Here is a 903,758-nt window from a genome sequence, read left to right as displayed (position 1 = left end):
CCGGCCGCGGCGGGCCCGGGATGACCCGGTGATCGATGTAGACCCAGGCCGGTGATGGCCCGTCGCCGGTGTGCACGGTCAGCCGGTCGCGCCGGTACCGCACCGGCACGCCCTCGGCGCTGTCCAGCGTCGCCAGGTCGTCGTCGGAGACTTGCCACAACACCCCGTGCACCTCGTTGCCGGCAAACGGCTCGACGGTGGCCACGCCGCGCTGGTTGATCAGCCAGTCGTGGTCGGCCAGCACCGCCGGCCGCGGATCCGCGGCGTCGGGGCAGCGCAGCGCCATCTGCCTGACGCACAGATTCGACCCGTATGCGAAATAGGGGTGCCGGCGGGCCGGCATCTAGGCAGTCACCGTCTGGGCGCTGAGAACTTCGACCAAGCTAACTCCCGCGAGCTTCTCCACGGACGACGACGTTCTCATAGTGCCGTACGGGGCTACCCGGGCGCTACGTACCGGTCACCTGAGGATCGGGCCGGCCGGACTCGACGGCGGTGGTGACGGCGGCGGGTTCGGCTTAGGCGGAGGGAGCGGCCGAGGTGGAACCGGCGCCGGCGTCCCGGAAGGCGGAGGCGCCTTCGGTGGCGACGGCGGCGGATACCGCGGCGGCGACGGATGGGTTCCTGAGGGCGGCGGCGGCAGCACGACCGGCGGCGGGAGGATCACCGGCGGCGGCAGCACTACGACGGGCGGCGGCAGTACCACCGGCGGGGGCGGCGCGATCGGCGGGGGCGGCGCGATCGGCGGCGGGGGAGCCACCGGCGGTGGTGCGACCGGCGGCGCGACCACCGGCGGGGCCGGGGCGACCGGCGCCTGAACGGGCGGGGGCGAGAAAACGGGGGCCACCGGGTTCGCGGGCGGCGCCGGCGGGAGCTGGTTGGCGACCGGCGGTGCGGGCGGCTTCATCATCGGCGCGGGCGCGAAGCGACTTAACTCGGTCGGCGTGATGGCCGTTTTGTGGTGGTACAGGAAGCTGTACATCAGCCCCAGCGCGAGGACGAAGGTGCCCGCGAACAGCGCGATCCACGGGATCAACCGGCGCGCCCGGTGCGCTTGCGCGGTTTCGAGGTAGTCCCCGTCGTGCTGGTCCGCGGCGGCGGCCCACGATGCCGCGGTCGGCGCGTAGGCGGCGTCGTCCGACGAGCCGTGGCCGTCTCCGCCGTCGTCCGTGTTCATGTCGCTGTCGGCCGACGTCAGCCGGATCTGTCCCAGCGTTTGATCCCGCAACCAGCCGGGCGCGGGGATGAACACCGGCGCCGCACCGAGCAGCGCGACCGGGTTGACCAGGCGGCGCCGTTCTTCTTCGCAGACGGAGCAGGACTCAATGTGGCGGGTGATGCGTTTGCGCATGAGCACGCTGAAGCGCCCGTCCCAGCCCGCGAGGATGGCGCCCAGCTCGGCGCATTTGTCGGCGGTGTGCTCGGCGCGCCGGGCCACCAGAAGCGCACCCAACGACGATTCGATGGTGGTGCGCAGCCGCGACACCATCTTGTTGGCGGTGCCGGGGCTGACCTCCAACGCATTGGCCAGCTCGGGCCCGTCCAGGCCGTGGCGGTAAGCCAGCTCCAGCACCGCGCGGTCCCGGTCGACGAGCCCGCCGGCGGCCTCGGCGACGAGGGCGGCCAGCTCGTTGCGCGCGGCCAGGGTATCGGGTCCCGCGTCGTGCGACGCGGCCTCGGGCAGCTCGTCGGAGACCTGTTCGCGGCGGCGGTCCCGGATGCAGCGCAGCGCCTCGTTGCGGGCGATGGCGTACAGCCAGGGCCGGAGCCGCTCGGGGTCGCGCAGCTTGGGCAGTTGGGTTGCGGCGGAGCAGAAGACGTCCTGCACGCAGTCGGCCGCTGTGTCGCGATCGCGGACCATGCCGATGCAGAAGTCGTGCAACCGGTCGGCGTAACGGTCGTAGATCATGGCAAAGGCGCGTCGATCACCCGTCGCCGCCGCGCGGGCCAGCTCCCCGTCGCTGACGATGTCAAAGTTGGATAGTGCGGTCGTCACATCGTCTCCCCAGCCGATGAGGCGTCGGAGCGCCTCGTGCGAGAACCGACGCTGCGAATAAGTGTGCGCGCACCGCGGTGAAATAGCACGAGAAATTCCAGCTCCGTGGTGGGCGCGTGACGGGTCAGGATCGATACCAGCCTCGCGAGGGCCCGCGATATCACTTGCACACGCCCTGCACGAGGTGGTGCGGCGGCAGGCACAACACGGGCGGAGGCGGGGGCGGCGGCAGTTTCGGCGGGGCGGGCAGCTTCGGCGGCGCGGGCAGTGGCGGCAGCGAAGGCGGCGGCGGTAGCTGCGGCCGCGGAATCGGCACCCAGACAGGGGGCGCGTTCACTACGACGACCGGGCCTTGGGGCGCGGCGTCGGGCGGGGTGCCCGGGTCGGCCGGCGGCGCGGGGTTGTCGGGCGGGGGCGCGACCACCGCGGCGGGGATCGGGGTCTGAGGCGCCGCTTCGGGCAGGGCGACCGCCGGGGCGGGGGCCGGCCCGTTGTCCGGCGGTGGCACGACGGCGGCGACGGGAGCCGGCGCCGCGGCGGCAGGAGCGGCCGCGGGGACGACGGTCGAGCCCGACGTCACGGCCACGGGCCCCGGTTGGCGCGGGTGGCTCAGCAGGGCGATGCTCAGCGCGACGCCCGCGCCGATCAGGCCGACCACGCCCGCGGTCACCCACAGCTTGTCGATGGGCTTCCGCTTGCCGGCCGGGGCGCTCGCGAACGTGCGACCGTTCGAACGATCGCCGGACTCGTCGGTTGGGTCGCCGAGCGGGCTCGACGCCCAGGCCCAGGCCTCGGTGACGTCGTCGGCGCGTGGCGCGAGGGCGGTTCGATCCATGTCGTTCCAGGTGCTCATGAGGGCTTCCTTCGGTGCGGGTCGCGGCCCGGGTTGGGCCGCCGTCATAGGTAGGAGCACGGACCCGGCGTGAGTCGGACAATTTTTAAGACTTTTTCGGCGCCGCGGCGGGCAGGCTCAGAGTCACCGACGCCGCTTGCCAGGTCTTGGTGAAGTTCTTGCGATTTTCTTGCGATCGGCGTGGCGACGAATTTTCACAAACCACGTGTGAGCAACCGCGCCGCCGCATACGCTCCGACCGGCACTCGGGACGTCACCAACAGGAACATCGGCAAGCAGGAGCTTCGGGCACATGTTGTCCCGGATAACTTTCATCGCGGCGGTCATCGTCGCGGCCGCCGTCGGGTCCGCGTCACCGGCTTACTCGTCACCTGGCGGCAGTTGCTACACCGCCGCTTCCGGGGATTGTGTGCCGTATCCGCATAAGGGCGGCTCGCAACCGCCGAATGCCACTGCCCAGTGTGCCGATGGAAGCTGGTCGTTCAGCGAGCATCCCCACGCGAGTGGAACCTGCCACGGGCATGGCGGCGTACAGCGGTTCTTGTAGAGCTTCGTTTGTCGAGGTCGGCGTTAGTGCGAACAACTGCGAGTGATCTGCACGCCAGCGTCGATCTGAGTCAAACGGAGTTCTTGCTAACCCGCCACCGTCAGATAGATCAACACCACGTTGAGCACGCTGACCATCACCGCGACCGCCCAGCCGATGACCGTCGTGACGGGATGGTTGGTGTCGGTGCCCATCAGGTCGCGGTTGCTGGTGAGCCTGACGAGCGGAAGCACCGCGAACGGGATACCGAAGGACAGCACGACCTGCGATATGACCAGCGCGCGGGTCGGGTCCCAGCCGAGCGCCAGGATCGCGATCGCGGGGCACAGCGTCACCAGCCGGCGCACCAGCATGGGAACGGACAGGTGCAGCAATCCCTGCATGATCATCGCGCCGGCATAGGCACCAACCGACGACGACGCCAGGCCGGACGCGAGCAGTCCGATCGCGAACAGCACCGCGATCGTCGAGCCCAGGGTGTTATGAATCGCGGTGTAGGCGCCGTCGATCGTCGCGCTTTCCTGGTGGCCCTGCAGGTTGATCGCGGCGACGAGCAGCATCGCGGCGTTCACCATGCCGGCAACGGCCATCGCCAACACGACGTCGAAACGAGTGACACGCAGCAGCCAGCGCCGGTCGTGGCCGGGCTCGGGATGCCCGTGCCGGTCCAGCACCAGGCCCGAGTGCAGATACACCGCGTGCGGCATCACGGTGGCGCCGAGGATCGCCGCGGCCAGCAACACGCTTTCGGCGCCGTGGAATCGGGGGAGCAATCCCGACACCACGGCCTCGGGCGGCGGCGTGGCGACGAAGAAACTCGCCGCGAAGCCGATGGCGATGACGAGCAGCAGCCCCGTGATGACGCGCTCGAAGAGGAGCTGGCCGCGGCGGTCCCGGATCGCCAGCAGCAGCATCGAGACCGCCCCGGTGATGACCCCGCCGACCGGCAGCGGGAGGCCGAACAGGATCCGCAGCGCGATCGCCCCGCCGATCACTTCGGCGACATCGGTTGCGACGGCGACGATTTCGGCCTGCGCCCAAAACGTCAGTCGCAGCGGACGGCCCATCCCCTTGCCGATCGCCGCGGGCAGCGACCGTCCGGTCACCACCCCGAGTTTCGCGGACAGGTACTGCACCAGGCCGGCCGTCACGTTGGCGGCGACGATGACCCATAGCAGCAAGTAGCCGTACTGCGAGCCGGCGCTGACGTTGGCCGCCACGTTTCCCGGATCGACGTAGGCGATCGCGGCGACGAACGCTGGGCCGAGCAGATACCAGCTCGTTTTGAGCGAGGCCCCGGTGCTCTGCGCCAACGTATCGATCCTCAGTCCGCTTTATCGAATAAAAAAGTTAGGTTATCCGAACACTGTGGCGGACCCCTAGGGACACCCGCAAACGCCGTGGATTAGGCCGCGCCGATGCTCCCGCCCCCGTCGACCCGGACGATCTGTCCCGTCATGTACCCGGCGTCCTCGTGCAGCAACATGGCGATCACGTGCGCGATCTCGGTCGGCGTGCCGACTCGCCGCATCGGAATGGACGAAAGCAACCGACCTTCGCGGTCCGACCCGACGGGGCTACGTTCGCGGTACATTTCGGTTTCTATCGGCCCCGGTGAGACCGCGTTGACGGTGATACCGGTCGCGGCAAGCTCTCCCGCCCAGATGCGGGTGCACGTTTCGAGCGCGGCCTTCGAGGCGGCGTAGGGCGTCCGTTCGGCGACGCCGAGCGTCGTCAGGCTCGTGACGTTGACGATGCGACCCCACCCCGCGTCGATCATGCCGGGCAAGACCGCCTGCACCACCTGCACCGCGGTGCGCACGTTCATGTCGTAGGTGGTGAAGAGATCGTCGAGGTCGATCGAGCCGATGTGGCCGAACTTGGCGAAGCCGACGTTGTTGACCACCGCGTCGACGACGCCGTCGGCGACGATTGCGTCGAGGGTCTGCGCGGTCGCGGCCCGGTCGGCAAGGTCGACCTCGTGGAACTGCCCGGGGAAGTCGGACGGCGCGCTGCGGGCGAGCCCGATCACCTCGTACCCATTGCCGGCGAGGCGGTCGACGACCGCGCGGCCGATGCCCTTGGACGCCCCGCTCACGAGAACGCGCCGTTTCGTCATGCTTTTCACCTTTCGTGCCACCCCTGAGGACCATTCGGGGCAACGCCGAAAATGCGGCGCTTCATGCCGTGCTTTAGATCACCGCGGGACGTAGAGCCCCCGGCCGGTGATCAGGGGCAGGTCGAGGGTGGTCACGATGCCCGGCGGGGCGGCCACCACCGCGGGAATCGCGTTCACGACCCGCATCGCGGTGGCGACCAGGCCGGCGTGATTGTGATCGCCGAGGCGGCTGCTCAGGCAGATGTCCATCGCGTACGACGGCTCGCCGGTGATCTCGATGCGGTAGGAGCCGCCTTCCTGGGCGGGCTGCGGCCAGTCGGGACGCAGGTCCTCGCGCAACCGCGTGACGTGTTCCAGGACGACGACGGGGTCGCCGTTGACCATTCCGAACACCTCGAACCGCAGCCCGGCGGCCGTGCCCTTCGCAATGTGCCCCGAGGCGATATCGAAGTCCTCGGGCGCGGGCTCGCGGACGTATTCCTCGGCGACGCTGTCGAGCTTGATGCCCAGTCCGGCAGCCAATTGCCGCACCACCGACCCCCACGCCAAGCTCAGCACGCCGGTCTGCAGCAGCATCGGGATCTCGTCGAGGGGCTTGCCGAATCCCATCACGTCGAACATGACGGCCGCGCTGTCGTAGGTGGCGTAGTCGACGATCTCCATGCACCGGATCTGCTGGATGCTCTGGCAGGTGCCGGCCAATGCCAGCGGCAGCAGGTCGTTGGCGAAGCCCGGGTCGATGCCGTTGACGTACAGGCTCGAATTGCCTTCGCGCGCGGCATCTTCCAACGGTGAGATGAGCTCTTCGGGTATCACTTCCCAGGGATACTGGAGAAAGACCGGGCCGCTGCCAACGACGTTGATTCCGGCGGCGAGGACTCGGCGGTAGTCCTCCAAAGCCTCGGGCAGGCGATTGTCGGCCAGGGCGTTGTAGACCGCGCACTGCGGACCGGTGGCGAGTACGGCGTCCAGGTCGGTGGTGGCCAGCACTCCGGTCGAATCCTTAAGTCCGGCAAGCTCCGCCGCATCCTTGCCGGCCTTGGCGTCTGACGACACCCACACCCCGGTGAGTTCGAACTCGGGATTTGTGATCAACGCCTTGAGCGCGTGGACGCCGACGTTGCCGGTGCCCAACTGAACGACGGGTATGGCCATGGCGGGCTCCTTAGCGGTTTACAGGTCGGGGACGGGGATGTCGAGGTTGGGGAAGGTGAGGCCGCCGTCGACCTCCAGTGTCTTACCGGTGAGGAAGCTGCCGGCCGGGGACGCCAAATAGACTGCGGCGGCGGCGATGTCGACGGGATCGCCGAGGCGGCGCATGGGCGTGACCTTCTCCATCGGCGCGCGCAGCTCCTCGTTGGAGGCCACGACGTCCAGCGCCGACGTCAGGATCGATCCGGGGGCGATGGCGTTGACCCGGATGCGCGGGCACAGGTCCAGCGCGGCCAGCCGCGTGTAGTGAGCGAGCGCGCCCTTGGCGGTGCCGTAGGCGGCGAAACCGCGACCGGCCAGCCTGCCCATGGTGGAGGTGATGTTGATGATGCTGCCGCCACCGGAGTGCTCCAGCATCAACGGCACTGCCGCGATGGTCAGCGCGTGCGCGGTGGCGACGTTGAAGGTGAACGCCTCCTTGAGGTCCTTGGTGGAGGTGGTCAGCAGGGTGTTGGGCATGGTCCCGCCGACGTTGTTGACGACGATGTCTAGTTTCCCGAACACCTCGACGGCCTGATCGGCGAGCTCCGCGGTCGACTCCGGATGGGCCAGGTCGGCGGCGACGGCGTGGGCGCGGCGGCCGGTGGCGCGGACCTGTTCGGCGACGGCGTCTAGTTGAGATTGGGTGCGCGACGCGATGAGCACATCGGCGCCTGCCTCGGCGAAAGCCACCGCGATGGCCGCACCGAGGCCGCGGCCGCCACCCGTGATGACGGCGACTTTGTCGTCCAGACGGAACCTGTCAAGGATCATTACGGCCTCTCTATTCGAGTTGTCCGGCGACACGGTAACAAACCTCGCCGACGCAGATCACGGCATTTCTGAAACAGGTTCTAGTTTGTCATACCGGCGTCGCGATGTAACTCCCCGACCGGCCGCAATTGGGCGCCGGGCCGTCGCCCGACGACCGCCGGACAGAATTCTCCGAACGTTAACCTTGTTACTGTTAGCTACTTGGCTGCGACAGATACCTGGTTGCCGGGCCGCAGCCTCAGGCGGCGGCGATGTTTCATCCCTACTGTGAGGAAGAGAATTGAAACTGAACCGATTTGGCGCCGCCGTGAGTGTGCTGGCTAGCGCCGCTTTGGTGTTATCCGGGTGTGGCAGCGAAAACAACAACTCGAGCGGAGCAAGCGGTAGCAGTGCGACGTCGGGCGGATCCGCGGGCAAGGTGAGCTGCGGCGGGAAGAAGACGCTGAAGGCCAGCGGGTCGACGGCCCAGGCCAACGCGATGACGCGCTTCGTCAACGCGTTCGAACAAGCGTGCCCCGGTCAGACGCTGAACTACACCGCCAATGGCTCCGGTGCCGGAATCAGCGAATTCAACGGCAACCAAACCGATTTCGGTGGGTCGGACTCGCCGCTGGCCCAAAACGAGTACGCCGCGGCCCAGCAGCGCTGCGGCTCGCCGGCGTGGAACCTGCCGGTGGTGTTCGGCCCGATCGCGATTACCTACAACGTGAAGGGCGTGACCTCGCTGAACCTCGACGGTCCGACGGCGGCGAAGATCTTCAACGGCGCAATCACGACATGGAACGACCCGGCGGTCCAGGCGCTCAACAACGGAACCGCCCTGCCGGCCGAGCCGATTCACGTGGTGTTCCGCAACGACCAGTCCGGGACCACGGACAACTTCCAGAAGTACCTCGATGCCGCGTCCAACGGCGCGTGGGGCAAGGGCGCCGGAAAGACGTTCAACGGCGGTGTCGGTGAGGGAGCCAAGGGCAACGACGGCACCTCGGCGGCCATCAAGGCCACCGAGGGATCGATCACCTACAACGAATGGTCCTTCGCCAAGGCCCAGAACCTGAACATGGCCAAGATCGTCACCACGCCCGGCAGCGATGCCGTCGCCATCAGCGCCGACTCGGTCGGCAAGACGATCTCCGGCGCCACCGTCAAGGGCGAGGGCAACGACCTGGTGCTCGACACCAACTCGTTCTACAAGCCGACGCAGGCCGGCTCCTACCCGATCGTGCTGGCGACGTACGAGATCGTTTGCTCAAAGTATCCCGATTCACAGGTCGGCACGGCCGTGAAGGCTTTCCTGCAGAGCACTATCGGCGCGGGCCAAAATGGCTTGGCGGACAACGGATACATCCCCATTCCGGACTCGTTCAAGTCGAAACTGTCGACTGCGGTCAACGCAATCGCGTGATTCGGAATGTCATGACGCGCGGAGCAGTGGCCGGTCCGACGACCGGAACTCAGCCTGCGCTGAAGGCGACCGATCCGCACAAGGTGCAGCGGGGCGACCAACTGTTCAAGTTGGTCGCCGCCGCGGCCGGTTCGACGATTGTGATCGCGATTGTGCTGATCGCGATATTCCTGTTGATCCGCGCCGTGCCCTCGCTGCGTGCGAATCATGCGAACTTCTTCACCAGCGCGCAATTCAACACCACCAGCGCAGAACATTTGGCGTTCGGTATCCGCGACTTGTTCATGGTCACGGTGCTGAGCTCGGTGAGCTCACTGGTGGTGGCCGTGCCGGTGGCGGTCGGGATCGCGATATTCCTCACCCAATACGCGCCAAAACGGTTCGCGCGACCGTTCGGTGCGATGGTTGATCTGCTGGCCGCGGTGCCGTCGATCATCTTCGGGTTGTGGGGCATCTTTGTCCTCGCGCCCAAACTCGAGCCGATCGCGGAATTCTTGAACCGCAACCTGGGCTGGTTGTTTTTGTTCAAGCAGGGCAACGTCTCGTTGGCCGGCGGCGGCACCATCTTCACCTCCGCGATCGTGCTGTCGGTGATGATCCTCCCGATCATCACCTCGGTATCGCGGGAGGTGTTCCGGCAGACCCCGCCCATTCAGATGGAGGCGGCGCAGGCGCTGGGTGCCACCAAGTGGGAGGTGGTGCGGATGACCGTGCTGCCGTACGGCCGCAGCGGCGTGATCGCGGCGTCAATGCTCGGGCTGGGCCGCGCGTTGGGGGAAACCGTTGCGGTGCTGATCATCCTGCGGTCGGCCGCCCGCCCGGGCAACTGGTCGCTGTTCGACGGTGGTTACACGTTTGCTTCCAAGATCGCTTCCGCGGCAGCGGAATTCAGCGAACCGCTGCCCACCGGGGCCTACATCGCCGCCGGGTTCGCGCTGTTCGTCCTGACGTTCGTCGTCAACGCGCTTGCGCGCGCGGTGGCGGGTGGGAAGGTCAACGGGTGAGTATCGACGCGCTCGACTTGCCGGTCAAACCGGACGTGTTCAGCCCGCTGAGCCTGCGGCGGCGGGTCACCAACAACGCCGCGACCACATTTTTCGTCGCCTCGTTCATCGTGGCCCTGGTACCCCTGGTCTGGGTGCTGGGAGTCGTGCTCACACGAGGGTGGTATGCCGTCACCCGCTCGGGCTGGTGGACTCATTCGCTGCGCGGCGTGCTGCCCGAGGAGTTCGCCGGCGGCGTGTACCACGCGCTGTACGGAACGCTGGTGCAGGCCGGTGTGGCCGCCGTGTTGTCCGTGCCGCTCGGCATGATGACCGCGGTGTTCCTGGTGGAATACGGGTCCGGCCGGTTGGTCCGGCTCACGACGTTCATGGTCGACGTGCTGGCCGGGGTGCCCTCGATCGTGGCGGCGCTGTTCGTGTTCAGCCTCTGGATCGCCACCCTGGGTTTCCAGCAGAGCGCCTTTGCCGTGTCGTTGGCATTGGTCCTGCTGATGCTGCCGGTGGTGGTGCGGTCCACCGAGGAGATGCTCCGGCTGGTGCCCGACGACCTGCGAGAAGCCAGCTACGCGCTGGGTGTGCCCAAGTGGAAGACCATCGTGCGCATCGTGATCCCGATCGCGATGCCGGGGATTGTCTCGGGCATCTTGTTGTCGGTCGCGCGCGTGATCGGGGAAACCGCGCCGGTGCTGGTGCTGGTCGGCTACAGCCGGTCCATCAACTTCGACATACTCCACGGCAACATGGCCTCGCTGCCGCTGTTGATCTACACCGAACTCACCAACCCCGAACACGCCGGCTTCCTGCGGATCTGGGGTGCGGCGCTGAGCCTGATCATCATCGTCGCGGCGATCAACCTGCTGGCCGCCGCGTTCCGCTTCGTGTCGATGCGGCGGCGCTGACCGCCCCGCGCGGTCAGGACTTTGACGCGGCCTTCTTGGCGGGCGCCTTCTTGGCGGTGGTCTTCTTGGCCGGCGTCTTCTTGGCCGGCGCCTTCTTCGCGGCGGCCTTCTTGGCCGGCGCCTTGCCGTTGCCGGAGCGTGCCTTAACGCTGGCCTCCAGCTTGGCCAGCAGGTCGGAGACGTCCTCGGTCTCGTCCAGTTCCTTGGGCTGCTCCTCGGCGGTAAACGCCTCGCCGCCTTCGAGTTTCGCCTCGATCAGTTCCTGCAGCTGCTCCTGGTAGGTGTCGTGGTAGCGGTCGGGGTTGAAGTCCTCGGCCATCGACTCCACCACCTGCCCGGCCATCTTGAGTTCGGCGGGCTTGATGTCGACCTTCTTGTCCAGCACGGGGAAGTCGGGGTCGCGGATCTCGTCGGGCCACAACAACGTGTGCACCACCATCACGTCGCGCTTGCCGAAGTCCTTGACGCGCAACGCCGCCAGTCTCGTCTTGTTGCGCAGCGTGAAGTGGACGATCGCCATCCGATCGGTCTCGGCGAGCGTTTTGGCGAGCAGCACATATGATTTGGATGACTTCGAATCCGGCTCGAGGAAGTAACTGCGGTCGAACAGCATCGGGTCGACGTCGCTGGCCGGGACGAACTCGAGCACCTCGATCTCGCGGCTGCGTTCCTCGGGCAGGGTGGCGATGTCGTCGTCGGTGATGATCACCGATTGCCCGTCGGGCGATTCGAAGGCCCGGGCGATGTCACGGTATTCGACGACCTCGCCGTCTTTCTCGCAGATGCGTTGGTAGCGGATGCGGCCGTTGTCCTTGGCGTGCACCTGATGGAACTTGATGTCGTGGTCCTCGGTGGCGCTGTAGACCTTGACCGGGACGTTCACCAGTCCGAACGCAATCGAACCCTTCCAGATGGAACGCATGTAAATCAGTATGCCCACACCGCCCCCAGCAAAACAGCGCAGCACGCCCCCACCGCGGACTTTCGGGTACAGCTAATTCCGTGGAGGGGCCCGCAGGCTGTCTCGGTCGGGCAGGTCGGCCCCGGCGCGGCCGACGGTCCACGCCGACGACAGGCACGCCGACTGCAGCGCCGCGGTCAGCGCGTCGAGCCCGATCCGGCCCAGGGCGGCCCGCCGGGCGGCGCCCAACAAACCCATGCCCCAGAGCGCGTCAAGCAGGCCGACCATGAACGCGTCGCCCGCGCCGACGGTGTCCACCACCGCGACCTGCCGGGCGGGCACCTGGACCTCGCCGGCCGGGCAGAATGCCACGGCGCCCCGATCGCCCATCGTCACGACGACGATCGCCGGTCCCGACGCCAGCCACGCTCGGGCCGTCGACTCCGGGTCGCGATCGGGATCGATCCAGGTCAGGTCCTGGTCACTGGCCTTGACGATGTCGCTGCGCTCGACGAAGCGGGCAATGCGGTCGCGGGCGAGATCCCGGTCGGCGATGAGCGACGGGCGCACGTTGGGGTCGAAGCTGACGGTGGCCGACACCCGATAGGTGTCGAGCAGCGCCGCGACCGCCAGGCACCCCGGCTCGCGTACGGCGGCGATCGATCCGGTATGCACCAACAGGGGCGGCGCGACCTCGGGTGTGCCGGAAAGCTGCCATTCCAGGTCGAAGGTGTAGGTCACCGACCCGTCAGCTCCGATCGTGGCGACCGAGGTCGGTGTCCGAGTAGCGGAGGCACTTTCCGGAACAAGTTGTGCGCCTGACGATTTGACGTAATCAACAATGCGCTGGCCGTGCGGGTCGTCGCCGATGTAAGTCAAGAAGTCGACGTCGCGACCAAGCCTCGCCAGTCCGGCGGCGACGTTGAGCGGGCTGCCACCGACATGCTCGTCGCCGTCGATGATGTCGACCAGCGCCTCGCCGATCACCAGCCCGCGGGTCATCGCGCCAACGCCTCGAGTGTCGCCCGAGCCCCCTTGCGGTGCAAAGAATCCAGGGCCCATCGGTACGCCTCGACAAACCGCGGTTGGTGGGCCAGATCGCAGAACAGCGCGGTGACCTCAATGAACCCGGTGGGATTGTGGTGCTGCGACCGGGCGATCGGGACGAGCGAGTCCGCCAGCTGATCCACCACCTCGTACGGCTTGCCCGACTCGTCGACACCCTCGGCGTAGCGAGCCCAACTGGCCACCGCCGCGGCCGCCAGTTGAACCGGCCCGCCGCTGGCCAGGTTGTCGCAGATGACGGGAAACAGCCATTTCGGGATGCGGTCCGACGAATAGGCGCACAGCCGCGCAACGGTGTCGCGGACGGCGGGGTTGGCGAACCGCTCGACCAGCGTGCGGCCGTATGCATGAAGGTCAATGCCCGGCACGGGCGGCAGCGTGGGGATGGCCTCGGTGTCGAAGTAGGAGAGCAGGAATCGGGCGAAGAGCGGATCACTGGCCGCCTCGTGAACGAACTTGAATCCGCTCAGATGGGCGAAGTAGGCCAGGCACTGATGCCCCGCGTTGAGCAGCCGCAACTTCATCAGCTCGTACGGGCGCACATCGTCGACCATCAGCACCCCCGCCCGCTCCAGCGGCGGGCGACCATCGGCAAAGTCGTCTTCGATCACCCAAGCGGTGAACGGCTCGGCCACCACCGGCCACCGGTCGTTGACGCCGAAGTCACGCCGCACTTCCGCGGCCATCTCCAAAGTCGTTGCCGGAGTGATGCGGTCGACCATCGAGCTCGGGAACCGGGCGTGTTCCGCCACCCATTGCGCCAACCCGGGATCTAAGCGTTCGGCACTGGCGAGCACCGTACGCCTGGCTACCTCACCGTTGTTCTCGATGTTGTCGCAGGAGACGATAGTCGGCGCGAGGAGTCCTTGACCGCGCCGCCTGGCGAGCGCCTCGGTGATCAAGGCGAACGCCGGCCCGTCGGGATCGCGGTATCCGCCTTCGGTGATGGTCAGCGAAATGATCCGGGTGGATGCCGCGGCCAGCACCTTCAACGCCGCTTCCGGATCGTCCGGGGCGTACCGGTAGTCGACGATCGAGCCGATCACCTGCGCATCCCGGCTGCCGTCGGGATGATCCAAGATCAGCGTGTACAGCCCGTCCTGACCGTTGAGGACGTCACGCATGGTCCAGTCGGCGGGCATCACCCCTACGCCGCAGATGCCCCAGTCGTATGCCAGGCCCTGCTGGAGCAGCAGGTTGATGTACGCGGCCTGATGCGCCCGATGGAAATGCCCGGCTCCGATATGAGCGATACCGACGGTCACGCTTTCGCGGTCGTAGTTCGGAGCCTCGATCGGCAGCTTGGACAGCGACGCATTATTCAGATCGATCGGGCTAGCCGCCATTGGCCAACTCCTCCCTGGGCCACTGCCCGATCGTTACCGGGCTCGCAACACCTATCGACGGTACGACGACGGCGGGCCGCAGCCCAGCCGCTTCGACCAGTCGGGGACCCGTCTCGGACCAGTTACAGCCCTACGTGCGGGGGGAACCTACGGTCGGCACGGCCGACAACAGCAGGACATCGGCAAGGGCACGCCACGAATCGGTTATCGCGACCGCGCCGGCATCAATCAATTCTGCACGGCGGCAATCCCATTCGTCAGGTGGCACGAACATGAGGTTACCGACGGTGGCGTATCCGGCTGCGACCGCGGAAGTCACGCCGGCCACGGAGTCTTCGATGGCCAGCCCTTGTTCCGCTGCGACGCCGAGTACCTCGCCGCAATGCAGATAAACCGCTGGGTCGGGTTTGCTCGTCGGGACCGGAAGTGAATCCTCCGCGCTGAAGGTCACAGACTCCGGCATCAGCGCGTCGAGGCCGGTGGCGGTGAAGCAGGCACGGAGGCGCTTGGTGGCGCTAGAGCTGACCGCCGCCAGTGCGTAGTGGCTCGCGAGCTCGTTCAACGGTTCCAGCACCTGCGGATCGGATGTCAGGGTGACAGCCAGGTGAGCGGTGACCCGTTCGCGCTCTTCGCGCACCCACCGCTCGAGTTCGTCGGCGGACAACGCGTTGCCGCTCGCCAAATCGCGCGCCGAGGCGACCACCACTTCGGGGCGGCCCTCGGCCAACACCTGATCGAGCGGCACGTCGCACTGCACCGCCAGGTCGAGAGCCATGGCACGAAAGTTTTTCCCGACCGCCCGCTTACGCAATTCGTCACAGCTGAACGGAGCGGTCACCCCGAACCTTGCCAGGAAGCGATTCGTCACCTCGGTCGAGGCTTCGAACGCCGGTCCCTCCGAGCCGAACAGGTTGTCGTCGGCGTCACAGAGCAAGGTGGTGATCGGCGCCGGATCGAATGGGCGCACAAAGGTCAGTCCGCCGTTCATCGCGACACCAACTCCCGCTCGTCGTCGCGCATCGCATCCCGCAGCGTGGCCACCACACCGCGCTCGTCGATGTCCGTAATCATGTCGCTCAGCCGCTCCGCAAAACCCGGAACCGTGCGCAGTTCGGCGAACATCTCATGCCCCAGTAGCGGTTCGGGGTTGTTCCGTGCCATGTTGGCCAACCTGGCCACCGGTATCGCCTGCGAGTCTTCGAGGCGTAACTTGCGCCCCCTGAGGTCGTGGCCGCGCATATAGCGGGCCCATCCGGCAACGGCCAACATCAGCAGGGTGTGCGGCCTACCCCGTGCGATCGCGTCCTGCAGGGAGGGCAGCACAAACGACGCTATCTTGCTCGTTCCCCGTCGAGCCAGCCGCGACAATTGGTCGCTCATTCGGGGGTTGCTGAGGCGATCGAGCACCGTGCCTCGGTACGCGGGCGTGTTCATCCCGGGGACCGCGGGCAACAGTGGCTGAATCTCGTCGCCCAATAGCCTCTCTACATAGTCGAAGATGACGCGGTCCCGCATCGCTTGGTCGGTGCGCTGGTATCCGGCGAGTGTGGCCAAACATGCGAGCGCGATATGGGTTCCGTTGAGCAGACGTGTCTTGATCAGCTTGTGGTCCCGGACGTCGGTCACGAATTCGGCACCCACCAGGTCGAGCGGGGGGCGCCCATTGCTGAAGGAGTCCTCGATCACCCATTGGGAATGGGGTTCGGTCACGACGGGCCATTTGTCGGCGACGCCGAAGGTCTGCTCGACGAACTTGCGCTCGGACTTCGAGGTTTGAGGGGTGATGCGATCGACCATGGTCGAGGGGAACGCGACATGCGTGTCGATCCACCGGGCGAGCCGGGGGTCCTTCAAGGCCGCGAACGATACCAGCGCGGTCCTCGCCGGCTGGGTGTCGGCGGGAATGTTGTCGCAGCAGAGCACGGTGAACGGCGCGACGCCTGCGCGGCGGCGGCGGTCGAGCGCTTCGGCCAGATACCCCCACGCGGTGGCATAGCCGTGCGAGGCGACGAGGTCGGCGCGCACGTCGGGGTGGTCGGCGTCGAATTCGTCGGTGACGGGGTTGAGGAAGTATCCGTTGCAGGTGATCGTCAGGCTGACGATGCGGGTTTCGGGGTCTGCCAGGGCGGCGCCGACCGCTGCGCGCTCGTTCGGTGCGTAATGAAGGGAACCGATCGACCCGACGACACGGGCGGTCTGGCGGTCATGGCCGCGCTGTACCACGGTGTACAGCCCATCCTGGGCCGACAGCAAGTCTTTGACGCCGGGGGAGTGGAGACTGATGCCGGTTACCCCCCAGCGATCCGAAATACCTGAGCGGGCAAGGTCATCGAAGTAGACGGCCTGATGTGCGCGGTGGAAGTTTCCCGCGCCGATGTGAACGACGGCCCGCTGAAGGGCCGACCTGTCGTAGGTGGGCACGTCAATTCGTTGCGAATGCAATTGCAGTGTGGCGTCGCTTAGCGGGACGCCGCCTTTCGGACGGCAGTGGGAGGCGATGGCATCAAACACCGTTTCCACTGTGCCTCGACGCGGTCCCGGGTTTAACCCTTCCGTGGTTGATGTCACAAAAGAAGTTGGCAGCGAAGGCGATAATCGGTGGTCAGAGCAGTTAACAGCGTTGAAACGCGTAGGTTGGCAGCATGGCAGCACGGGTGAAGCTCACCAACGCCGACAAGGTGCTGTACCCGGCCACGGGAACCACCAAAGCCGACGTCTTCGACTACTACACCCGCATCGCCGAGGTGATGCTGCCACACATCGCCGGGCGGGCGGCCACCCGCAAGCGCTGGCCGAACGGCGTCGAGCAGGAGTCGTTCTTCGAAAAGCAGCTGGCGTCCTCGGCGCCCGACTGGCTGCCGCGCGCCAGCGTCACCCACCGATCCGGGACGACGACCTATCCGATCATCGACAGCCCCGACGGGCTGGCCTGGATCGCGCAGCAGGCGGCGCTGGAGGTGCACGTCCCGCAGTGGCGGTTCGTCGCCGAGTGGACCCGCAGCAAGGCCGAAGAGCTCAAGCCCGGCCCTGCAACGCGATTGGTCTTCGACCTGGATCCGGGCGAGGGCGTGACGATGCCGCAACTGTGCGAGGTCGCCCATGCCGTGCGGGACCTGATGACCGACATCGGGCTGACCACATTCCCGCTCACCAGCGGCAGCAAGGGGGTGCACCTCTACGCGCCGCTGGACAACCCGGTGAGCAGCAAGGGCGCCACCGTGTTGGCCAAACGCGTTGCCCAGCAACTGGAAAAGGCAATGCCCAAGCTGGTCACCTCGACCATGACCAAGAGCCTGCGGGCGGGCAAGGTCTTCCTCGACTGGAGCCAGAACAACGGCTCCAAGACCACCATCGCGCCGTACTCCCTGCGCGGGCGCGAACATCCGACCGTCGCGGCACCGCGCACCTGGGAAGAACTCGAAGATCCGTCGGTGGGCCAGCTGCGCTACGACGAGGTGCTCGACCGGGTCGCCCGCGACGGCGATCTGCTGGCGGCGCTCGACGCCGACGCACCGGTCAGCGACCGGCTCAGCAAGTACCGCAGCATGCGGGACGCATCGAAAACCCCCGAGCCGGTCCCGGCGACGAGACCCGTTACCGGCCAGGGCAATTCGTTCGTCATTCAGGAACACCACGCCCGCCGCCTGCACTACGACTTCCGGCTCGAGCGCGACGGCGTGCTGGTGTCGTGGGCGGTGCCGAAGAACCTCCCCGACACCCCGTCGGTCAACCACCTCGCGGTCCACACCGAGGACCACCCCCTCGAATACGGCACGTTCGAGGGAAACATCCCCAAGGGCGAGTACGGCGCCGGCAAGGTGGTCATCTGGGATGCCGGCACGTACGAAGCGGAGAAGTTTCAGGATGACGAGGTCATCGTCAACCTGCGCGGCAACCGAATCTCCGGGCGCTACGCGCTGATTCAAACCAACGGCGACCAATGGCTGGCGCACCGGATGAAGGACCAGAAGGTCTTCGAGTTCGACACGATCACGCCGATGCTCGCCTCGGAGGGTTCGGTGGCCGGCCTCAAGGCCGGGCAGTGGGCATTCGAGGGCAAATGGGACGGCTATCGGCTCCTGGTGGAGGTCGATCACGGCGACTTGCGGATCCGGTCCAGGCGCGGCCGCGAAGTCACCAAGGAATATCCCGAATTGCGTTCGCTGGCAGCCGATCTGTCCGAGCATCACGTGGTGCTGGACGGCGAGGCCGTCATTCTCGACCAGAACGGGGTGCCCAGCTTCCACGCGATGCAGAACCGGGGTCGCGGCGCCCGCGTCGAGTACTGGGCGTTCGACCTGCTCTACCTCGACGGCCGCTCGTTGCTGCGGGCGCGCTACTCCGACCGTCGAAAGCTGCTGGAATTCCTTGCCGCCACAGGAAATCTGACCGTGCCCGACCTGCTGCCCGGTGATGGGGCCCAAGCGCTCGAGCACTCGGTGAAGTACGGCTGGGAGGGCGTGGTCGGGAAGAAACGTGACTCCACCTATCAGCCGGGCCGGCGTTCGGCGTCGTGGATCAAGGACAAGAACTGGAACACCCAGGAAGTCGTCATCGGCGGCTGGAAGGCGGGCGAGGGCGGGCGCACCAGCGGCATCGGCTCGCTACTGATGGGAATTCCGGGCCCGGACGGGCTGCGCTTCGCCGGACGCGTCGGCACCGGCTTCACCGAACGCGACCTGGCGAACCTGAAGAAGACGTTGGCGCCGTTGCAGACCGACCAGTCCCCGTTCCACCCCCCGCTGCCCCGGCAGGACGCGAGGGGGGTGACGTTCGTCGAACCGGTCCTCGTCGGCGAGGTGCGCTACAGCGAATGGACCCCGGACGACCGGTTGCGCCAATCGAGTTGGCGCGGGCTGCGGCCGGACAAGGAACCGAGTGAGGTGGTACGGGAGTGAAGTGGTTGACCTTTCGAGGCAATGACGGTGAACGCGCCGGGGTGCTCTCCGGCGACACCATCCACGCCATGCCGGCGGGCGTGACGCTGCTCGACCTGATCGGCCGCGGCGCCGACGGGCTGCGCCAGGCCGGCGAGGACGCGTTGCGTTCCCCGTCGGCTGTGGCCCGCCTCGACGAGGTGACGTTGCTGGCGCCGATCCCGCGCCCGCCGTCGATCCGGGACTCCCTGTGCTTCTTGGATCACATGCGTAACTGCCAGGCCGCGATGGGCGGCGGCCGGGTGCTGGCCGACACTTGGTACCGCATCCCCGCGTTCTACTTCGCCTGCCCCACAACCGTTTTGGGACCGTACGAGGATGCCCCGACGGCGCCCGGAAGCGCTTGGCAGGACTTCGAATTGGAGATCGCCGCCGTCATCGGCGTCAGCGGCAAGGACCTGACCGTCGAGCAAGCCGAACGCGCCATCATCGGCTACACCATCTTCAACGACTGGTCCGCGCGGGATCTGCAGCAGCAGGAGGGCCAGCTCGCGATCGGGCAGGGCAAGGGCAAGGACAGCGGGGTCACGCTGGGCCCCTACCTGGTGACGCCCGACGAGCTCGAGCCGTACCGGCGAGAAGGCAAGCTCGACCTGCGGGTGACCGCGTTGGTCAACGACGCCGTGATCGGCTCGGGGTCGACGGCGCAGATGGACTGGACCTTCGGCGAGGTCATCTCCTACGTGTCGCGCGGTGTGCCGCTCACGCCCGGCGACGTCATCGGCTCCGGAACCGTGCCCACCTGCACGCTCGTCGAGCACCTCAATCCCGCTGCGCTGGAATCGTTTCCGGGCTGGCTGCACGACGGCGACGTCGTCACCCTGCGGGTCCAGGGGTTGGGGGAGACCCGGCAAACCGTGCGCGCCAGCGGCCCGCCGCACGCGCTGGCCGCTCGGCGCAACCCGGACGCCGCGCCCGCCCCGGCCCGGGTGAACCGGGCCCCGGCGAAGGTGCCCTACACGCGCGGCCTGCACGAGGTCGCCGACCGGGTGTGGGCGTGGACGCTCCCGGACGGCGGCTACGGGTGGAGCAACGCCGGGCTGATCGCCGGCGACGGCGGGTCACTGCTCGTCGACACGCTGTTCGACCTGGCGCTGACCCGCGAAATGCTCGCCGCGATGAGGACGGTCACGTCGTCCGCTCCCATCACCGACGCCCTGATCACCCACTCCAACGGCGACCACACCCACGGCAACCAGCTGCTGGACGCGTCGGTGCGCATCCTCGCCGCGCAGGGCACCGCCGACGAGATCGCGCACGGGATGGCGCCCGAGATGCTGGCCATGGCGCAGACCGCCAACCTCGGCCCGGTCGCGACGCCGTACGTGCGAGACCGCTTCGGGCACTTCGACTTCAGCGGCATCAAGCTGCGCAACGCCGACCAGACGTTCGAGCGCGACCTCACCGTCGAGGTCGGCGGGCGCCGCATCGACCTGCTGAACCTGGGCCCCGCGCACACCGCCGCCGACTCGGTGGTGCACGTGCCCGACGCGGGGGTGCTGTTCGGCGGCGACCTGCTGTTCATCGGCTGCACCCCGATCGTGTGGGCCGGCCCTATCGCCAACTGGATCGCGGCGTGCGACGCGATGATCGCGCTCGACGCCCCGATCGTGGTGCCGGGCCACGGGCCGGTCACCGATCCGGACGGGATCCGCGCGGTCCGTGGCTATCTCGCGCACGTCGCCGATCAAGCCGAGGCCGCTTACCGCAGGGGCCTGTCGTGGTCCGAGGCCGCCGACTCGATCGACCTTGGCGAGTACGCGACCTGGCTGGACGCCGAGCGGGTCGTCGTCAACGTCTATCAGCGCTACCGCGAACTCGACTCGGACACACCACAACTGGAGGTGATGGCCCTGCTGGTGATGCAGGCCGAGTGGCTCGCCAAGCGGACTGGCTAGGCCTTGATCGCCCGCACGAAACTGATGGTGGCGGCCGGGCCGTGCTCGGCGTCCAGCAGTTCCGGCAGCCCCGCCGCGGCGAACAGGTCGGTGAGCGCGAAAGTCGTTGTCGCCCAGCCGTCGGCGCCCAGGTGTGCGGCGACGTCGGCGTGCTTGCCCGGGTAGGTCAGCGCGGCGATGTCCAAGTCGAGCCCGTGCCGGCGCCAGCCCTCGGTGGTGCGCCGCGCCTCCTCCTCCGACTCCCGCGAGCCGTCGTTGAGCGACCCATAGTCCGCGGCGAAGCGGCTGCCCTCGCTGGACAGCGGGGTGATCGCATCCAGCAGCCGAACCTCGGCGTCCGGCGGGAGAAACCCGATGAGCACCCCCTCGGCCAGCCACGCCGTGGGTTGTGCGGGATCGAAGCCGGCCTCCTGCAGCGCCGCCGGCCAATCCTCGCGCAGGTCGATGCCGATGGTGCGCAACTCGGCCGTCGGGGCCGCGCCGATCTCCGACAGCGCCGCGGTCTTGAACGCGATCACCTCGGGCTGATCGATCTCATACACCGTCGTCCCGGCCGGCCACGCAAGCCGATACGAGCGGGCGTCGAGCCCCGACGCCACGATCACCACCTGCCGCAGGCCCGCCTTGCCGGCCGCGGCGAAGTAGTCGTCGTAAAACCGGGCGCGGGCGGCGAACGTGTCGACCATGCGGGGAAATCCGATGCCCTTCTCGAGGTCGTCGGAGTCGAGTTCACCGCTGGCCAACTTCGTGAACACGTCGAGGCCGACGGCGCGGACCAGCGGCTCGGCGTACTCATCGGTGACGACGGGCTGCGAATTCCTGGTGGCGGCCGCGCGCGCCGCGGCGACCATGGTCGCGGTGGCTCCCACGCTGCTGGCCAGGTCCCAGGTGTCGTCTTCGGTTCGTCCCATGCTCTCTCCTTCGATAGGCGGCAAAACCACGGTATGCCGCACCGGTAAACGCCCATGTCGCCTACGGTTCACGTATGCCCGCAGTGGAATTCGAAACTCTCGAGGACAACATCGCCTGCATCACCCTGAACCGGCCGGAGCGCCTGAACGCGATCGACGGGGCGCTGATCGGCGGCGTCGACGCGGCCCTCGACGCGCTCGGCGAGGGTGAGCACCGGGTCGCGATCATCACCGGGGCCGGGCGGGGCTTCTGCGCCGGCGCCGATCTCAGCGGTACCGGCGAGGCCTGGACCAAGTCGAGGCCGACGAGCCCGCCGTTCAAGGTCAACTACGACTCGCAGGTGCGCCTGGCCGAGCTGTTCACCCGGATCTACGAGCTGCCCATCCCGGTGATCGCCGCGGTCAACGGCGTCGCCGTCGGCGGCGGGCTTGCCTTCACGTTGGTCAGCGACATCCGCGTCGCGTCCGAGAACGCCCGGTTCGGATCGGTGTTCATCAAGGCCGGCTTCTCGTCGATGGACATGGGGACCAGCTACCTGCTGCCCAAGATCGTGGGCGCCGGGGTCGCGCGTGAGCTGATGCTGACCGGTCGCATCATCGACGCGGCGGAGGCCTATCGCATCAAGCTGGTGCACGAGGTGGTGGCGCCGGACGGCCTGATGCCCGCCGCGCTCAAGCTGGCCCGATCCATCGCGGAGAACAACGCGTATGGCGTGTGGCAGACCAAGATTGGGCTCAACGCGGCGCTGGACGCGCCGAGTCTGCGCCACGCCATCGAGCTGGAGAACCGCACCCAGATCCTCAGCGGCTTCACCAACAACCCGGCCGAAGCCGCCAGGGCGCACATGGAGAAGCGGGCCCCGAAGTGGGATCCGCTGTGACGGCTAGAGTTTCGCGATGACGTTCTCGGCGAACATCTCCAGGTTGCGGATCTTGTTGTCCAGCGGCTCGGTGTCGGATCCCATGATGTAAGGGATGCGGAAGCCGACGATGACATCCGTGACGCCCTTGTCCTCGAGCCGCTTGATGCCGTCCGCGGTGTAGGCGTCGGCCGAGATGACGTGGATCTCGAACGGGCCGGTCTTGCCCGCTTCCTCGCGATACTGCTTGAGCTTGGCGAGCAGCGCGTCGAGTTCCTCCGGATCGCCGCCGCCATGCATCCACCCGTCCAGGCGTGCCGCACGGCGCAGCGCCGCGTCGGCGTGCCCGCCGATCAGGATCGGGATCGGCTTGGTCGGGGCCGGGGTCATCTTTGTCTTGGGGATGTCGTAGAACTCGCCGTGGAATTCGAAGTACTCGCCGGTGGTGAGGCCCTGAATGATCTCGATGCATTCGTCCATCCGCTTGCCGCGCTTGGCAAATGGAACGCCCAGCAGTTCGTAGTCCTCGGGCCACGGGCTCGTGCCGACCCCGAAACCCACGCGGTTGTCGGTCATCGCCGCCAGTGAACCGATTTGCTTGGCCACCAGCGCGGGAGGCCGGATGGGAAGCTTGAGGACGAAGAAGTTGAACCGCAGCGTCGACGTCACCGCGCCCAACGCCGAAGTCAGCACGAAGGTTTCGATGAACTCCTTGCCGTCCAGGAATTCGCGGTTGCCGTCGGGGGTGTACGGATACTTCGAGTCGGATTCGAAGGGATAGGCGATGCTATCGGCGATCGTCATGGCGTCGTAGCCGGCGGCCTCGGCCGCCTTGGCCAGCGGGATGTAGTAGCGAAAGTCCGTCATCGCCTCTGAGTAGGTGAACCGCACGTCATCCGCCTTCCTGGAGGAACCGTCACACGAGATTAGAACGTGTTCTACTTTCACCCGCGCGCGGGTCCCCGAACAAGGTGCCGTCTGGCTAGAGCTGATTCTCGGGGCCGATCACGGCCCAGACGGTCTTGCCCGACGCCGTCGGGGTGCTGCCCCAGGCGCGTGACAACGCGTCGACGATCGCCAGGCCGGACACGTCGATGCCCTTGTCCGGCGACGGCAGCCGCAGGGCGGGTGTGCTACTGGCGTCGGACACCGCGATGGTCGCCGTCGCGCCGTCGGTCTCGACCCGCATCATCGGCACGCTTCCGGTGTGCTCGAGGACGTTCTCCACGAACACGTTGACGACCACCAACGCGACCGGGATGAGCGTGGACTGCGACCAAGCGGTCAGCCACTCGCGAACCAGCCGGCGCGACTCGCGAAGACTGGTCAGGTTGGCGGGCAGCTCGGCATCGGCGTGGCGCACGATTCGGCTGGTGAGCCGGTCGAGCGCCTTCATCGCGGACTTCTCGGTCGCGTACACCGGCATGAAGCGGGCGACCTCGCTTCGGGTGATTGCCTCGCGGGCGGCGCGGTCCGCGCACACCAGCACGATCGGGACGTCGGGCCGGGTGTGCGCCTGCCAGCGCACGCCGATGAAGCTCGACCAGACCGATTCCTCCGGGACCTGCAGGCGGGAGACGTTGACGAGGACGGCGGACGGCTCGTCCAGTGTCGCCTTCGTGAGGATGTCGCGCAGCGCCGCGGAGCTGCTGCCGTCGAGCACGCCCTCGACCGTGAGCACGACGACCGACTGCTCCATGCGCGTCGCAACGGCCAGCGAGCTCGGTGACTCAGCTACCGCGCTCACCGCAGCCACCCCTTTCCGGTCAGGGCTTTATCCTCGCCGACCGAGCCCCGGCAAGCCGTGTTATCCGGGTGCGCGTGTCTCAATAGCAATTTAGGCCCCCGCGTTCCCACCGTGAAAGACGGCGGATGCGATTTCCTGATCCGGTCCGCTGCCATATCCCCCGCTCCTGGAATTCCCGCCACCCAATTGTTGGAGAACCAGCCCCCTCGGCGGCGAAAACTGCCCATCCGTCGCAGCACGCCCGTGAGATGAAAAGAGACTAACGCGGTTACCCGAACGTCACGATCGGCAAACCTTCGAAATATCGCGCCGCGCCGGTCAGCTCAGTGCGTACGGGGGAGCGCCGACCCCCGCCACCGTGTGCGTGCCCCACGGGGTCCGCTCGATGATGCGGGCCGGCGCGCTGCGCTCGCCGACCGTCAGGGTCGCGGTGCGTGCCTGCTTGAGCGACTCGTCGGGCAGCGCCGAGGAACCGAAGACCGTGCCTTGCCAGTGGTAATGGCCGTCGATCGGATCCAGGTGGCCGGCGAGACGCACGCGCACCGGATGGTCGGATCCGGCGATCGTCAGCGTCGCCGCGCCCTCGTATGTCGCGTCGTTCCCGGCCGCGCCGGACGTCAACTCGAACGCCGACGCCACCGGCTGGGGCTGGGCCGGTCGCACATAGACGCGCTCGTTGAACACCCGCTGGCTGCTGCGGCGCACTTCGATGCGGGTGCTGTCGGTGCGTTCCATCAGCGTGATGCACTCGGCGACATAGCGTGCCTGCGCGCCGGTGTCGGGCCCGGTGACGAAGAAGTAGTTGGGCAAGCCGCGAACGGCGACCCCGAAGTAGGGCTCCATGCCGTCGACCAGCGTGGTGCCCGACGCCGCGTCGAGCGCGGCGAACCCGGTCCCGTAGATGATGGCATCGGCGTCGTGTTCGACCCCGTCGGCGGTTCGGACGCGCGATGCGGTGATGGCGACGACGGGCGATCTCACCAGCGCGGGGCGCGGCGCCGCGTCGGCTGCCGGTCGGATGCGGCGGCGCAGCCAGCGCTTGGCGCGGGCGGCGGGCAGCGGCAGCTCGTCGACGACCCGGCGCGGCGGGTGTGCGAAGACCGTGACCGAGGCGGCCGAAATCATCAGCCGCGGGATGTGGTGACCGGCGGTGGAATCGGCGCCAATGACGGCGACGCGCTTACCGGTCGGGTCGAAGCCCGCCGGCCACTGCGCCGCGTGAAACGACTCGCCCAGGAAGTCGTCGCGTCCGGCGATGTCCGGAAACCACGGGACGGGCCGATGCGCGGCGACGACGACGCGGGCCCGCACGGGTTCGCCACCGGCCGTCGTCAGCAGCCAGGTGTCGGTGGCGTCGTCGAACCCTGACCCGAGCACGTCGCGGTCGAGTGTCGCGACGTCGGTGATGCCGGCCGCCCGCAGGGCCGCCCGTGCGCTGTCTCCCGCCCCAACGACGAGCACCCGATGGCAGCGCACGGGCGACTGGGTCACAGGAATCGGCTGCGCTTCCAGCCGCGGCGCGCGATCGGGCCCAGCAGGCCCACCTCGGTCAGAAACGCCGCCAGCGGTGCGAAGCCGGCAACCTGCATCTCGCGGCGGTGCGGGCTGGTGCGCGCGGTCTTTCGTGCCCGCTTCGCGTCCAGGCCCACCCGCGCGTACGGGATCGGGTTGCTGAACAAGTAGTTGAAGAAGTATCCGCCCAGCCCGTTGATGTTGGCCATGAACAAGCGGTTGAGCCGCGGCATCTCCGCGGCGCGCTTGCGGGCGCCGTCGCGGGCGAACTGAATGTGGCGGGCCTCTTCGGTGACGTGAATTCGCATGAGCCGCTGGATGATTGGCTGCAGCTCAGGATCGTCCATCATCTGCCGTTGCAGCGAGTCGAAGATCTCTTCGCCGATGAGGGCGGCAATCCACAGCATCGAGCCGCGCTGGAACGCCAGCGGCAGCGCGTTGATGATCCAGCGGTGAAACAGGCGCGGCCGCACCGGCTTTGCGCCGATGCGCTCGATGGCCTTGCCGAACATGACCATGTGCCGGGTCTCGTCACCCAGCTCGGTGAGCTTGTAATGCGTCGAGGAGCTGGTGGGGTCCTCGTGCAAGATGGTCCGCAGCAGCGACTGGTTGAGCATGTTCTCGAACCAGATCCCGGCCGAGAGCGTGTTGACCAGTTCCTGGCGGGACAGGTCGATCTGCTGCTCGCGGGTCATCTCGTCCCACATCGGGGTGTTGTACAACGACACCAGCCGCGGCGGCAGGTAGAACTTGTCGGGGTCCAGCGGCGCGTCCCAGTCGATGTCGACCACCGGCTCGTAGGACTTCTTGACCGAGCCCTTCAGCAACCGGTCCGAGAACTCCTCACGACTCGGCCCACCCGGCTTCACCGCTGAGGTCATAGCGCCGCTCCTCCTCATCGCTTCGCTCTGCATCGTCTCGGCGCGAGTCATAGCTGGCGTCCCTTCATTGGGCTTCGACGGTACCCATGGTATCGGGTACCTAGGGTCCCGGCTAGCCCCCCGAGGTCTCGATTCGGCACTCTGATTTAAGCAGTGAGGAGGCTTTTTGGCTCGGCATATTCACGTGATCGGCATCGGCGCCGGCGACCCGGACTACGTGACCGTTCAGGCCATCGAGGCGCTCAACGGCACCGAGGTTTTCTTCGCGATGGACAAGGGGGAGACGAAGAGCGACCTGGTCGCCCTGCGACGCGAGATCTGTGCGCGGTTCATCCGGCAGCCCGGGTATCGCTTCGTCGAGCTGCCCGATCCCAAGCGCTCGACCGAAACCGACTATCGGGACGCGGTCGCGGATTGGCACGCCGCGCGGGCGCGGGTGTGGGCGGACGCCATCTCCGCCGAGCTGGGTCCCGACGGCGTGGGCGCCTTCCTGGCCTGGGGCGACCCGTCGCTGTACGACAGCACGCTGCGCATCCTCGACGCCATCAAGGCCGAAGCCGCCGAGCTCGAGTTCAGTTACGACGTCATCCCGGGCATCACCGCGGTCCAGGCGCTGACGGCTCGGCACCGCATCCCGCTCAACGAAGTCGGCGAGCCGGTTTTGATCACCACCGGCAGGCAGCTGCGCAGGAACGGCTTGGCCGGCTCGGCGGTGGTGATGCTCGACGCCGACTGCTCGTTTCAGACGTGCCCGCCCGACACGAAGATCTGGTGGGGCGCCTACCTCGGCACCGGCGACGAGCTGCTGGTGGCCGGCACCGTCGGCGAGGTCGCGGCGCGCATCGTGGCGCTGCGCGCCGACGCCCGCGCGCGGCACGGCTGGATCATGGACACCTATTTGCTCCGAGCGGCAGACTGAAGGGCGTGCCCGAACTACCCGAAATCGAAGCGCTGGTCGACCATTTGCGCCGCCACGCCGTCGGATCGACCATCGGTCGCGTCGACGTCGTCGCGTTTTCGGTGCTGAAGACCTTCGACCCGCCGATCAGCGTTCTGCACGGTCAATCGGTGACCGGGGCCCAGCGCTGGGGCAAGTACCTGGGCTTGCAGGCCGGGCCGTTGTTCCTGATCGCCCACCTGTCGCGCGCGGGGTGGCTGCGGTGGTCCGACAAGCTGGCCGCGGCCCCGCTGCGTCCCGGCAAGGGCCCGATCGCCATGCGGGTGCACCTGGGCGCGCCCGGCGAGGCGCCCGGCTTCGACCTCACCGAGGCCGGCACGCAGAAGCGGCTGGCGGTGTGGCTTGTCGACGACCCGCAGCTGGTGCCGGGCATCGCCGCCCTCGGCCCCGATGCGCTGGAGCTCGGCCCCGAGGACCTGGCCGGGGTGCTGTCCGGCAACACCGGGCGGATCAAGACAGTCATCACCGACCAGAAGGTGATCGCGGGCATCGGCAACGCCTACAGCGACGAGATCCTGCACGTCGCGAAGATCTCGCCGTTCGCCACCGCGGGCAAGCTGTCCGACGAACAGCTCACCGCCCTGCACGACGCGATGATCTCGGTGCTGACCGACGCGGTGAGCCGCTCCGTCGGCCAGGGCGCCGCCATGCTCAAGGGGGAGAAGCGCTCCGGCCTGCGCGTGCACGCCCGCACCGGCCTGCCGTGCCCGGTGTGCGGGGACACCGTGCGCGAAGTGTCGTTCGCGGACAAGTCTTTTCAGTACTGCCCGACGTGCCAGACCGGCGGCAAGGTGCTCGCCGACCGCCGCTTGTCGCGGCTGCTCAAGTAGCCGCCGGCAACGGTCGATATGCTGCCCGGGTGACTCGTCAGAAGATTCTCATCACCGGCGCCAGTTCCGGCCTGGGCGCCGGGATGGCGCGCTCCTTCGCCGCCAAGGGCCGCGACCTCGGGCTGTGCGCCCGTCGCACCGACCGGCTCGACGAGCTGAAAGCCGAACTGACGCAACAGTATCCAGGAATCAAGATCGCCGTTGCCGCGCTGGACGTCAACGACCACGAGCAGGTGCCGAAGGTGTTCGCCGAAATCAGCGACGAGCTCGGCGGGGTTGACCGCATCGTCGTCAACGCCGGCATCGGCAAGGGCGCGAAGCTGGGCTCGGGCAAGCCGTGGGCGAACAAGGCGACCCTCGAGACCAACCTGGTTGCCGCCCTGGTGCAGATCGAGACCGCGCTGGAGTTGTTCGCCAAAAGCGGGCAGGGCCATCTGGTGCTCATCTCGTCGGTGCTCGGCAACAAGGGGGTGCCGGGCGTCAAAGCCGCTTACGCCGCAAGCAAAGCCGGGATGCGCTCGCTCGGCGAATCGCTGCGCGCTGAATACCGCCGCGGCCCCATCAAGGTTTCGCTGATCGAGCCGGGCTACATCGAGTCGGAGATGACCGCCAAGTCCGCGAGCACAATGTTCATGGTGGACAACGAAACTGGCGTCAAGGCGTTGGTCGACGCGATCGAGCGCGAACCCGGCCGCGCCGTCGTGCCGTGGTGGCCGTGGGCCCCCCTGGTCCAGTTGATGCGGGTGCTGCCGCCCCCGCTGACGAAAGTGTTCGCCTAGAAAACTGCGGCGAGGGCGCGTGTTTGTACGCGACACGCCGGACGACGGCGTGCATTTGCGCGCCCTCGCGGTGGCTTGGCTAGCTCGTGCGTCCGCGCTCGGTGCGGTAGCGGCGGACCAGCGCGTCGGTCGAGCTGTCGGTCTGCGGTGCGGGTGAGGCGTCGCCGGTGATCACCGGAAGCAGCGCCTTGGCCTGCGTCTTGCCCAGCTCCACACCCCACTGGTCGAACGAGTCGATGCCCCAGATCACCCCCTCGGTGAAGACCTGGTGCTCGTAGACCGCGATCAGCTGACCCAGCACCGACGGGGTGAGCCGATCGGCCAAAATCGAAGTGGACGGCCGGTTTCCGGGCATCACCTTGTGCGGCACGACGTCGGCGGGGGTGCCCTCGGCGGCGATCTCCTCGGCGGTCTTGCCGAACGCCAGCACCTGGGTCTGGGCGAAGAAGTTGCTCATCAACAGGTCGTGCATGCTGCCCGTGCCGTCGGCGGTGGCCAGGTCGTCGGTGGGTTGGCTGAAGCCGATGAAATCGGCCGGCACCAGCCGGGTGCCCTGGTGCAGCAACTGGTAGAACGCGTGCTGCCCGTTGGTTCCCGGTTCGCCCCAAAAGATTTCGCCGGTGTCGGTGGTGACCGGCGTGCCGTCGGCGCGGGTCGACTTTCCGTTGGATTCCATGGTCAGCTGTTGCAGGTAAGCCGCGAAGCGGGCCAGGTCGTTCGAATACGGCAGCACCGCGCGCGATTGCGCGCCCATGAAGTTGGAGTACCACAGCCCGATCAGGCCGAGCAGCACCGGCGCGTTCGACTCCAGCGGGGCGGTCTGGAAATGGCGGTCGACGATGTGGAATCCGGACAGGAAATCGGCGAACGCCTCCTTGCCGATGACGGCCATCACCGACAGCCCGATCGCCGAGTCGACCGAATAACGCCCGCCGACCCAGTCCCAGAACCCGAACATGTTGTCGGTGTTGATGCCGAAGTCGTCGACCAGGCGCTTGTTAGTGGAGACCGCCACGAAATGCTTGGACACCGCGGCGTCGCCGAGCGCGTCGGTCAGCCAGCGGCGCGCTGCGGTCGCGTTGGTCAGCGTCTCCAGGGTCGAGAAGGTCTTCGACGCAACGATGAAAAGCGTTGTGGCCGGGTCCAAGTCGGCGAGCTTGGCGACCAGGTCGGCGGGGTCGACGTTGGAGACGAAGCGCGCCGAAATCCCGGCGTCCGCGTAGTGGCGCAGCGCCTGGTAAACCATGGCCGGCCCCAGGTCCGACCCGCCGATCCCGATGTTGACCACGGTGCTGATCTTTTTCCCGGTGGCCCCGGTCCATTCACCGCTGCGTAACCGGTCGGTGAAGTCGCCCATCTTGTCCAGCACGGTGTGCACGTCCTCGACGACGTTCTGGCCGTCGACGATCAGCTCGGCGTCCCGCGGCAGCCGCAGCGCGATGTGCAGCACAGCCCGGTCCTCGGAGGTGTTGATGTGCGCGCCGGCGAACATCTGGTCGCGGCGCTCCTCGAGGTTAGCCGTGCGCGCCAGGTCGACCAGCAGCCCCAGCGTCTCTCGGGTGACCCGGTGTTTGCTGTAGTCGATGTAGAGGTCGCCGACGGTCACGGTGAGCTCGCGGCCGCGATCGGGGTCCTCGTCGAAGAACTGCCGCAGATGGGTCTGGCCGATTTGTTCGTGATGCCTGCGCAGGGCGTCCCACGCCGGGGTGGCGGTGATGTCGGGGATGGTTTGCAGGGAGGTCATGATTTGACCCTAGTGCGGTCCGACGGGGCGGAGCCAGGTGTGACGGGCGGCCTCAGTGCCCGAGCCGGCCCCGGCCCAGCCGCAGCAACAGCATCGCCAGGTCCTTACCGTCGGGACCGAGCTCGCTGTAGCGCTCGATGACCTTCATCTCGCGGCTGTGGACCAGCCGGGTGCCGCCGGAGGCCATCCGCACCTTGCCGATCGCCTGCGAAACTTCGGCCCGCCGCTTCACCGCGGCGAGGATCTCGGCGTCCAGTCGGTCGATCTCCTGGCGCAACGCGTCAATGTCGGTAGCCTCTTGGGACTCGACCATCTCGATGTTCATCTCTGCTAACTCCGCATTCTCTTGATGTGGGGGTTCTGGTCTCATCCGTTATCGGGCCTCACAAAAGAGACGAGCCCCGAATCCGGAAGCGGACCACGGGGCTCTGCGAAAGCAGCTACACCACGGGCACCGCTGGCCGGTACCCGTAGAAAAATCGGCGCTGCATGTTGAGCACCAACCGAGTGTGCCACTAAGGGCCGTAACCACGCAAAAATGCTCCGGCGCCGCGCCGGGCGCCTGGCCAGCGAACTAGTCGGCGGGCGGCGGTAAATTTGGACCGACATGAGTGTGCACGCGACCAGCAATACCGAGGCAACGTCCGCCCCCGAAGCAGAGCAGCTGCTCGACGGGCTCAACCCGCAACAGCGTCAGGCGGTGGTGCACGAGGGTTCGCCCCTGCTGATCGTGGCGGGCGCGGGCTCGGGCAAGACGGCCGTCCTGACCCGGCGCATCGCCTACCTGATCGCGGCGCGGGGCGTCGGCGTCGGCCAGATCCTGGCGATCACCTTCACCAACAAGGCCGCCGCGGAGATGCGCGATCGGGTGGTGCGGTTGGTCGGCCCCCGGGCCCGCGCGATGTGGGTGTCGACGTTCCACTCGACCTGCGTGCGCATCCTGCGCAACCAGGCGTCGCTGATCAAGGGCCTGAACTCCAATTTTTCCATTTACGACGCCGACGACTCGCGGCGCCTGCTGCAGATGATCGGCCGCGACATGGGGCTCGACATCAAGCGCTACTCGCCGCGGCTGCTGGCCAACGCCATCTCCAACCTGAAGAACGAGCTGGTCTATCCGGACGAGGCCGTCGCCAACCTGACCGACGATTCCGACGAGTTGAGCCGGACGGTGGCCTCGGTGTACGGCGAATACCAGCGGCGGCTGCGGGCGGCCAACGCGTTGGACTTCGACGACCTGATCGGGGAGACCGTCGCGGTGCTGCAGACCTTCCCCGAAATCGCGCAGTACTACCGGCGGCGGTTCCGGCACGTGCTGGTCGACGAATACCAGGACACCAACCACGCGCAGTACGTGTTGGTCCGCGAATTGGTCGGCACCGAGACCGTCGACGATGTGCCGCCCGGCGAGCTGTGCGTGGTCGGCGATGCCGACCAGTCGATCTATGCGTTCCGCGGCGCCACCATCCGCAACATCGAGGACTTCGAGCGCGACTACCCGGACGCGAGAACCATTCTGCTGGAACAGAATTACCGCTCCACGCAGAACATTCTGTCGGCCGCCAACTCGGTGATCGCCCGAAACTCCGGGCGCCGCGAGAAGCGGTTGTGGACCGACGCCGGCGCCGGCGAGCTGATCGTCGGTTACGTCGCCGACAACGAGCACGACGAGGCCAGGTTTGTGGCCGAGGAGATCGACGCGCTCGCCGAGCGCGGCGAGATCACCTACAACGACGTGGCGGTGTTCTATCGCACCAACAACTCGTCGCGGTCGCTGGAGGAGGTCTTCATCCGCGCCGGGATCCCGTACAAAGTCGTTGGGGGAGTGCGGTTTTACGAACGCAAGGAGATCCGCGACATCGTCGCCTACCTGCGGGTGCTGGACAACCCCGGCGACGCGGTCAGCATGCGGCGCATCCTCAACACCCCGCGCCGGGGCATCGGGGATCGCGCCGAGGCGTGCGTGACGGTGTACGCCGAGAACACCGGCGCCAGCTTCGCCGACGCGCTGGTGGCCGCGGCCGAGGGCAAAGTGCCGATGCTGAACACCCGCGCGGAGAAGGCGATCGCGGGTTTCGTCGAGCTGCTGGACGACCTGAGGGGCCACCTCGACGACGATCTCGGCGACCTGGTCGAGTTGGTGCTCGAACGCTCCGGATACCGCAACGAGCTGGAGTCCTCCACCGACCCGCAGGAGCTGGCCCGGCTGGATAACCTCAACGAATTGGTCAGCGTCGCACACGAATTCAGCGCCGATTTGGCGAACGCAGCCGCGCTGGACGAGTCGGCGCCCGAGGACGAAGACGTGCCGGACACCGGTGTGCTGGCGGCGTTTCTGGAACGCGTCTCGCTGGTCGCGGACGCCGACGACATCCCGGAGCACGGCGCCGGGGTCGTCACGCTGATGACGCTGCACACGGCGAAGGGGCTGGAGTTCCCGGTGGTGTTCGTCACCGGCTGGGAGGACGGGATGTTCCCCCACATGCGGTCGCTGGACGATCCGACCGAGCTTTCCGAGGAGCGGCGGCTGGCCTACGTCGGCATCACCCGGGCGCGTCAGCGGCTCTATGTGAGCAGGGCCATCGTCCGGTCCTCCTGGGGACAGCCGATGCTCAACCCGGAATCGCGCTTCCTGCGCGAGATTCCGCAGGAGCTGATCGACTGGCGGCGCAGCGCGCCCGCGCCGTCGTTCAGTGCCCCGGTGAGCGGCGCCGGACGGTTCGGCGCGCCGCGGCCGTCGCCGGCCCGCTCGGGCTCAAGCAAACGCCCGCCGCTGGTGCTGCAACCCGGCGATCGGGTGACCCATGACAAGTACGGGCTCGGCCGGGTCGAGGAGGTCTCCGGCGTCGGCGAATCGGCCATGTCACTGATCGATTTCGGCAGCGCGGGGAGGGTGAAGCTGATGCACAACCACGCCCCGGTCAGCAAGCTTTAGGCCTGCAGCCAGCGTTTGGTCTGCGGGTGAAACGCCAGCACCACGCTGGCGACCGGCAGCAGCCACAGCGTGTACACGATCCACGCCACCCGCGCGCCCGCGATGAACACGCCCCCGTAGGTCAGCACCGCGACCACCGCCCCGGCCGCGATGAGGTAGCGCCCCACGGGCCGATGCTGCAGCAACAAGATCACGCCCGACACCGTGGTGATCGCGAACACCAGCGCCAGAAACGCGACCGCGATGCAGAACAGGCGGTCGGTTCGCCACCAGCCGGCGATCAGGTCGGTGGCCACCACGGACGTCGCCCAGCCGCTGACGATGCTAACCGCGGCGGCGGCGACGGCCGTCCGGCCGCTCGGTTCGGGGCCCGGCAGAACCCGGGGCCGGGCGGGAGTCGCCTGGTACGGGGGGATCTGCGTGGTCGGCGACTCCGGCACAACGGGCATCGGCCCGGTCGGTGCCCGGCGAATGATCCGAGTCTGCGATTCCGAGGGGGGTGTCGCGGTCTCGGGTGGCGGGGCAGGCGGGTCGTTCGGCGAAGTCACCTCAGCCAGCGTAATTGCCGACGTTAAGTCCCCGCTTCGCGAGCCACGGGACGGGGTCGATCCGCTCCGTGCCGCCCTGCAGCACCTCGAAGTGCAGGTGGGGCCCGGTGGAATTACCGCGGTTGCCCATGGTGGCGATCTGGTCGCCGGCCATCACACGCTGGCCGACGCTGACCAGCGTCGTGTTGACGTGGCCGTAGAGCGTGACCGTGCCGTCGGCGTGGCGGAGCTTGACCAACGCCCCGTAGCCGGCGGCCGGCCCGGAGTCGATGACGACGCCGTCGGACACCGCATAGATTGGTGTGCCGATCGAGTTGGCCAGGTCGATGCCGGCGTGCAGGACACCCCAGCGGTAGCCGAAGTTCGAGGTGAAGATCCCCTTGGTCGGCATCACATAGAGCGGTTGCTGCAACCGCGCCTCGCGCTGCGCGCGATCGTTAGCGAAGGCCACACCCCGGGCGAATTCCTCGTTGTGCACCGCGGCATTCGCCGCCGGCGCGACCGCGATCACCTGGGCGCCGCGGATGGTGTTCGGCCCCGTCCCGCCGTCGAGCGCCGAGGCGTTGGCCGTCAGCACGGCCTCCGTCTTGGGGGTGTCGGCGTGGCTGGTCGCCGTGTGGGCCGCCGCGGCGGCCGCGCCGGCCGCCATCGCCGAGATCAGCAGGCGGCCCCTGGCCGCGCTGGTCGGCTGCTTGCGGTGCTGCCCGCCGCGCCGGATCACCGGAATGACGTCGGTGATGTCCGAGTGGTTGTGACGACGCTCTTCGATGCCGGGAGCGTCGGGCTGAAACCGCGCCGGGACCGGCACGGCGGCGGGCGCGGCCAGCAACAGCGGGGCCAGGTCGTCGACGTCGTGCAGGTCATCGAGCTCGGGCGCCAGCAGTACCTGAGCCTCGTTGTCGAAGGTCGAGTCGTTGCTGAAGTCCAGGTCTTTCAGATCGCCCGACTCGTCGGCGAATTCGAGGTCGTCGAAGTCGAATCCGTCGAGCGGAAGGATCTCGGTGACTTCGTTTCGGTGGGTCTCCGTCCACCGGCCGCCGGCTGCGCGACCGACCCTCACGACGCCGGTTGACACGGCAGAATGACGGGCTAAACGGTGCTGCGACAAGCTGAATTGTCCTCGTATCGTGACCATAACGTTATCTGGACCCTAGGAAGGTATCCGCTAACCGACGGGCCTTGCAACCTCGGGCTAAGAAGCCAACCGATATTGTGATTCGCATCACTTTGGAGGCGTGCCGGTATGCCGTGAGCTGTGCCACATCGGTGGACGCGACGGTAGCAGGAATTCGGCGGGTGGATACAGTGCCAGCGTGCGAGTTGCCGATTCCGGCGCCGCCGCCAACGTATAGGCCTAGCAGCAAGCCGACCGAAGACAGTGAGGCCATGGACCTTTTCGAGTATCAAGCCAAAGAATTGTTCGCCAAGCACAACGTACCGAGCACGCCCGGGCGAGTGACCGACACCGCCGACGGCGCCCGGGCCATCGCCGAGGAGATCGGTCGCCCGGTGATGGTCAAGGCGCAGGTGAAGATCGGCGGTCGCGGCAAGGCGGGCGGTGTCAAGTACGCCGCCACCGCGGAGGACGCGTACGAACACGCCAAGAACATCCTCGGCCTGGACATCAAGGGCCACGTCGTGAAGAAGCTGCTGGTCGCCGAGGCCAGCGACATCGCCGAGGAGTACTACATTTCCTTCCTGCTCGACCGCGCCAACCGCACCTACCTGGCGATGTGCTCGGTCGAGGGCGGCATGGAGATCGAGGAGGTGGCCGCCACCAAGCCCGACCGGCTGGCCAAGGTGCCGGTGAGCGCCGTCAAGGGTGTCGACGTGGCGACCGCGCGGTCCATCGCCGAGCAGGGCCACCTGCCGGCCGAGGTGCTCGACGCCGCCGCCATCACCATCTCCAAGCTGTGGGAGCTTTTCGTCGCCGAGGACGCGACCCTGGTGGAGGTCAACCCGCTGGTGCGTACGCCGGACGACCGGATTCTGGCGCTGGACGGCAAGGTCACCCTGGACGCTAACGCCGACTTCCGCCACCCCGATCACACCGAGTTCGAGGACCGCGAGGCCACCGACCCGCTGGAGCTCAAGGCCAAGGAACACCACCTCAACTACGTCAAGCTCGACGGTCAGGTCGGCATCATCGGCAATGGCGCGGGCCTGGTGATGTCGACCCTCGACGTCGTCGCGTACGCCGGGGAGAAGCACGGGGGCGTCAAGCCGGCCAACTTCCTCGACATCGGCGGCGGCGCCTCGGCGGAGGTGATGGCCGCCGGGTTGGACGTGGTCCTGGGTGACCAACAGGTCAAGAGCGTGTTCGTCAACGTCTTCGGCGGCATCACGTCGTGCGACGCGGTGGCCACCGGCATCGTCAAGGCCCTGGAGATCCTCGGCGGCGAGGCCAACAAGCCGCTGGTGGTGCGCCTCGACGGCAACAACGTCGACGAGGGCCGTCGCATCCTGACCGAGGCCAACCACCCGCTGGTGACGCTGGTGGCCACGATGGACGAGGCCGCTGACAAGGCCGCCGAGCTGGCGAGCGCCTGAGACCTGAAAGGAAACATGACCCATGTCCATCTTCCTGAACAAAGACAACAAGGTCATCGTCCAGGGCATCACCGGCAGCGAGGCCACCGTGCACACCGCCCGAATGCTCAAGGCGGGCACGCAGATTGTGGGCGGTGTCAACGCGCGCAAGGCGGGCAGCACCGTCACGCACGAGGACAAGGGCGGCCGGATCACCAAGTTGCCGGTGTTCGGCAGCGTCACGGAGGCGATGGAAAAGACCGGCGCGGACGTGTCGATCATCTTTGTGCCGCCGAAATTCGCCAAGGACGCCATCATCGAGGCCATCGACGCCGAGATCCCGCTGCTGGTCGTCATCACCGAGGGAATTCCGGTGCAGGACACGGCATTTGCGTGGGCCTACAACGTGGAGAAGGGCAGCAAGACGCGCATCATCGGGCCGAACTGTCCCGGCATCATCACGCCGGGCGAGGCGTTGGTGGGCATCACCCCGGCCAACATCACCGGTTCGGGTCCCGTCGGGCTGGTGTCCAAGTCCGGCACGCTGACCTATCAAATGATGTACGAGCTGCGCGATTTCGGGTTCTCGACGTCGATCGGCATCGGCGGGGACCCGGTGATCGGCACCACCCACATCGATGCCATCGAGGCTTTCGAAAAGGACCCCGACACCAAGGTCATCGTGATGATCGGTGAGATCGGCGGCGACGCCGAGGAGCGCGCGGCCGACTACATCAAGGCCCACGTCTCCAAGCCGGTCGTCGGCTACGTCGCGGGGTTCACCGCGCCGGAGGGCAAGACGATGGGCCACGCCGGCGCCATCGTGTCCGGCTCGTCGGGCACCGCGGCCGCCAAGAAGGAGGCGCTGGAGGCCGCCGGCGTCAAGGTCGGCAAGACCCCGTCGGAGACGGCCGCGCTGGCCCGGGAGATCCTCAAGAGCCTCTAGAGCTCTTCGGCGAGCAGACGCAGAATCGCACGCCGCCGCGCGGCTTTCTGCGATTCTGCGTCTGCTCGCGCTAGACCGCGGCGGCCAGCTTGCCGGCCAACCGCTCCACGTAGGCGGCGATCTCGTCTTCGGGGCGGTCCGGCAAACCGAACAGCACCTCGGTCACCCCCAGCTCGGCCCAGCGCGCCAGCTTCTCGGGGATCGGCTTGAAGTCCAGCGCGACGATCTGCGGGGCGCCGTCGCGCCCCGCGGCGGCCCAGGTGTCCTGCAGCAGCTTGACCGGCTCGTCGATGTCGAAGTCGCGCGGCGTGGTGATCCAGCCGTCGGCGCTGCGCGCGATCCACTTGAAGTTTTTTTCATTGCCGGCCGCGCCCACCAACACCGGAATGTGCGGCTGCACCGGCTTCGGCCAGGCCCAGCTGGGACCGAACTTGACGAATTCGCCGTCGTACGCGGCCTCTTCTTCCGTCCACAACGCACGCATCGCCTCGATGTACTCGCGCAACATGGTCCGCCGCCGGCCGGCCGGCACGCCATGATCGGCGAGCTCGTCGGTGTTCCACCCGAACCCGACGCCGAGGCTGACGCGGCCCCCCGATAGATGGTCAAGGGTGGCAATGCTTTTCGCCAATGTGATCGGGTCGTGCTCGACGGGCAGTGCGACGGCGGTGGACAGCCGCACCCGCGAGGTGACGGCGCATGCCGCGCCCAGGCTTACCCATGGGTCTAGCGTGCGCATGTAGCGGTCGTCCGGCAGCGACGCGTCGCCAGTCGTGGGATGGGCCGCCTCACGCTTGACCGGGATGTGGGTGTGTTCCGGCACGTAGAAGGTGTGGAAGCCGTTGTCGTCGGCAAGCTTGGCGGCGGCCGCCGGGGAGATGCCACGATCGCTGGTGAAAAGCACGAGCCCGTAATCCATGCACAGGATTAGAACGTGTTCTACCGATGCGGGGCAAGCTAGCGGGGCGCGGCGTCCCGGCGCGGCCGCCCGGACGTGCGCTAGCGTGGGTGATCGATCGCGCCGCTACGCGACATGGGGAAGGTGTTTCGAAGCGGCGTGCCCAGCGGCACCGCGTCGCGCTTGAAGGTGACACCGCCAGACACTTCAAGACCACGGGAAGCAACAGGAGGAGTCATGACCTACTCGCCCGGTAGCCCCGGATATCAACCCCAGCAGCCCGGCGGCTCCTACGCGGGCAGCACACCGTCGTTCGCGAAGACCGACGACGGCGAAAGCAAGCTTCCGCGGATCCTGAACATCGCGGTCGTGGTGCTCGGCATCGCGGTGTATCTGCTGAACTTCGGCCCGACGTTCACCATCGGCGCCGACCTCGGCCCGGGCGGTGGGCGCGCCGGCGATGCCGGCACGGCGGTCATCGTCGCGGTGCTGGCTTCCCTGCTGGCCGCGGTCAGCTTGCTGCCCAAGGCCAAGAGCTACGTGGGAATCGTCGCGGTGATCGCGACGCTGGGTGCGCTGCTGGCCATCACCGAGACCGTCAACACGCCCGCCGGTTTCGCGATCGGCTGGGCGATGTGGCCTCTGGTGGCCTGCAGCATTTTCCAGGCGATCGCCGCCATCGGTGCGTTGCTGCTGGACGCCGGCGTCATCACCGCACCGGCCCCGCGGCCCAAGTACGACCCGTACGCGCAGTATGGCCAGTACGGGCAGTATGGCCAGTACGGGCAGTACGGACAGCAACCGTCCTACTACGGCCAGCAGCACGCGGGACACCAGGAGCCGCCACGGCCGTCCGGGTACGGCGCCCAGTACGGGGGCTATCCGGCCAGCCAGGACGTGACCCAGCAGGCGATCCCCACGTCGACCGGCGGCTTCGGTGCGCAGCCCTCGCCGCAGTCGGGTGCGCAGCCGACCGCGCAGCATCAGCAGGGACCGTCGACGCCACCCACCGGTTTTCCCAGCTTCAGCCCGCCTCCGTCGTCCAACGAGTCGCAGACGGGTTCGGCCCCGGCCGAGCAATCCAGCCACACCGGCGGCCAGGAGCAGCAGTCGCCGTCGTCCGGGCCGGCGGCACCGGCCTAAACGTGCGCTCTCGCGCGTAGTCGGGCACGTGCGCCAAGAGTGACGAGGGTGTCGGAAAGCGCGGACAACCGGGCGGCAGGCGCTCGCCAGGCGCGCGACCTTGTCCGGGTGGCGTTCGCGCCGGCCGTGGTGGCGTTGGGCATCATCGCCGCGGTCACGTTGCTGCAGTTGCTGATCGCCAACAGCGACATGACGGGCGCACCGGGCGCCATCGCCAGCATGTGGCTCGGGGTGCACCAGGTGCCGATCTCGATCGGTGGCCGCGAGCTGGGCGTGCTGCCGCTGCTGCCGGTCCTGTTGATGGTGTGGGGTACCGCGCGCACCAGTGCAAGGGCGACGTCGCCCGCCTCGTCATGGCTGGTCGTCCGGTGGGTGATCGCTTCCGCCCTGGGTGGGCCGCTCCTGATGGCGGCGATCGCGCTGGCGGTCATTCACGACGCGTCGTCGGTGATCACCGAGCTGCAGACGCCCAGCGCCCTGCGCGCATTCGCCAGCGTGCTGGTGGTGCACGCCATCGGCGCCGGGATCGGCGTGTGGTCGCGGGTGGGCCGGCGCGCGCTGGCGGCATCGCCGCTGCCCAACTGGCTCGGTGATTCGCTGCGCGCGGCGGTGGCCGGTGTGCTGGCGTTGCTCGGGCTTTCCGGCCTGGTGACCGCGGGCTCGCTGGTCGTGCACTGGTCGACGATGCAAGAGCTCTATGGGATCACCGATTCCATCTTCGGCGAGTTCAGCCTCACGGTGCTGTCGGTGCTGTACGCACCGAACGTCATCGTCGGCACGTCGGCGGTTGCGGTCGGGTCTTCGGCGCACCTCGGTTTCGCGACGTTTAGTCCGTTCACCGTGTTCGGCGGGGACATGCCCGCGCTGCCGATCCTGGCCGCGGCCCCCACGCCGCCACTGGGTCCGGTCTGGGTCGCGTTGCTCATCGTGGGCGCCTCGTCCGGTGTTGCGGTCGGACAACAATGCGCCCGGCACGCGCTGCCGGTGCTGGCGGCACTGGCCAAGCTGCTGGTCGCGTCGGTCGCCGGCGCGTTGGCGATGTCGTTGTTGGCTTACGCCGGCAGCGGCCGGCTGGGCAACTTCGGTGACGTCGGCGTCGACCAGGGGGGCCTGCTGATCGGCGTGTTCTTCTGGTTCGCGGTGGTGGGCTGGATAACCGTGGTGATGGCCGGCGGCATCCGCCCCATCCGGCTCAGGAGGCCCCGGCGACCGAGAGCCGCGCCGGTCGAGGAGCCGGTGCTGTTCGAGGATCCGGAGGACGAGATCGACGACGAGCCGGCCGGCGAGTCCGTCGAGGGGCCGACGGTCAGCGACGACGACGAGCCGGCCCGCGAGTCGGCCGCCGAGGACGACCAGACGCCCGACTAGCCTGATTGTCGGGCTTCTCCGCGCGCCGTGCCGGCGCGCATCGTCGCCCGACTAGGCTCCCCGTTGTGCCCCAACCGCTTCACGTGCCCCCGAGCGCGCCGGCGCGGGTGGTGGTGCTGGCGTCCGGCACCGGTTCGTTGCTGGGCTCGCTCATCGAAGCCGCCAGGGGTGACTATCCGGCGCGCATAGTCGCGGTCGGCGTGGATCGCGAATGCCGGGCCACGGAGGTCGCGGCGGCGGCGTCGCTGCCGGCGTTCACGGTCCGCCTCGGCGACTACCCCGACCGCACGGCGTGGGACGCGGCCATCACCGAGGCCACGGCCGCGCACTCGCCCGATCTCATCGTCTCCGCGGGGTTTATGAAAATACTTGGGCCGCAATTTCTTTCACGATTCTGCGGCCGAACGCTCAACACCCATCCGGCGCTGCTGCCGGCCTTCGCCGGGGCGCATGCGGTGCCCGACGCGCTGGCTTACGGTGTGAAGGTCACCGGCTGTACGGTGCACCTGGTAGACGCCGGCATGGACACCGGGCCGATATTGGCGCAGGAGCCCGTTCCGGTGCTCGACGGCGACAACGAAGAGACACTGCATGAGCGCATCAAGGTCATCGAGCGGCGACTGTTGGTGGATGTGGTGGCCGCGATCGCAGCCCGCGGCGTGACCTGGACCGGACGAAAGGCGAGCATAGGATGAGCGACGAGTCAAGAAGGGCGATTCGCCGCGCGTTGATCAGCGTGTACGACAAGACGGGGCTGATCGAGCTCGCCGAGGGCCTGAGCGCGGCGGGCGTGGAAATCGTCTCGACCGGTTCCACCGCGAAAACCATTGCGGACAAAGGAATTTCGGTCACGCCGGTGGAGGAGCTGACCGGCTTCCCCGAGGTGCTCGACGGGCGGGTCAAGACGCTGCACCCGCGCGTGCACGCCGGGCTGCTGGCCGACCTGCGCAAGCAGGAGCACGCCGCGGCGCTCGAGGAGCTCGGGATCGCGGCGTTCGAATTGGTCGTCGTCAACCTGTATCCGTTCAGCGAGACGGTCGACTCCGGCGCGGGCATCGACGAATGCGTCGAGCAGATCGACATAGGCGGCCCGTCAATGGTCCGGGCGGCCGCCAAGAACCATCCCAGCGTGGCGGTCGTCGTCGACCCGCTCGGGTATGACGGGGTACTCGCGGCGGTGCGCAACGGCGGATTTACCCTCGCCGAGCGCAAAAGGCTGGCATCGCTGGCGTTTCAGCACACCGCGGACTACGACATCGCCGTGGCCGGCTGGATGGAGTCGACGCTGGCGCCCGAGCATCCGCCCACCGCGTTCCCGCAGTGGCTCGCCGGCAGCTGGCGGCGCACGGCGATGCTGCGCTACGGCGAAAACCCGCACCAGCAGGCGGCGCTCTACAGCGACCCCGGCGCCTGGCCGGGCCTCGCCCAGGCGGAGCAGCTGCACGGAAAAGAGATGTCCTACAACAACTTCACCGACGCCGACGCGGCGTGGCGGGCCGCCTTCGACCACGAAGAGACGTGCGTGGCAATCATCAAGCACGCCAACCCGTGTGGGATCGCGATCTCGTCGGTGTCGGTCGCCGACGCGCACCGCAAGGCCCACGAGTGTGATCCGCTGAGCGCCTTTGGCGGCGTGATCGCGTCCAACACCGAGGTCAGCGTCGAGATGGCGGAATACGTCAGCACCATCTTCACCGAGGTGATCGTGGCGCCGGCCTACGCGCCCGGCGCCGTCGAGGCGTTGACGCGCAAGAAGAACATCCGTGTGCTGGTGGCCTCCGAGCCGCTGGCCGGCGGCACCGAGCTGCGACCGGTCAGCGGGGGACTGCTGGTGCAGCAGCGCGACCAGCTCGACGCGCACGGCGACAACCCGGTCAACTGGACCCTGGCGACCGGGTCACCGGCTGACCCGAACACCTTGACCGACCTGGTGTTTGCGTGGCGCGCCTGCCGCGCGGTCAAGTCGAACGCAATCGTGATCGCCTCCGACGGCGCCACCATCGGCGTCGGCATGGGGCAGGTGAACCGGGTCGACGCGGCCCGGCTGGCCGTCGAACGCGGTGGCGACCGGGTGCGCGGCGCCGTCGCAGCCTCGGACGCGTTCTTCCCGTTCCCCGACGGCCTCGAGACGCTGACCGCCGCGGGGGTGAAGGCGGTGGTGCACCCGGGCGGATCGGTGCGCGACGACGAGGTCACCGCCGCGGCGGCCAACGCCGGCATCACCCTGTACCTCACCGGGGCCCGTCACTTCGCGCACTAGGCCGCTTAGCGCGTGGCCGTAGCGCGTTACGCGTAGCGTGGAGTGGTGCCATCACCGAGCAACATGCCCCGCACGGTCGGCGAACTGCGTGCCGCCGGCCACCGCGAGCGGGGAGTCAAACAGGAAATCCGCGAAAACCTGCTGACCGCGCTTGCCGAGGGCGACGAGGTCTGGCCGGGCATCCTCGGCTTCGACGACACCGTACTGCCCCAGCTGGAGCGCGCGCTGATCGCCGGTCACGACTTCGTGCTGCTGGGCGAACGCGGCCAGGGCAAGACCCGGCTGCTGCGGGCGCTGGTCGGGCTCCTCGACGAGTGGACACCCGTCATCGACGGGGCCGAGCTGGGCGAGCACCCCTACCGGCCGATCACGCCGGAGTCGATCCGGCGGGCCGCGACCCTGGGCGACGACCTGCCGGTGGCGTGGAAGCACCGCAGCGAGCGCTACACCGAGAAGCTGGCGACGCCGGACACCAGCGTCGCCGACCTGGTCGGCGACATCGACCCGATCAAGGTCGCCGAGGGCCGCAGCCTCGGTGACCCGGAGACCATCGCCTACGGGCTGATCCCGCGCGCACACCGCGGCATCGTCGCGGTCAACGAGCTGCCCGACCTGGCCGAGCGCATCCAGGTGTCGATGCTCAACGTCATGGAGGAGCGCGACATCCAGGTCCGCGGCTACACGCTGCGCCTGCCGCTGGACGTCCTGGTGGTCGCCAGCGCCAACCCCGAGGACTACACCAACCGGGGCCGCATCATCACCCCGCTCAAGGACCGGTTCGGCGCCGAGATCCGCACCCACTACCCGCTGGAGCTCGAGGCGGAGATGGGCGTGATCGTCCAGGAGGCGCACCTGTCCGCGCAGGTGCCCGACTATCTGATGCAGGTGATGGCGCGGTTCGCCCGATACCTGCGGGAGTCCAACTCGATCGACCAGCGATCCGGGGTGTCGGCGCGGTTCGCGATCGCGGCGGCCGAGACCGTCGCGGCCGCCGCCCGGCACCGCGGCGCGGTGCTGGGGGAGACCGACCCGGTGGCCCGGGTGGTCGACCTGGGCACGGTCATCGACGTGCTGCGCGGCAAGCTGGAATTCGAGTCCGGCGAGGAGGGCCGCGAACAGGCCGTGTTGGAGCACCTGTTGCGCCGCGCGACCGCCGACACCGCGGCCCGCGTGCTGGGCGGTATCGACGTCGGCGCGTTGGTGGCCGCGGTCGAGGGCGGCTCCGCGGTCACGACGGGTGAGCGGGTATCGGCCAAGGACGTGCTGGCCGCCGTGCCCAACCTGCCCGTCGTGGACAAGATCGCCGCCAAGCTGCACGCCGAATCCGAGGGCGAGCGCGCGGCGGCATTGGAATTGGCGCTCGAGGCGTTGTACCTGGCCAAGCGGATCGACAAGGTCTCCGGGGAGGGCCAAACCGTTTATGGCTAAACCCGTTTCGAGGGGTCACTCCTCGCGATACTCCGCGTACACCGGCGGGCCCGACCCGCTGGCGCCGCCGGTGGATCTGCGCGAGGCGCTCGAACAGATCGGCCAGGATGTGATGGCCGGCACCTCGCCGCGGCGCGCGCTCTCGGAGTTGCTGCGCCGCGGCACCAAGAACATGCCCGGTGCCGATCGGCTGGCCGCCGAGGCGAACAAGCGCCGGCGGGATCTGTTGCGCCGCAACAACTTGGACGGCACTCTGCAGGAGATCAAGAAGCTGCTCGACGAGGCCGTGCTGGCCGAGCGCAAGGAGCTGGCCCGCGCGCTGGACGACGACGCCCGCTTCGGCGAGCTGCAGCTGGACGCGCTCCCGGCGTCGCCCGCCAAGGCCGTCCAGGAGCTTGCCGACTACGACTGGCGCAGCGCCGAGGCCCGCCGAAAGTACGAGCAGATCAAGGATTTGCTCGGCCGCGAGATGCTGGACCAGCGCTTCGCCGGGATGAAGCAGGCCTTGGAGGGCGCCACCGACGAGGATCGCCAGCGCGTCAACGAGATGCTGGACGACCTGAACGAACTGCTGGACAAGCACGCCAAAGGCCAGGACACCCAGCAGGACTTCGAAGACTTCATGGACAAGCACGGCGAGTTCTTCCCGGAGAACCCGCGCAACGTCGACGAGCTGCTGGACTCGCTGGCCAAGCGCGCCGCGGCGGCGCAACGCTTCCGCAACAGCCTGAGCCCCGACCAGCGTGCCGAGCTGGATGCGTTGGCGCAGCAGGCATTTGGTTCACCGGCGTTGATGGAGGCGTTGGGCCGGCTCGACGCCCATCTGCAGGCGGCGCGGCCGGGCGAGGACTGGACCGGCTCCGAGCAGTTCTCCGGCGACAACCCGTTCGGCATGGGCGAAGGGACGCAGGCGATCTCGGACATCGCCGAGCTGGAGCAGCTGGCCGAGCAGCTGTCGCAAAGCTATCCGGGCGCCACCATGGATGACGTCGACCTGGACGCGCTGGCGCGCCAGCTTGGCGACGAGGCGGCCATCGACGCGCGCACACTCGCCGAATTGGAACGCGCCCTGGTCAATCAGGGCTTCCTGGACCGTGGTTCCGACGGCCAGTGGCGGCTCTCCCCGAAGGCGATGCGCCGGCTCGGCGAGACGGCGCTACGCGATGTGGCGCAGCAGCTTTCGGGTCGCCACGGCGAGCGCGACCATCGGCGCGCGGGCGCCGCGGGCGAGTTGACCGGTGCGACGCGGCCCTGGCAATTCGGTGACACCGAGCCGTGGAACATCTCACGAACGCTGACGAACGCGGTGTTGCGGCGGGCGGGAACCGCGCCGGTCGAGGGGGCGGACGGCGCTATCTCGCTGCGGATCACGGTCGACGACGTCGAGGTGTCCGAGACCGAGACCCGCACCCAGGCCGCCGTGGCGCTGTTGGTCGACACGTCGTTTTCGATGGTGATGGAGAATCGCTGGCTGCCGATGAAGCAGACGGCGCTCGCGCTCAATCACCTGGTGTGCACGCGTTTTCGCTCGGATGCCTTGCAGATCATTGCCTTTGGGCGGTACGCCCGGACGGTGACGGCCGCCGAGCTGACCGGCCTGGAGGGTGTCTACGAGCAGGGCACCAACCTGCATCACGCGCTGGCGCTGGCGGGTCGCCACCTGCGCCGGCACCCCAACGCACAGCCCGTCGTGCTGGTGGTGACCGACGGTGAGCCGACCGCTCACCTGGAGGACTTCGACGGCGACGGTTCGGCGGTGTTCTTTGATTACCCGCCGCATCCGCGGACCATCGCCCACACGGTGCGCGGATTCGACGACATGGCACGGCTCGGCGCGCAGGTGACGATCTTCCGGCTGGGCGACGACCCCGGTCTGGCCCGGTTCATCGACCAGGTCGCGCGGCGCGTCGAGGGCCGCGTCGTGGTGCCCGACGTCGACGGCCTGGGGGCCGCCGTGGTGGGCGATTACCTGCGGTCGCGGCGGCGTCGTTAGTTGGCGATAGCCCCTCGAGTGGAATAGAAGCTTCCCCGACCGGGTAGTCGGGCGGAGAGGTGCGGAGAGGTAAGGAGACGCATGAGCAACGTTCCAACGATCGAACTCAACGACGGTGTGCGCATCCCACAGCTGGGCTTCGGCGTGTTCCAGATCAAGCCGGACGAGACGGCAGCGGCGGTCAAGCGCGCCCTCGACATCGGATATCGGCACATCGACACCGCGGAAATGTACGGGAACGAAAGGGAAGTCGGCCAAGGCATCCGCGACGCCGGCTTGGACCGCGCCGACGTTTTCGTCACCAGCAAGCTCAACAACGGCTTCCACAAGCCCGACGATGCGCGCCGTGCATTCGACAAAACGCTGGAGGCCCTGGACTCCGACTACGTGGACCTGTTCCTCATTCACTGGCCGCTGCCCACCCTCTACGGCGGGGACTTCGTCTCCACCTGGAAGGTCCTCGAGGAGTTCGCGAAAGACGGCCGCGCTCGCAGCATCGGCGTCTCGAACTTCCAGGTCGAGCATCTGGAGCGCCTCGCCGCGGAAACCGAAACGGTCCCGTCGGTCAACCAGATTGAGGTTCATCCGTACTTCACCAACGAGCAGGTCCGCGCCTACGGGCGCGACCACGGCATCGTCACCGAGGCGTGGTCTCCGATCGCTCAGGGCAAGGTGCTCGGCGATCCGGTGATCAACCGCATCGCCGACGCGCGCGGCAAGTCGCCGGCGCAGGTGGTGTTGCGCTGGCACGTTCAGCGCGGTGACATCGTCTTTCCGAAATCGGTCACGCCGGAACGGATCAGGGAGAACTTCGAGCTGTTCGACTTCGAACTGGACGGCTCCGACATGGACGCGATCACGGTGTTGGACAAGGGGGAGGCGGGCCGCAGGGGTCCCAATCCCGACGAGTTCGATTACATTCCGGGCTAAAGGCGCTCAGAGTGGTTGGGGCACAACGCGTCTAACGGAGCCGGCGCGCCTTGCGCTTGATGCCCACCCCGCCCCAGAGCGAGAAGCCGTGAATGTTCACCTTGGGCGCGCCGGGCGTGCCCTGGCCCAGCACCGTGTGGTCGAAGCCGCCCATCACGCCGCGGCCGTGGATTTCGACGTTGACTTCGGGCGGCAGCAGGATGTTCTGCGCGCCCATGATCGAGATCGCATGTATGTCGACCTCGGTGGAGGTGAAGTCGGCGTAACGCAGGTCCACCACCCCGGTGCCCCAAAAGGTGAACGTAGTGAGCTTCTTCGGGACGTTCCACCGGCCGCGCCGCTCGAAATTGCTCATCAGGGCGAGCAACAATGTCGACGGCGCCGGGTTGGGCTTGCCACCCCGGCGGGGGCTTAGCATCGTGCCGGGCAGGTCGGCCCTGAGCTCGTCGAGCTCCTCGTACGTTGTCGCCGCGTAGGCCTTCGTCAGTCGGTCTTCGTAGTCCTTCATCTGTAGGCGGCCCTGCTCGGCCGCATAGGCGAGCAACTGCGCGACCTGGATGCGATCCGTGTCGGCCGCGCGTGACGGTACGTCACGCGCGGCCTGCGTCTCGCCGGCATCGCTCTGCGCTGAGTTGCTCATCATCCACGAGCGTACGACGTAGAAGTTTTGCTGCAAGGGGGTTGGCTAAACTGCAACGTTCTTCCCAGGTCGAGCCCCGGTCTGGGTGCCTTTTCCCGCAGGTCGCGCCGGCCCGTTAGACGTTTGCCCAACTGGGCGGGCGCTTCTGCAGGAACGCCAGCATGCCTTCGCGGGCTTCGTCGGAGACGAACAGCCGGGCCGATTCCTCGGTGAGACGGTCGGCGTCGCGGTCGAACCCGTCCAGGACGGCCGCGGTGGTCAGTGCCTTCGACGCGGCGAGGCCCTGCGGCGACCCGCGGCTGACGTCGGCGACGACTTTGGCCACCGCCGCGTCCACGTCTTCGGCCGCGATCGTGACGAGTCCGATCTCGGCGGCCGCGGCCGCATCGAACGTCTCGCCGGTCAGGTAGTAGCGCGCCGCTGCGCGCGCCGACAGCTTCGGCAGCAGCGTCAGCGAAATGATCGCCGGCGCCACGCCGATTCGGGCCTCGGTCAGCGCGAAGGTGCTGCGCGGCCCGGCGATCACAATGTCGCAGGCGCCTACCAACCCGAACCCGCCGGCGCGGACGTGCCCGTCGATCGCGCCGACCACCGGCAGCGGCGACGAGACAATGGCGCGCAGCAGCGCGGTCATTTCACGGGCCCGCGCCGCGGCCATGTCGTATGCCGCGCCCTCGCCGGCCTCACTCAGGTCCGCCCCGGCGCAGAAGGTGCCGCCGGTGTGGCCCAGCACGACCACCCGCACGTGCGGCTCCCTGGCGGCGTCGCGGAGTCCGCGATGCAGTTGATCGACAAGAGCCGTCGACAGCGCGTTGCGGTTATGCGGCGAATTCAGCGTCAGCCGGGCGACATGCCCGTCGACCGAGTATTCGACGACGGCGTCCATCAGTACGACCGGGGCAGGCCCAACGACGTCTGCGCGACGAAGTTCAGCACCATCTCGCGGCTGACCGGGGCGATTCGTCCAAGCCGGGCCGAGGCGAGCATCGCCGCCACCCCGTACTCCTTGGTCAACCCGTTGCCGCCCATCGACTGCACGGCCTGGTCGACCGAGCGGGTGGCCGCCTCGGCCGCGGCGTACTTGGCCATGTTGGCGGCCTCGGCCGCGCCCGCGTCGTCGCCGCTGTCGTAGAGCGTCGCGGCCTTCTGCATCATCAGCTTGGCGAGTTCGACCTCAATGTGGCACTGCGCCAACGGATGTGACAGTCCCTGGTGTGCCCCGATCGGGGTGGACCAGACCTGTCGCGTCTTGACGTAGTCGACGGCTTTGCTCAGCGCGCACCGCGCCATGCCCACCGAGCTGGCAGCACCCATGATCCGCTCGGGGTTCAGGCCGGCGAAAAGCTGTGCGATGGCGGCATCTTGGGCTCCGACGAGCGCATCGCTGGGCAGCCGGACATCGTCCAGGAAGACCTGGAACTGGCGCTCGGGGCTGATCAGCTCCATCTCGATCGGGGTGTAGGTGAAACCCGGTGCGTCGGTCGGCACCACGAACAGCGCCGGGCGCAGCTTGCCGGTCTTCGCCTCCTCCGTGCGGGCCACCACCAGCACCGCCTGCGCCTGGTCGATACCGGAGATGTAAACCTTCTGGCCCTTGAGGATCCAGTCGCCACCGTCGCGCCGGGCGGTCGTGGTTATTTTGTGCGAGTTGGACCCGGCGTCGGGCTCGGTGATCGCGAAGGCCATCGTCAGGGTCCCGTCGGCGATGCCGGGAATCCAGCGCTTTTTCTGCTCCTCGGTGCCGAATTTGCTGATGATGGTGCCGTTGATGGCCGGCGACACCACCATCAGCAGCAGCGCGCTGCCCGCGGCCGCCATCTCCTCCATCACCAGCGACAGCTCGTACATGCCGGCGCCGCCGCCGCCGTATTCCTCGGGCAGGTTCACCCCGAGGAAGCCCAATTTGCCTGCCTCGGACCACAATTCGTTGGTGTGTTCGTGCGCGCGGGCCTTCTCCAGGTAATACTCGGCGCCGTAGTTGGACGCCCACTCAGACACCGCCTTGCGCAGCGCCCGGCGCTCCTCGTTTTCGATGAAGCTGCTGTCGGTCACTGTGAATCTCCTTCTGCTTCGGGCGCTTCCACTCTTGCCAAGACGGCGCCCACTTCGACTTGTTGACCGGTTTCGACGTTGAGCTCGGTGAGCACCCCGTCGGACGGCGCGGTGATGGTGTGTTCCATCTTCATCGCCTCCAGCCAGATCAGCGGCTGGCCGATCGCAACGGTGTCGCCGACGGCGGCGCCGACGCGGATGACATTGCCGGGCATGGGCGCCACCAGGGAACCCTTTTCGACGGTCGAGCCCGGCTCCGGGAAGCGGGGCAGCGCGACCAGGTGAACGGGCCCGCGGGCCGAATCGACGTGGACGTCTTGAAGGTTGGGACCGTAGCGCTGCACCGCGAAGGTGAGTTCCACCCCGTCGGCGGCGAGCACGACCCGATCCGGCGCGGCGGAGATCAGCCCCACGGAAGGATGGTTGGGCAGCGTCAAACCAGTTCTGGTGAAACGGTATTCGACGTGGTGCTCGGTTTCGCCGTCGTCGCGGTAGGCCTTGGCCTGGTAGCCCGAAGCCAGGTTGCGCCAGCCGCTGGGCAGAGATCCGAGGACCCCGGAGGTCTTCGCGGTGGCTCGGTTGTGCGCGGCGTCGGCCAGGGCTGCGGCGACGGCAGAGAGCCGGATCGTGGCGTCGTCGGCCAGCGGTGCGGACAGTTCCGCCAGGCCGTGCGTGTCGAAGAACGCAGTGTCGGTGGCGCCGTCGAGGAACGCCGGATGGCGCAGCACGTTCACCAGCAGTTCGCGGTTGGTGCGCACGCCGTGGAGGCGGGCGCGGGCCAGCGCGTCGGCCAGCACCAGGGCGGCTTGCCGCCGCGTCGGGGCGTAGGAGATGACCTTGGCGAGCATCGGGTCGTAGTGGATCGACACCACCGATCCGTCGACGATCCCGGAGTCCAGCCGGATCCCGGTCCGGTGGCCTAGCGCCCCGAACTCGGCCCGGACCGCCGGCACGTCGATCGCGTGCACCGGCCCGGCCTGCGGCTGCCAGCCGTGCGCGGGGTCCTCGGCATAGAGCCGGGCCTCGATCGAATGCCCCTGGGCCACCGGGGGTTCGGCTGGTAGGCGACCACCGGCGGCGACGTCGAGCTGCAGTTCGACCAGGTCCAGCCCGGTGGTCTCCTCGGTGACCGGGTGCTCGACCTGCAGGCGCGTGTTCATCTCGAGGAAGTAGAACTCGCCGTCGTCGTCGGCGAGGAACTCGACCGTCCCGGCGCCGGTGTAGCCGATGGCGCCGGCGGCCAGCCGGGCCGCGTCGAACAGCTTGGCGCGCATGCCCGGCGTGCGTTCCACCAGGGGTGAGGGCGCCTCCTCGATGATCTTCTGGTGGCGGCGCTGGATCGAGCATTCCCGTTCGCCCACCGCCCACACGGTGCCGTGGATGTCGGCGAGGACCTGGACCTCGACGTGGTGTCCGGTGGGCAGGTAGCGCTCGCAGAACACGGTCGGGTCGCCGAACGCCGACTGGGCCTCGCGCCGCGCCGCCGCGACTTCGCCCGCCAGGGCGGACAATTCGCGCACCACCCGCATGCCGCGACCGCCGCCGCCCGCCGACGCCTTGACCAGCACCGGCAGCTGAGCGTCCGTGACCGTGTCGGGGTCCAGTTCCTCGAGCACCGGAACGCCCGCCGCGGCCATCAGCTTCTTGGACTCGATCTTGGAGCCCATCGCGCGCACCGCATCTACCGGCGGACCCACCCAGGTCAGGCCCGCTCCCTGGACGGCGGCGGCGAATTCAGCGTTCTCCGAGAGGAATCCGTAGCCGGGGTGGACCGCGTCGGCGCCGGCCGCGCGGGCCGCGGCGATGATCGCCTCGGCGTTCAGATAGTCGTTGGTGTTGGGCAGCCGCACCCGGGCGTCGGCCTCGGCGACGTGCGGCGAGGCGGCGTCGGGTTCGGTGTAAACGGCGACGGTGCCCAGGCCCAGCCGACGACAGGTGGCGAACACCCGTCGGGCGATCTCGCCCCGGTTGGCGACCAGCACTCGATTGACCATGGGGCTCACATCCGGAAGACGCCGAAGTTCGACGTCCCCTTGATCGGGCCATTGGCGATGGCGGACAAACACATTCCCAGCACGGTGCGGGTATCGCGGGGGTCGATCACGCCGTCGTCGTAGAGCATGCCGGAGAGCACCAATGGGAGCGACTCGGCCTCGATCTGGCCCTCGACGGCGGCCCGCATCGCGGCGTCGGCCTCCTCGTCGACCTGTTGCCCGCGGGCTTCGGCGGCCGCCCGGGCCACGATCGACAGCACGCCGGCGAGTTGTGCGCCGCCCATCACCGCGGATTTGGCGCTGGGCCAGGCGAACAGGAATCGTGGATCGTAGGCGCGCCCGCACATGCCGTAATGTCCGGCGCCATAGGACGCGCCGATGATCAGCGAGATGTGCGGCACGGTGGAGTTGGACACGGCGTTGATCATCATCGAGCCGTGCTTGATCATCCCGCCCTCTTCGTAGTCCTTGCCGACCATATAGCCGGTGGTGTTGTGCAGGAACAACAATGGCGTGTCCGAGCGGTTCGCCAGCTGGATGAACTGGGTGGCCTTCTGGGACTCCTCGCTGAACAGCACCCCGCGCGCGTTGGCCAAAATTCCGAGCGGGTAGCCGTGCAGCCGGGCCCAGCCGGTCACCAGCGACGACCCGTACATGGGCTTGAACTCGTCGAAATCCGAACCGTCAACGATGCGGGCGATCACCTCACGCGGGTCGAACGGGATGCGCAGGTCGGCGGGCACGATGCCGATCAGTTCCTCGGCGTCGAACAGCGGCTCGGTGATCGGCCCGGGCGCGGGCCCCTGTTTGACCCAGTTCAGCCGCGACACGATGCGCCGCCCGATGCGGATCGCGTCCAGCTCGTCGACGGCGAAGTAGTCCGCCAACCCCGAAGTGCGGGCATGCATTTCGGCGCCGCCGAGCGACTCGTCGTCGGACTCTTCCCCGGTGGCCATCTTGACCAGCGGGGGACCGGCGAGGAACACCTTCGAGCGTTCCCTGATCATCACCACGTGGTCGGACATGCCGGGGATGTAGGCGCCGCCCGCCGTCGAGTTGCCGAAGACCAGCGCGATGGTCGGGATGCCGGCCGCCGAGAGCCGGGTCAGGTCCCGGAACATCTGCCCGCCGGGGATGAAGATCTCCTTCTGGGTTGGCAGGTCGGCCCCGCCGGATTCCACCAGCGAAATCACCGGCAGCCGATTTTGGAAGGCGATCTGGTTGGCGCGCAGGATCTTTCGCAGTGTCCATGGGTTGCTGGTGCCGCCCTTGACGGTCGGGTCGTTGGCGACGATCAGGCATTCCACGCCCGACACCACGCCGATGCCGGTGACGGTGCTGGCGCCGATCTGAAAGGCACTGCCGTACGCGGCCAGCGGGCTGAGCTCCAGGAACGGGGAGTCCGGGTCGACGAGCAGCTCGATGCGTTCCCGTGCGGTGAGCTTGCCGCGGGCGTGGTGACGCTCGACGTACTTCGCGCCCCCGCCCGCAAGGGCCTTGGCGAGCTCGGCGTCGATCTCCTCGAGCCTTTCGGCCGCGGTCGACGCCGCGTCCGTGAAGGCCGTGGAGTGCGGGTCGAGTGTCGAATGGAGGATGGTCACGATTGGAATCCCAGTGTTTTGGCGGCCAGTGCGGTCAGGATCTCGGTGGTTCCGCCGCCGATGCCCAGGATCCGCATGTCCCGGTATTGGCGTTCGACTTCGGATTCGGCCATGTAGCCCATGCCGCCGAACAGCTGCACGGCCTGGTTGGCCACCCATTCACCGGCCTCGACGGCGGTGTTCTTGGCGAAACACACGGACGCGATCAGGTTCGTCTCGCCCGCGAGCTCGCGCTCGACCACATTGCGGGCATACACCCGCGCCACGTCGATGCGGCGGGCCATCTCGGCCAGCGTGTTCTGCACCGACTGCCGCGAGATCAGCGGCCGGCCGAACGTTTCCCGGTCGCGGCACCAGGCCACCGTGATGTCCAGGCACCGCTGCGCGCTCGAATACGCCTGCGCGGCAAGGCCGATCCGCTCGGAGACGAACGCCTGGGCGATCTGGGCGAATCCGCTGTTCGCCGCGCCGATCAGGTTGGCCGCCGGCACCCGCACGTCCGTATACGACAGCTCGGCGGTGTCGGAGGACCGCCAGCCCATCTTGTCCAGCTTGCGGGTCACCTCGAAACCGGGCGTTCCCTTCTCCACCACCAGCAGCGAAACCCCCGCAGCCCCAGGGCCTCCCGTGCGCACCGCGGTCACGACGTAGTCCGCGCGGACCCCGGAGGTGATGTAGGTCTTCGCGCCGTTGACCACGTAGTGGTCGCCGTCTAGGACCGCCGACGTCCGCAGGTGCCCGACGTCCGAACCGCCGCCGGGCTCGGTGATGGCCAGCGAACCGATCTTCTCGCCGGCCAACGTGGGCCGGACAAACTCGTCGATCAGCCGCGCGTCGCCGGAGGCGATCATGTGTGGCACCGCAATGCCGGAGGTGAACAGCGACGCGAAGACGCCGCCGGGGGCGCCGGCCTGGTGCACTTCCTCGCAGATGACCACCGCGTCGGCGCCGTCGCCGCCACCGCCGCCGACCGATTCGGGAAAGCTCGCGCCCAGCAGCCCGGCCGCCCCGGCCCGGCGGTGCAACTCGCGTGGCAGCTCGCCGGTGCGCTCCCACTCGTCCGCGTGGGGCAGAATCTCGCGTTCGGTGAAGGAGCGCACCGTCTTTCGCAGCTGTTCGCGCTCGGGCGTGGTCCAGATACTCATAGGAGGCTCTCCGGGATGTCTAGGTAGCGGCCGCGCAGCCATTCGCCCAGCCCCTTGGCCTGCGGATCGAATCGCGCGTTGTAGGCGACACCCTGGCCCAGGATGCCGTCGATGACGAAGTTCACCGCGCGCAGGTTCGGGAGCACGTGGCGGGTGACGTCGAAGTCGGCAGCCTCGGGCAGCAGCTCCTTGAGCTTCTCGACGGTCAGGGTGTTGGCCAGCCAGCGCCATTGGTCGTCGGTGCGCACCCAGACCCCGACGTTGGCCGACCCGCCCTTGTCGCCGCTGCGGGCCCCCGCGATGCGGCCGAGCGGCGCCCTGCGCACCGGGCCGGCCGGGAACGGCTCGGGCAACGGCGGGGAGTCGGCGGGCGCCAGCTCCAAAGTGTCGGTGGCGCAAGGAATGTCGACGCGGGTCCCGTCGGCGTGCACCGCGATGTGGCCGACCTCCTTGGCGTCGACGTAGCCCGGGGTGAACACGCCGTAGACCTGACCGTCCCCGGGCGGGGCCGTCACGTGGAAGCCGGGGTAACTGGCCAGGGCCAGTTCCACTGCCGCGGAGGAGAACTGGCGTCCCACGTTGGCGGGGTCGGGGTCGCGGACCACGCAGTGCAGCAGGGCGCTGGCGGCCTCCTCGGTGTCGGCGTCGGGTTGGTCGGTGCGCGCCAGCGACCACTGAAGTTCCGCCGGCTTCACCGTCAAAGCGGCCTCGAGCTGCCGGCGCATCAGGTCGGCCTTGGCCTCGATGTCCAGGCCGGTCAGCACGAACGTCATGGCGTTGCGGAACCCGCCGATGCTGTTCAGCGAGACCTTCAGCGTGGGCGGCGGCGGTTCGCCGTGCACGCCGCTGATGCGTACCCGGTCCGGGCCATCCGCGGTCAGTTCGACGGTGTCCATCCGGGCGGTGACGTCGGGGTTGGCGTAGCGAGCGCCGCTGATCTCGTAGAGCAATTGCGCGGTGACGGTGTCGACGCTGACCAGGCCGCCGGTGCCGGGATGCTTGGTGATGACCGAGGAGCCGTCGGCGTGGACCTCGGCGAGCGGGAAGCCGGCGTGGGTCAGGTCCGGGATCTCCGTGAAGAACGAGTAGTTGCCGCCGGTGGCCTGCACGCCGCATTCGATCACGTGGCCCGCGACGACGGCGCCGGCGAGCCGGTCGTAGTCGGTGGGGGCCCAGCCGAAGTGGGCCGCCGCCGCCCCGACGATCACCGAGGCGTCGGTGACCCGGCCGGTGACGACGACGTCGGCGCCGTCGTTCAGGCAGTCCACGATTCCCCACGCGCCGAGGTAGGCGTTGGCGGTCAGCGGCGTGCCCAGGCCCAGCTCCGCCGCGCGGGGCAACAGGTCGTCGCCCTCGACGTGCGCGATGCGGGCCGGGACGCCCAGGCGCTCGGCGAGCGCGCGGATCGCGTCGGCCAGCCCGGCGGGGTTGAGGCCGCCGGCGTTGGCGACGATGCGCACCCCGCGGTCGCGGGCCTCACCGAGGCAGTCCTCGAGCTGCGTCAGGAAGGTCTTGGCGTAGCCGCGCTCCGGGTGCTTCATCCGGTCGCGGCCCAGGATCAGCATGGTCAGTTCGGCCAGGTAGTCGCCGGTGAGGTAGTCGACGTCCCCGCCGGTGAGCATTTCGCGCATGGCCGAAAGCCGGTCGCCGTAGAAGCCCGAACAGTTCGCGATGCGGACAGCGCCGGTGGTGCGGGAAGCGCCAGGAGGAGAGGCCATGCGTGTCCTCCATTCGTGGGCATACCGGTGACCGCGAACCAACCAACCACTCGGTAGGTTAGCGGGTACCCGCGGTGTCGCGTCAAGGACGCCCGGTCGACGGCGGGCGCCGTTTTGGCGACCAGCAGGCCACCGACTATCCTGATAGGCAATCGTCGCACGTTCGGCCCGACGGGCCACGCCCCGCGACATGCCCCATCAAGCCCGAACGAGGAGTTAGGCCCGACCATGGCCACACCCAAGCGCAGGATGTCGCGCGCGAATACCCGAAGCCGGCGCTCGCAGTGGAAGGCCACGAAGACCGAACTCGTCGGCGTGAACGTCGCAGGCCAGAAGCACAAGGTGCCCCGCCGGCTACTCAAGGCGGCCCGGCTCGGCCTCATCGATCTCGACAAGCGCTAATCTCGGCAAATACCCGGCGCGCCTCTCAGCCCGCTCTCAGGCGCTAGGACGAAACTAGTGGCCGTGCGCATACTTGTCGTCGACGATGATCGCGCGGTGCGCGAGTCGCTGCGCAGGTCGCTTTCGTTCAATGGCTATTCGGTAGAGCTCGCCCACGACGGGGTCGAGGCCCTCGACATGATTGCCAGCGACCGGCCCGACGCCCTCGTCCTGGATGTGATGATGCCGCGTCTGGACGGCCTCGAGGTGTGCCGCCAGCTCCGCAGCACCGGAGACGACCTGCCGATCCTGGTGCTCACCGCCCGCGATTCGGTTTCCGAGCGGGTCGCGGGCCTGGACGCCGGCGCCGACGACTACCTGCCGAAGCCGTTCGCGCTGGAAGAGTTGCTGGCCCGCATGCGGGCGCTGCTACGGCGCACCAAGCCCGACGACGCCGCCGATTCGGTGGCCATGACGTTCTCCGACCTGAGCCTGGACCCGGTGACCCGCGAGGTCACCCGCGGGCAACGCTGCATCAGCCTGACCCGTACCGAGTTCGCGTTGCTGGAAATGCTGATCGCCAACCCCCGCCGGGTGCTCACCCGCAGCCGCATCCTCGAGGAGGTCTGGGGATTCGACTTTCCCACCTCCGGCAACGCGCTGGAGGTCTACGTCGGTTACCTGCGCCGCAAAACCGAAGCCGACGGTGAGCCGCGACTGATCCATACTGTCCGAGGGGTGGGATACGTCCTTCGGGAGACGCCACCGTGACGGGCCAGTCCCAACGATGATCCGGCTTCGTCGGCGCCGGCGCGCACCGCTGCGCCCCACCAGCTCGTTGTCGCTGCGGTGGCGGGTGATGCTGCTGGCGATGTCGATGGTCGCGATGGTCGTCGTGCTGATGTCGTTCGCCGTGTACGCCGTGGTCTCGGCCGCGCTCTACAACGACATCGACAACCAACTGCAGAGCCGGGCGCAGCTGCTGATCGCCAGCGGCTCGCTGGCCGCCGACCCGGGCAAGGCTATCGAGGGCACCGCGTACTCGGACGTCAACGCCATGCTGGTGAACCCGGGCCGCTCCATCTACACCGCCAACCAGCCGGGCCAAATCCTGCCCGTCGGAACCGCGGAGAAGGCCGTGATCAACGGCGAGCTATTCATGTCCCGCCGCACCGCCTCGGACCAGCGAATCCTGGCCATCCACCTGCCCAACGGCAGTTCACTGCTGATCTCCAAGAGCCTCAAGCCCACCGAGGCGGTCATGACCAAGCTGCGCTGGGTGCTGCTGATGGTCGGCGGCGTCGGCGTCGCGGTCGCGGCGGTGGCCGGCGGCATGGTCACCCGCGCGGGGCTGCGTCCGGTGGCCCGGCTGACCGAAGCCGCCGAGCGGGTGGCGCGCACCGACGACCTGCGGCCCATCCCGGTGTTCGGCAGCGACGAATTGGCAAGGCTCACAGAGGCTTTCAACTTGATGCTGCGGGCGCTGGCCGAATCGCGGGAGCGGCAGGCGCGGCTGGTCACCGACGCCGGCCACGAATTGCGCACCCCGCTGACCTCGCTGCGCACCAACGTCGAGCTGCTGATGGCCTCGATGGAACCGGGGGCGCCGCGGCTGCCCGAGCAGGAGATGGTCGACCTGCGCGCGGACGTGATCGCGCAGATCGAGGAATTGTCCACGCTGGTGGGCGATTTGGTCGACCTCACTCGCGACGACGCCAGTCAGGTGGTGCACGAGGTCGTCGACATGTCCGAGGTGATCGATCGCAGCCTGGAACGAGTCAGGCGGCGGCGCAACGACATTCGCTTTGACGTCGAGGCGATCGGCTGGCAGGTCTACGGCGACGCCGCCGGGCTCTCTCGCGCGGTGCTGAACCTGATGGACAACGCGGCCAAATGGAGCCCCTCCGGTGGGCGCGTCGGCATCAGGCTGAGGCAACTCGACCCGACGCACGCCGAGCTGGTGGTCTCCGACGAGGGCCCGGGCATCCCGGTGCACGAGCGCCGCTTGGTCTTCGAGCGCTTCTACCGGTCGACGACGGCGCGGGCGATGCCAGGCTCGGGGCTGGGGCTGGCGATCGTCAAAAAGGTGGTGCAGAGCCACGGCGGGTTGCTCCGCATCGAGGACACCGTGCCGGGAGGCCAACCCCCGGGCACATCCATCTATGTGCTGCTTCCCGGCCGCCCGGTGCCGGTTTCGGGATACCCACCGGCCGATGCCGACACTACGGTTCTTGGTGCGGAAGCGAATCTTGGTGCGGAAGCCGAGACAGAACCGGCTGTGCCGGTCGCGAGGAGGGCGGAGAACTCTCGGGATTCGGCGAACGTTATCTCAGTGGACTCTCAGTCCGCGCGGGCAAGGTAGTTCTGCGGCTAGGGTTGGAATCTAGCCACGTCGAGCCGAAGAGCCCGAACGCCGATAACGCCGAGATAGAGGAAGAGCGACGTAGCGACATGACGAATGACCCGAGGTATTCGCCACCGCCGCAGCAGCCGGGATACCGTACGGGGCCTAATCAGCCTCTGCCCCCCGCCTATGCCCAGGGGCAGCAGCCGTACAACCAGCAGTTCGACTGGCGCTATCAGCCGTCCCAACCTGCCCAGCCGTCGCAGCCGACCGCGCAGTACCGCCGGCCCTACGAGCCGTTCACCGGCACCGGGCCGGGCCGGGTTCCCGGCGGCACCGGGCCGGTTCCGCTCACCGGGGGCACCGGACCGGGCCCGATCCCCGGGGGCACCGGGGCGGGGTCCATTCCGCCGGGCACCGGTACCGGGCCGATACACATGCTGCCGCCGATGCCCCCCGGCCCCGCGCCGGTTCCCCAGAAGCGTTCCCGCGCAGGGCTATTGACCGCGGGCGCGCTGGCGATCGCGGTGGTGTCGGCCGGTATCGGGGGTGCCGCGGCCACGGCCGTCGAGCTGAGCACGCACTCCGGGGGCAATAACGGAGGCAGGATATTCGCGGGGGCTCCCAGTGTCCCGGCCGCGAACATGCCGCCGGGGTCCGTCGAACAGGTCGCCGCCAAGGTGGTGCCCAGCGTCGTGATGTTGGAGACCGACATGGGTCGCCAGTCCGAGGAGGGCTCCGGCGTCGTGCTGTCGGCCGACGGGCTGATCCTGACCAACAACCACGTGGTCGCGGCCGCGGTCAAGCCGGGCGGTCCGGGTGGACCGCCGGGTGCGCCGCCGGGCGCTCCGCCACCGAAGACGACCGTGACCTTCTCCGACGGCCGCACCGCGCCGTTCTCGGTGGTCGGTGCCGACCCCACCAGCGACATCGCCGTGATTCGGGTCCAGGGCGTCTCGAACCTCACGCCGATCACGATGGGTTCCTCGTCGGACCTGCGGGTGGGCCAGCCGGTGGTGGCGATCGGGTCACCGCTGGGGCTGTCGGGCACCGTGACCACGGGGATCATCAGCGCGATGAACCGGCCGGTGTCCACGACGGGCGAGTCGGGCAACCAGAACACCGTGCTGGACGCGATTCAGACCGACGCCGCGATCAACCCGGGTAACTCCGGGGGCGCGCTGGTCAACATGCAGGGTCAGTTGGTCGGTGTCAACTCGGCGATCGCCACCCTGGGCGCCGATTCGCCGGACTCCCAGAGTGGGTCGATCGGCCTCGGCTTCGCAATCCCGGTCGACCAGGCCAAGCGCATCGCCGACGAGTTGATCGCGACCGGCAAGGCGACGCACGCGTCGCTGGGTGTGCAAGTGACCAGCGACAAGGGCACCCCGGGGGCCAAGGTCGTCGACGTCATCGCGAACGGCGCGGCCGCGACGGCCGGAGTGCCCAAGGGCGTGGTCGTCACCAAGGTCGACGACCGCCCGATCAACAGCGCCGACGCGTTGGTCGCCGCCGTGCGCTCAAAAGCGCCGGGCGACAAGGTATCGCTGACGTTTCAGGATCCCGGCGGCGGCAGTCGCACCGTGCAGGTCACCCTCGGCAAGGCGGATCAGTAATGAGAGTCGATGAGCCCTCGGCGGCCGGCCTGTCGGAGCTCGGATATACCGTTGCACCCATGGAAGCGGGTGCGGAGTTGGTGGTGGGCCGGGCGCTGGTCGTGGTCGTCGACGATCGCACCGCCCACGGGGACGAGGAGGACCACAGCGGGCCGCTCGTCACCGAGCTGCTGACCGAGGCGGGGTTCGTCGTCGACGGCGTCGTGGCGGTCGCGGCCGACGAGGTCGAGATCCGCAACGCGCTGAACACCGCGGTGATCGGCGGCGTGGACCTGGTGGTCTCCGTCGGCGGGACGGGCGTCACCCCGCGGGATGTCACGCCCGAGGCCACCCGCGAGATCCTCGACCGGGAAATCCTGGGCATCGCCGAGGCCATCCGCGCCTCCGGGCTGTCCGCGGGCATCACCGACGCCGGGTTGTCCCGGGGTCTGGCCGGAGTGTCGGGGAGCACACTTGTGGTCAACCTCGCGGGTTCCCGCTACGCGGTGCGTGACGGGATGGCGACGCTGAATCCGCTCGCCGCCCAGATCATCGGCCAGCTGTCGAGCCTCGAGATCTAGGGTCGGGTCAGCGCGATTCGGCCTCCGCGCGCGGGCCGTATTCGGGCGGCGGTGTCGTGGCCGCTGAGCCCCCGTGCCGACCGGACGACGATTCTCCATTGGTCTGCGCCAGCAGGTCGCGGATCTCGGTGAGCAGGAGGACCTGCGCGTCGTCCGCCTGCTCGACCTCGCCGCGCTTGAGCAGCGTGTTGTAGGGCAGCACGACGAAGAAGTACACGACGGCCGCGATCAGTACGAAGTTGATCGCGGCGGACAGCAGGATGTTCAGGTCGATGGTCTGGCCGCCGCCGATGCCGATCTTGAGGGCGCCGACGTTGGACTGCTGATTGACTCCGACCCGATTGATCAGCGGGGTGATGATGCTTTCGGTGAACTTGGTGACCAATCCAGTGAAGGCAGTACCGATGACGACCGCGACGGCCAGGTCGACGATATTGCCCCGCGAGAGAAACTCCTTGAACCCCTTGAGCATGAGGACGCCCTTTCTGGTCGGGACCGAGTTGGCTATCGGTCACGTGCCCAACAGCGGCCAGATACTCAATGCAGGGTGAGCGTCACCGTCTGCCCCAGCGTCGAGCCTGCCACCGTGTTCGCCACGCGGGCCGGCAGCGCAACCAACATTACGCGGTCGGAGTCGGCGGCCTGGGCCTTCTGCTTGGCCGACACGAGGACGACAACGGCGTCGGTGGCCACCACCCTGGTGGCCGGCGGACCGGCCGCGGGCGGGTCGGTGGCCGGGGCGGCCAACACGTCCACGACGTCGCCGACCCGAACCAGGTCGAGCAGGGCGCCGTCGGCCAGGTGCAGCGGCACGATGCGGGCGCCGGGCCCGGCCGTGACCTCGGCCAACCGGCTGCCGAGCAGCCGGACATCGGTGAGCACCTCACCGCGCCGGGTGGGGCTGGCCAGCGTCGAACCGACGACCGCGGCGAGGTCCGCCTTCGATCCGTCGGGAACCGTTGTGGCCGAGCGCTTTTCGAGCAGGACGTCATCGGTGGTCAATGCGGCGCCCGGAGCCAGGTCGCGCGCCGCCACCACCACCTCGGCGTCATCGCCGCCGGAATTGGACCGCAGCGTCGCGACGCCGGCCAGCACGACGAGCCCGCCGGCGGCCACCCGCCGGGCGAGCAAGGTGCGCGTCCAGTCGGGGCGTAACGACGCCGAGAGGCGCCTGAAAACGTTGGGGTTCAGCGAGGATTCGCCCACGCCGCAACGGTAGGCGTGGCCGAGCGCCGACAGTTCCGGTCGGTGGTGGCGCTGTGGATAACCGGTTAGCTCGAGGCGCCCGCGGTGGCCGGGGCGGCGCTGCTGGACGACTTGTCGCTCGACGTGCTCTTGTCGGACCCGTTCTTCTCGCTCGAGCCCGAACTCGACGCCGCCTCGCCGGAACCGTTGGACGAGCTCGTCGACTTCTTGCGGTCCTCGCGGCTGTCGGTGCGGTAAAACCCGCTGCCCTTGAACACCACGCCGACGGAGTTGAACAACTTGCGCAGCCGGCCCTGGCACTTCTCGCACGTGGTCAGCGCGTCGTCGGTGAAGGCCTGCACGACGTCGAAGCGGTTGTCGCACTCGGTGCACGCGTAGCTGTATGTCGGCACGAAAACCTCCGGATGATTACGGGCTTGAATTAGCACTCTACCGTGTCAAGTGCTAGAACCGCCACGTGATCGCGATCATTCCCGCTCGGGAAGCCCGATCAGGCCCCGCTCCGGTGTCAGCGCGTGGGTCATCGGCACGTCGTGCGGTTCGGCGGGCAGCTCGTCGACGAATTCGGCGTCGCGCACCACCGCGATCAGCCGCGCCTGCGGGTTTCGCAGCCCCAGCGAGCGGTCGTAAAAGCCGCGGCCCCGGCCCAATCGCACGCCGCGACGGTCGACCGCCAGCGCCGGCACGATCACCAGCGCGGCCTCGGCCAGGGCGGGCGCGGGGAGCAGCGGCTCGGGCGGCTCCAGCAGCCCCCACGGCCCGGGGACCAGCGCACCCGGCCGGTATTCACCCCACCGCAGCGGCAACGGTGCCTTGCCGGAGCCGGTGCGCGCGACCGGCAACAGCACCCGCGCCGACCGGCGCAGCAACGCCTCGAGCAGCTCGGTCGACCCCGGCTCGGTGCCCACCGGCACGTACGCGCAGACCGTGGTCCCGCCCTCGACCACCGGCTCCAGGTGATCGCGCAGCGCGCGCGCCTCGGCGGCGCGAACGTCGTCGGCAACGCAACGCCGGGCCGCCAGCAGGCGTTCGCGCAACGCGGCCTTGGTTGCGGTTGGCATGCCCTCAACCATGACAGGCCGGGGTTTCGCGCCGCCAGATCACGGTGGCGTGCCTCATGGGGGTTATGGTTTGAACAATGTCACGCCCGGATGTTCCGATCCCCTTCACGGCGATCGTCCCTGCGGCCGGCCTGGGTACGCGATTTTTGCCTGCGACGAAGACGGTGCCCAAGGAGCTGCTGCCCGTCGTCGACACGCCCGGCATCGAGCTGGTCGCCGAGGAGGCGGCCGCGGCCGGGGCGGAACGGCTGGTGATCATCACCTCCGAGGGCAAGGACGGCGTCGTCGCGCACTTCGTCGAGGACCTGGTGCTGGAGGGGACCCTCGAGGCGCGCGGCAAGAAGGCCATGCTCGACAAGGTGCGCCGGGCGCCGCAGCTGATCAAGGTGGAGTCCGTGGTGCAGGCCGAGCCGCTCGGGCTGGGCCACGCCATCAGCTGCGTGGAGCCCAGGCTGGCGGCGGACGAGGACGCCGTCATGGTGCTGCTGCCCGACGACCTGGTGCTGCCGACCGGCGTCCTGGAGACGATGGCGAAGGTGCGCGCCGACCACGGCGGCACGGTGCTGTGCGCGATCGAGGTGACACCGGAAGAGATCAGCTCCTACGGCGTTTTCGACGTCGAACCCGTTGCGGGCGGCGACAATCCGGACGTGCTGCGGGTCAAGGGCATGGTCGAAAAGCCCAAGGCTTCCGACGCGCCGTCGATGTACGCGGCGGCGGGCCGGTACGTGCTCGACCGCGCCGTCTTCGACGCGCTGCACCGCATCGACCGCGGCGCGGGAAACGAAGTACAGCTCACCGACGCGATCGCGCTGCTGATCAAGGAGGGCCACCCGGTGCATGTCGTCGTGCATCGCGGATCCCGACACGACTTGGGAAATCCCGGCGGCTACCTGAAGGCTGCGGTTGACTTTGCATTGGATCGTGACGACTATGGCCCGGATTTGCGGCGATGGTTGGTGGCGCGGTTAGGCCTGACCGAGCAGTAGCCGGGCGCCATCAAGGTCGCCGCCCGCCAAGGTCAGAGAGGCGCGCTCGTGCGTTCTGTTGAGGAGCAGCAGGCCCGGATAACGGCCGCCGCGGTGGCCCCGCGGCCGATACGGGTCGCCATTGCCGAGGCCCAGGGTTTGATGTGCGCCGAGGAAGTGGTGACCGAGCGGCCCATGCCCGGGTTCGATCAGGCCGCCATCGACGGCTACGCGGTGCGCAGCGTCGACGTGCTGGGGGTCGGTGAGGTGGGCGCCGAAAGCCTCGGCGGGCCCTCGGACGACGAGGACCTGCGCGACGGGCTGGTGTTGCCGGTGATGGGGACGATCGAGGCCGGCTCGCGCACGCCCAGCAGGTTGCAGCCGCGGCAGGCGGTCCGGGTGCAGACCGGGGCCCCGCTGCCCACCCTGGCCGACGCCGTCCTGCCGGTGCGATGGACCGACGGCGGGATGTCGCGGGTGCGGATCCTGCGTGGGGCCCCGTCGGGCGCCTACGTGCGCCGCGCCGGCGACGACGTCCAGCCCGGCGACGTCGCCGTGCGCTCCGGCACCATCGTCGGCGCCGCGCAGGTCGGTCTGCTGGCGGCGGTGGGACGGGAACGGGTGCTCGTGCATCCGCGTCCGCGCCTGTCGGTCATCGCGGTGGGTGGCGAGCTGGTCGACATCTCGCGCACCCCGGGCAACGGGCAGGTCTACGACGTCAACTCCTATGCGCTGGCGGCGGCGGGCCGCGACGCCGGCGCCGAGGTGAACCGCGTCGGCATCGTCAGCAACGACCCGAAAGAGCTGCGCGAGGTCGTCGAAGGCCAGCTCAACCGCTCCGAGGTCGTGGTGATCGCCGGCGCGGTCGGGGGCGCGGCCAACGAGTCGGTGCGGTCGGTGCTGTCCGAGCTCGGCGAGATGGAAGTGGTCCGGGTGGCCATGCACCCGGGCTCCGTGCAGGGTTTCGGGCAGCTGGGCCGCGAGGGTGTTCCGACATTCCTGCTGCCGGCCAACCCCGTCAGCGCGCTGGTGGTCTTCGAAGTGATGGTCCGGCCGCTGATCCGGCTGTCGCTGGGCAAGCGCCAGCCGATGCGCCGCATCGTGCAGGCCCGTGCGCTCTCGCCGATCACGTCGGTCGCCGGGCGCAAGGGGTACCTTCGCGGGCAGTTGATGCGGGACCAGGACAGCGGTGAGTATTTGGTACAGGCACTGGGCGGGGCACCGGGGTCGTCGTCGCACCTGTTGGCCACCCTTGCCGAGGCGAACTGTTTGGTCGTGGTTCCCAGCGGCGCCGAGCAGATCCGCACCGGCGAGATCGTCGACGTCGCGTTCCTGGCCCAGCGCGGCTAGGCGAAGCTACTGCACATGCTCGTGAACCTGTTGCGCGCGAATCCCCGTCATCCGGGTTGGCCCTCGGATGTGGGTCCGCTGCGGGTGCCGGGCGGTGTCGTCCGGTTGCGGGCGGTGCGCATGCGCGACGGCGCGCAGTGGAGCCGGATCCGGTTGGCCGACCGCGCGCATCTGGAGCCGTGGGAGCCCAGCACGGATGGCGACTGGACGATCCGGCACACGGTCGCGGCGTGGCCGGCGTTGTGTTCCGGGCTGCGCGCGGAGGCCCGCAAGGGCCGCATGCTGCCCTACGTGATCGAGCTCGACGGGCGTTTCTGCGGCCAGCTGACCATCGGCAACGTGACCCATGGGGCGTTGCGGTCGGCCTGGATCGGCTACTGGGTGCCCAGGTCGGCCACCGGCGGCGGGGTGGCGACGGCGGCGTTGGCGCTGGGTCTGGATCACTGCTTCGGCCCGGTCATGCTGCACCGCGTCGAGGCGACCGTGCGTCCGGAGAACGCCGCGAGCCGGGCCGTGCTGGCAAAGGTCGGGTTCCGCGAGGAGGGGCTGCTGCGCCGCTACCTCGAGGTGGACCGGGCCTGGCGCGACCACCTGCTGATGGCCATCACGGTCGAAGAGGTGCAGGGTTCGGTCGCGGCGACCCTGGTCCGCTCCGGTCACGCGAGTTGGGCGTGAACTGTGACTATCGCGACACGAGTGACATGTGGTGCTTGTGAGAGGCAAATTACAGGTGTGTAATTGTGCTGGTCACCTCGGCCCAGCCGCATCGGCCACAGACGAGCCTCGCGGGGGTCGGGTCCAGTAAGGAGCAAGTCATCATGCCAAGCATCCCGCAGTCGCTGTTGTGGATCTCGCTCGTGGTGCTCTGGCTGTTCGTCCTTGTTCCGATGCTGATCAGCAAACGCGACGCCGTGCGTCGCACCAGCGACGTCGCGCTGGCCACCCGGGTGCTCAACGGCGCCGGCTCCCGGCTGGTCCGGCGCAGCGGGCCCGCCGCGGGTCATCGCAGCGACCCCGACTGGAAGCCGGAGGAGGACGCCGTCGACGACGAGCTCGCCGAGCCCGAGCACGACGAAGACGACGCCGAAACCGAGGAGGTGGCACGTCCCGTCGTCGTGCGGGCCGCGGCCACCGAAGCGGCCGAGCCCGACTACCTGGACGTCGACGTCATCGAGGATTCCGGGGCGCTGCCGGCGGGGGCCGCGGCGGACGAGGCCGCCGGGGACGTCGAGGATGCCGACGCCGACGAGACCGAGCCCGTCGCCGAGCACTCCGAGACCGACGAGGACCTGGACGACCGGTACGAATACGTCGAGGACTCTTCGGGTTTGGAGCCCGAGGCGGATCGCGAGGAGGACGAGGATCCGCGGGCGTACGTCGCAGCGGGCGCCTCGCGGCGGCGCCGGTTCGACCCCAAAGCCGCAGCAGCGGTCAGCGCACGCAAGTACGCCTTTCGCAAGCGGGTGCTGATGGTGATGGCCCTCGTGCTGACCGGCTCGGCCACGGCCGCGTTCGAGGTGACGCCGACGGCCTGGTGGGTGTGCGGAAGCGCGACCGCGGTGACCCTGCTGTACCTCGCCTACCTGCGTCGGCAGACCCGGATCGAGGAGCGGGTGCGTCGCCGCCGGATGCAGCGGATGGCGCGGGCACGGCTTGGCGTGGAGAACACCTACGACCGCGAATACGACGTGGTGCCCTCGCGGCTGCGGCGGCCCGGCGCGGTGGTGCTCGAGATCGACGACGAGGACCCGATCTTCGAGCACTTGGATTACGCGATGCCGATGCGGACCTTCGGGTGGCCCAGGGACCTGCCGCGCGCGGTCGGCGAGTAGCGCCGGCAGTTCGGCGGTTCGCCGCGCGGCTGGTAGCCTGCTAGCGGTCAGGGGCTATGGCGCAGTTGGTAGCGCGACTCGTTCGCATCGAGTAGGTCAGGGGTTCGAATCCCCTTAGCTCCACCAGGTTTGACCACCGGTTTTGTCATTCAATGGGCGTCACCCGGCGGGTCCGGTCCGCAGCGGGTGCGCAGGGAGGGTTGAAGAGGATGGCTGTTGATCCGGAAAGAATCCGCGAATGGCGCGAAACTGCCCAAAAGTATGCCGACATGACTGTCGCCCTCGCCCAGGCGTTACCCGAGGAACCGACTGAACGCGACTACTCGAGGGTCGCGATGCTCGCGTCGATATCTTCGATGTATTACGCCACGGCGTTAGATGCCGATCACTTCGTTGATTCGCCGACTGACGGTGGAGCAAAAGCTTAGCTCCACCGCATTTGGGCAGCGCAGCGCGATTTCGTGCCGCGCTACACAGCCCTAATTTCCGCTGCGGGCACGCTTTGGCGGGCTGTCCGACTGGAGACGCGGTAGTAGCGTTGTCACCAGCTCGGAAAGGGGGATCGCGATGGATATCGACGCAGATTCCCCGTGCTCGAGACGGGCAGTGCGGTGCAGCTGCGCTACATAAGCGTGCCGGCCCTGATCGCCGAGGCCGGGGGAGATCCGTGGTTGATCAATCAGAGCCTCCAGGTCGGTCGCCCGGCGCAGATCTCCGAGTTGGCTGAGGCGTTTCATGCAGCGGGTCGGTGCACCGCCGAGTCCGACGCTTCGTTCCAGGAAGCGCGCCGCCGCTTCGACGCGGCCTGGAACCACCAGAACGGCGACCACCCGATCAACGACTCCGCCGAGGTGCAGCGGGTGACCACGGCGCTGGGCGCGCAGTCGTTGCAGCTGCCCAAGATCGGCGCCGACTTGGAAAACATCGCGGCCGCGTTGGCCGAGGCGCAGCGAACCGGCGCGGCGCTGATCTCGACGCTGGAGGGGCAGCTGCAGCAGCTCGACAACGAGATCGGCCAGGCGGTGGAGGCGGAGAAAGGCATCCACCTCACCGCGGGTGAGAGAAAGCTCCTGGAGCTGCACATCGCCGACCTTGAAAACGAAGCCATCGCCGACACCAAATCCGCTCTGGCACAGATCGATTCGGTACGCGACGGCTATTCGAACTACCTGCATGCGGCGACGGGAACCCTGCGGGCCGACGGCTACGAGCCCGACGTTCTCCAGGCGGTGGACGCCAAACCCGAGATTCCGCCGCCGGGAACGAGTCCGGAGGACGTGAACAGGTGGTGGACATCGTTGACGCCGGGGGAGCGCCAGCAGCTCATCGCCGAGCACCCGGACCAGGTCGGCAACCTCAACGGTGTCCCGGTGCTCGCGCGCAGCGACGCCAACATCGCGGTGATGACGGCCGATCTCAACCGAATTCGCGACATCGCCGGCCGCTACGGCGTCTCCCCGGACGACGTGCTGCGCGATCCGGCGAAGTACGGCCTGTCGGCCGCCGACGTCACCCGCTACCAGAACGCCGATCAGACCCAGCAGGGGCTCGATCGCGACGCCGACCACGGCCACAACCCGGTGTTCCTATTCGCCTACGACCCAATGGCTTTCGGCGGCAAGGGGCGGGCGGCGATCGCGATCGGCAACCCCGACCTGGCGAAGAACACCGCGGTGATCGTCCCGGGCACCAGCAGCAGCGTGAAGGGCGGCTGGCTGCACGACGGCCACAACGATGCGCTCAACCTGTACGGCCAGGCCAACGCCGCCGACCCGAGAAACCCCACGGCCGTGATCGCGTGGATGGGCTACGACGCCCCCAACGACTTCAAGGACGTCCAGCGGATTTCGACCCCGGCGCTGGCCCGGACCGGCGGTCAGGCCCTCGCGCAAGACGTCAACGGTTTGTGGGCCACGCACCTCGGCGCCGGCCAGCACGTCACCGTGCTGGGCCACTCGTACGGCTCGACCACGGTGGCCGACGCGTTCGTGTCGGGCCACATGCACGCCAGCGACGCGGTGCTCATCGGTTGCCCGGGCACCGACCTCGCGCCCAACGCCGCGAGCTTCCATCTCGACGGCGGGCACGTGTACGTGGGCGACGCGTCGACGGATCCGGTCGGCATGCTCGGAGAGCTAAATGGCTTGAGCCACTACGTGAACCGGGACAACATCGGCGGACAGGTGCTCGGCTTGACCCCCGGCCTGGGCGCCGACCCCGCGGCCGACGGATTCGGATCGGTGCGCTTCCGGGCCGAGGTGCCCGGCTCCGATGGCGTTAACCCGCACGACCATTCGTACTACTACCACCCCGGAAGCGAGGCGCTACACAGCATGGCCGACATCACCTCGGGCCACGGTGACGCGCTGGAATCCGACGGCCTGACGGCCCAACACCGTTACCAGCCGGGCAAGGTCACCATCCCGGGCCTGGGTCCGGTCGGACCGGGCATAGGCGGGCTCGTCATCGACCCGGAGTGGGACCGCGCGCCGGGATCTGTTACCGATGATCATGTCTTCGATGACCAACACCATCACTGAGCGGCAACGCATTTGGCCCCGGCAAGCACGGCTTGCCGCGTTAGTCGTCGTCGTCATGTTGCTAGGAGGGTGTTCACTGGTGTTTCCGAAACCGCATTCCTCGGGCTCTTCCAACCCCTTTGACGATTCCGCCCACCCGCTAACGGACGATCAGACCAAGGCCCAGGTGATCGAGCCGGCCAAGGAGATCGTCGCCGCCGCGGACCTGCAGGGCGTCGACGGCGGGTTCTCGTTCGCCTCCTGCAATGACCAAGGCGATCCGCCCTACCAGGGCAGGGTGACGATCGGGTTCCTGTTGCAGGGCGACCCCGATGCCTACTTCCAGCACATCCGCGCCGCGATGGTCGCGCACGGCTGGAGCGAGGGCGCTCCGCCGGGACAGCACTACCACGGCACCACCCTGAACAAGAACGGTGTGACCGCAAACATGAGCTTGTTGCCCTCGGACCACAGCCGCGGGCAAATCATCCTCTACGGCGAGTGCCGGGACACCACCGACCACCACCACGACCCGGGCGCCGGACTCGATATCACGAGCCAGTTGACCGCCCGCTGAACTCAGCCCCCGGGTTATCGGGCTAGCTGGACTTCTTGCCGCCCTTGCGCCCTGCGGCCTTCTTCTGGGACTGGTTACCACCGCTGCCGCTACCGCTGCTGCGGCTGCTTTGGCTGCTGCCTGAACTCTTGCCGCCCCTGCTGGACGCGCCGGGCGAATTCGATATCGCCGCCGCCCTGGACTTGCTCATTCCCTTCTTGCGCAGACCCTCGTACTGCTTGTCGTTCTTGACGCTCGACCCATGATCTTTCGCCACTTTGGTCTCCTTTGCACCGTGCAGCACGAATACCCACTTTTTCGACCCCGGATCCGTGCGGGGGCTGCGATCAGCCACCGCGTTGCCGACGCGCGATTTGGGTACTGATCCAGGTGTCGACCCAGCAACGAGCGAGAGGACCCGATGGCGCCCCGCGATCCCGATGCGACCGAAGCGCTGCTGAAAGAACTTCTGTGGACCTACGGCCCGTGCGGCCAGGAGGACGAGGTCCGAGCCGTCTGTGCCCGCGAGCTGGAACCCGTCGTCGACGACATGTGGACCGACGACGCCGGCAACCTGGTCGGCTACATCGCCGCGGGAGGCCCCCCCGACGACGCCGCCCACCGGTCGGCCGCAATCGCCGGCCCCAGCACCGCGACGCGCGTCATGGCGCACATGGACGAACTGTCCATGCTGGTCAAGCGGATCGAGCCGGACGGCTCGCTGCACGTGACGCAACTGGGCACCATGTATCCCGGGAACTTCGGACTCGGCCCGGTCGCCGTCCTCGGCGAGCACGAGACGCTCACCGCGGTGCTGACGCTCGGCTCCGAGCACACCACCAAGGAGAGCCCGCGGATCTGGCAGACCAAACCCGATGCGGGTGATCAGGCGCTGGACTGGGAGCACGTCTACGTCTTCACCGGCCGCACCGAAAAGGAGCTTGCCGCCGCGGGCGTGCGGCCCGGGACGCGGGTGTGCGTTGAGCGGAGCAAGCGGACGCTCGTCGAGATCGCGGACTACGTCGGCTGCTACTTTCTCGACGACCGCGCCGCGGTGACCGCCCTGCTGCGCGCGGCGCAATTGCTGCGCGAGCGCGGGCAACGGCCCGCCGACGACGTCTACCTGGTGTTCACGACCAACGAGGAGATCGGCGGGGTGGGCGGCTCCTACGCAAGCGCCTCACTGCCGGGCACGCTCACCCTCGCCCTCGAGGTCGGACCCACCGAGCGGGAGTACGGCACCACCGTCGCCGGCGGTCCGATCATCGGCTACAGCGATGCCCTCTGCGTCTACGACAAGGACGTCGCCGACCGGCTGATGGCCATCGCCTCCGACCGGGGGCTGGAGCCGCAGGCCGCGGTGCTGGGCGCGTTCGAGTCCGACGCCTCCCATGCCAAGGCCAACGGGGTGTCGCCGCGGGCGGCCCTGCTGTGCCTGCCGACGCTGAGCACGCACGGCTACGAGGTCACGTCTCGGGGCGCCATCGACGCCATGGCCGACATCGTCGCCGACTTCGTGCTGCAGCCTGACGGCCACGCCTGACCTCCTGGGCCCTGCCCGAAAGTCAGAGACCAAAAGTTGAGTAAATCTTTTGCGATGTAATCCAATGGTATGTAAACTCGCCAATCAAGTGCATCGCCGGTATACGCCGACGGCCCGCACCAGGGGGTGACGCGCAGCACTTCATTTACAGATTGGCGGCCCGAAGATGACCAGCGTTTCATCATTAGACTCAGTCCAGACTTCCCTCTCTCGACGTCCTCGCTCTCGCCCGAAATCGAGCCCCTCGGCCCCGACGGTCAGCCTGGTCATTCCGGTGCGGAATGAGGCGCGCAACATCGGCTGGGTGCTCGAGCAGCTCGCTGATGAGGCGACCGAGATCATCATCGTCGACGGCGATTCGACCGACGTCACGCTCATCACCGCGCGCCGATCCCGGCCCGACATCCGGGTCGTGCCGCAGCAGGGTCCGGGCAAAGGCAGCGCCTTGCGCACGGGGTTCCTGGCCGCCACCGGTGACATCATCGTGATGATGGACGCGGACGGCAGCATGTCGCCCAGCGAGATCCCGCACTACGTTCATTTCATTGCGAACGGCTACGACTTCGTCAAGGGGTCGCGGTTCATCAGCGGCGGATCGTCGTTGGACATCACGTGGTTCCGCCGGTTCGGCAATTGGTTCTTGCTCTCGGTGTTCAACTCGCTGTACCACGGCAACTTGACCGACCTTTGCTATGGGTTCGTTGCTTTCGACCGTCGCTATCTGGATCACCTCCACCTCTCGGCGACCGGCTTCGAAATCGAGGCCGAGATGACGGTGCGAGCCATGCAGGCGGGGTTGCGAATTGCGGAGGTTCCCAGCGTGGAACTGCCCCGTCGCAGCGGAGCATCGAACCTGCATGCCATCCGCGATGGCATCCGCGTCTTGCGGACCGTGCTGCGCCACCACCGCTCGGGTGTTTCTGGGCACCTGTACCAGGCGGCACGACAGGCTGCAGGGCGACCGGCTGTCGGTATGTCAGCCGAAGTGACGGCGTGACTGGCAATGCCCGCCCGCCCGACCGGCTGATTGACGTCAACGACCTGCCGATCGGTTTCATTGACGTCGCACTGAGCATGCCGCCGGCCGAGCTGGTCGGGGAAACGGTTGTGGTCCTGCTGCGTCCCGAGAAGGGACCCCCGACGGCGGTATTGAAGGTGGCGCGTGGCCAGCTCAGAGCCGCGAAATTGCGCATGCAGCGGCGCGTGCTCGCCGAACTCGCTGTCCACCATGGACTTAACGACGAATGGCGCAAACTGCTACCGCGGATCCTGGCATTCGACGAGCGCGCAAATGCGGCCGTGTCCGTCGAGTCCTATCGCCGTGGCACAGACCTGGCCGAGGTTCTGGCGCGCCGCCCGAACCGTGTCGAGGAGCTGACCGCGGCGGCCCTGAAAGCCATCGCGCCCCTGCACCGCGGAACCGCGACGCCCGCCGTCGTCGACAACTTCTGCTTATTGCGGCGATGGGTCGTCGAACCCCTCGCGACCCTGACGGACGCGTGCCGGCGGCTGGATCCCCGTCGGGTTCCCGACATGAACCGGCTTGGCACCGTGCTGCGGCAAGCCCTTGTCGGCTGGCGCATGCCGGTGAGTTGGACCCACGGCGACTACACGCCCGCCAACGTTCGGGTCGCCGGCATTCGCGGCCCGGTTACCGGCATCGTGGATTGGGGCGGGGCGCGGCCGGGCCAGCCTGCCTTCGTCGACGAGTACCTGATGATCCTGACGGCGAGCTCTCTGGTGGAGCGAACCGATCTGGGCACGGTCGTCGCTGACCGGCTGAGAGCGGGCGGCCTCTCAGTTCGAGAGCGTTCCGCGCTGCGTGCCGCGCACAACGAAGCGGAAGCGGACATCGAGCGCATCGACGAGCGCATTGCCATCGTGCTGACCTGGCTGCGCCATGCTGCTGGCTCGTGGCGCAAGCGTGAAACTCCGCCAGACCACCACACCTGGTGGGCCACCGACGTGGCTCCGGTGCTCGACGCCGTCACCGCGTGGCTCGAATTCGATGTTCCGGACGTGGGTTACCGCGCGAGCGTTGTACCGATGACAAAGCCAACGCACGTCGGGGACGCCCCGCAGGCCCGGAGGAACCGGATCGATGGCTGATCATGCAAAACGGAGAACGAGCGCCTAGAGATCGTGCACCCGCTCGCCGGGGCACCCCGATCATGTTCGACGCTCGGTGTTCAGCTGCCGCTCGGGAGGTCGTGGAGGATGAGCCGAGCGTCGCCGGCCGGCTTGTCTGGCTCGGCGCCCGGCTTACCATCCGGCCGGCTCTGACCGTTGGAAGCCACCTGGCGGCCGCGCCGTGGCCGTGGGGTCTCGTCGATTTCGCCGCCCGGGCCGTGGCACCCGTGCCGGGCAGCGTTCGCCAGACGATTCGGTTGCCGCATTGCACCGCGCGATTGGTCCGCGCTGCCGGCGTGCTGCCTGCCGACGGCAGCCGGCGCGTCGTGTTGTACATGCACGGCGGTGGCTTCTTGACCTGCGGCGCCAACACGCATGACCGGCTCGTCACCGCATTGTCGAAGTACGCCGACGCCCCGGTCCTGGTGATGAACTACCGGATGATGCCCAAGCACTCGATCGGTGAGGCGTTCGATGATTGCGATGACGGGTACCGGTGGCTGCGCACGCGAGGTTACGGGCCCGACCAGATCGTCTTGGCCGGCGACTCCGTTGGCGGCTACCTGTCACTGGCGCTGGCCGAACGGCTGCATGCCGTGGGCGAGGACGTCGCGGCCATCGTCTGCATGTCGCCTTTGCTGCGGATCGCGACGCGTGATGGACCGGTGCACCCCAACGTCAGTCGCGATGCGATGTTCTCCGCCAAAGCGTTTGATGCATTCCGCTACCTGATCGCCAAAGCGGATCAGCGTCGCGTCAGGGACGGGCGCTCCGAGGAGATCTTCGAGCCGCTCGACCACATCGAGGCCGGTCTGCCCCGAACGTTGATTCACGTATCCGGTTGCGAGGTCCTGCTCGACGACGCTCGCGTGGCCGCGCAGCGGCTCGCCGAGGCCGGAGTGCCGGTGAAGCTGCGGGTGTGGCCCGGCCAAATGCATGTCTTCCAGATCGCAGCGCCGATGGTCCCGGAGGCCGATCGTTCATTGCGCCAGATTGGGAACTACATCCGCGAGGCGACCGACACCCGGCGCCCAGAGAGGCCGCGGTCGACAGTGGTGGTCTAGTCGCCGGCGTGCGCCGCGGCGGTCACGGGGACCTCAAATGAGAGCGGTTCCGCGCAAACCTTTCTCACCGCGAGTGCGTGGCGTCGCTCCATGAACTTCTTGAAGTAGTCGATTCGATCGGGATTGGTGAAGCTGGGCAGTGCCAGTATCCACGCCTTCTTGAAGTTATCGAGGTAGTCCTCGGGTTGGTCCGGATTGCTAATTCGGCGGACACCCACCCACAGTGCAATCAACATTTTGGCGATGTCGGCGGGATCCTGCTGGTGGCTGACGTCACCCTCCCTGGCAGCTTTCTCGATGAGGGTGATGACGAAGTCTTTCCTCGATTTCCACAGCGCGCGGGGCTCTGGCGTGGTGTTTTCCAGCGCGTCGAGCAGCCGCATGCCGGCTCGGGAAAGGTCGTACTGGGTGTCCTGAACGGCACGGAGGAAAACGAATTCGATGAGGGTCTCCAGGCCCGACATGTTGCGGTCAAGCAACTCGGCGACGGCCGAACGGGTCAGCTGGGTGAGTTCGTCGATGATCGTCAGCGCCAGGGCCTGCTTCGAGGAGAAGTGAAAATACATCGCCCCCTTGGTCAGCTCGGCCTCCGCGAGGATGTCATCGAGGCTGACGAGGTTGTACGGAAGCTGGGCGAACTGGCGTGCGGCGGCGGCGATGAGGCGATCGCGGGTGTTGTCGGGTCGCCGTTCGCTGTCCTCAGTCATCGCCCCGCCTGTTCTCTTTGCGCCCGCCGCGCAGCGGGGGCACCTTACTCAGCCCGAGAAAATAACACCGCCGCGTCGATGCCTTCGATGATAGGCCCCGCCGACACGCAGTGTCTGCAGGCCCGCCCGGCGTGGTGACCCTCAATTCATCCCGCGGCCGTTCCTGACCTTACACCCTTCGTTTACCGCGGCTTCTCCCGAAGTTACGCCCATTGCGGGCCGCGGATGGTTGCTGGGAGATCCCCGGAGCCCGGACGCCAGAGACGTGCGTCGGCCCCGGTCGACACTCGGAACCCAAGTCGTCGTCCGTTGCCGGAGGCGAACGGCGTCGGGGCGGGGATCGGGCGGGACGGCGTCGAGTGGTCGTGAGAGCGTCTGCGGCAGAGGGGCTTTCACGCAAGCGCTTGGCGGCGTTCGATGAACTTGGTGAAGTAGTCGATTCGATCGGGGTTGGCGAAGCTGGGCAGCGCCAGCGTCCATATTCTTTGCAGGGTGTCGAGGTAGTCCGCGGGTTTGTCGAGATTGCTGGTTCGGCGGATACCCACCCACAGTGCCACCAACATTTTGGCGATGTCTTCGGGATCGTGTTCGGCGATGACGTCGCCCTCGGCGGCCGCCTTTTGGATCAGGCTGGTGACGAACTCGATCCATGACTGCCACACCGTCGGGGGCAGGGAGGTCGGGTTGTCCAGCGTGTCGAGCAGTCGGACGCCGGCGCGCGCCACGTCGTCCTGGGTGTCTTGAGCGGCACGGGCGAAGACGAATTCGATCAGGGTTTCCAGGCCCGACATGTTGCGGTCAAGCAACTCGGCGATCGATGAACGGCTCAGCTCGGTGAGATCGTCGATGATCGTCAGCGCCAGCGCCTGCTTCGAGGGGAAGTGAAAATACATTGCCCCCTTGGTCAGTTCGGCTTCCGCCAGGATGTCGTCGAGGCTCACGACGCTGTACGGGCGGTGGGCGAACTGGCGTGAGGCGGCGGCAATGATGCGCTGACGCGTCACGTCGGCTCGCCGTTCGCCGTCCTCATTCATTGCCCCGCCTTGTCTCGTCGCGGTTGCCGCGCGAAAAACCGTCGCGGCGCGGCCAGGCAGTTCCGCGACCGAGTCAGTCCCTTCGGGGAGGGGGGCGATGGCACGCCGGGTGCGTCCACCCCTCTGGAGCGGCGTTGTGTTCGTCGAATGTCTTCCGTTGGTCTGGCCTGGTCTGATCTGGAGCTGACTTCCTGACTTTAATTGACACTTTACTTCGCGGGAAGACTCAAAGTGTGATAATTTGGCCGCTACCATGCCAAAGAGTATGAAACTTGGCTGGTCAGGTGCATCGGCGGTATCCATACACGATTGCGCCTCAGGCGTCGCGGTGACACGCCCGCCCCAGGTCGGCTTTCTTCCGTTGAGGAGGACATATGTCGGTCGTGACCAGACAACCGGATGTGGCGACGTGCGTGCCATCGAAGTCAAACGCGCCTCCACCCACCGCGGTCTTACCCGACCCACCGCGCGACGGCCCTGGCATGGACGCCAGCGCGGCGGTCGAGCGGCGGCGCACTGGAGGGCCCCAGGATTCGCCGATGGATGTCTTGAGCCGGTTGCCCGCCGTGGTGGTGCTGGAGCGGCTCCCGGTTCCTTCGCTCGCGATGGCGCGGGACGGCATCATCTTGTTCGCCAACAGGGCGTTCGCCGAGATGGTGGGTTACGAGCTGGAAGCGTTGGCGGGCTCGGTGTTTCCCGAGATGTTCCGCACCGTGCCGGCCACCTTGTGCGCGGTTGCGGGCGTCGACGCAGTCGCGAATCTGATCGTCGAGCTTCGGCATTGTGAGGGTTGGACGGTGCGGGCCAGGATGAGCCAGACGGCGATGTTGCGCCAGGCCGACCCGGTCGTGCTGGTGACGTTCGACAATTTGACGGAGCGGCTGTGGATGGACGAGCGATGAGTCGCCGCCCTGCATATGCCCCCCGCGTGCTGATTCGTTCCCAGGCATCTGCGCCGTCGTCGGCAGCGACCTGGGTGTTCTAGACCGGCGCTGCGTTTCCACAAGCGCGGGTGACGCGCTTGGCGCTGCCGTGACCCGGCTTCATGCCGTGACAGCGGCCTCAGCCACGGCTCAGTGAGCAGTCTGTGCGAAGTCTCTTCGCGGCGAGTCCGCGACACGCAAGTACTACAAGTTGACCAATTCCCTTACTAATGCTTCGATTAGTATGTATTCTGCTGAATGAAGTGCATTGCCGGTATCCACGGTCGCACCAGGCCCCGCGTAACGGCGTCCGGCCGATGGCTCGACCTGCTTCCGCTAGGAGGAGCACATGTCGTTTGTGACCACGCTGCCGGCGATGTTGTCGTCCGCAGCCGACGAACTGCAAAACATCGGCGCCGCCGTTACCGCGGGAGACGCGGCCGCGGCTGCCCCGACCACCGGGGTGATTCCCGCAGCGGCCGACGAGGTGTCGGCGCTGACGGCGGCGCACTTCACCGCGCACGGCGTCCTGTACCAGGAGGTCAGCGCCCAGGCCGCCGCGATTCGGGAGCTGTTCGTCAGCACCTTGGCGACCAGCGCCGGTTCTTACGCGGCCACCGAGGCCGCCAACGCGGCCGCGGTCCTCTGAGCTTCGCAGCGGGGTCACCATGGATTACGGGGCGTTACCGCCGGAAATCAATTCCGGGCGGATGTATGCCGGTCCGGGCGCGGGGTCGATGCTGGCCGCCGCAGCCGCCTGGAACGGGTTGGCCGCCGATCTGCGTTCCGGGGCGGCCGGCTACGACGCTGTGATCTCGGCGCTCACCGGTGGACCGTGGCTCGGCCCGTCGGCGATGGCGATGGCGGCCGCGGCCGCACCCTACGTGGCGTGGATGGGCGCGACCGCCGCGGAGGCCGAGCTCGCGGCCACTCAGGCTCAAGCGGCGGCGGCCGCCTATGCGGCGGCCTTCGCGGCGACGGTGCCGCCGCCGGAGATCGTGGCCAACCGCGCACTCCTGATGATGCTGATCGCGACCAACTTTTTCGGTCAGAACACACCGGCGATCGCGGCCACCGAGGCCCAGTACGCGGAAATGTGGGCACAGGACGCCGCGGCGATGTACGGCTATGCCGCGAGTTCGGCCGCGGCCACAGCGCCGGTGACTCCCTTCACCCCGGCGCCGCAGACCACCAACCTGGCCGGGTTGGCCGCGCAGGGGGGCGCGAGCGCCCAGTCGGCCGGCTCGGCGATTGGCGGCGCACAGCAGACGCTGTCCCAATTGACCTCGGCGATCACCGGGGCGCTGAACAGCCTCGCGTCACCCTTGTCCTCCGCGCTGGGCGGAACTTCTTCGTCGGGCGCTGCCGTGGGCCCCTTCGGCAGCCTCTTGTCCGACTCCTCGCTCGGAGGCATCGCCTCCGGCCTGATCACCTCGTACGGCGCGATGCCAGGGTGGATGGGCTTGTCGGTGATGTCGACGATGCTGGGCACCGTTTTCGGTCCCCTCATCGGTGGCCCGATGAACATCGGCTTCGCATCCGCAGCCGCGGCCAACACGGCGGCCGGCGCGGCGGGCGCGGCGGCGGGAGCGCTGGGGCCGATCGGCGCAGGCTTAGGCGGTATCCCGGGCTTGGGCGGCTTCGCGGGCCTGGGTGCGGCGACCTCGGTCGGCGGATTGGCGGTGCCGCAAAGTTGGGGTCTTGCGGCAGCGGGCGCTTCGCCGGGGATGCTCGGGACGCTGCCGATGGCTTCTCCGGCGGCGCTGCCGTTGGCGGGCGACGAAGTTGCCGCCGGACTGGGTTTCCCGGTGCCGCTCGGCGGGGTCGGCGGGCTCGGCCGAGCCGCGGCCGCGGGCGCCGGAGCCGGCGCGGCCATCGCGGCGGCCAAGTACGCGCCGCGCCTCAGATTCGTGTCGCGCCCACCAGCCGCCGGATACTCGGACGACGGGGAAACCCCGGCGGCCCCACCGCCGGCGGCGAAATACCCTGTGCCCGCGTCATTCCCGACGAATGGGCATGCGCCACCCGGGTATCAGGCGGCGGTCATCTACGTGCCGACCAACGGAAACTCGTCGGCCAACGTGTGACAGCAGCACAAATCAATTGACTCGAGGTGTCCTGGCTCGCCGCACAAGCGAACCAGCCACCGACAGAACCCCATCCAACTGAGGTAAGGAGCCAAGATGGCAACACGATTCATGACCGACCCGCACGAAATGCGGGCGATGGCGGGCCGATTCGAGGTCCACGCGCAGACCGTTGAGGACGAGGCCCGCAAGATGTGGGCGTCGTCGCTCAACATCGCCGGTGCCGGCTGGAGTGGCCAGGCCCAGGCGACCTCCTACGACACCATGGGTCAGATGAATCAGGCCTTCCGCAACATCGTCACCATGCTGCACGGTGTGCGCGACGGGCTGATCCGCGACGCGAACAACTACGAGCAGCAAGAGCAGGCTTCCCAGCAGATCCTCGGCAGCTAGCCCGAAGACGTTCTGCCCCAAAACTTTTCAACCAAGGAGACATCAACATGACAATCAATTACCAGTTTGGCGATGTGGACGCTCATGGTGCGACGATTCGCGCCCAGGCCGCGTCGTTGGAGGCCGAGCACCAGGCCATCGTTCGCGATGTGCTGGCTGCTGGTGACTTCTGGGGTGGCGCCGGTTCGGTGGCTTGCCAGGAGTTCATCACCCAGTTGGGTCGTAACTTCCAGGTGATCTACGAGCAGGCCAACGCTCACGGCCAGAAGGTGCAGACGGCGGGCAGCAACATGTCCAGCACGGACAGCGCCGTCGGGTCCAGCTGGGCCTGATACCTAAGCCGGGTTACGCGCGGACGACACGGGACCGTGATCGCCATGAGGCCATACCGCTCCCTCGTCAGCGACAACACCGCGGGGGGCGCACCCGAGATCATCGCGGCCATCGCTGCGGCGGCAGCCGGGCAGGCACCGCCCTATGGCACCGACAGTTGGACGTCCAGCGCCCGGCGCCGCTTCAGCGAGGTCTTCGACTGCGATGTCGATGTGCTCCCCGTTTCCACCGGCTCGGCGGCGAACGCGTTGAGCTTGGCCGCGCTGACCCCACCATGGGGCGGCGTGCTGTGCCACCGCGACAGCCACATCAACAACGACGAGTGCGGCGCTCCGGAATTCTTCACAGGGGGCGCCAAACTCATTGCCCTGGGCGGGGATAACGCCAAGATCGACGCCGACGAGCTGCAGGCCGCGGTGTACCGCAAGGTCGGGGACATGCACAGCGTGCAACCCGCCGTGCTGAGCCTCACCCAGTCAACCGAGACCGGCGCGGTATACACCCCCGCCGAGATCGGACGCCTGGCCTCCATCGCGAAGCGTGCGGGCCTGCGCGTCCATCTGGATGGGGCCCGCCTGGCCAACGCCGTCGCCGCGTTGGGCTGCAGCCCCGCCGAACTGACCTGGCGCGCCGGCGTGGACGTATTGTCCTTCGGCGCCATCAAGAACGGGAGCATCACCGCCGATGCGATCGTCGTGTTCGACCGCTCCCTGACCACCGAGCTGAGTTTCCGGGCCAAGCGCGCCGGACAACTCGCGGCCAAGATGCGCTTCGCCGCAGCCCAACTCGACGCCTACCTGGCCGACGACCTGTGGCTGCGAAATGCCTTGCACGCCAATGCCATGACCGCGCGGCTTTACGAGGGTCTGAATTCCATTGCCGGGGCGGGCGTTTCGGGCACGCCGGAGGCGAACATCCTCTTCTGCCGCCTGCCCCAGCAGGTCATCGACGGGCTGCTCGAGCAGGGCTACGACTTCTACCACGGCCGGTGGGAACCGGGTGTCGTCCGTTTCGTCACCTCCTTCGCCACCCCGACCCACGTGGTCGACGAACTCGTCGACGCGGTCCGCCGACTCACCGCGGCCGCAATCCAGGAAAACCGGCCGAACCGGTCTCGAACGCAGAGATCAGCCAGCGGCCGCCGATCTGAGGTGGCGTGTATGGGAAGTGTCCGATGATCGAGATGGCCATCGTCGGGCTCGGCGCGTGGGGTCTTTGCGTCCTCGAGCGCACGGTGAGCCGGGCCCGGCGGGTAAACACGCCGGTGCGGGTGCACGTGATTGAGCCCGCTCAACTCGGAGGCGGCGTCTACTCCGCCGAGCAGCCCGACTTCCTGGTGCTCAACAACGCCTGCGGCCAGCTCTCCCTCTACGTCGCCCCCGACGGGGACCCGCTGCCCCCCTACGCCGTGGGACTGCATCCGTGGGCCGTGGTCCGCGGCTACCGCTGGATGGGCTACGAATGCCGCATCGGCGCCGGGGGTGAGCCCATCCTGCCCACCGACTATCTGCCCCGGCGGTTGATGGGCGAGTACCTGGTCTGGTTCTACGACACGCTGGTGTCCTACGCCCCGCCCAACCTCGAGATCGTCCGGCACTACGCGGCGGCCGTCGACATCTCGCCGGCCCTCCACGGGCGCGAGGAGGTGCTGCTCGACAACGGCACCACCCTCACCGTCGACCACGTGGTGCTGACGTCGGGGCACACCTGGAACCACGAGCGCGGCGCCGACGGGGGCGTCCGCTACCTGCAGCCCTACCCGATCGAGTGCCTCGATCGCAGCGCTCCGGCGGGATCCTCGGTGGCCGTGGCGGGCATGGGCCTGGTCTGCTTCGATGTCCTGACCGCCCTCACGGTCGGGCGAGGCGGGACCTTCGTGGACCGGTGCGACCGGGGTGACCGCATGCGGTACGTGCCTTCGGGCAGCGAGCCGACCATCACGCTCTACTCGCGCTCGGGTGCGCCGTACTGCGCCAAGTCGGCCACGGGCGTCGACCCCTACGGCCAGTACCAGCCGGTGGTGTGCACCACCGAGGAGTTCACGGCGCTGACCAATCCGGGCGGATCGCCGATGCGGCGCCACGTGGACTTCCGGGCCGAGCTCCTCCCGCTGATCTTCGCCGAGATGCAGGCGCGCTACTACATCCAGGCCGCCTCGCGGGCCGGGGGCGACGTCGAGTCCACCGAGGTCCGCTCCGTCCTTCGGCAAGGCTGGCTCGACGGGCACTACGAAAAGGTCGTCGACGGTCTCGAGCCGCGCTACGGCCGCTTCGATCCGGCCACTCACCTCTTCGCCGGGTCGGACCGCCGCTACACCTCGGCCGGCGACTACCAGAGCCAGGTCTACGACATGATCGAGGACGACCTCACCGAGGCCCTGCTGCCCGGGGGGAGCCCCGTCAAGGCGGCCCAGGAGGTGCTGCGCATCCTCCGCGACAAGCTGCGCTCGGTCATCGAGTTCGGCGGCCTCTCGCTCGACTCCTACGTCGAATTTCAGTCCAACGTCCGGGGCCGCATCAACAGGCTGGAGGCGGGCGTGCCACCCATGCGGTCCCAGCAGTTGCTGGCGCTGCTCGACGCCGGAGTGGTGCGGATCCCGCTCGGGCCCAGCCCGGAGCTGGCCGCGTGCGGCGACGGCGTCCGCCTGAGCTCCACGGCCCTCGACGAGCCGACGACGGTGACGGCCGATGGGGTGGTGCGCGGCTACCTCGACATGCCCTCGCTGGCCCGGTCGGGCTCGCCCCTGCTGAACCGTCTCTACGCCAAGGGCAGGCTGACCCAGCTCACCTACGGCGATACGCCGGTCGGCAGCGTGGCGATCAACGAGGACTTCCACCCCTACGACACGGAGGGCCGGCTCCAGCCCAACCTCTCCTTGCTGGGCGTGCTCACCGAGGGGGTGCGCTACTTCACCCACTACCTGCCCTCACCCCGCAGCCGCCTGCGGGCCGTGTACGACGCGCAGGACTGCGTCGAGGCCGTGATCGGCTGAGCACATGACGGACTCCCCGACCGGACGACCGCGGCCGCTGGTGGCGGTCGGCTACGGGCCGCGCTGCGTCCCCGTGATGCAACTGGCCGAAGCGGCCGCCGGCCTGTGCGACCTGCTGTGGCTGATCGACACGGCAGTGCCGGGGATGGGCGAGATGGTCGATCTCCTCAACCGATTCGGCCCCGTCGTCGACCTGGAGGGCATGAGCGCGGAGCAGGCGGTCAAGATTCTGGGCGACTGGGAGCCCGACGGCATGACCACCTACCTCGACGCCGGCATGGTCGAACTGGCCCATGTGGCCGAGGGGCTCGGCCTCCCCTTCCACAGCCCGGCCACCGCCGCCGCCCTCACCGACAAGGCCCGCCAGCGCCGGGCTCTGGCCGACGCCGGCGTCGAGATCCCCCCGTGCCACCTCATCCGCCCCGACCAGTCCGAGCGCGAGCTGCGGGCCGTCGAGGCCCAGGTGGGGTGGCCCGCCGTCCTCAAACCCCGCTCGGCTCAGGGCAGCCGCTGTACCTTCCTGGCCCGCGACGGCGCCGAACTCGAGAAGCTGCTGAATGCGCTCGGCCCGGGCCGGCGCGACATGGTGCTGGAGGGCTATCTGGCCGACGATCCGGCCCGGGCCGGCGGCCCCTACGCCGGCTACGTCTCGGTCGAGAGCGTGGTGGCCGACGGCGTCGTCAGCCACCTTGCCCTGACCGGCCGCTTCCCGCCGGCCGAGAACTTCCGCGAGACGGGGTTCTTCATCCCCGCCGCGCTCGACGCGGGGAGTCGTTCGGCCGTCCTGGACCTCGCCACCCGCGCCATCGACGCCCTCGGGGTACGCACCGGGTGCCTGCACACCGAGGTCAAGTTCACCCCCGACGGCCCCCGCATCATCGAGGTCAACGGGCGGCTGGGCGGCGGTGTGCCCGAGATGCTGAAGCGCGCCGCCGGCATCAGCCTGCTCGACCTCACCCTGCGGGTGGCCCTGGGCGAGCCGGTCTGGATCGAGGGCCCCGTGGCCACCGACCGCATCGGCTACCGCTTCTTCCTCCAGCCGCCGACCGTCTCGGCCACCGTGACGTCCATCGAGGGCATCAACGACTTCAGCGACCAAGCCGGCGTGGACACGGTGAGCGTCCACCAGCGCCCGGGTGCCTCCCTCGACTGGCGGGACGGCTCCGGCAACCACATCGTCGCGGTGGTCGGCTCGGCCGACGACGAAGAGCAGTTGCAGGCGGCCTACCGGCTCCTCCACCAGGAGGTCACCGTCACCTACACCGATGTCAGGCATTGACGGCGATGGGCGTTCAACTGGCAGGGGACCTCGATCCGACCGACGGGATCGAGGGACCGGCGCGGTGGACGTGCGCCCTGGTCAACAACATGCCGGATGCCGCCTTCGGCGCTACCGAGCGACAATTCGTGGGGCTTCTGGGCGCCGGGTCCGGGTCTGACACGGTCGCCGTCACCCGTCACACCATGGTCGGGGTGCCGCGGGGGGAGCGGATCCGCGCCCGCATCGCCGCCGATTACCGACCCCTCGAGGACATCATTTCGAACCCCCCCGACCTGCTGATCGTGACCGGCTCCAACCCGATCGAGTCCCGCATCGAGGACGAGCCCTACTGGTCCGATCTGCACGGCCTGCTGAAGTGGGGGAGCGAGAATGTGCCCGCCATGGTGCTGTCCTGCCTGTCGGCCCATGCCGCCCTGGCGGTCTTCGACGGCATCGAACGGACCACCCTGCCGGTCAAGTGCACGGGCGTCTTCGCCCAGGAGGCCGACCGGTCCCACCCCCTGGCAGCCGGCTTGGACGGTCCCCTAGTCCTGCCCCATTCGCGGCTCAACGCCGTGCCCGCCGAGACGGTGGCGGCCGCCGGCTACGCGGTGGCATTGCAGTCGGCCGAGGTGGGGTGGAGCGTGGTCACCAAGACGGTGGGGATTTCCCAGGTGGTGCTGTTTCAGGCGCATCCCGAGTACGACCCGTCGAGCCTGGTGCGCGAGTACGGTCGGGACGTGCGGCGCTACGCCGCCCGCGAGCACGACGAATTGCCCTGCCTCCCAAGGGATTGCGTAACCGGCCCGGACTGGGATGGTCTTCGCCGGCTGCACGAGCGGGTGATAGGTGGCGAACGAGACCCGGCCCTGGTGGCTGCTTTCCCCTTCGACGAGATCGGCGCCCGCGCCCCATGGCGGTGGCGGGGTGCGGCCCTGTGTATGTACGCCAACCTGTTGGCGACGATCTGAGAAGAGGAGCGCGGAGAGGATGCACGACGAAACCATCGCAATCCACGGCGGCTATACCCCCGACGGGACGCGGGCCGTAGCCGTCCCCATCTACCAGACGGTGGCCCACGACTTCATCAGCGCCGAGCACGCGGGTGCCGTGCTCGACCTAGAGACGCCGGGCTTCCACTACAACCGGCTCAACAACCCGACACTCGACGTCCTCGAGCAGCGCATCTGCGCCCTGGAAGGGGGGACGGCGGCCCTGGTGGTGGCGTCGGGCATGGCCGCCGTCAGTTACGCCATCCTGACGGTGGCCACTGCCGGCTCGAACATCGTCGTCGCCCCCCAGCTCTACGGGGCCACCTTCACCTACTTCGCCCACGTGCTGCCCACCCTGGGGATCAAGGCCCGCTTCGCCGCCGACGACCGGGCAGAGTCGATCGCCCGCCTCATCGACGACGACACCCGAGCCGTCTTCTGCGAGACCATCGGCAACCCGGCGGGCAACATCGTCGACCTCGAGGCCGTCGCCGCGGTGGCGCACGCGGCGGGCGTGCCGTTCATTGTGGACAACACGGTGGCCACGCCGCTGGTGCTCAAGCCCATCGAGCACGGGGCCGATGTGGTCGTCCACTCGCTGACCAAGTTTGTGGGCGGCCACGGCACCACCCTCGGCGGGGCCATCGTGGACGGCGGCCGGTTCCCGTGGGCCGACCATCCCCACCGCTTCCCCCTGTTCAACCGGCCCGAGCCCGCCTTTCACGGCGTCGTCTTCGCCCGCGACTTCCCCGACCGGCCGTTCGCCGTGCGGGCCCGCTCCATCCAGCTGCGCAACAGCGGCGCCACCCTGTCGCCCTTCAACGCGTTCATGCTGCTGCAGGGCCTCGAGACGATGGCCGTGCGGCTCGAGCGCCACGAAGCCAACGCGCGGGCGGTGGCCGACTACCTGGCCGCCGACGACCGCGTGGCCTGGGTGAGCTTCGCCGGCTTTCCCGACCACCCCTACCACAATCTCGTCGGGCGCTACCTGCACGGGCGCGTGCCGTCCATCGTCACCTTCGGGGCCGAGGGCGGCTACGAGGCGGGACTGGCCTTCTTCGATGCCCTCCAGCTCGTCAAGCGGCTGCTCAATCTGGGCGACGCCAAGACCCTGGCCATCCATCCGGCCTCGACCACCCACCGCCAGCTGTCCGAGGCGGAACTGGTGAAGGCCGGCATCCGGCCGGAGACGATCCGCCTGTCGATCGGGATCGAGCACATCGACGACATCATCGCCGACATCGATCAGGCGCTGGACAAGGCGATGGCCGGCTGATCAGCTGGGGTCGAACTGCCGGCACTTTCCCCTCGACAGCCGCTCGATGAATTCCACCTCGCGCACCCGGACATCCGAGGTCGGCCCGCCGTGCTGGCGGAGCACGTCGACCAGGTCGGTCTGCAGGCGCTGCAGGTCGGAGGAACCGTCCGTCACCACCGACACGTCGAGACCGTGCTGCGCCTTGCCGATTGAGAAGTTGGCGACACCGGGGGTGGCCACGACGGCTTGCTCGACGGCGGCGCGCGGCACCCGAGCACCGCCCTCGTATTCGAAGGCTCCGTTGATCCGGCCGTTGACCGAGAGGATGCGGCGATGGGCGCAACCGCACGGACAGGGTTCGTCGGACATCGTCACGGCGTCGACCATGTCGTAGCGGATCAGCGGTTGGTCCAGGTTGAACAGGTTGGTCAGCAGCATCCGATCCGCGGGTTGCCCGAATGGCACGACGTTGCCGTCGGCATCCGCCGGTTCGAGAATGACCAAATCGTCCGCGACGTGCATGCCCTCTCCGACGCCGCATGGAAAGGCGTAGGTCCCCTCCGAGCAGCCCCAGAACTCCGAGGCCTCGATCCCCCACGCGGCGCGAACCGCCTCTCGCACCGGCGGGGTGCAGAGCTCCCCGGCGACGCTCACCCAGGTCGGTTCGATGGTGAGCCGCCCTTTCATCGCCTCCAGGGCCAGCTCGCGGATGAGGCTCGGCCACCCTTGCAGCGCCTGCACCGCGGGACGGGCGTTGTTGAGGCGGTCGACGATCTTGTCCAGGGGGAGCGTGGCATCGCAGCAGTGCGAGGTGGGTCCGCCGCTCTCAAAGGTGCTGAAGGCGTAGAAGATCCCGGATTCGTGCTTGGGGCTGCAACTGAAGCACTGCGCCAGCACCGCGTCCGGGTCCTCGCCGCGTCGCCCGGTCCAGCGCGAGCCTTGCATTACGAAGGTGACGAACGCGTCCCAGCCGTAGACGTGGAGTGACGGGGCTTGGACATACCCCGAGGTGATGATCGCCCGGTACTGGCCGTCGAGGTAGCCGTCCCCGCTCAACTCGTCGAGGTGCTGTTGGACCCGGGCACGCGTCAATCCGGGGACGGTGACCAGCCGGTCGAACTCCTCCATCATTTCGGCCTTGGTCAGGATCGGCAGGGAGGGGAGGTCGGCCTCGGTGAAATTCGCCAGATCGTGCCCCGCCAGTCGTTCCCGCCAGAACGGCGAATGTTCGGCGGCGTGCACGAGTAGCTCACGAAGCCGCCGTTCGCGCTCTGCGGCGAGCCGCCCGGCGTCCCAGCGCAGCCGGCGGACGCCCTGCAGGTACGTATCTTGCAATTGGGCACGCTGGCGGCGGACCAGCTGTTCGTACGTTTCCCCCGAGGCCGTGCCAGTTGCCCTCGCCTCCACGCGGCGATCGTAGCCCAGGCAGCGGGTCTTAATGCCGTAGTCAGCCCATTTCCATATAAACGAGTTGCTAGGACGGCTCAGCCCCCGGTGTTCGGCGGAGACAGGCCGGCCTCCTTCAGCAGCCGTCGCTCGTCCACCTTGCTGGACGACGTCAGGGGCAGGTCGGCCACCAAGACGAATTGGTCGGGCAGCATCGTTTCCGGGAGCCGTTCGCTGGCGGCCGAGCGGACGGCGACAGGGGTGAGTTCGCCGTCCGGCACCACGAACGCGACGACTCCCAGGTCCCCCTGCAGGTCGAAGGTCGTGCACGCCGCCGATGCCACCCCGTTCAGACCACCGAGCGCCTCGGTCACCTCGACCAGGGACAACCGCACGCCGTGTCGCTTGATGACGCGGTCGGAACGCCCCATATATATGTAGTTGCCCCGGTCGTCGCGGAAGGCGAGGTCACCGGTGCGGTAGACGGTGGCTCCCTCGACGACGTCCGTCCGCAGCGCCGCCGCGCTCAGCAGCGGGTCGTTCAGATACCCGGCCATCAGCTGCAGCCCGCCGATGTACAGCTCGCCGACCGCTCCGGTGCGATCGATCAGGCCGCCGCGCTCGTCAACAAGGTGAAACGAGCTCCCGACGTGCGGATGACCGATCGGTACCGGTCCCGCGTCGAGCAACTCGGGCGTCAGTTCCAGATGCGCGACGGCGATCGTCGTCTCGGTCGGGCCGTACCGGTTCACCACCCGCAGCCCCGGGCTGGCGGCCCATACCGCCCTGATGTCGGCGCTGGACGGCGCCTCGCCGCCCAAGGCGATCACCCTGAGCCCGGTGTCGGCCAACCGGTCCAGCCGGCCGCTGGCCCGGAGCAAGCGGAGGTAGCTGGGGGAGAAGCTGGTCGCCGTGATCCCCTCGTCGGCGACGATCGAAAAGAACCTGCGGGGGAACAGCAGGGCCTCGCGGTCGGGAATGACGAGCGGGACGCCCCGCACGAGCGGGGGAAACATGGCGGAGAACGACCCGTCGAAGTGCACGGGCGAAACGCACAGGCACCGGTCGTCCGCGCTGAGTCCCACGGCGTCGGCGCACGCCTGGACCGCGGTGTAGAAGGCCCCCGGGGGGATCTGGACTCCCTTGGGAGTGCCGGTCGTCCCCGACGTATAGATGATGTAGGAAACGGGGCCGATCACCGGTTCTGGCGCGGGCCCGTCCGCGGCGCTCAACTCCGAAAGGGAGGTCCACGGCGTGCCGGCCGGAAGTCCCCCCGGGGGCGCCGTTTCGTCAGGGCCGACGGTGATCACCTGCGCGGGCCGGCAGTCGCTGACGATCTGCTCGCGGCGGATGTCCGGGTCGGTGACGGCCAGCGGCACAAACGTGACCCCGGCCCACAGGCAGCCCAGCGCCGCCACCACGAAGTCCACCGAGTTACCGATCAACAGTGCGGCCCGATCCCCCGGCTCGACGCCTTTCCGAAGCAAGCCGGCGGCGACCGCCCCGGCCGCGGCGCTCAATTCGCCCCGGGTCAACGCGCGATCCAAGTCCTTGACGGCGGGCACATCCGGGGCCCGTTCGGCGTGGTCCAGCACCGCACCGAGCACGTCGCGTCCTGTCACGCCTTCTCGCGGCTGCTGCACGCTCGCTATTCTCGCTCACCCGCGCAGGTCACGAAGCATGACGCGAAAACTCCTGTCGTCCAGCCGCGCTCGGCTTCCGCGGCCGCGGATTGCCGCAGTATGTCAATATGAACGACGTGAGCGTCCGCACGATCGCTCGTTTCCTCGCCGCCGCGCTTCTGACCACCGGCGCGGTGCAAAACGCCGTGATCGGCATGCCTTCGACCGCCGCCGCGGCGCCATGCCCCGACATCGAGGTGGTGTTTGCTCGCGGCAGCGATGACCCACCAGGGCTCGGCGTGATCGGGCAGACGTTCGTCGATACGCTGCGTCCGCAGCTGGTGGGGAAATCCGTCGCCGTGTACGCGGTCGACTACCCTGCGACCAGCAAGAGCAGCGAATTGGCCAGCTCCGCGTCCGCGGGCGCCAAAGATGCGAGCGCCTACGTCCAGTCCACGGCGGCGAACTGTTCGGACACCAGGATGGTGCTCGGTGGATACTCCCTGGGCGCGGCCGTGATAGACCTCATCACCGCGGCGGGTGCGCCACCCGCGGGCTACGTTCCCGCGCCGATGCCGCCGGACGTGGCCCGCCACGTGGCCGCGGTCGCCGTCTTCGGAAATCCGTGGGACAAATCGCTGCGAGCACCGCTGACCGCGATCAGCCCGCTGTATGGGGCGAAGACCATCGACCTGTGCAACCCCGGAGATCCGATCTGCTCCGACGGCACGGATTCGTCGGCGCACGTCGGCTATGTGCAGTCCGGGATGGTCAATCAGGCGGCGAACTTTGTCGCGGGGCGGATCTAGCCGACCGGCGGGCCTTCAGGCGCGGCCCATCATCCAGCGGGGCCGGGACCACAGCTGCCAGTACTCGACGACCTGGTAGCCAAGCCCCCGGTACAGGCGCTCGCCGGGCGGTGAAGACTGCAGCAGCGAACCCCGGATCCCCGCGTCGAACTGGGACCGCAGCACGGCGGCCAGCAGCCGCCGTCCATAGCCCTTCCCCTGGTCGCGTGGCCGGGTGGCCATCGACCAAACCACCAGCAGCCCGTCCTCGGTGGCCCCGGTGAACATGGACACCATGCGGTCACCCTCAAAAATGCCCCACGCCCCGAGGTCCGGGTCTTGCGCGGCTTGGACGGGGATGGCCACCGCGGTTGCTGCGTCGGACATGCTGTAGGTATCGGCCAGCAAGGCGCGGGCCTCGGGGAGCTCCTCCTCGGTCAGGGCACGCACACCGGCCCCGTCGACGTCTGGCGGGTCGGAACCCTCGAGCAGCATCAGGGGAAGGGCCTCCACCACCGCCCAGCCGGCGTCGATCAGCTTCTGGGCGGTGGCCAGGCCGGGTCCGGCCAGCATGACGATGCCGGGCTTCTTGAGGTCGAGCAGCGGCTGGAGGCAGTGCTCGACCAGCACGTCGTTGTCGGACGACTGGCAACAGGCCACGTTGTAGTCAACGCTGATCTCGCCGCTGAAGGCCGTCCACCATTCTGGTTCCACGGTGTGATGGGCCGGCGCGGACCACAGGCGGGCGGCGGCGCCGAGGTGCCGCCTCAATTCCATCGCAGTCCGCGCCATGGCCGTCGATGCTAACGGGACACGCCATTAATTGCTCGTCGTCCGCGCTCGCTGTACGGCCAGAGCAACGTCTTCGCGCCCGTTCGTGATTAGACCCGAGACCACGCCGTCGATGTCGGCGGCCGATCGATTTTGGCTGAGCTTGAATTTGGCCTCGATCCGGGTGATCGACAATTCCACCCCCACGATGGCGCGCAATTGAGCCTCGATGAACTCTCGCGGCGCGTCGTCGACGGACCATGATTGCGGTCGCCCGGCCTCGTGGCGACCGGTCAGATCACGCACATTTTGTTCGACCCAGGCGGGGTCGTCGTGGACGCTGAGTCGCCCGTAGACGTGCGCGGTGACGTAGTTCCACGTGGGCACCACACGCCCGTGCTCCGCCTTGCTCGCGTACCAGGCCGGGGAGATGTACGCATCGGGTCCCCGCACGATGACCAGGGCCTCGCCGACCACCGGGCGCCGCCACTGGTCGTTGTTGCGCGCGAGATGCCCCCGAAGCGCCCCAGCGCCCCGGTCATACACGAACGGCAGCATGGTGGCGACGACACCCTCCGGTGTTGCGGTGATCAGGTCCGCTGCTCCGTGGTGCGTGAGCAGGTCGTCGACGGCCTGCTCGTCGGCGGCGAAATGGGCCGGGATGTACATGTCGTCAAGTATGTCGGCCGCGCTTGATGGCCACTACCGCCGCTGCGCGGGGCAAAATACCGCAGCGAGGCGACTGACGCATTCACATTCAGTTTTTTTGCGGCCGACTGGATTTCTGATGCGGATGCGGAACTTTCCGGATAACGCGGTCACGTTTGCGGCGGTACAGTACGACACTGGCTAACAGGTTGCATTACGGCAGAAATTGGGAGGGCCAGCGCGATGCAGGACCGAATCCGTGACGTCTTAGCTGCTCATGGTCGGATGGCGGTCGATCCGCGTGAGGTGGACGAGCAGGCCGACCTGTACGAGCTGGGCCTGACGTCGCACGCGTCGGTCAATGTCATGCTCGCGCTCGAGGACGCGTTCGGCGTCGAGTTCCCCGACGAAGTGCTCAAGAAGTCCACCTTCGCCTCCATAAGCAGCATCGAGCGGGTCGTCGACGGCCTGGTCAACTCGTCTTCGTGACGTGCTGAGTGCATGATCAACGTGCCGGGCGAGCTTGACGGGCGCCGCGTGCGCACCGGATGCGACGTCGTGGCCATTGCGGATGTCCGGGACTCGCTGGCGGCGTTCGGGGATCGGTACCTGCACAAGGTTTTTACGGCGAGCGAGATCGACGACTGCCAAGGCCGCGAACGGGTGCCCGGTCTGGCGGCCCGGTTCGCGGCCAAGGAAGCGGTGATCAAGGCGTTCGGGGAACCCGACATGCCCTTTCCGCTGCGCGAGATCGAGGTGACGCATGACGGTCCCCTGCCGCTACTGCGCCTGAGCGGAACGCTCGCCGTGCGGGCGCAACGGCAGGGCTGGCTCAGCTCGTCTTTGTCCCTTTCGCACGCCGATTGCCACGCGATGGCCGTCGTTGTCGTGGTCTGCAGGGCGGCCGAGGCCGGCTAGGAACTTCGGGCATGCGCGGCCCCCTTGGGGGGCAATGCGTTACGGGACCTGCGTGAATTTGACGCTGCTGGTCAACCTGTACCCCAGCGGGCGGCCGCACGCCGTGCTTTTGCCGGTAAGTTGCACCGTGCCCGCTAGGGTGCTCGGATCCCACACGTAGTGGGCGTCTTCGGCCCGGTAAACCGTAATGTCGTTGCGACACAACGCATTATTCGTGGTGTCCAGCGTCCATTGTCCGTTGGCCAACTGGGCCCGCCCCCACGGTTGAACCGAAGCGCAGCCGTCACCGCATGGAGTGAAGTACCAATCGTCGGTGGTGGTTTGGCCGGTGATGGTGTTGGAGACGGTCACGACGTAGTGCCCGTTCATCACCGGAGTGGCCGACGCGGGAGGAGCGGGTCCCAGAGCAATGCCGGCGAACACGGCGGCTGCGGCGAGAACCGGTGCGGTGGCCATGGTTTCGTTCTCCCATTCGAGTTGATCGATCAGCGAGTCGGGCAAGCGGCCTCTACCGGCAACACCGCGCCGCGGATCGCGGTCAAGATCGCCGGGTGATGGGCGACATGATCGCCGGTGGGTGCGGCGATCAGGCGGGTCGGTCGCGACGTCCGGTGTAGCCGCTCGAGGGCTGCCCGACCGCCTTTGGCGGCGAACGCCTCCGCGTCCTCGGGCGAGGCGATCAGCGTCACGTCGGTTCCGCGGCGGGCGAGCGTCGTCAGCACCGGCTCCGGCAGCCACACCAGTCCAATCCAGCTCAAAAACCGCAAGACGTGTCGCGGGAGGTATTGGTGCATAAGGCGTTTCGCCGGTTCCCGGGCCGGGTTGAGCAGCCCTCTGAGGCGCTTTGTCTTGGCTTCGGACGGGCCGGTGGCCGTGTCAACGGCCGCGTTGGCGCGGCGCGCTTTCTCGCGGCCGATCCACTGCATGAACAAGGCGGGGGTGACGCGCCAGTTCCACATCACTAGGTTGACCAGGATCGCCGACTGCGCACCGATGCTGCGGGCGGCATGGGCGGCGTACCACGAGCCGGAGCAGATCCCGACCAGCTTGAGTTCGCCGGCGCCTTGGCGCGCATGCCTGGCCACCGCTATCGAATCGGCGATGTCGGCCTTGGAGTAGATGTCGCGCCAAGGGCCCCGGGTGATGTCGCCCGACAAGCCCTGTCCCGCGGGGTCCCAGCGCACCGCCTGCGCCCCGGTCGCCGCGATGCGACGGGACAGTTCGACCCACTCCCGGGCGGGTCCCACGTGCAAGTCGTGGCCGGTCACGAAGAACAACACGGTGCCTGTCGGCGACGGATCGGGGTGCCGGGGCAGCGTGCGGATGGCGAATAGCCCGTTCGGCTCGATTCGTTCGATGCGCTCGACAACGTCTACCCCATCGGGCCCATCAGCCGGCACCGTCGCCGTTGTCCGGTATCGGGGTGCGGCGCGACGGGTGCGGGTGGGACTGTTCGTGTCGATCCACTCCGTGATCGCATCGACCGCGGTGAAGGGGATCGGCAACATGTAATCCCGCGGGCTCGGCCCGGCGGATTCGCGCAGGCCGACGGTGATGACCGAATCGACTCCCGGCGCCGACGCGAGGGCCGTGATGCGCCGGTCGGTCTCGTCCGGTCGCCCCACCAGAAGCATGCGGTCGACGCCCAGGGCACCGACCGGATCGGCACGGATCTGCAACGCGGCGAATTCCGCGGCGGCGCGGTCGCTCAACCGCCCTCCGACGATCGACACTTCACCGGGCGTGGCAGCGTCCTCGCCGACCGACAGCCGGAACAGCGTCGCGTGTTCCCGGAGGTAGCGCCTGCCCGTTCCGGCGGGATCGAGGTAGACCACGCGGTTGGGCGGGTGCGATTGGCCGGCAAGGTATTCGTCGAGGAGCAGGCACCCGGCACGGATGCCGACAGCCGTCGTCGATTCGGCGCCGATCAGCGCGAGGTAGTCGAGCGCGTGGCCCACGCTGGCCACCCAGTTGGCCACCGCGTCGTCACGGGCCTGCGCGTAGGACGAATTTCCCGAGCCCAGGTAGTCGAAGTGCAGCACAGCGACGCCGCGGTGCGCCAAGCCGTCGCCGAGGATCCGGTGCAGGCGGACGCTGTCCATCCCGTCCTTGCCCAGCGAGCCACAGATCACTACACCGCCGCTGATCTGGTTGTCGGCCGGCAGATGGAGCACGCCGAACAGTGGCGAATCAGCTGGTCCGAAGAAGGTCGGGACTTCGGTCGCCGACGGCGTGTCGCGCCGCCTGGACGCCGGGTTGGTGGTTGCGCGGACGTCGTCGGAAGCGGTTGCTAGCGTTTCGTGGGCGGTCGAACCCGGCATGGCGAAATTATACTGTAGGTTTGTATTTTAGCCAGAAAAACTGTCGTCCGGTCTGGAATCGGGGTGGGCCTGGCCGGCGCGGCGCCGACGTCCGGGCAGGCGGCCGCATCGGCCGTCGCCTAAACTATAAGTCGACTAATTGGTACTATTCTCGTCCAATAGTATGTAAGCTATGGCTTCTGGTGCATCGTTGGTATAACGCGTACCTGGCAGCCAGGCGTCGACGTAGTGACCGGGGATAAGGCAACCGGGGTTGGGGTTGAGGGTTCATGAGTCTGGCTCGTGAGTCATCTGACCCGGCGCATGACTTGCCCGCCCCCGATCTCCGACATGCCCTGCCGTCGCGGGCGTCCGAGTTGAGCCGGCGTCCGGACTTGAGGGCCCGCATTGATTGGGCGCGCGGCTACATCGATCGGGCCCGCAGCGACTCACTGATCAGAAACGGCGTCTTCAGCACCGCGACTCAGGTGGTGAACTCCGCGTTCGGCTACGCCTTCTGGCTCTTGGCGGCGCACCTGTACAGCCCCTCGACCGTTGGACTGACGGCCGCGGCCACATCGGCCACCAGCATCGTGCTCATGTTGTCCTGCCTCGGGGTCGGCGGGATGCTCATCCAGTCGCTTCCTCGGCAGCCGAAGGAAACCGAGTGGTCGGCCACGTTCTGGGCGGGGGTGGCGACGGTGACGCTGTTCGCCGTGGCCCTGTGTGCGGGCAGCGTCGCGGTGCTCCCGCTGATCTCCCCCGAACTGGCGGCGCTGCGCGGCGTGGGTTTCGCGGCCGTGTTCACCGTCGGCACCGTCGCCCTCACGGTGGGCGTCACGCTCGACTGCGTCTTTCTCGCCGAACGCAAAGCCACCTATGCGTTCCGGCGCAACTTCGCCGTCGGCGCCGTCAAGGTGCTGATGCTCGGGCTCGTGGCACTCGTTTTCGCGCCGGACGCGGTGCGCCTGCTCGGGGCCTGGGGAGCCGGAGCCGTCGTGGGCCTCGGTTTCGGTGCGGCGCTGCTCGCCCGTCGTATCGGCGTTGCGCGACCGCCGGAACTTTCGGTCCTGCTGCGGACCGCTCGGGGGTTTCGCTCGCGCGTCACGCTTCACCAACTGATCGGGCTCGGCGCGGGGCTGTTGACGTATCTGCTTCCGGTGATCGTGACGGTGCGACTCTCCGCGCGCGACAACGCCTACTTCTACACGACATGGATGTTGGCGGCGCTCTTCCTCGTCATCGCACCCGCGTTCTCCAATAACCTGTTCGCCGAGGGAATGCACAGGCCCGAGGAGATCGGGGCGCTGGCTCGCTCGGCATTCAAGACCTTGGGCGCCATCATGGTGCCCGGCTTGGTGGCCATCCTCGTTTTGGGTGGGACGTTGTTGTCCGCCTTCGGTCATTCCTATACCGGCCACTCGGTGGGGCTGTTGAGGCTGGTTGTGCTGGCCTCGATCCCGGACGCGGTGGTGCATGTCTACGTCGGTGTTCTGCGCGCCGAGGCGCGACTCGTCGCCGCGGCCGTGCTGTTGGTCGGCATCGGGATTGGCACCGTGGTGATTTCGTGGTTTCTGCTGCCGTCGATCGGCATCAGCGCGGTGGGGTGGGCATTCCTGGCGATGCAGCTGTGCGGATGCGCATACGTCGTGCTGGATTGGCGCAGACAGAGTTCGCGCGCCCGGGTGCACAGCGGCCAGGAGATCCGGTGAGGCCCCGGCTCGAATTCGTTTCGGCCACCGACGGCGACGACGTGGACGAGAGGACGTTGGTCGGAGCCGCGACATGGCGCCAGGCCCAGGGCTTCCTGACGACGCTCAGTGGCGTCGCTGCCGTCCCCCGTCGGTACGGCCTCAGACTGATCCGTTCTGGCGACGCGGCCGACGTCAAATCAATCGGCGACGGCCGGGCGGCGACATCTGGTGCAGCGGAACCACTTCCGATCCGGTTCACCCCGGAGGAGCCGCGGTCCGCTCGATTTTCCTATGGGTGGGTAGCGCTGATCGTTCTCTGCAGCGCGACCGGGCTCGGCGTCCTCTGGGTGGCCGACCAAGCCAATCGAAACGAAAACACTTCCCTCCCAACGTATGTGATGTTCTGGCTCGGCGTGCTGTTGATCTTCGTTCCCGTCGCAATGCGGGCCCTGGCGCGCGACGTCAATCCGCTGGAGCGGCTGACCCTTATCGTCTTCCTCGGACTTGCTCTGTATTTCGTGAAGGTGTTGGGCTCGCCCTACGACTTCACCTTCGTCGACGAGTACGTCCATGTGCGCAATACCCACGCGATCATCAGCAAGGGTCACCTGTTCACGTGGAACCCGCTCCTGGACACGGCCGCTTACTACCCGGGACTGGCCGCGCTCACCGCCGGAGTGGTGGAACTCACCGGGCTGAGCATGTTCGCCGCGGGCCTGCTGATCATGGGCATTGCCCGTGTCCTGGTGTGCGCATTCTTCTACCTCATCTTCGAGAACGTCACGCGTTCGGGTTGCGGCGCGGCGCTCGCCAGCCTGGTCTACATGGCCAACCCCATGTTCTTGTTCTGGTGCTCGACGTTCACCTACGGGAACCTTGCGGTTCCCCTCGCGGCGTTCGTGGTCTGGTGGGTCGGCCGCACACGCAACCGTGGTGGCTTCGCGCCCATGGTCATCGCGGTGGTGGGCATCATCGCGGTGACCGTCACCCACCACGTCGTCGGGTTCGTCCTGGCGGGGCTGCTCGTGGCCTGGTGGCTCGCCGAGCGTGTCGGCTGCCACGCGACGAAAGCGGCGCGACGCCAGGTCGGAATCCTGGCGATGGTGGCCTGCGGCGTGACGTTCACGTGGTTCTTCGTCGTGGCGCGTCCGGCCGCGGCGTACCTGATCACGGGCAATCTCCTTCCGGCCCTGCAGAGTACGGTCAACGTCATCCGCGGGACCACCGCTCCGCGCAAGCTGTACCACATCATCGCCATGGCCCCACCGGCGTGGGAGCCCCTCGCGGGGTATGCGGCCGTTCTGGTGCTGTTGGGGGTCCTGCCCGTCGCCCTCCTGCGCGCGCGATGGTCTTGCCGCCGGGCCCCCGTGGCCGTTGCCACCATGCTGGCGATAGCCTTCCCGCTCAGCCTGGTGCCGCGTTTCGCCCCGAACGGTGTCGCGGTATCGGGTCGGTCCTCGGAGTACGTTTACACGGGCCTGGGCTGTGTTTTCGGCCTGCTGTTCGCCGCGGCGGCAACGAGATGGTACGAGTGGCGGTTGTCCGAGCGCGGCGGGCGCGGCAGCAAGATCCGAACGGGCCGCCTGGCCAATGCAATTGGAAATGCCTGGCGTGACTCGCTGGTCCCGACCGCTATCGCCGCCGCCCTCGTGACCGTAGTGTTCGTCGGCAACGTGACCGTGGGCACCCGGTTCTTCGAACGGCTCCCGGAGGGGTCGAACCCGCACGGCTATGAGAGGTCGTTGCAGCCGGACGTCATCGCCGCTTCGATATGGGCGCTGCAGCACCTGGGGCCGAACAACATGTTCGGCGCCAACGACATGGACTCGTGGGCGCTCGCCACCTACGGAGATCAAGACCTCGCCGACTCGCGCCTGCTCTGGCCCATCTTCTTTTCCGAATCGATCAACAGCGCGATCGTGCAGAACATCAAAGAGTTGCGGCTGCGATACCTGCTGGTCAATTGGCGCATGACGCTGAGCATTCCGAACCTGGCCGATCATTATGTCCACACCCAGGAGCCGGAGGCCGGCCACCAAAGCCACCCGTTCCCGCCGGCAGCTCTCGAGAAGTTTTCAGCCGACCCTTGCATCAAGCTGATCTACGACGCGGGACCCATCCAGATCTATGACGCCTCCCAGATCGAAAGCGGTGCCTGTTCATGAGCCTCGCCTCGCCCCAAGCCTCCCCGACCGGCATGACCGCACGCGCCCGGCGGCTGTGGTTTTACACGTCGTTCGCCGCCGGCTGTGCCGGCATGAACGCGGCAACCGGCTACGCGGGACCCATCCGCGTCCCGCAAGTCATTCAGCTCGTGCTGGGGCTGCTGATGGTGTTCGTGGTCCCCGGTTTGTCTTTCGTGTGCGCCGCGCTGCCCGACTGGCAGTCATGGGTCGAGCGGCTGCTTGCCAGCCTGGGTATCAGCATCGCCGTGGCGACGTGCGCGGTGGTGCTGCTGGCGGCCATGCCAATGGGCTTCTCGCGGCAGCCATTTGGGCAGTTGCTGGGGGGCATCACGGTCGTGCTGTCCCTTGGCGGGCTGTACCGCTTGAAAGCAGGCGCCATAGTCTGGGAGCCCCGCGCCTGGATCAAGAAGGCGCTCTCACTGGCCGAAGAACGCGTCGCCGCCGGGCAGCGTGACGCGCTGAGGTTGAACAACCGCACAACGACCGCGAGGCCGCAGCCGCCTTCGGAGACCGATGGTCGCCAATCCGTGATGGTCCTCAACTTCTCGTTCGACGGAAAGCGCGCGGACCCGCGCGCTTAACCGTCGTCGTCTCGGGCTTCGCGTCGATCATCCTTCGCCGAGCGCGCGCCCCGCGGTCCGGTGTGCGACCACGGTGTAGAGCGGTACCGGCAAGGTCACCCGATGCCGGGTAGACAGCTGCCGGTGATAGGTCAGGGTCGACGATTCGAACCCCAGCACGCCGAGGAACCGCTTGACCAGCTTGGGGCTCAACGTCCACCACGTTTCGTCGGGGCTTCCCGTCTTGGGATTCGGCTTGAAGCGCATGGCCGGGCGCTGGAACATATCCAGCATCTTGAGCGGGAATACGTCTCTGGGAGAAAGCATATCGGTGACAATGACCGTTTCCCGGGTGAGGCGGCACGCGTTCCAGAGCGCTTGGAACGGGTCGCGAAGGTGCAGGAGGATCGAGCCGAAGGTCGCAACATCCACCGCTCCGATCTCCTCGGGAACCGAATAGGCGGACGTGTATACGACTTTGGCTCGGGAGTTGAATGCTCCGTGCGCCAACCACCAGGCGTTGTTGATCTTCCGCATATGCGCTTTGCGGGCCGAGTCATCGTCTGCCGCATCAGATGTGGCGAATGGAACGATGTCCCAGGACTGCTCCTCGGACAGGTCGACCCCGACGACGTCGGCCCCGCGCCGCTCCATCTCGAAGCAGAGGAACCCGTTTGCGGTCCCCATCTCGAGCACTCGCTTGCCCGTCAGGTCGACCCCGCCGAGATAGCGGTCGACCCCTCGTCTCAAATCCCATTCCCCGTCGAACGTGCCGTGACCCGGGATGTCGATGGTGTGGTAGAAAAAGCACGATTCGGGATCCGTGACGGTTCGCGGTGGCGCGTAGATCGACGCCGTCGGTGTGAGTTTGGTTGCAAGGTTGTCGCTGAGGACGTCCACGGTTTACTTCCTTCCTTGGGGGAAACTGCAAATAGGCATTCGTGTCTGCGGAGCGTATTCATTTGTCGGTCACACTCGCGGCCTCCGCTCGTGTGCTGGCATTCGGCGAACCAGGGGTTCGCGTTTCGAGCACGTCGTGGAAAACCTGCTCCCAGGCACCCACGACCACGTCCGAGGAGTACGCGATCGCCCTCTCGCGAGCTGCTGCTCCCAATCGGGCGCGCAAGGGTGCGTCGGCGACGATGCGCTCGAGCGCATTGCGTAACGCCGGGACGTCACCCGGTGGCACGTTAATCCCGTTGACGCCGTCGTGCACCAGATCGGCCAACCCGCCGACCGCCGACGCGACCACCGGCTTCCCGGCGGCCATCGCCTCCGCGGCGACCAGGCCGAAGGGCTCCGGCCACACCGAAGGCACCACGGCCGCAAGGCAATTGGCCCATCCACGCAGGACCTCGTCACGGGGGAGGACGTCGTCGGAGACGATGACGCCGGGCGGGAACGAGGTTGGGGTGTCGTGTCGGCGGATCCCGGCCAGGACCAAGGGCGGCCTGTTTTGCAGGCCCGACCAGGCCTCCAGCAGGATGTCGATGCCCTTGTGTGGTCCGAGCGCGCCGGCGAACATGAGGTAGTCGCCTTCGGGGGGCACGAAGGCCGGACGCGGTGCCCCTGCGGCCTGGAATGCCTCGTCCGGGACGAATGGCGGGATCACGTCTATCCCTTGGCCGCTACCGGCGACCAGCGGCCTCGAGGCGTCGGCAACGAATCGGCTGTTCGCGACGTAGCGATCGACACGCCCGCGCCACGGCTTCATCACCGCCAGTCCGGTGGTGAGTGCGAAACCCTTTGCCGCGCCGTATTGCTCGCGCGAGCACGAAAGGCACTTCGTGTACCCGGGGCCCGTGCAGACGCTGCCGCGATGAACGTAGCCGACCCGGGGGCAGACGAAGCCATAATCGTGCAGCCACACCACCAGTCCGGTTTTCGCCGACGGCAGCAGAGGCAGCAGCGAGTACAACAGCCACGAGTGCACATGGACGATGTCCGGCTGCCGCTCCTCGATGAGCCGGGGAATCGCGCGGACCAGGCCCGGGTCGGGAAGCGTTGGGTGGAAGGGCTTTTCGGGGTCAACGTAGAGAGAATTGAGAAGGCGCCCCCAGCCGGCCATCCGATGTACGAGTACGTCGCCGTCGTGCTCGGTGCGCGGTCCCTTCGCCCCGGCCAGAGTCAACACCTCGACCTCGTGGCCCCGGCGCGCCAGCTCGCGCGAGAGCAGTTGGACCGCGAGATCACGCCCACCCACCAACGGGGGTGGGTAGCAATCGGTTGCCTCGAAGATCCTCACCTCATGTCTCCTGTCGCCGACCTAGGCAAGCGCCGGTCGCAGTGCCTCACCGACCGCACCGGTCAGATACGCCGCATACGACTTGCTGAAGTGGAACCGCTCGTAGTACACGCGGATGTCGGCGATGACGGGTTCGCATCGATTGGCGCACACCCACGGGACGGTCGGGACGTACAGCGCCCCGGCCGCCGATGCGGCGGCTTGCTCGGCTTCGGGACTTCCCGACGGCATGCCCTCCGATCTCGGCACGCTGCACTCTTGAACCGCACTGGCATGGGCCGCCAGGCAGTGCGCGTCGTCCTTCTCCCACGTCGGGATGGCGCCGAGCATGGCGAACCGGGTTTGAGGTTGCGCCAGTTCGCGGAAGGTCGAGGCCCAGCCCTCCTGCCACTGCGCGGCGGTCGGCTGGCTGCCATCCGCGAGCAGCTGCGTGCCGGCACCTGTCGCGATCACGAGATCCGGATGCAGTTTCCGGATCGCGGCTACCGCACTCCGATGGAATTGATAGCACTCGTCATTCGGCGCCTGGGTCTGATACGACATGAAATGGAGGTTCAGAGCCGGGCAGCTGTTCATGTAGAACGTGCGCAACTTATAGCCGTTCGCCGCGGCCACACCCTCGAGCGCCGCCCCCCACATCCAGGCGCGGGAATCTCCGAAGGTAACCATGAGCTTGGTGCCGTGCTCGGCGCCGGCCGCACATTGACCGAACTCGTGCCCCAACTCCGACTTGGAGAAGTCGACGAAATCGGGAGGAAGCGCGATCTGGTAGCAGTCGAAGCGTCCCGTGGCCTTGGCCAGGTCCAGTTTGGTCAGCGAATCCGCCACAGACTTCGGCAGGACGTTGAGGCTCTGGGCGGCCTGGACGGCTTCGAACACCTGCGCCTGCCCCACGGATGACGGCTGGGGTTTGCGCGTGTTCCAGGTTCGCTCGTGCGAAGCGATCTGATGCTGTGCGACCGCGACCGTCAACAAGGTCAGGGCCACACCGATCGCGAGAGTCAATTGCGTCCGGGACCTCAAGAAGGCGGACTGGCGCACGGGATTCTCGATCACTCGAAAGGTGATCGTCGAAGCCGCGACCGCAACCAATAGCAAACCGGAGTTTTGCCACGCGCTGAGCTGGTGCCCGGCATATCGGGCGGCGATCACGAGAATCGGCCAGTGCCACAAGTAAAGCGAATAGGACCGCGCACCTAACCACTGCATCGGGCGAACCGAGAGGACGCGGCCGACCACCGTCTGCGGGTTGCCGCATCCGGCCGCAATCAGCATCGCGCTCCCGACCACGGGGATGGCCACCGCCCAGCCGGGATAGGGCATCGATGACGTCAGAATCAGTGCGCTGGCTGCGATCCCGGCCAAACCCAACAGAGCGCTCACCTGGTGCACCGATTGAGGCGCTCGTGAAATCGCGGGTCCGAGCACTGCGATCAAGGCTCCCAGAGCGAGTTCCCAGGCGCGGGTCAGCGGAGAGAAATATGCCCAAGTCGCGTTCGACGACGTCTGAACAACCGACCACGCAAGCGAAGCGCCGATGACCACCAGCAGCGAAGTGGTGAGCACGGCGACCACGTTGCGGCGCTTCGACAGGCGAACGACGATGGCTACCAACAGAAAGAGGGTCGGCCAGGCTAGGTAGAACTGCTCCTCGACGCCGAGCGACCACATGTGCTGAAGAGGTGACGGCGGCAGTCGCGACCCGAGGTAGTCGGTCCCTTGCTCGGCGAAGTGGATGTTCGCCGCGAACACGGCCGTCCATTTCGCATCGTTGGCGACTTCGTTGCCGGAGATGAAGCCCAGCAGCTGATAGGCCGCGAAGATCGTGGCGAGCACCGTGAGGGTTGCCGCCGGAAGGATGCGCCGCACTCGCCTGGCGTAGAAGCGCCACAGGGAAATCCGGCCATCGTTGATCTGCTCGTGCAGGAGCAGGCCGGTGATCAGAAATCCGGAGATGACGAAAAAGACGTCCACACCGACGAACCCGCCGGTGAAGGGCTTCCCGTAGCCGTGAAACAAGAGCACGAGTCCGACCGCGATGGCGCGCATGCCCTCGATGTCTGGGCGAAATCGATCGCCTCGCCTGCCCGCCGGCGAAGGAACGGCATCGCGACGGGCGACGGCGGCATCCAGCGATGCGACCGTCGTGTCGCGGTGTGCCGTCGCCCGATGCGTCATCGCGCTCGCGGACGGGACTTCGCGCGGGAGGGGCTTGCCGCCCCATCCTCTAGCCGCGTGATCACGAACGGCATCTGCTCCTCCCAGCGTAAGCAGGGGACCAAAGCGGTCCGTTGGTCACCGCGGCCCGTGAGCCCGACCGGTCGAGCGTATACCGAAGATGCGCTTATACGGGCACAGTACATCCATTTTGTCTCAAATATGGCCGATTCGCAAACCTATAGTTTCTTCGGGACCGGAGCGGGTACTGCGCCCCCCGCGACCGCGGCGACCGGCGAAGCGATAAGCCGGCACCCGACGACTCATCGCCAACGCCTCACGGCAGTTTGGCCGCCCCCGTCACCGCGGGGGGCCGGCTTCGATGCCGTCGGGCGCGCACTCGTCCGCCGGCATCAGGGCGCGCGCCGGCCACAGGGACCACAGCGTCAGGTATGCCAGCCCGAACAGGGCCCCGACCGCCAGCGCCAAACCGGTCGGCTGGACGTAGGCAAGCGGCGAACGCACCCAGTCGAAGGTCGTCGCCGCCACCGCGCCCGGCTGGGTGAGCAAATCCCAAGAATTCCACCGCTGAAACCGCCCGATCACCACGCCGATCGCGCACAAGCCGACCGACACGATTACCGCGATCCACCCGATCACCGGGCCGAACTCGCGCTCGATCCGCCGACACACCAGATGCACCGAGACCACGCCGAGTATGACGCCGGTCCACGCGGCGACCCCGTATTGCATGACGTGCCGCCACAATTCGACATCGTGACGTAGGTGCACGAGGTCGGTCATCAGGTACGGGGCATTGGGCAGGAACGCCAGCCACAGCAGCCCGATTGGCACCAACCAGATCCGGCGGCGCACCACGCCGAAACCGGCCGCACAGAACACCGGAATCCACGCCAACGCCAGGTTCCACACGAAAAAGCGGGTCGGATAGCTCGCGGGGGGGAACGGGTCGGTGACACCCAGGACGAGTGTCAGCCCGGTGGTTGCCACCAGCGACACCACCAGGACCACCCGGCGCGCAGACGTCATGAATGCAGTTTGCCAGCCACGAGCAAGCGGTTCGATAATTGCGCGCCCGCCGCGGGCGTCTCGGTCAGTCCCTCCGCGTGGGGTGACTCCTCAGGGTGGCAGCACCACCGATGAGAACGCTTGGGGCACCGCCGCTTTCGCGATCAAATGGTCGGGCGCAGCGGTGGCCAACCGGAAATCACCACCGTATCGGGAACGTGGAGAACGGTCGGGCGATATCCGGACGCAGCCGCCGCTGTTGGTCGAACAGGCCCGTCTGCATGTCTTTCGTCGTGCCGAAGTCGTAGGCGGACCAGGCCAGGGCGCCCATACAGCGGGGATCGTTGTCGATCATCGCGCGGACCGCGCTGTAGTAGGCGGCGCGCTCCTCGGGTGACGAGGTGTTGGTGATGCCGAATTCGCCGATGATCAGCCTCTTGTTGGCATTGGCCGGGTGACCGTACGCCTGGAGGGAGTCCGTGGCGTTTGGCAGGTAATAGACGTGGAAATCGAGAAAATCGCCCAAGTGGTCGGTGTAGTAGTCCTGTGCCCATCCGCTGCGCGTCGTGACGCTTCGGGAATAGGTGATCGGCAGTCCCGCGGACCGAACGATGCCGCCCAACTCGATCAGCATTTCGGCGACCGGTTCTGGCTGGTTATATGTCCAGCCCACCGGCGCCAGTGGCTGGGACGCCTCATTGACGATGTCGACACCGATGACGTTGGGGTAGCTCTTCAGCAGTTGCGCGAGCTGGCGATAGGTCTCGGTGGATTGCGCCCAGGTGTATCTGCCCCAATGCCCCAGGTCACCGCCGCAGGCGTAAACGAAGAGGCCAAGAGCCTGGGCGTGGTCGAGGAATTGTTGCCACCGGGCCAGGTACTGCGTGAGTGTGATGCTTTCCAACGCCATGACCAGCGTATTGCCGAAGATGCGGACCGCATTCGCGATCGTCGCGATGTCCTCCAATTGCGGCGCGATAAGGCCGTGCCAATCCCAGACACCCCACAGCGACGCCCAGATGTCGTTGCCGTCGGCGGCGGTCGTCTGAGTGAAACTGTTGACGAGGTTGACCCCACGAAACTTGGCGCCCGGCGGGATGCCGGGATCGCTCAGGCTCTGGGCGTTGAGGATGGCCGCGGCCCCAACGGATCCCGACAGCGCACCGACGGCCGCGAAGCCACTCGCCCCGTGCAGAAATGCCCTGCGCGAAACCTTGCGCGTCATCGACGGGTCGCTAGCAGCCGACGGCCGGTCATCGGTCGTCGCCTAGGTGAGTGCCGGTTGGAGTGCCTCGCCGAGCGCGCCGGTGAGGTAGACCGTATAGCTGTTGGTGAAGTGGAACCGGTCTTGGTAGACGCGGGTGTCGGCGATGACGGGTTCGCATCGGTCGGCGCATACCCAGGGCAGGGTGGGGATGTAGAGCGCTTGGGCGGTGGTGGCGGCGGCTTGCTCGGCGCCGAGGTTTCCGGATGGGATTCCCTCGGCGACGGGGACGCTGCATTTTTGGACTGCCATGACGTGGCCGGCCAGGCAGTGGGCGTCGTCTGTTTCCCAGTCGGGGATGTCGCCGAGCATCACCAGCCGGGTTCCGGGTTGGGTCAGCTGCTTCAGGGTGGTCTCCCAGCCTTTTTGCCATTGGGCGGGGGTTGGCTGGCTGTGGTCGGCGAGCATATGGGTGCTGAAGCTGGTCACCAGCACGAGGTCTGGATGCAGGTTTCGGATCGCGGCGATCGCGGCCGGACGGAATTGGTCGCAATCGACGTCCGGCGTGCCTTTCTCGTACGAAAAATAGTGGAGATCGGGAGGCGAACAGGCGGCCATCAGGAAGGTTCGCAGCTGGTAGCCGTTCTTCGCGGCGATGCCTTCGAGCGCCGCGCCCCACATCCGGGCGCGGGAATCTCCGAATATCACCATGCGTTTGGTGCCGTGCTCGTCGCCGGCCGCGCACTCTCCGAACTCTGTCCTCTTCGGGTCGACGACGTTGGCGGGAACATCGACGACCTGGTGGCAGTCGAAGTGCCCTTTGGTCATCGGCCAGTCCTCGTTGGTCAGGAAACCCACCGATTTGGGCAGGGCGTCGGTGGTTTGGGCCGCGTGGACGGCTTCCAGCACCTGCGCGCTGGTGGCGGCCGTCCGGGCCGGGTTCGTCGAGGCGCCCTGTGGGCCCGCCGGCGCGTTCGAGGTCGAGCACGCACTCACCACGACGGCGGCGGCCGCGACCAACCGTGCGGCTCGGTGTCCGTGCCGCTGTTGAATCCCGAAAGTTGTCATAGGTTGCGACCCAGTTCGTAGCTCCGCGGCTGACCGCCCGCTTGTCTCCATGAAGCATGATACTTGAAGTTGGGCGTAGCGCTTCGCATCATATGAAAAGTATGTATGATCCCTGTTTATGTGTATGGCCGGTACGGACCTCCGGACGCCTCGACTAGCGCAGCCGCCGGGGACGCCGTGCCGTTTCGCGACTCTGCACTCTGCTCTCGCCGCCGGCAACAATTAGCCAAGGGACAAAACATGCCCGCACACACTGTGACGGCCAACTATTGGTTACAGGCGAACACGGGTCTCCGCGAGCGCGACAGGCGGCGGCCGGCCCACCGGGTCCGTTCCCGTGCGCCCTTGCGGATCGGTCTTGCCGGAGGCGGAACAGACGTGTCGCCGTATTGCGACACCTATGGCGGCATCGTCCTGAATGCCACCATCGACCGATACTGCTACGCCACCCTGGAAGAGACCACGGACGGCGCCATCGAGTTCCGCGCACCCGATATCGAGGTGAACGACCCCGTCGCCGACGGGCCGAAGCCGGCTGGGTCGGGACCGCTGACCCTTCACCAAACCATCTATGAACGCCTGACCCGCGATTTCGATCTGGGTCGGCCGGGCGTTCGTCTGACTACGGTGTCGGACGCACCTCCCGGGTCCGGCTTGGGCTCTTCGTCAGCCCTGGTCGTCTCGGTGGTGGAGGCGTTTCGCGAATTCTTCGCCTTGCCGCTCGGTGAGTACGACGTGGCACGGCTCGCATTCGAGATCGAGCGCAACGACTACGGCCAGGCCGGGGGAAGTCAGGACCAATACGCAGCGACGTTTGGTGGCTTCAACGTGATGGAGTTCGGGCCCGGCGGACGGGTCATCGTGAATCCCTTGCGAATCAAGGAGGCAACGCTGCGCGAGCTCGAGGCATCGATCGTGCTGTTCCACACCGGGGTTTCGCGCAAGTCCGCCGAAATCATCGAGCGTCAGACCACCTACATTTCAGCTGGCTCCGCGTCGCAACTCGCAGCTACCCATGAGCTCAAGGAAGAGGCGATCGCGATGAAGGAGGCCTTGCTGAAGGGGGATCTGGTCCAGCTCGCCGGAGTCCTCGAGCGGGGATGGCGAATGAAAAAGAAACTGGCCGAGGGCATTTCGACTCCCCGCATCGAACACTGCTTCGATGTCGCGCTTGCGGCCGGGGCCCTAGCGGGAAAGGTGTCAGGGGCAGGGGGCGGGGGATACGTCCTGTTCCTCACGGACCCGGTCCGGCGGCCGGCGGTCATGCGGGCTCTGGGCGACTTGCACTTCGGCGCGGTACAGCCGGCACATTTCGTATCGGAAGGAGCGGTAGCGTGGGCGCTGCGATGAACACCGAGATGCTTGCATTCATCGATGGAGAGATGGCGAAAACCCGTGCCAGCCTCGACGCCTTGCAAGATCTGCGATACGCAACAATTTTGGCGGATATCTCGTGCGCGATCATCGAGTCATTGCGATCGGGCGGAAAGATAATGTTCTGCGGTAATGGCGGATCGGCCGCAGATTCGCAGCATCTGGCCGCAGAGTTGGTCGGCCGCCAGAACTACGATCGGGCTCCTGCTGCCGGGATCGCCTTGACCGTTGACACTTCGGCCCTCACCGCGATCGGTAACGACTACGGATACGAATTCGTTTTCGCCCGGCAGGTCGAAGCGCTCGGGCGCGCCGGGGACGTTCTCATCGGGATCTCGACCTCGGGTCGCTCGGTGAATGTCGTCAGGGCGCTCGAGGCCGCGAAGGCGATGGGTGTCGTCACCGTGGCTTTCACCGGCAACCAGCCCCGAGACATGGGCATCGCCGAGTATCAATTGAATGTGCCTGCCAGTGAAACGGCCAAGATACAAGAGCTGCACATCATGTGTGGCCACATGATTTTCGCACTGGTGGAGCGGGAGCTCTTCCCGATCGAGCGAAGTGCAGACGCGTTTCTCTTCGACACCACGGGCGTGTGAGCGTGGTCGAGATTTCTCCTGCAAAGCCCATGCGCGTTGAGGCGACTCCAGCCGGCCAAACGAGCGGGATGCGGCCATCGGATATCGATGGTGGACCCGACGACGTCATGCTCGTCGGCCCGGGCGCTCGTTTCCTCTCGGCCGTCGGATACCACAACGCCGCGATAGCCAATGCCTTTGCGCGTCGCGGCGATTCCGTGAGCGCCCTACTGATCAGGGAGTTGTGCCCGCGTCGCTTCTACCCCGGACGCGACAGGGTCGGAACGTATGGCCCCGAGGCCCTGCACCTCGAAGGCATTCCGACATGTGAGGGCCTCGATTGGTATTGGGGCGCCTCAATTTTTCGTTCGATCCGGTTCCTGCTACGGCGGCGACCGAAGGTGGTCTTGCTCCAGTGGTGGGCGGCGCTGACCGCGCACAGCTACCTGGTGGTTGCGTTGGTCGCCCGGCTGATCGGCGCGCCGGTCGTGTTGGAGATGCATGAAACAACGGACGTCGGTGAGGCGGCGGTTCCCTTCGTCACCTCATACGCCCGGGTGCTGATGCGCCTTTTGGCGCGGTTGGTCTCCGGGGTGGTTGTTCATTCCAAGTCCGACATCGATGTGATGCAGCAGTTTTATCCCTGCCTGCGGCGACTGCCCTTTTCGGTGGTATTTCCCGGACCGCTGGAGGACGTGGGCGATGGTGAATCCGCCGCCAAGAAGAGGGTGCGCGGCGAGGGAGATCCGGTGCGGTTTCTCTTCTTTGGGGTCATCCGCCCGTACAAGGGCATCGATGAACTCGCCGAGGCCTTTTCCATGCTGATGCGCGACGGGGTGCGTGCCCATCTGACGGTGGCCGGCGAGCCATGGGGCGGCACGGAGGAGGCCTTGCAAACTATTCGAGACACGGGCGCGGAGAATCACGAGATTATCCTGGGATTTCTTCCGGAAGACCACGTCAGAGACTTGTTCGAAACAACAGACGTCATAGTCGTCCCGTATCGCCGTGCCTCGGCCTCCGGACCAGTTAACTTGGCGATGGAAGCGGGCCTGCCCCTGGTCACCACGAAGGTGACCGCGCTTCAAGAGGCCTGTGAAAATTACGGCGGAGTTTTTTTCGCCGACGTGGGAGATCCGGTCGGGCTGCGCGACGCCATGCTGCAATCCATGACGAAAGTCGGTAGGCGCTTTGATAATCCGCACAGCTGGGACGCCAACGCTGATTGCTACGCCGATTTCTTTCGCGAACTTGCCGAGCGGTGACGTGCGATCGAAGGCCCTCACAGCGACCCCGATTCATGCTGCGCTACCTGCGAACTGAAGCCGCGACGGCACCTCGGCCCGCGCTGTTCCTGGACCGCGACGGGGTCCTGAACCGGCATATCGTCGACGGGTACGTCATCGAGCCGAGCGACTTCGAGCCGATAGACCTCGCGCTCGAGGCGGCGGCCGCCGCCCAATCGGCCGGAGCCGCACTGGTCGTCGTCACCAACCAGGGAAGCATCGGCACCCGTAAGGCAACCGAGTCGCACGTCATGGTCATCCACGCCCTGCTTGTCGCCGCGCTCGCCGCGCACGGGATCGCCCTCGACGCGATCTACACGTGCCCCCACCATCCGCGGTCCGCCGACCCGGCGCAGAGATACTGCGAGTGTCGAAAACCGAAGCCCGGCTTGATCCTTGCCGCAGCGCGTGACCTCAACCTGGACCTGGCCCGGTCAATGCTGATCGGCGATCAGCCCACCGATATTGCCGCCGCCCACGCCGCCGGGATCGCACCGGATCGAGCGCTGCTTGTCGGGCCAACCGCCGGAACGGAATTGGCCGGCTATGTCCGCGAAATGCTTGGACGGCACGAGAACTATGCGGACCGGCGCAGGCGCATGAGGCGCGTGGCGAACGTTCGCTGATCAAACGCTGTCCACCGCGAAACTGCCAGGACGACCGGCAAGTCCGTGTCTTGCGAGGTGCCGTCGCGACGGCAACGCGTGGCGTCCCTTCGCCCTGACGAAGACTTCCATGTCAGTCCGGGCCAACGCGCACAGCATGCCGACGGCAGCGACCGGACGCGTCCCGGTCCCGCCGGATCGAAATGCCGTCGAGAATGCGTCGACGGCCGCTGCCCAGTTTCCGGAGATCAATTCGACACGTCCCCGAGCGATTTCGGCCTCCTGGTTCTGCCGGGACCCGTCCAGGCGCACCGCCTCTTCCAGGTCAGTGGCGACGCCCGGTGGAAGGCGGTCGCGGACGTCCGACAGGAACGTCTCGAGAAAGCGAGTTCTGTCGTTGGTGGTGTTGAACCAGCTGCGGGTCGTTACCTGCGTCGAGTGCCGGCGCCAATTGCCGAGCAGCCTTGGTGAGGGGGCGAATTTACCGGTCATTGCGAGCCGGAGCCAGGTGGGAAGATCAACGTAATTCGTGTTCTCCGGTTGCCAAAACCCCCCGACCTCGTCGAGGGCCGTCCGTCGAATCATCACCGTCGACGCGTTGATGAAGTTGAGTCGCACCAGGGCGGGCAGGATCGAGCCAACCGGTTCGTTGCGGGCGACGGCGCCGCGCGGCTTGTGCCAGTATTTCGCGTAGGTCACCCCGTTCTCGTCCATGAGACCCGCTGTCCCGTAGCTGAGTACGACGCCAGGATCGGCGAACAGCGGCAGCTGGTGCTCGATCTTTTGATCGGGCCACGTGTCGTCACCGTCCAAGATCGCGACAATCGGGCTTTTCGCGCTGGCGAGTGCCAACCCATACCCACGCGCCAGTCCACCGATTCCTTCATGGGGCCTGCGGATAACGATAATTCGCGGATCTTTGAAGGACTCGGCGATCTCGACAGTGCCGTCCTGCGAACCGTCGTCGACGACGATCATCTCCCAGTCAGGATTTGTCTGCCGGAGAACACTTTCGATGCAGGCCCCGATGAACGCGCTGTGTTGATACGTCGCCGTGAGAATGCTGACGGATGGCATTGACGCCGCCTAGGTGAGTGCCGGTTGGAGTGCCTCGCCGAGCGCGCCGGTGAGGTAGACGGTATAGGTGTTGGTGAAGTGGAACCGGTCTTGGTAGACGCGGGTGTCGGCGATGACGGGTTCGCATCGCTCCGCGCATACCCAGTTCAGGGTGGGAATGTAGAGCGCTTGGGCGATGGCGGCGGCGGCCTGCTCGGCCTCGAGGTTTCCCGACGGCATGCCCTCGGCGCGAGGCACACTGCATTTCTGGACTGCCATAACGTGGCCGGCCAGGCAGTGGGCGTCGTCGTTTTCCCAGTCGGGGATATCGCCGAGCATCACCAGCCGGGTACCCGGCTGGGCGAGTTCCTTTAGCGTTGTCTCCCAGCCTTTTTGCCATTGAGCGGGGGTCGGCTGGCTGCCGTCGGCGAGCATATGGGTGCTGAAGCTGGTCACCAGCACCACGTCTGGATGCAGATTTCGGATCGCGGCGATGGCGCTGCGCCGAAATTGGGCGCAGTCCCCGTCCGGCACGTGTTTCTCATAGGAAAAGAAGGGCAGATCGAGAGGCGCGCAGTCGCCCATGTGGAAGGTCCGCAGCTGGTAGCCGCCCTTCGCGGCGATGCTTTCGAGCGCCGCTCCCCACATCCCGGCGCGCGAGTCCCCGAACGTCACCATGCGCTTGGTGCCGTGCTCGGCGCCGGCTGCACACTGCCCGAACTCGGATACGGAGGGGTCGAGGACATTTGCGGGCAGGCCGACCTCGTGAGGGTCGACCTGGTGGCAGTCGAAGTGCCCGGTGGCCATCGGCCAGTCGGCTTTGGTCAGAAAGTAGCCCACCGCATCGGGTAGGGCGTTGATGGTTTGGGCCGCTTGGACGGCCTGAAGCACCTGAGCCGTCGTGGCGAAGACCCGGGCCGGGTCCGGCGGGGCGCCCTGCGGCACAGCCGGCGCCTTCGACGTCGAGCAGCCACTCAGAACGACGGCGGCGACCGCGATCGTCGCGACGGATCTCTTCAACCCGGGCCTGAGAATCTTTGTGGAGAATGCCCTTGCCGCACAAAAGTTTTGGGTCATCGCCGGGCCTGGTGCTGCTGCGTGGATCTTCAGGAAAGAGCCAGCGGTTGGCGGCTGAGGAGAACGTCGGCGGCATGCGCCCGAGCTTCGCGCCACCCGCGGTGGGAGAAGTCGCGGTAGGCCGCCTCGGTAATCGCCGGCACCTTGTCCTCGTACACCCACCGATAATCGTTGTGCATGTCGTAGACGTGGAACCCCTGCTCTTGGAACGGCCTCAACGTGGCCTCGATTTCGGTCCTCACCTCGAGTGCCACCACCAGGTTGGGATGGGTGAAATCAGCGGCGATTTGGGGCGCGATGGCCGTTTCCGCGCCCTCGACGTCGACCTTGATGAACGAGACCCGCGGAGCGTCGGCACCCACGAGGGACGCGAGCGTGTCTGCGGCCACGGCCGTGGGAATCCAGGTGCTTCCCGTGAAGCGGCGGTCAAAATCGCCCTTGGCCGGTGGGCTGAGCCGGGAGAAGGCATCAACGCTGGGATGCAGGTAGAAGGTGAGCTCGCCTTTCTCCGGGGCGCACGCCGCCTCGACGACGTGGACGATGCTGCCCGCCCCATTGAGCTCGACGTTGGTGCGCAGCCGCCGCGCGGTGTCGGGCGCGGCCTCGATCGCGATGACCTTCCCGGACGGGCCGACGCGCTTGGCGAACAAAAGGGTGAAGTAGCCGATGTTGGCGCCCGCGTCGACGCAGATGTCGCCTTCCTGGACGTGCCGCAGAATGAATTCGGACAGCACCGGTTCGTAGGTGCCGCGGAAGCGGAGGCAGGACGTGATGGCCGAGCTGTCCAGGCCGGCGATGAACTTGGTCCCGTAAATGGATTCCACCGGCGTTTCGTCCGGCTCGCTGCCGAGCGCCGTGAGCAGCTGGCTGCATCGGTTCACGAAGACTTTCTTGGCGAGCATCGGCAGGTGGTCGTTCGCGACGCATGCGCGCATGTACCCGACTAGGGCATGGCTCGCGCGTCGCTTGGTCGGGCTGAGAGCGGGCATTATGTGCTTCCCAAGGGTCTCGTTGCGGTTCAACGTGGCGGGGGATAGGTGATGACTGGCAGTCGGTGATTTGGGCTTAAACCATCTTTTTAGTCAGCGTATCACGTGACAGCAAGACTGTAAGAGGCTTAATATGCGTCAAAAGATACGATAGACCCGCTAATGGGCACGGCGCGGACCCTTCCCGACCGCGCTACACCGGATCGCCTGCGGGTCCAGGAGGTCCGATGGAAATTGTGATCGTGGGATCTGGTCCGTCGGCTGCCGCGGCCGCCCTGGCGCTTGAAGGTGTTCGCGAGGCGACGGTCACCGTCTTGGATCTGGGCACTCAGCTCGAGGACGGGCGACAGGCCGCCCGGGCGGCCATGGCAAGCACGTCGCCAGACCGCTGGAGTGCGGACGACTTGGACCTGGTCTCCGCGCTTCCGAAGGCCACGGTTGCGGGCCAGCTTCCGGTCAAGCAGATATACGGGTCGAACTTCGTGTTCGCGAACGCGGGCCAACTCGACGACATCGACGCGGACGGTGAAGCCAACCCTCTGGTGGTGTCGGGGGCCTACGGCGGGTTCTCGAACACGTGGGGGGCACAGGTGATGCCCTATTCGACGGGGACGTTCAAAACGTGGCCGATCTCGCGCCTCGACCTGGAACCGCACTACCGCGAAATCCTCAGCCAGATCCCGTATTCGGGCGAGGCCGACGACCTCGAGGAGACCTTTCCGCTGATGGGTGCTCCCGAGCATTTGCCCGCGGTCACCGATCGCACGTCGTCGGTGCTGCGGCGCTACGAACGGAATCGGATCGCCGTCCGGCGGCACGGGGTGACGGTTGGTCATGCGCGTTTGGCGCTGAAGGGATCGGCATGTCGTCGGGTCGGCCTGTGCATGACCGGCTGCCCGTACCAGCTCATCTATTCCGCGTCGCAGACTTTCGATCGGCTCCGGGCACAGCGCCGGGTGGATTACCGGTCCGGCGTGCGGGTGGACCGCATCGAGGAGGACGCGGCGGGTCGGGTGTCGGTTCACGCCACGGAAGTCGACACGGGGCGGCGGCGGGTTTTCGGTGCGGATCGCGTCTTGGTCGGGGCGGGAGCGATCGGCACGACGAGGATCGTCGCGGGCTCCCTCGGGCTCACGGATCGCTCCATCAGATTGGCGGAATCCGTTCAGTTCATGACGCCGTTCCTGTCGATGCGGCCGGTCGCCGAGCTGACACAGGACGGCCAGTTCACGCTCAACCAGTTCAATATCTTCGTCACCTTCGACAGCGACGGCAAAGAAGCCGCACTGGTGCATTGCTACCCGTACAACGACATCATGTTGGGGGCGCTCCCGGGCGTCTTGACCTCTGGCTCGCTCAGCTCGCTCGCCCGAACGGGCCTGCGGCGCCTGACCGTCGGCCTCGGCTACCTGCCCTCGTGGGCCTCGCCTCCCGTCGAACTTCGCATCGGCCGGGCCGAGGCCGACGGTTCGCTACCGCCGATCCGGGTGACGTCGGGCCACAATGAGGCGACGCAGCCGATGCTCGAGCGGGTGCTCCGACAACTCCGCCGTTGCGGTCGAGCGCTCGACCTGCACCCGATACCGGGCCAAACGAAGCTCTCCGGACCGGCGAAGAGTTACCACTACGGGGGATCGTTTCCCATGCAGGCGAAGCCTTTCGGCCAGTTCGCCAGCGACTCCCTCGGTAGGGTAAAGCCTTGGCGCAACGTCCATCTCGTGGATGCCTCGGTGTTTCCGACGGTTGCGGCGACCACGTTCACGTTGACGATTATGGCGAATGCGCACCGAATCGCCACCGAAGCCCTAGGGGGATCGCGATGACTTCAGACCGGGTGGCGATCACGGGTGCGACCGGTTACCTCGGATCGGTTCTGTCGGATCATTTCTCCAGTCGCGGCGACGAGGTGGTCGCGTTGACGCGTCGGAGACCCGAACTCCAAGTCAGCGAGTGGCGCCACTTCGAACTCGGTCGACCCCTGGACGGGGCAATTTTCCAAGACGTGAACACGCTCGTCCACGCTGCTTGGGTACTGAGCGGGAAAGATACGAGCCAACTTTGGCGCGAGAATGTGATCGGTTCGCGCCGGCTGATCGAAGCCGCTGTGACCGCCGGCGTCCGCAAAGTCGTGTTCGTCTCGTCGATGTCCGCCTATTTCGGGACACGACAGACCTACGGCTTGATGAAGCTGGCGGTAGAACGCACTGCCCTCGACACGGGTTGCGTCGTCGTCCGTCCCGGTCTGGTCTACGGAGAATCGCCCGGGGGCATGGCGGGCACGCTCCGGAAGATTTCTGGTCTGCCGCTTTGGCCGCGTTTCAAATCGGCCAAGCTCTTCCTGGCACACGAGGACGATGTGGCGCACGCGATCGCCACGGTGATCGAACACTTCGACGAGCTGTCCGGCGAGGTCATCGGGCTGGCGAATCCGCAGCCGGTCGACCTGCCTTCGATATTCGCGGGCCTTTCGGCCGAACATCAACGCCGGCCCAGCTTGCCCGTGCCCGCCGGCCCCGTGATGGCCGTTTTGCGGCTGCTCGAGCTCGCCGGCGTCCCGTTCCCATTTCGTTCCGACTCGCTGCTCGGGCTGATCGAGGCCGCCGACGTATTGCCCGGCCAGGAGTGTCTCGTGCGGCACGGCGCGAAGTTTCGAAGTGTCGGATCCGCCCGCCAGCCGCAGCAAGCCTGGCCGCCCGGTCGCGACAAGCCGGCCGTCGAACTCCCGGTCTGACTGCAGCGATACTCAGACCGCTGCGGCCTCGCTCATCGGGAGTTCCGACGCGGCATCCAGCTCCGTTGCGCCCAAACCTATTTCGAGTTGTTCGTCGTCGCGCAGCGGGCGCCCCGGCACCACCAGCGGCGGGCGCTTCGCCGGGGCCGGCAGGCTCGCATGCACCGCGGCCAGCTGGCGGGCGATGAGCCGATTCAACCCGACGCAGACATCGTTGCCCAGGCGTTCCGCGCTGTGGTAGCGGACCCAAGCCGATGCGTGGACCCGGCCGGCTGCGGCGCTCAGCCGAATCGTCAGCACGGTGACATCGGTGTCGTCCAGCCACAACCGGTCCAGCGTCTCCGACGTGATGTCCTGTGGTGACACCCAGAAGCTGGTCGCGTACCCGTCGAAACACTTGAGGTGGCGCAAACCCGACCGAGTCGAAGCCGGTTGCAGTCCCGCCGCCACGGCGGCGTCCACCTCGGCGAACTCGTCGGCGGTCAAAGGCCGGGCCGCGCAGCGCCGACCGTTCAGCTCGTCGACGAGCCGCTCGACGACCGCCGCCAAAGTCGAGGCCAGCGAATCGCGGGCCGCGACCGCGCCGACGTTGCGCTGAGGATCCATCCGCAACACCAGCCACGTACGGTGCTCGAAACTCGTTGGGCGACCGTCGGCGGCCTCGACGGCGTGCCGCCTTCGTACCGAGACGATGTCGATGGCGTCCAGGCGTACATCGAAGTGGTGAAGTCCCGTTGCCACCGCCAGCACCGGCAAGGTCGCCGACGAGGCCGTCTGGTCATGGGGCGGCGCGTCCGCCGGCCCGTCGAGGGCCACCACGGCGACCAGCTGGCCCCGGTATCCGCGCACTCCGACCACCCGGCGGCCGAAGCGGCGCCGATGATCAATCGCCGCGGTGCAGCCGGGATTCAGTGCCTCGCCCCGGGTCGGGGAGGACTCCGGCGCGCCGACTGCCGCCGCCGGCTCGGGGGACGAGTCCCAGATGTCGGGGGCCGACCAGTCCCACAGCCACCTGGCCAGGGCCGAGATGACCGTGATCCCGCGGTAGGTGAGCAGCAGGGACGCCGTCGCCACCACGGCGACCGCGACGCCGCACCACCACATGGCGGATTGCGGGCCGCCGGCGAGCTTTCTGACCACGACGAGCACCGCGACGTCGATCAGGAACGCCGACGTGGTCTTCGGCCACGACAGCGCCAGCCCGAGGCGGGGCTGTGCCTTCATCGGCGCCGCGGAGGCCGCCGCATCGCCGAGAGACTTAAGGTCTGTTTTCACCTATCTGATGATACAGAAAGTATTGTAATATGGTCTATTACCAAATAGTCCGTTTGTAGCTGGTCTTCCTAGCTGAGGAGCGGCGTATGTCGTTCTCGTCAACACCCTCGGTGCGAGTCGCGATCGCGGCGGGCTGCGTCCTGGTCAGTGCCACGGCGGGTTGTTCGCGCTCGCCGGCGAGCACACCGGCCGCACCGGCAACCCCGTCCGCCGTCGCGTTGGTGCCGGCAGCGTCAGCCGTCCAAGGCGAGTCGATTCCCGGTATTGGAGCTACCCGGGCCGCTTGGGACGACTCGCACACGCCAAACGCAGCGGCCCCCGACGCCTACGGTCGAGATCCCAGCTTGCCGGAGTACCTCGCGCATGGCGGCGCCGTCTACAGCGACGTATCCGACCAGGGCACCGACCGAATCCACGGCTACTCCCTGAATATGCATACGGTCGACCGGTTCGAGGTGTTACGGCGGGTGTGGCAGGAGTTGCCTTCCGACGCGACGGTCGCCTGGGATCTGATGCGCGACCATTGTTATCGGGTGGCGTTCAACAGCCCGACCCTTAGGGCCGTCGGAGATTTCATGGCAAGCGTTCAGCTTCAGTACATTCAGGCCGACGGGAAGAAGGCGACGAGTTCGGACCGCTTCAACCAAGCGGTGTTCCGGCTTGACCGTGCCGGCTCCCCACCCGATGGTGCGGAAGGCTGCGGCAAGTAAGGCGTGACCGTCCCGGCGCGGGAGCGCGCCGACCCGGAGCGTGTCCCGGCAACCCGTAGGATTGTCGTGGTGGCCGAACTGACCGGCGCGCGAGCCGAAGAGCTCGCAACAATGGACATCTTCGAGGGCTGCACTACCGAGGACCTAGTGCCGCTGGCGGCCCGCCTCCAGCCGCTGCGCGCAGCAGCCGGCCAGGTGCTGATGCAGCAGGGCGAGCAGGCCGTTTCGTTCCTGCTCATCTCGTCGGGCACCGCCGAGATCAAGCGTGTCGACAGCGACGGCACGGTCAACGCCGGGCACGTGACGCCCGGCACCATCGTCGGGGAGATCGCCCTGTTGCGGAATATCCCGCGCATCGCGACGGTCACCACGGCCGAACCGCTGACCGGCTGGATCGGGGACAACGACGCCTTCACCTGGATGGTGCACCTGCCGGGGGTCATGCCGCGGTTGCTGCGCACGGTGCGCCAGCGTCTGGCCGCATTCATCACCCCGATCCCCATCGAGGTCCGCGACGGCACCCGCCTGATGCTGCGCCCCGTCCTGCCCGGCGACGACGAGCGCACCGTGCACGGCCACATCCAGTTCTCCAGCGAGACCCTGTATCGGCGGTTCATGACGGCCCGCATGCCGACCCCGGCGCTGCTGCACTACCTGTCCGAGGTCGACTACGTCGACCACTTCGTGTGGGTGGTGACCGACGGGGACAACCCGGTGGCCGACGCCCGCTTCGTCCGCGACGAGAGCGATCCGACAACCGCCGAGATCGCCTTCACCGTGGCCGACGCCTACCAGGGCCGGGGGATCGGGAGCTTCCTGATCAGCGCGCTGTCCATCGCCGCCAGGGTCGACGGCGTCGAAAGATTCTCCGCGCGAATGCTTTCCGACAACGGGCCGATGCGAGCGATCATGGACCACTACGGCGCGGTCTGGGAGCGCGAGGACGTCGGCGTCATCACCACCGTCATCGACGTGCCCCACCGGCTAGCCTTCGGCCGCCACATGGCCGAACAGATCAAGCGCGTCGCCCGTCAGGTGATCGAAGCGGTCGGCTGAACGGGCATGCGGCCGTTGTGGATTGGGATTCCGGTTGTCCTGATGACGGCGTGTGCGCACACCCACGCGCCCGCGCCGTCGGCCGCGCCGACCAAATCGGCCACCGCCCCCAACGCAGCCGTCAACCCCGCCAACATCAAGCGGGTGGTCGGCGAGCTGCCTCCCCACTACGAGGTGACCACCGGCATCCCGAGCGGGGCGTCGCCGAGGGTGATCTGGAGCCTCGAGGCCGACGCGAGGGCCAAGCCGCCGCCGTGCGCGACGCTCGCCGACCCGGGCAACGGACGTGACCAGTCCGCGCAGGGCTTCTCCGGGTCGGGGACCGGCGGCATCGTCGACGCGGTGGTGGTGGCTTTGCCAGGGCCGGTGGACCTCGACCAGGGCGTCGTCGCGGCGTGCGGGCGGTGGACCATGAGCGACGGCCACACCACGGCCAGCGTTCACGTCATCGACGCCCCCCGCATCGACGGCGCCGCAACGCTCGGCATGGTGGCCGACACCAAGTCGTCCGTCGAATCGGGCACCGAAATCGATTCGCGCGCGTACACTTTCACCGCCTACCTGGGCCATTACTACGCGTTCACCACGCTGACCACGGACCCCGGTTCGTCGCTGCCCGCGCTGCCGCCGCAATTCGCCGCCGATCTGCTCGTCAAAACGGTGTCCACATTGCGCGGCTGAGCGTCCCCGTTGGGTAGATTGGCCACGATGTTGAAGGTGTTGCTCGCGACCGCCTCCGTGTGCGTGCTCGCCGGATGCTCGTCGGGCAACGATCCCACCCCCGTCAAGGCCGACATCGGGAAGGTCGTCGACGTCAAGTCGAGCTTCGGGCCCGACTACAAGGTCACCGACATCCCCGTCCGGGGCGTCGACCCCAAGCTGCTCTCGGCCCGGAAACTGCCCGACGGCCTGACTTTCGACCCGGCGAACTGCGCGAAAGTGGCGGTCGGCCCGGACATGCCACCCGACTTGCAGGGCAACATGGCCGCCGTCTCCGCCGAGGGCAACGGCAACCGGTTCGTCGTCATCGCCTTGGAGACGTCAAAAGCCCTGCCGTTCAACGACCCCGGGAAGGACTGTGCCAAGGTCGCATTCGCCGGGACCGGGGTACGGGGCGGCATCGAGGCGATCGACGCGCCACACATCGACGGTGCCCGCACCGCCGGCGTGCACCGCGTCCTGCAGGCCGTGGTCGGCGGGGGAGCGCGCACCGGCGAGCTGTACGACTACTCGGCCCAGTTCGGTGATTACCAGGTAATCGTCATCGCCAACCCGCTGGTCATTCCGGACCAGCCGGTGGCCAAGATCGACACCCAACGCGCGCGTGACCTCCTCGTCAAGGCGGTTGCCGCGGTCCGTTCGTAGGCCGCTAGCGCACGTCGCGGGGACGGAACTGGATGCTGACCCGCGGGCCGATCGGCGCCGAGGTCTTGGGCACCGCGTGCTCCCAGGTGCGCTGGCACGATCCGCCCATCACCAGCAGATCGCCGTGGGCCTGCGGCAGTCGCAGCGACGGGCCGCCGCCGCGCCGCCGCATCGCGAACGTGCGCGTCGCTCCCAGGCTGACGATCGCCACCATGGTGTCCTGCGAGCTGCTGCGCCCGATGGTGTCGCCGTGCCAGGCCACGCTGTCCGAGCCGTCGCGATAACAGCACAATCCGACGGTGGTGAAGGGCTCGCCGAGCTCGCCCGCGTAGATGTCGTTGAGCCGCCGCCGCAGCTTGCCCAGCAGCGGGTGTGGGGGATCCTCGACGGTCAGGTCGTGAAAGCTGACCAACCGCGGCACGTCGACCACCCGGTCGTACATGTGGCGGCGCTCGGCCCGCCATGGAACGGTCGATAGGAGGTCGGCGAACAGGTCATCGGCCTCGGCCAGCCAGCCGGCGCGGATCTCGATGAAGGCGCCGTCACCGAGCTGTCTGCGCTCGGTGTGCTCGAACAGCGAGCCCTGTACCGCGATGCTCACGGCGCCCATTTTATCGCACATCCGTTCGATGAGGAGGGGACCGGCCTTGCGACCGGCTACCGTTTTCAGGATGGGTGTTGTTGAGCTGGGCACCAATTCCGAGGTAGGCGTGCTTCGGGTCGCCATCCTGCACCGCCCCGGCGCGGAGCTGCGCCGGCTCAATCCGCGCAACAACGACCAGCTGCTCTTCGACGGGCTGCCCTGGGTCGCGCGGGCGCAGGAGGAGCACGACGAGTTCGCCGGGCTGCTGCGTTCCCGCGGCGTCGAGGTGCTGCTGCTGTCGGATCTGCTGACCGAGGCGCTCAACCACAGCGGGGCCGCCCGGATGCAGGGTGTCGCCGCCGCGGTGGACGCCCGCCGGCTCGGAACGCCACTGGCGCAAGAGCTTTCGGCCCACCTGCGCGGGCTCGACCCGGTGACGCTGGCCAACGTGCTGATGGGCGGCATGACGTTCAACGAGCTGCCGCCGGACACCCGCACCGAGGTCTCCCTGGTGCTTCGCATGCACCACGGGGCGGATTTCGTGATCGATCCACTGCCGAACCTGGTGTTCACCCGTGACTCGTCGATCTGGATCGGGCCGCGGGTGGTGATCCCGACCCTGGCGCTGCGCGCGCGGGTTCGCGAGGCGTCGTTGACCGATCTGATCTATGCCCACCACCCGCGGTTCACCGGGGTGCGGCGCGCCTACGAGTCCCGCACCGCCCCGGTCGAGGGCGGTGACGTGCTGCTGCTCGCCCCCGGCGTGATCGCGGTGGGAGTTGGCGAACGGACCACCCCCGCCGGTGCGGAAGCGTTGGCGCGCAGCCTTTTCGACGACGATCTCGCCGATACCGTGCTCGCGGTGCCGATCGCCCAGCGGCGCGCGCAGATGCACCTGGACACGGTGTGCACGATGGTCGACACCGACACCGTGGTGATGTACGCGAACATCGTCGACACGCTGTCGGCGTACACGATCCAGCGCACCCCCGACGGCGTCACCATCGGCGACGAGACGCCGTTCCTGGAGGCAGCCGCCAAGGCGATGGGGATCGACAAGCTGCGGGTGATCGACACCGGGCTGGACCCCCTCGTCGCCGAGCGGGAGCAGTGGGACGACGGCAACAACACCTTGGCGCTGGCGCCCGGCGTCGTCGTCGCGTACGAGCGCAACGCGCAGACCAACGCCCGCCTGCAGGACGCGGGCATCGAGGTGCTCACCATCGCCGGGTCCGAATTGAGCACCGGCCGCGGCGGCCCCCGGTGCATGTCGTGCCCCGCCGCGCGCGATCCGGTGTAGGCCTTCTGCGCCGAGTCTGCGCTCAGCGCGTCGGATCGGCCATTTGCGCGCGCTGGACGCAGTCTCGATGCGAGAACTAGCGCCAGCTGGGCAGCCAGATCTCCATGTTCCAGGTCTGCTGGGAAATCGGCAGGCCGGTGAGCACGGGGAACAGCCACGCGAAGTTGGTCACCACCAAGGCCACGTAGCAGGAGACCGCGATCAGTCCGAGCGTGCGCCGTTCGGAGTTCTGGTTGCGGGCGTAGAGGATGTCGCCGCAGATCAGCGCGATGCCCATGGCCAGGAACGGCGCCATCGTCGCGGCGTAGAAGAAGTACATCTGCCGGTCGATGTCGGCGAACCACGGCAGCCACCCCGCGCAGTAGCCAGTCAAAACGGCCGCATAGCGCCAGTCGCGGCGGACCAGCATTCGCCAACAGGCATAGAGCAACACCGGCACCGCCAGCCACCACATCGCCGGGGTGCCCACCAACATCTCGGCCTTGACGCACGACTGCGCGCCGCAGCCGGGGACGTTCTGCTGGTCGATGGCGTAGAGGACCGGCCGCAACGACATCGGCCAGCTCCACGGTTTGGATTCCCATGGGTGGTAGTTGCCGGCGGAGTTGGTCAGGCCCGCGTGGAACTGAAACGCCTTGGCGGTGTAGTGCCACAGCGAGCGAACGGCGTCGGGCAGGGGGACGACGGAGTGCGGGCCGATCGACTGGCCGACCTCGTGGCGGTCGATCGCGGTCTCGGACGCGAACCAGGGCGCGTAGCTGGCGAGGTAGACCGCGAACGGGATGAGCGCCAGCGCGTACCCGGTGGGAATCAGGTCGCGCCGCAAGACCCCGAGCCACGGCCGGGTCACCTGGTATTGGCGCCGGGCCGCGACGTCGAACGCCAACGACAGCGCACCGAAGAACAGCACGAAGTAGAGCCCGGACCACTTTGTGCCGCAAGCCAATCCGAGCATCACCCCGGCAAGGAAGCGCCACCAGCGCACGCCAAGCCTTGGGCCCCATAGGGTTTGGGCGCTGCGGCCCTCCATGAGCGCGACGTGCAGTCGCCAGCGCACCTGATCGCGGTCGACGATCAGCGCGCCGAACGCGGCGACCACGAAGAACGTCAGCAGGCCGTCGAGCAGGGCGGTCCGCGCGGTGACGAAGCTGACGCCGTCGCAGATCACCAGCACCCCGGCGATCGCGCCGACCAGCGTCGAGCGGCTGATCCGCCGGACGGTCCGCATCACCAGCACCGCCATCACGACGCCGAGCAGGGCGCCGGTGAACCGCCAGCCCACCCCGTTGTAGCCGAAGACCGCCTCGCCGAGGGCGATCAACTGCTTGCCGACCGGCGGGTGCACGACCAGGCCGAACCCGGGGTTGTCCTCCACCCCGTGGTTGTGCAGCACCTGCCAGGCCTGGGGCGCGTAATGCTTCTCGTCGAACACGGGCGTGCCGGCATCGGTCGGCGAGCCCAGGTTGAGGAACCGGGTCACCGTCGCCAGCACCGTGATCACCCCGGTCGCGACCCAGCCGCGAATGGTGTCGGTCGGCCCGAAGTCCGCCACCGGGGCCAGGGGGCCCGGGCTGTCGACGGGTACGACACGCTCGCGCTCGGCGACGGCGCTTTCGCGGGGCGGGGCGGTCATCACGTCGATCGTAGGCTGTCCGTCATGACCTCCGGTCGCCTATTGCTGGGCGCGACGCCCCTGGGCCAGCCGTCGGATGCCTCGCCGCGCCTCATCGACGCGCTGGCCCACGCCGACGTGGTGGCCGCCGAGGACACCCGCCGGGTGCGGATCCTGGCCAAGGCGCTGGAAACCGAGATCAAGGGTCGGGTGGTCAGCCTGTACGACCGGGTCGAGGCCGCGCGGGTGCCCGCCCTCGTCGACGCGATGACGGCGGGCGCGACGGTGTTGGTGGTCAGCGACGCCGGCATGCCGTTGATCAGCGACCCCGGCTACCGGCTGGTGGCCGCGTGCGTGGATGCGGGCCTGCCGGTCCAGTGCCTCCCCGGGCCATCGGCGGTGACGACCGCGCTGGCGGTGTCCGGGCTGCCGTCGGAGCGGTTCTGCTTCGAGGGGTTCGCCCCCCGCAAGAAGTCGGCCCGCCGAACCTGGTTGGCCTCGCTGGCCGACGAGCGGCGCACCTGCGTGTTCTTCGAATCGCCGCGGCGGCTGGCGGCCTGCCTGCGCGACGCCGCGGACGAACTCGGCGGCGCCCGCCGCGCGGTGGTCTGCCGGGAGCTGACGAAGGTGCACGAAGAAGTCGTGCGCGGCTCGCTCGAGGAGCTGGCCACCTGGGCGAACGACGGGGTGCTCGGCGAGATCACCGTGGTGCTCGCCGGCGCGACGCCGCGTGCCGACCTGCCGTCGCTGGTGGCCGAGGTGGAAGAGCTGGTCGCCGGCGGTGTGCGCGTCAAGGATGCGTGCAGCGAGGTGGCCGCGGCGCATCCGGACGTGCGGACGCGTCAGCTCTACGACGCGGTCCTGCAGTTACGCGGCGACTAGCTCTCTTAAGGCGTGCAGGCCTTGAGGGGACCGATCCCCGGCGTGCAGAGCTGGGGGTGCGGCGGCAGCGCCGGCGGGCCGGGCAGCGGCGGCAGCGGGGGCGGCCCCGCCGGCAGCGGGGGTAACGCCGGCAGCGGGGGCAGGGGCGGCGGTCCCGCGGGGAGCGGGGGCAGGGGCGGCGGGCCCGCGGGAAGCGGGGGCAGCGCCGGCGGGCCCGCGGGAAGCGGGGGCAGGGCCGGCGGCCCGGCGGGGAGCGGGGGCAGCGGCGGGGCGGCGGGAAGAGCCGGCAACGCCGCGGGAACCGCGGGCAGCGCCGGGAGGGCCCCCGGCGAGGCCGCCAACACCGCCGGGATGGCCGCCGCCGCGCCCGGGACGGCCGCCGCGGCGGCGGGAAGGGGAAGAACCGGCAGGCTCGGGACGCCCAGGGTGAAGTTGGCCGGGAGCAGGCCGGCGTTCTTGAGGTAGACGAGCGCGATGGCGGCGGTGGAGAGCGTGCCCACGACGCCGGTTCCGACGCCGACCACGGTGGTTCCCACGCCCACGACGCCCTGGACGATCGACAAGGCGGTTGCGGCCCCGGCGGGTGCGGCCTGGATCGCGGCCGCGCCTTCTAAGGCGCCGGGAAGTTGCGGCAGGACCCCAGCCGCGGCGTCGGGCAAACCCGAGTCGAACCCGCCCGGGAACGACGCGGCCGGTGCGCCGCCTCCCGATCCGCCACCCCCGGGCACCGCGCGAACCGCGGACCCGCCGGGCGTGGCGGGTCCACCGGGCACCGACGGATTGGTCGCCTCCGCGACCGGCTTGGGGGCGTCTCCGCCGGTATTCGCCGCGGGAGCGGCCTGCGTGCCGGGCGCCGACGGCGGTGTCTCGGGCATCAGGACCGACGCCACCTTCTGGCAGGGGGCCCCGCCGTTGCCGCAGGGTCCCGCGGCCGGCAGCGGCGTGCTGACCGAGGTCAGGGGCGTGACCGCCAGCGTCCCGCCCATCAGGGCGGACGCGACGGCGCCCAGGACAGCGATTCTCATGACGGCCCCCTCCGGCAGTCGACTCGCGATCGGCGCGGGTCAGTCCCTGAAGCTTAAGCAAAAGCGGCACGTGGCGTGGGGTGTTAGCCGAAATTCACGGCCGCGGCTCCGATGCTTCACCGGCCGGCCCCCTAGCCGGCCTGGGCCGGTGTCGCGACCAACGGCAGCCCGACGATCGGGGCCGCCTTGTGCAGGCATTCCTCCCATTCGGCGTCGGGATCGGAGTCGGCGGTGATCCCGCCACCAACGCCCAGCACCGCGCCGCCGCCCGCGTCGAACTCGACGGTGCGAATCGCGACATTCAGCTCGCATCCGGCGATCGGGGAAGCCAGGCCGATTGTTCCGCAGTAGATGCCGCGGCGGCTGTGCTCCCATTGCGAAATTAGTTGCCGCGCACGGTGTTTGGGGGTACCGGTCACCGATGCCGGCGGGAAGGCGGCGTCCAGCAGGGCCGACGTCGGTAGCTCGAGGGGGACGCGCGCCGACACCGTGGACACCAGGTGCCATACGCCCGGCGCGCGCCGCACCACCAACAGCTCGGGCACGGTGACCGTGCCGACGGTCGCCACCCGGCCCAGGTCGTTGCGGACCAGGTCCACGATCATGATGTTTTCCGCGACGTCCTTGGCCGACGCCCGCAGCGCCGACGGCCAGGCATCGAGCGGCAGCGTGCCCTTGATGGGGCTGGACGTCACGGTCGCACCGCGTCGGCGCAGGAAAAGCTCCGGGGACAGCGACGCCACCGCGCCCCACGGCCCCGCGACGTAGGCCGCCCGGGCCGGTGAGGTGCGCGCCACGCCGTCGACGAAGAAGTCCAGCGGAGCCCCGCTGACCGACCCGGTGAATTGCGTGCATACGCAGGCCTGATAGACCTCGCCGGCGCGGATTGCCTCCAGGCAGGCGAGTACCCCGCCGTGGTGCGCGGCCCGGTCGGGCCCGCCCCAGTCGATGCGGCAATCGCGCGGCGATGCCGGCCCGGCCGCCAACGCGGCGCCCAGCCACCCCGGCATCGGTGCGCCGGACAGGCTTTCGTACCACCAGGCCCCGTCGCGGTCGCGGCGCAGGACACAGTCGGTCCAGCCGCCGGCGGCCTCGGGGATCCGGTTGGCCCGGCCGTCGGCGGCGGGATCGGGATAGGACAGGTAGCCGACCCAGCCGCCCCCGACCGCTTCCGAGGCGGGCGCGGGCGTGCCCAGCCGGACCGCGAAGGCGTCGTCGACGGCAACCGGCCGCGCCGCGAGGCTCGGCGCGATCACCGCCAGCGAACCGAACCACTCGCCGGTCAGCGCGGCGGGCGGCGGCAACCCCAGGCGGCCGGCGGCGTCACCGACGGCGCGCAGCACCCGGGGCGCGGCGCCGAGGTCGCCAAGCCGGTCGGTTCGCACCGCCCTAGTCTGCCGCCTAGCCGCGGCTGATGTCGCGAGCGGTGGCCATGGCCGCCAGCTTCTCCGGGTTGCGCATCACGTAGAAGTTGGTGATCTTGTCGCCGGCGATCTCCAGCGTGATCACCCCTTCGAGCTGTTCGCCGAGGTAGAGCAGCACGGCCGGGGCGCTGTTGCACGTCACCATGTCCACGCGCGCCCCGGCAAAGCCGGCGGCCTTGCGCATCAGCCCCACGATCGCCCGGGCCACCCGCTCGGCGCCGACCACGGGCCGGCGGGCGGCGCTGACGATGCCGCCGCTGTCCGCCGTCCAGGTGGCGTCCGGGGCCAGCATCGACATCAGCGCCTCCACGTCGCCGCTGGCCGCGGTGGCAAGGAATTGAGCGGTGATTTCCGAGTTGCGCTCCGCATCCGTTGCGTCGAAGCGCTTCCGCCGCGCCCGCACGTGTTCGCGTGCGCGATGGGCGACCTGACGCACCGTCGGCGCCGGCTTGCCGACCGCCTCGGCGATCTCGCCGTAGTCGAAGCCGAACACCTCGCGCAGCACGAACACCGCCCGTTCGTCGGGGCTCAGCGTCTCCAGCAAGACCAGCATCGCCATCGAAACCGATTCCGCCAGAACGACATCGGCCGAGGGGTCCTGGTCGTCGAGGAGCAGCGGCTCGGGCAGCCACGGCCCCACGTACTCCTCGCGGCGGCGCGCGTCGGCCCGCAGCGCGTTGAGCGCCTGCCGGGTGACCAGCTGGGCCAGATACGACTTGGTGTCGCGCACGGCCGACAGGTCGACGTCGGCCCACCGCAGGTAGCTGTCCTGCAGCACGTCGTCGGCCTCGGTCGCCGAGCCGAGGATCTCGTAGGCGATCGTGAACAGCAACGGCCGCAGCACCGTGAATCGTTCGGCGTGCTCGGTCGAACGGGTCACGGCAGTGCGACCTGTTCGTCGGCCGGGGACTGCGCGACCCGCCTGCCGCCCTTGAGCCAGAAGTACGAGCCGGGCTTGGCGGCCTCGCGGCGAATGAACCACAGCGTGCCCTTGCACACGGTCTCCTTCACCGACGCCGCGAACCGACCCCCGACGTACAACTCAACCGGGGTGTCGTCCTTGCGGGCGAGCTGGATGGTGCCGTGCGAGCGGCCGAGGCTGATGCACTGGCCAGTGAAGGCCTGGTTCAGCAGCGCCGGGGCTTCTCCCGCGATGCGGCTGAGCACCGTGTTGGCGGCCTGGACCCCGAGCGGGCCGGCGGCTTGGCAGCTCATCCGCAGTGGCTGCCCGGACGGCGCGGCCGCGTCACCCGCGGCGACGATGTGCTGGTCGTCGATGCTGGTCAGCGTCTCGTCGGTGAGCAGCCGGCCCCGCGAGTCGGTGCTCAGCCCGCTGCGCGCGGCCAGGTCCGGCACGGCGAAGCCTGCCGTCCACACCGTCGCCGCGCTGGGCAGCACGGCGCCGTCGGTGAGCACTACCGCGTCCCAGCGCACCTCGCGCGCGGCAGCGGACTCGAGCACGTTGACGCCCAGGTGGCGCAGCTGCTTGGCCACGGACCGCCGGCCCTTCTCGCTCAGCGAGGGGCCGAGGATGCCGCCGCACACCAGGGTCACGGGGCGCCCCAGCTCGGCCAGTTCTGACGCGGTTTCGATGCCGGTCAGCCCGCCGCCCACGACGGTGACGGGCGAAGCCAGCGGCAGGTCGGCGAGGGCGTAGCGCAGCCGTTGCGCGCTTTCCAGGTCGGCGACCGAGTGCGCGTACTCGGCGGCGCCCGGCACGGTCAGCGGCATCGCGCCGGTGCTGCCGACGGCGTAGATCAGGTAGTCGTAGTCCAGCTCGGCGCCGGAGGCCAGCACCAGGCGGCGGTCGGCGGCCTCGATGCGCTCGACGGCGTCGATCACCAGCCCGATGCCCTCGCCCAGCAGCGTGTCGTAGTCGGCGATCGCCGCGCTGGTGTCGGCGACCAGCTGGTGCAGGCGGATCCGCTCCACGAACACCGGACGCGGGTTGACCAGGGTGATGTCGACGTCGGGGCGCTGGCGCAGGTGATTGGCGGCCAGGGTTCCGGCGTATCCGCCGCCGACGACGACGACGTGGGTTCTTGGGGCGGCCGGCTGGGTCATTTCTGTCTCCTACTCTCACGGAACTCGTGCCCTTGAGACACCGCGGGCCGGCCGACCGTGACAGTCCGGGCAGAGCTGTGAGCCGTTTCACACGCCCTTGGGGACGAAGACGAAGTTGTTGACGTAGACGCCGTGGGCCGCCCAGCCGTCCTCCCGCCCGCCGATGTTGGCCGGGTCCTGGTGCCGGGCCGCGTCGAACTCCTCGATCGGCCGCCGGCCGTCGCCGGTGTCGAAGTGGCCCTCGTACCCGAGTCCCGTCAGCAGCTCGGTGATCGCGGCAACGGCGCCGCGGTGATGGCGTTCCTCGGCCTCCACCAGGACCGCGGGCCGGTTGCGCGCGAGCGTCTGGGTGGCGCCGCGCAGCACGGCAAGTTCGTGGCCCTCGACGTCGATCTTGACCAGGCCGACGTCGCCGAGGCTCAGGTCGTCGAGCCGCTTGACCGGCACCTCGATGCTCTGCACCGCGTCACCGCCGGCGTCGCCCAGGGCGTTGTCGGCATCGATCGTGCTGCGGCCCGGGTCGGATTCCACCACCCGCATCGTGGTGACGCCGGGCGTGTCGGAGAGTGCGACGGCTTCCACCCGGACCGGCGCGCCGACCGCGTCGAACATCGACGCCAACTCGCGCGCCTGGGCGGGTCGGGGTTCGAACGCGATCACCGAGCGCGACGACGCGAGCATCGCGATCGTGAACTCGCCGACATCGGCCCCGATGTCCAGCGAGACGCGGTTGGGATCGCACAGAGACGCGACCAGCCGCACGTCCGGGCGCGCCTCGCCGAGGCGTTGCAGGATGCCGTACTTGCGGCGCCAGAACAGCCGCGGCGCCAACGTCTTTGCCGCCGGCGCGAGCCAACGTTTGGCCGTGCGTCCGACGGGCATCTGCGGTGGTCTCCCATCCTTTTTGGGGGCTTTGGGGAGCCGGTCTCAAGCGGGCCCCGCGCCGGGTCGGAAATGATACGCTTCGCATCTATTCGTGACCTGCCCCGGGCCGAATGCAGCCACCGCGAAAGTATGGGGCTCCCCAATGCGCATCGGCGTGCATCGGGTGAGTGCAAACTGGAAGACGAACATCCCCTGATTGGGCCCCCGAACGGGCCAGGCCCAGCTGGGACACGCCCATCGGAGGAGTCCTTGCCGCGAAGCCTGGATCTCGTCGTCACCTCCGTGGCCACCCAGCTGATGGAGGCGACGGGATCCACCGCGACCCAGGTCAGCGAGAAGGTGCTCGCGCAGCTCGTCGAGCAGTTCGATCTCGACGCCTGCTTCCTGCGCCACCACGACCACGACATCCGCGCCTCGGTGCTGGTGGCGGAGTGGCCGCCGCGCACCGACGTTCCGGACCCGGATCCGCTGGCCGTCGTCCACTTCACCAGCGCCGACCCGGTGCTGGCCCAGTGCGAGCACGGCCGCAAGCCGGTGGTGATCCGGCCGGAGCAGAACAACCGCGGGTTCGGCTGGCGGCTGGGCGGGTCCAAGCAGCCCACGTCGCCCTCGGTGGCCGCTGCGCCCCTGGTCTCGGGCGAGGCCACCACCGGCGTGCTCGGCTTCGTCAAGAACGGCTCCCGCAAGTGGAAGCAAGAAGAGATCAACACGCTCGAGGCCATTGCCGCGCTGTTCGCGCAGCTGCAGGCGCGAATCGCCGCCGAAGAGAAGCTTCGCTACCTGGCCGAGCACGACGACCTGACCGGCCTGTACAACCGGCGGGCGCTGGTCGCGCACCTGTCCGAACGGCTCGCGCCGGGAAGCCCCGGGCCGGTCGCCGTCTTGTACCTCGACCTGGACCGGCTCAAGCCGATCAACGACTACCTGGGCCACACCGCGGGCGACTGGTTCATCCGGGTGTTCGCCCAACGGATCCGGGTGTGCGCGGGCAACCAGAGCATGATCGCCCGGCTCGGCGGCGACGAGTTCGTCGTGATCCCGGACCAGCCGATGTCGACGGGAACGGCGGAGTCGTTCGCCCGCCGGCTGGGGGCGATGCTGCGCGAGCGGCTGGCCATCGGCGGACACATGATCACCCGCACCGTCAGCATCGGGCTCGCGGTGGGCATGCCGGGTCGCGACAACAGCACCGACCTGCTGCGCCGGGCCGACGAGGCGGTGCTGACCGCCAAGCGCGCCGGCGGCAACCAGGTGGCGCTGTCCACCGACGACATGTCGCTGAAGAGCGCCTTCCGCAACGACATCGAGCTGCACCTGCAGGGCGACATCGACAGCGAGGCGCTGCTGCTGCACTACCTGCCCGAGGTCGACCTGTGGACCGGCGCCATCGTGGCGGCGGAGGCACTGGTCCGGTGGCGGCACCCGATCTGGGGCCTGCTGCTGCCGGACTCGTTCATCGGGGTGGCCGAATCGACCAACCTGGCCGGTGAACTCGGCCGGTGGGTGATGCGAAGCGCCTGCGCCGAATTCAGCCGGTGGCGCGCCAACGGTGTGGGGCAGAGCGCGAGCCTGCGCATCAACGTATCGCCCGTCCAACTGATCACCCGCGGCTTCGTGCGCAGCGTCGCCGACACCATCGACGAGTTCGGCATCGACGGCGGATCGGTCTGCCTGGAGATCACCGAGCGGGCCGTCGTGCACGACATCGAAACCACCCGCAAGACCCTGCACGAGCTCAAGGAGGTCGGGGTCCAGATCGCCATCGACGACTTCGGCACCGGCTATGCGGTCCTGTCGCACCTGAAGTCCCTCCCGGTCGACATGCTCAAGATCGACACCGGGTTCGTCCGCGACCTGGGCACCAACGCCGGCGATCTGGCCATCGTCCGGGCGATCATCGGCCTGGCCGAGGCGTTCGGCCTGCAACTGGTCGCCGAGGGAGTCGAAACCCCCGCTGCCGCACTGACTTTGATGCAACACGGGTGCCACCGGGCGCAGGGCTTCCTGCTGTCCCGGCCGGTGCCGGGCAACGCGATGGAAGCGTTGCTGTCCGCGCGCTGGATGCCGATGCCGTTCCTCGCCGACCGCGAGGCGCTGTCGTTAGGCGCGATCTAACCCCGGTGACGATGCTCCGTTCATTCAAAAAGAGCGCTGCCGCCGTTATCGCGTGCACGGCGCTGCTGCTGAACGGCTGCGGCGGTCACCCCAACCCGGGGCCGCTGTCGGCGATGGTCTTCCCGGCCATCCCGCCGACGGTTCAGGAGATCGCAAACCCGTTGCGCGGTCAGTACGAGGATTTGCTGGTTCCGCTTTTCCCGCAAGGCAATCCGGCCCAGCAGCGATACCCGGCGTGGCCCGCGTCCTACGACGCCAGCCTGCGCGTCTCGTGGCGGCAGCTGCAGCCCGTCGACCCGCACACCCTGCCGCCCGACGCCCCCGACGATCGCCGGTTCGACTTCAGTGTCATCGACGACGCGCTGACGAAGCTGGCCAACCGCAACATGCGGATGACGCTTCGCGTGTACGCCTACAACTCCTGTTGCAACGACTCGTATCCCGACAACACCAACCTCGCGATTCCCGACTGGATGCGGTCGTCGTCCACCAGCTATCCGGCCCCGCCGAACAGCCCCACCCCCGGGGTGACGCAGGTGGTGCCGAGCTGGAACGACCCGGCCTACCTGGGCGCGTTCGGGCAGCTGCTGGCCGCGCTGGGCCGCCGCTACGACGGCGACGAGCGGCTCAGCGTTTTCGAGTTCTCCGGCTACGGCGATTTCAGCGAGAACCACATCGCGTACCTGCGTGACGTGTTGGGCGCCCCCGGCCCCGGGCCCGACGAAAGCGTCGGAATGCTGGGCTATTACAGCCAGTTCCGGGATCAAAGCATCACTAAGGCATCGATTCAGCAGCTGGTGGCGGCGAACGTCGACGCCTTCCCCCACACGCAATTGGTGGTCACCCCGCAGAATCCCGAGATCGTGCGCGAGCTGCTGGCCGACGACGTCACCAAAAAGCTGTCGGCGCCGGTCGGCATCCGCTCGGATTGCCTCGGCGTCCAGGCGCCGTTGCCGGCCTGGGCCGAATCGAACGACTCGCAATACGTGCGGTCAAACGACGCCGTCGTCAACGCGATCAAGCAGCGGCTGGCCTCGGCGCCGGTGATCACCGAGTGGTGCCAGTTGCCGAACGGGACCGATCCGCGGTCCTACTACGAGAAGGCCCTGCACGACGTGGTCAGGTACCACGTGTCGATGACGTCGAGCGCCAACTTCGCGGACCGCGACTCCCGGTCGGCGATGGACCCCAGCCTGTTTTTGCTGTGGGCCCAGGCGAATATCTCTGCGGGCTACCGGTATTCGGTCGAGGCGCGGCCGGGGTCGCAGTCAATTCAGGGCAAGACGGCGAGCATATCCGTCGCCTGGACCAACTACGGCTCGGCCGCGGCCACCGAGCAGTGGACGCCGGGCTACAAGCTGGTGGATTTCACGGGGGCGGTGGTCAAGAGCCTGCCGGCGACGGTCAACCTCAAGACGCTGGTCAGCGACGACACCAGCTCCTCACGCGAGGAGGCGGTCCCGACGACGACGACGGAGTCGGTGCGCGTCGACCTGGCGGGCCTGGCGCCGGGCCACTACACGCTGCGCGCCTCGGTGGACTGGCAGCAGCACAAGCCGGGCGCCTCGCACGTGGTGAACTACGCGCCGATGTCGTTGGCGCGCGACGGGCGCGACGGCGCGGGATTGTATCCGATTGCGACGCTGGACATTCCGCGCGACTCGACCACCTCAGCCAACGGGCAGTGACCTATTGCCCGTGCGCGGGAGGGCGGCGGCCAGTCCCAGCCACAGCCGGGCCAGCGACTCGTGCCAGCGCGGCAGGCCGAAGTCGACGGCGCGGGCGCGGGCGGCGGCGCCCAGCCGCGCGCGCAGGCCGTCGTCGGTGACGAGCGCGCCGAGCGCGTCGGCGATCTCGGCGGGCGAACCCGGCTGCACCACGATGCCGGTGACCCCGTCGCTCACCGCCTCGCCGATGCTGCCGACGGTGGTGGTCACCGGCGCCAGGCCGTGCGCCATGGCCTCCAGCAGCGCCATCGGCAGGCCCTCGTCGCGGCTGGGCAGCAGGAAAATGTTTGCGGCGCAGAGCAGTTCGTCGCGGGCCGCGGGTTCCAGCCAGGCGGCCACGCGAACCGTATCGCCCACCCCCGCCGCCGCGACCGCGGCGCGGACCCCGTCGACGTCGCCGTCGCCGGCCAGCGTGACCCGAAGCCGCTCGCGGACCGGCCCGTCGAGCGCGGCCACGGCCGAGACGATGTCGTAGCTGCCCTTGCGCGTCCCCATCCGGCCCAGCGCCACGGCGTGTACCCGGCCAACGCCCGTTTGGGCCACGGGTGTCTCCGGGATGCGAACGGCATTGTGCAGCACGCTGATTCGATCGCCGGACAGCCCTAACCGGTGCGAGTACTCGTCGACGTGGCGCCGCCCCAGCACCACCCAGTGGTCGGCGACGAGGGCGCGGCGCACCGCCGCACGGGCCGGTGCCGGCAGCCGGTCGAACCAGCCGCCGAAGTCGTAGCTGTGACCGTGTACCACCGCCGGCACGCCCGCCAGCCGCGCCGCCCACAACGGCACCGCCTTGCGGACGACGCTGCCGCCGTGGGCCATGTTCACGTGCAGCACGTCGGCGCGGCGGCGCATGAGCAACCAACTGGCCCAGAGCATTCCGCGTACGCCCACCAGCAGTCGCACCCATCGCGACCGGTCCACGTAGGTGGGCACGGCGCTGACGCGGATCCGCTCGTCGGGATGCGCGGCCATCAGGGCGGCGACCGTCGCCATGCCGCCGCGGCTACTCGCGTCCGCGGGCGCCGGCCCCACCACCAGCACCCGCACCGGCCCGCTCACCGCGTCGCCCCGGCCGGAATCAGGGGCTCGGTGGCGGGCTCGATAGTGGTGTCGACGTCCTCGCCGGACACGCGGGACCGCTGCCACAGGCGGGCGAACGCCAGGGCCGCGCCCAGCGCCATGCCCAGCGTCATGGCGTTGGCCGGGTCCTCGGGCAGCGGGTCGACGACGCTCATCACCAGCAGGCCGGCGCTGACGGCGGCGCTGGCCTTCGCGGGCGCGGATGCGCTGCGCAGCGCCCGGATCAGCGGCGTCAGCGCGAACACCGCGAAGGCGGCCATGCCCACCGCGCCGGATTTCGCCAGCCACCACAGGTAGAAGTTGTGCGAATAGGTGGTGCCCAACGTGTTGGTGAATTCGTCCGGGTCGTTGCCGAACGGCTCCTGATAGGCGTAGCCGAGGCCGTGGCCGAACACCGGCGCCTTGGCGATGGCCCGGTTGAGGTTGGCGTCTTCGGCCAGCCTGGCCAGCGTCGAGGAGTCGACCGCCAGCGCATTGCTCGACACCCCGCCCAACACCCGGTGGCTGAACCCGGTGATCTGATCGCCCAGCCAATCCCCGGCCGTCGAGTGCTGCAGCAGGAACAGCGCGCCGGGCACCGCAACGGCCAGGATCCCCGCGCCGGCGATGGCCAGCCTGGCCGCCCGGCGCAGTGACGACCAGCCCAGGGTGGCGAAGAATGCCACCACCGCCGCCACCCCGAGGGCGATCAGCGTGTTGCGGGAGAAGGCCAGCACCGAGATGATCAGCGCCGGCAGGCCCAGCGCGAGATACCAGACGGGCTTGAGGCGGCCGACGATCTGGGCGGCCACCAGCGCGGCCAGCACGGCGATCGCCGGTGTCAGGGTGGCGGTGATGACGCGGTTGGCCGTGTCGCCGGTGTCGGTTTGCAGGCTCTCCAACCGCCCCGCCAGCCGCAGCCCGCCCGAGGAGCTGGCGACGGCCATGCCGGCGGAAAACCAGAGGGTGAGGACCATCGCGTGGACCGACAGCTTGACGTAGTCGCCGTACACGATCACCAGCGCCAGGACGAAACCGCCGACCACCTCGAGCAGGAAAGTGGCCTCCCGCACCACGATTGGGGCGGGGTGGCCCATCGCGAATCCGACCGCGGCGAAGTAGGCCACCGTCAGCACGAACATCCCGGGCAGCAGGTATTCGGAGAAGCGCAGCCGCACGGCCGGCAGCACGAAGCAGATGGCCAGCACCAGCGCCACGTGATAGGCGTTGATCGACACGGGCCCTATCACTTTGGCGACATGCAGGCCCTGGGGCAGCGCCGCGAACGCCAGGAACAGGGCGACGCCGATCATCGTCGCGGGTCTCGTCCAGTAGATCACCAGGCAGAACGACAGGCCGATCAGCATCACGCCCTGGGTGGTGTTGCGCACGGACAGCACGCCAAACACGAAGCACCCCAGCGCGAATGCCGTCAGCACGGCCCCGGACATCGCCAACCGGTGCCGATTGCGCAGATACAGGATCACCCCGGGCGGCCCACCTTGGTCCGGTAAGTCCGGGCCGCGGCCCGGGCGTGCCGGGGTATCCGCGCGTCGGTCAGCACGGTGCCGACGACGTCGGCGCCGGCGGCGCGCAACGCGGTCAGCGCGTCGGTGAGCTCGTCCTCGGTGGTGCGCCCCGCTCGGACGACCAAAACCGTGGCCTGCGCGGCGCCGGCCAGCAGGCCGGAGTCGGCCGTCGCCAGCACCGGTGGGCCGTCGATCACCGTTCGGTCGAAGGTGGCCGACACGTCGGCCAGCACCTTGTCGAGCACCTCCGGCAGGTACGCGCTGCTGGGCAGCGTGTCCCGGCGGACGGCCCGCGCCGCCAGGATGAAAAGCCGCGGAATCGACGTCGGCTTAACGGCTTCGGCCGCGATGTCGGGGTCGGACAGCGCGTTGCCCAGCCCCTCCCCGGAGTCGACCTTTAGCAGGCCGGCGATCACCGGTCGGCGGGTGTCGCCCTCGACGAGCAGCGCCTCTTCGCCGGATTCGGCGAATGCCCGGGCCAGGTTCACCGCCGTCGTCGTGGTTCCCTCCCCGCCGAACGGCGCCGTCAGCAGCACCCGGCGCGCTCCCGGTTCGAGCGCGCGCAGCAGGCGCGCCCGCAGGCCGCGGACCGCGTCGTCGAAAGAGATGTCGGTTCCGAACCGCGGTGCGCTGCCGCGCTTTCCGGGTAGTTCGGCCAGGGTAGGCAAGTTGGAGAGGCGTTCCAGTTTGGCTCGGTCACGCACCGAGCGGTCGGCCGCCTCGCGGGTCAACGCCGCCCCGGTGCCCAGCAGCAAGCCGGCGGCAAGGCCCATGGCCATGTTGCGCACCGGCACCGGCTTGATGGGGCTGTCCGGCACGCCGGGCTGCTCGACGATGGTGGCCCGGGCGATCGGCATGTTCGGGGCAAGGGGCTGGGGCGGCGTCGCCGCGGGCTGCGCCGGCTGCGGCACGACCGAGGGTTCGGCCGACGGGGTGGCCTCGGCGCCGGCTTGCGTCGCCGGCTGGCCGTCGGTGTCCTGCGCGGCGGGCGGCGGTGGCGGGGGCGTCTGCGCCGGCGGCGCCTGCGGCGGTGAGCTGTTCACCAGCGCCACCGGGTCCTTCGGGTTCACACCGAGGGTGCCGACGAGCCCGGTGAACGTGTCCGCCATCGCCTTCGCCAGTGTCGCAGCACGATTCGGGTCGGTGTCGGTGACCGAGATGGTGAACAGAGTCGACTTCGGCGTGTACTCCACGTGGGTCGCGCTCGCCAGGGCGTCCGCGCCGATGGGCAGGTGAAACTGCTTGACCGCGCGCTCCGCGACCGCGTGGCCGCCGGCGATCGCGGCGTACGACGACAGCCGCTCCTGCGCGGCCTGCGTGCCCTGATACACCTGGGCCAGGTCGGTCTCGCCCGAGAACGAGATGAGGACGGTGGCCGACGACTGATAACTCTTCGTCTGGAACGCGGTGACGGCCGCGGCCCCGGCGAGGCAGGCCAGCAGCGCCCCGACGAACAGCTTCCAGTGGGCCGCCAACGTTCGGACAAACGTGCGAAAATCCATCGGCTAAAACCTTTCCCGGCGCCTGCCGGCGCTCTCGAGCTCACGCGCGCTGTGCGGCGGGTGCGTGACCAAGACCTCTGTGAGGATATCCAGCATGCGGTCGGCGACCCGGTCGACGCTGAAGCGCTCCGCGTAGTGGTGCGCCGCCTCGGCACCGAGGCGCGCGGCGGTGGCCGGGTCCGCCAGCCTGTCGAACGCTGCGGCCAGCCCCGCGACGTCGTCGACATCGACCGTCGGGCCGCCCGGCGGCTGGTATTCCGGCAGCCCGCCGATGGTGGAGACGATCGGCATCACGCCCAGCTGCATCGACAGCACCTGCACCCCGCTCTGCGAGGCGCGCCGGTAGTGGGCGACCGAACCCTTTGCGGCCGAGAGCGTTTCGACGACATCGGCGTAGCGGTACGGGCCGGAGCGCCACCGCGCGTGTTGCGGCAGCCGGGCGCTTCGCAGGGCGATCGGTCCGTCGCCGATCAGCACCAGCTCGTCGCCGCGCCAGCCGTCGCCGGTCACGTGCCGTTGCCAGGCCCGCAGCACCACGTCGATGTTCTTGTACGGGTTGAGCCGGCCCACCATCACGAAATCGCGGCGCCCCTCGGCGTGGACCGGCGCCGGCACGAGGTCGACGTCGAGGTCGCTGGTAAGCGGCAACGTGTGCACGGGCGTCCGGGCGACGTCTCGTCGGGTGCTGATGGCTTCCGCGACGTAGTCGCTGTAGGTGACCGTGGCCGCCGAGCGGGCGCCCCAGCGGTCGAACACCGCACGCTCGTAAGCCGGTCGCGCTTCGCCGGCGTCGTGGGGGCTGTCGTCGTGGACCAGCTGCACCCGGGGCACACCGCCGGCCAATGCCATCCAGCGTGGATCGCGGACCAGCTCGGTGATCACCACCTGCGGCCGGTAGTCGCGGATGCGCCGCCAGGCGGCGAGACTCGACGGCCAGGTTCCGGCCGCGCGGAACCGCGGGTCGAGCACCAGCTCGTAGTCGCGGGCGCCGTCCGACTCGGGGTGCTGGTCGGACGTCACCAGCAACACGTCGGCTCCGCGCCGCCGCAGCGCCTCGACCTGGACGCGCGCGAGGGGCCGCATCCACGGCGAAAGCCAAAGCACCCGAATGGGATTCATGTCAACGCCCGGTCCTTGACCGCGCCGGGGTCGATCGACCAGCGCCCCTCCAGTTGCGGGTAGGCCCGCCGCACCTCGTCGTACAGATCCGGCAATGTCAGCATGACGCGATCGGGGTCGGCCGCGATGAGCTGTTCGGGCGAGATGATGCCGACGTCGGTCCCGGGAATCCGGCGCCCCTGCTTGGCCGGTGACGCGTCGGCGACGGCCCGCAACAGTTGCCGGTCGACGCCGGCGATGTTGAACAACGCGGTGACGCGCGACCCGGCGCCGTACCCGTACACCGTGCGCCGGTCGCCCGCCTGCTCCCGCAGCCAGTCGCGCAACTGGGTGGCGTGACGCTCGGCGTCGCGCTGCAGACCGCCGACGACCGCCGCGTCGGTGATGCCGGCGCTTTGCTCGCGGCGCAGGATTTCCCCGGTGCGTTCGTCGGGGTCGACCTGGCCGTGCACGGCGGCAACCAGCACGGTGCCGCCGTAGAGATCGAACTCCCACGCCGAGGCCACGCTCATGCCGACCGCGGCGAGCAGACCGGTCAATGCCGTCAGCGAATAGTAGGCGTAATGGCTGTGGCGCAACGCATCCCATTGCCCCTGGGTCACGATCGTCAACAGCGAGTGGAATTGCAGCAGCAGCACGCCGTCGGGCGAGGTGGCCTCCGCGCGGAGTCGGAAGGCCTGCCGTTGGTCGGGTTCGTGCATGATGCCGAACGAGTCGAGCACGACGTCGCCCCGTTCCGCCTCGGCGAAACCGCGCTCCGCCAGCAGCGGCAACCAGGTTCCGCCGTGCGGGCTGCCGAATTCTCGTGCGGTGGCGCCGCGCAGCCAGCCCGCGTCCGCGACGCGCCGGACGGCCTCGGCCGCCTGGTCGCGCAAGGCCTGCGGCTCGATGCCGCGCGGCTCGGCGGCGGCGGTGTCGTCGTCGGCGAGCTGGGCCAGGCCGCAGCGGCCGCAGAGTTCCATCGCGAGCGGATGCGACGATTCCTCGGGGCGCACGGGTTCGGCGACCGGCGGGAAGTCGTCGCCGGCCGGCACGGTCCCCAGGTCGAGGACCCGTCGAAGATCGGTGCCGCCGCACCCCCGGCAGGTGCTCATCGGCGCACGCTACCAATTTCCGCGGCGTGCAGGGTCGGAAGCGGAAAGACGAGCCGGCCGCCCCACCCGGCGACGTACTGAAGCTGCTCGGTCAGCTCCGCCTCGAGGTTCCACGGCAACACCAGCACCACATCCGGGCGGTCTTCGGCGATGCGCTCGGGTTCGTAGATCGGGATCCGGGTCCCCGGGGTGAAGCGCCCGTGCTTGTACGGGTTGCGGTCGACGGTGTATTCGAGGAGGTCGGTTCGGATCCCGCAATAGTTGAGCAGGGTGTTGCCCTTGCCCGGCGCGCCGTAGCCGACGACGCGCTTGCCGTCGGCACGGCAATCCAGCAGGAACCGCAGCAGCTCGTGCCGGATCGCCTCCGCCCGGGGACGCAGTTGCAGGTAGCCGTCGGCACGGTGCAGACCCGCGGCTTCTTCGGCGCGCATCACCCTCTCCACCCGTTCGGTCGGCCGCGAGGCGATATCCGCCGAGCGGGCCCAGATGCGCATCGACCCGCCGTGGGTGGGCAGCAGCTCGACGTCGACCACGGCGAGCCCGGAGGTGGCCAGCGCGCAGATCGCCGAGAACAGGCTGTAGTACTGGAAGTGCTCGTGGTAAATCGTGTCAAACTGCCCGAGCCGCACCAGGTTCAGCGCGTGGTGTACCTCGATGCTCAGCCAGCCGTCGTCGTCCATCAGCCTGCGCAGCGAGCGGGTGAAGCCGCGCAGATCGGGGATGTGCGCGTAGACGTTGTTGGCGACGACGAGGTCGGCGGGCCCGTGTTCCTCGCGAACCTGGGTCGCCGTGTTCTCGTCCAGAAACGCTGTCAGCGTGGGGATGTTGCGCGCGCGGGCGGCGGCGCCGACGTTCTCGGACGGCTCGATTCCCAGGCATGGCACGCCCGCCGCGACGACGTGCTGCAGCAGGTAGCCGTCATTGCTGGCGACCTCGACCACCCGCGAATCCGGGCCAAGGCCGAGCCGCTGGACGGCTTCGTCGACGAAGCGCTTGGCGTGCTGCACCCAACTGTCCGAATACGAAGCGAAGTAGGCGTATTCGGTGAAGGTGTCTTCGGGCGTGATCAGCGCCGGTATCTGCAGCAGCAGGCAGTCCTCGCACAACCGCAGATGTAGCGGGTAGGTCTGCTCCGCAAGGTCGAGTTCCTCGACGGTGAGGAATTTCTCGCACGGCGGAGTGGCGCCCAGGTCCACGACGCTGAGCAGGCGCTCCGAGTCACACAACCGGCAAAGCATATGGCTCCCAATTCTCTGTGCGGCTGGATATTTGGGCGGGTTCGATGTTCAAGGCGAGCCGTTGGGCCCGCCGTCGGGTGCTGTCGTGAATGAGCTTGCCCAGGCCGTTCTGGTAGAGCCAGAGGCTGTTCTGCTGGCCGGAGAAGGACTCCTCGCCGGCCATCGCGCCCCAGGGCAAAAACCCGCTACCCAGCCCGACCCCGAAGACCCCCGCGATCGGCGTGCCGTACCGGTCCAACAGCCGCGCGTGCGTGTCGACCGCCGGGCCGTTGTGCGCCAACGGGACTCGCGTCCCGCGCGCGTTGTAAATGGGTGGTGCCGCAAGGCGGTAGCCCAGGGCCGGAATGATCAGATCGCAGTCGGCCAGCAGGCCGAGCAGACCCGCGCGGGACAGGCCGCCGATCGGCATGGCCACCGCGCGGTCGTCGGGCTCCGCCCCAGGCTTGCGATGCATGCGCCGCCACACTTCGCGGCCGTCGCCCTGCAACCCGCCCAGCCGATGCACGCGCCCGGTGGCCGCGCACACGTCGGATTCGGAGAACTCGTAGAAGTCGACGTGGGCCGCGGCACGCGACGCATAAGTGGGCCGCGGTTCGCTGCGATGCAGGATTTGGACGCCGCGGGGACCGGAGCTCAGCCCCGGAATCTGTTCCAGCAGCGTCCATGCCGCCGAAAATGCGCTGTGCGCCCCGCCCAGGATGACCACCCGCGGGCTGCCGTGCACGCGGGCCAGCCGTCTCGCCACCTCCTGCGCGCCGCCTCGGCTGAGGAGCCGGTGGCTGGACACGATCTTCTCGCGCCAGTCCCCGAGGTGGACGCCGGGCGTGACCTCGATCTCGGACCAGGACGCGTTCGGCCGCCCGCCGATCGCGACGACCGCGCTGGCGGCCCGGACCAGCGTGCGCCGCCCGTCGGCGTTGGTGGTGAACACCGCGACCGAGCCGTCGTCCTGCAGCCGGATCGCCTCGGCGCGTGTGCCGGTGAAGGCGCGGCTGTTCAGATGCCGGTCGAACTCGGCCAGAATGGCGGCACCGAGGCGTCGCTCGAAGCGATCGACGAGCTCCAGCGTGGGATGCGTGTCCCGGAAGCGTTCCAGTTCTTGCGCAACGGGATCGGCCCCGACGTCGGCGAGCAACGGGGCGCGATCCGGTCCGTCCAGGCACTCCAGGAAGGAGGTGCCGCGCGAGTCGGCGTTAAGGGCGTATCGGCCGAGCGTCCCGCCCAGCTCGTCGGCCTGCTCCACCAACGCGACGCCGCCGTCCAGCCACGCGCCCAGCCGACCGTGACGTGCCGCCCAGACCAGCGCTCCAGTCCCGGCCGGCCCACCGCCCAGGATCGCCGTTTCGTACCACGGAGTCGGTTCGATGACGGCCGCCCGTTCGCGACGCTTGGTGCGGCGGGCCGATTTCCAGTTCAGCCTCAACGCGCTCACAGCACGGCCTCGATGGCTTCGAGGTACTCGTCGGCCATCGCCTCCACCGTGTAATGCAGGCGCATGCGCTCGTGGCCGCGCCGTCCCACCGATGGCAGCGCGGCGGGGTCGGCCAAGATCTGGGCGAGGCATTCACGCCACGCCGCCACCGTGACGGGCTCGACGACGAAACCGGCCTTGCCGAAGTCCAGCATCTCCGGAACGGCACAAATCGCCGACGCGGCAACGGGTACCGCCCGCGCCATCGCCTCCAGGATGGCCAGCGGGAACGCCTCGGAGCGACTGGGCACGCACAACAGGTCGGCGTCGGCCAGCGCGGGACCCGGCCCGGCCGACCAGCCGCGCCAGTGCACCCGGTCGCGCAGCGCCGCGGGGGTGCGGGCCTGCAGCCGATCCCGGTCGGGTCCGTCGCCGAATATCGAGAGCTCCCAAGGCATGTCGGTCAGGCCACCGAGCGCATCGATCAGCAGGTGCGGGTTCTTGTGCTCGACGATGCGCGAGAGCATCACCAACTGCACCGGATCACCGGCGCCCCGAACGCGGGGCTGCGGCTCACCCGTCACCGCCACGCCGTTGGGCGCGACGAATCGGCGCCCGCCGAGTCGGTGCTGCGCAGTCAGCATGTCCCAATGGCGTTGGGCGAGGACGACGAAGCCGTCGCAGCGGCGCATGGCCGCCGCCAGTGGCCGCGAGTAGATGGGGCGGTCCGGTTCCGGGGGTACGTGCGGCGCGACCAGCCAGCGCCGGTCGCCGCCGCGCGCGCGCCACAGCGTGGCGAACCCGGTCTCGGTGTTGGTGTCACCGCTGACCAGCACCGCCGGGCCGGGCGGAACGTCGACGGCCGGTGCCCACCAGGGTTGGCGCACCACCCGCACGCTGTGCGGGACCTCCTTGATCAGCGGGCCGAACCGCTGCATGCAGACGATGGTGACCGGGTAGCCGCGCCGATCCAATTCCGCGGCCAACAGGGCCTTTTGGCGCTCGGCGCCGCCGTAGACCAGGCGGTTGGTGGTGATCACGATCGCCGGCTTGCCGCTGCGCCGGGTTGCCGTGTGGCTCATGGCGCGCCGCCGCGCCTCGCGCTTGGAGCGCTGCAGCCGCTCCAACAGGGTGGTGCCGGCCAGGTAGAGGTCAGCGTGATGTACGCCGTCCTGGTGTTCGAGCAACAGTGCGATGTTGGCGCGCAACAGGTCGCGATTGCGGCGGCGTTCCGGCGTCGAGACCTCCGCGCCGTGCGCGGCATCGGGCTCCTCCAACCGGCCGGCGGTCGCCGGATTACCGTGGTCGACGTCGATTTCGTCGGCCAGCAGGATGCGCCAGCCCGCCGCGCTGGCGCGGGCCTGCCAATCGGTCTCTTCTCCGTAGAGGAAGAACTCCTCGTCGAAGCCGCCGATTTCGTTCCAAGCCGCACGGTTGATGGCCAGGCAGGCACCGCCCACATAGCCGTCAATGCTTTCCGACTCGCCGGGCTGGCGGGCATACAGGTGCGAAATCGGCGTGCCGCGCAGCAGATCCGAATAGCCGGCGGCCGCGACCAGCGCCCGGCTCAGGGTCCGGCGCCGCGTCGCGATGTCCCACCGTTCCGGGCCGGGGGCGCCGTCGTCGTGCACCATGGGCGCCACGGCGGCGACCTTCTCCTGGCGAAGCAGCTCCCGGGTCCGCGCGAGCGGCCCCTGCAAGCGGGCGTCGGCGTTCAGCAGCAGCAGGTCGGCGTCCGGAGGCGTGTGCTCGACCAAGGCGTTAAACGCCGCGGCGAAGCCGAGATTGACCGGACCCAACACCCAGTGCACCTCCGGGTGTCGGGCCGCCAGCTCCTCGCGACCGGGGTAGGTGTCGCCGCTGTTCTCGTAGACGTACACCGGCAGCCCGGGCAGGTGTTCGGCGACGCCGGCCAGACACTGCTCCACCAGGTCGTGGCTCTTGTAGGTCACGATCATGACCACCATCGGCCGGCCGGACCTGGTGAGTGTGCCGACCGGCGGCTTGAGGTACGCGCGTTCCAGTTCGCGGTTCATGCGACCACCGACCTGTGGCGCAGCGCGGCCAGTGACGACCAGCCGAACGGCCCGACCGCCGCGCTGGTGGCCAGGTACGCGGCGGCCGCGGCGGCCACGGTCAGCGCGACGTGGTGGCCCGAAAGCAGCAGTGCCACCGCAACACTGGCCGCCGTGGGGACCAGCAGCCGGAGCAGGAACGCCACCGGCGTGCGGTAGTTGCACTCGCGGCGCAGCCACCAGGTGGCTAGCACCATGCCGAACAGCTCGGTGCCCACCAACGCCAGGCCGGCGCCCACCGCGCCGAACGGCGCGTCCAGGACCAGGTTCAGCACGACGTTGAATGCCAGCGTCGCGATCGACAACCGGAACAGGAACTTCTGCTGGTGGCAGGCGAACAGCCCCTGGCCCAGGGTGCCGGTGACGAAACGGAAAGCCACCGCGACGAATAGCGTCGCCAGGGTCGGCGCGCCTCGCTCGACGAACTCGCGGTCGCCGAGCAATTCGATCAGGGGCCGGGCCAGCAACGTGCCGATGACGGCGACCGGGACCCCCACGAAGTACATCAGCTCGACGCAGCGGCGCAGGAACTTGGCGAACGCGGCGACGTCGCGGGAAAACAGTTCGGTGGCCGTCGACAGCGTCGCCTTGAGGAAGAACATCGAGACGACCAGCGTGTTGAACGCCACGGTGTAGGCCAACCCGTAGACACCGACCTCCGAATGCGTGCTCACCTTCGACAGGATGACGCCGTCGGTGCGCCAGTACAGGACGCCGACGACGGCGACACCGATCGGGAATGCGCTCTCCCGCAACAGGTCCGCGACCTCCCGCGGCGCGAAGATCGGGCGCAACGAGATGTGCCGGGCCGCCGCGGTGCCCTGGATCAGCAGCTGCAGCGCCGGCGGTATCAGCTGCGCGACCGCGAACCAGACGACGTCGGCCCGTACGGCCACCAGGTAGCTGACCATCGCCAGCGTGCCCACCCGGCCCAGCAGGTCGGACATCGCCACGGCCGAGAAACGGACGGTGGACAGGAACACCGGCTCGAACCGCGTCGTCATCGTCAGCATCAGCAGCTGGCCCGACAACACCACGAGCATCATCCGCACGTCGGCGTCACGGTAGAGCAGCAGACCCGAACCCGCCGCCAGTGCCGCGAGCGGCAGGCAGTACATCAGGGACAGTCCGCTGTTGATGCGGACGAGCCGCTCCAGGTCGCCCGTCCCGGCGGTCACCCGGCGCACGATGACGGTGCCGATGCCGAGATCGGCCAGGCTGGCCCACATTCCGACGAAGGCGACCGCGATGGTGAGCTGGCCGTAGCGCCCGGGCCCGAGGTAGTGGGCCGTCATCGCGACCGAGACGACAGAGGCCAGCATCCCCAGCGCCCGGCAGACGAGCTGGACGGAGAACGCGTGCGCGATCCGCGACCGCGGCACCGACGCGCCCGCCGGCGCCACCGGGGCCGGCTCGATCGTGGTGTCGTGCGCCATCAGTACGCCCCGTCGCTACTCAGCACGGCCTTGAGCGTTCGGGCGATGATCAGCAGGTCGCCCGTCATCGACCAGTTGTCGACATACGACAGGTCGAGCCGCACCGAGTCCTCCCACGAGAGGTCCGACCTGCCGCTGACTTGCCACAGCCCGGTCACGCCCGGCTTCACCAGCAGGCGGCGTTTGACCTCGCCGTCGTAGTTCTCGACCTCGCGCCGCAGCGGCGGGCGCGGTCCCACGACGCTCATGTCCTGCTTGAGCACGTTGATGAACTGTGGCAACTCGTCGATGCTAAACCGGCGCAGTACCTTTCCGATGGGTGTCACCCGCGGGTCCTGGCGAATCTTGAAGAGCATGCCGCCGGCGCCCTCGTTGAGCGGCATCAGCCGCTCGACCTGGGTGTCGGCGCCATCCACCATGGTGCGGAACTTGAACATCGTGAAGGGCTTGCCGTCCAGGCCGATGCGCTCCGCGCGGTAGAAGACCGGCCCCCTGCTCGTCGCCTTGATGCCGACGGCGGCGGCGACGAGCAGCGGCGAGGTCGCGACGAGCGCGGCCAGGGCGAAGCAGAAATCGAAGGCGCGCTTCTGAAACCGTTGAGTCCCTTCGTATTGCGGCTTGTCGACATGCAGCAGCGGGAATCCCGCGATGGGCTTGAGGGTCAGCCGCGCCCCGGCGACGTCCACCACCCCGGGCGCCACCACCAGGTCGACGTCCATCGTCTCCAATCGCCACATCAGGTCCCGGATCCCGTGCACGCCGAAGTGCTCGGTGCGCGTCACCGCCACCGTGTCGGCGCCGCAGCCGGCGATCGCGGACACCGCGGTGGTTTCGTCGCCGAGGATCGCGATCTTGCGACCCTGGACCGTCAGCATCTCGCCGCGCGGCGGGCCGTAGCCCGCAATGCAGACGCCGACCACCAGATAGCCGTCGTTCGGATTGCGGATCAGCTCGTGGGCGAGGTGTGAAACTCCCGGGCGGTCCCCGATCGCCAATACCAGCGACTGGTATTGCCCTTGCGCCCGTTTGCGCCAGACGTGCTTGCGCCACAGGTTGCGGCTCGCCAGCAACCCGACGGTGCCCACGGGAAGCGCGACCGCCAGATAGCCGCGGGCCAGTTCGATCTTGGCCAGCAGCGTGACGATGGCGATGAACCCGAACGTCCAGAACGAGGCGCCGGCGATGCGCCGGTATTCGTCGATCCCTGCGCCGATGATCCGGGTGGACCGGGTTTGGAACATCGACATCGACGAAAGCCAGAGCGCGGCAAAGAGAACCGAGAACAGCGTCATGACGGGACCGGGGTACCCGGACGTGTTCGGCGAGTCCCCGAACCGGACAAACTGGGCGAGCGCGACCGCGGCGCAGACGATCATCGAGTCGGTGACGCGCAGGCGAGCCGAGTACCGCTGCTGCCAACGGGCAACGGCCTTGGCGCCGGCCCGCGGCGCGGGCAGCACCGCAAGCCGGGCCGGGCCGGTGTCGGCTCGAAGCGTGGTCGTCATGATGGCCGTTCTCTCGGTTACGCCGTCGCCGATTGCGCTGCGGCGAGGAGGGTTTCGGTGGTTTCGGTGGTTCCGATGGTTTCGGTGTTTTCGAAGGCCGGCATCCCGGCGTAGTACACGCCGGGATAACAGATCAGCTGGGCGCGCGATGCGCGCAGCAAGGCCAGCGGCCCCTGCAGCAGATACCGGCGGGCCAGGCGCTGGGGCTCGCGGGTTAACCGGTAGAACCATTCCAGGCCGGCTCGCTGCATCCAGTTCGGGGCGCGGCTGGTCATGCCGGCCAGGAAGTCGATGGCACCCCCGCACGGTAGGAAAACCTTTGCGCCCGTGGCCAATCCGTGCCGGTCCACCCACTGCTCCTGGCGTGGCTTGCCGAGGCTGACCACCAGGACGTCGGTGCCCGCCGCGCGGATATCGGCGGCCAGGGCGTCGGAGCCCGATTCGATGTCGGCCGGGTCGGGCGCCCACATGCCCGAGACCACCAGCGCGGGATAGCGCGCCGGCAGCCGCTGCGCCAACAGCCGATGGGTCTGGGCGCTGCCGCCGAAGAAGCCGACCCGCTGACCCGCCGACTCGGCCAAGGCCAACACGGCGGGCAGCAAGTCCGCGCCGGTCACGCGCGGCCACGGCTTTGCGGTCAGCAGTTGCCCCCGCCACGCGATGGGCATGCCGTCGGCCAGCAACAGCCATTCCAGCCGGCTCGTGGGCGTCGCGCCAAGCGGGCGGAAGTGGTGGAGGTGATCCAGGTTCACCGAGCCCACCGCCAGCCCGCCCGCCCGCGAGCGCAGGCGAGCCGAGATGATGGACAGCACCTGGTCGGTGTCGCAGCGTTCTACGACGCTCCCGCTGACGACCATGCGCACCGGGGCAGCTGAGGATTCGTGGCCCATGGCAAACCTATCCCAGGCGCTCTCGGACCGGGCGGTACGAGGTCATGACGCCTCGCTCTCGGCCGCCGCCGTCTCATCCATAAAGGGCCAGCTGGCGTCCTTCTCCGACATGACGGTCACCGGCAGCGGCCATTTGATGGCGAATTCCGTTTCGTCCCAGCGGAATCCCTCTTCGCTATCGGGCACGTAGGGTCCGCTGATCTGGTACATGACCTCGGTGTCGTCGGTCAGCGTCTGGAAGCCGTGCAGGACGTAGGGCGGCAGGAACAGCGCGCGGCGGTTCTCCGCCGTCAACTCGACCATCACGTGCTTGCCGTAGGTCTGCGATTCGGGCCGGATGTCCACGGCGACGTCGGCGATCGCGCCGCGCACGCAACGCACCAGTTTCGCCTCGGCGTGCGGCGGCGCCTGCCGGTGCAGGCCGCGCACCGTCCCCCGGGTGTAGTTGAAGCACAGGCTTGTTTGTGCCACTTCGGAAATGAGCCCGTAGGTCTGGAATTCGTCGGCGCAGAAGGATCGAGAGAAGAAGCCGCGATGGTCGCGATTGGGTTCGATGTCGATGATCGTCACCCCGGCGACACTCGTGGGGGTGTACTTCACTGCGTCTCCTTCCAGAACAGTCGCTGGTCGACCTGCCCGGTCTTGAGCAGGTATTCGATCTGCTTCAGGCGGGTGTGCCCGCGGCCGTGGAATGTCTCGGGATCCATTTCGATGGTTTGGAAGACGCGATGCAGTTGTGCCGCCCCGGCCGCGACGTCCCACTCGGCGCGGAAGTCGGGGAAGACCTCGCCGATCTTGCCGAACGCCACCCGGTAGCTGCGGTTGTCCGCGTTGGGCGGGCCGAAAGTGAGTTCGCAGCCGGGGAACTCGGCGCTGACGGTCTCCGCGATTTCGCGCACCGTGCGGTTGTTTTCGTCGCTGCCGACGTTGACCACGAGTTTGTGCACGGTCTGCCGGTCGGCGCGCAGCGCGCACCGGATGGCCTGAGCGATGTCGAGGGCGTGCACCAGCGGCCGCCACGGGGTGCCGTCGCTGGTCATCGCGATGCGATGTTCGGTCCAGGCGTAACCCGCCAGGTTGTTCAGCACGATGTCGAAGCGCATGCGGGGGGAGGCGCCGAATGCCGTTGCGTTGCGCAGGAACGCCGGCGAGAAGTCGTCGTCGGCCATCGCGGTGAGGTCCCGCTCGACCAGGGCCTTGCACTTGGCGTACGGGGTCAGCGGGTTGATGGGGCTGGTCTCGTCGACCGTCCCGTCGGCGATCCCGTACACACTGCACGACGACATGTAGACGAATCGGGCGACGCCGGCGCGCTTGGCGCACTCTGCCAAATGCACACTGCCGCGGTGGTTTACCTCGTACGTGACGTCGCCGATCAGGTCGCCGATCGGATCGTTGCTCAGCTCCGCCATGTGCACGATCGCGTCGAACCCGCGCAGGTCCGCGACGGTCACGTCGCGAATGTCCTTGATGAGGGTCAGCGGCGCCGCCGGGTGGGCGCTGCCGGCGAGCGGGCCCGGGCACAGCCAACCGGCGCGGTAGTAGCCGGTGTCCAAACCGACGACGTCGTGCCCGTCCTCGAGGAGCAGCGGCGCCAGGAGGCAACCGAGATAGCCCTCCGTGCCGGTGATCAGCACTCGCATGGCGTCATCCCTCCCGTCGAAAGATCAGTTGTCGAAAGGGCGTCGAAGGGAGTGATGACCGCCTTCTCGCCCACAAAGGCTTCGGCGTAGCGCGCCCGGCACTGGACGCCCCGGACGCGCATCAGGCCGAGGAACGCCTCGTCGTCGAACCAGTCGCGGCCCGATTGCGATGGGTACGACTGCGCGAGCAGCTGCGCCTTCTGGTGGGCGATCTCCGCCGGGATGCCCACGTAGAGAGTGGGATTCGGCAAGTCGGACTCCCATTTGAGAATCTCGTACCCCAGCACCAGCTGCGCACGGAACTCGGTCGGGATGAGCTCGGCGACCAAGCGATGGTCCTGGTGGTAGTCGTGGCGGTGCGGACCGATCACCAGATCGGGCTGGCATTCGCGGCGGAACTGGGCAAGCTGGCGCTTCACCGCTCCCCAGTGGCCCGGCAGCTGACCGTCGGGCAGGTCGGCCACCGTCAACCGGACCTCCGAGCGCGGGAACAGCGCCGCGAAGGCGTTCTTTTCCTCTATCTCGCGTTCGGTGCCGGCGCCGGTGAGCACCAGGGCGTGCACGACGACACCCGGGTTGTGGCGGGCGATCTGCAACAGCGTCGCGCCCGCACCGATGACGATGTCGTCACAGTGCGCGCCGATGACGGCAATCGAGTCGATTGCGCCCGTGTTCAGCTGGATCATGCCGAACGTCTCGCAGGGGCCTGCTCCCACACCATCCAGGGGCGGTTTCCGGTGTTGTAGTCGGCGTCGAGTTCCGCGCGTTCCTTGAAAGTGTCGGCCGGTTTCCAGAAGCCGTCATGCTGGTAGCCGAGGAGCCGGCCGGTTCCGGCGAGCGCCATGCAGGCATCGCCGACGAGGTCGCCGTTCTCCGGAATGAGGTCGAAGACCTCCTGGGTCAATACGAAGTAGCCCCCGTTGACCCAGATCGGGAACTTGGCGATCGGAGCGATCTCCTTGATGTCACCGCCGGTGGTGACGTCGACGCAGTGGAAGGACGACTGGGGCGGCACGATCAACATGGAGGCGGCCGCGCCGCTCGTCTTGAGCCGGTCGATCATGGTGTCGAGCGGCGCGTCGGTCAGCACGTCGGCGTAGTTGGCCAGGAAGTATTCGTCGTTCCCGAGGTACTTGCGCACCCGCCGCAGCCGCTCGCCGATCGGCGATTCCAGCCCGGTGTCGACGAAGGTGATGCTCCAGTCGGACATGTCGGAATCGAGCAGCTCGATCTGACCGGCGCGCATGACGAAGTCGTTGGACTCCATCTCGCGGTAGTTGAGGAAGAAGTCCTTGACCGCGGCCTGTCCGTAGCCGAGGCAGAGGATGAACTCCTTGTGCCCGAAGTGGGCGTAGTAGCGCATCACATGCCACAGCAGCGGTCGAGGCCCGACCATCTGCAGCGGCTTGGGAACCTGGTCGCCCTCGGCGGTCCGCATCCGCATGCCGTAACCGCCACAGAAGAGCACGACTTTCATGACAACCATCCCTTCGAGGAATCGAGACCTAGTTCCCGCTCAATAGCCGAAAACGATACTTTTGGTATTTCGTGGTTTGGGCCGGTCATACGATCGCCGCCCCATAGCCGCCCGACGGCGGCTGTGCCATGACCGTCGGTATCTGCCCGTATCGCGGACCGGGCGCCTGGCGCCCCGCGGCGCCGCCCGGCAGGCCGCCCAGCATGCTCGGCGGCACGGTGCCGATGCCGCCCGGAACGCCGGCGTTGGGCAATATCGCGCCCGCGCTGGTCAGCTGCGCGGTCGGGATGACGCTGGTCCAGCTGGCGGGCACCGAGAGCGGGCCGAGCGAGGCGGCCTGGCCCAGGCCGCCCACCACGCCCGCACCTGCGGCTTCCGCCGCGCCCGCGGCCTCGGCCGCCGCCTGCCCGGCGACGTCGGCCGCGCTCGCGGCCGCCGTCGACGCGGTGGCCGCCATCCCCTGCAGGGTCTGGGCCATGCCCAGCACGCTGGACAGGCCGTACAGCGGTGTCGCGGCCACCATCAGGTAGCCCGGCAGCAGGGCCGGCAGGTTGCTTTCGAGGTTGCTCATGAAGCTCGACATCGACAGGCCGCCGGTCCCGGCGGTGAGCCCGCCCACCAGCGTCCCCCAGGGCGTTTCCGCGCCAGCGCTCGCCGCGGCGGGTGTCGCCAGGGTCTGCAACATCGAGGACACCGTGGACATCAGGCCGGCCAGTGAGACCTGCTGGGTGCCCGCCCCGGCGGCGGCCTGGGAGACCGCGGTGGCCTGGCCCGCCGCGGCGGCGGGGTCGGCGACCTCCGGCGCAGGCGTGAACGTTGTGAGCTCCGCGGCCAGCGCCGAATTAGCCGCGTATTCGTACATCGCCACCGCGTCTTGAGCCCACATCTCGGCGTATTGGGCTTCGTTGGCCGCGATCGCCGGCAAGTTCTGACCGAAGAAGTTGGTGGCGATCAACGACGCGAGTTGGACCCGGTTGGCGATGACCGCCTGCGGCGGCACGGTCGCGGCCCAGGCCGCGTCATATATTTCCGCTGCAAGCCTGGCCTGACCGGCGGCCTCCGCTGACCGTGCGGCAGCCCCGGCCGTCCACGCGACGTACGGTCCGAACGCAGATGCCATGCTCAGCGACGCGGGGCCCAGCCACCGCCCGACCGTCAAGCCCGAGATGATCGACCGATACGCGGCCGCGGCGGAATGCAGTTCGGTGGCCAGGTTGTCCCAGGCCACCGCGGCCGCCGTCAGCGACCCCGCGCCGGGGCCGGCGTACATCCTCGCGGAGTTGATCTCCGGCGGAAGAGCGCCAAAGTCGATCATTTCGAATGATCCCTGTCCGTCGACGCGCCGCCGGCCGCGTTGGCGCCGGCAGCGACGGACGCCCCTGACGTGACGAACGACACACGTCGTCCGAGGTCGGCGCGGGTCGCCCGGCGCAGTGGTCGGCGCGGCGATCGAACAGCACCGCACGCCCGCGGTCCGCAAAAGGGGCGCTGATCAGGCGAAGAAACTGAAGGCCACATAGAAAGCGATTATACATACTTTTGGTTCGGCATACACCATGTTGTCTTACCAACAGTATTTGTGAGTTTGTTAACGCGACCCGCTGCGTTGAATGCCGTGGAACGACCCCTGACTGCTAACCTCAAAGACGGCCCATATGCCGCCCGAGGCACACCGCCGAGTGCTGGCCCTGAGAACGAGGTGTGTGCCCTGCTCGAGGAAGGCATCGAGAACGTGGAAGCGATCGATTCGGGCCATGGCACCGGCCCCGGAATGATCACCCGCCTTGCTTATGCACCGGCGTGGTCGGCCCGAACCGGACAGTTGAGTTCTCGGTTCCGATGACCGCCCATTCGACCGACGGACGCGCGGACGCGACGCGGCGACAGATTTTGCGGGCCGCTTCGCATCAGTTCGCTCGCCGGGCCTATCACGACGTCGGCCTGGACGACATCCTCGCGGAAGCGGAGCTGACCAAGGGGGCGATGTATTTCCACTTCCGTTCCAAGCACGCGCTGGCCGTGGCGATCATCGAGAAGCAGACGGCCGCCGGTGCCGTCGCGGTGGAGGAGCTCCTCACTCGTGGGCTTTCCGGCCTGGAGACCCTGATCGACTTTTCGTATCTGATCGCTTCCGGCGACATCCGAACCGACGGGGTCAGGGCGGGGCTGAACTTGCTCGAGTCGGTCGGGCGGTCGGAAGGGCTGCAGAAGAAGCTGTTGGAGGAATGGGCCAAGGCGCTCGCGGGGGTCGTCGAGCAGGCCATCGCGGAGGGCGACGTCGGCCAGCATTGTGACCCGCAAGACGTGGGACGCCTGGTGGTGTCCCTGCATATGGGGCTGCGCCAAACCAGCAACCTGGAGGAACCGGAGCGGTTCTTGCACGACCTGGAGAAGTGCTGGCTCCTGATGTTGACCGGAATCCTGCAACCGGAGCGCATCGACTACTTCCGCCAATTCCTCAGGCGCCGCGCGGCACTGGCGATCAACTCCACCTCGGCGGGCACGGATTCCGGATAACGCCATGGGCAGGTCGCGCGATCGGGCCCGTGCGTGGGCGGCTGTTACGCTTACCGCTCCGGCCGGAAGGTTGGTGAAGTTGTCGAGATCCGCGTCTGGGGACATCGACGGAACTCCGGAGGTGTAGACGCGATGGCGCGCCAGGTTCGATCGGAAGCCACTCGGCGGAAGATCCTCGACGCCGCGATAGACGTTTTCGGCGAGGTCGGGTACGCGGCGGCCGGCTGGAACACGATCATCGAGCGGACCGGCATGACCAAGGGTGCCCTCTACCACCACTTCGACTCGAAGGAATCGCTGGCTTCCGCGATCATCGAAGAAGGCTCCGAGACCATACTCGTCGCGTTCCGCAACGTGTGCGGGTCGTCGTCGCCCGCGCTCGAGAATATGATCCACGGCACCTTCACCATCGCCAACGTGCTCAGCTCCGACAAGACCGCCCGCGCCGCCGAGCAATTGACGGCAGCTCTGACCGGATTCAACGAAGCCGCCATGCGGTTCTGCGCCAACATGGTCGAGCTGATGGCGGCCCAGGCCCAGCGGGCGGCCGCCGAAGGCGACGTCCGAGAGGATCTCGACCCGGTGGTGATAAGCGAGTCGATCGTCGGCGCCATGTTCGGAACGCGTTTGCTGTACAACGCGATTGCGGCCAAGGGCGTGGCGGGGCGCGATGCGGGTCCGGCGGTCGACGCGGGTCTGGCTCCCCACACGAATCAATTCTGGGGACTGATGCTCGCGGGCATCGTCACCGAGGCGTCGCTACCTTACTTCCGCGAATTCCTTTCCAGGGAGGCGCTGCGCCACGGACCGCCGGCCGGACCGGCACAGGGCCAGGGTGTCGCGGTCCCCGGCGCCGGCTAGGCGATTACGACCGCCCGTCCAGCGCGCATGTTTCGTACTGCGGGTATCTCATTGCGCCGTGCGGATTCCCAAAGGTTTAAAGATCGGCGCCTAGCGTTCCTCGACCCACAATTGCTCGGTGAGGTCCTGGAACGCCGCGAGCGCGAACTGGTCGTCCGCGCGCAGGAGCGCCGACTTGCTCATCAAAGCCCGAACCACGGAGCCGTCCTTGTGGGCCAATTCGACGACCATGTTCGCGAGTGCGTGCACGACCGAAAGCAGGGAGTCCGACTCCGGAGCCTCGTGGAAGATCTCGTGAAACCGCAGGGAGAGAACCTCTTCGGGATCGAAGCCCACCATCTCCGCGAAGGCGGTGTTGGTGAACAAGATGCTGCCGTCGTTCCCGATGGCGAGCACCGGAATCGGAATTCTTTCCAGGACGACCAACGCGGGCAACTCCTTCAAGGTAGTCATCGGCGATTGGTTTTGTTGCCGGCTTCGTCGTCGCTCCACACGCCGATTATGGCCTATCGCACGACGCAGTTCCGACGCTTTTCCCCATGGCGCGCAAGATTCCTGCGAATGGGTTTGTACTGCCCCGAAAAACGAAACTTTCCCGGGGTGTGTCGCGCCGACTCAACCGCGCCGGGAGCCGCGCCGTTTGCGTCGCTGGAGGCTGCGTACCGTTGGTCTGCTTCGGCTCACTCCGCCTGATAACGCGGGAACACACCCGCCGGCGGCGGCAGGGCGGTGCCGGGGGCCAGCCGCGCGCCGACCGCGTCAAAAGCCCGCCGGTCCGCGCCTTGGCCGAGCAGGTCCAGCAGCTTGCCGGCCGACTCGGGCATGACGGGCTGGACGAGCAGCGCCGCGATGCGGACGGCCTCGCACGTGACATAGAGGACGGTGCGGAACCTGGCCTGATCCGCCTCGGACTCGCTCTTGCGCAGGACCCACGGCTCCTGGGCCGAAAAGTATTTGTTGGCCTCCCCGAGCATCAGCCAGATCGCCTCGAGGGCCAAGTGCATCGCCTGACCGTCGAAATTGGCCCGCACGCGCTCCAGCAGGCCGTCGGCCGTCGACAGCAGCTCGGTGTCCGCCACGGTGAACTGGCCCGGCTCGGGCACCACCCCGTCCAGGTTCTTGGCCACCATCGACAGCGAGCGTTGGGCGAGGTTGCCGAGCTCGTTGGCCAGGTCGGCGTTGATCCTGGTGATGATGGCCTCTTCGCTGAAGCTGCCGTCCTGGCCGAACGGCACCTCCCGCAGCAGGAAGTAGCGCACCTGATCGAGGCCGAAGGTGTCGACCAGCGAAACCGGGTCGACGATGTTGCCCACGGACTTGCTCATCTTCTCTCCGCGGTTGAGCAGAAATCCGTGCGCGAAAACCCTGCGGGGCAATTCGATTCCGGCCGACATCAAGAACGCCGGCCAGTAGACGGTGTGGAACCTGATGATGTCCTTGCCGATCATGTGCAAATCGGCGGGCCAATAGTGCCGGAACAACTCCGAGCCGGTGTCGGGGAAGCCGACGCCGGTCAGGTAGTTGGTCAGGGCGTCGACCCAGACGTACATGACGTGGTCGGGGTGGTCGGGGACCTTCACCCCCCAGTCGAACGACGTCCGCGAGATGGACAGGTCGCGCAGGCCACCGGAGACGAAGCTGACCACCTCGTTGCGCCGTACCTCGGGCGCGATGAAGTCGGGGTTCGCCTCGTAGTGCGCCAACAGTTTGTCGGCATACGCCGACAGCCGGAAGAAGTAGGTGCGCTCCTCGGTCCAGGTCACCGGGGTGCCGGTCTCGACCGCGATCCTGGTCCCGTCCACGACTTCGGTCTCCGACTCGACGAAGAATCGCTCGTCGCGCACCGAATACCAGCCCGAGTAGGTGTCCAGGTAGATGTCGCCCGCCGCGGCCATCCGCCGCCAGATCTCCTTCGACGCCTCGTGGTGGTCGGCGTCGGTGGTGCGGATGAACCTGTCGAAGGAGATGTTCAGCCGCTCCTGCAGGCGCTGGAAGACATCCGAGTTGCGCCGGGCCAGCTCGGCCGTGGGCAGGCCCTCGGCCGCGGCGGCCTGGGCGACCTTGAGCCCGTGCTCGTCGGTTCCGGTCAGGAAGCGCACGTCGTAACCGTCCAGCCGCTTGAAGCGCGCGATGGCGTCGGTGGCGATGTACTCGTACGCGTGCCCCAGGTGCGGCGCGGCGTTGGGGTACGTGATCGCGGTGGTGATGTAGTAGGGCCTCATCGAGACTCACCCTATTGTGTGGCGGTGAGTTCCAACCGCTCTGGTGAACGACAAGCGCCGCCCGCACCCGAGCCGCTGGCGCCCCTGATCGACGCGCACACCCACCTCGACGCGTGCGGCGCCGGGCCGGATATGGGAGCCGAGGAGGTGCGGGCCATCGTCGACCGCGCCGCGGCGGTCGGTGTGCAAGCGGTGGTCACCGTCGCCGACGATCTCGATTCGGCGCGCTGGGTGACGCGCGCCGCCGACTGGGATCCGCGCGTCTACGCCGCCGTGGCGCTGCACCCGACCCGCGCGAACGCCCTGGACGACGCGGCTCGCGCCGAGATCGAGCGGCTTGCCGCCCACCCCCGGGTGGTGGCGGTCGGGGAGACCGGGATGGACATGTATTGGCCGGGCCGGCTGGAGGGCTGCGCGGAGCCGTCCGCGCAGCGGGAGGCCTTCGCCTGGCATATCGACCTGGCCAAGCGCGTCGGGAAACCGCTGATGATCCACAACCGGGAGGCGGACGCCGAGGTGCTCGACGTGCTGGCCGCCGAGGGCGCTCCCGACGCGGTGATCTTTCACTGCTTCTCGTCGGACAGTGCGATGGCCCGCCGCTGCGTGGATAGTGGGTGGTTGCTGAGCCTGTCCGGGACGGTCAGTTTCCGCAATGCGCGCGCCCTGCGGGAGGCCGTCGCGCTGATCCCACCGGAGCAGCTATTGGTGGAAACCGATGCGCCTTTTTTGACCCCGCACCCCTATCGGGGCGCAGCGAATGAGCCCTATTGCCTTCCTTATACTGTGCGGGCGATCGCTGAACTGCTGGATCGCCGCCCCGAAGACTTGGCGCAGGTCACGAGCAGCAATGCCCGCCGGGTCTACGGGCTGGCCGCCGGGTAGCCGCGCGGGCCGGTGATTTTCCCAACAGTGACGCGTCGGAGTTGCTGAACATTGGCCGGTTCGTTACCGTCTTGTGATCGAACGGACGGGCCTCGCGGCCCTTCGTCGTTTTAGTGATTTTCCTGCTGAGTGGTTCGTAACTGGTTGCTGAGGTCGGGGTAACGCGCGTTGACTGTATTGACAAAACTTCATCACAATTCATCACCAATGTTGCGGCTCATTGTCGCGGGCCTGCTGCTGGTACTGGGCTTCGCCGGTGGCCTCGCGGTTTCCGCGTCCAAGACGGTGACGCTGACGGTTGACGGAATCGCGATGCGGGTGTCGACGATGAAGTCGCGGGTGATCGACATCGTCCAGGAGAACGGCTTCAGGGTCGACGAGCGCGACGACCTCTACCCGGCCGCCGACGTGGAAGTGCGCGACGCCGCCAACATCGTGTTGCGGCGCAGCCGGCCGCTGCAGATCTCGTTGGACGGCCACGACTCCAAGCAGGTGTGGACGACCGCGTCGACCGTGGACGAGGCGCTGGCCCAACTCGCGATGACCGACACCGCCCCGGCGGCCGCCTCCCGCGGGAGTCGCGTTCCGCTGGCCGGGATGGCGCTGCCGGTCGTGAGCGCCAAGACCGTCCAGATCAACGACGGCGGTGCCGTGCGCACTGTCCACCTCGCCGCGGCCAACGTCGCCGGGCTGTTGAACGCCGCCGGCGCGCCGCTGCTGGAAAGCGATCAGGTGGCGCCCGGGGCGGCGGCCCCGATCGTGGACGGGATGCAGATCGAGGTCACGCGCAACCGGATCCAGCGGGTCACCGAGCGGGTCCCGCTGCAGCCGCCCGCGCGCCGGATCGAGGACCCGGAGATGAACGTCAGCCGCCAGGTCGTCGAGGATGCGGGCAGCCCGGGCACGCAGGACGTGACGTTCGCGGTGGCCACGGTCAACGGCGTCGAGACCGGCAGGCTGCCCATCGCCAACACCGTGATCACCCCGGCCCGTGAGGCCGTGGTGCGCGTGGGCACCAAGCCCGGCACCGACGTGCCGCCGGTGAGCAACGGGTCGATCTGGGACGCCATCGCCGGCTGCGAGGCCGGCGGCAACTGGGCGATCAACACCGGAAACGGGTATTACGGCGGTGTGCAGTTCGACCAAGGGACCTGGGAGCGCAACGGCGGGTTGCGCTTCGCGCCCCGCGCCGACCTCGCCACCCGCGAGGAGCAGATCGCCATCGCCGAGGTGACCCGGCAGCGCCAGGGCTGGGGCGCCTGGCCCGTGTGCAGCGGAAGAGCTGGTGCAAGCTGACCATCCGGCTACTCGGGCGCACCGAGATCAGGCGGCTGGCCAAAGAGCTGGATTTTCGGCCACGAAAGGCTTTGGGGCAGAACTTCGTCCACGATGCCAACACCGTGCGACGGGTGGTCGCAACGTCCGGCGTCGGCCGGTCCGACCACGTCCTGGAGGTCGGTCCCGGGCTCGGCTCACTCACCCTGGCGCTGCTTGACCGGGGCGCCACCGTCACCGCCGTCGAGATCGACCCGGCGCTGGCCGGCCGGCTGCCCCAGACCGTCGCCGAACACTCGCACAGCGAGATACACCGGCTGTCGGTGCTGAACCGCGACGTGCTGACGCTGCGCCGGGACGAGGTGCCGGGCGGCCCGGACGAACCCACCGCCGTCGTCGCCAACCTGCCCTACAACGTCGCGGTCCCGGCGCTGTTGCACCTGCTCGCCGAATTCCCGTCCATTCGGGTCGTGACGGTGATGGTGCAGGCCGAGGTCGCCGAGCGGCTGGCCGCCGAGCCGGGCGGCAAGGACTACGGCGTGCCCAGTGTGAAGGTCCGCTTCTTCGGGCGGGTGCGCCGCTGCGGCATGGTGTCGCCGACCGTCTTCTGGCCGATCCCGCGGGTCTATTCGGGGCTGGTTCGCATCGACCGGTACGAGACTTCGCCGTGGCCGACCGACGACGCCTTCCGGCGGCGGGTGTTCGAACTCGTCGACATCGCTTTCGCCCAGCGGCGCAAGACATCCCGCAATGCGTTCGCCGAGTGGGCCGGCTCGGGCAACGAGTCGGCGAATCGGCTGCTGGCCGCCAGCATCGATCCGGCCCGCCGCGGCGAGACGCTGTCCATCGATGACTTCGTGCGGCTCTTGCGCCGCTCCGGCGATCCGGACGACACGCTGCCGAGCGTTTCGGGGCACGCCTCGGCGAGCTGACCGGAGCGCCGCGGCGTGTGGTTCGCCCGGCGCGGCGTTAGTCTGCTGCGGTGGTCGACAATGTCTGACGGAAACCCCGATGTCTGACGGCAACACCGCCGCGCAGTGGGTGCCCACCGGGTCGGTCACCGTGCGGGCGCCCGGAAAAGTCAACCTGTACCTGGCGGTGGGGGACCGCCGCAAGGACGGTTATCACGAGCTGACGACGGTGTTTCAGGCCGTCTCGCTGCTGGACGAGGTGACGGTCCGCAACGCCGACGTGCTGTCGCTCGAGCTCATCGGCGAGGGCGCCGACAAGCTGCCCACCGACGAGCGCAACCTGGCCTGGCAGGCGGCCGAGCTGATGGCCGAACACGTCGGCCGGGCGCCCGACGTCTCGATCATGATCGACAAATCCATTCCGGTGGCGGGCGGCATGGCGGGCGGCAGCGCCGACGCGGCGGCGGTGCTGGTCGCGATCAACTCGCTGTGGGAACTCAACGTGCCGCGCCGCGACCTGCGCATCCTCGCCGCGAAGCTCGGCAGCGACGTGCCGTTCGCGCTGCACGGCGGCACGGCGCTGGGAACCGGCCGCGGCGAGGAGCTGGCCACCGTGCTGTCCCGCAACAGCTTCCACTGGGTGCTGGCGTTCGCCGAGGGCGAGCTGCTCACCCCGGCGGTGTTCAAGGAGCTGGACCGGCTCAGGAAGGCCGGAAAACCGCCGCGGCTCGCCGAACCCGGGCCGGTGCTGGCGGCCCTGGCCGCGGGCGACCCGGAGCAACTGGCGCCGCTGCTCGGCAACGAGATGCAAGCGGCCGCCGTGAGCATGAACCCCGCCCTGCGAAAGGCGCTGCGCGCCGGCGTCGAGGCCGGCGCGCTGGCCGGCATCGTGTCCGGCTCCGGCCCGACGTGTGCCTTCCTGTGCACGTCGGCGGCGTCGGCGGTGGACGTCGGGACCCAGCTGTCCGGGGCGGGCGTGTGTCGCACCGTTCGGGTCGCCACCGGCCCGGTGCCCGGCGCCCGCGTGGTGCCCGCCCCCACTGAAGTGTGAATTCGCCCTCAAGACGCGTCACGGTTTGGCAGTTACTTAAGAGGAGTTTAAGATAACTGGCGGTGACGAGCAGCGGTAAGCAAGACCACTCGATTCCTTCGCCCACCGGAATCACCGGTGGGCTCGTTGGCTCATCACATGTCCGAGACCTAACCGCTGCGCAATCGTGCTCGCGTGGCTGCTACAAACTGGCACCCAGCAGGCGGAACATGAGATTCCGGGCCTTGGGGCAACTGCCGGAACCGAGGAGGTTTTTGTGAGCAGGTTTACCGACAAGATGTTCCGCAATGCCCGCACCGCGACGACGGGCATGGTCACCGGTGAACCCCACGAACCCGTCCGGCACACCTGGGGCGAGGTCCACGAGCGCGCCCGTCGCATCGCGGGCGGCCTGGCCGCCGCGGGCATCGGCCTCGGCGACGCCGTCGGCGTCCTCGCCGGCTTCCCGGTGGAGATCGCGCCCACGGCGCAGGGCCTGTGGATGCGCGGCGCCAGCCTGACCATGCTGCACCAGCCGACACCGCGCACCGACCTGGTCGTGTGGGCCGAGGACACCATGACCGTCATCGGCATGATCGAGGCCAAGGCCGTCATCGTGTCCGAGCCCTTCCTGGTGGCCATCCCCGTGCTGGAGGAGAAGGGCGTCAAGGTCCTCACCGTCGCCGACCTGCTCGCCTCGGAGCCGATCGACCCCGTCGAGGTGGGCGAGGACGACCTGGCGCTCATGCAGCTGACGTCCGGGTCCACCGGTTCCCCGAAGGCCGTCCAGATCACCCACCGCAACATCTACTCGAACGCCGAGGCCATGTTCATCGGCGCCCAGTACGACGTCGAGAAGGACGTCATGGTCAGCTGGCTGCCCTGCTTCCACGACATGGGCATGGTCGGCTTCCTGACCATCCCGATGTACTTCGGCGCGGAGCTGGTCAAGGTCACGCCGATGGACTTCCTGCGCGACACGCTGCTGTGGGCCAAGCTCATCGACAAGTACAAGGGCACGATGACCGCGGCGCCCAACTTCGCCTACGCGCTGCTGGCCAAGCGGCTGCGCCGCAACGCCAAGCCCGGTGACTTCGACCTGTCGACCCTGCGCTTCGCGTTGTCCGGCGCCGAGCCGGTCGAGCCCGCCGACGTCGAGGACCTGCTCGACGCGGGCAAGCCCTTCGGGTTGCGGCCCTCGGCGATCCTGCCGGCCTACGGCATGGCCGAGACGACGCTGGCGGTGTCGTTCTCCGAGTGCAACGCCGGGCTCGTCGTCGACGAGGTCGACGCCGACCTGCTGGCCGCGCTGCGCCGCGCCGTCCCGGCCACCAAGGGCAACACCCGCAGGCTGGCCACGCTGGGCCCCCTGCTGAAGGACCTCGAGGCCCGCATCATCGACGAGAGCGGCAACGTGATGCCCGCGCGCGGTGTGGGGGTCATCGAGCTGCGCGGCGAGTCGCTGACGCCCGGCTACCTCACAATGGGCGGCTTCATCCCCGCGCAGGACGAGCACGGCTGGTACGACACGGGCGACCTCGGTTACCTGACCGAGGAGGGCCACGTCGTGGTGTGCGGCCGCGTCAAGGACGTCATCATCATGGCGGGCCGCAACATCTACCCGACCGACATCGAGCGGGCCGCCTGCCGCGTCGAGGGGGTCCGGCCCGGCTGCGCCGTCGCGGTGCGCCTCGACGCCGGCCACTCCCGCGAGACGTTCGCCGTCGCGGTCGAGTCCAACGCCTGGCAGGACCCGGCCGAGGTGCGCCGCATCGAGCACCAGGTAGCCCACGAAGTCGTGGCCGAGGTCGACGTGCGTCCGCGCAACGTCGTGGTGCTGGGCCCCGGCACCATCCCGAAGACGCCGTCGGGCAAGCTGCGCCGGTCCAATTCGGTCACGCTGGTCAGCTAGGTTTCGTCGGCCGCCGCTCGCCTTCCACCGCGAGCGCGCGCAAATTGCCACCGTTTGCGGCGTGTCGTCGTACAGACACGGTCACTCGCCGTCGGCAACGGTCACGCCAGCGGGGAAAGCCCCGACCTGACCAGGTCCAGGCAGGTGGCGGAGATGGCCGCCAAGTCGTCGACGCAACCGTTGCGCCCCCATGCCTCCACCCCGATCACCATGGCCGCGGCCAGCGTGGCGCCCGCGACGTTGGCGACCAACTCGATGTTCTCCACGTCCGGATAGCGCTGCTTGACGAACTCGGTGATGACCGCGGCGAACGACGACTGCACCACCCGCAGGTGGCCGGCGATCTGCTCCCCGGTGATCAGTTCGGCGCGGGCGAGCGCCGCCTGCCGAACCAGCTCTATGTCGTGCGGGTAGCTCGCCATGCTGGCCAGCACGGCGTCGAACACCGACTCGGATTGCGGGCGTTGCTTAAGCGCCTCGGCCAGCCATTCCACGTGCGTGTCGTAGTCCTGGAACAGCACGGCTTCCTTGGTCGGGAAGTGCCGGAAGAACGTGCGCTCGGTCACGCCGGCCTCCTGAGCCAGCTGCTGCACCGTCACGTTGCCGAAGCCCTCGCTCGCGAACCTCTTCAACGCCACCTGCCGCAGCGCCTCATGGGTCCTGCTGCGGCGCAGCTTGTGCAGGTTGGTCGGCTCGCCCATACCTCGCATCCCATCACATCCCGATCCTGGTCGGTGTCGACGTCTTCCAATTGAGTCAGTACTGACATATATTAGGTCCGCCTGCGGCGGATGCCTCGCCAGGTCGCCTCGAGGACCATTCGGAGAAGGAGCATCAGCGATGACGGAATATGACGCGATCGTGGTTGGCGCCGGCCATAACGGGCTGACCGCGGCGGCGGTCCTGCAGCGCGCCGGCCTGCGCACCCTGTGCCTGGAGGCCAACACCTACAGCGGCGGAATGGCGGCCACGGTCGAGTTGATCGATGGATTCCGTTACGAGATAGCGGGTTCGGTGCAGTTTCCCACCGCCCCCGCAATCACCAAGGAGCTCGGTCTGGACACGCTGCCCACCGTCGATGCCGAAGTCCAGTCGGTCAACCTCGGCGACAACGGCGAAGAACCCATGATCTTCTACCGCGATCCGATGCAGCTGATGACCCACCTCGCCGAAAAGCTCGGGACCGAGGCCGTCACGGGGATGGCCGAGATGATCGGCTGGAGCCAGGGCCCGGCGAAAGCGCTCGGCCGCTTCGAGGTGTGCACGCCGCCCAAGACGATCGACGAGATGTACGCCTGCGCCGCAAACGAATCCGAGCGCAGGGCCATCCACGAAGTGCTGTTCGGGTCGGCGATGGATCCCATCGACCGCTTCCTGCCCGACAGGGACAAACACGCGGTGTTGCGCGGAATGCTCGCCTTCCTCGCCATCAACTCCACCTACCGCGGGCCCTACACCCCGGGCAGCGCAACATGTTTGGCGTTCGCGCTCGCCGTTCCGAACGAGGGTGCGGCGATGATGACCAAGCTCGAGGGCGGGATCGGCTCGCTCGGCCAGCACCTGCACGATCTGTTCGTCTCGCACGGGGGCGAGATCAGGTACCGCGCCAAGGTGGAAAAGATTCTCGTCGAGAACTTTTCCGTGACCGGGGTGCGCTTGAAGGACGGTTCCGAGATCAGCGCGCCGATCGTCGTGTCCAACCTGTCGCCCGATCTGACCCTGATCGACATGGTCGGGGCGGAACACCTGCCGGCCGACCTCGTCGCCCGGCTCAGCGGTCGCGACCACCGGGCGCCGTTCGTCCAGATCCACTTCGCGCTCGACGGCCTGCCGGAATTCGCTCCGCCGTACGACTTCCTCAACGAACCTGGCATGCAGTCGTCCATCGGCATCTTCGGCTCGCCCGAAGAACAACAACGCCAGTGGGAGGAGTGCAAGCGGGGCATCATTCCTGACAATCCATCGATGGGCATGCAGATACCGTCGGTGCACGACCCCAGCATGGCGCCACCGGGGAAGCATGCGGCGAGCGCGTTCGCCTATGCGTTCCCCGTCGAAACGCCCCGCGAAATGCACGGCCACCTCAAGAACGTGATGGCGGAGAAGGTCATCGACAAGATCACCCGCTTCGCACCCAACTTCCGCGACATCCAGATCCGGCATATCACGTTCGCCCCGTACCACATGCAGACGATGTTCGCGGCTCCCGCCGGCGACTTCTGCCACGGCATGTTGCATCCGGACCTGATGGGGCCCAACCGGCCCGGGCCGAAGGGCTTCATCGACATGCCGATTCCAATCGAGGGGCTGTACCTGGGCGGCGCGGGATGCCATGGGGGCCCGGGCATTACGTTCACCCCCGGCTACAACGCCGCGCACCAGGCGCTCGAGGACATCTCGCGATGACCTACGTGATCGCCGAGCCCTGCGTCGACCTCAAGGACAAGGCCTGCATCGAGGAATGCCCCGTCGACTGCATCTACGAAGGCACCCGGATGCTCTACATCCAGCCCGACGAATGCGTCGACTGCGGTGCCTGCGAGCCGGTCTGCCCGGTCGAGGCCATCTACTACGAGGACGACCTGCCCGACCAGTGGAGCGGCTACACGCAGATCAACGCCGACTTCTTCGAGCGGCTGGGCTCGCCGGGCGGCGCGGCCAAAGTCGGTGTCTGCGAACATGATCCGCCGGCGATCAAGGGGCTCGAACCGGCTGGAGGGCAGTGCCAGTGACACGAACCCTCGACGGCGCGGTGGCCCTCGTCACCGGCGCGAGCCAGGGAATCGGCCAGGGCATCGCGATCGAGCTCGGCAACCAGGGCGCCACCGTCTGGCTCACCGCCCGCAACGGCGCCGGCCTTCAGCAGACCGCCGATCAGATCCGGGCGCTCGGCGGCGCCGCGGTGGCCCGGCCCTGCGATCACGCCGACGATGCCGCGGTAGAGGCCGTGTTCGACGAATTGCGGCGCGGGCCGGGCCGGCTGGACATGGTGGTCAACGTCGCGTCGCCGGACTTCACATCGATGGTGGCCCAGCCGTTTTGGACGCTCCCCTTCCAGGCGATCACCGATAGCCTGGTCGTCGGGCCGCGCGCGAACTTCGTGACCTCGGCGCTCGCCGCGCCGATGATGATCGAGCAGGGCGGCGGGCTGATCGTCAACATCTCCTCCCACGGCTGCCAGGACTACCTCCTTTCCACGCCCTACGGGGCGGCGAAGGCAGCCATCGAGAAGATCACCCACGACACCGCGCTCGAACTGCGCGAGCACAATGTCGCCGTGATCGGTCTGTGGCCGGGTCTGGTGCTCACCGAACGCATCCTCGCCTTCGCGACCGAGGGCCCGTCGGGTTCGCGCCAGTTGTTCGGGCTCGACCTCGACATCTGCGAGTCCCCGCGGTTTCCGGGGCGCGCGGTCGTCGCGCTGTTCACCGATCCCGACCGGATGGCCCGCACCGGCCGATCGTTCTTCGCGTCCCGCCTCGCCCGCGAGTACGGCTTCACCGACGTCGACGGACATCTGCCGCCCGAGGTGCGGTTGCTGGTCGACTACCTGGGCGACGGCAACGTGCCGGAGTACTGGCAGATCGTGGAGCGGTTCGGCCGCGGCTTCGCCGAACCTTCACCGGCAGAACCGGTCTGACCACAAGGGCCACCTACCAGGCGTGGACGCGGTTCTGCGCGGGCTCGAGCCCGAGTTCGATGAGCGCCTCGGTGGCGTCGGCGGCCTGCTCGCAAATGGTGGGCACCTCGGCGCGCTCGGCCGCGGTGAAGTTCTCCAGCACGAACGCCGCCGGATCCTTGCGTCCGGGCGGACGCCCGATCCCGATGCGCACCCGCTGAAAGTCCTTGGTGCCCAGCGCCGCAACGACCGAGCGCAGCCCGTTGTGACCGCCTTCGCCGCCGCCGATCTTGAGCCGGATGCGACCGAACTCCAGGTCGAGGTCGTCGTGGATGACGATCATGTCGGCCGGGGCCACCGAGTAGAACTTCGCCAGCGGCCCGACCTGGCGGCCCGACTCGTTCATGAAACAGCGCGGCTTGGCCACCAACACCGAGTGCCCGGCCAACCGGCCGCTGACAACCTCGGCGCCGGAACGCTTGTGCGCCTTGAACTTCGAACCCAGCCGCGCGGCGAGCAGGTCGGCGACCATGAACCCGAGGTTGTGCCGGGTGCGCGCGTAGTTGTCTCCGGGGTTGCCCAGGCCGACCACCAATAGCGGTTCGGCCACGTCGGAGGCCGCCTACTCGGACTCGTCCGCGGAGGCCTCGGCCTCGCCGCCCTCTTCGGCCTCGGGAGCCGCTGCCTCGCCCTCGGCCGCCTCGCCGGCGCCCTCTTCCGCGAGGTCGGCGGCCGTCGGGGCGTTCACCACGTTGACCACCAGCATGTCCGGGTCGGACACCAGGCTGACGCCGGTGGGCAGCGCGATCTGCCCAGCGGTGAACTGGGTGCCCGGAGGTGCGTCCTCGACCGACACGGTCAACTGCTCGGGAATCGACATGGCCTCGGCCTCGATCTCGATCGTGTTGGTCTCCTGGGTGACCAGGGTGTCGGGGCCGGCCTCGCCCTCGACGACGACGTTGACCTCCACGTGGACCTTCTCACCGCGGCGCACGACCACCAGGTCGGCATGCTGAATGGTGCGGCGGATCGGGTGGATGTCGAGGGCCTTGGTCAGCGCCAGCTGCTCCTTGCCTGCGATGTCGAGGGTCAGCACCGCGTTGGTGCCGGAATGCCGCAGCACCGCCGCGTAGTCGTGCCCGGGGAGTTCCAGGTGCTGGGGCTCGGCGCCGTGACCGTAGAGGACGGCGGGAATCCTGCCCTCGCGGCGGGCCCGGCGGGACGCGCCCTTGCCGGTCTCGGCTCGCACCGCCACCTTGAGTTGGTTGACTGCGGACTTGGCCATCGTGTCGCTCCTTTGTGCTCAATACCTGGGTCGGGAGCACGGCAAAGGTCGCGACATTGAAGTCGGTCTCCGTCGATAACGGTGCTGGCTTGCCAGCCACCCTCGCCGTGACGCCCGGCCAGGTTAGCGCATCTGCGCCTGGGAGCGGAAATTGTGCGGAAATTGTGCGGGTGTGCACGCAGGGCTTTGCGTGGTGCGCCAGGGTTGAAAATCGTCGGAAATCGCGCCCTCAGCACACGCTGAAAGCCGTCAGTTCACACTCAATGCGCCCGCCGCTCATTCGGCAGGTCGCTTGTTCCGGCGCGGCCGTTGACTGTGCATTGACGGCTTTGCGTGGTGCGCCAGGGTTGAAAATCGTCGGGAATCCCGCCCTCAGGACACACTGAATGCCCTCAGTTCACACTCAATGCCCTACAGCGGGAATTTGGTGCCGGTGAGCTGCTCGGACAGCTCCCACAGCCGGGCGGCGGCGGTCGCGTCCTGCGCGCGCCGGCTGCGGGCGACCGGCTGCGTTCGGCCGATCCAGCCGAATCGCGGGCCGATGAACGTGTCGCCCGGCAGGTCCTCCGACCGCCGCGTACAGGGTTTGCCGGGCGCCGAAATCGGCGTCGGTGGCCACCACCCGAGTGGCGGCCGACATCAGCGCGTCGCCCACCTTGCGGCCGGACGCGCCCTGCAGGTTGGTGTGCGAGTAGCCGGGATGGACCGCCAGCGCGCGCAGCGGCGAACCGGCCGACTTGAGGCGTCGCTGCAGCTCGCTGGTGAACAGCAGGTTGGCGAGCTTCGATTGGCTGTAGGCCAGCCAGGGCGAGTAGCGGCGGTTCTTCCAGTTCAGGTCGTCGAAGTCGATGCGCCCCGGCCAGTGCGCCATCGACGACACCGTGACGACGCGGTCGGTCAGCTTGGGCAGCAGCAGGTTGGTCAGCGCGAAGTGGCCGAGGTGGTTGGTGCCGATCTGGCTCTCGAACCCGTCGGCGGTCAGTGCGTAGGGGGCGGCCATGATGCCGGCGTTGTTGATCAGCACGTCGGCCCCGTCCACCCCGTCGGCGAAGCGGCGCACCGACGAGAGGTCCTGCAGGTCGAGGGGGCGCACCTCGACCTGGCCGGTTTGGGAGCCAGTGATCTGCTTCGCGGCGGCCTCGCCCTTGCCCGTGTTGCGCACGGCCATGACGATCTTGGCGCCCTTGCCGGCCAGCTCGCGGGCCGTCACCGCGCCCAGCCCGCTATTGGCGCCGGTGATGATCACGGTGCGCCCGGCGAACGACGGCAGGTCTGCGGCGGTCCAGTTCGTCATGGCTGATGAGCTTAGTGAAAGGCCGCCGCCGATTACTTGGCGGCGACGACGAACCCGTGGATGATCGCCTCGATGTCGGTCGCCTCGGCGGCCGCCTGGTTGGCCAGGGTGGTGATGGTCAACTGGACCAGGTATCGCTGGTTCGCGGGCGGCGACCCGGTGGCGATGACGATCCGGTTCCAGCTGTGCAGCCGCTGGCCGTCGACGTCGTAGCTGCCCTGGATCATCGACGAGGGAAAGCCGTTGTAGTTGTCGGTGGAGGCGTCCAGCTGCTTGAAGTTCTCGAACAGCTGGGCGTCGTCGTTGCCGTGCTTGACGACCTGCGCCGGGTCGAAGTCCCCGTGCAGTTTGAAGACCACCAGCCGCGCGGTCGGATACTTGCCGCCGTGCGAGATCATCAGGGTCTCCTTGGCGATGTTCGGGTTGTTCGCCTGCGACCAGCCCGTCGGCGTCGGTATCGAAACGTTCAGATCGGGCAACGATCCCGGCGCCACCTGTTGGCCGCTGACGCCGATGTTCTGCAGGTACTGCGACAGCGGAACGGGCTTCTCCGTCGTCGCGGGGGCGGCGCTGGTCGTCGAACTCCGGGTCAGGATCGACTGGTAGTCAGGGGCTTTCGGTGGCGAACATGCCGCCACGGGCATGCTCAGCGCGACCGCCACGACACCGGCGGTGATCGCCGCAGGCCTAATTGCCCGCCTCCTTCTCACGCCGTTCCGGCGCGCATCGTCGCCGGGCAGCCTCACAGAATCTCGCGCACGGCGTCGATCGGCCGCGCCAGCCGGGTGCCCTTCGGCGTGACCACGAACGGCCGTTCGATCAGGATCGGGTGTTCGGCCATGGCGTCGAGCAACTCGTCGTCGGACGCGTCGGCGAGACCGAGTTCGGCATAGAGCGGTTCGCGCTTGCGCACCGCGGTGCGCACGTCGATGCCGGCATCGCGGATCATGCGCGCCAGCTCGGCGCGTGACGGCGGGGTTTTCAGATACTGGACGATCGTGGGGTCAATCCCGTTGTCGCGCAACAGATCCAGCGTCTTGCGGGAGGTGCTGCACTTCGGGTTGTGGTAGATGACGGTGTCGGTCATCTAGGCGTCACCGTCGAAAAGGCCTGTGACGGAGCCGTTTTCGAAGACGGCGCGGATGGTGCTGGCCAACAGCGGCGCGATGGACAAGACCGTGAGCTGCGGGAAACGCTTCTCCTCGCCGATCGGCAGCGTGTTGGTGACGATGACCTCCCGCGCGCCGCACGCCGCCAGCCGCTCGGCGGCCGGGTCGGAGAGCACGCCATGGGTCGCCGCGATCACCACGTCGCTGGCGCCGTCTTCGCGCAACAGGTTCACCGCGCCGGCGATGGTGCCGCCGGTGTCGATCATGTCGTCGATCAGGACGCAGGTGCGGCCTTCGACTTCACCGACGACGCGGTTGGAGACCACCTGGTTGGGCACCCGCGGGTCGCGGGTCTTGTGGATGAAGGCCAGCGGAACCCCGCCCAGCGCGTCGGCCCATTTCTCGGCGATGCGGACCCGGCCGGAGTCGGGGGAGACCACGACCATGTTGCCGTCCGGGTAGTTGTCCTTGATGTAACCGGTCAGCAGGTTCTGTGCGCGCATGTGGTCGACGGGCCCGTCGAAGAAACCCTGGATCTGATCGGTGTGTAAATCGACGGTCACGATCCGGTCGGCGCCGGCGGTCTTGAGCAGGTCGGCGACCAGCCGCGCGGAGATGGGTTCGCGCCCGCGGTGCTTCTTGTCTTGCCGCGCGTACGGGTAGAAAGGCATGACCGCGGTGATCCGCTTGGCGCTGCCGCGCTTGAGCGCATCGATCATGATCAGCTGTTCCATCAGCCAGTTGTTGACCGGCGCGGGGTTGGATTGCAGGACGAAGGCGTCGCAGCCGCGCACCGACTCGTGGAACCGAACGAAGATCTCGCCGTTGGCGAATTCCCGCGCCGTCTGGGCGGTGACGTGGACGTCGAGTTCCTTGGCGACCTGTTCCGCCAGCTCGGGATGCGCGCGGCCCGAGAAAAGCATCAAATTTTTGCGATTATCGGTCCAGTCGTGGCTCAACGCACTGCCCTGCCTCGGGATCGAAATGGAAGCCCCATCGTACGTAGCGAATCGTACGGAAATGTGGCCGGGTTGCCAGGGACCAAACTCACGGTGTCTATTCGGGCCCTGAATTCTCGGGATTTTCTTCGGCGGACTTCGCGGCCGCCTTGTCCGCCGCCTCGGCCGCCGCGCTGCCCGGCCGCTTGCGCTGCACCCAGCCCTCGATGTTGCGTTGTGGTCCCGCGGACACCGCCAGCGCCCCCGGCGGGACGTCGTCGCGCACCACCGTCCCGGCACCGGTGTAGGCCCCGTCGCCGACGGTCACCGGGGCCACGAACATGGTGTCCGACCCGGTGCGCACGTGCGATCCGATGGTGGTGCGCCGCTTGGTTTCGCCGTCGTAGTTGACGAACACGCTGGACGCGCCGATGTTGCTGTGCTCGCCGATGTCGGCGTCGCCGACGTAGGTCAGGTGCGGGACCTTGGTGCCCGTGCCGATGACGGAGTTCTTGGCCTCGACGAACGCGCCGAGCTTGCCGTCGGCCCCCAACACGGTCCCCGGTCGCAGGTAGGTGAACGGGCCGACGGTGGCGCCGTCCCCGATCGACGAGGACGAGCCGTGGGTGCGCACCACCGACGCGCCGTCGCCGACGCTGACGTCGGTCAGGGTGGTGTCGGGTCCGACGACGCAGTGGCCGCCCACCCGGGTGCGGCCCAGCAGCTGGGTGCCGGGGTGGATGACGGTGTCGCGCCCGATCGTCACGTCGACGTCGATCCAGGTGGTGCCCGGATCGACGACGGTCACGCCGGACATCTGGTGGGCGGCGACGATCCGGCGGTTCAGCTCGGCGCCGAGCTCGGCCAGCTGGACGCGGTTGTTGACTCCGACCACCAGCGCGCTGTCGGCGACGTGCTGGGCGCGCACGGCCCGGCCGTCGCCACGCAGGATCGCGACGGCGTCGGTCAGATACAGCTCCCGTTGGGCGTTGTTCGAGCTCAGCCGGCTCAGCGCCGACCGCAGCGCCGCGACGTCGAAGGCGTAGACGCCGGCGTTGACCTCGCGGATCTGGCGCTGCGAGGGCGTCGCGTCGGTGTGCTCGACGATCGCCATCACCTCGTTGTCCTGGGTGCGCAGGATGCGGCCGTAGCCGACCGGATCGTCGAGTGTCGTGGTGAGCACCGTGACCGCGGCCGACTCGGCGGTGTGGGCGGCGATCAGGCCGGCCACGGTGTCGGAGTCGAGCAGCGGGGTGTCCCCCGAGGTGACGACGACGATGCCGGCGTAGTCGTCGGGCAGGGCGGACAGCCCGCACAGGACGGCGTGCCCGGTGCCGAGCGGCCGTTCCTGTAATGCCACGTCGATCGAGCGGCCCAGCGTCTCGGCAAGCTCGCCGACCAGCGGCGCGACGCGCTCGTGGTCGTGGCCCAGGACCACGACCAGGTGCTGGGGCGCGACCTTGGCGATCGCGTGCAGGGAATGCGACAGCATGCTGCGGCCGGCGATCGTGTGCAGCACCTTCGGGGTGTCGGACCGCATCCGGGTGCCCGGTCCGGCCGCGAGGACCAGGACGGCGGTGTCACCACGAAACGACATGAATTCTCCTATTGGACCCTTCGCGCGGGCGTGCGTGTTGGTACGCCGACACGCCGTCAAGCGTGGCATTTCCCGCACGCTCGCCGCAAAGAGCCACGCTGCTCCGTCGCCAGGACTCGAACCTGAACTCTCAGAACCAAAATCTGATGTGCTGCCGATTACACCACGACGGACTGCAAGCCCCATAGGCCCGCGCCACCAAGAGACTTTAGACGGTGCGCGGGGCCGCGGTGCGGTTGTGCCGACCCGATACGCTGATTGACGTGGCCGTTCTCGATAAAGAGCCGGACAAGGAAGCGCGGCCGGCACGCGCCAGGATGACGGGCAGCGATCGCCGTCAGCAGCTCATCGGCATCGCCCGCTCGCTGTTCGCCGAGCGCGGTTACGAGGGCACCTCGATCGAGGAGATCGCGCTGCGGGCCAATGTGTCCAAGCCCGTCGTCTACGAGCACTTCGGCGGCAAGGAGGGGCTGTACGCCGTCGTCGTCGACCGCGAGATGTCGGCGCTGCTGGACATGATCACCTCGTCGCTGACCAACAACCGGTCCCGGGTGCGGGTGGAGCGGGTCGCCCTGGCGTTGCTCACCTACGTCGAGGAGCGCACCGACGGCTTCCGGATCATGATCCGCGACTCGCCGGCCGCGATCAGCTCGGGCACCTACTCCAGCCTGCTCAACGACGCGGTCAGCCAGGTCAGCTCGATCCTGGCCGGCGACTTCGCCCGCCGGGGGTTGGACGCGGACCTGGCGCCGCTGTACGCCCAGGCGCTGGTGGGCTCGGTGTCGATGACGGCGCAGTGGTGGCTCGACACCCGCGAGCCCAAAAAGGAAGTGGTCGCCGCGCACCTGGTCAACCTGATGTGGAACGGCCTGACTCACCTGGAAGCGGACCCCAAGCTGCAGGACGAGTAACGCCTCCTAGGGCCGCACCCCGTCGAGGAAGTTGTTCAAGGCGTGTTTGCCGATTTCGCGGATGCCCAGGGGGCGCGGAAGCAGGCGGGTGACGACGAACATCATGCGCCGGTTCGGCGCCCCCACCTGCATGCTGGGCCGCTTGCCGAGATACAGCACCGCCTCCTCGACGTTCTCTTCGGGAGTGTTGATGAGGCTGCCCCTGGCCCGCGCGACCTCGAGCGCCTCAGCGGCCCCTGGCGAACTGGTGAGTCCGGCCATGCAGGCCAGCACGTGCACGTTGTCGGGTTTCAGTTCGTACCAGAGCCCTTCGGCGAGAATGATGTTGTACGCCCTCGTCGCGCCGTAGTGCGTGTAGTACGGACTGCCGATCAGCCCCGTGCCGCTACTCATCAGCACGATGCCGCCGCGACGGCGCGCCTTCATCAGCGCGCCGTAGTGATAGGTCAGCCCAAAGGGGCTGCAGCAGTTGACGTTTATCCGGCGCCGCTCGAATTCGAGGTCGTCGGCCCAGAATCCGCCCACGGTGGCCAGGGCGGCGTTGGACACCAGCAGCCCGATTTCGCGGTCACCGACGGCCGCGACGATGTTCTCCACGGCATCGGTCGCCCCCAGGTCCTGGGAGACGACCAGCACCTCGACACCGAACCTGGACACCAGTTCCTGGCGCTTCTTCTCGAGCTTGTCGGGGTCGCGCGCGACGATCGCGACCGACAAGCCCTGGGAGGCAGCGTAATCCGCCCAGGCGCCGCCGATGCCCTCGCTGGCGCCGGACACGAGTGCCCAAGGTCCGTACTGGCCCGCAAAGTCCTTCGGTGGGCGCCGGGCCAGTGGACTGTGCGATCGCCATTGCTGGGCCACAACGGATTTCAGCGCCAGAGCCGATTGTGTCGCGTTCATCGCTACCTTCCCGGTGTCGGTTCGCTCAGGGTGGGGATGGCCTTGAGGCGATCGATCAGCATCGCAAGGACGTCGTCAGACACGTCGGCGACCGGCAGGCTCAGGCCGCTGCACACGCCGGTGTACCAGCGCTCGAGCACGTCGGGGATTTCGTCGTAGGTGCCTTGCGGCACAACCCGATCCATCACCTCATCGGTCAGGTGCTTGGGCAGGTCGGTCCATTCGTTCCGGCGCGCCATGCCGCTGAGCGCCTCGCCGATGTCCTCGAAGCCGAATTGTTCGAGCTGTCGCCGGTAGGCGGGGGTGCTGTAGAGAAAGGCCAGCTCCGATCGGCGGTGTTCTCGCAAACTGGCCAGCTCGTCGTTGGTGGCCGCCATCAGCGGTTGCGGGTTGGCCACCACCGCGAGCGGCGTCCGGGTGCGCCGGCCCTGGCCGGCGCCTTCGGCGAGGTACGGCAGCGTCTGTGTCGCGAGGATCGATGGATGCGAGTTGGTGGGATGACACACGAAGCCGTCGGACATTTCACCGGCCAGCAGGCACATCTTCTTGTTGACCCCACCGGTCCAGATCTGCGGGGCCGGGCAGCCGATCGGGCCGGGGTTGAAATACGGCTGGAGGCGGTCGAATCGGTAGAACCGCCCGCTGTAGTCGAGGGGCTCGCCGGTCTGGAAGGAGTGGAATATCGCGAGCACGGACTCGATGTACTCCCGCATCCGCAGCGACGGCTGCGACCACGGGACCGAGAACCGTCCGACGATGTTTCCGCGCACCTGGGAGGCCAGGCCGAGTTGGAAGCGGCCGTCGGAGTACCGGGCCAGATCCCAGGCCGCATAGGCGGTGATCATCGGACTGCGCGGCAACGCGAGGGCCATGCTGGTCCGCACGGTCAGTCGCGTCGTGTGGGCCAATGCCATTGCCGCGACGGTGAATACGTCGTGGATGGTCTCGGACACGTGGACGACCTCGAAGCCGATGCGCTCCATGCGCGCTGCCCACGGCCCGATCTCGGCCAGGCCCAGCTGGGCCGGCGCGGAGGCGACGACCTCCATCGGCGGACCGGTCATCGGCTCAGCCCCCGGACAATCAGCGTGGTGTTGTGCTCGAGCCAGGCATCGTCCAGGGTGCGTTCGGTGGCCATCGACATCATGACCGTGCCGCCGATCATGTCCATCAGCAGGCGCGCGTCGATGCCGTCGGCCGCCGCCCCCTTGGCGGCGGCGTGGTCGAGGTAGCGCTGCAGGCGTTCGTAGGTGCCGCCCTGCAGCCGGTCCAGCAACCGCGCCGACAATCCCGGTTCGGAGGGCAGTTCGGCCGTCAGGCCCGACACCGCGCTGTGCACGGCCGGCCGGCTGAACAGGTGGATCGATCCTTCGAGCAGGCTGCGCACGACGGTCCGCAGATCACCCGTCAGCGGCAACTCCGCGCGTGGCGTCGGGGGAAACACCGCGGCGAAGACGAGCTCGATCTTGGTCGGGAAACGCCGGTATACGGCGGGCGGCGTGGCGCCGGCGCGCGCCGCCACCAACGGAATGCTCAGCCGCGCATAGCCGATCTCTTCGAGCAGCTCGTTGGTGGCCTGCAGCACGGCATCGTCGATGCGCGCGTCGCGCGGCCGCCCCTGCGACTTGGGCTCGCGACCATTGCGCTCGAAAGGTGTTGATTTCATTACGTTCAGATCGTAATGTTTTGCAGGATCGCGCACAACGGTCCACGGAAGGCCGCCAAGACATTTCAGCTGCGCGCTCAACGGTGAGGAACGCCGCCATGGCCATCGAGACGCCCCCCAGGCCGCTGCCGTTTCGCATCCTCAACGGCGCCTATCGCGCCGCCCGCCGCGTCGGCGCCCATCCCGTGCCGCTGCGCAAGTACGCGCTCATGGACCGGGCCAGCCGACGCGCGGGCGGCCTGACCGACTTCGGTGATCCCCGCTTCGAAGCGGGACTGGACCGGCTCATCGACTCGATCAATTCCGAAGACAAGCTCAACGGCTTCGGCCGGATCCTGGCCGCGACGCACATCACCAACCTGCTGCGCCAGCGCTTGCTGGTCGTGGAGCACATCCGCCGGAATCCGTCGATCCGCGACGAGGTCATCGCCAAACCGGTCTTCCTCGTCGGCGCACCCCGCACCGGCACCACGATCACCCATCACCTGCTCAGTCAGGACGACCGGTTCCGCTTCCCGCTCACCTGGGAATGCGACGAGCTGCACCCGCCGCTGGATCCGGCCACCATGCGCGCCGACCCGCGAATCGCGCGCAGCGAGAAGCAGATCCGGCGAACCCTGTCGCTGGCTCCCGATCTCGACGCCGCGCACCCGCTCGGCGCGTGGGAGGCCCAGGAATGCGCGCTGCTGCACGCCTACGCCTTTCACAGCGAGACGTTCCTCGTCATGTTCAACTGCCAGGGCTACGACCGGTGGTTGGCCGATCAGGACCGCACCTGGGTCTACCAGGAGGAGAAGCTGCTCCTGCAGTACATGCAAAGCGGGGGACTGCGCCCGCGGGAGAGCTGGCTGCTGAAGACCCCACCGCACATGGCCAACATCGACAAGATCCTCGACGTGTTTCCCGACGCGCGCTTCGTCACCACCTACCGCGAGCCCACCGAGGTCATCGCCTCCAGCTGCAAGCTGTCCGGCACCGTCTTCGCGATGGTGCAGGACGGGGTCGACTGGCACGATCACGGCCGCTACATGCGCTGGCGCACCGGGGGGATGCTCGCCCGCAACATCGAATTGCGGCGTCAATTCGCCGACCGCTCAGAGCAATTCATCGACTTTCCGATGGAGCGCATGGTTCGCGACCCGATGGCCTGCGTCAAGGCGATCTACGACCACTTCGGCATCGAGCTGACCCCCGAGGTGCACCGCAAGATGAGCCGGTTCATGGACAAGCGGGGCGCGTCCACCCGCAAGCCCAACATCTACCGCGCCGAGGATTACGGGCTCGACATCGCGGCGCTCTGGCCGGAACTGCAGTACTACCGCGACTTCTACGGAATCGAGGACAAGCGATGACCGATCAGTCAAGTGATGCGCTGCGGGCGGCGTGGCGACGGTTCGGCGAGCTGCACGACGAGCTGCTCGGCGTCGCGCTGGCGCAGGGCGACCTCGACGAAGCTTCTGCCAGTACACTTCTCGGGCGTTTGATCGGCCATATTCAGTACATGGGCCTGCAATTGCGCAGCGACCCGGCCCGCCCCGCGCTGATCAACGCCCAGTACGCGCCGTGGAACTGGGGCCACTCCAACCCCGACACCCTGTACCTGTCGGCGCGCATCGACGACGCGCACGACTACCGCGTTTACGGAACGCTGGGCTCCGTCGCACAGACCACCTTCGGCGTCTACGCCGGCAAGGACGACCAAGCCCAAGCGGTCAAGACCCAGTCCGAAGACCTGGACATCGCGGCGGACGGCTCCTTCGAGGTCTACTTCACCCGGCAAAAAATGGGCGATGCCAACTGGTTTCAGCTTCCCCCGGGGGCCGAGTCGTTCTGCTGCTACCAGACCTACGGCGACTGGCAGCATCAATCCAAGGGCACCATCCGCATCGAATGCCTCAATCCGGACGGACCGGCGGGGCCCGCGTCGGTGGCGCGGGCCGTCGCCGCGTTCGACGAGCACCTCGCGGCGTCGCGGGACCTGTTCACCATGTGGGTCAAGGACATTCCCGCGCGGGTCTTCGGGGCCCTGCCGAAGAATTTCGCCATCCCGCCGATGCAGCCGCCGTCGGCGATGGCCGGCGCGTGGTTCGTCCCCATCTCGTGGGAACTCGCCGAGGGCCAGGCCTTGGTGATCGACTACCAAATCCCTAGCGGCAGCCCGTATGTCGGCATCTGCCTGACCAATCGGTGGAGCGAGATGATCGACATCGCGACGCGTCAAACGAGTCTGAACCTCGGCCAGTCGCACGCCGACGGCGACCGGGTGCGGGTGTTGCTGTCCACCGAGGACGTCGGCGTGGACAACTGGCTCGACGCGCGCGGGTATCGAAGCGGGGTGGTCACCTGGCGCGCCACCGCGGCCGAGCAGCCCGCCGCGCCCACCGCCACGGTGATCGACGTCGAGCGCGTCGACGACTACTTCGACCCGTCGCGGCGCGTCACCGCCGAGCAGCGGGCGGCGGCGCTGTTGGCGCGGCAACGCCACTTCGCCGAGCGGGACACGCCGTGACTACAGCTAGCCCGCGGCGATCGCAAGCGCGGCGTAGCCGGGCGCGGCGGGTCGCCGCTTAGCCACAATCGCGAGCCAGCAGATCGGCGACCGTCTCGCGGCGGACCAGGGCGCGGGCCCGGCCCTCGTTGACCGCCACCAGCGGCGGGCGGCCGACCAGGTTGTAGTTCGACGCCATGCTGTGGTGGTAAGCGCCGGTGCAGGCCACCGCCAACAGGTCGCCGGCGTGCAGGTCGGCCGGCAGCTCGATGTCCCGGGCGATCTCGTCGCCCGCCTCGCAGTGCCGCCCGGCGACCGTGACGCGCAGCCTGGCGCCCAGCGGGTGCCGGTTCGCCAGCGTGACGGTGTACTGCGCGCCGTACAGCGACACCCGCGGGTTGTCGCTCATCCCGCCGTCCACGGCGACGAAGGTGCGCCCGCCCGGTTGCGTCTTCACCGAGCACACCCGGTACAGCGTCACACCGGCCCGACCGCTGATGGCGCGACCGGGCTCCACCACGATCCTCGGCCGCGGGAAGTGCTCGGCCGCGCAGGCCTCGTCCAGCGCATCCTCGATGACCCGGGAAAGCTCGTCGAGGTCGAGCTCCCGGTCGCCCGGGATGTAGGGGATCGCGTGGCCGCCGCCGATGTTCAGCTCGGTGAGCACGACCCCGTGCTGCGCGCGGATGTCGGCCATGGCCGCGATCATCCGGCGAATCGCCTCGCCGTAGAGGGCGGGGTCGGTGACCTGCGATCCGATGTGGCAGTGCAGGCCGACCAGGTCGAGGATGGGATGCGCCAGCACCCGCTTCGCGGCGTCCGAGGCGTGGTCGCCGGCGAGGGTGAAGCCGAACTTCTGGTCGCTGATGCCGGTGGTGACGGCGCGGTGTCCGTGGATGTCGATGTCAGGGGTCACCCGGATGAGCACCGGCTGGCGCCGCCGCGCCAGGCCGGCGAGGTAGGCGATCTCGATGCACGAATCGACCACGATGCGCCCGACGCCGACGCGCACCGCCTCGCGCAATTCGGCCGGCGATTTCGCATTGCCGTGCATGACGATCCGTGCCGGATCCACGCCGCCGGCCAGGGCGGTGGCCAGCTCGCCGGCCGAGCAGACGTCGACACCGAGGCCCTCCTCGCGCGCCCACCGCGCCACCGCGGTGGTCAGCAGCGATTTCCCCGCGTACACCACCCGGATGTCGCGCAGCGCCTTGCGGTAACGGCGGGCGCGCAGGCGGAAGTCGGCCTCGTCGATCACATAGGTCGGGGTGCCGAACTCGTCGGCGATGTCGGCCAGGGGTACGCCGCCGACGCACAGCCGGCCCTCCTCGTCGGCGTGCGTCGTGACGGGCCAGATCGCAGAATCGAACCGCCGGGGGGCCGCCTTTCCAAGGGACGGCAGGATATCGAGCAATGTCATGACTTCAACGTGCGCCCGGCCGGTGGCCGGTGCCGCTGTTCTTACGATCCCTTGACGCCGTCGGGGCCAATATTGACGTCTTTAGGCGCCCCTAGAATGGATTCATCATGACCGGACCGGGGCCTGCTCGCCCAGAAACCCCGATCGCGGGGCTCGTGGACCTGGCGCTGACGGCGCCGACCTTCCAGCAGTTGATCGACAGCGCGGCCGCCCGCCCGGCCGAGTTGAGCCTGGTCGGACCCGCCAGCGCCCGCCTGTTAGTCGCCACCGCGCTGGCGCGGCTGGGGCCGCTGCTCGTCGTCACCGCGACCGGGCGCGAGGCCGACGACCTGACCGCCGAACTGCGCGGCGTCCTCGGCGACGCGGTGGCGGTCTTCCCGTCGTGGGAAACGCTGCCGCACGAACGGCTCTCGCCCGGCGTCGACACCGTCGGCGCCCGGATGATGGTGCTGCGCCGGCTGTCCCACCCCGACGACCCGCGGCTGGGGCCGCCTCTCCAGGTGGTGGTGACGGCGGTGCGCTCGGTGCTGCAGCCGATGACGCCGCGGCTCGGCGCGGTGGAGCCGGTCACCTTGAGCGTCGGCCAGGAGATGGCGTTCGAGGACGTCATCGCCCGGCTGGTCGAGCTGGCCTACACCCGGGTGGACATGGTCGGGCGGCGCGGCGAGTTCGCCGTGCGCGGCGGAATCCTCGACGTCTTCCCGCCGACCGCCGAACACCCGGTGCGTGTCGAGTTCTGGGGCGACGAGGTCAGCGAGATGCGGATGTTCGCCGTCGCCGACCAGCGCTCCATCCCCGAGATCGAGGTCGACACCGTCATCGCGGTGGCCTGTCGCGAGCTGCTGCTCACCGACGGCGTGCGGGAGCGGGCCGCCGCGCTCGCCGCCCGCCACTCCGGCGCCGAGCCCGCCATCACCGGCAGCGTCACCGACATGCTGGCCAAGCTGGGCGAGGGCATCACGGTCGACGGGATGGAGGCGCTGCTGCCGGTGCTGCGTCCCGGCGAACACGTGCTGCTGACCGACCAGCTGGCCGAGGGCACGCCGGTGCTGGTGTGCGACCCGGAGAAGGTGCGCACCCGGGCGGCCGACCTGATCAAGACGGGCAGCGAATTCCTCGAGGCGTCCTGGTCGGTGGCGGCGTTGGGCACCGACGCGCCCGTCGACCTGGAGCAGTTCGGCGGGTCGGGGTTCGCCGAACTGGACGACGTGCGCGCCGCGGCGGCCCGGTCGGGTCATTCCTGGTGGACGCTGAGCCAGCTCTCCGACGAGTCCGCCGTGGAACTGGACGTCCGGACCGCGCCGTCGGCCCGCGGCCACCAACACGACATCGACGGCATCTTCGCCATGCTGCGCGCCCACGTCAGCACCGGCGGACACGCCGCCGTCGTCGCGCCCGGCACCGGGACCGCCCACCGGGTGGTGGAGCGGCTTGCCGAGTCGGACACCCCGGCCGCCATGCTGGAGCCGGGCGCCGCCCCCAAAGCCGGCGTGGTCGGCGTCCTGAAGGGTCCGCTGCACGACGGTGTCGTGATTCCGGGCGCCAATCTGGTCGTCATCACCGAGACGGACCTGACCGGCAACCGGGCCACGGCCGCCGAGGGCAAGCGGCTGGCGGCCAAGCGGCGCAACACCGTCGACCCGCTCGCGCTGACGGCGGGGGACCTGGTGGTGCACGACCAGCACGGCATCGGGCGGTTCGTGGAGATGGTCGAGCGCACGGTCGGCGGCGCGCGACGCGAATACCTGGTGCTCGAATACGCATCGAGCAAGCGGGGCGGTGGTTCCGACAAGCTGTACGTCCCGATGGACTCGCTGGACCAGCTGTCGCGCTACGTCGGGGGGCAGGCGCCGGCGCTGAGCAGGCTCGGCGGCAGCGACTGGGCGAACACCAAGACTAAGGCGCGCCGCGCGGTACGCGAGATCGCCGGCGAGCTGGTGGCGCTCTACGCCAAACGGCAGGCCAGCGCCGGACACGCGTTCGGGCCGGACACCCCCTGGCAGGCCGAGATGGAGGACGCGTTCGGGTTCACCGAGACCGTCGACCAGCTCACCGCGATCACCGAGGTCAAGGCCGACATGGAGAAGCCGATCCCGATGGACCGGGTGATCTGCGGCGACGTCGGCTACGGCAAGACCGAGATCGCGGTGCGGGCGGCGTTCAAGGCGGTTCAGGACGGCAAGCAGGTCGCCGTGCTGGTCCCCACCACGCTGCTCGCCGACCAGCACCTGCAGACGTTCACCGACCGGATGGCCGACTTCCCGGTGACCGTCAAGGGGCTGTCCCGGTTCACCGACGCCGCCGAGTCCCGCGCCGTGATCGAGGGCCTGGCCGACGGGACGGTCGACATCGTGATCGGCACGCATCGGCTGCTGCAGACCGGGGTGCGCTGGAAGGACCTGGGCCTGGTCGTCGTCGACGAGGAGCAGCGGTTCGGCGTCGAGCACAAGGAGCACATCAAGTCGTTGCGTACCCACGTCGACGTGCTGACCATGAGTGCCACCCCGATCCCGCGCACGCTGGAGATGAGCCTGGCCGGGATCCGCGAGATGTCGACGATCCTGACCCCGCCCGAGGAGCGCTACCCGGTGCTGACCTACGTCGGCCCGCAGGACGACAAGCAGGTCGCGGCGGCCCTGCGGCGCGAGCTGCTGCGCGACGGCCAGGCGTTCTACGTGCACAACCGGGTGAGCTCCATCGACCGAGCCGCGGCTCGGGTGCGTGAGCTGGTGCCCGAGGCGCGCGTCGTCGTAGCGCATGGGCAGATGCCCGAGGAGCGGCTGGAACGCACCGTGCAGGGCTTCTGGAACCGCGAATACGACATCCTGGTGTGCACCACGATCGTGGAGACCGGGCTGGACATCTCCAACGCCAACACGCTGATCGTCGAGCGCGCCGACACCTTCGGGCTGTCCCAGCTGCACCAGCTGCGCGGCCGGGTCGGGCGCAGTCGCGAGCGCGGTTACGCCTACTTCCTCTATCCACCGCACGCGCCGCTGACCGAGACGGCCTACGACCGGTTGGCGACCATCGCGCAGAACAACGAGCTCGGTGCCGGCATGGCGGTCGCGCTGAAGGACCTCGAAATCCGCGGTGCCGGCAACGTCCTGGGTGTCGAGCAGTCCGGGCATGTCGCCGGGGTGGGGTTCGACCTGTACGTGCGGCTCGTCGGCGAGGCGGTGGAGGCGTATCGGGCCGCCGCCGACGGCGACACGGTCACCACACCCGAGGAGCCCAAGGACGTCCGGATCGACCTGCCGGTGGACGCGCACCTGCCGCCGGACTACATCGCCAGCGACCGGCTGCGCCTCGAGGGCTACCGGCGGCTCGCCGCCGCTGCTGACGACGCCGCCGTCAGCGCCGTCGTCGAGGAGCTCATCGACCGCTACGGCGCGCTGCCCGAGCCCGCCGAGCGGCTGGTGGCCGTCGCGCGGTTGCGGCTGCTGTGCCGCGCCGCCGGCATCACCGAGGTGTCGGCCCCGTCGGCGTCGACCGTGCGGCTGTCGCCGGTGACGCTGCTGGATTCGGCGCAGGTGCGGCTCAAGCGGATGTATCCGGCGGCGCACTACCGCGCCACGACGTCCACCGTCCAGGTGCCCATTCCGCGGGCCGGCGGTGTCGGCGCGCCCCGCCTCCGCGACGTCGAGTTGCTGCAGATGGTGGCCAACCTCGTGACGGCGCTGCAGGGAAAGCCACAGGTGGAGCTTGGTATAACGGGGTCACAGCCAGCACCGGTGTCCGGGGAGGAGCGGCAGGCGAGATGATCCGCGCCGCCGACGATGCAGAGCGAAGCGATGAGGAGGAGGGGCGCACTTGATCGTCGTCTTGTTCGACCCGCGCCGCCCGTCGCTGGTGCCGGTCGAGGCCATCGAGCACCTCGCCGGCGAGGTGCAGTACACCGAGGAGATGCCGGTCGCGGTGCCGTGGTCGCTGCCGGCCGCGCGGCCCGTCCACTCCGGGGACGACGCGCCGGTGCTGCTGTCATCCGATCCCGATCACCCCGCCGTCGTTGCCCGGTTGGCCGCCGGGGCCCGCCTGATCTCGGCGCCGGACACGCCGCGCGGCGAGCGACTGGTCGACGCCGTCGCGATGATGGACAAGCTGCGCACCGCGGGGCCCTGGGAGAGTGAGCAAACTCACGACTCGCTGCGCAGGTTCCTGCTCGAGGAGACCTACGAGCTGCTCGACGCGGTAGGCAGCGGCAACGCCGACCTGCTGCGCGAGGAACTCGGCGATGTGTTGCTGCAGGTGCTCTTTCACGCCCGCATCGCCGAGGACGCGCCGCAGCTGCCGTTCACCATCGATGACGTCGCCGTCACTCTGATGCGCAAGCTCGGCAATCGGGTGCCGGGAGTGCTTGCGGGACAGTCGATTTCGCTGGAAGAGCAGTTGGCGCAGTGGGAGGAGCGCAAGGCCGCCGAGAAGTCGCGGAATTCGGTGATGGACGACGTTCACACCGGTCAACCGGCATTGGCGTTGGCGCAGAAGGTGATTCAACGCGCTGAGAAGGCGGGGCTGCCCGCCGACCTGATCCCGGTCGAGATTACGTCGGTCTCCGTGTCGGCCGATGTCGACGCGGAAAGCGCGCTTCGCACGGCCGTTTTGGAGTTCGTCGACACCGTCCGCGGTGTGGAGAGGTCGATCGTCGCCAGCCGTCGCGGCGACAGCGTGCCGGTCGAGCTGGATGTGGCGCCGCTGGGCGAAGTGACCGAGGAGGAGTGGCGTGCGCACTGGCCGTCCGCTTCGCTGGCCGTCGACGGCGAGCCGTTGGGCGAGGGGGTCGCCGAGCCGGAGGTGGACGACGGTGCCCGGCCGAAGGCGTCGGAGGGTGGCTCCAAGAAGCGTCGGGGCCGGAAGTAGGTCGGTCTCGTGTGTCGCCGTCACCCGGCCGTAGTTGCTGGTAGCAAACGCCAAATTGGCTGACGATCGACGCCGCATCGGGGGGCGCGGGGCCCTAATCGACGGGGTACGGCCGAATCGCGTGGGACGATGGTCGTGGTCGAGTTTGTGTAAGGAAAGTCCAGGGGAGTTTCAGAGGGGCATGGTGTCGCCGAGGCGTTGGTTGCGGGCGGTCGCCGTGATCGGTGCGACCGCCATGATCCTCGCCTCCAGCTGCACCTGGCAGTTGAGCTTGTTCATCCCGGAAGGGGTGCCGCCCCCGGCGGGGGATCCGGTGCCGCCGGTGGACACTCACCTGAGCGGGCGGCCCGCGGATCAGTTGCGCCAGTGGGCCGAGCAACGGTCGGCGGCGTTGGAGATTCCCGTCGTCGCGCTGGAGGCCTACGCGTACGCGGCGCGCGTCGCCGAGGTGGAGAACCCCAAGTGCCACATCGCGTGGACCACGCTGGCCGGCATCGGGCAGGTCGAGAGCCACCACGGCACCTACCGGGGCGCGACGCTGTCGCCGAATGGTGACGTGAGCCCGCCCATCCGGGGCGTTCGCCTGGACGGCACCGGGGGCACGCTGCGCATCGTCGACAGCGAGGACGGCGCGGAGGGCGAGGCCGGTGTGGTGCGCGCCATGGGGCCGATGCAGTTCATCCCGGAGACGTGGCGGCTGTACGGGGTGGACGCGCACAACGACGGCGTCGTCAGCCCCGACAACATCGACGACGCGGCGCTCGCGGCGGCGGGTTACCTGTGTTGGCGTGGAAAAGATCTCGCCACGCCGCGGGGGTGGATCACCGCGCTGCGGGCCTACAACAACTCCGGCGTCTATGCGCGGGCGGTGCGGGACTGGGCGACCGCTTATGCGGCGCATCACCCGCTGTAGCAGGATGTATCGCTGACGGCGCCAGCGACGACAAGGAGAACCCAGTGCCGATTATCGAGCAGGTCGGGGCCCGCGAGATCCTCGATTCCCGCGGCAACCCGACGGTCGAGGTCGAGATAGCTCTGATGGACGGGACGTTCGCCCGCGCGGCGGTGCCGTCCGGCGCGTCGACCGGCGAACACGAGGCCGTCGAGTTGCGTGACGGCGGTGAGCGTTACGGCGGCAAGGGCGTGCAAAAGGCCGTGCAAGCCGTGCTTGACGAGATCGGTCCCGCCGTGATCGGCCTGGCCGCCGACGACCAGCGGCTGGTCGACCAGGCTCTGGTGGACCTCGACGGCACCCCGGACAAGTCGCGGCTGGGCGGCAACGCGATCCTGGGCGTCTCGCTGGCGGTCGCCAAGGCGGCCGCCGATTCCGCCGAGTTGCCGCTGTTCCGCTACATCGGCGGCCCCAACGCGCACATTTTGCCCGTGCCGATGATGAACATCCTCAACGGCGGCGCCCACGCCGACACCGGCGTCGACATCCAGGAGTTCATGGTCGCGCCGCTGGGTGCGCCCAGCTTCGCGGAGGCGCTGCGGTGGGGCGCCGAGGTCTACCACTCGCTCAAGTCGGTGTTGAAGAAGGAAGGGCTGTCCACCGGGCTCGGCGACGAGGGCGGGTTCGCCCCCGACGTCGCGGGCACCACCGCGGCGCTGGACCTGATCGGCCGCGCCATCGAGTCGGCGGGTTTCAAACTCGGGACGGACGTGGCGCTGGCCCTCGACGCGGCGGCCACCGAGTTCTACGCCGACGGCACCGGCTACACCTTCGAGGGCAGCGCGCGCACCGCCGAACAGATGGCCGAGTTCTATGCCGGCCTGCTCGGCTCCTATCCGCTGGTGTCCATCGAAGACCCGCTGTCCGAAGACGATTGGGACGGTTGGGCGGCGCTGACCGCGTTGATCGGGGACCGGGTGCAGATCGTCGGCGACGACATCTTCGTCACCAACCCCGAGCGCCTCGAAGAGGGCATCGAGAAGGGCGTGGCAAACGCGTTGCTGGTCAAGGTGAATCAGATCGGCACGCTCACCGAGACGCTCGACGCCGTCGCGCTGGCCCACCACAGCGGCTACCGCACGATGATGAGCCACCGCAGCGGCGAAACCGAGGACACCACCATCGCCGACCTGGCGGTGGCCGTCGGCAGCGGCCAGATCAAGACCGGCGCGCCCGCCCGCAGCGAGCGCGTGGCCAAATACAATCAACTGTTACGGATCGAAGAAGCCCTCGGTGACGCGGCACGCTACGCCGGTGATCTGGCCTTCCCACGGTTCGCCCTGGAGCAGAAGTAGGTTGAAATAGCTTGACGCCCAAGCCCGATCCGAAACGTCGCTCCCCGGCATCGCGCCCGGGGAAGGCCGGTGATTCGGTTCGGCGCCGTCGAGCCGCGAAGCCCTCCGCGCCGCCGCAGAGGACGGTGCAGGAGCGTGTCGTCGAGCCCATCAAGCGCCAGGTCGCCGAGTCCGTCGAACAGCGCTCCGAGCAGCGGCTCGGGTTCACCGCTCGACGGGCGGCGGTGCTGGCCGCGGTGATCTGCGTGCTGACACTGACCATCGCCGGCCCGGTGCGCACCTACTTCGCGCAGCGCACCGAGATGAATCAGCTGGCCGCGAGCGAAGCCGCGCTGCGCCGCCAGATCGCCGACCTCGAGCAGAAGAAGGTCAAGCTCGGCGACCCGGCATACATTGCGGCGCAGGCGCGCGAGCGCCTCGGTTTCGTGATGCCCGGCGACATTCCGTTCCAGGTTCAGCTTCCGCCTACGGCGGCGGCGTCCCCGCAGCCCGGCGCCGACGCGGCGAAACCGGCGAACAACAACCCGTGGTACACCTCGCTGTGGCACACCATCGCCGACGCGCCCCACCTGCCGCCGGCCGCCCCACCGCCACCGCAGGCCCCGCCGAACCCCATGGCTCCCGGTGGTTGATCGTGGCGATCTGGAAGCGGTGGCGCGCCAGCTCGGCCGCGAGCCGCGCGGGGTGCTCGAGATCGCCTACCGTTGCCCCAACGGCGAACCCGGCGTGGTGAAGACCGCACCGAAACTGCCTGACGGCACGCCTTTTCCGACGCTGTACTACCTGACCCACCCGGTGCTGACCGCGGCGGCGAGCCGACTCGAGACGACGGGATTGATGCGCGAGATGACCGAGCGGTTGCGGACGGATGCTGAGCTGGCGGCCGCGTATCGGCGGGCCCACGAATCGTATCTGGCCGAACGTGACGCGATCGAACCGCTGGGCACGACGTTCTCCGGCGGCGGGATGCCGGATCGGGTCAAGTGCCTGCACGTGCTGATCGCGCACTCGCTGGCCAAGGGCCCCGGCGTGAATCCCCTTGGGGACGAGGCCTTGTCGGTGCTGGCCGACGACCCGGCAATGGCGGGCGTCTTGGTGGCGGGGCAGTGGTGAGCCGGCTCGCCGCGATCGACTGCGGGACCAACTCGATCCGGTTGCTGATCGCCGACGCGGACGGCGGCCGGCTGCGCGACGTGCACCGCGAGACGCGGATCGTGCGGCTGGGGCAGGGCGTCGACGCGACGGGCGAGTTCGCCCCCGACGCGATCGCGCGAACCCGCGCCGCCCTGACCGACTACGCGTCGCTACTGAAGGCGCACGGCGTCGAGCGGGTGCGGATGGTGGCGACGTCGGCGGCGCGCGATGTCGCCAATCGCGATGTGTTCTTTGCGATGACGGCCGAGGTGCTGGGTGCGGTGTTGCCCGGCGCGGTGGCCGAGGTGATCAGCGGCGCGGAGGAGGCGTCGCTTTCCTTCCACGGCGCGGTCGGCGAATTGGACAGCGCTGCCGCGCCTTTCGTCGTCGTCGACCTGGGCGGCGGCTCCACCGAGATCGTGCTCGGCAGCGAGCGGGTGGCGGCCGCCTACTCGGCCGACATCGGCTGTGTCCGGCTGACCGAGCGCTGCCTGCACTCCGACCCGCCCACGCCCGACGAGGTGGCGGCCGCCCGAGCGGTGGTGCGCGAGCGCCTGGACGTCGCGCTGGGCGTGGTGGACGTCGAAGGGGCGCGGACCTGGGTCGGGCTGGCCGGCACGATGACGACGCTGTCCGCATTGGCGCACAACATGACGGCGTATGACTCTGCGGCCATTCATCTTTCGCGCGTGCCGGGCGCTGACCTGCTGGCGGTGTGCGAGCGGCTGATCGGGATGACGCGATCCCAGCGCGCCGCGCTGCCGCCGATGCACGAGGGCCGGGCCGACGTGATCGGCGGCGGCGCGATCGTGGTGGAGGAATTGGCGCGCGAGCTGCGCGCCCGCGCCGGCATCGACGAGTTGATCGTGAGCGAATACGACATCCTGGACGGCATCGTGCTGTCGATCGCCGGGTGAGTCACATCCGCCCCATTGGTCCCCGCGCGGAGGCGGCACCCTTTGTGCCCGCCTCGCAGCGACAAATGCCGCCATCGCGGTCGATCGCCGGCTGAGTCACATCCGCCCCATTGGTCCCCGCGCGGAGGCGGCACCGTTTGTGCCCGCCTCATAGCGACTGAGCCGTTGTCGTACCGGTATGCGACCCTGCGGCGATGAACCTTCGAGGAATCGAACTGCGCTACGTGCTCGCGATGCATCTCGCTCATAATGGGCGGGCGACCGTCGCGGAAATGCTCCATGCGCTTGAAGCGCAAGGCTTTTGCGTCCCCGGCCGGGCATCGAAAGTCATTTCGGATGCCTTGCGTTGGGAGACGGGTCGGGACAGGGTGCGCCGGCTTCGGCGCGGGCTGTACGGGCCGGGTTATATCCCGCGCTCCACCGAACACCGAATACATCAACGGGTGCTCGCGTTGCGGGCGGCGGCCAAGTGTCGCTCTGAGGCGGGCACAAAGGGTGCCGCTTCCGGCCAGATGCCAGTGTGGCCTATGTGACTTAGCCAGGAATCATTGTGACTTAAGGGCTTTCGGTGTGAGGTCCTGGCGACAATTTCGCCAAATCTCCGCCATCAATACACACGCGACGCCGCCGACACACACTCACGCCTCGAAGCGGTAGCCCATCCCCGATTCGGTCAGCAGATGCTTGGGATGCGACGGGTCGTCCTCGAGTTTGCGCCGCAGCTGCGCCAGATACACACGCAGGTAATGAGTCTCGGTGGCATAGGCCGGGCCCCATACCTCCTTCAGCAATTCCTCACGGCCCACCAGCTTGCCGCGATTGCGCACCAGCACTTCGAGCATGCCCCATTCGGTCGGCGTGAGGTGCACCTCGGCGCCGTCCTTGGTGACCTTCTTGGCGGCCAGATCGACCGTGAACGCGTCGGTTTCGACGACGGGCTCGTCCGTCTCCGACGCCGCCGCGTTGCGGCGGACCGCCGCGCGGAGCCGCGCTAGGAACTCGTCCATCCCAAAGGGTTTCGTTACGTAGTCGTCGGCGCCGGCGTCGAGGGCCTCGACCTTGTCCGACGAATCGGTGCGCGCCGACAACACGATCACCGGCGCCGACAGCCATCCCCGCAGGCCCCCGAGCACCTCGATGCCGGAGATGTCGGGCAGGCCGAGGTCCAGGATCACGACATCGGGTTTGTGCTCGGCGGCGGCGCGCAGCGCACCGGCGCCGGTCGACGCGGTGATGACCTCGTAACCCCGCACGGACAGGTTGATGCGCAGCGCGCGCAGGATCTGCGGCTCGTCGTCGATCACCAACACCCGGGTCATCGGCGCCGCTCCTCCTCATCGCTTCGCTCTGCATCGTCGCCGGCGCGGGTCATAGCGCACCAAACTCCCGCGGCGCAGCCAGATCCACCACGACGGTGAGCCCCCCGCCCGGGGTATCACCGGCTGAGATCGTGCCGCCCATCGCCTCCACGAAGCCACGGGCCACCGACATCCCGAGCCCCACGCCCGTGGTGTTGTCGTGATCGCCCAGCCGCTGGAAGGCCTCGAAGATCTGGTCCTCGGTGCCCTTCGGGATTCCGGGGCCTTCGTCGATGACGTTGATCAGGACGCGATCACCGACCCGGCCCGCGTTGACCCGAACCATGCAGTTGGGTGCGTAGCGCAGCGCGTTGTCGATCAGGTTCGCGAGCACGCGTTCCAGCAGCCCGGCGTCGGCCATCACTACGGCGTCGCCCACGTCGACCTTGACGCGATCGATCGCCGATCGGTAAAACCCGGTGGCGCCCTTGCCGATACTGACCAGCGCGCGTTGCACCGTCTCCTCCAGATACACCCAGCGCAGGTCCGGGCGGATCACCCCGGCGGCCAGACGCGAGGAATCGAGCAGGTTTCCGACCAACGCGGTCAGCTGGTCGATGGACTCCTCGATGGTGGCCAGCAATTCCGCCGTGTCTTCGGGGGAGAAGGCGACGTCCTCGGCGCGCAGGCTGGACACGGCAACCTTGGCCGCCGCCAGCGGCGTGCGGAGGTCGTGGCTCACCGCCGACAGCAGCGACCGCCGCAACTCGTCGGCCCGCACGATCGCCTCGGTCCGGCTGGCCTCTTCCGCCAGCTCGCGCTGCTTGATCAAACCGGCGGCCTGCTTGGCCACGGCGCTGAGCACCCGGCGGTCGCGGGTGGACAGCTTCCTGCCGGCCATCAGCATCCAGAACTCGTCGTCGCCGACCTCGATCGCGGTGTCGGCGGAATCGACACTCACGCAAGGATCTTTGCCCACGCACGCGACGATGTAGCTCTTCCTTCCCGCGGCGCGCTCTTCCTCGCTGGGCTCGCGCAGCATGCTGACGGCCTGCTGTGAATAGGTCTCTCGCACGCGTTCCAGCAGCGTCTCGAGATCCGCGCCGCGCAGTACCGACCCGGCGAAAAGCGTCAGTAGCTCGGCCTCTTGGGAGGCGCGCCGGGCCTCGCGGGTGCGTTTTGTGGCACCGTCGACGAGGACGGCGACGGCGACCGCGATCAGCAACAACACCAATTCCGTGATGGCGCTGTTGGGTTCGGCGATGGTGAAGCTGTGCCGTGGCGGGATCAGGTAGTAGTTCAGCAACAACCCGGACAGCACGGCCGAAAGCGCCGCCGGGGCAACGCCTCCCAACAGTCCCACCAGCAGCACCCCGACGAAGAACAGCGCGCTCTCGCCGGCGTTGTTCAGGTACGGGTCCAGCAGACTCACCGAGACCGCACAGACGGCCGACGGCACGATGACGGCCGCCAGCCACGATGCGACGCGTCGCTCGCGGGGCACGAGCGACCCGACGTGAAGGCCGCGCGTGGATTCCTCGTGCGTGACCATGTGCACGTCGATCTTCCCGGACCGCTCGACGATCGTCGGGCCGATGCCCTCCTCGAAGATGCGCGCCCACCGGGGCCGCCGCGACGTGCCGATGACCAGCTGGGTGGCGTTGTTCTCGCGCGCGAAATCGAGTAGTGCCGTGGGCACGTCGTCGCCGACCACGGTGTGCAGCGACGCGTCCAGGCTGTTCGCCAGCTCGCGGATCTTGCCCATCCTGCGCTCCGACGCGCCGGCCAGCCCGTCACCGCGGATGACATGCACCACCATCAGCTCGGCGCTGGACTTCGATGCGATCCGCGATGCGCGGCGCACCAACGTCTCCGATTCCGGGCCGCCGGTGACTGCCACCACGACCCGCTCGCGCGCCTCCCACATGTCGGTGATCTTGTTCTCCGCCCGGTACTTGGCCAGCGCGGTGTCGACCTGGTCGGCCAGCCACAGCAACGCCAATTCCCGCAGCGCGGTCAGATTTCCGGCGCGGAAGTAATTCGACAGTGCCGCGTCGATGCGGGCCGGAGCGTAGACGTTGCCGTGGGATAGCCTGCGGCGCAACGCCTCCGGGGTGATATCGATTAGTTCGACCTGCGAAGCCTGGCGCACGATCGAATCGGGGATGGTTTCCTGCTGCTCGATGCCGGTGATCTGGGCGACGACGTCGTTGAGGCTCTCCAGGTGCTGGATGTTGACCGTGGAGATCACCGTGATCCCGGCGTCCAGCAGTTCTTCGACGTCCTGCCAACGCTTTTCGTTTTTGCTGCCGGGTGTGTTGGTGTGGGCGAGCTCGTCGACCAGGACCACCTGAGGGCGGCGCGCCAGCACAGCCGGCACGTCGAGCTCGGGGAACCTGCCGCCGCGATAGTCGACATAGTGCGGCGGGATGATCTCGATACCGTCAAGCAGCTCGGCGGTTTTCGCCCGCCCGTGGGTCTCGACGACCGCGGCCACCAGGTCGGTGCCGCGTTCCAGGCGCCGGTGTGCCTCACCGAGCATCGCGTACGTCTTGCCGACACCCGGTGCGGCACCGAGGTAGATGCGTAGCTCCCCGCGCTTAGGGGGATGGTGGTCGGCAACACTCACGTCAACCATCATCCCCCTCCGCGCTAGCTTTTGACCGGGTACCGACGATCGAGATCCAGGTTGAGTTCAACGACGTTCACCGTGGGCTCACCCAAGAATCCGAGATCGCGCCCGCTTTGGTACTCCGCCAGGACGACACGGATCTGATCCGGGCTGACGTGCCGAGCCTTGGCCACCCGGGCGACCTGGATGTCGGCGTAGGCCGGGGAGATGTTCGGGTCGAGGCCGCTGCCGCTGGCGGTGACCGCGTCGGCGGGCACGGCCGGGCTGGCGGAGGCGGCCCCGCGGACGGGCACGATCTGGCCGATCGTGTAGTCCTCGCCGTATTTTGCGCACTCGACTCGCACGCCCTCATACATCGTCAGGAACGGGGCCGAGGTCGACTGGCACGGCTCGTTGACGCTCACCACGCGGGTCGGGTGGATGACGTTGCCGCGCGCGTCGCGGGGCCCGATCACCGACAGCACCGCGCCCACACCGCCGCCCGTGCAGAACGGGCGGGACCCGTCCACTCCCTCCAGCTGACCAACGGCGCTGCTGCGCGTGCACACCTGCGTTAGCAAGCTCGGCTTGAATCCCGCATCCGACGCAGACTTGCCGGCGGTCAGCAGCGAGGGATCCGCGGGTGTGTCGACGATGCTCTCCGGACCCAGGTTGCTCGCGCTCGTAGACAGCGGGTCGTAGCCGTTTCCGGCGGCCGAGGGGCGGCTCTGGAAGTACTGCGGCAGCGGGTTGCCGTCCTTGTCGGTGAACAGCTGACCGATCAACCGGCTGCCTACCGGCTTGCCGTTCGCCGTCAGAATCGACCCTTCGGCCTTGTCGTGCAGGCCGGGAAGCTGGGCGACGAGCCAGATGAACAGCGGGTAGGCCAGACCGGTGATCACGGTCATCACCAGCAGCGCGCGGAACGCCGCCCAGTGCATGCGGACGAAACTGGAGAACTTCATGTCAGGACATCCCCGGGACGAATTGGACGATGAGGTCGATGGCCTTGATGCCGATGAACGGGGCGACGATGCCGCCCAGGCCATAGATATAGAGGTTGCGGCTCAACAGCTTTGACGCGCTGCTCGGCGTATAGCGCACGCCGCGCAGCGACAACGGGATCAACGCCACGATGATGATCGCGTTGAAGATCACCGCCGACAGGATCGCCGACTGCGGGCTGTGCAGCCGCATGATGTTGATCATGTCCAACCCGGGGAACAGCGCCACGAACATGGCCGGGATGATCGCGAAGTACTTCGCGATGTCGTTGGCGATCGAGAAGGTGGTCAGCGCCCCGCGGGTGATCAGCAGCTGCTTGCCGATCTCGACGATTTCGATGAGCTTGGTGGGATCGGAGTCGAGATCGACCATGTTGCCGGCCTCTTTGGCCGCCGACGTGCCGGTGTTCATCGCCACGCCCACGTCGGCCTGCGCCAGCGCCGGCGCGTCGTTGGTGCCGTCGCCGGTCATCGCGACCAGCTTGCCGCCCTCCTGCTCGCGCTTGATCAGCGCCAGCTTGTCCTCGGGTGTGGCCTCGGCGAGGAAGTCGTCGACCCCGGCCTCGTCCGCGATCGCCTTGGCGGTCAACGGGTTATCGCCGGTGATCATCACCGTGCGGATGCCCATCTTGCGCATCTCGTCGAAGCGCTCGCGCATGCCCTGCTTGACGACGTCCTTGAGGTGAATGACGCCCAGCACCGAAGACTCGCCATCCAGGCACTCCCCAACGACCAGGGGGGTGCCGCCACCCGCGGAGATGCCGTCGACGATCTCGCCGAGTTGCGTGGGCACCTTACCGCCTTGCGCGCGTACCCATTCCGCGACCGAGCTGGCCGCGCCCTTGCGCAGTTGGTGCCCGTCCAGGTCGACACCCGACATCCGGGTGGCGGCGGAAAACTCCACCCAGTGGGCGTGCGTCAGTTCGCCCGGCGTGCGCGCGCGCAGCCCGAAGTGTTGCTTGGCGAACACGACGATCGAGCGCCCCTCGGGCGTTTCGTCGGCGAGGCTGGACAATTGGGCGGCGTCGGCGAGCTGCTCGTGGGTGACGCCGTCGAGGGGGATGAAGGCGCCGGCCTGACGGTTGCCCAGCGTGATGGTGCCCGTCTTGTCGAGGAGCAGCGTGTTGACGTCACCGGCGGCTTCCACCGCTCTCCCGGACATGGCGAGCACGTTGCGTTGCACCAGCCGATCCATGCCGGCGATGCCGATGGCCGACAACAGCGCGCCGATCGTGGTGGGGATCAGGCACACCAGCAGCGAGACCATGACGATACCGGTGACGCCACTTGCGTTGAGCGCCTGGCTGTCCGGGACGCCCGGGTTGTTCGCCTTGGAGTAGATCGCGAGCGGCTGCAGTGTCGCGACCGCGAAGATGAAGATGATCGTCAACGCTGCGAGCAGGATGTTCAACGCGATCTCGTTGGGGGTCTTCTGCCGGTTGGCGCCCTCGACGAGCGCGATCATCCGGTCGATGAAGCTCTCCCCGGGCTTCTGGGTGATCTTGACGACGATGCGGTCGCTGAGCACGGTGGTGCCCCCGGTGACCGCCGAGCGGTCGCCGCCGGACTCGCGGATCACCGGGGCCGACTCGCCGGTGATCGCCGATTCGTCCACCGAGGCAATGCCTTCCACCACGTCACCGTCGCCCGGTATCACCTGGCCGGCCTCGACCACGACAATGTCGCCCTGTTGCAGCAGCGGCGCCGCCACCTCTTCCTCGACACCGGGGACTCCGGGTGCCCAGTTCTTGAGGCGCCGCGCCAAGGTCTGAGTTTTGGCGCGCCGCAGCGTTTCCGCCTGGGCCTTGCCGCGGCCCTCGGCCACCGACTCGGCGAGGTTCGCGAAAAGCACGGTCAGCCATAGCCAGACCACGCTCAGCCACGCGAACCATGTTTCGTCGGCGATCGCCAGCACGGTGCACCACGCGGCGCCGATTTCGACAATGAACATCACCGGGTTGCGCCACAGGGTGCGCGGGTCGAGCTTGCGCAGCGCATCGGGCGTCGATTTCCACAGCATCTTGGGGTCGAGCAGGCCGCCCTGAACCCGTTTCCTCGTCGTGGAGGCCGCGGGCTGCGTCTGCGTACCCGGATCGATTGTGGTCGCGGTCATCAGTGGATTCCTTCAGCGAGAGGTCCGAGCGCCAACATGGGCAGGAAAGTGAGGGCTACGACGATGAGCGTGACGCCGGCCACCATGCCCACAAACTGTGGCCGGTGGGTGGGCAGGGTGCCCGCCGATTCCGGCGTCGCGCCCTGCTTGGCCAGCGAACCGGCCAGCGCCAGCACAAGCACCAGCGGCAGGAATCTACCGAATAGCATGGCCAGCCCCAGCGCGGTGTTGTACCAGTCGGTGTTCACGCTGATTCCCGCGAACGCGGACCCGTTGTTGTTGCCCGCGGAGGTGAACGCGTACAACACCTCCGAGAGGCCGTGCGGGCCGGTGTTCAGCATTCCGGCGCGCTCGCCCGGCAGGGCCATCGCGACCGCGGTGCCGGTCAGCACGATCAGTGGCGTCACCAGGAAATAGCTTGCGGCGAGCTTGATTTCGCGCGGGTTGATCTTCTTGCCGAGGTATTCCGGGGTGCGCCCGACCATCAGCCCGGCGATGAAGACGGTGATCACCGCGAGGATCAGGATGCCGTACAGGCCCGACCCGGTGCCGCCGGGCGCGACCTCGCCGAGCTGCATGTTGAACATCGCAATCATCCCGCCGAGGCTGGTGTAGGAGTCGTGGAACGAGTCGACGGCACCCGTGGAGGTGAGCGTCGTCGAGTCGGCGAACACCGCGGAGTCGGCGATGCCGAACCGCTGCTCGACTCCCTCCATCGCCGCGCCGACCGACGTCGGCACGGTGCCGTGGTGCTGCAGCTGGAACCACATCATCAACGACACGCTGATCGCGTACAGCGAGGCCATCACGGAGGCGATCGCGTAGCCCTGCTTGGTGCTGCCCACCATGCGCCCGAACGTGCGCGGCAGGGAGAAGCCGATGACGAGCAGCAGGAATATTTCGAGCCAGTTGGTCCACGCCGTCGGGTTCTCAAACGGGTGCGCGGAGTTCGCGTTGTAGAAGCCGCCGCCGTTGGTGCCGAGCTCCTTGATGACCTCCTGGCTGGCCACGGGGCCGCCGGTGATCGTCTGCTGGGCCCCGCCCAGGGTGGTGACGACCTGGTCGTGCAGGTGGAAGTTCTGGATCACCCCGCCCGCGACGAGCACGATCGCGGCCACGATGGATATGGGCAGCATGATGCGCAGCACCGTGCGGACCAGGTCGACCCAGAAGTTTCCCAGCTCGCCGGTGCGCCTGCGGGCAAAGCCGCGCACCAGCGCGATCGCCACGGCCATGCCGACCGCGGCGGAGACGAAGTTCTGCACCGCCAGCCCGGCCATCTGCACCAGGTGTCCCTGTGTCGACTCGCCGGAGTAGGCCTGCCAGTTGGTGTTGGTGACGAAGCTGACCGCGGTGTTCCACGCCAGCGATGGGGTCATTTTGGTGGCCGGGTCGTGCAGGTGCAGTGGCAGCTTGTCCTGTACGAGCTGGAAGACGAAGAGGAACAGGATGCTGATCGACGAGAACGCCAAGACGCTTCGGGCGTAGGCGCCCCACGTCTGCTCGGCTCGCGAGTCGACACCGATCAGCCGGTAGATCAGCCGCTCGACGTAAGAGTCCTTTTCCGACGTGTAGACGCGATACATGTAGTCGCCGAACGGCACATGCACCACCACGAGTGCCACGACGAGGAAGGCGAGAAATATCAATCCCGCGGTTGTTGCGCTCACTAGAACCTCTCCGGGAACAGCAGGGCGCCCGCCAGGTACAGCGCAAGCACAATGGAAAGCACCAAGCCAACGACGTTTTCGTAGTTCACAGCCGCTCGACCAGCTTCTGCGTCAGGCCGAGGAGGGCAAACGCCGCAATCGTCACTAAGACGTAGACCAACACGCCCATTTTGTCTCCGTTCCGCGCTTGAAACCTCATCGAGCCAGCCACAGCGCCGGCCTCGGAGGCAAACTCAGCTTGAAACTAGACCGGGCGTGCGCGGTAGGGCCGTTGGTTGACACTTTCCTAACGGCGCCGTAGTGCACCTTTACGGTTCTTTTACGCCCCGATCCCGCTGTGGCGGTGGGCAGCGGCACCCACCCCGCATGACTGGCGTGGTGATTACGCTACTTCGTCACCGAGCTGTCGCAGGAAGTCGTCGACGGCCTTGTTGAATAGTTCGGGGCTCTCTCGCGCCGAGAGGTGGCCGGTGTGCGGGAGTTCGACGAAGGTGCTGCCGGGGATGGTTTCTGCGAGGTCTCGGACTGCCTTGACGGTGAATTGGCGGTCTTCGTCGCCGGCGATGACCAGTACGGGGACGCCGGCGATGGTTCGCAGAGTGCGATGTGTGTCGGGCCGCCTCAGTAAAAGGCTCTTCATTTGCAAGGCAACCGATTTCGGATCTTCCGCCAGAACGGATTGGAAGGAATCGAGGAACTCGGGTTTGGTTCGCTTTGCGGTCTTACCTGCCAAACCGGATCGCGCGAACCGCACCAGCCAGTTGGGGGCCGCGTTATGAAGCCGCAGCAGCGCGACGACAGGGCCCAACATCATCTTGTCGAATATCGTTGCGCCGGAGGCGGTCCCGTTTGCGGCAACCGCGGCTATCAGCCGTTCCGGGTGCCATGCCGCGAAGACGGTGGCCACTATCGCGCCCCAGCTGTTGCCGACGAGGATGCATTTCTCGATGCTCAGGGCGTCGAGGACTGCGAGCAGGCAGTCGGAGCATTGTTCCAGGGTGATGGTGGAGTTCAGCGGGGCAGAAGCTCCGCTGCCGGGTGCGTCGATGAGGACGATCCGGTGCGTTGGAGCGTAGTGCTCGTACTGGTGGCGCCACATCGATCCGGTGGTGAGCAGGCTGTGCCAGAACACCATCGGCGTCCCGTCCGCGCGCCCGCCAGCGCTGACGTGCACGGCCGCGAGGGCGGTCGGAATTGTTTCGTGCACGCTGTTGCGGGCCCAGTCATCGGTGTCGGCTGCCACGGCGGACCTTTCGTGGGTGGTTTTCGAAGCGTCGGTGGTGGGGGCATCACGATCAGGCGGGAATTCGGTGCCGAACATTGGCAGTCCGCTCTTGGATTCGGCGCGGGTGACTTCCTCTTGAAGGACTTCCCAGTGTTCGGCGAACATGTCGTCCTCGATCCGGATGATGTTGGCGGAGATGATCGCCTTGGGCAGCCCCGGACCGGCGAAACGGCCGTGGGCGATGACGAAGTCGCCGCTGGCGGCGATGACGTGGTGTTCGTATTTCACGGTCATTGGTAATGCTTCGACGTGAGCGAACAGGCCGTCGCGGCCGGGTGGCAGCGCGGGACTGTGCTGGATGTAGTCCGGCGACCAAAACGATTCGGCGGCGGCGAAATCGTGACGATTGAACAGGATGTCGAAGGCTTCCAGAACCCGGCGTGCGTTGCGCTCCTGCTTGTCACCGTTCATGGGTCTCCTTTGCTGATAGCGCGCCGGCGCGGCCCGGGCCGCGCTGCAGCGCTGGGGTTGTCGGGCGACGCTGAAGGGGGATCAGATGCGGCGGGATCCCGCGACCGACCACACCTCGACGATCTGGTCGTCGAGACAGTGGACGATGTCGATGCCGCTGATGTCGCCGTCGACCCCGCGGGCGCTCCAGCGCATGGCGAAGCGGTCGGTGTCGGCGACGACTGGCATGTCCATGTCGAAAGTCGTTCCGGGGCGCCGCGTGTGGACGTTGCGGACGTAGTCGACCATTTCGGCGGGGTTTCGAACTGCGTCACCGGCGGCGCCCGCGACGTTGTCGCCGAAGTGGATGCGAAATTCCGGGGCCAACAACGTCTCCGCGATGTCGAAGTCGCCGTTCCACAGCGCCGTCCAGCGCTGCGCCATCTCTACGGCATCCATGTGATCCTCACTCAGGTCGTCGATCAATGGTCGACCTGAGCATCTAGCGGCGAAGCGACACCGTAGTGTCGGAGTTTCCCACCGGGTCAATCACATCTAGCGGGTAGCCGCGCGCGAACTCGCTCAGATCGACCTGACGCGGACGCACCGACTCCGGCAAGACTTCGGTGGCGCAGATACGGTCCATCCGAAACGTCCGCATCTGCTGGCGGTGCCGACACCACGCCACGAGATACCAGCTGTGCCCACCGAGCAGTCCGACCGGCTCGACGTCGCGGACCGACGGGTTGCCGGCGGCGTCGATGTACTGCAGGCGGACGACACGGTGGTGACGCAGCGACCATTGCACGTCGCGGGGGATGGAACGGACCTCGTGATAGCTGCAGTCCAGAAGACCGACCATGGGCGAGGATTGTGCGACGTCGCGGCGACGGGCTTCGTCGAGGGAACCGGCGATTTTGCTCATCGCCGACCGTCCGGCCTCGGCGAACGGTGTATCGGCGAGCCGCGCGACGGCGACGGCCAGCGCGGTAACCTCGGCAGCGTCCAACGCCGGTGCGGCGAACGTTGCGGCTTTATCCAGCACCCACCCTCCGGTGCGGCCTGCGTGGGTGTACAGCGGGACACCAGCCTGTAGTAGTCCGTCGAGGTCGCGCTCGATAGTTCGCGTGCTGACCTCAAACCTGTCCGCCAACCAACGCGCACTTCGAGGCCGCGGGGACACCGCCCGTAGCTCCTCGACAATCGCGTACCAGCGCTCGGTCTTCGTCATCAACCGACCTCCGCATTACCCTCGATCAGCACCCACGCTCTGCCCTATCCGCATCCCAGCGGTTGGCATCGACGCTAGTACGGGAGTCGGACATTCGGCCTTCTGCGAGTACGCGGCACTGCATGTAACGACGCTTCGGACCAAGCAAATCCGGATCAATATCGCGCAAATGTCGGCGCCGATCGCGTATTAATGCCGTTTAGATCCGTGTTCTCGGCGCCGGCGCGGCGTAGACCGGAATCATGCGATTGACACGGCACCCCGATGCGGCCAGGTATGCCTGACGCGCTGCTGGTTGCGGATGCGTTGAAGGCCGTCGCCGCAGCCTCGATCTTGCTGACCGTCTACTACCTGGGGCGGCGGGGACGCGGCGCTTCCGAATTCAGGCGCCGTCCAGCGCCGGATCATCGATCATTGGCAGCCGGACCCGGAAAACCGTTCGGCCATTGGCGGATTCGGCGGTAACCGACCCCTGGTGGGCCTTGACGATCGAACTCACGATGGCCAGGCCCAGCCCGATGCCCGACCCGTTGGACCGGGCCGTATCGGCGCGCGCGAACCGCTCGAACAACCGGGGGAGGAGATCCGCGTCGATGCCGGGGCCGTCGTCCGCGACGGTCAACTCGACGTAGGGCGACTCCGTGCCGCGCCGCCGGCAGGTGATCCCGGTCGTCACGGTGACGCCCGGCGGCGTATGTACCCGGGCGTTGCTGAGCAGGTTGCTGACGAGTTGGTGGAGCCGGGCGTGATCGCCGCGCACCCAAACCGGCTCGTCGGGAAGGTCTTTGACCCAATAGTGTGTCGGCGCCGCGACCGCCGCGTCGTTCACGGCGTTGACGACGAGGTCCGCCAGGTCGACGTCTTGGGTCTGCAGGTCTTGGCCCTCGCCCAGGCGCGAGAGCAACAGCAGCTCGTCGACGAGCACCGCCATGCGCCGCGCTTCCGCCTCGATACGGGCCAGCGCGTACTCGGTGGTCGGCGGCAGCGCCGAACTGTCCTGGCGGGTCAGCTCCGCATATCCCTGGATCGCCGCCAGCGGGGTGCGCAACTCGTGGCTGGCGTCGGTGATGAATTGCCGCATCCGCAAATCGGAGTCGGCCCGATGCGCCAACGCGCTGTCGACGTTGTCGAGCAACCGATTCAGCGTGTGCCCGACGATTCCGACCTCGTTGTCGGGGTCCGTGTCGTTTGGCTGCACCCGAACGCTGATTCGGTGGTCGTCGGTCAGCGGCATGGCGGCGACCTCGGCGGCGGTGGCGGCGAGCCGGCGCAGCGGGCGAAGGGTGATCCCGACCACCCAGATGGTCAGCGCCGCGGTGATCGCGAGGGCGGCCGCAACAAGCGCCGAGGTGGTGATGTTCTTGCGGGCGATGATCTGGTTGGCCCGCGCCTGCGATACCCCGACGACCAACAGGTCGGATCCATAGGCGCGGCTGTCGACCCGGTAAGAGCCCAGGCTGCCCAGCTTCTCGGTGCGCGGCGGGGCGTCGTCGGGCCACGGCTGGGACTCGATGGCGTGCACCACGTCGGCCGGCGCGGGCCGCGCCTCGGCTTCGGAAAAGACGGCCGAGCCGATCACCACGCCGTCGTGCAGCACGGCGATGACGTTCCCGGGCGTTTGATCGGTGAACTCCAGCATCGCCTGCGCGATCGGTTCGTTGCCGCGGCGGGTCGGACCGTGCTCGCCGTTTCGGTATCTGGTGTACGAATTGCTCAGCGCATCAAGGGATTGGGCGACGTCGGCGTCGCTCATCGCCGTCACGTAACCGCGCAGGCTCAGCACCGAGACCACGCCGACCGTCACGAGCACCACGCTGACGACGGCCAACACGCCCAATAGCAACTGGCGGCGCAACGAATGGGGCAGCCACCGCGGCAGGTCCCTGGATCCGGTCTCCGGCTCGGGGGTCATTCGGGTGGTCGCAGCATGTACCCAACGCCGCGGACGGTGTGGATCATGGGCTCCCTGCCGGAGTCGATCTTCTTCCGCAGGTACGAGATGTACAGATCGACAATGCTGGTACGGCCGGCGAAGTCGTAATTCCAGACGCGGTCGAGGATTTCGGTGCGAGTCAGTGCCCGGCGGGGATTGCGCATGAGGAACCGGAGCAGTTCGAACTCGGTCGACGAAAGCGATATCTGGGCGCCGCCGCGGGTAACCTCCCGGCTGGCGGTGTCGACGTGCAAATCGCCGATCTTCAGGGTTTCCGCCGCTGGCGGGGTCAGCTGGGTGGAGCGGCGCAACAGCCCACGCAGCCGCGCGACCAGCTCCTCGAGGCTGAACGGCTTCGTCATGTAGTCGTCGGCGCCCGCGGTGAGGCCGGTGACCCGGTCCATGACCGAATCGCGCGCGGTGAGGAACAGCGTGGGTGTGTAGGCGTCGGATTCGCGGATGCGCTGCAAGATCCGCAGGCCGTCTACGTCCGGGAGCATGATGTCCAGCACCAGCACGTCGGGATTGACGGTCTCGAACTTCGCGATGGCTTCCCGGCCGTTGTGGGCGATGTCGACGACCCAGCCTTCGTAATGCAGCGCCATCTTCACCAAGTTGGTCAGCGCGGGCTCGTCGTCCACCAGCAAAACCCGGATCGGGGAACCATCGGCACGGTAGATGCGGGGCAACTGCCCCAGAATGGCCTGGCGTGGCCGCTGGCCGCTTGCGTTTCCGGACATCACCGTCATGTTCCTACATTCTCCCAAGCGCACATGTGGTTGTCACGGACTTCATAGAAACCTCAAATAAAGCGCTGCCGCGCGGCCCGCCCGGACGCCGCTCAACGATTTGTGCGGTGGGTTTCGCTGCGGCGAAGTTGTGCAGAATTGGATTGCCAAAGATACTGGTATGCATGGTTCTTGGTCCCTATAGGCCCGGACACCCCGCCCGTCTGATACCTAAATAGACTCTCTGCGAATGGATTCCACTGATCAGAAGATGCCGGACCCTAATGCACTCCACCGCCGTTCGGCAGGTACGGACGACGGCACGAGCCGCCTGCGCGCCAACTCTCGTTACCATCAAGTTACGCGGTGTTACGAATGATGGTAGGGCTGAATGCTTTTCATAATGCCGACGGACAGCGGCCCATCTGGAACGGCCTTGGCGATGGTTGATGACGCCCGGGATGTCGCTTCTGCGCGGCCGGTGGCGGCCGCCGGAGGCCTGACCGATCCGGCTTCTTCCGAAGCATCGCCACCGAGGGGCGGCCAGGCGTCCGTCCGTGCGATCGTCGGTGGTGCCGGCCCTAGTCGTCGACGGCGGCCGCGGGGCCGTCGCGCGGGCCATCCGGCCCCCGGCCCGTCGTCGACCACCACCAGGTTCCGCGGCGGCGAGGCCGACGACACCGCTCGCACGCAATCGACGCAGCAAACTCGAACGAGAGATAGGGATAGGGATGGACTTTGGCGCGCTGCCACCGGAAATCAACTCCGGTCGGATGTATTTGGGGCCGGGCCCCGGCACTCTGTTGGCGGCCTCCGCAGGGTGGGAGTCGCTGGCCGCCGAGCTGACCGACGCCGCGAGCGGCTACCAGGCGGTGATCGCGGGCCTGACCGACGAGTCGTGGCTGGGGCCGACGTCGCAGTCGATGGCCGCCGCGGTCACGCCCTACGTCACGTGGGTGACCGCCACCGCCGGGCAATGCGAGCAGGCGGCCACGCAGGCCACGGCCGCTGCGGCCGCCTTCGAAACGGCGTATGCGATGACGGTGCCGCCGCCGCTGATTGTGGCCAACCGCGCTCAGCTCATGGCGTTGATCGCGACCAACATCTTCGGGCAGAACACGCCCGCGATCATGGCCACCGAGGGCGAGTACAGCGAGATGTGGGCCCAGGACGCGACGGCGATGTACCACTACGCCGCCAATTCGGCTTCGGCGTCGGCGTTTTCGACGTTCTCGCCGCCGCCCCCAACGACTAACCCCAGCGGCCTTGCCAGCCAGGCCGGCGCGGTCGCGCAGGCGGCCGGCGCCCAGGCCGCAGGCCATGCCCAGACGGTGACGGAGCAGTTGATTTCCTCGGTGCCTCAGGCCCTGCAAACGCTCGCGACTCCGGGCGCGGCGTCCAGCACGGCATTGTCACCGGCGGCCGCGGGCACCGCTGCTTCGGTGGGATCCTCGGGGCTTTCCGCGCCGCTCAGCGCGCTGACGAGCCTGACCGGGGCGTCGGGCAAGACCGCCGCCAAGAGCGCGAGCACCAGTGCGGGCGTCCTTTCCGGCTTGACCTCGAGCCTGACTTCCGTCTTCGGGGGCGCGAACGGTGGCCTCGGGCTTGACGTGATCGGCCTGGGTTCCGATCTCGCGGGGCTTGGCGGCGATGGTGCCGGAGTGGGCGCCGACGGCGCGGGGCTTGGTTTCGACGGGTACGGCCTGAGCCTGGATTTCGCAGGCTTGGGTTCGCTCGAAGGAGTCGACGGGGGAGCGATGAGTGGCCTGGGAGGCGTTGGACCCGTTGCGGGTCTGGGCGCGGGCACCTCGGCGAGCGTTGGTCAAGCGGCCTCGCTCGGCACGTTGGCCGTGCCACCGAGTTGGGCCGACGCGGTGTCGTCGGTCACGCCGCTGCCCGTTCTCGACGCCAACGCGATGCCCGGCGGGTGGGGGGCTGCGTCGTCGCCGACGGCAACCGCGGGCGTTTCCAAGCTGCCGCTGGGCGGCATGGTCGGCCGCGAGTCCGAGGGCGCGGTTCAGCGGATTGGGTTCCGCGCCTCGCTGATTCCGCGTTCTCCGGTCGCCGGCTAGCCCGGCGGACAAAGAACGGGGCCGCACACCGGTCGGTGTGCGGCCCCGCTTTGAAGCGGCGAATCAGGCCCAGCTGGACCCGACGGCGCTGTCCGTGCTGGACATGTTGCTGCCCGCCGTCTGCACCTTCTGGCCGTGAGCGTTGGCCTGCTCGTAGATCACCTGGAAGTTACGACCCAACTGGGTGATGAACTCCTGGCAAGCCACCGAACCGGCGCCACCCCAGAAGTCACCAGCAGCCAGCACATCGCGAACGATGGCCTGGTGCTCGGCCTCCAACGACGCAGCCTGGGCGCGAATCGTCGCACCATGGGCATCCACATCGCCAAACTGGTAATTGATGGTCATGTTTTCCTCCTGAAATAAAAGTGTGGGGGCTAGCTGCCGAGGATCTGCTGAGAGGCCTGCTCTTGCTGCTCGTAGTTGTTCGCGTCGCGGATCAGCCCGTCACGCACACCGTGCAGCATGTTCACGATGTTGCGGAACGCCTGATTCATCTGACCCATGGTGTCGTAGGACGTCGCCTGCGCCTGGCCACTCCAGCCGGCACCCGCGATGTTCATCGACGACGCCCACATCTTGCGAGCCTCGTCCTCAACGGTCTGCGCGTGGACCTCAAAGCGGCCCGCCATCGCCCGCATCTCATGCGGGTCAGTCATAAAGCGTGTTGCCATGTTGCCTTTTCTCCTTCTGGATGAATTTCTTGCCTTGTGATACTGGTCGGCCGTCGTAACTGGCTGTTACGCGCCATTGAAGCCGGTAGCGGGATACTCCCTGTATTCCGTTGCTATTTCCCGCGTCAGACGACAACCTGCTTGGGCATGACGATCGGCTTGAAGCCGTACCGCGGGCCACTGCCGTAGGCGCCGGCCTTGGCGGCGCCGGCCATTCCGGGCATGCCGGGCATCGCCGTGACGGGCTCGGCCTCCGCGGCGGCGGTCCAGCCCGAACCTTCGAGTGGAGCGGTCGAAGAGGCCAACGTCGCCGGGGCGGCAGAGGACCAGCTCGCCGGCACCGACAGGCCGCCGACGGTGGAGGCCTCGGCCATGCCCGCCGACATTCCGCCTCCCACGCTGTTCACCAGGGTCCCTTCGCCGATCGCCGCACCACCGGCCAGCGGCACGACGTCGCTCGCCGTCGCTGCCGGGGCCGCGGCGGCAAGGGTGTGGCCCAGCGACACCGCGGTCGGGATGGCGTTCATCACGAACCACGCCGACGTGTTGACGGCGCCGTTGAAGGCGTTGAACAGCGCCGGGGTTCCAGCCAGGCCGTCAAGGCTGGTCTCCAAAGGCGTCAAGCCGAGCGCATCGATGATGGCTTGAACCCCTTGGCCGATGTACCCGCCGTTCAACAACGACTGGAAGTTGGAGATGATCCCGCCCAGGCCTGACGCTGCAGGCGAGGCCGCCGCGTTCGCGAAAGCCGCCGAAACCGCGCTGCCTTGGATGCCCGCCGCGGCAGGGCTGGCGGTCGCGGCCGCCGGCGTCAACGGCTGCAGGACCCCGCTCGCCGCCGACGCGGCCGAGTAGGTGTACATCGCGATCGCGTCCTGGACCCACATCTCGGCGTACAGCGCCTCGGTGGCCATGATCGCGGGCGTGTTGATGCCCAGGAAGTTCGTCGCGACGAGCGCCGCCAGCTGCGCCCTGTTCGCCGCGATCACCGGCGGGGGCACCGTCGCGGTGAAGGCCGCCTCGTAGGCGGCCGCAGAAGCGGAAGCCTGGGCGCCCGCCTGCTCGGCCGCCGCGGCGGTGGTGGTCAACCAACTCACGTAGGGCTGGGCGGCGGCCGCCGCCGCGGCAGACCCCGCGCCCGTCCACTGCTCGCCGGTCAGGGTGCCGATGATCGACTCCCAGGAGGTCGCCGTGGTGCTCAGTTCGGCGGCCAGGTTGCTCCAGGCCGCCGAAGCCGCCATGAGCGGACCCGAGCCCGCACCGGTGTACATCAGTCCGGAGTTGATCTCCGGGGGGAGTGCTGCAAAATCTAGGACCATTTTCGTATCCGTTCCTTTAAGAATTTCCGCTGTTTTGGACTATTGCGACCGGTGGCTGCTTAGACGGCCTTGATCTTCGGCATGACGATCGGCTTGACGCCGTAGCGCGGCGCACCGAAGCCGGCGCTGTTGCGCGCGGCCGCGCCCAGCCCGGGCATGCCCGGCACGATCGTTCCGGTGCCGGCCTGCGGCGCGGCGGCCGTCCAGCCCACGGTCTGCACCGCGGTCGCGGGAGAGGTGGCCGACACGAAACTGCCGGCCCAGCTCGGCGGCGTCGACAACTTGCCCACCATGGTCGCGCTGCCCATGCCCGCGACCGGCATCGCGCCCACTGCGCCCACGCCCCCGGCGGGGGCCGTCGCACTGGCAGTGGCGGCGTCCGCGGCGCCGGCCGCCGCGGCGGCGTCACCGGTGTCGCTGGCGGCCGCCGGTAGCAGACCGCCGCCGGCCATGCCGAGCAGGTCGGAGGCGGCGGAGGCGTAGTTGCCAAAACCGATGTTGCCCATGTTGGCAAGGTTGCTGGACAGGCTCGTCGGCAGGCCGTTGGTGCTTCCGAGCGGGCCGCCGAACAGCGTGGCGAGCTGGTTGACTAGGTCGGTGGGGGTCGCAGCGGCCACGTTGGCGGCCTCGGTCGAGGTGTAGGTGCCGGAGCTCAGCCCGAGGGTGCTCACGAACTGCTGCTGCATCGCCTGAGCCTCGGCGGCGATCTGCTGGTAGATGGTGCCGTAGCTCGAGAAGAGCGCCGACTGCAGGGCCGACACCTGGTCGGCGGCCGCCGGAGCGATGGCCGTCGTCGGTGCCGCAGCACCCGCATTCTGCGCCGTCAGCGAATTGCCTATTCCTTCCAGCTGCGCTGCCGCGGCTAGCAACTCTTCAGGGATTGCTGTCAGAAATGACATCTGGTGCTCCTCGTGTTCGGGAAAATGCCGATCTCCCTGGAAGGGGGATCGACCTGTGCGTGGGCGTAACGGCTCCTGTGCGTCGGCGTAAGGTTAACCAGGCACGACTCCACAGTCCCGACGGAAAAGGCTAGGGTGACTGCCGTTTACGGCTTTTTAACGCCGACGCGAGCAGTTTTAACAAGGTCCTGCCGGGGGACATAGCGCTGTCATCTGAGATCCCCACGCGACGCCCCGAATGGCGCGCGGCGCGCGCATCCTAGGCCAACGGCGGCCGGCCCGCACCCTTGCATTTTTGTCGGATTTTGGGCGGATCCGACGCCCCCAAGCGGCGCTTGGCGCGCTAGATTCGCCGCCGGGCCCCCATAGCCCAAACGGCAGAGGCAGCGGACTTAAAATCCGCCCAGTGTCGGTTCGAGTCCGACTGGGGGCACCGAAGTTGGCGTACCTTGCGAGCCCGCGCAACCTCCAATTTGGCGCTCCGATCATTGCGCCCTGATTCGATGAATGCTTATATAGAAGAATGTCGAAACAGTCCGCTCCGGAATGTTGCCCGGCGCTGAGCGTGGCCGCCCTGGGCGAGTCGCAGGCGGCGGAGTTGGCCGCGATGTTCAAGGCGCTGGGCGACCCGGTGCGCCTGCGCCTGCTGAGCCTGATCGCCAGCCACCCCGGCGGGGAGGCGTGCGTGTGTGAGATCTCGGCGACCTTCGACGTCTCTCAGCCGACGATTTCTCATCACCTCAAGCTGCTGCGCTCGGCCGGGCTGTTGGACTGCGAGCGGCGGGGCACCTGGGTGTACTACTGGGTGATCCCCGCGGCGCTGCGGCAGCTTTCGTCGGCCCTGCATGTTGAAGACCAAGCCCTGATGGCCAAGCCGGGCTGTGGGCCGTGACCGCAACCCCGGCGCCGGTGTCCGCCCCGGAGGCGGTAGCGACCCGGCTTTCGACGCTCGATAGGTTCCTTCCGCTGTGGATCGGCGTTGCGATGGCCGCGGGTCTGCTGCTGGGGCGCCTTATTCCCGGCCTCGGGTCGGTGCTGGGTGCCGTTGAGGTCCAAGGCATTTCGCTGCCGATCGCGGTGGGTCTGCTGGTCATGATGTATCCGGTGCTGGCCAAAGTCCGCTACGACCGGCTCGACGAGGTCACCACGGACCGCAAGCTGATGGTGTCCTCACTCGTGCTCAACTGGCTGATCGGTCCGGCGGTGATGTTCACGTTGGCGTGGCTGTTGCTCGCGGATCTGCCCGCCTACCGCACGGGGTTGATCATCGTCGGGTTGGCTCGCTGCATCGCCATGGTCATCATCTGGAACGACCTGGCGTGCGGGGACCGCGAGGCCGCCGCGGTGCTGGTGGCCTTGAACTCGTTGTTCCAGGTGGTCATGTTCGCCGCGCTGGGCTGGTTCTATCTGTCGGTGCTGCCGGGCTGGCTGGGCCTGGCGCAAACCGGGATCGCCGTGTCCCCGTGGCAGATCGCGAAATCCGTGCTCATCTTCCTCGGTATCCCGTTGCTGGCCGGATACCTGTCGCGCCGGCTGGGTGAACGGGCCAAGGGCCGCCACTGGTACGAGACGACGTTCCTGCCCCGCATCGGTCCATGGGCTTTGTACGGCTTGCTGTTCACCATCGTCATCCTGTTCGCCCTGCAGGGCCACCAAATCGCTTCCCGCCCATGGGATGTCGCCCGCATCGCTGTGCCGTTGTTGGCCTATTTCGCAATCATGTGGGCCGGCGGGTACGCCCTCGGCTTCCTGCTGCGGTTGGGCTACCCGCGCACCGCCACCCTGGCGTTCACCGCCGCCGGTAACAATTTCGAACTGGCCATCGCCGTGGCGATCGCGACCTACGGCGCGACATCGGGGCAAGCGCTGGCCGGGGTGGTCGGACCGCTGATCGAAGTGCCCGTGCTGGTCGGGCTCGTCTACGTTTCCCTGGCGATGCGCTCCCGGTTGTTCCGGTCGGAGCCGGACCGAGGGGCCCGGGCCGATGCCCGATAGGCCCAGCGTGTTGTTCGTCTGCGTCCATAACGCCGGACGCTCGCAGATGGCCGCGGCGCTGCTCGACCGCATGGCCGGTGAGGCCATCGAAATTCGCTCCGCCGGAACCGAACCCGCCGATCGGATCAACCCCGTCGTCGTCGCGGCGATGGCCGAACTCGGCGTCGACATCACCGCCGCCACCCCCAAAGTCCTGACCGCCCACTCGGTGCAGACCAGTGACATCGTCATCACCATGGGCTGCGGCGACGCCTGCCCCTACTTTCCCGGGGTGTCCTACTGCGACTGGAAGCTTCCCGACCCCGCCGGCCAGCCTCTGGCCGCCGTCCGGGCGATCCGCGATGACATCGCCGAGCGCGTCGCGTCACTGGTCGCCGAACTCCTGCCTAACGCCACGACTACCTAATTCGCACCGAAGGAAGGAACCCTCATGTCTCGCGTGCAGCTCGCCCTCAATGTCGACGACCTCGACGAGGCCATCATGTTCTACTCCAAGCTGTTCAACAACGAACCGGCCAAGGTCAAACCCGGCTACGCCAACTTCGCGATCGCCGAACCGCCGCTGAAACTGGTGTTGCTCGAAAACCCCGGCCACGGCGGCACTCTCAACCACCTCGGCGTCGAAGTGGAAACGGCCGAGAAAGTGCACGACGAAATCGGCCGACTCGCGAGCAGCGGGATGCTCCCGGAAGAGCAGATCGGCACCACGTGTTGCTACGCCACGCAGGACAAGGCGTGGGTCACCGGGCCAGCCGGGGAGAGGTGGGAGGTCTACACCGTCCTGTCTGACTCGGAAACCTTCGGCACCACCGGGGTTGCCACGACGGGCACGGCCGGGTGCTGAGCCGACGCCGGATCAAATCCCGGTGCACAGGGTAGGGGCGTCGCACACATTTCCCGGGCAATACGTCGAGTGCGCCGCGTTGACCATCGTCCCTACGTCCAACAACGTGACGCCCCTAGCGTTCAAGTGGGCGTGGACGTCGTCGGCGATCTGTTGAGGCGTCCAACCCCAGGTGAGGTCGTAGCAGATCAGATGCGCCTCCCCGATGAGCGCCTCTTCTGTCTGCGGCGGCCAGTGGAGGCCAACGGCGCTCAGCTGGGCGAGGTACGCGTCGTCCTGGGGGGTGGTGGCGCTCGCGGTCGCGGCGCTACCAAGCAGGGCGGCGCTGGCCGTCATGGGGATGGCCAATCCGGCCAGCCAGCGGGGTGAGGGCATTCGATTGCCTTTCTTTCTGGGGCCCAAGCAGCACAAAGCCGAAGAGAACAATAGCGAAATGCGCAGTAAGTTGGTCGGGTTCGTTAAACGTCACCGCACCGGGAAGGAGGCAGTGCCGAAGTGCCCGAGGATCCGCGCGTCGACGATGTCTCCCGCCAATACGATCGGTGGGAGTATCCGCCGCCCGTAACCGATCTGGAGGCCTGGACCAAGAACCACTGGGATTGGTTCGATCCCTTCTGGGCCCATCGCGTCTTGTGGCCGAATCGGGAGTACAAGCCGGACGCCGACATTCTGATTGCGGGTTGCGGCACCTACCAGGCGGCGGTCTTTGCTTTCATGAACCGCTCCGCGAAAGTGGTGGCGATCGATGTCAGCCGGTCCGCACTCGATCACGAGCGGTATCTGAAAGACAAGCACGACTTGCAGAACTTGGAGCTACACCTGCTTCCGATCGAAGAGGTGGCAGCGCTGAACAGCGATTTCGATCTCATCGTCTCCAGCGGCGTCCTGCACCACATGGCCGATCCCCTGGCCGGCCTGACGGCGCTGGGCGAATGTCTGCGAAGAGACGGCGCCCTGGGCGTCATGCTCTACGCGAAATACGGTCGGGTCGGAGTCGAGATATTGGAATCCCTATTCCGCGACCTCGGGCTGTCGCAGGACGAAGCGTCGGTGCAACTGGTCAAAGACGCGATTGCGCTGCTACCTGGGGACCACCCCGTCCGCAGCTATCTGAACGGGGCGCACGATTTGCGTTCCGACGGCGCCCTGGTCGACACGTTCCTGCACAGTCGCCAACGGAGCTACACCGTCGCGGAGTGTCTTGACCTGGTCAGCTCGGCCGGGCTTGTGTTTCAGGGATGGTTTCACAAAATGCCGTACTACCCGCATGACTTGCTCATGCCCTCCAACGCTTTCACCAACGTGCTGAACCAATTGCCCGACACCGCACTGTGGTCCGCGATGGAACGCCTGCAAACGGCCAATGCCACCCATTTCTTCATCGCCTGCCGCCCCGATCGCCCGAAGGAGGACTACACCATCGACTTCTCGGCGCCGGCGTCGCTCGATTACGTTCCGCTGGCGCGGACGGCCTGCCTGCTCTCGGACGACGAGATCTACCTGCCCGGCGCCAAGCTGAAGCTCGAGCCGGCTCTGTTGGCCTTCCTGCGCCACGTCGACGGGCGCCGCTCGATCCGTGACATCGTCGAGTGTGTGGCACAAAGCCCCGGCGTTGGCGGGGAAAGCCGGGCCGAGCTCGAGGAATTCGGGCGCAAACTGTTCCAGTCGCTGTGGCGTTTCGACTTCCTTGCGATGGCGCTGGACACGCCTTCGACCGCTTAGCCTTGCCGCCGACCGCGCCCGAAACGTCCACTCATAAACTGACCCCTCGTGGGAATGCTTTTTGGTTTTGCGCCGTGGATCGTCTACTGGGTGCTGGTCGGTAACGTCCCGTTCGCCGTCGCGGCTCTGGTCGCGCTGGCGATCGCGGTTGCCGCGTTGGTGGTGGGCGCCCCCGTCGGCGAACCCTTCCAAATCGGCACTGTCGCAACGTTGTTGGTGCTCGCAATCCTGACCTTCGCGCTCGGTGGCTCGCTTGACCAGCGGTGGATACTGCCGCTGAGCTATGCCGGGCTCCTTGCGGTCGCGCTCGTCGGCGCGCTGGCCGGCCGTCCGTTCATGCGGGAGTTCGCCGCCGCCGGACAGCCCGACGACGTCGTCAAGACGGAGCTGTTCACCCGGCTGGTCCGGGTGCTGACCTGGGTCTGGATCGCCGTGTTCGCCGGCATGACGGTGTCGTCGGTGATCCCGCCGATCGTCGACCGCAACGCGACGATCCTCGACACGAAAACCGCGTTGTCCTACCTGGCCTACTGGGTCATCCCGTTCTCGCTGCTGGGCCTGGCGGCGCTGGCGTCGTGGGCCCTGCCCGACCGGATGCTGGCGGGCATCGACGACGTCGCCCGGGAGACGTCGTTCGTGGCCTACGACGAAGCCACCATCGACGAGCTGTACTACCTGGCCCAGGAACACGCCAACCGCGAGGTCGGCCCCGGCAAGGAGGCCTACAACGTCAAGGTCGGGGGGATGGGGACCCCACTGACCGGCGACGAGTCGAGAAAGTCGTGGCCCTCTACCTACAAAGTGCGCGATAAGCGGCGCTAGACGCGCAAAAATCGGCTCCATGGCATCCACTGGCGTGACGACCTCGCGTGCGTGGCTGGCCGCGGGGACGGTGTTACTCACGGTGGCGGCCTGCGCATCGGATCCCCCGCCGCCGCTGTCGGTGCCGCCGCTCAAGGAGCTGACCACCCGCGCCGGCGCGGTCCTGACCATTTCCCCGGGACAGCTGTTGACCGCCACCAACGGCCTCACGCCGGTGGCGTTCGGCAAGCCCGCGCACGGCACCATCGCCTACGGCGCATACGGGGCGATGATCTACACCCCGGACGCCGGCTTCACCGGCACCGATCAGCTTCCGGTCACCGTCAGCCAGGCCGTCCGACTCTATGCCGAGGACGAGACGCCGTTGCTCATCGTCGGCGAGGTCGCCGTGCAGGCCAATGCGCACGGGTCGGCGATCGCCGCGGTGCCGGGCAGCGCCGACGAGATCTACGGCCTGTCCGACCGTGGCCCGAACGTTGACGGGCGCACCGCCGGCGAAAAGGTGCTTCCCATACCGACTTTCCATCCTCAGATCGCCAAGCTCAAACTCCGCGACGGCGTGGCGTCGCTGGAGCAGATCATCACGCTGACCGGAAAGGACGGCGCGCCGCTGGTGGGGCTCATCGACCCGCGGGCATCCACCGGCGAGTCGCTCGTCGACCTCAACGGCAACGAGCTGCCGCGCTCGGATCACGGCCTGGACACCGAGGGCTTGGTCGCCATGCCCGACGGCACGTTCTGGGTCTCCGACGAGTACGGCCCGTTCGTCGTCCATTTTGACGCGAACGGCAAAGAGCTGGAACGCTTTTCGCCGTACGATGGCAGCCTGCCGGAGGAGCTGTCGCTGCGCGGCCCGAATCAGGGGATGGAGGGGCTGACCATCACCCCCGACGGCGGCACGCTGGTCGGCATCATGCAGTCGGCCCTGGTCACGCCCGGTTTGGCCGGCTCGTCCAGATCCGTTCCGATTACCCGCATCGTGACCATCAACCTCGCCAACCGCGGCGATGTGCACGAATACCTTTACCCGCTGGCCGATCCGCAGCATACGAAGGTCGCGGTGTCGGAAATCGCCGCTGTCAGCGCGACCACGTTCCTGATCGACGAACGTGACGACCGGCCGCAGCCCAACGGCAACAAGAAGATCTACGCGGCGGACATCGCCGGGGCCACCGATGTCGGACCCCGCTCGGGCGTGCCGGGAGCGACCTATCGTGCCGGCGGTGGCGGCCTGCTGATCGGCGGGGCTCCGATCGAGACCTTCGTCGGCGTCGGCACCGACGCGGCGGCCATCGACAAACTCAAGACCGCCGGAATCGCGGTCGCCACGAAGACGCTCAAGCTCGACCTGTCCGGCCTGCTGCGTACGCTGTCCCCGGACGGTGATTTCTTCGGCCACGACCATGTCGAAGGACTCATCGGCCGCGACAACGGCAACACGCTGATCATCGCCAACGACAGCGACTTTGGGATAGACGGGCTGGCCGGCGGGTCGGCCGCCACCCCGCCGTTTCAACTCAAACCCAAGATGCTGCCCAATGGCACGCAGGACAGCGGCGAGATCCTGGTGGTCGACACCGCCCGGCTGCCCGCCGCAACGGAGTCCGTCACGGTGCCCATCAAGGTCGGCTGAGCGCCACGCCTATGGTCGCGTGCCTGGCCCCATCATGCCGCCTGGTCCCATCATTCCGCCGGGCCCCATCATTCCCCCGGGACCGCCCATCATGCCCTGCATCATTGCCGGCATTCCGTCGCGCACGAACCCCGTCACTTCGCGGGCGTGCGCACGGATGGCTTCGGTCAGGGCAGGATCGTCCGATGTTTCCTCAGCGACGACGCCCGTTGGCGTGAAGGTCAATTGGCGTCGGTATCCGCCGGCGTTCCGGAATAGCGTTGGCAGGCTTTGGCTCATGCACATCACTTCGGAGCCGCCGTCAAGGTGGGAGTACATGCTCGAAACGTGCGCGTGCAGTTGGGCGGCGAGATCAGCCGCGTTCGACTGCGTGGTGGTGCGCACGCCGCCGGGAATCTCCTCGACCGTGCGGGTGATCTCCGTGTGTCGGTTGAACATGTCCATGTAGAGGCTCATGTCCGCCGGACTGGCACCCATCATGCCGCCATCGGTCAGCCGGATGCGCAGGACCGGTAAGCCGAGGGTTCCGCAAAGCGCGTACCCGATACCCATGACAGCGCCCGCGCCGAGCGCGGCGAGCGCTGCGCGCCGAGTGTATTTAGCCATGTGATGACCTCCTGGTCAGCGCGATAGTGTCTCTGACTGAATCAGGTTGGCGCCCAAGGCCTCCTGCGCAGTTACATCAACCGGCGGTAATAGTCGTCATCGAATCCGCTTCGAGTGCTGGGAGCGACCGTCACGCCTTCAGGCCAAGCGGCGACGGCGCCCGTTCGGGCCGCCGGATCACTAGGCCGGGTGAAGGCGGTGCGCAACGCAAGGACTAAGACGGTGATCAGGGCGCCCCATGCCAGCACCATGGCCGGAGCATCGACCATCACGTTGCACCAGCCCCAGCCGTGTCCGCTGAACCACGTCGTCATCGCTTTTCCTCCTAAAATCCAGCAGCAATTGCGTTGTTATCTTCTGCCGCAACCAGATCCGTGGCCCGTCTGAGCGGTCGCGTGTTGCGCCCGAAGCGGCGTAACCGTAGCGAGTTGGTTACCACGCTGACCGAGGAGAATCCCATCGCGGCGCCGGCGATCACGGGGTTGAGCAAGCCGAGCGCGGCAAGGGGGATCGCGGCGGTGTTGTATCCGAAGGCCCAGCCGAGGTTCTGATAGATCGTGCGCAGGGTCTGCCTGGACAGCTCGATCGCCTGCACGACCCCGTCGAGCCGGCCCGACATCAGCGTGATGTCGGAGGCCTCGATGGCCACGTCGGTACCGGTGCCGATCGCGATTCCCAAATCGGCCTGCACCAGCGCCGGCGCGTCGTTGACGCCATCGCCGACCATCGCGACCACCCGGCCCTCGTCCTGAAGTGCCCGAATCGCGGTGACCTTGTCTTCGGGCAAGACCTCGGCGAGCACTCGGTCGATGCCGACCTGGTGGGCGATCGCCGCAGCCGTGCGGGCGTTGTCGCCGGTGATCATGGCGACCTGCAGCCCCATCGCGTGCAGCGCCGCGACGACATCGGCCGCGTCGTCCTTGACCGTGTCGGCGACCGCGAGCACACCGACCACCTGGCTGTCGCGGCCGACGAAAACCGCGGTGCGACCTTGCTCTTCGAGCTCGGTGGCCGCGTCTGCAAGGTGGTCGGGCAATTCCAGACCCTCCTCGTCGATAAGCTTGCGCCGCCCGACGAGTACCGGGTGGCCCTCGATTTCGGCCCGCACCCCGTGGCCGGCCAGGTTGGCGAACGCGGTCGCGGCCGGTATCTGCAATTCCCGTTCGCGGGCACCGGCGACAATGGCGGCGCCGATGGGATGTTCGGAGCCTGACTCGACCGCGGCGGCGATCCGCAGGACGTGATCGGGCTGTCGGCGCTTGCCGGGAACCACGTCGGTGAGCTGCATTTGGGCGCGGGTGAGGGTGCCGGTCTTGTCGAACACCACGGTGTCGATCTTCTTGGAGGTTTCCAGCACTTCACCGCCCTTGACCAGGATCCCCACGTCGGCACCCCGGCCGGTGCCGACCGTGATCGCGGTGGGGGTGGCCAGGCCCAGCGCACACGGGCACGCGATGATCAGCACCGCCACCGCTGCGGTCATGCCGGCGACCGGGTTGGCAGCGAGCAGCGTCCACCCGGCGAACGTCGCAACCGCAACCCCGAGGACGGCCGGGACGAACACCGCCGAGACCCGGTCGGCCAAGCGCTGCACGGGAGCCTTGCCGCCCTGGGCTTGCTCGACCAGGCGAACGATCTGGGCCAGCGCGGTGTCGGCGCCAACCGCGGTGGCGCGCACGGTCAGCACGCCATCGACGTTGACCGTTGCCCCGGCGACTTGGTCGCCCAGGGTCTTCTCGACGGGGACCGACTCGCCGGTCAGCATCGACTCATCCACGGCGGCGCGTCCGTCGACCACCTGACCGTCAACCGGGATTTTCTCTCCCGGCCTCACCCGCACCAGGTCTCCGACTTGCACCCGATCGACAGGGACGAGGAGTTCCTGGCCGTCCACGAGCAGGCAGGCTTCCTTGGCGCCCATCTCCAACAGCCTGCTGATTGCCTCAGATGCCTTGCCCGTGGCCCTGGCCTCGAAATAGCGGCCCAGCACGACGAAGGCGATGATCAACGCCGCGGTGTCGAAAAACAGTGGCCCGCTGGCGATTAGCTCATAGGCGGAGTAAAAGAACGCGGTCAGAGTGCCTAGCGTGATCAGCGTGTCCATGTTGGCAGTCAATGCCCGAGCATGCTGGACGGCCCCCTTGAGGAACGGCCATCCCGCGACGAACTGCACCGGTAGCGTCGCGGCGAAGGCCAACCACCCCGCCCAGGGGTGAGCGCCGAAAAACATCGAAACGCCTGACGCCAGTAGCCCCAGCGGCATGGCCAGCCACAGCCGCCGCAGCCACGTGCGCCGCTGACGTTGGTTGTCCTCGCGCGGCGACAGCTGACCGCAGCTGGACTGACCTGATGAACAGCCGCCACCGGTCATGGTCGGCTTATCACCATCCGGTGAGCGGCCGAACATGCGACGAATGCCGTCGGTGATCTTTCGCATCACGTCGGTGTTGCCGACATCGGCCGAGTGGGGGGCACGTGCGGGTACTGATTCCGCGGGAATGTGCTGCGCGTCGGCGATTGCCGTCAAAACTGCAGCGGTGTCGCAGCTTTCGGGCGAATACGAGATCACCACCGACGCCGTCCGCGGATAGGCATACACTGCGCGCACGCCGGTCACCTTCGCGACCGTGTCCTCGATCGCGACGGCCCGAACCTCGTCGAAGTGAAACCCTCTGGCACGCACGCGCATTCGCCCGGAAGCGGCGGAGACAATTCTGAGCGCGACGTCGCCGTCAGTTACGGTTTCAGTGGTCATGGGTGTTTCCTCAGCTCGTCCCCGCCGCTGGGGCCTCGTCACCGACGCGTTCTTTGGCCTCGGCGATCAGGTCGGCGGCCGTTAACCGCGCCCGCTCGGCGCTTTCGCCGGCCTTGCGCTCGGCCTCGCGGGCTACGCGCATGCCCCAGGCGGTGAGGCTGACGGTCGCGGCGCGCAACGGAACTTTGGCCACCCCCTTGCGCACTGCCTCGTAGGCCGCGACACCCACCGCTCCGGACACCACGGTGGGCACCGCCTTGGCCATAAATCCATGCAACGCAACCATCTTCAACGCTTCCTTTCATTTCGTCGCCGCGCCGTGCGGCGGCGTGCATTAGCCAATCGCGCCCTAAGAAAAACCGGCGGCCGTTACCCCCGGCGGCCTGCCGCGGCCGGTTCTTTGTCGGCAGGTTCGCCCACCGCCGCACCGCCCAGCACGGCCTGCGGGCCGGTCAATGCCGGAGTGAACTTGACGGCATCGATCAATTCCTCGATGGCCGCTTGGCCACGCCCATCGAGCACCGCCGACGAAAAACACGTCTCCAAGTGGTTGTGCAACATCACTCGGTTCGCCCGCTCCAACGAGGACTGCACGGCCGAGATCTGCTTCATCACGTCCACGCAATACGCGTCGGACTCCAGCATCCGAATTATGCCGTCGAGGTGGCCCCGAACCGTCTTGAGTCGGTTGAGCGCCGCGTGCTTTTTGGCCGTCAAATCTTCGCCCATATCTGCCCCAGAACTCCTGTCAACGCCGGACCCGACCCATCGTACCCCACCCCACCCGGGGTGGGGTAACTTGGGCGGCAATCGCATAGTTGGGATCAATCGAAGGGAGCGGCTTAAGTGGACAACAGCCAGGGACGCAGGCGGTCGCGGACTGAAGTCTGGTTGCCGGCATTGCTGCTGGTTTTGGCCGGTCTGGGCTGGTGGTGGTCGATGGTCAGTGGGGCGGGCATGCGCGGCGACCCAATGCCGGTGGACACCGAATCCACGATGCCGTTGGCCGCATTCCTCGTGGCGTGGGTGGCGATGATGGCGGCGATGATGCTTCCCGCGGTACTGCCCGTTGTCGGTCGCTACGTTCGCGCCGCCGCCGGCAACGTCGTTGCAGCAGTCCTCTTCGTCGCGGGCTACCTGGCCGTGTGGAGCGTGGTGGGCGTGCCGGCGTTCGTGGTATCGAACCGCCTGAACCCGGTGGTGCACAGCTGCCCGTGGGCGGGTCGGGTCGCAGGCACGGTCGCGGTGCTCGCCGGTCTGCATCAGCTCACGCGGTTCAAGTCAATATGCCTGCACCACTGCCGTCGCCCCATATTCGTGCCCGGCGCGCCGGGCGAACATGCCCACCGCCGCTCGGGGGCGATGCTTGCCGGAGGGCGCTACGGCATCTACTGTCTCGGTTCCTGTTGGATGCTGATGCTGCTGCTGATCACCTTTGGCACAATGCAATTGGGATGGATGCTGGCGCTGTCGGTGGTCATCTGGCTGGAAAAGATCGCCCCGTTCGGCGATCAGCTACGCCGTCTTACGGCGGCGACGCTGGTCGTCCTCGGTATCGCGTTACTGGTGCACCCCATGTTCGTCGCCCAGCTCATCTCATGAGGCAGCTCGAAGGCTCGCTCGATACGCGATCGGCGCCGCCGCAAAACCATCGCCGACCTGCGTCCGCTCCGTCCGTCGGGCGCGGTTCCGCCCGCCCGTTCCTGGGCGAGTGTCAGAGTTAGCCCCCAAACCCGTTCGGTGCATGCCGGCATGAACCTCATCTCGCCTCGGGCGAATTGATTTGCAGCATTGCCGTTGCGACGACGGTCAGGGTCCCGTCACGCGAGTCTGTCACATACAGGAACTCGCCATCTGCGCTGAGGTGCACCGCTGCCGGGTGGGCGCAGACCTCGAGGGTGGCGAGGACGGCGTTGTTCGAGGTGTCGACACACCATAGCGTCCCGTGCGCGAAATCGGTTGCATACAAACGTCGCCCGTCGTTGCTGATCGCGAGGCGCCGCGGTAGCTCACCGAGCATGATGCTGGTGGTTGCTGAGGTCGTCGTATCGATCGAGGTCACGGAGTGCGAGTTGGCCGTGTAGATGAATTCGGTTTGTGGGCGGGCCGCTACTTCCATCGGGGCGTCGTTCAGTTCTATCGCTATGCCGCAATGGGTGCCGGGATCGACCACGGTGACGGTGTTGGTGTGGAAGTGGGTGACGTAGAGCAGGCCTTCGGCGTCTATCGAGACTGCGTCCGGGGCCGCGCCAACCGCGATCGAGTCAACGGATTTGAAACTGGCCGTGTCGATGACGGTGATGCTGCCAGCCTCGCCTTGGGGGTTAAGGCCGGCGGACGCGACATACAGGCGACGCCCGTTCGGGCTGATGGCCATCCCAGTGCTGAACCCGTCGACGGCGGCGAAAGCTGCGGCGGACCCGTCCGCGCGGACGGCCGACACCCAGGCGCTGCCACCGTCACCGTGGGCTAGGTAAATGTGATTGCCGTCCGGGCTGACCGCGGCCGCCGTGGTGCGCTGCTTGGCAACGCTTTTCGCGGTCATGCGGGCGGTATCGATGATCGACAGCGCGGCGTCGTATCCGGTGACGTAAATGCGGCTGCCGTCCGAGCTCATCATCATCTGCTTCGGTTCCTCCGCTGGGATCGGAACCGACGCGACGACTTGGTGCCGATCATTGATGGCCTTGACCGCATCGGTGGTCAGCACGTAGACCAGCTCGCCGCTCGGGCTTGTCACGATGTCGCGCGCGCCGTTGCCGAGCGCCACCGTGGCGATGACGGCGCCGTCGCACTCGCGGTCGCTCGTGGCCGTGGGTTCCGGGGCGGCGCCACGGCCAGTCTTCCCGAGTATCATCGTGGCCGCCCGCCGGGCCCGCTCCGATGTGTCGACCGTCCACACGCAGTGGCATGTCGGGCATTGCAAAAAGACCCGCGTCGCAGTGCTTTTCAGCAGATATTGCCAGTGCGTATCGCAGTTCCGTCGATTGTGGCATTCGGCGCAGCCGGCGCCGTGGTCACAATTCGGGCATGCCAACCACGCACGCCTGCTGGGGTCGGCGTTGGGGTCGATGTGCGAGTTGCTCAACGGTCCTCCCAGTGGGGGTCGATGGATAAGGTGATGGTCAAGAGGCGTTCTGCAACACGGCCGGCTCGGCGTCGGTCGCCGAAGGTTCCGCGCACAATGCGGCCGTGATGTATCGAATTACGTGGGGGCTCAGGAGCATCCCGAGATGCCCCACGCCGCTGATCGTGACGGTCTCCGCCTGCGGGTGGGGAGGCACCGACCGCAGGCCCGGTACGACGATGTCTAGCGCGGCCGTCACCGACAGCCAGCGCACCCCCTCGGGTAACGGTGTGGACGCCAGGCGGCTCAACAGCGGTGAGCCCGCCCGCAGCGCCCGGACCATGTCGACAACCGGCAGTGCGTCCGCCCACGGCGACCCACCGAACGGGGAGCCCAGCGTAATCACGGTATCGACTCGTCCGCGCAAGCGCGGGTCCGAAATCGCCTGCGCGATGATGACGCCGCCCAGGCTGTGCCCGACCAGATGCACCTTGGCCGCGCCGGTGGAGAACAGCATCGTTTGCACGTGGTCGACGAGCCGGGCCGCGAGCTGCTCCACCGAGTTTCCGGCCGGTGCGTATGCCATCGCGTCCACGCTCAGGCCCCGTGCGCGCAGCGCCTGCGCCACCGACGACCAGCTTGACTTGCCACCGCCGAAGCCGTGCACGAGCAGCACTGGGGGCTGCGCCGCAACGCGCGATGGCGGCTGCGACTTCACGGCGTTCGCGGTTTCGTAGTCGCGGATGAGGCGCACTGGCGCCGTCGCGGGCACCGACAGCATCAGCGCAACCTCGCGCGCCTGGACCTTCGCGACGCTTACCGCCGTCTGAAGTGCCGTACGAGCCCCCCCGAGCCCCCGTGTCAGTTGCCGCACTGTCGGCTGCGCCTGCACCATGTTCCACCGCCTTCGGGTAACGCGTATCACGTCGACAATGGCGGTCCTAGGCGTCGCTGGTCTTCATTGCCAGCCGCAGTCTGATGGTCGGGTTCGCAGGGCGGCGCACTACTGGTTAGCGGGAAGGCACACCCGATCGGGTTGTGTCGCAGCTGATTTGGCTGGTCTTGGGATCATCGGCCCCAGCCAGCATGAATCACGATCCGGCCGCTAGCGGCAATGCGGGTCTGCCAGTGTTTCGTCAGACTCGCCAACGACGGACCCAGCACGCAGTTAAGGGGTACACGAACGTGCCGATCATCGCCTGGAAGGCGGCTTCCATTCCGGCCACCGAAGCGGCCGACGCAGTCAAGCCCGCGATCCTGCCGGCGGCGGTATTCATCGTCGTCCAAACCTTGCTGGCCGCCGAGGCCATTTCGGTCATCCTCTTCGAGGACGTGGATGCCCGTAACGCCGGTGCCGGCCTCATCGCTGTTCTGCTGAGCGTGGCCCTCCTCGCCAACCTGGGCCTCGTCTGCGGCCTGGTCGCGGCTCATGCCGCCGGTGCCATCCGGCGTTGGAATCACGTCCGGGCGCGCGCCCTCATTTATGCCTTCCCGGACGTCAGCGTGCCCGCTGAGGAACCGGCCCGCACCCCGCGTACCCGCTAGCCGGTAGGCGAAGATCCCGACTGGTGGGACCCCCGGATGGGTGCCAGCCACGGCGACATCAGCGCCCCGCAGGGCAAGGCTTAACACATCAACAACGCGTTGAGGCCCTGGTACTTCAGGAGGTGACGTCATGACAGCGATGTATGGCGTACTGGCCGCAATACCGATGATGTGGGGTTACGCCGGCTACGTGATGGTGTCTCATCCCGGCACGGCGGAGACCGATGCGCCCAGCGGGCTGCGGAACTTGATGTCGCGGGTCGGGAAGTGATTCCTGGGCGCACCAGCGCCCGGTGCAAAGCTAGAGCTTCTTGAGGCCGCGGAGAATCTTGGCGAATGGCCCCATCGCGGCCAACCCGCCGCGGACGCTGCGTTGCAGCGCACTGACGTCGGCCACCACGATGTAACCCGCCCCCCTATCCCGCCACTGGGCGGCCTGGTCGATCACTTCGTCGGGTGTGCCGGTCAAGAAAACCTCCCGCATGACGGGCGTCGGCACCTGGCGCGCGTGGGACAGCGCCGTCTGCTCGTCGAAGGCGTGCGGCACCAGATCCTGAGAACCCGAAAAACCCTGTCCCAGTGGATGTGTGGCGCCGTGGCGGACGAAGACCTCGTCGGAGGCCGTCAGCGACAACGACTTCAACACCGGGGAGGCCAGCGCGTCGTCGACGGCGGCGCGGCTGGGACCGGTGACGACCAAGAACTCCACCGCGGGGAGGATGGCCATCGGGTCCCGTCCGGCGTCGGAGGCCGCGGCCCGCACGATCTCGAGGCGCTGCCCGTAGTCCTGCGGGCGGTGCGGGAACGCGGGGAACCAGGCGTCGCCGTATCGCCCGGTGGCCCGCAGCATCCGCGGACCGTGAGCGGCGATCCAGATCTCCGGCCATTTCCCGCGATACGGCGGGAGGTCGAAGACCGCGTCGCGCAACGGAAAGAACGGCGAATCCCGCTTCACCAGTTCACCATTCGAATTCCACAACGCTCGGATGGTGGCCAGTGCCTCCTCGAAGCGTGCGACGGGCTTCGACCAATCCACCCCGTACGGCTCGTTGCCTTCCCGCTCGCCGGTGCCGATGCCCAGAATCGCACGCCCGCGGGTGAGCAGGTGCAGCGTCGCGGCGGCCTGGGCGGTGACCGCGGGATTGCGGCGCCCGGTGTCGGTCACGCTGACCCCAAGGCGCAGGCGGCCCAGCCGGTTTCGCGCGGCCAGGTGCCCGAGCATGGTCCACGGCTCCATCGACGCGTCCGCCCGCGGGATGATCCGCGCCGCACCGCAGTACTTCGGCGCCCAGATCGATCGCGGGAACAACGCGTTCAGGTGGTCGGGCACCCAGAAGGAGTCGACCCTGTTGGCGACCGCGGCCAGGTAGTTGGCGCGGGTAAGCGAATCCGGCGCCGGTCGCGACACGAGGGCTGTGTCCATCACTCCGACACGCATTTTGGACATTTGCACTTGGACCTTCCTTGGGGGCCGGCCGATCAGTAGGCGCGCGGTAGTTTCAGCGCCTGCGCAGAGACGTAGTTGAGCACCATCTCCTGAGAGAAGGGCGCGTTGCGCAGCAGCCGCGCCTCCCGCCACAGCCGCTCCACGTGGTATTCCTTCGCGTACGCGTAGCCGCCGAGGGTGGACATCGCGCGGTCGCAGGCGTCGAAGCCGGCCTCGGCGCCCAGATACTTGGCCGCGGCGGCCTCGACTCCGCAGTCTCGGTGGTCGTCGTAAAGCGTCGCCGCGTGCATCGCCGTCAATCGCGCGGCCTCCAGCCGGATCCAGGAATCCGCCAGGGGGTGCGCCACCGCTTGGTTCTGCCCGATGGGCCGGTCGAAGACCACCCGCTCTTTGGCGTACTTCGTGGCAAGCTCCAGCGCCGCCTGACCGACGCCCACGCCCTCCAGCCCCACGACGATCCGCTCGGAGTTGAGCCCGTCGACCAGATACCGAAAGCCGCGGCCCACCTCGCCGACCACCTCGTCGTCGCGGACCTCGAGGTTCTCGATGAAGAGCTCGTTGGAGTCGATCGCCGAGCGGCCCAGCTTCTCGATCTCGCGGACGGTGATCCGCTCGCGGTCGAGATCGGTGAAGAACAGCGTCATCCCGTCCAGCGGCTTCTCGTCGTTGCGGGGGGCGGTCCGGGCCAGCAGGAGGATCTTGTCGGCGTTCTGCGCGTTGCTGATCCACACCTTCTGGCCGTTGACGATCCATCCGCGGTGGATCTTTTGCGCGCGGGTGCGGATGCGCGAGGTGTCGACGCCGGCGGTGGGCTCGGTGACGCCGAAGGCCATCAGGAGTTCTCCGCGGGCGAGCTTCGGCAGAAATGCCCGCTTCATCTCTTCCGAGCCGTGCCGGATGATGGGCGCCGGCGGGAAAAGGTAGAAGTGCACCGCGGAGGCACCGCTGGCCCCGGCGCCCGACGCCGCGATCTCCTGCATCATCACGCCCGACTCCGCGATCCCGAGGCCCAGACCGCCGTACTCCTCGGGGATGAGGGCGCCCAGCCAGCCGCCCTCGGCGAAAGCCCTGACGAACTCCCACGGGTATTCGCCCAGCCGGTCTTTGCGGCGCCAGTAGTCGTAGTCGAAGGACCGGGCCACCGCCCTGGTGGCCTTGCGGACGACGTCGATCGTGCTTTCGTCGGACCAGCTCACGAACGCTCCTGACCAATAAGGGATTTCGGCACTTTGGCGGTGCGCGCTCTCAGCCACTCGCCGAGGGCCTTGGCCTGCGCGTCGAGCCGCAGGGTGGACGTGGCGCCGGTGCCCAGTAATCCCTGGACGAGGAAGTTGACGGCGCCGAGTTTGGGTAATTCGTAACGTGAGATCGCCAACCCCTGCGTCTCGGGAAGGAGGCGTCGCAGCTCGTCCACGGTGAGGGACGACTCCAGCCACTCCCACGCGCGTGGGTCGCGCACCCACACACCAAGATTGGCGTCCCCGCCCTTGTCGCCGGAGCGGGCGTGCACGATCTCGCCGAGCGAGGCGACGACGAGTTCGTCACCGGACGGCGATTCCGCGGATCGCGCCGGCGCGGGCTGCGGCGCCCGCGGCGGCGCGCCATGCGGGTTGCCCGGCGCGATTACCTCGGTTGTTCCGTCGAAGTGATGGACCAGGTGGTTCAGCGCCGCCTGGTCGAGCAGCGCGGGCCAGTAGACGCCGAACGCGGATCCGGGTTGCGGCGGACCAAGGGAGTACAGCCCGGGGTAGCTGGACAGGGCCAGTTCCACCATCCAGGACGAGAAGCCGCGCCCCGCGGCCTCTTTGGTGCCCTGGACGGCGACCCGCAGCAGCTCGGTCCCGGCGTTCTGGCGCTCGGGGTCCGGCGCGGCCTGCCCGATGCGGTCGACGGCCACCGCGTCGAGCCCGTCGACGGCCTGGGCGTAGTCGCGCGCGGAGCGTTCGACGAGATCGGCTTTCGCGTCGAGGTCGGTGCCCGTCAGCGCGAAGACGACGCTGTTCTGCCAGCGGCCGATTCCGGTGATGGCGACCTTGGTCGTCGCCGGCGGCGCCGAGCCCCGCACGCCGGCGATTCGCACCCGGTCATCGCCGAGGCCGGTCAGTTCGGCGGTGTCCAGGTGCGCGACCACGTCGGGGTTGAGGTAGGCGGGATCGCCGATCTCATAGAGCAACTGGGCGGTGACGGTGTCTTTCGTGACGGCGCCGCCGGTGCCCGGGTCCTTGGTGATGACCGACGAGCCGTCGGCGTCGACCTCGGCAATCGGGAATCCCGGCTGCCGCAGGTCGGCGATCAAACGGAAGCCCGAGAAGTTGCCGCCGGTCGCCTGCGCGCCGCACTCGATGACGTGCCCCGCGGCGACCGCGCCGGCCAGCGCGTCGTAGTCGTCCTGGCCCCAGCCCCACCACCAGGCGGCGGCGCCCACGACCAGTGACGCGTCGGCGACCCGGCCGGTGATGACGATGTGCGCTCCGTGCTCCAGCGCCCGCGCGATGCCGAACGCGCCCAGATAGGCGTTGGCCGTCAGCGGCTCATGCGGCCACGACGACAGCGGGGCGCCGCTCGTCAGGTGTTGCAGCGCATGGCCGTCGGCGAGCAGCGTGTCGAGACGGGCGGAGACGTCGTCGCCCCCGATGTGGGAGACACACAGGTCGTATCCGCGGCGGGCGATCAGGTCGCGGGTGGCCGCGACCAGCCCGCCGGGGTTGAGCCCGCCCGCGTTGACGACCAGCCGGATGTCGTTGGCGACGAGGTGCTCGAGCGCCGCGTCCAGTTGTGTCAGGAAGGTGCTGGCATAGCCCTTTGTGCTGTCCTTGGCGCGTGCCTTGCCGAGGATCAGCATGGTGACCTCGGCCAGGTAGTCGCCGGTGATGACGTCGACGCCGCCGGCCCGGGCCATGTCGGCCATCGCCGAGGCTCGGTCGCCGTAGAACCCGGAGCAGTTGCCGATCCGGACCGGGTACTGCCCTTGCGCCGCGCTCATTTCTTCCCTCCTGCAACGGATCTGGTTACCCGCACCGTCCCTTCGAAGCCCGCCGTCCCGGACGGGTGCTGCTCGGTGACCTCGAGGGTCATCGCGTCCCCTTCCGTTGCGGTCACCCGCGCGGTGTAGGCCAGGTCGGCCGGCGCGTACACCGGCTTGCGCAGGCGGTAGGTGAACTTCGCGACCCGCCAGTCGGGGCCGAGGCCTTCGGTGACACACCGCAGGGCCAGCGCCGCCCGCAGGTGGGAGTGCAAGGCGATGCCTTGGTGGCCCTCCTCGCGGGCGTACGGCTCGTCGAAGTGGATGCGATGTGGGTTCCACGTCACCGCGCTGTAGCGGAACAACTGCAGCGGGGTGGCGGTGTGCTTGAGCGGTTCGAGCACGTCCGCGACTTCGTAGGCGACCGACATCATGACTCCAAGGGGTTGCGCAGCGCCACCGTCCGACGGTTGCGGTTGAGCACCGTGCCGTCGGCGGCGCTGAAGGTGTTCAATGTGGTGACGAAAATGCATGGGCCCGAACGGGTTTGCTTCGGAGTGACCGATTCGAGTGTCGTCTCGAGCACCAGCTCCGTGCCGGCGGTGGCGGGGTTGACCAACTCCATCTCCTCGCCGGCGCCCATCACCCGGAGCCCGAGCTCGGCCTCCCCGAGGGGCATGTCGCCGTCCTGCGGCGTCCCGTCCGGCAACAGCCGGGCCTCGGGGGTGCCGATGCCCCACTCCACGATCGCGGCGAGCATGTTGGGCGGCGCGACGACGTCGGGGTAGCCGGCCGACCGGGCGGCCTCGGCGTCGTAGTGGCTCGGATCCGCCGCCCCGATCGTCATCGCGTAGCGCCCGATCGTCACCGCGTCGAGCGTGCCGATGGCGCGCCGGGACAGGGTTTCTCCCACTCGTGGCGCCGTCTGGGCGTAGTACGTCGCCAACGGGGTGCCTGACTCAAGCGGAGCGGACACGGCTGGTCTCCTCTGCCAGTTCGGCGACGACGTCCTCGGTCGACTCGCCCAGTAGCGGTGCGGCGCGCAACTCTCCGACCGGTGAATCGCTCAGCCGCAGAGGGCATCCCGGGACCGGCACGCGGCCCCGGTTCGGGTGGTCGACGTAGGTGATCATGCCGCGTTCGATCAGGTGCTCGTCGGTGTCGACCTCGCGGACCGACTTGACCGGCGCGCAGGGCACCCCGGCGGCCTGTAGGTCGCGGACGAGCTCGGCGCGCGTCCGCGTCTTGGTGACCGAAGACACCTCGTCGTCGACCGCGTCGATGTTGGTGACCCGGTCCTTCTCGGTGCGGAACCGCGCGTCGTCGACCAGCTCTGGGCGACCCAGTGCCGTTGCCACGCCGTGCCAGTGCCGCTCGGAGATGCAGATGATCGCCAGCCATCCGTCGCTCGCGGGATAGATGTTGTACGGCGCGACGGCCATTCCCGAGTGGCGGTTGCCGGTGCGCTCGGGCAGCCGGCGCTCGGGATCGTTGTGCAGGCCGCCGAGGCTGGACGCCAGCATCGGGTAGATGGTGTCGTGCATCGAGACCTCGACGATCTGCCCGCGTCCGGTCCGCTCGCGCTGGAACAGCGCCGCCGCGACGGCGCCGAACAAATGGGCGCCACCGGAGAAGTCCACGAACGCCGCGCCCGCCTTGGTCGGTGGCCCGTCGGGGTCACCGGTGGCGGACGCGCTGCCGGACATCGCCTGGACGGTGATGTCCATGGCGGACATGTGCGCGTACGGACCGGTGGACCCATAACCCTTGCCCGAGGCGACGATCAGCCGGGGGTTGTGGCGCATTAGTAACTCCGGGGCCAGGTCGAGCCGCTCCATGGTGCCCGGCGCGTAGTTCTCGATCAGCACATCGGCGGTCTCCGCCAGATCGAGCAGCGCCTGGCGGCCCGCCGGGGACTTCAGGTCCAGGACCACGCTGCGCTTGTTCGAGTTGAGCATCACGAACTCGTGTGACTCGGCGCGCTGGTGGGAACGGAAGCGCAGTGCCTCACCGCCGGGCGGCTCGATCTTGATGACCTCGGCACCCAGTTGGGCGAGGAGGAGCCCGCAATACGGGCCGTTGTAGACGTGGCCGAGTTCGAGGACCCGGACGCCGTCAAACGCCGGTGACATGAGCGAATTGCCTTTCTTCTGATCAGGACCCGACGACGCCGGCCTCGCCGCCGTGGATGTAGCCGACCGGTCCGACACCCTGCGCCTCCGCAACGGTTTCCGTCACATGCTGGATCGACGTCGCGTCGTTGATGTGCGCCAACGTGCCGTCGTCGTTGAAGCCGATCTGCGCGCCCTCCATCCACAGCAGGACGACCGTGTCCTCGGTGTTGTCCTCGGGGCAGTAGAAGGTGTGCACCGAGCCACCCGGCTCGTACAGGTAGGAGCCGGCGACCTGCGGCTGGTCCGGGTACTCGGCGTACTCCCAGCGGCCCGAGAACGTGTACACCTCGGCCGTGCCGGTGTGGTAGTGCACGGGCAGCTTGCAGCCTGGCGCCATGACTGCCATCAGGACCACCTGGCCCTTCTCCGGGTCGAGGCGCAGGGGCTGGATGTGGATGCCGGGGCCCATGGCGTCCTTGAGCAGGGGGATCTGGTCGACGTTGACGGTGAGGAGCTCGTTCTGGGGCATGGCGACGAGGGGAAGGGGGACGCCGTTGGCGGTCCGGATCATTCCGGGACGGGTCGGTGCGGTCATCGGGGGGCCTTTCTCAATGGGTACGTATTTACGTACTATAAACCGGATATGCGTATAAAGTACGGTGACTACCGTCGCAATGCAAGTCCCCGGGGAAAGGTTTTTTGGGCGATCTGCGAGCGGGTGCAGTCTGGGAGCCAGACATCCGTGCACACGGGCAGGGAGACGATGTCCTGATCTCGATTCGCGGCACGGGCTTGCTACCGTCAGCCGCATGCCTGCCCGCCCGCATCGCACGGTCGACCGCGTGGTCCAGATCCTCGAGGCCGTCTCCCTGAGCCCGCGCGGCTTGACGCTGGCTGAGCTGGCGACCGCCCTCGAGGCCGCGAAGAGCTCCGTGCAAGAGCTGACGAACGGGCTGCTCGCGTGCGGTTACCTCGTCGAGCGGGAACGCCGGTTCCACCTCGGGCCGGGGCCGTTCATTCTCGCCGCTCGCGCGAACAAGCTGGCCGCGCTCGCGCTCGACCATCAATTCGTCGCCGAGCTGGGCGAAACGCTTGGGTGCACGGTCCTCGTCGGGGTACGGGTCGGAGACGCCATCATCTTCACCGACCTGGTGGGGGAGGAATCACCGAGTCTGAGGTTCGTCGCACGCATCCACGCCCGCCGTCCGCTGTACACCAGCGCCGCCGGAAAGACGCTGCTCGCCAACGTCTCTGACGATGAGATGTACCGGCTGCTCGACCTCGCCGCTCCGGAACAGGCGGGTGAAGTCCAGCAATTTCTCGCCGAACTCCCCGACATCCGCGCTCGCCGCCTGGCCTTCAACCGCGGAGGTACCCTCGCGGACGCCTACGCGGTGGCCACGCCGCTGCTCGCCCCGGACGGCAGTCTGATCGCGGCGGTCAGCGCGGCCGTCGACGCCTCACAAGCGGACCGCCTCGACGAACTCGGCGAACAGCTCAAAAATGCCGTCACCACGCTCGGCCCGAAGTACGGCCTCAAAGCTTCCTGAAAGCGCGCCGGTCGCCTGTCTTCCAGTTGGCCGGAATCCGTTCAGTCACACTGCCGGTAATCAGGGATTGGTGGTGGCACGCTTGCCACACGCGACCTAGCACGTTGCACCACAACTTCTTTGGCCCCGCGACGGCTAACTTGAGGATTGGTGCTAACCAGAAAAGACGAGTCGTGTTGGCGGGGACGCTTTTTGAGGTCGCTCCGACAAGACTTCTGGGCATGACCATCTCAGCACAAGATTCCGAAATTCTCGAGATCATCACGCAGGAGATCATCGACTTCGTCAAGAAGGAAGCCGATGAAGCCGCTCCGACGGCGGAGTCGAACCTCGCCGACATCGGCCTCGATTCCCTCAAGTTCATGTCGATCGTCTTCAAGATCGAGGCGCACTACGACATCGAATTGCAAGAGGAAGACGCCGACGATCTCAGCACAGTCGGCGACTTGGCCAACTTGGTCGTCGGTCGCATGGGAGAGCTGCCGTGAAAGGGGCGCCGGCGATCCGTCCCAAGCACGCCTCGCTGATCGAAATGCTCGATGGGGCCGCGCAATCGGAGCTCGGACTGGTTTTCGTGGACAAGAAGGAGCAAGACCACGACGTGCCTTTCGCCCGGATCCGCGAGGAGGCGCTGGCGGTGGCGGGTGACCTGATCCGCCGCGGAATTCGCAAGGGCGACCGCGTCGCGCTGGTGCTGCCGACCTCGCCGGAATTCGTGCAATGCTTCTTCGGCGTGCTGTGCGCCGGCGCGATCCCCGTCCCGCTCTATCCACCGCTGCGGTTGGGCAAGCTCGACGAGTACCACCGTAGGACGACTGCCATGCTCAGCGCGGTGGACGCCGCCATGGTCGTGACCGACGAGCGCATCCGGCGCTTCCTTGGGGTGTCGGTCGCCAACGCGGCCCCGCCGCTGGGATGCGTCACGGCGTCCAGCCTGACCGGCCCGGCAGCGGAGGCCGTCGAAGTCCGTTCCGACGACATCGCGGTCATCCAGTTCTCGTCGGGCACCACCAACGACCCCAAACCGGTGGCGCTAACCCACGCGAACCTGCTGTCCAACCTGGCGAGCCTCGGGCAGTACATCACCACGGACGGCGCCCCGTATCCGGTTGGCGTCACCTGGCTGCCCCTCTATCACGACATGGGCCTCATCGGAAACCTGCTGAGCGCGTTCTACGTTCCGGGGAAGCTGGTCCTGTTGCCACCCGAGCTGTTCGTCGCGGTACCCGGGGCCTGGCTGCGAGCCGTGTCGCGGCACCGGGGCACCATCACCGCGGCGCCGAGTTTCGCTTTCGGGCTGTGCCTCAAGCGCATCCGCGATGACGAGCTCGACGGCGTGGACCTGTCCTCGTGGAACATCTGCCTCAACGGCGCCGAGGCGGTCAGCGCCGAAGCGCAGCGGCGGTTCAGCGAGCGCTTCGGGCGCTGGGGATTCCGGGCGTCCTCGTTCACGCCGTGCTACGGCATGGCGGAGGCATCCCTGGCCGTCACCTTCAAGCCGGCGGATACCTCCTTCAAGGCCCTCGGCGTGGATGGTGACAGGCTGGCGGCCGAAGGCGTCGTCGAACCGGGCGGCAAAGAGATTGTCAGCGTGGGGCGTCCGCTGGCCGGCATGGCGGTCGAGATCCGCGACGACCACGGGAAGGCGCTGCCGCCGGGCCGGGCCGGGCACATCTTCGTCGCGGGCCCCAGCATCATGGCCGGCTACTTCGGTCGCCCCGACCTCACCGACCAGGCTCTGCACGACGGCTGGCTGCACACGGGCGACCGAGGCTTCGTCCACGAGGGCGAGCTCTACGTGTGCGGACGCCAAAAGGACATCGTCATCGTGCGCGGCGCCAATCACGCCCCCGAGGAGTTCGAGGCCGCGTTGGACGGGCTGCCGGGCGTGCGCACCGGATGCGCGGTCGCGGTGGGATTCGTGCCGCCGGGCGAGGAAGACGAGGCGCTCGCGCTGCTCGTCGAGACGGCTCCCGACGCCGGGCCCGGCCTGGCCCACGACGTCGCGGTGCGCGTGCAGCAACACACGGGCATCCTGCCGGCGCACGTGGAGCTACTCGAGCCCGGCACGTTGCCGCGCACGAGCAGCGGCAAGCTTCGCCGACGCGAGGCGCTCACGCAATGGCAGACGGGTCGGTTGTCCGCACCCAGAAAGGTCACCGCGGCACGGTTGTTGGTGCAGGCGGCCAATGGGGAAGTCCTCCACGCTCGTGCAGCGCTGGCACGACGCAAGAAGAACCGATTCGTCGGGTAGAGCGAGTAAGGAAGTCAGCCAATGTATCTTGCAGATCCCTTCGACGTGCTGGCGCCGTCGCACGTGACGAACGGCGCCGTGCGCCAACGTCCCACCCTGCTGGGCATCGCATCGGCCCACCCGCCGTTCGAGGTGACTCGGGAAGAGACCACACAGTTCTTCGAGCGGGTGTCCTCGGTGCGTTTCGTGAAGCGAATCGTCGAATCGACCAAGGTCCAGAAGCGCCACATCATGTGGCACCCCGACAATCTCGTGGAGGCCGCCGGCCTGCTCACGGGCGACCGGATGGCGGCCCACAGCCAGGCCGTCATCGATGTCGCCGGCCGTTCCCTCAAGGAAGCCATCGGCGACTTCGACACGCAGCGAATCGGCAGTTTCGTGATGGCCTGCTCGACCGGGTACGTCAACCCCGGACCCGACCTCATGCTCGCGAAAGAGCTTGGTTTGCGGTCGGATCTGCGTCGCACCTTCATCGGTCACATGGGTTGCTACGCGGCGCTCAACGTCATCAAGGTCGCGATGGACAGCGTCGCCGCCCGGCCCGGCGAACTGGTGATCTGCAACAACACCGAATTGAGCTCGGCGCACATCCGGGAAAGTTTGATGCCCGGGGAGGACCCGGTGGAAGCGCTCATCACGCAGGCGCTGTTCGGTGATGCCAGCGTGTCGATGCTGATGGGCTCGGCCCCCGACGGCGCGGGGGTGCAGTTCCTGCGCACCCACACCGAGCAGTTATACGACCAGCACACCATGATGAGCCTGAACATCGGCAACCGGTCGTTCTGGATGACCCTGGCCGCCGGCGTGCCGGCGGTCCTCGAGGAGAACATCGAGGGCTTCCTCGCCAAACTGCTGACGCCGCTTGGCCTTTCGAAGGACGACGTCACCCATTGGGGTATTCACCCGGGTGGCCCGAAGATCGTCCGCAAGCTGGGTAAGCAACTCGGCTTGCAGCCGGAGCAGCTGCGCGCCAGCTGGGATGTCCTGGCCAACGCCGGCAACTGTGCCTCGGCCACCGTGCTGCTCGTGCTGGAGAACATCCTGCGCGTCGACAAGCCTCGCCGCGGCGAGCACGGAGTGCTCCTGGCGTTCGGCCCCGGCCTGACCATTGAAGGTGCGGTGCTTCGATTTTGAACGCCTTGGAGCGGCTCGCCCGACTGGCAATCCGCGCGCCGCGGCGGATCATTGCGCTGTCGCTGTTCGCCATGGTGGCGACGGCGGTGGTCGGCTTACCGGTGATTCACAGCCTGTCCGCCGGAGGCTTTCGGGATCCGAGCGCGGAATCGTCCCGGGCGACGGACATGTTGGCCAACCGATTCCACCGGGGTGACACCGAGCTGTTGATCACCGTCTCCTCGGACGACGGCATTCAGAGCGGCGCCGCCGAGCGGGTCGGCACGGACATCGTGCGCCAGCTGCACGATTCGCCATACGTGGCGCGGGTGGCCTCGCCCTGGGCGGCGCCGCCGGCGGCGTCGACCGGACTGGTCAGCAAAGACGGCAAGGTCGGTCTGATCGTCGCCAGCATCACCGGCGGGACCAACGCGGCCGGACAGCACGCCGAGACGCTTAGCGACCAGGTCGTGCGCAGCCGCGACGGCGTGACGGTGCGCGCCGGCGGGCAGGCCATGGTCGATGCGCAGATCACCAGCCAGACCCGGGACGACCTAAAAGTCATGGAAACCATCGCGGTTCCGGTGAGCTTCCTGGTGTTGGTCTGGGTGTTCGGCGGATTCCTGGCGGCAGCGATTCCTTTGGCCGTCGGCGGTATTGCGATCTTCGGGTCGATGGCCGTGCTGCGCGCGCTCACTTGCGTCACCGATGTCTCGATCTTCGCGCTCAACCTGCTGCTCGCGATGGGCCTGGCGTTGGCGATCGACTACACATTGCTGCTCCTGAGCCGATTCCGGGACGAGATCGCCAGCGGCACAGAGCGGAACGCGGCAATCGTTCGCACGATGACCAGCGCCGGCCGCAGCGTGCTCTTCTCCGCGATGACCGTGTCGTTGTCCATGTCGGCCCTGATGTTCTTCCCGATGCCGTTCCTGAAGTCGTTCGCCTACGCCGCGATCGCGGTGGTGGCTCTGGCGGTCGGCGCGGCGATCATCGTGACACCCGCCGCTATTGTGGTGCTGGGAAAGCGAGTGGATTCGCGCGCGGGCGCCGCCCGCCCCGTCGAGCAGACGTTCTTCTACCGGCTGGCCCACTTCGTGATGCGCCGGGCGGTTCCAATCGGGCTCGGCCTCACCGTCGTGCTGGTCGCGCTGGGGATGCCGTTGTTCGGGATGAAGGTTGGCATTCCGGACGATCGTGTGCTACCGACCTCTAGCACGGCGCGCCAGGTTGGCGACCAGCTGCGCACACAGTTCAGCGCCGACGTGGCGTCGAGCCTGACCGTGGTGGTTCCCGATGCCCGCGGGCTGACCCCGAATGCGTTGGCGGACTACGCCTCTCAGCTGTCGATGGTGCCCGACGTGCCGTCGGTTTCGGCACCGGATGGGACGTTCGTCGCCGGGACCCGCGTCGGACCCCCCGTCGCCGAAGCGGGGGTCGCCGACGGCAGCGCGTTCCTCACCGTGGCCAGCAGCGCCCCGCTTTTCTCGGATGCTTCCAACACCCAGCTGGACCGGCTGCACGCGGTCGCGGGTCCCGGCGGCGCGCAGGTGCTGATCACCGGGACCGCCCAAGTCAACCGCGACACCGCCAACGCGATCACCTCGCGGCTCTCGCTCGTCCTCGCGGCCATCGCGCTGATCACGTTGGTGGTGATGTTCCGGCTCACCGGCAGTGTGGTGTTGCCCCTGAAGACATTGCTGCTCAGCGGCCTGTCGTTGACCGCCTCCTTCGGGGCGCTCGTCTGGATCTTCCAGGACGGCCACCTCGGCGGGCTAGGCACCACCGCTACCGGCACGCTCGTGCTCACCATGCCGGTCGTGTTGTTCTGCATCGCTTTCGGCCTGTCGATGGACTACGAGGTCTTCCTGGTGTCGAGGATCTACGAGTACTGGCTGGCATCGGACCGGACTGCCGCCGGCAACGACCACAGCGTGGCGCTCGGCCTGGCCAGAACCGGGCGTGTGATCACCGCCGCCGCGTTGATCATGTCGATCTCGTTCGCCGCGCTGATCGCAGCGCAGGTGTCGTTCATGCGGATGTTCGGTGTCGGGCTGACGCTGGCGGTGCTGTCCGACGCGACCCTGGTCCGCATGTTGCTCGTCCCGGCGTTCATGCGCGTGATGGGGCGGGCCAACTGGTGGGCGCCACAATGGGTTACGCGGTTGCGCCATCGGCACAAGACCGGCGTTGCCGTCTCGCATCCCGAGCGTCCAGCGGTGGGCAGTCAACCGGCGTACGCATTGGAAGCCCAGTAAGGGGCTGTTCGCGTCGAGCCTGAAGCGGCATCGATTCTGAGCGCAGATCCGCCTGTCGGCGCGAACACACGTGCTGTGTTCAGGCTCGACGCACGAAAGCGGCGCAACCCCACGCATACAGGTGAGCGGCAGACTATTGCAGCTGGCGAGTATGCGGCACTGGGGTTGCCCGACAGTCATTGATAGGCGCCAGCGCCGATGACTTTCCGGGGAGTGACATCCACCCTTGAGGGTGTGGGTAGTGAAGCGCATAAGGCGAAGTGGTGGGAAATGCTCGACCTGACAGGGCAATTCGACCGGCAAAGCACGTCGGCCGAGATCCGTTGTGACCGTCATTCGCATGCCCGAGAGGATTCGACGACAGGCTCTGACCGGTGCGCCGCCCACCATGCGACCGCCGCCCGGCACGAGGCGGCGCGATGAGAACCGGCCGCCAGAATGGCCCCGAGGCAGCGATTCTCGACCAGTTGCGGTTCGACCTTCCGTGCGACCTGTTCGCCGCGCTGAAGCTGACCCGACCGATCATGCTGTGGCGCTGCAAGAGACCCGCCCGCTGGGCCACCCGGAACGACTGCTGCGGCGCCGTCATGCTCTCGTGCCGCAAGCATCGCGACGCAGTCGGGAAGTGCGAGCGCTGCAAACTTGCTGTCTCGGTGCTGCGCTGGTCGCGAATCTGACCGCGCCGCTTACCGATCGGGTCGCCGCGGCGCATCGAGTCCGCTAGAGCCGGCCCATGCCGGAAGCCAACAGTGAGAGACCCAAGACGGCGACGACCACGGCGGGGATGGCAGGACGACGCGCGCTCATCCAGCCGTTCAGCCGCTGCACGACGGTAAGCGTCTGCGTCGGCGCGGTGAGATAGGTGACGAGCGGAACCTCGACGACCGCAAACGCCACCACGGTGAAGAACACCGCCGCGCCCAGCTGCCCAGCCGCCGCCGGCTCGGACGCCAGGATGGCCAGGATCGCCGCCATGTACTCAACCGGCGGGGTTGCCAGGGCAACCCCCGCGACGAACGCCACCAACGACGATCCGGATTCCAGCCGGCCCCGAATCGACAGCCGAGAGGCGGGCGGTGGTGCGTCCGGTTCCAACAGCAGCACCGAGGACTCGCCAGCGGTCGCCGGCACCGGTAGGCGCCGTTGTGCTCCCGAACGCGCCAGGCGCAGGGCGGCGAAAGATACTGCGAAAAAGCCGATTCCGACCTGGACGTAGGCCGCCATGGGGGAATTCGTGGCCGAAATCACCGTTTGCATGGCGGAGACCGTTATGCCGCGCAGCAAGAGCACCACGGCGAGCGCCGCGCCGATGCCCATCACCATGCCTCCGAGCCAGAAGACGAAGAGATTCAGCATTGGCTTCGGTCGGGAGATCAACAGCGCCGTGATGCCGATCCGCACCGGGTCGATAGCCGCGACGAGCGACAAGAGAATGACCGCGCTAGACATCGGCGCCTACGCCAGGTCGAAGCGAGCCGTGCGAAACGGGCAACACACCGCAACGAAGCATCAGTAGGGTTGCTGCCCACATGGCTACAGTCTCGCTGACGAAGCGATCGCCGTCGGTACAGCTGGCCGCCATTTGCGCTTCCTGTCAGCACTATTCAGCAAAGCCGGAGACCACATCAGCGAATAGCTGTTGGCACCCAACGCATATGGTGGCCTGCCGTACTGACACGCGGCGTTTGGTCGGAAACAATTTGAGACACCCGATATTCATCACGCGGCCAGAAGATGGGAAAACACAAATGGCAAGAATCTTGGCCTACACGTCGCCGGCGCTCGGCCATCTGTTCCCGTTCAGCGCGCTGCTGCTAGAACTTTCGGCCCGCGGCCACGAGGTGCACCTGCGCACCCTGTCCACCGGAGTGGAGATGGCGCGGGAGCTGGGTTTCATCACCGACATAATCGATCCCCGGATCGAGGCGACGGTCAACGACGACTGGAAGGCGTCCAGCCCGCGAGGTGCCCTCAAGCGGGCCGTCGACGTGTTCTGCCGCCGGGCCGCTTACGAAGTCGCCGACTTCGCTGACGCGGTGGCCCGCACGCGTCCCGACGCCCTGATCGTCGACGTCAACTGCTGGGGCGCCCTGTCGGTCGCCGACGCGGGCGACACCCCGTGGGCATGCTTCTCGCCGTACACGCCGCCGCTGCAGTCGCGCGGGGTCCCGCCCTTCGGGTTGGGCCTGGCTCCGTTGGCCGGCCCGCTGGGCCGGGCCCGCGACGCCGCACTGCGGCCGATCGTGATGGGCATGATGGAGCGGGCGGTTCTGCCGGCGGGGAACAAGATTCGCGCGAGCGCCGGCGCATCGCCGGTCACGTCGGCCGACGGTTTCTTCCGGCGGGCTCCACTGATGCTGGTGGCCAGCGGCAAGCCGTTCGAGTACCCGCAAACCGAGTGGGGCGACGCCGTGCAGATGATCGGCCCGTGCATGTTCGAACCGGCCATGCACGAGGTGCCCGAGTGGCTCGAGGCGATCGACCGGCCGATCGTCCTGGTGACAACCTCGTCACAACAACAGGCCGACGAGAGACTCGTCAGGACCGCGATCACCGCCCTGGCCGACTTGCCGGTGCACGTGGTGGCGACGCTGCCCGCCGGCCTGCCTGCCGACATTCCCCCCACCCGCAACGCGACGGTGGTTCAGTTCGTGCCGCACGGCCCGGTGCTGGACCGCGCGGTGTGCGCGATCACGCATGGCGGCATGGGGGGCACCCAGAAGGCCCTTGCTCGCGGCGTCCCGGTGTGTGTGGTGCCGTTCGGACGCGACCAGTTCGAGGTCGCACGGCGGGTCGAGGTGGCGCGGTGCGGTACCCGCCTGCCGGCGAAAAAGCTCACTGCGAAACGGCTTTCGGCCAAGGTGCAGCAGGCGATGACCATGACAGCCGGCGCGCGGCTTGTCGCGGGCGGTTTCCGGGCAACCGGCGGGGTGGCCCGCGGTGCCGACCTGATCGAGCAGCGGGTGCTCAGCGGCGCGGTGAGCATCAACTCCTAAGCAGTGCGAACACCACGCGACGTCAACCTGGGCGTCGCCGGAGCAGCATGTAGCACATTAGGTGCTACACTGTCTCGATGGAAGTAATCGGGATTCGTGAACTACGCCAGAATGCCAGTGTGTGGGTAGCGAAGGCGAAGGCTGGCGTGATTATCCAAATCACCGAACGCGGCCGGCCTGTGGCCCGCTTGGTGCCGCTCACTCCCGGGGAGCAAGTGCGCGAGAAGCTGATCGCCGAAGGGCAGTTGATCCCCGCGACAGCGCCACGCCTTCCGCTCAGCATGGCCGACCTCGTCGAAGGCCGTTCACTCAGTTCGATACTGGAGCACCAGCGCGCCGACCGATGATCTACCTTGATACGTCGGCCACCGTGAAACTTATTGCCGCTGAGGAGGAGTCAGCAGCATTGGTCGAATGGCTCAATGCCCGTCTGGAAGATGACCTGGCGACGAGCGCTATCGGTCACATCGAACTTATTCGCGCGGTCGCGCGGATCGGGCCCGATGCTATGGCCAGGGCGCGAAATGTCGCCGCCTCGATTGACACCCTCGTGTTGACGGACGCGATCGCGGCCGCCGCGGCAACCATCCAGCCCGCCGAGCTGCGCACTCTCGATGCGATACACCTGGCTACCGCGCACGCCCACCGACGCGGTCTGACAGCGTTCTGCGCCTACGATCGGAGGCTTCTCGATGCGGCAGAATCGCAAGGGTTGCCGACCGTCTCGCCGGGCGGCTGAGGGAATCAGCTCTCGCGCAGAATGGTTCGAGCGCCAGTCCGTCGCAATGGAGAGCCGGCCAGTCGTGCGCCTGAGCAACCTCGCACGACCGGCCGGCTCTATCGGAGGGAACCTCAGAACCGCGGGTCCGGGCGGGAATTGACGCGGGCCACCTTCGATCCCCAGGAGATCAACTCGGGGCTGGCGTCGTCATTCGGTATCTCACACTCGATCAGGACCGGACCACCCGTGTGGGCGCGGGCCTTCTCGATCGCCTCGGTCAATTCCGTTGCGGTGGTTGCCTTCAGCCCCAGCCCGCCGCCGTCCTCGGCGTTGAACGCGTCGACCAGCCCGGCGTAGTCCCAGTTCTTGTAGTAGTTGTAGGGACCGTCGTGGATCGCCGACTCGATCACGTAGCCGCGGTTGTTGACCAGGAAGATCAGGATCTCCTGGCGGTGGCGGATCATGTTCGAGACCTCCTGGGCCGTGAGCTGAAACGACCCGTCGCCGATCACCGAGACCAGCCGGCGGCCCTCTTCCAGCCCCATCGCGTACCCGAAGCTGGCGGGCACGGACCAGCCGATCGAGCCCCACTGCATCTCGATCTCGAACCGGGCACCACCGGGCAGCCGCGTGTACATGCCGTTGAGCCAGGAGTCACCGGTCTCCACCAGCAGGGTGGTGTCGGAGTCGAGTTCCTCCTCGATCTGCCGCCACATCTCGACCCGGCTCAGCGGCGCCGACGGGTCCTCGGCAGCCGGCCGCGGCGCCACCGACGCCGTCCCCCGCAGCCGCTTGTACTGCGTCAGGGTGGCGTCGTTGGCCTGCACCTTCTTCGCCAGGTCAGACAGGAAGTCGGCCAGCGACACGCCGGTGAACTCGGAGTCGGGGAACCGCACCACCCTGGGCTCGGCGTTGATCATCCGCTTGCGCGGCGGCAACGCGCTGTAGCCGACCGTGGTGTAGTCGTTGAACACCGGACCGGCCGCCACGATCAGGTCGGCCCAGTCCACGATGGCCTGACACTGCGGGCTGCTCACCTCGCCCCAGTAGATCCCGGCGTATTGCGGGTGGTCTTCGGGGAAGAAGCCCTTGGCGTTCGGCATCACCGCCACCGCGCAGCCCAGCGCCTCGGCCAGTTCGCGGAAGGCGTCGATCGCGCCGTAGGCGCGCAGATGCACGCCGGCTAACAGGATCGGCTTCTTCGCCTGGGCGATGAGGTCGGTGGCCCGCGCGACGGCGTCGGCCAGCGTCCGCGCGTTGCTCGGCTGCCAGGCCGGCAACTCCGAGAACGGCGCGGGTGCCGCACACGGCGCGGCCGAGAGGTTGCACGGGATCTCGATGTAGGCGGGCTTGCGCTCGCGCAGCGCGGTGCTGATCGCGTGATCGATCATGGCCGGCGCATTGTCGGGGTGCTGGATGCGCACCGCCGCGCAAGTCACCTGCCGGAACACCTCGTATTGCGCGGTGAAATCGTGCGTGCCCACCGTGTGGTGCAAAATGTGGTTCTCACCCGCATCGTTGGTGTTGGGGCTCGAGGACACCATGATCACCGTCAGGCGTTCGGCGTGGGCGCCGGCCACCCCGTTCAGCGCCGAGTACGCCCCGACGTTGAACGTGGTGAGCACGGCGCCGACGCCGTTCACCCGGGCGTAGCCCTCGGCCGCATAGGCGGCGTTCAGCTCGTTGCAGCAGCCGATCTGCTCGAGGTTCTCGTTCTCCAGCAGCTCGTCGAGCAGGACGAGGTTGTAGTCCCCGGGGACCATGAAGTAGTGCTTCAGCCCGATCTGCTCGAACCGCTTCGCGAGGTACTTCCCCACGGTGAAGTCAGCCATGATTGCCTTCCTTTTACGTTGAGCCACTGGGGAATTGGATTACTCGGGCGCGTCGATCGGCACGACGTTGATCAGCTTCTTGTTGACGAACTCTGCAATGCCGATACCGGAGAGTTCGTGCCCGTAGCCCGACAGCTTGACCCCGCCGAAGGGCAGGTCCGGCTTGGTCCAGGTGGGGTGGTTGACGAACACCATGCCGGTCTCGATCCGCTTGGCCACCTCGACCCCGCGCTCGGGGTCCTGGGTGAACACCGAACCGCCGAGCCCAAAGTGCGAGTCGTTGGCCAGCCGGACGGCGTCGTCCTCGCTCGTGGCGCGGAAGAAGAGTGCCACCGGCCCGAAGAACTCCTGGTAGTACGCGGGGTTGTCCGGGGTCAGGTCGGTCAGGATCGTCGGCTGCACGAACGCACCCGTCGTGGGCACCGGCGCACCGAGCGGGATGGCCGTCGCGCCGGCCTCGACCGCGGCCTTGATCTTGTCGTTCAGCTCGTCGGCCGCACCCTGGCTCGACATCGGCGGCAGGGTCGTCGTCTCGTCGAACGGGTCGCCGGCCTTGAGCTCGGCCAGTGCGGCGGAGAACCTCTCCAAGAACTCGTCGGCGATCTCCTCGGCGACGATGATCCGCTTGGACGCCACGCAGCACTGCCCGCCGTTGTTCATCCGGCCCCACACCGCCCACGGGACGGTCTTGTCGAGGTCTGCGTCGTCCAGCACGATCAGCGCGTCCGAGCCGCCCAGCTCCATGGTGGACTTCTTCAGGTTCTTGCCGGCCCGGGCCGCGACGACGCTGCCGGCGCCCTCACTTCCGGTCAGCGACACACCGCGCACCCGCGGGTCGTCGATCAGCAGGTTGATCTGGTCCTTGGTCGCGAACAGGTTGGTGTAGGCGCCCTCGGGGAAGCCCGCCTCGAGCAGCAACCGCTCGAAGGCCGCCGCGGCCTGCGGGACGTTGGAGGCGTGCTTGACCATGACGACGTTGCCCGCCATCAGGTTCGGAGCCGCCACGCGCGCCAGCTGGTAGAACGGGAAGTTCCACGGCTGCACGCCCAGGATCACCCCGAGCGGTTGGCTGACGAGCATCGCGTTGTCGTTGACGCTGAGCGTGTCGATGCGCTCGGGCGCCAGGAACTTCTCGGCGTTGTCCGCGTAGTACGAGAAGATGTGGGCGCTCAGCGCGACCTCGCCCAGGCTTTCGTTGTACAGCTTGCCCATTTCGAGGGTGAGCAGGCGGGCGAACTCGTCGGGCCGTTCGGTGAGGATGGCCGCCGCGCGCCTGCACAGCGCGGCGCGCTCGGCGTAGGAGGTCTGGCTCCAGGTCTCAAAGGTCTTCTGCGCCTGGTCGAGAAGGTTCATCGCCTCCGCGTCGGTCAGGTCGTCGAAAGTCGCCACGACCTCGTTGTTGTACGGGTTGACGGTCCGGTATGCCATGGTTTCCTCCATTGTTTCGCGCCGGCCTGTAGCCGGCGTCTTTGCATGTTGTGCCTGGTTCGGTGAAACAGCGCTTGCCGCAAGCGCTTTACGCGCAGTCCCTTGCGTGCGCGGCGTTGTTATCAGGATGCTGGCCGGGGCCCATGCGTGTCGTTACGGCCACCGTCAAATGGCGATACCTGCCAGCTGGTATTCCGGCCGGATCAAACGACGTCTGACGGTTCGTCAGGATTGTGATGACTGACAACGAGATCGCGCCGAGGAGACCTCGGCGGCGAATTGGTGCTAGCCGGGGGGTCGGTCTGCGGCTGGCATGCAGCTATGCGCCACCGAGGATCGCGACACTGGTTGCAGGCATGTCAACGTGAAAGGAAACGCCGACATGAAGAACCTGAAAGTCGCCGTGGCCGCCTCGATGGCCGTGGCAGGAATTGGGTTGGCGTCGCTGGTGGCGCCGGCCAGCTCGAACAATTTGGCCGACTGCCCGAGTGGTTGGTACTGGGATAGCGACCGGCAGAACTGCCTGCCGCCCGGCCTGCCCAAGGATCCGCCGAACGGATGCCTTACCGGTGACGGCACGCATTTGCGGGGCACGATCTGCGTCAATTGACCTGAATGCCCTGCGGCTCAACGCATCTCCGCTCAGCTGCGGTCGACCCCCGGGGCCAGGCGGGCTATCCCCCGCAAGATCCACGGTGTCCGCCTGGCTATGAGTTCGACGGCGCGATCCGACCGGCGCATCGCGGTGCCCGGGCCGGGCGTAGGCATTGACGCCAGCGCGGCCTCGGCCGTTCCCGCCCGCGCACCGCGCCGGTCGACCGCCAGCAGTTGCCAGGTGCCGGGCACTCCGCGCAAATCGACGCTGCCACGGTCGTCAAAGCCCGTGCCCGAGCCGATGACGAGGTCACGTACGGTGCGGGAGACGAGGATTTCGCCCGCGCCGGCCTGCTCGAGCATCCGCGCGGCGACGGCTACGGCGATTCCGCCGAGGTCCCCGTCGAGCAATTCACACTCGCCCGTATGGATGGCGGAACGGACCCGGATGCCCAATGGCTCGGCGTCACCGTGCAACGCCTCGGCGCAGCGGATGGCCTGAGTCGGGCCGTCGAAGGTGACGAGGCGACAAGCACCGGTGCTCCTGACCACCGTGCCGTCGAACCGCTGCGTAAGCTCGCTCACCGTTTCATCGAAGCGGTCCAGTACCGCAGGCCACCGGTCCTCGCGCCCCGCCGCGGGGTACCGCGTCGATTCCGCCGCGTCGGTGAACAACACGGTGCGCAGTGCGCGACGCGACCGTGGCGGCGCTGCGTGGCCGCCGGTGAGGAACTCCTCGATCGCCGTCGTTGTCCGTTCGGACTCGGTGAACCAGGGCGCATGGTCCACGCCCTCGACCTCGAGAAGCTGCGCCCCGGAGATGTGGTCGGCGAGGTAACGGCCATCCTGTACGGGCACCCCGGGGTCCCCGCGGGCGTGGATGACGAGTGTGGGGACGCTCAGAGTAGACAGGATCGGCCGCACATCGATGCCGAACGACGCCTCGACGGTCGCCCTCGCCATTCCGGGGCTCGCGCACATTCGTTCCATCATCCCGAGCTGGCGGATCGACCGGACCGACGGCACCAGACACTTGACCGCCCTGCCGTCGCCCCAATCCGAGCGCGCAGCGTCGCCGAAGTCCTGCCAGCGTTCGAGTTGTTGCGTCGACGGCGTGTACTTCTCACCCATTTCTCGGAGCATGCGCGCCCGGACCTCGGCCGGGCTGCGATCCAAGTCGTCCCACCCGATACCGCCCAGATACGCGTACGTGCCGTGCAGGATCAACGCCCGGGTTCGCTCGGGTCGACGTGCCGCCCAGACGATGGCGGCCGGACCGCCCTCGCTCAACGCAAGGAGGGCGGCCTTTTCGAAGCCGACGGCATCCATGACGGCCCCGATTTCGGCCGCTCGATCGTCCACCGAGCGAACCTTCGGGACGGGGTCGGACAGCCCGACCCCGGCCTTGTCGAAAATAGCCACGCGGCAGAAGGTACCGAGACGCTCGAAGAACGCCTTGTATTCGGGCAGCGTCCAGAAGAGCTCGACGTGGCTGACGAACGGCGGGATGAAGACGAGCTCGATGGGCCCGTCTCCGAACACTTGATACGCAAGGCTCAAATCGCCGCAGGGCGCGTACGACGTTTCCGCCACCGGATGAGCGTACTGCCGCGGGCGGTGGCGGTCACCAGTGCAAAAAGGCGAGGTTGGGGCTTTGCTGAATGCCGGAACGATACATACTGAACAAATGTCGCCCAGACGTCGGCGGCCTGGCCGCATGTCAACGGTTGCGCGCCTTACCGCGTTGGTTAGGCCCCGGGCGCCCTTGGCGCCCTGGTTTGCGCTTGCCGTCGCGGCCGGGTTCATGACGGTCGAGGCCGTGCTGGTCGTCCTCCTCAAGCAAGTGGAACCGGACGACCCGGTCGGCATCGTCTACGCGGTCCTGATGGGCGTGGCCCTGCTGGGCAATTTTGTGGCCGGCGTCGCGGCCGCCGCCGTGGCCGCCGCCGAGCGTCACCGCGCGGCCGAACTGTCGTCCGAGCTGGCTCACATCGTGTTGCGGGCAGGGGATCTGCAGTCGGCCGCGAACGATGCGAGCCGGCGCCTTGCTGCCACTTTCGGCTTGCGGTTCGCGTCCGTGGCGTTATCAAAGACGGTTGCCGATGACCGGCCCGGGTCTCTCCCATTGCACGAGGACGGCGTGGTGTTCGCCGTACTCGAAGTGCCCGACGATCTGCGTCGCACGACGCGTGAACGCCTGTGCCGGGTGGTGCCCACCCTGGAAGCCTTGCTGGCCGCCGCCCGCGACCGCGACAAACTCAACATCGGATTAATCGAGAGCCGTCACAGGCTGGAACAATTTTTCAACCTGACGTCGGACCTCATGGTCATTTCCGATCAAGGCAATCTGCTCGAGGTCAATCCGGCCTTCGAAAAGGCACTGGGGTACACGGTGGACGAATTGGCGGCCGCTCCATTCGAATTGGTGCCGCCGGAAGACATGGAACGGCTCCGCGAGCCGATAGGAGATCTCACCGCGGGCCGGGGGCCGGTTCGTTTCGAGAATCGGGCCACCAGCCGCGACGGTTCTACGCGATGGATCGAATGGAGCGTCGCGCCGCATCAGGGGTTGTTCTATGCAGTCGGCCGCGACGTCACCGGGCAACGCGAGGAAGAAGAGCAACTCCGCGAAACCCGGACCATGCTCGAGGCCAGCCAGGAGAGACTGCGCTCCAGCCGCGATCGCCTCCGCCAGCTCGCCCGCCATCAGACGGCGTTGCGCCGGGTGGCAGAACTGGTCGCCCGCGAGGCGGAGCCCGCCGAGGTGTTCAAGGCGGTAGCAGAGGAAATGGCCGACATTCTGGACGTATACAACGCGACGGTGAGTCGCTACGACGGCGACGACATCGTCATCGCAGCGCTGGGGCGTCCGGACGTCGACCTGCCGAATCCGCCGGTCGTGGGCGAGCGGTTTCCACTGGATGGCGACCACGTCGCTGCGATTGTTCGGCGCACCGGACGTCCCGCTCGAATGGACAGCCACGAGCATGCGGCGGGCGCTTCGGCCGCGCGCCTGCGCGAAATGGGCATCGAATGCATGGTCGGCGTCCCGATCATGGTCGGGGAGCAGCTCTGGGGCGTGGCCGCGGTGGGCTCTCGGGGGGACCCCCTGCCGGCCGACATCGAGGTGGGCATCGCCGACTTCGCCGATCTCGTGGCGACCGCGATCGCCAATGCGGCGGCGCGTGAACAGCTGAATTCCAGCCGCGACGGTTTGCGCGAGCTGGCTCGACGCCAATCGGCGCTGCGCCGGGTGGCGGAACTGGTCGCACGCGAGGCGCAGCCGGCCGAAGTGTTCCACGCGGTCGCGGAGGAGATGGCCAGCATCCTCGACGTCCACAACGCGACCGTGGTCCGCTACGAAGCCGATGCGACCATCGTGGAGGCCGTCGCGCGCGCCGATCCCGAAATGCCGAACCTCCCCGAGGTGGGGGAGCGGTTCGTGATGGAAGGGGACAACATTGCGGCGATGGTCCGGCAGGAGGGTCGGCCGGCGCGAATCGATGGCTACGAGAACGCTTCCGGCGCATGGGCCGAACGCATCCGCGAAGGCGGACTGGACTCCGTCGTCGGGGTCCCCATCGTCGTCGGCTCTCATCTATGGGGCGTGCTTGCGGTTGCGTCTCGGACAAGGAGTCTGCCGCCCGAGACCGAAGTGCGCATGGCCGATTTCGCTGACCTGGTTGCCACCTCGATCGCCAACGCCGCCACCCGCGCCGCACTGCAGACCAGCCGCGACAGCTTGCGTGACCTCGTCCGGCACCAGACAGCGCTGCGGCGGGTCGCCGAACTTGTCGCGCGCGAGGCCGAGCCACGCGAGGTGTTCCGGGCGGTCGCCGATGAGCTGGAGGGTTGTCTCGACGCACACAACGCAACGGTCGGTCGGTTCGACGGCGATGCCATCGTCATCGAAGCCCTCGGGAGCACCGCGCTTGAAGTGCCGAACCGGCCCGGAATCGGTGAACGCTTTCCCTTGGACGGCGACCACATCGCCCCGATCATCCTGCGCACTGGCCGGCCCGCTCGCATGGACACCCACGAGCATGCGGCCGGCGCGTCGGCCGCACGCATCCGTGCGATGGCCGTGCAATGCATGGTCGGGGTGCCCATCGTCATCGGCGCGCAGCCGTGGGGCGTGCTGGCCGTGGCTTCACGGACCGGGCCCATGCCCCCCGACACCGAGGCACGCATGGCGGATTTCGCCGACCTGGTGGGGACATCGATCGCCAACGCCGCGACCAGGTTTGAGCTGCAGGCCAGCCGCGACACCTTGCGCGATCTCGCCCGCCAGCAGACGGCGTTGCGTCGAGTGGCGGAACTGGTGGCCCGCGAGGCCGAGCCTCGGCAGGTGTTCGCAGCAGTGGCCGAGGAAATGGCGGATTGTCTCGACGTCTACAACGCGAATGTCGGCCGGTTCGATGGCGACGACGTCGTGATCGAGGCTGTTGGACGCCCACAGGCTGAGGTGGCAAGAGTGGAGGCGGTCGGCCAGCGGTTTTCCCTCGACGGCGACCATATAGCCCCGATCGTCCGACGCACCGGCCGGCCCGCTCGAATGGACACTCACGAGCAGGCGTCGGGTGATACGGCCGCACTCATCCGTGCGCTTGGCGTGAACTGCATGGTGGGCGTGCCCATCGTGGTGGGGACAGAGGTGTGGGGCCTGGTTGCCGTCGCGGACGACAAGGCACTGCCGCCCGACACCGAGGCGCGCATGGCCGATTTCGCCGACCTCGTGGGCACCGCGATCGCCAACGCCGCCACCCGCGCCGAACTGCAGGACAGCCGAGACCATTTGCGTGAACTTGCCGACAACCTCAGCGTGCTGGCGCGCCAACAAGCCGCGCTGCGGCGGGTCGCCACGTTGGTCGCCCGCGGGGTTAGCCAGTCGGAGGTCTTCTCCGCGGTTGCTGAGGAGATGGCCGGTTGCCTCGATGCCGGTAGCGCGGAGGTGCTTCGGTTCGAGGACGACGGCGCGGCAATCGTCGTCGTCGCGTGCTACGCGGCAGCCGGGGTGCCGCACCTGCAGCTCGGTGAACGCCTTACCACCGAGGGCGACAACGTGTCGGCCAAGGTCTTGCGCACACGAACCGCGGCGCGGATCGACGACTGGACGGGCGCCGAAGGCTCCATCGCGGAGCGCGTTCGCGAGCTCGGCATGCGCTCGCGGATCGGGGCGCCCATCGTGGTCGACGAGCGGGTCTGGGGCATCGCCGTCGTCGCCGCCAGCCAATCCGACCCGCTGCCGCCCGACACCGAGAGTCGGATAGCCGAATTCGCCGAGTTGGTGGCGACGGCGATCGCTGCCGCGACCACCCGCGAGGAGCTGATCGCCTCGCGCGCAAGGATTGTCGCCGCCGCCGATCACGCCCGGCGCCGCCTGGAACGGGACATTCACGACGGAGCCCAGCAACGGTTGGTCTCGCTCGGGCTCAAGCTCCGACTCGCCGAGGACCTGGTTCCACCCGACTGCGCCGAACTGAAAGACGAACTGGCGCAGTCCGTTTCGGGATTGACCGACGTGTTCCAGGAGTTGCAGGAGATTTCCCGCGGCATTCACCCGGCGATCCTGTCGACGGGAGGGTTGGCCGCGGGGCTTCGAACGCTGGCCCGGCGGTCGGTCGTACCTGTCAGGCTGGACGTCGACATCAAGCACCCGTTGTCCGACTCCGTCGAGGTCGCCGCCTACTACGTAGTCGCCGAGTCGCTCACCAACGCGGCCAAGCACGCTCAGGCCTCCGAGGTGACGGTGCGGACGCACACCACAGACCAGCACCTGTTGCTGTTCATCTCGGACGACGGGATCGGCGGGGCCGACTCGGGCAAGGGGTCCGGACTCGTCGGCCTCAAGGACCGTATCGAGGTGCTCGGGGGCCTCATGCTGGTCGCCAGCCCCCCGGGGGCCGGGACCTCGTTCGACATCACCATCCCGCGCGAGCCCGGCGGCCAATCCGTATAGAGCGCTGGGCATTTCACGGTTCGAGCCGGCGGCCGGGTAAGGCGTGAAGGCCCGCGTTGGCCTCAGGACGCGGCGGCGATCTCCGCAAGCTGTTCGCCACTGATGCTGGCGGTGGCCTGTTGCTCCGTGATGGTGAGCTGGCCGCGGTGCGTGCTCATGAAGGTGACCATCCATGAGACCAGCGTGGTGACTTTGCTTTTGAAACCCACCAGGTACACCAGGTGCAGGAGCAGCCAGGCCAGCCAGGCGATGAACCCGGCGAACTCGATCGAGCCGATCTTGACAACGGCCGAGAACCGCGACACCGTGGCCATCGATCCCTTATCGAAGTATTTGAACGGCTCGCGTTCGGCGGGATCGCCTCCCTTGAGTTCTGTCTTGATCACCTTCGCGGCGTGCCTGGCGCCCTGGATCGCGCCTTGGGCCATGCCGGGCACACCTTCCACACACGCCATGTCGCCGACCACGAACACATTCGGATAGCCCGGAACCGACATATCCGGCGAGACCTTGACGCGACCGGCGCGGTCGACCTCAGCCGCCGCCTGGTCGGCGATGACCTTGCCCAACGGGCTGGCCGACACGCCCGCCGACCACACCTTGCACTGCGATTCGATGCGGCGGATGGCTCCGTCAGAGTCCTTGACCGTCAGGCCATTTGCGTCGACATCCGTGACCATGGTGCCCAGCTGGATCTCCACGCCCATCTTCTCCAGCCGGTCCCGGACCTTGCTGCCGAGGCTGGGGCCCATCGGGGCCAGCACCGCGGGCCCGGCGTCGAGCAGGATCACCCGCGCCGTGGCGGAGTCGATGTTGCGGAACGACCCCTTCAGGGTGTCGTTGGCCAATTCGGCGATCTGACCGGCCATCTCCACACCCGTCGGACCCGCCCCCACGACCGTGAAAGTCAACAGCTTCCGTTGGTGCGCCGGGTCGCTGGAGAGCTCCGCCCGCTCGAACGCCCCCAGGATGCGGCCACGCAACTCGAGCGCATCGTCGATGGTCTTCATGCCGGGCGCGAACTCGGCGAAATGGTCGTTGCCGAAGTAAGATTGGCCCGCCCCCGCCGCAACGATCAACGTGTCGTACTCGATGGTGTAGCGCCGGCCGAGCATCTCGGAAATTACCAGGCGCGCTTCGAGGTCGATGTCCACGACGTCGCCCAGCAACACCTTGGCGTTCTTCTGCTTGCGCAGGATCACCCGGGTCGCCGGGGCGATTTCGCCCTCGGAGATGATGCCGGTCGCGAGTTGGTACAGCAGCGGCTGGAACAGGTGGTGCTGGGTGCGGGCGATCATCGTCACGTCGACAGGTGCGTGCTTCAACGCCTTGACAGCGGTCAGCCCGCCGAACCCGGAACCGATCACCACAACGCGATGCCGTTGTTCCACTGCCACTTCGCCTCCTTTTGTTGCCATCTCGCGTGCCGGTGCAGTCACTGCTAGAGCTTTGCCGTTCGTGCTCCAAAATGCCTCGCCGCTGGCATCCATACCGGCCTGCGAGAAACCGCAGGCAGTGTTACCGGCTAGCAGGAATGCCACGGTCGGGATGTCCGTGCCGCGAAAGGACGCCGCCTCGGCGATTAACTCGAGCGCCTGGGGGTATCCGCGGCGGCATGACCGTGCGTCAAGGCACTACGGCGGGCGCTTCCGGCGTGACACCGTCTTTCGAAGCGGTGGTGTCCTCGTGGGACGAGCCGGTGCGGTGTCAAAGCTCGTATGGCTGTCCGCGTCCGGCGAGCTGGCTCGCAATACGTCACTCGCCCTGCGGTGGTCACCGTTCGGTGTGCTCGGTTCATTACCGCAAATGGGTGCGCACGGCGGCCCGCAGGCTCGCCCGATCCGGCCGCATGCGGTGCATTCACTGTGGGCAGACGTTCCGGTCGATCCAGGAATGTATGTGTTTTCGGCCCCTTTGAGGCGTCAATCGGGCGGCCGCCTCAGAGCGGCGGAACGGCCGGAGTTTTCGCTGCGGAAACGCCCCTCGGCCGGGCCGACACCCGTTGCGGCCACCAGAACCACGGGCCGAGCACGCGGGCGAGCGGCATCACCAGGCACAGCCGCATGATGAACATGTCGAAGACCAGTCCGATCGCGATCGTCGACCCGGCCTGCCCGATGTTCTTCACGTCGCTGGAAAGCAGCGCCAGCATCGTGCCGGCGAGGACCAGGGCCGCCGTCACCGCGACGCTCAGGGAACCGGCGATCGCGCGGATCATGCCGGTCGCGATGCCCGCGTCGAGCTCCTCCCGGTACCGGGACAGCAGCAGCAGGTTGTAGTCGCAACCCACCCCCACCAGCACGATGAACGCGATTGGGACGTTAAGCCAATGCAGTTGTGTGCCAAGGAGTGTCTCCCAGATCAATGAGGCCAATCCCAGCGAACCGGCGAACGACAGCACGACGATGACGAGCACCAGGATGGATCCGACCAGTGCCCTGGTGATGACCAACACGATGACGAACACCAGCCCGAACGTCGCGAGCATCATGAGGATGAGGTCGTTGTGGGAGAAGTCCTCCACGTCGCGGTAGGTCGGTGAGGCGCCGGCCATGTCCAATTTCGCGTTCGAGAGCGCCGTTTGCTTGATGGCTTCGTGGGCGGCGGTCGTGGCATTCCGCGTCTGCTGGATGCCCGCCGGGCTCATCGCCTCGCCCTCATGGAAAATCGAGAAGCGCGCGCCTTTTCCGTCGGGGGTCATGAAAAATTCGAGACCGACCTTGAAATTCTCGGTTTCGAGCGACTCCGGCGGCAGGAAGAAGAAGTCGTCGTTCTTCGCGTTGTCGAATGCCTGCGCCATGTCGATCATCGGGTGAATCATGACTTCCATCTGGGGAATCATGGCGTGCAGCGTGCTTTGCGTCGCCATTGTCAGCGACTGCATCGCCCGCATCTCCTTGGCCATCGTTCCCATGTGTTCGACCATGGCGTGCATCTGGGGGACCATCTGCGGGGTGACCGTGTCGATGATCGCGAGTCCCTTCACCAGGTTGCCGAGCTGTTCGCTCACCTGGTCGACGTTGTCGACCGTCTCGTTCAGCGACCGGATGGCCCAGCAGATCGGGATGTCGTAGCAATGCCTCTCCCAATAGAGGTAGCTGCGCAGTGGCCGGAAGAAGTCGTCGACGTTCGCGAGGTTGTCTCGGACCTCGTCGGTGATGGCGCGCATCCGTTCGGTGGCTTCAAAGGAAAGGTGGGTGCCCCCGGTCAACTGGCTGGTGAGCTCCTCGAGCCGGCCGGTGAGCTGTTCCAACTGGGTGGTTTCCTCGATGAGCCTGCCCATGTGGTCTGCCGTCGTGTCGATGTCGGCGACCCGATCCTTGAAGAACGCGAGGTTCTCACCGATCTTCGTTCCCATCGACCCCAGGGAGTAGGGAAGCGACGCGTGTTCCAGGGGCCGGCCGTTCGGCCGGGTGATGCCCTGCACCATGGAGATGCCGGGAACACGCAGGATCGTCTTGGCGATCCGGTCCAGGGTTATCAAATCGGTCGTGTTGCGCATGTCGTGATCCGCGCTCACGTAGAGGCTGTCAGCGGACAGCTCACTCGAGGGGAAGTGCCGGTCGGCGGCCGCATAACCTTTGACGGACTCGACCGTGTCGGGCGCGAAATCGCGGTCGTTGTAGCTCACCTTGTAGGTGGCGAGATTCATGACGCAGAACGGGACGACGAGCAGGGCGACGAAGATGAACGCGGCCGGCCACCGGGTGATCGCGGTCCCCAGGCGGCGCCACATCGGGCTTGCCGGGCTGATCTGCTGCAACCATTTGATGCGGCCGCCGAGCGTGAGCATCGCGGGCCCGAGGGTGAGGGCGGCGACCACCGCGACGACCATCCCCACGAAGCAGGGCGGCCCCAGGGTGCGGAAGTAGTTCAGTTTCGTCAGGCTCAGGCACAGCGTCGACCCGGAGATCGCCATGCCCGACCCGAGGATGACGTGCGACGTGTTCGCCACCGATTCGTAGTAGGCGGATTCCTTGTCGTGTCCCGCCCGACGCGCTTCGTTGTATCGGCCGATGAAAAAGATGCCGTAGTCGGTGGCGACGCCCAGGACCAGGGCTACCAGCATGTTCATCGCGAACGACGAGATGCCCAGGACGTGCAGGCCGACGAGGAACGAGACGACGCCGCGCGCCGTCGCCAAAATGAGGAGCACGCCCACCAGCGGGATGAGGGCTCGGGCGACCGAGCGGTAGGCGAGCAGCAGCATGATGATGATGACGATCACCGAGACGATCGTGAGCGTGAACATGCTGGCATCGGCCGCGTCGAGCGTGTCGGTGTTGAGCGCGGCCGGTCCGGTGACATAGGACCTGAGGCCGTGCGGTTTGGGCACCTTCGCCACGATGTCCCTGATGGCGTCGATCGAGCGGCTCGACGTGGCGTCACCGGTGTCCCCGGTCGGGCGGACGGTCAGCGTGGCGGCCTCGGCGTCCGCGCTTTGCTGCCCTGACTTCGTCACCGGCTTGCCCCAGAGGTCCAGCAGTGACTGCACGTGTTGCTTGTCGTCGCGCAGTCGGCGGACCAGTTCGTCGTAGTACTTGTGATCCTGGTCGTCGAGCTTGCGGCCGTCGGTCTCGAGAAGGACGACGACGGCGCTCGTGTAGTCGGACTCGCGGAACGCGTGCCCCTGGACCAGTGCGGCCTGCGACGACGGGGAATCCCGGGGGACGAGCGCCTTGGCGTTGGCCTTGGTGTTCTCCTCGATGGAGGGCACGAACACGTTCACCACGATCCCCAGCAGCACCCAGAACAGGACGATCGGCACCGCGAACTGGCGACACAGTCTCGCGAGAAGGGGTCGCTTGACCGGTTCGCCGGCCGCGGCCGGTTCCTCGTCCGGTTCCTCGGTCCTGATGGGCCCGGTGGGCGTCTCCTCGCTCATGCCGCGGTCACCGTGCACGCGACGGCGGCGCTCTGGTGGGAGACCTCATGCTCGTCGCGTACCTTTCCGTCGACGAGGATGCGGCACCCCGCCGAGTCCCCGTCGACTTGCATCACGAGACTCAGCGTCGCCGACGGGGACATCGTCGTCTGCGAGACCGACCACGGCAGCGCGGCCAGCCTGACTTCGACCGGCTTGCTGTCCAGGTCGGCGTACACCAGCTTCCCGCCACCGCCGAGGGTGCCGTACGCCTCGTAGGTGACGTTCTTGGGATTGATCTGCACGACCGTGGCGGGGATGCTGCTCGCCGTGGCCGGATGGCTGATGGCTTCGCTGTTGTTCCGGACGGTGTTGACGCCGTAAGCGACGACCGCGAGCACGGCGATGATGACGAGCGGCCGCCAAAGATTCCCGAGGACGCGCATGTTGTCTCGCCGTTTGGGTCTGGCGCTCATGTCGATCCTCCTCCTCCTCGGGAACCGTCTACACCGGCGCGTCAATGGAGGCAAGCGTCCAAGGCGGGTCTCTCGACCTTTCCCGGACCTTGAGATTCGATTGTGTGTGCATAGTAAACCGCCAAAAGTAGTGAGCGCTATCTGATTTAGTTGCGCAATCTAACGGCGTTTCTCCGAGGACCTTCCGAGTTTGTCTGCCGTCCAATTCAACACTGACGATTCGTCGGAAGCGCGGATACCGGCTAGCAGGGTATGACGATTGCCGTCAGCCACAACGACAGGCCTCCGCGGCGGCGCCATGCTTGGTGGGAGTGTGGTGCGCGGAGGTGCGCCCACCGAAAGCCTTGGCTTTGAGGACTTTTCGAACACTTCTGTTTAGGAGCAAGCAATGACTGACCAACTCATCGGCGCCCACAACGGGCTGCACAGCGAGGAGGGCGCGCGACGCGGCGAGCACCCGGGGCGCTCGGCCAACCCGGTGATCAAGGTCCACGACGTCGTCTGGCTGGAGTTCGAAAAGCCGGACCTCAAGAAGGCCGAGGAATTCGCGGCGGCGTTCGGGTTCAGCGTCGCGCTGCGCACCGACGACGAGCTGCACCTGCGCGGCAGCGACGCCGGCGCGCCCTGCGTGCTGATCCGGCGTGCACACCGCTCACGCTTCGTCGGCCCGGCCTTCGTCGCCGCCGAGCAGTCGGACCTGCTGCGGTTGGCCGACGCGACCGGCACCACCGTGCGTGCGCTGCCCGAAAGCCTGGGTGGGGTCACGGTCGACCTGGTCGACCCCAGCGGCATCCCGCTGCGGGTGGTGTACGGCGTTCACGAGCGGCCCGAGCTGCCCTCGCAGAAGCCCCACGTGTTCAACTTCGGGGCCAGCCACGACACCGTCCGGGCGAACGTCACCCAGCGGCCACCGCGGGTGCCCGCCCGGGTGCAGCGCCTCGGACACATCGTGCTGCAGACCCCGAAGTACATCGAGGCGCTGAATTGGTACCTGGACCACCTGGGGCTCATCGTCAGCGACTTCTGCTACTACCCGGGCCAGCGTGAGCGCGGACCCGTCATGAGCTTCATCCGCTGCGACCGCGGCTCCACCCCGGCCGACCACCACACCCTGGCCATGGCGCTGGGCCCGACCCACCGCTACGTGCACTCGGCCTACCAGGTGGCAGACCTGGACGCGTTGGCCGCCGGCGGCGAATTCCTGCGCGAGCAAGGCTATTTCCGCTCGTGGGGGATCGGCCGGCACATCCAGGGCAGCCAGTTGTTCGACTACTGGCGCGACCCGGAGGGCGACTTCCTGGTCGAGCACTACGCCGACGGCGACATGTTCGACAACACGCTGGAGCCGGGCTGGGCGCCGCTGACCGCCTCCGGCCTGTACCAGTGGGGTCCGCCGCCGAGCAAGGACTTCCTCGGCGTAGGCACCCCGAAAGAGACCGCGCGCGAGGTCGCCCTCATGGTCGACGCGCTGCGCCACGACAACGAGTTCGACCTGTCCGCGCTGCGCGGGCTGTTCGCCGTAGGCAATTCCTAATAACCACAACCCATTCCGAGAAGAGTAAGGACCTTGCAATGACCGTCTCGATACTGCGCACCGCCGAGGCATGGTGGGTGCAGACGCCCAACGGCGCCGCCCGCATCCGCACTCACGCGACCACCACTGCCGGGGTGCTTGCCGACCGCGTCGCGATTGAGGCTGCTCAGCACTCGGCCGACACCGTGCCGACGGCGAATCTGGAGCTGGTCTCGCCCGTCACGACCCCGTGCCGCCTGGTGGCTCAGGCCACCAACTACGCCTCGCACGTGCGTGACGTCGGGCGCGACCCGGCCAAGACGCCACTGACGTTCTTCCGCAAGGCTTCTGGCTCCGTCACCGGCCCGTTCGGTGACATCGTCAAGCCCGCTCACGTGCAGCTGCTGGACTACGAGTTGGAGATCGGCCTCCTGATCGGCCGCGAGGTTCCCGTGGGCACCGAGGTGACCGAGGACAACCTGGCCGACTTCGTGCACGGGCTCGTCGTGACGAACGACGTGTCGGCACGCGACGTGCAGCTGACCAAAGCCCAGTTCTTCGAGTCGAAGTCATATCCGACGTTCACCCCGGTGGGGCCGGCCGTGGTGCTGGTCGATGCCGACGAACTCAAGCGCTTCGGCGACCTGCGGCTGCAGCTGCGGGTCAACGGCGAGTTGCGCCAGAACATGGTGGTGGAGGGCGACATGCTCTTCTCACCGGTGCAGGCGCTGCAGGCGCTGGCGAAGTTCCAAAAGCTCGACGCCGGCGACCTGGTACTCACCGGCACGCCGGTCGGGACCGCGCTCACCGCGCGCGGGGTCGAGAACCCACACCAGATGGACCTGATGACATTCCTTGCCGGACAGGCGAAGAACCCCAACTACCTGCACCACGGTGACGTCGTGGAGGCCACGGTGGCCACTGACGACGGCGTAATCGACCTGGGCACGCAACGCAACAAGGTGGTCTACGCATGAACGTACGCATCAATGCAAATTCGAATCCGGGCTCACTGCCGGACTACGTGCCGGTGATCATCGTCGGCGCCGGCCCCACCGGCATCACCGCGGCCACGCTGTTTGGCCAGTACGGGATTCCGACGCTGGTGCTCGACCGGCACGAGACCGTCTACCCGCTGCCGCGGGCGGTGCACGCCGACGACGAGATCTACCGGATCCTGGCCAGGCTGGGCATCGGCGATGAGTTCGCCGCCCACCGGCGGGCGGCCGAGGGTCTTCGGTTGCTGGACAAGGACTTCCGGGTGCTGGCGGAGCTCAAGCGCAGCACCCAGCCCAGCGCCAACGGCTACCCGCAGATGAACATGTTCGACCAGCCCGAGTTGGAAGGGATGATGCGCACCAACCTCAAGCGGTACCCGCACGTGACGTTGCGGGGCGATGTCGAGGTCACCAGCGTCACCCAGAACAAACACGGCAAGGTGCGGGTGAGTTTCCTCGACCGGGTGCGCGGCGGCCAGCAGTCCGTGGAGGCTAGCTACTTGCTGGGCTGTGACGGCGCCAACAGCATCGTCCGGGCGTCGATCGGCTCGCACATGTACGGGTTGCCGTTCCAGCAGGAGTGGATCGTCATCGACGTCGACACCGATGCCGAGCTCAACCAATGGGAGGGTTGCCACCAGCTGTGCAGCCTCGAGCGTGCCGGTACCTACATGCGGGTCGGACAGACCCGCTACCGCTGGGAATTCCGGCTTCTCGACGGGGAGAGCGCCGCCGACTACCAGACCATCGAGCACATCGAGCCGTTGATCAAGCCGTGGCTGGGCGACGTGCCGGCGGACCAACTCAAGCTGGTGCGCGTCACCGCCTACACCTTCCGTGCGCAGGTGGCCAGCAGCTGGCGGGATCGCAACGTGTTCGTGCTCGGCGACGCCGCCCACCTCACGCCGCCGTTCGTCGGCCAGGGCATGGCGGCTGGTCTGCGTGACGCACTGAACCTGACCTGGAAAATCGCTGGCGTGCTGGGCGATTCGCTCCCGGAGAGCGTGCTGGACACCTACGAGCAGGAGCGCAAGGCCCATGCGGCCGCCATGATCATGATGGCCGTGTCGGTCGGGGCGGCGATGACCGGGGGCGGCACGGCCGGCGACCTTGTCCGCAAGGTGGTGTTCCCGCGGCTGCAGAACTTCCGGCTGCCGGGAACTCGCACCAGCGCCGCCGATGGCGTCGCGCCCGGGCTGCACCGATCGGAGTTGGTGGTCAAGTCCCGCGTGCCGGGACAGCTGGCCGGAACGCTGTGCCCTAACCCGGTGCTGCGTGATGGACTGCGCCTCGACCAGATCATTGGCAACCGCTTCGCGCTGATCACGTCGGCGTGGGTGAGCCCGACGCAACACAAGGAGCTCGACAGCCGAGGGGCCGTCCTGGTTTCCGTCCCGCGCGACAGCCAACTCGGCAAGTGGCTTCGGGCGGGCCGGGCGTCCGCCGCGATCGTCCGACCGGACGGCGCGGTCATGCAGGCCGGCAAGGACATTCGGGCGATCGTTGAGGCCGTGCCGTCGTTCTCCGTCGGCCAGGCCGCGGAAGCCGAAAGCGAGCTCCGATGACCGAGCTGCTGGTGCTCAACGACGGCAAGCAGGAGATGCAGGCCGTGTCCCTTGACGGCACCCGCGTGCGGACCCTGATAACCGGGCTCGACGAGCGGGCCGACGGCATCGTTGTCGACCAGTCGCGCGGCCACGTGTACTGGACGAACATGGGCGCTCCCGACCCCGGGAGCGGCCCACGTTCGGAAGCTGCGTACGCCCGTAACGGCTCAGTGGAGCGCGCCGATCTCGACGGCACCAACCGCGTCACGATCGTGCCCCGCGGGGCGTTCGCGACCGGCAAGCAGCTCGCCGCCGATTTCGAGGCAGGGGTGCTGTACTGGTGCGACCGCGAGGGCATGCAAGTGTTGACCTGCAACCTCGACGGCAGCGACCTGCGCCCGCTGGTGGTGCCGGCGGTGGGCGACGAGGCCGCACGCACGATCGCCAACCACTGCGTCGGCATCGCCGTCGACCTGGGTCGCCGGCTGCTGTATTGGACGCAGAAGGGTGCGCCAAAGGCGGGCGAGGGCAGGATCTTTCGGGCACCGCTCGACCTGCCGGACGGCGCCGACCCGCAGCACCGCGACGACGTCGAGCTGCTGTTCAAGGACCTGCCGGAACCGATCGACCTGCACCTGTTCGGTGACGCGACGCTGGTTTGGACGGATCGGGGCGCCGAGCCCGACGGCAACACGCTCAACCGGGCAGTGGTGCAGCCGGGCGTCGGTACACCGGAGATCCTCTCCCGCGGATACCACGAGGCGATCGGCGTCGCGGCAATCTCCGAAACAGAGTTCTTCGTCGGCGACCTCGGGGGCGGCATCCGCTACGTCAACCTCGACACCGGAGTCGACACGGAGCTGGTGCACCTGGGCTTCGGCCTGACGGGTCTTGCCTTGGCGGAGATCTAGGCCCGCGAGCAGACGCGGAATCGCACCGGGCCACCCCCGGGGATGCGATTCCGCGTCTGCTCGCCGTCATGAGAGGTAATGGGATTGAGCGCGTGGATTGACTTGTGGCACAACATAACACCGGGACAGGGCACACTGCTGGGCGGCGCCTTCGTCGTGCTGGCCGGTATCATTGCCTTCGGCACCGGTTCGCTCGACCGAAGGTCGCAGCACAAGCGCTTCCACTACGAGGAGATGAAGAAGCTGTACAGCGAGGCCTTGAGGATTGGCAGGGACCTGGAGATCCTCAAGGCGTTGCCGCCCGACGTCCGACGGGAAGCGCTCGCTGACAAGGCCGAGGCGATCGACTGGGTCATCAGCGAGCTTGCTCTGACCGGCAACTTCAAGACCGCCGACCTCGCCATCGCCTACGCGTATCAGCAGTCTGTCCAACTGGCGGAATGGGTGCGGCAGGTCGAAACCGACGAGGGTTTGACCGGGCGACTCGACTTGTGGCTGGAAAGCATGCCCGAGGGGCAGCGCGAGGCGCTCAAGGTTTACGAAAACGACAAGGTCAAGCGCCAAGACGTGGTGCAGGCCGCGCGCAGGGAGCTCGGCCTCTACGTACCGGTGTGGTCGCGTTACCGTCGTGTGCTACGCGAGAAACTCAACAGCGATCAGTTCCCCCTGAACTGACGCGGCCGCAGGGTCTTTCACGCCCTGACGGTGGTGACAGGCACGCGTGTGTGCGCCGGTTTCCGATTGTGTTTGAGCGCCCGGTCGAGTGCAGCTAGCCGGAACCCGGCACGGCCGTCAGCAGGGACGACAGCTCGAGGCTCGCGCGCGATGCTGGAAGTGTGAAGGCCGCGGGCGGCACGAAAGCGTCTGCGGCGCAAGGATGCCGGGCGGTTGCGGCCGACCGGACGTGACACCGACGAGAAAGGCGGGATCGGCCAATGCTGATCATAACCGTGCTGCTGGCGCTGCTCCTGCTGAACACCGTCGCGTGGGCCCTGCATGACAGCCGGACCGTCGTCGAGCGCCACCAGGAGGTGCCTTGGCGATGACCGCAACACCCAGCCCGCTGGTGGCCCGCTTCATCCGTCGCTACGGCTACTTATCCGGCACCGGTCGGCCCGCGGCGCCCGAAAGCGCCTGCGTTACCAGCCCTAGCGGGCGAGCACAGCCGCCGAAGTAAAACGGTTACTCAGGGGACGGGATTCCCCGCCATTATCCGATGTAGCTTCGACGCGGAAGCATGTTGGGCCGCATCAACGATCGCAGGGTCGTGCCGTCGGCGGCCGCCGCCCGGCCGCGCGACGCCGCGCCCGCCGCCAGGGTCGCGGGCGCGCCTGCCAGGCTCACCGGGGGGGCCAGATCCCCGAGATCGGTTTCGCTGACCAGGTTGACCGGCAAGGCTTTTGAAACGCCGGATGTCGCGGAGGTGAGGGTGCCCCAACTCGGCGGCACCGATAGCGTGCCAAGGGCGGGCGCCCGTCCCATCTGGGCGGCTACCGATCCGCCGAGCTGGGCGGGGCCCAATGCCGGTCCCATCGAGCCGAGAGTGCTTGCCACCTGGGTCAGTCCGGCGCTCACGTCGGTCAGTGCGGCGGCGGTCGAGTCGGCCGCGGTCGAGCCCGAGTTGAACAGCGAGGCCGCCGCCAAGATGATGGAGGGGATCGTCGCGAACGCGCTGATGCCGGAGTTGATGTGGTCGGGCGCTAGCGCATCGTTAATGTCGGCGAGGATTTGCTGGACGATCGTGTCGATCGACGGCCCGCTCGAACTGGCTATGGATTTGGAGACGGCGGCGCTCTGCGCGCTCAAGCCGGCGGGGTTGGTGTTCTGCGGTGGTTCGGTGAACGGGGTGAGCGTCGCCGCGGCGGCCGACGATCCGGCGTACCCGTACATGGCGGCCGCGTCCTGTGCCCACATCTCGGCATATTGCGCCTCGGTCGCCATGATGGCCGCGGTGTTGATCCCCAGGAAGTTGGTCGCAACCAGCGCCGCCAGCTGGGCGCGGTTCGCCGCGATCAGCGGCGGTGGCACCGTGGCCGCGAACGCCGACTCGAAGGCCGACGCGGCGGCCTGAGCCTGGGTGGCCGCCTGCTCGGCTTGTGTGGCCGCACCGCCCAGCCATGCCGCGTACGCCCCGGCGGCCGCGGCCATCGATGCCGAAGTCGGACCGCGCCACCCGTCGGCGGTCAGCCTCGATATCACCGCGGTGTAGGAGGCAGCCGTCGAGTAGAGATCTGCGGCCAGCTTTTGCCAGGCGGCCGCGGCGTCCAGCATCGGCCCCGAACCCGGACCCGAATAGATTCGGCCACTGTTGATTTCCGGGGGCAGGGCTCCGAAGTCCATGGCGCGTCCCGATCAGCCTGCGGCGGCCGCGTTGGCGGCGTCAGTGGCGGCGTAGGAACCGGCGGAGGCCTGCAACGTAGAAACAAAAAGCTGGTGTATGGCGTCCGCCTGCGCGCCGACCTCCTGGTACAGCACCCCGTGCGCGGTGAACGCGGCCGCCGTGAGCGCCGACACCTCGTCGGCGGCGGCTGGGACCACGCCCGTAGTGGGCTCCGCCGCAGTCGAATTCGAGGCGATCAACGCCGAACCGAGCGCCGCCAGGTGCCCCGCCGCGGCGTTCAGCGCTTCGGGCTGCGCGATGACGAACGACATGTTTCCTTCTCCCCGTGCCGGTTTGGTGATGTTTCCAGCAAGCTCAACGCATAGCATTGCGGAGGCGGTGCGCGGATGTCGTCGGCGCTAGCATCCGACCTGACTTCCTGCTAGCCGTAATAGCATTCGCCGACTGGTCGATCATGCTGACCGAGCTACGTTGCGATGGCCGGTGATTCGGTTCACAACGCCGACGCGCTACCGGCTGCCCGGGGGTCCGGATTCCCGTTGCCCGTAACGACACGGCGGGTGCCGGCGCGGCATGCTGAGGACAAGACGTGGGCGATTGCGCACCGCAACGGTGCGCCGGGCAGCGGCGAAAGGCGAAGAGAATCATGTCCTTTGACGGCGGCGGCCTGGGCGGACGCCTTCCCCTCTACGAGGCGGAGGCGCTCGATCCAGAGCAGCGGAAGCTCTACGATTGGCTGATGGGCGTCGCGGTCCCGTGGGCGAACGCCGCCAAGTTCCGGGCCGGCACCGAGGATGGCCGGCTGATCGGTCCGTTCAACCCGGCCCTGCTCACCCCGGCCATCTCCTCGGCCTTTCTCGGCCTGTCGGTCGCCGAGCAGAAGAACACCTCGCTGAGCAAGCGCAGCAGGGAGGTCATCATCTTGACGGTCGGGGCCGTCTGGCGGGCTCCCTACGAGCTGTACGCGCATTGCGCCGTTGCCCGCCAGGTCGGCCTGCCCGACGATGCCGTGCGGACGCTGGCCGACGGCTCGCTGCCGGCGACCCTCACCGCGGACGAGGCGGTAGTCCATCGCGTCGCCCGCGCGCTGTCGACCGAGCATCGGCTCGACGAGGCGCTCTACCGCGAGGCCGAGGCATTGCTCGGTGCCGCTGGGGTGCTGGAGGTGGCGGTGCTGACCGGCATCTACCACACGGTCTGCGCGATCCTCAACGTCTTCGAGATACCCACGCCGCGCCCGTTGAGCAGTTAATACACGGGAGACATCCGGCGCAGAAGGGTGTTAGGTGAGAAGCGGGTACGGCCTGTGTGAGGTAGTCGATGGCTGATGGCGTGGACACGCTGGTTGGCGAGAAAGTCAACGAAAGCCCGCGAGCACGGGTGGAGCGGCTTTTCGTGGCGGACGGCACCGTCATCCGCAAACAGCCGTTGGGGCCGGACGCGCAGCGCCGACTGGAACACGAGGTCGCTGTTCTGGAGCGACTGCGCGGGGTGACCGGTGTGGCGCAGCTGCTGGACGCGCCGCGATATCCCGCGTCGATCACCCTTGCCGACGCCGGGCGGGCAAGCCTTGCGGAGGCGGTAAAGCCGGTCGGGGCGGACGACCTGATCGACCTTGCGGCGGCATTGGCCGGGGCGGTTGCCGGTATGCATCGCCGCGGCGTGATCCATCGTGACATCTGCCCCGCCAACATCGTGACGTCGCCCGACAGCGGGCCCTGCCTGGTCGGGTTCGGGTTGGCGATGTCTCTCGGTGAGATTCGGCCGGAATTCACCCACCACAGCCAGATCGTCGGCTCGCTCGAGTACGTGGCGCCCGAGCAAACAGGACGAACAGGTCGTCCCGTCGATCAGCGAGCCGATTTGTATGCGCTGGGCGCGACCTTGTATGAGTTGAGCACCGGTGGACCGCCTTTCGGTTCGGGAGATCCGTTGCGGCTCACGCACGACCACTTGGCACGGGTGCCCCTGCCGCCCAACAAGGTCAATCCGGCGCTGCCCGCGGTGTTGTCGGCGATCATCATGCATCTGCTGGAAAAGGAGCCCGACGAGCGCTATCAGTCGGCCGAGGGCGTGCTTCACGACTTACGGCAAGCGCGCGTCCCCGGTGCGTCGAGCGCGGCTGCGCCCCGGGTCGGCGCGCGGGATTTTCCCCTGCGATTGCTGCCACCGTCGCGACTGGTCGGTCGCGATGACGAGGAGGCGGCGCTGCGTGCGGCGTTCGATGAGGCGTCGGCTGGGCGTTGTCGGGCGGTATTAGTCGGTGGGGCACCGGGGGTGGGCAAGACGGCGTTGATCGATCAACTGCGGCCGGTGGTCACCGCCGGAGATGGCTGGTTCGCGGCCGGCAAGTTCGACCCCTATCGCCGCGACCTGGAGTTCGACGCCCTCTATCAGGCCTCGTGCGCGCTGGGCCGGCTGCTGTTGGCCGAGCCCGACGATGAGCTGGCCGCGGTGCGCGCGCGGATCTTGGACGCGGTCGGCACGAACGCTGGTCTGGCGACCGCGACATCGCCGGAGTTCGCGGCGCTCCTGGGTGTGCCGCCGGACGCGGGCGATCCGCTGACCGCGGAAGTGCGATCACAGCGCGCGGGCGTGGACATGTTGCGCGCGGTCGCCTCGCCGACGCGGCCTTTGGTGCTATTCGCCGACGACCTGCAGTGGGCAGGGCCGACACCGCTGGGCTTCATCGACCTGCTGCTCAGCGAGGAGCCCATAGCGGGGCTGTTGCTGGTCGCCGCGTATCGCGACAACGAGGTGGACGCCACCCATCCACTGGCCGCGCCCGTGGCCCGCTGGTGTGATCGACCCGACGTAGTACACCTGCGACTGGACAACCTGTCTGTGCCCAGTTCGGTCACCATGGTCGCCGAGATACTGCACGTGGACCCGGCCGCGGCCGGCAGGCTGGTGGACATGATCCAGCCGCGCACTGGCGGAAACCCTTATGAGACAGTCGAATTCATCAACGCGCTGCGCCGCCGGGAGGTGTTGACGGCGACCGCGACCGGATGGTGCTGGGACGACGCGTCGGTGCGCGCCCACTTGGGTCACTCCGGAGTCGCCGAGCTCTTGGGGGCGCGCGTCGACGCGATGGCGCCCGCGACTCGACAGGTGCTCGAGGCGATGGCGTGTGTAGGCGGCCGAGTCGGACTGCGCGTGTTGGCAGCCGCGACCGGCGAGCCCCCACAGCTGGTGGACCAGCAGCTGATACCCGCGCTCGACGAGGGACTGCTGGTTATCGAGGCCGGCGCGCGTCAGGCCGTGCGGTTCCGGCACGACCGCATCCGCGAGGTGATCCTGGACCGGCTCGACCCGGACCACCGACGCGGGCTGCAGCTTGCCATGGCCCGACGACTCGCCGACGTGCCGGGGTTCTTCGCCGTCGCCGCCGAGCAGTACCTGCCGGTGATCGACGCCGTCCGGGATCCCGCGGAACGCCCTGCGGTGGTGACGTTGTTACGGCGCGCCGCCGAACAGGCGTCGCTCGTCGGGAACCACTGGCTGGTCAACACCCTGCTCTCTGCCGCGCTGCGACTCATCGCTCCGGCCGAGCGCGCCACGCTCATCGAGGTGCACACCGGGCGCCACGCCGCTCTGTACAGCATCGGGCGCCTCGATGCCGCCGACGAGGAGTACCGCACCATCGAGCAACTGTCGAAAACGGCACTCGACCGCGCCGAGGCGATGGTGGTGCAGGTGCGCAGCCTCACCCACCGGAACCGATTCACGGACGCAATCGAGCTCGGCGTGGACGCGCTGCGCCAATTCGGCGTCTCGGTGCCGGCTGCCGACGCGCTACCCGCCGAACTCGTCGACCACTTCGGCCACCTTTACAAGTGGCTGGAGCATGCCGAATCCAGCGATGGGATGGCCCGGCCCGCGATCAGCGACCCCACGGTGCTCGCCGCCACCAGTCTGATCAACGCGATCCTGCCGACGGCTTACTTCGAGGGGAACCTGGCCTTGCACGGGTGGCTGTGCATGGAGGCGCTGCGCATCTGGCGCGAGCACGGGCCCGCACGGACCTTGCTCGGCCCGGCCAGCACCGCCGCCTTCGCTGCCATAGCGCTCGGTGACTACGCCGCCGCATATCGGGCTTTGCAGCGGATTCTCGCCCTTGGCGAGGCCCGCGGCTACGAGCCCGACACCTCGCAAGCACGCTTGATGTTCTCGGTGCTGGCCTGCTGGTTCGAGCCGCTCGAGAACAGCCTTCGCGCGGCCCGGCGCGCGCGCGAGGGGCTGACTGCGGGGGGCGACCTGGCCAACGCGGGCTACAGCTACCACCACGCCGTGGCGGGACTCATGGATTGCGCGCCGGCGCTGGAAAGCGTTGTCGCGGAGCTCGATGCGGGGCTCGCCTTCGTGCGCCGGACCGGCAGCGAACAAAGCGGCGAATCGCTTGACATCTACCGCTGGTTGGCGGGCGCACTGCGCGGGGAAGGCTCGGCCACAGCCGGTGAGTTGGACCTCATCCAACGGCACGCCGACAATGCGGTGGCGCAACTCTTCTCGCGCATCGCATGCGCCATCGTCGCCGCCATCTTCGGCGATTTCGTCAGCCTTGCTCGTCACACCGAACAGGTGATGCCACTGCTGCCCGCCGCCCCGGGCATCTACCTGACCGCGATAGCGAGGCTGCTGCGCGGTCTCGCCGTGGCCGAACAGGCCCGGACCGCAAAGGGTCTCGACCGCGACGAAGCCCTGTCGGAACTGGACGAGGTGACCCGGTGGTTGGCCGAACGCGCCGCAGACGCGCCCGTCAACTTCCTGCACCTGGTCCGGCTGTTGGATGCCGAAAGAGCCTGGGCCGCAGGCGATTTCCGCGCCGCGGTCCTCGCTTTCGACGCCGCCCGCCGCGAGGCCCGCCAGCGCCAACGGCCCTGGCATAGGGCCCTGATCATCGAACGCGCCGCCTTGTTCTTTCTTGCCCACGGCGTCGAACAAGCCGGGTACGAACTGCTTGCCCAGGCCCGCCAGGACCACCTCGCCTGGGGTTCCACCGCCAAAGTCAAGCAGTTGGATTGGGCTTACCCGACCCTGCGACCGGGCACCGAAACGGCCGGCGATCAGACGCTCGACGCGGGCGCGCGCCACGCGGCGGTGAGCAGCGGAACCATTGACCTCCTCGGCATTTTGTCGGTGTCGCAGGCGCTGAGTTCGCAGACCAGCATCGAGCCCCTGCACGCCCGGGTGGTCCAGGTACTGAGGGCGATGACGGGCGCAAACGTCGTTCAGCTGGTGCTGTGGAACGACGAGCGGCAAGCCTGGCTGCTGCCCGCGCCGGAGGGCGGCAAGGCGCCTCTTGAGACACTCGAACGCCAACAGAAGGTCCCGCTATCGGTGCTCCGCTACCTGCAGCGGCTGCGTGAACCGCTGGTCGTCGACGACGCGATGCGAGATGACCGATTCGCCCGCGACCCGTACTTCACCGATGTCGATTGTTGTTCGCTGCTGGCCCTCCCGGTCGTCAACCGCGGCACGCTGCAGGCGGTGCTGCTGCTTGAGAATCGCCTCATCCGCGGTGCCTTCACGACCGAGCGTCTTGACGCCGTCAAACTCATCGCCGGCCAACTGGCCGTCTCCCTCGACAACGCGCAGCTCTATGACCAGCTCAGCGCCTCACGCGCGCGGATCGTCGCCGCTGCCGACCAGGCCCGCCGTCGCATCGAACGTGACCTGCACGACGGTGCGCAACAGCAGCTCGTTTCCCTCGCGATGTATCTGCGCATGATGCGCGAAGAGGTGGCGCCCGACGGTGAGCTGGCGAAGCAACTCGACCGTGCGGCAGGGCAAGCCACCGATGCACTCGATGCCCTGCGCGAGCTGTCCCGCGGCATCCATCCTGCCGTCCTCACCAGGGGCGGGCTCAAACCCGCCTTGCACGCGCTGATCCGACGCTCGCCCGTCCCCGCTCAGCTCCAGCTGGACGTGACGGGGCGGCTGCCCGATCAGGTCGAGGTCAGCGCCTACTACATCATCGCCGAGGCATTGACCAACGCGGTCAAGCATTCACGCGCTGACACCATCACGGTGACCGTGGCTTTGGACCTCCCCGCCGGCCGCCTACGCATCGAGGTCTCTGACGACGGTGTTGGCGGCGCGGACTTCACCGGAGGCACGGGGCTGGTCGGCCTCAAGGACCGCGCCGAGGCGCTGGGCGGGCAGATCGATCTGCGAAGCCCGATCGGGGCGGGCACCACGATACGCGTCGATTTCCCGGTGCCAAGCCCCGATGCGGGCGCGCAGGCGTGACCAACCCGCTTGACCGAAGCGGCGATCGCGCGCCTACCTGCTGGCCGGTATCGGGCCCTTGCAGCCAGCTTCGATGTGCGGCGCTGCGCCCGAGCCCAGACTGGAGCACGGCGCCCCACTACCCGACGCACAGCATCCCGCGCCGCCAGTGCCGACGTCGCCGGGATGGAGTTTCGCTATGAGATGGCGCCAGGTTCGTCACGCAGGCGGGCACCGGCGCATCCGTGCGGCACTGCGGAAGCCCGATGCCGGTGACTGACCTCAAGCCTCCTCGGCTCGTTCACGGATCCGATCTCGCCGCCGACGAGTCGACCATCCGATCCCCCGGCCGGGCCCAGCCGCCAGGCCGACGCTGGCCGCGGACGTGGATGGTCGTCGGCGCGCCGCTCTGGGCCGGCGTTGCTGTGGCCGCGGCGTTGATCGTCGCCGAGACAATTGTGGTGCGGCTGCTTGCCTCGGTGGCGCCCCACGAGACCCTCGGGGCGGTGTATCTCTTCGGCGTTCTTGTTGCTTCGTGGGGCTGGGACACCCGGCTCGCGGTGCTGACCACCCTGGTGAGCGCCGTGGTGTACCTCGAGGTCCACCTCGGCGCGGACGGCAGGTGGCTGCCGGCCAGCCCCGCGGGTCTCCTGCCGCTTGCGGTGTTTTTGCCCATCGCGCTGCTTGCGAACGCGCTCGCCGGCCTGGCCCGGTGCCGCGCCTTGGAAACCCGGCGCGCGGCAGATCAGGTCAGCGAGCTGGCTCGGCGCCAGGCCGCTCTGCGCAGGGTGGCGACGCTGGTCGCCCGGGGCGTGGCACCCGCCGAGGTATTCACCGCGGTCGCAGACGAAGTGGCCAACGTGTTCGCGGCGGACAACTGCATTCTGGTGCGCTATTCGGGCGACGACTCGTGCGAAGTGGTCGCGGCGTACGACCGAGTTCGGCTTGAGAAGATCCCGGTCGGTGAGGTGTTCTCCCTCGAAGGCGACAACGTCGGCACGATGATTTTCCGCACCGGGACGACGGCTCGGATGGACAGCCACGACGGCGCGGCCGGTCCGATTGCCGCCGCGGTGCGCGCTGTGGGCCTCCGGTCGGCGGTGGGCGCGCCCATCGAGGTCGACGGGAGATTGTGGGGAGCGGCGATCATCGCCACTTCCGGCCCGGAACCGCTGGCACCCGAAACGGAAGCGCGCCTCGCGGATTTCGCCGAGTTGGTGGCCACGGCGATCGCGAACGCGCAAGCGCGCGACGAGCTCATGGCTTCCCGAGCGCGCATCGTCACCGCCGCCGACGAGGCGAGGCGTCGTATCGAACGCAATCTGCACGACGGTGCGCAGCAACGACTCGTCACATTGAGGATGCGCATTCAGGCGGTGCAGGAGTCGCTGCCTGCCGACAGCGCCTTGCGGTGCGACATCGCCGTCTTGGGGCAAGATCTCGCGTCGGCCAGTGAGGAGTTGCGCCAGTTGTCTCGCGGCATCCATCCGGCCGTGCTGTCCAATGCCGGCCTCGGTCCGGCGCTGCGTGCGTTGTGCCGGGGCGGCCCCATGCCCGTTGAGCTGGTACTTGACGGCGAGCGTCGGTTGCCCGAGTCCCTTGAGGTGGCTGTCTATTACGTTGTGGCGGAATCGTTGACCAACGCCGCCAAGCATGCCTGCGCCTCACGGGTCGACGTCACCGTCGACATCGAGGACGCGTTGGTGCGCCTCTCGATCGTCGATGACGGGATCGGCGGCGCGGATGCCAGCGGATCTGGGCTCATCGGCTTGAAGGACCGGGTGGAGGCGCTGGGCGGCCGCCTGGACATCACCAGCCCCAAGGGTGAGGGCACCGCGCTGAGGGCCGAGATCCCTTGCGCATGAACGTCAATGGGCCGGGGCGGTCCGCGTCGAGTCTGCGCTCAGCACGCGCACGCACGGGCTAGCGCTGACCATTCCGGTCGGTGCCGAGGGTGGCCTGCGCGGTCATGGGAATGCCCACGCTGTCGGCGAAAGCGAGCGTCACCGAGGCGCCGGGTTCCTTGGATTGAACCGCGGCGATCAGGGTGTCACCGCTGTCGATGGTTTGGCCGTCGACTTTGGTAATCAGCGCGCCCTCCGGCAGCCCGGCCGCCGCGGCCGGGCCACCGGCCAGCACCCGGGTGACCCGGGCGCCGTGGCCGCCGGCGTCGCCGGCCGCCTCTACCCCCAGCCAGCCATGCGACGCCTGACCGGTGGCGACCAGTTCGGCCGCGATGCGGCTGGCGTGATCGACGGGAATCGCGTAATTGAGTCCGATCGATCCGTGCGCCGCAATGCCCGCGTCCTCAGCGCCGGGCACCACCCCCTCGGCCGCGTTTATTCCGACCAGTGCGCCGTCCATGTCGACGAGCGCGCCGCCCGAATTGCCCGGGTTGATCGCGGCGTCGGTCTGGATCGCGTAGAAAGCGCTCATCGGAAGGTTGGGGTCGGTTGCGGGCCGGATCAGGCGGTTCAGCGCGCTGACGATGCCGGCAGTGACAGTGCCGCGCAAACCGAGCGGAGATCCGACGGCCACCACCGCTTGACCGACGCGCAGGCTGGCCGACGAGCCGATCGAGATCGCGGTCAGCCCCGAAACGTCCCGCGCCCGCCCGATCGCAATATCGCTCTTGGGGTCGGTGGCGATCACGTCGAACGGCGCGCTGCGGCCGTCATACAGGGTCACGACCGCGTTCGTCGGGGGGTGCCCCGCACCGCTCATCGCAGCGACGACGTGGTTGTTGGTCAGGATCAGCCCGTCCGCGGAGAGAATCACCCCTGAACCCAGCCGAGACTCGTTGCCGTTGTGAAGTTGCAGGGTCACCACGCTCGGCAACACCTTTGCGGCGACCTGCTCGATCGAGGAGGGCCCGGAATACGGCACCGTCAGCGCGGGACCGGATTCCTGCGAGGGGCTGCCGACGGCGAGGGGATGCGCAAGCAGGGCAATGGCGGTGACGACCGTCGCCAGGAAGACGGCGACCTCGAGAACCCGGGCGACCAGCGAGGCGCCGCGGGCCAGCGCCCGCCTGCCCGTTGGCGCCGCAGTCGCCCGTTGCGACGGGCAGCTCGGGTACGTCGGTGACACGCATCGGCAGCCGTAGTCAACTGACATGCGTGCGTCCCCACTTCCTGTTCACCTGCGCGCGAATCGCTTTCGCGTTCCAGCATGGCGGGGATAACCGCGCGTGTCGTTACCGGCAACGCCAATCGGTATACGGCGCTAGCGGGTATTCAGCCGGCATGCCCGACGGCTTTGCGGATGGCGGCACCCGACAGGGCGGACTTGGGAATGAAGGCCAAAGCCGGGCTGGCCGCGACCAACTCAGAGAAATCCTCTTCGGCGTGCGTGGAGATCAGGATGGTCGGCACCTCGAAGCCAAACCCGTTGCTGTGCAGCATCTCGACGACCTCGAAGCCGCTCTCCTCGCCCAGATCGATATCGACGAGTGTCACGTCGGGCCGCAGGTCCTCGACACATTTGAGCCCTTCCGCGGAGGAGTTTGCCACGGCGACCACGTCGATGCCCTGACGCTCGAGCAACCGCGTCGCGGCATCGAGGAAGTCGCGATTGTCATCGACAATCACGCAACGCGTTCGCGCACCAGCAGTCACCAGTTCAGTGTGGGGTACGCGCGACCCGATCGCATGGAGGCTAGCAGGAAATCTATGGCGGTTCGGGAAGGTTTCGCCGGGACGGCGTCGTGAGTCGGCCGGTTGCTACCGGCTACCGGTAATGCCTGGACTGCGGCTGACGGCAACGCCCTACGGTTGCCAGCGGTGCAGACGCGGGTCGGCGCAGCGGCAATCGTAAGGCTTTGACCCGATACGCGCCGATAAGGCGCCGTTCAGCCCGCGACACGAAAGGCGCACCATGACCCTGCCAGCGGAATTGACTGCCCATGCGGAGCCCGGGGCCGGGTTCGAAAGCCAAGTCACGCCCCTGCTCGGCGACCTGCACCGGCATGCGCTGCGGATGACCCGGCACCACGCCGACGCGGAGGATCTCGTCCAGGACACGATGGCGAAGGCCTTCGCGGCCTTTGACTCCTTCCGGCCGGAGAGCAACATCTCGGCCTGGCTGTATCGCATCCTGGCCAACACCCACATCAGCAACTGCCGCAAGGCGCAACGCCGGCCGGTACAGCATCCGCCTGAGGGAATCACGGATATCCACTACCTGACGAGCGCCGCACACTCGGGCACGGGTCTGCCCTCGGCGGAAGATCAGGCCCTCAAGCGCTTCGGCGATCAGGACGTCATCGCCGCGATGCGTGCCCTTCCCGAGCAGTTCCGCGCCACGGTGTACTACGCGGATGTACAGGGCATGCCATGCAAGGAGATCGCCGCGATGATGAACGCACCGGTCGGCACCGTTGTGTCCCGGCTGCATCGGGGACGGCGGCGGCTGCGCGGGATGCTCGGTCAGTCGCACCACGGCCAAGCCCGCGGCGCGTCAAGGGAACTGGTGCAAACGGCGTAACGTCAGCGTGAGTCGAGAAATGTGATGACCGCGCGGACGCGACGGTGGTCGTCGTCGGTTTCCGGCAGCCCGAGTTTGGTGAGGATGCTGCGGACGTGCTTTTCCACCGTCCCCTCCGTCACCCAGAGCCGTCGTGCGATGCCGGCGTTGGAGCGGCCCTCGGCCATCAGCTCCAGCACCTCCAACTCGCGCGGGGACAACGCCGACAGCGGATCGTCTCGGCGCCGCCCGGACACCAGCTCCTGCACCACCGCGGGGTCGACCACCGAAGCTCCTTTGGCGATCCGCTGCAAGGTGTCGACAAAGTCGGCGACATCGGTGACGCGGCTCTTGAGCAGATAGCCGATGCCGCGACCGCTGGCGAGCAACTCCATCGCGTGCTCCACATCCACATGCGCCGACAGCACCAGAATCCCGGTGTCGGGAAGTTCCTCGCGGATCACCCGTGCGGCCTCGAGACCTTCCGTCGTGTGCGTGGGCGGCATCCGGATGTCCACCACCACCACGTCAGGAGTGGTGTTGCGCACCAGCGCCAGCAGCTCGACCGCGTTGCCCACCTGACCGACGACACTGAATCCGGAGCGGTCCAGCAGGCTGGCCAGTCCCTCCCGCAGCAGGGTTTCGTCGTCGGCCACCACCGCGCGCAGCGGGGCCGGCTCGCTGCCCGCCTCGGCGGCGCTTGTTTCCGTTGTCAATGCCGTGTCCTTCCGCATCGCCGCTGAGGAACCATCTTGCCTCTTGCTTTGTCCGTTTTCCAGCAATTACGCGGGCCTTGGAGTCGGGTGGCGACGCCTGACATTCCGCGTCGTCAGGACGGGTCGGCCCTGCCATGGCGCGACTCGGCTACGTTGGGTTCCGTCGGAGCCAGCCCCTCGAGGAGTTGCGATGAACGCACCCAGCCCGGACGCGATCCGTGCGGAAACCATCACCATCACCGGCCACGGCGGCGACGAGATCGAGGCCTACCGTGCGTCGCCACTGGCCGAAGGGTCGCGCGGCGGCATCGTGTGGATCCACCACATGCCCGGCTACGACCGGGAAACCAAGGAGTTCGTGCGGCGGCTCGCGGTCAGCGGCTATCACGCCGTCGCCCCCAACCTGTATTCGCGCGAGGCGCCGGGCGCCGCGCCCGACGACGCCGCCGCGACGGTGCGGGCCGCCGGCGGGGTGCCCGACGAGCGTCTGGTCGGCGACGTCGCCGGCGCGGTCGAGCACCTGCGATCCTTGCCGGGCGCCAACGGGAAGTTCGGCGTCATCGGGCACTGCTCGGGCGGGCGGCACGCGTACCTGGCGGCGTGCTCGCTGCCGTTCGACGCCGCGGTGGACTGCTACGGCGCGTTCATCGTGGAGGACCTACCGGAGGGCATGCCCAAGGCCATGCAGCCGATTCTGCACCTGGCGCCGAAGCTGAGCTGCCCGCTCCTTGGGCTGTTCGGGGCCGACGACCGGTTCCCGGCGCCGCCCGCCGTGGCCACCCTGGACGCCGAGCTGACCAAGTTCGACAAGCCGCACGAGTTCCACTCCTACGAGGGTGCGGGCCATTCGTTCTTCTCCGTCGACCGGCCGGCGTACCGGCCGGAGGCGGCCGTCGACGGCTGGCGGCGCATCGACGAATTCTTCGCCACCCACCTGAAAGGCTAGGCGTCCCAGCCCATGTGCACATACCTCACCGAACACGTGCGGATCGACGGCAGCGGCAAGGGAAAGAGCGGCTGGTTCGGCGCCAGCCGCGCCACGGTGTACGTCGACCATCCCGTCCACGCGCCCTACGGCCACACGGTCAACATCGACGTGATCAACCCGGAGCTGGGCCCCGCGGCGCGCGTCGCGCTCGAACTCACCGAGGAGAGCGCCCTCGCGCTGGCCGACGCCATCCACAAAGCGATCGCGAATGCGCCGGCCGGGCTGGCCTCGAAGGACCAGCCGTGAGCCCCGAGCGGGGCTACCCGCAGATGGCCGCCACCCGCGGGCGCATCGAGCCCGCGCCGCGCCGGGTCCGCGGTTATCTCGGCCACGACCTGGTCTTCGACACCACCGCGGCCCGCTATGTGTGGGAATTGCCTTATTACCCAGCGTATTACGTGCCGCTGGTGGATGTCCGTACGGAGTTCCTGCGCGACGAGGACCACCCGCAGAAGGTGCAACTCGGTCCGTCTCGGCTGTACTCGCTGGTCGGCAAGGACCAGACCCATCCGTCGGCGGCGCGGGTGTTCGACGACGGCGACGGCCCGGTGGCGGGCACCGTGCGATTCGAATGGGATCCGTTGCGGTGGTTCGAGGAAGACGAACCGATCTACGGCCACCCGCGCAACCCTTATTCGCGGGTCGACGCGCTGCGCTCGCACCGCCATGTCCGCGTCGAGCTGGACGGAATCACCCTCGCCGACACCGGATCCCCGGTGCTGCTGTTCGAAACCGGCCTGCCCACAAGGTATTACATCGACCCGACCGACGTCGCGTTCGAGCACCTTGAACCCAGCCCGACCCAGACGCTCTGCCCGTACAAGGGCGTGACGTCCGGCTATTGGTCGGTGCGGGTGGGCGATACCGCGCATCCGGATCTGGCGTGGACGTATCACTACCCGCTGCCGGCGGTCTACCAAATCGCCGGGCTGGTGGCCTTCTACAACGAGAAGATCGACATCACCGTCGACGGCGTCGCGTTGCCCCGGCCGCAGACGCAGTTCGGCTGACCAGGAGCTTCACGTCGCGCCGCGGGACGACGGCGATGCCGCGCGGCACCGAGCGGGGCGGGCGCCTGCGGCGCTCTCGCCGCGGCATGCTCAGCTCCGCCGAGCGCATGATGGTGCCCACCGCGACGGCCATCTCGTAGTTCGCGAAGGCCGCCCCCAGGCAGCGCCGGTGCCCGCCGCCGAAGGGCAGGTACTCGAGCGGTGTCGGTTTGTCGACGAGAAACCGATCGGGATCGAACCGGTAGGGGTCGTCCCACAGTTCGGCGCTGAAATGTATGGCGGGCAACGCGATCCCGACGATGTCGCCAGCGCGATACCGCACCGATCCGATGGATTGCGGTTCGATGAGCTTGCGCAACACGATCGGCACCGCGGGGTGCATCCGCAGCGTCTCGTTGAGGATCGCGGACAGATAGGGCAGTTTTGGCATGTCGTGCGGCGCGGGACCGGCGGCGAGCTCGTCGACGAGTCGCGCGCGGATGCCGGTGTCGCGGTGAATGTGGTACAGCGCCCACGCCAGCGCCGCGGCCGTGGTGTCGTGGCCGGCGATCACCATGGTCCGCAGCTGCTGGTGGAGGTCGTCGTCGTCGAGACCCGATCGCGCGTGGTCGTTTTCGCGCAACAGGTCGCCCAGCACCGCATCGTCACCGGGACAGCTGCGGCCACGCTCCATCTGGCCGGCCAGCATGCTCTGGAATTCGGTGCGCAGGCGCACCAGCCGGGCCCACGGGCCAAGTCCGGCGAAGTTTCTGCGCAGGGCTGGCAGCAACAGCAGCGACGCGGTGTTCGCGTTCATCAGCGCGGACACCACGCCGGCGTACTCTTCGGTGCGCTCCTGGTCCACCCCCAGCACCGTCTCGATGATGATGCGCAGCGTGATCGCCTGGGTGGTGCGATGCAGCGCCACCCGGTCACCGGGGCGCCACGACTCCACCTCGGCGAGCACCGCTTGGGCGATCGCGTCCGAACGCCGGCGCATCTGGGCGCCGTGAAACGCCGGCGACAGCAGGCGGCGCTGCCTGCGATGGTGCTCGCCGGAGGTCAAGATCACCGAATCCGGCCCCACGATCGGCTCGATCGGGTTGGGCGTCGGCGCGCACAGGCCCTCGCGCGGCGTCGTCAAAAGTTGGCGAGCGTCGTGCGCAGTCGTGACGAAGTGCACGGGGCCGAGACCCGGGAACATCACCACAAACGGGTCGCGACGGTCGGCGCAGTGACGAAAGTAGGACTCGGGATCGAGTCCGACGCGCAGCGACCGCGTCCAGTCGCGCAAGAGACGTACGCGCGCCTCCCGCAAATCCGTCCGCGTGGGCGGCCTCGCCGCTGTCTGTAATTGCGTCATACCTACTTGACACGAGCCACCCCATTGATTAGTTCAACAAATCATTTTGCTCACGTGTTGAATAGTGCTGGAAACAGCCATAATACGAATATTATATGTTAGCCATAGTCATCGTGGATGACGCGACGGCGCGGCGGTTTCGAGTTCCGCGGCGATGCGTCGGGCGATGCCTCTGGACTGCTTGGCAACGTAGCCGAGCAGCCCCGGGCGAGATTGGAAACCGATGAACCGCAGGCCTGCCGCGGCCGGCATTTCGCCGGTGGCCAAGGGCAGGCCGCGCTCGTCGAGCACCCCGAGGTGACCTACGACGGGTTCCAGCCCGCGCCGGTAGCCGGTCGCGCAGATGACCGTGTCCGGTTCCAGGCGGCGCCCGTCGACCAACCGGACACCGCGGCCGTCGAATCGCTCGATGGTGGGGACCACCTCGAACGAACCGTCGCGGATCGCGTCGATCACGTCCCTGTCGACGATCGCGGGTGCGCGGCCCAGCCTGATCCCGCGGGCGAACACGCCCTCGGTGGGTGTCGGCAGTCCGTAAGCGGCGAGGTCTGGAATGCTCAACCGGCGTCCCAGCGCAGCCAACGCATCGGCGAGCCGAACGGGCGCGCGGAAAAGCGGCGTCGCGATCAGGTCCGAGGGCAGCCCGCCCGGCAACGAGCGCAGCATGATGTTCGGTGCCGTACGCACGGCCAGCCACGCCTCCCGCGCCCCACCGGTGGCCACGTCATGAACGATCTCCAGCGCCGATGAACCCGCCCCGACCACCAGAACGCGCTCGTCGCGGTAGGGAGCGGGGTTGCGGTATGCCGACGAATGCAGCACGCGGCCCTCGAAGCCGTCGAGGCCGGGCCAGGTAGGCGTCAGTGGCGTGTGCTCGTATCCGGTCGCCATGACCACCTGGCGGCAGGCGATGTCGCCCGATGTGCTCCGCAACAACCAGCCGTCACCGTCGCGGTCGATCCGGCAGACCTCCGTGCCCAGCCGCAACTCGATCCCGTCGTCGCGGGCGTGCCTTTCGAGGTGATCGACGACCTGATCGCGGGTCGGAAAGACCGGCGTGCCCTTCGGATATGGCCGGCCGGGCAGATGCGAAAACTGCTTGCAGGTATTGAGTTTCAGCCTGTCGTAGCGCCCCCGCCAGGACGAGGCTACCGCATCGGCGCGGTCGATCAGCAGTGGACGCACGCCACGGTCGCGCAGGCTGAGCGCCATCGAGACCCCCGCGGCGCCTGCGCCGACGACGGCGACGCCGTGCTCCAATGTTTCGGTCCTGACGAGCTTTAGCGCGCCCGCCGCACCGCTGCGCCGCGAATCCCGTTGCATAGCTATCCTGTCCACCGACGTCCAGCATGCGGCCCTTGATGGGCCTGAACGAACTGGCCTATATAACTCCGACGATGTTGCGGCACAATTGGTTCAGCAGGGCGTCACTCGACGGCCTATTGCACTCATGTGAAATTGCTTGGCGCTCAAGGGGATTCCCGCGCGCGACACTTGCCCCGCCATGCCGGTCGTAGTGCAATGGCCAGCTAACATCCCGCGCGGCCGATGGCGCAAGGGGCCGCGATGGCAAGGGCACTTGAAATCAGGATTTAAACAATTGAACACACGCCCGAAACATTCCGGGCAAAGGCTTCACCCGTCTACGGCGTCACTTCGCACCGCAGCTGCTTTATAGCCCGCTGGCTCGAATTGAGGTGTGTCTGAACCATGTTGCCTTATCCTGACTGGCTGAATCCCGGAGACAACGCCTGGCAATTGGTGGCCGCGACTCTGGTCGGCCTGATGAGCATCCCAGGCATCGCCGTGCTCTACGGCGGCATCGTGCAGAAGAAGTGGGCCGTCAACACCATGCTGATGGCCTTCACCGGATTCTCGCTGGTGCTGGTCGTGTGGGTGCTCTGGGGCTTCAAGATGGGGTTCGGTGAGCCGCTCAAGCTCGGCCCCGGCATCCTGAGGGCCGCGGTCGGGATTCCGCACACCATCCTGGGCACCGACAACCAGGGACAGGCCGTCATCCCGCTGTTGGACGGCACCATGCCGAAGTTCCGCTTCTCGGAGACCACGCTGGCGTACTTCCAGTTCGTGTTCGCCGCCATCACTCCGCTGCTGTTCCTCGGCAGCGTGGTCGGCCGGATGAACTTCAAGGTGTGGCTGATCTTCGTGCCGCTGTGGTCGACGTTCGCCTACTCGGTCAACGCGTTCCTGGTGTGGGGTGGCGGCTGGTGGGGACAGGCCGGCGCGTTGGACTTCAGCGGTGGGTACGTGATCCACCTGGCCGCCGGAACCAGCGGATTCGTCGCCGCAGCCGTGATCGGACCCCGGCTCGCGCGCGACCGGGAACGCGCGGTGCCCAACAACCTTCCGATGGCCGCGGTCGGCGCCGGCATCCTGTGGCTGGGTTGGAACGGGTTCAACGGCGGTGACCCGTATTTCGCCGGTGCCGACGCCTCCCTGGCGGTGATCAACACCAACCTCACCACTGCCGTCGCGCTGCTCACCTGGGTGATCTGGGACATCTTCGCCAGCAAGGCGCGCAAGCCTACCTTCCTGGGTGCGGTCAACGGCATGATCACCGGGCTGGTCGCCATCACCCCGGCGGCCGGCTACGTCAACAGCTTCGGCGCGATGATCATCGGCGTAGTTGCCTCTTCCCTGGTCTGGATGTCGTGGAACTGGCTCGGTCGGACCAGGCCGTTCAAGAAGGTCGACGACGCCCTCGGTGTGGTTCACACCCACGGCATGGCGGGCTTGGCGGGCGGGCTGCTCGTCGGGGTCCTCGCCGACCCGAAGGTCGTTGTGTACCTGGGCGGCAGCACCGGGACCGACGTGACCTTCGCCGGTTGGCTGTACGGCCACCATCCCAAACAGATCCTGATCCAGTTGGGCGCCGCGGCCACGATCATCGTCTGGGACGCGCTCGTCACGTTCGTCATCCTGCGGGTCCTTGGCCTCTTCATGAAGCTGCGCATGCCCGACGAGGTCCTGGAAACCGGCGACGTCGGCGTGCACGACGAGGAGGCCTACCCCGACGAGGGGCTCGTGACGGGCCGGCGGGTCGAGCCGGTGGCGGCAACGCGGGCCCAGTCGGCGCCAGCCGAAACCGCCGACGAATGAGGTGGTGATAACGCCATGAAGCTGGTCACCGCGATCGTCAAACCGTTCACGCTCGATGACGTCAGGCACGCCGTTGAGGCCGTCGGGATTTTGGGTCTGACCGTCACCGAGGTCCAGGGGTACGGCAGGCAGCGGGGGCACACGGAGGTGTACCGCGGGGCCGAGTACGCGGTCGAGTTCGTGCCCAAGGTCCGCGTCGAGGTACTCGTCGACGAGGCGTTCGCCGACCGCGTCGTCGACGCGATCATCGGCGCCGCGCGCACCGGCAAGATCGGTGACGGCAAGGTGTGGGTTTCACCGGTGGAGAAGGTGATCCGCATCCGGACCGGCGAGCGCGACCACGACGCGCTCTGAGCGGTGCGTCAGGCAGCCTCCGGCAACCGGCCCGGCTTGTAGCCGAACACCGCCGAGGTCGGACCCACCAGGTGTCGCACCTTGATCCGGGTGAAGCCGCCCGCGCGAAGCATTTCCGCACAGGCGGCGGTGGAGGCTTCGTAGCCCTCGCGCGACTCCATCATGATGTTGAGGCTGGACAGCAGGCTCAGGTAATTGTTGCCGCGGTTCTTGCGCCGCCCGGACTGAATCATCGCGTCGTACACGATGATTGCGCCGCCGGGGGGAGTGGCCGCGTAGGCCTTCGCCACCAGTTGCTGACGGATCTCGTGGTTTCGCCCGTGGAACACGTGACCGAACGAAATCACGTCGGCGCGAGGCAGCGGATTTTCGAGGAAGTCGCCTTCGGCGAAGCCCAATCGGCGGTCCAGGCCGAACGACTGGACATATTCTTCGAATATCGGTCGCACGGCGGGAAAGTCGAAACCCGTGCCGCGCAGGTGACGGTGGGTCAGCGCGACCCGCACCGGAAAAGCGCCTTGGGCGCAACCGATGTCACAGAACGTGCGAAAGCGCTGCCATGGAAACCGAGCGGCCAGCAGCGTCGCCTCCCCGGTCGAGATGCCCGTCATCCCGGCCAGAAAGCCCTTGAGTGCCAACGGATCACGATAAAGCATGGAGAAGAACTCGTTATCGCCGCGTTCCTCCTCGGCGCCGGGGCGGCCGGTGCGCAGGAGATCGTCCAGGCTCGACCAAAGGCCGTAGAGACGCTTGCTCGACAACTCCATCAGCCCACCGACATAGCTCGGCTTGGTCCGGTCGAGGAACATCGCGCTGCGAATCGTGTTGGCGTACCGGCCCGCTCGATCGCGTCGCAGCAATCCGGCGGCGACCAGGGCGTCCAGCGCCGTAACTGCGGCGCGCGGGTGCCAGCCGAGGGCGTCGGCCAGTTCCTGCTCGGAGGCCGGCCCGTTGGCTAACTCGGTGAAAACGCCCGATTCGACCGCCGAAAGGATCAGTCGTGAGGACCAGAAGGACATGCCCATCCGAACGATGTCCTCCGGGCCGCCGAAGCGGCGCAACAGGGGGCCGAGGATCGGGTTCTGGAAGACGCGCATCAACCGGCGTTCGCGGCGGATGTCCTGCGGGCGGTTGCGTACTGACGGCGTGGAACCTATGTCGAGCGTCATCGTGGCAAGCCCTTCCGGTTGATTCCGGGTCTTTGCGGTAGACGTTGCCGGCGGCTCGGTGGTTCAGTCGGCGCAGCGCAGACCACCGCGGACCACCGCGGCAACGCCGGAAGGGCCGGGTTCCATTGGGGAACGCAAGGGCGTCGTGGATGAATTACTTTGGGCCAGTGACGCGCTCAAGCGAGAAAAGTGTGACATTTACCTCCTTGATTCATCGATTTTAAGAATTCCCTTATTTATGGACGGCTGTCCACTCGGGTCTACGGTTAACTACCCGGCCGAAAGGGCCTGTGTATCAAGGAGGGTTCGCTTCGCCGTCGGATTTTCCACGCTTAATTGTTTGGGCTCGGGCCGCGGCGCAATCCTGTTATTGAAGTGACGCGGATCACAGCCCTCGCGGAGAAATATTTTTGCGTCTGAATTCGTCAGTAAAATTTGTTAGAAGCAATCATCTCTGGGTGCTGTAACGCGGCGTATCCAGGGCCGCAGGCGTACACGGCGAGGCTTGATAGCTGTGGATGTCCGCGGACGTACGACGAGCGAAGGCGGTGCCAGCATGCGCGGCGTTAACCACCGGAGGCACAACGGCGAGGTCCAGTCCATCGAATTGGCCACGGCACCGGGATTTCCGATTGTCACGCGGATCGCCCTCGACCAGGGTCCGATCAGCGGGATCGTCGCCAGCCCGGAGGGCGGCCGACTGATGGTGGCCAACTACGGCTACGACAGCGTCTCGGTCATCGACGCCCACGCCTGCCGCGTCGTGCAGACCGTTGCCGGCCTGCCCGAGCCCTTCGCGCTCGCCGTCGGCCGCCGCGACACCAACCGCGCCTACGTCAGCAGCGCGACACCGGCCTATGACTCGATCGCGGTCATCGATCTGCAGTCCGGCACGGTCATCTCGACCCATCCGCTGGCGTTCAGCGTCAGCGACCTGACGGCCAGCGCGGATGGCGACTACGTCTACGCCAGCCGCAACGGCGCCGCCGGTCCCGACGTCGTGGTCCTGGATACCCGGACCGGCGACGCTGAGGAGATCGTCCTGCCGGGCCGCCCCGGGACCACCACGGAATGCGTGCGGTCCAGCGCGGACGGGAGCCGCGTCTACGTGGCGACGAACGGCCCCGGCGGGGGACAGCTCGTCGTCGTCGACGCGCACGCGCCGGCCCCCTCCCGCGTGCTGAACACCGTCGAGATCGGCCTGCCCATCCGCGACCTCGCCCTCAGCCCCGACGGTGCGACCGCCTACGTGGCCAGTTGCGCCCCTGAATTGGGGGCGGTGATCGACTCCGTCGACACCCGCACCGCCAAGATCATCGGCACCAGCAAGATCAGCGAGATCTCCGGCATCCTCACCCGCCTGACGCTCAGCCGCGACGGCGATCGCGCCTACCTGGTCAGCGAGGACGGCGTCACCGTGCTCTCCATCCACACGCACGACGTCGTCGGCACCATCCGGGTGGCCACCGAGCCGTCGTGCGTGGTCGAAAGCGCCGACGCAAGGTTCCTCTACATCGCCGACTACTCCGGCACGGTCACCGTGGTCGGGACCGCGGCAGGCTCCGGGTCCGACAGCGAAACGGCGGCCGAGTGGGCAGTCGAGCTGCTGCCGGCCGAACCGGCCCTCGCGTAGTAGCGCCTGGCAAACGGGCCGGCAAACAGGCCCGCAAACGAGCGTTGTCAGGGGAACCCGTTTTCTCCTAGCGGTGTGCGGCGATAGCATTCGCCCGACCGCACACGAGGCGGTGCCGCGTCGAGGGTAAGGCGGTACAGCGATGGACAGCACGATGCAGGACTATCCGCTGACGATCGCCGCGATCATGCGGCACGGCTGCGGTATCCACGGGCAACGCACGGTCACCACCGCAACGGGGGACGGCTACCGGCGAACCACCTACCGCGAGCTGGGCCACCAGGCCGGCCGCCTGGCGAACGCGCTGCGCCGCCTCGGCGTGACCGGGGACCAGCGCGTGGCGACGTTCATGTGGAACAACGCCGAGCACCTGGCGACCTACCTCGCGGTGCCGTCGATGGGCGCCGTCCTGCACACCCTCAACATCCGCCTGTTTCCCGAGCAGATCGCCTTCGTGGCGAACGAGGCCGAGGACCACGTCGTGCTGGTCGACGCGTCACTGGTCAAGCTGTTCGCGCCGGTTCTCCCCGAACTCAAGACCGTGCAGGCGGTGATCGTGGTCGGCGACGGTGACACGGCCGCGCTGGAGGCATCCGGCAAGACCGTGCTGTCCTACGCGGAAGTGATCGGCGCGGAATCCCCCGACTTCGACTGGCCCGAGATCGACGAGCGGTCCGCGGCCGCCATGTGCTACACCAGCGGCACCACCGGCAACCCGAAAGGCGTTGTCTACAGCCATCGTTCGAGCTTCCTGCACGCGATGGGCGGGTGTACCACCAACGGCATCGGCGTCGGGGCGGTCGACAGCGTGCTGCCGATCGTGCCGATGTTTCACGCGAACGCCTGGGGGCTGCCCTACTCGGCGCTGATGGCGGGCGCCGACCTGGTGCTGCCCGATTGCCACCTCGACGCCCGCTCGCTGATAGGCATGGTGGAAACCCAGCGGCCCACCGTCGCCGGCGCCGTGCCGACCATCTGGAACGACGTCCTGCACCGGCTGGAGGACGAACCCGAACACGACATGTCTTCGCTGCGCCTGGTGGTCTGCGGCGGCTCGGCCGTTCCGGTGTCGCTGATGCGCACGTTCGAGGAGAAGCACGGCGTTCAGATCCGCCAGCTGTGGGGCATGACCGAAACGTCCCCGATGGCCACCATGGCCTGGCCGCCGCCGGGGACCCCCGAGGACCAGCACTGGGCGTTCCGCGCGACGCAGGGCCAACCGGTGTGCGGGGTGGAGATGCGCATCGTCGACGACGACGGCGCGGTGCTGCCCAACGACGGCACCGCCGTCGGCGAGGTGGAGGTCCGCGGCCCGTGGATCACCGGTTCCTATTACCTGGGCCACGACGACTCCAAGTTCGACTCCGGCTGGTTGCGCACCGGCGACGTGGGCCGCATCGACGAGCGGGGCTTCGTCACGCTGACCGACCGGGCCAAAGACGTCATCAAGTCCGGCGGCGAATGGATCTCGTCGGTCGAGCTGGAGAACTGCCTGATTGCGCACCCGCAGGTGCTCGAGGCCGCGGTCGTCGGGGTCCCCGACGAACGATGGCAGGAACGGCCGATGGCGGTCGTGGTGGCCAAGCACTCGTCGGTGAGCGCCGAGGAGCTGCGAAAGTTCCTCGCGGACAAGGTCGCCCGGTGGTGGCTGCCCGAGCGGTGGACGTTCGTCGAGGACATTCCCCGCACCAGCGTCGGCAAGTACGACAAGAAGGCCATCCGGGCGCGATACGCCGAGCATGGCTACTGGGTGGTCGAGTCGCGCGACTGAGGCTCGAGTAGTTGCGCGAGCAGACGCAAAGTCGCATCTTTCGGCGCGAAATTACGCGATTTTGCGTCTGCTCGCGAGGAAGGTGAGGTGTCTTGATGAGCCTGCGGGTCATTCAGTGGGCGACCGGGTCGGTCGGAACGGCGGCGATAAAGGGCGTGCTGGAACATCCTGACCTCGAACTCGTTGGCTGCTGGGTACATTCGCAGTCCAAGGCCGGCAGGGACGTCGGGGGCATCATCGGCACCTCGCCGTTGGGCGTGACGGCGACCAACAGCGTCGACGAGGTGCTCGCGCAGCCCGCCGACGCGGTCATCTACGCGCCGCTGCTGCCCAGTGTCGAGGAAGTCGCCGCCCTGCTGCGCTCCGGCAAGAACGTGGTCACGCCGCTGGGATGGTTCTACCCGACCGAAAAGGAAGGCGCCCCACTGGAAGTCGCGGCCCAGGCCGGCAACGCGACGCTGCACGGCGCCGGCATCGGGCCCGGTGCGGCCACCGAGCTGTTCCCGCTGCTGCTCTCGGCGATGTCCACGGGCGTGACCTTCGTTCGCGCCGAGGAGTTTTCCGACCTTCGCACCTACGGCGCGCCGGACGTGCTGCGCCACGTGATGGGCTTCGGCGGGACGCCGGACAGCGCGTTGACCGGGCCCATGCAAAAGCTGCTCGACGGCGGCTTTTTCCAGTCGGTCCGGCTGTGTGTCGACCAATTGGGCTTCGCCGCCGATCCGCAGATCCGGTCGTCGCAGGAGGTGGCCGTGGCGACCGCGCCGATCGACTCGCCGATCGGGCCGATCGAACCCGGCCAGGTCGCCGGACGCCGCTTCCACTGGGAGGCGCTGGTGGGTGACACCGTGGTGGTGCGGATCACCGTGAACTGGCTGATAGGATCGGAAAACCTCGACCCGCCTTGGTCTTTCGGGACCGGCGGGGAACGCTACGAGATCGAGGTGCGGGGCAACCCGGACACCTTCGTGACGGTCAAGGGCTGGCAGCCCGAAAGCGTGCAGGAGGGGTTGGCGAGCAATCCGGGGATCGTCGCGACGGCCGCGCACTGCGTCAATGCGGTCCCCGCCACCTGTGCTGCCCCGGCGGGGATACAAAGCTTTTTCGACCTGCCCCTGATCACCGGCCGGGCCGCGCCAGGGTTGGCGCGCTGAAGGAAAGGCCTTATGCCAGTGCCACAATCACTCGTCGTCGGCGAATCCCTCATCGTTCCCGTCCCTGCCGAGGAGGCCTTCCAGCGCACGCTGCCCGCACCGCTTCCCGAGCTTTTCAAGCGCCGGCACGGCCCGATTCCGCCCGTCCGGGAGGTGCGCGAGCAGACCGGCGCATGGGACGCCGCGGGCCAGACCCGCGTCGTGCACCTGGCCGGCGGCGCCAGCATGCGCGAGGAGCTGACCAGCGTGGACGCGCCCCGGTCGTTCGGGTACCGGTTGACCAAGATCCGGGGTCCCATGGCGCTGCTGGTCGATCATGTTGTGGGCGAATGGATCTTCGTCCCGGCGGCGGGCGGGACGGTGATCACCTGGCGCTGGGACATCTACGCCAGGTCGCCGCTGACATCCTGGGGCTTGCCGCTGTTCGGCCGCAGCTGGAAGGGCTACGCGCGACAGGCGCTGCGGGACCTCTCGGCGATGCTGACGGGCTGACCCCGCCGGGCCGTTGCGGGCCTTTCGGTACGGTCGACACCATGTGCCGACTTTTTGGCTTGCACGCCGGGACGGACGTTTGCACCGCGACCTTCTGGTTGCTGAACGCTCCGGACAGCCTGTCCGCGCAGAGCCGCAAGAACCCGGACGGCACCGGCGTCGGTGTATTTGACGCGCACGGTCGGGCGCAGCTGCACAAGGAGCCGATCGCGGCCTGGCAGGACAGCGAATTCGCCACCGAAGCGCACGAATTGACCGGCACCACCTTCGTCGCCCACGTCCGCTACGCGACGACGGGTTCGCTCGACGTCCGCAACACCCACCCATTCCTGCAGGACGGCCGGATCTTCGCGCACAACGGCGTGGTCGAGGGGCTGGACGGCATCGACGAACGGCTGCGCGAGCTCGGCACCGACGGCCTGGTGCTGGGCGAGACCGATTCCGAGCGGGTGTTCGCCTTGATCACCGGCTCGATCCGCGCCCACGGCGGGGACGAGACGGCGGGCCTCGTCGACGCCGTGCGGTGGCTCGCGGCGAATGCGCCGATCTACGCGGTCAACCTCCTGCTGAGCACGGCCACCGACATGTGGGCGCTGCGCTACCCCGATGCGCACGAGCTTTATCTCTTGGACCGGCGACTGGATGGTGCGCCCAATTTCGACATGCACACCAACCGAATTCGTGCATGGTCCGAGCCGCTGTGCAACCAGTCCTCGGTGGTGTTCGCCACCGAGCGGATGGACGAGGACCCACGCTGGAGCCTGATCGCACCTGGCGAGCTCGTCCACGTCGACGCCGGGTTGCGCGTCACCACAGAGTTGGTGCTGCCCGACCCGCCGAGCCGTCAGCTCCGTCGCGAGGATCTCAGCGAGTCAGTTCGGCGCGCGCAGCACACCGGTATATCCGCGTGACAACCAGACGCGCGCTCGTGCTGGCCGGCGGCGGGATAGCCGGAATCGCTTGGGAGACAGGGGTTCTGCGCGGCATTGCCGACGAGTCCCCGGCGGCCGCCCGGCTCCTGCTGGATTCGGAGGTGCTGGTGGGGACCTCGGCGGGTTCCGCGGTCGCCGCCCAAATCGGCAGCGGCTGCCCGATCGAGGCGCTGTTCGACCGGCAGGTCGCCGAGTCGTCGGCCGAGATCGATTCCGGCGTCGACATCGACGACATCACCGAGGTCTTTTTGACAGCCTTGGGCCAGCCCTACGACAACGCGCTGGACAGGACCCAACAGCAGATGCGGCGGATCGGGGCCGTGGCGTTGGCCACCCAGACCGTCCCGGAACCCGTCCGGCGCCAGGTAATCGCCCAGCGCCTGCCGTCACACGACTGGCCGGACCGCGCGTTGCGGATCACCGCAATCGACACCGCCACCGGCGAATTGGTGGTCTTCGACCGCGACTCCGGCGTCGGGCTGGTGGACGCGGTGGCGGCCAGTTGCGCGGTGCCGGGGGCCTGGCCGCCGGTGACGATCGGCGACCGGCGCTACATGGACGGCGGCGTCGGCAGCTCGGTCAACCTCGGCGTGGCCGGCGATTGCGACGCGGCCGTGGTGCTGGTGCCCTCGGGGCCCGACGCGCCGGCGCCGTTCGGCGCCGGGCCCGCCGCCGAGATCGCCGCGTTCGCCGGCGCAACCCACGCGGTGTTCGCCGACGACGACTCGCTGGCCGCGTTCGGGCCCAACCCCCTGGACCCGCGCTGCCGCATCGACTCCGCGGTGGCCGGGCGCGAACAAGGCCGCCGCGAGGCTCGGGCCGTGGCGCGGTTCCTGGGCGCCTGATCAACCCTCGAGCGCGGGCGGGCTCGACTGTTCCGGATCGGTTTCGAAGGCGTCCAGGGCCCGATCGGCCTCGGCGCGTCCCGCCGCGATCACCTCCACCGCACGGTGAAAATCCAGGCTGCGGCAGGTCGAACGCGGCACCTCGATCAGCAGGTCGGGCGGATAGGCCGACAGCGTATGGCGTGTCAGCGCCGACTGCGCGATATCGAACGCGCGGTACACCACCTCAAAGCTGCCGAGTTTCGGAACGACGCTCGTCTCGTCGAGTTCGCCCGCGCCCGACGGCGATTCCTCGTCCCATTCATCCGTCCAGGTGTCCGCGCCGAATCGGCTCAACACGGCGCGCGCGGTCGGCCGGTCGAGCAGTGACCTAACGGCCGTCGTGTCGAGCAGCGCGGACGTGCTGCGCACCATGCGGTTCAACCATTCCGCGGTGGCGCCCGGCTCCGGCTCTCGTTTCGCGATCACCTCGCTGCCGCTGACGCCCACAGCGATCGTCAGGTCGGCGTTGACCGCGGCCAACGGGGCCATCGGCAGCGGGTCCAGGATGCCGCCGTCGGCGAGCAGGCGTCCGCCCACTTCGTGCGGGGCGATCACGCCCGGAATCGCGATGGACGCCCGGATCGCCTCGTCGAGCGGGCCGCGCTGAAACCACACCGACTTGCCGGCCAGCAGGTCCGTAGCCACCGCTGTGTAGGGAATCGGCAGTTGCTCGATGGCGACCGGGCCGAGGATGTCGCGCACCGCGTCCAGAATCTTCTCGGCCCGCAACACCCCCGCCGCGCTGATGGACGGGTCCAGCAGCCGCAGGATGGTGCGCTGCGTCAACGACTTCGCCCACTCGGCGAACTCGTCGAGGCGTCCCGCCGCCTGCAGACCGCCGATGATGGCACCCATCGACGACCCGGTGATGCCGACGATGTCGTAACCACGCGCTGACAGCGACTCGATCACCCCGATGTGGGCGTAACCGCGGGCCCCGCCGCTGCCCAGCGCCAGCGCCACCCGGGTCGGCGAAGATCGACGCGCCACCGTTCCGCCACGTCCGCCGGGCATGCGTTCATTTTGCTCGGCCGAAGCCCCCTTCGGCGGCGGGGGAGGCAGTTTTTGTACCCATGATCACAATTGGCGCGGGGCGCGGAACGCTACCCGCATTCGTCGTTGGCGGCCGCGCGGGCGGCGGTGATCACGGCCGCCTGCCGGGCCGGTGTCAGGTCTGCCCACCGGGCGTTCCAGGTGCCGGGCGTGCCCGATTGCGACGCCTGGACCATCCGCAAATAGGGCTCGAACAGCGACCCATCCGTCTTAGGCTGGGCCTCCATCCAGACCTTCGCGGCGTGGCAGGCCTGGAAATACTCCTCCTCGGTCGAATCCGCGGGCACATCCACCCTGGTCGTCACCCCGCCCGGCGAGAGGCCGACCGCGCCGGGCGGCGGCGACGCGGGGCCGCCCGGGATGCCCGACGGCCGTGCCGACGGGACGGCGACCCCGCCGTTGGGTGCGCCCTGCGAGCAGCCCGTGACCGCCACCAACAATGCCGCGACGAGCACCGCGCCCCGTTGCCCTGCGGAACGACCGCACCAACGCATCGTCCCAATCTATGCAACACTGGCTGCCGTGATGGAGCGCTTCGGATTTTGCGAGTGTTGTCGGCCCTGACCCGCCGCCGCTTGCCCGATCCGTTCACCCTGGAGCTCCCCAATGTCTGTTCCCGTTGCGACGCGTGCTGTCGCCTCCGGTGCGCTTCGCCCCCTGACCGTCTCGTCGCCGTCCTCGGGACCCACCCGGCTGCGGGTGCCCGACCTGCTGCATGCCACCGACCAAGCCGCCGACCAGGTCCTCAGCGGGCGCTGCGACCACCTGCTGCCCAAGGGCGGGATACCGGAGTCCAAGCGCTGGTTCACCCGCATCCACGGCGACGACGAGCTGGACGTCTGGCTGATCAGCTGGGTCCCCGGTCATCCCACCGAGCTGCACGACCACGGCGGGTCGCTGGGCGCGCTGACCGTGGTGTCCGGATCGCTCAACGAATTCCGTTGGGACGGGAGGGGTTTGCGCCGACGCCGGCTCGACGCGGGTGATCAGGCCGGCTTCCCGCTGGGCTGGGTGCACGACGTGGTGTGGGCGCCCAGGCCAGTCCCGGAGCCGGTGGCCACGTTCAAGGTGCAGCCGACGCTGAGTGTGCACGCCTACTCGCCGCCGCTGACGGCGATGTCGTATTACGAAGTCTCCGAGCGCAACCGGCTGCGCCGCCAGCGCACCGAACTGACCGATCAACCGGAGGGATCCTGATGAGCCGCATCGACGTCGTCCTGAGATCGGCCCGGCGCCGGTTTCGCCGCCTTCGCGCCGTCGAGGTGCCCGAGGCGCTGCGGCGCGGGGCCGTGCTGGTCGACATCCGGCCGCAGGCCCAGCGATTCCGCGAGGGCGAGATACCGGGCGCGCTGGTGGTCGAGCGCAACGTCCTGGAGTGGCGCTGCGACCCGACCAGCGACGCCCGGCTGCCGGAGGCCGTCGACGACGACGTCGAGTGGGTGATCGTGTGCTCCGAGGGCTACACGTCCAGCCTGGCGGCGGCCGCGCTGCTGGACATCGGCCTGCTCCGGGCCACCGACGTCATCGGCGGCTACCACGCGCTGGCCGGTTCCGGGGTGCTGGACCAGCTGCTCGGTAATTCGGGCCCCGACACGCTGGCGAACGCTGGCAGAACCCTTCGACGCTGGCTTTAGCCGATGGCGGCGACCCGCCGCGCCCGGCTACGCCGCGCTTGCGATCGCCGCTAGCCGATGGCGGCGACCCGCCGCGCCCGGTCCCCCGCAAGCGGGAGGTGCCCCCAACGCGTGCTTGCGATCGCCGCTAGCCGTTGGAGTGCAGCAGCGGCCGGAGTTTGTCGGTCTTCTCCGGCGTCCAGCCGGGCGGCGACAGCACCGCGTCCCAACCGTTGGCCACGTCGGCGACGTAGTGGTGCCCGTGCCCGTCCGGCACGTCGACCGCGACCGCCATGTCCGCCGAGACTTGCAGGAACGTGACGACCGGGATCCAGTAGGTCTCGGGCAGCACGTCGTAGCCGCGTTTCTCGCGCAGCCAGTCGGGCTTGGCGAACAGAAGATCGGGGGTCCACCAGGCGATCGGATCGGAGGCGTGCTGCAGATAGACCACCCGCGGGTGGTCCCACGCGGCGTCCGGACGCCCGAGATCGCTTGCGCGAGCGACGAATCGGACATTCTTGCCGTCGTTGTAGATCGGCAGCCACTGCGGGGAGCCGGCGTCGCGCGTCGAGGTCAGGTCCGTCCAGATGGTGTTGTTGAACGTCGGCCCGCTGAACAGCGCGCCATCGGTGCGAGCCAGCACGTTGTTGAGGCTCATGAACGGCGCCTCGCCCCCGAACGATCCCAGGCTTTCGCCGAACACGACGAGCTTGGGCCGCTGCCCTTCCGGCATCTGGCGGATCAGCCGGTCGACGGCCTCGAACAGCGCCTGGCCGGCGTGTCGGGCGTTTTCCTTGTCCACCAGGAACGAAAGCCAACTCGGCAGGAACGAGTACTGCATGCTGACGATCGCGGTGTTGCCGTTGTACATGTACTCCAGCGTCGAGGCCTCCGCCTCGTTGATCCAGCCGGTGCCGGTGGTCGTCGCGACCGCGACGACGGCGCGCTGCAGCCCGCCGGTGCGCTGCAGCTCGCGCGCCGCGAGTTCGGCGGTCGCGGTGATGCCGTCCGCGGAGTTCAGCCCGGCGTAGGCGCGAATCGGCTGCATGGCCGGGGATCCGTTGAACGTGGTCAGCTCGTCGACCCGCGGGCCGCCCTCGATGAAGACGCGACCCTCGCGGCCGAGCGACTCCCACGACACCAGCGACTGCGGGCCACCGGACCGCAGCGGCGTTTTGGGTGGCGCCGTGTCGGGGCTCTCCTCGTTGTTGGCCGCCGCGAAGGTGTTGTTCATGGCCCGCATGGCGAACTTCAGCACGACGCCGTTCATCAGGGTGATGCTCAGCACCACCAGCGCGACCACGACGATGGTCACCGAGAGGCGAAAGGGTGCAATCCGGTCCAGCAGCCCGACCAGGAAACTGATCAGCCACCGGATGAACTGGCCGATCTCGACGAGCGTGAACAGCACCACGATCGACAGCACCGCGGCGATGGGGTAGTCGTACCACTTCAGGTGCGCGACGCCCATCAGGTCGCGCACGCGGTCCTGCCAGACGTGGAAGCGGATGGCCATCACGACCATGCCGACCAGCCCGACCGGGATCAGCACCTTCCACGCCCAGCGCGGCGGCGGCGGGCTGTAGTTCCGGGTGCGCATGTAACGGACCAGCCAGACGGCGAAGACCCCCAGCCCGTAGCCGATGGCTCCGGAGAACCCGCTCACGAGGCCCTGAAACACCGCGCCGCGGGGCAGCAGCGACGGCGTCATCGAGAACCAGATGAAAACCAGGCCGACCGCGGTGCCCATGAAGGTGTAGTGGCGCACCCACCACGGCTTTTCATGCGGATGCGCCTCGTGCTTGTGGGGTGCCTCAGCGGCTTCCGGCGCGGCTTCGCGCACCGCTTCGTCGTCGGGAGCGGTCGTCGCGGGACCCGGATCGCTCATCGAAGCGTCCTATCGGTGGGTGAAGTTGGGGGGTCGCTTCTCGATGAATGCCGCCATCCCCTCCGACTGATCCTCGGTCGCGAACGTCGAATGAAACAGCCTGCGCTCGTAGAGAAGTCCCTCGGACAGCGTGGATTCGAAGGCGCGGTTGACGGCTTCCTTGGCCATTCGCGCCGCCGAGCGCGACATCTGCGAAATGGTGGTCGCGACGGCCTTGGCCTCGGTCAGCAGGTCGTCGGCCGGCACCACCCGCGAAACCAGGCCGCTCCGTTCGGCTTCGGCGGCATCGATGGTGCGCCCGGTCAGGATGAGGTCCATGGCCTTGGCCTTGCCGATGGCACGGGTCAGCCGCTGCGAACCGCCCATGCCCGGCAGCACACCGAGTTTGATCTCCGGCTGGCCGAACTTCGCCGTGTCGGCCGCGATCAGCAGGTCGCACATCATCGCGAGCTCGCAGCCACCGCCCAGTGCGTGTCCGGCGACCGCGGCGATGGTGGGGGTGCGGACCGCGGCGAGTTTGCCCCAGCCGGCAAAGAAGTCGGCGCCGAACGCGTCGGCGAAGGTCAAGGCGGACATTTCCTTGATGTCGGCGCCGGCCGCGAACGCCTTGGCCGAACCGGTGATGATGATCGCACCGATTCCGGGATCTTCGTCCAATTCGGTTGCCGCGCTGGTGACTTCGGCCATTACCTGGCTGTTGAGGGCGTTCAGCGCCTGCGGCCGGTTCAGTGTGATGATCCCGACGCGCGCATCGCGCTCGACGAGGATGGTCTCGTAGTTCTCTGTCACGCCAACCGCCTTTCTAGAATTTCAAGTCGTCGTCGACCGGCGCGAAATACGCCTCCACGTCGGCCGCGGTGATCTCGGCCAGCGTCGCCGGGGACCATTTGGGATTGCGATCCTTGTCGATGATCTGCGCACGGATGCCCTCCACCAGGTCGTGGGAGCGGGCCGCGGCGCTCGACACTCGATAGTCCTGGACCAGAACCTCTTCCAGGGTTTGCATTTTGGCGGCGCGACGCACCGCCTGCAGCGCCACGGACACGGCGATGGGGGAGCGGGTGGCGATCAGGTCTGCGGCATCGTTCGCCGGGCCGCCATGGCTGCGCAGGGCCGCAAGGATTTCTTCCACCGTGTCGCCCGCGAAACACGGGTCGATCCAATCGCGTTGGGCGACAAGCTTGCTCGGTGGTGGTTCGACGGCATGCGCGGCCAGCGCGCCCTCGATGCCGTCCTCGACGATCGCCTTGGCGAACGCGTCCAGTTCGTCGTGCGGGACGTAGTGGTCGGCGAATCCCATGGCGACGGCGTCGGCCCCGGAGAACGGCGCCCCGGTCAGCGCGGCGTGCAGCCCCAGCGCACCCGGCGCCCGGGACAACAGAAACGCCCCGCCGACGTCGGGAACGAACCCGATGCCCACCTCCGGCATTGCCACCTTTGAGGTTTCGGTTACCACGCGGATGCTGCCGTGCGCGCTGACCCCCACGCCGCCGCCCATCACGATGCCGTCCATCAACGACACGTACGGCTTGGCGAAGCGCCCGATCTGACCGTCGAGCAGATACTCGTCGCGCCAGAACTTCCGGACCTCGACGCCATCCTTGCGCGCGCTTTCGTAGACGGCCACGACGTCGCCGCCGGCGCACAATCCGCGTTCGCCCGCCCCGGACAGCACGACTGCCCGCACCGCGTCGTCGCTTTCCCAACGGGTGAGCACCGCCCTCAACGCGTCCACCATCGTCTGATTCAGCGAGTTGATCGCCTTGGGCCGGTTGAGCGTGATCAACCCGACGCCGCCTTCGACCCGGGTCAGGACCTCATCGGATTCGACAGCTGCCACGGTCAACGCCCTCGTCCTCCCAATCGCCGCCCGGTCTCGACCAGCAATCTAGATCGTCACGACCGCAGCGATCCCCGCGGGTAAGGTTTATGTTTGACCGGACGACAACAGCAGAGCCCGTTAAATAGCCTCAAAACACCGAGAAAACAGCAGGTCCGTTGGGAACTAGGGCGACCCGCTGGTCGTTGAGCAGGTGTTCGCACAGCTCGAACCCATAGCCATTAGAGAGGATCCGACGGTGCGGGAGACAAGTAACCCGGTATTTCGTTCGCTGCCCAGGCAGAGCGGGGGATACGCGCAATTCGGCACTGGCGCGGCCCAGGGCTATTACCAGGCCGACCCCTACGTGGCTCCCTACCAGGACACCAGGGCGTCCCGGCCGCTGACCATCGACGACGTCGTCACCAAGACCGGCATCACGCTGGCCGTGCTGATCGGCGCCGCGATCGTGTCCTACTTCATGGTGGCCACGAACCTAGCCTTGGCGATGCCGCTGACCCTGATCGGAGCGCTGGGTGGCCTCGGGCTGGTGCTGATCGCCACCTTCGGGCGCAAGCAGGACAGCCCGGCGATCGTGCTCAGCTACGCGGTTCTCGAGGGGCTTTTCCTCGGCGCCGTCTCGTTCGTCTTCGCCAACTTCCAGGTCTCCAACGCCAATGCCGGCGCGCTGATCGGGGAGGCCGTTCTGGGGACTGTCGGTGTGTTCTTCGGGATGCTCGTCGTCTACAAGACGGGCGCCATCCGGGTCACGCCCAAGTTCACCCGGATGGTCGTCGCCGCGCTGTTCGGAGCGCTGTTCCTGATGCTCGGCAACTTCATCCTGGCGATGTTCCACGTCGGCGGCGGCACAGGCCTCGGCCTGCGCAGCGGCGGACCGATCGCCATCATCTTCTCGCTGGTGATGATCGGCATCGCGGCCTTCAGCTTCCTGATCGACTTCGACGCGGCCGACCAGATGATCCGCGCGGGCGCGCCGGAGAAGGCGGCGTGGGGCATCGCGCTGGGCCTGACCGTGACCCTGGTCTGGCTTTACCTCGAGATCCTGCGCCTGCTCAGTTACCTGCAAAACGACTAGCCCCGGCTCTGACGAGGAAAACCGGCACGCCCGCAGGCGTGCCGGTTTTTTTGTGCGCCCCGCGCGATGTCACATCCACGACCGCTGGATGCGTCTGCTGGTTGTCAGCACACATTCGCTCGCGAAAGGCAGCATCATGAAGCACATCGTGATCATCGGCGCCGGCTACGCCGGCATGGCGGCCACCACCCGCTTGGCGCGCCGGGTCAAGGGCCGCGACGACGTGCGCGTCACCCTGGTCAATCCGCAGGCTCGGTTCACCGAGCGGCTGCGCCTGCACCAGGCGGCTTCGGGCCAGCGGCTGGCCGACCTTGAGATCCCGGACATGCTCGCCGGCACCGACGTCAAGTTCGTCCAGGGATGGGTCACCGGCCTCGACGCCGACGCGCGGACCGTCCGTCTCGACGACGAACGCACGATCGGCTACGACACCCTGGTGTACGCGCTCGGCGCCGTCGCCGACACCGAGGTCGTGCCCGGCGTCGATGAATTCGCCTACACGCTCAACAGCGCCCACGACGCCGGGTTGCTGGCCCAGCAGCTGGATCGGCTCGGCGCCGGGACGGTCGTGGTCGCCGGCGGCGGCCTGACCGGTATCGAATCGGCGGCCGAGATCGCCGAGCGGCACCCCGAGCTCGACGTCGTACTGCTGAGCCGGCAGACACCCGGATCGGCGATGGGCCCCAAGGCGCGTGCCCGCCTGCATGCCGGGTTGGACCGGTTGGGCGTGCGCGTGCGTTCCGGCGTCGACATCGTCAAGGTGATGCCCGACGGGGTCGCCCTGGCCGACGGCGAGGTCGTCGCGGCGCGCGCGGTGCTGTGGGCCACGGGCGTGCGGGTGTCGCCGCTGGCGGCCGCCGCGGGCCTGCTCGTCGACGACCGCGGCCGAATCGTCACCGATGCGGCGCTGCGCTCGGTGTCGCACCCGGACGTGTACGTCGTCGGCGACGCCGCGGCGGTCCGGCAAGGCTATGGCCTCGTGCACGGCACCTGCCAGAGCGGCATCCCCACCGGTGTGCACGCCGCGGCCAACATCGTGCGGGAGCTGAAGGGCAAGCAGACCAAGCGATTCCGCTTCGGCTACATCCACCAGCCGGTGAGCCTGGGCCGGCACGACGCCGTCATCCAGTTCACCCATCCCGACGACAGCCCGTCGCGTTTCTATCTGGCCGGTCGGTGGGCCGTCGCCTACAAGGAAACGGTGAGCGCCAGCCCGTGGACGACCTACCGATTGCTCAAGTTGCTGCCCGCGCTGGGGGCCGTGACATGGCGGCGCGGCGGGGGCTTCACCCGATGAGCACCGACGAGCACGTGTTCGTCGAACACCGGAAACTGTTGTTCGCCATCGCCTATCGGATCCTGGGCTCGGCGGCCGACGCCGAAGACGTGGTCCAGGATGCGTGGCTGAAGTGGTCGGCGGCCGATCGGGGTCAGGTCGCCGACCCCAAGGCGTACCTATCGCGCATTGTGTCGAATCTGTCGATGGAACGACTGCGCTCGACGCGGCGCCAGCGCGAGACCTACGTGGGGCCGTGGCTGCCCGAGCCGATTCTCACGAGCGAAGACACGGCCGAGGATGTCGCGGCCGCCGAATCGGTGTCGATGGCGATGCTGGTCGTGCTCGAGACGCTGAGCCCGTTGGAGCGCGCGGTCTTCGTCCTCAAGGAGGTGTTCGACTTCAGCTACGCCGAAATCGCTTCGGCCGTCGAGCGTTCCGAGGCCGCGGTGCGCCAGGCGGGCCACCGCGCCCGCAACCACGTGCAGGCGCGCCGGCCCCGGTTCGAGGCCGACCGCGGCAAGAAGCGCGCGGTCACCGAACGCTTCTTTTCCGCGGCGACCGGCGGGGACATCAACGACCTCATGCAACTGCTCGCCCCCGACGTCACGCTGTGGACAGACGGCGGCGGAAAGGTGCGCCAGGCGCTGCGCCCGGTCGAGGGCATGGCCAAGGTCGCCGCCTGGCTCGCCGGTGTTACCAAGCGCCCGTACGAAGGCGTCGAAATCGCCGATATGACAGCCGAAGTCGTAGACATCAACGGCGGGCCGGGCATCGTCTTCTCGGCCTCAGGCCGCGTGATCGCCACGCTCACAGTTGAACTCGACGCGGACGGACGCATCGTCACCATCCACAACGTGGCCAACCCGGACAAGTTGCGCGCCGTCGCCGACGGGGTTCGGCGCGGCTAACGCTTTTGGTTGTGCAGCCACGGTTTTGGGTGTGCACTGACGGCACAGCCGCTCGGCGCGTCGCCGCCCACGACTCACACGCAACGCCCAAGATTCACGCAGTCGCGTGGCGCGGCTAGCTGAGCCGCTCGATCACCATCGCCATGCCCTGGCCGCCGCCGACACACATGGTTTCCAGGCCCAGCGTCTTGTCGTGCGTCTGCAGGTTGTTGAGCAGCGTGGTGGCGATGCGCGCGCCGGTCATGCCGAACGGGTGGCCCAGGGCGATCGCCCCACCGGACACGTTCAGCTTGTCCTCGTCCATGCCCAGCTCGCGCGCCGAACCCAGCACCTGCACCGCGAAGGCCTCGTTGATCTCGTACAGGTCGATGTCGCCGATCGACATGCCCGCCCTGGCCAACGCCTTCTTGGACGCCTCGATCGGGCCCAGGCCCATGATCTCCGGCGACAGGCCGCTGACCCCGGTGGACACGATGCGGGCCAGCGGCGTCAGACCCAGTTCCTTGGCCTTCGTGTCGCTGGTGATCACCAGCGCGGCCGCGCCGTCGTTCAGCGGACACGCGTTGCCGGCGGTCACCGTGCCGTTGGGCCGGAACACCGGCTTGAGCTCGCTGACCTTCTCGTAGGTGGTACCCGCGCGGGGGCCGTCGTCGGTGGTGACGGTGGTGCCGTCGGGCAGGGTCACCGGGGTGATCTCGCGCTCGAAGAACCCGCTCTTGATCGCCTCCTCGGCGCGGTTCTGGCTGCGCACCCCCCAGCGGTCCTGCTCCTCGCGGCTGATGCCGGTCATGATCGCGACGTTTTCGGCGGTCTGACCCATCGCGATGTAGACGTCCGGCAGGTTGCCGTCGGCTCGGGGGTCGTGCCACTCGTCGGCGCCCTGAGCCGCGGCGGCCGAACGCTCCTGGGCCTCGTCGAACAGCGGGTTCTTGGTGTCGGGCCATGAGTCGGAGTTGCCCTTGCCGAATCGGGACACGGTCTCCACGCCCGCGGAGATGAACGCGTCGCCCTCGCCCGCCTTGATCGCGTGGAACGCCATCCGGGTGGTCTGCAGCGACGACGAGCAGTACCGGTTCACCGTGGTGCCCGGCAGGAAGTCGTAGCCCAGCTCGACGGCGACGACGCGCGCCATGTTGAAGCCGGATTCGCCGCCCGGCAGGCCGCAGCCCAGGATGAGGTCGTCGATCTGGTGCGGGTTGAGCGCGGGCACCTTGTCCAGCGCGGCGCGCACCATCTGGGCGGCCAGGTCGTCGGGCCGCATGGACACCAGCGATCCCTTCATGGCGCGCCCGATCGGCGAGCGGACGGCTGAGACGATGACGGCTTCAGGCATGGTTTGTTCCCTTCCAGCGGACGCGGGCGCGCTTCCCAAGCGGGTGTTTTCATCACCCCGACGGGCTAGAACAAATCTAGTCGGTGCCGACCGGCTGGGAATCAGACGGGGCGGGGGACGCGGCGGCCGGGCGCCGCCACAGCCGCGTCACGAGGGTCAACCGCGCCGGAGAATCGTCGAGCCTCGGTGCGGGAGCGGGGACCGAAACCTCCGGCGTCGGGCTTTCGACCTTGATGCCCAGCGCGTCGCACACCGCCTCCAGCAGCGCCTCTGCGGCCAGCGCGTACGCGGTCGGCGAGGGGTGGAAGCCGTCGGCGGAGAACATCTGCTCGGGCGCGGTCCGGAATTGGGGTGCCAACAGCTGCGCCATCGGGACCGGCACGCCGCCCGCCCCCCGGACCGCGGCGGTCTGGGCGCGGGCGAGCTGCGACGTCCGGGCGTGCGCCAGCGAGCGAAGCGGCTGCGGGATCGCGCTGATGACACCGAGATCGGGGCAGGTGCCGACGATCACCACCGCACCGCGGGAGCGCAGCTTGCGCACGGTCAGGGCCAGCCGTTGCGCCGACTGGCTGATGCCGTTGAGGGCCGTGACGTCGTTGGCCCCCAGCATCATCACCGCCACGTCCGGCGGCGGGCCGGCCACGAACATCGCGTCGACCTGACCGGCGACACCCTTCGACGTGGCGCCGACGATGGCCTTGGTGCTCAGCCGGACGACCTTGCCCGCGCGCTCGGCCAGCCCGCGGGCGATCAGCACGCCGGGCACTTCCTCGGCGCTCATGCAGCCGTATCCGGTGGCCGTCGAGTCGCCGAAGATCATCAGGTGCAGGTCGGCGGTCATGCCGCGCTGCCACCGCTGCACCGGCCCGCCGCCGGCGGTGTACACGCCGTCGGCACGCGGCGGGATGTCCCAGGCCTTCGGAATGACGGTGCGCGTGTGCGCCGCCTGGCCAACCAGCAGGTTGCGTGCGCCGAGATAGGCAGTCCCCGTCGAGGCGAGCGCGCCGGCTGTGGCCAGGGCGATCGTCGAACGACGCGGCACCCGGATGGTCACAGGGCCAGTTTAGTTCGGCTCAAGGGTTTGCGCGGGCGGCTTATGAACAATGTGGTCACGTTGTGAATCAAATGTGGTATCGAATCAGATTCTTCAAACGTTCTACTCAGCAAAGGCTGTCAAGCTAAGTTTCAAGGGTTGGCTGAACGCCCTGGAGAGTGGGCTGAACCGGACGCTTGGCTGCCTCGTCACATGCTGTATCGGACTACAAGGGCGTAGGAAGTGTTGAGCATGACCGCACCTAGCAAGGTATCCGGTTCCCCCCGGAATACCGTTCGGCCACATGAGGTTCTCAAGCGACGTAGAGTTGAGGCTCGCAGATTTGCCATCAGCGACGGGGCACCGGTCGAGGTACTCGAGTCCGGTCCCAGCGTTGCTGCGCGGGTAGCTAACCTCGCCTCCCGACTCACCATCCGGCCGGTTTTGTCCGTCGGCAGCCACGTTCCCAACCTGCCGTGGCCGTGGGGTCTCATCGACGTCGCGGCCCGGGTCCTGCTCCCGGTCTCCGCCACCGTCCGCGAGACGGTGAACTTGCCCAATGCTTCCGCGCAGCTGGTGCGGGCCCCCGGAGTGCTGCCTGCGGACGGCACCCGCCGGGTGATCGTCTACCTGCACGGCGGCGCGTTTTTGACCTGTGGAGCAAACTCGCACGGCCGGCTGGTCGAGACGCTGTCGAAGTTTGCTGACTCGCCGGTGCTGGTCGTCAACTACCGGCTGTTGCCCAAGCACTCGATCGGCATGGCCCTCAATGACTGCCACGACGCGTACCAATGGTTGCGCGAGCGTGGCTACGAGCCGGACCAGATCGTGCTTGCCGGCGACTCGGCGGGCGGGTACCTGGCGCTGGCCCTGGCGCAACGCCTGCAGGAGGAGGGGCACGGCGAGTCCGAGATGCCCGCGGCGCTCGTGGCGATCTCGCCACTGCTGCAGCTAGCAAAGGAATGCAAGCAGGCGCACCCCAACATCAAGAGCGACGCGATGTTCTCCGCGAACGCGTTTGACGCGCTCGTCGCATTGGTTGCTAGCGCCGCCGAAAAGAACATCGTCGACGGCAAACCCGAAGAAATCTACGAGCCTCTGGAGCACATCAAGCCCGGCCTGCCGCGGACGCTCATCCACGTTTCCGGATCCGAGGTGTTGCTGCACGACGCGCAGCTGGCGGCGTCGCGGTTGGCGGCGGTCGGGGTGCCGGCCGAGGTGCGGGTCTGGCCCGGCCAGGTCCACGACTTCCAGCTGGCCGCGCCGCTGGTTCCGGAGGCGATCCGTTCGCTGCGCCAGATAGGCGACTACATCCGCGAGGCCACCGGCTAGCGCGACGACGGCGAGCGCCGGCACGGCGCGAGTAAGGAGTCGCGCAATCGGACCTAGCGCGACGACGGCGAGCGCCGGCACGGCGCGAGTAAGGAGTCGCGCAATCGGACCTAGCGCGACGACGGCGAGCGCCGGCACGGCGCGAGTAAGGAGTCGCGCAATCGGACCTAGCGAGTGTGCGCCGCGCGAAAGCGCCTGAGACGATGAACGCATGCGGATCGCGCAGCACATCAGTGACCTCATCGGGGGAACGCCGCTGGTTCGGCTGAACTCCGTCATCCCCGACGGCGCCGGCACCGTGGCGGCCAAGGTCGAATACCTCAACCCCGGCGGCAGCTCGAAGGACCGGATCGCGGTGAAGATGATCGACGCCGCCGAGGCCAGCGGCCAGCTCAAGCCCGGGGGCACCATCGTCGAACCCACGTCGGGCAACACCGGCGTCGGCCTGGCTTTGGTGGCCCAGCGGCGCGGGTACAAGTGTGTGTTCGTCTGCCCCGACAAGGTCGGCGAGGACAAGCGCAACGTGCTGCTGGCCTACGGCGCCGAGGTGGTCGTGTGCCCGACGGCGGTGCCGCCCGAGCACCCGGACAGCTACTACAGCGTCTCGGACAGGCTGACCCGGGAAATCGAGGGGGCCTGGAAGCCCGACCAGTACGCCAACCCGGAGGGGCCGGCCAGCCACTACGCCACCACCGGCCCGGAGATCTGGGCCGACACCGACGGCAAGATCACCCATTTCGTCGCCGGCATCGGCACCGGCGGGACGATCACCGGCGCCGGGCGCTACCTCAAGGAGGTGTCCGGCGGCCGGGTCAAAATCATCGGAGCCGATCCGGAAGGCTCGGTGTACTCGGGTGGCAGCGGTCGGCCCTACCTGGTCGAGGGCGTCGGCGAGGACTTCTGGCCGGACGCCTACGACCGCACCGTTCCCGACCAGATCATCGCGGTGTCGGACTCCGACTCGTTCAACATGACGCGGCGGCTGGCCCGCGAGGAGGCGATGCTGGTCGGCGGGTCGTGCGGGATGGCGGTGGTCGCCGCGCTCAAGGTGGCCGAGGAGGCCGGACCCGACGCGCTGGTCGTCGTCCTATTGCCGGACGGCGGGCGAGGCTACATGGCGAAGATCTTCAACGACGCGTGGATGTCGTCGTACGGGTTCTTGCGCGCGCGCCTCGACGGTTCGACCGAGGAGTTCAGCGTCGGCGACGTGCTGCGCCGCAAGTCCGGTGAGCTGCCCGACCTGGTGCACACCCATCCGTCCGAGACGGTGCGCGACGCCATCGGCATCCTGCGCGAGTACGGGGTGTCGCAGATGCCGGTGGTCGGCGCCGAGCCGCCGGTGATGGCCGGCGAGGTCGCGGGCAGCGTTTCCGAGCGCGAGCTGCTGTCCGCCGTCTTCGAGGGCCGGGCCAAGCTGGCCGACGCGGTCGGGCAGCACATGAGCCCGCCGCTGCCGATGATCGGCGCCGGTGAGCTGGTCAGTGCGGCGGGCAAGGCACTGCGCGACTGGGACGCGCTGATGGTGGTGGAGAAGGGCAAACCGGTCGGGGTGATCACCCGGTACGACCTGTTGGGATTCCTGTCGGAGGGGCCCCGCGGATCCACGGGCCGGCGTTAGCGCCGCTTAAACCGCTTAGCCAGGCCGGCCCGCGGTACTGTAATTCGGCCTGGTTCAGCTAACGCAGTGGAGGGTTGCCCATGTCCGATCAACCGTCGCCCGGCGAGTCCTACCCGCCGCCCCCTGGGGCCGGTGGCCAACACGCCTCTCCGCCCCCTCCGCCGCCCCCGGCCGGCGGTTCCTACCCGCCGCCACCCCCGTCGTCGGGCGGATACGCCCCGCCCCCGCCCGGACCGGCGATCCGCGCCCTGCCGACGGAGTCCTACACGCCGTGGGTCACCCGGGTGCTGGCGTATCTCATCGACAACATCCCGGCCGGCATCCTGGTCGGCATCGGCGCGCTCATTCAGGCCCTCACGACGCAACAGTCGTGTGTCAGCGACATCACCCAGTACAGCGTCAACCAGTACTGCGTCAACCAGCCCAGTGGCATCGGCACGATGGCGTTCTGGTTGACGTGGCTGGCCGCGGTGGGATACCTGGTCTGGGACTACGGCTACCGCCAGGGCGTGACCGGCTCGAGCATCGGCAAGTCGGTGATGAAGTTCAAGGTGGTCAGCGAGGTCACCGGCCAGCCCATCGGTTTCGGGATGTCGGTGGTGCGCCAGATCGCGCACTTCGTTGACTCGCTCATCTGTGGCCTCGGCTACCTGTTCCCGCTGTGGGACGCCAAGCGGCAGACGCTGGCGGACAAGATCATGACGACCGTGTGCCTGCCGATCGAAGAGGGCTGAGCGGCTCGAGGTCAGACCGGGAGCCCATCCATATTTCCGAACCGACCGCGTCGCCCAACGCGGCGCGGTGCCGCTGAAGGCGTGGCGGCTGCGCGTCCAGTTCACCCGTCAGATATCGCAGCGCGTCGCCGATCGCGTTGAGCTTGTGCTGCATCGCGCGATTGCTGCGCGACTGGGTGTTCTGCAGCAGCGCGACGAGCAGGAACGTGATGATGTTGGTGACGGTGTTGATGACCAGTTGCCAGGTATCGACCGTGGGCAGCGCCCAGATGGTGGGTATCCACGCGACCACCACCAGCACGCAGATCGCGAAAAACGAAGGCCTGGAAACCCATTCGCCCGTATAGGTCGCGCAGCGATCGAAAAGGGACAGTTCGGTCCGGGTGGCGCTGTCGTCGGGCATGGTGGTTCTCCCTGGCTGGTCATCGCATGGGGACGACGACGAGTACCCCCGCCACCGATTTTCATGCCCGATCGGGGCTGTCACTAGGCTGAGCGTCGATGAGCGAGGACCGTAGCGCAGACCACAAGTTCAAGGGATTGGCCACCAAGGCCATCCACGCCGGGTACCGGCCGGATCCGGCGACCGGGGCGGTGAACGCCCCGATCTACGCCAGCAGCACGTTCGCCCAGGACGGCGTCGGTGGCCTGCGCGGCGGATTCGACTACGCGCGCACCGGCAACCCGACCCGGGATGCGCTGGAGGCCGCGCTGGCGGCCGTCGAGGAGGGCGCCTTCGCGCGCGCGTTCGGGTCCGGGATGGCGGCCGGCGACTGCGCCCTGCGGGCGATGTTGCGGCCCGGCGACCACCTCGTCATCCCCAACGACGCCTACGGCGGCACCTTCCGGTTGATCGACAAGGTGTTCACCAAGTGGGACGTCTCGTACACGCCGGTGGCGCTGTCCGACCTGGACGCCGTCGCGGGCGCGATCACCCCGCACACCCGGCTGATCTGGGTGGAAACACCGACCAACCCGTTGCTGACCATCGCCGACATCGCCGCGATCGCGGAGCTGGGCAAACAAAACTCCGCGAAGCTGTTGGTGGACAACACTTTTGCTTCGCCGGCGCTGCAGCAGCCGCTGGCGCTGGGCGCCGACGTGGTGCTGCACTCGACCACCAAATACATCGGCGGCCACTCTGACGTCGTGGGCGGCGCACTGATCACCAACGACCAGGAGTTGGACGACGCGTTCGCCTTCCTGCAGAACGGGGCGGGCGCGGTGCCGGGCCCGTTCGACGCCTACCTGACTATGCGCGGCCTGAAGACCCTGGCGCTGCGGATGCAGCGGCACAGCGAAAACGCTTGCGCGGTGGCCGAATTCCTCGCCGGGCATCCCTCGGTGAGCGCGGTGCTGTATCCGGGTCTGCCCGGGCATCCCGGCCACGAAGTAGCCGCGCGCCAGATGCGCGACTTTGGCGGCATGGTGTCGGTGCGCATGCGCGGGGGCCGGCAGGCCGCCGAGCAGCTGTGCGCCCGAACCGAGGTGTTCATCCTGGCCGAGTCGCTGGGCGGCGTCGAGTCGCTGATCGAGCTGCCCAGCGCCATGACGCACGCGTCGACGGCCGGCTCGCAACTCGAAGTGCCCGACGACCTGGTGCGGCTTTCGGTCGGCATCGAGGACGAGGCCGACCTGTTGGCCGACCTCGAACAGGCCCTGGCCTAGTACGGCGACCAGACGCAAAAGGCCCCCGACACGCCGCTTGTGAGGGGCTTTGCGTCTGCTCGCGCGAAACGCTAGGAGTGGTACGGCTCCGCGCTGACCAGCGTGACCTCGACGGTGTTGCCGTTGGGCACCTGGTAGCTGCGGGTCTCGCCGACCTTGGCGTCGATCAGGGCGCCGCCCAGCGGTGAGTTGGGCGAGTACACCTCGAGCTTGCCGTCGTTGACGCCCTCCTGGCGGGTGGCGATCAGGAACGTCTCGCTGTCGGACTTGTCGCCGTTGTAGTAGACCTTGACCACCGAGCCGGGCAGCGCGACGCCGGACTGCTTGGGCGCTTCGCCGACCTTGGCGTTGTTGAGCAGGTCCTGCAGTTGGCGGATGCGGGCCTCCTGCTGGCCCTGCTCTTCGCGGGCGGCGTGGTAGCCGCCGTTCTCGCGCAGGTCGCCCTCTTCGCGGCGGTCGTTGATTTCCGCGGCGATGATCGGACGATTCGCGATCAACTGGTCGAGCTCGGCCTTGAGTCGGTCATGTGACTCCTGGGTCAGCCAGGTCACCTGAGTATCCGTCATCTCGTCGTCCTCGTATTTCTTTCTCGTTTCGCGTATTCGCGCAAGCTTTTGCACCCCGCTGCCGGGGGTATTCGGGTCCCCGCCCCGGCTACCGCCGCTCCGTCCTTCCGACGGCCTTTAATGCAGCAATACACGGTCCCTAGGGGAACCGTGCATTCATCCATGCTACCACCGCGCAAACAGATGATGACTCAATATTCGCTGTTCGTCTTATCGTGCGGTCAGGCCGGACGCAGGTAGCCGGGCACATCGGTGCCGCAACCGTAGATGTCGGCCATCACCGGGGGTCGGACGGATTTCACCGTCGTCGTCACCTGCACGGTGGCCTGGTCGGACGGGCCCACCAGCACTTCGCGCCTGCCGGTCTCGCCGCCGTCCTTGGCCCGGACCCGCACGATGCAGTCAACCGGGCGCGACGGGTCGGATCGCGTCACGCTGATCGTTACCGATGCCGTCTCGTTGTCGATCAACTGGTAGCCGGCCAGCGAGCCGGTGACGTCACTGGTCCCGAGCCGCTGGTAGCCGATGATGGCGACGACGACGCCGGCGGCCACGACCAGCACTGCCAACCCGATGGCCACCCGGCGCCGGGAAACGCGCGACAGTCGCGATCGCCCGTAGCGGGCCTCGGGGCGCGGAGGGGAAGTTTCGGTCATGCCTGGGTATGCCTGCAGTGGTGGTTGCCGGCCGCCGGCCGACGGGATGCAACGATCGGAACTGGAATTATAAGGTCGCGTCTAGCACTTCTAGCCCTTCGGGGGCGACCGGCGAACCGACTCGGACAAGGGGGCACGTGAGCGAACTGCGGTTGATGGCGGTGCATGCCCACCCCGACGACGAGTCGAGCAAGGGCGCGGCCACCCTGGCCCGCTACGCCGACGAGGGTCACCGGGTTTTGGTGGTGACGCTGACCGGCGGCGAGCGCGGCGAGATTCTCAACCCGGCGATGGACCTGCCCGATGTGCTAGAACACATGGCCGAAATCCGCCGCGACGAGATGGCGAAGGCGGCGGAGATCCTCGGTGTGGAGCACAAGTGGCTCGGCTTCGTCGACTCCGGCCTGCCCCAGGGCGATCCGCCGCCGCCGCTGCCCGAGGGCTGCTTCGCGCTGGTGCCGCTGGAGGAATCCGTCGGGGCGCTGGTGCGCGTGATCCGCGAGTTCCGGCCGCACGTGATGACCACCTATGACGAGAACGGCGGCTACCCCCACCCCGACCACATCCGCTGCCACCAGGTGTCCGTCGGTGCCTTCGAGGCCGCCGGCGACTACGCCCGCTTCCCGGACGCGGGCGAGCCGTGGACGGTGTCCAAGCTGTACTACAACCACGGCTTCCTGCGGGCGCGGATGCAGCTGCTGCACGACGAGTTCGTCAAGCGCGGCCAGGAGGGGCCATTCCAAAAGTGGCTCAAGCACTGGGATCCCGAGCATGACCCGTTCGAGTCCCGGGTGACGACGCGGGTCGAGTGCTCGGCGTATTTCAGCCAGCGCGACGACGCCCTGCGGGCGCACGCCACCCAGATCGACCCGAACGCCGAATTCTTCGCCGCACCGATCGAGTGGCAGCAGCGGCTCTGGCCGACCGAGGAATTCGAGCTGGCCCGCTCCCGCGTCCCGGTCAAGCTGCCCGAGGACGACCTGTTCGCCGGGATCGAGGACGACGGGTGACGCACCATCTCCTCCGGGTCATTGCCGACGCTCCGCACAACCACGGGCCCGACTTCGGCAAGGCGAGCCCGGTCGGGCTGCTCGTCGTCGTGCTGCTGCTGATCGCGACCCTGTTCCTGTTGCGGTCGATGAACCGGCAGCTGAAAAAGGTCCCCAAGACGTTCGATCCGGAGCATCCCGAGCCCGATCAGGCCGCCGACGAGGGCACCGACACGGTTGGCGAGAACCCCGACCAACCGAGACACCGCGATGAGCCCGGCTGAATCCGGCGCAACGAACACCCTCGGCCTGGCCACCAGCCCGTATCTGCGCCAGCACGCCGATAACCCGGTGCATTGGCAGCAGTGGACGCCGCAAGCGCTGGCGGACGCGGCGGCGCGCGACGTGCCGATCCTGCTGTCCATTGGCTACGCCGCGTGCCACTGGTGTCACGTCATGGCCCACGAATCGTTCGAAGACGACGAAGTGGCCGCGGCGATGAACGCGGGGTTCGTCTGCATCAAGGTCGACCGCGAGGAGCGGCCCGACATCGACGCGGTGTACATGAACGCGACCGTCGCGCTCACCGGGCATGGCGGATGGCCGATGACGTGCTTCCTGACACCCGACGGCCGACCGTTCTTCTGCGGCACGTACTACCCGAAAGATGCTTTCCTGCAGCTTCTTTCGGCCGTGTCCGCGACCTGGCGGGACCGCCGCGGCGAGGTCGAGGAGGCCTCCGACCACATCGCGGGTGAGTTGCGCAAAATGGCGGGTGGATTGGCCGCCGGCGGGCCGGACGCGGCGCCGCAGCTGTGTGACCACGCCGTCGCCTCCGTGCTCGGCGACCAGGACACCGTGCACGGCGGGTTCGCCGGCGCCCCCAAATTCCCGCCGTCGGCGATTCTGGAGGCGTTGCTGCGCAACCACGAGCGCACCGGGTCGCCGGCGGCGCTGGAGGCGGTCACCCGCACGGCCAACGCGATGGCCCGCGGCGGTATCTACGACCAACTCGCCGGCGGCTTCGCCCGCTACAGCGTCGACAACGCTTGGGTGGTACCGCATTTCGAGAAGATGCTGTACGACAACGCGTTGCTGCTGCGCGCCTACGCCCATTGGGCGCGGCGCACCGCGGACCCGTTGGCCCGCCGGGTCGCCAGCCAGACGGCGAGGTTCCTGCTCGACGAGCTGGCCGACGGCGACATGTTCACTTCGTCGCTGGACGCCGACGCCGACGGCCGCGAGGGCTCGACCTACGTCTGGACACCGGAGCAGCTGACCGAGGTGCTCGGCGCCGACGAAGGCCGTTGGGCCGCAGAGCTTTTCGCGGTCACCCCGTCCGGCACCTTCGAACACGGCAGCTCGGTGCTGCAGTTGCCCGCCGACCCCGACGACCCGCAACGGGCCGAACGGGTCCGCGCCGCGCTGCTGGCCGCACGGCTCACCCGCGCGCAGCCCGGGCGTGACGACAAGGTCGTCACGTCGTGGAACGGCCTGGCCATCACCGCGCTGGCGGAGGCCAGCGTGGCGTTGGAGCAACCCGAGTTGGCCGCTGCGGCAAGGCGTTGCGCCCTTTCGCTGCTGGGGCTGCACATCGTCGACGGACGGTTGCGTCGCGCCAGCCTGGGCGGGACGGTCGGGGACAGTCCGGGCATCCTCGAGGACTACGCGATGCTGGCCACCGGCCTGCTCGCGGTGTACCAGCTGACCGCCGAGGCGTCGTGGCTGACGACGGCGACCGACTTGCTGGACACGGCGCTGCGCCACTTCGCCGACCCGGAGCGGCCCGGCCGCTGGTTCGACACCGCCGACGACGCCGAGCAATTGGTGCTGCGGCCCGCCGACCCGCTGGACGGTGCCACGCCGTCGGGCGCGTCGTCGATCACCGAAGCGTTGCTCTCCGCGGCGCACCTCGTCGACGGGGAACGCGCGGAGCGGTACCTGCGGGCGGCGGGCGAGGCCCTGGCGGCGCACTCGCTGCTGCTGGAGCGCGCGCCGCGGTCGGCCGGGCATTGGCTGGCCGTCGCCGAAGCCGCGGTGCGCGGGCCGCTGCAGATCGCGGTCGCCTGCGACCCGTCACGGTCGGCGCTGCTCGCCGAAGCGCGCCGGCTGGCGCCCGGCGGGGCGATCGTCGTGGGCGGCGCGCCGGATTCGTCGGCGCTGCTGGCGGGGCGGGACCGGGTCGGTGGCGCCGACGCCGCCTACGTGTGCCGCGGCCGGCTCTGCGACCTGCCGGTGACCCGGGCGGCCGAACTGGCCGCGGCCCTGGATGTTTCGGGAGGGTAGCCGGGAGGCTACCCTGCGTCCCATGCCGAACGCCCCGGACCGGGTCCACGCGATCACCGACACCGTCCACCGCTACATCGAGCTGGTTGCCAAGGGCAGCGCCGACGAGCTGGTGGACCTCTACGCCGACGACGCGACGGTTGAGGACCCGGTCGGCGGCGAGGTGCACATCGGTCGCCAGGCGATCCACGGCTTCTACTCCGCGGTCAACGACGTGCAGCGCGACTGCGAGCTGGTGTCACTGCGGGTGGCCGGCAACGAGGCGGCGTTCCAGTTCCGCCTGACCGTCACCGCGGGGGAGCACCGGATGGTGATCGAGCCGATCGACGTGATGGCCTTCGACGACCGCGGCAAGGTCACCACGATGAAGGCCTACTGGTCGGCGGCGGACGTCACGCGGGTCTAGCGGGACCGTCAGGCCGGGTTGCCGACGTAAAAGACCGCGAACCACATCGCGATGTAGTGCAGGATCGCCGCGATCGCGGTGAAGGCGTGGAAGAACTCGTGATAGCCGAACGTCTTTGGCCACGGGTCCGGCCAGCGCAGCCCGTAGAGCAGGCCCCCGATGCTGTAGAACGCGCCGCCGACCGCGAGCAGCACCATCGCGGCGACCCCGGCGACGTGGATGATGGTCGGCGCGTACCAGACCGCCACCCAACCCAGCAGCAGGTACAGCGGGACGCCCACCCAGCGCGGCGCCGTCGGCCAGCACACCTTCAGCACGACTCCGGCCAGCGCGCCGCCCCACACGATCCACAACACGGTTCGCCCGTCCTCGGGCGGCATCGCCAGCATCGCGAACGGCGTGTAGCTGCCGGCGATGAACAGGAAGATCATCGAATGGTCGAGCCGCTTCATCAGGTTGCGGCTCTTGTCGGATTTCCAGTTGACGCGGTGGTAGGTGGCGCTGACCGCGAACATCGCCACGGTGGCCAGGGCGTAGGCGAACGTCGTCAGCCCGGCTCGGGTGGAAGCCACCGCCCACGACACCGAGACCAGACACGCGCCGCAGACGATCGCCAGCCACGCCGAATAGAAGTGGATCCAGCCACGCATGCGGGGCTTGGAAATGGCCTCGGCGGCGCCGTCGACGAGCTGTTCGACGGGATTGCCCGGCGCGATCGCCTCGGGCTCCGGGTTGGTGGGCGTGCTGGTCTTGCTGCTCATGTCTCCCTATTGCCTCGCATTGCGGCCGTTAGACCCAACACTAACCGCGAATGATCACGACACGCTGCTGGACGTGCGGTGGGCTTGCGCAAATCCACCACGGAATTTGTGGTCGCTCACAGTAGGGTAGAGCTTCGTGGAGATCATCCCGCCGCGGCTCAAGGAGCCGTTGTACCGCGTCTACGAGCTGCGGCTGAGGCAGGGTCTGGCGGCCTCCAAGTCCGAGCTTCCCCGCCACATCGCGGTGCTGTGCGACGGGAACCGGCGCTGGGCGCGCAACGCGGGGTACGACGACGTCAGCTACGGCTACCGGATGGGCGCCGCCAAGATCGCCGAGATGCTGCGCTGGTGCCAAGAGGCCGGCATAGAGATGACGACGGTCTACTTGCTGTCCACCGAAAACCTGCAACGCGATCCCGACGAGCTGGCTGGCCTCATCGAGATCATCACCGACGTGGTCGAGGAGATCTGCGCCCCGACCAATCGCTGGAGCGTGCGCACGGTCGGCGACCTCGGGCTGATCGGCGAGGACCAGGCCCGCCGGCTGCGCGACGCGGTGGAGTCGACGCCGGCCGTCGCGCCGTTCCACGTCAACGTCGCCGTCGGCTACGGCGGCCGCCGGGAGATCGTCGACGCGGTGCGCGCGCTGCTGAACAAGGAACTCGCCAACGGTGCCAGCGCGGAGGAGCTGATCGACGCGGTGACCACGGAAGGCATCTCCGAAAACCTTTACACCTCTGGGCAACCCGACCCCGACCTGGTGATCCGCACCTCGGGGGAACAGCGGCTGTCGGGGTTTTTGCTGTGGCAGAGCGCCTATTCGGAGATGTGGTTCACCGAGGCGCACTGGCCCGCCTTCCGCCGCGTCGATTTCCTGCGCGCGCTGCGTGACTACAGCCAGCGGCATCGGAGATACGGCAAGTAGCAGCGGGTCGGCACGCATCAGACCCCGTGCCGATCGCAAGCGCGGCGAAGCCGGGCGCAGCGGGTCGGCACGCATCAGACCCCGTGCCGATCGCAAGCGCGGCGAAGCCGGGCGCAGCGGGTCGGCACGCATCAGACCCCGTGCCAAACTGGATGCATGGCTGCGCTGTCGGCGGTGGTGTTCACGCTGAGCGGGTGGCTGGGGTTGTATCTGCTGGCCCGCGATCCGCGTAAGCCGGTGCTTGCGCTCGCGGCGATCGGACTGTGTGGCTTCGCGCTGGTGGTGGCGCTCGATGCGATACGCACGGCGAGCGCCCCGCATCTCGCGGTGCTCAGCCGGTTCGAGATCTATCTGGCCGCCGTGCCCAGCGTGGCGTGGTTCGCGGTGCTCGTCGAGCTGTCGCGGCCGGGCGACCGCTGGCGCGCGCGCACCGGTGAGTTGCTGCTCGTCGGCGGTGTCGGCGCGCTCATCCTGCTGGGGGCGGCGCTGGCCGGCAGCGTCGAGGGGCCGCTGCGGCCGGGTCACCTGCTGATGATGGCGGTCATCTCGACGTCCACGTTGGGGGCGATGATCGTCGCGGTGCGGCGGCCCGCGCAGCCGACCTCGGTCGTCGGCGTCGTTGTCGTGGCGACGCTGTTCTTCGCGCTGGCCAACGCCATCCTGATCATCCCGTTGGGCATCGTGCCGAGCTGGCTGGCCCTGGCGTCGACGGGTTGCGACGTCCTGACGCTCGGCGTGGCGGTGGCGCTGTGGGACGCCTTCGACGAGGGTCAGGCGCTGCGCGCCGACATGCTGCGCTCGTTCGCCGGTTCGATGGCCGTGGCCGTGCTGTTCGGCGGCCAGGCGCTGATCGGCCTGGCCGTGACCCGACGGGAGCCCACCGCGCAGACCGTGCTCACGGTGCTGTTGTTCAGCACGTTGGCGATCGCGATCGCGGTGCAGGTGCTGGCCGATCCGTTGGCCGGGGTGCTGGACCGGCTGGCGTTCTCCAGGTCGCCGACGCTGCGCGCCGACCGGGCCGCGTTGCGGCACACCGGCGCGGCGCTGCCGCTGCGCTCGGCCGATCCCCGCAAGGATCTTCGGCACATCGACGACGACACCTTCGCGCGGCTCACCCGCCGCGCGCTGGGTCACTATGCCGACCTGACCAAGCTCGTCGCCAGCCCGCTGACCGCGTTGCCCGTGATCGACGAGCGGCTGGCCGCGCGCGGCGCTCCCGATCACCCGGTGGAGCGCGCCAACGAGCTGAAAGCCGTTCTCGCCGACGGCATCGCCCGGCTCAAACCCCGCGATGCCGGCGACTTCGGAACCACCGAGGAGTGGCGCTACTACAACTCGCTGTACTTCCCGTACGTCGTCGGAGTGCGCGCCTACGCGCAGAACGCCACCGCCGCCGGCCTAGACCCCACCGCCCGGCAGGCGTGGCAATGGCTGGTCACCGAGGTGCCCCAGCGTTCGCTGCACAACTGGCAAAACGCTGCGGCCCGGCTGATCGCCGCCGATCTGCGGGCGCGGGTGCCGGTCGCCAGCGACTAGCGCGGCCAGCGAGCCCAATCAGGCCACCGGCCCCACATTTTGAGACACCTGTTGAATTTGTTAGCGCGGTGGGGAATAGCCCGGCGAAATCCCTGGTCATTCTCGGCATGGCAGCAACTGGCAGCGCCATGGATCGATGTGGCAGTGCTTGAGCGGCACGCTCAAACCAGTTCGACCCCCTCGCCATCGCTAGGAGTAACCGCATGACCGCCGTTTCTGGAATTCCAACCCGCCCCCTATACGACTCGACCGACTCGCTGCTGCGTTTCGCCATGCGCGCCGACGCCACGTTGACGGGCATGTGCGGCTTGGCCGTCGCCTTCTTCGCCGACCCGATCTCGTCGATGACGGGACTCACGTCGGGCCAGGAGTACGCGATGGGCGCGTTCTTCGTCCTCGCCGGCCTCGTCGTGTTCAGCCTCGCGGCGGCGCCGAACCTGCGCCGCGTCGGGATCGGCATCATCGTGGCCAACGTCGTCTTCACGCTGGCCGCGATCGTGGCCGCCGGAGCCGTGCCCGTGTTGACCACAACCGGAGTGGCCGCGACGCTGGCGACCGCCGTCTACACCGCGGCGTTCGCCGGTCTCCAGTACCTAGGAGTGCGTCGCCTCGCGACCTAGCCCCCCTCCGGCCCGGTCCCGCGCTACAGCTTGCGCAGGCGCAGCCGATTGATGGAATGGTCGGCGTCCTTGCGCAACACCAGGGTGGCGCGGGGCCGGGTCGGCAGGATGTTCTCGACCAGGTTGGGCCGGTTGATCGACCGCCAGATCTCGCGCGCGGCGGCGACCGCCTTGGTGTCGTTGAGCGCCGAATAGTGGTGAAAGTGCGACTCGGGATCGGCGAACGCGGTGCCGCGCAGCGACAGGAACCGCGACACGTACCACTGCTCGATGTCTTCGATTCGGGCGTCCACATACAGCGAGAAGTCGAACAGGTCCGACACCATCAGGGTGGGGCCGGTCTGCAGGACGTTGAGGCCCTCCAGGATCAAGATGTCGGGGTGGCGGACCACATGCTTGGCCCCCGGGATGATGTCGTACTTCAGGTGCGAATACACCGGCGCGCATGCGTGATCGGAACCGGATTTGACCGACGTCACGAACCGCATCAACGCCCGGCGGTTGTAGCTTTCCGGAAAACCCTTGCGATGCATCAGGTTTCGCCGGTCGAGCTCAGCGTTCGGGTACAGGAAGCCGTCGGTGGTCACCAGGTCCACCCGGGGATGGTGATCCCAGCGGGCCAGCAGCGCCTGCAGCACGCGGGCCGTCGTCGACTTGCCGACGGCCACGCTTCCCGCCACGCCGATGATGAACGGCACCGGCCGGTCCGGGTTCTGTTGGGGCTCCCCGAGGAATTCCGCCGTGGCGGCGAACAGCCGCTGGCGTGCGGCGACCTGAAGGTGGATCAATCGGGCCAGCGGCAGGTAGACCTCTTCGACCTCCAGCAAGTCGATCTGCTCGCCGAGACCGCGCAGCCCGACCAGTTCCTCTTCGGTGAGGGCCAGCGGCGTGGACATGCGAAGCGCCCGCCATTGTTTTCGGTCGAACTCCACATATGGGCTCGGCTCGCTAGGCCGCGGCATAGTGCACAAGTGTGGCAGGGGCGGACGCGCGCCCGACGGCTGGGCTGGCGAAAAGCGCGCTGGATAGACTGGCGCCCGTGACTGCCGCACCCGACGCCCGTACCTCCTCCACCGTGATGTCGGCCCCGCTCGCCGAGGTCGACCCCGACATCGCCGAGTTGCTGGACAAGGAGCTGCACCGGCAACGCGACACCCTGGAGATGATCGCCTCCGAGAACTTCGTGCCGCGGTCGGTGCTGCAGGCCCAGGGGAGCGTGCTGACCAACAAGTACGCCGAGGGATTGCCCGGCCGGCGCTACTACGGGGGATGCGAGCACGTCGACGTCGTGGAGAACATCGCCCGCGACCGGGCCAAGGCGTTGTTCGGCGCCGAGTTCGCCAACGTCCAGCCGCATTCCGGCGCGCAGGCCAACGCCGCCGTGCTGCACGCCCTCATGTCTCCGGGGGAACACCTGCTCGGCCTGGACCTGGCCAACGGCGGCCACCTCACCCACGGGATGAAGCTGAACTTCTCCGGAAAGCTGTACGACGCCGGCTTCTACGGCGTGGACCCCAAGACCCACCTGGTCGACATGGACGTCGTGCGGGCCCGGGCGCTCGAGTTCCGGCCCAAGGTGATCATCGCCGGCTGGTCGGCCTACCCGCGCATCCTCGACTTCGCGGCGTTCGCCTCGATCGCCGACGAGGTCGACGCCAAGCTGTGGGTGGACATGGCGCACTTCGCCGGGCTTGTCGCGGTTGGGCTGCACCCGACGCCGGTGCCGCACGCGGACGTGGTGTCCACGACCGTGCACAAGACCCTCGGCGGCGCCCGTTCCGGCATGATCCTGGGCAAGCAGGAATACGCCAAGGCCATCAACTCGGCGGTGTTCCCCGGCCAGCAGGGCGGGCCGCTGATGCACGTCATCGCGGGCAAGGCGGTCGCGCTCAAGATCGCCACCACCCCCGAGTTCGCCGACCGCCAGCAGCGCACGCTGTCCGGGGCGCGCATCGTCGCCGACCGGTTGCTGGCGGCCGACGTGGCCAAGGCCGGCGTGTCGGTGGTCAGCGGCGGCACCGACGTGCACCTGGTGCTGGTCGACCTGCGTGATTCGCCGCTCGACGGCAAGGCCGCCGAGGACCTGCTGCACGAGATCGGCATCACCGTCAACCGCAACGCGGTCCCCAACGACCCCCGGCCGCCGATGGTGACGTCGGGGCTGCGGGTGGGCACGCCCGCGCTGGCCACCCGCGGTTTCGGGGACGCCGAATTCATCGAGGTCGCCGACATCATCGCCACCGCGCTGGCAGCCGGTACGTCCGCCGACGTCTCGGCGCTGCGGCAGCGGGTGACGCGGCTGGCCAGGGACTTCCCGCTCTACGAGGGCCTGGAGGACTGGACGCTCGTCGACCGCTGAGCGCTTAAGGGACCAAAGTCACCATTCGGCGGCGACACGCCCCAGCAATTTCACCGAACCTGTACCTGGGAGTTACAGTAACCGCATGGCACAGAAACCTGTTCCTAACGCGCTGACCCTCGAACTCGAGCCCGTGGTCGAGCGGCTCATGGACCACCACCTCAACACCGAGGACCTGTGGTTCGCCCACGACTACGTGCCCTTCGACCAGGGCGAGAACTTCGCCTTCCTGGGCGGACGCGACTGGGACCCGTCGCAGACCACGCTGCCCAGGGACATCACCGACGCCTGCGAGATCCTGCTGCTGCTCAAGGACAACCTCGCCGGGCACCACCGCGAGCTCGTCGAGCACTTCATCCTCGAGGAGTGGTGGGGCCGCTGGCTGGGCCGGTGGACGGCCGAGGAGCACCTCCACGCCATCGCGCTGCGCGAGTACCTGGTGGTGACGCGGGAAGTCGACCCGACCGCCAACGAGGAGGCCCGGGTCGAGTACGTGATGAAGGGCTACCGCGCCGACACCTACTCCCAGGTCGAAACGCTGGTCTACATGGCGCTCACCGAGCGCACGCAGGCGGTCTTCTGCCGCAACCTGGCGGCCCGCATCGAGGAACCCGTCCTAGCCGGCCTCATCGACCGCATCGCCCGCGACGAGACGCGGCACGAGGGGATCTTCGCGAACCTCGTCGCGCACTGCCTCGAGTTCACGCGCGACGAGACCATCGCCGCCATCGCCGCGCGGGCAGCGGACCTGCAGACGGTGGGGGCCGACATCGACGCCTACGCGGACAAGGTGCAAGCCGTCGCCGACGCCGGCATTTTCACTCCGCAGGATTTGCGGCAGGCGATCTCCGACCGCATCACCGAATGGGGTGTGGCGGGCGAACCCGCGCTGGCGCAATTCGTCATTAGTTAAACCGTTCTTCACCGGAACCGGCCGCGCCCAGCGGCCGGTTTTTGGTGTCGCCGTGTCGGTCTCGGCGCGCCTGCGCGGCGCCAAAGCGGCCACGAGAGTAGCGTCGTTCCCGATGGCCAGCGACAAGATCTGCTGCCAGGGCGGCACCTTCCGTCACTACTTCGGTAGTTCTAGGCAGGACCGGCCCCGGTCCTGGTGCTGCGGCTCCCGCCGACATGCCTGTGCGGGTCCGCGCGGGCTTACCCGCTCGAGGAGCGCTTCGTGACCGATCTCCGGACCTATGTGCTCGACACCTCCGTACTGCTGTCCGATCCGTGGGCGTGCAGCCGGTTCGCCGAACACGAGGTGGTGGTGCCGCTGGTGGTGATCAGCGAGCTGGAGGCCAAACGCCACCACCACGAACTGGGCTGGTTCGCCCGTCAGGCGCTGCGCCTGTTCGATGATCTTCGGCTCGAGCACGGACGGCTGGATCAGCCGATTCCCGTTGGGACACAAGGCGGAACACTTCACGTCGAACTCAATCACACCGACCCCACGGTGTTGCCCGCGGGCTTTCGCACCGACAGCAACGACTCCCGGATCCTGAGCTGCGCCGCCAACCTCGCCGCCGAAGGCAAGCGAGTTACGTTGGTCAGCAAGGACATTCCGCTGCGCGTGAAGGCCGCCGCGGTAGGCCTGTCCGCCGACGAATACCACGCGCAGGACGTCGTGGCGTCCGGGTGGTCGGGCATGTACGAGATCGAGACCGCCACCGAGGATATCGACGCGCTGTTCGCCGACGGCGAGATCGACCTGGTCGAAGCGCGAGACCTGCCCTGCCACACCGGAATTCGGCTGCTGGGCGGAAGCTCGCATGCGCTGGGGCGGGTCACCGCGGCGAAACGCGTGCAGCTGGTTCGCGGCGACCGCGAGGTGTTCGGGCTGCGCGGCCGTTCCGCCGAACAGCGCGTGGCGCTGGACCTGCTGCTGGACGAGTCGGTAGGCATCGTGTCGCTGGGCGGCAAGGCCGGGACCGGCAAGTCGGCGCTGGCGCTGTGCGCGGGTCTGGAGGCGGTGCTCGAACGGCGCACCCACCGCAAGGTGGTGGTCTTCCGTCCGCTCTACGCGGTCGGGGGCCAGGAACTGGGCTACCTGCCCGGCAGCGAGAGCGAAAAGATGGGCCCGTGGGCGCAGGCCGTGTTCGACACGCTCGAGGGACTGGCCAGCCCGGCGGTGCTCGAGGAGGTGCTGTCCCGGGGCATGCTCGAGGTGCTGCCGCTGACCCACATCCGGGGCCGCTCGCTGCACGACTCGTTCGTCATCGTCGACGAGGCGCAGTCGCTGGAGCGCAACGTGCTGCTGACCGTGCTCTCCCGGTTGGGCACCGGATCGCGGGTGGTGCTCACCCACGACATCGCCCAGCGCGACAACCTGCGCGTCGGCCGCCACGACGGGGTCGCGGCGGTGATCGAGAAGCTCAAGGGCCACCCGCTGTTCGCCCACATCACGCTGCTGCGCAGCGAGCGCTCGCCGATCGCCGCGCTGGTCACCGAGATGCTCGAGGAGATCGCCGGGCCGCAGTGAGTGTGAACCCCTGGCTTTCACTGTCACTTCAGGGCGGGAAATCCGCGTGAATGTCGCCCTGATGCAACACTGAAAACCCTGGTTACACGGTCAACGCGGCTGCTGCACACCCAACCCCCGGTAGGCTTTCTACGTGCCGAAACGACCCGACAGCCAGGCGTGGCGCTATTGGCGGACCGTGTTGGGCGTCGTGGCGGCCGCCGCGGTGCTGGTGATCGGCGCCCTCACGGGTCACGTGACGCGGGCCGACAATCTCAGCTGTTCGGTCGTCAAGTGCGTCGCGTTCACCTTCGATGACGGGCCGGGGCCTTACACCGACCGGCTGCTGCAGATCCTGAAGGACGCCGACGCCAAGGCCACGTTCTTCCTGATCGGCAACAAGGTCGCCGCCAATCCGGCGGGAGCCAAACGCATCGCCGACGCCGGCATGGAGTTCGGCAACCACACCTGGGAACACCCCAACATGACGACGATCCCCCTGGAGGACGTCGCGGGTCAGTTCTCCCGGAGCAACGACGCGATCACCGCCGCGACGGGCCGGGCCCCGTCGCTGTGGCGTCCCGCGGGCGGGCTGTCCAACGACGTCGTGCGTCAAACCGCGGGGAAGTTCGGCCTAGCCGAAATCCTTTGGGACGTCATTCCTTTCGACTGGATCAACGATTCCAACACGGCCGCGACGCGGTACATGTTGATGACGTACATCAAGCCCGGCTCGGTGGTGCTGTTCCATGACACCTACTCGAGCACCGTCGACCTGGTGTACCAGTTCATCCCGGTGCTCAAGGCCAATGGCTATCGGCTGGTGACCGTCAGCGAATTGCTCGGGCCGCGGGCGCCCGGCAGCACGTACGGCGGGCGCGAAAACGGGCCACCGGCCAACCAGCTGCACGACATTCCGCCCGGCGAGATCCCGTCCCTGCCCAACACGTCGTCACCCAAGCCGATGCCGAACTTCCCCATCACCGACATCCCAGGCCAGAATTCGGGTGGGCCGACCAACGGCGCCTAGAAAGGTTTGGCAGCACCCGCGGCTACCTTTATAGGGTGATCAAGCCGAGCTGGCTTCGGGCTCCAGCGGCGGGACAGCGAAAATCCCCGCGCAGGTTGGCGATCCAGTACGCTCTCGACCTCACGCTCGCCTACGTCGTGGCAGTGCTCGATGCCGCAGCGATCCTGATCCCACTGCGCGGCCACACGTCCGCGGCGGCCGACGTCGATATCGCGGAAAAGAACACGGCCCTGGTAGTGGTGCTGATCGGCCTGAGCCTCGTCGGCGTCGTGGTGGCCGGCGTCCTGAACCTGGCTCCCACGCTGCGTTGGTACGCGGCCGGGGACGAACCGACCGACGCGCAACGGGAAGTGGCGATGCGGATGCCCGGCCGCCAGTCGGCGATCCTCTTGCTGGCCTGGGGCGGTGCCGGGGTGATCTTCGCTTTGTTGAATCTCGCCGGTGGCGCGGAGGTCATGCTGCCCATCTCCCTCGGTGTGCTGCTGGGAGCGCCGGCGGCCGCGGGCATGGGAATGCTGTTCGCGCAACGCACCCTGCGGCCCATCATGGGAGCCGCCACGCTCGGCCGCGAGCCGCGCCTGGTGGTACCGAGTGTGTTCGCGCGGCTGGTGTTGCTGTGGTTCTTGTGTAGCGCGCTGCCGATCGGGGTGATCGCGACCCTGGTCGTTCTTCGTTCGTACGGGTGGCTGATCCAGAAGTCCGCGTCGCTGGATGTGCCGGTGCTGGTGGTGTCGCTGGCGGCGGTGCTGCTCGGTTTGCCGACGATGATCCTGACGTCGCGCTCCATCTCCGATCCCCTCAGTGAGGTCGTCGACGCGATGGCGGAGGTGGAGCACGGCCGCATGGAGACCTACGTGGGCGCCTACGAACGCTCCCAAATCGGGCGTCTGCAAACGGGATTCAACCGCATGGTCGCCGGGCTCGCCGAGCGGGACCGGCTGCGGGACCTGTTCGGGCGCCACGTCGGAACCGACGTCGCGCAGCGCGCCGTTCAAGAGGGCGCCTCGCTGTCCGGCGACGTGGTCGAGGCGGCCGTTCTCTTCATCGACCTGGTCGGCTCGACGCAACTCGCGGAAAGCCGCCCCCCGCAAGAGGTCGCCGCGGTGCTCAACGACTTCTTCCGGATCGTGGTCGATGCCGTCGACGAGCACAACGGGCTGATCAATAAATTTGCCGGCGACGCCGCGTTGGCCGTCTTTGGTGCCCCGTTGCGGACGGCGCAACCGGCGTCGGCGGCGTTGGCGACGGCGCGCGCGTTGGCCACCCAGCTGCGCCGGCTGCCCATCGTCGATTTCGGCATCGGCATCTCGGCCGGCCGGGTGTTCGCCGGCAACGTCGGCGCCGAAAACCGTTACGAATACACGGTAATCGGCGATGCGGTCAACGAGGCCGCGAGGCTGGCCGACCTCGCCAAAACCGCCGAGCGGCGAATTTTGTGTTCGGCGGCGGCCATCGAGCGGGCCGATGACGCCGAGCGCGCGCACTGGGCCGAGTGCTATTCCACCGTGCTACGCGGGCGCTCGGAGGCCACCCACGTATCCGCGCCGGCGGGCCCCGCTACTTCTTGACCTTTAGCGCTCCGATGACCCCGTTCATCACGCCCGCCGAACCCGCATCGCCGATCGGCGTCGCGCCCATGAAGACGGTGACGGGCTTGGTGTCCACCGCGATGATGACCACGGAGTCGCCCTTGACGTTGCGTGCGGGGTCGGCGATCGTGATGTCCGCGTCGACCCGGGCGGCCTTGACGCCGTCGACCGTGATCGACGACTTCTTCAGCGGCCCGAGCGTCGGCGTCGCGTTCGCGTATCCCGGCCCGTTGGCCACACAATCCATCAACTTCGCCGCCTGCGCGGCGACGTCCATGCTGCTGACGAAGTTGGTGACGGCGACCTCGGCCTGCATCATCCACTGATTGGCACCGGGCACCTCCTGCCCGACGCCGACGGCGCCGATCAGGTTCGGGCTCTGGTCGTCCGAGAACCCCATCCACCCCGGCGCCGCGTTGGCCGGGAACGACAGCTTGCCCGCGCTGATCGTGTCGCCCGTGGGCTTGTCGCCGCCGGACACGTTGGGCGTGCAGCCGGTCGCCGTCTGCTGGGCGCTGTTGGGCGACGACGGCGCGCTCGTCGAGGAGGGCACGGACGGGTTGGTCGAGGGCCCCGCCTTGTTCGGCTTGCTTCCGCTGTTGAGCCCGATCGCCAAGAGCACCACCACGATGATGACGCCCAGCACCGCGACACCGGCGAGGATCAGCCACGGCGCCTTGGAGCGCGGCCCGGGCGGCGGGCCGGGTGGGTACGGCCCGCCGGGCCAGCCCGGCGGGACCTGCTGGCCGGGTGGGGGGAACTGCTGGGGCGGGTAGGGGCCCGCCGCGTACGGGCCACCCGGCGCCGGGTACGGGTACCCGCCGCCCGGTGGCGGCCCGCCCGGCGGAGGGCCGGCCGGTGGCGGGCCACCCTGTGGCGGGCCGCCCCAATAGGGGCCCTGCCCATAGGGATTCGCGCCGTAGGGATCCTGGCCGTAGGGACCGCCGGGGGGAGTCGTCATCGCCGAACCGCTCTCATCTAGTTCTCCGGCTTCACTTTGGCCATCGCCAAGACGTCGAGGCGGCGGTCCAGCTCTTCCAGCGACAGCTTGTCACCGATCAGCCCGCGATCGATGACGGTCTGTCGGATGGTCTTGCGCTCCTTGAGCGCCTGTTTGGCCACCGCGGCGGCCTCCTCGTAGCCGATGGCCGAGTTCAGCGGCGTCACGATCGACGGCGACGATTCGGCCAGCTCGCGCAGGTGCTCGACGTTCGCCTTGAGCCCGACGATGCAGCGCTCCGCGAACAGCCGCGAAACATTGGTCAGCAGCTTGAAGGACTCCAGGATGTTGCGGGCCATCATCGGGATGTAGACGTTGAGCTCGAAGGCACCGGACAACCCGCCGACGGCGACCGCCGCGTCGTTGCCGATCACCTGCGCGGCGACCTGCGTAACCGCCTCCGGCAGAACGGGATTCACCTTGCCCGGCATGATCGAGCTGCCCGGCTGCAGGTCCGGCAGCTGGATCTCGGCCAGGCCGGTCAGCGGGCCCGATCCCATCCAGCGGACGTCGTTGGCGATCTTGGTCAACGACACCGCGACGGTGCGCAGCGCGCCCGAGGCCTCGACCAGCCCGTCGCGGGCGGCCTGGACCTCGAAAGAGTTGACCGCCGGGCGCAATTCGCTCAGGCCGGTGGACGCGACCAGCGTCTCGACCACCTTCACGCCGAACCCGTCGGGTGCGTTCAGGCCGGTCCCGACCGCGGTGCCCCCGATCGCGAGCTCACCCAGCCGCGGCAGCGTGGCCCGGACCCGCTCGATCCCGGCCTCGATCTGGCGGGCGTAGCCGCTGAACTCCTGGCCCAGTGTCACCGGGACGGCGTCCATCAGGTGGGTGCGGCCGGACTTGACCACCGTCTGCCACTCGCGCGCCTTGCTCGCCAGCGCGTCGTGCAGCACCTCGAGCGCGGGGATCAGGTGACGCACCGCGGCCTCGGTGGCCGCGATGTGGGTGGCGGTCGGGAAGGTGTCGTTGGACGACTGCGACATGTTGACGTCGTCGTTGGGGTGCACCGTCACCCCATTGGCGGCGGCGATGCTGGCGATCACCTCGTTGGTGTTCATGTTCGAGCTTGTGCCCGAACCGGTTTGGAAGACGTCGATGGGAAACTGGTCGTCGTGGCGGCCGTCGGCGATCTCGGCGGCCGCGGCGATGATCGCGTCGGCCTTCTCCGGCGCCAGCAGCCCGAGGTCCTTGTTCACCTGCGCGCAGGCGCCCTTCAGCAGACCCAGCGCCCGGATCTGGGTGCGCTCCAGGCCGCGGCCCGAGATCGGGAAGTTCTCGACCGCGCGCTGAGTTTGCGCGCGCCACAGGGCCTTTGCCGGCACCCGAACCTCGCCCATGGTGTCGTGCTCGATGCGGTACTCGGCGCCGTCTTCCTCAGTGGCCATAGATCGGTCTCCTGGTTTCGTTGCGGGTCGTGTCGGGTTCGGTCGGGTCGGTCAGGGCAGGGGATAGGCGGCAGAGCTGTCGCCGGTGAAGTCGATCGACGAGTACTCGTTGAGCTTGGACAGCCGGTGGTAGGCCTCGATCAGGCGCACGGTGCCCGACTTCGAGCGCATCACGATCGACTGGGTGGTGCAGCCGCCGGGGTAGTACCGCACGCCCTTGAGCAGGTCGCCCTCGGTCACCCCAGTCGCGCAGAAGAACACGTTCTCGCCGGACACCAGGTCCTCGGTGGTCAGGACCTGGTCCAGGTCGTAGCCGGCATCCAGCGCCTTGCGACGCTCGGCCTCATCTTTGGGGGCCAGTTGCGCCTGGATGGCGCCGCCCATGCAGCGGATCGCCGCCGCGGCGATGATGCCCTCCGGCGTGCCGCCGATGCCGGCCAGCATGTCGGTGCCCGACTCCGGCCGGCACGCGGAGATGGCGCCGGCGACGTCGCCGTCGGTGATCAGCCGGATCCGGGCCCCGGTGGCCCGGACGTCTTCGATGAGTTGCGCGTGCCGCGGCCGGTCCAGGATGCACACCGTCATGTCGCGCACCGACAGGGCCTTGACCTTGGCGACGGCCTTGATGTTGTCGGCGATCGGCGCGGTGATGTCGAGCACGTTGGCGGCCTCGGGCCCGACGGCGATCTTGTTCATGTAGAACACCGCCGACGGGTCGAACATCGCGCCGCGATCGGCCACCGCCAGCACGGAGATGGCGTTGGGCATGCCCTTGCTCATCAACGTGGTGCCGTCCACCGGGTCGACGGCGAAGTCGCACTCCGGCCCGTCCCCGTTGCCGACTTCCTCGCCGTTGTAGAGCATCGGCGCCTGGTCCTTCTCGCCCTCGCCGATCACCACCACGCCACGCATCGACACGGTGTTGACCAGCTCGCGGATGGCGTCGACGGCCGCGCCGTCGCCGCCCTCCTTGTCGCCGCGGCCCACCCACCGACCGGCCGCCATGGCACCGGCCTCGGTTACCCGGACCAGCTCCATCGCCAGGTTGCGGTCGGGGGCTTCGCGGCGTTGGGGGCGATCGCTCATGGTTGCCGATTGTCCCAGAAGCAGATCGGTCTGCGGGAACTGGGATACTCGGCTGATGACCGACGAGCCGCAGCCGAACGCCGAGCTAGGCGAGCCGGCGCCGGCGCCCAAACCGGCAAAGCCCCGGCTGCTGCAGGACGGCCGCGACATGTTCTGGTCGCTGATGCCGCTGGTGATCGGCTGCATCCTGCTGGCCGGCCTGGTCGGGATGTGCTCGTTTCAGCCGGTCGGGACCGACAAGGGCGCGATCCCGTCCTACGACGCGGCGGCCGCCTTGCGGGCGGACGCCCAGGCGCTGGGCTTTCCCATTCGGCTGCCCCAGTTGCCCGGCGGGTGGCACGCCAACTCGGGCGGCCGCGGGGGCATCGACAACGGCCGGACCGACCCCTCGACGGGTCAGCGGTCGCACGCGGCCACCTCGACGGTGGGCTACATCAGCCCGACGGGCATGTACCTGGGCCTGATCCAGAGCAACGCCGACGAGGACAAGCTCGTCGGGTCGGTCCATCCCTCGGCGTATCCGACCGGTGCGGTCGATGTCGACGGGGTCAACTGGGTCGTCTATCACGGCGCGGGCCAGAAGGGCTCCGAGACCGAACCGGTGTGGACCACCAGGCTGACCGGCCCGGCCGGCGCCGCCCAGATCGCGATAACCGGTGCCGGTAGCCCCGACGAGTTCCGTACGCTGGCCTCGGCGACGCAGACGGCGTCGCCGTTGCCCGCCCGCTGAGAGAAGGCACGCGTGACCGCACCCCAAGCAGACCTGTCCGGATGGTCCGTGGCACCGTTCACCGGCGGCGGCTACACCCACGATGTCTACCGCAAGGGCACCGGCCCCGGCGTGGTGCTGATTCCCGAGATCCCCGGCATCCACCCCGCCGTCCTGGGCCTGGGTAATCACCTGGTGGACAACGGCTTCACCGTCGCCATGCCGTCGCTGTTCGGTGAGCCGGGCAAGCCGAAGACGCTCGGCTACACCATCGGCGTCATCACGCGCGCCTGTGTCGCAAGGGAATTCGCGGCATTCGCCACCAACAAGGAGCGGCCGGTGTCGCTATTCCTGCGCGCGCTGGCCCGCGACCTCAACGCCTCCACGCCGGGCAAGGGCGTCGGCGTCATCGGCCAGTGCTTCACCGGGGGCTTCGCGCTCGCCGCCGCCGTCGACGACAGCGTTTTGGCCCCGGTGCTTTCCCAGCCGTCGGTGCCAATGCCGCTGGGCCGCAAGCGGCGCGCCGACACAGGGCTGAGCGAGGCCGAGATGACCACCGTGGCCGATCGCTGCGCCAACGACGGCCTGTGCGCGATGGGTCTGCGGTTCAGCGAGGACAACATCGTGCCGCGGGAACGGTTCGCGGCCCTCAAGGCGCGACTCGGCGATGCGTTCGAGGTCATCGAGATCGACTCGCGCCCAGGCAACGAGGGCGGCTTCGGCAAGATGGCGCATTCGGTGCTGACCGACGAGGTCCGCGAAGTTGACGGTCAACCCGCTTACGAGGCGCGCAAAAGGGTAGTCGAATTCCTAACTGAGCGGCTTAGTTAGGGAAGTTGGAGAAGCATGGCGACCGACAACCGCGTGGTCGAAACGACCCATGGCCCGGTCCGGGGCGGCGACGACGGCGGCGTCCGGACTTGGAAGGGCATCCGGTACGCCGCGCCGCCCGTCGGCGACCTGCGGTTCCGGCGTCCGGAGCCGCCGAAGCGGTGGACGGAGGTCGCCGACGCCACGTCCTACGGTCCGGCCTGCCCGCAACCGACCTTCCCCAACATGCCCCTGGAACTCGGTGCGCCGCAGGGTGAGGACTGCCTGAGCCTGAACGTGTTCGCCCCGGCGGGCACCGCGCCCGGCGACGCCAAACCGGTGCTGGTGTGGCTGCACGGCGGCGCCTATGTGCTCGGATCGGCCAGCCAGCCGCTCTACGAGGGCCACCGGTTGGTCAGCAGCGGTGACGTCGTGGTCGTGACGGTCAACTATCGGCTTGGGGCGCTGGGCTTTCTCGACCTGTCGTCGTTCAACACCGCGCGGCGCCGCTTCGACTCGAACATCGGGCTGCACGACGTGCTGGCCGCGTTGCACTGGGTGCGGGACAACATCGCGGCGTTCGGCGGTGATCCCCGACGGGTCACGCTGTTCGGCGAATCCGCCGGCGCGGGGATCGTCACGACGCTGCTGGCCGCCCCGGCGGCCGAGGGCCTGTTCGCCGGTGCGATCGCCCAGAGTTCCCCCGCCACATCGGTGTACGACCGCGAGCGGGCCGAGCGCGTCGCCGTGAGCTTCCTCGACAAGCTGCGGATCGACCCGGACAGGTTGCCCGACGCGCCGATCGCGGCGATCCTGGCCGCGTCGCAGCAGGTGTTCGACGAAGTGCCCGTGCGCAATCCGGGCACGCTCGCGTTCGTCCCGATCGTCGACGGCGAGCTGCTGCACGACTACCCGGTCAAGCTGGCGCAGGAGGGTCGCTTGCACCCGGTGCCGCTGATCATCGGCACTAACAAGCATGAGGCGGCGCTGTTCCGGCTGATGCGCTCGCCGCTGATGCCGATCACCCCGCGCGCAATCACGTCGATGTTCACCCAGATCGCCGCCGAACAACCCGACCTGCAATTGCCCACCCAGGAGCAGATCGTGTCCGCCTACTCCGGATTGCGGCGCAAGGCAAGGTCTTTGAGCATCGCCACCGACGTCGGCTTCCGGATGCCGTCGGTGTGGCTGGCCGAAGGGCACTCCCACGTGGCCCCGGTGTATCTGTACCGGTTCGACTACTCGACCCCGTTGCTCAAACTGCTCTTGGTCAATGCCGCCCACGCCACCGAATTGCCTTACGTCTGGGGCAATCTCGGGGCGCCGAAGGACCCGACCCTGAAGCTCGGTGGCACCAAGACCGCCAAGGCGGTTTCGAAACGGGTGCGCACCAGGTGGGTCAACTTCGCCACCCATGGCAAACCCGTGGGCCCGGCCGGCGAGCCGGATTGGACGCCCTATCAGGAGGCCGATCGCGCGTGCCTGCTCATCGACAAGCGCGACGCGATCGTCAACGATATCGACGCGCCCATCCGGGCCGCCTGGGGCGCCCAGATGGTGAGCTTCCGCTAGTACCACCAAGCTGCAGCTCAGCATCGCCTAGTGCCCATGGTTAGATTGGCAAGTTATTTCTAAAACCGGGGTTCGCATTTGCAGGCGGGTGGCGATGTCAGGGGTGGGTGAGCACTCGATGCCGGAGGATTTCCGCGAACGAGTGCTCGCCGCCGCCTATGATGAACTAACTCGTTGGGGCATAGACCGTTTCCGCATTCTGTCACTGGCTGACCGGCACCGGCTCGACCCAGCGGCGATTCGCCGAGAGTGGGGCGACGAAGAGAGCCTCATGCTCGAAGTTTTCTTGGCGTGGCCGAGCAGAGAAGTCACGGCGCCGGATACGGGTTCGCTCCGTACCGACCTGTTTGCTCTGGCGGCCGGGATGACCTACTACGTCAATTCAGAGATTGGGCGCCGTTTACAGATCACGCACATAATCGACAACCCGGACTTGCCAAGCGCCCGAATTCGCAGGGAAGTTTGGCGAGCTCGCGCGGGCACCCTTCGCGTCGTGGTCGACCGCGCACGAGAGCGTGGCGAACTTCGAGACGGTGTCGACGCGCTGACCGTGCTGGAATTGCTGTTCGCACCGATCAACATGCGCGCGCTATTCACCGGCGAGCCGGTCGACGACGAATACTGCCAAATCATCTCTGAGTTGGTCTGGCGCGCCATCGCGCGGTGAAGCCGGTCATGATGCGAACGAACTTGTCTCGCTACTTCGTCCGGGCGGCGGCCTGACTTTTCATCTGGCCGAACAGTTCCACGTAGTACGGCAGACACTCGGACATCGCCTTGTCGGTGGTGAACAACGGCTCGTATCCGAGGTCGCGCCGCGCCTTGTCGATGGAGAAGTAGTTGTCCAGATACAACCGCTCGATGGCGAGCGGCTCCAGCAGCGGCGCCGGTATCCCGAACCGGAAATGCAGGCGCTGCCAACCGCTCATCGCCGCGCGCACCATCGGGCCGTTCACGCGCACCCGGGGCCAGTTGACGCCGCAGGCCTCCACCACCGGCCGGGCGAACTCGAACATGTTGATCGGCTCGGCGTCGTTGATGAAATACGCCTGACCGGGCGCCGTCCCGCCGGGGACCAGATGCTGGGCGGCCAGGATGAAACCGTGTATCAGGTTGTGCACGTAGGAGTTGTCCAGCCGGGCGGACTTGCGGCCGATCAGCACCTTGACGTGCCCGGCGATCACGCTTTCGAACAGCCTGCGAAACATCGTCTGATCGCCGCGGCCCCAGATGCCGCTGGGCCGGATCGCGCACGTCAGCATGCCCTTAACACCGTTCTGCGCCAACACGAATCGCTCGGCGACCACCTTCGTCTCGGTGTAGAGGTCGTTGAACCTGTTGGTATAGGGCAGCGTCTCGTCGCCGCCGGCGATGTTCTGCCCGCCCATCACCACACTGTTGGACGAGGTGTAGACGAACCGCTTCACCCCGGCGCGCTGCCCGGCGTGCACCAGGTTCTCCGTGCCGCCGACGTTGACGGCGAAGCTGCGCTGACGGTATTCGTCGCTGACCGACGCGCCGCCCATCAGCTCGATGAGTGCGGCGGTGTGAAACACCGTGTCGATGCCGTCGACCGCAGCGGCGCAGACGCCCGCGTCGGTGATGTCGCCCTGTAGCACCTCCAGCTTGGGATGCGCTGGAAGCGGCGAGGGGGCGCGGTCAAAGGAACGCACCTGGTATCCGCGGTCGAGCAGGGTGGTCACCAGGTTCGCGCCGACAAACCCTGAGCCGCCGGTGACCAGGACGCGCCCGAGTTCGGTTGTCAGTGATGGATCACCCATGCGGAAAGCTTAACTGAAACGTGTTCCATTTTGAGCAAAAGTTTCGCGGACCGGCTTGGCGTCAGCCCTCGTCGGGCTCGCCGGCCGCGAGCGCATCCTCGATCCGCTTGCGGGCTCCAGCTAAGTGCTCCTCGCACCTTTTGGCCAGTTGCTCGCCCCTTTCCCACAGCTGCAGCGATGCGTCCAGGTCCAGCCCGCCCTGCTCGAGCAGCCGCACCACTTCGATCAGCTCGTCGCGGCAAGCTTCATAGCCAAGCTGACTAATGGGAGTAATTGGCTCGTTGTTCTCAGCGACCATCGGTCACCCCCTCGCTCACGGCCGCCACGGCGCCGTCGGCGACCCGCACCCGAAGCCGCGTCCCCGGCGGCGCGTCGTCGACCGAACGCAGCACCGCCGCGGGCCCCGCGTCGGGAACGGTCTGCACGACGGCGTAGCCGCGGGCCAGGGTGGCGGCGGGGCCCAGCGTGGCCAGTCGCGCGCCCAGGTGACCGACGCGGTCGGTCTCGGCGGCGACCAGCCGCCGGATGTCGCGGCGCACCGCCGCGCGGGCGCGGTGGATCTCGTCGGCGCGGGCGGTGAGCGCCGTCAGCGGCTCGGCCAGCACCGGGCGGCTGCGCAGCTGGGTCAGCGCGCGCTGTTCGCGGGACACCCAGTTGCGCAGGGCCTGCGCGCTGCGCCGGCGCAGATCGTCGACCAGCCGCTGCTCGGCCGCGGTGTCGGGCACCACCTTCTTGGCGGCGTCGGTGGGGGTCGCGGCGCGCAGGTCGGCGACCAGATCGCACAGGGGATTGTCGGGCTCGTGCCCGATCGCGCTGATCACCGGGGTGCGGCAGGCCGCGATCGCCCGGCACAGGGTTTCGTCGGAGAACGGCAGCAGGTCTTCGACGCTGCCGCCGCCGCGGGCGAGCACGATCACGTCGACGTCGGCGTCGCGGTCGAGTTCCCGCAGGGCCTCGACGATCTGCGCGACCGCGTTGGGCCCCTGAACGGCGGTGTTGCGCACCGCGAAACGCGCCCCGGGCCAGCGGGCGCCGGCCACGGTCGTCACGTCGTGTTCGGCGGCGCTCGCGCGGCCGGTGATCAGCCCGATCATGTTGGGCAGAAAGGGGATTGGTCGCTTGAGCCGGGGGTCGAAGAGCCCTTCGGCGTCGAGCAGCCGGCGCAGCCGGTCGATCCGCGCCAAGAGCTCGCCGATGCCCACCGCGCGAATCTCGCTGAGCCGCAACGAGAATGTGCCGCGGCCGGTGTAGAACGACGGCTTGCCGCAGACCACCACCTGGGTGCCTTCGGCGAGTTTCACCGGCGCGTTTGCCACCAGGTCACGCGAACACGTGACGGTCAGCGACATGTCGGCGGCCGGGTCGCGCAGCACCATGAACACCGTCTTGGAGTCGGGGCGCATCGTGATCTGGGCCAACTGCCCCTCGACCCAGACGATGCCCAGCTTGTCGATCCAGCCCGCGACGCGCACCGCCACCGCGCGCACCGGAAAGGGGTTCTCGGCGGAGTTGGGTTCTGGATTGGCCGCTCGGGTCACTTCGCGTTCGCGCGGGTGATCCTGTTGGCGAGGAGCGTCTGGAACGGCGCCCGCGCCTTGGTGGCCTGTTCGTAGGCCAGCAGGGCCTCGAGCTCGTCGACGCTCAGCGACTGCAGCCGCGCGCGCAGCTGGGCCAGCGTCAGCGTCGGGTAGTCGAGTTCGGCCGCCACCGCCGGCTGCGCGACGGTCGGTTTGGCCGCGGGCTTCTTCGATTGCTTCGCGGGTTTGACGAGCGCACTGGCGTCCTCGTGCGCGTCGGCCACCGAGTACAGCGCGAATCGGCCCTCGGCGCGCCGGTCGGTTTCGTCGCCGTCCGCCGCCGGGACCCCGTCGTCTTCGGGCAGGTCCTCGTCGAAGGTCGCCCACTCCGGCTTCTCGTCCTTGGGCGGAAAGATCGACTCCAGGGTGCTGTCGCCCTTGATCACCAGCTCGGCGAGGTTCTGCTGAAATCGCATCACAATGTGCGCCGCTGTGCTGGCCAGCGTCATGGGGTACATCAGGATGGTTTTCGGCAGCTTCATGGTCTCCTCGACAGCGACTGTCGCCGCGCCGACTATCAGCCGAACTCCGTACGGTGCAGTGGCCATGGGTCCAAGACTGCCTCAACCGGCGGATAAGTCCAAGCCGACCGCCGGCCGGTACCCTGAATGTCATGCCGCCGACTGTTGACATGGGAATTCCCGGCTCTGTGGGACCAGCCAGCTCGGTAGCCAACGACCCAGCTCGCAAGAGGGTGCTCCTGGCGGAGCCGCGTGGCTACTGCGCGGGGGTGGACCGGGCCGTCGAGACGGTCGAGCGCGCCCTGGAGAAGCACGGCGCCCCCGTCTACGTGCGCCACGAGATCGTGCACAACCGGCACGTCGTCGACACGCTGAAGAAGGCCGGAGCCGTTTTCGTGCAGGAGACCGACGAGGTCCCCGAGGGCGCCATCGTGGTGTTCTCCGCGCACGGCGTCGCGCCGACCGTCTACGCCGCCGCCGCCGAACGCAACCTGCAGACCATCGATGCCACCTGCCCGCTGGTGACGAAGGTGCACAACGAGGCCAGGCGCTTCGCCCGGGACGACTACGACATCCTGCTCATCGGCCACCAGGGGCACGAGGAGGTCATCGGGACCGCCGGCGAGGCGCCCGAGCATGTGCAGCTGGTCGACGGCGTGGCCGCGGTGGACAACGTGACGGTGCGCGACGAGAACAAGGTGGTCTGGCTCTCGCAGACGACGCTCTCGGTCGACGAGACGATGGAGATCGTCGAGCGGCTGCGCCAACGCTTCCCGAAGCTGCAGGACCCGCCCAGCGACGACATCTGCTACGCGACCCAGAACCGGCAGGTTGCGGTCAAGGCGATGGCGCCCGAATGTGAGCTGGTCATCGTCGTCGGCTCGCGCAACTCGTCGAACTCGGTGCGGCTGGTCGAGGTGGCGCTGGGCGGCGGCACCGCGGCGGCGCACCTGGTCGACTGCGCCGACGACATCGACCCCGCGTGGTTGGAGGGCGTCACGACGGTGGGTGTCACCTCGGGGGCGTCGGTGCCCGAGGTGCTGGTGCGCGGTGTGCTGGAGCGCCTCGCCGACTGCGGCTTCGACGTGGTGCAGCCGGTGACGACGGCCCAGGAGACCCTGGTGTTCGCGCTGCCCCGCGAGATCCGGTCGTCGCGCTAGCTAGCCCTCGTACTCCCAGGATTCAGCCGGGAAGCCGCGCGGGGCGCGGGAACCACCCCGGCGCTCGGCTCGCGGATCCCTGGGCTCGCTCAACGGGGCTTCCCCGCGGTAGCGCACCCGCGAAATCGGGTGGTGGGTCGAGCTGCCATTGCCGCTCGGGGCGGGGCGGCGGCGCCGGGGCTCGTATGACTCGTACCGGTCATAGCGTTCGGGCGCGCTGGGCGGCTCGTACGGCTCGTAGCCGTCGAAGCGGCTGCTCCGAGGAACCGGCCGGTCGTAGGGATCGCGGCGGGCGCGCGGCTCGCGGCGCGTTTCGCGCGGGTCGGCATCGCCCGGCGGCCGTTGGCGGCGCCGTGGCCGCGGCGGGGGTTCGGCGGGGTCGAAGTCACGGGGCGGCGCCGGGCGGCGGCGTCGCGGCCGGTCGGTTGCGGGTTCGCCCTCGTCGTGAACCGGCGGTCGCGCTCGCCGGGAGTGGCTTCGGCTCGAACGCGCGGCGGACCGCTCGCCCCTTGTCCCCCGGCCGTCCCTCGAGGACCGGCTGGCGGTCGGGGTTCGTTTGGAGCGGGCGGCCGGTTCATCCTCCGCATCGTCCTCGCGAGGGCCGAGGCCAAGGAGCGAATTCAGTTTTGCCCCAATGCCATTGTCGGCGGAACGCGGTTCCTCTGCCGTCTCGTCCGTGGAGTGGGTCGCGGCGCGTGGCTTCCCGAAGTACCAGCGCACCAGGCCGATCAGCAGCACGCCGCCGGCGGTCCCCAGCATCAGCGGGAAGCGTTCGATGAGCGGATACCCGCAGTTGATCAGGAGATCCTTGAGGTTGCCGAGCTTGCGGCCGTGGAACATCCAGTAGGCGCCGGGGACCGCGCAGAAAAGAATCAGCGGCGGCTGAATGATCGCGGTGAACACGCCCTCCTGTCGCACGGCCAGTACCGCGGCCAGGCAACCGGCTATATAGAAGCCCGCGAAGACGTGCGTCAGGTCCTTTTGGCCCGTCCCGGCGTCGATGCCGTAACCGATGGCGGTCGCGGACACCGCGATGAGCAGGGCCGCCCACCACGGCACACCTGGAATCCTGGGGTGAATCGAGCGGTGGTTGGCCTCAACCGCCGATCTTTCCCGCTGCGCTGACACATGTAGACCGTACCGGGAATGAGCCGAAACGCCCGTAAAGACCTTGTTAGCGACGGTTGGCGTGCCCCCGAAAAAACAAAGCCGCACGCACGAATGAACCGCGGCGGTCGGCCCCTTAGACTTGGTTCCCCGTGAGCCTCAGCCTTGGAATCGTCGGCCTGCCCAACGTCGGCAAGTCGACGCTGTTCAACGCGCTGACCCGCAATAACGTGGTGGCGGCGAACTATCCGTTCGCGACGATCGAACCCAACGAGGGCGTGGTTTCGCTGCCGGATCCGCGGCTGGCCAAGCTGGCGGAGCTTTTCTCCTCCGAGCGCATCGTTGCGGCGCCGGTCACGTTCGTTGACATCGCCGGACTGGTCAAGGGCGCGTCGGAGGGGGCGGGGCTGGGTAACAAATTCCTGGCCCACATCCGCGAATGCGACGCCATCTGCCAGGTGGTGCGGGTGTTTTCCGACGACGACGTGACCCACGTCGCGGGCGAGGTCGACCCCAAGTCCGACATCGAGGTCGTCGAGACCGAGTTGATCCTGGCCGACCTGCAGACGCTCGAGCGCGCGCTGCCGCGGCTGGAGAAGGAAGCGCGCACCAACAAGGAGCGCAAGCCTGTCTACGACGCCGCCGTCGCCGCGCAGGCGGTGCTGGACGGGGGCAAGACCCTCTTCGCAGCGGGGAGTGACGTCTCGCTGCTGCGCGAGCTGAACCTGCTGACCATCAAGCCGTTCTTGTACGTCTTCAACGCCGACGAGGCGGTGCTGACCGACGCCGCGCGGGTCGCGCAGCTGCGCGAGCTCGTCGCGCCGGCCGACGCCGTATTCCTCGACGCCGCAATCGAATCCGAGCTGGTCGAGCTCGACGACGAGTCGGCCGCCGAACTGCTGGAGTCGATCGGGCAGACCGAACGCGGACTCGACGCGTTGGCCCGGGCGGGGTTTCACACGCTCAAGCTGCAGACGTTCCTGACGGCGGGTCCGAAAGAGGCGCGGGCGTGGGTAATTCACCAAGGCGACACCGCACCCAAGGCCGCCGGGGTGATTCACACCGACTTCGAGAAGGGCTTCATCAAGGCCGAGATCGTGTCGTACGACGACCTGATCGCCGCGGGCTCTATGGCCGCGGCCAAGGCGGCCGGCAAGGTCCGCATGGAGGGCAAGGACTACGTCATGGCCGACGGCGACGTGGTGGAGTTCCGGTTCAACGTCTAGGCGAGTGCAAACAAGTGACTGGCCGCTCTCCCTCGCTCCGCCTTCGCACCCGAGTCCGGAGTGACGAATATCCCCGACTGGTTGAGATATGGCGCAGCGCAGTCGACGCCACCCATGGTTTCCTGCGGGTATCGGATCGTGGCGAGATCGAGCGGCGTCTGCCCTCCGACTATCTGCCACATGTGCGCCTGGTCGTCGCCGAACGCGGCGACGAGGTGGTCGGCTTCGCAGGCGTTGCCGACCACAAACTCGAGATGCTGTTCGTGGACGCCGAACACCGCGGCAGCGGAGTCGGGAGTGCGCTTCTTTCGTACGCGATCGATGCGGATTCGGTCCGTTACGTCGACGTCAACGAGGACAACGCGGAGGCCGTCGGGTTCTATCGCAACCGAGGTTTCACCGTCGTAGAGCGGAGTGATCTCGACGATGAGGGCAGACCCTATCCATTGCTCCGGATGGAACGACTTCCACCGGACGGGTAAGTCGGCGGCCGAAGAAGTAGGCGCTTCCAACTGGACAGGTGTCCAGCTATCGTGGCCACAACGTTGATGTGCGCGAAGATGGGGCTGAGATGAGCAAGGTTCCGAGCCGTCAGGCTCGTTTGGCGCACGCCGCCAAACACGCTGACTTGTGGAATCTGGGCAAGAAGGACGAGTGGGTGGCGTCGTGGCGCACTATCTGCCCTGGTGAGGTGCGCATGTTCGACCCCGTCGGCACTGAGGAGAAGCACGGTTTCGCCGCCGCGACGTCGGAGGCGTTCGACATGTTCCAGTCGATCCTGAAGATCAAGATGATCACGGTGCAGGTCAACGGGAACGAGATGGCGTGGGTGTGCGAGAACCACTTCGGTACCGAGCCGAACGTCCAAATGGCGTACAGCATCGAGACGTTCGCCTGGGACGACGACGGCAACCTGCTCATCAAGACGTACTATCCGATGCCGGAATCCGTTGGCGCCGAAGCAGATCCGTACGCCCATCTGCTCGAAGGGCGGCAGTAGCTACGCGATGGCGGGCGGAAGCACGCTTGGCTCCCCCGACTGACTACTCGACTTGGTCAAGGTAAAGCGATGCGCAATGGGTTGGCTGCTGTGGTCGGTATATCCGCAAGCCGCCTCGGTGCGGACGACCACCATCGTGCCAGTACCCGCAATGGGGTCCCAGTTCCATTCTTCGGTGCCCCGATGTGTCGTCCCGTCATTGCAGCGCCACGCCGCGGGATTCGGCGGAAGGGCCAGATGCCAGTGATCAGCGTAGAACTGGGCCTGGCCGGTGGTGTTGGAGAAAGTGACTTGGGTGCAGCCAATACCGCACGACGTGGCCTTGAATGTCAGATCCTGCATACTTCCGTCGACGAAGTGGACGGTGTACATCCCATTCACCACCTCGTCGGCTGCCATCACCGGCTCGGCCGATGCCGGTGCCGCGACCGGAATAGCCATCGTGGCCAGCGCGATAGTCGCTAGGGATATTTTCTGCATCGGCATTCCTAACTGGTAGCCCTCCGGCAGCACGATACGACCAAGTCACCGGAAAATACAGGCCCTGAATGGGTTTGCCGCGATGAGCGTTCGCATGAGCCAGGGCGGCATCCGCCTTCCTGGCGCTTCGCACTTGGCGTTGCGGGTACTACTTTTCGTAGTAAGCGGTGCGGAGGAGGCATGATGCGGTGGCGCGGTGTCTGTCACGTCGAGTTTGCGGTTCTGGACTACGACGACTCCATTGCCTTCTATGACGCGTTGTTCGGCTGGCTCGGATACAGCAGCTTCTCGTCGTTGAACATGGAATACCAGTCGACTTACTACATGGCGCGTCATGTCAACCCGCACAGCTACATCGGCATTCAGCCTGCCCGTACCGGAAACAAGTTGACGCACCGCGACCAGGCGGTCGGCATCAATCACATCGCTCTATGGGCCCGGAGCAGGAGGGAAGTCGACCGCTTCCACCGTGAGTTCTTGATCGAGAATGAAGTCCTTGTCACCGATGCCCCGAAGGAGTACCCGCAGTACTGGCCCGGTTACTACGCCGTTTTCTTTGACGATCCGATCAACGGGATTCATTGGGAGTTGGCCTGGATACCGAAAGTCCCTACTCCCCACCAACTTTGGTCTTTTTATCGTGCAATTCGTGCTTTTGCCACAAGTCGTCCGGACCTAGCCGACACGGTGCCCGGCGTCGCAAGGCAGGCCAGCAGAACGCTCCCTGGCCGGTAACCCCGGGCTTCGACAATTACGTCGGCGGCCGCGCGGCGTTAGGGTGAGTCGTGGTCGTTGACGGCGGCGCCGAGACGCAGGGCGAACCAGCGCAGTGTGATGCTGAGTTGGACAGCCGCGAGGAGTCTCTCGCGCGGCGTGAGATCGAGCTCTCCAGGCGAGAGCGCGTTGCCGACGAACGAGAACGCGTCGCGGATGAGCGGGACCGAATCGCCGACGATCGCGAGCAGGCGGCCGACGACCGCGAGCGGGCGGCCGACGACCGAGAGGGCGCGACCGCGCAGCGGGAGCGCGAGCGACTGCGGCGCGTCGACGAACGGGTGCAGCGCAGGAAAGCAGCCGCCAAACGGGAGAATGCCGAAATCAGGCGCGCGGTGGCCGAGAGCCGACGAGGTCTCGAAAACCTCGCGGCGTCGCCGGACGAGGGGAGCGCGATCTAGTGGATTCGTGTGAATTGGCGACCCTGAACCAAACCAGACCGTGGGTCCGCCGCTCCGCGGGCGTGCTGGGCGGCTTGGCCCTGTTGGCCCTCGGCTTGGCCGGCGGCTCCGAACCCACGGCGCAGGCGACTCCGCTTCCCGTGCCGAGCAATCACTGGTGCCCCGGCGATCAATGGGACCCCGGCTGGGGTACTGCCTATAACTGGGACTGGAATCACTGCCACGACTGGCAAGGCCTGCCGGGTCCGGCCGGCTGGGGACCGTGGGGACCCCCGCCGGGGTGGGCGCCGCCGCAACCACCCCCACCGTCGTGGGCGCCCGGGGCTCGGCTGATGTGGAACCCCACGGTTAACGCTTGGGGGTTCTGGAACAACGGGATCTGGACCCCGGTTTAGCGCTCTTGTCAGAAGCTTGTCGGAGGGGCCGCATAGCCTTGCGTCGACGCAAGACACCGCCATAGGGAGGGCTCCATGAAGTTTGTTTCGACCCGCATCATCACCGCCGACGTCAATCGGCTGGTCGGCTTCTACGAGATGGTCACCGAAGTCTCCGCGGTATGGGGGAACGAACTTTTCGCCGAGATCCCGACACCGGTCGGCACGTTGGCCATCGGCAGCGACAAGACGGTACCGCTGTTCGGGGAGGGATCAGCCGAGCCGGCAGCAAACCGCAGCGCGATAGTGGAATTCCTGGTCAAGGACGTGGACGCGGATTACGAGCGGCTGCGCGACCGCGTGGCCGAAGTCGTGACGGAGCCGACGACCATGCCGTGGGGGAACCGGGCGCTGTTGTTCCGGGATCCCGACGGCAATCTGGTCAACCTGTTCACCCCCGTCACCGACGCGGCCCGCGCCAAATTCGGAATTGGACTGTCGGCGAAGTAGATTCGACGATTCAGCGTCGCGCGACGGCGTGCGCACGCACTGACGGCGCGATCCAGTCCGCCAGGAAGGCGCGCAGCCGCTTTCCGGTGCGTGCGGGGCGTCCGGGGTCCACGATGAGCGACTGCAGCATGCGCAGCATGACCTCGACCAGTTCGTCCAGCTTGCCGTCGGCGAATCCCGCTGCGGACCAATCGACTTCGAACCTTTCCAAGATCGACTTGCCGAAAGAGATCGCCATGTCCGAGGTCACCCCGGCGGTCAGGGCGCTGGCCTTACCCGGCTGGACTACCAGGCTGAGGTACCTGTCGTGAGCGATCTGCTCGTAGGTGTAGGCGATGCCTTCCACCACGGCCTCGGTGGGGTCGGTGATCGACCCCAAATGGGTGGCGAGCCGATTCAGGAAGGCGTCGACGGCCGACAGCGCCGTGGCCCCCAGGAGTGCCTCGTGGGTCGGAAAGTAGCGATAGACGGTCTGGCGCGTCACGCCGAGGGTTTGGGCGACCTCGGACACGCTCACGGTGCCCCGTTTGTCGATGGCGGTCCGCGCCGTGTCGATGATGCGAGCGACCGCTTCCTCGTCGTCCGCCGGGATGTCCCCGGACCAGCCGTGTCGTCGCATTGCGTGATCGTCGCACAAAGGGCGCTCATGCCTTGACAAGACAAACAGTTCTGAATGTATGGTCAGACGATGCCGTTGCCAACCGGAAGCCCAGTGGACGGCACCGACGAGAACCTGACCCGGCGAGGGTTGCGTCACGCGCTGGACGGCACGACGGACCTGGCCGAGCGGGAACTCAAGGTGCCGCTGCACTATTACCGCGATCCGAAGATCACCGAGATCGAGGAGTCGCAGATCCTGCGCAAGGTGCCGTTGGCGATCGTCCCGTCGGCGCAGGTGCCGGCGAAGAACGACTACGTGGTCCGCTCGGTGCTGGGCGATTCGCTGCTGGTGACCCGGGACCGCTCCGGTGCCAGCCACGTCTTGCTCAACTACTGCCGCCACCGCGGGGCCATGCCCGCGTGCGGATCCGGCAATGCCTCGCGGTTCGTGTGTCCCTATCACGCCTGGACATATCGGAACACCGGCGAGCTGTTCATGGTTCCCGGCAAGGCCGGCTTCGATTCCATGGATCCGAAGAAATACGGGTTGGTGGAACTGCCGTCCGAGGAACGTCACGGGTTCATCTGGGCGGTGCTGACCGCCGATGCGACCCTCGACCTCGACGCGCACCTCGGCGCCCTCGACGCCGAGCTGGCGCTGTGGAACTACGAGGCGTACGGATACCACACGCAGCGCGAGTTCACTTCCGAGGTGTCGTGGAAGGGCGCGCTGGAAGCGTTCGCCGAGGGATACCACTTTCCCTACGTCCACGGCGAGAGCCTCATCGGGCAGAACACCCTGGCCAACACGATGGTCTACGACGAGTTCGGGAAGCATCACCGCATCGGCTTCCCGTTCAACTGGATCACCAACGTGGAGACCGACCCCACCGCGTCGACGGAACCGCTGATGAACATGGGGGTGATCTACTGGGTGTATCCGAATCTCATTCTCGCCAACAGCCCTGTGGGCGTGGAGATTATCGACATCCTGCCCGACGGCGAGCCGACGCGCTGCACGGTCCGGCACAGCTGGATGGCCCGCGTCCCGGCAACCAACGATGACATGAGGGCCGGATACGACGCGGTCTATGAAGGGGTGCACGCGGCCGTTCGCGACGAGGACTTCGCGATGCTGCCCCAGTGCGGCGAAGGTGTCAGGCACGGCCAGCACGACCACATGATCATCGGCCGCAACGAGATTGGCGTGCAGCACATGATCAAGGTGTTCGGCCAGGAACTCGGCGTGGCGCTGCAATGACCGCACCCAAGCGGCCCGAGCAGCTGGACTCGCCCCTGCTGCCGGTCATCTTCCGCCACATGAGCAAAGCGCAGGTGTGGGTTTACCGGAAGACGAACGGACGCATCGGGGGCAAATGGCGGATCGGAGCCGGCTTCCGCAAACCGGTGCCGACACTGCTGCTCGAACACCGAGGCCGCAAATCGGGCAAGCCGTACACGGTGCCGCTGCTCTATCTGCGCGACGGGCAGGACGCGGTCGTGGTCGCGTCCCAAGGGGGGCTGCCGAATCATCCGCAGTGGTACCGCAATCTGGTCGCCAGCCCGGATGCGACCGTTCAAATCGGCGGCGAGCGGCGACCGGTGCGCGCGGTGACCGCCGACGCCGAACAGCGCAGCCGCCTGTGGCCGCGACTGGTCGAGCTCTACGCGGACTTCGACACCTACCAGAGCTGGACCGAACGCGAGATTCCGGTCGTGATCTTGCGGCCCCGCTGAGCTCGGCGGGCGACGGAATATCTCGCCTAGAAATTTGCTGGCCGGTAATCGATTCGCCATCGATGTGGCGCACGCCATTGTGTTATTTACGCATGACGAAGACCACAAATTTTGGAACGCCATGAATGTAATTGCTAGCGTGCCTGCCCATGGTTGTACTAGCGACATTGATGGGACTTATCAATCAGGTCTCCGGGACGCCCTATATTCCGGGTGGAGATTCTCCCGCCGGGACCGATTGCTCTGGGCTCGCTTCTTGGGTCGCCAACGCGGCGACCGACAGGCCGGTGTTCGGCAGCAGGTTCAACACCGGCAACGAGGAGGCCGCGTTGTTGCAGCGGGGCTTCCAGTACGGGACCGCGCCCAACGCGTTGGTCATCGGCTGGAACGGCGGTCACACCGCGGTGACCCTGCCGGACGGCACGCCGGTATCCAGCGGTGAACGCGGCGGCGTGCACATCGGAGGCGCCGGCGCCTACCAGGCGGGATTCACCCACCACATGTTCCTGCCAATGCCGGATAGCGACGTCGCGCTGGCGCCGCCGCCCGACGCGCCCCCGCCGCCGCCGGACGCTCCCCCTCCGCCGCCGGAGGCGCCGGCCCCGCCGGCCGTCCTGGTCGACGCCCCCGCCCCGGCGCCCCCGGCGCCCGACGCGCCGCCGCCCGCCGATCCCGCAATTCCCAATCCATAAAGAATTGGATTCGCGCCGGTCTCATTTTCCGAATGGGAGCGCATTCCCCGCGAATGTGAACCGATCGCGATAATCCCCCCGTTGTGACGCGAGTCACTTTCACGCGTGCGTGAGGCGGGCGCAAACCGCCGAAAACCCAATAGCAGAAATTCGCCTAGGCGTCAAAGGGGACGCTTAGGCGAATTTTGCTGGAGAACCGCTGCGCGCCGACGGGCCCCCGGCACGTATCCTGCGGCCATGATCTTCATTGTGGTCAAGTTCGAGACCAAGCCGGAGTGGACCGATCGCTGGCCGGAACTGGTCGCCCCGTTCACCGCGGCCACCCGCGCCGAAGAGGGCAACCTCTGGTTCGAGTGGTCGCGCAGCCTCGACAATCCGGCGGAGTACGTCCTCGTCGAGGCGTTCCGGGACGACGAGGCGGGAGGCGTCCACGTCAACAGCGATCACTTCAAGCGGGCGATGCAGGAGCTGCCGCAGGCGCTGACGTCCACGCCCAAAATCATCAGCCAGACGGTCGAGGCGACGGGCTGGTCCGAGCTGGGGGAAATGACCGTCGATTAGCCGACGGCGACCGCGATTTCGCTGCCCAGCTGATACCCCGGGGCGAGCGGGAGTGCGTCGCCGCTCCAGAACGACCCGGGGTCAAACCAATTCGCGTCCTTATCCGTGACGATCAGGCCCATTTCCTCGTAGGTGATCGCCACCGTCTCCGCGCAGTACGCGGTCTCCAGGCTCATCTTGCGCTCCTGCCTGCGGCGCCGCGTCTGCTCACGAACCTTCCTGTCCACCAACGGGATTCCGCGCACCCAGTCGTCGATGGTCGGGAGCCGGCCGCGGAACCACCGGCCGGTCAGGCGGGCGGTGGTGGGAAACGCGGTGCCGTCCATTCGCGCGATCACCCGCAGCAGCCTGTTCTCCTGTTCGCGGGTGGCATACGGCGTCAGCTGACGCAGCCAGCACCGCTGTTGGTAGCGGTCGGTCCATTGCAGGACGGCTTGGCGCAGATCGTTGAGCTGCACGCCGCGGTGGTTGGTGCCGGTCCAGACGTCGACCAGTTTGTCGCCCAACTCGGCATGCCAGATCAACGGGGGAAGGTCGTCGATGGCCACCGTCATGCCGACGTGGTTCACCGGAGCGTTCGTCAACGTCTGGATGGCGCGGTCGGGTCGTGAGCGGCCGCGAAACAGCCAGAGGTCGCCGGTGCGGGTCTCGTCCAGCGCCTGGTCCAGTGTCAGCATGTAAATCCGCCCGTCGCTTCGGGTTTCGCCATCGCAGTCATTATCAGCCCGGGAGGACTTCGCGGGCGACCTTGCGTGGTAATAGCCTGTCAATTATGCGCAGGGTTTGGAAGTGGATCGGGCTCGCCGGTGTCGCCGGCGTCGTGGCCGGGGGAGTGCTGGTGGCCCGCGACCAACGCAAGCGACGCGCCTACACGCCCGACGAGATCCGCGCCCGGCTGCATCAGCGACTGGCCGAATCCGACGCGGCGAGCTTTCAATCCAAGTCGGGATCGGCTTCGGGCTCGACGGAGAACAACCGGTAGCGGCCCGAAAAGCCCTTCAATTCCACCTCGCGCCCCTCGTCGAATCGGATCCCGTCACAGTCGCGCAGGGCATCTCGTACCGGTTCGCTCACCAGGATCTGGCCCCCGGCGGCCTGGGCGGCGACCCGGGCCGCCATCGCGACGTTGCGCCCGAACAGGTCGTCGCCGCGGCGCACGGACCGGCCCATGTGAATGCCGATCCGGACCCGAATGTCCTCGTGTCGCTTGCGTTTTCCGTTGTTGTGCAGCGCTTCCTGCACATCGATGCCGCACCGCACCGCCTCCTCGGCGCGCGAGAAGGCGATCATGTAGCCGTCGCCCTGGCTCTTGACCACGTGGCCGGACCGTTCCCGCACGAGTCCCGAAATGAGCTTGTCGTGCGCGCTGATCAGCTTGACCCAGGCGCGGTCGCCGATGCGCTCGTTGAGCGCGGTGGACTCCTCGATGTCGGAGAACAGGATCACCACCCGGCCGTCGGGGGTGACCCGGGCAAGGTCGGGCCGCTCGACCTCGGCCCAGTCCGCGAGGTCCTCGATCGAGCTGCGCACGACGGCGCCGAAGCCCTCCTTGCGCATCACGTTGGCGGCGTTCCACACCCGTTTGACGGCCTCGCGACCGCCCGACAGCAGCTGAGTGCGGGCGTCGGTCCGCGCTCGCAATTCCTCGAGCTCCCGGCGGCCGCGCACCAGCAGCACCGAAACCACGGCGATGGCGCCGGCCTCGATCACGGCCACCCCGGCGAGGACGTAGACCGTGAGATGCAGCATGTCACCCACGCTTGGCATCCTGCCAAAGGCCGCCGGGCGCTCGGGTTGTCGGGCCCACAGGCAATGTCTAGTGTTGACCTCGACCGCCGCGGGTAGTGATTCTCAAGAGCCAATCAGGTGACTTCGGGAGGTGCGGGCTTGGCCGACGGCGGCGACACTTCCTCCAACCTGCTGGTGATCTTCGGCATCACCGGTGATTTGGCCCGCAAGATGACGTACCGCGCGTTGTACCGACTCGAATCGCGCGGCCTGTTGAAGTCCCCGATCATCGGTGTGGCCAGTGACGACATGCCCCTCGAGAAGCTGATCGAGCGGGCACGCCAGGCGATCGGCGACTCCGGCGAGAAGCTCGACGATGCGGTGTTCGACCGGTTCGCGGCCCGGTGGTCCTATCTACACGGCGACGTCACCGATCCCGGGCTCTACGAGCAGCTCGCCAAGCGGATCGACAAGGGTTGCCGTCCGCTGTACTACCTGGAAATGCCGCCGTCCCTGTTCGCGCCGATCGTCGAAAATCTCGCGAAGGCCGACCTGTTGGAGTGCGCGCGCGTCGCGGTCGAGAAGCCGTTCGGCCACGACCTGGCGTCCGCGCGCGACCTGAACGCCCGGCTGCGCGCGGTGCTCGACGAGGACCAAATCCTGCGCGTGGACCACTTTTTGGGCAAACAGCCGGTCGAGGAACTGCAGTACCTGCGCTTCGCGAACAACGGCCTGGCCAAGGTGTGGGACCGCGACAGCATCTCCGAAATCCACATCACCATGGCCGAGGACTTCGGGATCGAGGACCGCGGAAAGTTCTACGACGCCGTCGGCACCTTGCGCGACGTCGTGCAAAACCACCTGCTGCAGGTGCTCGCGCTGGTCGCGATGGAACCGCCGGTCGGGCCCAGCGATGACGACCTGAACGACAAGAAGGCCGAGGTGTTCCGGGCGATGCCGGCGCTGGATCCGGAACGCTGCGTGCGCGGGCAGTACCGCGGCTATACCGACGTCGCCGGGGTGGCGAAGGATTCGCAAACCGAGACCTACATCGCGCTGCGGACCGAGATCGACAATTGGCGCTGGGCCGGGGTGCCGATCTTCCTGCGCGCCGGCAAGGCGTTGCCGGAGAAGGTCACCGAGGTTCGGATGTTCCTGCACCACGTCCCCGGGTTCTCCTTCCTGCCCAACCGCCGGCCTCCCGAGCCCAACCAGATCGTGCTGCGAATCGACCCCGACCCGGGGATGCGCCTGCAGCTGTCCGCGCAAGCCGGAAACTCCTGGCACGACGTCCACCTCGACTCGTCGTTCGCGGAGGATCTCGGTGAAGCGGTGCGGCCCTACGAACGGCTCCTCTACGCCGCGTTCACCGGCGACCGCCAGCTCTTCGCCCGCGAGGACGCCATCGAAGAGACGTGGCGCATCGTGCAGCCCGTGCTGGACAAGCCGGGCCGCATCCACCAATACGACCCCGGCTCCTGGGGACCCGAGGCGGCGCAGTCGCTGCTGCACGGTCACCACAGCTGGCAGGAACCGTGGCTACCCCACCGCACGACGGCGACAACTTAAGGAGACGGGACAAATGCAGCTAGGGATGATCGGCCTGGGCCGCATGGGCGCGAATATCGTTCGGCGCGTGGCCAAGGGCGGCCACGAATGCGTGGTGTACGACCACAGCCCCGAGGCGGTGCAGGCGATGGCCGGCGAGGACAACACCACCGGGGTGTCCTCGCTGGCGGAGCTGGCCGAGAAGATGGCCAAGCCCCGCGTGGTCTGGGTGATGGTGCCGGCCGGGACCATCACCACGGGGGTGATCGACGAACTGGCGAAGACGCTCGATCCCGGGGACATCGTGATCGACGGCGGCAACTCCTACTACCGCGACGACATCCGCCACTCGAAAACCTTGTCCGAGAACGGTATTCACTTGCTTGACTGCGGCACCAGCGGCGGCGTGTGGGGCCGCGACCGGGGCTACTGCCTGATGATCGGTGGCGACGACGACGCGTTCGCGCAGGCCGAGCCGATCTTCGCCACCGTCGCACCCGGCGTGGATGCGGCGCCGCGGACGCCCGGCCGCGACGGCGAGATCGCGCAAGCGGAGAAGGGCTACCTGCACTGCGGCCCGTCGGGGGCGGGGCACTTCGTGAAGATGGTGCACAACGGCATCGAGTACGGGATGATGGCGTCGCTCGCCGAGGGCCTGAACATCTTGCGCAATGCCGACATCGGCAAGCAGATCCAGCAAGGTGACGCCGAAACGGCGCCGCTGTCCAATCCCGAGTTCTACCAATACGACTTCGACATCCCGGACGTCGCCGAGGTGTGGCGCCGCGGCAGCGTCATCGGCTCCTGGCTGCTGGACCTGACCGCGATCGCGTTGCACGAATCGCCGGAGCTGAAGGAGTTCTCCGGGCGCGTCTCCGACTCCGGCGAGGGCCGCTGGACCGCCATCGCCGCGATCGACGAGGGCGTGCCGTCACCGGTGCTGACAACCGCGCTGCAGTCCCGCTTCGCCAGCCGTCAACTCGACGACTTCGCCAACAAGGCGTTGTCGGCGATGCGCAAGCAGTTCGGCGGCCACGCGGAGAAACCGGCGAACTAGCTCGCCCGCTCGACGAAGGCGACGACGGCTTCGCTGAAGGCGTCGTTGTCGTCGCCGGCCGCGGTGTGCCCCGCGTTCGACAGTTCGACGAACTCGGCGCGGGGTACCTGGGTGAGGAAATGCTGGACGCCCTCGGGGCTGACGACGTCGGACAGCTTTCCGCGGATCAACAGGACGGGGATCGTCAGGTTGGTCGCGGCGTGCTCGAATTTCTCGGTGCGCAGTTCGGGGTCGTCCCCCGGCTTGGTCATGAACGCGGGATCCCAGTGCCAGTACCAGCGTCCGTCGCGCAGGCGGAGGTTCTTCTTCAGTCCCTCGGGGCTGCGCGGCTTCTCCCGGTAGGGCAGGTAGGCGGCGACGGCGTCGGCGGCCTGCTCCAGCGAGTCGAACCCGTGCAGGCCGCTGCACATGAAGTCGCGGATGCGGGCGCTGCCGCCCTTCTCGAATCGGGGCACCACGTCGACGAGCACCAGTTGCGTCACCCGGTCGGGGCCGGCGCGATCGGCGGCCAAAATGCCGGTGAGCCCGCCCATGCTGGCGCCGATGATCGCCACCGGCCGGCCGATGGCGTCCAGCACGTGCATCACGTCCGCGGTCACCGTCTCGACGTCGTAGTCGGCGTCCGGTGCGCGGTCGCTGTCACCGTGACCCCGAGAGTCCAGCGCCACCACGTGAAACCCGTCGTCGGCCAGGATCTGGCCGGTGTTCTTCCAGGAAAACCGGTTCTGGCCGCCGCCGTGCAACATCAGAATCGTGGGCCGGTCGGCCGGTGCCGCCGCGCCGCGGTTCCATTCGTCGGCGACCAGGGTGATCCCCTGGTGGCCGGAAAACTCGACCGTCTGGAAACTGCTGCTCACGGCGCTCATGGGCGTCCTCTCGTAGATCGCCCCTCGACGTTACCTAGGCAATCTATTGAGTGCGGCGTTGGCCCCCGATGAGTTCTCGTCGTCGCCGCGGTCTATCCAGGGGACACACCTACGACGAATACAAGGAGAACGGCCATGCCATCGATTACGCCCTCGCTGTGGTTCGACAACAACCTGGAAGAGGCGGCGGAGTTCTACACCTCGGTGTTCCCCAACTCGCGGATCGAGGGCTTCAACCGGACGACGGAGGCCGGCCCCGGGGAGCCGGGAACGGTCCTGTCGGGCAGTTTCGTGCTGGACGGCAACCGGTTCATCGGCATCAACGGCGGCCCGCACTTTCACTTCAGCGAGGCGGTGTCCTTCACGATCCACTGCAAGGACCAGGACGAGGTGGACTACTACTGGGAGCGGTTGACCGACGGCGGCGAGGAATCGCAGTGCGGCTGGTGCAAGGACCGCTTCGGCCTGAGCTGGCAGGTCATCCCCGACCGGCTCTACGAGTTGATCGGCGACCCGGATCGGACGCGCGCGGCGGCGGCCACCGCGGCGATGTACGGCATGCGCAAGATCATCATCGCCGACCTCGAACGCGCGGTCGCGGGGGAGCTCACCCGGTAGGCGGGATCGAAAGACATTGCCGCGGCGTGGATCTGGTTGATCTCGGCGGGGGGTCGGTGCGTCCAGGGCGCGCAGGCGTTAGGTTGGTCGGTGCGGACGCGCCGAACAGGAGTGAACATGGCCGAGGATGCCGGCGATGGGTGAGCCGGGCTGGATCGACGTGCCCGGCCCGGCCGGGGACCTGAAGGCGCTGACCTGGGGGCCGCCGGACGCCCCGATCGCGTTGTGCCTGCACGGCTTCCCCGACACCGCGTACGGGTGGCGCAAGCTCGCTCCGCGACTCGTCGAGTCGGGGTGGCGGGTCGTCGCGCCGTTCATGCGCGGGTACGCGCCCTCGGCGATCCCGACCGACGGCGATTTTCACGTCGGTGCGCTGATGGACGACGCCCTGCGGGTGCGCTCGGCTGCGGGCGGCACCGAGCACGATGTCGTGATCGGCCACGACTGGGGGGCCATGGCCGCGACCGGCCTCGCCGCGATGCCCGACAGCCCGTTCGCCAAGGCGGTCATCATGTCGGTGCCCGTCAGCGCAGGCTTCCGTCGCCGAGGCGGCGTGGCCGAGCGGGCGCGGCTCATCGGACACCTACCGCCGCAGCTGCTGCGCAGCTGGTACATCCTCTACTTCCAATTGCCTTGGCTGCCCGAGCGTTCCGCGTCGTGGGTGCTGCCGCTGCTGTGGCGGCGGTGGTCGCCGGGCTACCACGCCGACGAGGACTTGCGCCACGTCGACGCCGCGATCGGCACGCCGGAGAGCTGGCGGGCGGCGCTGGGACCGTACCGTGCCACCATCCGCGCGCCGCGGCCGCCGGAGAAGTACGCCGAGCTGAACCGGCTGTGGACCGAGGCGCCGCTGCTGCCGTGTCTGTACCTGCATGGCCGCGACGACGGTTGCATGACATCGGCTTTCACCCGGTGGACGGAAAAGGCGCTGCCCGCGGGCAGCGAGGCCGCCATCGTGGACCACGCGGGGCATTTCCTGCAGCTCGAACAGCCGGACAAGGTCGCCAACCTGGTGCGCACGTTCATCGGCTCGCCCGGCTAGGGCCATGGAGGCGCGGCGGATGGCGGCCGTCGATGCGCAGTTCTACTGGATGTCGGCCAAGGTTCCCAACGACGAGTTCCTGCTGTACGCGTTCGACGGCGAACCCGAGGATCTCAGGGGCGCGGTAGAGCGGGTGTGCCGGCGGGCGCGCGCGTGCCCCGGCCTGATGGTTCGGATCCGGGAGCGCGGGCGGCTGGCCTATCCGCGGTGGGTGCCGGCGGTGGTCGATCCGGAATCGGTGGTCCGTCACGACCCGACCGTCCAGGATTGGAGGGAATGCCTGACGTCCGTGGCCGGCCTTGCGGCGGACCAGCTGGACGCGCGCCGGATGCCGTGGCGGCTGCACCTGTTCACCCCGGTGCGGGGCGTTCCGGGGGTCCGCGGAGCGGGCACCGTCGCGGTCCTGCAGATCGCGCACGCGCTGGCCGATGGGGCGCGCGCGGCGGCGATGGCGGCCTGGCTTTTCGGCCGCGACGTGCCGGTGCCGGAGGTGGCCCGGCCGTCGGCGGGGTTTTTGCCCTGGCGGGCCGTCGATGCGGCGCGCGCCCACCGGCGGCTGATTCGCGACACCCGGGCCGGGTTGCTGGCGCCGGCGCTCGGGCCCCGTCCGCTGCAGGCCACCAACGCCCGTCCAGGCGCCGCGCGATCGGTGCGCACGCTGGTCCGGCGTCGCTCGCAATTGCGCGGCCCCACGGTCACCGTCGGGGCGCTGGCCGCGGTGTCCACCGCGCTGTCCACGCTGCTCGGCGAGGGGACGGATTCGCTGGGCGCCGAGGTGCCGATGGCCAAACCGGCTGTGGTACAGGCGCATAACCACTTCGGCAACGTGGTCGTCGGGCTCTACCCGAAGCTGGGTATCGATGCCCGCGTGAAGCGGATCGCTGAGGATCTGGCTAATGGCCGGCGCCGTTTCGAACATCCGGCGACTCGCGCGGCGGATCGGGCGTTCGCCGCGGTGCCCGCAGCGCTACTGCGTTGGGGCGTAGTGCAGTTCGACGCCGACGTCCGCCCGACCCAGGTGTCCGGGAACACCGTGGTGTCCAGCGTCAACCGCGGGGCCGCCGACCTGAGCTTCGGCGGCGCCCCGGTGGTGCTGACGGCCGGGTACCCAGCGCTGTCGCCGGCGATGGGCCTGACTCATGGCGTGCACGGCATCGGCGACACCGTGGCGATCAGCGTGCACGCCGCCGAGTCCGCCATCCCCGATATCGACGAGTATGTCCGGATGTTGGATGCCGTGCTGTGAGAGCTATTGCGCGTCATCCGATTTGGCTGCCTCTCTACGGGTCATGCCCATGGCGCCGATCAGTTCCTCGTGCAGCTCGAACCACACGGTGTGGTAGGAATCGATGAGCGGTCTGGCCAGCCAGGCGGTATCGCCGGCCTTCACCTTGTCCAGCGCCGCGCACAGTTTCGCCGAGTAGGCGGTCAACCGCGGCAACTGTGCCGCGGCCGCCTCGATGATCGGCAGCACCCGCGCGTGCACGCCGTCGAGGCGCGCCAGCACCGCGGCGTCGTATTCGGTGTCGTTGTGGGCGTTGGGGGCGCCGTTCGGGCCGCCCTTGAGCTGCCAGTCGGTGACCAGTGACTTGAAATCGCTGTTGACCGGCCGGAATTCGTCGTACGCGGCGGCCATCGCGGCCGGGTCCACGCCCGCGCGCTCCTCGTCGAGCAACGCCTGCAACCGGGCGCGGCCGCTGGGGCTGATCCGCAACGCCGCGCCGTCGACCAGTAGCCCCGACGCGGTCAGCCGCTCCACGATGGCGGCGATGTCCCCGGGATCGCGGCCCAGGGTCGCGGCCAGGTCGGCCGGACGCACCCGCCCCTTCAGCCGGACCGCTTGGAGCACAACCAATTCGGTCACTCGGCGACCCCCGCCGTCAACCGCAGCGCGGTCAACATGACGATCAGCGGGTTGGCTGAAACCACGTCGGTGCGCCCTTCGTCGATGGCGGCGCGCACCGCGGCGTCGGAGGTGTCATCGAGCCTCGGGTGATCGCCGGCGGCGTGCGCGCGCAGCGGGCTGATGCGCCGCGCGATGTCGGCCAGCTCGCGCAGTTCCGGCGTGTCGTTCTCCGACCACGCCGACAGGCTCAGATTGCCCTCGCGCACTTCGCCTTCGGAGCCGTCGACGGTGATCTGGCGGCCGGCCAGGGCGGCCGCGGCGCCGCGGCCGCAGCCCACCACGGCCACCCGGCCGAGTTCGCGGCTGACGACCGCGGCGTGGCTGGCGGCGCCGCCGACCTCGGTGACGATTCCTTGGGCGGCCAGCATGCCCAGGACGTCTTCGGGTCGGGTGTGATCGCGCACCAGTATGACCGGTTCGCCCCGGTCGACCGCGTCGAGCGCCTCGTCGACGTCGGTGTACGCGGTGCCGGACGCCACACCCGGGCACGCCGGCAGCCCGGCGGCCAAAAGTGGTGCAGCCAAACGTGTTTCGGGCTGCAATGAGGGCTGCAGCAAAGCCTTGACATGCGCCGGCGTCACCCGGCGCAGCGCCTCGGTGTCGTCGATGAGCCCCTCGTGGCGCAGCTGGAGGGCCAGCCGCACGGCGGCCTGCGCCGAGCGCTCGGCCGCCCGCGTCTGCAGCAGCCACAACTTGCCGCCGTCGACGGTGAACTCGATCTCCTGGACGTCGGCCGCGAGCCGCTCCAGGCGGCGGGCGGCGTCCGTCAGCTCGTGGTAGACGGCCGGTTGATCGTCGCGCAGGGCCGTGATTGGTCCCGCGTCGACCAGTCCCGACACCACGTCGTCGCCCTGCCCCCCGGGAAGCCACTCGCCGAAGGGCTCGTCGGTGCCCGTTATCGGGTTGCGCGAAAAGAACGCTCCCGCACCGGAGTTGGGGCCGCGGTTGCCGAACACCATCGCCTGCACGACGACGGCGGTGCCGCCCCGATCGTCGAAACCGTAGTGGGCGCGGTAGGCGACCGCGCGGGGCGAATCCCAGGAGGCGAACACTGCCTCGATGCCGGCGCGCAGCTGCGCGTAGGGGTCGGCTGGCGCCGGCCTGCCCACGATGCGCTGATACATGTGCGTGAAGCGCCGCCGGGTGTCCCGGGCGAACTGCGGGCCGCCTTCGGCCGCGAGCGCGTCTTCGACGGCGTCGTTCACGCCCAAGTCGAGGATCGTGTCCATCATGCCGGGCATGGAGTGTGTGGCCCCCGAGCGGACGCTGACCAACAGCGGCCGCGGGCCCCGCCCGAAGGTGCGCGACGTCTGCGCTTCCAGCCAGCGCATCCGCTCGAGCACGTCGTCCCAGATCGCGTCCAACGTCGCGGTGGGGTCCGCGAGGCAGTTGCGGCCCACTGTGGTCGTGAGGCAGAACGCGGGCGGTACCGGCAGGTTGTGCCGGCGCATCGCGTCGATGCCGTGGCCCTTGTTGCCGAGCAGCTCCCTCGGGAGACGCGCGTCGCCGTTGAGCGCGACGACGGCCGCGTCGTCCGGGATGCCCTCCTCGCTTCGGGTCGTGGTGCACCCCCTCGTCGTGCGGCGCGCTTTGCCGGGACCGTCCCGGCGGGCCTCGACGAGTATGTCAGGACTGCCCGCGCAGCAACCCGAAGCCGAAGTTGGTGCCAAACCCGCGGCGCAGCGCCAGGTGGATCCACAGCAGCCCGTAAGGCTCGAGCAGGCGTGCCAGTGTCAGGTCGCCGACGTCGACGGTCTCGAAGCCGAGTTCGCCGACCAGCCGGGCGGTCACCGCCTTGGCGTCCTCATCGTCACCGCAGACGAACATGACCGGTCGGCCCGGCAGTCGGGGGGCGTCCATCATCGGCGCGCCGATCTGGTTCATCGCCTTGCAGACCCGGGCGCCGGTCGCCCACTTCGCGACTTCTTCGGCGCCGGAGTTGTCGAACCCGACCTCGAGCGCCGCGACGTCCGGTGTCAGCGGGTTGGTGCAATCGATGAGGACTTTGCCCGACAGGTCGCCGCAGCCCTGCAGCGCCGCCTGCGTGCTCTGCCACGGCGTGCACAGCACCACGACATCGGCCGCCGCGCTGGCGAATTCGTTGGTCTCGACGGAATCCAGCGACGCATATTTCGGGTCGTCCGGGTTTCGGACACCGAACATGACCTGGTGGCCCCGATTGGCCCACGCGGTGCCCAATGCTTTTCCCACATTGCCGGCACCAATGATCGCGATCTTGATGGCGGGCTCCTCTCCGGATATTGGACCGCTACCCGCTAGGTTTGCACCTATGAATGTGTATGACGTCGGGTTACTGCTCCTGCGGCTGGTGCTGGGACTGACGCTCGCCGCGCACGGCTTCAACAAGTTTTTCGGCGGCGGCCGGATTCCGGGAACCGCTCGGTGGTTCGAGAGCATCGGCATGAAGCCGGGCAAGTTCCACGCCACCGTGGCCGCCATTACCGAGGTGTCCGCCGGGCTGGGCCTGGCGGCCGGGCTGCTCACGCCCATTCCGGCCGCGGGGTTCGTCTCGCTGATGCTGGTCGCGGCGTGGACCGTGCACCGGGCCAACGGCTTCTTCATCGTCAAGGAGGGCTGGGAGTACAACCTGGTGCTGGCGGTCAGCGCTGTCGCGGTGGCCACGCTGGGTCCCGGGAAGCTCAGCCTGGACTACCTGATTTTCGGCGACAAGCTGTGGTTCCCCGGCTGGCCCGGCCTGGTGATCTCGGCGGGGCTCGGCCTGGCCGGCGCCGTCGGGCAGTTACTGATCTTCTACCGGCCGCCGGTCAAGCAGGCGGGGTAGCCGCCTCCGGCGCCGCGACCGTAACGCCACTGCGAGGATCGGCCCGATTTGTCGCAGTGGCGTTACGCCCGTGCAGCGTCGTCCGGCTAGGGCGTCCCGTTCTTCCCGTTCTGGCCCAGCAGCAGCCCCGCGTTTCCGCCGGTGCCCGGCGTGCCGGGCGGCGTGCCGATTCCGCCGTTGCCGCCGTTTCCGCCGTCGCCGACGACGACGGCGTTGCCGCCCTTTCCGCCGTTGCCGCCGACACTGCCTCCGGCCCCGCCGTCGCCGCCGTCGCCGAACAGCCCTGCAGTGCCGCCGGCCCCACCTGCGCCACCGGGATCGCTGAACACCGGGGCCCCAGCTCCGCCGGAGCCGCCGTCGCCGCCGTCGCCGTCCAGCAGGCCGGCGTTGCCGCCGGCACCGCCGGACCCGCCGCTGAACCCGCCGCCGCCGCCGGTGCCGCCGGCGCCGCCGTCGCCGAAGAACATGCCACCGTTGCCACCGGCGCCGCCCGCCCCGCCGGTGCCGGTGCCGTCATTGCTGCCTCCGGTGCCGCCAGCCCCGCCGGCCGCGCCCATGCTGAGCAGGCCGGCGTTGCCGCCGTGCCCGCCCGCCCCGGCGGTGGTTTGGCTGTTTCCGCCGGTGCCGCCGTCGCCGCCGGCACCAAACAGCCCGCCGTTGCCGCCGTTCCCGCCGGCCCCGCTGCTGCCGTTGAGGCTGCTGAACCCGCCTGCCCCGCCGGCCCCGCCGTCGCCTGAGAGCATGCCGCCCGCTCCGCCGGCCCCGCCCGCGCCGCTGGTCAGGCCGAACCCGCCGTTGCCGCCGACCCCGCCATTGGCGAATATCCCCCCGTTGCCGCCGGCTCCGCCGGCGCCGCCGGTGCTTGCGCCGCCCACCCCGGGTGTAAAGGCGACCCCGCCGTCGCCGCCGTCCCCGGCGGCGCCTGCGAGGGTGCCGGCGTTGCCGCCCGCCCCGCCGGCTCCGCCGGTGGCGCCGTTGGGTGCCCTTCCGCCGGCTCCGCCGGTTCCGCCGGAGCCGAACAGCCCGCCGTTGCCGCCGGCCCCGCCGGCGCCGCCGTTGCCGGTCGCCGAGGCGCCGCCGGTGCCGCCGGCACCGCCGGAGCCGAACAGCCCGCCGCCGGCCCCGCCGTGGCCACCGGCAGCGCCGGTCGCGCCGGCCGCGCCGGAGCCGCCGATCCCGCCGTTGCCGAACAGGAGCCCGCCGTCCCCGCCGGCGGTGCCCGTGCCCGCAGCGCCGTTGGCGCCGTTGCCGATCAGCGGGCGCCCGGTCAGTGCCTCGGTGGGCGCGTTGACCGCGTTGAGCGCCTGCTGCTGAATGGTGTGCAGCGGGTTGGTGCTGGCGGGAGCGTTGAATCCGTCCAAGCCCAGCAGCTGACCGGCGATGCCGCCCGCACCGGTCGTGCCCCGTGTCGCGCCGAGCCCGCCGTTACCGCCGTTGCCGCCGTCGCCGATCAGCATGCCGCTGCCGCCCGCCCCGCCCGCGCCGCCCGTGCTGCCGGCGGCGGCCTCGCCGGCTCCTCCGCTCCCGCCATTACCGCCGTTCCCGATGAGCCCGGACCTGCCGCCCGTGCCGCCGGCGCCGCCCAGGGCGGTTCCACCGTCCCCGCCGGCGCCGCCGGCGCCGCCAGAGCCGGTGAGCAGGCCGGCGGTGCCGCCGGCCCCGCCCTTCCCGCCGTTCGTCGGGCCGAACCCGCCGTCGCCGCCGGCCCCACCTTCGCCGAATAGCAGGCCGGCGTTGCCGCCGGCTCCGCCGGCCCCGCCGTTGCCGGTCGCCGCGGTGATGCTTTCGCCGCCGGTGCCGCCCGCGCCGCCGGCAGCCATGCTCAGCGCACCGGCGTTGCCGCCGGTCCCGCCCGCCCCGCCGCTGGCTCCGCCGTGCCCGCCGCTGCCGCCGTTTCCGCCGCCGCCGAATAGCCCGCCGGCGCCGCCGGCCCCACCGAGCCCGCCGGTCTGGCCGTCGCTGGATCCGCCGGCCCCGCCGGCCCCGCCGCTGCCGAATACCCCGCCAGCGCCGCCGGCCCCACCGGCGCCGCCGGTCCCGTCAATGGTTGTTCCGCCGACCCCGCCGGCGCCGCCGCTGGAGAACAGCCCGCCGGCCCCGCCCGCGCCGCCGGCGCCGCCCGCTTGGGTGATGCTGTCGGCGTGGCCGCCTGCGCCGCCGGTCCCGGCCGCGCCGGCGAGCAGGCCCGCGTTGCCGCCGGCCCCGCCTGTCCCGCCGGCCGCCTCCGAATTCCCGCCAGCCCCGCCGACGCCGCCGGAGCCGAACAGGCCCGCGGCCCCGCCGTGGCCGCCGACTCCACCCGGGCCTACCAGGGCGGCTCCGCCGGCGCCACCGGCGCCGCCGTTGCCGACCAGCCCGGCTGCCCCGCCGTTGCCGCCGTTTCCGCCGTTAGCGCCGTTGGTGCCGGATCCGCCGGCGCCGCCGTTGCCGATCAGCCACCCGCCGTCTCCGCCGTTTTGTCCGGTCCCCGCGGCACCGTTGGCGCCGTTACCGATCAGGGGGCGCCCGGTCGCGGCCTGGATGGGCGCGTTGATCCCATCGAGCACGGTCTGCAGCGGTGACACGTTCGCGGCTTCGGCGGCCGCGAACATCGCGCCGCTGGTGCTCATCGTCTGCGTGAATTGCTGATGGAACAGCGCCGCCTCGGCGCTGAGCGCCTGAAACGCCTGGGCGTGGCCGGAAAACAGCGCGGCCAACGCCGCCGACACCTCATCGGCGCCGGCGGCCAGCACCGCGGTCGTCGGGCCCGCCGCCGCCGCGTGGGCGGCGCTGAGCGCCGACCCGATGTTCTCGACATCCGCCGCCGCGGCCGCCACCAGCCCGGGGTCCACCATCACGAACGACATTGCTTTCCTCCCGATCGTCATCACGTGTTCGGGGGGATGTGCCTTGCTACCCCAGCCCGAAATTCATCTGGAATCGAGTCCAGGATGCGGGCGGGACGCCGACGAAACGTCAGTCATAGCTCGTAGATAGCGCGGGTCGGGGGGTCGTAGTTTTGCCCGCTGGCGGTGCGCAGGCTTACTGGTGATTGGCAGGTAGGTGCGCGCCGAATCGCCGGCCGCAGCGCGGATTGGCTTGAATTTCGATTACGCCCGCACAAGCAGTCGGTCGTGCGGTCAGCGGCTGTGCCCCAGCAATCAAGGGGCAGCCGGGTCATGCCAATTCGACTTTGCCGTTCTGGCCGAGCAGCAACCCGCCGTTGCCGCCGGTGCCGGGCGTCCCGGGCGGCGTACCAGTCCCGCCGTTGCCGCCGTCGCCGATCAACACCGCGCCCCCGCCATTCCCGCCGGCGCCGCCGGGGCCGGTTTGGGAACCGGAGCCCCCAGCGCCGCCGTCACCGCCGTCGCCGATCAGCCCGGACTTGCCGCCGGCGCCGCCGTTGCCACCGCTGGTGAACGCGGGGGCGCCCGCGCTGCCGGCGCCGCCGGCCCCGCCGTCGCCGAAGAGCATGCCGCCGTTGCCGCCCGCCCCGCCGGCCCCGCCGCTGAACCCGCCGCCGCCGCCGACGCCGCCGGCCCCGCCGTCGCCGAAGAGCATGCCGCCGTTGCCGCCGGCTCCGCCCACTCCGCCGGTGCCGGTGCCTTCGTTGCTCCCGCCGGCGCCGCCGGCCCCACCCGCGGCGCCCAGGCTCAGGATGCCGGCGTTGCCGCCGCGCCCGCCGGCGCCCGCGGTGGTTTGGCTGAATCCGCCGGTGCCGCCGTTGCCGCCGCCGCCGAACAGCCCGCCGTTTCCGCCCGCCCCGCCGGCGCCGCTGGTTCCGTTGAGGCTGCTGAAACCGCCAGCCCCGCCGTCCCCGCCGCTGGACATCAGCCCGCCGTTGCCGCCGGCCCCACCGGCCCCGCTGGTGAGGCCAAACCCGCCGTTCCCACCAACCCCGCCGCTGGAGAACAGCCCGCCGTTGCCGCCGGCCCCGCCGGCCCCGCCCGTTCCGGTGCCGCCCACGCCGGGTGTAAAGGCGACGGCTCCGGCGCCGCCGCCCCCGGCGGCGCCCCCGAGCATGCCGGCATTGCCGCCGGCCCCGCCGGCCCCTCCAGTGCCGGTGGTCGGCGCCCTGCCGCCGGCCCCGCCGGTTCCGCCGGCACCAAGCAGCCCGCCGTTGCCGCCGGCCCCGCCCGTTCCGCCATTGCCGGTCGTCGCGGCGCCGCCCCCGCCGCCGGCGCCGCCGGCGCCGAACAGTCCTCCGCCGGCCCCGCCGTGCCCGCCGGCGCCCCCGGTGGCGCCGACCGAGCCGGCCCCGCCGCTGCCGCCGTTGCCGAACAACCACCCGCCGTCCCCGCCGGCGGCCCCCGTTCCCGCAGCCCCGTTGGCGCCATTGCCGATCAGCGGACGCCCGGTCGCCGCCTCGACGGGCGCGTTGATCGCGTTGAGCGCCTGTTGCTGCGCGATGTGCAGGGGGTCGGTGCTGGCGGGAGCGTTGAAGCCGTCCAGACCCAGCAGCTGACCGCCGATGCCGCCGGCGCCGGTCTTGCCCAGTGCCGCACCGAGGCCGAGGTTGCCGCCGTTACCGCCGTCGCCGATCAGCATGCCGTTGCCGCCGGGCCCGCCAGTGCCGCCGACGCCGCCCCCGGAGGAACCTCCGCTACCGCCGTTGCCGCCGTTGCCGATCAACCCGGACCTGCCGCCGGCGCCGCCGGCGCCGCCCAGGGTGGATGCGCCTTCGCCGCCGGCGCCGCCCGCGCCGCCGGAGCCAGTGAACAGGCCGGCAGCGCCGCCCGCGCCGCCGCGCCCGCCGGCCGTGGGGCCAAACCCGCCGGTACCGCCTGTCCCGCCGTCGCCGAACAAGATGCCACCGTTGCCGCCCGCCCCGCCGGCCCCGCCGCTCCCGGTCGCCGGGGTGATGCTTTCGCCGCCCGCGCCACCGGCGCCGCCGGCCGCTCCGAGGCTCAGCATGCCGGCGTCGCCGCCGGCCCCGCCGGCCCCGCCGGCGACCGAGCCGTGTCCGCCGCTGCCGCCGTGACCGCCGGCGCCGAACGTCCCGCCGGCGCCGCCGGCCCCACCGAGCCCGCCGGTCCCGCCCCCGCTGAATCCGCCGGCCCCGCCGGCCCCGCCGGGGCCGAACATCCCGCCCGCGCCGCCTGCCCCACCGGCGCCACCGGTCCCGCTACCCAAGCTGGTCCCGCCGACCCCGCCGGCCCCACCGCTGGAGAACAGTCCGCCCGTCCCGCCCGCGCCACCGGCTCCGCCGGGCGCGGTGACGCTGTCAGCGAACCCTCCGGCGCCGCCGGTCCCGGCCGCGCCGTACAGCAGGCCGGCGTTACCGCCGGCGCCGCCGGCCCCCGCGACCGTTTGCGAGTTCCCGCCGGCCCCCCCGACCCCGCCGGAACCGAACAGCCCGGCGGCCCCACCATGGCCGCCGGCCCCGCCGGGGCCGGCGAAGGTGGTTAAACCCGCCCCGCCCGCCCCGCCGTTGCCGATCAGCCCGGCGGCCCCGCCGGCGCCGCCGTTTCCACCGTTGACGCCCGCGTTGCCGGATCCGCCGGCGCCGCCGTTGCCGATCAACCATCCGCCGTTCCCGCCCGCCGCGCCGGTCCCCGAGGCGCCGTTGGCACCGTTGCCGATCAGCGGGCGCCCGGTCGCCGCCTGGATGGGCCCGTTGATCCCGTCGAGCAGGGTCTGCAGCGGCGAGACGTTGGCTGCCTCGGCGGCGGCAAACATCGCCCCGCTGGCGCTCATGGTCTGCACGAATTGCTGGTGGAACAGCGCCGCCTCGGCGCTGAGGGATTGATACGCCTGCGCGTGCCCGGCAAACAGCGACGCCACCGCAGCCGACACCTCGTCGGCGCCGGCGGCGAGCACGGCCGTGGTCGGGCCGGCAGCCGCCGCGTGGGCGGCGCTGAGCGCCGATCCGATGTTCTCCACATCCGCCGCCGCGGCCGCCACCAGCCCGGGGTCCACTATCACGAACGACATCGCTGTCCTCCCGATCGTCACCAGGCAATCGACTCAACGATGCGAATCATCGGGGCGGCGAACGTCGGTCAAAGCTCGTAGATCTCGCGCGACCGGGGGTCGTAGATTTGCGCGTTCGCAGCGCTTACCGCTCAGCCGCGGCCGGCCACTTCCTGGGCGAGTTGCACGCGAGAGGTGATGCCCAGCTTCGCGTAGACGTGGGTGAGGTGGGTTTGCACCGTCCGCCGGGAGATGAACAGCCGGGCGGCGATCTCGTTGTTGGCGAGCCCGTCGGCGACCAGCCGCGCGACGTCACGTTCGGTCGGGGTCAGGGACGCCCAGCCACTCGTCGGGCGCTTGCGCTCCCCGCGACCGCGGCGCGCGTAGGCGACCGCCTCGTCGAGCGAGAGCCGGGCGCCCTCGGCCCACGCGGCGTCGAAGTCTTGCCCGCCCATGGTGTCGCGCAGCGCCGCGACCGTGCGCGCGTGATCCGCGTCGTAGATCCGGAACCGCACCGCGCCGATCTGCCGCCGAATCGTGTCCGCGGCACCCAGCAGCCGCGCCGCGTCGCGATGGCTCTGGCCGTCGGCGGCCAGCCGACCGAGGCATTCGAGGATGTCGGGGACGGCGAGGTGCGCCCCGTACTCCGCAGCGCAGCCGAGCGCCTTGTGGGCGTCGCGCTCCGCCTGATCCGGCTCGCCCTTGGCGATCGCGACGCGCGCGCGCCGGGTCAGCGCCCGGGCCAGGTGCCAGCCCGCCGACGACGCGACCTGGTGGTCCGCCCAGCGTCCGGCCTCGATCAGATCGCCGCGCGCCAGCGCGACCTCGACGATCGGGTTGGCGATCGCCGCACCCAGCTCGCCCTCGACGGCCACCCGCTGCTGCGCCGCCTCGGTGGCCGCGGTCGCCGCCGCGACGTCGCCGGCGGCCAGCGCCGCGGTGGCCAACACGGCATAGCTGAATCCCTCGTTGTACGGCCACAAATCCGACGCGGCTTCCAGCGACGCGCGGGCCGCCGCCGCGGCCGCCTCCACCTCGCCCTGGAAGGAGAGCACCAGGCTGAGGCTCAGCCGCGCGCCCCACCGGAACAGGACATCGTGCGCCGCGTCGGCATCGGCGGTCACCTCGCCGAACTGCTCGACGGCCTTGACCAACTCGCCCTTCATCATGTGCGCCAAGCCCAGGGTCCAGTGGCACGAACGCGCATGGAACCGGTCGCCGATCGAGGCGGCGAGCTCGCAGCCTTCGCGGGAGGTCGTCTCCGCGGCGACCGGATCGCCGGCGTAGAACGCGCCGTTCGCCTGCCAGGTGAGGATCTGGATCAGCCGCCATTGGTCATCCAGTGTGCGGGCGATGCCGATGGCCTCGGCCAGGTAGGGGCGGGCCGCGTCGGCGCTGTAGGAAGCGATAGCCCCGCAGGCGGTGAGGGCGCGGGCCAGCAGCGCGGGGTCATCGATCTGGCGTGCGATCGCCACGGCCTGTTGTGCCTGCTCGAGGTTGTCGCCGATGCTGCGCGACGCGTCCAGGGCCGCCTTGTCGGCGAGGGCGCGCCCGCGCACCACGGCCGAGATCCCGGCGTTGTCCTCGGGCAGGGTGGCGTCGAACCACGCCAGCCCCTCCTGGATGCGGCCGCGGGTCTGCCACAGCGGCTGCAGCGACGACGTCAGCTCCAGCGCCCGCTCGATGTCCCCGGTTTGGCGGCTCCACGCGAACGCGGCCCGCAGGTTGTCGATCTCGATCTCGACCTGTTCGATGCGGCGCTGATGGTCGGGGTCCGCGGGGCTGTCCAGCAGGGCCGCCAGTGCGGCGTAGTAATCGCGGTGCCGCGTGTGCACCTCGTCGGCCTCACCGGATTCGATCAGCTTGGCCATCGCGTAGTGGCGCACCGTGTCGAGCAGCCGGAAGCGGGTCCTGTCGCCGGCGTTTTCCGCCACCACGAGGGACTTGTCCACCAGCTGGGCTAGCCGGTCGAAGATCTGGAGTTGCTGCGCCGGGTCGCCGTCGCCGATGACCCGCGCGGCGTCGAGGTCGAATCCGGCCCGGAAGACCGCCAGGCGGCGGAACAGCACGCGCTCCGGCTCGCTCAGCAGCTCGTGGGACCAGTCGACCGATTCACCCAACGTCCGTTTGCGCCGCGTCCCGGGGCGGACGCCGGTGACCAGCCGGAACCGGTTACGCAGCCCGTCGAGGATCTCGGTCAGCGACATCATCCGCACCCGCGCCGCCGCCAGCTCGATCCCCAAAGGCAGGCCGTCCAGGCGCTCGCAGATCTCGCGCACCGCGGCGGTGTCGTCGACGGCGATGTCGAAGTCGGGCCGGGCCAGGCGCGCACGGTCGACGAACAGTTCGATCGCTTCGTCGGCGAGCGACAGCGACGGCACCCGCCAGGTCACCTCGCCGGACACCCCGATCGGCTCGCGGCTGGTGGTCAGGATCGTCAACTGCGGGCAGGCCCCCAGCAGCGCGACGGTCAGGTCGGCGCACTCGTCGATCAGGTGCTCGCAATTGTCCAGGACGAGCAACACCCGGCGATCGCCGAGGAACCGCACCAGGGTGTCCGTCGCCGAACGGCCCGGCTGGTCGGGCAGGCCCAGCGCCCGAAGCGCCGCGACCGGCACCACGTCGGGGTCGGTGACCGGCGTCAGGTCGACGAACCACACGTTGCCGTCGAATTCGGCCGCCGCCTGCGCGGCCACCTGGACCGCCAGCCGGGTCTTGCCGACGCCGCCGGCGCCGGCCAGGGTCACCAGCCGGTTCTCGTACAGCGCCTTGACGACGTCGTTGGTCAGGGTGACGCGACCCACGAACCGGGTCAGTTGCACCGGGAGGCCGTGCGGGACGACGCTGCCTGTGGTGCGCAGCGGCGGGAACTCGACATCCAGGTCGGAGTGGCACAGCTGCGCCACCCGTTCGGGGCGCGGAAGGTCGCCGAGTTGATGGGTGCCGAGATCGGTCAGCCAGGCGTCGGCCGGCAATTGGTCGACGACCAGGTCGCGGGTGATGCCCGAGAGCAGGATCTGGCCGCCGTGCGCCAGGTCGCGCAGGAGTGCCGCCCGTTCGGGGGTCGAGCCGACGTAGTCGCCGGCGTCGTCCAGCTGAACCTCACCGGTGTGCACGCCGATTCGCAGCCGGATCGGCGCCAGCGGCGCGCGCTGCAACTCCACAGCACACGCCACCGCGTCGGTCGCGTGCGCGAAGGCGGCCATGAAGATGTCGCCGACGCCCGGCTCGATCGCCAGCACGCCGTCGTGAGCGGGGACGACCTCGGAGGCGGCGCGGTCCAGCCGCACGAGCGCGGCCGTCATTTGCTCCGGCCGCGACTCCCAAAGTCGCTCGGAGCCCTCGAAATCGGCGACCAGAAGGGTCACCGTTCCCGTGGGCATGAACTCTCTGAAGCCAGGGTCACTCCTGTTCCATGACCGTATGCCCCCGCGCACATCAGTTTCGCTCATGCCACCCACCCAGGGTCCAATTCCAACGCAAATTCATTGAGGTCATCGGGGCGGCGGAGGAAGCCACGGCGGGCCCGCGGACACGGTCTGCCGCTTTGCCGCGGGCGGTCCTACGACCCCGAGCCTCGCTGCATTTACGACCCCTCATGCTCTGTATCTACGCGATACGACCGACGTTAGTTCGACGCAATCCCCCGCATATTTGACTCGTTTCCAACACACGTCGGGGGCCGGGTTCGCAATTCGCTGCGTTTTCACCCCTCGCCCGACGGCGAGCGATCGGGAGGGACGGCAATGTCGTACGTGGTAGCGGCCCCGGAGATGCTGGCGGCCGCATCGGCGGATCTGGAGGGCATCCGCTCGGCGTTGAGCGCGGCAAACGCGGCGGCGGCGGCTCCGACCTCCGCGGTGGCGGCGGCCGGTGCCGACGAAGTCTCGGCCGCGATCGCCGCCCTGTTTTCCGGGCACGCCGAGCTGTATCAGGCGCTGAGCGCCCGGGCGGCGAGCTTTCATCAGCAGTTCGTTCGGGCCATGAGCGCCGGCGGGGCGCTCTACGCGGAAGCCGAGGCCGCCAACGCGTCCATGATCGGGGCGCCCACGCAGGCCGCGGCGCAGGACGTCCTGGCCAACTTGGGCATCGGCAACGTCGGCGCCGGCAATGTGGGCGGGGGCAACAACGGCAACGGGAACGTGGGCAGCGGCAACAGCGGCAACCAGAACCTGGGCAGCGGCAACATCGGCAGCGGCAACGTCGGCAACGGAAACAACGGCATCGGCAACGTCGGCGACGGCAACCGTGGCAGCCAAAACCTGGGCAGCGGGAACGCCGGCAACAACAACACCGGCTTCGGAAACAACGGCATCGGCAACGTCGGAGCCGGAAACCTCGGCAACACCAACGTCGGCAACGGCAACCTGGGCAGCGGCAACATGGGCAGCGGGAACCGCGGCGACGCGAACATGGGCTTCGGGAACCGCGGCAGCAACAACGTCGGCGCCGCGAACACCGGCAACCACAACATCGGTTTCGGCAACACGGGCAACAACGACATCGGCTTCGGGCTGACGGGCGATAACCAGATCGGTTTCGGCGCACTGAATTCCGGCAGCGGCAACATCGGCTTCGGCAATTCGGGCACCGGGAACATCGGCTTCTTCAACTCCGGGACGGGAAACGTCGGCATTTTCAACTCCGGCAACCACAGCTTCGGATTCGAGAACTCGGGCAGCTTCAGCACCGGGTTCACCAACTCCGGTCAGGGCGACACCGGCTTCCTGAACAGCGGATTCAGCAACTTCGGTGCGGTCAACGGCGGCTCGAACAACATGGGTATGTTCAACGGCGGCTCCCAGAACTTCGGGATGGGGAACTCCGGCTTCCAGAACACGGGCAGCGGCAACGCCGGCTCCCTCAACACCGGTGACGGCAACGCCGGCAACTTCAACACCGGGTGGGGAAATTCGGGCGCGAGCAACACCGGCGGCTTCGACTCGGGCAACCTGAACACCGGCTTCGGCAGCGACATCACGCCGGCCGGGGTGAAGAACTCGGGCTTCGGCAACAGCGGCCTGGACAGCTCCGGCTTCTTCAACGCGGGCGGCGATACGTCCGGCTTCCAAAACGCCGGCCTGGCCTTCGAGTCGGGCTTCCGAAACTCGGGCAACGGCAACAACGTCGGAATCGGCAACTCGGGCAGTTTCCTTGCGGGGATTGGAAACACCGGCTTCGACAACATCGGCATCGGCAACTCGAACGTCTTCAACTCGGGCATCGGTAACTCGGGCAACGACGATTCCGGCTTTTTCAACAAGCGTGACGCGCAGTCGGGCTTCTTCAACTAAGGACGTGTGATGAGTTTTTTGGTGTTGCCGCCGGAGATTAATTCGGCGCATTTGTACTTGAGCGGTGCGGGGCCGGGTCCGATGTTGGATGCGGCGGCGGCGTGGGAGGGTTTGGCGGGCGAGTTGGGTTCTGCGGCTTCGTCTTTCGGGTCGGTGACGTCGGGGTTGGCGGGTGGGGGGTGGCAGGGTCCGGCGGCGGTGGCGATGACGCAGGCGGCGGGGCCGTATGTGGGGTGGTTGAGCGCGGCGGCGGCGCGGGCGTCGGGGGCGGCGGGTCAGGCTCGGGCGGCGGCGTCGGCGTTTGAGGCGGTGGTGTCGGCGTCGGTGCATCCGGCGGCGGTGGCGGCCAACCGTAGCGAATTGGTGTCATTGGTGCGTTCAAATGTGTTGGGGCTCAATGCTCCGGCGATCGCTGCGGCCGAGGCGCAGTACGAGGCGATGTGGGCCGCGGACGTGTCGGCGATGGTGGGCTATCACGGCGGGGCGACGGCGGTGGCCGCCCAGCTGGCTCAGGCCGCGCTGCCGAACATCAACCTGGGCCTGGGCAACATCGGCAACCTCAACCTCGGCGCCGGAAACGCCGGGAACGCCAACGTGGGCGCCGGCAACGCCGGCAACGGCAACGTGGGCATGGGAAACCTCGGCAGCGGAAACGCGGGCAGCGGAAACTTCGGCTCCGGAAATGTCGGTAGCGGGAACTTCGGCTCCGGAAACTTCGGCAGCGGAAACCTCGGCACCGGAAACGTCGGCTCCGGTAATCGGGGCAACTCCAACATGGGCTCGGGGAACCGCGGCAGCAATGACATCGGCTTCGGAAATACGGGCAGCCATGACTTCGGCTTCGGAAACACCGGCAGCAACGACATCGGCTTCGGGCTGACCGGCGACAACCAGATCGGCTTCGGCGCGCTTAATTCCGGCAGCGGCAACCTCGGCTTCGGCAACTCCGGGACGGGAAACGTCGGCTTCTTCAACTCCGGCACCGGAAACGTCGGCTTCCTCAACTCCGGGACCGGGAACTTCGGATTCGGAAACGCGGGCGACACCAACACCGGGTTCTGGAACTCGGGCATCACAAACACGGGCTTCGGGAACGCCGGCGAAGTCAACTTCGGCTTCGGCAACGCTGCGTCCTTCAACTTCGGCGCCGGGAACGCGGGCAGCTCCAACTTCGGATTCGGAAATTCCGGCGGCGACAACACGGGCAGCTTCAACACGGGCGGCGACAACACCGGCGATTTCAACAACGGGATGTTGAACACAGGATGGGCGAACTCAGGGAACACCAACACGGGCGCCTTCAACACTGGCGACCTCAACACCGGCTTCTTCAGCGCGATCACCCCACCGGGAATCGTCAGCTCCGGGTTCGGTAACACCGGCGCGGGGAGTTCAGGGTTCTTCAACGGGGGTTTCGACAACTCCGGCTTCATGAACACCGGCGCGGGCTTCAACTCAGGCTTCCACAACACCGGCGGCGGCGTCGACGCGGGCATCAACAACTCGGGCGTCTTCGCCGTGGGCATCGGCAACGCCGGCGCCGACGTCACCGGCATCGGGCTGGCGGGCCTGCTCTCCTCGGGCATCGGGAATCCGGGCAACTTCAGCTCGGGGTTCTTCAACAAGGCGTTCTCACAGGCCGGGTTCTTCCACTAAGGAATGCCCGGATGACGATCTACGACCCCGCACTGCGCGGATCTACGAGTTTTGACCGACGTAGTTGCGTTCACCGCTTCGCATAGTTGGGACCGTGATGTGGGAGTTTTCGTTGTTGCCGCCGGAGATCAATTCGGCGCGAATGTATGCCGGCGCGGGCGCGGGCCCGCTGTTCGTGGCGGCGACGGCCTGGGATGGGCTGGCCGCAGACTTGCGGTCGTCGGCGTCGTCGTTCGCCACCGTGGTCTCGGCGCTTGTCGGCGGCCCGTGGACGGGCCCGGCGTCGCAGGCGATGGCGGGTTCGGCCGCGCCCTACGTGTCGTGGTTGGCCGGGTCGGCGGTGCAGGCGGAGGGCGCCGCGGCGCAGGCCCGGGCCGCGGCGACGGCGTTCGAGGCGGCGCAGACGGCCACCGTGCATCCGGTCGCCGTCGCGGCGAACAGCGCGCAGCTGATGACGTTGGTGGCGACGAACTTCCTGGGCCAGAACTTCCCGGCGATCGCGGCCACGGAGTTCCACTACATGGAGATGTGGGCCCAGGACGTCGCCGCGATGGCCGGCTACCACGCCGGGGCGATGTCGGTGGCGTCGTCGTTGACGCCGTTCGCGGCGCCGCCGGTTGACTTGGCCGGAATGGCGGCGCAGGGCGGCGGGGCGGCCGATCCCCTCTCGGCCCTGGTGGCCGCGCTGCAATCACTGGTGTCCGGGGCGCCGCTGTCGTCATTGTCGTCGCTGGCCCAGGTCGCGACCTTGCCCGTCAGCATGCTGATGTCGCCGATCATGTCGCTCGCGCAGGGGGCGAACGCCGGCACGGCGGGATTGGCCAACGCCGCGACGGTGGGGGCCGACGCCCCGAAGTTCGTCGGGAGCACCGCTCCGGCGACCACGCCGCTCGGCGGTGGGGGCGCGGGTTCTGCGATGGGGGCGGGTATGGGCAAGGCGCGGCTGGTGGGGTCGATGTCGGTGCCTCCGACGTGGCAGGGGTCGATGCCGGCGCGGATGGTCACCGCGGCCATGTCGGGGCTGGGCGGCGAAATCCCCGGTGGCGCTGGGGGTGTCGGTTCTGCGGCGGGCGGCATGCCAATGATGCCGATGCCGATGGGCGGCATGGGCGGCGGCGCGGCAGGCGGGATGTTGGGCCGCGGCGGGGCCAGTCCGCATGTGGTGCAGTCGCGGCCCAGCGTGGTGCCGCGCGTCGGGGTCGGATAGGGCGGGGGTGAGCGGTCGGGCTGTTGAGATCCGCCGTGCGTGACGCGGCGGCACAAAGAGATTGATCACTTCTTGAAAGGAGCAAACCGGTGGCTACTCGGTTTATGACCGATCCGTATGCGATGCGGGAAATGGCGAGCCGTTTCTCGGTGCACGCGCAGACGGTCGAGGACGAGGCGCGACGCATGTGGGCGTCGTCGCAAGACATTTCGGGCACGAGCTGGAGCGGGGCGGCCCAGGCGACGTCCTACGACACGATGGGACAGATGAATCAGGCGTTTCGCAACATCGTGAGCATGCTGCAGGGCGTGCGCGACGGGCTGGTCCGCGACGCCAACAACTACGAGCAGCAAGAGCAGGCTTCGCAGCAAGCGTTGAGCAGCTAGGAGATTTGGCAATGACGATCAATTACCAATTCGGTGACGTGGACTCGCACGGGGCGCTGATCCGGGCCCAGGCGGCGTCGCTGGAGGCCGAACACCAGGCGATCGTGCGAGACGTGTTGGCGGCGGGGGATTTCTGGGGCGGCGCCGGGTCGGTGGCCTGCCAGGAATTCATCACGCAGCTGGGTCGCAACTTCCAGGTGATCTACGAGCAGGCCAATGCCCACGGCGCCAAGGTTCAGTCCGCGGGCAGCAACATGGCCAGCACCGATTCGGCAGTGGGCTCCGGCTGGGCGTGACCAGTGGCCCCAGGCGCGGGTAGCACAACGGCGTGCTGCCCGCGCCCTGTCGCAGGCCTAAGTGACTGCGGCCGCGGCGGTTTCGGTCGCCATCACCTCGGCGGCCGCGCGCTCGCCCGAGCGGATCGCACCGTCTATCCACCCGCACATGATCGCCGAGCTCTCGGTGCCGGCCCAGTGCACGCGGCCGCAGGGCTCCCGCAGGGTATAGCCGAATTCGGTCAGCACGCCGGTCGGGGCGTGGCTGATCATGCCGCCACCGGAGTAGCGCTCGGTGGTCCAGTTCTGTTCGTGGAATTCCAGCGGCGATTTGGCCTTGCTGCCGAACCGATCGACCAGTTCGGCGATCACCGCCGCCTTCCGATCGGGCTCGTCCATTTTTGTGAGCCGACGCGCGGCCGGCCCCTCGGTGATCACGCACATGATCCCCGGATCCGCGGTGTTCGTGCAGGCGTCGATGGTGAGCGTGGCCGGCGACCCGGGCGCGGCCGACTGGCCGCACAATCCGTCGGCGCGCCAGAACGGCTCGTCATAGATGATCGAGATCTTGATGACGGCGCCACTTGGCATGCGCTGGTGCAGAAGTGCCCGATCCACCGGCAACATCGGTTCGTACACAATCGAACTGGCGATGGCAAGCGGGATCGCGACAATGGCCCGCCGCGCCCGCACCGTCAGGCCGTCCGCGGTGACCGTCACGCCGTCGGCGTCCTGGGCGATTTGTCGGACGGGGCGCGAAAGGTGCAGCGCGTCACCGAGTTCGGCAGCGATCTGCCGGTAGATGGCACCCATCCCCCCGACGGGCCGGGCGTCCTGGGCGCCGCCCTTGCCCGAGATGACGAAGGTGGGGCCGCCGCCCGAGCCCATCTGTAGCAGCGCCCACAGCAGCGACGTCTCCGAACCGGCCGAGGTGTACACGCCGGACAGCGCCATGTCCAGCATCTCGCGGGCCTGCTTGGACATGGTGTTCTTGTCGATCCATTCCCCCAGGCTGATGCGGTCCCACTCGGCGGCGTTCTTCGCCTCCCACGGCGCTTCGCGCGGAATCGATTTGCACATGTTCTCGATCGAGAGCAAACCGACACCGAGGTTGGCGACCGCCCACGGGCTCATCGACCAGGGGATGGTGCCACCGTAGCGGTGCTTCTTGCCGTCGATGACCATCATCGCGTCGCCGTCGTTGTGCTGTTTGTATTCGGGCACGCCGAACTCGTCCATCATCGCGTAGATGCGATCCTGGCCCGGCCCGACCCAGGCGCCACCGCGGTCGATCCAGGTGCCGTCGTCGCGAGTGACCGTGAACGTGCGACCGCCGACCCGGTCACGCGCCTCCAGCAAGGCCACCGAGTGACCGCCTTGCTTCAGCCGCAGGGCGGCCGTCAAACCCGCGAACCCGGCTCCGACCACGCAGTAATCGACGTCCGACACGACTGGCTCCTTCACCTGGCCCCGCCCCAGCAGCAAACTACACCGATAGCGGTGCCGGCAGTAGCGTGTTCACCCCGATTTCTCGGGCGATTCAGCGACGGCGGCACGGCCGCAGCCGGGTCCGGCCGCGGGGGGCGCGGCAAAGCCCTTGTCGCGCTTGGTCGTTGGCGTCAAAGATGATGGGCCTGATTGCCGCCGCGGCGTTTGGCGGTGTACATCGCGCTGTCCGCGACGTCGATGAGCTTTTCGATGAGTCCGGGAATGTCGGAGGTTCCCATCGGAGACAGCTCGGCGGTGGCCGTGCCGATGCTGGCGGTCAGCCCCTGCGGAAGGGCGGCGATGGCGCCGCCCAATCCCGCCGAGATCGCCTCCGCGTCCGGCGACGGGCCGACGGTGGCGATGAGGAACTCTTCGCCGCCCGCGCGGCACAGCACCGCCGTCGGCGCCGCCTGCTGTTGCAGCACTTCGGCGACGGCGACCAACGCGCGGTCGCCCGCCGCGTGGCCGAGGGTGTCGTTGATGCGCTTGAACGCATCCAGGTCGACCATGGTGATGGTCAGATGGGTGTCGTCGGCGTGCGGATCGCGAAGTCTGCGGGTGAGGGCGGCGATGAACGCCCGGCGGTTGAACAGCCCGGTCAGCGAGTCCTCGTCGGCGAGCTCGGCGTAGGTTCCCATGGCGCGCGACATCCCTCGCATCGCCACGGGGAACGACACGTTGAGCATCGCGATCACCCAGAACGCGGCGAGCCCGGTGCCGGCGTCGACCTCGCGGGCCAGGTGCACCGCTGCCGCGACGGTGACGATGCCGGCCAAGGTGGCGCTGAACGCCAGAAATCTGTTGTTGTGGAACAGGGCGACGTACCCGCTGTTGGTGGCCATGGCGCAGCAGCCGACGGCCGCCAGGGCGGCGGTCGGCTGGGTCAGGCTCCACGCCGCGATGCAGGTCGCGGCGATGACCCCGAAAATCTCCGATTGGACCCGCGTCGGCCAGCGCGTCAGCCAGTAGACGCTCACCGCGACGACGAAGACCGCCGCGCCGGCGTCGACGAGCACCACCTCGGCCGTCGGGCGACGCATGCTGAGCATGGTGGCCACGGGTACCAGCGCCGATATCGAGGAGATGACAGCCAGGGTCACCTGTGCCGCGCGAAGCAGTCCGCGCTCGCGCAGCGTGGCCGTGATCCAGTCGTAGTGATCGGGCTCGCCGAGCCACGACGTGAACCGGGACACGCTGCACCTCCCTTCAGGGGATAGCTCAGCACCAAACCGCGCGCAGCGTTGCAAATCTGACGAAACGGCGACCGTGACCCGTCAACCCGGCAGATCGTTTTGCAGCAATGCTGCGAGTTCGTCGCGGCTGGCCACGCCCGTTTTGGCCATGGCCCGGTAGATGTGCCCCTCGACCGTACGGACGGACAGTGTCAGCCGCTCGGCGACCGCTCGGCTGGACAGCCCCTGCCCAAGCAACATCACGACCTCGCGCTCGCGATCCGTGAAGGGCAGCCGCTCACTGGCTTGACGCAGCGCCGGAGTGTGGGCGCCGCCGCACTTTTCGGCCAGCGCGTCCGCTCGGGTCGAGCACTTCAAAGCCGATCCCCGCAAGTCGCCGCGTCGATAGGCGATCGCCGCGTGTGCTGCGGCGTCGAGGGCCGCCACGACGTCCCCGAGCTCCTCGAAGTCCAATGACACCGTTTCCAATTCGGCCCCGTCGCCAGCGTGCAGGGCGGCCGCGAATCGCGCTGCGATACCCGCGCGCGGACCTTCCACGATGGTTTCCAGCTCTCGCAGTCGGGGCGCGCGCCGAGTGTCACCGAACTGGGTGGCGGTCTGTAGGCACACCACTTCCGCGGCGAATTGCCCGTTGGCACAGGCCGTTTCGGCCGCCGACCCCACAATGTCGATCGCTTCACTGACCGCACCCTGGCACGCGGCCACCCAGGCCGTGGCGAGGCCGCGCTCGTAGTCCAAGTACAGCCAACTGGGGTGGCGGTGTTGCTCCAGCGTGGCGAGCGCGGCGGCGGCGTCGTCGCCGAGCCCTTGAATGGCCAGCGCGGTGACGATCGGCAACCGGTACCGGTAGGTGAAGCCGTTCTGCTCGCCGACGGCGACCAAGGTGTCGACGACCGGTGGCAGCAGCCCGCTCGCCTCGTCGAGGCGACCGGCGCCGAGGGCGGCGCGGCCCGCCAACGCGGTGCTGATCAGCGACGCGGCGCCAGGCAGGTTGGCGGCCTCCTCGCGCAGGTGTTCGGCCAGGCACATTGCCTCGTTGATCCGGCCTGCAAGCAGGAGTGCTCCCAGGTGAGCATCGGCGATTACGAACCTCATGTGGGCGGCGTCGAACGAGCGGACCGCGATGGTGTACGCGCGCTCCGCGCCGGCCACCGCCTCGGAGACGCAACCGATGTCGCCCGCGGCGGCGACGATCCCCCAACTTGCCACTGCCCCAACGACCGCGGGCAGGAGATCGATGTCGAGTTCCCGCGCCGTTCCCATTGCCGCGGCCGGTTGCCCCATCGCCGCCCAGTACATGGTGCAGGCCGCGTCAAGACTTCCCTGGGCGCGCGGGGAGGTAGTGGCCCTGGCGTCGTCGATGTGCTGTTTGGCGCCGTCGCCGTCCGCCAGTGACCACAACATGTTGACGGCGCGCAGGCAAGCGCGGCGAGACCGGTTCACGTCATCGAGCTGCGCCGGCGGTATGTCCGCGAGGACATCGTCCGCTTCCTGGCCGCGACTGAGCCACGAAAGCGCGTGCGCGCGAACGAAGTTCGCTTCCGCCCCCGCGCCGGAGCGGATGGCGGCCTCCGCCAGCCGGTCCGCGAGAGGCAGGTCGGCGAGCCACACGGCACCCTGCGCCGCGCGGAGGAGCAGATCGGCGTCGGGCGGCAGATCGGAGTCCAGGCTCAACGCCGCCCGGCGCACCACCGTTCGCATGTCATCGCACCACTCAGATGAACCGAGTTCGGCGGCGACGAGGCCCCGCAAGCGGCGAAGCCTCGTCGGGGCGGTGCGTTGCCTGCGCACCTCGGCGTAAAGGGGATGAGCGAGCCGCACCTGTGTCCGGTCTTCCACGGTTTCCAGGGTGACGAGGCTGCGCAGGTCGGCCTCCTCGACCGCCGCGGCATCGGTGATTCGCGCCAGTGAACCCAGCTCGATTGGTTCACCGACGGCGAGCAGGTCGACGACGTCGCTGACGGCGGGCGGGACGGCGCCGATCCGGGAGTCGACCAACTCGAGCAGGCTCGGCGGCAGCACGGGTTCGCCGCTCCAGTGCCAGCAACCGCGCTCGACCACCAGCCGGCCGTCGGCGAATTCTCGCTCGACGATGTTACGCAGATACAACGGGTTACCGCGGGTAAGCCTCCACAACCATTCGGCCGCATGCGGATCCAGCGGACCGCCGAGGGCGGTCGACACCAGCGCGGTGGTCTCATCCGCTGACAGCGGCTGGACGTCGAGTCGGTCGAACGCGCTTCCGGTCCACAGTTCCTGCGTCGCCGGCGGGATGGGTTCACCGCTGCGAGCCGTCAGGACGAGCTTTGCGGCGGCCCGCTGGACGATCTGCTGCAACGCGAATATCGACAGGTCATCGAGCAGGTGCGCGTCGTCGACACCGATGACCACCGGGGCGCCGTCCGGGGCGGCGGTGAGTTCGTCGATCACCGCGCGGACCAGTTGGAGGTTGTCGACGCCGGCCGGCGTCGTCCACGACGAGAGCGCGCCGAACGGCAGTAACCGGCCCGCGGTGGTGCCCACTACCCAACGGACGACGCAGCCTTGCGACGTAGCCGCCGCAAGCGCCTCCCGGGCTACTCGGCTCTTTCCGACGCCCGCCGCGCCGCACACGAGGATGCCTGCCGAGTCAGGATCCGCAATCGCGGTCCCGATGCTCCGCAACTCCTCGGCGCGCCCAGTTAGGGGCCAGGACAAACGCATCGGGACAGCATAGGAAGACCCGCGCGAGGCCGCGGCAAATTTCAACCATTTGCTTTAAACCTCATAAAGAGGCGGCCGCAGTCAGCCAAGCGGCCGCGATTCACCCCGGTTAATTTCGTGTCACGGCATACGGAACCCAGTCAGGAGCCAGTTGAACCCTGCCCCATTGAGTAGCTGGACTATCAGCACGGCCGCCACGATTATCGCGATAACCGCGATGAATGCGATAACTGCCAAAACGGGCGTCAATGCCGTGACCAACGCACCTCGGAAGGTGGCGATCGTATTGAGTAGCTGGCTCCCGACGGTATTGAACAAGCTGATCGCCTGGCCCGGCAGGCCGCCGGCAGACCCCGCAATATCGGTGAGGGGCGCCAACAACGCGACGTTGGCGGCCTCGCCGGTGGCGTACGCGCCCGCGCCCGCGGTCAGGTGCTGCACGAACTGATCGTGGAATGCCGTGGCCTGCGCGGCCAGCGCCTGATAGCCCTGGGCGTGCTGGGCGAACAGCTGCGCGACACCCGTGGAGATTTCGTCCGCGGCGGGCGGCAGCACCGCCAGGGTCGGCGTCGCCGCCACCGCATGGGCCGCATTGAGATTCAAACCGAGCTTTACCAAATCCGTTGCGGCCGAGGACATTACCTCGGGAACGGCGATTACGGCCGGCATCGCTATCCTCTCTTTCGCTTTCCCGCTGCCGCTCAGCCGATTTCAGGTAGCACACCGATCTGCGTCAGCAGCGCGGCGAAGTCCATGTAGACCTTCTCGCACAGCAGCTTGTCCCCGTCGAACTCGAAAATCCCGGCGACCGGAATTTTTACCCGGCGTCCGGTGGCCGGGATGCCCGCCCATTCCCCGTCGTGGGTGCCGGTGATAACCGTCTCGCCGAATACGGCGTCGTCGGCATGGCGTAGCCTGCCGACTTCCGCGTGCAGATCCGGCAACGCGGTCATCAAGCCCTGCAGCAACTCTCGAACGGCGGACTCGCCCTCGCTGGGTTGGCCGTTCACCTCGTAACGCGGGTGGTGGAATGTGGCGATTGTCGCCTCGATGTCGTGCCGGTTTTCCGCCTCGGCGTGCTGCATGACGATTTCTTCGCGGCGCTGGCGAAGGCTCGTGATTTCGTCGATCGCGGTCATCAGGGCGCTCCTTATTCCTGGATACTTACAGAAGGGACACCGGGGCGGTCGGCAACAGCCTGTCCACCCGAATGCCGTTGTGCGCCGCGCCGATTGACCGTTGCGACCCGGTAGAGGAACGACGGACGAAGCAGGCGGGTCGGGGGATCGAGCAGCCCGGTGACTCTGAAGAACTGGGTGCCGATCATGGCGTCGGACTCGGATGCGGCCAGCACGCTCTCCACGAGCCGGTTGGCGACGCGCATCGATGGCGTCCTGCGCCCTTGGACCTCCGGGAACGTCAGGTCGGAGGTCGCCCCGGTCCGCCAGGCCACACCGATCGTCTTGGCCGTGGCGCGAAAGTACCGGCGGGGCAGGTCCGTAACGCCGCGCCGCAGGCAGTCCCGTAGCGCCACGGCGTCCAGCGCCGCCACCGTCATTCCCTGCCCGTAGATCGGATTGAAGCTGCATATCGCGTCACCGCAGGCCAGCAGGCCGTCGGGGAGTCGCCGCATTTTGTCGTAGCGCCGCCACTGGCTGGACGGCATCCGATGCTGCACCACCGGCCCCAGCGGTTCGCCGGCGCGCACCGCCGCGAGCAAGTGAGCCGGGCCGTAATCCTCGGCGTACGACAGCATCCCGGGCAGGTCGCGCGGCGGCTCGTGCCCGGCCAGCGCGTAGACCGTGAATATCCAGGTGTCGCGCTCGTAGCCAACCAAGAACATGCCCCTTGGCCGGCCTGGCGCGGGGCTGATGAGGGCCAGCTTTTCCCTCAGGGTGCCTGGCGGGATCCGCAGCGGTTGGCTGACGTAGGTCGTGTGCATGGTGATGTGGTCCTCGGTCGGTCGCCCGTAGCCGAGGTTCTCGAGCAGAGCCGGCGTGTGGGCCCCGCGGCCCATGGCGTCCATGACCAGGTCCGCCGCCAATTCCTGTGGGGCGCCGCCGGCGCGGTCGATCACCCGCACCCCGGCGATGCGATTGCGGTCCGCGGTCGCCGTCAGTTCGCTGACGTCGTGGCCGGCATGGATTGTCACGTTGCCAAGCCGCCGCAGGCGCCGCCGGACCTGGCACTCCAAGAGCGGCCGGCTCGGCATGTAGAGGGCCATTTCCGTGTAATCGCCGGTTACGACTCCAGACGACAACAACCGGTGGCCGCTGTAGGACAGGTACGCCTTGGACAGGTCCCCGTCGTTCCAAACGGGCGCTCCGGCGGCAAGCAGCTCGTCGAGGAGCCCGGGGAAGAGCTCGTCCAGGATACGACCGCCGCGCGGCAGGAGCGCGTGAACGTGCCGACCCTGCGGCACCCCCCGCCTGTTGACGGGATCGTTGGTTAGCTCGTCCCGTTCGAACACTGTGACGGTCTCGAAGAAATCGGCCAGCACCCTCGCGGCGAGCAGCCCGCCCATGCTCGCCCCCAAAACGACCGCGCGCTCACCCAAGACCTGCATTGCGGATCCCTTTCTCGAGTTCGGGCTCGCGTTGCTGCTGCAGCGCGGTGAGTTTCTGTTCGGCGATCCGGTAGAAGCCCTCCAGCGAAGAGTCCTCGACGCCGACGTATTCGCCGATGACCTCGCGCGCCACGCCCGCCTCGCGCAGCCGCAGTGCCAGCGAGTACGGCACCGGCATTCGACGCAGCGCGGCCTCGCGGTCGCTGAGATCATCGGTCACCCGATCAGCATCCGACGATGCGACGGATCGGGATTGAGTAGCGGAGTACTCCATTTGTCGTGGGCTGTGCCGTCACGTACTCATTGGTCATGCTGGTGCACACGGTCCGGGCGCGGCGCAGCTCCGACGACTTCCCGCGCGCGGAACACCTGGCCGCCAAGATCGCCCAGGTCGCGGCCGACCGGTGCCCGCCCGTCACGATGGCCCGCCGGCCGGCGCTGGCTACCGCGGGAGCGCTGGCGGGTATGGCAGATCGGTGCTGGTGTGGGGGTCGACGTAGACCGGGTGGCCGAGGTAGGGAAAGGCGCGCTGTGGGCATGCGGGTCGGTCGCAGATCTTGCAGCCCGCACCGATAGGCACTGTCGCCTCGGGGTTTGCCAGGTCGATGCCGACGGAGTAGATGAGCTTCTCGGCATGGGCCACATCGCACCCGAGGCCGATGGCAAAGCTCTTGTCCGGGCCGAGGTAGCGGCTGGGCTCGGTCGTCGTGCTCCTCGCGATCCAGAAATAAGTGCGTCCATCGGGCATCTGCGCGACTTGGGTCAAAAACTGGCCGGGCCGTGAAAACGCGTGGTGGACGACCCACAGTGGGCAGTTTCCTCCGACGCGGGAGAAGTGAAAGGCCGTGGCGGACTGGCGTTTTGAGATGTTCCCCGCGCTATCGGTTCGGACGAAGATGAAGGGCACCCCCCGCGCATTGGGACGTTGCAGGGTAGACAGCCGGTGGCAGATGGTTTCGAAGCCCACCTCGAACCGTCGCGCCAGTTGGTCGACGTCGTAACGGACGCTCTCGGCGGCCTCGAGGAATCTGAGGTAGGGCAGCAGCAGCGCGCCGGCGAAATAGTTGGCGAGACCGATGCGGGCCACGCCGCGCGCATCGTCGCTGAGCTGATCATCGGCGGCGATGATCGCGTCGATCAACTGGGCCTGGGTGAGCAGCGCGATCTGAGTTGCGAGCTGAAATGCCCGCTGGCCGGGATGGAGCCATCGCGCCAGGTACAACGTTTTCGATTCGGGCGCAAACATGCGTTTGGAGTTGGGATTCAGCGCTTGGCCGTCGTCGATCAGCACGGTGACGGCGAGTTTGTCGGCCAGCAGCTCCGCCAGCTGGCCGTCGAGTCCACCGATCCGCAAGCGGTTGCGCTTGAACACATCCTCGGCCGCCAAGTCCAGCTCACCGACGTAGTTCTTGCGGTCATAGAAGAAGTCGCGGACCTCTTCGAAGGGCATCGGCTGTTGGGACACGGCCGACGTTTCGACGTTGGCACGGCTGTGCAGCGCCTCGAGATCGGCGGTCGCGTCGTGCAATCGGCGGTGCAGGTTGACCAGTGTCTGGCCGACGGCTGGCATCCGGGCGACGAGCTCCTCGATTTGACCCGCGGTCGCCGATGTCTCGGTGAGCACTTCCCGCAGGTCCGCAACCAGGCGGCCATCGGAATCGGGCGCGAAGTAGTGGGTCGGTAAGTCGAACTTCTCGGAAAGGGTGAGCAAGACCGGGACCGTAATCGGGCGCTGGTCGTTTTCGAGCTGGTTGACGTAACTGGTCGACAATCCCAAGACGCGCGCCATCGCCACCTGGGTCAGCCCGTGTTCCTCGCGTAGCCGCCGCAGCCGCGCACCGGCGAACGTCTTCGGCACCCGCATCACCCTACGCTCGCCCCCTTTCACAATATTTGCAAGATTCACCGGATCAGGACGCAAAATTACACTTCTGCAGGGCATTTACGTAGGATCCCCACCTGCGTACTGTGCGGCTTATGCGGATTCATGACGTTCGAACGCGGCGCAGCGCCGACGACTTCCCCCGGAGTGAGCACCTCGCATGGAAGATTGCCGAGGTAGCGGCGGACCCGGTCGGCGTGCCCGCGGACACCGAGGTGATGGTCATCAACCGCATCATCGACAACGCCTCGGTTTCGGCCGCCTCGGTCGTTCGTCGTCCGGTGGCAGCCGCTCGTGTCCAGGCGTTGGCGCACCCTCGATCGCGCCGGGGGGCGAAGGTGTTCGGCGTCGAGGGCGACTACTCGCCGGAATGGGCGGCCTGGGCCAACGGCGTCGCGGTGCGCGAACTGGACTTCCACGACACGTTCCTGGCCGCGGAGTACTCCCATCCGGGTGACAACATCCCCGCCCTGGTGGCCGTCGCCCAGCACCTAGGGATCGGTGGAGCCGACCTGATCCGCGGCATTGCGACTGGCTACGAGATCCAGATCGATCTGGTCAAGGGAATCTGCTTGCACGAGCACAAGATCGACCACGTCGCGCACCTCGGCCCGTCGGTGGCGGCGGGCTTGGGCACCATGCTGCGTCTCGATCGGGAGACCATCTACCAGGCCGTCGGACAGGCGCTGCACCTGACGACGTCCACCCGGCAGTCGCGCAAGGGCGCGATCTCCAGCTGGAAGGCGTACGCGCCCGCCTGGGCCGGCAAGGTCGCCATCGAAGCCGTCGACCGGGCCATGCGCGGCGAGGGCGCGCCCGCCCCGATCTGGGAGGGCGAGGACGGAGTCATCGCCTGGCTGCTGTCGGGTCCCGAACACACCTATCAAGTTCCGCTACCCGAGCCCGGCGAGCCCAAGCGCGCCATCCTCGAGAGCTACACGAAGGAGCACTCGGCGGAATACCAGAGCCAGGCCCTGATCGACCTCGCGCGGCGGCTACGCGCGCGGATCGGCGACCTCGACCAGATCGCGACGATCGTGCTGCACACCAGCCATCACACCCACCACGTGATCGGCACCGGATCGGGCGACCCCCACAAGATGGACCCGGACGCCTCACGGGAAACGCTGGACCACTCGGTGATGTACATCTTCGCCGTTGCCTTGCAGGACGGCATCTGGCACCACGAGCGGTCCTACGCGCCGGAGCGGGCGCACCGCCCCGACACCGTCGAACTGTGGCACAAGGTCTCCACGGTCGAGGATCCCGAATGGACCCGGCGCTACCACTCCACCGACCCCGCGGAAAAGGCTTTCGGTGCCCGCGCGGAGATCACGCTCAAAAACGGTGAGGTCATCGTCGACCAGATCGCCGTCGCCGACGCCCATCCGCTGGGAGCCAGGCCGTTTGAGCGCAAGCAGTACGTCGGGAAGTTCACCGAGCTGGCCGAGGGTGTCGTCACCGATGCCGAGCAGAAGCGGTTCCTGTCGCTGGTTGAAGGCCTCGCGGAACTGAAGCCTGGCGCTTTGGGCGAGCTGAACATCGTCCTCGATTCGACGGTGCTGGACAAGGCGCCGACGATCCCGCCGGGAATCTTCTGATGGGCGGGCTCATCGGCGGCGCCGTGCCCGCGGCCGAAAAGCGCGCTCGATTCCGTCACGGGCTGGAAAGCGGTCGGCTGCAACGGCTTCCGGGCGCATTCTCGCCGCTGGTGGCCAAGCTGATCGCCGAGCTCGGCTTCGATGGCGTGTACGTGTCCGGGGCGGTGCTCTCCGCGGACCTCGGCCTGCCCGACATCGGTCTGACCACCCTGACCGAAGTCAGCGGGCGCGGCGCACAGATTGCGTCCGTCACCGACCTGCCCACCCTGATCGACGCCGACACCGGTTTCGGTGAACCGATGAGCGCAGCACGCACCGTGACGATGCTGGAGGACGCCGGGCTGGCCGGTTGCCACCTGGAGGACCAGGAAAACCCCAAGCGCTGTGGGCATCTCGACGGCAAGGCCGTGGTGCCTGCCGGTGACATGATCAAGCGCCTGCGGGCCGCGGTATCGGCCCGGCGGGACCCGAATTTCATCATCTGCGCCCGCACCGACGCGGCGGGCATCGAGGGTGTGCCCGCCGCGATCGACCGCGCCAAGGCGTACGCCGACGCGGGCGCCGACCTGATCTTCACCGAGGCACTGCGCACACCGGCCGATTTCGAGCGGTTTCGGACTGCGGTCGATACCCCGTTGCTCGCCAACATGACCGAGTTCGGCAAGTCCGAGCTCTTGAGCGCCGAGCAGCTGTCCGACATCGGCTACAACGTGGTGATCTACCCGGTGACCACCCTGCGACTGGCCATGCATGCCGTCGAGCTCGGCCTTCGTGAAATGGCCGACACCGGAACGCAATCCGGTCTGCTGGACCGCATGCAGCACCGCAGCAGGCTCTACGAGCTGCTCCGTTACGCGGACTACACCCAATTCGATTCGGACATCTACAACTTCGCCACTCAAGCCACTGAAGGAGACGCGCCATGACCAGCGACATTGAAGACAAGCCCCGCATCTATAAGGGACTGGCCGGTGTCGTCGTCGATACCACCGCGATCTCCAAGGTCGTCCCGGAGACCAATTCCCTGACTTACCGCGGTTACCCGGTGCAAGACTTGGCCGTCGCGTGCAGCTTCGAGCAGGTGGCCTACTTGCTGTGGCACGGCGAGTTGCCCAATGACCAACAGCTGGCGCTGTTCACTCAGCGAGAACGCGCGGCCCGGCGGCTCAACCGATCTCAGTTGTCCCTGTTGACCAAACTGCCCGACACCTGCCACCCGATGGACGTGGTGCGCACCTTCATCAGCTCCATGGGCGCCGAGGACCCCGAAGAGGACGACGCCAGCCCCGAGGCGAACTACGCCAAGTCGCTGCGGATGTTCGCGGTTCTGCCCACGATCGTCGCCGCGGACATGCGCCGCCGGCGCGGTCTCGACCCCATAGCGCCGCACAGCCACATGAGCTACGCACAGAACTTCCTGCACATGTGCTTCGGCGACGTGCCCGAGCAGGTCGTGGTGGACGCCTTCGAGGAGTCAATGATCCTTTACGCCGAGCACAGCTTCAACGCATCCACCTTCGCCGCTCGGGTGGTCACCTCCACCCAGTCCGACATCTACAGCGCGGTCACGGCGGCTATCGGTGCGCTCAAGGGTCCGCTGCACGGCGGCGCCAACGAGGCGGTCATGCACGACATGATCGAGATCGGCAGCGCCGACAAGGCAGCGGAGTGGTTGCAAGGCAAGATTTCTCGCAAAGAGAAGATCATGGGCTTCGGTCACCGCGTTTACAAGAACGGTGACTCCCGGGTGCCGACGATGAAGGAGGCCCTCAAGCGCGTCGCCGCGGCCCGCGCTGGCCAGAAGTGGCTCGACATCTACGAAGCGCTGGAAAAAGGAATGGCCGAGGCCAACGGCATCAAGCCCAACCTGGACTTTCCAACCGGGCCGGCTTATTACCTGATGGGCTTTGACATCGGCATGTTCACTCCGATCTTCGTGATGAGCCGGATCACCGGGTGGACGGCCCACATCATGGAGCAGACTGCGTCCAATGCGTTGATCCGTCCGCTCAGCGATTATGTCGGACCTCCGCAACGCGCTCTATCGTAAGTACCGTGTTCGCCAAAGTTCTGGTCGCCAATCGCGGGGAGATCGCGATCCGCGCGTTCCGCGCGGCCTACGAATTGGAAATGGCGACGGTGGCGGTCTATCCCTACGAGGACCGCAACTCCGTTCATCGTTTGAAGGCCGACGAGTCCTATCAGATCGGCGCGCAAGGCCACCCGGTCCGGGCCTACCTGTCGGTCGACGACATCGTCGAGACGGCGGCGGCCTGCGGAGCGGATGCGATTTACCCCGGTTACGGCTTCCTGTCGGAGAACCCGGACCTGGCGGCGGCGTGCGCGGCGGCCGGTATCACGTTCGTAGGCCCGAGCGCCGAGGTGCTGGAGCTCACGGGTAACAAATCGCGGGCGATCGCGGCGGCGCGCGCGGCCGGTCTTCCGGTGCTGGCCTCTTCGGCACCCTCGACGTCGATAGACGAGCTGCTGTTGGCCGCCGAGTCCATGACCTTCCCATTGTTCGTCAAGGCGGTCGCCGGTGGCGGCGGCCGGGGTATGCGCCGGGTCACCGACCGGGCGGCGCTGCCGGAGGCGATCGAGGCGGCCAGCCGCGAGGCCGAATCCGCCTTCGGCGACGCCTCGGTCTTCCTCGAGCAGGCCGTGCTCAGCCCCCGGCACATCGAGGTGCAAATCCTGGCCGATAACCACGGCAACGTGATTCACCTCTATGAACGGGATTGCAGCGTGCAGCGGAGGCACCAGAAGGTGATCGAGATCGCACCGGCACCCAACCTCGACCCCAAGCTACGCGAGCGGATCTGCGCGGACGCGGTGGCTTTCGCACGCCACATCGGCTACACGTGCGCAGGCACCGTCGAATTCCTGCTCGACGAGCGCGGCAACCACGTGTTCATCGAGATGAATCCGCGCATCCAGGTCGAGCACACCGTCACCGAGGAGATCACCGACGTCGACCTGGTGTCTGCCCAACTGCGCATCGCCGCCGGGCAGACCCTGGAACAGATTGGCCTAAGCCAGGATTCGCTCGCCCCGCACGGTGCGGCGCTGCAGTTCCGGATCACCACCGAGGATCCGGCCAACGGCTTTCGTCCGGACACCGGCCGGATCACCGCCTATCGCAGCCCGGGCGGAGCGGGAATCCGGCTGGACGGCGGCACGATGTTGGGCGCGGAGATCAGCGCCCACTTCGACTCGATGCTGATCAAGCTGACTTGTCGCGGCCGCGATTTCGCCACGGCCGTGCGCCGTGCGCGGCGCGCCGTCGCGGAATTCCGGATCCGCGGCGTCTCGACGAACATCCCTTTCCTGCAAGCGGTCCTTGACGACCCGGATTTCCAAGCCGGTCGCGTCACGACATCGTTCATCGAGGAACGCCCGCAGTTGCTCACCGCGCGCAGTTCGGCCGACCGCGGCACCAAAATCCTCAACTACCTCGCCGACGTCACGGTCAACAAGCCGCACGGTGAGCGCCCGTCGACGGTGTACCCCCACGACAAGCTTCCCGACATCGACTTGTCAGCCAGCCCGCCGGCGGGGTCAAAGCAGCGTCTGACCGAACTCGGGCCGGAGCGATTCGCCGCCTGGCTGCGCGAGTCGCGCGGCGTCGGCGTCACCGACACCACGTTCCGCGACGCGCACCAGTCCCTGCTGGCCACGAGGGTCCGCACCAGCGGCCTGGTTCGGGTAGCGCCCTACATCGCGCGGATGATGCCGCAGCTGTTGTCGGTGGAATGCTGGGGCGGAGCGACTTACGATGTGGCGCTGCGTTTTTTGAAGGAGGACCCCTGGGAGCGGCTGGCGGCCCTGCGGGAGGCGATGCCCAACATCTGCCTGCAGATGCTGCTGCGGGGCCGAAACACGGTTGGCTACACGCCCTATCCGGAGACGGTCACGACGGCGTTCGTTGAAGAAGCGACGGCCACGGGCATCGACATCTTCCGAATCTTCGATGCTTTGAACAACGTTGACTCGATGCGCCCCGCAATCGACGCGGTTCGCGAAACGGGTACTGCCGTCGCCGAGGTGGCGATGTCGTACACCGGCGATCTGTCCGATCCGGCCGAGAAGCTCTACACATTGGACTACTACCTGAAGCTCGCCGAGCAGATCGTCCAAGCCGGCGCGCACGTGCTGGCAATCAAGGACATGGCGGGACTGCTGCGCGCGCCGGCCGCGGCGACGCTGGTGTCCGCGCTCAAGTCGCGCTTCGACCTGCCGGTGCACGTGCATACCCACGACACCCCGGGCGGCCAATTGGCGACCTACGTCGCGGCCTGGCACGCGGGAGCGGACGCCGTGGATGGCGCCGCGGCTCCGCTCGCGGGCACCACAAGCCAACCGGCTCTGTCGTCGATCGTGGCCGCCGCGGCCCACACCCCCTACGACACCGGGTTGTCGCTGACCGCGGTGTGCGAGCTCGAGCCATACTGGGAGGCGCTCCGAAAGGTGTACGCGCCATTCGAGTCCGGGCTGCTGTCTCCGACCGGGCGGGTATACCGGCACGAAATCCCGGGCGGGCAGTTGTCCAACCTGCGTCAGCAGGCCATCGCGCTGGGACTCGGTGATCGGTTCGAAGACATCGAAAACGCCTACGCCGGAGCCGATGCCATCCTCGGGCACTTGGTCAAAGTCACCCCGTCGAGCAAAGTGGTAGGGGACCTGGCCCTGGCGCTCGTCGGCGCGGGCATCAGCGCGCAAGACTTCGCGGACGACCCCGCACGCTACGACATCCCGGAGTCGGTCATCGGCTTCCTGCGCGGGGAACTCGGCGACCCGCCGGGCGGCTGGCCTGAGCCGTTGCGTTCCAAGGCATTACGCGGTCGCGGTCCGGCCAAGCCGGAACAAGAGCTGTCGCAGGAAGACGAAAAGGTGTTGGCCGTGCCGGGAACCGGCCGCCAGGCGGCGCTGAATCGGCTGCTGTTCCCCGGGCCGACCAAGGAACTCGAGGACCACCGCGAGCAGTACGGTGACACCTCCCGGATGAGCGCCAATCAGTTCTTCTACGGGTTGCGCCAAGGAGACGAACATCGCGTCGAGCTTGAGCGCGGTGTGGAGCTGCTGATCGGCCTGGAGGCCATTTCGGATGCCGACGAACGCGGCATGCGCACTGTGATGTGCATCCTCAACGGGCAGCTGCGTCCAGTCGTCGTGCGCGACCGCAGCATCGCAGCGGACGTGCCCGCCGCCGAAAAGGCCGACCGCACCAACCCCGACCACGTTGCCGCCCCCTTCGCCGGTGTCGTCACCGTTACCGCCGACGTCGGCGAGGAGGTTGAGGCCGGACAGACCGTCGCAACGATCGAAGCGATGAAAATGGAGGCCGCCGTCACCACTGCGAAGGCCGGAAAGATCGCGCGGATAGCGGTATCCCACACCGCCCAGGTCGAAGGGGGCGACCTCCTGGTGGTGGTGAACTAACGGCTGCCGTTGATCGACGCAGCACGCGCCAGAAGCTCCTGCGCCATCTTGACGTGCGCGGCGTCGACCAAGACCCCATCCACCCCCACCGCTCCGCGACCGTTGGCCTCGGCCTGTCGGTAGGCGGCGATGTTGCTTTCAGCGCGGGCGATTTCGTCGGCGGTGGGCGCGTATACCTCGTTGGCGATCGGAACCTGATCGGGGTGAATCGCCCATTTGCCGGTGTAGCCCAGCAGGGAGGCCCGTCGAGCATCGCGCTGGTAGCCCTCGCGGTCCCTGAAGTCGGGGTACGGTGCGTCGATCGCATCGATGCCCGCGATCCGCGCCGCCACGATGACCTTGGTGCGCGCGTAATGCCAGAAATCGCCGGGGTATTCGCCGAGCGGGACGAAGTTGGTGTCCACCCGGGCGCCCTGGGACAGCGAGAAGTCACCGACACCGAAGATCAGCGCGTCCAGTCGGGGGCTGGCGATCGCGATCTCTTCGGCGTTGGCGAGGCCCTCGACCTCCTCGATCAGCACCTCGAGCCGGATGTGATTCCGAAGGCCGAGTTTTGCCTCCAGTTGGGTGACCAGCACGTCCACCCACCACACGTCGCGCGCCTTGCGGGCCTTGGGAATGATGATCGTGTCGAGGTGATCGCCGGCCTGGGTCATCACCTCGACGATGTCGTCGTGGCACCACTGAGTGTCAAGGCCGTTGATCCGGATCGCGCGTGCGGCGCGGCCCCAGTCGATGTCATTGAGGGCGGAGATGGCCTTGACGCGCGATTCCTCCTTGAACGCCGGGGGTACCGCGTCCTCGAGGTCGAGGAACACCAGGTCCGCGCCGCACCCGGCGGCCTTCCCGAACATGTTGTCGTTACTCGCGGGTACCGCGAGTTCGGAGCGACGAAGAAGCTGGGCCACCGGTGAAATTCCTTCTGTTACAGCACGCCTCGGGCGCGCAGGTCGTCGATTTCGTCGAAAGTCATGCCGAGGAGGTCCCCGTAGACCTCGCCGTTATGCTCGCCCAGGCACGGTCCCAGATGCTCGACCGTGCCGGAAGCCGACGAGAAACGAGGAACCGGAGCCTGGATCATCATGGGCCCGAGCTGTTGGTCCTCGACGGACACGAACACTTCACGATGCGCTAGGTGTTCGTCGCCGACCAGGTCCCGGATGTCATAGACGGGCGCCGCGGCCACCTCGTGCGCTTCGAAAACCGCCATCGCCTCCGAAAGCGTCTTGGTGACAACCCAATCGGCGACCGCCTCGTCGACCTCGGGGGCGCGAGCCAGACGCCGCTGCGGGTCCGAGAAGTCCGGATCCGTCACCAGGTCGTCTCGGCCGATCGCGCGGAAGACCCGTAGCGCCAGCGCCGGTGAGCTGCCGGACATGGCCAGCCACCGCCCGTCGGCCGTCTGGTAGGTGTTGCGCGGCGCGGAGATGTCCCACCGGTTGCCGGCGCGCTCGGGTACCAAACCCAATTGGTCGTAGCCCAGCAACACCTGCTCGAGCAGCCGGGCCAGCGGATCGATGAGATTGACGTCGATGAGCTGGCCCGGCCCCCCGCGCACGTCGCGGTGGTAGAGCGCCATCATCACCGCGTAGGCGGCGTTCAGCGACGCGACGCCGTCGGCCAGCATGAACGGCGGCAGCGTGGGTGGACCGCCGGCCTGGCCGGTAATGTGCGCGAATCCGCTCATCGCTTCCCCTAGGGTGCCGAAGCCCGGGCGCTGGCTTTTCGGCCCGGTCAGCCCGTAGCCGGTGATGTGCAGCATCACGATCCTGTCGTTGACCGCGCGCAGGCTCTCGTAGTCCAGGCCCCACTTCCGCAACGTCTGCGGCCGCGTGTTGAAGATGGCGACGTCGGCATGCTGCACCAGGCGGCGCACCAGCGCCTGACCCGCCGCGCAGCGCAAGTCGAGCGTGATCGATCGCTTGTTGCGCGATATCGACTTCCACATCAGGCCGACCCCGTCGCGTTGGTTGCCCCACTCGCGGATCGGGTCGCCACGCCGTGGTTCTTCGACCTTGATGACGTCGGCGCCGAATTCGCCCAGATAGGTCGCCACCAGTGGGGCGGCGGCCAGGGTGGCGAGGTCGAGCACCCGGAGCCCGTCAAGCACCGGCGCCCACCAGGCTGTTCGAAGGCCGTTGCAGCCCAAGGTGTCCCCGCAACGTCGACGACTCGTACTCGGTGCGGAACAGGCCGCGGCGCTGCAGCTCGGGGACCACCATGCGCACCACGTCTTCGAAGGCGCCGGGCAGGTGCGTCGCGGCCAAGACGAAGCCGTCGCATGCCTCGCTTTCGAACCAATCCGCCATCTGTTCGGCGACCTGTTCACCGGTGCCGACGAAGCGAGGCCCCTGCAAGAGGGTGGCGCGGTGGTTGGCCAGGTCGCGCAACGTGACGGTGTCCCCACCGATATGGGTGCGCAGGTTCTGCACCAATCCGCGGATGCCGGACACCGAGGCAAGCAGTTCGTCGGTCACCGGGTCGTCGAGATCGTGTTGGGCGAAGTCGTAATTCATCAACTCGGACAGCAGCGTCAGCGACGCCATCGGATGGACCAGATCATTGAGGAACAACGCTTCGCGGTCCTTGGCGTGGGCCTCCGACTCGCCCACCACCGCGTAGGCCATCGGACAGATACGAACGGCGGCCGGATCGCGGCCGGCATCGGCGATGCGGGCCTTCTGGTCGGCGTAGTGGCTGCGTGCTATCTCGATCCCCGGATCACCGGTAAAGATCAATTCCGCCCAGCGAGAGGCGAATTCGCGGCCGCGCCCCGAGGAGCCCGCCTGGATGATGACGGGGCGGCCCTGCGGGGTGCGGGGCACGGTCAGCGGTCCGCGCGCAGAAAAATACGGCCCGACGTGGTTCAGCTCGTGCACCTTGCCCGGGTCGCCGTAACGGCCGGACTCCCGGTCGTGCACTACGGCGCCGTCTTCCCAGGTGTCCCACAGGCCGGTGACCACGTCCATGAATTCGTCGGCGCGGTCGTAGCGTTCGTCGTGCCCGAGGTGGGCGTCGACGCCGAAGTTCTGCGCCTCGCTGTCGTTGACCGATGTGACCACGTTCCAGGCCGCGCGGCCGCCCGAGAGGTGGTCCAGCGTCGCAAAGGTTCTGGCGACGTGGAAGGGCGCGTAGTAGGTGGTCGAGTAGGTCGCCCCCAGGCCGATCTTCGACGTAGTCTGCGCCAGCACGCCGAGGATCAAGCCGAGATCCAGCTTGACGGGGCGGGCGCCGTACTGAACCGCATCCGAGACACTTCTGCCGTAGACCCCCGGCATCGCCAACCGGTCGTCGAAGAACATCAGGTCGAAACAGCCCTCTTCGAGTTGGCGCCCGATCTTCGCGTAGTAGGAGGTATCGAGGTACCCGTGCTCCGTGGCCGGGTGCCGCCATGAGCCCGCGTATACCGAGGTACTGCCCGCCTGCATGAAGGCGACCAGCGCCATGTTGTCCGTTCGTCGCGTAGCCATGATTAAAATCTAACATCTGATATATCAGATTTCAAATGTGTGATGTCGGGTAAAGTCTCACCATGCCTGGTGTCGACGACATCGCGGCCACGGTGCGCGAGCGTGCCGCGCGTGAGCTGCGCAACCGCATCCTCACCGGCGCGTTGCCCGCCGGGTCACGGCTCGACCTCGACGCGATCACCGAGGAGTTCGCCACCAGCCGCACTCCCGTGCGAGAAGCATTGCTGGAGTTGTCTTTCGAGGGTCTCGTCCGCGTCGCTCCGCGCAGCGGCATCACCGTCATCGGTGTCAGCTCCGGCGACGTGTTGGACAGCTTCACCATCCTCGGCGTGCTGACCGGACAGGCCGCCGCCTGGGCTTCCGAGCGCGTGACGCCCGAAGAACTCGGCAGGTTGCGAGCGCTGGCGGCCGACGTCGCCTCCCGTTCGGGAGACGACAGCATCGGCGAAGCGAACTGGCTCTTTCATCAAGAAATTCACCGTGCGGCGCACTCGCCGCGACTGCTTGCTCAGATCAGGCATGCCGCCCGCGTCGTGCCGACGAACTTCCTCACGCTGTTTCCCGAGCACGAAAAGCAGTCGCTCAACGAGCACGAGGAACTACTGGATGCGCTGGAGAGCGGAAACGCCAAGGGGGCCCGGTCGATCGCGGAACGGCACGTGCTCGATGCCGGTCGCTCACTTGTCGAATGGCTTGAACAGCGCGGAGACAGCTTTCTAGCGCCGACGGTCCAGACTTAGGACGGCCCACCGTACTGCCACACCAGAGAATGCGCGCCGGTCATGGTGGGGTTGCACCACATCGTGCGGCCGTTGGCGTCGGTGGTGGTGGCGTGCAATACGGTGCAGGAATCACCCGGCGCGGGTGCGTCGGCCCGGGCCACACTGGCGCTGGCGATCAGTGCCGAGGCAGCCATCAGCGCCGCGACGAGATATCGAAGTCTGCTCATGGTGGAGTTCTCCTAGCGACTTCACGGTATCCGCCGGTTAACTTGCGGGCAAAAGATTCTTTGCCCCTACCCAAGCCATACGCCTAGAACGCGTTCTAACCTGTCAAACCATGGGATTTCTCAAGCCCGAGCTGCCCCAGCTCGACATGGAGGAATGGAACAAGGGCACCCGCAGCGAGAAGATCCGTCCGATGGCCCGACATTGGGCCGAGGTGGGCTTCGGCACGCCGGTCGCGCTGCACCTGTTCTACGTGCTCAAGATCCTGCTCTACATCCTCTTCGGATGGCTGTTCGCCTCGGCCACCAAGGGACTCGGCGGGTTCACCAACGTCGCGCACTGGTGGTCCGAGCCGATCGTCTTCGAAAAGGTCGTGCTCTACACGATGCTGTTCGAGGTGGTCGGGCTGGGCTGCGGCTTCGGGCCGCTGAACAACCGGTTCTTCCCGCCCTTGGGCTCGATCCTGTACTGGATGCGGTTCGGCACCATCCGGCTGCCACCGTGGCCGGATCGCGTCCCGCTGACCCGCGGCACCACCCGCAAACCGGTGGACGTCTTCCTCTATGCGGCGCTGCTGGTGATGACGCTGTGGACTCTGTTCGTCGACGGGACCGGCCCGGTGCCGGAATTGGGCACCAGCGTCGGGCTGCTGCCGACCTGGCGCATCGTGGTGATCCTGCTGATCCTCGCGGCGGCGGGGCTGCGCGACAAGGTGATCTTCCTGGCCGCCCGCGGCGAGGTGTACGCGGCGATGACCGTGACCTTCCTCTTCGGCGGGGCCGACATGATCGTCGGGTCCAAGGTGGTGTTCCTGGTCATCTGGATGGGCGCGGCGACGTCGAAGCTCAACAAGCACTTCCCATTCGTGATCTCCACGATGATGTCCAACAACCCGCTGGTGCGGCCCCGCTGGCTGAAGCGGCAGTTCTTCGAGAAGTTCCCCGAGGACCTGCGGCCGGGGCGGCTGTCCCGGTTCCTGGCCCACGTGAGCACGGCGATCGAGATGTTGGTGCCGCTGCCGCTGTTCTTCTGCCACGGCGGCTGGCCGACGACCGTGGCGGCGTTCGTCATGGTCTGCTTCCATCTGGGGATCCTGTTGTCCATACCGATGGGCGTGCCGCTGGAGTGGAACGTCTTCATGATCTTCGGTGTGCTGTCGTTGTTCGTCGCGCACGCCCGGCTGGGGTTGGCGGACCTGAAGCATCCCGTGGTGGTGGCGATCCTGTTCGTCGTCATCGCGGGGATCGTGGTGCTGGGCAACCTGTTCCCGCGCAAGATCTCGTTCCTGCCGGGCATGCGCTACTACGCCGGCAACTGGGACACCACGCTGTGGTGCATGAAACCGTCGGCCAACGACAAGATCGGGCGGGGCATCGTGGCGATCGCCAGCATGCCGCAGGCCCAGCTGGAGCGGTTCTACGGCAGCCCGGAAGCCGCCCAGATCCCCATCTACATGGGGTACGCGTTCCGCGGGTTCAACACGCACGGCCGGGCCCTGTTCACGCTGGCGCACCGCGCCATGGCGGGCCAGAACGAGGACGACTACCTCATCACCGACGGCGAGCGGATCTGCAGCACCGCCATCGGCTGGAACTTCGGTGATGGCCACATGCACAACGAGCAGCTCATCACCGCCATGCAGCAGCGCTGCCACTTCGAGCCCGGTGAGGTGCGGGTCGTACTGCTCGACGCGCAGCCGATCCACAAGCAGACCCAGGCCTACCGGCTGGTGGACGCGGCCACCGGCGAGTTCGAGCGCGGCTTCGTGCGGGTCGCCGACATGGTGACCCGCCAGCCCTGGGCCGACGACGTGCCGGTCCAGGTGCTGTCGGAGCCGGCCGACGAGCCGGCCGAAAAGCCGGAATAGGTTCACGAGCGTAACCACACTGCGAGATTTCGGTCCAAAAATCGCAGTGTGGTTACGCTCGCGGCAAAGGCTAGGCGCCCGCCCGGACCTCCCGGGCCGCGGCGACCATGTTCCGCAGCGACGCGGTCACCTCGTCGGGGTTGCGGGTCTTCAGCCCGCAGTCCGGGTTGACCCAAAGCCGTTGCGGCGGCACCGCTCTCAGCGCCGCCCGCAGCGACTCGGCCATCTCGCCCTCGCTCGGCACCCGCGGTGAGTGGATGTCGTACACGCCCGGGCCCACGCTGTTGGCGAAGCCGACCGAGTTCAGGTCGTCCAGCACCTCCATGTGCGAGCGCGCCGCCTCCAGCGACGTGACGTCGGCGTCCAGGTCGGCGATGGCGCCGATCACCTCGCCGAACTCCGAGTAGCACAGGTGGGTGTGGATCTGCGTCGAGTCGGCCACGCCGGAAGTCGCCAGGCGGAAAGCCGCCACCGCCCACCGCAAGTAGTCCTCCTGCTGGGCGCGGCGCAGCGGTAGCAGCTCGCGCAGCGCCGGTTCGTCGACCTGGATCACCGCGATGCCCGCGTCCTGCAGGTCCACGGTCTCGTCGCGGATGGCCAGCGCCACCTGGTTGGCGGTGTCGGCCAGCGGCTGGTCGTCGCGCACGAACGACCAGGCCAAGATGGTGACCGGCCCCGTCAACATGCCCTTCACCGGCTTGTCGGTGAGGGACTGGGCGTAGCTGATCCACTCGACGGTCATCGGGTGGGTCCGCGCGACGTCGCCGTACAGGATCGGCGGCCGCACGCAGCGGCTGCCGTAGGACTGCACCCAGCCGTTCTGCGTCGCGAAGAAGCCCTCCAGCTGCTCGGCGAAGTACTGCACCATGTCGTTGCGCTCGGGCTCGCCGTGCACCAGCACGTCCAGGCCCAGTTGCTCCTGCAGCGCGATGACGTCGGCGATCTCCTTGCGCATCTTGGCGACGTACTCGGCCTCGTCGATCTCGCCGGCCCGAAAAGCTGCGCGCGCCTTGCGGATCGCCGACGTCTGCGGGTACGAGCCGATCGTCGTGGTCGGCAGCGGCGGCAGGTGCAGCCGCGCCTCCTGGCTGGCGCGGCGTTCGGCCGCGCCGCCGCGGTGCGTGCCCGACGCGACGATCTCGTCGATCCGGGCGCGGACCCCGTCGTTGTGCAGCCGCGGATCGCTGCGACGGGAGGCGACGGCGGCGTTGGACGCCGCGATCTCGTCCGCGACGGCGTCGCGCCCGTCACACAGGGCGCGCGCGAGAGTGACGACCTCACTTACCTTTTCGGCCCCGAACGCCAGCCAGCTGCGCAGGTTGTCGTCCAGCCCCGTTTCGGGCTCCAGCGAATACGGCACGTGCATGGTGGAGCACGACGTCGAAACCGCCACGCTGGCAGCCGAACCCAGCAGGGCCGTCAGCTTGGCCAGCGCCGACTCCAGGTCCGTGCGCCAGACGTTGCGTCCGTCGACGACGCCGGCCACCAGCAGCTTGCCGGACAGTTCCGGGATGCCCGCCACCGCGGTGCCGGCACCGGCGACCAGGTCGACGCCGATGGCTTCGACGGGCGTGCGGGCCAGCCCTGCCAGCGCCGCGCCGGGGTCGCCGAAGTAGGTGGCGACGTGGATCGCGGGCCGGTTGCTCGCCGAACCGAGCGCGGCGTAGACGGCCTCGGCCAACGCGGGCGCGTCGGGGGAGATGTCGGTCACCAGGGCCGGCTCGTCGAACTGCACCCACTGGGCGCCGTGCTCGGCGAGCAGCGAGAGCAGCTCGGAGTAGATCGGCAGCAGCTCCCGCAGCCGCTCGATCGGCGCGCCGCCGCCGTTGATGCCCTTGCTCAACAGCAGGAAGGTGATCGGACCGATGACCACCGGCCGAGCGGGAATACCTTGCGCAAAGGCCTCTTTCAGCTCCGAGAGCACCTTGTCGGGGTTGAGCGCGAACCGCGTCGCGGGCTCGATCTCGGGGACCAGGTAGTGGTAATTGGTGTCGAACCACTTCGTCATCTCCAGCGGCGCGATGTCGTCGTTGCCGCGGGCGAGGGCGAAATAGCGGTCCAGTTCGTCGGGGACTTCGCCGGCCCGCACCGGTAGCGCGCCGAGCATGACGGCCGTGTCGAGCATCTGGTCGTAGTAGGAGAAGGTGTTCACCGGCACCGAGTCCAGGCCCGCGGACGCGAGCTGGGACCACATGTCGCGGCGCAGGGAAGCGGCGACGGATTCCAAGTCCGATCGGCTGGTGCGTCCGGCCCAGTAGCCCTCGGTCGCGCGTTTGAGTTCGCGTTTCGGGCCGATGCGCGGGGAGCCGGTAACCGTTGCGGTGAAGGGTTGCGAGGTCACGATTTCGTCCTATCGATCGACGGGGCGCTCACCGCCGCGGACGCGCAGCCGATCCGATCACGGTGAACGCCTTCGGGTTACACCGCACCGGACACGGCCAAACGCCCAATCCACGAGGCGATGAGCCGCCGGACGCGGCGCGCCCGGCACCGCTGGCAGGTCTTCGGACTCGCAGGCGCGCACCGGGTGGTGCTCCTAGTGGCCGTCGCTTCCCAGTCGTGAGACCAGTGCGTGTGACGGCGGTCGTTCCTGCTCACCGCTGCGGGACAGTCCCGGACTCCCACCGGGTTCCCTCTCGCGAGGCGGGTCTAACGTTGCCTCGCTCGATGCCGACGCCGCGGTCACGGCGACGGCAGACCAGCTGCGCAGCGGAGTCTACCGCGTCGACCGGTCCGAGGACCTCGCCACCAGCGGCAGCTTCGGCAGCCACAAAGAGTTCTCGGTGTTCGGGAACCCAGCCACCGGCCAAAAACCGGGAGCCGGCCCAAGATCGCCGGCCCGGTCGAGCCACTCCTCGACCAGCACCCGCAACACCTGGCGGACGATGTGCCCGCCACGGCAACGCATCGACCCCGCACCCAGGCTCCAATGTCGGTGCGCCCTAACGCCGATCACCAGATCATCGGTGGACATGGCGTCGCTGCCGTCCCGCTGGACCGCGGCGATGCACAACATCACGACCACGCCGGGCGGCATGTCCACCCCGGCGACGGTCATCGGCTGGGTGGTGAAACGTTGGCAGCCCTGCACCATCGGCTCCAACCGCAGGATCTCTTCGACGAACTCGCGGATCAGATCGGGCTGACGTCGAAGCGCGTCGCACAATTCGGGGCCGCGCGCCAACGCCAACAGGTGCCAGCCGGCGTGTTTGAACAGGTTGCGGCACGCCTCGGCAAAGACGTGGCCGGACCGCCCGGCCAGGTGCTCGGCGGGCAGCAGCCGCAGGCGCGACACGACGTCGAAAAGGGCACCGGCCATCGGCGCGGTCACATCGGCCACCGCGTCACCGCCACCGGCGGCGGCGAAACGATCGATCAGCTCGGCGGCGATCGGACGGAACACCGCCGCGATCTCGTGCGCTGATTTCGGCGCGAACAGCCGGTCGTGCACCTCGAGATCGCTTTCGGGAAGAGCCCGGGCGCGATCCAACCGGGGATCGTCCAGGTTCGCCAACACCTGCTCCCGCCCGACGACGAACACCCAGCTAGCCCCCGGGTCTCGCAAAACGGGGCCGGCCTCTCGCGCCAGGCGCCAACCCAAGCCGCGGTCCGTGCTCAGGGCGGCTGCCGCCTCGGGAGGAAAGACCGGGCAGTCGCCAAGCTTCACGCGCCCTGTCCTTCCATCCCTATCAGCGAATCCGCCCCGGAAGCCTCCGTGCGCAGCGGAGTTTACTGGTCAGCGAGTGCTTCGGCGATGGGGACGCCGTCCCCCTCGGCGCCGTTGTTGAATTCGATGGTGCGGCCGATGGTGGAGTCGTCGTGCAGCGACGCGGCCACCGCGAGCGCGACGTCGGCCCGGGAGACCTCGCCTTTTCCCCTGCCGATGACGATGCGCCCCGTCGGCTGTTCCAGGGTGAGGTGGCCCGGCCCCAGCACCGTCCAGTCCAGGTCGCTGGCGCGCAGGTGCGCGTCCGCGGCGGCCTTGGCTTCCGCGTACGGGAAAAACGAATTCTCGCTCGGCACACCATGATCCGGGCCCGCGCCGAAGTAGGACACCATCACGAACCGCCTGACGCCGGCCCGCACGGCGGCATCGATCACCCGGATCGCGGCGTCGCGATCGACGGCGTAGGTGCGGGCCGGGTTGCCGCCGCCCGCGCCGGCGGAGAACACGACGGCGTCGTGACCCGCCAGCAGGCCGGCCAGCGCGTCGGTGTCGAGTTGCTCGATGTCGGCCACCACCGGGGCGGCGCCGGTCGCGGCGACGTCGTCGGAATGGTCGGGGTTTCGGAAGACCGAGGTCACCTCGTCCCCGCGCTCGGTCAGGATGGGGGCCAGCCGCAACGCGACTTTGCCGTGGCCGCCGAAGACGATGACTCGTGCCATGACCCGACGGTACCCGCGGGAACGCGGGCTATCTGGGACGCAGTCCCTCGATCGCGAGCTCCATTATTCGTTTCGCCTGTCGCCTGCCCGCTGCACCTTCGCCGACCCGCCATAGCGAACTCATGAGCAGCAGGACATCCGCGGGGTCGAGATCGGGTCGCAAGGATCCGTCCCGCGCGCAGGCATCGAGCAACTGGCCGACCGCGGCGACGACGGGTGCGTATGTCTCATTGATCGCGTCCTGGGCCGCCGCGCTGTGCAGGGCGTCGCCCAGGCCGTGTTTGACGCGGACATAGTCGGCGGCCTTGTAGAACCACATGCGATACGCGTCCAAGGGCGGATGGGCTCGCAATAGCCTGGGCACCGAATTCACCAGTCGCTGCACGTCGTGGCGGTATACGGCGAGGATCAAGGCTTCCCGGGTGGGGAAGTGGCGATACAGCGTCCCCGCCCCGACCCCCGCGCGCTTCGCGATCTCGTTGAGAGACGCCGTGCCCGACTGGGCGAAGGCGTCGTGCGCCACCTCGATGATGTGCTCTCGGTTGCGCAGGGCGTCGGAGCGAATCCGGGCGACACCGTCGTCTGCCACAGGCCGCCACCTCCTCGTTCTGGTCAAAACCCCTTTGCCGCAGCACGAGGATAAGGCGAGATGGCTAACTGGCCGTGGACAACTGGGGTATCCGCTCCGCCACCGCCTGCAGCAGGGTGTCGTCGGAGACGCCCTGGAAGTCGTAGCGCGGTCTGTAGGGGGCTTCCAGCCTGTGCGTTTCGGCTTCGCTGAGCTCGAGGTCAAGCGAGGCGATCGCCTCGTCGATCTGGCCGATGCTGCTGGCCCCGACGATGGGCGCGGTCACCACGGGTTTGGAGCGCAACCAGGCGAGCGCCACCTGGGCCCGGCTCACGCCGCGCCCCTGGGCGACGGCGCCGACCGCGTCGACGATGGCCTTGTCGGAGTCGTCACCGACACCGGCGTACAGCATGTCGGCAAATCCGTCGTTCGATGCTCGCGCAGTGACTTTGGCGTCCGCCCACGATCGCGCGAGCCTTCCGCGCGCCAACGGGCTCCAGACGATGGTGCCCACGCCCTCGTCGAGGCATAGCGGGATCATCTCGCGTTCCTCCTCGCGGGCCAGCAGGTTGTAGTGATCCTGCATCGAGACAAACCTCGTCCAGTTGTTCGCGCGCTGCAGGTGAAGGGCCTTGGAAAACTCCCATGCCGGCATCGACGACGCCCCCAGGTAGCGGACCTTGCCGGCCTTCACCAGGTCGTGCAACGCCTCGAGGGTTTCCTCTAGCGGGGTCGTGTGATCGTTGCGGTGAATCTGGTAAAGGTCGACGTAGTCGGTGCCGAGCCTGCGCAACGAATGGTCGATCTCGGTCATGATCACCTTGCGGCTCAGTCCCTTTCCGTTGGGCCCCGTACGCATCGGATGCCTCAGTTTGGTGGCGATGACCACGTCGTCGCGGTTGGCGTAGTCGCGCAGCGCGCGTCCGAGGATCTCTTCGCTGCTGCCCTGCGAGTAGATGTTGGCAGTGTCGAAGAAATTGATCCCGGCCTCGACCGCATGCTTGATCAGGGGCCGCGATTCGTCTTCGGGCAGCGACCACACGGGATGTCCGCGCTCCGGATCGCCGTAGGTCATGGCTCCGATCGCCAGGGGGGACACGTCCAATCCCGAGTTGCCGAGCTTGATGTATCGCAATGGTCTCTCCTTCGGGGCAACGTAGCGGAGAATTCTCCGGTACGATCGTGAAAGATATCGGAGAGTTCTCCGGTTAGCAAGAACGGAGGAAAATCGAACCCGCTGGACGTTGGTGACGTCTACTATGTGTGGCCCGACCAGGGCACCAGACGATTGGCACCTACCGAACGGGACTCGATGACCGTCATGGCGGACAACTGGTTTCGCACGCGATCGCCGGAGCAGGCTATCCACCTTTGCGAGTCGGCTTTTCACTCACACAAGCTCGCACTGCTCGGCCCGCCCGACGGCTTCGGCTTCAGCCAGCGCCTGATCCACGCCGGGCCGATCACGCTGGCCGATCTGAGCTACGACACCGATGTGTCGCTTCGCTTTTCGGAGGGTCGCGACAGTTACTACGTGCACGTCCCGATCGAGGGCCGGCTGGAGTCGCGATACCTGGGGCAACGGTGGGTTTCGACTCCCGCGACGGCCACGATCTACGGGCCCGAGGCCGAGATGAGCGTGACCCGTTGGCCCGGGGCGAGCCGACACCTAGGGGTCAAGATCGACCAACTCGTTGTCGATACCGCACTCGAAACGCTGTTGGGCCAGCCGGCAGGATCATCCGTTCCCTTCACCGTAACGCTGCCGCTGGCCAGCCATGCCGCGCGGAGCTGGGTGGCCCAGGCGCATTGGCTCAATCGGGAGCTCGCCCATTCGGACAGTCCGATGCGGCACCCGGCCGTGCTGGATCCGTTGGTGGAGAGCCTGGTGTACGGCCTGCTTCTGGTGGCCGACCATCCCCATCGCGAGGCCCTTTCATCGTCGGTCCGGCCTATCGCGCCGGCAGCTGTCCGCGAGGCGATGGACATCATCGAGAGCACGCCGCAATCCGCGCTGACGACATCGCGATTGGCGCTCGACTGCCACGTCAGCGTGCGCGCATTGCAGGAGGGTTTTCGTCGGCACGTCGGGATGTCACCCATGGCGTATCTGCGCGTAGTCAGGCTGCGTCGCGCGCACGGTGAACTGCGCTCCGCCCACCCTTCGGACACCGGTGTCTCCGCGATTGCGCATCGCTGGGGATTCGCGCACCTCGGCCGGTTCGCGGCCGCCTACAAGGCGATGTACGGAGAGTCGCCGCAGCAGACCCTGCGCGGGGCACGATAAGGCTGTCCGGGCAGCGCGGACCGATAGCCGAAAAACGCGCTGTGGGCCTTCGCAGGTCGCTGGAGCGACGCGGCCGACGTAACCATGGAGTATCCGTGGCCGGCCATCCGAGTCGCCAGCTCTACCTGGAAGCGAGAACCTGATGACATCAACCTCGGTCGAGATGGGGCGTTCCACAGCGGAATTCGCCGAACGCGTTCGCCGCAACCAGCGGCGGCTGGTCGCCGAATTGAAGCGGCAATACGACTTCATCGTGTGCGGATCGGGATCGAGCGGCTCGGTTGTGGCCCGGCGCCTCGCCGAAAATCCGAACGTGAGCGTGCTGGTGCTCGAGGCCGGCGGACCCGACGAAGGACCCGAGATCAGCGAACCGGGAATGTGGCTGGCAAACCTCGGCAGCGAGCGCGACTGGAACTTCACCACCGAGCGCAACTGCCACCTCAATGGACGAGCAATCCCGTACGCGATGGCCAAGGTCCTCGGCGGGGGCTCGAGCATCAACGTCATGGTGTGGGCGCGCGGTCACAAAAGCGACTGGGACTACTTCGCGGCCGAGGCCAAAGATCAACGGTGGAGCTACGATTCGGTACTCGCGATCTACCGGGCGATCGAGGACTGGCACGGGGCTCCTGATCCCCGGCATCGCGGCATCGGCGGACCCGTTTACGTCGAACCAGCCGCCGAACCGAGCCCGATCGCGCACGCCGGGCTCGAAGCCGGTAAATCGCTGGGCATTCCAGCCTTCGCAAGCCCAAACGGCAGCCTCATGGAGGCAGCCGGTGGCGCATCGATCGTCGACCTGCGCATCCGCAACGGACGCCGCGAATCGGTCTTTCGCTCTTACCTGTTCCCGCTGATGGACCGGCCCAACCTGACCGTCCTGACGGGCGCGTTGGTGACCCGCGTGACGTTCGAGGGGTCGCGGGCCACCGGAGTGGAATTCCTGCACGACGGTGAACTGCGGCGCGTCAGTGCGGGTTCCGAGGTCGTCCTGTCGCTCGGCGCGATTCACACCCCGAAGGTGCTCATGCAATCGGGTGTCGGCGATCAGACTCACCTGCAGTCACACGGCATCGGGGTCGTGCAGCATTTGCCCGGGGTCGGTCGAAACCTGCAGGACCACCCCGGTTTCTCGTGCGTCTGGGAATATCGCGAACCCCTGCCCTGGCGCAACAGCGGCGGCGAGGTGACTTTTTTCGGCAAGAGCGATCCGAGTCTGGATGCCCCGGATCTGCAGGCCTATCAGCTCGAGTTCCCGTTCTCCAGTGCGGAGAACGCGCGGGCGTTCGGTGTGCCCGAGGAGGGCTGGGCCATGTATGGCGCGGTGGTGCGGCCGAACAGCCGCGGGCACATCACCCTTACCGGGCCAAATCCCTGCGACCCCGTGAGAATCCACGACGGTCTCATGTCGCGCCCTGAGGACCTCAAGGCCGCGATCGCGTGCATCGAATTGTGCCGTGAAATCGGCAATGCGCCGGCCCTCCGTCCCTTCAGCAAGCGAGAAGTCATGCCGGGCAAGCTCGACAACGCCGACCTGGTGCGCTTCATCCGCAACGAGGTCACCACCTATCACCACCAGACGTGCACGGCGAAGATGGGCCACGACAAGATGTCGGTGGTCGACGGTTCGCTGAAAGTTTATGGGGTAGAAGGCCTTCGAATCGCGGACGGATCCATCATGCCGCGGGTCACCACGGGCAACACCATGGCTCCCTGCGTCATCATCGGCGAGCGTGCTGGGCAGATTCTGCGCCACCAATACGCCCTGTGAGCCGACGGGAGGAAGTCGGGATGGAAACCAAACCCTTGGTAGATCTGACGGGTAGCTTGACCACACGGATGCACGACGTACTCGCCGAGGCGATCCGACGCGGCCCGCTGGCGACCGACGAGATCACGGGCGCCACCGTGGTGTTGCGGCAGCATGACGTCGAAACGCTGGCCCGCGACGAGCGGCTGAACGGGATCGGGCTGGCCCTGTTTGACGACATGGGCATCGGCGCCGGTCCATTGCGCGACTGGTACAGCCAGCTGATGTTCACCAACGACGGCGACTACCACCGCCGCCTTCGGTCGCTCGTTTCCCGCGCCTTCACCCCCCGCTCCGTCGGGGCGCTGAGGTCGACCGCCGCCGAGCTGGCCGCCGTCGCCATCGCGTCGGCGACCCGCGACGGCGGGGATCTGGTAGCTGCCTTCGCAGGATTGGCAACGCGGTTGATTTGCCCCCTCCTCGGTGTCCCGGACGCCGACGTCAATGCATTCTCGCGGTGGGCCGATGCCCTCAGCCCGGTGTTCTACGTGATGACTGCCGATCAGATCGCGGACGCGACGCGCGCGATCGTCGAAATGCGCGATTACGTAGATGCTTTGGCGCAGCGTCGAACCGAAGATCCCGGTCCCGATCTCATCACCGGATTGCTCACCGCGGAGGCCAACGGTGAGAGGCTCACGCGCGACGAGACCGTGGCGATGATCGCGAACCTTCTCGTCGCCGGCCACGACACGACGGGAAGTCAGATACCGTGCAGCCTCCTGGTGGCACTGCAGCACCGCGACCGGCTTGCCGGGGTAGCGGACGATGACGCGCGGCTCGCCAGCGCGGTGGCCGAGACCATGCGCCTCGAGCCCAGCATCCCCCTCATTCCGCGCACCGCCGTCGCGCCGATTGAATTGCACGGCACCACCATTCCGGCCGGCTCGACGGTTCTGCTCTGCATCGCCTCGGCGTGCCGGGACGCCGAGGCGTGGCCGTCGCCGGACCGCTTCGATCCCGAACGGTTCACCCGGCCGGGGACGCCGCGGCTCATGAGTTTCGGGGCCGGGGCGCACTACTGCCTGGGCACCTCGCTCGCGAAAGTCGCCGTGGAGGAGTGCGTGCGCGCCGCGCTGGCCGCACGCCCCGCCCTGCACCTGGGGCAGGACCCCGCCAGCATCCCGTGGCGCCGCGTCCTGGGCCGCAGCCCGGAACGCCTGCTCATCGGTGTCGATGAGAGCTAAAGCTTCACCCGGCCCATGATCAGGTCGATGATCGGCTTGCCGGGCGGGTAGGCGCCGGTCAGCGACGCCATGGTGTGCCCGTAGTCCACCAGCAGCGTGATCCCGTTGATGCCGAACGCGGCGGCGCTGTTCAAAAACGCCATCACGTCGCCCATCTGCTCGGGGGTGTGCACCTTCGAACCGGTCTCGTCGCGGTAGTCCTGTGCGAACGTCAGCCACAGGTCGGCGTTGGCCTGCGCCAGCGGGGTGTCGGTCGGACCCGGGCAGATCGCGTTGATCCGGATGCCCTTCTTCAGCAGGGGATAGCCCTGGGTCGCGACGTAGGCGTTGACGACCTTCTTGGAAAAGCCGTAGTGGATGATGCCCTCGGCCTCGTGGGCTTTCACCCACTCCTGCGCCGACGCGAAGTCGGGGTTGGCGAGGAACTCGGTGAGCAGTTCCAGGTCGTTCTCCCAGCCCATGCCGGCCACCGAGGAGATGAAGCAGATCGCCGAGCCCGACGGAAGCTGGTTCTTCTCGAGCAGGCGGTCGATGACGTAGCGGTGCCCGATGAAGTTGATCGCCATCAGGTCGGTCGTGCCCTCGGCGATGCCGGCCGCCGAGAACAGCGCATGGATCGGACCGTCCACCTGCGCCAGCGCGGCATCGATCGACGCGGGATCGCGCAGGTCGACCTGCACCGACTGGGCGACGTCGTAGCTGACGGGCGCGTAGTCCAGCACGATGACCTCGGCGCCGAGTTCGGCCGCCGACTTGGCCGCCGCGGCGCCCATCCCGGTCGCGCCGCCAACAACGAGTGCGCGCTTGCCGTCGTAGCGCAACCGATCGACGATAGTCATGGAAATCCTCTTCTCGCTCACTGCCAACCCGGTTCTAACTGCCCAACTGTATGGGTAACAGTTATTGGGTTTCAATACCTACTTGCCGCGGACCGCGACTCCGCGCAGGACGGTGTCGCGGGCATGCACCAGCGCGGCGCGTTTGCCGACGGCGCGCAGGATGTTCTCCGGTATCCACTGCAGGCCGATGACGCATCGCGCCAGCATCGCGGTGGACGGCGCGTCGATCTGGATTTGCCCCGCCCGGATGCCCTCGGACAGCAGCGATTTCATCTGGCGAAGCCGGGTGGCGTACAGCCAGCCCGGGTTGGGCGTGTTCGGTGGCGATTGGCGCATCCACGCGAGCTGAATCCTGAACTCATCGGAGAACCGATCGAGCGCGTTGACGTTGACCCAGCTGAGCGCGTCCAGCTTCTCGACCGCGGTGGCGTCCGCCTGCAGGACGCTCACCCAACCGGCCTCCACCTTCCTGCCGAAGGACTCCATGATCGAGGCGAGGAGTTCGTCCTTGGACCCGATCACCCGGTAGACGGTCCCGGTGCCCAGGCCGGCCGCGGACGCGATGTCCCGGATGGTGGTGACCTCATATCCCTTGCGGCCGAACTCCGTTCGCGCCACCGCGAGGACGTGGGCCGCCTTGTCGTCGGGATCCGCGTCGGCGTCGTCGGCCCAGGTGTCGATGACGGCGTTTGCGGCCGCGAAGGCCTTGGACCGATTCAACGCCGCGTCGCTGGGCGGCCGGGCCGCCAATCCCGCCAAGATGATTCGGCACAGCAGCCCGGCGACCTGGTCGGGCGGGGAGTTGTGGCGCATGACGGCCAGCCCGACTTGCAGCATGGTCTGGCAGATGCGGTCGGCCAACGTGGGCAGGTCGATGTCGGGCTTGATGTAGCCGCTCCACCTGCCGGCGCGCAGCGTCTGCAGCATCGCCTGCTGGACAGCGGTGGGTGCCTGCTGCGTCAGCTTCATCAGCTCGGGGTCGTCGCCGGGGCCCTCGTAGAACGACATCTGCAACGCGGCGCCGTGTCGCACGGCGCAGTTCGCGATCGCCGATCCCAGCTCGACGATCTGCTCCGAGGCCGGTCGCGAGTCGGGCTCGTCCAGCCGGGCCTGGGCCTCCTGCCCGATCCGGGTCAGGTCCTCCTGATAGCGGCGGGTCAGCTCGACCAGGATCGCCTCTTTGGATTCGAAGTGGTGATACAGGCTGCCGGGCAGGATGCCGGCCGCGTCCGCGATCTCCTGCAGCGACGTCCGCAAGCCCGACGATGCGATCAATGACGCCGCGGTCTGCAGGATTTCGGTTCGACGGGTGCCGGAGTCGTCAGCGTTGTTTGCCCGGGCGGCCGACGGATTCGCGACCTTACGCATTCGTCCTCCCGGCCGAACCAAATCTTTGTTAGAGGCTATCAGACGGTGCCGAAACAAATGCGCTGCACAAAAGCGCCGACGGTGCCCATTCTAGGGCGGCGGGCCGTCCCAGGCGTCGCGCGCAACCACTTCGTCGACGGGCCGCCGAGGAGCCGGCCGGAAGGTGTGCCCGGCGCGCAGCCGGCCCACCGGCAGCAGGCATCCCTGCGCGTAGGTCGGTGGAATGCCCAGCAGCCGACCGATCTCCCCCTCGCGGTGCAGGTGCAACGTCGTGATGCACGTTCCATAGCCGCGGGTGTGCAGGGCGAGCTGAAAGTTCCACACGGCCGGGAAGATCGAGCCGTACAGCGTGACCTGATGGAACGACTCGTCGCCGTCGACGCGGGGCAGGTAGGGCTCGTAGCACGGGATCACCAGCACGGGGACCCGGGCCATGTTCTCGACGAGCCACTCCGTCGACGACATGATCCGGCCCTGCGGCGTGCCGGCGGGAAGCAAATCGGCCAGTAACTGCCCGCCGACGCGAAGCAGATACGACTCGCGGTATAGCTCGGCGATCTGGCCGCGCAGCGCCGGGTCGGTCACCACGAGCCACCGCCAGGACTGCTGATTGGAGCCGTTGGCGGCCTGCAAACCGATGCGCAGGCACTCCCGGATGTCCGCGATGTCGACCGGCGCATCGAGGTCGAGCGACTTGCGGGCCGAACGGGTCGCGGAAAGGAGGTACTCGATGTCCATCAAGGGCCCCTCTTACCAAGGCGCGCACCGATTTCGGTGAGGTAGCGGTCGGGCCTACCCAGAAGTTCGCTCCAGCTCAGCAAGCGCTTGAGGTAGAGATGGGCGTCGTGCTCCCAGGTGTAACCGATGCCGCCGAACACCTGGATGGCGGTGTCGCCCACGGTCGCCAGCCGCCCGGCGAACGCCTTCGCCCGCAGCGCGGCAAGATGGCGTTCGTCGGAAGACGGTTCGTTGTCGGCGGCCCACAGCGCGTGGATCACACCGCTGCGGGCCAGCTCGACGGTCTCGTACATGTCGACGCACAGGTGTTGGACCGCCTGGAACGAGCCGATGACCTGACCGAATTGCTTTCTGACCTTTGCGTATTCGATGGCCAGGTGCATGACGGCGCGCGCGGCGCCGAGCGCGTCGGCGGCGGTGGCGATGAGAACGTCGTCGATCACGGCGGCAACGTCTTTCGGCGAGGCCGTGGCAAGGCGACAAGCGGACGCCCCGTCGAGCTCGACACGAAAACGCTTGCGGGTCTGGTCGATACCGCGCTCGGGCACCACGGCCACCCCGGAAGAGTCGGTCTTCAACGCGTAAAGCCCGATGCCGCCGGGGTCCGGCGCGAGCACCAGCAAGGTGTCGGCCGCGGCGGCGTCGGGCACGCCGGCGATCTCGCCCCGCACCGCAATCTCCTCACCGCCCCCGGCCACCTCGACGGCGGCGTTCTCCGCGTCCAGGAAGCCCACGGTGGCGATGGTGCTGCCGTCGGCGATCCCGGCCAAAATCGTTGTGCCATCATCATTGGCGGCGAACCTGGTCAGCGCGCGGGTCGCGGCGACCGCGCTCGACAGCCACGGTCCGGGGTGCAGTGCGGCGCCGAGTTCCTCGGCGACCACCCCCGCCTCGACCATCGACATCCCGGCCCCGCCGTGTTCCTCGGGCACCAGCAGCCCGGTCACGCCGAGGTCGGCCAGGCCCCGCCAGACCGCCTCGTCGACGCCGGTCGGATCGTCGAGCAGCGCGCGCACATGCCCCGAGACGGGCGCCTTCTCAGCGAGAAAGCACCGCGTGGTGTCGCGCAGCGCGATCTGTTCGTCGGTGAGTTCGAGGTTCATCGGCGGGGCAATCCCAGCACGCGCTGCGCGGTGATGTTCTTGTTGATTTGGGTCGTTCCGCCCGCGATGGTCAGCGAGCGCGACGTGAGGCGGTAGCTCGCCCACGGGGCGCCGGTGCTGTGGCTGCCGAGCACGTCGAACGCCAGCGCGGCCATGTCCTGTCCGATCTCACCCCACACGGTCTTGGCCAGGCTGGCCGAGGCGAACGGGTCGCCGCCGTGCAGCGTGGCGGAGATCGACCGCTGGCACAGCACCTCGAGATACTTGATGCGGACGGCGATTTCGCCGAGCCGCCGCAGTATCACCGGGTCGTCCAGCGCGTCGCTTTGGGCGGCGAAGTCGTCCACCAGCTCTTCCAGCCGCACCTGCATCTCGGCGTACAGCCGCGCCGCGCCGGCGCGCTCGTGGCTCAGGGTGGTGGTGGCCACCTGCCAGCCGGCGTTCAGCGGCCCGAGCAACGCGTCGGCCGGCACGCGGACGTCGTGAAAGAACACCTCGGCGAAATCGGTGTCGCCGTTGAGCGTTACGAGTGGGCGCACCTCGATGCCGGGCAGCGACATGTCGACGATGAGGCAGGAGATCCCCTTGTGCTTCGGGGCGTCGGGATCGGTGCGCACGTACAGCTGACACCAGTCCGCGCGATGCCCGAGCGAGGTCCAGATCTTCTGGCCGTTGACGACGAAGTGGTCGCCGTCCCGCACCGCTCGCGTGCGCAGCGCGGCGAGATCGGATCCGGCCTCGGGTTCCGACATTCCCTGGCACCAGATGTCGTCGGCGCGCATCATGCGGGGGAGCAGCGTCGTCTTTTGCTCTTCGGTGCCGTACTGCATGATCGCGGGCGCGATGTTGTTCATCCCAATGACGTTGAGCGGCATGGGCGCCCGCGCGCGGGTGGTTTCCTCGGTGTAGACCAGTTGCTCGAGCACGGTCGCGCCGCGGCCGCCGTATTCGCGTGGCCAGGATACGGCGGCCCACCCCGCGTCGGCCATCGTCGCGCTCCACGCCCGCAGCAACTCGATCCCCGCGTCGTCGCGCCCCGCGGGCCGGCGGGCGGCCACCAGCTCGTCGGTCAGGTTCGCCGACAGCCAATCGCGCAGCTCGGTGCGGAACTGTTCGGCTTCCGGGGGGTAGGAGAAGTCCATTTTTCCGGACACTACGTTGGAGCAGATATTAGGTCAACTAGGCGTTAGCGGGCGTCGCGCTGATGTCCCGCCGCTCACAGGTTCAGCGCGTACAGCCGGCCGAGTCCGACGACGGCGCCGGCGACGACGGCGACCCGGTCGGTGAAGTCAATCATGGTGCGCTCCTTGGCAAGTGGAACCGGCCTCTTGGCCTGATTGACCGCAGCTGGAACCGGACCCTACGCTGGAACAGATATTTGGTCAACAAGCTCGACTGATGCGGGGGTCGATGGCAAACGACACGCGATTGCAGGCCCTCGGCATGTTCGCGTCCGCGCTCGCGGGCCGGGCCGTGGCGGTCGCCGAACTGCGACCGGGTGAACCCGCGTGGACGGACGGCGAGACGATCCACGTCGACGCCGCGCGCGATCTCAACGGGATCGCCGTGCAGGCCTCGATGATCGCGGCCGGCAGCCTGGACGCCGATGTGGTGCGTTGCCTGGTCCGCCGTCCCCGGCTGGCCAGGCGCTACCTGGCGGTCGAGGGCCACCGTGCGCTGATCGCCAACGCCCAACTGCTGCCTGGCATGTTGGCGTCGTTGGGAAACCGCGACATCGCGAGCCGCAGCGACTCCCCCGCCGCGTCGCTGAGGATCGCCGGGGGGCGGGCGGCGGTCGACGACCCGCCGCCGGAGTTCGGAGTGATCCGCCCCGCCAAGGTGATGGCGAGGTCGTCGCGCGCGGCCAAACAAGAAGCAAACCAGGGGCACGTCCCGCGCCGCCAAGCGGGGGAACTCGCCGAACTGGACGACGCGCAGCTCGACGATTCCGACGACCCCGACCTGTTCACCAGCCCCGTCGGCGGGGGCGGCTTCATCGGCAAGTGGCTGAAGAAGATGCTGTCGTCCGCGCGCAAGACCGGCAGCGGAGGTGGACCGCCCGGCGCGGATACCCCGACGCACCGGACCAACTCGGTCAATCGCGGCGTGCACGCCGTATCGTCGCTGGCGTCGACGTCGGGCGATGAGATCGACGGCGACGACGCCAAACCCGCCGACGGCGTGAAGTATCCCGAATGGGATTTCGCGCACAAGAGCTACCGACCCGCGTGGTGCACCGTGCGTGAGGTCGAGCCGACGATCAGGGAACCGGCGACCCAGGCCATCGAAGCGGCGATCGGTGTGCGCCGCCCGCTGTCCCGGCTCGGGATGGGCCTGCACCGCCGCCACCGGCAGTCGCAGGGCGACGACATCGACATCGACGCCGCGGTGGAGGCCCGGGTGGAGGCGCTGGCCGGGGCGGTGCCCGACGAGGCGGTCTACCTGGACAGCCTGCGCCGCCGGCGGGACCTGTCGGTGCTGCTCCTGCTCGACGTGTCCGGATCGGCGGCCGAGCCCGGCACGGTCGGGCGGACTGTGCACGAACAACAGCGTGCGGCGGTCGCCAACCTCGCCGTCGCGCTGCACGACCTTGGCGACCGCGTCGCGCTGTACGCCTATTACTCGCAGGGCCGGCGCGCGGTGAGCATGGTGCCCGTCAAGCGGTTCGACGAGCGCCTCGACTCCCTGGTCATGAGGCGGCTCAACAGCCTGGAGCCCGGCGCCTACTCCCGCCTCGGTGCGGCCATCCGGCACGGTGCGGCGGTCCTCGAGGCGCGCGGGGGTACGTCACGGCGGCTGCTGGTGGTGCTGTCCGACGGGCTGGCCTACGACCACGGATACGAGCGCCCCTACGGCGCCGCCGACGCTCGCCGCGCCTTGACCGAAGCCCGCCGCCGCGGCGCCGGCTGCGTGTGCCTGACCATCGGTGCCGGCACCGACACGCGATCGCTGCGCAGGGTCTTCGGCAGCACCGCGCACGCGACGATCGCGCGCCCGGAGCAACTCCCCGGCGTCATCGGACCGCTGTTCCGGTCGGCGCTGCGCTCGGCCGAGGTCCGCCGCCGGGCGGCCGCGACCGCGCGCCCGTTCGTTGAAACAAACATCTGTTCCGGATAGGCTGCGGTTCGAGGAGAAGGGAAGCTATGCCCAACGAGCCCGGTGTTGGTTACCGGAACGGCGCGACCCCCGAGGCCGAGATGGCGCGGCCCTACTACAAGGCGATCGGCGGCGAAGAGGCCGTCTTCAAGGCGGCGTACCGCCAAGGGCTGTCGCTCCTCCTGAAGGGGCCGACGGGTTGCGGCAAGACGCGATTCGTCGAGGCCATGGCCTACGACCTCGGCCGGCCGCTGATCACCGTCGCCTGTCATGACGACCTCACCACCGCGGACCTCGTCGGCCGGTACCTGTTGCAGGGCGACGAGACGGTGTGGGTGGACGGGCCGCTGACCCGCGCGGTGCGCGAGGGGGCGATCTGCTATCTCGACGAGGTGGTGGAGGCGCGGCAGGACACCACCGTGGTGCTGCACCCGCTCGCCGACCACCGTCGCCAGCTGCCCATCGAGCGTCTCGGGGTCACGCTGGACGCGGCGCCCGGCTTCGGCCTGGTGGTGTCGTACAACCCCGGCTATCAAAGCGTGCTCAAGGACCTCAAGGACTCGACACGTCAGCGGATGGTCGCCATCGAATTCGGCTTCCCCGCAGCCGATGTCGAGGAGTCGATCGTTGCGCACGAGGCCGGCGTCGACGGTGCCACGGCGGCCGAACTGGTGCGTTTCGGGCAGGCCATCCGCCGGCTGGAAACCGGTGGGCTGCGCGAGGTCGCGTCGACGCGCGTGCTGATCGCGGCGGCCCGGCTGGTGGCAGAGGGTCTGACGACACGCGAGGCGGCCCGGGCCGCGATCGCCGGGCCGCTGACCGACGACGCCGCGGTGGGGCAGGGCCTCGGCGAGATGATCGACATCTATCTGGGTGGGCCCGACGGGCGCCATGATTGACGCTGCCCAGGGCCATGACTAGGGTTCAGAACAAATATTAGGTTTGCAGTCGCGCGCGCAATTTTGACGTCCTGGAGGTCTGATGTCCTACGAAAGCAGCGCCGAACCGATCAAGGTCGGCTACCTGATGGACTTCACGCTGCCGCCGGGATTCCCGGAGGAATTGTTGGCGAGTTTCACGCGGTGCTTCGACCTCGTCTTCGAAGAGGCCAGGGAACAGGGCCTGATCGATCGGCCGGTGCAGATGATCTACCGCGAGGTGGAGGGGTTGCCCAAGGGATCGGTCAAGTCGGTGATCGACGCCTTCGGTGGGCTCGTCGACGAGGGCTGCCTGGTGGTGTTCGGGCCGCACATCACCGACAACTGCGTGCCCACCCGCGAGGCGATCGAGGAGCGGTTCAAGGTGCCCGCGATCAGCGTCACCGGCACCGACGACTGGTTGGGCGAGTGGACCTTCTCCTTTCCGCAGGGTTCGTTGACCGACGAGCCGATCTTCATCGCGGACCTCGTCGCCAAACGAGGGCTCGCCGAAATCGGGGTCCTCGTCGAGCAGAACCTGATCGGCGAGAGCTATCTGAGGAACCTGCGAAGCGCATGCCGGCGCAAGGGCATTCGCATCGTCGCGGAGGCGACGATCGCGCAGACCGCTCAGGACATCAACGAGGCCGTGCGCACCCTGCACGACGCGAAGGCCGAAGCGATCGTGCATCTGGGCTTCGGCTTCGGGATTGTGTTCATCAACCCCGCGCTCGAGGCCGTCGATTGGGACCCGCCGCGCTTCACCACCACGGCCTTCCAGAACGCGTGGGTGAACCCGATCATGTGGAACGCGTTCATGGGTTGGATCGGGGTCGACCAGTACGACGAGGCGAATCGCGTCGGCCAGGACTTCCTCGACCGCTACGCCGCCAAGTACGAGGGCAGCCGTCCCGAGTATTGCGTGCCCGTGGTCAACCGTGACGTCGCCGCCACGCTCGTGCGCGCATTTGCCGACGCCCACCCGCTCAGCCCGCGCGGGGTGAAGGAGGCGCTGGAGCGGGTGAAAATGATGCCCGCCGCCTCGGGCGCGCCCGGCACCCGGGTGTCGTTCGGCAAGTGGACGCGGCGGGCGTGGATGGGCGCCGGCTACCTGGTGGCGCGGACGCTGGACGCCGACGGCGTCAACTCGCGCCTGGTCGACCGCTTCGGAGAGGACGGCTGATGTCGACGGAACAGTCCACACCGCTTGTCGCGGAAGAGAAGCCGGCGGGCCGCCCCGACAAACGCGGCTGGGGCGGCTGGATCGCCGGCGCCGCGCTGGCGGCGTTCGTGCTGTTCTTCATCGCGAACTGTCGGGTCGCCCTCGACCCACGCGTCGCCAACCCAAACGTGCAAGGCCGGCCACGTCCGGTGAAATTCACGTTCGGGCTGGACTACATCGGATTCCTGGACTGGGCCACCGTGGTGGCGCTGATCGTGCTGCTGTTGGTGTTCATCAGGGGCTGGCGGCGCAATCCGGGCAGCCCGGTGATGTTGATGTTCCTATGCACCACGCTGATCGTGTGGCAGGACCCGATCATGAACTGGTCGCCGTTCGCGGTCTACAACCCCGACCTCGTTCACTGGCCGGAGTCTTGGCCGCTCGTCTCGTTGTCGCCAACGGTCGAACCGTTCGTGGTGTTCGGCTACGTCATGTTCTACTTCGGCCCTTACTTCCCGGCGGTCTGGATTCTGCGGAAGCTACAGGCCAAATACGGGCCCGAGGCTTTCGTCTCGCGACACCCCTTGGTTTGCCTCGGCCTGGTCACCATGGTGATCGGCTTTGTCATGGATGCGTTTCTGGAGAACACCCTCATCCACTGGGGCATGTACATCTATTCACAGGTCATTCCGTGGGGCTCGGTGTTCACCGGCAGCACCTTCCAGTTCCCGCTGATCTGGGAGTCGTTCTCGGTGACGTTCGTGATGGTGCCCGCGGCGATACTCTGCTATCGCGACGACACCGGGAAATCCGTGGCCGAGAAGCTGGCCGCGAAGGCCAGGATCTTCCCGAGCCGTCCGGTGCTCGGCACGTTCCTGGTGATGTTCGCCATCATCAACGTGTCCTACTTCGCCTACGGCGCCTGGTTCTGGGCCATCAAGGCCAGCCACGCCGCGACCTCGGTGGCCTGCCCGTGGCCCTACCCGGAAGCCAAAGTGTATGACCCGCAAGGGTTTTACGAAAAGGCGGGCGCCCAGGGCCCCTACTCGGTCGGCATCTGGTCCACCTGGGCGAGCGGGGAACCCAACGGCCGGCCCGTCGTCCAGCCGCCGCCGCCCGGGCAGGGCGCCTGCGCGACCCCGGGCAAGAATGGCTGAGCCGCGCACGGTCGTCATCACCGGCGCGTCGCGCGGGCTGGGGTTCGCCTCGGCGGTGCGGCTGTACCGCGAGGGGTGGCGCGTGGTCGCGGCCATGCGCAACCCCGACAAAGGAATGCCGTTGCTGCGCGGGGAAACCGGCGCGTCGCCCGACGACGACCGGCTGATCGGTGTGCAGCTCGACCTGTTGGACTCCGCGTCGATCTCGGCGGCCGCCAAGGCCATCGAGGAAGCCGTCGGCGCCCCCTACGCGCTCGTGCACAACGCCGGGATCTCCGCCGCAGGAGTGGTGGAGGAAACCGATATGGCGTTGTGGCAGAGGATGTTCGGGACCACCGTCATGGGTCCCGTCGCGCTCACCCAGGCGCTGCTGCCGTCGATGCGGGCGGCGGGGGAGGGGCGCATCGTCCTGGTATCCAGCGCGGCCGGCGTCCGCGGTCAACCGGGTACCGCGCCGTACGCCGCGGCCAAGGGAGCGTTGGAGCGGTGGGGCGAGTCGATGGCGGGCGAGATCGCTCCGTTCGGTCTCGGAGTCACCGTCTTGGTGGCCGGCATGTACGACACCGAGATCATCACAGACGCGGGCACCACCGACAACCGCGACTTCGGCGGCCCGTACGCCCGGCTGCACAACACAATGAACACTCGCGGACGGTTCGCGATCAGTTTCGCCCGGCCACCCGAGCGCTTCACCGACGGACTGCTCAAGGCGCTGGCCGACCGGGGTGCGTTCCGGCGCCGCGGTGTGGGCGCTGACTCCTCGATGCTGTTGGCGGCCAACAGGATCCTTCCGGCTTCCGGCATGCACCACCTTTCGCGGATCGTGCTGGGCCTTCCCAGACAGGGCGAGATGCGGGGCGGCGCGTGGCCGTTGACTTGGCCCCAGCGAGCGATGGTGTTGGCGGCGCGCGTTCTTCCGCAGCCGGTGCTGCAGCGCCTTGCCGCGAGACGACAAAGAACAGGGGAGCCGTAATGGAACAGCTTTTCGACGACCTGGAGGACTTCGGCGCCTTCGACGACGCCATCTCCGGTGACGTGCGAGACCCGTACACCGAATTGGCGCGGCTGCGCCGTGAAGAACCGGTGCAGCGGCTCGAGACGTCGGGAGCGCTTCCCCACGAGGAAGGCCTGCCGATGTTCATCGTGTATCGCCACGAGGACATCCAGCAGATGCTGCGCGACAACGAGACGTTTTCCTCGGCAGCCGTCATCGCCGCGTTCGGACCCGTGCTGGGTGAAGGCGTGATGCTCGGCATGGACGAGCCGATCCACGGCCGGCTGCGTTCGCTGGTGTCAAAGGCGTTCTCGCAGAAGTCATTGGCGCGCTGGCAGGACGAGTTGGTCGGCCGTGTGGCGAACGGCCTGATCGACAACTTCGCGCACAACGGAAAGGCGGATCTGGTCAAGGAATTCACCTTTGACTACCCGAGCCAGATCATCGCGGGACTGCTGGGCCTGCCGGAAAAGGATTACCCCCAGTTCCAGCGGTGGTCGATTTCGCTGCTGAGTTGGCTGATGAACCCGGAACGCGGGCTTGCCGCCTCGGCCGCGCTGCGCGATTACTTCGCGCCGATACTGCAGGCCCGCCGGGCCGACCCGAGGGACGACCTGATCAGCGCGCTGGGTGCAGCCGAGATCGACGGGGAGAAGCTCGCGGACGAGGAGATCTACTCGTTCCTGCGGCTGCTGCTCCCGGCCGGCGTCGAGACGACCTATCGGGCCCTGGGCAGCCTGCTGCTGGCCCTGCTGTCCGACCCGGCGCAATTGGATGCCATCCGCGCGGATCGATCGCTGCTGCCACAGGCGATCGAGGAGGGGGTGCGGTGGGAATCACCGTTGTTGACGATCACCCGGGTCGCGACGCGCGACACCGAACTCGGCGGCGTAGCGATACCGGCCGGGGCGACGGTTATGCCGATGCTCGGCTCGGCGAACCGGCAAGAGGATCGCTATCCGGATCCGAACAGGTTCGACATCCACCGGGAGGCCCGGGCGCATCTGGGCTGGGGACACGGCGTGCACGTATGCCTGGGCATGCACCTGGCCCGGCTGGAGATGCGCACCGCCGTCAACCTGCTGCTCGACCGGCTGCCGAACCTGCGGCTGGACCCCGACGGGGACGACCCGCACATCCGCGGGCAGGTTTTCCGGTCGCCGACGTCGGTACCTGTGCTTTTCGATGCTCAGTAGCCCCCCGAAAAGGTTTGACCTTGCCAATCGGCTACTTTCCAGTAAGGCTCTCTGTAGCCCCTCAACGACTCAGAAGAGAGTGACAAACATGACTGAGGCTGTAAAGGTCCGTTTCGAGCCGAAGATGATGATCGACGGCAAGCTCGTCGAGGGCCGGGCCGGCACCTTCACCAACATCAACCCCGCGACCGAGGAGCCGCTCGGTGAGGTCGCGGACGCGTCGAAAGAAGACATGCACCGGGCCATCGACGCCGCGCGGCGCGCCTTCGACGAGACGGACTGGTCGACCAATAAAGAGCTGCGCAAGCGCTGCCTACTGCAGCTGCACGAGGCGATCGAATCGGAGAAGGAAGAGCTGCGCGAGGAGCTCATCCTCGAGGTCGGCTCGCCGCGGGCCATCACCTTCGGCCCCCAGCTGGACGCCCCCCTCGAAGACGGACTGAAGTACCCGGCCAGGCTGATCGACGAGTACGCCTGGGAAACCGACCTCGGTGACAAGGTGATCAGCCTGACCGGCACCCTGACCACCCGCAAGGTCTGGCGCGAACCCGTGGGCGTGGTCGGCGCGATCGTGCCGTGGAACTTCCCGTTCGAGGTCACCCTCAACAAGCTCGGCCAGGCGCTGGGCACCGGCAACACCGTGGTGCTCAAGCCGGCGCCCAACACGCCGTTCAACGCGACCCGGCTCGGCAGGCTGATCGCCGAGAAGACCGACATCCCCGCCGGCGTCGTCAACGTCGTGACGGCGTCGGATCACTTTGTCGGCGAGGAACTCACGCTGTCGCCGAAGGTCGACCTGATCTCCTTCACCGGTTCCACCGTGGTCGGCCAGCGGATCATGGAAAAGGGTGCCGCGACGATGAAGCGGCTGTTCCTGGAGCTCGGCGGCAAATCGGCGACGATCGTCTTGGAGGACGCCGACTTCGGCGCCGCGTGCGCGATCGGCATCGCGCCCTGCATGCACGCCGGACAGGGCTGCGCCAACCCCACCCGGATGCTGTTGCCGCGGTCCCGCTACGACGAGGGCGTCGCGATCCTCAAGAGCATCTACGAGAACGTCACGTGCGGCGACCCGCAGGATCCCGGAACCCTGTGCGGGCCGGTGATTTCGGAGGTGCAGCGCAACCGCGTGATGGGCTACATCCGCAAGGGCGTCGAGGAGGGCGCCACCGCGTTGGTCGGCGGCCCGGACGCGCCCACCGGCTTCGACAAGGGATTCTACGTCAGGCCAACGCTTTTCACCGACGTCGACAACTCCATGACCATCGCGCAGGAGGAGATCTTCGGTCCCGTGCTCGCCGTCATCCCGTATGACGACGAGGAGGACGCGATCCGGATCGCCAACGACAGCAAGTACGGGCTGGCGGGCAACGTGATGTCCGGGTCGCTGGAGCGTTCGCTGGCGGTGGCCCGCCGGATCCGGGCCGGGTTCATGGGCGTCAACGGCGGCGCTCCCTACGGCGCCGACACGCCGTTCGGCGGTTACAAGTACAGCGGGGTGGGCCGGCAGAACGGCGTCGCCGGCTTCGACCAGTACACCGAGATCAAGTCGGTGGCGTACCCCGCCGGGTGATGGCCGCGAAGCTGAGTGCGCGGAAAGGAACGGCCCTCGAATCCTCTCCGAGGGCCGTTCCCTTGAGCACCTGCTACAGAACCGGATTCAGCGGACCGGTGTAGCGCCAGATCATGCCGGTGCTGTGCAGCTGGTACAGGCTGGTGCCCGACGCGGCGATCGAGACGGAAGCCGCGTTGCCGTCGAGCTGCTGCCAACCGGTGTTAGGCGGCCCGACATATGCCCATATCGCACCGGTGTTGTGAATCTGGAACAGGTTTCCCGAGGCGGCGGCGATCTGCTTGGCTGCCGGATTCTGATCCAGCTGCTGCCAGCCGGTCATCGGTGTTCCGGTGTAGCGCCAGATCTTTCCCGTGTTGTGCAACTGATACAGGCGGCCCGCGTCGGCCACGATCGACACGGACGCGGGATTCTGGTCCAGCAGTTGCCAGCCGGTGATCGGTGTTCCGGTGTAGCGGAAGATCTTTCCGGTGTTGTGCAGCTGGTAGAGGTTGCCTCCACTGGCGGCGATCTGCATCGTCGCGGTGTTCTGGTCCAGCAGTTGCCAGCCGGTGATCGGTGTTCCGGTGTAGCGGAAGATCTTTCCGGTGTCGTGCAGCTGGCAGAGGTTGGACCCGTCGGCCACGATTGACACGGTGGCGGGGTTTTGGTCCAGCATTTCCCAGCCGGTTACCGGTGTTCCGGTGTAGCGGAAGATCTTTCCGGTGTTGTGCAGCTGGTAGAGGTTGCCGCCGCTGGCGACGATCATCTTGGTGTCGGGATTCTGGTCCAGCAATTCCCAGCCGGTAATCGGTGTTCCGGTGTAGCGAAAGATCTTTCCGGTGTCGTGCAACTGGTAGAGATCCGCGCCGTCAGCCACGATGGCTTTGGTCGCCGGATTGTGGTCGAGCTGCAGCCAATCCGGCCAACGGGCGACGGAGACGGTTGTCGGGGTGCGCAACCACGCCTCATAGGTGATTGCCCGCATGGACGGTTCGTCGATGATGCCGATCGAGTCCCAGGTGAACAGCGCGTAGCCGACCTTCGTGCCGTCCACCCCACTGGGCACCGAGACTTGAAGCTGCTCGGCTAGCCAACTCATCGTGCCGTAGCCGCACAAGCTGACGCAGTGGTTTTCGTTATTGTCGACGTTGTAGCTCGTCGCAAACCAACCGCTCTTCCCGTCGTTGGCGCGCCAGGTGTTGAGCAGCTGGTCTCCGGCGACGCCGATCTTCACCGGGCCTTGTGAAATCGCGTTCTGCAAGGTGTCGGAGTTGCTCCAGTCGACCGAGACGTACTTTCCGTCGTCGTAGGTCGCGGACGGGCCGGAGAACCCGTCGGACTGCATGAAGTCCAACACCTCGACCAGCGTTGCGCCCTCGAGAACCCCGTGCCGGGTGGCCCATGCGATGACATCGGCTTCGCTGATGAAGATTTCGGGGTTGTTGCACGACTTGGCGAAGGCTTCTTCGGCGGTGACGCAGTCGCGGTGGACGTCGTTGCCCCAGATGGACAATTGCGACGGCACGACGATGCTGTTCGGCGGTGTCAGCGCCGTCGCCACGTGAGGCGTCGCGGCTGCCAGGGCATGCCGTGGTGACGGAATTGCACCAAACTTCGGATCTGTGGTCATTGGTCGCTCCTCGGACCTGGTTGGGTATTGCTCTCCTGGCTGGATTCGGGAGGTCGCTCTGCCCGTAGGACCACCCACTCACAGATGGTGTCCAACGCGATCCGGTCTTGGCGTGCGTAGTGGGCTACTCCAATGCGTCTTCGGGGTGCTACTCGAATTCATCTTGAACTCGGTCGTTCGTCTTTTGGGCTAGGAGGGCTACGAAAACCACCCCGCCCCACCCCCTCCCAACCCCTTGGTTGACAATCGACGCAGACCCCAAGTCAAAGGAGACACCACCATGGCTGAAGCCGTCATCGTCGAGGCCGTCCGATCCCCGCTCGGGAAGCGCAACGGCGGGCTGTCCGGTGTGCACTCGGCCGACCTGTCCGCGCAGGTCCTCAACGGGCTGGTCGACAAGGCCGGCATCGACCCTGGGCTCGTCGACGACGTCATCTGGGGCTGCGTCAGCCAGGCCGGCGAACAGGCCATCGACATCGCCCGCACCGCGGTGCTGGCGGCCGGCTGGCCCGAGACCGTCCCGGGCGTGACCGTCGACCGCCAGTGCGGGTCCAGCCAGCAGTCCATCCATTTCGCCGCGGCCGGCGTGGTGGCCGGGCACTACGACGTCGTCGTCGCCGGCGGTGTCGAGTCGATGTCGCGGACTCCGATGGGATCGTCGCTCGCCAACGGCGGCAACCCGTACCCGCAGGCCTTCAAGGACCGCTACCACCGCACGCCGAATCAGGGCATCGGCGCGGAGATGATCGCCGAGCAGTGGGGCTTCGACCGGCTCGCGCTCGACGAGTTCTCCCTGGGATCGCACGAAAAGGCCGCCGCCGCACAGGATTCCGGCGCGTTCGACGACCAGATCGTAGGCATCAAGGACCAGGACGGGAATATCGTGCTGAAGGACGAGGGCATCCGCCGCGGCACCCCGATGGAAAAGATGGCGTCGCTGAAGCCCGCGTTCAAGGAGGACGGCGTGATCCACGCCGGCAACTCCTCGCAGATCACCGACGGCTCGGCCGCGATCCTGTTCATGTCCGCCGAGAAGGCTAAGGAACTGGGCCTCACCCCGATCGCCAAGGTCCACACCGCGGTGCTGGCCGGCGCCGACCCGGTGATCATGCTGACCGCGCCCATCCCGGCGACCCAGAAGGCGCTGAAGAAATCCGGGCTCTCGATCGGCGACATCGGGGCCTACGAGGTCAACGAGGCGTTCGCGCCCGTCCCGCTGGCGTGGCTGCGGGACATCGGGGCCGACGAAAAAAAGCTCAACCCCAACGGCGGTGCCATCGCGCTGGGCCACCCGCTCGGCGGCTCGGGGGCGCGGTTGATGACCACGCTGCTGTACCACATGCGCGACAAGGGAATTCGCTACGGACTGCAGACGATGTGCGAGGGCGGCGGTCAGGCCAACGCCACGATCGTGGAACTGCTGTGACCGACGGCCCCGACGCTGCTAACGGCCAGCCGGGGGCGCTCGTCGACCACCGCGGCAACGTGATGGTCATAACCATCAACCGGCCGGAGGCCCGTAACGCGGTCAACGCGGCCGTCAGCATCGCCGTCGGGGATGCGCTGGAGCAAGCGCAACACGACCCCGACGTACGGGCGGTGGTGATCACCGGCGCCGGGGACAAGTCGTTCTGCGCCGGCGCGGACCTCAAGGCGATCTCGCGCCGGGAGAACCTGTATCACCCCGAGCACGGCGAGTGGGGCTTCGCGGGCTACGTGCACCACTTCATCGACAAGCCGACGATCGCCGCGGTCAACGGCACCGCACTGGGCGGCGGCACCGAACTCGCGTTGGCCAGCGACCTGGTGGTCGCCGACGAGCGCGCCACGTTCGGGCTGCCGGAGGTGAAGCGCGGGCTGATCGCGGCCGCCGGCGGTGTCTTCCGGATCATGGACCAGCTGCCCCGCAAAGTGGCCATGGAATTGCTGTTGACCGGCGAGCCGATCACCGCGTCCGACGCCTTGGAATGGGGGCTGATCAACCGGGTGGTCAGCGCGGGTTCCGTACTGGACGCCGCGCTCGCCCTGGCGGCGCGGGTGACCGCCAACGCGCCGCTGTCGGTGCAGGCCAGCAAGCGCATCGCCTACGGCGTCGACGACGGCGTGATCGTCGGCGATGAACCCGGTTGGGAGCGCACCATGCGCGAGATGCGGACCCTGATCCGATCCGAGGACGCCAAGGAAGGACCCGTGGCTTTCGCCGAGAAGCGGGAGCCCGTCTGGAAGGCGCGCTAGCCCGGTGACGATGCACGCAGGAACGGCGGGCTGAGGAGGCGGGCAATCAAGCTAGCGTGCGAGGGTGTTCACTGCGCGGTCGAAGACGCCCGGTAGGAGCGTGCAGGCCGGGACGATGGCGCGGCGGGCGGCGCGCGGCGCGCTGCCCAGCACCAGCGCCCGGGTGAGCAGCCGGTAGTTGCGAGTGACCCGGTGCCATGCGGCCTCGTACGACGACGGGGCGTCGTTGGCGATGGCGTCGACCGCCGCGGCCGCCTGCTTGACCGCGAGGCTGATGCCCTCGCCGGTCAGGGCGTCCTCGTAGCCGGCCGCGTCACCCACCAGCAGCACGCGGCCCGCGACGCGGCGGGACACCACCTGGCGCAGCGGGCCGCAGCCGCGGGGGTGCCCGCGCTCGGCGCCCTGCAGGTGGCGGGCCAGCCAGGGAAACCAAGCCAGGTCGGGTCGCCCCCCGGAGAGGATCGCCACGCCGACCAGGTCCGGCTCCACCGGGGTCACGTAGGCCTCACCCCAGCGGGACCAGTGCACCTCCACGAACTCCGACCACGCCGGCACCTTGAAGTGCCATCGCACGCCGTGGCGCCGGGGCGTTCCGGCCTTGGCCTGGATTCCGACGGCGCGGCGCACCGGCGAGTGCAGCCCGTCGGCCGCCACCAACCATTTCGCGCGCACCCCCGCGGCGGTCACGCCGTGCGCGTCCTGCTGGACGCTGGTCACGCGGGCCCGGATCCACTCGGTGTCTTCCTCTTTCGCCCGCGCCGCCAGCGCCGCGTGCAGCGTCGTGCGTCGCACACCCCTGCCCGGCCCGCTGCGGAACCGCGCCTCCGCCCGGCGTTGTTCGTTCACGTAGGCGATGCCGCGGAACGGCATCCCGGCCGGATCCACGCCGAGCGAGGTCAGCTCGGCCAGACCACCGGGCATCAGCCCCTCGCCGCACGCCTTGTCGATCGGGCCCTCGCGGGGCTCGGCCACGATCACCGAAAGCCCTTGGCGGCGAGCGTGTAACGCCGTAGCGAGGCCGCCCGGGCCGCCGCCGACGATCAGCAGGTCGGAGTCGTAGCCGGTCATACGTACCCCAAGGCGGAGTTCTCCACCCGCAGGCGCACCCGGAGCAACAGCGCGTTGGCCAGCGTGAAGATGATCGCCGTCAGCCATGCGGTGTGGACCAGCGGCAGCGCGAACCCCTCGGCCACCACAGCGACATAGTTCGGGTGGTGCAGCCATCGGTAGGGGCCCCGGACCACCAGTGGCGCGTCGGGCAACACGATCACCCGGGTGTTCCACCGCCGGCCCAGCGTTCGGATGCACCACCAGCGCAGCCCCTGGCTGGCCGCCAGCACGACCACCATCGGCCAGCCCAGCCAGGGAATGAAGGGGCGGTGCAGCGCCCACGGTTCGATGAGGCAACCGAACAGCAGCGCGGTATGCAGCGCGACCATCACCGGATAGTGGTTCTGGCCAAACTCCTTGCCGCCCTGGGCAAAAGACCATCGCGCGTTCCGTTGGGCGACCACCAGCTCGGCGAGCCGTTCGACGCCCACCGCGAGAATCAGCAAGTAATACATAGCTGTATCGCGCCCTACCAGCTCAGCAGGACGAGTTCGGCGGAAAAGCCCGGTCCCATCGCGATCATCAGCCCGATGGAGCCCGGCGACGGTGGGTCGGCCATGGTGGCGTGCAGTATATCAAGCACCGAGACCGACGAGAGGTTTCCGTTGTTGCGCAACGAGTTTCTGGTGTGCGCGAACGCATCCGGGGGCAACTCCAACACGTCTTGGACCGCGTCGATCACCTTCGGACCGGCGGCGTGCAACAGCCACGTCGACACGTCGGTTGTGCTCAGCCCGTGGTCGGCGAGGAAGTCGCGGATGTCGTCGCCCAGGTACTTCTCGACGATGGTCGCAATCTCCACGGACAGCACGATCTGGAACCCGCTGCTGCCGATGTTCCAGCCCAACACGTCCTCGGTGTCCGGGTAGGTCCGGCTGCGGGTGGCCAGCAGCTTGGGCCCGGCACCCGATCTGGAAGCGCGGTCGGCGCCCACGGCGACGACGACGCCGGCACCATCGCCAAACAGGCTGGAAGCCACCAGATTTGGGAGCGAATGGTCCTGGCGCTGCACGGTCAGCGAGCAGAGCTCGACCGCCAGCAGCACCGCCACGTCAGTGGGGAATGCGCGCAGGTAGTCGTGCACCCGGGCCAGGCCGGCCGCGCCGGCGACGCAACCCAAACCGAACAGCGGAATCCGCTTGACGTCCTGCCGAAATCCGAGTCGTGTGGCCAGCCGCGCCTCCAGCGACGGGACCGCTAACCCGGTCACCGTGGTCGAAAAGATGGCGTCGACCTCCGACGGCTTGACATTGGCCTGGTCAAGCGCGGTGAGCATTGCCTGCTCGGCTAGGTCGAGCGCGATTTCGATGTAGGCATCGTTGGCCTCGGTGAAGCCGCTCAGCTCTCCGTATCGCGACAGTGGTAGGGCGATGTTTCGAAACTCAACGCCGCTGCTCCGGGCGAACTTCCGAAATTCCGGACCCGCGAACTCGGTCAACGCGCCGATGGTCTCATCCTGCGTGTATCGATTGGGTGGGAACTTTACTGAAACTCCTGCGACGGACGGAACCGCCTCGGCTGTGAGCGTCCTCGATCTTGGCCGAACCGAATTACCCCCGATTATCTCCTCCATGTACGGGGTCACGTTACCGCCGTCCGACAGGTTCAATGTGCGCTACGCCACAGCGTCGGGAATGCGAATTGCGGGAGGCTGATGCGGCCCGCGCCGACAGCGCCGATGGCACCGGCATTCAACTAGACCCCAAAAAGCCTGGCCCGCAACGATTCTTCAATGCCGCATAACGGAGACGACGTCGCGCTTGTTTCGCTGCGAGAGGCCACCGGGATCATCGTTGCCCGCGTTGTGCATTTTCCGATTTGATGCACACGAGTTCAATATGCCGCGTCATAGCCTTTTGTACCCGAGTTGAATAAGCACGCCTAACTTGGCCCACATTGCCGATGCCGGTATTGGTAATTCCGCGATATATACCGCTCTAACTTTTCCGGATCAGCGAAGCGATCGCATGCGCCCGCGTCGTCGGTAGTGTCGGGGGTATGCGGATTCTGGTCACCGGCGCCACCGGTTATGTCGGTTCGCGCCTGGTCACGGCGCTGCTGGCGGATGGGCATCAGGTCGTGACCGCCACGCGAAACCCGGAGCGGCTCAAGCGTTTAGGGTGGTTTGACGACGTGTTACCCGTCACCCTCGACGCGTCCAATCCAACATCTGTACAGCAAGCGATGGACGCCGCCGGCCCGATCGACGTGCTGTATTACCTGGTGCACGCGATCGGCCAGCCCGGCTTCCGCGACGCCGACCGGGCCGCGGCCACCAACGTCGCGGTGGCGGCCGGGGACGCCGGCGTGCGGCGCATCGTCTACCTCGGCGGCTTCATGCCGGCCGACGAAGCCCTGTCCGAGCACCTGACCAGTAGGGCCGAGGTGGCCGAGGCCCTGACGGTCGAGGGCGGCCCCGAGCTGGTGTGGCTGGGCGCGGCGATGATCATCGGGGCCGGCTCGACGTCGTTCGAGATGATGCGCTACGTGGGCGACCGGTTCCCGCTCATCCCGATACCGAACTGGATGGACAACCCGATCGACCCGATCTCCATCCGCGACGTCCTGCACTATCTCGTCGCCGCGGCGGACCCGGAGCGGGTGCCCGCGGGTGCGTACGACATCTCCGGGCCCAGCACCACCTCCTACCGTGAGCTGCTCAAGACGTATGCGCGGATTTCCGGAAGGTGGCGCGCCGCCCTCCCGGTCGGCCGGTTCGACACCGGCCTGGCATCGCTGGTCACCGGGGTCGCGCTGCCGGTGCCCCCGGGGCTGGCCGCGGATTTGGTCGAGTCGCTGGACCACCCGATGGTCGCGTCCGTCAGCGGCCTGCGCGATCGGGTGCCCGACCCGCCGGGGGGCCTGCTCGGCGTCGAGGACGCGATCACCCTGGCCCTGGCGGACCGGTCCGGCCCCCCCAGGCCCGTCAACGCCTTGACCGATCCCCACCAACTGGCCGACAGCGATCCCGCGTGGGCCGGCGGCGACGCCCTGCGCATCCGCCGCCTGGCCCGCGCGATCACCCCGCGCGTCGCGCGGCCGACGCTGCGGCTGGTCAACAATGTCCCCGGACCGCTGGCCGGCGCGGTGCGCACCGGCCTCGACATCGTGCTCGCCCTCAACGCGAAGGTGCGCCCGGCATGACCCAGTCGACCACCCCGTATCGCGCCACCGTCGCCTCGGAATTGCGCCGTGCCATCACCAATGTCGCTGTGCCGCATAACGAACCGCCCGGCGTGGTGCGACGCCGGCGCGTCGTCGTCGCCATCACGCTCGCGGTGGGCGCGGCGGTGCTCGGGTTCTCGTTGCGCCGCCACCCGGGCGACTCGAGCTTCTACTGGCTGACCCTGCTGCTGGCGGCGGTGTGGCTCACCGGTGGATTCCTGTCGGGCCCTTTGCATCTGGGGGGCATCTGCTGGCGCGGGCGCAACCAACGGCCCGTCATCACGGGCACGATCGTCGGCCTGCTCCTCGGCGGCATCTTCATCGTGGGCGGACTGATCGCCCGGGAGATAACCCCCGTAGCGGAGCTGATAACCCGGGTGCTGCTGTACGCCCACCATGGTTGGTATCCGGTGATCGTCGCGATCACGCTCATCAACGGCGTCGCCGAGGAGGTCTTTTTCCGCGGCGCCCTCTACACGGCGCTCGGGCGATACCACCCGATGCTCATCTCGACCGTCTTGTATACATGCGCCACGCTGGCCAGCGGCAACCCCATGCTGGGTTTCGCCGCAATCATCCTCGGGACGGTGTGCGCGCTGGAACGCCGGGCCAGCGGCGGGGTGCTGGCGCCGGTCCTGACCCACCTCGTGTGGGGCCTGATCATGGTGCTCGCACTGCCCCCGTTGTTCGGCGTCTGACGCCTCCCGTGACGTCGCGCGCCAAGGCCCGCAGCGCGGCGATTCGCAAGGGCCGCAACGCGACCCAGTAAAGCCGTCCCGGCAGGCCGCACGGCACAAAAGTCGCCCGCTGCGTGTAGTGGCTGCCCCCGCTGTCGCGGGGCGCGACGCCGATCTCCAGCCACCCCTGGCCCACCGAGCTCTGCCCCGAACTCAGTCGCAGCGCGCTGCCGGATTTGCGCTCCTCGACGACCCAGCCCCGGAAGGGGCGGCTGCGGGCGATCCCGGCCTCGGCCGCCCGCCACACGTCGCCGGGCTCGGCGGCGGTCTCGGCGGTCCGCACGTCGGAGTGGATGATCTCGCCGGCCCACGCCGGGTCGCTCGGCAGCGGCTCCGCAGGGTCCGATTCCAGGGAGGCCCAGGTGGCCTCGGTCAGGCCGCGCGTCCCGCGGTCGAGCGCGAGTTCGACGGCGCGGCGGTAGCCCGTCAGGCCGCCGGCCGGCGGCTCGATGATGCCGTCGATGTCCGAATTGCGCATCACCGCATCGCATTCCAGCGATTCGATCAGCGGGCGCGCCAGCCCGGGCGGGATCGGGGTGACGGCCCCGATCCAGAGGCTGGCGATCGTGGGTGTGAGGAATGGCAGCGCGATCAGATAGCGCCGGCCCAGCCCCGCGACGTCGGCGTAGACGCGCATCATGTCGCCGTACTCGAGGACGTCGGGCCCGCCGACGTCCCACGTCCGCGATCCGGGCACCGGCGCGGTCGCCGCGGCGACCAGGTAATGCAGCACGTCGCGCACGGCGATCGGCTGAATCCGGTTGTGCACCCATTTCGGCGTGGTCATCACCGGCAACCGATCGGTGAGGTGGCGGATCAGCTCGAACGACGCGGAGCCCGACCCGATGACCACCCCTGCCTGCAGGACCACCGTCTCGATGCCGGAGTCGATGAGGGCCTCGCCGACGGCCGCGCGCGATTCGAGGTGCTCGGACAGCTTGGTGCCCTCGGGATGCAGCCCGCTCAGGTACACGACCCGCCGCGCCCCGGCGCGGCGTGCGGCGGTCACCACGTTGCGCACGGCGCGGTCTTCCTCGGCGGCGAAGTCCTTGGCGGCGCCCATCGAGTGGACCAGGTAGTAGACGACGTCGATCCCGTCGAACGCCGCGGCCAACGACTCGACGTCGCCGAGGTCGCCGCGCGCCACCTGCGCCCGCTCGCGCCACGGCACGTCGGCCAGCTTGTCCGGGTTGCGCGCCAAAGCGCGAACCTCGTGGCCCTCGTCGAGCAGTCGGGGCACCAGCCGGGCACCGATGTAGCCGGTCGCCCCGGTCACCAGGCAGCGCACCATCGATTCTCCGTTCCTCGCGAATTTATTCGAAACCGACGCGAGGAAGGATTACCGGTTCTGGGGGGAAGTAAGCCCTTTAGCGGTCGGTGAAGTTGGGGGCGCGGCGTTCCTGGAAAGCCGTTGTGCCCTCCTTGAAGTCGTGCGACACCAGCAGGCGCGACTGCCCTTCGTATTCGCGCTGCAGCGTGGCGTCCAACTCGGTGAGTGTGGCCGCGTTGATCGCCTGCTTGGTCTTGGCGAACGCCACGGCCGGGCCCGCCAGCAGCCTCTCGATCACCTTGTCCGCCTCGGCCTCGAAGTCGGCCGCGGGATAGACGGCGGTGACCAGTCCCCAGGACAGGGCCTCGGTGGCCGGCAATCGTTCGGGCAGCAACGCCATCTGCATCGCCCGGATCCGGCCGACCGCGGCGGCGACCAACGCCGACGCACCGCCGTCGGGCATCAACCCGATCTTGGTGAAGGCGAGCATGAAAAACGCTTTGTCGGAAGCCAATACGACGTCACAGGCCAGCGCGAGGGACACGCCCACACCGGCCGCCGGGCCCTGCACAACCGCGACCACCGGGTGTGGCACCGCGGCGATGGCCCGCACCAGCCGGTTGATCTCCAGGACGATCTGGTCCGGCGGGACGCCGCCGCTGCCGGACATGTCGTCGGCGCTGATGCCCGCCCCGGAGCAGAAGCCGCGGCCGGCGCCGCCGAGGCGCACCACCCTGACGTCGGGGTCGGTGGCCGCCCGTTCCATCGCGTCGGCGATGCCGGTGATGACCGGGATCGTCAGGGAATTCAGGCTGTCGGGGCGGTTGATGGTCACCGACAGCACGCCGTCGGTCAGCGTGACGTCGAGGCCCGCGACGGGTGCGAGCGTGGCGATCCCAGATTCCGGCATGGGGCTCACCATATGTGACCGGGGTGCGCGGCCGCCGGGCGCGGCTGCGAAGATGCGAAAAGACGTCAGAGCGGACGAAAGGTCGGGTGCACCAATGGCGGGACCGCTGCAGGGATTGCGTGTTGTCGAGTTGTCCGGCATCGGGCCCGGCCCGCACGCCGCGATGATCCTCGGGGACCTCGGCGCGGACGTCGTCCGCGTCGACCGGCCCTCGGGTAATGCCGCGGATGGCGGCAGGGACTCAGTGAAGGATTCCATGAGCCGAAACCGGCGCGTGGTGACCGCCGACCTCAAGTCCGACGAGGGACGCGACCTGGTGCTCAAGCTCGTCGCCAAGGCGGACGTGCTGATCGAGGGCTACCGGCCCGGGGTCACCGAGCGGCTCGGCCTGGGCCCCGAGGACTGCGCGAAGGTCAACGAGCGCCTGGTCTACGCCCGCATGACCGGCTGGGGCCAGACCGGCCCGCGCAGCCAGCAGGCGGGCCACGACATCAACTACATCTCGCTGAACGGGATCCTGCACGCCATCGGGCGGGCCAACGAGCGGCCGGTGCCGCCGCTGAACCTGGTCGGCGATTTCGGTGGCGGCTCGATGTTCCTGCTGGTCGGCATCCTGTCCGCGCTGTGGGAGCGGCAGACCTCGGGCAAGGGCCAGGTCGTCGACGCCGCCATGGTCGACGGGTCCAGCGTGCTGATCCAGATGATGTGGCAGATGCGGTCGTCCGGCATGTGGACGGACGTGCGCGGCACCAACATGCTCGACGGCGGCGCGCCCTACTACGACACCTACGAGTGCGCCGACGGGCGCTACGTCGCCGTCGGCGCCATCGAGCCCCAGTTCTACGCGGCGATGCTGGCCGGGCTGGGCCTGGACGCCGCCAACCTGCCGCCGCAGAACGACGCCGCCCGCTGGCCCGAGCTGCGGGCGGTGCTGACCGAGACGTTCGCCAGCCGCGACCGCGACCACTGGGCCAAGGTGTTCGCCGACTCGGACGCCTGCGTGACGCCGGTGCTGGCGTTCGGGGAGGTGCAGACCGAGCCGCACATCACCGAGCGCAACACCTTCTACGAGGTGAACGGCGGCCTGCAGCCGTTGCCGGCGCCGCGGTTCTCCCGCACCGCACCGGACATTCCCCGCCCTGCGGAGCCGACGCCCGACATCCAATCGGTCCTCGCCGACTGGGTATAGTCGCCAACCAACTGGTTGGCTGGACGAGAGGGAAGGGACACGCATGGAGATCAAGGACGCCGTAGCCGTCGTCACCGGCGGAGCGTCGGGCCTGGGCCTGGCCACCACCAAGCGGCTGCTCGACGCCGGCGCGCAGGTGGTGGTGCTGGACCTGCGGGGCGAGGAGGCGGTCCGCGAGCTGGGGGAGCGCGCCCGCTTCGTCGAGGCCGACGTCACCGACGAGGCCGCCGTCTCCAAGGCGCTGGATGTGGCCGAATCGCTTGGCCCGCTGCGCATCGACGTCAACTGTGCCGGCATCGGCAACGCCATCAAGACGCTGTCCAAGGACGGTCCCTTCCCGCTGAACGGCTTCAAGAAGGTGGTCGAGGTCAACCTGATCGGCACGTTCAACGTGCTCCGGCTGGCCGCGGAGCGCATCGCGAAGACGGAGCCGCTCGGTGAGGAGCGCGGCGTCATCATCAACACCGCCTCGGTCGCGGCGTTCGAGGGCCAGGTCGGCCAGGCCGCCTACTCGGCGTCCAAGGGCGGCGTGGTCGGCATGACGCTGCCGATCGCCCGCGACCTGTCGCGCGAGCTGATCCGAGTGGTGACGATCGCGCCGGGGCTGTTCAAGACCCCGCTGCTGGGTTCGCTGCCCGAGGAGGCGCAGAAGTCGCTGGGCAAGCAGGTACCGCACCCGGCACGGCTGGGTGACCCTGACGAGTACGGCGCGCTCGCGGTGCACATCGTCGAAAACCCGATGCTCAACGGCGAAGTCATCCGCCTGGACGGCGCCATTCGGATGGCCCCCCGCTAAGCCGGTGAAACGAAAACCCCCCGCGATGCGCGGGGGGTTTTCGTCTTAAGCAAGATCAGTCGCTATCGACGGAACCATCGGGTGATGGCGGGTTCGGCCATCAGCAGCCGTGCTAGCACGCTCATGGCGGTCAGCTTGCCGTAGGCAGCGTGTGCTGGTCTTCGAACTGCTCGGAGGTCTCGCCTTCCACCAGCACGTCGCCATGGTAGAGAGCCTCGAAGTCAGCCTTGATGACGTCGGCACTCGAGTCGTCGATCCACATGACTATGAGCGTATGGGCCGCCTCTAAGGAATCGATGAGTCACGATTCGGAAAATAATGGCAATTTACCGGCGGGTAGGTTTCCGGCGGGTAGGCCGGTGGCCACCGGGACGGATTGCCGCCGTGACCCGCACGGATCCCGGCCATTTTCGGGGCCGAGCTCATAGCCGCCGCATCGAAAACGAGGGGTTTCGGCCCGTTTGAACCATCCACCCGCGGGGAGCCGTGTTTATGGATAGTGTTGTTTGACACCTGTCAGTTACCGCTGATAAGTTACCGCCCAGTCAGTGGCGGCCCAGCGTGACCGGCACGGCGGCGGGAGGACCGGGGACATGCTTCAAGCGATCGCTCGACTGGCTATTGCTGCGCCACGACGGATAATTGCGATCGCGATCCTGGTCTTCATCGGGGCGGCCGTCTTCGGCATTCCTGTCGCCAAGAGCCTGTCGCCCGGGGGCTTCCAAGACCCCAACTCGGAATCGGCGCACGCCATCCAGATCCTCACCGACAAGTTCGGGCAGAGCGGACAGCAGATGCTGGTCATGGTGACCTCGCCGGCGGGTGCCCAGAGCGACCAGGCGCGCAAGGTGGGCATCGACCTCGTCCGCGACCTGCAAGGGTCGTCGTTGGTTTACAACGTGACCTCGGCCTGGACCGCACCGCCGCAGGCCGCCGCCGACCTGATCAGCAAGGACGGCAAGTCCGGGATGATCGTCATCAACCTCAAGGGCGGCGAGAACTACGCGCAGAGCAACGCCCAAACCCTGGCGGACCAATTCGTCCACGACCGCGACGGTGTCGCCGTCCGCGCCGGCGGCCCGGCGATGCAGTACGCGCAGATCAACAAGCAGAACCAGGAAGACCTCGTGGTCATGGAGATGATCGCGCTTCCCCTGAGCTTCCTGGTGCTGATCTGGGTGTTCGGTGGGCTGCTGGCGGCGGCGCTGCCGATGGCCCTCGGCGCACTGGCCGTCGTCGGCTCGATGACGGTGCTGCGGCTGATCACCTTCACCACCGAGGTGTCGATCTTCGCGCTCAACCTCAGCACCGCCCTGGGCCTGGCGCTGGCGATCGACTACACCTTGCTGATCGTCAGCCGGTACCGCGACGAGCTGGCCGAGGGCAGCGACCGGAACGAGGCGCTGATCCGGACCATGGCCACGTCCGGGCGCACCGTGCTGTTCTCCGCCGTCACCGTCGCATTGTCGATGTCGGCGACGGTGGCCTTCCCCATGTACTTCCTCAAGTCCTTCGCCTATGCCGGTGTGGCCACCGTGGCCTTCGTCGCAACCGCGTCCATCGTGGTGACCCCGGCAGCGATCGTGCTGCTGGGGGACCGGCTGGACTCGCTGGACGTGCGCCGGCTGATTCGCCACGCCCTGCGCCGCCCGGACCCCCTGCACCGGCCGGTCGAGCAGTGGTTCTGGTACCGGTCGAGCAAGTTCGTGATGCGCCGCTGGGCGCCGATCGGCCTGGCCGTGATGGCGCTGCTGCTGTTGCTGGGGCTGCCGTTCTTCTCGGTCAAGTGGGGCTTCCCCGACGACCGGGTGCTGCCGAGTTCGGCGTCGTCGCATCAGGTCGGCGACGAGTTGCGCACCGGGTTTGCGCACGACTCCGCCACCGCGGTGCCCGTCGTCGTCCCTGACGTCCGCGGACTGAACCCGGGGGATCTGGACAGGTACGCCGCCGCCCTGTCGCGGGTTCCCGACGTCTCGGGCGTCTCGGCGCCGGGCGGGACCTTCGTGAACGGAAACCCCGTGGGCCCACCCGCCGCTGCCACGGGGTTGGTCGACGGCAGCGCGTTCTTGACCGTCAACAGCACCGCGCCGCTGTTCACCCAGGCCAATGACACGCAGCTCAAGCGGTTGCACGGGGTGCCGGGGCCGGGCGGCCGATCCGTCGAAATGGGCGGCGTCGCGCAGATCAACCGGGACAGCGTCGACGCGGTGACCGACCGCCTTCCGCTGGTGCTGGGGCTGATGGCCGCCGTCACGTTCGTGTTGCTGTTCTTGCTCACCGGCAGCGTGGTGCTGCCGCTGAAGGCGTTGGTGTGCAACGTGCTGTCGCTGAGCGCGGCGTTCGGGGCGCTGGTGTGGATTTTCCAGGACGGCCACCTCGGCGCGCTCGGTACCACGCCCAGCGGGACGCTGGTGGCGAACATGCCAGTGTTGTTGTTCTGCATAGCCTTTGGGCTGTCGATGGACTACGAGGTGTTCCTGATCTCCCGCATCCGGGAGTACTGGCTGGAATACCGACCGGCGAACCCGACCGGAAAAGACGCGCACGCCGCCAACGACGAAGCGGTGGCGCACGGCGTCGCGCGCACCGGACGGGTGATCACCGCGGCCGCGCTGGTGATGTCGATGTCGTTCGCCGCGCTGATCGCCGCGCACGTGTCCTTCATGCGGATGTTCGGCCTCGGCCTGGTGCTCGCCGTGTTCGCGGACGCCACCCTGGTGCGCATGGTTCTGGTCCCCGCCTTCATGCACGTGATGGGACGCTGGAACTGGTGGGCGCCAAAGCCTTTGGTGTGGGTGCACGAGCGGTTCGGCATCAGCGAGGCGCCCTCCGAGATAGCGCTCCACCCCGAGCCGACCTCGGAGCCGGTGCAACACAACGGGCACCCGGTCCACGAATCGGTGACCCGCATTGGTTGACGTATCGGCCGACGGTCTGCGCCGCGCTCGGGCCCCTCGCGGCTCGGGCGAGCGCCTGCACGACGAGATCCTGGACGCGACCACCGAGCTGCTGCTGGAAACCGGACACGCCCGATCGGTCTCGATCCGTTCGGTGGCACAACGCGTCGGCGTCACGCCGCCGTCGATCTATCTGCATTTCGCCGACAAGGACGCCCTGCTGGACGCGGTGTGCGCGCGCTACTTCGAAAAGCTGGATCCCGAAATGCGGCGCCTGGCCGCCGCGCACACCTCCCCGGTGGAGGTCTTGCGCGCGCAGGGGCTGGCCTACGTCCGGCTCGCGGTCCAGACCCCGGGGCTGTACCGCATCGCCACGATGGGTGAGTGGCGCTCCGGGAGCAGCGTCGACACCACGCTGAGCAACTCCGCGTTCAAGCACATCCGCGCCACCGTGCAGCGGCTTATGGACGACGGCACCTACCGCCCGGTCGACCCGACAACCGTCGCTCTGGAATTGTGGAGCGCGCTGCACGGCGTCGCGGCCATGTTGATCGCCAAGCCACATCTGCCGTTCGGCGACGCCGAGGCGTTTGCCGACCGAGTGCTGTCCTCCGTGTTCTGTGGGCAATTGGTAATGGGATACTGCGGCCGAGACGCCACACCCCAGATGTTGGCGGCATGGGTGGCGGCGCATCGGCCGCCGGAGGAGTCGCGGAAATGACGCAGGCAGCCGAGCGCACGATCGACAACCCGTTCTTCGCGCGTGTTTGGCCCGTCGTCGCCGCCCACGAGACCGAGGCGGTTCGGGCGCTGCGCCGCGAGAACGTGGCCGGGCTGTCGGGCCGGGTGCTGGAAATCGGCGCGGGTGTCGGGACGAACTTCGCCAACTATCCGCCGACGGTCGAGCAGGTGATCGCCGTCGAGCCCGAGCCCCGGCTGAGAGCTCACGCCCGCGTCGCGGCCGAGGCGGCGCCGGTGCCGGTCGTCGTGATCGGGAAGACCGCCGAGGCGTTCAGCGACGGCGAGCTCTTCGACGCCGTGGTGTGCTCGCTGGTGTTGTGCTCGGTGCGCGACGTTCCCGGGGTGCTGAGCCGGATGTACTCGCTGCTGCGGCCGGGGGGCGAGCTGCGCTTCCTCGAGCATGTGGCCAGCGCCGGCGGGCGGGGCCGGCTGCAACGGTTTGCCGACGCGACGCTGTGGCCCAGGCTGTTCGGCAACTGCCACACCCATCGCGACACCGAGCGCGCGATCGTCGACGCCGGGTTCGAGGTGGACACGTCGCGGCGGGAGTGGACGCTGCCGATATGGGCGCCGTTGCCGGTGTCCGAGCTGGCGCTGGGCCGGGCCCGGCGGCCCTAGTTCTTTTTCGCCGAGACTGCGCTCAGCGCGCGATTTTGTGTACGAACCGCGATCTGTGCGCAATCTCGAGGGCTAAGCAGAATTAAGCAGCGCCGGGAGCCGCTGCAGCAGCTCCGGCAACGCCTGGCTCGCGCTCTCGCGAATGCTGATCGTGGCGCTGCGGGTGAGCGGCGTCGGTTCGGGGTTGACCTCCACGACGACGGCGCCGCGGGACAGCGCCAGGTCCGGCAGCCCGGCCGCCGGGTAGACGATCGCCGAGGTCCCCACCACGACCATCACGTCGGCGGCCTCGGTCGCATCCACCGCGTGCTGCCACGGCTCGTCGGGCAGCGGCTCACCGAACCACACGATGTCCGGCCGGATCAGGCCGCCGCAGTGGCACACCGGGGGTTCGACCTCCAACGTCGGCTCGGCCATCCTGGGCAGCGGCCCGGTGTAGTCCATACCGCAACGGTCGCAACGGAATTCGAAGAGGCTGCCGTGCAAGTGGTGCACCGGGGAGCTGCCGGCGCGCTCGTGCAGGTCGTCGACATTCTGGGTGACGACGGTGACATCCGCGTGGTCCTGCCACGCGGCGATGGCGAGGTGCCCGGCGTTGGGTTCGACGTCGGCGACGAGGTAGTGGCGCCACAGATACCAGCCCCAGACCCGTTCGGGGTTCTTGCGCCACCCTTGCGTGCTGGACAGCTCGTAGGGATCGAAGCGGGCCCACAATCCGTTCTTGTCGTCCCGGAATGTGGGCACGCCGCTCTCCGCGGAAATCCCCGCGCCGCTGAGCACAGTTACTCGCATCCCACAAAGATAGTCGTGCTTGGGACATACTGAAGAAGTGGAGCTGCGGGATTGGCTGAAGGTCGACGTGAAGGCGGGCAAACCGCTGTTCGACCAGCTCAGAACGCAGGTCATCGACGGGGTCCGGGCGGGTGCGTTGCCACCCGGATCCCGGCTCCCGACGGTGCGTGAGCTGGCGGGTCAGCTCGGGGTCGCGGCAAACACCGTGGCGCGGGCCTACCGCGAGCTGGAGTCGGCGGCGATCGTCGAAACCCGCGGGCGCTTCGGCACTTTCATCTCCCGCTTCGATCCGACCGACGCCGCGATGGCGGCGGCCGCCAAGGAGTACGTCGAGGTGGCCAAGGCGTTGGGGCTGACCAAGTCCGACGCGATGCGCTACCTGACCAACGTGCCCGACGAGTGACGTTGGCGCGCAAGCAATCAGCGCAAAACCTTGTCCAGCGTGCGCAGGTTGCGGGTCGTCGTCGAGGACTTGTAGCGCGGCTTGCCCATCGTCTTGCCGATCGCGCTGTCCAGCGTGCTGCCCTTGGGAACCTGCCAGTAGACGACGCCGTCACCGCGGCTGATCTTCTCGTCGGCGCCGCCGTCCAACTTGGCGAGTTCGTCGAGCACCCCCTTGTCGGCGACGAAGGTGACGTAGGACTGGTACCCCTCGACCTCACGCTCGAACGGGTAGGCCTCGACGACGGCGCGCACCGTGTCGATGTCGTACACCAGCACCCACGCGTCGTAGCCGAACCTCTCGCGCAGCGTGGCCTCAGCCTTCTTGCGCACAGCGCGCGCCCCGGCGGACGACTCGAGCAGCACGTTGCCGCTGGCCAAGATCGTGCGGACGTTGTCGAACCCCGCCTCGGTCAACGCGCTGGCGACCTCGGCCATTTTGAGGTTGACGCCGCCGACGTTGACGCCCCGCAGGAACGCTGCGTATTTGGTCATGTCCCGATTTCACCACGACGTAGGCTTTCTCCCATGGGACGCCAAGTCTTCGACGACAAGCTGTTGGCCGTGATCAGCGGAAACTCCCTCGGGGTGCTGGCCACCATCAAGCGCGACGGGCGGCCCCAACTGTCGAACGTGAGCTATCACTTCGACCCGCGCGAGCTGGTGGTGCGCGTGTCGATCACCGAGCCGCGGGCCAAGACCCGCAACCTGCGCCGCGACCCGCGGGCCTCGATCCTGGTCGACGCCGACGACGGATGGTCGTATGCCGTCGCCGAGGGGACGGCGGAACTGACGCCCCCGGCCGCCGCGCCCGACGACGACACCGTCGAGGGTCTGATTGCCTTGTATCGCAACATCGCCGGCGAGCATCCGGACTGGGACGAGTACCGCGAGGCGATGGTCACAGACCGGCGGGTGCTGATGACGCTGCGGATTTCGCACGTCTACGGCATGCCGCCGGGCAAGCGGTAAAAACCACAAGCCAGGCGCGACCGTCCAGGCTAGGCTGCCGGTATGGCCGAATCGAACCCGCAAGAAGAGGACGACACGAAGCGCAAGTTCCGTGAAGCACTCGATCGCAAAAAGGCGAAGTCGTCGGGCGCTTCGGAGCACAAAGACGGCGGCGACAAGCACCCGCGCGCGCACGGCCCCGCGGAGAGCCGCCGCGAATTCCGCCGCAAGAGCGGCTAATTCATCTGCGCCCTGTCCACCAGCTGCGGGGTCAGGCCGAATCGATCGACGAGCAGCAGCCAATCGCCTGCCGCGACCGAATAATCGGCCGGCCGATTCACCCGATCCGGGACCGTGCCGCGCCACGCGAACCGCGATGAGAAGTCCAGCGCGCCGCGGTACTCCTGGCATCCGATCGGCATCGGCTCCACGCCGGGAACGCACAGCACGAGAACGGGCGACGGCTTGGGTTGCTTGTAGGACGGGCCGTTTCGCCACCGCCGGCATTTGTAGGTTTCCGGCGTCGCGGTCACCTGCGCACACGGAGCCGTCGCGATGACCGCCCCGTTGCTCGCGTCGACCACGCGGATCGAATCCGCACCCAGCTCCAGGGCCACCAGCGGTTGCGAGGACGACGCGAAGAGTCGTTGTTTGCCGACGACGGACCACGTCGACATCTGTTGCGCCAATTCCATGTTGGGATACAGCAGACAGCGAGCGAGTTCCGTCGGCCCGGGCTGGTGCGCAGCCAAGCGACTTCGGCGGCCGACGATGGCGAGCAGCTCGTCGAAATCCGACGGCCACAACCAGGCGTCGACGTAGCCCTGGGGCGGCTCGTCGAGCCGCGTTCCGGCGGCCACCCGATGATCCCGTCCACCGAGGACAAAGTGACGGCTACCGGACCGCAGGTGCAGCGCGCTACCCATCACCTTGGTCGCGCTGCCGTACGCCCAGAGGCCCAGCGTCGCATCACTGAACGAGAAGGCACCACCGTGCCGCTTCTCGACGGTGACCTCGTCGCCCGTGACGGAGATGCGGACCTCCCCGGTGGCGCGCCACCCGACATAGAGCAGCGCGATCACGACGAGGACGATGCCGACCACGGCGGTGGTGGGCGTGTGCTCCCATCCCGCCGGGGCGTGGTCCGCCAGGTAGATGCCCCCGTAGACCGCCGCCAGCGCCACCCCCATGACGATGAAGTAAATCCAGTTGGGGCGCGCCTCGTCGGTGATCATTTTCGACATCGCTTTGGACAGCGGGAACGGGAGCTTGGCTGCGAACTGCCGTCCGGCGGTCGACTCGTCCCGCACGCTCATGCCGAGAAGGATGCCACCAGTTCAGTCGGGTGTGAACAGGCCGATCGACGGGTCGTCCTGGCCGGGTTGCCCGCGCAGGCTGCCGCGGGTGCTCGGGTGTCCGAAGTCCAGTTCCGACGGGTCCTTCTGGTAAGCCCAGTCCGCCACGATCGTGCGTTGACTGAACTTCCAGCGGCCGTCGTGTTTGAGGTACCGATCCAGATACCGGCCGCCGATGATGACGTCGATGTCGTGTTCGGGACCGGAGAAGGTGTGAAACACCAGGCAGTAGATCTCACCGCGGCCCGCGTCGCCCTCGATGACGAAATTCGTTGTGGTGACGTTGTGTTGGGAGACACGCACGTAGGGTTCCGCCGCGCGCAGCTGGGCGATGAACTGCTCGACGCCACCCGTCGAGAACGAGCCGTGCGAGTCGGTCGCGTCGGGGTGGTAGAGGGCGCGCAGCGCTTCATAATCGGCGCGGTCGACGGCGCGGCAGTAGGCGTTGACGAGCTGATGCAGTTCGTCCCGGGCCAGCATCAGTTCCAATTTGGCCTCATCCACCACCACGCCACCTTAGCCCGGCGGGTTTCTGATCAGGCCCGATTTGTCCCGTCTTCCAGATGGGTTGCCAGGCCGAATGTCTCGACGAGCGTCAGCAAATCCGCCGCCGAGACCACATAGGCGGGGCGTTCATTCGACCGAGGCACATCGCCGCGCCACGAAAATCGAAATTGCGACCCCACCAAGTCCAGACATCCGATCGTCAGTGGTTGCGCACCCGGAACACGGACGACCAGGCCGGGCGTCGCGGGGTAGTCATGCGTGCTGCCATCGCCGCTCGTGACGCTGTCCGCTTGGAAAGTTGTCGGTGTCGCGGTCGCGTCCGCGCGCGAGGCCGAGGCGCTGAGCGCGCCGGTGGTCGGGTCGATCACCCGCATCGCGTCGTTGTCCACATCAACGACCAGGCTCGGTTTCGAAAGTGATCGTTGAAGTCGAGCTTGTTTTCGGAAGGCAAACGATCCCATCTGCTCGGCCAAATAGGGGTTGGGAAACAGCAGACACCGAGTCGGTTCCCCCGGTGCAGGCCCGCGCGCATCCACCCCACTCCCGCGGCCGCTGACGGCGAGAAGCTCGTCGAACTCTGAGTCCCACAACCACGCATCGACGGTCTGGACAGGCGGCTCCTCGAGCCGTGTTGTGGGAGCGATGCGACGATCTCGTCCGCCGAGAACAAACCGGCGAGAGCCACGTCGCAGGTGAAGGGCCAGGCCCATGTTCACCCATGGGCCCAGCTTTGCGTCAACGAATGGAAAAACCTCGCGCCGCTGATTGACGGTCAGGCCTTCGCTCGTGACGCCAATGATGACCTTTCGGCGCGAACGCCACCACACGTACGCGGTCCCCGCCAGAGCGAGAATCGAAAGCGCCACCAGCCCCGCGCCGGCGATCGCCATTCCCGCGCTTCGCCGGGTGACGACCCCCCCGACCATTACCAAGATCAACGCGAAGCCCGCCGCCTGCACACCGTACCGCCCCTTTCCGGTGGCAAATGCGGTCATTTGAGAGGACATCGACGGGGAGGACGCGACGAACTGGCGCGACGCGGGCGATCCGTCGTTGACGCTCATTCGAAAAAGGATCCCACTTCGGGGCTATCAGCCGCGAGTTTGATTTCGCCGCATTGCCCAAAGGCCTCGCGCACAGTCCCCTCCGCTTCGCAGTTCTAGACTGTGCTGATGCCGCGACTGCAGCTTGCCCAAGATCCGGCCGCCGATGCGCTGCTGGAAGACGACCCGTTCGCGTTGCTGATCGGCATGCTGCTGGACCAACAGGTGCCGTTCGAGACCGCCTTTGCGGGACCGAAGAAGATCGCGGACCGGATGGGCGGCCTGGACGCCGGCGAGATCGCCGCCTACGACCCGGACAAGTTCGCCGCGTTGTGCGCGGAAAGGCCTGCGGTGCATCGCTTTCCGGGGTCGATGGCCAAGCGCATCCAGGGGCTGGCGCGCATCATCGTCGATGACTACGACTGCGACGCCGCCGGGCTGTGGAAGGCCGGTCAGCCAGACGGCAAGGAGCTGCTGCGCCGGCTCAAGGGGCTGCCCGGTTTCGGTGAGCAGAAGGCGAAGATCTTCCTGGCGTTGCTCGGCAAGCAGTACGGCGTGACGCCGACGGGCTGGCGCGAGGCGGCCGGGGACTTCGGCAAGGCCGGCACGCACCTGTCCGTCGCCGACATCGTCGACGCCCATTCGCTTGGACAGGTGCGGTCGTATAAGAAGCAGATGAAGGCAGCAGCGAAGGGAAAGGCGGCAACATGAAGACACACATCACGTGTCCGTGCGGCGAAGCCATCACAGGCAAGGACGAGGACGAGCTGGTCGAGCTCACCCAGGCGCACCTTGCCAGCGCCCATCCGGGCCTCGAGTACGACCGGGACGCCATCCTGTTCATGGCGTATTAGCTAGCCGCCGCCCGTCGCCGACAGCTGCTGCAGCACGCGCAGGAACAGGCGACGGTCTTCGGCGGACAGCCTCCCGAGCCAGCGCTCTTCGCCGCGCTGAATGTCTTCCTGCGCGGCATCTTTCGCGGCCCGACCCGCCTCGCTGAGTTCAAGCAGGCGCACGCGGCGGTCGTCCGGGTCGGGCCGGCGCTCGATATAGCCCCGGTCCTGCAAGTCGTCGAGCGTGGGGATGATGCGCGTCTTGTCGGCGCCGATCGCCTCGGCGAGCGCGGCCTGGCTGCGCACCGGCGAGCGATCGAGCGCGCTCAGCACGATGTAGCCCCACATCGACAACCCGTGTGCTTCCAGCACCGGGACCTCGGCCGCCATCATCTCGCGAACCAGCGGCCCCATCATCGCCGCGAGATCGGGACGCCTTGCCCTCGCCATGCTGGAAGCGTAGCGTTGACAGATAATATGCGTACGCATACGATCTGCGAATGCATACTATTTCTGATGTCCGACCGTTCCACCGCGCCGCCGTCCAGGCTTCCGTCGACGTCGTCGCGGGCATCACACGCGACGACCTGTCCCGGCCGACGCCCTGCGCGGGCTGGGACCTGTTGGACCTGCTCGCCCACATGACCGCGCAGCATCGGGGATTCGCCGCGGCCGCCCGCGGCCACGGCGACAGCGCGGCCGTTTGGGAGGCGGGCCGCGTGGTCGAGGCGGTCTCGGCCGATCCCGGCGGCACCTACGCCGCGGCAGCAGCCGACGTGCTCGACGCGTTCGCCGCCGACGGCGTGCTCGACGCGAGTTTCTCGTTGCCCGATTTCGGGCCGGGGGCGGCCTTCCCCGGCGCGATCGCGATCGGCTTCCACTTCGTGGACTACGTGGTGCACGGCTGGGACGTTGCGCGGAGCATCGGCGCCCCCTTTGCGCTTCCCGACGACGTCGTGGCCGCCGTGCTACCGCTGGTGTTCGTGATTCCGGATGGTGACTACCGCGCCACGGACGGCGCCCCGTTCGGTCCGGCCGTCACCGCGCCCGACGGCGCGAGCGACCTCGACCGCATTCTCGGCCACCTCGGCCGCTCGCCCGGCTGGAACGCTTAGAACTACGGCACCACCGTCGAGCCGATCGTGGGCATGAACTGGCACTGCTTTTCCTTGGTCGTGACCTGCCCGAAGATCGTCGACATGATGCTGCCCGAGCCGGTGTCGACGATCGCCGTCAGCGTCGTCGGTCCATCCCCGTTGATGTCGGTGCGCGGCTTGAGCGCGACCGTCCCGGACTTGCCCGTGGTGAGGTTCACCCAGGTGACGTTCAACGGCAGCTTCTGCACCTCGGCGGGTCCCGGCGTGCCGACCGCGGTGAACACGTAGGCGGTCTGGCCCGGCCCGGGTCCCGGCGTCGGGATCTTGGCCGGCCCCGCCACCGACAGCGCGGTCGCGATCGAACTGCTGCCGTCCGCAAGGCAATTCGTGCCGATCGACGGATACATGAAGTCCTGCGTGGGCGGGGCGTCAGGGCCCAGGCCCGGCGCGGGAGCCGGTGCGGGAGCGGGTGCCGCGTCCGGCGCGGGAGCCGGTGCGGGGGCCGGGGCCGCGGCGGGTGCCGGCGGCGTCGGCGCGGTGGCCGCGACGGGCTCGGTTCCCGGCGTCGCGGCGGGCGGCATCGGCGCGGAGGGGGCCGCGGAGGGAGCGGCCGGCGGTGCGGCAACGGGCCCGGGGCCCGCCGCGCGCGCCGGATCGATGCCCGGCGGCAGGTGCGACTGCAGGCCGGGCTCGATGCCCAGCGGCGGCACGTGCTGCGCCGGCGCGGTCTCGGCCGGGGCGGCGCCCGGCGACCCCGGCTCGGCCACGAACTTATTCACAGACGCCGCAACGTTTTTCGATTCGGCGGGCGCCGTCGGATTGTGGGTGAACGCTTGGGCTGCGGCCATCAGCAGCTGCGTCGCCTGCCCTGGATTGCTCGCCGCCTGCTGGATGATCGGGCTCAGCTCCGACAGGGCGGGCAGCCCCGGAAGCTGCTGGGTTGAGTTCGGCTGCGGTGTCGGCAGCGGCGCCGCCGGGTCGGCCGCCGCGCTCGGGCACAACCCGAACGCGGCAGCCGACGCCACGACAACAGCGGCCAAACCCTTGGACAGATTCCTAGTGGTTGCCACGATGTCCTCCGGTCCTGGCTAGTGGCGGGTTAGTTGGGTATCGAGCTGCTCAGGGCAGGGCCGAAAGCAGCGGCGACATCGGGCTGGCGGGCGCCGGTGCGGCCGGTGCCGCCGGTGCCGCCGGGGCCTGACCCGTGGCCAGCGCCTGCAGATCCTGCGGAATCGTCAGCTGCGCGGGCACGCTGAGCGGCAGGCCGGACGGCAGCGCCGGCATGTCCACCTTCGCCTGCGGGATCTGCGGGGTCGCCGGGGCGGCGGGAACCGCCGGCGCCGACAGCCCGGGGATGGCGGGCAGGCCCGGAATCGACGGGGCGGCCGGAGCGGCGGGCGCCGCCGGGGCCTGGGCCAGGCCCGGGAGCGAGCCGAAGCCCGGGATCGTCGGCGTCGTCGCCGCCGGGGCCGTCGCCGCGGTTTGCGGGGTGAGCCCCGGAATGGACGGGAGACCCGCCGAAGGCGAGACCGGCGAGGCCGCCGAGGGCATCCCCGGGAAGGTGATGCCGGGCGACGCCGGCGCCGCGGGCGGGGTGGCGCCGAGGGCGGTCGCGAGGTTTTGCAGGATCTGAGGCGCGTTGGCCGCGGAGCTGATCAGCTGCTGCGGAATGTTCGGCACCGGCGGCGCGGGGACGGGGTCGGCGTGGGCGATCCCGCCCGTCAGTAGGGCGGCGGACGAACCGACCAAGACGGCGGCCGCTCGCAGATAGGTCCAGATGGTTGGCATGACTCTCCCTGGTTGTCGATGACGGGTTCGGCCCCGAAGTTACGTTGATACTGGTGTGACTCAAGTGACACGTGTGGCATTTATTCGATCGTTACCGATACGAGTGACGGCGGTGACCGGGCGGCCCACAGAACGCCGGGCGATGGCTAAAGTCGGGCGGATAGACACCATCCCGGCCGCCCCGGCGGCACCCCGCACCCGGCGGCAAGCGGCGGCCCCGGCGCTGCTGATCGCGAGCGTCGCCGCGCGACTCGCCTGGACCTACCTGTCACCGAACGGCGCGAACTTCGTCGACCTGCACGTTTACCTCGGCGGGGCCGCCGCGCTCGACCATCCCGGCACCCTGTACAGCTACGTCTACGCCGACCAGACGCCGGACTTCCCGCTGCCGTTCACCTATCCGCCCTTCGCGGCGGTCGTGTTCTATCCCCTGCACCTGCTGCCGTTCGCGCTGGTGGCCTTCCTCTGGCAGCTGGCGACGATCGCCGCGTTGTACGGCGCGATCCGGCTGAGCCAGCGCCTGGTGGGCGTCCCGGCGGGGGCCGGTCACCGCGTCGCGATGCTGTGGACGGCGGTCACCATCTGGATCGAGCCGCTGCGCAGCACGTTCGACTACGGCCAGGTCAACGTGCTGCTCATGCTGGCGGTGCTGTGGGCGGCCTGGACGACGCGCTGGTGGCTATCGGGGTTGCTGGTCGGCGTGGCGGCCGGGATCAAGTTGACGCCGGCGATCGCCGGCGTCTACCTGTTGGGCGTTCGGCGCTGGGGTGCGGCCGTGTTTTCGGCGGTCGTCTTCCTGGCCACCGTGGTCGTGTCGGTCCTGGTCGTCGGCGACCAGGCCCGCTACTACTTCACCGATCTGCTGGGCGACGCGCACCGGGTGGGGCCGATCGCCACGTCGTTCAACCAATCCTGGCGCGGGGGCATCTCGCGGATCCTCGGCCACGACGCCGGCCTCGGTCCGCTGGTGCTGGCGGCCGTCGCGGTGACCGCGGTGTTGGCCGTCCTGGCCTGGCGGGCCCTGGACCCCACCGATCGGCTGGGCAAGTTGCTGGTGGTCGAGTTGTTCGGGCTGCTGCTTTCGCCGATTTCGTGGACCCACCATTGGGTGTGGCTGGTGCCGCTGATGATCTGGGCGATCCACGGGCCGCCGCGCGAGCGGCCCGGCGCCCGCGTCGTCGGCTGGGGCTGGTTGGCGCTCACCATCGTCGGGGTGCCGTGGTTGCTGAGCTTCGCGCAGCCGACGATCTGGCAGATCAGCCGGCCGTGGTACCTGGCCTGGGCCGGGCTGGTCTACATCGTGGCGGCGATGGCGACGCTGATCTGGATCGCGGCATCCGGCCGACGCGCCGAGCCGACGGCTTAGCCCCCGACGATCCCGTCGATGTCGCGCGCCATGTCGACGTCGTTCTGGGTGATGCCACCCTCGGAGTGCGTGACTAACGCGAAAGTCACCGTCCGCCAACGGATATCGATGTCGGGATGATGATCCTTGCTCTCGGCGTGCTCGGCCACCCGGCGCACGGCGTCGATGCCGTCCAGAAACGACGGGAACTTGATCGACCGGCGCAGGGCGCCGTCGGCACGCTCCCATCCGTTGAGTTCGGGCAGTGCGGCGTCTACTTGCTCATCCGTTAACACAGCCATGCCGGAGGCGTCCTCTCGTCTGGGATGGGAACGGTGCTCACCTACGAGGCTACGGCGGGGCCGGCCGGCGCTTGGCTTCTCTGGTCCAAGGGCACCACGACGCTCGCCTCCGGCGGGTTCTTCAATTCCTGGTAGGCGGACTCAAGGCTGGCCGGAACCGCTTGCAGGTCGCGGGCAACACCCATCAGTTCTTCCAGGATCATGATGCGCTGCTGATTTGCCTCGGCCACCGCTTGCCGGGCCTGGTCATGGACGAGACGAGCCTGTTGCCTTGCCTCGGCGAGGAGTTGCTCACGCTGCTGCTGGGCTTCCTGCCACGCGCGATCGATCGACGATTGGGCTTCGGCGCGCCTGCCGGCGACTTCGGCGTCGACATCCTTCTTGGCTTCCGCGCACTGCGCTTCTAGCGCACTTTGCTGTAAGGCTATGTCCGCCAACAGTTCTCGGTGCTCTCGCTGCGCGGCCTGGGCCTCGGCCTCGGCCGCCGCGATCAGGGCGTCGGCCTCGGCTCGCGCCTCGGCCTGCATCCGGGAAACCTCATCGATCGCCCGCCGCAGCATCTTCGCCATCCGGTGTTGCATCGCGTAGGGCGACGGTGAGGTGTCCGACAGCATGGCGACCTCATCATTGAGACAGGCAACTTCGATGCGCAACGCGGCTGCCTCGTCGCCGGATTCATTTCGCTGGGCTCTTAAGTTCTGGACCTCGTCGATCAGCAACTTCTGCTTGGTGAGCAACATCTCGATGTAGGCATCGACCGCGGCCCGGTCGTAGCCCCTGAACGTGCGGGAGAACGTCGTTGCGGATTCGGTGACCATTGCCAACCCCCATTCTCAGAAAGTGCCCGGTAGAGGTCGTGACCGACGCATTCGAGTATTCCACTTTGGCGCTCAAACCGTAATACAGGCGTTGTGCCCCAAGGGAATTCGATTATAGGCGGCGCGGTCGGTGCGTGAAACCGTTCTAAAGATGACTGGCCACCCCGGCGAGCCGGCGCCCCGGCGGTATACCGTCACTGGCCATGCCGACTCAGATCGTCGTCGCCGCAGCGGTCATCTCCGGCGATAGGGTCCTGGTCGCGCAGCGGGCCCGGCCGCCGGAATTGGCCGGCCGCTGGGAGCTGCCCGGCGGCAAGGTCGTCCCCGGCGAATCCGAGCGCGACGCGCTGGCCCGCGAGCTCGCCGAGGAGCTGGGCCTGGCGGCGGGCGACATCGCGGTGGGGGATCGCCTCGGCGCGGACATTCCGCTGAACGAGACGATGACGCTGCGGGCGTATCGCGTGCGGCTGCTCGGCGGTGAGCCGCACCCCCGGGACCACCGCGCGCTGCGCTGGGTCACCGCCGCCGAGCTGCACGACGTCGACTGGGTGCCGGCCGATCGCGGCTGGCTACCAGATTTGGCGCGGGCGCTGTGAGCATGCTCATAACAAGTCCACAGCCTGCATTCAGGCAACCTACAGTGCTATCGCAGCTGACACGCGTGAAATCGGAAGGTAACAGCCCCAAAAAGCCGTAGTCTCGAATTGCATGCCAGTACCGATGGACGTTCACATCCGGAAAACCATTGCGCTATACGGCATTTAGCTAGCGCGTCGCGGGCCCCCCGGATGGCATTCGAACCGGATGGCGAAGTTCACCGTGGAAACACTAGGAGGCTTATCTCTTGACCGTCACACCCCATGTCGGTGGACCGCTCGAGGAGCTACTGGAACGCAGTGGGCGATTTTTCACCCCGGGCGAGTTCTCCGCCGATCTGCGCACCGTCACCCGCCGGGGTGGCCGCGAAGGCGACGTGTTCTACCGCGACCGGTGGAGCCACGACAAGGTGGTGCGCTCGACCCACGGGGTGAACTGCACCGGGTCTTGTTCCTGGAAGATCTACGTCAAGGACGGGATCATCACCTGGGAGACCCAGCAGACCGACTACCCCTCGGTGGGCCCGGACCGGCCCGAATACGAGCCGCGCGGCTGCCCGCGCGGTGCGTCGTTCTCCTGGTACAGCTACTCGCCCACCCGGGTGCGCTACCCGTACGCCCGCGGCGTGCTGGTCGAGATGTTCCGCGAGGCGAAGGCGCGGCTGGGCGACCCGGTGCTGGCGTGGGGCGACATCCAGGCCGACCCCGAGCGGCGGCGCCGCTACCAGCGGGCGCGGGGCAAGGGCGGCCTGGTCCGGATCAGCTGGGCCGAAGCCACCGAGCTGATCGCGGCCGCCCACGTGCACACCATCAAAGCCTACGGCCCGGACCGGGTCGCCGGGTTCTCGCCGATCCCGGCGATGTCCATGGTGTCGTACACGGCCGGTTCGCGGTTCGTCGAGCTGATCGGCGGCGCGATGACGTCGTTCTACGACTGGTATGCCGACCTGCCGGTGGCATCGCCGCAGGTGTTCGGCGACCAGACCGACGTGCCCGAGTCGGGGGACTGGTGGGACGCGGCGTACCTGATGATGTGGGGTTCCAACGTCCCGATTACCCGCACGCCCGACGCGCACTGGATGGCCGAGGCCCGCTACCGCGGCACCAAGGTGGTGACCGTCAGCCCCGACTACGCCGACAACACCAAGTTCGCCGACGAGTGGATGCCGTGCGCGGCCGGCACCGACGGGGCCCTGGCCATGGCGATGGGCCACGTGATCCTGTCGGAATGCTATGTGCGCGGGCAGGTTCCGTTCTTCGTCGACTTTGCACGCCGCTACACCGACCTGCCGTTTCTGATCAAGCTGGAACGCCGCGGCGAGATGCTGGTGCCGGGCAAGAACCTGACCGCGGCCGATTTAGGGGAGGCGGTCGACAACGCCGCGCTCAAGCCGGCCGTGTTCGACGAGGCGACGAATTCCGTTGCGGTCCCCCAGGGCTCGCTGGGCTTCCGTTACGGCGAAGACGGCGTCGGGAAGTGGAACCTGGACCTCGGCGAGCTGAAGCCGGCGCTCAGCGTCGAGGGGGCCGGCGCCACCGCGCTCGTGCACCTGCCCAGCTTCGACACGGTCAACGGCGAGGGCGGCACGGTGGCGCGCGGAGTGCCGGTGCGCCAGGTCGGTAACCACCTGGTGTGCACGGTGTTCGACCTCATGCTCGCCCAGTACGGGGTGGCGCGCCCCGGGCTCCCCGGCGACTGGCCCACCGGCTACGACGACCCGAGCCAGCCCAACACCCCGGCATGGCAGGAACCCATCACCGGCGTGTCGGCCGGGCAGGCGATCCGGGTGGCCAAGGAATTCGCCCGCAGCGCAGAGGAATCCGGCGGGCGGTCGATGATCATCATGGGCGGCGGCATCTGCCACTGGTTCCACAGCGACGCGATCTACCGCGCCGTGCTGGCGCTGCTGATGCTGACCGGGTCGATGGGCCGCAACGGCGGGGGATGGGCGCACTACGTCGGCCAGGAAAAGGTTCGTCCGCTCACCGGCTTTCAGACGATGGCGATGGCGACCGACTGGTCCCGCCCGCCGCGGCAGGTGCCCGGCGCCTCGTACTGGTACACGCACACCGACCAATGGCGCTACGACGGTCACGGCGCCGACAAGCTGGCCAGCCCGGTGGGGCGCGGCAGGTTCGCGGGAAAGCACACGATGGACCTGCTCGCTTCGTCGGTGGCGATGGGCTGGAGCCCGTTCTATCCGCAGTTCGACCGGTCCAGCCTGGACGTCGCGGACGAGGCGCGCGCCGCCGGTCGCGACGCCGCCGAGTACGTCGCCGAGCAGCTGGGCGAGCGCAAGCTCAAGCTGGCCGTGACCGATCCGGACAACCCCGGCAACTGGCCGCGGGTGCTCAGCGTCTGGCGCGCCAACCTGATCGGCTCGTCGGGCAAGGGCGGCGAGTATTTCCTGCGGCATCTGCTGGGCACCGATTCCAACGCGCAGGCCGAGCCCGCGCGGGACGGGGACATCCCGGAGGGCAAGCTCGACCTGATGATGTCGATCGACTTCCGGATGACCTCGACGACACTGGTTTCCGACGTCGTCCTGCCGGCGGCCACCTGGTACGAGAAGGCCGACCTGTCCAGCACCGACATGCACCCCTACGTGCACGCCTTCAGCGCCGCCACCGACCCGCCGTGGGAAACCCGTTCGGACTACGACGCTTTTGGCGCCATCGCCCGCGCCTTCAGCGCGATGGCCAAGGATCACCTGGGCACCCGCAGCGACGTGGTGCTCACGGCGCTGCAACACGACACCCCCGACGCAATGGCTTATCCCGATGGCACCGAACGGGATTGGCTGCACGACGGCTCCGCCCCGGTACCGGGGCGGACGATGGCCAAAGTCACCGTGGTGGAACGCGACTACGCCGCCGTCTACGACAAGTGGCTGACCCTGGGGCCGCTCGTCGACACCTTCGGCGTCACCACCAAGGGCGTCACGGTGCATCCGTTCCGTGAGGTGGAGGAACTGGCCGCCAAGTTCGGCGTGATGAAATCCGGTGTGGCGGCGGGCCGCCCGGCCGTCACCAGCGCGGAGCGGATGGCCGACGTGCTGTTGCTGCTGTCCGGGACGACGAATGGCCGGCTGGCCGTCGAGGGCTTCCGCGAGCTGGAGAAGCGCACGGGCCAGCGGCTGGCGCATCTGGCCGAGGGCAGCGAGGAGCGCCGCATCACCTACGCCGACACCCAGGCGCGCCCCGTCCCCGTGATCACCAGCCCCGAGTGGTCGGGCAGCGAAACCGGCGGCCGGCGCTATGCGCCGTTCACCATCAACATCGAGAACCTCAAACCGTTCCACACGCTGACCGGGCGGATGCACTTCTACCTCGCCCACGACTGGGTGGAGGAACTCGGTGAGCACCTGCCGGTCTTCCGCCCGCCGCTGGACATGGCGCGGCTGTTCGGTCAGCCGGAGCTCGGGCCGACCGAAGACGGGATCGGGCTGACGGTCCGGTACCTGACGCCACACTCGAAGTGGTCGTTCCACTCCACCTACCAGGACAACCTGTACATGCTGTCGCTGTCCCGCGGCGGGCCGACGATGTGGATGAGCCCCGGGGACGCGGCGAAAATCGGTGTGCGCGACAACGATTGGGTCGAGGCGGTCAACGTCAACGGCATCTACGTGTGCCGGGCGATCGTGTCGCACCGGATGCCCGACGGCGTGGTGTATGTCTATCACGTCCAGGAACGCACCGTGGACACCCCTCGCACCGAGACCAACAACAAGCGCGGCGGCAACCACAACGCGCTGACCCGGGTGCGGATCAAGCCGAGCCACCTCGCCGGCGGCTACGGCCAGCACTCGTTCGGGTTCAACTACCTGGGCCCGACCGGCAACCAACGCGACGAGGTGACGGTGGTGCGCCGCCGCGGCCAGGAAGTGACGTACTGACGATGAAAGTCATGGCGCAGCTGGCGATGGTGATGAACCTGGACAAGTGCATCGGCTGCCACACCTGCTCGGTCACCTGCAAGCAAGCCTGGACCAACCGCGCCGGCACCGAGTACGTGTGGTTCAACAACGTCGAAACCCGTCCCGGGCAAGGCTATCCGCGCACCTACGAGGACCAGGAGCGTTGGCGCGGCGGCTGGATCCGCGACAAAAAGGGCCGGCTGCGGCTGCGCGACGGCGGCCGCATCCACAAGCTGTTGCGGATCTTCGCCAACCCCAAGCTGCCCACCATCGACGAGTACTACGAGCCGTGGACCTACGACTACGAAAACCTGACCACCGCGCCGGCGGGTGACACCTTTCCCACGGCCGCGCCGAGGAGCATGATCAGCGGCGAGCCGATGAAGGTGTCGTGGGGGCCGAACTGGGACGACAACCTGGCGGGGTCACCCGAGATCCTCTCGGGGGACCCAATTTTGAAGAAGGTCAGCGACGAGGTCAAGCTCAAACTCGAAGAGACCTTCATGTTCTACCTGCCCCGGATCTGCGAGCACTGCCTGAACCCGTCCTGCGTGGCGTCGTGCCCGTCGGGCGCGATGTACAAGCGCAGCGAGGACGGCATCGTGCTGGTGGACCAGGACCGCTGCCGCGGCTGGCGCATGTGTGTGTCCGGATGCCCCTACAAGAAGGTGTATTTCAACCACAAGACGGGCAAGGCCGAGAAGTGCACGTTGTGCTACCCGCGGATGGAGGTTGGCCTGCCGACGATCTGTTCGGAAACCTGCGTGGGCCGGCTGCGCTACCTCGGGCTGGTGCTCTACGACGTCGACCGGGTGCTCGAGGCGGCGTCGGTGGAAAACGACACCGACCTGTACGAGGCGCAGCGCCGGATCCTATTGGATCCCAACGACCCCGAGGTGATCGCCGCCGCGCGGGCCGACGGGATCTCCGACGAGTGGGTCGAAGCGGCACAGCGATCGCCGGTGTACGCGCTGATCAACACCTACCGGGTGGCGCTGCCGCTGCACCCGGAGTACCGGACCATGCCGATGGTCTGGTACATCCCGCCGCTGTCGCCCGTCGTCGACGCGGTCAGCCGCGACGGCCACGACGGCGAGGACCTCGGCAACCTTTTCGGCGCGCTGGACGCGCTGCGCATCCCCATGCAATACCTGGCCGAATTGTTCACCGCTGGTGACACTTCCGTCGTCGAAGGCGTGCTGCGGCGGCTGGCCGCGATGCGGTCTTACATGCGCGACATCAACCTCGGCCGCGAGACCCAGCCGCACATCCCGCACTCGGTGGGGATGACCGAGGAACAGATCTACGAAATGTACCGGCTGCTGGCCATCGCGAAATACGAAGAGCGATACGTCATTCCGACGGCCGTCAGCGCCCAGGCGCGTGACCTCGAGGAGATGGGCTGCTCGCTGTCGGGCGACGGCGGCCCGGGGATGTATGAAGCCGGCCCGTTCGGCGGGGGCAGCGGCACCCCGGTCCCGGTCGCCGTGGAGACATTTCACGCCCTCAAGCAACGTCAGCGCGGCGAGAACACCAACGCGGAGCGATCGGGGCGGGTGAACCTGCTCAACTGGGACGGCCGCCAGGCTCTGGCGGGCATGTTCCCCGAGGAACGGCAGCGATGAGGCTGCTGGCCCAGGTCCGGGAGCGGTCGGGCAACCGGGTGACGCGAGACCGGCTGGTGTGGCAGGGGGCATCGCTGCTGCTGGCCTATCCGGACGACCGGTTGCCCGAGCGGCTGGAAACCGTCGACGAACTGCGCAGCCATGCCGGCGGGCCGGCGGGCGCGCTGCTCGGCCGGACCGTCGCCGCCCTGCGTGCCCTCGAACCGATGGCGGCCGCGACACGCTACGTCGAGACCTTCGACATGCGCCGGCGCACCACCATGTACCTGACGTACTGGACCGCCGGGGACACCCGCAACCGCGGCCGGGAAATGCTGGCCTTCGCCACCGCCTACCGCGACGCGGGCGTCGAACCGCCCCGCTCCGAGGCGCCGGATCACCTGCCCGTCGTGCTCGAATTCGCCGCCACCGTCGACCCCGACGCCGGGCGGCGATTGCTGACGGCACACCGGATTCCGATCGACGTGTTGCGCGGCGCCCTGGCCGAGATCGAGTCGCCCTACGAACACGCCGTCGCGGCGGTCTGTGCGACGCTGCCGGCCGCGACCGACCAGGAGGCGCGCCGGGCCGGGCGCCTGGCTCAAGCCGGCCCTCCCACGGAAGCCGTTGGGCTGCAACCGTTCACGTTGACCGTACCGCCGAGGCGCAGCAAGGGGGCCTGACGATGGTGCACATGAAGCTGCTCGAGATCTTCTGGGACGACGTGCCCTATGTCACGCTGGCATCCGCCGCCGTCGGCACCTGGTGGCGCTACCGCTACGACAAGTTCGGCTGGACCACGCGGTCGTCGCAACTCTACGAGTCCAAACTGCTCTCGATCGGCAGCCCGCTGTTCCACTTCGGCAGCCTGGCGGTCATCATGGGCCACGTCATGGGCCTGTTCGTCCCGGAGTCCTGGACGCGGGCGGTCGGGATGAGCGATCACATCTATCACCTGCAGGCGCTGGTGCTCGGCGTGCCCGCCGGCTTCGCGACCATCGTCGGCATCGGGCTGCTGATCTACCGGCGGCGCACCCACGGGCCGGTGTTCGCGGCCACCACCCGCAACGACAAGCTGATGTACGCGGTGCTCGGCTGCGCGCTGGTGGCGGGGCTGTGCTGCACCCTGGCCGGCGCCACCCACTTCGGCGAGCTGCACGACTACCGCCAGAAGGTGTCGGTCTGGTTCCGGTCGATCTGGATCCTCGATCCGCGGGGCGACCTGATGGCGCACGCGGCGTTCTACTACCAGATTCACGTGGCGATCGCGCTGGCGTTGTTCGCGCTCTGGCCGTTCACCCGGCTGGTGCACGCGTTCAGCGCCCCGATCGGCTACCTGTTCCGCCCCTACATCGTCTACCGCAGCCGTGACGTGGCCGACACCGACGAGCTGATCGGGTCGGCGCCGCGCCGCCGCGGCTGGTAGGGCTGTGTGCGCTGGCGGTGACGACACGCCGACCCGACGCGCCGCCACTACACACTCGACGCCGCCACCGCACACTCAACGCGGTCAAGCGGCCGGTTCGCTATCTGAGGCCCCCGCTGCCAGAATCACCGACGTGCCATTCCGCAACGTCGCCATAGTCGCCCACGTCGACCACGGGAAAACCACCCTGGTCGACGCGATGCTGCGGCAGTCCGGGGCGCTGCACCACCGCGGCGACGACACCCAGGAACGCATCATGGACAGCGGTGACCTGGAAAAGGAAAAGGGCATCACCATCCTGGCCAAGAACACCGCCGTGCACCGCCACAACAGCGACGGGACGGTCACGGTCATCAACGTGATCGACACCCCCGGCCACGCCGACTTCGGCGGCGAGGTGGAGCGCGGGCTGTCCATGGTGGACGGCGTCCTGCTGCTGGTCGACGCCTCCGAGGGCCCGTTGCCGCAGACCCGGTTCGTGCTGCGCAAGGCGCTGACCGCGCATCTTCCGGTCATCCTGGTCGTCAACAAGACTGACCGGCCCGACGCCCGCATCGCCGAGGTCGTCGACGCCAGCCACGACCTGCTGCTCGACGTCGCGTCGGACCTCGACGACGAGGCGGCCAAGGCTGCCGAGCACGCCCTGGGCCTGCCGACCCTGTACGCGTCCGGGCGGGCGGGGATCGCGAGCACCGAGCAGCCGGCCGACGGCGAGGTGCCCGCCGGCGACAACCTCGACCCGCTGTTCGACGTGTTGATGGAGCACATCCCGCCCCCGTCGGGCGACCCCGAGGCGCCGCTGCAGGCGTTGGTGACCAACCTCGACGCGTCGGCGTTCCTCGGCCGGCTCGCGCTGATCCGCATCTACAACGGCAAGCTGCGCAAGGGCCAGCAGGTCGCCTGGATGCGCGAGGTCGACGGGGTGCCGGTGATCACCAGCGCCAAGATCACCGAGCTGCTGGCCACCGAAGGCGTCGAGCGCAGCCCCACCGACGAGGCGATCGCCGGCGACATCGTGGCGGTGGCGGGCGTCCCCGAGATCATGATCGGCGACACGCTGGCCGATCCCGACCACGCCCACGCGCTGCCGCGCATCACGGTCGACGAGCCGGCGATCTCGGTGACGGTCGGCACCAACACCTCGCCGCTGGCGGGCAAGGTGTCCGGCCACAAGCTGACCGCGCAGATGGTCCGCAGCCGGCTGGACACCGAGTTGGTCGGCAACGTGTCGATCCGGGTGGTCGACATCGGCCGGCCAGACGCCTGGGAGGTGCAGGGCCGCGGCGAGCTCGCCCTGGCCGTGCTGGTCGAACAGATGCGCCGCGAGGGCTTCGAACTGACCGTCGGCAAGCCGCAGGTGGTCACCAAGACCATCGACGGTCAGCTGCACGAGCCGTTCGAGGCGATGACGATCGATTGCCCCGAGGAATTCGTCGGCGCGATCACCCAATTGATGGCCGGCCGCAAGGGCCGCATGGAGGAGATGGCCAACCACGCGGCCGGCTGGGTCCGGATGGATTTCGTCGTGCCCAGCCGCGGCCTGATCGGCTTCCGCACCGACTTCCTCACCCTGACCCGCGGCACCGGCATCGCCAACGCCGTGTTCGACGGCTACCGGCCATGGGCCGGGGAGATCCGGGCCCGCCACACCGGCTCGCTGGTTTCCGACCGGTCGGGCACCATCACGCCGTTCGCGCTCATCCAGCTCGCCGACCGGGGCCAGTTCTTCGTCGAGCCGGGGCAGGACACCTACGAGGGCATGGTCGTCGGAATCAACCCGCGCCCAGAGGATCTCGACATCAACGTGACGCGCGAGAAGAAGCTGACGAACATGCGGTCGTCGACCGCGGACGTCATCGAGACGCTGGCCAAGCCGCTGGAGCTCGACCTGGAACGGGCCATGGAGTTCTGCGCGCCCGACGAATGCGTGGAGGTGACCCCCGAGATCGTGCGGGTGCGCAAGGTCGAGCTCGACGCCACCTCCCGGGCCCGCAGCCGGGCGCGGGCCAAGGCGCGAGGCTAGCGGCTTGGCGCCGGGCCGCGTCACGGGCGTGGTTGACCGGGTTGCTGAGCGGCTGCTCGATACCCTGATGGGCGTGCCGAGACGAGCCAGCCGCCTGTTCCTGCGGGTCGGCGTGCTGGTCTCGCTGGTCGGGCTGGTGCTGGCGGCGTGCACGGTCAACCCGCCGCCGGCGCCGCAGAGCACCGACACGCCGCACAATTCGGCGCCGCCGCCGCAGCGGCCCACCCAGATCATCATGGGCATCGACTCGATCGGCGCCGGGTTCAACCCGCACCTGCTGTCGGACCTGTCGCCGGTGAATGCGGCGATCAGCGCGCTGGTGTTGCCCAGCGCGTTTCGGCCGGTGCCGGATCCCGCCACGCCGACGGGATCGCGCTGGGAGATGGACCCGACCCTGTTGGTGTCCGCGGACGTGACCAACCAAAACCCGTTCACCGTGACCTACAAGATCCGGCCCGAGGCGCAGTGGACCGACAACGCGCCCATCGCCGCCGACGACTTCTGGTACCTGTGGCGCCAAATGGTCAGCCAGCCTGGGGTCGTCGATCCGGCCGGATACGACCTCATCACCGGGGTGCAGTCGCTTGAGGGCGGCAAGCAGGCCGTGGTCACGTTCGCGCAGCCGTATCCGGCGTGGAAAGAGCTGTTCAGCAACATCCTGCCGGCCCACATTGTCAAGGACGTGCCGGGCGGCTTCGCGGCCGGGTTGGCACGGGCCCTGCCGGTCACCGGTGGCCAGTTCCGGGTCGAGAGCATCGACCCGCAGCGCGACGAGATCCTGATCGCCCGCAACGACCGCTACTGGGGACCGCCGGCCAAGCCCGCACTGATCCTGTTCCGCCGGGCCGGCGCGCCGGCCGCCTTGGCCGATTCCGTGCGCAACGGCGACACCCAGGTCGCCCAGGTGCACGGCGGCTCCGCGGCCTTCGCGCAGCTGTCGGCCATCCCGGACGTGCGCACCGCGCGGATCGTGACGCCGCGGGTCATGCAGCTGACGCTGCGCGCCAACGAGTCCAAGCTGTCCGACACTCAGGTCCGCAAGGCGATCCTGGGCCTGCTCGACGTCGATCTGCTGGCGGCCGTCGGCGCGGGCAGCGACAACACGGTCACGCTGGACCAGGCCCAGATCCGCTCGCCGAGCGACCCCGGCTACGAGCCGACCGCGCCGCCCGCGATGACCACGCCCGCCGCGCTGGCGTTGTTGGAGAGCTCCGGATACAAGGTCGAACCCAACACGTCGACGTCTCCGGCGCCGACCCCCGCGAGCACCGGGCCGCCGGAGGTCACCCGCGGCCGCATCAGCAAGGACGGCCAGCAGCTGTCGCTGATCATCGGGGTGGCGGCGAACGACCCGACCTCCGTCGCGGTGGCCAACACCGCCGCCGACCAGCTGCGCAACGTCGGCATCGCGGCGACGGTGCTGGCGCTGGACCCGGTGACGCTGTACCGCGACGCGCTGAACAACAACTCTGTCGACGCGATCGTCGGCTGGCACCGGGCCGGGGGGAATCTGGCGACGCTGCTGGCCTCGCGCTACGGCTGCCCCGCGCTGCAGACGACGACGGTCCCGACCTCGAACGTGGCCACGACCACCCCCGCGGCCGGGCCCACGCCGTCCACCGCGCCCGCGACCACCGTCACGACGCCGACGTCGGCACCGCCCAGCCGCCCACCGGAGCCCGGGGCCCTGGTGCAGGCGCCGTCGAACCTCACCGGCATCTGCGACCGCAGCATCCAGTCGAACATCGACGCCGCGCTGAACGGCACCAAGAGCATCAACGACGTGATCACCGCGGTCGAGCCGCGGCTGTGGAACATGTCCACGGTGCTGCCGATCCTGCAAGACACGACGATCGTCGCGGCGGGCCCCAGCGTTCAAAACGTCAGCCTGTCCGGCGCGGTCCCCGTCGGCATCGTCGGAGACGCCGGCCAATGGCTAAAAACCGGGCCGTAGGCGCCATTTTTTTGGTATTGAAAACAATCATTTCCCAAAAAATGGGTATCTAATACCGCCGTCCCAAAAAAGGTAACGAATTAATTACGGGTCGCCGAATTCAATACCTGCAAAGCCAGTTCGTGCAAACAAACGTTTTCACAACACCATTTCGATACGCTGCGGCCATCGTTGAACGGCTGCTCGGGAAAACAGTCGCCAGCGGTCACGTGGGGTGGAATCGGGGAGGTCGAAGTGTCATTTCTCATCGCAGCACCAGAGCTGATTGCCGATGCCGCAACGGATTTGGCGAACCTTGCGGCCGCCATCGGTTCGGCGAACACCGCGGCCGCGGTGGCGACGACGGGACTGCTGCCCGCGGCCGCCGATGAAGTTTCGGCGGAAATTGCCGCATTGTTCTCCTCGCACGCCGCTGGCTACCAGCAACTCAGCGCGCAGGCCGCGGTATTCCACCAGCAGTTCGTTCAAACTTTGAGCGCGGGGGCGGGCGCCTATGCGGCCGCCGAGGTGAACGTCGTGCAGACTCTGGCGAGCGCGGTGCCCGCGCTCGGCATCGACTTTAGCGCTGGGATCTCGGGGCTGGCGGCCAGCCTCAGCGCCGACATCAACGCGATCGGGCTTTCGGTCAACGCCGCCCTGTCGGGCAACTTGGGCTTGGGCGGCAGCCTGGGCGGCCTGGCGCCGCTCGGGGCCGCGATCGCGACCAACGTGAACGGCGGGCTGACGGCACTGGCGCAGACCGGCGGCGCGATCGCGACGAACATCGGCACCGGGCTGTCGGGGCTGGCAGGCGGCTTCAACGCCGCGCTGCCCGGGCTGCAGGCCAGCCTGAGCGGCGGCCTGTCGGGGCTGAACGCCTCCCTCAATGCTGCGTTGTCGGGCAGTTTGAACGGCGGCCTTTCGGGCCTGGTGCCGCTCGGTGCGGCCTTGGCGACCGGCTTCAACACCGGCCTCTCGAGCTTGATCCAGGCCGGCAACACGCTGGCGGCGAACCTCGGCGCCGGGCTGGCCGGCGGACTGAGCCTCGCGTTGCCGGGCCTCATGGCCAGCCTGAGCGGCGGGCTTGGCGGCCTGAGCGCCTCGATCAACGCCGCTCTCTCGGCTGGCCTCGGCGGCGGCCTTTCGGGCCTCGGGCCACTCGGCGCCACCCTGGCGGCGGACATCGGCAGCGGGCTGTCCGGATTGGCCCAGACCGGCGGTGCGCTGGTGACGAGCCTGACCGCCGGGTTCCCCGGACTGCAGGCCAGCATCACCGGCGGACTCGCGGGGCTGAACGGTGCCATCAACGCCGCGCTCTCGGGCGGCTTCGGCGGCAGCCTGTCGGGCCTCGGCGCCGCCCTGTCCGGCGCCTTGCAAACCGGAGGGTCGCTGCTCGCCAACCTCAGCGCCGAGCTGCCGGCCCTGTCGGGCGGCCTCACCCTGCCGGCCAACCTGACCGTCGCGCTCAACGCGCTGGGCGGCGCGCTCGGCTTGAGCCCCAGCCTGGGCGTGAACATCATGGCCGGGCTCAACGGGCTCAGCGCTCAGCTGAACCTCGCCTTGAACGGCGGCCTCAGCCTCGGGCTCGCCGGGCTTCCCACGCTGTTGGCCAACTTGGTCGCGCCGTGGCAGGTGCTGCTGACGGCGCCCAACGTGCCCGCGTTCCTGACCCAGCTGCAGGCGATGGAGGTCGGCTTCAACACCGCCCTGATCTCCAACGAGCTCGGCCTCAACGCGGCCCTGGTCGCACAGGAGACCGCGCTGGAGACGGCCGTCTTCGGCGGCACCGGTGCCGTCGGTGGCATGCTCGACACCTTCTTCAACTTCTGGAACACGGTGCTGGGCACCGGCGAGGTGACCTTCGACAGCCTGTTGGGTGCCCAACTCCCGACCGGCGGCGCCATCCTCGCCAGCCTCGCCGTCGGCGCCCCGGCCAACCTGATCGCCGGCGGCACGCTCGGTGGGTTCCTGGGCGCCGTGGACACCAAGTTCCTGTGGGATCTCAGCGTCATCAGCGGGGTGGCGACCTCGTTGACCGGCAACGGATCCCTCCAGGCCGCGTTGACAGCGGGGATCAACGCGGCGGGCTTGCAAGCGTCGTTGAACGCGGCGCTGAACGGATCGCTGTTCGCCGGCCTGCCCACCACGGGGTTGGGCGTGGCGTTGGTGGCGGCGCCGACCGCGGGTTTGCAAGGGCTGGCGTCAGGTCAGATCAACTTCCTGGACAACCTGATCACCTCGGAGGCGGGCTTGAACGCCAACCTGCTGAACAACGAACTGGCTTGGGAGACAGCGACATTCGGGACCAACACCGCCTTCAACGGCGGGCTGAACCGGCTCTTCAACGTCCCGAACCTGTTCCTGCTCACCGGCGAGCAAACGATCAACAGCTTCTTGGGCGGTGTGCAGTACCCGGCGGTCGGCACGGTCCTGACCGGTACCGGTGCGCAGGTGTTCAACGGCGGCAACATCGGCGGGCTCGAGGGCATCTTCGACCAGACCCTGGCCGCCGGCGCGGACTTCGCCGGACTTTTCACGGCCTAGGTCTGAGGAGCCGCCCGCGGCGGGATCACCGTGTCGACCACCAGCGCCAGTTCGCGCCGGTTCGGCGGTTCCCCGGTGAGCAGGAAGTGTTGGTTGATCAACGCCGGTCCGACGCGCGCGGTCAGCGGCGTGATCGTGGCGGGGTCGAGATCGCCGTCCTCGACGGCGGCCTGCAGGATCGATTCGATTACCTTCAGGCGCGGGGCCACCACGGCGTCGGCGAAGATGGTGCGCATCTCCGGTTCGTGCAGCAGCTGCTGCACGACGTACATGCCGGGAAAGGTGGTCTTTCCCGCCAACATGTCGCGGTGCAAGGTGAACATCGTCAGCAGGTTCTCCCTGGCCGACCGGCCGGAGCGCGGCTCGGGCGTCGGCGGCAGCGCGTAGACCAGGGCGGCGTGCACCAGGTCGTGCTTGCTGCACCAGCGCCGGTACAGCGCCGCCTTGCCGGTGTGCGCACGCGCCGCGATGCCCTCCATCGTCAGCCCGCCGTAGCCGACTTCGGCCAACTCGACCAGCGTCGCCTCGTAGAGCGCACGTTCCAGCACCTCGCCACGACGGCGGCTCCGGACGCTGCTCCGGCCCTGGGTTAGCTGCGGCATTTCTCGATAGTAGCCGCCCGCGTTCCTATTCGCCGAGCCTCGGCGAGACGGGGGTAGGGTGCCTGCATGCCCGAGACTCCACGGCTGCTGTTCGTCCACGCGCATCCAGATGACGAGAGCCTCGCCAACGGCGCCACCATCGCGCATTACACCGCCCGCGGGGCGGACGTCCGCGTCGTCACCTGCACGCTCGGTGAGGAGGGCGAGGTCATCGGCGACCGATGGGCCGGGCTCGCCGTCGACCGCGCGGACCAACTGGGCGGCTACCGGATCGGCGAGCTCACGGCCGCGTTGCGGGCGCTGGGCGTCGACGCGCCCCACTATCTGGGGGGCGCGGGCCGCTGGCGTGACTCGGGGATGGAGGGCACCCCGCCGCGGGGTCGCCAGAGGTTCATCGACGCCGACGAACGCGAGGCCGTCGGCGCGTTGGTCGCCGTCATCCGCGAGCAGCGCCCCCACGTCGTCGTGACCTACGACCCCAACGGCGGCTACGGCCATCCCGACCACATCCACACCCACACCGTCACGACCGCCGCGGTCGCCGCCGCCGCCACCGACGACTACCCCGGCGAGCCCTGGGCGGTGCCCAAGTTCTACTGGACGGTCCTGGCCGCGAGCGCGTTCCAGGCCGGTTGGCGGGAGCTCGATCGGAAAGACCTGCTGCCCGACTGGATGGTCCCGCCGCAAGAGGAGTTCGACTTCGGCTACGCCGATGCCGACATCGACGCCGTCGTGCAGGCCGCCCCGGATGCGCTCGCGGCGAAGATCGCCGCCCTGGCCGCCCACGAAACCCAGCTCGTCGTCGGCCCGACGGCCCGCGCCCTCGCGCTGTCGAACAACTTCGCGCTGCCCATCCTGCCCGACGAGCACTACGTGCTGGTGGAAGGCTCCGCGGGGGAGCGCGACGGGCGCGGATGGGAGACGGACCTGCTCGCGGGACTCGGTTTGACCGCGGCCGCAACGCGGTAGGCTGCGAAACAGGCAGCCACGGAAGGAATTCGCATGGACCCCGACCTGGACCCGAACATGCAGCATTGGCAGGACCGGCTCGACAGTCTGCAGTGGGTGATCGGCTCGATACTCGCCAACGTCGACAGCGTCCCGACCTGACCGAAACCAAGCCACGCGCCGCGTCCATCCAGGACGGTGGCGCCACGGATCCCGCGATTCGTTTCGTCGTTTTGGCGCTGCTGGCTGTGGACGGGATCCTCTCGGCACTGGCCGGCGCGATGCTGCTTCCTTCCTATATAGGTTCGATTCCGTTCCCCATCAGTGCGTTGGTGAGCGGGCTCGTCAACGCGGCACTGGTGTGGGCCGCCGGCCTGTGGACCCGCTCCGCACGGGTGGCCGCGCTGCCGTTGTGGACGTGGCTGCTGACGGTCGCCGTGCTGAGCATGGGCGGTCCCGGCGACGACGTGATCCTGGGCGGGCGGGGACTGATGGCGTACGGGGCCCTGGTCCTGATCGCGCTAGGTGTCGCGCCCCCGGTGTGGGTGCTGTTCCGGCGCGGCCTGCGCGGCTGACGACCCGGGTTACGGGAAAAACGGCGGCAACGGCGGCAGCGGCGGGAGGAAGCTGAGCGCCCAGTAGATCTCGGTGTTGATGAACTGGTTGATCGACGCCGTGGTGGCATCCCAGAAGTTGGCCAGCCCTTGCGCGAAGTTGATGCTGCCTTGCAGCCAGTCGATGGTGTTGAACAGGCCGGCCTGCACCATGGGCTCGAAAAGGTCGTAGAAGAAATAGATCTGGGGGGCCAGCCAGCCGACGTAGGGCAGGTAACCGACCGCGTACGCGGCGAGGTCGAAACCGTACTGCACATACGGCTCGGCGAGTAGGTACCCGGCCTTGATGGCGTCACCGATCGACCCGGACGCCGCCGGCACGACCGCGGCGTTGGTCATGGCGGCCGGTGTGACGAGCGCGCTGGCCGCGGTGAGGGCGCGGATGCCGCCGGTCGGCAACAGCGCGCCGGCTTCACCGGCGAGCGCCGAAAGCCCACCCGGTAAACCGGAGCCCAGCAGGCCGGCGCCGCCCAGGAAATTGGAGCCGGCCACCACGCTCTCGACCTGGTTCACCGCGGCGGACAGGCCGCCGCCGACCATGCCGGCGACACCGCCCCCGCCCACCAGTCCGGCGCTGCCCAGGAAGTTGGAGCCGGCCACGACGCTCTCCACGCGGTTCACCGCATTGGCCACGGCGCCGCCGACGACGCCCGCGACGCCGCCGCCACCGCCGCCAAGCAGGGACGCGGCGGGCGCGTTCACCGCGCTGGCGAGGCTCTGCGCGGCGCCGGGCAGCGCCGCGGCGGGCGCGTTCACCGCACCGGCGAGGTTCTGCGCGGCACCGGACTCAGCCGCCGCGAACGCGTTCGCGCCGGAGCTCAGGGTCTGGACAAATTGCTCGTGAAACTGCGCGATCTGCGCGCTGAACTGCTGATATCCGAGCCCGTGCTCGGATAGGAACGCCGCGACCTGGGCCGACACGGCATCGGCCGCCGAGGCCGCGACCGCGGATGTCGGGGCCGCCGCCGCTGCGCTGGCGCTGTTGATGGTCGAACCAATGCCAGCCAAGTCCGAAGCCGCTGCCGCCAGCGCCTCCGGGGTGGCGAATAGGAACGACATTCGGTACCTCCCGGGATACGACGGATGCTATCTCGATCGCCGCTGGCCGGCGGGCAAGTTCGTCAAACACTTAAGTAAGGGAGCCCCGCGCGGGGGCCGCGACGCCGGGATGTCGACCGCAGGCTGGCGGGAGCCTGGCGCTACTGTTGCGCATATGGCACCGCCGCCCCAGAGCTGCACAGGTTGGGCCGAGCGGATGAAATTCGAGCGTGGGGAAGTTACACCAACGTGCCACTGACACCGGAGCCTCCGGCGCCCACCGCGCTGCCTAGCCCCGTCGTTCCGCCGAAGGCCAGCGCGTCGGCACTGCGGCGCGTTTTGCGGCGAGCCAGGGACGGGGTCGCGCTCAACGTCGAGGAGGCGGCCGTCGCCATGACCGCGCGCGGCGACGACCTCGCCGATCTGTGCGCGAGCGCGGCTCGCGTGCGCGACGCGGGCCTCGAGTCGGCGGGGCGGCGCGGGCCGGGCGGCCGGCTGCCGATCAGCTATTCGCGCAAGGTGTTCGTCCCCGTCACCCACCTGTGCCGCGACAGCTGCCACTACTGCACGTTCGTCACCGTCCCGGGCAAGCTGCGCGCGCGGGGCGCCGGCATGTACCTGGAGCCCGACGAGATACTCGACCTCGCCCGTCGCGGGGCCGAACTCGGTTGCAAGGAAGCGCTATTCACCCTCGGCGACCGGCCGGAGGACCGGTGGCCGGAGGCGCGTGAGTGGCTCGCCCAACGCGGCTACGACTCGACGCTGTCCTACGTGCGGGCGATGGCGATCCGGGTCCTCGAGGAAACCGGGCTGCTGCCGCACCTGAACCCCGGCGTGATGAGCTGGTCGGAGTTGTCGCGCCTCAAGCCGGTGGCGCCGTCGATGGGCATGATGCTCGAGACGACGTCGCGGCGGCTCTTCGAGACGAAAGGGCTTGCGCACTACGGCAGCCCGGACAAGGACCCGGCAGTTCGGCTGCGCACCCTGACCGACGCCGGGCGGTTGTCCATTCCGTTCACCACCGGGCTGCTGGTCGGCATCGGCGAAACGCTGGCCGAACGCGCAGACACCCTGCACGCGATTCGCAAGTCGCACAAGGAGTTCGGGCACGTTCAGGAAGTGATCGTGCAGAACTTCCGGGCCAAGGAGCACACCGCGATGGCGGCGTTCCCCGACGCCGGGATCGAGGACTACCTGGCGACGGTGGCGGTCGCGCGGCTGGTGCTCGGTCCGGGCATGCGCATCCAGGCGCCGCCCAACCTGGTGTCGCGCGAGGAGTGCCTGGCGCTGATCCGCGCCGGGGTCGACGACTGGGGCGGCGTCTCGCCGCTGACGCCCGACCATGTCAATCCCGAACGTCCCTGGCCCGCCTTGGACGAGCTGGCCGCGGTCACAGCCGAGGGCGGGTATGACCTGGTGCAGCGGCTGACCGCGCAACCCAAGTACGTCCAGGCCGGCGCGGCGTGGATCGACCCGCGGGTGCGCGGACACGTTCTTGCGCTGGCCGACCCGGCGACCGGCCTGGCCCGCGACGTCAACCCGGTGGGCATGCCCTGGCAGGAGCCCGACGACGTGGAGTCCGCCGGCCGGGTCGACCTCAATGCGGCGATCGACACCGAAGGCCGCAACACCGCGGCCCGCAGCGACCTCGACAGCGCGTTCGGCGATTGGGAATCGATCCGCGCGCACGTGCACGAGCTGGCGGCGCAGGGCGCCAAAGCGCCAGAACGCCTAGACACCGACGTGCTCGCCGCACTGCGCTCGGCCGAACGCGACCCCGCGGGGTGCACCGACGACGAGTATCTCGCGCTGGCGACCGCCGAGGGCCCGGCGCTGGAAGCGGTTGCCGCGCTGGCCGATTCGCTGCGCCGCGACGCCGTCGGCGACGACGTGACCTTTGTGGTGAACCGCAACATCAACTTCACCAACATCTGCTACACGGGCTGCCGCTTCTGCGCGTTCGCCCAGCGCAAGGGCGACGCCGACGCCTATTCGCTGTCCACCGAGGAGGTGGCCGACCGCGCCTGGGAGGCGCACGTCGAGGGTGCCACCGAGGTGTGCATGCAGGGCGGGATCGACCCCGAACTGCCGGTGACCGGGTACGCCGACCTGGTGCGCGCCGTCAAGGCCCGGGTGCCCTCGATGCACGTGCACGCCTTCTCGCCGATGGAGATCGCCAACGGTGTGACCAAAAGCGGGTTGAGCATTCGCGAGTGGCTGATCAGCCTGCGCGAGGCCGGCCTGGACACCATCCCCGGCACCGCCGCGGAGATCCTGGACGACGAGGTGCGCTGGGTGCTCACCAAGGGCAAGCTGCCCACCTCGTTGTGGATCGAGATCGTCAGCACCGCGCACGAGGTGGGCCTGCGATCGTCGTCGACGATGATGTACGGCCACGTCGACACCCCGCGGCACTGGGTGGGCCACCTCAACGTGCTGCGGGACATCCAGGACCGCACCGGCGGTTTCACCGAGTTCGTCCCGTTGCCGTTCGTGCACCAGAACTCGCCGCTGTACCTGGCCGGCGCGGCGCGGCCGGGCCCCAGCCACCGGGACAACCGGGCGGTGCACGCGCTGGCGCGAATCATGTTGCACGGCCGCATTTCCCACATTCAGACCAGCTGGGTCAAGCTCGGGGTCGAACGCACGCGGGTGATGCTCAACGGCGGCGCCAACGACCTGGGCGGGACGCTGATGGAGGAGACCATCTCGCGGATGGCCGGGTCCGAACACGGGTCGTCGAAGACCGCGGCGGAGCTGGCCGCGATCGCCGAGGGCATCGGCCGCCCGGCGCGCCAGCGCACCACCACGTACGCCCCGCTCGCCGCATAGGTCCTGCCGCGAGGGCGCGCGTTTGTACGGCGACACGCCGGGAAGGGCGGCATTTTGCGCGCGCTCGCCAACGACTACGTGTCGGTCGCCGCGGGTATACCGGAGGCCGTGAAGCGACACATCGATCAAGACCGATTCCCGGAGTGGCAGCCCTTCCTAGACGCGGTGCAGCAGCGCCGACCCGACGCCGGCACCTGGTGCGAAGCGTGGACCGTGCGCGACATCGTCATCCATCAGGCCGGAAACGCCGAGGAGCTCGCCCGGGTGCTGGGAGCCCACCTCGAGGGCGAACCCGTCGGCACCCGCGGCTTCGAGGAACGGGAGGCCCCCCTGCGCGCCATGAACGACGCGGATCTCTGGGACGCGCTGCACGACCGGATGGCCACGCTGAACGAGGTCGCGGCCGCCGCCGAGAGCGTTCCCGCCGACACGGACGTCGCCTGGACCGGGCGCACCATGAAGGTGCCCTGGTTCGCCGAGCACATGCGCGAGGAACTCGTCCTGCACGGCTGGGACATCACGGGCGACGGCGACACCGGGTTCGCCGCCCAGCTTGCCGAGCCCTGGATGACGACGCACAGCGTCGTCGCGGTGGGACGCCCGCTGCTCGCCAAGGGCGCCAAGACGCTGCAACCGGGCGAGCGAATCGAGGCGCGGTTGCGGGTCTTCGGCAGCGACGACGTGGTGCTCACCGCCGACGCCGAAAAGACCTCAATCGGAATGGCCGGGCCCGAAGGCCCGGCCACTCTCGAAACCGACTCCGCCGCAAGGGTTTTGCTGCTCTGGGGTCGGCGACCCGGAAACCCCTCGCGGATTTGCAGCGACGTCGGGCCCGAACTACTGGGCCAGGTGCGCCGACTGCTCAGCGGCTACTGACGCGCTGGCGCGCTCAGTAGTTGTTGCAGCTGCCGGCAACCGACAAAACGTCGTTGAAGTACGGGGCGGCCTGCGGCATGGCCTGGATCTGGTGGGCCATCTGCAGGCGCTTCGGCGGCGGCGAGGCCAGGAACTGGTTCAAGTAACTCACCGCGATCGGCGACGCGGTCAACTGCGCCGCAGCAGCCGGATCCGTCGCGTTCAGCGCGGCCATCACCTGCCCGTAGTTGCACGTCGTGTTGATGACCGGATCCAGCGGATCGGCGGATGCGATCCCGGAGCCGGCGGTCAACGCAAAAGCAACACCCCCAGCAACAGCGGCCAGTTTGGTCAACGACAGCTTCACCATTTTGTGGACCTTCCCCATTTCAATGCACCGTCGATAAACGGCGACGACATTGCCCAACGGTTGCCGTCTGCGGTCGAGGCTACCAGGCCCCGTGAGCAATCTTCTATCGCAAGCGTTATCGCACAGGAAGTTCTAATCGTAACTATGCGCAGGTCAGGGCGTTATACGTGGGTGTTCGCCCTCGGTGAAATCCCGCAGGGGCCGCCGCACCCGGCCCGGCCCCGACACGTCAGCGAACCGCCGGGGTGCCGAGTGGTTGACGTGTATGTGCAACGTCTAGTATCAGTAACCGAACGCTTGCGCTGACGTGGCCGGAGCGCCGCGGCGAGCCGAACCGCAGCCCACACGCAGTACATGGAGGAGATGTCTGTGACGTACACGATCGCCGAACCCTGCGTCGACATCAAGGACAAGGCATGCATCGAGGAGTGCCCGGTCGACTGCATCTATGAGGGTGCCCGGATGCTGTACATCCACCCCGATGAGTGCGTTGACTGTGGCGCCTGTGAGCCGGTCTGCCCCGTCGAAGCGATCTATTACGAAGACGACGTGCCGGAGCAGTGGAGCCAGTACACACAGATCAACGCCGACTTCTTTGCTGAGCTGGGGTCGCCGGGTGGCGCCGCGAAGGTCGGCCTGACCGAGAACGACCCGCAGGTCGTCAAGGACCTGCCACCCCAGGGCGAGGGCGACTGAGCGGAACGGTGTCGGCGTCCCTGCCGGAGTTTCCCTGGGACACGCTGGCCGACGCGAAGGCGCGGGCCGCGGCGCATCCGGACGGAATCGTCGACCTGTCCGTCGGCACCCCGGTAGACCCGGTTGCGCCGCTGATCCGGGAGGCGCTGGCGGCCGCCAGCTCGGCCCCCGGGTACCCCGCCACCGCCGGCACGGCGCGACTGCGCGAATCGGCGGTCGCCGCGCTGGCCCGCCGTTTCGGGATCACAGGGCTGACCGAGGCGGCCGTGCTGCCGGTGATCGGCAGCAAGGAACTCATCGCCTGGCTGCCGACGCTGCTGGGCCTGGGCCGCGAGGCCCTGATCGTGGTGCCGGAGCTGGCCTACCCGACGTATGACGTGGGCGCGCGGCTGGCCGGGGCCCCGGTGCTACGCGCCGACTCGCTGACCCAGGTGGGCCCGCAATCCCCGGCGCTGTTCTACCTGAACTCGCCGAGCAACCCGACTGGGCGGGTGCTGGGCGTCGACCACCTGCGCAAGGTCGTCGGATGGGCGCGCGAGCGGGGGGTGATCGTCGCCTCCGACGAGTGCTACCTGGGCCTGGGCTGGGAGGCCGAACCGCTGTCGGTGCTGCATCCCTCGGTGTGCGACGGCGACCATACCGGGCTGCTCGCGATCCACTCGCTGTCGAAGAGCTCGTCGCTGGCCGGTTATCGGGCCGGCCTGGTCGCGGGGGACCCGGCGCTGGTCGGCGAGCTGCTCGCCGTGCGCAAACACGCCGGGATGATCGTGCCGACGCCGGTGCAGGCCGCCATGGTTGCCGCGCTCGACGACGACGACCACGAGCGGGTGCAGCGCGAGCGGTACGAACGGCGGCGCGCCGCCCTGTTGCCCGCGCTGCGCTCGGCCGGTTTCGCCGTCGACCATTCCGAGGCCGGCCTCTATCTCTGGGCCACCTGCGGCGAGCCGTGCCGGGACAGCGTCTCGCGGCTCGCCTCCCTCGGCATCCTGGTGGCGCCCGGCGACTTCTACGGCCCGGGCGGTGCCCGGCACGTGCGGGTCGCGTTGACCGCCACCGACGAGCGCATCGCCGCGGCGGTCTCGCGGCTGACTTAGCCCGTCCGCCCGCCGCGCGGACCGGCCGGGCGGCAGAATGCAGGTCGTGACAACTTCGACGAGCAAGGTCCCGATCCCGACGTCGGTCGGGGACATCGCCAAGCGCGTGTTTCTCGGGAAGCCGCTGATCACCGAGAGTCTGTCCACGGAGAAGTTGTCCAACGGGATTGCGCTCGGCGCGCTTTCCCCGGATGCGATCTCGTCCACCGCCTACGGCACCGAACAGATCCTGATCGAGCTGCTGCCCAACGCCGGGCTGGCGGCCTTCGCCTTGCTGCTGCCGATCAACGCCGCGATTTTGGTGATCCTGGTGTTGGTGGCCGCGTCGTACCGGCAGGTCGTCATGGCCTACACGCGGGCGGGCGGTTCCTATATCGTGGCGCGCGAGAATTTCGGACCCAAGGTGGCGCAGGTCGCCGCCGCGGCGCTGTTGATCGACTATGTGGTCACCGTGGCGGTGCAGGCGGCGGCGGGGACGGTCGCGGTGGCGTCGGCCATACCGGCGCTGGGCCCCTACAGCCTGGCGATCACCGTCGGCGTGGTGCTGGTCATCTGCTATTTGAACCTGCGCGGATTGCGGGAGGCCGGCGTGCAATTCGCGGCCCCGACATACCTGTTCGTCAGCATGATCACGCTGACGATCGTGGTCGGCGTCATCCGCGAAATATTCTGGGGTTTACCGACTTACGACGCCCAGCACATCGCGGGGGCGGTGCCGGTTCATCAGGGGGACGGGCTGGTGATGGGCGCGACGGTGCTGGTATTGCTGCGCGCGTTCGCCAACGGCGGTTCGTCGCTGACGGGGGTCGAGGCGATCTCCAACACGGTCAACGTCTTCCGTAAACCGCAGGGACGCAACGCCCGCCGGGTGCTCACCATCATGGCGTGCATACTCGGATTCTTGCTGGCCGGCGTCGCCTACCTGACGTTCGTCACCCACGCAACGCCGTTCGAGGCCGGATATCCGTCGGTGCTGTCGCAGGTTGCCCGCGCGGTTTTCGGCAAAGGCACGATTGGCAACGTCCTCTACATCATGGTCCAGGCGTCGACCGCGGCCATCCTGTTCACCGGCGCCAACACCAGTTTCAACGGGTTCCCCGCCCTGGCGAGCTTCGTCGCCGAAGACCGCTTCCTGCCGCGCCAGCTGATGAAACGCGGCCACCGGCTGGTGTTTTCGAACGGCATCATCGCGCTCACCGGACTGTCGGTCGTGCTGCTGCTGGCGACGGGCGGGTCGGTCACGGCGCTCGTCCCGTTCTACGCGATCGGCGTGTTCACCGGCTTCTCGATGGCCGGCTATGGGATGACCAAACACCATCTCACCCAACGGGAACCGGGGTGGCGGCGCCGGCTCGCGATCAACCTGTCCTCGGCCATCCTGTCGACCATCGTGGTGGGCATCTTCGCGGTGGCGAAGTTCACCGAGGGCGCGTGGCTGGTGGTCGTGGTCTTTCCGGTGCTGGTGTTCGTGCTGATGCGGCTGAACCGGGAGTACCGCGCCGAGGCGGCCATCCTCGAGATGTTCCGCACCGACCGCCCCGAATTGGTCAAGTATGCCCGGCACAAGGTGTTCGTGTTCGTGAACTCCCTCGACCTCGCGGTCATCGAGGCGCTGCGCTATGGCAGGGGGCTGCGCGCCGACGAATTGGTCGCGGTGCACTTCATGGTGGACGACGCCCACGCGAAGGCGTTGCGAAAGCGTTGGGACGACTTCGATCTCGACACCCCGCTGCGGGTGGTCGACTGCCCGGACCGCCGGGTCACGCGCGCCGCGCAGGTGCTGGTCGCCAAGGCGCGCGACGAACACCGGAACACCAACGTCACCGTGCTGCTGCCGCGCCGGACCTATGCCCCGCTGTTGGGGCGCCTGCTGCACGACCGCACCGCCGACAAGGTGGCCCGGGCGGTCAGCCTGATCCCGGACGCCGCGGCGACGATCGTTCCCTACGACGTCGACTCCCGCATCAAGGAGGCCTACCCCGACGGGTTCGAGCAACGAATCTCCCGCGAGCTCGATAAGATCGAGGCGTGGGTCTCGAGGGACGAGGAACAGGAAGTCGAAGCCTACGAACACCCCGATCGGTCGGCGTCGGTGATCACCGTCGGGGGCTTGATTCCGGGGCAGCGCGCCACCTTTGAGGGGCGGGTCAACGAAGTCGAGGACGTCAACGAACGCAGGCACACCGTCCGGCGCGTCGTCGTCGGCGACAACAGCGGCGAGATCTGCGTGACATTCCGGCACGGGCGCGGCGGCGCCGACATCCAGCCCGGTCAGCTGCTGCGGATCACCGGCAAGCCCCGGCAGAGCGGCACCCAACCGATGGCGATGGTCGACCCCGCGTATCACATCATCGAGGACCCCGCGAAGGCAGCCGGGTCGTGAAACGACTGGCGGCTCTGCTGGTTTCGGCCGAGACGTACGCGTTGCGCCGGGCCGACGCGTTGGCGGCCGTCACAATCCCGTGAGCCCGACCGCCAGCAGGATGCACCCGACGGCGGCCAGCAGGGCGGTGACCTCGATGCGGCGGCGCGACCGGATCCAGGTGTGCAGCGCCGCCATCGAGTCGCGGGTCGCTTGGGGCGCCAACAGGTAGACCACCAGAGGAATCTCCACCAGGGCGAAGGCCACGGCGTTGAACATCAGCAGCGCGCCGACCTGCGTGGCGGCCGCCGCACCCGACGCGAGGATGACGGCCAGCGCGGCCAGATAGTCGACCGACGGCAGCGCGATTCCGAGGCCGGCCGCGCCCGCCACCCACAGCGATCGCCCGGTCACCAGCCGCTGCGCGCGCGTCGCCACCGTTTCCGGAACGGTGACCCTGTTGCGGGTCAGGACCACGGCGCCCGCGGCCAACAGCGCCAGCACGCCGATGCAGATCTGCACCCTCGGCAGCGTGAGGTATGTCGACCACAGCAGCCTGCGCCGCAAGACGAACAGCACGACCAGGCCCACGCTCATGCCCATCGCGAAGCCGCCGCAGAGGAACGCCAACAGCTGCAGGATCGGCCGGGGCCGGTTCAACATCAGCACCGTCATGCCGACCCGGAAGGGTTCGAGGCTGACGGCGACGGCCATCACCAAAATGGTGATCCACATTGCGGGCCAGGTTACCGCCCGGGTATCCGCTAGGCCGTTACGCCCCAATGCAAGACGCGGGAGGTGAGCAGGACGATGCCGAGCGACACCGTCGCGACGACGGTGAGCCCGATGACCGCGACGACCAGCGGGCGCCACCCGGTGCGGGCGATCTGCCGGATGTCGGTGTTGAGCCCGACCCCGGCGAACGTGAGCAGGAAGGCCCATTTCGACACGTTGGCCAGGTTGGCGGTTTGCCCCTTGGTCAGCCAGTGCGCGGTGGCGATTGCCGAGACGGCCAAGAAACCCAGCACGAACTTCGGGAACTTCTTCCAGACGAACACGGCCTTGGCCTTGAAGCCGGGGGCGATCTCGTCGGCCTGCCCGCGCGCGGCCCAATACAGCGCGAAGCCCAGGACGACGAATCCGATCAGCGCGTTGCGGGTCGACTTGACCAGCACGGCGATTTTGCCGGCGTGGTCGGAGAACAGATAACCCGTGGCGGTGGTCTCGGCGGTGTTGTCCACCGCCAGCCCCGCCCAGATGCCGAATTCGCGATCGGTCAGGCCGATCGAATGTCCCAGCGGCGGCAGCACGAACAGCGCCACCGCGCCCAGCGCCAGGATCGCCGCGATCGCGTAGCCGACGTCGGAGTTGCGGGCCCGGATCGCGCCCTTGGCGGCGATGATCGCCGACACCCCGCAAATCGAGGTGCCGATCGCCAGCAGGGAGCCGAGCTTTCCGGACAACCCGAATGCGCGGGCGGCGACGATGATGATGGTCCCCGCGACCGCCATGTCGACCAGGATCTGGAGCAGGCTCAGCCCGCCCAGCTTGGCGATGTCGCCGAGCACGAACCGGGCCCCCAGCACGACGATGCCGACCTTGAGCCAGAACTCGTAGGTCTGCACGCCGGGGCGAAATATCCGATGAAGACCGACGGTGTTGGTGATCAGCAGGCCAATCACGATGGCCCACAACACGTATTCGATGTCGGGGACGCGCCAGTGTTCGTGCTTGGCCAGCGCGTTCCACCAGATCTGCGCGTACTTGCCGAGCAGGCCCACGCCGATGAGCAGCAGGATGCCCGGCACGTAATCCAGCGGTCGCCGGCTGGTGAAGGCGGGCTCGTCGAGCGCGTCTTCGTATTCTGGGGATTGGACCTGGGTGGTGCTCACGCGATCACCACGGAATCTTCGGCAGCACGTTGGCCACCGCCAACGCGGTGATCACGCCGGCGAGCAAGGTCGCCCACCAGTCCACCGACACCGAGCCGAGCCGCTCGCGCCAACCGAGCGGCTTCGCATCCTGTTCACTCACGATGACATCGTTGTCCGGCCGGCGCCGGCGACCAAGCGATTGGCTCGCGCTGAATTTAGCTCGACGGCCCGGTCGAAACCGGCGGCGGCGCAAGGGCTGTGCCCGCGTTTTTCGCTGTCATGTCGGTAGCCCGTCTCGCTCGGCATCCGCGCGGTAGCGCTCCACCCACTCGTCGGAGCGTTGGTCGGCTTGGCGCTCGAGCACCGGCTGCGGCGCCAGTCGCGGGTCGAGGCCCAGTTCCTCGAGGATGGTTCCCACCACCTGAGTCAGGTTGCGCCACAACACCGGATATGGAACTTCGATGCGGTTGACGTCTTCCTCGACGAACCAGGTCCGCCAGCCCTCCTCCTGAGCACGCAACATGCGGACTACGTGCGCGATCGCCCCGGCGTGGTAGACGGCGCGCGCGTCGCGCGCCGGATCGGGCCTGCCCCGCCACACCCGCGTCTGCACCGCGCGCCAGAACGACACGGCTTGGGAGATCACGTCGGGTCGGTGCACGTGGATGAGCAGCGGTTCTTCGCCGATGACATCGCGGATCGCGGCCCGCAGGCCGTCGCCCGACCGCTCGGGGAGGTCTTTGGCGCGGCTCAACAGCAGCGGTGTCTGGTTCCACATCAGCTTGCCGCCCCACACGCCGTTCGGGGTTCGCCCGACGGTGCGGATGTAGTCGCGCCAGACCTCGGCCGGCGCGAGGTCCGGCTTACCCTCGTCGAGCGGATCGAGCAGGCTCAGGATCGATGCGTCGTCCACATCGGCGAACCACTCCCGCGGTTGCGGGGCCTGGCTGGTGGTTTGCAGGTATTGGAAGAACTCCTGCGGCTCGCCGGCGACGCCGGTCGCGCGCAGCGATTCGACCAGCAGCGTGCTGCCGCTGCGCTGGGAAGCCAGCACCAAATATGACGACGGCTTTTCTGTCACCAAAGAAGCCTATCCGGATCGAAACCCGCTGCAAGACATGGAATTGTCTTCATGGTGAAGATAACTATTGTGGCGCGGCGGGCGGTGCCGGATGCGATGATTACCGGCGTGGAAAACTTGCCTTTCGGCCTGTTCATGCCGCGCCCGATCATCGCGGGAAAGGAGCACCGAATGAACACGATCTCCGCGGCGGTTGCCGTCGCCGCCCCAGCCCTATTGCTTTTCGGCGCGGCGAGCGCGCACGCCGACGACAATTACCAGCAGTTCGCGTCCGCGTCGGGAAACATTCGATGCATTCTCAACGGCGAGGACGCTCCGCTGCCGATTGCCACATGCCAGATCGGCGACCACACCTACCCGGTCCCGCCGGGCGTGGGCCGGGACAAGAATGGGGGGCCGTGTCCGCCCGGATCGGATCTGGGTCGCGATTTTCGGCTCGACCAGGGCCAGGCTCCCTACGTCACGTGCACGTACTCGGCGCTCGGTTCGGGGGCGGGGTCGTGGCCGGCGCTCGCCTTGGGCCAGTCGAGATCACTCGGTGCGATCACGTGCAGCAGCCAGCCCGACGGGGTGACGTGCACCGACGCCGGGACCGGGCATTTTTTCCGGGTGTCCCGCGAGTCGTATCAATTGGGCTGACGGAGTTATTCGACGCCTGTCTTTTAATGTAATAATTGTCGGTCGCGACAAATAGATTTCGAAATTCGGCGCGTTTATTTCGTTTAATTTCTGGGGCGCCCGGGTAAAACTCGACATGTCCCCTAAGAAATTGCACACACGCCAATTCTGTGGCACCGGCCGGAGCGCCACCCGGGCCATCACCACCGTCGCGGCCGTCGGCCTGGCCGCCTGGTTCGGCACCGGCATCGCACACGCCGACACCAACCGCGAGCGGGAAGCGTGTGCGCTGATGGACGATCACGCCGACGCGATGATCCAGGGGTATTCCTCGTATGCGGGGCAGTACGCCTTCGTGGTGCTGTCCAAGGAGATGCCGCCACTGGATGCGGCGCACGTCCTCAAGGCCGCCACCATTGACGTCTGCCCCAACCATGCGGGCGATCTGCCGGTCGACTGGCAATAGGAATTCCAAGCGAACAATCCCGCCGCGCAATGGGATCGCTTAGCTTCTCCCCTCGCAGCGCGGGTCGATGCTAGCTGGTGCGGCGGACATCTCCTCAGTCATCGAAAACCTTCATCCTGAGGGTTGACCCAACCATGCTCTGTATACGCGCCATCACCAGTTGACGCTCGCGGATCGCCGGCCGGCGAAATTGTTTTCCACACGGGCGTGGCATCGGCGAGTGACGGCGACGCCCTACCGCTGCGGCTTGCCGGGTGGGACCATTTCCTCATGGACCGGTACGGCCCTGAGAAACGCATCGGCGAGTTGGACCGCCAGTTGGCCGAGCAGGCCGCAGAGGTGATGCGAGCATTCGGCCCAGAAGGACCAAAGTGGCCCACGCTCGGCCTCCTCAGCCCCGACGCCGGTGGGGGCATCAATCAAAGCCTGCTCTCCTCCTGGTGTTTTCATAATCCCGCGCTTCCCCCGTTTGTGAGCGTGTTGGAGGTTGTGCAGGTCTTGGAGCGTGCCGGACTGGTCTGCCAAACATGGATTGACCATGGTGGAACCCGCCACTGGAGCGCCACGCAGTTGGGCTTGGCGGCCCTGACCGAAGGGAAGGACGTCGTCCTGCAGCGCATTTCGGAACAGCTTGGGATCGCGCCGGGAATGAGCCCACCCGCTGCCACGTCGCCACGGCGGTCGATCGCCCAGCGCCTGCAAGAGCTGGAAACACTGCGCGCCACGGGGGTGATCTCGGAGGCCGAGTACGCCGCGAAGCGCGAGCAGATCATCAACGAGATATGAAGCGCTCGCCGGTCAATCCCTAGAAGGGCGGGGGCTTGTTGCGTTCGGCGACGCGGTCGGCGTTGAGGGCGCGTTCGGCGTCGATGCGGCGGTTGCGGTCTTGCTCGCGGGTGCGACGGCGGGTGGGCATCATGATGCCGTCGCCCAGCGGTGGGAATGCCATTGGGGCAGTGGGTAATTCGCCGGTCGGCAGACACAGCGGCGGAAACAGCAGCCGACTGCGGGGATAGGTTTTGTATTTGCGTCCGCTCGGCGAAGTCCACACCACGGTTCCGTCGACGAGTTGGCGATTAGCCCAGCGGCCTGACTTCGGGTAATCGACGCGTTCCTCGGCTTAGACTTCGGCAATGTTCTCGGAGACGCGCTACGCGATGAACGGGGACCTCCGCGTCGCCTATCGCACATCGCGTGAAGGCCCACGCGACATCGTGTTAGTCCCGTCCTGGTTGAACTGCTGCGAGGTCCTTCCCGAGATGCCGTCGGCTCAAGGCTGGTATGAGGCGATGGCCTCGCTAGGTCGCCTGATTTTCTTTGACCACCCGGGAAGCGGGCTGTCCGATCCTGTCACGCCCGGCGCTATGCCCACCTTGGAGCAATGGGCGGATAGCATCACCGCGGTGTTGGACGATCTCGGCAGCAACGAGGCGGTAATCCTGTGTTTGGCTTTTAGCGCGTTTGCCCCCGGGGCACTGTTCGCGGCAACACATCCTTCGCGCACGACCGCGTTGATTGTTTTGGAAGGCTACGCGGATACAACAACTGTCGAACGCGCCCGCGAGTCCGTCGCTGAGATGGCATCCCTCTGGGGCACAGGCAATCTTGAGCACTTTTTGAATCCGGATATGCCATGGAACGAGGAGGTCCGGGCATCTTGGGCTCGGTTCGAACGCTTCTCCGGGAGCCCCGCGATGGTTAAGACGATGTTGCCGTTGCTCACGGACTTGAATGTGCGAGCGGTTCTTCCGACGATCCGGGTGCCGACCCTCGTCATGCAGCACACCGACCACGTATTGCACGCCACGTGGGGGCACACTCGCAAGTACATCGCCGATCACATCGCAGGCGCGAAATACGTCGAACTGCCGGGTAGCAACATGTACCACTATGTCGAACCGTGGCGCGACTCGTTTCAGGTGATCGCCGAGTTCGTCACCGGGGACCAGGCAGAGGTAGCTGACGATCGGATACTTGCCACGGTTTTGTTCACCGATATCGTGGACTCGACGCGCCGGGCGGCGGAGATCGGTGACCGTGATTGGCGCGCGTTGCTTGATGCCCACGATGCCATCGTGCGGTCCCAACTTGCCCGCTTTCGGGGCCGGGAGGTGAATACGTCGGGCGACGGCTTCCTCGCGACGTTCGACGGCCCACAGCGAGCCATCCGCTGCGCCATGGCCATTCGCGATGCGGTGCAATCGCTCGGCATCCAGGTACGCGCCGGGCTCCACACCGGCGAGTGCGAAGTCCGAGGCGATGACATCGGCGGTATCGCCGTGCACCTCGGTGCGCGGGTCAGCGCCCTGGCAGGGCCGAACGAGGTGCTGGTCTCCAGTACGGTGCGCGACCTGGTGATCGGGTCGGGTCTGGACTTCGTGGAGCGCGGCGCGCATGAACTCAAGGGTGTGCCGGGTGAGTGGCGTCTGTTCGCCGTCGCTTCCTCTTAGCGGCGGCCCCCTGGGGGAGAAGCCCAATTGTGGACAGACTGCCAACCGTGGGTAACTACGCCGGGCGTTCGGTCACCCGCAGCCCCAGCGAAAACAGCAGCCGCGCTTCGGGATCGGAAAGCGAGGTGCCGAGCAGCTTCTCGATCCGCCGCACCCGGTAGCGGACGGTGTTGGGATGCACCCGCAGCGCGGACGCGGCCGCGCCGACGTCGCCGAAACTGTCCAGGTAGGCCCGCAGCGTCTCGGCCAGCACCGGATCCTGCTCCCGCAGGTCGCGGATTCGGGGATCGACCAGGCGCTTGTCGGCGCCGACCAACGTGACGATCTCGTCGAGCAGGACGGTGGTCCGCGCCTCGGCCAGCGTCGTCACCTGTCCCAGAACCGGGTGTCGCTCGGCGCTGTCGAGCACGCGGTCCACCTCCGAGCGCGCCGCGGCGACCCCGGTCAGGGCGGCGACCGGCGCGGCGATGGCCGCCCGCAGCTCGACGCCGAGTTCGGTGCGCAGCGCGCCGATCGTGCCGCGCACCCACGAGGTGACCGACCGGGTGGGCGCGGTCTGCGGCAGCAGCACATAGATGCGCGAGCCGCGCGCGGCGACCTGAGCGTCGCGGCGAAAAGCGCTGGCGCTCAACGCCAGGACATCGGCCAGCCGCGGATGCCGGGCCTGGGTGTCCCAGCCGATGAGCGCGGCGGCGCCGTCGGCGGCGAGGTCGAGTTCGCGGGCGATCGCGGGCACGTCGGCGGGCTCGTCGTCGGTGAGGCCGAGGAGTTGCTGCACCCGTCGCGCGTGGGTCGACGGCCGCGCGGCCAGCCGGGCCATGATCCGGGCGGCCAAAACCGCTGCCCCGCGCAACATCTCGTCGGCGTCATCGGCCAGCGGCTGCGAGCCCTGCTGCACCCAGATGGCGCCGGCGAACGTCGGCGGCCGGCGCGCACCGGCCGGTGGCTGATGGATCCCGATGGCCAGCCGCGGGCGCAGGCCCAACTCCGGGCGCTCGGCGACGCGCACCACGTCGCCGCTGGACCGCAAGGCGTCGAAGATCCCCCACTGGCCGATCCACTCCAGATGCTCGGGCGGGCCGGCGCGCCCGAGGATGGACAGGCGGCGCAGCTCGTCGGCCTCGTCGTTGGAGGCCGAATAGGCGAGCACGTGCGACTGGGCGTTTTCGATGGAGACCATGCCGTGGATGCGGTCGGCCAGCGACTGCGCCAAGCCGAACAGGTCGGTGCCCGAGTCGTCGACCGGGTCGCCGCGGTCGCCGTGGTGTTCCAGGACGTGGTTGACCAATTGGTAGAGCCGTTCCCAGCGCGCCCGCGGTTCGACGGCCACGACCGCCGACCCAGCCGCGACCGCCTTCGCCACCAGGGCGGGCGCCGGTTCCTTGGCGAAGATGGCGATCGGCGCGCGCGCTTGTTGGTCGAGCCATCGCAGCGCCTCGTCGTCGCGGACCCCGAGCAGGAAGAAGACGTCGGCCGAGCCGGCCGCCGCCGCCAGGCCCAGCCGCACGTCGTCGGAATCGATCAGCGCCGCCGATCCCACCGGCAGGTCGAGCCCGCGGGGGGCGTCCACCAGGCTGACCAGCGTCGCGTCCAGCGCGAGCAGCAGCTGGCCCAGGCCGACCCGCGTCGTTTGCATGTTGTCCGATTTTACTACCCAATGGACCATTTCCTGTCCAATCGGCTAACAGGACCGTGCCCCGCGCGGGGGACCCTTAGCGGCATGGACGCGATCACCCAGGTTCCGCTGCCGGCCAACGAGCCGGTCCACGACTACGCCCCGAAATCCCCCGAACGCGTGCGCCTGCTCACCGAGCTCAGCGCGCTCGCCGACAACCCGATCGACCTGCCGCACGTCATCGCCGGCAACCACCGGATGGGCGACGGCGAGCGGATCGACGTCGTCCAGCCGCACCGGCACGCCGCGACGCTGGGCACCCTGACCAACGCCGGGCACGCCGACGCGACGGCCGCCATCGAGGCCGCGATGGCCGCCAAGGACGCCTGGGCGGCGATGCCCTTCGACGAGCGGGCGGCGGTGTTCCTGCGGGCCGCCGACCTGCTGGCCGGGCCGTGGCGGGAAAAGATCGCGGCCGCGACGATGCTCGGCCAGTCCAAGTCCGCCTACCAGGCCGAGATCGACTCGCCGTGCGAACAGGTCGACTTCTGGCGGTTCAACGTGGCGTTCGCCCGGCAGATCCTGGCGCAGCAGCCGATCAGCGGACCCGGCGAGTGGAACCGCAGCGAATACCGCCCGTTGGACGGCTTCGTCTACGCGATCACGCCGTTCAACTTCACCTCGATCGCCGGCAACCTGCCGACCGCGCCCGCGCTGATGGGCAACACCGTCGTCTGGAAGCCGTCCATCACCCAGACGCTGTCGGCGTATCTGACCATGCAATTGCTGGAGGCCGCGGGCCTGCCGCCCGGCGTGATCAACCTGGTGACCGGCGACGGGTTCGCGGTTTCCGACGTGGCCCTGGACGATCCGCGGCTGGCCGGCATCCACTTCACCGGGTCGACGGCAACCTTCCAACAGCTGTGGCAGCGGGTGGGCGCGAACATCGGCCGCTACCGCAGCTATCCGAGGCTGGTCGGGGAGACGGGCGGCAAGGACTTCGTCGTCGCGCACGCCTCGGCGCGCCCAGATGTGTTGTGCACGGCACTGATTCGCGGGGCCTTCGACTACCAGGGGCAGAAATGCTCGGCGGCGTCGCGGGCGTTCGTCGCACATTCGGTGTGGCAGCGCATGGGCGACGACTTCCTGGGCAAGACGGCCGCGCTGCGCTACGGCGACATCACCGACCTGACCAATTACGGCGGCGCCCTGATCGACCGGCGCGCCTTCATCAAGAACGTCGACGCCATCGAGCGGGCGAAGGGCGCACCCGGGATGACCATCGCGGTGGGCGGCGAATACGACGACGCCGTCGGCTATTTCGTGCGGCCGACCGTGCTGCTGTCCGACGACCCGACCGACGAGTCGTTCGCGACCGAGTACTTCGGCCCGCTGCTGTCGGTGCACGTCTATCCCGACGACCAGTACGAACGAATCCTCGACGTCATCGACACCGGTTCGCGGTACGCGTTGACCGGCGCGGTCATCGCCGACGACCGGGCCGCGGTGCTGGCCGCGCAGGAGCGGCTGCGGTTCGCCGCCGGGAACTTCTATGTCAACGACAAGCCGACCGGGGCGGTGGTCGGGCGCCAGCCGTTCGGCGGCTCGCGCGGCTCGGGCACCAACGACAAGGCCGGATCGGTGCTGAACCTGTTGCGCTGGACGTCGGCCCGCACCATCAAGGAGACGTTCGTCCCGGCCACCGACCACACCTATCCGCACATGGCGGCCGACTGATGGGCGGGCTGTTCGCCCGCACCGTGCGCCCGGCCATCATGGCGGCCCGGCGGCGCGAGGGGTTGCGCCGGGCCGCCGAGCGGTTGCCGGTCACCCGCCGGGTGGTGCGCCGGTTCGTGCCGGGGGAGACGATCGAGTCCGCGCTCAATAGCGTTGCTGGGCTTCGTGATTCGGGCCGCTGGGTCAGCGTCGACTACCTCGGCGAGGACGTCACCGATGTCGACGACGCCGATGCGGCGACGCAGACCTACCTGGATTTGATCGAGGCGCTGGGCCGGTCCGGCGAGTTGGGTGACGACGGCGGCCGGCCGCTGGAAGTGTCGCTGAAACTGTCGGCGCTGGGCCAGTCGCTGGAGCGCGACGGCGAGAAGATCGCGCGGGAGAACGCCTGGTCCATCTGCTCGGCCGCGCAGCGTGCGGGCGTCTGGGTGACGGTGGACGCCGAGGACCACACCACGACCGATTCGACGCTGACGATCGTGCGCGACTTGCGCGTCGATTTCCCTTGGCTGGGCACGGTTTTGCAGGCCTACCTGCGGCGCACGCTGGGCGACTGCGAGGAATTCGCCGCGTCCGGGGCCCGGATCCGCTTGTGCAAGGGCGCCTACGACGAGCCGGCGTCGGTGGCCTACCGGGACGACGCCGACGTCGCCGACTCGTACCTGCGGTGCCTTCGGGTGCTGATGGCGGGGTCGGGCTATCCGATGGTTGCGACGCACGATCCGGCCATCATTTCCGTGGTGCCCGCCATGGCAGCCGAATCCGGGCGCGGCGCCGGGGATCTCGAATACCAGATGCTGTACGGCATCCGCGACGGCGAGCAGCGACGGTTGGCCGACGCGGGCAACCGCGTGCGGGTGTACGTGCCGTTCGGCACCCAGTGGTACGGATACTTCCTGCGGCGGCTCGCCGAGCGGCCGGCCAACCTGACGTTCTTCCTGCGGGCGCTGACTCATTGAGTGCACTGAGGGCGTTGGGCGTGAACGCAAGGTGAAAAGATCGCGTCCGCGCCGCCCTTGGAGCACACGCAGATAGATTCGGGCCATGCGTATGAAGCAGCTGTTGGCCGGTTTCACCGTCGCCGCGGCGCTGGTGGTGGGCGCATCCGCCGTCGGCGCCGGCGCGGCGTACGCCGACCCGCCGCCACCGCCCGGGCAACCCTCGGGTCCGCCGCCCACGCCCCCGTCGTCGCCCGAGGCGCCGCCGTGGTCCCCGCCCTTGGACTTTCCGATTCCGGTGCCGGGCGCGGGCTAGTAATCGGCTGCGCCGGGCGTAGCCTCTCGGGCATGAGCCTGGTTATCGACGAGATGCCCGACCTCGGCATCACGCGGGTGTCGCGCTGGATCTTCAACTGCTATGTGCTGAACGGCGACGACGGCGTGGTGGTCGTCGACGCCGGGCTACCGCGGGTCGCCCGCGACCTGGCGCCCGTCGTGGGTCGGTTTGGCGGAACCCTGCACGCCGTCGTGGCAACGCACGGGCACAGCGATCACGTCGCGGGCGCGTCAACACTCGCCGCCCGCTACGGCGCGCCAATCTGGTTGCCCGACAAGACGCTTACCTATCTCGACGGGGTGAAGCCGCGAACGCCGACGCCCGCGAAAGCGGCAACCATCTGGCCCACCATGATCGACCAGCCGTTCGATCGAATCGGCGTCGCGGGACTCTTCGGCGGCGCCCGGGTGGCGGGGTACGGCACCCCGCTCGGTATGCGCTGGAGGGGGCCGTCCCCCGCCGGTGGGCTCGCCGACGGCCGGCCGCTGCCCGGCGCGGCGGAGTGGACCGTGATCAGCGCAAGCGGTCACACCGACGACAGCGTCGCGCTGTGGAACCCGAGGACCCGGACGCTGCTGTCCGGCGATGCCGTGCTCACCGTTGGCGGCAAGGCCTGGCACACACCGGAAATCGTCGACGCGTCAACCGCCGCCGCTACCCGCGAGCGCCTCGAAGAGCTACCCGTCGCGCACCTGCTGCCCGGCCACGGCCGACCCGTCCACCACGCCGAAACCGTTTGGCCACAACAGCGCCGCTGAGTGCTAACCGCGGCGGGGTCGCGGGCGATCGCTGCCGAAGCCCCGCACCACATGGGCGCGCACAAACTCCGCCGCCACCTCGGGGTCGTCCGTGTCCAGGGTCGACGACGGGGTGCTAAAGAGCGAGAAGAGTATCCGGGCGAACCATTCGCCGGCCGCCTCGATGTCGAGGTCTTTGCGGACCTCGCCGGTGAGCCGCGCCGCGGCGAGATACGGCGCGAAGAAGTCGACGCACTCGCGCAGCAGCACGGCGGCGTCCTTGGTGAGCAGCAGGCTGACCGCGTCCTCGTCGAAATATTTCTCGGAGGCGATGACCCGCCTCGCCTGGGTCACGAAAACCGCTGCGCGGCTGAGCTTATCCTCGAGCGAGCTACCCTGAGCCATCGCCCTGGACATCTCGCGGTAGAACCGCTCGGAGGCGTGTTCGGCACACGCCTCGATGATTTCGGCCTTGTCGCTGAAGTACTCGTAGATGGTGCTGCGCGACACGCCGGCCGTCCGGGCGATGTCGACGATCGTCGCCTTCTGCAGCCCCTGCCTGCCAAAACAAACGAATGCGGACTCGACGATGAGTTCCCGCGTGTCGGTGGTTTGCGCCGCTTGTGACATCACGGCACCAACGCTCCCCTCGGCACCAGCCCGGCATCGGCCGCGGCGAACGCCTCGTTGACGTCGTCCAGCCGGAACGGCTTGGGCATCAGCCGATCGAACGGAAAATCGGTGTGCCGCAGGAAGGATAAGCCGATCGCCAGCGTGACCGGGTCGTAGAGCATCACGCCGCGCACCGACTTGTTGCCGTAGACGAGGGCGCTGGGGTCGAGCTCGAAGGTGCGCCCCATCCCGACGTTGCCGACCTCGAGCAGGGTGCCACCGTTGTTTAAGAAGCCGATTCCGTCGGGGATGACGCCCGGCACACCCACGACCTCGAGCACCCAGTCGGCGCCGATGCCGTCGGTGTGTGCACGGACAAGCTCGGTCACCTCGTAGGAAGAGATGTCGCTGGCATCGATGCAATGGGTCGCGCCGAAATCCGATGCGACGTCGAGGCGTTCGGCGATCTTGTCGATGACGATGATGGCCGCCGCGCCGGCGGTCCTGGCCACGGCGGCGGCGTTGATGCCCAGCCCGCCCGCGCCCTGGATGACGACGGTGTCGCCCAGCCGCACGTCGCGCAGCGCGAACAGCACTTGCGCCAGAGCGCAATTGAGTGGCGTGACGGCCTCGTCGGCGAGTTCCTCGGGCACCTTGTACAACGGCTGCCGCCGGCTGGTGTAGTAGTACTCACCGTGCGCGGCCACGAAGTGCGGCGCCTGCTCGTGGGTGCGGTATTCGCCGGCCATCAGGTTCTGGCACGCGTGGGACCTGCCGCGTGCGCAAGCGTGGCACTCCCCGCAGGTCCAGAAGTACGGTGTGACGACGCGGTCGCCGACGGTGAGCGGCTTGCCGGTCGCGTCGGTCGTCATCCCCTCGCCGAGTTCGACTATCTCGCCGACCATTTCGTGACCCAGGGCAAACGGGCACGGCAACGGCAGTTCGCCGCGGAAGATGTGCAGGTCGGATCCGCAGATCCCCGCCATCCGCAGCCGCAGCGCCGCGGTCCCCGGCGCGGGCGCGGTGAGTGGGAATTCGGCCAGCTCGATCGGCCCCCCGGGTGCGGTCAATACCGCGAGCTTGGGCATGTGTTCCCCCTAATCGGCGGGTGAGAGGATCAGGCCGCTGGTGGGCACGCCGGTTCCCGACGTGACCAGCACGTGCTCGACGTTCTCGACCTGGTTGTGGGACGTGCCGCGCACCTGCCGCACGCCCTCGGTGATGCCGTTCATGCCGTGGATGTAGGCCTCGCCCAGCAGCCCGCCGTTGGTGTTGATCGGAAATTCCCCGCCCAGGGAGAGCCGCTCGACCGTCGCGAAGTCCTTCGCCTCTCCCCGCCCGCAGAAGCCGAGCTCCTCGAGCTGCGTGAACACGAACGGGGTGAAATGGTCGTAGATGAAGGCGGTTTGGATGTCTTGGGGCTTGAGGCCCGAATCGCGCCACAGCTGGTTGGCGACCACCCCCATCTCCGGAAGCCCGGTGATGTCGTCTCGGTAATAGCTGGTCATCATCTCCCCGTTGGCGGCCGCGCCCTGGGCGGCCGCGGTGATCACCGCCGGCGGCTGTCGAAGGTCGCGGGCGCGTTCGGCGCTCGTCACCACCAGAGCGACCCCGCCGTCGCTCTCCTGGCAGCAATCCAGCAGCCGCAGCACGGGTTCGACGATCCAGCGCGAGTTCTGGTGGTCCTCCAGGGTGATCGGGCGCTGGTAGAACCACGCGTCGGGGTTCTTGGCCGCGTGCGCCCGGTCGACGACGGCGATGCGGCCGAAATCCTCGTTGGTCACCCCGTACGTCGACATGTAGCGCTGAGCGTGCATCGCGACCCAGGCTGCGGGGGTGAGCAATCCGAACGGCGCGTAATGCGCCATGAAGAGCGGCGTCGCGCTCATGTCGCGCCCGCTGCCGCCGAAGCGGAAGCCGGACCGCTCGTTGAAGGCGCGCCAGCACACCACCACGTCGGCGACGCCGGTCGCGACGGCCATCGCCGCATGCACGACCGTGCCGGCCGCCGCGCCGCCGCCGTGATGTACGCGGGAGAAGAAGCTCAGGTCGCCGATACCGACATTGCGGGCGATGTCGATCTCGTCGCTGGAGTCCATGGTGAAGGTGACCATGCCGTCGACGTCCGCGGGCGCCAGGCCGGCGTCGTCGAGCGCGGCACTGACCGCCTCGCAAGCCAATTGGAGCTCGCTGCGCCCGGATTCCTTCGAGAACTCGGTCTGGCCGATGCCGACGATGGCGCAACTCCCGGGCAGCAAGCGGGTCATGAGGCGCCCCCGTCGAGCAGGCTGAGGACGGCGGTGCCGGAGACGTGATCGCCAAGGCTGTTGGAGCCCTTGAACGTCACCTCGACGAAGTTCTCACCGTCCGAACCTTCCGTCTTCGACGTCACGCTGCCGATGAAGCGCAGCGGATCGTCGGGAAAGCACGGCACGCCAAGGCGGATCGAGAGGTTCTTCACCATCGCCTCCGGACCGGCCCAATCGGTGAGGAAGCGCACGCAATAGCCGTTGGTGGTCAGAATGTTCATGAACAGGTTCGGCGATCCCTGCTTGTTGGCGTAGTCGCGGTCGTGGTGCACCGGCATGAAATCCCGCGACGCGATGGCGCCGGCGACGATCATCGTTGTGGTGATCGGGATTTCGAGCGGGGTCACCTCGTCGCCGACGCTGATGTCGGCCCACTTGAGGGTCGTGCGGCTGTTGGTGGCTGTCATCGGTTTCCTTCCGAATAGGTGCTGCCGATACTGGCCAGCTGCGCAGTGGCGGGACCGAGGGCGAGCTCGTTGTGCTTGGCCCACAAAAAGTAGCGATGCAGGGGATAGGTGACGTCGATCCCGATGCCGCCGTGCACCTGTTGGGCGGTGGCGGCGACGCGGGCGCCGGCCTCGGCGGCCCAGAACTTCGCGATGCGAGCCGCCCGGCGCGCCTCTTCGGGGGGACGTCCCCGCGCGACGAGCCACGCCGCGTGCCAGGTGGTCCATCGGATCGCCTCGACGTCGATGAAGGCGTCGGCCATCCGCTGTTGCACCGCCTGGAAGCTGCCGATCGGCCGGCCGAACTGTTCACGGCCGCTGGTGTAGTCGGCCGCGATGCGCAGGGCGCGCTCGGCGACGCCGAGCTGAATCGCGCACAGGCCCACGAGCGCCCGCGTGTGCAACGAGTCGACGGGGCCGTCCAGCCGGTCGCCGGCGGAAACCGTTGCACCATCGAGGAATACGTCCGCGTGCGGTTCGCGGTTGGTGGTCGCAAGCGGGCGGATCTCGACGCCGCGGGCGTCGGTGGGCAGCAGGAACAGCCCGACGCCGTCGTCGTCGGTGCAGGCGGGGATCAGGACGGTGTCGGCCAGCTGCGCCGCCGGCACCAGCTCTTTGGCGCCGTCGAGTCGCCAATTCGATCCGTCGCGAAGGGCTTTGGTGGACGGCCTCGTTGGATCGGAGCGGCCGGGCTCTTGCAGGCCCGCGCTCAGGATGCGGGTTCCGGCGACGACGCCGGGCAGGAACCGCCGCTGTTGTTCAGGGGTTCCGTGCCGGGCGATCGAGTCGGCGCCGAGCACGAGCGTCGCATAGGCGGGCACCGGTGCGACGCTGAAGCCCACCTCGGCCAGGAGCACCCCGAGCTCCACGAAGCCGCCGCCGCTACCGCCGACCGCCTCGGGCAGCCCGGTGCCCAACAGGTCCGCGCTCGCGAGTTCCCCCCATAGCGCGGCGTCGTAACGGGTCTCGCCGGCCTCCACCTCGGTCAGCCGTTCGGGGGTGGCCCGGCGCTCGAAGATCTCCCGCGCGAGTTTGGCGATCGTCTCCTGCTCTTCGGTGAACGTGAAATCCATCGCGCACCTACTGCCGAGGCCGGAACTGGTGCAGCACCAGGTCTTCCGATCCAGGACCGTCGAAGTCCTGGTAGTACACCTCGACCGGCATGCCGACCGTGACGTCGGCGGGGTCGATGCCGCACAGGTTCGACACCAGCCGCACCCCCTCGTCGAGCTGCACCAGCACCACGATGTAGGGATAGTCGAAGAACGGGAACCGCGGTTCGTGCGGCATCACGTAGCTGTAGACGGTGCCGCGGCCCGAGGACTCGACCGCCTCCCAGTCCAGCGACCGGCAGTGGGGACACATGGGGCGGGGCGGGTGGCGCAGCGTCCCGCATCCGCCGCAGCGCTGGATCAGCAGCTTGTGCTCGCGGAGGCCATTCCAGAAGAACTCGGTGTCCGGGCTGATCGCCGGCGCCAGCCGGGGGGCCATCAGCGGGCCGGCCTGAATCGCAGCACCCGGAATCGCTGTCGTCCCAGCACTTCACCGTCCTGATCCGTGTAGGTGATCAACCAGGTCAAGAAGAACCCGGTGCCGAGCGCGGTCTTCTTCTCGTCGGAGACTTCCTCGAACACCGACGTCGCGCTGATGACGTCACCCAGCCGCGGGTAGCGTTCGATCTCGAACTCCGAGTTGGTGGCCACCGTGCTGGTGTATCCGGCTTCGTCCAGGAATGCCGTTGGGTTGCTGAGGATTTCGACGGGGGAGCCGCCCCGGTCACCGATGCCCTCCAGTTTCGGCGACGGCATCGTCCAGGTTTGCAGCATCACCGGCGGCGACACGATGCCGCCGAACCGCGACGACGCCGCGAACTCCGGGTCGAGGTAGACGGGGTTCATGTCGTCGAGCGCGTGGGCCCAGTGCCGGATCATCGGCTGGTTGACCGGATCCGGTGCCACCGAGGGCTTTCCGGTCCCGCCGGTGGGCTGGCCCACGAGCGCCCGCAGCTTCGTAAGCACCTCGGCATCTTGGTCGGTCATGATCCTCCTGTTTGCTGGGGGCGAAGGTCGCGGGGTGCCCTCGGCATCCCCAACCCGGCCATGGCGATGATGTCACGCTGAATCTCGTTGGCGCCACCGCCGAACGTATTGATGACCGCCCATCGGTACGCGGTTTCCAGGGCGCCCCGCAGCGGCGCGTCGTCGCCGCGGCGCACCCCGTTGCCGTCGAGCACCTCCAGCAGCTGGCGGGCGACCTGCTGGGTGAGCTCGGTGCCGAAAACCTTGGCCGCCGAAGCTTGTCCCATATCCAGGCCCGTGCTCGCCCCGCCTTTCGTCATCGCCGCGTTCACCCGCGTGTTGACGAGCTTGTACGCGGCGACCTGCGCCTCGACCCTGGCCAGCGCGAGCCGCACCCAGGGCTGGTCGATGACGCGGCCACCGTCGAGTTCGGTGCTGGTCGCCCAATCCAGGGTCTTCTCGAACAGCGGCTCCAGCGCGCCGAGGTTGCCCAGCGCGGCGCGCTCGAAGTTCAACTGGGTGGTGATCAGCTGCCAGCCCTGGTTTTCCCCGGCCACGATGGCGCTGGCCGGGACCCGGACGTCGTCGTAAAACGTGTAGAAGGTGGAGATGCCCGGCATCGTGTGCAGCGGCTGCCAGGAGAAGCCGGGCGACGAGGTGGGCACGATGAAGATCGAGATGCCCTTGTGCTTCTTGACGTTCGGGCCGGTGCGGGCGGCCAGCCAGACGTAGTCGGCGTAGGCGGCGCCGCTGGTGAACATTTTCTGGCCGTTGATGACGTAGTCCGAACCGTCGCGCACGGCGGTGGTGCGCAGCGACGCCAGGTCGCTGCCGGCCCCCGGCTCGGAGTAGCCGATCGCGAACTCCACGCTGCCGTCGAGGATGGCAGGCAGGAATTTGCGCTTCTGTTCCTCGGTGCCGCACTGCATCAGGGTGGGGCCGACCGTGTTGAGCGTCACCAGCGGGATCGGCGCGTTGACCCGCTGCGCCTCCTGGGCGAAGATGAACTGCTCGATCGCCGAGAAGCCCTGTCCGCCATACTCTTTGGGCCAGCCGACACCGAGCAGGTTGGCCGCGGCCAGAGCGCGTACGCATTCGCGCACCTCGGGACCGCCCTCCATCCGCTCGCTGAGCGCCATCGTGCGTTCGGGCGTCATCACCCGCTCCAGCGCGGCGCGGATCTCGGCGCGCAGCTGCTGTTGCTCGGGCGTGTAGTCGAGCTCCATCACTCGGCCGTCCCGAGCCGCACGGGCATCCGCTTCACGCCGGGCACCATGGTGGCGCGCATCCGGTCCACCTCGCCGACGAGTTCCAGCCGGGGGAAGCGCCGCAGCAGCTCGTCGAACATCACCGACGCCTCCAGGCGGGCCAATTGCGCACCAACGCAAGAGTGTTCACCACACCCGAACGCGATGTGCGGATTCGGGTGGCGGGTCACCTTGAACTCCTCCGAGTCGGCGCCGAAGATGTCCTCGTCGCGGTTGGCCGACCCGTACAGCATCACCACCGTGTCGCCTTCGGCGATCCGCTGTCCCCGGATCTCGACGTCGGCCGTCGCGGTGCGGGCCATGTGCACCACCGGGCTGTTCCAGCGCAGCATCTCCTCGACGGCGCCCGGGATCAGCGAGCGGTCCTCGACCAGCAGCCGGCACTGGTCGGGATGGGCGATCAGCGCGCACGTGCCCAAAGCGATGAGATTACGGGTGGTTTCGTTGCCAGCGACCAACAGCAGGAAGGCGAAGTTGAGCAGGTCCTCGTCGGTGAGCCGGACCCCGTCGATCTCCGCGCCCGCCAGGACCGACAGCAGGTCGTCGCGCGCGTCGACGCGCCGCTGGGCGATCAGCTTCTGGAAGTACTCGAAAAGCTGGCCCATGGCCACCAAGGGATCGAGTTCGATCTCCGGGTCGGCCGTGCCGGTGGCGGCGTCCGACCAGGCCCGGAATTGCTCCCAGTCGTCGGGCGGGGCGCCGATGAGCTCGGCGATCATCCGGGTGGGCAGCGGCGCGGCGATCTCTTCGGCGAACTCGTGGACGGAATCGGGCTGTAGGTCGTCGAGGATGCCCCGCACGATCTCGCGGATCTTCGGCTCGAGGACGGCCACCCGCCGCCGGGTGAAGCCGGAGTTGATCAGCTTGCGCATCTGCCGGTGCCGCGGCGGGTCGGTGAAGATCAGGCTGCCGGGCTGGACCGGGCTCGGCTGTGCGGGATCGGGGATCGTGACGCCCTCGGTGGAGCTGAACAGCGCCGGGTTGCTCGACACGAAGCGGATGTCCTCGTACTTCAGCAGCGCCCAGAAGTTCGTGACGTCGTTCCAGCACACCGGCGACGACGCGCGCAGCTCCCGGTACGCCGGGTACGGATCGCCCGCGTAGAAGTCGGGGGAGTGCAACAGAGAAGCGGGAACAGTGGTCCGCACGGCGGGCCTCCCTCGACAGGCGATCCGACACATCACACCAATGTGTCTTGCGACGTTGTGTCTACTCGGTCCGGCCAGGTCTGTCAATGGACTGCCAACGCCGTGAAATAGGCGGGAATTCGTTCAATTGATGATTGACGCCAGAGGGCCGCGGGTGAACACTGACTGTCTAGATGACCGACGTTCGGGTGAGGAAGCGCGCATGACCGAGCTACAAACTCCGGGAACTCTTGTCGACACCTACCAGCTCTACATCGATGGCAGATGGGTCGACCCGGAGGGCGGTCGCTACGACGACATCAATCCGGCGACCGAGCAATCGATCGGCACCGCGCCGGACGCGAGCATCGGGCAGGTCGGCGCGGCGATCGACGCCGCGCGGCGGGCCTTCGACAGCGGGCCGTGGGGCCGCATGGGCCCGCCGGAGCGGGCCGGCTGCCTCAACCAGCTCGGCACGGCGCTGCTGAACCACGCCGACGAGTTTTTCGCGCTGTCGCAGGCGGAGTGGGGCTGCGTTTCGAACGAGCGGATGATGCAAATCGACGGCGCCGGATACATGTCGATGGTCGCGGCCCAGCTCGCCGAACAGCTGGGCGAGGAAGCGGTGACCGGCATGAGCGCGGGCACCACGTTACTGCGTCACCAGCCGCTGGGCGTGGTATCGGTCCTGACGCCGTGGAACTTCCCGCATTGCCTCAACGTCATGAAGCTCAACCACGCGCTGGCCGCGGGCAACACCGTCGTGCTCAAGCCCTCGCCGCTGACCCCGCTCGCGGGGCTCGCGCTCGCGCGGATCATCGACGAGGAGACCGACATCCCAGCCGGCGTCGTCAACGTCGTCACGCCGTCGGGCATCGAGGCGGCCAAGCTGCTCACCACCGATCCGCGGATCGACATGGTGAGCTTCACCGGCAGTTCCGTCGTCGGGCGCCAGGTCATGTCCGCCGCGGGCGACACCATGAAGCGGATCCTGTTGGAGCTGGGCGGCAAGTCGGCCAGCATCGTCCTGGACGACACCGAGGTCACCGACGAGATGTTGCAGCAGATGCTGTTCGACTCGTGCTCGCTGCACGCGGGGCAGGCCTGCATCCTGCACAGCCGGATGCTGCTTCCCGATTCGCTGCACGACGACGTGGTCGACCGGCTGGTGGCGCTGGCCCGCGACGTCAAGGTCGGCGACCCCACCGACCCCGACGTGCAGATGGGGCCGCTGATCAGCGCCACGCAGCGGGACCGGGTCCAGGCGCATGTCGACGGGGCGGTCCACGACGGGGGCCGGCTGGCGACCGGGGGTGGCCGCCCGGCCGGTTTGGACGTCGGATTCTATTTCGAGCCGACGATCCTCACCGGCGTCGACCCGAATTCGACCATCGCTCAGGAGGAAGTGTTCGGGCCGGTGCTGACGGTGCTGCGCTACCGCGACGACGACGACGCCGTCGCCATCGCCAACAACTCGCAATACGGACTTTCCGGGGCGGTGTGGGGCGGCGATGTGGACCGTGCCGTCGGCGTCGCGCGACGCATCCGCACCGGGCAGGTCGCGGTCAACGGGTGCGGTCCCGGCGGCGCGCCGTTCGGCGGGTTCAAGCTCAGCGGGCTGGGGCGCGAGGGCGGCGGCATCGCCGGGCTATACCACTACATGGAGGCGATGGCCATCGGGGTTCCCGCGTGAGCGGACCCCTTGCGGGGCTGTCCGTCGTCGAAATCACCAGGGAGATCTCCGGCCCTTATGCGGCAAAGCTTTTCGTCGACCTTGGTGCCGAGGTCACCAAGGTTGAGCCGCCGGGCGGAGATCCGCTGCGCCACTGGGGCAGTGGTGGGTTGTTCGAGTACCTCAACGCCGGCAAGCGAATTGCGGCACTGAAGGACGCCCCGGACCTGATCGCGCACGCGGACGTGCTGGTGGAGAACCTCGGGCCGGGAGAGCTGGAAGCGTTGGGCTTGCATCTCGACGGCCTGGTGCTGTTGCGCATATCTGCCTTCGGGCAGTCCGGACCGTGGCGGGACCGGCCGGCGACGTCGCTGACCTTGCAGGCGGCGTCGGGCTGGGTCAGCGCGCGTGACCCCGACCGCCCGCCGGTGCAGGTCGGCGCGCGGATCGACGAGTACGTCGCGGGTGCCTACGGCGCGCTGGGCGCGTTGACGGCGCTGCGTCTTGCGTCGGATCAGGTTGTCCAGGTTGATGTTTCGTCATTGGAATCATTGCTCTCGACGCTGCCGTATCCCATGCTGATGGCGGAGAAGATGCTGAGTCTCGGGTTGCCCACCAACGCTCGGGGAGCTCCCATGCTTGGGGTGGTCCGGGCCGCGGACGGCTGGGTGGGCATCAACTGCCTGACGGGCCAGCATTGGCTGGACGTGTGCGCGATGCTGGGCCTGTCCGAGTTCGGCGACCAGCAGATCGCGATCATGCTGGGCGGCCCCGAACGCGCCGAATTCTATGCTCGCGCCGAGCCATTGCTCGCCGAGCAGACCGTCGCCGAGATCGTCGAACTCGCTCAGGCGATGCGGATTCCGGCCACCCCGGTCAACGACGGCGCCACCGTTCTGGAATGTCCGCAATACGCCAAGCGCGAGTTCTTCGTCCAGCAGGCCGGCTTCCGACGCCCGGGGAAGGCGTTTCGATTCAGCAGTGCCGCGAACCGAACCGCACCGCGAAATCGGGGCCCGGAAATCGCGGTGCCGTTCGATTCGCGAACCAAAGGGCCCTTCGCGGGACTGAAAGTCCTCGACCTGAGCACCTTCTGGGCGGGCGCATATCTGACCTGCTACCTGGGCGCGTTTGGCGCCGACATCGTCAAGGTCGAATCGATCCAGCGGCCCGACGGGTTTCGCTACTCCGGCGCGTTTCCCTTCGAGGGTGACGACTGGTACGAACGCAGCGGCCTGTGGCAGGCCACCAACCTGAACAAGAAGGACCTGACGCTGGACCTGACCTCGCGGCGCGGCCGGGAAATCGTCCGGCGGCTGGCCGCGCAGGCCGACGTCGTCGTGGAGAACTTTTCCCCGCGAGTGGTGGAGCAGTTCGGTCTGGACTACGAGTCACTGGCGGCGCTGAAGCCCGACGTGATCATGGTCCGGATGCCGGGTTTCGGCTTGCAGGGGCCCTGGCGCGATTACGTCGGCTGGGCGTTGAACTTCGAGCAGACCGCGGGGATGTCGGCGGTCACAGGGTACGCGGACGGGCCGCCGTGCAACCCGCAGGGACCGGCCGACCCGATCGTCGGGGTGCACGCCGGGGTCGCGCTGCTGGCGGCGCTGGAGCATCGGCGCCGGACGGGGGAGGGGCAACTGATCGAGGTCGCCCAGATCGAGGTCGCCGCCGCCGTGACCGCCGAACCGGCGATCGAGTACTCGATGAACGGCATCGTGCAAGCGCGGGAAGGCAACCGCCGGCGCGGCTACCTGCAGGGCGTGTACCCGACAAACGTCGACGACGCGTGGGTGGCGCTGTCGCTGCTCGAGGAGCCGGGAATCGACCACGACGCGTTCGACGAGATGGTCGCCGCCTGGACCCGCACCCAGACCCCGGCGGCAATCGTCGAAACCCTTCAAGCACAGGGCATTCCGGTCGAACCCGTGATCACCGGCGAGAAGATGTACGACATACCTCAGCTCGACGCGCGCGGATACTACGAGGAGTTCACACATCCCGTCACCGGAGCGCACCGCTATCCCGGCTGGCCGTTTCGCATCACGCCCGGGCCGGTGCGCCACCACCGCGGCGCCCCGCCGACGCTGGGTCAGCACAACGACGAGATCCTCTCAGGGCTCGGCCTTTCGGCGGACGAGCTGGCCACGCTGCGGGCCGAACGGGTGATCGGCGAACGGCCGCTCGGGTCATAGCGCCGCCACCGGGACGTCGAGCTGGGTCTGCGCGTAGTTGAGGAAGTACGCGGTGAAGACGGTCAGGCCGAGATAGGCGAAGGCCTCCGTCAATTGCTCGTCGGTCCAGCCGGCGTCGACGGCGCGACTCCACGCGGCGTCGCTCGCCCTGCCGGAGTCGGCCGTCGCCTCTCGGACCAACCCGGCGATCGCGTCGACCCTGGCGTCCCCGGTCGCGGTCCCGGCTCGCAGCGCCGCGATCTGCTCGTCGGCCCAGCCGGCGAGCTTGGCCAGCCGCTCGGTGATCGCGACGACGTACTCATTGCCGATGACGCCGCCCGCCGCGAGCATGAGTGCTGCGGACACCCGCGGGCCGACGGTGCCGTGCTCGGCGGTCGCCGCGCGCAGCGACGTGTACGCGACGAGCACCGCGGGGGAGTGCGCCATCTGCCCGTGCAGGTTCAGCGGCCGGCCGGTCGGGGAGAACTGGATGACGTTGGCGAGCAGGCGCCGGCTGGCCTGCGGTGCGTCGTTGACGGTGTGGGTGGGAATGCGGCTCATGACTGTTAAGGACGCCGCGCCGCCGCGAAATGTGACGGCCGGGGACTTTCCCCCGTGTATCCGGCAGCGGTCGAGATGCGACCCTAAACCTTGCCCGCGGTGGCAGCATTGGGGCTCGGGCGGCTGCATCTGACCAACCTGATCCGAATCTTCGCCGCCATGGGCGGCCGACGCTGTGCGAACCGAACCGCTGAGATTTGGAGCGACAGAAGGAGCGCGAGGACGATGCGAGCGATGCGGTCTCTCGTCGCCGACACGTTAGGCGAACCGTCCCAGGTCCTGAACCTGCAGACGCGCCCGGTTCCGGAGCCCGGTCCGGGCCAGGTCCGGATCCGGGTAACAGCTGCACCGGTCCATGCCAGCGATCTGCATACCATCCGCGGACGATATGGATTCACCCCGGAGTTCCCCGCCGTGCCCGGCATCGAATCCGTCGGTGTGATCGACGAACTCGGTAGCGGCGCAGACGATCTGACCGTCGGGCAGCGCGTCATCACGATCGGAGTCACGGGCACCTGGCAGGACTATGTTGTTGCAGACGCCATGCGGGTCTTGGCTGTTCCCGACGGCATGAGCAACTCCACGGCAGCCCAGATTCTCAGCAATCCACTCACCGCGGTGATCCTGACCGGTGATGAACTCGACGTTCGACCGGGTGAATGGCTCCTGCAGACCGCGGCTGGTTCAACCGTGGGCCAGTCGGTCATCCAACTCGGAGCACACGTCGGCTTCAAGACGCTGAACGTGGTCCGCCGCCGATCCGCGGTCGACGACATCCTCCGGCTGGGCGGCACCGCGGTGATCTGCACCGAGGATGAGGACCTGCGCCAGCGCGTGATCGACATCGCAGGCGACGATGGCGTTTCCAAGGCGATCGACTGTGTCAGCGGACAGGTGGGTGCGGACGTGTCGCGAGCGCTGGCGCCGAACGGTGAACTGATCGTCTACGGAGCGCTGTCCACACACCGCCAAACCGATCCCGACAAACTCACCGTCCCCATCTTCGCGCGCTCGCTGATTTACGAAACCAAGACCGTTCGGGGATTCTGGCTGTTCCGCTGGTTCACCGAGGCCCCGCAGGATCGAATTGCCGCAACGATCAACCGGACGGTTCAGCTCGCCGACAACGGCGCGTTGCGCGTGCCGGAGGGCCAGCCCATCCGCGTCGAAAAGTTCAGCGAAGCGGTCTATTTGGCTGAAGCTCCCGCACACGGGGGTAAGCCTCTGCTGATTTTCGAACCGTGAGATTGCGGGTCAGGAAGCTGCCAGTGCCGCAAGAGCTTTCGCCGAATCACTGCCTGGTTCGGGATGGTAAATGAACACCTGGGTGTCCGATTCGGGGACGCTCAGCCTGGTGCGGCGAAGGTAAAGGTCACCGGCGACGGGATGTCGCATGTGCAGGATGCCGGCGCGGTATCCGACATCGGCACGTGCCCACAGTTCGCGGAACCGATCGCTGGCTGCCGAGAGCTCGCCAATCAGGGCGCGCAGGCGGGGGTCGCCCAGATCACCGGCCGTCGATTCACGTAGTCCACTCACCGCGACTTCAGTCGCGTCGTCCCAATCGGCGAAGAATTCGCGAGCAGCCGGTGCCAGCAGCCGCCACCGCAGCATGTTCTCGCCGGGCGCGAACCCCGGCGACAGTGCGCGGGCAATCCCATTGGCCGCCAACACATCCTGGTATCGGTTGGTGACGATCGCAGGAAGCGAGATCTGACTGATCAGTTGATCGAGACTGTCAGTCGCCGTCTCTGCAGCAGGTTGAGGGCCATGCGTCGCCTGCAAGCCCGCAAGCCGATGCAGATGTTGTGTGGCTTTGATATCCAGTCTCAGCGCCCGGGCGAGCGCATCGAGCACCTGTGCGGAGGGGTGCTGGTCACGGCCTTGCTCGAGCCGCAGGTAATAGTCGACGCTAATCCCAGCGAGCATCGCCAACTCCTCGCGGCGCAATCCCGGGACGCGCCTGCGGCGTCCGGAATCCAACCCGACATCCTCGGGCCGGATTTGTTCGCGGCGCGCGCGCAGGAAGTCACCCAGCGCACTTTTCGTTGACGCCATCGCAAGATCTTAAGACTGTTCCCCGCAGTACCAGGATGAACAGGGTTGCCTTCCGCAGTCCCTACCTGGAATTGGCGTTACCGGCGAAACGCTTCCCGTGGACGAAATACCCACACCGCTAATCAAGGAGCACGCCATGACCACTCTTCACTTTCACCAGTCGACAACCTCCACCCCTGAGCAGTTCGTCGCCGGGCTCACCGACTTCGGCCCGGGCCGTTCGGAGATCTTCCCGAACAGCGCCGACAGCGACCTCAAGGTGCACCGCCTGGGCGAGCGTGACGCCGACATCACCGAAGGTTCGGGCGGCATCTGGGAGCGCCTGCATTACGACTGGTCCGACCCCAACCGCGTCGTGCTGACGACCACCGACTCGAACACCTGGGGTGGCGCGTCGGGTTACGTCTACACCCTGACCCGGCGTCCCGACGACACCACGGATGTGGACGTTGTCATCGTCCGCGAGGGCAAGTCCTTCAAGGGCCGCGTGTTGGCGCTCCTCCTCGCGACGGGCGGCCGCAACGTGTTGAAGAAGCCGTTCGTCCACAGCGTCAAGGCCATCGAGGCCCGCAGCGACGCCGAACGTCGGCGATAGCCGCTATCGAAACTGACCAGCCCGGTGAGAGGAATTGCTATGCGCGCCATCCAGATTGAACGGTTCGGCGACCCCGCGCAGGTGCTGCGCGTCGTCGACATCGAGGAACCGCCGCCACCGGGCCCGCATGAGGTGCTGGTGGCCGTCGAGTACTCGCCGCTGAACAAACACGACCTACTCGTTGTCAGCGGCATGCTGGCGCAACCGCCCCTGCCCCACATACCCGGGGCAGAGGGGGTCGCCCGCGTACTTGCCACTGGCGCCGAAGTCGATGGACTTCAAGTCGGCGATCTGGTCGTGCTACCGCTGTATGCCGGTGCATGGCGTGAGCGGCTCGTCGTGCCCGCCGACGGCCTGTTCCCACTTCCCGCCGGCGGCAACGTCGAGCAGTACTCGATGCTGGGCAGCAACCCCCCGACCGCGGGGTTGTTGCTCAGTGAATGCACCCGCCTGCGGCCCGGGGACTGGGTGGTTCAAAACGCCGCGAACTCCGGTGTGGGGCGGTCATTGATCGCGCTAGCCAAACTCCGTGGACTGAAAACAATCAACCTGGCCCGCGATGACACCACGATCGCCGAGCTCACAGCAGCCGGAGCCGACGTGGTCCACGCCGATGACCCCGACGCTGCCGGCGACATTCGAGCAACGATCGGCGACGCGCGAGTTGCGCTGGCAGTGGACGCCGTCGGTGGCCCGGGGGTGGCGCGGCTTCTCGAATTGCTCTCCGACGGTGGACGTCTCGTCAGCTATTCCTGGGCCAGAAACGAACCGATGTGGGTCGACACCTCGACCCTGGTGGCCAAGCACCTCACCGTCCGTGGATTCTTCGTCGGCGACTTTGATTACCGCGACAAGGTGCTACCTGTCATTCGTGAGGCGGCACCGCTGGTGGCCGACGGCACCCTCGTTGTTCCGGTGGCGGCCGTGTATCCCCTGGAGCAGATCCAGGACGCAGTGTCGCATCTCCTGCGTGGCGGCAAGATCTTGCTGAAAGTCGCCGGGGGATGAGGGCGCACACCGGACGGCGGCGGAAGCTCTCCCAAGCGCCAGAACCAGGCTACTTCTAACTGAGCCACTACCGACGGCCGCCGCGTGTCACATTTGGTCCGGCCGTTTCGTCCTGAACTTCATGGATTCTCGGCACGACCAGGTGAGCGACGCGTGGCGGGCCAACCGCGCCTACCTGGTGGATCTGGCGTTCCGGATGCTGGGCGATGTCGGCGCGGCCGAGGACGTGGTGCAGGAGGCCTTCTTCCGGCTGCTGCAGGCTCCGCTGGGTGCCATCCACGACGAGCGCGGCTGGCTGATCGTGGTGACCAGCCGGTTGTGTCTGGATCACATGAAGTCAGCGTCGTCGCGCCGGGAACGCCCGCACGACATGAATGAGCACGGCTACCGCGACCGCCCGTCGCCGGCGGTGGATCCCGCCGACCGGGTGACCCTGGACGACGAGGTCCGGCTGGCCCTGCTGGTCGTGCTCGAACGCCTCACGCCCGCCGAGCGGGTGGTGTTCGTGCTGCACGACATCTTCCAGGTGCCCTACGACTCCATCGCCGCGACCGTCGGCAGCCGCGCGCCCGCCTGCCGGCAGCTGGCGCATCGCGCCCGGCGCAAGATCGGCGAATCCCGAATGCGCTCCGGCGGTGTCGGACCGGGCGAGCACCAGCAGGTCACCCGGGCATTCATCGAGGCGTGCTCCACGGGGGACCTCGATGAGCTGCTGGGGGTGCTCGACCCCGATGTGTCCGGTGAAATCGACGCCCGCAGCGGCCTGGTCGTCCTGGGCGCCGACCGCGTCGGGCGGAACATCCTGCGCCACTGGAGCGGTCCGGGCACCGTGCTGGTGGCGCAGCCGGTGTGCGGCCAGCCCGCGGTGCTGGGCTTCGTCAACCGCCGCCTGGCCGGCCTGCTGGCGCTGACGATCCGGGACGGCAGGATCACCAAAATCCATGTCCTGGTGCGCCCTTCGACGCTGGAGCCGCTGCGCGCCGAACTCGGCGGCAACCGGTAGGCGTCACATTCCGGGCGTCCGCGTCGTCCTTTAGTTCATGAGTACTGCAGCACAACAGAATTCGTTCGTCCCGGTACGACCGTCACTCGTCGTCAGGCTGCTCCTAGGGCCATCGTCGCGATTGCTCAACCCGCTGGTCGGCCTGCTGGCCGGGCGACGTTTCGTGCCGCTGATCGCCCGGGTCCATCACGTCGGCCGCAAGTCCGGCAAGCGGTACGTGACCTCCACGGGAGCCCACGTCACGGGCGACACCGTCGTGATTCCGCTGTCGTTCGGCAATGTGTCCGACTGGGCCCGCAACGTCCGGGCCGCCGGGGGGTGCGTGGTGGTGTTGGGCGGCAAGACCTATCACGCGACGCAGCCGCGTTTCGTCGACGCCGCCGACGCGAAACCCCTTGTGAGGCACTCCTTCGGCGCCGTCAACCGGCTCATGTTCAAGATGTACGGGATCCGGCAGTACCTGTTTCTGCGCATCGTCAATCCGGAGGTTTCGTCATGAAAACCCTTGCCACACTTGACCGCCCTGACTGGCTGCCGTCGTCGGCGTGGCCGTGGGACACCTACGCTATGAGCCGCCCGGAAGGCCGCATCGCGGTCACCGACACCGGCCGCGGGCGCACGCTGCTGTTCGTTCACGTCGGCAGCTGGAGTTTCGTCTGGCGCGACGTATTGCTGCGCCTGCAGAACGATTTTCGGTGCGTCACCGTCGACGCGCCCGGTTGCGGGCTCAGCGACCCGACGCCGAACCCGACGCTGGCACAGGCGGGCGACGCGGTGACCGCCGTCATCGATGCGCTGCAGTTGCGCGATGTCACCCTGGTCGCCCACGACCTGGGGGGCCCGGCCGGGCTGCTGGCCGCGGCCCGCCGTGCCGACCGCGTCGCCGCGCTGGGAGCGGTCAACTGCTTCGCCTGGACACCGACCGGCCCAGCGTTTCGGGGCATGCTCGCCCTGATGGGCAGCGCCCCGGTCCGCGAGGTGGACGTGGCGACCAATGTGCTGGCGCGCATCACCTCGACGAGCTTCGGGGTCGGCCGACACTGGCGCCGCTCCGACCGCGCTGTCTTCCGGGCCGGCATCGGCGCGCCGGCGCGGCGGGCCTGGCACGCCTACTTCCGGGACGCGCGCGGCGCGCGGGCCGTTTACGCCGAGGTCGACGCCGCGTTGCGCGGACCCCTGGCGGACCGGCCGCTGCTGACCGTCTTCGGTCAGTTCAACGACCCGCTGCGGTTTCAGCCGCGCTGGAAGGCGTTGTTCCCGACCGCGCAACAGCTGAAGGTGCGCCACGGCAACCACTTCCCGATGTGCGACGACCCGGACCTGGTGGCGTCGGCGCTGCGGTCCTTTGTCCAGCAGGCCGTGAGCCTTTCGTAATCGGCGCGTCACATGACAAGCTTCAGGCATGGCCATCGCGATCGCCCGCCCCAAGCTCGAAGGCAACATCGCGGTCGGTGAGGACCGCCAAATCGGGTTCGCCGAGTTCGGCGCCCCGTGGGGTCGCGCGGTCTTCTGGCTGCACGGGACGCCGGGGGCGCGCCGGCAGATCCCGGTCGAGGCCCGCGTCTACGCCGAACAGCACGACATCCGGCTGATCGGCATGGACCGGCCGGGCACCGGATCGTCGACGCCCCACCGGTACGAGAACATCCGGGCCTTCGGCGAGGACCTGCGCACGATCGCCGACACGCTGGGCATCGACAAGATGGCGGTGATCGGCCTGTCCGGCGGCGGGCCGTACGCGCTCGCGTCCGGCGCGGTGCTGCCCGATCGCGTCGTCGCGGTCGGCGTGCTCGGCGGCGTCGCCCCGTTCCTCGGTGACGAGGGGATCACCAGCGGCCTGATGAACCTGGGCAAGCGGGCGGCACCGTTCTTGCGGCTGGGGGGCGACCCGCTGCGGATCGGCGCGAGCCTGGTGATCAGGGCGATCCGTCCGGTCGCCAATCCCGCGCTGTACCTGTACGCCGCGATATCGCCGGAGGGCGACCGGCGCCTCCTCACCCGGCCGGAGTTCGCCGCGATGTTCCTCGACGACCTCCTCAACGGCAGCCGAAAGCAGTTGGCGGCCCCGTTCAACGACGTGATCCTGTTCACCCGGGACTGGGGATTCCGGCTCGACGAGGTCAAAGTCCCGGTCCGGTGGTGGCACGGCGACAGCGACCACATCGTCCCGTTCGCCCACGGTGAGCACGTCGTCTCCCTGCTGCCCGACGCCGAGCTGTTCGTGCTGCCCGGCGAAAGTCATCTGGCCGGGCTGGGTCGCGGCGAGGAGATCCTGTCCACCCTGATGAAGATCTGGGACGAGAAGGCCGGGTAGCCTGCAGTCGTGCTGCTGGCATCGCTGGACCCCTCGGCCGTTACCACCACCGACATCGCGGACGCGGTCAGCATCGACGGCGTCGCGCTGAGCCGCAGCGACCTGGTCGGCGCCGCAACCTCAGTCGCCGAACGGGTGGCCGGCGCGGACCGGGTCGCGGTCCTGGCCACGCCGTCCGCGGCGACCGTGCTGGCGATCACCGGCTGCCTGATCGCGGGCGTGCCCTTCGTGCCGGTGCCCTCCGACGTCGGCGCGGCCGAACGCCGGCACATGCTCACCGACTCCGGCGCGCGGGCGTGGCTGGGCCCTCAGCCGGACGAAACCGAAGGGCTGCCGCACATTCCGGTGCGACTGCACGCCCGCTCCTGGCACCGCTATCCCGAGCCGTCACCCGACGCCACCGCGATGATCATCTACACGTCGGGCACCACCGGGCTGCCCAAGGGCGTCGTGCTGAGCCGCCGGGCGATCGCTGCGGACCTCGACGCGCTGGCCGAGGCCTGGCAGTGGACCGCCGACGACGTCCTGGTGCACGGCCTCCCGCTGTTCCACGTGCACGGCCTGGTGCTGGGCCTGCTCGGGTCGCTGCGGATCGGAAACCGCTTCGTGCACACCGGCAAACCCACACCAGCCGGCTACGCGAAAGCCGCGTCGGAGTCGGGGGGCTCGCTGTTCTTCGCGGTGCCGACCGTGTGGTCGCGCTTGGTCGCCGACGCTTCGGCGGCCGAGGCGCTTCGCTCGGCGCGGCTCCTGGTGTCCGGCAGCGCGCCGCTGCCGGTGCCGGTGTTCGACCGGCTGGCCCAGCTCACCGGGCATCAGCCCATCGAACGCTACGGCGCCTCGGAATCGCTGATCACCATCTCCACCCGGGCCGACGGCGAGCGCCGCGCGGGCTGGGTCGGCCTGCCGGTCGCCGGCGTGCAGACCAGGCTGCTCGACGACAACGACAACCCCGTGCCGCACGACGGGGAAACCGTTGGGCGCCTTCAGGTTCGGGGCCCGATGATGTTCGACGGCTACCTGAACCGGCCCGAGGCCACCGCCGAGGCGTTCGGGGACGACGGCTGGTACCGCACCGGCGACGTCGCGGTCGTCGACGACGGCGGCATGCACCGCATCGTCGGACGCGAGTCGGTCGACCTGATCAAGTCCGGCGGATACCGCGTCGGCGCTGGCGAAATCGAAACCTCGCTGCTCGGGCACCCCGGCGTGCAGGAGGCGGCCGTCGTCGGGCTGCCCGACGAGGACCTGGGCCAGCGCATCGTCGCCTTCGTCGTCGGCTCCTCGGACCTGGACACCGCCGAACTGATCAACTACGTCGCCCAAGAGCTTTCGATCCACAAGCGCCCGCGCGAGGTGCGCCTGGTGGAGGCGCTGCCCCGCAACGCCATGGGCAAGGTACTCAAGAAGCAGCTGCTATCCGAGGGCTGAGCCGCGGGCTGTCTGGCGCGAGCGCGCGCAAATGTACGTCCCCCACGGCGTGTCGCTGTGCAAACACGCGCGCTCGCGGCCATCGGCCCGGGCGAGACACGCAGCGTTTTGCCAGGTTTTCCATCGAGCGTGACGGCGCGCCTTCACCTACCGTCGTAGTCGTGACGGAACTGCCGACGGTTGTGGCCGAGCGCGCCCACACGCCCATGCGGCGGGTGGCGGCCGCCTGCCTGGTCGGCTCCGCGATCGAGTACTACGACTTCCTCATCTACGGCACCGCGGCCGCGCTGGTGTTCCCGACGGTGTTCTTCCCGCGACTCGGTTCGACGCTGGGCGTCGTCGCCTCGCTGGCGACATTCGCGACGGCGTTCCTGTCCCGGCCGCTGGGCGCCGCCGTGTTCGGGTACTTCGGCGACCGGCTGGGCCGCAAGAAGACGCTGATCGCCACGCTGCTGATCATGGCGGTCTCGACCGTCAGCGTCGGGCTGGTGCCCAGCACGGCCGCCATCGGGGCGGCCGCCCCCTTGATCCTGATCGTGTTGCGACTCATGCAGGGGTTCGCCGTCGGCGGCGAATGGGCGGGGTCGGCGCTGCTGAGCGCCGAGTACGCGCCCGCCGGCAAGCGGGGCCGCTACGGCATGTTCACCCTGCTCGGCGCCGGCACCGCGGCCGTGCTCGCCAGCCTGACCTTCTTGGGCGTCAACTTCAGCATCGGGGAGCACAGCGCCGCGTTCATGCAGTGGGGATGGCGGCTGCCGTTCCTGTTCAGCGCGGGGCTGATCGGGATCGCGCTGTACGTGCGGCTCAATATCGACGAGACCCCGGTGTTCGCCGAGGAGAAGGCGCGTGACCTGGTGCCCAAGGCGCCGCTCGGGGAGCTGTGGCGCCTGCAGCGCCGCGAGATCCTGCTGGCCGGCGGCAGCCTGCTGGGCGGATTCGGGTTCGGCTACCTGGGTCACACCTATCTGCTCATCTACGCCAATTCGCACCTCGGGTACACGCGCGGCTTCATCTGGTCGGTGGGCGCGCTGACCGGGCTGGTCAGCATCGCGACGGTGGCGGCCTCGGCCACCCTGTCCGACCTGGTGGGGCGCCGCCGCCTGATGCTGCTGGGCTGGTCGCTCCTGTTGCCCTGGGCGTTCGCCGTCATGCCGCTGCTGAACACCCGCAACCCGGCGCTGTACGTGGTTGCCGTCGTCGGGATGGCGATCGGCGGGGCGATCGGCTCCGGGCCCACCGCCGCCTTCATCCCGGAGCTGTTCGCCACGCGGTACCGCTACAGCGGGTCGGCGCTGGCCCTCAACCTCGCCGGGGTCATCGGCGGGGCCCTGCCGCCGCTGCTCGCCGGGACGCTCCTGGCGACGTACGGCAGCTGGGCGATCGGCGCCATGCTGGCCGCGCTGACGTCGGTCGGCCTGGTCTGCACCTACCTGCTGCCGGAAACCAACGGCACGCCGCTGAGCCTGGAGGACGTGACCGGCTGACTCAGTTTGCGTGCAGGTCCTCGTTCAGCGCGATGCCCTGACCGTCGCGGGCCACCACCTCAACCGCCCCGGTGACCGAATTGCGCCGGAACAACAGATTGTTGGCGCCCGAGAGCTCGCGGGCCTTGACCGCTTTGCCGTCGGGCGTGGTCACCTTGGTGCCCGCGGTGACGTACAGGCCGGCCTCGACGACGCAGTCGTCGCCCAGCGAGATGCCCAGGCCCGCGTTGGCGCCGAGCAGACAGCGCTTGCCGATCGAAATGACTTGCGTGCCACCGCCGGACAGCGTGCCCATGATCGACGCCCCGCCGCCGACGTCCGAGCCGTCGCCCACCACGACACCCGCCGAGATGCGCCCCTCGACCATCGACGCGCCCAGGGTGCCGGCGTTGTAGTTGACGAAACCCTCGTGCATCACCGTCGTGCCGGGCGCCAGGTGCGCGCCAAGGCGCACCCGGTCGGCGTCGGCGATGCGCACCCCGGTGGGCAGGACGTAGTCGACCATCCGCGGGAACTTGTCGACGCCGTAGACGGTCACCGGCCCGTGGCGGCGCAGCCGCGCCCGCACCGCCTCGAAACCCTCGATCGCGCAGGGACCGCGATTAGTCCACACGACGTTGGTCAACACCCCGAACAAGCCGCCGGCGTTCAGCCCGTGCGGCGCCACCAACCGGTGCGACAGCAGGTGCAGCCGCAGGTAGGCGTCGTAGGCGTCGGCGGCCACGTCGTCCAGCGAACCGATGACGGTGCGCACCGCGACGGTCTCGGTGCCGCGATCGTCGTCGCGGCCCACCAGCGCGACCAGTTCCGGCGGAACGTCGGACAACGCCAGCCGCGACGTGCCGCCGGTGCCAGGCTCCGTCAGTTCCGGTGCGGGAAACCACGTGTCGAGCACCGACCCGTCGTGGGCCAGCGTCGCCAGCCCGATACCTACAGCTCCAGTCACGGCGGCCAGGTTACTTGCCGGGCTCAACCACTACCCTTGGGGGCGTGCTGGACCTACGCGGGGACCCGATCGCGCTGACGGCGGCGCTGGTCGACATCCGCAGCGAGTCGCGGGACGAGGCGCGCCTGGCCGACGAGGTGGAGGCCGCGCTGCGGGCGCAGACCTCCGGCTTCGAGATCGTCCGCAACGGCGACGCCGTGCTGGCGCGCACTTCCTTCGGCCGGCCGTCGCGGGTGCTGCTGGCCGGGCACCTCGACACCGTGCCGATCGCGGAAAACCTGCCGAGCCGCTTGGAGAACGGCGAGCTCTGGGGCTGCGGCACCGTGGACATGAAATCCGGTGACGCGGTCTTCCTGCACCTGGCCGCCACCGTGGCCGAGCCGGTGCACGACCTGACCCTGGTCTTCTACGACTGCGAGGAAATCGACGCGGCGGCAAACGGTTTGGGCCGCATCCAGCGCGAGTTGCCGGAATGGCTGTCTGCCGACGTCGCGATCCTGGGCGAACCCACCGGCGGCTTCATCGAGGCGGGCTGCCAGGGCACGCTGCGGGTGGTGATCAGCGCCGCCGGGACGCGCGCGCATTCGGCGCGATCGTGGTTGGGCGACAATGCAATTCACAAGCTGGGTGCCGTGCTGGACCGGTTGGCTTCCTATCGGGCGCGCAGCGTGGACATCGACGGCTGTGAGTATCGCGAGGGATTGTCGGCGGTGCGCATCGACGGCGGCGTGGCCGGCAACGTGATCCCCGACGCGGCCGCGGTGACGGTCAACTTCCGCTTCGCCCCGGACCGGTCGGTCGAGGCGGCGCTGCAGCACGTGCACGAGGTATTCGACGGCCTGGACGTTCACCTCGAGATGACCGACTCGGCGGCGGGCGCGCTGCCCGGCCTGTCCCAGCCCGCGGCCAAGGCGCTGGTCGAGGCCGCCGGCGGCCGGGTGCGCGCGAAGTACGGCTGGACCGACGTCGCGCGGTTCGCCGCGCTGGGGATCCCCGCGGTCAATTTCGGGCCGGGCGATCCCAACCTGGCACACACGCGCGACGAGCGGGTGCCGATCGCCAACATCACCGCCGCGGTGGAGATGCTGCGGCGCTACCTGAGCGCGTAGCGCAATGTAGCACAACCTGCTACAGTAGGCGGATGGTTAAGACGATCGCCCAACGCGAACTGCGGAATGACAACGCCAGGGTGATCGACGCCGTAGCGACCGGCGAGACTTTCGTCGTCACGCGAAACGGCGAGCCAGTGGCCGAACTGCGTCCAATCAGAGCGGGTCGTCGCTCGTTCGTCTCGCGCGATGAGGTCGCGGCGCTGGCGACATCCGCGGTGCGCATTGACCACCGTCGATTCCGGGCGGACTTGGACCGGTTGATAGATCAGGCCCTCTGAGTGTCGTCCGGTCTCCTCGACACCTCCGTCGTCGTCGATTGGCATGACCCGGCGGTGGTCACCGCGTTGCCCGACGAGATGGCGATATCCGCAATCACGGTGGCGGAATTGGCGGCGGGCCCGCACCTGGCCGCCGACGCTCTGGAAGCTGCCAAGCGCCAAGCTCGATTGCAAGAAGTCGAATCGATTCTGGAACCAATCCCATTCGACGCGGCCGCCGCACGCAGCTACGGGCTTGTGGTTGCCGCGGTGGTCCGCGAAGGTCGGAAGCCAAGGAGCCGATTCGCCGACCTGCTCATCGCAGCTACCGCGCATGCCAGTCGTTTGGACCTTTACACGCGAAACGGCGACGACTTCGCGGGATTAGAAGGGCTTGTTCGCGTCGTGGCGATCTGACGAGACGGTCGCGGGGTCGGCGGGCAGGCTCGAGCGTCGCGCCAGCGTGGCGCTCGGCGCCGACGGCCGCGCTAGCGCGCCGATCGGCGGAGGGTCGGGGCGTCACGGCGTCACGACCACGTCGACCCTGCCCGCGCCCGCGTTCGCCACGACGGCCAGCACGGGCGCGTTGGGCGCCGAAACCACCTGTCCGCCAGTGACACTCACCTGATAGCCGTTCGGGTACTCGACGGGCGGCACCGAGATGAACGTCTGCGCGCCGGCGGCGAAGCCGCCCGCGTGGTCGGCCCGCTCGGTGGTGTAGCAGAGCCGGAAGACGCCCGATTGGAACGACCACTCCCGCGGCGTGCCCGCCACCACCTGCGGGTATGGCGCGGCGAGCACCGCCAGCTTGGCCGCGTTGACGTTGGCGCCGGTCGGCGGCTGGCTCGGGTCGAAGACCAGCGCCTGGTCGGTCGGCGACGAGCTCGTCTTGTCGTTGCCGGTGTACGCCCACTCCAGCCAGCCCATCCGCTGCCGGTCGGTGTGGCGCATCACCTCGGCGATGTTTTTCAGGTCGTTGGTGGCACCGAACTCGGTCAGCAGCGGCGGGATGTGGTGGAAGAACGCGTAGAGGTTCGCGTTGGTGATCGTGAGGCCGTCCTGGAAGCGGCAGGTGATGTTTCTGTGCAGCACCGATTCGATGGCGCAGTAGTCGTGGAAGGAGAAGCCGGTGCTCGGGTCGACCACCCCGCCGAGGTCGGTGTGGACGCCCTCGTCGGACAGCGTGTTTGGCTCGAAGAACACGAGCGTGGTGGGGTCGGCCGCGCGGATGACCGGCACCACCTTCCGGTAGAACACGGTCAGCTTGTGGTCCTGCACCGGGCAGCCCAGGACGAAGTCGAAGCAACCCTCCCAGATGAAGCCGGGCCACGGCTCGTTCAACACCTCGTAGCCGAACACCCCCAGGTTGCCGTGGAAGAAGCCCGCGACGTGGGCCCACGCCCGCGCGTAGTGATCCTGCAGCCCGATCCCGTCGGGCGCGGGGGCGTTGCGCCAGAAGGCATTCCAGGCGTACTCCTCGGCGGGGTTGAGGAAGTAGTTGCCGGGAAAGCCGAGTTGCGGGTTGGGCAGGCCCGCCTGCGCCACGGCCCACGCGGGGGCGCCCTCGCCCTGGAACGCCTCGTTGTAGAGGTCCTGATGGAAGTCGAGCAGGCTGACGATGCCGTGCGACGCCAGGGTCGCCACGGTCTGCGCGATCGAGTTGAGGTAGTTGTCGTCGTAGCTGAGCGGCTGCGGCTCCACGGCGGCCCAGATGACACCGACCCGCATCGCGTTGAAGCCGTTGGCCTGCAGGAAGGCCGCGTCGTCGTCGCCGAACCCGTCGGCTGACGGTGTATACGGCGGAATCTTGTACACCTGGTTGAGCCCGTGCAGGATCACCACGCGCCCGTCGGCGTCGGTCATCCAGCGGCCGGCGTGGCCGAGCGGCAGTGTCGGGCCGGTGGGCGCCGCCAAGGCGCGGGGCGGGGCGACGACCGACGCCGCGTCAGTCGTCAGCGCGGCGATCAGCAAACCGGCCGCGAGCAGCCGGGCCGCGCGCGAAGGGCGGATACGCATGCAGCCTCCAAGCCCCGAGCGAAGTCACTCTGGGAAACAGTGAGGCGCAATAGTCACAGTGGTAACGCGGACGCGTCACGGTTGGCGCACAATGCGGCGCGCCTGCGCGGCGGCGTCGGCGGCCGCGGCGCGCATCCCGGCCGCCGCCAGCTCCTCCGACACGGCCCGCAGCGCCGCCTCGTCGCCGGACGCCAGGGCGCGGGCGTGGGCGAGCGCCAGTCCGCCCACCGCGCAGTCGACCTCGGCGCCCAGCCGGGTCAGCGGGTCCACCGCGCGGGTGTCGCCGAGGCGGACGGCCTCGTGCCAGGCGCGCAGCGCCACCGCCGACTGCCCGCCGCGCTCGGCCATCCGTGCGGCGTCGCGGGCGGCCGCGATGGCGCCGGCCGAGTCGCGCGTGGCCGCCAGCCGCCGCGCCCGCGCCATGCCGAGCTCCGGGCCGAACAGCGCCGACTTCGTGCCGTGCCGAGATTCGGCCCGGCTCAAGGCCTTCGCGGTGGCGGCGATGTCGCCCTGCTGGGCCAGCGCGGTCGCCAGCAGCGTCAGCGACAGCGGCCCCCACGAGTAGCCGGTGCGTTCCAGCGTGGCGGCGGCCGGGCCGAGCAGCGCCGCCGCCTGCGCGAACTCGCCCTCGGCGATCAGCACATGCGCCAGCAGCACCTCGCCGATCGCGCGGCCCGGCTGCTGCAGTTCGGCGAAATCGGTGAACTGCTGGGCCAATTCGCGCGCGTCGGGCAGCCGGCCCGCCATCAACAGCGCGGTGGTCTGGCCCAGCCCGATGGTGAACCGCAGCAGCCCGGGGTGTTCGGCGGACAGGGCGCGGTGCGCCAGCGGCTCCACGTCGCCGAACCGGCCCTGCCGCGCTGCGCACAGCGCGGCGGCACTGGCCGCCCAGGCCACCGCCTGGTCGCCGGCCGACGGTGAATCCAGCACCTCGCCGGCGATCTTGACGGCGTATCCGACGTTGCCGGCGTTCATCGCGAACGTCGCGCTGAGCGCGTCGAGGGTGGTGCGCGGGCCCGGATCCGTGACCCGATTGCGGATGGTCCGCAGGAACGCGGTGGCCCGCTCGGGTTCGCTGAGCATCCAGAACTGGTTGGCGGCCCGCAGCAGCGCCCAGTCCATCAGCGCCGGCTCGGCCAGCGCGGCGGAGTCGACCTCGGCGAGCAGCGCGTCAGCCTCGCGGCCGCGGCCCTGCCATCCGAGGGCGTGTGCCAGCGACAGCCGCGCCGCCAGGCCCCCAGACCGCTCCAGCGCCGAGCGGGCCAGACGTTCGCCGAGCGCGAGGTCGCCCAGGCGCAGCGCCTGCTGCGCGGCGTCGGCGACGTCGGCGACGCGCTGGGGGGCGTCGCTGTCCAGGGCCAGGGACGCCAGCCGCAGCCGATCGCTGAGGTGTTCCGACGCGCGCTGGGACAGCAGCTTGACGACGTCGGTGCGCCGTCGCCGGGCGTCGTCGGGACCGAGCGCGGCGCGCGCCCGCTCGGCGAACAGCGGATGTGCGGTGTACACGACCGGCTCGTCAGGAACATCCGAACTGCCGCCGCGCACCCGGGTTTCCGCCGCGCCGAGGTCCTCCGCCTCGCCGACCGCGCCCGCCCCGGCCAGGACGGTCAGGTCGGCGACCGACAGCGGCTCAGCCACGGCGAGGTAGTCCAGCACCGTCCGCGCCGGGGTGGGCAGCTCGGCGATGAACGCGTCGACCTGGGCGGCGGTGGTCGCGCCGCCGGGCGCGTCGACATCGATTCGCGGCAGCAGGCCGTCGGTCCACAGCGCCGCGATGGCGTCGGGCGCCGCCGAAAAATCCGGGCCGCGGGCGGTGACCACCATCCGGCCCGTGCCGGCCAGCGCCAGCTGGTAGACCAGCGTGGCCGACAGGACGTCGAGCTGGTGGGCGTCGTCGACGACGAGCAGCAGGTCGTTCCCACCGGCCAGCGACGCCCGCGCGGCCCGCAACAGGGCGGCCGGCTTGCCGAGGTCGGAGATCGCGACCAGGTGGCTGAACGCCCCGAACGGAACGGCGCGCTCGGTCGGGGTGCCGGTGACCCAGCGGGTGAGGGTGCTCGGGTGTGCGCGGCCGTAGCCCTCGGCGGCCAGCCGGGCCAGGGTGGATTTGCCGCAGCCGTCGGGCCCGAGCACGACGGCGCCGCGGCCCGCCCCGAGCGCGTCGTTCAGCCGCTCCAACGCCGCCTCGTGTTGGGGGACGTTCCAACGAATCGGCACCAGCCGGAGTTTATTGCGCGCGGTGTGCGCGCCGCACCGGGCTTGGTCTACCTTTCGTTGTATGCGCGAATGGGCGGTGTGCGTGTACTGCGCGTCGGGCCCGGAGCACCCCGAATTGCTTGAGCTGGCTTCGGAACTCGGCGAGGCGATCGCCGAGCGCGGCTGGACGCTGGTGTGGGGCGGCGGCCGGGTTTCGGCGATGGGCGCGGTGGCGAGCGCGGCGCGCGCTCGCGGCGGGCGGACCGTCGGCGTCATTCCGCAGAACCTGATGCGCCTCGAGGTCGCCGACCGCAACGCCGACGAGCTGATCGTCAGCGACACCATGCACGAGCGCAAACAGATCATGGAGGCCCGCGCCGACGCGTTCGTCGTGCTGCCCGGCGGGGTGGGCACCCTGGACGAGCTGTTCGACGCGTGGACCACGGGTTATCTCGGGGTGCACGACAAACCCATCGTGATGCTGGACCCCTTCGGACATTACGAGGGGCTCTGGCTGTGGTTGTGCGGATTGCTCGACAGCGGGTACATCACGCAAGCGGCGATGGACCGGTTGGTGCTGGTGGATAAGGTGGGGGCCGCAGTGGAGGCGTGCGCACCCGTCTGAGTGCCGGGCGAACACGCGCCGTGAGGACTCACTAGGAATAGAGGGAAACGTGTCCGACGACGGGGGAGCACGCACGGCCGTCAGGCTGACCGACATCGCATCTCGGGTGCCGGGCCTGCTGGCCGACATGCCGACGATCGTGCGCGGGGCACTGACCGGGCTGTTCGCCCAGCCGGGTTCCAAGAAATCGATCGGCACGGTCTTCGCCGACCGGGCCGCCCGCTACGGCGACCGGGTCTTCCTGCGGTTCGGCGATCAGCAGCTGACCTACCGCGACGCCAACGCGACCGCCAACCGGTACGCCGCGGTGCTCGCCTCACACGGCGTCGGCAGCGGCGACGTCGTCGCGATCATGCTGCGCAACTCGCCCCATGCGGTGCTGGCCATGCTGGCGGCGGTCAAGTGCGGCGCGGTCGCCGGGATGATCAACTATCACCAGCGCGGCGAGGTGCTGGCGCACAGCCTGGGCCTGCTGGACGCCAAGGTGCTGATCGCGGAGACCGACCTGGTCAGCGCCGTGGCCGAGTGCGGCGGCACCGGCGCCACCGAGACGCTGACGGTCGAGGACCTGGACCGCTTCGCCGTCAGCGCGCCGGCGACCAACCCGGCGTCGGCGGCGGCCGTACAGGCCCGCGACACCGCGTTCTACATATTCACTTCGGGCACAACGGGTTTCCCGAAGGCAAGCGTGATGACGCACCTGCGCTGGCTCAAGGCGCTGGCCGCGTTCGGCGGCATCGGGTTGCGGCTGAAGAGCACCGACACCCTGTACAGCTGCCTGCCGCTGTACCACAACAACGCGCTGACGGTCGCGTTGTCGTCGGTGATCAACTCCGGGGCGACGCTGGCGCTGGGCAAGTCGTTTTCGGCGTCGAAGTTCTGGGACGAGGTGATCGCCACCGAGGCCACCGCGTTCATCTACATCGGCGAGATCTGCCGCTACCTGCTCAACCAGCCGCCCAAGCCGACCGACCGGGCGCACAAAGTGCGGGTGATCGCCGGCAACGGGCTGCGCCCGGAGATCTGGGACGAGTTCACCCGGCGGTTCGGCATCGAGCGGGTGTGCGAGTTCTACGCCTCCAGCGAGGGCAACACCGCGTTCATCAACGTCTTCAACGTGCCCCGGTCCACCGGCGTCTTCCCGATGCCGTTGGCCTACGTGGAGTACGACCCCGACACCGGCGCGCCGCTGCGCGACGAGAACGGCCGGGTGCGCCGGGTGCCCGCCGGCCAGCCCGGCCTGCTGCTGAGCCCGGTCAACAAGCTGCAGCCGTTCGACGGCTACACCGACAAGGAGTCGACCGAAAAGAAGTTGGTGCGCAACGCTTTTCGTGAGGGAGACGTGTGGTTCAACTCGGGCGACGTGATGAGCCCGCAGGGCATGGGGCACGCCGCGTTCGTCGACCGGCTCGGCGACACGTTCCGGTGGAAGGGCGAGAACGTCGCCACCACGCAGGTGGAGGCGGCGCTGGCCTCCGACGCGTCCGTCGAGGAATGCACGGTGTTCGGCGTGGAGATCCCGCACACCGGCGGGCGCGCCGGGATGGCCGCGGTCCAGCTGCGCGAGGGTGCCGAGTTCGACGGCCAATCGTTGGCCCGCGCGGTGTACTCCCAGCTGCCGCCCTACGCGCTGCCGTTGTTCGTGCGGGTGGTCAAGACGCTGGAGCACACCACGACGTTCAAGAGCCGCAAGGTGGAGCTGCGCGAGCAGGCCTACGGGTCCGACGTGAAGGACCCGCTGTACGTGCTGGCCGGCCGCGACGAGGGCTACGTGCCGTTCTACGACGAGTACCCGGAAGAGGTCGCGGCCGGTAAGCGGCCCAAGGGCTGAGCGTTTGCGCCGAGTCTGCGGCCAGCGCGTGGTTTGGCGACATCTGATGGCGCTGGGCGCAGTCTCGATGCCTGAACGGCTGCTACCCCCCGAGCCCGCCGTTAGCCTGGCCGCCGCCGTTGCCCCCGACCGAGGCGCCGCCACCGCCACCGCCCCCGCCGCCGAAGGCGCCTTGGCTGCCGCCGGCGCCGCCGAACGAGTTGCCGCCGCCGACGGCGGTGCCGGCGGTGCCTGCGGCAAAGGTGCCGTTACCGCCGATGCCGAAGCCGCCGGAGGTGATGGCCCCGCCGCCAGTGCCGCCCTTGCCGTCGAAGCCGCCGAAGCCGCCGCCGCCCCCGCCACCCCCGCCCGCGGCGTCGGCGGCGCTGGTGTCGGCGCCGCCGCTGACAAAGCCACCGCCGCCGTCGCCGCCGGCGCCGAAGTTGCCGTTGCCGCCGCCACCGCTGTTGGCTTGAACCGTGCTGGCACCGACTTGCGCGGCGGCGCCCCCGCCGCCACCGCCACCAGGACCGCCCACGGCCCCCGCGGTGCCGCCGAACTGCCCGCCACCACCGCCGATGCCGCCGCCGGCGAGGGCCACGATGTTGCCGGCCTCGACGACCTCGGCGCCGCCACCGTCGCCGCCGGCACCGCCGTAGCCTCCGTTGCCGCCGCCGGTGCTGTTGCCGCCCTGGCCGCCGCCCTGACCACCGCCGCCGGCGGCGGCGCCGGTGGCGGCGGTGAGGTTGGCGCTGCCGCCAGAGCCGCCGGTCCCGCCGGTGCCGCCGGTGAAGCCGGCGCCGCCGTCGCCGCCATGGCCGCCTTCCCCGGCGTGAACGATGACGTTGCCGGTGACGTCGATGCTGCCGCCTTGCCCGCCGTTGCCGCCGTTGCCACCGGTGCCCGCGGTGCCCGCGATGGAGCCGAGGCCGCCGGCGCTGCCGCCCGGGCCGGCGGCGCCGCCATTGCCGGCGTTGCCGCCGTTGCCGGCGACGACGCCGCTGGTGACGCTGGCGCCGGTCCCACCCTGGCCGCCCTGGCCGCCATTGCCGCCGATACCGCCGTTACCGAAAATCAGGCCGCCGTTCCCACCGGCCCCGCCCACACCGCCGGTCCCGCCGTCACCGCCGTTGATGAAGCTGCCCCCGCCGTTGGTGCCGGCGATGCCCGTCCCCCCTGTCCCGCCGTTGCCACCGCGGCCGAAGAACCACGCGTTGCCGCCGCGGCCGCCGGGTTGCCCGGGCGCCCCGGACCCGCCGTCGCCGCCGGGGCCGAACAACAGCCCGCCCGGCCCACCGGGCTGCCCGGTGCCCGGCGCACCGTTGATCCCCTTGCCGATGAGCGGGGTGCCCAGCAACAGCTCGGTGGGCGCATTGATCACTGCGCGAACGGGCTGCCAGACGGCGTCCAGCGGCGAGGCGTTGGCCGCCTCGGCGGTCGCATAGGCGGCCCCTGCCCCGCCCAAGGCCGCCACGAACTGGGCGTTAAACGCCGCCGCCTGCGCGCCGAGCGCCTGGAACTCCAAGGCGTGCCCGGAAAACAGTGAGGCCACCGCCGCCGACACCTCGTCGGCGCCCGCGGCCAGCAGCCCGGTCGTTCGCGCCGCGGCTGCCGCATTCGCGGCGCTGACCGCCGAGCCGATGTTGGACAAATCCGTCGTCGCCGCCGCCATGAAATCCGGCGCCGCAATCACAAAGGACATCTCGGGCCTCCCGTCGCTGTGAAGTGTGCGCGTCGGGGCAGGGGCAGTTGATGGGGAATTTTCCCCATTTATTTGCGCGCCCCAGGGGGTTGCCGGGTGCGTGCGTCCGGTGTGCGGCGGCCGCGCGTTCGCCATCCACGGTGCGGCCGGCCGCACATTCGCGTCTGAATGCAGCCGCGCCGCCGACGCCAGTCGGTGCTAGTTGCCGTTGCCGCCGGCGCCGCCCGTGGCGATGGCGACCGTAGATTCGCCCGCGCCAGCGCCGCCGCCGCCACCCCCGCCGATGTTGGCCGCGCCGAAGTTACCGCCGAACGCGCCGACCCCATTGCCCTTGCCGCCGGGGTTGCCTCCTGTGCCGCCGGAGCCCCCGCCAACGCTGACACTCCCGCCGGGGACATCGGCACTGGCTGCGCCCCCGTCGCCGCCGGTGCCGCCGAAACCGCCGTTCACACCGCCGCCTCCGCCGCCACCACCGCCGGCGGCGACGGCATCGCCGGCTGCGCCGGAGGTGACGGAACCGCTAAGGCCGCCTACGCCGCCGCCGCCGGCTGTACCGTTGGCGCCGACGCCGCCGAAGAGCCCGGCCCCCGCAGCGCCGACCTGCGCGGCACCGCCGCCGCCGCCACCACCGCCGGGACCGCCGGAGGTGCCGGAGGGGCCACTACCGTTGCCGCCGCCTGCGATCCCGGTGGCGGCGCCGAAGTTGGTGCCCGCGTTCACCTGGGCCGAACCGCCGGCTCCGCCGTCACCGCCGGTGCCGCCGGTGCCGCCGGCCATGCCGTCCCCGCCGGACCCGCCGCCACCGCCGCCACCACCGGCGATGGCGCCGTGGGTCACATTGGTAAGGGTCCCGCTGGCGCCGTCGCCGCCCTTGCCGCCGTTGCCGCCGTTAAAACCGAAGCCGCCGTTGCCACCGTTGCCGCCGTTCCCGCCGACGGAGCCGTCGGTGTTGGTGCTGGCGCCGCCACCGCCGTTGCCGCCGTTGCCGCCGTTGCCCGCGACACCCGCGACGGCGCCGGACCCCCCGCCGCTGCCACCGAAGCCGGCATCTCCGCCGTCACCGCCGTTGCCACCATTGCCGGCGAAGAACGAGCTGCCGCCCTGTCCACCCTGGCCGCCGCCACCCCCGTTACCGCCATTGCCGCTGGCGCCGGCATGGCCGCCGAACAACGGCGAGCCCAGGCCGCCGGCCCCGCCCATGCCGCCTTTGCCGCCATTGCCGCCATCGGTGCCGTTCCCGACGACCAGCCCGGAGCTGCCCGCCCCGCCGGCCCCGCCGAGCCCGCCGACACCGCCGGTACCGCCGGCGCCGCCATCGCCAAAGATCAGCCCGCCGTTGCCGCCGGCACCGCCGACCCCACCGGTACCGCCCAGGCCGCCCTTGGCGCTAGCCGTGCCGGCGGTGCCGGTGATGCCCGTCCCCCCGGTTCCGCCGCGGCCGCCGCTGCCGAACAGCCAGGCGTTGCCGCCGTGCCCGCCGGGTTGCCCGGGTGCGCCGGATCCGCCATCACCGCCCGGTCCGAACAACAGTCCGCCGGGCCCGCCGTTTTGCCCGGTGCCCGGCGCCCCGTTGATGCCCTTGCCGATGAGCGGCGTGCCCAACAAGAGCTCGGTGGGCAAGTTGATGACTCCCCGCACGGGTTGCCACACGGCGTCCAGCGGCGAGGCGTTGGCCGCCTCGGCGGCCGCATAGGCCGCGCCCGCCCCGCCCAACGCTGCCACGAACTGGGCGTGAAACGCCGCCGCCTGCGCGCTGAGTGCTTGGAACTCCACTGCGTGCCCGGAAAACAGCGACGCCACCGCCGCCGACACCTCGTCGGCGCCCGCGGCCAACATCCCCGTCGTCGGGCCCGCCGCCGCGGCGTTCGCGGCGCTCAGCGCTGAGCCGATGTTGTGCAAATCCGTCGTCGCCGCCCCAATGAATTCCGGCGCCGCAATCACAAAAGACATCTCGGGCCTCCCGTCGCTGTGAAGTGTGCGCGGCGCGGTGGAGGCAGTTGATGGGGAAATTTCCCCATTTATTTGGGAACGCCCGGGCACCGGGCGGTGCGGGGCCCGAGCGGCGCGACGGGTAAGGACCAGGCACCATGGACGCGTGCAGACTCTGTGCGGCCGGCCGGTCGCGGGCGACCGCGCGCTGATCATGGCGATCGTCAACCGCACCCCGGATTCGTTCTACGACCGGGGCGCGACCTTCAGCGACGGCGCGGCCCGGGAGGCCGTCCACCGCGCCATCGCCGAAGGTGCCGACGTCATCGACGTCGGCGGCGTCAAGGCGGGCCCCGGCGAGAACGTCGACGAGGACACCGAGATCGCCCGGCTGGTGCCCTTCATCGAGTGGCTGCGCGGCGCCTACCCCAACCAGCTGATCAGCGCCGACACCTGGCGCTCCGGGGTGGCCCGGGTGGCCTGCGCGGCCGGCGCGGACCTGATCAACGACACCTGGGGCGGCATCGACCCGGCCCTGCCCGAGGTCGCCGCCGAGTTCGGCGCGGGCCTGGTGTGTTCGCACACCGGCGGCGCGCTGCCGCGCACCCGCCCATTCCGGGTGAGTTACGGCACCACCACCCACGGCGTGGTGGACGACGTGATTCGCCAGGTGACCGGCGCGGCGGAGCGGGCGGTCGCGGCCGGGGTGGCCCCGGACCGGGTGCTGATCGACCCGGCCCACGACTTCGGCAAGAACACCTTCCACGGGCTGCTTTTGTTGCGACACGCGGGCGAACTTGTTAACACCGGATGGCCGGTCCTGATGGCTTTGAGTAACAAGGATTTCGTCGGGGAGACTTTGGGTGTGGAACTGACCGAACGGCTGGAGGGGACGCTCGCGGCCACGGCGCTGGCGGCGGCGGCCGGTGTGCGGATGTTCCGGGTGCATCAAGTCGAGGCCACCCGGCGGGTGCTGGAGATGGTGTCCTCGATCCAGGGGATACGCCGGCCCGCGCGCACGGTAAGGGGGCTGGCATGACGGACCTGGTGGACCTTGCCAGCGAGGGCGTGCTCGCTGCGCGGCCGGGCGACGTCTGGCTGGCCGACCGCAGTTGGAGCCGGCGCGGCCGGACGGTCCGCGAGCTGGAAGAGGCGAAGGCCGGCCGGACCATCTCGGTGGTGCTGCCGGCCCTCAACGAGGAAGCCACCGTCGAGTCGGTGATCGACAGCATCTCGCCGCTGGTGGACGGCCTGGTCGACGAGCTGATCGTGCTGGATTCCGGTTCGACGGACGACACCGAGATCCGCGCCATCGCCGCCGGCGCCCGCGTCGTAAGCCGCGAACAGGCGTTGCCCGAGGTGCCCGTGCGGCCCGGCAAGGGCGAGGCGCTGTGGCGCTCGCTCGCGGCCACCAGCGGCGACATCGTCGTCTTCGTCGACTCCGACCTGATCAACCCGCACCCGATGTTCGTGCCCTGGCTGGTGGCCCCGCTGCTCACCGGTGACGGGATCCACCTGGTCAAGAGCTTCTACCGGCGGCCGCTGCACGGCGCTGACGGGGGCGGCGGTCGGGTGACCGAGCTGGTGGCGCGGCCGCTGCTGGCGGCGCTGCGCCCGGAGCTGAGCGGCATCCTGCAGCCCCTGGGCGGCGAATACGCGGCCAGCCGGGAACTGCTGACCTCGCTGCCGTTCGCGCCCGGCTACGGCGTGGAGATCGGGCTGCTGGTGGACACCTTCGACCGGTTGGGCCTGGATGCGATCGCCCAGGTCAACCTCGGCGTGCGGGCGCACCGCAACCGACCGCTGGCCGAGCTCGGCGCGATGAGCCGCCAGGTCATCGCGACCCTGCTGTCGCGCTGCGGAATCCCCGACTCCGGGATCGGGCTGACCCAGTTCTTCGCCGACGGGCCCGACGGTTACGGCTACACCGCGCGCACCTCGCCGGTGTCGCTGGACGACCGGCCGCCGATGAACGGGCTCAGGCCGCGCTGATCGCAGTCTTGTCGGCCGGATAGGGCAATATCGACGACGTGGCGTTGGTGTTGCTGTACCTGGTGGTGCTGGTGTTGGTGGCGGTCGTGTTGTTCGGCGCGGCCAGCCTGCTGTTCGGTCGCGGTGAGCAGTTGCCGCCGCTGCCGCGCGGGACGACGGCGACGGTGTTGCCCGCATACGGTGTCACCGGCGCCGACGTCGACGCCGTCAAATTCACCCAGGTGTTGCGGGGATACAAGACCAGCGAGGTGGACTGGGTCTTGGACCGGCTCGCCCGCGAACTCGAGGCGCTGCGCGGCCAGCTGGCGGCGGTGCACGCCCCGTCGGCCGCCGCCGACGAAGACGCTCCCGACGCCGCGGAACCCCAGGACGGCAAGGATCGTCAGGACTAGATGTGAGCGATGACGGCCGGGTTCGGTGCGGTTGGGCGGCCATTCGGCCCGGCCCGCACTTCGAGATGTACCGCGACTACCACGACCAGGAATGGGGCCGCGTCGTGCACGACGGGGTGGCGTTGTTCGAGCGGATGAGCCTCGAAGCCTTCCAGAGCGGCCTGTCGTGGCTGATCATCCTGCGCAAGCGGGAGAACTTCCGGCGGGCCTTCGCCGGGTTCGACATCGAGACGGTCGCCGGCTACACCGACGCCGACGTGCAGCGGCTGATGGCCGACGAGGGCATCGTGCGCAACCGGTCCAAGATCGACGCGACGATCGCCAACGCGCGCGCCGCCGCCGAGCTGGGGTCTGCCGAGGACCTGTCCAAGCTGCTGTGGTCGTTCGCGCCGTCACCGCGCCCCCGCCCGGCCGACGCGTCGGAGATTCCCTCGGCCACCGTCGAATCGAAGGCGATGGCCAAGGAACTGAAACGACGCGGATTCCGCTTCGTCGGGCCCACCACCGCCTATGCGCTGATGCAGGCGACCGGCATGGTCGATGACCATATCCGCGGTTGCTGGGTGCCCGCCACGCCACTTTGAGGGGCTGATCAGGCTTCAGAAGCGGGTCTTTGTGTAACTGCCGCCCCGGATAGGGAACAATGGAGGGCGTGATTTGGCAGTCGATGCATTTCAAAGTCGGGTATGGCTGGAAATCCACTGGCGGGGCATGCTCGGCGCCGACCAGGCCCGCGAACGCGGGCCAGCTCGAATCTGGAGGGAGCACTCGATGGCGGCGATGAAGCCCCGTACCGGAGACGGTCCTTTGGAAGCAACGAAGGAGGGGCGCGGCATCGTTATGCGGGTACCGCTCGAGGGAGGCGGTCGGCTGGTGGTGGAGCTGACACCCGACGAAGCCGCCGCCCTGGGCGACGAGCTCAAGGGCGTAACAAGCTAAGGCGCCTTTACGCGCACACCTTCCGGTAGATCTCCAGCGTCTGCTCGGCGACGTGCGCCCACGAGAAGTCCTCCACGCAGCGCTGGCGACCGGCCTCGCCATAGCGCTTTGCCCTGTCGGGGTCGGCCACTAGCTCATTGACCGCCCTGGCCAGGCCGGCCCGGAAGGCGGCCGGGTTGTCGGCGTCAAAGCGCACCAGTGTCCCGGTGACCCCGTTCGAGACCACCTCGGGGATCCCGCCCACGTCGGAGGCCACCACCGCCGTCGCGCAGGCCATCGCCTCGAGGTTCACGATGCCCAACGGCTCGTACACCGACGGGCACACGAAAACCGTTGCCGCCGAAAGTATTTCGCGCAGTTCGCCGATGGGGAGCATTTCCCGGATCCAGAACACCCCGTCGCGCTCGCTGGCCAGTTCGGCGACGGCGGCCCGGACCTCCTCGGCCAGCTCCGGCGTATCGGGAGCGCCGGCGCACAGCACCAACTGGACCTCCGGGCTGAACCGGTGAGCGGCCGCCACCAGGTGCGCGACGCCCTTCTGCCGGGTGATCCGACCGACGAACGCCACCATGGGCCGCGCCGGGTCGACGCCGAGTTCAGCCAGCACCGACCCGCTCTCCGCCGGGCCGGCCGGATACCAGACGTTGGTGTCGACGCCGTTGCGCACGACGTGTACCTGGCTGGGGTCCAGCGTGGAGTAGACGCGCAGGATGTCCTCGCGCATCGCCGAGCTGACCGCGATGACGGCGTCGGCGCCCAGCACCGCGGTCCGCTCCACCCATGTCGACACCCGGTAGCCGCCGCCGAGCTGTTCGGCCTTCCACGGCCGCAGCGGCTCGAGCGAATGCGCGGTCAAAACGTGCGGGATGTCGTAGAGCAACGCGGTCAGGTGCCCGGCCAGCCCGGTGTACCAGGTGTGCGAATGCACGACGCTCGCCGCCGATGCGGCGTTGGCCATCATCAGGTCGGCGGACAGCGTCAACAGCGCCGGGTTGGCGCCGTGGATGCGCGGGTCGGGCTGCTGCGCGAACGCATCCGGACGGGGGGCGCCGATGCAGTGCACATCGACCGCGCACAGCCGGCGCAGCTGGGCGACGAGTTCGGTGACGTGTACCCCGGCTCCGCCGTAGACCTCTGGTGGGTACTCCCGAGTCATCATCGCCACCCGCATACCCGAACCGTAGTTCGGCGGCGGGGCGGCCCGCATCTCGGGCCAAGGATCGGGCGGCGGTGCGGACCCAAAACCATTGACGGACAGCCCGTCAGCGTGCCGCCAATAGCGCGCTCCCCCTGGCAGCGGTTCGCGGGGGCCGATAGTTTGTAGTCATGAGGGAAGCGCCACACGTGCTGGGGATCGTCCTGGCCGGCGGGGAGGGCAAGCGGTTGTACCCTCTGACCGCCGACCGGGCCAAACCCGCCGTTCCCTTCGGTGGCGCCTACCGGCTGATCGATTTCGTCCTCTCCAACCTCGTCAATGCCCGCTATCTGAGGATCTGCGTTCTCACGCAATACAAGTCGCATTCACTGGACCGTCACATTTCGCAGAACTGGCGGCTGTCCGGCCTGGCCGGCGAGTACATCACCCCGGTGCCCGCGCAGCAGCGCCTCGGCCCGCGCTGGTACACCGGCTCCGCCGACGCGATCTATCAGTCCCTCAACCTGATTTACGACGAAGACCCCGACTACATAGTCGTTTTCGGCGCCGACCACGTGTATCGGATGGACCCCGAGCAGATGGTCCAGTTCCACATCGACAGCGGGGCCGGCGCGACGGTGGCCGGCATCCGGGTGCCGCGCGCCGACGCCAGCGCGTTCGGCTGCATCGACGCCGACGAGTCCGGCCGGATCCGCAATTTCGTGGAGAAGCCGCTGGAGCCGCCGGGCACCCCCGACGACCCGGAGTCGACGTTCGCCTCCATGGGCAACTACATCTTCACCACCAAGGTCCTCATCGACGCGATCCGCGCCGACGCCGACGACGACCACTCCGATCACGACATGGGCGGCGACATCATCCCGCGGTTGGTGGAGGACGGGATCGCCGCGGTGTACGACTTCTCCGACAACGAGGTGCCCGGCGCCACCGACCGCGACCGTGGCTACTGGCGCGACGTCGGGACGCTGGACGCGTTCTACGACGCGCACATGGACCTGGTCTCGGTGCACCCGGTGTTCAACCTCTACAACAAGCGCTGGCCGATCCGGGGTGAGTCGGAGAACCTGGCGCCGGCCAAGTTCGTCAACGGCGGCTCGGCCCAGGAGTCGGTCGTGGGCGCCGGCAGCATCATCTCGGCGGCGTCCGTGCGCAATTCGGTGCTGTCGTCGAACGTCGTCGTCGACGACGGCGCCATCGTGGAGGGCAGCGTGATCATGCCGGGCGCCCGCGTCGGCCGCGGCGCGGTAGTGCGGCACGCGATCCTGGACAAGAACGTCGTCGTGGGACCCGGCGAGATGGTCGGGGTCGACCTGGAGAAGGACCGCGAGCGCTTCGCGATCAGCGCGGGCGGCGTGGTCGCGGTCGGCAAGGGCGTCTGGATCTAGCGCCGCGGCGCCTTCCGCGAGCAGACGCAGAATCGCATACCTGAGCGGTGAAACGTGCGATTCTGCGTCTGCTCGGCGGGCTAGGGGACTTCCGGGATCAGCAGGTGCGCGTCGTGGTCCGGGCCCCAGTGCAGGGTGACGCGACCGGGCGGTGAGCCCTGATACGCCGCGGGCATCTGACCGGTCAGCGGGTTGGTCGGGCTCAGCCAGCGTCCGGCGACCACCAGCCGCAGCTGCTCGCCCCCGCGGAACAGCGTGGCCGACGGGCCCAGCGCGACGTCGACGGCGACCACCTCGCCGGCCGAGACCGGCTGCGGTTCGGCGCATCGTGGGACGGGTTCCCACGGCCGGGAGAGCTCCGCGTCGAGCGCGCGCAGCGAGACCCGCTGCCAGCCGGTGGTGACCCGGTCGCGGCCGTACCCGTACGACCCCTCGAACCCGACGAACCGGCCGTCCCGCCACTTCTCCACGCCGACGAACAGGTTGGCGTCGTCGCAGCCGCCCAGTTCGACCCAGAGCCGGGCCGCCATCGGGCCGGTCAGCTCGAGGTCGGCGGGGACCGTCCAGCTGAACGCCGCTGCGGTGGAGGCGGTTTCGAACGCCATGCTGCCGGGCCGCGTCGGCGGATCGGGTGTCAAGAGTCCAGCGTCCGCGAGATACATTGGCCGCCAACGGGTCCGGGGGAGCGGCCAGTCGGATTCCTCGCGCACCGCGGCGACGGTGTCGCGGTCCTCGCGCACTTCGAGGCGCACGCTGCGGGATTGCTCGGCGCCGTCGAGCACGCCGCGGAAGAACTCGAGCTGTTCGGCCCGCGCCGCCTCGGAGTAGAACGTCGACCACTTGCCGCTGCGATGGGTGTAGAGCCGGGCGTGGGCCGAACCCGCGCGCGAGAACGCCCGGATCGAACCGCGGCTGTGCAGGTTGTTGTCCGAGAAGCTGCCGCAGACCAGCATGGGCACCTTGATCGCCGAGAGCTCGGGCACCACCGAGCGCCAGAAGTCGTCGCGCAGCGGGTGGGCGTCCTGCATCCGCTCGAGGTCGTAGCGCTGCCGGGTGTCGCGGCGCACGTTGCGCGACCACAACCGGGTGAAGCCGAGCTCGCGCACGCCGCCGGGAAAGGTCAGGTCGCGATACGCGTCGGTGAAGCCCTCCCACGGGCAGATCGCCCGCAGCGCCGGCGGCTGCAGGGCGGCGACGGCGTATTGGGTGATGGCCAGGTAGGACACCCCGAGCATCACGACGCGGCCGTCGCACCACGGCCGGGCGGCGATCCACTGCACGAGGTCGTAGCTGTCCTCGGCCTCCTGGCGCGACAACAGGTTTCCGGTGCCGTCGGAGTGGCCGCAGCCGCGCATGTCGGCGTTCACGACGGTGAAGCCGTTCGCGGTCCACCACGCCGGATCCGGCGCCTCCCAACCGGTCAGCGCGGAGAAGGTGATCGGCTGGGTCTGGCGCAACACCCGGTATTGCACCGAGAACGTCCACCGCCCGGCCCGCCGCCGCGGCAGGTTGTCCTTGCCGTAGGGGTGGACGCTCAGGATCACCGGTCGAGGCGTGTCGTCGGGCGTGCGGTAGACGTTGATCCGCAACACCGTCCCATCGCGGGTCGGTACCTCGACGTCAACCTCGACCGGGATGCCGGGGGGCGCCGGGGTGACGGTGATGGGCGGCCTGGCGATGCCGCGGAGCCGGGTCAGTGCGTAACGCAGGGCGCCTGGACGTCGCCATGGCCGGTCGAGCGCGGGTGCCGGATTTCGGGCCACGCCAATACCCTAGGGCGCCTACCAGACATTCGGCACCAGGCGATACCGCACGTGCTGCGCGTAGTCGCGGTACCCCGGCAGGTCCTGGATAAGCAGCTTCTCTTCGTCGAGGATGCGGAAGACGAGCACCGCGACCCCGGGGATGACGAAGAGCAGCCCCCAGTACGACCCCAGCGCCAACGGCATGCCCACCATCATGATGACGTTCCCGACATACATCGGGTGCCGGACGAACTTGTAGACGCCGCCGGAGGCGACCTTCTGGCCCGCTTCGACGGTGACGGTGGCTGCGGCGTAACTGTTTTGAATGATCACCAGCATGGCGATGCCGAGCCCGGCCGCCACCAGCACGTCGCCGAACAGGCACAGCCACACCGGCACGGTCGACCAGCCCATCCGGTGATCGAGTGCGCTGAACGCCATCATCGCGAAGAGGACCAGGAACGAGCTGGTGATGATGACCTTCTGGGCCGCCCTCGTTTCCGCCCGGGGACCTGCGTGCATGCGGCGCCGCAGGGCCGCCGGGTTGACCTTGGCCAGGTAGATGGTGGGCCCGAGCGAGGCCACTACGAACACGGCGAGGAAAACCCATGCCTGCCAGTAGCGGAACGTGCCCGCCGGTCCGAACAGGATCAAGCAGGTCGCGGCCGTTCCGAAGATCGAGGATGCCGTCAGACGAATTGCGGTTTTCATGATCGTTCCCTCCCTAGCAACGTAGATCACGGCGTCGAAAAGCCATGGCTCCCAAGATGATCAGCGCGGCGTCGAGGGCCAGCAGCCAGAGCAGCGGCGCGGCGGTGAAGTCGGTGCCAACCCGCGGAATGTGGGCGAACGGCTCCAGATCGAGCAGCCACTGCGGGAACCGGGCCAGCTCGCCGATCAGGTAGATCGCGAGGAAGCAGACCAGCACGCCCCACGCCACTGGGGTGAACCGTGGGGCCAGGCCGAACAGCGCGACGGTGACCGCCGCCAGTAGCCAGACGGCGGGCAGCTGGACGGCGGCGGTGCCGACCACGACGGCCAGTTTGCCGCCGACGTCGCCGGCCGCTACGCCGTAGACGAGGCCGCCGGCCACCCCGCTGGCCAGCATCGCGACCGCGGACCCGGCGAGGGCGGCCGCCAAATGGCTTGCCAGCCAGTGGGTTCGGGAGACGGCGCCGGCCAGCGTGGTCTCGGCGCGCTGGCCGGTTTCCTCCTGGTGCGGGCGCAGGGTGAGCGAGACGGCGAAGGCCGCGGCCACCATGCCCATCATGGCGTAGGCCACCGAGACGAACGCCTCCTCCAGCACGCTGGTGCCGCCCATCCGCGCGACGATGTCGCGCACCATGGTGCTGTCGCCCAGCTCGTCGCCGATGCCGTGCACCACGCTGCCCATCAGCAGGCCGTACAGGCACAGGCCGACGGTCCACAGCACCAGCGCGCCGCGGTCGAGCCGCCACGTCAGGCCGTCGACACCGCCCAACCGCGGTCCGGCCCGGCCGGGACCGGGACGCTCGGCGATCAGCCCGGCGCCCACGTCGCGGCCGGCGAGCAGTCGGTAAGCCACCAGGGTCAGCACGGCCGTCGTCGCCAGGTGCAGCAGCAGCACCCACCAGCGATCGCCCGCGTAGGGCCGGACCTGCAGCGACCATCCCAACGGCGAGAACCACGACAGCGTTCCGTCGCCCGCGTCGCCGACGGCGCGCAGCGTGAACGCGGTCCCCAACACCGCGAAGGCGGTGCCGCGGGCGACGCGGGCGCTCGGCGACAGCTGCGCGGCCACCGCGGCGACCGCGGTGAAGACCAGGCCGGAGCACGCCAGGGCCGCGCCGAACGCCAGCGACCCGCCGGGCGGGATGTCGGTGGTGAGCAGCCCGGCCGCGCCGATCGCGCCGGTGGCGATCGACGCCCCGAACGACAACAGCAGGGCCGCGGTCAGGCTGGCGTACCGGCCGACCGCGGTCGAGTCCACGAGTTCGGTCCGGCCGGTCTCCTCGTCGGCGCGGGTGTGGCGGATCACCGTGAGGATGACGGCCACCGCGATCAGCAGGTGGAACATCCCGGCCTTCCAAATGCCAACGGCGCCAACGCTGTGGTTGTAGACCTGGCCGTAGAGCGCGCGCTGGGCAGGGCTTGCCATGATGGACGCCGCGAACCCCGCCCGGGCGGTCTCGGTGGGGTAGACCTTCAGGACGCTGCCGACGTAGACACTGGCCAGTGGCACCGACAGCAGCAGCACCCACAGCGGCAACGAGACCCGGTCGCGGCGCAGGTAGAGCCGCAACATGCCGAGCGTCCCAGAGAAATTCGAGCCGGCCCGGGGCGCCGGGTGCGCCGGGTGGCGGGGCCGATCCAGGGTCGCGGTGCTCATGCCGAGACCTTCCGCTGGCTGTCGGTCGTGTCGTAGTGGCGCAGGAAGAGTTCCTCGAGCGTCGGGGGCTGGCTGACGAGGCTGCGCACGCCGGCGTCGCCGAGGGCGCGGATGAGCTCACCCAGGCTTTCGCTGTCGACCTGGGCGCGCAGGGTGTTGCCCTCGATGCTGACGTCCTCGACGCCCTTGATCCGTCTGAGATCGCCCGGATCGCCGACCATTTCGGCCCGTATCGAGGTGCGGCTGAGATGGCGCATCGACTCCAGGGTGCCGCTCTCGATGGTCCGGCCCGCGCGGATGATGGTCACCCTCTCGCAGAGCGCTTCCGTTTCGGCCAGGATGTGGCTGGACAGCAGGACCGTCGTGCCGCGGTCGCGTGCCTCGGCGACGCACTGCTGAAAGACGTTCTCCATCAACGGGTCCAGTCCGCTGCTGGGTTCGTCCAGCAGGAGCAGCCGGGCGTGTGACGAGAAGGCCGAGATCAGGGAGACCTTCTGCCGGTTGCCCTTCGAGTAGGTGCGCGCCTTCTTGTGCGGGTCGAGGTCGAAGCGCTCGATGAGCTCGGCGCGGCGCGACTCGTCGATGCCCCCGCGCATGCGGGCCAGCAGGTCGATGGTCTCGCCGCCGGTCAACGAGGGCCACAGCGTCACATCGCCCGGCACGTAGGCGATTTGGCGGTGCAGGTCGACCGCGTCGGTCCACGGGTCGCCGCCCAGCAACCGTGCGCTTCCGCCGTCGGCCTTCACCAGGCCCAGCAGGATGCGGATGGTCGTCGACTTCCCCGCCCCGTTCGGCCCGAGGAAGCCGTGCACCTCTCCCTCACGCACCGTGAGGTCGAGGCCGTCCAGCGCGCGCACCGCGCCGAAGTTCTTGGTCAGGCCCCGGATTTCGATGGGTGCGACAGTGTCAGCCGGCATGTGATTCTCCTTGATCTTCTGCTGCCAGGAACGCGTCGTACATGGTGCGGTCGACCATCAGGCCCTCGGTGTAGATCTCCAGGGCCGGCAGGATCATGTCCCGCGCGTAGTCGCGCAGGACCGCACGCAGATCGGTTGGGGTGTCGTGCATCTGCAGATAGAGCAGGAGCCCGCCGCCTCCCGTGATGCCCAGGTACTTGGCCCTGGCCCGGGGGTCACGGCTAGGCTTGATGGTCCCGGCCCGCACGCCGTCTTCCAGGTATCCCTCGGCGTTGTCAATCATCCTCTGCCACAACATCTTCGCGAGGTCACCGCCGGTCTGCATGCTGCGTAACACGTAGGCGGTCATCGGGGCGAATTCTTCGATTTCGGCCAATTGCCCGAACCACACGGCCGGGTCGTTGGATTGCAGCGCCTCCGCCTTGGTCTCGCGGATCTGTTCTGCGACGTAGTCGTCGCAAGCCTTGCGCAGGCCCTCCTTGGAGCCGAAGTGGTGGATCACCAGCGCGGCGCTCACCCCGGCCGCGTCGGCGATCTTGCGCAGCCCGACGCCGAAGCCATGCTCGCCGAACTGCTCGATGGCCGCGTCTCGGATCCGGGCGGCGGCGGTCAGGTCGGCTGAACGCATGTTCAGTACACTAAACGCGCGTTCAGTCGAGCGTCAAGGAGGCGCCCCGTCAGGAACACGTAAAGATTTGGCCGCGGGAGCTAGTCGCGGACCGCGGCCAGCAGCCCGTCGCCGAGCGGCACCAGGGCGGGGGTGAGCCGCTCGTCTTCGGCGATGAGCCGGGCCGCCTCGCGGACCGCGGTCACCTCGGCGTCGCGGGCCGCGGGATCGCCGGCCCGTCCGCCTAGCGCCGCGCGGTGCACCACGATGACACCGCCGGACCGCAGCAGCCGCACGCCCTCGACGACGTAGTCCGGCTGGTCGATCGGGTCGGCGTCGATGAACACCAGGTCGTAGGACTGGTCGGCGAGCCGGGTGAGCACCTCCTGGGCGCGGCCGCCGATCAGCCTGGTGCGCGACGGTCCGATGCCGGCGTCGGTGAACGCCTGCTTGGCGATCCGCAGGTACTCGGGCTCGATATCGATCGTGGTCAGCACCCCGTCGTCGCTCATGCCCGACAACAACCACAGCCCGCTGACCCCGGCGCCGGTGCCCACCTCCGCGACCGCCTTGCCGCCGCTGAGCTTGGTCAGCAGGCTCAGCAGCGCCCCGACGGCGGGCGTCACCGCGCCGGCGCCGATCTCCTCGGCGCGTTCGCGGGCGGCCGCCAGCAGCGCGTCCTCCGAGATCGACGCCTCGGCGTGGGCGCACAGCGATTCGGCTCGACTGGGGGCCGCCGGGGCGGGGGTTTTGTCGTCGGTGCCGTCCATGCCCGCAGCGTATTCCAATTTGCGGCGCGGTCCGGCAGGCGCGCCTTAAACCGGACCGCCCCGACACGCCCGGGGCCCGCGACGCGACGTAGCTCACTCGCTGCCGGATTCGCCCTGCTCAACGTTGGTAACGATCTGGTTTCTCAGCCAAACCTCAGATTGCTCCTATGCCCCGCATACGCCGATGGGTGACGGTATGCATATGGAACGCGGGGTGGTGGGGGCCGGGAATACAAATCGCCGGAATGGGAATACACGCTGGGAACTCCGCGTTGACGCGGTCGATGAGCTGCCGAACTTCGACGGCAGGCCAACTCTGGAGGATCCAATCACCACAGCGCTTTTGAGCCCGACCACCATGTCTCACGTCCAGGACTGCCCTGACGACGAATGGGTGGAGACGACGGACGCGTTGCAGGGCACCGCGGTGTTCGACGCGACGGGGGACATCGCGACGATGCCCTCGTGGGACGAGCTGGTGCGCCAGCACGCCGACCGGGTGTACCGGCTGGCGTACCGCCTCTCCGGCAACCAGCAGGACGCTGAGGACCTGACCCAGGAGACGTTCATCCGGGTGTTCCGCTCGGTGCAGAACTACCAGCCCGGGACCTTCGAGGGCTGGCTGCACCGCATCACCACCAACCTGTTCCTGGACATGGTGCGCCGGCGTGCGCGCATCCGCATGGAGGCGCTGCCCGAGGACTACGACCGGGTGCCTGCCGACGAACCCAACCCCGAGCAGATCTATCACGACTCGCGGCTGGGGCCCGACCTGCAGGCCGCGCTCGATTCGCTGCCGCCGGAATTTCGCGCCGCCGTCGTGCTGTGCGACATCGAGGGTCTGTCCTACGAGGAGATCGGCGCCACCCTCGGCGTCAAGCTGGGCACCGTGCGCAGCCGCATCCACCGCGGTCGCCAGGCGCTGCGCGACTACCTGGCCGCGCATCCCGCCGGGCAGCTCAAGTCGGCCTAACGGGCCCGGCGTCCGTCAGCCGGTGGGGCAGCTGACTTCGATCTCGAACGGTTTGAGCGCGCGCATCAGATCGGAATGCTCGACGACTTGGCCGGTTATCTTGTAGGAATCCCCGACTCGAGCGACCGCGGCGGTGCCTTCTCCCGTGAACTCGTCGAACGTAAACCCTTGGCCACCGGGGTTAAGCAGAAGTGAATGCACCGTCGGCGGATTCGTGTCGTTCAACGAGATGGAATAGATGCCGGGGTTCGAGCCGACCGCGATGTCCAGCGTCGGGGGCGACTGCGATGAAAAGCATGTGATGTCGCTGGGGGCGATTTGATTCTTGCCGTCAATGGTCACCTTGACGTGCCCCGGTTGTCCCTTGGCGGACGACGGCGCCGTCGTGCTCGCGGCGGCGTACTTGCTGCAGTCGATGCCGCGCGTGCTGCCGTGCGTGCAAGCCCAAGCGTCCCAGGCGTCATCGCTGGAATGTCGCGAGAGGCTCCATATGACGATGGTCGGGACGACCGCGCACGACAACGACAGCACCACCGAAAAGGTGACCCAGGGGTGCCTGCGCCACAACGATTTCCGGCGGACGTGGGCCGCGCCGACTGGTCCGACGCCGTCGAAGTAGGGGGACGGACCCCCAGGACTTCGCGCCGCGCCCAGCTCGGCCTGCGAACGCTCCAGCTCGGCGATGCGCTTTTCGGGGTCGTCGTGTTTCATCTGCGAATCCCGGAAATCAGCATTGCTACCTCCCTCGTGGCACGGCGGCTATTGGGTAGTGTGCGCCCGGGGGCGGGTCCGGTTGATGGGGAATTCTCCCCATTTCCGTGTCGTGGATTTCTGTGTCATTAACCGTCATTTAGGAGTGCCGCGCCTGGGTGCGGTCCTCGGCGCCGAGTTTCGTCAGTATCGCTTCGACCTGGTGGCCAACCGGATCATTGCCGGGCCTGGGCGGCGGCCTGGGTGCGGTTGTCGACACCGAGCTTGGCCAGGATCGCTTCGACGTGGTGGCCTACGGTTTTGCGGCTGATGGACAGCGTGGCGGCGATGTCGGCGTCGCTATGCCCGGCGGCGATCAGCGTGAGCACTTCACGTTCGCGGCGGCTCAGTCCGTCGGGGTCGGCATTGATGTCGGTGCGGCGGGTGCGGCGGGTGGGGCCGCGCAATTGGGTGAGGCGTTGGCGGGCGCGGCGGGCGGCGGCGCTGGCGCCGAGGCCACGGAAGGTGGCCAGCGCCGATTCCACCGCGCTGATGTCGCCCCCGAGTTGCGCGACGGCCGCCTCGTAGGGGCAGCCGCGCCGCGTCCATTCCGCCGCGGCGGCTCGCCAGTCGCCGCTGACCTCCGACTGGAACGGATTGATCGGGACTTCGATGGAAATGGGCGCCGCGGTGCTTCCGGGCAGTCGTACCCAGCGCTGCAATTGCCAGGCCAGCCAAGGATTTCCGTCGGCTCCCATGGTGGCGAGCCCGCTCCGCGCTGCGCTACGGGCGGCGTCGTCGTCGCCGGCCAGCCAAGCGGCCTCCGCGCGTGCGGCCCACACCGGAAAGAAACGCGACTGGTGCAATTCGGAGCTGCCCGCGATCTCATCGACCAGCGCGGCGCCCGGTTGCTGACCGCGACGCGCGCAAATCAGCGTGAGCGTGCGTCGTGGCGCGATACGGTGAAAGCTGGACAGCCCGGGACGCGTGAGCACGTCCTCGGCGTACGCGCTGGCGCGGTCCCACTGGCAGCGGTGCAGGCCGACCACCGCGGCGATGCCGATGACAAACGCCTCGAAGGTGAAAAGGTCACGGTCACGGCAATATTCGAGGGTTTGCGTGATATACCGATCGGCTCGATCCAGGTCAAAGTGCAGGGCTGCGGCCGCGCAGATATCGGCCCCAAGTTTGCCGGCGTTTTCACCACGGGTATCGGTCGCCAACGCCTGCAACCACGCCGCTTCCAGCTCCTCCCACCCGGTGTCGTCGCGCACCACACGGGCCAACGCGGCAGATCCACGGGCCCGGATGACGACTGCCTCATCACCGAGTTGGGTTCCCACCGTGATGGCGCGGGCCGCGTAATCGGGAAGCTCCGGCTCCCAACCAAGAACGCTGAGCTCGGCCATGTTTAGCAGCGAGTGGGCCAGCGGGGGGCAGGGTCCCGCGTCCTGCACCAGCCGCAAGGACTCCACGGCCGCCTCGGCGGACTCGCCGACGCGATCAAGCAAAACCAGTTCGTGTGAGAGCCGACGCAAATCCTCGGATTCGCCGAGTCGGTCGCCCAAAGCGCGGCGCAGACTGATCGCTTCGCGCCACGACGACTCGCCGCCGAGGCCGCCCAGGTAGCTGGCCAACGCGTGTTGCTCGAGCCACGCCACCTTCTGTTCGGTGGGCGTGGTGTCGGCGTGGCGCAGCGCCAGCGCATACAGCGCGGCGGCCTGACGGTGCGCTCCCAATGCGACGGCCCGTTCGGCCGCGGCGATACCATAACGCATCGCGGCTTCCTTGTCGCCGGCCTGGTCGGCGTGAAATGCCAGTTCCGGTAAGATGTTCGGGTCGATAGGTGGTTGGTCAAGTGCGTCCAGCGCGCGAGTATGCAAAAGTTTGCGCTGGTAGTCGTCGACGTGGTCCAGGATGGCGCGCCGGGCCAGCTCGTGACGGAATCCGATTGCTTGTCCGTCGGCGAGCAATACCCCGGCGTCGAGACATTCGGCCAACCCAACGACGGCGGCGGGACACACTTTGTGCACGAGTCTTGGGTCGGCATGGGGGCCGCACACCGCGACCGCGTTCGCGGTCTCCCGCGCATGCCCCGAGAGCCCGGCCAGCCGTCCCCGTACGGCCTCGGAAACACTGCGGGGCAACGCGTTTCGATCCAGCACGTCGGCGCCGGCGGCCAGCACCTCGGTGACGAAAAACGGGTTGCCACCGGTAAGTTGGTGTAACTGGTCCGCGTTGAGTCCGCTGCCGGCGGCCAGTGCCCCCACCCCGTCACGGCTGAGTGGCTCCAACGCGATGCGGCTTGCCGTCGCACAGCTGGCCACGTCGCCGAGGGCCACCGCCAGTGGGTGATGGGCGTCGACTTCATCGTCGCGGAAGGACACAACCAACAGCAGCGGCAGCGAGCCGATGCGTCGGGCTAGGAAGCGCACCAGATCCAGGGTGGCCCCGTCGGCCCAGTGGGCGTCTTCGATAACCCATACCCACCGATGCCCGTCGCGCAACAGCGCCAACAGCCGCCGATACAGCGTCGCGGTGTCACCCGCGTCGATCGCCGTGTCCAGCGCGCGCGCCGCGTCTGCTTCGAGCCCGGACATGGCGTCCACCACGGGACCCAGCGGGCGCGGCGTCGTCAGCGGGTCACACCCGCCGATCAGCACGCACACCGGCGGATGCAGTCCGGCGGTAAACGCGGTGATCACTGCGGTCTTGCCGATCCCGGCCTCCCCGCGCAGCAGCACCACCCGGCCCGCACCGTGACGCAGCCCCTTCACCAGCCCACGCAACTCGGTCAACACGGTCTCGCGCTCGAGCAACCGTTCGGCGGGCCGTGATGCGGCCGTCATCCCCGGTGCTCCGAAAAATGGGGAAATTTCCCCATCAACCGCGCCCAGCCCCCGGCGCACACTTCATAGCGAGCGCCCGGAAAGGCCGCCGGGGCCAGAGTATTCGCACACGCGGACATGATGCGGATTCACTGTAACGCCAATGGCGTCCCGGACGCGCCCAACTGCCCGCGGCGCTGAGTCCCGAAGGGACATTCTCGAAAGGAAAGGAGCTGGCCGTGAACACGAAGCGGATTGCCGGGGGAGCACTGATGTCGATCGCGCTCGCCGCAGTGGGGCTGTCCGCAGGCACCGCCGGAGCCGTCGGCGGCCCACTGCAATGGTGTCCAGGACAACCGTTGCCCGGGGGCGGTGTGAAATGGGATATGTCGGTCTGCCACACCTACTACTACGTGATGACCGGGCAGGGCAATTCCGGTTCCCCCTACATCTGGGACGGGCCGAATCCCCCGGGATATCAACCGCCGCCGAACATGCCGCCCTTGTGGGTTCCGTGAGCCTCGTGAGGCCATTCGATATGCACGAGGACGACCTTGAGGGACGCATCGCCGAGCTCGAACGTCGGCTAGCCGAAGCGAAGGCCCCTGCGCATGAGTGGCAGGACGCGTCCGACCGGGGCGTCTCGCAACGTGAGAAGGTCACTCAGGGCGAGACGGCGCGCGGTGATGGAAGAGTGTGGGTCTTCTTTGGACTGGTATTCGTCCTGCCCATTGGTGCCGTCGTCTGCTTATGCGTCACAACGGCTTTGGTGACACTGAAGCCGTCGAGCGCAATGTGGATGAGCGGGATCGTATGCGGCAGCGGCTATCGCCTTGCCAACGACAACAAGCACTACGGCACGCCTTCGGGTGGGTCAGGGACCACCATGAGCTTCGGATGCGTCAGCGGGAACAGCTCGTATCACGCCAACGATTTTGCGGTCTTCGGGCTCCAGTTCTTGCTCGTCGGCCTCGCGTTGTGCGCGGCTGTGGCGGTCGGTGTCCTGATGTGGCGTCTGTTGCCAAAACGCGCAATTTAGCGCCGCCATCGCTGCCCTGCGAGGGTGGCAGTGATCGCCCCGTTCGTCCCGATGATCCTCGGGTCAACTGGTGGGGCTGATGCGCCCGGGCCGTGCTACACGCGGATGTTCTCAGCCAAGCGATGTTTCAAAGTGTGTGGAGTGCGTGCCGATCCGCTGTTGCCGAGCCGCGGCGGCGGCCTGGGTCCGATTCTCGACGCTGAGTTTTGCGAGGATCGATTCCACGTGGTGGCCAACGGTTTTGCGGCTGATGGAGAGTTTGGTGGCAATGTCGCCGTCGCTGTGGCCGGCGGCGATCAGCGTCAGCACCTCGCGTTCCCGACGACTGAGTCCGTCCGGGTCGGCGTGGATGTCGGCGCGCCGCGTGCGCGGGGTAGGTCCGCGCAGCTCGGTCAGGCGCTGCCGGGCGCGCCGCGCCGCGGCCTTGGCGCCAAGGCGGCGAAACGTGGCCAGCGCCGCTTCCACCGCAGGGACGTCCCCGCCGAGTTGGGCGATGGCCGCGTCGTAGGGACAGCCACGGTGGGTCCACTCGGCGGCGGCGCCTCGCCAGTCGCCGCGGACCTCCAACCCGAAGATCGCGCTCAGCTTTCTGTCGCCGGCCGGTTCACCGCCCGCCAACTTCAACCAGCGACAGAGGGAGCCGACCAGCCAGGGGTTGGCGTGGGCGGGGGCCGTCGCCAGCCCGGCCTGCGCCTCGGCGCGCGCGGTCTCGTCATCGCCGGCCAGCCAGGCCGCCTCGGCACGAGCGGGCCACACCGGTCCGAGGCGGAAAAAGTCATCGCGTTCGGCGGCGGCCAGTGCCTTGTCGAGTAGGGCCGACACCGATCCCTGGCCGCGTCGGGCGTGGATCAAACCCAGGGCGGTCAACGGCAAATACCGGTGCAGCGGGGCCATCGCAGGTCTCGACAACACATCCTCGGCGTAGCCGGCGGCGCGCGCCCACTCGCCGCGGTGCAACGCGACAAGCGCTGCCGGGCCCACCGCGAGCGGCTCGAACGTGCCCAAATCATGCTCGGCGCAAAACGCCGTCGTTTCGGCAATGTAGCCCTCGCCACGATCAAGCTCGTAGTGCAGCGACGCCTGCCAGCACAAGCCCATCCCCATCAGGCCGGCGAGTTCGGCAAGCTCCGGGCTGTCCATCGCCTGTCGCCACACCGCCTCGACCTCGTCCCACCCGGCGCCGCCGCGCAGCAGGCGGAACAGGGCCGCATAGTAGTTGGCCTTCATCACGACGGCCGGCAAGTCCAGTTGGTCGCCGAGGGCGATCGCCCGGGCCGCGTACTCGGCGCAGGCGGGATCGTCGGCCAGCATGGAAAGCTCGGCCATGTGGGCCAGCGACGAGGCCAGCTGCGGGGTGGGCCCGCACTCCTCCAGCAGTAGCAATGACGCCCGACCGGCCTTTCGGGCCTCCGAGAGGCGGCTCAACACGTGCGAGAGCCGGCGCAGGTCGTCGCCCTCGCGTAGGCGGTCCCCCAGCTGGCGGCGCAGTGCGATCGCGTCCCGATACGACCGCACACAGGCCTGGACGAATCCGCCGAGGTAGCTGGTCAGCGCGTGCTGCTCGAGCCACACCACCCGCTGCTCGGCGGGGGCGGTGTCGCCGTGGCGCAGCACCAGCGCGTACAGCTCCGCCGCCTGGCGGTGAGCGCCTAATCCGGCGGCCCGTTCCGCGGCGGCGACGCCGTACCGGACCGCCGCCTCATGATCGCCGGCCTGGTCGGCGTGAAAGGCCAATGCCGCGAGCGTGTTCGGATCGACCTCCGATTGAGCCAGCGCGGCCAGCGCGCGGGTGTGCAGCGCCTTGCGCTGATAGTCGTCGATGCGATCGAGCGTGGCGCGACGGGCCAGCTCGTGGCGGAACCCGATGGTATCTCCCTGGGCGACAAGCATTCCCGCGTTCAGGCATTCGGGAATACCCGCCTCGGCCGCCGTGCACAGCTGGTGCACCAGGGTAGGGTCGGCGTGGGGTCCGCACACCGCCACCGCCTGCACGGTTTCACGCGCGCCCGTCGAAAGCCGCGCCATCCGTCCCCATACCGCCTCGGAAACGCTGCGCGGCAACGCAGTTCGATCCAGCGCACCCGCATCGGCCGCCAACACCTCAGTGACGAAAAACGGGTTGCCGCCGGTGAGACGGTGCAACTGGTCGGGGTTGACGCCGCTGCCTGTGGCGAGCACGGCCACCGCGTCGCGGCTGAGGGCCGACAACCCGATGCGGATGATGGCGGCGCAGCTGGCCACGTCCCCGAGTGCGGCCGAAAGCGGGTGCTGGGCGTCCAGTTCGTCGTCGCGGTAGCTGACCACCAGCAACAGCGGCAGCGAGGCGATTCGCCGCGCCAGGAAGCGCACCAGGTCCAGGGTGGCCCCATCGGCCCAATGGGCGTCTTCGATCACCCACACCCAGCGGTGCCCGTCGCGCAGCAGCGTCAACAGCCGTCGATACAGGGCGGCGGTGTCACCCGCTTCGATGGCCGCGCCCAGCCCGTCGGCCGCGGGGCCCAACCCGGCCAGCGCGTCGAGCAGCGGGCCCAGCGGCCGTGGCGCGCTGAGCGGGTCGCACCCGCCCGCCAACACGCGCACCGATTGATCCAGGCGCGCGGTGAACGCGTTGATGACCGCGGTCTTGCCACCCCCGGCCTCCGCGCGCAGCAACACCACCCGGCCCGCACCACCGCGCACTGCCCGCGCGAGTCCACCCAGCTCGGCCAGCACCGCCTCGCGCTCCAACAAGCGCTGGATCGGAACCCGACGTCGTTGTGGTGCCGTCACTTCGGGTGCTCCAAAAAATGGGGAGAATTCCCCATCAACCGCACCCGCCTACCGGCGCACGCTGACAAGCAAGCGCCCCGGGAGGCCGCCCGGCAGTTCCGGGGGGCCACAGCAACCGCACACCTGGACATGATGCGGATTCACTGTAGCTCCGGCACCGCCCGGGCGCGCCCCAGCTTTGTTGCAGAGCAGCCGACCGTGGAGGTGCGGGATGTCGTTTGTCGTTGCAGCGCCGGACTCATTGGCGGTGGCGTCGCAGGAATTGTCGGCGATCGGGTCGACGCTGCGGACCGCCAACGCTGCGGCCTCCACGTCGACGACGCAAGTGGCGGTCGCGGCCGAGGACGAGGTGTCGGCCGCCGTTTCGGCGCTATTCGGCGGTTATGCGCGAGAGTTTCAGGCGCTGAGTGCGCAGGCGATGACGTTCCACGACGACTTCGTGCGGGCGTTGGCGGGGGCGGGAAGCGCGTACGCGGCGACCGAGGCGGCGAGCACCAATCCCCTGCAGACCCTCGAGGACGACGTCCTGGCCGTGATCAATGCGCCCACCGAGACCTTGTTCAACCGGCCCTTGATCGGCCACGGCGCCAACGGCGCGCCGGGGACGGGACAGGCCGGCGGGCCGGGCGGGTTCTTGTGGGGCAAGGGCGGTGACGGCGGGTCGGGGCTGCCCGGCCAGCCGGGCGGCGCCGGTGGGCCGGCGGGGCTGTTCGGCACCGGCGGGACCGGCGGCGCCGGGGGGAACGCGACGGTACCCGGCGGGACCGGTGGCACCGGCGGCACGGGGGGTGCCGGGGGCCTGCTGGGCGGTTTCGGCGGCACCGGCGGCGCCGGTGGCAACGGCGGTTCCGGCGTCGCCGTCGGCACGGTCGGCGGCAACGGCGGGGCCGGGGGCGTCGGCGGTCCGGCCCTGGCACCGCTGGGGTGGGCCGGCGGTCAGGGCGGGCCCGGCGGTGTGGGCGGTACCGGCAGTGTCGGCCAGTCGGGCAACGCGTTCCTGGGCGGACCCGGTCACACCGGCAGCGCCGGCGGGGTGGGCGGCGCTGGCGGTGCCGGTGGGGCGAGTGCGGGGATTCTGGGTCAGGGCGGGGCCGGCGGTGTCGGTGGCGCCGGCGGGTCGGGCGGCAACGGCGGTGCCGGGGCAACCTCGATCATCGGAGGCGATGGCAGCGCCGGCGGCACCGGCGGGACGGGCGGCAACGCCGGTCCGGGTGGCCCGGGGGGCGCCGGTGGATTGCTCGGGTCGCCCGGTGCCAACGCTCCGTTCGGAGTTGGCGGCACCGGCGGGACCGGCGGGGCGGGCAGTGACGCCACCGCCGGGGCGACTCAGGGTGCTCCTGGCCACACCGGCGGCGCCGGCGGCGCCGGCGGGCAGGGCGGCAACGCGGGTGCCGGCGGAACCAACGGAACGGGTGGCAACGGCGGGCAGGGCGGCCGAGGCGGCGACGGCTTCAGCTACACCACCAGCTTCTTCAGCGGGCTGAACGGCGGCTTCGGCGGCCAGGGTGGCGCCGGCGGTGACGCCGGCGCAGCCGGCATCGGCATCGGCAATGCGGGTCACGGCGGCACCGGCGGAACCGGCGGCCAAGGCGGTGCGGGCGGCAGAGGTGACCTCGGCGCCTTCGGTTCCGGCACGAACATGAGCGTCGGAGGGTTCGGCGGTGACGGGGGCCCGGGTGGCGCGGGCGGGGTCGGTGGGGGCACACCCTTCGGCGGCACCAACGGCGACGGCGGCCAAGGTGGTGACGGCGGCACCGGCGGGTCGGGCGGTGGAAACTTCGCGGCGGCCTCCTCCCTCGCCAGCGTCGCCGGCGGCGGCGGGGGTGGCGGCGGGATTGGTGGGGTCGGCGGCAACAGCGGCGCCGGCGCCGGCACAGGCGGCGCCGGCGGTCAGGGCGGATCCGGGGGTCGCGGCGGCTTCGGCGGGATGGGGGCCACCACGGGCTTCGGCGCGGCAACTGGCGACGGCGGCAGCGGCGGGGGCGGCGGTGGCGGCGCGGCCGGTTCCGGTGGTAACGGCGGCGCCGGAGGCGCGGGCGGCGGGGGCGGCGGCGGCGGGCTCGCCGCGAGTTCGGCGGCTATCGGTGGCGGCGGTGGTGGCGGTGGGGGCGGCGGCAACGCCACCACCATCAGCGGTGACGGTGGCGACGGCGGCAACGCCACAAGCCCGACCGCCAGTCACATCGGCGGCTTCGGCGGCGACGGCAGCCCCTTTGGCGTCGCCGGCGGCGGCGGGGGCGGCGCGATCGCGGGCACCGGCGCCGCCGACGGCGACGGAGGTCCGGGCGTCGGCGGGTTCTCGGGTGGGGCGGGAGGCCCCGGCGCGAGCGGCAACGTCAGCCATAACAGCGGCGGCCACGGTGGCCTCGCCGGCTTCGGCGGCGCCGGCGGCCTTGGCGACAGCAGCATCCCCGGCGACGGCGGCCTCAACGGCCAGAGCTGATAGCCGGGCGGCAATCTTTCGGGCACGAATCCTGGGATTTTCCGAGCCGTACACGGGGTATCGCCGGCCCGGCCGCGCTACATTCGAATTATGCGCGGCTTAGAAATCTTAGAGTTCCCCGAAGGCACGTGCTGATGGCCGACCGGGGAGAGGTGTTTCGCCGCGCGTTCTCCTGGCTGCCCTCGCAGTTCGCCTCCCAAAGCGACGAACCGGTCGGCGCGCCGCGCCGGTTCCGTTCCACCGAGCACCTGTCCATCGAGGCCATCGCGGCTTTCGTCGACGGCGAGCTGCGGATGAACGCGCACCTGCGCGCGGCGCATCATCTCTCCCTGTGCCCGGAATGCGCGGCGGAGGTCGAGGATCAGAGCCGGGCACGTGCCGCGCTGCGCGACTCCCAACCGATCCGCATCCCCAGCAACCTGCTCGGATTGCTGTCCGAAATCCCGCACTACCCCGCGGACGACGAGGCGTCCGAGCGCGACGCGCGGGATCAGCGTAAGCGCCGGTAGCCACGCGCGCGTTCGTGCCGACCAACGCCGCAGTGTGGATACTAGGGTGGACACGGACAACGCCGGTGGGGCGCAAAGCGCCCGGTAAGCGGGGCTGTCTCGAGCGCTCGAGAAGAGAATCCAAAGGGGTAACGTGACCTCCGACGACCGTACTGACGGCGGAAACCAGGGCGGGAACCGCCTGGCGCCGCGCCCCATCTCACGGCCCCCGGTCGACCCCGCAGCGCGTCAGTTGTTCAGCCGTCCCGCCGGGCAGCAGGGCTCGTTCGTGGCCGAGCGCGTGCGGCCGCCGAAGTACCGCGACGAGGGCGAATTCGCGCCGCACGACCAGCCGGCCGACCCGGTCCTGGAGGAGGCCTTCAGCAAGCCCGTCGGGACCATGGACACGCTGCAGCGCCACCCGATCGACGCCGGCGCGCTGGCGGCCGAGAAGGACGGCGCCGAGCCCGACGGCGCCGAAGACCCCTGGCGCGACCCGGCCGCCGGGGCTGCCCTGGGGACCCCGGCGGTGCCGCCGGCGCCGCCGCCGGGAGTGCCCGGTTACACCGGCAAGCTCGGCGTGCGCGACGTGCTGTTCGGGCGCAAGGTGTCCTACCTGGCGCTGGCCGTCCTGCTGCTGATCGCCTTGGTCATCGGCATGATCGGCGGCGTGATCGGCCGCAAGACGGCCGAGGTCGTCGAGGCGTTCACCACGTCGAAGGTGAGTCTGGCGACCCCCGGCAACGGCGAGTCGCCGGCGGGCCGGTTCGCCAAGGTGGCCGCCGCGACCGCCAACGCGGTGGTCACCATCGAGTCGAAGAGCGACCAGGAGGGCATGCAGGGCTCGGGCGTCGTCATCGACGGCCGCGGCTACATCGTCACGAACAACCACGTGATCTCGGAGGCGGCCAACAACCCGAGCCAGTTCAAGACGACCGTGGTGTTCAACGACGGCAAGGAAGTGCCCGCCAACCTGGTGGGTCGCGACCCGAAGACCGACCTGGCCGTGCTCAAGGTCGACAACGTCGACAACCTGACGGTGGCCCGGCTCGGCGATTCCGACAAGGTGCGGGTCGGTGACGAGGTGATCGCCGCCGGTGCGCCGCTGGGGCTGCGCAGCACCGTGACCCACGGCATCATCAGTGCCCTGCACCGGCCCGTCCCGTTGTCCGGGGAGGGCTCGGACACCGACACCGTCATCGACGCGCTGCAGACCGACGCCTCGATCAACCACGGCAACTCCGGTGGCCCGCTGATCGACATGGACTCTCAGGTGATCGGCATCGACACCGCGGGCAAGTCGCTGTCGGACAGCGCGAGCGGGCTGGGCTTCGCGATCCCGATCAACGAGGCCAAGCAGGTCGCGCAGACCCTGATCAAGGACGGCAAGATCGTCCACCCGACGCTCGGGGTCAGCACCCGCTCGGTGAGCAACGCGATCGCCTCCGGCGCCCAGGTCGCCAACGTCAAGGCGGGAAGCCCCGCGCAAAAGGGCGGGATCCTGGAGAACGACGTGATCGTCAAGGTCGGCAACCGCAAGGTGGCCGACGCCGACGAGTTCGTCGTCGCCGTCCGGCAGCTGACCATCGGCCAGGACTCCCCGGTGGAGGTGGTTCGCGACGGCCGCCACGTCACGCTGACGGTGAAACCGGATCCGGACTAGGCGTTCGATGTTCTCCAACCTCAGCTGGGAGCACATCCTGGTCCTCGTCGTGGTCGGGCTGGTGATCCTCGGGCCCGAGCGCCTTCCGGGCGCCATCCGTTGGACGTCCACCGCGCTGCGGCAGGCCCGCGACTACCTCAGCGGCGTGACCAACCAGCTGCGCGAGGACATCGGCCCCGAGTTCGACGACCTGCGCGCCCCGCTGTCCGAGCTGCAGAAGCTGCGCGGCATGACGCCGCGCGCCGCGCTGACCAAGCACCTGCTGGACGGTGACGACTCGTTCCTCACCGGGAATTTCGACGGGCCGGTGAATGGGGCGCCTAAACCGGTGCAGCCCGTCCAGGCGCCCGAGCCGGCCGCCGAGCCACGCACGTCCGGCCCGGCGCCGTTCGACACCGACGCGACCTGATGGCGCGATCAGTTCGGCACGACGGTGACCGCGCACAAGGCCTGCCCGGCATTGCTCAGCCGGGAATCTGCGGTAACCAGTGCGCATCTCAGGGTTTCCGCTAGCGCGACGTAGCTGGCGTCATACGCGGAGTAGTTGTCCCGAATCTCCCAAATGCGTTCGAAAAGGCCGAAGACCGGATAGCGAGTTACGGCCAAGCGACCCCAGGCTCTCAGCGCATTCCATCCATCGCTCGCGCTTAGCGCTTTCCGCCGGACCTGCCTGCGAAGTGCGTTTGCGTTTTCGGCGTCGATGAGATGCGGAGTGTGGAGGCGCTCGTCGGCGATTATCTGACGCGCCTGCCCATCGTGGAGCAGCGCCGCCAGCGCGGCCGACGCGTCAACGACAATCATCGATTGGTGCGTCCGGCGTCGATATCGAAGACGAGTTCGGCGGTATCGATGTCGAGGTCAGGGAGGTCGCCCAGCAATGCGGCGTTGTCGATGCGGCGAGAAGCCTCGGCCAGTTCGCGCACGGCAACCGCTGACACCGACGTCTTGTCCCGAGCCGCCAAGCGCTCGAGACGGTCGACGACATCGTCGGGCACGTTCCGCAGGTAAAGCGTCTTCACGCAGTAATGCTAGCGCTGTGCTTGCCATCTGCAAGCGTTGCTGCTCAGTGGCGGGTCGGGTCCAGGCCCAGCGACACGCCGGCCAGCCCCCGCTTTCGCGCCGACAGGGTGTCGGCCACTCCGCGCAGTTCCTTGCCGACCGGGGAGTCCGGCGCGCTCAGCACGACCGGGACACCGGCATCACCGGCGGCGACCAGCGACGGATCCAGCGGGATCTGACCCAGCAGCGGCACGTCGGCGCCGACGGCGCGGGACAACCGCTCGGCGACCTGCCGCCCGCCGCCCTCGCCGAACACCTGCATGGTGGTGCCGTCGGGCAGCGTCAGCCCGGACATGTTCTCCACGACGCCGACGATGCGCTGCCGGGTCTGGATCGCGATGCTGCCGGCCCGCTCGGCGACCTCGGCCGCGGCCAGCTGCGGGGTCGTCACGACCACGATCTCGGCGTTGGGGATCAGCTGGGCCACCGAGATCGCGACGTCGCCGGTGCCGGGGGGCAGGTCGAGCAGCAGGACGTCCAGGTCGCCCCAGTACACGTCGGCCAGGAACTGCTGCAGCGCGCGGTGCAGCATCGGCCCGCGCCACACCACCGGGGTGTTGCCCTGGGTGAACTGGGCGATCGAGATGACCTTCACCTCGTGGGCGATGGGCGGGAGGATCATCGACTCGACCTGGGTGGGCCGGTCGGTGGTGCCCATCATCCGCGGGATGGAGTGGCCGTGGATGTCGGCGTCCAGCACGCCGACCGACAGCCCGCGGGCGGCCATCGCCGCCGCCAAGTTGACCGTGACCGTGGACTTCCCGACGCCGCCCTTGCCGGACGCGACGGCGTAGACCCGGGTCAGGGAGCTGGGCTGGGCGAAGGGGATGACCGGCTCGCGGGCGTCCCCGCGCAACTGCTTGCGCAGCTCGGTGCGCTGCTCGTCGTTCATCACGTCCAGGCTGACCTTGACGGCGCCGGTGCCGGGTACGTCGGCGACCGCGGCGGTGACCCGCTCGGCGATCTCGGTCTTCTTGGGGCAGGCCGCCGTGGTGAGGTAGATCTCCACGTGCACGCCGCCGGCCGCGTCGACGTCGACGCTCTTGACCATCCCGAGTTCGGTGATGGGACGGCGCAATTCGGGGTCGATCACCTTCCCCAGGGCGGTGCGGATGGCTGCGCTGAGGTCGGCGGTCTCATGGCTGGAGGAGGAGAACATCACCGCCGAGTCTAAAGCGTGTCGAACAATCCCGGTTTTGGGTTGTTCGGCACCGCCCTTCTCGGGCGTCGTCGGTTCAGGCCGCTGGTGTGGCGTGAACGTCGGTTCCCGCGTCAACCGAGGTGGTTACACCAGCACACAAAGGGTCCTGGTCAGCGCCGTCTCGTCGGCGGGCATTGGTCACCCGGCCCCGTTGCTTAGAGGTCCGGAGATCTGGTGATGTATTGGGATGATTCTCGCCCCAGCGAGCCAGGTTCGTTGCCGCGTTCGCGTCGCGGTCGGCCGAGTATCCGCAGCCACATGTGAAGACTCGATTGGCGAGCGTCAGGTCGCGGTGGATGGCACCGCAAGCCGCACATAGCCGGCTCGATGGATACCAGCGATCCGCGACGACAAGTTCCCCGCCGCGCCAGGCTTGCTTGTAACACAGCAGCCGGGCGAACTCGGCCCAGCCTGCATCTGATATAGCGCGGGCCAGCCGACCGTTGCGCAGCATCCCGGACACATTTAGGTTCTCGATGACGAGCCGGTCGTGGGTCTTGACCAGCGCGTTGGACACCTGATGTAGGAAATGCCGGCGCACATTGGCGACATGGTAATGATGCCGTCGCAACCTGGCGGCGGCGTGTTTGCGGTTCTGTGATCCTTTCTCCTTGCGCGACAAGGCCTTCGCCAGCCGCCGTTGCTGATTGATGCCAGCAGTAAGCGCTTTTGGCGCATCGGCGATCCGAGCCATCTCTTGGCCGTCGCGGGTTGCTGCAACCACAAAGGCCGACAAGCCGCGGTCGACGCCGACCCATGCCCCATCGTCTCCGGGCCCGCGGGACGGGTGCCGCTGGGCGGGGTGCAGGTTGGCGGCCTCGACGTTCAGTGATACCCACCAGCGACCTGCATGGCAGGCGACTGTGGCGAACAGAATCTTGGCCCGGCCCTTCGTGAGCATGCGCCGCAACCGGCGGGTGTCGTCGTGCACTCCAATTCGCCCGATTCCGGGGAGCGTGACCGAGCGAACGCGGTTGCCCTCGCCGACTCGGATGGCTGGCGGGCGGCCCTTGCAGTGTCTGTTGCGCAGCCGAAACGACTGCACTGCAGCGGCTTTCACCTTGAACTTTGGGAAGCCGACCCTTTTGCCTTTGCGCTTGCCGGAGCGGGAATCCGACCAGGCTTTCAGTCCTTTGCCCAGATCCACGGCGGCTTCCTCGAACACTTGCTGGCATACCTGGTTCCGCCACAGAAGGCCGGTCACCATGACCTCGGCTTCGCCGTCAGTATCGACGCTGAATACCCGGCCTGCGTCTTCGGATCTCTTCCACGTGTTGAACGCGTTAATCAGATCAAACGCGCTCCACGGCACGCCGATATCGGGGTCGGCCTTGCGGTGGTTGAGCGCGGTTTTGACTAGTGCCAGACATTGGTTGAACGCGAACCGCGACGCACCGGCGTGCCGGGCCAGCAACTCGCGCTGCTCGACCGTCGGGTCGAGGCAAAACCGGAACGTCGTGTGCCGAATCATGTCACTGGTGAGCGTTCCACAGCACACCGACAAGCGCCCCGACCAGTCGCGAGGTCGCTAGGCGCCGAGTCTCGCCGCGGGGGCGGTTTAGCCGGCCGGGCCGGGCCTGGGCGATCCCGACGCCTGCGGCCCCGCGGCGGGGCCCACCGGGGCCGGCGGAACGGGGTTGGCGGGCGGCGGACCGAACGCCGGCTGCCCGAAGGGCGGCGGCGTTGGGTTCTGCGGGCCGATGCAGATCACGGTGCAGCCGGGCAGTTGCGTCGACGACTGCTGTGGCGTGGGTTGCATCCACGGGTACATCGGCTGCTGGCCGGTGGACGGCGTCCCGCTCAGGTCGATGAGCGGTGTCCGCGCGAAGAAGTCGTCCGACGGCAGGCCGATGACATTCATCGGCAGGTTGGGCCCGAGCCCCTCCGGATGATCGTCGTGTGCGTTGCCGAGCGGCGGCGGCGGCCCGGTCATCGGCGGCAGGTCGACGGGGACCACGCCGGTGGCGTAGGCCGCGGCCCAGCCCAGCACGTTCTGCGCGTAGGCCATCGAGTTGTTGTAGCGCAGGATCGCCGACATCACCTGCGACGGGTCGCGCAGGTTGAGCCCGCCGCTGCACAGGTAGCGGGCGGCCGCCAGCGTGGAGTCGAACAGGTTCTGCGGGTCGGCCGTTCCGTCGCCCTTGCCGTCGACGGCGTAGCGCGCCCAGGTGCCCGGCAGGAACTGCATCGGCCCCATCGCGCGCGCGTAGGTGGGGCGGTTGCCGACGCTGCTCTGCACGATCACCTCGTTGCCGGGCAGTGTGCCGTCCAGGGCGGGGCCGTAGATCGGGACGACGGCGGTGCCGCGCGCATCGACGGCGCCGCCACCGGCGTGGCCCGACTCGATGCGCCCGATCCCGGCGAGCAGGTTCCAGCTGACCCCGCAGCCCGGCGCGGCGACGGCCATCTTCTGTTCGGCGCTGCGGTACGCGGCCAGTGCGATCGACGGAATGCCAAGGGCGCCAGGCACACTCACGATCATCGGGGGAGGCGGCGCGGACGGGGCGGCCTCGGCGACGTGGAACGCCGTCGGTGCCCGGTCGATCGCGAAGACCACCGGCCCGGTGGTGTCGGGCGTGCTCGGCGAAACCGCGGCCACCGGAAAGATCGCGGCGTCGCGCACCGGCATGACCTGGCTGTGGACCGGTGGGGCATGCCCGGGGAAGGTGGGAGCCGCGCCGCCGACCGCTCCGGCGAAGACCAAAGGAGTGATGACGGCGACCCCGAAAGCCGGCGATTTCGTCAGGCGTGCGCGTTGCCGCTCGGCCGCGGCGTCGGGGCGTTTACCCCAGCGTGCCCCAATGCGCACTCGACGGTCCTAAGGTCGGGAAACTACCTGCTGAGCTTCGTGAACCAGATCACAATACATAACCCCCGTGACGGGAGTGGCGCAATGGTGGATTTGATAATTACCGGGATTTCTTAGCCGTTCGCTCCCAGTCGTCACCCGCCCTCGCGGCCTCCCCGTCCGCACCTTCCGGCTGCAACCGGGCCAGCATAGAACGCAGGTCCTCCAGCTCGTCGCGCAGGTACTCACGGGTCACGACCTCGCCCACCGCCAGCCGCAACGAGGCCAACTCGCGGGCCAGGTACTCGGTGTCGGCCTTGGTTTGGGCGGCGCGCCGACGATCCTCTTCGAGCGCGACGCGGTCCCGATTCTCCTGGCGGTTCTGGGCCAGCAGGATCAGCGGCGCCGCGTAGGCGGCCTGCGTGGAGAAGGCCAGGTTGAGCAGGATGAATGGGTAGGGATCCCAGCGCAGTTCGACCGCGGAGACGTTCAGCGCGATCCACGCCAGGACGATGATCGTCTGGATCAGCAGGTAGCGGCCGGTGCCGAAGAACCGCGCGATGGACTCGGTGACCTGCCCGACGGCCTCGGGGTCGACGCGGGGCGAATACCTGCGCGACGTCCGGGGGGTGTAAAGCCGGCGCGGTGCGGTGGACCTGCTCACCCGGACGCCCCTCCCAGTCGTTGTTCGATGCGGCCGGTGGTGTCCAGCTGCTGTACATCCACGCGCCAGTCGTGCGGCAGCAGGTGGTCGAGCAGGTCGTCCACGGTCACCGCGCCCAACAGGTGGTTCTGGTCGTCGAGCACCGGACCGCACACCAGGTTGTAGGCGGCGAGGTAGCGGGTGACCGCACCGAGCGGGGTCTCCGGGGTCAGGGTCAGCAGGTCGCTGTCGACGATCCCGCCGACCAGCTCCGCCGGCGCCTCGCGCAGCAGCCGCTGCAACGGAATGCAGCCCAGGTAGCGCCCCGTGGGGGTCGCCGTCGGCGGGCGCGCCACGAACACCATGGACGACAGCGCCGCGGTCAGGTCGGGGTCGCGGACCCGGGCCAGTGCCTCGGCGACCGACGTGTCCGGGGTGAGCACCACCGGGTCCGAGGTCATCAGGCCGCCCGCGGTGTCGGGGGAGTGGGTCAGCAGCCGGCGGACCGGTTCGGACTCGTCGGGGTCCATCCGGGTCAGCAGCATTTCGGCGTCCGTCGGGTTCAGCACGCCGAGCAGGTCGGCGGCGTCGTCGGGGTCCATCTCCTCGAGCACGTCGGCCGATCGGTCGGTGCCGAGCTGCGAGAGCACGTCGGCCTGGTCCAACTCGGGCAGCTCCTGCAGGACGTCGGCCAGCCGGTCGTCGTCGAGCGCCTTGAGCACCTCGTAGCGCCGCTTGGGCGGCAGCCCGCGGATCGCGTCGGCCACGTCGACCGCCTTGCGCCCCTCGAACTGGTCCAGCAGCTGTGCCACCCCCTGGCCGGGCAGCGCCAGCGCCGACGGGGTCAGGCCCTGGACATTCTGCCAGTCCACGACGTGCACGGGGCCGCGCCGCCGCAGCCGTCGCTGCGTGCGCACGGCGACCCGGGTGACCAGCCAGTCCCGCGTCCGGATCTGTTCGATGCCCAGGTCGGTGATGACGACGTCGAGGCCGGCCAGCTCCGGCAGTTCGGGATCGTTGACCTTGACGACGGTGTCGAGCACCTGGCCCATCGCCAGCACTTCGCCCGGTCGCTGCTCGAAGTGGCGCAACGACACGTTGCCGGTGTTGAGCGTCACGGCGTTGGGCTCGATCCCGGCGACCCGCAGCATGGGGATGAAAATGCTGCGGCGCGTTGCCAAATCGACAACCAGTCCCAGGACCCTGGGCTGCTGGCGGACGATGCTGATGCTGATCACGACGTCGCGCACGCGGCCGAAGTTTTCGCCGAGCGGGCCCAACACCAACATTCGCGGGAGCCGCGCGACGTACACCTTGTTGACCGGTCCCATGCCAGAGAGCCTATTCAGCCGTCGCCCGGATGGCAGGCTGCGACGCCCCTTTGCGGCGAGTTGCCCTAGTGGGAACGGATGCTGAACATCGCGATGACCAAAAAGACCACCAGGGTGCCCGCGCCGATCACGATTCCCGTGACGGCCAAACCGTAACCCTCCTGGCGGGTCTGCTTGATCTGGTTCAGCGCGACGACGCCCAGCACGATGGCCACGATCGAGCCGATGGCGCAGCACAGGAAGCCGGAGAACGACGAGATGAGCGACGCGATCGCCATGCCGTTGGTCCCCGGCTGGACCCGGTAGTCCGGCGTCGCGAAGTAGCCGCCGGGATAGGACGGCGGTCCGTAGCCGGGATATCCGGCGGGATAGGGGGTGGGTCCATATCCGGGCGGGGGTCCGTAGCCGGGCGGGGGGCCGTATCCCGGGGGTGGCCCGTATTCGGGGGGCGGCATCGGCGGTGGGTAGTCGGCGGGATAGCCCGGCGGGTAGCCCGGGGGCGAATATGCCGGATACTCGTGCGCGGGCGGATCCCAGGGCGGCGTCCAATCGTCCCGGCCGCCGCCTTGCGGCGGTTTGGCGCCATCGCCGGGGTCGCCGGGGGCTGACATGGTGCTCAACCTAGCAAAACGGGCTCGGGATGAGAGGATGGCCGAGGCGGAGGAGAATGAGCGGCGATGACTAGTCCTTTCCAGCCCGGACAGGTTCCCGGCGCCACGCCCACGGGCGCGGCGGCCGGCCGGCGCGGCGTGCCCTCGCTGCCGACACCGCCCAAGGGCTGGCCCGTCGGCTCCTATCCCACCTACGCCGAGGCGCAGCGCGCGGTCGATTACCTGTCCGACCAACAGTTCCCGGTGCAGCAGGTGACCATCGTCGGCGTCGACCTGATGCAGGTCGAGCGCGTCACCGGCCGGCTGTCGTGGCCCAAGGTGCTGGGCGGCGGGGTGATCAGCGGGGCCTGGCTGGGCCTGTTCATCGGCCTGGTGCTCGGCTTCTTCAGCCCCAACCCGTGGGCCGCGCTGGTCACCGGCCTGGTCGCCGGGGTGTTCTTCGGCCTGATCACCTCCGCGGTGCCCTACGCAATGGCCCGTGGCACAAGGGATTTCAGCTCCACGCTGCAATTGGTGGCCGGACGCTACGACGTGCTCTGCGATCCGCAAAACGCGGAGAAGGCACGGGATCTGCTGGCGCGCCTGGCGATCTGATGGGTCGTCGTGGCCTGGCGACGCTCACCGTCGCGTCGGCGCTGCTGTCGGGCTGCGCGGCGGCCGGCGCGGGGATGGTGGTCAGCTTCTACACGCCGGCGACCGACGCGGCCACCTTCACCGCGGTCGCGCAGGAGTGCACCCGGCAACTGAGGTTCACGGTCCGGCACGTCAGCCTGCCCCGCGGTCCCGGCGAGCAGCGGGTGCAGCTGGCCCGCCGACTGAGCGCCCACGACCGCGGCCTGGACGTGATGGCGCTGGACGTGGTGTGGACCGCGGAATTCGCCGAGGCGGGCTGGGCGCTGCCGCTGTCCGACGATCCCGCCGGGCAGGCCGAGTCCGACGCGACCGTCGATACCCTGCCGGGCCCGCTCGCGACGGCGCGCTGGAAGCAGCGGCTGTACGGCGCGCCCGTGACCACCAACACCCAATTGCTTTGGTATCGGCCGGATTTGGTGAGCCAGCCGCCGTCGACCTGGGACGGCATGGTGGCCGAGGCCGCCCGGCTGCACGAAGCGGGCCAGCCTTCCTGGATCGCCGCGCAGGCCAACGAGGGCGAGGGCCTGGTGGTGTGGTTCAACACGCTGCTGGTGAGCGCGGGCGGGCAGGTGCTCTCCGACGACGGCCGGCGGGTCACGCTGACCGACACGCCGGCGCACCGGGCCGCCACCGTCGCCGCCCTGCGGGTCCTCAAGTCGGTGGCCACCGCGCCCGGGGCCGACCCGTCGTTCAGCCGGACCGACGAGGGCACCGCGCGGCTGGCGGTGGAACAGGGCAGGGCCGCGCTCGAGGTCAACTGGCCCTATGTGCTGGCCTCCCTGCTGGAGAACGCCGTCAAGGGCGGCGTGCCGTTCCTGCCGCTGAACCGCGATCCGGCGCTGGCCGGCAGCATCAACGACGTCGGCACCTTCGTGCCCACCGACGAACAATTCCGCATCGCTTACGAGGCAAGCCAGAAGGTCTTCGGGTTCGCGCCCTACCCGCGGGTGGCGCCGGACCGCCCGGCCAAGGTGACCATCGGCGGGCTGAACCTGGCGGTGGCCAGCACCACCCGCCACCGCGCGGAGGCGTTCGAGGCGGTGCGCTGCCTGCGCAGCCTGCAGAGCCAGAAGTACGTGTCGATCGCCGGCGGCTTGCCCGCGGTGCGCACGTCGCTGTATTCCGATCCGCAATTCCAGGCCAAGTATCCGATGCACACGGTGATCCGCCAGCAGCTCACCGACGCGGCGGTGCGCCCGGCGACGCCGGTGTACCAGGCGCTGTCGCTGCGGCTGTCGGCGGCGCTGAGCCCGATCACCCGGATCGACCCGGAGCGCACGGCCGACGAGCTCACCGCGCAGGCGCAGAAGGCGATCGACGGCAAGGGGCTGCTGCCGTGACCATTAGGGCGGAACGGCGACTGGCGTTCACCTTGGTCGCGCCCGCCGCGAGCCTGATGCTCGCGGTGACGGCGTACCCGATCGGCTACGCGGTCTGGCTCAGCCTGCAGCGCAACAACCTTGCCACGCCGGGTGACACCGCCTTCATCGGGCTGGGCAACTACCAGACGATCCTCACCGACCGGTACTGGTGGACAGCGCTTTTGGTGACGCTGGGAATCACGGCGGTCTCGGTGACGATCGAGTTCGTGGTGGGCCTGACGCTGGCCCTGGTGATGCACCGCACGCTCGTCGGCAAGGGCCTGGTGCGCACCGCGGTGCTGATCCCCTACGGCATCGTCACCGTCGTCGCGTCGTACAGCTGGTACTACGCCTGGACGCCCGGGACCGGCTACCTGGCCAACATGCTGCCGCAGGGGAGTGCCCCACTGACGCAACAGATTCCGTCGCTTGGCATCGTCGTGCTGGCCGAGGTCTGGAAGACCACGCCCTTCATGTCGCTGCTGCTGTTGGCCGGGCTGGCGCTGGTGCCCGAGGACCTGCTGAAGGCTGCGCAGGTCGACGGGGCCGGCGCGTGGCGGCGGCTGACCCGGATCATCCTGCCGATCATCAAGCCGGCGGTCGTGGTCGCGCTGCTGTTCCGGACCCTGGACGCGTTCCGCATCTTCGACAACATCTACGTGCTGACCGACGGCGCCAACAACACCGACTCGGTGTCAATCCTGGGCTACGACAACCTGTTCAAGGGCTTCAACGTGGGCTTGGGCTCGGCGATCAGCGTGCTGATCTTCTGTTGCGTGGGCATCATCGCGCTGGTGTACATCAAGGTGTTCGGCGCGTCCGCGCCCGGTGGTGCGGGCGATGGCCGCTAACCCCGTCGGGCGCTTGGCCGTGTGGGCCGTGATCGACACGCTGGTGGTGGTGTACGCGATCGTCCCGGTGCTGTGGATCCTGTCGCTGTCGCTCAAGCCGTCGTCAACGGTCAAGGACGGCAGGCTGATTCCATCGTCGGTGACCCTGGAGAACTACCGCGGCATCTTCCGGGGCGAGTTCTTCAGCTCGGCATTGATCAACTCCATCGGCATCGGGTTGATCACCACGGCGATCGCGGTGGTGTTGGGCGCCATGGCGGCCTACGCGATCGCCCGGTTGGACTTTCCCGGCAAGCGGGCGCTGATCGGCGCCACGTTGCTGATCACGATGTTCCCGGCCATCTCGCTGGTCACCCCGCTGTTCAACATCGAACGCGCGCTCGGCCTGTTCGACACCTGGCCGGGCCTGATCCTGCCGTACATCACTTTCGCTCTGCCCCTTGCCATTTACACGCTGTCGGCGTTCTTCCGGGAGATCCCGTGGGACCTGGAGAAGGCGGCCAAGATGGACGGCGCCACGCCGGGTCAGGCCTTCCGCCGCGTGATCGTGCCGCTGGCGGCGCCCGGCCTGGTGACCGCGGCGATCCTGGTCTTCATCTTCGCCTGGAACGACCTGCTGCTGGCGCTGTCGCTGACCGCCACCAAGGCGGCCATCACCGCGCCGGTGGCGATCGCGAACTTTTCCGGCAGCTCGCAGTTCGAGGAACCCACCGGGTCAATCGCGGCCGGCGCCGTCGTGATTACCGTCCCGATCATCGTTTTTGTTCTAATTTTTCAACGACGGATTGTCGCCGGGTTGACCTCTGGCGCTGTGAAGGGATAGCGCGATGGCCGAGATTGTGTTGGAGAACGTCAACAAGAGCTACGCCGACGGCGCCGCGGCGGTGAAGGACCTGAACATCACCATCGCCGACGGCGAATTCCTGATCCTGGTCGGGCCTTCCGGCTGCGGCAAGACCACGACGCTGAACATGATTGCCGGGCTTGAGGACATCTCGTCGGGCGAGCTGCGCATCGACGGCCAGCGGATGAACGAGAAGGCGCCCAAGGACCGCGACATCGCGATGGTGTTCCAGTCCTATGCGCTCTACCCGCACATGACCGTGCGCCAGAACATCGCGTTTCCGCTGACCCTGGCGAAAATGAAGAAGGCCGAGATCGCGCAGAAGGTGGAAGAGACCGCGAAAACCCTTGACCTGACCGAGCTTCTGGACCGCAAGCCGTCCCAGCTTTCCGGTGGGCAGCGCCAGCGGGTCGCGATGGGCCGGGCGATCGTGCGCCATCCCAAGGCGTTCCTGATGGACGAGCCGCTGTCCAATTTGGATGCCAAGCTGCGGGTGCAGATGCGCGGCGAGATCGCGCGGCTGCAGCGCAGATTGGGCACCACCACCGTCTACGTCACCCACGATCAGACCGAGGCAATGACGCTGGGGGACCGCGTGGTGGTGATGCACGGGGGTGTGGCGCAGCAGATCGGCACCCCCGACGAGCTTTACGAGCGTCCCGCCAACCTGTTCGTCGCGGGGTTCATCGGCTCGCCGGCGATGAACTTCTTCCCCGCCGAGCTGACGCCGAACGGGCTGACCCTCTCGTTCGGCGAGGTGATGCTGGACCCGGAGGTGCAGCGGGTGATCTCGGCGCACGACAAGCCGGCGAACGTCATCGTCGGCGTGCGCCCGGAGCACCTGGCCGACGCCGCGCTGATCGACGGGTATCAGCGGATCAGGGCGCTGACCTTCGAGGTGAAGGTCGACATGGTCGAATCGCTGGGCGCCGACAAGTACGTGTACTTCACCACCGCGGGCCCGGCCGTGCACGCCGCCCAGCTGGACGAGCTGGAGGCGCAGGGCGAGGTGCACGAAAACCAGTTCGTGGCAAGGGTTCCCGCGGAGTCGAAGGCCACCATCGGGCAGTCGATCGAGTTGGCCCTCGACACGACGAAGGTCGCCGTCTTCGACGCCGACTCCGGGGCGAACCTGACGCTGCCCGTCGCCAAGTGATCCTGGAGCTGGTGCGCGCGCACCTGCGCGAGCACTTCGCCGGTGCCGAGCCCGACTCCGCCGGCGTCACGTTCCTGGGCACCGAGCCGATTGAGGTGCTGCGATTTCGCGGCGGGGGATTGGTGGATTACGTGTCGCTGGGGTGCTCGCGGCACCCGATGACCGATCCGACGGAGGTGGTAGCCGACCCGCTGCGCGGCCCGCGCGCCGAAATCGTGTTGCGGCTGCGGGATCCCGGGCCGGCCACCGGCATCGCGCGCAGCCTGGCCGTGCTGGCGGCGACGCCCGCCGTCGAGGGTGTGGTGCTGGTAGCCGACGCCCTCGTCGACCTCGGCTCGCCGCTGTGGGCGTGGCAGTCGGGCCGGGTGCCGTTCACCGCGGTGCTGTTGGGCGACAGCGACATTCCCGATCTGCCGCTCGACCCGCCGCGTGAGCCGGTGAAGTTCCTGTCGGCGACCCCAATCACCGCGACGGAGGCGGCCTGGGTGCGGCTCAAGGGCGCCGACGCGATGCGCCAGGCCTGGCAAAACGACGGCGTCGACGTGCTGGACCCCAAACGCCCTGCGGCGCAACCCCTTTGAGTGTGCAGTGGCGGCTTTGAGTGGGTATCAGCGGCGGGAAAATCGAGAAATTCCCGCCCCGGATGCACACGCAAAGCCATGGGCGCACACTGAAACCCGCACTAGAGCCAGTGGTTGCGGCGGAATTGGAAGTACAGGATCAGGCAGGAGAGCGCCATCAGGGCCATGATCCCCGGGTAGCCCCAGGTCCAGTTCAGCTCGGGCATGAAATGGAAGTTCATCCCGTAGATGGCGGCGACCGCGGTGGGCAACGCCGCGATACCGGCCCAGGCCGCCATCTTGCGCATGTCGTTGTTCTGCTGCATGCCGACCCGGGCCAGGGCGGCCTGGATCAGCGAGTTGAGCATGTCGTCGTAGCTGTTGATGTGGTCCGCGGCCTCCGACTGGTGATCGGAGACGTCGCGCAGGTAGCGGCGCACCTCCTTGGAGATCACGTCCTTGTTTTCGATCTGGATCCGATGGAACGCGGACGACAGGGGATTCACGCACCGGCGCAGCTCGACGACCTCGCGCTTGAGCAGATAGATCGGTTCGACGTCGATCTTGCGGCCCGGCGCGAACGCCACTTCCTCGATGGTGTCGATGTCCGACTCGATCAGGCTGCTCACCTCGAGGTAGTGGTCGACCACGTTGTCGGCGATGGCGTGCATCACGGCGTAGGGGCCGAGGCGCATCTGTTCGGGGTCGGCGTCCAGGCGCTTGCGCACGCCGGACAGCCCGCCGTGCTCGCCATGGCGGACGGTGACCACGAAGTCCTTGCCGACGAACACCATGATCTCGCCGGTTTCGACGATCTGGCGGGCCGCCGCCACCGACTCGTGCGGGACGTAGTTGACGGTCTTCAGGACGAGGAACACCGTGTCGTCGTATCGCTCCAGCTTGGGCCGCTGGTGCGCGCACACGGCGTCCTCGACGGCCAACGGATGCAGCCCGAAGACGTCGGCGACGTCCTGCATCTCGGCCAGGCTCGGCTCACGCAAACCGACCCAGACGAACGCCTCCTGCCCGAACACTTCGGTCTGGCGCACCCGGGTGAGCGCGGCCGCATAGCTGAACTTCCCCGGCAGCCGATGGCCGTCGACGTAGACGGCGCAGTCGACCAGGGTCTCGACGGGCGCCTGCTCGACAGGCTGGGCGCGCTGCTCGCGCGGCTCGGGCACGAGCGGTCGCAGCACTTCGGGCAACGCGTCAGGTCCGGGAAACACCTTCACCTCCGATCGCGGCGCAGGTCAGGCAAGCGGTGCTCAATGCTACGCGTCCTGGGGAAAGACGGCATGAAGGCGCAGTGGCGGCCGTGGACCGGACGTTTCGCGCCGACGGCGGTGCGCTAGTTTCGACGTCGACCGCAACCGCGTCCCGAGGAGTACATCGAAGTGAGCGCAAGTCCTGTCAAGGTCGCCGTCACCGGCGCCGCCGGCCAGATCGGCTACAGCCTGTTGTTCCGCCTGGCCAGCGGGGCGCTGCTGGGCGCCGACCGCCCGATCGAGCTGCGCCTGCTGGAGATCGAGCCGGCGCTCAAGGCGCTCGAGGGCGTCGTGATGGAACTCGACGACTGCGCCTTCCCGCTGCTGTCGGGCGTGGAAATCGGCGCGGACCCGAACAAGATCTTCGACGGCGTGAACCTCGCCCTGCTCGTCGGCGCGCGTCCGCGCGGCCCGGGCATGGAGCGCGGCGACCTGCTGGAGGCCAACGGCGCGATCTTCACCGCGCAGGGCAAGGCCCTCAACTCCGTCGCCGCGGACGACGTGCGCGTCGGCGTGACGGGCAACCCGGCCAACACCAACGCGCTCATCGCGATGACCAACGCGCCCGACATCCCGCGGGAGCGGTTCTCCGCGCTCACCCGCCTCGACCACAACCGGGCAATATCGCAGCTGGCGAAGAAGACCGGCGCCGCCGTCACCGACATCAAGAAGATGACGATCTGGGGCAACCACTCGGCCACCCAGTACCCCGACATCTTCCACGCCGAGGTCGGCGGCAAGAACGCGGCCGAGGTCGTCGGCGACCAGGGGTGGATCGAGAACGACTTCATCCCGACCGTCGCCAAGCGCGGCGCCGCGATCATCGACGCGCGCGGCGCCTCGTCAGCCGCGTCGGCCGCGTCGGCGACCATCGACGCCGCGCGTGACTGGCTGCTCGGCAGCCCCGCGGGCGACTGGCTTTCCATGGCGGTCGTCTCCGACGGTTCCTACGGCGTGCCGGAGGGCCTGATCTCCTCGTTCCCGGTGACCACCAAGGACGGCAACTGGTCGATCGTGCAGGGCCTGGAGATCGACGAGTTCTCCCGCGGCCGGATCGACAAGTCGACCGCGGAGCTGGCCGACGAGCGCAACGCGGTCACGGAGCTCGGCCTCATCTGATCTCAGACGGAAATTAGGCCTACTAATGGGTAGCCCTTACCCTGATGCGATGCCGGAACACCCGCAGCTGGCCATCGGAGACGATGAGATCTTCGACGCGCACGTAGGTGGGAAGCTTTCGGTGGCCCTGAGCGCGCCGCTGGACACCCAGCGCGCGTTGTCGATCGCCTACACCCCGGGTGTGGCGCAGGTCAGCCGGGCGATCGCCGCGGATCGCACCCTGGCCGCGCGGTACACCTGGTCGAACCGGCTGGTGGCCGTCGTCAGCGACGGCAGCGCGGTGCTCGGCCTCGGCGACATCGGCCCCGCGGCGTCGCTGCCGGTGATGGAGGGCAAGTGCGCCCTGTTCCAGGCGTACGGCGGACTGAACGCAATCCCGATCGTGCTGGACACCAAGGACCCCGACGAGATCGTCGAGACGCTGGTGCGGCTGCGCCCCACGTTCGGCGCCGTCAACCTCGAGGACATCTCCGCCCCGCGCTGCTTCGAGATCGAACGGCGGGTCATCGAGGCGCTGGACTGCCCGGTGATGCACGACGACCAGCACGGCACGGCGATCGTGGTGCTGGCCGCGCTGATGGGCGCCAGCAAGTTGCTCGGCCGCGACATGTCCTCGCTGCGCGTGGTGGTCTCGGGTGCCGGCGCCGCCGGGGTGGCGTGCACGAATCTCCTTCTGACGATGGGTGTTTCGGACATCACGGTGCTCGACTCGCGCGGCATCCTGCACGGCGGGCGCGACGACATGAACGGCGTCAAGGTCGAACTCGCCCGTCGGACCAATCCCGACGGCCTGTCCGGTGGCCTGGTGGAGGCGCTCGAAGGCGCGGACGTGTTCCTCGGACTGTCGGGGGGAGTGGTCCCCGAGGAGTTGGTCGCCACCATGGCGCCGGGCGGGATCGTGTTCGCGCTGTCCAACCCGGACCCGGAAATCCACCCCCACGTCGCCGCCAAGTACGCGGCGGTGGTGGCGACCGGCCGCAGCGACTTCCCCAACCAGATCAACAACGTGCTGGCGTTCCCGGGGGTGTTCCGCGGCGCGCTGGACGCCGGGGCCCGCCGCATCACCGAGAAGATGATGGTGGCCGCCGCCGAGGCGATCTTCTCCGTCGTCAGCGACGACCTCGCGATCGACCGGATCGTCCCGAGCCCGCTGGACTCCCGCGTCGGGGAAGCCGTCGCCGCCGCCGTCGCGATCGCTTCCGACTCCTCCGTGTGACTAGGCTGGCCGCGCTGCTGCTGACCGCGCTGCTTGCGGTGGCGGGCTGCGGGAAAGGCCGTCCCGCAACGGAATTGGTGGTCGGCTCGCGGCCCGACCCCGAGTCGACGCTGCTGGCCGCCCTCTACACGGCGGCGCTGCGGTCCTACGGTTTCGCGGCCCGGCCCGAAACCGCCCCCGACCCGATGGCGAAGCTGGACTCGGGCGCGTTCACCGTCGTGCCCGCGTTCACCGGACAGACGTTGCGGCTCCTGCAGCCCGGCGCGACGGCGATGTCCGACGCCCAGGTCTACCAGGCGATGATCGCGGCGCTGCCCGAGGGCGTCCTGGCCGGTGACTACGCCACCGCCGCCGAAGACAAGCCCGTGCTGCTGGTCACCCGGGCCACCGCGAAGGCCTGGGGCGGGCACGACCTCACCGCGGACCTGAGCACGCTGCCGGCCCACTGCGACGGGCTGGCGATCGGGGCCGTCACCGGATTTCACGCACCCGCGGCCGTGGGCTCCTGCCGGCTGCCCGCGCCGCGCGAATTCCCTTCGGAGGACGCGCTTTTCGTGGCGGTGCGGGCCGGGCAGCCGTCGGCGGGATGGACCACCACCGCCGACCCCAACAGCCCGGGCGACCTGGTCGCGCTGGCCGACGGCAAACCCGCGCTGATCCAGGCCGAGAACGTGGTGCCCCTGTATCGGCGCAACGCGCTGAGCGATCGGCAGCTGCTGGCGATCAACGAGGTGGCCGGCGTGCTGGACACCGCGGCGCTGGCCGACATGCGCCGGCAGGTGGCCGGCGGCGCCGACCCGCAGGCGGTCGCGGGCGGTTGGCTGGCCGAGCACCCGTTGGGGCGCTGAGCGCAGTCTCGGCGCGGCCTTTAGGGCTTGGGCATCAAGCGGCCCATCACCGGGCCGAACAGCTGCTGGTAATACGGGCCCGCCACCCGCACCATCACGTCCAACAGCTTGGCGTCCGTGCCGACCAGCACCCGGGCCTTCTTCTTGCGGACCGCGTCCAGGATGACCTTGGCGGCGCGTTCCGGGCTGGTCCGGGCGAGCCGCTTGTCGAACAGCTTGGCCAGCTGTTCGGGATCGAGTCCCTCGGCGGCGGTGGCGTTGCGGGCGATCGCGGTCTGGATGCCGCCGGGGTGCACGGTGGTCACCGCGACCGGGTGGCGGGCCAGCACCATTTCCTGCCGCAGCGCCTCGGTGAAACCGCGGACGGCGAACTTGGCCGCGTTGTACGCCGCCTGGCCCGGCACGGAAAACAGCCCGAACACGCTCGAGACGTTGACGACGTGGCCGTCCCCGGAGGCGATCAGGTGCGGAAGAAACGCCTTGGTGCCGTTCACGACGCCCCAGAAGTCGACGTCCATCACCCGCTCGATGTCCTTGAACTGGCTGACCTCGACGTCGCCCGTGAAGGCGATGCCGGCGTTGTTGTAGATCTGGTTGACCTTGCCGAAGTGCTCGGCGACCTCGTCGGCGTAGGCCAGGAAGGCCTCGCGCTCGGTGACGTTGAGCCGGTCCGCCTTGACCGGCGCGCCGATCGCCTTCAGCCGCTCCTCGGTGTGGGCCAGGCCCTCGGTGTCGACGTCGCTGATGGCCACCTTGGCGCCCGAGCGGGCCAGCTCGATCGCCAACGCCTGACCGATACCCGAACCGGCGCCCGTGACCACGGCGACCTTCCCCGCGAATCCCTGCATGAGCACCCTCCTCGTGTCGGCTCGGTGTCGAGGCTAACCGGTACCCCGGGTACCGGCGCCATCGGGAGGAGGCGCGGCCGGGCAGCCGCCGCGGCCGGCCGGTGTCGGCCATATCGCGGCGCGGGCGGCAGCAAACATGAGATGCTTCCCTCCCGACCGGCGATTCGGAGGTGGCGATGTCATTCTTGGTAGCCCTGCCCAACGGATTGGAGGCTGCGGCAACGGATTTGGTCGGCATCGGTTCCTCGCTGGGTGAGGTCAACCGCGTGGTCGCGGCCGCGACCACCGAGCTGCTGCCGGCGGGTGCCGACGACGTGTCGGCGGCCATCGCCGCCGTGTTCGGCGCCCACGGCCGGGCCTACCAAACCCTCGGCACGCAGGCGGCGGCGTTCCATCGGCAGTTCGCGCAGGCGGTGCAGGCCGGCGCGGCCGCGTATGCGGGTGCGGAGGCCGCCAACGCCAACCCGCTGCAGGGCGTCGAGCAAGAGTTGCTGGGGGTGGTCAACGCCCCCACCGAGGCGCTGCTGGGGCGGCCGCTGATCGGCGACGGCGCCAACGGCACGGCGGCGAACCCCAACGGCGGTGCCGGGGGGCTGCTGTGGGGCAACGGCGGAACCGGGTTCACCCAGACGGCCAACGGCGTGGCCGGCGGCAACGGCGGCGACGCCGGGCTGTTCGGCAACGGGGGAGGCGGCGGTGGCGGCGGGTCCGGCGCCAACGGCGGTCACGGGGGCAGCGGCGGCCTGCTCCATGGCAACGGCGGGACGGGCGGGCTCGGCGGGGCCGCCGCTAGCGGTGTCAACGGCGGCAACCCCGGGACGGGTGGTGGGGGCGGCAGCGCGGTGCTGTTCGGCAGCGGCGGGGCGGGCGGGCAGGGCGGCACGGGCCTGACCGGCGCGACCGCCGTCACGCCCGATGGCGGCACGGCGGCCACCGGCAGCACCGGGCTGAACGCCGGAAACGTGGGCGGCGCCGGCGGTACCGGCGACAACGGCACGCTGGGCCAGGTCGGCGGCACCGGCGGCGCCGGCTATGGCCCCAACGTCCTCCTCTCGAACGCCGACGCCCAGGGCGGCACTGGCGGCATCGGCGGCGTCGGCGGCAATGGCCTCGACGCCAGCGGCGGCGCGGGAGGCACCGGCGGCGCCGGTGGGATCGGCGGAAACGGTGGGCTGCTATTCGGTAGCGGCGGGGCCGGTGGGCAGGGCGGCGCCGGTGGGCACGGCGGCGCCGGCGGCACCGCCGCAACTGGCGGCCTGGGCGGAAATGGCGGTACCGCCGCCACTTCCGGCAATGCCGACCTCAACTCCGTCGGCGGCGGAGGCGGCGCCGGCGGCAACGGGGGCGTGGGGGGAACCGGGGGCACCGGCGGCACCGGAGGTGTCGGCGGCGACGGCGGCCGCGGCGGCCTGCTGTTCGGTGCCGGCGGCACCGCTGGGACCGGCGGCACCGGCGGTGTGGGTGGCACCGGCGGCGTGGGCGGCACCGGCGGGCATGGCGGCGCCGGCGGCAACGCCTACGCGATCAGCGGGGGCAACGAGTTCGGGATTGGCGGCGACGGGGGCGCCGGGGGTGGTGGCGGCGTCGGCGGCACGGGTGGCGCCGGGGGCGCAGGCGGCGCCGCCGGGACGGCCGGCCAAGCAGGCTTCCTTGGCCAGGCGGGTTCCGGCGGCGGCATGGGGGCGGGCGGCGCCGGGGGCGTCGGCGGGGACGGCGGCGCGGGTGGCGGCGGCGGTTCGGGTGGGATCACGGACAAGACACCCGGTGGGGGTCAGCCGATCGGCCCGTCCGGGAGCGCCGGCGGGCAGGGCGTGGGCGGTGGCGGCGGCGCCGGCGGTGCGGGCGGGTCGGGTTCGACGCCCGGCACCACCGGCAACAACGGCGCTACGGCCGCCTAGCGGAACGCCGTGTCCAGGATCTCCTGCTGCTCGACGGCGTGCACCTTCGACGAGCCGGACGACGGGGCCGACATGGCGCGCCGCGAGATGCGCTTGAGCCCGGTTAGCTTGTCCGGCAACAACTCCGGCAGCTCCAGGCCGAACCGCGGCCACGCACCCTGGTTGGCCGGCTCCTCCTGCACCCAGAAGAACTCCTCGACGGCCGGGTAGCGGTCCAGCGTCTCGTTCAGCCGGCGCTTGGGCAGCGGGGCCAGTTGCTCGATGCGCACGATCGCGACGTCGTCGCGGTTGTCCTTGGCCTTGCGGGCCACCAGCTCGTAGTAGATCTTCCCGCTGGTCAGCAGGATCCGCCTGACCTTGCCGCGATCACCGATGCCGTCCTCGTAGGTGGGCTCCTCGAGCACCGAGCGGAACTTGATCTCGGTGAAGTCCTTGATGTCGCTGACCGCCGCCTTGTTGCGCAGCATCGACTTCGGCGTAAACACGATCAGCGGGCGTTGGATGCCGTCGAGCGCGTGCCGGCGCAACAGGTGGAAGTAGTTGGACGGCGTCGAGGGCATCGCGATGGTCATCGAACCTTCCGCCCACAGCTGCAGGAAGCGCTCGATGCGCCCGGAGGTGTGGTCGGGGCCCTGCCCCTCGTGCCCGTGCGGCAGCAGCAGCACCACGTTGGACAGCTGGCCCCACTTGGCCTCGCCGGAGCTGATGAACTCGTCGATGATCGACTGCGCGCCGTTGACGAAGTCGCCGAACTGGGCCTCCCACAACACGAGCGCGTCCGGGTTGCCCACGGTGTAGCCGTACTCGAAGCCGACGGCGGCGTACTCCGACAGCGGCGAGTCGTACACCAGGAACTTGCCGCCGGTCGGGCTGCCGTCGAGGTTCGTGGCCAGCAGTTGCAGCGGCGTGAACTCCTCGCCGGTGTTGCGGTCGATGATCACCGAATGCCGCTGGGAGAAGGTGCCGCGCCGGGTGTCCTGCCCGGACAGCCGCACCAGCTTGCCCTCCGACACCAGCGAACCCAGCGCCAGCAGCTCGCCGAACGCCCAGTCGATCTTGCCCTCGTAGGCCATCTCCCGGCGCTTCTCCAGCACCGGCTGCACGCGCGGGTGGGTGGTGAAACCGTCTGGCACGGAAAGGAAGGCGTCGCCGATGCGGGCCAGCAGCGACTTGTCCACTGCGGTGGCCAGCCCCGCGGGCACCGGCTGGTCGGCCTCCACCGACTCGCTGGGCTGCACGCCGTGCTTTTCCAGGTCGCGGACCTCGTTGAACACCCGCTCCAGCTGGCCCTGGTAGTCGCGCAGCGCGTCCTCGGCTTCCTTCAACGAGATGTCGCCGCGGCCGATCAGGGCTTCGGTGTAGCTCTTGCGGGCCCCGCGCTTGGTGTCCACGACGTCGTACATGTACGGGTTTGTCATCGACGGGTCGTCGCCCTCGTTGTGGCCGCGGCGGCGGTAGCACAGCATGTCGATGATGACGTCCTTCTTGAACCGCTGCCGGAAGTCGACGGCCAGCTTGGCCACCCACACGCAGGCCTCGGGGTCGTCGCCGTTGACGTGAAAGATGGGCGCCCCCACCATCTTTGCGACATCGGTGCAGTATTCGCTGGACCTGGAGTACTCCGGCGCGGTGGTGAAGCCGATCTGGTTGTTGACGATGATGTGGATGGTGCCGCCGACGCGGTAACCGGGCAGGTTCGCCAGGTTCAGCGTCTCGGCGACCACCCCCTGCCCGGCGAAGGCGGCGTCGCCGTGCATCATCATCGGCACCACGGAGAAGGCCTTCTCGTCGCCGTCGTCCTGCGAGCCGTGGTTCAGCAGGTCCTGCTTGGCCCGGACCAGGCCCTCCAGCACCGGGTCGACGGCCTCCAGGTGTGACGGGTTGGCGGTCAGCGAGACCTGAATGTCGTTGTCGCCGAACATCTGCAGGTACACGCCGGTGGCGCCCAGGTGGTACTTGACGTCGCCGGAGCCGTGCGCCTGCGACGGGTTGAGGTTGCCCTCGAACTCGGAGAAGATCTGCGAATACGGCTTGCCGACGATGTTGGCCAGCACGTTGAGCCGGCCGCGGTGCGGCATCCCGATGACTACCTCGTCGAGGCCGTGCTCGGCGCACTGGTCGATGGCCGCGTCCATCATCGGGATGACGCTCTCCGCGCCTTCCAACGAAAACCGTTTCTGCCCAACGTATTTGGTCTGCAGGAAGGTCTCGAAGGCCTCGGCGGCGTTGAGCTTGCTCAGGATGAACTTCTGTTCGGCCACGGTGGGTTTGACGTGCTTGGTCTCGACCCGCTCCTGTAGCCACTGTTGCTGTTCGGGCTCGAGGATGTGGGTGTACTCCACCCCGATGTGGCGGCAGTAGGCGTCGCGCAGCAGGCCCAGCACGTCGCGCAGCTTCTTGTACTCGCAGCCGGCGAAGCCGTTGACCTTGAACACCCGGTCGAGGTCCCACAGCGTCAGGCCGTGATTGAGGATCTCGAGGTCGGGGTGGCTGCGGAACCGGGTGCTGTCCAGGCGCAGCGGGTCGATGTCGGCCATCAGGTGCCCGCGGTTGCGGTAGGCCGCGATCAACTCCATCACCCGGGCGTTCTTGTCGACGATCGAGTCCGGGTTGTCGGTACTCCAGCGCACCGGCAGGTACGGGTTGCCCAGCTCGCGGAAGATCTCGTCCCAGAAGCCGTCCGAGAGCAACATCTCATGGATGGTGCGCAGGAAGTCGCCGGACTCCGCGCCCTGGATGATGCGGTGGTCGTAGGTGGACGTCAGGGTGATCAGCTTGCCGATGCCCAGCTCGGCGATGCGCTCCTCGCTGGCGCCCTGGAACTCGGCCGGGTACTCCATGGCGCCGACGCCGATGATGGCGCCCTGGCCGGCCATCAGCCGGGGCACCGAGTGCACGGTGCCGATGGTGCCCGGGTTGGTCAGCGAAATCGTCACGCCCGCAAAGTCTTCCGCGGTCAGCTTGCCGTCGCGGGCGCGGCGCACGATGTCCTCGTAGGCGGTGACGAACTGCGCGAACCGCAGTTCCTCGCAGCGCTTGATGCCCGCCACCACCAACGACCGCTTGCCGTCCTTGCCCTGCAGGTCGATGGCCAGGCCGAGGTTGGTGTGCGCGGGCGTGACCGCGGTCGGCTTGCCGTCGACCTCGGCGTAGTGGCGGTTCATGTTCGGGAACTGCTTGATCGCCTGCACCAGCGCGTAGCCCAGCAGGTGGGTGAAGGAGATCTTGCCGCCGCGGGTGCGCTTGAGCTGGTTGTTGATGACGATCCGGTTGTCGATCAGCAGCTTGGCCGGGATGGCCCGCACGCTCGTCGCCGTCGGCACGTCCAGCGACGCGGACATGTTCTTGACGACGGCGGCGGCCGCGCCGCGCAGCACCTGCACCTCGTCACCCTCGGCCGGCGGGGGAGGGGCCGGCTTGGCCGGTGCCGCGGGGGCGGGCGGCGCCGGGGCGGCCGGGGCGCCGTTGCCTGCGGTGGGCGCCGGCTTCGTTTCGGCCGGCTTCGTTTCGGCCGGCTTGGCGGCGTGGGCGGCCTGCCCGTCGGGCGGGGCCGCGGGGGCGGTGGGGGCCGTCTCGGTGGTGGTCTCGGGGTTGTAGTCGACCAGGAACTCGTGCCAGCTGGGGTCGACCGACGAGGGGTCATCGCGGAACTTGCGGTACATCTCCTCGACCAGCCATTCGTTTTGCCCGAATGGTGAAATGTTGCTCACGGCCGCTATTCGCCTCAATTCTTTTGTCCTGCAGGCGCGCTGTACGCGTTATCGGCGGGCAACTCAATCCCGCGACGGTGCGGGAGCGTTTTCGCCCCAATAAAGGCTAACCTTTCGCGAGCAATCCGCGAGAGGCACCGGGTGCGGCCGCTGTTAGCCGGCCTCGTGGACCGGCGGCAGCAGCCGCAGCGTGGTCGGCCAGCGCGAGGGCGGCAAGCCGAACGCGTGTCGGGCGTTGTGGACGATCTTCTTGCCCACCATCCGGTTGCCGGCGCCGCCGACCACGGCGCCGATGCCGACCGGCAGCGCCTTGCCGAACATCAGGGCGCCCTTGCGCAGCGTGTAGCGCTTGACGAAGTAGCCGAGCAGCCGGGTGTTCAACCGCGACAGCGTCGGCAACGGCAGCGACGCCATGCCCTCGGCCAGCCAGCCGCCGTTGGTGCGGCCGGGCCCGATCAGCTCGCCGATGGCGCGCTGGCTGTCGTCGCCGACCAGGACGGAAAGCACCAGCGCGCGGCGGCGTTCGCGGTGGTCGGCCGGGATGTTGTAGACGACGGCCTTGGCCAGCACGAACAGCGCGGTGGCCTCGATGAAGAAGACGGTCTCCCCGGCGCCCGCGGACACCGCCGTCAGCGTCCCGACCCCGGGAAACGTCGCGGCCGAGCCGACCGCGGCACCGCTGGCCGTCAGGGCCGCGAGGAAGCGTTTCTCCAGCTTGGCGTCGATTTGTGCCGGGGTGGCGGCCGGGTGCGCGCGGCGCAGCCGCGACACGTAGGCCTCCGCGGCGGGGCCGTGGACCCGCGTGCTGCGCTCGATGACCTGCGCCAATGCCCGTGCCGACGCCTTGGGCCGGCCGTCCTTGCCGGCCGCCGCCTGCTCCGGGTTTGACATGCGTGACGCTCTGTTTCGTCGGGCCCGCATCCTGCTCATCCTGTTGGTTTTGCCGATGTCCATTCCAGGCTAACCCGCGGTCACCGATCCGCGGCCGAGCGGCGCATTTGCCCAACCGGGATAATGCGGGCTGGGTGACGATTCGAGCCGTGCGAGGGGGTTGAGCCACATGAACACGGCGACGCCATGGTCGCCGGGGGGGAACCGGCGCGCGGTGCCGAGTCGCGCGCAGTTCATGGAGGGCTGGAACTCCCTGCTCGCGGCGGGCCCGCGGAATCCCTGGAACGCGCTGTTCGCGATGATGATCGGCTTTTTCATGATCATGGTCGACTCCACGATCGTCGTCATCGCCAACCCGACCATCAAGCTCGACCTGCACACCGGGTACGCCACCGTGGTCTGGGTGACCAGCGCGTATCTGCTGGGCTGCGCGGTGGTGCTGCTGGTGGCCGGGCGGCTCGGCGACCGGTACGGCACCAAGAACCTCTATCTCATCGGGCTGGGCCTGTTCACCGCCGCGTCGCTGTGGTGCGGGCTGTCGGGCAGCGTCGCCATGCTGATCGCCGCCCGCGTGGTCCAGGGCGTCGGCGCCGGGGTGCTGACCCCGCAGACCCTGTCGATGATCACCCGGGTCTTCCCGGCGGAGCGGCGCGGTGTCGCGGTCAGCGTGTGGGGCGCCACCGCCGGGGTGGCCACCCTGGTCGGGCCGCTGGCCGGCGGCGCGCTGGTCGACGGGCTGGGCTGGCAGTGGATCTTCTTCGTCAACGTCCCGATCGGCGTCGCGGGGCTGGCGCTGGCGGCGTGGCTGGTGCCGGTGCTACCCACCCAGGTGCAGGGCTTCGACCTGGTGGGCGTCGCGTTGTCCGGGCTGGGCATGTTCCTGATCGTCTTCGGTCTGCAGGAGGGCCAGGCCGGTCACTGGCAGCCCTGGGTCTGGGCGATGATCGTCGCCGGCATCGGATGCATGTCGGTGTTCGTGTACTGGCAGGCCGTCAACACCCGCGAGCCGCTGATCCCGCTGCGCGTCTTCGCCGACCGCGACTTCGGCCTGTGCAACGCCGGGGTGGCCGTCACCGCGTTCGCGATGACGGCGATGATGCTGCCGCTGCCGTTCTTTTTGCAGGGCGGGTGCGGGCTGTCGCCGACGCGTTCGGCGCTGGTGATCGCGCCGATGGCGGTCGTGGGCGGTGCGCTGGCGCCGTTCGTGGGCATGATCGTCGACAGGTACCACCCGGGGCCGGTGCTCGGCTTCGGCTTCTCCACGATGGCGGTCGGGCTCACCTGGCTGTCGTTCGAGATGTCCCCGTCGACGCCGATCTGGCGGTTGCTGCTGGCGTTCGCCGTGATCGGCGTCGGCAGCGCGTTCGTGTGGTCGCCGCTGACGGCGACCGCGACGCGCAACCTGCCCACCGAACTCGCCGGCGCGGGTTCGGCGGTCTTCAACTCCGTTCGGCAGCTCGGGGCGGTGCTCGGGAGCGCGGGCATGGCCGCGTTCATGACGTGGCGGATCGGTTCCGAGATGCCGTCCGACGCGCCGTCGGCCTCGGCCTCGGCGGAGGACGCCACCGCTGTGCAGCTGCCCGAGTTCCTGCGCGAGCCGTTCGCGGCCGCGATGGCGCAGTCGGTGCTGTTGCCCGCGTTCGTCGTGCTGTTCGGCGTCGTCGCAGCGCTGTTCGTGCTCGGGTTCGCGCCGTCGGCGGACGCGGGCGGCGAGCCGCCGGACGGGGGCGACGTCGTCGACGACGACTATGACGACGACGAGTACGTCGAACTGCGGCTGGTTCGTGGACCGGACGTCGCGCCCCCGCCGCGTGCCCGGCCGTTGCCGGTGCACCAGCCCGTGCCGGCCGGGCCGATCGGCTTCGCGCACAACGGGTCTCGCGTCGACGGCGGGAAGCAGTTTCGCCCGATGGCGTCGCCGGGCCACCGTTACCGCCCCGATCCGGACGACGACCCCGCGGGCTACGGCCGGCACTCGGGCTAGTCCTGGGTCAGCGCGAGGAACGCGCCGAGGTCGATCAGGCCGGCGGGCGTGCCGGGCAGGTACTCGGTGAGCAGCCGCGAGCGCACGATCACCGCCGCGTACTGCGCCCTGCTGATGGCGACATTGAGCCGGTTCCGGTTGAGCAGGAACGAGATCCCGCGTGGCACCACGTCGACCGACGAGGCCGTCATCGACACGAAGACCACCGGCGCCTGCCCGCCCTGGAACTTGTCGACGGTTCCGACCCGGACCGCGCTGAGCCCGGCCTGGGCGAGCCGCCGGCGGATCAGCGTCACCTGGGCGTTGTAGGGCGCCAGCACCAGCACGTCGTCGGCGGCCAGGGGGCGGGTGCCGTGTTCGTCGGTCCACGCCCGGCCGAGCAGCGCGCCGATGTGGGCGGCGATCGCGTCGGCCTCCTCGGGGCTCTCCGTCGAATTGCCTTGGTGTTCGACGACATTCACGTGCACGCCGGGCGCCTGTCCGTCGAGGTGGCGCTCCCTGGTGCACTCGTGCGATTGCAGCCGGCCCTCGTAGGACAGCGCGGAGACCGCGGCGCAGACCGCCGGATGCATGCGGTAGGACAGGTCCAGGAAGTAGCCCCGCTCGTCGGGCAGCGTGCGCCGGCCGTCCACCAGCCAGTCCAGCGCCGACGTGTCGACCGGTTCGGGATGTGTGCCCTGGCTGACCTGTGGCAGCTGCTGCGGGTCGCCGAGCAGCAACAGGTTGGCGGCCGCCGGGGCCACGGCGATGGTGTTGGCCAGGCAGAACTGGCCCGCCTCGTCGATCACCAGCAGGTCCAGGCTGCTCGGTGGCACCCGGTTGGCGTTGGCGAAATCCCAAGCGGTGCCGCCGATCACGCAGCCGTCGTGCTCGGCGATGAAGGACGGGTATTCGTTGGACTCGATCTCCTGCCAGCGGGGGGCGTCGTGCCCGCCGGGTTTCTTGGCGACCCGGCCCGGATCCAGCCCGGCGTCGATCACGCAGCCCAACAGGTTCTCCACCGTGGCGTGCGACTGCGCCACCACGCCGATGCGCCAGCCATGTTCGGCGACAAGGCTTTTGATCACCCGGGCGGCGGTGTGCGTCTTGCCGGTGCCCGGCGGCCCGTGCACGGCGAGGTAGGACGAGTCGAGATCGAGTGCGGCCGCTGTGATGTCGGCGACGGTGTCGCCGGTGCGCGGCAGCGGGGCCTTCGTGCGTGGCGCGCGGCGCAGCAGGACGTCGATCACGGCGGTGGACGGCAGTGCCGGCAGATCGGCCGCCAGGGCGGCCGCGGTCGCCTCGATCGAATCTCGCAATGCCGTCGTGGCAATGGGCGGCCCCGGGGTGAGCGCGAACGGCAGCTGGTCAAAGGTGTTGCCGTCCTTGCCGACCCGCTCGGCGATGACGACCTTGGTGGGCACCGCCGGATCGTCGACCGAGAGGACCTCGGCGCGGCCGGCCGCGCGCCGGTCGGGGTTGTCGGCCATGCCCGGCGGGGCAGGCGGCTCGTAGAGCGCGAAGACGTCGGTCATCAATTCGCCGCGCGCCAGCTCTCCCTCGAGCCGCACGTGCCGCCGCGGCTTGCGCGCGCGGGGCGGGGTGTGCCAGTCGGCGTCGACCGACGCAGTCTCGGCGAGGAAGACGTCGGTGTCGTCGGCCCACTCCTCGACCGGGAAGTTCAGCCGGTCGAAGTGCGCCCACCAGAACGGCTTGTCCTCGCGCCGGTGGTAGCCCCGCGCCGCGGCCACCAACGCCACCGCCGTCTGCTCGGGCGTGCGGTCGGCGACGCCGGCGTCGCCGGTGAACGCCGACAACGTCATCGCCAGCTGGTCGCGATCCTCGACCCGGTTACCCTCCGGAACCGGTTGCGCGCCAACGGGTACGACGCCAGACTCGTAGGCGCGCAGCATCAGCCAGTTGCGCAAGGCCTGCGTCGAGCGGCAGTCGTAGTGGTTGTAGTCCTCGATCTCCTTGAGCAGGGACGCGGCGTCGTCCAGTTGGCCTTCGTCCTTGAGCTGGCAGTAGCGGGCATAGGAGGTGATCGACTCGGCGGCCGTCGTGACGTCGCCGGCGCGCAGCCGCGACCCCATGTACAGCGGCTCGAGAGCCTTGAGGCCGAACGACTCCGCGCCCACCCGAATGCTCTTGCGCACCACAGGATAGAGGTCAACCAGCGTGCCGCTGCGCAGCAGTTCGTCGACGTCGTCCTCGCCGACGCCGTACCGCCCGGCGAGCCGCAGCAGCGCGGTCTTCTCGTAGGGCGCGTAGTGGTAGATGTGCATGTTGGGGCGGCGCTTGCGGCGCCTTTTCACCGTCGCGAGGAAGTCGATGAGCGCCTTGCGCTCGTCGACCCGGCTGTGCGCCCACAGCGGGTGGAAATTCCCGCCGGCCTCCAGGACGCCGAATAGATATTCCAAGCCCCAGTCGTGCCCGTCGGCCGTCCACAGCGGGTCGCCTTCGAAGTCGAAGAACAGGTCGCCGGGATCCGGCTCCGGCAGCAGCGTCAGCGGCTGCGGGTCGACGACGTCGAATTGCGGGATCCCGGTGTCGCGTTGGCGGACTTGCAGTTTGGCCTGCGCGGTCAGTTTCGTCAGCGCGCTGGGCGCCAGGCCGGCGACGGGCTCCGTGCGCCCGGCCAGCTCGGCGACGGTGGCGATGCCGGCGTCGATCAGCTTGTCGCGCTGGGTGACTCGCATCCCGGCAACCAGCAGCAGGTCGTCGGTGGCGCGCAACTGTTCGGTGCATAGCGGGCAGTGGAAACACGCGCCGACGTGTTGGTCGTCCCAGCGCACCGGGGTGCCCGCGGCGTAGTGCTCGTCGAGCAGGCGCTGCAAAAGTGCGCGCTGGGAACGGTAAACCGGGATCAGGTCGCCGACGCGGTAGCGCACGACGGCGCCGTCGCCCAGCTCCAGCTCGGCCTCGGGCGCGACCGGGACGCCCGAGCCGGCGAGCGCGTCGGCGTAGGCGGCCAGCTGCAGCAACGCGGGCACCTTGGGCGAGCGGGCCAGCTTCGTGTCGGCGACCCGGTACCGCTCGCCGTCGAGCACCAAAAAGTCGGCGAATCCGACGAATCGGCCGTCGAAGATCGCGGCCTGATACACCACCGGGGCGCGGTTGGCGATCGCGCGCCGCGTCGCCTCGGCGGCGGCTGTAAATCCGGCCGGCGTGTAGGCCGGGCGACCGATGACCGCGACCGCGTCGCCGAACTCGTCGCGGTATCGCGCGAGGCGGCGTCGTTCGTGTTCGGTGCCCAGGGCGGAGGTTCGGGCGAGCAGCTCGTCCTCGACACACACCGCGGGGCCGCGGCCGAGTTTCGCGTCGAAATCCCGCAGGAGCGCGTATTCGCACTGGGCGGCGGACGCGAGGTCCGACGCGCTGTAGACGACGGTTTCACCGGTGACGAACACAGCTGCAACTGTAGGTGAGGGGACCGACACGGCCCGGCCCGGCGAGCCGATTGGCGGTTGGGCGCGCGCATTCGACCCTCCGCGTGAAATGCGCTGTGCGGCAAGGTAACCGCAGAAGTGCCTGGGGCGCATGCCACGGAGCCGTAGCTGGGCGGTAGCTTCGGCAGGTGATCGTTACGGGGGCCTTTCTCGCCGAAGCGGCCCAGGTGGTCGACAACAAGCTGAACGTCACCGGCGGCGTGCTGTCCCGATTCGTGGTCGGGCCCGACCGGCTCGCCAGCTTTCTGCTCGTGGTGCTGACGCAGTCCGATGCCGACGACGACGACCGGCTCGACGTCGAGATCTGGCCCCCGGAGGGTCAGAAGCCCCTTCGCGTCGCCTTCGAGATGCCCCCGGAGGCCACCGTCGGCGAAATCGGGTTCGCCTTCTTCCCGGTGTCGGTGGCCATGCCCGTCGACGGCCGCTGGGTGATCGTCGTCGCCGGGGGTCCCGGCGTGATCTCGCTTCCGCTGATCGTGACCAGCTGACCCGACGGGGTCGCGGCTTCGGGCATCAATTGCCCCAAATGGCCATCGGGCCGGGCGACCGGCGAAATATATGAAAATACCAAAAGTCGCTTTACATCTTCCCAAACATGCCTATAGTACGGTTCTGACGTAAATCCCCTAATGTGCGGCATGTTCGATGGGAGCCCAAGATGTCCTACCTGATCGCAGCACCCGAGGCCTTGGCCAGTGCCTCCACCGACTTGAGCGCGATCGGGGAGGCGATCAGGGAAGCGACCGCGGCGGCGGCCCCGTCGACCACGGGAATCGCGCCGGCGGCCGCCGACGAGGTGTCGGCGGTGCTGACGCAGTTATTCGGCGGTTTCGGACAGCAGTTTCAGGCACTCAGCGCGCAGTCGGCCGCCTTCCATGACCAGTTCGTGCAGTTGATGTCCTCCGGCGGGATCGCTTATGCGGCCACCGAGGCCGCCAACTCCTCGCCGTTGGGCGCGTTGCAGCACGACCTGCAGGCCCTTGCGGCGAACCCGTTCTCGCCGGTGAAGGACCTGACCGGGCGCCCGCTGTTCGGTGACGGCGCCAACGGCGCGGCCGGGACCGGGCAGGCCGGCGGCGATGGCGGTTGGCTCTGGGGCAACGGGGGCAACGGCGGGTCGGGCGCAAACGGCGCCAACGGTGGGAACGGCGGGGCCGGCGGCTCGGCCGGGCTGTGGGGCCACGGCGGTGCCGGTGGGGCCGGCGGCAACGCCACCGCCGCCGGCGGGAACGGCGGCAACGGTGGGGCCGGCGGTGCCAATGGGCTTTTGGGCGGCGGTAACGGTGGGGCCGGTGGAATCGGCGGTATGGGTGCTCAGGGTCTGGTCGGGTCGACCGGCGCGGTGGGCGTCAGCAACGGCCACGGTGGTGACGGCTTTGCCGGTGGGGCCGGCGGCAACGGTGGGGCCGGTGGGGCCAACCAGGCGCTGTTCGGTGGGGCCGGCGGCGCCGGTGGGGCCGGCGGTCAGGGCGGCATGGGTGGCACCGGCGGTGCCGGGGCGAGCGGCGTGGGCTCCGGCGTGGCCGGCGGCGACGGTGGTACCGGCGGGACGGGCGGCGCCGCCGGTGCCGGCGGGGCCGGTGGCGCCAACAAGGGGATGATGGGCGGGACCGCCGGCGTGGCGGGTCACGCGGGAACCGGCGGCCAGGGCGGCACCGGCGGTGCCGGTGGTCAGGGTGACGTGGGGGCCCAAGGCGCGGTGGGCGTCAGCGCAGGCCAAGGCGGTCAGGGCTTCGGCGGTGGGACCGGCGGTGCCGGCGGCACCGGTGGCAGCGCGGGCGTCGGCGGCGTCAACGGCAATGGTGGCGTCGGCGGCCATGGCGGCCAGGGCGGTGACGGTGGCGAGGGCGCCAGCGGAGTGGGCTCCGCCGTGGCCGGCGGCAACGGCGGCGGCGGCGGTACCGGCGGCGACGCGGGTGCCGGCGGGGCGGCCGGCACCGGTGCGGGTGCTGCGGGCACCGCGGGTCACGCGGGCACCGGCGGTGACGGCGGCAAGGGCGGCGCCGGCGGCGACGGTGATGTCGGGGCAGCCGGCGCGGAGGCCGTCAACGCCGGCCAGGGCGATACCGGCTTCGACGGCGGCACCGGCGGTGCGGGCGGCCACGGCGGCAACAGCGGGCCGGGCGGGACCAACGGTTCGGGCGGCCAGGGCGGTGACGGCGGCCGAGGCGGCAACGGCGGCACCGGCGCCGACTTCGCCACGACGGGCAATGACCTCGACCACGGCGGCATCGGCGGCAAGGGCGGCCACGGCGGCGCCGCGGGCGCCGGCGGCGCGGTTGGCACCGGCGGCACCGGCGGCACCGACGGCAACGGTGGCCACGGCGGCGACGGCGGCACCGGCGGCCACGGCGGCCAGGGCGGCCCGGGCGCTGCCACGCCCGACCCGTCGCGGTCCAGCGGCGTCGACTCGCCTTCCGGCGGCAGCGGCGGCATCGGTGGTGACGGCGGCACCGGTGGCGACGCGGGCGGCTCGACCGGCCACGCGGGCACCGGTGGCGCGGGCGGCACCGGCGGCATCGGCGGCACCGGCGGCACCAGCCCGGGCTACGGAGGCAGCTACGGCGGCTTCGGCGGCAACGGCGGCCAAGGCGGGATTGGCGGCGACGGCGGCGGCACGCCTAACGGCGGAACCAACGGCGACGGCGGCGCCGGCGGCGGCGGCGGTGAGGGTGGCCTCGGCGGCTACAACACCTCCGACGTGGGCAACTTGATCACGGCCGGCGGAGGCGGCGGCGGCGGCATCGGCGGGGCCGGCGGCGACGCCGGCACTGGCACCGGCAGCGGCGGCGCCGGTGGCACCGGCGGCACGGGCGGCACGGGCGGCTCCGGCAACCAGGCGCTCGCCACCACCGGCGGCAACGACCAGGCGATCGGCTTCGGCGGCAGCGGCGGCACCGGCGGTGCCGGTGACCTCGCCTCTGGCACCACCGGCGGCGCAGGCGGCGCCGGCGGCGGAGGCGGCGCGGGCGGTACCGTCGCGGCCGGTAACGCCGCCGGCGGTGGCGGTGGCGGTGGCGGTGGAGCCGCATCCGCCAGCGGCGCCGCCGGGCACGGCGGCACCGGCGGCAACGCGGAGGTATTCGCCGGCGACGGCACTACAACCACGACCAACGGCGCCGATGGTGGGACAGGCGGCATCAACGCCACCGGCACGGGCGGTGGCGGTGGCGGCGGCGCCTCCAACATCCCGGACCTGGTACAGGTCGGCGACGGTGCCCCCGGCGCCGATGGTGCCGATGGCGGAGCGGGCGGTCTCGGAATCGGTACGAACAACTCTGGTGGCACCGGTGGCGCCGCCGGGAATGGCGGTACCGGCGGCCTGTCCTTCGGCGGGATCGAGAGCGGCGCCGAAGGCCGCCCGGGGACATACCCGTCGTGGACCGGCAACCCGTAACGCCGGGGGCTCCACCGGCCGGCTTGGCTCAGTGGCCGGGGGTGTTGCCGATCAGCTGGACGCCGTTGCCGTCCCAGTGGAACCGCACGTCGGTGTTGAGTCCGTTGACGCCGCCGGGGTAGGTCAAAGCGACTGTGTCGCCGGTGGTTTGGGCCGCGTCGATGCCATTGAACCCGTAGGTGTCCGGCACGCCCTGCGGGATGAACTGGCCCAGATGGAACAGCACCGCCCGTGTCGTCGGGTTGACGGCGTTGGTGTTGGCCTTGATGATCACCGCCGACAGCTGGGCGCACTCGTTGTAGTTGCCGGCCACCGGTTCCGGACTCCAGGGCTGCTGGCTGCGCGGGTCTTTCGGTAGCTCGGACACCACCTTCGCGATGGTGGGCGAGGCCAAGTTGACCGCGCACGGGTCGGCCGGCGCCGCGCTACCGGGCGGCGCGGCGACGCCGGACGTCGGGATCGGCGTGGCGGGGGCGGTGATCGACGCCGTCGACGTCGTCGTCGTGGCCTGCGGCGTCTTGGCGACCGTGGAATCCCCCGAACCGCAACCGGACAAAGCAATGCAGGCCGACGCGAGAACGGCTACGCCCGTCAGCGCACGGCAGGGTAGCGAGCACACATCGCCAAACCGTACCGGCACCGACCCAGCCGGCGCAGCAGGCGCGGCCGTGACCCGCAGCGCCCAGCTTCGCTGGTCCCGCCATCACAACTAGACTCTTGACACGATGACCCTCCCCGACAGCCCGCCCGAGGCTGCCTCTCCCACGTTCTCGGACCTGCAGATTCACCCTGCGGTCCTGAAGGCGACCGCCGACGTCGGCTACGAGACGCCGACGGCCATCCAGGCGGCAACGATCCCGCCGCTGCTGGCCGGATCCGACGTCGTCGGGCTGGCGCAGACCGGCACCGGCAAGACGGCGGCGTTCGCGATCCCGATCCTGTCCAAGATCGACGCCAAGAGCACCGCGACGCAGGCGCTGGTGCTCGCGCCCACCCGCGAGCTGGCCTTGCAGGTGGCCGAGGCGTTCAGCCGCTACGGCACCCACCTGCCTGGGATCCACGTGCTGCCGATCTACGGCGGTTCGTCCTACGGCGTGCAGCTGGCCGGGCTGCGGCGCGGCGCGCAGGTGGTGGTCGGCACCCCCGGCCGCGTCATCGACCACCTGGAACGCGGCACGCTGGACCTGTCCCACCTCGACTACCTCGTGCTCGACGAGGCCGACGAGATGCTCACCATGGGCTTCGCCGAGGACGTCGAACGCATCCTGTCCGAAACGCCCGAATACAAACAGGTCGCGCTGTTCTCGGCGACCATGCCGCCCGCGATCCGCAAGCTCACCACCAAATACCTGCACGACCCGGTGGAAATCACTACCAAGGCGAAAACCGCCACCGCGCAGAACATTTCGCAGCGCTACATCCAGGTCGCCGGCCCCCGTAAGATGGACGCGCTCACCCGCCTGCTCGAAGTGGAGCCGTTCGAGGCGATGATCGTGTTCGTGCGCACCAAGCAGGCCACCGAGGAGGTCGCCGAAAAGCTTCGGGCCCGAGGCTTTTCCGCCGCCGCCATCAACGGCGACATCCCGCAGGCGCAGCGCGAGCGGACCATCGCCGCGCTGAAGAACGGCAGCCTCGACATCCTGGTCGCCACGGACGTGGCGGCCAGAGGCCTTGACGTGGACCGCATCTCGCACGTCCTTAACTACGACATCCCGCACGACACCGAGTCCTACGTGCACCGCATCGGGCGCACCGGCCGGGCCGGCCGCAGCGGCACCGCGGTGCTGTTCGTGTCCCCGCGGGAGCGCCACCTGCTCAAGGCGATCGAAAAGGCGACACGGCAAACGCTCACCGAGGCCGAGCTCCCCACCGTCGAGGACGTCAACGCCCAACGGGTGGCGAAGTTCGCCGACTCCATCACCGACGCGCTCGCCGCCCCGGGAATCGACCTGTTCCGCAAGCTGATTCAGGACTACGAGCGCGAGCACGACGTCCCGATGGCCGACATCGCCGCCGCGCTGGCGTTGCAGTCGCGCGACGGCGGGGCGTTCCTGATGGCGCCCGAACCGCCGCCGGAACGGCGCGAACGCCGGGAGCGTGCCGAAAAGTCACACGAAAGACCCAGGCAGTCAAGGAACTTCGCCACCTACCGGATCTCGGTGGGCAAGCGGCACAAGATCGGCCCGGGCGCGATCGTCGGCGCCATCGCCAACGAGGGCGGCCTGCACCGCAGCGACTTCGGCCACATCGCCATCGGGCCGGACTTCTCGCTCGTCGAGCTGCCGGCCAAGCTGCCCAAGGCGACGCTGAAGAAGCTCGAGCAGACCCGGATCTCGGGCGTGCTGATCGACCTGCGGCCGGACCGCTCGCCGGGCAAAACGAAATCACGCCGGTGACGCTCTCCGAGGAACGCGACGCCCAGGGCGGGCTCGAGCAGGTCGCGCACGTCGACCGCGTCGCGTCGCTGACCGGCATCCGTGCCGTCGCCGCGCTCACCGTCGTCGGCACCCACGCGGCCTACACCACCGGCAAGTACACCCACGGCTACTGGGGACTGGTCGGTTCCCGGCTGGAGATCGGCGTGCCCATCTTCTTCGTGCTGTCGGGCTTTCTACTGTTTCGCCCGTGGGTCAAGTCGGCCGCCACCGGCGCGCCGCCGCCGTCGCTGAGTCGCTATGCGCGACACCGGGTTCGGCGCATCATGCCCGCCTACGTCATCACCGTGCTGATCGCCTATGTGCTCTACCACTTCCGCGAGGCCGGCCCGAACCCCGGGCACACGTGGCTGGGGTTGGTGCGCAACCTGACGCTGACGCAGATCTACTGCAACGGCTACCTCGGCAAGTACCTGCACCAGGGCCTGACGCAGATGTGGAGCCTGGCGGTGGAGGCCTCGTTCTACGTGGTGCTGCCGTTGCTGGCCTACCTGCTGCTGGTGTTGATCGCCCGGCGGCGCTGGCAGCCGAACCTGATGCTGGCCGCCCTGGCGGCGATGGCGCTGATCAGCCCGGGATGGCTGGTCCTGGTGCACACCGACCACTGGTTCCCCGACGGAGCCCGGCTCTGGCTGCCGACGTACCTGGCGTGGTTCCTGGCCGGCATGGCGCTGGCCGTGCTGCAGGCGATGAAGGTGCACTGCTACGCGTTCATGGCGATCCCGCTGGCGGTCATCTGCTATTTCATCGCCTCCACGCCGATCGCCGGCGCACCCACGACGTCGCCGGCCACGCTGAGCCAGGCCGTCTGCAAGACCGTGTTCTACGCCGTCATCGCCGCGCTCGCGGTGGCGCCGCTGGCGTTGGGTAATCAGGGTGCGTACGCGCGGTTGCTGGCCAGCCGGCCGATGGTGTGGCTGGGCGAGATCTCCTACGAGATCTTCCTGATCCACCTCATCACGATGGAATTCGCGATGGTCTACATCGTCCGCGCGCACGTCTACACGGGCTCGATGGGCTACCTGTTCGTCGCGACGCTGGCGGTGACGATCCCGCTCGCCTGGTTGTTGCACCGCTTCACCCGGGTCAAGGACGGCTAGGTGGCCGACGACGAACGCGGGACGGCTGCTGGACCTTTCTGCCCCAAGGCGATCCGCCGTCGTCACATCGGCCCCATTCGTATCTGCGCTGAGCGGCCGACGTTTTGCCCGCCTCACAGCGACTGTCCGGTTGCGCGGCGCCCCGGCGGCTCGCTGTCGCTGTGAGGCGGGCACAACGGGTATTGGTCCTCCCGGCGAGACGTGTGGGCGGATGTGACGGTCTACCCCCGCGCGCCGATCGGCGTCACGATCGGGACGACGAACTCCTCGATCATCGACCGCTCGTCGGCCTCGTCCCGGCCCGGGTAGGTCAGCAGCGACGTGAGCACGCGCACCACCCAGCGCGCCCGGCGCTCCACGGCGTCGCGATCTTCCGGGCCGAGCGATCCGACGAACGCGGCGGCCAACGCCGTGATCACCTCCGACTGCGCCAGCTCCCCGCCGACCGGCGGGCGGCTGACGGCGAACCACGCTGACAACGCGGGGCTTTCGCGCACCAACCGCAGCGCGGCGGTCATGCTCGCCACCAGCCGTTTGCGCGGGTCGTCGACGCCGCCGATCTCGTCGGCGATCGCGCGGCCGAGCCGGCGCGCCTCGCGGTGGACGTACGCGGTCCGCAGCGCCTCGCGGTTCTCGAAGTACCGGTACAGAGTCGCGCGGGAACAGCCCGCCGCCCTGGCGATCTCGTTCATGCCGATCGAAGCCTGGTCCCGCCGCGTGTAGAGCGCCTCGGCGGCGTCGAGTATCCGGTCCACGGCCGCCTCGCCGCGGCGGTCGGCCAGCCAGTCGGTCATCGGGAGTTCACCCGGATCGGCACCGACAGCGGCCGGCGCACGTAGCTGCCGCCGGACCACACGATGCCGGGCACGTCGACCTCGAAATCCGGGCAGCGGGAAAGCAATTCGGTCAGCGCGACCCGCGATTGCATCCTGGCCGCCGCCGCGCCCAGGCAGTGGTGCGCGCCGTGGCTGAAGGTCAGGATGTTGCGCGGGCAGCGGGTCACGTCGAGTTCGCCGGCGTCCGGCCCGTACTGGCGCTCGTCGCGGTTGGCCGACCCGTAGAGCAGCAAGACCTTGCGACCGGCCGGGACGGTGGTGCCCTCTAGAATCACGTCGCGGGTGGTGGTGCGGGCCAGGCCCTGCACGGGAGACGTCAGCCGCAGCAGCTCCTCGACCGCGTCGGGGATCAACCCCGGGTCGTCGGCCAAGCGCCGCCGCTGGTCGGGGCGCTCGTGCAGCAAGGGCATTGAGCCGCCGAGCATTCCGGTGACGGTGTCGTTGCCGCCGGTGACCATCGTGAACGTGAACGCCAGCACCGAAAGCGTCCCGGCGATGTCGCCGTCCGCGCCCACCCCGGCCGCCACCAGATGGGAGATCGTGTCGTCCTCGGGTTCGCTGCGCCGACGGTCGATCAGCGCGGTGAAGTAGGCCATCATCGACCCGACCGCGTCCAGCGATGTGCCGATTCCCCCCTCGGACGTGTTGGCGGCGACGATCGCCTGCGTCCAGCCGTCGAACTGCGCCCGATCCTCCTCGGGCACACCGAGATAGTGCGCGACGACCATCGAGGGCAGCGGCTTGAACAGTTCGGTGACGATGTCGCCGCCGCCGTCGGCGCGGATCTTCTCGATGCGCTCGACGACGAACTCGCGAACCTTGGGCTCCACCGCCTCGACCTGTCGCGGTGTGAAACCGCGGGAAACCAGCTTGCGAAACTCGGTATGCACCGGCGGGTCCTGCATCACGAACGGCGGATTGTCTTGCAGCCCAATGATCTCCAGCTCGCCGTACTCCACCGTCAGGCCCTGCGCGGAGGAGAACGTCTCGTGGTCGCGTGCGGCGGCCCAGACGTCGGCGTGCCGGGACAGCACGTAGTAATCGCGGTCGGGGCGACCCTCGGGGACGACGTGGTGCACCGGGTCGTGGTCGCGCAGCGCGCGGTACATCGGCCAGGGATTGGGCCACGTCTCGGCGGTGGCCAGTTGGAACCCATGAGACATAACCGACAACATGTCTTATTTCTAAGGCATGCCACAGCATATGTCAACTGATGTATAGTTCGTTCAGTCCGTACTGAACGAACGAGATGGAGCGAGATGACTCCGGAGGAAACCGAGTTCGTCGACCGCTTGGGCCTGTTCTTCGAGCTGCTCGGCGCCACCCGCACCATGGGCCGCGTCTATGGGTGGCTGCTGATCTGCGATCCGCCGGCGCAGTCGTTGACCCGGCTGGCCGGCGCCCTGTCGGTGAGCAAGGCCTCGATCAGCACCGTCGCCCGCCAGCTGCTGGAGGGCGGCATGGTGGAGCGGTTGCCGAGCCCCGACCGTCAACACCTCTACCGCGTCGCCCCGGGCGGGTTCACCAGCGTGATGGAAACGCAGCTGTCGCTGATGCGCCTGGGCATCGAGCCCGCCGAGTTCGCCCTGTCCATGCTGGGGGAGGACCGCGCGGAACAGCGCGAGCGGGTCGAGGACTTCCGCGACTTCTGTGAGTTCTGCACCCGCGACTACCGGGATCAGCTGATGCGGATGTGGACCGAATACCGGGAGGGAAAAAGGAAGCGATGACAAAGACGGACAAGGTCGACTTCACCGACGTGGCCTGGGGATCGGTGGAATGGACCAACCTGTGCACGCTGTACCTGCGAGCCTACGAAACCCGTTCGCCCGAGCCAATTCTCGATGACAAGGCCGCCGCCGAGGCGGTGGACCGCATCGCATACGACTGGGAGCGCATGCGCCGCGCCTCGTGGCCCCGGTCCAACCAGTACCTGGTCACCATGCGCGCCAAACAGTTCGACGACTGGAGCGCCGACTTCCTGCGCCGCCATTCGAACGCCGTCGTGCTGCACCTCGGCTGCGGCATGGACACCCGGGCGTTCCGGCTGCATCCGCCGGACACCGTGTTGTGGTTCGACGTCGATCAGCCGGGCGTAATCGCGTTGCGGCGCAAGCTGTACGACGACGCTGACGGCTATCGGATGATCGGCTCGTCCGTGACCGACGCGGCGTGGCTGGACGAGATCCCCACCGATCGCCCGGCGCTGATCGTCGCGGAAGGCTTGCTCATGTACCTCACCGCGGCCGACGTGCGTACGCTGCTGCAGCGTCTCACGGATCGATTCGGCAGCGGCGAAATCGCCTTCGACACCGCGTCGCCGCTGGCACCGCGGCTGTCGAAGGTGCTTACCAAGGGCATCACCAAGTGGGGCATCCGCGACGCCCGCGAACTCGAGCGCTGGAACCCGCGGCTACGCTTCGTCGGGCGCTCGCCGGTCGGGGCGCTCTACCAACGGATACCCTCGGCGCCCCTACGCCTGCTCTGGCGGCTGGTCAACGCGACGCCGATGGGCAACTACGACATGCTCAACCGCTTCACGTTCTGAGCCGACGTGCGCTAGATGGCCGCGCCCGGGTTCAGGATCCCGAGCGGGTCCAGCGCCCGCTTGATGCGCTGGTTCAACTCCATCACCTCGGGGCCGAGGTAGCCGTCCAGCCACGGCCGCTTCAACCGGCCCACGCCGTGCTCACCGGTGATCGTGCCGCCCAATCCGACTGCCAGGTCCATGATCTCGCCGAAGGCGAGGTGCGCGCGCTCGGTCATCGCGGCGTCGGCGGGGTCGTAGACGATCAGCGGGTGGGTGTTGCCGTCGCCGGCGTGCGCGATCACCGAGATCATCAAATCCCGTTCCGACGCGATGCGCTCGATCCCGGAGACCAGCTCGCCCAGCGCCGGCAGCGGCACCCCGACGTCCTCCAGCAGCAGCGACCCCTTGGCCTCCACCGCGGGGATGCAGAACCGCCGGGCGGCCACGAAGGCCTCGCCCTCGTCCGGGTCGTCGGTCGAAAACACCTCCGTGGCACCGTTTTCGGCGAACACCTCGGCGATCACCGCCGCATCCTCGCCGGACGCGCGGCCCCGCTCGTCGGAACCGGCCACCAGCATCGCGGCCGCCCCGCGATCCAGGTCCATGCGCAAGCTGTCCTCGACGGCGTTGATCGCCACCGCGTCCATGAACTCCAGCATCGAGGGGCGAAGCCGCGCAACGACTCCCAGCACGGCGTCGACGGCCGAGCTGACCGAGGCGAACGTCGCGACCACCACACTGGACACGTTCTGCGCGGGCAGCAGCCGCAGTGTCACCTCGGTGACGACGCCCAACGTGCCCTCGCTGCCCACGAACAGCTTGGTCAGCGAGAGCCCCGCGACGTCCTTCAGCCGCGGCCCGCCCAGCCGCACCGCGGTGCCGTCGGCCAGCACCACCTGCATGCCCAGCACGTAATCGGTGGTGACGCCGTACTTCACGCAGCACAAGCCGCCGGCGTTGGTCGCGATGTTGCCGCCGATGCTGCAGATCTCGAACGACGACGGGTCGGGCGGATACCACAGCCCGTACTCGGCGACGGCCTTTTTCACCTCGGCGTTGAACAGGCCCGGCTGGCAGACCGCGGTGCGCGTGACCGGGTCGACGGTGATGTCGCGCATCTTCTCCGTCGACAACACGATGCCGTCGTCGACCGCCGTGGCCCCGCCGGACAGGCCGCTGCCGGCTCCCCGCGTCACCACCGGCACCCGGTGCGCGGTGGCCCAGCGCAGGACCGTCTGCACCTCCTCGGTGCGCCGCGGCCGCACCACCGCCAGCGGCTTGCCGGCCGACGGGTCGAAGGCGCGGTCCTGGCGGTAGCCCTCGGTGATGGTCGGGTCGGTGACCACCATCCCGTCGGGCAGCTTGGCGATCAGCTCGGCCAGGGCATCGGCAATCACGAACCGATCCTACGGCGAGGGATCGGCCGCCAACTCCGGCGCGCGGTCCAATTCCCGCAGCGACGGCAGACCGCAGGCGACCAGGCCGACCAGCAGGATCGGCACCGCCAACGCCAGGAACGTCGTCCGCAGCCCGGCGGCGTCGGCGAGCGGACCCGCCACCAGCAATCCCAGCGGCCCGGCGGCGTACATCAGGCCCGTCATCACGCCCACCACCCGGCCGCGCAGATGCTGCGGGGCCCGGGTTTGCATCACGTAGTTGTAGATCGGCTGGATCGGCCCGTAGACCAGGCCGGTGATCCCGCAGAGCACCAGGATCACCGGGAGCGGCGGCAGGAACGCGATGCCGACCGTCGCCGCGCCGAAGGTGAGGGTCGCGGTCAGCACCGCCGTGCGTCGCCGGGTGTGTTTCGACAGCGCGGCGTAGCCGAGCGCGCCCGCCACGCCCCCGACCCCGAGGGCCATCAGCGCCCAACCCAGCTGGGCCGGTTGATGGTGGTCGGAAAAGTACTTGGGAAACAGCACGCTTTCCATCGGCAGGTATAGCGCGGTCACGACCAGGTCGATCAGGCCCAGCGTGCGCAACACCCGCAGGTTCCAGACGAATCGCAGGCCCTCGGCGATGCCGGACACCAACCCCTCGGGTCGGGTGGCCTGGTGTGGCCTGCCAGCGCCCTCGAGCCGCAGCACCGCAACGGCCAGGAAGGACAGCCCGAACAACCCCGCGGTCACCCACATCGTGTTGATGCCGCCCACCGTGGCGATCATCAGGCCGCCGATGCCAGGGCCCACGATGTATGCGAGGTTGAGAATCGCCTCGTAGATGCTGTTGGTGCGGTCCAGCGACCAGCCCGCGCGGGCGGCGGCCTCCGGCAGCATCGACTGGCGCGCCGTCGTGCCGGCGGGATCGAAAGCGGCGGCGAGGAACGCCAGCACGGCCAGCTCGACCAGGTTGATCGCGGCGGCGCCGAAAAACCAGGCGGTCAGCGGCACGGCGGCCACCGCCGCGCAGGACAGCGAATCGGAGACCAGCGAGACCCGGCGGCGCCCGAAGTAGTCGACCGCGGTGCCGGCGACCAGCGTGGACGCCACCAGGGGCAGCGTCATGCAGGCGGCGACGATCGACGCGTCCTTGGCGCTGTCGTGGTGCTGCAACGCCAGCCACGGGAACGCGACTATCGAGATGCCGGTACCCGCAGTCGCCATCAGCGTGGCGAACAGGATGAGGAACGTCGGGCCGCCGCTTTTCATGGGATATCGCGGCTGAATCTAGCGCCAACGCGGCATTGGCGGCGACCGATTTTTTGCGGCTAATGCAGGATGTTCATGTGCTCGCCCACCCCAAGACCGGCCAGGCGTTCGGTTCCCCGGTTCCGCCCGGCGCCGGATGGCCGGGTGATCCGGCGACACCGCATACGCCGGTGGCCGCCGACCCGACCCAGGTTGCCGCGCTGGCGGCCCAGGCCGGTTCGATCGCGGAACTGGACGCCGCGATCAGCGTCTGCCGGGCCTGCCCGCGGCTGGTCACCTGGCGCGAGGAGGTCGCCGTCATCAAGCGCCGGGCCTTCGCCGACCAGCCCTATTGGGGGCGGCCGGTGCCGGGCTGGGGATCGGAGCGGCCCTGGCTGCTGATCGTGGGGTTGGCGCCCGCCGCGCACGGCGCCAACCGGACCGGACGGATGTTCACCGGCGACCGCTCCGGGGACCAGTTGTACGCGGCGCTGCACCGGGCGGGTCTGGTCAACCAGCCCACCAGCGTGGACGCCGCCGACGGGTTGCGCGCCAACGGGATTCGGATCGCCGCGCCGGTGCGCTGCGCGCCGCCGGCCAACGCGCCGACGCCGGCGGAGCGGGACACCTGCTGGCCGTGGCTTCAGGCCGAGTGGCGGCTGGTTTCCGACGACGTCCGCGTGATCGTGGCCCTGGGCGGGTTCGCCTGGCAGATCGCGCTGCGACTGCCCGGCCTGTCCGGGCTGCGCAAGCCGAGGTTCGGCCACGGCGTCGTGGCGGAACTGGAATCCGGCGTGCGATTGCTCGGCTGCTACCACCCCAGCCAGCAGAATATGTTCACCGGTAGGTTGACTCCGGTAATGCTGGACGACATCTTCGTGGACGCAAAGAGGTTGGCAGGAATCACGTGACCGACATTCTGGTTTCCGGTGCGAGCGTGGCCGGTATGACGGCGGCGTATTGGCTTGCCCGCCAAGGCTATTCGGTCACCGTGGTGGAACGGCATCCCGGCCTGCGGCCGGGCGGCCAGGCGATCGACGTGCGCGGTCCGGCGCTGACGGTGCTGGAACGGATGATGTTGCGGGCGGCCGCCGACCACGCGCGGACCAGGATCCGCGGGGCGTCCGTCGTCGACCGCGACGGCAACGAGCTGTCCGAGGACATCGCATCGACGCCCACCGGCGGTCGCCATTATATGCCCGACATCGAGCTGCTGCGCGACGACCTCGTCGAATTGCTCTATGACGCAACAAAATTGGACACCGAATACATCTTCGACGACAGCATCACCGCGCTGGAGGATGACGGCACCGCCGTCAAGGTGACCTTCGAGCGCGCCGCGGGCCGCAGCTTCGACCTGGTGATCGGCGCCGACGGATTGCATTCCAACGTGCGCCGGCTGGTCTTCGGCCCGGAGGCGCAATTCGTCGAGCGGCTGGGCACCTACGCGGCGATCTTCACCGTGCCGAACTTCCTCGACCTGGACTACTGGCAGACCTGGCATTACGGCGAGGCCACCATGGTCGGCGTCTACAGCGCGCGCAACAACACCGAGGCCCGGGCCATGGTCGGCTTCATGGAGGCCGACCTGCGGATCGACTACCGCGACACCGAGGCGGTGTTCGCCGAGCTGGAGCGGCGGATGGCCGACGACGGCTGGGTCCGCCCGCAGCTGCTGCAGTACATGCGCAGCGCGCCGGACTTCTACTTCGACGAGATGTCGCAGATCAAGATGGATCGCTGGTCGAAGGGCCGGGTGGCGCTGGTCGGCGACGCGGGCTACTGCTGTTCCCCGCTGTCGGGGCAGGGGACCAGCGTGGCGCTGCTGGGCGCTTACATCCTGGCCGGCGAGCTCGGCGCGGCCGGTGGCGACTATGAAAAGGGCTTCGCCACCTATCACGCCGAGTTCCACGACTACGTCAAGCGCAACCAGTGGCTGGTGATCGACAACATCCCGGGCGGCGCGCCCATCCCGCAGGAGGTGTTCGACCGCATCGTCAACTCCCTCACGCTGAAGGACTACTAGCCGCGTCCCGTTTCGCGTGTGAATCCTGGGCGCGAAAATCGCCGGTGGAATCCCGCCCTGGGTACACACCGAAAGCCCTGAGTGCACGCGCAAACGCGGGAACGTTCGCAGGCAAAATGGCGTTGACGCCATCGTGCGACTTTCCGTCCTTGACCTCGTGCCGGTCCGCAGCGACCAGACGACCGGCGACGCGCTCGCGGCCACCGTGCAGCTGGCGCAGGCCGCCGACCGGCTCGGCTTCACCCGCTACTGGGTCGCCGAACACCACAACATGCCGTCCGTGGGCGCCACCAGCCCGCCGGTCCTGATCGCCTACCTGGCCGCGCAGACCACGCAGGTCCGCCTCGGCTCGGGCGGCGTGATGCTGCCCAACCACGCGCCGCTGGCGGTCGCCGAGCAGTTCGCCCTGCTGGAGGCGGCCGCGCCCGGCCGCATCGACCTGGGCATCGGGCGCGCGCCCGGCTCCGACCCGGTAACGTCGTACGCGCTGCGCGGCAGCCGCGGCGATGAAGACATCGAGCGCTTCCCCGACTACCTCGACGACGTGGCCGCGCTGATGAGCGCGCGCGGCGTGGTGGTGCCCCTGCGGTCGGGGGACTATCGGCTGAAGGCTACCCCGGCGGCCGCGAGCGAACCGCGGCTGTGGCTGCTGGGCTCGTCGATGTACTCGGCGCACCTGGCCGCGGCCAAAGGGCTGCCGTACGTGTTCGCGCATCACTTCTCGGGCCAGGGCACCGAGGAGGCGCTCGAGGTGTACCGCTCGCGATTCAAGCCGAGCGCGCTGACGCCCGAGCCGGTGACGTTCTTGACGGTCAACGCCGCGGTGGCCGAAACCCGCGACGAGGCAACGGCTTTGATGCTGCCCAACCTGCAGATGATGGCGCGGCTGCGCACCGGCCAGCCGCTCGGGCCGGTGCCGCTGGTCGAGGAGGCCGAGGTGGCACAGCTCGGCCCCGAGCAGCAGCGCATCGTGGAGAGCGGACTCAAGCGGGCCGTCCTCGGCACGCCGGAGGAGGCCGCCGAGCAGGTGCGCGCGCTGGCCGACCGATTCGGCGTTGACGAGGTGATGGTGCATCCGGTCGCGTCGGCCCACCTCGGCACCGATCCCGCGACCGCGCCCGCGCGGGTCGCGACGCTGGAGCTGCTCGCCAAGGAGCTGTTCTAGTCGGTCACACCCGCCTGAGACGTAGTACTGGGCGCGTGCTCGGCGATCCAGTCGCGCAAGTCGTTCGCCGGCAACGGCGGGCTGTGCACGAAGCCCTGGGTGATGGTGCAGCCGTATCGCCGCACCGCGCGCAGGGTCACCTCGTCTTCGACGCCCTCGGCCACCAGGTCGGCGCCCAGGCTGCGGGCCAGGGCCACCGTCGACCGCACGATCGCAACCGATCGCGGGTCCTGGGCCAGCCGCGCCACGAAGATCCGGTCGAGTTTCAGCTCGTCGACCGAGACGTCCTGCAACCGCGCCAGCGACGACCACCCCGTGCCGTAGTCGTCGAGCGAGATCCGCACGCCGAGGCGCTGCAGCGCGGCGACGGTGTTGCGTGAGCGTGCCGAGTCGACCAGCGCGCTCTCGGTGATCTCGACGATGAGGGCGTCGGGGGGCAGTGCATGCGTGTGCAGCAGTCGCTCGATCGTGCTCACCAGGTCCAGGTCGAGCAGGTTGGTGGTGGACAGGTTCACCGCGACCGTCAGGGGCATGCCCTGGTCGCGCCACGACCGGACCTGCTCCAGTGCGATGTCGATTGCGCGGTTGGCCACCTGACGCATCAGGCCGCCGCGTTCGGCGGCGTTCAGGAATTCGTCCGGGAGCAGCAACCCGCGGCTGGGATGCCGCCAGCGCAGCAGCGCCTCGACGCTGTGAACACTGCCGTCGCTCGCGTTGATCTTTGGCTGGTAGTGCACCGTCAGCTGGTCGTCGTCCAGCAGCGCGACGCGCAGTTCCTCGACGAGGTTGGGGTCGTTGTCGCGGTACATCTCGTATGCCGAGTCATAGACCGCGATCCTGCTGACGGCCGATTTCGCGTGCGGGATCGCGATCTCCGCGCGGCTGAGCAGCTCCTGCGGATGATCGCAGTGGTCGGGGCAGAGCGCGATGGCGATGCGGGCATCGACCTGCACGGTGATCGGGTCGAGCGCGAACGGTTCGCTCAGCGCCTCGAGCAACCGGCCCGCCTGGGCGCGCGCGGCGATGAGGTCGGACCCCTCGCCGAGCAGGAGCGCGAACTCGTCCTCGCCCACCCGCGCCAGCAGGTCTTCGCGACGCACGCACCGCGCGAGCCGGTGCGCAACGTCGCGCAACAGCTCATCGCCGAAATGCTGGCCGACTGAGTCGTTGATCTCGTCGAACTCGTAGAGGTGCAACAGCAACAAGGCCCGCCGCGACGGCGTCCCGGGCGCGGACAGCGGTCCGACCGGCGCCGAGTCGGGCAGCCCGGTCAACGCGGTCGCCAGCGACCGCCGATTGGGCAGGCCGGTCAGTTCGTCGGTCATCGCCTGCTTGTGGTTTTCGGCCAGCATGCTGACGTCGCGGAAGGTCGCCGAGAGCCGCGCGGCGACCGCGACCAGGCTCAACGCGGCGAGGGTCGTTGCCAGCCTTGAGTTGTGACTCACGACGACGCCGAGCGCCACCAGGGTGCACGCCAGTGGCACTGCGTAGTAACCGAGCCCGCGTCGCGGTGCGGGCGGCGTCGACGACCACGGCGCCCAGCTGGCGATGGCCACCAGTAGCGACGCCGCGGGCCAGAGGGCGTCCAGCGTGGTGCCGACCCGGTAACTGCCCTCTGCTGTCTCGAAAAGGTACGCCGTGTCAGCGACGGCAAAGGCGACGAATCCAACGACGAGCAGGGCCCAGCGGAATCCCTTGCGCCAGCCTAGGATTGGCAGCATGCCGGCGGTCAGGGCCAACAGGACCAAGTCGCCCCACGGATAGACGAGGCCCACGAGCACGGCCGCCGGCGCGCGGATCGCGGCTGCGTGCATGGGCCCCGCCCGGAGCGCCACGCCCACCGCGGCCGCGGCGAGCGCGCACACCAGGGCATCGAGCCGGATCGGAAGCGGCACCACCTTCAGCCGCGATCGCATCAGCAATAGCAGCCCGGCATAGAGGAGCGGGTAGAACGCCAGATACTCCGGATCGGCGGCCGACGGGGACTGGCCGTCGGGAACCCATGCGGCGTAGACGATGTCACCCGCGGCCGACACGGCCATGCCGGTCGCGATCAAGGCCCAGGCGAGGCGATCGGCCGTAACGCGGTAGGCGCGAACGGCGATCAGCGCCGCGGCCGCCAGGTTCAGGGTGGGGTACAGGCATTTGGCGAAGAACGCGTTGCGTGCGACATCGGGAGCCACCACGCTCGTCACGGCGAAGGTGGCCACACCAATCCCCAACGCCGCCAAGGCGATCCGGATCGACATGGGGGGCCACCGCACACCGTCGGGGACGTCGTGCGGTCGGCCCCGAGGTGCCGTCGCGGCCTCGGCGATCGGCGCCAGCGACCGTGCCAGCCTCGTCTCCCTACCGAACGCGCCGGTGGTTACCCGGTCGACGCTCGGCGGCGTGGGCTCCGCCGACTCGGCCAACTGGGGGAACGCATAGGGGAACGGCAGGTCCGGCACGAATCCCCGAATGCACTGTCCGCCTTCGCGTTTGGCGGCATACATGGCCAAGTCGGCGTACTGGAGGAGCTGGTCCACGGTGCAATTCGACGCCGCCGTGGCGACCGTGTAGCCGATGCTGGGCCTGACCTCGATGGGAACGCCGTCGATCACGATCGGGGTGCCGAACGCCTCGAGCACGCGATCCGCGGCCGCCTGCGATTCCTCGACCGAGGCCTCGATGAGGACGGCGAACTCGTCGCCGCCGAGGCGCGCCACCAGGGTGCCGGCATCCTCCAGCGCGGCGGTGAGCCGGCCGGCCACCCGGACGAGGAGCTCGTCGCCGGCCGGATGCCCGAGGGCGTCGTTGACCGACTTGAAGTTGTCGAGGTCGAGGCACAGCACCGCGATCGGCCCACCCTCGAGGCGTTGCCGCGCGACGGCCTGTTCCAGGCGATGCAAGAAGTGTGCGCGGTTGGCCAGCCCGGTCAGGCTGTCGCGGAACGCTTCCCGCGCGACTTCGGACAGCAGGCCCTGGTTTTCCACCAACACGATGAACTGCCGGGCGAGCACCGCGGCGACCAGGATCCCCAGTGCGGCCAGCATCGGCCCGTGCGCCATCAGGTTCACCGCCTGACCCAGGCCGACGGCGGCGGCAAGCATGAGCGGCAGGTAGGGCAGCCAGAGCAGGGCGGGCGACATGATCTCGGTCCGTGCCGGGTCCGTGGCTGTCTCGTGCACGCTGGCCAGGCCCGCCAGCGAGAGCAGTGCGAATCCGGCGACCCGCCCCAGATCGGTCAGGTCGCCCAGGTGATAGCTGCCCACTCCGGTTTGGAAAACCATCGCGATGTCTGCAGTGGTGATGGTCGCGATGCCGGCCGCCAGCAAGCCCCGGCTCGGCAGGTCGTTGGAGCGGATCCGGGACAGCATCAGGATTGCCGTCGTCAGCAGAACGATGTCGGCGAAGACCTCGATGAGTGTCGCAAGCCGCGAGCCGGTGTTCTCGCGTAGTTGTTGGTCGAGGACGAACACCCACGAGATGACGAACAGCGAGGTCGCCACGATGAGGCCGTCCAGCACCAGGCGCCGGGGGCTGTGGCGGGATAGATGCGACAGCAGCGCCAAGGAGACCATCGCGCCGAGCGGGTACAAAGTGAACACGGCCTCCGCGGCGGCGGGATGGGTGGCGTGCTCGATATCCGGACGCACCTCGTACACCGACCACAGGACCTCACCCGCGGCCCAGCCGAGCAGGCCGACCACCAGCGCCAGCCATCCGACTCTGCGGCGCCCGGTAGAGAAGCGGGCCGCGTAGCCGGCAGATGCGGCCGTCACCAGCAGGCACAGCGCGAACACGGTTTCGTCCACTGGCCGGGTCCCGTACGCGCCGCGCCATCTATTCACCGACGAGGCGACAACCAGCACCGCCGCCGTGCCGTAAACAGCGACGAGGAGCCAGCCCATGCGCCGGGACAGCCCGAACCGCCGCCACGGATTTCCCGTCCAGCGTGTCATACCCGCTCCAGCCGATCCCGCGCTTCGTCGCGCGCTACAGGAGAATAAACCGCCGCGGGGCTATGCGGGCGGACGCCGCGATATTCACCGCGGGGTCAATAAGAAGACGGGGATAGGCCGTGACGTCCGGGTCTGATAGCCGCTGTAGCGGTTGCTGTTGTTTCTGTTGACCAGCTCCCACAGTCGCGCATAGTCGGGGTCGTCGGGGCCGACTTTCCGTGCGGTCACGCCGATGCGCTTGGCGCCGACGTTGATCTCGCAGTCGGGACGCTTCAGCAGGTTGTGATACCACCCGGGGTTGTGGTCGTCGCCGCCCTTGGACGCGACGATCACGTACGAGTCGCCGTCCTTGGCGTAGGTCAGCGTGGTGGTGCGCTGCTGGCCGGTCTTCGCGCCGACGGTATGGAGCAGCAGGCTGGGCGGCATCCCCGGTATCTGGTGGCCGATCCTGCCGTCGGTCTTGCGGTAGATCGTGTCGTGCAGGCGCAGGAACGGGATAAGCACGAATTGTTCTAGCGGGGTCAGATTGCTCATGAGCTCAGTCTGTCTGACTCGCGTCGATCCGGGCCATCGCGTCCCGCAAGATCTGTGCGGTGGCCTCCCGTTCCGGGTCGCGCCGCAAGAGCATCCCCTTGGCGAACGACAGCTTGTCGCCGTTACGCCGCGGCAGCACGTGCAGGTGGATGTGCATCACCGTCTGGAAGGCGGGGCGGCCGTCGTTGATCGCGATGTTCGTCGCGTCGGCCAACTCCGTTGTCCGCGCGGCGCGCGCGACCCGCTGGCCGATGGTGGCCATGTCGGCGAGGGTCTGCGGCGGGGTGTCGGTCAGGTCGACGGTGTGCCGTTTGGGGATCACCAGCGTGTGGCCGCGGGTGAACGGTCGGATGTCGAGGATCGCCAGGTACCCGTCGTCTTCGTAGATCCGGTGGGCCGGGGCATCGCCGGCGACGATCGCACAGAACACGCAGGACATGTCGCCCACGGTACTGATCGCCGGATACGCTGCGGCGGTGGACGCTCGCGAGGTGGCCTTTGCCGGCGCGGCCGAACAGGCCCGGATGCTGGCCGACGGCGAACTGACCGCGCCGGAATTGCTCGAAATCTATCTGGACCGGATCGCGCGGCTGGACAGCGAGTTGCGCTGCTATCGCGTAGTGCTTGCCGACACCGCGCGGTACGAGGCGGCGGTGGCGCAGGAGCGCCTCGACGCGGGGGAGCGGCTGCCGCTGCTCGGGGTGCCGATCGCGATCAAGGACGACGTCGACGTCGCGGGCGAGGTGACGGCGTGCGGCAGCGGCGGGCACCGCCCCGCGGTGACGTCCGACGCGGAGGCGGTGCGGCGGCTGCGCGCCGCGGGCGCGGTCGTCATCGGCAAGACCAATGTGCCCGAGCTGATGATCTTTCCGTTCACCGAGTCGCTGACCTTCGGGGCCACCCGCAACCCGTGGGACCTCAGGCGCACCCCGGGTGGCAGCAGCGGCGGCAGCGCGGCCGCGGTGGCCGCCGGGTTGGCGCCGCTGGCGCTGGGATCCGACGGCGGTGGGTCGATTCGCATCCCGTCGTCGTGGTGCGGGTTGTTCGGCGTGAAGCCGCAGCGCGACCGGGTGTCGCTGGAGCCGCACGACAACGCGTGGCACGGGCTGAGCGTCAACGGCCCGATCGCCCGATCGGTGCGCGACGCCGCGACGTTCCTGGACGCGACGTCAACCATCCCGGGTCCGGAGGGCGAGTTCGTCGCCGCCGCCGCCCGCCACCCCGGCCGGCTGCGAATTGCGTTGAGCACCAAGGGCCCAATGCCGGTCCCCGTCCGCGTCGGCAAGGCGCAGCTGGCCGCCGTGCACGAGGCGGGTGCGTTGCTGCGCGAGCTGGGGCACGACGTCGTCACCCGCGACCCCGAGTACCCGCCGGCCGCGGTGCTGACCAATTACCTGCCCCGCTTCCTGCGCGGCATCAGCGACGACGCGGACGCCCAGGCGCACCCCGAACGCCTCGAAGCCCGCACCCGCAGCCTGGCGCGCGCCGGCGCGCTGTTCTCGGACCGCAGGATGGACGCGATCCGCGCCGCGGAGCCCGCGGTGGGCCGCCGGATCCAGGCGATCTTCGACGACGTCGACGTCGTCGTCACGCCGGGCAACGCGACGGGGCCCCCGCGGGTGGGCGCCTACCGGCGCCGCGGCGGCATCTCGACGCTGCTGCTGGTGGCGCAGCAGGTTCCCTATTTCCCGATCTGGAACCTGACCGGTCAGCCCGCCGCGGCCGTGCCGTGGGACCTCGACGGCCACGGGTTGCCGATCGCCGTGCAGCTGGTCGGCCGGCCGTACGACGAGGCAACGCTGCTGTCGCTGTCGGCGCAGATCGAGGCCGCCAGGCCATGGGCCCACCGGCGCCCGCCGGTGTCATAGGGGAGGCCGAATGCCCGACGCCGCCGAGGAGAACATCGACGATCTGCTGGAGGGGCTCGAGGGCGCCGCGCGCGCCGAGCGGGCGGAACTCGTGCGGTGGCTGCTGGACCAGGGCATCACGCGCGAGGAGATCCGAAGCACCAACCCGCCCCTGCTGCTGGCCACCCGCCACCTGATCGGCGACGACGGGACCTACGTCTCCACCCGGGAGATCAGCGAGACCTACGGCGTCGACCTGGCGCTGCTGCAACAGGTGCAGCGCGCCATCGGGCTGGTGCGGGTCGACGACCCCGACGCGGCCGTGCACATGCGCGCCGACGGCGAGGCCGCCGCCTTCACCCAGCGCTTCGTCGAGCTGGGCCTGGATCCCGAGCAACTGGTCCTCGTGGTCCGGGTGCTCGCCGAGGGCCTGTCCCGCGCCGCCGAGGTGATGCGGTACGCCGCCCTTTCGACGATCATGCGGCCGGGCGCCACCGAGCTGGAAATCGCCCAGGCGTCAAAGGCTTTGGTCAGCGAGATCGAGCCGATCCTCGGCCCGATGATCCAGCACATGCTGTTCATGCAGCTGCGGCACATGATGGAGACCGAGGCCGTCAACGCCGCCGAACGGGCCGCGGGCAAGCCGCTTCCCGGCGCGCGCCAGATCACCGTCGCCTTCGCCGACCTTGTCGGCTTCACCCGGATCGGCGAAGTCGTGTCGGCCGAGGAGCTGGGGCAGCTGGCCAACCGGCTGGCCCACCTCGCCCGGGACGTGACCGTCCCGCCGGTGCGGTTCGTCAAGACGATCGGCGACGCGGCCATGTTCGTCTGCCCCGAGCCGCTGCCCATCCTGGACGTCGTGCTCAAGCTCGTCGAGGCCGTCGACACCGACAACGACTTCCCCCGGCTGCGGGCGGGGGTGGCCTCCGGCATGGCGGTCAGCCGGGCCGGCGACTGGTTCGGCAGCCCGGTCAACGTGGCAAGCCGGGTCGCCGCCGTGGCGCGACCGGGCACCGTGCTGGTCGCCGATTCGGTCTGGGAGGCCCTCAACGCGACCGGTCACAACGGGAACCTGCAGGGTTCGTTCGCCGGTGCGCGCCGCCTCAAGGGCATCAAGAACGAGGTGAAACTTTTCCGGGTCCGCCGCGGCGACGCATAGGCAGGCCCGGGCGACTCTAGGGGGCGTTTGACGCTTAGGTCGTACGCGGCTGGTTTCCTACCCCGTTTCCCAGCGCTTCGAATCGGTCGCTTCCGGGCCTGCTTCGCTACCAAAAATACAACTCCGAACAGCCCATATCAACGGTTTTTCTCCCATCAGAAGGACCCGGCGCCCGCCCCGCCGGCGTTCGCCCCCGGTGAACGTCATTCCGTTACATGTGTAACGGTGTAATCATGTAATCATGAAGACCCACCACACCCACGGGCGGCGCTACGGCCGCCCGGGCGGCTGGCAGCAGGCCCAGCAGCCCGACGCGAGCGGCGCGGCGGAATGGTTCGCCGGACGCCTACCGGAAACCTGGTTCGACGGCGACCCCACCGTCATCGTCGACCGCGAGGAGATCACCGTCATCGGCAAGCTGCCCGAGCCCGCGGGCTCCGGCGAGGAAGAGAGCGAGGCCCGCGCGGAAGGCCGCGTGTCACGGTTCCGCGAAGAGACCCGTTCGGAGCGCATGCGCATCGCCGACGAGGCGCAGGATCGCTACGGGCGCAAGGTTTCCTGGGGCGTCGAAGTCGGTACCAAAACGGGCACCGAGCGAATCCTGTTCACCCACATCGCCGTACCGGTGATGACGCGCCTGAAGCAACCCGAGCGTCAGGTGCTCGACACACTGGTCGACGCCGGCGTCGCGCGGTCGCGCGCCGACGCGCTCGCGTGGACGGTCAAGCTGGTCGGCGAGCACACCGAGGAGTGGCTGGCCAAGCTGCGCGACGCCATGTCGGCGGTCGACGACCTGCGCGCCGAGGGCCCCGACCTGCAGTCGTAAACCGCGGTGCGCCTTGGCTATTCGTTGCCGACCTTGGCGAGGATCTTGTCGGTGATCTGCCCGCCCTGATCGGTGATGTGGTAACCGCAGGCGTTGACGTCGACGACGACGTTGTTGGCCACACCCATCGCGCGCTGGCACTCCCAGCCGTCGGCGCCTTCCTGGGTGTCCATGATGGTGATCTTCGGCGGGCTGCCGTTGAGTTGGGCGAACGTCCACCGGTATTGCTTGCTCTTGTTCGTCACCGTGACCGTCTTGCCGGCGCAGCCCTTCCACTTGTCGGACGACGCCTGGACGAACGCCTTCGCCTTGTCGGCGGACGGGAATGCGATGGTGGCCTGGTTGACCCAGTGGTCGTAGTTGTCGCCGGATTCCGAGGACACCAGCCCGCTCACACCCGTGTAGCCGGTCCCCGCGTACACCGGGTCCTGGCTGGTGTAGAGCGCCCCCAGGCAGTTCGGCAGCGACAGCGTCACCGTTGAGGTGTCCATCGACGTGATGGGCTTGCCGGGCGTCATCTCCGAGGAGCCCATGATGCTGTTGATCCCCGACGGATCCAGCAGCAGGGCGCTGAGCCGGTCGGGCGATACCGGTTCCGGGGGCGGCGGCGCCGGCTTGGGCTTCAGGATCAGCCACGCCCCGACCCCACCGACGGCCAGGACGACCACGACCGCGACGGCGGCGACGATCGGCCACGGGTTGCGTTTGGGCTTGGCGGGCGGCTGATTCCACGACGAGGACGCCGGCCCGGTGAACTGCGGCGGCGGGCCGCCCCAGCTGCCGCTGCCGCCCTGGTAGTACGGCGGGGTGGCTTGGTTCGCTCCGGGAATGGGCCCGCTTTCGGGGGCCCACGGCGGCGGCGTCTGGGCGGCCTGTGGAATGGGACCGGACGCGGGATAGCCCTGGGCGGGCGCCGGCGGCGGGGTGGTCACCTGTTGTGGCTGGGGCGGGGTCACGGGCGGGGCTGCCACCGTGGGGCCGGGGACGTCCGCGGTGCTGGCCTCGGCGGTGGCCGGCAGCGTGGCTTCCTGGCTGCGACGCACGATGTTGTTGGCGTGGTCTTGGTCCGGGTCGCTGAGGGCCTCGTGCGCGGCCAGGGCCAGGTCGCCCGCGCTGGCGTAACGGTCTTCGGGCTTCTTGGCCATGCCGCGCGCGATCACCGCGTCGAACGCCTTGGGGATGCCCGAGCGAACGTCGCTCGGCTTCGGGATGGGGTCCAACAGGTGCGCGTGGACCAGGGTGCCGGCGCTGTCGGCGCGGTAGGGCGGCGATCCGGTCAGCGCCTCGTGCAGCACACAGGCCAGCGCGTAGATGTCGGCGCGGTAGGTGACCTCGTCGTTCGAAAACCGTTCCGGCGCCATGTATTTCCAGGTGCCCACCGCGGTGCCGAGCTGGGTCAGCTTTTCGTCGGTGGTCGCGCTGGCGATGCCGAAGTCGACGAGGTAGGCGAAGTCGTCTCGGGTGACCAGGATGTTGGGCGGCTTGACGTCACGGTGCATCACCCCGGCGGCGTGGGCGGCGTCCAGGGCGGAGGCGATCTGGGTGATGATGGCCACCGCGCGCGGCGGGGTCAGCGGGCCGAACCGCTTGAGCAGGGTGTCCAGGTCGACGCCCTCGATCAGCCGCATCTCCATGTACATCTGGCCGTCGATCTCGCCGTAGTCGTGGATGGGCACCACGTGCGGTTCCTGCAAACGGCCGGCGATGCGGGCTTCGCGCTTCATCCGCTCGCGAAACACCGGGTCCTTGCTGAACGTGTCGGACATCAGCTTGACGGCGACCGTCCACTCCTTGACGGTGTGCTCGGCCTCGTAGACCTCGCCCATCCCACCGCGGCCCAGCAGCCGTTTCAGGTGATACGGCCCGAACATCGAGCCCACCCGTGAGGCCTGCGCGTCGCTCATCCCTGACCCTCCAAACCAACCCCGGACCCGCCGACCATACCAACACCCGCCGACCCCAGCGGCCAACCGCGAGCACCCGGCTCAGCAATCACGACGGTAGCCGCCGACAGTCCCATCGGAGGAGGTAACGCCAAAACAGCAGCCGGCGCACGCGGGCCCCGGGCAGGGTGGCGGCCGCGACCGCGCGGGCTTCGCGGGTGGTCAGCGGCGCATCGAGGACCTTCGGCATCGCCTCGTTGACCGGGTCCAACCGGTACCAGCCGCCGAAGCCGGACGCCCGCAGCGCGGCGAAGAGCGCGCCCAGCGCCCGATCGGCCACCGCCGCAACGACTTCGGTGGGCGCCTCGCGGGGCAGATCGGTTCGCGGCAGGACCACCGCGGCCAGCACGCCGCCCGGGCGCAGTGCCGGCGCCAGGTGCCGAAGCGCCTCGTCGAGGGGCAGGTGGTGCAACGCGGTGATCGACACGATCGCGTCGTAATGATCCGCCGGCAAGGGCATTTCCAGCACGTCGGCGAGGATGGGGCGACATTGGCCGGGGCGCGGCGCCGGGCCGCCTCGACCATCGCCGCCGACTTGTCGACCGCGTCCACGTGGTCGGCTCGCTCGGCCAGGCGCGCCGCGAATGCTCCCGCGCCGCAACCGACGTCGAGCACCCGTCCGCACCGCGGCGGCAGCTGGTTCAGCAGCAGCCGTTGGTAATACGCGTTGTGGTCCCAGTCAAGCGTCACTACGAGTGCGCGGCCCACCACTTGTACAGCTGATCGAGGTTCGGCCCCTGGGTATCGCCGCCGACAACCGCGAACACCAGGGTCTGCTGGTTCGTCCACAGCACCTTCGGCTGATCGCCCTTGTAGTGGCCGCAGGCGATTTGACCGAGGATGGTGTTCGGGTCCTTGTTGTGCCACCAGGTGCCGGGCGAGGCCTTGTCGCCCGGGCACTTGACGATCGTGTCGGTTCCGGTGAATTCGGTGAACGCCTCCTGCACCGTTTGCAGGTCCGGGAACAGCGCGTAGGACGAGATCGTGGGGCCGTTGGGGTCGGTGTTTGGCCCGCACGAGACGGACACGATCGCACCCGCCATCGGTTGGGGGTCTGGCGTGCACGTGCCGGGTGGGTAGCCCGCGGGCAGCAGGCCCAGCAGCTTGCTCGCGGCGGCGGGCGGCGCGGTGGACGTCGGCGCCGGGGTGGTGTGGGTGGTCGTCCTCTTGGTCGTCGTGGTCGCGGTCGTGGTGGTGGCCGCGTTGGGGGTCTCGTTGTCGTCGTGCCCGACGGCCATCGAGATGCCGATCGCCGCGGCCACCAGGACGACGACGGCGGCGGCCGCGCCGGCGACGATGGGCCACGGGTTGCGTTTGCGCGACGGCGCCGGCGGATGCCCATAGCCGAAGGGGGGCGGGCCGGCGAACTGCGGCGGCGGACCGGCCCACTGGGGTTGGTGCGCCGCACGATTGGGCGCGGGTGGGGCCGCGCGCGGGATGGGTCCGCTGTCGGGAGCCGGGCGCTGCGGCGGCGCGGGCCGAACGACGCCTTGGGGTCCCTTGAGTCCCGGCAGCGTGGACTCCTCGCCGTGGCGCAGGATGTTGACCGCCTGCGTCTGGTCGGGGTTGGTGAGCGCGTCGTGGGCGGCCCGCGCCAGGTCGCCGGCGCTGCGGTAGCGGTCTTCGGGCTTCTTGGCCATGCCGCGCGCGATCACCCCGTCGAAGGCCCGCGGGATGCCCGAACGCTTGGCGCTGGGCTGGGGGATGGGCTCCAGCATGTGGGCGGAGACCAGCACCCCGGCGCTGTCGGATTGGTAGGGCGGCGACCCGGTCAGGCATTCGAACAACACGCACGCCAGCGAGTAGATGTCGGCGCGGTAGTCCACCTCGTCGTTCGAAAACCGTTCGGGCGCCATGTATTTCCACGTGCCCACCGCGGTGCCGAGCTGGGTCAGCTTCTCGTCGGTCTTGGCGCTGGCGATGCCGAAGTCGACGAGGTAGGCGAAGTCGTCGCGGGTGACCAGGATGTTGGGCGGCTTGACGTCGCGGTGCGTCACCTCGGCGGCGTGCGCCGCGTCCAGCGCCGAGGCGATCTGGGTGATGATGGCGACCGCGCGGGGCGGCGACAGCGACCCGAACTGCTTGAGCAAAGTCCCGAGATCGGTGCCCTCGATGAGGCGCATCTCCAAATACATTTGCCCATCGATCTCGCCGTAGTCGTGGATGGGCACCACGTGGGGTTCCTGCAAACGGCCGGTGATGCGGGCCTCGCGGCGCATCCGCTCGCGGAACACGGGGTCGCTGCTGACCGATTCCGACATCAGCTTGAGCGCGACGGTCCACCCTTTGACGGTGTGTTCGGCCTCGTAGACCTCGCCCATTCCGCCGTGGCCGAGGGCCCGCTTGAGTTCGTAGGGTCCGAACATCGTCCCCACCCGCGAGCCCGGCGCCCCGCTCATCGATCCTCCCAACAACCGCGACCCGCCGACCATATCAATCCGTTCCGATCTGGCCGGCCGGTCGCAGCAGGCACTCAGTTATCGCTGGCGGGGTTGGTGACGACCATCGTCTCGCCGCTGGCGTCCCACGCCTTGAGGAAGAGCGCCATCGGAATCTTCGAGTCGCGACCCGCGTGGATGCCGCTGTCGTTCAGGTGGACGACGTTGGTCACGGTGTCGACGCCGATCACCACCACCGCGTGGTCACCGCGCGGGTTCCCCAGCTCGTCCGCCGCTTCGACCGGCACTCCCCAGATGAGTTCGGCGTTGACGCCGACGATCACCTTGTGGCCGGCACCCAGTTCGCGCTCGAGGCCCTCCATGCCGGTAAGGAAGCCGTCGGCCGGAGCGTGCTTCTTGTCAGTGGCCACAGACCCGATTTGGTACCGGGCCAGCAACGTCGGGATGTCCGCAGGGGTGGTGCCATTGCCCGAATTGGGGTTGTGGGTATCGGCGGGCTTGGTGTAGATCGAGCCGGGATGATGGGCGCTCGGGGTCGATTGGGCCATCTTGATGATGGCCTCCTCGGAGGGCTCTTTGCCGGTGACCTGACCGATCACGTCGGCGCTCGCCATCAGTACGCAGTCGTCGTATTTCTGGTAGCGCCACCACTTGGCGGCGGCGGCGGGGTCGCCGTACATGGTGCCCGCGACGGCGCCCGACGGTGCGGCCACTCCCAACGCGACGGCTGCGGCCACCACCGCGAGGGTGGCGGCTTTGGCGACGTTGGCGATCTTGCTGGTCTTCAGGGTCTTCACTGCTTGTCCTTTCCTCGTTCCGCTTGATTGCGGTTTGGTTGAGAAAAGGTTCCGATATCCGCCTTGTCGTAATCTCAATGAATCCTTGAAAAGATCGGTGCGGCAGCACTTTTGGATCAAACGGAGAATGGGGGACCCCGTGATCGGGATCCCCCATTCGGGTGGGCGGGTTGTCAGGTCAGTTGGCTGGACAGCTGCGGGCAGTAGGCCTGCGCCGCGTCGACGACGAAGTAGGCGGCCTGCTTGGTGGTGAGGTTCGTCTGGCTCAGCACCTCGGTGGCGACGTCCGTCCCGGTCTTGCCGGCGGCCAGCTCCTTGCACACCTGGTGGCCTTCCTTGATGGCCTCCTGCGGCGAGGTGAAGGTGACGCCGAGGCCCCTCATCTCCGTGATGAAGGCGTCGTCGGCCGTGCTGGCCCCGGCGGCGCCGGCGGTGGCGATCGCCAGCCCGGCGGCGGCGGCGCCGATGGCCGTGGTGACGACTGCGGTGATGCGGGGAGAGAACATGGTCGAGATCCTTTGCTGTGGGTTTGGCCCGTTGGTGTGCTCAGCTTCGGGCCCCACCCTTGGAGGATTCTCAACGAAATCTTGATGCCCGCGTTACCCCTGGCTGACCTCGAACGTGAACTCGTGCTCGCCGATGCGGATGCGGTCGCCGTCCTGCAGCGGGGTCGCCGAGCGGATGCGCTCGCCCTGCACCTGCACGCCGTTGGAGGAGCGCAGGTCGTTGATGACCCAGCTGGTGCCGGTGTCGACGATGACGGCGTGGTGGCGGCTGACCTTGGGGGTGTCCAGCACGATGTCGTTGGCGCTGAGGCGCCCGATGCGGGTCGCCGCCTCCTGCACCGGATAGCTTCGCCCGCCGACTTCACGCAGATGCGCGACGGCGTTGCGCTCGGAAACCCTGGTGTGCTGATCCATGACCGTCTGCGTGACCGCGGCGGTGGTCACGGCGATCTTCTTGACGTCCAACGGCTCCTGGCGCAGGATCCGCTCGTTGAGGGCGCGCAGGTTCGGGCCCGGGTCGATGCCCAGCTCGTCGGCGAGCGTCTCCTTCACGCGGCGGTAGGCCGCCAGCGCGTCGGATTGGCGCTCGGTGAGGTAGTAGGCCGTGATCAATTGGGCCCACAGCGGCTCGCGGTAGGGGTGCTCCGCGGTCAGCGCCTCGAGCTCGGTGATCACGGCAAAGGCGCGTCCGCAAGCGATTTCGGCCTCCGCCTTGGCCGTGTGCACCAGAATCTTCTCCTCGACGAGGGAGGTGGCGTAGGTGTCGACGAACTGGAAGTCGCGCAGGTCCTCGAGCACCGGGCCGCGCCATTCGGCCAGCGCCGCCGACAAATGCTTGCTGGCCTGTTCGAACCGGGACGCGGCGGCCGCGTGCACGCCCGCGGTCTTCTCGGCGATGAATCGCCCGATGTCGCAAGCATTGTCGGGGATGCTGAGGCGGTAGCCCGGGGGCGCGGCGGCCAACACCAGTCGCGGGTCAATCCCAGCACCGCTGAGCAGCTTGCGCAGGTTGGACACATAGGAGTGAATGCTGGCCCGCGCCCCCGACGGCGGCGACTCCTCCCACAGAGCCGTGATGAGCCGATCGACGCCGACCGGGCTGTTGCGATTCATCAGCAGCATGGCCCCCACGGCCCGCTGCTTGGGGGTGCCGAGGGGAACCAGGGCCCCGTCGACGCTCATTTCCAGCGGCCCGAGCAGACCGAACTCGGGGCGTTTGTCCACCATCGCGCGTCACACCCTCCCGTCTTCCGCGGCGTTGCGTTCATTGATTGTCATACGAACTCCGCGAATTCGGTAACACCCCAACGCGATCTACAGCGTGACCACCATCAACTCGTCGCTCGTATCCCAAGCTTTGACGAAAAGCTCGATGGGAACCTGCTCGTCGCGACCCTCGGCGATGCCGCTGTCGTTGAGGTGGACGATGCCGCGGGCGACGTCGACACCGGTCACCACCACCGCGTGGTCGGACACGGGGTTGCCGCTCTTGTCCCTCGCCTCGACGGGCTCGTGCCAGATGATTTCGCCGTTGACGCTGGCGATCACCTTGTGGCCGCCGCCGAGCGCCTGCTTGAGCCCCGCGATGCCCGAGCGGATTCCGCTCACTGCGCGGTCGTCCCTGTCGATGACCACCGCGGCCACCCGGTAGTGCGCGAGCAACGCGGGAATATCCGCGATGCTGGCGCCGTCGCCCGAATTCGGGTCGTCCGGGTTGGCCGGCTTGGTGTAGATCGGGCCGCCGTGAACCACGCTCGCAGTCGAATGGGCCTTCTCGATGATGGCGGCCTCGGAGGGCGACTCGCCGGTGATCTGACCGATGACGTCGGCGCTGGACATCAGGACGCAGTCGTCGTACTGCTGCTGGTGCCAGAACTTGCCGGCGGCGACGGGGTCGCCGTACACGGCCTCGGAGGCCGCATCACGCTGGGCCTGGGCCGGGGCGGCCACACCGAACGCAATCGCGAGCACCGCGAATGTGACTGTGGCCGTGGCGATCCGGTTGGGCTTCATGGCCAGTCCTTTGCTTCTCGGCGTCACTTGGCGAATTGCGGGCAGTAGGTCTTGGCGGCGACGACGACGAAGTAGTCCGCCAGCGTGGGGGTCAGATTGGTCTGGCTCAGCACCTGGCGGGCGATCTCGGGCCCGCTGTTGCCGGCGTTGAGCTCCACGCACACCAGGTAGCCGTCCATGACCGCCTGCTGCGGGGAATCGATGCCGATGCCGGCGCCCCTGATCTCGGTGATGAAGGCGTCGTCGACGGTGCCGGCCGATGCGCCACCCGCGGTGGCTACCGCGAGCCCGACGACGGCGGCGCCGAGCGCGGCGGCAACGGTTGCGGTGATGCACGGTGCGAACATGCACCCAGGTTCCGGCCCGACCCTTGACGGATCCTCAACGGTTTCTTGGTAACTAAGCCCGACTAGCCTGGGTCATCGCGTAGTAGGCGCCGCGCCGCGCCAGCAGTTGGGCGTGGCTGCCCTGTTCGACGATGCGGCCGGCCTCGACGACGACGATGCGGTCGGCGTCGCGGATGGTCGAAAGGCGGTGCGCGATAATGAAACTCGTGCGGCCGCGGCGAAGTTCGCGCATGGCGCGCTGAACGAGCGTCTCGGTGCGGGTGTCCACCGAGCTGGTCGCCTCGTCCAGGATCAGCAGCCGCGGCCGGGCGAGGAATGCGCGGGCGATGGTGATGAGCTGGCGCTCGCCGGCGCTGATGTTGGTGCCGCCGCCGCTGACCGGGGTCTGGTAGCCGGCCGGCAGGGTATGCACGAACCGGTCCACGTACGCCGCCTTGGCGGCCTCGATCACCTCGTCTTCGGTGGCTTCCGGGCGGCCGTAGGCGATGTTCTCCGCGATCGTCCCGTCGAACAGCCAAGTGTCCTGCAGCACCATGCCGATTCCCGATCGCAGCGACTGCCTGCTCACGGTGGTGATGTCGAGCCCGTCGATCAGTATTCGGCCCGAGTCGACGTCGTAGAACCGCATCAGCAGGTTCACCAGCGTGGTCTTGCCCGCCCCGGTCGGCCCCACGATCGCCACCGTGCTGCCCGGCTCGGCCACCAGCGACAGGTCGTGGATCACCGGCGTGCCCGGCCGGTACGAGAAGTTCACGTGCTCGAACTCGACGCGGCCGCCGTTGGACCGCGGCAACGCCCGCTCCTGGTCCGGCGGCTCCTCGGGCTCGTCGAGCAGCTCGAACACCCGCTCGGCGCTGGCCACCCCGGATTGCAGGGTGTTGTACATCCCGGCCACCTGGCTCACCGGCGCGTTGAACTGCCGCAGGTATTGGATGAAGGCCTGGATGCTGCCCAGCGTGATCTGCCCGGTGGCCACCTGCAGGCCGCCGACGACGGCGACCGCGGCGTAGCCGACGTTGCCGATGAACCCCGTCGCCGGCGCCACCAGGCCGGAGAAGAACTGGGCGCCGAAGCTGGCCCGGTAGACCTCGTCGTTGAGGCGGCGGAACTGCTCGCGCGCCGCGGCCTGGTGGCCGAACGTCCGGACCACCGTGAATCCGCTGTAGGTCTCCTCGATGTGGGCGTTCAGGCGACCGGTGCTGCGCCACTGGGCGACGAACAGGCGCTGCGAACGCCGCGCGATCGCCCGCGTCGCCAGCAGCGAGATCGGCACGGCCAGCAGCGTGATGCCGGCGAGCAGCGGGGAGATGGACACCATCATCGCCAGCACGGCCACCACCGTCAGGGCCGCCGTCAAAAGCTGGCTGATCGTCATCGACAGTGACGACTGCACGTTGTCGATGTCGTTGGTGACCCGGCTCAGCACCTCGCCGCGTTGGCGCCTGTCGAAGTAGGCCAGAGGCAGCCGGTGGATCTTGTCCTCGACGTCCGAGCGCAGCGCGACCATGGTGCGCTGCACGGTGACGTTGAGCAGCCGGACCTGCGCCCAAATCAGTAGCGCGGAAACAACATACAGCGCCAGGGCCAGCGCCAGCGTTCGGGCCACCGCCCCGAAGTCCACACCCCGCCCGGGCACCACGTTCATCCCGGACAGCAGGTCGGCGAATGCGTTCTGGCCGCGGGCGCGGGCGGCGGCGACGGCCTGCGCCTTGCTGGTACCGGCCGGCAGCTGCCGCCCGATGACGCCGTTGAACAGCAGGTCGGTGGCGTGGCCCAGGATTCGGGGCACGACCACCCCGATCGCCGTGCCGGTGATGCCCAGCGCGATCACCGCGAGGCTCAGGCGCCGTTGCGGCGCAAGCCGTTTCATCAGTCGGGTCGCCGATGCCCAGAAGTCGTGGGAGCGTCCCGCCGCCGGTGCCACGGGCGCCACGGTCATTGCTCACCCCCCACCCCGGCCCCCACCGACTGCGAGTCGGCGAATTCCGCGTAGGTGGGACATTCCGCGAGCAGCGATTCGTGCGTGCCCGCACCCACCAGTTTCCCGCCGTCGACGACGATCACCTGGTCGGCCTGGGCCGCGGTGGAAACGCGTTGGGTGACAACGATTATCGTGGCCGGATTCCTGGGACCGCACACCTCGGCAAGCGACGCGCGCACCCGGGCGTCGGTGTGCACGTCGAGCGCGGCGAAGGAGTCGTCGAACAGGTAGATCGCGGGGCGGCGGATGACGGCCCGCGCGATCGCCAGCCGCTGCCGCTGGCCACCGGAGAAGTTGATGCCGCCCTGGGCGACGCGCATGTGCAGCCCGTCATCGTGGGCCCGGACGAACCCGTCGGCGTCGGCTATCCGCAACGCCTCCCACATCTCGTCGTCCGTCACCACCTGCCCGGGAGCCGCGCCGTAGCGCAGGTTCTCGGCCACCGTGCCGGAGAACAGGTAGCCGCGCTGGGGCACCAGCCCGATCGCCGACCACAGCCGCTCGGTGTGGTAGTCGCGGACGTCGACGTCGTCGATCAGCACGGCGCCCGAGGTGACGTCGTAGAGCCGGCAGATCAGGGAGATCAGCGTCGACTTGCCCGAACCCGTGCTTCCGACGATCGCGGTCGTCGTCCCGGGGGTCGCCGTGAACGAAATGTCTTGCAGCACCGGGCGATCGGCGCCCGGATAGGTGAAGGTGGCGCCCTCCAACCGCACGACGCCCGCGATCCCGCCCAGCGGGAACCTCGGGTTCGGTGGGTCCTGTACGGCGGCGCGGGTGTCGAGCACCTCGGTGATCCGTTCGGCGCACACCGCCGCGCGCGGCAGCACCACCAGCGTCATTGTGGCCATCAAGACCGCCATCAGGATCTGGGTGAAGTACACCAGGAAGGCGGTCAGCGAACCGACCTGCATCTGGCCCCGGTCGATGCGCAGGCCGCCGAACCAGATCAGCGCGACGCTGGACACGTTGATGGTCAGTGTGGTCAGCGGGGGCATCAGCGCCTGCAGATTGCCGGCGGCCAGCGCGGTGTTCGACAGCGCGGTGTTGGCGCGGGCGAACCGGTCGCGCTCGTAGCCCTCGCGGGCGAACGCGCGGACCACCCGTACGCCGGACAGTTGGTCGCGCACCACGCGGTTGATGCCGTCGATCAGGCCTTGCATCCGGCGCAGCAGCGGCAGCATGCGCGACATGACGAAGTAGTTGGTCACCGCCATCACCGGGACGCTGACCAGCAGCAGCCAGGCGAGCGCGGCCTCCTGGTGCAGGGCCATGACGATGCCGCCCACGCACATGATCGGCGCGGTGATCAGCACGGTGCCGCCGATCTGGACCAGGTACTGGATCTGCCGGACGTCGTTGGTGCTGCGCGTCAGCAGGGTTGGCGCGCCGAATCGGTCGGTCTCGTGCTCGCAGAAGGTGGTGACGTGTTCGAAAATCGCTTGGCGCAGGTCGCGGCCGAAGCCCATGCCCGCCCGCGAGCCGACGTAGACGGCCCCGACCGCGCACAGCACCTGCAACCCGGTGACCGAAAGCATCACCATGCCGAGCCGGACGATGGTGGCGGTGTCACCCTTGGCGACGCCCTCGTCGATAATCGAGGCGTTGACCGTGGGCAGGTACAGCGACGCCAGGGTGCTGGTCAGCTGGAGCGCCAGCAGCACCGCAACCAGCCGCCGGTACGGCCGGATGTACTGGCGCAGCAGTGCCAGGAGCATCTGCTCACTGTCGCATACGGCGCGCCCCGCGCTCGTCAACACGGGGCCGAAATGCCTGCTCAGGCGCGGCGTCGGCGGTTGGCCGCCGCGGTCCCGCTACAGTGCATCGTGTGACGAGCAGAAGGCCCCGCAGTAGGCCCCGCGCGAGGGCGCTGGCTCTCGTGGCGTCGGCCTTAGCGATTCTGATCCCGACGATTGCGGGATGCTCGGGTTCCGGCGACAACAAACCGGGAGCGACGGCATCGTCGACGCCGGGCAACGGCGAGGGCCATCACGGGCCGATGTTCCCGCAATGCGGCGGCATCAACGATCAGACCGTGTCAGAGCTGACGAAGGTGACCGGGCTGGTGAACACCGCCAGGAACTCGGTCGGGTGCCAGTGGCTGGCGGGCGGCGGGATTCTCGGCCCGCACTTCTCCTTTTCCTGGTATCGCGGCAGCCCGATCGGACGCGAGCGCAAGACCGAGGAGCTGTCGCGCGCCAGCGTCGACGACATCAACATCAACGGCCACGGCGGCTTCATCGCCGTCGGCAACGAGCCCAACCTGGGCGACTCGCTCTGCGAGGTAGGCATCCAGTTCCAGGACGACTTCATCGAATGGTCGGTCAGCTTCAGCCAGAAGCCGTTCCCGCCGCCCTGCGACATAGCCAAGGAACTGGCCCGTCAGTCGATTGCGAACTCCAAATGAGCCGGCGAACCGTTCGCGCCTGCGTGGCCGCGGTGTTCGCCGCGCTGTTGGTGTTGACCGGATGTTCGAGGTCCATCGGGGGTAACGCCATCAAGGCGGGCGGCAACCCCCCGCGCAACAACACCTCTCAGCAGCAGTACCCGAACCTGCTCAAGGAGTGCGAGGTGTTGACCAGCGACATCCTGGCCAAGACCGTCGGCGCCGACCCGCTGGACATTCAGAGCACGTTCGTCGGGGCCATCTGCCGGTGGCAGGCGGCGAACCCGGCGGGGCTGATCGACATCTCCCGGTTCTGGTTCGAGCAGGGCAGCCTGGGCGAAGAGCGCAAGGTGGCCGACTTCCTCAAGTACAAGGTCGAGAACCGCTCGATCGCGGGCATCGAGTCGATCGTGATGCGCCCGGACGACCCGAACGGCGCGTGCGGCGTGGCGAGCAACGCGGCCGGGGTGGTTGGGTGGTGGGTCAACCCCCAGGTGCCCGGGATTGACGCCTGTGGGCAGGCGCTCAAGCTGATGGAGCTGACGCTGTCCACCAACAGCTAGCGCGGAACCTCGAAGCCGGTCAGCGCGGCCCCGCCCGGTTCGAGTCCCTTCCACGCGCTTGGCACCGCCAGCACTGCGATGGCCGACGTCGGGAATTTCGTCGAGATGCGTTCCAGCAGAGCGACGTCCGTGCCGTCATCGGCGGCCAGGATGATCGCGAGCCCGGACATCGTGGGCTCGTGACCGACGACCAGCAGCGTGCCGATGTCGTCGCCCGTCTCGTTGATCTCCGCGATCATCGTTCCCGGGGTGGCGCCGTAGAGCCGCTCGCTGTAGCGCACCGGGGCGTCGATTCCCGTCCTGTCCAACGTCTGCCGCGCGCGAGTCGCGGTGGAGCACAGCACGGCGTCGATCGCGGGAACGTTGGCGCGCAACCAGTCCCCAGCCAGCCCGGCCTCCCGGATGCCGCGCGGCGCCAGGGGCCGGTCATGATCCGGGACTCCCTCCGGGTAGTCGGATTTCGCGTGCCGCATCAGCAGCAGCGTGCGCCGTTCAGTCACGCGCTCACGCTACGCCGCGTCGTCATGATCGTCGTCGTCTTCTCCGTCTTCGGTGTGGAGGAGTTTTTCGGGGTGCCAGTAGGTGTTGGTGCGGGGTTGGCCGCGGTCGAGGTGGGGTGGGGGGATCCATTCGGTTTCGCCGCGGCTGTTTTTGCGGGTGGTCCAGCCGTCGGGGTGCAGCATGCGGTGGTGGCAGCCGCAGGCGAAGGTGAGGTCGTTGACGTCGGTGGTGTGGCATTGGGCGTAGTCGGTGACGTGGTGGACTTCGCTGTAGTAGCCGGCCACGGTGCAGCCTGGGGCGCTGCAGCCGTGTTCCTTGCCGTACAACACGATTCGCTGGGCGGGGGAGGCTAGGCGTTTGGTGTGATAGAGCGCCAGGGCTTTGCCGTTGCCGTGGTCGAAGATGGCCAGGTAGTGGTGGGCGTGGCGGGCCAGGCGGATGACGTCGCTGATGGGCAAGATGCTGCCCCCACCGGTCAGCCCCCGGCCGGCGGCGGCTTCGAGTTCGGCCAGGGTGGTGGTGACGATGATCGAGGCGGGCAGCCCGTTGTGCTGGCCCAGCGTGCCCGAGCACAGCAGCGCGCGCAGCGCGGCGTTAAGGGCGTCGTGGTTGCGTTGGGCGGCGCTGCGGGCGTCTTTGTCGATGGCGTCTTGAGGCGGTGTGCCGTCGACGGTGGGGGCGTCGTCGAGCGGGTTGCACATGCCGGGGGCGGCCAGCTTGGCCAACACCGCTTCCACTGTCGTACGGGCTTCCGGGGTCAGGTGGCCGCGCAGTTCTGACATCCCATCGGGGCCTTGGGGACCCAACGTCAGCCCGCGCCGCCGCGCCCGGTCGTCGTCGCTGTAATTCCCGTCGGGGTTGAGGCAGTCGGCCAGCACGGCGGCCAACGCGGCTAATTGCTCGGGGCAATATTGGGTGCCCTCGCCGGCCAACTTGGTTTCCACCTGCTCGCGGGTGGCGTGGTCGACCCAGCCGGGCAACTGGCGGAAAAACCGCCGGATCACCCGCACCTGCCCGGCGCCCAGGGTTCCCTGCCGTTGGGCGGCGGCGGTGGCGGCCAGCACCGGTGCCAACCGCTCTCCGGTCAGGCCGTGGCGCGGCCCCAACTCGGCCGCCTCGCTGATGCGCCGAGCAGCCTCAGCGCGACTGGTCAGCGTCGCCTCGGCGATCGCGTGGGAAAGCTTGCCGCCCAACTCCTCGGCCGTGGCCTGCCGGGCCAGGCAGTTGATCATCGGATGTTCCACGGCGGGCAGCCGCCGGCGCACCTTCTCGCAGCGCGCCAGCAACGCCAACCACTCGTTGGTGGTCAACGCCTCACAGTCCAGCCCGACCACCGTGTCCATCGCGGCATCCAGCGCATCAAAGGCAGCCGCGATCGCCCCGCGGTCACCGACGCTGCCAGAACTCATGCCCCCAAGCTAGCCAAGGGGTCCGACAAAAAACGTCGCACAGAAATTGAGTGTGAAACAAGGGATTTGATGGAGGAAACCGCTGGTTCCCCGGAGACCTGCCGAGCGAGGTCCCGCGACTTGTCGGCGCGCAGACCTAGACTTCGCGGTGCCCTGATAGCCACGACTCGAAAGGGGGCCGCCGGATGCGATTCCTGCACACCGCCGACTGGCAACTGGGCATGACGCGGCACTTCCTCGCCGGCGACGCGCAGCCGCGGTATTCGGCCGCGCGCCGCGACGCGGTGGCCGGACTGGGCGCGCTGGCGGCCGAGGTGGGCGCCGAGTTCGTCGTCGTCGCCGGCGACGTCTTCGAACACAATCAACTCGCCCCGCAGGTGATCGGCCAATCCCTGGAAGCCATGCGCGCCATAGGGATTCCCGTCTACCTGCTACCCGGCAACCATGATCCGCTCGACGCGTCGTCGGTGTACACCAGCGCGCTGTTCACCGCCGAACGCCCCGACAACGTCACCGTCCTCGACCGGGCCGGCGTTCACCAAATCAAGCCCGGGCTCGAGATCGTCGCCGCGCCATGGCGGTCCAAGGCGCCGACCACCGACCTCGTCGCCGACGTCCTCGACGGCCTCACGCCCACCTCAGCGACCCGCATCCTCGTGGCGCACGGCGGCGTCGACGTCCTGGATCCCGACCGCGACAAACCCTCGCTGATCCGCCTTGCGAAACTCGACGACGCCCTAAGCCGCGGCGTGATCCATTATGTCGCGCTGGGAGACAAACATTCGCTCACCGAGGTCGACGACAGCGGCCGCGTCTGGTATTCGGGCTCGCCGGAAGTCACCAACTTCGACGACGTCGAATCGGACCCCGGTCACGTGCTCGTCGTCGACGTCGACGACGGCCGCGTCACCGTGGAGCCGCGGGACGTCGGCCGCTGGCGGTTCGTCACCCTGCACCGCCAGGTCGACACCAACCGCGACATCGCCGACCTCGACATGAACCTCGATCTGATGAAGGACAAGGACCGGACGGTGGTGCGGTTGGCGCTGACCGGATCGTTGACGGTCACCGACCGCGCCGCGCTGGACGCGTGCCTGGACCGCTATGCGCGGCTGTTTGCCCACCTGCGCACCTGGGACAGCCACACCGACCTCGTGGTGGTTCCCGCCGACGGCGAGTTCAGCGACCTCGGCATCGGCGGGTTCGCCGCCGCGGCTGTCGACGAACTGGTGGCGACGGCGCGGGAAGGCAACGCCGAATCCGCCGACGCCCAAGCCGCATTGGCCCTGCTCCTGCGCCTAGCCGATCGGGGCGCCGCGTGAAGCTGCACCGGCTCGTCCTGACCAACTACCGTGGCATCGCGCACCGCGAGATCGAGTTCCCCGACCACGGCGTGGTGGTGGTCTGCGGCGCCAACGAGATCGGCAAGTCCTCGATGATCGAGGCGCTGGACCTGCTGCTGGAATCCCGGGACCGCTCCACCAAAAAGGAAGTCAAGCAGGTCAAGCCGACCCACAGCGACGTCGGCTCCGAGGTGAGCGCCGAAATCAGCTGCGGCCCTTATCGTTTCGTCTACCGCAAACGGTTCCACAAGAAGTGCGAAACCGAGCTGACGGTGCTGACGCCGCGCCGCGAACAGCTCACCGGCGACGAAGCCCACGAGCGGGTCCGGGCGATGCTGGCCGAGACGGTCGACAACGACCTCTGGCACGCCCAACGGGTGTTGCAGGCCACGTCGACGGCCGCGGTGGACCTGTCCGGCTGCGACGCGTTGTCGCGAGCCCTGGATGTGGCCGCGGGTGACGCGGCCGCGTTGTCGGGCACCGAGCCGCTGCTGATCGAGCGGATCGACGCGGAATACGGCCGCTACTTCACCCCGACCGGACGGCCGACGGGGGAATGGGCCGCCGCGATCGGCCGCCTGAAAGACGCCGAGGCCGCGGTCGCCGAATGGGCGGCGGCGGTGGCCGAGGTCGACGACCGGGTGCGACGCCACGCGGAGCTGACGGAGCGGGTGGCCGAGCTATCGCAGCAGCGCGCCGCCGCCGGCCCCCGGCTCGAGGCCGCCCAGAGAGCCGCCGACCGGATCGCCGAACTTACCAACCAGGCGCGCGAGGCCAAGCTGCTCGCCGACGCCGCGACCGCCACCTGCACCGCGGCCGGCGCCGCCCACACCGGGCGCGTGCGGCTGCTCACCGAAATCCAGACCCGCACCGCCAGCGTCGCCGCCGCCACGGCCGGAGCGCAGCAGGCCGCAGAGGCACACAAGGCGGCGACGGCCGACGCGCAGGCCGCCCACGAAGCCGTCGAAGCAGCCGCCCAGCGACTGGCGGACCTGAAACACCGCGCCGAATCCGCGCGGCGCGCCGTCGATCAGCTCGCCGCCCGCGAGGAGGCCGACCGGCTGAGCGCCCGGCTGGCCAAGATCGCCGCCCTCCAAAGCGACCGCCACCGCGTCTGCCAAGAGCTGGCAGCGGTCAAAATCACCGACGAGTCGCTACGGCGCATCGAGGACGCCGCCGCCGCCGTCGATCGCATCGGCGGACAGCTGGCGTTGACCTCCGCCGCGGTGGAATTCACCGCCATTGCCGACATCGAGCTCGCCACCGGCGACCAACGCGTGTCCCTGCCGGTCGGCCAAAGCTGGTCCATCACCGCGACCGGCCCCACCACCGTCGAGGTTCCCGGCGTCCTGACCGCGCGGGTCACCCCCGGCGCGACCACGCTTGACATCCAAGCCAAATACGCTGCGGCACAAGACGAACTCGCTAAAGCGCTGCAAGCGGCCGAAGTGGCGGACCTCGCGTCGGCGCGGTCCGCCGACCAGCGCCGCCGCGAACTGCAGGGCTGCCGCGACCAATTGGACGCCACGTTATCCGGGCTGTGCGGCGACGAAACCGTCGACCAACTGCGGGAGCGGCTGGCGCAGCTGCGCGCCGATCAACCGGCCGACCCGCACCTCGTCCCGAAAGACGCCGACGCCGCCCGCGCCGAACTGGACGCCGCCGAGGCCGCCCACACCGCCGCGGCCACGGAATTCGACCAACGCCGCAAAGCCGCGACGGCCGCCGACGCCGCGCTGGCCGAGGCCTCAACGCGCGCAACGGTTTCCCAGAACACGCTGCAGGCCCAACGCGCCGAGCTGGACGCCGCCACCGACCGGCTGTCCCGGGAGCGCGCCGAGGTGAGCGACGAGGACCTCGCGTCGGCGGCGCAAGCCGCGCTTAAAGGCAAAGAAGACGCCGAGCGCCGCGTCGCCGAGCTCGCCGACGCGCTCGCGGGCGCCGCACCGGACGCGGTCGCCGCCGAATTGACCGCCGCCACCGAGGCGGCCGATGCGCTGCGCGACCAATACGAAGACGCGAAAAGCGCCTTGCGCGAAATCGGCATCGAGCTTTCGGTTTTCGGCAGCGAGGGCCGCCAGGGCAAGCTGGACGTCGCGCACACCGAACGCGAGCACGCCGCCGGCCAGCACGAGCGGGTCGGCAGCCGGGCGCGGGCCGCCCAGTTGTTGCGCTCGGTGATGACACGGCACCGCGACACCACCCGGCAGCGCTACGTCGAGCCCTATCGCACGGAACTGCAGCGGCTCGGTCGCCCGGTGTTCGGCCCCGACTTCGAGGTCGACATCGACAGCGACCTGTGCATCAGCAGCCGCACCCTCAACGGTGTCACGGTGCCGTACGAATCCCTGTCCGGCGGCGCCAAGGAGCAGCTCGGCATCCTGGCCAGGCTGGCCGGCGCGGCCCTGGTCGCCAAGGAGGACAGCGTCCCGGTGGTGGTCGACGACGCGCTAGGTTTCACCGATCCCGATCGCCTGGCCAAGATGGGGCAGGTGTTCGACACCGTCGGCGCGCACGGCCAGGTGATCGTGCTGACGTGCAGCCCCGACCGCTACGACGGCGTGCACGACGCGCACCGAATCGACCTCAACGTTTAGCATGAAGCGCTCGACGGTATTTGTCTTGGTGGAGCGCTATGACCATGAACTCGAAACGGCGTCGGCAGCAGGAAAAGCTGGCCGCGCTGCCCGGCGTGCGGGCGGTGCGTCGGCCGGTCGAGCCGGGTAGCGCCGAAGAGTTCGATCTCTACTACGTGCGCGGCGGCCGCAAGTCCGACCACCCGCTGGTGATCATCCCGGGAGGTCCGGGAGTCGCGTCGGTCCAGATGTACAAGGGGCTGCGGCGCCGGGCCGCCGCCGCGGGCCTCGACGTCATCATGATCGAGCATCGCGGCGTGGGGATGTCGCGCCACGACGACTCCGATGCAGACCTGCCGCCCGACGCCCTCACCGTCAATCAGGTCGTCGACGACGTGGCGGCCGTGCTCGACGACGCCCGCGTGGACTCGGCCGTCATCTACGGAGCGTCGTACGGCACGTACATCGCCGCCGGAGTTGGCGTGCGCCACCCGGGCCGGGTGCATGCGATGGTCCTCGATTCGCCGCTGCTGTCGCGTCACGACATTGTGATCGTGCGCCGCGCGATCCGCCGGCTGCTGCTCCGGGGCGACAGTCCCGAAACCGCCCCGCTCGCACCGAAAGTCCGCAAGCTCGTCGATGCCGGCGTCATGACGGCGGCGGCCACCCAAGTCGTTGCGACGGTCTACGGCCATGGCGGGGCGACGCTGCTCGACCGGCAACTCGACCTGCTGCTCGACGACCGAAAGGCGTTGTGGTGGGCGCTGTCCCGATTCGCGACCCTCTCCAACCTGCCGTACCGTTACGAGGAAGACCTGGTGAGCCGCATCGCGTTCCGCGAACTCGACTATGCCGCCGAGCCCGACGGCTTGCCGCTGGACCCCGCCGTGGCCGAACGCGAAAGCCGGACCCAGACGGCCACTTTCGAGGATGAGCCATACGACCTGCCGGCCGAGATGCCGAATTTCGGCTGGCCCACCGCGGTGGTCTCCGGCGGCCGCGATCTCATCACGCCGCCGCCGGTCGCTCAGCGGGTGGCGTCCCTGATTCCGAACGCGCAGCTGCTCAAGCTTCCCACCATGGCGCACAGCGCGCTGGACTTTCGCGAGCCCGCGGCCCTGGCCGTCGCCGGCGCGGTGTGCCGCGGCGAATTCGAGGGCCTGGCCGCCCAGGCGCCGGCGCTGGACGAGCTCCCGCCGCGGCCGTCGGTCCGCTTGCTGTGGAAGGCGATCGAGCTCGCCGCCATTGCCGAGGGCGGGCTGCCGGCCCTGCGCCATCCCGCGCCGTTGCGGCGGCGGGTCAGGTCCGGATGAACCCGATCGCGGTGTAGTTCAGGTCGCCGAGGCCGGCCGCCCCGAAGTTCGCCAGCGTGCTGCGCACCGCGACGTCGCCGGGGGATTGGGTCAGCGGCAGGCTGAATCCCTCGGCCCAGATGAGCTTGTCGAGGTCGTTGGCCAACGCCTGCGCCTTGGCGGGATCGAGTTCTTCGAGCGTCCGCTCGATCGCGGCGTCGATCTCCGGGCTGCCGATCTTGCCGAAGTTGCTCGCCCCGTCGGACTGGTAGATCTGCGTCAGCGACGAGAGCGGGAACGCGTCGCCGAGCCAGCCGAACTGCGCGATGTCGAAGGCCCCGACGTTGACGTAGTTGGTGAAGAAGCCGCTGCCCGACCGCGCGACGAGTTCGAGCTTGACACCGATCTGGGCGAGGCTGTGCTGGGCGATCTGCGCGAACACCTTGCTGCCCTGCGCGTCGTAGAACAGGTCGCGGATGACCAGCTGGCGGCCGTCGCGCTCGCGGAACTGGCCGCCCCGCTTCCACCCCAGTGCGTCAAGCTCCCGGCTCGCCGCGGCCGGGTCGTAGGGCACGACGGAGCTGTTGTCCTGGTAGCCCTGTTGGCCGGCGACGTAGATGTGGTTGCCCAGCGCCACCGGATTGCTGGTGAGGCCGTACTGGACGACCTTGGCGATGGTCTGCCGGTCGATGCCCTTGGCCACCGCGACCCGTAATGCCTTGTCTTCCAGGATCGCCCCGGGGGCGCCGTTGAAGGTGAAGTGGGACCAGCTCGGCGCGGGGGCCCGCCGTATCGAAATGCCCTTGGTCCGTTGGGCGATCGTCAGCTGGTCCACGGAGCCGATCCCGGTCGCGTCGATCGTGTTGTTCTGCAGCGCAGGTAGCCGGGCGGCGTCGTCGAGCACCAGGTAGGTGATGCTGTCCAGCCGCGGCCGCGCGCCCCACCATTTCGGGTTGCGGGTCAACACGATTCGCTGCGTGGTCCGATCCAGCGAGGACACGATGAACGGTCCGGCCGTCGGGCCCGGCCCGTCGAGCTGGCCCTTGTTGAACACCTCCGGCGTGGAGGTCATGCTGGCCGGCAGCAGCATGCCGTTGCCGGCGAACATGCCGCGCCACTCGGCGTACGGCTTGGCGAACGTCATGATGGCCTGCCGGTCGTCGACCCCCCGCGTCACCGACGCGACGCGGTCGGCGCCGCTGAATCCGGCGATCTCGAAGGCCTTGTCGACGCCGCTGAGCGCGTGGATTTGGCTGGCGATGTCCTGCCAGGTGACCGGCGTGCCGTCGGACCACACGGCCTTGGGGTTGATGGTGTAGGTGACCACCTGTGGGTTGGTCCCGGTGAGCTCGACGCTGGTGAAGTAGTCGGTGTCGACGGTGGTCGAGCCGTCCGGGCCGATGACGAACGCTCGCGGCAAGGTCGCCTTCAGCATCGAGGCGACCTCGGCCGAGTTGCCGTCGATGCTGAGAATGTTGAAGTTCGGCGGAAAGTCGCTGAGCGAGAGCCGCAGGTTGCCGCCGTCCTGGAGCGTGGCGGGATCGTGCGGGTTGAGGTCGCTGGTGGTGCCGATCGAGGCCTTGTTGCCCGTCGTGGGCGTCAGGTCGATGGCCGGCGAGCATGCGGTGAGCACCAACCCGGCGACCAGCAACACGGCCAGGGCCCTAGACATACTTCCCCGGATCAGGTTGGGGCACCGCGCCCAGCAGCCGCCGCGTGTAATCATGCTGCGGATTGGCGAACAGCTGCTCGCTGTCGCCCTGCTCCACGATGGCGCCGGAATACATCACCGCAACGTCGTGCGCGAGGTGCTTGACCACCGAAAGGTCATGGGAAACAAACAGGTACGACAAGCCGAATCGCTCCTGCAGGTCGAGCAGCAGGTTGATGATCCCGGCCTGGATGGACACGTCGAGGGCGGACACCGGCTCGTCGAGCGCTAGGATCTTGGGCTGCAGCGCCAGCGTCCGCGCGATGCCGATGCGCTGCTTCTGCCCACCGGAAAACTCGGCGGGGTAGCGGGTCGCGTCGGCGCGGCGCAGGCCCACGATCTCCAGCAGCTCGGCAACCCGCGCGAACGTGGCGTTCTTGTCGAAGCCGTTGGCCCGCAACGGTTCGGCCAACAGCTCGAAGACGGGCAGCCGCGGATCCAGCGACGCCACCGGGTCCTGGAACACGACCTGGATGTCACGCCGTATCTCCCGCCGGCGCGCCGGGCTCAACGCCGCGACGTCGTTGCCCAGCACCTCGATCGAACCGGCTTGCGGCGCAACCAGTTCCAGGATCTCGTGCAGCGTGGTCGACTTGCCCGAACCGGACTCGCCGACGATGCCCAGCGTGCGGCCCTGGCGCAGCTCGAAGCTGATGCCGTCGACGGCACGGACCTCGCCAACGGCGCGACGGAACACCACGCCCTTGGTCAGCCGGTAGGCCTTGACCAGATCGCGCACCCGGACCACCACCGACGAGTCACCAGGAGTCGCCTCGACACGCGCGGAGGTGTTGACCCCGTAGATGTCCGCGGCGCTGCGGTCGCCGACCTGATCGGTGCGGATGCAGGCGGCCCGGTGATCCAGGCCGACCTCGATCAATTCCGGTTCCGCGGCGCGGCATTCGTCGATGGCCAGCGGGCAGCGCGGCGCGAATGGGCAGCCCGGATCCAGCCCCGCGAGCGACGGCGGGGCGCCGGGGATGGGCACCAGCCGGGTGCCCTGCGCGGCGTCCAGCCGGGGAACCGACCCCAACAGCCCGACGGTGTAAGGCATCTGGCGAGCCCGGTACAGGTCGCTCACAGCGGCGGACTCCACGACCCGCCCGGCGTACATCACCAGCGCCCGGTCGGCGAACTCGGCGACCACACCCAGATCGTGCGTGATGATGAGCACCCCGGCGCCGGTGACGTCGCGGGCCGTCTTGAGCACCTCCAGGATTTGCGCCTGCACCGTGACGTCCAGCGCGGTGGTGGGTTCGTCGCAGATCAGCAGGTCGGGGTCGTTGGCGATCGCGATCGCGATGACCACGCGCTGCCGTTCGCCGCCGGACAGCTCGTGCGGAAACGCCCGGGCGCGTCGCTCGGGCTGCGAGATGCCAACCAGCTCAAGCAGTTCGACCGCGCGCCCGCGGGCGGCCTTGCGCCCGACGCGCGGCTGGTGGACCTCGATCGCCTCGGCGATCTGGTCGCCGACGGTGTACACCGGCGTCAGCGCCGACATCGGATCCTGGAACACCATGCCGACCGTCTTGCCGCGGAACCGTGACATCGCGTCGTCGCCGAGCCCGAGCAACTCGGTGCCCTGCAACCGGACCGAGCCGCGCACGTGTGCGTATTCCGGCAGCAGCCCGACCACCGCCATCGCCGACACGGACTTGCCCGAGCCCGATTCACCGACCATGGCCACGACTTCGCCGGGTTCGATGTGATAGCTGATGCCGCGCACCGCGGTCACCGGCGGGCCGTCACTCGGGAAAGTGACGGCCAGGTCGGAAACTTCCAGCAGTGGGCTCATCGGCGCCCCAGCCCGCTCCCCGGATCGAGCGCGTCGCGCAGCCCGTCTCCGGTCACGTTGGCGCACACCAGGATCAGCACCAGGACCCCGGCCGGGAACAGGAACACCCACGGGAAGGTGGTCGCCGACTGGGTACCGTTGGCAATCAGCGTGCCCAGCGACACGTCGGGCGGCTGGATTCCGAAACCGAGGAAGCTCAGGCCGGTTTCGGCAAGGATGGCCGACGCGACGTTGAGCGCGGCGTCGATGATAAGGATGGACGCCACGTTGGGCACCACGTGGCCGACGATGATCCGGCGGCTGGAGACGCCCATATACCGTGCGGCGCGGATGAATTCGCGCTCACGCAAGCTCATCGTCATGCCGCGGACCATGCGCGAGCTGATCATCCACCCAAATGCGGCCAGCAGCAGCACCAGCAACAGGACGCTGGAGGACTTCTTGACCCGCGGCGTCAGTATCGCGATCAGGATGAAGCTGGGCACCACCAACAGCAGGTCGACCACCCACATCAGCACCCGGTCCCGCCATCCGCCGAAGTAGCCGGCGACCGACCCGACCGTGGCGGCGATGCCGGTGGAGATGAACGCCACGCAGACGCCGATCAGCATCGACTTCTGCATACCCCGCAGGATCTGGGCCAACAGGTCTTGGCCCAGCGCGTTGGTGCCCAGCCAATGCCGGGCGTTCGGCGGCTGCAGCAGCGCATTGAAATCGAGGTCGTCGTAGGAGTAGGGCAGCAGCGACGGCAGCGCGTAGCAGCCGACGAACAGCAGCACCAGCAGCGTCAGCGACGCCACCGCGAGCCGGTTGCGCCCGAACCGGCGCAGCACCAACGTCCGGCGCGACGTGAACCCTTCCGGCGTCGAAACCCCTTGCGCCGCAGCCGCTTGAGACGTCATGGCACCCGCACCCTCGGATCGAGCGCCGCGTAGAAGATATCCGACAACAGGCCAGCCAACAACACCACCGTGCCGGAGAACAGCGTGATGGCCGCGATGATGTTGGTGTCCTGCGCCGAAATGCCTTGCACCAGCCATTCACCCATGCCGTGCCAGCCGAAGATCTTCTCGACGAACACCGCCCCGGTGACCAGGCCGGCCACCCCGTAGGCGAACAGCGTCGCCAGCGGTATCAGCGCGGTGCGCAGCCCGTGCTTGAACAGCGCACGCCGACGGGTCAGTCCCTTGGCGCGGGCGGTGCGAATGAAGTCCTGCCCGAGGACGTCGAGCATCGCGTTGCGCTGATATCGGCTGTATCCCGCCGCCGCCATCAGCGCCAGGGTCAGCGTGGGCAGGATCAGGTGCCGCAACCGGTCGACCAGCTCCGGCCAGAACCCGCCGGCCACGCCGGGCGACGTCTCCCCGGTGTAGTCGAACAGATGCATGTCGAGGGCCCAGTTGACCCGCAGCGCACCCAGGATCAGCAGGTTGGCGATGACGAACGACGGAGTGCTCAGCAACAGCAGCGCCAGCAGCGTGACGACGCGGTCGCTCAGCCGGTACTGGCGGATCGCGCCCCACGCCCCGGCGACGATGCCCAGCACCGTGCCCACCAGCGAGCCGACGACCAGCAGCCGCAGGCTGACCCCGACGCGGCGCCACAGCGTGGTGGCGACGGGTTGCCCGGTGATGGTCGTGCCGAAGTCGCCGCGGACGACGTGCGAGGCCCAGTTCGCGTAGCGGAGCGGTATGGGCTTGTCCAAGCCGAGCGCGTGGGCCTTGGCGTCGATGACGGCCTGCGGCGGGCGCGGGTTGCGCTGCAAGAGGCTGTCCAGCGGCGAAAACGCCACCGAAGTCAGGCAATAGGTCAGAAACGACGCCAGCGCCAGCAGCACGATGTAGTTGAGCAACCGGCGCGCCAGGAAACGAATCATGCCCGACCGAGCCGCCCGTGCCGCATTGGGACAGGTTAACCAGCCGGGCTCGTCCTTGTGATCCGGCTGATTTTCATGCGTGAATTAGGGGTGGCTCGCTGCTACTTTCAGGCCGCCACACCCCAAGGAGGCTTGCGTGACGGTTACCGAGGACTACCTGGCCAATAACGCCCAATACGCGAGCAGCTTCCAGGGCCCGCTGCCGTTGCCGCCGAGCAAGCATGTCGCGGTGGTCGCGTGCATGGACGCGCGGCTCGACGTCTACCGCATCCTGGGCCTCAACGAGGGCGAGGCCCACGTCATCCGCAACGCGGGCGGCGTCGTCACCGACGATGTCATCCGCTCGCTGGCCATCAGCCAGCGGCTGCTGGGGACCCGGGAGATCATCCTGATCCACCACAGCGACTGCGGCATGCTCACTTTCACCGACGACGACTTCAAACGCGGCATCCAGGACGAGATCGGGGTCAAGCCGCCCTGGGCGGCCGAGGCGTTCCCGGACCTCGCCGAGGACGTCCGGCAGTCGCTGCGCCGCATCGAGAACAGCCCGTTCGTGACCAAGCACGTCTCGCTGCGCGGCTTCGTCTTCGACGTCGCCACCGGCAAGCTCGAGGAAGTGACCCTCTAGCCCACCTTGTACGTCGCCAGCGCCTTGGCGACCAGCGTGCCCGACGGGTCGACGATCTCTGCCTCGCAGTTGACCAACGACCGGCCGCGCCGCAGCACCCGGCCCACCCCGATCAGGTCGCACGCCCGCGCCGGCGCCATGAAGTCCAGCGCCATCGACACCGTCACGCCCCGCAGCGACGGGGGAGCGTCCGCACCGCACCACGCCGCGGCCATGACGGTCAGGTCGGCCAGGGTGGCGATGGCGCCGCCGTGCACCATGTCGCCGACGGTGACGTTGGTCGGATCCCACGGCAGCCGCAGCCTGACCTCGTCGTCGGCCAGCTGATCGGCGACGATCCCCAGCTTCGCGACGAACGGCGATTGGGGGAGGAATTGCGAAATGACTTCGCGGCCGCTCTGCGTTTCAGTCGTCATGCGCTCATGCTCGCGCACGCACCCGCCGGCGCAAAAGGCAAGTGACCCCTCGTGGCGTAATGCGTCGCCTGCTTGTCACCCGCGCCAAACCGTTGACATCGGCGGGGACGGCTGGTTCTATATACGACAATGACCATAAAGATGGTCAATTCGACCACCTTTATCAAGAATCCAACGAGGTGCCTATGACCAGCGTTGTGAACACGGCCCCGGCGGCCGGCCAGTACGAGTTGAGCCATCTGCGCTCGCTCGAGGCCGAGGCGATCCACATCATTCGGGAGGTGGCCGCGGAGTTCGAGCGCCCCGTCCTGCTGTTCTCGGGCGGCAAGGACTCCATCGTGATGCTGCACCTGGCGCTCAAGGCGTTTAAGCCCGGACGGCTGCCGTTCCCGGTGATGCACGTCGACACCGGCCACAACTTCGACGAGGTGATCGCCGCCCGCGACGAGCTGGTCGCCGAGTCCGGGGTGCGGCTGGTGGTGGCGTCGGTGCAGGAGGACATCGACGCCGGACGGGTGGTCGAGACGATCCCGTCGCGCAACCCGATCCAGACCGTGACGCTGCTGCGCGCCATCCGCGAGAACAAGTTCGACGCCGCGTTCGGCGGGGCGCGCCGCGACGAGGAGAAGGCGCGCGCCAAGGAGCGGGTGTTCAGCTTCCGTGACGAGTTCGGCCAGTGGGACCCCAAGGCCCAGCGGCCCGAGCTCTGGAACCTCTACAACGGACGGCACCACAAGGGCGAGCACATCCGCGTCTTCCCGCTGTCCAACTGGACCGAGTTCGACATCTGGTCCTACATCGGCGCCGAAAAGATCAAGCTGCCGTCGATCTATTTCGCGCACCGGCGCAAGGTGTTTCAGCGCGACGGCATGCTCCTGGCGGTGGACCGGCACATGCAGCCGCGCGCCGACGAGCGGGTGTTCGAGGCCACGGTGCGGTTCCGCACCGTCGGCGACGTCACCTGCACCGGGTGCGTGGAATCCGAGGCCGCCACCGTAAGCGAGGTTATCGCCGAGACGGCGGTGGCGCGGTTGACCGAGCGCGGTGCGACCCGCGCCGACGACCGGATCTCGGAGGCTGGAATGGAAGACCGCAAACGGCAGGGCTACTTCTGATGACAACGCTATTGAGGCTCGCGACCGCCGGATCCGTCGACGACGGCAAGTCCACCCTGATCGGGCGCCTGCTGTACGACTCCAAGGCCGTGATGGAAGACCAATGGGCGTCGGTGGAGCGGGCGTCGGAGGAGCGCGGCCACGACTACACCGACCTGGCGCTGGTGACCGACGGCCTGCGGGCCGAGCGGGAGCAGGGCATCACCATCGACGTCGCCTACCGCTATTTCGCAACTCCCAAGCGGAAATTCATCATCGCCGACACGCCGGGACACATCCAGTACACCCGCAACATGGTGACCGGGGCGTCGACGGCTCAGCTGGTGATCGTGCTCGTCGACGCCCGCCACGGCCTGCTGGAGCAGTCCCGCCGGCACGCCTTCCTGGCCTCATTGCTCGGCATCCAGCACATCGTGCTGGCGGTCAACAAGATGGATCTGATCGACTGGGACAAAGAGAAATTCGAGGCGATCCGCGACGAGTTCCACGCCTTCGCGGCCCGGCTCGACGTGCAGGACGTGGCCACCATCCCGATCTCCGCGCTCAACGGCGACAACGTGGTGACCAAGTCGGATAACTCACCGTGGTACGAGGGCCCGGCGCTGCTGTCCCACCTCGAAGAGGTCTACATCGCCGGTGACCGCAACCTGGTCGACGTGCGCTTCCCGGTGCAATACGTCATCCGGCCGCAGACCCACGAGCATCGCGACCACCGCAGCTACGCCGGCACCGTGGCCAGCGGGGTGATGCGACCCGGCGACGAGGTGGTCGTGCTGCCCGTCGGCAAGACCACCCGGATCACCGCGATCGAGGGCGCAGGCGGCCCTGTGCAAGAAGCGTTTCCACCGATGGCCGTCTCGGTGAGCTTGGCCGACGACATCGACATCTCACGCGGCGACATGATCGCGCGCGCCCACAACCAGCCGAGGGTCACGCAGGATTTCGACGCGACCGTGTGCTGGATGGCCGACAACTCGGCGCTGGAACCGGGCCGCGACTACCTCATCAAGCACACCACCCGAACCACCCGCGCACGCGTGACGGCGTTGGAGTACCGGCTCGACGTCAACACCCTGCACCGCGACAAGGGCGCAAGGGCGTTGCAGCTCAACGAACTTGGCCGCATTTCGCTGCGGACCCAGGTTCCGCTGCTGCTCGACGAGTACACCCGCAACTCCAGCACCGGCTCGTTCATCCTCATCGACCCGAACACCAACGGCACGGTGGCGGCGGGCATGGTGTTGCGCGAAGTCGCGGCGCAGACGGCAAGCCCGAACACCGTGCGGCACAAGTCGCTCGTCGGTGCAGAAGCCCGGCCGAAAGGCAAAACCGTGTGGTTCACCGGCCTGTCGGGCTCCGGCAAGTCGTCGGTGGCGATGCTGGTCGAGCGGACGCTGCTCGAAAGCCGCATTCCCGCTTACGTTCTCGACGGCGACAACCTGCGCCACGGCCTGAATGCGGACCTGGGCTTCTCCATGGCCGACCGCGCCGAGAACCTGCGCCGGCTGGCGCACGTGGCGGCGCTGCTGGCCGACAGCGGTCAGGTGGTGCTGGTGCCGGCGATTAGCCCCCTGGCCGAGCATCGCGAATTGGCCCGCAGGGTCCATGCCGACGCCGGCGTCGACTTTTTCGAGGTGTTCTGCGACACGCCGCTCGATGAGTGCGAGAAGCGTGATCCCAAGGGGCTGTACGCGAAAGTGCGCGCCGGTGAGATCCAGAACTTCACTGGCATCGACAGCCCGTATCAGCAGCCCGAGAATCCGGATCTTCGGCTGACGCCGGATCGCGGCGTCGAGGAGCACGCCCAGCGGGTCATCGACCTGCTGGAGTTGCGCCCCTAAGGGAGCCTTAGCGGGGTGGCACAATCCTCACCATGCGGATGTCGGCCAAGGCGGAGTACGCGGTGCGCGCGATGGTCCAGCTCGCCACGGTCGACGGCGGCACATTGGTGACGACCGACGAATTGGCCCAAGCCCAGGGCATACCGCCGCAATTTCTCGTCGACATCCTCACCAACCTGCGCACCGATCGCTTGGTGCGAAGCCATCGCGGCCGGGAGGGCGGCTACGAATTGGCCCGGCCCGGAAACGAGATCAGCATCGCCGACGTCCTGCGCTGCATCGACGGCCCGCTTGCCAGCGTCCGCGACATCGGGCTCGGCGATTTGCCGTACTCCGGGCCCACTGCGCCGCTGGCCGACGTGTGGCGGGCGCTGCGGGCCAGCATGCGCTCGGTGCTGGAGCGGACGACAGTGGCCGACGTCGCGGCCGGCTCGCTGCCCAAGCACGTCGCGCAACTCGCCGACGACTATCGCGACCAGGAACACGTGCGGCATGGCTCGCCGCGCGCCGGCGATTAGCCGCCCGAGCCATAGGGGCGCGTCAGGATCTCCATGGCATGCCCAGAGGGATCCAGAAAGTACACTCCGCGGCCGCCGTCGCGGGTGTTGATCTCGCCGGGCCGATTGGCCCCCGGGTCGGCCCAGTGCTCCAGGCCGCGCGATTTGATCTTGCCGTAGATCTCGTCGAACTCCTCCTCGGAAACCAGAAACGCGTAGTGCTGTCGGCGGATCTCCTCGCCCTCGGCGACGTCGGAGTAATCGAGGCTGGCCTCGTGGTCGAGCGCGACAACCATGAAGTGGCCAAACGGCTTCGGGTCCGGCAGGCCGAACAGTTCGGCGAGGAATTCCGCGGACTCGCGCTTGTCGCGGGAGGCGACGATGGTGTGGTTGAAACTGATGCTCATAATTCCTCTTTACCCCTCCCGGCCCCCACGCGAGCGCGCGTGTTTGTACAACGACACGCCGTGGGGGCTGACATTTTGCGCGCCTTCGCGGAAAGACGGCATCGCTACTTCGGCGCCGTGAGCTCCAGCGCGATGTTGTCCGGGTCGCGGAACTCCAGGATGTACGACGGCCCAATGTCTTTGACGGGCTCGTGCGGCACGCCGACCTCGTCGAGATGTGCGGCCGCGGAGTCCAATTCGGCCTTGCTGGCGAGCCGGAACGCGATGTGGTCGAGACCGCAGCGGTCCTCATGGAAGCGGTCCCTGGCGACCGGTCGCAGGCCGAGCAGCGTGCCGCCCAGGTCGTAGATGACGCCGCCGAACAGGAAGCCGAACTGGTTGCGGGTGGCTTCGTCGGCGTTCTCGGGAACCTCGAGCAACACCGGCCAGCCGAACACGGCCTCGTAGAACTGGCGTGACCGCTCGATATCCGTGACGGTCAGCCGGACATGCGCGATGGAGGTACTCGTGAAACCCATCTGCTTCATGGTGCCAGAATCGCGTCTGTGCAGATAGCGATGACCATGCCGGTGATGGAGCCGGACCTGGACGCGACGGTGCTCGAAAACTGGGCGAGGGCCATCGACGAGGGCCCGTTCTCGTCGCTGTGCTGGGGCGAGCGCATCGCGTTCGAAAACCCGGACAACCTGACGCTCCTCGGCGCGCTGGCCGCGTGGACCACCCGAGTGCGGCTGATGACGACGGTGATCGTGCCGCAGCTGCATGATCCGGTCATGTTGGCGAAGGGCCTGGCCACCGGCGACATGCTGAGTGGCGGCCGGCTGACGGTGGGCATCGGTGTCGGCGGCAGGCACGAGGACTACCACGCCGTGGGCGCCGACCCGGCGACGCAGACGATGCGCGGCATGGCCGAACGCGTTGCGGTAATGAAGCGGGTGTGGGCCGGCGAGAAGATCACCGAGTCGGTGCTGCCGGTTGGTCCGGCCCCGGTTCAGCCCGGCGGCCCGCCGCTGTTCGTCGGCACCATGGGTCCCAAGACCGTCCGCAGCGCGGCGACCTGGGCCGACGGGCTGGCCGGTACCACCCTGGACCTCGACGTCGCCAAGCAGGACGAGCTGTTCGACGTGGCGCGGGAGGCGTGGACCCAGGCCGGCAGGCCCAAACCGCACCTGGTGACGTCGTTCTGGTTCGCGTTCGGCGCGCCCGAGCAGGCCCGCGCCCAGGTGCATCGGCACCTGCTGCACTACATGAACTGGATCCCGGCCGAGTACGTCGACGCGATGGCGCCCATGACCGGCTGGGCCGGCAGCGAGGACGACCTGCTGGCCGTCCTGCGGAAGTTCGAGGGAATCGGCACCGACGAGGTGCAGCTCATCCCGACGAGTTCCGACCTCGACCAGCTGCGCCGCGCCGCCGACGTGGCCGCCCAGCTTTAAGCCGACGCGCGTTCGTCGTCCGCCGAAGGCTCCTGCGGCGGCTGGCCCTTACGCAGCGTCGCGAGCAGCTCGCGATACGGGCCGACCAGATACACGGTGTCGCCACCGCGCAGCCAGGCGTCGCGGCGCGGATGCAGTTCGACCGGCGTGTCCTGGCGGGTGATCGCGATGACCCGGGTCTGGGTCGACAGCTCGAACATCTTCAGCCCGTCGAGCTCGCTGCCGGGTGCCACGTGCATGGCGCCGACCATGAAGGAGCGCTGCCCCACCCAGAACGTCCCCAGCACCTGCAGGCCCATCGCGGCGCCGATGAACCACGGCGCGGCCAGATCGACGGTCGAGCGCACGTTTTCGAAGCCGAACCGCTGCGCCACCGCGGCCCCCAGCGCGCGGTCGTAGATGCGCAGCACGATCGGCACGTCGGGCCGGATCAGCTCGGGCATCACCCGCGGGCCGAGCATCTCGCGCAGCACGATCCCGGTCTCGATGTTGGTCATGTCGTCCTGGGTCAACACCGCGACCGCCCGGGCCCGGTCGACGCGGGCCGACGCCAGCGTCTGGCGCAGCGTCGCGTCCCCGAAGATCACCGGCACGTCCAGGTCGTCCGCCGCCGAGAGGAACCGGTTGTTGTCGTCCCGCTCGATGACCGCCACCTCGTAGCCGGCGCCGGCCAGGTCGGCGACGACGCGGCTGCCGAACGAACCCAGCCCGACGACGATGACGTGATTGTGCAGGTGGCGAGCCCGACGGCGTCCGGCCGAGTGGGCGAAACGGCGCGACAACAGCAGGTCCGCCATGAACGCGACGAGCAGCGCCGTGGTCGTCACGCCGGCAAGCATCAGCATGATGCTGAACAGGCGCAGCCAGGTGGGCTGCTGCAGGAAGCTGAAGTCGCCGTAACCGACGGTCGCGATCGTCTCGGTACTGAAATACAACGCGTCGAGCCAGGTCATTGTCGCCCGCGGCTGGTAGCTGAAGCGCAACACGACCGTCGACCCGAGCAGGAGCAGCGCCACGGCCACCAAGGCGCGCGGCAGCATCGGGTTGACGTCGTCACGCAGGCCGCGGGCGGCATCGATCAGCCGACGCAACCAGGCCCGGCGCGACCGCCTCGCGGTCGGCCGCGGAACTCTGATGCCGCGGGCGGCCAACTCGTCGGCGGTGCCGATCATCGCGGTCCAGTCGCCGGCGTGCACCGGCAGGTCCCGGCCTGGGCACGGCTCCACCTGGCCCGGCGTGGCGCAGTTTTCGCCGTGGATGACCGCGACGGGCGCCAGGTCGCCGTAGATCTCGCGCAGCGTCGCGTCGCGCGGCGCCGCGGAGCCCGAGACGACGAATTTGATGCCCGCGGCCTCGAACGGGTGCACGGTGTGCGCCAGGCAGGCCTCGACGACGGACGGCGCCGCGAGGTCCGCGACGTCCAGAATCGCGCCGGGGCGCTTGTCGGCGGCCATCGCCGTGCGCAACACGTCGTTCGCCAGCCGCGCCACCACCCGGACGTCGGGGTTGGCTTTCCTTGCCAGCAGGGCGATTTCGAGGTTGATCGCGTCGTCGTCGCCGGCGCAGATCACGGCGCGGGCGCGGGCGATCCCGGCGGTGGCGAGCTCGGTGGGGCTGGTGAGCTTGACGATGTGCACGCCGGCGTTGTTGAGTTCCTCGACGATCGTCGTCGCCAGCGCGTCCTCGCCGCTGACGATGATGTGGCTGCGCATGCCGGAGCGGCGGATCTCCCTATCCTCAGGGGCCATCGCTGCATTATCGCGGTCGCGGTGGCATCAGACGAGTCCACCGCGCGGGCGCTACAGGACTTTGAAGTCCGAGGGTGACCAGAACGCCCGCATCGACGTGATCTTCGCGTCGTCGTCGAACGTCATCGTCGAGATCGGTGAGAGCCGGCTGCGGCTGTCGCCGCCGTCGAGGGTGAGGTGCCACAAGAACGCGGCTTCGCTGCCACCGATCCGGATCTCGAGGAGTTCCGTGTCCTTCTTGGCGTCTTGAAATCCGGCATAGAACTCGCGGATGGCGTCGTGGCCGCGGCGAAGGTCGGTGCCGATCGGATCCTCGACCGTGGCGTCGGCGGCGTAGAGGGCGACGATGTCGTCGGTCTTGCCGTCGGCGACGAGCGCGAGGTAGCTCTTGACGGTCTCGGTGATGGCTTCGGGGGATGGCATGGCTTCGGACGCTACCGCACCGGTGATACTGGGCGACGTGCCCTTCATCGAATGCGTCGCGTCCCGCGAGGTCTATCGGAACCGCTGGCTGGCGGTGCGTGAGGACCAGATCCGCCGCCCGGACGGCAGCGCCGGCATCTACTCCGTGATCGACAAGCCAACCTACGCGCTGGTGATGCCCTACGACGGGAAGCGCTTCCGGCTGGTCGAGCAGTTCCGCTATCCCCTCGGCGCGCGGCGCTGGGAATTCCCGCAGGGCAGCGCGCCCGATCACGCGGAGGTTGACGCGCACGAGCTGGCCGAGCGTGAGCTGCGCGAGGAGACCGGGCTGCGCGCGACGTCGATCGAGGCGCTGGGTCTGCTGGACGTTGCCGCCGGGATGACGAGTCAGCGTGGCTGGGTGTTCCTGGCCACCGGCATCGTCGAGGGCGAGGCGGACCGCGAGCACGAGGAACAGGACATGCACAGCGAGTGGTTCTCGCGCGCGGACGTCGAGGAGATGATGCGCACCGGGGTGATCGCCGACGCGCAGTCGATCGCCGCCTATGGCCTGTTCCTGCTGCGCGAGCGATGACTTCCGGGTCGGGCGTCGGTCAATACCGATATGACGATCACAGAACGCAATCTCGACGGGTACGGCGCACCGCCGATTCAGTGGGAGCGGGTCCGGGCGGCGCTGGACGGTGAGCTGCCGCAGGCGCCGGGCACCGGCGGCCCGGCGCGCCACACGGTGTGGCTGACCACGATCAATCCCGACGGCAGCCCGCACGTCATGGCCGTCGGGGTCGTTCGGTGCGGCGGCAGCTGGTATTTCACCTCCGGGCCCGCGACCCGCAAGTCCCGGAACCTCGCCCGCGATCCCAGGTGTGTGCTCAGCGTCGCCACCGAGCCGTTCGACCTCGTCATCGAGGGCGCCGTCGAGCGCGTCACCGATACCGGCGAATTAACCTCCGTGGCAGCCACTTACGCCGACGGCGGATGGCCGTGCAAGGTGGCGGGCGACGCGCTCACGGCGGAGTTCAGCGCCCAGTCGGCGGGCCCGCCGCCGTGGTATCTATATCGCGTCAAGGCGTCCACGGTGTTCGCCCTCGGCACGTCGGAACCGTTCGGCGCCACCAAGTTTCAGCTGGGCTGAGCGTGCCCGCCCGTCAGAGCGCGGCAAGCACCTCGATCGTGCGTTTCGTGTGCTCCGCATCCCCCACCGGAAGCGCACTGAACTCCGTCGCACCGGCGTCGGCGAATCGCCGAAGCTGCTCGACAACCTCGGCTTCGTCGCCCACGACGCAAACGTCTGCGGGGTTGGCGGCGCCGTCCAGACCGAGGATCGCCCGGTAGGCGGGCGTCTCGCCGGCAAGGCCGAAGGCCTGCGCGAGCTGGTCACGCGCATTGTCCGCATCAGCTGTCACGCTCACCGGCAGGCCGACAACAATCTGCGGCGCTTGCCGGCCCGCCCCCTCCGCGGCCTTGGTGATGCCCGGAACAATCTGGCGCTCAACGGCTTTCAATCCCGCCCACGCGGTCACTGTGCCGTCGGTCAGCTCACCCGCGAGGCGCAGCATCCGCGGTCCCAGCGCGGCGGCCAGTACCTGAGGCTTGGGCGCCCCGGGCAAATCGAGCTGACCGACCGCGGTGAGGCGCGCGCCGTGGTGGTCGACCGGCGAGCCCGCCAAGGCCGCGTTGAGCACCTCGAGGTATTCGCGCAGGAACGCCGCCGGCGCCGAATAGTCATACCCGAACATGTCGGCGACCATGGACCGATGGCTCACGCCGATCCCCAGGACGAGCCGCCCATCGCTTGCGGCCGACGCCGTCAGGGCCTGGCGCGCCAGCGCGAACGGGTGCTGATGGTAGGCGACCGCCACGCCCGAGGCGAGTTCGATCTCGGGGATGTGCGCGCCGGCCACGGCCAAGAGAGTCAAGGCGTCCCATCCCGCCACATTGGTCATCGGCGGTAGCTGGGGAAACCAAACTCGGGGAAACCCCGCGGCCGAGGCATCGCGGACGGTCGAGAGCACGCCACCCAGTCCTTGCGGGTCAGTCGGGTCCGGATACGCCATCAGGCTGATCTTCACGGCCACTCCCTCATACAATGTGGAGACTGTCTCCGGTAACTATACGGAGATAGTCTCCGCTTTGTCCATGGGAGGCATGGTGACGTCAACGCGGCCAGTGCGTGCCGATGCCGCGCGCAATCGCCGGCTACTGCTGGACGCCGCGCACGACGCGTTCGTGCGGGCCGGCCTTGCCGCCTCGCTCGACGAGATCGCGCGGGCGGCAGGCGTAGGTCCCGGCACGCTGTATCGACACTTTCCAACGCGAGATGAGCTGGTGCTGGCGGTGATTGACGAAGGGCTGACTCGGATCCACGAGCTCGGTGTCGCGCTCGCCGACGACCCCGATCCGATCGACGCGTTGCTGCGCTGGCTCGACGCTTACATCGAGCAGGGCAGCGTGTTCCAGGGCTTGGCCCGCACCCTGGTCACTCTTCCGCCCACGGCCGGTGAGGACAGCACCTGCGTGCTCGCCCGCAGCGCGGGCGCGGCGCTCGTGACGCGAGCCGCGGACGCCGGGCTGCTACGGGACGATGTTGGCGTCGATGACGTGCTGGACATGGCGGCGGCGATCGCCTGGGTAGGCGAGCAGCCCGACCGCGGCGCCGGCACTCGCCGACGGCTGCTGCGCGTGCTCATCGACGGACTGCGACCACCGACAGCCTGAGGGTTAGGGCCGAGCGGGAAGGCCCGCCGCAGCCCGGATCTCCCGGCGCGCCGCGGCGCGGTCAGCGTTGGGAAATATGTAGTGGCTCAAGGCGGTTCGCGCGACCGCCCCGGCAAGGTCGCGCGGGTTCACCGCTGTGGCGAAGGCGCCCTCACGGGCGCAGCGCTGCAGGACCGCAGTCAACCCGTCGGCCAGCACCGGCAACGCCTGCGCCATCTGGTCGTGGGCGAACGTCGGCTCGAGGTCGAGCAGCCGCCCGGGCGGTTGCGCCTCGACGAAGGTCGCGACGACGTCGACCGCGGCCTCCAGCCGCGCGACTCCCACGACTCCGGACATCGCGGCGTCCATCGCGTCGTTGAAGCGGCGGCGCTCCCGCTTTCCCAGCGCGTCGATGAGTTGTTGCTTGGACGCGAAGTAGCGGTAGACCGTGGGCCGCGATATCCCGGCCAGGGTCGCCACGTCCGTGAACGACATCTTCCGGGCGCCCGTCCGCAACACGAGCCGCTGGGCGGCGTCGAGGATCCGATCGGCCAGATCCCCGTGATCCGAACCGGCCCTGCGGTATTCGGCGATCGTCACTAGAGTTTCCCGATGTCGCGCAGCCATGAGATCAGCAGCCTTAGGCCGTCGTCGAACGACATCGGCGCATAGCCGAGCCGCCGGGTAGTCAGGTTGTCGGTCGCCCTGGGCTTGCGTTGGGTCTTGGCTGCTGCCTCCGCGATCGCCATCAGGGTGGGCCCGAATTCGGCGGTCAACGCCTCGGGGTCGCTGCGGTAGTCGAGATCCTCGACGCGGTGGTCGATCCCGGCGATCTCGCAGGCGCGGTTGATGCCGCCGGCGGTGCTGAAGGTGTCCTCGGGTCGGCCGACCAACAGGTAGCGCTCCCCGGCCACGCCCTTGTCCAGAGCGGCGATCGAGCCCTTCGCCACGTCCGCCCCCGCCACCCAGGTCACGGGAAAAGCCAGATAGCGCTTGATCTTTCCGCGCATGCCGGCCAGCAGCACCCGATTGAAGCTGGTGCGGTGCAGGGCGCGCGCGACGACCAGCCCGGGACCGAAGATCGCGCCCGGGTGGCACGTCACCACGTCGTCGCCCGCGGCGGCGCGCCGGTGTGCTTCCAAAAAGGCGGCGAGCTTGGTGACGGTGTACGGGTCGCGCGGCGGATTCTTCAGCACGGGCGCTTCCTCGAAGTCGACGCCGGTACTCAGGTCGAGGAAGGTGGCGGTGCTCAGCGCAACCACCCGGCGCATGCCGTGGGCCTTCGCCGCGTCCAGGACATGCGTGGTGCCGACCGTGTTGACGGCCTTGAAGTCCTCGAGGTCCTGGCTCGCGCCTCCGAGCAGCGCGGCGCAGTGAACGGCCGCCTCGGCGCCCTTCGCCGCGTCCAGCACGTCGTCGGCGTCGGTGATGTCGCCCTTGACCAGTTCCACACCGATCCCGGCCAGCGCCGCGGCGTCGTCGGGTTCGCGCACCAGCGCGCGGACGTGGTCACCCCGCTCGATCAGCTGCTGGCACACGTTGCCGCCGGTCTGCCCGGTCGCGCCGGTGACGAAGATCGTGCTGGCCATGGCGGCCCTCCGGGTTGTTACATATCGGACAGATTCAGTAATGACTGTAAACCTTGACGTCGATTTGTTCTATATTCAGCTGCATGACACTCGACCCCTCAAGTGTTCTCCTGACCGATCGCGTCGCGGTCGTCACCGGCGGTGGCGCGGGCATCGGTCGCGGCATCGCGCGGGGGCTGACGGCCTTCGGCGCCCGCGTCGCGATCTGGGAACGCAACCCCGAATCGTGCGCGTCGGCCGCCGAGGAGATCGGAGCGCTGGCGCTCACCGTCGACGTCCGCGACAGCGCCGCGGTGGACGCCGCGCTGGCGCAGACCTCCGCCGAACTGGGGACGGTGAGCATCCTGGTCAACAACGCCGGCGGGGTCTTCTGGTCGGGCATCCTCGACACCAGCGAGAACGGCTGGGACGCGCTGTATAAGGCCAACCTGCGCCACGTGTACCTGTGCACCCAGCGGGTGGCGCGCGTCCTGGTGGAGCAGAAGCTGCCGGGCAGCATCATCAGCGTCACCTCGATCGAAGGCGTGCGCGCCGCACCGGGTTACGCGACGTATGCGGCGGCGAAGGCCGGTGTGATCAACTACACGAAGACCGCCGCGTTGGAGCTCGCGCCGCACGGCATTCGGGTCAACGCGTTGGCTCCCGACATCACCCTGACCGAAGGCATCAGAGCGATCGCGCCGCCCGGATCCGAGGAGCGATTCGGCCTCACCGTCCCGATGGGGCGGGCCGGTCACGTCGACGAAATGGCGGGCGCGGCAGTCTTTCTCGCGTCCGAGATGTCCAGCTACATCACCGGGCAGACGATCCACGTCGACGGCGGCACCCACGCCGCCAGCGGCTGGTATCACCATCCGCAAACCGGCGCGTACGCGCTCGGCCCGACGAGCGGCTGAGCACCCGCCGCGACAACGGCGGGGCGAAGAGGAGTCGACATGGACGTGAACAACACCGGCGGCATGGCCTGGCGCCGCCGTTGCGCGGGGCAAACCTGTGCGACAGTGGCGCTATGGCATTCGATGAGTTGTCCACATCTCGCGGCACCCCGCCGTGGCGTGATCCGCTCACCATGTCGTTTGGGCTGCACCGCAGGCTGTTGCTGTTGCGGTTTCGCTGGCACGAGAAGGCCGCGCAGCGAAACGCTAAGCGCCTGTGTCCAGGCCGGAGTGTGCCGACATCCCGCCGTCGATCGAGAACATCTGCCCGGTGATGTAGCGGGACCGCTCCGAGGCGAGGAATACGACGAGGTTCGCGACGTCTTGCGGTTCGCCGAGATACGGCGTCAACGTGGCCCGGCCCAGCCGGCCGATGACGTCTTCGGACAGGTGCGCGCGAACGGCGTCGGTGAGGATCAGCCCGGGCACGACGGTGTTGGCTCGCACGCCGGCCTTTCCCTCGCTGGTCGCGACGTACATCGTCAGGGCGTGCACGCCGGCCTTCGACACGCCGTAGGCCAGGCGGGTCCGGTCACCCGACAGCGCCGCGCCCGACGACATGTTGACGATGGAACCGCCTCCGTTCCTTCGCATTTCGGGAACCGCGTGCTTGCACATCAGCAGCTGGCTGCCGAGGTTGACCTCCAGCGACCGCTGCCACACCTCCAGCGGCAGCTCGGTGACGGTGGTGTCCCGCGACAAGAAGTCGCTGGCCGTCAGCGCCGCGTTGTTGTGCAGCACGTCGACGCGGCCGAACTCCGCGAGCGTGGACTGCACCACTTGACGCGCCGTGTCCTCCTCGGCGAGATCGCCCCCGAGCGCGATGGCCCCGGCCCCGGTTCGCGCAATCTCGTCGGCGACCACGCCGGCCTTCGCCTCGTCGATGTCGACGACGGCGACGGCAGCGCCCTCGCGCGCCAACTCGTGCGCCGTCGCCGCACCAATTCCGCCGGCGCCCCCGGTGACTATCGCGACCTTTCCGGCAAGTCTGGACATCGAGTTCTCCCAAATCATCGGGGCTTTTCGGTGATGCACAAGAAAGTTAGCGTGATCTAATGCCGCGTATTGCGCCAATTCCGATGGAAGAGCTCAGCTCGCACTCCCGCGAAATCGTGGAGGCCGGCGTCGCCGCCGGGCTCTACGCGACGCCGGTGCCCCTGCAGATATTCGCGTATCGCAGCGCGCAGCTCGAACAGGTCAACATGGCCAGACACCAGCTGGGTGCCGGCACCCTACTCGGCGGCCGGATCCTGGAGCTGCTGCGCATCCGCAGCGCCCAACTCGGCGAATGCGAGCCGTGCAGCCAGTCGCGCAAACACGATTCGATCACCGACGAGGACGTCGCGTGCCTGCTCGCCCCGGGACACGGCGCCCTCACCCCCCAGGAGCAGATGGCCGTCGAGTTCCTCGACCTGCTGTCGGCCGGCCACCACGCCATGGACGACGAGTTCTACAAGCGCCTGGGGGAGCACTTCACCGCCGCGCAGATCATCGAACTCGGCTTCACCTGCGCCGGCGTGATGGGACTGCACCGCTTCATCCACACGCTCGACGTCTACGGCGACTCGGCGCCCGTCATCGAGTACGACCCGGATCAGGTCGACAGCGCCAAGCCCGCGTGACTACGTGAGCGGATAGGGCCCGAAGCGGCCCCAGGCGACGAAGATGGCGAGCGCCAGCAGCACCGCGTTCATCGCGACGAACGGTGTCTCCTTGCGCCGGGCGTGCACCACGGCCGCGCCGATCATCACCACCGCGAGCCCGAGGGCGGCCAGCGGCACCAGGATCGGCGCGATGTGCACCAGCGCCGGCACGATGAGACCGATGGCGCCGAGGATTTCGGCGATCCCGATGAGCCGGATCGTCGTCGGGCTGTAGTCCTCCGCCCAACCGAAGCCCGAGCCCACCAATTGGTCCTTGGTCCGAACGAGTTTGAGCAGCCCGCTGCCGACGAATGTGACCGCCAGAACGACCGCGACGATCCACAGCGCCAGGTTCATCCAGACCTCCTCGGGGGAGCGCGATCTCGTGATCATCCAACGACATGTCACCCGCGGCAAGGGCGGCACTCTTTGACACCTACTAGAGGCGGCGATGCAATTGCGGCAAGAATGACACCATGTCCGACCGCTCCTTCGACGCCACCAACCCGTTTCATCGAATGATGCGCACCTTCGCCGCCACGAAGGTGGGGGCGGCGTTTCTGCGCCCGGCGGCACACCATCTGGACCGGCTTGTCACCAAGATCACCGGCGGCCGAACCAGCTTCGCCGGAATCGCGACCGGGGTTCCCGCGGTCATTCTCACCACCACCGGCGCCAAGTCCGGTCAACCCCGCACCGTCGCGTTGTACGGAATCCCGCACCCCGATGGGGTCGGCCTCATCGCGTCCAACTGGGGCGGCGAAAAGCACCCCGCCTGGTACTACAACCTCAAGGCCAACCCGAAAGCCACGGTGTCGATCGGCCGCGACACTTGGCCGGCCACCGCGCGGCTCGCCACCCCCGCCGAGCGCGACGAGATCTGGGCGAAGGGGCTCAAGATGTACCCCGGTTGGCGCAAGTACGAGGCGCGCGCCGGTGACCGTCACATCGAGGCGTTCGTTCTCAGCCGGGACTGACGCTAGCTCCGCGGCGCAGAAAAGAGCAGGTCAGAAGGCATTGGGTGTGGTGCCCCCGGCAGGATTCGAACCTGCGGCCTTCTGCTCCGGAGGCAGACGCTCTATCCCCTGAGCTACGGGGGCGCAAAACAGGATGCTGCGCCATCGGGCCCAGCCAGAGTAACGCATCGACGTGACGGTCGTGACCCCGCCAGGGCTCAAGAGGCCTTCGCCTGGGCACTCGGACGCAGCGCCCCGGGCGATCGGCCGGTGTGCTTCTTCACCAGGCGGTGCAGCGTCGCCGGATCGGCGAGCCCGACCGCGGCGGCGATCTCCTCGAGCGGCATGCGGGTCGTGCGCAGCAGATGAAGCGATCGCTCCAGGCGAACCCGCTGCACGAGCTGCAACGGACTGAGGCCCACAGCGTTTCGCGTCCGGCGCGCCAGCGTTCGGGTGCTGAGGCCGCACAACCGGGCAAGCGAGTCGACCGTGTGCGATTCGTCCAACCGCGACCGGACGAAACGCTCCAGGGTCGCGACCGCTTCGTCGCGCGCCGCTAGGTGCGAGGGAATCAGGAAGCTCGCCTGCGACGTGCGCTGGTCGGCCACAAGGCGATTCGCGAGTTCGTCGGTTAGCGCCGCGCCGCCAAGATGGCGCATCAGCGCGAGCATCAGGTCGATGTGCGCGAAGGCGCTGCCGGCCGTCCAGATCGGCCCGTCGCGAACCACCATTTCATCGATGACGACGTTGGCCGCCGGCGCGACCCGGGCCAGATCGGCCCCGAGCCACCACGTCGTGACGCAGCGCCGTTGATCGAGCAGCCCGGCGCCGGCAAGGACGAACACGGCGGTGCACGACGCCGCGATCTCGGCACCGCCGCCGGCCGCCCGCGCCAACCACTCGGCGGCGACGGCCACGTCCGTCCCGCTGAGCCGGGCGGCGATCTCCTCGGGCTGGGCGGCCCCCAACCCCGGTACGACGACGACGTCCCGCGCGCCGGTGTCCGCCAGGGGCTGCGCGGTGACGGCCAGGCCACCGCGCATGGCAACGTGGCTTTCCGGCGAGACGAACCGCAGATCGAACGCGGTTTTGCCGAGGATCCGGTTGGCCGCCGAGACCACGTCGACCGTCACGCCCACGGCGCTCGCGCTCGCGCTTTCGAGCACCAGGACGTCAAAACCGATCATGTGGCAAATTATGCAAGAAAGCTGTCCGCCCCGCCACTGGCGTGCGGGGCTGCGCTAGAGGAGATTACGTAGGCAAGAACCGACGAAAGGACCATGTCATGCCGTTAATGCGCGTAACACTCACGCCCGGCGCGTTCGACGACGCGGGCAAGGAGCGCCTGGTCACGGGCCTCACCGAGGCGGCGTGCCGGGCCGAGTCGGTGCCCGACCAGCCCCAGCACCGGATGCGGGCGCTGGTCCTGCTGGACGAGCTCTCGCCCGGACGCTTCTACTCCGCCGGTGTCCCCGCCGACGCCGCGGTCGCTGGTGTGTTCATCGACTGGCAGGTCAGCGCCGGGGTACTCGACGGTGCCCGCAAGGCGCGCTTCGCCGCCGAGCTGCAGGAGGTCGCCGCATCGGCGGCGCACAGCAACGGCGACAGGATGGTCGTCACGTCGTGCGTCATCCATGAAGTGCCCGAAGGACAGTGGGCGCAGAACGGCGCGATCCGCCGGCTCCCCGACATCGCCCCGATTGCGGGATTCGAGCACCTGACCGCCGTCGCGCCCGGGTGACGATGCGTCCGGCGGAAGTATTGGCGCACGCCATGATTGGCGAACCCAACTCACGCTGCCGCCTGCCCACGCCGGCGCTGATCCTGGACGAGGCGGCGCTGGACGCCAACATCCGCCGGATGGCCGAGCGGACGCGCGACCGAGTGGCGCTGCGCCCGCACGCCAAGACCCACAAGTGCGCCTGGATCGCAAGAAAGCAGATCGCTGCCGGGGCGGTGGGGATCTGCTGCGCCAAAATCGGTGAGGCCGAAGCGCTTTCAGCCGCCGGCGTGCGCGGCATCCTCCTGACCTCGCCGGTCGCCGACCCGGCGATGCCGCAGCGGCTGTGCGACGTGGCGGCGCTCGACCCCGGATTTGCCTGCGTGGTGGATCATCCCGATCCGGTCACCGCGCTGAGCGCGCAAGCCTCTCGCCGCGGCATTCGCGTCAATGTCCTGATCGACGTCGACGTGGGCCTCGGGCGCACCGGCGTCTCCGGGCCCGAACAAGCGGTGGCGCTTGCCGAGCACATACATCGGTGCGAGGGTCTGACGCTGTCCGGCGTTCAGGGTTACGGCGGCCACTGGCAGCACATCCCCGGCTTCCAAAAGCGTTGCGGCGCTGTCCGCCTCGGCATGGAACGGCTTTCAAAAGTGGTCGACGCCCTGCGGAGCGCCGGCTACCCGGTCGGCATCGTCACCGGCGGCGGCACCGGAACCGTCGCGGCCGATCTGGATTTGGGCGTGCTCAACGAATTGCAGCCCGGCTCGTACGTTTTCATGGACGCCCAATACGCCGAAGCATTGGGCGACGACGACGACGGAGCCTTCGAAACCAGCCTCTGGGTTGCGAGCCAGGTCGTGAGCGCCAACGCCGAGGCGATCGTCACCGTCGACGCGGGCCTCAAGGCGTTCGCGACCGACGGCCCCATGCCGCGGCCGGCCGGCGCGCGGTTCGGCGGCTCGACCTATGGGTTCTTCGGCGACGAGCACGGCGCACTCACCCGGCCCGCCGGCGCACCCGTCAGCCTCGGGGAGCGCGTGGAGTTCACCACCCCGCACTGCGACCCCACCGTCGATCGGTATGACGCCTACCACATCGTCCGCGGCGACCGGCTCGTCGACATCGTGCCCATCGAGGCCGCCCGCGCCAGCCGATAGCGGCGGTCGCCGGGTCCCAAGCCGGCTAACGGCCCCGCTGCCGCCTGCAATAGATTCGGGGCAGGGGGACCCTAGCCAATAGGATGGACGCTCGTGACCCCCGCCGACCTGGCCGAGCTGCTCAAAGTCACCGCCGCCGCGGTGCTTGCCGAGCGCGGGCTGGATGCTGCCGCATTGCCGGCGACGGTGACGGTGGAACGGCCGCGTAACCCCGATCACGGCGACTACGCCAGCAACCTGGCCCTGCAGCTGGGCAAGAAGGTCGGAGCCAACCCGCGCGAGCTGGCCGGATGGCTGGCCGAGGCGCTGGCGAAAGCCGACGGCATCGCGGCGGCCGAGGTGGCCGGGCCGGGCTTCATCAACATGCGCCTCGAGGCGTCGGCGCAGGCCGTGGTCGTCATTAACGTCATCGAGGCGGGCGACGAGTTCGGTTACTCGGACGACCTGGCCGGGCAGAAGATCAACCTGGAGTTCGTCTCGGCCAACCCGACCGGACCGATCCACATCGGCGGCACCCGCTGGGCCGCGGTCGGCGACGCCCTCGGCCGCCTGCTCACGACGCAGGGCGCCGACGTGGTGCGCGAATACTATTTCAACGACCACGGCGCCCAGATCGACCGGTTCGCCAACTCGCTGATCGCCGCCGCCAAGGGCGAACCGGTGCCCGCCGACGGCTACGCGGGCAGCTACATCAACGACATCGCCGCGCAGGTCCTGCAGAAGGCACCCGACGCACTGAGCCTGCCCGAAACCGAAATGCGCGAGACCTTCCGCGAAATCGGCGTCGACCTGATGTTCACCCACATCAAGGAGTCGCTGCACGAGTTCGGCACCGACTTCGACGTCTACACCCACGAAGACTCGATGCACACCAGCGGCCGGGTCGAGCAGGCTATCGCCCGGCTCCGCGGGACCGGCAACGTCTACGAGAAGGACGGCGCAACCTGGTTGCGCACCAGCGCCTTTGGTGACGACAAGGACCGCGTCGTGATCAAGAGCGATGGCAAGCCGGCCTACATCGCGGGCGACATCGCCTACTACCTGGACAAGCGGCAGCGCGGCTTCGACCTGTGCATCTACATGCTCGGCGCCGACCACCACGGCTACATCGCGCGGCTGAAGGCCGTGGCCGCCGCCTTCGGCGAAGACCCGGCCAGCGTCGAGGTGCTGATCGGGCAAATGGTCAACCTCGTCCGCGACGGCCAGCCGGTCCGGATGAGCAAGCGGGCCGGAACCGTGCTCACGCTGGACGACCTGGTCGAGGCGATCGGAGTCGACGCCGCCCGCTACAGCCTGATCCGCTCGTCGGTGGACACCCCGATCGACATCGACCTGGCGCTGTGGTCCTCGGCGTCCAACGAAAACCCGGTCTATTACGTGCAATACGCGCACGCGCGGCTGTCGGCGCTGGCCCGCAACGCTTCTGAACTCGGCCTCATCCCCGACACCTCCCACCTCGAGCTGCTCAGCCATGACAAGGAGGGCACGCTGCTGCGCTCCATCGGCGAATTTCCCCGAGTCGTGAAAACCGCCGCGGCGCTGCGCGAACCGCACCGGATCTGCCGTTACCTGGAGGACCTCGCCGGTGACTACCACCGGTTCTACGACTCCTGCCGAGTCCTGCCGCAGGGCGACGAGCAGCCCACCGACCTGCACACCGCCCGCCTGGCGCTGTGCCAGGCCGCCCGCCAGGTCATCGCCAACGGCCTGACGATTCTCGGGGTCACCGCACCGGAGCGAATGTGAACGTCCACCCCGCCGGTCCCCGGCATGCCGACGAGACGCGGCACGCGGAAAGCCCGACGCGGCCACAGTCCCCCGAGGAGCTGCTGCGGTTGGCGCCGAACGTGTGGCCGCGCAACACCACTCGCGACGACGCGGGCGCGGCGGTCATCGGGGGAGTGCCGGTGACCCAGCTCGCCCAGGAGTACGGGACGCCGTTGTTCGTCATCGACGAGGACGACTTCCGCTCGCGCTGCCACGACCTGGCGGCGGCGTTCGGCGGCGGCCACAACGTGCACTACGCCGCCAAGGCGTTCCTGTGCACCGAGATAGCCCGCTGGATCAACGAGGAGGGCCTCTCGCTGGACGTCTGCACCGGCGGGGAGCTGGCCGTCGCGTTGCACGCGGACTTCCCGCCGGAGCGGATCACCTTCCACGGCAACAACAAATCCGTCGCGGAATTGACCGCCGCGGTCAAAGCCGGTGTGGGCCATGTCGTCCTGGACTCGATGATCGAAATCGAGCGCCTCGACGCCATCGCCGGCGAGGCGGGGATCGTCCAGGACGTGCTGGTGCGCCTCACCGTCGGGGTGGAGGCGCACACCCACGAGTTCATCTCCACCGCGCACGAGGACCAGAAGTTCGGGCTCTCGGTGGCCAGCGGCGCGGCGATGGCGGCGGTGCGCCGGGTGTTCGAAACCGACCACCTGCGGCTGGTCGGGTTGCACAGCCACATCGGCTCCCAGATCTTCGACGTCGCCGGCTTCGAGCTCGCCGCGCACCGCGTCATCGGCCTGCTGCACGAGATCGTCGACGAGTTCGGCGTCGAAAAGACGGCCCAGCTGTCAACGGTCGATCTCGGTGGCGGCTTTGGCATCTCGTACCTGGCTCCCGACGATCCGCCGCCGGTGGGCGAGCTGGCGGCCAAGCTGGGCGACATCGTGCGCAGCGAGTCGGCGGCCGTCGGGCTGCCCACGCCCAGGCTGGTGGTCGAGCCGGGGCGCGCCATCGTCGGCCCGGGCACCATCACGCTCTACGAGGTCGGCACCGTCAAGGACGTCGACGTGAGCACCACGGCGCACCGGCGCTACGTCAGCGTCGACGGCGGCATGAGCGACAACATCCGCACCGCGCTCTACGACGCGCAGTACGACGCCCGGCTGGTGTCGCGGGTCAGCGATGCGCCGGCGGAGCTGGCCCGTATTGTCGGAAAGCACTGCGAGACAGGCGATATCGTCGTCCGCGACACCTGGGTCCCCGGGGATCTGCAGCCGGGCGACCTGCTCGGGGTGGCCGCCACCGGCGCCTACTGCTATTCGCTGTCGAGCCGCTACAACATGATCGGCCGGCCCGCGGTGGTGGCCGTGCGCGGCGGGCGCGCCCGCCTGGTACTGCGCCGGGAGACGGTCGACGATCTTTTGAGTCTGGAGGTGAGGTGACCCGTGCCCGGTGACGAAAAGCCCGTCGGCGTAGCGGTACTCGGGTTGGGAAATGTCGGCAGCGAAGTCGTCCGCATCATCGAGGACAGCTCCGCGGACCTCGCGGCCCGTGTCGGCGCCCCGCTGGTGCTGCGCGGCATCGGGGTGCGTCGCGTGGCCGCCGACCGCGGCGTCCCGATCGGACTGCTGACCGACAACATCGACGAGTTGGTGTCCCGTGACGACGTCGACATCGTCGTCGAGTTGATGGGGCCCGTCGAGCCCGCCCGCAAGGCGATCCTGTCCGCGCTCGAGCACGGCAAGTCCGTCGTCACGGCCAACAAGGCGCTGCTGTCCATCTCCACCGGGGAGCTGGCGCAGGCGGCCGAAAACGCCCACGTCGACCTGTATTTCGAGGCGGCGGTCGCGGGCGCGATCCCCGTCATCCGCCCGCTGACCCAATCGCTGGCGGGCGACACGGTGCTGCGGGTGGCCGGCATCGTCAACGGCACCACGAACTACATCCTGTCCGAGATGGACAGCACCGGCGCCGACTACGACAGCGCCCTGGCCGACGCCAGCGCGCTTGGGTACGCCGAGGCCGACCCGACCGCCGACGTCGAGGGCTACGACGCCGCGGCCAAGGCCGCGATCCTGGCGTCCATCGCCTTCCACACCCGGGTGCACGCCGACGACGTCTATCGCGAGGGCATCACCAAGATCACCCCGGCCGACTTCGCGTCCGCGCGGTCGCTGGGCTGCACCATAAAACTGCTGTCCATCTGCGAGCGCGTCACGGGAGACGATGGCCAGCAACGGGTTTCGGCCCGCGTCTACCCCGCGTTGGTGCCGCTGTCGCACCCGCTGGCCACGGTCAGCGGGGCGTTCAACGCGGTGGTGGTCGAGGCCGCGGCCTCGGGGCGGCTGATGTTCTACGGGCAGGGGGCCGGCGGCGCGCCCACCGCGTCGGCGGTCACCGGCGACCTGGTGATGGCTGCGCGCAACCGCGTGCTGGGCAGCCGCGGACCCAAGGAGTCCCGGTACGCCCAACTTCCCATCGCGCCGATGGGCCTCATCTCCACCCGCTACTACGTCAGCATGAACGTCGCCGACGAGCCCGGCGTATTGGCGTCGGTGGCAACGGAATTCGCCAAGCGCGAGGTGAGCATCGCCGAGGTGCGCCAGGAAGGCATGGTCGACGAGGGCGGCCGGCGGGTGGGCGCCCGCGTGGTGGTGGTCACGCACACCGCCACCGACGCCGCGCTTTCCGAAACCGTCGCTGCCCTCGACGATTTGGACGTCGTGCAGAGCGTGACCAGCGTGCTGCGACTGGAAGGAAACGGCCTGTGAGCATCCCCCGTACGGCCACCCACCAACCGTGGCCGGGAGTGATCGCGGCGTACCGCGACCGGTTGCCGGTCGGCGACGACTGGACCCCGGTCACCCTCCTCGAGGGCGGCACCCCCCTCATCGCGGCGGCCCGGCTCTCGGAAAAGACCGGCTGCACGGTCCATCTCAAGGTCGAAGGCCTCAATCCGACCGGCTCCTTCAAGGACCGGGGCATGACGATGGCCGTCACCGACGCCCTGGCGCGCGGCCAGCGGGCCGTGCTGTGCGCATCGACCGGCAACACCTCGGCCTCCGCGGCGGCCTACGCCGCGCGCGCCGGCATCACCTGCGCGGTGCTGATACCGCAGGGCAAGATCGCGATGGGCAAGCTGGCGCAGGCGGTCATGCACGGCGCCAAGATCATCCAGATCGACGGCAACTTCGACGACTGCCTGGAACTGGCCCGCAAGATGGCCGCGGACTTCCCGACGATCTCACTGGTGAACTCGGTGAACCCGGTGCGCATCGAGGGCCAGAAGACGGCGGCATTCGAGATCGTCGACGCGCTGGGCGCCGCGCCGGACGTGCACGCGCTTCCGGTCGGCAACGCCGGCAACATCACCGCGTACTGGAAGGGCTACACCGAGTATCACCGCGAGGGCGTCATCGACAGCCTGCCCCGGATGCTGGGCGCCCAGGCCGCCGGCGCCGCGCCCCTGGTGCTCGGCGAGCCGGTCAGCCACCCGGAGACCATCGCCACCGCGATCCGCATCGGCGCCCCGGCGTCGTGGACGGCCGCCGTCAACGCACAGCAGCAATCCAACGGCCGCTTCCTGGCGGTCACGGACGAGGAGATCCTGGCGGCATACCACCTCGTGGCCGCCTCCGAGGGCGTCTTCGTCGAGCCCGCGTCCGCCGCCAGCATCGCGGGGCTGCTCAAGGCCGTCGACGACGGCTGGGTGGCGCGCGGCTCGACCGTCGTCTGCACGGTGACCGGCAATGGCCTCAAGGACCCAGACACGGCGCTGAAGGACATGCCGACCGTGTCCCCGTTGCCGGTCGATCCCGTCCTCGTCGTCGAACAGTTGGGTCTCGCGTAAGAAATGACCGCCCGAATGCTGCCCGCCGGGCTGGTGGCGAGCTCCGTGGTGTCGGCGTCCAGCGCCAACCTCGGCCCCGGCTTCGACAGCATCGGCCTGGCGCTTGACCTGCGCGACGAGATCGTCGTGGAGACAACCGATTCCGGCCTGGAGGTGATGGTCGAGGGGGAGGGCGCCGACCAGGTGCCGCTCGACGCCGATCATCTGGTCGTGCGCGCCGTCCGGCGCGGGCTGGACGCCGCGGGCGTCGGTGCGCCCGGCCTGGTGGTGCGCTGTCGAAACGCCATCCCGCACTCCCGCGGCCTGGGCTCGTCGGCCGCGGCCGTCGTCGGGGGCCTGGCGGCGGTGAACGGGCTTGTGGCGCAGACCAATTCGACGCCACTGAGCGTCGACGAATTGATCCAGCTGTGCTCGGAGTTCGAGGGTCACCCGGACAACGCCGCGGCCGCGGTGCTGGGCGGCGCGGTGGTCTCCTGGACCGACGACAGCGGTGAGCGGCCCCGGTACTCGGCGGTATCGCTGCGGCTGCACCCGGACATCCACCTGTTCTGCGCGATTCCCGAGGAACGGTCGCTGACCGCCGAGACCCGGGTGCTGCTGCCCACCCGGGTCAGCCACGACGAGGCCAGCTTCAACGTCAGCCGGGCCGCGCTGCTGGTGGTCGCGCTGACCGAGCGTCCCGACCTGCTGATGCCGGCCACCGAAGACCTGCTCCATCAGCCCCAGCGCGCCCCCGCGATGCCGGGCTCGGCGGAATATTTGCGGCTGCTGCGACGTCATAGAGTCGCAGCGACGCTTTCTGGGGCTGGTCCCTCGCTGATCGCACTGAGCACAGAGCAGGAGTTACCCCGGGAAGCGCTGGAGTACGGGGCCGCACACGGATTTGCCGTCACCAAGATGACCGCGGGCGAAGGGGTTCGCTGGAGCCCGGGCGTCACCGTCGCCGGTTAATCCGCGGCGTGGCCGGAGGGTTTGCTTGCTTCCGACAGTGATGCAGGTTATCCTCGGAGCCGTCCAGCAATCGCAGCATCTGCATCTGCAACTGCCTTGCCGCTAGGACAACACCAATTCTTCTCGTGAACGAGGTTCGCCGTCTTCTCCGCCGATCCGGGCGATCACCGTTGCAGAGTCGATGATTGGGCGCACTCGGCGAATTGGCTGAATGCAACGAACCCCCGTATGACCTGATCAGCGGGGAAGAAAGGAACTCCGTGACAGATACGGACCTATTCACGGCTGGCGAAAACACCGATAGCAACCACGCTTCGGACGCCGTGACCACAGACACACCCGACGTCAAAACCAACGCCTCGGCCGGCTCCCTGTCCACCATGGTGCTGCCCGAGCTGCGCGCGCTGGCCAACCAGGCCGGCGTCAAGGGGACGTCCGGAATGCGCAAGAACGAACTCATCGCCGCGATAAAGGAAATCAGGGGACAGGCCAACGGCACTTCGGCCCCCGCCGCCCCGGACACCGCCCCGGCGGACAGCGGCAAATCCGACCAATCCGACACGGCCACCGCCGAGGCGCCGGCCGAAACGCCGGCCGCCCAAGGGGAACAGAACGGTTCCACCCGCGAGGCGCCGCGCCGCGAACGACGCGGTGCCAGCCGCGAAGCGGGATCGCCGTCCGAGGACGCGGAAACCCAAAAGGGCGGCGCCAACCGCGAAGCCGACAAGCGCCAGGACCGCCAGCAGGACACTAAGACCGACGAGCGCGGCGGCGACCAGGGCGGCGATCAACAAGGCCAGGGCGGCCAGCAGAATCGCGGCGGGTCGAACCAGCAGGACGACGACGGCGAGGGCCGTCAGGGCCGGCGGGGACGCCGGTTCCGCGACCGCGACCGCAGGCGCCGCGGCGAACGGTCCGGCGACGGGGCCGACACCGAACTCCGCGAGGACGATGTCGTCCAGCCGGTGGCCGGAATCCTTGACGTGCTCGACAATTACGCGTTCGTGCGCACCTCCGGCTACCTGGCCGGCCCGCACGACGTCTACGTCTCGATGAATATGGTGCGCAAGAACGGCCTGCGCCGCGGCGACGCGGTGACCGGCGCGGTTCGGGTGCCCCGGGACGGCGAGCAGCCCAACCAGCGGCAGAAGTTCAACCCGCTGGTGCGCCTGGACAGCGTCAACGGCGGCTCGGTTGAAGAGGCCAAGAAGCGGCCCGATTTCTCCAAGCTGACGCCGTTGTACCCCAACCAGCGGCTGCGCCTGGAAACCACCCCGGACCGGCTGACCACGCGGGTCATCGACCTGATCATGCCGATCGGCAAGGGTCAGCGGGCGCTGATCGTGTCGCCGCCCAAGGCAGGTAAGACGACGATCCTGCAGGACATCGCCAACGCGATCACCAAGAACAACCCGGAATGCCACCTCATGGTCGTCCTCGTCGACGAGCGGCCCGAGGAGGTCACCGACATGACGCGCTCGGTCAAGGGCGAGGTCATCGCCTCGACGTTCGACCGGCCGCCGTCGGACCACACCTCGGTCGCCGAGCTGGCCATCGAACGCGCCAAGCGGCTCGTCGAGCAGGGCAAGGACGTGGTGGTGCTGCTCGACTCCATCACCCGCCTGGGCCGCGCCTACAACAACGCGTCGCCCGCGTCCGGCCGGATCCTCTCCGGTGGTGTCGACTCCACCGCGCTGTATCCGCCGAAGCGTTTCCTGGGTGCCGCGCGCAACATCGAGGAAGGCGGGTCGCTGACCATCATCGCCACCGCGATGGTCGAGACCGGGTCCACCGGTGACACGGTCATCTTCGAGGAGTTCAAGGGCACCGGTAACGCCGAGCTCAAGCTGGACCGCAAGATCTCCGAACGCCGGGTCTTCCCCGCGGTCGACGTCAACCCGTCCGGCACCCGCAAGGACGAGCTGCTGCTCTCGCCCGACGAGTTCGCGATCGTGCACAAGCTGCGCCGCGTGCTGTCGGGTCTGGACCCCCACCAGGCCATCGACCTGCTGATGTCCCAGCTGCGCAAGACCAAGAACAACTACGAGTTCCTGGTGCAGGTCTCCAAGACGACCCCCGGGTCGATGGATAACGACTAACTCAGCTGCGCCGTGGCGGAGACGCTGCAGCAACTGCTTCGCCAGCGCCTGGATCAGGACACGCCGGCGCTGAAATACGGCGATCGCGTCTGGGCCTGGCGCGAGCACCTGGCCGACGCCACCACCACCGCGGCCGCCGTCATCGCGATCGCCGACCCGGACCGTCCGCTGCACGTCGGCGCCCTGCTGGGCAACACCCCCGAGATGCTCACGGCCATGGCGTCGGCGGCGCTCGGCGGCTACGTGCTGTGCGGCATCAACGACACCCGCCGCGGCGCCGCGCTGGCCCGCGACATCGCCCGCGCCGACTGCCAGATCCTGCTCACCGATCCGGCGCACCACGCGCTGCTGGACGGCCTCGACCTGCCCGGTGTCCGGGTCTTCGACGTGTCCGCCGAGCCGTGGCGGGCGCTGCTGGACGGCGCCGGACCCCTGACGCCGCATCGCGAGGTCGCGCCGACCGACACCTTCATGATGCTGTTCACCTCCGGCACCAGCGGCGACCCGAAGGCCGTGCGGGTCACCCACCTCGTCGTGCTGTTCGCCGGGGCAACGCTGGTCGGGCGGTTCGGGCTCGACGCCTCCGACGTCTGCTACCTGTCGATGCCGTTGTTCCATGCCAACGCGCTGTACGCCGGGTGGAGCGTGGCGGTGTCGACCGGCGCGGCCATGGCCCCGGCGACGTTCTCGGCGTCCGGGCTGCTGGGAGACCTGCGCCGGTACGGGGCCACCTTCATGAACTACGTCGGCAAGCCGCTGGCCTTCGTGCTGGCCACGCCGGAGCGACCCGACGACCACGACAACCCGCTGCGGGTCGCGGTGGGCAACGAGGCGAGCGACCGAGACATCGCTGAATTCAGCAGGCGATTCGACTGCACGGTGTGGGACGGCTTCGGCTCCACCGAGGGCGCGATCGTCATCACCCGCGAGGACGGCTGCCCGCCGGGGTCGCTGGGCCGGGGCTTCCCGGGGGTCGCCGTCTACAACCCGGACACGTTGGCCGAGTGCCCGCCCGCCACCTTCCGCGACGGCGCCCTGACCAACCCCGACGAGGCGATCGGGGAACTGGTCAACACCACCGGCGCCGGGCTGTTCGCCGGCTACTACAACGACTCCGAGGCCACCGACGTGCGGCTGCGACACGGCATGTTCTGGTCCGGCGACCTCGCCTACAAAGACGCCGACGGCTGGCTCTACTTCGCCGGGCGCAGCGGCGACTGGTTGCGCGTCGACGGCGAAAACATGACCACGGCGCCCATCGAGCGCATCTTGGAGCGGTTGGCACCGATCAGCCACGTCGCGGTCTACGCGGTGCCCGACGACCACTCGGGTGACCAGGTGATGGCGGCCATCGTGCTGGCCGACGGCGCGGAGCTGACGCCCGAGGAATTCGGCAGGTTCCTGGCCGATCAGCCCGACCTCTCGCCCAAGGCGTGGCCCCGCTACGTCTGGCTCGCCGACCGGTTGCCGACCACGGCGACCAACAAGATCCTCAAACGCGAGCTCAGCGCGCTGGGCACCGCACCCGGCGGCGGCGTGGTGTGGACCCGCGACGCAAAAAGCCGCGTATACCGCGAAAGGTAGCGGCCCTGAGCAGCCGGGAATGCGGGCGACCAGCTCGCTGTTTGGGCTGATGTGGGTTGACCTGGCATAATCGAGGGTCGACTAACCCAGGACCAGATCAGGTTCCCGGAGTTCGCGCCCGGTCCGGGCGGCAAACGATCGAAGAGGACATCATGAAAGCTGACATTCATCCCGCGTACGGCGAGACGACCGTGCACTGCGGGTGCGGGAACACCTTCACCACGCGCAGCACCAAGCCCGGCGGCAACATCGTCGTCGAGGTCTGCTCGCAGTGCCACCCCTTCTACACCGGCAAGCAGAAGATCCTCGACAGCGGCGGCCGGGTGGCCCGCTTCGAGAAGCGCTACGGCAAGCGCAAGGCCGCGGCCGACTCGGCCGAGTCGACCGACAAATAGCTGGCTGACCGACGCCCGAACTGTGCGAGTCTGCACAGGCCGGGCGTCGGTTTTGTGTTCGGGGGTAGTCGGTCGGGTTTTCAGGAAGGAGGCCAGCGTGACGAAGCCGGTGCAGACCATCGACGTGCTGCTCGCCGAACACGCCGAGCTCGAAAAGCGGTTGGCGGATCCCGAACTGCACAGCAACCCCGACGAGGCGCGCAAAGCGGGACGCCGATTCGCCCGACTGGCCCCGATCGTCGGCACCTACCGCAAGTTAGAGGCCGCGCGCGGCGACCTCGAGGCCGCGCGCGAACTGGCCGTCGACGACGAGTCGTTCGCCGACGAGGTGACCGAGCTGGAGTCCCAGGTGGCCGAACTGGACGGCCAGCTCACCGACATGCTGGCGCCCCGCGACCCCCATGACGCCGACGACATCGTGCTCGAAGTCAAATCCGGTGAGGGCGGCGAGGAATCGGCGCTGTTCGCCGCCGACCTGGCCCGGATGTACATTCGCTACGCCGAGCGGCACGGCTGGACGGTCACGGTGCTGGACGAAACCACCTCGGATCTGGGTGGCTATAAGGACGCGACGCTGGCCATCGCGAGCAAGGGCGATGCGGCGGACGGCGTGTGGTCGCGGATGAAGTTCGAGGGCGGGGTGCACCGGGTGCAACGGGTTCCGGTGACGGAATCCCAAGGGCGCGTTCACACGTCGGCCGCGGGCGTGCTGGTCTATCCCGAGCCTGAGGAAGTCGGCGAGGTGCAGATCGACGAGTCCGACCTGCGCATCGACGTCTACCGCTCGTCCGGCAAGGGCGGGCAGGGCGTCAACACCACCGACTCCGCGGTGCGGATCACGCACCTGCCCACCGGAATCGTCGTCACCTGTCAAAACGAACGGTCGCAGCTGCAGAACAAGGCCCGCGCCATGCAGGTGCTGGCGGCCCGGCTGCAGGCCCTCGCCGAGGAAAAGGCGCTGGCCGACGCGTCGGCCGATCGGGCAAGCCAGGTCCGCACCGTCGACCGCAGCGAACGGATCCGCACCTACAACTTCCCGGAGAACCGGATCACCGATCATCGAATCGGTTTCAAGGCACACAATCTCGACCAGGTGCTCGACGGTGACCTCGACGCGTTGTTCGACGCGCTGAGCGCGGCCGACAAGCAATCGAGGCTGCAACAGGCATGACGGCCCTACGTACCGCGATCGACTCGGCGGCGGCGCAACTGGCCGAAGCCGGGATCGATTCCGCGCGTTACGACGCCGAGGAGTTGGCCGCCCACCTGACCGGCACCGAACGCGGACGGCTGAGGATGCTCGAGTCGCCGGGCGACGAATTCTTCGGCCGCTACCGCGAGATCGTGGCCGCGCGCTCGCAGCGGGTGCCGTTGCAGCATCTCACCGGGACGGCGGCGTTCGGGCCGGTGACGCTGCATGTCGGCCCCGGTGTGTTCATCCCGCGCCCCGAGACCGAGGCCATGCTGGAATGGGCCACCGCGCAACCCCTCCCGGCGCGGCCGGTGATCGTCGACCTGTGTACCGGATCCGGCGCCTTGGCCGTGGCGCTGGCCCACCACCGCCCCGCCGCGCGGGTGATCGGCATCGACGACTCCGAGGCGGCCCTCACGTACGCGCGCCGCAACGCGGAGGGCACCGCCGTGGAACTCGTGCGTGCCGACGTGACCGCCTCCGGGCTGCTGTCCGAGCTGGACGGGCTCGTCGACCTGGTGGTGGCCAACCCGCCCTACGTTCCCGACGACCATGCGGTGGAAGCCGAAGTGGCCCAACATGATCCGCCGCACGCGGTGTTCGGCGGGCCGGACGGGATGGCGGTCATCGCCGCCGTCGTCCGACTCGCCGCACGCTGGCTGCGCCCGGGCGGCCTGTTGGCCGTCGAGCACGACGACACCACGTCGGCGCGGACAGTCGAATTGATCAGGACCACAGGGCTTTTCGAGGATATCGAGGCCCGCCGGGATCTGGCCGGGCGGCCGAGGTTCGTGACGGCGCGAAGGGGGCCCCGTTGACCACCGTGTTCGACTGCGGCGATCCCGACCAGCGTTCGGTCGGAATCGCGTCGGCGGCGGGTGCGGTCAAGAACGGCCGGCTCGTCGTGTTGCCGACCGACACCGTGTACGGCATCGGTGCCGACGCCTTCGACAGCACCGCGGTTGCCGCGCTGCTCGCGGCCAAGGGCCGGGGCCGGGACATGCCGGTGGGCGTGCTCGTCGGCTCCTGGCACACCATCGAGGGCCTGGTCTACACGATGCCCGACGGGGCGCGCGACCTGATCCGCGCCTTCTGGCCGGGCGCGCTGAGCCTGGTGGTGACGCAGGCGCCGTCGTTGCATTGGGACCTCGGCGATGCCCGCGGCACCGTGATGCTGCGGATGCCGCTGCACCCGGTGGCCATCGAGCTGCTGCGCGAGGTCGGGCCGATGGCGGTGTCCAGCGCCAACGTCTCCGGCCGCCCGCCCGCGGTCGACGCCGGCGAGGCCCGCGACCAGCTCGGCGATCTGGTGGATGTCTATCTCGACGCGGGGCGCTCGCAGCAGCAGGCCGCCTCCACGATCGTCGACCTGACGGGGGACACGCCGCGCATCCTGCGGGCCGGCCCGGTCAGCGCCGAGCGGATCGCCGAAGTCCTCGGCATGGACCCGGCCGGCCTGATCGCCTAGCGCGAGCGCCGTCAATCCCGTCTCAGCCCGGTGCAGTACGGTTTCGTTGGTGTCCAGCCTTGCCGGTGGTCTGCTCGCCCTGTCCGATCGCGGCACCGGCGTCCCGCTGCGCGAGCTGGCGGTGGTCGGGCTGACCGCCGCGATCGTCACGTACTTCGCGACCGGACCGGTGCGCGTCCTGGCCACCCGGCTGGGCGCGGTCGCCTATCCGCGGGAACGCGACGTGCACGTGACCCCCACGCCGCGCATGGGCGGGCTGGCGATGTTCCTCGGCGTGATCTCGGCCGTCTTCTTGGCCTGGCAGCTGCCCGCGCTCACCCGCGGCTTCGTCTACTCCACCGGCATGCCCGCCGTCCTGGTGGCCGCCGCGGTGATCGTCGGCATCGGCCTGATCGACGACCGCTGGGGCCTGGACGCTCTGACCAAGTTCGCCGGCCAGATCACCGCGGCCAGTGTGCTGGTCACCATGGGCGTCGCCTGGAGCGTGCTGTACATCCCGATCGGCGGCGTCGGCACGATCGTGCTGGACCAGGCGTCGTCGATCCTGCTCACCCTGGCGCTGACGGTCTCGGTCGTCAACGCGATGAACTTCGTCGACGGGCTCGACGGGCTGGCCGCCGGGCTGGGGCTCATCATGGCGATGGCGATCTGCCTGTTCTCGGTCGGCCTGCTGCGCGACCACGGCGGCGACGTGCTGTTCTACCCGCCCGCGGTCATCTCGGTGGTGTTGGCGGGCGCCTGCCTCGGCTTCCTGCCGCACAACTTCCACCGGGCCAGGATCTTCATGGGCGATTCCGGCTCGATGCTGATCGGCCTGATGATCTCCGCGGCCGCGACGACCGCGGCCGGCCCGGTTTCGCAGAACGCCTACGGCGCCCGCGACGTGTTTGCTCTGCTGTCACCGTTCCTGCTGGTGGCGGCCGTGATTTTCGTGCCGATGCTCGACCTGTTGCTGGCGATCGTGCGCCGCACCCGCGCGGGTCGCAGCGCATTCAGCCCGGACAAGATGCACCTGCATCACCGGTTGCTGCAGATTGGCCATTCGCATCGCCGGGTGGTGCTCCTCATCTATTTATGGGTGGGCATTGTCGCGTTCGGCGCCGCCAGCACAATCTTTTTCAACCCGCGCGACACCGGCGCGGTGATGCTGGGGGCGATCGTGGTCGCCGGCGTGGCGACGGCGATCCCGCTCCTGCGCCGCCGCGACGACTACTCGGACGTGGACTAGACGAGGACTACGACACCCAGTAGTAGCGGTGCTCTTCGTATGGTACGGTGCAGGTAGAACCCCAAAAAGAGACCTTGAGGGTTGCCGGCCAGCCGGCCCTTCGGACGCTTGTCCGAGCGCGCCGACTCACGACCGACAAAGGGAGCTACCCCTTGGGTGATTCCAGCGTGACGTGCGATACGCTCGGCGGGCCACCGATCGGTCGGTCGAGGGTTCCCCGCTTTACTACCTGGGATTGAGGTGCTGCAGTGACGACACCAGCGCAGGACGCGCCGTTGGTGTTCCCCTCTGTTGCTTTCCGTCCGGTTCGGCTGTTGGCGATCAGCGTCGCGGTCACCGCCCTCGCGATGCTCGGCGCCGGATTGTCGGGTCGCCTCATGCTCGGCGTGTTCTTCGGTGTCGGGTTGCTACTGGGTTTGCTCAACGCATTGTTGGTCCGGCGTTCGGTCGCATCGATCACCGCGAAAGAGCATCCACTGAAAAGCTCGATGGCACTCAATTCGGCGACCCGACTGGCGATTATCACCGTCATCGCGTTGGTCATTGCCTACGTTTTCCGGCCGAACGGCTTGGGCGCGATGTTCGGCCTGGCGCTCTTCCAGGTGCTCCTGGTCGTGTCGACCGCGGTGCCGGTCTACAAGAAGCTGCGCACGGGCGAGCCGGCCGCGGCGCTGGGCCCAGACGGGTCGGACGGAAGGAGCACCAGCGATGACTGAGACGATCCTGGCCGGTTCCCAGATCGAGGTCGGCGAGCACACCACCGCAACCTGGCTGGGCCTGACCGTCAACACCGACACCGTGCTGTCGACCGCGATAGCCGGCGTGATCGTGATCGCCCTGGCGTTCTTCCTGCGCGCCAAGATCACCTCGAGCGGTGTTCCCAGTGGGGTGCAACTGTTTTGGGAGGCGCTCACCATCCAGATGCGCAACCAGATCGAGAGCGCCATCGGGATGCGGATCGCGCCGTTCGTGCTGCCGCTGGCAGTCACCATCTTCATCTTCATCCTGATCTCCAACTGGCTGTCGGTGCTGCCGCTGCAGTACACGGACAAGTCCGGCCACACCACCGAGTTGCTCAAGTCGGCCGCGGCGGACATCAATTACGTTCTGGCGCTGGCCCTTTTCGTCTTCGTCTGCTACCACGTCGCCGGCATCTGGCGCCGGGGCATCGTCGGCCACCCGCTCAAGGTGCTCAAGGGGCACGTCGCGTTCCTGGCGCCGATCAACCTGGTCGAAGAATTGGCGAAGCCGATCTCGTTGTCGCTCCGGCTCTTTGGAAACATCTTCGCGGGCGGCATCCTGGTGGCGTTGATCGCGCTCTTCCCGCCCTACATCATGTGGGCACCAAACGCGATCTGGAAGTCGTTCGACCTGTTCGTCGGGGCGATCCAGGCCTTCATCTTCTCGATCCTGACGATCTTGTACTTCAGCCAGGCCATGGAGCTGGAGGATCACCATGACTAGCCCAGCCAGATAAGCCAACGGATAGAGCTGGATAAAGGAGGAAAGAATGGACCCCACTATCGCTGCCGGTGCCCTCATCGGCGGGGGGATCATCATGGGCGGCGGCGCGATCGGAGCCGGTATCGGTGACGGTATCGCCGGTAACGCGCTGGTTTCGGGTATCGCCCGGCAACCCGAGGCGCAGGGCCGGCTGTTCACGCCGTTCTTCATCACCGTCGGTCTGGTTGAGGCGGCCTACTTCATCAACCTGGCGTTCATGGCGTTGTTCGTATTCGCCACGCCCGTCACGTAGTTCGCTGTGATGGGTGACCCGAACCCCATGGTGCTCGCCGCCGGCCAGGTGGTCGCCGAGGGAGGCAAGGGGGGCAGCAACTTCCTTGTCCCCAACGGCACGTTCTTCTTCGTGCTCGCCATCTTCCTCATCGTGCTCGGCGTCATCGGCACCTTCGTGGTGCCGCCGATCCTCAAGGTGCTGCGCGAACGCGACGCCATGGTTGCCAAGACCGCTGCCGACAACAAGAAGTCGGCCGAGCAGTTCGAAGCCGCCCAGGCCGATTACGAAGAAGCCATGAAGGAGGCCCGCGTGCAGGCGTCGGCCTTCCGCGACAACGCCCGCGCCGAAGGCCGCAAGGTCATCGAGGACGCGCGGGCCCGCGCCGAGCAAGAAGTGATGGCGACGGTGCAGCTGGCCTCCGAGCAACTCAAACGGGAACGGGACGCCGTGGAGTTGGATCTGCGCGCCAACGTCGGAACCATGTCGGCGACCCTGGCCAGCCGGATCCTCGGCGTCGACGTCACCACCTCCGCCGCGACAAGGTAAGGCTGATGTCGACTTTTCTCGGACAGTTGCTCGGGTTCGCGGTCATCGTCGCGCTGGTGTGGCGGTACGCCGTGCCGCCGGTGCGCAGGATGATGGCCGCCCGACAGGATTTGGTGCGCCAGCAGTTGGCCGATTCGGCCGCGGCTGCCGACCGGCTGACCGAGTCGACCACCGCCCACAGCAAGGCGGTCGAGGCGGCCAAGGAAGAGGCCGAACGGGTGGTCGAGGAGGCCCGCGCGGACGCGGAACGCATCACGGAGCAGTTGCAGGCGCAGGCCGGGGTCGAGGCCGAACGCATCGCGGCGCAGGGCGCGCGCCAGGCCGAGCTGCTGCGGGCACAGCTGACCCGTCAGCTTCGCCTCGAGCTCGGGTACGAATCCGTGCGCCAGGCAGGGGAGTTGGTGCGCAGTTACGTCGCCGACCCCGACCAGCAGTCGGCGACCGTCGACCGGTTCCTGGACGAACTCGAAGCCATGGCGCCCGCGCCCGCGGAGGTCGCGTACCCGCTGATGACGAAGATGCGCTCCGCCAGTCGCGAGGCGCTGCGCAGCCTGTCGGATCGATTCGGCACCATCGCCAAAAACCTTGAAAACAATACGCTTTCCAAGCTTTCCGCCGAGCTGGTGTCGGTGGCCAAGATGCTGGACCGCGAAATCGTCGTCACCCGGTACCTCACCGACCCGGCCGAAGACTCGGCGCCCCGGGTCCGGCTGATCGAGCGCCTGGTGTCCGGCAAGGTCAGCGACGCCACGCTGGACGTGCTGCGGGCGGCCGTTTCCGAGCGTTGGTCGGCCAACTCAGACCTGGTCGACGCCATCGAGCACATCTCGCGGCAGGCGCTGCTGGAGGTTGCCGAACGCGAGGATCGCGTCGCGGAGGTCGAAGAGCAGCTGTTCCGGTTCGCGCGCATCCTCGACGCGCAGCCGCGACTGTCCATCCTGTTGGGCGATTACGCGTCTCCCGCCGAGGGACGAGTTGAGTTGCTGCGCAAGGTGCTTGCCAGCGCCAGCGGCAGGGTCAACCCGGTCGCGCGGGCGCTGCTGAGCCAGACCATCGAGCTGCTGAGGGGCGAACCGGCCGAGGAGGCCATGAAGTTCTTGGCGCAGGTCGCGGTGGCGCGCCGCGGCGAAATCGTCGCGCAGGTCGGCGCGGCGGCCGAGCTCACCGACGCCCAACGCACCCGTGTCACCGAGGTCCTCAGCCGCATCTACGACCACCCGGTGTCGGTGCAGCTACAGATCGATCCCGAATTGCTGGGCGGCCTGTTGATCTCCGTGGCCGACGAGGTGATCGACGGGACGCTCTCGTCTCGGCTGGCCGCGGCGAAGGCCCAGCTGCCCGACTGACCACACAAACACAGAACCATCCGAAGCATGCTAGGACGAAGATCAAGTAGGAAGACGAAAAGCCATGGCAGACTTGACAATCTCGGCTGACGACATCCAAAGCGCCATCGAGGAATACGTAGGATCTTTCACCGCCGACACCGCGCGCGAGGAGGTCGGTACTGTCGTCGACGCCGGTGACGGCATCGCGCACGTCGAAGGTTTGCCCTCCGTGATGACCCAGGAGCTGCTCGAGTTCCCGGGCGGAGTCCTCGGCGTCGCGCTCAACCTGGACGAGCACAGCATCGGTGCGGTCATCCTGGGTGACTTCGAGAAAATCGAAGAGGGACAACAGGTCAAGCGCACCGGCGAGGTGTTGTCGGTCCCCGTCGGCGACGCGTTCCTGGGCCGGGTCGTCAACCCGCTGGGCCAGCCGATCGACGGGCGCGGCGACATCGACACCGACATCCGGCGCGCCCTGGAGATCCAGGCGCCGTCGGTGGTGCAGCGCCAGGGCGTGAAAGAGCCGCTGCAGACCGGGATCAAGGCCATCGACGCGATGACCCCGATTGGGCGCGGGCAGCGCCAGCTGATCATCGGCGACCGCAAGACCGGCAAGACCGCGGTCTGCATCGACACCATCCTCAACCAGCGCCAGAACTGGGAGTCGGGCGACGAGCGCAAGCAGGTGCGCTGCGTGTACGTGGCCATCGGGCAGAAGGGCACCACGATCGCGGCCGTCCGCCGCGCGCTCGATGAGGGCGGCGCGATGGACTACACCACCATCGTCGCGGCTCCCGCGTCGGACTCCGCCGGCTTCAAATGGCTTGCGCCCTACACGGGTTCGGCGATCGCCCAGCACTGGATGTACGACGGCAAGCACGTGCTGATCGTCTTCGACGACCTGAGCAAGCAGGCCGAGGCATACCGCGCGATTTCGCTGCTGCTGCGCCGCCCGCCGGGCCGTGAGGCCTACCCGGGTGACGTCTTCTACCTGCACTCGCGGTTGCTGGAGCGCTGCGCCAAGCTGTCCGACGACCTCGGTGGCGGTTCGCTGACGGGCCTGCCGATCATCGAAACCAAGGCCAACGACATCTCGGCCTACATCCCCACCAACGTCATCTCGATCACCGACGGGCAGTGCTTCTTAGAGTCCGACCTGTTCAACCAGGGCGTCCGGCCGGCGATCAACGTCGGCGTCTCGGTGTCCCGCGTGGGTGGCGCGGCGCAGATCAAGGCGATGAAAGAGGTGGCCGGCTCGCTGCGTCTGGACCTGTCGCAGTACCGCGAACTGGAGTCCTTCGCCGCGTTTGCGTCTGACCTGGACGCCACCTCCAAGGCGCAGCTGGAGCGCGGCGAGCGGCTGGTCGAACTGCTCAAGCAGCGGCAGTACCAGCCCATGCCGGTCGAGGAGCAGGTGGTCTCCATCTTCCTGGGCACCGGCGGCCACTTGGACTCGGTGCCCGTCGAGGACGTCAGGCGGTTCGAAACCGAGTTGCTGGACCACATGCGGGCTTCCGAGGAGAAGTTCCTGGCCGGCATCCGGGACAGCCAGAAGCTCTCGGAAGAGGGCGAGAACGAGCTGACCGAGATCATCAAGAAGTTCAAGAAGGGCTTCGCGGCCTCCGACGGCGGATCGGTGGTGCCGGACGAGCATGTCGAGGCGATGGACGAGGAAGACCTCGAAAAGGAGTCGGTGCAAGTCAAGAAGGAAAAGCCGAAGAAGGAATCCAAGGACTCCAAGAAGGACAAGAAGTAGCTAACAATGGCGGCGACACTTCGCGAACTGCGCGGCCGGATCCGATCGGCCGGGTCGATCAAAAAGATCACCAAGGCCCAGGAGATGATCGCGACCTCGCGCATCGGTAAGGCGCAGGCACGGCTGGAATCCGCGCGCCCCTACGCGTTCCAGATCACCGCGATGCTCACCACTCTGTCGGAGGAAGCTGCGCTGGACCACCCCTTGCTGGTGGAGCGGGAAGACCCGAAGCGGGCCGGCGTTCTGGTGGTGTCCTCCGACCGTGGCTTGTGCGGTGCGTACAACTCCAGCGTCTTTCGTCGCTCCGAGGAGCTGTTCGCCCTGCTCAGGGAGGAAGGAAAGACGCCGGTCCTCTACACGGTGGGCCGTAAGGCGCTGAACTACTTCAAATTCCGCAACTGGGACATCACCGAGTCGTGGGCGGGTTTCTCCGAGCAACCCCAGTACGAAAATGCCGCGGAGATCGCCACCACCCTGGTCGACACCTTCATGAAGGGCACCGGGGACGACGAGGATCAGCTGTCCGACGATGACCGGGGCGTCGATGAACTGCACATCGTGTACTCGGAGTTCAAGTCGATGATGTCGCAAACGGCTGTGGCGCACCGCATCGCCCCGCTGGTGGTGGAGTACGTCGAGGAGGAGGAGGAACTGCACACCCTCTACTCCTTCGAGCCGGACGCGACGACACTGTTCGAGGCGCTGCTGCCGCGGTACCTCACCACCCGCGTGTACGCGGCGCTGCTGGAGGCGGCGGCGTCGGAGCTGGCGTCACGCCAACGTGCGATGAAGTCGGCCACCGACAACGCGGACGACCTCATCAAAGAACTGACGCTGATGGCGAACCGCGAGCGGCAGGCCCAGATCACCCAGGAGATCAGCGAAATCGTCGGCGGCGCAAACGCGCTCGCGGACGCCAAGTAGCACACGAGGAAGAAGAGACATGACTGCTACTGACGAGAAGACCAAAGACTCGAAAGACACCGACACCAGCGGCCGCGTCGTGCGCGTCACCGGTCCGGTCGTCGACGTCGAGTTCCCGCGCGGCTCCGTGCCCGACCTGTTCAACGCGCTGCACGCCGACATCACCTTCGAGGAGCTCAAGAAGACGCTCACGCTCGAAGTCGCACAGCACCTGGGCGACAACCTGGTTCGCACGATCTCCCTGCAGCCCACCGATGGCCTGGTGCGCGGCGTCGAGGTCACCGACACCGGCAACTCGATCTCGGTGCCGGTCGGTGAGGGCGTCAAGGGCCACGTCTTCAACGCCCTGGGCGACTGCCTGGACAAGCCGGGCTACGGCGAAGAATTCGACCACTGGTCGATCCACCGCAAGCCGCCGGCCTTCGAGGAGCTCGAGCCGCGCACCGAGATGCTCGAGACCGGCCTGAAGGTCGTCGACCTGCTGACCCCGTACGTCCGCGGCGGCAAGATCGCCCTGTTCGGTGGTGCCGGCGTCGGCAAGACGGTGCTCATCCAGGAGATGATCAACCGCATCGCCCGAAACTTCGGTGGTACTTCGGTTTTCGCCGGGGTGGGCGAGCGCACCCGCGAGGGCAACGACCTGTGGGTCGAGCTCAAGGAAGCTGACGTGCTGAAGGACACCGCGCTGGTGTTCGGTCAGATGGACGAGCCGCCCGGCACCCGTATGCGGGTGGCGCTGTCCGCGCTGACGATGGCGGAGTGGTTCCGCGACGAGGCGGGCCAGGACGTGCTGCTGTTCATCGACAACATCTTCCGGTTCACCCAGGCGGGCTCCGAGGTGTCGACCCTGCTCGGCCGCATGCCGTCGGCGGTGGGCTACCAGCCCACGCTGGCCGACGAGATGGGCGAGCTGCAGGAGCGGATTACCTCGACGCGTGGGCGCTCGATCACGTCCATGCAAGCGGTTTACGTGCCCGCGGACGACTACACCGACCCGGCGCCCGCGACGACGTTCGCGCACCTGGACGCCACCACCGAGCTGTCGCGTTCGGTGTTCTCCAAGGGCATCTTCCCCGCGGTGGACCCGCTGGCGTCGAGCTCGACCATCCTCGACCCAGGCGTCGTCGGCGACGAGCACTACCGGGTGGCGCAGGAAGTCATCCGAATCCTGCAGCGCTACAAGGACCTTCAGGACATCATCGCCATCCTCGGCATCGACGAGCTGTCCGAAGAGGACAAGCAGCTGGTCAACCGGGCGCGGCGCATCGAGCGGTTCCTGTCGCAGAACATGATGGCGGCCGAGCAGTTCACCGGTCAGCCGGGTTCCACGGTGCCGGTGAAGGAGACCATCGAGGCGTTCGACAAGCTGACCAAGGGCGACTTCGACCACATCCCCGAGCAGGCCTTCTTCCTGATCGGTGGCCTCGACGACCTGGCCAAGAAAGCCGAAAGCTTCGGCGCCAAGCTCGATTCCTGAGGGCATGAGTCGAAAGGCACAGTGGTATGGCCGAATTGAACGTTGAGATAGTCGCCGTCGACCGAAAGATCTGGTCGGGTGAGGCAACGTTCCTGTTCACCCGCACCACCGTCGGCGAGATCGGGATCCTGCCCCGGCACATCCCGCTGGTGGCGCAGTTGGTTGACGACGCCATGGTGCGTGTCGAACGCGAAGGCGAGGACGACCTGCGGATCGCGGTGGACGGCGGGTTCCTGTCGGTCACCGAGGAGACCGTCACAGTCCTCGCCGAATCCGCGGAGTTCGAGTCGGAGATCGACGAGAGTTCGGCCCGGGAAGACGCCGAGTCCGACGATCCCCGCATTGCCGCCAGGGGGCGCGCCAGACTGCGCGCCGTCGGCGCGATCGACTAATTGCCGATGAGCGCGCCCATGATCGGCATGGTCGTGCTCGTCGTGTTGTTAGGCGCCGCCGTCCTCGCGCTGAGCTATCGGCTGTTGAAGCTGCGCCAGGGCGGAACCGCAGGAATCATGCGGGACATCCCCGCCGTCGGCGGTCACGGTTGGCGGCACGGGGTGATCCGGTACCGCGGCGGCGAGGCCGCGTTCTACCGGCTGTCCAGTTTGCGGTTGTGGCCGGACCGCCGCCTCAGCCGGCGCGGCGTGGAGATCGTCGCCCGGCGTGCGCCGCGCGGCGACGAATTCGACATCATGACCGACGAAATCGTCGTGCTGGAGCTGCGCGACACGACGCAGGACCGCCGGTCGGGTTACGAGCTCGCGCTCGACAAGGGCGCACTGACCGCGTTCCTGTCATGGCTGGAGTCGCGGCCCTCACCGCGCGCCCGCCGCCGCAGCGTCTGACTACCACGGGCTGACGGTCTGACACCCGTATTCTTCGGGCGCGACGTCGCGCACCGTCTCGGTGAACTGCCAGCGATGCGCCGCGAGATCCTCGACGGTGCACTCCCGTTCGCCGTACTCGCGGTCGACGGGCGGCTCGATCACCTTCGCCCCGGCCGCCCGAGCGCGCTCGAACCGGCCGTCCACGTCGTCGACCCGGACCTTGATCTCGTGCGTGACGACGCCCGCCGCCGGCGCGTGCCGCTCACCGGCCACGTCCGCGACGATCATTGCCCCGCCCGCGTCGATGCTGAGCTGCGCCCGGTGGCTGTCGCCGATCCGAGTTCGCTCGACGAAGCCGAAGGCGGCTCCGAGCCAGTCCACCGCCGCGCGCACGTCCGGGTAGACCAGCACCGGGATCACCGTCACCGGCGGGATCGACCGATTCTGTTGCATCACCGAAACTTTCGTTTAGTCCGCGTTCGCCGCGCCGCCGCCGGGTCGCCAGAGGACGTCCCCGCCGGGGTTGGCCACCCGCGCCAGGATGAACAGCAGGTCCGACAGCCGGTTCAGGTATTTGGCCGGCAGCACGCTGACCCCGTCCGGGTGGGAATCGAGCGCGGACCACGCCGAGCGCTCGGCCCGCCGCACCACGGTGCGGGCGACGTGCAACAGCGCCGACAATGGCGAACCACCGGGCAGCACAAAGGAATTCAGCGCCGGCAGGGGCTCGTTATATTTATCACACCACGCCTCGAGCCGATCGACGTAGGACTGGGCGACCCGCAGCGGGGGATGTTCGGGGTTCTCCACCACGGGGGTGGACAGATCCGCGCCGGCGTCGAACAAGTCGTTCTGGATCTGGCGCAGCACGCCGGCGATGTCCTCGTCGGGTTGGCCGAGGGCGATCGCGACGCCGATCGCGGAGTTGGCCTCGTCACAGTCCGCGTATGCGACCAGGCGCGTGTCGTTTTTTGAGACCCGTGAAAAATCGCTCAATCCGGTCGTGCCGTCGTCGCCGGTTCGGGTATAGATGCGGGTCAGGTGGATCGCCATGGGCCAAACGGTACTCGGCATGCGGCGCCCGGCTGACTGACAAGCCGATACCGCTTCACTAGACTGACGCGGGTGGCTGAGCGATTCGTGGTGACCGGCGGCACCCGGTTGTCAGGCGAAGTCGCTGTGGGGGGCGCCAAGAACAGCGTGCTCAAGCTGATGGCGGCGACCCTGCTGGCCGAGGGCACCAGCGCCATCACCAACTGCCCGGACATCCTCGACGTTCCGCTGATGGCGGAGGTGTTGCGCGGCCTGGGTGCCACCGTCGAACTCGACGGCGACGTCGCCCGCATCACCTCGCCCGACGAACCCAAGTACGACGCCGACTTCGCCGCGGTGCGACAGTTCCGCGCCTCCGTTTGCGTGCTCGGGCCACTTGTCGGCCGGTGCAAGCGCGCCAGGGTCGCGCTGCCGGGCGGCGACGCGATCGGTTCCCGGCCGCTGGACATGCATCAGGCCGGCCTGCGGCAGCTGGGCGCGCAGTGCAACATCGAGCACGGGTGCGTGGTTGCTCAGGCAGAAACGTTGCGCGGCGCGGAAATTCAGTTGGAGTTCCCCTCCGTCGGCGCCACCGAGAACATTCTGATGGCCGCCGTCGTGGCGGAGGGCGTCACCACGATCCACAACGCGGCGCGCGAACCCGACGTGGTGGACCTGTGCACGATGCTCAACCAGATGGGCGCGCAGATCGAGGGCGCCGGTTCGCCGACCATGACGATCACCGGCGTCCCGCGACTGCACCCCACCGAGCACCGCGTGATCGGGGACCGCATCGTCGCCGCCACCTGGGGCATCGCCGCCGCGATGACCCGCGGCGACATCGAGGTCACCGGCGTCGACCCGGCCCACCTGCAGGTAGTGCTGCACAAGCTGCACGACGCGGGCGCGACCGTCACCCAGACCGACAACAGCTTCCGGGTCACCCAGTACGAGCGCCCAAAGGCCGTCAACGTGGCGACGTTGCCGTTCCCCGGATTTCCGACCGACCTGCAGCCCATGGCGATCGCGCTGGCGTCGATCGCCGACGGCACCTCGATGATCACCGAGAACGTGTTCGAGGCGCGGTTCCGGTTCGTCGAGGAGATGATCCGGCTGGGAGCCGACGCCCGCACCGACGGGCACCACGCCGTCGTGCGTGGCCTGCCGCAACTGTCCAGCGCCCCGGTCTGGTGTTCGGACATCCGGGCCGGCGCCGGCCTGGTGCTGGCGGGGCTGGTCGCCGACGGCGATACCGAGGTCCACGACGTCTTTCACATCGATCGCGGCTATCCGTTGTTCGTGGAGAACCTCGCGATTTTGGGAGCGGAGATCGAGCGGGTAGAGTAGTCAAAGTCAGTGCCCCACAAGGGCGGTCACCTCACGAAGATGGCCGAAACCGGGGCCTTGACTCCCTCGCCGGATCGGTACTAGCCTGGCACGGCTGCCCCGCAGCGGTCACCACAATGAGATGGCCAAAACTGGGGCTTGACGCCTCCGCCAGACCGGTATTAAGCTGGCAGGGTTGCCCGGAAGCGGGCGAAAACAAGCGCGAGTGTTGTTTGAGAACTCAATAGTGTGTTTGGTCTTTTTATTTTGTTGTTGTTTTTGACCATACTTACACCCCCCGTGTGTGGGTATGGTCGTTTTTTGATGCCAGTAATATTGGTGTCTTTTGTTAGGTCAGATTTTCTCTGATTGTAAATTCACCTCGTTGTCGAGGGGTTTTTGTTTGGAGAGTTTGATCCTGGCTCAGGACGAACGCTGGCGGCGTGCTTAACACATGCAAGTCGAACGGAAAGGCCCCTTCGGGGGTACTCGAGTGGCGAACGGGTGAGTAACACGTGGGTAATCTGCCCTGCACTTCGGGATAAGCCTGGGAAACTGGGTCTAATACCGGATAGGACCCCGAGGCGCATGCCTTGGGGTGGAAAGCTTTTGCGGTGTGGGATGGGCCCGCGGCCTATCAGCTTGTTGGTGGGGTGACGGCCTACCAAGGCGACGACGGGTAGCCGGCCTGAGAGGGTGTCCGGCCACACTGGGACTGAGATACGGCCCAGACTCCTACGGGAGGCAGCAGTGGGGAATATTGCACAATGGGCGCAAGCCTGATGCAGCGACGCCGCGTGGGGGATGACGGCCTTCGGGTTGTAAACCTCTTTCAGCAGGGACGAAGCGCAAGTGACGGTACCTGCAGAAGAAGCACCGGCCAACTACGTGCCAGCAGCCGCGGTAATACGTAGGGTGCGAGCGTTGTCCGGAATTACTGGGCGTAAAGAGCTCGTAGGTGGTTTGTCGCGTTGTTCGTGAAATCTCACGGCTTAACTGTGAGCGTGCGGGCGATACGGGCAGACTGGAGTACTGCAGGGGAGACTGGAATTCCTGGTGTAGCGGTGGAATGCGCAGATATCAGGAGGAACACCGGTGGCGAAGGCGGGTCTCTGGGCAGTAACTGACGCTGAGGAGCGAAAGCGTGGGGAGCGAACAGGATTAGATACCCTGGTAGTCCACGCCGTAAACGGTGGGTACTAGGTGTGGGTTTCCTTCCTTGGGATCCGTGCCGTAGCTAACGCATTAAGTACCCCGCCTGGGGAGTACGGCCGCAAGGCTAAAACTCAAAGGAATTGACGGGGGCCCGCACAAGCGGCGGAGCATGTGGATTAATTCGATGCAACGCGAAGAACCTTACCTGGGTTTGACATGCACAGGACGCCGGCAGAGATGTCGGTTCCCTTGTGGCCTGTGTGCAGGTGGTGCATGGCTGTCGTCAGCTCGTGTCGTGAGATGTTGGGTTAAGTCCCGCAACGAGCGCAACCCTTGTCTCATGTTGCCAGCGCGTAATGGCGGGGACTCGTGAGAGACTGCCGGGGTCAACTCGGAGGAAGGTGGGGATGACGTCAAGTCATCATGCCCCTTATGTCCAGGGCTTCACACATGCTACAATGGCCGGTACAAAGGGCTGCGATGCCGCAAGGTTAAGCGAATCCTTTTAAAGCCGGTCTCAGTTCGGATCGGGGTCTGCAACTCGACCCCGTGAAGTCGGAGTCGCTAGTAATCGCAGATCAGCAACGCTGCGGTGAATACGTTCCCGGGCCTTGTACACACCGCCCGTCACGTCATGAAAGTCGGTAACACCCGAAGCCAGTGGCCTAACCCTTTGGGAGGGAGCTGTCGAAGGTGGGATCGGCGATTGGGACGAAGTCGTAACAAGGTAGCCGTACCGGAAGGTGCGGCTGGATCACCTCCTTTCTAAGGAGCACCACGAAAAGCACCCCAATTGGTGGGGTGCAAGCCGTGAGGGGTTCCCGCCTGTAGTGGGCGGGACCGGGTGCGCAACAGCAAATGATTGCCAGACACACTATTGGGCCCTGAGGCAACACTCGGATCGATTGAGTGCTTGTCCCCCCATCTTGGTGGTGGGGTGTGGTGTTTGAGAACTGGATAGTGGTTGCGAGCATCTAAACGAATGCGTTGCCTCCGAAATGGAGTGCGGCGGATTCGTTGAAATGTGTAATTTTTCTTTGGTTTTTGTGTTTTGTAAGTGCTTAAGGGCGCATGGTGGATGCCTTGGCATCGAGAGCCGATGAAGGACGTGGGAGGCTGCGATATGCCTCGGGGAGCTGTCAACCGAGCGTTGATCCGAGGATTTCCGAATGGGGAAACCCAGCACGAGTGATGTCGTGTTACCCGCATCTGAATATATAGGGTGCGGGAGGGAACGCGGGGAAGTGAAACATCTCAGTACCCGTAGGAGAAGAAAACAATTGTGATTCCGTTAGTAGTGGCGAGCGAACGCGGAACATGGCTAAACCGCACGCATGTGTAACCGGGTAGGGGTTGTGTGTGCGGGGTTGTGGGATTGATACACCTCAGCTCTACCTGGCTGGGAGGTAGTCAGAAAGTGTCGTAGTTAGCGGAAGTGGCCTGGGATGGTCCGCCATAGACGGTGAGAGCCCGGTACGCGAAAACTCGGCACCTACCTTGTATCAACTCCCGAGTAGCAGCGGGCCCGTGGAATCTGCTGTGAATCTGCCGGGACCACCCGGTAAGCCTAAATACTTCTCGATGACCGATAGCGGATTAGTACCGTGAGGGAATGGTGAAAAGTACCCCGGGAGGGGAGTGAAAGAGTACCTGAAACCGTGTGCCTACAATCCGTCAGAGCCTCCTCGTGGGGTGATGGCGTGCCTTTTGAAGAATGAGCCTGCGAGTCAGGGACACGTCGCGAGGTTAACCCGTGTGGGGTAGCCGCAGCGAAAGCGAGTCTGAATAGGGCGCATCCCCTTTGGGGTGTAGTGGCGTGTTCTGGACCCGAAGCGGAGTGATCTACCCATGGCCAGGGTGAAGCGCGGGTAAGACCGCGTGGAGGCCCGAACCCACTTAGGTTGAAGACTGAGGGGATGAGTTGTGGGTAGGGGTGAAAGGCCAATCAAACTCCGTGATAGCTGGTTCTCCCCGAAATGCATTTAGGTGCAGCGTTGCGTGTTTCACCACGGAGGTAGAGCTACTGGATGGCCGATGGGCCCTACTAGGTTACTGACGTCAGCCAAACTCCGAATGCCGTGGTGTATAGCGTGGCAGTGAGACGGCGGGGGATAAGCTCCGTACGTCGAAAGGGAAACAGCCCAGATCGCCGGCTAAGGCCCCAAAGCGTGTGCTAAGTGGGAAAGGATGTGCAGTCGCAGAGACAACCAGGAGGTTGGCTTAGAAGCAGCCACCCTTGAAAGAGTGCGTAATAGCTCACTGGTCAAGTGATTGTGCGCCGATAATGTAGCGGGGCTCAAGCACACCGCCGAAGCCGCGACAACCGCAAGGTTGGGTAGGGGAGCGTCCCCCATTCAGCGAAGCCGCCGGGTGACCGGTGGTGGAGGGTGGGGGAGTGAGAATGCAGGCATGAGTAGCGATAAGGCAAGTGAGAACCTTGCCCGCCGTAAGACCAAGGGTTCCTGGGCCAGGCCAGTCCGCCCAGGGTGAGTCGGGACCTAAGGCGAGGCCGACAGGCGTAGTCGATGGACAACGGGTTGATATTCCCGTACCCGTGTGTGGGCGCCCGTGATGAATCAATTCTGCTAACCACCCAAAAGGTGGTCTATCAATCCCTTCGGGGTGCGAAGATCACCGGCTGCGTGGGACCCGGATTGGTAGTAGTCAAGCAATGGGGTGACGCAGGAAGGTAGCCGTACCAGTCAGTGGTAATACTGGGGCAAACCTGTAGGGAGAGCGATAGGCAAATCCGTCGCTCATATTCCTGAGAGGTGATGCATAGCCGATTGAGGCGAATTCGGTGATCCTCTGCTGCCAAGAAAAGCCTCTAGCGAGCACACACACGGCCCGTACCCCAAACCGACACAGGTGGTCAGGTAGAGCATACCGAGGCGTACGAGATAACTATGGTTAAGGAACTCGGCAAAATGCCCCCGTAACTTCGGGAGAAGGGGGGCCGGAACACCGTGAACAGCCTTGCGCTGGGAGCGGGATCCGGTCGCAGAAACCAGCGAGAAGCGACTGTTTACTAAAAACACAGGTCCGTGCGAAGTCGCAAGACGATGTATACGGACTGACGCCTGCCCGGTGCTGGAAGGTTAAGAGGACCCGTTAACCCGCAAGGGTGAAGCGGAGAATTTAAGCCCCAGTAAACGGCGGTGGTAACTATAACCATCCTAAGGTAGCGAAATTCCTTGTCGGGTAAGTTCCGACCTGCACGAATGGCGTAACGACTTCTCGACTGTCTCAACCATAGACTCGGCGAAATTGCACTACGAGTAAAGATGCTCGTTACGCGCGGCAGGACGAAAAGACCCCGGGACCTTCACTACAACTTGGTATTGGTGTTCGGTACGGTTTGTGTAGGATAGGTGGGAGACTGTGAAACCCCAACGCCAGTTGGGGCGGAGTCGTTGTTGAAATACCACTCTGATCGTATTGGACACCTAACGTCGAACCCTTATCGGGTTCACGGACAGTGCCTGGCGGGTAGTTTAACTGGGGCGGTTGCCTCCTAAAATGTAACGGAGGCGCCCAAAGGTTCCCTCAACCTGGACGGCAATCAGGTGTTGAGTGTAAATGCACAAGGGAGCTTGACTGCGAGACCTACACGTCAAGCAGGGACGAAAGTCGGGATTAGTGATCCGGCACCCCCGAGTGGAAGGGGTGTCGCTCAACGGATAAAAGGTACCCCGGGGATAACAGGCTGATCTTCCCCAAGAGTCCATATCGACGGGATGGTTTGGCACCTCGATGTCGGCTCGTCGCATCCTGGGGCTGGAGCAGGTCCCAAGGGTTGGGCTGTTCGCCCATTAAAGCGGCACGCGAGCTGGGTTTAGAACGTCGTGAGACAGTTCGGTCTCTATCCGCCGCGCGCGTCAGAAACTTGAGGAAACCTGTCCCTAGTACGAGAGGACCGGGACGGACGAACCTCTAGTGCACCAGTTGTCCCACCAGGGGCACCGCTGGATAGCTACGTTCGGACAGGATAACCGCTGAAAGCATCTAAGCGGGAAACCTTCTCCAAGATCAGGTTTCTCACCCTTTTAGAGGGATAAGGCCCCCCGCAGAACACGGGTTCGATAGGCCAGACCTAGAAGCTCAGCAATGGGTGTAGGGAACTGGCACTAACCGGCCGAAAACTTACCAAACACAAACTCGCAACCACATTCCAGCGCCTGACAGAAATGTCGTGGCGCACCACACCCCCCACCAATACATTTAAATAGAGTTACGGCGGCCACAGCGACAGGGAAACGCCCGGTCCCATCCCGAACCCGGAAGCTAAGCCTGTCAGCGCCAATGATACTGCCCACTCGGGTGGAAAAGTAGGACACCGCCGAACATATACAAAAACACCCCCGGCAACGGGGGTGTTTTTGCATTCGCTATTAATCGAATAGCGTCAAATTCTCGCTGCGCTTTTCCAATTCGAGAAGGGTGCGCTTTCGGTCGAGCCCGCCACCGAACCCGGTCAGGCTTCCATTGGCGCCGATCACCCGGTGACAAGGGACGACGATGGCGATCGGATTGTGGCCGTTGGCCCAGCCGACGGCCCGCGCGGATCCCGGGGCCCCGATCTGGTCGGCGATCTCCCCATACGAACGGGTCTCGCCATACGGGATCGTCAAGAGCGCATTCCATACCCGCCGCTGGAATTCGGTGCCACCCAGCTCGAGCTCGATGTCGAACTCGGTGCGCTCGCCGGCGAAGTACGCGATCAGTTGTTCGACGGCATCGTCGAAGGCCCGCGGGTCCGGCGACCAGTCGGCGCGGTCGGGTTCGTACGTCTGGTCGACCATTCGCAGATTCGTCAGAACCGACCCGTGCCCGGCCAGGGTCAGGAATCCGATCGGGCTGTCGATGGTGCGGTAGCGGATCATGCGACCTCCTCTGAAGACGTAGGTGGCCAATGGTTTACCGGATGCTCGAGGGTGGTCCAGAGGTGCTGGGTGGCGTAGGAGCGCCAGGGTCGCCAACGCGCGCTGCGCTCGGCGAGCCTTCGCTGATCCGCGGGTAACCCGAGTTCCTCTGCGGCCAAGCGGAGTCCGAGGTCGCTGGCGGGAAAGGCGTCCGGGTCGCCCAGGGCGCGCATCGCGATCACCTCCGCGGTCCAGGGACCGACGCCCGGCAGCGCCAGCAGCTGGGCGCGGGCGCTGTTCCAGTCGCTGCCCGCGTCCAGGACGATGCTTCCGTCGGCGAGCCCCGCGACCAGCGCGGTGAGCGTTCGTTGCCGGGCCGCGGGGACCGCCAGGTGGATCGGATCGATCTCCGCCAGCTGTTCGACGGACGGGAAGGTGTGGGTCAGTGCGCCCGCGGGGTCCTTGATAGGGGTCCCGTAGGCCGCGACCAGCCTGCCCGCATGCGTTCTCGCGGCCTTGGTCGACACCTGTTGGCCGAGCACGGCGCGCACGGCGAGCTCGGCCTCGTCGACGGTGCGCGGAATCCGTTGCCCCGGGGCCTTTTTCACCACCGGTGCCAGCTCGGGGTCGGCCGCCAGCGCGTCCACCACGGCTTCGGGGTCGGCGTCGAGGTCCAGCAACCGCCGGCAGCGGGCGATCGCGGTGGTGAGGTCGCGGAAGTCGTCGAGCGTCAGTTGGCAGCGCACGTGGTCGACGGCCGGCGTCAGCGTCACGACGGCGCCGCCCCGGGGCAGCCGGAGGCTGCGCCGGTATGCGCCGTCGCGGACCTCCTCACAGCCGGGCACCATGCCGGCCGCGAGGTGACCGAATACGCCCTCGTACGCGAACGGCGTGCGCACCGGTAGCCGGAGGCACAGCGCCCCAGGCGAATTGGTGTCCGACGTCGACCGCGCCGCGGCGCGTTTGCGCAACACCGTCGGTGTGACCTCGAACACCAGACGCACGGTGTCGTTGAACTGGCGGATACTGGAAAACCCGGCGGCGAAGGCGACATCGCCGAACGGTAGGTCCGTGGTCTCGATGAGCACCCGGGCGGTCTGCGCCCGTTGTGCGCGGGCCAGCGCCAGTGGCCCGGCGCCGACCTCGGCCTGCAGGAGGCGCTCCAGCTGACGGGTCGTGTAACCGAGGCGGCCCGCGAGTCCGCCCACGCCTTCCCGGTCCACCGTGCCGTCCGCGATCAGCCGCATGGTGCGCGCGACAACGTCGCCGCGCATGTTCCATTCGGGTGATCCGGGCGACGCGTCGGGACGGCATCGCTTGCAGGCGCGGAATCCGGCTTTCTGCGCTGCCGCCGCGGTCGGATAGAACCGCACGTTGCGGGCGAAGGGTGGCCGCACCGGGCAGCTGGGCCGGCAATAGATCCGCGTCGTCAACACCGCGGTGACGAACCAGCCGTCGAAGCGGGCGTCCTTGGACTGGACGGCCCGGTAGCAGCGCTCGAAATCTTCGTGCACGGTTCCACAGTTACACCCGCCCACCGACAAAACTGGCGGAAAAGCGACATGATCGTGGGCGGGCGGCCGGTCGCTGGGTTGCTGCTTTCACAGGGTCGCGGCGGACGCGATGAAGTCGCGCGCCGGGCGGGACAGCGGGCGACCGGAATTCCAGATCATCCCGACGTCGCGGTAGGCGTCGGCGTCGGCCAATGGCAGCACACTCATCCCGGGCGCGTGCTCGGTGCCGTCGATGGGCACCAGGCTGATGCCCAGTCCCGCGGCGACCAGCCCCGCGGTTGTGGTGAGGTTGGCCGATTGCAGGACGATCCGCGGCTGGAATTGCGCTGCGGCGCATAGCTCGTCGAGCAGCCGCCGCATGCCGAACCCGGGATGCATGGCCACGAAAGGTTCGTCGGCCAGGTCGGTCATGCACACCACCGCGGCGGCCGTGAGCCGGTGCCCGCGCGGGACGGCGACGCCGAGCCGCTGACGAAACAGACTGCGCCAGGCAAACTCCGGTCCTCGCGGCCGCGGCGAAACCACCCCGACGTCCACCGACCCGGATTGCACCAGCTCCCCGATGGATTCGGCCGCACCTTCCTCGAGCGTGAATGCCACGCGCGGTGATGCCGCGGTGAACGCCGCGATCAAGCGCGGCACCACCGTCGACCCGAACGAACTCAAGAACCCCAGCCGGATCTCACTGACCGCCGGATTCGTCAGGTCCTCGATCGCCCGTCGGGCCGAATCGAGCTCAACCTGTGCCCGGCGCGCGTGTTCGTAAAAGATGCGGCCGTAGGTATTAAGCGCGAGGCGCCTGCCGCGGCGCTCGAACAGCGCGACGCCCAGCCGGCGTTCCAGGCGCGCCAACATCCGGGTGAGTGTCGGCTGCGCGATATGGAGCTGTTCCGCCGCGGAGGTGACGTGCTGCAGCTCCGCGAGTGTGACGAACCACTCGTAGTCGCCCTCAACCAACACTGTCACCTCTACTTATGCGATAAATGCATCATAACTCAGCAAACAATTCATTTCCTTTCCCCGGGCTCCGGCGCGGAGCATCGTTGTCATGCCTCGCGCGACCTCGCGTCCTACCGCCCACCGAGTCGGAAGTAGCGGATACCGGCGGGTGACCGCGGCGCTCTACGGCGCCGGCCTGGCCAGTTTCGCCGCGATGTACTGCACCCAGGCCCTGCTGCCGGCCCTCTCGACCTATTACCGGATCAGCCCCGCCACCGCCGCGTTGACGGTCGCGTTGACGACGGGAGTGCTGGCGCTGTCGATCATCCCCGCGAGCGTGCTTTCCGAGCGCTACGGGCGCATCCCCGTGATGCTGACGTCGGGGGTCGCCTCGAGCGTGATCGGGTTGCTGTTGCCGTTCAGCCCCTCGCTCGGCGTGCTGCTCGCGGGGCGCGCACTGCACGGCGTCGCGCTCGCCGGGATACCGGCGGTCGCAATGGCTTTCCTCGCCGAGGAGGTGCACGCGTCGTCGCTCGGTTCGGCGATGGGACGGTACATCGCCGGGACCACAGTCGGTGGGCTGACCGGGCGGATCGTCCCTTCGCTGGTCGTCGATGTCAGCAATTGGCGGGTCGCGCTGTTGGTGTGCTCGCTGACGACGCTGGCCGGCACGGCGGTCTTCGCCGTCCTGGTGCCCCGGTCGCAGTTCTTCACCCCGAAGGCCGCAAACGCGCGCGCCACTGCGCGCAACCTCGCCGCCCATCTGCGAAACCCCGTGTTGCTGAAGCTTTTCGCGTTGGGATTCACGCTCATGGGTGGCTTCGTCACGGTGTACAACTACCTTGGTTACCGGTTGACCGCCCCGCCGTTCGGACTGGCGCCGTCGCTCGTCGGGCTATTGTTCGTGCTGTATTTGGCCGGCACCTGGACGTCGGTGATGGCGGGTCGGCTGGCCGACCGCCACGGACGCGCGCTGGTGCTGGGCGGCGCCCTGCCGATCACGGTGGCCGGCCTGGCGCTGACCGTGCCGCACTCAGTCCTCGCGGTGGTCGTCGGGCTCGGCGTGTTCACCGGCGGATTCTTCGCCGCGCACACCGTGGCCAGCGGGTGGGTGGGCGCGGCAGCACGCCGGGATCGCGCCGAGGCGTCGGCGCTCTACCTGTTCAGCTACTACCTGGGCGGGTCGGTCGCCGGCGCTTTCGGCGGGCTGGTCTACGGCGCCGGCGGCTGGCCGGCCACGGTCTGGTTCGTGGGCGCCCTCATCCTCGGCGGCGTGGCGCTCGCGGTGCTGTTGGTGAGGGAAACGGGCTTCCGCTCAGGCGCCGAACAACTGGCCGATCTTCGAAAAGAGTTGCCAGACCCCATAAGTGAAGGGGACGGCGACCCACACCCAGGCCAGCGCGATGAGGGCGGGACCGATACGACGGTCGGGGATCGGCTTTGTCATGCGTGTGCCTCCGGCTGAAGATCCGAAATGGTCTCGGGCGCCGCGGCGTCGCCGGGCGGGGCGGGCACGTGATGCTTGGCGGCCACCGGCCTGATCAGCTCGTTGCAGACCAGCCCGACGACCAGGAGCGCGATCATCACGCTGAACGACACGATGTAGAGGTCGGGTCCGTGTTTCCCGGCCGCCTTCTGCGAGTCGGCGATGGCGTTCACAATCAGCGGGCCCAGCACGCCCGCGACCGACCAGGCCGTCAGCAGCCTGCCGTGGATGGCGCCGACCTCGTGGGTGCCGAACAGGTCACGCAGGTACGCGGGAACGGTCGAAAACCCCGCGCCGTAGAACGACAGGATCAGCACGGTGCACAGCAGGAAGGTCAGCTTGCTGGAATTGGTCGTCAGGGCCAACGTGAGATAGAGGAGGGCACCGCCGCCGAGGTATAGCCGATACATGTTCTTGCGGCCCAGCGCATCCGACAACGACGACCAGCCGATCCGGCCGAGCATGTTGGCCAGCGACAGCAGCGCGACGAACCCGGCGGCCGCGGAGGCCAACGCCGCCGCGCGGGGCGCCCTGGGGAAGAAGTCCTGGTAAATCGGCGAGGCCTTCTCCAGGATGCCGATGCCGGCGGTCACGTTGAAACAGAGCACCACCCACAACAGCCAGAACTGCGGCGTCTTGATCGCATTGGCCGCCGACACACCGGCCGTCGTGATCAGCGATCCGGCCTTCTGCGGCTTGGGTTTCCAGCCCTCTGGCGTCCAATCCGGCGCCGGCACCCGGATCAGCAGGCACCCCATCGCCATGAACACCGCATAGGTACAGCCCATCACCAGGAAGGTCCTGGCCACGCCGGTCGTGCTGTTGCGGCCAAACGCGTCGAGCAGGCTGTTCGTCCACGGGGACGCGATCAGGGCTCCACCGCCAAAGCCCATGATCGCCAAGCCGGTCGCCATGCCGGGCCGATCGGGAAACCACTTGATGAGCGTCGACACCGGCGAGATGTAGCCGATACCGAGGCCGACCCCTCCGACGACCCCGTATCCCACCACGACGAGCCAGTATTGGTGAACCGAAACTCCGCATCCGGCGATCAGCAACCCGCTGCAAAAGCACACAGTGGCAACCACCATGGCCCAGCGCGGTCCGTAGTGGTCCACCCGCGTGCCGAACGCCGCGGCCGAAAGGCCCAGCATCACAATGGCGACGGTGAACGGCATCGCGCTCGCGGTTCCGGAGACGTGCAGCGATTTCTCCAGCGGGATCTTGAAGACGCTCCAGGCGTAGGCCGAGCCGATGGCCAGATGGATGGACAGCGCGGCGGGCGGCACCAGCCAGCGGTTCCATCGGGGCCCGGCAACGATTCTCGAACGATCAAGCAACGCAACGGTTGTCAAGGTGCACCCTTCTGACGCGGGCACGGAGCTCCGTCCCGTCGTCACTATTGGCGCGGTCTCACGCGGCGGTCAAGGCGCGATTTCTATTGTCCGATAACGCATTTCTATCGAGGCTGCTGACGGGCGTTGACCACAGGCGTTGTCACCCGAATTTACTGCGCGTCGGCGAGGAAGGCCAGCCGGGTCGGACGCTCGTGCCCCCGAAGGGTCACCGTCTCGCCCAAAGACCAACGCGCTCTTTCCTCTTCGCTCGCGCCCTCGAGCGCGTCGGCCGTCGCGAGCAATCCGCCGGGACGGGACTTGGCCACTTCGCACAGCCGTGCGGCCTCGTTGACCGGTTCGCCGATCACGGTGTATTCGAACCGTTCCTTGGCGCCCACGTTGCCGGCGACGACCTGGCCCGCCGCCACGCCGATGCCCGCCTTGAGCTCGCACATGTCGTGGGCGAGCCGTTTCGCGATGCACCGCGCCGCGCCGAGTGCCTCGTCCTCGGGTGAGTCAAGATGATTCGGCGCTCCGAAAATGGCAAGCGAGGCATCGCCTTCGAACTTGTTGACCAGGCCGCGATGGCGGTCCACTTCGTCGACGACGATCGCGAAAAATCGGTTGAGCACTTCGACAACTTCGGTCGGGGGCTGCGTAGTGACCAGTTGGGTGGAGCCGACGATGTCGATGAAGACGACGGCGACGTGTCGTTCTTCGCCGCCCAGTTTCGGTCGCTCGCGTTCGGCGGCCAGGGCAACCTCGCGACCGACGTGCCGGCCGAAAAGGTCGCGCACGCGTTCGCGTTCGCGCAGGCCGTCGACCATCGCGTTGAACCCGCGCTGCAGCTCGCCGAGCTCGGTCCCGTCGAAGACCACCAGGTTGCCGCGCAGGTTGCCCTGCTCGACGCGGCGCAGCGCCGCGCGCACCACCCGCACCGGGGTCGCCGTCAGCCAGGCCAGAATCCACATCAGGGCGCACCCGAAGATGAGCGTGGCGACCGAAATGATCAGCACGCCGACCGCGAACTCGGTCTCGGTCAGGTTGCGCAGCAGGATCTGGAAAATTGCCAGCAGGCCGATGCCGATGACGGGCACGCCGGAACCGAGGAACCAGACCACCATCGTCCGGCCCATGATGCCTGCCGAAAACCGCCGTGGCGGCGGCCCGGCCTCGAGTGCCTGGGCGGCAATCGGGCGAAGCGCGAACTCTGCGAGCAGGTAACTGGCGGTGGCCACCAGGACGCCGCAGAAGCTGACGACGAGGAGGAACCGCGGGATGAACAAAGTGTTGACCTGGCCGTAGAGCGTCGTGTACACCGCCGTCCCGATGCTCCACAGGACGAGGTCGTACATGGCGAGTCGCCACGGGGCCAGGAAGGTGTTGCGCTCGTCCTCGGCGGTGGGCGCGCGCTCCGCGATCGCCCACCGCAACGAGAGCACGGTCCGGCGGGTGATCCAATACGTGCCCACCGCCAGGGCGACGGCGATGTAGGCCGGGGAGACACCGAACGTGAGCCAGGCCGGCGCGTCGTGAAAGATGCTCGGCTGGGGAATGGCGACTATCACCAACAGCAGTGCCACGCCGATGCCGATCAGGTTCGCCCCCAGAACCAGCACCGTCATGATGACCTGGATGCGGATGCGGCGTCGCCGTTGGCTTTCCGCCACCCGCCCGAGGATCAACGAGCCATATGCAGGGGTATCCGGCAGGCGGCCGCTCTGGCGGGTGATCCTCTCGAGCACCCGGCCGATACGTTGGGCCACGCTCATTTTGGCCGACATCGTGGCGCCAGCCTAATTTGTCGCTCACGCTCTAAGGTGAGTCGGGTGCGCCTTGTCATTGCCCAGTGCACCGTCGACTACGTCGGCCGGCTCACCGCACACCTGCCGTCGGCGCGACGGTTGCTGCTGTTCAAGGCCGACGGCTCGGTGAGCGTGCACGCCGACGACCGCGCCTACAAGCCGCTGAACTGGATGAGCCCGCCCTGCTGGTTGACCGAGGAGCTCGGCGGTCAGGCGCCGGTGTGGGTGGTCGAGAACAAGGCCGGCGAGCAGCTGCGCATCACGGTGGAGGACATCGAGCACGACTCGAGCCACGACCTGGGCGTCGACCCCGGATTGGTCAAGGACGGCGTCGAGGCCCACCTGCAGGCGTTGCTCGCCGAGCATGTGCAACTGCTTGGGGAGGGTTACACGCTGGTCCGCCGCGAGTACATGACCGCAATCGGCCCCGTCGATCTGCTGTGCCGCGACGAACGGGGCGGCTCGGTCGCGGTGGAGATCAAGCGGCGCGGCGAGATCGACGGCGTGGAACAGCTCACCCGCTACCTCGAGTTGCTCAACCGCGACAGCGTTCTGGCGCCGGTCAAAGGCGTCTTCGCCGCTCAGCAGATCAAACCGCAGGCGCGCACCCTCGCGACCGATCGCGGAATCCGTTGCATCACACTGGATTACGACAAGATGCGCGGCATGGATAGCGACGAGTACCGGCTGTTCTGATGTCTCCGCGCCGCAAGCCGCCACGTGCCCAACGGGCGATCCCGCCACCGGTGCTGAGCCGCGTGGAAATCGGCCCGGACGGTCACGAGTACGAAGTGCGGCCGATCGCGGCGCCCCGCGCGCTCAAGACCTACCGGTGTCCAGGTTGTGACCACGAAATACGTTCCGGCACAGCGCATGTGGTGGTGTGGCCGGCTGAGTCACCCGCAGCGGTCGAGGATCGTCGGCACTGGCACACGCCGTGCTGGACCAACCGCGCTACCCGCGGCCCGACCCGAAAATGGTCTTGAAGCTCTGGCATGGATCGACGAATGTGCGGCTGGCCGCACATTCGACACGGGCCAGGCTTTAAGAGGCCGGCTCCACCAGCTCGATCAGGACACCGCCGGCGTCCTTGGGGTGGATGAAGTTGATCCGCGAGTTTGCTGTGCCACGCCGCGCCGCGTCGTAGACCAGGCGGACGCCCTGCTCGCGCAGCTGCTCGCAAATGGTGTCCAGATCGCTGACCCGAACGGCCATCTGTTGGATGCCCGGGCCGCGCTTCTCCATGAACTTCGCGACCGTCGACGAGTCGTCGAGCGGGGCCATCAACTGGAGTTGCGCGCTGGTCCCGGGGACGGCCAGCATCGCCTCGCGGATTCCCTGGTCATCGTTGACTTCCTCGTGCACCAGGATCATGCCGAGGTGGTCGTGGTACCAGGTGATTGCGGCGTCGAGGTCGGCGACCGCAATGCCGACGTGATCCAGGCCGGTCACCAAGGAGGTTGCCAGGAGGTGACGCGCATCAACTTGGTCGGTCGTCATCACACCACGGTAACGTGGCAGCAAAGATTCCGCTTCTCCAGGTAGCGGAAACGGTCGTTGGTGCAGGCTCAGGAGGAACTCGTGACGACGTCGGTGATAGTTGCTGGGGCGCGGACGCCCATCGGCAAGTTGATGGGTTCGCTGAAGGATTTCTCGGCCAGCGACCTGGGCGCCATCGCGATCGCGGGGGCGCTGGAAAAGGCTAAGTTGCCGGCGAGCGCGGTCGAATACGTGATCATGGGCCAGGTGCTGACGGCCGGGGCCGGACAGATGCCGGCCCGGCAGGCGGCGGTCGCAGCGGGCATCGGCTGGGACGTTCCGGCGCTGACGATCAACAAGATGTGCCTGTCCGGCATCGACGCCATCGCGCTGGCCGACCAGCTCATTCGCGCCGGCGAGTTCGACGTCGTGGTGGCCGGCGGCCAGGAGTCGATGACGAAGGCGCCGCATTTGCTGATGGACAGCCGGGCGGGCTACAAGTACGGCGACGTCACGGTCCTGGACCACATGGCCTACGACGGGCTGCACGACGTGTTCACCGACCAGCCGATGGGCGCGCTCACCGAGCAGCGCAACGACCTCGACAAGTTCACCCGTGCCGAGCAGGACGAGTACGCCGCGCGGTCGCACCAAAAGGCAGCCGCCGCCTGGAAGGACGGCGTCTTCACCGACGAAGTGGTGCCGGTCAATATCCCGCAGCGCAAGGGTGATCCGTTGCAGTTCGCCGAGGACGAGGGCATCCGCGCCAACACCACCGCGGAGTCCCTGGCCGGCCTTAAGCCCGCCTTCCGCAAAGATGGCACCATCACGGCCGGTTCCGCGTCGCAGATTTCCGACGGCGCGGCCGCGGTAGTGGTGATGAACAAGGCGAAAGCGCAGGAGCTGGGGCTGTCGTGGTTGGCCGAGATCGGCGCGCACGGCGTCGTGGCCGGACCGGACTCGACGCTGCAGTCCCAGCCCGCCAACGCGATCAAGAAAGCGCTCGGCCGCGAGGGGATTTCGGTCGACCAGCTCGACGTCGTCGAGATCAACGAGGCGTTCGCTGCGGTGGCCCTTGCCTCGACCCGTGAGCTGGGCGTCGATCCCGAGCTCGTCAACGTCAATGGCGGTGCGATCGCGGTCGGGCACCCGATCGGCATGTCGGGCGCCAGGATCACGCTGCATGTGGCCCTGGAGTTGGCTCGCCGGGGTTCCGGATACGGCGTCGCGGCCCTCTGCGGGGCAGGCGGCCAGGGTGACGCGCTGATCCTTCGGGCGGGCTGACCGCTTCCGAACTGGCCGGTAACTTTGCTGCGTGCAGGCGCGTCGAATCTGGTGTGATTTGTGTCATATCAGGCGTTTGCCGTCGGCACCCGGGTGGACCCGTGACCGCCGCGCCGTGCCAAACTTGACGGCGTGACGCGTCCGCGACCCTCGATCGGGCCCGCGCTGGCCGGTGCGGTCGATCTTTCCGGTCTCAAGCAGCGAGCCCAGCAGAGCGCTTCCTCTCCCGGCGCGGGCGCGCCGGCGGGACCGACGACCCCAGGGGCAATCGAGGTCACCGAGGCCAACTTCGAACAGGAAGTCCTGATCCGGTCCGACGAAGTTCCGGTCGTCGTCGCGTTGTGGTCGCCGCGCAGTGACGCTTGTGTCCAGCTCGTCGAGACGCTGGCCGGCCTGGCGGCCGAGGACGACGGCAAGTGGTCGCTCGCGACCGTCAACGTCGACGTGGCCCCCAGGGTGGCCCAGATATTCGGCGTCGACGCGGTGCCGACCGTGGTCGCGTTGGCCGCCGGACAGCCGCTGTCCAGCTTCCAGGGAGTACAGCCACCCGACCAGTTGCGGCGCTGGGTGGACTCGCTGCTGTCGGCGACGGCCGGGAAGCTCAGGGGCCCAAGCGGTTCCGAGCAGGTGGAAGTGGACCCAGAGTTGGCCCACGCCCGCCAGCAGCTCGAGGACGGCGACTTCGCCGGCGCCAAGGAGTCGTATCAGGCGATCCTGGACGCCAACCCGGCGAGCTCCGAAGCCAAGGGCGCGATCCGGCAGATCGACTTCCTCACGCGCGCAACGGCGCAACGCCCGGACGCGGTCACAGTGGCCGCCGCCGCTCCCGGCGACATCGACGCCGCATTCGCGGCCGCCGACGTGGAGATCCTCAACCAGGACGTCGGCGCCGCGTTCGAGCGCCTAATCGCGTTGGTGCGCAGCACATCCGGCGACGACCGCACCCGGGTGCGCACCCGACTGATCGAGTTGTTCGAGCTCTTCGATCCCGCCGACCCCGAGGTTGTCGCCGGTCGGCGCAACCTCGCCAACGCGCTGTACTGAGTTCGCCCTTACGGGCCCGATATCCCGTTCGTGCCGGGCAGGCCGAGCAGCCCGCCCATGCCCCCGCCACCGCCGGCGCCGCCGAGGCCCGTCGCCCCGCCGACTCCGCCGTTGCCGCCGTTGCCGCCATCGCCGAGGAGTACGGCGTTGCCGCCCGCCCCGCCGGCCCCACCGGCGCCGGTCACCAGCATGCTGTTGCCGCCCGCGCCGCCGCCGCCGCCGTTGCCGACGAGTCCTGCCTTACCCCCGGCGCCGCCGGCGCCTCCGTCGCCGCTGAGCCCGAACGCGCCGTTGCCGCCGGTCCCGCCGGAGCCGGCGAGCAGGCCGGCGTTACCGCCGGCCCCACCGGATCCGACGCCGGCCAGGCCGCTGCCGCCGGTCCCGCCGGAACCGCCGTCGCCGACGAGTGAGCCGCCGTTGCCGCCGGCTCCGCCGGCCCCGCCGGTGCCGCCGACGTCGATCCCGAACCCGCCGGTGCCGCCGGAGCCGCCGGATCCGAGCAACCCGCCTCCGCCGCCGTGACCGCCGGCACCGGCTGCGTGTTTCAGGGCGTTCCCGCCGGTGCCGCCGGAGCCGCCTGCGCCTGCCAACAGGCCGGAGTTACCGCCGGTCCCGCCCGATCCGCCGACTCCGTTGCCGCCGTAGCCGCCCGTGCCTCCGGAGCCGCCGTTACCCATGAGCAGACCGCCGTTGCCGCCGAGACCGCCGACCCCGCCCGCGGCCTCGACGCCCTGGCCGCCGCTGCCACCCGGGCCGCCGGAAGCGAACAACCCGCCGCCGCCGCCCGTGCCGCCGGCCCCGCCGTTTGCGCTGTTGATACCGTCCCCACCGCTGCCGCCGGCGCCGCCGCCGGGGCCGAACAGGCCGCTGGCGCCGCCGGTCCCGCCGGTCCCACCCGCGCCACCGGTGCCACTGGCGAACCCGCCGGCACCTCCGGCGCCGCCGGCGGCGAACAGCCCGCCGGCCCCACCCGTGCCACCGGTTCCGCCGAAGAGGCCGATCCCGCCGTTCCCGCCGGCACCGCCGACGCCGAACACGCCTCCGCCACCGCCGGCACCTCCGATGCCGCCGGACCCGCTGGTTCCGCCCCCGAGACCGCCGGTCCCACCGATGCCACCCGCCCCCCACAGCAGGCCACCTCTGCCGCCGGCGCCCCCTGCCGCACCGTTGCCAGTGGCGGTCGCGGCACCGCCGCCGGCACCGCCCATCCCGCCGGTGCCGAAGAGGCCGGCGCCACCGCCCTTGCCGCCGGGCTGCCCGAGCCCGCCGGACCCGCCGGCGCCGCCGTTGCCGATCAGGATTCCGCCCGCGCCGCCGGGCGCGCCCGTGCCGGGCGCGCCGTTGGCGCCGTTGCCGATCAGCGGGCGCCCCAGCAGCAGCTGGGTGGGGGTGTTCACCAGGCCGAGCAGCTGCTGCTCCAGGCCCTGCAGGGGTGACGAGTTCGCGGCCTCGGCGGCCGCATAGGCCGCCCCGCCCGCGGACATCGCCGCGACGAACTCGGCATGAAAGGCCGCCGCCCGCGCGCTCAGCGCCTGAAACTCCTTGGCCTGTGCGGAAAACAGCGCCGCGACGCCCACCGACAGCTCGTCCGTGGCCGCGGGCACGATGCCCGTCGTCGGGGCCGCTGCGGTCGAGGTGGCCGCGCCGATCGCGGCGCCGATATTCGCTAAGTCAGAAGTCGTCCCGGAAATGGCTTCTGGCACAGCAAATAGGAATGACATGTATGCCTCCAGGCATGTACGGCGAGTCCGCGAGGACATGCCGGACCCGGGCATCGTCAAATCATTGAGCGGAATTGATCCTATCGGTAAGCATTCAAATTCCGAAAGGAAATCGGATCAATTGACGACGAATAATTTGGAGCTTTACTTATCGCAATGCGCCGAGTATAAGCCGCGGGCGTGTTTCTATTCGGGTTCCAGCCACAACGCCGACGTGGGCGGCAGCACCATCACCGCCGAGGCGGGGCGGCCATGCCACGGGTCGTCGGTGGCGTCGACGCCGCCCATGTTGCCGATTCCCGAGCCGTTGTACACCGTCGCGTCGGTGTTGAGCACCTCGCGCCAGCGGCCGGCATAGGGCAGCCCGAGCCGGTAGCCGCTGTGCTCCGAACCGGCGAAATTGAAGACGCACGCCATTACCGAGCCGTCTTTGCCATATCGCAGGAAACTCAAGACGTTGTTAGCCGAGTCGTTGGCGTCGATCCAGGAATAGCCCTCGGGAACGGTGTCCTGGCTCCACAGGGCCGGGCGGGTGCGATAAATCTCGTTGATGTCGCGCACGAAACGCAACACTCCGTTGGAGAAGCCCTGTTCGTCGAGCTGCCACCAATCCAAACCGTTCTGCTCGGACCACTCGGCGCGTTGGGCAAATTCTTGGCCCATGAACAATAATTGCTTGCCCGGGTGCGCCCATTGGTAGGCGAGCAGGCTGCGCAGCCCCGCGGCCTTGACGTGGTTGTTGCCCGGCATGCGACCCCAGAGGGTCCCCTTGCCGTGCACCACTTCGTCGTGACTGATCGGCAGCACGTAGTTCTCGCTGAACGCGTACAGCATCGAGAACGTCATCTCGTGGTGGTGATAGCTGCGGTAGATCGGATCGCGGCCGATGTAGTCGAGCGTGTCGTGCATCCAGCCCATGTTCCACTTCATCGAAAAGCCAAGGCCGCCAAGATTGGTCGGCCGCGTGACGCCCGGCCACGAGGTCGACTCCTCGGCGACGGTGACGATGCCGGGCGCGGCCTTGTGTGCCGTGGCGTTCATCTCCTGCAGGAACTGCACGGCCTCCAGGTTTTCCCGCCCGCCGTAGATGTTCGGGGTCCAGCCGCCCTCGGGGCGCGAGTAGTCCAGGTACAGCATCGATGCGACCGCGTCCACCCGCAGGCCGTCCACGTGAAACTCCTCGAGCCAGTACAGCGCGTTGGCGACCAGGAAGTTGCGCACCTCCGCGCGGCCGAAGTCGAAGACGTAAGTGCCCCAGTCGAGTTGCTCGCCGCGCTTGGGGTCGGCGTGCTCGTAGAGCGGGGTGCCGTCGAATCGCCCCAACGCCCACGCATCCTTCGGGAAGTGCGCAGGCACCCAGTCCACGATCACGCCGATGCCGGCCTGGTGCAGGGCGTCGACCAGCCCCCGGAAGTCGTCGGGCGTGCCGAATCGAGACGTCGGGGCATAGTACGACGTGACCTGGTATCCCCACGAGCCCGCGAACGGGTGTTCGGCGACCGGCAGCAGCTCCACATGTGTGAACCCGTGCTCCACAACGTAATCCGTCAGCTCGCGGGCGAGCTGGCGGTAGCTCAGGCCCGGACGCCACGAGCCGAGGTGCACCTCGTAGGTGCTCATCGGCTCGAACACCGGATTGCGCTGCGCGCGCCGCGCCATCCAGTCCGCGTCCTCCCACGTGTAGGTGCTGCGCGTGACGCGGGACGCGGTGTGCGGCGGAACCTCGGTGGCGAATGCCATGGGATCGGCCCGCTCGGTCACCACGCCGTCGGCGCCGTGCACCCGGAACTTGTACAGGCCCTCCACCGGAAAACCGGGCCAGAACAGCTCCCACACCCCGGAGGAGCCGAGCACCCGCATCGGCGCGTCGTTGCCGGTCCATCCGTTGAACTCCCCGATCAAGTTGACGCCCTTGGCGTTCGGCGCCCACACGGCGAACGAGACCCCGGTCACGACGCCGTCGGCCGTGGTGAACGAGCGGGGATGGGCGCCCAGGACTTCCCACAGCCGCTCGTGGCGGCCCTCGTTGAACAGGTGCAGGTCGACTTCGCCCAGGGTGGGTAGGAAGCGGTAGGCGTCGGCGACGACGTAGGGGTCGGAACCCTCGTAGGTCACCTCGAGCCGGTAGTCGATCAGGTTGGTGAACGGCAGCGCGACGGCAAAGAGGCCGGCTTCGACGTGCTGCAGCGGGAACCGGTCCTCGCCGACCAGCGCGACGACTTCCCGCGCGTGCGGGCGAAACGCGCGGATCACCGTGTGGTCGCCGTACTCATGGGCACCGAGGATGCCGTGCGGGTTGTAGTGCGCGCCGGCCACTAGGCGCGCCAAGTCCGCCGGATCGGGCGCCAGATCCAGTCCGGCCAGTTCGTCGGTTCGGCTCACAGCCCGTCACCTCCTACGCAGCAGCGTGATTCGCGATTCGTAAGGTATGAGCGGCATGTTGATGATGTGCGCGACCGCCTGCCCGGGATCGAGGCGAATGTAATTGGATTGCCCCCATTGAAATTCCTGACCGCTGATCTCGTCGCGCACCCAAAAACGCTCATAAGGTTCCATACCCAATGCGGCCATGTCCAACCACAGCGTCGCTTCCTCGGGCCCGAACGCGTTGAGCGTCACCACCACCAGCACGCAATCGCCGGTGGCCGGGTCGAACTTGCTGTAGGCAAGCACCGCGTCGTTGTCCACGCCATGGAAATGGATCGTGCGCAGCTGCTGAAGGGCCGGATGCAGCCGTCGAATCATGTTGAGCCGCTTGATGAATGGTTCGAGTGATCGGCCTTCGGCCAGCGCACCCGCAAAGTCGCGGGGACGCAATTCGTACTTTTCGGAGTCCAGGTACTCCTCGCTGCCCTCCCGCACCGCGCGGTGTTCGAACAGCTCGTAACCGGAGTACACGCCCCAGGCGGGTCCCATGGTCGCCGCCAGCACCGCGCGGATGGCGAACATGCCGGGGCCATGGTGCTGCAGCACCGCATGCAGGATGTCGGGGGTGTTGACGAACAGGTTCGGCCGGCGAAAGTCGGCGAGGGCGGCGATGTCGTTGCCGAATTCGGTGAGCTCCCATTTGGACGTGCGCCAGGTGAAGTAGCTGTAAGACTGCGTGAAGCCGAGCTTGGCCAGGCCGTACTGCCGGGCCGGCGGCGTGAAGGCCTCCGAGAGGAAGAGCACGTCGGGGTCGGCGTCCTTGACCTGACCGATCAGCCAGGCCCAGAAATCGGGCGGCTTGGTGTGCGGATTGTCGACCCGAAAGAACTTGATGCCGTGGTCAATCCAGTGCCGGACCACCCGCAGCACTTCGTCGTAAAGACCCGCCGGGTCGTTGTCGAAGTTGATCGGATAGATGTCCTGGTACTTCTTCGGCGGGTTCTCCGCGTAGGCGATGGTCCCATCGGGCAGTTCGGTGAACCACTGCCGGTGTTCGCGGGCCCACGGATGATCGGGCGCGCACTGCAACGCCAGGTCCAGCGCCACCTCCATGCCCAAATCGCGTGCGGCGGAGACGAAGTCGTCGAAGTCGTCGATCGTGCCCAGGTCCGGGTGTATCGCGTCGTGGCCGCCCTCGTCACTGCCGATCGCCCACGGGGATCCCACGTCGCCGGGCGCAGCCGTCGGGGAGTTGTTGCGGCCCTTGCGATGTACCTTCCCGATCGGATGGATCGGCGGGAGGTAGACGACGTCGAAGCCCATGTCCGCGATCCGGGGGAGCTGGGCGGCGGCGGTGGCGAATGTGCCGTGCACGGGCTTGCCATTCTTGTCCCAGCCGCCCGTCGAGCGCGGAAACATTTCGTACCAGGCGCCGAAGCGGGCCAGCGGCCGGTCCACCCACACCCCGAACTGCTCGCCGCGGGTGACCAGGTCGCGCAATGGATATTCCGCCAGGAGTTCCTCGATTTCGGGGGCCAGCGCCAGCGCGGTGCGGGTGACCGGGTCCCCGGGCGTCCGCAGCGCCTTGGCCGCCGCGAGGAGCGGGTCGCGATGCGCCCGCGGCACACCGGTCGCGGCACGCTCGAACAGCGCGGCTCCCACCAGTAGATCGTTGGACAGCTCGGTCGCGCCCTGTCCGGCGTCGAGCTTGGCGACCAGCCCGTGCCGCCACGAGTGAATCGGGTCACCCCACCCGTCGACGCGGAAGGTCCACAGCCCGACCCGGTCGGGGGTGAACACCCCGTGGAAAACGTAGGGTTCCTGGCCCTCGGTCATCGGGAGCAGCAGCGGCTTGATGCGCTGCTCGGCAGCCTTGCCGTCGACCGCCGGTGCGGTCCGTTCGGGGGCCTGAACGGCCTTGATTCGGCGCGTTTCGGTGACCTGCGGATAGCGCTGGCCGTGATAGCGCACGACCAGGGTCGCCGCGACCGCCTCGTGGCCTTCTCTCCAGACCGCGGCACTGACCGGGACCATCTCACCGACCACCGCCTTGGCGGGGTACGCGCCGCAGGAGACGACGGGCTGGACGTTGTCGATCTCGACACGACCGGGCACAACCACTCCGTTTCGATTGTGTGGCGAGACCGCGCTGTGCTTCGCCGCGGAATGCCTCGCCTCTCAGAAACTTCCTGCCGTGGGACTTCATCTAACGGAACCGCATCGTTGCGGCCCCATCACTAACCGATACCCAGCCTAGTGGGCGATCACACACCGGCGAATCCGAACGAGCACTCGCTGGACCTGCGAGCGGCGAAATCCTCAGTAAGGTAATGACGTGTGAAAGCCCTTCGCCGCTTTACCGTCCGTGCTCATTTGCCCGAGCGTCTCGCTGCGCTGGATCAGCTTTCGACCAACCTGCGGTGGTCGTGGGACAGGCCCACCCAAGACCTGTTCGCGACCATCGACGCGGAGCTGTGGGCGCGCTGCGGCTGCGATCCGGTGGCGCTGCTCGGTGCGGTGAGCCCGTCCCGGCTGGACGAGTTGGCGCTCGACGAAGGATTCCTGGGCCGGCTCGACGCGCTTTCCGCCGACCTGAACGATTACCTGAGCCGTCCGCTCTGGTATCAGCAGCGCCAGCATGCCGGTGCCGCGATGCCGGCCGCGATCGCGTACTTCTCGATGGAGTTCGGCGTCGCGGAGGTGCTGCCCAACTATTCGGGCGGCCTGGGGATCCTCGCCGGGGACCACCTGAAGTCCGCGTCCGATCTGGGCGTCCCGTTGATAGCGGTGGGCCTCTACTACCGCTCCGGCTACTTCCGGCAGTCGCTCACCGCGGACGGCTGGCAGCACGAGACCTACCCGGCGCTGGACCCGCAGGGGCTGCCCCTGCGGCTGCTCACCGACTCCGCGCGCAATCCGGTGCTGGTGGAGCTGACGCTGCCCGACTCGGCGCAGCTGCGGGCGCGGGTCTGGGTCGCGCAGGTGGGAAGGGTTCCGCTGCTGCTGCTGGATTCCGACGTCCCCGAGAACGAGCACGAACTGCGCGGCGTCACCGATCGGCTCTACGGCGGCGACCAGGAACACCGGATGCGCCAAGAGATCCTGGCCGGCATCGGCGGGGTGCGGGCGATCCGCGCGTTCACCGCGATCGAGGGGCTGCCCGCCCCCGAGGTGTGGCACATGAACGAGGGGCACGCCGGCTTCCTCGGGACCGAACGCATCCGCGAGCTGATCACCGATTCGGGACTGGACTTCGACACCGCGCTGACCGTCGTGCGGTCGGCCACCGTGTTCACCACCCACACGCCGGTACCCGCCGGCATCGACCGGTTCCCGGTCGACATGGTGCGGCTGTACTTCGACGACGGCCTGGGCGACGGCGCGGACGGGGACGCGAAGGCCAAGGGCGCGCCCACCTTGCTGCCGGGCGTGCCGACGGCCCGGATCCTCGAGCTCGGCGCCGAGGAAGATCCGACCAAGTTCAACATGGCCCACATGGGTCTGCGGCTGGCGCAGCGCGCCAACGGCGTCTCGTTGTTGCACGGGCGGGTCAGCCGGGCGATGTTCAACGAGCTGTGGCCGGGATTCGATCCGGCCGAGGTGCCGATCGGCTCGATCACCAACGGCGTTCACGCCCGCACCTGGGCGGCGCCGCAATGGTTGCAGCTGGGGCGCGAGCTGGCCGGGTCGGATTCGTTCGGTGATCCGGGCGTGTGGCTGCGCCTCCAGGAGGTCGACGCCGGTCACCTGTGGTGGATCCGCTCCCAACTGCGGTCGCTGCTGGTCGAGGATGTCCGGCGGCGGTTGCGCCGCTCGTGGCAGGAGCGTGGCGCCCCGGATGCCGAATTGGGTTGGATCGCAAAGGCTTTCGACCCCGACGTGCTCACCGTCGGGTTTGCCCGGCGGGTGCCGACCTACAAGCGACTGACGCTGATGCTGCGCGATCCGGATCGGCTGCAACAACTGCTGCTCGACAAGGATAGGCCGATCCAGCTGATCGTGGCCGGCAAATCGCACCCGGCCGACGATGGCGGCAAGGCGCTGATCCAGCAGGTGGTGCGCTTCGCCGACCGGCCGGAGGTGCGGCACCGCATCGCGTTTCTGCCCGACTACGACATGTCGATGGCCCGGCTGCTGTATTGGGGTTGCGACGTCTGGCTGAACAACCCATTGCGCCCCCTGGAGGCCTGCGGCACTTCGGGAATGAAGAGCGCGCTCAATGGGGGGCTGAACCTGTCCATCCGCGACGGCTGGTGGGACGAGTGGTACGACGGCGAAAACGGTTGGGAGATACCGACCGCCGACGGCGTGGCCGACGAGTCCCGTCGCGACGACCTGGAATCCACCGCGCTGTACAACCTGCTGGAGCAGTCGGTGGCGCCGAAGTTCTACGAGCGCGACGAACACGGGGTCCCGCCGCGGTGGATCGAGATGGTGCGCCACACCCTGCAGACCCTCGGCCCGAAGGTGCTGGCGTCCCGCATGGTTCGCGATTACGTCGAGCAGTACTACACGCCGGCGGCGGAATCGCTGCGCAGAACCACGGCGGCCGAAGACGGCGGCGCGGAATTCGACGCGGCCCGCGAGCTGGCCGTCTATCGCCGGCGCGCCCACGAGGCATGGCCCAAGATCACCATCACCGACGTCGACAGCACCGGCCTGCCGGACACCCCGGTGCTCGGCTCCAAGCTGACGTTGACCGCGACCGTGCAGTTGGACGGGCTGGCGCCCGACGAGGTGACGGTCCAGGCGCTGGTGGGCAGGGTGGACACCGGCGACGCGCTGCTGGACCCGGTCACCGTTGAGATGTCCTACACCGGCACCGCCGAGGGCGGCAACCAGGTCTTCTCGACGACCACGCCGCTGCCGCTCGCAGGAGCGGTCGGATACACGGTGCGGGTGCTGCCCAACAACCCCATGTTGGCCGCCAGCAACGAGCTCGGTCTCGTCACCCTGGCCCGCTAGCCGCGGGTGCGCGCAGCCGCTCCAGCGCGGCGCGGACCTGCGCCGGATTGGTGGTCTGCCAGAACGGCGGCAGCGACGCGCGCAGGTAGCCGCCGTAGCCCGCGGTCACCATCCGCGAGTCGAGGACCGCGACGACGCCGCGGTCGGTGACGCGGCGCAGCAGCCGGCCCGACCCCTGGGCCAGCAGCAGCGCGGCATGGTTGGCGGCGACGGCCATGAAGCCGTTGCCGCCGCGCGCGGCCACCGCGCGCTGCCGCGCGCCCAACAGCGGGTCGTCGGGCCGCGGGAACGGGATGCGGTCGATCAGTACCAGCGACAGCGACGGCCCCGGCACGTCGACGCCCTGCCATAGCGACAGCGTGCCGAACAGGGAGGTCTCCTCGTCGGCGCTGAACTGCTCGACCAGCGCCGAGGTGCTGTCGTCGCCCTGGCACAACACCGGCGTCGGCAGCCGCCCGCGCATGGCCTCGGCGGCGGCCCGGGCGGCCCGCATCGACGAGAACAGGCCCAGGGTGCGCCCGCCCGCGGCGGTGATCAGCTCGGCGATCTCGTTCAGCTGCTCCGCCGAGCCGGTGCCGTCCCGCCCCGGCGGCGGCAGATGGGCGGCCACGTAGAGGATTCCGGCCTTTGCGTGGTCGAACGGCGACCCGACATCCAGGCCGCGCCAGGGGGCGTCGCCGTCCTCCCCGCCGGCCAGGCCCCAGGAGGCGGCCATCGCGTCGAAGGACCCGCCGATCGCCAGCGTCGCCGACGTCAACACCGTCGTCGAACGCGAGAACACCTCGGTGCGCAGCAGGCCGGCGACCGACAGCGGCGCCACCCGCAAGACGGGCCGCATCGAACCCCGGTTGTCCTCGTGGTCGAGCCAGACCACGTCGGTGCGATCCGGGATCGGCGGGGTGAACGACGTGAGGATCCGCGACGCGGTGTCGGAGATTTCGCTCAGCGCCGCAACGGCTTCGGCGCGCGCCGACGCCGCCTTGCTGTCGCTGGTGGTGTCGATCGCCGACCGCGCCGCGGTGGCCACGTCGCGCAGCGCCGTCAAATAGGTCGCCATCTCGTCGTCGAGGCGGTCGATGCGGCCCGGCGTGCCGTCGTGGATGGCCGCGGCGAAGTTGGCGGTCGTCGCCTCCAGTCGTTGCACCAGTTCGGGATCCACCAGCCGGGTGATCCGGCGCGCGGCGACGCCGAGGCCGGCCGACGTCAGCTCGGCGGTGGCCACCGACGTCACCCGGTCGACGAGCTCGTGCGCCTCGTCGACCACCAGCAACGCGTGCTCCGGCAGCACCGCCGATTCCGCGACGGCGTCGATGGCCAGCAGCGCGTGATTGGTGACGACGACATCGGCCCGGCCGGCCTCCGCGCGAGCCCGCTCGGAGAAGCACTCGGCGCCGAAGGGGCAGCGCGCCACGCCCAGGCATTCTCGTGCCGAGACGCTGACCTGCGACCAGGATCGGTCCCGCACGCCCGGCTTCAGGTCGTCGCGATCACCGGAATCGGTCGTCGACGCCCAGGCGGTGAGGCGTTGCACGTCGCGGCCCAGCGCGCTGACCGCCACGGGATCGAAGAGCTCTTCCTGAGGCCGCTCGTCGTCCGACTCGCCGGCCGCTGCGCCGTTATGGATCTTGTTCAGGCACAAGTAGTTTCGCCGCCCCTTCAGCAGCGCAAAGCGGGGCCGGCGCGGCAGCGCATCGGCGAGCGAGTCGGCCAGCCGGGGCAGGTCGCGGTCGACGAGCTGACGCTGCAGTGCGATCGTCGCCGTCGACACGACGACCGGCGCCTCGTCGGTGACCGCGCGGACGATCGCGGGAACCAGGTAGGCCAGCGACTTGCCGGTGCCGGTGCCGGCCTGCACGACGAGATGCTCGCCGGTCTCGAAGGCCCGCTCGACCGCGCCGGCCATCTCGACCTGCCCGGGGCGCTCGCTGCCGCCGAGCGCGGCCACGGCGACGGCGAGCAACCCGGACACGGACACGTCGGACGTGGTCATGGCCTCGCTCTCAGGCCCGGATCTGGGTCGTCGGGATCGCGGGCTCGCCGTGCGAGAGGTTCAACCCCTCCCACGGCAGGCTGCGCAGGCCCGAGGCCACCAGCTCCCGCGCCGTGGCCAGATCCGCGTCGAACACCGCTTCGCCGCCGCGGACGAGCGGCGTCGTCACCGCCCGGCACGGCTCGGTGGTCTCCGGGGGGCGGCCCGCCGGATAGACCACCTCCTCGGTGATGGTGCCGGTCGGCCGTGCCAAGCGCAGCGCCTGTTTGCGGCCGCCGTGGGATTCCTTGTGGCTGCTTCGCTTTTGCACCGGCATGCCGTCCACCTCGACCAGCTTGTAGACCATGCTCGCGGTCGGCGCGCCCGAGCCGGTGACCAGCGACGTGCCGACGCCGTAGCTGTCGATCGGCTCGGCGCGCAGCGCGGCGATGCTGAATTCGTCGAGATCACCGGACACCACGATGCGGGTTTGGGTGGCTCCCAGCCCGTCGAGCTGGTCGCGCACCTGCCGGGCGAGCACCCCGAGCTCACCGGAGTCGATGCGGACGGCGCCGAGCCCGGTGCCGGCGGCCGCCACCGCGTTGGCCACGCCGGTCGTCACGTCGTAGGTGTCCACCAGCAGGGTGGTGCCGGCGCCCAGCGCGTCGACCTGGGCGCGAAAAGCCGCGACCTCGTCCGGGCCGTCCCGATGCGTATGCAGCATGGTGAACGCGTGCGCGGAGGTGCCCTCGGCGGGAATGCCGTACCGGCGCTGCGCCTCCAGGTTGGAGGACGCGGCGAAGCCGGCGATGTAGGCGGCACGGGCCGCGGCGACCGCCGCCTGTTCGTGGGTTCGGCGCGACCCCATCTCGACCAGCGGGCGATCCCCCGCGGCGCTGACCATGCGCGCCGCCGCCGAGGCGATCGCCGTGTCGTGGTTGAAGATCGACAGCGCCAACGTCTCGAGAACGACGCATTCGGCGAAGCTGCCGTGCACCGAAAGCACCGGCGATCCGGGGAAGTACAGCTCGCCTTCGGCGTAGCCGTCGATATCGCCGCCAAACCGGAAATCGCGCAGGTAAGCCACGGTGTCCGGGTCGAGGAAGCGGGCCAGCAATTCGCAGGCGTCGTCGTCGAACCTGAACTGCGGCAACGCTTCCAGGAGCCGGCCGGTCCCGGCGACCACGCCGTAGCGGCGCCCGTCGGGGAGCCGGCGGGCGAACAGTTCGAACGTGGTCCGGCGGTGGGCGGTGCCGTCGCGCAGCGCCGCCGCCACCATGGTCAACTCGTACTTGTCAGTCAGTAGCCCGGCTAGGACCGGCTCGGTCATTCCGCAACGGTAACGGCTGGCGGCGACGGGCGTGTGTCTCGGTATCGTAGGGGCCATGGTTGTTGCGTCAGCGCCCACGAAACCGGGCACTACCGGGCAACGCGAGTCGGCTCCGGTGGACGTCACGGCCAGCCCGTGGGTCACCATCGTGTGGGATGACCCGGTCAACCTGATGACCTACGTGACGTACGTCTTCCAGAAGTTGTTCGGCTACAGCGAGCCGCACGCCACCAAGTTGATGCTGCAGGTGCACAACGAGGGCAAGGCGGTGGTGTCGGCGGGCAGCCGGGAATCCATGGAAGTCGACGTGTCCAAGCTGCACGCCGCGGGTTTGTGGGCGACGTTGCAGCAGGACCGGTGAGGTTCCAGGTAGTCCGGGACTCCTTGTGCGCAAATGGAAGCGCGTCGAGACCGCCAACGGTCCCCGTTTTCGGTCCGCCTTGGCTTCACACGAGGCCGCCCTGCTCACCAACCTGGTGAGCGCGATGATCGGCCTGCTCGACGAACGCGAATCTTCCTCGCCCACAGACGAACTCGAGGAGATCACCGGCATCAAGACCGGCCATGCCGAACCGCCACGTGATCCGACGCTGCGTCGGCTGCTGCCGGATTTCCACAATCCGGACGAACTCGACGACCAAGCGGCCGATCAAACGCCCGACGGCCTCAACGCCGCGCTGCGCAGCCTGCACGAGCCGGAGATCATCGCGGCCAAACGCGCTGCGGCGCAACGGGTCCTGGACACCGTTCCGGGCGATGGCGGCCGCTTCGAGCTGACCGAGGACGACGCGAACGCCTGGATCGCGGCCGTCAACGACCTTCGGCTGACGTTGGGGGTCATGCTCGAGATCGGGCCGGAGGGCCCGGAGCGCCTGCCGGCTGACCATCCGCTGGCCGTGCACTTCGACGTCTACCAGTGGCTGACCGTCCTGCAGGAGTATCTGGTTTTGGCCCTGATGGGGACCCGATGAACTGCATCACCGACGTCGCGGGCATCCGCGTCGGCCACTACCAGCGACTCGACCCCGACGCGTCGCTGGGCGCCGGGTGGGCCTGCGGCGTGACGGTCGTGCTGACGCCGCCCGGGACGGTCTGCGGCGTCGATTGCCGCGGGGGCGCGCCCGGCACCCGGGAGACCGATCTGCTGGATCCGGCCAACACTGTGCGGTTCGTCGACGCGGTGTTGCTCGCCGGCGGCAGTGCCTACGGCCTGGCCGCCGCCGATGGCGTCATGCGCTGGCTCGAGGAAAACGAGCGCGGCGTGGCCATGGACGGCGGCGTCGTCCCCATCGTGCCGGGAGCGGTGATCTTCGACCTGCCGGTCGGCGGCTGGGACCGCCGGCCGACGGCCGATTTCGGGTATGCGGCCTGCGCGGCCGCCGGGACCGGCGAGGTGGCGGTCGGGACCGTCGGCGCGGGGGTCGGGGCGCGGGCCGGGGTGCTCAAGGGCGGCGTCGGGTCGGCCTCGGCGACGTTACCGTCCGGGGTCACCGTCGGCGCCGTCGTCGTGGTGAACTGCGCCGGCGAAGTCGCGGACCGGGCGACCGGCCTGCCGTGGATGGCAGACCTGATACGGGAGTTCGCGCTGACGCCACCGCCGGCCGAGCAGATCGACGCGTTCGCGCAGTTGCCGTCGCCGCTGAGCCCCGAGCACCCGCTGAACACCACCATCGCCGTGGTCGCGACCGACGCCGCGCTGAGCCCGGCCGCGTGCCGGCGCGTCGCGATCGCCGCCCAGGACGGCCTGGCCCGGACCATCCGCCCGGCGCACACCCCGGTGGACGGCGATACGGTGTTCGCGCTGGCGACGGGGGCGGTCGAGGTGGCCCCGGCCGTCGCTTCGAAGCCGCCGCCCGCCGCCTTCCTGCCCGAGACGGGGCTGGTCGCCGAGGTCGGTGCGGCCGCGGCCGACTGCCTGGCCCGCGCGGTGCTGGTCGGGGTGTTTGCCGCCGAGTCGGTCGCCGGAATACCGAGCTACCGCGACGTGTTGCCCGGCGCATTCGCCTGAGGGAAACCGTGACCTACCCGAGCCGCATCGACATCAACCGGTGCCTATGCCGGTAGCCTGGACCATGCCGAGAACGCTCTAGAAGGGCAGCTATGGGCATGACGCGCCGGCGACGACCCAGAGCGCAGCGATGAGGAGGAGCGGCGCTCAATGAACGGACATGTCGGCCAGCCGCGCACACCTGCAACCAAGTCGAAAAAGCGACCCCAGTGGGTGGTGGGCGGGGCCACGATCCTCACCTTCGTGGCGCTGCTGTATCTGGTCGAGCTGATCGACCAGCTGATGGGCGGCCGGCTGGATTCCAACGGCATCAGGCCGCTCACCACCGACGGCCTCTGGGGCATCATCTTCGCGCCCGTTCTGCACGCCAACTGGCAGCACCTGATGGCCAACACGGTGCCGCTGCTGGTGCTCGGCTTCCTGATGACGCTGGCGGGATTGTCCCGCTTCGTCTGGGCCACTGTCATCGTCTGGGTTTTGGGCGGCTTCGGCACCTGGCTGATCGGCAATGTGGGAAGCGCTTGCGGGCCGACGGATCACATCGGGGCGTCCGGCCTCATCTTCGGCTGGCTGACGTTTTTGCTGGTCTTCGGGATATTCGTGCGCAAGTTCACCGACATCGTCATCGGGTTGGTGGTGTTGTTCGCCTACGGCGGCGTGCTGCTCGGCGCGATGCCAGTGCTCCACCAGTGCGGCGGGGTGTCCTGGCAGGGCCATCTGAGCGGTGCGGTCGCCGGCGTGGTGGCGGCCTATCTGCTCTCCGCCCCGGAGCGCAAGGCCCGCGAAAAGAAAGCCGTCGCGCGACGGACCAAGACATGAGTTCGCCGTTGGCGCCCGTCGGGGTCTTCGACTCCGGCGTCGGGGGACTGACCGTCGCGCGGGCAATCATCGACCAGCTCCCCGACGAGGACATGATCTACGTCGGCGACACGGCCAACGGTCCCTACGGCCCGCTCTCCATTTCCGAGGTGCGCGCGCACGCGCTGGCCATCGGTGACGACCTAGTCGACCGCGGCGTCAAGGCGCTGGTGATCGCCTGCAACACGGCGTCGGCGGCCTGCCTGCGCGACGCCCGGGAGCGCTACGACGTGCCCGTCGTCGAGGTGATCCTGCCGGCGGTGCGGCGCGCGGTCGCCACCACCCGCAACGGGCGCATCGGGGTCATCGGCACCCGGGCGACGATCAACTCGCACGCCTACCAGGACGCGTTCGCCGCCGCCCGGGACACGGAGATCACCGCGGTGGCCTGCCCGCGGTTCGTCGACTTCGTCGAGCGCGGGGTGACCAGCGGGCGCCAGGTGCTCGGGCTCGCCGAGGGCTACCTGGAGCCGCTGCAGCGCGCGCAGGTCGACACCCTCGTGCTCGGCTGCACCCACTACCCGCTGCTGTCCGGGCTGATCCAACTGGCGATGGGCGAGAACGTCACGCTGGTGTCCAGCGCCGAGGAAACCGCCAAGGAGGTGCTGCGGGTCCTCACCGAAACCGACCTGCTGCGCCCGCATGACGCGCCGCCCGCCACGAGGGTCTTCGAGGCCACCGGCGACCCCGAGGCCTTCACCAAACTGGCCGCGCGGTTTCTGGGTCCCGCGGTGACTGGCGTGCAACCAGTGCATCAAACCCGCGCCCGCTAGCGCGCCGGGAGATTCTGGTCACACCAAAGCGGCCATGTTTTCTCCATCGCCCCATCGGGCATGGCACAGTAGTGTCCGTGCGAATAACCGTGCTCGGCTGCTCGGGCAGCGTGACCGGTCCGGATTCGCCTGCATCGGGTTATCTGCTTCGGGCACCGGATACCCCGCCGCTGGTACTCGACTTCGGCGGCGGTGTTTTGGGCGCGCTGCAGCGCTACGCCGATCCCGGTTCGGTGCACGTGTTGTTGTCACACCTGCACGCCGATCACTGCCTGGACGTGCCGGGCCTGTTCGTGTGGCGCCGCTACCATCCGTCGAAGCCGCTCGGCAAGGCGCTGCTGTACGGCCCCGGCGACACCTGGTCCCGGCTCGGCGCCGCGTCCTCGCCCTACGGCGGCGAGATCGACGACTGCTCCGACATTTTCGACGTACGTCACTGGGTCGACGGCGAGCCGGTGACGTTCGGCGCGGTTACGGTGACGCCGCGCGTCGTGGCACACCCCACCGAGTCGTACGGCTTGCGGATCACCGACCCCAGTGGCGCGTCGTTCGTCTACAGCGGCGACACCGGCCTCTGCGATCAGCTGGTCGAGCTGGCCCGCGGCGCCGACGTCTTCCTCTGCGAGGCCTCCTGGACACACGCGGCGGATCGGCCGCCCGCGCTGCACATGTCCGGCACGGAGGCCGGCCGGGTCGCGCGGCAGGCCGGTGTGCACGAGCTGTTGCTGACGCACATCCCACCGTGGACATCGCGCGAGGACGTGATCACCGAGGCCAAGGCCGAATTCGACGGCCCGGTGCACGCGGTCGTCTGCGGTGAGACGTTCGATGTCCGCCGCTCCGAAAGGGTCTGACCACCCGGCGTTGGCTAGGGTTACTGGGTGTCCAAACGAGAAGACGGCCGCCTCGACGACGAGCTTCGCCCCGTCGTCATCACCCGCGGATTCACCGACCACCCGGCGGGTTCGGTACTGATCGAATTCGGCCACACCAAGGTCATGTGCACGGCCAGCGTGACCGAGGGGGTGCCGCGCTGGCGCAAGGGATCGGGATTGGGCTGGCTGACCGCCGAGTACGCGATGCTGCCGTCGGCCACCCACACGCGCTCCGACCGCGAATCGGTCAAGGGCCGGCCGAGCGGGCGGACCCAGGAGATCAGCCGGCTGATCGGCCGGTCGCTGCGGGCGTGCATCGACCTGCGGGCGTTGGGGGAGAACACGATTGCCGTCGACTGCGACGTGTTGCAGGCCGACGGCGGCACCCGCACCGCGGCCATCACCGGCGCCTACGTTGCCCTGGCCGACGCGGTGACCTACCTGTCGGCGGCGGGCAAGCTTTCGGACCCGCGCCCGCTGTCGTGTGCCATCGCGGCCGTCAGCGTCGGCGTTGTCGACGGCCGGATTCGGGTCGACCTGCCCTACGAGGAGGACTCCCGCGCCGAGGTGGACATGAATGTCGTGGCCACCGACACCGGAACCCTGGTGGAGGTCCAGGGGACCGGCGAGGGGGCGACGTTCCCACGCTCGACGCTCGACAAGCTGTTGGACGTGGCGCTGGCCGCATGCGACAAGTTGTTCGCCGCCCAGATTGAGGCTCTGGCGCTGCCGTACCCCGGGGTGCTGCCCGAGGGACCGACGCCGTCGAAGGCGTTCGGCAGCTGACCGTGCCAGATGGTGATGACCCGCTGCGCCCGGCTCCGCCGCGCTTGCGATCATCACGGCTGCTGGTCGCTAGCGTGACCCTGGCCTAACTGCCCCGCGGCCTTCGACCACCGCCGAGACCGCGCCCAAGACTAGACCCATTCCGGTCGGTTATGACTCATCCTGCCGCAGCTCGAATATCGGGATGGTGCGCGTGGTCTTCGACTGATAGTTCGCGAACGCGAACGCAGGCACGGTCGCGTTGATCTTGGGGATGATCGCCTCACGTTCGGTCGAGTCGAGCTCGTGCGCAACGACCTCGAACGAGTCGGTGGCGACTTCAACGTGCGCCCGCGGGTTGGCCCGCAGGTTGTGCACCCACGCCGGGTTGATGTCGGCGCCGCCGTAACCGGCGACGATTAGCAGCTTGCCGTCGATACGGAAGACCACCAGCGGCGCGACGCGCGGCTCGCCGGACTTCGCGCCCTTCGTAGTGAGTAGCAGCAGCTCGTTGCCTTCGAATCGCCCGCCGACCTTGCCTGCGTTGGCACGAAATTCGTCGGTGATGTTTTTGTTGAGCGCCCTGAGCGTCTCGGTATCGGGTTGGTGACTCACTCTGGGCGTAGCCACTTGGTTGTCCCTTCTATTCCTCTGCACCGCTTGATGCCGCTCGCGTCGCCGACCCACCGTCTCGCAGTCCGTAAGGTGGCCGGGGTGGCAACGGCAACGACCCAGACCCATATTTGGGGATAGATGACGACTCGCCTGCTGGTCGCCAGCCGCAACCCCAAGAAGCTGGCGGAACTGCGCCGGGTGCTCGACGGCGCCGGCCTGTCGCGGTTGACGCTGGTTTCGCTGGACGACGTGGCGCCGGTCGACGAGGCCCCCGAAACCGGTGCGACGTTCGAGGACAACGCGCTGGCCAAGGCGCGTGACGGGTTCGCCGCGACGGGCCTGGCGTGCGTGGCCGACGACTCGGGCTTGGAGGTGGCTGCGTTGAACGGGATGCCCGGCGTGCTGTCGGCGCGCTGGTCCGGCAACCACGGCGACGATGCGGCCAACACGGCGCTGCTGCTGGCGCAGTTGCGTGACGTTCCCGACGACCGGCGCGGCGCGGCGTTCGTATCGGCCTGCGCGCTGGTCTCCGCGTCCGGGGAGGTCGTCGTCCGCGGCGAGTGGCCCGGCTCGATCGCGCGGGAGGCGCGCGGCGACGGCGGGTTCGGCTACGACCCGGTGTTCCTTCCCGACGGCAGCGACCGCACCGCTGCGGAGTTGAGCCCGACGGAGAAGGACGCGGTGTCGCATCGCGGTCGCGCGCTCGCGCTGCTGGTGCCGGCGCTTGGGGCGCTCGCCTGAGCGGCGCCGGTAATCACATACGCCACATCAGCCTCCGCAAAGGAGCGGTTGACTTTCTGCCCGCCTCATAGCGACAGGCCGTCAACCGGAGTCGCTATGAGGCGGGCACAACGTGTGTCGCCGCCGGGAGAGATGAAAGTGGCAGATGTGACTTAAAGCCCGAAGCGCGCTTTGACGTCCTTCGTCTGGAAGTGCTCGACGATGATGCCGAGCAGCGGGATGGTCCCGGACAACAGCACGCCGATGGTCTTGCCGATCGGCCAGCGCACCTTGATCGCGAGGTTGAACGCCGCCAACACGTAGGCGAAATAGACCCAGCCGTGTACCACCTCGATCCAACGGATCTCGTGGTGGAATGCCAGGTGCGAGACGATCTCATAGCACAACGCGATGAGCCAGAGACCCGTCGTCCAGGCCATCACCCGGTACGCGAGCAACGCGGTGCGGATCTTCTCTTCGGGGAAGGCGGGCGCGGGTGTCTCGGGCGTGCTCATGCGGTGGTCCTGTTCTCCTTCTGGGCGTCTTTCTGGGCGAGCTCGGCGAGGTAGGCGTTGTACTCCCGCAGCGCGGGATCGTCGGTCGGTGGCTGCGCCGGCTTGGGCCGCTCGGGCAGCAGGCCCGCGGGTATCTCGGTCATCTCGGCGCTGTTGGGCGCTTGCGGCGGCTCCTCCTCGTAGCGCACGAACTTGCGGTAGGCGTAGACGCAGAACCAGGCGAACAGCGGCCACTGCAGCGCGTAGCCCAGGTTCTGGTAGGTGCCAGAGACCGACTGAAACCTCGTCCACTGCCACCAGCCCAGGGCCATGCAGCCACACGCCGCGACGATCACCAAAGCGATCAGCGCGGGCCTGCGACGGCGGGTAGTCGGCACCCCTTGAACGTACCGCTCACGATTTCGGCCCGACGAATTCGTCGAAGCAGCGCGGTACGATCGGCTCCGCCGCGGGCGTGGCGAAATTGGCAGACGCGATGGTTTTAGGTGCCATTGCTCGAAAGAGCTTGAGGGTTCGAGTCCCTCCGCCCGCACCGATGCGGTGGGTGCATTCACGCTGGTAGACAGTGGTTTTCATGTTTGCTAGCTAACTCTGTGGCCGGTCCGTGGCCGCATTTTGGCCACAACTTGCGAGTAACTTCGGCGAGTCACAGTTATCCCGAGTGGAGTACCGGGCGTGCAGACTGATCGCCACGGCATCCAGGTCGTCGTCGAACAAGTCCGCATAGGTGTCGAGGGTGATCTTGGCCGACTTGTGGCCGAGCATGCGTTGCAACGCAAGGACGTTCACCCCGGCCGAGACCGCCAGGGACGCGCACGTGTGCCGAAGATCGTGTGGGGTGACCTTCTGCACCTTCGCCCGCTTCACAGCCGCCTGAAACCAACCCGTCGAAGACTTCGGCCGCTGCAAATACCCGCCATCGCGGCCCGGAAAAACGAGCTCGCCCGGAGCCTTCCCCTTGCACTGGCGCGACAATTCGTTGAGCACAAACTCCGGCACCGGAACCGACCGCGCCTGCCGACCCTTCGTAGGACCGACGGCATGCTTGGTGCCAATCTGGACGGCATTCTCCGAAACGGTGAGCCGGCGCCGCAGAAACTCCACATCGGCCACCCGCAGGCCAATAGCTTCGCCCCACCTGATCCCGGTATAGGCCAACACCAACACCAATGGCCGGTACTCGCCTGCCTCATCGGCCAGCCGTTGCACGTCATCGGCCGACAGGTAAACGTGGCGCCGCGCGATCTTGCGCGGGAGATTCTCGATTCCCTTGCAAGGGTTAGCCGCCAGCCGCTTCGCCTTCACCGCATCGGCGAGAATCCCCGACAGCACGCCTTGAGCGCGCAGCACCGTTGTGGCGCCACTGCCGTCACGGCCCATGGCGGCGATCCACGCCTCCACGCCGAGCGTGTCGACGTCGGCCACACTGACCGACCCCCACCGCGGCGCCACATGAACGCGATACGCAGACTCAAGCGTTCGGTAGTGCGCTGGCGCAGTTGCCTGTTGCTTGCGCACAAGCCAGTCGCCTGACAGCTCGCCAACAGTGATCCGACCCAACGATGGCTTGACGTACTGGCCGGCCATCATGTCGACCTCGACACTGTTGGCGAACTGCTCGGCATCACGCTTTGTTCGGAAGCCGCGCTTTTGTGTTTCGCCCCGGTCGGGCGTCCGGTACCGAACCCTGTAAAGAGTTGTGCCGTTTGAGGTTTCGTACTTACTGATCGTCGCCATCGTCTTCGTTCCGATCGCGCACCAACCTGGTCAGAGTCGGCCCAAGGCCCAACTCCACGAGTACGACCTCACGATGTCGCCAAGACGGGAGCGCTCGCGCAACAAACGTCAAGAACTCGCTATAGTCACCGTCGCGCAGCTGCCTATTTGCCTGCAGCCAGCCCCACAGTCGACGAGCTTCTACTTCGCCTTTCACGCCGGTTGCCGCAACCATATCTTCGCCGGTTTCGCTCGCTGGCATGAGTAGCGATATCGGCGAAACTCCAAGAGCCACAGCTAAAGCCATCAAGTCGTCGGCGTCGACACGACGTTCCCCGGACTCGATACGTCGCAAGCCCAGCGGCGGTATTTCGCGGCCGATGTCGGCCAGCCGGCGACTCAACTCGGCGTAGCTCAGATTCCCTCGAAGGTTGCGAACCGTGTGGGTCAGGTTAGTGCCGGTCGCCCCTAAGTCTGATTTCTTGCCTGCCACGTTGGCTACCGTACGCGATCAAAGATAGAGATTCAAGTGCTTACTTGATTCCACCCGCGGTAAATGATAAAGATGTAACTCAAGCGATCAACCATCGCCTAAGTGCGATCAAAGATGGAGCAAGCTTGATGTTCACACTCGATGCCCTGCCGGACCTCATCACTCCCGCAGAGCTGGCTCAATTCATGCGAACCACCACCAACAGCCTCGCCCAGGACCGTTATCTCGGCCGCGGCGTGCCGTTCGTAAAGCACGGCAAAAAGGTGCTGTACAGCCGCAATGACGTCGCGGCGTACCTCGATCGGAACCGCTGCCGGCGCACGGATGACCCGCGCGGAGTAGTTCGCGTAGGCGGTGACGGCGCGTGACCGAGAGCAGAAACGGTCCGCCGGAAAACAGAAACCGCCCCGCGGCCAACGGGGCGGCATCTCCGAAAACAGCAAGTAATGACACTGTACCGCGCGCTCGGCACGTCTGCCGCCTGCAGCGCGGCTGGGCAGCTCCGCAGGATTTGGCGAGCCAGCTCAACCGCCGCCGACAAAGTGCCAAACGAGTCACGCCGCTCGACTGCGGATGCCCGCGTGGACCGCACTCGGATCCGTTGAGTTGCAAGTGCACGCGCCCGCGTTTGTCAGAGCACGCCCTGGACGGGTGGCGCGACGCCGCCGAGCACGTGCTGGAAACGGGTCAGATTCCGTTGCTTCCATTGGAAGTCAGGCGTGCATTGTGGCGTCGCGGCGGGCACGACCGTGACCTCGCCGAGCTGCTGCACGATGCATGCGGCGGGGTAGTCGCATGAGCAACGCAGACGGAAACGGCGATATCGACGTCCTGGCCGGCATGTTCGACGGTGAATGGCTTGACGCCCAGCACTTCCCGCCGCTCGTGTACGCCATCCCCGACATCATCCCCGAGGGCTTCGGATTGCTCGTTTCACCGCCCAAGGCCGGCAAAAGCTGGATGGTGTGCGGGATCGGATTAGCCTGCGCCACAGGCGGTATAGCCTTCGGTCGCATTAGCGTGGAGCCGCGTCCCGTGCTGTACCTGGCATTGGAGGACGGACAGCGCCGCCTCCAGTCTCGATCCAGGCGCCTCATGTGCGGCCAGCCGCTACCGGGCGGCATCCACTTCATCACGAAAGCCAAGCCGGCTGAAGTCATTCCGATGATCTTGGAGTTCCTGCAACGGCATGCCGACGAAAAGCCACTAATCATCTTGGACACGTTGGGTAAAGCCCGACCACCGCGGCCGCCTGGCACCGACATGTACGCATGGGATTACGCGATCGGAACCCAGCTCAAGAACGTTATCGACACGGTCCCTGGCGCAACGCTGCTCATCGTGCACCACACCAGGAAGCAGGAAAGCGCCGATTTCGTCGACTCCGTTTCCGGCAGTGCTGGCGTCGCAGGCTCCGCAGACTTTGTGCTTGTGCTGTCTCGTAAACGTCACAGTGACGAGGCGTTACTGGCGGTCACCGGACGCGACGTCGCCGAAGCCGAATACGCGTTGCGGATCGACAAAGGCGTCTGGGAACTCGACGGCGCTAACCTGGCCGCGGCGTCCGAGTCCGCCCAACGCCGTCGCCTTTCGGACACTCGTTCGGACAGAAGCGTGGAGATCGTCTCCGTTGTCGCGGCGAGCTCGAAACCAGTGTCGCCGGCTGAAGTGTCCGAAAAGACGGGCATCGATAACGACACAGTTGGCCGCTACCTGCGAAGACTTGCAGAAGATGGGGTCCTAACGCGTGTCGGACGCGGTCTTTATACAACCGTGTCCGAAGTGTCCGGTGTGTCCGAAAGCCCGTTATTCGGACAAACGGACACTTCGGACACGGGTTCTTCGTGCGGCTGCGGCTCTTGCATCGAGTGCTGCATGACCGGCGACCGGAGCTGAGCTGTGAACCGCGCAGAACGCCGGCGCAACCAGTTACCGCGCAAGGCCCGACTTCGCTTAATGCACCGAGACTTAACGTCGCCGGCCGATATCCATCAGGCGGCCAGCTGCCCCGACTGCGACAGCGAAGTCACCATCATCGAGATAGCGCCCGGTCGCTGCGATGCCCAGGTCGCCCACGACGAGACCTGCCCCTTCTACAGCCAGCTCAAACGGGACCTGTCATGACGCCCGCTCGCGTCCAAGCCGCGCTTGAAACTAGCTGCGGGATGTGCGGCGCACCACCAGGAGAACCCTGCACCAACACCATCCGGCTCGGAGAACCATTGCCCGGCCGCGAAGTACATCAATACCGAATTACCAATGCCCGATAGGAGAGAACCGCATGACCACCACCAACCAGAACAACGCCGACGACCTCGACGCCACAGTGCAGTCAGCGTCCAAGATCCTGCGCCGGCGCATCGATGACATCGAGCGAGCCCGTGACGAGCAGCCGGAACGGTTAGCCAAAGCCAGATCCGACGCCGAAGAAGCACGCGGCTGGGCGCTCATCGAGGAGCCCTTCGACGGCCAGGTGACGTCGATTCCTAGCGTCGACGGCACCACGACACTGGCGCTTCCGAACATCACCGCAAAGGAACTGTGGGGCGCCCGCCTATGTTTCGATCTCCTTGACTGCGGCGACGACTTCGACCAGATCGACACCGTCATGTCGCGCCTGTTGTCCACTGTGAACGGCGACACCGGGCTGGCCTTCCTCATCGCCACGTCGGCGCTCTCGACAATCGCCGGCCTAGTGGTTCCTCAACTGTTGTGGGAAATCGAGCAAACCGCTTCGAATTACGAGGAGCGAGTGAGGCTGGCCGAAGCGCGCGCGAAGGCTTGGAACGGCCGGGTCAGCGAGATCAGCGAGATGAACAGGGATCTAAATGAGATGGGCGTGAAGCCGATCGACAATTTTGACATCGGCGCTACCGCCTTAGACCCTGAGGTGTGACCGGTGGGCATCGTGACCACACCCGGTGAAGGCGCCGACGAACTCTATTGGTTGCGCCTCGGACGTGATGTTTTGCAGTCCACCATCGGCGCTGTATCCAGTGACATCGAGCAGCTCGAAGCTGAGAGGGCGCGGCTGAAGGCGATCCTTGCGGCGGACGATTCCGAAGGAAACTGTCCCTGATGCTGCGGACTGCGGAGTATTTCGTACACGGTGACGGGCATGTCGCGGTGTTGGACGGCTGGATCTGTGCCGAGCTAAACCGGCTTTGCCTGGACAGGGTGCGGGCGCAGGTACGCGGGCAAGATCGCCAGCTGTACGAGGTCTTGTTGGCGATAAGACTCGTGGCACTCAAACACGAAAGTTCCGGTAGCGGAACAGTTGTGGCGCCGAAGCCGGAACCTGCGCAACACTGCAAATCACAACAACTGAACACGGTCAGCACCACCACCGCAGCAGAGGTTCTCGGGATCAGCGATACGGCAGTGCGCAAGGCGATCCGCGAAAACCGTTTGAAAGCAACGCAGTTGGATGGGCGATACCGAATCACCCGCGAGGACCTCGCCGCGTTCGCTGCGGCACGAATGTAGAGAAGGGCAACATGGCAAACGATAACCTCGAGGCCGCGGTCGATGCCGTGCAGCGCGCGCACGGCAAATTGCGCGCCCTGACCGCCGAGCACCCCGGCGACATGCTGTTCTACGAGGCCGAGAACAGGCTCGCCGCAGTCGCTCTCAGCCTCATCGGCCGGCTAAACCACACCCGCGCAACACCACCGATAAACAGCCCAGCAGACGCAGCCTTCTTCGGCAGCTAAGGAGACATCCACAGATGACTATCGATTACGCCGCTGGCGCGGACTTGACCGCAGCGGTTACTGCCTGCAATAACGCGCTGAAAGCCTTGCAACAGCTCGGCTGCTCGGACGACGCCGACCCAGCACTGACGGCCGCGGAGTCAAGCTCGGACTACGACGCCATCCTCAATAATCCGAACCTTTCGGACGCCGGCAAACGACAAGCTGCAGCCCGCAAGTACATCAACGTGATAACCGAACTGTCGAACGATCTCGCCGGCGCAGCCAACGTCGCATCGCGCCAATACAAGGCTGATGCGGCCGCGGTACTCGGAACTGCCGGACTACCGGGAGATCCGGCCACCCTTGTCATCAGCCGCCGGGACGCCGGGGAACGAGTCGCAGATGAGAACGACAGCATCAAGTTACAACGGTTGCTCGACCAAGCCGTGTTAAGCGGCGACGATGTACTGGCCCGCGCTATCGCCGAGAAGGCAATCAGCAACCAAGATCCTGGCACCATCAATGCATTCGCGAACGCGTACCCATCAAGCGCCGACGCGGTGCAGCGGCTTTGGACATGCGCCACCCGCAAGATGACCGGCGCGGACATCACAACCGCATGGCGAGTAGGCGCACTCAAGCCCGACATCCTGCGACCACTTCAGGATCACGAGGTCGTGGCGTGCGCCCTAGGCAACACCAACGCCGGCGCGTGGAACGCGAGTTAACCCATGATCGGCGGCGGCGCGGCGTCAACCGTCTTTCCTACTTTCAGGCGGAAGGACCGGCCAGGAGGGCAACTGCAGCACTTGCCGGAGCCGGTACCTGCGCCGTGGCCGCCGCACCAATATGCATGCCCAGCAACCACTAGACGTAGCCACCAGCTAACTCGATCTCAGGGCATCGCTCGGGCGAATGCAGCTGCATCCGAGCACAGCCACGTTAATCGGCCGCGCGACGTACAGCATCACCGCAGGTCAGACCGGTCACCGTCCGCACCCCTGGGGGGAGCACCCTCCACCACCCCCAACGGCCTCGCCGGTTGGCATAGCGCCCCGGTCCGCGTGCAGATTTCGGAACTTTTCAGCAAAGCGAATTTTGCACGCCAAATACCGTCAGCAAATGGGGCGGTGGTGTAGGTGGCGCTGCGGGGTCGGAGGCCGAAACCTGCTGGTCAGGCGGTTACTCGGCATAAGCCGGTCCATGACTGGACTGAGGTACCGAATGTGCCGTTTACCGGTGCGCCGAAGCTCCCGCAGCGGCGGATAAACGGCCGTTCGTGGTCATCTCGCGATCGCCAGACGTGGAGGGCGTTGTCATCGATGCCGCACTGCAAGTTGTGGGGGCCGGCGGAGTGGGAGTTCACGTTCGACACCATGGATATTGCCGCGATGGTGCATGACGGTGTGCCGAAGTTGGCGGCTGAGCTGCGGGCTCGGCAAAGAGTTTTGGGTATGACGAGCGATGCGCGGCTAGCTCAACGGATCAGGTATGTCGACCCGGCGCCCGAGAATCAGGTGCCGGCGACGGTGTCGCGCATCGATGACTTTCGGGATCTTTGATGCTGCTAGTCGTGTGGGTCATAAAACTCGGACAAGATGGCGCCCAGCGCGTCATCGGGCATTCCGGGGCGCCCCTCAAGCCGTTCAAGGCGGTTCTCCATGGTGGCGATGCAGATCGCTGTATGTGCCATCCATTCGTTGAACTTCTGTACCGGAATGTGTTGAGCCCCGGCCAGTTCAGGGCCAAATGTCGTCATCATCTGGTGCAGCGTTGTGATGGTGGCGGTCATCGTGATCGGAACTTGGTTGATGATGGCCCGGTGCGCAGCGCCGGCTTCGTCGGGAGTTGTCACGGCGAAAGCGTAGAAGACCCATGCCGCCTGGGGTTTGAGCGACGCGCCGGATTCGGCTTGCCAGCGGTGAAGGGCGTGGGTCTGTGACCAGTATGTTCGGCGGCGGCGATGGTTATGTGCAGCCGGAAACGCGTGTCCTGACGTCGATTACGGAGTCTCCGAACCCGAATGCCGCTGACTATTCAGACACCCAGAAGCTCATCGAGACGATCCAGCGCCACGACTACCAGATCAAAGATCTGGCGGCGGGGCAGCGGCAGTTAGAGAAGGGTGTCAACGACGCCACCCAGAACCCGCTGCAGCAGATTCAGCAGTTCATCGCCGACATCATCGTTCTCCTAGGCGGGGGTGAATTAACGGAGGGTGCAATCGATTTCGGTGACCTCCAATACATCCTCCCCGTCCTCGGGGCATTGTTTGGGATCGGGGATGGGCCGTTCCCGCTGAACCTGTTCGCCGCCGCGGAGCGGTTCTTCCTCGGCTACGTGGTGCCGGTCAAAGCGTTCACCGATGAAATCAACAAGATCATTGACGCCTGGGCCGGCGTCCTCGGGATCGACCCGAAATTCATCCACGACCTCAACGACCTCATCACCGCCGTCGGGGAGCTGTTCGGCGAAGTAGCCAACTTCCTCCCCACCATGAACACGTTCTTCGGCGCATTGGGGATGGGCGGCAGCGGCGCACCCGGAGGGGCTCTAGGCCCTTTGGGGCAAGTCCTGGGGCCGATCATCAAGTTGTTCTCCGGGATCAACCTGGCGGAGTTCGGCAACGTCATCGAGTTCATCACGTCCGCGATGGACCCGTGGATCGTCAACCTGACGTCGATCATCAACTTCATCAACGAAGTCCTCGCCGTCCTCGCGTTCCCCGGCGACGTCGTGAATGATCCACTGCCGCAACTGATCGTGCCCTTCAAGAATTTGGTCAGGATGCTCGGCAACGTCCAGCTCGGCCTGGAATCGTTCAACCCCGTTACCGCAGTCCAGTCCTGGCTCGGCCAACTGTTGATCCCGATCTCCGGATTCTCGGAGGTGCAGCCCAACCTGCAACTCAACCCCGGCTTCGACGACTCCTCAGACCTCGGCAACGCCGCAGACGGGAAGAACTGGACCCGCGAAGACCTCGACCCCCCCATCACCACAGGCGACTGGGTGTGGGATTTGGTGGGGCGGACCGCGGCTGGCTCGGCCACCGTCCACGCGAACGGTGTCGACCACGGACTGCTCGGGAACGTGGTGTATGTCGATGAGGGCCACACGTTCGACTTCGACGCCTACGTCTCCTGGACCGGCCTCACCGCCACCACGGGTGCGGTGGCGTTGCACATCCAAACCGACACCGGCACCAACACCCCCATCAACTCCCTCACCTCCCCGCCCAGCTCGGGGTCGTGGACGCACCTGGGCGGCTCCTACACCGTCCCCGCAGGTGTCACCTCCATCCGCCTGCGACTGTACGTGGGGTCGGGGGCTTCCGCCGGACAAGTGTGGTTTGACGACGTCAACATCCGCCGCACCAACCTGATCCACCAAGGGCTGATTCAGGATCTCGTCAGTGATTTGGCGGTGTTCACCTCGAACTTCCAGACACTCCTCACCGCGCTGGGTGCGGGCGACATCGTCGCCCTCGGCAACACGTTGGCGACTGGGGTGTCGAATGCGGCGACCGCCATCTCGAACATCGCCGCCATGCTCACCGCGGCCGCCGTCTCCACCCCCACCGCCCTGGGCAATCTGGTTGCGTCCGCGCAAAGCCTGGCGCAGACCGCGGCGAACAACATCAACGCGTTGATCACCGGGATTACCGGTACCTCGATCACCGATGTGGTGAATCTGTTGTTGCTGATTCAGCAGATCATCGACAACATCGCCAACGCCCTCGGCCACTCGGGCACCGGGCACACTGTCACCAACCTGCAAACCTATCTGCAGGCGATCCCGGGCGGCAACATTGCGGGCGCCCTGAACACCGCAGTCACCGTCGCAGGAACCGCTATTGGGACGCTGCTGCAGCATTTGAACGGGTCCGGCCAGTTCGACGCCTCCGCACTCGTCGGGGCGCTGAACGCTGCCGTCACGTTCGCCGGCGCCCCCCTCTCAACCCTGCTGCAATACCTGAACTCGTCCGGGCAATTCAACGCAGCACAACTCACAGGAGCACTCAACTCAGCAGTCACGGTGGCGGGGACAGCCATCGGCACTCTGCTGCAAAACCTCTCCGCCACAGGCCAATTCAACGCAGCACAGCTCACAGGAGCTATCAACACCGCATTGACGGTGGCGGGGCAGACGATCGGCACCGTGCAAGCCAACGCGCAAGGCCTGATTGATGCGGTCGTCCAAGCCGGGCTGAATGACGCTTCCCAGGTCAACAAAGCTGTAGCGGACGCGCAAGCGCAGTTAGTTGCGCTCATCAGTAGCGCCCCTCAGCAGCTACAGGGCCTCGCGGGGAATTTCGGTGTCTCCGCGTTCATTTCGGCGCTTGGTGCACATAAGGCCAACACCCAAGTCACCCAAACTCAAGTCACCAGCGTGGCTTCGGCGTTGAACACGGTCGCTGCGCCGTCGGGAACGAACGTCACGGTCGACTTCACGACAATGGCCAACCAAGCCAACATGTCCGGCGTTATGTCGCCGGGCACAGGGACGATGGGAATTACGAGCGGCCAGGCAGTGCTGACCGTTTCTGGGTCCGGTGACCTGCAATTATTCCCGACCCAATCCGGGAGCGACTATATCGTTTTTGAAGCGACACTAGGCTCCCTCTTTGATCTAGCTAATTCCACGAGTGTCACCACATATATCGTTGTCCGATCCGATTCCGCGCACAATGCCTACACGCTGGTGCAACTCGTTAAGTCCGGCAGCAATATACAGATCTCGGTCCAGGCGGTTTCCGGCGGTGTTCTCCACGCGATCGGTTCCCCGGCAAACCTGAACTCCGCCTCCACAGACGGAATCCTGAAGATCATCGCGGGTGACCGCCTCGCTGGAAACCCGTACGTGTTTGAAGTGCTTTACAACAATGCCGTTGTGCTTGGCCCCGTAACGGACACCTCTCACTTTTCGTCAATCGGCTCCGGGCAGCGATACAACGGCCTCGGCATGACATCCGTTGCTGCCGGCAAGTTCCCGCCCGGCATCAAGAAGGTCCACTACTACGACAACGCCCCCAGCGCCGGGGACCGGCCGTTCGCGCAGCTTCCCGCCAACAACTCCCTAACCCCGGGCGGCCTCTACATTCCCTCCGACACGGGCTTGATCTTGCGGGACAACGGAACGAGCTGGGACCGGGTGATGGGCGGTCCGCTAACCGCGTTCAAAGCACCCCCTTCGTCAGGTTGGTCGCAGCCTTTCGCCATGGGGACCGCCACCATCACCGCCGACAAAGATGGCAGAGTGCTGACCATTCCTCCCTCTGGCTCGGATACCTGGCGCGTTGAGGTGCTAACACCCACAGCCATAAGTAGTTTCGCGATGCCGACCTACTTTGAGTGGGCCGTTCAACCCGGAAACTATTTCAATGGCGGCCCGATCCTCTATGACTCGGTGTCGGGAAAATTCATCGTCTTATCGATGGTTTACAACGGAGGTTTTGTTCTCACCGCAACAAAGTGGAACAGCTCTACCAGTGTTAGCGCCTCATATGCGTCAAGAGGAATCAGCGATCTGATGGGCATTCCGAACTGGCTCCGATGGCGGGATGACGGCGCTAACCGCTACGCGGAATACAGTTTTAACGGTGTGGATTGGATAATACTTTATTCAGGCAGCCGAACTGATTTCATGACTCCTAATAAAGTTGGATGGGGGGCTAGTAATGACGCCGCCAATTCGGCAGTGGTGCGACTGCGTTCAATCGATGGAATTTAAGGGGTATAAATGACGGAATTGTCGGGTTTTAGCCCTGTCGCGAAGGTGGACCATATCGACCCGCAATCACTACAGCTACCGCCGAGCTTGGATGAACTGTTCGTCAAGGACGGCAACGGAGACTCCAAGCTCGACAAAATCTTCACCGCCCTCGTGGGTGCGGTCAACGCCGGTGTGACATCGAACATCCGGGTCGAGATCCTGCGCCACAACCCACCCGACGGCGACCCGGCGACGATTTGCCGCGTCACCCCGGTCAAGCCAGACGGGGTGGGGGACGCGCAGACCGCCAATCAGGGTGAATGGCTGGTTGCGGACAACTCCGGGCTGTACGGCATGACCAACGACGCCTACACGCAGACGTTCACCCCTGTCGACCAGCCGGCACCCACGGAATAGCAGTTGCCCACTACCTGCCACTACATCCGGGGTTCAGGCCGGCTGGCTGGAACTTCGCGGTGCGCCTTGACCGCATTGAGGAGATGTGGCCATATTGTGACATACGTCACTCATATACTGTTATTGGATGGCAGGGCACGCCGGCGGGAGATGCCGCATCATTTGCAACATGCACAACACCGTTGATGCACTATGACGAAACCTGACGGGATCGCCTTGCAAGTCCAGGCGATTTGGCCTGAGGGGTTGTCGGAGAGCGCACAGGTGGTTAACCAGTTTGCGCTGACGGACGATCCGGCTGGACCCGGGGCGGTGTACCTGCTGTTCGGGCATTTGGCGGCACCGGTGTGGTTGTCGCAGGACCACGCTGAGGAACGGCTCAAACAACTTGGTGGCGCTGTAACGATCAACCCGCGCGGAGCGTTCTATATGACAAAGGGGAACGCAGAGCGGCTGCGTGACCTGCTCAATGCACACCTGGCGAAGGGGGAAAAATGACCGTGCTTGCTGGTGCGCCCGGTGACGTCTATGACGCCCCCAGGTGGACGGGAGAGGCCCCCCACGTCCCAGTTATGCCGCCCGCCCGGGTTGTGTACCTCGGTCTGGCTTCGACGCTCTCCGGGGGAGAAGTCGTCGCCCACCACATCATCGGTGCAAAGCTGAACCAGCTCCTACAACTGGGAGACGGCTGGCTCGGCCCGGGAAGCCTCGCGCCAACACCGGGCGCGTTTGAGCACTATCGGCAATTCCTGGCCGCGCTGGGGCCCGCAGTGTCCCTCGACGCAGAAGCTGTTGCGGCCGGCGAAGGCACGCTGCAGGTGGAATGGGAGACCGACGACGGCGCCGAACGCGTGATTGAGTTCTCAGAGCATGGTGCATGGCTGCATGAGTCCGAGTCCCCTTCCGGCGCAAGTGCAGAGGTAACTGTCGACCCGTTTGACGTGCAGCGCGTGCTGAGCTTCTTCCATGGCCAGCCGCTCTGACTCTGGCGACCAAATTCGTTGGCTCACAAGCAATGAGGTCTTATACCGGCAAGTCCACCCTGCGCAGATGAAAGGAACCGAGCCGAATTACCTCGCGTTTCGGCCGATGAAATCTCACGACTACACGCTTTCGACAACGCGGCAGTGGGTTGGCCCTGAACGCGCTTACCAGCAACACGTCGCTCAAGATCTCAAATCGGCTGGCAGCTGGGGCATCTCAGTCGATGAGTGCGCCAAGGCAGATCTCGATGCTTTCGACGACTCTGCGCTTCCGGGATTGCCTCCCGGCCATGTGTCAATACCGTTCGGCATTCCGCCGACTGACAGCGAGAAAGACCCTGTCTTAATTGAGAAAGCCAGGGCACTGAGAAACCATGCCGCAGCCCGCGGATGCCTGTATCGGCCCTGACCGTGCTGGGGATGTTGCTCTGGGGCTTCGGCTACTAGCATGGCTCTCTTCCCTCTCCGAAGAAAGCTCCGAAGATGCACAGCTACGACGTCCAAGTGACACGAGACGGCCGCTGGTGGATGATCCACATTCCCGCCATCGACGGGCTGGCGCAAGCCAGATTTCCCGGCGAGATCGAAGCGATGGCGCGCGACTACATCGCCGTCAGCACCGACACCCCTATCGCTGAGATCGAGGTGCGGCTAGAGGGTGCCTTCAGCTCGCCGGAATAGGTTCTGTCGTCGACCAGTGATCAGCGGGACGCCTGCGCACCGGCGGGCCGCCGCATCACGGCGCGGACCATCAGCTCGCGGTGCTCATAGTCGGCCCGGGCCGCGATCGCCGCAAGGCGGTGATTCCGACGATCAACCCAGAGCGCCGCGGCGACCACCAGGACGGGCACAAAGAACCACGGGTAGGCCAGGATCACACCGACAAGCGTGTACCCGGCCGGCAGGGCGAATAGCACCGCGGCGAATGGGTGTCGATCCCACCAACGCCCGTGCGAACACTGTGATTCGAGCCCGCACCGCGGGCACGAGTGGCTGGTCATGTTCTCATCCTCTCGGTTAGGGCACGTAGCACGGAAGGCTCGCCGCATATCGGTTCAGTTCTGCGGCGGTGAACTTGTACTTTCGTCCGTCTCGCACGGCGGCGAGTGCACCAGCGCGCCGCAACTCGCTGATGCGCTTGGGTGTCGTGGACAGCAGCTCCGCTGCCCCAGGGGCGTCGTAGAGGATCCTGTTCGGTGTCATGCCGGCGAATGTAGTTCGGTGATCCGACAACGCTGTGACTTCCTCGCGTTCCGATGATGTGCGGCCCCGCTGGGCGCACCGTTAACCCCCAGCGGGGCCGCGGGCAATCACAACCGCCGGAACCGGGCGAATTGCTCGATCGAAGTGAACCGCTGGTGGCAGTCCGGACAACCGAAGTCCTCGTAGATGACGAGGTTGAGCAGGTTCCTCTTGAGCCACCGTTTGTAGTGGTAGGTGCACACCAGCTTGTGACCGCAGGGCTGATGCTGTGCCGCCAGCCACGCCGCTCGGTTCCGACACGGCCGTGGGCTCTGGCCGCTCTGGCAGCGCAGCGGCTCATCCCACCCGGCCACGATCTCATCGAGCGCGAGCGCGGTGGTGATGAATTCGGCGATCTCAAGGCGTTCTTCCGCCGTCCAGCTACCGAGTGGCTTCAGACGGATCTGCATCAGCCTGCGTGTTCGACTGACTTCCGCTTGAAACTCGTCGTGTTGCCTCATTGCTCGGCCCACCTGTCCAGCTCGGCGGCTGCCTCGAGCAACGCCGCGGCCAGCTCGCGGGCCTGGTCGCTGTTGAGCGCGTTGTCGCCGGGGACGACACCAATCCCGAACTCGGCATCAAGGCTGCCGTCGTCGTACTGAATCCCGCAAAGGTAGATATGCGAACTGCTGTCGGTGATGCGCCGCTCGGCGCCGTCGAGATAGCGCCATGCGCGCGTCTCGCTTCTGTCGACGATGTGTCCGGGCTGCCACTCAGAAGCTGAGGGAAAACCGGGCGGCAAGGGGATGCCGGGGGGGTTGTGGGTTGGGGTTGTCATACTCATAGCTGTCGGACTCCTCATTCTGTGTCTAGTTCGGCCATTCCCCGGGGCTGTTACCGCAGCCGCCGGGGCCTTTGATTTGTCGGATAGGGTCTCAGGTCGCTCCGACATCCGGGGGACCGCGCGCTGCGGCGGCGACGCCGTGGCCGCACTCTGGCCGCAATTTGGCCGCAGTTACAGATAACTGGAGTGAACTACCGTGATGTGTTTCAGCACCTGAAGCCGGTTTTGGCCCATTGACCTGGTAGCTGAATAGGGTTCGAGTCCCTCCGCCCGCACCGATGTTCATGCGCCAAATAACGGTTACTGGCTAGACGGGTGGGCTTTACTCCCTTAGCTGGCCCAGGATAAGACCCTCCCAATTTGGGTACTTCTTCTTGACTGTTGGGCATGTCAGCGTGCCCGAGCATTTAGGTAAAAGGAGCCGCCCAGGTGGGCTGGCATCATGCAATCAGGCCGGAGTGCCGGGCGGGGTGACCGGCACGTGAATCGCGACGACGACCGGAACCTCACAGAAGCAGCCGGCGAGACCACTGCCGACTTTGGCGACCACTTCCTCGATGAGTCGGATGACGGTTCGACCACTACGGTGGCGGAAACCGTCGAAGCATTGCCGAGCGGATCGGCGCTGCTGGTCGTGAAGCGCGGCCCGAATGCCGGTTCTCGGTTCTTGCTCGATGAGCCAGTCACCTCGGTGGGACGCCATCCCGACAGCGAGATTCTGCTGGATGACATCACGGTGAGCCGTCGTCATGCCGAGTTTCGCCTGGCAGAGGACGGTAGCTGGACCGTCGCCGACGTCGGGAGCCTCAACGGCACATACGTTAACCGTCAGCCGGTGGACTCAGCGGTGCTGGCCAACAACGATCAAGTGCAGATTGGTAAGTTCCGGCTCGTCTTCCTGACCGGATAAGTCGGACGGGCGATGTCGATAATCCAGCGCGACACGTCATCGTGTCGGCGCCAAACGCCCCACGTTTCGTTGCCCACTCCGCGGGTAACCGCGTTGAACCGCAATTAGGAAGGCGCGTCATGGCCACCGCACAGGACCCATACGAGCAAGCCATCGACCGCGCGGAAAGCCGGGCTGCCGCGGCTCGCGAACGGGCCGCCCTTGCAGGCCTGTCGGCGGCCCGCAGCTTCGAGGAGTCCGCCCGCCAGCACGAGCGAGTCGCGCACGTGCAAGACGTGACCGTCGCACAAGGCGTGTCCGACTCGGAGGTGCACCGCAAATCCGCGTCACGCCATCGCGAGGCGGCAGCCGAGGATCGAAAGCTGGCCCAGCTGAAGCGAAAAGAGTCCGAGGCCGACCTGGCCGTAGACGGCGACTGATCACTCGAACAGTTCGCGGTGCCGTTCGACGTAGTGCCGCACCGTCTCCGCGGGACGGCCGATCAGGCGTTCGACATCGTCGGTCGACCGGTTGTAGCGGTCCTCGCGGTGCAGTCGCGCCATGGTGGCGATGTGTTGCTCCACGTGCGGCGGCATGCCGAGTCCGCCGAGCTCGCGCAGCCACTCGTCGTCGGACGGCCGGACGGCGCTGACGGTTCGACCCAGGGCCCGCGAGTACTCCTCGGCGAGTTCCTCGACGGAAAGCGTCGCGGGACCGGTCAATTCGTAGACCGCGCCAAGATGGTCTCGCGGTTCTACAAGTATGGCGGTGATGACGTCGGCGACGTCGGCCGAGGCGACGGGGGAGGTGCGCCCGCTACCGAACGGCAGCGACAGTTGGCCGGTCTCGCGGATCGAGCGGGCCGCCAACATCCCGAAGAGCGGGTTTTCCAGCAGGACGGTGGGCCGGACGTGCACCGCCGGGACGCCCGACCAATTGATGACGCGCTCGGCGAGCCAATGTAGGCGTTGGTGCTTGGATTCCGCGGTGCTGGTGGCGGTCATTTGCGAGACCGTCATCTGCGACATGTTGACCAACACTTCCAGGCCGCCGAGCTCCTTCGCCGCCACGCACACCACCGTGGTGGCCTGTAGGTAATCCGGCGAGACGCTCATGTTGAAGAACATCCGGGTGACGCCCGACATCGCCGCGAAGACGTCGACCGGATTCGTCAGGTCCCCGGCGATCACCTCGGCGCCCTGTGCGCGCAGCGCGTCGGCGCGGGCGTCGTCGCGGTGCACCATCGCGCGCACGGCAGCGCCCAGGCTGAGCAGCCGAGTCACCACCTGCGGGCTGATGCCCGCCACCCCGCCGCCGGCGCCCGTGATGAGGTAGGTCGGCGGCTCTGCCATGAAAACACCTTTGTTTCAACGGATTTGGAGCTGATCGTAACCCCGTAACGGGGCTTACGCGTGTTCACAAATTGACCCTGTGTTCAATGGCAAGCGGATCTGTGCGCGATGGCGTGAATGCGCAGCTAGAACGCCATTGTCGATGTATATCGGCGGGCGAGCACAAATCGGCTCAGCGAACACGTGTTTATCGAACTCGGCGGATGGGAAGCCGATGGGGAGGCGTGAGCCAACCGGCCCACGTGAAACCCTGGATCAGACCGCTGGGATGACTTATGGCTTCTCCGCTTCGTAGCCTCACTCGTTGGAGCACCGCGCCCGCCAAAGGCGTGCAGACCGCCAAATCCTGGGTCAATGTGCCGCGTGGGCTGGCGGCCCGCGCGACCACCCCGTTATTGCCCGACGATTACCTCAAGCTGCTCAACCCACTGTGGTCGGCGCGGGAGTTGCGTGGCCTGATCGTCGACGTGCGCCCCGAGACCGCCGACTCGGCGACCGTCACGATCAAGCCCGGCTGGGGTTTTTCGGGGCGGTACAAGCCGGGCCAGTACGTCGGCATCGGCCTGCGGATCGACGGCCGGTGGCACTGGCGCTCTTATTCGTTGACGTCGATCCCGCGTCGCGACAACAAGAACATCACCATCACCGTCAAGGCCACCCCCGAGGGCTTTCTGTCGACGCACCTGGTCAACGGCGTCAAGCCGGGCACCATCGTGCGCCTGGCCTCGCCCAAGGGAGACTTCGCGCTGCCCGACCCGGCGCCGGCCAAGATCCTGTTCATCACCGCCGGCAGTGGCATCACCCCGGTGATGGCCATGCTGCGCACGCTCAAGTCGCGCGGACAGCAGGCGGACATTGTGCACATCCACTCGGCGCCGAGCGCCGACGACGTGATCTTCCACGACGAGCTGCGCGAGCTGGAGAAGGCACAGGCGGGATATCGACTTCACCTGCAGCTCACGAAAACCCAGGGTCACTTCGAATTCGATGAGCTCGCCGATATCGTGCCCGACTGGCAGGACCGCCCGGCCTGGGTGTGCGGCCCGAACTCCTTGTTGGACGCCGCCGAAGAGACGTGGAAAGGCGCTGACTGCAGCGATCAGCTGCACATGGAGCGCTTCACTATCGCCGCCACGGACAAGGGCGGCGAAGGCGGAACGGTCACCTTCGCCATCTCCGACAAGACGGTCGAAATCGACGGCGCCACATCGATTATGGAGGCCGGCGAACAGGTGGGCATCCAAATGCCGTTCGGGTGCCGGATGGGCATCTGCCAGACGTGTGTGTTGCCACTGGAGGCCGGACACGTGCGCGACTTCCGCTCGGGGACCGAACACGGCGCGGGCGACCGCATTCAAACCTGCATCTCCACGGCATCCGGAGACTGCACCATCAAGATCTAGGGGGAAGCAATGGCAATCACCGACATCAAGGAATACGCCCACCTCACCACCGAGGACGTCGACCAGCTCGCGCAGGAACTGGACGCCATCCGCGCCGACATCGAGGAGTCCCGCGGTGAACGCGACGCCCGCTACATTCGCCGGTCAATTCAGTTGCAGCGGGTCTTGGCCGCCGGCGGTCGAATCGTGTTGTTCGCCAGCCACAACAAGCTCGCCTGGGTCTCCGGCACCGCCATGCTCGCCATGGCCAAGATCATCGAGAACATGGAGTTGGGCCACAACATCATCCACGGCCAATGGGACTGGATGAACGATCCGGAGATCCACTCGACGGAGTGGGAGTGGGACACCACCTGCCCGAGCGTCCAGTGGAAGCGCTCCCACAACTTCGTCCACCACAAGTACACGAACGTCGTCGGCCTCGACGCCGATGTCGGCTACGGCATTATGCGCGTCACCCGCGACGAGCCGTGGGAACCCTGGATGCTCGGCAACCCGATCTACAACATGCTGCTGGGCACGTTCTTCCAGTACGGCGTCGCGTTGCACCACATCGAGACGGCCAAGCTCCGCAAGAAGCAGAAGAGCTATGCCGAGGCGGCCAAGGATCTGCGGGTGATCATGAAGAAACTCGTCAGGCAGGAGGGCAAGGACTACCTGATCTTCCCCGCGTTGACCGGGCGCAACTGGAAGCGCACCATCAAGGCGAACATGACCGCCAACCTGATCCGCAATATCTGGGCCTACATGGTCATCTTTTGCGGCCACTTCCCCGACGGCGCGGAGAAATTCACCGTCGACGAGTTCGAGAACGAAACCCAGGGCGAGTGGTACCTGCGCCAGATGCTGGGATCGGCGAACTTCAACGCCGGCCCGCTGATGGCCTTTATCAGTGGCAACCTGTGCTACCAGATCGAGCACCACCTGTTTCCCGACCTGCCCAGCAACCGCTACGCGGAGATCGCGGTGCGGGTGCGCGAGCTGTGCGACAAATACGACCTGCCCTACACCACGGGATCCCTTGGCCGCCAATACCTGCAGACGTTCTGGACGATCCTCAAGCTCGCCCTGCCCGACAAACTTCTGCAGGCGACGCCCGACGACGCACGTGAGACGCGCTCGGAGCTGAAGTTCCGCGTCCGCGAGGGGCTGCGGGAAAGCTTCGTCGATCCCAAGACCGGCAAACGGCGCGGCCTGCGCACCGCCCTGCGCGAGTTGCGGGGGGCCGGGCAGGCGGCCTAGCCGGCCCCTCGACCGAGGCTCGCCCAGATTGACGCCAGCGCGAAAAAGTTCGAGCAGAGCGCACGGTTTCGTCGACCTCGACGCGCGAACGGGGCCCGGGCGGGCGTCGTAGCCGCCCCCTAGTTGACCTTTGGTAAGGCAACCCTTAGTTTGTGGGTAACTTACCTACTCGGAGGGTCGCTGAATGCAGTCGGTTGCGTCTTGTCGGGGCGGCCGGCCGCCGCTGAGCGCTGAGACAGAGGTCGTCGGGGCGGACCGCTGATGGCGCGCGGATTCCAGGGGGTGATGCTGCGCAGCTTCGGCGCCCGCGACCACATCGCGACGGTCGTCGAAACCGTCCGCATCGCACCACATTTCGTGCGGGTGCGGATGCAGTCACCCACGCTGTTCGACGAGGTCGAGGCCGAACCCGCGGCGTGGCTGCGGTTCTGGTTCCCCGACCCCGACGGATCGAGCACCGAGTTCCAGCGCGCCTACACGATCTCGGAGGCGGACGTCGCCGCCGGCCGCTTCGCCGTCGACGTCGTCCTGCACGAGCCGGCGGGCCCGGCCTCGTTGTGGGCACGAACCGTGCAACCCGGCGCGACGATCGCGGTCATGTCGCTGATGGGCTCGTCGCGCTTCGACGCGCCCGACGAGCAGCCGGCCGGCTACCTACTGATCGGCGACTCGGCGTCGATACCCGGGATCAACGGAATCGTCGGGACCGTCCCCGGCGACGTCCCGATCGAGGTGTACCTCGAGCAGCACGACGACAACGACACGCTGATCCCGCTAGCGGAACACCCACGGCTGCGGGTGCATTGGGTCCCGCGCCGCGACGAGAAGTCGCTGGCCGCGGCGATCGAGAGCAGGGACTGGTCGAACTGGTACGCGTGGGCCACGCCCGAGGCGACGACGCTCAAGCACGTCCGCACGCGGCTGCGCGACGAGTTCGGGTTTCCCAAGTCCGAGGTTCACGCCCAGGCCTATTGGAGCGCCGGGCGCGCCATGGGCACCAGCCGCGGCGACGAGCGGGAAACCTCAGAACCCCTTGTGCCACAACCCGAACCGTCGACAGCGTCGCCGCCGCCCCGCGGCAGCTGGCGCGCCCAGGGCGCGGGCCGGCTGCTTGCCCCGCTGCGCCCCGCGCTCATCCTCTCCGGCGTGCTGCAGGCGGTGATCACGCTGGTGCAACTGGCGCCGTTCGTGCTCCTGGTCGAGTTGGCCCGGCTGCTGGTATCCGGCGCCGGCGAGCAGCGGCTGTGGACGCTGGGTATCGCGGCGGTTTCGCTGCTGGGGCTCGGCACGGTGCTCGGCGCGGCGCTCACGCTGTGGCTGCATGTCCTCGACGCGCGCTTCGCCAGCGACTTGCGCTCGCGGCTGTTGACCAAGCTGTCCCGGTTGCCGCTGGGCTGGTTCACCGCCCGCGGATCGGGGTCGATCAAGCAACTGGTACAGGACGACACCCTGGCGCTGCACTATCTGGTCACCCACGCCATCCCGGACGCGGTCGCCGCCGTCGTCGCGCCGGTGGCGGTGCTGATCTACCTCTTCGCCGTCGACTGGCGGGTTGCGCTGGTGCTGTTCGTTCCCGTCTTGGTCTACCTGGTGCTGACGTCGTCCATCACGATTCAGTCCGGCCCACGCATCCCCCAGTCGCAGCGCTGGGCGGAGCGGATGAGCGGGGAGGCCGGCGCGTATCTCGAAGGGCAGCCGGTGATTCGGGTCTTCGGCGGCGCCGCGGCGTCCAGCTTCCGCCGCCGCCTCGACGAGTACGTCGGGTTCCTGGCGGCCTGGCAGCGTCCCCTCGCCGGCAAGAAGACGCTGATGGATCTGGCCACCCGTCCCTCGACGTTCCTGTGGCTCATCACGGCGGCCGGCACCCTGCTCATCGCGGGCGGGTGGATGGATCCAGTCGACCTGCTGCCGTTCCTGTTGCTGGGCACCACGTTTGGCGCGCGCCTGCTCGGCATCGCTTACGGGTTGGGCGGCATCCGTGCCGGGACGCTGGCCGCCCGGCGGCTGCAGAACGCCCTCGACGAGCCCGAACTCGAGGTGCGACGGCAGGAAGCGCTCCACGGCGACCCGCCGGCGACCGTGGTGTTCGATCGCGTCCGCTTCGGGTATCGGCCCGGCGTTCCGGTGATCCGGGACGTGTCGCTGACGCTGCGGCCCGGCACCGTCACCGCGCTGGTCGGCCCGTCGGGTTCGGGCAAGTCGACGCTGGCCGCGCTGCTGGCCCGATTCCACGATGTCGAGGAGGGCGCGATACGGGTTGGGGGACAGGACATTCGGTCGCTGAGCGCCGATGAGCTCTACACGCGCGTCGGCTTTGTGCTGCAGGAAACCCAGCTGGTGCACGGCACGGTCGCGCAGAACATCGCGCTGGCCGTCCCGGATGCCACCGCCGCGCAGATCGAGGCCGCGGCGCGCGAGGCCCAAATCCACGACCGCATCATGCGGCTGCCGCAGGGCTACGACACAATGCTGGGTGCGGGCAGCGGGCTGTCGGGCGGGGAACGCCAACGGCTCACCATCGCCCGCGCCATCCTCGCCGACACCCCGGTCCTGATCCTCGACGAGGCCACGGCCTTCGCCGACCCGGAATCGGAATACCTTGTGCAGCAAGCCCTCAACCGGCTCACCCGGGAGCGGACGGTGCTCGTGATCGCCCACCGGCTGCACACCATCAGCCGCGCCGACCAGATCGTCGTTCTCGATGAGGGCCGGATCGCCGAACGCGGCACCCATGAGGAGCTGCTCGCCGCGGACGGACGCTATCGCCGGCTGTGGGACACGGGCCACGGCAGCGCGGTGCCGGCGGCCGCGGCCGGGGAGGCGGCCCGATGATCCGCACCTGGATCGCGCTGGTTCCGAAAGAGCGCCGCGCCAACGTGTTTTCGTACGCCGCGCTCGCCCTGATCTCCGTGGTGGTGCGGGCGGTGGCCACGGTGCTGCTGGTCCCACTGGTGGGCGCGCTGTTCGGCGGCGAACCGCACCGCGCGCTGGTGTGGCTGGGCTGGCTCACCGCCGCGACCGTGGCCGGCTGGGTGATCGACACAGCGACCGCGCGCATCGGCCTGGATCTTGGCTTCGCCGTGCTCGACCACAGCCAGCACGACGTGGCGGACCGGCTTCCGGACGCCCGGCTGGATTGGTTCAGCGCCGAAAACACCGCGACCGCGCGGCAGGCGATCGCGGCGACGGGTCCGGAACTCGTGGGCCTGGTGGTCAACCTGCTGACTCCGCTCGTCACCGCGATCCTGCTGCCTCCCGCGATCGCGCTGGCGCTGCTGCCGGTTTCCTGGCAACTGGGCCTGGCCGCGCTGGGCGGCGTGCCGTTGCTGCTGGGCGCATTGTGGGGTTCCGCGCGGCTCGCGCGCCGCGCCGACACCGCGGCCGCCGCGGCCAATACCGCGCTCACCGAACGGATCATCGAGTTCGCCCGAACCCAGCAGGCGTTGCGGGCCGCGCGGCGCGCCGAACCGGCCCGCAGCCTGGTCGGCGAGGCGCTGGCCGCGCAGCGCGGGGCGACGATGCGGCTGCTGGCCATGCAGGTTCCGGGCCAGCTGCTGTTCAGCATTGCCAGCCAGTTGGCCCTCATCCTGCTGGCGGGCACGACGACGGCGCTGGCGCTGAGCGGGACCCTGAGCGTGCCGGAGGCCGTCGCGCTGATCGTCGTGATCGCCCGCTACCTCGAGCCGTTCACCACCCTCAGCGAGCTGGCCCCCGCGCTCGAGAGCACCCGCGCCACCCTGGACCGCATCCGGTCCGTGCTCGCCGCGCCCGTCATGCAGGCCGGGACCGCCATGCTGCCCGGGCTCGCCGCGGCCCCGCACATCGAGTTCGACGACGTCACCTTCGGCTACGACGGGGCGGGCGCGCCGGCGCTCGACGGACTGAGCTTCTCGCTGCGGCCCGGCACCACGACGGCGATCGTCGGGCCGTCCGGATCGGGCAAGAGCACCATCCTGGCGCTGATCGCCGGCCTGCACGAGCCGACCCGGGGCCGCGTGCTCATCGACGGCGTTGACGCGGCGACCCTGGACGCCGAGGCCCGGCGCGCGACCAGCAGCGTCGTGTTCCAACATCCGTACCTGTTCCACGGCACGATCCGCGAGAACGTCCTCGCCGGAAACCCGGCCGCCGGCGACGAGCAGTTCGCGCGCGCCGTCGCCCTGGCGCGGGTCGACGAACTCACCGGCCGGCTGCCCGACGGGGCGGACACGGTCGTCGGCGAGGCCGGGTCGGCGCTGTCCGGCGGAGAGCGGCAACGTGTGAGCATCGCGCGTGCCCTGCTCAAGGACGCGCCGTTGCTGCTGGTCGACGAGGCGACCAGTGCCCTGGACACCGAAAACGAGGGCGCGGTGGTCGACGCGCTCAGCGCCGATCGGAATGCGCGCACCCGGGTGATCGTGGCGCACCGCTTGGCGAGCATTCGCCACGCCGACCGGGTGCTCTTCGTGGACGGCGGCCGCATTATCGAGGACGGCACGGTCGACGAACTGCTTTCCGCGGGCGGACGTTTCGAGGAATTCTGGCGCCAGCAGCGCGAGGCCGCGGAGTGGCACATCGCGGTCGATCACGGCGGTTGACCGCGGCTCTTGCCGTATGCCTTACAGTTGATCGGTCAATTGACCGTCGGAGCGCTGGAGGCCTGCTCATGGATGCGGTGGTGTCGATTCCCCGGTACCCCGGCGACGTGACCCCGGAATGGCTGTCGGGCGTGCTCAGCGAACGGCGCGCGCCCGTCGCGGTGTCGGGCGTCGATGTGGTTGCCATCGGTACCGGCCAGACCGGCGCCACCTACCGGGTCACGGCCAGCTACGCGACGGATCCCGGTGACCTGCCGCAGACCTTCGTCATCAAGCTGCCCGCCCAGGACGACACCGTGCGCGACCGGGTCGTCATCGGGTATCGCAGCGAATGCGCGTTTTACTCATCCGTGGCCGATCGGGTGCAGGTGCCGACGCCGGAGTGCTTCTATTGCGAGATCACCGAGGACGCAATGGATTTCGCGCTGTTGCTCGCCGATCAGGCCCCGGCGGTGCAGGGCGACCAGCTCGCGGGCTGCGGCGAAGCCGAAGCGCGCCTTGCGGTTACCGCCCTGGCCGGCCTGCACGCCCCTACCTGGTGCGATCCGGCCTGGCTGGATTTCGAAGGCATCGCGTTCGGGCGGCCGGACGAGGCCGGTGCCAACGGCATGGGCGAGGTGGCCAAGATGAGCGCCGACATCACGCTCGAGAAGCTGGGCGGCCGGATGAGCGCCGAAGACCGGGACACCTTCACGGCGGCAATGGGTTTGGTGGCGCCGTGGCTGCTGGCCGAGTACGACCGGTTCGCCCTGCTGCACGGCGACTATCGGCTGGACAACATGCTGTTCGATCCCGACCGGACGCGGGTCAGCGTGGTCGACTGGCAAACGCTCGGCGTCGGCCTGCCGGCCAGAGATCTGGCCTACTTCGCCGCGACCAGCCTGGATCCGCAACTGCGCGCCGACATCGAGGAAGGCCTCGTCGCCGACTATCACCGGGCGCTGACGGCTTGCGGGGTCACCCGCTACGACCGCGAAACGTGCTGGCGCGACTACCGGCTCGGCGTGCTGCAGGCACCGCTGATCTCCGCGCTGGGATTCGCGTTCGCCGCGGCAACCGAGCGCGGCGACGACATGGTGCTCGCCATGCTAACCCGCGGCTGCCGGGCGATCCGCGAGTTGGGGACGCTGGAGCTGCTCGGCTAGAGGTCGCCGGTGAAGTCGGCAGACAGCCACCGGTCCGGGCGGATGGTGTACAGCACCTCCTCGACACCCTCCATGCTGCGCAGGAACGCGCGCGCGCCCTCCTCGCCGAGGTAGCGGATGGCGATGGCTTCTTGCGCGTCGGCCGGGGCCGGCTTTGTGGTCCCGACGACGGTGCCCTCCACCACCACATATTGGTACGGCAACTCCTCGCGCTGAACCACGAGCGTCACCGCACCCGCGCGCTCGATGAGCCGCGCCTTGCGGCTCGACGCGCCCGTCATGATCCTGATGTCGCCCCCGGGCGTGTAGTCGTACCAGATCGGGACGCTGGCCGGCGGCCGGCCGTCGGCGGCGACGGACAGGACGCCAACGTGGGTATCGGCGAGGAACTCCTGGCGTTCGGTTTCGCTGAAGGCTTTCATGCCGCCTAGCAACGCCAATCCGTGTTGGCTATTCCCCGCGAGGGCCGATCAGTATTGCGTCGAACCCTGGTCGACCGGGATCTGCGCGGCGGTGATGTTGCGCGATTCGTCGCTGGCCAGCCAGCAGACGGCGTCGGCGACGTCTTCGGGCTCGGCGGCCCAGGTGGGCAGGAAGGGCGTGAGCATGTTGGTCAGCTGCGGGTTGGTTTCCATGGCCTTGGCCATCGCCGCGATCATGTCGCCGGATCCCATCGGGGTGTTCACCGGTCCCGGGTGCACGCTGTTGACCCGGATCGAATGCTTGCCCAACTCGGCGGCGAACGCGCGCGCCATCCCGGCAACCGCGTGCTTGCTGGTGGTGTAGTGCACCATGAACGGCTGCAGCTTCATGCCGGCCGCGGAACTGATCAGGATGATGGAGCCGCCGCGGCCACCTTCGATGATCTTGTCCGCGCCGGCCATCACGGTGTTCCAGGTGCCGGTGACGTTGATCTCCATGACGTCGCGGAACGATTCGGGGGTGATGTCGTTCCACGCCTGTGGCGCCGAGATGCCGGCGTTCGCGACGATGATGTCGAGGCGTCCGAAGGCGCCGACGCCGTCTTCGACCACCCGACGGAGTTCGCCGAAGTCGCGAACATCGGTGTGGGTGGCCAAGATTCGACGGTCCTCCTGTTCGACCATGCGGACGGTTTCGGCGAGGTCGTCGGGAGTCGCGGAATCGTAGGGCACGCAGGACGGGAGCTTGCCCGCGATGTCGACGGCGATGATGTCGGCGCCCTCCCGGGCCATCCGAAGTGCGTGAGCCCGGCCCTGGCCGCGCGCCGCCCCGGTGATGAGCGCCACCCGCCCCGCCAACCTGCCGCTCATCGCTGCGCCGCCTTCACGAGGTTCGAACCGATGATCAGGCGCTGGATCTCGCTGGTGCCCTCGTAGAGCCGCAGCAGGCGGACGTCGCGGTAGATGCGTTCGACGGGAACGCCGTGCATGTAGCCGCTGCCGCCGTGCACCTGCACCGCGAGATCGGCTACTTTTCCGGCCATTTCGGTGCAGAACAGCTTGGCGGCCGACGGCGCGATCCGGCGGTCTTCGTTGCTGACCCACAGCCGCGCGGCCTCCCGCACCAGCGCGCGCCCGGCCAGCACCCCGGCCTGCTGGTCGGCGAGCATCGCCTGCACCAGCTGAAAGCTCCCGATCGGCGTCCCGCCCTGCGTCGCCGTGGCCGCATAGGCCACCGATTCATCGAGCGCGCGTTGCGCCGCGCCCACCGCGATTGCCGCGATGTGCACGCGGCCGCGCGCCAACGACGTCATCGCGGCCCGGTAGCCGATATCCTCGCTGCCGCCGATCAGCGCGTCGCCCCCGACGCGGACGTCGCTGAAGCTGACGTCGGCGGTCCAGGCGCCCTCCTGGCCCATCTTCGCGTCCTTGGCGCCCACCTGGACCCCCGCGGCGTCCGCGGGGACGAGGAAGACGGCGATCCCGGGACCCTGGTCGTCGGCCGGTCGGGTGCGCGCGAACACCACGAACAGGTCGGCGACGGGCGCGTTGGTGATGAAGCGCTTGTCACCGGAGATCACCCACTCGTCACCGTCGCGAACGGCCTTGGTCCGCAGGCCTGCCGGGTTCGACCCGGCGCCGGGCTCGGTCAGCGCGAAGGAGGCGACGACCTCACCGGACGCCATCGACTCCAGCCAGCGTCGCTTCTGTTCGTCGGTGCCGAAGCCGACCAGAACCTGTCCCGCGATGCCGTTGTTGGTGCCGAACATCGACCGCACCGCGAGCGAGGTGTAGCCCAATTCCATTGCCAGCTCGACATCTTGGACGAGGTTCAGGCCGAGGCCGCCCCACCGCTGTGGGATCGCATACCCGAACAGGCCCATCTTCTTGGCGTGCTCGCGCAGGTCGTCTGGCACCCGGTCGTCGGTCAGGATTTCCTGCTCGCGCGGGACGACGGCGCTGCGGACGAAGTGCCGGGTCTGGGCGAGGATCTCCCGGAAGTCCTCGTCGGGTACTTCCTGAATTTCGGCAGTCGTCATAGGCGGGCGCTCCTCTTTGGAAAGTTTGTCGCTTGGCCGCGGCGCACCCGGCGCCGAGCGCGATCCTATATGAAATATGATATTCGACCGACGGGCACCCATGGCGGGAGCAAAGCGAGGGAGGCGGGATTAACGTGTCGTTGCTGGATGGTCAGACTGCAGTCGTCACAGGTGGCGCCCAAGGGCTGGGCTTCGCGATTGCGGAGAGATTCGTCGCCGAGGGGGCGCGGGTCGTGCTCGGGGACGTCAACCTTGAGGCGACCCAGGCCGCGGCCGACAAACTGGGCGGCGACCAGGTGGCGCTGGCCGTCCGCTGCGACGTGACGCGGGCGGCCGAGGTCGAGACGTTGATTCAGACCGCCGTCGAGCGCTTCGGCGGCCTGGACATCATGGTCAACAACGCCGGCATCACCCGCGACGCGACGATGCGCAAGATGACCGAAGAGCAGTTCGATCAGGTCATCGACGTGCACCTGAAGGGGACCTGGAACGGCATCCGGCTGGCGGCGGCGGTCATGCGGGAAAACAAGCGCGGCGCCATCGTGAACATGTCGTCGGTGTCGGGCAAGGTCGGTATGGTCGGCCAGACCAACTATTCGGCGGCCAAGGCCGGGATCGTCGGCATGACCAAGGCTGCGGCCAAAGAGCTTGCCTACCTCGGGGTGCGGGTCAACGCGATCGCTCCCGGCCTGATTCGCTCGGCCATGACCGAGGCTATGCCGCAACGCATTTGGGACGAGAAGGTGGCCGAGATCCCGATGGGCCGCGCCGGCGAGCCCAGCGAGGTCGCGACCGTCGCCTTGTTCCTCGCCTCCGATCTGTCCTCGTACATGACCGGCACCGTGATGGAAGTCACGGGGGGCCGGCACATCTGAGCGGAGCAACGACTATGCGTCAGACCGTCATCTGTGAGCCCGTGCGCACGCCCATCGGCCGCTACGGCGGAATGTTCAAGTCGCTGACCGCCGTCGACCTGGGCGTGACCGCCCTCAAAGGGCTACTCGAGCGGACGGGAATCGCGCCCGACGCCGTGCAGGACGTCATCCTGGGGCACTGCTATCCCAGCAGCGAAGCGCCGGCGATCGGGCGGGTCGTGGCGCTGGATTCCGGCTTGCCCGTGACGGTTCCGGGGATGCAGGTCGACCGGCGCTGCGGGTCGGGACTGCAGGCGGTGATCCAGGCGTGCCTGCAAGTGGGCAACGGCGACCACGATCTCGTGATCGCCGGCGGCTGCGAAAGCATGAGCAACGTCGCCTTCTACTCGACCGACATGCGTTGGGGCGGTGCCCGCGGCGGGATCCGGGTGCACGACGGGCTGGCGCGGGGACGCACAACCGCCGGTGGCCGGCACTACCCGGTGCCGGGCGGGATGCTGGAAACCGCCGAGAACCTGCGCCGCCAGTACGGCATTTCGCGCCGGGAGCAAGACGAGCTCGCGGTGCGCTCGCACCAGCGCGCGGTGGCCGCCCAGAAGGACGGCGTCATGGCCGAGGAGATCATTCCGGTCTCCGTCCGCACCCGCCAGGGTGAAGAATTGATCGATACCGACGAGCATCCGCGCGCCGACACCTCGGTGGACTCGTTGGGCAAGCTCAAACCCGTTCTGCTGGCCGAGGATCCGGAGGCGACCGTGACGGCCGGCAACGCCAGCGGGCAGAACGATGCGGCGTCGATGTGTGTCGTGACCACGCCGGAGAAGGCGGCCGAATGCGGCCTGACGCCGCTGGTCCGCCTGGTGTCGTGGGGGTCGGCGGGCGTGGCGCCCAACATCATGGGCATCGGCCCGGTGCCGGCCACCGAGGTCGCCCTCGCCAAGGCGGGCCTGCGGCTGTCCGACATCGACGTCATCGAGCTCAACGAGGCGTTTGCCGCGCAGGCGCTTGCGGTGATGCGCGAATGGAATTTCGGCGCCGCCGACCACGACCGGACCAACGTGCACGGGTCGGGAATCTCGCTGGGCCACCCCGTCGGCGCGACCGGCGGCCGGATGCTGGCGACCCTGGCGCGCGAACTGGGCCGCCGCCAGGCCCGCTACGGGTTGGAGACCATGTGCATCGGTGGGGGCCAGGGCCTGGCCGCGGTCTTCGAGCGGGTCGCCGCGTCGTGAACGCCCCGCTGAGTGGCGTCACCATCGTGGAGGTGTCCAGTTTCGTCGCCGCACCGTTATGCGGGATGACGCTGGGTCAGCTTGGCGCGCAGGTGATCCGCGTCGACCCGATCGGCGGCGCCTCCGACGTCCAGCGCTGGCCGCTGTCCGCCGACGGCACGTCGATCTACTGGACCGGCCTGAACAAGGGAAAGCGTTCGGCCACCATCGATCTGCGCTCTGCCGAGGGCCAGGAGCTGGTCCAGCGGCTGATCGTCGAGGGCGACGGCATCGTCGTCACCAACGCCGCCGGGCTGTCCTGGCTTGGCCACGATGTGTTGGCCGCCAAGCGTTCCGACGTCATCCACGTCCAGCTGCTCGGACGCGGCGACGGGTCCACCGCGGTGGACTACACCGTCAACGCGGGCATCGGGTACCCGCTCGTCACCGGCCCGGCCGAGCACGCCGGCCCGATCAACCACGTGCTGCCGGCCTGGGACGTGTGCTGCGGCCTGTACGCCGCGCTCGCCGTCGTCACCGCCGTCCGGCGCCGCGACAGGAGCGGGGCGGGCGCGCGCATCAGCCTGGCGCTGGAGGACGTCGCGCTGGCCACGGCCGGCAACCTTGGGCTGCTGACCGAACCACAGGTCAACGGGACACAGCGCCAACGGCTCGGTAATGCCATCTACGGCCAGTACGGGCAGGACTTCACCAGCCGCGACGGGGTCGGCTTCATGGTGGTCGCCTTGACGCGCAGGCACTTTCGCGACCTCGTGGAGGTGACCGGCACGGCTGCCGCGGTGTCGGCGCTCGAGGAGGCGCTGGCGGTGGATTTCGGTTCGGAGGGCGACCGCTATCGCTACCGCGACGCCCTGTCCGGGCTGTTCGGCACCTGGTTCGCCGACCACACGGCCGACGAGGTCACCGCCGCGCTGTCGGAGACCACGGTGCTGTTCGAGCGGTACCGCACCTTCGCCGAGGCCGCCGCCGACGCCAAGGTGACGGCCAACCCCCTGTTTAACCGGCTGCACCAACCGGGCGTCGGGGAGTACCTCGCCCCCGGCCTGCCGGCCGCGTTCGACGGCACCCATCCCTCGAGCCCGCCGGCCCCGGCGCTGGGACAAGACACCGCCGACGTGCTCGCCGAGCGCTTGGGGTTGACGACCGCGGACATCGCGCGCCTGACGAGCGCCAAAACGATAGGGACGGAAAGCGCATGACCAGACTCGCCCAAACCCTCGGCCTCACCGAGTTCCAGACCGAAATCGTCGCCACGGTACGCCAATTCGTCGAGAAGGAAGTCATTCCCACCGCGCCGCAGCTCGAGCGCGACGATGCCTACCCCCAGGCCATCGTCGATCAGATGCGTGAGATGGGCCTGTTCGGGCTGATGATTCCCGAGGAATACGGCGGGCTGGGGGAGTCGCTGCTGACCTACGCGCTCTGCGTCGAGGAGTTGGCCCGCGGCTGGATGAGCGTGTCCGGGGTGCTCAATACCCACTTCATCGTGGCCTACATGCTGCGCCAGCACGGCACCGACGCCCAGAAGCAACGGTTCCTGCCGCGCATGGCGACCGGCGAGTCGCGCGGCGCGTTTTCGATGTCCGAACCGGAGCTGGGCTCCGACGTCGCTGCGATCCGCACCCGGGCCCAGCGCGACGCGGGCGGTGGCTACACCATCAACGGCCAGAAGATGTGGCTGACCAACGGCGGCAGCTCGACCCTGATCGCGGTGCTGGTGCGCACCGACGAAGGCGCGGACAAGCCGCACCGCAACCTCACCGCATTCCTCGTCGAAAAGCCAACGGGCTTCGGCGAGGTCGTGCCCGGCCTGGTGATCCCCGGCAAGATCGACAAGCTCGGCTACAAGGGCATCGACACCACCGAGCTGATCTTCGACGGTTACCGGGCCAGCGCCGACGACATTCTCGGCGGCACGCCCGGCCAGGGCTTCTTCCAGATGATGGACGGCATCGAAGTCGGCCGGGTCAACGTGTCGGCGCGCGCGTGCGGCATCGGCATCCGCGCCTTCGAACTCGCGGTGCGCTACGCCCAGCAGCGGCACACCTTCGGCAAGCCGATCGCCGAACACCAGGCCATCGCCTTCCAGCTGGCCGAGATGGCGACCAAAGTGGAAGCAGCGCACCTGATGATGGTCAACGCGGCGCGGCTGAAGGATTCCGGCGAGCGCAATGACGTCGCCGCCGGCATGGCCAAATACCTTGCCAGCGAATACTGTTCGGAAGTCACCCAGCAGAGCTTCCGGATCCACGGCGGCTACGGCTATTCCAAGGAATACGAGATCGAGCGGCTGATGCGCGACGCCCCGTTCCTGCTCATCGGCGAGGGAACCAGCGAAATCCAGAAGTCCATCATCAGCAAGCGGCTACTCGCCGAGTATCAGGTGTGAGGCGATGACCACCCCGGATTTCGCTGCGCGGCCACAACTTTCCGACGACGTCGCGCGCTTCGTCCGCAGAAGGATCTTCGACGGCACCTACGCGAGCGGAACGTATGTGCGCCTCGATCAGTTGGCCGCCGAGCTCGGGATCAGCGTCACGCCGGTGCGCGAGGCGCTGTTCGCGCTGCGCGCGGAAGGGTTGGTCGCCCAGCAGCCGCACCGCGGTTTCGTCGTGCTGCCGGTGACCGGCCGCGACGTCACCGACGTCGCCAACGTGCAGGGCTACGTGGGAGGCGAGCTGGCCGCCCGGGCCGCGGTCAACATCACCGACGAGCAGCTGGGCGAACTCAAGCAGATCCAGGCCGAGCTCGAAGAGGCCTACGCCGGTGACGACACCGAGCGGACCGTGCGCCTCAACCACGAGTTTCACCGCGCCATCAACGTCGCCGCGGACTCGCCGAAGCTCGCCCAGTTGATGTCGCAGATCACCCGTTACGCACCGGAATCGGTGTTCCCCGCCATCGAAGGCTGGCCGGAGCAGTCGATCAAGGATCATCGCCGGATCCTGTCCGCCCTGAAAAAGCACGACCAGGAGCTCGCGCGGGCGGCGATGTCGCAACATCTTGCCGCGGGCGCCGTCCCGCTCATCGATCACCTCACCGCGCGGGGGGTCGTGGCAAATGGGAGCCACCCGGCGCCTGGGTGAGCCGGGACAGCTGTTGTTGCCGACCCACGCCTGGGCTTAGGCTGCCATCGGAGGGGGCAAACAACACAAAGCGAGGAACAATGCCCCGAACGCTTCGCGCAGCGGCCGTATTCGTCGCATGTGTGGCCGCAATTCCGCTCGCGGCGCCCGCCGTTGCCGACCCGATGGATCCGATACCCGGCAACGGTGTCTTTGTCGTGGGTCCCGACATCGCGCCCGGCCTTTACCGAACGTCCGGTTCGGCCTCGGCCTTTGGCGTCTGGATAAACAACGTGCCGACCCAGGACTCGATGTGCGCGTGGTTCACTTACAGCACCCCCGATGCGAACAAGGACCACGTGCTCCAGACGAACATGTCCGTTGGCCCGATGTTCGCGAACATCAACACGTCGGTTAAGGCCTTCGAGTCGCAGAACTGCCAACCCTGGACGCGGGTCCCCTAGGGCACGTTCGCCTCGATCAGCATCTCCCGCAGCCGGTGGACGTCGACCTTGCCGGTGACCCCGCGCGGAACGTCATCGTCGGATCCCAGCACCAGCCACACCGTCGGGACCTTGAACGCGCTCAACAGCTTTCGGGCCGATGTGCGCAGCTGCTCGGCGGTCAGCAGGCGCGCGCACACCACTGCGGCGCCCACCCGTTCGCCCGCATCACCGGCCACGTTGGTGACGTAGGCGGTCTGGACGCCGTCGATCGCCCGCAGCGCCCGCTCCACCTCCGCGGGATAGACGGTGGCGCCGCTGACCTTGAACATGTCGTCGGATCGCCCGTGGTAGAACAGGAATCCGTCCCCGTCGAGGCGGCCGAGGTCACCGGTGGGGTAGAAACCGTCGGGGGTGAACAGCTCCTCCCGGCTGCGACGGCAGATGCCGCGCAGCGTATGTGGGCCCCGGATCTGGATCTCCCCAACCGATCCCGGCGGCACCGGCTGGTGATCGGTGTCGACGATGCGGACCTCCATGCCGGGAAACGGCTTGCCGCAGCTGCCCCACGCCGAAGGCGGCATGTCGGTGTCGGCCGCGTAGCCGCAATAGGGACCGAACGCCTCCGTCATGCCGAACAGTACGGCCCGCGCGCCGGGTTGGGCCCGCCGCTCCGGCGGCAGCAGGGCCTCCAGGCTTCCCGGCCGCAGGGCCGACAGGTCGGCACCGACGGTGTCAGCGTGCCGTGCCAGCGCCTCGGCCTGATCGGGCCATCCGCGAAACAGCGTGACCCGTCCGGATTCCAGCAGCCGCAGGGTGGTTTCGGGCCGCGGTATTTCCTCGGTCACCAGGGTCGCGCCGGCCAGCAGCGTGGACAGGATGCCGCTGCCGAATCCGCCCACCCAGAAGAACGGCATCGGAAGATACAGCCGGGTGTCGGGCGTGATGCAGCGCGCCGCCAAGCCCGACCCCACGGCGGCCAACGCGTTGCCGTGGGAGTGGATGACGCCCTTGGGTGCTCCGCTGCTGCCCGAGGTGAACATGATGACCATCGGATCGGCGGCCGTGACCGTCTCGGTCATAGCGTCGACGATCCGGCGGGCGGGCTCGCTCGAAACGGTGTGGTCGAGCCGGTCGATCGGCCAAACCTGGCGCAGGGCGGGAAGTTCCAGTCGCGGCACCGCCTCAATATCCTCCAGGTACCGGTGGCCACGGAACTCTTCGACGCTCACCAGGAATTGAACCGAGGCGGCCCGCAGCTGGGCGACCAGTTCGCCGGGTCGTAGCAGGGTGCTGAGCGGAACCAGCACGGCGCCGAGGCGCGTCAGGGCGATCGCCACCTGCACCCAGCGGACGCTGTTCGGCATGATCAGCCCGACGCGGGTTCCCTTGCCGACACCGGCGTCGACGAAGACCGCGGCTAGATCGCTTGTGGTGGAGTCGAGTTCGCGGTAGCTCAACCGGGCCGTGGGGTCGATCAAAGCCGGCTTGGGGCCGTGCTGTGCGGCGCGAGACCGCACGAGTTGGTCGATGGTGCACTCAGGCATCGAACAGCTTCCGCAACCGATGGCTGTCGACCTTCCCGCTCGACAGCCGCGGAATCTCGTTGCGCGGCAGGGCGATGAACCGCTTCGGGATCTTGTACGCCGACAATTCGGTTTTGAGCCGCTCCCGCAGCGCGGCTTCGTCGAGACCCGGACGGGCGACGACGGCGGCGACGAGTTCTCCCCGTCGCGGGTCCGGAATGCCCACGACGTGAGCCTCGGCGCCGGTGACCTTGGCGATCGCCGTCTCGACCTCGGCCGCCGAGACGTTGGCGCCCGCCGTCTTGATCATCGCGCCGAGCCGGCCGGCGAAATAGAAAAACCCGTCGGCGTCGATGCGCACCAAATCGCCCGTGTGGAACCACCCGTCGGCGTCGAAGCACTCCTCGCGGCTGCGTTTGTAATACCCCCGCATCACGTAGGGCCCGCGGATGCACAGCTCCCCGATGCCCGAGGCATCCGGTTCGATGATCTTGGTGTCGAATCCGGGGGCCGGCTTGCCGAAGGATCCGCGGCGGTGTTCGGGTTGGTCGGATTCGTCGCCACTGATCAACACCACGCTGCCGGCCTCGGTCAGGCCCAGCATGTTGTGCCGCAGTTCCGGATCGGCCGGTCGGGCGTTGGGCGCCATGATCGGATACAGGTTGCCCCGGCGCATCGACGACAGGTCGCGCCCTGGGAAGCTGGGGTGATCCGCGATGTGCGCGATCCCGGCGACGAAACCATTGGTGATGGTCGGCCTTTCGGCCTCGAGCAGGTCGAGGGTCGCGCCCGGGTCGGTGGCATTCGAGCAGACCAGGGTGGACCCGGCGACCAGCGTGGCGAGCAGGCCGAACGCGAACCCGCCGATCCAGAAGAACGGCGAATTGCAGAACAGCCGGTCCGCCGCGGTCAGGCCGCGGATCTCGTTGAGGTTCCGCTGGTGGGCGAGCAGGCCGGCGTGCGTGTGCACCACGCCCTTCGGGGCGTTGGTCGAGCCCGACGTGTACACGATGGCCAGCGGATCGCAGCCGTCGACGTCGTCCTCCATCGCCTCGAGCAGCCCGGGCGCGAGGGTGCGGGCTATCCGGTACGCACGGTCGGAATTGACGATGACGTGACGCAATTGTGGTGCTGCGGTCACGAAAAGCCGCTCATCGGGGACCGGCTCGGCGCGCGACAGCGCCTCGGCCAGCCGTTGCGCGTAATCGTGGGAGCGAAATGAGCCGGCGGACAGCAGGATTTCGGTGTCGCTGTCGACGAGCTGCTCGCGCAGCTCGCGAGCGGTGGCGAATGTGGAGAACGGGATCACCACCGCGCCGATTCGCGCGGCCGCGAGCATGCCGACGACGAATTCGACGCCGTTCGGGTAGAGCAGCCCCACGTGGGTGCCCTTGCCCGCCCCCAGCGCGATCAGCCCGCGGGCCAGCTCGGCCGAGCGCCGCTCGGCCTCGGCGTAGCCGATGCGCTCGCCGTCGCACACCAGCAGCGCGTGCTCCGCGCGGGCCTGGGCCTGGCGCCGCAGAACGTCGGCGACCGTGGGGGAGTCACCGGGCATGGTCGCGATGGGCGGCGGACTTGCTGAAGTACAGCCTGACCTGGCTGAGATCGGCCTTGCCCGAAGGCGTTCGCGGGATCGCGTCGACGATCGCGATCTCGGTGGGGATTTCATAGCGGGCCAGCCGCGTTCGCAGATACTGCACCAGTGTGTCGGCGTCGGCGGACGCGGGCTGGCGCAGTTGCACCATCGCGACGGGCGTCTCCCCGAGGCGTTCGTCGGACCGCGCGACCACGGCGGCGCCCGCCACCGCGGGATGGTCTTCCAGCGCGACGCGTACGTCGTCGGGCATCACCTTGAACCCGCCGCGGATGATCGCCTGGTCGGCCCGGCCGACGACCCAGACGAAGCCGTCCGCGTCGATGCGGGCCAGATCGGTGGTTCGCATCCATTTCGCCGATGGGCCCAGTTGCCCGGGCTTGACCTCCAGCAGGCCGACCCGGTCGGGCCCGAGCGGCGCGCCCTCGTCGTCGACCACCCGCAGGTGTGCGCCCGGATTGGCCCGCCCGACGCTGCCGCGCTTGGCTTGCCAGTGCTTTTCGTAATCGGCGAGGGTCCAGCCGGCGACACCGCCGCCGAATTCCGTTGCCGCATAGGAGGTGAGGACCGGGATGCCGTACTTCTCGGTGAAGGCGTCGGCGTCGTCGGCCGACAGCGGTGCGGTGCCGCAGGTGACGGCGCGGATGCTCTCCAGGTCCGCGCGCGTCAGGTCGGAGTGCAGCACCGTCCGCAGCGCGGCCGGCACCAGCGACACCGTGCGGGGCCGGTGGGTGCGCACCGCCTCGGCCCATGCCTGCAGCTCGAAGCGTTCCAGCAGCACAAAGGGTCTGGCCTCGGCGACGCACTGCAACACCCGGAACACCCCGCCGATGTGCACCAGCGGCGAGTTGACGATCGCGACGCCGCGGCGCAGCTGCGTTGGCGCCGGGGCGCCTCCCGGGTCGGGGCCCATCACGCTGCGCGCCAGCATGTCGTAGCTGAGATCGATCCGCTTGGGCGGCCCCGTCGTGCCGCTCGTCAGCATCCGCACCGCCACGCCGGGCTGGGCGGCGGATCTGTGGCAGGCCTGCCCCCGGGCGTCGACGGAGGTACCGATGACCGCCACCGTCGCGGTGCCGGCCGGGACCAGCGTGGCCAGGTCGTCGGGTTCGCCGATGATCAACGGCAGCCGCAGGGCGGCGATGTCGGCCCGGGTGCGGTCGTCACCGCGGCCGGGGTTGATGGTGACCACCGTTCCGCCGCCCAGCAGCACCCCGAGGAAGGCCGCGACGTGGCCGGGCCGGTTGCGCAGCAGCATGCCGACGCCGGAGGCCCCGGCGGCCAGGGATGCGACGCGCCGCGCGGTGTCGCCCACCTCGCGCCACGAGATCCATTGGCCCCCATACTCGATCGCGTGCGCGTCGCGCTGCAGGTCGAGCACGTCGGCGATGCGCCGGCTGAGCGGGTGCATCACCGGATCTTCGGTTCGCGCGCAGCGACCTCGCCTTGCTGGGCGCGCAATTCGCGCAATTCCGCGGTGCCGAGCGGGTTGCCCAGACGCGTGTAGATGAGCCCCTGCTCCAGGGCGGCGCGGTAGGGCCGGTCCAGCGACTCCCAGATCGCCTTCACCGTGCCCTGGGTCGCCGACGGCGGCTTGGCGGCGATGGTCGCGGCGATCTCGTGGGCGCGCCCCCACAGTCGATCGCGGGCGACGACCTCCGAAACCAAGCCGATGCGCAGGGCGGTGTCGGCCCCGACCCGCTCGTCGTTGCCCATCAGCGCCATCCGCAAGGTCTCGCCCAGGCCGATGCGCCGCATCAGCCCGATCGGCTCCAACGCGCACACCAGGCCCGCCGATACGTGCGAGTCGAAAAACGTTGCGTCGTCCGAGCAGATGACAACGTCGGATTCGTTGAGGAAATAGAACGCGCCCGCGGTGCACATGCCCTGGACGGCGCACACCACGGGTTTCCACATCTTCTGCCACTTGGGACTGAGCGCCTCGCCCGGATCCTCGTGGTTCCACACGTTTTCCGGTTGACCGTACGGTGTCTTGACGTCCAGACCGGCGCTGAACGCCCGGTCGCCGGCCGCCCTCAGCACCACCGCGTGCACCGACTCGTCAAGCTTGACCGCGCGCCAGGCCCGGGCCATCTCCTCGCACATGGTGCGGTTGAACGCGTTTAGCTGCTCGGGCCGATTCAGCGTGATGGTGGCGACGTGGTCGTCGGCGTCGACCTCGAGCAGGATGGTTTCAAAGCTCATCTGCATTGCCAGTTCGGCTTCCGCTTTTCGACGAAGGCCTTGGGGCCTTCCTGCGCATCCTCGGTTCGCAGCACGCGCTCGCGGAAGGTCTCGGCGAGTATCTCGGCCTCGTGCAGCGGCACGTTCAGGCCCTTGAGGATGGCCAGCCGGGTCCCCCGCACCGCCAGGGGCGCGTTGGAGTTGACGATGTCGGCGATCTCGTAGGCCCGGTCCAATAGGCGGTCGTGCTCGACGATTTCGCTGATCAATCCGAGCTCGTAGGCGCGTTGCGCGCTCATCCGCTCGTGCTTGCCCATCAGGGCCATCCGCAGCGCGATCGAGCGGGGCAACACTCTCGACACCCGCACCAATTCACGCCCGGCCACCAGCCCGATGCTCACGTGCGGATCGAAAAAGGTCGCCTGCTCGGACGCGATGACGATGTCCGTCGTCGTGACCCAGTCCATGCCGGCGCCGCAGCACAGCCCGTTGACCGCGGTCAGCACCGGCTTGGCCATGGTGCGAAACGGCGGGGTGCCCTCCTGCGGTGCCTCCCACTGGTCGTATGTCGACAGATACGGACGCTCGTAGATCACCTTCCCGTCTTCGGGAATGGCCTTCACGTCGGCCCCCGTGCAGAACGCGCGGCCGGTGCCGGTTACGACGAGCAGCCACACCTTGTCGTCGTTCTCGGCTTCGTCGTAGGCGGCGCGGAGTTCGGTGATCATGTGCGGACTCAGCGCGTTGAGCGCCTCCGGACGGTTCAGTGTGATGGTGGCCGTGTGCCCGTCGACGTGGTAGTTGATGGTGTCGAACGAGTCAGTAGGCATCCGCGCTCCCTCATCTGCCCTGGAACTTTGGCGCCCGCCGTAGCCGAAACGCCTCCAGCCCCTCTTTGAAATCGCCTGTCCGACAAGAGAGTTCCAGATTGAACAGCTCCTGCGTCAGCGATTGACTCAACGTCGCGTGCTGACCGAAGTTCAGGGCCTGCTTGGCCAGCCCGATCGCGGCCGTCGGTCCCGAGGCCAGCCGCTCCACCAGTTTCCCGGTGGTGTCGTCGAGTTCGGGCCCGCTCACCGCCTGGTGGATCAGCCCCCAGGCGGCCGCGTCGGTCGCGTTGACCTTCTCGCCCAGCAGCAGCATCCGCCTGGCCCGTGCCAGCCCGACCAGGCGGGGCAGCAGCCAGGTGGAGCCCGAGTCCGGGCTGAAACCGCGGTCCACGAACGGTTCCCAGAACACCGCGTCGGCGGCGGCGATGGTGAAGTCGGCGGCCAGTGCGAGGTTGCAGCCGAACCCCACCGCCCATCCCCGCACGCTGCAGACCACCGGCAGCTGAACGCTCGCGACGAGCTCGATGACCCGGTGAGCAGCGTGCGGGATCCGTCGCACCAGATCACCCGCGCGGGGACGTTGGCCGCCGGGCTCATTGGCCGCTACCCAGTCGGCGCCGGCGCAGAAGTCTTCTCCCGCGCCGCGGATGTGGATCGCGCGCAACGAATCGTCGGCGGCCGCGTCGGTCAGCGCGCCGACCAACTCACCGATCATCAAGTGGGTCAAGGCGTTACGCCGCGCCGGGCGATTCAGGGTGATCCGCAGGACCGCGCCATCCCGGCACGCGTCGACCGATCCTTCGGCCTCGGCCGCGTCGGCCCCATGACTCACCGTCTACCCGGCCTTTCTCCGCCGATACGGTTACCCATACAGTAGGCAATACGATTGATACGAGGTATAAGTTAGCAAGGAAACCCTAACGACGGAACAGAGCGGGGCGAAACCCGTGGATAAGGGCAGCATGGCCGACGGCACAACCGCTTCGCCCTACGCCGGCGACGCCAAATTCGGCGAGGCGCCGCTGGCCCAAACGGTCGCGGCGGCCGGCGCCATGCGGCGCCTCAGCTCGCTGCTGTTATCGCTGGAGCACCCGCACCCCACCGTCGACGCGATGCTCGCAAAGTTCGCCGAGTGGGAAGGCGAGTTGGCCGCCGCGGCCCCGACGGACAGCGCACCGCGAATCGGCGAGGTTGCCGACGACCCCCGGCGCGTATACCTCAACCATGCCACCGACATCGGTGCGTACAACCCGTGCTTTCCCGAGTACCGGTTCGACGAGCTCGATGCCGAGAAAGCCGCCGGGATGGTGTGCTTCCCACTCGTCTACGAGGGGCCACCGGGACTGGTGCACGGCGGCTTCCTCGGCGTGTTCTTCGACAGCGTGATCCAGCACCACAATTGCGTCACCGGCCTTTCCGGCAAGACCCGGTCGCTGCTTGTCACCTTCCGCCGGCCGACGCCCGTGCTGACCGACCTGCGCTTCGACATCGTTCGCTCACAGGTGGAACGGGGCATCGAGTCGACAGCGCGCCTGCTGCTCGAAGACGAGGTGCTGTGTATGGGCGAGGTCAAGACGTTGGCGTCGCGGCCCGAGGAGCTGACCGGCTTCAAATTCGGCAGGCGGCGAAAGGAGTCCGGCAGATGAGCACCTCCAGCGTTTCGGACGATCGTGTGCTCTTCGACGTTGACCCCGAGCGGCGCATCGCGACGATCACGCTGAACAACCCCAAGCAACGCAACTCCTACGACGCGACGATGCGCGAGGCCATCGCCCGCTGCCTGGACCGAGTGGCGGAGGACGACGACCTCACCGTGGTGCTGTTGCGCGGAGCCGAGGGAGTCTTTTCCACCGGCGCCGACATGAACAACGCCTACGGCTGGTACGGCGATAAGGCCAAGGCGTCCGATGACGCGTCGGCCAAGCGTCGTCCCAGTCAGCGCCGGCGACTCACCGTGGACCGCAAGTCCTTTGGCTTCTACCACAACTTCATGGGCTTCCCAAAGGTGACGGTGGGGGAGATTGCCGGCTACGCGCTCGGCGGCGGCTTCGAGATGGCGCTGATGACCGACATCTCCGTCATCGCGCGCGACACGAAGATCGGCATGCCGGCCACCCGCTTCCTCGGCCCGGCCCTGGGCAGCCTGCACATGTTCTTCCACCGGCTGGGGCCGGTGCTGGCCCGGCGGCTGCTGCTGACCGGTGACATCATCGAGGCCGCCGAGATCGAGCACCTCGGAATCTTCACCGACACTTGCGATCCCGGCGCCGTGACGGCGCGGGCTCGCTACTGGGCCGAGAAGGCGGCGAAGATGCCCGCCGACGGAGTCGTCATCGCCAAGGAGGCGTTCCGCCTCGTCGAGCAGAGCCAGGCCTACCAGGGCGAAGAAGTCGCGAGCTACCTGTTTCACGCCTACGGCACCAACTTGCAATTCGCACCGGGCGAGTTCAACTTCGTCAAAACGCGAGCAGAGCACGGCGCGAAGGAAGCCTTCCGGCTACGTGACGAGCATTTCCACGTGCCGGAGCCGCCGGAAACGCAGGGGTAGCCGCCGCGTCAATTCGCTTCCGCCATAAGAGATCCAGCACGAGAGGGATCGACAATCTGCCCGCCTCCGAGCGACAACGTGGGCGCATCGTCTGCAGCTGACGGGCTTGTCGCTATGAGGCGGGCACAGGGCATTCCCCCTCCGCTAGAGACGCGTGTGGCGGATGTGATTGGCGGGCAGTTACCGCGCCGCGGCGGTCTTGGCCCGTCCGCGCTGGGCGGGCGCCTTGGCCGCCTTGCGTTGCCCCGACGGCGCGGACTTGCCGCCTTTGCCGCCCTTTTCGATCAGGCTGGCCGCGTGGTTGAGGATGCAGTCCAGGCCGAATTCGAAATTCGTTTCGTCGGGCGCCCCGATGCGGTGTCCCTGCCCGGTCACCTGTGCGATCAGCGGCGTGGTGGCGGGATCGATGGCCACGGCGTCCTCGATGGCGCGCGGCCCGCTGTCCGGGGTCTGGTTCTTCTCGTACAGCCGATGCAGCACCACCGAACCGCGGACGTGAACCGAAACGGCGGAGTAGGTGTCGAAGGCATCCTCGGGTGACAGGCCGGCCTCGACCAGGTTGGCTATCGCGCGCTCCATCTCCTGGGCGCCCAACCGCGCGGCCTTCGGACTGAGGGCGGCGCGAATCAGAATCAGGTCGCACAGAATTGGATTGCCCATGAACGTCTTACGCATCAGGCGGGCATGGTTGCGCAGCGTCTCGCGCCAGTCGCTGGCCTCGACGTAGGGGGTGGCGAACACGTATTTGCTGAGGGCGCGGTCCGTCATCGCGTTGAGCAGATCGTCCTTCTTGCGGAAGTACCAGTAGATGCTGGTGACGCCCACGCCGAGATGTTTGCCGAGCAGTGGCATGCTCAGGTTGTCTATCGACACTTGCTCCGCGAGTTCGAATGCGCCGCTGATGATGTCGTCGGGATTGATGGACCCACGCTCGCGCCGTTGACGCTTATCAGCGGTTGCCTGCTTTGCCACTACGGGCACCTCCATCACGATCTAGCCGTGCCACCGGTAAGGTGGAATCTACCGGCGGTTCCTCTCTGACCTGCGTATACGCGGGCGTGTCGTCGAGTTTTCCATCTGCTACTGTAATACCTATCGTAGGCTTTTTGGTAAAACGGCTGGACACATGGATCTAGGGCTGGCGAATGCCACCGCGGTGGTGGTCGGAGGAAGTCGCGGCATGGGTCTGGCCACGGCCCGCTGCCTGGCCGACGACGGCGCCCGGGTGGCGGTGGTCGGCCGCAGCCGTGCGGCGCTCGATTCCGCGGTGACGGACTTGACCGGTCGCGGCAGCCCGGATGCGCTCGGGCTCGACGCCGACATCGCTGACGCCGGCGCGGTCGACAAGGTGTTCGCCGAACTCGCCGAGCGCTGGGACGGCGAACTCAACGTGCTGATCAACACCGTAGGGCCCGGCGCGGCAGGCAGTTTCGAGGATCTCAGCGACGAACAGTGGCACCAGGCTGTCGAAGAGGGCGTCATGGGCATGGTGCGCTGTGTTCGTTCGGCACTTCCGCTGCTGCGCAAGGCCCAATGGGCGCGGATCGTCAACTTCTCGGCGCACTCGACTCAGCGGCAAAGCGTGATGCTGCCGGCCTACACGGCGGCCAAGTCGATGTTGACCAGCGTCTCGAAGAACCTCTCGCTGCTGTTGGCCAAGGACGAGATTCTGGTCAATGTGGTATCGCCGGGCAGCATCGCATCCGAGTCACTGGTCGGCTGGGCGAAGTCCGTCGGCGTCGACGGCACCGACCCCTATGCGCTGATGGACGCCATCGCCAAGCATTTCGGGCATCCGGCGCAAATGCCCCGGGCGGGCCTACCGGAAGAGATCGGCCCCGTCGCCGCGTTCCTGGCGTCGCGGCGCAACTCGTACATGACCGGAGCGAACATCAACGTCGACGGTGGATCGGACTTCACCTGACTCGAAATCGTTTGGCCGACAGAAGGAGTGGACGATGGCGACGGCTGACGAGGCGCGTGTTTGGGCGCGCGGGGCGTTGCGGGGAATCGGCGACTCCCTCTACACGCCGTTCTGTGGCACCGACGGTGACGACATCGACTGGGACGCCTACCGGACGTTGGTCCGCTACTGCGTCGGCGACCTTGGGCACCCGATGTTGTGGTGCACCAGTGGGATCGCGGAGTTTTGGTCACTGACCCTCGATGAGCGCAAGCGGTTGCTGGAGGTGGCGATCGAGGAGGCGCGCGGCCTCGACCCCCACGTCGTCATCCAGGCCTGCACCGCGGCGACGTCGGCGAAGGACTGTCTGGAGCTGACACGGCACGCCCAAGAGGTGGGCGCCGACATCGCTTACATCCAAACGCCGATGATGGAGGCCCACGGCGGCGAGGGCGTGCTGAGGTTCTTCAAGTACGTTGCCGCACGCACCGATATCGCGTTGGGCATGTTCAACTCCCCGTCCTCCGGCTACGTGCTGACTCCGGCCGAAAGTGCGCGGATCTACGACGAGGTGCCCGCGGTGTGCGCCACCAAGGAGGGCGCGTTCCGCCCGGAGGCGAGCCGGCGGCTGCACGAGTTGGCGCCCGGCCTGGCGGTCTGGGAATGCGACCGGACCGTGTACCGCGCGGGGTGGCTGCGGGCCGGCATCGTCTGTCCGGCGCAATTGGGCACGGCCGGTTACCTGTTCGAGACCCCGCAGCGGCGCATGTTTTCCGAGTACTGGGATCTGGTGTGGAACGACAAGCTCCTCGAGGCGATGGACTACGGGCGAGAGTCCGGGATGGACCAGTTCGACCTCGACATCGGATCGTGGTGGACCTGCTACCCGGGCCGGTCGGATTACTTCACCCACTGGGGCGGTGCGTTCAAGTATGCCGCCGCACTGCTGGGTTTACCGATAGGCGACTATCCGCACTCCCGGCCCCCGCAGGCGCAGTTGCCGAGCGAGGCGAAGGCCCAGATCGAGAACGCCTACCGGCGGCTGGGGCTGATCGCGGCGTAACCACCGCACCGTTACGGCGCAACCGATTACAACGGAAACGGGCCCGGTCTCTAACCGGGCCCGCTCCATCGACTTTCTATTTAGTTCTGCTCAGCGCGCTCGCGCGATTCGGCAGCCTTGGCCTTGGCGCGAGCCTTCTCGGCCGCAGCTTCCTTCTTCCCCGCGTTGCGCTGCGCTTCGGCCTTGTCCTGCTGGGCCTCACCCTCGTTGATCAGGTCATCCCGGCCGAGGATCGTCCCGATAAATTCCTTGGCTTTACCGAAAACGTCCTCGATGATGCCCCGGACCAGCTCGATGGGACCGCTCTTGCTGTCAACCATTTGCATCTCCTCCCGTTGATGGATGGCTTACCTCAAGCCTTCCCGGTTGCCCCGTCAGCGCAAACGTGATCACAACGTGGCACACGCCACAACCTCAGTCGACCGGCGGCGGTGCGACCGCATCGCCCGCCCGCGGCAACTCACGTCGCATCCGGCGCTGCCGGGCCCGCAGCGCGAGACCGACCGGAGCGCCGATCAGTGCCACCCAGAACAGGATCTGGGCGCCCGTCAGCGCCAACTGGGCCCGCAGCAACACTCCGCGGGCCTGGCGGAGGCGATGGGCAAGCGCTCTCAACAGTGTCTTCACCAGTCGTCGATAACCCGCCAGATCGCCGTTTCAAACGCCCGCAACCGGCATAGGGTGATGGCTACTCGCCTACCGAAGGGATTGCGGAATGCTCACTCTCGGTGTGATCGGCTGGATAGTCATCGGGGGACTGGCCGGTTGGGTCGGCAGCAAAATCATGGGGACCGACGCCCAGATGGGGCTGATCCTCAATATCGTGGTCGGCATCGTGGGCGGCTTGATCGGGGGGTTCCTGCTGCGCGGCTTCGGCGTGGACGTCGCCGGCGCGGGCCTGTTCTTTTCCTTCCTCACGTGTCTGCTCGGCGCGGTGATCTTGCTGGCGATCGTCAAGCTCGTCACCGGGCGACGGGCGCCCCGTTAGGCGACCGCCGGATGACCGGAAACCCAAGATCGCCAAGGACCTTCGACCATCGCGCGGTTAGCGGTTCAGCGGCGGCAAAATCGCTGCTGGACCGGGCTGCCGCCGGCCGGGGAGGCAGTTGTGGAATGCGCTACCGATAGGTATACAGTATGCGTACAAAGTCGGTGGGGATCCGGTAGGCAGGCGTGAGGAGGTGCCGCGGCAGATGTCCGGCAGCGACGGTGCCTCCGAAGACGCCGTGCTCTACGAGGCCACGGCGAGCGGCGTCGCGATCCTGACCTTCAACCGCCCGGATCGCCTGAACGCCTGGGGCCCGGACATCGCCGCCGGCTTCTACGCCGGGATCGACCGAGCCGAACAGGATCCGGACGTCCGGGTGATCGTGGTGACCGGTCGGGGCAATGGATTCTGCGCCGGCGCCTATCTGGGCGCGCCGAGTTCCGCGGCCAACTATGGCGAAACGATGGAGAAGGCGGGTGAGACCGACCTGGCCGAGCTGGTCGGCGAGCGCCCACCCCATTTCGTGACCACACTGCGCAAGCCCGTCATCGCGGCCATCAACGGAGCCTGCGTCGGCATCGGCCTGACGCAGGCACTCATGTGCGACGTCCGGTTCGCGGCCGCGGGCGCCAAGTTCGGCGCGGTGTTCGCGCGCCGCGGCCTGATCGCCGAATTCGGCATCTCCTGGATACTTCCGCGCCTGACGACCTGGGGCGTCGCCCTCGACCTGTTGTTGAGCGGGCGCACCTTCCTCGCCGAGGAGGCGGCCGATCTCGGCCTCGTCAAAGAAGTCGTCGCGCCCGAGAATCTGCTGAGCCGCGCCCTGGAATACGCGGAGGACATCGCGCGAAACTGCTCGCCGGCTTCAATGGCGGTGATCAAACGGCAGGTATACGGCGACGCGACTCGCGACGTCGTCGACGCCACGTCACGGGCCGAGGTCCTGCTGCACGAGGCGATGCCGCGCCCGGACGTCATCGAGGGGATCACCAGCTTCCTCGAGAAGCGGCCGCCGCAATTCCCGCCCTTGTTGGGGAACCTCACCCCAACCGACGCTTGAATTTTCGCCGGTGGTACCGGGAAAGGATGATCATGGCCCACTTGGATTACAAGGCGATCGACGTCGACAACCACTATTACGAGCCGCTGGATGCCTTTACCCGTCACTTGGACAAGGCATTCAAGAACCGTGGCGTGCAGATGGTCACTCAGCGCAAGCGCACTTTGGCCGTAATCGGTGGCCGCGTCAACCATTTCGTTCCCAATCCCACCTTCGACCCGATCATCGTGCCGGGCTGCCTCGACCTGTTGTTCCGTGGTGAGATTCCGGAAGGCGTCGACCCGGCGTCTCTGATGAAGGTCGAGCGGCTCGCCGAACACCCCGAGTACCAGAACCGCGAAGCGCGCGTTGCGGTGATGGACAGCCAGGACATCGAAACGGTTTTCATGCTGCCGACGTTCGGCTGCGGCGTGGAGGAGGCGCTCAAGGGAGACATCGACGCGACGATGGCGTCGGTGCACGCGTTCAACCTGTGGCTCGACGAGGATTGGGGTTTCGACCGCCCCGATCACCGCATCATCGCCGCGCCGATCATCTCGCTGGCCGACCCGGCCGGCGCCGTCGACGAGCTGGAGTTCGTGTTGGCGCGCGGCGCCAAGCTGGTCCTGGTGCGGCCGGCGCCGGTGCCCGGCGTCGTCAAGCCGAGGTCGCTGGGCGATCGCAGCCACGACCCGGTGTGGGCCCGGCTGGCCGAGGCGGGGGTTCCGGTCGGATTCCACCTCAGCGACAGCGGATACCTGCACATCGCGGCGCAGTGGGGCGGCAAGGGAACCTTCGAGGGGTTCGGCGAAAAGGATCCACTGGACACGGTGCTCCTGGACGACCGCGCCATCCACGACACGATGGCATCGATGATCGTGCACGGCGTGTTCACCCGGCACCCCAAGCTTCGCGCGGTCAGCATCGAGAACGGCTCCTACTTCGTGCACCGGCTGGTCAGGCGCCTGAAGAAGGCGGCCAACAACTATCCGCGGCATTTTCCCGAGGATCCGGTGGAGCAGCTGCGCAACAACGTGTGGATCGCGCCGTACTACGAGGACGACCTGACGGAGCTGGCCAAGGTCATCGGCGTCGAAAAGATCCTGTTCGGTTCTGACTGGCCGCACGGCGAAGGCCTCGAGTCGCCGCTATCGTTCGCCGAAGAGCTCGTCGGATTCAGCGACTCGGATATTCGGAAAATCATGCGGGACAACGCTCTAGATCTCCTCGGCGTCCAGGTCGGGTCGTCCGCTTGATTATTCGAGGCTGGTAACGCTAGTGAGCGAATGGACCGTAGGCGCGGTTCTTGACGCCATCGCCGACGTCATCCCCGACCGTTTGATGACCGTCTGCGGAGACCGCCGCAGCACGTTTGCCGAATCCGCCCGGCGCACCGATGGTCTGGCGAATTACCTCAGCGGCAAGGGATTCGGGGCGTACGCCGAGCGCGAGACGCTCGAGCCGTGGGAATGCGGCCAGGACCGGGTCGCGCTCATCATGTACAACGACCTGTACCCGGACATGGTGATCGGATGCCTCAAGGCTCGCACCGTCCCGGTCAACGTGAACCACCACTACTCGCCGCGCGAAATCGCCGACCTGCTGGCCTATGTCCGCCCCAGGGCGATCATCTATCACCGCGCCCTCGGCGCGCGGTTCGCCGACGTGCTCCCTCCGGAGGGGACGGAGCTGCTGGTGTCCATCGACGACGGCAGCGGCGCCCCGGAATTGCCGGGCGCCGTGTCGCTGGACAACGCGCTGGCGGCCGGCGCCACCGGCTTTCGTCCGGCGGGATCGCCCGACGACCTGATCATGATGTGTACCGGCGGAACGACCGGACGCCCCAAGGGAGTCCTGTGGCGCCAAAGCGACATGTACGTGTCGTCGATGGTGGGTGCCGACCACGCGAGCGTCACCGAGATCCATGACAAGGTACGCGGCGGCGGGCCGCCATGGTTCGCCGTCTCGCCGCTGATGCACGCGGCCGGCATGTGGACCGCGTTCGCCGCGCTGTGTGCGGGCCTGACGGTCGTGCTCTATGACGACCGCACCAAGCTCGACGTCCGGTCCGTGTGGGAAACCGCCGAGCGCGAAAAGGTAGGCATGATGACGATGGTGGGCGACGCGTACGCGGGGCCGCTGATCGCCGAACTGCGCGCCCACCGCTACGACTTGTCCGCGCTGAACTCCATCGGCACCGGCGGGGCCGCCACCAACGCGAAATACAAACGCGCGCTGATGGAATGCATTCCGCACATCACCATCATCGAAGGCTACGGATCCTCGGAGAGCGGAAACATGGCCTTCGGTCACAGTCACAACGGCACCGCGAGTGAGACCTTCGCACCACGGGAAGGCGCCACCGTCGTCTCCGCCGATCGCACCAGGTTTCTGCGTCCCGGTGACCACGAGATCGGGTGGGCCGCCAGGACGGGACGGATTCCGCTGGGCTACTTCGACGACGCTGAGGCCACCCGGCGCACCTTCCCCCGGATCGAGGGCCAGCGGGTGGTGATACCGGGCGACCGCGCATCCATCGAAAAGGACGGCACCATACGCCTTTTCGGTCGTGACTCGCTGGTGATCAACACCGGCGGCGAAAAGGTCTTCGTCGAAGAGGTCGAGGAAGTGCTGCGCGCACATCCGGGCATCGCCGACGCCCTCGTGGTGGGACGGCCCAGCGAGCGGTGGGGCCAGGAAGTCGTCGCGCTCGTCGCGCCACATCCGGGCGCCGACCTGAGCGTCGACGGGCGTGCTCTCTATACCTTCTGCACCGCGCAACTGGCACATTTCAAGGCGCCCAAGGCGTTCATCTTCGTCGAGCAGATTCAGCGTCTGGGCAACGGCAAGCCCAACTACCGGTGGGCCCGAGAGCAAGCTGAAGAGAAGGTGTCATGAACACCAAGGCGATTGACTGCCTCGTCAACGTCCACTTTGGTGAGGCGGACTCCCAACCCACCTGGATGCTCAAGGTCCGAGACGACTACTTCAAGGGGCCGGAATCGATGTTCGCGCCCGTCGACCTGTCCGAGCTGCTCGACGAGATGGACGAACAGGGAGTGCGGCGGGCGATCCTGATGGACTCGCTGGCCAGCCCGTCCACCACGGCGCGCAAGTTCATCGAAGCCAAGCCGGACCGGTTCGCCCTGGCGATGGGTGGGGCGAACCTGCTGCGGCCGGTCCGATCCCTGCGCGAGCTGACCGCCGTCGTGAGCGATCTGCCGGTGGCGTATGCGGTTGTGGGACCGAGCTTTTGGGGCGACGGGCAGTACCCGCCCAGCGACGCCGTCTACTACCCGCTGTACGCGAAATGCGCCGAGCTGGACCTCCCGCTGTGCATCAACACCGGCATTCCGGGCCCGCCGATTCCGGGAGAGGTCCAACATCCCATGCACCTGGACCGGGTGTGCGTGCGTTTTCCCGAGCTGAAGCTGTGCATGATCCACGGCGCCGACCCGTGGTGGGACGTCGCGATCCGGTTGCTGCTCAAGTACGCCAACCTGCGCCTGATGACATCGGCGTGGTCGCCCAAACGGCTGCCGGAATCCCTGCTGCACTACATGCGGACGCGCGGCCCGAACAAGGTGATCTACGCGTCGGACTGGCCGGTGCTGCGCATGCGCCGGATTTTACCGGAAGCCCGCGCGCTCGACCTGCCCCCCGAGGTGCTCGACAACTACCTCTACAACAACGCGCAGGAGTTTTTCTTCGGGAAGGAACGTTGACATGGACCGCTTCGAACTGCGCAGACTCGATTACAGCCTGTCCGAGGACCACGTGGCTCTGCAGAATGCGTACAAGCAGTTCTTCAAGACCCAGTGCTCCATCGAAACGGTGCGCGCCGCGGAACCGTCCGGGTTCGACAAGAACCTGTGGGAACGGCTGTGCGCCATGGGCGCGACCACGATGGCCCTGCCGGAGTCCTGCGGTGGCGACGGTGCGACGCTGGTCGATCTCACCCTGGTCGCCGAGGAGATCGGCCGCTCGCTGGCGCCGGTCCCGTGGATCGACCACGTGTGCGCGGCGCGGCTGCTCGGGCGCCTGGGCGGGCTGAACTCCGACACCGCCGGGGTGGCCGATGGTGAACAGCTCGCGGGCCTCGATGCCCGCCTCGACGGTCCGCCGGGCGCCCGGCTGATTCCGGCGGGCTCGATCGCCGACCACATCGTCGTGCGTGAGGGCGACCAGGTGGTGCGGCTGACGTTCGGCACCCGGCCGGCCAAGGTCGACAACATCGGCCGGTTGCCGATGGCCTGGGTGGACCCGGCCGCCGCGGACACCCGCACCGTGATCGGCGAGGGCCCGGACGCGGTGGCGAATTACCAACGCGCCCTCGATGAATGGCGGCTGCTGACCGCGGCGGCGTTGGTGGGCCTGGTCGAGGAGACGATGACCATCGCCGCGGAATTCGCCAAAACCCGCTACACGCTGGGCGTGCCGATCTCGACGCTGCAGGCCATCTCACACCCGCTCGCGAACATGGCCATCACCGTTCAGGGCGGGCGCAACCTCGCCCGCCGGGCCGCCTGGTTCCTGGACAACGAACCCGACGAGCGGCCCGAGCTGGCGCCGTCGGCGTTCGTCTTCATGGCCGAGGAGGCCGCCAAGGCGGCGACGATGGCGGTGCACATCCAAGGCGGCCTTGGGGTTTCCTCCGAAGCCGCGGCCACGGCGTATCTGGTGCGCGCCCGGGGGTGGCCGCTGGCCGGCGGCGATCCCGGCGCTACCGCCCTGCGCGTCGCCGAGATCGTGACGGCCCGCGAGAGCACACCACAGCCCGCCTAGATCGGCTCAAGACAGGAGCGAACAACGATGGACTTCTCCCGCGTCGAGCTCTCCGAGGAGGATCAGGCCTTCCGTGAGGAAGCGCGGAACTTCTTGAGCACCCACATGACCGAAGAGGTGCGGCGCCGCGACCGCGAGACGGGCGACAACTTCGACGAGGGCCTGCACCTGAAGTTCGGCGCCGCAGGCTATTTGGAGGCCGAGTGGAAGCCGGAATCCGAGGGCGGGTTCAGCCGTGTCCGGCGGCGCATCTGGGAGCTGGAGAAGCGGCGGGTGCATGTGCCCTGGGTGACGTGGGGCACCACTGCGATGGTGGCGCGCTCGGTGGCGAAGTTCGGTAGGGCCGAACTGCGTGACGAGGTGCTGCCGAAGGTCTTCAGCGGCGAGGTCCGGCTGTGCCTCGGCTACACCGAGCCCGAGGGCGGCTCCGACGTCGCCACCTGCAAGACCCGCGCCGTGCGCGACGGTGATGCGTGGATTATCAACGGCTCCAAGATGTTCACCACCGGCGCGCACAACTGCCAGTACGTGTTTCTGATCACCAACACCGCGCCCGAGGCGCCGAAACACAAGAGCCTGACCATGTTTCTGGTTCCGCTGGACTCGCCGGGCATCGACATCCAGGGCATCCGCACGGTGGACGGTGACCGCACCAACATCGTCTACTACAGCGACGTCCGCGTCGACGACAAGTACCGGCTGGGTGACGTGAACGCCGGCTGGACCGTGCTGCGCGAGCCGCTCAACGTCGAGCATGGCGCGGTCGCGGCGGCCCCGGACGGGCTGCAGGACACCTCGATCATGATGCACCAGGCGGGATTCATGTCGGAGGCCGTCGACAAGGCCGCCGCCCGCGTGGCGCGGCCAGGCCCGGACGGGCGCCGGCTGATCGACGACAAATCCGTCGCGTACCGCCTTGGCCGGTGCGCGGCCCGGTTGGAAATCGCGCTGTCGTCCCCGAGCATCTACGGCCGGGTCGCCATCGCACAGACCATGCGCGACATCTCTCCCGATCTGATGGACATCCTCGGGGCCGCGTCGACCCTGCCGTTCGGTACCGACGGCGCCGCCGACGATGGCAGCGCCGAATACACCTACCGGTTCGCCCCCTTGGTGGGCATCTACGGCGGCACGCTCGAGGTGTTCCGCAACATGATCGGCCAATACACGCTCGGCTTGGGCAAGCCGAATTACTCGCCGCTGCTGAAGAAAACGTCCTGAATCTTCGCCGGGCGGGTGGAGGGCTCACACAGCAACTTCTCACGCGTTGGCCAGACTCTCCACTCACGGATCGGTGCTACATCGATAGTTGGGCTCTTCGGAAGCGTTCGGCCTCCGTGAATAGTAGGGAAAGCCCTGATTCCGACAGCGGTGCTGATCCGTAACGTGGGGCCGATGGGTGAGCCGGATCTGGGGCGATTCCTCGTCGAGTGGTACGGACCCGCGGCCGGCGCCGGTCCCATCGGCGAGAGGGCGGGGCGTCTCAACGACGGCGCGGCGTCTCTCGCGGCCGGCGGGGCTCGGATTCGGCTGCTCATGGCGCTGGCCATCCCGGCCGACGACTACGCCTTCGGTGTATTCGCGGCCGAATCGGCGGACGAGGTCGCGCAACTGTGCGCCGACGCGGGTGCGCCTCCGGACCGGATCAGCCCGGCGGTGGGCTGGCTGCGTACGCCCGACGGCTGATTCCGTCCTGGGAAATGGAATCTTCTGGCCTCCAGCTCGACCGTTGGCGGCCTAGCGCTCGATTTCGTTGCGAGGGTCGGTTGTCGGCCTTTAGGCTTGGTGTTTGCTGGAGACCGCTTTAGTGAATGCGGGAATCGCCAATGTCGTTTGTCGTTGTGTGTCGACGGTGGATGACATCTGCTGGCCTGTGCCGGTCGTGCCGAGTGGCTGATGGCCGCGTTGCTAAGGATTGACCGTGCCTGTCAGTGTTGTTGGTCGCTCGACCGAAGCTGAGGCGGTTGTCGGCTTCCTTGATGCCGTGGCTGGTGGGCCTGCGGCGTTGGTGGTGGAAGGCGAGCCGGGCATCGGCAAGACCACACTGTGGCTCTACGCCCTCGAACGGGCGCGGGAACGGGGTTTTCGGGTGTTGTCAGCTCGGCCGTCGGCGGTCGAATCGGTGCTTGCCTATGCCGGGCTGGCCGACCTGTTGGTCGGGGTCGACGGGGGTGCGTTGACGGCACTGCCGGATCCGCAGCGGGTTGCTTTGGATCGTGTGTTGTTGCTGGCCGAGCCCGATGACAGGCCGACTGATCAGCGGGCGGTCTGTGCGGCGTTTCTTTCGGTGTTGGAAGTCTTGGCCGATGAGGCGCCGGTGCTGTTGGCGATCGACGACCTGCAGTGGCTCGATGCCTCGAGCGGTCATGTTCTGGCGTTCGCAATCCGGCGCATCGTGGGTCCGGTGGGCGTTTTGGTTGCGGTCCGCGATGATCGCGAAAGTCTGCGTTCTGTGGAGTTGTTGCGGTTGGCTTCACCTGATCGTGTTCATCGGATTACGGTCGGACCGTTAAGTATTGGCGCGTTGCATACTGTGATTTCGGACCGGTTGAAGCGGTCGTTGCCGCGGCCGGTGATGATGCGGATCCGTGAGATATCGGGTGGGAATCCGTTGTATGCCGTCGAGTTGGCGCGAGCGCTCGACGGGCATGCGGCCAGTCTTGATGTGGGATTGCCGAACACGCTGGCCGGGCTGGTGCATGCGCGTGTGGGCAATCTCGAGGCGGAGGCCCGTGACATGTTGCTTGCCGCGGCGTGTTTGGCTACGCCCACAGTCGAACTCGTGGCGCGTGCCACCGGTTTGGATGCCGAGCGTGTTGTGGAGGCCCTCGCCGATGTGGAGCGCAACGGCGTCGTCACTATCGAGGGCAACCGGCTGGAGTTCGCGCACCCGTTGCTGGCGACCGGCGTCTACACCGACGCCAGCACCGCGAAGAGACGTGAAATGCACCGCCGGCTGGCTGATCTGGTCGATCAGCCCGAGCTCAAGGCGCGACACTTGGCCCTGAGCGCCGCCCACGCAGACGGCGAAGTGCTGCGAACGCTGGATGCAGCCGCAGGCATGGCAATGGTCCGGGGTGCCCCGGCCGCGGCAGCGGAGCTTCTTGAACTGGCCATCGGGCTCGGTGGCGATTCAGCCCAACGGCGAATCATATTGGGCGGCTGTTTGTTCTACAGCGGCGACGGCGCCCGGGCCGCAGATGTTCTCAACGAGGTCCTCACCGCGCCGGCTCCAGGACGGCTGCGCGCCCAGGCACTGAACCTGCTGGGCATTATGAGCCAAACCGGGGACAGTCTGCTCGACGGTGCCGACCAACTCCAGCGGGCGCTCGCCGAAGCCGGCGACGACGACGCCTTGCGCGTTCAGATCCTGGTCTCGCTGTCGTGGGTTCAGGTGCGGATCGGTCAATTCGCCGCAGCTGCGCACAACATCGACGAAGCGGTCGAGGACGCCACGCGCCTGGGGCGACCGGAACTGCTCAGCCAGGCGCTGGGGATGTCCGTCGTGGTGCGGGTGCTGTGCGGCGACGGCATCAACGATTCGCACCTTCGTCGCGCGCTGGAATTGGAAGATCGACAAGCGGCGCTCTCTGTGATGTTCCGCCCTTCGGTTCAGCGGGCGATGGTGTCGTCGTGGACCGGACAGCATGAAGCGGCCCATGACCAGTTTGTGGCCATCAGACAAAGCTGTATCGAACGAGGCGAGGAAGGCGAACTCGTCTTCATCTCGTTCCACGCTGTTCTCAATGAGATTTGGCGTGGTGACTTCGCCGAGGCCGCACTGATCGCCGAGGACACCGTCGAACGGGCACAGCAACTGGAGGGGCCGCTACAGCTGTCGGCGGCGTTGACGGCTCGGAACATGGTGTCCGCATACGCGGGATGCGTGGACGACGTACGGCGTGACTTCCGCGAGGCGATCGGGCCGATTGTCCGCAGCGGCTCCCATCTGCTGGAGTGTTGGGCTGTCGCGGCATTGGGTTTTCTCGAGGTCTCACTGGGCAATTACCACGCCGCGGAAGCCCTCTTCGACCCCCTGTTGGCCAGGGTGTTGGCGGCGCCGAAAGCGACGGAGATACGCGTCGCCGGATTCGTCCCTGACGCGGCAGAGGCTTTGATTAATCTAGGTCGGCTGGCGGAAGCCAAATGGTTGATCGACACATTCGAAACGAACGGCCATGGGCTAGACCGCCCTTGGATGCTGGCGGTGAGTTATCGGTGTCGCGCCATGCTGCTTGCCGCGCATGGGGATGTGCCTGCCGCGACTGCCGTTGCGCAACAGGCGATGACAGAGCATGACCGGCTACCGATGCCCTTCGAGCGCGCCCGTACCCAATTGGTGTTGGGTCAGCTGCTCAGGCGCCAACGCCAAAGAAACGCTGCCTCGACGGTGTTGCGGAAGGCGCTGGACACATTCGAAGCGCTCAACACGCCGCTGTGGGCCGCCCGCGTCCGCGCCGAACTCGCGCGGACCGACGTCAACGCAGACTCGGCCAAACTTTTGACCGACGGCGAACGCAGGGTGGCGGAACTCGCCGCGTCGGGGATGACCAACCGCGATGTGGCCGCCGCCTTGTTCATCAGCCCGAAGACTGTGGAAGTCCACCTCACCCGGGCTTACCGGAAGCTCGGCGTGCACACCCGCGGCGAACTGATCCGCCGCATCGACGAGCTGGGGACGTGATACTAATCTCGTCAAACTGCTGCGATCCGTATCGGCGTGTCGTCGCAGTAGTTACACGTTCGGTCAGAGCACGGCTTTCTCCGCGCCGATGCCGGTAAGCGAACGGACCTCCATCTCCGCGTTGCGCTCCGGGTCGCCGCGGTCGGAAGACGACAGCGTCCCAACGATGCCGAGGACGAACGCCAGCGGGATCGACACGATTCCGGGGTTGGCAAGCGGGAACCAGGCGAAGTCGGCGCCGGGGAGCATCGCCGTCTTCGCGCCCGACACCGCGGGCGAGAAGACGATCAACACGATGGTCGAGATCAGTCCGCCGTACATGCTCCACAGCGCGCCGCGGGTGTTAAACCGCTGCCAATAAAGCGAATACAGGATCGTCGGCAGGTTGGCGGAGGCGGCGACCGCGAATGCGAGCGCCACCAGGAAGGCGACGTTCTGGCCGTTGGCCAGGATCCCGAGTGCGATGCCGAAGATGCCGAGCACCACGGCGGTGATGCGCGACACGCGGACTTGTTCTTTCTCGGTGACCTTGTGGCGCTTGATCAGGCTGGCGTAGATGTCGTGGGCGAACGACGTCGACGCGGTGATCGTCAGACCCGCGACGACGGCGAGGATCGTGGCGAACGCCACGGCGGAGATGACGCCGAGCAGGACCACGCCGCCGAGATGGAACGCGAGCAACGGCGCCGCCGAGTTCTGGCCGCCGGCGGCCTTGAGGATGCGGTCGGGACCGACGATGGCGGCGGCGCCATAGCCCAGCGCCAGCGTGAACAGATAGAAGGCGCCGATGAGGCCGATCGCCCAGACCACCGACCGGCGTGCCTCTTTCGCGGTGGGGACCGTGTAGAAGCGCATCAACACGTGGGGTAGGCCCGCGGTCCCCAGCACCAGCGCAAGGCCCAGCGACAGCAGGTTGATCTTCGACGTCGTCGACCCGCCGTATTGCGCGCCCGGGGCCAACACGTTGCGGCTGGAGACACCCTTGGTGGTGGCGTGTGATACCGCCGACTGCGCCGAGCCCAGGATGTCGGAGAAGTTGAAGCCGAACTTCGCCAGCACCATCACCGTCATCGTCGCCGCGCCAAGGATCAACAGCACGGCCTTGATGATCTGCACCCACGTGGTGCCCTTCATCCCACCGACCAGGACGTAGACGATCATCAGGACACCGACGACCGCGATGACGATCGACTCGCCAAGGCGGCCTTTGACATTGAGCAGCAGGGCAACCAAACCACCCGCGCCGGCCATCTGGGCGAGGAGGTAGAACAGGGAGACCGTCAGCGTCGAGATCGCCGCGACCAGCCGCACCGGGCGCTGCCTGAGCCGGAAGCTCAGGACGTCCGCCATGGTGAATTTCCCTGTGTTGCGGATCAGTTCGGCGACCAAGAGCAGGGCCACCAACCAGGCCACCAGGAATCCGATCGAATACAGGAACCCGTCATAGCCGTAGACCGCGATCGCGCCGGCGATGCCGAGGAAGCTGGCCGCCGACAGGTAGTCGCCGGCGATGGCGATGCCGTTCTGCGGTCCCGAGAACGCCCGGTCGGCGGTGAAGAACTCGGTCGCGGTGGCGTTCCGTTGGCTGGCCCGGATCACCACGTAGAGGGTGATGAGGACGAAAACGGCAAAGATGGCGATGTTGGCGACGGGATTCCCGATCGTCTGCTGTCCGGCGGCAGACAGCGTCATGACGCCCCGCCTTCCGCGCGGATGGCGGCGGCCCTCGGATCAAGCTCCCGGTCGGCGAACCGTACGTAGAGTCCGGTGATGATGAATGTCGACAGGAATTGGCCCAGTCCGATCAGCAGTCCGGCGTTGACGTTCCCGAACACCTTGGTCGCCATGAAGTCGTGCGCGAAGGCGCCCAACAGCACGTAGGCGGCGTACCAGGCGAGGAAGATCGCGGTCATCGGGAACACGAATCGGCGTAGTTTGCGGCGAAGTTCGGCGAACTCGGGGCTCGCTTGGATGGTCACGAACTGCTCGCCCGTCGCTAACGGGACGTCTTCGGATGGAAACTCGGTAGTAGACAACGCAACTCCTGACCTCGGGTTCGAGCAGGGCTTTTCCGGCGTTAGCCTACGAGCAAACCCGATGACAACAGGAGTGCGATTTCCGCCTGTGGGTCTAAATTAACCCTGGCGTCGCCGCGCGGGCACCTGACGGCAACCCGATTGAGGGCGTTTGTTAAGCCGGCACCTCGTGCGGCGAGTCTTTCTTGAATGCCTCCCGTCGAACCATTTCCCACACCGTCGGAGTGTGCTCGGTGGTCGAGACGACAACGGTCTTCCGTCGCGCCGTACCCTCCTGAGCGAGCCTGACGAGGTAGTCGGCCAGGTCGACGCGAGCCGTGAAAGCACCGACCGGATCGGCCTCTCCCGCAACATAATTGGTCACGCGAGGCAAATCGAACAATCCCGACGGGCGCACGACCGTCCACTCCAGGCCGCTCTCGCGCACCAGCGTTTCCATCCGGCGGATGTCGTCGTAGACGGTCCTGCCGATGGTGCGGGCGATGATCGGCTCGATTAGCCGCAACGCCAGTGGCGTGTGGCGGCGTCCGCGCGCGGGGTAGGCGCCGGTGGAACTCACCACGACAAGCCGGCCGACGCCGGACTCGCGCATCGCGTTCACGATATTGCGGGTGCCGACGGAATACGTGTCGACGGGCCGGCGCGCGAACGGCACCCCGAGCGTCGACAACACGACATCGGCGCCGGCGACGATCCCGGCCAGGTGATCGCGCCGCACGTCCGCGCCCGCGACCGTCAGCCGGGCATCGGAGATGGGGAACTCGTCGGGCCGCCGGGTCATCGCCACGGCCGTGTGACCGGCGTCCAACGCCCGACGCGTCAGCAGTCGTCCGGTCGATCCGTTGGCGCCAAAGATGACGATTTGCATGAGAACTCCTCCCGTTCGCCACTACGACGAAGCGGGCCGGCCGAAAGTTACAGAGGTTCGCAGCACGGCGCATGCTCTTCGCAACCTATTGCGATCCGGCTTAGTTAGGGTACCCTAACTTCATGACGGAAACATTGTGGGGCGCGCTGAGGCGCAAGCGGCGCGAGGTGCACTCTCCCTTCCCGCACCAAGCGGCCATCGTGCTGAACAACCCGCTACGCCGGGTCATGATGAAACCGGCCGGCATCATCGAGCGTCTCGGCCTGACGGGAACAGAGCGCATCCTCGAGATCGGGCCGGGCCCGGGCTTTTTCAGCGTGGAGATCGCGAAGCGGCTCACCGGGGGGACGCTGGATCTGTTCGACATCCAGCCGGAAATGCTCGAAAAAGCCAAGCGGCAGCTCGAGCGGGCCGGCTTCCATGACGTCGGCTTCACGGCCGGTGAGGCGGGTGATGGGCTTCCCTTCCCGGATGGCAGCTTCGACGTCGCCTTCCTGGCCGCGGTGATCGGAGAGGTGCCCGACCCGCGGGCGTGTCTCCGATCGTTGCGCAGCGTCCTGAAACCGGGTGGGCGGCTGACCTTTCTGGAGATGTTCCCCGACCCCGACCGGCTCAGTGTCCATGAGCTGCGCGAGCTGGCCGAACCCGAGGGCTTCACCTTCGTTGGCTCGGAGGGCAACCGCTGGAAGGAGATCGTGTCCTTCCGCAGCGATCCCGCCTGACATTCAACCCTTGCGCGGGTCAGGTCGTCAGGATGGTCGCCGCGGCGGTGCCCGGGGCGCCGTACAGCTGGGTGAACCCGACCTTGGGATCGCCGGCGACCTGACGATCGCCGGCCTCGCCGCGGAGCTGGCGCACGATTTCGTGGATCTGGCGCAACCCGGACGCGCCGATCGGCTCGCCGTTGGCGATCAGCCCGCCGTCGGTGTTGACGGGCATGGGGCCGCCGATCTCGGTGGCGCCGTCGGCCAGTAGCTTCTCCTGATCGCCGTGCGCACAGAACCCACACTCGGCCATGTGGATGATTTCGGCGCCCGCGTCGGTGTCCTGCAGCTGGATCACGTCGACGTCGGCGGGTGCCACGCCGGCTTTTTCGAACGCGGTGCGCGCGGCGTACACCGTTGGCGCCACGTCCTCGTCGACCGGCGCGAACGTGGTGTTGACCTCGTAGGCCCCGTAGCGGCGGGTGCGGACCTCCACCGCGCGTAGGTAGACGGGCTTGGAGGTATAGCGATGGGCGATGTCGGCCCTGCACATCACCGCGGCCGCGGCGCCCTCGTCGGGCGCGCAGAACATGTATTGGGTCAGCGGGTAGTTCAGGACCGGCGATTCGAGGATGCTCTCTTCGGAGATCGGCTTGCGGCGAAACGCGTTGGGGTTCAACGCCCCGTTACGGAAATTCTTGGCGGCGACCTTGGCCAGCGTCTGCTGGGAGATGTTGTGGTCGTGCAGATACCGGTTCGCCTTCATGCCGAAGAACTGGGTGGTCAGATACTGCCCGTTCTCGGCGTACCACCTCGGCATGCCCACCAGCGCCGGATCCTCGGTGAACGCCCCGCGCGGGTGCTTGTCCAGACCGATGGCGATCCCGATGTCGTAGTCGCCCAACCGGATTCCGTCGGCGCAGGCCTTGACCGCGCTGGCGGCCGTCGCGCAGGCGTTGAAGACGTTGGTGAACGGGATGCCGGTCAGCCCGACCATGCCGACGATGGCGTCCGGGTTTGCCACCGTCCAGCTGCCGCCGGTGGCGAACTGGACGTCCTTCCATTCGATGCCGGCGTCCGCGACCGCGGCGAAGATCGCGTCGACGCCCATCTGCATGGCCGACTTGCCCTCGAAGCGGCCGAAGGGGTGCAGACCCACCCCGATGATCGCCACGTCGTTCGTCATCCGACTCTCCTTGTGTCCGGCGGCCCTAGCGGCGGCGCACCAGTTGGGCCTGCTGAAGGGCGGCCACCGCCCCGTGCTCATCGAAGAGCGTGGCAACGGAAACGCCCACCCCGTCTCGGCCGTAATGGTTTTCGGCGCGAACGCCGATCCATTCACCGTCGGGCACGCGGTGGATGTGCACGGTGAGATCGGTGTTGAGGAAGAGCCATTCGGCGACGCTGAGCCGGCTGCCCATGCCGTTGGCGATGTCGGCCACAGCGAACAGGCGCTGCACCGGGGTCATCGCTTCGCCCTTGACGAGGTCGACGACCGGTCGGGCCCAGCACTCCCCGGGGACATCGTTGAGGATGTCGTTCAGCCACCGCCAATCCAGGCTCTGGATGTAGGTCTGGTTCGCGTCGCTGTCCGGGCGGCGGGGACGCCCCTCGCCAAGGGGGCGCAGCGGGGGAGCCGGTGTGAAATACAACTCCGCCGTGTCGCCCTGCTGAAAGCGCCAGGCGATCGCGTTGGCCACCGGTCGCGGCCGTTCGTCGGGACCCGGCGCCAGCATTTGGGCGCCCAGCAACTCGATCTTGGTTCCTGGGCGCTCGACGTGCGCGCGCACCCACAGCGGCCCGTCAACCGGCACCGGCCCGAGCAGGTCGACGACGACGCGGCTCAGCCGGGTGTCGTCGCGTGCCGAGCAGCCCTCCAGCGCGCGCACCAGCAACGCTGAGACGGGTGCCGCATTCTGCATCGTCGGCGACCACGTGCTGATGACGTGATCCGAGGCGCCGAACCTCTCACCGAGTGGATCGTGCGGATCGACCAGCTCGTAGTAGGCGTCGGTCAAGCGATGGCCCCCGCGTCCTTGAGTTGTTCGATGCGGTCCCAGTCCATGCCGAGCTCCATCAAGACGATCTCGGTGTGCTCGGACGCTTGCGGCGCGCGGGTCGTCACCAGCGGCTCGTGGTTGAACTGGACCGGGCCGCGCACGACGCGGAATGGCTTTCCGCCGCTGGCGAGTTCGACCTCGGCGATCATGTCGTTGGCGACCGCCTGCTCGTCGTCGACCAGATCGAGGAGGCTCTGGAAGGGCGCCCACTGGCCCTTCATCGTCTTCAGGTGCTGGCGCCAGTAATCAAACGGCTTGCCGGCGAAGGCTTTTGCGATCAGTTCGGCGGCGGCGTCGGCGTTCTGGATCAGCGGGAGCACCTCGGAGAATCGCGGATCGTCGGCGGCCTCGGGGATGCCGAGATGCTCGAACGTGTCCCGGATCAACCCGGTCGGGCTGATGATGCACAGGTTGATCGTGCCGCCGTCGGAGGTCTCGTAGTTGCCCATGAAGGGATTCACCGACTTGCCGGCTCCGGGCATGGGCGTGCGCATCACCTCGCCGGTTTCCATGCCCTGGGTCAGGCTGGCGCCGGCCGCCCACCAGGCGGTGCTCAGCAACGACACGTCGAGTTCGACGGCCTCGCCCGTGCGCTCGCGATGCAGCAGCGCGGCCGAGATGCCGCCGGCGATGAACATGCCGCCGATGGAGTCGCCGAACGCCGGAATACCCTGTCCCAGTGCGCCGCCCAACTCCTCCGGGGTGAGCGCGTAGCCGATCCCGCTGCGCGTCCAGAACACGGTGCCGTCGTAGCCACCGATGTCGCGTTCGGCGCCCTTGTCGCCGTGGGCCGAACCGCGCGCATAGACGATGTTCGGGTTCGCCGCGCGGATGTGCTCCACGTCGAATTTGTGCTTCTGGCGCTGCGCGGGCATGTAGTTGGTCAGGAACACATCGGAGGACTTGGCGAGCTCGTAGATCACTTCTTGGCCGCCCGGGGTGGAGATGTCGATCCCGACGCTGCGCTTGCCCCGGTTGGGGTGCTCCATCAGTGGGTGCCGCTCGGGGTCGACCTGGATGCCGCCCATGTTGAGGAAGCCGCGTTGGGTGTCGCCGCGCAGCGGGTGCTCGACCTTGATGACGTCGGCGCCCCAGTCGGCGAGGATGGCTCCCGCGGCGGGGACGAAAGTGAACTGCGCCAGCTCGAGGACCCGAAAGCCCTCCATTACCTTGATCATTTTCGGACCCTACTTCGCGTCGAATGTCACCGGAAGGGCGGTCGGGGAACGGAAGGGCTGTCCGTGGATGTGCGGATCGCCGTCCGACAGCAGGGTGAAGTTCGTCAACCGATCCAGCAGGCAGCGGACCGCGACCCGGGTTTCCAGCCGCGCCAGGTGCAGACCCAGGCAGGTGTGCTCACCGGCGGCGAAGGAGATGTGCGGCACGTGCTTGCGGAAGATGTCGAATTCCTCCGCACGTTCCCAGCGCCGCTCGTCGCGATTCGCCGAACCCATGCACACGCCGATCACCGCGCGCGCCGGAATCTCGACGCCCTCGAGCACGGTGTCCTCCGTCGCGAACCGCTGCACCGTGGTGAGCGGCGTCTCGTAGCGCAGCCCTTCCTCGATCGCCTGTGGCAGCAGCTCTCGGTCGGCTTGCACCGCCGCGAACTGATCCGGATGGGTGAGCAGCAGGTAGAGCAGGTTTCCCGACGACCGGTACGTGGTCTCCAGCCCGGCGGGCAGCAGCAGCCGCAGAAACGAGTAAATCGCCTCGTCACTTAGCTTTTCGCCGTCGATCTCGGCGGTGACCAGGTCGCCGATGATGTCCTCGGTGGGCTTCGACTTGCGCTGCTCGATCTGCTCGACGAAGTAATCCTTCAGCGCCGCCGACGCCTCGAATGCGCGCTCGTAGTTGACGTGGTAGCTGATCAACGCGACGGCGTGCTTGCGAAAGCTCGGCAGGTCCTCGGCGGGCAAGCCCAGCAGTTGGGCGATGACGCGGGTGGGAAATTCGAAGGTGAATTGCCGGACCAGGTCGGCTTCGCCGGTTTCGATGAACTCGTCGATCAACGCGTTGCAGATCGGCCGCACGATGGTGGGCTCCCACCGGGCAAGGGCTTTGGATTTGAACGCCGCGGACACCAGGTTGCGGTGGTCGCGGTGCTTCTTTCCCTCCATCGCCAGAATGGTCGGCCCCATGAAGAGGCCAATCGTCTTGTCGTACGGCGCGGAGCTGAACACCCGCCCGTCGCGAAACACCGTGTTCACCGCGTCGAACGACACCGCTGAATATTCCCGCTTGGGCCGCAGCGACTCGGGCGTCTTGGAGTAGTCCATGACGGTCCCGCGGAATACGCCGGCCTGCCGTCGTTTATGAGCGAAGAATGGGTAGGGGTCACGCAGGCTGACGGTCTCCGGGCCGGTTTGGGAACCGGTCTGAACGTTGGTCGTCACCTAGATCTCCAGCATCTTCAGCAGGGACAGGCTGTCCTTTCGTAAGATCGTACTGTAATTATTACAGTAGACAATATGGGCGCGGTTTCTCGTTCCGTAGCGGTACGCGACCAGCGCGACCGTCCCTTGGCGGTGAGGACGCGGTTGACGACATCGGCGGTCGTCGCCCGTCGGAATCCGTGGCGGCACCGTCTTCCGTAACATGGTTCCTTAGCACTTATTGGCCTGGGCCGCCGAAGCTGTTCACCGCTGAAGAAGGTGACCTGATGACGATCGAAATGATCGCTGACGGTCTGGGATTCACCGAAGGACCCACAAATCTGCCCGACGGCAGGGTGGCGGTGGCGTCGGTCAGCCACGGCTGCGTGTACATCGTGGACCCGGGCGGGGGCGCACCGGAAAGGATCGATACCGGCGGCGGGCCCAATGGGCTGTGCAGCGGATCCGACGGGTCGATCTATGTCGCCCAGAACGGCGGTAATTTCGGCTCCGACGTGGCGGCCGAGCCCGGGGTGCAGGTCATCCGCGACGGCCGGGTCGACTACCTCGCCGAAGGCATGGACGCGCCGAACGACCTCATGATCGGTCCCGACGGAAAACTTTGGGTCACCGACACCCGCGCCGAAATGGAACTCTTCAACCCCGACGAAAGCAAGCGCGGGTGGGTGTGGGCCGTCGATCCCGTCACCGGCGAAAAGGACTTGATCCTCGACTCCGGGCCGGTTTGGATCAACGGCCTTGGCTTCAGCCCGGATTCGACGCGGCTGCTGGTAACCGCAACGTCCCCCGCGAAACTCGTGCGCTATCCGATCGGGGCGGCGGGCTCGCTGGATGGTCACGCCGGCGAGGTGGTGTGCACCTTCCAGCGGGCATGGCCGGCGGGGATGGCGGTGCGGGCCGACGGGGCATCGTGGGTGGCGCTGACCGGCGCGGACCGCCTCGACCTCGTCGCCGAGACGGGCGAAATCCTGGATGCGGTGGTGCTGCCCGGTGGGGCGCTCCCGACGAATGTGTGCCTGGGCGCGGCCTCCGCGGACGAACTGCTCGTCACCGCCTCGTATCAGCAGGCGCTGTTGAAAATTCGGCTGCCGGCCTAGCCTTCAACCGTTCTCCGCTTGCTCGCGCGCCCACCGGTAGTCGGCCTTGCCCGACGGGCTGCGCTCGATCACCGGGCGGAACACGATCGCCTTGGGAAGCTTGTAGCGGGCCAGCGACTCGCCGGCGTGCTTGATCAGCTCGTCGGCGTCGGCGCTCGCGCCTTCGGCCAGGGCGACGACCGCGACGACCTCCTGTCCCCACCGCTCGCTCGGCCGCCCGGCGACCACCACGTCGGCCACCGCCGGATGCGACGCGAGCGCGGTTTCCACCTCCTCGACGAAGATCTTCTCGCCGCCGGAATTGATGGTCACCGAATCACGGCCCAGCAGTTCGATCGCGCCGTCGGTGCGGTGCCGCGCGCGGTCGCCCGGAACCGCGTAGCGCACCCCGTCGATTACCGGAAATGTCTTGGCGGTCTTGGCCGCATCGCCCTTGTAGCCGAGCGGAACGTAGCCGCGTTGCGCGAGCCAGCCGATGCCGTCGTGACCGGGCGGCAGGATCGCGGTGAGGTCTTCGGAAGCGACGAAGGTGTCGGGTCCGGCATTGAAGGTGCCGGTCGACACGGCCCCCGACATCGACATGTGATGCATCTGCGCGCCGGTCTCCGACGACCCGACGCCGTCGATGACCAGGGCGTTGGGCAGCGCCTCGATGAGGCGTTGCTTGACGTACGGGGTGAGCAGGGCGCCGCCGTTGGCTACCACGGCCAAGGACGACACGTCGGCGATCCCCTTCTCGATGGCGGCAACCAGGGGCCGCGCCATCGCGTCGCCGACCACCGTCACCGTCATCACCCGCTCGCGCTCGATGGTGCGGACGACGTCCTCGGCGTCGAAATGGTCTACGACGGAGGGGAATACGACAGTCTGCCCAGTGGTGATCGCCGTCATCACGCTCCACTGGGCGGCACCGTGGATCAGCGGTGGCAAGATCATCAACTTGGTGCCGGCGCCCGCGGCGGCCGCGGTGACGATCTCGTCGACGGAGCCGAATGGCTCGCCCGTCACCAGGTTTCGCCCGCCGAAGGACGTCATGAAGATGTCGTGCTGGCGCCACAGCACACCCTTCGGCATGCCGGTCGTCCCGCCCGTGTACAGCACGTACAGGTCGTCGGGGGAGTGCTGCAGCGGCGGCGGTTCGGGCGAACTGGACGCGACGATGGTCTCGTAATCCACCGCGCCGTAGATCAACTCGTTGCCCGAGTCGTCGGCGATCTGAATCAGCACCCGCAGTTGCGGCAGGTCGGGCAGGATTTCGGCCACGCGCGGCGCGAACGCGGCATGGTAGATCAAGGCGGTCGCGCCGGCGTCCTTCAGCAGGTACTGCAGCTCGCTCTTGACGTAGCGGTAGTTGACGTTGAAGGGCGCGACCCTGGCCTGAAACGCGCCCAGCAGCGCCTCGACGAATTCGTTGCCGTTGTAGGCGTACAGGCCGAGCAGGTCCTGACCCGCCTCGTGGCCGGCGAGCGCGGAGCGCTCAGTTTGGCACCCCAGGCCCCGCGAGCGCAGGTATGCGGCGAGCCGGTTCGCCCGGTCGAGCAGTTGCGCGTAGCTGAAACGCCGTTCGCCCCGGATCACCAAGTCGCGGTCGGGGATGGCCGCGGCGACGGCCGTCGCGACTGCGGGAACGGTGAATTGTGTTGCGGTGTCTGACATCTTGCCTCTCACGGCTGGTGGGGTAGCAGGCGAACCATCAGGCCGTTAGCTTCGCTGAGCACTGTGCCGTCGGCAGCCGTCATGCTAGCGGCTACGAAGAATTTCCTGCCGTCGACGTTCGAGATACTGCCCTGGGCGCTCAGCGGCTCGTCGATCGGCGTGATGCGGCGGTAGTCGACGTGCAGGTAGGCCGTTCGGGTAGGGGGGACGCCCGCGGTCGAGACGATCATGCCGAACAGCCAGTCGTACAGCAGGGGGATCATGCCGCCGTGCACGGCGTTGTTCCCGCCCACGTGGGAGCGGGTGAAGTGCCCGTGCATGGTGACGCCGTCCGGCCCGGATTCGGTGACCAGCCAAGGCGGCAGCAGCGGATGTCCCAGCCCGGGCAGCTCGATGACCCGCCCGCCCGGCGACACGCCCTCGGGAACCTGGTGTCCGTCCAGCAGCGCGCAGGCGCTTTCGACGTGTTCGGCCGCGCTGCTCCACAGCGAACTGTCCGTGGAGACCGTCAGGTCCTGCAGGCGGCGCATCGCCGCGACAAACCGTCCCAGCCCGGGCGGCGCATGCTCGGCCGGCTCGATCTGGGGGAATCCGCCTCGAACACCTGGCGCGGTTTCGGTCACGGCTGGGCCCACGCTTGCAGCAGGTCGTCCGTTGTGGTGATGGTCGCGAGCAGCGACAGCGTGTTGGCGATGATGGCCTCACCGTACTCGGTGGGAACGCCGGCCACGGCATCCTTCGGCACGACGACGCGGTAGGCGGCGTTGACCGCGTCCATCACGACGTTGGGGATCGCAATGTTAAGCGAGACGCCCACCACGACGATGGTGGACACCCCAAGGTTGCGCAGCACCGCGTCGAGGTCGGTGCCGCCCATCGGGCCGACGCCGTGCCAGCGGCTCAGGACCAAATCCGTTGGCTCGGGCCCCAATTCGGGTAGCAGGGCGGCTCCAGGGGTACCGGGAATGATGCCTACGTTCCCACCCCCGATGCCGAAGATCCTGGCGTTGTGGTTGGAACCGAGCCCGTCGGGGCGTCGCTGCACCAGGCAGTGCACCACGCGCACCCCGGCCGCCCGCCCGGCCGGCAGCAGCCGCACGATGTTCGGCAGCGCGACGCGGCGCGCCTCCTCGGCCAGCACCGGCAGCCCTGCGTTCGGACCGATGACCGCGCCCTGGCACTCCTGCGTGACGATCGCGGTGTGCCCGGGCGCCACGAGGACGTCGAGCTTAGCCACGCGCGCCGCTCTCCCCCGCAAGCGGGAGGTGCCCCCACCTCATCGCTTCGTCCCCCGCAAGCGGGCGGTACCCCCACTGCATCGTCGCTGGCGCAGTCATGCCGGCACTTCATAGAACTGCGTGGCCCACTTGCGGAGCGCCATATAGCCTTTCGCGTCCACCTTCGAAAGCGGCGGGTGTTCCACGTACCTCTGGTAGCGCCAGATCTGCAGGTCGTCGAAGACGGTGGACAGGAACTGCCGTTCGATCACCTCCCGCAGCTTGCCCTCCGGCACGTCGGACTCGTCGCCGGGGATGCGCGGCCACCAGATCGAGTAGAAGAGGTCCGAGCATTCGTCGTCGACCGGGGTGCAGGTGAAGATCAGCCGATGATTCTGCGCGCCCTCGAAGACGCTGATCGCGCCGCCGAGGCCGAACAGGTGGCTGTGGAAACGCAACGCGAGATCGTCGGGGTTGTCGCTGCCGGCGTCCGGCCAACCGGCGACGAATTGCCACTCGTGTTCGACGATCTTCCAGTCCAGCACCCGGGGCGTCACCGTGGCGTGGTGCACGAATTCGAAGTGCGCGCTGTCGGGTGCGTTCTCGGCCACGATCTGCGGGTGCACCGGTTCGCGCTCGGCCCGCCGGGAGAACTCCGGATAGGCGCGATAATAGGCCGCCGGATCGGTCTCGAACTGGGGGAACTTTCCGAAGATGTCCGGCATCTCCCACTGCGGCTCCTTGCCGTCCGGCTGATGCCAGATGAACACGCAGTCGTACTGCTCGCGGACCGGAAACACCCGCAACCGTAGCGCGCGGTTGGGGCGGTCGGGCTGATAGGGGATGTAGCGGTTGGTGCCGTCGGGACCCCAGCGCCAACCGTGGAATGGGCACTCGACGCAGTCACCGACCACCTTGCCCCCGTGGCCGATGTGGGCGCCGAGGTGTTTACAGTGGGCTTCCAGCACGTGCAATACGCCCTGCTCGTCCCGGTAGGCCACCAGATCCTCGCCGAAGTAGTGCAGCGGCCGCACCTCGCCGACCGGGAACTCGGGTGACCACCCCACCATGAACCACCCGGTCACCTTCCAGGTGAACGGCACTTTCACGCCGGCGCCTCCCGCGATCGTTGATACTAACGTCGTTACAGTATAGATTTCAGCAGTTCGTCCGGTAAGCCACAAGGAGACAGATGACGCAGGCGGCTGACGGGCTGGAAGCGATCCGGCAGCTCAAGGCCCGCTACTGCCGTTTCCCGGACACCAAGGATGTCGAGTCGTGGCGCGCCGTGTTCACGCCCGATCTGGTGGTCACCCTCGATATGGCGGTATCCGCCGGCGGCGCCGATCCCCAGACGGCGCCACCGCTGGAAGGCGTCGACAACTTCGTACCCATGGTGATGGACGGCCTGGAGAACGTCAGCGACCATGCAACCCTTGGCCTGGAAAGCCACACCCCGGAGATCACCCTGACCTCGGCCACCACCGCGACGGGGATCTGGGCGATGGAGGACCTGCTGGTCTTCGCGGACGGCCGCGAGTTGCACGGCGCCGGTCACTATCACGAGACCTACGAGAAGCGGGAGGGCAGCTGGCGGATCAAGACCCTGCATCTGACGCGGACCATCCTGCGGATGCGGGGTGGCGATGGCGGATAGCGAGTCCTTCGACGTCCTGGTCATCGGCGCCGGGTTCTCCGGCCTGTACATGCTGCACCGGCTGCGGCAACTCGGCATCCGGGCCCGGGTGCTGGAGCGGGCCGAAAACGTCGGCGGCACCTGGCTGTTCAACCGATACCCGGGCGCGCGATGCGACATCGAAAGCATCGAGTACTCGTACAGCTTCTCCGACGAGATTCAGCAGGAATGGGTGTGGACGGAGTCGATGCCGGCCCAGCCGGAGATCGAGGCCTACCTGAACTTCGTCGCCGACCGGTTGGACCTTCGGCGCGACATCCGGTTCGGCGCCGACGTCGTCGCGATGACCTTCGACGAGGAAGCGGCCGCATGGGTGGTGCGAACCGCGGTTGGCGAGCGCTTTTTCGCGCCGTTCGTCATCGCCGCCACCGGCATCCTGTCGGCACCGCTCGAGCCCGACATCCCGGGGATGGGCACCTTTGCCGGAACGCCGCTGTTCACCAGCCGCTGGCCGAAGGAGGGCTTCGACCTCACGGGGAAGCGCGTCGGCGTCATCGGAACCGGTTCGACCGGTGTTCAGCTCATCCCCATCGTCGCCGAGGAAGCCTTGCAGCTCTTCGTCTTTCAGCGTTCGCCGGCGTACACCCTGCCGTGGCGGGTGCGGCGATTCGAGCCCGGCGAGCTCGACGAGATGAAGGGCCGCTACGACGAGATCCGGGCGGCCCAGCGGGCCCACCCCGTCGGGGCGGCGCGGCTGAGCGCGTTCTCGGTGCTGCTCGGGATGCTCGGCAGGCCGCAACTGAAGTCGGCGACGCGCGAGGAGCAACTGCGCGCCGTCGAGGAGAACGGCATACTGGGCGCGCTGAGTTGGGGCGACATCTTCTTCGACATCGAGGCCAACCGGATGGCCGCCAAGCTCTACGGCGAGGCGGTGGCGCGGATCGTCAAGGACCCGGAGACCGCGGCCGCGTTGGTGCCCGAGCATCCCTTCGCCTGCAAGCGACCGATCATCGACCAGGGCTACTACGAGACGTTCAATCGCGACAACGTAACGCTCGTCGACCTCCGCACGGCGCCGATCCGCGAGGTGACACCGGCCGGCATCCGCACCGCGCACGATTCGTACGAACTCGACGTGATCGTCTACGCCACCGGGTTCGATGCCATGACCGGCGCGCTGAGCCGCATCGACGTCCGCGGCCGGGACGGCATGTCGCTCGCCGAATTCTGGGCCGGCCAGGGGCCGTTGTCCTACCTCGGTTTGGCGGTCGCCGGCTTCCCCAACCTGTTCACGGTCCAGGGGCCCGGGAGCCCCAGCGCCGCAACCAACTTCGTGGCCGCGCTGGAGCAGCACGTGGAGTGGATCGGCGACTGCATCGCGCATCTGCGCGCCAGCGGCATCCGCACCATCGAGGCCCTGCCCGCCGCACAACAGGAGTGGATGGACCACACCACCGCGCTGGTGGCTCCGACGGTTTTGGTGCACCCGTCGTGCAATTCCTGGTACAACGGTGGCAACGTGCCCGGCAAGAAACGGATGTACATGGGCTATACCGGCGGAATTCCCGAATACCGGCGCCGCTGCGACGAGATCGCGGCGGGCGGATACATCGGGTTCAAGCTGACCTAGCCGGGACGAGGTGATCGGTATGTCATGGGCGACGCGGGGGCTGGGGCTCTCCAGGGAAGTGGCCCGCGAGCTGAGCATGCTGCTGCCCCGCACCGTGACCGGCCTGAACGAATCGACCGGTTGGGTGCCGGTGTCCCGGCGCGGCCTGCGCCAGTTTGGCGAGGTGATGCTGGACGAGCTTGTGCTGAGCGGCTTTTCGCTGCTGGGTGGCGACCCGGCGGAGATGCGGCCGGTCAACTCGTGCAGCGCGGCGGCCGAGGAGTTGTCGGCCCTCGGCATCGACGGCGCGCATGCCGAGCCAAAACCGTTGCGCGCGACGTCGATATGGCGGCGGCGGATCGCCCGACTGGAATACGAGCGGATGACGTTCGAACACGATCCCGCGCTGCCGCCGACGCTCGAGGCCGAAGGCTTCGGCGGGCCGGCCCGCGCGGTGGTGCACCTGTGCCGGCATCGCGACGGCCCGCGGCCGTGGCTGGTCTGGGTACACGGCGCCGGTCAGGGCGGCACGGAAGACTTGCTGCTGTCCCGGATCGGCCGGATACATCACACGCTGGGGTTCAACGTCGCGATGCCGGTGCAGCCCGGCCATGGCAGCCGGCGCCGGGAATGGCCGGCCTATCCGGACGTGGATCCCCTGGGCAACGTCGCGGGCATGATGCGGTCGGTCTCGGAGGTCCGCGCCGTAGTGCGCTGGGTGCAGCCGCAGGCCACCGCCGTTGTGGTGGCGGGGATTTCGATGGGCACCCCGGTGGCCGCGCTGGTTTCGCACCTGGAGCGGCAGATCGACGCGGTGGCGCTGTACACCCCGATCCTCGGGCTTAACGCGATGATCGCGCGGCACCTGGGACGCTGGGGGCAGTCGCGTGCGGGGTTCCGCGAAGTGTTGGGCTCGCCGGAAGTCGCGAAGCTGACCTCGGTGATCGACCCGTTGCGGGCCGACCCGGCGCCACCACCGCACCGTCGGCTGATCGTCGGGGCCTGGCACGACCGGATGGCGATGCGCGAGCCGGCGGTCGCGTTGCAGGAACGCTGGGGCGGCCAGTTGTTCTGGTACGACGGCAGCCACGTCGGTCACATATTTTCCCGGCGGGTGCAGGCGGTCACCGAGCGGTTTCTGAGTGCTGTGGCCGGCTGATGGCGAGAATGCGGACGGCCCGCGAAGTCGTCGAGCTATACAACTTGGTGGTCTGGAACGAACGCGATTACGACCTGGCCGAGGAGTTGTTCGCCGACACCGTCATCCGGCACGAGGTCGGTGAGGCACACGCCCTGACCCGCGAGCAGGCGGTCAACCGGATCAAGGACCTCTGGGAGATTTTCGACAAGCTGCGCTTCGACCTCAACATCGTGGTCGCCGGCGACGACGGCGAGCACGTGGCGCTCGTCTACGACTCGTCGATGACCACCAAGGACGGCACCGAGACCAACGTCGCCAGCATCGAGGTGTTCCGCGTCGTCGCCGGCAGGATCACCGAGGTGTGGAATTGCGGCTACCAGCAAGGGGTTTGGAATTGAGCGAGCGCGCGCTTGACGAATTGGGCTACTACCTGCTCGCCGGGGCCGGCGGCGAGGGGCCCGCGACGCTCATGGACGAGGCCCGCCGCGGCGAGGAGCTGGGCTTCGGCACCGCGTTCATCTCCGAGCGCTGGAACGTCAAGGAGGCGTCGTCGCTCGTCGGCGCGGCGTGCGCAGTGACCAGCCGGATGCAGATCGCCACCGCCGCAACCAATCACAACACTCGCCATCCGCTGATCACCGGATCGTGGGCGACCACCATGCATCGGCTCTCCGGCGGGCGATTTACCCTGGGTGTCGGCCGCGGCATCGCCGCGATCTACGGGGCGTTCGGCATCCCGGCCGTGACGACCGCGCAGATGGAGGACTGGGCCCAGGTCATGCGCCGGCTGTGGCACGGGGAGCTGATCTTCAACCACGACGGGCCGATGGGGAAATACCCGATCCTGTTCCTGGACCCGGACTTCGACGAGGACATTCGCCTGGCGCTGGTGGCGTTCGGACCGAACACGCTGGCGCTCGGCGGCCGGGTCTTCGACGATGTCGTCCTGCACACCTACTTCACCCCGGAGACGTTGCAGCGCTGCGTGGCGACCGTCAAGTCCGCCGCGGAAAAGGCCGGCCGCGACCCGGACAGCGTACGGGTGTGGTCGTGCTTCGCCACGGTCGGCGACCACCTTCCCGAACAGCTGCGGCTGAAGAAGACCGTGGCGCGCCTGGCCACGTATCTGCAGGGGTACGGCGATCTGCTGGTGCAGACCAACGAGTGGGATCCCGCTGTGCTGCAGCGCTTTCGGGAGGACCCGGTGGTGACGTCGATCGCCGGCGGGATCGACCACAAGGCCACGCCCGAGCAGATCGAGCACATCGCGACGCTGATCCCCGACGAGTGGCTGGAACCCTCCGCGACCGGGTCCGCCCAGCAATGCGTGGACCGCATCCGCAAGGAATTCGACTACGGAGCCGACGCGGTGATCATGCACGGCGCGACGCCCGACGAGCTCGAACCCGTCGTCGCGGCCTACCGAGCCGGCGGCGCATACATAGCCCGCTAGGGCAGGATGACCGTCCGGCTGACCGGCTCGGCCGCGGCCTGACGACTGGACAGGCCGCGAAGCAGCGAACCCAGCAGGGCGTCACGGGTTTCGCGGGGATCGATGAGCTCGTCGAATCCCAGATGTTCGGCCGAGCGATAGGACGCCTGCAACTCGGCGTCCCGCAGCTTCGCGGTGGTGTCCTCCCCGGCATGCGTCGCCCGGCCCAGCGCCGCCGCGCTCATGGCGCCCATGGTCGCGCCCGGGTAGGCGAAGGTCGCGCTCTGGTGGTCGAAACCCAACAGCGACATGACCATTGAGCCGAATCCGTATGCCTTGCGCAGAGTGACGTGCAGCTTGATCGTGGTCGCTGCGGTCTGTGCGGCGAACATCCGCGCACCGGCGCGCAGCACGCCGCTGCGCTCGGACCGGCTGCCGGGCAACATGCCGGGGTTGTCGGCGAGGAACACGATGGGCAGGTGGAACGAGTCGGCCACCAGGATGAAATGCGCCGCCTTATCCGCGGCGGCGGCGTCGATGGAGCCCGCGAGCACGTTGGGCTGATTCGCGACGACCGCGACCGGGTGCCCACCGAGATGGGCCAACGCGCAGATGATCGCCTTGCCGTACTGCGGCTGGACTTCGAACCAGTCGGGCCGGTCGAAGACCACGTCCAGCACCCCGCGCATGTCGTAGACGCGGCGGTTGTCGCGGGAGACGATGTCCAGCAGTTCGGGTGTCGCACGAGGCTGGCTGGCTTCGTCCGGCGGCAGCGGCGCCGGGTATGACCACGCGCTCGGCGGGAAATACGACAGGTACCGCCGGATGTCCGCGATGACGGCCTCGTCGTCCTCGGCCACGTTGTGAATCACCCCGCTCGGTAAGGCGGTGACGGGCCCGCCGAGGTCTTCCTTCGAAATCTCTTCTCCGGTCGACTCTTTGACGACCGGCGGCCCCGCCGTGAAGATCGCGCCCTGCGTGCTCATGATCCGGAAGTCGCAGACGGGCGCGACCAGAGCGCCATGCCCGGCCGACGGGCCCAGCACGGCGGCGACGGTTGGCACCCGGCCCGAGCACTGCGCCTGGGAGAGCAGGTCGGTCGGGGTGCGGCCGTAATGTCCACCGCCGGGGCGAAAGCCGGCGCCTTCGAGCAGCATCACCAGGGGAATCTTGTCGCGCAGCGCCAATTCGGCGATCCGGTAGCGCTTGGAGTTGCCACCGGGGCCGATGCTGCCGGCCATGGTGGTGAAGTCCTCCGAGCCCAACATCACCGGCGAACCGTTGATCGAGCCGGAGCCGACGACCAGCCCGTCGGCTGCGATCTCGCCACCGACCAGCGTGCCGATCTCGCGGAAGGTTCCCGGGTCGACGAGCCGGTCGATGCGTGCGCGGGCGTCGAGCTTGCCCTTGCCGCGGTGCTTGTCGAGGCGTTCGGGTCCGCCCATGCCCCACGCGCGCCGCCGGCGACGGTCGAGGTCGTCGAGCGTCTCCTGCCAATCGGGGGGTTTTGTCATGCCTATGTCCTACCTCACGGGAGATCCATCGTGCGCCGGGTCCGGCGGTGGCGACCCGCTGCGCCCGGCTACGCCGCGCTTGCGATCGCCACAACACCAGCAGGGTCACATACTGGATTGCTTACTGTAAAGTTACCCGCATGTCTGACGGCCCTCGCCTCAAGATCGACGGGGGCATCCCCAATCAGCTGGCGCGGGCCGCGGAGGCCGCCCGAGTCCTGGAAGAGCAGGGGTACGACGGGGGATGGACCCCGGAAACCAGTCACGACCCTTTTCTGCCGCTGTTGCTGGCCGCCGAGCACACGTCGCGGCTCGATGTCGGCACCAACATCGCCGTGGCTTTCGCCCGGAACCCGATGATCGTCGCGAACATCGGCTGGGACCTGCAGGCGTTCTCGCAGGGCCGGTTCATCCTCGGCCTGGGCACCCAGATCCAGCCTCACATCGAGAAGCGGTTCAGCATGCCGTGGAGCCATCCGGCGCGCCGGATGCGGGAATTCGTCGCGGCGCTGCACGCGATCTGGACGGCGTGGCGCGACGGCACCCAGCTTCGTTTCGAGGGCGACTTCTACACCCACAAGATCATGACCCCGATGTTCACGCCCGAGTCCCAGCCCTTCCCGCCGCCGAAGGTGTTCGTGGCCGCGGTCGGTGAAGCGATGACCGAAATGTGCGGCGAGGTCGCCGATGGCCACCTGGGTCACCCGATGGTGTCGAAGCGGTACATCACCGAGGTCACCACCCCGGCGCTGCTGCGTGGGTTGCAGCGAGCGGGCCGCGACCGCAAGGACATCGAGCTGTCGGCCGAAGTGCTGGTGGCCACCGGCGAAAATGACGCCGAGCTGCAGACGGCCACGGCCGCGGTGCGCAAGCAGATCGCCTTCTACGGATCGACTCCGGCCTATCGCAAGGTGCTGGAGCTGCACGGCTGGGAGGACCGGCACGAGGAGCTGAACCGGCTGTCCAAGCAGGGGGAGTGGGACGCCATGGCTGCATTGATCGACGACGAAATGCTGGCGACCTTCGCCGTCGTCGGCCCGGCCGGGGAAGTCGGCACCGCCCTGAAAGACCGCTGTGCGAACGTCGTCGATCGGGTCCTGCCGATCTTTATGACCGCCTCGCAAAACTGTATTAGCGCCGCAATGAAGGAGTTTCGCCAGTGACCACGCCGACGATGGACGACGCCGCCAAGCTGTTGACGGATCCGTTGGCCTACACCGACGAGCCGCGGCTGCACGCGGCGCTGACCCACCTGCGGGCGAAAGCCCCGGTGTCGTGGGTCGACGTGCCGAACTATAAGCCGTTCTGGGCGATCACCAAACACGCCGACATCATGGACATCGAGCGCGAGAACACGTTGTTCACCAACTGGCCGCGCCCGGTCCTGACGACGCGGGAGGGCGACGAGCAGGCGCTCGCCGTGGGCGTGCGAACCCTGATCCACCTCGACGATCCGCAGCACCGGGTGGTGCGCGCGATCGGCTCGGACTGGTTTCGCCCAAAGGCAATGCGGGCGTTGAAGGTTCGGGTCGACGAGTTGGCCAAGATCTATGTCGACAAGATGATGGCGGCAAGCCCCGAGTGCGACTTCGTCCAGCACGTCGCGGTCAACTACCCGCTCTACGTCATCATGTCGCTGCTGGGGCTGCCGGAGGCCGACTTTCCCCGCATGCTCAAACTGACCCAGGAGCTGTTCGGAAGCGAGGACTCCGAATTCAAACGCGGCACCACGAACGAGGATCAGCTGCCTGCGTTGTTCGACATGTTCGAATACTTCAACGGCGTGACGGCGGCCCGACGCGAGCACCCGACCGAGGACCTGGCGTCGGCGATCGCCAACGCGCGCGTGGACGGCGAACCGCTCTCGGACATCGACACCGTCTCGTACTACCTCATCGTCGCCACTGCGGGACACGACACCACCAGCGCGACCATCTCGGGCGGCATGCAGGCGCTCATCGAGAACCCCGACCAGCGCGAGCGCCTGCGCGGCAACCTCGACTTGATGCCGCTGGCCACCGAGGAGATGATCCGCTGGGTCACCCCGGTCAAGGAGTTCATGCGGACCGCCGCGCGGGACACGACCGTGCGCGGAATCCCCATCGCCGCAGGGGATTCCCTGCTGCTGTCCTACGTCTCGGCCAACCGCGACGAGGACGTCTTCGACGACCCGTTTCGGTTCGACGTCGGGCGCGACCCGAACAAACACCTGGCCTTCGGCTACGGCGTGCACTTCTGCATGGGCGCGGCGCTGGCCCGCATGGAGGTCAACAGCTTCTTCTCCGAGCTGCTGCCCCGACTGAAATCCATCGAGCTGACCGGCGATCCGGAACTAATGGCCACCACCTTCGTCGGCGGCCTGAAGCACCTGCCGGTGCGCTACTCGCTGACTCCCAGCTAGAGAGCGGCGGAGATCTGCCTGAGCATCGCGGGCCCATGGTTGTCGGCGATCACCGCTGGCCCGTCCTTGTCCCAATAGCCGTTGACCAGGATTGCGATGCCCAACGGTTCCTGGTGGGGACCCGGCGGAGTGAAGCCGATCCAGCTCGAGCAGCCGCCCACGGATGTCAGGCCATCCTTCCAAATGATCTGTGGCGGACCGGATTCGACTTGCCACGCCAGGCCCATGTTGGCCGGGCCGCGTTGGGTTTTCCCGCAGACGTCGACCGACAACGGCGTGGGCTGTACCGCCGTCGCGATGCCCTTGATCAGGGTCGGCGGTCCGTTCACCGCCCCTAGTTGCGCCAGCAGCCAGGTGTGCATGTCCGCCGCCGACGACTTGATGTCCGAGGCGGCGTCGGACGACACCTCTCGGCCGTTTGGATACGCGCGCGCCACCGGGGCGTCGTCCGGTACGACCGTCATCGTGTCGGGCATGCCCAGCGGTCCGGTGATCCGATCTCGCAGCAGCCCCGCATTAGACGCCCCCGCACCAGCGCAACCGTAGGCGGCGACGGCGGCGTAGCCCAGGGTGACGAAACCAAGGTTGGAATAGACCCAGCAGCTTCCCGGCGGCGGGCCGTCATGGGTCCGCCACACATCCACCAGCCGGGGCGGCGGCGCGGCCGGATCCTTGAGAAACAGGCCGACGCCGTCCTGCGGGCCGGTGGAATCGCGCGCCAGACCAGAGGTGTGCTGGGCGAGCATTCGCGGAGTAATCTGCCGCATCGTCGGGCTCAGGTCGCCGGGATTGCCCAGGTAGCGGCCCAGATAACGTTGCATGCCCGCGTCCCAGTCGAAGCAGTCCGGGCGCATCGCCGCGCCGTCAGCGAACAGCGTTGCGGTGAAGGTCTTGGTGATCGACCCGATCGAGAAAATCGTTCGCGGGGTGGGCGGGGTCTTTTCGGCCACCGTCCCGTACATATAGAAGCGGGTGAATTCGTGGTTCGGGTATGCGAACGCCACCGCGACTGCGTAGTCAGGGCCGGGGGCCTTGGATCGCAGATGGTCCCGCAGCGTTTGGGCGTGGTCGCCGATAATCCGGTCCAGGTCGGCTTGGGTCAGCCTGATCGGCCGGCTCCGGCTGTCCGGGATCGGGGTGGCGGTCTCGGTCGGCTCCGCGCGGGGCGGCGCCGACGGCGAACCACACGCGGCCAGCGTTCCAGCGGCGCCGAGCATGCCGACATCGGCGGCCAGGCGCCCGAACTCGCGGCGTGAAATGCCGTTCATCTGGCTGCCTTTCCCCTCCGAAGGCTGAGCGAACCGCTTACTGATCCACAGTGGCCAATCACTCGTCCATGGTCAATGGCGCTCACTACACTCCCCCCGGGAGGACTTGGCAATGACGCGCAGGACGATCGTCATCACCGGCGCCAGTGACGGCGTCGGCGCCGCGGCGGCCCGCCGGTTACATCGGAGCGGCGAGAACGTTGTCGTGGTGGGACGCTCGCCGAGCAAGACCGCCGCGGTGGCCGCGGAGTTGGGCGCGGACCATTTCGTGGCCGATTTCGCCGACCTGTCCCAGGTGCGGGACCTGGCGGACAAAATCCGCTCCACCTACCCGCGTGTCGACGTGCTGGCCAACAATGCCGGCGGCATGTTCACCGAGGTCCAGACGACCGGAGACGGGTCACGAAATGACTTATCAAGTCAACTACCTGGCGCCGTTTCTGCTGACCACGCGGTTGATGGACGTGCTCGTCGATTCCCGCGCCACGGTCGTCAACACGACCAGCTCGTCACACAAGTTGCTTCCCCGCGTGCGCGCCACCGATCTGGAGAACACCGCCCGACGCCGGCCTAGCACCGCCTACGCCCTGACCAAGCTGGCAATCGTGTTGTTCACCAAGGAATTACACCGGCGATACCACGCGGCGGGAGTGTCGTCCGCGACGTTTCACCCGGGCTATGTCAACACCAACTTCGGCGACGCATCCGGCTCGCGGCCCATCCTCTTCATGAAGTACCGCGTGCCGATCATCACCCGGTTCATCTCCAGCGCGGACGAGGGGGCCGACCAGTTGGTCTGGCTGGCGTCGAGCACCCCCGGAGTGGATTGGAGGTCCGGCGAGTATTACGCGAAGGGCAAGCTCGCGAAGGCCCACCGCGCGGCCTACGACGCCGACCTCGCGCGCGAGCTGTGGGATCGCACGGCGGCGAAGATCGCGTAGGTGGGGTTGCCGAGCGCCACGCTGGCGTGACTGTCGCTGTCGAGCGCCACGCTGGCGTGACGCTCGAGCTCGCACGGCACCGTGAAGTGCCATTGGCAGTTGCCGGTGGGACCAAAGTCATCAGTACGCGGCACGCCGCTGGATGAGCGGGAAAGTGACTCTGTCCCGCAGCATGATCGGTGCATGTACCACGCCAGTCGCCCGAATTCTGCTACGCAACCGATGATCACGCTAGCGCTCGACGAGCACCACGGAAGGACATGCGCGAAGGTCGAGCTGCGATGGGGTAGCGCGCATCTGGCCGGGGTAGGGATCGCTTACCGTCACCCCGCCGACCGTCTGGGGCGCGAGGCCCGCGAGGAGCTGGCGACCGCGCGGGCGTTGTCGGACCTGGCGGATCAGGTTGCCGCGCTATCCCAGCCCACCGCGACCGCTGGGCCCGGACGGCGGTAGCGCCCCGACCAGCGAGGAATAAAATCGGACTACGGTCCGATTAGTCCTGCGAGGGCGTCGGGCAGGCCGCCGCCCCGAACAGGAAAGACGGACAAACATGACTGCAACCGCAACGACGCAGGTCACTTCCGGCACGTGGGCGATCGACCCGGTGCACTCCTCGATCAACTTCTGGGTACGCCATTTGATGGTCAGCAAGGTGCGAGGCAGCTTTGGCAACTTCAGCGGAGCGATCGCCATCGCCGAGGACGGCACACCGTCCGTGTACGCGGAGATCGCGGTGGATTCCGTCAACACCGGCAACGCCCAACGCGACGCCCACCTCAAGTCGACCGACTTCTTCGACGTCGACAAGTACCCGGTCGCGACATTTACCTCCACCTCGGTGGAGGCGAACGGCGATAGCTATGTGCTCCGCGGCGACCTGACCATCAAGGGCATTACCAAGCCGGTCGCCTTGGACCTCGAATTCTTCGGTGTCAATCCGGGCATGGGCCACGGCGAAGTCGCTGGCTTCGAGGCGTCGGTGGTGTTGAACCGCAAGGACTTCGGCATCGACATCAACATGCCGCTGGAATCCGGCGGTGTGGTCGTCGCCGACAAGGTAACGGTCACCCTGGAGATCGAGGCGGTCAAGCAGTCCTGAGGCCGCCCTGGTGACGACGCCGGGCCGGAATTCGTGTCGAATGATCGGCCCGGCGCGTCCAGAAGACGTGTCTCGCATTCGAACTGAGGTGACGCCTAATCTGGGCGTATGCCTGGTATTCACCACGCCGCGATCTGTACCTCCGACGTCGAACGCTCGACGAAGTTCTGGCGCGACGGCCTGGGATTCGCCGAACTGTTCGACCACACCTTCACCGGCGACTGGCCAGAACTCTTCGGCGCCAAGACCGATCGGCTGCGCTCGATATTCCTCGGCGACCCGCAGGCCCCCGACACCGGGATCGTCGAATTGGTCGTCTTCGACGGCGCCGACGACGGTTCAGCACCAGCGGGGCGACCGCGGCACGGATTCTTCCTGCTCTCCCTGCAGCGCGAGGTCGACGAGACGCTTACCACGTTGGCGGCGCTGGGTTTCGCCGACGGCGTCCGCCGCATCGGCGTGCCGGCCCCAGGCGGCAAGACCGTCCCGATGGCGGTGATCACCGCGCCCGACGGGGTGCTGGTCGAGCTGATCGGGTCCCCGCAGTGACGGCCCTGGTGACCGGCGGCGCGTCGGGCATCGGGCGTGAGGTAGCCGCACGGCTGCGCGAGGCGGGTCACGCCGTGGTGGTGTGGGACCTGTCCGGCGGCGACATCGCCTGTGACGTCAGCGATCCCGACGCGGTGTCGGCGGCGATGGAACAAACCGTGCGTGACCACGGTGTGCCCACCCGGATGGTGACCTGTGCCGGAATCGGGGCGTCGGGCATGCTGCTCGAACAGCCACTCGCGGAATGGGAACGGGTGTTGGCCGTCAACCTCACCGGAACCTGGCTGACCCTCCGCGCCGGGGCGCGGGCCATGATCGACGCCGGCGTGGGCGGCTCCATCGTTGCCGTGTCGAGCATCAGCGGCACGCTCGTCGACCGCGACATGGGCGCCTACTGCGTGTCCAAGGCCGGTGTGAACATGCTGGTGAAGGTCGCCGCCGCGGAATGGGGCGGGCACGGCATCCGGGTGAACGCCGTGGGGCCTGGTGTCACCCGCACACCGATGCTGGCGAAACCGGAGCAACTGCCGGGCTGGGTGGAAGGGCTGTCCGAGCGCACGGCGTTCGGCCGCCTCGGCGAGGCCACCGACGTGGCCGGGGCGATCGTGGGCGTCCTGGAATTGCCTTGGGTGACAGGTCAAGTCGTGCACGCCGACGGCGGCCTGGCGCTACACAGCCCGATCGACGCGTACGGCCAAACGCAGCGGGTGATGGGCGGCAAAGGCAAATAGTTGCGCCGAGAGTGTATTCAGGGTTTTGAGTATGCGGTGGCGGCTTTCAATGTGTGCCCAGGGCGGGGTTTTGGCGATTTGCCCGCCCACAGCTCACATACAATGCCCACGATTCACAATCAACGTATGCGCGGCAGGGCCTAGCTGATCCCGTAATCGATGATGCCGCGGACGATCTTGCCGTTGAGCAGGTCGTCGTAGGCGTCGTTGATTTCGTCGAGCCGGTAGCGCCGGGTGATCATCTCGTCGAGCTGCAGCTGACCGGTCTCGTAGAGCCTGGCCAGCCTGGCGACGTCCGCCCTGGGGTTGCACGAGCCGAATATGGTGCCCGCCAGCGTCTTGTTCATCAGGATGAAGTCCTGCAGGTCGATCTTGACCGACCGGGTCAACTGCGAGGTCATCCCGGTGAGCACACACGTCCCTCCCTTGCGGGTGAGTTGCACCGCGTCGCGCACGTCCTCCGGGGTGATCAATGACGGCGAGACCACCACCGCGTCGGCCATCACCCCGTAGGTCAGGCCGCGCACCAGGTCCAACGCCTCGGCCACACTTGCGGCGCTGTGCGTCGCACCGAACTGCAACGCCGACTTCTGTTTGAACTCAATGGGATCCACCGCGACGATCTGTGCGGCCCCGTTGATCCGGGCACCTTGGATCGCTCCGGTGCCAATGCCGCCGACGCCGATCACGACGACGGTATCGCCGGCGCGCATGTTGGAGCGGTTCGCGACGGAACCGTAGCCGGTCGGGATGGCGCACGACAGTAGGGCGCTCGGCGCCAGCGGCAGGTGCGGCTCGATCTTGACGAGCGAATTCGTCGACACCACAGTGTGTTGCGCGAACGCGCCGACCTTGGCGATGTGACCGAGGTTTCGGCCATCGGACGTGTGATGGCGGAAGGTGCCGTCGGTGGGCATCCCCGGAACCATGGTGCCGATTCCGACGTCGCAGATGTACTCCATCCCGGTCGCGCACCAGCGGCACTGCCCGCACACCGCGACGAACGACATCACCACGTGGTCGCCGGGCTCGAAATCGGTTACGCCCTGGCCGACTTCACGCACGATGCCCGAGCCCTCATGCCCGCCGATCATCGGGAACATCGTCGGCAGGCCCATGGATCGCATCACCTCGTTGGGCGCCGACATGTCGCCCTTGAGTATGTGGTCGTCGGAGTGGCACAACCCGGCGGCGGCCAGCTCAACCAGGACTTCGCCGGCACGCGGCGGATCCAACTCGAATTCCTCGACAGACCATGGCCCGCCGACGTCGTGCAGGATCGCCGCCCGGCTTTTCATGCGGCCGGGGCGAAGGTGACCGGAAGCTTGTTGGGGGACCGGAAGGTGAGCCCGACGATCTTGGACTCCTGGCCGCTTCCGTCGTCTGGCACCAGCGCCAAATCCTTGACCCGGTCGAACAGGCTGTTCAGCATGACCCTGGTTTCGAGCCGGGCCAGGTGCATGCCGAGGCACATGTGGATGCCGGCGGCGAACGCAATGTGGGCGTGGCGCGGCCGGTGGATGTCGAAGGTGTTCGGGTCGGGCCAACGGGTTTCGTCGCGGTTGGCCGAGCCCATGCACATGTCGACCTGCGCCTCGGCCGGGATTGTCTTGCCGCCTATTTCGATTTCCTGGGTGGTGGTCCGCATGACCATCGTCAGCGGCGTCTCCACCCGCAGGCCCTCTTCGATGGCGGCGGGGATCAGCGACCGGTCCTGTTGCACCATCGCCAGCTGCTCCGGATGCGTCAGCAGCAAGTACAACAGGTTGCCCGAGGATCGATACGTGGTCTCCAGGCCGGCCGGCAGCAGTAGCCGCAGGAACGCGATGATCGCCTCGTCGGTGAGCTTCTCGCCGTCGATTTCGGCTGCGACCAGGTCCCCAATGATGTCGTCGGTGAGCTTGTGGCGCCGCTGCTCCACCTGTTCAAGGAAGTAGCCCTGCAGCTCCGCCGCGGCGTTCAGCCCGGCCACGATGTCGGTCGGAATCGAGATCAGGTCGAGCGACAGCCGGCGGAACAGGTCGAGATCCTCAGGGGGGAGCCCGAGCAGCACGGAGATGATCCGGGTGGGAAATTCGAACGTCAGCGCCTTGACCAGGTCGGCGTGGCCGTCATTTTTGATTTCGTCGATCAGCCGATCGCACACCGGCCCGATCACCGACGGCTCCCACCGCTCCAGCGCGGTGGCCCGGAAGGCCTTGGCCACCAGGCTGCGGTGGTCGTGGTGTTCCTTGCCGCCCATCGCCAGGATGGTGTGACCCATCACCAGTCCGATGGTCTTGTCGTAGCTCGCCGACGTGAAGACCCGATCGTCGCGAAACGCCTGAAACAGCCCGTCGTAGCCGAACAACACCCATTCGTCGTTCGGCCGCAGTTCCTCGGGCATCTGCGAGTGGTCGGCCAGGGAACCGTGCCAGACGGGATCGGTGCGCCTCATGTACTCGAAGAACGGGTAGGGGCTGGTTTCCCCGGTGAGGTCGAGGGTGACGGGCTGGCCGTCCGCATCCGTGCCGAGCGTCATTCGCGCTCCTCCTGAGCCACCGGTAAGGGCGGATATCTGTGCCGAGGGGAATATGGCTATCATAGTATAAATAGCAACGAAGCCCAACGGCTTGTGGTCTTTACCGTAATGCGCACAGTATTGACCCTTGAAGGCGGTGATTCCCAGGTGCCCAACCGGCGATTCGTGTGCTCGCTCGACGAGCTGCCGCCCGGCGGGATGAAACTGGTCGACGTCGGCAAGTTCGGCGTGGGCGTCTACAACGTGCACGGTGAGCTTTACGCGATCGTCAACTACTGCTCACACGAGGGCGCCCCCTTGTGCCTTGGCCTGATCGGCGGCACCAACGAATCGGCCCCCGAATCGCCCGACGGGATGCGCCGCGTTCGTGACGGACAGATCGTTCGATGCCCTTGGCACAACTGGGAATTCGACGTAACCACCGGTCAAAACCTGGCCGACCCGCGGCGTCGCGTCCGCACCTATCAGGTCGACGTCACCGACGGTGAGGTGTACCTGACCGCATGAACCCCATGATCATCGACGCGAATGTGCAACCGCACTTCCGCTATAACGCCGAGATACGCCGCTATCTCCCGGCCGCGCATCAGCTGCGCTCGATCCCGGATGTCGAGCAGCAGTGGTATCAGGCGCCGGGTGGCGACTACCGGGCGGACCTCTACGGCGAGCACTACCCGGGTTCGGATCCCGATACGGTGGCCCGGCACCTGTTCGACGACATGGGCGTCGATTACGCCATCCTGAACCCGCTGACCCGCGGCAACATCGCCGATTACCTGCTCAACAGCCGCATCTGTGCCGCGGTCAACGACTGGCTGCTGGATCGCTGGCTGGAGCCCGACACCACCGACCGTTTTCGGGGCACCATCCGGGTCAACCCCGAGGACGTCAGGGGCGCGGTGGCCGAGATCGAGCGCCTGGCCGGTCACCCGAAGCTGGTGCAGGTCGGTGTGCCGATGCAGTCGCGCGAGCCGTACGGCAAACCGATGTTCGAGCCGATCTGGGAGGCCGCCGCCGCGCACGGGCTGCCGGTTGCGGTGCACATCAACGGCGGCAACGGCGTCGACCACCCGCCGACCTTCGCCGGGCACGCGCACACCTACCCGGGCTACGCGGCGTTCATGCCGCTGAACTACTTCGTGCACCTGGCCACGCTCATCATCGAGGGCGTATTCGGCAGGCACGCAGGCCTGAAGTTCGTGTTCGCCGACGGCGGCTACGACATCCTCACCCCGCTGATGTGGCGGCTGGACACGTTCTGGCTGTCGATGCGCGACCAGACACCCTGGGTGGACCGGTATCCCAGCGAATACCTGCCCCGCCACGTCCGGTTCTGCTCGTCGGCGTTCGACGGGCCGACCGAGACCGGCGCGATGCGGCGCTGGATGGATTTCACCGGCAAGTCCGACCTGCTGATGTACGGATCGAGCTATCCCCACTGGTCCACATCGGCGCCGGAGGCGATCGCCGACGGGCTGGATGCCGCCCAGCGCGAAAAGGTGTTGTGGCGCAACGCCAGTGAACTCTACGGGCTGAAGGAGCGTGTGTGATGACGACGATCGAACGGGTCGATTCGCCCACCGGCCGCGAGGACGAGATCGCGGTCACCATCGTCGACACCGACGTGCACCCGTTGCCGCTCTCGGTCGACGTGCTCAAGTCCTATGCGCCGGCCGCATGGGTGGACAAGATCTGGCCGACGGGCAACGCCGTAAGCCCGGTGCCTCACTTCTACGACACCCCCGACTCGTTCAAGACGTCGTCGCTGCGCGTGGACGCGTGGCCGCCCGGCGGCGGAGCCGCCGGCAGCGACCCGGATTTCGCGGCCAAGCAGTTGCTTCTCGATGCCGGTGTCAGCATCGCGACGCTCGAGCCGATGTGCGACGCGCAACTGCCGCAGGCCGAACACGTGCTCAAGTCGACCTACAACGACTGGCTCGCCGACGTCTGGCTGGACAAGTACAACTGGCACGGCCGCTGGCGCGGATCGATCAGCGTCAGCGCGCAGACGCCGGACCAGGCCGGCCGCGAGGTGGAACGGTGGGCGGGACATCCGTACATGGCCCAGGTGCTGATGACACCGCAGACGCGTGGAATCCCGTTCGGCAACCCGCATTTCGACCCACTTTACGAGGCGGCCGCACGCAACGGCTTCCCGATCGCCACGCATCTGATGGGCCAGACGCCGTTCGAACTGATACCGCTGTACCCGGTCGGCAACCCCGCGCACTGGCACGACTTCTTCGCCTCGTGGCCGTTGCTGTACGTCTCGCACCTGATGAGCCTGGTGTTCGACGGCGCCTTCGATCGCCACCCGGACCTGCGGGTGGTCTTCGTGGAGGGCGGCTTCACCTGGGCGATGCCGGTGATGTCGCGAATGGACCGGATCTGGGAAGCGCGCCGCGGCGACCTGCCCCACGTGCGTCGCCGCCCATCGGACTATGTGCGCGAACACGTCCGGTTCACCACCCAGCCGCTGGAAGACGCCGACACCGTGCAGTTCCGCGAGTACCTGGAGTTGATGGACCTCGGCGACAACCTGATGTTTTCGACGGACTACCCGCACTGGAGCTACGACTCGCCGACCTACGCGATCAACCGATTCCCCGCCGACCAGCGGGAGCGGATCATGCGCGGCAACGCGACGGCGCTGTACGGGCTACCGGCGACCGTGAAGGCGCTTCCCGGAGAACGGTGACAAGTGGCCGATCTGGCCGCCATGCTGGCCTCTTTGGTCGGCGAATACGACGAGAAGTGGTCGGCGCTGGACTTCGCCGGCGTCGCCAACCTGTGGGAGCGTCAGGACCCGCGGCCGATCTACATCGGTGACGAATACGCGGTGCCGCTGGTCGGCGCGGACGAGCTCGATCGGCACTGGGCCAGGATCGGCAGTCGGCTGAAGCGCGCCTCGGTGTCGTCACGGTTGTGGTCTGCCGATGGGTTGGCCGGGGGAGTGGCGCGTTGCGTTTTGCTGAGCCGATGGAGCTTCGTCGGGCAAGAATCCGATGTTGCGCACACCGGTGCCAGCTGGATCACGTGGTTGCTGACTTTTCGCCGTGATAGGTACCGCATCTTCCACCAGATGGAATCGCAGGTCTACCTTGAAGATGGTTTCCCGGACGGAAGTTGAGGGGTATGACGCAGACCAACCTGACGCGGCCGCAAGGCCTTAGCCGGATCGACCCGGTGCTGCGTGATGCGGCGATCGAGCTAAGTGTCGTCGATTTCCGCACCGAGACACTGCCCGCGGAGCGCAAAGATGCCGAGGCCCGGGCCGCCGACCGGGCCGCGGCCGTCCAAACCGCCGGTGTCGCCGTGGAATCGCGATCGATCGCCGGTCCGGACGGCCAACCGCTGGGCATTCGCCTGTATCGCGGTGGCGCGGGATCCCGGGCGCCCCTGGTGATATACGCCCACGGCGGCGGCTTCGTGACGGGAAACCTGGACACCGATCATGCGCATTGCGTGGAGCTGGCCCGTGCCGCCGACTGCCTTCTGGTCTCGGTCGACTACCGGCTCGCACCCGAAAATCCGTGTCCGGCCGCGTTGGACGACGTGGATACGGCCTTGCGCTACGCCGTGGACAACTGCGCCGAGCTGGACGTCGACCCCAGCCGCATCGCGGTGATGGGACGCGACGCCGGTGCGGCGCTGGTCGCGAGCCTGGCCCAGCGCGTGTTCGACGAGGAGGGCCCGTCGGTGCTGGTGCAGATCCTGCATCAGCCGATGCTCGATTCCGATGCCACCCCGTCGCGACGGGAGTTTCAGCGCACGCCGGGCCTCAACGGCCCTGCCGTGAGCCGGGCCTGGGGTCACTACCTCGGCCACACCACGGCGAGCGGTCAATATGTCCCCGCGCATCGGGCCAACCTCGAGGGCCTGCCACCCACGTTTATCAGTTGCTCCGAGATCGACCCGTGCCGTGACGAAGCCATCGACTACGCCAACCGGCTACTGCATGCCTACGTCCACACCGAATTGCACGTCATCGCAGCGACATTCAACGGCTTCGATTCTTTGGTTCCCGATTGGGTTGTCGCGCAAGAGAACCGGGCGCTGCACGCCCAGACGCTGCGCCGCGTGTTCGCCATGTAGCGGCTGCGGCTAGACCGGTGTGAACTTGGTGATCAGCCACTTGCCGTTGATCCGGGACATGCGCACCAGGATGCTGCTGACCGCCACCGACGGCTGGGCGCTGTCCTTGGTCGTCGTGACTTGATCGACGAAGACCAGAACCCCCGCCGAATCGGGGTGCAGTTCCGACACGGCGGCGCCGGTCACCTTGGCCTTGGTTTTCATCGACTTCTGCCTGGCCACCGGGGCCACCGTCTGCTGACTGAATTGGTCGAAGTACGACAGGAAATCCCCGGCGAGGTGTGTCCTGGCGGCGGCGAAGTCCTGGTCGAGCGAGTCGGAGGAATACGACAGTACCGCGGTCGTTCCATCCGTCGCGGCGTTGACCACCGAGCGGGCGACGCCGGCGTCGGTCTGTTGGTCCGGCCGGTACTGCTCGAAGTACAGCCACGTCGCCACGCTGCCCGAGATCAGTAGCAGCGCAACTAAAACCGCCGCAATGACCTTGCGGGCCCTGGGCGAGAGGGTACGGCGGCGGCGCTCGATCGGCGCGGCGTCGTCCGACCCCTCGTCGGCGGGCTCTTCGTCGTCGGCCACGCCGTCGGCGGGCTCTTCGTCGGTGGGCTGCTGGTCGATTGGCTCCTCGGCCACGGAGGTGTCGTCGTCTTCGGCCGGCCCCTCGGTGGGTTCCGGTGCGGCCGAATCGATGTCGCGCACGTCTTCGGTCACGGCACGTACTCAACTTTCGACATCTTGTATTTCCCACCGACATCGGCGACCGTCACCCTGAGGCGCCAAATTCGCGGCGGCTCGTCCTTGCCCGGAGGCGAATTGGTGACTTGCGATGTCGCCGAAACCAATACCACCGCCGAGTTGTCGTTCATGGACTCGAGGGCGGCGGCGTGCACGGTTCCTTCCGTGACCGCCTTCGACTGGATGACCACGGATATGAAGTCGTTGGCCCGCTGCTGGAAATCGGCTTGGAATTCGCCGGTGGAGCCGTCGATCACGCGCTGGACATCGGCCTTGGCCTTATTGAAGTCCAACGAAATCATGTTGAGGACACCCTGCTTGGCCCCGGCGACGAACGCGGCTTCGCGCTGTTGGTGCCTGGTCGTGTCGCGATGTTGAAGCACCATGTATGCGCTGGAGCCGACAAAGGCGATGATGCCGATGACGGCCGCAATCGCGGCGAGCAGCGGCATTCGCCGCCGCCATGCAGCTTGCTCGGTTACCGACTCGGCGGAGTCGTCCTCGCCGTATTCTTCGTCGTCCTCGTAGTCATCCTCGTCCTCGTCGTAATCCTCGTCCGCGGCGTAATCCTCGTCCGCGTCGTCGTACTCGTCGGGATCCGGCAACCCGAGGGCCTCGCGTCGCAGCCGAGCGGCGCGGGCGCGGGCTTGGGCCGCGGCGGCACGCGCTTCGGCCGCGGCGGCCTCCGCCTCGGCCTCTTCGAGCAACGCCCTGGCGTCGGCCTCCGATGCGGTCGAATGATCGGGCGTTTCGTTCGCCTCAGCCACCGCGATTACCGCTCGTGATGATCATTATCGATTGGACTCCGGTATCTCTTACCGTACTGCTCATTGCTAACATCAGAATCCACAGCGAACCCCGACGAGAACCGACCAGGCGGATGATCAACCACCCACGCTTCCTCTCGAATCTGCCGGCATCATGACCGCTGTCGACTCTCCCGAAAAGATACTCTTCGCGTCCACAACCCAGGCCTTTCTGCAAAAAGAAGCGCCCCTGAGTCGCGTCCGCGAACTGCACGCCGCGGGACTGTCCTTCGACCCGGCGTGGTGGCGGCGCGCCGCCGAACTCGGGTGGACGGCCCTCCTCGTGCCGGAGGAGTTGGGCGGCGGCAGCGTTTCGGACAGCGGCGTCGTGGACCTGGCCATGGTGGCCGAGCAGCTCGGCAAGACGGTGGCGCCCGGGCCGCTGTATCCGGTCAGCGTCGTGCTCGCGGCGCTCGCCGAGTGCCCGGATCCGCGGGCGCACGCCGAGACCATCGAGTCGCTGATGTCCGGTGAAACCGTGGCGTCGTGGGCGGTTTGCGAGCCGGGCAGGGGCTGGGCTCCGCTGGATCCTTCGGTGGCGGCCACCCGGACGGAGTCCAGCTTCCGCATTGATGGTGCCAAGGACCGTGTCGAGGCCGGGGCGCAAAGTGGGGTGCTGTTGGTCGTGGCGCGAAGCGATGACGGCGTTCGTCAGTTCCTGGTGCCGACAGACGCGCCCGGTGTCCGGATCACGCCGCAGCAGTCGGTCGACTTGGTCAAGCAATACGCAAAAATCGACTTCGACGGCGTGGTCGTAGACCGCTCCGCCGCAGTCGGCGGCCCCGCCGAGGCCGCCGCGCTGATCGGGCGGCAGAGCCAGCTCGCCCAGGTACTGCAGTGCGCCGAGGTGGTCGGCATTCTGCAAACGGTGTTCGACTTCACCGTCCAATGGGCGCTGGACAGGCATACATTCGGCCGGCCGCTGGCCTCCTACCAGGTCCTCAAGCACGGCTTCGCCGACATGAAGTTGTGGCTGGAAGCGTGTCGTGCCACCACGTCGGCGGCGGTTGCCGACGTCGCCGCGCGCTCGCCCAAGGCGGGCTTGTCGGCGAGTATCGCCAAGTCATACGTCGGCGAGATGGCGGGCCGGATCGTGCAGGCCTGCGTTCAGATGCACGGCGGCATCGGCGTCACCTGGGAACACGACCTGCACCTCTACCTGAGGCGGGTCACGTTGTACCGCTCCATGTTCGGCACGCCCGAGGAACATAACCTGAGGGTGTACGACGCGGAGAGGGCGGCCCGATCGGTGACGAACGCCCGATGACGACCACCGAAACCGTCGCCGAATTCGCAGCCCGGGCCCGAGTGTGGTTGGCGGACAACCTGCCCGCCATCGACCCCGAGAACCCGCCGCCCGCACCGCGCGACGACGAGCGATCCTGGAACAGGGCCCGCGAACTGCAAAAGCTGCTCTACGAGGGCGGATTCGCCGGTATCTGCTTTCCCCGCGAGTACGGTGGCCTAGGGCTGGACTACGAGTACCAGAAGGCATTCGACGCCGAATCCCTCGGCTACGAGATGCCGCTGATCCTGAACACCCCGACGTTCACCATCTGCTGCGCCACCCTGCTCGACACCGGAACCGAGGACCAGAAGAAGCGGCACATCGCGGCCGCTCTGCGAGGCGACGAGGTCCTGGTGCAACTGCTGTCCGAACCCAGCGGCGGTTCGGACCTGGCCGGTGTCATCACCCGAGCCGAACGCCAAGGCGAGCGTTGGATTATCAACGGCGCAAAAACTTGGAGCACAAGCGCTTTCGCCGCCGACTACGGATTGTGTCTGGCGCGCACCGACTGGGACGCGCCCAAGCACGAAGGCCTGACCATGTTCCTGGTGCCGATCCGCCATCCGGGAATCACGTTGCGGCGCATCACCATGCTGAGCGGGTCCACCGAGTTTTGCGAGGAGTTCCTGGACGGTGTGGACGTCGGCGATGACGCCGTCGTCGGCGAGGTCAACGGCGGCTGGGCGGTCGCCTCGCGCCAGCTGTACCACGAACGCCGGGCGGTGGGGCAGGGTTCGGAGTTCGCCAGTGGCGCCGGCCACGAAGGCGGGCACACAACGCCGGTCGACTATGTGGCGCTCGCCGAGAAGATGGGCCAGGCCGACAACGAACGCATCCAGGAGATCGCCGGCCGGGTGCTCGTGCAACGCGCGGTCGGCGAGCAGCTGATCGATCACGTGTACCGCAATGTCCGGGATGGTGTGCTGCCCCCCACCGCGGGAACCCTGATCAGGCTCTTTCACTCCGAGACGGTGACCATGGACATGGACGCCGCGATGGCGATCACCGGAAGCGCCGGTGTGGTGGGGGAATTCGGCGAAGGCCTCGAGGCCGGGCTGCGGTACCTGTCCCGGCAGAACGTCGCCATCGGCGGCGGCACCACCGAGATGGCCCGCAACGTGATCGGCGAGCGGGTGCTGGGATTCCCCCGCGAATACGCCGCCGACCGCGGGGTGCCCTTCAATCAGGTTCGGCACGGTCAGGGCCGCTGACCTGCGCCCGCCGCCGGTCGGCGAGAGTGCTTAGCGATCGCTGTTGTCCACGGGCATTTGGACCAGCGACAAGACGTGATGCGCGGGGGTTCCGGGGGCTGCGACCAGGGTAAGGGCGCCGCCCTGCGTGCGTGCCCGGTCGCGGGCGGCCGCCAGGGCGCTCACGCCCGCCGATCCGAGATGTGTCACCCCGCTGAGGTCGACCGTCAACGACGCTACGCCGGAACGACTTTCGACCGCGATCTGTCGGTCCAGGGTGGCCGCGGTGGCCGCGTCGACGTCCCCGCTGACCACGATGCGGCCGGCCTCGCCGACCAAGGAGACGAATTCGGAGTTGACGGATCGTGGGCGGGTTGAGCGGCTGACGGTCGTGTCGGTGATGAAGTTCGCCGGCCGCGACAGGCGGTGCGTCAGGCTGGCCGTCGTCCCACCGTCACCGTGGGTGACCTGAGCCTTGTCCACCAACGCTTCGGCCATCGCCAGTCCGCGCCCGCGACCTCCCTCACCTTCGCGGTAGTCCTTCCACCGCCCCTGGTCGACGACCGAGGCGTGCAGGTTGCCATCGCCGGCCAGCGCGGCCTCGACCACGATCCATTTCGAAAGCCGGTCGGAAACCGTTGTCGCGTACCCGTGCTCGATCGCGTTCTCGACGAACTCCGAAACCGCGTGGACGACATCGCAGAAGTCGTCGAGGTCGGCGCCGATTTCCGACAGCCACTCACGAAGCTCGGCACGGACCGCGCGCGCGGCATGAATAGTCGCGTCCAGCGTGATCCGCAGTGGTTCGGGCGGCGTGCGCCGTTGCACCGCAAGCAATGTGACGTCGTCCTTGTAGCCCGTCGACCGCAGCAGCAATTCCAGTGTCTCCGAACAAATCCGGTCGATCGGCCGGCCCGGCGCACCCATGACGAAGCCGCGGCTGCCGGCGGCAATGTTCGCGGCCAGCTCGGCGAACTCCGCGGTGCTCGCGCCCAGCGGTCGGCCGGGACGTTCGATCAGACCGTCGGAATACAGCAGGACCGAGCCGCCCACCTCCAGCACCTCGGTGCGCACCGGGAATCCGGTGCTGCTACCTAAGGGACCCGCACCCGTCGGCTCCGCATAGCGCGCGCCCGCGCCGGCGCTGACAAGCAGCGGTGGTGGGTGTCCCGCTGTGCAGTACTGGAATTCGCCCGTCGCCAAGTCGAGCGAACCGACGCACAAGGTCGCAGACTTCGACCCCGGGACCTGTTCATGAAAGCGGTCGACCGCTTCGAGCGCTTCGACGATGTTGTGGCCCAAGGCAATCTGCATCCGCAGCGCGGTGCGCAATTGCGACATCACCGCCGCGGCCTCGACGCCGTGCCCGACGACGTCGCCAACGACTAGCACCAGCCGATCACCCAGGGCCATCGCGTCAAACCAGTCGCCACCGGCCGCGGTGTCCTCCGCGGCGACGAGGTACTCCGCGGCGACATCGGCGCCGGGAACGATAGGCACCGACGGCGCCAACAACGCCTGCTGCATGATGGTGGCCGAATCGCGGACGTGCCGGTAGCGCTCGGACAGCTCCTCCATCCGCTCCTCGGCGGCCTCCCGCGCCCGCACCCGGGCGGTGACATCGTCGAAGATGATCTGCACACCCTCGACCGATCCGTCATCCCCCGGGCGAGGCGTGACGATGAAGTCGAAATACCGTTCTTCGATTCCCGAGCCGTCATAATCGGCCTGCAGCCGCCATTCCGTCCCGGTTTGCGGTTCGCCGGTCGCGTAGACCCGGTCGAACATTTGGTAGATCTGCTGGCTCTCCAGCTCGGGGAAGACTTCGCGCGCAAGCTTTCCCACCGGGTTGCCGGTCGGGTTGAATGCCCGGTAGGCCGCGTTGACCGCCACAAACCGGTGGTCGGGCCCTTTCAGGCCGACCAGCATCGCGGGGACATTCTCGAAGACGCGCCGAACCTCGTCGGGCGCACCAACGGTGTTGTCCCAATCCTTTTCGGCGACCATCTGGCCGTCCCTTCCCGCGGAACCTCGCTATGCAGCCACATAACCAGGCCGAATGCACGGCGTTTGCACACGTAGATATTCAGATTAGCAATGCCTGTTAGATACCCATTGCATCAGTTTGCTAACGGCTGTCCGGGCGCGTCTCCTGGTTACGCTGGATTTCGACGGGTACCTCAGGTCACATGAGCGGTCTCCGCCTAACCCGAATCGCGTCGACGTGAGGGATCTGCTGCTGCAGTTCGTCGACGGCTGGCGCCCGGCGGCCTTTGCCGCGCTCAAGGCGCTCGCGTTATTCGTCACCGCCGCAACGGCTTTCCGGCTCATGTTGCGGCGCACCATCGCCGAGTTCACGCCGTTCGACTGGGTGACCGCCGTCGCGGTGGGCGCCATTGTCGGGCGAACCGCGACGGCCGCCGACACTTCGTGGTTAACCGGGGCGGCCGCCCTCGTCGCCTTGATCGCCGCCCACGACCTGGTCGCGCGGCTGCGGTTCGTCCCGTGGGTGCGCCGTCTGGTAGACCCGCCGGTGCGGGTGCTGATCCGCGACGGCGAACTCGATGAGGCGAATCTGAAACGCTGCCGGCTCACGCACTCGGACCTGGACGCGATCCTGCGCCAGCACGGCCACCAAACACCCGCGGACGTTCGCCTCGCGGTGTTCGAGACCAGGGGCGTCGTCTCCATCATCGACGACGCCGACCGCTCAGGCTGAGACCGGCTTTTTCCCAGGCGAGGAGACCTTCATCAGCTTCATCAGGTTGCCGCCCATGATCTTGGCGACGTCTTCCTCGTCGAAGTCGGTCAGCTCGTCGACGAAGGAGATGGGGTCCTTCAGGCCCTCGGGGTGCGGCCAGTCGGATCCGAACAGCACCCGGTCGGTTCCCACCATCTTGACGATCTCGGTGAAGCGGTCCTCCCAGAACGGGGTGATGTACACGCAGCGCTTAAACGCCTCGATCGGGTCCTCGCTGAACGACTGCGGCATCTTCTTGTAGACGCCCTTGAGGCCCTTGAAGAGGTCCGGCACCCAATCCGCGCCGTTTTCGATGGACAGGATCCGCAACTCGGGGTTGCGTGACAGCGCGCCGTGGCACACCAGCGCGCCCATCGCGTCGATGATCGGTCGGTGGCCCATCACCAGGCTGCGGAAGGGGGTCGGCTTGAACGGCAGGAACTCGTCGCCCGGCTCCCACACGTTGGCGAACTCGGAGTAACCGCTGTCCGAGGCGTGCATCGACACGGGGATCCCGGCTTTGACGCAAGCCTGCCAGAACGGGTCGAACTCCTCGAGGCCGAACGACCGGCTGCCTTTGTAGCCGGGCACCGGTGCGGGGCGGACCAGCACGGTGCGGGCGCCGCGCTCGAGGACCCACTCGAGTTCTTCGAGCGCGCGCTCGACGATCGGCAGGGTGATCACCGGGGTGGCGAAGATGCGGTCCTGATGGTTGAACGACCACTGTTCGTACATCCACTCGTTGAGCGCGTGGATGACGTCGTGGGTCATCTCCGGGTCGTCCTTCATGCGCTCCTCGACCAGGCTGGCCAGGGTGGGGAACATCAGGGCGTAGTCGATGCCGAGCTCGTCCATGACCTCCAGCCGCGCGCCCGGTTCGCGGAACGCGGGGATGGCCTTCATCGGCTCGCCGAGAATCTCGCGATAGCTCTTGCCCTGGGCGCCGTTGCGGAAGTAGTCCTCCTGCGCCCCGGGCCGCGCGACCACCTCGAACGTCGGGTTGGGGATGTACTCGCTGATGTGGCCGCGCACCACGATCTTGGTGCGGCCGCGCACCTGGACGTAGTCGATGACGTTCTTGCGCTTGTCGGGCAGGAACTTGGTCAGCGCTTCCTGCGGCTCGTACATGTGGTTGTCGGCGTCGAACACGGGGAAGGAAAGTTCGCGAGACGGCATGGCGATCTCCTTGCGGAAGTCTGTGGTTCTCAGTATCTGGTAATGACGTTACCACTTCTGCGCGGCGAGGAGTACCGGGACCTACATGTCGGCCTGCAGGCCGGTCGGCGTCGCCCCGTTGATGATCGCGAAATTCACGGTCGCGGTCGCGGCGAGCTCGTCGCCGTCGCCGTAGATGTCGACCTGCATGACCATCGCGCGCCGGCCGGACCGCAGCATTCTGGGGACCGCGCGCGCGGCGCCCTGCCGAATCGGGCGCAGGTAGCGGATGAAGAGGTCGGCGGTGGTCATGGTGGTGCCCTGCTGCAGATAATCCAGCCCGAACTGCCCGCCCGCCACGTCCACCAGCGTGGCGATCAAGCCGCCCTGAAGGGCGCCCGACGTGTTGACGACATTGGGGCTGACCGGCATCGTCATCGCGAACTCGCCGTTGTGGATTCCCGGCCGCATTCCGATTTGCGCGAACAGCTCACCCAAGGTGGGCGTGGACGATTCCTCGTCGGTCTCCCGGATGCCCAGCGCGCGGCTGCAGTAGTCGTAGAGCTGGCCGGCGTCGATCGGTTTGCCGATCAATTCGGTGCCCAGCCAGTGCAACCGTTGGGCGCCCATGATGGTCTGCATGACGATCGCGGCCGCGGCCCCGATATCGAGTCCCGGGTTGAAGACCCCTTCCGTGATTCCCTGCCCGACGATGTCGCGGATCAATTGATGCAAGGGGGACAGCACTCGGGTGTAGTCGCGGGGGCGGGTTTCGGCCAGATGCTGGTTGTACAGGCTCAACGCCCTGTTGAGGCTGTCCTGGGTGCTCGACTCGGGTTGTTGGCTGACGCGGTCGATCACCAGCTTCAGCGCGGCGGTGCTGTCCAGTCCGTTGGTCTCGGCGCGCCAGGCCTGCACCGATTGCGCGATGGTCCGGTCGAACAGCGCGAGGAGCAGTTCGTCCTTGCTGCTGAAGTGCTGGTAGAAGGCGCGAAGCGAGGTCTTGGAGCGCGCGACGACCTCCTGCACGGTGAAGTCGGTGCGTCCCGTTTCGCCCAGGATCGCGACGGCCGTCTTGATGAAGCGGTCACCGCGCGTCACTTCGGCTTCCTCGGTCGGTTCAGCCATGAGAATGAGGTTACCGCGCATTGTGGGATATGCAGGAAAGGTCAGCCGTTGCAGTCGCGCAGGTCGATCGTCGACCCTGGGCCCGCGCCGTCCAGCGCTGCCGCGTCGGCCGCGTCCTGGGTGAGCGCCTCTCGCCCCGCCAAGACCTTCCCGTCGCTGCTCTCCGCGATCGAGAAACAACCCAGTCCGGACGCGAGCACCTCGCAGTCGTTCGTCTTTCCCTTGACGTCGCACCACAACACGGCGGCGTCCTCCGCCTCGTGCCGGGTCCGGTAGTTGAGCCGGATGGATTCCTCTCCGGTCGAGAGCGACCCGGCGGCCGCGCCCCAGCATCCGGGTCTGCAGGAAAAGTCGATGTCGGCTTTGACCGCCGGCGCCGCCGCCAGTGGCCCGGCGGCGCCGAGTACGGCGATCACCGCGGGCAGCGCAAGGTTCCTCATGGCCACGACCCCATCTCGCCCCCGATGAACGACGTTCACAATGTCGCAGGCGCAGCTCTGAGCGGGTTGTGAACCGGCCCTGAGCCCCGTTAGAGCGGCGGTTGGATTACTGGGCAGGTCGCGGCGGTGCGACTAGCATCAAACGGTTATGAGGGCGGTCGTTCTCGCGGTTTCCTCCGTGATCGTCTGGGTCTTCGTCAGCGTTCCGGCGGTGGCGCACGCGGACCCGTGCGTCAACGGCACCGTCCGGCCGGGTGGTTGGGGTGGGGACTCGTTCCTGTGTCAGGACGGCGGGTGGTTGCATGTCGTGCCGAACGGTGTCGCCGGTAATCGCCCCGATCAGCCGCCGCCGCCGGGGTGTGTGAGGTTTCCGGACAAGTACATGTGCCCCGTCGACAGACCCGGATAGCAGCCGCGCCAGGACCTAGCCGCCGCGGGACTCGATCATCGCCGAGCGATTGACTTTGGTGGCCGCGGTGCGGGGGATCGCATCGACGAACTCGACGGTCTTGGGCGCCTTGTAGTGGGCGAGCCGGTTTTTCGCGTACTCGATCACCTCTTCCTCGGTGAGGCGCACCCCGTCGGCCGGCTGGACCACCGCATGCACCCGGCGCCCCCACTGCGGGTCGGACAGCCCGATGACGACGACGTCGGCGATGCCCGGGTGGCCCGCGAGGGCCGACTCCACCTCCGCCGGAAAGACATTGGCGCCGCCCGTGATGATCATGTCCACTCGCCGATCGACGATGTAGAGGTAGCCGTCCTCGTCGAGATACCCGATGTCGCCGGCAGAGCGGAAGCCGTCCTCGGTCGACGGCAGCGGCGCCGCCCCGCCCAGGTATCGCGATCCCGCGGCCATCGGTGACCGCAGGTAGATCTCGCCGTGTTCACCGGGGCCGAGCGGGATCTTTCCGGCGTCGAGAATCCGGATCTCGGTGTCCCGAAAGCCGCGGCCGACACTGCCCGGATGCGCGAGCCACTCGTCGCCACGCAACGCGGTGAGTCCGAGGTTCTCGGTCATGCCGTACGCCGACACGATCTGCTCCGGGCTCAGCAGCTCGAACCAGGTGTGCATCAGCGACGGCGGCATCACCGCGGCGCCCTGCAGGACGAAGACGACGCTGGACAGGTCGCGCTGGCGGACGTCCGGACGCGCCGCGATGCGCGCCAGCATCGTGGGTGTGGCCGTGAAGTTGGTGATCCTGAAGCGTTCGATCACATCCAAAACGAGTGCCGCGTCGAACTTTTCGAGCACCACGAGGTGATCACCGGCCAACAGGAAAAAGAACGTGGCGAAGCCGTTGGTGTGATACATCGGCGCGGGCACCATGATCGTCTGCGGCTGGGCCACCGGCGTCCAGTTGGATAGGAACGGCTCGCCGTGCTGCGGCGTCCAGAGCGAGGGCGCCAGGCTGAGGATCACCTTCGGCACACCGGTCGAGCCGCTGCTGCAGATGCCGTTGGCGTGAGGTGAAACGACCGGGGGCAGCGGGGTTTCGGACTCGGCGGCCGCCCGGGCGTCCAGCTCCCACCGGGTTTTTTCGTCGACGACCACCGCGGGGTCGATGACCTCGCGCACCCGGTCCCGCTCCCACTCGGGCAGGTCCCAGTGCATGGGCACGGGAACAGCGCCGATCTTCCAGCACCCCAGCGCGGCCAGCATCAGGTGCTGTGAATTCGGGATCGCCAGCGCCACAAGGGAGCCGACCCCCGCGCCGCCGGCCGCCAGCGCGCGACCCCACTGGTTGGCGCGGGCGTCGAGTTCACCGAAGGTGAGCGTGTTCGCGGTGCCGTCGAGCCCGACGACCGTCACCGCCTTGTCGTCGGGGCGTTCCTCGGCGAGCTGCCGGAGCTTGGCGCCGAACGGGATCCCTTCCTCCAGCGGATTGGGGCCCGCCTCGGACGCGATCCGTTCGGTCGTCACGCCGGCACCGACCCCGAAAACAGTGTCTCCAGGTGGCCGCCCCGGACGTCGGGTATCAGGCGCAGCGCGAGCGCCTCGGCGCTCAGCGGCAACCGGATCAGCGGTTGGGTGTGCCGGTCGAGCACGCTGACGTCGGATTCGTCGCAGAAGCCCAGGGCGCCGAGCAGTTGATGCGAGGTCCGCAGCACCTGCCGCGCGGTGTCGGCGGCCTTGTAGCGCAGGACGAGCGCGTCGGCCGAATGAACCTGCACCGGAAGGGATTCCGGCCGGCAGATGGTGTACTTCGCGAGTTCGTGCAGGCCGCGCACCCCGACGGCGGCGTCGGCGACCGCGAACCTGACGGCCTGGAAGTCGGCCAGCGGCTGGCCGAACTGGACCCGCGCGCGCACGTGTTCGGTGACGATGTGCAGCGATTGCTGCAGGGCTCCCAGAATCCGCCATGATCCCAGCACGAGATGAAGGTTAACGTCGTCGGCCGGGACGGCTCCGTCGGGTGCGCTCAAGGTGGCGGGCACCAGAAACGGCCCCAGCTTGGCGTTCGTCCGCACCCCCGGTTGCGGGTGATACCGCACGCCGTCCAGGTCGGCGGCGATCCAGTCGCCGGGCAGGTCGCCGTGATCGATGCGCGGCGCTTCGGGATTGACCAGGGTCAGGCGGGCGCCGTCGATCGCCAGTAGCTCCTCCACGACGGGGTAGGGCAGCGCGTTTGCGCCGGCGGCCTGGCAGAGCACCGCGGCGGCAAGCAAGTCGTCGGCCTCCGACCGCACGTCGAGTTCGAACGCGCCGACGTCGGTCAGGGCGCTGCGTGCCGCGTCGCGCACGCTGTCGTCGGCCTCGGCGCGCAGCGCCGCCGGCGGGCCGCCCACCCGGGCGAGCCGCTTGGCCGCGACGGCGGCGAAGTCGCTGATGTCTTGTGGCAGTTCGGTTTTCACCGATGTCCTCCCAGAACGTCGCGTGCCACCAGCATGCGCTGCACCTCGATGGTGCCCGACGCCACGGTGGCGGCCTGTGCGTAGCGCCAATGGTCTTCGATGGCCCCGTGCAGGGGGGCGGACGCGCCGCTGTCCAGCGCGGACGGGCCCAGTACGTCGAACAGCAGTTCGGCGACCTGCTGATCGCACGTGGTGGTGGCTATGCGGGCGGCGCTGGCCGCCGCGCCCGCCGACGGGTCGTCCTGCAGCGAGATGGCCCGGTACGCCAGCAGCCTGGCCACCCGCAGGTCGACCAGCGCCCGGGCCCAGCGGGCGCGAATCGATTCGGGCAGCGCGTCCCAGCCGTCGCCGAGTTGCTTTTGCAGCCGGTCGAGAAGGGACTCGCACCGCGCGTAGCGAGCGATGCCGACCCGCTCGAACGCCAGCGCTTCCCGCATCACCCGCCAGCCGTCGCCGACCTCGCCGAGGACGTCACCGGGGAACGCCGGCACGTCGTCGAGGAACATCTCGTTGAGGTGATGCGGTCCCAGCATCGATGGGATCGGCCGGACGGTGAACCCCGGCCGGTCCATGGGTATCAGGAACAGGGTGAGCCGCTTGGCCTTTGGCGCGTCGGGATCGGTGCAGGCCGCCAGCACGCACCAGGACGCCATCTGCGCGTACGAGGTCCACACCTTCTGGCCGGTGATGCGCCACCCGTCCCCGTCCGGCACCGCGCGGGTGCGCAGCGAGACGAGGTCGGTTCCGGCCTCCGGCTCGGAAAAGCCTTGGCACCAGATCACATCGCCGGACGCGATGGCCGACAGGTGCTTGGCCTTTTGTTCGTCCGTGCCGTAACGCATGAGCGCCGGGCCGACCCAGTTGATGCCCATGTACTGCGGACCGCGGGGCTCGTGCTGGGCCCACATCTCCTCGCGCAGTACGGTCTGCTGCCAGACCGAACCACCGCCGCCGCCATGCTCTTTCGGCCATGCCAACGCCAGCAGTCCCTCGGTGGCCAACAGCTTGCAGAACGTCTCGGTGGTGGCGAGATCCTGGGGGTTTTCGGTGCAGGCGCCGAGGAAGTCGGCGGGGATGTGGTTGGCGATCAACTCCCGTAAGTGATTTCGGAGTTGTCCGGCGTCCTCGCCGAGGTCGTAATCCATCCGAGTCATCCCTTCGGCAGTCCGAGCAGCCGCTCGGCGATGATGTTGCGCTGCACTTCCGACGTTCCGCCGTAGATGGTGGCGGCCAGCGCGTCCTGGCGTTCGAAGAGCAGATCCGGATCGCTGACCCACTCCTGTCCCTTGGCGACGGCGGCCAGTTCCCAAACGCGTTGCAAGGTAACCGATCCGAGCAGCTTCATGATGTCGGCCTCGGGGCTCGGCCGACCCGCCAGTTCGTTACCCAGGGCCCGGTATCCGGTGGCGCGCAGCGCCTCGGCGTCGGCCAGCAGCGCGCCGAGCTCGGCGCAGATGTCGTCGGTGGGACGGGCCCTACGCACCGCGTCGAGCCCGCGCTTGATCTCGACCCAGTTCATGATCCAGATCATCTGGCGCTCGTGGTGCAGCGACGACAATGCGACGTTCCAGCCGCCGTTGAGCGGCCCGAGCAGGTTTTCCGCAGGAACCTCGACATCGTCGAGGAAGACCTCGCAGAACGTTTCGTCGGAGATCGAGGCCATGCGGATCGGCTCGATCCGTACCCCGGGCGCTTGCAGGTCGAGGATCAGGCAGGAGATGCCGCGGTGTTTCGGCGCCTCGGGGTCGGTGCGGGCGTAGAGCGTGCACCAGCGCGACTCGTGGGCCTGGGTGGTCCAGATCTTGTGACCGTTGACCCGGAAGATGTCCCCGTCACGCTCGGCCCGGGTGCGCAGCCCGGCGAAATCGGACCCCGCTTCCGGCTCGGACATGCCCAAGGCCCACCACTCGTCGCCGCGCAACAGGGGAACCAGGAGCCGCTCGATCTGGGCGGGCGTGCCGAATTGGCGGATACCCGGCGCGGCGACGCCGGGACCCTGAATGTTGGGCAGCTTGGGCGCGGACCGCAGCGCCGCCTCGATCCGAACCTCCATCGCGTCGCGCAAGCCGAGCGAGCGGCCGCCGTGCTCGCGGGGCCAGGTCGGCTGTATCCAGCCGGCCTCGAAGGCCGCACGCTGGTAGTCACGCCGCAGCGGCAGGTCCCAGCGGTATTCGCGGTACTTCTCGTAGTAGTCGTTCGGCAGGAATTCCGTAAGCCACGCGCCGAATTCGTCGACTATGGATTCCACGGCGGTCATCCGCTGCCTCCCGCGAACCGGCGGCCCACCTCGTGGTAGAGCGCGCGGCTGTCGCCCAGCATCGCGGCGCCCTGCCAGGCGTGCCGGACGTAGAGGTGGATGTCGTGCTCCCAGGTCTGCCCGAGGGCGCCGTGCACCTGCACCGCGGTCCGCGCGCAATTGACCGCCGCTTCGCCGGCTGCCGCCTTGGCCAGGGCGGCGGCGGTCCAGGCGTCACCCGGGTCGGGATCGGCGAGCCGGGCCGCGGCGGCGTAGGTGAGGCTGCGCGCCCGCTCCAGGCCGACGTGGTTGTCGGCCAGTGCGTGTTTGATGCCTTGGAACGCACCGATCGGCGTGCCGAACTGCCGCCGCGTCTTCGCGTGTTCGACCGCGCGGTGCAGGGCGGCGCCGGCCACGCCGACCAGATCGGCGGCCGCGGCCACCAGCGGCGTGGTCAGCGCGGATTCGAGATCCACCGGCGCGGCGGCCAACGGCTGGGCGTCGACCTCGACGTCGGCCACCGGTTGCGCGGGGTCGGTCGACTCGCCCGCCAGCACGGTCACCCCGTCACCACAGCGCGCGACGACCGCCATGACCTCGTTGTCCGCATGGGCCAGCGTGACGAGCAGCTCGGCGCGCGACAGGTTGGGGACCGCGACCGCCCGCCCGCGCAGCCGTCCCCCGCGCAACGTCATCGGTGCGCCGGGCAGCCGAGACCCTTTCGAGTGGACCGCCAGGGTGGCGACGGCGCCGCCGGCGATGTCGGCGAGCACCGAGTCGAGGCCGCTGGCCCGCAACGCGCCCGCGGCCAGCCCGACACTGCTGAGCAAGGGGATAGGCGCGATCGCTGCACCGCATTCCTCGAGGACGACGGCCAGCTCGACGGGTCCGTAGTCGGTTGCTTCAGGGGCCGCGAGCTCCGTCCAGCCGAGGTCGACCACCGTCTTCCACGGGGCGCGCCAGCGCTCGGGGTCTACCATCGCCTGACGGGCGGCATCGGGCGGACACTCGGCGCGCAGGACGCCGCGCACGGTGTCGCGCAGCGACAGCTGCTCCGAAGTCAGTCCGACATCCATAAGACCCCTAACATAATAAAAATAGTAAACTAGCGCCGCTGTTGCAATCGGCGCGAGCATAGGTGGGCGCATGGTCGAGTGGTATCTGTTCCTGCCCCAAGTTCGGTTGTCGGCCGCCGACATCACGGAGCGGACGCTTCATGCCGAGGCCGGCGGTTTCGACGGGGTGGCGTTCATCGATCACCTCGAGGCGCCCGGTTTGCCCGACGAAACCATTTGGGAGGCAATGGGCATCGCCACCTGGGTGGCCGCCAGGACGGAGCGGCTGCGGATCGGCCACCTGGTGCTCTGCGACGCGTTCCGGCATCCGGCCGTGCTCGCCAAACAAGCCGTCACCCTCTCGGACGCATCGAACGGCAGATTCGACCTCGGCCTCGGCGCGGGCTCCTGGCCCGCCGAGTTCACCAGATTCGATGTGGGTGAGCAGGATCCGAAGGCCAGGGTCGCACAGCTCGGGCGCCACATCGAGCTGATCCGGCAGTACTGGGGCGACGTGCCGGGGGAGGACGGGCAGGTCCCGCGCAGGTCCCATCCGATACCGCTGCTGCTGGGCGGCACCGGACCCCGGATGATGGAACTCGTTCGTAAATACGCGGATTGGTGGAATCTGCCGGCCAACCATCTCGACAAATTGCCCAAGCTGGCCCCCGCCGCGGGCACGGCGCGCGTGTCGATGCAGCAGATGGTGGGATTTGTCCGGACAGGCAGCGATCCGGGCAAGGTGCGCGAGGTGAGCACCCGGCGATTCGGCAACCTGGGCTCGGGACTGGTCTGCGGTGACGCCGACGAGCTGATCGCGCACTTCGGCGGTCTGGCCGCCCAGGGCGTCGAGCGGTTCTACGTGTGGTTCGCCGATTTTGCCGCGCCGGAATCCCTGCGCGAGTTCGGCGAGTCGGTGATCAAGGGGTTCGCTGGCGCCGGCGGCGGGCTTCCGTAGGCACGACCGGCGGCCGCGCGAACGGACCGCGCTGCACGGCCGACAGCCGGATCTCCGGCAGGTCGACCGACGGGTCGACGGTGTCCAGCCAGGCGACCGCCTCGGCGACGTCGGACACCTGGATCGCGTACATCTCGAAGGGAACGTCCTGCAGCATCTCGGTTTCCACCGGGCCGGGCGTCACGATGTGCACGGCGATGCCGTCACGGTCCACCTCGAGCGCCAGGGCGCGGGCGAACGCGTTCATGCCGGCTTTCGACGCGGAGTAGGCGGTGCGGGCCATCATCGGCTCGTGCGCCGCCGACGACGAGATGAACACGAACCGTGAGCCCGCGCGCATCCGGGGCAGGGCGGCGGCCGTCACCACGAAGCAGGAATCCAAGTTGGCCGAGATGATGGTCCGCCACTGGTCGAATGTCTGCTTACGCGCGTACGTTCCGCCGAGGGTGCCGGCCGCGTGCACGACGAGGTCGATCCGCTCCAAACCGCTTATGGCAGAGGTGAACCCGTCGGGATCGGACGCGTCGGCGACGATGTGGCGGGCACCGAGCTCCTCGGCGGCCGCGCGGAGCGGGGCCTCGCGCCGCGCCGAAAGCACCACGTCGTAACCGAGCTCGCTGAGCTTGCGGGCGCATCCTTTGCCGATCCCGCCGCTGCCGCCGGTGACTAGTGCGGTTCGCATCGACGTCAGGGGCGCCGGACGTTCCGCGGGCGCGACCCCGAACGTGAAAGAGCCTGCGGCGACAGCGCGTAGATGCGTTGATCGGGTCGGCCCGACAGCACGTAGGTCTGGGTGTCGGCGAGGTGGCGGCCCGCGATCCGGCGGGCGCGGTCGACGTCACCCTCGGCGATGGTCTCGGTCAGCTTGACGTGCGTGCCGAGCACGGCGCGGCGCTGAGCCAGCGAGGGGTAGGTGCCCCGAGCCGCGCTCTCGTCGGCCCACTGTTGCTCGTGACTGGTCCACAGCGTCTCCAGGCTGCCGACCACCGCGATGATGGTGTGGTTCCCGCAGCCGCGGACCACGAGATCGTGGAATTGGCGGCCGATTTCGGTGAACAGTCGGCCATCCTCGAGATGCTCGGCCATCGAATCGTTGACCCGCTTGAGTTCCGGCACCAACGTGTCCATCCGGTCGGGCCGCTGGGCCGCCAGCGCGGCGCAGGCGGGTTCGAGTTCCCGCAGCGCGAAGCCCAGGTCGGCCACCTGGACGGACTCGCTCTGCAGTAGCAGGCCGAGCATGTAGGCGGCGCTGGTCTTCGCGGGCGCGTGCACCACGGCGCCGCCGCGGTTGCCACGCCGGACCGAGACCAGGCCCTCGGTTTCCAGGATCCGCAGCGCCTCGCGCAGTGAAACCAGACTGACGTTGAACTGCTCGACGAGCACCTCCTGGCGCGGCAGCAGATCGCCGTCTGCGAGCTCACCGTCGATGATCTGACGGCGTAGTTCGTCGGCTACGATTTCGGCGATCCGCGGCGCCGACAGTCGGCGACGGGCGTCTTGGCCAATTCCCAGGGCGGTCATCCAATCCTCGCGCGTGCTCGACTGGCTTAGCTATTTTAGCAGTAATGGTATAAATAGCCGCGTGAGGCGCGAGCCCGACAGCCGGCCGACACCCCTCGACGGATTGCGTGTCGTCGAGGTCAGCGACCGGATAGCCGGCGACTACTGCGGCAAGCTGCTCGTCGACGCCGGGGCGCAGGTGCGCAAAATCGAACCGCCGCAAGGGGATTGGCTGCGGCGGTACTCCGCCAGCTGTTCGCCCGTGCCGGACGGCCAGCCATCCCCGTTCTTCGGCTACCTCAATGCCGGCAAGCGCAGCCTGACCGTCGCGGCGGACTCCGAACGCTATCGCGCCGAGCTGGCCGGCGCCGACGTCGTGGTGGTCACCGCGGGCCGGTCTCGGGCCGCGGCGCTGGGCATCGACCCGCAGCGGCTGCTGGCCGATTCGCCGCGGGCGATCGTCGTCACGATCTCCGACTTCGGTTGGACCGGACCCTACGCCGAGCGCGCCGCGAGCGAATTCACGTTGCAGGCGTGGGCCGGCTCGCCCGGCTTTCGCGGCGACCCCGCCGGGCCTCCGATCGCGATCGGCGGCGACCTGGGGGAGTACATGGGCGGCGTCTACGCCGCGTTCGGCGCGCTGTCCCTGCGTCGCCGAGTCGAGCGTGGCGGCCCCGGCGAGCATCTCGACCTGTCGATGCTCGAGGCGATGACCGCGATGCAGAGCAGCGAATGGTTGCATTCGCAGCTGCTGCGCGTCCCGCCCGTCCGCCGCACGTTGGAAGTGCCCTCGATCGAACCGGCCAAGGACGGCTACGTCGGCATCACCATGGTCACCGGGCAGCAGTGGCTCGACTTCTGCGCGATGGTCGAGTGCCCGCAGCTGGAGGAGATCGAACAGCTGCGGTTCCAGATCGGCCGGTGGGCCTACCGCGACCTGATCCGCGAACACATCGGCCCGTGGCTGGCCGAACGAACGGTGGCGGAGATCGTCGAACTCGGTCAGCTGTTCCGGTTGCCGATCGCGGCGTTGGGCAACGGCTCCACCATCCGCGACCTGGAGTACGTGCGGGAGCGCGGGGTGTTCACGCCCAACCCGGCCGGCTTTGACCAGCCGCGCCCGCCGTGGCTGATGGCGGCGTGCGCGCCCGCGCCGCTGGGCGTCACACCGGCGCCGGGTGAGGCCAACGACGAACCGGCCAGGGAGAGAAGCGAATCCGATCCAGTGCCCACTTCACGGGGTCTGCCGCTGGAGGGCCTGCGGATTGTCGACCTGACCGCGTTCTGGGCCGGGCCGGCCGCGACCCACCTGCTAGCCGCGTTCGGCGCCGACGTGGTCAAGGTGGAGTCGATCCAGCGGCCCGACGGCATTCGCTACTCGGGCGGGATGCGCACCGACGTGGACGACTGGTGGGAGTACGGCTGGGTGTTTCACGCGATGAACACCAACAAACGTTCCGTCACACTGGATTTGGGCTCGGATCGCGGACGCGAGCTGTTTCTGGATCTGGTAACCGGCGCCGACGTGGTGATCGAGAACTTCTCACCGCGGGTGATGGACCAGTTCGGCCTCACCGCGGACGTGCTGCTGAAGGTCAACTCGAAACTCGTCGTCGCCCGGATGCCGGCGTTCGGCCTGGACGGTCCGTGGCGTGAACGCGTCGGATTCGCCCCGACCATGGAGCAGATCGCCGGCCTGGCCTGGGTGACCGGGTTGCCGGAGGCCCCGCCGGTGACGCCGCGCGGGGCCTGCGATCCGCTGGCCGGCGTGCACGCCGCGTTCGCCGTGCTGGCCGCCCTGGATTTCGCCCAACGCACCGGCACCGGCCAGCTGCTCGAGCTGCCGATGCTGGAGACGGTGCTCAACGCCACCGCGATACAGGCGATCGAAGCCGAGGTGTTCGGGGTGACGCTGGGTCGGCGCGGCAATCGCGGTCACGGGGAGGCGATCCAAAACATCTACCGGTGCGCCGGTGACGACGACTGGATCGCCGTCACTGTGCGCGACGACCCGCAGTGGCAAGCCCTGGTCGACGTGATGGATCGTCCCGCTTGGTGCGACGAGGGCCTGGCGACCGTGGCGGGGCGGCGGGAGCGCGCCGACGACATCGATCGCCGGCTGCGGGATTGGTTCGCCGCGCAACCGCTGGAACCGACGGTGGAGCGGTTGGCCGGCGCGGGCGTTCCCGCCGCGCCCGTGGTGTCGCCGTCGCTGGTGACCGAGAATCCCCAACTGCGCGACCGGGGCTTCCTGGAGGCCCTGAACCACCCGAGCACCGGGCCGGGCCTGTATCCGTGCCCGCCGTTCGCGAAGCTGGCCGGCCAGGACAAGTGGCTACTACGCCCGCCGCCGCGGCTAGGCGAGCACAATGGGGAGGTACTGCGCGATCTGTGTGGACTGACCGACGACCAGCTGGCAAAGCTGGCCAGCGACAAAGTGATCGGGACCCGCCCGGCGGGCCTCAAAAGATAACGGTGAGGAGGTCGCCTGATGCGCGTTACGGTCGACGAGAACCTGTGTGAGGCCAACGGCTTTTGCGAATCGCTCGCCCCGGAGGTGTTCGAGCTGGGCGACGAGGACGTGGTGCAGATCGCGGACGGTCCGGTGCCGCCGCGGCTGGAGATCGATGTGCGCGCCGCGGTGGACCAGTGCCCCAAGGCCGCGCTGCGGCTGATCGACTGAGGGCCTGAAGGAAGCGCGGGCAACTGACCACTGGGTGAGTTTCATTTGTGATATCGCCGGTGATAGCGCAATTGAGAATCGCCTTATGGCCGGCTCACCGATCCGCAGCTGCGCTCTACCGGCGCTCGGTCAGCGATATCGCCATCTCGTCATAGATCGACATGTTGGTGAGCAGGTTCGGGTAGGCCACCTTGGCCGGACCGAGGGTGATGTCGTCGCAGCGCAGCAGGAGTTCGTCGAAGACCGCGCGGAGTTCCGCGCGCGCCAGCATGGCGCCCAGGCAGTGGTGCGGTCCGCCCCCTCCGAACGCCACGTGCGGGTTCGGCTGACGCCCGATGTCGAAGGTGAACGGTGTGGGGAACACCTCCTCGTCGCGGTTGGCCGAGCGCAGCATGGACACCACCCGCTCGCCCTGCGCAATGTGCTGGCCGTCCATCTCGACGTCGACCTTGGCGGTGCGCGTCCAGTAGGCAACCGGTGACGCCCAACGCAACACCTCCTCGACGGCGCTCGGCCGCAGCTCCTCCCGCGCGCGGTACCGCTCGATCTGCTCGGGGTTCTCGACGAACGCCTGCAGCCCGATGGCCAACGCGTTCTTGGTGGTGTCGCTGCCGGCGAATGTCAACACGAAGAAAAAGAACTCGAGTTCGTTGGCGGGCAAGCTGAATTCCTCGCCGTCCTCGCCGGTGATCACCGCGGAGGCCAGTGTGCTCCAGATGTCATCGGTGGGATGGCGCCGCTTTTCCGCGGTGAGCTCCATCGCGTACCCGAAGATGGTGGCGTAGAGATCGGTGTAGTCCTGAAAGGTCGGGCGGGCCCCGGGCGCATTGGCTTTCAGGATGCTGTCCAGGCAATCGAAGATTCGCGGCCGGTCCTCTTCCGGTATGCCGATGATGTCGCCGATGACCGTCATCGGCAGCGCGTCGGCGACATCCTCGATCCAATCGCCGCCGCCGCTGGCGAGTAGGCGGTCGATCATCCGCGCGGCGCGCGCCCGGATGCCGTCCTCGAGTTTGGCGATCGCGCGCGGGTTGAACGCGTTGGAGATCAGCTTGCGGCGCTTGTTCAGCTCCGGCGGGTCCATGTTGATGATCGTCGGGTACGACGAGAACATCCCGACCGGCTGGATGAGCGGGCCGTCGACCGCGGTGAACGAATCGGTATCACGATGCAGGCGCACCGCGTGCCGATGCTTGGTGGCCACCCAGAATTCACGGTGGACCGTTTCGGCTACCCCAGGCGTCATCTCGTGCCGGAACAGCGGGCGGGAGCGTCGCAATTCGGCGAACAGCTCGTCTGGAAAACCATTGCGCCACAAGGCAAGATCGGATAGATCCACCGCCGCAGCCGTCATCTGAACCCCGCTTCTGGCGCAATGCGGGCACCTTACCGGCGCCGCGTTGACGTTCAATGCTTAAGATAGTAAAAATAGAGCCTATCGTCGAACCCGCTGGGAGGGGTCGTGACGGATACAATTTCGGACTCGGCATCAGAGTCGGCCGCAGATCCTTCGGAGCGTGAGTTCGGGCAGGCCGGCATCGCGCTGTCTACCTACCGGTTCCCGACGGGGTGGTTCATCGTCGCGTTCGGCTCGGACCTGCCTCCTGGTGAGGTCAAGCGCGCGCACTACTTCGGCGAGGAGTTGGTGCTCTTCCGCACCGAATCCGGCCAGGTGCACGTGATGGACGCGTACTGCCAACACCTCGGCGCCAACCTCGGCGTCGGCGGCACCGTCGAGGGCGAGAACATCGTCTGTCCCTGGCACGGCTGGCGGTGGCGCGGCGACGGCACCAACGCCCTGATCCCCTACAGCAAGATCGGCTGCAAGAACAACGTCCGCATCCGCACCTACCCGAGCATGGAGTGGTACGGGTTCATCCTTGCGTGGCACGAGCGGCACGGGCGCGCGCCATACTGGCAGCCGCCGGTGCTGCCCGAGCTCGAAACCAACGAGTACTACCCGCTGCACCCGCACACGCAGATGCTCAACCGGGTCAAGGTGCACCCGCAGATGATCATCGAGAATGCCGCCGATCCCTACCACGTGCAGTACGTGCACAAGGCCGCCAATCCCGCCACCACCTCGTCGTTCGAGGTCTCCGGATACCACCTGCACGCCACCGTCAACGCCCATTTCGGCGGCGGCCGCGCCTCGACCTGGCTGACCCCGAACGGGCCGGTCGACGCCAAGATCATCTACGACAATTACTCGTTGGGATTGGGCCTGGTTCGCTTCCCCAGCGAGCTGGTGGCCACCGTGCAGGTGACCGGGCAGACGCCGGTCGACGAGGACTACACCGACTACTTCTACACGCAGGCTTCGATCCGCGAGCCCGGCGACACCGGCGACGCACCCACCGGCCGCGCCGCCAAGTTCCTGGCGCTGCAGCAAGAGGTCATCAAGCAGGACTTCTTCACGTGGGAGAACATGAAATACCTCGAAAAGCCCAACCTGGCACCCGAAGAGGCGCACGACTATGCCGCCCTTCGCCGCTGGGCGCACCGCTTCTACCCGGGCCCGCAGCCCTCGCCGTCCGACTTCGGCTACACGGCCGACGGCGAACCCGACCCGGCGGCCGCGAAAGCCTGATGCCGGGACCGTCGGATTTCGGCGTCGACAGTTTCACCGTGCCGGCCGTCCTGGATCGGCGGGCGGAGCAGCACCCCGACCGGGTGATGATGTCGATCGCCGGCGTGGACGTGACGTTCGAGCAGATGCGCCAGCGGTCCCGCGCGGCGGCCCACGTGTTGGCCGGTTTGGGCGTCGGACCCGGCGATTGCGTGGCGCTGTTCACCGCCACTTGCCCGGAATGGGTGTACTTCTGGCTGGGCGCGGCGCGCATCGGCGCGGTCAGTGCTGCGGTGAACGCCGCCAACAAGGGCGATTTCCTGCTGCACACGCTGCGCTTGTCGCGGGCCAGGGTGATTCTCACCGACGCCGAGCGCCGGCCCCGGGTCGACGAGGTCGTCGGGCAGCTGGACACGGTGACCGGCGTTGTGGTGCAAGACGATTCGCTCACCGCCACGTTGCACCTCGACGCCGACGTCCCGGTGACCGAAAGCCCCGTCGGCCCGGCCGACGTGGGGGTGTTGTTTTTCACCTCCGGCACCACCGGGCCGTCGAAAGCGGTTGCCACGACGTGGCATTACCTGTTCTCGGTCGCCGCTACCGCCGCCGCCGCGTGGGAATTCGGCCCGGGGGAGGTGCTGTGGACGGCGATGCCGCTCTTCCACCTGAGCGCGGCGCCCAGCGTGCTGGCACCGATGCTGGTCGGCGGAACGACCTTGTTGGCCAAGGCATTTCATCCCGGCGAGGTCTGGGACGACATCCGCGCCCGCGGGGCCATCGGTTTCGCCGGCGCCGGCGCCATGGTGTCGATGCTGCAGAACCTGCCCCCGGATCCGCGTGACGCGCAGCTCCCGCTGCGGTTCATCTCCGCCGCACCCATCGACGCGGATGCCTACCACGAGATCGAAAAGCGTTACGGCTGCCGCATCGTCACGATGTACGGCATGACGGAGGCCTTTCCGCTCGCGGTCAAGGGCGTGTCCGACGACGGCGTGCCCGGCACCTCGGGGCGGCCGAATCCGAATTTCGAGGTGCGCATCGTCGATGAGCGCGGCGACCCGCTGCCGCCCGGCGGGGTCGGCGAGATCGTCTGCCGTCCCAGGCACCCGCATGTCATGAGCGAGGGCTACGTGAGCGAGGACTCGCGGGTGGAGCCGCACCCGGAGTGGTTTCGCACCGGTGATTTGGGCCGACTCGACGCCGATCGGAACCTGACGTACGTGGACCGCATCAAAGACTCGTTGCGCCGGCGCGGCGAAAACGTTTCCTCGGTCGAAGTGGAGGCCGTCGTCGTGCGCCATCCCGCGGTGGCCGAAGCCGCGGCGGTCGGGGTGCCCAGCGACTTGGGCGAAGACGACATCCTGTTGATCGTGACGCTGCGCCCCGGGGCGGGCCTGGACTGCGCGGAGTTGCTCGACTTCTGCACCGCCCGGATGCCCTACTTCTGCGTCCCGCGATTCGTCGAGGCGGTGGATGAACTGCCGAAGAACGTCATCGGGCGGGTGCGTAAAGACGTGTTGCGCGCTCGCGGACTGGGTCCGGGCGCCTGGGATCGTGAGAAAGCGGGGTATATCGTTCGCCGGTAAGTTACGTTAACGTTACGTAATCGTCGGTAAGTTAATTTATTGTTACGTAACCACCCCTTGTTGGCCGTCGTCCAAGAGAGGCTGCAGAGCACATGACCATGACCTATCAGGAACAGCAGATGCTCCAGGCCGCCACGGCCCGCGCTGCCATCCTGGATCTGACCGCCCGGCACAACAGGGCGTACTCCGACGGTGACCGCGACCGCTGGATCGCCACTTTCCGCCACACCGGCGCCAGCTACACCCGCGATGGCGACCTGTTCACCGATCTGCGCGCGGCCTTCGACGGCGGCGACGGGCAGCGACTGGTCACCCTCGACCACGAGATCCGCGTCGACGGCATCAACGCGAGCATGCGTTGCGTCGCGGTGCTGTTCGCCGCGATGTACGGCGACACCACCCTGCGGGCCACCGGAACGTACCGGGACACGCTGATCTACGAGCGCGGCGCCTGGTACTTCACTTCCCGTGCGCTCGAATGGGATTCGGTGCCCAGCCGGCACCCGCTCGTCATGTGAGTGGGGATCACGACCTCAGCTACCAGCTAGCCTTTGGTAGCTACGAAGACGCGCTGCGCTTGGTCGGCGCGAAGAGCGAACCCCGCACCGCGGCTACCCCCGTCAGCGGCGCACGCATCCAGTTGTTTGCCGCGATGGTCCACGACGGGAACCGATCGTATTGGGATGCGGAGTTTGCCCGGGAGAAGTGGGGCGGGCTGCTCGCCCCGCCCGCCCTCCTGATGGGTTGGCTGATCCCGCCGCCCTGGCAGCCGACGGGCAGACCGCCCGCGGCCTCGGTGGTCCTGCGAGTGCCGCTGCCCGGCACCACGTTCATCAACGCCTCCAACGACGTTGAGTTCCTGCGGCCCATCGTCGAGGGAGACGTGCTCACCGCCGTCGAGGAGCTGGTGTCGGTGTCACCAGAGAAGCGGACCCGGCTGGGCGTCGGCCATTTCGTCGAGACGCTGGAGACCTATACCCGTCAGGACGGCGCCGTGGTGGCCACGTGCCGAAACACCTTGTTCCGGTTCACCCCGGACGCCGCCTCGTGACCGACCTGGACTGGAACACGATCGACGTGCCCGTTGAGTTGCCGGAGGTGGTCGATCACATCAGCTATCAGCGAGTGGTCGAGAACGCCGGGGCGACGTGGGACTATTTCCCGGGGCATTTCGACCCCAGTTACGCCCAAAATCAGGGCAACCCGACGATTTACGTCAACACCATGCACCTCGCGGGGTTCGCCGACCGGGTCGCCACCGACTGGGCGGGCCCGGGCAGCCGCGTGGTGCGCCGCTCGATGCGGCTGGTCGGCTCGGTGTACGCGGGCGACACGATGATCGGGCGCGGGCGGGCGCTGACCAAGCGGCGGGACACCTCGGTGGATCCGCCGCGTTGCCTTGTCGACATCGAGATCCAGGTGACCAATCAGCATGGCGCCCTATGCTGCCCGGTCGAACTCACGCTGCAGATGCCTTGTGGTTGACGGTGTAAGCGAACTGCACCTGGCGGCGTGCCGGCGGTTCGGCGAGGCGGTCGCCGCGGCGGAGGGCAGGTGGGACCGTCGCTCACCGTGTGATGCCTGGGACGCTCGGGGGGTGCTCGAGCACGTGATCGGCTTTCACGACGTACTTGTCCTGCGGCCCCTCGGGCTGAAACCCGACCGGCCCCGGGACGATCCGCGGGCGCGTTGGCAATTGACCTATTCCTCGCTGACCGGGGCGCTCGAGTCCGGTAGCGCGACGCGGCTGGACGCCTACCGGCTGATGCCGAACCTGACCCGCGATGTCGTGGTGCACACCTGGGACCTCGCCCGCGCGGTGGGCGCCGACGATCAGCTGGATCCCGGCTGGTGCGAAAGGTTTTACGCCGCCTTGCCGCCGGATACCCGGGAGCTGACCGCGTCGGGAATGTTCAAGGCACCGGTTGCGGTGAACGACGAAATCGGCGCGCAGGCAAGGCTTCTCGCGCGGCTGGGCCGCGACCCCGCGTGGCGACCGCCCGAGCTATAGCGGCGGCAGCTTGCCCTTGCACACCAGCGTCTGAAGCTCGACGTACTCGTGCAGGCCCTCCGGTCCGAACTCGCGCCCGATTCCCGATTGCTTGAAGCCGCCGAACGGGGCACCGATGTCGAGGGTGTACATGTTGATGCCGTAGGTGCCGGTGCGGACCCCCGCCGCGACCTCCAAGCCGTGGGCGATGTCAGAGGTCCACACCGAACCGGCCAGACCGTAGTCGCTCTCGTTGGCGATCCGGATGGCGTCGTCCTCGTCGCGGTAGCGCAGCACGGTCAACACCGGTCCGAAGATCTCCTCCCGGGCGATGCGCATGTCGTTGGTGGCGTCGGCGAACAGCGTCGGCCGCACGTACCAGCCGCGCGGACTGTCTTGGTCAGTGTTCAAGCCGCCGACCACAACGCGGGCCCCCTCAGTCTCGCCCGAGCGGATGTACTCCTGCACCCGACGTTGTTGCCGTTGCGCCACAAGGGGTCCGATGTCCGTGGCCTCGTCGGCCGGATCGCCGACATTGAGCGCCGACATCATCTCGGCCAGCGCGTCGACCACCTCGTCGTGCCGGCGATCGCTGACCAGGATGCGGGTTTGCGCGACACAGGCCTGGCCGTTGTTCATCAGGCCGGCGGTTTTCAGCCCGGCCACCGTCTTGCCCACGTCGGCGTCGTCGAGAATGATCGCCGCCGACTTGCCGCCCAGCTCGAGGCTGTAGCGCTTCAGCTGCTCGCCGCACAGCGCGGCGATCCGGCGCCCGACGGCGCTGGAACCCGTGAACGCGATCTTGTCCACACCGGGATGGCGGACCAGCGCCTCGCCGATATCGGGTCCGCCCGGCAGCACCGAGACCACCCCGTCGGGCAGGTCCAGTTGCTCGATCATTTCGGCCAACCACAAAGCGTCCAAGGGCGTTTCGGGCGCGGGCTTGATAATCACGGTGCAACCGGTGATCAGCGCCGGGATCAGCTTGGGCATGATCAGGAACTGCGGCACATTCCACGGCACGATCGCCCCGACCACCCCGACGGGTGCCCTGCGCAGGTGCACTTCCCCGAGTACGCCCTGGCGGCGCTCCGTCCAGGGAAAGTCGCGCGCGGCGGCCAGGGCGAGATGGATCAGCGAGGCAGCGGCGGCGCCTTGACCCAGCCGGCTGAAACTGCGCGGAGAACCCATCTCGTCGGTGATCAGGTCGGCCATCTCCTCGATGTGGCCGCCGTAGATCCCGGCGAGCTGCTCGACCTTGGCCATCCGATCGGCGTGGGTCATGCGGGGCCAGGGGCCGTGGTCGAAAGCGCTTCGCGCCGCGGTGACGGCGGCGTCGACGTCCTCGGGCCCGGCCACCTGGACGTGGCCGACCGGCTCTTCGGAGTGCGGCGAGATCACGGCGAGCTGTTGTGGGTTGGCGGGCTTGCGCCACTGCCCCCCGATGAAGAGTTCGTTATAGGAACGATGGCCGGGATTGTCTGTCATCGGGACACTTCCTCGGGGAATGGGACCGCGACCGCAACTTCGCTATTGACGCTAACATAGTGAAAAAAGCAGGATGGCGCCGTGGCAAGGAAGCGACATGGATAGCGACTGGCGCACTTACCCGTTCCGGTTGGTACCCGGCGATCCCCAGCTGGACTTCCCCGCGGCCGAAGGCGAACACGCCGACCAGGAGTCCGACACCTGGTTCATCGCCGGGCAGCTCGATGCCACCGAAAGCGGCCGCTCGTTTGCCTTCCTGACCATCTTCAACAAGAACCGGCCGGGCGGAACGATCGTCGCGGATTTCTACACGCTGGCGCTGTTCGACCTGGACACCGGAGACTACGGCACCTACACGGACTACGACATGCCGCCGGCCAACATGGAGCCGGGGGCCCAGCGCAAGCTGAGCATGGCGCCGGGTTATCTCGACCTGAGCTACCACAGCGGCGCGGGAACCGCGTCGTGGAGCGCCTGCCGCAACGGCGACGGGGAACTGTTGCCGTTCACCTATCGCGTCAGCCTGGTGGGCGAGGACCACTCCGGCCGCCCGATGCGGCTCGACCTCGCCGTAACCCCAACGCGCGCACCGACACCGGTGGGTGCGTCGAGGTACAACGGGAAGATCGTCTGCTTCGGCCAAAGCGACACGTACTCGTACTTCCAAACCGGAATGGCGATGACGGGAACGCTGCGCTGGGGAGACGTCGTCGAACAGGTCTCCGGCAGCGGCGGGCACGTCGACCGGCAGTGGTTCCCGAAGTACGCCGGCGGCGGGGGAAGTGGGGGAGACCCCCGGGCGAGGTCACACGAGTGGCGCACCATCAACTTCGACAATGGCGTGGACCTGAGCATCTGGCGGCAATTCGACCGCACGAACGGCAATGCGCTGCAACCGTTTACCGGTGTCACGACCAGCTATCCCGACCCGGCCACGCCGCCCGACTGCGCGGAGGACGTCGAGATCACGATCCACAGCTACGTCCGGTGGCCGAACGCGCTGCGTCCGCTGGTGCGGCCCGTCGCGTCGGCTCGATACATGCCGGACCGTCACCGGATCCGCTGCGCCACACTGCAACTCGATATTGTCGGGGAGCCGCTGGTGGCGGCCCCGGCGCACGGCCTGCCGATCGAGTACATGGAAGGTCCCTACCATTACCAGGGGACGCTGTGGGGCAAACCCGTGACCGGGTTTGCCTTCAACGAGCGCTCGCTCGCGCTGTATCGAGATTGGGAGTTGGTCGAGGTGCTGGCGACGACCGTCGCGAACGTCGAACCGACCGCCCCGGAACTGCAGACGATCGTCGACCGGGTGGTGCCGTTGGTCGCCGCCGGCCGTCGCGCTGAGGCGGTCGAATTGCTGAGTCGCGTGGCTCCGGTGGAAAATGGGTTGCTGGCAACGGTTCTCGAGGATCTGATCGCCGTCTTGTCCGAGCAGAATTGAGAGACTCCGCGCCGAGCCTGTAAATTCGCAGGCCTTCACTCGCACTTTCGCTGCAAATTTACAGTCTCGGCGCGAGCGCTCGTGCCCAGTTGATGTGGCGGTGCTGCAGCCCCGGTTCGTTGCGGCCGAACACCAGGTGATCCCGAGCGCCCGACTCGAGGTTGGCCTGCAGGCCCTCGGCCAGCCGGTAGTCCTCGTCGCGGACCGTGGCGTGGGCGTATTCGAAGACGGCTCGAGCGCCGGCGGCCACGGACTCGTCGGACAGGTCCAGCGGTGTCGAGTTCTGGTGCACGGTGATCGACCGACCGGGCCGGTCGCCCGGATAGATGCGGAAAAGCTCGCCGTTGGCGATCGTCACGGACAGCACGATGTTCGGGAACAGCGCGTAGATCACGACCATGTTGTGGAACGGGTCCCATTGCTCTTCGGGAATATCGTCGAGCTCCAGGATCGTGTTGAGCGGGAAGACCAACCGGTGATGGGGGCCGAAGGCGTCGAACACCGTGCAGTTGCTCCGTGCGATGGTGGCAAAGGTCTGTCGATGCACGGTGGCGAAATGGTAGTTCTCCGCGAAGGTGTCGGCCGCCAGCTTCCAATTGATCGGAAAGTCGAGCACCTTCTCGCCCAATGGGGACCACCGCCCGATGCCCCAGGAATCGAGCTCGTCGGCCAGCGGTCCCAGATGCGCGGCGACGTCCAACGCCGCGCCGGGATCCAAAGCGACCCAGAGGAATCCGGCATATTCGGCGGCCGGCAGTTCGGTCAAGCCATCGGACTTGACGGTCGCCTCCGCTGATGGGCGCCGACCCGTCCCCCGCAAGCGGGAGGTGCCCCCAGCGCCCGGCTTCGCCGCGCTTGCGATCGACGCCTCCGGGAACCCCTCATGTCCCGGAAGCGCCACCAAGCGCCCCGTGTTGTCGTACGTCCACGCGTGGTAGGGACACGTGAACCGCTTCGCCGTGCCGCATCCCGTTGCGACCTGCGATTGACGGTGCAGGCAGACGTTGTCGAACGCCTTGACCGAACCCGCTGACGTGCGCGTCAGCAGGATCGATCGACCCATCACCGTCTTGGTGCAGTACGCGCCCGGAGCCGGCAGCTCCGAGACGTAGCCGACCAACTGCGGACTGGCCAGCAGCATGGCCCGATCCCGTTCGTGCCGCTCGACCGACGTGTAATCCCGTGCGTCCACCCGATGCTGCGACGGCGCGAGGTCGGTCGTCTTGTCACGCGCCAGCTTCAACGCACGCCGCGTCAGGTCGACGAGCTGGTCACGCTCCATATGCCCAGTACAGACCTTGTGACAGTTGTAAGGTCAAGCCGTGGCTGAGCAGTTGCTGATCGGCGACGTCGCGGCCCTGACCGGAATCGCATCGGGCCGCATCCGCCACTACGAGAAAATCGGGTTGCTGCACGCCGAATACCTGAGCAACGGCTACCGCGTCTTCGAGGTCGACCAGGTGCTCGAGCTGCTGCGCATCGACCTGATGAGAAGCCTCGGCGTCGGCATCAACGACATCCAGCGCTTGCTCGACGGGGGGCAGACCACCCTGGCCGGGCTGCTCGACGAGCACCGCACCTTGCTGGTGCGCGAGCGCGATCGGCTCGATCAGCTGATCGCGGCGATCGATGCCGCGACCGATAGCGGCCCGTCCGGCCTCAACGAAGACATCCTGCGCCGGCTGGCGACGCGGCATCGCGACAGCATCGGCGTCATCGGCAGGCTCACCGCCCCGCTTTCCCCGTCCGTCACCGAGATGTACGCCCAGCTCTTCGACGGGTGGGAGCTACCGGTTCCCGCCTTGTTCGGGCAGATGGCGTTGCCCCCGGCGGCCAGCACGCTGCTGGAGCAACTGGCCGAGACGCCGGGGCATCAAGTGCTCTTCGACCGGCTGCGCAAACTCGCCAACGACGTGGTTGCGTTAGACGAAAGCGATTCCGCGGCAACAGAACTCGCGCGTACGTGGATCGACGCGCAAGTGGCCGACCCGTTGCCCGAAGACGTGGTCGGCGTGCTGCGGCGGGTGCAACCGTTGCTGGTGAACGACCCGGTGATGGTGCAGGGATTCCGCGCCTGGGCCGGATCCATAAGCCCTGCGGCCGCCCATTTCCTTGATGAGATCTCGCGGCAGACCGCCCGCCGCGGCCTGGAGGCCATCATCGTCATCGTGCTGCCTGGCGATGCGCCGGTGTGATGCATATGTGATCTCCGATGCTCAAGTGGTTGACGTGACAATTGATGTTCCTGTCGTACCCTGTGGCATGTGTCGGTTTCGCGCCGCGACGTGCTTAAATTCGCGGCCGCGGCCCCGGGCCTGGTAGGGCTGGGCGTCGCGGCGGCGTCGTTGCGGGCCGCGCCGGCCTCAGCGTCACTGGGCGCCCTGCTGGACTACGCCGCGGGGGTCATCCCGGCCAGCCAGATCAGGGCCGCCGGAGCGGTCGGATCCATTCGCTACGTCTCCGACCGCCGGCCGGGCGGCAACTGGATGCTGGGCAAGCCGATCCAGGTGGGTGAGGCCCGTGACCTGAGCAGCAACGGGCTCAAGATCGTCTCGTGCTACCAGTACGGCAAGGGGTCCACGGCCGACTGGCTCGGCGGGGCGGCCGCGGGGCTGCAACACGCGCAGCGCGGGATGCAGTTGCACGCCGCCGCCGGCGGTCCGGCGAACGCCCCGATCTACACGTCGATCGACGACGACCCGTCGTACGAGCAGTACAAGCAGCTGATCGTCCCGTATCTGCGTTCCTGGGAATCGGTGATCGGGCACGAGCGCACCGGGGTGTACGCCAATTCGAAAACCATCGACTGGGCGCTGCACGATGGCCTCGGCTCGTACTTCTGGCAGCACAACTGGGGCTCGCCGAAGGGCTTCACCCATCCGGCGGCGAGCCTGCATCAGGTGGAGATCGACAAACGAAGCGTCGGCGGGGTGGGGGTCGACGTCAACGAGATCCTCAAACCGCAATTCGGTCAGTGGGCCTAGGGTCCCGGCGGTCCGACTTCCAGCAAACACTCGTTCGCTCATTTTCGGCCGCCGTGGGCCGAGCCGACGGGACTGACGCGGTGTCAACGGCAGTCAAGCGAACCGATTTTTTTAACATAACGATTACATAACAATCGTGCTTTGATCAGCGCAGTTATAGCTACTCGACCGTAACCACCTGCATGCAGCAGGTTTGTTCGCCGCGCCCGCGCGGGCGGTTAAACCCGGTGTTACCCACGACACGGTTACCCGTGCGTAGAACTCACCAGTAACCGATCAACATGCAAAAAGGGCACTGATCCTTATGACACTCTTATTGGAGCCGATGCGGTCCGCCGCCCCTTCAAGGCGCCACCGGGGTGGCCCGCGACAGCACACCGGCCAGCCGTCCTCCGGCTGTGATTCGACGGGGAATCGCGTTATAGCAGCAGGCCCATCCGTCGGGACCGGCCGAATGACCGAGATGTAAAGACGCAAGCAGGGGAGATACAGAAGGTGACGATCCACGAGCACGACCGGGTGTCCGCCGACCGCGACGGGAACAGCCCGCACAGCGCCCATGCTCTGGTCGACCGTCTGACGGCCGGCGAGCCGTATGCCATCGCCTTCGGCGGGCAGGGCAGCGCCTGGCTGGAGACCCTGGAGGAGCTGGTGTCGTCGGCCGGGATCGAGTCCGATCTGGCAACGCTGGTCGGCGAGGTGGAACTGCTGCTCGAGCCGGTGGCCAAAGAGCTGGTCGTGGTGCGTCCGATCGGCTTCGAGCCGTTGCGTTGGGTGCGCGCGCTGGCCGCCGAGGATCCGATCCCGTCGGACAAGCACCTGACGTCGGCGGCGGTGTCGATCCCCGGCGTGCTGCTCACCCAGATCGCGGCGGCGCGTGCGCTGGCCCGGCAGGGCATGGATTGGACCGCCGCGCCGCCGGTGGCCGTTGTCGGGCATTCGCAGGGCGTGCTCGCAGTCGAGGCGTTCAACGCCGCGGGCGCCCGTGACATCGAGCTACTGGCGCTGGCCCAGCTGATCGGCGCGGCCGGGACGCTGGTCGCCCGTCGGCGCGGGATCTCCGTGCTGGGCGACCGGCCGCCGATGGTGTCGGTGACCAACGCCGACCCCGAACGCATTCGCCGGCTGCTCGACGAGTTCGCCCAGGATGTGCGGACCGTGCTGCCCCCGGTCCTGTCCATCCGCAACGGCCGCCGGTCGGTCGTCATCACCGGAACCCCCGAGCAGCTCTCGCGCTTCGAGCTGTATTGCAAGCAGATCTCCGACAAGGAAGAGGCCGACCGCAAGAACAAGATCCGCGGCGGCGACGTCTTCGCGCCGGTCTTCGACCCGGTCCGGGTCGAGGTGGGCTTCCACACGCCGCGGCTGGCCGACGGCATCGACATCGTCGGGAGCTGGGCCGAGAAGGTCGGCCTCGACGTCGCGCTGGCCCGGAAGCTGACCGAGGCCATCCTGGTGAACGGCGTCGACTGGGTGGAGGAGATCACGAGCGTTCACCAAGCCGGCGCCCGCTGGATTCTCGACCTGGGGCCCGGGGACATCCTGACCAGGCTGACCGCACCGGTGATCCGCGGCCTCGGCGTCGGCATCGTGCCCGCGGCGACCCGCGGCGGACAGCGCAACCTCTTCACCGTCGGGGCCACCCCCGAGGTCGCCCGGGCCTGGTCGACCTACGCCCCCGGCGTGGTCCGCCTCCCCGACGGCCGGGTCAAGCTGTCGACGAAGTTCACCCGGCTGACCGGACGCTCGCCGATCCTGCTCGCGGGCATGACCCCCACCACCGTCGACGCCAAGATCGTCGCGGCCGCAGCCAACGCCGGGCACTGGGCCGAGCTGGCCGGCGGCGGTCAGGTCACCGAGGAAATCTTCGCCGACCGCATCGAGGAGCTCTCCGGACTGCTCGAGCCCGGCCGCACCTACCAGTTCAACGCCCTGTTCCTCGATCCCTACCTGTGGAAGCTGCAGGTGGGCGGCAAGCGGCTGGTGCAGAAGGCGCGCCAGTCCGGCGCCGCGATCGACGGCCTGGTGATCAGCGCCGGCATCCCGGACCTCGAGGAGGCCGTCGAATTGATCGACGAGCTCAACGACGTCGGCATCAGCCACGTGGTGTTCAAGCCCGGCACGGTCGAGCAGATCCGCTCGGTCATCCGCATCGCGACCGAGGTGCCCACCAAGCCGGTGATCATGCACATCGAGGGCGGCCGCGCCGGCGGGCACCACTCCTGGGAGGACCTGGACGACCTGCTGCTGGCGACCTATTCGGAACTGCGGTCGCGGGCCAACATCACGGTCTGCGTCGGCGGCGGCATCGGCACCCCCGAGCGGGCGGCCGAATACCTGTCCGGGCGCTGGGCCGAGGCCTACGGCTTCCCGTTGATGCCGATCGACGGCATCCTTGTCGGCACCGCGGCGATGGCGACACTCGAATCCACCACCTCGCCGTCGGTCAAGCGGATGCTGGTCGAAACCACCGGCACCGACCAGTGGATCAGCGCCGGAAAAGCCCAGGGCGGCATGGCTTCCAGCCGTAGCCAGCTCGGCGCCGACATCCACGAGATCGACAACAGCGCCTCGCGGTGCGGCCGGCTGCTCGACGAGGTCGCCGGCGACGCCGACGCGGTCGCCGAGCGCCGCGACGAGATCATCGCGGCGATGGCCAACACCGCCAAGCCGTATTTCGGCGACGTGGGGGAGATGACCTACCTGCAGTGGTTGCGGCGCTACGTCGAACTGGCCATCGGCGACGGCGATTCGACCGCCGACACCGCGTCCCCCGGCAGCCCCTGGCTGGCCGACACCTGGCGCGACCGTTTCCAGCAGATGCTGCAGCGCGCCGAAGCGCGTTTGCACCCAAAGGATTTTGGGCCGATCGAGACGGCCTTCGCCGACAGCGAGCTGCTCGAGAACCCCGAGGCGGCGATCGAGCTGCTGATCGCCCGCTACCCGGACGCCGAAACCGTGCAGCTGCACCCGGCCGATGTGCCGTTCTTCGTCACGCTGTGCAAGACCCTGGGCAAGCCGGTCAACTTCGTGCCGGTCATCGACAAGGACGTGCGGCGCTGGTGGCGCAGCGACTCGCTGTGGCAGGCCCATGACGCCCGTTACGACGCCGACCAGGTGTGCATCATCCCGGGCACCGCGGCGGTGGCCGGCATCACCCGGATGGACGAGCCCGTCGGCGAGCTCCTGGACCGCTTCGAGCAGGCTGCCATAGATGAAACGCTGGCCGCGGGTGCGGAGCCCCGGCCGGTCACGTCGCGCCGGCGCGGCCGCGCGGACGTGACGGGACCGCTGGCCGTCGTGCTCGACGCGCCCGACGTGCAGTGGGCCGGCCGCACCACGACCAACCCTGTTCATCGGATCGCCGACCCGAACGACTGGCTGGTGCACCCAGGCTCTGGAGGACCGGAAAGCCAGCGTGCCACCCACTCCTCCACCGGGGCGCGGCTCGAGGTCAACGGCGAGGGCGTCGTGCTGAGCGTGCCCGTGTCGGGCGCGTGGGTCGACATCCCATTCCAATTGCCCGCCAACACCATTGACGGCGGCACACCGGTGGTGTCCACCGAGGACGCCACCGCCGCCATGCGCGCGGTCCTGGCGATCGCCGCGGGCGTCGACGGGCCGGACCTCCTGCCCCCGGTCACCAACGGGACGGCCACCCTGACGGTGGACTGGGATCCCGAGCGGGTTGCCGATCACACCGGCGTCACAGCCGTCTTCGGCGAGCCGCTGGCGCCGAGCCTCACCACCGTGCCCGACGCGCTCGTCGGCCCTTGCTGGCCCGCCGTTTTCGCGGCCATCGGCTCGGCGGTCACCGATTCCGGTGTCCCGGTGGTCGAGGGCCTGCTGAGCCTGGTGCACCTTGACCACGCCGCCCACGTGGTCGGCACGCTCCCGACGGTGCGGGCCCAATTGACCGTCACCGCAACGGCTTCGGGCGCCCTCGACACGGACATGGGCCGGGTGGTCCCGGTCACGGTGTCTATTTCGGACGCCGACGGCGCGGTAATCGCCACGCTCGCGGAGCGTTTCGCGATCCTCGGGCGCACCGGCGCGGCAGACCTCACCGACCCGGTCCGGGCCGGCGGGGCGGTGTCGGAGAATGCGACCGACACGCCGCGTCGTCGCCGTCGCGACGTCACGCTGACGGCGCCGGTGGACATGCGCCCGTTCGCGGTGGTGTCCGGTGACCACAACCCGATTCACACCGATCGGGCCGCCGCGCTGCTAGCCGGACTGGAATCGCCGATCGTGCACGGCATGTGGCTGTCGGCTGCGGCGCAGCACGCGGCGACCGCGACCGACGGCAAGGCCCGCCCGCCCGCTCGGCTGGTCGGCTGGACGGCGCGTTTCCTGGGCATGGTGCGCCCCGGTGACGAGGTCGATTTCCGGGTGGATCGCGTCGGAATCGACCGGGGCGCCGAGGTTTTGGAGGTAGCCGCTCGGGTCGGTTCAGACCTGGTGATGTCGGCCACCGCGCGGCTGGGCTCCCCGAGGACCGTCTACGCGTTCCCCGGGCAGGGCATCCAGCACAAGGGCATGGGCATGGAGGTCCGGGCCCGGTCCAAGGCGGCGCGCAAGGTGTGGGACGCCGCCGACAAGTTCACCCGCGACACGCTGGGTTTCTCGGTGCTGCATGTGGTGCGCGACAACCCGACCAGCATCATCGCCAGCGGCGTGCACTACAACCACCCTGAGGGTGTGCTGTACCTGACGCAGTTCACCCAGGTCGCGATGGCGACCGTGGCCGCCGCACAGGTTGCCGAGATGCGTGAGCAGGGTGCCTTCGTCGAAGGCGCCATCGCGTGCGGCCACTCCGTCGGTGAATACACCGCGCTGGCCTGCGTGACCGGCATCTATGAGCTGGAAGCCTTGCTGGAGATGGTGTTTCACCGCGGGTCGAAGATGCACGACATCGTGCCGCGCGACGAGCTGGGCCGCTCCAACTACCGACTCGCGGCGATCCGGCCCTCGCAGATCGACCTGCCCGACGAGGAGGTTCCGGCGTTCGTCGCCGGGATCGCCGAGAGCACGGGTGAATTCCTCGAGATCGTGAACTTCAATCTGCGTGGCTCGCAGTACGCGATCGCCGGCACCGTGCGCGGCCTGGAGGCACTGGAGGCCGAGGTCGAGCGTCGGCGTGAGCTCACGGGCGGCCGGCGCTCGTTCATCCTGGTGCCGGGCATCGACGTGCCTTTCCACTCGCGGGTATTGCGGGTCGGCGTGGCCGACTTCCGGCGCGCGCTGGAGCGGGTCATGCCGCGTGACAAGGATCCCGACATCATCATCGGCCGCTACATCCCGAACCTGGTGCCGCGACCGTTCACCCTCGATCGCGACTTCGTCCAGGAGATCAGGGATTTGGTGCCCGCCGAGCCGCTCGACGAGATCCTCGCCGACTACGACACCTGGCGTCGTGAGCGGCCGGCCGAGCTGGCCCGCAAGGTGTTGATCGAGCTGCTGGCCTGGCAGTTCGCCAGCCCGGTGCGCTGGATCGAGACCCAGGACCTGCTGTTCACCGAGGAGGCCGCGGGCGGTCTCGGTGTGGAGCGGTTCGTCGAGATCGGTGTCAAGTCGGCGCCGACCGTCGCCGGCCTCGCGACCAACACGCTCAAGCTGCCCGAATACGCGCACAGCACCGTCGAAGTCCTCAACGCCGAGCGTGACGCCGCCGTGCTGTTCGCCACCGACACCGACCCGGAGCCGGAGCCCGAGGACGAGGTCGACGATTCCACGGCGGCCACCGCGGACGCGGCGGTGCCGGAAACCGACGCCGCCGCACCGGTTTCCGCACCGGCCGCGCCGTCGGGGGCAGCTCGGCCGGACGACATCACGTTCGACGCCGCCGACGCCACCCTGGCGCTCATCGCGCTGTCGGCCAAGATGCGCATCGACCAGATCGAACAACTGGACTCCATCGAGTCCATCACCGACGGCGCGTCGTCGCGGCGCAACCAGCTGCTGGTGGACCTGGGTTCGGAGCTGAACCTGGGGGCCATCGACGGCGCCGCCGAGGCCGATCTGGCCGGTCTGCGCGCGCAGGTGACCAAGCTGGCGCGCACCTACAAGCCTTACGGCCCGGTGCTTTCCGACGCGATCAACGACCAACTGCGCACGGTGCTTGGGCCGTCGGGCAAGCGGCCGGCCGCGATCGCCGAGCGGGTCAAGAAGACCTGGGAGCTGGGCGAGGGTTGGGCCAAGCACGTCACGGTGGAAGTGGCTCTGGGCACCCGCGAGGGCACCAGTGTTCGTGGCGGCGCGATGGGCCACCTGCACGAGGGTGCGCTGGCCGATGCCGCCTCCGTCGACAAGGTCATCGACGCGGCCGTCATGTCGGTCGCCGCGCGGCACGGCATTTCGGTGGCGCTGCCCTCGGCTGGCGGTGGTGGCGGCGCGACCATCGACGCGGCCGCGCTCTCCGAATTCACCGACCAGATCACCGGTCGCGACGGCGTGCTGGCCTCGGCGGCCCGCCTGGTGCTGGGCCAGCTGGGCCTCGACGACCCGGTGAGCGTGTCGCCGGCGGCCACCGATGCCGAGCTCATCGACTTGGTCACCGCCGAATTGGGCGCGGACTGGCCACGTTTGGTGGCTCCGGTGTTCGACGCCAAGAAGGCCGTCGTGTTCGACGACCGCTGGGCCAGCGCCCGCGAGGACCTGGTCAAGCTCTGGCTGACCGACGAGGGCGACATCGACGCCGACTGGATGCGGCTGTCCGAGCGGTTCGAGGGCGCGGGCCACGTCGTCGCCACCCAGGCCACCTGGTGGCAGGGCAAGTCGCTGGCCGCCGGCCGCCAGATCCACGCGTCGCTGTACGGCCGCATCGCCGCCGGCGCCGAGAACCCGCTGCCGGGTCCGTCCAGCAGCGAGGTCGCGGTGGTGACGGGCGCGTCCAAGGGCTCGATCGCGGCCTCGGTGGTCGCGCGGCTGCTCGACGGCGGCGCCACCGTCATCGCGACGACGTCCAAGCTCGACGACGAACGGCTCGCGTTCTACCGCGGGCTCTACCGTGACCACGCCCGTTACGGTGCCGCCCTGTGGGTGGTGGCGGCCAACATGGCGTCCTACTCCGATATCGACGCCCTGGTCGAGTGGGTCGGCACCGAGCAGACCGAAAGCCTTGGGCCGCAATCCATTCACATCAAGGATGCGCAGACCCCGACGCTGTTGTTCCCGTTCGCGGCCCCGCGCGTCGCCGGCGACCTGTCCGAGGCCGGCTCGCGCTCCGAGATGGAAATGAAGGTCCTGCTGTGGGCCGTGCAGCGGTTGATCGGCGGCCTGTCGAAGATCGGCGCCGAGCGCGACATCGCGTCGCGGTTGCACGTGGTGCTGCCGGGATCGCCCAACCGCGGCATGTTCGGCGGCGACGGCGCGTACGGCGAGGCCAAGTCGGCGCTGGACGCGCTGGTGAGCCGCTGGCACGCGGAGTCGTCATGGGCGGCCCGAGTCAGCTTGGCGCACGCGCTGATTGGCTGGACTCGCGGCACCGGGCTGATGGGCCACAACGACGCGATCGTCAGCGCGGTCGAGGAGGCCGGCGTCACCACCTACTCCACCGACGAGATGGCCGCGATGCTGCTCGGCCTGTGCGATGTGGAGTCCAAGGTGGCCGCGGCCAGTAAGCCGATCGAGGCCGACCTGACCGGCGGGCTCGCCGACGCCAACCTCGACATGGCCGAACTCGCCGCCAAGGCGCGCGAGGAGATGTCGACCGAGGCCGCCGGCGAGGACGACGATGACGCGGCCGCGGGCACCATTCGCGCGCTGCCGTCCCCGCCGCGCGGCTACCGCCCCGCGCCACCGCCGGAATGGGCCGACCTGGACGTCGACCCGGCCGACCTGGTGGTGATCGTCGGCGGCGCCGAGCTCGGACCGTACGGTTCGTCGCGCACCCGGTTCGAGATGGAGGTCGACAACGAGCTGTCGGCCGCCGGTGTCCTCGAGCTGGCGTGGACCACCGGGCTGATCCGCTGGGAAGACGACCCCCAACCCGGTTGGTACGACACCGAATCCGGCGACCTGGTCGACGAATCCGAGCTGGTCGAGCGCTACCACGACACGGTGGTGGAACGCTGTGGGATTCGCGAGTTCGTCGACGACGGCGCGATCGACCCCGACCACGCGTCCCCGCTGCTGGTGTCGGTGTTCCTGGACAAGGATTTCGCGTTCGTGGTGTCCTCGGAGGCCGACGCGCGCGCGTTCGTCGAGTTCGACCCGGAGCACACGATCATCCGGCCGGTGCCCGACTCGAGTGACTGGCAGGTGATCCGCAAGGCGGGCACCGAGATCCGAGTGCCGCGCAAGACCAAGCTGTCCCGCGTCGTCGGCGGTCAGGTGCCGACCGGCTTCGACCCGACGGTGTGGGGCATTAGCCCCGACATGGCGAGTTCCATTGACCGGCTTGCCGTGTGGAACATCGTGGCGACCGTCGACGCGTTCCTGTCGGCCGGCTTCAGCCCGGCCGAGGTGATGCGCTACGTGCACCCGAGCATGGTGGCCAACACCATGGGTACCGGCATGGGTGGTGGCACGTCGATGCAGACGATGTACCACGGGAACCTGTTGGGCCGTAACAAGCCGAACGACATCTTCCAGGAGGTGCTGCCGAATATCGTTGCCGCACACGTGGTTCAGTCCTACATCGGCAGCTACGGCGCGATGATCCACCCCGTCGCCGCCTGTGCGACCGCCGCCGTGTCGATGGAGGAGGGCCTCGACAAGATCCGGCTGGGCAAGGCCGAGATGGTGGTGGCCGGCGGCATCGACGACCTGACGCTCGAGGGCATCATCGGCTTCGGCGACATGGCCGCCACCGCGGACACCGGCATGATGCGCGGCCGGGGAATCCACGACTCGAAGTTCTCCCGGCCCAACGACCGGCGCCGGCTGGGCTTCGTCGAGGCACAGGGTGGCGGCACGATTCTGCTGGCGCGCGGTGACCTGGCGCTGAAGATGGGCCTGCCGGTGCTCGCGGTGGTCGCGTTCGCGCAGTCGTTCGGCGACGGCGTGCACACCTCGATCCCGGCCCCGGGCCTGGGTGCGCTGGGCGCGGGCCGGGGCGGCAAGGACTCGCCGCTGGCGCGGGCGCTGGCCAAGCTGGGTGTGGGCGCCGACGACATCGCCGTAATCTCCAAGCACGACACGTCGACGCTGGCCAACGATCCCAACGAGACCGAGCTGCATGAGCGGCTGGCCGACTCGCTGGGCCGCTCGCCGGGCGCCCCGTTGTTCGTGGTGTCGCAGAAGAGCCTCACCGGCCACGCCAAGGGTGGTGCCGCGGTCTTCCAGACGATGGGCCTATGCCAGATGCTGCGCGACGGTGTCATCCCGCCCAACCGCAGCCTGGACTGCGTCGACGACGAACTGGCGGGCTCCTCGCACTTCGTGTGGGTGCGCGAGACGCTGCGGCTGGGTGAGAAATTCCCGCTCAAGGCGGGGATGCTGACCAGCCTCGGGTTCGGCCACGTGTCCGGGCTCGTCGCGCTGGTACACCCGCAGGCGTTCATCGCGGCGCTGGACCCGGATCAGCGCGCCGACTATCAGCGGCGTGCGGACGCGCGCCTGCTGGCCGGTCAGCGCCGACTGGTGTCGGCCATCGCCGGCGGCCCGCCGATGTATCAGCGGCCCCCGGACCGTCGCTTCGACCATGACGCGCCGGAGAAGCGGCAGGAGGCGGCGATGCTGCTGAATCCGGCCGCCCGCCTGGGCGAGGACGAGGCCTACGTCGGGTGACTTCGGTTATCGGTTAGCCTGGCCAGCCATGGGCATTGTCGGTGTGGGGATCGATCTCGTCTCCATCCCTGATTTCGCCGAGCAGGTAGACCAACCGGGAACGGCTTTCTCCGAAACGTTCACGCCGGGCGAGCGGCGCGACGCCTCGGACAAGAGCTCGTCGGCGGCGCGTCACCTGGCGGCCCGCTGGGCGGCGAAGGAAGCGGTGATCAAGGCGTGGTCGGTGTCGCGGTTCGCGCAGCGGCCCGTGTTGCCCGAGGACATCCACCGCGACATCGAGGTGGTCACCGACATGTGGGGCCGACCCCGGGTGCGGCTGACCGGGGACATCGCCAAGCATCTGGCCGACGTGACGATCCATGTGTCGCTGACGCACGAAGGGGACACCGCCGCCGCGGTCGCGATCCTGGAGACTCCTTGAGCGCCAGCAGACATAGAATCGCAGGAATTCCTGCCGATCAACACGATTCTGCGTCTGCTCGCGAGATAACGGAGCGCGTCCGCGAGGTGTTGCCGTCTGTGCGCCGCGACCTCGAGGACCTGGTGCGGATCCAATCGGTGTGGGCCGACCCGGCCCGCCGCGACGAGGTGCACCGCAGCGCACAGGCCGTGGCGGACCTGTTGTCGCAGGCCGGTTTTGGCGACGTGCGCATTGTCAGCGAGGGCGGGGCGCCGGCCGTCATCGCGCGGCATCCGGCGCCGCCAGGAGCGCCCACCGTGTTGCTGTACGCCCACCACGACGTGCAGCCCGAAGGTGACCACAGCCAGTGGGCGTCGCCGCCCTTCGAGCCGACGGAACGCGACGGGCGGCTGTACGGCCGTGGCAGCGCCGACGACAAGGCCGGTGTCGCAACACATTTGGCGGCGTTTCGGGCCCATGGCGGCCAGCCGCCGGTCGGCGTGACGGTCTTCGTCGAGGGCGAGGAGGAGTCCGGCTCGCCGTCGCTGGGTCGATTGCTCGCCGCGCACCGCGACGCGCTGGCCGCCGACGTGATCGTGATCGCGGACTCGGACAACTGGAGCACGGACACACCCGCGCTGACCGTTTCGTTGCGCGGGCTGGTCGACTGCGTGGTCGAGGTCGCCACGCTCGACCACGGGCTGCACTCCGGCCTGTGGGGCGGTGTGGTTCCCGACGCGCTGAGTGCCCTGGTGCGGCTGCTGGCCAGTCTGCACGACGACGACGGCAACGTCGCCGTGGCCGGCCTGCACGAAACCGACATCAGCTCACTGAATTACCCCGACTATCCGCCCGAGCGGGTCCGCGCCGATTCCGGTGTGCTGGACGGGGTGTCCGAGATCGGCTCGGGTTCGGTGCCCCAGCGACTCTGGGCGAAACCGGCGATCACGGTGATCGGCATCGACACCACACCCGTTGCGGCAGCGTCGAATACGCTCATCCCGCGAGCCCGGGCCAAGGTCAGCATGCGGATAGCTCCCGGCGGCGACGCCGAGGCGCACCTGGACGCATTGACCGCGCATCTGCAGCGGCACGCCCCGTGGGGGGCGCGGGTCAGCGTCACGCGCGGCGACAAGGGCGAGCCCTACGCCATCGACGCCAGCGGCCCGGTGTACGACGCCGCGCGGGCGGCCTTCCGGCAGGCCTGGGGCGCCGAGCCGATCGATATGGGCATGGGCGGCTCGATCCCGTTCATCGCCGAGTTCGCCGCCGCGTTCCCGAAGGCGAAGATCCTCGTCACCGGCGTCGAAGACCCGGCGACCCAGGCGCACAGCGTCAACGAGAGCGTGCACCTGGGAGTGCTGGAGCGCGCGGCGATCGCGGAGGCGCTCCTCCTGGACAATCTGGGCTAGGTTTCAGCGGTTGCTCGGCCGCTGCGAGACGATGTTGTTGTTTCCCGTCCTGTTGATCGTCGGCGCGCCGCCCCGGTAGGTCACCAGGTTGTCGTCGCCGATGATGCCGATGGTGTCGGCGCTGTCGACGGTGACTTTGTTTGCGCTCCCTCGGATGTCGAGCCGCACGCAGTGGCCAGTGACGGTGTAGGTGTTGTTGCCCCCGTCCAGCTCGAGGTTTCCGTTGTTGCAGTCGATCGTGCCCGTCGTACCGGCGTTGATCATGATGAGGTGCCCGTGCACCGTGTCCTTGCTGTAGTGAGTCGCCACGTAGCACCCGATCGCGATCAGGGCCGCGACCCCACAGACCAAGAGAAATCTCTTTCGCGGATTCTTCGCCAGCTCGACCACGCTGGGAAACCGCCGCCACAAAGACTCGCCAGGTACCGCCCCACGTCCCGAGTCGGTGCTGAACGGCTGGGGCGGCGTCCCGGGTGTCGGGCCGACGCCGCGCTCCAGGTCGCGTATGTACTGCTCGGGGTCTTCTCGGTCCCTCATCGTCGGCTCCTTACGCGTCTCTCTCTAGGCGCGCGAACAGTCTGCCCCATAACGCTTGCGAGATCCTTGCGTGGCCACCGGACCGGGCTGCTCTCTACGAGTTGCTGAAACCGGCGAACGCGCGCAAAGTACCCGTGAGCGGGGGCGAGAAAGGTGCACTTATGAAGTCCCTGTTTGCCCCAACCCTCGCGCTATCGGTCGGGGCTTCGCTGGCGATGGCGACGTGCACGATCACCGTCAACGGGACGGTGAAGGATACCCAGTCCAAGACCTGGTCCGGCGAAGCCAACCTGGAGCAGTGCAGCGTCGTTTAATCAGGGTCCGGCCAAATTTGCTGCTGCCTAGCCAAGCTGCTGGATGATCTTCGGGATATTCGTCGCCGTGTGTGCCGCCTTGACGTTGTACTGGGCGACGGCGATTTTGCCCTTTTCGTCCACCACGAAGGTTGACCGGATCACCCCGGTGACCGTCTTGCCGTACATCTGCTTCTCGCCGTAGGCGCCCCACGCCGTCAGCACCTTGCGGTCGGGATCGGACAGCAGCGGGAACGTGAGCTTCTCGGCGTCGCGAAACTTCGCCAGCTTCTCGGGCTTGTCCGGCGAGATGCCCACGACGTCCAGGCCGGCGTCGTTGAGTTCGCTCAGGTTGTCGCGAAAGGCGCACGCCTGTTTGGTGCATCCCGGCGTCGAGGCGGCGGGATAGAAGTAGACGATCACTCGGCGTCCCTTGTAGTCGGCCAGCGACACCTTGTTGCCGTCGGCGTCGGGCAGGCTGAAGGCGGGCGCCTTATCACCCGGGGCGAGCCGTGTCGTCTCGGTCAAGGGGGGTCCTTTCTCTTCACCGGCGCGAGGGGGTTATCGCCGGCTGATCTAGGGTAGTGCGGGCGGGTGTATCACCTGAAGACTGGGACTTGGAGGACAGACACGTGGCGGACCGGGACCCCGAGGCCATCAAGCGCGACATCGACCTCGCCCGCGACCAGCTGGCGGCCACTGTCGACTCACTCGCCGAGCGCGCCAACCCCCGGCGTCTCGCCGACGACCTCAAGGCCCGCGCGGTCGAATTCGTGAAAAAGCCCGTGGTGATCGCCTCGCTCGTGGGGATCTCGTCGGTCGTCGTGATCGTCGTGGTCCGCAGAGTCAGGGATCGCTGACCATCGCAAAAAGTGGCGAGTCCCTTATTTGGGGAGCCGTTGTTTATCGCGCCGCTTTGGCGGCTTCGCGACGAGCCTTCTCTTTCGCGCGGGTCGAGCAGCAATGTCCCATATCGCAATGGAACCGGTCGGCGCATTCATGCGAACAATAAATTGAGGCGGCCGGAAGCCAGTCCGGATCGGACAGGTCACGCCGTCGATCGTTCGGATCGAACGTATGGCCGCAATGTACGCAGACCTTGACCTTGGCCTTGGTAGCCATGTCGATCAGCGTACGCGCTATCGCCTTAAATCTGTGCTGGTTTCAACCCGTGACAACGATCGACGTCTTGTAACGAGTTTGCGCTAGCGAATTGGCTATCGCCCGAGACTGATTTTCGACACGACCGCGCGGCCATCCCGATGAGAACGACGGCTGGAGGTCGACACCATAAATCAATGCCTCAGTGAAATCGCTTGTAGCGCAAGTTGTTCCACGTCTCCGGCTCGAACAACCGCTCTCGAGGGCCTTTCGCCCGACAACACGGTCGTGCGTGTCCTGTGTTTAGCGTCGCTTGTTGCTGTCCGCGCGCGAGCAGCCCGCCGTGGCGTTGCGGCGTCGCCCAGCGAACTGGGTCAGGGGGAGTACGACGAGCGGTGCGGTTGCCGCGCGGTTCCGAGGCGCCCGCGCACCACGCAGGAATTAACTCGACCGTCATGGCGTTGGCTAGCGATTGCGCGGGCGCCGAGATGCCTAGATGGTGAGCCTGTGGCACATTCCTAGTCGGAGGGGACGGTGTTGAGGCTTCTCAAGCGGGCATGGGTTGTGCTGGTCGTCGTCGTGGCAGTGGTCATCGGCGGCGTTGCGGTGGAGCGCCTCAGCGGCGTCTTCCCGGGACCCGGCCTACCCAAGCCCGACCCACGCGACGCGACCCCGCCCTACGCGGCCAAGACCGCCATCTACGAAATCCTGGGACCACCCGGGACAACCGGCGTCGTCAACTGGATGGATGCCGACGCGCAACCGCAGAAGGCCAACTTCACCACGTTGCCGTGGTCGCAGACGATCGTTGCGGAAATGCCCGGCATCTTCGCCTACGTCGTCGCCCAGGGCGACGGCCCCTCGATCGGCTGCCGGATCACCGTCGACGGCAAATTGGTCGATCAGCAACAGGTCAACACGCGTGATGCGCAGGTCTCCTGCTTGGACAAATCCGCGTGACCGATAACTCGAGCGACACGGACGAGATACCCGTCGCGCAACGTGCCGAAGTCGAGCACAAGCCGCGTCTAGCCCGCGCCATCCGCGTTTTGGCGTTGCCGATCGTGGTGATCTGGCTGTTGATTGCGGTGGGCGTCAACGTCTTCGTCCCGCAGTTGGAGAAGGTTGCCGAGGACGTCTCGGTGCCGCTCTCGCCATCCGACGCGCCCTCGGTGACCGGGATGAAGCACATCGGGGAGAAGTTCAAGGAGTACGACTCCGACAACCTCGTCCTGGTGACCCTCGTCGGTGACCAGCCGCTCGGCCAGGACGCCCACCGCTACTACGACGATCTGGTCAAGAAACTGAAGCAGGACACCAAGCACGTCGAGCATGCGCTCGACTTCTGGGGGCAGCGGTTCACGGCCTCGGGTGTGGAGAGCTATGACCACAAGTCGGCCTACGTCCAGGTCAACCTGCGTGGTGATCAGGGCGGTGCTGTCGGCGACAAGTCGGTTGACGCGGTTCGCAAGATCGTCGCGGACTCGAAACCCCCTGCGGGGGTGAAGGCCTACGTCGCGGGTCAGGGGGCGCTGACCGACGACACGATCGTGGTGGGTAATGCGAGTCTGTTCAAGATGACGATCATCACCGTCATCATCATCGCGATCATGCTGATGTTCGTCTATCGGTCCATCGGCACTGTGCTGTTGACGATGGTGATTCTGTTCGTCGGACTGGCCACCGGCCGAGGCGTGGTGGCGCTTTTGGGCGACACCGGCATCATGGGGCTTTCGACGTTTGCCGTCAACTTGCTGACCGCACTGGCGATTGCAGCCGGCACCGACTACGCGATCTTCATGGTGGGCCGTTACCAGGAGGGTCGCGAGCGGGGACTAGACCGCGAAGCCTCCTACTATGACACCTTCGCCGGGGTCACCAAGGTGGTGCTGGGCTCGGGTTTGACGATCGTCGGAGCGCTGGCCTGTTTGCATTTCACTCGACTGCCGTACTTCAATTCGCTGGCCTACCCGTGCGCAATCGGTCTGCTGGTCGTGGTGGCCGCCGGGGTGACCCTGACGCCGGCGCTGATCGCGTTCGCAAGCGGCTTCGGCCTTTTCGACCCGAAGCGCAAGTTCAACTACACGCGGTGGCGCCGCCTGGCGACGGCCATCGTCCGGTGGCCGGCGCCCATCCTCGCTACCTCCGTCATCCTGGCGATCGTCGGCGCCATCGGGCTGATGGGCTTCAACCCGCGCTATAACGACCTGTACTACCTGCCCAAGAGCGCTTCCTCAGTGCAGGCGTACGACGCGGCCGATCGTCACTTCACCCAGGCCCGCCTGAATCCGGACCTGCTGATGATCGAATCGGACCACGATCTGCGTAACCCCACCGACATGCTGGTCCTGGACAAGATTGCCGGAGCCATCTTCCGGGTGCCCGGCATCGAACGGGTGCAGAGCATCACCAGACCGCTGGGGCCGCCAATCCAGGATGGGTCCGTCCCGTTCCAGCTCAGCGTGCAAACCGCGCCGATCCGCAGCAACCTGAACTACCTCAAGGACCGCGTCGCCGACATCAAGAAGATCACCGGTTTCCTCGACACTCAGATCGCCCTGTTGGAGCGCCAGTACGAGGTGACCAAGAAGCTTGCGGCCGCCGCGGAGGACAGCTCGAAAACCACGGGGGAGACAGCGGCGATCACCGACGAGATCCGGGACCACATCGCTGATTTCGACGACTTCTGGAGACCGATTCGCAGTTACTTCTACTGGGAGAAGCACTGCTACGACATCCCGATCTGCTGGTCGCTGCGATCGCTCTTCGACGCACTGGACGGATTCGATCAGCTGGCCGAAAAGTTCCACGCCCTCACGAGCGATCTCTCCGACACGGCTAAGGCCACGCGCGAGCTGCTGGCGATCATTCCCGAGAATATTGCCGTCAGTAAGGCGATCCGCGACACGACACTGACCATTTACAGCACGTTCGACAACCTGGTCGATCAATTCGATCGGCTGACCGACACGAATGCCGTAATGGGCAAGTCCTTCAACGACTCTCAGATCGAGAGCCTGTTCTACCTGCCGCCCGAGATCTTCAAGAACCCGGACTTCCAGTTGGGGTTGAGCTTGATGGTGTCGCCGGACGGCAAGGCTGCCCGGTTCATCATCACCCACGCCGTGGATCCGGCGACGACGAAGGGAATCGCGTCGGTCGAGCAGGAGCGCCAGGCGGCCAAGGAGGCGATCAAACTCACCTCGCTGCAGAACGCCGACATCTACCTCGGCGGCACTGCGGCGACGTTCAACGACATCGCCCACGGCGCAAAGTTCGACCTGATGATCGCCGGGGTCGCCTCAATTGTGCTCATCTTCATCATCATGGTGATCGTCACCCGCGCTTTGGTCGCTGCGGGCGTCATCGTCGGCACGATCGTGCTGTCGCTGGGGGCCGCCTTCGGATTCTCGACACTCATCTGGCAGCACCTCCTTAATTTCGAGTTGCACTGGGTGGCAACCGAATTCGCGTTGATCGTGCTCTTGGCGGTGGGGTCGGACTACAACCTGATGCTGGTGTCGCGAATCGAGGAGGAGATCGGAGCGGGCCTGAAAACGGGTCTCATCCGCGGCATGGGTCTCACCGGCCCGGTGGTGACCGCAGCCGGTCTGGTGTTCGCCGTCACCATGGCCACGATGATCACCAGCGACCTCCGGGCGATCGGCCAGTTCGGCACCACGATCGGGCTCGGCCTGATGTTCGACACCTTCGTCGTGCGATCGCTCATCACGCCGTCGATCATGACGGTGATGGGACGCTGGTTCTGGTGGCCAAAACGGGTACGCGTCCGCCCGGCCAGCCAGATGCTGCGGTCCGTCGGGCCGCGCCCGCTGGTTCGCGCACTGCTGTACCAGCCGCGGCACGCGGATGTGCAGAGTAGCGACCGGGACAGCACGCCGGTTGCAGGTTGAGGCGTCGCCCAGACGCGTCCGGTCAAAGTGCGCCGTCAGGGTTTCGAACCCCGGACCCGCTGATTAAGAGTCAGCTGCTCTACCAACTGAGCTAACGGCGCCGTGTACGGCCGAGACCGCGTAGGCGACAATAACAGGCGTCCTGCCGCCAAGCGAAATCCCGATGTCCCCCAGGATAGCGGTTGAGTCGCGAGGCGGGGGTGCCCTGCCCGGTGGCGTAGGAAAGGTCTTGTTCGCCAAGAACTATCAAAATAGCGTCCCGCAATAGGGCGCCCGCTCGGTGCTGAACGCCGCATCCAGTTCGCGGATCGCACCCGGACGCAGTTCGGTGACGCGGTCGGCTCGCACCAGTTCGGAGGCGCGATGCGCCCCCATGTAGATGGTCGACAATTCGGCCAGGCCGATTTCGACGTCCGCCGGCCCCTCGTGCGGCGTGCATTTGGCGGCGCCGTCACGGGTCTGCAGCTGGAATCTTCCGCCGGCGAGGTTGAGCGGGTCTGTGACTTCCAGCACGAGGTCGGTGTCGGCGGAGTACTCGCGTGCGCCAAGCACTTCGGGCACGTCGTTGATCCGCACCCACAGGAAATCGCTCATCCCCGTGGTTTGGGCGGTGCGCTGGTCGCGCAGTTTGAGCCGAAGCGGATCATCGACCGGCACGTCGATCTCGATGTTGTCGAACATCTCCAACACCAACAGCGTCTGCAGCAGCTCGGTGTGGGCTTCGTCCGTGATGGGGCAGAAGTCTTCGACGAGCACGGAGCCGAACGGCGGCCGGAAGGCATGTTTGCCCGCACCGACCACGCGATATGCCAGGAAGCCGTCCGGGTGAACGGTGAAGTTCAGCGCTGACCCGTTGCCCCGCTGGGTGGGCCTGTCCTCCAAAAAGTCGGCCCACCATGCGTCGTCGCGCTCCACCGCGCCGTTCGTGACCGCGCACCACCGTTCGTAGATTTCGGGCAAGAGTTCCTTCGCCTCCGCGACGTTGACCTCGCGCGCCCGGTTGCCGTTCGGCGCGTGTCGAAGCTTCGCGAAGCGGCGGTCGATGGAGTAGCAGTGGGCGTAGCTCGCCACACCGGCGCCGAAACCGTCGTACATCGCGGTCTGGGTGGGCACTCCGCAGACGATCGGGTAACCGCGCTCGAGCAGCTTTCCCAGCCCCTGCGCGCTGAGCTGCGCCCAGATTCCCGTTCCCTGGTGCGTCGACGCGACCGCAATCATGGTCAGCCACGCGGCGCGCAGGCTGCCGCCACCCGGCACGGTGAGCCGGGCGCGATAGATGATCGATGTTCCCACCAGGGTCGGATGCTCGGGGTCCGAGACATCCTCGGCCACCAGGATGTCCTCGAGCTCGACGCGGCGTTTCCAGGCTTCCACGGCGCGCGGGTCCACCGGATCCCCAAAAGTGCGAGCCTGGTTCTCATAGACCGCCTGCCAGTCATTTTCGGTCGGATGCCTAATTATGATCGCGTCGTCGGTCGTGTTCATCGGTGATCCAATCCGCTTCTAGCCCAGCCGAATCGGCGCTCCGGACGCCGAATCTATATACCGGGGGCCCGCTCTCGTTCGATACCCGGGTGTCGGACCGTCAAACGTCAATCGACGTGCGCAACCCACCGGTGGGTGGGTCGGACGGCCCGGGTTTGGGTATAGCCATACCCCATGCTGCAAGGAATCACGCGGCTCGCCATTGCCGCGCCGCGTCGCATCATCGCGGCTACCCTCCTGATCCTGATAGGCGCCGCCATCTTCGGAATACCAGTGGTCAACCGCCTGTCCGGCGGCGGCTTCCAGGACCCGACGTCGGAATCCGCGCGGGCGACCGCCCTGCTCAGGGACCGATTCAACCAAACCGATCAGCAGATGCTGATCGCCGTGACCGACCCCGCCGGCGCCCAAAGCGGCCCGGCGCGCCAGGTCGCCACCGACATCGTCGACCATCTGGAACGGTCGCCGTGGGTGCTGAATGTGTCCTCGGCGTGGACGTCTCCGCCGCAGGTCGCTAACCAGCTGGTCAGCAAGGACAAAACCTCGGGACTGATCGTGGCCGGGCTGAAAGGCGGCGAGAACGACGCGCAGGATTACGCCAGCATCCTCGCCCGCGAGCTGGTGCACGACCGCGGCAGCGTCACCGTGCGCGCCGGCGGCATGGCGGTGGCGTATGCGCAGATCAATGACCAGAACGCGCGCGATCTGCTGTTGATGGAGTCCATCGCGATCCCGCTGAGCTTCGCGGTGCTGGTCTGGGTGCTGGGCGGGGTGGTGGCCGCGGCGCTGCCGATCGGCGTGGGCGGGCTGGTCATCGTCTGCACGATGTCGGTGTTGCGGCTGATCAGCTTCGCGACCGACGTGTCGACGTACGCCCTGGACCTGAGCATCGCGATGGGTCTGGCGCTGGCGATCGACTACAACCTGCTGATCATCAGCCGCTATCGCGAGGAGCTGGCACGGTCGGGCGAACGGGATCGGGCGCTGTTTCGGACGATGGCGACCGCCGGCCGCACCGTGCTGTTCTCGGCCACCACCGTCGGGTTGTCGATGGCCGTGATGGCGCTGTTCCCGATGTACTTCTTGAAATCGTCCGCCTACACCATCGTGGCCACCGCGGTCATCGTGGCGATCGCCACCGTGGTGGTGACACCGGCGGCGATCACGCTGCTGGGTCCCCGACTGGACGCGCTCGACGTCCACCGGTGGTTCGCGCGCGGGGTGGCGCCGCGGTCGAAGTCGTGGCGCGACCACGCCCACAAGCCGGTCTATTCGCTGTTCTGGTACCGGTCGACCAAGTTCGTGCTGCGCCACGCCATGCCGGTCGGCTTGGCCGTCGTCGCGCTCCTGCTGTTGCTGGGCGCCCCATTCCTGGGGGTGAAGTGGGGCTTCCCGGACGAGCGCGTGCTGCCCCGCTCGGCGTCGGCGCGCCAGGTGGCCGACATGCTCGACAACGATTTCGGCAACGGATTAGGAACCTCGATATCCGTCGTCCTCCCCGACGCCCGCGGGGTGACCACCGCCGACCTAGAGCGCTACGCCGCCGCGCTGTCGCGCGTACCCGACGTATCCGCCGTCACGGCGCCCACCGGGATGTTCGTGGCCGGATCCCTGGCCGGGCCGCCCGCCGCGGCCACCGGCATGGCCAACGGCAGCGCATTCCTCACCGTGGCCACCACCGCGCCGCTGTATTCGCAAGCGTCGAACACCCAGCTCGACCGGTTGCACGCGGTCAGCAGACCGGCCGGGCGGTCGGTGGAGATGACCGGGCTGGCGCAGATCAACCGCGACAGCGTCGACACGATCACCCAGCGGCTGCCGGCCGTGCTGGCGCTCATCGCCGCCATCACGTTCACGCTGCTGTTCTTGCTAACCGGCAGCGCCGTGCTACCGCTGCAGGCACTCGTGTGCAATGTGTTGTCGTTGACGGCGGCGTTCGGCGCGATGGTGTGGATCTTCCAAAACGGGCACCTCGGCGCACTCGGGACCACACCGAACGGGACGTTGAACGCCAACATCCCAGTGTTGTTGTTCTGCATCGCATTTGGGCTCGCCATGGATTACGAGGTGTTCCTGGTCTCGCGGATCCACGAGTACTGGCTGGCCTCTCCGGTCGCCCGCGAGGAGCGACCGAATCCCGCTGAGGCGCGTGCGGTGACGGACGAAAGCACGGCGCTGGGCCTGGCCGGCATCGGCCGGGTCGTCACCACCGCCGCGCTGGTGATGTCGATCTCATTCGCCGCGCTGATCCCCGCGCACGTCTCGTTCATGCGGATGCTCGGCGTCGGCCTGACGCTTGCCGTCCTGGCCGATGCCACCCTGGTGCGGATGGTCCTGGTTCCCGCGTTCATCCACCTGCTCGGCCGGTGGACGTGGTGGGCGCCCAGGCCGTTGGTTCGGCTGCGTGAACGGTTGGCGACGGGGGAGGCCGACGCCGCCAAGGTTGGTCGGCGCCGTTGGGCCGCCGACGCCCACGAGCCGCGGCAGCCCCGGATCAGGAGGTGGCCCAGCCGGGCGGTGACAGAGCGTGGTTAGCGCCGCCGTCCTGGCGTTGAGCTCCGCGCTCTGCATCGCCATCGGCGACGTCGTGCAGCAACGGGCGGCGCACTGCATCGAGGACAGGTCCATCGGCCACATCGCATTGCTCACCACCCTGCTGCGCAACCGGCGGTGGTGGTGGGGCGCGCTGTTGCTCATCGCGAGCATCGCCTTGCAGGCGGCCGCCCTGGGCAAGGGGTCGGTGCTCCTGGTGCAGGCGCTGCTCATGCTTTCGCTGCTGTTCGCGCTGCCCATCAACGCGCGCGCGTGGCATCGCAGGGTGACCGGCGGCGAGTGGATCTGGGGCGGCCTGCTGACCGCCGCCGTGGTCGTGGTCGTGGTGGTCGGCAACCCAGGGGCCGGTCGCTCGAGCGCCCCGCTGGGAACCTGGCTGACTGTGGCTGTCGTGCTTGCGCCGCTGCTGGTGGCGTGCGTCGTGGCCGGTCGGATTCGTGGTGGTGCCATGGCCGCCGCGCTGTTCGCGTTCGTGTCGGGGTCGCTGTGGGGTGTTTTCGGGGTGCTGACCAAGGAGGTCGTCGCCCGGCTCGGCGATGGCGGGTGGGCGGTGGCCCGAACCCCGGAGCTGTACGCCTGCGTCCTGGCCGCGGCGGGGGGCGTGGTCTGGAGTCAGGCGGCGTTCCGGGCCGGGCCCCTGACCGCGTCGATGCCCATGCTGCAGATGTCGCAGCCGGTGGTGGCGGCGGTGCTGGGCGTCGTCGTCCTCGGCGAGACGCTGAACGCGGGCCGCGCCGGCATAGTCGCCCTGATCGTCGCGGCGCTGGTCATGACGGCGGCGATCGTCAAGCTCGCCCGTGTCGAGGCCGTCGTGACCCGTGATGGCGTCGAGGCCGACCGCCGGCGCCAGGTCAGCCAACCGGCGTAATCGCGTCCGGGCGGTCCGCGGGTTTCCCAGGCGGAGTGCGCAATCCGTTCGCAGGACGCATTGTGAGCGGCCAAAAACCCATTACAATGCTTCCACTCTGGTCAGCGGTGACCGAATATGCCGATTGAATTGGAAGGTCGCTCGATGACGCCTTTGCGCAGACGTCGATCATGGCTGGCTGCCGCCATGGTCGTGTTTGCTGTCGTCGCCGTTGCCTGCAGTAGCAGTCACACCGCGGCGCCGACGAAGGTCATCTTCGACAAGGGCACTCCGTTCGCCGACCTCCTGGTCCCCAAGCTCACCACCTCGGTGACCGACGGCGCCGTCGGCGTCACGGTGGACGCGCCGGTGACGGTCAGCGTTGCCGACGGTGTCATCGGGTCGGTCACGATGGTCAACGAGAACGGCAAGACGGTTAATGGTCAGCTGAGCCCCGACGGGCTGCGCTGGTCGACGACCGACCAGTTGGGCTACAACCGGCGCTACACGCTGAACGTGAAGGCGCTGGGGCTCGGTGGGGCCGCGACCCGGCAGATGACCTTCCAGACGAGTTCACCGGCCCACCTGACGATGCCCTACGTGGCGCCGGGCGACGGTGAGGTGGTCGGCATCGGTGAGCCGGTGGCGATCCGCTTCGACGAGAACATCGCCAACCGCGCCGCGGCGCAGAAGGCGATCGTCATCACCACCAACCCGCCCGTCGAGGGCGCGTTCTACTGGCTGAACAACCGCGAAGTGCGTTGGCGCCCAGAGCATTTCTGGAAGCCGGGCACCGCCATCGACGTGGCGGTCAACACCTACGGCGTCGATCTGGGTGACGGGATGTTCGGCGAGGACAACGTCAAGACGCACTTCACAATCGGCGACGAGGTCATCTCGACGGCCGACGACAACACCAAGATGGTGACCGTGCGCGTCAACGGCGAAGTCGTCAAGACGATGCCGACTTCGATGGGCAAGGACAGCACGCCCACGGCGAACGGCTTTTATATCGTCGGCGGCCGGTACAAGCACATCATCATGGACTCCTCGACCTACGGCGTGCCGGTCAACTCGCCCAACGGGTATCGCACCGATGTCGAGTGGGCCACGCAGATTTCGTATAGCGGCGTCTTCGTGCATTCCGCGCCCTGGTCGGTCGGCGCCCAGGGCCACACGAACACCAGCCACGGCTGTCTGAACGTGAGCCCAAGCAACGCCGAGTGGTTTTACGACCACAGCAAGAGTGGCGACATCGTCGAGGTGGTCCACACCGTGGGATCGACGCTGCCGGGCACCGAGGGATTGGGCGACTGGAACGTCCCGTGGCCGGTGTGGCAGGCCGGTAATGCCAATACTTAGCCTGGCGCGTCCTTCCGGCGGCTCGGCAATGCGTCTTTCACGTTTCATTCATTCGTCCGCGACCTGAACGTTGTAGGGTGCCGGGCCATGAGCACCCCTTCTCCCGGGCCCGGTTGGTGGCTGGCGTCGGACGGCAATTGGTACCCGCAGCGCTGGGAGACCACCTTCGTCCATTACACGAACGAGTCGTTGGACGCCGTGATCGAAGAGGCGGCCCGCCAGTCCAAGGTCTACGGAGAACAGGGCTGGGAGATCGTCGGCTCCTCGGTGCAACGGGTCCAGGTCGCCCGCCACTTCAGCGACTACGACAAGGGCGGCGACCACTATTTCGAGTGGAGCATCGTCTGCACGCTGAAACGGCCGCTGGCGCCGGGATAGACGCACCCTTGCAAAAAAGGCCGGAGGACGAGACGCCCTCCGGCCTGTTGGGTGGCTGACGGGACTCGAACCCGCGACACCCAGGATCACAACCTGGTGCTCTACCAGCTGAACTACAGCCACCATTGCCGCGAGCCGGCACCCATACCTGGGCCAACGAGCGGCGACCATCGATACTAGCCGCTCGGTGGCTCGGTCTCCGAATCGATTGTTTGAGTTGGATTCTCTCCGTCCTGGAGATCGGCGACCACCATCTCGATTTCGCTGGTAGACGGCCCTGGCAGGGGGACGAACGCGGTCCGCCGGTAGTACTGCAATTCGCGGATGGATTCATGGATGTCGGCCAGCGCTCGGTGCGTAAGCCCCTTGGCGGGCTGTCCGTAGTAGATGCGCGGGTACCAGCGCCGGCAGAGTTCCTTGATGGAGCTGACGTCGATCATCCGGTAGTGCAGGTAGGAGTCCAGCTTCGGCATGTCGCGGGCGATGAACGAGCGGTCCGTGGCGATCGAGTTGCCCGCCAGCGGCGCCGTCTTGGGTTGCTTGACGTGTGTGGTGATGTAGTCCAGCACCATCGCCTCGGCGGTGGCCAGGTCGACGGTGGACGCTTTCACCTCGTCGATGAGCCCCGAGCGCGAATGCATTTCGGCGACCACGTCGATCATCGACGACAGCGCGGCGTCGTCGGCGTGGATCACTACATCGACCCCGTCGCCCAGGACGTTCAGCTCGGCGTCGGTGACCAACACCGCGATCTCGATCAGCTTGTCCGAGGCCAGGTCCAGCCCCGTCATCTCACAGTCGATCCACACCAATTCGTCGCGCACAGCGCTCAGCGTATGCGCATTTCAGCTCTGCCTCTGCCGGGGCCTGGGAAGTAGTGTGAGTGTGCCGGACCGGACGGGCGCGACTCGGAAAGAGGGGCGAGCACGATGACCACCGACTCAGCGGCGACACCCGCGCAGCGGATCGCCAGCGGCTACGCCGTCCAGGGCCAGGCTTTGGAATTGGGCACGGTCGTCGTCGACGGGGCGGCGGACCCGACCGCGCAGATTCGCATCCCGCTGGCCACCGTCAACCGCCACGGGCTGGTGGCCGGGGCGACGGGAACCGGCAAAACCAAGACGCTGCAACTGATCGCCGAACAGCTAAGCGCCGCGGGCGTGCCCGTGCTGATGGCAGATGTGAAGGGCGACCTGTCCGGGCTGTCCCGGCCCGGAGAAGCCAACGACAAGACCAACGCGCGTGCGAAAGACACCGGCGACAACTGGACGGGAACGGCGTTCCCGGTGGAGTTCCTTTCGTTGGGCACCAAGGGAATCGGCGTGCCGATACGTGCGACGGTCGACAGCTTCGGCCCCGTTCTGTTGTCAAAGGTATTGGGGCTCAACGCGACCCAGGAGTCGACCCTCGGGTTGATCTTCCATTGGGCGAAGGGTCGAGACTGGCGGCTGGTCACCACCGACGATCTGCGCGGCGCCATCAGCTACCTGACCAGCGACGCGGGCAAGGAAGACCTGAAGTCCCTGGGCGGCGTGTCGGCGACGACGGCGGGCGTCATCCTGCGGGCGCTGGTGAACCTCGACGCCGAGGGTGGCGACACGTTCTTCGGCGAGCCCAAGCTCGATCCGAACGATCTGCTGCGCACCGACGGCCAGGGCCAAGGGATCATCTCCCTGCTGGAGTTCACGGGTCAGTCGGTGCGTCCCGTCATCTTCTCCACCTTCCTCATGTGGTTGCTCGCCGACCTGTACGCCAAACTCCCCGAGATCGGCGACGTGGACCGGCCCAAGCTCGTCTTCTTCTTCGACGAGGCGCACCTATTGTTCGCCGACGCGTCCAAGGCGTTCCTCGAGCAGGTCGAACAGACCGTCAAGCTGATCCGCTCCAAGGGTGTCGGGGTCTTCTTCTGCACCCAGCTACCCACCGACATACCCAATGACGTGCTGTCTCAGCTGGGCGCTCGGGTGCAGCACGCGTTGCGGGCGTTCACGCCCGACGATCAGCAGGCTCTGTCCAAGACCGTGCGCACCTATCCGAAAACCGATGTCTACGACCTGGAGTCGGCGCTGACGTCGCTGGGGATCGGCGAGGCCGTCGTGACCGTGCTGTCCGAAAAGGGCGCACCGACTCCCGTCGCGTGGACGCGCATGCGGGTGCCCCGTTCGTTGATGGCCTCGATCGGCACCGACGCGATCGCCGCCGCGGCCAAAGACAGTCCGCTGCAAGCCAAGTACGGGCAAACGGTTCAACAACCGGCGCAACCCCAGGCCGGTCCGCAAGTTCCGCAAACCCATTCCGACTACCCGCCGGTCCCACCGAACGAGCCGATTCCGCCGATGCCCGCTCCCGTGGAGCCGGCGGAACCGAAGGGTCCGGCGATGTGGGAGGAGGTCCTGAAGAACCCGACGGTGAAAAGCGGCATCAACACCGCGATCCGCGAAGCGGTGAAAGCGATCTTCGGTACCGGCGGACGCCGCCGGAAGTAGCGCCTAGCGCAAATTCGGCGTTTTTTCGGCTGACTGCGTGACGGCCCCCGGCTTGAGGTGGCTGACCACAATGCAGTCCAACATCTCCTCGGAGAAGTAGTGTTCGCAACCGCGCAGGTACTTCACGTACTGGTTGTAGGTCTCTTCGGAGGTGACCTCAACGGCCTTCTCCTTGTTGGACTCCAGCGCGTCACCCCAGAGATGCAGCGTTCGGATGTAGTGTCGACGCAACGAAACCGGTTCTGGCACAATAAATCCCGCCTTCTCGGCGTGTTCGACCATCATCGACGTTGACGGCAGCCGCGCACCGGGGAAGATATCGGTGATCATGAACCTGATGAATCGCATCGTCTCGAAGGTCAGCTTCTTGCCGCGGGCGGCCAAGTCGTAGGGGTGGTAGCTGATGTTGGTCTGGATCGTCATCCGACCGTCGTCCGGCATGATGTCGAAGCACCGCTTGAAGAAGTCGCTGTAGTTCTCGTGCCCGAAGTGCTCGAAGGCCTCAATCGATACGATCCGGTCGACGGGCTCGAAAAAGTCTTCCCAATTCTGCAACCGAACCTCGCGCGACCGAGTGCTGTCGATGGCGCTGAGGACCTGTTCACAGTGGGCGTGCTGATTGTGGGACAGCGTTAAGCCGATGACGTTGACGTCGAATCTTTCGACGGCGCGCTTCATGGTGGTGCCCCAGCCGCAGCCGATGTCCAGCAGCGTCATCCCCGGCTTGAGGTCCAGCGTGTCGAGGTTGAGGTCAATCTTGGCGAACTGCGCCTCTTCGAGGGTGAGATCCGGCGGCTCGAAGTAGGCGCAGCTATACGTGCGGCTGGGGTCCTGGAACAGCGCGAAGAAGTCGTCTGAGAGGTCGTAATGTGCCCGGATGTCCTCGGGACGGGTCCGTGTCTTGGTCGGGCCGGGCTGCACGTCAGCTATGTTCGTCATCTCCCCCCCGAACGAAATGCACTGTCTGTGCAGAATACCCGCGTCGCTCCCCGAATGAGGGGAAGTCTAAGGGGTTCGCCGGGCGCGTGGCCTGTCGTTCGTCGGATACCGCTGGGGTGACCCCGAACACACGCCCGAGACCGGCTCACCGCACTCGGGGCGACACTTCGGAATGGTTCTGAGCCTGCGCGCCATGGGCGGCGACACAGCGAACCCTTTTGTGACGAACTGGAGAGCCGCCGGAAGTAGCCCCTACCCACCACCGAGCTTCTTGTAGAAACTGCCCGCGATCGGTGCGACGATCGCGCGAGGGGCGTACCCGCTCGCCACCGACATGGCCTTCGATGTCAGGCCGGGCACCACGCGCATCTTGTTGCGCTCCAACGCATCCAAGGAAATCTGTGCGGTGTGCTCGGTCGAGATCCACAGAAAGTCGGGTACCAGCTTCTCCACCAGGGACCGTTCGGCCTCATCGGGGAGGTCGGTGCGAACCGGCCCCGGCGCCAACAGCGTGACGTGCACACCGGAATTGCGCAGTTCGCCGCGCAGAGATTCGCTGAACGTGTTGGCGAACGCCTTGGTGGCCGCATAGGTGGCGTTGTAGGGAATCGGCGAATTGCCGGCCGCCGAACCGGAAATCAGGATGCCGCCCGCCTTGCGCTCGACCATGCCCGGCAGCACCGCCAACGTAAGGTCATGCACGGCAATGGCGTTCAGCTGCACCTGGGCCTTCTCGCCCGCCGGGTCGAGGCCCGCGACCGGACCGAACGTCGCCGTGCCCGCGTTGGCGCACAGGATCGAGACGGGACGGGCGGCGAGTTCGTCGCACAGTTTCGCCCGTTCCGTCGGGTCGGCCAGGTCGGCGGGGCGCACCTCGACGACGACTCCGTACTTGTCGGTCAGCCGGGCGGCCAGGCCGTTGAGCAGGTCCTCGCGGCGCGCGGTCACGATCAGGTTGTGCCCGCGGGCGGCAAGTTCGGTGGCCAGCGCCGCGCCGATGTTTTGCGAAGCCCCGGTGACAACGGCGCGCGCGTCGGGACTGGGAGCTGGGACCGGCATGCGGCCCATGGTAGACAGCCTCGCACCCAATAGAGTGCCGAGCATGAGTCAGCGAGGGCCGGACGCCGTCGGGCCCGTGCCATCGCAGGTGGTGGCGTGGGCGCTGTACGACTGCGGCTCCCTCGGCATGAACGCGATCGTGGCGACCTTCGTCTTCTCGGTCTACCTGACCGGCAGCGTCGGCGCCGGAATGTCCGGTGGCACCTCGCCGGCGAGTTGGCTCGGTCGCTCGCTCGCGGTCGCGGGGTTGACCATCGCCGTGCTGGCGCCGGTCGTGGGGGTGTGGGTGGAGGCCCCGCACCGTCGGCGGGTGGTGCTGACGGTCTTGAGCGGTCTCGCCGTCGCGTCGACCAGCTCGATGTTCTTGATCCGCGACGATCCCAGCTATCTTTGGGCGGGCCTGGTGCTGCTGTCCGCCACGGCCGCGTGCGGTGATCTCGCCGGGGTTCCCTACAACGCCATGCTGCGTCAGGTCTCGACGCCGCGGACGGCGGGGCGCATCTCCGGCCTCGGCGCGGCGTCGGGGTTTACCGGCAGCGTGGTCCTGCTGCTACTGGTCTATTTCGGGTTCATCGCCGGAACCGGTCCGGAGCGCGGGCTGCTGCACGTGCCCGTCCACGACGGGCTCTATGTCCGGGCGGCGATGCTGCTGACCGCGGCGTGGTTCGCCGTGCTGGCGCTACCGCTGCTGTTCGTCGCCCACCGGCTGCCGGACTCCGGCGAAACGTCGCGCCCGACCAGCATGCTGGGCGGCTATCGCAAGCTGTGGGCAGAGGTGCGTACGGAATGGCGCCGCAATCGCAACTTGGTCTATTTCCTGGGGGCCAGCGCGCTGTTCCGGGACGGGCTGGCGGCCATCTTCGGCTTCGGCGCCGTGCTCGGCGTCAACGTGTACGGCCTGTCCCAGGCCGACGTGCTGGTGTTCGGCGTGGCGGCCAGCGTCGTGGCCGCAATCGGCGCGATGACCGGCGGGTTCGTCGACCACCGGATCGGATCCAAACCGGTGATCGTCGGGTCGCTGGTCGCGCTCATCGCCGTGTCGGCCACCATGATGGCGGTGTCCGGTCCGCACGCGTTCTGGCTCTGCGGATTGCTGCTGGCCATGTTCGTCGGTCCTTCCCTTGCGTCGTCGCGCGCCCTGCTGCTGCAGTTGGCGAAGGACGGCGGGGAGGGTGTCGCGTTCGGCCTCTACACGATGACGGGACGGGCGGTCGCGTTCGTGGCGCCATGGCTGTTCTCCGTCTTCGTCGACGTCTTCGGCGCCGTGCGTGCCGGGATTGCCGGGATCTGTCTGGTGCTGACCGCCGGACTGGCGGCGATGCTGGTGGTTCGGGTTCCGGCGCGCGCCGGCCAGCCCGCGTAGGCCTAGCCGCGCGCGTCGCAGACCGTCAGGCCCACCCCTTCGCGCTGGCTCACCTGGACCCCGGCGACGGTCAGCGAGCAGGTGACGTTGTGTCCGAAGTTGACGACCGTGACGTTCGGCGGGTGCGTGGCCGACTTGGACAGGCTGACCTCTTTGCTCCACGGCAGCGCGACGTTGAACTCGGTCTGCAGCATGTCGCCGGTGCCGATGTAGACGATGCTGAGCGCGCGGCCCTCGCCGGTGACGTTGTAGACGACGTCTTGCATCTCCACCGGGCCGGTCGTCTCGGGCGGCGCGCCCGACGCCGTCGGCGGCGGCAACGGCCGGAACGTGCGCGACGGCGGGGTCGTCCGGGTCGACGGGCTCGGCGTCGGCGTTTCCGCAGTCGAACCGGGCATGGCCGGCAGCGGCGGAACAACGGTCTGGTTCCTGATCGCGTCGTTGACCAGCACCAGCGCTATCACCAGCGCGACCGCCAGCAGCACCGCCACACCGGCGCCGATCCACAACCAGCGCGGCGGCTTCCGGCCCCCCGGCGCCGGGGGAGCGGCCCCCTCGGGCGGTGCGTCACCCGACGTCGGCAGCTCCTGCTGCCAGTAGCCGGGCAACTGTTTGGTGTCGTTCAGATCGGAGGTCCATTGCGAGCCATACCCACCATAGGTGGGCGCGTAGGGCCCCGCCTGGTCGGCGTATGCGGGGTCGACGGGCGGATACGGGTAACCCTGCCGCCCGGCCGGTCCTGACCCCGGTAGAGGGGGACTAAACCGCTCGGGTCGACGTGGATCGTTCATGTCCACCTCATGGCTTGCAGGGTACCTGGACCGGGCGGTTCGGCGGTGAGACTCCGAAGTACGCGACTCAGGGGCAGGAATTGGCGGCACTGAGTGCGGCGACCGTCATCGCCCGCATGACAGCGCGTGACCGCGTCGCGCGAGCCGGTCGTGACCGCGTATCGTCCGGGGACTTCATGCTGTGCGGTGTCGAGTTCAGCAGGCCGAACACCGCGTGCGCCGTCAGCCGGGCGTCGGCCTCGGCCAGCTTGGGATTGAGCTCACGCAGTACACCCACCCAGACCTCGACATATTGACGCTGCGCCTTGCGGACCTGCCTTTCGGCGGCCTCGGGCAGGTGCGCCAGGTCGCGATCCTGGATCCGGATCAGGTCGGGTTCACCCAGGGCGAAGTCGAGGTGGAAGTCGATGAGCTCGTCCAACGCGGCCGTCGCGTCGGCATTGCGGGCCCGTGCGCTCCGGGCGCCGGCAAGCAGCCGGGTGCTGATCCCCACCAGCAACTCGACCAACATCGACTCCTTGTTGGGGAAGTGGCGATAGATCGCCGGGCCGCTCACCCCGGCGGCGGCACCGATGTCTTCGAGGCGCACCGCGAGGAAGCCGCGCTCGGCGAAGAGCCGTTCGGCGGCCGACAAGAGTTGCACGCGCCGGTCGGACTTCAACTGGCTCCGGCGATTTGGGGCGTCGGCCTGGCCCTCTGGCGCGGATGCAGTCAAGGCGGGCCTCCGTCCACAGCTCGTCCGTTCGGTTAATCGTCACTAACTTAGCACGAGCGGGCCCGGTTACAGATGTCCGAGAAGGGTTTACGGTTGGTAACCGAACCAGCCGGAGGCGCCGTGGCACACCTTTCATACGACCGGGGGCCGAGCGATCCGCCGTTGCTCGAAACGACGATCGGGGCCAACCTCGCCGCCACGGCCGCCGAGCATCCGCAACGCGACGCACTGGTCGACGTGGCCGCGGGGCGACGCTGGAGCTACGTCGAATTGCTGGCCTTGGTGCGCAGGTTGGCAACGGGATTGGTCGGCGCGGGGATCCGCCGGGGCGATCGCGTCGGGATCTGGGCGCCCAACCGGTGGGAGTGGGTGCTAGTCCAGTACGCGACCGCGGAGATCGGCGCGACCCTGGTGACCATCAACCCGGCCTACCAGCAACGCGAATTGGACTATGCGCTAAGGCAATCCGGGGTCGCGATGGTGGTCGCCGCCCGGGATTTCAAGACCACCGACTACGCCGCGATGCTGCGTGAGGTGGCGCCGCACTGCCCCGACCTGAGCGACGTGGTGCTCCTGGACGGCGAGCGGTGGAACGAGCTGTCCGGCACCGACGCCGACCCGGCGAGGCTGGCGGCGATCGCGACCGCCCTGGATTGCCGCGACCCGGTCAACATCCAATACACCTCCGGCACAACGGGATACCCGAAGGCGGCGACGCTGACCCACCGCAACATACTGAACAACGGCTACCTGGTGGGCGAGCTGCTCGAGTACACCGCGCGGGATCGGATCTGCATCCCGGTGCCCTTCTACCACTGCTTCGGCATGGTGATGGGCAACCTGGCGGCGACCAGCCACGGCGCGTGCATGGTGATTCCGGCGCCGGGTTTCGACCCCGCCGCTACGCTGCGGGCGGTGCAGGCCGAACGCTGCACCAGCCTCTACGGCGTCCCGACCATGTTCATCGCCGAGCTCGGCCTGGCGGACTTCGACGACTACGAATTGGGCAGCCTGCGCACCGGGATCATGGCCGGCTCGCCGTGCCCGGTTGAGGTGATGCGCAAGGTGATCGAACGCATGCACATGCCGGGCGTCTCCATCTGCTACGGCATGACCGAAACATCGCCGGTATCAACCCAGACGCGCATCGACGACTCACTGGAACGGCGGGTCGCGACGGTCGGCCGGGTGGGCCCGCATCTGGAGGTCAAGGTGGTGGACGCGACGGGCGGGCACACCGTGTCGCGCGGGGTGGCGGGCGAGTTCTGCACCCGGGGCTATTCGGTGATGGCCGGGTATTGGAACGACCCGGAGCGGACCGCCGAGGTTATCGACGCGGACGGCTGGATGCACACCGGGGACCTGGCCGTGATGGACGAATGCGGCTATGTCCAGATCACCGGTCGCATCAAGGACCTCATCGTCCGTGGCGGCGAGAACATCTCACCGCGCGAGATCGAAGAGTTCCTGTACACCCACCCCGACGTCGTCGACGCCCAGGTCATCGGGGTGCCCGACGAACGTTATGGCGAGGAGGTCATGGCGGTGGTGATCCTGCGCGCCGGAGCGCCGGCGCTGACCATCGAGAGCCTGCGCGAGTTCTGCGCCGGGCGGATCGCGCACTTCAAGGTCCCGTGTTACCTCCGGGTCGTCGACGAGTTCCCGATGACCGTCACCGGCAAGGTGCGCAAAACCGAGATGCGCGAGCAAGCGATCGAGTACCTGCGTGACCAGGGCTGAGCGCCCTGGACGCAGCGTGCTCGGCGATGGTATTCTCACGCCAGTTAATGAGGATTAACTGAAATCAGGAGGCTGCTGCGGCGATGGACAAGGTGGTCACCTCACCTACGGCGGCTGCCGACGCCGTGGCCGACATAACCGACGGGTCGTCTCTGGCGGTCGGGGGATTCGGGTTCTGCGGCATCCCCGAGGCGCTGATCTCGGCGCTGGTCGACTCCGGCGTGCGCGACCTCGAGACGGTGTCCAACAATTGCGGCGGTTACGGTGTCGGCCTGGAAGCGCTGTTGCACCACAAGCGAATTCGCCGGGCCGTCGCGTCGTACGTCGGCGACAACAAGGAGTTCGCCCGCCAGATCCTCGCCGGCGAACTCGAGGTGGAGCTCACCCCGCAGGGCACTCTGGCGGAGCGGCTGCGCGCCGGCGGGATGGGAATCCCGGCCTTCTACACCCCCGCAGGGGTCGGCACCCCGGTCGCCGACGGCGGCCTGCCATGGCGCTACGACGCTTCGGGTGGGGTGGCCGTGATGTCGCCCCCGAAGGAGACCCGCGAGTTCGACGGCGTCACCTACGTTCTCGAGCGGGCGATCCGCACCGACTTCGCGCTGGTGCACGCCTGGAAGGGCGACCGGCACGGCAATCTCGTCTACCGGGCGGCCGCCGCCAACTTCAATCCCGACTGCGCGACGGCCGGCAGGATCACCATCGCCGAGGTCGAACACCTGGTCGCGCCCGGGGAAATCGACCCGGCCGCGGTGCACACCCCGGGCGTCTTCGTGCACCGGGTCGTGCACGTGCCCGACCCCGCCAAGCCGATTGAGAAGGTCACGGTGCGGTGAGCTGGACCAGGGAGGGCCTCGCCGCGCGGGTGGCGGCCGAATTCGAGGACGGCCAGTACGTCAACCTCGGCATCGGCCTGCCCACCCTGATCCCGAACCACATCCCCGAGGGAGTCACCGTCGTCGTGCATTCGGAGAACGGGATACTCGGTGTCGGGCCGTATCCCAGGCCCGAGGACGTCGACGCGGATCTGATCAACGCGGGCAAGGAAACGGTCACCACGATGCCGGGTGCGGCGTTCTTCGGCTCCTCGACCTCGTTCGGGATCATCCGCGGCGGGCACCTCGACGTCGCGGTGCTCGGCGCCATGCAAGTCTCGGCGACTGGCGACCTGGCCAACTGGATGATTCCGGGAAAGCTGGTCAAGGGCATGGGCGGCGCGATGGACCTGGTGCACGGCGCCCGCAAGGTGATCGTGATGATGGAACACACCGCCAAGGATGGCAGCCCGAAAGTCGTTGAGCGGTGCACCCTTCCGCTGACCGGCGTCGGCTGCGTCGACCGCATCATCACGGACCTCGCCGTCATTGACGTCCGCGACGACGGCCTGCACCTCGTGGAGACCGCCCCCGAGGTCTCGGTCGACGAGGTGATCGCCAAAACCGAACCGCCCCTTATGCCGGCGACCACCGGGAGGCCTACATGAGCACCGCCGTCACCACCGCGCCGTCGTTCGCCGACGAGCACCGGCGGCTGGTCGCCGAATTGAACGCCAAGTTGGCCGCCGCCGCGCTAGGCGGCAACGAACGCGCGCGGGAACGCCACGTCAGCCGCGGCAAGCTGCTGCCCCGCGAGCGGGTGGACCGCCTGCTCGACCCCGGCAGCCCGTTTTTGGAGCTGGCCCCGCTGGCGGCCGGTGGCATGTACGACGACGAGTCCCCGGGGGCCGGGATCATCACCGGGATCGGCCGGGTATCCGAGCGCGAGTGCGTGATCGTCGCCAACGACGCGACCGTCAAAGGCGGCACCTACTACCCGATGACGGTCAAGAAGCACCTGCGCGCGCAGGAAGTCGCGTTGCAGAATCGGCTGCCGTGCATCTACCTGGTCGACTCCGGCGGCGCGTTTCTGCCGCGCCAGGACGAGGTCTTTCCCGACCGCGAGCACTTCGGCCGGATCTTCTACAACCAGGCGACCATGAGCGCCAAGGGGATTCCGCAAGTGGCCGCGGTGTTGGGATCGTGCACGGCGGGCGGCGCCTACGTGCCGGCGATGAGCGACGAGGCCGTCATCGTGCGCGAGCAGGGCACCATCTTTCTCGGCGGCCCGCCGTTGGTCAAAGCCGCCACCGGTGAGATCGTCTCGGCCGAGGAACTCGGCGGCGGCGACCTGCATTCGCGGGTCTCCGGCGTCACCGACCACCTCGCCGACGACGACGAGGACGCGCTGCGGATCGTCCGGTCCATCGCGGCCACGTTCGGGCCGCGCGAGCCCGCCCAGTGGGAGGTGCAACCGTCGGTCGAGCCCAGGCACGCACAGACTGAGCTCTACGACGTGGTGCCACCGGATCCCCGCGTGCCCTACGACGTGCACGAGGTCATCGTGCGCCTGGTCGACGGCAGCGAATTCAGCGAATTCAAGGCCAATTACGGCAAGACGCTGGTGACGGCCTTCGCGCGCATCCAGGGCCATCCCGTGGGCATCGTCGCCAACAACGGCGTGCTGTTCAGCGAATCGGCTTTGAAGGGCGCGCATTTCATCGAGCTGTGCGACAAGCGCAGGATTCCGCTGCTATTTCTGCAGAACATCGCCGGGTTCATGGTCGGCCGCGACTACGAGGCCGGCGGCATCGCCAAGCACGGCGCCAAGATGGTCACGGCCGTGGCCTGCGCCCGGGTGCCCAAGCTGACCGTCGTCATCGGCGGCTCCTACGGGGCGGGCAACTACTCGATGTGTGGACGCGCGTATTCGCCCCGCTTCCTGTGGATGTGGCCCAACGCACGCATCTCGGTGATGGGCGGCGAGCAGGCCGCGTCGGTGCTGGCGACGGTACGCGGCGAGCAGCTCAGCGCGGCGGGCAAACCGTGGTCGGCCGACGACGAGGAGGCGTTCAAGGCCCCCATCCGGGCGCAGTACGAGGACCAGGGCAACCCCTACTACTCGACGGCGCGATTGTGGGACGACGGCATCATCGACCCGGCCGACACCAGAACGATTCTTGGGCTTGCCCTTTCGGCGTGCGCCCATGCGCCGCTGGAACCGGTCTCCTACGGCGTATTCCGGATGTGAGGCGATGTTCGAAACCGTATTAGTGGCCAACCGCGGCGAGATCGCGGTGCGGGTGATCCGCACGCTGCGCCGGCTCGGCATCCGGTCGGTCGCCGTCTACAGCGACCCCGACGCCGCCGCGCGGCACGTGCTCGAGGCCGACACCGCCGTGCGCCTCGGGCCCGCCGCGGCGCGGGAAAGCTACCTCGACATCGACAAGGTCGTCGACGCCGCGGTGCGCACCGGGTCCCGGGCGATCCACCCGGGCTACGGGTTCCTCTCGGAGAACGCGCATTTCGCCGCGGCGTGCGAGCGCGCCGGCGTGGTGTTCCTGGGCCCGCCGCCACGGGCGATCGAGGTGATGGGCGACAAGATCACCGCGAAGAACGCCGTCGCCGCGTTCGACGTCCCGGTGGTGCCCGGAATAGCCAAGCCGGGCCTGACCGATGACGAACTCGTCGCCGCCGCCGACGAGATCGGCTATCCGGTGTTGATCAAGCCGTCCGCCGGCGGCGGCGGCAAGGGCATGCGGCTGGTGGAGGACCCCGCGCGGCTGCGCGAGGCGCTGGTGGGTGCGCGACGGGAGGCCGCCTCCTCGTTCGGCGACGACACGCTGTTCCTGGAGCGGTTTGTGTTGCGGCCCAGGCATATCGAGGTGCAGGTGCTCGCCGACACGCACGGCAACGTGGTTCATCTGGGCGAGCGCGAGTGCAGCCTGCAACGGCGCCACCAGAAGGTCATCGAGGAGGCGCCCTCGCCGCTGCTCGATCCCGCGACACGCGCGCGGATCGGCGCCGCGGCCTGCAACACCGCCCGCAGCGTGGACTACGTCGGCGCGGGGACGGTGGAGTTCATCGTCTCCGCGGAGCGTCCCGACGAGTTCTTCTTCATGGAGATGAACACCCGGCTGCAGGTGGAGCATCCGGTCACCGAGGCGGTCACGGGCCTGGACCTGGTGGAGTGGCAGCTGCGGGTGGCCGCCGGCGAGAAGCTGGGGTTCGCCCAGGACGACATCGAACTGCGCGGGCACGCGATCGAGGCCCGCGTGTACGCGGAGGATCCCGCGCGCGGGTTCCTGCCCACCGGCGGCGAAGTGCTCGCGGTGTCCGAACCGTCGGGTGCCGGCGTGCGGGTGGACTCGTCGCTGCTGGCCGGCACGCGGGTCGGCAGCGACTACGACCCGATGCTGAGCAAGGTGATCGCCCACGGCGACGATCGCGAGGAGGCGCTCGCGAAACTCGATCGGGCACTGGGGCAAACCGTGATCCTCGGCGTGCAGGCCAACGTCGAATTCCTCCGCTTCCTGCTGGCCGATGACCGGGTGCGCGCCGGTGATCTGGACACCGCGCTGCTCGACGAGCGGCTGGCGGACTTCGCGCCGGCGCCGGCGCCCGACGACGTGCTCGCCGCAGGCGGGCTGTACCGCCAGTGGGTTCTGGCGCGCCGCGGCCGGGGGAACCCGTGGGCGGTGCCGACGGGATGGCGGGTCGGTGGTGGCGCCGCGCCGGTGCGCACCGCGATGCGCACCCCGCTGCGCAGCGAGACGGTGTCGGTATGGGGAACGCCCGAGGCCGCCCGGGTTCAGGTCGGCGAGGGCGAGATCGTTTCCGCCAGCGCGGAACTCGACAGCGCACGGATGAGCGCGACGCTGGACGGGCGGCGCCGCGACTACTGGTGGGCCGAGGCCGACCGGCACCTGTGGATCGCCGACGAGCGGGGAACCTGGCACCTGCGCGAGGCTGAGGAGCACAAGATTCACCGCGCGGCAGGCGAGCGGCCGGCCGAGGTCGTCAGCCCCATGCCCGGCAACGTGATCGCCGTGCAGGTCAGCTCCGGCGACGAGGTCTCCGAGGGCGACGTGATCGTCGTCGTCGAGGCGATGAAGATGGAACATTCTCTGCCCGCACCGGTTTCGGGTCGAGCGGAGCTGCTCGTATCGGTCGGCGATCAGGTGAAAGTCGATCAGGTGCTGGCTCGAATTAAGGACGGATCATGACGACAACAATTACTACGATTTCCGGGGGAACGTTACCCAAGGAATACGAGGACCTTCGCGACACCGTCGCCGACTTCGCGCGGACCGTGGTCGCGCCGGTGTCGGCCAAACACGATGAGGAACACAGCTTCCCGTACGAGGTCGTCGCCAAGATGGCCGAGATGGGCTTGTTCGGGCTGCCCTTTCCGGAGGAGTACGGCGGCATGGGCGGCGACTACTTCGCGCTGGCGCTCGCGCTGGAAGAACTCGGCAAGGTCGACCAGTCGGTGGCCATCACGCTGGAGGCTGGCGTCGGGCTCGGCGCGATGCCGATCTACCGGTTCGGCACCGAGGAGCAGAAGCAGAAATGGCTGCCGGACCTGACCGCCGGCCGGGCGCTGGCGGGTTTCGGGCTGACGGAGCCGGGTGCCGGCTCCGACGCGGGCGCCACTCGCACCACCGCCCGGCTCGACGACGGTGAGTGGGTGATCAACGGCAGCAAGCAGTTCATCACCAACTCCGGCACCGACATCACGTCGCTGGTCACCGTCACGGCGGTCACCGGAACCCTGGCGGGCGACAAGAAGGAGATCTCGACGATCATCGTGCCCAGCGGCACACCGGGGTTCACCGTCGAACCGGTCTACAACAAGGTCGGCTGGAACGCGTCCGACACCCACCCGCTGAGCTTCGCCGACGCCCGCGTCCCGGAGGAGAACCTGTTGGGCGCCCGCGGGACCGGCTACGCGAACTTCCTGTCCATCCTGGACGAGGGCCGCATCGCGATCGCCGCGCTGGCGACCGGGGTCGCGCAGGGCTGCGTCGATGAAAGCGTCAAGTACGCCAAGGAACGCCAGTCGTTTGGCCAGCCGATCGGTTCGTATCAGGCGATCAGCTTCAAGATCGCGCGGATGGAGGCCCGCGCCCACGTCGCGCGCACGGCGTATTACGAGGCCGCCGCGAAGATGTTGGCGGGCAAGCCCTTCAAGAAGGAGGCGGCGATCGCGAAGATGGTTTCCTCCGAGGCCGCGATGGACAACGCCCGCGACGCCACGCAGATCCACGGCGGCTATGGCTTCATGAACGAGTATCCGGTGGCGCGCCACTATCGCGACAGCAAGATCCTCGAGATCGGTGAAGGCACTACGGAAGTGCAGCTGATGCTGATCGCGCGGTCGCTGGGGCTGTCGTGACGCGCGCCGGCGACGATGCAGTGGGGGTGCCCCCAGCCGCGCAGCGGCGAGGGGGACTGAGCGATGAGGTGGGGGCACCTCCCGCTTGCGGGGGAGAGCGGCGCTCATGACGGAACCCCGGTCGATTATCCAGCGGGGCTTGTGGTTTGAGGAGTTCGAGATCGGCACCACCTACCTGCACCGTCCCGGCCGCACCGTCACCGAGGCCGACAACGTGTTGTTCACCACGCTGACGATGAACACCCAGTCGCTGCACCTGGACGCGGCGTGGGCCGCCGAGCAGCCGGGCTTCCGCGGCGAGCGGTTGGTGAACTCGATGTTCACCCTCTCCACGCTGGTGGGGCTGTCGGTGGCGCAGTTGACACTCGGCACGATCGTCGCCAACCTCGGCTTCTCCGAGGTGTCGTTCCCCAAGCCCGTCTTCCACGGCGACACCCTGTACGCCGAGACCGTGTGCACCGACAAGCGCGAGTCGAAGAGCCGGCCCGGCGAGGGCATCGTCACCCTCGAGCACACGGGCCGCAACCAGCACGGCGACGTCGTGGCGCGGGCGGTGCGGACCACCCTGGTACAAAAGCGGCCAGACACAGAGGAGTCGTGATGGACCTGCGCGCCGCCGGCCCGGCCTGGTTGTTCTGCCCGGCCGACCGTCCCGAGCGTTTCGCCAAGGCCGCCGCCGCGGCCGACGTCGTGATCCTCGACCTCGAAGACGGCGTGGCCGACGCCGACAAGCCCGCTGCCCGCAAGGCGCTGCGGGAAACCCCGCTGGACCCCGAGCGCACCGTGGTGCGGATCAACGCCGCCGGCACCGACGAGTACGCCCGCGACCTGGAGGCACTGGCCGAGACCGCCTACACCACGGTGATGCTCTCCAAGACCGAATCGGCCGCGCAGGTCACCGCGCTGGCGCCGCGCGAGGTGGTCGCGCTGATCGAGACGCCGCGCGGCGCGGTGTTCGTCGCCGAGATCGCCGCGGCCGAGGGCACCGCGGCCGTGATGTGGGGTGCCGAGGACCTGGTCGCCACCCTCGGCGGCAGCTCCAGCCGGCTGGCCGACGGCACCTATCGCGACGTCGCCCGGCACGTGCGCTCGGCCGCCCTGCTCGCGGCGTCCGCGTTCGGCCGGATCGCGCTCGACGCCGTCCATTTGGACATCCGGGACATCGAGGGCCTCCGGGCCGAGGCCGACGACGCCGTCGCCGTCGGTTTCGACGCGACCGTCTGCATCCACCCCAGCCAGGTCGCCGTCGTGCGGGAGGCCTACCGCCCCAGCGAGGAGAAGCTGGACTGGGCACACCGGGTGTTGGCGGCGGCGCGCACCGAGCGTGGCGTGTTCGCGTTCGAGGGACAGATGGTCGACTCGCCGGTGCTCAAGCACGCGGAGATGTTGCTGCGGCGGGCGGGGGAGCCCGCGTCGGGCTAACTGATCGACGTCGCGGAGCCGTCGTGCTTCTACCGCCGCGACCGACCTTGGTCAACTTGGGGCTCGGAGTCAACGGGTGCGTTGCTATCGAACCCGACTGCTACGTCACGAGAAAATACACGTCGAAACCGACCGATTATCGGTAAGCTCTTATATCGGAATATTTTGTGGTACAACGACTTCTGAACGCGGCGCACTCTACTGATAGCCCCCGGTATCCGATTTCGTCGTACGCTCAGATGCTGACGTCCATTCGAGCCTGCTGGGCCGAATCGCTTCTTTAAGATAATGAGTTTGTTGGCGAGCAGAGCCGTTTGCGGGCAATACGAATTCGGTCACCGAACCTGCCGGCTTGCTATGGCGTCAGCCGGAGCAGTCAACTGCGACCTCAAGGGCAGTGCAGATCGCGCGCATCCGGGTATCGGCAAGCCGGCCAAGCCGACTGACCAATACTGCGATCGAGACACTTTCGACCGAGTCCAGGTTGACCGCCGAACGCCGGGGGATCGGATCGACACCAGGTTCAAGGATGACTTCGCTTGCCAGCCCTCGGACGGTCGTGGTGCAGGGAGCGACGAGTGCGCGTCGAAGCCGAGGGATCGCCGCATCACGCGACAGCACCACAACCGGGCGCCGACCGATCTCGGGCATTTCGCACCACCACACCTCTCCGCGTGCTGGCAGTTCACTCACGAAGCCCCCGCCGCCCGCCGCCAGGACGCCAGGTCACCCCACTCGTCAGGCTCATCGGCCGGGTGCTCGTCGTAGGCGGCATAGCTCGCATTAATCTCACCCGATCGATGACGAGCGAGTAAGGCACCGAGAGCCTCATCGATGAGGGCGGCGTCAGTGATGCCCGCACGCACGTCGCGCGCACTGCTCAATAACTTGGCGTCCACCGTGGTGCTCAATCGTATGCGATTCATGCCATAACTATGCCATACCTGCATGTTCGCCACGCTCCGCTCCCGCGGCCGTTAGGACCCGACTTTGATCGTCTGGGACCGCCGGGGCGTCGCTAACGCTGGAAAACTATTCGGCCGCATGAAGCGCGCAACCAGTCACTGACTCAGATTGTCAACGGCGTCCAGCATCTCAGCCAGAGCGGTTGCCGCCCGCCACAGGTGATCCTCGGGCGATTCGTCATAGCCTTTGTGGCGTCGGCGCCAGTCGCGGTCCCAGTAGCCCTCGAGCACAGATCGCAGGTGCTCACGCGACACTGCCAGCTCGGCCCGCAACTGCGTCGTCAGCTCGGCGTCGGACGGCTGGACAATGGCCAGGCGCTCCAACCGGCGCGACCGGAGGGCGTCGATCGCCGACAAGTCAAGGCCGGTGTCAACGGCCCAGACCTTCACTACCCGCCGATGCTGATGACTCCATGCCGGCCATGCTCGCGGTCGGTAACACCAGAGAAACGGCCGCTTACCGAGACCCAGTTGGTGGCCAATCGCTTCTCCGGCGGGGTGTATTGCCAGCCAGGGAAGCTCCTCGGCGGGAAGATCGAGAACGAGCACGACTGCTCCCGTGTCCAGGGTCTCAGCGAGCGACAGCAGCCCCCCGGTCACCCATATCTCATTCAGGGGCCACCGATGTCGGTCGCCGAGTTCCAGCCACTGCGCCGCGACCGTCGCCATCTCGACAAGATGCCCGATGGCCGTCGAACGCTTCATGGCGTTAGGGTAATCACATTGGCCGAGTGTCATGGCACCCACGGCGGGGCGCCCGTATTGATTGGGTGTCGATTGATCGAAACGCGCACCGCGACAGGCATTCCGGGCCGAACATGCCCATGCCTCGGGGTGGGCAGACGATGTCCGCTCCAGGTTTAGTTGACATCCGCGCACCCTTCAGTCGTCTCCGCGGACCACCGGCAAGATGTTAGCGGGTCGCTTATGCGACACGCTTTTTGCTGAGCCGCGATCAACGCGGCGTCTTCGTATTTGGGCGCATAATGGGGGATACGCCAGTCTCGCGGCGAGCGGAGACTCTCCTGGAGTTGGCGATCGCCAAGGAGGCGGTATGACGGAATTCGCTCGGAAGCCGATGACCGTCGACCTGGAGCCGATCCAGCTCATCGCCGCCGACGGCACGCCGACCGCCGAGCGGCGCTACGGCCGCGACCTTCCGCCGGAGACGCTGTGCTGGCTCTACGAGATGATGGTCGTCACCCGCGAGCTCGACACCGAGTTCGTCAACCTGAAACGCCAAGGGCAACTGGCGCTGTTCGCGTCGTGCCGCGGCCAGGAAGCCGCCCAGGTCGGCGCCGCGGCGTGCCTGCGCAAGACCGACTGGCTGTTTCCGCAATATCGTGAGCTCGGCGCCTATCTGGTGCGCGGTATCCCACCCGGGCACGTGGGGGCCGCGTGGCGGGGAACGTGGCACGGCGGCCTCGATTTCACCAAGAAATGCTGCGCCCCAATGTCGATCGCGATCGGCACCCAGACCCTGCACGCCGTCGGCGCGGCGATGGCCGCGCAACGCCTGGGGGAGGATTCGGTGACGGTGGCCTTCCTCGGCGACGGCGCCACCAGCGAGGGCGACGTGCACGAGGCGCTGAACTTCGCCGCCGTGTTTACGACGCCGTGCGTGTTCTACGTGCAGAACAACCAGTGGGCGATTTCGGTGCCGGTCTCCAAACAGACGGCCGCTCCTTCCATCGCGCACAAGGCAATCGGCTACGGAATGCCCGGGATCCGGGTGGACGGCAACGACGTCCTGGCGTGCTACGCGGTGACGGCCGAGGCCGCCGCCCGGGCCCGGGCCGGTGGCGGCCCGACGTTGATCGAGGCGGTCACCTACCGGCTCGGCCCGCACACCACCTCCGACGATCCGAGCCGATACCGCAGCCAGGATGAAGTGGACCGGTGGGCGGCGCTGGACCCGATCCCGCGCTACCGCACGTACTTACAGGGCCGGGACCTGTGGTCGCAACGCCTGGAGGATCGGGTCATCGCGCGCGGAAAGCGGCTGCGGTCCGAACTGCGCGAGGCGGTGTTCGACGCGCCCGACTTCGACGTCGACGAGGTGTTCACCACGGTGTACGCCGAGATCACGCCCGGGCTGGAGGCACAACGCCAACAGCTTCTGGCCGAACTGGGGAGGCTCGAGTGACCCAGCTCGCCGAGCCCCCGGGTCTGCCCGCCCTTGATGCGGCAACCGGAACGCAACAGCTGACCATGGTGCAGGCGCTCAACCGCGCGCTGCACGACGCGATGGAAGCCGACGATCGCGTCCTGGTGTTCGGCGAGGATGTCTCCGTCGAAGGCGGGGTCTTCCGGGTGACCGAAGGGCTCGCCCAAACCTTCGGCGAGCAAAGGTGTTTCGACACGCCGCTGGCGGAGTCGGCCATCATCGGCATCGCGGTCGGCCTGGCGCTGCGCGGCTTTGTCCCGGTGCCGGAGATCCAGTTCGACGGATTCTCCTACCCGGCCTTCGATCAGGTGGTCAGCCACCTGGCCAAGTACCGCACCCGCACCCGCGGCGAGATCAACATGCCCGTCACCGTCCGGATCCCGTCGTTCGGCGGAATCGGTGCGGCCGAACATCATTCGGACTCCACGGAGTCCTACTGGGCGCACACCGCCGGCCTGAAGGTGGTGGTGCCGTCCAGCCCGGGCGACGCCTATTGGCTGCTTCGCCACGCGATCGCCTGCCCCGACCCGGTGATGTACCTCGAGCCGAAGCGGCGCTACCAGGGCCGCGGCCTGGTCGACGTCAGCCGGCCGGAACCGTCCATCGGGCAGGCGATCGTGCGGCGCCCGGGCCGGGACGTGACCGTCATAACCTACGGCAGCCTGGTGAGAACCGCCGTGGCCACCGCGGAAGATGCCCAGCGCCAACACGACTGGAGCCTGGAGGTCATCGATCTGCGGTCACTGGTCCCGCTGGACTTCGACACGATCGCCGCGTCGATCCATCGGACGGGGCGCTGCGTGGTGTTGCACGAAGGACCGCGCAGCCTGGGCTACGGGGCCGGCCTGGCCGCCCGCATCCAGGAGGAGATGTTCTACGAGCTGGAGGCACCGGTATTGCGCGCCTGTGGTTTTGACACGCCCTATCCGCCGGCCCGGTTGGAAAGGCTGTGGTTACCCGGCCCCGACCGGCTGCTGGACTGCGTCGAGCGCGTGCTGGGCCTGCCGTGAGCACCGACGAGCGCATCAAGCCGTTCCGGGTTCCCGACCTCGGCGAGGGGCTGGAAGAGGTGACGGTGTCGTGCTGGTACGTCACCGCCGGCGACGAGGTCGAGCTCAACCAGGTCTTGTGTTCGGTGGAAACCGCCAAGGCCGAGGTGGAAATCCCGAGCCCGTACGCCGGGCGAATCGTCGAGACCAACGGGGCCGCGGGCGATGTGCTCAAGGTCGGCGCGGTGCTGGTCCGCATCGACACCGCGCCCGCCGGCACCAACGGTGAGGCCGCGGCGCCGACGCTGGTCGGCTACGGCGCCGACGCGGCCATCGACGCGAGCCGACGGGCCGCCCGGCCGCTCGCCGCGCCACCCGCGCGCAAGCTGGCCAAGGAACTCGCGGTCGACCTCGCGTCGATCCGGCGCGATCCGGGAGAGATCATCACCCGCGCCGACGTGCTGGCGGCCGCCCGCGGGACGGGGCGGGACATTCGGCCGGTCCGCGGCGTGCAGGCCCGGATGGCCGAGAAGATGGCGTTGTCCCACAAAGAAATCCCGGCCGCCACGGTCCGCGTCGACGTCGACTGCAGCGCGCTGCTGCGGCTGCGCGACCGTTGTCGTCCGGCTCACCCGGAGATCACGCCGTTCGTGCTGACGCTGCGGCTTCTCGTTATCGCCTTGGGCCGCAACCTGATTCTCAACTCGACCTGGGTCGACTCGCCCGAAGGACCGCAGGTGCAGGTCCATCGAGGCGTGCATCTGGGGTTCGGCGTGGCCACCCAACGGGGGCTGCTGGTCCCGGTGATCAGCGACGCACAGAACAAGACGACCCGCGAACTGGCTAGCAGGACAGCCGAATTGATCGCCGGCGCGCGGGAGGGCAGCCTGACGCCCGCGCAGTTGCTGGGCTCGACGTTCACGGTGTCGAACTTCGGGGCGCTGGGCGTGGACGACGGCGTGCCGGTGATCAACCATCCGGAGGCGGCGATCCTGGGCATGGGAGCGATCAGGCCACGACCGCTTGTCGTCGGCGACGAGGTTGTTGTCCGGTCGACGATGAGCATGACGTGCGTGTTCGATCATCGCATCGCCGACGGCGCCCAGGTGGCGCAGTTCGTCTGCGAGCTGCGGGATCTGATGGAGTCGCCCGAGACCGCTCTGCTGGACCTGTAGGCGTCAGGAGGACGCCGGCGTCTGCGTCGGCGTCGGCGTCGCCGACGTCGAGGGGGTCTGTTCGATCTTTATCTGGTCGGTCTCGGTGTAGCCCGCCGGTCGGCCGCAGGCCGGCACGATGTAGGTGTGTTGGGCCGTTCCGGTGAGGGTGTTCGGATCCCACGTCATGTGCGAGCTCGCCCCGTATTGCGTGTATGAACCGTCCGCGCAACTGATGTTGTTGAGCGTGTCGAGCACCCATTGCCCGTCGACCAACCGCGCCTGGCTCCCGCCCGCGCCCGCCTTGATGAAGACGCATCCGTCGCCGCAGGAGTTGACCGTCCAGCTGGAGGTGAGGGTTCCACCGGAAGGCAGTGTCGCGGTCTCGGTGTAGCTGCCGTCCATGGTCGGCGTGTCAGCCCACGCCGTCCCGGCCGCGACGACGACTAAACCGGCGAACATCGTGGTAACTACGAATCGTCGTCCGATGGCCATGCTCGTGTTCCCCTCTGGATCCGTTCAGGTGCGCCGAGCGCTGGTGATGGTGTACCACAGGTTGCGCCTCCCCGCGATTTGAGAAACGACTCCTCGCGGTAAACGTGCAGGTCAGGGCGGTGGTGGCCGGGCTGCTGTCGCGCGCGCAGCGGTAACGGGGGAGAATCGTCTCCTCGCGCTTACCTGCGCCACTGCGGCGCAGCGCAATGGGAAAGGGCGGGGAGCGCCATGAAGAAACCAGCGGCCGTAGCAATCGCGATCGGGATGGCATTCGCGGCAATGCCGCTCGCTCATGCCGACGACCCGTGGATTGCCATGGCGATCTCGGATTCCACGGGGAAGATCAAGTTCACCACTGGGGGAAGCAGCCAATCCGACGCGGAGAAGACGGTGATGTCGGCGTGTCGCAATACGATCAGCGACTGTCGCCTGTTGGCCAGCGGGCCGGGCGGGTGCGTGGCGATCGCCATGCCCCCGGCGCACACCAGATACTTCGGCGGCTGGGGTGCCACACGTGAGGACGCGGAGGCCGCCGCAGTTGCAAACTCCGCCGGGGGAACGGTCCTCAAGGACCACACCCATTGCGCGGGAGATCCCACGAGCTAGCGGCCCCGCTGAAACGCGGACGCGGTGGTCGTCTAACGGCGCCGCGCCGCGGCCAATCTGCTTGCGAATTCCGGCGATTGGATGGAGAACGCCTGCGGGCCGAGCTCCGTGAGCATGGCGAGGTCGTGCTGCTCGGTGTCCACCGATCCCGGGTTGATCGTGGCGCGCATGGTCGCCTTGGTCGCCAGCACCACGTCACGGGGAGCCGCCGCGGGACCCGCGGCCAGCTCCAGCGCCGCGGCGACGGGATGGTCGGCGACGGTGAGCGCCAACCCGTGCCGCACAGCGGATTCGGCGTCGAAGCGCATCCCGAACAACAGGGCAGCGCGCGCGACCTGGGGACCCACCGCGCGTTGCAGCATCCAGGTCGCGCCCCCGCCGGGGTGGAGGCCGAGCTTTTGGAAGCGGGCGTCGAACAACGCGCCGGGCCCCGCGATGCGCACGTCGGCGGCCAAGGCCAGGTTCAGGCCCGCGCCGACGGCCGCCCCGTTGACCGCGGCGATCGTGGGCAACCGGCAGTTGCCGACGGCCATGAAGCCGTCGTAGATGCGCCGCAGCCCCGACTCCGCCGCGCCCGCACCTGCGGCGCCCAGGGCGCTGAGGTCGGCGCCGGCGCAAAAAGCCTTGCCCGCGCCGGTGACCACGACGGCGTGCACGTCGGGATCGGCCTCGGCCCGCTCCACGGCCTCCCGCAGGCGCGCCGACATCTCGTCGGTGAAGGCGTTGCGCCGATCGGGATCGTTGACGGTGATGAGCGCGACGCGGGCGTCGACGCTGTATAGGACGGGGTCGGACTGGCTCACCCGGATAACGGTACTTGGCGCGCTCACCGGCCCAAACGCTCACCAAGAATCCATTGAGGATCCCTCAAGCCCTCCCGCCGATGCTCAGTTCACGAGCAGCAACGATCCGGCATCTGACGGGAGGAGCACCCCATGCGCACCACGGCGGAGAAGAAGGCGAACAGGAAACTCGGATTCCTCCGGTTGGCGATGGTCTCTTCCGCCACCGCGATCATCATCGCGATCGGTATGGCGGTCGCCTACTTCAACCTCCCGGCCGCTGGCCACCCGTGCTCCGTGCGGAACGCCACCGCGCGCGACGCCGCCGGGCACACCATGTGGTGCAACCCGACGACGGCGGCGGGCCACGACACGGTCTGGCAGTACGCGCCGGGCGCTTAGCAACTAGGTGAAGTCGATTCGGACGGACACCGGCGTCGTCTCCAACGCCTTCACCATCTTGGCCGCCAGCCGTCCGAACTTGCGGGCGCGCGCGACGACGTCGTCGTCCGGCCGGAATGTCGCGAACCCGGTGCGCCACTGATTGCCCTGTCGCAGGCGGACATTCGGGTTGTCGGCGATGTTCTTGCCCCAGCCGGAGCGGCTGCCGTGCTGGCAGATAACCCACGCGCCGCCGTCGTCGAATTGGGCCGACACCGGAACCCGGCGCGCCTGGCCGGTCTTGCGGCCGATGGTCTCCAGTTCGGTGGCCATGGCGGTGCGCACCCCGAGCGCGCTCAACCCCTTCACCGCCGGGTTGAGCAGATAGCGTCCGATCGCACGTTCCCTCCGGAACTTTCGCAGCGTCTTCTGCGCGTTGGTGCTCGTCATGGCGCTCAGGCTAGTAGACCGATTGGTATAGTTCAAGCCTTAGGTGCAACGAAAGGCGGCGACATATGTCGGCGCGGGATGCTCTCATCGCCAGCGTCACGGGATTGGTGCGACGGCGGGGAGTCGCCGGAACGGGCCTCAACGCGCTGCTGGAGGACAGCGGAGTCGCCCGCAGGACCGTCTACCTGAACTTTCCCGGCGGCAAGGCCGAGCTCGTCGCCGAAGCCACCCGCCTGGCGGGGGACGAGTTGACGGCGGTGATCCGGTCGGGGCACGACGGCGGGGATCCCGCCGAGGCGATCCAGACCTTTATCGACGCGTGGAAGGCGCAGCTGACCGCGACGCAGCTCCAAGCGGGCTGCCCGATTGTGGCGGCCGTCCTGGGTCGCTCCGAAGCGCCGGCGGCCGCCCAGGCGGCCCGCGAGGCCTTTGGTGACTGGCAGGCGATCCTGGCCGACCGGCTGGTCAGCTCCGGCGCCGATCGTGACAACGCACGCTCACTCGCGACCCTCACGGTCGCCGCCATCGAAGGCGCCGTCATCCTCGCGATCGCGACGCAGTCGACCGATCCGCTCGACGACGTCGGACGTCACCTGATCGAGGTCATGAGGCTGCACCTGCCCGCGTAGCAGCCGGGAGCCGAAGCGAAAACCCACGTGCTCAGCCGCGCGCCAGCGGCTTTTCTGGGCTGGGCGGTTTCGCCGACGCCCCGTGCGTTCATCGGTATCGTCAAGCTGTGCTTGAGCATTCCATTCCCGAGGTCCTGCGGGAGCGTGCCAGTTCGCGGCCCAACGACCTGGCGTTCACCTATGTCGATTACGAGAACGACTGGGAGGGCGCTGCGGAAAGCCTGACGTGGTCACAGCTGTATCGCCGCACGCTGAACCTCGCACGGGAACTCAAATCTTGCGCGTCAACCGGCGATCGCGCCGTCATCCTGGCGCCGCAGGGGCTCGAGTACGTCGTCGGCTTTCTCGGCGCACTGCAGGCCGGTCAGATCGCGGTTCCGCTGTCGATGCCGGTGGGGGGCGCCAGCGACGAGCGGGTCAGCGCCGTCCTGCATGACGCGTCGCCTTCGACGATTCTGACCACATCCGCTGCCGTGGACGTCATCGCCGAGTATGCGAAGTCGGAGCCCGGTGCGCCATCGGTCGTCGAGGTCGATCGGCTGGATCTTGACTCTCGGCAAACGGTCGCCGCGGACGCCCACGGCGCGACGAGCATCGCGCACCTGCAATACACCTCCGGGTCGACCCGGACGCCCGCGGGAGTTGTCGTCTCGCACAAGAACATTCAGGTCAACTGCGAGCAGATCATGGCCATGTACTACGAGGCGGACGGGGGCATGGCACCGCCGGACACCACCGTGGTGTCGTGGCTGCCGCTGTTCCACGACATGGGTTTGATCCTGGGCATCGCCTTCCCGGTCCTGTGGGGATTCCCCACCGTGCTCACGAGCCCGCCGGCCTTCCTGCAGCGCCCGGCGCGGTGGATGCAAATGCTGGCCGGCAATCCGCACGCCTTCTCGGCCGCACCCAACATCGCCTTCGAATTGGCGACGCGAAAGACGTCGGACGACGACCTGGCGGGGCTGGACCTCGGGGGCGTGCACACCATCCTCAACGGCGCCGAACGCGTGAACCCCCCGACGCTATGGCGCTTCGCGGACCGGTTCGCCCGCTTCAACTTCCGGCCCGAGGCGTTGCGTCCCTCCTACGGACTCGCGGAAGCCACCCTCGTGGTGGCGACCCGCGAATCGGGCCACCCCCCGGTGACCGTTTCTTTCGATTCGGAGCAGATGACCGCCGGCCGTGGTGAGCGGTGCGCGGATGGTGCCGGTATCCCGCTGGTCAGTTATGGCATGCCGAAGTGGCCGATCGTGCGAATCGTCGACCCCGAGACGAGCATGGAGTGCCCGGAGGGCACGGTCGGCGAGATCTGGACGATCGGCGAGAACGTCTGCTCGGGCTATTGGCAGAAACCCGAAGAGACAGAACGTGTCTTCGGCAGAACGATCGTCGGCGCGTCGGACGGCACACCGGAAGGGCCATGGCTGCGGACGGGGGACCTGGGCTTCTACTCCGAAGGCGAGATGTTCATCGTCGGCCGGATCAAGGATCTCCTGATCGTCTACGGGCGCAACCATTCTCCCGACGACATCGAGGCGACGATCCAGGAGATCACACGCGGCCGCTGCGTGGCGATCGCGGTTTCGGATGATGACGGTCCCGAGAAACTTGTCACAATCGTCGAACTCAAGCCCGGCGGCGATTCCGAAGAGGACGCGCAACGGTTGATCGCCACCCGGCGTGAAATCATCGCAGCGATATCGAGGACGCACGAACTGAGCGTCGCGGATCTCGTTCTGGTGCCGCCACATTCGATTCCCCTCACCACGAGCGGCAAGGTGAGGCGACGGGATTGCTCAAAGCTTTATCAGCAGGGCGCATTCACCCGTTTGGACGCGCACATCGGCCCGTCACAGCCGCGCGCGGTCGAGGACACCGCCGCGGACGCCGGGGCCGACTCGGGATTGGCCCAACGTGTTCGCACGCTAAGCCAGCAGCAACAAGACCTGCTGGTGGGGATGGTCTGCGCGCAGGCGGCGGCGGTGTTGGGGCGTCCCAGCCCGGACGACATCGACCCCGGGTCGGCGTTTCGCGACCTTGGTTTTGATTCGGTGAAAGCCACCGAATTGCTCGACCGGCTCAAGACCGAGACCGAGCTGCCGTTGCCGCCGACGCTGGCGTTCGACTATCCCACCCCCGACGAGTTGGCCGCCCACCTAGCCCAGCTGCTGATCGGGCCGGTCGCGGCGGCCTCGCCGGTGGAGTCGCAGGTGGCGGTGGACGAGCCGATCGCCGTGGTGGGCATGGCGTGCCGATTCCCCGGTGGGGTGGATTCGCCGGAGGCATTGTGGGACCTGGTGGCCAGCGGCACCGACGCCGTCGGGGCGTTTCCGGCCGACCGGGGTTGGAATTTGGGGGAGTTGTTCGACCCCGACCCGGATGCGGTGGGCAAGACCTACACCCGCTCCGGAGGGTTCCTGGCGGACGCGGCCGAGTTCGACGCCGAGTTCTTCGGGATCTCGGGGCGTGAGGCCCAAACCATGGATCCCCAGCAGCGGCAGCTGCTGGAGGTGTGCTGGGAAGCGTTGGAAACGGCCCGAATTGACCCGGCCGGGTTGGTGCGTACCGCGACCGGCGTGTTCGTCGGCGCGTGGTCACAGTCCTACGGCGGGGGTGGCTCGGAGGGAGTGGAGGGCTACGCGCTGACCGGCCTGTCCCCAAGCGTGGCCTCCGGGCGAATCGCTTATGCGCTGGGGTTGCAGGGCCCGGCGATCACGATTGATACGGCCTGTTCGTCGTCGTTGGTGGCCACGCATTTGGCGTGTCAGTCGCTGCGCAATGGCGAGTCTTCGTTGGCGTTGGCCGGTGGGGTGACGGTGATGACGACGCCGTCGGTCTTCACCGAGTTCGCCCGCCAGCGCGGATTGGCCGCCGACGGGCGCTGTAAAGCGTTCTCGGCCAACGCCGATGGCACCGGCTGGGGCGAGGGCGCGGCGGTGCTGGTGCTCGAGCGGCTCAGCGATGCGCGGCGCAATGATCATCCGGTGGTGGCGGTGATCGCGGGGTCGGCGATCAACCAGGACGGCGCCTCCAACGGGCTGACGGCGCCCAATGGGCCCGCGCAGCGACGCGTCATCGCCCAGGCGGCGGCCAACGCGGGCATCGGGCTTGGTCAGGTCGATGTGGTCGAGGCGCACGGCACCGGCACCACGTTGGGTGATCCGATCGAGGCCGGTGCGCTGATCGCCACCTATGGTGCGGCCCGCTCGGCGGATCACCCGTTGTGGGTGGGATCGATCAAGTCGAATATCGGGCACACCCAGGCCGCCGCGGGGGTGGCGGGGTTGATCAAGATGATCGAGGCGCTGCGGCATGACAGTTTGCCGCCGACGTTGAATGTGGAGGCCCCGAGCCCGCATGTGGATTGGTCGGCGGGCACGGTGCGGCTGTTGACCGAGCCGGTGCCCTGGCCGCAGGCCGATCATCCGCGCACCGCGGCGGTGTCGTCGTTCGGGATTAGCGGCACCAACGCCCACGTGATCGTGCAACAAGCCCCCGAAGCGCCGGTCGAGCCGGCCGAAGAACCCGGGGGTGTCGACTTCGGGCTGCGGGTGTGGCCGGTGTCGGCGCGCACGCCCGCGGCGTTGCGCGCGCAGGCCGACCGGCTGCACGAATACTTGCTCGCTCATCCGGAACTGGATCTCGCCGATGTGGCCTACAGCCTGGCCACCACCCGCACTCATCACCCGTATCGGGCGGTGATCGGCGGAGCGGTCGACCGCGCCGATCCCCGCGAAGACCTGCTGGGCGCGCTGCTAGCCCTGCGCGACGGCCACGCCCACCCGCAGCTCACCCAACACCACTACCTGGCCCAGGTCCGCGGCAAGACCGTGTTCGTCCTGCCCGGCCAGGGCGGCCAATACCCGGGCATGGGGCGCGAGCTTTACGAGCGCCACCGCGTCTTTGCGGCGATGGTCGATGACTGCGACGAGGCGTTGCGCCCGTTCACCGGCTGGTCGGTGCGCGCGGTCCTGTTGCAGGAGCCGGGGGCGCCGGCGCTGGATCGTGTCGATGTGGTTCAGCCGGTGCTGTTTACGATGATGGTCTCGTTGGCCGAGGTGCTCAGCTCTTACGGCATCGTGCCCGACGCGGTGATCGGACACTCGCAGGGCGAGATCGCCGCGGCGTACATCGCCGGCGTGTTTTCCCTGCCCGAGGCGGCCCAGATTGTGGCGCGGCGCAGCCAGGCGCTGGGCGAACTGTGTGGGGCCGGTGCGATGGCCTCGGTGCTGCTGGGCGCCGAGCAACTCGAGCCCCTGCTGCGCCCGTGGGGCGCGGCGTTGAGCATTTCGGCGATCAACGGCCCGTCGCACACCATCATCAGCGGCGAGCCTTCCGCGATGGAGCAGTTCAGCGCGGCCTGTGAGCGCGATGGCATACAGTTCCGGGCGATTGCGGTGGATTACGCCTCGCACTGCGCGCAGGTTGAGGCGGTGCGCGAGCGGCTGCTCGCCGAGCTGGGCGAAGTCAGCCCGGCCTTATCCCGCATTCCGTTGTATTCGACGGTGGGACATGCGGTTTTGGGTGACCCGTTGGACACCACCACGATGGACGCCGGCTACTGGTATCGCAATCTGCGTGAGCCGGTGCGCTTTTATGACCGGGTGTCCGAGCGGCTGGCCGCGGGGGAGTGCACATTTGTCGAGCTGTCCCCGCATCCGGTGTTGGCGCCCGCGCTGGCCGATACGCTGGCACAGACCCCCGGGCGTGCCCAGTCGACGGTCGTCATCACGCTGCACCGGGAACGTCCGGACCACGACAGCCTGGCTATGGCGTTGGCGCAGTTGCACACTCACGGCCACAGCCCCTCATGGCCAGCGCTCTACCCACACGCCCGCACCGTCGCCCTGCCCACCTACCCCTTCGACCACCGCCGCTACTGGCTCGCCCCCACGCCGGCCGATGACGCCGCCGCCCTCGGCCTGGACCGCGCCGAGCACCCCTTGCTGGGAGCGGTCGCCGAATTGGCCGACGAAGACCAGATCATGGTCAGCGGGCGGCTGTCGCCCGGCACCCAGGAATGGCTGGGCGGCCATCGGGTCAACGACACCATCTTGTTCCCGGCGACGGGGTTCATCGAAGTGATCCTGCGGGCCGGGGAGCTCGCCGGTGCCCCGATGATCGACGAGCTGATCCTGCACACCGCCCTGGCGTTGTCGGAGCAGGCGCCGACCGATCTGCAGGTCCTGGTTCACCCGCTCGACGAGCTGGGCCGACGCCCGTTCAGCGTGCACTCGCGCGCCGGCGGCCAGCTTCGTGCCGCGTGGACGCTGCACGCCAGCGGCGCGCTCACCGTGCGCCAGCCGGCCGCCGGTTCCCCGCCGCCGGCGCTGGGTGCGGAGGCGCTCGACCAGGACGACTTCTACGACCGGCTGGCTCAGCAGGGCTACAACTACGGCGGTCCGTTCCGATCGGTGCGGAGCATCGGCACCGATGCGGCCCGACCCGACGCCGTCTACGCCGAGGTGGCGCTGCCCGCCGGCACCGAGGTCGCCGGCTACGGCATCCACCCGGCCCTGCTTGACGCGGCCCTGCACCCGTTGGCCTCCGTGCTGGACGGGAATGACTCGGGATCGCCGCGACTTCCGTACGCGTTCAACGGAATTGCGCTGCATGCCACCGCGGCCACCGAGCTGCGCGTGCACCTCACCCGGACCGGCGAGGACACTTTCACGCTGCACGCCACCGACCCCACCGGCGCTGCGGTGATCACCATCGGCGCGGTGACGTTGCGCGCCATGTCCGACCAGATCGGCCGGCCCGCTTCGACGGCCGGGCTCTCCGAGAGCATGTTCGAGCTCACCTGGCCGTCGCTGCCCGACCTGCCCGGTGTGTCCGCGGACGAGCCAACGGCATGGGCGGTGTGCACCGATTCACCCGAGCAGTTGCCGAATGACCTGTCCCGCGCCACAATTCATGACGACCTGGCCACCTTGACCCCGTGCCCGGAGCTGGTCATCTGGGCCCTACCGCGACCCGCCGAAACCGATCCGCTTCGGCGGGTGCACGCCCTGGCCCGGCATGCCTTGGCCCAACTTCAGGGCTGGCTGACCCGTCCGGACAATGCCAGCGCCCATTTGGTGATCGTCACCCGCCATGCGGTCAGCATCGGCGCTTACGATGGTGTCCCGGATTTGGCGCACGCCGCGGTCTGGGCGCTGATCCACACCGCTGCGAACGAGCACGCCGGCCGCATCACCCTGATCGACACCGACGACACCCCAGCCACCGCCGCCACCCTGCTGGCCATCGCCTCGGCGCGACCGGCGGGCGAGCCGGAGTTGGCCCTGCGCAACGGTGTTGCCCACATCCCCCGCGTGGCCCGCATCCCAACCCTGACCCCACCCGATGGTCCCGACTGGCGGTTGGGCACCACCGGCAAAGGTGACCTGACCAACCTGGCCCTGCTCCCCACCGATGCGCCAAATACCCTGGCGCCGGGGCAGATTCGCGTTCAGATCCGGGCCGCCGGGCTGAACTTCCGAGACGTGGTCGTCGCCTTGGGCGCGATCGCCGATGACGGAATGGGCAGCGAAGCAGCGGGGGTCGTCCTCGACGCCGCCCCGGGCGCATCGCTGCGCCCCGGTGATGCGGTGATGGGGCTTTTCCCGCATAACGCGTTCGCGCCCACCGCGATCGCCGACGAGCGCATGGTGGTGCCCGTCCCGGACGGATGGTCGTTCACCCAGGCCGCATCCGCGCCGATCGTGTTTCTCACCGCCTATGCCGCGTTGGTCGACATCGCCGGGCTATCGGCCGGCCAACGCGTGCTCATCCATGCCGGCGCCGGAGGCGTCGGTCAGGCCGCCATCCAGATCGCCCGCCACCTCGGTGCCGAGGTGTTCGCCACCGCCCACCCGAACAAACACCACGTGCTGGGCCAGCTGGGGCTCGACCCCGCCCACATCGCGTCGTCGCGCACGCTGGACTTCGTCGACACCTTCAAAGCTGCCACCGATGGGCAAGGCATGGACGTCGTGCTCAACAGCCTGGCCGGCGAGTTCATCGACGCGTCGCTGCAATTGCTGCCCCGCGGAGGCAGTTTCGTCGAAATCGGCAAGACCGACATCCGCCGGTCTGGCGACATCGCCGCGTCCCATCCCGGAGTCGACTATCAGGTCTACGACCTGTCCAGCGAACCGGCGCAAACCCTGCAGCCCGCATGGGCCGCCCTGACCGAAATGTTCGCCGCCGGCGTGCTCAAGCCGCTGCCCACCACGAGCTACGGCCTGCTGAACGCCCCGCAAGCCTTCCGCGACATGAGCCAAGCCCGCCACACCGGAAAGATCGTGCTGATCCCGCCCGCGGTATTGGATCCCCAAGGCACGGCGCTGATCACGGGCGGCACCGGGATGCTTGGCGCGCTGTTCGCCGAACACCTGATCATCCGCTACGGCGTCGAACATTTATTGCTGTTGTCTCGCAGCGGAATCGACGCGCCCGGGGCCGGCGAACTGCAAGAGCGGCTGGCCGGGCTCGGCGCCCAAGTCGCGATCGCCGCGTGCGACACCAGCAACCCCGCCGCGGTGGCCGCTGCGCTCGACACGATCCCCGCCGACCACCCGTTGATCGCGGTGATCCACGCCGCGGGCGTCCTCGACGACGCGCTGGTGACCGATTTGAGCCCCGAACAGCTCGATGCGGTCTTGGCCGCCAAGGCCGACGCGGCCTGGCACCTGCATCACCTCACCGCCGACCGCGACCTGGCCGCGTTCGTCCTGTTCTCCTCGGCCGCGGGCATCCTGGGCAGCGCCGGGCAGGCCAACTACGCGGCCGCCAACGCGTTCCTGGACGCGCTGGCCCGCCACCGGCATCACACCCAACGCCAGGCCACCAGCCTGGCCTGGGGCTATTGGCAAACCCCGTCCGGGATGACCGCCCACCTCAGCACCAGTGACCTGACCCGCCTGAGCAGCACCGGGCTCACCCCCATCACCAACGAGCACGGCCTGGCGCTCTTCGACGCGGCGCTCACCAGTCAGCCGACCAACCTGCTGGCCAGCCCGTTCAACACCGCCGCGCTGGCCCGCCAGGCGCGCAACGGCACGCTGGACCCGATCCTGTCCGCCCTGACCACCAGCCGCCGCCAGGCCGCCACCGCCAGCCCGCGCACGCTGGCCGCCACGCTGGCCACCCAAACGCCGCAACAACGGCTGGACACCCTCACCGCGATGGTCACCGCCACCACCGCCACCGTGTTGGCCCACCCCGACCCGGCCGCCCTCGACCCCGAGATTCCCTTCAAGGAACTCGGCATTGACTCCCTGACGGCCCTGGAACTGCGCAACACGGTGAACCAACGCACCGGCCTGGCCCTGCCGGCGACGCTGGCCTTCGACCACCCGACCCCGGCGAAGCTCGCCGGGCACCTCGCGGAGCTGCTGACCGACACCACCGCGCCCGCCGCGCCGGCGGCTCAGGTCAGCACGTGTGGCGACGAGCCCGTCGACAATCGGCTCGCATACCTGGATCAGGCGGCGTTCCTGGCGCTGCGAGCGGTGCACGGCGCGCTGATTCAGGTCACCTGGATCTACGACCGTGCCATCGACGTCGAGGGGCTAAAGCGTTTTCACCGCAACCTGGGCCGCGGGTTGTTGGGACGCCGGATCGAACGGTCCACGTTGCCATTCGCGCGCGATCGCTGGGTGAAGGCACCGCCGCCGGAGGAGATCGACTTTGCCGCGGCGCCACGTCCGCGTGCCCAAGTGAACGCGTGGGCCGACGAGCGGGCCCGCCTGCCCATCGACCCGGAATGGGGGCCGGCCTGGCACCTCGGGGTGCTTCCGCTCGAGGACGGCGGCACCGCGGTAAGCCTGGTGGCCTCGCACACGATCGTCGACGCCATCGCGTTCGGCCAGGCGATAGAAGACGCCGTCGAGGGCAGGACGCGCGATCTGGGCTATCCCCCCGCGGGATCGCGCACCCTCGGGCGGGCCGTGCGCGAGGATCTTCGGCAAACCGTCAAAGACCTGCCCGACATAGGGCACGCGTTGGCCGCGGTGGCTCGCCGGGCCCGGCGCGACCGCAAGGAACTCAACTCATCGTTCAAGGCGGCACCGCCGTCACCGAGGAGGTCGGCCGACGACCGGCCGGTGGAGGTGCCCGCCCTCACGGCATACGTCGACCTTGCCGAATGGGATGCGCGCGCGAAAAGCCTTGGCGCAAGCAGCAACTCACTGGTGGCGGGTATCGCTTGCCGGCTCGCGGTGCGGATGGGTCGGGTTCAGGACGACGGGACCGTCACCCTCCGATTCATGGTGACGCTGCGGACCGAAGGCGATACCCGGGGCAACGCGCTCACCAGCGTCGACGTTCCGGTCGACCCGACGCACGCGGCGACGGACCTGGCCGATATGCAGGCCAAGATCACGCAAACGATCCTCGAGGCGATGGAGGACCCCGACAACGAGTGGCTGGCGCCGCTGCCGCTGGCCGCGTTGACGCCGGTATGGGCGGCCAGGAAAGTCGCGGGGATGGCGACGGGTGGCTCCACGCTGCCGGTCACTTGCTCCAACGTCGGTGACCTGTCCCCGTCGGCGAACCGCCCCGACGGCACCGACGCCGATCACGCGTACATGAGAAACCTCGAGCCCGATATGAAGCAAAGCACGCTCGAGGCCATGGGCGGACAATTGTTCCTGGGTTCGGGGCGGGGCCGCGGCAAGATGTTCATCCGAATCTCGGCGTATCTTCTCGGGCGGTCGAACACCAAAGAGGAGCTACGGGAAAGCGTGTCGCGCACGTTCGCCGAATTCGACCTGAACGCAGAGATCGACTGCTAATCGCGGCGCGTCGGTGCCGTTGTAACCGATTGCTTAGCGGCTTTCGGTGTCGACGGAATCTCTGTTGCCTTGTACCGCAACGTGTTTGAGCTGATCCGGCTCGGCTCAGGAAATCGGGTATTTACCGCGGAATCGCGGTGATTTATTATGAACGGATTGGTTAACAAAAGATGAACAAATGGTGAACGGATTCTAGGTATAGCAGTGTTGGCACGTGCGCCGTGAAACCGGAGGGGCGGCGCACGTGCGTGGTGTAGATGGCAATTCGCCCGTCACGCGACGGCCCGACCAGAACGGAAATCCCTCCTATGTTCACCGGCACCACCGGCCGCTCCGGTGCCCTGATTACCGCCATTGTGGTGCTAACTGGAGCTGCAATTGTGCGCGGCGGCGCGGCTATTGCCGACCCGAGCCAAGACGAGCGGTTCCTGGCACTGCTCGATCAACAAGGCATCCCCGCACTCCGTGGCGTCCCGAGCCTCATCGAAACGGGCCATGACGTGTGCCGCACGCTCGACGCCGGCATGCCGGCGGCCGGCTTGGTGGACGCGATGGTCAACAATGCGGTTGGCATCGACCCGAGCGAGCGCGATTTCGACCTGGGCCGCCTCGCCCGCACCGAGGCGCGCTTCATCACCGCCGCGGTCGGGGCCTACTGTCCCTACGATCGGGGCAAAATCGCTTCCCTCAGGACCAATCCCAGCGGGTGGGAAGGGTCCGCGCACCGGGTGACCCGGCCGGCGGTCGACTTGCGGAGCGATCCGCGGGAGACACCGTGGGCCGTTCCTGTCGGGGAGATCGACGATCCCAATCCGCCGCAGCTTCCGGTACCGCCACCGCAAGCGGCGCAGATCCAGACGCCACGGCAGCCGATAGCGGCGCCGTCCGCACCAAAGCACCCGCCGCCCCCGCCGCAAACCGCGAAGCCCCCGCCCCAGCAGCCGCCACCGCCACCGCAGCAGATGGAGCCCGCAGGGGGCCCGCAGCCGGGCGGCGCCGGAGGCAGCGGCGGCGGTAGCACCGGTGGTGGCAACGGCGGTGGTAGCCCCGGCGGAAATGGAGGCGGGGTCCCCGCGGATCCGTCGCCAGGCTTTGTCCGGCTCGCACCCTGACAGGCAAGAAGGCGGGGGCTTGGCGGTCTGCCGGCTCGCGCACATGCCGGACCCGTTCTTGCTTCTACACCAACAGGTTTGGTGCGTCCGTGAAGGTGAAGAACACTACGGCTGGGTCCGACTCGGCGGTGGGGTGTAGCCATCCGGCCACCGGGTGGACGCGGAGTACGCAATGCCATTGAGCTTCGTGCCGGTCAGATTCGCTCGGGTCAAATCCGCGCCGGTCAAGTCTGCGCGGGTCAAATCCGCATTTGTCAGATTGGCGTCGGTCAGATTCGCGTCCCTGAAATCGGCCTGGGTCAAATCCGCGTCGGTCAGAATTGCGTAGGTCAGATTCGCGCCGGTCAGGTTCGCGTCGGTCAGGTTGGCGTTCGTTTGCTTTCCGTCTTTTCCAAATTTATCGGTTTTGCCGAGATACGCATTTTTCAGAATTGCGCCCGACAAATCCGCGTAAGCTAGATTAACCCCGGCTAGGGCTGCTCCAGTGAGAGTCGTGCGTCTCAGCCAGGCGTTATTGAGTCTTGCCTCTTTCAGTTCTGCGCCGATTAAACAGACGTTGGCGAGGTCAACCTTCTCCGGAAACCTATATCTTCCGATCACTGTTAGGGCGGCCTTAACGTCGGCAGACGGTGGGGAAACGTTAGCAAGGGGGGCGAGCTTAGGGCATTCCGTGGGCGAGTGGCTGGCAACATACGTCTCCAGCACATCGAACACCACCATCCGAAAGTTATCATCCGCCAAGTTATCCTGGCTGATCTGTTCTAACGAGTAAATGCCGCCCACGACTACATCTTTGGCGTTGTTATTATTAGGGTTAAGATAGCCAATCGCCTTGTTAAGTCGATCGCTCAGCTGACCTTTTGCCGATTGCGTGTTCTGGTTTATAGTCGATTGTAATGATTTAAACGAGTAAATTGTTCCTACGAGCGCACCCACGGCCGCGATGAATGCAATGACCTTCGCCCAATCAAGCCTAACGACCAGCTTGGCGAGATTCTGCTTGACCCCTCCTAGCATTCGGTGCCTGCGGTTTTGAACAACGGGACGCGCCGGTCGGGTTAGCCGTAGACGCTGCTGCCGTCTCGCGGTTTGGCGCAATAGCGTTGCGGTGGCGTGTGAGCTCGGCTCGCGCGAGGCTGGACTCATACGGCGCCCTCCCGAGTGATTGGGTTGCGGGCAGGGCGGCGATTCCGCGGGAACCGACCGGGCGACGGGCGTCGTCAGCTCGTGAGAGGGAGTTGTGCTGACAGTGGCGGTCATTGTCTTAACTCCTTTCGAGGGGGAATCCAGTTCTTTGCCTCGGCTCCGGGCCGGCATTCGGCCGGTTTGTTAATTCGAAGGGCATGACACGTCGATCTGGACCAGCGTGTGCTGCCTTTCCTGCAGGCCGACCGATGGGTCGAGATAGCTGGGGTGTTGTCCCTTGACCAAGCACTGCGGCAGCTGCGATCTCGGGACCTGGGGTAGCCACTGCACTTGGTAGCCCTGCGTTTCCAGGTTGCTCACAACGTCAGCGCCGGTATCCGCCGCAGCCGGAGCTGCAAGCCCCAACGTCACCGCGGTAAGGGCCCCCAAAGCTTCCGTCGCTACGACAAACTTCCTCATTTCGGAGCCTTCCTTTCAGGCCGTCGACGCCCGGAGGTTGCTCAAAGCTCGGGGGTTGCTGAGAGGTCTGATACCCATGCCACGCCTCGACCTCATGGTGCCGTGTCCGCCATGCCGAATTTCTCTGTGAAATCAAGAAGTGAGTTCACACCGGTGATCCTCGACCGTCCCCGATGTGGTTGGCATGAGTAGTTGGCTACCTCATCTTTTCGACCCAATGCCACGGGACGACATGTGCGCAGCTTCGAGACTGTGCCAACGATTGCGAGCGCTATCCCGAGCAGCGGCGGTGTCGACAGTGATGACTCGTCAGCGTCACGCCGCTTACCGTCGAAATCGTCGTCCGCGCCGCAGGCGTTAGAGGTGACTCGCCACGAAACTCGCTGCCTGACTGGGCATCCCCGACTGCTGATACGACAAGTGCTCCGGGGAGAACATCTGGTCGTGCGAGGGCAGCGACAGGCCGCCCCCAGAACACACCGGATCGCCGGGCGCGCACAAGTCGATGGCCTTGGCCCCGTACCAGGGGCTGGCCTCGTTCATGGGCCCTACAACCCTGTCGGCCATATTCCCGAACACGGCGACGGCGGCCACGTGGGCTGCCTCGTCGGCCGACAGCGTGTCGGCGTTGAAACCCGCGATCGACGCTCGGGCGATGGTGATCAGATCTATCACCATGGCGCCTTCGGAATATCCGCCGAGCACCAGCTTGGTGTTGGGACAGGTCGCGACCATGGATTGAACATGGGCGTTCGCGTCGACGGCGCCGGCGGATGCGGACGGGGGCCAATCCTCGGTGGCCGGGTAGTTGACGGCATACACCCCAAGGGACCGACCGCCGACCTGCGAACGTAGCGAGTCGATGAAAGCCTGCCCGACGCCGCCGACGCCCGGCGGCTCATCGGTGCCGCGGGCGAACGTCACGTCGACGTCGGGGCAGGGGGCGGCCGAGGCGGGGGGAGCGAGGATCGGTGCGCCAAGGAGCGCCGCCCCGGTCGTCACCACCGCGGAAACAAGCAAACGAGCCAATTGGCGTGCGTTCACGATTCCAATGCTGACATATCGGGATCGAAGCGTTCCGCCCGCATCGCACCACCGGATGGCACGCCCGGGGACTCAGTGGCCGTTGGCCGCGGAATTACTCCCGAGTTTCGACCTCGATGCGTTTGGCCGCCGGCGCGCCGTTGGGGACCGGCACCGAGACGGCGAGGATGCCCTTTTCGTAGGTGGCGTGGACGTCATCGACGTCGGCCCCGGCGGGCAGTGGGACGGAGCGCGCGAAGGCCCCGTAGCTGAATTCGGACCGACCGTGGGATTCGACGGCCTGGCTGCGCACGGCCTTGATGGTCAGCATCCCGTCGTGCACGGTGATGTCGATGTCCTTCGCGGGGTCGACGCCTGGGATCTCGGCGCGAACCTCGTAGCGGCCGTCGTTCAACTCGTCCTCGACCCGCAGCAGGTTGCGGTCGAAAAGCGGGCGCAGGCCCGCCAATAGGGGGGTGCCGCTGAAGAGCTCGGTGAGATCGGGCATCAGGGTTCTGGGTTGACGCTGGACCGGCAGAGTTGCCATGGATTCTCCTGAAATCGTTGCATCTCTTTCGATTTCGATCGAACCACCGTGCGGCCGCCGGTGCTAGACGGGGGGCGCCGAAGCTGCCGAGAGGTTCATTGCGCGTTCAACCGGCCGGTCCCGGACGCTGGCCAAGGTGCACAACGGGTTTCGTTTCGGTGGAATGGACCCAATCCCTAGCCGGGACGGAGCGGCCGTTTGAGCGTGCAGACCATGCTCCATTCGAAATACAGCTCGCCGTCCTTGTCGTAGCCCTTGAAGTGGTGGGCGACCTGAGTGCGTTGCACCGAGGAGTTCACGATTTCCCAGCCCTGTTCCCCGTAGGCCTTCGACAGTCGGCGACCTCCTCGACGACGGCTTGCAGAGACTCATTCGTGCGGTAGATGAAATTGCTCTCCCACCGCTGCGGGTACCACTGACCGTCGGATGCCAGCCACCACCCCGGCCCGGGCGAAGGGGTGCTGGTAGGAGCGCTCATGCCCGGCGATCTTATGGCGCCGCGCGCCCGTCAAAGCGATCTCCTAGTTAATTCTGAGGTAATTCCGTCGACGTCCCGCCGGCGGTCTTCTATAGATATTCGGCATTCCCGCGGCCCGTTGGTTAAGAGCATCACCGCGCGCAAATGATCCGTGATTTCGCCGCTGAATTGGGCGCAGCAATTGACGCGTGGTCTCCGCGCGGTCAGCCGACCTGCTTCAGCGTGTAGTGCGCATTGGTGCGCCTGGGGTCGTCTGCGAGCCGCTTCACCTCTTGGCGGATCGGATCCACGGCGCCGCCGAATACGCCGGGGCAGCCGTCGGGGCATCGGACTTCCCACCACGAGTCCGACGGGTGTTGCGGCCACGCCGCGAGCATTCCGCCTCTGGGCTGATAGCCGATCTCGGCTGCAAACTTTCTGAGGTTGCCGACGTGGTGTTGTGCCGGGCAGAAGAGCGCTACGTCGATTCCGAGGTTGTCTGGTTCGTTCATGGCCGCCATTCTCGCCTGTCCGCGCGTCGCTGACCCCTCCTTCGCGACGACCATCGGCGGCGACAGGGTGACCACGTTCACGTCCCGTTGAGGCCGTTAGTCACTTGACTACACACCGTGCAGGTGGTGTAGTCAACTGACTAACACGGGCCGAGTGGGCCCCCACGACCCAAGGAGAACCGACCATGACCACAGCCCAATCGCGGGACCTCGCTGCCCCCAACGGGGCCACCTGCGTCGACGAATGGGAGAGCTTCGGGGCGGCCTTCAGGGTGTTCGACGGACCGGAGTGGCGGATCAAGCACGTCACCGACCACGGCCGATGCGCCGACATCGAGGACATCGTGGTGTCGGTCATCGGGCGGCAGTACGTGGATGGGCGCGCTGAGCGCAAGATCATCATCGACGGCGCTCACACCCCGGTCATCACGTCGAGCGAAGCGCGGAAGCTGGGCAGCGCGTTGATCGCCGCCGCAGACGCCGCTGACGGTGACGTGATGGCCGCAAAAAAATGCCAGTGCCCCCGGCACGACTCGAACGTGCGACCTAGGAATTAAGATTTGGGGGCGTCGCGGTTTCTCGACTTTACCTGTGTTGCCTTGTGCGACAACGGATTTTACTGCTGATCGGCATCGGTGAGAACCCGCCGATTACCGTCGAATCGTGGTCATTGGCGATGAATAAACGATGACTCGCCGTGCGCATCAGCGCACTGAGGGCTTCGCATCATCGCGAAGGGCACGAGCCGTTCACCGTCGAGGCGGTGCTCTTCGTCCAGCTAAGCGAAGACGATGACCCTTCCTCAGTCCTAGCATAAAACTACGGCTACTGTTACCTTGTAGGTAGTTTAAGACGTCAAAAAGAGGTGTTGCATGCCTGTCCGCTACACGGGGGTCCCGCCCGCTATAGCTCAAGCTCCGCTGCGCACCGTGCGTCCGCGAGACGTAGATGCATACGCCAACCCAAGCAAGGAATTAGCGAGGCTGGAAGCGCGAGGTCTCATGCATCGGCTTGCTGAGGGCTTCTACACGCTGGTTCCACAGGATCGAGTGGGTGGCGACTGGCTGCCAACTTTGGAGGGCGCTGCAGCCGGAATCGGCGCTGCGGAATTCGGCGCGGGCCAATACGCCTTAATGGGCATGACGGCTGCCCGGCTACACCGAGCAGTTCCGCGGGCGATCGCGGTCGCGATACTCGCTGCCCCTCGCAGGCGCGAAACTTTGCGACTGACGGATCGCCCAGCGACGATACGATTCTTCGTTCGCGACATCGCTGAACTCCAGCTAGAGAAGATGCAGACTGATCTAGGCGACTGTCTCGTCACAACGCCTGAGCAGACGGTCCTGGATCTGGCCCACCTGCCGAAGATTGGTGACATGGAGAAAGAGGCATTAGCGGCGATCCGTGCGCTGCTGCCGCGGTGCGACAGAGAAGTGATGGCCGAAATTGCTGCAACACAACGCCTTCGCCAACCATACAACCGGGTACGCAAGCTGACCGCATGACATCCGAAGGATTCGGGCTCGTCCGGGAAGACTTGGAAAGGGAGACTGCACGCTTCGGCGTCGCCGACGACCAGGTCCGGCGGGATCATGCGATATCGCATATTCTCGGCGCCATCTCCAGCAGCCTGCGCGATGACGTAATTTTCTTTGGCGGAACCGCCCTAAGCCGCACGCATTTGGTGCATGCACGGCTAAGCGAAGACATCGACATGATCGCCCTTGGCAATCGCACCGACGCCACCAAGGGCCTTGTGAAGGCAGTTGACGCCGCACTTTTGCGAACTCACGGCCGACCGACATGGTCTCCATCGTTCAGCACACGCGACGTCGAGCCCGCTATCGTCCATATCCCGGGCGGCATTTCGATAAAGCTTCAATTGCTTTCCAGGCGTGGATATTCAGCATGGCCAACCGAGCGGCGCGACATCGAGCAGCGCTACCAGGATGCGCCTCACGCCACGTTAATTGTTCCGACCGTCGAGTCATTCGCTGGTTGGAAGACTGCGGCGTGGTACGAGCGGCGCGCAGCCCGCGATCTTTATGACCTATGGGCGCTGGCAGAGATCGGATCTTTAACGGCGGCAGCCGCTGCCCTATTCGCCAAGCACGGACCAATCACAGGGCCACCGCGTGAATTCATGTTCACGCATGGACCCAGCGAAGAGGAGTGGCAGACGTCTCTCTCGGGGCAGACGCGCCTAGAAGTTACGGCGGCCGAAGCATTAGCAGCGGTACGTACCGCGTGGTCAAAAGTCGTCGGCGAGAATTGGGAGCGAGGTTGAACAATCATGACGACGCCCAACATCGTTCACACCGCGTCGGGTACGTGAAACTTCGTGCAGGATGCTCACCACCGCTGCAGTTGTGATGGTCGCGCGGCGAGTATCGACGCGGTCGGCTAAGAGGCCAACGAGGGCCGATCTAGCTCGATGCCCTGGTGGCTCCGATCGAGTCCCTGGACCGTCGGACATCCCGGGGGTTTGAGACCGCAGGGTTCAACGCCCCGGAAGAGCAATACCGCTTCGGTCGAACCATAGGCGAGAATATCGGCGACGAAGGGAAGCTATGTGAAGATCAAGGAGTACGGCCTACGGTTGCCGGACGGTCATATTTCCATCTACCGCACCCGTGAGAGCGCCATCGGCGCGAGGGGCAGGTTCAACAAGATTCCGGCCACGGCGCACAGCGTGCTCCTGGTGCGTGAAGTGGACATCGGGGAGTGGCGCAAGGTGGCGCCCGAGGAAGAAGACCCTTAGCGAGAAACCGAGCCGACGATTGCGCACAGCTGGGCCCGCGTCGGCACACCCTGCGTTCCGCCGGACCGAGGCCCAGTGGTTCGAGCTAATCGATCGGGTCAGAAAAGAACGCGACGGCGTGCCGAAGATGATCGACAGATTTCCACCTTTTCATGGTCGCTTCGTACGCCGAGGTAACTTGTCCAAGTTGCGTTGACATATCAGTTTCACGCTGACCGTCAATCGCAACAACGGCATCAAAGAGATTCTTCCATGCATCCCATAGATGATCGGTCATTTCAGATAATAGGGTGGCATAAGAAATAGGCTGTACGCGACCCTGCGAAGCAATGCGCGCCCCATCGGGCGTTGGATGGCCACCCTTTTCGCAATGAATCCAATAATCCTTTTGGCGATAGTCGTTATCTACATCCCTGTAGATCTTCGCCGGCTTCCAATTTTGACGGCGTTCGTCGGCCGTGGAGTGCAGCCAAAGCGGCATCAGGGTGGCATCCTGCGAGAATTTCCAAAAGATAAACTCTGCCTCTACTATCTGCCGGAGCAACGTCCAAGCGGGGTAAATATTATGAAGTCTGACGAGTTGAATTATGCCGGTTGCCAGCGTTTTGGTTGTGACTGCGAGCAGAGCGAGTGCCTCAAGAGAATCTTGGCATGTATTTGATATGTCCTCGCGCAGACTTGCGAGGTGCAGCTGGTACGCGGCAGACTGCCAGTAATTTGCTGATTCAAACGCCGCTGTCGCGCGCACCTTCCGCATCTCATCGTCTGCGGCGTACTTGATGGCTGCTTCTATGGCGCCATCGCGATCGGATATTTGCACGCGGTCGCCTTGCTCCTTGAGCTGGACTCTCAGATCCGCAATCACCTTATTTATATGTTTTTTGTTACTGGCGCTGATTTCAGTTGCGGCGCCGATCGCGATATCGTGCGCAATCATAGCTACGGCGCCGTGATGAATATTTTGGAGGGACCCGGGGCGCATGCCTGATATTAATTCCGTAATCAATGATTCGACTTTTTGCACCTGGCCCGGCGGGATTATTTCGGTGTCGACATGCTGATATGCGAGCGCTAGCGCAGATTCGATGGTGCCATTAGTCGCCTCCCTGAGCATTCGGATCAGAATGGTCGCGACGGTTACAAGCGGATCGGCCGCCACAATCAATGCTTTTTCGTCTTCGTTGACAAGGGCGGTATCGAGACTGTCATCGGCACCCTTTAGGTGCCCGAGCAACAGGTCAACCCCGCGTTTTGCCATCCTGAGCTGATCTCGGCGCATGGCTGGATGGTAGATCCCGTCACCGACACGATTGCGAGCCGGACGCACCCGCGTTGGCGGATGTCGGCCGCCGAGCTGGGAGGCTTTCGATTGTGCAGGTGTGTCGGGCCGGGAAGCCTGGTTCCAGGTGGGAAAATCCACTCCCATGGGTGAAGTCTCGGTAGACCCGTTCGTGGGCGAACGCGTGGAGGAGTTCGCTGCTAGGTGCGTTGTCGAGCGAAATTCTGACTACACGCTTCAGCTCCTCGATGACGGCGCTGTGGATCAGAGCGTTGATTATCTGGTCCTTGCGGAGTGTGGTGTCACCGAGCTCGGCGTCCTCGAGGTCGGCCGTAATACCAGCGAAAGCGCCCGAGCCAGTGAGGCTGCGCACGAGAGGCGTACTGCGGGGCCTCGTCGGATTGCGGGACTCCGTCGCTCTTGGCACATCGGGATCGATCGCGACCGGGCGAGATTCCGGTCCGTACTCCCAAGCGTAGGCGCGCTACTTCTTGAGGCAGAGTCGCTCTCGCGATGGGAGATAAGCACCTGGGGTGCGTACGGATACGGTGCCGATGGCCAGACTTTGGAGTGGCGTTTAGCGAGACTCGGAGTGCGGTCGGCGACGGCGTTGGAAGTCGCCGGCGAACCGGCGATTTGGATCTCGCCGATGCACGGCTGGAGCGCAGGGGCCAATCCCGACAGCGCGGTTGATGAAGTTGAAGCCTGGCTCGGATCCGGCTCAAGTGATCAGCGCGGCATTCGGAGAAAGCTCTTGACGCGCCTGGATCTCCCCGAGCGTCATTTGTTCGTCTGGGCTGACCGTCAAAAGATGCGCGCCGCATACGCGCTAGGCCGTGGTGAACTGCCAAGTAGGGCTCCGCAACTTCCTGCGCATATTACTCACCTTTGGCTTGCCGCCGAGTCCGGCTTTAGCGGCTGTGGAGGATGGGCCTGGGCGGCGGTGAGCGGCTGGCGACCGCTGACGGATGTCGAGCGCATTGTTAACGAGGCATACGCCACATACGCGAACTCACTCGACGCCGCTGCCCGCTGGAACTGAACAATTGACCTGACGACAGGCTGCCGATAACGGTGACGACAATCGAGCTCCACGACGCCTGCACCCACACGTCGGCCGAGGACATATCGTGCCTGTTCACTTCGCATCCGGGCACGGCCCGGCGCGGGGGCGAATATGACGCCTGCCCAGTTGAAGATGAGTCGATGATCTGAGCGCTCGCCGTGGCCGGGTGTCGGCGCTTGGCGCGATAAGCAAGCAACCCTGATTGGCGCTGTGCGGTTGCGGTGGCTGCAATTACTTGCCGTTTTGCGTGTAGTCGAGACTTTCAGCGTTGGTGAACAGCTTGTCGAGTGGCGGATAGGCCGCGATGATCTGATTCCCTTCCTTCGATAGCTCCCTCGGACCGCCAAATAAGAACCCTGAGGGGGACGGAAACGAGGTCTTGGTTCTACTCACTTGCAGACCAAGGAATGACTCTGTGTTGACTAGTGGGATGACGCGGAATTCCCGCGTTGCGAGTACGTGCTCTCCGAACTTTATCCCGCCGACGTGGATCCTCATGTCGTCGGCACTGCCGCGCACCCCGTGCCACATCTCCGCCGCGAACAGCCAGCCTTCCAGCGCATAGCCGTTGAATGAGTCAGGCGTGCACAGGTAATGGTAAAGATCTACGTGGCGGAATATTCGATCTGTTTGCCGTGGAGTCTCAACCTCCTTGTAGCTGTTCATGCCCCAGGCAGTTATCCCGAATGCCGGCCCTGAAGGTACGCCACGGTCGATTGGGCCGCTAAATACTCCGATACCCTTCGGCTGACCCGTAAGGGGGTTGATACCTGACTTGATCTTGCCCTTGACCTCGCTGCTGAACTGCACAAGTCCATCCCGGTGGTGGGACAGTTTGACGCGGTCGGAAGCAGAATAGTGAACCGCATCTTCGACCGAGACGAGCGTGGGAGCCGCCGGGCGATGACCAAGTCCTAGAGGCAGCTTGAACAGCCAGCCCTCACGAGCAGAGTGGTATGGGCAGAGTACCGAGTACCCGCCATCAGCCAAGGTCTGGATCTTGCATAGCGCGCGCAGCTTTCCGTCAACGTCCTCGATGAGGATGCGCCACCCCGGACCGCTCATGTCCCGATTATTGTCCGTCGTCGGCGTGGGATGGCTTGGTCCAGGTCTGCCGACACCCATGCTTGGCGGGTGACGATTCGACAGGAGGCGACGCGCGCCTGTACGAGGGAGCCCTCGCCGACGTCGGTGATCCGAACACGTACGCCGGCCGGTCGTTGGTCCTCGCGAAGCTGTGGATGCGCCAGTATCGGCGAATGCTGTCGGTCCGCCTCAACAGGGGGCCAGCGATGACGCGATACCGCGCGCACCAGCCACTCCATCGTCTTGGTGCGCGACGACCCGTCTCACGCTTAGGCTGCTGTCGATTGCAGTTACGACGCTCGAGGCGCTGGCCCGAGCCGGTGATCCCGCGCGTGATCATGCACGTTACGTCGAAGACAGCGACCTGTGGGGGCACCGACGCCGCGAACGCCGCGCTTTACAAGCACCGTGCAGAAAGTTTGGCGACTGAAAACCCCAGCCTCGCAGGTGAATTCCACCCGACAATATGGCGATGTGACCGCCGCGCAGGTTCATCCAGGCAGTAACACCACGTTTTGGTGGAAATGCAGAATTTGTGGTCACGACTGGCGACAGAAGGTGTCGATCCGCGCGCGAGGTCACCGCTGTCCGCCTTGTTTGGGGCCGAACGTCGCGCCCGGTTGCGCGCCATCCCAGCGCCGGGTCGATCGTTTGCTGATCTATTTCCCGACATTGCAAAACTGTGGCACCCAACGCGGAACGCCTTCGGACAGGAAGAGGTGGCAGCTGCGAGCAGCGAGGTGGTCTGGTGGCAATGCGCCAACGGCCACGAGTGGGAAGCCCAGGTCGCTGCGCGACGCGCCTATGGACGTTGCCGGCGCTGCCCATGTTCCGAGGGTGGGTCACTGCGACGACGCCAGGTTCTTCGCCCGACGCCTTCGTAGGAAAGAATCGCCGCCGCAACGACTGCGGCGCGGACGTGTCATAACCCTCATCGCGGGCAAACCCGATTGTCAGGGCGACGTGGCCGCGCCTGGCTGGCAGCCGGTGGGCACCGAAGCCGAGCCGTCAACTTTGACTTGGCCACCGCACGACAGGCGGAGCACAGTATGCCTGGACAGATGGGACTCGGTGAGGAGTGAGATGACCGACCCGAACAGCGCCGACATCGATCGCGACATTCGTAGCGAACTGGGGCGGGTGCTCGAAATCGGATTACTCGTGCAGCAGAAGCCCGATCACCACGCCGAGCCCAAAAGTGACCTCGCTGACGATGAAGCCCGCTTGCCTGACATCTGGGCGGCGACCGTAGCCCGCCGGGGGCTGCTCTACGCGGTCGAGAACGTCAAGGCCGCGTGCACCCTAGTGCTCAATTGGCAGTGGACAACCCCACAGTTCGCACTCCTGCGTGCCGCATACGAGTCGGCCGGCGCCACGGCATGGCTGCTTCAGCCGGATGATATCGACACCCGGCTCGCCCGGCTCATCTGGCAACACCGCGAGTCGTGGCGCTACTCGGAAAAAGCGTACGGCGGAACGCCGCTCGATGACGACGGTGAGCACCAGGAACGGCAGCAGTGGGCCACCGACACCGCGCAGAAACTAGGCATCGACCTGGCGACTGGGAGATCCGGCGGGTTCGAGAAGCTGATCGAATCGATCGACGAATTGCCCGGGCACCCCGAATCCTTGCTCACCGCGTGGCGGATCTGCTCCGGCGTCAGCCATACGAAGACGTGGGCGCTGACGATTGTGACCACCGAGGTGGACAGCAAGCCCGTGTACGAGCACGGAAGGATGAGCGCGCGTGTGCCGGCCATCGGTCTGTTTCTCAAAAACCTGGCTGTTGCACGGCGGGTGGTGCAGCACGCGTGGTGCCTATACCGGATACGCACCACAACGCGACCTCACGCGATGACGCTGAAAGTCTTGCCGCTCGACCGTCACGGGAACGTGGTGTCAGGCGACCACCTGTGAATCCCAGGCTTGCCTGGTTGTTCAGTTACAGGAGCGTGCGCTCCCGCAACCAGTCGTCGCGCCAGCGATGAAACTCAACGGCGAATGCCGAGCAACGTTCCAGCTCTGCGAGAACGTTCGCCCGTTGCTTCTTCGGGGCGTGCTGCTCGACTAACGACGGCCCGCATAGCACCGCCAACGTCTTCGGGTACGTCCTCCACCTGAGCACCAGGCGCTTGCTTACGAACGTGAGTAGCTCGGACGTCACCTCGCCCGAGTGCTTCGACTCCGGCTCCGACGGAGTGCGTCCGGAGTGGATGACGCTGTTGCGGACATCAACGATATGTTCCCGCCAGCGACCCACC

The 903,758-nt window shown here is 68.0% G+C and carries 820 protein-coding genes, 7 tRNA genes, 3 rRNA genes, 15 pseudogenes and 1 riboswitch (2 of these 846 running past the window's edge); of the genes and pseudogenes, 461 read left to right on the top strand and 384 right to left on the bottom strand.

Features of this window, described 5'->3' with window-relative positions:
* The 3 genes from AC5Y4S_RS13355 to AC5Y4S_RS13345 all read right to left on the bottom strand — a co-directional run.
* On the bottom strand, positions 1 to 343 hold the start of the coding sequence (locus AC5Y4S_RS13355; RefSeq protein ID WP_500033194.1) for a poly-gamma-glutamate hydrolase family protein. It extends 713 nt beyond the left edge of the window; only the first 343 of its 1,056 coding nucleotides appear in the window; it begins with the start codon at positions 341 to 343; the stop codon falls past the left edge of the window.
* A 117-nt stretch (positions 344 to 460) separates the two neighbouring features.
* A complete protein-coding gene (locus tag AC5Y4S_RS13350) occupies positions 461 to 1,996 on the bottom strand; it encodes an RNA polymerase sigma factor (protein WP_500033193.1) in 1,536 nt (511 codons plus the stop codon).
* 160 nt (positions 1,997 to 2,156) lie between these two features.
* Positions 2,157 to 2,849, bottom strand: a complete 693-nt coding sequence (locus tag AC5Y4S_RS13345) for a hypothetical protein (protein ID WP_500033192.1) — start codon at positions 2,847 to 2,849, stop codon at positions 2,157 to 2,159.
* Between the two features lie 292 nt (positions 2,850 to 3,141).
* Here AC5Y4S_RS13345 and AC5Y4S_RS13340 point away from each other — a divergent pair, with 292 nt between their 5' ends.
* Entirely contained in the window at positions 3,142 to 3,396 is a 255-nt protein-coding gene (locus AC5Y4S_RS13340) for a DUF3761 domain-containing protein (RefSeq protein ID WP_500033191.1), read from the top strand.
* Between the two features lie 86 nt (positions 3,397 to 3,482).
* Here AC5Y4S_RS13340 and AC5Y4S_RS13335 read toward each other — a convergent pair whose 3' ends face one another.
* The 4 genes from AC5Y4S_RS13335 to AC5Y4S_RS13320 form a co-directional block, all read right to left on the bottom strand.
* Complete coding sequence (locus AC5Y4S_RS13335; RefSeq protein ID WP_500033322.1) at positions 3,483 to 4,724, bottom strand: Nramp family divalent metal transporter; 1,242 nt, start codon at positions 4,722 to 4,724, stop codon at positions 3,483 to 3,485.
* 77 nt (positions 4,725 to 4,801) lie between these two features.
* Positions 4,802 to 5,515 carry an SDR family oxidoreductase gene (locus tag AC5Y4S_RS13330; protein ID WP_500033190.1) on the bottom strand — a complete coding sequence of 238 codons (714 nt, stop codon included), beginning with the start codon at positions 5,513 to 5,515 and terminating at the stop codon, positions 4,802 to 4,804.
* 78 nt (positions 5,516 to 5,593) lie between these two features.
* Complete coding sequence (locus tag AC5Y4S_RS13325; RefSeq protein ID WP_500033189.1) at positions 5,594 to 6,670, bottom strand: NAD(P)H-dependent amine dehydrogenase family protein; 1,077 nt, start codon at positions 6,668 to 6,670, stop codon at positions 5,594 to 5,596.
* A gap of 18 nt (positions 6,671 to 6,688) precedes the next feature.
* The gene (locus AC5Y4S_RS13320; RefSeq protein WP_500033188.1) at positions 6,689 to 7,480 is read right to left on the bottom strand and encodes an SDR family oxidoreductase; all 792 of its coding nucleotides are present in this window, start codon (positions 7,478 to 7,480) and stop codon (positions 6,689 to 6,691) included.
* A 280-nt stretch (positions 7,481 to 7,760) separates the two neighbouring features.
* Here AC5Y4S_RS13320 and pstS point away from each other — a divergent pair, with 280 nt between their 5' ends.
* From pstS to pstA, 3 genes are read left to right on the top strand one after another with little or no spacing between them, the layout of a single operon-like run.
* Positions 7,761 to 8,885, top strand: a complete 1,125-nt coding sequence (gene pstS, locus AC5Y4S_RS13315; protein ID WP_500033187.1) for a phosphate ABC transporter substrate-binding protein PstS — start codon at positions 7,761 to 7,763, stop codon at positions 8,883 to 8,885.
* An 11-nt stretch (positions 8,886 to 8,896) separates the two neighbouring features.
* Complete coding sequence (gene pstC / locus AC5Y4S_RS13310) at positions 8,897 to 9,889, top strand: phosphate ABC transporter permease subunit PstC (RefSeq protein WP_085185815.1); 993 nt, start codon at positions 8,897 to 8,899, stop codon at positions 9,887 to 9,889.
* Positions 9,886 to 10,788 carry a phosphate ABC transporter permease PstA gene (pstA, locus tag AC5Y4S_RS13305; protein ID WP_500033186.1) on the top strand — a complete coding sequence of 301 codons (903 nt, stop codon included), beginning with the start codon at positions 9,886 to 9,888 and terminating at the stop codon, positions 10,786 to 10,788. Before pstC ends, pstA begins: the two co-directional genes overlap by 4 nt.
* Positions 10,789 to 10,801: 13 nt before the next feature.
* On the opposite strand, the gene ku is transcribed toward pstA, so the two are convergent.
* The 5 genes from ku to AC5Y4S_RS13280 form a co-directional block, all read right to left on the bottom strand.
* A complete protein-coding gene (ku, locus tag AC5Y4S_RS13300) occupies positions 10,802 to 11,710 on the bottom strand; it encodes a non-homologous end joining protein Ku (protein ID WP_500033185.1) in 909 nt (302 codons plus the stop codon).
* A 72-nt stretch (positions 11,711 to 11,782) separates the two neighbouring features.
* On the bottom strand, positions 11,783 to 12,691 hold the full coding sequence (locus AC5Y4S_RS13295; protein ID WP_500033184.1) for a carbohydrate kinase family protein: 909 nt from the start codon (positions 12,689 to 12,691) through the stop codon (positions 11,783 to 11,785).
* The gene (locus AC5Y4S_RS13290; protein ID WP_500033183.1) at positions 12,688 to 14,100 is read right to left on the bottom strand and encodes a mannitol dehydrogenase family protein; all 1,413 of its coding nucleotides are present in this window, start codon (positions 14,098 to 14,100) and stop codon (positions 12,688 to 12,690) included. The genes AC5Y4S_RS13295 and AC5Y4S_RS13290 overlap by 4 nt, the downstream gene beginning before the upstream one ends.
* Before the next feature lie 130 nt (positions 14,101 to 14,230).
* Positions 14,231 to 15,088, bottom strand: coding sequence for an HAD family hydrolase (locus AC5Y4S_RS13285; RefSeq protein ID WP_500033182.1), 858 nt, complete (start codon positions 15,086 to 15,088; stop codon positions 14,231 to 14,233).
* A complete protein-coding gene (locus AC5Y4S_RS13280; RefSeq protein WP_500033321.1) occupies positions 15,085 to 16,611 on the bottom strand; it encodes a mannitol dehydrogenase family protein in 1,527 nt (508 codons plus the stop codon). Before AC5Y4S_RS13280 ends, AC5Y4S_RS13285 begins: the two co-directional genes overlap by 4 nt.
* 131 nt (positions 16,612 to 16,742) lie before the next feature.
* Between AC5Y4S_RS13280 and AC5Y4S_RS13275 the strand changes: the two genes are divergently transcribed.
* Both AC5Y4S_RS13275 and AC5Y4S_RS13270 read left to right on the top strand, forming a co-directional pair.
* Positions 16,743 to 18,998, top strand: a complete 2,256-nt coding sequence (locus AC5Y4S_RS13275; protein ID WP_500033181.1) for an ATP-dependent DNA ligase — start codon at positions 16,743 to 16,745, stop codon at positions 18,996 to 18,998.
* Complete coding sequence (locus AC5Y4S_RS13270) at positions 18,995 to 20,935, top strand: fumarylacetoacetate hydrolase family protein (protein WP_500033180.1); 1,941 nt, start codon at positions 18,995 to 18,997, stop codon at positions 20,933 to 20,935. Before AC5Y4S_RS13275 ends, AC5Y4S_RS13270 begins: the two co-directional genes overlap by 4 nt.
* Here the strand turns inward: AC5Y4S_RS13270 and AC5Y4S_RS13265 are convergent.
* Entirely contained in the window at positions 20,932 to 21,846 is a 915-nt protein-coding gene (locus AC5Y4S_RS13265; RefSeq protein ID WP_500033179.1) for a class I SAM-dependent methyltransferase, read from the bottom strand. The genes AC5Y4S_RS13270 and AC5Y4S_RS13265 overlap by 4 nt on opposite strands.
* An 83-nt stretch (positions 21,847 to 21,929) precedes the next feature.
* Between AC5Y4S_RS13265 and AC5Y4S_RS13260 the strand changes: the two genes are divergently transcribed.
* Entirely contained in the window at positions 21,930 to 22,727 is a 798-nt protein-coding gene (locus AC5Y4S_RS13260) for an enoyl-CoA hydratase/isomerase family protein (protein ID WP_500033320.1), read from the top strand.
* A 3-nt stretch (positions 22,728 to 22,730) separates the two neighbouring features.
* On the opposite strand, the gene AC5Y4S_RS13255 is transcribed toward AC5Y4S_RS13260, so the two are convergent.
* The 4 genes from AC5Y4S_RS13255 to AC5Y4S_RS13240 all read right to left on the bottom strand — a co-directional run bounded on the left by AC5Y4S_RS13255 (position 22,731) and on the right by AC5Y4S_RS13240 (position 26,846).
* Entirely contained in the window at positions 22,731 to 23,597 is an 867-nt protein-coding gene (locus tag AC5Y4S_RS13255; protein WP_500033178.1) for an LLM class flavin-dependent oxidoreductase, read from the bottom strand.
* Between the two features lie 91 nt (positions 23,598 to 23,688).
* A complete protein-coding gene (locus AC5Y4S_RS13250; protein ID WP_500033177.1) occupies positions 23,689 to 24,462 on the bottom strand; it encodes an STAS domain-containing protein in 774 nt (257 codons plus the stop codon).
* Positions 24,463 to 24,771: 309 nt separating this feature from the next.
* Positions 24,772 to 25,710: a DUF4873 domain-containing protein gene (locus AC5Y4S_RS13245; RefSeq protein WP_500033319.1), complete on the bottom strand. Its 939-nt coding sequence runs from the start codon at positions 25,708 to 25,710 to the stop codon at positions 24,772 to 24,774.
* 230 nt (positions 25,711 to 25,940) lie between these two features.
* Positions 25,941 to 26,846, bottom strand: a complete 906-nt coding sequence (locus AC5Y4S_RS13240) for an AurF N-oxygenase family protein (RefSeq protein ID WP_500033176.1) — start codon at positions 26,844 to 26,846, stop codon at positions 25,941 to 25,943.
* 166 nt (positions 26,847 to 27,012) lie between these two features.
* Here AC5Y4S_RS13240 and cobF point away from each other — a divergent pair, with 166 nt between their 5' ends.
* From cobF to AC5Y4S_RS13220, 4 genes and pseudogenes are all read left to right on the top strand, one after another.
* Positions 27,013 to 27,765 (top strand): precorrin-6A synthase (deacetylating), encoded by a 753-nt coding sequence (cobF, locus tag AC5Y4S_RS13235; protein ID WP_500033175.1) that lies wholly within the window; start codon positions 27,013 to 27,015, stop codon positions 27,763 to 27,765.
* 5 nt (positions 27,766 to 27,770) lie between these two features.
* Positions 27,771 to 28,013, top strand: a pseudogene (locus AC5Y4S_RS13230) (DNA-formamidopyrimidine glycosylase family protein); the annotation flags it as partial.
* Positions 28,014 to 28,163: 150 nt separating this feature from the next.
* Positions 28,164 to 28,634 (top strand): zinc finger domain-containing protein, encoded by a 471-nt coding sequence (locus AC5Y4S_RS13225; RefSeq protein WP_500033318.1) that lies wholly within the window; start codon positions 28,164 to 28,166, stop codon positions 28,632 to 28,634.
* A 29-nt stretch (positions 28,635 to 28,663) separates the two neighbouring features.
* Positions 28,664 to 29,413 carry an SDR family oxidoreductase gene (locus tag AC5Y4S_RS13220; protein WP_500033174.1) on the top strand — a complete coding sequence of 250 codons (750 nt, stop codon included), beginning with the start codon at positions 28,664 to 28,666 and terminating at the stop codon, positions 29,411 to 29,413.
* 79 nt (positions 29,414 to 29,492) lie between these two features.
* Here AC5Y4S_RS13220 and pgi read toward each other — a convergent pair whose 3' ends face one another.
* Together pgi and AC5Y4S_RS13210 are read right to left on the bottom strand one after the other, a co-directional pair.
* Positions 29,493 to 31,157, bottom strand: a complete 1,665-nt coding sequence (pgi, locus tag AC5Y4S_RS13215; protein ID WP_500033173.1) for a glucose-6-phosphate isomerase — start codon at positions 31,155 to 31,157, stop codon at positions 29,493 to 29,495.
* 52 nt (positions 31,158 to 31,209) lie between these two features.
* Positions 31,210 to 31,527: a chorismate mutase gene (locus AC5Y4S_RS13210; RefSeq protein ID WP_500033172.1), complete on the bottom strand. Its 318-nt coding sequence runs from the start codon at positions 31,525 to 31,527 to the stop codon at positions 31,210 to 31,212.
* Between the two features lie 237 nt (positions 31,528 to 31,764).
* On the opposite strand from AC5Y4S_RS13210, the gene pcrA reads away from it, so the two are divergent.
* Positions 31,765 to 34,092: a DNA helicase PcrA gene (gene pcrA / locus AC5Y4S_RS13205; protein ID WP_500033171.1), complete on the top strand. Its 2,328-nt coding sequence runs from the start codon at positions 31,765 to 31,767 to the stop codon at positions 34,090 to 34,092.
* Here pcrA and AC5Y4S_RS13200 read toward each other — a convergent pair.
* Together AC5Y4S_RS13200 and AC5Y4S_RS13195 are read right to left on the bottom strand one after the other, a co-directional pair.
* A complete protein-coding gene (locus tag AC5Y4S_RS13200) occupies positions 34,089 to 34,640 on the bottom strand; it encodes a hypothetical protein (RefSeq protein ID WP_193376459.1) in 552 nt (183 codons plus the stop codon). The two genes, pcrA and AC5Y4S_RS13200, sit on opposite strands and share 4 nt — an antisense overlap.
* 1 nt (position 34,641) lies before the next feature.
* Complete coding sequence (locus AC5Y4S_RS13195) at positions 34,642 to 35,748, bottom strand: M23 family metallopeptidase (protein WP_500033170.1); 1,107 nt, start codon at positions 35,746 to 35,748, stop codon at positions 34,642 to 34,644.
* Between the two features lie 278 nt (positions 35,749 to 36,026).
* Here AC5Y4S_RS13195 and sucC point away from each other — a divergent pair, with 278 nt between their 5' ends.
* Both sucC and sucD read left to right on the top strand, forming a co-directional pair.
* Positions 36,027 to 37,190 carry an ADP-forming succinate--CoA ligase subunit beta gene (sucC, locus tag AC5Y4S_RS13190; RefSeq protein WP_085185785.1) on the top strand — a complete coding sequence of 388 codons (1,164 nt, stop codon included), beginning with the start codon at positions 36,027 to 36,029 and terminating at the stop codon, positions 37,188 to 37,190.
* Positions 37,191 to 37,212: 22 nt separating this feature from the next.
* Complete coding sequence (gene sucD / locus AC5Y4S_RS13185) at positions 37,213 to 38,115, top strand: succinate--CoA ligase subunit alpha (RefSeq protein WP_500033169.1); 903 nt, start codon at positions 37,213 to 37,215, stop codon at positions 38,113 to 38,115.
* 70 nt (positions 38,116 to 38,185) lie between these two features.
* Here the strand turns inward: sucD and AC5Y4S_RS13180 are convergent, their stop codons facing one another.
* Positions 38,186 to 39,034: an LLM class F420-dependent oxidoreductase gene (locus AC5Y4S_RS13180; RefSeq protein WP_500033168.1), complete on the bottom strand. Its 849-nt coding sequence runs from the start codon at positions 39,032 to 39,034 to the stop codon at positions 38,186 to 38,188.
* 216 nt (positions 39,035 to 39,250) lie between these two features.
* Here AC5Y4S_RS13180 and AC5Y4S_RS13175 point away from each other — a divergent pair, with 216 nt between their 5' ends.
* The 7 genes from AC5Y4S_RS13175 to AC5Y4S_RS13145 all read left to right on the top strand — a co-directional run bounded on the left by AC5Y4S_RS13175 (position 39,251) and on the right by AC5Y4S_RS13145 (position 48,135).
* Positions 39,251 to 40,156: a DUF5336 domain-containing protein gene (locus tag AC5Y4S_RS13175; RefSeq protein ID WP_500033167.1), complete on the top strand. Its 906-nt coding sequence runs from the start codon at positions 39,251 to 39,253 to the stop codon at positions 40,154 to 40,156.
* Between the two features lie 39 nt (positions 40,157 to 40,195).
* Positions 40,196 to 41,524, top strand: coding sequence for a cell division protein PerM (locus AC5Y4S_RS13170; RefSeq protein WP_500033166.1), 1,329 nt, complete (start codon positions 40,196 to 40,198; stop codon positions 41,522 to 41,524).
* A gap of 65 nt (positions 41,525 to 41,589) precedes the next feature.
* Positions 41,590 to 42,219, top strand: a complete 630-nt coding sequence (gene purN / locus AC5Y4S_RS13165) for a phosphoribosylglycinamide formyltransferase (RefSeq protein ID WP_500033165.1) — start codon at positions 41,590 to 41,592, stop codon at positions 42,217 to 42,219.
* Positions 42,216 to 43,784, top strand: a complete 1,569-nt coding sequence (gene purH, locus AC5Y4S_RS13160; RefSeq protein ID WP_500033164.1) for a bifunctional phosphoribosylaminoimidazolecarboxamide formyltransferase/IMP cyclohydrolase — start codon at positions 42,216 to 42,218, stop codon at positions 43,782 to 43,784. The genes purN and purH overlap by 4 nt, the downstream gene beginning before the upstream one ends.
* Before the next feature lie 63 nt (positions 43,785 to 43,847).
* The gene (locus AC5Y4S_RS13155; RefSeq protein ID WP_500033317.1) at positions 43,848 to 45,212 is read left to right on the top strand and encodes a sigma 54-interacting transcriptional regulator; all 1,365 of its coding nucleotides are present in this window, start codon (positions 43,848 to 43,850) and stop codon (positions 45,210 to 45,212) included.
* Positions 45,205 to 47,205, top strand: a complete 2,001-nt coding sequence (locus AC5Y4S_RS13150; RefSeq protein ID WP_500033163.1) for a vWA domain-containing protein — start codon at positions 45,205 to 45,207, stop codon at positions 47,203 to 47,205. Before AC5Y4S_RS13155 ends, AC5Y4S_RS13150 begins: the two co-directional genes overlap by 8 nt.
* A gap of 81 nt (positions 47,206 to 47,286) precedes the next feature.
* Positions 47,287 to 48,135: an aldo/keto reductase gene (locus tag AC5Y4S_RS13145; protein ID WP_500033162.1), complete on the top strand. Its 849-nt coding sequence runs from the start codon at positions 47,287 to 47,289 to the stop codon at positions 48,133 to 48,135.
* A gap of 31 nt (positions 48,136 to 48,166) precedes the next feature.
* On the opposite strand, the gene AC5Y4S_RS13140 is transcribed toward AC5Y4S_RS13145, so the two are convergent.
* From AC5Y4S_RS13140 to AC5Y4S_RS13110, 7 genes are all read right to left on the bottom strand, one after another.
* The gene (locus AC5Y4S_RS13140; RefSeq protein WP_500033161.1) at positions 48,167 to 48,775 is read right to left on the bottom strand and encodes a DUF1707 SHOCT-like domain-containing protein; all 609 of its coding nucleotides are present in this window, start codon (positions 48,773 to 48,775) and stop codon (positions 48,167 to 48,169) included.
* Positions 48,776 to 48,890: 115 nt separating this feature from the next.
* Complete coding sequence (locus AC5Y4S_RS13135) at positions 48,891 to 49,661, bottom strand: enoyl-CoA hydratase family protein (RefSeq protein WP_500033160.1); 771 nt, start codon at positions 49,659 to 49,661, stop codon at positions 48,891 to 48,893.
* Positions 49,661 to 50,827, bottom strand: coding sequence for an acyl-CoA dehydrogenase family protein (locus AC5Y4S_RS13130; protein ID WP_500033159.1), 1,167 nt, complete (start codon positions 50,825 to 50,827; stop codon positions 49,661 to 49,663). The genes AC5Y4S_RS13135 and AC5Y4S_RS13130 overlap by 1 nt, the downstream gene beginning before the upstream one ends.
* On the bottom strand, positions 50,824 to 52,821 hold the full coding sequence (locus AC5Y4S_RS13125) for an acetyl/propionyl/methylcrotonyl-CoA carboxylase subunit alpha (RefSeq protein WP_500033158.1): 1,998 nt from the start codon (positions 52,819 to 52,821) through the stop codon (positions 50,824 to 50,826). The genes AC5Y4S_RS13130 and AC5Y4S_RS13125 overlap by 4 nt, the downstream gene beginning before the upstream one ends.
* A gap of 5 nt (positions 52,822 to 52,826) precedes the next feature.
* Positions 52,827 to 54,416 carry an acyl-CoA carboxylase subunit beta gene (locus AC5Y4S_RS13120; RefSeq protein ID WP_500033316.1) on the bottom strand — a complete coding sequence of 530 codons (1,590 nt, stop codon included), beginning with the start codon at positions 54,414 to 54,416 and terminating at the stop codon, positions 52,827 to 52,829.
* A gap of 2 nt (positions 54,417 to 54,418) precedes the next feature.
* Complete coding sequence (locus AC5Y4S_RS13115) at positions 54,419 to 55,567, bottom strand: acyl-CoA dehydrogenase family protein (RefSeq protein WP_500033157.1); 1,149 nt, start codon at positions 55,565 to 55,567, stop codon at positions 54,419 to 54,421.
* On the bottom strand, positions 55,564 to 57,285 hold the full coding sequence (locus AC5Y4S_RS13110; protein WP_500033156.1) for an acyclic terpene utilization AtuA family protein: 1,722 nt from the start codon (positions 57,283 to 57,285) through the stop codon (positions 55,564 to 55,566). The genes AC5Y4S_RS13115 and AC5Y4S_RS13110 overlap by 4 nt, the downstream gene beginning before the upstream one ends.
* 228 nt (positions 57,286 to 57,513) lie before the next feature.
* Here AC5Y4S_RS13110 and rpmF point away from each other — a divergent pair, with 228 nt between their 5' ends.
* The 5 genes from rpmF to AC5Y4S_RS13085 all read left to right on the top strand — a co-directional run bounded on the left by rpmF (position 57,514) and on the right by AC5Y4S_RS13085 (position 62,186).
* Complete coding sequence (gene rpmF, locus AC5Y4S_RS13105) at positions 57,514 to 57,687, top strand: 50S ribosomal protein L32 (protein WP_066942127.1); 174 nt, start codon at positions 57,514 to 57,516, stop codon at positions 57,685 to 57,687.
* Between the two features lie 63 nt (positions 57,688 to 57,750).
* Positions 57,751 to 58,437, top strand: a complete 687-nt coding sequence (gene mprA, locus AC5Y4S_RS13100) for a two-component system response regulator MprA (protein ID WP_500033155.1) — start codon at positions 57,751 to 57,753, stop codon at positions 58,435 to 58,437.
* Positions 58,438 to 58,453: 16 nt separating this feature from the next.
* Entirely contained in the window at positions 58,454 to 60,028 is a 1,575-nt protein-coding gene (locus AC5Y4S_RS13095) for a HAMP domain-containing sensor histidine kinase (RefSeq protein ID WP_500033154.1), read from the top strand.
* Positions 60,029 to 60,117: 89 nt separating this feature from the next.
* The gene (locus tag AC5Y4S_RS13090) at positions 60,118 to 61,626 is read left to right on the top strand and encodes a S1C family serine protease (protein WP_500033153.1); all 1,509 of its coding nucleotides are present in this window, start codon (positions 60,118 to 60,120) and stop codon (positions 61,624 to 61,626) included.
* On the top strand, positions 61,626 to 62,186 hold the full coding sequence (locus AC5Y4S_RS13085) for a MogA/MoaB family molybdenum cofactor biosynthesis protein (protein ID WP_068104220.1): 561 nt from the start codon (positions 61,626 to 61,628) through the stop codon (positions 62,184 to 62,186). The genes AC5Y4S_RS13090 and AC5Y4S_RS13085 overlap by 1 nt, the downstream gene beginning before the upstream one ends.
* Before the next feature lie 7 nt (positions 62,187 to 62,193).
* Here the strand turns inward: AC5Y4S_RS13085 and mscL are convergent, their stop codons facing one another.
* The 4 genes from mscL to AC5Y4S_RS13065 all read right to left on the bottom strand — a co-directional run bounded on the left by mscL (position 62,194) and on the right by AC5Y4S_RS13065 (position 64,453).
* A complete protein-coding gene (gene mscL, locus AC5Y4S_RS13080) occupies positions 62,194 to 62,658 on the bottom strand; it encodes a large-conductance mechanosensitive channel protein MscL (protein WP_500033152.1) in 465 nt (154 codons plus the stop codon).
* Between the two features lie 65 nt (positions 62,659 to 62,723).
* Positions 62,724 to 63,392, bottom strand: coding sequence for an SAF domain-containing protein (locus AC5Y4S_RS13075; protein ID WP_500033151.1), 669 nt, complete (start codon positions 63,390 to 63,392; stop codon positions 62,724 to 62,726).
* Between the two features lie 65 nt (positions 63,393 to 63,457).
* The gene (locus AC5Y4S_RS13070) at positions 63,458 to 63,784 is read right to left on the bottom strand and encodes an FmdB family zinc ribbon protein (protein WP_500033150.1); all 327 of its coding nucleotides are present in this window, start codon (positions 63,782 to 63,784) and stop codon (positions 63,458 to 63,460) included.
* A 75-nt stretch (positions 63,785 to 63,859) separates the two neighbouring features.
* Positions 63,860 to 64,453: a 5-formyltetrahydrofolate cyclo-ligase gene (locus AC5Y4S_RS13065; protein WP_500033149.1), complete on the bottom strand. Its 594-nt coding sequence runs from the start codon at positions 64,451 to 64,453 to the stop codon at positions 63,860 to 63,862.
* A gap of 77 nt (positions 64,454 to 64,530) precedes the next feature.
* Here AC5Y4S_RS13065 and AC5Y4S_RS13060 point away from each other — a divergent pair, with 77 nt between their 5' ends.
* The 8 genes from AC5Y4S_RS13060 to AC5Y4S_RS13025 all read left to right on the top strand — a co-directional run bounded on the left by AC5Y4S_RS13060 (position 64,531) and on the right by AC5Y4S_RS13025 (position 71,699).
* Entirely contained in the window at positions 64,531 to 65,442 is a 912-nt protein-coding gene (locus tag AC5Y4S_RS13060; protein WP_085185743.1) for a UTP--glucose-1-phosphate uridylyltransferase, read from the top strand.
* A gap of 48 nt (positions 65,443 to 65,490) precedes the next feature.
* A complete protein-coding gene (gene glp / locus AC5Y4S_RS13055; RefSeq protein WP_500033148.1) occupies positions 65,491 to 66,771 on the top strand; it encodes a molybdotransferase-like divisome protein Glp in 1,281 nt (426 codons plus the stop codon).
* A 21-nt stretch (positions 66,772 to 66,792) separates the two neighbouring features.
* Positions 66,793 to 67,446 carry a GNAT family N-acetyltransferase gene (locus AC5Y4S_RS13050; protein WP_068137800.1) on the top strand — a complete coding sequence of 218 codons (654 nt, stop codon included), beginning with the start codon at positions 66,793 to 66,795 and terminating at the stop codon, positions 67,444 to 67,446.
* Positions 67,447 to 67,589: 143 nt separating this feature from the next.
* Positions 67,590 to 68,603, top strand: coding sequence for a divisome protein SepX/GlpR (sepX, locus tag AC5Y4S_RS13045; RefSeq protein ID WP_500033147.1), 1,014 nt, complete (start codon positions 67,590 to 67,592; stop codon positions 68,601 to 68,603).
* 50 nt (positions 68,604 to 68,653) lie between these two features.
* Positions 68,654 to 68,729: transfer RNA gene (locus AC5Y4S_RS13040), tRNA-Ala, on the top strand.
* An 83-nt stretch (positions 68,730 to 68,812) separates the two neighbouring features.
* Positions 68,813 to 69,031: a hypothetical protein gene (locus tag AC5Y4S_RS13035; protein ID WP_500033146.1), complete on the top strand. Its 219-nt coding sequence runs from the start codon at positions 68,813 to 68,815 to the stop codon at positions 69,029 to 69,031.
* 183 nt (positions 69,032 to 69,214) lie between these two features.
* A complete protein-coding gene (locus AC5Y4S_RS13030; RefSeq protein WP_500033315.1) occupies positions 69,215 to 71,143 on the top strand; it encodes a putative alpha/beta hydrolase in 1,929 nt (642 codons plus the stop codon).
* The gene (locus AC5Y4S_RS13025; protein WP_500033145.1) at positions 71,124 to 71,699 is read left to right on the top strand and encodes a lipoprotein LppJ family protein; all 576 of its coding nucleotides are present in this window, start codon (positions 71,124 to 71,126) and stop codon (positions 71,697 to 71,699) included. The genes AC5Y4S_RS13030 and AC5Y4S_RS13025 overlap by 20 nt, the downstream gene beginning before the upstream one ends.
* 22 nt (positions 71,700 to 71,721) lie before the next feature.
* On the opposite strand, the gene AC5Y4S_RS13020 is transcribed toward AC5Y4S_RS13025, so the two are convergent.
* A complete protein-coding gene (locus tag AC5Y4S_RS13020; RefSeq protein WP_085185828.1) occupies positions 71,722 to 71,955 on the bottom strand; it encodes a DUF7218 family protein in 234 nt (77 codons plus the stop codon).
* A 144-nt stretch (positions 71,956 to 72,099) separates the two neighbouring features.
* Between AC5Y4S_RS13020 and AC5Y4S_RS13015 the strand changes: the two genes are divergently transcribed.
* From AC5Y4S_RS13015 to AC5Y4S_RS13000, 4 genes are all read left to right on the top strand, one after another.
* Positions 72,100 to 73,221, top strand: a complete 1,122-nt coding sequence (locus AC5Y4S_RS13015) for a M42 family metallopeptidase (protein ID WP_500033144.1) — start codon at positions 72,100 to 72,102, stop codon at positions 73,219 to 73,221.
* 166 nt (positions 73,222 to 73,387) lie between these two features.
* Positions 73,388 to 74,218 carry a glycosyltransferase family 2 protein gene (locus tag AC5Y4S_RS13010; RefSeq protein ID WP_081665500.1) on the top strand — a complete coding sequence of 277 codons (831 nt, stop codon included), beginning with the start codon at positions 73,388 to 73,390 and terminating at the stop codon, positions 74,216 to 74,218.
* On the top strand, positions 74,215 to 75,330 hold the full coding sequence (locus AC5Y4S_RS13005; protein WP_500033143.1) for an aminoglycoside phosphotransferase family protein: 1,116 nt from the start codon (positions 74,215 to 74,217) through the stop codon (positions 75,328 to 75,330). The genes AC5Y4S_RS13010 and AC5Y4S_RS13005 overlap by 4 nt, the downstream gene beginning before the upstream one ends.
* A 2-nt stretch (positions 75,331 to 75,332) precedes the next feature.
* Positions 75,333 to 76,415 (top strand): alpha/beta hydrolase, encoded by a 1,083-nt coding sequence (locus tag AC5Y4S_RS13000; protein ID WP_500033142.1) that lies wholly within the window; start codon positions 75,333 to 75,335, stop codon positions 76,413 to 76,415.
* On the opposite strand, the gene AC5Y4S_RS12995 is transcribed toward AC5Y4S_RS13000, so the two are convergent.
* Together AC5Y4S_RS12995 and AC5Y4S_RS12990 are read right to left on the bottom strand one after the other, a co-directional pair.
* Positions 76,412 to 77,122 carry a TetR family transcriptional regulator gene (locus AC5Y4S_RS12995; RefSeq protein ID WP_500033141.1) on the bottom strand — a complete coding sequence of 237 codons (711 nt, stop codon included), beginning with the start codon at positions 77,120 to 77,122 and terminating at the stop codon, positions 76,412 to 76,414. The genes AC5Y4S_RS13000 and AC5Y4S_RS12995 overlap by 4 nt on opposite strands.
* Before the next feature lie 392 nt (positions 77,123 to 77,514).
* The gene (locus AC5Y4S_RS12990) at positions 77,515 to 78,156 is read right to left on the bottom strand and encodes a TetR family transcriptional regulator (protein ID WP_068104255.1); all 642 of its coding nucleotides are present in this window, start codon (positions 78,154 to 78,156) and stop codon (positions 77,515 to 77,517) included.
* 539 nt (positions 78,157 to 78,695) lie between these two features.
* Here AC5Y4S_RS12990 and AC5Y4S_RS12985 point away from each other — a divergent pair.
* From AC5Y4S_RS12985 to AC5Y4S_RS12940, 10 genes are all read left to right on the top strand, one after another.
* On the top strand, positions 78,696 to 79,058 hold the full coding sequence (locus AC5Y4S_RS12985) for a PAS domain-containing protein (protein WP_500033140.1): 363 nt from the start codon (positions 78,696 to 78,698) through the stop codon (positions 79,056 to 79,058).
* Between the two features lie 370 nt (positions 79,059 to 79,428).
* Complete coding sequence (locus AC5Y4S_RS12980; protein WP_068137678.1) at positions 79,429 to 79,728, top strand: PE family protein; 300 nt, start codon at positions 79,429 to 79,431, stop codon at positions 79,726 to 79,728.
* 19 nt (positions 79,729 to 79,747) lie between these two features.
* Positions 79,748 to 81,166, top strand: a complete 1,419-nt coding sequence (locus AC5Y4S_RS12975; protein WP_500033139.1) for a PPE family protein — start codon at positions 79,748 to 79,750, stop codon at positions 81,164 to 81,166.
* Between the two features lie 96 nt (positions 81,167 to 81,262).
* Complete coding sequence (locus AC5Y4S_RS12970; RefSeq protein WP_500033138.1) at positions 81,263 to 81,559, top strand: WXG100 family type VII secretion target; 297 nt, start codon at positions 81,263 to 81,265, stop codon at positions 81,557 to 81,559.
* A gap of 47 nt (positions 81,560 to 81,606) precedes the next feature.
* On the top strand, positions 81,607 to 81,891 hold the full coding sequence (locus AC5Y4S_RS12965) for a WXG100 family type VII secretion target (RefSeq protein ID WP_067004763.1): 285 nt from the start codon (positions 81,607 to 81,609) through the stop codon (positions 81,889 to 81,891).
* A 45-nt stretch (positions 81,892 to 81,936) separates the two neighbouring features.
* Positions 81,937 to 83,070: a threonine aldolase family protein gene (locus tag AC5Y4S_RS12960; RefSeq protein WP_500033137.1), complete on the top strand. Its 1,134-nt coding sequence runs from the start codon at positions 81,937 to 81,939 to the stop codon at positions 83,068 to 83,070.
* Positions 83,067 to 84,884: an FAD/NAD(P)-binding protein gene (locus AC5Y4S_RS12955; RefSeq protein WP_500033136.1), complete on the top strand. Its 1,818-nt coding sequence runs from the start codon at positions 83,067 to 83,069 to the stop codon at positions 84,882 to 84,884. The genes AC5Y4S_RS12960 and AC5Y4S_RS12955 overlap by 4 nt, the downstream gene beginning before the upstream one ends.
* Positions 84,885 to 84,888: 4 nt before the next feature.
* Positions 84,889 to 86,163, top strand: coding sequence for an ATP-grasp domain-containing protein (locus tag AC5Y4S_RS12950; RefSeq protein ID WP_500033135.1), 1,275 nt, complete (start codon positions 84,889 to 84,891; stop codon positions 86,161 to 86,163).
* A gap of 5 nt (positions 86,164 to 86,168) precedes the next feature.
* A complete protein-coding gene (locus tag AC5Y4S_RS12945; RefSeq protein ID WP_500033134.1) occupies positions 86,169 to 87,116 on the top strand; it encodes a homoserine O-acetyltransferase/O-succinyltransferase family protein in 948 nt (315 codons plus the stop codon).
* 19 nt (positions 87,117 to 87,135) lie between these two features.
* Complete coding sequence (locus AC5Y4S_RS12940) at positions 87,136 to 88,413, top strand: O-acetylhomoserine aminocarboxypropyltransferase/cysteine synthase family protein (protein WP_500033133.1); 1,278 nt, start codon at positions 87,136 to 87,138, stop codon at positions 88,411 to 88,413.
* Here AC5Y4S_RS12940 and AC5Y4S_RS12935 read toward each other — a convergent pair whose 3' ends face one another.
* Both AC5Y4S_RS12935 and AC5Y4S_RS12930 read right to left on the bottom strand, forming a co-directional pair.
* Positions 88,414 to 89,802 (bottom strand): phenylacetate--CoA ligase family protein, encoded by a 1,389-nt coding sequence (locus AC5Y4S_RS12935; RefSeq protein WP_500033132.1) that lies wholly within the window; start codon positions 89,800 to 89,802, stop codon positions 88,414 to 88,416. It lies immediately after the preceding gene.
* A 77-nt stretch (positions 89,803 to 89,879) separates the two neighbouring features.
* Positions 89,880 to 91,424 carry an AMP-binding protein gene (locus tag AC5Y4S_RS12930; protein WP_500033131.1) on the bottom strand — a complete coding sequence of 515 codons (1,545 nt, stop codon included), beginning with the start codon at positions 91,422 to 91,424 and terminating at the stop codon, positions 89,880 to 89,882.
* A 107-nt stretch (positions 91,425 to 91,531) separates the two neighbouring features.
* On the opposite strand from AC5Y4S_RS12930, the gene AC5Y4S_RS12925 reads away from it, so the two are divergent.
* Positions 91,532 to 92,212, top strand: a complete 681-nt coding sequence (locus AC5Y4S_RS12925; RefSeq protein WP_500033130.1) for a cutinase family protein — start codon at positions 91,532 to 91,534, stop codon at positions 92,210 to 92,212.
* 15 nt (positions 92,213 to 92,227) lie between these two features.
* Here AC5Y4S_RS12925 and AC5Y4S_RS12920 read toward each other — a convergent pair whose 3' ends face one another.
* The gene (locus tag AC5Y4S_RS12920; RefSeq protein WP_500033129.1) at positions 92,228 to 92,983 is read right to left on the bottom strand and encodes a GNAT family N-acetyltransferase; all 756 of its coding nucleotides are present in this window, start codon (positions 92,981 to 92,983) and stop codon (positions 92,228 to 92,230) included.
* A gap of 27 nt (positions 92,984 to 93,010) precedes the next feature.
* Positions 93,011 to 93,631 (bottom strand): FMN-binding negative transcriptional regulator, encoded by a 621-nt coding sequence (locus AC5Y4S_RS12915; protein WP_500033128.1) that lies wholly within the window; start codon positions 93,629 to 93,631, stop codon positions 93,011 to 93,013.
* Between the two features lie 222 nt (positions 93,632 to 93,853).
* On the opposite strand from AC5Y4S_RS12915, the gene AC5Y4S_RS12910 reads away from it, so the two are divergent.
* Entirely contained in the window at positions 93,854 to 94,099 is a 246-nt protein-coding gene (locus AC5Y4S_RS12910; protein WP_500033127.1) for an acyl carrier protein, read from the top strand.
* A gap of 12 nt (positions 94,100 to 94,111) precedes the next feature.
* Positions 94,112 to 94,528 carry a holo-ACP synthase gene (locus AC5Y4S_RS12905; RefSeq protein WP_500033126.1) on the top strand — a complete coding sequence of 139 codons (417 nt, stop codon included), beginning with the start codon at positions 94,112 to 94,114 and terminating at the stop codon, positions 94,526 to 94,528.
* A 39-nt stretch (positions 94,529 to 94,567) separates the two neighbouring features.
* On the opposite strand, the gene AC5Y4S_RS12900 is transcribed toward AC5Y4S_RS12905, so the two are convergent.
* Positions 94,568 to 95,029, bottom strand: a complete 462-nt coding sequence (locus AC5Y4S_RS12900) for a hypothetical protein (RefSeq protein WP_500033125.1) — start codon at positions 95,027 to 95,029, stop codon at positions 94,568 to 94,570.
* Positions 95,014 to 96,849, bottom strand: a complete 1,836-nt coding sequence (locus tag AC5Y4S_RS12895; RefSeq protein WP_500033124.1) for an alpha/beta hydrolase family protein — start codon at positions 96,847 to 96,849, stop codon at positions 95,014 to 95,016. The genes AC5Y4S_RS12900 and AC5Y4S_RS12895 overlap by 16 nt, the downstream gene beginning before the upstream one ends.
* Before the next feature lie 374 nt (positions 96,850 to 97,223).
* Here AC5Y4S_RS12895 and AC5Y4S_RS12890 point away from each other — a divergent pair, with 374 nt between their 5' ends.
* Genes AC5Y4S_RS12890 through AC5Y4S_RS12880 form a run of 3 tightly spaced genes read left to right on the top strand, consistent with a single transcriptional unit; the run spans position 97,224 to position 101,289 of the window.
* Positions 97,224 to 98,540 (top strand): lipopolysaccharide biosynthesis protein, encoded by a 1,317-nt coding sequence (locus AC5Y4S_RS12890; RefSeq protein WP_500033123.1) that lies wholly within the window; start codon positions 97,224 to 97,226, stop codon positions 98,538 to 98,540.
* Positions 98,537 to 100,687: a glycosyltransferase family protein gene (locus AC5Y4S_RS12885; RefSeq protein ID WP_500033122.1), complete on the top strand. Its 2,151-nt coding sequence runs from the start codon at positions 98,537 to 98,539 to the stop codon at positions 100,685 to 100,687. Before AC5Y4S_RS12890 ends, AC5Y4S_RS12885 begins: the two co-directional genes overlap by 4 nt.
* Positions 100,684 to 101,289, top strand: a complete 606-nt coding sequence (locus AC5Y4S_RS12880; protein ID WP_500033121.1) for a DUF8471 domain-containing protein — start codon at positions 100,684 to 100,686, stop codon at positions 101,287 to 101,289. Before AC5Y4S_RS12885 ends, AC5Y4S_RS12880 begins: the two co-directional genes overlap by 4 nt.
* Before the next feature lie 27 nt (positions 101,290 to 101,316).
* Here AC5Y4S_RS12880 and AC5Y4S_RS12875 read toward each other — a convergent pair whose 3' ends face one another.
* From AC5Y4S_RS12875 to AC5Y4S_RS12850, 6 genes are all read right to left on the bottom strand, one after another.
* Positions 101,317 to 102,168, bottom strand: coding sequence for a class I SAM-dependent methyltransferase (locus AC5Y4S_RS12875; RefSeq protein ID WP_500033120.1), 852 nt, complete (start codon positions 102,166 to 102,168; stop codon positions 101,317 to 101,319).
* Positions 102,169 to 102,226: 58 nt separating this feature from the next.
* Complete coding sequence (locus tag AC5Y4S_RS12870) at positions 102,227 to 103,513, bottom strand: glycosyltransferase family 4 protein (RefSeq protein ID WP_500033119.1); 1,287 nt, start codon at positions 103,511 to 103,513, stop codon at positions 102,227 to 102,229.
* Between the two features lie 21 nt (positions 103,514 to 103,534).
* A complete protein-coding gene (locus AC5Y4S_RS12865) occupies positions 103,535 to 105,562 on the bottom strand; it encodes an acyltransferase family protein (RefSeq protein ID WP_500033118.1) in 2,028 nt (675 codons plus the stop codon).
* Positions 105,563 to 106,030: 468 nt separating this feature from the next.
* Positions 106,031 to 106,720 carry a DUF1361 domain-containing protein gene (locus tag AC5Y4S_RS12860; protein ID WP_500033117.1) on the bottom strand — a complete coding sequence of 230 codons (690 nt, stop codon included), beginning with the start codon at positions 106,718 to 106,720 and terminating at the stop codon, positions 106,031 to 106,033.
* Between the two features lie 178 nt (positions 106,721 to 106,898).
* Positions 106,899 to 107,924 (bottom strand): glycoside hydrolase family 5 protein, encoded by a 1,026-nt coding sequence (locus AC5Y4S_RS12855; RefSeq protein ID WP_500033116.1) that lies wholly within the window; start codon positions 107,922 to 107,924, stop codon positions 106,899 to 106,901.
* A gap of 42 nt (positions 107,925 to 107,966) precedes the next feature.
* The gene (locus tag AC5Y4S_RS12850) at positions 107,967 to 108,971 is read right to left on the bottom strand and encodes an SGNH hydrolase domain-containing protein (RefSeq protein WP_500033115.1); all 1,005 of its coding nucleotides are present in this window, start codon (positions 108,969 to 108,971) and stop codon (positions 107,967 to 107,969) included.
* A gap of 240 nt (positions 108,972 to 109,211) precedes the next feature.
* Here AC5Y4S_RS12850 and AC5Y4S_RS12845 point away from each other — a divergent pair, with 240 nt between their 5' ends.
* From AC5Y4S_RS12845 to AC5Y4S_RS12830, 4 genes are read left to right on the top strand one after another with little or no spacing between them, the layout of a single operon-like run.
* The gene (locus tag AC5Y4S_RS12845) at positions 109,212 to 110,321 is read left to right on the top strand and encodes a GHMP family kinase ATP-binding protein (RefSeq protein ID WP_500033114.1); all 1,110 of its coding nucleotides are present in this window, start codon (positions 109,212 to 109,214) and stop codon (positions 110,319 to 110,321) included.
* On the top strand, positions 110,306 to 110,944 hold the full coding sequence (locus AC5Y4S_RS12840) for an SIS domain-containing protein (protein ID WP_239645728.1): 639 nt from the start codon (positions 110,306 to 110,308) through the stop codon (positions 110,942 to 110,944). Before AC5Y4S_RS12845 ends, AC5Y4S_RS12840 begins: the two co-directional genes overlap by 16 nt.
* Entirely contained in the window at positions 110,941 to 112,188 is a 1,248-nt protein-coding gene (locus AC5Y4S_RS12835) for a glycosyltransferase family 4 protein (protein ID WP_500033113.1), read from the top strand. The genes AC5Y4S_RS12840 and AC5Y4S_RS12835 overlap by 4 nt, the downstream gene beginning before the upstream one ends.
* 35 nt (positions 112,189 to 112,223) lie before the next feature.
* Positions 112,224 to 112,835 (top strand): HAD-IIIA family hydrolase, encoded by a 612-nt coding sequence (locus AC5Y4S_RS12830; RefSeq protein WP_500033112.1) that lies wholly within the window; start codon positions 112,224 to 112,226, stop codon positions 112,833 to 112,835.
* Here the strand turns inward: AC5Y4S_RS12830 and AC5Y4S_RS12825 are convergent, their stop codons facing one another.
* The 3 genes from AC5Y4S_RS12825 to AC5Y4S_RS12815 all read right to left on the bottom strand — a co-directional run bounded on the left by AC5Y4S_RS12825 (position 112,836) and on the right by AC5Y4S_RS12815 (position 115,882).
* A complete protein-coding gene (locus AC5Y4S_RS12825) occupies positions 112,836 to 113,891 on the bottom strand; it encodes a glycosyltransferase family 2 protein (protein ID WP_500033111.1) in 1,056 nt (351 codons plus the stop codon).
* A gap of 9 nt (positions 113,892 to 113,900) precedes the next feature.
* The gene (locus AC5Y4S_RS12820; protein ID WP_500033110.1) at positions 113,901 to 114,890 is read right to left on the bottom strand and encodes an SGNH hydrolase domain-containing protein; all 990 of its coding nucleotides are present in this window, start codon (positions 114,888 to 114,890) and stop codon (positions 113,901 to 113,903) included.
* Between the two features lie 86 nt (positions 114,891 to 114,976).
* On the bottom strand, positions 114,977 to 115,882 hold the full coding sequence (locus AC5Y4S_RS12815) for an FkbM family methyltransferase (RefSeq protein ID WP_500033109.1): 906 nt from the start codon (positions 115,880 to 115,882) through the stop codon (positions 114,977 to 114,979).
* Positions 115,883 to 116,163: 281 nt separating this feature from the next.
* On the opposite strand from AC5Y4S_RS12815, the gene AC5Y4S_RS12810 reads away from it, so the two are divergent.
* Entirely contained in the window at positions 116,164 to 117,759 is a 1,596-nt protein-coding gene (locus tag AC5Y4S_RS12810; protein ID WP_500033108.1) for a GMC oxidoreductase, read from the top strand.
* 11 nt (positions 117,760 to 117,770) lie between these two features.
* A complete protein-coding gene (locus AC5Y4S_RS12805) occupies positions 117,771 to 118,667 on the top strand; it encodes an NAD-dependent epimerase/dehydratase family protein (protein WP_500033107.1) in 897 nt (298 codons plus the stop codon).
* A 12-nt stretch (positions 118,668 to 118,679) separates the two neighbouring features.
* Here the strand turns inward: AC5Y4S_RS12805 and eccE are convergent, their stop codons facing one another.
* Positions 118,680 to 119,891 carry a type VII secretion protein EccE gene (gene eccE, locus AC5Y4S_RS12800; RefSeq protein ID WP_500033314.1) on the bottom strand — a complete coding sequence of 404 codons (1,212 nt, stop codon included), beginning with the start codon at positions 119,889 to 119,891 and terminating at the stop codon, positions 118,680 to 118,682.
* Between the two features lie 137 nt (positions 119,892 to 120,028).
* Here eccE and AC5Y4S_RS12795 point away from each other — a divergent pair, with 137 nt between their 5' ends.
* The 4 genes from AC5Y4S_RS12795 (at position 120,029) to AC5Y4S_RS12780 (ending at position 123,073) form a co-directional block, all read left to right on the top strand.
* The gene (locus AC5Y4S_RS12795; RefSeq protein ID WP_500033106.1) at positions 120,029 to 120,652 is read left to right on the top strand and encodes a hypothetical protein; all 624 of its coding nucleotides are present in this window, start codon (positions 120,029 to 120,031) and stop codon (positions 120,650 to 120,652) included.
* Between the two features lie 111 nt (positions 120,653 to 120,763).
* Entirely contained in the window at positions 120,764 to 121,708 is a 945-nt protein-coding gene (gene pat, locus AC5Y4S_RS12790; protein WP_500033313.1) for an acetyltransferase Pat, read from the top strand.
* Between the two features lie 6 nt (positions 121,709 to 121,714).
* Positions 121,715 to 122,389 carry a DUF5642 family protein gene (locus AC5Y4S_RS12785; protein ID WP_500033105.1) on the top strand — a complete coding sequence of 225 codons (675 nt, stop codon included), beginning with the start codon at positions 121,715 to 121,717 and terminating at the stop codon, positions 122,387 to 122,389.
* A 27-nt stretch (positions 122,390 to 122,416) separates the two neighbouring features.
* Complete coding sequence (locus AC5Y4S_RS12780; protein WP_068110405.1) at positions 122,417 to 123,073, top strand: DUF5642 family protein; 657 nt, start codon at positions 122,417 to 122,419, stop codon at positions 123,071 to 123,073.
* Positions 123,074 to 123,077: 4 nt separating this feature from the next.
* Here AC5Y4S_RS12780 and AC5Y4S_RS12775 read toward each other — a convergent pair whose 3' ends face one another.
* Positions 123,078 to 123,674, bottom strand: coding sequence for an alpha-ketoglutarate-dependent dioxygenase AlkB family protein (locus AC5Y4S_RS12775; protein WP_500033104.1), 597 nt, complete (start codon positions 123,672 to 123,674; stop codon positions 123,078 to 123,080).
* Positions 123,675 to 123,744: 70 nt separating this feature from the next.
* On the opposite strand from AC5Y4S_RS12775, the gene arcA reads away from it, so the two are divergent.
* Positions 123,745 to 124,956 (top strand): arginine deiminase, encoded by a 1,212-nt coding sequence (gene arcA, locus AC5Y4S_RS12770; RefSeq protein ID WP_500033103.1) that lies wholly within the window; start codon positions 123,745 to 123,747, stop codon positions 124,954 to 124,956.
* 76 nt (positions 124,957 to 125,032) lie between these two features.
* Here the strand turns inward: arcA and AC5Y4S_RS12765 are convergent, their stop codons facing one another.
* Complete coding sequence (locus tag AC5Y4S_RS12765; protein WP_500033102.1) at positions 125,033 to 126,589, bottom strand: dolichyl-phosphate-mannose--protein mannosyltransferase; 1,557 nt, start codon at positions 126,587 to 126,589, stop codon at positions 125,033 to 125,035.
* A gap of 24 nt (positions 126,590 to 126,613) precedes the next feature.
* Between AC5Y4S_RS12765 and rsmI the strand changes: the two genes are divergently transcribed.
* Positions 126,614 to 127,450: a 16S rRNA (cytidine(1402)-2'-O)-methyltransferase gene (gene rsmI, locus AC5Y4S_RS12760; protein WP_500033101.1), complete on the top strand. Its 837-nt coding sequence runs from the start codon at positions 126,614 to 126,616 to the stop codon at positions 127,448 to 127,450.
* A 5-nt stretch (positions 127,451 to 127,455) separates the two neighbouring features.
* Here the strand turns inward: rsmI and AC5Y4S_RS12755 are convergent, their stop codons facing one another.
* The 5 genes from AC5Y4S_RS12755 to AC5Y4S_RS12735 all read right to left on the bottom strand — a co-directional run bounded on the left by AC5Y4S_RS12755 (position 127,456) and on the right by AC5Y4S_RS12735 (position 132,845).
* Positions 127,456 to 128,475, bottom strand: coding sequence for a hypothetical protein (locus tag AC5Y4S_RS12755; protein ID WP_500033100.1), 1,020 nt, complete (start codon positions 128,473 to 128,475; stop codon positions 127,456 to 127,458).
* Between the two features lie 131 nt (positions 128,476 to 128,606).
* The gene (locus tag AC5Y4S_RS12750) at positions 128,607 to 129,860 is read right to left on the bottom strand and encodes an aminodeoxychorismate synthase component I (RefSeq protein WP_500033099.1); all 1,254 of its coding nucleotides are present in this window, start codon (positions 129,858 to 129,860) and stop codon (positions 128,607 to 128,609) included.
* 16 nt (positions 129,861 to 129,876) lie between these two features.
* Positions 129,877 to 130,779 (bottom strand): RNA polymerase sigma-70 factor, encoded by a 903-nt coding sequence (locus AC5Y4S_RS12745; RefSeq protein ID WP_500033098.1) that lies wholly within the window; start codon positions 130,777 to 130,779, stop codon positions 129,877 to 129,879.
* On the bottom strand, positions 130,776 to 131,963 hold the full coding sequence (locus tag AC5Y4S_RS12740; RefSeq protein WP_500033097.1) for an NAD(P)/FAD-dependent oxidoreductase: 1,188 nt from the start codon (positions 131,961 to 131,963) through the stop codon (positions 130,776 to 130,778). Before AC5Y4S_RS12740 ends, AC5Y4S_RS12745 begins: the two co-directional genes overlap by 4 nt.
* Before the next feature lie 87 nt (positions 131,964 to 132,050).
* A complete protein-coding gene (locus AC5Y4S_RS12735; RefSeq protein WP_500033096.1) occupies positions 132,051 to 132,845 on the bottom strand; it encodes an FkbM family methyltransferase in 795 nt (264 codons plus the stop codon).
* Between the two features lie 252 nt (positions 132,846 to 133,097).
* Here AC5Y4S_RS12735 and AC5Y4S_RS12730 point away from each other — a divergent pair, with 252 nt between their 5' ends.
* Complete coding sequence (locus tag AC5Y4S_RS12730; protein WP_500033095.1) at positions 133,098 to 134,963, top strand: putative bifunctional diguanylate cyclase/phosphodiesterase; 1,866 nt, start codon at positions 133,098 to 133,100, stop codon at positions 134,961 to 134,963.
* Between the two features lie 11 nt (positions 134,964 to 134,974).
* Entirely contained in the window at positions 134,975 to 136,651 is a 1,677-nt protein-coding gene (locus AC5Y4S_RS12725; protein ID WP_500033094.1) for a hypothetical protein, read from the top strand.
* Here the strand turns inward: AC5Y4S_RS12725 and AC5Y4S_RS12720 are convergent.
* The 16 genes from AC5Y4S_RS12720 to AC5Y4S_RS12645 all read right to left on the bottom strand — a co-directional run bounded on the left by AC5Y4S_RS12720 (position 136,634) and on the right by AC5Y4S_RS12645 (position 155,983).
* Complete coding sequence (locus AC5Y4S_RS12720; protein ID WP_500033093.1) at positions 136,634 to 137,749, bottom strand: glycosyltransferase family 4 protein; 1,116 nt, start codon at positions 137,747 to 137,749, stop codon at positions 136,634 to 136,636. The two genes, AC5Y4S_RS12725 and AC5Y4S_RS12720, sit on opposite strands and share 18 nt — an antisense overlap.
* Positions 137,746 to 139,236 carry an O-antigen ligase family protein gene (locus AC5Y4S_RS12715; protein WP_500033092.1) on the bottom strand — a complete coding sequence of 497 codons (1,491 nt, stop codon included), beginning with the start codon at positions 139,234 to 139,236 and terminating at the stop codon, positions 137,746 to 137,748. The genes AC5Y4S_RS12720 and AC5Y4S_RS12715 overlap by 4 nt, the downstream gene beginning before the upstream one ends.
* Positions 139,233 to 140,780 (bottom strand): tyrosine-protein kinase domain-containing protein, encoded by a 1,548-nt coding sequence (locus tag AC5Y4S_RS12710; RefSeq protein WP_500033091.1) that lies wholly within the window; start codon positions 140,778 to 140,780, stop codon positions 139,233 to 139,235. Before AC5Y4S_RS12710 ends, AC5Y4S_RS12715 begins: the two co-directional genes overlap by 4 nt.
* 3 nt (positions 140,781 to 140,783) lie before the next feature.
* A complete protein-coding gene (locus AC5Y4S_RS12705) occupies positions 140,784 to 141,899 on the bottom strand; it encodes a glycosyltransferase family 4 protein (protein ID WP_500033090.1) in 1,116 nt (371 codons plus the stop codon).
* On the bottom strand, positions 141,896 to 142,993 hold the full coding sequence (locus AC5Y4S_RS12700; RefSeq protein ID WP_500033089.1) for a class I SAM-dependent methyltransferase: 1,098 nt from the start codon (positions 142,991 to 142,993) through the stop codon (positions 141,896 to 141,898). The genes AC5Y4S_RS12705 and AC5Y4S_RS12700 overlap by 4 nt, the downstream gene beginning before the upstream one ends.
* Positions 142,990 to 144,231: a methyltransferase domain-containing protein gene (locus tag AC5Y4S_RS12695; protein ID WP_500033088.1), complete on the bottom strand. Its 1,242-nt coding sequence runs from the start codon at positions 144,229 to 144,231 to the stop codon at positions 142,990 to 142,992. Before AC5Y4S_RS12695 ends, AC5Y4S_RS12700 begins: the two co-directional genes overlap by 4 nt.
* Entirely contained in the window at positions 144,212 to 145,663 is a 1,452-nt protein-coding gene (locus tag AC5Y4S_RS12690) for a hypothetical protein (protein ID WP_500033087.1), read from the bottom strand. Before AC5Y4S_RS12690 ends, AC5Y4S_RS12695 begins: the two co-directional genes overlap by 20 nt.
* Positions 145,660 to 147,609 (bottom strand): glycosyltransferase, encoded by a 1,950-nt coding sequence (locus AC5Y4S_RS12685; protein WP_500033312.1) that lies wholly within the window; start codon positions 147,607 to 147,609, stop codon positions 145,660 to 145,662. The genes AC5Y4S_RS12690 and AC5Y4S_RS12685 overlap by 4 nt, the downstream gene beginning before the upstream one ends.
* 65 nt (positions 147,610 to 147,674) lie before the next feature.
* Positions 147,675 to 149,153 carry a flippase gene (locus tag AC5Y4S_RS12680; RefSeq protein ID WP_500033086.1) on the bottom strand — a complete coding sequence of 493 codons (1,479 nt, stop codon included), beginning with the start codon at positions 149,151 to 149,153 and terminating at the stop codon, positions 147,675 to 147,677.
* Positions 149,153 to 150,658, bottom strand: a complete 1,506-nt coding sequence (locus tag AC5Y4S_RS12675; RefSeq protein WP_500033085.1) for a sugar transferase — start codon at positions 150,656 to 150,658, stop codon at positions 149,153 to 149,155. The genes AC5Y4S_RS12680 and AC5Y4S_RS12675 overlap by 1 nt, the downstream gene beginning before the upstream one ends.
* A gap of 17 nt (positions 150,659 to 150,675) precedes the next feature.
* Positions 150,676 to 151,548, bottom strand: coding sequence for a WecB/TagA/CpsF family glycosyltransferase (locus tag AC5Y4S_RS12670; RefSeq protein WP_500033084.1), 873 nt, complete (start codon positions 151,546 to 151,548; stop codon positions 150,676 to 150,678).
* Positions 151,549 to 151,590: 42 nt separating this feature from the next.
* Positions 151,591 to 152,148, bottom strand: coding sequence for a dTDP-4-dehydrorhamnose 3,5-epimerase (rfbC, locus tag AC5Y4S_RS12665; RefSeq protein WP_500033083.1), 558 nt, complete (start codon positions 152,146 to 152,148; stop codon positions 151,591 to 151,593).
* Positions 152,145 to 153,191 (bottom strand): NAD-dependent epimerase/dehydratase family protein, encoded by a 1,047-nt coding sequence (locus AC5Y4S_RS12660; protein WP_500033082.1) that lies wholly within the window; start codon positions 153,189 to 153,191, stop codon positions 152,145 to 152,147. Before AC5Y4S_RS12660 ends, rfbC begins: the two co-directional genes overlap by 4 nt.
* Entirely contained in the window at positions 153,179 to 153,877 is a 699-nt protein-coding gene (locus AC5Y4S_RS12655; protein ID WP_500033081.1) for a PIG-L deacetylase family protein, read from the bottom strand. The genes AC5Y4S_RS12660 and AC5Y4S_RS12655 overlap by 13 nt, the downstream gene beginning before the upstream one ends.
* Positions 153,874 to 154,668 (bottom strand): glycosyltransferase family protein, encoded by a 795-nt coding sequence (locus tag AC5Y4S_RS12650; RefSeq protein ID WP_500033080.1) that lies wholly within the window; start codon positions 154,666 to 154,668, stop codon positions 153,874 to 153,876. The genes AC5Y4S_RS12655 and AC5Y4S_RS12650 overlap by 4 nt, the downstream gene beginning before the upstream one ends.
* 85 nt (positions 154,669 to 154,753) lie before the next feature.
* Complete coding sequence (locus tag AC5Y4S_RS12645; RefSeq protein WP_500033079.1) at positions 154,754 to 155,983, bottom strand: PPE family protein; 1,230 nt, start codon at positions 155,981 to 155,983, stop codon at positions 154,754 to 154,756.
* Positions 155,984 to 156,507: 524 nt separating this feature from the next.
* Between AC5Y4S_RS12645 and AC5Y4S_RS12640 the strand changes: the two genes are divergently transcribed.
* Both AC5Y4S_RS12640 and AC5Y4S_RS12635 read left to right on the top strand, forming a co-directional pair.
* A complete protein-coding gene (locus AC5Y4S_RS12640; RefSeq protein ID WP_068100129.1) occupies positions 156,508 to 157,185 on the top strand; it encodes a TetR family transcriptional regulator in 678 nt (225 codons plus the stop codon).
* A 132-nt stretch (positions 157,186 to 157,317) separates the two neighbouring features.
* On the top strand, positions 157,318 to 158,046 hold the full coding sequence (locus AC5Y4S_RS12635) for a TetR family transcriptional regulator (RefSeq protein WP_500033078.1): 729 nt from the start codon (positions 157,318 to 157,320) through the stop codon (positions 158,044 to 158,046).
* 90 nt (positions 158,047 to 158,136) lie between these two features.
* Here the strand turns inward: AC5Y4S_RS12635 and AC5Y4S_RS12630 are convergent, their stop codons facing one another.
* The gene (locus tag AC5Y4S_RS12630) at positions 158,137 to 158,499 is read right to left on the bottom strand and encodes a PAS domain S-box protein (protein ID WP_068100125.1); all 363 of its coding nucleotides are present in this window, start codon (positions 158,497 to 158,499) and stop codon (positions 158,137 to 158,139) included.
* Positions 158,500 to 158,726: 227 nt separating this feature from the next.
* Entirely contained in the window at positions 158,727 to 160,268 is a 1,542-nt protein-coding gene (gene metG / locus AC5Y4S_RS12625; protein ID WP_500033077.1) for a methionine--tRNA ligase, read from the bottom strand.
* Between the two features lie 18 nt (positions 160,269 to 160,286).
* Between metG and AC5Y4S_RS12620 the strand changes: the two genes are divergently transcribed.
* The 5 genes from AC5Y4S_RS12620 (at position 160,287) to AC5Y4S_RS12600 (ending at position 166,278) form a co-directional block, all read left to right on the top strand.
* Positions 160,287 to 161,150: a TatD family hydrolase gene (locus AC5Y4S_RS12620; protein WP_500033076.1), complete on the top strand. Its 864-nt coding sequence runs from the start codon at positions 160,287 to 160,289 to the stop codon at positions 161,148 to 161,150.
* Positions 161,151 to 161,318: 168 nt separating this feature from the next.
* Complete coding sequence (locus tag AC5Y4S_RS12615; RefSeq protein WP_500033075.1) at positions 161,319 to 162,446, top strand: resuscitation-promoting factor; 1,128 nt, start codon at positions 161,319 to 161,321, stop codon at positions 162,444 to 162,446.
* Positions 162,410 to 163,357 (top strand): 16S rRNA (adenine(1518)-N(6)/adenine(1519)-N(6))-dimethyltransferase RsmA, encoded by a 948-nt coding sequence (rsmA, locus tag AC5Y4S_RS12610; protein WP_500033311.1) that lies wholly within the window; start codon positions 162,410 to 162,412, stop codon positions 163,355 to 163,357. Before AC5Y4S_RS12615 ends, rsmA begins: the two co-directional genes overlap by 37 nt.
* A gap of 79 nt (positions 163,358 to 163,436) precedes the next feature.
* On the top strand, positions 163,437 to 164,387 hold the full coding sequence (locus AC5Y4S_RS12605) for a 4-(cytidine 5'-diphospho)-2-C-methyl-D-erythritol kinase (protein WP_500033074.1): 951 nt from the start codon (positions 163,437 to 163,439) through the stop codon (positions 164,385 to 164,387).
* Between the two features lie 256 nt (positions 164,388 to 164,643).
* Positions 164,644 to 166,278: a fatty acyl-AMP ligase gene (locus AC5Y4S_RS12600; RefSeq protein WP_068188247.1), complete on the top strand. Its 1,635-nt coding sequence runs from the start codon at positions 164,644 to 164,646 to the stop codon at positions 166,276 to 166,278.
* 101 nt (positions 166,279 to 166,379) lie between these two features.
* On the opposite strand, the gene AC5Y4S_RS12595 is transcribed toward AC5Y4S_RS12600, so the two are convergent.
* Positions 166,380 to 166,979, bottom strand: a complete 600-nt coding sequence (locus AC5Y4S_RS12595; RefSeq protein ID WP_500033073.1) for a TetR/AcrR family transcriptional regulator — start codon at positions 166,977 to 166,979, stop codon at positions 166,380 to 166,382.
* 139 nt (positions 166,980 to 167,118) lie between these two features.
* On the opposite strand from AC5Y4S_RS12595, the gene AC5Y4S_RS12590 reads away from it, so the two are divergent.
* Genes AC5Y4S_RS12590 through AC5Y4S_RS12580 form a run of 3 tightly spaced genes read left to right on the top strand, consistent with a single transcriptional unit; the run spans position 167,119 to position 169,918 of the window.
* Positions 167,119 to 168,684 carry a phytoene desaturase family protein gene (locus tag AC5Y4S_RS12590; protein WP_500033072.1) on the top strand — a complete coding sequence of 522 codons (1,566 nt, stop codon included), beginning with the start codon at positions 167,119 to 167,121 and terminating at the stop codon, positions 168,682 to 168,684.
* Complete coding sequence (gene fdxA, locus AC5Y4S_RS12585) at positions 168,681 to 169,010, top strand: ferredoxin (protein ID WP_500033071.1); 330 nt, start codon at positions 168,681 to 168,683, stop codon at positions 169,008 to 169,010. The genes AC5Y4S_RS12590 and fdxA (AC5Y4S_RS12585) overlap by 4 nt, the downstream gene beginning before the upstream one ends.
* Complete coding sequence (locus tag AC5Y4S_RS12580) at positions 169,007 to 169,918, top strand: SDR family NAD(P)-dependent oxidoreductase (RefSeq protein ID WP_500033070.1); 912 nt, start codon at positions 169,007 to 169,009, stop codon at positions 169,916 to 169,918. The genes fdxA (AC5Y4S_RS12585) and AC5Y4S_RS12580 overlap by 4 nt, the downstream gene beginning before the upstream one ends.
* A gap of 13 nt (positions 169,919 to 169,931) precedes the next feature.
* On the opposite strand, the gene pth is transcribed toward AC5Y4S_RS12580, so the two are convergent.
* From pth to AC5Y4S_RS12540, 8 genes and pseudogenes are all read right to left on the bottom strand, one after another.
* Positions 169,932 to 170,507 carry an aminoacyl-tRNA hydrolase gene (gene pth / locus AC5Y4S_RS12575; protein ID WP_068100102.1) on the bottom strand — a complete coding sequence of 192 codons (576 nt, stop codon included), beginning with the start codon at positions 170,505 to 170,507 and terminating at the stop codon, positions 169,932 to 169,934.
* A 12-nt stretch (positions 170,508 to 170,519) separates the two neighbouring features.
* Complete coding sequence (locus AC5Y4S_RS12570; RefSeq protein WP_500033069.1) at positions 170,520 to 171,182, bottom strand: 50S ribosomal protein L25/general stress protein Ctc; 663 nt, start codon at positions 171,180 to 171,182, stop codon at positions 170,520 to 170,522.
* Between the two features lie 411 nt (positions 171,183 to 171,593).
* A pseudogene (locus tag AC5Y4S_RS12565) lies at positions 171,594 to 172,476 on the bottom strand (oxidoreductase).
* Between the two features lie 32 nt (positions 172,477 to 172,508).
* Positions 172,509 to 173,120: an LpqN/LpqT family lipoprotein gene (locus AC5Y4S_RS12560; RefSeq protein ID WP_500033310.1), complete on the bottom strand. Its 612-nt coding sequence runs from the start codon at positions 173,118 to 173,120 to the stop codon at positions 172,509 to 172,511.
* A gap of 98 nt (positions 173,121 to 173,218) precedes the next feature.
* Positions 173,219 to 173,563 carry an arsenate reductase (glutaredoxin) gene (gene arsC, locus AC5Y4S_RS12555; protein ID WP_500033068.1) on the bottom strand — a complete coding sequence of 115 codons (345 nt, stop codon included), beginning with the start codon at positions 173,561 to 173,563 and terminating at the stop codon, positions 173,219 to 173,221.
* Positions 173,564 to 174,544: a ribose-phosphate diphosphokinase gene (locus AC5Y4S_RS12550; RefSeq protein WP_067005394.1), complete on the bottom strand. Its 981-nt coding sequence runs from the start codon at positions 174,542 to 174,544 to the stop codon at positions 173,564 to 173,566.
* Positions 174,545 to 174,641: 97 nt separating this feature from the next.
* Positions 174,642 to 176,120, bottom strand: coding sequence for a bifunctional UDP-N-acetylglucosamine diphosphorylase/glucosamine-1-phosphate N-acetyltransferase GlmU (glmU, locus tag AC5Y4S_RS12545; RefSeq protein ID WP_500033067.1), 1,479 nt, complete (start codon positions 176,118 to 176,120; stop codon positions 174,642 to 174,644).
* Between the two features lie 101 nt (positions 176,121 to 176,221).
* Positions 176,222 to 176,293, bottom strand: a tRNA-Gln gene (locus AC5Y4S_RS12540).
* Positions 176,294 to 176,437: 144 nt separating this feature from the next.
* On the opposite strand from AC5Y4S_RS12540, the gene AC5Y4S_RS12535 reads away from it, so the two are divergent.
* Positions 176,438 to 177,031: a TetR/AcrR family transcriptional regulator gene (locus AC5Y4S_RS12535; protein ID WP_142282191.1), complete on the top strand. Its 594-nt coding sequence runs from the start codon at positions 176,438 to 176,440 to the stop codon at positions 177,029 to 177,031.
* Positions 177,032 to 177,037: 6 nt separating this feature from the next.
* On the opposite strand, the gene AC5Y4S_RS12530 is transcribed toward AC5Y4S_RS12535, so the two are convergent.
* The 3 genes from AC5Y4S_RS12530 to AC5Y4S_RS12520 are packed head-to-tail and all read right to left on the bottom strand — an operon-like array spanning position 177,038 to position 179,597.
* Positions 177,038 to 177,931: an SDR family NAD(P)-dependent oxidoreductase gene (locus AC5Y4S_RS12530; RefSeq protein ID WP_500033066.1), complete on the bottom strand. Its 894-nt coding sequence runs from the start codon at positions 177,929 to 177,931 to the stop codon at positions 177,038 to 177,040.
* A 2-nt stretch (positions 177,932 to 177,933) separates the two neighbouring features.
* Positions 177,934 to 178,980 (bottom strand): TIGR03617 family F420-dependent LLM class oxidoreductase, encoded by a 1,047-nt coding sequence (locus AC5Y4S_RS12525; protein ID WP_500033309.1) that lies wholly within the window; start codon positions 178,978 to 178,980, stop codon positions 177,934 to 177,936.
* 11 nt (positions 178,981 to 178,991) lie between these two features.
* On the bottom strand, positions 178,992 to 179,597 hold the full coding sequence (locus AC5Y4S_RS12520) for a TetR/AcrR family transcriptional regulator (protein WP_500033065.1): 606 nt from the start codon (positions 179,595 to 179,597) through the stop codon (positions 178,992 to 178,994).
* 98 nt (positions 179,598 to 179,695) lie between these two features.
* Between AC5Y4S_RS12520 and AC5Y4S_RS12515 the strand changes: the two genes are divergently transcribed.
* Both AC5Y4S_RS12515 and AC5Y4S_RS12510 read left to right on the top strand, forming a co-directional pair.
* The gene (locus AC5Y4S_RS12515) at positions 179,696 to 180,949 is read left to right on the top strand and encodes a sulfotransferase family protein (protein ID WP_500033064.1); all 1,254 of its coding nucleotides are present in this window, start codon (positions 179,696 to 179,698) and stop codon (positions 180,947 to 180,949) included.
* Positions 180,946 to 182,106 carry a hypothetical protein gene (locus AC5Y4S_RS12510; RefSeq protein WP_500033063.1) on the top strand — a complete coding sequence of 387 codons (1,161 nt, stop codon included), beginning with the start codon at positions 180,946 to 180,948 and terminating at the stop codon, positions 182,104 to 182,106. The genes AC5Y4S_RS12515 and AC5Y4S_RS12510 overlap by 4 nt, the downstream gene beginning before the upstream one ends.
* Positions 182,107 to 182,164: 58 nt before the next feature.
* On the opposite strand, the gene lysA (AC5Y4S_RS12505) is transcribed toward AC5Y4S_RS12510, so the two are convergent.
* A complete protein-coding gene (gene lysA / locus AC5Y4S_RS12505; RefSeq protein ID WP_500033062.1) occupies positions 182,165 to 183,505 on the bottom strand; it encodes a diaminopimelate decarboxylase in 1,341 nt (446 codons plus the stop codon).
* A gap of 107 nt (positions 183,506 to 183,612) precedes the next feature.
* Between lysA (AC5Y4S_RS12505) and mfd the strand changes: the two genes are divergently transcribed.
* The 8 genes from mfd to AC5Y4S_RS12465 all read left to right on the top strand — a co-directional run bounded on the left by mfd (position 183,613) and on the right by AC5Y4S_RS12465 (position 193,196).
* Complete coding sequence (gene mfd / locus AC5Y4S_RS12500; protein ID WP_500033061.1) at positions 183,613 to 187,269, top strand: transcription-repair coupling factor; 3,657 nt, start codon at positions 183,613 to 183,615, stop codon at positions 187,267 to 187,269.
* Positions 187,270 to 187,318: 49 nt separating this feature from the next.
* Positions 187,319 to 188,365 (top strand): nucleoside triphosphate pyrophosphohydrolase, encoded by a 1,047-nt coding sequence (locus AC5Y4S_RS12495; RefSeq protein WP_500033060.1) that lies wholly within the window; start codon positions 187,319 to 187,321, stop codon positions 188,363 to 188,365.
* A gap of 184 nt (positions 188,366 to 188,549) precedes the next feature.
* A complete protein-coding gene (locus AC5Y4S_RS12490; protein ID WP_142282192.1) occupies positions 188,550 to 189,278 on the top strand; it encodes a lytic transglycosylase domain-containing protein in 729 nt (242 codons plus the stop codon).
* A gap of 44 nt (positions 189,279 to 189,322) precedes the next feature.
* On the top strand, positions 189,323 to 190,612 hold the full coding sequence (eno, locus tag AC5Y4S_RS12485; protein ID WP_500033059.1) for a phosphopyruvate hydratase: 1,290 nt from the start codon (positions 189,323 to 189,325) through the stop codon (positions 190,610 to 190,612).
* Between the two features lie 11 nt (positions 190,613 to 190,623).
* Positions 190,624 to 191,244: an FtsB family cell division protein gene (locus AC5Y4S_RS12480; protein ID WP_500033058.1), complete on the top strand. Its 621-nt coding sequence runs from the start codon at positions 190,624 to 190,626 to the stop codon at positions 191,242 to 191,244.
* Positions 191,237 to 191,725, top strand: coding sequence for a DUF501 domain-containing protein (locus AC5Y4S_RS12475; RefSeq protein WP_068188304.1), 489 nt, complete (start codon positions 191,237 to 191,239; stop codon positions 191,723 to 191,725). Before AC5Y4S_RS12480 ends, AC5Y4S_RS12475 begins: the two co-directional genes overlap by 8 nt.
* A complete protein-coding gene (locus AC5Y4S_RS12470) occupies positions 191,719 to 192,663 on the top strand; it encodes a Ppx/GppA phosphatase family protein (RefSeq protein WP_500033057.1) in 945 nt (314 codons plus the stop codon). The genes AC5Y4S_RS12475 and AC5Y4S_RS12470 overlap by 7 nt, the downstream gene beginning before the upstream one ends.
* A gap of 194 nt (positions 192,664 to 192,857) precedes the next feature.
* Entirely contained in the window at positions 192,858 to 193,196 is a 339-nt protein-coding gene (locus tag AC5Y4S_RS12465; RefSeq protein WP_500033056.1) for a hypothetical protein, read from the top strand.
* Between the two features lie 105 nt (positions 193,197 to 193,301).
* Here AC5Y4S_RS12465 and AC5Y4S_RS12460 read toward each other — a convergent pair whose 3' ends face one another.
* The 11 genes from AC5Y4S_RS12460 to AC5Y4S_RS12410 form a co-directional block, all read right to left on the bottom strand.
* Positions 193,302 to 193,982, bottom strand: a complete 681-nt coding sequence (locus tag AC5Y4S_RS12460; RefSeq protein ID WP_068185208.1) for a response regulator — start codon at positions 193,980 to 193,982, stop codon at positions 193,302 to 193,304.
* 49 nt (positions 193,983 to 194,031) lie between these two features.
* Complete coding sequence (locus AC5Y4S_RS12455; protein WP_500033055.1) at positions 194,032 to 196,602, bottom strand: DUF4118 domain-containing protein; 2,571 nt, start codon at positions 196,600 to 196,602, stop codon at positions 194,032 to 194,034.
* An 11-nt stretch (positions 196,603 to 196,613) separates the two neighbouring features.
* The gene (locus AC5Y4S_RS12450; protein WP_500033054.1) at positions 196,614 to 197,537 is read right to left on the bottom strand and encodes a potassium-transporting ATPase subunit C; all 924 of its coding nucleotides are present in this window, start codon (positions 197,535 to 197,537) and stop codon (positions 196,614 to 196,616) included.
* A gap of 1 nt (position 197,538) precedes the next feature.
* Positions 197,539 to 199,689 carry a potassium-transporting ATPase subunit KdpB gene (gene kdpB, locus AC5Y4S_RS12445; protein WP_500033053.1) on the bottom strand — a complete coding sequence of 717 codons (2,151 nt, stop codon included), beginning with the start codon at positions 199,687 to 199,689 and terminating at the stop codon, positions 197,539 to 197,541.
* Positions 199,689 to 201,359: a potassium-transporting ATPase subunit KdpA gene (kdpA, locus tag AC5Y4S_RS12440; RefSeq protein WP_500033052.1), complete on the bottom strand. Its 1,671-nt coding sequence runs from the start codon at positions 201,357 to 201,359 to the stop codon at positions 199,689 to 199,691. Before kdpA ends, kdpB begins: the two co-directional genes overlap by 1 nt.
* Positions 201,359 to 201,448, bottom strand: a complete 90-nt coding sequence (locus tag AC5Y4S_RS12435) for a potassium-transporting ATPase subunit F (RefSeq protein WP_067158403.1) — start codon at positions 201,446 to 201,448, stop codon at positions 201,359 to 201,361. The genes kdpA and AC5Y4S_RS12435 overlap by 1 nt, the downstream gene beginning before the upstream one ends.
* A 293-nt stretch (positions 201,449 to 201,741) precedes the next feature.
* The gene (locus AC5Y4S_RS12430; RefSeq protein ID WP_500033051.1) at positions 201,742 to 203,055 is read right to left on the bottom strand and encodes an alpha/beta fold hydrolase; all 1,314 of its coding nucleotides are present in this window, start codon (positions 203,053 to 203,055) and stop codon (positions 201,742 to 201,744) included.
* Positions 203,056 to 203,136: 81 nt separating this feature from the next.
* A complete protein-coding gene (locus AC5Y4S_RS12425) occupies positions 203,137 to 203,493 on the bottom strand; it encodes a nuclear transport factor 2 family protein (protein ID WP_500033050.1) in 357 nt (118 codons plus the stop codon).
* Between the two features lie 43 nt (positions 203,494 to 203,536).
* Positions 203,537 to 204,265: a helix-turn-helix transcriptional regulator gene (locus AC5Y4S_RS12420; RefSeq protein ID WP_500033049.1), complete on the bottom strand. Its 729-nt coding sequence runs from the start codon at positions 204,263 to 204,265 to the stop codon at positions 203,537 to 203,539.
* A gap of 382 nt (positions 204,266 to 204,647) precedes the next feature.
* A complete protein-coding gene (locus tag AC5Y4S_RS12415; protein ID WP_500033048.1) occupies positions 204,648 to 206,177 on the bottom strand; it encodes a sensor histidine kinase in 1,530 nt (509 codons plus the stop codon).
* Positions 206,174 to 206,947, bottom strand: coding sequence for a response regulator transcription factor (locus AC5Y4S_RS12410; protein ID WP_500033047.1), 774 nt, complete (start codon positions 206,945 to 206,947; stop codon positions 206,174 to 206,176). Before AC5Y4S_RS12410 ends, AC5Y4S_RS12415 begins: the two co-directional genes overlap by 4 nt.
* Positions 206,948 to 207,657: 710 nt before the next feature.
* Here AC5Y4S_RS12410 and AC5Y4S_RS12405 point away from each other — a divergent pair.
* Entirely contained in the window at positions 207,658 to 208,998 is a 1,341-nt protein-coding gene (locus AC5Y4S_RS12405) for a PPE family protein (RefSeq protein ID WP_500033046.1), read from the top strand.
* Positions 208,999 to 209,061: 63 nt separating this feature from the next.
* On the opposite strand, the gene AC5Y4S_RS12400 is transcribed toward AC5Y4S_RS12405, so the two are convergent.
* The 4 genes from AC5Y4S_RS12400 to AC5Y4S_RS12385 all read right to left on the bottom strand — a co-directional run bounded on the left by AC5Y4S_RS12400 (position 209,062) and on the right by AC5Y4S_RS12385 (position 211,890).
* Positions 209,062 to 209,346: a WXG100 family type VII secretion target gene (locus AC5Y4S_RS12400; protein WP_067004763.1), complete on the bottom strand. Its 285-nt coding sequence runs from the start codon at positions 209,344 to 209,346 to the stop codon at positions 209,062 to 209,064.
* A 29-nt stretch (positions 209,347 to 209,375) separates the two neighbouring features.
* Entirely contained in the window at positions 209,376 to 209,672 is a 297-nt protein-coding gene (locus AC5Y4S_RS12395) for a WXG100 family type VII secretion target (protein ID WP_066914021.1), read from the bottom strand.
* A gap of 125 nt (positions 209,673 to 209,797) precedes the next feature.
* Positions 209,798 to 210,991 carry a PPE family protein gene (locus AC5Y4S_RS12390; protein ID WP_500033045.1) on the bottom strand — a complete coding sequence of 398 codons (1,194 nt, stop codon included), beginning with the start codon at positions 210,989 to 210,991 and terminating at the stop codon, positions 209,798 to 209,800.
* 59 nt (positions 210,992 to 211,050) lie between these two features.
* Complete coding sequence (locus AC5Y4S_RS12385) at positions 211,051 to 211,890, bottom strand: PPE family protein, SVP subgroup (protein ID WP_068106315.1); 840 nt, start codon at positions 211,888 to 211,890, stop codon at positions 211,051 to 211,053.
* A 359-nt stretch (positions 211,891 to 212,249) separates the two neighbouring features.
* On the opposite strand from AC5Y4S_RS12385, the gene AC5Y4S_RS12380 reads away from it, so the two are divergent.
* From AC5Y4S_RS12380 to AC5Y4S_RS12365, 4 genes and pseudogenes are all read left to right on the top strand, one after another.
* Positions 212,250 to 212,323, top strand: a tRNA-Leu gene (locus AC5Y4S_RS12380).
* 90 nt (positions 212,324 to 212,413) lie between these two features.
* Positions 212,414 to 212,782 (top strand): ArsR/SmtB family transcription factor, encoded by a 369-nt coding sequence (locus AC5Y4S_RS12375; protein ID WP_500033044.1) that lies wholly within the window; start codon positions 212,414 to 212,416, stop codon positions 212,780 to 212,782.
* Positions 212,770 to 214,291 (top strand): annotated as a pseudogene (gene arsB, locus AC5Y4S_RS12370) (ACR3 family arsenite efflux transporter). Before AC5Y4S_RS12375 ends, arsB begins: the two are co-directional and overlap by 13 nt.
* Before the next feature lie 24 nt (positions 214,292 to 214,315).
* Entirely contained in the window at positions 214,316 to 214,729 is a 414-nt protein-coding gene (locus AC5Y4S_RS12365; protein WP_500033043.1) for an ArsI/CadI family heavy metal resistance metalloenzyme, read from the top strand.
* Between the two features lie 12 nt (positions 214,730 to 214,741).
* Here AC5Y4S_RS12365 and AC5Y4S_RS12360 read toward each other — a convergent pair whose 3' ends face one another.
* Positions 214,742 to 215,104 carry a DUF732 domain-containing protein gene (locus tag AC5Y4S_RS12360; protein WP_068106333.1) on the bottom strand — a complete coding sequence of 121 codons (363 nt, stop codon included), beginning with the start codon at positions 215,102 to 215,104 and terminating at the stop codon, positions 214,742 to 214,744.
* 120 nt (positions 215,105 to 215,224) lie between these two features.
* Between AC5Y4S_RS12360 and AC5Y4S_RS12355 the strand changes: the two genes are divergently transcribed.
* The 3 genes from AC5Y4S_RS12355 to AC5Y4S_RS12345 are packed head-to-tail and all read left to right on the top strand — an operon-like array spanning position 215,225 to position 218,906.
* Positions 215,225 to 216,451: a class I SAM-dependent methyltransferase gene (locus AC5Y4S_RS12355; protein WP_500033042.1), complete on the top strand. Its 1,227-nt coding sequence runs from the start codon at positions 215,225 to 215,227 to the stop codon at positions 216,449 to 216,451.
* A 48-nt stretch (positions 216,452 to 216,499) separates the two neighbouring features.
* Complete coding sequence (locus AC5Y4S_RS12350; RefSeq protein WP_500033041.1) at positions 216,500 to 217,273, top strand: hypothetical protein; 774 nt, start codon at positions 216,500 to 216,502, stop codon at positions 217,271 to 217,273.
* Between the two features lie 19 nt (positions 217,274 to 217,292).
* Complete coding sequence (locus tag AC5Y4S_RS12345) at positions 217,293 to 218,906, top strand: esterase-like activity of phytase family protein (protein WP_500033040.1); 1,614 nt, start codon at positions 217,293 to 217,295, stop codon at positions 218,904 to 218,906.
* A 9-nt stretch (positions 218,907 to 218,915) separates the two neighbouring features.
* Here AC5Y4S_RS12345 and AC5Y4S_RS12340 read toward each other — a convergent pair whose 3' ends face one another.
* The 5 genes from AC5Y4S_RS12340 to csoR all read right to left on the bottom strand — a co-directional run bounded on the left by AC5Y4S_RS12340 (position 218,916) and on the right by csoR (position 222,996).
* Entirely contained in the window at positions 218,916 to 219,512 is a 597-nt protein-coding gene (locus AC5Y4S_RS12340; RefSeq protein WP_500033039.1) for a hypothetical protein, read from the bottom strand.
* Positions 219,513 to 219,583: 71 nt separating this feature from the next.
* Positions 219,584 to 219,826: a hypothetical protein gene (locus tag AC5Y4S_RS12335; protein WP_500033038.1), complete on the bottom strand. Its 243-nt coding sequence runs from the start codon at positions 219,824 to 219,826 to the stop codon at positions 219,584 to 219,586.
* An 11-nt stretch (positions 219,827 to 219,837) separates the two neighbouring features.
* Entirely contained in the window at positions 219,838 to 222,201 is a 2,364-nt protein-coding gene (locus AC5Y4S_RS12330; RefSeq protein WP_500033308.1) for a copper-translocating P-type ATPase, read from the bottom strand.
* 76 nt (positions 222,202 to 222,277) lie between these two features.
* The gene (locus AC5Y4S_RS12325) at positions 222,278 to 222,553 is read right to left on the bottom strand and encodes a DUF1490 family protein (protein ID WP_500033037.1); all 276 of its coding nucleotides are present in this window, start codon (positions 222,551 to 222,553) and stop codon (positions 222,278 to 222,280) included.
* Between the two features lie 83 nt (positions 222,554 to 222,636).
* Positions 222,637 to 222,996: a copper-sensing transcriptional repressor CsoR gene (gene csoR, locus AC5Y4S_RS12320; protein ID WP_500033036.1), complete on the bottom strand. Its 360-nt coding sequence runs from the start codon at positions 222,994 to 222,996 to the stop codon at positions 222,637 to 222,639.
* A 117-nt stretch (positions 222,997 to 223,113) separates the two neighbouring features.
* Between csoR and AC5Y4S_RS12315 the strand changes: the two genes are divergently transcribed.
* Positions 223,114 to 223,869 carry a DUF2182 domain-containing protein gene (locus AC5Y4S_RS12315; protein ID WP_500033035.1) on the top strand — a complete coding sequence of 252 codons (756 nt, stop codon included), beginning with the start codon at positions 223,114 to 223,116 and terminating at the stop codon, positions 223,867 to 223,869.
* A 157-nt stretch (positions 223,870 to 224,026) separates the two neighbouring features.
* Here the strand turns inward: AC5Y4S_RS12315 and AC5Y4S_RS12310 are convergent, their stop codons facing one another.
* Entirely contained in the window at positions 224,027 to 225,037 is a 1,011-nt protein-coding gene (locus AC5Y4S_RS12310; RefSeq protein ID WP_500033034.1) for a YncE family protein, read from the bottom strand.
* 355 nt (positions 225,038 to 225,392) lie between these two features.
* The gene (locus tag AC5Y4S_RS12305; protein WP_500033033.1) at positions 225,393 to 226,115 is read right to left on the bottom strand and encodes an esterase/lipase family protein; all 723 of its coding nucleotides are present in this window, start codon (positions 226,113 to 226,115) and stop codon (positions 225,393 to 225,395) included.
* 404 nt (positions 226,116 to 226,519) lie between these two features.
* On the opposite strand from AC5Y4S_RS12305, the gene AC5Y4S_RS12300 reads away from it, so the two are divergent.
* Complete coding sequence (locus tag AC5Y4S_RS12300; RefSeq protein ID WP_500033032.1) at positions 226,520 to 226,879, top strand: hypothetical protein; 360 nt, start codon at positions 226,520 to 226,522, stop codon at positions 226,877 to 226,879.
* Positions 226,880 to 227,009: 130 nt separating this feature from the next.
* The gene (locus tag AC5Y4S_RS12295) at positions 227,010 to 227,150 is read left to right on the top strand and encodes a hypothetical protein (RefSeq protein ID WP_500033031.1); all 141 of its coding nucleotides are present in this window, start codon (positions 227,010 to 227,012) and stop codon (positions 227,148 to 227,150) included.
* Positions 227,151 to 227,180: 30 nt separating this feature from the next.
* Here AC5Y4S_RS12295 and AC5Y4S_RS12290 read toward each other — a convergent pair whose 3' ends face one another.
* From AC5Y4S_RS12290 to AC5Y4S_RS12260, 7 genes are read right to left on the bottom strand one after another with little or no spacing between them, the layout of a single operon-like run.
* Entirely contained in the window at positions 227,181 to 228,326 is a 1,146-nt protein-coding gene (locus AC5Y4S_RS12290; protein WP_500033030.1) for an LLM class flavin-dependent oxidoreductase, read from the bottom strand.
* A gap of 32 nt (positions 228,327 to 228,358) precedes the next feature.
* Positions 228,359 to 229,522, bottom strand: coding sequence for an acyl-CoA dehydrogenase family protein (locus AC5Y4S_RS12285; protein WP_500033029.1), 1,164 nt, complete (start codon positions 229,520 to 229,522; stop codon positions 228,359 to 228,361).
* Entirely contained in the window at positions 229,519 to 231,309 is a 1,791-nt protein-coding gene (locus AC5Y4S_RS12280) for an acyclic terpene utilization AtuA family protein (RefSeq protein ID WP_500033028.1), read from the bottom strand. Before AC5Y4S_RS12280 ends, AC5Y4S_RS12285 begins: the two co-directional genes overlap by 4 nt.
* Entirely contained in the window at positions 231,306 to 231,719 is a 414-nt protein-coding gene (locus AC5Y4S_RS12275) for a MaoC/PaaZ C-terminal domain-containing protein (RefSeq protein WP_500033027.1), read from the bottom strand. Before AC5Y4S_RS12275 ends, AC5Y4S_RS12280 begins: the two co-directional genes overlap by 4 nt.
* On the bottom strand, positions 231,719 to 232,264 hold the full coding sequence (locus AC5Y4S_RS12270; protein ID WP_500033026.1) for an FAS1-like dehydratase domain-containing protein: 546 nt from the start codon (positions 232,262 to 232,264) through the stop codon (positions 231,719 to 231,721). The genes AC5Y4S_RS12275 and AC5Y4S_RS12270 overlap by 1 nt, the downstream gene beginning before the upstream one ends.
* On the bottom strand, positions 232,248 to 233,420 hold the full coding sequence (locus tag AC5Y4S_RS12265; protein WP_500033025.1) for a CaiB/BaiF CoA transferase family protein: 1,173 nt from the start codon (positions 233,418 to 233,420) through the stop codon (positions 232,248 to 232,250). Before AC5Y4S_RS12265 ends, AC5Y4S_RS12270 begins: the two co-directional genes overlap by 17 nt.
* A 22-nt stretch (positions 233,421 to 233,442) precedes the next feature.
* A complete protein-coding gene (locus tag AC5Y4S_RS12260; RefSeq protein ID WP_085186933.1) occupies positions 233,443 to 233,997 on the bottom strand; it encodes a 2,4'-dihydroxyacetophenone dioxygenase family protein in 555 nt (184 codons plus the stop codon).
* Between the two features lie 214 nt (positions 233,998 to 234,211).
* Here AC5Y4S_RS12260 and AC5Y4S_RS12255 point away from each other — a divergent pair, with 214 nt between their 5' ends.
* From AC5Y4S_RS12255 to AC5Y4S_RS12230, 6 genes are all read left to right on the top strand, one after another.
* On the top strand, positions 234,212 to 234,952 hold the full coding sequence (locus AC5Y4S_RS12255) for an IclR family transcriptional regulator domain-containing protein (protein ID WP_085186931.1): 741 nt from the start codon (positions 234,212 to 234,214) through the stop codon (positions 234,950 to 234,952).
* 221 nt (positions 234,953 to 235,173) lie between these two features.
* Positions 235,174 to 235,440, top strand: coding sequence for an acyl carrier protein (locus tag AC5Y4S_RS12250; protein ID WP_500033024.1), 267 nt, complete (start codon positions 235,174 to 235,176; stop codon positions 235,438 to 235,440).
* The gene (locus tag AC5Y4S_RS12245) at positions 235,437 to 237,206 is read left to right on the top strand and encodes a fatty acyl-AMP ligase (protein ID WP_500033023.1); all 1,770 of its coding nucleotides are present in this window, start codon (positions 235,437 to 235,439) and stop codon (positions 237,204 to 237,206) included. Before AC5Y4S_RS12250 ends, AC5Y4S_RS12245 begins: the two co-directional genes overlap by 4 nt.
* 21 nt (positions 237,207 to 237,227) lie before the next feature.
* On the top strand, positions 237,228 to 238,340 hold the full coding sequence (locus tag AC5Y4S_RS12240; RefSeq protein WP_500033022.1) for a type III polyketide synthase: 1,113 nt from the start codon (positions 237,228 to 237,230) through the stop codon (positions 238,338 to 238,340).
* Positions 238,337 to 240,577, top strand: a complete 2,241-nt coding sequence (locus tag AC5Y4S_RS12235) for an MMPL family transporter (protein WP_500033021.1) — start codon at positions 238,337 to 238,339, stop codon at positions 240,575 to 240,577. Before AC5Y4S_RS12240 ends, AC5Y4S_RS12235 begins: the two co-directional genes overlap by 4 nt.
* A 419-nt stretch (positions 240,578 to 240,996) precedes the next feature.
* Complete coding sequence (locus AC5Y4S_RS12230; RefSeq protein ID WP_500033020.1) at positions 240,997 to 241,254, top strand: hypothetical protein; 258 nt, start codon at positions 240,997 to 240,999, stop codon at positions 241,252 to 241,254.
* 43 nt (positions 241,255 to 241,297) lie between these two features.
* On the opposite strand, the gene AC5Y4S_RS12225 is transcribed toward AC5Y4S_RS12230, so the two are convergent.
* On the bottom strand, positions 241,298 to 242,026 hold the full coding sequence (locus AC5Y4S_RS12225; RefSeq protein WP_500033019.1) for a GAP family protein: 729 nt from the start codon (positions 242,024 to 242,026) through the stop codon (positions 241,298 to 241,300).
* Between the two features lie 299 nt (positions 242,027 to 242,325).
* On the opposite strand from AC5Y4S_RS12225, the gene AC5Y4S_RS12220 reads away from it, so the two are divergent.
* From AC5Y4S_RS12220 to AC5Y4S_RS12210, 3 genes are all read left to right on the top strand, one after another.
* A complete protein-coding gene (locus AC5Y4S_RS12220; protein ID WP_500033018.1) occupies positions 242,326 to 243,573 on the top strand; it encodes a glycosyltransferase in 1,248 nt (415 codons plus the stop codon).
* 77 nt (positions 243,574 to 243,650) lie between these two features.
* Entirely contained in the window at positions 243,651 to 243,920 is a 270-nt protein-coding gene (locus AC5Y4S_RS12215; protein WP_500033017.1) for a type II toxin-antitoxin system Phd/YefM family antitoxin, read from the top strand.
* Entirely contained in the window at positions 243,917 to 244,312 is a 396-nt protein-coding gene (locus AC5Y4S_RS12210) for a type II toxin-antitoxin system VapC family toxin (RefSeq protein ID WP_068179604.1), read from the top strand. Before AC5Y4S_RS12215 ends, AC5Y4S_RS12210 begins: the two co-directional genes overlap by 4 nt.
* Positions 244,313 to 244,425: 113 nt before the next feature.
* Here the strand turns inward: AC5Y4S_RS12210 and AC5Y4S_RS12205 are convergent, their stop codons facing one another.
* Positions 244,426 to 246,126 (bottom strand): alpha-keto acid decarboxylase family protein, encoded by a 1,701-nt coding sequence (locus tag AC5Y4S_RS12205; protein WP_500033016.1) that lies wholly within the window; start codon positions 246,124 to 246,126, stop codon positions 244,426 to 244,428.
* Between the two features lie 39 nt (positions 246,127 to 246,165).
* Positions 246,166 to 247,554 (bottom strand): NAD-dependent succinate-semialdehyde dehydrogenase, encoded by a 1,389-nt coding sequence (locus AC5Y4S_RS12200; protein ID WP_500033015.1) that lies wholly within the window; start codon positions 247,552 to 247,554, stop codon positions 246,166 to 246,168.
* A 364-nt stretch (positions 247,555 to 247,918) separates the two neighbouring features.
* Here AC5Y4S_RS12200 and AC5Y4S_RS12195 point away from each other — a divergent pair, with 364 nt between their 5' ends.
* Positions 247,919 to 248,164 (top strand): hypothetical protein, encoded by a 246-nt coding sequence (locus AC5Y4S_RS12195; protein ID WP_500033014.1) that lies wholly within the window; start codon positions 247,919 to 247,921, stop codon positions 248,162 to 248,164.
* Positions 248,165 to 248,196: 32 nt separating this feature from the next.
* Here the strand turns inward: AC5Y4S_RS12195 and AC5Y4S_RS12190 are convergent, their stop codons facing one another.
* Positions 248,197 to 249,741: an adenylate/guanylate cyclase domain-containing protein gene (locus tag AC5Y4S_RS12190; RefSeq protein WP_500033013.1), complete on the bottom strand. Its 1,545-nt coding sequence runs from the start codon at positions 249,739 to 249,741 to the stop codon at positions 248,197 to 248,199.
* 211 nt (positions 249,742 to 249,952) lie between these two features.
* Between AC5Y4S_RS12190 and AC5Y4S_RS12185 the strand changes: the two genes are divergently transcribed.
* Positions 249,953 to 254,107 carry a GAF domain-containing protein gene (locus tag AC5Y4S_RS12185; RefSeq protein ID WP_500033012.1) on the top strand — a complete coding sequence of 1,385 codons (4,155 nt, stop codon included), beginning with the start codon at positions 249,953 to 249,955 and terminating at the stop codon, positions 254,105 to 254,107.
* 62 nt (positions 254,108 to 254,169) lie between these two features.
* Here the strand turns inward: AC5Y4S_RS12185 and AC5Y4S_RS12180 are convergent, their stop codons facing one another.
* From AC5Y4S_RS12180 to AC5Y4S_RS12170, 3 genes are all read right to left on the bottom strand, one after another.
* Complete coding sequence (locus tag AC5Y4S_RS12180; RefSeq protein ID WP_500033307.1) at positions 254,170 to 255,525, bottom strand: NAD(P)/FAD-dependent oxidoreductase; 1,356 nt, start codon at positions 255,523 to 255,525, stop codon at positions 254,170 to 254,172.
* A 521-nt stretch (positions 255,526 to 256,046) separates the two neighbouring features.
* Complete coding sequence (locus AC5Y4S_RS12175; RefSeq protein ID WP_500033011.1) at positions 256,047 to 258,992, bottom strand: MMPL/RND family transporter; 2,946 nt, start codon at positions 258,990 to 258,992, stop codon at positions 256,047 to 256,049.
* Positions 258,989 to 259,447, bottom strand: a complete 459-nt coding sequence (locus tag AC5Y4S_RS12170; protein WP_500033010.1) for an MmpS family transport accessory protein — start codon at positions 259,445 to 259,447, stop codon at positions 258,989 to 258,991. Before AC5Y4S_RS12170 ends, AC5Y4S_RS12175 begins: the two co-directional genes overlap by 4 nt.
* 388 nt (positions 259,448 to 259,835) lie before the next feature.
* On the opposite strand from AC5Y4S_RS12170, the gene AC5Y4S_RS12165 reads away from it, so the two are divergent.
* The 5 genes from AC5Y4S_RS12165 to AC5Y4S_RS12145 all read left to right on the top strand — a co-directional run bounded on the left by AC5Y4S_RS12165 (position 259,836) and on the right by AC5Y4S_RS12145 (position 265,091).
* Entirely contained in the window at positions 259,836 to 260,981 is a 1,146-nt protein-coding gene (locus AC5Y4S_RS12165; protein WP_500033009.1) for a VOC family protein, read from the top strand.
* A gap of 38 nt (positions 260,982 to 261,019) precedes the next feature.
* The gene (locus tag AC5Y4S_RS12160; protein ID WP_500033008.1) at positions 261,020 to 261,937 is read left to right on the top strand and encodes a fumarylacetoacetate hydrolase family protein; all 918 of its coding nucleotides are present in this window, start codon (positions 261,020 to 261,022) and stop codon (positions 261,935 to 261,937) included.
* Positions 261,934 to 263,523 (top strand): bifunctional 3-(3-hydroxy-phenyl)propionate/3-hydroxycinnamic acid hydroxylase MhpA, encoded by a 1,590-nt coding sequence (gene mhpA, locus AC5Y4S_RS12155; RefSeq protein ID WP_500033007.1) that lies wholly within the window; start codon positions 261,934 to 261,936, stop codon positions 263,521 to 263,523. The genes AC5Y4S_RS12160 and mhpA overlap by 4 nt, the downstream gene beginning before the upstream one ends.
* Positions 263,520 to 264,416: a hypothetical protein gene (locus AC5Y4S_RS12150; protein ID WP_500033006.1), complete on the top strand. Its 897-nt coding sequence runs from the start codon at positions 263,520 to 263,522 to the stop codon at positions 264,414 to 264,416. Before mhpA ends, AC5Y4S_RS12150 begins: the two co-directional genes overlap by 4 nt.
* Before the next feature lie 84 nt (positions 264,417 to 264,500).
* Positions 264,501 to 265,091, top strand: coding sequence for a hypothetical protein (locus AC5Y4S_RS12145; protein ID WP_500033005.1), 591 nt, complete (start codon positions 264,501 to 264,503; stop codon positions 265,089 to 265,091).
* 534 nt (positions 265,092 to 265,625) lie between these two features.
* On the opposite strand, the gene AC5Y4S_RS12140 is transcribed toward AC5Y4S_RS12145, so the two are convergent.
* Both AC5Y4S_RS12140 and AC5Y4S_RS12135 read right to left on the bottom strand, forming a co-directional pair.
* Complete coding sequence (locus tag AC5Y4S_RS12140; RefSeq protein WP_500033004.1) at positions 265,626 to 266,756, bottom strand: PPE family protein; 1,131 nt, start codon at positions 266,754 to 266,756, stop codon at positions 265,626 to 265,628.
* Between the two features lie 12 nt (positions 266,757 to 266,768).
* Positions 266,769 to 267,068, bottom strand: coding sequence for a PE family protein (locus AC5Y4S_RS12135; protein ID WP_500033003.1), 300 nt, complete (start codon positions 267,066 to 267,068; stop codon positions 266,769 to 266,771).
* Positions 267,069 to 267,403: 335 nt separating this feature from the next.
* Between AC5Y4S_RS12135 and AC5Y4S_RS12130 the strand changes: the two genes are divergently transcribed.
* From AC5Y4S_RS12130 to AC5Y4S_RS12120, 3 genes are all read left to right on the top strand, one after another.
* Positions 267,404 to 268,009, top strand: a complete 606-nt coding sequence (locus AC5Y4S_RS12130) for a carboxymuconolactone decarboxylase family protein (protein ID WP_500033002.1) — start codon at positions 267,404 to 267,406, stop codon at positions 268,007 to 268,009.
* Positions 268,010 to 268,077: 68 nt separating this feature from the next.
* A complete protein-coding gene (locus AC5Y4S_RS12125) occupies positions 268,078 to 273,012 on the top strand; it encodes an AAA family ATPase (RefSeq protein WP_500033001.1) in 4,935 nt (1,644 codons plus the stop codon).
* A 245-nt stretch (positions 273,013 to 273,257) separates the two neighbouring features.
* Positions 273,258 to 274,856: a GAF domain-containing sensor histidine kinase gene (locus AC5Y4S_RS12120; protein ID WP_500033000.1), complete on the top strand. Its 1,599-nt coding sequence runs from the start codon at positions 273,258 to 273,260 to the stop codon at positions 274,854 to 274,856.
* A gap of 58 nt (positions 274,857 to 274,914) precedes the next feature.
* Here AC5Y4S_RS12120 and AC5Y4S_RS12115 read toward each other — a convergent pair whose 3' ends face one another.
* Both AC5Y4S_RS12115 and AC5Y4S_RS12110 read right to left on the bottom strand, forming a co-directional pair.
* Positions 274,915 to 276,108 carry a S1C family serine protease gene (locus AC5Y4S_RS12115; RefSeq protein WP_500032999.1) on the bottom strand — a complete coding sequence of 398 codons (1,194 nt, stop codon included), beginning with the start codon at positions 276,106 to 276,108 and terminating at the stop codon, positions 274,915 to 274,917.
* 119 nt (positions 276,109 to 276,227) lie between these two features.
* Positions 276,228 to 276,608 carry a response regulator gene (locus tag AC5Y4S_RS12110; RefSeq protein WP_500032998.1) on the bottom strand — a complete coding sequence of 127 codons (381 nt, stop codon included), beginning with the start codon at positions 276,606 to 276,608 and terminating at the stop codon, positions 276,228 to 276,230.
* 259 nt (positions 276,609 to 276,867) lie between these two features.
* Here AC5Y4S_RS12110 and AC5Y4S_RS12105 point away from each other — a divergent pair, with 259 nt between their 5' ends.
* Positions 276,868 to 277,476, top strand: a complete 609-nt coding sequence (locus AC5Y4S_RS12105; protein WP_500032997.1) for a sigma-70 family RNA polymerase sigma factor — start codon at positions 276,868 to 276,870, stop codon at positions 277,474 to 277,476.
* A gap of 2 nt (positions 277,477 to 277,478) precedes the next feature.
* On the opposite strand, the gene AC5Y4S_RS12100 is transcribed toward AC5Y4S_RS12105, so the two are convergent.
* On the bottom strand, positions 277,479 to 278,123 hold the full coding sequence (locus AC5Y4S_RS12100; protein WP_500033306.1) for a response regulator: 645 nt from the start codon (positions 278,121 to 278,123) through the stop codon (positions 277,479 to 277,481).
* A 238-nt stretch (positions 278,124 to 278,361) separates the two neighbouring features.
* Here AC5Y4S_RS12100 and AC5Y4S_RS12095 point away from each other — a divergent pair, with 238 nt between their 5' ends.
* Genes AC5Y4S_RS12095 through AC5Y4S_RS12085 form a run of 3 tightly spaced genes read left to right on the top strand, consistent with a single transcriptional unit; the run spans position 278,362 to position 280,169 of the window.
* Entirely contained in the window at positions 278,362 to 279,117 is a 756-nt protein-coding gene (locus tag AC5Y4S_RS12095; RefSeq protein WP_068179544.1) for a dienelactone hydrolase family protein, read from the top strand.
* A gap of 12 nt (positions 279,118 to 279,129) precedes the next feature.
* Positions 279,130 to 279,405: a DUF6295 family protein gene (locus AC5Y4S_RS12090; protein ID WP_068104395.1), complete on the top strand. Its 276-nt coding sequence runs from the start codon at positions 279,130 to 279,132 to the stop codon at positions 279,403 to 279,405.
* A gap of 23 nt (positions 279,406 to 279,428) precedes the next feature.
* Positions 279,429 to 280,169 carry a DUF427 domain-containing protein gene (locus AC5Y4S_RS12085; RefSeq protein ID WP_500033305.1) on the top strand — a complete coding sequence of 247 codons (741 nt, stop codon included), beginning with the start codon at positions 279,429 to 279,431 and terminating at the stop codon, positions 280,167 to 280,169.
* On the opposite strand, the gene AC5Y4S_RS12080 is transcribed toward AC5Y4S_RS12085, so the two are convergent.
* Positions 280,120 to 281,442, bottom strand: coding sequence for a cytochrome P450 (locus AC5Y4S_RS12080; protein WP_500032996.1), 1,323 nt, complete (start codon positions 281,440 to 281,442; stop codon positions 280,120 to 280,122). The two genes, AC5Y4S_RS12085 and AC5Y4S_RS12080, sit on opposite strands and share 50 nt — an antisense overlap.
* A 177-nt stretch (positions 281,443 to 281,619) precedes the next feature.
* The gene (locus AC5Y4S_RS12075) at positions 281,620 to 282,849 is read right to left on the bottom strand and encodes a flavin-containing monooxygenase (protein WP_500032995.1); all 1,230 of its coding nucleotides are present in this window, start codon (positions 282,847 to 282,849) and stop codon (positions 281,620 to 281,622) included.
* 372 nt (positions 282,850 to 283,221) lie between these two features.
* On the opposite strand from AC5Y4S_RS12075, the gene AC5Y4S_RS12070 reads away from it, so the two are divergent.
* Entirely contained in the window at positions 283,222 to 284,628 is a 1,407-nt protein-coding gene (locus AC5Y4S_RS12070) for an ammonium transporter (RefSeq protein WP_500032994.1), read from the top strand.
* Positions 284,629 to 284,643: 15 nt separating this feature from the next.
* Positions 284,644 to 284,982 (top strand): P-II family nitrogen regulator, encoded by a 339-nt coding sequence (locus AC5Y4S_RS12065; protein WP_500032993.1) that lies wholly within the window; start codon positions 284,644 to 284,646, stop codon positions 284,980 to 284,982.
* Between the two features lie 8 nt (positions 284,983 to 284,990).
* Here the strand turns inward: AC5Y4S_RS12065 and AC5Y4S_RS12060 are convergent, their stop codons facing one another.
* Positions 284,991 to 286,151: a methyltransferase gene (locus AC5Y4S_RS12060; RefSeq protein ID WP_500032992.1), complete on the bottom strand. Its 1,161-nt coding sequence runs from the start codon at positions 286,149 to 286,151 to the stop codon at positions 284,991 to 284,993.
* Between the two features lie 556 nt (positions 286,152 to 286,707).
* On the opposite strand from AC5Y4S_RS12060, the gene AC5Y4S_RS12055 reads away from it, so the two are divergent.
* The 6 genes from AC5Y4S_RS12055 to AC5Y4S_RS12030 all read left to right on the top strand — a co-directional run bounded on the left by AC5Y4S_RS12055 (position 286,708) and on the right by AC5Y4S_RS12030 (position 292,978).
* Positions 286,708 to 287,784, top strand: a complete 1,077-nt coding sequence (locus AC5Y4S_RS12055) for a YncE family protein (protein ID WP_500032991.1) — start codon at positions 286,708 to 286,710, stop codon at positions 287,782 to 287,784.
* Between the two features lie 142 nt (positions 287,785 to 287,926).
* Positions 287,927 to 289,555 carry a long-chain fatty acid--CoA ligase gene (locus tag AC5Y4S_RS12050; RefSeq protein ID WP_500032990.1) on the top strand — a complete coding sequence of 543 codons (1,629 nt, stop codon included), beginning with the start codon at positions 287,927 to 287,929 and terminating at the stop codon, positions 289,553 to 289,555.
* 95 nt (positions 289,556 to 289,650) lie between these two features.
* The gene (locus tag AC5Y4S_RS12045) at positions 289,651 to 290,709 is read left to right on the top strand and encodes an NAD(P)H-dependent amine dehydrogenase family protein (protein ID WP_500032989.1); all 1,059 of its coding nucleotides are present in this window, start codon (positions 289,651 to 289,653) and stop codon (positions 290,707 to 290,709) included.
* An 18-nt stretch (positions 290,710 to 290,727) separates the two neighbouring features.
* The gene (locus tag AC5Y4S_RS12040; protein WP_500033304.1) at positions 290,728 to 291,201 is read left to right on the top strand and encodes an SRPBCC family protein; all 474 of its coding nucleotides are present in this window, start codon (positions 290,728 to 290,730) and stop codon (positions 291,199 to 291,201) included.
* A gap of 41 nt (positions 291,202 to 291,242) precedes the next feature.
* On the top strand, positions 291,243 to 292,112 hold the full coding sequence (locus AC5Y4S_RS12035) for a class II glutamine amidotransferase (RefSeq protein ID WP_500032988.1): 870 nt from the start codon (positions 291,243 to 291,245) through the stop codon (positions 292,110 to 292,112).
* On the top strand, positions 292,109 to 292,978 hold the full coding sequence (locus AC5Y4S_RS12030; protein ID WP_500032987.1) for a patatin-like phospholipase family protein: 870 nt from the start codon (positions 292,109 to 292,111) through the stop codon (positions 292,976 to 292,978). Before AC5Y4S_RS12035 ends, AC5Y4S_RS12030 begins: the two co-directional genes overlap by 4 nt.
* On the opposite strand, the gene AC5Y4S_RS12025 is transcribed toward AC5Y4S_RS12030, so the two are convergent.
* Positions 292,979 to 294,034, bottom strand: a complete 1,056-nt coding sequence (locus AC5Y4S_RS12025) for a patatin-like phospholipase family protein (protein ID WP_500032986.1) — start codon at positions 294,032 to 294,034, stop codon at positions 292,979 to 292,981.
* 89 nt (positions 294,035 to 294,123) lie between these two features.
* Positions 294,124 to 294,567: a lipoprotein LpqV gene (locus tag AC5Y4S_RS12020; protein ID WP_500032985.1), complete on the bottom strand. Its 444-nt coding sequence runs from the start codon at positions 294,565 to 294,567 to the stop codon at positions 294,124 to 294,126.
* Positions 294,568 to 294,679: 112 nt separating this feature from the next.
* Between AC5Y4S_RS12020 and AC5Y4S_RS12015 the strand changes: the two genes are divergently transcribed.
* Both AC5Y4S_RS12015 and AC5Y4S_RS12010 read left to right on the top strand, forming a co-directional pair.
* Positions 294,680 to 295,270, top strand: coding sequence for a cupin domain-containing protein (locus AC5Y4S_RS12015; protein WP_500032982.1), 591 nt, complete (start codon positions 294,680 to 294,682; stop codon positions 295,268 to 295,270).
* The gene (locus tag AC5Y4S_RS12010) at positions 295,270 to 295,707 is read left to right on the top strand and encodes a rhodanese-like domain-containing protein (protein ID WP_500032978.1); all 438 of its coding nucleotides are present in this window, start codon (positions 295,270 to 295,272) and stop codon (positions 295,705 to 295,707) included. Before AC5Y4S_RS12015 ends, AC5Y4S_RS12010 begins: the two co-directional genes overlap by 1 nt.
* A 127-nt stretch (positions 295,708 to 295,834) precedes the next feature.
* Here the strand turns inward: AC5Y4S_RS12010 and AC5Y4S_RS12005 are convergent, their stop codons facing one another.
* From AC5Y4S_RS12005 to AC5Y4S_RS11995, 3 genes are read right to left on the bottom strand one after another with little or no spacing between them, the layout of a single operon-like run.
* Positions 295,835 to 297,574: an alpha/beta hydrolase gene (locus AC5Y4S_RS12005; RefSeq protein ID WP_500032977.1), complete on the bottom strand. Its 1,740-nt coding sequence runs from the start codon at positions 297,572 to 297,574 to the stop codon at positions 295,835 to 295,837.
* Between the two features lie 9 nt (positions 297,575 to 297,583).
* Positions 297,584 to 298,363 carry an enoyl-CoA hydratase gene (locus tag AC5Y4S_RS12000; protein ID WP_500032976.1) on the bottom strand — a complete coding sequence of 260 codons (780 nt, stop codon included), beginning with the start codon at positions 298,361 to 298,363 and terminating at the stop codon, positions 297,584 to 297,586.
* A 13-nt stretch (positions 298,364 to 298,376) separates the two neighbouring features.
* Positions 298,377 to 299,414: an enoyl-CoA hydratase/isomerase family protein gene (locus AC5Y4S_RS11995; protein WP_500032973.1), complete on the bottom strand. Its 1,038-nt coding sequence runs from the start codon at positions 299,412 to 299,414 to the stop codon at positions 298,377 to 298,379.
* Between the two features lie 238 nt (positions 299,415 to 299,652).
* On the opposite strand from AC5Y4S_RS11995, the gene AC5Y4S_RS11990 reads away from it, so the two are divergent.
* From AC5Y4S_RS11990 to AC5Y4S_RS11980, 3 genes are all read left to right on the top strand, one after another.
* A complete protein-coding gene (locus tag AC5Y4S_RS11990) occupies positions 299,653 to 300,489 on the top strand; it encodes a Bax inhibitor-1/YccA family protein (protein ID WP_085186844.1) in 837 nt (278 codons plus the stop codon).
* 136 nt (positions 300,490 to 300,625) lie between these two features.
* Complete coding sequence (locus AC5Y4S_RS11985; protein ID WP_500032964.1) at positions 300,626 to 301,786, top strand: NAD(P)/FAD-dependent oxidoreductase; 1,161 nt, start codon at positions 300,626 to 300,628, stop codon at positions 301,784 to 301,786.
* Positions 301,783 to 302,676, top strand: a complete 894-nt coding sequence (locus AC5Y4S_RS11980) for an RNA polymerase sigma-70 factor (RefSeq protein WP_500032959.1) — start codon at positions 301,783 to 301,785, stop codon at positions 302,674 to 302,676. The genes AC5Y4S_RS11985 and AC5Y4S_RS11980 overlap by 4 nt, the downstream gene beginning before the upstream one ends.
* 115 nt (positions 302,677 to 302,791) lie before the next feature.
* On the opposite strand, the gene AC5Y4S_RS11975 is transcribed toward AC5Y4S_RS11980, so the two are convergent.
* Complete coding sequence (locus AC5Y4S_RS11975) at positions 302,792 to 304,009, bottom strand: acetyl-CoA C-acetyltransferase (RefSeq protein ID WP_500032954.1); 1,218 nt, start codon at positions 304,007 to 304,009, stop codon at positions 302,792 to 302,794.
* A gap of 76 nt (positions 304,010 to 304,085) precedes the next feature.
* Positions 304,086 to 305,051, bottom strand: a complete 966-nt coding sequence (locus AC5Y4S_RS11970) for an SGNH/GDSL hydrolase family protein (RefSeq protein WP_500033303.1) — start codon at positions 305,049 to 305,051, stop codon at positions 304,086 to 304,088.
* Between the two features lie 243 nt (positions 305,052 to 305,294).
* Between AC5Y4S_RS11970 and AC5Y4S_RS11965 the strand changes: the two genes are divergently transcribed.
* The 3 genes from AC5Y4S_RS11965 to AC5Y4S_RS11955 all read left to right on the top strand — a co-directional run bounded on the left by AC5Y4S_RS11965 (position 305,295) and on the right by AC5Y4S_RS11955 (position 308,726).
* Complete coding sequence (locus tag AC5Y4S_RS11965; protein ID WP_500032950.1) at positions 305,295 to 306,374, top strand: alpha/beta hydrolase; 1,080 nt, start codon at positions 305,295 to 305,297, stop codon at positions 306,372 to 306,374.
* 211 nt (positions 306,375 to 306,585) lie between these two features.
* Entirely contained in the window at positions 306,586 to 307,992 is a 1,407-nt protein-coding gene (locus tag AC5Y4S_RS11960; RefSeq protein WP_500032944.1) for a cystathionine beta-synthase, read from the top strand.
* A gap of 80 nt (positions 307,993 to 308,072) precedes the next feature.
* A complete protein-coding gene (locus AC5Y4S_RS11955; RefSeq protein WP_500032939.1) occupies positions 308,073 to 308,726 on the top strand; it encodes an RDD family protein in 654 nt (217 codons plus the stop codon).
* On the opposite strand, the gene AC5Y4S_RS11950 is transcribed toward AC5Y4S_RS11955, so the two are convergent.
* Positions 308,689 to 309,129 (bottom strand): low affinity iron permease family protein, encoded by a 441-nt coding sequence (locus tag AC5Y4S_RS11950; protein ID WP_500032937.1) that lies wholly within the window; start codon positions 309,127 to 309,129, stop codon positions 308,689 to 308,691. The two genes, AC5Y4S_RS11955 and AC5Y4S_RS11950, sit on opposite strands and share 38 nt — an antisense overlap.
* Positions 309,130 to 309,227: 98 nt before the next feature.
* Here AC5Y4S_RS11950 and AC5Y4S_RS11945 point away from each other — a divergent pair, with 98 nt between their 5' ends.
* Positions 309,228 to 310,394 (top strand): cystathionine gamma-synthase, encoded by a 1,167-nt coding sequence (locus AC5Y4S_RS11945; protein WP_500032932.1) that lies wholly within the window; start codon positions 309,228 to 309,230, stop codon positions 310,392 to 310,394.
* Positions 310,395 to 310,465: 71 nt separating this feature from the next.
* Here the strand turns inward: AC5Y4S_RS11945 and greA are convergent, their stop codons facing one another.
* Together greA and AC5Y4S_RS11935 are read right to left on the bottom strand one after the other, a co-directional pair.
* On the bottom strand, positions 310,466 to 310,960 hold the full coding sequence (gene greA / locus AC5Y4S_RS11940) for a transcription elongation factor GreA (RefSeq protein ID WP_066940885.1): 495 nt from the start codon (positions 310,958 to 310,960) through the stop codon (positions 310,466 to 310,468).
* 221 nt (positions 310,961 to 311,181) lie between these two features.
* The gene (locus AC5Y4S_RS11935) at positions 311,182 to 311,616 is read right to left on the bottom strand and encodes a DUF4307 domain-containing protein (RefSeq protein WP_500032925.1); all 435 of its coding nucleotides are present in this window, start codon (positions 311,614 to 311,616) and stop codon (positions 311,182 to 311,184) included.
* Positions 311,617 to 311,753: 137 nt separating this feature from the next.
* On the opposite strand from AC5Y4S_RS11935, the gene mca reads away from it, so the two are divergent.
* From mca to AC5Y4S_RS11915, 4 genes are read left to right on the top strand one after another with little or no spacing between them, the layout of a single operon-like run.
* Positions 311,754 to 312,626 carry a mycothiol conjugate amidase Mca gene (mca, locus tag AC5Y4S_RS11930; RefSeq protein ID WP_500032920.1) on the top strand — a complete coding sequence of 291 codons (873 nt, stop codon included), beginning with the start codon at positions 311,754 to 311,756 and terminating at the stop codon, positions 312,624 to 312,626.
* On the top strand, positions 312,623 to 312,889 hold the full coding sequence (locus AC5Y4S_RS11925) for a hypothetical protein (protein WP_068180732.1): 267 nt from the start codon (positions 312,623 to 312,625) through the stop codon (positions 312,887 to 312,889). The genes mca and AC5Y4S_RS11925 overlap by 4 nt, the downstream gene beginning before the upstream one ends.
* Positions 312,876 to 314,891: a thioredoxin domain-containing protein gene (locus AC5Y4S_RS11920; protein WP_500032913.1), complete on the top strand. Its 2,016-nt coding sequence runs from the start codon at positions 312,876 to 312,878 to the stop codon at positions 314,889 to 314,891. Before AC5Y4S_RS11925 ends, AC5Y4S_RS11920 begins: the two co-directional genes overlap by 14 nt.
* Before the next feature lie 22 nt (positions 314,892 to 314,913).
* A complete protein-coding gene (locus AC5Y4S_RS11915; RefSeq protein ID WP_500032910.1) occupies positions 314,914 to 315,297 on the top strand; it encodes a nuclear transport factor 2 family protein in 384 nt (127 codons plus the stop codon).
* Between the two features lie 8 nt (positions 315,298 to 315,305).
* On the opposite strand, the gene trhA is transcribed toward AC5Y4S_RS11915, so the two are convergent.
* Complete coding sequence (trhA, locus tag AC5Y4S_RS11910) at positions 315,306 to 316,058, bottom strand: PAQR family membrane homeostasis protein TrhA (RefSeq protein WP_068180726.1); 753 nt, start codon at positions 316,056 to 316,058, stop codon at positions 315,306 to 315,308.
* Between the two features lie 136 nt (positions 316,059 to 316,194).
* Here trhA and AC5Y4S_RS11905 point away from each other — a divergent pair, with 136 nt between their 5' ends.
* The 4 genes and pseudogenes from AC5Y4S_RS11905 (at position 316,195) to AC5Y4S_RS11890 (ending at position 319,139) form a co-directional block, all read left to right on the top strand.
* On the top strand, positions 316,195 to 316,983 hold the full coding sequence (locus tag AC5Y4S_RS11905) for a (2Z,6E)-farnesyl diphosphate synthase (RefSeq protein ID WP_500032906.1): 789 nt from the start codon (positions 316,195 to 316,197) through the stop codon (positions 316,981 to 316,983).
* Positions 316,983 to 317,216: pseudogene (locus tag AC5Y4S_RS11900) on the top strand (2-isopropylmalate synthase); the annotation flags it as partial. The gene AC5Y4S_RS11905 and the pseudogene AC5Y4S_RS11900, both read left to right, overlap by 1 nt.
* Positions 317,140 to 318,519 (top strand): hypothetical protein, encoded by a 1,380-nt coding sequence (locus AC5Y4S_RS11895; RefSeq protein WP_500032903.1) that lies wholly within the window; start codon positions 317,140 to 317,142, stop codon positions 318,517 to 318,519. The pseudogene AC5Y4S_RS11900 and the gene AC5Y4S_RS11895, both read left to right, overlap by 77 nt.
* Positions 318,520 to 318,722: 203 nt before the next feature.
* A complete protein-coding gene (locus tag AC5Y4S_RS11890) occupies positions 318,723 to 319,139 on the top strand; it encodes a hypothetical protein (protein ID WP_500032900.1) in 417 nt (138 codons plus the stop codon).
* Between the two features lie 23 nt (positions 319,140 to 319,162).
* Here the strand turns inward: AC5Y4S_RS11890 and coaA are convergent, their stop codons facing one another.
* A complete protein-coding gene (gene coaA / locus AC5Y4S_RS11885) occupies positions 319,163 to 320,101 on the bottom strand; it encodes a type I pantothenate kinase (RefSeq protein WP_068127646.1) in 939 nt (312 codons plus the stop codon).
* A 116-nt stretch (positions 320,102 to 320,217) separates the two neighbouring features.
* Here coaA and glyA point away from each other — a divergent pair, with 116 nt between their 5' ends.
* From glyA to AC5Y4S_RS11860, 5 genes are all read left to right on the top strand, one after another.
* Entirely contained in the window at positions 320,218 to 321,498 is a 1,281-nt protein-coding gene (gene glyA, locus AC5Y4S_RS11880) for a serine hydroxymethyltransferase (RefSeq protein ID WP_500033302.1), read from the top strand.
* An 85-nt stretch (positions 321,499 to 321,583) separates the two neighbouring features.
* On the top strand, positions 321,584 to 322,411 hold the full coding sequence (locus AC5Y4S_RS11875; protein ID WP_500032896.1) for an acyl-ACP desaturase: 828 nt from the start codon (positions 321,584 to 321,586) through the stop codon (positions 322,409 to 322,411).
* A 261-nt stretch (positions 322,412 to 322,672) separates the two neighbouring features.
* Positions 322,673 to 323,974 (top strand): RNA 5'-3' helicase PhoH2, encoded by a 1,302-nt coding sequence (gene phoH2 / locus AC5Y4S_RS11870; protein WP_068101002.1) that lies wholly within the window; start codon positions 322,673 to 322,675, stop codon positions 323,972 to 323,974.
* Positions 323,975 to 324,107: 133 nt separating this feature from the next.
* Positions 324,108 to 324,983: a polysaccharide deacetylase family protein gene (locus AC5Y4S_RS11865; protein WP_500032894.1), complete on the top strand. Its 876-nt coding sequence runs from the start codon at positions 324,108 to 324,110 to the stop codon at positions 324,981 to 324,983.
* A 95-nt stretch (positions 324,984 to 325,078) separates the two neighbouring features.
* Positions 325,079 to 326,551 carry an adenylate/guanylate cyclase domain-containing protein gene (locus AC5Y4S_RS11860; RefSeq protein WP_500033301.1) on the top strand — a complete coding sequence of 491 codons (1,473 nt, stop codon included), beginning with the start codon at positions 325,079 to 325,081 and terminating at the stop codon, positions 326,549 to 326,551.
* Here the strand turns inward: AC5Y4S_RS11860 and AC5Y4S_RS11855 are convergent.
* The 3 genes from AC5Y4S_RS11855 to glpX are packed head-to-tail and all read right to left on the bottom strand — an operon-like array spanning position 326,541 to position 330,049.
* Entirely contained in the window at positions 326,541 to 327,533 is a 993-nt protein-coding gene (locus tag AC5Y4S_RS11855; RefSeq protein ID WP_500032893.1) for a hypothetical protein, read from the bottom strand. The genes AC5Y4S_RS11860 and AC5Y4S_RS11855 overlap by 11 nt on opposite strands.
* Positions 327,534 to 327,550: 17 nt before the next feature.
* The gene (locus tag AC5Y4S_RS11850; RefSeq protein ID WP_500032891.1) at positions 327,551 to 328,963 is read right to left on the bottom strand and encodes a class II fumarate hydratase; all 1,413 of its coding nucleotides are present in this window, start codon (positions 328,961 to 328,963) and stop codon (positions 327,551 to 327,553) included.
* 51 nt (positions 328,964 to 329,014) lie between these two features.
* Positions 329,015 to 330,049 carry a class II fructose-bisphosphatase gene (glpX, locus tag AC5Y4S_RS11845; protein ID WP_500032887.1) on the bottom strand — a complete coding sequence of 345 codons (1,035 nt, stop codon included), beginning with the start codon at positions 330,047 to 330,049 and terminating at the stop codon, positions 329,015 to 329,017.
* A 55-nt stretch (positions 330,050 to 330,104) separates the two neighbouring features.
* Between glpX and AC5Y4S_RS11840 the strand changes: the two genes are divergently transcribed.
* From AC5Y4S_RS11840 to AC5Y4S_RS11825, 4 genes are all read left to right on the top strand, one after another.
* The gene (locus AC5Y4S_RS11840) at positions 330,105 to 330,779 is read left to right on the top strand and encodes a DUF4245 domain-containing protein (protein ID WP_500032885.1); all 675 of its coding nucleotides are present in this window, start codon (positions 330,105 to 330,107) and stop codon (positions 330,777 to 330,779) included.
* A 12-nt stretch (positions 330,780 to 330,791) separates the two neighbouring features.
* Positions 330,792 to 331,589, top strand: a complete 798-nt coding sequence (locus AC5Y4S_RS11835) for a dienelactone hydrolase family protein (protein WP_500032883.1) — start codon at positions 330,792 to 330,794, stop codon at positions 331,587 to 331,589.
* A 15-nt stretch (positions 331,590 to 331,604) separates the two neighbouring features.
* On the top strand, positions 331,605 to 333,140 hold the full coding sequence (locus tag AC5Y4S_RS11830) for a carboxylesterase/lipase family protein (RefSeq protein ID WP_500032882.1): 1,536 nt from the start codon (positions 331,605 to 331,607) through the stop codon (positions 333,138 to 333,140).
* Between the two features lie 118 nt (positions 333,141 to 333,258).
* Positions 333,259 to 333,807 (top strand): TetR-like C-terminal domain-containing protein, encoded by a 549-nt coding sequence (locus tag AC5Y4S_RS11825; RefSeq protein ID WP_500032880.1) that lies wholly within the window; start codon positions 333,259 to 333,261, stop codon positions 333,805 to 333,807.
* Between the two features lie 31 nt (positions 333,808 to 333,838).
* Here AC5Y4S_RS11825 and AC5Y4S_RS11820 read toward each other — a convergent pair whose 3' ends face one another.
* The 4 genes from AC5Y4S_RS11820 to AC5Y4S_RS11805 all read right to left on the bottom strand — a co-directional run bounded on the left by AC5Y4S_RS11820 (position 333,839) and on the right by AC5Y4S_RS11805 (position 337,046).
* The gene (locus AC5Y4S_RS11820) at positions 333,839 to 334,921 is read right to left on the bottom strand and encodes a 3-beta-hydroxysteroid dehydrogenase (protein ID WP_500032875.1); all 1,083 of its coding nucleotides are present in this window, start codon (positions 334,919 to 334,921) and stop codon (positions 333,839 to 333,841) included.
* A 61-nt stretch (positions 334,922 to 334,982) separates the two neighbouring features.
* Positions 334,983 to 335,219: an exodeoxyribonuclease VII small subunit gene (locus AC5Y4S_RS11815; protein ID WP_500032871.1), complete on the bottom strand. Its 237-nt coding sequence runs from the start codon at positions 335,217 to 335,219 to the stop codon at positions 334,983 to 334,985.
* The gene (gene xseA / locus AC5Y4S_RS11810; protein ID WP_500032866.1) at positions 335,209 to 336,459 is read right to left on the bottom strand and encodes an exodeoxyribonuclease VII large subunit; all 1,251 of its coding nucleotides are present in this window, start codon (positions 336,457 to 336,459) and stop codon (positions 335,209 to 335,211) included. The genes AC5Y4S_RS11815 and xseA overlap by 11 nt, the downstream gene beginning before the upstream one ends.
* Positions 336,456 to 337,046 carry a lipid droplet-associated protein gene (locus AC5Y4S_RS11805; RefSeq protein WP_500032860.1) on the bottom strand — a complete coding sequence of 197 codons (591 nt, stop codon included), beginning with the start codon at positions 337,044 to 337,046 and terminating at the stop codon, positions 336,456 to 336,458. Before AC5Y4S_RS11805 ends, xseA begins: the two co-directional genes overlap by 4 nt.
* 65 nt (positions 337,047 to 337,111) lie before the next feature.
* Between AC5Y4S_RS11805 and AC5Y4S_RS11800 the strand changes: the two genes are divergently transcribed.
* A complete protein-coding gene (locus AC5Y4S_RS11800) occupies positions 337,112 to 338,119 on the top strand; it encodes a 4-hydroxy-3-methylbut-2-enyl diphosphate reductase (protein WP_500032857.1) in 1,008 nt (335 codons plus the stop codon).
* Here AC5Y4S_RS11800 and AC5Y4S_RS11795 read toward each other — a convergent pair whose 3' ends face one another.
* Positions 338,120 to 339,247, bottom strand: coding sequence for a DUF6542 domain-containing protein (locus AC5Y4S_RS11795; protein WP_500032856.1), 1,128 nt, complete (start codon positions 339,245 to 339,247; stop codon positions 338,120 to 338,122).
* Positions 339,248 to 339,378: 131 nt separating this feature from the next.
* On the opposite strand from AC5Y4S_RS11795, the gene ychF reads away from it, so the two are divergent.
* The 3 genes from ychF to AC5Y4S_RS11780 all read left to right on the top strand — a co-directional run bounded on the left by ychF (position 339,379) and on the right by AC5Y4S_RS11780 (position 341,452).
* Positions 339,379 to 340,452, top strand: a complete 1,074-nt coding sequence (gene ychF, locus AC5Y4S_RS11790) for a redox-regulated ATPase YchF (protein WP_500032855.1) — start codon at positions 339,379 to 339,381, stop codon at positions 340,450 to 340,452.
* Positions 340,453 to 340,466: 14 nt separating this feature from the next.
* Positions 340,467 to 340,934, top strand: a complete 468-nt coding sequence (locus AC5Y4S_RS11785) for an acetyltransferase (RefSeq protein ID WP_500032852.1) — start codon at positions 340,467 to 340,469, stop codon at positions 340,932 to 340,934.
* 89 nt (positions 340,935 to 341,023) lie between these two features.
* Positions 341,024 to 341,452, top strand: a complete 429-nt coding sequence (locus AC5Y4S_RS11780) for a hypothetical protein (protein WP_500032851.1) — start codon at positions 341,024 to 341,026, stop codon at positions 341,450 to 341,452.
* Here the strand turns inward: AC5Y4S_RS11780 and AC5Y4S_RS11775 are convergent, their stop codons facing one another.
* Positions 341,453 to 341,932 carry a hypothetical protein gene (locus AC5Y4S_RS11775; RefSeq protein WP_500032848.1) on the bottom strand — a complete coding sequence of 160 codons (480 nt, stop codon included), beginning with the start codon at positions 341,930 to 341,932 and terminating at the stop codon, positions 341,453 to 341,455.
* A 183-nt stretch (positions 341,933 to 342,115) separates the two neighbouring features.
* On the opposite strand from AC5Y4S_RS11775, the gene AC5Y4S_RS11770 reads away from it, so the two are divergent.
* The 4 genes from AC5Y4S_RS11770 to AC5Y4S_RS11755 all read left to right on the top strand — a co-directional run bounded on the left by AC5Y4S_RS11770 (position 342,116) and on the right by AC5Y4S_RS11755 (position 343,991).
* Complete coding sequence (locus AC5Y4S_RS11770; protein ID WP_500033300.1) at positions 342,116 to 342,667, top strand: VOC family protein; 552 nt, start codon at positions 342,116 to 342,118, stop codon at positions 342,665 to 342,667.
* Positions 342,668 to 342,717: 50 nt separating this feature from the next.
* Positions 342,718 to 343,107 carry a hypothetical protein gene (locus tag AC5Y4S_RS11765; RefSeq protein ID WP_500032846.1) on the top strand — a complete coding sequence of 130 codons (390 nt, stop codon included), beginning with the start codon at positions 342,718 to 342,720 and terminating at the stop codon, positions 343,105 to 343,107.
* Between the two features lie 14 nt (positions 343,108 to 343,121).
* Positions 343,122 to 343,502: an Mtp family mycobacterial-type pilin gene (locus tag AC5Y4S_RS11760; protein WP_500032843.1), complete on the top strand. Its 381-nt coding sequence runs from the start codon at positions 343,122 to 343,124 to the stop codon at positions 343,500 to 343,502.
* Between the two features lie 75 nt (positions 343,503 to 343,577).
* Positions 343,578 to 343,991, top strand: a complete 414-nt coding sequence (locus AC5Y4S_RS11755; RefSeq protein WP_500032841.1) for a VOC family protein — start codon at positions 343,578 to 343,580, stop codon at positions 343,989 to 343,991.
* Positions 343,992 to 344,001: 10 nt separating this feature from the next.
* Here the strand turns inward: AC5Y4S_RS11755 and AC5Y4S_RS11750 are convergent, their stop codons facing one another.
* Complete coding sequence (locus AC5Y4S_RS11750; RefSeq protein WP_500032839.1) at positions 344,002 to 344,610, bottom strand: TetR/AcrR family transcriptional regulator; 609 nt, start codon at positions 344,608 to 344,610, stop codon at positions 344,002 to 344,004.
* 69 nt (positions 344,611 to 344,679) lie between these two features.
* Between AC5Y4S_RS11750 and AC5Y4S_RS11745 the strand changes: the two genes are divergently transcribed.
* From AC5Y4S_RS11745 to AC5Y4S_RS11730, 4 genes are all read left to right on the top strand, one after another.
* Complete coding sequence (locus tag AC5Y4S_RS11745; RefSeq protein WP_500032836.1) at positions 344,680 to 345,852, top strand: aromatic ring-hydroxylating oxygenase subunit alpha; 1,173 nt, start codon at positions 344,680 to 344,682, stop codon at positions 345,850 to 345,852.
* Positions 345,849 to 346,328 (top strand): nitroreductase family deazaflavin-dependent oxidoreductase, encoded by a 480-nt coding sequence (locus tag AC5Y4S_RS11740; protein WP_500032835.1) that lies wholly within the window; start codon positions 345,849 to 345,851, stop codon positions 346,326 to 346,328. The genes AC5Y4S_RS11745 and AC5Y4S_RS11740 overlap by 4 nt, the downstream gene beginning before the upstream one ends.
* A gap of 149 nt (positions 346,329 to 346,477) precedes the next feature.
* Complete coding sequence (locus AC5Y4S_RS11735) at positions 346,478 to 347,020, top strand: peptidoglycan endopeptidase (protein WP_500032834.1); 543 nt, start codon at positions 346,478 to 346,480, stop codon at positions 347,018 to 347,020.
* Between the two features lie 237 nt (positions 347,021 to 347,257).
* A complete protein-coding gene (locus tag AC5Y4S_RS11730; RefSeq protein WP_500032832.1) occupies positions 347,258 to 347,581 on the top strand; it encodes a putative quinol monooxygenase in 324 nt (107 codons plus the stop codon).
* On the opposite strand, the gene AC5Y4S_RS11725 is transcribed toward AC5Y4S_RS11730, so the two are convergent.
* Complete coding sequence (locus tag AC5Y4S_RS11725) at positions 347,578 to 348,258, bottom strand: guanylate cyclase (RefSeq protein ID WP_500032830.1); 681 nt, start codon at positions 348,256 to 348,258, stop codon at positions 347,578 to 347,580. The genes AC5Y4S_RS11730 and AC5Y4S_RS11725 overlap by 4 nt on opposite strands.
* A gap of 95 nt (positions 348,259 to 348,353) precedes the next feature.
* Between AC5Y4S_RS11725 and AC5Y4S_RS11720 the strand changes: the two genes are divergently transcribed.
* Positions 348,354 to 348,563, top strand: a complete 210-nt coding sequence (locus tag AC5Y4S_RS11720) for a hypothetical protein (protein WP_068189922.1) — start codon at positions 348,354 to 348,356, stop codon at positions 348,561 to 348,563.
* Here AC5Y4S_RS11720 and AC5Y4S_RS11715 read toward each other — a convergent pair.
* Positions 348,515 to 349,348, bottom strand: a complete 834-nt coding sequence (locus AC5Y4S_RS11715; protein WP_500032827.1) for an adenylate/guanylate cyclase domain-containing protein — start codon at positions 349,346 to 349,348, stop codon at positions 348,515 to 348,517. The genes AC5Y4S_RS11720 and AC5Y4S_RS11715 overlap by 49 nt on opposite strands.
* A gap of 120 nt (positions 349,349 to 349,468) precedes the next feature.
* On the opposite strand from AC5Y4S_RS11715, the gene AC5Y4S_RS11710 reads away from it, so the two are divergent.
* Together AC5Y4S_RS11710 and gnd are read left to right on the top strand one after the other, a co-directional pair.
* Positions 349,469 to 350,878, top strand: coding sequence for a glucose-6-phosphate dehydrogenase (locus AC5Y4S_RS11710; protein ID WP_500032825.1), 1,410 nt, complete (start codon positions 349,469 to 349,471; stop codon positions 350,876 to 350,878).
* A 13-nt stretch (positions 350,879 to 350,891) separates the two neighbouring features.
* Positions 350,892 to 351,914: a phosphogluconate dehydrogenase (NAD(+)-dependent, decarboxylating) gene (gene gnd / locus AC5Y4S_RS11705; protein ID WP_068100897.1), complete on the top strand. Its 1,023-nt coding sequence runs from the start codon at positions 350,892 to 350,894 to the stop codon at positions 351,912 to 351,914.
* Here gnd and AC5Y4S_RS11700 read toward each other — a convergent pair.
* Entirely contained in the window at positions 351,911 to 352,780 is an 870-nt protein-coding gene (locus tag AC5Y4S_RS11700) for an alpha/beta fold hydrolase (RefSeq protein WP_500032822.1), read from the bottom strand. The genes gnd and AC5Y4S_RS11700 overlap by 4 nt on opposite strands.
* A gap of 135 nt (positions 352,781 to 352,915) precedes the next feature.
* On the opposite strand from AC5Y4S_RS11700, the gene AC5Y4S_RS11695 reads away from it, so the two are divergent.
* The 3 genes from AC5Y4S_RS11695 (at position 352,916) to AC5Y4S_RS11685 (ending at position 355,686) form a co-directional block, all read left to right on the top strand.
* The gene (locus tag AC5Y4S_RS11695) at positions 352,916 to 353,398 is read left to right on the top strand and encodes a VOC family protein (protein WP_500032821.1); all 483 of its coding nucleotides are present in this window, start codon (positions 352,916 to 352,918) and stop codon (positions 353,396 to 353,398) included.
* A gap of 136 nt (positions 353,399 to 353,534) precedes the next feature.
* The gene (locus AC5Y4S_RS11690) at positions 353,535 to 354,440 is read left to right on the top strand and encodes an alpha/beta fold hydrolase (protein WP_500032819.1); all 906 of its coding nucleotides are present in this window, start codon (positions 353,535 to 353,537) and stop codon (positions 354,438 to 354,440) included.
* Positions 354,441 to 354,444: 4 nt separating this feature from the next.
* Positions 354,445 to 355,686 carry a WS/DGAT domain-containing protein gene (locus tag AC5Y4S_RS11685; protein WP_500032816.1) on the top strand — a complete coding sequence of 414 codons (1,242 nt, stop codon included), beginning with the start codon at positions 354,445 to 354,447 and terminating at the stop codon, positions 355,684 to 355,686.
* A 3-nt stretch (positions 355,687 to 355,689) separates the two neighbouring features.
* Here AC5Y4S_RS11685 and AC5Y4S_RS11680 read toward each other — a convergent pair whose 3' ends face one another.
* From AC5Y4S_RS11680 to AC5Y4S_RS11670, 3 genes are all read right to left on the bottom strand, one after another.
* Positions 355,690 to 356,304, bottom strand: a complete 615-nt coding sequence (locus tag AC5Y4S_RS11680) for a winged helix DNA-binding protein (RefSeq protein WP_500032814.1) — start codon at positions 356,302 to 356,304, stop codon at positions 355,690 to 355,692.
* Positions 356,301 to 357,887 (bottom strand): pyruvate, phosphate dikinase, encoded by a 1,587-nt coding sequence (locus tag AC5Y4S_RS11675; RefSeq protein ID WP_500033299.1) that lies wholly within the window; start codon positions 357,885 to 357,887, stop codon positions 356,301 to 356,303. The genes AC5Y4S_RS11680 and AC5Y4S_RS11675 overlap by 4 nt, the downstream gene beginning before the upstream one ends.
* Before the next feature lie 85 nt (positions 357,888 to 357,972).
* Positions 357,973 to 358,572, bottom strand: a complete 600-nt coding sequence (locus tag AC5Y4S_RS11670; RefSeq protein WP_500033298.1) for an NADPH-dependent F420 reductase — start codon at positions 358,570 to 358,572, stop codon at positions 357,973 to 357,975.
* A gap of 64 nt (positions 358,573 to 358,636) precedes the next feature.
* Between AC5Y4S_RS11670 and AC5Y4S_RS11665 the strand changes: the two genes are divergently transcribed.
* A complete protein-coding gene (locus AC5Y4S_RS11665; RefSeq protein WP_068100973.1) occupies positions 358,637 to 359,149 on the top strand; it encodes a DoxX family protein in 513 nt (170 codons plus the stop codon).
* A gap of 86 nt (positions 359,150 to 359,235) precedes the next feature.
* Here AC5Y4S_RS11665 and AC5Y4S_RS11660 read toward each other — a convergent pair whose 3' ends face one another.
* The 3 genes from AC5Y4S_RS11660 to AC5Y4S_RS11650 form a co-directional block, all read right to left on the bottom strand.
* Positions 359,236 to 361,995: a PE family protein gene (locus AC5Y4S_RS11660; protein ID WP_500032809.1), complete on the bottom strand. Its 2,760-nt coding sequence runs from the start codon at positions 361,993 to 361,995 to the stop codon at positions 359,236 to 359,238.
* 310 nt (positions 361,996 to 362,305) lie between these two features.
* Positions 362,306 to 365,062, bottom strand: a complete 2,757-nt coding sequence (locus tag AC5Y4S_RS11655) for a PE family protein (RefSeq protein WP_500032807.1) — start codon at positions 365,060 to 365,062, stop codon at positions 362,306 to 362,308.
* Between the two features lie 131 nt (positions 365,063 to 365,193).
* A complete protein-coding gene (locus tag AC5Y4S_RS11650) occupies positions 365,194 to 368,424 on the bottom strand; it encodes a LuxR C-terminal-related transcriptional regulator (RefSeq protein ID WP_500032804.1) in 3,231 nt (1,076 codons plus the stop codon).
* Between the two features lie 363 nt (positions 368,425 to 368,787).
* Between AC5Y4S_RS11650 and AC5Y4S_RS11645 the strand changes: the two genes are divergently transcribed.
* The 5 genes from AC5Y4S_RS11645 (at position 368,788) to AC5Y4S_RS11625 (ending at position 373,880) form a co-directional block, all read left to right on the top strand.
* Positions 368,788 to 370,335, top strand: coding sequence for a PE domain-containing protein (locus AC5Y4S_RS11645; RefSeq protein WP_500032801.1), 1,548 nt, complete (start codon positions 368,788 to 368,790; stop codon positions 370,333 to 370,335).
* A 9-nt stretch (positions 370,336 to 370,344) separates the two neighbouring features.
* On the top strand, positions 370,345 to 371,991 hold the full coding sequence (locus AC5Y4S_RS11640; RefSeq protein WP_500032798.1) for a PPE domain-containing protein: 1,647 nt from the start codon (positions 370,345 to 370,347) through the stop codon (positions 371,989 to 371,991).
* Between the two features lie 94 nt (positions 371,992 to 372,085).
* Positions 372,086 to 373,198: a PPE family protein gene (locus tag AC5Y4S_RS11635; protein WP_500032793.1), complete on the top strand. Its 1,113-nt coding sequence runs from the start codon at positions 372,086 to 372,088 to the stop codon at positions 373,196 to 373,198.
* 89 nt (positions 373,199 to 373,287) lie between these two features.
* Complete coding sequence (locus AC5Y4S_RS11630) at positions 373,288 to 373,584, top strand: WXG100 family type VII secretion target (protein WP_068108169.1); 297 nt, start codon at positions 373,288 to 373,290, stop codon at positions 373,582 to 373,584.
* Positions 373,585 to 373,595: 11 nt separating this feature from the next.
* On the top strand, positions 373,596 to 373,880 hold the full coding sequence (locus AC5Y4S_RS11625; RefSeq protein WP_068108167.1) for a WXG100 family type VII secretion target: 285 nt from the start codon (positions 373,596 to 373,598) through the stop codon (positions 373,878 to 373,880).
* Positions 373,881 to 373,937: 57 nt separating this feature from the next.
* Here the strand turns inward: AC5Y4S_RS11625 and AC5Y4S_RS11620 are convergent, their stop codons facing one another.
* From AC5Y4S_RS11620 to AC5Y4S_RS11585, 8 genes are all read right to left on the bottom strand, one after another.
* Complete coding sequence (locus tag AC5Y4S_RS11620) at positions 373,938 to 375,308, bottom strand: flavin monoamine oxidase family protein (protein ID WP_500032786.1); 1,371 nt, start codon at positions 375,306 to 375,308, stop codon at positions 373,938 to 373,940.
* A gap of 170 nt (positions 375,309 to 375,478) precedes the next feature.
* Positions 375,479 to 376,540, bottom strand: coding sequence for a GGDEF domain-containing protein (locus AC5Y4S_RS11615; RefSeq protein WP_500032784.1), 1,062 nt, complete (start codon positions 376,538 to 376,540; stop codon positions 375,479 to 375,481).
* A gap of 81 nt (positions 376,541 to 376,621) precedes the next feature.
* Positions 376,622 to 379,243 carry a LuxR C-terminal-related transcriptional regulator gene (locus tag AC5Y4S_RS11610; protein WP_500032781.1) on the bottom strand — a complete coding sequence of 874 codons (2,622 nt, stop codon included), beginning with the start codon at positions 379,241 to 379,243 and terminating at the stop codon, positions 376,622 to 376,624.
* A 120-nt stretch (positions 379,244 to 379,363) separates the two neighbouring features.
* Positions 379,364 to 379,912 (bottom strand): PE family protein, encoded by a 549-nt coding sequence (locus AC5Y4S_RS11605; protein WP_500032779.1) that lies wholly within the window; start codon positions 379,910 to 379,912, stop codon positions 379,364 to 379,366.
* A 32-nt stretch (positions 379,913 to 379,944) separates the two neighbouring features.
* Positions 379,945 to 380,382: an ester cyclase gene (locus tag AC5Y4S_RS11600; protein ID WP_500032774.1), complete on the bottom strand. Its 438-nt coding sequence runs from the start codon at positions 380,380 to 380,382 to the stop codon at positions 379,945 to 379,947.
* Positions 380,383 to 380,393: 11 nt separating this feature from the next.
* Positions 380,394 to 381,809 carry an FAD-dependent oxidoreductase gene (locus tag AC5Y4S_RS11595; RefSeq protein ID WP_500032771.1) on the bottom strand — a complete coding sequence of 472 codons (1,416 nt, stop codon included), beginning with the start codon at positions 381,807 to 381,809 and terminating at the stop codon, positions 380,394 to 380,396.
* A complete protein-coding gene (locus tag AC5Y4S_RS11590) occupies positions 381,793 to 382,029 on the bottom strand; it encodes a hypothetical protein (RefSeq protein WP_500032767.1) in 237 nt (78 codons plus the stop codon). Before AC5Y4S_RS11590 ends, AC5Y4S_RS11595 begins: the two co-directional genes overlap by 17 nt.
* A gap of 222 nt (positions 382,030 to 382,251) precedes the next feature.
* Positions 382,252 to 383,673: a short-chain fatty acyl-CoA regulator family protein gene (locus AC5Y4S_RS11585; protein WP_500032766.1), complete on the bottom strand. Its 1,422-nt coding sequence runs from the start codon at positions 383,671 to 383,673 to the stop codon at positions 382,252 to 382,254.
* A 113-nt stretch (positions 383,674 to 383,786) separates the two neighbouring features.
* Here AC5Y4S_RS11585 and prpD point away from each other — a divergent pair, with 113 nt between their 5' ends.
* From prpD to AC5Y4S_RS11565, 4 genes are read left to right on the top strand one after another with little or no spacing between them, the layout of a single operon-like run.
* Positions 383,787 to 385,292, top strand: coding sequence for a 2-methylcitrate dehydratase PrpD (prpD, locus tag AC5Y4S_RS11580; RefSeq protein ID WP_500032765.1), 1,506 nt, complete (start codon positions 383,787 to 383,789; stop codon positions 385,290 to 385,292).
* A complete protein-coding gene (gene prpB, locus AC5Y4S_RS11575; protein WP_500032763.1) occupies positions 385,292 to 386,218 on the top strand; it encodes a methylisocitrate lyase in 927 nt (308 codons plus the stop codon). Before prpD ends, prpB begins: the two co-directional genes overlap by 1 nt.
* Positions 386,215 to 387,342 (top strand): bifunctional 2-methylcitrate synthase/citrate synthase, encoded by a 1,128-nt coding sequence (locus AC5Y4S_RS11570; protein WP_500032758.1) that lies wholly within the window; start codon positions 386,215 to 386,217, stop codon positions 387,340 to 387,342. Before prpB ends, AC5Y4S_RS11570 begins: the two co-directional genes overlap by 4 nt.
* Positions 387,343 to 387,347: 5 nt before the next feature.
* Positions 387,348 to 390,731 (top strand): pyruvate carboxylase, encoded by a 3,384-nt coding sequence (locus tag AC5Y4S_RS11565; RefSeq protein WP_500032756.1) that lies wholly within the window; start codon positions 387,348 to 387,350, stop codon positions 390,729 to 390,731.
* Here AC5Y4S_RS11565 and AC5Y4S_RS11560 read toward each other — a convergent pair.
* From AC5Y4S_RS11560 to AC5Y4S_RS11550, 3 genes are read right to left on the bottom strand one after another with little or no spacing between them, the layout of a single operon-like run.
* Entirely contained in the window at positions 390,728 to 391,639 is a 912-nt protein-coding gene (locus tag AC5Y4S_RS11560) for an HpcH/HpaI aldolase/citrate lyase family protein (protein WP_500032752.1), read from the bottom strand. The two genes, AC5Y4S_RS11565 and AC5Y4S_RS11560, sit on opposite strands and share 4 nt — an antisense overlap.
* Before the next feature lie 17 nt (positions 391,640 to 391,656).
* A complete protein-coding gene (locus tag AC5Y4S_RS11555; RefSeq protein WP_500032747.1) occupies positions 391,657 to 392,841 on the bottom strand; it encodes a CaiB/BaiF CoA transferase family protein in 1,185 nt (394 codons plus the stop codon).
* On the bottom strand, positions 392,834 to 394,201 hold the full coding sequence (locus tag AC5Y4S_RS11550) for an LLM class flavin-dependent oxidoreductase (protein WP_500032741.1): 1,368 nt from the start codon (positions 394,199 to 394,201) through the stop codon (positions 392,834 to 392,836). Before AC5Y4S_RS11550 ends, AC5Y4S_RS11555 begins: the two co-directional genes overlap by 8 nt.
* 62 nt (positions 394,202 to 394,263) lie before the next feature.
* On the opposite strand from AC5Y4S_RS11550, the gene AC5Y4S_RS11545 reads away from it, so the two are divergent.
* Complete coding sequence (locus tag AC5Y4S_RS11545; protein ID WP_500032737.1) at positions 394,264 to 394,941, top strand: GntR family transcriptional regulator; 678 nt, start codon at positions 394,264 to 394,266, stop codon at positions 394,939 to 394,941.
* Here AC5Y4S_RS11545 and AC5Y4S_RS11540 read toward each other — a convergent pair.
* Complete coding sequence (locus AC5Y4S_RS11540; RefSeq protein WP_500032736.1) at positions 394,938 to 395,150, bottom strand: hypothetical protein; 213 nt, start codon at positions 395,148 to 395,150, stop codon at positions 394,938 to 394,940. The two genes, AC5Y4S_RS11545 and AC5Y4S_RS11540, sit on opposite strands and share 4 nt — an antisense overlap.
* Before the next feature lie 110 nt (positions 395,151 to 395,260).
* Here AC5Y4S_RS11540 and AC5Y4S_RS11535 point away from each other — a divergent pair, with 110 nt between their 5' ends.
* Positions 395,261 to 397,015, top strand: a complete 1,755-nt coding sequence (locus AC5Y4S_RS11535; protein WP_500032735.1) for a DUF3556 domain-containing protein — start codon at positions 395,261 to 395,263, stop codon at positions 397,013 to 397,015.
* Between the two features lie 70 nt (positions 397,016 to 397,085).
* Here AC5Y4S_RS11535 and metE read toward each other — a convergent pair whose 3' ends face one another.
* From metE to AC5Y4S_RS11510, 5 genes are all read right to left on the bottom strand, one after another.
* Positions 397,086 to 399,356: a 5-methyltetrahydropteroyltriglutamate--homocysteine S-methyltransferase gene (gene metE, locus AC5Y4S_RS11530; protein WP_500032734.1), complete on the bottom strand. Its 2,271-nt coding sequence runs from the start codon at positions 399,354 to 399,356 to the stop codon at positions 397,086 to 397,088.
* Between the two features lie 157 nt (positions 399,357 to 399,513).
* Positions 399,514 to 399,650: riboswitch (cobalamin riboswitch) on the bottom strand.
* An 81-nt stretch (positions 399,651 to 399,731) separates the two neighbouring features.
* Positions 399,732 to 400,682 (bottom strand): cytochrome P450, encoded by a 951-nt coding sequence (locus AC5Y4S_RS11525; protein WP_500032732.1) that lies wholly within the window; start codon positions 400,680 to 400,682, stop codon positions 399,732 to 399,734.
* A gap of 62 nt (positions 400,683 to 400,744) precedes the next feature.
* Positions 400,745 to 401,401, bottom strand: coding sequence for an SDR family oxidoreductase (locus tag AC5Y4S_RS11520; RefSeq protein WP_500032730.1), 657 nt, complete (start codon positions 401,399 to 401,401; stop codon positions 400,745 to 400,747).
* A 28-nt stretch (positions 401,402 to 401,429) separates the two neighbouring features.
* Positions 401,430 to 401,990: a TetR/AcrR family transcriptional regulator gene (locus tag AC5Y4S_RS11515; protein WP_500032728.1), complete on the bottom strand. Its 561-nt coding sequence runs from the start codon at positions 401,988 to 401,990 to the stop codon at positions 401,430 to 401,432.
* A 64-nt stretch (positions 401,991 to 402,054) separates the two neighbouring features.
* Positions 402,055 to 403,104 carry an aldo/keto reductase gene (locus AC5Y4S_RS11510; protein WP_500032727.1) on the bottom strand — a complete coding sequence of 350 codons (1,050 nt, stop codon included), beginning with the start codon at positions 403,102 to 403,104 and terminating at the stop codon, positions 402,055 to 402,057.
* Between the two features lie 177 nt (positions 403,105 to 403,281).
* Between AC5Y4S_RS11510 and AC5Y4S_RS11505 the strand changes: the two genes are divergently transcribed.
* The 3 genes from AC5Y4S_RS11505 to AC5Y4S_RS11495 all read left to right on the top strand — a co-directional run bounded on the left by AC5Y4S_RS11505 (position 403,282) and on the right by AC5Y4S_RS11495 (position 407,253).
* Positions 403,282 to 404,256: an AraC family transcriptional regulator gene (locus AC5Y4S_RS11505; RefSeq protein ID WP_500032726.1), complete on the top strand. Its 975-nt coding sequence runs from the start codon at positions 403,282 to 403,284 to the stop codon at positions 404,254 to 404,256.
* Between the two features lie 163 nt (positions 404,257 to 404,419).
* Positions 404,420 to 406,027, top strand: coding sequence for a GMC family oxidoreductase (locus AC5Y4S_RS11500; protein WP_500033297.1), 1,608 nt, complete (start codon positions 404,420 to 404,422; stop codon positions 406,025 to 406,027).
* 20 nt (positions 406,028 to 406,047) lie between these two features.
* On the top strand, positions 406,048 to 407,253 hold the full coding sequence (locus AC5Y4S_RS11495; RefSeq protein WP_500032725.1) for a cytochrome P450: 1,206 nt from the start codon (positions 406,048 to 406,050) through the stop codon (positions 407,251 to 407,253).
* On the opposite strand, the gene AC5Y4S_RS11490 is transcribed toward AC5Y4S_RS11495, so the two are convergent.
* From AC5Y4S_RS11490 to AC5Y4S_RS11470, 5 genes are all read right to left on the bottom strand, one after another.
* Positions 407,250 to 408,092 (bottom strand): SDR family oxidoreductase, encoded by an 843-nt coding sequence (locus tag AC5Y4S_RS11490; protein ID WP_500032723.1) that lies wholly within the window; start codon positions 408,090 to 408,092, stop codon positions 407,250 to 407,252. The genes AC5Y4S_RS11495 and AC5Y4S_RS11490 overlap by 4 nt on opposite strands.
* 78 nt (positions 408,093 to 408,170) lie before the next feature.
* A complete protein-coding gene (locus AC5Y4S_RS11485; RefSeq protein WP_500032722.1) occupies positions 408,171 to 409,460 on the bottom strand; it encodes a TetR/AcrR family transcriptional regulator in 1,290 nt (429 codons plus the stop codon).
* 90 nt (positions 409,461 to 409,550) lie between these two features.
* Positions 409,551 to 410,198 carry a nitroreductase family protein gene (locus AC5Y4S_RS11480; RefSeq protein WP_500032721.1) on the bottom strand — a complete coding sequence of 216 codons (648 nt, stop codon included), beginning with the start codon at positions 410,196 to 410,198 and terminating at the stop codon, positions 409,551 to 409,553.
* Complete coding sequence (locus AC5Y4S_RS11475) at positions 410,198 to 411,301, bottom strand: acyl-CoA dehydrogenase family protein (protein ID WP_500032720.1); 1,104 nt, start codon at positions 411,299 to 411,301, stop codon at positions 410,198 to 410,200. The genes AC5Y4S_RS11480 and AC5Y4S_RS11475 overlap by 1 nt, the downstream gene beginning before the upstream one ends.
* On the bottom strand, positions 411,298 to 412,443 hold the full coding sequence (locus AC5Y4S_RS11470; protein WP_500032717.1) for an acyl-CoA dehydrogenase family protein: 1,146 nt from the start codon (positions 412,441 to 412,443) through the stop codon (positions 411,298 to 411,300). The genes AC5Y4S_RS11475 and AC5Y4S_RS11470 overlap by 4 nt, the downstream gene beginning before the upstream one ends.
* Positions 412,444 to 412,711: 268 nt before the next feature.
* Here AC5Y4S_RS11470 and AC5Y4S_RS11465 point away from each other — a divergent pair, with 268 nt between their 5' ends.
* From AC5Y4S_RS11465 to AC5Y4S_RS11435, 7 genes are all read left to right on the top strand, one after another.
* Entirely contained in the window at positions 412,712 to 414,418 is a 1,707-nt protein-coding gene (locus AC5Y4S_RS11465; protein WP_500032715.1) for a nitric oxide reductase activation protein NorD, read from the top strand.
* A 26-nt stretch (positions 414,419 to 414,444) separates the two neighbouring features.
* Positions 414,445 to 415,296 carry a CbbQ/NirQ/NorQ/GpvN family protein gene (locus AC5Y4S_RS11460; RefSeq protein WP_500032712.1) on the top strand — a complete coding sequence of 284 codons (852 nt, stop codon included), beginning with the start codon at positions 414,445 to 414,447 and terminating at the stop codon, positions 415,294 to 415,296.
* An 82-nt stretch (positions 415,297 to 415,378) separates the two neighbouring features.
* On the top strand, positions 415,379 to 416,497 hold the full coding sequence (locus AC5Y4S_RS11455; RefSeq protein ID WP_500032710.1) for an ABC transporter substrate-binding protein: 1,119 nt from the start codon (positions 415,379 to 415,381) through the stop codon (positions 416,495 to 416,497).
* Positions 416,497 to 417,633 (top strand): spirocyclase AveC family protein, encoded by a 1,137-nt coding sequence (locus AC5Y4S_RS11450; RefSeq protein ID WP_500032709.1) that lies wholly within the window; start codon positions 416,497 to 416,499, stop codon positions 417,631 to 417,633. The genes AC5Y4S_RS11455 and AC5Y4S_RS11450 overlap by 1 nt, the downstream gene beginning before the upstream one ends.
* A complete protein-coding gene (locus tag AC5Y4S_RS11445; protein WP_500032708.1) occupies positions 417,626 to 418,606 on the top strand; it encodes an SDR family NAD(P)-dependent oxidoreductase in 981 nt (326 codons plus the stop codon). The genes AC5Y4S_RS11450 and AC5Y4S_RS11445 overlap by 8 nt, the downstream gene beginning before the upstream one ends.
* Positions 418,606 to 419,823: a cytochrome P450 gene (locus AC5Y4S_RS11440; RefSeq protein WP_500032706.1), complete on the top strand. Its 1,218-nt coding sequence runs from the start codon at positions 418,606 to 418,608 to the stop codon at positions 419,821 to 419,823. The genes AC5Y4S_RS11445 and AC5Y4S_RS11440 overlap by 1 nt, the downstream gene beginning before the upstream one ends.
* 88 nt (positions 419,824 to 419,911) lie before the next feature.
* On the top strand, positions 419,912 to 421,396 hold the full coding sequence (locus tag AC5Y4S_RS11435) for an aldehyde dehydrogenase family protein (RefSeq protein ID WP_500032703.1): 1,485 nt from the start codon (positions 419,912 to 419,914) through the stop codon (positions 421,394 to 421,396).
* Positions 421,397 to 421,469: 73 nt separating this feature from the next.
* Here AC5Y4S_RS11435 and AC5Y4S_RS11430 read toward each other — a convergent pair whose 3' ends face one another.
* Positions 421,470 to 423,008 carry a tectonin domain-containing protein gene (locus AC5Y4S_RS11430; RefSeq protein ID WP_500032702.1) on the bottom strand — a complete coding sequence of 513 codons (1,539 nt, stop codon included), beginning with the start codon at positions 423,006 to 423,008 and terminating at the stop codon, positions 421,470 to 421,472.
* 280 nt (positions 423,009 to 423,288) lie between these two features.
* Between AC5Y4S_RS11430 and AC5Y4S_RS11425 the strand changes: the two genes are divergently transcribed.
* Both AC5Y4S_RS11425 and AC5Y4S_RS11420 read left to right on the top strand, forming a co-directional pair.
* Positions 423,289 to 424,434, top strand: coding sequence for a thiolase family protein (locus AC5Y4S_RS11425; RefSeq protein WP_500032699.1), 1,146 nt, complete (start codon positions 423,289 to 423,291; stop codon positions 424,432 to 424,434).
* A complete protein-coding gene (locus AC5Y4S_RS11420) occupies positions 424,431 to 425,243 on the top strand; it encodes a crotonase/enoyl-CoA hydratase family protein (RefSeq protein ID WP_500032698.1) in 813 nt (270 codons plus the stop codon). The genes AC5Y4S_RS11425 and AC5Y4S_RS11420 overlap by 4 nt, the downstream gene beginning before the upstream one ends.
* A gap of 51 nt (positions 425,244 to 425,294) precedes the next feature.
* On the opposite strand, the gene AC5Y4S_RS11415 is transcribed toward AC5Y4S_RS11420, so the two are convergent.
* Genes AC5Y4S_RS11415 through AC5Y4S_RS11405 form a run of 3 tightly spaced genes read right to left on the bottom strand, consistent with a single transcriptional unit; the run spans position 425,295 to position 427,962 of the window.
* Positions 425,295 to 426,311: an NAD(P)/FAD-dependent oxidoreductase gene (locus tag AC5Y4S_RS11415; protein WP_500032697.1), complete on the bottom strand. Its 1,017-nt coding sequence runs from the start codon at positions 426,309 to 426,311 to the stop codon at positions 425,295 to 425,297.
* A complete protein-coding gene (locus AC5Y4S_RS11410) occupies positions 426,308 to 426,808 on the bottom strand; it encodes an isoprenylcysteine carboxyl methyltransferase family protein (RefSeq protein WP_500032694.1) in 501 nt (166 codons plus the stop codon). Before AC5Y4S_RS11410 ends, AC5Y4S_RS11415 begins: the two co-directional genes overlap by 4 nt.
* A 14-nt stretch (positions 426,809 to 426,822) precedes the next feature.
* Positions 426,823 to 427,962 (bottom strand): type III polyketide synthase, encoded by a 1,140-nt coding sequence (locus AC5Y4S_RS11405; protein ID WP_500032693.1) that lies wholly within the window; start codon positions 427,960 to 427,962, stop codon positions 426,823 to 426,825.
* 389 nt (positions 427,963 to 428,351) lie between these two features.
* Here AC5Y4S_RS11405 and AC5Y4S_RS11400 point away from each other — a divergent pair, with 389 nt between their 5' ends.
* Positions 428,352 to 429,497 carry an NAD(P)H-binding protein gene (locus AC5Y4S_RS11400; RefSeq protein ID WP_500032691.1) on the top strand — a complete coding sequence of 382 codons (1,146 nt, stop codon included), beginning with the start codon at positions 428,352 to 428,354 and terminating at the stop codon, positions 429,495 to 429,497.
* Positions 429,494 to 430,216, top strand: a complete 723-nt coding sequence (locus tag AC5Y4S_RS11395) for a CPBP family intramembrane glutamic endopeptidase (RefSeq protein WP_500032690.1) — start codon at positions 429,494 to 429,496, stop codon at positions 430,214 to 430,216. The genes AC5Y4S_RS11400 and AC5Y4S_RS11395 overlap by 4 nt, the downstream gene beginning before the upstream one ends.
* Here the strand turns inward: AC5Y4S_RS11395 and AC5Y4S_RS11390 are convergent.
* Together AC5Y4S_RS11390 and AC5Y4S_RS11385 are read right to left on the bottom strand one after the other, a co-directional pair.
* Positions 430,179 to 431,546 (bottom strand): DUF2867 domain-containing protein, encoded by a 1,368-nt coding sequence (locus AC5Y4S_RS11390; protein ID WP_500032689.1) that lies wholly within the window; start codon positions 431,544 to 431,546, stop codon positions 430,179 to 430,181. The two genes, AC5Y4S_RS11395 and AC5Y4S_RS11390, sit on opposite strands and share 38 nt — an antisense overlap.
* A 76-nt stretch (positions 431,547 to 431,622) precedes the next feature.
* The gene (locus AC5Y4S_RS11385) at positions 431,623 to 432,435 is read right to left on the bottom strand and encodes an enoyl-CoA hydratase (RefSeq protein ID WP_500032688.1); all 813 of its coding nucleotides are present in this window, start codon (positions 432,433 to 432,435) and stop codon (positions 431,623 to 431,625) included.
* A gap of 94 nt (positions 432,436 to 432,529) precedes the next feature.
* Between AC5Y4S_RS11385 and AC5Y4S_RS11380 the strand changes: the two genes are divergently transcribed.
* Positions 432,530 to 433,624, top strand: a complete 1,095-nt coding sequence (locus tag AC5Y4S_RS11380) for a CaiB/BaiF CoA transferase family protein (protein ID WP_500032687.1) — start codon at positions 432,530 to 432,532, stop codon at positions 433,622 to 433,624.
* Between the two features lie 43 nt (positions 433,625 to 433,667).
* Entirely contained in the window at positions 433,668 to 434,420 is a 753-nt protein-coding gene (locus AC5Y4S_RS11375) for a 3-hydroxyacyl-CoA dehydrogenase (protein ID WP_500032686.1), read from the top strand.
* 130 nt (positions 434,421 to 434,550) lie between these two features.
* On the opposite strand, the gene AC5Y4S_RS11370 is transcribed toward AC5Y4S_RS11375, so the two are convergent.
* Complete coding sequence (locus AC5Y4S_RS11370; protein WP_142282293.1) at positions 434,551 to 434,682, bottom strand: hypothetical protein; 132 nt, start codon at positions 434,680 to 434,682, stop codon at positions 434,551 to 434,553.
* Between the two features lie 331 nt (positions 434,683 to 435,013).
* Between AC5Y4S_RS11370 and AC5Y4S_RS11365 the strand changes: the two genes are divergently transcribed.
* From AC5Y4S_RS11365 to AC5Y4S_RS11355, 3 genes are read left to right on the top strand one after another with little or no spacing between them, the layout of a single operon-like run.
* The gene (locus AC5Y4S_RS11365) at positions 435,014 to 437,338 is read left to right on the top strand and encodes an MMPL family transporter (RefSeq protein WP_500032685.1); all 2,325 of its coding nucleotides are present in this window, start codon (positions 435,014 to 435,016) and stop codon (positions 437,336 to 437,338) included.
* A complete protein-coding gene (locus AC5Y4S_RS11360) occupies positions 437,331 to 438,038 on the top strand; it encodes a TetR/AcrR family transcriptional regulator (RefSeq protein WP_500032684.1) in 708 nt (235 codons plus the stop codon). Before AC5Y4S_RS11365 ends, AC5Y4S_RS11360 begins: the two co-directional genes overlap by 8 nt.
* Positions 438,035 to 438,676, top strand: a complete 642-nt coding sequence (locus AC5Y4S_RS11355; RefSeq protein WP_500032682.1) for a class I SAM-dependent methyltransferase — start codon at positions 438,035 to 438,037, stop codon at positions 438,674 to 438,676. The genes AC5Y4S_RS11360 and AC5Y4S_RS11355 overlap by 4 nt, the downstream gene beginning before the upstream one ends.
* A 72-nt stretch (positions 438,677 to 438,748) precedes the next feature.
* Here AC5Y4S_RS11355 and AC5Y4S_RS11350 read toward each other — a convergent pair whose 3' ends face one another.
* Entirely contained in the window at positions 438,749 to 439,468 is a 720-nt protein-coding gene (locus AC5Y4S_RS11350; RefSeq protein WP_500032680.1) for an NAD-dependent deacylase, read from the bottom strand.
* A gap of 37 nt (positions 439,469 to 439,505) precedes the next feature.
* On the opposite strand from AC5Y4S_RS11350, the gene AC5Y4S_RS11345 reads away from it, so the two are divergent.
* On the top strand, positions 439,506 to 439,871 hold the full coding sequence (locus AC5Y4S_RS11345) for an Rv1152 family transcriptional regulator (RefSeq protein ID WP_500032679.1): 366 nt from the start codon (positions 439,506 to 439,508) through the stop codon (positions 439,869 to 439,871).
* A gap of 17 nt (positions 439,872 to 439,888) precedes the next feature.
* Here AC5Y4S_RS11345 and AC5Y4S_RS11340 read toward each other — a convergent pair whose 3' ends face one another.
* Positions 439,889 to 440,404, bottom strand: coding sequence for a DUF1697 domain-containing protein (locus tag AC5Y4S_RS11340; protein ID WP_500032678.1), 516 nt, complete (start codon positions 440,402 to 440,404; stop codon positions 439,889 to 439,891).
* 33 nt (positions 440,405 to 440,437) lie between these two features.
* On the opposite strand from AC5Y4S_RS11340, the gene AC5Y4S_RS11335 reads away from it, so the two are divergent.
* Together AC5Y4S_RS11335 and AC5Y4S_RS11330 are read left to right on the top strand one after the other, a co-directional pair.
* Positions 440,438 to 440,881 (top strand): PPOX class F420-dependent oxidoreductase, encoded by a 444-nt coding sequence (locus AC5Y4S_RS11335; protein ID WP_068103050.1) that lies wholly within the window; start codon positions 440,438 to 440,440, stop codon positions 440,879 to 440,881.
* Between the two features lie 42 nt (positions 440,882 to 440,923).
* Positions 440,924 to 441,100: a DUF5302 domain-containing protein gene (locus AC5Y4S_RS11330; RefSeq protein WP_500032677.1), complete on the top strand. Its 177-nt coding sequence runs from the start codon at positions 440,924 to 440,926 to the stop codon at positions 441,098 to 441,100.
* On the opposite strand, the gene AC5Y4S_RS11325 is transcribed toward AC5Y4S_RS11330, so the two are convergent.
* The 3 genes from AC5Y4S_RS11325 to AC5Y4S_RS11315 are packed head-to-tail and all read right to left on the bottom strand — an operon-like array spanning position 441,097 to position 443,786.
* Positions 441,097 to 442,176: a hypothetical protein gene (locus AC5Y4S_RS11325; protein ID WP_500032674.1), complete on the bottom strand. Its 1,080-nt coding sequence runs from the start codon at positions 442,174 to 442,176 to the stop codon at positions 441,097 to 441,099. The genes AC5Y4S_RS11330 and AC5Y4S_RS11325 overlap by 4 nt on opposite strands.
* Positions 442,177 to 442,197: 21 nt before the next feature.
* Complete coding sequence (locus tag AC5Y4S_RS11320) at positions 442,198 to 442,725, bottom strand: nuclear transport factor 2 family protein (RefSeq protein WP_500032673.1); 528 nt, start codon at positions 442,723 to 442,725, stop codon at positions 442,198 to 442,200.
* Between the two features lie 26 nt (positions 442,726 to 442,751).
* On the bottom strand, positions 442,752 to 443,786 hold the full coding sequence (locus AC5Y4S_RS11315) for a hypothetical protein (protein WP_500032671.1): 1,035 nt from the start codon (positions 443,784 to 443,786) through the stop codon (positions 442,752 to 442,754).
* Positions 443,787 to 443,894: 108 nt separating this feature from the next.
* Here AC5Y4S_RS11315 and AC5Y4S_RS11310 point away from each other — a divergent pair, with 108 nt between their 5' ends.
* Both AC5Y4S_RS11310 and AC5Y4S_RS11305 read left to right on the top strand, forming a co-directional pair.
* A complete protein-coding gene (locus AC5Y4S_RS11310) occupies positions 443,895 to 444,476 on the top strand; it encodes an HhH-GPD-type base excision DNA repair protein (RefSeq protein ID WP_500032670.1) in 582 nt (193 codons plus the stop codon).
* Complete coding sequence (locus tag AC5Y4S_RS11305; RefSeq protein WP_068103058.1) at positions 444,473 to 444,619, top strand: DUF1059 domain-containing protein; 147 nt, start codon at positions 444,473 to 444,475, stop codon at positions 444,617 to 444,619. Before AC5Y4S_RS11310 ends, AC5Y4S_RS11305 begins: the two co-directional genes overlap by 4 nt.
* Here AC5Y4S_RS11305 and AC5Y4S_RS11300 read toward each other — a convergent pair whose 3' ends face one another.
* Entirely contained in the window at positions 444,620 to 445,048 is a 429-nt protein-coding gene (locus AC5Y4S_RS11300; RefSeq protein WP_500032669.1) for a MarR family winged helix-turn-helix transcriptional regulator, read from the bottom strand.
* Between the two features lie 50 nt (positions 445,049 to 445,098).
* On the opposite strand from AC5Y4S_RS11300, the gene AC5Y4S_RS11295 reads away from it, so the two are divergent.
* Positions 445,099 to 445,713 (top strand): TIGR03086 family metal-binding protein, encoded by a 615-nt coding sequence (locus AC5Y4S_RS11295; RefSeq protein WP_500032668.1) that lies wholly within the window; start codon positions 445,099 to 445,101, stop codon positions 445,711 to 445,713.
* 2 nt (positions 445,714 to 445,715) lie between these two features.
* Here the strand turns inward: AC5Y4S_RS11295 and AC5Y4S_RS11290 are convergent, their stop codons facing one another.
* On the bottom strand, positions 445,716 to 446,765 hold the full coding sequence (locus tag AC5Y4S_RS11290; protein WP_500032665.1) for an Rv1157c family protein: 1,050 nt from the start codon (positions 446,763 to 446,765) through the stop codon (positions 445,716 to 445,718).
* Positions 446,766 to 446,814: 49 nt separating this feature from the next.
* Positions 446,815 to 447,483: a hypothetical protein gene (locus AC5Y4S_RS11285; RefSeq protein ID WP_500032664.1), complete on the bottom strand. Its 669-nt coding sequence runs from the start codon at positions 447,481 to 447,483 to the stop codon at positions 446,815 to 446,817.
* A 142-nt stretch (positions 447,484 to 447,625) separates the two neighbouring features.
* Here AC5Y4S_RS11285 and AC5Y4S_RS11280 point away from each other — a divergent pair, with 142 nt between their 5' ends.
* Complete coding sequence (locus AC5Y4S_RS11280; RefSeq protein ID WP_500032662.1) at positions 447,626 to 448,849, top strand: mannosyltransferase; 1,224 nt, start codon at positions 447,626 to 447,628, stop codon at positions 448,847 to 448,849.
* Here the strand turns inward: AC5Y4S_RS11280 and AC5Y4S_RS11275 are convergent.
* On the bottom strand, positions 448,846 to 449,130 hold the full coding sequence (locus AC5Y4S_RS11275) for a 4a-hydroxytetrahydrobiopterin dehydratase (protein ID WP_067151040.1): 285 nt from the start codon (positions 449,128 to 449,130) through the stop codon (positions 448,846 to 448,848). The two genes, AC5Y4S_RS11280 and AC5Y4S_RS11275, sit on opposite strands and share 4 nt — an antisense overlap.
* Before the next feature lie 41 nt (positions 449,131 to 449,171).
* Positions 449,172 to 449,948, bottom strand: coding sequence for an ATP synthase subunit B family protein (locus tag AC5Y4S_RS11270; RefSeq protein WP_500032661.1), 777 nt, complete (start codon positions 449,946 to 449,948; stop codon positions 449,172 to 449,174).
* Positions 449,949 to 450,151: 203 nt separating this feature from the next.
* Here AC5Y4S_RS11270 and AC5Y4S_RS11265 point away from each other — a divergent pair, with 203 nt between their 5' ends.
* From AC5Y4S_RS11265 to AC5Y4S_RS11230, 8 genes are all read left to right on the top strand, one after another.
* Positions 450,152 to 450,544, top strand: a complete 393-nt coding sequence (locus tag AC5Y4S_RS11265; RefSeq protein WP_500032660.1) for a (deoxy)nucleoside triphosphate pyrophosphohydrolase — start codon at positions 450,152 to 450,154, stop codon at positions 450,542 to 450,544.
* 248 nt (positions 450,545 to 450,792) lie between these two features.
* A complete protein-coding gene (locus tag AC5Y4S_RS11260) occupies positions 450,793 to 454,443 on the top strand; it encodes a nitrate reductase subunit alpha (RefSeq protein WP_500032658.1) in 3,651 nt (1,216 codons plus the stop codon).
* Positions 454,444 to 454,445: 2 nt separating this feature from the next.
* The gene (gene narH / locus AC5Y4S_RS11255) at positions 454,446 to 456,089 is read left to right on the top strand and encodes a nitrate reductase subunit beta (RefSeq protein WP_500032657.1); all 1,644 of its coding nucleotides are present in this window, start codon (positions 454,446 to 454,448) and stop codon (positions 456,087 to 456,089) included.
* Positions 456,086 to 456,751, top strand: coding sequence for a nitrate reductase molybdenum cofactor assembly chaperone (gene narJ, locus AC5Y4S_RS11250; RefSeq protein WP_500032656.1), 666 nt, complete (start codon positions 456,086 to 456,088; stop codon positions 456,749 to 456,751). The genes narH and narJ overlap by 4 nt, the downstream gene beginning before the upstream one ends.
* A gap of 2 nt (positions 456,752 to 456,753) precedes the next feature.
* Complete coding sequence (narI, locus tag AC5Y4S_RS11245) at positions 456,754 to 457,494, top strand: respiratory nitrate reductase subunit gamma (protein ID WP_500032653.1); 741 nt, start codon at positions 456,754 to 456,756, stop codon at positions 457,492 to 457,494.
* A gap of 133 nt (positions 457,495 to 457,627) precedes the next feature.
* Entirely contained in the window at positions 457,628 to 459,517 is a 1,890-nt protein-coding gene (gene typA / locus AC5Y4S_RS11240; protein WP_500032652.1) for a translational GTPase TypA, read from the top strand.
* A gap of 67 nt (positions 459,518 to 459,584) precedes the next feature.
* Positions 459,585 to 461,471 (top strand): ABC transporter family substrate-binding protein, encoded by a 1,887-nt coding sequence (locus tag AC5Y4S_RS11235; RefSeq protein ID WP_500033296.1) that lies wholly within the window; start codon positions 459,585 to 459,587, stop codon positions 461,469 to 461,471.
* A 234-nt stretch (positions 461,472 to 461,705) separates the two neighbouring features.
* On the top strand, positions 461,706 to 463,994 hold the full coding sequence (locus AC5Y4S_RS11230; RefSeq protein ID WP_500032650.1) for a PE domain-containing protein: 2,289 nt from the start codon (positions 461,706 to 461,708) through the stop codon (positions 463,992 to 463,994).
* On the opposite strand, the gene AC5Y4S_RS11225 is transcribed toward AC5Y4S_RS11230, so the two are convergent.
* A complete protein-coding gene (locus tag AC5Y4S_RS11225) occupies positions 463,991 to 464,596 on the bottom strand; it encodes a TetR/AcrR family transcriptional regulator (RefSeq protein WP_500032649.1) in 606 nt (201 codons plus the stop codon). The two genes, AC5Y4S_RS11230 and AC5Y4S_RS11225, sit on opposite strands and share 4 nt — an antisense overlap.
* A 66-nt stretch (positions 464,597 to 464,662) precedes the next feature.
* On the opposite strand from AC5Y4S_RS11225, the gene mshB reads away from it, so the two are divergent.
* A complete protein-coding gene (mshB, locus tag AC5Y4S_RS11220; RefSeq protein ID WP_500032647.1) occupies positions 464,663 to 465,565 on the top strand; it encodes an N-acetyl-1-D-myo-inositol-2-amino-2-deoxy-alpha-D-glucopyranoside deacetylase in 903 nt (300 codons plus the stop codon).
* 92 nt (positions 465,566 to 465,657) lie between these two features.
* Entirely contained in the window at positions 465,658 to 466,119 is a 462-nt protein-coding gene (locus tag AC5Y4S_RS11215) for a hypothetical protein (protein WP_500032646.1), read from the top strand.
* Positions 466,120 to 466,128: 9 nt separating this feature from the next.
* Here AC5Y4S_RS11215 and AC5Y4S_RS11210 read toward each other — a convergent pair whose 3' ends face one another.
* On the bottom strand, positions 466,129 to 467,217 hold the full coding sequence (locus tag AC5Y4S_RS11210; protein WP_500032645.1) for a PE family protein: 1,089 nt from the start codon (positions 467,215 to 467,217) through the stop codon (positions 466,129 to 466,131).
* Positions 467,218 to 467,451: 234 nt separating this feature from the next.
* On the opposite strand from AC5Y4S_RS11210, the gene AC5Y4S_RS11205 reads away from it, so the two are divergent.
* Positions 467,452 to 470,028 carry a bifunctional FO biosynthesis protein CofGH gene (locus tag AC5Y4S_RS11205; protein ID WP_500033295.1) on the top strand — a complete coding sequence of 859 codons (2,577 nt, stop codon included), beginning with the start codon at positions 467,452 to 467,454 and terminating at the stop codon, positions 470,026 to 470,028.
* A 108-nt stretch (positions 470,029 to 470,136) separates the two neighbouring features.
* Positions 470,137 to 470,904 carry a maleylpyruvate isomerase N-terminal domain-containing protein gene (locus AC5Y4S_RS11200; RefSeq protein ID WP_500032643.1) on the top strand — a complete coding sequence of 256 codons (768 nt, stop codon included), beginning with the start codon at positions 470,137 to 470,139 and terminating at the stop codon, positions 470,902 to 470,904.
* Positions 470,905 to 470,917: 13 nt separating this feature from the next.
* Here AC5Y4S_RS11200 and AC5Y4S_RS11195 read toward each other — a convergent pair whose 3' ends face one another.
* On the bottom strand, positions 470,918 to 471,250 hold the full coding sequence (locus AC5Y4S_RS11195; protein WP_067151130.1) for a hemophore-related protein: 333 nt from the start codon (positions 471,248 to 471,250) through the stop codon (positions 470,918 to 470,920).
* A gap of 372 nt (positions 471,251 to 471,622) precedes the next feature.
* Between AC5Y4S_RS11195 and fdxA (AC5Y4S_RS11190) the strand changes: the two genes are divergently transcribed.
* The 3 genes from fdxA (AC5Y4S_RS11190) to AC5Y4S_RS11180 are packed head-to-tail and all read left to right on the top strand — an operon-like array spanning position 471,623 to position 475,426.
* Entirely contained in the window at positions 471,623 to 471,949 is a 327-nt protein-coding gene (gene fdxA / locus AC5Y4S_RS11190; protein WP_068132416.1) for a ferredoxin, read from the top strand.
* Positions 471,950 to 471,957: 8 nt separating this feature from the next.
* Complete coding sequence (gene dapC / locus AC5Y4S_RS11185) at positions 471,958 to 473,043, top strand: succinyldiaminopimelate transaminase (RefSeq protein ID WP_500032642.1); 1,086 nt, start codon at positions 471,958 to 471,960, stop codon at positions 473,041 to 473,043.
* A 37-nt stretch (positions 473,044 to 473,080) separates the two neighbouring features.
* Positions 473,081 to 475,426, top strand: a complete 2,346-nt coding sequence (locus AC5Y4S_RS11180) for an APC family permease (RefSeq protein ID WP_500032641.1) — start codon at positions 473,081 to 473,083, stop codon at positions 475,424 to 475,426.
* A gap of 69 nt (positions 475,427 to 475,495) precedes the next feature.
* Here the strand turns inward: AC5Y4S_RS11180 and AC5Y4S_RS11175 are convergent, their stop codons facing one another.
* From AC5Y4S_RS11175 to stf0, 4 genes are all read right to left on the bottom strand, one after another.
* Positions 475,496 to 476,140, bottom strand: a complete 645-nt coding sequence (locus AC5Y4S_RS11175; protein ID WP_500032640.1) for a GAP family protein — start codon at positions 476,138 to 476,140, stop codon at positions 475,496 to 475,498.
* 29 nt (positions 476,141 to 476,169) lie between these two features.
* Positions 476,170 to 477,297, bottom strand: a complete 1,128-nt coding sequence (locus tag AC5Y4S_RS11170) for a YeiH family protein (RefSeq protein ID WP_500032639.1) — start codon at positions 477,295 to 477,297, stop codon at positions 476,170 to 476,172.
* Positions 477,298 to 477,301: 4 nt separating this feature from the next.
* A complete protein-coding gene (locus AC5Y4S_RS11165; RefSeq protein ID WP_500033330.1) occupies positions 477,302 to 477,439 on the bottom strand; it encodes a hypothetical protein in 138 nt (45 codons plus the stop codon).
* Between the two features lie 117 nt (positions 477,440 to 477,556).
* Positions 477,557 to 478,360 carry a trehalose 2-sulfotransferase gene (stf0, locus tag AC5Y4S_RS11160; RefSeq protein WP_500032638.1) on the bottom strand — a complete coding sequence of 268 codons (804 nt, stop codon included), beginning with the start codon at positions 478,358 to 478,360 and terminating at the stop codon, positions 477,557 to 477,559.
* Between the two features lie 51 nt (positions 478,361 to 478,411).
* On the opposite strand from stf0, the gene AC5Y4S_RS11155 reads away from it, so the two are divergent.
* From AC5Y4S_RS11155 to AC5Y4S_RS11145, 3 genes and pseudogenes are all read left to right on the top strand, one after another.
* Positions 478,412 to 478,999, top strand: a complete 588-nt coding sequence (locus AC5Y4S_RS11155; protein ID WP_500032637.1) for a hypothetical protein — start codon at positions 478,412 to 478,414, stop codon at positions 478,997 to 478,999.
* Between the two features lie 130 nt (positions 479,000 to 479,129).
* The gene (locus AC5Y4S_RS11150; protein ID WP_500032636.1) at positions 479,130 to 479,444 is read left to right on the top strand and encodes a hypothetical protein; all 315 of its coding nucleotides are present in this window, start codon (positions 479,130 to 479,132) and stop codon (positions 479,442 to 479,444) included.
* 678 nt (positions 479,445 to 480,122) lie between these two features.
* Positions 480,123 to 480,230, top strand: a pseudogene (locus AC5Y4S_RS11145) (SHOCT domain-containing protein); the annotation flags it as partial.
* A 19-nt stretch (positions 480,231 to 480,249) separates the two neighbouring features.
* Here AC5Y4S_RS11145 and AC5Y4S_RS11140 read toward each other — a convergent pair.
* The gene (locus AC5Y4S_RS11140) at positions 480,250 to 480,393 is read right to left on the bottom strand and encodes a hypothetical protein (protein ID WP_500032635.1); all 144 of its coding nucleotides are present in this window, start codon (positions 480,391 to 480,393) and stop codon (positions 480,250 to 480,252) included.
* 184 nt (positions 480,394 to 480,577) lie between these two features.
* Here AC5Y4S_RS11140 and AC5Y4S_RS11135 point away from each other — a divergent pair, with 184 nt between their 5' ends.
* Positions 480,578 to 481,894, top strand: coding sequence for an adenylate/guanylate cyclase domain-containing protein (locus AC5Y4S_RS11135; RefSeq protein ID WP_500032634.1), 1,317 nt, complete (start codon positions 480,578 to 480,580; stop codon positions 481,892 to 481,894).
* A 55-nt stretch (positions 481,895 to 481,949) separates the two neighbouring features.
* Here AC5Y4S_RS11135 and AC5Y4S_RS11130 read toward each other — a convergent pair whose 3' ends face one another.
* Positions 481,950 to 483,530, bottom strand: a complete 1,581-nt coding sequence (locus tag AC5Y4S_RS11130) for a PucR family transcriptional regulator (RefSeq protein ID WP_500032633.1) — start codon at positions 483,528 to 483,530, stop codon at positions 481,950 to 481,952.
* Between the two features lie 84 nt (positions 483,531 to 483,614).
* On the opposite strand from AC5Y4S_RS11130, the gene pruA reads away from it, so the two are divergent.
* The 4 genes from pruA to AC5Y4S_RS11110 all read left to right on the top strand — a co-directional run bounded on the left by pruA (position 483,615) and on the right by AC5Y4S_RS11110 (position 487,279).
* Positions 483,615 to 485,246 (top strand): L-glutamate gamma-semialdehyde dehydrogenase, encoded by a 1,632-nt coding sequence (pruA, locus tag AC5Y4S_RS11125; RefSeq protein WP_500032632.1) that lies wholly within the window; start codon positions 483,615 to 483,617, stop codon positions 485,244 to 485,246.
* The gene (locus tag AC5Y4S_RS11120) at positions 485,246 to 486,205 is read left to right on the top strand and encodes a proline dehydrogenase family protein (RefSeq protein WP_500032631.1); all 960 of its coding nucleotides are present in this window, start codon (positions 485,246 to 485,248) and stop codon (positions 486,203 to 486,205) included. Before pruA ends, AC5Y4S_RS11120 begins: the two co-directional genes overlap by 1 nt.
* An 85-nt stretch (positions 486,206 to 486,290) precedes the next feature.
* A complete protein-coding gene (locus AC5Y4S_RS11115; RefSeq protein ID WP_500032630.1) occupies positions 486,291 to 486,500 on the top strand; it encodes a hypothetical protein in 210 nt (69 codons plus the stop codon).
* Between the two features lie 32 nt (positions 486,501 to 486,532).
* Positions 486,533 to 487,279 carry an MBL fold metallo-hydrolase gene (locus AC5Y4S_RS11110; protein ID WP_500032629.1) on the top strand — a complete coding sequence of 249 codons (747 nt, stop codon included), beginning with the start codon at positions 486,533 to 486,535 and terminating at the stop codon, positions 487,277 to 487,279.
* A 3-nt stretch (positions 487,280 to 487,282) separates the two neighbouring features.
* Here the strand turns inward: AC5Y4S_RS11110 and AC5Y4S_RS11105 are convergent, their stop codons facing one another.
* The 9 genes from AC5Y4S_RS11105 to AC5Y4S_RS11065 are packed head-to-tail and all read right to left on the bottom strand — an operon-like array spanning position 487,283 to position 495,092.
* Positions 487,283 to 487,888: a TetR/AcrR family transcriptional regulator gene (locus AC5Y4S_RS11105; RefSeq protein WP_500032628.1), complete on the bottom strand. Its 606-nt coding sequence runs from the start codon at positions 487,886 to 487,888 to the stop codon at positions 487,283 to 487,285.
* A complete protein-coding gene (locus AC5Y4S_RS11100) occupies positions 487,888 to 488,958 on the bottom strand; it encodes a zinc-binding dehydrogenase (protein ID WP_500032627.1) in 1,071 nt (356 codons plus the stop codon). Before AC5Y4S_RS11100 ends, AC5Y4S_RS11105 begins: the two co-directional genes overlap by 1 nt.
* 9 nt (positions 488,959 to 488,967) lie before the next feature.
* Entirely contained in the window at positions 488,968 to 490,137 is a 1,170-nt protein-coding gene (locus AC5Y4S_RS11095; protein WP_500032626.1) for a lipid-transfer protein, read from the bottom strand.
* Positions 490,134 to 490,586 (bottom strand): MaoC family dehydratase, encoded by a 453-nt coding sequence (locus AC5Y4S_RS11090; protein WP_500032625.1) that lies wholly within the window; start codon positions 490,584 to 490,586, stop codon positions 490,134 to 490,136. The genes AC5Y4S_RS11095 and AC5Y4S_RS11090 overlap by 4 nt, the downstream gene beginning before the upstream one ends.
* A complete protein-coding gene (locus AC5Y4S_RS11085) occupies positions 490,583 to 491,698 on the bottom strand; it encodes an acyl-CoA dehydrogenase family protein (protein ID WP_500032624.1) in 1,116 nt (371 codons plus the stop codon). The genes AC5Y4S_RS11090 and AC5Y4S_RS11085 overlap by 4 nt, the downstream gene beginning before the upstream one ends.
* Before the next feature lie 7 nt (positions 491,699 to 491,705).
* Positions 491,706 to 492,116: a Zn-ribbon domain-containing OB-fold protein gene (locus AC5Y4S_RS11080; protein WP_500032623.1), complete on the bottom strand. Its 411-nt coding sequence runs from the start codon at positions 492,114 to 492,116 to the stop codon at positions 491,706 to 491,708.
* Positions 492,116 to 492,664, bottom strand: coding sequence for a MaoC family dehydratase (locus tag AC5Y4S_RS11075; RefSeq protein ID WP_500032622.1), 549 nt, complete (start codon positions 492,662 to 492,664; stop codon positions 492,116 to 492,118). Before AC5Y4S_RS11075 ends, AC5Y4S_RS11080 begins: the two co-directional genes overlap by 1 nt.
* Positions 492,661 to 493,869, bottom strand: a complete 1,209-nt coding sequence (locus AC5Y4S_RS11070) for an acyl-CoA dehydrogenase family protein (protein ID WP_500032621.1) — start codon at positions 493,867 to 493,869, stop codon at positions 492,661 to 492,663. Before AC5Y4S_RS11070 ends, AC5Y4S_RS11075 begins: the two co-directional genes overlap by 4 nt.
* Positions 493,869 to 495,092, bottom strand: coding sequence for a cytochrome P450 (locus AC5Y4S_RS11065; protein ID WP_500032620.1), 1,224 nt, complete (start codon positions 495,090 to 495,092; stop codon positions 493,869 to 493,871). Before AC5Y4S_RS11065 ends, AC5Y4S_RS11070 begins: the two co-directional genes overlap by 1 nt.
* A 169-nt stretch (positions 495,093 to 495,261) precedes the next feature.
* Here AC5Y4S_RS11065 and AC5Y4S_RS11060 point away from each other — a divergent pair, with 169 nt between their 5' ends.
* Together AC5Y4S_RS11060 and AC5Y4S_RS11055 are read left to right on the top strand one after the other, a co-directional pair.
* Positions 495,262 to 496,731 (top strand): aldehyde dehydrogenase family protein, encoded by a 1,470-nt coding sequence (locus AC5Y4S_RS11060; RefSeq protein ID WP_500032619.1) that lies wholly within the window; start codon positions 495,262 to 495,264, stop codon positions 496,729 to 496,731.
* A complete protein-coding gene (locus AC5Y4S_RS11055) occupies positions 496,728 to 498,905 on the top strand; it encodes a CaiB/BaiF CoA transferase family protein (RefSeq protein ID WP_500032618.1) in 2,178 nt (725 codons plus the stop codon). Before AC5Y4S_RS11060 ends, AC5Y4S_RS11055 begins: the two co-directional genes overlap by 4 nt.
* Here AC5Y4S_RS11055 and AC5Y4S_RS11050 read toward each other — a convergent pair.
* Positions 498,900 to 499,445 carry a carboxymuconolactone decarboxylase family protein gene (locus tag AC5Y4S_RS11050; RefSeq protein ID WP_500032617.1) on the bottom strand — a complete coding sequence of 182 codons (546 nt, stop codon included), beginning with the start codon at positions 499,443 to 499,445 and terminating at the stop codon, positions 498,900 to 498,902. The genes AC5Y4S_RS11055 and AC5Y4S_RS11050 overlap by 6 nt on opposite strands.
* 234 nt (positions 499,446 to 499,679) lie before the next feature.
* Between AC5Y4S_RS11050 and AC5Y4S_RS11045 the strand changes: the two genes are divergently transcribed.
* On the top strand, positions 499,680 to 500,690 hold the full coding sequence (locus AC5Y4S_RS11045; RefSeq protein ID WP_500032616.1) for a zinc-dependent alcohol dehydrogenase family protein: 1,011 nt from the start codon (positions 499,680 to 499,682) through the stop codon (positions 500,688 to 500,690).
* A gap of 9 nt (positions 500,691 to 500,699) precedes the next feature.
* Here AC5Y4S_RS11045 and AC5Y4S_RS11040 read toward each other — a convergent pair whose 3' ends face one another.
* Positions 500,700 to 501,503 (bottom strand): helix-turn-helix domain-containing protein, encoded by an 804-nt coding sequence (locus AC5Y4S_RS11040; RefSeq protein WP_500032615.1) that lies wholly within the window; start codon positions 501,501 to 501,503, stop codon positions 500,700 to 500,702.
* Between the two features lie 136 nt (positions 501,504 to 501,639).
* Here AC5Y4S_RS11040 and AC5Y4S_RS11035 point away from each other — a divergent pair, with 136 nt between their 5' ends.
* The 8 genes from AC5Y4S_RS11035 to AC5Y4S_RS11000 all read left to right on the top strand — a co-directional run bounded on the left by AC5Y4S_RS11035 (position 501,640) and on the right by AC5Y4S_RS11000 (position 509,338).
* Complete coding sequence (locus tag AC5Y4S_RS11035) at positions 501,640 to 502,098, top strand: hypothetical protein (protein WP_500032614.1); 459 nt, start codon at positions 501,640 to 501,642, stop codon at positions 502,096 to 502,098.
* A gap of 39 nt (positions 502,099 to 502,137) precedes the next feature.
* Positions 502,138 to 503,106, top strand: a complete 969-nt coding sequence (locus AC5Y4S_RS11030; protein ID WP_500032613.1) for a zinc-dependent alcohol dehydrogenase family protein — start codon at positions 502,138 to 502,140, stop codon at positions 503,104 to 503,106.
* A gap of 121 nt (positions 503,107 to 503,227) precedes the next feature.
* Positions 503,228 to 504,109, top strand: a complete 882-nt coding sequence (gene sigI, locus AC5Y4S_RS11025) for an RNA polymerase sigma factor SigI (protein ID WP_500032612.1) — start codon at positions 503,228 to 503,230, stop codon at positions 504,107 to 504,109.
* A 37-nt stretch (positions 504,110 to 504,146) separates the two neighbouring features.
* On the top strand, positions 504,147 to 504,608 hold the full coding sequence (locus AC5Y4S_RS11020; RefSeq protein WP_500032611.1) for a nitroreductase family deazaflavin-dependent oxidoreductase: 462 nt from the start codon (positions 504,147 to 504,149) through the stop codon (positions 504,606 to 504,608).
* The gene (locus AC5Y4S_RS11015) at positions 504,605 to 505,483 is read left to right on the top strand and encodes an alpha/beta fold hydrolase (RefSeq protein WP_500032610.1); all 879 of its coding nucleotides are present in this window, start codon (positions 504,605 to 504,607) and stop codon (positions 505,481 to 505,483) included. The genes AC5Y4S_RS11020 and AC5Y4S_RS11015 overlap by 4 nt, the downstream gene beginning before the upstream one ends.
* Before the next feature lie 28 nt (positions 505,484 to 505,511).
* Positions 505,512 to 506,423 carry an alpha/beta fold hydrolase gene (locus AC5Y4S_RS11010; RefSeq protein ID WP_085190126.1) on the top strand — a complete coding sequence of 304 codons (912 nt, stop codon included), beginning with the start codon at positions 505,512 to 505,514 and terminating at the stop codon, positions 506,421 to 506,423.
* A gap of 9 nt (positions 506,424 to 506,432) precedes the next feature.
* Positions 506,433 to 507,854, top strand: coding sequence for an acyl-CoA synthetase (locus AC5Y4S_RS11005; RefSeq protein ID WP_500032609.1), 1,422 nt, complete (start codon positions 506,433 to 506,435; stop codon positions 507,852 to 507,854).
* A gap of 206 nt (positions 507,855 to 508,060) precedes the next feature.
* Positions 508,061 to 509,338, top strand: coding sequence for an MFS transporter (locus AC5Y4S_RS11000; protein ID WP_500033294.1), 1,278 nt, complete (start codon positions 508,061 to 508,063; stop codon positions 509,336 to 509,338).
* Between the two features lies 1 nt (position 509,339).
* Here AC5Y4S_RS11000 and dapD read toward each other — a convergent pair whose 3' ends face one another.
* A complete protein-coding gene (gene dapD / locus AC5Y4S_RS10995; protein ID WP_500033293.1) occupies positions 509,340 to 510,293 on the bottom strand; it encodes a 2,3,4,5-tetrahydropyridine-2,6-dicarboxylate N-succinyltransferase in 954 nt (317 codons plus the stop codon).
* A 35-nt stretch (positions 510,294 to 510,328) separates the two neighbouring features.
* Here dapD and dapE point away from each other — a divergent pair, with 35 nt between their 5' ends.
* Genes dapE through AC5Y4S_RS10980 form a run of 3 tightly spaced genes read left to right on the top strand, consistent with a single transcriptional unit; the run spans position 510,329 to position 512,070 of the window.
* Complete coding sequence (gene dapE / locus AC5Y4S_RS10990; protein ID WP_500032608.1) at positions 510,329 to 511,393, top strand: succinyl-diaminopimelate desuccinylase; 1,065 nt, start codon at positions 510,329 to 510,331, stop codon at positions 511,391 to 511,393.
* 32 nt (positions 511,394 to 511,425) lie between these two features.
* Positions 511,426 to 511,674, top strand: coding sequence for a type II toxin-antitoxin system Phd/YefM family antitoxin (locus AC5Y4S_RS10985; protein ID WP_068129256.1), 249 nt, complete (start codon positions 511,426 to 511,428; stop codon positions 511,672 to 511,674).
* Positions 511,675 to 512,070 (top strand): type II toxin-antitoxin system VapC family toxin, encoded by a 396-nt coding sequence (locus AC5Y4S_RS10980; protein ID WP_500032607.1) that lies wholly within the window; start codon positions 511,675 to 511,677, stop codon positions 512,068 to 512,070.
* A gap of 102 nt (positions 512,071 to 512,172) precedes the next feature.
* Here the strand turns inward: AC5Y4S_RS10980 and AC5Y4S_RS10975 are convergent, their stop codons facing one another.
* Both AC5Y4S_RS10975 and AC5Y4S_RS10970 read right to left on the bottom strand, forming a co-directional pair.
* Positions 512,173 to 513,669 (bottom strand): cellulase family glycosylhydrolase, encoded by a 1,497-nt coding sequence (locus tag AC5Y4S_RS10975; RefSeq protein ID WP_500032606.1) that lies wholly within the window; start codon positions 513,667 to 513,669, stop codon positions 512,173 to 512,175.
* Between the two features lie 75 nt (positions 513,670 to 513,744).
* On the bottom strand, positions 513,745 to 515,886 hold the full coding sequence (locus AC5Y4S_RS10970) for an AAA family ATPase (RefSeq protein WP_500032605.1): 2,142 nt from the start codon (positions 515,884 to 515,886) through the stop codon (positions 513,745 to 513,747).
* A gap of 61 nt (positions 515,887 to 515,947) precedes the next feature.
* Here AC5Y4S_RS10970 and log point away from each other — a divergent pair, with 61 nt between their 5' ends.
* Together log and fadD6 are read left to right on the top strand one after the other, a co-directional pair.
* Complete coding sequence (gene log, locus AC5Y4S_RS10965) at positions 515,948 to 516,490, top strand: cytokinin riboside 5'-monophosphate phosphoribohydrolase (RefSeq protein ID WP_500032604.1); 543 nt, start codon at positions 515,948 to 515,950, stop codon at positions 516,488 to 516,490.
* A gap of 49 nt (positions 516,491 to 516,539) precedes the next feature.
* Complete coding sequence (fadD6, locus tag AC5Y4S_RS10960; protein WP_500032603.1) at positions 516,540 to 518,321, top strand: long-chain-acyl-CoA synthetase FadD6; 1,782 nt, start codon at positions 516,540 to 516,542, stop codon at positions 518,319 to 518,321.
* An 82-nt stretch (positions 518,322 to 518,403) separates the two neighbouring features.
* On the opposite strand, the gene AC5Y4S_RS10955 is transcribed toward fadD6, so the two are convergent.
* Together AC5Y4S_RS10955 and AC5Y4S_RS10950 are read right to left on the bottom strand one after the other, a co-directional pair.
* Positions 518,404 to 520,002 carry a PE family protein gene (locus tag AC5Y4S_RS10955; RefSeq protein ID WP_500032602.1) on the bottom strand — a complete coding sequence of 533 codons (1,599 nt, stop codon included), beginning with the start codon at positions 520,000 to 520,002 and terminating at the stop codon, positions 518,404 to 518,406.
* Positions 520,003 to 520,200: 198 nt separating this feature from the next.
* Entirely contained in the window at positions 520,201 to 521,952 is a 1,752-nt protein-coding gene (locus tag AC5Y4S_RS10950) for a PE family protein (RefSeq protein ID WP_500032601.1), read from the bottom strand.
* 193 nt (positions 521,953 to 522,145) lie between these two features.
* Here AC5Y4S_RS10950 and folP point away from each other — a divergent pair, with 193 nt between their 5' ends.
* The 5 genes from folP (at position 522,146) to AC5Y4S_RS10925 (ending at position 525,254) form a co-directional block, all read left to right on the top strand.
* On the top strand, positions 522,146 to 522,970 hold the full coding sequence (folP, locus tag AC5Y4S_RS10945) for a dihydropteroate synthase (protein WP_500033292.1): 825 nt from the start codon (positions 522,146 to 522,148) through the stop codon (positions 522,968 to 522,970).
* Positions 522,967 to 523,923, top strand: a complete 957-nt coding sequence (locus tag AC5Y4S_RS10940) for a glucosyl-3-phosphoglycerate synthase (protein ID WP_500032600.1) — start codon at positions 522,967 to 522,969, stop codon at positions 523,921 to 523,923. Before folP ends, AC5Y4S_RS10940 begins: the two co-directional genes overlap by 4 nt.
* 38 nt (positions 523,924 to 523,961) lie before the next feature.
* Positions 523,962 to 524,315, top strand: a complete 354-nt coding sequence (locus AC5Y4S_RS10935; RefSeq protein WP_500032599.1) for a DivIVA domain-containing protein — start codon at positions 523,962 to 523,964, stop codon at positions 524,313 to 524,315.
* Between the two features lie 2 nt (positions 524,316 to 524,317).
* Positions 524,318 to 524,899: a DNA-3-methyladenine glycosylase I gene (locus tag AC5Y4S_RS10930; RefSeq protein ID WP_500032598.1), complete on the top strand. Its 582-nt coding sequence runs from the start codon at positions 524,318 to 524,320 to the stop codon at positions 524,897 to 524,899.
* A 187-nt stretch (positions 524,900 to 525,086) separates the two neighbouring features.
* On the top strand, positions 525,087 to 525,254 hold the full coding sequence (locus AC5Y4S_RS10925) for a DUF3117 domain-containing protein (protein ID WP_003406247.1): 168 nt from the start codon (positions 525,087 to 525,089) through the stop codon (positions 525,252 to 525,254).
* A 7-nt stretch (positions 525,255 to 525,261) separates the two neighbouring features.
* Here AC5Y4S_RS10925 and glgA read toward each other — a convergent pair whose 3' ends face one another.
* Positions 525,262 to 526,425: a glycogen synthase gene (gene glgA / locus AC5Y4S_RS10920; RefSeq protein ID WP_500032597.1), complete on the bottom strand. Its 1,164-nt coding sequence runs from the start codon at positions 526,423 to 526,425 to the stop codon at positions 525,262 to 525,264.
* A gap of 155 nt (positions 526,426 to 526,580) precedes the next feature.
* Here glgA and glgC point away from each other — a divergent pair, with 155 nt between their 5' ends.
* Entirely contained in the window at positions 526,581 to 527,795 is a 1,215-nt protein-coding gene (gene glgC, locus AC5Y4S_RS10915) for a glucose-1-phosphate adenylyltransferase (protein ID WP_068112822.1), read from the top strand.
* A gap of 80 nt (positions 527,796 to 527,875) precedes the next feature.
* Here the strand turns inward: glgC and AC5Y4S_RS10910 are convergent, their stop codons facing one another.
* The 6 genes from AC5Y4S_RS10910 to AC5Y4S_RS10885 all read right to left on the bottom strand — a co-directional run bounded on the left by AC5Y4S_RS10910 (position 527,876) and on the right by AC5Y4S_RS10885 (position 534,202).
* Positions 527,876 to 529,558, bottom strand: a complete 1,683-nt coding sequence (locus AC5Y4S_RS10910; RefSeq protein WP_500032596.1) for a CocE/NonD family hydrolase — start codon at positions 529,556 to 529,558, stop codon at positions 527,876 to 527,878.
* An 18-nt stretch (positions 529,559 to 529,576) separates the two neighbouring features.
* A complete protein-coding gene (locus tag AC5Y4S_RS10905; protein WP_500032595.1) occupies positions 529,577 to 530,251 on the bottom strand; it encodes a methyltransferase family protein in 675 nt (224 codons plus the stop codon).
* A gap of 13 nt (positions 530,252 to 530,264) precedes the next feature.
* A complete protein-coding gene (locus tag AC5Y4S_RS10900) occupies positions 530,265 to 531,908 on the bottom strand; it encodes an ABC transporter permease (RefSeq protein ID WP_500032594.1) in 1,644 nt (547 codons plus the stop codon).
* Positions 531,905 to 532,825: an ABC transporter ATP-binding protein gene (locus AC5Y4S_RS10895; RefSeq protein ID WP_500032593.1), complete on the bottom strand. Its 921-nt coding sequence runs from the start codon at positions 532,823 to 532,825 to the stop codon at positions 531,905 to 531,907. The genes AC5Y4S_RS10900 and AC5Y4S_RS10895 overlap by 4 nt, the downstream gene beginning before the upstream one ends.
* On the bottom strand, positions 532,815 to 533,453 hold the full coding sequence (locus AC5Y4S_RS10890; RefSeq protein ID WP_500032592.1) for a TetR/AcrR family transcriptional regulator: 639 nt from the start codon (positions 533,451 to 533,453) through the stop codon (positions 532,815 to 532,817). The genes AC5Y4S_RS10895 and AC5Y4S_RS10890 overlap by 11 nt, the downstream gene beginning before the upstream one ends.
* Positions 533,454 to 533,533: 80 nt before the next feature.
* Positions 533,534 to 534,202 carry an O-methyltransferase gene (locus tag AC5Y4S_RS10885; protein ID WP_500032591.1) on the bottom strand — a complete coding sequence of 223 codons (669 nt, stop codon included), beginning with the start codon at positions 534,200 to 534,202 and terminating at the stop codon, positions 533,534 to 533,536.
* 202 nt (positions 534,203 to 534,404) lie between these two features.
* On the opposite strand from AC5Y4S_RS10885, the gene sigE reads away from it, so the two are divergent.
* Complete coding sequence (gene sigE, locus AC5Y4S_RS10880) at positions 534,405 to 535,175, top strand: RNA polymerase sigma factor SigE (RefSeq protein ID WP_500033291.1); 771 nt, start codon at positions 534,405 to 534,407, stop codon at positions 535,173 to 535,175.
* Between the two features lie 15 nt (positions 535,176 to 535,190).
* Here sigE and AC5Y4S_RS10875 read toward each other — a convergent pair whose 3' ends face one another.
* Positions 535,191 to 535,886: a lipoprotein LpqH gene (locus tag AC5Y4S_RS10875; RefSeq protein ID WP_500032590.1), complete on the bottom strand. Its 696-nt coding sequence runs from the start codon at positions 535,884 to 535,886 to the stop codon at positions 535,191 to 535,193.
* Between the two features lie 215 nt (positions 535,887 to 536,101).
* Positions 536,102 to 538,714 (bottom strand): ATP-binding protein, encoded by a 2,613-nt coding sequence (locus AC5Y4S_RS10870; RefSeq protein ID WP_500032589.1) that lies wholly within the window; start codon positions 538,712 to 538,714, stop codon positions 536,102 to 536,104.
* Between the two features lie 218 nt (positions 538,715 to 538,932).
* Between AC5Y4S_RS10870 and AC5Y4S_RS10865 the strand changes: the two genes are divergently transcribed.
* Both AC5Y4S_RS10865 and AC5Y4S_RS10860 read left to right on the top strand, forming a co-directional pair.
* Positions 538,933 to 539,211: a hypothetical protein gene (locus AC5Y4S_RS10865; RefSeq protein ID WP_500032588.1), complete on the top strand. Its 279-nt coding sequence runs from the start codon at positions 538,933 to 538,935 to the stop codon at positions 539,209 to 539,211.
* A 20-nt stretch (positions 539,212 to 539,231) separates the two neighbouring features.
* Positions 539,232 to 539,732, top strand: a complete 501-nt coding sequence (locus tag AC5Y4S_RS10860; protein WP_500032587.1) for a hypothetical protein — start codon at positions 539,232 to 539,234, stop codon at positions 539,730 to 539,732.
* 111 nt (positions 539,733 to 539,843) lie between these two features.
* Here the strand turns inward: AC5Y4S_RS10860 and AC5Y4S_RS10855 are convergent, their stop codons facing one another.
* The gene (locus AC5Y4S_RS10855; protein ID WP_500032586.1) at positions 539,844 to 542,501 is read right to left on the bottom strand and encodes a helix-turn-helix transcriptional regulator; all 2,658 of its coding nucleotides are present in this window, start codon (positions 542,499 to 542,501) and stop codon (positions 539,844 to 539,846) included.
* Between the two features lie 211 nt (positions 542,502 to 542,712).
* Here AC5Y4S_RS10855 and AC5Y4S_RS10850 point away from each other — a divergent pair, with 211 nt between their 5' ends.
* The 4 genes from AC5Y4S_RS10850 (at position 542,713) to tatB (ending at position 547,504) form a co-directional block, all read left to right on the top strand.
* Entirely contained in the window at positions 542,713 to 544,944 is a 2,232-nt protein-coding gene (locus AC5Y4S_RS10850; RefSeq protein ID WP_500032585.1) for a PE family protein, read from the top strand.
* 134 nt (positions 544,945 to 545,078) lie between these two features.
* Entirely contained in the window at positions 545,079 to 545,453 is a 375-nt protein-coding gene (gene rseA / locus AC5Y4S_RS10845) for an anti-sigma E factor RseA (RefSeq protein ID WP_500032584.1), read from the top strand.
* A gap of 133 nt (positions 545,454 to 545,586) precedes the next feature.
* Positions 545,587 to 547,095, top strand: coding sequence for a serine protease HtrA (gene htrA, locus AC5Y4S_RS10840; RefSeq protein ID WP_500032583.1), 1,509 nt, complete (start codon positions 545,587 to 545,589; stop codon positions 547,093 to 547,095).
* 7 nt (positions 547,096 to 547,102) lie between these two features.
* Positions 547,103 to 547,504, top strand: coding sequence for a Sec-independent protein translocase protein TatB (gene tatB, locus AC5Y4S_RS10835; RefSeq protein ID WP_500032582.1), 402 nt, complete (start codon positions 547,103 to 547,105; stop codon positions 547,502 to 547,504).
* A gap of 8 nt (positions 547,505 to 547,512) precedes the next feature.
* Here tatB and AC5Y4S_RS10830 read toward each other — a convergent pair whose 3' ends face one another.
* The 8 genes from AC5Y4S_RS10830 to AC5Y4S_RS10795 all read right to left on the bottom strand — a co-directional run bounded on the left by AC5Y4S_RS10830 (position 547,513) and on the right by AC5Y4S_RS10795 (position 554,737).
* Entirely contained in the window at positions 547,513 to 547,896 is a 384-nt protein-coding gene (locus AC5Y4S_RS10830; RefSeq protein WP_500032581.1) for a type II toxin-antitoxin system VapC family toxin, read from the bottom strand.
* Positions 547,893 to 548,114 (bottom strand): antitoxin, encoded by a 222-nt coding sequence (locus AC5Y4S_RS10825; RefSeq protein WP_500032580.1) that lies wholly within the window; start codon positions 548,112 to 548,114, stop codon positions 547,893 to 547,895. The genes AC5Y4S_RS10830 and AC5Y4S_RS10825 overlap by 4 nt, the downstream gene beginning before the upstream one ends.
* A 44-nt stretch (positions 548,115 to 548,158) precedes the next feature.
* Positions 548,159 to 549,313 (bottom strand): Mrp/NBP35 family ATP-binding protein, encoded by a 1,155-nt coding sequence (locus tag AC5Y4S_RS10820; RefSeq protein ID WP_500032579.1) that lies wholly within the window; start codon positions 549,311 to 549,313, stop codon positions 548,159 to 548,161.
* A 76-nt stretch (positions 549,314 to 549,389) separates the two neighbouring features.
* Complete coding sequence (locus AC5Y4S_RS10815; protein WP_500032578.1) at positions 549,390 to 550,826, bottom strand: RNA-guided endonuclease InsQ/TnpB family protein; 1,437 nt, start codon at positions 550,824 to 550,826, stop codon at positions 549,390 to 549,392.
* Between the two features lie 87 nt (positions 550,827 to 550,913).
* Entirely contained in the window at positions 550,914 to 552,164 is a 1,251-nt protein-coding gene (locus AC5Y4S_RS10810) for a lytic transglycosylase domain-containing protein (protein ID WP_500032577.1), read from the bottom strand.
* A 100-nt stretch (positions 552,165 to 552,264) separates the two neighbouring features.
* A complete protein-coding gene (locus AC5Y4S_RS10805; protein ID WP_500032576.1) occupies positions 552,265 to 552,807 on the bottom strand; it encodes a DUF1003 domain-containing protein in 543 nt (180 codons plus the stop codon).
* Entirely contained in the window at positions 552,804 to 554,117 is a 1,314-nt protein-coding gene (locus AC5Y4S_RS10800; RefSeq protein ID WP_500032575.1) for a magnesium transporter MgtE N-terminal domain-containing protein, read from the bottom strand. Before AC5Y4S_RS10800 ends, AC5Y4S_RS10805 begins: the two co-directional genes overlap by 4 nt.
* 65 nt (positions 554,118 to 554,182) lie before the next feature.
* Positions 554,183 to 554,737: a DUF4190 domain-containing protein gene (locus AC5Y4S_RS10795; protein WP_500032574.1), complete on the bottom strand. Its 555-nt coding sequence runs from the start codon at positions 554,735 to 554,737 to the stop codon at positions 554,183 to 554,185.
* A 57-nt stretch (positions 554,738 to 554,794) separates the two neighbouring features.
* Here AC5Y4S_RS10795 and AC5Y4S_RS10790 point away from each other — a divergent pair, with 57 nt between their 5' ends.
* The 6 genes from AC5Y4S_RS10790 to AC5Y4S_RS10765 are packed head-to-tail and all read left to right on the top strand — an operon-like array spanning position 554,795 to position 560,154.
* A complete protein-coding gene (locus AC5Y4S_RS10790; protein ID WP_500032573.1) occupies positions 554,795 to 555,322 on the top strand; it encodes a YflT domain-containing protein in 528 nt (175 codons plus the stop codon).
* The gene (locus AC5Y4S_RS10785) at positions 555,322 to 556,701 is read left to right on the top strand and encodes an extracellular solute-binding protein (protein ID WP_500032572.1); all 1,380 of its coding nucleotides are present in this window, start codon (positions 555,322 to 555,324) and stop codon (positions 556,699 to 556,701) included. The genes AC5Y4S_RS10790 and AC5Y4S_RS10785 overlap by 1 nt, the downstream gene beginning before the upstream one ends.
* Positions 556,698 to 557,573: a carbohydrate ABC transporter permease gene (locus AC5Y4S_RS10780; RefSeq protein ID WP_500032571.1), complete on the top strand. Its 876-nt coding sequence runs from the start codon at positions 556,698 to 556,700 to the stop codon at positions 557,571 to 557,573. Before AC5Y4S_RS10785 ends, AC5Y4S_RS10780 begins: the two co-directional genes overlap by 4 nt.
* Positions 557,563 to 558,396: a carbohydrate ABC transporter permease gene (locus tag AC5Y4S_RS10775; RefSeq protein WP_500032570.1), complete on the top strand. Its 834-nt coding sequence runs from the start codon at positions 557,563 to 557,565 to the stop codon at positions 558,394 to 558,396. Before AC5Y4S_RS10780 ends, AC5Y4S_RS10775 begins: the two co-directional genes overlap by 11 nt.
* Before the next feature lie 4 nt (positions 558,397 to 558,400).
* On the top strand, positions 558,401 to 559,573 hold the full coding sequence (locus AC5Y4S_RS10770) for an ABC transporter ATP-binding protein (protein ID WP_500032569.1): 1,173 nt from the start codon (positions 558,401 to 558,403) through the stop codon (positions 559,571 to 559,573).
* Positions 559,574 to 559,575: 2 nt separating this feature from the next.
* On the top strand, positions 559,576 to 560,154 hold the full coding sequence (locus AC5Y4S_RS10765) for a suppressor of fused domain protein (protein WP_500033290.1): 579 nt from the start codon (positions 559,576 to 559,578) through the stop codon (positions 560,152 to 560,154).
* 101 nt (positions 560,155 to 560,255) lie between these two features.
* Here AC5Y4S_RS10765 and corA read toward each other — a convergent pair whose 3' ends face one another.
* On the bottom strand, positions 560,256 to 561,359 hold the full coding sequence (gene corA / locus AC5Y4S_RS10760; protein WP_500032568.1) for a magnesium/cobalt transporter CorA: 1,104 nt from the start codon (positions 561,357 to 561,359) through the stop codon (positions 560,256 to 560,258).
* Between the two features lie 168 nt (positions 561,360 to 561,527).
* Between corA and AC5Y4S_RS10755 the strand changes: the two genes are divergently transcribed.
* From AC5Y4S_RS10755 to AC5Y4S_RS10745, 3 genes are read left to right on the top strand one after another with little or no spacing between them, the layout of a single operon-like run.
* The gene (locus AC5Y4S_RS10755; protein WP_068184328.1) at positions 561,528 to 562,517 is read left to right on the top strand and encodes a malate dehydrogenase; all 990 of its coding nucleotides are present in this window, start codon (positions 561,528 to 561,530) and stop codon (positions 562,515 to 562,517) included.
* A 49-nt stretch (positions 562,518 to 562,566) separates the two neighbouring features.
* A complete protein-coding gene (locus AC5Y4S_RS10750; protein WP_500032567.1) occupies positions 562,567 to 563,733 on the top strand; it encodes an NAD(P)-dependent malic enzyme in 1,167 nt (388 codons plus the stop codon).
* Positions 563,730 to 564,581: a glycine betaine ABC transporter substrate-binding protein gene (locus AC5Y4S_RS10745; protein ID WP_500032566.1), complete on the top strand. Its 852-nt coding sequence runs from the start codon at positions 563,730 to 563,732 to the stop codon at positions 564,579 to 564,581. Before AC5Y4S_RS10750 ends, AC5Y4S_RS10745 begins: the two co-directional genes overlap by 4 nt.
* Positions 564,582 to 564,601: 20 nt before the next feature.
* Here AC5Y4S_RS10745 and AC5Y4S_RS10740 read toward each other — a convergent pair whose 3' ends face one another.
* The gene (locus tag AC5Y4S_RS10740; protein WP_068102445.1) at positions 564,602 to 565,429 is read right to left on the bottom strand and encodes an SDR family NAD(P)-dependent oxidoreductase; all 828 of its coding nucleotides are present in this window, start codon (positions 565,427 to 565,429) and stop codon (positions 564,602 to 564,604) included.
* 176 nt (positions 565,430 to 565,605) lie between these two features.
* Between AC5Y4S_RS10740 and AC5Y4S_RS10735 the strand changes: the two genes are divergently transcribed.
* A complete protein-coding gene (locus AC5Y4S_RS10735) occupies positions 565,606 to 567,327 on the top strand; it encodes a PE family protein (protein ID WP_500032565.1) in 1,722 nt (573 codons plus the stop codon).
* Here AC5Y4S_RS10735 and AC5Y4S_RS10730 read toward each other — a convergent pair.
* Both AC5Y4S_RS10730 and AC5Y4S_RS10725 read right to left on the bottom strand, forming a co-directional pair.
* Positions 567,324 to 571,037, bottom strand: a complete 3,714-nt coding sequence (locus tag AC5Y4S_RS10730; protein WP_500032564.1) for a multifunctional oxoglutarate decarboxylase/oxoglutarate dehydrogenase thiamine pyrophosphate-binding subunit/dihydrolipoyllysine-residue succinyltransferase subunit — start codon at positions 571,035 to 571,037, stop codon at positions 567,324 to 567,326. The genes AC5Y4S_RS10735 and AC5Y4S_RS10730 overlap by 4 nt on opposite strands.
* 153 nt (positions 571,038 to 571,190) lie before the next feature.
* Positions 571,191 to 571,958: a hypothetical protein gene (locus AC5Y4S_RS10725; RefSeq protein ID WP_500032563.1), complete on the bottom strand. Its 768-nt coding sequence runs from the start codon at positions 571,956 to 571,958 to the stop codon at positions 571,191 to 571,193.
* Between the two features lie 139 nt (positions 571,959 to 572,097).
* Here AC5Y4S_RS10725 and AC5Y4S_RS10720 point away from each other — a divergent pair, with 139 nt between their 5' ends.
* On the top strand, positions 572,098 to 573,912 hold the full coding sequence (locus AC5Y4S_RS10720; RefSeq protein ID WP_500032562.1) for an MFS transporter: 1,815 nt from the start codon (positions 572,098 to 572,100) through the stop codon (positions 573,910 to 573,912).
* Here the strand turns inward: AC5Y4S_RS10720 and AC5Y4S_RS10715 are convergent.
* On the bottom strand, positions 573,909 to 577,301 hold the full coding sequence (locus AC5Y4S_RS10715; protein ID WP_500032561.1) for a TM0106 family RecB-like putative nuclease: 3,393 nt from the start codon (positions 577,299 to 577,301) through the stop codon (positions 573,909 to 573,911). The two genes, AC5Y4S_RS10720 and AC5Y4S_RS10715, sit on opposite strands and share 4 nt — an antisense overlap.
* A 170-nt stretch (positions 577,302 to 577,471) precedes the next feature.
* On the opposite strand from AC5Y4S_RS10715, the gene AC5Y4S_RS10710 reads away from it, so the two are divergent.
* Together AC5Y4S_RS10710 and AC5Y4S_RS10705 are read left to right on the top strand one after the other, a co-directional pair.
* Entirely contained in the window at positions 577,472 to 577,828 is a 357-nt protein-coding gene (locus AC5Y4S_RS10710) for a hypothetical protein (RefSeq protein ID WP_500033289.1), read from the top strand.
* 170 nt (positions 577,829 to 577,998) lie between these two features.
* Positions 577,999 to 580,737, top strand: a complete 2,739-nt coding sequence (locus AC5Y4S_RS10705; RefSeq protein ID WP_500032560.1) for a PE family protein — start codon at positions 577,999 to 578,001, stop codon at positions 580,735 to 580,737.
* 28 nt (positions 580,738 to 580,765) lie between these two features.
* Here AC5Y4S_RS10705 and AC5Y4S_RS10700 read toward each other — a convergent pair whose 3' ends face one another.
* Entirely contained in the window at positions 580,766 to 581,356 is a 591-nt protein-coding gene (locus AC5Y4S_RS10700; RefSeq protein ID WP_500032559.1) for an LppP/LprE family lipoprotein, read from the bottom strand.
* Positions 581,357 to 581,462: 106 nt separating this feature from the next.
* Here AC5Y4S_RS10700 and AC5Y4S_RS10695 point away from each other — a divergent pair, with 106 nt between their 5' ends.
* Both AC5Y4S_RS10695 and AC5Y4S_RS10690 read left to right on the top strand, forming a co-directional pair.
* Entirely contained in the window at positions 581,463 to 583,133 is a 1,671-nt protein-coding gene (locus tag AC5Y4S_RS10695) for a DEAD/DEAH box helicase (protein WP_500032558.1), read from the top strand.
* The gene (locus tag AC5Y4S_RS10690) at positions 583,130 to 584,272 is read left to right on the top strand and encodes an acyltransferase family protein (RefSeq protein WP_500032557.1); all 1,143 of its coding nucleotides are present in this window, start codon (positions 583,130 to 583,132) and stop codon (positions 584,270 to 584,272) included. The genes AC5Y4S_RS10695 and AC5Y4S_RS10690 overlap by 4 nt, the downstream gene beginning before the upstream one ends.
* Positions 584,273 to 584,493: 221 nt before the next feature.
* Here AC5Y4S_RS10690 and AC5Y4S_RS10685 read toward each other — a convergent pair whose 3' ends face one another.
* Entirely contained in the window at positions 584,494 to 585,066 is a 573-nt protein-coding gene (locus tag AC5Y4S_RS10685) for a TetR/AcrR family transcriptional regulator (RefSeq protein ID WP_500032556.1), read from the bottom strand.
* Complete coding sequence (locus AC5Y4S_RS10680; RefSeq protein ID WP_500032555.1) at positions 585,063 to 586,283, bottom strand: cytochrome P450; 1,221 nt, start codon at positions 586,281 to 586,283, stop codon at positions 585,063 to 585,065. Before AC5Y4S_RS10680 ends, AC5Y4S_RS10685 begins: the two co-directional genes overlap by 4 nt.
* Before the next feature lie 84 nt (positions 586,284 to 586,367).
* On the opposite strand from AC5Y4S_RS10680, the gene AC5Y4S_RS10675 reads away from it, so the two are divergent.
* On the top strand, positions 586,368 to 586,838 hold the full coding sequence (locus AC5Y4S_RS10675) for a GbsR/MarR family transcriptional regulator (RefSeq protein WP_500032554.1): 471 nt from the start codon (positions 586,368 to 586,370) through the stop codon (positions 586,836 to 586,838).
* The gene (locus AC5Y4S_RS10670) at positions 586,835 to 587,656 is read left to right on the top strand and encodes a class I SAM-dependent methyltransferase (RefSeq protein WP_500032553.1); all 822 of its coding nucleotides are present in this window, start codon (positions 586,835 to 586,837) and stop codon (positions 587,654 to 587,656) included. Before AC5Y4S_RS10675 ends, AC5Y4S_RS10670 begins: the two co-directional genes overlap by 4 nt.
* A gap of 11 nt (positions 587,657 to 587,667) precedes the next feature.
* Here AC5Y4S_RS10670 and AC5Y4S_RS10665 read toward each other — a convergent pair whose 3' ends face one another.
* Positions 587,668 to 589,035, bottom strand: a complete 1,368-nt coding sequence (locus tag AC5Y4S_RS10665; RefSeq protein WP_500032552.1) for an FAD-binding oxidoreductase — start codon at positions 589,033 to 589,035, stop codon at positions 587,668 to 587,670.
* A gap of 9 nt (positions 589,036 to 589,044) precedes the next feature.
* Positions 589,045 to 590,286 (bottom strand): multidrug efflux MFS transporter Tap, encoded by a 1,242-nt coding sequence (tap, locus tag AC5Y4S_RS10660; RefSeq protein ID WP_500032551.1) that lies wholly within the window; start codon positions 590,284 to 590,286, stop codon positions 589,045 to 589,047.
* Positions 590,287 to 590,348: 62 nt separating this feature from the next.
* Between tap and AC5Y4S_RS10655 the strand changes: the two genes are divergently transcribed.
* The 3 genes from AC5Y4S_RS10655 to AC5Y4S_RS10645 all read left to right on the top strand — a co-directional run bounded on the left by AC5Y4S_RS10655 (position 590,349) and on the right by AC5Y4S_RS10645 (position 593,456).
* Positions 590,349 to 591,176: a uracil-DNA glycosylase gene (locus AC5Y4S_RS10655; protein ID WP_500032550.1), complete on the top strand. Its 828-nt coding sequence runs from the start codon at positions 590,349 to 590,351 to the stop codon at positions 591,174 to 591,176.
* A complete protein-coding gene (locus AC5Y4S_RS10650; RefSeq protein ID WP_500032549.1) occupies positions 591,173 to 592,291 on the top strand; it encodes an FAD-binding protein in 1,119 nt (372 codons plus the stop codon). Before AC5Y4S_RS10655 ends, AC5Y4S_RS10650 begins: the two co-directional genes overlap by 4 nt.
* 133 nt (positions 592,292 to 592,424) lie before the next feature.
* Positions 592,425 to 593,456 carry an LLM class flavin-dependent oxidoreductase gene (locus tag AC5Y4S_RS10645; protein ID WP_500032548.1) on the top strand — a complete coding sequence of 344 codons (1,032 nt, stop codon included), beginning with the start codon at positions 592,425 to 592,427 and terminating at the stop codon, positions 593,454 to 593,456.
* On the opposite strand, the gene AC5Y4S_RS10640 is transcribed toward AC5Y4S_RS10645, so the two are convergent.
* The 3 genes from AC5Y4S_RS10640 to AC5Y4S_RS10630 form a co-directional block, all read right to left on the bottom strand.
* Entirely contained in the window at positions 593,453 to 597,349 is a 3,897-nt protein-coding gene (locus tag AC5Y4S_RS10640) for a diguanylate cyclase domain-containing protein (RefSeq protein WP_500033288.1), read from the bottom strand. The two genes, AC5Y4S_RS10645 and AC5Y4S_RS10640, sit on opposite strands and share 4 nt — an antisense overlap.
* A gap of 135 nt (positions 597,350 to 597,484) precedes the next feature.
* Positions 597,485 to 597,934 carry a nitroreductase family deazaflavin-dependent oxidoreductase gene (locus AC5Y4S_RS10635; RefSeq protein ID WP_500032547.1) on the bottom strand — a complete coding sequence of 150 codons (450 nt, stop codon included), beginning with the start codon at positions 597,932 to 597,934 and terminating at the stop codon, positions 597,485 to 597,487.
* Between the two features lie 4 nt (positions 597,935 to 597,938).
* Positions 597,939 to 598,373, bottom strand: coding sequence for an HIT family protein (locus AC5Y4S_RS10630; protein ID WP_500032546.1), 435 nt, complete (start codon positions 598,371 to 598,373; stop codon positions 597,939 to 597,941).
* Positions 598,374 to 598,410: 37 nt separating this feature from the next.
* Between AC5Y4S_RS10630 and AC5Y4S_RS10625 the strand changes: the two genes are divergently transcribed.
* The 3 genes from AC5Y4S_RS10625 (at position 598,411) to abmR (ending at position 601,766) form a co-directional block, all read left to right on the top strand.
* The gene (locus AC5Y4S_RS10625) at positions 598,411 to 599,802 is read left to right on the top strand and encodes an amidase (protein ID WP_500032545.1); all 1,392 of its coding nucleotides are present in this window, start codon (positions 598,411 to 598,413) and stop codon (positions 599,800 to 599,802) included.
* Between the two features lie 10 nt (positions 599,803 to 599,812).
* Positions 599,813 to 600,940, top strand: coding sequence for an adenylate/guanylate cyclase domain-containing protein (locus tag AC5Y4S_RS10620; RefSeq protein ID WP_500032544.1), 1,128 nt, complete (start codon positions 599,813 to 599,815; stop codon positions 600,938 to 600,940).
* 241 nt (positions 600,941 to 601,181) lie between these two features.
* Complete coding sequence (gene abmR / locus AC5Y4S_RS10615) at positions 601,182 to 601,766, top strand: ATP-binding transcription factor AbmR (RefSeq protein ID WP_500032543.1); 585 nt, start codon at positions 601,182 to 601,184, stop codon at positions 601,764 to 601,766.
* A 17-nt stretch (positions 601,767 to 601,783) separates the two neighbouring features.
* Here the strand turns inward: abmR and AC5Y4S_RS10610 are convergent, their stop codons facing one another.
* The 10 genes and pseudogenes from AC5Y4S_RS10610 to AC5Y4S_RS10565 all read right to left on the bottom strand — a co-directional run bounded on the left by AC5Y4S_RS10610 (position 601,784) and on the right by AC5Y4S_RS10565 (position 613,470).
* Complete coding sequence (locus tag AC5Y4S_RS10610) at positions 601,784 to 603,670, bottom strand: serine/threonine-protein kinase PknH/PknJ (protein ID WP_500032542.1); 1,887 nt, start codon at positions 603,668 to 603,670, stop codon at positions 601,784 to 601,786.
* An 88-nt stretch (positions 603,671 to 603,758) separates the two neighbouring features.
* Positions 603,759 to 604,324, bottom strand: a pseudogene (locus AC5Y4S_RS10605) (class I SAM-dependent methyltransferase).
* Between the two features lie 74 nt (positions 604,325 to 604,398).
* Positions 604,399 to 606,108 carry a serine/threonine-protein kinase gene (locus AC5Y4S_RS10600; RefSeq protein WP_500032541.1) on the bottom strand — a complete coding sequence of 570 codons (1,710 nt, stop codon included), beginning with the start codon at positions 606,106 to 606,108 and terminating at the stop codon, positions 604,399 to 604,401.
* Between the two features lie 74 nt (positions 606,109 to 606,182).
* Entirely contained in the window at positions 606,183 to 606,896 is a 714-nt protein-coding gene (locus AC5Y4S_RS10595) for a C39 family peptidase (RefSeq protein WP_500033287.1), read from the bottom strand.
* Between the two features lie 182 nt (positions 606,897 to 607,078).
* Positions 607,079 to 607,411, bottom strand: coding sequence for a DUF732 domain-containing protein (locus AC5Y4S_RS10590; RefSeq protein ID WP_500032540.1), 333 nt, complete (start codon positions 607,409 to 607,411; stop codon positions 607,079 to 607,081).
* Between the two features lie 93 nt (positions 607,412 to 607,504).
* Positions 607,505 to 608,638 carry a BTAD domain-containing putative transcriptional regulator gene (locus tag AC5Y4S_RS10585; RefSeq protein WP_500032539.1) on the bottom strand — a complete coding sequence of 378 codons (1,134 nt, stop codon included), beginning with the start codon at positions 608,636 to 608,638 and terminating at the stop codon, positions 607,505 to 607,507.
* Between the two features lie 87 nt (positions 608,639 to 608,725).
* Positions 608,726 to 609,424 (bottom strand): cysteine peptidase family C39 domain-containing protein, encoded by a 699-nt coding sequence (locus AC5Y4S_RS10580; RefSeq protein ID WP_500032538.1) that lies wholly within the window; start codon positions 609,422 to 609,424, stop codon positions 608,726 to 608,728.
* Between the two features lie 23 nt (positions 609,425 to 609,447).
* On the bottom strand, positions 609,448 to 609,771 hold the full coding sequence (locus AC5Y4S_RS10575) for a DUF732 domain-containing protein (protein WP_500032537.1): 324 nt from the start codon (positions 609,769 to 609,771) through the stop codon (positions 609,448 to 609,450).
* Positions 609,772 to 609,823: 52 nt separating this feature from the next.
* The gene (locus tag AC5Y4S_RS10570; RefSeq protein WP_500032536.1) at positions 609,824 to 611,710 is read right to left on the bottom strand and encodes an ABC transporter ATP-binding protein; all 1,887 of its coding nucleotides are present in this window, start codon (positions 611,708 to 611,710) and stop codon (positions 609,824 to 609,826) included.
* Positions 611,707 to 613,470: an ABC transporter ATP-binding protein gene (locus AC5Y4S_RS10565; protein ID WP_500032535.1), complete on the bottom strand. Its 1,764-nt coding sequence runs from the start codon at positions 613,468 to 613,470 to the stop codon at positions 611,707 to 611,709. The genes AC5Y4S_RS10570 and AC5Y4S_RS10565 overlap by 4 nt, the downstream gene beginning before the upstream one ends.
* A gap of 110 nt (positions 613,471 to 613,580) precedes the next feature.
* Between AC5Y4S_RS10565 and AC5Y4S_RS10560 the strand changes: the two genes are divergently transcribed.
* Together AC5Y4S_RS10560 and AC5Y4S_RS10555 are read left to right on the top strand one after the other, a co-directional pair.
* Positions 613,581 to 614,159 carry a DUF3558 domain-containing protein gene (locus tag AC5Y4S_RS10560; protein WP_500032534.1) on the top strand — a complete coding sequence of 193 codons (579 nt, stop codon included), beginning with the start codon at positions 613,581 to 613,583 and terminating at the stop codon, positions 614,157 to 614,159.
* Positions 614,156 to 614,701 carry a DUF3558 domain-containing protein gene (locus AC5Y4S_RS10555; RefSeq protein ID WP_500032533.1) on the top strand — a complete coding sequence of 182 codons (546 nt, stop codon included), beginning with the start codon at positions 614,156 to 614,158 and terminating at the stop codon, positions 614,699 to 614,701. Before AC5Y4S_RS10560 ends, AC5Y4S_RS10555 begins: the two co-directional genes overlap by 4 nt.
* Here the strand turns inward: AC5Y4S_RS10555 and AC5Y4S_RS10550 are convergent.
* Together AC5Y4S_RS10550 and AC5Y4S_RS10545 are read right to left on the bottom strand one after the other, a co-directional pair.
* Entirely contained in the window at positions 614,698 to 615,201 is a 504-nt protein-coding gene (locus tag AC5Y4S_RS10550; RefSeq protein ID WP_500032532.1) for a SixA phosphatase family protein, read from the bottom strand. The genes AC5Y4S_RS10555 and AC5Y4S_RS10550 overlap by 4 nt on opposite strands.
* Positions 615,202 to 615,210: 9 nt before the next feature.
* A complete protein-coding gene (locus AC5Y4S_RS10545; protein ID WP_500032531.1) occupies positions 615,211 to 616,611 on the bottom strand; it encodes an HNH endonuclease signature motif containing protein in 1,401 nt (466 codons plus the stop codon).
* Positions 616,612 to 616,796: 185 nt separating this feature from the next.
* Here AC5Y4S_RS10545 and AC5Y4S_RS10540 point away from each other — a divergent pair, with 185 nt between their 5' ends.
* The 3 genes from AC5Y4S_RS10540 to AC5Y4S_RS10530 are packed head-to-tail and all read left to right on the top strand — an operon-like array spanning position 616,797 to position 621,843.
* Positions 616,797 to 617,933, top strand: a complete 1,137-nt coding sequence (locus tag AC5Y4S_RS10540) for a metallophosphoesterase family protein (protein ID WP_500032530.1) — start codon at positions 616,797 to 616,799, stop codon at positions 617,931 to 617,933.
* Positions 617,930 to 620,551, top strand: a complete 2,622-nt coding sequence (locus tag AC5Y4S_RS10535) for an AAA family ATPase (protein WP_500032529.1) — start codon at positions 617,930 to 617,932, stop codon at positions 620,549 to 620,551. The genes AC5Y4S_RS10540 and AC5Y4S_RS10535 overlap by 4 nt, the downstream gene beginning before the upstream one ends.
* A gap of 38 nt (positions 620,552 to 620,589) precedes the next feature.
* Positions 620,590 to 621,843: an alpha/beta hydrolase gene (locus AC5Y4S_RS10530; protein ID WP_500032528.1), complete on the top strand. Its 1,254-nt coding sequence runs from the start codon at positions 620,590 to 620,592 to the stop codon at positions 621,841 to 621,843.
* Here the strand turns inward: AC5Y4S_RS10530 and AC5Y4S_RS10525 are convergent.
* Genes AC5Y4S_RS10525 through AC5Y4S_RS10510 form a run of 4 tightly spaced genes read right to left on the bottom strand, consistent with a single transcriptional unit; the run spans position 621,830 to position 627,204 of the window.
* Entirely contained in the window at positions 621,830 to 623,494 is a 1,665-nt protein-coding gene (locus AC5Y4S_RS10525) for an ABC transporter family substrate-binding protein (protein ID WP_500032527.1), read from the bottom strand. The two genes, AC5Y4S_RS10530 and AC5Y4S_RS10525, sit on opposite strands and share 14 nt — an antisense overlap.
* Positions 623,487 to 625,328, bottom strand: a complete 1,842-nt coding sequence (locus AC5Y4S_RS10520; RefSeq protein WP_500032526.1) for an ABC transporter ATP-binding protein — start codon at positions 625,326 to 625,328, stop codon at positions 623,487 to 623,489. The genes AC5Y4S_RS10525 and AC5Y4S_RS10520 overlap by 8 nt, the downstream gene beginning before the upstream one ends.
* Positions 625,325 to 626,230: an ABC transporter permease gene (locus tag AC5Y4S_RS10515; protein ID WP_500032525.1), complete on the bottom strand. Its 906-nt coding sequence runs from the start codon at positions 626,228 to 626,230 to the stop codon at positions 625,325 to 625,327. Before AC5Y4S_RS10515 ends, AC5Y4S_RS10520 begins: the two co-directional genes overlap by 4 nt.
* The gene (locus tag AC5Y4S_RS10510; RefSeq protein ID WP_500032524.1) at positions 626,227 to 627,204 is read right to left on the bottom strand and encodes an ABC transporter permease; all 978 of its coding nucleotides are present in this window, start codon (positions 627,202 to 627,204) and stop codon (positions 626,227 to 626,229) included. The genes AC5Y4S_RS10515 and AC5Y4S_RS10510 overlap by 4 nt, the downstream gene beginning before the upstream one ends.
* A 136-nt stretch (positions 627,205 to 627,340) precedes the next feature.
* Here AC5Y4S_RS10510 and AC5Y4S_RS10505 point away from each other — a divergent pair, with 136 nt between their 5' ends.
* Positions 627,341 to 627,832, top strand: a complete 492-nt coding sequence (locus AC5Y4S_RS10505) for a beta-class carbonic anhydrase (protein ID WP_500032523.1) — start codon at positions 627,341 to 627,343, stop codon at positions 627,830 to 627,832.
* Here AC5Y4S_RS10505 and AC5Y4S_RS10500 read toward each other — a convergent pair.
* Complete coding sequence (locus AC5Y4S_RS10500; RefSeq protein WP_068127832.1) at positions 627,829 to 628,248, bottom strand: PaaI family thioesterase; 420 nt, start codon at positions 628,246 to 628,248, stop codon at positions 627,829 to 627,831. The genes AC5Y4S_RS10505 and AC5Y4S_RS10500 overlap by 4 nt on opposite strands.
* 129 nt (positions 628,249 to 628,377) lie before the next feature.
* Here AC5Y4S_RS10500 and cysD point away from each other — a divergent pair.
* The 3 genes and pseudogenes from cysD to AC5Y4S_RS10485 all read left to right on the top strand — a co-directional run bounded on the left by cysD (position 628,378) and on the right by AC5Y4S_RS10485 (position 631,722).
* Positions 628,378 to 629,363, top strand: a pseudogene (cysD, locus tag AC5Y4S_RS10495) (sulfate adenylyltransferase subunit CysD).
* On the top strand, positions 629,363 to 631,204 hold the full coding sequence (cysC, locus tag AC5Y4S_RS10490; protein ID WP_500032522.1) for an adenylyl-sulfate kinase: 1,842 nt from the start codon (positions 629,363 to 629,365) through the stop codon (positions 631,202 to 631,204). Before cysD ends, cysC begins: the two are co-directional and overlap by 1 nt.
* A 32-nt stretch (positions 631,205 to 631,236) precedes the next feature.
* Positions 631,237 to 631,722, top strand: coding sequence for an Rrf2 family transcriptional regulator (locus AC5Y4S_RS10485; RefSeq protein WP_500032521.1), 486 nt, complete (start codon positions 631,237 to 631,239; stop codon positions 631,720 to 631,722).
* Here the strand turns inward: AC5Y4S_RS10485 and AC5Y4S_RS10480 are convergent.
* Both AC5Y4S_RS10480 and AC5Y4S_RS10475 read right to left on the bottom strand, forming a co-directional pair.
* Complete coding sequence (locus AC5Y4S_RS10480) at positions 631,719 to 632,108, bottom strand: VOC family protein (RefSeq protein ID WP_500032520.1); 390 nt, start codon at positions 632,106 to 632,108, stop codon at positions 631,719 to 631,721. The two genes, AC5Y4S_RS10485 and AC5Y4S_RS10480, sit on opposite strands and share 4 nt — an antisense overlap.
* A gap of 104 nt (positions 632,109 to 632,212) precedes the next feature.
* Positions 632,213 to 632,626, bottom strand: a complete 414-nt coding sequence (locus tag AC5Y4S_RS10475; protein WP_500032519.1) for a VOC family protein — start codon at positions 632,624 to 632,626, stop codon at positions 632,213 to 632,215.
* Between the two features lie 39 nt (positions 632,627 to 632,665).
* On the opposite strand from AC5Y4S_RS10475, the gene AC5Y4S_RS10470 reads away from it, so the two are divergent.
* Entirely contained in the window at positions 632,666 to 633,544 is an 879-nt protein-coding gene (locus AC5Y4S_RS10470; RefSeq protein ID WP_500033286.1) for an LLM class flavin-dependent oxidoreductase, read from the top strand.
* Here AC5Y4S_RS10470 and AC5Y4S_RS10465 read toward each other — a convergent pair.
* Positions 633,541 to 635,256, bottom strand: coding sequence for an NAD-binding protein (locus AC5Y4S_RS10465; protein ID WP_500033285.1), 1,716 nt, complete (start codon positions 635,254 to 635,256; stop codon positions 633,541 to 633,543). The two genes, AC5Y4S_RS10470 and AC5Y4S_RS10465, sit on opposite strands and share 4 nt — an antisense overlap.
* An 87-nt stretch (positions 635,257 to 635,343) precedes the next feature.
* Positions 635,344 to 635,715: a nuclear transport factor 2 family protein gene (locus AC5Y4S_RS10460; RefSeq protein ID WP_500032518.1), complete on the bottom strand. Its 372-nt coding sequence runs from the start codon at positions 635,713 to 635,715 to the stop codon at positions 635,344 to 635,346.
* Between AC5Y4S_RS10460 and AC5Y4S_RS10455 the strand changes: the two genes are divergently transcribed.
* Together AC5Y4S_RS10455 and AC5Y4S_RS10450 are read left to right on the top strand one after the other, a co-directional pair.
* On the top strand, positions 635,714 to 636,289 hold the full coding sequence (locus tag AC5Y4S_RS10455; protein WP_500032517.1) for an NUDIX domain-containing protein: 576 nt from the start codon (positions 635,714 to 635,716) through the stop codon (positions 636,287 to 636,289). The two genes, AC5Y4S_RS10460 and AC5Y4S_RS10455, sit on opposite strands and share 2 nt — an antisense overlap.
* A gap of 30 nt (positions 636,290 to 636,319) precedes the next feature.
* Entirely contained in the window at positions 636,320 to 636,850 is a 531-nt protein-coding gene (locus AC5Y4S_RS10450) for a pyridoxamine 5'-phosphate oxidase family protein (protein ID WP_500032516.1), read from the top strand.
* 13 nt (positions 636,851 to 636,863) lie between these two features.
* On the opposite strand, the gene AC5Y4S_RS10445 is transcribed toward AC5Y4S_RS10450, so the two are convergent.
* The gene (locus AC5Y4S_RS10445) at positions 636,864 to 637,787 is read right to left on the bottom strand and encodes a TIGR03564 family F420-dependent LLM class oxidoreductase (protein WP_500032515.1); all 924 of its coding nucleotides are present in this window, start codon (positions 637,785 to 637,787) and stop codon (positions 636,864 to 636,866) included.
* A 79-nt stretch (positions 637,788 to 637,866) separates the two neighbouring features.
* Here AC5Y4S_RS10445 and AC5Y4S_RS10440 point away from each other — a divergent pair, with 79 nt between their 5' ends.
* Positions 637,867 to 638,433 (top strand): TetR/AcrR family transcriptional regulator, encoded by a 567-nt coding sequence (locus AC5Y4S_RS10440; RefSeq protein WP_500032514.1) that lies wholly within the window; start codon positions 637,867 to 637,869, stop codon positions 638,431 to 638,433.
* 3 nt (positions 638,434 to 638,436) lie between these two features.
* Here AC5Y4S_RS10440 and AC5Y4S_RS10435 read toward each other — a convergent pair whose 3' ends face one another.
* A complete protein-coding gene (locus tag AC5Y4S_RS10435) occupies positions 638,437 to 639,012 on the bottom strand; it encodes a TetR/AcrR family transcriptional regulator (protein ID WP_500032513.1) in 576 nt (191 codons plus the stop codon).
* The gene (locus tag AC5Y4S_RS10430) at positions 639,012 to 640,001 is read right to left on the bottom strand and encodes an NAD-dependent epimerase/dehydratase family protein (RefSeq protein ID WP_500032512.1); all 990 of its coding nucleotides are present in this window, start codon (positions 639,999 to 640,001) and stop codon (positions 639,012 to 639,014) included. The genes AC5Y4S_RS10435 and AC5Y4S_RS10430 overlap by 1 nt, the downstream gene beginning before the upstream one ends.
* Positions 640,002 to 640,084: 83 nt before the next feature.
* On the opposite strand from AC5Y4S_RS10430, the gene AC5Y4S_RS10425 reads away from it, so the two are divergent.
* The gene (locus tag AC5Y4S_RS10425) at positions 640,085 to 640,897 is read left to right on the top strand and encodes an SDR family NAD(P)-dependent oxidoreductase (protein ID WP_500032511.1); all 813 of its coding nucleotides are present in this window, start codon (positions 640,085 to 640,087) and stop codon (positions 640,895 to 640,897) included.
* 246 nt (positions 640,898 to 641,143) lie between these two features.
* On the opposite strand, the gene AC5Y4S_RS10420 is transcribed toward AC5Y4S_RS10425, so the two are convergent.
* Entirely contained in the window at positions 641,144 to 641,932 is a 789-nt protein-coding gene (locus AC5Y4S_RS10420; RefSeq protein ID WP_500032510.1) for an SDR family NAD(P)-dependent oxidoreductase, read from the bottom strand.
* A gap of 59 nt (positions 641,933 to 641,991) precedes the next feature.
* Between AC5Y4S_RS10420 and AC5Y4S_RS10415 the strand changes: the two genes are divergently transcribed.
* The gene (locus AC5Y4S_RS10415) at positions 641,992 to 642,558 is read left to right on the top strand and encodes a carboxymuconolactone decarboxylase family protein (RefSeq protein WP_500032509.1); all 567 of its coding nucleotides are present in this window, start codon (positions 641,992 to 641,994) and stop codon (positions 642,556 to 642,558) included.
* Here AC5Y4S_RS10415 and AC5Y4S_RS10410 read toward each other — a convergent pair whose 3' ends face one another.
* Positions 642,559 to 642,936 (bottom strand): DoxX family protein, encoded by a 378-nt coding sequence (locus AC5Y4S_RS10410; RefSeq protein WP_500032508.1) that lies wholly within the window; start codon positions 642,934 to 642,936, stop codon positions 642,559 to 642,561. It abuts the gene before it with no gap.
* 119 nt (positions 642,937 to 643,055) lie between these two features.
* On the opposite strand from AC5Y4S_RS10410, the gene AC5Y4S_RS10405 reads away from it, so the two are divergent.
* The gene (locus AC5Y4S_RS10405) at positions 643,056 to 643,556 is read left to right on the top strand and encodes a nitroreductase family deazaflavin-dependent oxidoreductase (protein WP_500032507.1); all 501 of its coding nucleotides are present in this window, start codon (positions 643,056 to 643,058) and stop codon (positions 643,554 to 643,556) included.
* Positions 643,557 to 643,603: 47 nt separating this feature from the next.
* Here the strand turns inward: AC5Y4S_RS10405 and AC5Y4S_RS10400 are convergent.
* Positions 643,604 to 643,679, bottom strand: a tRNA-Arg gene (locus tag AC5Y4S_RS10400).
* A 74-nt stretch (positions 643,680 to 643,753) separates the two neighbouring features.
* A complete protein-coding gene (locus AC5Y4S_RS10395; protein WP_500032506.1) occupies positions 643,754 to 644,722 on the bottom strand; it encodes a GlxA family transcriptional regulator in 969 nt (322 codons plus the stop codon).
* 107 nt (positions 644,723 to 644,829) lie between these two features.
* On the opposite strand from AC5Y4S_RS10395, the gene AC5Y4S_RS10390 reads away from it, so the two are divergent.
* From AC5Y4S_RS10390 to AC5Y4S_RS10275, 24 genes are all read left to right on the top strand, one after another.
* Positions 644,830 to 645,276 carry a tautomerase family protein gene (locus tag AC5Y4S_RS10390; RefSeq protein WP_500032505.1) on the top strand — a complete coding sequence of 149 codons (447 nt, stop codon included), beginning with the start codon at positions 644,830 to 644,832 and terminating at the stop codon, positions 645,274 to 645,276.
* A 32-nt stretch (positions 645,277 to 645,308) separates the two neighbouring features.
* A complete protein-coding gene (locus AC5Y4S_RS10385; RefSeq protein WP_500032504.1) occupies positions 645,309 to 646,415 on the top strand; it encodes a DSD1 family PLP-dependent enzyme in 1,107 nt (368 codons plus the stop codon).
* Positions 646,416 to 646,508: 93 nt separating this feature from the next.
* Positions 646,509 to 648,161 carry an arginine--tRNA ligase gene (gene argS / locus AC5Y4S_RS10380; protein ID WP_500032503.1) on the top strand — a complete coding sequence of 551 codons (1,653 nt, stop codon included), beginning with the start codon at positions 646,509 to 646,511 and terminating at the stop codon, positions 648,159 to 648,161.
* Complete coding sequence (gene lysA / locus AC5Y4S_RS10375) at positions 648,158 to 649,576, top strand: diaminopimelate decarboxylase (protein WP_500032502.1); 1,419 nt, start codon at positions 648,158 to 648,160, stop codon at positions 649,574 to 649,576. Before argS ends, lysA (AC5Y4S_RS10375) begins: the two co-directional genes overlap by 4 nt.
* 3 nt (positions 649,577 to 649,579) lie before the next feature.
* Positions 649,580 to 650,905, top strand: coding sequence for a homoserine dehydrogenase (locus AC5Y4S_RS10370; protein WP_500032501.1), 1,326 nt, complete (start codon positions 649,580 to 649,582; stop codon positions 650,903 to 650,905).
* A complete protein-coding gene (gene thrC, locus AC5Y4S_RS10365) occupies positions 650,902 to 651,984 on the top strand; it encodes a threonine synthase (protein ID WP_500032500.1) in 1,083 nt (360 codons plus the stop codon). The genes AC5Y4S_RS10370 and thrC overlap by 4 nt, the downstream gene beginning before the upstream one ends.
* Before the next feature lie 3 nt (positions 651,985 to 651,987).
* On the top strand, positions 651,988 to 652,935 hold the full coding sequence (gene thrB, locus AC5Y4S_RS10360) for a homoserine kinase (protein WP_500032499.1): 948 nt from the start codon (positions 651,988 to 651,990) through the stop codon (positions 652,933 to 652,935).
* A 260-nt stretch (positions 652,936 to 653,195) separates the two neighbouring features.
* Positions 653,196 to 655,034, top strand: coding sequence for a transcription termination factor Rho (gene rho, locus AC5Y4S_RS10355; RefSeq protein ID WP_500032498.1), 1,839 nt, complete (start codon positions 653,196 to 653,198; stop codon positions 655,032 to 655,034).
* Between the two features lie 12 nt (positions 655,035 to 655,046).
* The gene (gene fadD1 / locus AC5Y4S_RS10350) at positions 655,047 to 656,618 is read left to right on the top strand and encodes a fatty-acid--CoA ligase FadD1 (protein WP_500032497.1); all 1,572 of its coding nucleotides are present in this window, start codon (positions 655,047 to 655,049) and stop codon (positions 656,616 to 656,618) included.
* A gap of 152 nt (positions 656,619 to 656,770) precedes the next feature.
* On the top strand, positions 656,771 to 657,013 hold the full coding sequence (gene rpmE, locus AC5Y4S_RS10345) for a 50S ribosomal protein L31 (protein WP_067148709.1): 243 nt from the start codon (positions 656,771 to 656,773) through the stop codon (positions 657,011 to 657,013).
* 97 nt (positions 657,014 to 657,110) lie between these two features.
* Positions 657,111 to 658,184, top strand: a complete 1,074-nt coding sequence (gene prfA / locus AC5Y4S_RS10340; RefSeq protein ID WP_500032496.1) for a peptide chain release factor 1 — start codon at positions 657,111 to 657,113, stop codon at positions 658,182 to 658,184.
* Complete coding sequence (gene prmC / locus AC5Y4S_RS10335; protein ID WP_500032495.1) at positions 658,181 to 659,023, top strand: peptide chain release factor N(5)-glutamine methyltransferase; 843 nt, start codon at positions 658,181 to 658,183, stop codon at positions 659,021 to 659,023. Before prfA ends, prmC begins: the two co-directional genes overlap by 4 nt.
* Positions 659,020 to 659,673 carry an L-threonylcarbamoyladenylate synthase gene (locus AC5Y4S_RS10330; RefSeq protein ID WP_500032494.1) on the top strand — a complete coding sequence of 218 codons (654 nt, stop codon included), beginning with the start codon at positions 659,020 to 659,022 and terminating at the stop codon, positions 659,671 to 659,673. Before prmC ends, AC5Y4S_RS10330 begins: the two co-directional genes overlap by 4 nt.
* A gap of 46 nt (positions 659,674 to 659,719) precedes the next feature.
* Complete coding sequence (locus AC5Y4S_RS10325; protein WP_173817323.1) at positions 659,720 to 660,901, top strand: glycosyltransferase family 4 protein; 1,182 nt, start codon at positions 659,720 to 659,722, stop codon at positions 660,899 to 660,901.
* A gap of 248 nt (positions 660,902 to 661,149) precedes the next feature.
* Positions 661,150 to 661,617 (top strand): ATP synthase subunit I, encoded by a 468-nt coding sequence (locus AC5Y4S_RS10320; RefSeq protein ID WP_500032493.1) that lies wholly within the window; start codon positions 661,150 to 661,152, stop codon positions 661,615 to 661,617.
* Entirely contained in the window at positions 661,610 to 662,365 is a 756-nt protein-coding gene (atpB, locus tag AC5Y4S_RS10315) for a F0F1 ATP synthase subunit A (RefSeq protein WP_500032492.1), read from the top strand. Before AC5Y4S_RS10320 ends, atpB begins: the two co-directional genes overlap by 8 nt.
* Before the next feature lie 46 nt (positions 662,366 to 662,411).
* Positions 662,412 to 662,657: a F0F1 ATP synthase subunit C gene (locus tag AC5Y4S_RS10310; RefSeq protein ID WP_066928722.1), complete on the top strand. Its 246-nt coding sequence runs from the start codon at positions 662,412 to 662,414 to the stop codon at positions 662,655 to 662,657.
* Between the two features lie 9 nt (positions 662,658 to 662,666).
* On the top strand, positions 662,667 to 663,185 hold the full coding sequence (locus tag AC5Y4S_RS10305; protein ID WP_066928719.1) for a F0F1 ATP synthase subunit B: 519 nt from the start codon (positions 662,667 to 662,669) through the stop codon (positions 663,183 to 663,185).
* A 5-nt stretch (positions 663,186 to 663,190) separates the two neighbouring features.
* On the top strand, positions 663,191 to 664,531 hold the full coding sequence (locus AC5Y4S_RS10300) for a F0F1 ATP synthase subunit B/delta (RefSeq protein ID WP_500032491.1): 1,341 nt from the start codon (positions 663,191 to 663,193) through the stop codon (positions 664,529 to 664,531).
* Positions 664,532 to 664,595: 64 nt separating this feature from the next.
* Positions 664,596 to 666,269: a F0F1 ATP synthase subunit alpha gene (gene atpA, locus AC5Y4S_RS10295; protein WP_500032490.1), complete on the top strand. Its 1,674-nt coding sequence runs from the start codon at positions 664,596 to 664,598 to the stop codon at positions 666,267 to 666,269.
* Between the two features lie 6 nt (positions 666,270 to 666,275).
* Positions 666,276 to 667,193, top strand: coding sequence for a F0F1 ATP synthase subunit gamma (locus AC5Y4S_RS10290; RefSeq protein WP_500032489.1), 918 nt, complete (start codon positions 666,276 to 666,278; stop codon positions 667,191 to 667,193).
* Positions 667,194 to 667,212: 19 nt separating this feature from the next.
* Complete coding sequence (gene atpD / locus AC5Y4S_RS10285; RefSeq protein ID WP_068104760.1) at positions 667,213 to 668,670, top strand: F0F1 ATP synthase subunit beta; 1,458 nt, start codon at positions 667,213 to 667,215, stop codon at positions 668,668 to 668,670.
* 26 nt (positions 668,671 to 668,696) lie between these two features.
* A complete protein-coding gene (locus tag AC5Y4S_RS10280; RefSeq protein ID WP_068104759.1) occupies positions 668,697 to 669,062 on the top strand; it encodes a F0F1 ATP synthase subunit epsilon in 366 nt (121 codons plus the stop codon).
* Between the two features lie 6 nt (positions 669,063 to 669,068).
* Positions 669,069 to 669,512, top strand: a complete 444-nt coding sequence (locus AC5Y4S_RS10275) for a DUF2550 domain-containing protein (RefSeq protein WP_068104757.1) — start codon at positions 669,069 to 669,071, stop codon at positions 669,510 to 669,512.
* Here AC5Y4S_RS10275 and AC5Y4S_RS10270 read toward each other — a convergent pair whose 3' ends face one another.
* Entirely contained in the window at positions 669,513 to 669,947 is a 435-nt protein-coding gene (locus AC5Y4S_RS10270) for a VOC family protein (RefSeq protein ID WP_500032488.1), read from the bottom strand.
* 15 nt (positions 669,948 to 669,962) lie between these two features.
* Complete coding sequence (locus AC5Y4S_RS10265; protein WP_500032487.1) at positions 669,963 to 670,547, bottom strand: cob(I)yrinic acid a,c-diamide adenosyltransferase; 585 nt, start codon at positions 670,545 to 670,547, stop codon at positions 669,963 to 669,965.
* A gap of 72 nt (positions 670,548 to 670,619) precedes the next feature.
* Between AC5Y4S_RS10265 and murA the strand changes: the two genes are divergently transcribed.
* The 4 genes from murA to rrf all read left to right on the top strand — a co-directional run bounded on the left by murA (position 670,620) and on the right by rrf (position 677,352).
* Positions 670,620 to 671,873 carry a UDP-N-acetylglucosamine 1-carboxyvinyltransferase gene (gene murA, locus AC5Y4S_RS10260; protein ID WP_500032486.1) on the top strand — a complete coding sequence of 418 codons (1,254 nt, stop codon included), beginning with the start codon at positions 670,620 to 670,622 and terminating at the stop codon, positions 671,871 to 671,873.
* A 379-nt stretch (positions 671,874 to 672,252) separates the two neighbouring features.
* Positions 672,253 to 673,772 (top strand): 16S ribosomal RNA (locus AC5Y4S_RS10255).
* Between the two features lie 286 nt (positions 673,773 to 674,058).
* A 23S ribosomal RNA gene (locus AC5Y4S_RS10250) occupies positions 674,059 to 677,158 on the top strand.
* Between the two features lie 81 nt (positions 677,159 to 677,239).
* Positions 677,240 to 677,352: ribosomal RNA gene (gene rrf / locus AC5Y4S_RS10245) — 5S ribosomal RNA — on the top strand.
* The 16S, 23S and 5S rRNA genes sit together here, the layout of an rRNA operon.
* Positions 677,353 to 677,398: 46 nt before the next feature.
* Here rrf and AC5Y4S_RS10240 read toward each other — a convergent pair.
* From AC5Y4S_RS10240 to AC5Y4S_RS10230, 3 genes are all read right to left on the bottom strand, one after another.
* Positions 677,399 to 677,890 carry a methylated-DNA--[protein]-cysteine S-methyltransferase gene (locus tag AC5Y4S_RS10240; protein WP_500032485.1) on the bottom strand — a complete coding sequence of 164 codons (492 nt, stop codon included), beginning with the start codon at positions 677,888 to 677,890 and terminating at the stop codon, positions 677,399 to 677,401.
* The gene (locus tag AC5Y4S_RS10235) at positions 677,887 to 679,383 is read right to left on the bottom strand and encodes an AlkA N-terminal domain-containing protein (protein WP_500032484.1); all 1,497 of its coding nucleotides are present in this window, start codon (positions 679,381 to 679,383) and stop codon (positions 677,887 to 677,889) included. Before AC5Y4S_RS10235 ends, AC5Y4S_RS10240 begins: the two co-directional genes overlap by 4 nt.
* An 87-nt stretch (positions 679,384 to 679,470) precedes the next feature.
* The gene (locus tag AC5Y4S_RS10230) at positions 679,471 to 680,340 is read right to left on the bottom strand and encodes a LysR family transcriptional regulator (protein ID WP_500033284.1); all 870 of its coding nucleotides are present in this window, start codon (positions 680,338 to 680,340) and stop codon (positions 679,471 to 679,473) included.
* 91 nt (positions 680,341 to 680,431) lie between these two features.
* On the opposite strand from AC5Y4S_RS10230, the pseudogene AC5Y4S_RS10225 reads away from it, so the two are divergent.
* A pseudogene (locus AC5Y4S_RS10225) lies at positions 680,432 to 681,634 on the top strand (MFS transporter); the annotation flags it as partial.
* A gap of 3 nt (positions 681,635 to 681,637) precedes the next feature.
* Here the strand turns inward: AC5Y4S_RS10225 and AC5Y4S_RS10220 are convergent.
* From AC5Y4S_RS10220 to AC5Y4S_RS10210, 3 genes are all read right to left on the bottom strand, one after another.
* On the bottom strand, positions 681,638 to 681,769 hold the full coding sequence (locus tag AC5Y4S_RS10220) for an MFS transporter small subunit (protein ID WP_500033283.1): 132 nt from the start codon (positions 681,767 to 681,769) through the stop codon (positions 681,638 to 681,640).
* The gene (locus AC5Y4S_RS10215; RefSeq protein WP_500032483.1) at positions 681,766 to 683,163 is read right to left on the bottom strand and encodes an L-lactate MFS transporter; all 1,398 of its coding nucleotides are present in this window, start codon (positions 683,161 to 683,163) and stop codon (positions 681,766 to 681,768) included. The genes AC5Y4S_RS10220 and AC5Y4S_RS10215 overlap by 4 nt, the downstream gene beginning before the upstream one ends.
* Positions 683,164 to 683,315: 152 nt before the next feature.
* Positions 683,316 to 684,929 (bottom strand): adenylate/guanylate cyclase domain-containing protein, encoded by a 1,614-nt coding sequence (locus AC5Y4S_RS10210; RefSeq protein ID WP_500032482.1) that lies wholly within the window; start codon positions 684,927 to 684,929, stop codon positions 683,316 to 683,318.
* A gap of 45 nt (positions 684,930 to 684,974) precedes the next feature.
* Between AC5Y4S_RS10210 and nucS the strand changes: the two genes are divergently transcribed.
* The gene (gene nucS, locus AC5Y4S_RS10205; protein WP_500032481.1) at positions 684,975 to 685,646 is read left to right on the top strand and encodes an endonuclease NucS; all 672 of its coding nucleotides are present in this window, start codon (positions 684,975 to 684,977) and stop codon (positions 685,644 to 685,646) included.
* Positions 685,646 to 685,936: an Rv1322 family protein gene (locus AC5Y4S_RS10200; RefSeq protein ID WP_500032480.1), complete on the top strand. Its 291-nt coding sequence runs from the start codon at positions 685,646 to 685,648 to the stop codon at positions 685,934 to 685,936. The genes nucS and AC5Y4S_RS10200 overlap by 1 nt, the downstream gene beginning before the upstream one ends.
* A gap of 58 nt (positions 685,937 to 685,994) precedes the next feature.
* Here AC5Y4S_RS10200 and mce read toward each other — a convergent pair whose 3' ends face one another.
* Positions 685,995 to 686,453, bottom strand: coding sequence for a methylmalonyl-CoA epimerase (gene mce / locus AC5Y4S_RS10195; RefSeq protein ID WP_500032479.1), 459 nt, complete (start codon positions 686,451 to 686,453; stop codon positions 685,995 to 685,997).
* 78 nt (positions 686,454 to 686,531) lie between these two features.
* Here mce and AC5Y4S_RS10190 point away from each other — a divergent pair, with 78 nt between their 5' ends.
* Together AC5Y4S_RS10190 and AC5Y4S_RS10185 are read left to right on the top strand one after the other, a co-directional pair.
* Positions 686,532 to 687,713 carry an acetyl-CoA C-acetyltransferase gene (locus tag AC5Y4S_RS10190; protein WP_500032478.1) on the top strand — a complete coding sequence of 394 codons (1,182 nt, stop codon included), beginning with the start codon at positions 686,532 to 686,534 and terminating at the stop codon, positions 687,711 to 687,713.
* Between the two features lie 132 nt (positions 687,714 to 687,845).
* Positions 687,846 to 688,757 carry a tetratricopeptide repeat protein gene (locus AC5Y4S_RS10185; RefSeq protein WP_500032477.1) on the top strand — a complete coding sequence of 304 codons (912 nt, stop codon included), beginning with the start codon at positions 687,846 to 687,848 and terminating at the stop codon, positions 688,755 to 688,757.
* Between the two features lie 8 nt (positions 688,758 to 688,765).
* Here the strand turns inward: AC5Y4S_RS10185 and AC5Y4S_RS10180 are convergent, their stop codons facing one another.
* From AC5Y4S_RS10180 to AC5Y4S_RS10170, 3 genes are all read right to left on the bottom strand, one after another.
* A complete protein-coding gene (locus AC5Y4S_RS10180) occupies positions 688,766 to 690,478 on the bottom strand; it encodes a PE family protein (protein ID WP_500032476.1) in 1,713 nt (570 codons plus the stop codon).
* Between the two features lie 186 nt (positions 690,479 to 690,664).
* Positions 690,665 to 692,860: a 1,4-alpha-glucan branching protein GlgB gene (gene glgB, locus AC5Y4S_RS10175; RefSeq protein WP_500032475.1), complete on the bottom strand. Its 2,196-nt coding sequence runs from the start codon at positions 692,858 to 692,860 to the stop codon at positions 690,665 to 690,667.
* 6 nt (positions 692,861 to 692,866) lie between these two features.
* On the bottom strand, positions 692,867 to 694,960 hold the full coding sequence (locus AC5Y4S_RS10170; RefSeq protein ID WP_500032474.1) for an alpha-1,4-glucan--maltose-1-phosphate maltosyltransferase: 2,094 nt from the start codon (positions 694,958 to 694,960) through the stop codon (positions 692,867 to 692,869).
* A gap of 222 nt (positions 694,961 to 695,182) precedes the next feature.
* Here AC5Y4S_RS10170 and glgP point away from each other — a divergent pair, with 222 nt between their 5' ends.
* The gene (gene glgP, locus AC5Y4S_RS10165) at positions 695,183 to 697,810 is read left to right on the top strand and encodes an alpha-glucan family phosphorylase (protein WP_500032473.1); all 2,628 of its coding nucleotides are present in this window, start codon (positions 695,183 to 695,185) and stop codon (positions 697,808 to 697,810) included.
* Here the strand turns inward: glgP and AC5Y4S_RS10160 are convergent.
* Together AC5Y4S_RS10160 and AC5Y4S_RS10155 are read right to left on the bottom strand one after the other, a co-directional pair.
* On the bottom strand, positions 697,794 to 699,800 hold the full coding sequence (locus AC5Y4S_RS10160) for an ATP-dependent DNA helicase (RefSeq protein ID WP_500032472.1): 2,007 nt from the start codon (positions 699,798 to 699,800) through the stop codon (positions 697,794 to 697,796). The genes glgP and AC5Y4S_RS10160 overlap by 17 nt on opposite strands.
* Positions 699,801 to 699,810: 10 nt before the next feature.
* Positions 699,811 to 701,109, bottom strand: coding sequence for a nicotinate phosphoribosyltransferase (locus tag AC5Y4S_RS10155; RefSeq protein ID WP_500032471.1), 1,299 nt, complete (start codon positions 701,107 to 701,109; stop codon positions 699,811 to 699,813).
* 55 nt (positions 701,110 to 701,164) lie between these two features.
* Between AC5Y4S_RS10155 and clpS the strand changes: the two genes are divergently transcribed.
* From clpS to rph, 8 genes and pseudogenes are all read left to right on the top strand, one after another.
* Complete coding sequence (gene clpS, locus AC5Y4S_RS10150) at positions 701,165 to 701,470, top strand: ATP-dependent Clp protease adapter ClpS (RefSeq protein ID WP_066928670.1); 306 nt, start codon at positions 701,165 to 701,167, stop codon at positions 701,468 to 701,470.
* A gap of 25 nt (positions 701,471 to 701,495) precedes the next feature.
* The gene (gene aosR, locus AC5Y4S_RS10145; protein WP_500032470.1) at positions 701,496 to 702,080 is read left to right on the top strand and encodes an oxidative stress transcriptional regulator AosR; all 585 of its coding nucleotides are present in this window, start codon (positions 701,496 to 701,498) and stop codon (positions 702,078 to 702,080) included.
* On the top strand, positions 702,077 to 703,117 hold the full coding sequence (locus AC5Y4S_RS10140; protein WP_500032469.1) for a P1 family peptidase: 1,041 nt from the start codon (positions 702,077 to 702,079) through the stop codon (positions 703,115 to 703,117). Before aosR ends, AC5Y4S_RS10140 begins: the two co-directional genes overlap by 4 nt.
* Before the next feature lie 33 nt (positions 703,118 to 703,150).
* A pseudogene (locus tag AC5Y4S_RS10135) lies at positions 703,151 to 703,219 on the top strand (hypothetical protein); the annotation flags it as partial.
* A gap of 48 nt (positions 703,220 to 703,267) precedes the next feature.
* Positions 703,268 to 703,936: a rhomboid family intramembrane serine protease gene (locus AC5Y4S_RS10130; RefSeq protein WP_500032468.1), complete on the top strand. Its 669-nt coding sequence runs from the start codon at positions 703,268 to 703,270 to the stop codon at positions 703,934 to 703,936.
* A complete protein-coding gene (murI, locus tag AC5Y4S_RS10125; RefSeq protein ID WP_068107585.1) occupies positions 703,933 to 704,748 on the top strand; it encodes a glutamate racemase in 816 nt (271 codons plus the stop codon). Before AC5Y4S_RS10130 ends, murI begins: the two co-directional genes overlap by 4 nt.
* A 71-nt stretch (positions 704,749 to 704,819) precedes the next feature.
* Entirely contained in the window at positions 704,820 to 705,602 is a 783-nt protein-coding gene (locus AC5Y4S_RS10120; RefSeq protein ID WP_068137154.1) for a cyclic nucleotide-degrading phosphodiesterase, read from the top strand.
* 27 nt (positions 705,603 to 705,629) lie between these two features.
* Positions 705,630 to 706,409, top strand: coding sequence for a ribonuclease PH (gene rph, locus AC5Y4S_RS10115; protein ID WP_500032467.1), 780 nt, complete (start codon positions 705,630 to 705,632; stop codon positions 706,407 to 706,409).
* 150 nt (positions 706,410 to 706,559) lie between these two features.
* Here the strand turns inward: rph and AC5Y4S_RS10110 are convergent, their stop codons facing one another.
* Positions 706,560 to 707,003 carry a nitroreductase family deazaflavin-dependent oxidoreductase gene (locus tag AC5Y4S_RS10110; RefSeq protein WP_500033282.1) on the bottom strand — a complete coding sequence of 148 codons (444 nt, stop codon included), beginning with the start codon at positions 707,001 to 707,003 and terminating at the stop codon, positions 706,560 to 706,562.
* Positions 707,004 to 707,141: 138 nt separating this feature from the next.
* Here AC5Y4S_RS10110 and rdgB point away from each other — a divergent pair, with 138 nt between their 5' ends.
* Positions 707,142 to 707,744, top strand: a complete 603-nt coding sequence (gene rdgB / locus AC5Y4S_RS10105) for an RdgB/HAM1 family non-canonical purine NTP pyrophosphatase (RefSeq protein ID WP_500032466.1) — start codon at positions 707,142 to 707,144, stop codon at positions 707,742 to 707,744.
* A gap of 152 nt (positions 707,745 to 707,896) precedes the next feature.
* Here rdgB and AC5Y4S_RS10100 read toward each other — a convergent pair whose 3' ends face one another.
* Positions 707,897 to 708,238: a DUF3817 domain-containing protein gene (locus AC5Y4S_RS10100; protein ID WP_500032465.1), complete on the bottom strand. Its 342-nt coding sequence runs from the start codon at positions 708,236 to 708,238 to the stop codon at positions 707,897 to 707,899.
* Complete coding sequence (locus AC5Y4S_RS10095; protein ID WP_500032464.1) at positions 708,235 to 708,615, bottom strand: hypothetical protein; 381 nt, start codon at positions 708,613 to 708,615, stop codon at positions 708,235 to 708,237. Before AC5Y4S_RS10095 ends, AC5Y4S_RS10100 begins: the two co-directional genes overlap by 4 nt.
* A 71-nt stretch (positions 708,616 to 708,686) precedes the next feature.
* Between AC5Y4S_RS10095 and AC5Y4S_RS10090 the strand changes: the two genes are divergently transcribed.
* Positions 708,687 to 708,770: transfer RNA gene (locus tag AC5Y4S_RS10090), tRNA-Leu, on the top strand.
* 53 nt (positions 708,771 to 708,823) lie between these two features.
* Here AC5Y4S_RS10090 and AC5Y4S_RS10085 read toward each other — a convergent pair.
* A complete protein-coding gene (locus AC5Y4S_RS10085) occupies positions 708,824 to 709,975 on the bottom strand; it encodes a site-specific integrase (protein WP_500032463.1) in 1,152 nt (383 codons plus the stop codon).
* Positions 709,959 to 710,447, bottom strand: coding sequence for a helix-turn-helix domain-containing protein (locus tag AC5Y4S_RS10080; RefSeq protein ID WP_500032462.1), 489 nt, complete (start codon positions 710,445 to 710,447; stop codon positions 709,959 to 709,961). The genes AC5Y4S_RS10085 and AC5Y4S_RS10080 overlap by 17 nt, the downstream gene beginning before the upstream one ends.
* Before the next feature lie 128 nt (positions 710,448 to 710,575).
* Here AC5Y4S_RS10080 and AC5Y4S_RS10075 point away from each other — a divergent pair, with 128 nt between their 5' ends.
* From AC5Y4S_RS10075 to AC5Y4S_RS10035, 9 genes are all read left to right on the top strand, one after another.
* On the top strand, positions 710,576 to 710,815 hold the full coding sequence (locus AC5Y4S_RS10075) for a helix-turn-helix domain-containing protein (RefSeq protein WP_500032461.1): 240 nt from the start codon (positions 710,576 to 710,578) through the stop codon (positions 710,813 to 710,815).
* 427 nt (positions 710,816 to 711,242) lie between these two features.
* Positions 711,243 to 712,343, top strand: a complete 1,101-nt coding sequence (locus AC5Y4S_RS10070) for an AAA family ATPase (RefSeq protein WP_500032460.1) — start codon at positions 711,243 to 711,245, stop codon at positions 712,341 to 712,343.
* A 60-nt stretch (positions 712,344 to 712,403) separates the two neighbouring features.
* Entirely contained in the window at positions 712,404 to 712,571 is a 168-nt protein-coding gene (locus tag AC5Y4S_RS10065) for a hypothetical protein (RefSeq protein ID WP_500032459.1), read from the top strand.
* A 157-nt stretch (positions 712,572 to 712,728) separates the two neighbouring features.
* Positions 712,729 to 713,343, top strand: coding sequence for a hypothetical protein (locus AC5Y4S_RS10060; protein ID WP_500032458.1), 615 nt, complete (start codon positions 712,729 to 712,731; stop codon positions 713,341 to 713,343).
* Positions 713,344 to 713,346: 3 nt separating this feature from the next.
* The gene (locus tag AC5Y4S_RS10055; protein ID WP_500032457.1) at positions 713,347 to 713,526 is read left to right on the top strand and encodes a hypothetical protein; all 180 of its coding nucleotides are present in this window, start codon (positions 713,347 to 713,349) and stop codon (positions 713,524 to 713,526) included.
* Positions 713,526 to 713,933, top strand: a complete 408-nt coding sequence (locus tag AC5Y4S_RS10050) for a helix-turn-helix domain-containing protein (RefSeq protein WP_500032456.1) — start codon at positions 713,526 to 713,528, stop codon at positions 713,931 to 713,933. Before AC5Y4S_RS10055 ends, AC5Y4S_RS10050 begins: the two co-directional genes overlap by 1 nt.
* Before the next feature lie 11 nt (positions 713,934 to 713,944).
* Positions 713,945 to 714,160: a hypothetical protein gene (locus AC5Y4S_RS10045; protein WP_500032455.1), complete on the top strand. Its 216-nt coding sequence runs from the start codon at positions 713,945 to 713,947 to the stop codon at positions 714,158 to 714,160.
* 14 nt (positions 714,161 to 714,174) lie between these two features.
* Complete coding sequence (locus AC5Y4S_RS10040) at positions 714,175 to 714,870, top strand: hypothetical protein (protein WP_500032454.1); 696 nt, start codon at positions 714,175 to 714,177, stop codon at positions 714,868 to 714,870.
* Between the two features lie 411 nt (positions 714,871 to 715,281).
* Complete coding sequence (locus AC5Y4S_RS10035) at positions 715,282 to 715,704, top strand: phage terminase small subunit (protein WP_500032453.1); 423 nt, start codon at positions 715,282 to 715,284, stop codon at positions 715,702 to 715,704.
* 5 nt (positions 715,705 to 715,709) lie between these two features.
* On the opposite strand, the gene AC5Y4S_RS10030 is transcribed toward AC5Y4S_RS10035, so the two are convergent.
* On the bottom strand, positions 715,710 to 715,997 hold the full coding sequence (locus AC5Y4S_RS10030) for a hypothetical protein (protein WP_500032452.1): 288 nt from the start codon (positions 715,995 to 715,997) through the stop codon (positions 715,710 to 715,712).
* Between the two features lie 83 nt (positions 715,998 to 716,080).
* On the opposite strand from AC5Y4S_RS10030, the gene AC5Y4S_RS10025 reads away from it, so the two are divergent.
* The 6 genes from AC5Y4S_RS10025 to AC5Y4S_RS10000 all read left to right on the top strand — a co-directional run bounded on the left by AC5Y4S_RS10025 (position 716,081) and on the right by AC5Y4S_RS10000 (position 721,935).
* Positions 716,081 to 719,872, top strand: a complete 3,792-nt coding sequence (locus tag AC5Y4S_RS10025; RefSeq protein WP_500032451.1) for a hypothetical protein — start codon at positions 716,081 to 716,083, stop codon at positions 719,870 to 719,872.
* Positions 719,873 to 719,881: 9 nt separating this feature from the next.
* Entirely contained in the window at positions 719,882 to 720,271 is a 390-nt protein-coding gene (locus AC5Y4S_RS10020) for a hypothetical protein (RefSeq protein WP_500032450.1), read from the top strand.
* A 192-nt stretch (positions 720,272 to 720,463) separates the two neighbouring features.
* The gene (locus AC5Y4S_RS10015; RefSeq protein WP_500032449.1) at positions 720,464 to 720,769 is read left to right on the top strand and encodes a hypothetical protein; all 306 of its coding nucleotides are present in this window, start codon (positions 720,464 to 720,466) and stop codon (positions 720,767 to 720,769) included.
* Positions 720,766 to 721,254, top strand: a complete 489-nt coding sequence (locus AC5Y4S_RS10010; protein ID WP_500032448.1) for a hypothetical protein — start codon at positions 720,766 to 720,768, stop codon at positions 721,252 to 721,254. The genes AC5Y4S_RS10015 and AC5Y4S_RS10010 overlap by 4 nt, the downstream gene beginning before the upstream one ends.
* A gap of 67 nt (positions 721,255 to 721,321) precedes the next feature.
* Entirely contained in the window at positions 721,322 to 721,663 is a 342-nt protein-coding gene (locus tag AC5Y4S_RS10005; protein WP_500032447.1) for a hypothetical protein, read from the top strand.
* Positions 721,664 to 721,737: 74 nt separating this feature from the next.
* Positions 721,738 to 721,935 carry a hypothetical protein gene (locus tag AC5Y4S_RS10000; RefSeq protein WP_500032446.1) on the top strand — a complete coding sequence of 66 codons (198 nt, stop codon included), beginning with the start codon at positions 721,738 to 721,740 and terminating at the stop codon, positions 721,933 to 721,935.
* Positions 721,936 to 721,955: 20 nt separating this feature from the next.
* On the opposite strand, the gene AC5Y4S_RS09995 is transcribed toward AC5Y4S_RS10000, so the two are convergent.
* The 4 genes from AC5Y4S_RS09995 to AC5Y4S_RS09980 form a co-directional block, all read right to left on the bottom strand.
* Positions 721,956 to 722,255 (bottom strand): hypothetical protein, encoded by a 300-nt coding sequence (locus AC5Y4S_RS09995; protein ID WP_500032445.1) that lies wholly within the window; start codon positions 722,253 to 722,255, stop codon positions 721,956 to 721,958.
* A 16-nt stretch (positions 722,256 to 722,271) separates the two neighbouring features.
* Positions 722,272 to 722,457 (bottom strand): helix-turn-helix domain-containing protein, encoded by a 186-nt coding sequence (locus tag AC5Y4S_RS09990; protein WP_500032444.1) that lies wholly within the window; start codon positions 722,455 to 722,457, stop codon positions 722,272 to 722,274.
* Positions 722,458 to 722,564: 107 nt separating this feature from the next.
* Positions 722,565 to 722,957 carry a hypothetical protein gene (locus AC5Y4S_RS09985; protein WP_500032443.1) on the bottom strand — a complete coding sequence of 131 codons (393 nt, stop codon included), beginning with the start codon at positions 722,955 to 722,957 and terminating at the stop codon, positions 722,565 to 722,567.
* Positions 722,954 to 723,280: a hypothetical protein gene (locus AC5Y4S_RS09980; protein WP_500032442.1), complete on the bottom strand. Its 327-nt coding sequence runs from the start codon at positions 723,278 to 723,280 to the stop codon at positions 722,954 to 722,956. Before AC5Y4S_RS09980 ends, AC5Y4S_RS09985 begins: the two co-directional genes overlap by 4 nt.
* Before the next feature lie 442 nt (positions 723,281 to 723,722).
* On the opposite strand from AC5Y4S_RS09980, the gene odhI reads away from it, so the two are divergent.
* Complete coding sequence (gene odhI, locus AC5Y4S_RS09975; protein WP_500032441.1) at positions 723,723 to 724,190, top strand: oxoglutarate dehydrogenase inhibitor Odhl; 468 nt, start codon at positions 723,723 to 723,725, stop codon at positions 724,188 to 724,190.
* Between the two features lie 119 nt (positions 724,191 to 724,309).
* The gene (locus tag AC5Y4S_RS09970) at positions 724,310 to 724,609 is read left to right on the top strand and encodes a hypothetical protein (RefSeq protein ID WP_500032440.1); all 300 of its coding nucleotides are present in this window, start codon (positions 724,310 to 724,312) and stop codon (positions 724,607 to 724,609) included.
* Here AC5Y4S_RS09970 and AC5Y4S_RS09965 read toward each other — a convergent pair whose 3' ends face one another.
* Positions 724,610 to 725,521 (bottom strand): NmrA family NAD(P)-binding protein, encoded by a 912-nt coding sequence (locus AC5Y4S_RS09965; protein ID WP_500032439.1) that lies wholly within the window; start codon positions 725,519 to 725,521, stop codon positions 724,610 to 724,612.
* A gap of 275 nt (positions 725,522 to 725,796) precedes the next feature.
* Between AC5Y4S_RS09965 and AC5Y4S_RS09960 the strand changes: the two genes are divergently transcribed.
* From AC5Y4S_RS09960 to AC5Y4S_RS09940, 5 genes are all read left to right on the top strand, one after another.
* Positions 725,797 to 726,924 carry a ferredoxin reductase gene (locus tag AC5Y4S_RS09960; protein ID WP_500032438.1) on the top strand — a complete coding sequence of 376 codons (1,128 nt, stop codon included), beginning with the start codon at positions 725,797 to 725,799 and terminating at the stop codon, positions 726,922 to 726,924.
* 9 nt (positions 726,925 to 726,933) lie between these two features.
* Complete coding sequence (locus tag AC5Y4S_RS09955) at positions 726,934 to 728,166, top strand: fatty acid desaturase family protein (protein WP_500032437.1); 1,233 nt, start codon at positions 726,934 to 726,936, stop codon at positions 728,164 to 728,166.
* A gap of 261 nt (positions 728,167 to 728,427) precedes the next feature.
* Entirely contained in the window at positions 728,428 to 730,998 is a 2,571-nt protein-coding gene (locus AC5Y4S_RS09950) for an ABC transporter ATP-binding protein/permease (protein ID WP_500032436.1), read from the top strand.
* Positions 730,995 to 732,743 carry an ABC transporter ATP-binding protein gene (locus tag AC5Y4S_RS09945; protein ID WP_500032435.1) on the top strand — a complete coding sequence of 583 codons (1,749 nt, stop codon included), beginning with the start codon at positions 730,995 to 730,997 and terminating at the stop codon, positions 732,741 to 732,743. The genes AC5Y4S_RS09950 and AC5Y4S_RS09945 overlap by 4 nt, the downstream gene beginning before the upstream one ends.
* Positions 732,744 to 732,811: 68 nt before the next feature.
* The gene (locus AC5Y4S_RS09940) at positions 732,812 to 733,888 is read left to right on the top strand and encodes a phosphotransferase family protein (protein WP_500032434.1); all 1,077 of its coding nucleotides are present in this window, start codon (positions 732,812 to 732,814) and stop codon (positions 733,886 to 733,888) included.
* On the opposite strand, the gene AC5Y4S_RS09935 is transcribed toward AC5Y4S_RS09940, so the two are convergent.
* The 3 genes from AC5Y4S_RS09935 to AC5Y4S_RS09925 are packed head-to-tail and all read right to left on the bottom strand — an operon-like array spanning position 733,885 to position 736,349.
* A complete protein-coding gene (locus tag AC5Y4S_RS09935) occupies positions 733,885 to 734,310 on the bottom strand; it encodes a pyridoxamine 5'-phosphate oxidase family protein (protein ID WP_068109944.1) in 426 nt (141 codons plus the stop codon). The genes AC5Y4S_RS09940 and AC5Y4S_RS09935 overlap by 4 nt on opposite strands.
* 48 nt (positions 734,311 to 734,358) lie before the next feature.
* Positions 734,359 to 735,180 (bottom strand): mycofactocin-coupled SDR family oxidoreductase, encoded by an 822-nt coding sequence (locus tag AC5Y4S_RS09930; RefSeq protein WP_500032433.1) that lies wholly within the window; start codon positions 735,178 to 735,180, stop codon positions 734,359 to 734,361.
* Positions 735,177 to 736,349, bottom strand: a complete 1,173-nt coding sequence (locus tag AC5Y4S_RS09925; RefSeq protein WP_500032432.1) for an acyl-CoA dehydrogenase family protein — start codon at positions 736,347 to 736,349, stop codon at positions 735,177 to 735,179. Before AC5Y4S_RS09925 ends, AC5Y4S_RS09930 begins: the two co-directional genes overlap by 4 nt.
* 134 nt (positions 736,350 to 736,483) lie before the next feature.
* Here AC5Y4S_RS09925 and fabG point away from each other — a divergent pair, with 134 nt between their 5' ends.
* The 6 genes from fabG (at position 736,484) to AC5Y4S_RS09895 (ending at position 741,985) form a co-directional block, all read left to right on the top strand.
* The gene (gene fabG / locus AC5Y4S_RS09920) at positions 736,484 to 737,224 is read left to right on the top strand and encodes a 3-oxoacyl-ACP reductase FabG (RefSeq protein ID WP_500032431.1); all 741 of its coding nucleotides are present in this window, start codon (positions 736,484 to 736,486) and stop codon (positions 737,222 to 737,224) included.
* Positions 737,225 to 737,238: 14 nt separating this feature from the next.
* Complete coding sequence (locus tag AC5Y4S_RS09915) at positions 737,239 to 738,456, top strand: acetyl-CoA C-acetyltransferase (protein ID WP_500032430.1); 1,218 nt, start codon at positions 737,239 to 737,241, stop codon at positions 738,454 to 738,456.
* A complete protein-coding gene (locus AC5Y4S_RS09910; protein WP_500032429.1) occupies positions 738,453 to 739,655 on the top strand; it encodes a CoA transferase in 1,203 nt (400 codons plus the stop codon). The genes AC5Y4S_RS09915 and AC5Y4S_RS09910 overlap by 4 nt, the downstream gene beginning before the upstream one ends.
* Entirely contained in the window at positions 739,652 to 740,845 is a 1,194-nt protein-coding gene (locus AC5Y4S_RS09905; protein ID WP_500032428.1) for an acyl-CoA dehydrogenase family protein, read from the top strand. Before AC5Y4S_RS09910 ends, AC5Y4S_RS09905 begins: the two co-directional genes overlap by 4 nt.
* Before the next feature lie 4 nt (positions 740,846 to 740,849).
* The gene (locus AC5Y4S_RS09900; protein WP_500032427.1) at positions 740,850 to 741,542 is read left to right on the top strand and encodes a GntR family transcriptional regulator; all 693 of its coding nucleotides are present in this window, start codon (positions 740,850 to 740,852) and stop codon (positions 741,540 to 741,542) included.
* An 80-nt stretch (positions 741,543 to 741,622) separates the two neighbouring features.
* Positions 741,623 to 741,985, top strand: coding sequence for an Rv1352/Rv1906c domain-containing protein (locus AC5Y4S_RS09895; RefSeq protein ID WP_500032426.1), 363 nt, complete (start codon positions 741,623 to 741,625; stop codon positions 741,983 to 741,985).
* On the opposite strand, the gene AC5Y4S_RS09890 is transcribed toward AC5Y4S_RS09895, so the two are convergent.
* From AC5Y4S_RS09890 to AC5Y4S_RS09865, 6 genes are read right to left on the bottom strand one after another with little or no spacing between them, the layout of a single operon-like run.
* On the bottom strand, positions 741,982 to 743,511 hold the full coding sequence (locus tag AC5Y4S_RS09890) for a class I adenylate-forming enzyme family protein (protein WP_500032425.1): 1,530 nt from the start codon (positions 743,509 to 743,511) through the stop codon (positions 741,982 to 741,984). The two genes, AC5Y4S_RS09895 and AC5Y4S_RS09890, sit on opposite strands and share 4 nt — an antisense overlap.
* The gene (locus AC5Y4S_RS09885) at positions 743,504 to 745,045 is read right to left on the bottom strand and encodes a class I adenylate-forming enzyme family protein (RefSeq protein ID WP_500032424.1); all 1,542 of its coding nucleotides are present in this window, start codon (positions 745,043 to 745,045) and stop codon (positions 743,504 to 743,506) included. The genes AC5Y4S_RS09890 and AC5Y4S_RS09885 overlap by 8 nt, the downstream gene beginning before the upstream one ends.
* On the bottom strand, positions 745,035 to 746,495 hold the full coding sequence (locus AC5Y4S_RS09880) for a class I adenylate-forming enzyme family protein (protein WP_500032423.1): 1,461 nt from the start codon (positions 746,493 to 746,495) through the stop codon (positions 745,035 to 745,037). The genes AC5Y4S_RS09885 and AC5Y4S_RS09880 overlap by 11 nt, the downstream gene beginning before the upstream one ends.
* Complete coding sequence (locus AC5Y4S_RS09875) at positions 746,495 to 747,289, bottom strand: enoyl-CoA hydratase/isomerase family protein (protein ID WP_068178142.1); 795 nt, start codon at positions 747,287 to 747,289, stop codon at positions 746,495 to 746,497. The genes AC5Y4S_RS09880 and AC5Y4S_RS09875 overlap by 1 nt, the downstream gene beginning before the upstream one ends.
* Entirely contained in the window at positions 747,286 to 748,098 is an 813-nt protein-coding gene (locus AC5Y4S_RS09870; protein WP_068133528.1) for an enoyl-CoA hydratase/isomerase family protein, read from the bottom strand. Before AC5Y4S_RS09870 ends, AC5Y4S_RS09875 begins: the two co-directional genes overlap by 4 nt.
* Positions 748,099 to 748,108: 10 nt before the next feature.
* Positions 748,109 to 748,930 (bottom strand): enoyl-CoA hydratase/isomerase family protein, encoded by an 822-nt coding sequence (locus tag AC5Y4S_RS09865; RefSeq protein ID WP_500032422.1) that lies wholly within the window; start codon positions 748,928 to 748,930, stop codon positions 748,109 to 748,111.
* Between the two features lie 130 nt (positions 748,931 to 749,060).
* On the opposite strand from AC5Y4S_RS09865, the gene AC5Y4S_RS09860 reads away from it, so the two are divergent.
* A complete protein-coding gene (locus AC5Y4S_RS09860) occupies positions 749,061 to 749,744 on the top strand; it encodes a hypothetical protein (RefSeq protein WP_500032421.1) in 684 nt (227 codons plus the stop codon).
* On the top strand, positions 749,741 to 750,646 hold the full coding sequence (locus tag AC5Y4S_RS09855) for an enoyl-CoA hydratase/isomerase family protein (RefSeq protein ID WP_500032420.1): 906 nt from the start codon (positions 749,741 to 749,743) through the stop codon (positions 750,644 to 750,646). The genes AC5Y4S_RS09860 and AC5Y4S_RS09855 overlap by 4 nt, the downstream gene beginning before the upstream one ends.
* Positions 750,647 to 750,826: 180 nt before the next feature.
* Here AC5Y4S_RS09855 and AC5Y4S_RS09850 read toward each other — a convergent pair whose 3' ends face one another.
* Positions 750,827 to 751,633 carry a TetR/AcrR family transcriptional regulator gene (locus AC5Y4S_RS09850; RefSeq protein WP_500032419.1) on the bottom strand — a complete coding sequence of 269 codons (807 nt, stop codon included), beginning with the start codon at positions 751,631 to 751,633 and terminating at the stop codon, positions 750,827 to 750,829.
* 139 nt (positions 751,634 to 751,772) lie between these two features.
* Between AC5Y4S_RS09850 and AC5Y4S_RS09845 the strand changes: the two genes are divergently transcribed.
* Both AC5Y4S_RS09845 and AC5Y4S_RS09840 read left to right on the top strand, forming a co-directional pair.
* Positions 751,773 to 752,570, top strand: a complete 798-nt coding sequence (locus AC5Y4S_RS09845; protein WP_500032418.1) for an SDR family NAD(P)-dependent oxidoreductase — start codon at positions 751,773 to 751,775, stop codon at positions 752,568 to 752,570.
* A 34-nt stretch (positions 752,571 to 752,604) separates the two neighbouring features.
* Positions 752,605 to 753,612, top strand: coding sequence for a dihydrodipicolinate synthase family protein (locus tag AC5Y4S_RS09840; RefSeq protein ID WP_500032417.1), 1,008 nt, complete (start codon positions 752,605 to 752,607; stop codon positions 753,610 to 753,612).
* An 80-nt stretch (positions 753,613 to 753,692) separates the two neighbouring features.
* Here the strand turns inward: AC5Y4S_RS09840 and mbp1 are convergent, their stop codons facing one another.
* Together mbp1 and AC5Y4S_RS09830 are read right to left on the bottom strand one after the other, a co-directional pair.
* Entirely contained in the window at positions 753,693 to 753,932 is a 240-nt protein-coding gene (mbp1, locus tag AC5Y4S_RS09835; protein ID WP_500032416.1) for a microaggregate-binding protein 1, read from the bottom strand.
* A gap of 94 nt (positions 753,933 to 754,026) precedes the next feature.
* Positions 754,027 to 754,239 (bottom strand): hypothetical protein, encoded by a 213-nt coding sequence (locus AC5Y4S_RS09830; RefSeq protein WP_500032415.1) that lies wholly within the window; start codon positions 754,237 to 754,239, stop codon positions 754,027 to 754,029.
* 88 nt (positions 754,240 to 754,327) lie between these two features.
* Here AC5Y4S_RS09830 and AC5Y4S_RS09825 point away from each other — a divergent pair, with 88 nt between their 5' ends.
* The 9 genes from AC5Y4S_RS09825 to AC5Y4S_RS09785 all read left to right on the top strand — a co-directional run bounded on the left by AC5Y4S_RS09825 (position 754,328) and on the right by AC5Y4S_RS09785 (position 765,108).
* On the top strand, positions 754,328 to 754,600 hold the full coding sequence (locus tag AC5Y4S_RS09825) for a GlsB/YeaQ/YmgE family stress response membrane protein (RefSeq protein WP_500032414.1): 273 nt from the start codon (positions 754,328 to 754,330) through the stop codon (positions 754,598 to 754,600).
* A 205-nt stretch (positions 754,601 to 754,805) separates the two neighbouring features.
* On the top strand, positions 754,806 to 755,660 hold the full coding sequence (locus AC5Y4S_RS09820) for an enoyl-CoA hydratase (protein ID WP_500032413.1): 855 nt from the start codon (positions 754,806 to 754,808) through the stop codon (positions 755,658 to 755,660).
* Positions 755,661 to 755,692: 32 nt separating this feature from the next.
* A complete protein-coding gene (locus AC5Y4S_RS09815; RefSeq protein WP_500032412.1) occupies positions 755,693 to 756,895 on the top strand; it encodes an amidohydrolase family protein in 1,203 nt (400 codons plus the stop codon).
* Between the two features lie 22 nt (positions 756,896 to 756,917).
* A complete protein-coding gene (locus AC5Y4S_RS09810) occupies positions 756,918 to 758,537 on the top strand; it encodes an acyl-CoA synthetase (protein WP_500032411.1) in 1,620 nt (539 codons plus the stop codon).
* Positions 758,534 to 759,364, top strand: coding sequence for an amidohydrolase family protein (locus tag AC5Y4S_RS09805; RefSeq protein WP_500032410.1), 831 nt, complete (start codon positions 758,534 to 758,536; stop codon positions 759,362 to 759,364). The genes AC5Y4S_RS09810 and AC5Y4S_RS09805 overlap by 4 nt, the downstream gene beginning before the upstream one ends.
* Before the next feature lies 1 nt (position 759,365).
* Positions 759,366 to 760,424 carry an acyl-CoA dehydrogenase family protein gene (locus tag AC5Y4S_RS09800; protein ID WP_500032409.1) on the top strand — a complete coding sequence of 353 codons (1,059 nt, stop codon included), beginning with the start codon at positions 759,366 to 759,368 and terminating at the stop codon, positions 760,422 to 760,424.
* A gap of 27 nt (positions 760,425 to 760,451) precedes the next feature.
* Positions 760,452 to 761,645 carry an acyl-CoA dehydrogenase family protein gene (locus tag AC5Y4S_RS09795; protein WP_500032408.1) on the top strand — a complete coding sequence of 398 codons (1,194 nt, stop codon included), beginning with the start codon at positions 760,452 to 760,454 and terminating at the stop codon, positions 761,643 to 761,645.
* 174 nt (positions 761,646 to 761,819) lie between these two features.
* Positions 761,820 to 762,110, top strand: a complete 291-nt coding sequence (locus tag AC5Y4S_RS09790) for a hypothetical protein (RefSeq protein ID WP_500032407.1) — start codon at positions 761,820 to 761,822, stop codon at positions 762,108 to 762,110.
* Between the two features lie 235 nt (positions 762,111 to 762,345).
* Positions 762,346 to 765,108 carry a helix-turn-helix transcriptional regulator gene (locus AC5Y4S_RS09785; RefSeq protein WP_500032406.1) on the top strand — a complete coding sequence of 921 codons (2,763 nt, stop codon included), beginning with the start codon at positions 762,346 to 762,348 and terminating at the stop codon, positions 765,106 to 765,108.
* A gap of 63 nt (positions 765,109 to 765,171) precedes the next feature.
* Here the strand turns inward: AC5Y4S_RS09785 and AC5Y4S_RS09780 are convergent, their stop codons facing one another.
* The 3 genes from AC5Y4S_RS09780 to AC5Y4S_RS09770 form a co-directional block, all read right to left on the bottom strand.
* Positions 765,172 to 766,800 (bottom strand): monocarboxylic acid transporter, encoded by a 1,629-nt coding sequence (locus tag AC5Y4S_RS09780; RefSeq protein ID WP_500032405.1) that lies wholly within the window; start codon positions 766,798 to 766,800, stop codon positions 765,172 to 765,174.
* Entirely contained in the window at positions 766,797 to 767,087 is a 291-nt protein-coding gene (locus AC5Y4S_RS09775) for a DUF485 domain-containing protein (RefSeq protein WP_500033281.1), read from the bottom strand. The genes AC5Y4S_RS09780 and AC5Y4S_RS09775 overlap by 4 nt, the downstream gene beginning before the upstream one ends.
* Before the next feature lie 211 nt (positions 767,088 to 767,298).
* On the bottom strand, positions 767,299 to 768,012 hold the full coding sequence (locus AC5Y4S_RS09770) for an NAD(P)-dependent oxidoreductase (RefSeq protein ID WP_500032404.1): 714 nt from the start codon (positions 768,010 to 768,012) through the stop codon (positions 767,299 to 767,301).
* Positions 768,013 to 768,134: 122 nt separating this feature from the next.
* Here AC5Y4S_RS09770 and AC5Y4S_RS09765 point away from each other — a divergent pair, with 122 nt between their 5' ends.
* Positions 768,135 to 768,734: a class I SAM-dependent methyltransferase gene (locus AC5Y4S_RS09765; protein ID WP_500032403.1), complete on the top strand. Its 600-nt coding sequence runs from the start codon at positions 768,135 to 768,137 to the stop codon at positions 768,732 to 768,734.
* A 19-nt stretch (positions 768,735 to 768,753) separates the two neighbouring features.
* Here the strand turns inward: AC5Y4S_RS09765 and AC5Y4S_RS09760 are convergent, their stop codons facing one another.
* Genes AC5Y4S_RS09760 through AC5Y4S_RS09745 form a run of 4 tightly spaced genes read right to left on the bottom strand, consistent with a single transcriptional unit; the run spans position 768,754 to position 773,172 of the window.
* Positions 768,754 to 769,902: a thiolase family protein gene (locus AC5Y4S_RS09760; protein ID WP_500032402.1), complete on the bottom strand. Its 1,149-nt coding sequence runs from the start codon at positions 769,900 to 769,902 to the stop codon at positions 768,754 to 768,756.
* A 25-nt stretch (positions 769,903 to 769,927) separates the two neighbouring features.
* Positions 769,928 to 770,734, bottom strand: coding sequence for a thioesterase family protein (locus tag AC5Y4S_RS09755; protein ID WP_500032401.1), 807 nt, complete (start codon positions 770,732 to 770,734; stop codon positions 769,928 to 769,930).
* Positions 770,731 to 771,942, bottom strand: a complete 1,212-nt coding sequence (locus tag AC5Y4S_RS09750) for a CaiB/BaiF CoA transferase family protein (protein ID WP_500033280.1) — start codon at positions 771,940 to 771,942, stop codon at positions 770,731 to 770,733. The genes AC5Y4S_RS09755 and AC5Y4S_RS09750 overlap by 4 nt, the downstream gene beginning before the upstream one ends.
* Before the next feature lie 21 nt (positions 771,943 to 771,963).
* On the bottom strand, positions 771,964 to 773,172 hold the full coding sequence (locus AC5Y4S_RS09745) for a cytochrome P450 (RefSeq protein ID WP_500032400.1): 1,209 nt from the start codon (positions 773,170 to 773,172) through the stop codon (positions 771,964 to 771,966).
* A gap of 266 nt (positions 773,173 to 773,438) precedes the next feature.
* Between AC5Y4S_RS09745 and AC5Y4S_RS09740 the strand changes: the two genes are divergently transcribed.
* Positions 773,439 to 774,269, top strand: a complete 831-nt coding sequence (locus tag AC5Y4S_RS09740; protein WP_500032399.1) for an SMP-30/gluconolactonase/LRE family protein — start codon at positions 773,439 to 773,441, stop codon at positions 774,267 to 774,269.
* Positions 774,270 to 774,272: 3 nt separating this feature from the next.
* On the opposite strand, the gene AC5Y4S_RS09735 is transcribed toward AC5Y4S_RS09740, so the two are convergent.
* The 5 genes and pseudogenes from AC5Y4S_RS09735 to AC5Y4S_RS09715 all read right to left on the bottom strand — a co-directional run bounded on the left by AC5Y4S_RS09735 (position 774,273) and on the right by AC5Y4S_RS09715 (position 778,251).
* Positions 774,273 to 775,925, bottom strand: a complete 1,653-nt coding sequence (locus tag AC5Y4S_RS09735; protein WP_500032398.1) for an acyl-CoA synthetase — start codon at positions 775,923 to 775,925, stop codon at positions 774,273 to 774,275.
* Positions 775,926 to 775,933: 8 nt separating this feature from the next.
* Positions 775,934 to 776,548: a PaaI family thioesterase gene (locus AC5Y4S_RS09730; RefSeq protein WP_500032397.1), complete on the bottom strand. Its 615-nt coding sequence runs from the start codon at positions 776,546 to 776,548 to the stop codon at positions 775,934 to 775,936.
* Positions 776,545 to 777,162: a cysteine hydrolase family protein gene (locus tag AC5Y4S_RS09725; RefSeq protein ID WP_500032396.1), complete on the bottom strand. Its 618-nt coding sequence runs from the start codon at positions 777,160 to 777,162 to the stop codon at positions 776,545 to 776,547. Before AC5Y4S_RS09725 ends, AC5Y4S_RS09730 begins: the two co-directional genes overlap by 4 nt.
* Before the next feature lies 1 nt (position 777,163).
* Positions 777,164 to 777,275 (bottom strand): annotated as a pseudogene (locus tag AC5Y4S_RS09720) (hypothetical protein); the annotation flags it as partial.
* Positions 777,259 to 778,251 (bottom strand): Rieske 2Fe-2S domain-containing protein, encoded by a 993-nt coding sequence (locus AC5Y4S_RS09715; protein WP_500032395.1) that lies wholly within the window; start codon positions 778,249 to 778,251, stop codon positions 777,259 to 777,261. The gene AC5Y4S_RS09715 and the pseudogene AC5Y4S_RS09720, both read right to left, overlap by 17 nt.
* An 83-nt stretch (positions 778,252 to 778,334) precedes the next feature.
* Here AC5Y4S_RS09715 and AC5Y4S_RS09710 point away from each other — a divergent pair, with 83 nt between their 5' ends.
* The 5 genes from AC5Y4S_RS09710 to AC5Y4S_RS09690 are packed head-to-tail and all read left to right on the top strand — an operon-like array spanning position 778,335 to position 782,981.
* Positions 778,335 to 778,799, top strand: coding sequence for a nuclear transport factor 2 family protein (locus AC5Y4S_RS09710; protein ID WP_500032394.1), 465 nt, complete (start codon positions 778,335 to 778,337; stop codon positions 778,797 to 778,799).
* Positions 778,789 to 780,408 (top strand): flavin-containing monooxygenase, encoded by a 1,620-nt coding sequence (locus tag AC5Y4S_RS09705; protein ID WP_500032393.1) that lies wholly within the window; start codon positions 778,789 to 778,791, stop codon positions 780,406 to 780,408. The genes AC5Y4S_RS09710 and AC5Y4S_RS09705 overlap by 11 nt, the downstream gene beginning before the upstream one ends.
* 19 nt (positions 780,409 to 780,427) lie before the next feature.
* The gene (locus AC5Y4S_RS09700; RefSeq protein ID WP_500032392.1) at positions 780,428 to 781,546 is read left to right on the top strand and encodes an alpha/beta hydrolase family protein; all 1,119 of its coding nucleotides are present in this window, start codon (positions 780,428 to 780,430) and stop codon (positions 781,544 to 781,546) included.
* A complete protein-coding gene (locus AC5Y4S_RS09695; protein ID WP_500032391.1) occupies positions 781,546 to 781,926 on the top strand; it encodes a nuclear transport factor 2 family protein in 381 nt (126 codons plus the stop codon). The genes AC5Y4S_RS09700 and AC5Y4S_RS09695 overlap by 1 nt, the downstream gene beginning before the upstream one ends.
* Positions 781,923 to 782,981 (top strand): TIGR03857 family LLM class F420-dependent oxidoreductase, encoded by a 1,059-nt coding sequence (locus AC5Y4S_RS09690; RefSeq protein ID WP_500032390.1) that lies wholly within the window; start codon positions 781,923 to 781,925, stop codon positions 782,979 to 782,981. The genes AC5Y4S_RS09695 and AC5Y4S_RS09690 overlap by 4 nt, the downstream gene beginning before the upstream one ends.
* On the opposite strand, the gene AC5Y4S_RS09685 is transcribed toward AC5Y4S_RS09690, so the two are convergent.
* Positions 782,978 to 784,474, bottom strand: coding sequence for an acyl-CoA carboxylase subunit beta (locus AC5Y4S_RS09685; protein ID WP_500032389.1), 1,497 nt, complete (start codon positions 784,472 to 784,474; stop codon positions 782,978 to 782,980). The two genes, AC5Y4S_RS09690 and AC5Y4S_RS09685, sit on opposite strands and share 4 nt — an antisense overlap.
* 140 nt (positions 784,475 to 784,614) lie before the next feature.
* Between AC5Y4S_RS09685 and AC5Y4S_RS09680 the strand changes: the two genes are divergently transcribed.
* Positions 784,615 to 785,637, top strand: a complete 1,023-nt coding sequence (locus AC5Y4S_RS09680) for an LLM class F420-dependent oxidoreductase (protein WP_500032388.1) — start codon at positions 784,615 to 784,617, stop codon at positions 785,635 to 785,637.
* 11 nt (positions 785,638 to 785,648) lie between these two features.
* Positions 785,649 to 786,875 carry a cytochrome P450 gene (locus AC5Y4S_RS09675; protein WP_500033279.1) on the top strand — a complete coding sequence of 409 codons (1,227 nt, stop codon included), beginning with the start codon at positions 785,649 to 785,651 and terminating at the stop codon, positions 786,873 to 786,875.
* Here the strand turns inward: AC5Y4S_RS09675 and AC5Y4S_RS09670 are convergent.
* A complete protein-coding gene (locus AC5Y4S_RS09670) occupies positions 786,872 to 788,143 on the bottom strand; it encodes a serine hydrolase domain-containing protein (protein ID WP_500032387.1) in 1,272 nt (423 codons plus the stop codon). The two genes, AC5Y4S_RS09675 and AC5Y4S_RS09670, sit on opposite strands and share 4 nt — an antisense overlap.
* 112 nt (positions 788,144 to 788,255) lie before the next feature.
* Between AC5Y4S_RS09670 and AC5Y4S_RS09665 the strand changes: the two are divergent.
* From AC5Y4S_RS09665 to AC5Y4S_RS09645, 5 genes and pseudogenes are all read left to right on the top strand, one after another.
* Positions 788,256 to 789,084, top strand: a pseudogene (locus AC5Y4S_RS09665) (SDR family NAD(P)-dependent oxidoreductase).
* Positions 789,085 to 789,306: 222 nt separating this feature from the next.
* Positions 789,307 to 789,537, top strand: a complete 231-nt coding sequence (locus AC5Y4S_RS09660; RefSeq protein WP_500032386.1) for a dsRBD fold-containing protein — start codon at positions 789,307 to 789,309, stop codon at positions 789,535 to 789,537.
* Positions 789,538 to 789,634: 97 nt separating this feature from the next.
* Positions 789,635 to 790,183, top strand: coding sequence for a YceI family protein (locus tag AC5Y4S_RS09655; protein ID WP_500032385.1), 549 nt, complete (start codon positions 789,635 to 789,637; stop codon positions 790,181 to 790,183).
* A gap of 108 nt (positions 790,184 to 790,291) precedes the next feature.
* Entirely contained in the window at positions 790,292 to 790,732 is a 441-nt protein-coding gene (locus tag AC5Y4S_RS09650) for a VOC family protein (protein WP_068130008.1), read from the top strand.
* Complete coding sequence (locus tag AC5Y4S_RS09645; protein ID WP_500032384.1) at positions 790,729 to 791,463, top strand: SDR family NAD(P)-dependent oxidoreductase; 735 nt, start codon at positions 790,729 to 790,731, stop codon at positions 791,461 to 791,463. The genes AC5Y4S_RS09650 and AC5Y4S_RS09645 overlap by 4 nt, the downstream gene beginning before the upstream one ends.
* Before the next feature lie 140 nt (positions 791,464 to 791,603).
* Here the strand turns inward: AC5Y4S_RS09645 and AC5Y4S_RS09640 are convergent, their stop codons facing one another.
* Positions 791,604 to 792,761, bottom strand: coding sequence for a Zn-dependent alcohol dehydrogenase (locus tag AC5Y4S_RS09640; RefSeq protein WP_500032383.1), 1,158 nt, complete (start codon positions 792,759 to 792,761; stop codon positions 791,604 to 791,606).
* Entirely contained in the window at positions 792,758 to 793,984 is a 1,227-nt protein-coding gene (locus AC5Y4S_RS09635) for a cytochrome P450 (RefSeq protein WP_500032382.1), read from the bottom strand. Before AC5Y4S_RS09635 ends, AC5Y4S_RS09640 begins: the two co-directional genes overlap by 4 nt.
* Before the next feature lie 108 nt (positions 793,985 to 794,092).
* On the opposite strand from AC5Y4S_RS09635, the gene AC5Y4S_RS09630 reads away from it, so the two are divergent.
* From AC5Y4S_RS09630 to AC5Y4S_RS09610, 5 genes are read left to right on the top strand one after another with little or no spacing between them, the layout of a single operon-like run.
* Positions 794,093 to 794,491 carry a Rieske (2Fe-2S) protein gene (locus tag AC5Y4S_RS09630; RefSeq protein ID WP_500032381.1) on the top strand — a complete coding sequence of 133 codons (399 nt, stop codon included), beginning with the start codon at positions 794,093 to 794,095 and terminating at the stop codon, positions 794,489 to 794,491.
* Between the two features lie 5 nt (positions 794,492 to 794,496).
* On the top strand, positions 794,497 to 795,534 hold the full coding sequence (locus AC5Y4S_RS09625; RefSeq protein ID WP_500033278.1) for an amidohydrolase family protein: 1,038 nt from the start codon (positions 794,497 to 794,499) through the stop codon (positions 795,532 to 795,534).
* Positions 795,534 to 796,682: an amidohydrolase family protein gene (locus AC5Y4S_RS09620; protein ID WP_500032380.1), complete on the top strand. Its 1,149-nt coding sequence runs from the start codon at positions 795,534 to 795,536 to the stop codon at positions 796,680 to 796,682. The genes AC5Y4S_RS09625 and AC5Y4S_RS09620 overlap by 1 nt, the downstream gene beginning before the upstream one ends.
* Before the next feature lie 3 nt (positions 796,683 to 796,685).
* Complete coding sequence (locus AC5Y4S_RS09615; RefSeq protein WP_500032379.1) at positions 796,686 to 797,114, top strand: hypothetical protein; 429 nt, start codon at positions 796,686 to 796,688, stop codon at positions 797,112 to 797,114.
* 5 nt (positions 797,115 to 797,119) lie between these two features.
* Complete coding sequence (locus tag AC5Y4S_RS09610; RefSeq protein ID WP_500032378.1) at positions 797,120 to 798,079, top strand: alpha/beta hydrolase; 960 nt, start codon at positions 797,120 to 797,122, stop codon at positions 798,077 to 798,079.
* Between the two features lie 9 nt (positions 798,080 to 798,088).
* Here the strand turns inward: AC5Y4S_RS09610 and AC5Y4S_RS09605 are convergent, their stop codons facing one another.
* Together AC5Y4S_RS09605 and AC5Y4S_RS09600 are read right to left on the bottom strand one after the other, a co-directional pair.
* Complete coding sequence (locus AC5Y4S_RS09605; RefSeq protein ID WP_500032377.1) at positions 798,089 to 798,787, bottom strand: hypothetical protein; 699 nt, start codon at positions 798,785 to 798,787, stop codon at positions 798,089 to 798,091.
* Positions 798,784 to 799,578 carry an Rv1363c family protein gene (locus tag AC5Y4S_RS09600; RefSeq protein ID WP_500032376.1) on the bottom strand — a complete coding sequence of 265 codons (795 nt, stop codon included), beginning with the start codon at positions 799,576 to 799,578 and terminating at the stop codon, positions 798,784 to 798,786. The genes AC5Y4S_RS09605 and AC5Y4S_RS09600 overlap by 4 nt, the downstream gene beginning before the upstream one ends.
* A gap of 154 nt (positions 799,579 to 799,732) precedes the next feature.
* Between AC5Y4S_RS09600 and AC5Y4S_RS09595 the strand changes: the two genes are divergently transcribed.
* Positions 799,733 to 800,884, top strand: coding sequence for an acyl-CoA dehydrogenase family protein (locus AC5Y4S_RS09595; RefSeq protein WP_500032375.1), 1,152 nt, complete (start codon positions 799,733 to 799,735; stop codon positions 800,882 to 800,884).
* Positions 800,881 to 802,116 (top strand): acyl-CoA dehydrogenase family protein, encoded by a 1,236-nt coding sequence (locus AC5Y4S_RS09590; protein WP_500032374.1) that lies wholly within the window; start codon positions 800,881 to 800,883, stop codon positions 802,114 to 802,116. Before AC5Y4S_RS09595 ends, AC5Y4S_RS09590 begins: the two co-directional genes overlap by 4 nt.
* Positions 802,117 to 802,146: 30 nt before the next feature.
* Here the strand turns inward: AC5Y4S_RS09590 and AC5Y4S_RS09585 are convergent, their stop codons facing one another.
* A complete protein-coding gene (locus AC5Y4S_RS09585; RefSeq protein WP_500032373.1) occupies positions 802,147 to 804,102 on the bottom strand; it encodes a SpoIIE family protein phosphatase in 1,956 nt (651 codons plus the stop codon).
* A 217-nt stretch (positions 804,103 to 804,319) separates the two neighbouring features.
* Here AC5Y4S_RS09585 and AC5Y4S_RS09580 point away from each other — a divergent pair, with 217 nt between their 5' ends.
* Positions 804,320 to 804,814 (top strand): DUF421 domain-containing protein, encoded by a 495-nt coding sequence (locus tag AC5Y4S_RS09580; protein WP_500032372.1) that lies wholly within the window; start codon positions 804,320 to 804,322, stop codon positions 804,812 to 804,814.
* On the opposite strand, the gene AC5Y4S_RS09575 is transcribed toward AC5Y4S_RS09580, so the two are convergent.
* The 3 genes from AC5Y4S_RS09575 to AC5Y4S_RS09565 all read right to left on the bottom strand — a co-directional run bounded on the left by AC5Y4S_RS09575 (position 804,806) and on the right by AC5Y4S_RS09565 (position 807,558).
* Positions 804,806 to 806,011 (bottom strand): amidohydrolase family protein, encoded by a 1,206-nt coding sequence (locus tag AC5Y4S_RS09575; protein ID WP_500032371.1) that lies wholly within the window; start codon positions 806,009 to 806,011, stop codon positions 804,806 to 804,808. The genes AC5Y4S_RS09580 and AC5Y4S_RS09575 overlap by 9 nt on opposite strands.
* Before the next feature lie 81 nt (positions 806,012 to 806,092).
* On the bottom strand, positions 806,093 to 807,118 hold the full coding sequence (locus tag AC5Y4S_RS09570; RefSeq protein ID WP_500032370.1) for a hotdog fold thioesterase: 1,026 nt from the start codon (positions 807,116 to 807,118) through the stop codon (positions 806,093 to 806,095).
* Between the two features lie 41 nt (positions 807,119 to 807,159).
* Positions 807,160 to 807,558: a DUF4189 domain-containing protein gene (locus tag AC5Y4S_RS09565; protein ID WP_500032369.1), complete on the bottom strand. Its 399-nt coding sequence runs from the start codon at positions 807,556 to 807,558 to the stop codon at positions 807,160 to 807,162.
* A 148-nt stretch (positions 807,559 to 807,706) separates the two neighbouring features.
* Between AC5Y4S_RS09565 and AC5Y4S_RS09560 the strand changes: the two genes are divergently transcribed.
* Entirely contained in the window at positions 807,707 to 807,967 is a 261-nt protein-coding gene (locus tag AC5Y4S_RS09560) for a hypothetical protein (RefSeq protein ID WP_500032368.1), read from the top strand.
* 15 nt (positions 807,968 to 807,982) lie between these two features.
* On the opposite strand, the gene AC5Y4S_RS09555 is transcribed toward AC5Y4S_RS09560, so the two are convergent.
* The 5 genes from AC5Y4S_RS09555 to AC5Y4S_RS09535 are packed head-to-tail and all read right to left on the bottom strand — an operon-like array spanning position 807,983 to position 813,726.
* Positions 807,983 to 809,482 carry a class I adenylate-forming enzyme family protein gene (locus tag AC5Y4S_RS09555; RefSeq protein ID WP_500032367.1) on the bottom strand — a complete coding sequence of 500 codons (1,500 nt, stop codon included), beginning with the start codon at positions 809,480 to 809,482 and terminating at the stop codon, positions 807,983 to 807,985.
* Complete coding sequence (locus tag AC5Y4S_RS09550; RefSeq protein WP_500032366.1) at positions 809,479 to 810,414, bottom strand: acyl-CoA dehydrogenase family protein; 936 nt, start codon at positions 810,412 to 810,414, stop codon at positions 809,479 to 809,481. Before AC5Y4S_RS09550 ends, AC5Y4S_RS09555 begins: the two co-directional genes overlap by 4 nt.
* Complete coding sequence (locus AC5Y4S_RS09545) at positions 810,411 to 811,568, bottom strand: acyl-CoA dehydrogenase family protein (RefSeq protein ID WP_500032365.1); 1,158 nt, start codon at positions 811,566 to 811,568, stop codon at positions 810,411 to 810,413. The genes AC5Y4S_RS09550 and AC5Y4S_RS09545 overlap by 4 nt, the downstream gene beginning before the upstream one ends.
* On the bottom strand, positions 811,565 to 812,671 hold the full coding sequence (locus tag AC5Y4S_RS09540) for an acyl-CoA dehydrogenase family protein (RefSeq protein WP_500032364.1): 1,107 nt from the start codon (positions 812,669 to 812,671) through the stop codon (positions 811,565 to 811,567). The genes AC5Y4S_RS09545 and AC5Y4S_RS09540 overlap by 4 nt, the downstream gene beginning before the upstream one ends.
* Positions 812,668 to 813,726, bottom strand: a complete 1,059-nt coding sequence (locus AC5Y4S_RS09535; protein WP_500032363.1) for an acyl-CoA dehydrogenase family protein — start codon at positions 813,724 to 813,726, stop codon at positions 812,668 to 812,670. Before AC5Y4S_RS09535 ends, AC5Y4S_RS09540 begins: the two co-directional genes overlap by 4 nt.
* 70 nt (positions 813,727 to 813,796) lie before the next feature.
* On the opposite strand from AC5Y4S_RS09535, the gene AC5Y4S_RS09530 reads away from it, so the two are divergent.
* Positions 813,797 to 814,663, top strand: coding sequence for an LLM class flavin-dependent oxidoreductase (locus AC5Y4S_RS09530; RefSeq protein ID WP_500032362.1), 867 nt, complete (start codon positions 813,797 to 813,799; stop codon positions 814,661 to 814,663).
* Here the strand turns inward: AC5Y4S_RS09530 and AC5Y4S_RS09525 are convergent.
* On the bottom strand, positions 814,626 to 815,345 hold the full coding sequence (locus AC5Y4S_RS09525) for an SDR family oxidoreductase (RefSeq protein ID WP_500032361.1): 720 nt from the start codon (positions 815,343 to 815,345) through the stop codon (positions 814,626 to 814,628). The genes AC5Y4S_RS09530 and AC5Y4S_RS09525 overlap by 38 nt on opposite strands.
* A gap of 5 nt (positions 815,346 to 815,350) precedes the next feature.
* A complete protein-coding gene (locus tag AC5Y4S_RS09520) occupies positions 815,351 to 816,184 on the bottom strand; it encodes a FadR/GntR family transcriptional regulator (RefSeq protein ID WP_500032360.1) in 834 nt (277 codons plus the stop codon).
* A gap of 61 nt (positions 816,185 to 816,245) precedes the next feature.
* Here AC5Y4S_RS09520 and AC5Y4S_RS09515 point away from each other — a divergent pair, with 61 nt between their 5' ends.
* Both AC5Y4S_RS09515 and AC5Y4S_RS09510 read left to right on the top strand, forming a co-directional pair.
* A complete protein-coding gene (locus tag AC5Y4S_RS09515; RefSeq protein WP_500032359.1) occupies positions 816,246 to 818,636 on the top strand; it encodes a CaiB/BaiF CoA transferase family protein in 2,391 nt (796 codons plus the stop codon).
* A gap of 18 nt (positions 818,637 to 818,654) precedes the next feature.
* Positions 818,655 to 818,846 carry a ferredoxin gene (locus AC5Y4S_RS09510; RefSeq protein WP_046185638.1) on the top strand — a complete coding sequence of 64 codons (192 nt, stop codon included), beginning with the start codon at positions 818,655 to 818,657 and terminating at the stop codon, positions 818,844 to 818,846.
* Positions 818,847 to 818,961: 115 nt separating this feature from the next.
* Here AC5Y4S_RS09510 and AC5Y4S_RS09505 read toward each other — a convergent pair whose 3' ends face one another.
* On the bottom strand, positions 818,962 to 820,257 hold the full coding sequence (locus AC5Y4S_RS09505; protein WP_500032358.1) for a cytochrome P450: 1,296 nt from the start codon (positions 820,255 to 820,257) through the stop codon (positions 818,962 to 818,964).
* Between the two features lie 51 nt (positions 820,258 to 820,308).
* Here AC5Y4S_RS09505 and AC5Y4S_RS09500 point away from each other — a divergent pair, with 51 nt between their 5' ends.
* From AC5Y4S_RS09500 to AC5Y4S_RS09475, 6 genes are all read left to right on the top strand, one after another.
* Positions 820,309 to 821,436 carry an aromatic ring-hydroxylating oxygenase subunit alpha gene (locus tag AC5Y4S_RS09500; protein ID WP_152531247.1) on the top strand — a complete coding sequence of 376 codons (1,128 nt, stop codon included), beginning with the start codon at positions 820,309 to 820,311 and terminating at the stop codon, positions 821,434 to 821,436.
* On the top strand, positions 821,436 to 823,001 hold the full coding sequence (locus tag AC5Y4S_RS09495; RefSeq protein WP_500032357.1) for an AMP-binding protein: 1,566 nt from the start codon (positions 821,436 to 821,438) through the stop codon (positions 822,999 to 823,001). Before AC5Y4S_RS09500 ends, AC5Y4S_RS09495 begins: the two co-directional genes overlap by 1 nt.
* Before the next feature lie 92 nt (positions 823,002 to 823,093).
* Entirely contained in the window at positions 823,094 to 823,519 is a 426-nt protein-coding gene (locus AC5Y4S_RS09490; RefSeq protein ID WP_500032356.1) for a nuclear transport factor 2 family protein, read from the top strand.
* Positions 823,516 to 824,052 carry an FAS1-like dehydratase domain-containing protein gene (locus AC5Y4S_RS09485; protein ID WP_500032355.1) on the top strand — a complete coding sequence of 179 codons (537 nt, stop codon included), beginning with the start codon at positions 823,516 to 823,518 and terminating at the stop codon, positions 824,050 to 824,052. The genes AC5Y4S_RS09490 and AC5Y4S_RS09485 overlap by 4 nt, the downstream gene beginning before the upstream one ends.
* Positions 824,049 to 824,486: a MaoC family dehydratase gene (locus AC5Y4S_RS09480; RefSeq protein WP_500032354.1), complete on the top strand. Its 438-nt coding sequence runs from the start codon at positions 824,049 to 824,051 to the stop codon at positions 824,484 to 824,486. The genes AC5Y4S_RS09485 and AC5Y4S_RS09480 overlap by 4 nt, the downstream gene beginning before the upstream one ends.
* Positions 824,479 to 825,012: a maleylpyruvate isomerase family mycothiol-dependent enzyme gene (locus AC5Y4S_RS09475; RefSeq protein ID WP_500032353.1), complete on the top strand. Its 534-nt coding sequence runs from the start codon at positions 824,479 to 824,481 to the stop codon at positions 825,010 to 825,012. Before AC5Y4S_RS09480 ends, AC5Y4S_RS09475 begins: the two co-directional genes overlap by 8 nt.
* Here the strand turns inward: AC5Y4S_RS09475 and AC5Y4S_RS09470 are convergent.
* Positions 825,007 to 826,479, bottom strand: a complete 1,473-nt coding sequence (locus AC5Y4S_RS09470; RefSeq protein WP_500032352.1) for an aldehyde dehydrogenase — start codon at positions 826,477 to 826,479, stop codon at positions 825,007 to 825,009. The two genes, AC5Y4S_RS09475 and AC5Y4S_RS09470, sit on opposite strands and share 6 nt — an antisense overlap.
* Positions 826,480 to 826,576: 97 nt before the next feature.
* On the opposite strand from AC5Y4S_RS09470, the gene AC5Y4S_RS09465 reads away from it, so the two are divergent.
* Positions 826,577 to 827,923, top strand: a complete 1,347-nt coding sequence (locus AC5Y4S_RS09465; RefSeq protein WP_500032351.1) for a lipocalin-like domain-containing protein — start codon at positions 826,577 to 826,579, stop codon at positions 827,921 to 827,923.
* Between the two features lie 58 nt (positions 827,924 to 827,981).
* On the opposite strand, the pseudogene AC5Y4S_RS09460 reads toward AC5Y4S_RS09465, so the two are convergent.
* Positions 827,982 to 828,701 (bottom strand): annotated as a pseudogene (locus tag AC5Y4S_RS09460) (SRPBCC family protein); the annotation flags it as partial.
* 93 nt (positions 828,702 to 828,794) lie between these two features.
* Positions 828,795 to 829,205 (bottom strand): annotated as a pseudogene (locus tag AC5Y4S_RS09455) (aromatic ring-hydroxylating oxygenase subunit alpha); the annotation flags it as partial.
* 40 nt (positions 829,206 to 829,245) lie between these two features.
* Between AC5Y4S_RS09455 and AC5Y4S_RS09450 the strand changes: the two are divergent.
* From AC5Y4S_RS09450 to AC5Y4S_RS09430, 5 genes are all read left to right on the top strand, one after another.
* Positions 829,246 to 830,118, top strand: coding sequence for a MerR family transcriptional regulator (locus AC5Y4S_RS09450; protein ID WP_500032350.1), 873 nt, complete (start codon positions 829,246 to 829,248; stop codon positions 830,116 to 830,118).
* A 69-nt stretch (positions 830,119 to 830,187) separates the two neighbouring features.
* Complete coding sequence (locus tag AC5Y4S_RS09445; RefSeq protein WP_500032349.1) at positions 830,188 to 830,907, top strand: DUF1906 domain-containing protein; 720 nt, start codon at positions 830,188 to 830,190, stop codon at positions 830,905 to 830,907.
* A 495-nt stretch (positions 830,908 to 831,402) separates the two neighbouring features.
* Positions 831,403 to 840,639: a fatty acid synthase subunit beta domain-containing protein gene (locus AC5Y4S_RS09440; RefSeq protein ID WP_500032348.1), complete on the top strand. Its 9,237-nt coding sequence runs from the start codon at positions 831,403 to 831,405 to the stop codon at positions 840,637 to 840,639.
* A gap of 28 nt (positions 840,640 to 840,667) precedes the next feature.
* A complete protein-coding gene (acpS, locus tag AC5Y4S_RS09435; RefSeq protein WP_066928483.1) occupies positions 840,668 to 841,060 on the top strand; it encodes a holo-ACP synthase AcpS in 393 nt (130 codons plus the stop codon).
* On the top strand, positions 841,057 to 842,451 hold the full coding sequence (locus AC5Y4S_RS09430) for a dipeptidase (RefSeq protein WP_500032347.1): 1,395 nt from the start codon (positions 841,057 to 841,059) through the stop codon (positions 842,449 to 842,451). Before acpS ends, AC5Y4S_RS09430 begins: the two co-directional genes overlap by 4 nt.
* A gap of 3 nt (positions 842,452 to 842,454) precedes the next feature.
* Here AC5Y4S_RS09430 and AC5Y4S_RS09425 read toward each other — a convergent pair whose 3' ends face one another.
* Positions 842,455 to 842,988 (bottom strand): DUF3060 domain-containing protein, encoded by a 534-nt coding sequence (locus tag AC5Y4S_RS09425; RefSeq protein WP_500032346.1) that lies wholly within the window; start codon positions 842,986 to 842,988, stop codon positions 842,455 to 842,457.
* Positions 842,989 to 843,149: 161 nt separating this feature from the next.
* Between AC5Y4S_RS09425 and AC5Y4S_RS09420 the strand changes: the two genes are divergently transcribed.
* Positions 843,150 to 843,302: a hypothetical protein gene (locus tag AC5Y4S_RS09420; RefSeq protein ID WP_500032345.1), complete on the top strand. Its 153-nt coding sequence runs from the start codon at positions 843,150 to 843,152 to the stop codon at positions 843,300 to 843,302.
* 27 nt (positions 843,303 to 843,329) lie between these two features.
* Here the strand turns inward: AC5Y4S_RS09420 and bcp are convergent, their stop codons facing one another.
* Entirely contained in the window at positions 843,330 to 843,809 is a 480-nt protein-coding gene (bcp, locus tag AC5Y4S_RS09415) for a thioredoxin-dependent thiol peroxidase (RefSeq protein WP_068110988.1), read from the bottom strand.
* Positions 843,810 to 843,913: 104 nt separating this feature from the next.
* Between bcp and AC5Y4S_RS09410 the strand changes: the two genes are divergently transcribed.
* Entirely contained in the window at positions 843,914 to 844,141 is a 228-nt protein-coding gene (locus tag AC5Y4S_RS09410) for a DUF3618 domain-containing protein (RefSeq protein ID WP_068110985.1), read from the top strand.
* Positions 844,142 to 844,184: 43 nt separating this feature from the next.
* Here AC5Y4S_RS09410 and AC5Y4S_RS09405 read toward each other — a convergent pair whose 3' ends face one another.
* Complete coding sequence (locus tag AC5Y4S_RS09405) at positions 844,185 to 844,403, bottom strand: ferric uptake regulation protein (RefSeq protein WP_081665087.1); 219 nt, start codon at positions 844,401 to 844,403, stop codon at positions 844,185 to 844,187.
* A gap of 516 nt (positions 844,404 to 844,919) precedes the next feature.
* On the opposite strand from AC5Y4S_RS09405, the gene AC5Y4S_RS09400 reads away from it, so the two are divergent.
* Together AC5Y4S_RS09400 and AC5Y4S_RS09395 are read left to right on the top strand one after the other, a co-directional pair.
* Entirely contained in the window at positions 844,920 to 845,342 is a 423-nt protein-coding gene (locus AC5Y4S_RS09400; RefSeq protein ID WP_500033277.1) for an MmpS family transport accessory protein, read from the top strand.
* Positions 845,339 to 848,296 (top strand): MMPL/RND family transporter, encoded by a 2,958-nt coding sequence (locus AC5Y4S_RS09395; protein WP_500032344.1) that lies wholly within the window; start codon positions 845,339 to 845,341, stop codon positions 848,294 to 848,296. The genes AC5Y4S_RS09400 and AC5Y4S_RS09395 overlap by 4 nt, the downstream gene beginning before the upstream one ends.
* A gap of 28 nt (positions 848,297 to 848,324) precedes the next feature.
* Here AC5Y4S_RS09395 and AC5Y4S_RS09390 read toward each other — a convergent pair.
* Positions 848,325 to 848,397: transfer RNA gene (locus AC5Y4S_RS09390), tRNA-Lys, on the bottom strand.
* A gap of 145 nt (positions 848,398 to 848,542) precedes the next feature.
* Positions 848,543 to 849,781, bottom strand: a complete 1,239-nt coding sequence (locus AC5Y4S_RS09385) for a GNAT family N-acetyltransferase (RefSeq protein WP_500032343.1) — start codon at positions 849,779 to 849,781, stop codon at positions 848,543 to 848,545.
* Between the two features lie 174 nt (positions 849,782 to 849,955).
* Here AC5Y4S_RS09385 and AC5Y4S_RS09380 point away from each other — a divergent pair, with 174 nt between their 5' ends.
* The 4 genes from AC5Y4S_RS09380 to AC5Y4S_RS09365 all read left to right on the top strand — a co-directional run bounded on the left by AC5Y4S_RS09380 (position 849,956) and on the right by AC5Y4S_RS09365 (position 854,921).
* Complete coding sequence (locus AC5Y4S_RS09380) at positions 849,956 to 852,316, top strand: MMPL family transporter (protein ID WP_500032342.1); 2,361 nt, start codon at positions 849,956 to 849,958, stop codon at positions 852,314 to 852,316.
* Positions 852,309 to 853,202 (top strand): DMT family transporter, encoded by an 894-nt coding sequence (locus tag AC5Y4S_RS09375; RefSeq protein WP_500032341.1) that lies wholly within the window; start codon positions 852,309 to 852,311, stop codon positions 853,200 to 853,202. The genes AC5Y4S_RS09380 and AC5Y4S_RS09375 overlap by 8 nt, the downstream gene beginning before the upstream one ends.
* Before the next feature lie 117 nt (positions 853,203 to 853,319).
* Positions 853,320 to 854,543, top strand: coding sequence for a L,D-transpeptidase (locus tag AC5Y4S_RS09370; protein WP_500032340.1), 1,224 nt, complete (start codon positions 853,320 to 853,322; stop codon positions 854,541 to 854,543).
* Positions 854,544 to 854,630: 87 nt separating this feature from the next.
* Positions 854,631 to 854,921 (top strand): hypothetical protein, encoded by a 291-nt coding sequence (locus tag AC5Y4S_RS09365; RefSeq protein ID WP_067155278.1) that lies wholly within the window; start codon positions 854,631 to 854,633, stop codon positions 854,919 to 854,921.
* A gap of 50 nt (positions 854,922 to 854,971) precedes the next feature.
* Here AC5Y4S_RS09365 and AC5Y4S_RS09360 read toward each other — a convergent pair.
* Positions 854,972 to 855,044: transfer RNA gene (locus AC5Y4S_RS09360), tRNA-His, on the bottom strand.
* A 53-nt stretch (positions 855,045 to 855,097) separates the two neighbouring features.
* On the bottom strand, positions 855,098 to 855,745 hold the full coding sequence (gene orn, locus AC5Y4S_RS09355; RefSeq protein WP_067155274.1) for an oligoribonuclease: 648 nt from the start codon (positions 855,743 to 855,745) through the stop codon (positions 855,098 to 855,100).
* A 105-nt stretch (positions 855,746 to 855,850) separates the two neighbouring features.
* Here orn and AC5Y4S_RS09350 point away from each other — a divergent pair, with 105 nt between their 5' ends.
* Positions 855,851 to 857,407, top strand: coding sequence for a helicase HerA-like domain-containing protein (locus AC5Y4S_RS09350; RefSeq protein ID WP_500032339.1), 1,557 nt, complete (start codon positions 855,851 to 855,853; stop codon positions 857,405 to 857,407).
* Between the two features lie 3 nt (positions 857,408 to 857,410).
* Here AC5Y4S_RS09350 and AC5Y4S_RS09345 read toward each other — a convergent pair whose 3' ends face one another.
* Positions 857,411 to 858,346, bottom strand: coding sequence for a cyclopropane mycolic acid synthase family methyltransferase (locus AC5Y4S_RS09345; protein WP_500032338.1), 936 nt, complete (start codon positions 858,344 to 858,346; stop codon positions 857,411 to 857,413).
* 252 nt (positions 858,347 to 858,598) lie between these two features.
* On the bottom strand, positions 858,599 to 859,405 hold the full coding sequence (gene cmrA, locus AC5Y4S_RS09340; RefSeq protein WP_500032337.1) for a mycolate reductase: 807 nt from the start codon (positions 859,403 to 859,405) through the stop codon (positions 858,599 to 858,601).
* A 43-nt stretch (positions 859,406 to 859,448) separates the two neighbouring features.
* Here cmrA and AC5Y4S_RS09335 point away from each other — a divergent pair, with 43 nt between their 5' ends.
* A complete protein-coding gene (locus AC5Y4S_RS09335; RefSeq protein ID WP_500032336.1) occupies positions 859,449 to 860,768 on the top strand; it encodes an MFS transporter in 1,320 nt (439 codons plus the stop codon).
* Between the two features lie 2 nt (positions 860,769 to 860,770).
* On the opposite strand, the gene AC5Y4S_RS09330 is transcribed toward AC5Y4S_RS09335, so the two are convergent.
* Both AC5Y4S_RS09330 and AC5Y4S_RS09325 read right to left on the bottom strand, forming a co-directional pair.
* Positions 860,771 to 861,559 carry an MmpS family transport accessory protein gene (locus AC5Y4S_RS09330; protein ID WP_500032335.1) on the bottom strand — a complete coding sequence of 263 codons (789 nt, stop codon included), beginning with the start codon at positions 861,557 to 861,559 and terminating at the stop codon, positions 860,771 to 860,773.
* Positions 861,560 to 861,626: 67 nt separating this feature from the next.
* Entirely contained in the window at positions 861,627 to 862,274 is a 648-nt protein-coding gene (locus AC5Y4S_RS09325; RefSeq protein WP_500032334.1) for an SACE_7040 family transcriptional regulator, read from the bottom strand.
* Positions 862,275 to 862,346: 72 nt separating this feature from the next.
* Between AC5Y4S_RS09325 and AC5Y4S_RS09320 the strand changes: the two genes are divergently transcribed.
* The 8 genes from AC5Y4S_RS09320 to AC5Y4S_RS09285 all read left to right on the top strand — a co-directional run bounded on the left by AC5Y4S_RS09320 (position 862,347) and on the right by AC5Y4S_RS09285 (position 871,649).
* Entirely contained in the window at positions 862,347 to 864,014 is a 1,668-nt protein-coding gene (locus AC5Y4S_RS09320) for an AMP-binding protein (protein ID WP_500032333.1), read from the top strand.
* 83 nt (positions 864,015 to 864,097) lie between these two features.
* The gene (locus AC5Y4S_RS09315) at positions 864,098 to 864,850 is read left to right on the top strand and encodes a CoA transferase subunit A (RefSeq protein ID WP_500032332.1); all 753 of its coding nucleotides are present in this window, start codon (positions 864,098 to 864,100) and stop codon (positions 864,848 to 864,850) included.
* Positions 864,847 to 865,497 carry a CoA transferase subunit B gene (locus AC5Y4S_RS09310; protein ID WP_500032331.1) on the top strand — a complete coding sequence of 217 codons (651 nt, stop codon included), beginning with the start codon at positions 864,847 to 864,849 and terminating at the stop codon, positions 865,495 to 865,497. Before AC5Y4S_RS09315 ends, AC5Y4S_RS09310 begins: the two co-directional genes overlap by 4 nt.
* A complete protein-coding gene (locus tag AC5Y4S_RS09305) occupies positions 865,494 to 867,080 on the top strand; it encodes a carboxyl transferase domain-containing protein (RefSeq protein ID WP_500032330.1) in 1,587 nt (528 codons plus the stop codon). Before AC5Y4S_RS09310 ends, AC5Y4S_RS09305 begins: the two co-directional genes overlap by 4 nt.
* A 4-nt stretch (positions 867,081 to 867,084) precedes the next feature.
* A complete protein-coding gene (locus tag AC5Y4S_RS09300; RefSeq protein ID WP_500032329.1) occupies positions 867,085 to 869,055 on the top strand; it encodes an acetyl/propionyl/methylcrotonyl-CoA carboxylase subunit alpha in 1,971 nt (656 codons plus the stop codon).
* A complete protein-coding gene (locus tag AC5Y4S_RS09295) occupies positions 869,052 to 870,227 on the top strand; it encodes an acyl-CoA dehydrogenase family protein (RefSeq protein ID WP_068178251.1) in 1,176 nt (391 codons plus the stop codon). The genes AC5Y4S_RS09300 and AC5Y4S_RS09295 overlap by 4 nt, the downstream gene beginning before the upstream one ends.
* A 106-nt stretch (positions 870,228 to 870,333) precedes the next feature.
* Positions 870,334 to 870,828, top strand: a complete 495-nt coding sequence (locus AC5Y4S_RS09290) for a MaoC family dehydratase (RefSeq protein ID WP_500032328.1) — start codon at positions 870,334 to 870,336, stop codon at positions 870,826 to 870,828.
* Positions 870,828 to 871,649, top strand: coding sequence for an HpcH/HpaI aldolase/citrate lyase family protein (locus AC5Y4S_RS09285; RefSeq protein ID WP_500032327.1), 822 nt, complete (start codon positions 870,828 to 870,830; stop codon positions 871,647 to 871,649). The genes AC5Y4S_RS09290 and AC5Y4S_RS09285 overlap by 1 nt, the downstream gene beginning before the upstream one ends.
* Before the next feature lie 363 nt (positions 871,650 to 872,012).
* Here AC5Y4S_RS09285 and AC5Y4S_RS09280 read toward each other — a convergent pair whose 3' ends face one another.
* The 3 genes and pseudogenes from AC5Y4S_RS09280 to AC5Y4S_RS09270 form a co-directional block, all read right to left on the bottom strand.
* Positions 872,013 to 872,342 carry a type II toxin-antitoxin system PemK/MazF family toxin gene (locus tag AC5Y4S_RS09280; protein WP_500032326.1) on the bottom strand — a complete coding sequence of 110 codons (330 nt, stop codon included), beginning with the start codon at positions 872,340 to 872,342 and terminating at the stop codon, positions 872,013 to 872,015.
* Positions 872,339 to 872,593: pseudogene (locus tag AC5Y4S_RS09275) on the bottom strand (type II toxin-antitoxin system antitoxin MazE5); the annotation flags it as partial. The pseudogene AC5Y4S_RS09275 and the gene AC5Y4S_RS09280, both read right to left, overlap by 4 nt.
* 117 nt (positions 872,594 to 872,710) lie before the next feature.
* Positions 872,711 to 873,319 (bottom strand): DUF7711 family protein, encoded by a 609-nt coding sequence (locus tag AC5Y4S_RS09270; RefSeq protein WP_500032325.1) that lies wholly within the window; start codon positions 873,317 to 873,319, stop codon positions 872,711 to 872,713.
* A 349-nt stretch (positions 873,320 to 873,668) separates the two neighbouring features.
* Between AC5Y4S_RS09270 and pdhA the strand changes: the two genes are divergently transcribed.
* The 3 genes from pdhA to AC5Y4S_RS09255 are packed head-to-tail and all read left to right on the top strand — an operon-like array spanning position 873,669 to position 876,945.
* Positions 873,669 to 874,760 (top strand): pyruvate dehydrogenase (acetyl-transferring) E1 component subunit alpha, encoded by a 1,092-nt coding sequence (gene pdhA / locus AC5Y4S_RS09265; RefSeq protein WP_500032324.1) that lies wholly within the window; start codon positions 873,669 to 873,671, stop codon positions 874,758 to 874,760.
* On the top strand, positions 874,757 to 875,791 hold the full coding sequence (bkdB, locus tag AC5Y4S_RS09260) for a 3-methyl-2-oxobutanoate dehydrogenase subunit beta (protein WP_500032323.1): 1,035 nt from the start codon (positions 874,757 to 874,759) through the stop codon (positions 875,789 to 875,791). Before pdhA ends, bkdB begins: the two co-directional genes overlap by 4 nt.
* The gene (locus AC5Y4S_RS09255) at positions 875,788 to 876,945 is read left to right on the top strand and encodes a dihydrolipoamide acetyltransferase family protein (protein WP_500032322.1); all 1,158 of its coding nucleotides are present in this window, start codon (positions 875,788 to 875,790) and stop codon (positions 876,943 to 876,945) included. The genes bkdB and AC5Y4S_RS09255 overlap by 4 nt, the downstream gene beginning before the upstream one ends.
* Positions 876,946 to 876,948: 3 nt before the next feature.
* Here the strand turns inward: AC5Y4S_RS09255 and AC5Y4S_RS09250 are convergent, their stop codons facing one another.
* Entirely contained in the window at positions 876,949 to 877,419 is a 471-nt protein-coding gene (locus AC5Y4S_RS09250; RefSeq protein ID WP_500032321.1) for a hypothetical protein, read from the bottom strand.
* 228 nt (positions 877,420 to 877,647) lie between these two features.
* Here AC5Y4S_RS09250 and AC5Y4S_RS09245 point away from each other — a divergent pair, with 228 nt between their 5' ends.
* Positions 877,648 to 878,025 carry a DUF4189 domain-containing protein gene (locus tag AC5Y4S_RS09245; protein WP_500032320.1) on the top strand — a complete coding sequence of 126 codons (378 nt, stop codon included), beginning with the start codon at positions 877,648 to 877,650 and terminating at the stop codon, positions 878,023 to 878,025.
* Positions 878,026 to 878,057: 32 nt separating this feature from the next.
* Here the strand turns inward: AC5Y4S_RS09245 and AC5Y4S_RS09240 are convergent, their stop codons facing one another.
* The gene (locus AC5Y4S_RS09240) at positions 878,058 to 878,828 is read right to left on the bottom strand and encodes an enoyl-CoA hydratase (protein ID WP_500032319.1); all 771 of its coding nucleotides are present in this window, start codon (positions 878,826 to 878,828) and stop codon (positions 878,058 to 878,060) included.
* A 132-nt stretch (positions 878,829 to 878,960) separates the two neighbouring features.
* Between AC5Y4S_RS09240 and AC5Y4S_RS09235 the strand changes: the two genes are divergently transcribed.
* The gene (locus AC5Y4S_RS09235) at positions 878,961 to 879,209 is read left to right on the top strand and encodes a hypothetical protein (protein ID WP_500032318.1); all 249 of its coding nucleotides are present in this window, start codon (positions 878,961 to 878,963) and stop codon (positions 879,207 to 879,209) included.
* Between the two features lie 3 nt (positions 879,210 to 879,212).
* Here the strand turns inward: AC5Y4S_RS09235 and AC5Y4S_RS09230 are convergent, their stop codons facing one another.
* The gene (locus tag AC5Y4S_RS09230; protein ID WP_500032317.1) at positions 879,213 to 879,638 is read right to left on the bottom strand and encodes a nitroreductase/quinone reductase family protein; all 426 of its coding nucleotides are present in this window, start codon (positions 879,636 to 879,638) and stop codon (positions 879,213 to 879,215) included.
* A gap of 65 nt (positions 879,639 to 879,703) precedes the next feature.
* On the opposite strand from AC5Y4S_RS09230, the gene AC5Y4S_RS09225 reads away from it, so the two are divergent.
* The 3 genes from AC5Y4S_RS09225 (at position 879,704) to AC5Y4S_RS09215 (ending at position 891,161) form a co-directional block, all read left to right on the top strand.
* Positions 879,704 to 880,267 (top strand): TetR/AcrR family transcriptional regulator, encoded by a 564-nt coding sequence (locus AC5Y4S_RS09225; RefSeq protein ID WP_500032316.1) that lies wholly within the window; start codon positions 879,704 to 879,706, stop codon positions 880,265 to 880,267.
* 107 nt (positions 880,268 to 880,374) lie between these two features.
* A complete protein-coding gene (locus AC5Y4S_RS09220) occupies positions 880,375 to 890,049 on the top strand; it encodes a fatty-acid--AMP ligase (RefSeq protein WP_500032315.1) in 9,675 nt (3,224 codons plus the stop codon).
* A 308-nt stretch (positions 890,050 to 890,357) separates the two neighbouring features.
* The gene (locus AC5Y4S_RS09215) at positions 890,358 to 891,161 is read left to right on the top strand and encodes a DUF732 domain-containing protein (RefSeq protein WP_500032314.1); all 804 of its coding nucleotides are present in this window, start codon (positions 890,358 to 890,360) and stop codon (positions 891,159 to 891,161) included.
* A gap of 105 nt (positions 891,162 to 891,266) precedes the next feature.
* Here the strand turns inward: AC5Y4S_RS09215 and AC5Y4S_RS09210 are convergent, their stop codons facing one another.
* The 5 genes from AC5Y4S_RS09210 to AC5Y4S_RS09190 form a co-directional block, all read right to left on the bottom strand.
* Entirely contained in the window at positions 891,267 to 892,178 is a 912-nt protein-coding gene (locus tag AC5Y4S_RS09210) for a pentapeptide repeat-containing protein (RefSeq protein WP_500032313.1), read from the bottom strand.
* Positions 892,179 to 893,123: 945 nt separating this feature from the next.
* Positions 893,124 to 893,810, bottom strand: a complete 687-nt coding sequence (locus AC5Y4S_RS09205; protein WP_500032312.1) for a cutinase family protein — start codon at positions 893,808 to 893,810, stop codon at positions 893,124 to 893,126.
* Positions 893,811 to 893,904: 94 nt separating this feature from the next.
* Positions 893,905 to 894,336, bottom strand: coding sequence for an Hsp20/alpha crystallin family protein (locus AC5Y4S_RS09200; RefSeq protein ID WP_500032311.1), 432 nt, complete (start codon positions 894,334 to 894,336; stop codon positions 893,905 to 893,907).
* 176 nt (positions 894,337 to 894,512) lie between these two features.
* Positions 894,513 to 894,635 (bottom strand): hypothetical protein, encoded by a 123-nt coding sequence (locus AC5Y4S_RS09195; RefSeq protein WP_500032310.1) that lies wholly within the window; start codon positions 894,633 to 894,635, stop codon positions 894,513 to 894,515.
* Positions 894,636 to 895,017: 382 nt separating this feature from the next.
* Positions 895,018 to 895,305, bottom strand: coding sequence for a hypothetical protein (locus AC5Y4S_RS09190; protein WP_156766502.1), 288 nt, complete (start codon positions 895,303 to 895,305; stop codon positions 895,018 to 895,020).
* A gap of 185 nt (positions 895,306 to 895,490) precedes the next feature.
* Here AC5Y4S_RS09190 and AC5Y4S_RS09185 point away from each other — a divergent pair, with 185 nt between their 5' ends.
* The 4 genes from AC5Y4S_RS09185 to AC5Y4S_RS09170 all read left to right on the top strand — a co-directional run bounded on the left by AC5Y4S_RS09185 (position 895,491) and on the right by AC5Y4S_RS09170 (position 898,066).
* Positions 895,491 to 895,862 carry a hypothetical protein gene (locus tag AC5Y4S_RS09185; RefSeq protein WP_500032309.1) on the top strand — a complete coding sequence of 124 codons (372 nt, stop codon included), beginning with the start codon at positions 895,491 to 895,493 and terminating at the stop codon, positions 895,860 to 895,862.
* A 444-nt stretch (positions 895,863 to 896,306) separates the two neighbouring features.
* Positions 896,307 to 896,810 (top strand): type IV toxin-antitoxin system AbiEi family antitoxin domain-containing protein, encoded by a 504-nt coding sequence (locus AC5Y4S_RS09180; protein ID WP_500032308.1) that lies wholly within the window; start codon positions 896,307 to 896,309, stop codon positions 896,808 to 896,810.
* The gene (locus tag AC5Y4S_RS09175) at positions 896,807 to 897,592 is read left to right on the top strand and encodes a nucleotidyl transferase AbiEii/AbiGii toxin family protein (RefSeq protein WP_500032307.1); all 786 of its coding nucleotides are present in this window, start codon (positions 896,807 to 896,809) and stop codon (positions 897,590 to 897,592) included. The genes AC5Y4S_RS09180 and AC5Y4S_RS09175 overlap by 4 nt, the downstream gene beginning before the upstream one ends.
* A 285-nt stretch (positions 897,593 to 897,877) precedes the next feature.
* The gene (locus AC5Y4S_RS09170; RefSeq protein ID WP_500032306.1) at positions 897,878 to 898,066 is read left to right on the top strand and encodes a hypothetical protein; all 189 of its coding nucleotides are present in this window, start codon (positions 897,878 to 897,880) and stop codon (positions 898,064 to 898,066) included.
* Between the two features lie 85 nt (positions 898,067 to 898,151).
* Here AC5Y4S_RS09170 and AC5Y4S_RS09165 read toward each other — a convergent pair whose 3' ends face one another.
* Positions 898,152 to 899,345, bottom strand: coding sequence for a hypothetical protein (locus AC5Y4S_RS09165; RefSeq protein ID WP_500032305.1), 1,194 nt, complete (start codon positions 899,343 to 899,345; stop codon positions 898,152 to 898,154).
* A 592-nt stretch (positions 899,346 to 899,937) separates the two neighbouring features.
* Between AC5Y4S_RS09165 and AC5Y4S_RS09160 the strand changes: the two genes are divergently transcribed.
* Positions 899,938 to 900,387, top strand: a complete 450-nt coding sequence (locus tag AC5Y4S_RS09160) for a hypothetical protein (RefSeq protein WP_500032304.1) — start codon at positions 899,938 to 899,940, stop codon at positions 900,385 to 900,387.
* 255 nt (positions 900,388 to 900,642) lie between these two features.
* Here AC5Y4S_RS09160 and AC5Y4S_RS09155 read toward each other — a convergent pair whose 3' ends face one another.
* Positions 900,643 to 901,476 (bottom strand): hypothetical protein, encoded by an 834-nt coding sequence (locus AC5Y4S_RS09155; RefSeq protein WP_500032303.1) that lies wholly within the window; start codon positions 901,474 to 901,476, stop codon positions 900,643 to 900,645.
* Between the two features lie 387 nt (positions 901,477 to 901,863).
* Here AC5Y4S_RS09155 and AC5Y4S_RS09150 point away from each other — a divergent pair.
* The 3 genes and pseudogenes from AC5Y4S_RS09150 to AC5Y4S_RS09140 form a co-directional block, all read left to right on the top strand.
* Positions 901,864 to 902,085, top strand: a pseudogene (locus AC5Y4S_RS09150) (zinc-ribbon domain-containing protein); the annotation flags it as partial.
* The gene (locus AC5Y4S_RS09145) at positions 902,022 to 902,381 is read left to right on the top strand and encodes a zinc-ribbon domain-containing protein (protein WP_500033276.1); all 360 of its coding nucleotides are present in this window, start codon (positions 902,022 to 902,024) and stop codon (positions 902,379 to 902,381) included. The pseudogene AC5Y4S_RS09150 and the gene AC5Y4S_RS09145, both read left to right, overlap by 64 nt.
* A 199-nt stretch (positions 902,382 to 902,580) precedes the next feature.
* Positions 902,581 to 903,414 (top strand): hypothetical protein, encoded by an 834-nt coding sequence (locus AC5Y4S_RS09140; RefSeq protein ID WP_500033329.1) that lies wholly within the window; start codon positions 902,581 to 902,583, stop codon positions 903,412 to 903,414.
* A 25-nt stretch (positions 903,415 to 903,439) separates the two neighbouring features.
* Here the strand turns inward: AC5Y4S_RS09140 and AC5Y4S_RS09135 are convergent, their stop codons facing one another.
* Positions 903,440 to 903,758 carry the end of a hypothetical protein gene (locus AC5Y4S_RS09135; protein WP_500032302.1) on the bottom strand. It continues 965 nt past the right edge of the window, so the window shows 319 of its 1,284 coding nt (coding positions 966-1,284); its start codon lies off the right edge, out of view; the stop codon is at positions 903,440 to 903,442.

It is taken from the genome of Mycobacterium sp. NGS64 (assembly GCF_059812245.1).
The sequence above is the reverse complement of the archived record's forward strand: the minus strand, read 5'-3'. Positions and strand labels throughout refer to the sequence as shown.

What these genes read in the sequence shown, in the direction of transcription:
- coaA (WP_068127646.1), bottom strand. Translation starts at nt 320,101, where the DNA reads ATGCCGCGGCCTAGCGAGCCGAGCCCATATGTGGAGTTCGACCGAAAA.
- odhI (WP_500032441.1), top strand. Translation starts at nt 723,723, where the DNA reads ATGCAATCAGGCCGGAGTGCCGGGCGGGGTGACCGGCACGTGAATCGC.
- AC5Y4S_RS10220 (WP_500033283.1), bottom strand. Translation starts at nt 681,769, where the DNA reads ATGACAAAGCCGATCCCCGACCGTCGTATCGGTCCCGCCCTCATCGCG.
- AC5Y4S_RS09915 (WP_500032430.1), top strand. Translation starts at nt 737,239, where the DNA reads ATGCGTCAGACCGTCATCTGTGAGCCCGTGCGCACGCCCATCGGCCGC.
- AC5Y4S_RS09405 (WP_081665087.1), bottom strand. Translation starts at nt 844,403, where the DNA reads ATGGCTACCAAGGCCAAGGTCAAGGTCTGCGTACATTGCGGCCATACG.
- AC5Y4S_RS12895 (WP_500033124.1), bottom strand. Translation starts at nt 96,849, where the DNA reads ATGCCGGGTTCGACCGCCCACGAAACGCTAGCAACCGCTTCCGACGAC.
- AC5Y4S_RS09655 (WP_500032385.1), top strand. Translation starts at nt 789,635, where the DNA reads ATGACTGCAACCGCAACGACGCAGGTCACTTCCGGCACGTGGGCGATC.
- AC5Y4S_RS12070 (WP_500032994.1), top strand. Translation starts at nt 283,222, where the DNA reads ATGTTGCCTTATCCTGACTGGCTGAATCCCGGAGACAACGCCTGGCAA.
- narH (WP_500032657.1), top strand. Translation starts at nt 454,446, where the DNA reads ATGAAAGTCATGGCGCAGCTGGCGATGGTGATGAACCTGGACAAGTGC.
- AC5Y4S_RS13010 (WP_081665500.1), top strand. Translation starts at nt 73,388, where the DNA reads ATGACCAGCGTTTCATCATTAGACTCAGTCCAGACTTCCCTCTCTCGA.
- AC5Y4S_RS12795 (WP_500033106.1), top strand. Translation starts at nt 120,029, where the DNA reads ATGTCGTTCTCGTCAACACCCTCGGTGCGAGTCGCGATCGCGGCGGGC.
- AC5Y4S_RS12910 (WP_500033127.1), top strand. Translation starts at nt 93,854, where the DNA reads ATGCAGGACCGAATCCGTGACGTCTTAGCTGCTCATGGTCGGATGGCG.
- AC5Y4S_RS11955 (WP_500032939.1), top strand. Translation starts at nt 308,073, where the DNA reads ATGTCCGATCAACCGTCGCCCGGCGAGTCCTACCCGCCGCCCCCTGGG.
- AC5Y4S_RS09525 (WP_500032361.1), bottom strand. Translation starts at nt 815,345, where the DNA reads ATGCGAACCGCACTAGTCACCGGCGGCAGCGGCGGGATCGGCAAAGGA.
- mbp1 (WP_500032416.1), bottom strand. Translation starts at nt 753,932, where the DNA reads ATGGTTGACAGCAAGAGCGGTCCCATCGAGCTGGTCCGGGGCATCATC.
- AC5Y4S_RS09990 (WP_500032444.1), bottom strand. Translation starts at nt 722,457, where the DNA reads ATGACACCGAACAGGATCCTCTACGACGCCCCTGGGGCAGCGGAGCTG.
- AC5Y4S_RS11180 (WP_500032641.1), top strand. Translation starts at nt 473,081, where the DNA reads ATGCAGGTCGTGACAACTTCGACGAGCAAGGTCCCGATCCCGACGTCG.
- AC5Y4S_RS10885 (WP_500032591.1), bottom strand. Translation starts at nt 534,202, where the DNA reads ATGGACGGCACCGACGACAAAACCCCCGCCCCGGCGGCCCCCAGTCGA.
- AC5Y4S_RS10280 (WP_068104759.1), top strand. Translation starts at nt 668,697, where the DNA reads ATGGCCGAATTGAACGTTGAGATAGTCGCCGTCGACCGAAAGATCTGG.
- AC5Y4S_RS13085 (WP_068104220.1), top strand. Translation starts at nt 61,626, where the DNA reads ATGAGAGTCGATGAGCCCTCGGCGGCCGGCCTGTCGGAGCTCGGATAT.
- AC5Y4S_RS13285 (WP_500033182.1), bottom strand. Translation starts at nt 15,088, where the DNA reads ATGAACGGCGGACTGACCTTTGTGCGCCCATTCGATCCGGCGCCGATC.
- AC5Y4S_RS10950 (WP_500032601.1), bottom strand. Translation starts at nt 521,952, where the DNA reads ATGTCTTTTGTGATTGCGGCGCCGGAATTCATTGGGGCGGCGACGACG.
- AC5Y4S_RS11400 (WP_500032691.1), top strand. Translation starts at nt 428,352, where the DNA reads ATGCGGATTCTGGTCACCGGCGCCACCGGTTATGTCGGTTCGCGCCTG.
- AC5Y4S_RS12735 (WP_500033096.1), bottom strand. Translation starts at nt 132,845, where the DNA reads ATGCCCGTCGGACGCACGGCCAAACGTTGGCTCGCGCCGGCGGCAAAG.
- AC5Y4S_RS10600 (WP_500032541.1), bottom strand. Translation starts at nt 606,108, where the DNA reads ATGAGCGGGGCGCCGGGCTCGCGGGTGGGGACGATGTTCGGACCCTAC.
- AC5Y4S_RS13155 (WP_500033317.1), top strand. Translation starts at nt 43,848, where the DNA reads ATGCCCCGCACGGTCGGCGAACTGCGTGCCGCCGGCCACCGCGAGCGG.
- AC5Y4S_RS12530 (WP_500033066.1), bottom strand. Translation starts at nt 177,931, where the DNA reads ATGAACGCGACACAATCGGCTCTGGCGCTGAAATCCGTTGTGGCCCAG.
- AC5Y4S_RS11415 (WP_500032697.1), bottom strand. Translation starts at nt 426,311, where the DNA reads ATGACCGGCTACGACTCCGACCTGCTGATCGTCGGCGGCGGCCCGGGC.
- AC5Y4S_RS13240 (WP_500033176.1), bottom strand. Translation starts at nt 26,846, where the DNA reads ATGACCTCAGCGGTGAAGCCGGGTGGGCCGAGTCGTGAGGAGTTCTCG.
- sucD (WP_500033169.1), top strand. Translation starts at nt 37,213, where the DNA reads ATGTCCATCTTCCTGAACAAAGACAACAAGGTCATCGTCCAGGGCATC.
- AC5Y4S_RS11380 (WP_500032687.1), top strand. Translation starts at nt 432,530, where the DNA reads ATGGCGGGACCGCTGCAGGGATTGCGTGTTGTCGAGTTGTCCGGCATC.
- AC5Y4S_RS12015 (WP_500032982.1), top strand. Translation starts at nt 294,680, where the DNA reads ATGTCTGTTCCCGTTGCGACGCGTGCTGTCGCCTCCGGTGCGCTTCGC.
- AC5Y4S_RS12385 (WP_068106315.1), bottom strand. Translation starts at nt 211,890, where the DNA reads ATGTCATTTCTGACAGCAATCCCTGAAGAGTTGCTAGCCGCGGCAGCG.
- glgA (WP_500032597.1), bottom strand. Translation starts at nt 526,425, where the DNA reads ATGCGGGTGGCGATGATGACTCGGGAGTACCCACCAGAGGTCTACGGC.
- AC5Y4S_RS10785 (WP_500032572.1), top strand. Translation starts at nt 555,322, where the DNA reads ATGGGTCGTCGTGGCCTGGCGACGCTCACCGTCGCGTCGGCGCTGCTG.
- AC5Y4S_RS12415 (WP_500033048.1), bottom strand. Translation starts at nt 206,177, where the DNA reads ATGACCCCCGAGCCGGAGACCGGATCCAGGGACCTGCCGCGGTGGCTG.
- AC5Y4S_RS12120 (WP_500033000.1), top strand. Translation starts at nt 273,258, where the DNA reads ATGCCGGTGACTGACCTCAAGCCTCCTCGGCTCGTTCACGGATCCGAT.
- lysA (WP_500033062.1), bottom strand. Translation starts at nt 183,505, where the DNA reads ATGACATTGCTCGATATCCTGCCGTCCCTTGGAAAGGCGGCCCCCCGG.
- AC5Y4S_RS12825 (WP_500033111.1), bottom strand. Translation starts at nt 113,891, where the DNA reads ATGCCATCCGTCAGCATTCTCACGGCGACGTATCAACACAGCGCGTTC.
- AC5Y4S_RS13125 (WP_500033158.1), bottom strand. Translation starts at nt 52,821, where the DNA reads ATGGTCAATCGAGTGCTGGTCGCCAACCGGGGCGAGATCGCCCGACGG.
- AC5Y4S_RS12650 (WP_500033080.1), bottom strand. Translation starts at nt 154,668, where the DNA reads ATGAAAGTCGTGCTCTTCTGTGGCGGTTACGGCATGCGGATGCGGACC.
- AC5Y4S_RS13025 (WP_500033145.1), top strand. Translation starts at nt 71,124, where the DNA reads ATGACCAACACCATCACTGAGCGGCAACGCATTTGGCCCCGGCAAGCA.
- AC5Y4S_RS11915 (WP_500032910.1), top strand. Translation starts at nt 314,914, where the DNA reads ATGCCGAACGCCCCGGACCGGGTCCACGCGATCACCGACACCGTCCAC.
- AC5Y4S_RS10870 (WP_500032589.1), bottom strand. Translation starts at nt 538,714, where the DNA reads ATGACGGCCGCATCACGGCCCGCCGAACGGTTGCTCGAGCGCGAGACC.
- AC5Y4S_RS12055 (WP_500032991.1), top strand. Translation starts at nt 286,708, where the DNA reads ATGCGCGGCGTTAACCACCGGAGGCACAACGGCGAGGTCCAGTCCATC.
- murI (WP_068107585.1), top strand. Translation starts at nt 703,933, where the DNA reads ATGAGTTCGCCGTTGGCGCCCGTCGGGGTCTTCGACTCCGGCGTCGGG.
- AC5Y4S_RS11075 (WP_500032622.1), bottom strand. Translation starts at nt 492,664, where the DNA reads ATGACCGACCAAGATGCCGAGGTGCTTACGAAGCTGCGGGCGCTCGTG.
- AC5Y4S_RS09470 (WP_500032352.1), bottom strand. Translation starts at nt 826,479, where the DNA reads ATGACAGACAATCCCGGCCATCGTTCCTATAACGAACTCTTCATCGGG.
- AC5Y4S_RS12210 (WP_068179604.1), top strand. Translation starts at nt 243,917, where the DNA reads ATGATCTACCTTGATACGTCGGCCACCGTGAAACTTATTGCCGCTGAG.
- AC5Y4S_RS12945 (WP_500033134.1), top strand. Translation starts at nt 86,169, where the DNA reads ATGGGCGTTCAACTGGCAGGGGACCTCGATCCGACCGACGGGATCGAG.
- AC5Y4S_RS11660 (WP_500032809.1), bottom strand. Translation starts at nt 361,995, where the DNA reads ATGTCGTTCGTGATGGTGGACCCCGGGCTGGTGGCGGCCGCGGCGGCG.
- AC5Y4S_RS09175 (WP_500032307.1), top strand. Translation starts at nt 896,807, where the DNA reads ATGACATCCGAAGGATTCGGGCTCGTCCGGGAAGACTTGGAAAGGGAG.
- AC5Y4S_RS09825 (WP_500032414.1), top strand. Translation starts at nt 754,328, where the DNA reads ATGCTCACTCTCGGTGTGATCGGCTGGATAGTCATCGGGGGACTGGCC.
- AC5Y4S_RS12605 (WP_500033074.1), top strand. Translation starts at nt 163,437, where the DNA reads ATGTCTGACGGCAACACCGCCGCGCAGTGGGTGCCCACCGGGTCGGTC.
- AC5Y4S_RS11650 (WP_500032804.1), bottom strand. Translation starts at nt 368,424, where the DNA reads ATGCCCACGGGAACGGTGACCCTTCTGGTCGCCGATTTCGAGGGCTCC.
- AC5Y4S_RS11295 (WP_500032668.1), top strand. Translation starts at nt 445,099, where the DNA reads ATGCATACTATTTCTGATGTCCGACCGTTCCACCGCGCCGCCGTCCAG.
- AC5Y4S_RS11770 (WP_500033300.1), top strand. Translation starts at nt 342,116, where the DNA reads ATGCGGTGGCGCGGTGTCTGTCACGTCGAGTTTGCGGTTCTGGACTAC.
- AC5Y4S_RS09945 (WP_500032435.1), top strand. Translation starts at nt 730,995, where the DNA reads ATGATCCGCACCTGGATCGCGCTGGTTCCGAAAGAGCGCCGCGCCAAC.
- arcA (WP_500033103.1), top strand. Translation starts at nt 123,745, where the DNA reads ATGGGTGTTGTTGAGCTGGGCACCAATTCCGAGGTAGGCGTGCTTCGG.
- AC5Y4S_RS10265 (WP_500032487.1), bottom strand. Translation starts at nt 670,547, where the DNA reads ATGGCGATCCACCTGACCCGCATCTATACCCGAACCGGCGACGACGGC.
- AC5Y4S_RS11325 (WP_500032674.1), bottom strand. Translation starts at nt 442,176, where the DNA reads ATGAGCGTGCGGGACGAGTCGACCGCCGGACGGCAGTTCGCAGCCAAG.
- AC5Y4S_RS10075 (WP_500032461.1), top strand. Translation starts at nt 710,576, where the DNA reads ATGTTCACACTCGATGCCCTGCCGGACCTCATCACTCCCGCAGAGCTG.
- AC5Y4S_RS12630 (WP_068100125.1), bottom strand. Translation starts at nt 158,499, where the DNA reads ATGACTACCTTGAAGGAGTTGCCCGCGTTGGTCGTCCTGGAAAGAATT.
- mfd (WP_500033061.1), top strand. Translation starts at nt 183,613, where the DNA reads ATGACCGGACCGGGGCCTGCTCGCCCAGAAACCCCGATCGCGGGGCTC.
- AC5Y4S_RS09770 (WP_500032404.1), bottom strand. Translation starts at nt 768,012, where the DNA reads ATGCAAATCGTCATCTTTGGCGCCAACGGATCGACCGGACGACTGCTG.
- AC5Y4S_RS11920 (WP_500032913.1), top strand. Translation starts at nt 312,876, where the DNA reads ATGAGCCCGGCTGAATCCGGCGCAACGAACACCCTCGGCCTGGCCACC.
- AC5Y4S_RS11610 (WP_500032781.1), bottom strand. Translation starts at nt 379,243, where the DNA reads ATGCGTTTGTCCTGGCCCCTAACTGGGCGCGCCGAGGAGTTGCGGAGC.
- AC5Y4S_RS09685 (WP_500032389.1), bottom strand. Translation starts at nt 784,474, where the DNA reads ATGACAAAACCCCCCGATTGGCAGGAGACGCTCGACGACCTCGACCGT.
- AC5Y4S_RS11430 (WP_500032702.1), bottom strand. Translation starts at nt 423,008, where the DNA reads ATGACCACAGATCCGAAGTTTGGTGCAATTCCGTCACCACGGCATGCC.
- AC5Y4S_RS09250 (WP_500032321.1), bottom strand. Translation starts at nt 877,419, where the DNA reads ATGGCCATCGGACGACGATTCGTAGTTACCACGATGTTCGCCGGTTTA.
- AC5Y4S_RS12430 (WP_500033051.1), bottom strand. Translation starts at nt 203,055, where the DNA reads ATGAACGGTGACAAGCAGGAGCGCAACGCACGCCGGGTTCTGGAAGCC.
- AC5Y4S_RS09510 (WP_046185638.1), top strand. Translation starts at nt 818,655, where the DNA reads ATGCGCGTTACGGTCGACGAGAACCTGTGTGAGGCCAACGGCTTTTGC.
- AC5Y4S_RS09870 (WP_068133528.1), bottom strand. Translation starts at nt 748,098, where the DNA reads ATGCCTACTGACTCGTTCGACACCATCAACTACCACGTCGACGGGCAC.
- AC5Y4S_RS13330 (WP_500033190.1), bottom strand. Translation starts at nt 5,515, where the DNA reads ATGACGAAACGGCGCGTTCTCGTGAGCGGGGCGTCCAAGGGCATCGGC.
- prpB (WP_500032763.1), top strand. Translation starts at nt 385,292, where the DNA reads ATGGGCGGGCTCATCGGCGGCGCCGTGCCCGCGGCCGAAAAGCGCGCT.
- AC5Y4S_RS09495 (WP_500032357.1), top strand. Translation starts at nt 821,436, where the DNA reads ATGCCGGGACCGTCGGATTTCGGCGTCGACAGTTTCACCGTGCCGGCC.
- AC5Y4S_RS12920 (WP_500033129.1), bottom strand. Translation starts at nt 92,983, where the DNA reads ATGGCGCGGACTGCGATGGAATTGAGGCGGCACCTCGGCGCCGCCGCC.
- AC5Y4S_RS11875 (WP_500032896.1), top strand. Translation starts at nt 321,584, where the DNA reads ATGGCACAGAAACCTGTTCCTAACGCGCTGACCCTCGAACTCGAGCCC.
- AC5Y4S_RS12295 (WP_500033031.1), top strand. Translation starts at nt 227,010, where the DNA reads ATGACAGCGATGTATGGCGTACTGGCCGCAATACCGATGATGTGGGGT.
- csoR (WP_500033036.1), bottom strand. Translation starts at nt 222,996, where the DNA reads ATGGGCGAAGATTTGACGGCCAAAAAGCACGCGGCGCTCAACCGACTC.
- AC5Y4S_RS13175 (WP_500033167.1), top strand. Translation starts at nt 39,251, where the DNA reads ATGACCTACTCGCCCGGTAGCCCCGGATATCAACCCCAGCAGCCCGGC.
- AC5Y4S_RS12170 (WP_500033010.1), bottom strand. Translation starts at nt 259,447, where the DNA reads ATGAGCGCCAGACCCAAACGGCGAGACAACATGCGCGTCCTCGGGAAT.
- AC5Y4S_RS10395 (WP_500032506.1), bottom strand. Translation starts at nt 644,722, where the DNA reads ATGATCGGTTTTGACGTCCTGGTGCTCGAAAGCGCGAGCGCGAGCGCC.
- AC5Y4S_RS12460 (WP_068185208.1), bottom strand. Translation starts at nt 193,982, where the DNA reads ATGACCCGGGTGTTGGTGATCGACGACGAGCCGCAGATCCTGCGCGCG.
- AC5Y4S_RS11095 (WP_500032626.1), bottom strand. Translation starts at nt 490,137, where the DNA reads ATGACCCGCTTGCTGCCCGGGAGTTGCGCCATCGTCGGCATCGGCCAG.
- AC5Y4S_RS11595 (WP_500032771.1), bottom strand. Translation starts at nt 381,809, where the DNA reads ATGCAGGTCTTGGGTGAGCGCGCGGTCGTTTTGGGGGCGAGCATGGGC.
- AC5Y4S_RS12290 (WP_500033030.1), bottom strand. Translation starts at nt 228,326, where the DNA reads ATGTCCAAAATGCGTGTCGGAGTGATGGACACAGCCCTCGTGTCGCGA.
- AC5Y4S_RS12050 (WP_500032990.1), top strand. Translation starts at nt 287,927, where the DNA reads ATGGACAGCACGATGCAGGACTATCCGCTGACGATCGCCGCGATCATG.
- AC5Y4S_RS12905 (WP_500033126.1), top strand. Translation starts at nt 94,112, where the DNA reads ATGATCAACGTGCCGGGCGAGCTTGACGGGCGCCGCGTGCGCACCGGA.
- AC5Y4S_RS13015 (WP_500033144.1), top strand. Translation starts at nt 72,100, where the DNA reads ATGGCGCCCCGCGATCCCGATGCGACCGAAGCGCTGCTGAAAGAACTT.
- AC5Y4S_RS12915 (WP_500033128.1), bottom strand. Translation starts at nt 93,631, where the DNA reads ATGTACATCCCGGCCCATTTCGCCGCCGACGAGCAGGCCGTCGACGAC.
- AC5Y4S_RS12965 (WP_067004763.1), top strand. Translation starts at nt 81,607, where the DNA reads ATGACAATCAATTACCAGTTTGGCGATGTGGACGCTCATGGTGCGACG.
- AC5Y4S_RS09885 (WP_500032424.1), bottom strand. Translation starts at nt 745,045, where the DNA reads ATGCCCGGTGACTCCCCCACGGTCGCCGACGTTCTGCGGCGCCAGGCC.
- AC5Y4S_RS09760 (WP_500032402.1), bottom strand. Translation starts at nt 769,902, where the DNA reads ATGACGAACGACGTGGCGATCATCGGGGTGGGTCTGCACCCCTTCGGC.
- AC5Y4S_RS09625 (WP_500033278.1), top strand. Translation starts at nt 794,497, where the DNA reads ATGATCATCGACGCGAATGTGCAACCGCACTTCCGCTATAACGCCGAG.
- AC5Y4S_RS12060 (WP_500032992.1), bottom strand. Translation starts at nt 286,151, where the DNA reads ATGACGCTCGACATAGGTTCCACGCCGTCAGTACGCAACCGCCCGCAG.
- AC5Y4S_RS11625 (WP_068108167.1), top strand. Translation starts at nt 373,596, where the DNA reads ATGACGATCAATTACCAATTCGGTGACGTGGACTCGCACGGGGCGCTG.
- AC5Y4S_RS10430 (WP_500032512.1), bottom strand. Translation starts at nt 640,001, where the DNA reads ATGGCCAGCACGATCTTCGTCACCGGCGCGACCGGGCAGACCGGCGGC.
- AC5Y4S_RS11725 (WP_500032830.1), bottom strand. Translation starts at nt 348,258, where the DNA reads ATGCTGACACTGGACCAGGCGCTGGACGAGACCCGCACCGGCGACCTC.
- AC5Y4S_RS11335 (WP_068103050.1), top strand. Translation starts at nt 440,438, where the DNA reads ATGGGACGCCAAGTCTTCGACGACAAGCTGTTGGCCGTGATCAGCGGA.
- AC5Y4S_RS10585 (WP_500032539.1), bottom strand. Translation starts at nt 608,638, where the DNA reads ATGGTGGACAAACGCCCCGAGTTCGGTCTGCTCGGGCCGCTGGAAATG.
- AC5Y4S_RS11520 (WP_500032730.1), bottom strand. Translation starts at nt 401,401, where the DNA reads ATGGCACGAGTCATCGTCTTCGGCGGCCACGGCAAAGTCGCGTTGCGG.
- AC5Y4S_RS09315 (WP_500032332.1), top strand. Translation starts at nt 864,098, where the DNA reads ATGGACAAGGTGGTCACCTCACCTACGGCGGCTGCCGACGCCGTGGCC.
- AC5Y4S_RS12240 (WP_500033022.1), top strand. Translation starts at nt 237,228, where the DNA reads ATGTATCTTGCAGATCCCTTCGACGTGCTGGCGCCGTCGCACGTGACG.
- AC5Y4S_RS09900 (WP_500032427.1), top strand. Translation starts at nt 740,850, where the DNA reads ATGACCACCCCGGATTTCGCTGCGCGGCCACAACTTTCCGACGACGTC.
- AC5Y4S_RS10675 (WP_500032554.1), top strand. Translation starts at nt 586,368, where the DNA reads ATGACTCCGGAGGAAACCGAGTTCGTCGACCGCTTGGGCCTGTTCTTC.
- AC5Y4S_RS12105 (WP_500032997.1), top strand. Translation starts at nt 276,868, where the DNA reads ATGACCCTGCCAGCGGAATTGACTGCCCATGCGGAGCCCGGGGCCGGG.
- AC5Y4S_RS10060 (WP_500032458.1), top strand. Translation starts at nt 712,729, where the DNA reads ATGACCACCACCAACCAGAACAACGCCGACGACCTCGACGCCACAGTG.
- purH (WP_500033164.1), top strand. Translation starts at nt 42,216, where the DNA reads ATGAGCGACGAGTCAAGAAGGGCGATTCGCCGCGCGTTGATCAGCGTG.
- AC5Y4S_RS09425 (WP_500032346.1), bottom strand. Translation starts at nt 842,988, where the DNA reads ATGAGGGACCGAGAAGACCCCGAGCAGTACATACGCGACCTGGAGCGC.
- AC5Y4S_RS12645 (WP_500033079.1), bottom strand. Translation starts at nt 155,983, where the DNA reads ATGATCGACTTTGGCGCTCTTCCGCCGGAGATCAACTCCGCGAGGATG.
- AC5Y4S_RS13140 (WP_500033161.1), bottom strand. Translation starts at nt 48,775, where the DNA reads ATGAGCAACTCAGCGCAGAGCGATGCCGGCGAGACGCAGGCCGCGCGT.
- greA (WP_066940885.1), bottom strand. Translation starts at nt 310,960, where the DNA reads ATGACGGATACTCAGGTGACCTGGCTGACCCAGGAGTCACATGACCGA.
- AC5Y4S_RS09955 (WP_500032437.1), top strand. Translation starts at nt 726,934, where the DNA reads ATGGCAATCACCGACATCAAGGAATACGCCCACCTCACCACCGAGGAC.
- AC5Y4S_RS11470 (WP_500032717.1), bottom strand. Translation starts at nt 412,443, where the DNA reads ATGGACTTCTCCTACCCCCCGGAAGCCGAACAGTTCCGCACCGAGCTG.
- AC5Y4S_RS12880 (WP_500033121.1), top strand. Translation starts at nt 100,684, where the DNA reads ATGAGCCTCGCCTCGCCCCAAGCCTCCCCGACCGGCATGACCGCACGC.
- ku (WP_500033185.1), bottom strand. Translation starts at nt 11,710, where the DNA reads ATGCGTTCCATCTGGAAGGGTTCGATTGCGTTCGGACTGGTGAACGTC.
- AC5Y4S_RS11735 (WP_500032834.1), top strand. Translation starts at nt 346,478, where the DNA reads ATGGTTGTACTAGCGACATTGATGGGACTTATCAATCAGGTCTCCGGG.
- AC5Y4S_RS10570 (WP_500032536.1), bottom strand. Translation starts at nt 611,710, where the DNA reads ATGACCGTGGCGCCCGTGGCACCGGCGGCGGGACGCTCCCACGACTTC.
- prpD (WP_500032765.1), top strand. Translation starts at nt 383,787, where the DNA reads ATGCGGATTCATGACGTTCGAACGCGGCGCAGCGCCGACGACTTCCCC.
- AC5Y4S_RS13180 (WP_500033168.1), bottom strand. Translation starts at nt 39,034, where the DNA reads ATGGATTACGGGCTCGTGCTTTTCACCAGCGATCGTGGCATCTCCCCG.
- AC5Y4S_RS13110 (WP_500033156.1), bottom strand. Translation starts at nt 57,285, where the DNA reads ATGGCCTCTCCTCCTGGCGCTTCCCGCACCACCGGCGCTGTCCGCATC.
- AC5Y4S_RS10545 (WP_500032531.1), bottom strand. Translation starts at nt 616,611, where the DNA reads ATGAGTTCTGGCAGCGTCGGTGACCGCGGGGCGATCGCGGCTGCCTTT.
- AC5Y4S_RS12855 (WP_500033116.1), bottom strand. Translation starts at nt 107,924, where the DNA reads ATGACGCGCAAGGTTTCGCGCAGGGCATTTCTGCACGGGGCGAGTGGC.
- AC5Y4S_RS10925 (WP_003406247.1), top strand. Translation starts at nt 525,087, where the DNA reads ATGGCGGCGATGAAGCCCCGTACCGGAGACGGTCCTTTGGAAGCAACG.
- AC5Y4S_RS10685 (WP_500032556.1), bottom strand. Translation starts at nt 585,066, where the DNA reads ATGACCGACTGGCTGGCCGACCGCCGCGGCGAGGCGGCCGTGGACCGG.
- AC5Y4S_RS10720 (WP_500032562.1), top strand. Translation starts at nt 572,098, where the DNA reads ATGAACACGGCGACGCCATGGTCGCCGGGGGGGAACCGGCGCGCGGTG.
- AC5Y4S_RS09585 (WP_500032373.1), bottom strand. Translation starts at nt 804,102, where the DNA reads ATGGTCGCCGAAAAGGATTGGGACAACACCGTTGGTGCGCCCGACGAG.
- AC5Y4S_RS13115 (WP_500033157.1), bottom strand. Translation starts at nt 55,567, where the DNA reads ATGAGTATCTGGACCACGCCCGAGCGCGAACAGCTGCGAAAGACGGTG.
- AC5Y4S_RS11450 (WP_500032709.1), top strand. Translation starts at nt 416,497, where the DNA reads ATGTCGACGGAACAGTCCACACCGCTTGTCGCGGAAGAGAAGCCGGCG.
- AC5Y4S_RS13145 (WP_500033162.1), top strand. Translation starts at nt 47,287, where the DNA reads ATGAGCAACGTTCCAACGATCGAACTCAACGACGGTGTGCGCATCCCA.
- AC5Y4S_RS09210 (WP_500032313.1), bottom strand. Translation starts at nt 892,178, where the DNA reads ATGCTAGGAGGGGTCAAGCAGAATCTCGCCAAGCTGGTCGTTAGGCTT.
- AC5Y4S_RS10725 (WP_500032563.1), bottom strand. Translation starts at nt 571,958, where the DNA reads ATGCGGGCCCGACGAAACAGAGCGTCACGCATGTCAAACCCGGAGCAG.
- AC5Y4S_RS11490 (WP_500032723.1), bottom strand. Translation starts at nt 408,092, where the DNA reads ATGACTATCGTCGATCGGTTGCGCTACGACGGCAAGCGCGCACTCGTT.
- AC5Y4S_RS09935 (WP_068109944.1), bottom strand. Translation starts at nt 734,310, where the DNA reads ATGAAAGCCTTCAGCGAAACCGAACGCCAGGAGTTCCTCGCCGATACC.
- AC5Y4S_RS10070 (WP_500032460.1), top strand. Translation starts at nt 711,243, where the DNA reads ATGAGCAACGCAGACGGAAACGGCGATATCGACGTCCTGGCCGGCATG.
- AC5Y4S_RS10450 (WP_500032516.1), top strand. Translation starts at nt 636,320, where the DNA reads ATGACGATCACAGAACGCAATCTCGACGGGTACGGCGCACCGCCGATT.
- AC5Y4S_RS12510 (WP_500033063.1), top strand. Translation starts at nt 180,946, where the DNA reads ATGACCGATCAGTCAAGTGATGCGCTGCGGGCGGCGTGGCGACGGTTC.
- AC5Y4S_RS12525 (WP_500033309.1), bottom strand. Translation starts at nt 178,980, where the DNA reads ATGGAGGTCGTCGCCTCCGCGCCGGCCCAGCTGGGCCTGGCCGAGATC.
- AC5Y4S_RS12150 (WP_500033006.1), top strand. Translation starts at nt 263,520, where the DNA reads ATGACCGAGCTGCTGGTGCTCAACGACGGCAAGCAGGAGATGCAGGCC.
- AC5Y4S_RS11825 (WP_500032880.1), top strand. Translation starts at nt 333,259, where the DNA reads ATGCCGGAGGATTTCCGCGAACGAGTGCTCGCCGCCGCCTATGATGAA.
- AC5Y4S_RS11600 (WP_500032774.1), bottom strand. Translation starts at nt 380,382, where the DNA reads ATGACCGCGATCGACGAAATCACGAGCCTTCGCCAGCGCCGCGAAGAA.
- AC5Y4S_RS09925 (WP_500032432.1), bottom strand. Translation starts at nt 736,349, where the DNA reads ATGACGACTGCCGAAATTCAGGAAGTACCCGACGAGGACTTCCGGGAG.
- AC5Y4S_RS12205 (WP_500033016.1), bottom strand. Translation starts at nt 246,126, where the DNA reads ATGGCTGACTTCACCGTGGGGAAGTACCTCGCGAAGCGGTTCGAGCAG.
- AC5Y4S_RS12345 (WP_500033040.1), top strand. Translation starts at nt 217,293, where the DNA reads ATGGCATCCACTGGCGTGACGACCTCGCGTGCGTGGCTGGCCGCGGGG.
- AC5Y4S_RS13095 (WP_500033154.1), top strand. Translation starts at nt 58,454, where the DNA reads ATGATCCGGCTTCGTCGGCGCCGGCGCGCACCGCTGCGCCCCACCAGC.
- AC5Y4S_RS12980 (WP_068137678.1), top strand. Translation starts at nt 79,429, where the DNA reads ATGTCGTTTGTGACCACGCTGCCGGCGATGTTGTCGTCCGCAGCCGAC.
- trhA (WP_068180726.1), bottom strand. Translation starts at nt 316,058, where the DNA reads ATGAGCAGCAAGACCAGCACGCCCACCAACCCGGAGCCCGAGGCGATC.
- AC5Y4S_RS11965 (WP_500032950.1), top strand. Translation starts at nt 305,295, where the DNA reads ATGACCGCACCTAGCAAGGTATCCGGTTCCCCCCGGAATACCGTTCGG.
- AC5Y4S_RS09235 (WP_500032318.1), top strand. Translation starts at nt 878,961, where the DNA reads ATGCGCACCACGGCGGAGAAGAAGGCGAACAGGAAACTCGGATTCCTC.
- eccE (WP_500033314.1), bottom strand. Translation starts at nt 119,891, where the DNA reads ATGAAGGCACAGCCCCGCCTCGGGCTGGCGCTGTCGTGGCCGAAGACC.
- AC5Y4S_RS12515 (WP_500033064.1), top strand. Translation starts at nt 179,696, where the DNA reads ATGGCCATCGAGACGCCCCCCAGGCCGCTGCCGTTTCGCATCCTCAAC.
- AC5Y4S_RS11265 (WP_500032660.1), top strand. Translation starts at nt 450,152, where the DNA reads ATGCCGACTCAGATCGTCGTCGCCGCAGCGGTCATCTCCGGCGATAGG.
- AC5Y4S_RS09890 (WP_500032425.1), bottom strand. Translation starts at nt 743,511, where the DNA reads ATGCCTGAGTGCACCATCGACCAACTCGTGCGGTCTCGCGCCGCACAG.
- AC5Y4S_RS13290 (WP_500033183.1), bottom strand. Translation starts at nt 14,100, where the DNA reads ATGGCGGCTAGCCCGATCGATCTGAATAATGCGTCGCTGTCCAAGCTG.
- AC5Y4S_RS11850 (WP_500032891.1), bottom strand. Translation starts at nt 328,963, where the DNA reads ATGGCCACTGAGGAAGACGGCGCCGAGTACCGCATCGAGCACGACACC.
- AC5Y4S_RS10975 (WP_500032606.1), bottom strand. Translation starts at nt 513,669, where the DNA reads ATGCGTATCCGCCCTTCGCGCGCGGCCCGGCTGCTCGCGGCCGGTTTG.
- AC5Y4S_RS11040 (WP_500032615.1), bottom strand. Translation starts at nt 501,503, where the DNA reads ATGGCGTCAACGAAAAGTGCGCTGGGTGACTTCCTGCGCGCGCGCCGC.
- AC5Y4S_RS10820 (WP_500032579.1), bottom strand. Translation starts at nt 549,313, where the DNA reads ATGTTCTCCTCCTCCAGCCATGAGACCGCCGACCTCAGCGCAGCCATC.
- AC5Y4S_RS11375 (WP_500032686.1), top strand. Translation starts at nt 433,668, where the DNA reads ATGGAGATCAAGGACGCCGTAGCCGTCGTCACCGGCGGAGCGTCGGGC.
- AC5Y4S_RS10955 (WP_500032602.1), bottom strand. Translation starts at nt 520,002, where the DNA reads ATGTCCTTTGTGATTGCGGCGCCGGATTTCATGGCGGCGGCGACGACG.
- rsmI (WP_500033101.1), top strand. Translation starts at nt 126,614, where the DNA reads ATGACCTCCGGTCGCCTATTGCTGGGCGCGACGCCCCTGGGCCAGCCG.
- AC5Y4S_RS10415 (WP_500032509.1), top strand. Translation starts at nt 641,992, where the DNA reads ATGCCGCGTATTGCGCCAATTCCGATGGAAGAGCTCAGCTCGCACTCC.
- AC5Y4S_RS10100 (WP_500032465.1), bottom strand. Translation starts at nt 708,238, where the DNA reads ATGAGCACGCCCGAGACACCCGCGCCCGCCTTCCCCGAAGAGAAGATC.
- AC5Y4S_RS10630 (WP_500032546.1), bottom strand. Translation starts at nt 598,373, where the DNA reads ATGTCCTGCGTGTTCTGTGCGATCGTCGCCGGCGATGCCCCGGCCCAC.
- AC5Y4S_RS09330 (WP_500032335.1), bottom strand. Translation starts at nt 861,559, where the DNA reads ATGAACGATCCACGTCGACCCGAGCGGTTTAGTCCCCCTCTACCGGGG.
- AC5Y4S_RS12850 (WP_500033115.1), bottom strand. Translation starts at nt 108,971, where the DNA reads ATGACAACTTTCGGGATTCAACAGCGGCACGGACACCGAGCCGCACGG.
- AC5Y4S_RS12020 (WP_500032985.1), bottom strand. Translation starts at nt 294,567, where the DNA reads ATGCGTTGGTGCGGTCGTTCCGCAGGGCAACGGGGCGCGGTGCTCGTC.
- AC5Y4S_RS10040 (WP_500032454.1), top strand. Translation starts at nt 714,175, where the DNA reads ATGACTATCGATTACGCCGCTGGCGCGGACTTGACCGCAGCGGTTACT.
- AC5Y4S_RS10515 (WP_500032525.1), bottom strand. Translation starts at nt 626,230, where the DNA reads ATGACGTCTCAAGCGGCTGCGGCGCAAGGGGTTTCGACGCCGGAAGGG.
- AC5Y4S_RS10830 (WP_500032581.1), bottom strand. Translation starts at nt 547,896, where the DNA reads ATGATTGTCGTTGACGCGTCGGCCGCGCTGGCGGCGCTGCTCCACGAT.
- AC5Y4S_RS09370 (WP_500032340.1), top strand. Translation starts at nt 853,320, where the DNA reads ATGCCGATTGAATTGGAAGGTCGCTCGATGACGCCTTTGCGCAGACGT.
- AC5Y4S_RS10610 (WP_500032542.1), bottom strand. Translation starts at nt 603,670, where the DNA reads ATGAGCGACGCGCAGGCCTCACGGGTGGGCTCGATGTTCGGGCCGTAT.
- AC5Y4S_RS12215 (WP_500033017.1), top strand. Translation starts at nt 243,651, where the DNA reads ATGGAAGTAATCGGGATTCGTGAACTACGCCAGAATGCCAGTGTGTGG.
- AC5Y4S_RS11015 (WP_500032610.1), top strand. Translation starts at nt 504,605, where the DNA reads ATGAAAACCCTTGCCACACTTGACCGCCCTGACTGGCTGCCGTCGTCG.
- tap (WP_500032551.1), bottom strand. Translation starts at nt 590,286, where the DNA reads ATGAAAAGCGGCGGCCCGACGTTCCTCATCCTGTTCGCCACGCTGATG.
- AC5Y4S_RS09290 (WP_500032328.1), top strand. Translation starts at nt 870,334, where the DNA reads ATGACGGAACCCCGGTCGATTATCCAGCGGGGCTTGTGGTTTGAGGAG.
- AC5Y4S_RS10310 (WP_066928722.1), top strand. Translation starts at nt 662,412, where the DNA reads ATGGACCCCACTATCGCTGCCGGTGCCCTCATCGGCGGGGGGATCATC.
- atpA (WP_500032490.1), top strand. Translation starts at nt 664,596, where the DNA reads ATGGCAGACTTGACAATCTCGGCTGACGACATCCAAAGCGCCATCGAG.
- AC5Y4S_RS11980 (WP_500032959.1), top strand. Translation starts at nt 301,783, where the DNA reads ATGAGCACCGACGAGCACGTGTTCGTCGAACACCGGAAACTGTTGTTC.
- AC5Y4S_RS12425 (WP_500033050.1), bottom strand. Translation starts at nt 203,493, where the DNA reads ATGGATGCCGTAGAGATGGCGCAGCGCTGGACGGCGCTGTGGAACGGC.
- AC5Y4S_RS11950 (WP_500032937.1), bottom strand. Translation starts at nt 309,129, where the DNA reads ATGCCCGACGACAGCGCCACCCGGACCGAACTGTCCCTTTTCGATCGC.
- AC5Y4S_RS10790 (WP_500032573.1), top strand. Translation starts at nt 554,795, where the DNA reads ATGACTAGTCCTTTCCAGCCCGGACAGGTTCCCGGCGCCACGCCCACG.
- AC5Y4S_RS09420 (WP_500032345.1), top strand. Translation starts at nt 843,150, where the DNA reads ATGAAGTCCCTGTTTGCCCCAACCCTCGCGCTATCGGTCGGGGCTTCG.
- sucC (WP_085185785.1), top strand. Translation starts at nt 36,027, where the DNA reads ATGGACCTTTTCGAGTATCAAGCCAAAGAATTGTTCGCCAAGCACAAC.
- AC5Y4S_RS10895 (WP_500032593.1), bottom strand. Translation starts at nt 532,825, where the DNA reads ATGCCGGCTGACACTGTCGCACCCATCGAAATCCGGGGCCTGACCAAG.
- AC5Y4S_RS12405 (WP_500033046.1), top strand. Translation starts at nt 207,658, where the DNA reads ATGGACTTTGGCGCGCTGCCACCGGAAATCAACTCCGGTCGGATGTAT.
- AC5Y4S_RS12725 (WP_500033094.1), top strand. Translation starts at nt 134,975, where the DNA reads ATGCTCCGTTCATTCAAAAAGAGCGCTGCCGCCGTTATCGCGTGCACG.
- AC5Y4S_RS09670 (WP_500032387.1), bottom strand. Translation starts at nt 788,143, where the DNA reads ATGAACGGCATTTCACGCCGCGAGTTCGGGCGCCTGGCCGCCGATGTC.
- AC5Y4S_RS11495 (WP_500032725.1), top strand. Translation starts at nt 406,048, where the DNA reads ATGGAAACCAAACCCTTGGTAGATCTGACGGGTAGCTTGACCACACGG.
- AC5Y4S_RS10140 (WP_500032469.1), top strand. Translation starts at nt 702,077, where the DNA reads ATGAACTGCATCACCGACGTCGCGGGCATCCGCGTCGGCCACTACCAG.
- AC5Y4S_RS11715 (WP_500032827.1), bottom strand. Translation starts at nt 349,348, where the DNA reads ATGCCAAGCGTGGGTGACATGCTGCATCTCACGGTCTACGTCCTCGCC.
- AC5Y4S_RS09165 (WP_500032305.1), bottom strand. Translation starts at nt 899,345, where the DNA reads ATGCGCCGAGATCAGCTCAGGATGGCAAAACGCGGGGTTGACCTGTTG.
- AC5Y4S_RS09970 (WP_500032440.1), top strand. Translation starts at nt 724,310, where the DNA reads ATGGCCACCGCACAGGACCCATACGAGCAAGCCATCGACCGCGCGGAA.
- thrB (WP_500032499.1), top strand. Translation starts at nt 651,988, where the DNA reads ATGACCGCCCGAATGCTGCCCGCCGGGCTGGTGGCGAGCTCCGTGGTG.
- AC5Y4S_RS11695 (WP_500032821.1), top strand. Translation starts at nt 352,916, where the DNA reads ATGCCATCGATTACGCCCTCGCTGTGGTTCGACAACAACCTGGAAGAG.
- kdpB (WP_500033053.1), bottom strand. Translation starts at nt 199,689, where the DNA reads ATGACCGCGACCACAATCGATCCGGGTACGCAGACGCAGCCCGCGGCC.
- AC5Y4S_RS09660 (WP_500032386.1), top strand. Translation starts at nt 789,307, where the DNA reads ATGATCACGCTAGCGCTCGACGAGCACCACGGAAGGACATGCGCGAAG.
- AC5Y4S_RS11050 (WP_500032617.1), bottom strand. Translation starts at nt 499,445, where the DNA reads ATGAGCCGCATTCCCACCCACACCGTCAACGACGCACCGCAGGCCAGC.
- AC5Y4S_RS12400 (WP_067004763.1), bottom strand. Translation starts at nt 209,346, where the DNA reads ATGACCATCAATTACCAGTTTGGCGATGTGGATGCCCATGGTGCGACG.
- AC5Y4S_RS12940 (WP_500033133.1), top strand. Translation starts at nt 87,136, where the DNA reads ATGCACGACGAAACCATCGCAATCCACGGCGGCTATACCCCCGACGGG.
- AC5Y4S_RS09765 (WP_500032403.1), top strand. Translation starts at nt 768,135, where the DNA reads ATGACGGAAACATTGTGGGGCGCGCTGAGGCGCAAGCGGCGCGAGGTG.
- AC5Y4S_RS09610 (WP_500032378.1), top strand. Translation starts at nt 797,120, where the DNA reads ATGACGCAGACCAACCTGACGCGGCCGCAAGGCCTTAGCCGGATCGAC.
- rdgB (WP_500032466.1), top strand. Translation starts at nt 707,142, where the DNA reads ATGACGACTCGCCTGCTGGTCGCCAGCCGCAACCCCAAGAAGCTGGCG.
- AC5Y4S_RS09270 (WP_500032325.1), bottom strand. Translation starts at nt 873,319, where the DNA reads ATGAAGCGTTCGACGGCCATCGGGCATCTTGTCGAGATGGCGACGGTC.
- AC5Y4S_RS10850 (WP_500032585.1), top strand. Translation starts at nt 542,713, where the DNA reads ATGTCGTTTGTCGTTGCAGCGCCGGACTCATTGGCGGTGGCGTCGCAG.
- AC5Y4S_RS11550 (WP_500032741.1), bottom strand. Translation starts at nt 394,201, where the DNA reads ATGGCTACGCGACGAACGGACAACATGGCGCTGGTCGCCTTCATGCAG.
- AC5Y4S_RS12960 (WP_500033137.1), top strand. Translation starts at nt 81,937, where the DNA reads ATGAGGCCATACCGCTCCCTCGTCAGCGACAACACCGCGGGGGGCGCA.
- AC5Y4S_RS12970 (WP_500033138.1), top strand. Translation starts at nt 81,263, where the DNA reads ATGGCAACACGATTCATGACCGACCCGCACGAAATGCGGGCGATGGCG.
- AC5Y4S_RS12185 (WP_500033012.1), top strand. Translation starts at nt 249,953, where the DNA reads ATGACGGTCGAGGCCGTGCTGGTCGTCCTCCTCAAGCAAGTGGAACCG.
- AC5Y4S_RS11730 (WP_500032832.1), top strand. Translation starts at nt 347,258, where the DNA reads ATGATCTTCATTGTGGTCAAGTTCGAGACCAAGCCGGAGTGGACCGAT.
- AC5Y4S_RS09230 (WP_500032317.1), bottom strand. Translation starts at nt 879,638, where the DNA reads ATGACGAGCACCAACGCGCAGAAGACGCTGCGAAAGTTCCGGAGGGAA.
- AC5Y4S_RS12125 (WP_500033001.1), top strand. Translation starts at nt 268,078, where the DNA reads ATGGCTGATGGCGTGGACACGCTGGTTGGCGAGAAAGTCAACGAAAGC.
- AC5Y4S_RS09285 (WP_500032327.1), top strand. Translation starts at nt 870,828, where the DNA reads ATGGACCTGCGCGCCGCCGGCCCGGCCTGGTTGTTCTGCCCGGCCGAC.
- AC5Y4S_RS12705 (WP_500033090.1), bottom strand. Translation starts at nt 141,899, where the DNA reads ATGAATCCCATTCGGGTGCTTTGGCTTTCGCCGTGGATGCGGCCCCTC.
- atpD (WP_068104760.1), top strand. Translation starts at nt 667,213, where the DNA reads ATGACTGCTACTGACGAGAAGACCAAAGACTCGAAAGACACCGACACC.
- AC5Y4S_RS10010 (WP_500032448.1), top strand. Translation starts at nt 720,766, where the DNA reads ATGACCGTGCTTGCTGGTGCGCCCGGTGACGTCTATGACGCCCCCAGG.
- AC5Y4S_RS10815 (WP_500032578.1), bottom strand. Translation starts at nt 550,826, where the DNA reads ATGATTCGGCACACGACGTTCCGGTTTTGCCTCGACCCGACGGTCGAG.
- AC5Y4S_RS12250 (WP_500033024.1), top strand. Translation starts at nt 235,174, where the DNA reads ATGACCATCTCAGCACAAGATTCCGAAATTCTCGAGATCATCACGCAG.
- AC5Y4S_RS11935 (WP_500032925.1), bottom strand. Translation starts at nt 311,616, where the DNA reads ATGACCGAAACTTCCCCTCCGCGCCCCGAGGCCCGCTACGGGCGATCG.
- metG (WP_500033077.1), bottom strand. Translation starts at nt 160,268, where the DNA reads ATGAGGCCCTACTACATCACCACCGCGATCACGTACCCCAACGCCGCG.
- AC5Y4S_RS10020 (WP_500032450.1), top strand. Translation starts at nt 719,882, where the DNA reads ATGACGGAATTGTCGGGTTTTAGCCCTGTCGCGAAGGTGGACCATATC.
- AC5Y4S_RS11700 (WP_500032822.1), bottom strand. Translation starts at nt 352,780, where the DNA reads ATGAGCGCCGTGAGCAGCAGTTTCCAGACGGTCGAGTTTTCCGGCCAC.
- pcrA (WP_500033171.1), top strand. Translation starts at nt 31,765, where the DNA reads ATGAGTGTGCACGCGACCAGCAATACCGAGGCAACGTCCGCCCCCGAA.
- AC5Y4S_RS10240 (WP_500032485.1), bottom strand. Translation starts at nt 677,890, where the DNA reads ATGATCCGCTACCGCACCATCGACAGCCCGATCGGATTCCTGACCCTG.
- AC5Y4S_RS12115 (WP_500032999.1), bottom strand. Translation starts at nt 276,108, where the DNA reads ATGTCAGTTGACTACGGCTGCCGATGCGTGTCACCGACGTACCCGAGC.
- AC5Y4S_RS12695 (WP_500033088.1), bottom strand. Translation starts at nt 144,231, where the DNA reads ATGCTTTGCCGGTTGTGTGACTCGGAGCGCCTGCTCAGCGTCGTGGAC.
- AC5Y4S_RS11775 (WP_500032848.1), bottom strand. Translation starts at nt 341,932, where the DNA reads ATGCAGAAAATATCCCTAGCGACTATCGCGCTGGCCACGATGGCTATT.
- AC5Y4S_RS09545 (WP_500032365.1), bottom strand. Translation starts at nt 811,568, where the DNA reads ATGACTCGGATGGATTACGACCTCGGCGAGGACGCCGGACAACTCCGA.
- AC5Y4S_RS11120 (WP_500032631.1), top strand. Translation starts at nt 485,246, where the DNA reads ATGGGCGGGCTGTTCGCCCGCACCGTGCGCCCGGCCATCATGGCGGCC.
- AC5Y4S_RS10575 (WP_500032537.1), bottom strand. Translation starts at nt 609,771, where the DNA reads ATGTTCGCACCGTGCATCACCGCAACCGTTGCCGCCGCGCTCGGCGCC.
- AC5Y4S_RS09380 (WP_500032342.1), top strand. Translation starts at nt 849,956, where the DNA reads ATGCTGCAAGGAATCACGCGGCTCGCCATTGCCGCGCCGCGTCGCATC.
- AC5Y4S_RS11505 (WP_500032726.1), top strand. Translation starts at nt 403,282, where the DNA reads ATGACCGTCATGGCGGACAACTGGTTTCGCACGCGATCGCCGGAGCAG.
- AC5Y4S_RS12280 (WP_500033028.1), bottom strand. Translation starts at nt 231,309, where the DNA reads ATGAGCGCGGCGCAAGGGCAGTACCCGGTCCGGATCGGCAACTGCTCC.
- AC5Y4S_RS11085 (WP_500032624.1), bottom strand. Translation starts at nt 491,698, where the DNA reads ATGGATTTCACGTTCACCGAAGAGCAGGAGACGATCGCCAAACTCGCG.
- AC5Y4S_RS12230 (WP_500033020.1), top strand. Translation starts at nt 240,997, where the DNA reads ATGAGAACCGGCCGCCAGAATGGCCCCGAGGCAGCGATTCTCGACCAG.
- AC5Y4S_RS13345 (WP_500033192.1), bottom strand. Translation starts at nt 2,849, where the DNA reads ATGAGCACCTGGAACGACATGGATCGAACCGCCCTCGCGCCACGCGCC.
- AC5Y4S_RS12860 (WP_500033117.1), bottom strand. Translation starts at nt 106,720, where the DNA reads ATGACGTCTGCGCGCCGGGTGGTCCTGGTGGTGTCGCTGGTGGCAACC.
- AC5Y4S_RS11460 (WP_500032712.1), top strand. Translation starts at nt 414,445, where the DNA reads ATGCCCAACGAGCCCGGTGTTGGTTACCGGAACGGCGCGACCCCCGAG.
- abmR (WP_500032543.1), top strand. Translation starts at nt 601,182, where the DNA reads ATGAAGACCCACCACACCCACGGGCGGCGCTACGGCCGCCCGGGCGGC.
- AC5Y4S_RS11975 (WP_500032954.1), bottom strand. Translation starts at nt 304,009, where the DNA reads ATGCCTGAAGCCGTCATCGTCTCAGCCGTCCGCTCGCCGATCGGGCGC.
- AC5Y4S_RS11585 (WP_500032766.1), bottom strand. Translation starts at nt 383,673, where the DNA reads ATGCGGGTGCCGAAGACGTTCGCCGGTGCGCGGCTGCGGCGGCTACGC.
- AC5Y4S_RS11425 (WP_500032699.1), top strand. Translation starts at nt 423,289, where the DNA reads ATGGCTGAAGCCGTCATCGTCGAGGCCGTCCGATCCCCGCTCGGGAAG.
- AC5Y4S_RS11155 (WP_500032637.1), top strand. Translation starts at nt 478,412, where the DNA reads ATGGTGAAGATAACTATTGTGGCGCGGCGGGCGGTGCCGGATGCGATG.
- AC5Y4S_RS12305 (WP_500033033.1), bottom strand. Translation starts at nt 226,115, where the DNA reads ATGCTGTCGGTGCCCGCGACGGCGCCAGTGCGCCTCATCCGCGACTAC.
- AC5Y4S_RS12135 (WP_500033003.1), bottom strand. Translation starts at nt 267,068, where the DNA reads ATGTCGTTCGTCATCGCGCAGCCCGAAGCGCTGAACGCCGCGGCGGGG.
- AC5Y4S_RS11890 (WP_500032900.1), top strand. Translation starts at nt 318,723, where the DNA reads ATGACCGCCGTTTCTGGAATTCCAACCCGCCCCCTATACGACTCGACC.
- AC5Y4S_RS10555 (WP_500032533.1), top strand. Translation starts at nt 614,156, where the DNA reads ATGAGCCGGCGAACCGTTCGCGCCTGCGTGGCCGCGGTGTTCGCCGCG.
- AC5Y4S_RS09930 (WP_500032433.1), bottom strand. Translation starts at nt 735,180, where the DNA reads ATGAGCGGCAGGTTGGCGGGGCGGGTGGCGCTCATCACCGGGGCGGCG.
- AC5Y4S_RS12780 (WP_068110405.1), top strand. Translation starts at nt 122,417, where the DNA reads ATGTTGAAGGTGTTGCTCGCGACCGCCTCCGTGTGCGTGCTCGCCGGA.
- AC5Y4S_RS11440 (WP_500032706.1), top strand. Translation starts at nt 418,606, where the DNA reads ATGGAACAGCTTTTCGACGACCTGGAGGACTTCGGCGCCTTCGACGAC.
- AC5Y4S_RS11390 (WP_500032689.1), bottom strand. Translation starts at nt 431,546, where the DNA reads ATGGTGCGCTGCCTGGTGACCGGGGCGACCGGCTACATCGGTGCCCGG.
- AC5Y4S_RS10405 (WP_500032507.1), top strand. Translation starts at nt 643,056, where the DNA reads ATGTCCGACCGCTCCTTCGACGCCACCAACCCGTTTCATCGAATGATG.
- AC5Y4S_RS09465 (WP_500032351.1), top strand. Translation starts at nt 826,577, where the DNA reads ATGGATAGCGACTGGCGCACTTACCCGTTCCGGTTGGTACCCGGCGAT.
- AC5Y4S_RS12950 (WP_500033135.1), top strand. Translation starts at nt 84,889, where the DNA reads ATGACGGACTCCCCGACCGGACGACCGCGGCCGCTGGTGGCGGTCGGC.
- sigI (WP_500032612.1), top strand. Translation starts at nt 503,228, where the DNA reads ATGGATTCTCGGCACGACCAGGTGAGCGACGCGTGGCGGGCCAACCGC.
- AC5Y4S_RS11815 (WP_500032871.1), bottom strand. Translation starts at nt 335,219, where the DNA reads ATGGTCGCTGAGAACAACGAGCCAATTACTCCCATTAGTCAGCTTGGC.
- AC5Y4S_RS10155 (WP_500032471.1), bottom strand. Translation starts at nt 701,109, where the DNA reads ATGACCGAGCCGGTCCTAGCCGGGCTACTGACTGACAAGTACGAGTTG.
- AC5Y4S_RS09940 (WP_500032434.1), top strand. Translation starts at nt 732,812, where the DNA reads ATGGATGCGGTGGTGTCGATTCCCCGGTACCCCGGCGACGTGACCCCG.
- AC5Y4S_RS09650 (WP_068130008.1), top strand. Translation starts at nt 790,292, where the DNA reads ATGCCTGGTATTCACCACGCCGCGATCTGTACCTCCGACGTCGAACGC.
- AC5Y4S_RS10695 (WP_500032558.1), top strand. Translation starts at nt 581,463, where the DNA reads ATGACCCTCCCCGACAGCCCGCCCGAGGCTGCCTCTCCCACGTTCTCG.
- AC5Y4S_RS10590 (WP_500032540.1), bottom strand. Translation starts at nt 607,411, where the DNA reads ATGTTCTCTCCCCGCATCACCGCAGTCGTCACCACGGCCATCGGCGCC.
- AC5Y4S_RS09385 (WP_500032343.1), bottom strand. Translation starts at nt 849,781, where the DNA reads ATGAACACGACCGACGACGCGATCATAATTAGGCATCCGACCGAAAAT.
- AC5Y4S_RS09570 (WP_500032370.1), bottom strand. Translation starts at nt 807,118, where the DNA reads ATGGCTGAACCGACCGAGGAAGCCGAAGTGACGCGCGGTGACCGCTTC.
- AC5Y4S_RS10180 (WP_500032476.1), bottom strand. Translation starts at nt 690,478, where the DNA reads ATGTCATTCCTATTTGCTGTGCCAGAAGCCATTTCCGGGACGACTTCT.
- AC5Y4S_RS09780 (WP_500032405.1), bottom strand. Translation starts at nt 766,800, where the DNA reads ATGACGCTGTCTGCCGCCGGACAGCAGACGATCGGGAATCCCGTCGCC.
- AC5Y4S_RS09965 (WP_500032439.1), bottom strand. Translation starts at nt 725,521, where the DNA reads ATGGCAGAGCCGCCGACCTACCTCATCACGGGCGCCGGCGGCGGGGTG.
- mscL (WP_500033152.1), bottom strand. Translation starts at nt 62,658, where the DNA reads ATGCTCAAGGGGTTCAAGGAGTTTCTCTCGCGGGGCAATATCGTCGAC.
- AC5Y4S_RS12330 (WP_500033308.1), bottom strand. Translation starts at nt 222,201, where the DNA reads ATGCGCGTGCGTGCCAGAGGGTTTCACTTCGACGAGGTTCGGGCCGTC.
- AC5Y4S_RS12180 (WP_500033307.1), bottom strand. Translation starts at nt 255,525, where the DNA reads ATGGCAACAAAAGGAGGCGAAGTGGCAGTGGAACAACGGCATCGCGTT.
- AC5Y4S_RS12660 (WP_500033082.1), bottom strand. Translation starts at nt 153,191, where the DNA reads ATGCGAGTGCTGATCACCGGCACGGAGGGCTATCTCGGTTGCCTCCTG.
- AC5Y4S_RS11535 (WP_500032735.1), top strand. Translation starts at nt 395,261, where the DNA reads ATGGGATTTCTCAAGCCCGAGCTGCCCCAGCTCGACATGGAGGAATGG.
- AC5Y4S_RS11310 (WP_500032670.1), top strand. Translation starts at nt 443,895, where the DNA reads ATGCCGCGACTGCAGCTTGCCCAAGATCCGGCCGCCGATGCGCTGCTG.
- AC5Y4S_RS10985 (WP_068129256.1), top strand. Translation starts at nt 511,426, where the DNA reads ATGGTTAAGACGATCGCCCAACGCGAACTGCGGAATGACAACGCCAGG.
- AC5Y4S_RS13325 (WP_500033189.1), bottom strand. Translation starts at nt 6,670, where the DNA reads ATGGCCATACCCGTCGTTCAGTTGGGCACCGGCAACGTCGGCGTCCAC.
- AC5Y4S_RS09735 (WP_500032398.1), bottom strand. Translation starts at nt 775,925, where the DNA reads ATGTCAGACACCGCAACACAATTCACCGTTCCCGCAGTCGCGACGGCC.
- AC5Y4S_RS13210 (WP_500033172.1), bottom strand. Translation starts at nt 31,527, where the DNA reads ATGAGACCAGAACCCCCACATCAAGAGAATGCGGAGTTAGCAGAGATG.
- AC5Y4S_RS11540 (WP_500032736.1), bottom strand. Translation starts at nt 395,150, where the DNA reads ATGAGCAGACTTCGATATCTCGTCGCGGCGCTGATGGCTGCCTCGGCA.
- AC5Y4S_RS11270 (WP_500032661.1), bottom strand. Translation starts at nt 449,948, where the DNA reads ATGGTCACCGAATCCGCAACGACGTTCTCCCGCACGTTCAGGGGCTAC.
- glgC (WP_068112822.1), top strand. Translation starts at nt 526,581, where the DNA reads ATGAGGGAAGCGCCACACGTGCTGGGGATCGTCCTGGCCGGCGGGGAG.
- AC5Y4S_RS11480 (WP_500032721.1), bottom strand. Translation starts at nt 410,198, where the DNA reads ATGGACATCGAGTACCTCCTTTCCGCGACCCGTTCGGCCCGCAAGTCG.
- AC5Y4S_RS10425 (WP_500032511.1), top strand. Translation starts at nt 640,085, where the DNA reads ATGACACTCGACCCCTCAAGTGTTCTCCTGACCGATCGCGTCGCGGTC.
- AC5Y4S_RS12635 (WP_500033078.1), top strand. Translation starts at nt 157,318, where the DNA reads ATGGCGCGCCAGGTTCGATCGGAAGCCACTCGGCGGAAGATCCTCGAC.
- AC5Y4S_RS09295 (WP_068178251.1), top strand. Translation starts at nt 869,052, where the DNA reads ATGACGACAACAATTACTACGATTTCCGGGGGAACGTTACCCAAGGAA.
- AC5Y4S_RS11315 (WP_500032671.1), bottom strand. Translation starts at nt 443,786, where the DNA reads ATGAGCGTCAACGACGGATCGCCCGCGTCGCGCCAGTTCGTCGCGTCC.
- AC5Y4S_RS11000 (WP_500033294.1), top strand. Translation starts at nt 508,061, where the DNA reads ATGCGGCGGGTGGCGGCCGCCTGCCTGGTCGGCTCCGCGATCGAGTAC.
- AC5Y4S_RS11045 (WP_500032616.1), top strand. Translation starts at nt 499,680, where the DNA reads ATGCGGTCTCTCGTCGCCGACACGTTAGGCGAACCGTCCCAGGTCCTG.
- AC5Y4S_RS11720 (WP_068189922.1), top strand. Translation starts at nt 348,354, where the DNA reads ATGCGCAGGGTTTGGAAGTGGATCGGGCTCGCCGGTGTCGCCGGCGTC.
- AC5Y4S_RS09820 (WP_500032413.1), top strand. Translation starts at nt 754,806, where the DNA reads ATGTCCGGCAGCGACGGTGCCTCCGAAGACGCCGTGCTCTACGAGGCC.
- AC5Y4S_RS13265 (WP_500033179.1), bottom strand. Translation starts at nt 21,846, where the DNA reads ATGGGACGAACCGAAGACGACACCTGGGACCTGGCCAGCAGCGTGGGA.
- AC5Y4S_RS13295 (WP_500033184.1), bottom strand. Translation starts at nt 12,691, where the DNA reads ATGACCCGCGGGCTGGTGATCGGCGAGGCGCTGGTCGACATCATCGAC.
- AC5Y4S_RS11020 (WP_500032611.1), top strand. Translation starts at nt 504,147, where the DNA reads ATGAGTACTGCAGCACAACAGAATTCGTTCGTCCCGGTACGACCGTCA.
- AC5Y4S_RS12675 (WP_500033085.1), bottom strand. Translation starts at nt 150,658, where the DNA reads ATGACGACCACGCTTCGAGCCGACACCGGCCCGGCCCGGCTTGCGGTG.
- AC5Y4S_RS09635 (WP_500032382.1), bottom strand. Translation starts at nt 793,984, where the DNA reads ATGACGCTCGGCACGGATGCGGACGGCCAGCCCGTCACCCTCGACCTC.
- AC5Y4S_RS11090 (WP_500032625.1), bottom strand. Translation starts at nt 490,586, where the DNA reads ATGACAGCCACCAACAGCCGCACGACCCTCAAGTGGGCCGACATCAGC.
- AC5Y4S_RS11485 (WP_500032722.1), bottom strand. Translation starts at nt 409,460, where the DNA reads ATGCGTAAGGTCGCGAATCCGTCGGCCGCCCGGGCAAACAACGCTGAC.
- AC5Y4S_RS12255 (WP_085186931.1), top strand. Translation starts at nt 234,212, where the DNA reads ATGCCTGCCCGCCCGCATCGCACGGTCGACCGCGTGGTCCAGATCCTC.
- AC5Y4S_RS12220 (WP_500033018.1), top strand. Translation starts at nt 242,326, where the DNA reads ATGGCAAGAATCTTGGCCTACACGTCGCCGGCGCTCGGCCATCTGTTC.
- AC5Y4S_RS09300 (WP_500032329.1), top strand. Translation starts at nt 867,085, where the DNA reads ATGTTCGAAACCGTATTAGTGGCCAACCGCGGCGAGATCGCGGTGCGG.
- glmU (WP_500033067.1), bottom strand. Translation starts at nt 176,120, where the DNA reads ATGTCGTTTCGTGGTGACACCGCCGTCCTGGTCCTCGCGGCCGGACCG.
- AC5Y4S_RS10800 (WP_500032575.1), bottom strand. Translation starts at nt 554,117, where the DNA reads ATGGGACCGGTCAACAAGGTGTACGTCGCGCGGCTCCCGCGAATGTTG.
- AC5Y4S_RS13090 (WP_500033153.1), top strand. Translation starts at nt 60,118, where the DNA reads ATGACGAATGACCCGAGGTATTCGCCACCGCCGCAGCAGCCGGGATAC.
- AC5Y4S_RS12925 (WP_500033130.1), top strand. Translation starts at nt 91,532, where the DNA reads ATGAACGACGTGAGCGTCCGCACGATCGCTCGTTTCCTCGCCGCCGCG.
- AC5Y4S_RS12590 (WP_500033072.1), top strand. Translation starts at nt 167,119, where the DNA reads ATGACGGAATATGACGCGATCGTGGTTGGCGCCGGCCATAACGGGCTG.
- arsC (WP_500033068.1), bottom strand. Translation starts at nt 173,563, where the DNA reads ATGACCGACACCGTCATCTACCACAACCCGAAGTGCAGCACCTCCCGC.
- AC5Y4S_RS12065 (WP_500032993.1), top strand. Translation starts at nt 284,644, where the DNA reads ATGAAGCTGGTCACCGCGATCGTCAAACCGTTCACGCTCGATGACGTC.
- AC5Y4S_RS12455 (WP_500033055.1), bottom strand. Translation starts at nt 196,602, where the DNA reads ATGATGGTTGACGTGAGTGTTGCCGACCACCATCCCCCTAAGCGCGGG.
- AC5Y4S_RS10270 (WP_500032488.1), bottom strand. Translation starts at nt 669,947, where the DNA reads ATGCAACAGAATCGGTCGATCCCGCCGGTGACGGTGATCCCGGTGCTG.
- AC5Y4S_RS11665 (WP_068100973.1), top strand. Translation starts at nt 358,637, where the DNA reads ATGAATGTGTATGACGTCGGGTTACTGCTCCTGCGGCTGGTGCTGGGA.
- AC5Y4S_RS12810 (WP_500033108.1), top strand. Translation starts at nt 116,164, where the DNA reads ATGGAAATTGTGATCGTGGGATCTGGTCCGTCGGCTGCCGCGGCCGCC.
- clpS (WP_066928670.1), top strand. Translation starts at nt 701,165, where the DNA reads ATGGTTGTTGCGTCAGCGCCCACGAAACCGGGCACTACCGGGCAACGC.
- AC5Y4S_RS11605 (WP_500032779.1), bottom strand. Translation starts at nt 379,912, where the DNA reads ATGCCGGCCGTAATCGCCGTTCCCGAGGTAATGTCCTCGGCCGCAACG.
- AC5Y4S_RS12985 (WP_500033140.1), top strand. Translation starts at nt 78,696, where the DNA reads ATGGATGTCTTGAGCCGGTTGCCCGCCGTGGTGGTGCTGGAGCGGCTC.
- AC5Y4S_RS09880 (WP_500032423.1), bottom strand. Translation starts at nt 746,495, where the DNA reads ATGCACCCGCTCAGCCGGCGCATCGCCGACGTGCTCGACCTGCAGCGC.
- AC5Y4S_RS12640 (WP_068100129.1), top strand. Translation starts at nt 156,508, where the DNA reads ATGACCGCCCATTCGACCGACGGACGCGCGGACGCGACGCGGCGACAG.
- AC5Y4S_RS09790 (WP_500032407.1), top strand. Translation starts at nt 761,820, where the DNA reads ATGGGTGAGCCGGATCTGGGGCGATTCCTCGTCGAGTGGTACGGACCC.
- AC5Y4S_RS10640 (WP_500033288.1), bottom strand. Translation starts at nt 597,349, where the DNA reads ATGGGCTGGCTCCTCGTCGCTGTTTACGGCACGGCGGCGGTGCTGGTT.
- AC5Y4S_RS10475 (WP_500032519.1), bottom strand. Translation starts at nt 632,626, where the DNA reads ATGGGTTTCACGAGTACCTCCATCGCGCATGTCCGGCTGACCGTCACG.
- AC5Y4S_RS11545 (WP_500032737.1), top strand. Translation starts at nt 394,264, where the DNA reads ATGCCTGGTGTCGACGACATCGCGGCCACGGTGCGCGAGCGTGCCGCG.
- AC5Y4S_RS11645 (WP_500032801.1), top strand. Translation starts at nt 368,788, where the DNA reads ATGTCGTACGTGGTAGCGGCCCCGGAGATGCTGGCGGCCGCATCGGCG.
- AC5Y4S_RS10390 (WP_500032505.1), top strand. Translation starts at nt 644,830, where the DNA reads ATGCGCGTAACACTCACGCCCGGCGCGTTCGACGACGCGGGCAAGGAG.
- AC5Y4S_RS09595 (WP_500032375.1), top strand. Translation starts at nt 799,733, where the DNA reads ATGACCGCTGTCGACTCTCCCGAAAAGATACTCTTCGCGTCCACAACC.
- AC5Y4S_RS12365 (WP_500033043.1), top strand. Translation starts at nt 214,316, where the DNA reads ATGTCTCGCGTGCAGCTCGCCCTCAATGTCGACGACCTCGACGAGGCC.
- AC5Y4S_RS09995 (WP_500032445.1), bottom strand. Translation starts at nt 722,255, where the DNA reads ATGACCAGCCACTCGTGCCCGCGGTGCGGGCTCGAATCACAGTGTTCG.
- AC5Y4S_RS12990 (WP_068104255.1), bottom strand. Translation starts at nt 78,156, where the DNA reads ATGAATGAGGACGGCGAACGGCGAGCCGACGTGACGCGTCAGCGCATC.
- glyA (WP_500033302.1), top strand. Translation starts at nt 320,218, where the DNA reads ATGTCGGCCCCGCTCGCCGAGGTCGACCCCGACATCGCCGAGTTGCTG.
- AC5Y4S_RS11465 (WP_500032715.1), top strand. Translation starts at nt 412,712, where the DNA reads ATGGCAAACGACACGCGATTGCAGGCCCTCGGCATGTTCGCGTCCGCG.
- AC5Y4S_RS12595 (WP_500033073.1), bottom strand. Translation starts at nt 166,979, where the DNA reads ATGGGCGAGCCGACCAACCTGCACAAGCTGCGCCGCAGCAGGACCCAT.
- AC5Y4S_RS10540 (WP_500032530.1), top strand. Translation starts at nt 616,797, where the DNA reads ATGCGATTCCTGCACACCGCCGACTGGCAACTGGGCATGACGCGGCAC.
- AC5Y4S_RS11305 (WP_068103058.1), top strand. Translation starts at nt 444,473, where the DNA reads ATGAAGACACACATCACGTGTCCGTGCGGCGAAGCCATCACAGGCAAG.
- AC5Y4S_RS11135 (WP_500032634.1), top strand. Translation starts at nt 480,578, where the DNA reads ATGTTCTCGGAGACGCGCTACGCGATGAACGGGGACCTCCGCGTCGCC.
- AC5Y4S_RS13000 (WP_500033142.1), top strand. Translation starts at nt 75,333, where the DNA reads ATGCAAAACGGAGAACGAGCGCCTAGAGATCGTGCACCCGCTCGCCGG.
- AC5Y4S_RS10420 (WP_500032510.1), bottom strand. Translation starts at nt 641,932, where the DNA reads ATGTCCAGACTTGCCGGAAAGGTCGCGATAGTCACCGGGGGCGCCGGC.
- AC5Y4S_RS12260 (WP_085186933.1), bottom strand. Translation starts at nt 233,997, where the DNA reads ATGACCGCACCGACCCGTCCCGGAATGATCCGGACCGCCAACGGCGTC.
- AC5Y4S_RS09950 (WP_500032436.1), top strand. Translation starts at nt 728,428, where the DNA reads ATGGCGCGCGGATTCCAGGGGGTGATGCTGCGCAGCTTCGGCGCCCGC.
- AC5Y4S_RS12090 (WP_068104395.1), top strand. Translation starts at nt 279,130, where the DNA reads ATGTGCACATACCTCACCGAACACGTGCGGATCGACGGCAGCGGCAAG.
- AC5Y4S_RS11445 (WP_500032708.1), top strand. Translation starts at nt 417,626, where the DNA reads ATGGCTGAGCCGCGCACGGTCGTCATCACCGGCGCGTCGCGCGGGCTG.
- AC5Y4S_RS09565 (WP_500032369.1), bottom strand. Translation starts at nt 807,558, where the DNA reads ATGAGGAACCTTGCGCTGCCCGCGGTGATCGCCGTACTCGGCGCCGCC.
- AC5Y4S_RS09680 (WP_500032388.1), top strand. Translation starts at nt 784,615, where the DNA reads ATGTCTGACGGCCCTCGCCTCAAGATCGACGGGGGCATCCCCAATCAG.
- AC5Y4S_RS11065 (WP_500032620.1), bottom strand. Translation starts at nt 495,092, where the DNA reads ATGTGTCGGATCGCCTGTCGAGGGAGGCCCGCCGTGCGGACCACTGTT.
- AC5Y4S_RS10130 (WP_500032468.1), top strand. Translation starts at nt 703,268, where the DNA reads ATGAACGGACATGTCGGCCAGCCGCGCACACCTGCAACCAAGTCGAAA.
- AC5Y4S_RS12325 (WP_500033037.1), bottom strand. Translation starts at nt 222,553, where the DNA reads ATGGTTGCGTTGCATGGATTTATGGCCAAGGCGGTGCCCACCGTGGTG.
- prmC (WP_500032495.1), top strand. Translation starts at nt 658,181, where the DNA reads ATGACGGCCCTACGTACCGCGATCGACTCGGCGGCGGCGCAACTGGCC.
- AC5Y4S_RS09630 (WP_500032381.1), top strand. Translation starts at nt 794,093, where the DNA reads ATGCGCACAGTATTGACCCTTGAAGGCGGTGATTCCCAGGTGCCCAAC.
- AC5Y4S_RS11855 (WP_500032893.1), bottom strand. Translation starts at nt 327,533, where the DNA reads ATGACGACTCCCCCCGGCGGTCCCTACGGCCAGGATCCCTACGGCGCG.
- AC5Y4S_RS10655 (WP_500032550.1), top strand. Translation starts at nt 590,349, where the DNA reads ATGCAGGATGTTCATGTGCTCGCCCACCCCAAGACCGGCCAGGCGTTC.
- AC5Y4S_RS12410 (WP_500033047.1), bottom strand. Translation starts at nt 206,947, where the DNA reads ATGACGGTGATGTCCGGAAACGCAAGCGGCCAGCGGCCACGCCAGGCC.
- AC5Y4S_RS10530 (WP_500032528.1), top strand. Translation starts at nt 620,590, where the DNA reads ATGACCATGAACTCGAAACGGCGTCGGCAGCAGGAAAAGCTGGCCGCG.
- AC5Y4S_RS12390 (WP_500033045.1), bottom strand. Translation starts at nt 210,991, where the DNA reads ATGGTCCTAGATTTTGCAGCACTCCCCCCGGAGATCAACTCCGGACTG.
- AC5Y4S_RS09560 (WP_500032368.1), top strand. Translation starts at nt 807,707, where the DNA reads ATGAGGGCGGTCGTTCTCGCGGTTTCCTCCGTGATCGTCTGGGTCTTC.
- mhpA (WP_500033007.1), top strand. Translation starts at nt 261,934, where the DNA reads ATGAACGTACGCATCAATGCAAATTCGAATCCGGGCTCACTGCCGGAC.
- AC5Y4S_RS09320 (WP_500032333.1), top strand. Translation starts at nt 862,347, where the DNA reads ATGTCCGAGAAGGGTTTACGGTTGGTAACCGAACCAGCCGGAGGCGCC.
- AC5Y4S_RS10525 (WP_500032527.1), bottom strand. Translation starts at nt 623,494, where the DNA reads ATGTCTAGGGCCCTGGCCGTGTTGCTGGTCGCCGGGTTGGTGCTCACC.
- AC5Y4S_RS13135 (WP_500033160.1), bottom strand. Translation starts at nt 49,661, where the DNA reads ATGGACGCCGTCGTCGAATACTCGGTCGACGGGCATGTCGCCCGGCTG.
- AC5Y4S_RS12010 (WP_500032978.1), top strand. Translation starts at nt 295,270, where the DNA reads ATGAGCCGCATCGACGTCGTCCTGAGATCGGCCCGGCGCCGGTTTCGC.
- AC5Y4S_RS09850 (WP_500032419.1), bottom strand. Translation starts at nt 751,633, where the DNA reads ATGGAGGTGCCCGTAGTGGCAAAGCAGGCAACCGCTGATAAGCGTCAA.
- AC5Y4S_RS09855 (WP_500032420.1), top strand. Translation starts at nt 749,741, where the DNA reads ATGAGCACCTCCAGCGTTTCGGACGATCGTGTGCTCTTCGACGTTGAC.
- AC5Y4S_RS11820 (WP_500032875.1), bottom strand. Translation starts at nt 334,921, where the DNA reads ATGGGTGATCCATCACTGACAACCGAACTCGGGCGCGTCCTGGTCACC.
- AC5Y4S_RS10045 (WP_500032455.1), top strand. Translation starts at nt 713,945, where the DNA reads ATGGCAAACGATAACCTCGAGGCCGCGGTCGATGCCGTGCAGCGCGCG.
- AC5Y4S_RS09180 (WP_500032308.1), top strand. Translation starts at nt 896,307, where the DNA reads ATGCATCGGCTTGCTGAGGGCTTCTACACGCTGGTTCCACAGGATCGA.
- AC5Y4S_RS12045 (WP_500032989.1), top strand. Translation starts at nt 289,651, where the DNA reads ATGAGCCTGCGGGTCATTCAGTGGGCGACCGGGTCGGTCGGAACGGCG.
- AC5Y4S_RS11745 (WP_500032836.1), top strand. Translation starts at nt 344,680, where the DNA reads ATGCCGTTGCCAACCGGAAGCCCAGTGGACGGCACCGACGAGAACCTG.
- AC5Y4S_RS11130 (WP_500032633.1), bottom strand. Translation starts at nt 483,530, where the DNA reads ATGCAAACGACGCGGGTCGGCCTGGGCCAGCTGCTGCTCGCGCTGGAC.
- AC5Y4S_RS12140 (WP_500033004.1), bottom strand. Translation starts at nt 266,756, where the DNA reads ATGGACTTCGGAGCCCTGCCCCCGGAAATCAACAGTGGCCGAATCTAT.
- AC5Y4S_RS11830 (WP_500032882.1), top strand. Translation starts at nt 331,605, where the DNA reads ATGGCGACCGACAACCGCGTGGTCGAAACGACCCATGGCCCGGTCCGG.
- AC5Y4S_RS09800 (WP_500032409.1), top strand. Translation starts at nt 759,366, where the DNA reads ATGGACCGCTTCGAACTGCGCAGACTCGATTACAGCCTGTCCGAGGAC.
- AC5Y4S_RS10735 (WP_500032565.1), top strand. Translation starts at nt 565,606, where the DNA reads ATGTCATTCTTGGTAGCCCTGCCCAACGGATTGGAGGCTGCGGCAACG.
- AC5Y4S_RS09350 (WP_500032339.1), top strand. Translation starts at nt 855,851, where the DNA reads ATGACCACCGACTCAGCGGCGACACCCGCGCAGCGGATCGCCAGCGGC.
- AC5Y4S_RS12845 (WP_500033114.1), top strand. Translation starts at nt 109,212, where the DNA reads ATGCCCGCACACACTGTGACGGCCAACTATTGGTTACAGGCGAACACG.
- AC5Y4S_RS09710 (WP_500032394.1), top strand. Translation starts at nt 778,335, where the DNA reads ATGACGCAGGCGGCTGACGGGCTGGAAGCGATCCGGCAGCTCAAGGCC.
- AC5Y4S_RS10620 (WP_500032544.1), top strand. Translation starts at nt 599,813, where the DNA reads ATGCCCGACGCCGCCGAGGAGAACATCGACGATCTGCTGGAGGGGCTC.
- AC5Y4S_RS11285 (WP_500032664.1), bottom strand. Translation starts at nt 447,483, where the DNA reads ATGCCAACCATCTGGACCTATCTGCGAGCGGCCGCCGTCTTGGTCGGT.
- AC5Y4S_RS11395 (WP_500032690.1), top strand. Translation starts at nt 429,494, where the DNA reads ATGACCCAGTCGACCACCCCGTATCGCGCCACCGTCGCCTCGGAATTG.
- AC5Y4S_RS09705 (WP_500032393.1), top strand. Translation starts at nt 778,789, where the DNA reads ATGGCGGATAGCGAGTCCTTCGACGTCCTGGTCATCGGCGCCGGGTTC.
- AC5Y4S_RS10455 (WP_500032517.1), top strand. Translation starts at nt 635,714, where the DNA reads ATGGCTTCGGACGCTACCGCACCGGTGATACTGGGCGACGTGCCCTTC.
- AC5Y4S_RS12830 (WP_500033112.1), top strand. Translation starts at nt 112,224, where the DNA reads ATGCTGCGCTACCTGCGAACTGAAGCCGCGACGGCACCTCGGCCCGCG.
- AC5Y4S_RS12710 (WP_500033091.1), bottom strand. Translation starts at nt 140,780, where the DNA reads ATGGATTTTCGCACGTTTGTCCGAACGTTGGCGGCCCACTGGAAGCTG.
- AC5Y4S_RS09985 (WP_500032443.1), bottom strand. Translation starts at nt 722,957, where the DNA reads ATGAGGCAACACGACGAGTTTCAAGCGGAAGTCAGTCGAACACGCAGG.
- AC5Y4S_RS10860 (WP_500032587.1), top strand. Translation starts at nt 539,232, where the DNA reads ATGCACGAGGACGACCTTGAGGGACGCATCGCCGAGCTCGAACGTCGG.
- AC5Y4S_RS12420 (WP_500033049.1), bottom strand. Translation starts at nt 204,265, where the DNA reads ATGACGAAGACCGAGCGCTGGTACGCGATTGTCGAGGAGCTACGGGCG.
- AC5Y4S_RS10200 (WP_500032480.1), top strand. Translation starts at nt 685,646, where the DNA reads ATGTCTCCGCGCCGCAAGCCGCCACGTGCCCAACGGGCGATCCCGCCA.
- AC5Y4S_RS11570 (WP_500032758.1), top strand. Translation starts at nt 386,215, where the DNA reads ATGACCAGCGACATTGAAGACAAGCCCCGCATCTATAAGGGACTGGCC.
- AC5Y4S_RS11275 (WP_067151040.1), bottom strand. Translation starts at nt 449,130, where the DNA reads ATGGCTGTGTTAACGGATGAGCAAGTAGACGCCGCACTGCCCGAACTC.
- AC5Y4S_RS12685 (WP_500033312.1), bottom strand. Translation starts at nt 147,609, where the DNA reads ATGGTGGTCATGATCGTGACCTACAAGAGCCACGACCTGGTGGAGCAG.
- AC5Y4S_RS12200 (WP_500033015.1), bottom strand. Translation starts at nt 247,554, where the DNA reads ATGGCATACCGGACCGTCAACCCGTACAACAACGAGGTCGTGGCGACT.
- AC5Y4S_RS13065 (WP_500033149.1), bottom strand. Translation starts at nt 64,453, where the DNA reads ATGCCAACCGCAACCAAGGCCGCGTTGCGCGAACGCCTGCTGGCGGCC.
- AC5Y4S_RS12225 (WP_500033019.1), bottom strand. Translation starts at nt 242,026, where the DNA reads ATGTCTAGCGCGGTCATTCTCTTGTCGCTCGTCGCGGCTATCGACCCG.
- AC5Y4S_RS13060 (WP_085185743.1), top strand. Translation starts at nt 64,531, where the DNA reads ATGTCACGCCCGGATGTTCCGATCCCCTTCACGGCGATCGTCCCTGCG.
- AC5Y4S_RS13320 (WP_500033188.1), bottom strand. Translation starts at nt 7,480, where the DNA reads ATGATCCTTGACAGGTTCCGTCTGGACGACAAAGTCGCCGTCATCACG.
- AC5Y4S_RS11300 (WP_500032669.1), bottom strand. Translation starts at nt 445,048, where the DNA reads ATGGCGAGGGCAAGGCGTCCCGATCTCGCGGCGATGATGGGGCCGCTG.
- AC5Y4S_RS09155 (WP_500032303.1), bottom strand. Translation starts at nt 901,476, where the DNA reads ATGAGCGGTCCGGGGTGGCGCATCCTCATCGAGGACGTTGACGGAAAG.
- AC5Y4S_RS11100 (WP_500032627.1), bottom strand. Translation starts at nt 488,958, where the DNA reads ATGCCCAAGCTCGCGGTATTGACCGCACCCGGGGGGCCGATCGAGCTG.
- AC5Y4S_RS09490 (WP_500032356.1), top strand. Translation starts at nt 823,094, where the DNA reads ATGACCATGACCTATCAGGAACAGCAGATGCTCCAGGCCGCCACGGCC.
- AC5Y4S_RS10065 (WP_500032459.1), top strand. Translation starts at nt 712,404, where the DNA reads ATGCACCGAGACTTAACGTCGCCGGCCGATATCCATCAGGCGGCCAGC.
- AC5Y4S_RS10775 (WP_500032570.1), top strand. Translation starts at nt 557,563, where the DNA reads ATGGCCGCTAACCCCGTCGGGCGCTTGGCCGTGTGGGCCGTGATCGAC.
- glpX (WP_500032887.1), bottom strand. Translation starts at nt 330,049, where the DNA reads ATGAGCGATCGCCCCCAACGCCGCGAAGCCCCCGACCGCAACCTGGCG.
- AC5Y4S_RS11685 (WP_500032816.1), top strand. Translation starts at nt 354,445, where the DNA reads ATGGAGGCGCGGCGGATGGCGGCCGTCGATGCGCAGTTCTACTGGATG.
- AC5Y4S_RS10680 (WP_500032555.1), bottom strand. Translation starts at nt 586,283, where the DNA reads ATGTTGTCGGTTATGTCTCATGGGTTCCAACTGGCCACCGCCGAGACG.
- AC5Y4S_RS12975 (WP_500033139.1), top strand. Translation starts at nt 79,748, where the DNA reads ATGGATTACGGGGCGTTACCGCCGGAAATCAATTCCGGGCGGATGTAT.
- AC5Y4S_RS12465 (WP_500033056.1), top strand. Translation starts at nt 192,858, where the DNA reads ATGAACCTTCGAGGAATCGAACTGCGCTACGTGCTCGCGATGCATCTC.
- AC5Y4S_RS13150 (WP_500033163.1), top strand. Translation starts at nt 45,205, where the DNA reads ATGGCTAAACCCGTTTCGAGGGGTCACTCCTCGCGATACTCCGCGTAC.
- AC5Y4S_RS11105 (WP_500032628.1), bottom strand. Translation starts at nt 487,888, where the DNA reads ATGTCACAAGCGGCGCAAACCACCGACACGCGGGAACTCATCGTCGAG.
- AC5Y4S_RS10015 (WP_500032449.1), top strand. Translation starts at nt 720,464, where the DNA reads ATGACGAAACCTGACGGGATCGCCTTGCAAGTCCAGGCGATTTGGCCT.
- AC5Y4S_RS09795 (WP_500032408.1), top strand. Translation starts at nt 760,452, where the DNA reads ATGGACTTCTCCCGCGTCGAGCTCTCCGAGGAGGATCAGGCCTTCCGT.
- AC5Y4S_RS11435 (WP_500032703.1), top strand. Translation starts at nt 419,912, where the DNA reads ATGACTGAGGCTGTAAAGGTCCGTTTCGAGCCGAAGATGATGATCGAC.
- AC5Y4S_RS09305 (WP_500032330.1), top strand. Translation starts at nt 865,494, where the DNA reads ATGAGCACCGCCGTCACCACCGCGCCGTCGTTCGCCGACGAGCACCGG.
- AC5Y4S_RS09215 (WP_500032314.1), top strand. Translation starts at nt 890,358, where the DNA reads ATGTTCACCGGCACCACCGGCCGCTCCGGTGCCCTGATTACCGCCATT.
- AC5Y4S_RS10465 (WP_500033285.1), bottom strand. Translation starts at nt 635,256, where the DNA reads ATGCGCAGCCACATCATCGTCAGCGGCGAGGACGCGCTGGCGACGACG.
- rpmF (WP_066942127.1), top strand. Translation starts at nt 57,514, where the DNA reads ATGGCCACACCCAAGCGCAGGATGTCGCGCGCGAATACCCGAAGCCGG.
- AC5Y4S_RS12175 (WP_500033011.1), bottom strand. Translation starts at nt 258,992, where the DNA reads ATGAGCGAGGAGACGCCCACCGGGCCCATCAGGACCGAGGAACCGGAC.
- AC5Y4S_RS10875 (WP_500032590.1), bottom strand. Translation starts at nt 535,886, where the DNA reads ATGAAACACGACGACCCCGAAAAGCGCATCGCCGAGCTGGAGCGTTCG.
- AC5Y4S_RS09185 (WP_500032309.1), top strand. Translation starts at nt 895,491, where the DNA reads ATGACCACAGCCCAATCGCGGGACCTCGCTGCCCCCAACGGGGCCACC.
- AC5Y4S_RS09750 (WP_500033280.1), bottom strand. Translation starts at nt 771,942, where the DNA reads ATGGAGGGCTTTCGGGTCCTCGAGCTGGCGCAGTTCACTTTCGTCCCC.
- AC5Y4S_RS09530 (WP_500032362.1), top strand. Translation starts at nt 813,797, where the DNA reads ATGGTCGAGTGGTATCTGTTCCTGCCCCAAGTTCGGTTGTCGGCCGCC.
- AC5Y4S_RS12755 (WP_500033100.1), bottom strand. Translation starts at nt 128,475, where the DNA reads ATGAGAATCGCTGTCCTGGGCGCCGTCGCGTCCGCCCTGATGGGCGGG.
- mshB (WP_500032647.1), top strand. Translation starts at nt 464,663, where the DNA reads ATGCCCGAGACTCCACGGCTGCTGTTCGTCCACGCGCATCCAGATGAC.
- AC5Y4S_RS12680 (WP_500033086.1), bottom strand. Translation starts at nt 149,153, where the DNA reads ATGGCGCACGACACCACGATCGAGCCGGCCCCGGTGGCGCCGGCGGGC.
- AC5Y4S_RS11365 (WP_500032685.1), top strand. Translation starts at nt 435,014, where the DNA reads ATGCTTCAAGCGATCGCTCGACTGGCTATTGCTGCGCCACGACGGATA.
- AC5Y4S_RS11140 (WP_500032635.1), bottom strand. Translation starts at nt 480,393, where the DNA reads ATGGCATTCCCACCGCTGGGCGACGGCATCATGATGCCCACCCGCCGT.
- AC5Y4S_RS11840 (WP_500032885.1), top strand. Translation starts at nt 330,105, where the DNA reads ATGACCGACGAGCCGCAGCCGAACGCCGAGCTAGGCGAGCCGGCGCCG.
- narI (WP_500032653.1), top strand. Translation starts at nt 456,754, where the DNA reads ATGGTGCACATGAAGCTGCTCGAGATCTTCTGGGACGACGTGCCCTAT.
- pat (WP_500033313.1), top strand. Translation starts at nt 120,764, where the DNA reads ATGGACATCTTCGAGGGCTGCACTACCGAGGACCTAGTGCCGCTGGCG.
- AC5Y4S_RS12275 (WP_500033027.1), bottom strand. Translation starts at nt 231,719, where the DNA reads ATGTCGGTCGCCTACGAAGTCGCGGACGTGCTCGAACCGCTCAAGCAC.
- AC5Y4S_RS11035 (WP_500032614.1), top strand. Translation starts at nt 501,640, where the DNA reads ATGACCACTCTTCACTTTCACCAGTCGACAACCTCCACCCCTGAGCAG.
- log (WP_500032604.1), top strand. Translation starts at nt 515,948, where the DNA reads ATGCGCGAATGGGCGGTGTGCGTGTACTGCGCGTCGGGCCCGGAGCAC.
- fdxA (WP_500033071.1), top strand. Translation starts at nt 168,681, where the DNA reads ATGACCTACGTGATCGCCGAGCCCTGCGTCGACCTCAAGGACAAGGCC.
- AC5Y4S_RS12265 (WP_500033025.1), bottom strand. Translation starts at nt 233,420, where the DNA reads ATGTCACCGGCGTTTGACGGCGTCCGGGTCCTCGAACTCGGCCACGTC.
- rseA (WP_500032584.1), top strand. Translation starts at nt 545,079, where the DNA reads ATGGCCGACCGGGGAGAGGTGTTTCGCCGCGCGTTCTCCTGGCTGCCC.
- AC5Y4S_RS12520 (WP_500033065.1), bottom strand. Translation starts at nt 179,597, where the DNA reads ATGAAATCAACACCTTTCGAGCGCAATGGTCGCGAGCCCAAGTCGCAG.
- AC5Y4S_RS10740 (WP_068102445.1), bottom strand. Translation starts at nt 565,429, where the DNA reads ATGCAGGGATTCGCGGGGAAGGTCGCCGTGGTCACGGGCGCCGGTTCG.
- AC5Y4S_RS11010 (WP_085190126.1), top strand. Translation starts at nt 505,512, where the DNA reads ATGGCCATCGCGATCGCCCGCCCCAAGCTCGAAGGCAACATCGCGGTC.
- sigE (WP_500033291.1), top strand. Translation starts at nt 534,405, where the DNA reads ATGGAACGCGGGGTGGTGGGGGCCGGGAATACAAATCGCCGGAATGGG.
- AC5Y4S_RS09200 (WP_500032311.1), bottom strand. Translation starts at nt 894,336, where the DNA reads ATGGCAACTCTGCCGGTCCAGCGTCAACCCAGAACCCTGATGCCCGAT.
- AC5Y4S_RS09345 (WP_500032338.1), bottom strand. Translation starts at nt 858,346, where the DNA reads ATGACGAACATAGCTGACGTGCAGCCCGGCCCGACCAAGACACGGACC.
- rpmE (WP_067148709.1), top strand. Translation starts at nt 656,771, where the DNA reads ATGAAAGCTGACATTCATCCCGCGTACGGCGAGACGACCGTGCACTGC.
- AC5Y4S_RS13275 (WP_500033181.1), top strand. Translation starts at nt 16,743, where the DNA reads ATGGCAGCACGGGTGAAGCTCACCAACGCCGACAAGGTGCTGTACCCG.
- pdhA (WP_500032324.1), top strand. Translation starts at nt 873,669, where the DNA reads ATGACGGAATTCGCTCGGAAGCCGATGACCGTCGACCTGGAGCCGATC.
- AC5Y4S_RS10085 (WP_500032463.1), bottom strand. Translation starts at nt 709,975, where the DNA reads ATGGCGACGATCAGTAAGTACGAAACCTCAAACGGCACAACTCTTTAC.
- AC5Y4S_RS09905 (WP_500032428.1), top strand. Translation starts at nt 739,652, where the DNA reads ATGACCAGACTCGCCCAAACCCTCGGCCTCACCGAGTTCCAGACCGAA.
- AC5Y4S_RS10510 (WP_500032524.1), bottom strand. Translation starts at nt 627,204, where the DNA reads ATGATTCGTTTCCTGGCGCGCCGGTTGCTCAACTACATCGTGCTGCTG.
- AC5Y4S_RS10305 (WP_066928719.1), top strand. Translation starts at nt 662,667, where the DNA reads ATGGGTGACCCGAACCCCATGGTGCTCGCCGCCGGCCAGGTGGTCGCC.
- AC5Y4S_RS10410 (WP_500032508.1), bottom strand. Translation starts at nt 642,936, where the DNA reads ATGAACCTGGCGCTGTGGATCGTCGCGGTCGTTCTGGCGGTCACATTC.
- AC5Y4S_RS13340 (WP_500033191.1), top strand. Translation starts at nt 3,142, where the DNA reads ATGTTGTCCCGGATAACTTTCATCGCGGCGGTCATCGTCGCGGCCGCC.
- AC5Y4S_RS11410 (WP_500032694.1), bottom strand. Translation starts at nt 426,808, where the DNA reads ATGTATTACTTGCTGATTCTCGCGGTGGGCGTCGAACGGCTCGCCGAG.
- AC5Y4S_RS09535 (WP_500032363.1), bottom strand. Translation starts at nt 813,726, where the DNA reads ATGGATGTCGGACTGACTTCGGAGCAGCTGTCGCTGCGCGACACCGTG.
- AC5Y4S_RS09740 (WP_500032399.1), top strand. Translation starts at nt 773,439, where the DNA reads ATGACGATCGAAATGATCGCTGACGGTCTGGGATTCACCGAAGGACCC.
- AC5Y4S_RS10635 (WP_500032547.1), bottom strand. Translation starts at nt 597,934, where the DNA reads ATGAGCAATCTGACCCCGCTAGAACAATTCGTGCTTATCCCGTTCCTG.
- AC5Y4S_RS09860 (WP_500032421.1), top strand. Translation starts at nt 749,061, where the DNA reads ATGGCCGACGGCACAACCGCTTCGCCCTACGCCGGCGACGCCAAATTC.
- AC5Y4S_RS10275 (WP_068104757.1), top strand. Translation starts at nt 669,069, where the DNA reads ATGAGCGCGCCCATGATCGGCATGGTCGTGCTCGTCGTGTTGTTAGGC.
- cmrA (WP_500032337.1), bottom strand. Translation starts at nt 859,405, where the DNA reads ATGCCGGTCCCAGCTCCCAGTCCCGACGCGCGCGCCGTTGTCACCGGG.
- AC5Y4S_RS10900 (WP_500032594.1), bottom strand. Translation starts at nt 531,908, where the DNA reads ATGAGCACCGCGACCCTGGATCGGCCCCGCCACCCGGCGCACCCGGCG.
- AC5Y4S_RS12955 (WP_500033136.1), top strand. Translation starts at nt 83,067, where the DNA reads ATGATCGAGATGGCCATCGTCGGGCTCGGCGCGTGGGGTCTTTGCGTC.
- AC5Y4S_RS12340 (WP_500033039.1), bottom strand. Translation starts at nt 219,512, where the DNA reads ATGGCTAAATACACTCGGCGCGCAGCGCTCGCCGCGCTCGGCGCGGGC.
- AC5Y4S_RS11780 (WP_500032851.1), top strand. Translation starts at nt 341,024, where the DNA reads ATGAGCAAGGTTCCGAGCCGTCAGGCTCGTTTGGCGCACGCCGCCAAA.
- AC5Y4S_RS12130 (WP_500033002.1), top strand. Translation starts at nt 267,404, where the DNA reads ATGTCCTTTGACGGCGGCGGCCTGGGCGGACGCCTTCCCCTCTACGAG.
- cysC (WP_500032522.1), top strand. Translation starts at nt 629,363, where the DNA reads ATGACAACGCTATTGAGGCTCGCGACCGCCGGATCCGTCGACGACGGC.
- pstC (WP_085185815.1), top strand. Translation starts at nt 8,897, where the DNA reads ATGACGCGCGGAGCAGTGGCCGGTCCGACGACCGGAACTCAGCCTGCG.
- AC5Y4S_RS11805 (WP_500032860.1), bottom strand. Translation starts at nt 337,046, where the DNA reads ATGGCCACTGCACCGTACGGAGTTCGGCTGATAGTCGGCGCGGCGACA.
- AC5Y4S_RS12085 (WP_500033305.1), top strand. Translation starts at nt 279,429, where the DNA reads ATGGCCGCCACCCGCGGGCGCATCGAGCCCGCGCCGCGCCGGGTCCGC.
- AC5Y4S_RS10770 (WP_500032569.1), top strand. Translation starts at nt 558,401, where the DNA reads ATGGCCGAGATTGTGTTGGAGAACGTCAACAAGAGCTACGCCGACGGC.
- AC5Y4S_RS09640 (WP_500032383.1), bottom strand. Translation starts at nt 792,761, where the DNA reads ATGAAAAGCCGGGCGGCGATCCTGCACGACGTCGGCGGGCCATGGTCT.
- AC5Y4S_RS10300 (WP_500032491.1), top strand. Translation starts at nt 663,191, where the DNA reads ATGTCGACTTTTCTCGGACAGTTGCTCGGGTTCGCGGTCATCGTCGCG.
- AC5Y4S_RS11030 (WP_500032613.1), top strand. Translation starts at nt 502,138, where the DNA reads ATGCGCGCCATCCAGATTGAACGGTTCGGCGACCCCGCGCAGGTGCTG.
- AC5Y4S_RS09245 (WP_500032320.1), top strand. Translation starts at nt 877,648, where the DNA reads ATGAAGAAACCAGCGGCCGTAGCAATCGCGATCGGGATGGCATTCGCG.
- AC5Y4S_RS11350 (WP_500032680.1), bottom strand. Translation starts at nt 439,468, where the DNA reads ATGCGAGTAACTGTGCTCAGCGGCGCGGGGATTTCCGCGGAGAGCGGC.
- AC5Y4S_RS12095 (WP_068179544.1), top strand. Translation starts at nt 278,362, where the DNA reads ATGAACGCACCCAGCCCGGACGCGATCCGTGCGGAAACCATCACCATC.
- AC5Y4S_RS09575 (WP_500032371.1), bottom strand. Translation starts at nt 806,011, where the DNA reads ATGCCGTCTCGCGAACTTTCCTTCCCCGTGTTCGACGCCGACAACCAC.
- AC5Y4S_RS09875 (WP_068178142.1), bottom strand. Translation starts at nt 747,289, where the DNA reads ATGAGCTTTGAAACCATCCTGCTCGAGGTCGACGCCGACGACCACGTC.
- AC5Y4S_RS12005 (WP_500032977.1), bottom strand. Translation starts at nt 297,574, where the DNA reads ATGAGCGATCCGGGTCCCGCGACGACCGCTCCCGACGACGAAGCGGTG.
- AC5Y4S_RS09675 (WP_500033279.1), top strand. Translation starts at nt 785,649, where the DNA reads ATGGACGACGCCGCCAAGCTGTTGACGGATCCGTTGGCCTACACCGAC.
- AC5Y4S_RS12165 (WP_500033009.1), top strand. Translation starts at nt 259,836, where the DNA reads ATGACTGACCAACTCATCGGCGCCCACAACGGGCTGCACAGCGAGGAG.
- tatB (WP_500032582.1), top strand. Translation starts at nt 547,103, where the DNA reads ATGTTCTCCAACCTCAGCTGGGAGCACATCCTGGTCCTCGTCGTGGTC.
- AC5Y4S_RS11175 (WP_500032640.1), bottom strand. Translation starts at nt 476,140, where the DNA reads ATGTGGATCACCATTTTGGTGATGGCCGTCGCCGTCAGCCTCGAACCC.
- AC5Y4S_RS12395 (WP_066914021.1), bottom strand. Translation starts at nt 209,672, where the DNA reads ATGGCAACACGCTTTATGACTGACCCGCATGAGATGCGGGCGATGGCG.
- AC5Y4S_RS10565 (WP_500032535.1), bottom strand. Translation starts at nt 613,470, where the DNA reads ATGCTCCTGGCACTGCTGCGCCAGTACATCCGGCCGTACCGGCGGCTG.
- AC5Y4S_RS09190 (WP_156766502.1), bottom strand. Translation starts at nt 895,305, where the DNA reads ATGAACGAACCAGACAACCTCGGAATCGACGTAGCGCTCTTCTGCCCG.
- AC5Y4S_RS11740 (WP_500032835.1), top strand. Translation starts at nt 345,849, where the DNA reads ATGACCGCACCCAAGCGGCCCGAGCAGCTGGACTCGCCCCTGCTGCCG.
- AC5Y4S_RS11455 (WP_500032710.1), top strand. Translation starts at nt 415,379, where the DNA reads ATGTCCTACGAAAGCAGCGCCGAACCGATCAAGGTCGGCTACCTGATG.
- AC5Y4S_RS11960 (WP_500032944.1), top strand. Translation starts at nt 306,586, where the DNA reads ATGCGGATCGCGCAGCACATCAGTGACCTCATCGGGGGAACGCCGCTG.
- AC5Y4S_RS11080 (WP_500032623.1), bottom strand. Translation starts at nt 492,116, where the DNA reads ATGGCCCCCCGGCTGGCGCCGGCGATCAGCCCGGACACCGAGTTCTTC.
- AC5Y4S_RS10210 (WP_500032482.1), bottom strand. Translation starts at nt 684,929, where the DNA reads ATGTCGGCCAAAATGAGCGTGGCCCAACGTATCGGCCGGGTGCTCGAG.
- AC5Y4S_RS12865 (WP_500033118.1), bottom strand. Translation starts at nt 105,562, where the DNA reads ATGCGCGCCATCGCGGTCGGACTCGTGCTCTTGTTTCACGGCTACGGG.
- AC5Y4S_RS11225 (WP_500032649.1), bottom strand. Translation starts at nt 464,596, where the DNA reads ATGCCGCAGCTAACCCAGGGCCGGAGCAGCGTCCGGAGCCGCCGTCGT.
- AC5Y4S_RS11640 (WP_500032798.1), top strand. Translation starts at nt 370,345, where the DNA reads ATGAGTTTTTTGGTGTTGCCGCCGGAGATTAATTCGGCGCATTTGTAC.
- AC5Y4S_RS11800 (WP_500032857.1), top strand. Translation starts at nt 337,112, where the DNA reads ATGCCGCCGACTGTTGACATGGGAATTCCCGGCTCTGTGGGACCAGCC.
- AC5Y4S_RS10470 (WP_500033286.1), top strand. Translation starts at nt 632,666, where the DNA reads ATGACCATGCCGGTGATGGAGCCGGACCTGGACGCGACGGTGCTCGAA.
- AC5Y4S_RS10940 (WP_500032600.1), top strand. Translation starts at nt 522,967, where the DNA reads ATGACGGACCTGGTGGACCTTGCCAGCGAGGGCGTGCTCGCTGCGCGG.
- AC5Y4S_RS09225 (WP_500032316.1), top strand. Translation starts at nt 879,704, where the DNA reads ATGTCGGCGCGGGATGCTCTCATCGCCAGCGTCACGGGATTGGTGCGA.
- AC5Y4S_RS10520 (WP_500032526.1), bottom strand. Translation starts at nt 625,328, where the DNA reads ATGAGCCCACTGCTGGAAGTTTCCGACCTGGCCGTCACTTTCCCGAGT.
- AC5Y4S_RS11985 (WP_500032964.1), top strand. Translation starts at nt 300,626, where the DNA reads ATGAAGCACATCGTGATCATCGGCGCCGGCTACGCCGGCATGGCGGCC.
- AC5Y4S_RS11500 (WP_500033297.1), top strand. Translation starts at nt 404,420, where the DNA reads ATGGGGCGTTCCACAGCGGAATTCGCCGAACGCGTTCGCCGCAACCAG.
- AC5Y4S_RS12700 (WP_500033089.1), bottom strand. Translation starts at nt 142,993, where the DNA reads ATGAGCACCTGCCGGGGGTGCGGCGGCACCGATCTTCGACGGGTCCTC.
- atpB (WP_500032492.1), top strand. Translation starts at nt 661,610, where the DNA reads ATGACTGAGACGATCCTGGCCGGTTCCCAGATCGAGGTCGGCGAGCAC.
- AC5Y4S_RS09700 (WP_500032392.1), top strand. Translation starts at nt 780,428, where the DNA reads ATGTCATGGGCGACGCGGGGGCTGGGGCTCTCCAGGGAAGTGGCCCGC.
- AC5Y4S_RS09980 (WP_500032442.1), bottom strand. Translation starts at nt 723,280, where the DNA reads ATGAGTATGACAACCCCAACCCACAACCCCCCCGGCATCCCCTTGCCG.
- AC5Y4S_RS12335 (WP_500033038.1), bottom strand. Translation starts at nt 219,826, where the DNA reads ATGACGACGTGGTTCAGCGGACACGGCTGGGGCTGGTGCAACGTGATG.
- AC5Y4S_RS10670 (WP_500032553.1), top strand. Translation starts at nt 586,835, where the DNA reads ATGACAAAGACGGACAAGGTCGACTTCACCGACGTGGCCTGGGGATCG.
- AC5Y4S_RS12535 (WP_142282191.1), top strand. Translation starts at nt 176,438, where the DNA reads ATGACGGGCAGCGATCGCCGTCAGCAGCTCATCGGCATCGCCCGCTCG.
- AC5Y4S_RS10000 (WP_500032446.1), top strand. Translation starts at nt 721,738, where the DNA reads ATGCACAGCTACGACGTCCAAGTGACACGAGACGGCCGCTGGTGGATG.
- AC5Y4S_RS09140 (WP_500033329.1), top strand. Translation starts at nt 902,581, where the DNA reads ATGACCGACCCGAACAGCGCCGACATCGATCGCGACATTCGTAGCGAA.
- AC5Y4S_RS10580 (WP_500032538.1), bottom strand. Translation starts at nt 609,424, where the DNA reads ATGAAGCCCAACCGGATCGCCACGGCCACAGTCACATTCGCGGTGCTC.
- AC5Y4S_RS13035 (WP_500033146.1), top strand. Translation starts at nt 68,813, where the DNA reads ATGGCTGTTGATCCGGAAAGAATCCGCGAATGGCGCGAAACTGCCCAA.
- AC5Y4S_RS12375 (WP_500033044.1), top strand. Translation starts at nt 212,414, where the DNA reads ATGTCGAAACAGTCCGCTCCGGAATGTTGCCCGGCGCTGAGCGTGGCC.
- gnd (WP_068100897.1), top strand. Translation starts at nt 350,892, where the DNA reads ATGCAGCTAGGGATGATCGGCCTGGGCCGCATGGGCGCGAATATCGTT.
- AC5Y4S_RS11385 (WP_500032688.1), bottom strand. Translation starts at nt 432,435, where the DNA reads ATGCCGGAATCTGGGATCGCCACGCTCGCACCCGTCGCGGGCCTCGAC.
- AC5Y4S_RS11370 (WP_142282293.1), bottom strand. Translation starts at nt 434,682, where the DNA reads ATGTGGATCGACGACTCGAGTGCCGACGTCATCAAGGCTGACTTCGAG.
- AC5Y4S_RS12995 (WP_500033141.1), bottom strand. Translation starts at nt 77,122, where the DNA reads ATGACTGAGGACAGCGAACGGCGACCCGACAACACCCGCGATCGCCTC.
- AC5Y4S_RS12765 (WP_500033102.1), bottom strand. Translation starts at nt 126,589, where the DNA reads ATGACCGCCCCGCCCCGCGAAAGCGCCGTCGCCGAGCGCGAGCGTGTC.
- AC5Y4S_RS09520 (WP_500032360.1), bottom strand. Translation starts at nt 816,184, where the DNA reads ATGACCGCCCTGGGAATTGGCCAAGACGCCCGTCGCCGACTGTCGGCG.
- AC5Y4S_RS10485 (WP_500032521.1), top strand. Translation starts at nt 631,237, where the DNA reads ATGCGGATGTCGGCCAAGGCGGAGTACGCGGTGCGCGCGATGGTCCAG.
- AC5Y4S_RS09960 (WP_500032438.1), top strand. Translation starts at nt 725,797, where the DNA reads ATGGCTTCTCCGCTTCGTAGCCTCACTCGTTGGAGCACCGCGCCCGCC.
- sepX (WP_500033147.1), top strand. Translation starts at nt 67,590, where the DNA reads ATGCCAAGCATCCCGCAGTCGCTGTTGTGGATCTCGCTCGTGGTGCTC.
- AC5Y4S_RS09540 (WP_500032364.1), bottom strand. Translation starts at nt 812,671, where the DNA reads ATGACCGCCGTGGAATCCATAGTCGACGAATTCGGCGCGTGGCTTACG.
- AC5Y4S_RS11655 (WP_500032807.1), bottom strand. Translation starts at nt 365,062, where the DNA reads ATGTCGTTCGTGATAGTGGACCCCGGGCTGGTGGCGGCCGCGGCGGCG.
- AC5Y4S_RS10160 (WP_500032472.1), bottom strand. Translation starts at nt 699,800, where the DNA reads ATGACCACGTCCGACGTGTCCGTGTCCGGGTTGCTCGCCGTCGCCGTG.
- AC5Y4S_RS10460 (WP_500032518.1), bottom strand. Translation starts at nt 635,715, where the DNA reads ATGCCATCCCCCGAAGCCATCACCGAGACCGTCAAGAGCTACCTCGCG.
- AC5Y4S_RS10050 (WP_500032456.1), top strand. Translation starts at nt 713,526, where the DNA reads ATGCTGCGGACTGCGGAGTATTTCGTACACGGTGACGGGCATGTCGCG.
- AC5Y4S_RS11475 (WP_500032720.1), bottom strand. Translation starts at nt 411,301, where the DNA reads ATGAACCTCGAACTCACCGACGAACAGATCGCGCTGCGCGACACCACG.
- AC5Y4S_RS10705 (WP_500032560.1), top strand. Translation starts at nt 577,999, where the DNA reads ATGTCCTACCTGATCGCAGCACCCGAGGCCTTGGCCAGTGCCTCCACC.
- AC5Y4S_RS09895 (WP_500032426.1), top strand. Translation starts at nt 741,623, where the DNA reads ATGCCCCGAACGCTTCGCGCAGCGGCCGTATTCGTCGCATGTGTGGCC.
- AC5Y4S_RS10480 (WP_500032520.1), bottom strand. Translation starts at nt 632,108, where the DNA reads ATGAGCATCAGTTTCAACCACACCATCGTCGCCTCCCGCGACAAGCGC.
- AC5Y4S_RS10290 (WP_500032489.1), top strand. Translation starts at nt 666,276, where the DNA reads ATGGCGGCGACACTTCGCGAACTGCGCGGCCGGATCCGATCGGCCGGG.
- AC5Y4S_RS12785 (WP_500033105.1), top strand. Translation starts at nt 121,715, where the DNA reads ATGCGGCCGTTGTGGATTGGGATTCCGGTTGTCCTGATGACGGCGTGT.
- AC5Y4S_RS11750 (WP_500032839.1), bottom strand. Translation starts at nt 344,610, where the DNA reads ATGCGACGACACGGCTGGTCCGGGGACATCCCGGCGGACGACGAGGAA.
- AC5Y4S_RS09840 (WP_500032417.1), top strand. Translation starts at nt 752,605, where the DNA reads ATGGCGACGGCTGACGAGGCGCGTGTTTGGGCGCGCGGGGCGTTGCGG.
- AC5Y4S_RS12815 (WP_500033109.1), bottom strand. Translation starts at nt 115,882, where the DNA reads ATGCGCGCATGCGTCGCGAACGACCACCTGCCGATGCTCGCCAAGAAA.
- pruA (WP_500032632.1), top strand. Translation starts at nt 483,615, where the DNA reads ATGGACGCGATCACCCAGGTTCCGCTGCCGGCCAACGAGCCGGTCCAC.
- AC5Y4S_RS11280 (WP_500032662.1), top strand. Translation starts at nt 447,626, where the DNA reads ATGGCTAAAGTCGGGCGGATAGACACCATCCCGGCCGCCCCGGCGGCA.
- AC5Y4S_RS11110 (WP_500032629.1), top strand. Translation starts at nt 486,533, where the DNA reads ATGAGCCTGGTTATCGACGAGATGCCCGACCTCGGCATCACGCGGGTG.
- AC5Y4S_RS11895 (WP_500032903.1), top strand. Translation starts at nt 317,140, where the DNA reads ATGGCTGCGCTGTCGGCGGTGGTGTTCACGCTGAGCGGGTGGCTGGGG.
- pgi (WP_500033173.1), bottom strand. Translation starts at nt 31,157, where the DNA reads ATGACCTCCCTGCAAACCATCCCCGACATCACCGCCACCCCGGCGTGG.
- AC5Y4S_RS12655 (WP_500033081.1), bottom strand. Translation starts at nt 153,877, where the DNA reads ATGATCCAGCTGAACACGGGCGCAATCGACTCGATTGCCGTCATCGGC.
- AC5Y4S_RS12360 (WP_068106333.1), bottom strand. Translation starts at nt 215,104, where the DNA reads ATGCCCTCACCCCGCTGGCTGGCCGGATTGGCCATCCCCATGACGGCC.
- AC5Y4S_RS09695 (WP_500032391.1), top strand. Translation starts at nt 781,546, where the DNA reads ATGGCGAGAATGCGGACGGCCCGCGAAGTCGTCGAGCTATACAACTTG.
- AC5Y4S_RS09590 (WP_500032374.1), top strand. Translation starts at nt 800,881, where the DNA reads ATGACGACCACCGAAACCGTCGCCGAATTCGCAGCCCGGGCCCGAGTG.
- AC5Y4S_RS10890 (WP_500032592.1), bottom strand. Translation starts at nt 533,453, where the DNA reads ATGCGTTCAGCCGACCTGACCGCCGCCGCCCGGATCCGAGACGCGGCC.
- AC5Y4S_RS10500 (WP_068127832.1), bottom strand. Translation starts at nt 628,248, where the DNA reads ATGACGACTGAAACGCAGAGCGGCCGCGAAGTCATTTCGCAATTCCTC.
- AC5Y4S_RS11070 (WP_500032621.1), bottom strand. Translation starts at nt 493,869, where the DNA reads ATGGAGCTCGACTACACGCCCGAGCAACAGCAGCTGCGCGCCGAGATC.
- AC5Y4S_RS12025 (WP_500032986.1), bottom strand. Translation starts at nt 294,034, where the DNA reads ATGCCCGGCGGACGTGGCGGAACGGTGGCGCGTCGATCTTCGCCGACC.
- AC5Y4S_RS10750 (WP_500032567.1), top strand. Translation starts at nt 562,567, where the DNA reads ATGCCGGAACACCCGCAGCTGGCCATCGGAGACGATGAGATCTTCGAC.
- AC5Y4S_RS09805 (WP_500032410.1), top strand. Translation starts at nt 758,534, where the DNA reads ATGAACACCAAGGCGATTGACTGCCTCGTCAACGTCCACTTTGGTGAG.
- AC5Y4S_RS10385 (WP_500032504.1), top strand. Translation starts at nt 645,309, where the DNA reads ATGATTGGCGAACCCAACTCACGCTGCCGCCTGCCCACGCCGGCGCTG.
- AC5Y4S_RS10005 (WP_500032447.1), top strand. Translation starts at nt 721,322, where the DNA reads ATGAAAGGAACCGAGCCGAATTACCTCGCGTTTCGGCCGATGAAATCT.
- AC5Y4S_RS11355 (WP_500032682.1), top strand. Translation starts at nt 438,035, where the DNA reads ATGACGCAGGCAGCCGAGCGCACGATCGACAACCCGTTCTTCGCGCGT.
- AC5Y4S_RS09145 (WP_500033276.1), top strand. Translation starts at nt 902,022, where the DNA reads ATGCAGAATTTGTGGTCACGACTGGCGACAGAAGGTGTCGATCCGCGC.
- AC5Y4S_RS11210 (WP_500032645.1), bottom strand. Translation starts at nt 467,217, where the DNA reads ATGTCGTTCCTATTCGCCACCCCGGAGGCGCTGGCGGCAGCGGCTTCG.
- AC5Y4S_RS11330 (WP_500032677.1), top strand. Translation starts at nt 440,924, where the DNA reads ATGGCCGAATCGAACCCGCAAGAAGAGGACGACACGAAGCGCAAGTTC.
- AC5Y4S_RS09815 (WP_500032412.1), top strand. Translation starts at nt 755,693, where the DNA reads ATGGCCCACTTGGATTACAAGGCGATCGACGTCGACAACCACTATTAC.
- AC5Y4S_RS09365 (WP_067155278.1), top strand. Translation starts at nt 854,631, where the DNA reads ATGAGCACCCCTTCTCCCGGGCCCGGTTGGTGGCTGGCGTCGGACGGC.
- AC5Y4S_RS12450 (WP_500033054.1), bottom strand. Translation starts at nt 197,537, where the DNA reads ATGAAGTTCTCCAGTTTCGTCCGCATGCACTGGGCGGCGTTCCGCGCG.
- AC5Y4S_RS11690 (WP_500032819.1), top strand. Translation starts at nt 353,535, where the DNA reads ATGGGTGAGCCGGGCTGGATCGACGTGCCCGGCCCGGCCGGGGACCTG.
- AC5Y4S_RS11235 (WP_500033296.1), top strand. Translation starts at nt 459,585, where the DNA reads ATGGGCGTGCCGAGACGAGCCAGCCGCCTGTTCCTGCGGGTCGGCGTG.
- AC5Y4S_RS12160 (WP_500033008.1), top strand. Translation starts at nt 261,020, where the DNA reads ATGACCGTCTCGATACTGCGCACCGCCGAGGCATGGTGGGTGCAGACG.
- AC5Y4S_RS09845 (WP_500032418.1), top strand. Translation starts at nt 751,773, where the DNA reads ATGGATCTAGGGCTGGCGAATGCCACCGCGGTGGTGGTCGGAGGAAGT.
- AC5Y4S_RS11115 (WP_500032630.1), top strand. Translation starts at nt 486,291, where the DNA reads ATGCGTATGAAGCAGCTGTTGGCCGGTTTCACCGTCGCCGCGGCGCTG.
- folP (WP_500033292.1), top strand. Translation starts at nt 522,146, where the DNA reads ATGGCGATCGTCAACCGCACCCCGGATTCGTTCTACGACCGGGGCGCG.
- AC5Y4S_RS11340 (WP_500032678.1), bottom strand. Translation starts at nt 440,404, where the DNA reads ATGACCAAATACGCAGCGTTCCTGCGGGGCGTCAACGTCGGCGGCGTC.
- AC5Y4S_RS12740 (WP_500033097.1), bottom strand. Translation starts at nt 131,963, where the DNA reads ATGACCCAGCCGGCCGCCCCAAGAACCCACGTCGTCGTCGTCGGCGGC.
- AC5Y4S_RS09620 (WP_500032380.1), top strand. Translation starts at nt 795,534, where the DNA reads ATGACGACGATCGAACGGGTCGATTCGCCCACCGGCCGCGAGGACGAG.
- acpS (WP_066928483.1), top strand. Translation starts at nt 840,668, where the DNA reads ATGGGCATTGTCGGTGTGGGGATCGATCTCGTCTCCATCCCTGATTTC.
- AC5Y4S_RS11945 (WP_500032932.1), top strand. Translation starts at nt 309,228, where the DNA reads ATGAGCGAGGACCGTAGCGCAGACCACAAGTTCAAGGGATTGGCCACC.
- AC5Y4S_RS12035 (WP_500032988.1), top strand. Translation starts at nt 291,243, where the DNA reads ATGTGCCGACTTTTTGGCTTGCACGCCGGGACGGACGTTTGCACCGCG.
- AC5Y4S_RS12560 (WP_500033310.1), bottom strand. Translation starts at nt 173,120, where the DNA reads ATGCCCGTGGCGGCATGTTCGCCACCGAAAGCCCCTGACTACCAGTCG.
- AC5Y4S_RS12670 (WP_500033084.1), bottom strand. Translation starts at nt 151,548, where the DNA reads ATGGGCCACGAATCCTCAGCTGCCCCGGTGCGCATGGTCGTCAGCGGG.
- narJ (WP_500032656.1), top strand. Translation starts at nt 456,086, where the DNA reads ATGAGGCTGCTGGCCCAGGTCCGGGAGCGGTCGGGCAACCGGGTGACG.
- AC5Y4S_RS12570 (WP_500033069.1), bottom strand. Translation starts at nt 171,182, where the DNA reads ATGGCCAAGTCCGCAGTCAACCAACTCAAGGTGGCGGTGCGAGCCGAG.
- AC5Y4S_RS11755 (WP_500032841.1), top strand. Translation starts at nt 343,578, where the DNA reads ATGAAGTTTGTTTCGACCCGCATCATCACCGCCGACGTCAATCGGCTG.
- AC5Y4S_RS10905 (WP_500032595.1), bottom strand. Translation starts at nt 530,251, where the DNA reads ATGAAAACCGCAATTCGTCTGACGGCATCCTCGATCTTCGGAACGGCC.
- AC5Y4S_RS09335 (WP_500032336.1), top strand. Translation starts at nt 859,449, where the DNA reads ATGAGTCAGCGAGGGCCGGACGCCGTCGGGCCCGTGCCATCGCAGGTG.
- AC5Y4S_RS11060 (WP_500032619.1), top strand. Translation starts at nt 495,262, where the DNA reads ATGACCGAGCTACAAACTCCGGGAACTCTTGTCGACACCTACCAGCTC.